The organism is Thermobifida halotolerans, assembly GCF_003574835.2.
GTDB lineage: Bacteria > Actinomycetota > Actinomycetes > Streptosporangiales > Streptosporangiaceae > Thermobifida > Thermobifida halotolerans.
Window position 1 is genome coordinate 572,635 of record NZ_CP063196.1, and the last position, 919,386, is coordinate 1,492,020.

811 protein-coding genes, 1 tRNA gene, 15 pseudogenes, 2 CRISPR repeat arrays and 4 riboswitches (1 of these 833 only partly in view) are annotated in these 919,386 nt (G+C 72.7%); of the genes and pseudogenes, 518 read left to right on the top strand and 309 right to left on the bottom strand.

Going from position 1 to position 919,386, the window contains the following annotated elements:
- Positions 1-32: 32 nt before the first annotated feature.
- Complete coding sequence (locus tag NI17_RS02550) at positions 33-782, bottom strand: hypothetical protein (RefSeq protein ID WP_068689744.1); 750 nt, start codon at positions 780-782, stop codon at positions 33-35.
- Positions 775-1,545: an alpha/beta hydrolase gene (locus tag NI17_RS02555; RefSeq protein ID WP_119267976.1), complete on the bottom strand. Its 771-nt coding sequence runs from the start codon at positions 1,543-1,545 to the stop codon at positions 775-777. Before NI17_RS02555 ends, NI17_RS02550 begins: the two co-directional genes overlap by 8 nt.
- Positions 1,546-1,765: 220 nt before the next feature.
- Here NI17_RS02555 and NI17_RS02560 point away from each other — a divergent pair, with 220 nt between their 5' ends.
- The 3 genes from NI17_RS02560 (at position 1,766) to thiI (ending at position 5,364) form a co-directional block, all read left to right on the top strand.
- Entirely contained in the window at positions 1,766-2,575 is an 810-nt protein-coding gene (locus NI17_RS02560) for a lysophospholipid acyltransferase family protein (protein ID WP_068689743.1), read from the top strand.
- Positions 2,576-2,861: 286 nt separating this feature from the next.
- The gene (locus tag NI17_RS02565; protein ID WP_068689741.1) at positions 2,862-3,887 is read left to right on the top strand and encodes a 6-phosphofructokinase; all 1,026 of its coding nucleotides are present in this window, start codon (positions 2,862-2,864) and stop codon (positions 3,885-3,887) included.
- Between the two features lie 211 nt (positions 3,888-4,098).
- The gene (thiI, locus tag NI17_RS02570; RefSeq protein WP_068689739.1) at positions 4,099-5,364 is read left to right on the top strand and encodes a tRNA uracil 4-sulfurtransferase ThiI; all 1,266 of its coding nucleotides are present in this window, start codon (positions 4,099-4,101) and stop codon (positions 5,362-5,364) included.
- Between the two features lie 53 nt (positions 5,365-5,417).
- On the opposite strand, the gene aroF is transcribed toward thiI, so the two are convergent.
- Positions 5,418-6,464, bottom strand: a complete 1,047-nt coding sequence (gene aroF / locus NI17_RS02575; RefSeq protein WP_068689737.1) for a 3-deoxy-7-phosphoheptulonate synthase — start codon at positions 6,462-6,464, stop codon at positions 5,418-5,420.
- Positions 6,465-6,752: 288 nt separating this feature from the next.
- Here aroF and NI17_RS02580 point away from each other — a divergent pair, with 288 nt between their 5' ends.
- Entirely contained in the window at positions 6,753-7,355 is a 603-nt protein-coding gene (locus NI17_RS02580) for a molybdopterin-dependent oxidoreductase (protein WP_068689735.1), read from the top strand.
- 23 nt (positions 7,356-7,378) lie between these two features.
- On the opposite strand, the gene pknB is transcribed toward NI17_RS02580, so the two are convergent.
- The 4 genes from pknB to thiO all read right to left on the bottom strand — a co-directional run bounded on the left by pknB (position 7,379) and on the right by thiO (position 11,600).
- Positions 7,379-9,295, bottom strand: coding sequence for a Stk1 family PASTA domain-containing Ser/Thr kinase (pknB, locus tag NI17_RS02585; protein WP_234401783.1), 1,917 nt, complete (start codon positions 9,293-9,295; stop codon positions 7,379-7,381).
- 130 nt (positions 9,296-9,425) lie between these two features.
- Positions 9,426-10,226: a thiazole synthase gene (locus NI17_RS02590; protein WP_068689730.1), complete on the bottom strand. Its 801-nt coding sequence runs from the start codon at positions 10,224-10,226 to the stop codon at positions 9,426-9,428.
- Position 10,227: 1 nt separating this feature from the next.
- Positions 10,228-10,428 carry a sulfur carrier protein ThiS gene (gene thiS, locus NI17_RS02595; RefSeq protein ID WP_068689728.1) on the bottom strand — a complete coding sequence of 67 codons (201 nt, stop codon included), beginning with the start codon at positions 10,426-10,428 and terminating at the stop codon, positions 10,228-10,230.
- A complete protein-coding gene (gene thiO, locus NI17_RS02600; RefSeq protein ID WP_068689726.1) occupies positions 10,425-11,600 on the bottom strand; it encodes a glycine oxidase ThiO in 1,176 nt (391 codons plus the stop codon). The genes thiS and thiO overlap by 4 nt, the downstream gene beginning before the upstream one ends.
- Positions 11,594-11,704, bottom strand: a riboswitch (TPP riboswitch). (Overlaps the previous gene by 7 nt.)
- A 120-nt stretch (positions 11,705-11,824) precedes the next feature.
- On the opposite strand from thiO, the gene NI17_RS02605 reads away from it, so the two are divergent.
- Positions 11,825-12,184: an Rv2175c family DNA-binding protein gene (locus NI17_RS02605; RefSeq protein WP_068689724.1), complete on the top strand. Its 360-nt coding sequence runs from the start codon at positions 11,825-11,827 to the stop codon at positions 12,182-12,184.
- A gap of 65 nt (positions 12,185-12,249) precedes the next feature.
- On the top strand, positions 12,250-12,906 hold the full coding sequence (thiE, locus tag NI17_RS02610; RefSeq protein ID WP_068689722.1) for a thiamine phosphate synthase: 657 nt from the start codon (positions 12,250-12,252) through the stop codon (positions 12,904-12,906).
- 692 nt (positions 12,907-13,598) lie between these two features.
- Here thiE and NI17_RS02615 read toward each other — a convergent pair.
- Positions 13,599-14,516 carry an SDR family oxidoreductase gene (locus NI17_RS02615; protein ID WP_119267664.1) on the bottom strand — a complete coding sequence of 306 codons (918 nt, stop codon included), beginning with the start codon at positions 14,514-14,516 and terminating at the stop codon, positions 13,599-13,601.
- A gap of 113 nt (positions 14,517-14,629) precedes the next feature.
- Between NI17_RS02615 and NI17_RS02620 the strand changes: the two genes are divergently transcribed.
- Positions 14,630-15,139, top strand: a complete 510-nt coding sequence (locus NI17_RS02620; RefSeq protein WP_119267665.1) for a YbaK/EbsC family protein — start codon at positions 14,630-14,632, stop codon at positions 15,137-15,139.
- Between the two features lie 27 nt (positions 15,140-15,166).
- On the top strand, positions 15,167-15,781 hold the full coding sequence (locus NI17_RS02625) for a GNAT family N-acetyltransferase (protein ID WP_119267666.1): 615 nt from the start codon (positions 15,167-15,169) through the stop codon (positions 15,779-15,781).
- Here NI17_RS02625 and metF read toward each other — a convergent pair.
- Positions 15,693-16,634: a methylenetetrahydrofolate reductase [NAD(P)H] gene (metF, locus tag NI17_RS02630; RefSeq protein WP_119267667.1), complete on the bottom strand. Its 942-nt coding sequence runs from the start codon at positions 16,632-16,634 to the stop codon at positions 15,693-15,695. The genes NI17_RS02625 and metF overlap by 89 nt on opposite strands.
- A gap of 86 nt (positions 16,635-16,720) precedes the next feature.
- Between metF and NI17_RS02635 the strand changes: the two genes are divergently transcribed.
- Positions 16,721-17,791 (top strand): polyprenyl synthetase family protein, encoded by a 1,071-nt coding sequence (locus NI17_RS02635; protein WP_068689720.1) that lies wholly within the window; start codon positions 16,721-16,723, stop codon positions 17,789-17,791.
- Between the two features lie 627 nt (positions 17,792-18,418).
- A complete protein-coding gene (locus tag NI17_RS02640; protein WP_068689717.1) occupies positions 18,419-18,871 on the top strand; it encodes an SAV_6107 family HEPN domain-containing protein in 453 nt (150 codons plus the stop codon).
- Positions 18,872-19,094: 223 nt separating this feature from the next.
- On the opposite strand, the gene bldD is transcribed toward NI17_RS02640, so the two are convergent.
- Positions 19,095-19,589, bottom strand: coding sequence for a transcriptional regulator BldD (gene bldD / locus NI17_RS02645; protein ID WP_068689715.1), 495 nt, complete (start codon positions 19,587-19,589; stop codon positions 19,095-19,097).
- A 520-nt stretch (positions 19,590-20,109) separates the two neighbouring features.
- Here bldD and pyrR point away from each other — a divergent pair.
- The 13 genes from pyrR to metK all read left to right on the top strand — a co-directional run bounded on the left by pyrR (position 20,110) and on the right by metK (position 35,384).
- The gene (gene pyrR, locus NI17_RS02650; RefSeq protein ID WP_068689713.1) at positions 20,110-20,739 is read left to right on the top strand and encodes a bifunctional pyr operon transcriptional regulator/uracil phosphoribosyltransferase PyrR; all 630 of its coding nucleotides are present in this window, start codon (positions 20,110-20,112) and stop codon (positions 20,737-20,739) included.
- Positions 20,739-21,680: an aspartate carbamoyltransferase catalytic subunit gene (locus tag NI17_RS02655; RefSeq protein WP_068689712.1), complete on the top strand. Its 942-nt coding sequence runs from the start codon at positions 20,739-20,741 to the stop codon at positions 21,678-21,680. Before pyrR ends, NI17_RS02655 begins: the two co-directional genes overlap by 1 nt.
- The gene (locus tag NI17_RS02660; protein WP_068689711.1) at positions 21,677-22,972 is read left to right on the top strand and encodes a dihydroorotase; all 1,296 of its coding nucleotides are present in this window, start codon (positions 21,677-21,679) and stop codon (positions 22,970-22,972) included. Before NI17_RS02655 ends, NI17_RS02660 begins: the two co-directional genes overlap by 4 nt.
- Positions 22,973-22,974: 2 nt before the next feature.
- Complete coding sequence (gene carA / locus NI17_RS02665) at positions 22,975-24,228, top strand: glutamine-hydrolyzing carbamoyl-phosphate synthase small subunit (protein WP_084012495.1); 1,254 nt, start codon at positions 22,975-22,977, stop codon at positions 24,226-24,228.
- Positions 24,229-24,339: 111 nt separating this feature from the next.
- Positions 24,340-27,657, top strand: a complete 3,318-nt coding sequence (carB, locus tag NI17_RS02670) for a carbamoyl-phosphate synthase large subunit (RefSeq protein WP_068689710.1) — start codon at positions 24,340-24,342, stop codon at positions 27,655-27,657.
- A gap of 179 nt (positions 27,658-27,836) precedes the next feature.
- Positions 27,837-28,730 carry a dihydroorotate dehydrogenase electron transfer subunit gene (locus NI17_RS02675; protein WP_068689708.1) on the top strand — a complete coding sequence of 298 codons (894 nt, stop codon included), beginning with the start codon at positions 27,837-27,839 and terminating at the stop codon, positions 28,728-28,730.
- A 31-nt stretch (positions 28,731-28,761) separates the two neighbouring features.
- Entirely contained in the window at positions 28,762-29,715 is a 954-nt protein-coding gene (locus tag NI17_RS02680; protein WP_068689706.1) for a dihydroorotate dehydrogenase, read from the top strand.
- Positions 29,716-30,079: 364 nt separating this feature from the next.
- The gene (gene pyrF / locus NI17_RS02685; RefSeq protein ID WP_068689704.1) at positions 30,080-30,781 is read left to right on the top strand and encodes an orotidine-5'-phosphate decarboxylase; all 702 of its coding nucleotides are present in this window, start codon (positions 30,080-30,082) and stop codon (positions 30,779-30,781) included.
- 306 nt (positions 30,782-31,087) lie between these two features.
- Entirely contained in the window at positions 31,088-31,405 is a 318-nt protein-coding gene (gene mihF / locus NI17_RS02690; protein WP_068689702.1) for an integration host factor, actinobacterial type, read from the top strand.
- 185 nt (positions 31,406-31,590) lie between these two features.
- The gene (gene gmk, locus NI17_RS02695; protein ID WP_068689699.1) at positions 31,591-32,172 is read left to right on the top strand and encodes a guanylate kinase; all 582 of its coding nucleotides are present in this window, start codon (positions 31,591-31,593) and stop codon (positions 32,170-32,172) included.
- Positions 32,173-32,310: 138 nt separating this feature from the next.
- On the top strand, positions 32,311-32,577 hold the full coding sequence (gene rpoZ, locus NI17_RS02700; protein ID WP_068689697.1) for a DNA-directed RNA polymerase subunit omega: 267 nt from the start codon (positions 32,311-32,313) through the stop codon (positions 32,575-32,577).
- Positions 32,578-32,711: 134 nt separating this feature from the next.
- A complete protein-coding gene (gene coaBC / locus NI17_RS02705) occupies positions 32,712-33,950 on the top strand; it encodes a bifunctional phosphopantothenoylcysteine decarboxylase/phosphopantothenate--cysteine ligase CoaBC (RefSeq protein WP_068689695.1) in 1,239 nt (412 codons plus the stop codon).
- A 240-nt stretch (positions 33,951-34,190) separates the two neighbouring features.
- Positions 34,191-35,384, top strand: a complete 1,194-nt coding sequence (gene metK / locus NI17_RS02710) for a methionine adenosyltransferase (protein ID WP_119267668.1) — start codon at positions 34,191-34,193, stop codon at positions 35,382-35,384.
- A gap of 66 nt (positions 35,385-35,450) precedes the next feature.
- On the opposite strand, the gene NI17_RS02715 is transcribed toward metK, so the two are convergent.
- The 7 genes from NI17_RS02715 to NI17_RS02745 form a co-directional block, all read right to left on the bottom strand.
- Complete coding sequence (locus NI17_RS02715) at positions 35,451-36,665, bottom strand: DUF418 domain-containing protein (RefSeq protein WP_068689693.1); 1,215 nt, start codon at positions 36,663-36,665, stop codon at positions 35,451-35,453.
- Between the two features lie 258 nt (positions 36,666-36,923).
- Positions 36,924-37,319 carry a type II toxin-antitoxin system VapC family toxin gene (locus NI17_RS02720; RefSeq protein WP_068689691.1) on the bottom strand — a complete coding sequence of 132 codons (396 nt, stop codon included), beginning with the start codon at positions 37,317-37,319 and terminating at the stop codon, positions 36,924-36,926.
- On the bottom strand, positions 37,316-37,612 hold the full coding sequence (locus NI17_RS02725; protein WP_068689690.1) for a hypothetical protein: 297 nt from the start codon (positions 37,610-37,612) through the stop codon (positions 37,316-37,318). Before NI17_RS02725 ends, NI17_RS02720 begins: the two co-directional genes overlap by 4 nt.
- A 131-nt stretch (positions 37,613-37,743) precedes the next feature.
- Entirely contained in the window at positions 37,744-38,208 is a 465-nt protein-coding gene (locus NI17_RS02730; RefSeq protein ID WP_068689688.1) for a nitroreductase/quinone reductase family protein, read from the bottom strand.
- Positions 38,209-38,285: 77 nt separating this feature from the next.
- Positions 38,286-39,479 (bottom strand): acyl-CoA dehydrogenase family protein, encoded by a 1,194-nt coding sequence (locus NI17_RS02735; protein ID WP_119267669.1) that lies wholly within the window; start codon positions 39,477-39,479, stop codon positions 38,286-38,288.
- 56 nt (positions 39,480-39,535) lie between these two features.
- Entirely contained in the window at positions 39,536-40,771 is a 1,236-nt protein-coding gene (locus NI17_RS02740; protein ID WP_068689686.1) for a CaiB/BaiF CoA transferase family protein, read from the bottom strand.
- Positions 40,768-41,139 (bottom strand): DUF3870 domain-containing protein, encoded by a 372-nt coding sequence (locus tag NI17_RS02745; RefSeq protein ID WP_119267670.1) that lies wholly within the window; start codon positions 41,137-41,139, stop codon positions 40,768-40,770. Before NI17_RS02745 ends, NI17_RS02740 begins: the two co-directional genes overlap by 4 nt.
- 360 nt (positions 41,140-41,499) lie before the next feature.
- On the opposite strand from NI17_RS02745, the gene NI17_RS02750 reads away from it, so the two are divergent.
- Positions 41,500-42,222: an SAM-dependent methyltransferase gene (locus NI17_RS02750; RefSeq protein ID WP_068689684.1), complete on the top strand. Its 723-nt coding sequence runs from the start codon at positions 41,500-41,502 to the stop codon at positions 42,220-42,222.
- Positions 42,223-42,241: 19 nt separating this feature from the next.
- Here NI17_RS02750 and NI17_RS02755 read toward each other — a convergent pair whose 3' ends face one another.
- Together NI17_RS02755 and NI17_RS02760 are read right to left on the bottom strand one after the other, a co-directional pair.
- Positions 42,242-43,033: a nucleotidyltransferase domain-containing protein gene (locus NI17_RS02755; RefSeq protein WP_119267671.1), complete on the bottom strand. Its 792-nt coding sequence runs from the start codon at positions 43,031-43,033 to the stop codon at positions 42,242-42,244.
- 85 nt (positions 43,034-43,118) lie between these two features.
- Positions 43,119-45,155 (bottom strand): primosomal protein N', encoded by a 2,037-nt coding sequence (locus NI17_RS02760; protein WP_068689682.1) that lies wholly within the window; start codon positions 45,153-45,155, stop codon positions 43,119-43,121.
- A gap of 152 nt (positions 45,156-45,307) precedes the next feature.
- On the opposite strand from NI17_RS02760, the gene NI17_RS02765 reads away from it, so the two are divergent.
- Entirely contained in the window at positions 45,308-45,484 is a 177-nt protein-coding gene (locus NI17_RS02765; protein WP_157129710.1) for a hypothetical protein, read from the top strand.
- 192 nt (positions 45,485-45,676) lie between these two features.
- On the opposite strand, the gene NI17_RS02770 is transcribed toward NI17_RS02765, so the two are convergent.
- Complete coding sequence (locus NI17_RS02770; protein WP_068689678.1) at positions 45,677-47,008, bottom strand: glycoside hydrolase family 6 protein; 1,332 nt, start codon at positions 47,006-47,008, stop codon at positions 45,677-45,679.
- A gap of 1,105 nt (positions 47,009-48,113) precedes the next feature.
- Between NI17_RS02770 and fmt the strand changes: the two genes are divergently transcribed.
- The 8 genes from fmt (at position 48,114) to NI17_RS02810 (ending at position 55,606) form a co-directional block, all read left to right on the top strand.
- The gene (fmt, locus tag NI17_RS02775; protein WP_068689675.1) at positions 48,114-49,046 is read left to right on the top strand and encodes a methionyl-tRNA formyltransferase; all 933 of its coding nucleotides are present in this window, start codon (positions 48,114-48,116) and stop codon (positions 49,044-49,046) included.
- 86 nt (positions 49,047-49,132) lie between these two features.
- Positions 49,133-50,563 (top strand): RsmB/NOP family class I SAM-dependent RNA methyltransferase, encoded by a 1,431-nt coding sequence (locus tag NI17_RS02780; protein WP_068689673.1) that lies wholly within the window; start codon positions 49,133-49,135, stop codon positions 50,561-50,563.
- 380 nt (positions 50,564-50,943) lie between these two features.
- Complete coding sequence (rpe, locus tag NI17_RS02785) at positions 50,944-51,609, top strand: ribulose-phosphate 3-epimerase (protein ID WP_068689671.1); 666 nt, start codon at positions 50,944-50,946, stop codon at positions 51,607-51,609.
- A 99-nt stretch (positions 51,610-51,708) separates the two neighbouring features.
- Positions 51,709-51,837: riboswitch (FMN riboswitch) on the top strand.
- Positions 51,838-51,942: 105 nt separating this feature from the next.
- The gene (locus NI17_RS02790) at positions 51,943-52,560 is read left to right on the top strand and encodes a riboflavin synthase (RefSeq protein WP_068689669.1); all 618 of its coding nucleotides are present in this window, start codon (positions 51,943-51,945) and stop codon (positions 52,558-52,560) included.
- Complete coding sequence (pnuC, locus tag NI17_RS02795) at positions 52,557-53,219, top strand: nicotinamide riboside transporter PnuC (RefSeq protein ID WP_068689667.1); 663 nt, start codon at positions 52,557-52,559, stop codon at positions 53,217-53,219. Before NI17_RS02790 ends, pnuC begins: the two co-directional genes overlap by 4 nt.
- Positions 53,220-53,265: 46 nt before the next feature.
- Complete coding sequence (locus tag NI17_RS02800; protein ID WP_119267626.1) at positions 53,266-54,507, top strand: bifunctional 3,4-dihydroxy-2-butanone-4-phosphate synthase/GTP cyclohydrolase II; 1,242 nt, start codon at positions 53,266-53,268, stop codon at positions 54,505-54,507.
- Positions 54,508-54,585: 78 nt separating this feature from the next.
- Positions 54,586-55,077 carry a 6,7-dimethyl-8-ribityllumazine synthase gene (ribH, locus tag NI17_RS02805; protein ID WP_068689664.1) on the top strand — a complete coding sequence of 164 codons (492 nt, stop codon included), beginning with the start codon at positions 54,586-54,588 and terminating at the stop codon, positions 55,075-55,077.
- A gap of 58 nt (positions 55,078-55,135) precedes the next feature.
- Positions 55,136-55,606: a PH domain-containing protein gene (locus tag NI17_RS02810; protein ID WP_068689662.1), complete on the top strand. Its 471-nt coding sequence runs from the start codon at positions 55,136-55,138 to the stop codon at positions 55,604-55,606.
- A 322-nt stretch (positions 55,607-55,928) separates the two neighbouring features.
- Here NI17_RS02810 and NI17_RS02815 read toward each other — a convergent pair whose 3' ends face one another.
- From NI17_RS02815 to NI17_RS02830, 4 genes are all read right to left on the bottom strand, one after another.
- Complete coding sequence (locus NI17_RS02815; RefSeq protein WP_068689660.1) at positions 55,929-56,837, bottom strand: aldose 1-epimerase family protein; 909 nt, start codon at positions 56,835-56,837, stop codon at positions 55,929-55,931.
- Between the two features lie 185 nt (positions 56,838-57,022).
- Positions 57,023-59,542, bottom strand: a complete 2,520-nt coding sequence (locus tag NI17_RS02820) for a protein kinase domain-containing protein (RefSeq protein ID WP_243597594.1) — start codon at positions 59,540-59,542, stop codon at positions 57,023-57,025.
- A 165-nt stretch (positions 59,543-59,707) separates the two neighbouring features.
- Positions 59,708-60,028, bottom strand: a complete 321-nt coding sequence (locus tag NI17_RS02825) for a DUF2470 domain-containing protein (protein ID WP_068689658.1) — start codon at positions 60,026-60,028, stop codon at positions 59,708-59,710.
- Between the two features lie 113 nt (positions 60,029-60,141).
- Positions 60,142-60,687, bottom strand: coding sequence for a YceI family protein (locus NI17_RS02830; protein ID WP_068689656.1), 546 nt, complete (start codon positions 60,685-60,687; stop codon positions 60,142-60,144).
- Positions 60,688-60,815: 128 nt separating this feature from the next.
- Here NI17_RS02830 and NI17_RS02835 point away from each other — a divergent pair, with 128 nt between their 5' ends.
- From NI17_RS02835 to NI17_RS02895, 13 genes are all read left to right on the top strand, one after another.
- Entirely contained in the window at positions 60,816-61,292 is a 477-nt protein-coding gene (locus NI17_RS02835; protein ID WP_068689654.1) for a MarR family winged helix-turn-helix transcriptional regulator, read from the top strand.
- Positions 61,293-61,363: 71 nt separating this feature from the next.
- Positions 61,364-62,068: an SseB family protein gene (locus tag NI17_RS02840; protein ID WP_068689652.1), complete on the top strand. Its 705-nt coding sequence runs from the start codon at positions 61,364-61,366 to the stop codon at positions 62,066-62,068.
- Between the two features lie 253 nt (positions 62,069-62,321).
- The gene (locus NI17_RS02845; protein ID WP_068689650.1) at positions 62,322-63,140 is read left to right on the top strand and encodes a prepilin peptidase; all 819 of its coding nucleotides are present in this window, start codon (positions 62,322-62,324) and stop codon (positions 63,138-63,140) included.
- Between the two features lie 44 nt (positions 63,141-63,184).
- On the top strand, positions 63,185-64,366 hold the full coding sequence (gene aroC, locus NI17_RS02850; RefSeq protein ID WP_068689648.1) for a chorismate synthase: 1,182 nt from the start codon (positions 63,185-63,187) through the stop codon (positions 64,364-64,366).
- A 38-nt stretch (positions 64,367-64,404) separates the two neighbouring features.
- Positions 64,405-64,923: a shikimate kinase gene (locus NI17_RS02855; RefSeq protein ID WP_084012494.1), complete on the top strand. Its 519-nt coding sequence runs from the start codon at positions 64,405-64,407 to the stop codon at positions 64,921-64,923.
- Positions 64,916-66,142: an AAA family ATPase gene (locus tag NI17_RS02860; RefSeq protein WP_068689646.1), complete on the top strand. Its 1,227-nt coding sequence runs from the start codon at positions 64,916-64,918 to the stop codon at positions 66,140-66,142. The genes NI17_RS02855 and NI17_RS02860 overlap by 8 nt, the downstream gene beginning before the upstream one ends.
- Positions 66,139-66,789, top strand: coding sequence for a DUF4276 family protein (locus NI17_RS02865; protein WP_068689645.1), 651 nt, complete (start codon positions 66,139-66,141; stop codon positions 66,787-66,789). Before NI17_RS02860 ends, NI17_RS02865 begins: the two co-directional genes overlap by 4 nt.
- On the top strand, positions 66,786-67,892 hold the full coding sequence (gene aroB, locus NI17_RS02870) for a 3-dehydroquinate synthase (protein WP_068689643.1): 1,107 nt from the start codon (positions 66,786-66,788) through the stop codon (positions 67,890-67,892). Before NI17_RS02865 ends, aroB begins: the two co-directional genes overlap by 4 nt.
- A 162-nt stretch (positions 67,893-68,054) precedes the next feature.
- On the top strand, positions 68,055-68,618 hold the full coding sequence (efp, locus tag NI17_RS02875; RefSeq protein ID WP_068689844.1) for an elongation factor P: 564 nt from the start codon (positions 68,055-68,057) through the stop codon (positions 68,616-68,618).
- Positions 68,618-69,031 (top strand): transcription antitermination factor NusB, encoded by a 414-nt coding sequence (gene nusB / locus NI17_RS02880; RefSeq protein ID WP_068689641.1) that lies wholly within the window; start codon positions 68,618-68,620, stop codon positions 69,029-69,031. Before efp ends, nusB begins: the two co-directional genes overlap by 1 nt.
- Positions 69,032-69,070: 39 nt before the next feature.
- Positions 69,071-69,829 carry a class I SAM-dependent methyltransferase gene (locus tag NI17_RS02885; protein WP_068689639.1) on the top strand — a complete coding sequence of 253 codons (759 nt, stop codon included), beginning with the start codon at positions 69,071-69,073 and terminating at the stop codon, positions 69,827-69,829.
- Between the two features lie 118 nt (positions 69,830-69,947).
- Positions 69,948-71,189, top strand: coding sequence for a DNA polymerase IV (locus NI17_RS02890; RefSeq protein WP_068689842.1), 1,242 nt, complete (start codon positions 69,948-69,950; stop codon positions 71,187-71,189).
- 272 nt (positions 71,190-71,461) lie between these two features.
- The gene (locus tag NI17_RS02895) at positions 71,462-71,842 is read left to right on the top strand and encodes a DUF3040 domain-containing protein (protein ID WP_068689637.1); all 381 of its coding nucleotides are present in this window, start codon (positions 71,462-71,464) and stop codon (positions 71,840-71,842) included.
- Between the two features lie 105 nt (positions 71,843-71,947).
- Here the strand turns inward: NI17_RS02895 and NI17_RS02900 are convergent, their stop codons facing one another.
- The 3 genes from NI17_RS02900 to NI17_RS02910 are packed head-to-tail and all read right to left on the bottom strand — an operon-like array spanning position 71,948 to position 76,494.
- Positions 71,948-74,269: a transglutaminase TgpA family protein gene (locus NI17_RS02900; protein WP_243597595.1), complete on the bottom strand. Its 2,322-nt coding sequence runs from the start codon at positions 74,267-74,269 to the stop codon at positions 71,948-71,950.
- Entirely contained in the window at positions 74,266-75,474 is a 1,209-nt protein-coding gene (locus NI17_RS02905) for a DUF58 domain-containing protein (RefSeq protein ID WP_068689635.1), read from the bottom strand. The genes NI17_RS02900 and NI17_RS02905 overlap by 4 nt, the downstream gene beginning before the upstream one ends.
- A 24-nt stretch (positions 75,475-75,498) precedes the next feature.
- Positions 75,499-76,494, bottom strand: coding sequence for an AAA family ATPase (locus NI17_RS02910; RefSeq protein ID WP_068689633.1), 996 nt, complete (start codon positions 76,492-76,494; stop codon positions 75,499-75,501).
- 441 nt (positions 76,495-76,935) lie between these two features.
- Between NI17_RS02910 and mraZ the strand changes: the two genes are divergently transcribed.
- The 19 genes from mraZ to NI17_RS24340 all read left to right on the top strand — a co-directional run bounded on the left by mraZ (position 76,936) and on the right by NI17_RS24340 (position 98,628).
- Positions 76,936-77,367 (top strand): division/cell wall cluster transcriptional repressor MraZ, encoded by a 432-nt coding sequence (gene mraZ / locus NI17_RS02915; RefSeq protein ID WP_068689631.1) that lies wholly within the window; start codon positions 76,936-76,938, stop codon positions 77,365-77,367.
- A gap of 260 nt (positions 77,368-77,627) precedes the next feature.
- Positions 77,628-78,611 (top strand): 16S rRNA (cytosine(1402)-N(4))-methyltransferase RsmH, encoded by a 984-nt coding sequence (rsmH, locus tag NI17_RS02920; RefSeq protein WP_279395511.1) that lies wholly within the window; start codon positions 77,628-77,630, stop codon positions 78,609-78,611.
- Positions 78,612-78,687: 76 nt separating this feature from the next.
- Positions 78,688-79,119: a cell division protein FtsL gene (gene ftsL, locus NI17_RS02925; RefSeq protein WP_199859986.1), complete on the top strand. Its 432-nt coding sequence runs from the start codon at positions 78,688-78,690 to the stop codon at positions 79,117-79,119.
- Positions 79,120-79,179: 60 nt separating this feature from the next.
- Positions 79,180-81,102: a peptidoglycan D,D-transpeptidase FtsI family protein gene (locus tag NI17_RS02930; protein WP_068689629.1), complete on the top strand. Its 1,923-nt coding sequence runs from the start codon at positions 79,180-79,182 to the stop codon at positions 81,100-81,102.
- A 238-nt stretch (positions 81,103-81,340) separates the two neighbouring features.
- Positions 81,341-82,948: a UDP-N-acetylmuramoyl-L-alanyl-D-glutamate--2,6-diaminopimelate ligase gene (locus NI17_RS02935; RefSeq protein WP_068689627.1), complete on the top strand. Its 1,608-nt coding sequence runs from the start codon at positions 81,341-81,343 to the stop codon at positions 82,946-82,948.
- A gap of 291 nt (positions 82,949-83,239) precedes the next feature.
- Positions 83,240-84,649 (top strand): UDP-N-acetylmuramoyl-tripeptide--D-alanyl-D-alanine ligase, encoded by a 1,410-nt coding sequence (locus NI17_RS02940; RefSeq protein WP_068689625.1) that lies wholly within the window; start codon positions 83,240-83,242, stop codon positions 84,647-84,649.
- Positions 84,646-85,701 carry a phospho-N-acetylmuramoyl-pentapeptide-transferase gene (gene mraY / locus NI17_RS02945; RefSeq protein WP_068689624.1) on the top strand — a complete coding sequence of 352 codons (1,056 nt, stop codon included), beginning with the start codon at positions 84,646-84,648 and terminating at the stop codon, positions 85,699-85,701. Before NI17_RS02940 ends, mraY begins: the two co-directional genes overlap by 4 nt.
- Positions 85,702-85,704: 3 nt before the next feature.
- Positions 85,705-87,114, top strand: a complete 1,410-nt coding sequence (gene murD / locus NI17_RS02950; protein ID WP_068689620.1) for a UDP-N-acetylmuramoyl-L-alanine--D-glutamate ligase — start codon at positions 85,705-85,707, stop codon at positions 87,112-87,114.
- 209 nt (positions 87,115-87,323) lie between these two features.
- Entirely contained in the window at positions 87,324-88,700 is a 1,377-nt protein-coding gene (ftsW, locus tag NI17_RS02955) for a putative lipid II flippase FtsW (RefSeq protein WP_119267744.1), read from the top strand.
- Positions 88,697-89,857: an undecaprenyldiphospho-muramoylpentapeptide beta-N-acetylglucosaminyltransferase gene (murG, locus tag NI17_RS02960; protein WP_068689616.1), complete on the top strand. Its 1,161-nt coding sequence runs from the start codon at positions 88,697-88,699 to the stop codon at positions 89,855-89,857. The genes ftsW and murG overlap by 4 nt, the downstream gene beginning before the upstream one ends.
- Positions 89,854-91,269: a UDP-N-acetylmuramate--L-alanine ligase gene (murC, locus tag NI17_RS02965; protein WP_068689614.1), complete on the top strand. Its 1,416-nt coding sequence runs from the start codon at positions 89,854-89,856 to the stop codon at positions 91,267-91,269. The genes murG and murC overlap by 4 nt, the downstream gene beginning before the upstream one ends.
- A 64-nt stretch (positions 91,270-91,333) precedes the next feature.
- Positions 91,334-92,062 carry a cell division protein FtsQ/DivIB gene (locus NI17_RS02970; RefSeq protein WP_068689612.1) on the top strand — a complete coding sequence of 243 codons (729 nt, stop codon included), beginning with the start codon at positions 91,334-91,336 and terminating at the stop codon, positions 92,060-92,062.
- Between the two features lie 380 nt (positions 92,063-92,442).
- Positions 92,443-93,849 (top strand): cell division protein FtsZ, encoded by a 1,407-nt coding sequence (gene ftsZ / locus NI17_RS02975; RefSeq protein WP_068689611.1) that lies wholly within the window; start codon positions 92,443-92,445, stop codon positions 93,847-93,849.
- Between the two features lie 82 nt (positions 93,850-93,931).
- The gene (gene pgeF, locus NI17_RS02980; RefSeq protein ID WP_068689609.1) at positions 93,932-94,651 is read left to right on the top strand and encodes a peptidoglycan editing factor PgeF; all 720 of its coding nucleotides are present in this window, start codon (positions 93,932-93,934) and stop codon (positions 94,649-94,651) included.
- A 1-nt stretch (position 94,652) separates the two neighbouring features.
- Positions 94,653-95,375, top strand: coding sequence for a YggS family pyridoxal phosphate-dependent enzyme (locus NI17_RS02985; protein ID WP_068689607.1), 723 nt, complete (start codon positions 94,653-94,655; stop codon positions 95,373-95,375).
- A 118-nt stretch (positions 95,376-95,493) separates the two neighbouring features.
- Positions 95,494-96,018 carry a cell division protein SepF gene (locus NI17_RS02990; protein ID WP_068689605.1) on the top strand — a complete coding sequence of 175 codons (525 nt, stop codon included), beginning with the start codon at positions 95,494-95,496 and terminating at the stop codon, positions 96,016-96,018.
- A 39-nt stretch (positions 96,019-96,057) separates the two neighbouring features.
- Complete coding sequence (locus tag NI17_RS02995; protein WP_068689603.1) at positions 96,058-96,363, top strand: YggT family protein; 306 nt, start codon at positions 96,058-96,060, stop codon at positions 96,361-96,363.
- A 131-nt stretch (positions 96,364-96,494) separates the two neighbouring features.
- Entirely contained in the window at positions 96,495-97,370 is an 876-nt protein-coding gene (locus NI17_RS03000; protein ID WP_119267723.1) for a DivIVA domain-containing protein, read from the top strand.
- Between the two features lie 61 nt (positions 97,371-97,431).
- Complete coding sequence (locus NI17_RS24340) at positions 97,432-98,628, top strand: hypothetical protein (protein WP_119267724.1); 1,197 nt, start codon at positions 97,432-97,434, stop codon at positions 98,626-98,628.
- A 92-nt stretch (positions 98,629-98,720) separates the two neighbouring features.
- Here NI17_RS24340 and ileS read toward each other — a convergent pair whose 3' ends face one another.
- Positions 98,721-101,903 (bottom strand): isoleucine--tRNA ligase, encoded by a 3,183-nt coding sequence (ileS, locus tag NI17_RS03010; RefSeq protein ID WP_119267725.1) that lies wholly within the window; start codon positions 101,901-101,903, stop codon positions 98,721-98,723.
- 378 nt (positions 101,904-102,281) lie between these two features.
- Here ileS and NI17_RS03015 point away from each other — a divergent pair, with 378 nt between their 5' ends.
- From NI17_RS03015 to NI17_RS03045, 6 genes are all read left to right on the top strand, one after another.
- Positions 102,282-102,548: a divalent-cation tolerance protein CutA gene (locus NI17_RS03015; RefSeq protein WP_068689599.1), complete on the top strand. Its 267-nt coding sequence runs from the start codon at positions 102,282-102,284 to the stop codon at positions 102,546-102,548.
- A gap of 227 nt (positions 102,549-102,775) precedes the next feature.
- Positions 102,776-103,342, top strand: coding sequence for a signal peptidase II (locus NI17_RS03020; protein WP_234401774.1), 567 nt, complete (start codon positions 102,776-102,778; stop codon positions 103,340-103,342).
- Positions 103,339-104,265 (top strand): RluA family pseudouridine synthase, encoded by a 927-nt coding sequence (locus tag NI17_RS03025; RefSeq protein ID WP_068689598.1) that lies wholly within the window; start codon positions 103,339-103,341, stop codon positions 104,263-104,265. The genes NI17_RS03020 and NI17_RS03025 overlap by 4 nt, the downstream gene beginning before the upstream one ends.
- Before the next feature lie 55 nt (positions 104,266-104,320).
- A complete protein-coding gene (locus NI17_RS03030; RefSeq protein ID WP_234401772.1) occupies positions 104,321-104,914 on the top strand; it encodes a TetR/AcrR family transcriptional regulator in 594 nt (197 codons plus the stop codon).
- An 86-nt stretch (positions 104,915-105,000) separates the two neighbouring features.
- Positions 105,001-106,803 (top strand): alpha/beta fold hydrolase, encoded by a 1,803-nt coding sequence (locus NI17_RS24345; RefSeq protein ID WP_279395512.1) that lies wholly within the window; start codon positions 105,001-105,003, stop codon positions 106,801-106,803.
- Positions 106,800-106,964 carry a hypothetical protein gene (locus NI17_RS03045; protein WP_157129708.1) on the top strand — a complete coding sequence of 55 codons (165 nt, stop codon included), beginning with the start codon at positions 106,800-106,802 and terminating at the stop codon, positions 106,962-106,964. Before NI17_RS24345 ends, NI17_RS03045 begins: the two co-directional genes overlap by 4 nt.
- 326 nt (positions 106,965-107,290) lie before the next feature.
- On the opposite strand, the gene NI17_RS03050 is transcribed toward NI17_RS03045, so the two are convergent.
- A complete protein-coding gene (locus NI17_RS03050) occupies positions 107,291-107,479 on the bottom strand; it encodes a tetratricopeptide repeat protein (protein ID WP_068689594.1) in 189 nt (62 codons plus the stop codon).
- The gene (locus tag NI17_RS03055; RefSeq protein ID WP_243597596.1) at positions 107,476-108,096 is read right to left on the bottom strand and encodes a hypothetical protein; all 621 of its coding nucleotides are present in this window, start codon (positions 108,094-108,096) and stop codon (positions 107,476-107,478) included. Before NI17_RS03055 ends, NI17_RS03050 begins: the two co-directional genes overlap by 4 nt.
- A gap of 1,450 nt (positions 108,097-109,546) precedes the next feature.
- Here NI17_RS03055 and NI17_RS03060 point away from each other — a divergent pair.
- On the top strand, positions 109,547-110,362 hold the full coding sequence (locus tag NI17_RS03060) for a hypothetical protein (protein WP_157129705.1): 816 nt from the start codon (positions 109,547-109,549) through the stop codon (positions 110,360-110,362).
- A 73-nt stretch (positions 110,363-110,435) separates the two neighbouring features.
- Here NI17_RS03060 and NI17_RS03065 read toward each other — a convergent pair whose 3' ends face one another.
- The 3 genes from NI17_RS03065 to NI17_RS03075 all read right to left on the bottom strand — a co-directional run bounded on the left by NI17_RS03065 (position 110,436) and on the right by NI17_RS03075 (position 119,479).
- Positions 110,436-115,115 carry a DEAD/DEAH box helicase gene (locus NI17_RS03065; RefSeq protein ID WP_068689590.1) on the bottom strand — a complete coding sequence of 1,560 codons (4,680 nt, stop codon included), beginning with the start codon at positions 115,113-115,115 and terminating at the stop codon, positions 110,436-110,438.
- Positions 115,112-118,510 (bottom strand): hypothetical protein, encoded by a 3,399-nt coding sequence (locus NI17_RS03070; protein WP_243597597.1) that lies wholly within the window; start codon positions 118,508-118,510, stop codon positions 115,112-115,114. Before NI17_RS03070 ends, NI17_RS03065 begins: the two co-directional genes overlap by 4 nt.
- Positions 118,511-119,284: 774 nt before the next feature.
- Positions 119,285-119,479, bottom strand: a complete 195-nt coding sequence (locus NI17_RS03075; protein WP_157129704.1) for a hypothetical protein — start codon at positions 119,477-119,479, stop codon at positions 119,285-119,287.
- Positions 119,480-119,972: 493 nt separating this feature from the next.
- Here NI17_RS03075 and NI17_RS24600 point away from each other — a divergent pair.
- A pseudogene (locus tag NI17_RS24600) lies at positions 119,973-120,226 on the top strand (3'-5' exonuclease); the annotation flags it as partial.
- 750 nt (positions 120,227-120,976) lie between these two features.
- Positions 120,977-121,750: an SAM-dependent methyltransferase gene (locus NI17_RS03080; protein ID WP_369974923.1), complete on the top strand. Its 774-nt coding sequence runs from the start codon at positions 120,977-120,979 to the stop codon at positions 121,748-121,750.
- Positions 121,751-121,807: 57 nt separating this feature from the next.
- On the opposite strand, the gene NI17_RS03085 is transcribed toward NI17_RS03080, so the two are convergent.
- Positions 121,808-122,527 (bottom strand): DUF5710 domain-containing protein, encoded by a 720-nt coding sequence (locus NI17_RS03085; protein WP_068689586.1) that lies wholly within the window; start codon positions 122,525-122,527, stop codon positions 121,808-121,810.
- A 92-nt stretch (positions 122,528-122,619) separates the two neighbouring features.
- The gene (locus tag NI17_RS03090) at positions 122,620-123,132 is read right to left on the bottom strand and encodes a DinB family protein (RefSeq protein ID WP_234401771.1); all 513 of its coding nucleotides are present in this window, start codon (positions 123,130-123,132) and stop codon (positions 122,620-122,622) included.
- 403 nt (positions 123,133-123,535) lie between these two features.
- Here NI17_RS03090 and NI17_RS03095 point away from each other — a divergent pair, with 403 nt between their 5' ends.
- The 4 genes from NI17_RS03095 (at position 123,536) to NI17_RS03110 (ending at position 126,021) form a co-directional block, all read left to right on the top strand.
- Positions 123,536-123,724 carry a hypothetical protein gene (locus NI17_RS03095; protein ID WP_068689582.1) on the top strand — a complete coding sequence of 63 codons (189 nt, stop codon included), beginning with the start codon at positions 123,536-123,538 and terminating at the stop codon, positions 123,722-123,724.
- A complete protein-coding gene (locus NI17_RS03100; RefSeq protein WP_199859975.1) occupies positions 123,700-124,041 on the top strand; it encodes a hypothetical protein in 342 nt (113 codons plus the stop codon). The genes NI17_RS03095 and NI17_RS03100 overlap by 25 nt, the downstream gene beginning before the upstream one ends.
- 179 nt (positions 124,042-124,220) lie before the next feature.
- Entirely contained in the window at positions 124,221-125,183 is a 963-nt protein-coding gene (locus tag NI17_RS03105) for a transporter permease (RefSeq protein ID WP_068689579.1), read from the top strand.
- A gap of 313 nt (positions 125,184-125,496) precedes the next feature.
- On the top strand, positions 125,497-126,021 hold the full coding sequence (locus tag NI17_RS03110; RefSeq protein ID WP_068689577.1) for a metallophosphoesterase family protein: 525 nt from the start codon (positions 125,497-125,499) through the stop codon (positions 126,019-126,021).
- Positions 126,022-126,048: 27 nt separating this feature from the next.
- Here the strand turns inward: NI17_RS03110 and NI17_RS03115 are convergent, their stop codons facing one another.
- Complete coding sequence (locus tag NI17_RS03115) at positions 126,049-126,696, bottom strand: HhH-GDP family DNA glycosylase (RefSeq protein ID WP_068689575.1); 648 nt, start codon at positions 126,694-126,696, stop codon at positions 126,049-126,051.
- A 1,448-nt stretch (positions 126,697-128,144) separates the two neighbouring features.
- Here NI17_RS03115 and NI17_RS03120 point away from each other — a divergent pair.
- Complete coding sequence (locus NI17_RS03120) at positions 128,145-128,354, top strand: hypothetical protein (protein ID WP_068689573.1); 210 nt, start codon at positions 128,145-128,147, stop codon at positions 128,352-128,354.
- Between the two features lie 153 nt (positions 128,355-128,507).
- Here NI17_RS03120 and NI17_RS03125 read toward each other — a convergent pair whose 3' ends face one another.
- Positions 128,508-128,822, bottom strand: coding sequence for an AzlD domain-containing protein (locus tag NI17_RS03125; protein ID WP_068689571.1), 315 nt, complete (start codon positions 128,820-128,822; stop codon positions 128,508-128,510).
- Complete coding sequence (locus tag NI17_RS03130) at positions 128,819-129,538, bottom strand: AzlC family ABC transporter permease (protein ID WP_068689569.1); 720 nt, start codon at positions 129,536-129,538, stop codon at positions 128,819-128,821. Before NI17_RS03130 ends, NI17_RS03125 begins: the two co-directional genes overlap by 4 nt.
- Positions 129,539-129,599: 61 nt before the next feature.
- On the opposite strand from NI17_RS03130, the gene NI17_RS03135 reads away from it, so the two are divergent.
- The 5 genes from NI17_RS03135 to NI17_RS03155 all read left to right on the top strand — a co-directional run bounded on the left by NI17_RS03135 (position 129,600) and on the right by NI17_RS03155 (position 134,312).
- A complete protein-coding gene (locus tag NI17_RS03135; RefSeq protein WP_068689567.1) occupies positions 129,600-130,040 on the top strand; it encodes a GNAT family N-acetyltransferase in 441 nt (146 codons plus the stop codon).
- A 164-nt stretch (positions 130,041-130,204) separates the two neighbouring features.
- The gene (locus NI17_RS03140) at positions 130,205-130,867 is read left to right on the top strand and encodes a PaaI family thioesterase (RefSeq protein WP_068689565.1); all 663 of its coding nucleotides are present in this window, start codon (positions 130,205-130,207) and stop codon (positions 130,865-130,867) included.
- Between the two features lie 222 nt (positions 130,868-131,089).
- Positions 131,090-132,457, top strand: coding sequence for an MFS transporter (locus NI17_RS03145; protein WP_243597598.1), 1,368 nt, complete (start codon positions 131,090-131,092; stop codon positions 132,455-132,457).
- Entirely contained in the window at positions 132,454-133,272 is an 819-nt protein-coding gene (locus NI17_RS03150; protein WP_068689561.1) for an NAD-dependent epimerase/dehydratase family protein, read from the top strand. The genes NI17_RS03145 and NI17_RS03150 overlap by 4 nt, the downstream gene beginning before the upstream one ends.
- Before the next feature lie 125 nt (positions 133,273-133,397).
- Positions 133,398-134,312 carry a serine/threonine-protein kinase gene (locus NI17_RS03155; protein WP_068689559.1) on the top strand — a complete coding sequence of 305 codons (915 nt, stop codon included), beginning with the start codon at positions 133,398-133,400 and terminating at the stop codon, positions 134,310-134,312.
- On the opposite strand, the gene NI17_RS03160 is transcribed toward NI17_RS03155, so the two are convergent.
- Genes NI17_RS03160 through NI17_RS03180 form a run of 5 tightly spaced genes read right to left on the bottom strand, consistent with a single transcriptional unit; the run spans position 134,273 to position 138,702 of the window.
- Complete coding sequence (locus NI17_RS03160; protein ID WP_068689557.1) at positions 134,273-136,009, bottom strand: ABC transporter ATP-binding protein; 1,737 nt, start codon at positions 136,007-136,009, stop codon at positions 134,273-134,275. The two genes, NI17_RS03155 and NI17_RS03160, sit on opposite strands and share 40 nt — an antisense overlap.
- Positions 136,010-136,016: 7 nt before the next feature.
- The gene (locus NI17_RS03165; RefSeq protein WP_068689555.1) at positions 136,017-136,433 is read right to left on the bottom strand and encodes a lasso peptide biosynthesis B2 protein; all 417 of its coding nucleotides are present in this window, start codon (positions 136,431-136,433) and stop codon (positions 136,017-136,019) included.
- Positions 136,430-136,702, bottom strand: coding sequence for a lasso peptide biosynthesis PqqD family chaperone (locus NI17_RS03170; protein WP_068689553.1), 273 nt, complete (start codon positions 136,700-136,702; stop codon positions 136,430-136,432). Before NI17_RS03170 ends, NI17_RS03165 begins: the two co-directional genes overlap by 4 nt.
- Positions 136,683-138,515 (bottom strand): asparagine synthase-related protein, encoded by a 1,833-nt coding sequence (locus tag NI17_RS03175; RefSeq protein WP_068689552.1) that lies wholly within the window; start codon positions 138,513-138,515, stop codon positions 136,683-136,685. The genes NI17_RS03170 and NI17_RS03175 overlap by 20 nt, the downstream gene beginning before the upstream one ends.
- A 49-nt stretch (positions 138,516-138,564) precedes the next feature.
- Positions 138,565-138,702, bottom strand: coding sequence for a keywimysin-related RiPP (locus NI17_RS03180; RefSeq protein WP_157129703.1), 138 nt, complete (start codon positions 138,700-138,702; stop codon positions 138,565-138,567).
- Between the two features lie 818 nt (positions 138,703-139,520).
- On the opposite strand from NI17_RS03180, the gene NI17_RS03185 reads away from it, so the two are divergent.
- Positions 139,521-140,105, top strand: coding sequence for a hypothetical protein (locus tag NI17_RS03185; protein ID WP_234401770.1), 585 nt, complete (start codon positions 139,521-139,523; stop codon positions 140,103-140,105).
- Positions 140,106-140,125: 20 nt separating this feature from the next.
- Here NI17_RS03185 and NI17_RS03190 read toward each other — a convergent pair whose 3' ends face one another.
- The 5 genes from NI17_RS03190 to NI17_RS03210 form a co-directional block, all read right to left on the bottom strand.
- The gene (locus NI17_RS03190; protein ID WP_068689832.1) at positions 140,126-140,920 is read right to left on the bottom strand and encodes a PadR family transcriptional regulator; all 795 of its coding nucleotides are present in this window, start codon (positions 140,918-140,920) and stop codon (positions 140,126-140,128) included.
- 167 nt (positions 140,921-141,087) lie between these two features.
- Positions 141,088-142,242, bottom strand: coding sequence for a TIGR04222 domain-containing membrane protein (locus NI17_RS03195; RefSeq protein ID WP_119267673.1), 1,155 nt, complete (start codon positions 142,240-142,242; stop codon positions 141,088-141,090).
- 169 nt (positions 142,243-142,411) lie between these two features.
- Positions 142,412-142,927 carry a Cys-tRNA(Pro) deacylase gene (gene ybaK, locus NI17_RS03200; protein ID WP_068689551.1) on the bottom strand — a complete coding sequence of 172 codons (516 nt, stop codon included), beginning with the start codon at positions 142,925-142,927 and terminating at the stop codon, positions 142,412-142,414.
- 29 nt (positions 142,928-142,956) lie between these two features.
- Positions 142,957-143,634 (bottom strand): LON peptidase substrate-binding domain-containing protein, encoded by a 678-nt coding sequence (locus NI17_RS03205; protein WP_068689550.1) that lies wholly within the window; start codon positions 143,632-143,634, stop codon positions 142,957-142,959.
- A gap of 52 nt (positions 143,635-143,686) precedes the next feature.
- Positions 143,687-144,250 (bottom strand): ferritin, encoded by a 564-nt coding sequence (locus NI17_RS03210; RefSeq protein WP_068689549.1) that lies wholly within the window; start codon positions 144,248-144,250, stop codon positions 143,687-143,689.
- A 140-nt stretch (positions 144,251-144,390) separates the two neighbouring features.
- Here NI17_RS03210 and hisD point away from each other — a divergent pair, with 140 nt between their 5' ends.
- The 9 genes from hisD (at position 144,391) to NI17_RS03255 (ending at position 153,881) form a co-directional block, all read left to right on the top strand.
- Positions 144,391-145,698, top strand: coding sequence for a histidinol dehydrogenase (gene hisD, locus NI17_RS03215; protein WP_068689548.1), 1,308 nt, complete (start codon positions 144,391-144,393; stop codon positions 145,696-145,698).
- Positions 145,695-146,798: a histidinol-phosphate transaminase gene (locus NI17_RS03220; RefSeq protein WP_068689547.1), complete on the top strand. Its 1,104-nt coding sequence runs from the start codon at positions 145,695-145,697 to the stop codon at positions 146,796-146,798. The genes hisD and NI17_RS03220 overlap by 4 nt, the downstream gene beginning before the upstream one ends.
- A gap of 78 nt (positions 146,799-146,876) precedes the next feature.
- A complete protein-coding gene (gene hisB / locus NI17_RS03225) occupies positions 146,877-147,470 on the top strand; it encodes an imidazoleglycerol-phosphate dehydratase HisB (RefSeq protein ID WP_068689546.1) in 594 nt (197 codons plus the stop codon).
- Positions 147,467-147,628: a hypothetical protein gene (locus NI17_RS03230; protein WP_170163015.1), complete on the top strand. Its 162-nt coding sequence runs from the start codon at positions 147,467-147,469 to the stop codon at positions 147,626-147,628. Before hisB ends, NI17_RS03230 begins: the two co-directional genes overlap by 4 nt.
- 28 nt (positions 147,629-147,656) lie before the next feature.
- Positions 147,657-148,292, top strand: a complete 636-nt coding sequence (gene hisH / locus NI17_RS03235) for an imidazole glycerol phosphate synthase subunit HisH (RefSeq protein ID WP_068689545.1) — start codon at positions 147,657-147,659, stop codon at positions 148,290-148,292.
- Between the two features lie 64 nt (positions 148,293-148,356).
- A complete protein-coding gene (priA, locus tag NI17_RS03240; protein ID WP_068689544.1) occupies positions 148,357-149,094 on the top strand; it encodes a bifunctional 1-(5-phosphoribosyl)-5-((5-phosphoribosylamino)methylideneamino)imidazole-4-carboxamide isomerase/phosphoribosylanthranilate isomerase PriA in 738 nt (245 codons plus the stop codon).
- Complete coding sequence (hisF, locus tag NI17_RS03245; protein WP_068689542.1) at positions 149,091-149,861, top strand: imidazole glycerol phosphate synthase subunit HisF; 771 nt, start codon at positions 149,091-149,093, stop codon at positions 149,859-149,861. Before priA ends, hisF begins: the two co-directional genes overlap by 4 nt.
- Before the next feature lie 274 nt (positions 149,862-150,135).
- Positions 150,136-152,040 carry an ABC transporter ATP-binding protein gene (locus tag NI17_RS03250; RefSeq protein WP_068689540.1) on the top strand — a complete coding sequence of 635 codons (1,905 nt, stop codon included), beginning with the start codon at positions 150,136-150,138 and terminating at the stop codon, positions 152,038-152,040.
- Positions 152,037-153,881, top strand: a complete 1,845-nt coding sequence (locus NI17_RS03255; protein WP_068689538.1) for an ABC transporter ATP-binding protein — start codon at positions 152,037-152,039, stop codon at positions 153,879-153,881. Before NI17_RS03250 ends, NI17_RS03255 begins: the two co-directional genes overlap by 4 nt.
- Before the next feature lie 276 nt (positions 153,882-154,157).
- Here NI17_RS03255 and NI17_RS03260 read toward each other — a convergent pair whose 3' ends face one another.
- Positions 154,158-155,141 (bottom strand): sugar isomerase, encoded by a 984-nt coding sequence (locus tag NI17_RS03260; protein ID WP_068689536.1) that lies wholly within the window; start codon positions 155,139-155,141, stop codon positions 154,158-154,160.
- A gap of 256 nt (positions 155,142-155,397) precedes the next feature.
- Here NI17_RS03260 and hisI point away from each other — a divergent pair, with 256 nt between their 5' ends.
- From hisI to pyk, 21 genes are all read left to right on the top strand, one after another.
- Positions 155,398-155,748, top strand: coding sequence for a phosphoribosyl-AMP cyclohydrolase (hisI, locus tag NI17_RS03265; RefSeq protein ID WP_068689534.1), 351 nt, complete (start codon positions 155,398-155,400; stop codon positions 155,746-155,748).
- Positions 155,745-156,368: a Trp biosynthesis-associated membrane protein gene (locus NI17_RS03270; RefSeq protein ID WP_068689532.1), complete on the top strand. Its 624-nt coding sequence runs from the start codon at positions 155,745-155,747 to the stop codon at positions 156,366-156,368. The genes hisI and NI17_RS03270 overlap by 4 nt, the downstream gene beginning before the upstream one ends.
- The gene (locus tag NI17_RS03275; protein ID WP_068689531.1) at positions 156,368-156,667 is read left to right on the top strand and encodes an HGxxPAAW family protein; all 300 of its coding nucleotides are present in this window, start codon (positions 156,368-156,370) and stop codon (positions 156,665-156,667) included. The genes NI17_RS03270 and NI17_RS03275 overlap by 1 nt, the downstream gene beginning before the upstream one ends.
- A 224-nt stretch (positions 156,668-156,891) precedes the next feature.
- Positions 156,892-157,245, top strand: a complete 354-nt coding sequence (locus NI17_RS03280; protein WP_068689528.1) for a CD225/dispanin family protein — start codon at positions 156,892-156,894, stop codon at positions 157,243-157,245.
- Positions 157,246-157,253: 8 nt separating this feature from the next.
- Positions 157,254-157,712, top strand: coding sequence for a DUF2752 domain-containing protein (locus tag NI17_RS03285; RefSeq protein WP_068689526.1), 459 nt, complete (start codon positions 157,254-157,256; stop codon positions 157,710-157,712).
- A gap of 157 nt (positions 157,713-157,869) precedes the next feature.
- Positions 157,870-158,676: an indole-3-glycerol phosphate synthase TrpC gene (gene trpC, locus NI17_RS03290; RefSeq protein WP_068689524.1), complete on the top strand. Its 807-nt coding sequence runs from the start codon at positions 157,870-157,872 to the stop codon at positions 158,674-158,676.
- Between the two features lie 355 nt (positions 158,677-159,031).
- Complete coding sequence (gene trpB / locus NI17_RS03295; protein ID WP_068689522.1) at positions 159,032-160,267, top strand: tryptophan synthase subunit beta; 1,236 nt, start codon at positions 159,032-159,034, stop codon at positions 160,265-160,267.
- Positions 160,267-161,079: a tryptophan synthase subunit alpha gene (gene trpA, locus NI17_RS03300; protein ID WP_068689520.1), complete on the top strand. Its 813-nt coding sequence runs from the start codon at positions 160,267-160,269 to the stop codon at positions 161,077-161,079. Before trpB ends, trpA begins: the two co-directional genes overlap by 1 nt.
- Positions 161,080-161,283: 204 nt before the next feature.
- Entirely contained in the window at positions 161,284-161,859 is a 576-nt protein-coding gene (locus NI17_RS03305; RefSeq protein ID WP_068689511.1) for a MauE/DoxX family redox-associated membrane protein, read from the top strand.
- A gap of 108 nt (positions 161,860-161,967) precedes the next feature.
- Positions 161,968-162,978 carry a DsbA family protein gene (locus NI17_RS03310; RefSeq protein ID WP_068689509.1) on the top strand — a complete coding sequence of 337 codons (1,011 nt, stop codon included), beginning with the start codon at positions 161,968-161,970 and terminating at the stop codon, positions 162,976-162,978.
- 15 nt (positions 162,979-162,993) lie between these two features.
- Positions 162,994-164,076, top strand: coding sequence for a prolipoprotein diacylglyceryl transferase (gene lgt / locus NI17_RS03315; protein ID WP_068689508.1), 1,083 nt, complete (start codon positions 162,994-162,996; stop codon positions 164,074-164,076).
- Positions 164,077-164,137: 61 nt separating this feature from the next.
- Complete coding sequence (locus NI17_RS03320; protein WP_234401768.1) at positions 164,138-165,289, top strand: hypothetical protein; 1,152 nt, start codon at positions 164,138-164,140, stop codon at positions 165,287-165,289.
- 241 nt (positions 165,290-165,530) lie between these two features.
- The gene (locus tag NI17_RS03325; protein WP_243597599.1) at positions 165,531-166,400 is read left to right on the top strand and encodes a hypothetical protein; all 870 of its coding nucleotides are present in this window, start codon (positions 165,531-165,533) and stop codon (positions 166,398-166,400) included.
- Between the two features lie 10 nt (positions 166,401-166,410).
- The gene (locus tag NI17_RS03330; protein WP_119267914.1) at positions 166,411-168,039 is read left to right on the top strand and encodes a bis-aminopropyl spermidine synthase family protein; all 1,629 of its coding nucleotides are present in this window, start codon (positions 166,411-166,413) and stop codon (positions 168,037-168,039) included.
- A gap of 465 nt (positions 168,040-168,504) precedes the next feature.
- Complete coding sequence (gene gltB / locus NI17_RS03335; RefSeq protein WP_068689502.1) at positions 168,505-173,067, top strand: glutamate synthase large subunit; 4,563 nt, start codon at positions 168,505-168,507, stop codon at positions 173,065-173,067.
- 31 nt (positions 173,068-173,098) lie between these two features.
- Positions 173,099-174,556, top strand: a complete 1,458-nt coding sequence (locus NI17_RS03340) for a glutamate synthase subunit beta (RefSeq protein ID WP_068689500.1) — start codon at positions 173,099-173,101, stop codon at positions 174,554-174,556.
- Positions 174,557-174,682: 126 nt separating this feature from the next.
- Positions 174,683-175,075 carry a DUF2784 domain-containing protein gene (locus NI17_RS03345; protein ID WP_068689498.1) on the top strand — a complete coding sequence of 131 codons (393 nt, stop codon included), beginning with the start codon at positions 174,683-174,685 and terminating at the stop codon, positions 175,073-175,075.
- A 103-nt stretch (positions 175,076-175,178) separates the two neighbouring features.
- On the top strand, positions 175,179-175,571 hold the full coding sequence (locus NI17_RS03350) for a DUF2784 domain-containing protein (RefSeq protein WP_068689496.1): 393 nt from the start codon (positions 175,179-175,181) through the stop codon (positions 175,569-175,571).
- A gap of 301 nt (positions 175,572-175,872) precedes the next feature.
- A complete protein-coding gene (locus NI17_RS03355; RefSeq protein ID WP_068689494.1) occupies positions 175,873-176,793 on the top strand; it encodes a prenyltransferase in 921 nt (306 codons plus the stop codon).
- 54 nt (positions 176,794-176,847) lie between these two features.
- Complete coding sequence (locus NI17_RS03360) at positions 176,848-177,414, top strand: type 1 glutamine amidotransferase domain-containing protein (RefSeq protein ID WP_068689492.1); 567 nt, start codon at positions 176,848-176,850, stop codon at positions 177,412-177,414.
- Positions 177,415-177,473: 59 nt separating this feature from the next.
- Positions 177,474-178,898: a pyruvate kinase gene (gene pyk, locus NI17_RS03365; protein WP_068689490.1), complete on the top strand. Its 1,425-nt coding sequence runs from the start codon at positions 177,474-177,476 to the stop codon at positions 178,896-178,898.
- A gap of 85 nt (positions 178,899-178,983) precedes the next feature.
- Here pyk and NI17_RS03370 read toward each other — a convergent pair whose 3' ends face one another.
- The 3 genes from NI17_RS03370 to NI17_RS03380 all read right to left on the bottom strand — a co-directional run bounded on the left by NI17_RS03370 (position 178,984) and on the right by NI17_RS03380 (position 181,092).
- The gene (locus NI17_RS03370; RefSeq protein WP_068689488.1) at positions 178,984-179,919 is read right to left on the bottom strand and encodes a DUF1266 domain-containing protein; all 936 of its coding nucleotides are present in this window, start codon (positions 179,917-179,919) and stop codon (positions 178,984-178,986) included.
- Positions 179,920-180,093: 174 nt separating this feature from the next.
- A complete protein-coding gene (locus tag NI17_RS03375; protein WP_084012491.1) occupies positions 180,094-180,621 on the bottom strand; it encodes a hypothetical protein in 528 nt (175 codons plus the stop codon).
- 397 nt (positions 180,622-181,018) lie between these two features.
- A tRNA-Leu gene (locus tag NI17_RS03380) sits at positions 181,019-181,092 on the bottom strand.
- Between the two features lie 161 nt (positions 181,093-181,253).
- Here NI17_RS03380 and NI17_RS03385 point away from each other — a divergent pair.
- The 5 genes from NI17_RS03385 (at position 181,254) to NI17_RS03405 (ending at position 186,239) form a co-directional block, all read left to right on the top strand.
- On the top strand, positions 181,254-181,817 hold the full coding sequence (locus NI17_RS03385) for an ANTAR domain-containing response regulator (protein WP_068689830.1): 564 nt from the start codon (positions 181,254-181,256) through the stop codon (positions 181,815-181,817).
- Between the two features lie 273 nt (positions 181,818-182,090).
- The gene (locus NI17_RS03390) at positions 182,091-183,539 is read left to right on the top strand and encodes a branched-chain amino acid ABC transporter permease (RefSeq protein ID WP_234401765.1); all 1,449 of its coding nucleotides are present in this window, start codon (positions 182,091-182,093) and stop codon (positions 183,537-183,539) included.
- 10 nt (positions 183,540-183,549) lie between these two features.
- Positions 183,550-184,536, top strand: a complete 987-nt coding sequence (locus tag NI17_RS03395; RefSeq protein ID WP_068689484.1) for a branched-chain amino acid ABC transporter permease — start codon at positions 183,550-183,552, stop codon at positions 184,534-184,536.
- Positions 184,526-185,413 (top strand): ABC transporter ATP-binding protein, encoded by an 888-nt coding sequence (locus NI17_RS03400; protein ID WP_234401764.1) that lies wholly within the window; start codon positions 184,526-184,528, stop codon positions 185,411-185,413. Before NI17_RS03395 ends, NI17_RS03400 begins: the two co-directional genes overlap by 11 nt.
- A complete protein-coding gene (locus tag NI17_RS03405) occupies positions 185,406-186,239 on the top strand; it encodes an ABC transporter ATP-binding protein (protein WP_068689481.1) in 834 nt (277 codons plus the stop codon). Before NI17_RS03400 ends, NI17_RS03405 begins: the two co-directional genes overlap by 8 nt.
- Positions 186,240-186,385: 146 nt before the next feature.
- Here NI17_RS03405 and NI17_RS03410 read toward each other — a convergent pair whose 3' ends face one another.
- From NI17_RS03410 to NI17_RS03420, 3 genes are all read right to left on the bottom strand, one after another.
- A complete protein-coding gene (locus tag NI17_RS03410) occupies positions 186,386-187,633 on the bottom strand; it encodes an ABC transporter substrate-binding protein (protein ID WP_068689479.1) in 1,248 nt (415 codons plus the stop codon).
- Between the two features lie 312 nt (positions 187,634-187,945).
- Positions 187,946-188,740 carry a DUF554 domain-containing protein gene (locus tag NI17_RS03415; RefSeq protein WP_068689477.1) on the bottom strand — a complete coding sequence of 265 codons (795 nt, stop codon included), beginning with the start codon at positions 188,738-188,740 and terminating at the stop codon, positions 187,946-187,948.
- 54 nt (positions 188,741-188,794) lie between these two features.
- Positions 188,795-189,220, bottom strand: coding sequence for a PaaI family thioesterase (locus NI17_RS03420; protein ID WP_068689475.1), 426 nt, complete (start codon positions 189,218-189,220; stop codon positions 188,795-188,797).
- 87 nt (positions 189,221-189,307) lie between these two features.
- Between NI17_RS03420 and polA the strand changes: the two genes are divergently transcribed.
- The 19 genes from polA (at position 189,308) to der (ending at position 211,454) form a co-directional block, all read left to right on the top strand.
- On the top strand, positions 189,308-192,064 hold the full coding sequence (polA, locus tag NI17_RS03425) for a DNA polymerase I (RefSeq protein WP_068689473.1): 2,757 nt from the start codon (positions 189,308-189,310) through the stop codon (positions 192,062-192,064).
- 94 nt (positions 192,065-192,158) lie between these two features.
- Positions 192,159-192,584 (top strand): alternative ribosome rescue aminoacyl-tRNA hydrolase ArfB, encoded by a 426-nt coding sequence (gene arfB, locus NI17_RS03430; protein ID WP_068689471.1) that lies wholly within the window; start codon positions 192,159-192,161, stop codon positions 192,582-192,584.
- Positions 192,585-192,991: 407 nt separating this feature from the next.
- A complete protein-coding gene (rpsA, locus tag NI17_RS03435; RefSeq protein WP_068689469.1) occupies positions 192,992-194,461 on the top strand; it encodes a 30S ribosomal protein S1 in 1,470 nt (489 codons plus the stop codon).
- A gap of 86 nt (positions 194,462-194,547) precedes the next feature.
- Entirely contained in the window at positions 194,548-195,147 is a 600-nt protein-coding gene (gene coaE, locus NI17_RS03440) for a dephospho-CoA kinase (RefSeq protein ID WP_199859973.1), read from the top strand.
- 482 nt (positions 195,148-195,629) lie between these two features.
- Positions 195,630-197,738, top strand: coding sequence for an excinuclease ABC subunit UvrB (gene uvrB, locus NI17_RS03445; protein WP_068689465.1), 2,109 nt, complete (start codon positions 195,630-195,632; stop codon positions 197,736-197,738).
- Between the two features lie 102 nt (positions 197,739-197,840).
- Positions 197,841-198,332, top strand: a complete 492-nt coding sequence (locus tag NI17_RS03450; protein ID WP_068689463.1) for a DUF3060 domain-containing protein — start codon at positions 197,841-197,843, stop codon at positions 198,330-198,332.
- Positions 198,333-198,625: 293 nt separating this feature from the next.
- Positions 198,626-199,621: a GNAT family N-acetyltransferase gene (locus NI17_RS03455; RefSeq protein ID WP_068689461.1), complete on the top strand. Its 996-nt coding sequence runs from the start codon at positions 198,626-198,628 to the stop codon at positions 199,619-199,621.
- Positions 199,622-199,829: 208 nt separating this feature from the next.
- Positions 199,830-201,485, top strand: coding sequence for a CTP synthase (locus NI17_RS03460; RefSeq protein ID WP_068689459.1), 1,656 nt, complete (start codon positions 199,830-199,832; stop codon positions 201,483-201,485).
- Complete coding sequence (locus NI17_RS03465) at positions 201,482-202,105, top strand: NUDIX domain-containing protein (RefSeq protein ID WP_068689457.1); 624 nt, start codon at positions 201,482-201,484, stop codon at positions 202,103-202,105. Before NI17_RS03460 ends, NI17_RS03465 begins: the two co-directional genes overlap by 4 nt.
- Before the next feature lie 79 nt (positions 202,106-202,184).
- Positions 202,185-203,150 (top strand): site-specific tyrosine recombinase XerD, encoded by a 966-nt coding sequence (locus tag NI17_RS03470; RefSeq protein ID WP_068689455.1) that lies wholly within the window; start codon positions 202,185-202,187, stop codon positions 203,148-203,150.
- 136 nt (positions 203,151-203,286) lie between these two features.
- A complete protein-coding gene (locus NI17_RS03475; protein ID WP_068689453.1) occupies positions 203,287-204,246 on the top strand; it encodes a ParA family protein in 960 nt (319 codons plus the stop codon).
- Positions 204,219-204,614: a hypothetical protein gene (locus NI17_RS03480; RefSeq protein WP_234401763.1), complete on the top strand. Its 396-nt coding sequence runs from the start codon at positions 204,219-204,221 to the stop codon at positions 204,612-204,614. Before NI17_RS03475 ends, NI17_RS03480 begins: the two co-directional genes overlap by 28 nt.
- A 52-nt stretch (positions 204,615-204,666) precedes the next feature.
- A complete protein-coding gene (locus NI17_RS03485; protein ID WP_068689449.1) occupies positions 204,667-205,491 on the top strand; it encodes a segregation and condensation protein A in 825 nt (274 codons plus the stop codon).
- Positions 205,488-206,069: an SMC-Scp complex subunit ScpB gene (scpB, locus tag NI17_RS03490; protein WP_068689447.1), complete on the top strand. Its 582-nt coding sequence runs from the start codon at positions 205,488-205,490 to the stop codon at positions 206,067-206,069. Before NI17_RS03485 ends, scpB begins: the two co-directional genes overlap by 4 nt.
- On the top strand, positions 206,050-207,576 hold the full coding sequence (locus NI17_RS03495; RefSeq protein ID WP_243597600.1) for a pseudouridine synthase: 1,527 nt from the start codon (positions 206,050-206,052) through the stop codon (positions 207,574-207,576). Before scpB ends, NI17_RS03495 begins: the two co-directional genes overlap by 20 nt.
- A 26-nt stretch (positions 207,577-207,602) precedes the next feature.
- Positions 207,603-207,965: a chorismate mutase gene (gene aroH / locus NI17_RS03500; RefSeq protein ID WP_068689445.1), complete on the top strand. Its 363-nt coding sequence runs from the start codon at positions 207,603-207,605 to the stop codon at positions 207,963-207,965.
- Positions 207,966-208,066: 101 nt separating this feature from the next.
- Positions 208,067-209,134: a prephenate dehydrogenase gene (locus tag NI17_RS03505; RefSeq protein WP_068689443.1), complete on the top strand. Its 1,068-nt coding sequence runs from the start codon at positions 208,067-208,069 to the stop codon at positions 209,132-209,134.
- A gap of 92 nt (positions 209,135-209,226) precedes the next feature.
- Positions 209,227-209,946, top strand: a complete 720-nt coding sequence (gene cmk / locus NI17_RS03510) for a (d)CMP kinase (protein WP_369974922.1) — start codon at positions 209,227-209,229, stop codon at positions 209,944-209,946.
- 113 nt (positions 209,947-210,059) lie between these two features.
- Positions 210,060-211,454 carry a ribosome biogenesis GTPase Der gene (gene der, locus NI17_RS03515; RefSeq protein WP_068689821.1) on the top strand — a complete coding sequence of 465 codons (1,395 nt, stop codon included), beginning with the start codon at positions 210,060-210,062 and terminating at the stop codon, positions 211,452-211,454.
- A 54-nt stretch (positions 211,455-211,508) separates the two neighbouring features.
- Here der and NI17_RS03520 read toward each other — a convergent pair whose 3' ends face one another.
- Positions 211,509-211,955, bottom strand: coding sequence for a DoxX family protein (locus tag NI17_RS03520; protein ID WP_068689439.1), 447 nt, complete (start codon positions 211,953-211,955; stop codon positions 211,509-211,511).
- A gap of 102 nt (positions 211,956-212,057) precedes the next feature.
- Here NI17_RS03520 and NI17_RS03525 point away from each other — a divergent pair, with 102 nt between their 5' ends.
- Positions 212,058-212,621, top strand: coding sequence for a TetR/AcrR family transcriptional regulator (locus NI17_RS03525; RefSeq protein WP_234401761.1), 564 nt, complete (start codon positions 212,058-212,060; stop codon positions 212,619-212,621).
- Between the two features lie 43 nt (positions 212,622-212,664).
- Here the strand turns inward: NI17_RS03525 and NI17_RS03530 are convergent, their stop codons facing one another.
- Positions 212,665-213,546: an NADP-dependent oxidoreductase gene (locus NI17_RS03530; RefSeq protein WP_243597601.1), complete on the bottom strand. Its 882-nt coding sequence runs from the start codon at positions 213,544-213,546 to the stop codon at positions 212,665-212,667.
- A gap of 127 nt (positions 213,547-213,673) precedes the next feature.
- Here NI17_RS03530 and NI17_RS03535 point away from each other — a divergent pair, with 127 nt between their 5' ends.
- Both NI17_RS03535 and NI17_RS03540 read left to right on the top strand, forming a co-directional pair.
- Positions 213,674-214,081, top strand: coding sequence for a winged helix-turn-helix transcriptional regulator (locus NI17_RS03535; RefSeq protein WP_068689437.1), 408 nt, complete (start codon positions 213,674-213,676; stop codon positions 214,079-214,081).
- Between the two features lie 36 nt (positions 214,082-214,117).
- On the top strand, positions 214,118-214,621 hold the full coding sequence (locus NI17_RS03540; RefSeq protein ID WP_068689815.1) for a 2-thiouracil desulfurase family protein: 504 nt from the start codon (positions 214,118-214,120) through the stop codon (positions 214,619-214,621).
- A 184-nt stretch (positions 214,622-214,805) separates the two neighbouring features.
- Here NI17_RS03540 and NI17_RS03545 read toward each other — a convergent pair whose 3' ends face one another.
- Positions 214,806-215,534, bottom strand: a complete 729-nt coding sequence (locus NI17_RS03545; RefSeq protein ID WP_119267737.1) for a MerR family transcriptional regulator — start codon at positions 215,532-215,534, stop codon at positions 214,806-214,808.
- A 63-nt stretch (positions 215,535-215,597) separates the two neighbouring features.
- On the opposite strand from NI17_RS03545, the gene NI17_RS03550 reads away from it, so the two are divergent.
- Positions 215,598-216,092 (top strand): DUF6194 family protein, encoded by a 495-nt coding sequence (locus NI17_RS03550; protein WP_068689433.1) that lies wholly within the window; start codon positions 215,598-215,600, stop codon positions 216,090-216,092.
- A gap of 97 nt (positions 216,093-216,189) precedes the next feature.
- Here NI17_RS03550 and NI17_RS03555 read toward each other — a convergent pair whose 3' ends face one another.
- The 5 genes from NI17_RS03555 to NI17_RS03575 form a co-directional block, all read right to left on the bottom strand.
- Positions 216,190-217,194, bottom strand: a complete 1,005-nt coding sequence (locus NI17_RS03555; protein ID WP_068689431.1) for a zinc-dependent alcohol dehydrogenase family protein — start codon at positions 217,192-217,194, stop codon at positions 216,190-216,192.
- On the bottom strand, positions 217,194-218,123 hold the full coding sequence (locus NI17_RS03560) for a carbohydrate ABC transporter permease (RefSeq protein WP_084012489.1): 930 nt from the start codon (positions 218,121-218,123) through the stop codon (positions 217,194-217,196). The genes NI17_RS03555 and NI17_RS03560 overlap by 1 nt, the downstream gene beginning before the upstream one ends.
- A 3-nt stretch (positions 218,124-218,126) precedes the next feature.
- Positions 218,127-219,068, bottom strand: coding sequence for a carbohydrate ABC transporter permease (locus NI17_RS03565; protein ID WP_068689429.1), 942 nt, complete (start codon positions 219,066-219,068; stop codon positions 218,127-218,129).
- 5 nt (positions 219,069-219,073) lie between these two features.
- Complete coding sequence (locus NI17_RS03570) at positions 219,074-220,456, bottom strand: ABC transporter substrate-binding protein (RefSeq protein WP_068689427.1); 1,383 nt, start codon at positions 220,454-220,456, stop codon at positions 219,074-219,076.
- Positions 220,457-221,039: 583 nt separating this feature from the next.
- On the bottom strand, positions 221,040-222,044 hold the full coding sequence (locus tag NI17_RS03575; RefSeq protein ID WP_234401758.1) for a LacI family DNA-binding transcriptional regulator: 1,005 nt from the start codon (positions 222,042-222,044) through the stop codon (positions 221,040-221,042).
- A gap of 949 nt (positions 222,045-222,993) precedes the next feature.
- Here NI17_RS03575 and NI17_RS03580 point away from each other — a divergent pair.
- Positions 222,994-224,409, top strand: coding sequence for a uracil-xanthine permease family protein (locus tag NI17_RS03580; protein ID WP_084012488.1), 1,416 nt, complete (start codon positions 222,994-222,996; stop codon positions 224,407-224,409).
- A gap of 414 nt (positions 224,410-224,823) precedes the next feature.
- A complete protein-coding gene (locus NI17_RS03585) occupies positions 224,824-225,672 on the top strand; it encodes an inositol monophosphatase family protein (protein WP_068689423.1) in 849 nt (282 codons plus the stop codon).
- A 161-nt stretch (positions 225,673-225,833) separates the two neighbouring features.
- Here NI17_RS03585 and NI17_RS03590 read toward each other — a convergent pair whose 3' ends face one another.
- On the bottom strand, positions 225,834-226,052 hold the full coding sequence (locus tag NI17_RS03590) for a hypothetical protein (RefSeq protein WP_068689421.1): 219 nt from the start codon (positions 226,050-226,052) through the stop codon (positions 225,834-225,836).
- Positions 226,049-226,408, bottom strand: a complete 360-nt coding sequence (locus tag NI17_RS03595) for a multidrug effflux MFS transporter (protein ID WP_147416881.1) — start codon at positions 226,406-226,408, stop codon at positions 226,049-226,051. The genes NI17_RS03590 and NI17_RS03595 overlap by 4 nt, the downstream gene beginning before the upstream one ends.
- Before the next feature lie 80 nt (positions 226,409-226,488).
- On the opposite strand from NI17_RS03595, the gene NI17_RS03600 reads away from it, so the two are divergent.
- The gene (locus tag NI17_RS03600; RefSeq protein WP_119267736.1) at positions 226,489-226,968 is read left to right on the top strand and encodes a MarR family winged helix-turn-helix transcriptional regulator; all 480 of its coding nucleotides are present in this window, start codon (positions 226,489-226,491) and stop codon (positions 226,966-226,968) included.
- A gap of 181 nt (positions 226,969-227,149) precedes the next feature.
- On the opposite strand, the gene NI17_RS03605 is transcribed toward NI17_RS03600, so the two are convergent.
- The 3 genes from NI17_RS03605 to NI17_RS03615 form a co-directional block, all read right to left on the bottom strand.
- Positions 227,150-227,722, bottom strand: coding sequence for a DUF1097 family protein (locus NI17_RS03605; protein ID WP_068689419.1), 573 nt, complete (start codon positions 227,720-227,722; stop codon positions 227,150-227,152).
- Positions 227,723-227,894: 172 nt separating this feature from the next.
- The gene (locus NI17_RS03610) at positions 227,895-229,037 is read right to left on the bottom strand and encodes an FAD-dependent monooxygenase (RefSeq protein WP_068689417.1); all 1,143 of its coding nucleotides are present in this window, start codon (positions 229,035-229,037) and stop codon (positions 227,895-227,897) included.
- A 987-nt stretch (positions 229,038-230,024) separates the two neighbouring features.
- Positions 230,025-231,032, bottom strand: coding sequence for a glycoside hydrolase family 11 protein (locus tag NI17_RS03615; RefSeq protein WP_068689416.1), 1,008 nt, complete (start codon positions 231,030-231,032; stop codon positions 230,025-230,027).
- Between the two features lie 1,081 nt (positions 231,033-232,113).
- Between NI17_RS03615 and NI17_RS03620 the strand changes: the two genes are divergently transcribed.
- From NI17_RS03620 to NI17_RS03645, 6 genes are all read left to right on the top strand, one after another.
- The gene (locus NI17_RS03620; protein ID WP_068689413.1) at positions 232,114-233,391 is read left to right on the top strand and encodes a multidrug effflux MFS transporter; all 1,278 of its coding nucleotides are present in this window, start codon (positions 232,114-232,116) and stop codon (positions 233,389-233,391) included.
- 73 nt (positions 233,392-233,464) lie between these two features.
- On the top strand, positions 233,465-234,247 hold the full coding sequence (locus NI17_RS03625) for a sporulation protein (RefSeq protein WP_068689411.1): 783 nt from the start codon (positions 233,465-233,467) through the stop codon (positions 234,245-234,247).
- 114 nt (positions 234,248-234,361) lie between these two features.
- Entirely contained in the window at positions 234,362-236,218 is a 1,857-nt protein-coding gene (locus NI17_RS03630) for an AMP-dependent synthetase/ligase (RefSeq protein ID WP_068689409.1), read from the top strand.
- Between the two features lie 110 nt (positions 236,219-236,328).
- Entirely contained in the window at positions 236,329-236,835 is a 507-nt protein-coding gene (locus NI17_RS03635; RefSeq protein ID WP_068689407.1) for an SRPBCC family protein, read from the top strand.
- 308 nt (positions 236,836-237,143) lie between these two features.
- Positions 237,144-238,109: a glucosyl-3-phosphoglycerate synthase gene (locus NI17_RS03640; RefSeq protein WP_068689405.1), complete on the top strand. Its 966-nt coding sequence runs from the start codon at positions 237,144-237,146 to the stop codon at positions 238,107-238,109.
- A gap of 178 nt (positions 238,110-238,287) precedes the next feature.
- On the top strand, positions 238,288-238,719 hold the full coding sequence (locus NI17_RS03645) for an SMI1/KNR4 family protein (protein ID WP_068689403.1): 432 nt from the start codon (positions 238,288-238,290) through the stop codon (positions 238,717-238,719).
- 18 nt (positions 238,720-238,737) lie between these two features.
- Here NI17_RS03645 and NI17_RS03650 read toward each other — a convergent pair whose 3' ends face one another.
- Complete coding sequence (locus NI17_RS03650) at positions 238,738-239,727, bottom strand: glucosyl-3-phosphoglycerate synthase (RefSeq protein WP_119267734.1); 990 nt, start codon at positions 239,725-239,727, stop codon at positions 238,738-238,740.
- 227 nt (positions 239,728-239,954) lie between these two features.
- A complete protein-coding gene (locus tag NI17_RS03655) occupies positions 239,955-241,265 on the bottom strand; it encodes a multidrug effflux MFS transporter (protein WP_068689399.1) in 1,311 nt (436 codons plus the stop codon).
- Positions 241,266-241,726: 461 nt separating this feature from the next.
- Here NI17_RS03655 and NI17_RS03660 point away from each other — a divergent pair, with 461 nt between their 5' ends.
- The 4 genes from NI17_RS03660 to NI17_RS03675 all read left to right on the top strand — a co-directional run bounded on the left by NI17_RS03660 (position 241,727) and on the right by NI17_RS03675 (position 245,283).
- On the top strand, positions 241,727-243,514 hold the full coding sequence (locus NI17_RS03660) for an HAD-IIB family hydrolase (RefSeq protein WP_119267732.1): 1,788 nt from the start codon (positions 241,727-241,729) through the stop codon (positions 243,512-243,514).
- 130 nt (positions 243,515-243,644) lie between these two features.
- Positions 243,645-244,310 (top strand): peptide deformylase, encoded by a 666-nt coding sequence (gene def, locus NI17_RS03665; RefSeq protein ID WP_068689395.1) that lies wholly within the window; start codon positions 243,645-243,647, stop codon positions 244,308-244,310.
- A gap of 33 nt (positions 244,311-244,343) precedes the next feature.
- Positions 244,344-244,733, top strand: a complete 390-nt coding sequence (locus tag NI17_RS03670; protein ID WP_068689393.1) for a VOC family protein — start codon at positions 244,344-244,346, stop codon at positions 244,731-244,733.
- Between the two features lie 28 nt (positions 244,734-244,761).
- Positions 244,762-245,283 (top strand): hypothetical protein, encoded by a 522-nt coding sequence (locus NI17_RS03675; protein WP_068689391.1) that lies wholly within the window; start codon positions 244,762-244,764, stop codon positions 245,281-245,283.
- Here NI17_RS03675 and NI17_RS03680 read toward each other — a convergent pair.
- Positions 245,240-245,719: a hypothetical protein gene (locus NI17_RS03680; protein WP_068689389.1), complete on the bottom strand. Its 480-nt coding sequence runs from the start codon at positions 245,717-245,719 to the stop codon at positions 245,240-245,242. The two genes, NI17_RS03675 and NI17_RS03680, sit on opposite strands and share 44 nt — an antisense overlap.
- A 29-nt stretch (positions 245,720-245,748) precedes the next feature.
- Complete coding sequence (locus NI17_RS03685) at positions 245,749-246,894, bottom strand: carboxylate-amine ligase (protein ID WP_068689387.1); 1,146 nt, start codon at positions 246,892-246,894, stop codon at positions 245,749-245,751.
- 234 nt (positions 246,895-247,128) lie between these two features.
- Between NI17_RS03685 and NI17_RS03690 the strand changes: the two genes are divergently transcribed.
- Positions 247,129-247,620 (top strand): nucleoside deaminase, encoded by a 492-nt coding sequence (locus tag NI17_RS03690; RefSeq protein WP_119267730.1) that lies wholly within the window; start codon positions 247,129-247,131, stop codon positions 247,618-247,620.
- Between the two features lie 76 nt (positions 247,621-247,696).
- The gene (locus NI17_RS03695) at positions 247,697-248,305 is read left to right on the top strand and encodes a cyclase family protein (protein WP_170163026.1); all 609 of its coding nucleotides are present in this window, start codon (positions 247,697-247,699) and stop codon (positions 248,303-248,305) included.
- 229 nt (positions 248,306-248,534) lie between these two features.
- Here NI17_RS03695 and NI17_RS03700 read toward each other — a convergent pair whose 3' ends face one another.
- The 4 genes from NI17_RS03700 to NI17_RS03715 all read right to left on the bottom strand — a co-directional run bounded on the left by NI17_RS03700 (position 248,535) and on the right by NI17_RS03715 (position 251,532).
- Entirely contained in the window at positions 248,535-249,029 is a 495-nt protein-coding gene (locus NI17_RS03700; RefSeq protein ID WP_068689385.1) for a hypothetical protein, read from the bottom strand.
- A 318-nt stretch (positions 249,030-249,347) separates the two neighbouring features.
- A complete protein-coding gene (locus NI17_RS03705) occupies positions 249,348-249,806 on the bottom strand; it encodes a hypothetical protein (protein ID WP_068689384.1) in 459 nt (152 codons plus the stop codon).
- A gap of 13 nt (positions 249,807-249,819) precedes the next feature.
- Complete coding sequence (locus tag NI17_RS03710; protein WP_157129700.1) at positions 249,820-250,368, bottom strand: hypothetical protein; 549 nt, start codon at positions 250,366-250,368, stop codon at positions 249,820-249,822.
- 714 nt (positions 250,369-251,082) lie between these two features.
- A complete protein-coding gene (locus NI17_RS03715) occupies positions 251,083-251,532 on the bottom strand; it encodes a hypothetical protein (protein ID WP_068689377.1) in 450 nt (149 codons plus the stop codon).
- 201 nt (positions 251,533-251,733) lie between these two features.
- Here NI17_RS03715 and NI17_RS03720 point away from each other — a divergent pair, with 201 nt between their 5' ends.
- From NI17_RS03720 to NI17_RS03740, 5 genes are read left to right on the top strand one after another with little or no spacing between them, the layout of a single operon-like run.
- A complete protein-coding gene (locus NI17_RS03720) occupies positions 251,734-252,888 on the top strand; it encodes a Gfo/Idh/MocA family protein (RefSeq protein WP_068689375.1) in 1,155 nt (384 codons plus the stop codon).
- The gene (locus tag NI17_RS03725) at positions 252,885-254,051 is read left to right on the top strand and encodes a dihydrodipicolinate synthase family protein (protein ID WP_084012486.1); all 1,167 of its coding nucleotides are present in this window, start codon (positions 252,885-252,887) and stop codon (positions 254,049-254,051) included. Before NI17_RS03720 ends, NI17_RS03725 begins: the two co-directional genes overlap by 4 nt.
- A complete protein-coding gene (locus NI17_RS03730) occupies positions 254,048-254,938 on the top strand; it encodes a sugar phosphate isomerase/epimerase family protein (protein ID WP_234401757.1) in 891 nt (296 codons plus the stop codon). Before NI17_RS03725 ends, NI17_RS03730 begins: the two co-directional genes overlap by 4 nt.
- 59 nt (positions 254,939-254,997) lie before the next feature.
- Positions 254,998-255,903 carry a 5-dehydro-4-deoxyglucarate dehydratase gene (locus NI17_RS03735; protein WP_068689373.1) on the top strand — a complete coding sequence of 302 codons (906 nt, stop codon included), beginning with the start codon at positions 254,998-255,000 and terminating at the stop codon, positions 255,901-255,903.
- A gap of 6 nt (positions 255,904-255,909) precedes the next feature.
- Positions 255,910-256,989, top strand: a complete 1,080-nt coding sequence (locus tag NI17_RS03740; RefSeq protein WP_068689372.1) for a mandelate racemase/muconate lactonizing enzyme family protein — start codon at positions 255,910-255,912, stop codon at positions 256,987-256,989.
- Between the two features lie 130 nt (positions 256,990-257,119).
- On the opposite strand, the gene NI17_RS03745 is transcribed toward NI17_RS03740, so the two are convergent.
- Both NI17_RS03745 and NI17_RS03750 read right to left on the bottom strand, forming a co-directional pair.
- Entirely contained in the window at positions 257,120-258,649 is a 1,530-nt protein-coding gene (locus NI17_RS03745) for an FAD-dependent oxidoreductase (RefSeq protein WP_119267527.1), read from the bottom strand.
- Positions 258,646-259,734, bottom strand: a complete 1,089-nt coding sequence (locus NI17_RS03750; RefSeq protein ID WP_068689368.1) for a LacI family DNA-binding transcriptional regulator — start codon at positions 259,732-259,734, stop codon at positions 258,646-258,648. The genes NI17_RS03745 and NI17_RS03750 overlap by 4 nt, the downstream gene beginning before the upstream one ends.
- A gap of 216 nt (positions 259,735-259,950) precedes the next feature.
- Here NI17_RS03750 and NI17_RS03755 point away from each other — a divergent pair, with 216 nt between their 5' ends.
- The 14 genes from NI17_RS03755 (at position 259,951) to hydA (ending at position 276,428) form a co-directional block, all read left to right on the top strand.
- Positions 259,951-260,901, top strand: coding sequence for a dihydrodipicolinate synthase family protein (locus NI17_RS03755; RefSeq protein ID WP_068689366.1), 951 nt, complete (start codon positions 259,951-259,953; stop codon positions 260,899-260,901).
- Positions 260,898-261,203, top strand: a complete 306-nt coding sequence (locus NI17_RS03760) for a (2Fe-2S)-binding protein (RefSeq protein ID WP_068689364.1) — start codon at positions 260,898-260,900, stop codon at positions 261,201-261,203. The genes NI17_RS03755 and NI17_RS03760 overlap by 4 nt, the downstream gene beginning before the upstream one ends.
- Positions 261,200-262,651, top strand: a complete 1,452-nt coding sequence (locus NI17_RS03765) for an NAD(P)/FAD-dependent oxidoreductase (protein ID WP_199859971.1) — start codon at positions 261,200-261,202, stop codon at positions 262,649-262,651. Before NI17_RS03760 ends, NI17_RS03765 begins: the two co-directional genes overlap by 4 nt.
- A complete protein-coding gene (locus NI17_RS03770) occupies positions 262,638-263,825 on the top strand; it encodes an NAD(P)/FAD-dependent oxidoreductase (RefSeq protein ID WP_119267604.1) in 1,188 nt (395 codons plus the stop codon). The genes NI17_RS03765 and NI17_RS03770 overlap by 14 nt, the downstream gene beginning before the upstream one ends.
- Complete coding sequence (locus NI17_RS03775) at positions 263,819-265,114, top strand: amidohydrolase family protein (protein WP_068689360.1); 1,296 nt, start codon at positions 263,819-263,821, stop codon at positions 265,112-265,114. The genes NI17_RS03770 and NI17_RS03775 overlap by 7 nt, the downstream gene beginning before the upstream one ends.
- Entirely contained in the window at positions 265,111-267,189 is a 2,079-nt protein-coding gene (locus tag NI17_RS03780; protein ID WP_068689358.1) for a hydantoinase/oxoprolinase family protein, read from the top strand. The genes NI17_RS03775 and NI17_RS03780 overlap by 4 nt, the downstream gene beginning before the upstream one ends.
- Complete coding sequence (locus NI17_RS03785; RefSeq protein ID WP_119267701.1) at positions 267,186-268,928, top strand: hydantoinase B/oxoprolinase family protein; 1,743 nt, start codon at positions 267,186-267,188, stop codon at positions 268,926-268,928. Before NI17_RS03780 ends, NI17_RS03785 begins: the two co-directional genes overlap by 4 nt.
- 233 nt (positions 268,929-269,161) lie before the next feature.
- The gene (locus NI17_RS03790; RefSeq protein WP_068689354.1) at positions 269,162-270,763 is read left to right on the top strand and encodes an ABC transporter substrate-binding protein; all 1,602 of its coding nucleotides are present in this window, start codon (positions 269,162-269,164) and stop codon (positions 270,761-270,763) included.
- 85 nt (positions 270,764-270,848) lie between these two features.
- On the top strand, positions 270,849-271,910 hold the full coding sequence (locus NI17_RS03795; RefSeq protein WP_068689352.1) for an ABC transporter permease: 1,062 nt from the start codon (positions 270,849-270,851) through the stop codon (positions 271,908-271,910).
- Between the two features lie 59 nt (positions 271,911-271,969).
- Complete coding sequence (locus NI17_RS03800) at positions 271,970-272,902, top strand: ABC transporter permease (protein WP_199859970.1); 933 nt, start codon at positions 271,970-271,972, stop codon at positions 272,900-272,902.
- Entirely contained in the window at positions 272,899-273,774 is an 876-nt protein-coding gene (locus NI17_RS03805) for an ABC transporter ATP-binding protein (RefSeq protein WP_068689350.1), read from the top strand. The genes NI17_RS03800 and NI17_RS03805 overlap by 4 nt, the downstream gene beginning before the upstream one ends.
- A complete protein-coding gene (locus NI17_RS03810; protein WP_068689348.1) occupies positions 273,771-274,598 on the top strand; it encodes an ABC transporter ATP-binding protein in 828 nt (275 codons plus the stop codon). Before NI17_RS03805 ends, NI17_RS03810 begins: the two co-directional genes overlap by 4 nt.
- Before the next feature lie 28 nt (positions 274,599-274,626).
- Positions 274,627-275,028, top strand: coding sequence for an allophanate hydrolase-related protein (locus tag NI17_RS03815; RefSeq protein WP_068689346.1), 402 nt, complete (start codon positions 274,627-274,629; stop codon positions 275,026-275,028).
- Positions 275,025-276,428, top strand: coding sequence for a dihydropyrimidinase (hydA, locus tag NI17_RS03820; protein WP_199859969.1), 1,404 nt, complete (start codon positions 275,025-275,027; stop codon positions 276,426-276,428). The genes NI17_RS03815 and hydA overlap by 4 nt, the downstream gene beginning before the upstream one ends.
- A gap of 150 nt (positions 276,429-276,578) precedes the next feature.
- Here the strand turns inward: hydA and NI17_RS03825 are convergent, their stop codons facing one another.
- The 5 genes from NI17_RS03825 to NI17_RS03845 form a co-directional block, all read right to left on the bottom strand.
- On the bottom strand, positions 276,579-278,741 hold the full coding sequence (locus NI17_RS03825) for a TerD family protein (RefSeq protein WP_068689344.1): 2,163 nt from the start codon (positions 278,739-278,741) through the stop codon (positions 276,579-276,581).
- 196 nt (positions 278,742-278,937) lie between these two features.
- On the bottom strand, positions 278,938-279,978 hold the full coding sequence (locus NI17_RS03830; RefSeq protein ID WP_068689343.1) for a LacI family DNA-binding transcriptional regulator: 1,041 nt from the start codon (positions 279,976-279,978) through the stop codon (positions 278,938-278,940).
- Between the two features lie 71 nt (positions 279,979-280,049).
- Positions 280,050-280,964, bottom strand: coding sequence for an NAD-dependent epimerase/dehydratase family protein (locus tag NI17_RS03835; RefSeq protein ID WP_068689341.1), 915 nt, complete (start codon positions 280,962-280,964; stop codon positions 280,050-280,052).
- Between the two features lie 25 nt (positions 280,965-280,989).
- On the bottom strand, positions 280,990-281,853 hold the full coding sequence (locus NI17_RS03840) for a DUF6807 domain-containing protein (protein WP_243597602.1): 864 nt from the start codon (positions 281,851-281,853) through the stop codon (positions 280,990-280,992).
- Entirely contained in the window at positions 281,850-283,007 is a 1,158-nt protein-coding gene (locus tag NI17_RS03845; RefSeq protein WP_068689337.1) for a Gfo/Idh/MocA family protein, read from the bottom strand. Before NI17_RS03845 ends, NI17_RS03840 begins: the two co-directional genes overlap by 4 nt.
- 161 nt (positions 283,008-283,168) lie before the next feature.
- Here NI17_RS03845 and NI17_RS03850 point away from each other — a divergent pair, with 161 nt between their 5' ends.
- Positions 283,169-284,683: an aldehyde dehydrogenase (NADP(+)) gene (locus NI17_RS03850; protein WP_068689335.1), complete on the top strand. Its 1,515-nt coding sequence runs from the start codon at positions 283,169-283,171 to the stop codon at positions 284,681-284,683.
- A 212-nt stretch (positions 284,684-284,895) separates the two neighbouring features.
- Here the strand turns inward: NI17_RS03850 and NI17_RS03855 are convergent, their stop codons facing one another.
- Entirely contained in the window at positions 284,896-286,236 is a 1,341-nt protein-coding gene (locus NI17_RS03855; RefSeq protein ID WP_119267708.1) for a Gfo/Idh/MocA family protein, read from the bottom strand.
- Positions 286,237-286,719: 483 nt separating this feature from the next.
- On the opposite strand from NI17_RS03855, the gene NI17_RS03860 reads away from it, so the two are divergent.
- The 3 genes from NI17_RS03860 to NI17_RS03870 are packed head-to-tail and all read left to right on the top strand — an operon-like array spanning position 286,720 to position 289,898.
- Positions 286,720-287,688: a carbohydrate ABC transporter permease gene (locus NI17_RS03860; protein ID WP_068689331.1), complete on the top strand. Its 969-nt coding sequence runs from the start codon at positions 286,720-286,722 to the stop codon at positions 287,686-287,688.
- Positions 287,678-288,556 (top strand): carbohydrate ABC transporter permease, encoded by an 879-nt coding sequence (locus tag NI17_RS03865; protein ID WP_068689329.1) that lies wholly within the window; start codon positions 287,678-287,680, stop codon positions 288,554-288,556. The genes NI17_RS03860 and NI17_RS03865 overlap by 11 nt, the downstream gene beginning before the upstream one ends.
- 16 nt (positions 288,557-288,572) lie before the next feature.
- A complete protein-coding gene (locus NI17_RS03870) occupies positions 288,573-289,898 on the top strand; it encodes an ABC transporter substrate-binding protein (RefSeq protein ID WP_068689327.1) in 1,326 nt (441 codons plus the stop codon).
- 124 nt (positions 289,899-290,022) lie between these two features.
- On the opposite strand, the gene NI17_RS03875 is transcribed toward NI17_RS03870, so the two are convergent.
- The 6 genes from NI17_RS03875 to NI17_RS03900 form a co-directional block, all read right to left on the bottom strand.
- Positions 290,023-292,107 carry an acyltransferase family protein gene (locus tag NI17_RS03875; RefSeq protein WP_234401756.1) on the bottom strand — a complete coding sequence of 695 codons (2,085 nt, stop codon included), beginning with the start codon at positions 292,105-292,107 and terminating at the stop codon, positions 290,023-290,025.
- A gap of 244 nt (positions 292,108-292,351) precedes the next feature.
- A complete protein-coding gene (locus NI17_RS03880; protein WP_068689325.1) occupies positions 292,352-293,260 on the bottom strand; it encodes an SDR family oxidoreductase in 909 nt (302 codons plus the stop codon).
- Entirely contained in the window at positions 293,257-294,204 is a 948-nt protein-coding gene (locus tag NI17_RS03885; protein WP_068689323.1) for an alpha/beta fold hydrolase, read from the bottom strand. The genes NI17_RS03880 and NI17_RS03885 overlap by 4 nt, the downstream gene beginning before the upstream one ends.
- Positions 294,201-295,730, bottom strand: coding sequence for a flavin-containing monooxygenase (locus tag NI17_RS03890; RefSeq protein ID WP_068689321.1), 1,530 nt, complete (start codon positions 295,728-295,730; stop codon positions 294,201-294,203). Before NI17_RS03890 ends, NI17_RS03885 begins: the two co-directional genes overlap by 4 nt.
- 111 nt (positions 295,731-295,841) lie before the next feature.
- Positions 295,842-296,720: a DUF4429 domain-containing protein gene (locus tag NI17_RS03895; RefSeq protein ID WP_068689319.1), complete on the bottom strand. Its 879-nt coding sequence runs from the start codon at positions 296,718-296,720 to the stop codon at positions 295,842-295,844.
- 90 nt (positions 296,721-296,810) lie between these two features.
- Positions 296,811-298,691, bottom strand: a complete 1,881-nt coding sequence (locus NI17_RS03900) for an ABC transporter ATP-binding protein (RefSeq protein WP_243597699.1) — start codon at positions 298,689-298,691, stop codon at positions 296,811-296,813.
- A gap of 385 nt (positions 298,692-299,076) precedes the next feature.
- Between NI17_RS03900 and NI17_RS03905 the strand changes: the two genes are divergently transcribed.
- A complete protein-coding gene (locus NI17_RS03905) occupies positions 299,077-300,057 on the top strand; it encodes an ATP-binding cassette domain-containing protein (RefSeq protein ID WP_068689317.1) in 981 nt (326 codons plus the stop codon).
- On the top strand, positions 300,054-300,893 hold the full coding sequence (locus NI17_RS03910; protein ID WP_068689313.1) for an ABC transporter permease: 840 nt from the start codon (positions 300,054-300,056) through the stop codon (positions 300,891-300,893). The genes NI17_RS03905 and NI17_RS03910 overlap by 4 nt, the downstream gene beginning before the upstream one ends.
- A gap of 210 nt (positions 300,894-301,103) precedes the next feature.
- Here the strand turns inward: NI17_RS03910 and NI17_RS03915 are convergent, their stop codons facing one another.
- Positions 301,104-301,706 carry a class I SAM-dependent methyltransferase gene (locus NI17_RS03915; protein WP_068689311.1) on the bottom strand — a complete coding sequence of 201 codons (603 nt, stop codon included), beginning with the start codon at positions 301,704-301,706 and terminating at the stop codon, positions 301,104-301,106.
- Positions 301,707-301,812: 106 nt separating this feature from the next.
- Here NI17_RS03915 and NI17_RS03920 point away from each other — a divergent pair, with 106 nt between their 5' ends.
- From NI17_RS03920 to NI17_RS03930, 3 genes are all read left to right on the top strand, one after another.
- Entirely contained in the window at positions 301,813-302,265 is a 453-nt protein-coding gene (locus tag NI17_RS03920) for a MarR family winged helix-turn-helix transcriptional regulator (protein WP_068689309.1), read from the top strand.
- 29 nt (positions 302,266-302,294) lie between these two features.
- The gene (locus NI17_RS03925; RefSeq protein ID WP_234401755.1) at positions 302,295-302,783 is read left to right on the top strand and encodes a nitroreductase family deazaflavin-dependent oxidoreductase; all 489 of its coding nucleotides are present in this window, start codon (positions 302,295-302,297) and stop codon (positions 302,781-302,783) included.
- A 100-nt stretch (positions 302,784-302,883) separates the two neighbouring features.
- Positions 302,884-303,483: a hypothetical protein gene (locus tag NI17_RS03930; protein WP_068689308.1), complete on the top strand. Its 600-nt coding sequence runs from the start codon at positions 302,884-302,886 to the stop codon at positions 303,481-303,483.
- A gap of 31 nt (positions 303,484-303,514) precedes the next feature.
- Here NI17_RS03930 and NI17_RS03935 read toward each other — a convergent pair whose 3' ends face one another.
- The gene (locus NI17_RS03935) at positions 303,515-304,027 is read right to left on the bottom strand and encodes a pyridoxamine 5'-phosphate oxidase family protein (protein WP_068689306.1); all 513 of its coding nucleotides are present in this window, start codon (positions 304,025-304,027) and stop codon (positions 303,515-303,517) included.
- 346 nt (positions 304,028-304,373) lie between these two features.
- Between NI17_RS03935 and NI17_RS03940 the strand changes: the two genes are divergently transcribed.
- The 17 genes from NI17_RS03940 to NI17_RS04020 all read left to right on the top strand — a co-directional run bounded on the left by NI17_RS03940 (position 304,374) and on the right by NI17_RS04020 (position 325,431).
- Positions 304,374-304,877 (top strand): HPP family protein, encoded by a 504-nt coding sequence (locus NI17_RS03940; RefSeq protein WP_068689304.1) that lies wholly within the window; start codon positions 304,374-304,376, stop codon positions 304,875-304,877.
- 21 nt (positions 304,878-304,898) lie between these two features.
- Positions 304,899-307,385, top strand: a complete 2,487-nt coding sequence (locus NI17_RS03945; RefSeq protein ID WP_068689302.1) for a molybdopterin oxidoreductase family protein — start codon at positions 304,899-304,901, stop codon at positions 307,383-307,385.
- Positions 307,382-307,849, top strand: a complete 468-nt coding sequence (locus tag NI17_RS03950) for a hypothetical protein (protein ID WP_068689300.1) — start codon at positions 307,382-307,384, stop codon at positions 307,847-307,849. Before NI17_RS03945 ends, NI17_RS03950 begins: the two co-directional genes overlap by 4 nt.
- A 7-nt stretch (positions 307,850-307,856) precedes the next feature.
- Positions 307,857-310,208 (top strand): hydrogen gas-evolving membrane-bound hydrogenase subunit E, encoded by a 2,352-nt coding sequence (gene mbhE, locus NI17_RS03955; RefSeq protein ID WP_119267570.1) that lies wholly within the window; start codon positions 307,857-307,859, stop codon positions 310,206-310,208.
- Entirely contained in the window at positions 310,205-310,747 is a 543-nt protein-coding gene (locus NI17_RS03960) for an MnhB domain-containing protein (protein WP_068689296.1), read from the top strand. The genes mbhE and NI17_RS03960 overlap by 4 nt, the downstream gene beginning before the upstream one ends.
- On the top strand, positions 310,744-311,121 hold the full coding sequence (locus NI17_RS03965) for a sodium:proton antiporter (protein WP_068689294.1): 378 nt from the start codon (positions 310,744-310,746) through the stop codon (positions 311,119-311,121). The genes NI17_RS03960 and NI17_RS03965 overlap by 4 nt, the downstream gene beginning before the upstream one ends.
- The gene (locus NI17_RS03970) at positions 311,118-312,662 is read left to right on the top strand and encodes a Na+/H+ antiporter subunit D (protein ID WP_068689293.1); all 1,545 of its coding nucleotides are present in this window, start codon (positions 311,118-311,120) and stop codon (positions 312,660-312,662) included. Before NI17_RS03965 ends, NI17_RS03970 begins: the two co-directional genes overlap by 4 nt.
- Positions 312,659-313,186, top strand: a complete 528-nt coding sequence (locus NI17_RS03975; protein ID WP_068689292.1) for a Na+/H+ antiporter subunit E — start codon at positions 312,659-312,661, stop codon at positions 313,184-313,186. Before NI17_RS03970 ends, NI17_RS03975 begins: the two co-directional genes overlap by 4 nt.
- A complete protein-coding gene (locus NI17_RS03980) occupies positions 313,183-313,440 on the top strand; it encodes an MrpF/PhaF family protein (RefSeq protein ID WP_068689291.1) in 258 nt (85 codons plus the stop codon). Before NI17_RS03975 ends, NI17_RS03980 begins: the two co-directional genes overlap by 4 nt.
- Positions 313,437-313,775, top strand: coding sequence for a monovalent cation/H(+) antiporter subunit G (gene mnhG / locus NI17_RS03985; RefSeq protein ID WP_234401754.1), 339 nt, complete (start codon positions 313,437-313,439; stop codon positions 313,773-313,775). The genes NI17_RS03980 and mnhG overlap by 4 nt, the downstream gene beginning before the upstream one ends.
- 135 nt (positions 313,776-313,910) lie before the next feature.
- The gene (locus NI17_RS03990; protein ID WP_068689290.1) at positions 313,911-315,677 is read left to right on the top strand and encodes a thiamine pyrophosphate-dependent enzyme; all 1,767 of its coding nucleotides are present in this window, start codon (positions 313,911-313,913) and stop codon (positions 315,675-315,677) included.
- 151 nt (positions 315,678-315,828) lie between these two features.
- Positions 315,829-318,903, top strand: a complete 3,075-nt coding sequence (locus NI17_RS03995) for an FAD-binding and (Fe-S)-binding domain-containing protein (protein WP_119267533.1) — start codon at positions 315,829-315,831, stop codon at positions 318,901-318,903.
- Positions 318,900-320,009, top strand: a complete 1,110-nt coding sequence (locus tag NI17_RS04000; RefSeq protein ID WP_068689287.1) for an enolase C-terminal domain-like protein — start codon at positions 318,900-318,902, stop codon at positions 320,007-320,009. Before NI17_RS03995 ends, NI17_RS04000 begins: the two co-directional genes overlap by 4 nt.
- Before the next feature lie 215 nt (positions 320,010-320,224).
- Positions 320,225-321,883: an aa3-type cytochrome oxidase subunit I gene (gene ctaD / locus NI17_RS04005; RefSeq protein WP_068689286.1), complete on the top strand. Its 1,659-nt coding sequence runs from the start codon at positions 320,225-320,227 to the stop codon at positions 321,881-321,883.
- A gap of 188 nt (positions 321,884-322,071) precedes the next feature.
- On the top strand, positions 322,072-323,172 hold the full coding sequence (locus NI17_RS04010; protein WP_068689285.1) for a VIT1/CCC1 transporter family protein: 1,101 nt from the start codon (positions 322,072-322,074) through the stop codon (positions 323,170-323,172).
- A gap of 93 nt (positions 323,173-323,265) precedes the next feature.
- Complete coding sequence (locus NI17_RS04015) at positions 323,266-324,789, top strand: aldehyde dehydrogenase family protein (RefSeq protein ID WP_068689284.1); 1,524 nt, start codon at positions 323,266-323,268, stop codon at positions 324,787-324,789.
- A 75-nt stretch (positions 324,790-324,864) separates the two neighbouring features.
- Positions 324,865-325,431, top strand: a complete 567-nt coding sequence (locus NI17_RS04020; RefSeq protein ID WP_119267495.1) for a GNAT family N-acetyltransferase — start codon at positions 324,865-324,867, stop codon at positions 325,429-325,431.
- An 18-nt stretch (positions 325,432-325,449) separates the two neighbouring features.
- Here NI17_RS04020 and NI17_RS04025 read toward each other — a convergent pair whose 3' ends face one another.
- The 3 genes from NI17_RS04025 to NI17_RS04035 form a co-directional block, all read right to left on the bottom strand.
- Entirely contained in the window at positions 325,450-326,118 is a 669-nt protein-coding gene (locus NI17_RS04025; protein WP_068689283.1) for a CatB-related O-acetyltransferase, read from the bottom strand.
- A gap of 181 nt (positions 326,119-326,299) precedes the next feature.
- Positions 326,300-327,613, bottom strand: a complete 1,314-nt coding sequence (locus NI17_RS04030) for a hypothetical protein (protein ID WP_068689282.1) — start codon at positions 327,611-327,613, stop codon at positions 326,300-326,302.
- A gap of 236 nt (positions 327,614-327,849) precedes the next feature.
- Positions 327,850-328,140: a hypothetical protein gene (locus tag NI17_RS04035; RefSeq protein ID WP_068689281.1), complete on the bottom strand. Its 291-nt coding sequence runs from the start codon at positions 328,138-328,140 to the stop codon at positions 327,850-327,852.
- A gap of 220 nt (positions 328,141-328,360) precedes the next feature.
- Between NI17_RS04035 and NI17_RS04040 the strand changes: the two genes are divergently transcribed.
- From NI17_RS04040 to NI17_RS04075, 8 genes are all read left to right on the top strand, one after another.
- Complete coding sequence (locus NI17_RS04040) at positions 328,361-329,209, top strand: CRISPR system precrRNA processing endoribonuclease RAMP protein Cas6 (RefSeq protein ID WP_119267493.1); 849 nt, start codon at positions 328,361-328,363, stop codon at positions 329,207-329,209.
- A gap of 116 nt (positions 329,210-329,325) precedes the next feature.
- Entirely contained in the window at positions 329,326-331,554 is a 2,229-nt protein-coding gene (locus NI17_RS04045) for a PDDEXK family nuclease (RefSeq protein ID WP_068689278.1), read from the top strand.
- A gap of 21 nt (positions 331,555-331,575) precedes the next feature.
- Complete coding sequence (locus NI17_RS04050; protein WP_068689277.1) at positions 331,576-333,339, top strand: thioesterase domain-containing protein; 1,764 nt, start codon at positions 331,576-331,578, stop codon at positions 333,337-333,339.
- Complete coding sequence (locus tag NI17_RS04055; RefSeq protein ID WP_068689276.1) at positions 333,326-333,994, top strand: hypothetical protein; 669 nt, start codon at positions 333,326-333,328, stop codon at positions 333,992-333,994. The genes NI17_RS04050 and NI17_RS04055 overlap by 14 nt, the downstream gene beginning before the upstream one ends.
- Entirely contained in the window at positions 333,991-335,799 is a 1,809-nt protein-coding gene (locus NI17_RS04060) for a hypothetical protein (RefSeq protein WP_243597603.1), read from the top strand. Before NI17_RS04055 ends, NI17_RS04060 begins: the two co-directional genes overlap by 4 nt.
- Positions 335,789-337,444, top strand: coding sequence for an RAMP superfamily CRISPR-associated protein (locus NI17_RS04065; protein ID WP_324609951.1), 1,656 nt, complete (start codon positions 335,789-335,791; stop codon positions 337,442-337,444). Before NI17_RS04060 ends, NI17_RS04065 begins: the two co-directional genes overlap by 11 nt.
- Positions 337,441-338,121: a type III-D CRISPR-associated protein Csx19 gene (gene csx19, locus NI17_RS04070; protein ID WP_068689275.1), complete on the top strand. Its 681-nt coding sequence runs from the start codon at positions 337,441-337,443 to the stop codon at positions 338,119-338,121. Before NI17_RS04065 ends, csx19 begins: the two co-directional genes overlap by 4 nt.
- Positions 338,111-340,294, top strand: coding sequence for a TIGR03986 family type III CRISPR-associated RAMP protein (locus NI17_RS04075; protein WP_279395513.1), 2,184 nt, complete (start codon positions 338,111-338,113; stop codon positions 340,292-340,294). The genes csx19 and NI17_RS04075 overlap by 11 nt, the downstream gene beginning before the upstream one ends.
- A 155-nt stretch (positions 340,295-340,449) precedes the next feature.
- Here the strand turns inward: NI17_RS04075 and NI17_RS04080 are convergent, their stop codons facing one another.
- The 5 genes from NI17_RS04080 to NI17_RS04100 form a co-directional block, all read right to left on the bottom strand.
- Entirely contained in the window at positions 340,450-341,223 is a 774-nt protein-coding gene (locus tag NI17_RS04080; protein ID WP_068689273.1) for an aldo/keto reductase, read from the bottom strand.
- Positions 341,224-341,352: 129 nt separating this feature from the next.
- The gene (locus NI17_RS04085; protein ID WP_119267501.1) at positions 341,353-342,372 is read right to left on the bottom strand and encodes a hemolysin family protein; all 1,020 of its coding nucleotides are present in this window, start codon (positions 342,370-342,372) and stop codon (positions 341,353-341,355) included.
- Positions 342,369-343,748, bottom strand: coding sequence for a hemolysin family protein (locus NI17_RS04090; protein ID WP_068689272.1), 1,380 nt, complete (start codon positions 343,746-343,748; stop codon positions 342,369-342,371). Before NI17_RS04090 ends, NI17_RS04085 begins: the two co-directional genes overlap by 4 nt.
- A 239-nt stretch (positions 343,749-343,987) precedes the next feature.
- Positions 343,988-344,539, bottom strand: a complete 552-nt coding sequence (locus tag NI17_RS04095; protein ID WP_068689271.1) for a TrmH family RNA methyltransferase — start codon at positions 344,537-344,539, stop codon at positions 343,988-343,990.
- 54 nt (positions 344,540-344,593) lie between these two features.
- Positions 344,594-345,208, bottom strand: coding sequence for a class I SAM-dependent methyltransferase (locus tag NI17_RS04100; protein ID WP_068689793.1), 615 nt, complete (start codon positions 345,206-345,208; stop codon positions 344,594-344,596).
- Between the two features lie 133 nt (positions 345,209-345,341).
- On the opposite strand from NI17_RS04100, the gene NI17_RS04105 reads away from it, so the two are divergent.
- Both NI17_RS04105 and NI17_RS04110 read left to right on the top strand, forming a co-directional pair.
- Complete coding sequence (locus NI17_RS04105; protein ID WP_199859965.1) at positions 345,342-346,103, top strand: SDR family oxidoreductase; 762 nt, start codon at positions 345,342-345,344, stop codon at positions 346,101-346,103.
- Between the two features lie 167 nt (positions 346,104-346,270).
- Positions 346,271-347,488, top strand: coding sequence for an amino acid permease (locus NI17_RS04110; protein ID WP_243597604.1), 1,218 nt, complete (start codon positions 346,271-346,273; stop codon positions 347,486-347,488).
- A 36-nt stretch (positions 347,489-347,524) separates the two neighbouring features.
- Here the strand turns inward: NI17_RS04110 and NI17_RS04115 are convergent, their stop codons facing one another.
- The 5 genes from NI17_RS04115 to NI17_RS04135 all read right to left on the bottom strand — a co-directional run bounded on the left by NI17_RS04115 (position 347,525) and on the right by NI17_RS04135 (position 352,088).
- A complete protein-coding gene (locus NI17_RS04115) occupies positions 347,525-348,331 on the bottom strand; it encodes an NUDIX hydrolase (RefSeq protein ID WP_068689268.1) in 807 nt (268 codons plus the stop codon).
- A complete protein-coding gene (locus tag NI17_RS04120) occupies positions 348,328-349,059 on the bottom strand; it encodes an HAD family hydrolase (RefSeq protein WP_068689267.1) in 732 nt (243 codons plus the stop codon). Before NI17_RS04120 ends, NI17_RS04115 begins: the two co-directional genes overlap by 4 nt.
- A 97-nt stretch (positions 349,060-349,156) precedes the next feature.
- Positions 349,157-350,104: a VWA domain-containing protein gene (locus NI17_RS04125; protein WP_068689266.1), complete on the bottom strand. Its 948-nt coding sequence runs from the start codon at positions 350,102-350,104 to the stop codon at positions 349,157-349,159.
- Positions 350,101-351,072 carry a DUF58 domain-containing protein gene (locus NI17_RS04130; protein WP_068689264.1) on the bottom strand — a complete coding sequence of 324 codons (972 nt, stop codon included), beginning with the start codon at positions 351,070-351,072 and terminating at the stop codon, positions 350,101-350,103. Before NI17_RS04130 ends, NI17_RS04125 begins: the two co-directional genes overlap by 4 nt.
- Positions 351,069-352,088, bottom strand: a complete 1,020-nt coding sequence (locus NI17_RS04135) for an AAA family ATPase (protein ID WP_068689263.1) — start codon at positions 352,086-352,088, stop codon at positions 351,069-351,071. Before NI17_RS04135 ends, NI17_RS04130 begins: the two co-directional genes overlap by 4 nt.
- A 125-nt stretch (positions 352,089-352,213) precedes the next feature.
- Here NI17_RS04135 and NI17_RS04140 point away from each other — a divergent pair, with 125 nt between their 5' ends.
- A complete protein-coding gene (locus NI17_RS04140; protein WP_243597605.1) occupies positions 352,214-353,005 on the top strand; it encodes a hypothetical protein in 792 nt (263 codons plus the stop codon).
- 106 nt (positions 353,006-353,111) lie between these two features.
- Here NI17_RS04140 and NI17_RS04145 read toward each other — a convergent pair whose 3' ends face one another.
- Positions 353,112-354,089 carry an aldo/keto reductase gene (locus NI17_RS04145; RefSeq protein WP_068689262.1) on the bottom strand — a complete coding sequence of 326 codons (978 nt, stop codon included), beginning with the start codon at positions 354,087-354,089 and terminating at the stop codon, positions 353,112-353,114.
- Between the two features lie 201 nt (positions 354,090-354,290).
- Between NI17_RS04145 and NI17_RS04150 the strand changes: the two genes are divergently transcribed.
- Positions 354,291-355,868, top strand: coding sequence for an alkaline phosphatase D family protein (locus tag NI17_RS04150; protein WP_068689260.1), 1,578 nt, complete (start codon positions 354,291-354,293; stop codon positions 355,866-355,868).
- Between the two features lie 375 nt (positions 355,869-356,243).
- Positions 356,244-357,248 carry a Gfo/Idh/MocA family protein gene (locus tag NI17_RS04155; protein ID WP_068689790.1) on the top strand — a complete coding sequence of 335 codons (1,005 nt, stop codon included), beginning with the start codon at positions 356,244-356,246 and terminating at the stop codon, positions 357,246-357,248.
- Positions 357,249-357,473: 225 nt separating this feature from the next.
- On the opposite strand, the gene NI17_RS04160 is transcribed toward NI17_RS04155, so the two are convergent.
- From NI17_RS04160 to NI17_RS04180, 5 genes are all read right to left on the bottom strand, one after another.
- Positions 357,474-359,213 carry an ABC transporter permease gene (locus NI17_RS04160; RefSeq protein ID WP_068689258.1) on the bottom strand — a complete coding sequence of 580 codons (1,740 nt, stop codon included), beginning with the start codon at positions 359,211-359,213 and terminating at the stop codon, positions 357,474-357,476.
- On the bottom strand, positions 359,206-360,360 hold the full coding sequence (locus NI17_RS04165) for an ABC transporter ATP-binding protein (RefSeq protein ID WP_068689256.1): 1,155 nt from the start codon (positions 360,358-360,360) through the stop codon (positions 359,206-359,208). Before NI17_RS04165 ends, NI17_RS04160 begins: the two co-directional genes overlap by 8 nt.
- A gap of 23 nt (positions 360,361-360,383) precedes the next feature.
- Positions 360,384-361,406: an ABC transporter substrate-binding protein gene (locus tag NI17_RS04170; RefSeq protein WP_068689254.1), complete on the bottom strand. Its 1,023-nt coding sequence runs from the start codon at positions 361,404-361,406 to the stop codon at positions 360,384-360,386.
- Positions 361,407-361,947: 541 nt separating this feature from the next.
- Positions 361,948-362,580, bottom strand: coding sequence for a CBS domain-containing protein (locus NI17_RS04175; protein WP_068689252.1), 633 nt, complete (start codon positions 362,578-362,580; stop codon positions 361,948-361,950).
- 183 nt (positions 362,581-362,763) lie between these two features.
- Positions 362,764-365,430, bottom strand: coding sequence for a bifunctional acetate--CoA ligase family protein/GNAT family N-acetyltransferase (locus tag NI17_RS04180; RefSeq protein ID WP_119267504.1), 2,667 nt, complete (start codon positions 365,428-365,430; stop codon positions 362,764-362,766).
- Between the two features lie 316 nt (positions 365,431-365,746).
- On the opposite strand from NI17_RS04180, the gene NI17_RS04185 reads away from it, so the two are divergent.
- The 9 genes from NI17_RS04185 (at position 365,747) to NI17_RS04225 (ending at position 373,822) form a co-directional block, all read left to right on the top strand.
- Positions 365,747-366,262, top strand: a complete 516-nt coding sequence (locus NI17_RS04185; protein ID WP_068689248.1) for a MaoC family dehydratase — start codon at positions 365,747-365,749, stop codon at positions 366,260-366,262.
- Positions 366,259-367,086, top strand: a complete 828-nt coding sequence (locus tag NI17_RS04190) for an HpcH/HpaI aldolase/citrate lyase family protein (protein ID WP_068689246.1) — start codon at positions 366,259-366,261, stop codon at positions 367,084-367,086. Before NI17_RS04185 ends, NI17_RS04190 begins: the two co-directional genes overlap by 4 nt.
- A 111-nt stretch (positions 367,087-367,197) precedes the next feature.
- Complete coding sequence (locus NI17_RS04195) at positions 367,198-368,031, top strand: SDR family oxidoreductase (RefSeq protein ID WP_084012475.1); 834 nt, start codon at positions 367,198-367,200, stop codon at positions 368,029-368,031.
- A 304-nt stretch (positions 368,032-368,335) separates the two neighbouring features.
- Positions 368,336-369,196 (top strand): dihydropteroate synthase, encoded by an 861-nt coding sequence (gene folP, locus NI17_RS04200; protein ID WP_068689243.1) that lies wholly within the window; start codon positions 368,336-368,338, stop codon positions 369,194-369,196.
- A 12-nt stretch (positions 369,197-369,208) separates the two neighbouring features.
- Positions 369,209-369,853, top strand: coding sequence for a class III extradiol ring-cleavage dioxygenase family protein (locus NI17_RS04205; RefSeq protein ID WP_068689242.1), 645 nt, complete (start codon positions 369,209-369,211; stop codon positions 369,851-369,853).
- A gap of 17 nt (positions 369,854-369,870) precedes the next feature.
- Entirely contained in the window at positions 369,871-370,650 is a 780-nt protein-coding gene (locus NI17_RS04210) for a pyrimidine reductase family protein (RefSeq protein ID WP_341721514.1), read from the top strand.
- 335 nt (positions 370,651-370,985) lie between these two features.
- Positions 370,986-372,029, top strand: a complete 1,044-nt coding sequence (locus NI17_RS04215) for a site-specific integrase (protein ID WP_119267513.1) — start codon at positions 370,986-370,988, stop codon at positions 372,027-372,029.
- A 141-nt stretch (positions 372,030-372,170) separates the two neighbouring features.
- Positions 372,171-372,659, top strand: a complete 489-nt coding sequence (locus tag NI17_RS04220; RefSeq protein WP_068689239.1) for a hypothetical protein — start codon at positions 372,171-372,173, stop codon at positions 372,657-372,659.
- Positions 372,656-373,822 (top strand): zinc-dependent alcohol dehydrogenase, encoded by a 1,167-nt coding sequence (locus tag NI17_RS04225; RefSeq protein ID WP_068689237.1) that lies wholly within the window; start codon positions 372,656-372,658, stop codon positions 373,820-373,822. The genes NI17_RS04220 and NI17_RS04225 overlap by 4 nt, the downstream gene beginning before the upstream one ends.
- Positions 373,823-373,908: 86 nt before the next feature.
- Here the strand turns inward: NI17_RS04225 and rsgA are convergent, their stop codons facing one another.
- The 3 genes from rsgA to NI17_RS04240 form a co-directional block, all read right to left on the bottom strand.
- Positions 373,909-375,003: a ribosome small subunit-dependent GTPase A gene (gene rsgA, locus NI17_RS04230; RefSeq protein ID WP_084012474.1), complete on the bottom strand. Its 1,095-nt coding sequence runs from the start codon at positions 375,001-375,003 to the stop codon at positions 373,909-373,911.
- Positions 375,004-375,190: 187 nt separating this feature from the next.
- Positions 375,191-375,568 carry a hypothetical protein gene (locus NI17_RS04235; protein ID WP_147416837.1) on the bottom strand — a complete coding sequence of 126 codons (378 nt, stop codon included), beginning with the start codon at positions 375,566-375,568 and terminating at the stop codon, positions 375,191-375,193.
- Between the two features lie 11 nt (positions 375,569-375,579).
- Positions 375,580-377,184, bottom strand: coding sequence for an OmpA family protein (locus tag NI17_RS04240; protein WP_068689231.1), 1,605 nt, complete (start codon positions 377,182-377,184; stop codon positions 375,580-375,582).
- Positions 377,185-377,411: 227 nt separating this feature from the next.
- On the opposite strand from NI17_RS04240, the gene NI17_RS04245 reads away from it, so the two are divergent.
- The 7 genes from NI17_RS04245 to NI17_RS04275 all read left to right on the top strand — a co-directional run bounded on the left by NI17_RS04245 (position 377,412) and on the right by NI17_RS04275 (position 384,305).
- The gene (locus NI17_RS04245) at positions 377,412-377,735 is read left to right on the top strand and encodes a hypothetical protein (protein ID WP_068689229.1); all 324 of its coding nucleotides are present in this window, start codon (positions 377,412-377,414) and stop codon (positions 377,733-377,735) included.
- Positions 377,701-379,194 carry a sensor histidine kinase gene (locus NI17_RS04250; protein ID WP_369974919.1) on the top strand — a complete coding sequence of 498 codons (1,494 nt, stop codon included), beginning with the start codon at positions 377,701-377,703 and terminating at the stop codon, positions 379,192-379,194. The genes NI17_RS04245 and NI17_RS04250 overlap by 35 nt, the downstream gene beginning before the upstream one ends.
- A gap of 2 nt (positions 379,195-379,196) precedes the next feature.
- Positions 379,197-379,853: a response regulator transcription factor gene (locus NI17_RS04255; protein ID WP_068689227.1), complete on the top strand. Its 657-nt coding sequence runs from the start codon at positions 379,197-379,199 to the stop codon at positions 379,851-379,853.
- Between the two features lie 57 nt (positions 379,854-379,910).
- Positions 379,911-380,507, top strand: coding sequence for a DUF4956 domain-containing protein (locus tag NI17_RS04260; RefSeq protein ID WP_068689225.1), 597 nt, complete (start codon positions 379,911-379,913; stop codon positions 380,505-380,507).
- Positions 380,504-381,259 carry a polyphosphate polymerase domain-containing protein gene (locus NI17_RS04265; protein ID WP_068689223.1) on the top strand — a complete coding sequence of 252 codons (756 nt, stop codon included), beginning with the start codon at positions 380,504-380,506 and terminating at the stop codon, positions 381,257-381,259. The genes NI17_RS04260 and NI17_RS04265 overlap by 4 nt, the downstream gene beginning before the upstream one ends.
- A 1,040-nt stretch (positions 381,260-382,299) precedes the next feature.
- Complete coding sequence (locus NI17_RS04270) at positions 382,300-383,133, top strand: RNA polymerase sigma factor SigF (protein WP_324609950.1); 834 nt, start codon at positions 382,300-382,302, stop codon at positions 383,131-383,133.
- 287 nt (positions 383,134-383,420) lie between these two features.
- On the top strand, positions 383,421-384,305 hold the full coding sequence (locus NI17_RS04275; protein WP_119267561.1) for an alpha/beta fold hydrolase: 885 nt from the start codon (positions 383,421-383,423) through the stop codon (positions 384,303-384,305).
- Positions 384,306-384,323: 18 nt separating this feature from the next.
- On the opposite strand, the gene NI17_RS04280 is transcribed toward NI17_RS04275, so the two are convergent.
- The 3 genes from NI17_RS04280 to NI17_RS04290 form a co-directional block, all read right to left on the bottom strand.
- A complete protein-coding gene (locus NI17_RS04280; RefSeq protein WP_170163001.1) occupies positions 384,324-384,482 on the bottom strand; it encodes a hypothetical protein in 159 nt (52 codons plus the stop codon).
- Positions 384,483-384,581: 99 nt separating this feature from the next.
- Entirely contained in the window at positions 384,582-385,460 is an 879-nt protein-coding gene (locus tag NI17_RS04285; RefSeq protein ID WP_068689221.1) for a sulfotransferase, read from the bottom strand.
- A 73-nt stretch (positions 385,461-385,533) separates the two neighbouring features.
- Positions 385,534-385,755 (bottom strand): hypothetical protein, encoded by a 222-nt coding sequence (locus NI17_RS04290; protein WP_211329425.1) that lies wholly within the window; start codon positions 385,753-385,755, stop codon positions 385,534-385,536.
- Positions 385,756-385,941: 186 nt separating this feature from the next.
- Here NI17_RS04290 and NI17_RS04295 point away from each other — a divergent pair, with 186 nt between their 5' ends.
- Positions 385,942-386,712 (top strand): SIR2 family NAD-dependent protein deacylase, encoded by a 771-nt coding sequence (locus NI17_RS04295; protein ID WP_068689783.1) that lies wholly within the window; start codon positions 385,942-385,944, stop codon positions 386,710-386,712.
- A gap of 298 nt (positions 386,713-387,010) precedes the next feature.
- Here the strand turns inward: NI17_RS04295 and NI17_RS04300 are convergent, their stop codons facing one another.
- Together NI17_RS04300 and NI17_RS04305 are read right to left on the bottom strand one after the other, a co-directional pair.
- Entirely contained in the window at positions 387,011-389,947 is a 2,937-nt protein-coding gene (locus NI17_RS04300; protein WP_234401745.1) for an ATP-binding protein, read from the bottom strand.
- A gap of 156 nt (positions 389,948-390,103) precedes the next feature.
- The gene (locus NI17_RS04305; RefSeq protein ID WP_068689217.1) at positions 390,104-393,400 is read right to left on the bottom strand and encodes an NACHT domain-containing protein; all 3,297 of its coding nucleotides are present in this window, start codon (positions 393,398-393,400) and stop codon (positions 390,104-390,106) included.
- A 129-nt stretch (positions 393,401-393,529) separates the two neighbouring features.
- Here NI17_RS04305 and NI17_RS04310 point away from each other — a divergent pair, with 129 nt between their 5' ends.
- A complete protein-coding gene (locus NI17_RS04310) occupies positions 393,530-393,892 on the top strand; it encodes a VOC family protein (RefSeq protein ID WP_068689215.1) in 363 nt (120 codons plus the stop codon).
- 51 nt (positions 393,893-393,943) lie between these two features.
- Here the strand turns inward: NI17_RS04310 and NI17_RS04315 are convergent, their stop codons facing one another.
- From NI17_RS04315 to NI17_RS04325, 3 genes are all read right to left on the bottom strand, one after another.
- Entirely contained in the window at positions 393,944-394,771 is an 828-nt protein-coding gene (locus tag NI17_RS04315) for a pentapeptide repeat-containing protein (RefSeq protein WP_068689213.1), read from the bottom strand.
- A 478-nt stretch (positions 394,772-395,249) separates the two neighbouring features.
- Positions 395,250-395,924: a uracil-DNA glycosylase gene (locus NI17_RS04320; protein ID WP_068689211.1), complete on the bottom strand. Its 675-nt coding sequence runs from the start codon at positions 395,922-395,924 to the stop codon at positions 395,250-395,252.
- 65 nt (positions 395,925-395,989) lie between these two features.
- Positions 395,990-397,621: a serine/threonine-protein kinase gene (locus tag NI17_RS04325; protein WP_119267563.1), complete on the bottom strand. Its 1,632-nt coding sequence runs from the start codon at positions 397,619-397,621 to the stop codon at positions 395,990-395,992.
- Positions 397,622-397,793: 172 nt separating this feature from the next.
- On the opposite strand from NI17_RS04325, the gene NI17_RS04330 reads away from it, so the two are divergent.
- Positions 397,794-399,758 carry a protein kinase domain-containing protein gene (locus NI17_RS04330; protein ID WP_068689210.1) on the top strand — a complete coding sequence of 655 codons (1,965 nt, stop codon included), beginning with the start codon at positions 397,794-397,796 and terminating at the stop codon, positions 399,756-399,758.
- 150 nt (positions 399,759-399,908) lie between these two features.
- Positions 399,909-400,988, top strand: coding sequence for an MFS transporter (locus NI17_RS04335; RefSeq protein WP_341721523.1), 1,080 nt, complete (start codon positions 399,909-399,911; stop codon positions 400,986-400,988).
- Between the two features lie 6 nt (positions 400,989-400,994).
- On the opposite strand, the gene NI17_RS04340 is transcribed toward NI17_RS04335, so the two are convergent.
- The 3 genes from NI17_RS04340 to yczE all read right to left on the bottom strand — a co-directional run bounded on the left by NI17_RS04340 (position 400,995) and on the right by yczE (position 404,559).
- The gene (locus NI17_RS04340; RefSeq protein ID WP_068689206.1) at positions 400,995-401,726 is read right to left on the bottom strand and encodes an MgtC/SapB family protein; all 732 of its coding nucleotides are present in this window, start codon (positions 401,724-401,726) and stop codon (positions 400,995-400,997) included.
- A gap of 30 nt (positions 401,727-401,756) precedes the next feature.
- Positions 401,757-403,574, bottom strand: coding sequence for a glycoside hydrolase family 15 protein (locus NI17_RS04345; RefSeq protein WP_234401743.1), 1,818 nt, complete (start codon positions 403,572-403,574; stop codon positions 401,757-401,759).
- A 310-nt stretch (positions 403,575-403,884) separates the two neighbouring features.
- A complete protein-coding gene (yczE, locus tag NI17_RS04350) occupies positions 403,885-404,559 on the bottom strand; it encodes a membrane protein YczE (protein ID WP_234401742.1) in 675 nt (224 codons plus the stop codon).
- 63 nt (positions 404,560-404,622) lie between these two features.
- Here yczE and yczR point away from each other — a divergent pair, with 63 nt between their 5' ends.
- Positions 404,623-406,044, top strand: a complete 1,422-nt coding sequence (gene yczR / locus NI17_RS04355; protein WP_068689205.1) for a MocR-like transcription factor YczR — start codon at positions 404,623-404,625, stop codon at positions 406,042-406,044.
- A gap of 4 nt (positions 406,045-406,048) precedes the next feature.
- Here the strand turns inward: yczR and NI17_RS04360 are convergent, their stop codons facing one another.
- Positions 406,049-406,879 carry an alpha/beta hydrolase gene (locus NI17_RS04360; protein ID WP_068689204.1) on the bottom strand — a complete coding sequence of 277 codons (831 nt, stop codon included), beginning with the start codon at positions 406,877-406,879 and terminating at the stop codon, positions 406,049-406,051.
- 163 nt (positions 406,880-407,042) lie between these two features.
- Here NI17_RS04360 and moaA point away from each other — a divergent pair, with 163 nt between their 5' ends.
- Positions 407,043-408,032, top strand: a complete 990-nt coding sequence (gene moaA / locus NI17_RS04365) for a GTP 3',8-cyclase MoaA (RefSeq protein WP_243597606.1) — start codon at positions 407,043-407,045, stop codon at positions 408,030-408,032.
- A gap of 550 nt (positions 408,033-408,582) precedes the next feature.
- On the opposite strand, the gene NI17_RS04370 is transcribed toward moaA, so the two are convergent.
- Positions 408,583-410,220 carry an N-6 DNA methylase gene (locus tag NI17_RS04370; RefSeq protein WP_068689203.1) on the bottom strand — a complete coding sequence of 546 codons (1,638 nt, stop codon included), beginning with the start codon at positions 410,218-410,220 and terminating at the stop codon, positions 408,583-408,585.
- 294 nt (positions 410,221-410,514) lie between these two features.
- Between NI17_RS04370 and NI17_RS04375 the strand changes: the two genes are divergently transcribed.
- The 3 genes from NI17_RS04375 (at position 410,515) to NI17_RS04385 (ending at position 424,009) form a co-directional block, all read left to right on the top strand.
- On the top strand, positions 410,515-416,736 hold the full coding sequence (locus tag NI17_RS04375; protein ID WP_243597607.1) for a protein kinase domain-containing protein: 6,222 nt from the start codon (positions 410,515-410,517) through the stop codon (positions 416,734-416,736).
- Between the two features lie 167 nt (positions 416,737-416,903).
- A complete protein-coding gene (locus NI17_RS04380; RefSeq protein WP_119267898.1) occupies positions 416,904-419,864 on the top strand; it encodes a DEAD/DEAH box helicase in 2,961 nt (986 codons plus the stop codon).
- Positions 419,864-424,009 carry an Eco57I restriction-modification methylase domain-containing protein gene (locus tag NI17_RS04385; RefSeq protein ID WP_068689202.1) on the top strand — a complete coding sequence of 1,382 codons (4,146 nt, stop codon included), beginning with the start codon at positions 419,864-419,866 and terminating at the stop codon, positions 424,007-424,009. The genes NI17_RS04380 and NI17_RS04385 overlap by 1 nt, the downstream gene beginning before the upstream one ends.
- Before the next feature lie 399 nt (positions 424,010-424,408).
- Here the strand turns inward: NI17_RS04385 and NI17_RS04390 are convergent, their stop codons facing one another.
- Entirely contained in the window at positions 424,409-424,648 is a 240-nt protein-coding gene (locus NI17_RS04390; protein WP_084012471.1) for a DUF397 domain-containing protein, read from the bottom strand.
- Between the two features lies 1 nt (position 424,649).
- The gene (locus NI17_RS04395) at positions 424,650-425,492 is read right to left on the bottom strand and encodes a DUF5753 domain-containing protein (RefSeq protein ID WP_068689776.1); all 843 of its coding nucleotides are present in this window, start codon (positions 425,490-425,492) and stop codon (positions 424,650-424,652) included.
- 121 nt (positions 425,493-425,613) lie between these two features.
- On the opposite strand from NI17_RS04395, the gene NI17_RS04400 reads away from it, so the two are divergent.
- The 3 genes from NI17_RS04400 (at position 425,614) to NI17_RS04410 (ending at position 427,513) form a co-directional block, all read left to right on the top strand.
- On the top strand, positions 425,614-426,525 hold the full coding sequence (locus NI17_RS04400) for a DUF5753 domain-containing protein (RefSeq protein WP_147416925.1): 912 nt from the start codon (positions 425,614-425,616) through the stop codon (positions 426,523-426,525).
- A 95-nt stretch (positions 426,526-426,620) separates the two neighbouring features.
- Positions 426,621-427,121, top strand: a complete 501-nt coding sequence (locus NI17_RS04405) for an ATP-binding protein (protein ID WP_068689199.1) — start codon at positions 426,621-426,623, stop codon at positions 427,119-427,121.
- A complete protein-coding gene (locus NI17_RS04410; protein WP_068689198.1) occupies positions 427,118-427,513 on the top strand; it encodes a hypothetical protein in 396 nt (131 codons plus the stop codon). Before NI17_RS04405 ends, NI17_RS04410 begins: the two co-directional genes overlap by 4 nt.
- A gap of 63 nt (positions 427,514-427,576) precedes the next feature.
- Here NI17_RS04410 and NI17_RS04415 read toward each other — a convergent pair whose 3' ends face one another.
- A complete protein-coding gene (locus NI17_RS04415; RefSeq protein ID WP_068689197.1) occupies positions 427,577-428,176 on the bottom strand; it encodes a hypothetical protein in 600 nt (199 codons plus the stop codon).
- A 6-nt stretch (positions 428,177-428,182) separates the two neighbouring features.
- The gene (locus NI17_RS04420; RefSeq protein WP_068689196.1) at positions 428,183-428,557 is read right to left on the bottom strand and encodes a GIY-YIG nuclease family protein; all 375 of its coding nucleotides are present in this window, start codon (positions 428,555-428,557) and stop codon (positions 428,183-428,185) included.
- Positions 428,558-428,826: 269 nt separating this feature from the next.
- On the opposite strand from NI17_RS04420, the gene NI17_RS04425 reads away from it, so the two are divergent.
- The 9 genes from NI17_RS04425 to NI17_RS04465 all read left to right on the top strand — a co-directional run bounded on the left by NI17_RS04425 (position 428,827) and on the right by NI17_RS04465 (position 440,234).
- The gene (locus NI17_RS04425) at positions 428,827-430,953 is read left to right on the top strand and encodes a tetratricopeptide repeat protein (protein WP_068689195.1); all 2,127 of its coding nucleotides are present in this window, start codon (positions 428,827-428,829) and stop codon (positions 430,951-430,953) included.
- Between the two features lie 283 nt (positions 430,954-431,236).
- Positions 431,237-431,419, top strand: coding sequence for a hypothetical protein (locus NI17_RS04430; protein WP_199859962.1), 183 nt, complete (start codon positions 431,237-431,239; stop codon positions 431,417-431,419).
- A 94-nt stretch (positions 431,420-431,513) separates the two neighbouring features.
- The gene (locus NI17_RS04435) at positions 431,514-432,113 is read left to right on the top strand and encodes a DUF6879 family protein (RefSeq protein ID WP_068689193.1); all 600 of its coding nucleotides are present in this window, start codon (positions 431,514-431,516) and stop codon (positions 432,111-432,113) included.
- 50 nt (positions 432,114-432,163) lie between these two features.
- Complete coding sequence (locus NI17_RS04440; protein WP_068689191.1) at positions 432,164-432,595, top strand: hypothetical protein; 432 nt, start codon at positions 432,164-432,166, stop codon at positions 432,593-432,595.
- A 19-nt stretch (positions 432,596-432,614) separates the two neighbouring features.
- Positions 432,615-434,852 (top strand): tetratricopeptide repeat protein, encoded by a 2,238-nt coding sequence (locus NI17_RS04445; protein WP_068689189.1) that lies wholly within the window; start codon positions 432,615-432,617, stop codon positions 434,850-434,852.
- 208 nt (positions 434,853-435,060) lie between these two features.
- Positions 435,061-435,510, top strand: coding sequence for an NUDIX hydrolase (locus NI17_RS04450; protein ID WP_068689187.1), 450 nt, complete (start codon positions 435,061-435,063; stop codon positions 435,508-435,510).
- A 50-nt stretch (positions 435,511-435,560) separates the two neighbouring features.
- Complete coding sequence (locus NI17_RS04455) at positions 435,561-436,061, top strand: DUF6875 domain-containing protein (protein ID WP_119267899.1); 501 nt, start codon at positions 435,561-435,563, stop codon at positions 436,059-436,061.
- 860 nt (positions 436,062-436,921) lie between these two features.
- Entirely contained in the window at positions 436,922-439,888 is a 2,967-nt protein-coding gene (locus NI17_RS04460; RefSeq protein WP_068689185.1) for a YwqJ-related putative deaminase, read from the top strand.
- The gene (locus NI17_RS04465) at positions 439,872-440,234 is read left to right on the top strand and encodes a toxin-antitoxin system YwqK family antitoxin (RefSeq protein WP_084012468.1); all 363 of its coding nucleotides are present in this window, start codon (positions 439,872-439,874) and stop codon (positions 440,232-440,234) included. Before NI17_RS04460 ends, NI17_RS04465 begins: the two co-directional genes overlap by 17 nt.
- On the opposite strand, the gene NI17_RS24605 is transcribed toward NI17_RS04465, so the two are convergent.
- Positions 440,231-440,635 (bottom strand): transposase family protein, encoded by a 405-nt coding sequence (locus NI17_RS24605; protein WP_369975096.1) that lies wholly within the window; start codon positions 440,633-440,635, stop codon positions 440,231-440,233. The genes NI17_RS04465 and NI17_RS24605 overlap by 4 nt on opposite strands.
- A 708-nt stretch (positions 440,636-441,343) precedes the next feature.
- Entirely contained in the window at positions 441,344-443,572 is a 2,229-nt protein-coding gene (locus NI17_RS04470; protein ID WP_369975095.1) for a catalase, read from the bottom strand.
- Between the two features lie 513 nt (positions 443,573-444,085).
- Between NI17_RS04470 and NI17_RS04475 the strand changes: the two genes are divergently transcribed.
- Positions 444,086-444,628: a hypothetical protein gene (locus NI17_RS04475; RefSeq protein ID WP_068689182.1), complete on the top strand. Its 543-nt coding sequence runs from the start codon at positions 444,086-444,088 to the stop codon at positions 444,626-444,628.
- Positions 444,629-444,653: 25 nt separating this feature from the next.
- Here the strand turns inward: NI17_RS04475 and NI17_RS04480 are convergent, their stop codons facing one another.
- Both NI17_RS04480 and NI17_RS24350 read right to left on the bottom strand, forming a co-directional pair.
- Positions 444,654-445,835, bottom strand: coding sequence for a methyltransferase domain-containing protein (locus NI17_RS04480; RefSeq protein ID WP_068689181.1), 1,182 nt, complete (start codon positions 445,833-445,835; stop codon positions 444,654-444,656).
- Positions 445,832-445,966, bottom strand: coding sequence for a hypothetical protein (locus NI17_RS24350; RefSeq protein ID WP_267887171.1), 135 nt, complete (start codon positions 445,964-445,966; stop codon positions 445,832-445,834). Before NI17_RS24350 ends, NI17_RS04480 begins: the two co-directional genes overlap by 4 nt.
- A gap of 1,338 nt (positions 445,967-447,304) precedes the next feature.
- On the opposite strand from NI17_RS24350, the gene NI17_RS04485 reads away from it, so the two are divergent.
- The 3 genes from NI17_RS04485 (at position 447,305) to NI17_RS04495 (ending at position 450,629) form a co-directional block, all read left to right on the top strand.
- Entirely contained in the window at positions 447,305-448,369 is a 1,065-nt protein-coding gene (locus NI17_RS04485; RefSeq protein ID WP_147416926.1) for a hypothetical protein, read from the top strand.
- 84 nt (positions 448,370-448,453) lie between these two features.
- Entirely contained in the window at positions 448,454-449,296 is an 843-nt protein-coding gene (locus NI17_RS04490) for a hypothetical protein (protein ID WP_119267902.1), read from the top strand.
- A gap of 145 nt (positions 449,297-449,441) precedes the next feature.
- Complete coding sequence (locus NI17_RS04495; RefSeq protein WP_068692939.1) at positions 449,442-450,629, top strand: RtcB family protein; 1,188 nt, start codon at positions 449,442-449,444, stop codon at positions 450,627-450,629.
- 42 nt (positions 450,630-450,671) lie between these two features.
- Here the strand turns inward: NI17_RS04495 and NI17_RS04500 are convergent, their stop codons facing one another.
- Positions 450,672-450,851: a hypothetical protein gene (locus NI17_RS04500; protein WP_068692940.1), complete on the bottom strand. Its 180-nt coding sequence runs from the start codon at positions 450,849-450,851 to the stop codon at positions 450,672-450,674.
- Between the two features lie 190 nt (positions 450,852-451,041).
- Here NI17_RS04500 and NI17_RS04505 point away from each other — a divergent pair, with 190 nt between their 5' ends.
- Both NI17_RS04505 and NI17_RS04510 read left to right on the top strand, forming a co-directional pair.
- Positions 451,042-451,692, top strand: a complete 651-nt coding sequence (locus NI17_RS04505) for a hypothetical protein (protein ID WP_068692941.1) — start codon at positions 451,042-451,044, stop codon at positions 451,690-451,692.
- A gap of 52 nt (positions 451,693-451,744) precedes the next feature.
- Positions 451,745-452,233, top strand: a complete 489-nt coding sequence (locus NI17_RS04510) for a hypothetical protein (RefSeq protein WP_234402057.1) — start codon at positions 451,745-451,747, stop codon at positions 452,231-452,233.
- 67 nt (positions 452,234-452,300) lie between these two features.
- On the opposite strand, the gene NI17_RS04515 is transcribed toward NI17_RS04510, so the two are convergent.
- Positions 452,301-452,798 carry a GNAT family N-acetyltransferase gene (locus NI17_RS04515; protein ID WP_068692942.1) on the bottom strand — a complete coding sequence of 166 codons (498 nt, stop codon included), beginning with the start codon at positions 452,796-452,798 and terminating at the stop codon, positions 452,301-452,303.
- Between the two features lie 43 nt (positions 452,799-452,841).
- Between NI17_RS04515 and mobA the strand changes: the two genes are divergently transcribed.
- The gene (mobA, locus tag NI17_RS04520; RefSeq protein WP_068692943.1) at positions 452,842-453,426 is read left to right on the top strand and encodes a molybdenum cofactor guanylyltransferase; all 585 of its coding nucleotides are present in this window, start codon (positions 452,842-452,844) and stop codon (positions 453,424-453,426) included.
- A gap of 519 nt (positions 453,427-453,945) precedes the next feature.
- Here mobA and NI17_RS04525 read toward each other — a convergent pair.
- The 6 genes from NI17_RS04525 to NI17_RS04550 all read right to left on the bottom strand — a co-directional run bounded on the left by NI17_RS04525 (position 453,946) and on the right by NI17_RS04550 (position 461,602).
- Positions 453,946-455,349 (bottom strand): metallopeptidase TldD-related protein, encoded by a 1,404-nt coding sequence (locus tag NI17_RS04525; RefSeq protein ID WP_243597608.1) that lies wholly within the window; start codon positions 455,347-455,349, stop codon positions 453,946-453,948.
- A 35-nt stretch (positions 455,350-455,384) separates the two neighbouring features.
- Positions 455,385-456,872, bottom strand: a complete 1,488-nt coding sequence (locus tag NI17_RS04530) for a TldD/PmbA family protein (protein WP_199860130.1) — start codon at positions 456,870-456,872, stop codon at positions 455,385-455,387.
- A 50-nt stretch (positions 456,873-456,922) separates the two neighbouring features.
- On the bottom strand, positions 456,923-457,660 hold the full coding sequence (locus tag NI17_RS04535; protein ID WP_068692945.1) for a VldE C-terminal domain-containing protein: 738 nt from the start codon (positions 457,658-457,660) through the stop codon (positions 456,923-456,925).
- Between the two features lie 30 nt (positions 457,661-457,690).
- Complete coding sequence (locus tag NI17_RS04540) at positions 457,691-458,422, bottom strand: cell wall anchor protein (RefSeq protein ID WP_068692946.1); 732 nt, start codon at positions 458,420-458,422, stop codon at positions 457,691-457,693.
- Between the two features lie 138 nt (positions 458,423-458,560).
- Complete coding sequence (gene gdhA / locus NI17_RS04545) at positions 458,561-459,919, bottom strand: NADP-specific glutamate dehydrogenase (protein ID WP_068692947.1); 1,359 nt, start codon at positions 459,917-459,919, stop codon at positions 458,561-458,563.
- 189 nt (positions 459,920-460,108) lie between these two features.
- On the bottom strand, positions 460,109-461,602 hold the full coding sequence (locus NI17_RS04550; RefSeq protein ID WP_068692948.1) for an LCP family protein: 1,494 nt from the start codon (positions 461,600-461,602) through the stop codon (positions 460,109-460,111).
- Positions 461,603-461,949: 347 nt separating this feature from the next.
- Here NI17_RS04550 and NI17_RS04555 point away from each other — a divergent pair, with 347 nt between their 5' ends.
- The gene (locus tag NI17_RS04555; RefSeq protein ID WP_068692949.1) at positions 461,950-462,873 is read left to right on the top strand and encodes an Lrp/AsnC family transcriptional regulator; all 924 of its coding nucleotides are present in this window, start codon (positions 461,950-461,952) and stop codon (positions 462,871-462,873) included.
- A 65-nt stretch (positions 462,874-462,938) separates the two neighbouring features.
- Here NI17_RS04555 and NI17_RS04560 read toward each other — a convergent pair whose 3' ends face one another.
- The 4 genes from NI17_RS04560 to NI17_RS04575 all read right to left on the bottom strand — a co-directional run bounded on the left by NI17_RS04560 (position 462,939) and on the right by NI17_RS04575 (position 466,412).
- Positions 462,939-463,931, bottom strand: coding sequence for an ABC transporter ATP-binding protein (locus tag NI17_RS04560; protein ID WP_234402059.1), 993 nt, complete (start codon positions 463,929-463,931; stop codon positions 462,939-462,941).
- 2 nt (positions 463,932-463,933) lie between these two features.
- On the bottom strand, positions 463,934-464,740 hold the full coding sequence (locus tag NI17_RS04565) for an ABC transporter permease (RefSeq protein ID WP_068692950.1): 807 nt from the start codon (positions 464,738-464,740) through the stop codon (positions 463,934-463,936).
- Positions 464,733-465,515 carry an ABC transporter permease gene (locus tag NI17_RS04570; protein WP_068692951.1) on the bottom strand — a complete coding sequence of 261 codons (783 nt, stop codon included), beginning with the start codon at positions 465,513-465,515 and terminating at the stop codon, positions 464,733-464,735. The genes NI17_RS04565 and NI17_RS04570 overlap by 8 nt, the downstream gene beginning before the upstream one ends.
- Positions 465,516-465,722: 207 nt before the next feature.
- Positions 465,723-466,412, bottom strand: a complete 690-nt coding sequence (locus NI17_RS04575) for a FadR/GntR family transcriptional regulator (protein WP_068692952.1) — start codon at positions 466,410-466,412, stop codon at positions 465,723-465,725.
- Between the two features lie 118 nt (positions 466,413-466,530).
- Here NI17_RS04575 and NI17_RS04580 point away from each other — a divergent pair, with 118 nt between their 5' ends.
- Positions 466,531-467,769: an MFS transporter gene (locus NI17_RS04580; RefSeq protein WP_199860131.1), complete on the top strand. Its 1,239-nt coding sequence runs from the start codon at positions 466,531-466,533 to the stop codon at positions 467,767-467,769.
- 10 nt (positions 467,770-467,779) lie between these two features.
- Here NI17_RS04580 and NI17_RS04585 read toward each other — a convergent pair whose 3' ends face one another.
- The gene (locus NI17_RS04585; protein WP_068692954.1) at positions 467,780-468,607 is read right to left on the bottom strand and encodes a CPBP family intramembrane glutamic endopeptidase; all 828 of its coding nucleotides are present in this window, start codon (positions 468,605-468,607) and stop codon (positions 467,780-467,782) included.
- 295 nt (positions 468,608-468,902) lie between these two features.
- Positions 468,903-470,192 carry an isocitrate lyase gene (gene aceA, locus NI17_RS04590; RefSeq protein ID WP_068693005.1) on the bottom strand — a complete coding sequence of 430 codons (1,290 nt, stop codon included), beginning with the start codon at positions 470,190-470,192 and terminating at the stop codon, positions 468,903-468,905.
- 211 nt (positions 470,193-470,403) lie between these two features.
- Here aceA and NI17_RS04595 point away from each other — a divergent pair, with 211 nt between their 5' ends.
- The 8 genes from NI17_RS04595 to NI17_RS04630 all read left to right on the top strand — a co-directional run bounded on the left by NI17_RS04595 (position 470,404) and on the right by NI17_RS04630 (position 478,751).
- On the top strand, positions 470,404-471,840 hold the full coding sequence (locus tag NI17_RS04595; protein WP_068692955.1) for a helix-turn-helix transcriptional regulator: 1,437 nt from the start codon (positions 470,404-470,406) through the stop codon (positions 471,838-471,840).
- 137 nt (positions 471,841-471,977) lie between these two features.
- Positions 471,978-473,210 (top strand): acyl-CoA dehydrogenase family protein, encoded by a 1,233-nt coding sequence (locus NI17_RS04600; RefSeq protein WP_243597609.1) that lies wholly within the window; start codon positions 471,978-471,980, stop codon positions 473,208-473,210.
- A gap of 314 nt (positions 473,211-473,524) precedes the next feature.
- Positions 473,525-474,370 carry an SAM-dependent methyltransferase gene (locus tag NI17_RS04605; RefSeq protein ID WP_234402060.1) on the top strand — a complete coding sequence of 282 codons (846 nt, stop codon included), beginning with the start codon at positions 473,525-473,527 and terminating at the stop codon, positions 474,368-474,370.
- 298 nt (positions 474,371-474,668) lie between these two features.
- Positions 474,669-475,388: a hypothetical protein gene (locus tag NI17_RS04610; protein ID WP_068692956.1), complete on the top strand. Its 720-nt coding sequence runs from the start codon at positions 474,669-474,671 to the stop codon at positions 475,386-475,388.
- A gap of 95 nt (positions 475,389-475,483) precedes the next feature.
- Positions 475,484-476,608 (top strand): acyltransferase, encoded by a 1,125-nt coding sequence (locus NI17_RS04615; RefSeq protein WP_068692957.1) that lies wholly within the window; start codon positions 475,484-475,486, stop codon positions 476,606-476,608.
- A 4-nt stretch (positions 476,609-476,612) separates the two neighbouring features.
- Entirely contained in the window at positions 476,613-477,254 is a 642-nt protein-coding gene (locus tag NI17_RS04620; protein WP_068692958.1) for a TetR/AcrR family transcriptional regulator, read from the top strand.
- Positions 477,255-477,366: 112 nt separating this feature from the next.
- The gene (locus tag NI17_RS04625) at positions 477,367-477,768 is read left to right on the top strand and encodes a MerR family transcriptional regulator (protein WP_068692959.1); all 402 of its coding nucleotides are present in this window, start codon (positions 477,367-477,369) and stop codon (positions 477,766-477,768) included.
- Complete coding sequence (locus NI17_RS04630; protein ID WP_068692960.1) at positions 477,768-478,751, top strand: aldo/keto reductase; 984 nt, start codon at positions 477,768-477,770, stop codon at positions 478,749-478,751. The genes NI17_RS04625 and NI17_RS04630 overlap by 1 nt, the downstream gene beginning before the upstream one ends.
- 62 nt (positions 478,752-478,813) lie before the next feature.
- On the opposite strand, the gene NI17_RS04635 is transcribed toward NI17_RS04630, so the two are convergent.
- On the bottom strand, positions 478,814-479,410 hold the full coding sequence (locus NI17_RS04635; protein WP_068693007.1) for a TetR/AcrR family transcriptional regulator: 597 nt from the start codon (positions 479,408-479,410) through the stop codon (positions 478,814-478,816).
- Positions 479,411-479,492: 82 nt separating this feature from the next.
- Here NI17_RS04635 and NI17_RS04640 point away from each other — a divergent pair, with 82 nt between their 5' ends.
- The 4 genes from NI17_RS04640 to thyX all read left to right on the top strand — a co-directional run bounded on the left by NI17_RS04640 (position 479,493) and on the right by thyX (position 483,972).
- Positions 479,493-479,828, top strand: coding sequence for a rhodanese-like domain-containing protein (locus NI17_RS04640; RefSeq protein ID WP_068692961.1), 336 nt, complete (start codon positions 479,493-479,495; stop codon positions 479,826-479,828).
- An 809-nt stretch (positions 479,829-480,637) separates the two neighbouring features.
- Positions 480,638-482,833, top strand: a complete 2,196-nt coding sequence (locus NI17_RS04645) for an anthranilate synthase component I (RefSeq protein ID WP_068692962.1) — start codon at positions 480,638-480,640, stop codon at positions 482,831-482,833.
- Between the two features lie 99 nt (positions 482,834-482,932).
- On the top strand, positions 482,933-483,073 hold the full coding sequence (locus NI17_RS04650) for a GPGG-motif small membrane protein (RefSeq protein ID WP_234402063.1): 141 nt from the start codon (positions 482,933-482,935) through the stop codon (positions 483,071-483,073).
- A 101-nt stretch (positions 483,074-483,174) separates the two neighbouring features.
- Positions 483,175-483,972 (top strand): FAD-dependent thymidylate synthase, encoded by a 798-nt coding sequence (gene thyX / locus NI17_RS04655; RefSeq protein ID WP_068692963.1) that lies wholly within the window; start codon positions 483,175-483,177, stop codon positions 483,970-483,972.
- A 21-nt stretch (positions 483,973-483,993) separates the two neighbouring features.
- On the opposite strand, the gene NI17_RS04660 is transcribed toward thyX, so the two are convergent.
- Positions 483,994-484,806: a hypothetical protein gene (locus NI17_RS04660; protein ID WP_243597610.1), complete on the bottom strand. Its 813-nt coding sequence runs from the start codon at positions 484,804-484,806 to the stop codon at positions 483,994-483,996.
- A 132-nt stretch (positions 484,807-484,938) separates the two neighbouring features.
- Between NI17_RS04660 and NI17_RS04665 the strand changes: the two genes are divergently transcribed.
- From NI17_RS04665 to NI17_RS04715, 11 genes are all read left to right on the top strand, one after another.
- Positions 484,939-486,699, top strand: a complete 1,761-nt coding sequence (locus NI17_RS04665) for a carbon starvation CstA family protein (protein ID WP_068692964.1) — start codon at positions 484,939-484,941, stop codon at positions 486,697-486,699.
- On the top strand, positions 486,696-486,980 hold the full coding sequence (locus tag NI17_RS04670) for a cory-CC-star protein (protein ID WP_068692965.1): 285 nt from the start codon (positions 486,696-486,698) through the stop codon (positions 486,978-486,980). The genes NI17_RS04665 and NI17_RS04670 overlap by 4 nt, the downstream gene beginning before the upstream one ends.
- Complete coding sequence (locus tag NI17_RS04675; protein WP_068692966.1) at positions 486,971-487,885, top strand: ArsA family ATPase; 915 nt, start codon at positions 486,971-486,973, stop codon at positions 487,883-487,885. The genes NI17_RS04670 and NI17_RS04675 overlap by 10 nt, the downstream gene beginning before the upstream one ends.
- A gap of 231 nt (positions 487,886-488,116) precedes the next feature.
- Entirely contained in the window at positions 488,117-488,761 is a 645-nt protein-coding gene (locus tag NI17_RS04680) for a gamma-glutamyl-gamma-aminobutyrate hydrolase family protein (protein WP_068692967.1), read from the top strand.
- 94 nt (positions 488,762-488,855) lie between these two features.
- Positions 488,856-489,551 carry a cardiolipin synthase ClsA gene (clsA, locus tag NI17_RS04685; RefSeq protein ID WP_199860132.1) on the top strand — a complete coding sequence of 232 codons (696 nt, stop codon included), beginning with the start codon at positions 488,856-488,858 and terminating at the stop codon, positions 489,549-489,551.
- A gap of 132 nt (positions 489,552-489,683) precedes the next feature.
- Positions 489,684-492,182 carry a mannose-1-phosphate guanyltransferase gene (locus NI17_RS04690; protein ID WP_068692968.1) on the top strand — a complete coding sequence of 833 codons (2,499 nt, stop codon included), beginning with the start codon at positions 489,684-489,686 and terminating at the stop codon, positions 492,180-492,182.
- A 306-nt stretch (positions 492,183-492,488) separates the two neighbouring features.
- The gene (locus NI17_RS04695; protein ID WP_068692969.1) at positions 492,489-493,025 is read left to right on the top strand and encodes an FHA domain-containing protein; all 537 of its coding nucleotides are present in this window, start codon (positions 492,489-492,491) and stop codon (positions 493,023-493,025) included.
- A 226-nt stretch (positions 493,026-493,251) separates the two neighbouring features.
- Positions 493,252-493,722: a bifunctional nuclease family protein gene (locus NI17_RS04700; RefSeq protein ID WP_068692970.1), complete on the top strand. Its 471-nt coding sequence runs from the start codon at positions 493,252-493,254 to the stop codon at positions 493,720-493,722.
- Positions 493,723-493,915: 193 nt separating this feature from the next.
- On the top strand, positions 493,916-494,506 hold the full coding sequence (locus tag NI17_RS04705; RefSeq protein WP_119267639.1) for a MerR family transcriptional regulator: 591 nt from the start codon (positions 493,916-493,918) through the stop codon (positions 494,504-494,506).
- Between the two features lie 140 nt (positions 494,507-494,646).
- Positions 494,647-494,738: riboswitch (glycine riboswitch) on the top strand.
- A 93-nt stretch (positions 494,739-494,831) separates the two neighbouring features.
- Positions 494,832-497,708 carry an aminomethyl-transferring glycine dehydrogenase gene (gcvP, locus tag NI17_RS04710; RefSeq protein ID WP_068692971.1) on the top strand — a complete coding sequence of 959 codons (2,877 nt, stop codon included), beginning with the start codon at positions 494,832-494,834 and terminating at the stop codon, positions 497,706-497,708.
- A 244-nt stretch (positions 497,709-497,952) separates the two neighbouring features.
- On the top strand, positions 497,953-498,549 hold the full coding sequence (locus tag NI17_RS04715) for a Uma2 family endonuclease (protein ID WP_068692972.1): 597 nt from the start codon (positions 497,953-497,955) through the stop codon (positions 498,547-498,549).
- A 39-nt stretch (positions 498,550-498,588) separates the two neighbouring features.
- On the opposite strand, the gene NI17_RS24610 is transcribed toward NI17_RS04715, so the two are convergent.
- Positions 498,589-498,759, bottom strand: coding sequence for a type II toxin-antitoxin system Phd/YefM family antitoxin (locus NI17_RS24610; protein WP_084012760.1), 171 nt, complete (start codon positions 498,757-498,759; stop codon positions 498,589-498,591).
- A 260-nt stretch (positions 498,760-499,019) separates the two neighbouring features.
- On the opposite strand from NI17_RS24610, the gene NI17_RS04720 reads away from it, so the two are divergent.
- Together NI17_RS04720 and NI17_RS04725 are read left to right on the top strand one after the other, a co-directional pair.
- Positions 499,020-499,352, top strand: coding sequence for a hypothetical protein (locus NI17_RS04720; protein ID WP_147416860.1), 333 nt, complete (start codon positions 499,020-499,022; stop codon positions 499,350-499,352).
- Entirely contained in the window at positions 499,349-500,518 is a 1,170-nt protein-coding gene (locus NI17_RS04725) for a tetratricopeptide repeat protein (RefSeq protein ID WP_211329434.1), read from the top strand. The genes NI17_RS04720 and NI17_RS04725 overlap by 4 nt, the downstream gene beginning before the upstream one ends.
- A 9-nt stretch (positions 500,519-500,527) precedes the next feature.
- Here the strand turns inward: NI17_RS04725 and NI17_RS04730 are convergent, their stop codons facing one another.
- From NI17_RS04730 to NI17_RS04745, 4 genes are read right to left on the bottom strand one after another with little or no spacing between them, the layout of a single operon-like run.
- A complete protein-coding gene (locus NI17_RS04730) occupies positions 500,528-500,950 on the bottom strand; it encodes a hypothetical protein (protein ID WP_147416861.1) in 423 nt (140 codons plus the stop codon).
- Complete coding sequence (locus NI17_RS04735) at positions 500,919-501,131, bottom strand: helix-turn-helix transcriptional regulator (RefSeq protein ID WP_068692975.1); 213 nt, start codon at positions 501,129-501,131, stop codon at positions 500,919-500,921. Before NI17_RS04735 ends, NI17_RS04730 begins: the two co-directional genes overlap by 32 nt.
- 57 nt (positions 501,132-501,188) lie before the next feature.
- A complete protein-coding gene (locus NI17_RS04740) occupies positions 501,189-501,893 on the bottom strand; it encodes an endonuclease V (protein ID WP_068692976.1) in 705 nt (234 codons plus the stop codon).
- A 37-nt stretch (positions 501,894-501,930) separates the two neighbouring features.
- Entirely contained in the window at positions 501,931-502,494 is a 564-nt protein-coding gene (locus NI17_RS04745) for a hypothetical protein (protein ID WP_068692977.1), read from the bottom strand.
- A 96-nt stretch (positions 502,495-502,590) separates the two neighbouring features.
- On the opposite strand from NI17_RS04745, the gene NI17_RS04750 reads away from it, so the two are divergent.
- Complete coding sequence (locus tag NI17_RS04750; RefSeq protein ID WP_234402061.1) at positions 502,591-503,829, top strand: sensor histidine kinase; 1,239 nt, start codon at positions 502,591-502,593, stop codon at positions 503,827-503,829.
- Between the two features lie 27 nt (positions 503,830-503,856).
- Positions 503,857-504,498, top strand: coding sequence for a response regulator (locus tag NI17_RS04755; RefSeq protein WP_068692979.1), 642 nt, complete (start codon positions 503,857-503,859; stop codon positions 504,496-504,498).
- A 40-nt stretch (positions 504,499-504,538) separates the two neighbouring features.
- On the opposite strand, the gene NI17_RS04760 is transcribed toward NI17_RS04755, so the two are convergent.
- Positions 504,539-505,201 (bottom strand): TetR/AcrR family transcriptional regulator, encoded by a 663-nt coding sequence (locus tag NI17_RS04760; protein WP_068692980.1) that lies wholly within the window; start codon positions 505,199-505,201, stop codon positions 504,539-504,541.
- 115 nt (positions 505,202-505,316) lie between these two features.
- On the opposite strand from NI17_RS04760, the gene NI17_RS04765 reads away from it, so the two are divergent.
- Both NI17_RS04765 and NI17_RS04770 read left to right on the top strand, forming a co-directional pair.
- Entirely contained in the window at positions 505,317-505,712 is a 396-nt protein-coding gene (locus NI17_RS04765; RefSeq protein WP_068692981.1) for a hypothetical protein, read from the top strand.
- A 13-nt stretch (positions 505,713-505,725) separates the two neighbouring features.
- On the top strand, positions 505,726-506,091 hold the full coding sequence (locus NI17_RS04770; RefSeq protein ID WP_243597611.1) for a GntR family transcriptional regulator: 366 nt from the start codon (positions 505,726-505,728) through the stop codon (positions 506,089-506,091).
- 5 nt (positions 506,092-506,096) lie between these two features.
- On the opposite strand, the gene NI17_RS04775 is transcribed toward NI17_RS04770, so the two are convergent.
- The 3 genes from NI17_RS04775 to NI17_RS04785 form a co-directional block, all read right to left on the bottom strand.
- The gene (locus tag NI17_RS04775; RefSeq protein WP_068692982.1) at positions 506,097-506,450 is read right to left on the bottom strand and encodes a hypothetical protein; all 354 of its coding nucleotides are present in this window, start codon (positions 506,448-506,450) and stop codon (positions 506,097-506,099) included.
- 173 nt (positions 506,451-506,623) lie between these two features.
- Positions 506,624-507,958, bottom strand: a complete 1,335-nt coding sequence (locus NI17_RS04780; protein ID WP_068692983.1) for an RNA polymerase sigma factor — start codon at positions 507,956-507,958, stop codon at positions 506,624-506,626.
- Between the two features lie 262 nt (positions 507,959-508,220).
- On the bottom strand, positions 508,221-509,399 hold the full coding sequence (locus NI17_RS04785; RefSeq protein WP_068692984.1) for an AMP-binding protein: 1,179 nt from the start codon (positions 509,397-509,399) through the stop codon (positions 508,221-508,223).
- A gap of 87 nt (positions 509,400-509,486) precedes the next feature.
- On the opposite strand from NI17_RS04785, the gene menB reads away from it, so the two are divergent.
- From menB to NI17_RS04805, 5 genes are all read left to right on the top strand, one after another.
- A complete protein-coding gene (gene menB, locus NI17_RS04790; protein WP_068692985.1) occupies positions 509,487-510,326 on the top strand; it encodes a 1,4-dihydroxy-2-naphthoyl-CoA synthase in 840 nt (279 codons plus the stop codon).
- The gene (locus NI17_RS04795; protein WP_243597612.1) at positions 510,323-511,276 is read left to right on the top strand and encodes an o-succinylbenzoate synthase; all 954 of its coding nucleotides are present in this window, start codon (positions 510,323-510,325) and stop codon (positions 511,274-511,276) included. Before menB ends, NI17_RS04795 begins: the two co-directional genes overlap by 4 nt.
- 249 nt (positions 511,277-511,525) lie before the next feature.
- The gene (gene menD / locus NI17_RS04800; RefSeq protein ID WP_068692986.1) at positions 511,526-513,187 is read left to right on the top strand and encodes a 2-succinyl-5-enolpyruvyl-6-hydroxy-3-cyclohexene-1-carboxylic-acid synthase; all 1,662 of its coding nucleotides are present in this window, start codon (positions 511,526-511,528) and stop codon (positions 513,185-513,187) included.
- Positions 513,188-513,405: 218 nt separating this feature from the next.
- A complete protein-coding gene (locus NI17_RS24355; protein WP_267887211.1) occupies positions 513,406-513,531 on the top strand; it encodes a hypothetical protein in 126 nt (41 codons plus the stop codon).
- Between the two features lie 91 nt (positions 513,532-513,622).
- Complete coding sequence (locus NI17_RS04805; protein ID WP_068692987.1) at positions 513,623-514,543, top strand: universal stress protein; 921 nt, start codon at positions 513,623-513,625, stop codon at positions 514,541-514,543.
- Between the two features lie 473 nt (positions 514,544-515,016).
- On the opposite strand, the gene NI17_RS04810 is transcribed toward NI17_RS04805, so the two are convergent.
- Positions 515,017-516,240 (bottom strand): isochorismate synthase, encoded by a 1,224-nt coding sequence (locus tag NI17_RS04810; RefSeq protein ID WP_068692988.1) that lies wholly within the window; start codon positions 516,238-516,240, stop codon positions 515,017-515,019.
- A gap of 170 nt (positions 516,241-516,410) precedes the next feature.
- Here NI17_RS04810 and NI17_RS04815 point away from each other — a divergent pair, with 170 nt between their 5' ends.
- Both NI17_RS04815 and NI17_RS04820 read left to right on the top strand, forming a co-directional pair.
- Positions 516,411-518,039: a glycoside hydrolase family 10-like protein gene (locus NI17_RS04815; protein WP_068692989.1), complete on the top strand. Its 1,629-nt coding sequence runs from the start codon at positions 516,411-516,413 to the stop codon at positions 518,037-518,039.
- A gap of 141 nt (positions 518,040-518,180) precedes the next feature.
- The gene (locus tag NI17_RS04820) at positions 518,181-518,468 is read left to right on the top strand and encodes a DUF3040 domain-containing protein (protein WP_068692990.1); all 288 of its coding nucleotides are present in this window, start codon (positions 518,181-518,183) and stop codon (positions 518,466-518,468) included.
- 55 nt (positions 518,469-518,523) lie between these two features.
- On the opposite strand, the gene NI17_RS04825 is transcribed toward NI17_RS04820, so the two are convergent.
- The 3 genes from NI17_RS04825 to NI17_RS04835 form a co-directional block, all read right to left on the bottom strand.
- Positions 518,524-520,251: a penicillin-binding transpeptidase domain-containing protein gene (locus NI17_RS04825; RefSeq protein ID WP_119267549.1), complete on the bottom strand. Its 1,728-nt coding sequence runs from the start codon at positions 520,249-520,251 to the stop codon at positions 518,524-518,526.
- A gap of 307 nt (positions 520,252-520,558) precedes the next feature.
- Positions 520,559-521,908, bottom strand: coding sequence for an FAD-dependent oxidoreductase (locus NI17_RS04830; protein ID WP_068693010.1), 1,350 nt, complete (start codon positions 521,906-521,908; stop codon positions 520,559-520,561).
- Positions 521,909-522,161: 253 nt separating this feature from the next.
- Positions 522,162-522,863 carry a lysophospholipid acyltransferase family protein gene (locus NI17_RS04835; protein ID WP_068693011.1) on the bottom strand — a complete coding sequence of 234 codons (702 nt, stop codon included), beginning with the start codon at positions 522,861-522,863 and terminating at the stop codon, positions 522,162-522,164.
- 178 nt (positions 522,864-523,041) lie between these two features.
- Between NI17_RS04835 and NI17_RS04840 the strand changes: the two genes are divergently transcribed.
- Positions 523,042-523,701, top strand: coding sequence for a cyclase family protein (locus NI17_RS04840; RefSeq protein ID WP_068692991.1), 660 nt, complete (start codon positions 523,042-523,044; stop codon positions 523,699-523,701).
- A gap of 183 nt (positions 523,702-523,884) precedes the next feature.
- On the opposite strand, the gene NI17_RS04845 is transcribed toward NI17_RS04840, so the two are convergent.
- The 4 genes from NI17_RS04845 to NI17_RS04860 all read right to left on the bottom strand — a co-directional run bounded on the left by NI17_RS04845 (position 523,885) and on the right by NI17_RS04860 (position 529,019).
- Complete coding sequence (locus tag NI17_RS04845) at positions 523,885-525,963, bottom strand: FUSC family protein (protein ID WP_394326773.1); 2,079 nt, start codon at positions 525,961-525,963, stop codon at positions 523,885-523,887.
- Between the two features lie 180 nt (positions 525,964-526,143).
- Positions 526,144-527,412, bottom strand: a complete 1,269-nt coding sequence (locus tag NI17_RS04850; RefSeq protein WP_243597613.1) for a hypothetical protein — start codon at positions 527,410-527,412, stop codon at positions 526,144-526,146.
- A 200-nt stretch (positions 527,413-527,612) separates the two neighbouring features.
- Positions 527,613-528,299, bottom strand: a complete 687-nt coding sequence (locus NI17_RS04855; RefSeq protein ID WP_068692993.1) for a pyridoxamine 5'-phosphate oxidase family protein — start codon at positions 528,297-528,299, stop codon at positions 527,613-527,615.
- Between the two features lie 165 nt (positions 528,300-528,464).
- Positions 528,465-529,019 (bottom strand): GNAT family N-acetyltransferase, encoded by a 555-nt coding sequence (locus NI17_RS04860; protein ID WP_068692994.1) that lies wholly within the window; start codon positions 529,017-529,019, stop codon positions 528,465-528,467.
- A 322-nt stretch (positions 529,020-529,341) separates the two neighbouring features.
- On the opposite strand from NI17_RS04860, the gene NI17_RS04865 reads away from it, so the two are divergent.
- The gene (locus NI17_RS04865) at positions 529,342-530,268 is read left to right on the top strand and encodes a LysR family transcriptional regulator (protein ID WP_068692995.1); all 927 of its coding nucleotides are present in this window, start codon (positions 529,342-529,344) and stop codon (positions 530,266-530,268) included.
- Here NI17_RS04865 and NI17_RS04870 read toward each other — a convergent pair whose 3' ends face one another.
- From NI17_RS04870 to NI17_RS04880, 3 genes are all read right to left on the bottom strand, one after another.
- Positions 530,269-531,222 (bottom strand): LysR family transcriptional regulator, encoded by a 954-nt coding sequence (locus tag NI17_RS04870; protein WP_119267620.1) that lies wholly within the window; start codon positions 531,220-531,222, stop codon positions 530,269-530,271.
- An 85-nt stretch (positions 531,223-531,307) separates the two neighbouring features.
- Positions 531,308-531,673, bottom strand: coding sequence for a hypothetical protein (locus NI17_RS04875; RefSeq protein WP_068692996.1), 366 nt, complete (start codon positions 531,671-531,673; stop codon positions 531,308-531,310).
- Positions 531,674-531,770: 97 nt separating this feature from the next.
- Positions 531,771-532,193 carry an Hsp20/alpha crystallin family protein gene (locus tag NI17_RS04880; protein ID WP_068692997.1) on the bottom strand — a complete coding sequence of 141 codons (423 nt, stop codon included), beginning with the start codon at positions 532,191-532,193 and terminating at the stop codon, positions 531,771-531,773.
- Between the two features lie 255 nt (positions 532,194-532,448).
- Here NI17_RS04880 and NI17_RS04885 point away from each other — a divergent pair, with 255 nt between their 5' ends.
- From NI17_RS04885 to NI17_RS04895, 3 genes are all read left to right on the top strand, one after another.
- Positions 532,449-532,748, top strand: a complete 300-nt coding sequence (locus tag NI17_RS04885; protein ID WP_068692998.1) for a MerR family transcriptional regulator — start codon at positions 532,449-532,451, stop codon at positions 532,746-532,748.
- A gap of 76 nt (positions 532,749-532,824) precedes the next feature.
- Positions 532,825-533,802, top strand: coding sequence for an EamA family transporter (locus NI17_RS04890; RefSeq protein WP_084012763.1), 978 nt, complete (start codon positions 532,825-532,827; stop codon positions 533,800-533,802).
- A 219-nt stretch (positions 533,803-534,021) separates the two neighbouring features.
- Positions 534,022-535,827 (top strand): hypothetical protein, encoded by a 1,806-nt coding sequence (locus tag NI17_RS04895; RefSeq protein WP_243597614.1) that lies wholly within the window; start codon positions 534,022-534,024, stop codon positions 535,825-535,827.
- 17 nt (positions 535,828-535,844) lie between these two features.
- Here NI17_RS04895 and NI17_RS04900 read toward each other — a convergent pair whose 3' ends face one another.
- Complete coding sequence (locus NI17_RS04900) at positions 535,845-536,501, bottom strand: alpha-ketoglutarate-dependent dioxygenase AlkB family protein (protein ID WP_068693000.1); 657 nt, start codon at positions 536,499-536,501, stop codon at positions 535,845-535,847.
- 141 nt (positions 536,502-536,642) lie between these two features.
- Positions 536,643-536,891, bottom strand: coding sequence for a DUF6458 family protein (locus NI17_RS04905; protein WP_068693001.1), 249 nt, complete (start codon positions 536,889-536,891; stop codon positions 536,643-536,645).
- Positions 536,892-537,204: 313 nt separating this feature from the next.
- Between NI17_RS04905 and NI17_RS04910 the strand changes: the two genes are divergently transcribed.
- The 6 genes from NI17_RS04910 to NI17_RS04935 all read left to right on the top strand — a co-directional run bounded on the left by NI17_RS04910 (position 537,205) and on the right by NI17_RS04935 (position 546,514).
- Entirely contained in the window at positions 537,205-538,356 is a 1,152-nt protein-coding gene (locus NI17_RS04910) for a magnesium and cobalt transport protein CorA (protein ID WP_068693002.1), read from the top strand.
- Between the two features lie 204 nt (positions 538,357-538,560).
- Complete coding sequence (locus NI17_RS04915; protein ID WP_068691872.1) at positions 538,561-539,598, top strand: 3-oxoacyl-ACP synthase III family protein; 1,038 nt, start codon at positions 538,561-538,563, stop codon at positions 539,596-539,598.
- A gap of 1 nt (position 539,599) precedes the next feature.
- The gene (locus tag NI17_RS04920; RefSeq protein ID WP_068691874.1) at positions 539,600-540,520 is read left to right on the top strand and encodes a hypothetical protein; all 921 of its coding nucleotides are present in this window, start codon (positions 539,600-539,602) and stop codon (positions 540,518-540,520) included.
- On the top strand, positions 540,517-542,469 hold the full coding sequence (locus NI17_RS04925; protein WP_243597615.1) for a fatty acid CoA ligase family protein: 1,953 nt from the start codon (positions 540,517-540,519) through the stop codon (positions 542,467-542,469). Before NI17_RS04920 ends, NI17_RS04925 begins: the two co-directional genes overlap by 4 nt.
- Complete coding sequence (locus NI17_RS04930) at positions 542,466-543,497, top strand: NAD-dependent epimerase/dehydratase family protein (RefSeq protein WP_068691876.1); 1,032 nt, start codon at positions 542,466-542,468, stop codon at positions 543,495-543,497. Before NI17_RS04925 ends, NI17_RS04930 begins: the two co-directional genes overlap by 4 nt.
- On the top strand, positions 543,494-546,514 hold the full coding sequence (locus NI17_RS04935) for a non-ribosomal peptide synthetase (RefSeq protein ID WP_243597616.1): 3,021 nt from the start codon (positions 543,494-543,496) through the stop codon (positions 546,512-546,514). The genes NI17_RS04930 and NI17_RS04935 overlap by 4 nt, the downstream gene beginning before the upstream one ends.
- Before the next feature lie 45 nt (positions 546,515-546,559).
- Here the strand turns inward: NI17_RS04935 and NI17_RS04940 are convergent, their stop codons facing one another.
- Positions 546,560-547,405, bottom strand: a complete 846-nt coding sequence (locus NI17_RS04940; protein ID WP_068691880.1) for a YwqG family protein — start codon at positions 547,403-547,405, stop codon at positions 546,560-546,562.
- A gap of 227 nt (positions 547,406-547,632) precedes the next feature.
- Between NI17_RS04940 and NI17_RS04945 the strand changes: the two genes are divergently transcribed.
- Positions 547,633-548,031 carry an STAS domain-containing protein gene (locus tag NI17_RS04945; protein WP_068691881.1) on the top strand — a complete coding sequence of 133 codons (399 nt, stop codon included), beginning with the start codon at positions 547,633-547,635 and terminating at the stop codon, positions 548,029-548,031.
- A 111-nt stretch (positions 548,032-548,142) separates the two neighbouring features.
- On the opposite strand, the gene NI17_RS04950 is transcribed toward NI17_RS04945, so the two are convergent.
- The 4 genes from NI17_RS04950 to NI17_RS04965 are packed head-to-tail and all read right to left on the bottom strand — an operon-like array spanning position 548,143 to position 551,865.
- Entirely contained in the window at positions 548,143-548,715 is a 573-nt protein-coding gene (locus NI17_RS04950) for a GTP-binding protein (protein WP_068691883.1), read from the bottom strand.
- A 14-nt stretch (positions 548,716-548,729) separates the two neighbouring features.
- Positions 548,730-549,101, bottom strand: a complete 372-nt coding sequence (locus NI17_RS04955) for a DUF742 domain-containing protein (protein WP_084012665.1) — start codon at positions 549,099-549,101, stop codon at positions 548,730-548,732.
- A complete protein-coding gene (locus NI17_RS04960; RefSeq protein ID WP_068691887.1) occupies positions 549,098-549,541 on the bottom strand; it encodes a roadblock/LC7 domain-containing protein in 444 nt (147 codons plus the stop codon). Before NI17_RS04960 ends, NI17_RS04955 begins: the two co-directional genes overlap by 4 nt.
- A complete protein-coding gene (locus tag NI17_RS04965; protein WP_068691897.1) occupies positions 549,538-551,865 on the bottom strand; it encodes a sensor histidine kinase in 2,328 nt (775 codons plus the stop codon). Before NI17_RS04965 ends, NI17_RS04960 begins: the two co-directional genes overlap by 4 nt.
- Positions 551,866-552,246: 381 nt before the next feature.
- On the opposite strand from NI17_RS04965, the gene NI17_RS04970 reads away from it, so the two are divergent.
- Positions 552,247-553,389 (top strand): ABC transporter substrate-binding protein, encoded by a 1,143-nt coding sequence (locus NI17_RS04970; RefSeq protein ID WP_243597617.1) that lies wholly within the window; start codon positions 552,247-552,249, stop codon positions 553,387-553,389.
- Positions 553,390-553,437: 48 nt separating this feature from the next.
- On the opposite strand, the gene NI17_RS04975 is transcribed toward NI17_RS04970, so the two are convergent.
- Positions 553,438-554,253 (bottom strand): ABC transporter permease subunit, encoded by an 816-nt coding sequence (locus tag NI17_RS04975; RefSeq protein ID WP_234401961.1) that lies wholly within the window; start codon positions 554,251-554,253, stop codon positions 553,438-553,440.
- Entirely contained in the window at positions 554,250-555,182 is a 933-nt protein-coding gene (locus NI17_RS04980) for an ABC transporter ATP-binding protein (RefSeq protein WP_068691901.1), read from the bottom strand. Before NI17_RS04980 ends, NI17_RS04975 begins: the two co-directional genes overlap by 4 nt.
- 88 nt (positions 555,183-555,270) lie before the next feature.
- On the opposite strand from NI17_RS04980, the gene NI17_RS04985 reads away from it, so the two are divergent.
- Both NI17_RS04985 and NI17_RS04990 read left to right on the top strand, forming a co-directional pair.
- On the top strand, positions 555,271-556,209 hold the full coding sequence (locus NI17_RS04985) for an SPFH domain-containing protein (RefSeq protein WP_068691903.1): 939 nt from the start codon (positions 555,271-555,273) through the stop codon (positions 556,207-556,209).
- A gap of 10 nt (positions 556,210-556,219) precedes the next feature.
- Complete coding sequence (locus NI17_RS04990; protein ID WP_068691905.1) at positions 556,220-556,459, top strand: type II toxin-antitoxin system antitoxin; 240 nt, start codon at positions 556,220-556,222, stop codon at positions 556,457-556,459.
- A gap of 63 nt (positions 556,460-556,522) precedes the next feature.
- Here the strand turns inward: NI17_RS04990 and NI17_RS04995 are convergent, their stop codons facing one another.
- A complete protein-coding gene (locus NI17_RS04995) occupies positions 556,523-558,280 on the bottom strand; it encodes a class I adenylate-forming enzyme family protein (RefSeq protein WP_068691907.1) in 1,758 nt (585 codons plus the stop codon).
- Positions 558,281-558,802: 522 nt separating this feature from the next.
- Here NI17_RS04995 and NI17_RS05000 point away from each other — a divergent pair.
- The 12 genes from NI17_RS05000 to NI17_RS05055 all read left to right on the top strand — a co-directional run bounded on the left by NI17_RS05000 (position 558,803) and on the right by NI17_RS05055 (position 574,591).
- Positions 558,803-559,354 carry a globin domain-containing protein gene (locus NI17_RS05000; protein ID WP_234401964.1) on the top strand — a complete coding sequence of 184 codons (552 nt, stop codon included), beginning with the start codon at positions 558,803-558,805 and terminating at the stop codon, positions 559,352-559,354.
- A 199-nt stretch (positions 559,355-559,553) separates the two neighbouring features.
- Positions 559,554-561,239 (top strand): DEAD/DEAH box helicase, encoded by a 1,686-nt coding sequence (locus tag NI17_RS05005; RefSeq protein WP_068691910.1) that lies wholly within the window; start codon positions 559,554-559,556, stop codon positions 561,237-561,239.
- 615 nt (positions 561,240-561,854) lie between these two features.
- Positions 561,855-563,417 (top strand): acetolactate synthase large subunit, encoded by a 1,563-nt coding sequence (locus NI17_RS05010; protein WP_068691912.1) that lies wholly within the window; start codon positions 561,855-561,857, stop codon positions 563,415-563,417.
- A 392-nt stretch (positions 563,418-563,809) separates the two neighbouring features.
- Complete coding sequence (locus NI17_RS05015) at positions 563,810-563,950, top strand: hypothetical protein (RefSeq protein WP_199860068.1); 141 nt, start codon at positions 563,810-563,812, stop codon at positions 563,948-563,950.
- 268 nt (positions 563,951-564,218) lie between these two features.
- Positions 564,219-564,797 (top strand): helix-turn-helix domain-containing protein, encoded by a 579-nt coding sequence (locus NI17_RS05020; protein WP_068691914.1) that lies wholly within the window; start codon positions 564,219-564,221, stop codon positions 564,795-564,797.
- 3 nt (positions 564,798-564,800) lie between these two features.
- Positions 564,801-565,889 (top strand): ABC transporter substrate-binding protein, encoded by a 1,089-nt coding sequence (locus tag NI17_RS05025; protein WP_068691916.1) that lies wholly within the window; start codon positions 564,801-564,803, stop codon positions 565,887-565,889.
- A 24-nt stretch (positions 565,890-565,913) separates the two neighbouring features.
- Positions 565,914-566,822 carry an ABC transporter permease gene (locus tag NI17_RS05030; protein ID WP_068691918.1) on the top strand — a complete coding sequence of 303 codons (909 nt, stop codon included), beginning with the start codon at positions 565,914-565,916 and terminating at the stop codon, positions 566,820-566,822.
- A complete protein-coding gene (locus NI17_RS05035) occupies positions 566,819-567,628 on the top strand; it encodes an ABC transporter permease (RefSeq protein ID WP_068691920.1) in 810 nt (269 codons plus the stop codon). The genes NI17_RS05030 and NI17_RS05035 overlap by 4 nt, the downstream gene beginning before the upstream one ends.
- Entirely contained in the window at positions 567,625-568,737 is a 1,113-nt protein-coding gene (locus NI17_RS05040) for an ABC transporter ATP-binding protein (RefSeq protein WP_084012648.1), read from the top strand. The genes NI17_RS05035 and NI17_RS05040 overlap by 4 nt, the downstream gene beginning before the upstream one ends.
- Positions 568,738-568,894: 157 nt before the next feature.
- On the top strand, positions 568,895-570,031 hold the full coding sequence (locus NI17_RS05045; RefSeq protein ID WP_068691922.1) for an FAD-dependent oxidoreductase: 1,137 nt from the start codon (positions 568,895-568,897) through the stop codon (positions 570,029-570,031).
- Positions 570,028-571,632, top strand: a complete 1,605-nt coding sequence (locus NI17_RS05050) for an amidohydrolase (RefSeq protein WP_068691924.1) — start codon at positions 570,028-570,030, stop codon at positions 571,630-571,632. The genes NI17_RS05045 and NI17_RS05050 overlap by 4 nt, the downstream gene beginning before the upstream one ends.
- Before the next feature lie 1,183 nt (positions 571,633-572,815).
- Positions 572,816-574,591, top strand: a complete 1,776-nt coding sequence (locus tag NI17_RS05055; protein ID WP_084012650.1) for an outer membrane protein assembly factor BamB family protein — start codon at positions 572,816-572,818, stop codon at positions 574,589-574,591.
- A 71-nt stretch (positions 574,592-574,662) separates the two neighbouring features.
- Here NI17_RS05055 and NI17_RS05060 read toward each other — a convergent pair whose 3' ends face one another.
- A complete protein-coding gene (locus tag NI17_RS05060) occupies positions 574,663-575,091 on the bottom strand; it encodes a hypothetical protein (protein WP_119267628.1) in 429 nt (142 codons plus the stop codon).
- 219 nt (positions 575,092-575,310) lie between these two features.
- On the opposite strand from NI17_RS05060, the gene NI17_RS05065 reads away from it, so the two are divergent.
- The 3 genes from NI17_RS05065 to NI17_RS05075 all read left to right on the top strand — a co-directional run bounded on the left by NI17_RS05065 (position 575,311) and on the right by NI17_RS05075 (position 578,402).
- A complete protein-coding gene (locus tag NI17_RS05065) occupies positions 575,311-576,126 on the top strand; it encodes a pentapeptide repeat-containing protein (protein ID WP_068692079.1) in 816 nt (271 codons plus the stop codon).
- A gap of 370 nt (positions 576,127-576,496) precedes the next feature.
- Positions 576,497-577,240: a maleylpyruvate isomerase family mycothiol-dependent enzyme gene (locus NI17_RS05070; RefSeq protein WP_068691927.1), complete on the top strand. Its 744-nt coding sequence runs from the start codon at positions 576,497-576,499 to the stop codon at positions 577,238-577,240.
- A 172-nt stretch (positions 577,241-577,412) separates the two neighbouring features.
- Positions 577,413-578,402, top strand: coding sequence for an LLM class flavin-dependent oxidoreductase (locus tag NI17_RS05075; RefSeq protein ID WP_068691930.1), 990 nt, complete (start codon positions 577,413-577,415; stop codon positions 578,400-578,402).
- Positions 578,403-579,076: 674 nt separating this feature from the next.
- Here NI17_RS05075 and NI17_RS05080 read toward each other — a convergent pair.
- Positions 579,077-581,500, bottom strand: a complete 2,424-nt coding sequence (locus NI17_RS05080) for a serine/threonine-protein kinase (protein ID WP_243597618.1) — start codon at positions 581,498-581,500, stop codon at positions 579,077-579,079.
- 296 nt (positions 581,501-581,796) lie between these two features.
- Here NI17_RS05080 and NI17_RS05085 point away from each other — a divergent pair, with 296 nt between their 5' ends.
- Complete coding sequence (locus NI17_RS05085) at positions 581,797-582,318, top strand: hypothetical protein (protein ID WP_243597619.1); 522 nt, start codon at positions 581,797-581,799, stop codon at positions 582,316-582,318.
- Between the two features lie 120 nt (positions 582,319-582,438).
- Positions 582,439-582,843, top strand: coding sequence for a four-helix bundle copper-binding protein (locus NI17_RS05090; RefSeq protein WP_068691933.1), 405 nt, complete (start codon positions 582,439-582,441; stop codon positions 582,841-582,843).
- Between the two features lie 91 nt (positions 582,844-582,934).
- Here the strand turns inward: NI17_RS05090 and NI17_RS05095 are convergent, their stop codons facing one another.
- Together NI17_RS05095 and NI17_RS24360 are read right to left on the bottom strand one after the other, a co-directional pair.
- Positions 582,935-583,195, bottom strand: a complete 261-nt coding sequence (locus NI17_RS05095) for a hypothetical protein (RefSeq protein ID WP_068691936.1) — start codon at positions 583,193-583,195, stop codon at positions 582,935-582,937.
- 406 nt (positions 583,196-583,601) lie between these two features.
- Positions 583,602-583,730 carry a hypothetical protein gene (locus NI17_RS24360; protein WP_267887203.1) on the bottom strand — a complete coding sequence of 43 codons (129 nt, stop codon included), beginning with the start codon at positions 583,728-583,730 and terminating at the stop codon, positions 583,602-583,604.
- Positions 583,731-584,146: 416 nt separating this feature from the next.
- Between NI17_RS24360 and NI17_RS05100 the strand changes: the two genes are divergently transcribed.
- Positions 584,147-585,601 (top strand): serine/threonine-protein kinase, encoded by a 1,455-nt coding sequence (locus tag NI17_RS05100; RefSeq protein WP_157129740.1) that lies wholly within the window; start codon positions 584,147-584,149, stop codon positions 585,599-585,601.
- An 83-nt stretch (positions 585,602-585,684) separates the two neighbouring features.
- On the opposite strand, the gene NI17_RS05105 is transcribed toward NI17_RS05100, so the two are convergent.
- A complete protein-coding gene (locus tag NI17_RS05105; protein WP_068691940.1) occupies positions 585,685-586,518 on the bottom strand; it encodes a UbiA family prenyltransferase in 834 nt (277 codons plus the stop codon).
- A 27-nt stretch (positions 586,519-586,545) separates the two neighbouring features.
- On the opposite strand from NI17_RS05105, the gene NI17_RS05110 reads away from it, so the two are divergent.
- The 3 genes from NI17_RS05110 to NI17_RS05120 are packed head-to-tail and all read left to right on the top strand — an operon-like array spanning position 586,546 to position 589,568.
- A complete protein-coding gene (locus tag NI17_RS05110) occupies positions 586,546-587,262 on the top strand; it encodes a methyltransferase domain-containing protein (protein ID WP_068691942.1) in 717 nt (238 codons plus the stop codon).
- 3 nt (positions 587,263-587,265) lie between these two features.
- Positions 587,266-588,474 (top strand): acyl-CoA dehydrogenase family protein, encoded by a 1,209-nt coding sequence (locus NI17_RS05115; RefSeq protein WP_243597620.1) that lies wholly within the window; start codon positions 587,266-587,268, stop codon positions 588,472-588,474.
- Positions 588,471-589,568, top strand: coding sequence for a type III polyketide synthase (locus NI17_RS05120; protein WP_234401965.1), 1,098 nt, complete (start codon positions 588,471-588,473; stop codon positions 589,566-589,568). The genes NI17_RS05115 and NI17_RS05120 overlap by 4 nt, the downstream gene beginning before the upstream one ends.
- Before the next feature lie 384 nt (positions 589,569-589,952).
- On the opposite strand, the gene NI17_RS05125 is transcribed toward NI17_RS05120, so the two are convergent.
- Positions 589,953-590,897: a CPBP family intramembrane glutamic endopeptidase gene (locus NI17_RS05125; protein ID WP_068691948.1), complete on the bottom strand. Its 945-nt coding sequence runs from the start codon at positions 590,895-590,897 to the stop codon at positions 589,953-589,955.
- Positions 590,898-591,514: 617 nt separating this feature from the next.
- Here NI17_RS05125 and NI17_RS05130 point away from each other — a divergent pair.
- A complete protein-coding gene (locus NI17_RS05130) occupies positions 591,515-591,940 on the top strand; it encodes a hypothetical protein (RefSeq protein ID WP_068691950.1) in 426 nt (141 codons plus the stop codon).
- A gap of 50 nt (positions 591,941-591,990) precedes the next feature.
- Here NI17_RS05130 and NI17_RS05135 read toward each other — a convergent pair whose 3' ends face one another.
- From NI17_RS05135 to NI17_RS05150, 4 genes are all read right to left on the bottom strand, one after another.
- Positions 591,991-592,980 (bottom strand): potassium channel family protein, encoded by a 990-nt coding sequence (locus NI17_RS05135; RefSeq protein WP_068691952.1) that lies wholly within the window; start codon positions 592,978-592,980, stop codon positions 591,991-591,993.
- A 261-nt stretch (positions 592,981-593,241) separates the two neighbouring features.
- Positions 593,242-594,225, bottom strand: a complete 984-nt coding sequence (locus NI17_RS05140) for a serine hydrolase domain-containing protein (protein ID WP_068691954.1) — start codon at positions 594,223-594,225, stop codon at positions 593,242-593,244.
- A complete protein-coding gene (locus NI17_RS05145; protein ID WP_068691956.1) occupies positions 594,222-594,458 on the bottom strand; it encodes a helix-turn-helix domain-containing protein in 237 nt (78 codons plus the stop codon). The genes NI17_RS05140 and NI17_RS05145 overlap by 4 nt, the downstream gene beginning before the upstream one ends.
- A 3-nt stretch (positions 594,459-594,461) precedes the next feature.
- On the bottom strand, positions 594,462-595,325 hold the full coding sequence (locus NI17_RS05150; protein ID WP_068691958.1) for an ATP-binding protein: 864 nt from the start codon (positions 595,323-595,325) through the stop codon (positions 594,462-594,464).
- Between the two features lie 610 nt (positions 595,326-595,935).
- Here NI17_RS05150 and NI17_RS05155 point away from each other — a divergent pair.
- The 4 genes from NI17_RS05155 to NI17_RS05170 all read left to right on the top strand — a co-directional run bounded on the left by NI17_RS05155 (position 595,936) and on the right by NI17_RS05170 (position 600,214).
- Complete coding sequence (locus NI17_RS05155) at positions 595,936-596,388, top strand: HNH endonuclease signature motif containing protein (protein ID WP_068691960.1); 453 nt, start codon at positions 595,936-595,938, stop codon at positions 596,386-596,388.
- Between the two features lie 41 nt (positions 596,389-596,429).
- Positions 596,430-597,041, top strand: a complete 612-nt coding sequence (locus tag NI17_RS05160; protein WP_068691962.1) for a hypothetical protein — start codon at positions 596,430-596,432, stop codon at positions 597,039-597,041.
- Between the two features lie 365 nt (positions 597,042-597,406).
- Complete coding sequence (locus NI17_RS05165; RefSeq protein WP_084012654.1) at positions 597,407-598,120, top strand: HNH endonuclease; 714 nt, start codon at positions 597,407-597,409, stop codon at positions 598,118-598,120.
- Between the two features lie 396 nt (positions 598,121-598,516).
- Complete coding sequence (locus NI17_RS05170) at positions 598,517-600,214, top strand: outer membrane protein assembly factor BamB family protein (protein WP_243597621.1); 1,698 nt, start codon at positions 598,517-598,519, stop codon at positions 600,212-600,214.
- 82 nt (positions 600,215-600,296) lie between these two features.
- On the opposite strand, the pseudogene NI17_RS05175 reads toward NI17_RS05170, so the two are convergent.
- A pseudogene (locus NI17_RS05175) lies at positions 600,297-602,249 on the bottom strand (UvrD-helicase domain-containing protein); the annotation flags it as partial.
- Positions 602,250-602,383: 134 nt separating this feature from the next.
- Here NI17_RS05175 and NI17_RS05180 point away from each other — a divergent pair.
- Positions 602,384-602,635 (top strand): hypothetical protein, encoded by a 252-nt coding sequence (locus NI17_RS05180; RefSeq protein WP_243597622.1) that lies wholly within the window; start codon positions 602,384-602,386, stop codon positions 602,633-602,635.
- Here NI17_RS05180 and NI17_RS05185 read toward each other — a convergent pair.
- Positions 602,560-603,318 (bottom strand): annotated as a pseudogene (locus NI17_RS05185) (DEAD/DEAH box helicase); the annotation flags it as partial. The gene NI17_RS05180 and the pseudogene NI17_RS05185 sit on opposite strands and share 76 nt — an antisense overlap.
- 336 nt (positions 603,319-603,654) lie before the next feature.
- Complete coding sequence (locus NI17_RS05190) at positions 603,655-604,644, bottom strand: helix-turn-helix transcriptional regulator (protein ID WP_199860070.1); 990 nt, start codon at positions 604,642-604,644, stop codon at positions 603,655-603,657.
- Between the two features lie 74 nt (positions 604,645-604,718).
- Here NI17_RS05190 and NI17_RS05195 point away from each other — a divergent pair, with 74 nt between their 5' ends.
- The 3 genes from NI17_RS05195 (at position 604,719) to NI17_RS05205 (ending at position 607,126) form a co-directional block, all read left to right on the top strand.
- Positions 604,719-605,705, top strand: a complete 987-nt coding sequence (locus NI17_RS05195; protein ID WP_068691970.1) for an ABC transporter ATP-binding protein — start codon at positions 604,719-604,721, stop codon at positions 605,703-605,705.
- Positions 605,702-606,454 carry an ABC transporter permease gene (locus NI17_RS05200; protein ID WP_119267550.1) on the top strand — a complete coding sequence of 251 codons (753 nt, stop codon included), beginning with the start codon at positions 605,702-605,704 and terminating at the stop codon, positions 606,452-606,454. The genes NI17_RS05195 and NI17_RS05200 overlap by 4 nt, the downstream gene beginning before the upstream one ends.
- 108 nt (positions 606,455-606,562) lie before the next feature.
- On the top strand, positions 606,563-607,126 hold the full coding sequence (locus NI17_RS05205; protein ID WP_068691971.1) for a DinB family protein: 564 nt from the start codon (positions 606,563-606,565) through the stop codon (positions 607,124-607,126).
- Between the two features lie 275 nt (positions 607,127-607,401).
- On the opposite strand, the gene NI17_RS05210 is transcribed toward NI17_RS05205, so the two are convergent.
- Complete coding sequence (locus tag NI17_RS05210; protein ID WP_068691972.1) at positions 607,402-607,824, bottom strand: tautomerase family protein; 423 nt, start codon at positions 607,822-607,824, stop codon at positions 607,402-607,404.
- 104 nt (positions 607,825-607,928) lie between these two features.
- Between NI17_RS05210 and NI17_RS05215 the strand changes: the two genes are divergently transcribed.
- Entirely contained in the window at positions 607,929-608,501 is a 573-nt protein-coding gene (locus NI17_RS05215; protein WP_068691973.1) for a TetR/AcrR family transcriptional regulator, read from the top strand.
- A 28-nt stretch (positions 608,502-608,529) separates the two neighbouring features.
- Here the strand turns inward: NI17_RS05215 and NI17_RS05220 are convergent, their stop codons facing one another.
- The 13 genes from NI17_RS05220 to NI17_RS05280 form a co-directional block, all read right to left on the bottom strand.
- The gene (locus NI17_RS05220; RefSeq protein ID WP_068691975.1) at positions 608,530-609,123 is read right to left on the bottom strand and encodes a hypothetical protein; all 594 of its coding nucleotides are present in this window, start codon (positions 609,121-609,123) and stop codon (positions 608,530-608,532) included.
- Between the two features lie 145 nt (positions 609,124-609,268).
- Positions 609,269-609,541: a hypothetical protein gene (locus tag NI17_RS05225; protein WP_068691977.1), complete on the bottom strand. Its 273-nt coding sequence runs from the start codon at positions 609,539-609,541 to the stop codon at positions 609,269-609,271.
- A gap of 7 nt (positions 609,542-609,548) precedes the next feature.
- Complete coding sequence (locus NI17_RS05230; protein ID WP_243597623.1) at positions 609,549-610,784, bottom strand: M50 family metallopeptidase; 1,236 nt, start codon at positions 610,782-610,784, stop codon at positions 609,549-609,551.
- On the bottom strand, positions 610,781-611,806 hold the full coding sequence (locus NI17_RS05235; protein WP_084012656.1) for a thiopeptide-type bacteriocin biosynthesis protein: 1,026 nt from the start codon (positions 611,804-611,806) through the stop codon (positions 610,781-610,783). Before NI17_RS05235 ends, NI17_RS05230 begins: the two co-directional genes overlap by 4 nt.
- Complete coding sequence (locus NI17_RS05240) at positions 611,796-614,570, bottom strand: lantibiotic dehydratase (protein ID WP_279395514.1); 2,775 nt, start codon at positions 614,568-614,570, stop codon at positions 611,796-611,798. Before NI17_RS05240 ends, NI17_RS05235 begins: the two co-directional genes overlap by 11 nt.
- Positions 614,567-616,237, bottom strand: coding sequence for a nitroreductase family protein (locus NI17_RS05245; protein ID WP_068691986.1), 1,671 nt, complete (start codon positions 616,235-616,237; stop codon positions 614,567-614,569). Before NI17_RS05245 ends, NI17_RS05240 begins: the two co-directional genes overlap by 4 nt.
- A gap of 49 nt (positions 616,238-616,286) precedes the next feature.
- On the bottom strand, positions 616,287-618,200 hold the full coding sequence (locus tag NI17_RS05250; protein WP_068691988.1) for a TOMM precursor leader peptide-binding protein: 1,914 nt from the start codon (positions 618,198-618,200) through the stop codon (positions 616,287-616,289).
- A gap of 78 nt (positions 618,201-618,278) precedes the next feature.
- A complete protein-coding gene (locus NI17_RS05255; RefSeq protein ID WP_068691990.1) occupies positions 618,279-618,464 on the bottom strand; it encodes a hypothetical protein in 186 nt (61 codons plus the stop codon).
- A 139-nt stretch (positions 618,465-618,603) separates the two neighbouring features.
- Positions 618,604-618,792 (bottom strand): thiazolylpeptide-type bacteriocin, encoded by a 189-nt coding sequence (locus NI17_RS05260; RefSeq protein ID WP_157129742.1) that lies wholly within the window; start codon positions 618,790-618,792, stop codon positions 618,604-618,606.
- 182 nt (positions 618,793-618,974) lie between these two features.
- Entirely contained in the window at positions 618,975-619,157 is a 183-nt protein-coding gene (locus tag NI17_RS05265) for a hypothetical protein (RefSeq protein WP_068691994.1), read from the bottom strand.
- 77 nt (positions 619,158-619,234) lie between these two features.
- The gene (locus NI17_RS05270) at positions 619,235-621,220 is read right to left on the bottom strand and encodes a hypothetical protein (protein WP_068691996.1); all 1,986 of its coding nucleotides are present in this window, start codon (positions 621,218-621,220) and stop codon (positions 619,235-619,237) included.
- A 41-nt stretch (positions 621,221-621,261) separates the two neighbouring features.
- Complete coding sequence (locus NI17_RS05275; protein WP_068691998.1) at positions 621,262-622,092, bottom strand: ABC transporter permease subunit; 831 nt, start codon at positions 622,090-622,092, stop codon at positions 621,262-621,264.
- Positions 622,089-623,045 carry an ABC transporter ATP-binding protein gene (locus NI17_RS05280; protein WP_084012658.1) on the bottom strand — a complete coding sequence of 319 codons (957 nt, stop codon included), beginning with the start codon at positions 623,043-623,045 and terminating at the stop codon, positions 622,089-622,091. Before NI17_RS05280 ends, NI17_RS05275 begins: the two co-directional genes overlap by 4 nt.
- Before the next feature lie 511 nt (positions 623,046-623,556).
- Here NI17_RS05280 and NI17_RS05285 point away from each other — a divergent pair.
- The 3 genes from NI17_RS05285 (at position 623,557) to NI17_RS05295 (ending at position 626,124) form a co-directional block, all read left to right on the top strand.
- Positions 623,557-624,102, top strand: coding sequence for an RDD family protein (locus NI17_RS05285; RefSeq protein ID WP_068692000.1), 546 nt, complete (start codon positions 623,557-623,559; stop codon positions 624,100-624,102).
- Between the two features lie 232 nt (positions 624,103-624,334).
- Positions 624,335-624,949, top strand: coding sequence for a TetR/AcrR family transcriptional regulator (locus NI17_RS05290; protein ID WP_068692002.1), 615 nt, complete (start codon positions 624,335-624,337; stop codon positions 624,947-624,949).
- A 5-nt stretch (positions 624,950-624,954) separates the two neighbouring features.
- Positions 624,955-626,124: an FAD-dependent oxidoreductase gene (locus NI17_RS05295; protein ID WP_068692004.1), complete on the top strand. Its 1,170-nt coding sequence runs from the start codon at positions 624,955-624,957 to the stop codon at positions 626,122-626,124.
- 16 nt (positions 626,125-626,140) lie between these two features.
- On the opposite strand, the gene NI17_RS05300 is transcribed toward NI17_RS05295, so the two are convergent.
- The 3 genes from NI17_RS05300 to NI17_RS05310 form a co-directional block, all read right to left on the bottom strand.
- The gene (locus tag NI17_RS05300) at positions 626,141-626,341 is read right to left on the bottom strand and encodes a hypothetical protein (protein WP_068692007.1); all 201 of its coding nucleotides are present in this window, start codon (positions 626,339-626,341) and stop codon (positions 626,141-626,143) included.
- Positions 626,342-626,373: 32 nt separating this feature from the next.
- Positions 626,374-627,192, bottom strand: a complete 819-nt coding sequence (locus NI17_RS05305) for a hypothetical protein (protein WP_068692009.1) — start codon at positions 627,190-627,192, stop codon at positions 626,374-626,376.
- Between the two features lie 135 nt (positions 627,193-627,327).
- Entirely contained in the window at positions 627,328-628,104 is a 777-nt protein-coding gene (locus NI17_RS05310; protein WP_068692011.1) for an alpha/beta fold hydrolase, read from the bottom strand.
- 361 nt (positions 628,105-628,465) lie between these two features.
- Between NI17_RS05310 and NI17_RS05315 the strand changes: the two genes are divergently transcribed.
- A complete protein-coding gene (locus NI17_RS05315) occupies positions 628,466-629,131 on the top strand; it encodes an esterase/lipase family protein (RefSeq protein WP_068692012.1) in 666 nt (221 codons plus the stop codon).
- A 105-nt stretch (positions 629,132-629,236) separates the two neighbouring features.
- Complete coding sequence (locus NI17_RS05320) at positions 629,237-630,010, top strand: tyrosine-protein phosphatase (protein WP_234401967.1); 774 nt, start codon at positions 629,237-629,239, stop codon at positions 630,008-630,010.
- On the opposite strand, the gene NI17_RS05325 is transcribed toward NI17_RS05320, so the two are convergent.
- Entirely contained in the window at positions 629,964-631,457 is a 1,494-nt protein-coding gene (locus tag NI17_RS05325) for an MFS transporter (RefSeq protein ID WP_068692015.1), read from the bottom strand. The genes NI17_RS05320 and NI17_RS05325 overlap by 47 nt on opposite strands.
- A 230-nt stretch (positions 631,458-631,687) precedes the next feature.
- On the opposite strand from NI17_RS05325, the gene NI17_RS05330 reads away from it, so the two are divergent.
- Positions 631,688-632,182: a YciE/YciF ferroxidase family protein gene (locus NI17_RS05330; RefSeq protein WP_068692017.1), complete on the top strand. Its 495-nt coding sequence runs from the start codon at positions 631,688-631,690 to the stop codon at positions 632,180-632,182.
- Between the two features lie 74 nt (positions 632,183-632,256).
- Here the strand turns inward: NI17_RS05330 and NI17_RS05335 are convergent, their stop codons facing one another.
- The 3 genes from NI17_RS05335 to NI17_RS05345 all read right to left on the bottom strand — a co-directional run bounded on the left by NI17_RS05335 (position 632,257) and on the right by NI17_RS05345 (position 633,878).
- On the bottom strand, positions 632,257-632,595 hold the full coding sequence (locus NI17_RS05335; RefSeq protein WP_068692019.1) for a DUF2795 domain-containing protein: 339 nt from the start codon (positions 632,593-632,595) through the stop codon (positions 632,257-632,259).
- Between the two features lie 40 nt (positions 632,596-632,635).
- Positions 632,636-633,346, bottom strand: coding sequence for a DUF2267 domain-containing protein (locus NI17_RS05340; RefSeq protein ID WP_068692021.1), 711 nt, complete (start codon positions 633,344-633,346; stop codon positions 632,636-632,638).
- 130 nt (positions 633,347-633,476) lie between these two features.
- A complete protein-coding gene (locus tag NI17_RS05345; RefSeq protein ID WP_068692023.1) occupies positions 633,477-633,878 on the bottom strand; it encodes a DUF2267 domain-containing protein in 402 nt (133 codons plus the stop codon).
- Between the two features lie 332 nt (positions 633,879-634,210).
- Between NI17_RS05345 and NI17_RS05350 the strand changes: the two genes are divergently transcribed.
- Together NI17_RS05350 and NI17_RS05355 are read left to right on the top strand one after the other, a co-directional pair.
- Complete coding sequence (locus tag NI17_RS05350) at positions 634,211-634,840, top strand: hypothetical protein (RefSeq protein ID WP_119267517.1); 630 nt, start codon at positions 634,211-634,213, stop codon at positions 634,838-634,840.
- A 144-nt stretch (positions 634,841-634,984) separates the two neighbouring features.
- Entirely contained in the window at positions 634,985-636,052 is a 1,068-nt protein-coding gene (locus tag NI17_RS05355) for an NADH:flavin oxidoreductase/NADH oxidase (protein WP_068692089.1), read from the top strand.
- Between the two features lie 67 nt (positions 636,053-636,119).
- Here the strand turns inward: NI17_RS05355 and NI17_RS05360 are convergent, their stop codons facing one another.
- The gene (locus NI17_RS05360; protein WP_068692025.1) at positions 636,120-637,346 is read right to left on the bottom strand and encodes a hypothetical protein; all 1,227 of its coding nucleotides are present in this window, start codon (positions 637,344-637,346) and stop codon (positions 636,120-636,122) included.
- Positions 637,347-637,525: 179 nt separating this feature from the next.
- On the opposite strand from NI17_RS05360, the gene NI17_RS05365 reads away from it, so the two are divergent.
- From NI17_RS05365 to NI17_RS05385, 5 genes are all read left to right on the top strand, one after another.
- Positions 637,526-638,860: an SWIM zinc finger family protein gene (locus NI17_RS05365; RefSeq protein ID WP_243597624.1), complete on the top strand. Its 1,335-nt coding sequence runs from the start codon at positions 637,526-637,528 to the stop codon at positions 638,858-638,860.
- A 138-nt stretch (positions 638,861-638,998) separates the two neighbouring features.
- The gene (locus tag NI17_RS05370; protein WP_084012661.1) at positions 638,999-640,483 is read left to right on the top strand and encodes a DUF5691 domain-containing protein; all 1,485 of its coding nucleotides are present in this window, start codon (positions 638,999-639,001) and stop codon (positions 640,481-640,483) included.
- A complete protein-coding gene (locus tag NI17_RS05375; RefSeq protein ID WP_068692032.1) occupies positions 640,480-641,574 on the top strand; it encodes an ATP-binding protein in 1,095 nt (364 codons plus the stop codon). Before NI17_RS05370 ends, NI17_RS05375 begins: the two co-directional genes overlap by 4 nt.
- Complete coding sequence (locus NI17_RS05380) at positions 641,574-643,814, top strand: DUF5682 family protein (protein ID WP_243597625.1); 2,241 nt, start codon at positions 641,574-641,576, stop codon at positions 643,812-643,814. Before NI17_RS05375 ends, NI17_RS05380 begins: the two co-directional genes overlap by 1 nt.
- The gene (locus NI17_RS05385; protein WP_068692034.1) at positions 643,811-644,992 is read left to right on the top strand and encodes a VWA domain-containing protein; all 1,182 of its coding nucleotides are present in this window, start codon (positions 643,811-643,813) and stop codon (positions 644,990-644,992) included. The genes NI17_RS05380 and NI17_RS05385 overlap by 4 nt, the downstream gene beginning before the upstream one ends.
- Before the next feature lie 231 nt (positions 644,993-645,223).
- On the opposite strand, the gene NI17_RS05390 is transcribed toward NI17_RS05385, so the two are convergent.
- The 3 genes from NI17_RS05390 to NI17_RS05400 form a co-directional block, all read right to left on the bottom strand.
- Complete coding sequence (locus tag NI17_RS05390; RefSeq protein ID WP_068692036.1) at positions 645,224-645,946, bottom strand: polyamine aminopropyltransferase; 723 nt, start codon at positions 645,944-645,946, stop codon at positions 645,224-645,226.
- A 130-nt stretch (positions 645,947-646,076) separates the two neighbouring features.
- Complete coding sequence (locus NI17_RS05395; protein ID WP_068692038.1) at positions 646,077-647,282, bottom strand: SpoIIE family protein phosphatase; 1,206 nt, start codon at positions 647,280-647,282, stop codon at positions 646,077-646,079.
- Positions 647,279-648,058, bottom strand: a complete 780-nt coding sequence (locus NI17_RS05400; protein ID WP_324609966.1) for an alpha/beta fold hydrolase — start codon at positions 648,056-648,058, stop codon at positions 647,279-647,281. Before NI17_RS05400 ends, NI17_RS05395 begins: the two co-directional genes overlap by 4 nt.
- A gap of 287 nt (positions 648,059-648,345) precedes the next feature.
- On the opposite strand from NI17_RS05400, the gene NI17_RS05405 reads away from it, so the two are divergent.
- Both NI17_RS05405 and NI17_RS05410 read left to right on the top strand, forming a co-directional pair.
- Entirely contained in the window at positions 648,346-650,133 is a 1,788-nt protein-coding gene (locus NI17_RS05405) for an RNA ligase family protein (RefSeq protein WP_068692042.1), read from the top strand.
- A gap of 3 nt (positions 650,134-650,136) precedes the next feature.
- Positions 650,137-652,992: a poly(A) polymerase gene (locus NI17_RS05410; protein ID WP_243597626.1), complete on the top strand. Its 2,856-nt coding sequence runs from the start codon at positions 650,137-650,139 to the stop codon at positions 652,990-652,992.
- A gap of 18 nt (positions 652,993-653,010) precedes the next feature.
- Here the strand turns inward: NI17_RS05410 and NI17_RS05415 are convergent.
- The 3 genes and pseudogenes from NI17_RS05415 to NI17_RS05425 form a co-directional block, all read right to left on the bottom strand.
- Positions 653,011-653,223: pseudogene (locus NI17_RS05415) on the bottom strand (response regulator transcription factor); the annotation flags it as partial.
- 112 nt (positions 653,224-653,335) lie between these two features.
- Positions 653,336-654,316, bottom strand: a complete 981-nt coding sequence (locus NI17_RS05420; protein ID WP_068692046.1) for a TIGR03557 family F420-dependent LLM class oxidoreductase — start codon at positions 654,314-654,316, stop codon at positions 653,336-653,338.
- A 75-nt stretch (positions 654,317-654,391) separates the two neighbouring features.
- Positions 654,392-655,303 (bottom strand): NAD(P)/FAD-dependent oxidoreductase, encoded by a 912-nt coding sequence (locus tag NI17_RS05425; protein WP_234401979.1) that lies wholly within the window; start codon positions 655,301-655,303, stop codon positions 654,392-654,394.
- Positions 655,304-655,671: 368 nt separating this feature from the next.
- On the opposite strand from NI17_RS05425, the gene NI17_RS05430 reads away from it, so the two are divergent.
- Together NI17_RS05430 and NI17_RS05435 are read left to right on the top strand one after the other, a co-directional pair.
- Positions 655,672-656,859, top strand: coding sequence for an isochorismate synthase (locus tag NI17_RS05430; RefSeq protein WP_157129745.1), 1,188 nt, complete (start codon positions 655,672-655,674; stop codon positions 656,857-656,859).
- Between the two features lie 7 nt (positions 656,860-656,866).
- Positions 656,867-657,544 (top strand): isochorismatase family protein, encoded by a 678-nt coding sequence (locus NI17_RS05435; RefSeq protein ID WP_068692050.1) that lies wholly within the window; start codon positions 656,867-656,869, stop codon positions 657,542-657,544.
- Between the two features lie 9 nt (positions 657,545-657,553).
- On the opposite strand, the pseudogene NI17_RS05440 reads toward NI17_RS05435, so the two are convergent.
- A pseudogene (locus NI17_RS05440) lies at positions 657,554-659,175 on the bottom strand ((2,3-dihydroxybenzoyl)adenylate synthase).
- Between the two features lie 157 nt (positions 659,176-659,332).
- Between NI17_RS05440 and NI17_RS05445 the strand changes: the two are divergent.
- The 16 genes from NI17_RS05445 (at position 659,333) to NI17_RS05520 (ending at position 688,222) form a co-directional block, all read left to right on the top strand.
- Positions 659,333-671,200, top strand: a complete 11,868-nt coding sequence (locus NI17_RS05445; RefSeq protein WP_243597627.1) for a non-ribosomal peptide synthetase — start codon at positions 659,333-659,335, stop codon at positions 671,198-671,200.
- Positions 671,197-672,345, top strand: a complete 1,149-nt coding sequence (locus NI17_RS05450; RefSeq protein WP_068692054.1) for a saccharopine dehydrogenase NADP-binding domain-containing protein — start codon at positions 671,197-671,199, stop codon at positions 672,343-672,345. Before NI17_RS05445 ends, NI17_RS05450 begins: the two co-directional genes overlap by 4 nt.
- Positions 672,342-673,487: a Gfo/Idh/MocA family oxidoreductase gene (locus NI17_RS05455; protein ID WP_243597628.1), complete on the top strand. Its 1,146-nt coding sequence runs from the start codon at positions 672,342-672,344 to the stop codon at positions 673,485-673,487. Before NI17_RS05450 ends, NI17_RS05455 begins: the two co-directional genes overlap by 4 nt.
- On the top strand, positions 673,484-674,272 hold the full coding sequence (locus tag NI17_RS05460; RefSeq protein ID WP_068692058.1) for a thioesterase II family protein: 789 nt from the start codon (positions 673,484-673,486) through the stop codon (positions 674,270-674,272). Before NI17_RS05455 ends, NI17_RS05460 begins: the two co-directional genes overlap by 4 nt.
- The gene (locus tag NI17_RS05465; RefSeq protein ID WP_234401972.1) at positions 674,254-675,036 is read left to right on the top strand and encodes a class I SAM-dependent methyltransferase; all 783 of its coding nucleotides are present in this window, start codon (positions 674,254-674,256) and stop codon (positions 675,034-675,036) included. The genes NI17_RS05460 and NI17_RS05465 overlap by 19 nt, the downstream gene beginning before the upstream one ends.
- Positions 675,033-676,844 (top strand): ABC transporter ATP-binding protein, encoded by a 1,812-nt coding sequence (locus NI17_RS05470; protein ID WP_068692061.1) that lies wholly within the window; start codon positions 675,033-675,035, stop codon positions 676,842-676,844. Before NI17_RS05465 ends, NI17_RS05470 begins: the two co-directional genes overlap by 4 nt.
- Positions 676,841-678,577: an ABC transporter ATP-binding protein gene (locus NI17_RS05475; protein WP_119267487.1), complete on the top strand. Its 1,737-nt coding sequence runs from the start codon at positions 676,841-676,843 to the stop codon at positions 678,575-678,577. The genes NI17_RS05470 and NI17_RS05475 overlap by 4 nt, the downstream gene beginning before the upstream one ends.
- Before the next feature lie 42 nt (positions 678,578-678,619).
- Positions 678,620-679,846 carry a cytochrome P450 gene (locus NI17_RS05480; protein WP_068692062.1) on the top strand — a complete coding sequence of 409 codons (1,227 nt, stop codon included), beginning with the start codon at positions 678,620-678,622 and terminating at the stop codon, positions 679,844-679,846.
- Complete coding sequence (locus tag NI17_RS05485; protein ID WP_234401974.1) at positions 679,843-680,070, top strand: ferredoxin; 228 nt, start codon at positions 679,843-679,845, stop codon at positions 680,068-680,070. Before NI17_RS05480 ends, NI17_RS05485 begins: the two co-directional genes overlap by 4 nt.
- Positions 680,071-680,118: 48 nt before the next feature.
- Positions 680,119-681,627: an ABC transporter substrate-binding protein gene (locus NI17_RS05490; protein ID WP_068692064.1), complete on the top strand. Its 1,509-nt coding sequence runs from the start codon at positions 680,119-680,121 to the stop codon at positions 681,625-681,627.
- Positions 681,627-682,631: an ABC transporter permease gene (locus tag NI17_RS05495; RefSeq protein WP_084012664.1), complete on the top strand. Its 1,005-nt coding sequence runs from the start codon at positions 681,627-681,629 to the stop codon at positions 682,629-682,631. Before NI17_RS05490 ends, NI17_RS05495 begins: the two co-directional genes overlap by 1 nt.
- Positions 682,628-683,413: an ABC transporter permease gene (locus NI17_RS05500; RefSeq protein WP_243597629.1), complete on the top strand. Its 786-nt coding sequence runs from the start codon at positions 682,628-682,630 to the stop codon at positions 683,411-683,413. Before NI17_RS05495 ends, NI17_RS05500 begins: the two co-directional genes overlap by 4 nt.
- Positions 683,410-684,864 carry an ABC transporter ATP-binding protein gene (locus NI17_RS05505; RefSeq protein WP_068692067.1) on the top strand — a complete coding sequence of 485 codons (1,455 nt, stop codon included), beginning with the start codon at positions 683,410-683,412 and terminating at the stop codon, positions 684,862-684,864. Before NI17_RS05500 ends, NI17_RS05505 begins: the two co-directional genes overlap by 4 nt.
- 80 nt (positions 684,865-684,944) lie before the next feature.
- Positions 684,945-685,280, top strand: a complete 336-nt coding sequence (locus NI17_RS05510; RefSeq protein WP_068692098.1) for a hypothetical protein — start codon at positions 684,945-684,947, stop codon at positions 685,278-685,280.
- Positions 685,281-685,460: 180 nt separating this feature from the next.
- Positions 685,461-686,483 carry an acetylxylan esterase gene (locus NI17_RS05515; RefSeq protein WP_068692069.1) on the top strand — a complete coding sequence of 341 codons (1,023 nt, stop codon included), beginning with the start codon at positions 685,461-685,463 and terminating at the stop codon, positions 686,481-686,483.
- A gap of 62 nt (positions 686,484-686,545) precedes the next feature.
- Complete coding sequence (locus NI17_RS05520; protein ID WP_068692071.1) at positions 686,546-688,222, top strand: RecQ family ATP-dependent DNA helicase; 1,677 nt, start codon at positions 686,546-686,548, stop codon at positions 688,220-688,222.
- Positions 688,223-688,704: 482 nt separating this feature from the next.
- Here the strand turns inward: NI17_RS05520 and NI17_RS05525 are convergent, their stop codons facing one another.
- Positions 688,705-688,944, bottom strand: a complete 240-nt coding sequence (locus NI17_RS05525) for a hypothetical protein (protein WP_211329467.1) — start codon at positions 688,942-688,944, stop codon at positions 688,705-688,707.
- A 69-nt stretch (positions 688,945-689,013) separates the two neighbouring features.
- On the opposite strand from NI17_RS05525, the gene NI17_RS05530 reads away from it, so the two are divergent.
- The 3 genes from NI17_RS05530 to NI17_RS05540 are packed head-to-tail and all read left to right on the top strand — an operon-like array spanning position 689,014 to position 691,641.
- The gene (locus NI17_RS05530) at positions 689,014-690,111 is read left to right on the top strand and encodes an RHS repeat-associated core domain-containing protein (protein WP_243597630.1); all 1,098 of its coding nucleotides are present in this window, start codon (positions 689,014-689,016) and stop codon (positions 690,109-690,111) included.
- Positions 690,057-691,178, top strand: a complete 1,122-nt coding sequence (locus NI17_RS05535) for a polymorphic toxin-type HINT domain-containing protein (RefSeq protein WP_243597631.1) — start codon at positions 690,057-690,059, stop codon at positions 691,176-691,178. Before NI17_RS05530 ends, NI17_RS05535 begins: the two co-directional genes overlap by 55 nt.
- A 16-nt stretch (positions 691,179-691,194) precedes the next feature.
- Complete coding sequence (locus NI17_RS05540; protein WP_084012914.1) at positions 691,195-691,641, top strand: hypothetical protein; 447 nt, start codon at positions 691,195-691,197, stop codon at positions 691,639-691,641.
- An 84-nt stretch (positions 691,642-691,725) separates the two neighbouring features.
- Here the strand turns inward: NI17_RS05540 and NI17_RS05545 are convergent, their stop codons facing one another.
- On the bottom strand, positions 691,726-692,505 hold the full coding sequence (locus tag NI17_RS05545) for a tyrosine-type recombinase/integrase (RefSeq protein WP_199860233.1): 780 nt from the start codon (positions 692,503-692,505) through the stop codon (positions 691,726-691,728).
- 85 nt (positions 692,506-692,590) lie between these two features.
- Between NI17_RS05545 and NI17_RS05550 the strand changes: the two genes are divergently transcribed.
- Together NI17_RS05550 and NI17_RS05555 are read left to right on the top strand one after the other, a co-directional pair.
- On the top strand, positions 692,591-693,403 hold the full coding sequence (locus NI17_RS05550) for a polymorphic toxin-type HINT domain-containing protein (RefSeq protein WP_147416888.1): 813 nt from the start codon (positions 692,591-692,593) through the stop codon (positions 693,401-693,403).
- Between the two features lie 56 nt (positions 693,404-693,459).
- Positions 693,460-693,786 carry a hypothetical protein gene (locus tag NI17_RS05555; RefSeq protein WP_147416889.1) on the top strand — a complete coding sequence of 109 codons (327 nt, stop codon included), beginning with the start codon at positions 693,460-693,462 and terminating at the stop codon, positions 693,784-693,786.
- A gap of 50 nt (positions 693,787-693,836) precedes the next feature.
- Here NI17_RS05555 and NI17_RS24520 read toward each other — a convergent pair.
- A pseudogene (locus tag NI17_RS24520) lies at positions 693,837-694,295 on the bottom strand (transposase); the annotation flags it as partial.
- Between the two features lie 262 nt (positions 694,296-694,557).
- Here NI17_RS24520 and NI17_RS05560 point away from each other — a divergent pair.
- The 3 genes from NI17_RS05560 (at position 694,558) to NI17_RS24615 (ending at position 696,835) form a co-directional block, all read left to right on the top strand.
- Positions 694,558-695,412 (top strand): RHS repeat domain-containing protein, encoded by an 855-nt coding sequence (locus NI17_RS05560; RefSeq protein WP_068692354.1) that lies wholly within the window; start codon positions 694,558-694,560, stop codon positions 695,410-695,412.
- A 233-nt stretch (positions 695,413-695,645) separates the two neighbouring features.
- Complete coding sequence (locus tag NI17_RS05565) at positions 695,646-696,410, top strand: polymorphic toxin-type HINT domain-containing protein (RefSeq protein ID WP_147416890.1); 765 nt, start codon at positions 695,646-695,648, stop codon at positions 696,408-696,410.
- A 38-nt stretch (positions 696,411-696,448) separates the two neighbouring features.
- On the top strand, positions 696,449-696,835 hold the full coding sequence (locus NI17_RS24615) for a DUF6896 domain-containing protein (RefSeq protein WP_157129756.1): 387 nt from the start codon (positions 696,449-696,451) through the stop codon (positions 696,833-696,835).
- 211 nt (positions 696,836-697,046) lie between these two features.
- On the opposite strand, the gene NI17_RS05570 is transcribed toward NI17_RS24615, so the two are convergent.
- On the bottom strand, positions 697,047-697,286 hold the full coding sequence (locus tag NI17_RS05570; RefSeq protein WP_243597723.1) for a hypothetical protein: 240 nt from the start codon (positions 697,284-697,286) through the stop codon (positions 697,047-697,049).
- Positions 697,171-697,524 (bottom strand): hypothetical protein, encoded by a 354-nt coding sequence (locus NI17_RS05575; RefSeq protein WP_234401990.1) that lies wholly within the window; start codon positions 697,522-697,524, stop codon positions 697,171-697,173. Before NI17_RS05575 ends, NI17_RS05570 begins: the two co-directional genes overlap by 116 nt.
- A gap of 44 nt (positions 697,525-697,568) precedes the next feature.
- Here NI17_RS05575 and NI17_RS05580 point away from each other — a divergent pair, with 44 nt between their 5' ends.
- From NI17_RS05580 to NI17_RS05605, 6 genes are all read left to right on the top strand, one after another.
- Complete coding sequence (locus NI17_RS05580) at positions 697,569-697,913, top strand: hypothetical protein (RefSeq protein ID WP_068692358.1); 345 nt, start codon at positions 697,569-697,571, stop codon at positions 697,911-697,913.
- On the top strand, positions 697,910-698,449 hold the full coding sequence (locus NI17_RS05585) for a polymorphic toxin-type HINT domain-containing protein (protein ID WP_068692360.1): 540 nt from the start codon (positions 697,910-697,912) through the stop codon (positions 698,447-698,449). Before NI17_RS05580 ends, NI17_RS05585 begins: the two co-directional genes overlap by 4 nt.
- A gap of 77 nt (positions 698,450-698,526) precedes the next feature.
- On the top strand, positions 698,527-698,952 hold the full coding sequence (locus NI17_RS05590) for a hypothetical protein (protein WP_147416892.1): 426 nt from the start codon (positions 698,527-698,529) through the stop codon (positions 698,950-698,952).
- A 135-nt stretch (positions 698,953-699,087) separates the two neighbouring features.
- Entirely contained in the window at positions 699,088-699,837 is a 750-nt protein-coding gene (locus NI17_RS05595; RefSeq protein ID WP_119267765.1) for a polymorphic toxin-type HINT domain-containing protein, read from the top strand.
- Positions 699,838-699,841: 4 nt separating this feature from the next.
- On the top strand, positions 699,842-700,303 hold the full coding sequence (locus tag NI17_RS05600; protein ID WP_147416893.1) for a hypothetical protein: 462 nt from the start codon (positions 699,842-699,844) through the stop codon (positions 700,301-700,303).
- Positions 700,304-700,418: 115 nt separating this feature from the next.
- A complete protein-coding gene (locus tag NI17_RS05605; protein WP_068692361.1) occupies positions 700,419-700,646 on the top strand; it encodes a hypothetical protein in 228 nt (75 codons plus the stop codon).
- Between the two features lie 203 nt (positions 700,647-700,849).
- Here the strand turns inward: NI17_RS05605 and NI17_RS05610 are convergent.
- A pseudogene (locus NI17_RS05610) lies at positions 700,850-701,240 on the bottom strand (IS982 family transposase); the annotation flags it as partial.
- 75 nt (positions 701,241-701,315) lie between these two features.
- A CRISPR array of direct repeats spans positions 701,316-703,114; the repeat unit is 29 nt; unit sequence CGGTCCATCCCCACGTGCGTGGGGCTCAC.
- A 217-nt stretch (positions 703,115-703,331) separates the two neighbouring features.
- On the bottom strand, positions 703,332-704,906 hold the full coding sequence (locus tag NI17_RS05615) for a GAF domain-containing protein (protein ID WP_243597632.1): 1,575 nt from the start codon (positions 704,904-704,906) through the stop codon (positions 703,332-703,334).
- 285 nt (positions 704,907-705,191) lie between these two features.
- On the opposite strand from NI17_RS05615, the gene exaC reads away from it, so the two are divergent.
- The 3 genes from exaC (at position 705,192) to NI17_RS05630 (ending at position 707,905) form a co-directional block, all read left to right on the top strand.
- Positions 705,192-706,715 (top strand): acetaldehyde dehydrogenase ExaC, encoded by a 1,524-nt coding sequence (gene exaC, locus NI17_RS05620; RefSeq protein ID WP_068692362.1) that lies wholly within the window; start codon positions 705,192-705,194, stop codon positions 706,713-706,715.
- Positions 706,716-706,741: 26 nt separating this feature from the next.
- Positions 706,742-707,116, top strand: a complete 375-nt coding sequence (locus NI17_RS05625; RefSeq protein WP_084012690.1) for a DUF779 domain-containing protein — start codon at positions 706,742-706,744, stop codon at positions 707,114-707,116.
- Positions 707,117-707,332: 216 nt separating this feature from the next.
- The gene (locus tag NI17_RS05630) at positions 707,333-707,905 is read left to right on the top strand and encodes a TetR/AcrR family transcriptional regulator (protein WP_068692366.1); all 573 of its coding nucleotides are present in this window, start codon (positions 707,333-707,335) and stop codon (positions 707,903-707,905) included.
- Between the two features lie 95 nt (positions 707,906-708,000).
- Here NI17_RS05630 and NI17_RS05635 read toward each other — a convergent pair whose 3' ends face one another.
- Both NI17_RS05635 and NI17_RS05640 read right to left on the bottom strand, forming a co-directional pair.
- Positions 708,001-708,801, bottom strand: coding sequence for an SDR family NAD(P)-dependent oxidoreductase (locus NI17_RS05635; RefSeq protein WP_068692368.1), 801 nt, complete (start codon positions 708,799-708,801; stop codon positions 708,001-708,003).
- Between the two features lie 56 nt (positions 708,802-708,857).
- Positions 708,858-709,520, bottom strand: coding sequence for a TetR/AcrR family transcriptional regulator (locus NI17_RS05640; RefSeq protein ID WP_068692370.1), 663 nt, complete (start codon positions 709,518-709,520; stop codon positions 708,858-708,860).
- A 101-nt stretch (positions 709,521-709,621) separates the two neighbouring features.
- On the opposite strand from NI17_RS05640, the gene NI17_RS05645 reads away from it, so the two are divergent.
- Both NI17_RS05645 and NI17_RS05650 read left to right on the top strand, forming a co-directional pair.
- Complete coding sequence (locus tag NI17_RS05645) at positions 709,622-711,787, top strand: acyl-CoA dehydrogenase family protein (protein ID WP_119267763.1); 2,166 nt, start codon at positions 709,622-709,624, stop codon at positions 711,785-711,787.
- Entirely contained in the window at positions 711,772-712,896 is a 1,125-nt protein-coding gene (locus NI17_RS05650; RefSeq protein WP_119267764.1) for a nitronate monooxygenase, read from the top strand. Before NI17_RS05645 ends, NI17_RS05650 begins: the two co-directional genes overlap by 16 nt.
- A 77-nt stretch (positions 712,897-712,973) precedes the next feature.
- On the opposite strand, the gene NI17_RS05655 is transcribed toward NI17_RS05650, so the two are convergent.
- Positions 712,974-713,438 (bottom strand): nuclear transport factor 2 family protein, encoded by a 465-nt coding sequence (locus NI17_RS05655; RefSeq protein ID WP_068692380.1) that lies wholly within the window; start codon positions 713,436-713,438, stop codon positions 712,974-712,976.
- A gap of 172 nt (positions 713,439-713,610) precedes the next feature.
- Here NI17_RS05655 and NI17_RS05660 point away from each other — a divergent pair, with 172 nt between their 5' ends.
- From NI17_RS05660 to dctP (NI17_RS05735), 16 genes are all read left to right on the top strand, one after another.
- On the top strand, positions 713,611-715,080 hold the full coding sequence (locus NI17_RS05660; protein ID WP_068692382.1) for an aldehyde dehydrogenase: 1,470 nt from the start codon (positions 713,611-713,613) through the stop codon (positions 715,078-715,080).
- Between the two features lie 27 nt (positions 715,081-715,107).
- Positions 715,108-715,959, top strand: coding sequence for a glucose 1-dehydrogenase (locus tag NI17_RS05665; protein ID WP_068692383.1), 852 nt, complete (start codon positions 715,108-715,110; stop codon positions 715,957-715,959).
- A complete protein-coding gene (locus tag NI17_RS05670; protein WP_068692385.1) occupies positions 715,956-718,106 on the top strand; it encodes an acetate--CoA ligase family protein in 2,151 nt (716 codons plus the stop codon). Before NI17_RS05665 ends, NI17_RS05670 begins: the two co-directional genes overlap by 4 nt.
- On the top strand, positions 718,100-718,888 hold the full coding sequence (locus NI17_RS05675; RefSeq protein ID WP_068692386.1) for an SDR family NAD(P)-dependent oxidoreductase: 789 nt from the start codon (positions 718,100-718,102) through the stop codon (positions 718,886-718,888). Before NI17_RS05670 ends, NI17_RS05675 begins: the two co-directional genes overlap by 7 nt.
- A 293-nt stretch (positions 718,889-719,181) precedes the next feature.
- Positions 719,182-720,477, top strand: a complete 1,296-nt coding sequence (dctP, locus tag NI17_RS05680; protein ID WP_068692387.1) for a TRAP transporter substrate-binding protein DctP — start codon at positions 719,182-719,184, stop codon at positions 720,475-720,477.
- 93 nt (positions 720,478-720,570) lie between these two features.
- On the top strand, positions 720,571-721,110 hold the full coding sequence (locus tag NI17_RS05685) for a TRAP transporter small permease (protein ID WP_068692388.1): 540 nt from the start codon (positions 720,571-720,573) through the stop codon (positions 721,108-721,110).
- 12 nt (positions 721,111-721,122) lie between these two features.
- The gene (locus NI17_RS05690; protein ID WP_068692389.1) at positions 721,123-722,634 is read left to right on the top strand and encodes a TRAP transporter large permease; all 1,512 of its coding nucleotides are present in this window, start codon (positions 721,123-721,125) and stop codon (positions 722,632-722,634) included.
- A 12-nt stretch (positions 722,635-722,646) separates the two neighbouring features.
- Positions 722,647-723,846, top strand: a complete 1,200-nt coding sequence (locus NI17_RS05695) for a cytochrome P450 (RefSeq protein WP_068692390.1) — start codon at positions 722,647-722,649, stop codon at positions 723,844-723,846.
- 5 nt (positions 723,847-723,851) lie between these two features.
- On the top strand, positions 723,852-724,067 hold the full coding sequence (locus tag NI17_RS05700) for a ferredoxin (protein ID WP_068692392.1): 216 nt from the start codon (positions 723,852-723,854) through the stop codon (positions 724,065-724,067).
- Positions 724,060-725,289: a CoA transferase gene (locus tag NI17_RS05705; RefSeq protein WP_068692394.1), complete on the top strand. Its 1,230-nt coding sequence runs from the start codon at positions 724,060-724,062 to the stop codon at positions 725,287-725,289. Before NI17_RS05700 ends, NI17_RS05705 begins: the two co-directional genes overlap by 8 nt.
- Positions 725,286-726,506: a CaiB/BaiF CoA transferase family protein gene (locus NI17_RS05710; RefSeq protein WP_068692396.1), complete on the top strand. Its 1,221-nt coding sequence runs from the start codon at positions 725,286-725,288 to the stop codon at positions 726,504-726,506. Before NI17_RS05705 ends, NI17_RS05710 begins: the two co-directional genes overlap by 4 nt.
- Positions 726,503-727,096 carry an FAS1-like dehydratase domain-containing protein gene (locus tag NI17_RS05715; protein ID WP_068692398.1) on the top strand — a complete coding sequence of 198 codons (594 nt, stop codon included), beginning with the start codon at positions 726,503-726,505 and terminating at the stop codon, positions 727,094-727,096. The genes NI17_RS05710 and NI17_RS05715 overlap by 4 nt, the downstream gene beginning before the upstream one ends.
- Positions 727,089-727,544: a hotdog family protein gene (locus NI17_RS05720; RefSeq protein WP_068692400.1), complete on the top strand. Its 456-nt coding sequence runs from the start codon at positions 727,089-727,091 to the stop codon at positions 727,542-727,544. The genes NI17_RS05715 and NI17_RS05720 overlap by 8 nt, the downstream gene beginning before the upstream one ends.
- Positions 727,541-728,710: a thiolase family protein gene (locus NI17_RS05725; RefSeq protein WP_068692402.1), complete on the top strand. Its 1,170-nt coding sequence runs from the start codon at positions 727,541-727,543 to the stop codon at positions 728,708-728,710. Before NI17_RS05720 ends, NI17_RS05725 begins: the two co-directional genes overlap by 4 nt.
- Entirely contained in the window at positions 728,707-729,129 is a 423-nt protein-coding gene (locus NI17_RS05730; RefSeq protein WP_234401996.1) for a Zn-ribbon domain-containing OB-fold protein, read from the top strand. Before NI17_RS05725 ends, NI17_RS05730 begins: the two co-directional genes overlap by 4 nt.
- Positions 729,130-729,189: 60 nt before the next feature.
- Positions 729,190-730,488 carry a TRAP transporter substrate-binding protein DctP gene (gene dctP / locus NI17_RS05735; protein WP_243597633.1) on the top strand — a complete coding sequence of 433 codons (1,299 nt, stop codon included), beginning with the start codon at positions 729,190-729,192 and terminating at the stop codon, positions 730,486-730,488.
- 64 nt (positions 730,489-730,552) lie between these two features.
- Here dctP (NI17_RS05735) and NI17_RS05740 read toward each other — a convergent pair whose 3' ends face one another.
- Positions 730,553-731,485: an alpha/beta hydrolase gene (locus tag NI17_RS05740; RefSeq protein ID WP_068692404.1), complete on the bottom strand. Its 933-nt coding sequence runs from the start codon at positions 731,483-731,485 to the stop codon at positions 730,553-730,555.
- Positions 731,486-731,678: 193 nt separating this feature from the next.
- Between NI17_RS05740 and NI17_RS05745 the strand changes: the two genes are divergently transcribed.
- Positions 731,679-733,649: an oxidoreductase gene (locus tag NI17_RS05745; RefSeq protein ID WP_068692406.1), complete on the top strand. Its 1,971-nt coding sequence runs from the start codon at positions 731,679-731,681 to the stop codon at positions 733,647-733,649.
- A 647-nt stretch (positions 733,650-734,296) separates the two neighbouring features.
- On the opposite strand, the gene NI17_RS05750 is transcribed toward NI17_RS05745, so the two are convergent.
- The 8 genes from NI17_RS05750 to NI17_RS05785 form a co-directional block, all read right to left on the bottom strand.
- On the bottom strand, positions 734,297-735,925 hold the full coding sequence (locus tag NI17_RS05750) for a flavin-containing monooxygenase (protein WP_068692408.1): 1,629 nt from the start codon (positions 735,923-735,925) through the stop codon (positions 734,297-734,299).
- Between the two features lie 201 nt (positions 735,926-736,126).
- Complete coding sequence (locus NI17_RS05755; protein WP_068692410.1) at positions 736,127-736,492, bottom strand: hypothetical protein; 366 nt, start codon at positions 736,490-736,492, stop codon at positions 736,127-736,129.
- Positions 736,489-737,472 carry an RNA polymerase sigma factor gene (locus tag NI17_RS05760; protein ID WP_243597634.1) on the bottom strand — a complete coding sequence of 328 codons (984 nt, stop codon included), beginning with the start codon at positions 737,470-737,472 and terminating at the stop codon, positions 736,489-736,491. The genes NI17_RS05755 and NI17_RS05760 overlap by 4 nt, the downstream gene beginning before the upstream one ends.
- 59 nt (positions 737,473-737,531) lie before the next feature.
- The gene (locus tag NI17_RS05765; protein ID WP_068692412.1) at positions 737,532-738,128 is read right to left on the bottom strand and encodes a hypothetical protein; all 597 of its coding nucleotides are present in this window, start codon (positions 738,126-738,128) and stop codon (positions 737,532-737,534) included.
- 35 nt (positions 738,129-738,163) lie between these two features.
- Positions 738,164-738,820, bottom strand: a complete 657-nt coding sequence (locus NI17_RS05770; RefSeq protein WP_068692414.1) for a DUF6286 domain-containing protein — start codon at positions 738,818-738,820, stop codon at positions 738,164-738,166.
- An 18-nt stretch (positions 738,821-738,838) separates the two neighbouring features.
- Positions 738,839-739,261 (bottom strand): Asp23/Gls24 family envelope stress response protein, encoded by a 423-nt coding sequence (locus NI17_RS05775; protein ID WP_084012692.1) that lies wholly within the window; start codon positions 739,259-739,261, stop codon positions 738,839-738,841.
- Positions 739,258-739,437 (bottom strand): hypothetical protein, encoded by a 180-nt coding sequence (locus tag NI17_RS05780; RefSeq protein ID WP_068692416.1) that lies wholly within the window; start codon positions 739,435-739,437, stop codon positions 739,258-739,260. Before NI17_RS05780 ends, NI17_RS05775 begins: the two co-directional genes overlap by 4 nt.
- A gap of 41 nt (positions 739,438-739,478) precedes the next feature.
- Positions 739,479-739,955, bottom strand: coding sequence for an Asp23/Gls24 family envelope stress response protein (locus tag NI17_RS05785; RefSeq protein ID WP_068692418.1), 477 nt, complete (start codon positions 739,953-739,955; stop codon positions 739,479-739,481).
- 491 nt (positions 739,956-740,446) lie between these two features.
- Here NI17_RS05785 and NI17_RS05790 point away from each other — a divergent pair, with 491 nt between their 5' ends.
- From NI17_RS05790 to NI17_RS05805, 4 genes are all read left to right on the top strand, one after another.
- A complete protein-coding gene (locus NI17_RS05790; protein ID WP_068692420.1) occupies positions 740,447-741,490 on the top strand; it encodes an iron-siderophore ABC transporter substrate-binding protein in 1,044 nt (347 codons plus the stop codon).
- Between the two features lie 74 nt (positions 741,491-741,564).
- A complete protein-coding gene (locus NI17_RS05795; RefSeq protein ID WP_068692422.1) occupies positions 741,565-742,581 on the top strand; it encodes a FecCD family ABC transporter permease in 1,017 nt (338 codons plus the stop codon).
- A complete protein-coding gene (locus tag NI17_RS05800; RefSeq protein WP_068692424.1) occupies positions 742,578-743,624 on the top strand; it encodes a FecCD family ABC transporter permease in 1,047 nt (348 codons plus the stop codon). Before NI17_RS05795 ends, NI17_RS05800 begins: the two co-directional genes overlap by 4 nt.
- A gap of 50 nt (positions 743,625-743,674) precedes the next feature.
- On the top strand, positions 743,675-744,475 hold the full coding sequence (locus tag NI17_RS05805) for an ABC transporter ATP-binding protein (protein ID WP_199860093.1): 801 nt from the start codon (positions 743,675-743,677) through the stop codon (positions 744,473-744,475).
- Positions 744,476-744,478: 3 nt separating this feature from the next.
- Here NI17_RS05805 and NI17_RS05810 read toward each other — a convergent pair whose 3' ends face one another.
- From NI17_RS05810 to NI17_RS05830, 5 genes are all read right to left on the bottom strand, one after another.
- Entirely contained in the window at positions 744,479-744,985 is a 507-nt protein-coding gene (locus tag NI17_RS05810) for a GbsR/MarR family transcriptional regulator (protein ID WP_068692428.1), read from the bottom strand.
- Between the two features lie 52 nt (positions 744,986-745,037).
- Positions 745,038-745,565 carry a flavin reductase family protein gene (locus NI17_RS05815; protein ID WP_068692430.1) on the bottom strand — a complete coding sequence of 176 codons (528 nt, stop codon included), beginning with the start codon at positions 745,563-745,565 and terminating at the stop codon, positions 745,038-745,040.
- A gap of 424 nt (positions 745,566-745,989) precedes the next feature.
- A complete protein-coding gene (locus NI17_RS05820; RefSeq protein WP_119267542.1) occupies positions 745,990-746,862 on the bottom strand; it encodes an LLM class F420-dependent oxidoreductase in 873 nt (290 codons plus the stop codon).
- 142 nt (positions 746,863-747,004) lie between these two features.
- Positions 747,005-748,222: a S8 family serine peptidase gene (locus tag NI17_RS05825; RefSeq protein ID WP_199860085.1), complete on the bottom strand. Its 1,218-nt coding sequence runs from the start codon at positions 748,220-748,222 to the stop codon at positions 747,005-747,007.
- A gap of 322 nt (positions 748,223-748,544) precedes the next feature.
- Positions 748,545-748,847 (bottom strand): hypothetical protein, encoded by a 303-nt coding sequence (locus tag NI17_RS05830; protein ID WP_068692432.1) that lies wholly within the window; start codon positions 748,845-748,847, stop codon positions 748,545-748,547.
- 212 nt (positions 748,848-749,059) lie between these two features.
- Between NI17_RS05830 and NI17_RS05835 the strand changes: the two genes are divergently transcribed.
- On the top strand, positions 749,060-749,542 hold the full coding sequence (locus tag NI17_RS05835) for a hypothetical protein (protein ID WP_147416831.1): 483 nt from the start codon (positions 749,060-749,062) through the stop codon (positions 749,540-749,542).
- A gap of 161 nt (positions 749,543-749,703) precedes the next feature.
- On the opposite strand, the gene NI17_RS05840 is transcribed toward NI17_RS05835, so the two are convergent.
- From NI17_RS05840 to NI17_RS05865, 6 genes are all read right to left on the bottom strand, one after another.
- Complete coding sequence (locus NI17_RS05840; protein WP_068692437.1) at positions 749,704-750,375, bottom strand: TetR/AcrR family transcriptional regulator; 672 nt, start codon at positions 750,373-750,375, stop codon at positions 749,704-749,706.
- A 515-nt stretch (positions 750,376-750,890) separates the two neighbouring features.
- A complete protein-coding gene (locus NI17_RS05845; protein WP_084012677.1) occupies positions 750,891-751,568 on the bottom strand; it encodes a class F sortase in 678 nt (225 codons plus the stop codon).
- A 35-nt stretch (positions 751,569-751,603) separates the two neighbouring features.
- Positions 751,604-752,365, bottom strand: a complete 762-nt coding sequence (locus tag NI17_RS05850; protein WP_068692439.1) for a CHRD domain-containing protein — start codon at positions 752,363-752,365, stop codon at positions 751,604-751,606.
- Between the two features lie 843 nt (positions 752,366-753,208).
- The gene (locus tag NI17_RS05855; RefSeq protein WP_119267544.1) at positions 753,209-754,024 is read right to left on the bottom strand and encodes a class I SAM-dependent methyltransferase; all 816 of its coding nucleotides are present in this window, start codon (positions 754,022-754,024) and stop codon (positions 753,209-753,211) included.
- 402 nt (positions 754,025-754,426) lie between these two features.
- Positions 754,427-755,002 carry a DUF3291 domain-containing protein gene (locus NI17_RS05860; protein ID WP_068692442.1) on the bottom strand — a complete coding sequence of 192 codons (576 nt, stop codon included), beginning with the start codon at positions 755,000-755,002 and terminating at the stop codon, positions 754,427-754,429.
- Between the two features lie 189 nt (positions 755,003-755,191).
- Complete coding sequence (locus NI17_RS05865; RefSeq protein WP_119267545.1) at positions 755,192-755,641, bottom strand: DUF6069 family protein; 450 nt, start codon at positions 755,639-755,641, stop codon at positions 755,192-755,194.
- 209 nt (positions 755,642-755,850) lie between these two features.
- Here NI17_RS05865 and NI17_RS05870 point away from each other — a divergent pair, with 209 nt between their 5' ends.
- The 6 genes from NI17_RS05870 (at position 755,851) to NI17_RS05895 (ending at position 761,176) form a co-directional block, all read left to right on the top strand.
- Positions 755,851-757,068, top strand: a complete 1,218-nt coding sequence (locus NI17_RS05870; protein ID WP_068692444.1) for a cation:proton antiporter domain-containing protein — start codon at positions 755,851-755,853, stop codon at positions 757,066-757,068.
- 103 nt (positions 757,069-757,171) lie between these two features.
- Positions 757,172-757,687, top strand: coding sequence for a hypothetical protein (locus NI17_RS05875; RefSeq protein WP_068692446.1), 516 nt, complete (start codon positions 757,172-757,174; stop codon positions 757,685-757,687).
- Positions 757,677-758,615, top strand: a complete 939-nt coding sequence (locus tag NI17_RS05880; RefSeq protein WP_068692447.1) for an alpha/beta fold hydrolase — start codon at positions 757,677-757,679, stop codon at positions 758,613-758,615. Before NI17_RS05875 ends, NI17_RS05880 begins: the two co-directional genes overlap by 11 nt.
- Positions 758,616-758,664: 49 nt before the next feature.
- Entirely contained in the window at positions 758,665-759,210 is a 546-nt protein-coding gene (locus NI17_RS05885; RefSeq protein WP_234401999.1) for an RNA polymerase sigma factor, read from the top strand.
- Complete coding sequence (locus NI17_RS05890) at positions 759,207-759,956, top strand: methylated-DNA--[protein]-cysteine S-methyltransferase (RefSeq protein WP_068692448.1); 750 nt, start codon at positions 759,207-759,209, stop codon at positions 759,954-759,956. Before NI17_RS05885 ends, NI17_RS05890 begins: the two co-directional genes overlap by 4 nt.
- Before the next feature lie 224 nt (positions 759,957-760,180).
- Complete coding sequence (locus tag NI17_RS05895; protein ID WP_119267706.1) at positions 760,181-761,176, top strand: phosphotransferase; 996 nt, start codon at positions 760,181-760,183, stop codon at positions 761,174-761,176.
- Between the two features lie 33 nt (positions 761,177-761,209).
- On the opposite strand, the gene NI17_RS05900 is transcribed toward NI17_RS05895, so the two are convergent.
- Complete coding sequence (locus tag NI17_RS05900) at positions 761,210-761,587, bottom strand: hypothetical protein (RefSeq protein WP_234402000.1); 378 nt, start codon at positions 761,585-761,587, stop codon at positions 761,210-761,212.
- A 528-nt stretch (positions 761,588-762,115) separates the two neighbouring features.
- Here NI17_RS05900 and NI17_RS05905 point away from each other — a divergent pair.
- The 16 genes and pseudogenes from NI17_RS05905 to NI17_RS24375 form a co-directional block, all read left to right on the top strand.
- Complete coding sequence (locus tag NI17_RS05905; RefSeq protein ID WP_068692449.1) at positions 762,116-763,003, top strand: NAD-dependent protein deacetylase; 888 nt, start codon at positions 762,116-762,118, stop codon at positions 763,001-763,003.
- Between the two features lie 627 nt (positions 763,004-763,630).
- Positions 763,631-764,233, top strand: a complete 603-nt coding sequence (locus NI17_RS05910; protein ID WP_243597635.1) for a phosphatase PAP2 family protein — start codon at positions 763,631-763,633, stop codon at positions 764,231-764,233.
- A 175-nt stretch (positions 764,234-764,408) separates the two neighbouring features.
- A complete protein-coding gene (locus NI17_RS05915) occupies positions 764,409-764,672 on the top strand; it encodes a hypothetical protein (RefSeq protein WP_068692450.1) in 264 nt (87 codons plus the stop codon).
- Between the two features lie 102 nt (positions 764,673-764,774).
- A complete protein-coding gene (locus NI17_RS05920; RefSeq protein ID WP_234402002.1) occupies positions 764,775-766,097 on the top strand; it encodes an erythromycin esterase family protein in 1,323 nt (440 codons plus the stop codon).
- A gap of 753 nt (positions 766,098-766,850) precedes the next feature.
- Positions 766,851-767,297, top strand: coding sequence for a flavin reductase family protein (locus NI17_RS05925; RefSeq protein WP_234402003.1), 447 nt, complete (start codon positions 766,851-766,853; stop codon positions 767,295-767,297).
- On the top strand, positions 767,294-767,647 hold the full coding sequence (locus NI17_RS05930; protein ID WP_068692453.1) for a chorismate mutase: 354 nt from the start codon (positions 767,294-767,296) through the stop codon (positions 767,645-767,647). The genes NI17_RS05925 and NI17_RS05930 overlap by 4 nt, the downstream gene beginning before the upstream one ends.
- A 66-nt stretch (positions 767,648-767,713) precedes the next feature.
- A complete protein-coding gene (locus NI17_RS05935; protein ID WP_068692454.1) occupies positions 767,714-769,162 on the top strand; it encodes an FAD-binding oxidoreductase in 1,449 nt (482 codons plus the stop codon).
- An 18-nt stretch (positions 769,163-769,180) separates the two neighbouring features.
- On the top strand, positions 769,181-770,398 hold the full coding sequence (locus NI17_RS05940; protein WP_068692455.1) for an acyl-CoA dehydrogenase family protein: 1,218 nt from the start codon (positions 769,181-769,183) through the stop codon (positions 770,396-770,398).
- A 57-nt stretch (positions 770,399-770,455) separates the two neighbouring features.
- On the top strand, positions 770,456-771,445 hold the full coding sequence (locus NI17_RS05945) for a methionyl-tRNA formyltransferase (RefSeq protein WP_068692456.1): 990 nt from the start codon (positions 770,456-770,458) through the stop codon (positions 771,443-771,445).
- Complete coding sequence (locus NI17_RS05950; RefSeq protein ID WP_243597636.1) at positions 771,442-772,011, top strand: quercetin 2,3-dioxygenase; 570 nt, start codon at positions 771,442-771,444, stop codon at positions 772,009-772,011. The genes NI17_RS05945 and NI17_RS05950 overlap by 4 nt, the downstream gene beginning before the upstream one ends.
- Entirely contained in the window at positions 772,008-772,760 is a 753-nt protein-coding gene (locus NI17_RS05955; protein WP_068692458.1) for an SDR family NAD(P)-dependent oxidoreductase, read from the top strand. The genes NI17_RS05950 and NI17_RS05955 overlap by 4 nt, the downstream gene beginning before the upstream one ends.
- 107 nt (positions 772,761-772,867) lie before the next feature.
- A complete protein-coding gene (locus tag NI17_RS05960) occupies positions 772,868-773,461 on the top strand; it encodes a TetR/AcrR family transcriptional regulator (protein WP_068692459.1) in 594 nt (197 codons plus the stop codon).
- Positions 773,462-773,596: 135 nt separating this feature from the next.
- Entirely contained in the window at positions 773,597-774,814 is a 1,218-nt protein-coding gene (locus tag NI17_RS05965; RefSeq protein WP_170162999.1) for an MFS transporter, read from the top strand.
- A 185-nt stretch (positions 774,815-774,999) separates the two neighbouring features.
- Positions 775,000-775,296 carry a 3-deoxy-7-phosphoheptulonate synthase gene (locus NI17_RS24365; protein ID WP_068692460.1) on the top strand — a complete coding sequence of 99 codons (297 nt, stop codon included), beginning with the start codon at positions 775,000-775,002 and terminating at the stop codon, positions 775,294-775,296.
- Positions 775,293-775,798 (top strand): annotated as a pseudogene (locus tag NI17_RS24370) (3-deoxy-7-phosphoheptulonate synthase); the annotation flags it as partial. The gene NI17_RS24365 and the pseudogene NI17_RS24370, both read left to right, overlap by 4 nt.
- Positions 775,799-775,958: 160 nt before the next feature.
- Positions 775,959-776,018, top strand: a pseudogene (locus tag NI17_RS24375) (hypothetical protein); the annotation flags it as partial.
- Between the two features lie 87 nt (positions 776,019-776,105).
- On the opposite strand, the gene NI17_RS05975 reads toward NI17_RS24375, so the two are convergent.
- The gene (locus NI17_RS05975; protein ID WP_068692462.1) at positions 776,106-776,831 is read right to left on the bottom strand and encodes an HAD family hydrolase; all 726 of its coding nucleotides are present in this window, start codon (positions 776,829-776,831) and stop codon (positions 776,106-776,108) included.
- A gap of 137 nt (positions 776,832-776,968) precedes the next feature.
- On the opposite strand from NI17_RS05975, the gene NI17_RS05980 reads away from it, so the two are divergent.
- Together NI17_RS05980 and NI17_RS24620 are read left to right on the top strand one after the other, a co-directional pair.
- Positions 776,969-777,706, top strand: coding sequence for a phosphodiesterase (locus NI17_RS05980; RefSeq protein WP_211329422.1), 738 nt, complete (start codon positions 776,969-776,971; stop codon positions 777,704-777,706).
- A 475-nt stretch (positions 777,707-778,181) separates the two neighbouring features.
- A complete protein-coding gene (locus NI17_RS24620) occupies positions 778,182-778,424 on the top strand; it encodes a hypothetical protein (protein ID WP_394326766.1) in 243 nt (80 codons plus the stop codon).
- On the opposite strand, the gene NI17_RS05985 is transcribed toward NI17_RS24620, so the two are convergent.
- The gene (locus tag NI17_RS05985) at positions 778,327-778,575 is read right to left on the bottom strand and encodes an acetyl-CoA carboxylase (protein WP_068692464.1); all 249 of its coding nucleotides are present in this window, start codon (positions 778,573-778,575) and stop codon (positions 778,327-778,329) included. The genes NI17_RS24620 and NI17_RS05985 overlap by 98 nt on opposite strands.
- 481 nt (positions 778,576-779,056) lie before the next feature.
- Here NI17_RS05985 and NI17_RS05990 point away from each other — a divergent pair, with 481 nt between their 5' ends.
- Complete coding sequence (locus NI17_RS05990) at positions 779,057-781,183, top strand: protein kinase domain-containing protein (RefSeq protein WP_243597637.1); 2,127 nt, start codon at positions 779,057-779,059, stop codon at positions 781,181-781,183.
- A 393-nt stretch (positions 781,184-781,576) separates the two neighbouring features.
- On the opposite strand, the gene NI17_RS05995 is transcribed toward NI17_RS05990, so the two are convergent.
- Both NI17_RS05995 and NI17_RS06000 read right to left on the bottom strand, forming a co-directional pair.
- A complete protein-coding gene (locus tag NI17_RS05995) occupies positions 781,577-781,882 on the bottom strand; it encodes a protease inhibitor I42 family protein (protein ID WP_084012680.1) in 306 nt (101 codons plus the stop codon).
- Between the two features lie 801 nt (positions 781,883-782,683).
- Positions 782,684-783,157: a hypothetical protein gene (locus NI17_RS06000; protein ID WP_199860089.1), complete on the bottom strand. Its 474-nt coding sequence runs from the start codon at positions 783,155-783,157 to the stop codon at positions 782,684-782,686.
- A gap of 325 nt (positions 783,158-783,482) precedes the next feature.
- On the opposite strand from NI17_RS06000, the gene NI17_RS06005 reads away from it, so the two are divergent.
- The 3 genes from NI17_RS06005 to NI17_RS06015 all read left to right on the top strand — a co-directional run bounded on the left by NI17_RS06005 (position 783,483) and on the right by NI17_RS06015 (position 786,667).
- Complete coding sequence (locus tag NI17_RS06005) at positions 783,483-784,361, top strand: metallophosphoesterase (RefSeq protein ID WP_068692467.1); 879 nt, start codon at positions 783,483-783,485, stop codon at positions 784,359-784,361.
- 114 nt (positions 784,362-784,475) lie between these two features.
- Positions 784,476-785,894 carry a phosphatase PAP2 family protein gene (locus tag NI17_RS06010; protein WP_084012682.1) on the top strand — a complete coding sequence of 473 codons (1,419 nt, stop codon included), beginning with the start codon at positions 784,476-784,478 and terminating at the stop codon, positions 785,892-785,894.
- Entirely contained in the window at positions 785,891-786,667 is a 777-nt protein-coding gene (locus NI17_RS06015; RefSeq protein ID WP_068692468.1) for an alpha/beta fold hydrolase, read from the top strand. Before NI17_RS06010 ends, NI17_RS06015 begins: the two co-directional genes overlap by 4 nt.
- A 192-nt stretch (positions 786,668-786,859) precedes the next feature.
- Here the strand turns inward: NI17_RS06015 and NI17_RS06020 are convergent, their stop codons facing one another.
- Positions 786,860-787,381 carry an MmyB family transcriptional regulator gene (locus NI17_RS06020; RefSeq protein ID WP_068692469.1) on the bottom strand — a complete coding sequence of 174 codons (522 nt, stop codon included), beginning with the start codon at positions 787,379-787,381 and terminating at the stop codon, positions 786,860-786,862.
- Between the two features lie 155 nt (positions 787,382-787,536).
- Here NI17_RS06020 and NI17_RS06025 point away from each other — a divergent pair, with 155 nt between their 5' ends.
- A complete protein-coding gene (locus tag NI17_RS06025; RefSeq protein WP_068692470.1) occupies positions 787,537-788,034 on the top strand; it encodes an SDR family oxidoreductase in 498 nt (165 codons plus the stop codon).
- On the opposite strand, the gene NI17_RS06030 is transcribed toward NI17_RS06025, so the two are convergent.
- The 5 genes from NI17_RS06030 to NI17_RS06050 all read right to left on the bottom strand — a co-directional run bounded on the left by NI17_RS06030 (position 788,001) and on the right by NI17_RS06050 (position 792,390).
- The gene (locus tag NI17_RS06030) at positions 788,001-788,831 is read right to left on the bottom strand and encodes a phage antirepressor KilAC domain-containing protein (protein ID WP_243597638.1); all 831 of its coding nucleotides are present in this window, start codon (positions 788,829-788,831) and stop codon (positions 788,001-788,003) included. The two genes, NI17_RS06025 and NI17_RS06030, sit on opposite strands and share 34 nt — an antisense overlap.
- Before the next feature lie 341 nt (positions 788,832-789,172).
- Positions 789,173-790,057, bottom strand: a complete 885-nt coding sequence (locus NI17_RS06035; protein WP_068692471.1) for an alpha/beta fold hydrolase — start codon at positions 790,055-790,057, stop codon at positions 789,173-789,175.
- Between the two features lie 206 nt (positions 790,058-790,263).
- Positions 790,264-791,190, bottom strand: a complete 927-nt coding sequence (locus NI17_RS06040) for a GlxA family transcriptional regulator (protein WP_119267581.1) — start codon at positions 791,188-791,190, stop codon at positions 790,264-790,266.
- A complete protein-coding gene (locus NI17_RS06045) occupies positions 791,187-791,786 on the bottom strand; it encodes a cysteine hydrolase family protein (protein WP_119267582.1) in 600 nt (199 codons plus the stop codon). The genes NI17_RS06040 and NI17_RS06045 overlap by 4 nt, the downstream gene beginning before the upstream one ends.
- A gap of 142 nt (positions 791,787-791,928) precedes the next feature.
- The gene (locus NI17_RS06050; protein WP_068692472.1) at positions 791,929-792,390 is read right to left on the bottom strand and encodes a hypothetical protein; all 462 of its coding nucleotides are present in this window, start codon (positions 792,388-792,390) and stop codon (positions 791,929-791,931) included.
- Between the two features lie 240 nt (positions 792,391-792,630).
- Here NI17_RS06050 and manD point away from each other — a divergent pair, with 240 nt between their 5' ends.
- Both manD and bla read left to right on the top strand, forming a co-directional pair.
- On the top strand, positions 792,631-793,869 hold the full coding sequence (gene manD, locus NI17_RS06055) for a D-mannonate dehydratase ManD (RefSeq protein WP_068692473.1): 1,239 nt from the start codon (positions 792,631-792,633) through the stop codon (positions 793,867-793,869).
- Between the two features lie 694 nt (positions 793,870-794,563).
- Entirely contained in the window at positions 794,564-795,475 is a 912-nt protein-coding gene (gene bla / locus NI17_RS06060; RefSeq protein WP_068692474.1) for a class A beta-lactamase, read from the top strand.
- Positions 795,476-795,538: 63 nt separating this feature from the next.
- Here bla and NI17_RS06065 read toward each other — a convergent pair whose 3' ends face one another.
- Entirely contained in the window at positions 795,539-795,922 is a 384-nt protein-coding gene (locus NI17_RS06065) for a DUF6968 family protein (RefSeq protein WP_068692475.1), read from the bottom strand.
- 581 nt (positions 795,923-796,503) lie between these two features.
- Between NI17_RS06065 and NI17_RS06070 the strand changes: the two genes are divergently transcribed.
- The 3 genes from NI17_RS06070 (at position 796,504) to NI17_RS06080 (ending at position 798,194) form a co-directional block, all read left to right on the top strand.
- Complete coding sequence (locus tag NI17_RS06070; protein ID WP_068692476.1) at positions 796,504-796,896, top strand: MerR family transcriptional regulator; 393 nt, start codon at positions 796,504-796,506, stop codon at positions 796,894-796,896.
- A 2-nt stretch (positions 796,897-796,898) separates the two neighbouring features.
- The gene (locus tag NI17_RS06075; RefSeq protein ID WP_084012684.1) at positions 796,899-797,282 is read left to right on the top strand and encodes a thioredoxin family protein; all 384 of its coding nucleotides are present in this window, start codon (positions 796,899-796,901) and stop codon (positions 797,280-797,282) included.
- A 351-nt stretch (positions 797,283-797,633) separates the two neighbouring features.
- Positions 797,634-798,194 (top strand): MerR family transcriptional regulator, encoded by a 561-nt coding sequence (locus NI17_RS06080; protein ID WP_068692478.1) that lies wholly within the window; start codon positions 797,634-797,636, stop codon positions 798,192-798,194.
- A gap of 30 nt (positions 798,195-798,224) precedes the next feature.
- Here NI17_RS06080 and NI17_RS06085 read toward each other — a convergent pair whose 3' ends face one another.
- The 9 genes from NI17_RS06085 to NI17_RS06125 all read right to left on the bottom strand — a co-directional run bounded on the left by NI17_RS06085 (position 798,225) and on the right by NI17_RS06125 (position 809,189).
- Positions 798,225-799,073, bottom strand: coding sequence for an SDR family oxidoreductase (locus NI17_RS06085; protein ID WP_234402004.1), 849 nt, complete (start codon positions 799,071-799,073; stop codon positions 798,225-798,227).
- Positions 799,074-799,340: 267 nt separating this feature from the next.
- Entirely contained in the window at positions 799,341-801,104 is a 1,764-nt protein-coding gene (locus NI17_RS06090; protein ID WP_243597639.1) for an ABC transporter ATP-binding protein, read from the bottom strand.
- Positions 801,101-802,984 carry an ABC transporter transmembrane domain-containing protein gene (locus NI17_RS06095; RefSeq protein WP_243597640.1) on the bottom strand — a complete coding sequence of 628 codons (1,884 nt, stop codon included), beginning with the start codon at positions 802,982-802,984 and terminating at the stop codon, positions 801,101-801,103. Before NI17_RS06095 ends, NI17_RS06090 begins: the two co-directional genes overlap by 4 nt.
- A gap of 27 nt (positions 802,985-803,011) precedes the next feature.
- A complete protein-coding gene (locus tag NI17_RS06100) occupies positions 803,012-804,040 on the bottom strand; it encodes an iron-siderophore ABC transporter substrate-binding protein (protein WP_068692482.1) in 1,029 nt (342 codons plus the stop codon).
- A gap of 48 nt (positions 804,041-804,088) precedes the next feature.
- Positions 804,089-804,937, bottom strand: a complete 849-nt coding sequence (locus tag NI17_RS06105; RefSeq protein ID WP_068692483.1) for an ABC transporter ATP-binding protein — start codon at positions 804,935-804,937, stop codon at positions 804,089-804,091.
- Positions 804,938-804,941: 4 nt separating this feature from the next.
- Positions 804,942-805,997 (bottom strand): FecCD family ABC transporter permease, encoded by a 1,056-nt coding sequence (locus NI17_RS06110; RefSeq protein ID WP_068692484.1) that lies wholly within the window; start codon positions 805,995-805,997, stop codon positions 804,942-804,944.
- The gene (locus NI17_RS06115; RefSeq protein ID WP_068692485.1) at positions 805,994-807,049 is read right to left on the bottom strand and encodes an iron chelate uptake ABC transporter family permease subunit; all 1,056 of its coding nucleotides are present in this window, start codon (positions 807,047-807,049) and stop codon (positions 805,994-805,996) included. Before NI17_RS06115 ends, NI17_RS06110 begins: the two co-directional genes overlap by 4 nt.
- A gap of 273 nt (positions 807,050-807,322) precedes the next feature.
- Positions 807,323-808,138: an AraC family transcriptional regulator gene (locus NI17_RS06120; RefSeq protein WP_068692486.1), complete on the bottom strand. Its 816-nt coding sequence runs from the start codon at positions 808,136-808,138 to the stop codon at positions 807,323-807,325.
- A 115-nt stretch (positions 808,139-808,253) separates the two neighbouring features.
- Positions 808,254-809,189, bottom strand: coding sequence for a class I SAM-dependent methyltransferase (locus NI17_RS06125; protein WP_068692487.1), 936 nt, complete (start codon positions 809,187-809,189; stop codon positions 808,254-808,256).
- A gap of 160 nt (positions 809,190-809,349) precedes the next feature.
- Between NI17_RS06125 and NI17_RS06130 the strand changes: the two genes are divergently transcribed.
- From NI17_RS06130 to NI17_RS06140, 3 genes are all read left to right on the top strand, one after another.
- Positions 809,350-809,583, top strand: a complete 234-nt coding sequence (locus NI17_RS06130; RefSeq protein WP_068692488.1) for a hypothetical protein — start codon at positions 809,350-809,352, stop codon at positions 809,581-809,583.
- Between the two features lie 98 nt (positions 809,584-809,681).
- Positions 809,682-810,005 carry a hypothetical protein gene (locus NI17_RS06135; protein ID WP_068692489.1) on the top strand — a complete coding sequence of 108 codons (324 nt, stop codon included), beginning with the start codon at positions 809,682-809,684 and terminating at the stop codon, positions 810,003-810,005.
- A complete protein-coding gene (locus NI17_RS06140; protein WP_119267716.1) occupies positions 809,978-810,244 on the top strand; it encodes a hypothetical protein in 267 nt (88 codons plus the stop codon). The genes NI17_RS06135 and NI17_RS06140 overlap by 28 nt, the downstream gene beginning before the upstream one ends.
- Positions 810,245-810,498: 254 nt before the next feature.
- Here the strand turns inward: NI17_RS06140 and NI17_RS06145 are convergent, their stop codons facing one another.
- Together NI17_RS06145 and tnpA are read right to left on the bottom strand one after the other, a co-directional pair.
- The gene (locus NI17_RS06145; protein WP_068692491.1) at positions 810,499-812,127 is read right to left on the bottom strand and encodes a cellulose-binding domain-containing protein; all 1,629 of its coding nucleotides are present in this window, start codon (positions 812,125-812,127) and stop codon (positions 810,499-810,501) included.
- Positions 812,128-813,173: 1,046 nt separating this feature from the next.
- Positions 813,174-813,600: pseudogene (tnpA, locus tag NI17_RS06150) on the bottom strand (IS200/IS605 family transposase).
- 24 nt (positions 813,601-813,624) lie between these two features.
- Here tnpA and NI17_RS24380 point away from each other — a divergent pair.
- From NI17_RS24380 to NI17_RS06165, 3 genes and pseudogenes are all read left to right on the top strand, one after another.
- A pseudogene (locus tag NI17_RS24380) lies at positions 813,625-813,741 on the top strand (helix-turn-helix domain-containing protein); the annotation flags it as partial.
- 103 nt (positions 813,742-813,844) lie between these two features.
- Positions 813,845-814,273 (top strand): RNA-guided endonuclease InsQ/TnpB family protein, encoded by a 429-nt coding sequence (locus tag NI17_RS06160; protein WP_243597724.1) that lies wholly within the window; start codon positions 813,845-813,847, stop codon positions 814,271-814,273.
- Between the two features lie 41 nt (positions 814,274-814,314).
- Positions 814,315-814,929 (top strand): annotated as a pseudogene (locus NI17_RS06165) (RNA-guided endonuclease InsQ/TnpB family protein); the annotation flags it as partial.
- Here the strand turns inward: NI17_RS06165 and NI17_RS06170 are convergent.
- Entirely contained in the window at positions 814,862-816,016 is a 1,155-nt protein-coding gene (locus NI17_RS06170; RefSeq protein WP_068692492.1) for an acyl-CoA dehydrogenase family protein, read from the bottom strand. The pseudogene NI17_RS06165 and the gene NI17_RS06170 overlap by 68 nt on opposite strands.
- A 140-nt stretch (positions 816,017-816,156) precedes the next feature.
- On the opposite strand from NI17_RS06170, the gene NI17_RS06175 reads away from it, so the two are divergent.
- Positions 816,157-816,858, top strand: coding sequence for a TetR/AcrR family transcriptional regulator (locus tag NI17_RS06175; RefSeq protein ID WP_068692493.1), 702 nt, complete (start codon positions 816,157-816,159; stop codon positions 816,856-816,858).
- A gap of 145 nt (positions 816,859-817,003) precedes the next feature.
- Here the strand turns inward: NI17_RS06175 and NI17_RS06180 are convergent, their stop codons facing one another.
- Positions 817,004-819,553, bottom strand: coding sequence for a penicillin acylase family protein (locus NI17_RS06180; RefSeq protein ID WP_068692494.1), 2,550 nt, complete (start codon positions 819,551-819,553; stop codon positions 817,004-817,006).
- 259 nt (positions 819,554-819,812) lie between these two features.
- On the opposite strand from NI17_RS06180, the gene NI17_RS06185 reads away from it, so the two are divergent.
- The 9 genes from NI17_RS06185 to NI17_RS06225 all read left to right on the top strand — a co-directional run bounded on the left by NI17_RS06185 (position 819,813) and on the right by NI17_RS06225 (position 829,778).
- Positions 819,813-821,450: an RICIN domain-containing protein gene (locus tag NI17_RS06185; RefSeq protein ID WP_243597641.1), complete on the top strand. Its 1,638-nt coding sequence runs from the start codon at positions 819,813-819,815 to the stop codon at positions 821,448-821,450.
- Positions 821,451-821,571: 121 nt separating this feature from the next.
- Complete coding sequence (locus tag NI17_RS06190) at positions 821,572-822,015, top strand: RNA-binding S4 domain-containing protein (RefSeq protein WP_068692495.1); 444 nt, start codon at positions 821,572-821,574, stop codon at positions 822,013-822,015.
- 424 nt (positions 822,016-822,439) lie between these two features.
- The gene (locus NI17_RS06195) at positions 822,440-823,762 is read left to right on the top strand and encodes an aminotransferase-like domain-containing protein (RefSeq protein WP_068692496.1); all 1,323 of its coding nucleotides are present in this window, start codon (positions 822,440-822,442) and stop codon (positions 823,760-823,762) included.
- A gap of 56 nt (positions 823,763-823,818) precedes the next feature.
- On the top strand, positions 823,819-824,769 hold the full coding sequence (locus NI17_RS06200) for a D-alanine--D-alanine ligase family protein (protein ID WP_068692497.1): 951 nt from the start codon (positions 823,819-823,821) through the stop codon (positions 824,767-824,769).
- A gap of 116 nt (positions 824,770-824,885) precedes the next feature.
- Positions 824,886-825,914 carry a DUF2330 domain-containing protein gene (locus NI17_RS06205; protein WP_068692498.1) on the top strand — a complete coding sequence of 343 codons (1,029 nt, stop codon included), beginning with the start codon at positions 824,886-824,888 and terminating at the stop codon, positions 825,912-825,914.
- Between the two features lie 197 nt (positions 825,915-826,111).
- On the top strand, positions 826,112-826,582 hold the full coding sequence (locus tag NI17_RS06210) for an NUDIX domain-containing protein (RefSeq protein WP_068692499.1): 471 nt from the start codon (positions 826,112-826,114) through the stop codon (positions 826,580-826,582).
- A gap of 532 nt (positions 826,583-827,114) precedes the next feature.
- Positions 827,115-828,593 (top strand): glycosyltransferase family 2 protein, encoded by a 1,479-nt coding sequence (locus NI17_RS06215; protein ID WP_234402006.1) that lies wholly within the window; start codon positions 827,115-827,117, stop codon positions 828,591-828,593.
- A gap of 124 nt (positions 828,594-828,717) precedes the next feature.
- Positions 828,718-828,897, top strand: coding sequence for a hypothetical protein (locus NI17_RS06220; protein ID WP_068692501.1), 180 nt, complete (start codon positions 828,718-828,720; stop codon positions 828,895-828,897).
- Positions 828,898-828,995: 98 nt separating this feature from the next.
- A complete protein-coding gene (locus NI17_RS06225; RefSeq protein WP_211329443.1) occupies positions 828,996-829,778 on the top strand; it encodes an alpha/beta fold hydrolase in 783 nt (260 codons plus the stop codon).
- A gap of 179 nt (positions 829,779-829,957) precedes the next feature.
- Here the strand turns inward: NI17_RS06225 and NI17_RS06230 are convergent, their stop codons facing one another.
- Entirely contained in the window at positions 829,958-830,302 is a 345-nt protein-coding gene (locus tag NI17_RS06230; protein WP_068692502.1) for a MerR family transcriptional regulator, read from the bottom strand.
- A gap of 63 nt (positions 830,303-830,365) precedes the next feature.
- Here NI17_RS06230 and NI17_RS06235 point away from each other — a divergent pair, with 63 nt between their 5' ends.
- Positions 830,366-831,136: an alpha/beta fold hydrolase gene (locus NI17_RS06235; RefSeq protein ID WP_068692503.1), complete on the top strand. Its 771-nt coding sequence runs from the start codon at positions 830,366-830,368 to the stop codon at positions 831,134-831,136.
- Positions 831,137-831,220: 84 nt separating this feature from the next.
- On the opposite strand, the gene NI17_RS06240 is transcribed toward NI17_RS06235, so the two are convergent.
- The 3 genes from NI17_RS06240 to aroQ all read right to left on the bottom strand — a co-directional run bounded on the left by NI17_RS06240 (position 831,221) and on the right by aroQ (position 833,830).
- The gene (locus NI17_RS06240; protein WP_068692504.1) at positions 831,221-832,072 is read right to left on the bottom strand and encodes an SDR family oxidoreductase; all 852 of its coding nucleotides are present in this window, start codon (positions 832,070-832,072) and stop codon (positions 831,221-831,223) included.
- An 83-nt stretch (positions 832,073-832,155) separates the two neighbouring features.
- Positions 832,156-833,265 (bottom strand): phosphate ABC transporter substrate-binding protein PstS, encoded by a 1,110-nt coding sequence (gene pstS, locus NI17_RS06245; protein ID WP_068692505.1) that lies wholly within the window; start codon positions 833,263-833,265, stop codon positions 832,156-832,158.
- Between the two features lie 115 nt (positions 833,266-833,380).
- Positions 833,381-833,830, bottom strand: a complete 450-nt coding sequence (aroQ, locus tag NI17_RS06250) for a type II 3-dehydroquinate dehydratase (protein ID WP_068692506.1) — start codon at positions 833,828-833,830, stop codon at positions 833,381-833,383.
- A gap of 445 nt (positions 833,831-834,275) precedes the next feature.
- On the opposite strand from aroQ, the gene glgX reads away from it, so the two are divergent.
- The 9 genes from glgX to treZ all read left to right on the top strand — a co-directional run bounded on the left by glgX (position 834,276) and on the right by treZ (position 848,731).
- A complete protein-coding gene (gene glgX, locus NI17_RS06255) occupies positions 834,276-836,432 on the top strand; it encodes a glycogen debranching protein GlgX (RefSeq protein ID WP_119267713.1) in 2,157 nt (718 codons plus the stop codon).
- A 40-nt stretch (positions 836,433-836,472) separates the two neighbouring features.
- Positions 836,473-838,806: a malto-oligosyltrehalose synthase gene (treY, locus tag NI17_RS06260; protein WP_068693305.1), complete on the top strand. Its 2,334-nt coding sequence runs from the start codon at positions 836,473-836,475 to the stop codon at positions 838,804-838,806.
- A gap of 124 nt (positions 838,807-838,930) precedes the next feature.
- A complete protein-coding gene (locus tag NI17_RS06265; protein WP_084012797.1) occupies positions 838,931-839,803 on the top strand; it encodes a putative RNA methyltransferase in 873 nt (290 codons plus the stop codon).
- Between the two features lie 346 nt (positions 839,804-840,149).
- Entirely contained in the window at positions 840,150-840,434 is a 285-nt protein-coding gene (locus NI17_RS06270; protein ID WP_199860152.1) for a hypothetical protein, read from the top strand.
- Positions 840,435-841,048: 614 nt separating this feature from the next.
- A complete protein-coding gene (locus tag NI17_RS06275) occupies positions 841,049-842,812 on the top strand; it encodes an ABC transporter family substrate-binding protein (protein WP_068693310.1) in 1,764 nt (587 codons plus the stop codon).
- A gap of 78 nt (positions 842,813-842,890) precedes the next feature.
- The gene (locus NI17_RS06280; RefSeq protein ID WP_068693311.1) at positions 842,891-843,901 is read left to right on the top strand and encodes an ABC transporter permease; all 1,011 of its coding nucleotides are present in this window, start codon (positions 842,891-842,893) and stop codon (positions 843,899-843,901) included.
- Positions 843,894-844,826: an ABC transporter permease gene (locus NI17_RS06285; RefSeq protein ID WP_068693312.1), complete on the top strand. Its 933-nt coding sequence runs from the start codon at positions 843,894-843,896 to the stop codon at positions 844,824-844,826. Before NI17_RS06280 ends, NI17_RS06285 begins: the two co-directional genes overlap by 8 nt.
- A complete protein-coding gene (locus NI17_RS06290; protein WP_119267712.1) occupies positions 844,823-846,928 on the top strand; it encodes an ABC transporter ATP-binding protein in 2,106 nt (701 codons plus the stop codon). The genes NI17_RS06285 and NI17_RS06290 overlap by 4 nt, the downstream gene beginning before the upstream one ends.
- A gap of 51 nt (positions 846,929-846,979) precedes the next feature.
- Entirely contained in the window at positions 846,980-848,731 is a 1,752-nt protein-coding gene (treZ, locus tag NI17_RS06295; protein WP_068693316.1) for a malto-oligosyltrehalose trehalohydrolase, read from the top strand.
- Positions 848,732-848,734: 3 nt separating this feature from the next.
- Here the strand turns inward: treZ and NI17_RS06300 are convergent, their stop codons facing one another.
- Complete coding sequence (locus NI17_RS06300; RefSeq protein ID WP_068693385.1) at positions 848,735-850,111, bottom strand: GH1 family beta-glucosidase; 1,377 nt, start codon at positions 850,109-850,111, stop codon at positions 848,735-848,737.
- Positions 850,112-850,384: 273 nt separating this feature from the next.
- Between NI17_RS06300 and NI17_RS06305 the strand changes: the two genes are divergently transcribed.
- The 5 genes from NI17_RS06305 (at position 850,385) to NI17_RS06325 (ending at position 856,959) form a co-directional block, all read left to right on the top strand.
- Positions 850,385-853,294: a glycoside hydrolase family 9 protein gene (locus NI17_RS06305; RefSeq protein WP_068693318.1), complete on the top strand. Its 2,910-nt coding sequence runs from the start codon at positions 850,385-850,387 to the stop codon at positions 853,292-853,294.
- Between the two features lie 133 nt (positions 853,295-853,427).
- Positions 853,428-854,147: a FadR/GntR family transcriptional regulator gene (locus tag NI17_RS06310; RefSeq protein ID WP_068693320.1), complete on the top strand. Its 720-nt coding sequence runs from the start codon at positions 853,428-853,430 to the stop codon at positions 854,145-854,147.
- 151 nt (positions 854,148-854,298) lie between these two features.
- Complete coding sequence (locus NI17_RS06315) at positions 854,299-855,270, top strand: EamA family transporter (protein WP_068693321.1); 972 nt, start codon at positions 854,299-854,301, stop codon at positions 855,268-855,270.
- 85 nt (positions 855,271-855,355) lie between these two features.
- A complete protein-coding gene (locus NI17_RS06320; RefSeq protein WP_234402100.1) occupies positions 855,356-856,393 on the top strand; it encodes a sigma-70 family RNA polymerase sigma factor in 1,038 nt (345 codons plus the stop codon).
- A gap of 65 nt (positions 856,394-856,458) precedes the next feature.
- On the top strand, positions 856,459-856,959 hold the full coding sequence (locus NI17_RS06325; RefSeq protein ID WP_068693322.1) for a GyrI-like domain-containing protein: 501 nt from the start codon (positions 856,459-856,461) through the stop codon (positions 856,957-856,959).
- Between the two features lie 49 nt (positions 856,960-857,008).
- Here the strand turns inward: NI17_RS06325 and pip are convergent.
- Together pip and NI17_RS06335 are read right to left on the bottom strand one after the other, a co-directional pair.
- Positions 857,009-857,974 (bottom strand): annotated as a pseudogene (pip, locus tag NI17_RS06330) (prolyl aminopeptidase).
- Positions 857,975-858,065: 91 nt separating this feature from the next.
- A complete protein-coding gene (locus NI17_RS06335; protein ID WP_068693323.1) occupies positions 858,066-858,515 on the bottom strand; it encodes a VOC family protein in 450 nt (149 codons plus the stop codon).
- Between the two features lie 66 nt (positions 858,516-858,581).
- Between NI17_RS06335 and NI17_RS06340 the strand changes: the two genes are divergently transcribed.
- Positions 858,582-859,187 carry a CGNR zinc finger domain-containing protein gene (locus NI17_RS06340; RefSeq protein ID WP_068693324.1) on the top strand — a complete coding sequence of 202 codons (606 nt, stop codon included), beginning with the start codon at positions 858,582-858,584 and terminating at the stop codon, positions 859,185-859,187.
- A gap of 4 nt (positions 859,188-859,191) precedes the next feature.
- On the opposite strand, the gene fdhD is transcribed toward NI17_RS06340, so the two are convergent.
- Positions 859,192-860,019 (bottom strand): formate dehydrogenase accessory sulfurtransferase FdhD, encoded by an 828-nt coding sequence (fdhD, locus tag NI17_RS06345; RefSeq protein WP_068693328.1) that lies wholly within the window; start codon positions 860,017-860,019, stop codon positions 859,192-859,194.
- 143 nt (positions 860,020-860,162) lie between these two features.
- On the opposite strand from fdhD, the gene NI17_RS06350 reads away from it, so the two are divergent.
- Positions 860,163-861,272 carry a dual specificity protein phosphatase family protein gene (locus tag NI17_RS06350; RefSeq protein WP_068693330.1) on the top strand — a complete coding sequence of 370 codons (1,110 nt, stop codon included), beginning with the start codon at positions 860,163-860,165 and terminating at the stop codon, positions 861,270-861,272.
- A 343-nt stretch (positions 861,273-861,615) separates the two neighbouring features.
- Here NI17_RS06350 and NI17_RS06355 read toward each other — a convergent pair whose 3' ends face one another.
- Positions 861,616-862,014, bottom strand: coding sequence for a hypothetical protein (locus NI17_RS06355; RefSeq protein ID WP_068693335.1), 399 nt, complete (start codon positions 862,012-862,014; stop codon positions 861,616-861,618).
- Between the two features lie 175 nt (positions 862,015-862,189).
- Entirely contained in the window at positions 862,190-863,191 is a 1,002-nt protein-coding gene (locus tag NI17_RS06360; protein ID WP_068693336.1) for an NAD-dependent epimerase/dehydratase family protein, read from the bottom strand.
- Between the two features lie 337 nt (positions 863,192-863,528).
- Here NI17_RS06360 and NI17_RS06365 point away from each other — a divergent pair, with 337 nt between their 5' ends.
- The gene (locus tag NI17_RS06365) at positions 863,529-865,001 is read left to right on the top strand and encodes a polysaccharide deacetylase family protein (protein WP_068693338.1); all 1,473 of its coding nucleotides are present in this window, start codon (positions 863,529-863,531) and stop codon (positions 864,999-865,001) included.
- A 161-nt stretch (positions 865,002-865,162) separates the two neighbouring features.
- Positions 865,163-865,828, top strand: a complete 666-nt coding sequence (locus NI17_RS06370; protein ID WP_068693341.1) for a ClpP family protease — start codon at positions 865,163-865,165, stop codon at positions 865,826-865,828.
- 216 nt (positions 865,829-866,044) lie between these two features.
- On the opposite strand, the gene NI17_RS06375 is transcribed toward NI17_RS06370, so the two are convergent.
- Positions 866,045-866,407: a helix-turn-helix domain-containing protein gene (locus NI17_RS06375; protein ID WP_068693343.1), complete on the bottom strand. Its 363-nt coding sequence runs from the start codon at positions 866,405-866,407 to the stop codon at positions 866,045-866,047.
- Positions 866,408-866,480: 73 nt separating this feature from the next.
- Positions 866,481-867,497, bottom strand: a complete 1,017-nt coding sequence (locus NI17_RS06380; protein ID WP_068693345.1) for a substrate-binding domain-containing protein — start codon at positions 867,495-867,497, stop codon at positions 866,481-866,483.
- A 296-nt stretch (positions 867,498-867,793) separates the two neighbouring features.
- Between NI17_RS06380 and NI17_RS06385 the strand changes: the two genes are divergently transcribed.
- From NI17_RS06385 to NI17_RS06400, 4 genes are read left to right on the top strand one after another with little or no spacing between them, the layout of a single operon-like run.
- Positions 867,794-869,083: an ABC transporter substrate-binding protein gene (locus NI17_RS06385; protein WP_068693349.1), complete on the top strand. Its 1,290-nt coding sequence runs from the start codon at positions 867,794-867,796 to the stop codon at positions 869,081-869,083.
- Positions 869,080-869,967, top strand: coding sequence for a carbohydrate ABC transporter permease (locus tag NI17_RS06390; protein WP_068693350.1), 888 nt, complete (start codon positions 869,080-869,082; stop codon positions 869,965-869,967). Before NI17_RS06385 ends, NI17_RS06390 begins: the two co-directional genes overlap by 4 nt.
- 2 nt (positions 869,968-869,969) lie before the next feature.
- Positions 869,970-870,869 (top strand): carbohydrate ABC transporter permease, encoded by a 900-nt coding sequence (locus NI17_RS06395; RefSeq protein WP_068693356.1) that lies wholly within the window; start codon positions 869,970-869,972, stop codon positions 870,867-870,869.
- Between the two features lie 56 nt (positions 870,870-870,925).
- Positions 870,926-872,578 (top strand): glycoside hydrolase family 43 protein, encoded by a 1,653-nt coding sequence (locus NI17_RS06400; protein ID WP_068693357.1) that lies wholly within the window; start codon positions 870,926-870,928, stop codon positions 872,576-872,578.
- A gap of 120 nt (positions 872,579-872,698) precedes the next feature.
- Here the strand turns inward: NI17_RS06400 and NI17_RS06405 are convergent, their stop codons facing one another.
- Positions 872,699-874,687 (bottom strand): beta-galactosidase, encoded by a 1,989-nt coding sequence (locus tag NI17_RS06405; protein WP_068693358.1) that lies wholly within the window; start codon positions 874,685-874,687, stop codon positions 872,699-872,701.
- A 79-nt stretch (positions 874,688-874,766) separates the two neighbouring features.
- Here NI17_RS06405 and NI17_RS06410 point away from each other — a divergent pair, with 79 nt between their 5' ends.
- The 9 genes and pseudogenes from NI17_RS06410 to NI17_RS06445 all read left to right on the top strand — a co-directional run bounded on the left by NI17_RS06410 (position 874,767) and on the right by NI17_RS06445 (position 887,495).
- Entirely contained in the window at positions 874,767-877,031 is a 2,265-nt protein-coding gene (locus tag NI17_RS06410) for a glycosyl hydrolase family 95 catalytic domain-containing protein (protein ID WP_068693359.1), read from the top strand.
- A 78-nt stretch (positions 877,032-877,109) separates the two neighbouring features.
- Complete coding sequence (locus NI17_RS06415) at positions 877,110-878,021, top strand: fructosamine kinase family protein (protein ID WP_119267711.1); 912 nt, start codon at positions 877,110-877,112, stop codon at positions 878,019-878,021.
- A 169-nt stretch (positions 878,022-878,190) separates the two neighbouring features.
- Positions 878,191-880,488 carry a TIM-barrel domain-containing protein gene (locus NI17_RS06420; protein ID WP_068693360.1) on the top strand — a complete coding sequence of 766 codons (2,298 nt, stop codon included), beginning with the start codon at positions 878,191-878,193 and terminating at the stop codon, positions 880,486-880,488.
- Positions 880,489-880,553: 65 nt separating this feature from the next.
- Positions 880,554-883,328: a cellulose binding domain-containing protein gene (locus NI17_RS06425; protein ID WP_068693362.1), complete on the top strand. Its 2,775-nt coding sequence runs from the start codon at positions 880,554-880,556 to the stop codon at positions 883,326-883,328.
- Positions 883,329-883,714: 386 nt separating this feature from the next.
- Positions 883,715-883,909, top strand: a pseudogene (locus NI17_RS24625) (alpha/beta hydrolase fold domain-containing protein); the annotation flags it as partial.
- 28 nt (positions 883,910-883,937) lie between these two features.
- Entirely contained in the window at positions 883,938-884,177 is a 240-nt protein-coding gene (locus NI17_RS06430; RefSeq protein ID WP_243597642.1) for a hypothetical protein, read from the top strand.
- A gap of 96 nt (positions 884,178-884,273) precedes the next feature.
- Positions 884,274-884,606, top strand: coding sequence for an ATP-binding cassette domain-containing protein (locus tag NI17_RS06435; protein WP_199860154.1), 333 nt, complete (start codon positions 884,274-884,276; stop codon positions 884,604-884,606).
- A 69-nt stretch (positions 884,607-884,675) separates the two neighbouring features.
- Positions 884,676-885,956 carry an ATP-binding cassette domain-containing protein gene (locus tag NI17_RS06440; protein WP_199860155.1) on the top strand — a complete coding sequence of 427 codons (1,281 nt, stop codon included), beginning with the start codon at positions 884,676-884,678 and terminating at the stop codon, positions 885,954-885,956.
- 231 nt (positions 885,957-886,187) lie between these two features.
- Positions 886,188-887,495, top strand: a complete 1,308-nt coding sequence (locus NI17_RS06445; protein ID WP_243597643.1) for a DUF2637 domain-containing protein — start codon at positions 886,188-886,190, stop codon at positions 887,493-887,495.
- Positions 887,496-887,506: 11 nt separating this feature from the next.
- Here NI17_RS06445 and NI17_RS06450 read toward each other — a convergent pair whose 3' ends face one another.
- From NI17_RS06450 to NI17_RS06460, 3 genes are read right to left on the bottom strand one after another with little or no spacing between them, the layout of a single operon-like run.
- Positions 887,507-888,418, bottom strand: coding sequence for a carbohydrate ABC transporter permease (locus NI17_RS06450; protein WP_068693366.1), 912 nt, complete (start codon positions 888,416-888,418; stop codon positions 887,507-887,509).
- Positions 888,415-889,452, bottom strand: a complete 1,038-nt coding sequence (locus NI17_RS06455) for an ABC transporter permease (RefSeq protein ID WP_369974902.1) — start codon at positions 889,450-889,452, stop codon at positions 888,415-888,417. Before NI17_RS06455 ends, NI17_RS06450 begins: the two co-directional genes overlap by 4 nt.
- Complete coding sequence (locus NI17_RS06460) at positions 889,445-891,118, bottom strand: extracellular solute-binding protein (protein WP_068693367.1); 1,674 nt, start codon at positions 891,116-891,118, stop codon at positions 889,445-889,447. Before NI17_RS06460 ends, NI17_RS06455 begins: the two co-directional genes overlap by 8 nt.
- Positions 891,119-891,327: 209 nt before the next feature.
- Between NI17_RS06460 and NI17_RS06465 the strand changes: the two genes are divergently transcribed.
- Positions 891,328-892,536 carry an ROK family protein gene (locus NI17_RS06465; protein WP_234402102.1) on the top strand — a complete coding sequence of 403 codons (1,209 nt, stop codon included), beginning with the start codon at positions 891,328-891,330 and terminating at the stop codon, positions 892,534-892,536.
- 35 nt (positions 892,537-892,571) lie between these two features.
- A complete protein-coding gene (locus tag NI17_RS06470) occupies positions 892,572-895,364 on the top strand; it encodes a glycoside hydrolase family 3 protein (RefSeq protein ID WP_068693373.1) in 2,793 nt (930 codons plus the stop codon).
- 61 nt (positions 895,365-895,425) lie between these two features.
- On the opposite strand, the gene NI17_RS06475 is transcribed toward NI17_RS06470, so the two are convergent.
- The 3 genes from NI17_RS06475 to NI17_RS06485 all read right to left on the bottom strand — a co-directional run bounded on the left by NI17_RS06475 (position 895,426) and on the right by NI17_RS06485 (position 897,167).
- Positions 895,426-896,028: a hypothetical protein gene (locus NI17_RS06475; protein WP_068693375.1), complete on the bottom strand. Its 603-nt coding sequence runs from the start codon at positions 896,026-896,028 to the stop codon at positions 895,426-895,428.
- A 120-nt stretch (positions 896,029-896,148) separates the two neighbouring features.
- Positions 896,149-896,655, bottom strand: coding sequence for a helix-turn-helix domain-containing protein (locus NI17_RS06480; protein WP_170163071.1), 507 nt, complete (start codon positions 896,653-896,655; stop codon positions 896,149-896,151).
- 101 nt (positions 896,656-896,756) lie between these two features.
- On the bottom strand, positions 896,757-897,167 hold the full coding sequence (locus tag NI17_RS06485) for an ATP-binding protein (RefSeq protein WP_068693376.1): 411 nt from the start codon (positions 897,165-897,167) through the stop codon (positions 896,757-896,759).
- Between the two features lie 321 nt (positions 897,168-897,488).
- On the opposite strand from NI17_RS06485, the gene NI17_RS06490 reads away from it, so the two are divergent.
- The 10 genes from NI17_RS06490 to cas2e all read left to right on the top strand — a co-directional run bounded on the left by NI17_RS06490 (position 897,489) and on the right by cas2e (position 907,114).
- Positions 897,489-898,304, top strand: coding sequence for a helix-turn-helix domain-containing protein (locus NI17_RS06490; protein WP_068693377.1), 816 nt, complete (start codon positions 897,489-897,491; stop codon positions 898,302-898,304).
- Positions 898,301-898,546, top strand: a complete 246-nt coding sequence (locus NI17_RS06495; protein ID WP_084012802.1) for a DUF397 domain-containing protein — start codon at positions 898,301-898,303, stop codon at positions 898,544-898,546. Before NI17_RS06490 ends, NI17_RS06495 begins: the two co-directional genes overlap by 4 nt.
- A 1,179-nt stretch (positions 898,547-899,725) precedes the next feature.
- On the top strand, positions 899,726-899,911 hold the full coding sequence (locus NI17_RS06500; RefSeq protein ID WP_243597644.1) for a DUF397 domain-containing protein: 186 nt from the start codon (positions 899,726-899,728) through the stop codon (positions 899,909-899,911).
- A gap of 952 nt (positions 899,912-900,863) precedes the next feature.
- The gene (gene casA / locus NI17_RS06505) at positions 900,864-902,510 is read left to right on the top strand and encodes a type I-E CRISPR-associated protein Cse1/CasA (RefSeq protein ID WP_119267791.1); all 1,647 of its coding nucleotides are present in this window, start codon (positions 900,864-900,866) and stop codon (positions 902,508-902,510) included.
- Positions 902,507-903,223, top strand: coding sequence for a type I-E CRISPR-associated protein Cse2/CasB (gene casB, locus NI17_RS06510; RefSeq protein ID WP_068692849.1), 717 nt, complete (start codon positions 902,507-902,509; stop codon positions 903,221-903,223). Before casA ends, casB begins: the two co-directional genes overlap by 4 nt.
- A complete protein-coding gene (gene cas7e, locus NI17_RS06515; RefSeq protein WP_068692850.1) occupies positions 903,220-904,335 on the top strand; it encodes a type I-E CRISPR-associated protein Cas7/Cse4/CasC in 1,116 nt (371 codons plus the stop codon). The genes casB and cas7e overlap by 4 nt, the downstream gene beginning before the upstream one ends.
- Entirely contained in the window at positions 904,332-905,096 is a 765-nt protein-coding gene (gene cas5e / locus NI17_RS06520) for a type I-E CRISPR-associated protein Cas5/CasD (protein ID WP_068692851.1), read from the top strand. The genes cas7e and cas5e overlap by 4 nt, the downstream gene beginning before the upstream one ends.
- Complete coding sequence (gene cas6e, locus NI17_RS06525) at positions 905,093-905,779, top strand: type I-E CRISPR-associated protein Cas6/Cse3/CasE (RefSeq protein WP_068692852.1); 687 nt, start codon at positions 905,093-905,095, stop codon at positions 905,777-905,779. Before cas5e ends, cas6e begins: the two co-directional genes overlap by 4 nt.
- 1 nt (position 905,780) lies before the next feature.
- A complete protein-coding gene (cas1e, locus tag NI17_RS06530; protein WP_068692853.1) occupies positions 905,781-906,785 on the top strand; it encodes a type I-E CRISPR-associated endonuclease Cas1e in 1,005 nt (334 codons plus the stop codon).
- On the top strand, positions 906,785-907,114 hold the full coding sequence (cas2e, locus tag NI17_RS06535; protein ID WP_068692854.1) for a type I-E CRISPR-associated endoribonuclease Cas2e: 330 nt from the start codon (positions 906,785-906,787) through the stop codon (positions 907,112-907,114). The genes cas1e and cas2e overlap by 1 nt, the downstream gene beginning before the upstream one ends.
- Positions 907,115-907,153: 39 nt before the next feature.
- Positions 907,154-907,792: direct repeats of the CRISPR family, unit length 29 nt; unit sequence GTGAGCCCCACGCACGTGGGGATGGACCG.
- A 127-nt stretch (positions 907,793-907,919) separates the two neighbouring features.
- On the opposite strand, the gene NI17_RS06540 is transcribed toward cas2e, so the two are convergent.
- Entirely contained in the window at positions 907,920-908,291 is a 372-nt protein-coding gene (locus tag NI17_RS06540; RefSeq protein WP_068692855.1) for a VOC family protein, read from the bottom strand.
- Between the two features lie 81 nt (positions 908,292-908,372).
- Here NI17_RS06540 and NI17_RS06545 point away from each other — a divergent pair, with 81 nt between their 5' ends.
- Positions 908,373-908,834 carry a MarR family winged helix-turn-helix transcriptional regulator gene (locus NI17_RS06545; protein ID WP_068692856.1) on the top strand — a complete coding sequence of 154 codons (462 nt, stop codon included), beginning with the start codon at positions 908,373-908,375 and terminating at the stop codon, positions 908,832-908,834.
- Between the two features lie 229 nt (positions 908,835-909,063).
- Here the strand turns inward: NI17_RS06545 and NI17_RS06550 are convergent, their stop codons facing one another.
- From NI17_RS06550 to NI17_RS06565, 5 genes are all read right to left on the bottom strand, one after another.
- Positions 909,064-909,957, bottom strand: coding sequence for a F510_1955 family glycosylhydrolase (locus NI17_RS06550; protein WP_119267792.1), 894 nt, complete (start codon positions 909,955-909,957; stop codon positions 909,064-909,066).
- 85 nt (positions 909,958-910,042) lie between these two features.
- Positions 910,043-910,687: a DUF305 domain-containing protein gene (locus NI17_RS06555; protein ID WP_394326769.1), complete on the bottom strand. Its 645-nt coding sequence runs from the start codon at positions 910,685-910,687 to the stop codon at positions 910,043-910,045.
- A gap of 122 nt (positions 910,688-910,809) precedes the next feature.
- The gene (locus NI17_RS06560; protein ID WP_068692857.1) at positions 910,810-911,205 is read right to left on the bottom strand and encodes a DUF6153 family protein; all 396 of its coding nucleotides are present in this window, start codon (positions 911,203-911,205) and stop codon (positions 910,810-910,812) included.
- Positions 911,206-911,331: 126 nt separating this feature from the next.
- A complete protein-coding gene (locus tag NI17_RS24385) occupies positions 911,332-911,457 on the bottom strand; it encodes a hypothetical protein (protein ID WP_279395515.1) in 126 nt (41 codons plus the stop codon).
- 52 nt (positions 911,458-911,509) lie between these two features.
- Positions 911,510-911,935, bottom strand: coding sequence for a hypothetical protein (locus NI17_RS06565; RefSeq protein ID WP_068692858.1), 426 nt, complete (start codon positions 911,933-911,935; stop codon positions 911,510-911,512).
- A 222-nt stretch (positions 911,936-912,157) separates the two neighbouring features.
- Between NI17_RS06565 and NI17_RS06570 the strand changes: the two genes are divergently transcribed.
- The gene (locus tag NI17_RS06570) at positions 912,158-912,808 is read left to right on the top strand and encodes a histidine phosphatase family protein (RefSeq protein WP_068692859.1); all 651 of its coding nucleotides are present in this window, start codon (positions 912,158-912,160) and stop codon (positions 912,806-912,808) included.
- 106 nt (positions 912,809-912,914) lie between these two features.
- Positions 912,915-913,448, top strand: a complete 534-nt coding sequence (locus NI17_RS06575; RefSeq protein WP_068692860.1) for a sugar O-acetyltransferase — start codon at positions 912,915-912,917, stop codon at positions 913,446-913,448.
- Between the two features lie 58 nt (positions 913,449-913,506).
- Here the strand turns inward: NI17_RS06575 and NI17_RS06580 are convergent, their stop codons facing one another.
- Complete coding sequence (locus NI17_RS06580; RefSeq protein ID WP_068692861.1) at positions 913,507-913,821, bottom strand: DMT family transporter; 315 nt, start codon at positions 913,819-913,821, stop codon at positions 913,507-913,509.
- A 24-nt stretch (positions 913,822-913,845) separates the two neighbouring features.
- Positions 913,846-913,910: riboswitch (guanidine-III (ykkC-III) riboswitch) on the bottom strand.
- Positions 913,911-914,013: 103 nt separating this feature from the next.
- Positions 914,014-915,291, bottom strand: a complete 1,278-nt coding sequence (locus tag NI17_RS06585; RefSeq protein ID WP_068692862.1) for an FAD-dependent monooxygenase — start codon at positions 915,289-915,291, stop codon at positions 914,014-914,016.
- A 187-nt stretch (positions 915,292-915,478) separates the two neighbouring features.
- On the opposite strand from NI17_RS06585, the gene NI17_RS06590 reads away from it, so the two are divergent.
- Positions 915,479-916,012 (top strand): TetR/AcrR family transcriptional regulator, encoded by a 534-nt coding sequence (locus NI17_RS06590; protein ID WP_234402046.1) that lies wholly within the window; start codon positions 915,479-915,481, stop codon positions 916,010-916,012.
- A 21-nt stretch (positions 916,013-916,033) separates the two neighbouring features.
- Here the strand turns inward: NI17_RS06590 and NI17_RS06595 are convergent, their stop codons facing one another.
- Positions 916,034-917,164 (bottom strand): FAD-dependent oxidoreductase, encoded by a 1,131-nt coding sequence (locus NI17_RS06595; protein ID WP_068692864.1) that lies wholly within the window; start codon positions 917,162-917,164, stop codon positions 916,034-916,036.
- 72 nt (positions 917,165-917,236) lie between these two features.
- Between NI17_RS06595 and NI17_RS06600 the strand changes: the two genes are divergently transcribed.
- On the top strand, positions 917,237-917,797 hold the full coding sequence (locus tag NI17_RS06600) for a TetR/AcrR family transcriptional regulator (RefSeq protein ID WP_068692865.1): 561 nt from the start codon (positions 917,237-917,239) through the stop codon (positions 917,795-917,797).
- Positions 917,798-918,205: 408 nt separating this feature from the next.
- A complete protein-coding gene (locus tag NI17_RS06605; protein WP_068692866.1) occupies positions 918,206-918,532 on the top strand; it encodes a histone-like nucleoid-structuring protein Lsr2 in 327 nt (108 codons plus the stop codon).
- Positions 918,533-918,582: 50 nt separating this feature from the next.
- Here the strand turns inward: NI17_RS06605 and NI17_RS24790 are convergent, their stop codons facing one another.
- The 3 genes and pseudogenes from NI17_RS24790 to NI17_RS06615 form a co-directional block, all read right to left on the bottom strand.
- Entirely contained in the window at positions 918,583-918,708 is a 126-nt protein-coding gene (locus tag NI17_RS24790; RefSeq protein WP_455569273.1) for a mycothiol transferase, read from the bottom strand.
- 34 nt (positions 918,709-918,742) lie between these two features.
- Positions 918,743-918,913 (bottom strand): annotated as a pseudogene (locus NI17_RS24630) (mycothiol transferase); the annotation flags it as partial.
- A gap of 151 nt (positions 918,914-919,064) precedes the next feature.
- On the bottom strand, positions 919,065-919,386 hold the 3' end of the coding sequence (locus NI17_RS06615) for a metallophosphoesterase family protein (protein ID WP_068692867.1). 521 nt of this gene lie beyond the right edge of the window; 322 of the gene's 843 nt are visible here — the last part of the coding sequence; the start codon falls outside the window, past its right edge; its stop codon occupies positions 919,065-919,067.

Consider the following 919,386-nt stretch of genomic DNA (forward strand, 5'->3'; position numbering starts at 1 on the left):
GGGGCCGGTCGCCGGGGTTCCCCGGGGACCGGCTAGATGACCGCGCCGTCGTCGGGGCCGGAGGGACGGTCGCCCATGCGGATCAGCAGGACCACGAAACCGGTGACGAAGGCGCACAGGGCCACCAGGACCAGCCACCCGGGCACGGTCAGGCCGACCAGGGTGACGATCAGCAGCAGGGCCGGACCGCCGAGCAGGCCGGTCCAGGCGAGCCTGCCGACCAGGTCGCCGCGCGGCAGTGGCGGGGGCGGGGGCGGAACGAAACGCTCCTCGTCGGATTCGTCGCCGGGACCGGAGAGGTCCTCGGCGGGAGGGCGGAGCATCCGGGACGACGGGACCGGGGGGTCGGGATCGTCCAGAAGGGACGGGGGGTCGTCCCGCTCGGAGACGTTCTCGGCGTCGGGCCAGTCCCGTTCGGCGGAGTCGGAGTCGTAGAACCGCGCCACCAGGTCGGCCCACACCTCGTCCGGGTTCTCGGCCTCCGACCGCTCCGGCTCGGACGTCTGCTCGGTGGGGGAGGAGTCCAGGATCCGCTCGGCCGTCCCCGGCAGTTCCGTCCGCAGGATCTCCTCGGCGGCCCTCCGCTCCTTGGCGTCGACGTACAGGTGGTCGGTGGAGGCGTCGTCCCCGGAGTCCCCGCTCTCCTCGGTCACCGTGACCGCGTAGGCGGCGATGCCCGCACGACCCAGCGCTTCGAGCATGCTGTCGGCGAGCACGGGGGTGAGAAGGATCAGTGGGACATAGGAGTCGGCGAGCAGACCATTGCCACGGCGATCAGTCATGTTCTGCCCCTTCCCCGCTCCTGCCGTGTTCGCGCACGAAGGCGAGACTGCCGGCGAAGATGGTCTCCGCGTCGTTGTCCAGGGTGGCGACGTGGTAGCTGTTGTCGAGTTCGTGGACGGTGACCGTGGAACGAACCGCCCTCTTTGTGAGGATACGCAGACTCGCCGGGCCGACGACGTGGTCCTCGCGGCTCCGGTAGGCCAGGATCGGGGCGGTGATCAGGGGCAGATCGCGCCGGGTGGTCCGCCACAGCCGGGGCAGCGTGGCCGCGGCGGAGACCGGGATCCGGTCGTAGCCCACCTCGTAGGCTCCGGGCTTCTTGATGTCACTGGTCACCCCCCTGACCGAGGGCAGCAGCAGTTTCACCACGTGGGCCACGTGCAGCAGTCGGTCCTCCACCGCGATGGACGGGTTCACCACCACGACCCCCGCAACCTCGTCCGCGTGCACCTCGGCCAGGCGCAGCGCCAGGCAACCGCCCATCGACAGCCCCATCACGAAGACCTCGTCGCAAGACGAGCGGACGCGGGAGAACGCCTCGTCCACGGCGCCGAACCAGTCGTCGCCGGTGGTGGCGTTCATGTCGCGCCACACCGTGCCGTGTCCCGGAAGCAGCGGCAGGTCCACGGTGAGCCCCGCGGCGGCGAGCCGCTCGGCCCACGGCCGCATCGACTGTGGACTTCCGGTGAACCCGTGGCACAGGACGACGCCGGTACGCCCACCGGCGTGCCGGAACGGTTCGGCCTCCGCAAGCAACGGCATCTCGGCCCTCTCCAGGCGGCGGTGTGACCAACGCGGAACGCTGGAACTACGAAACTAGCCGAGCGTCGCGACACCCGGTACCCCTCGGCCGCCGCGTGGCGCGGCGGCTGCTTTGGCGGTGCCCCACCGAGGATGGGAAGATGACCACGATTGTCGGTGGCAGTGGGAGAACGAACGTGGCCGCGCCGGGCGGACACTCCCGCACACGTAGAGGTGGACCGTGTTCTACTGGGTGCTCAAGGCGACTCTCGGACCGGTGCTCGCGGTGCTGTGGCAGCCGCGCGCCTACGGGGTGGAGAACGTTCCCCGCCACGGTCCCGCCATCATGGTGGGCAACCACCTGTCGTTCTCGGACCACTTCTTCGGTCCGCTGCCCCTGCCGCGCAAGATCACCTTCCTGGCGAAGGCCGAGTACTTCACCGGCAAGGGCGTCAAGGGCTTCCTCAGCCGCCTGTTCTTCACCGGGGCGGGGCAGATCCCCATCGACCGCTCCGGCGGCAAGGCCAGCGAGGCCGCGCTGCGCACCGGCCTGCGGGTGCTCGAGCAGGGCAAGCTGCTGGGCATCTACCCCGAGGGAACCCGCTCCCCCGACGGCAGGCTCTACCGGGGGCGCACGGGCGTGGCCCGTATGGCGCTGGAGGCCAGGGTCCCGGTGATCCCGATGGCGATGATCAACGCCGACAAGATCATGCCGCCCGGCAAGGCCGTCCCCAAGCTGGGCATCCGCCCCATCGTGAAGTTCGGCAAACCCATGGACTTCTCCCGCTACTACGGGCTGGAGAAGGATCCGCGGGTGCTGCGCGCCATCACCGACGAGATCATGTACGCGCTGATGGAGCTGTCCGGCCAGGAGTACGTGGACCGCTACGCCCAGTCGGTCAAGGCCGAACTCGAGGCCGCCGCCCGGAAGGAGAGGCAGGAGGGGCAGCGGTCCAGGAAGGAGCAGCGCCGCGCCGAACGCGAGACGAAGCGGCTCCAGCGGGCCCGGCGCAGGGCGGAGCGCAAACGGGAGAAGAAGTCGCGGTCGTGACCCGCCGCCCGCCGCGGCGTGCTCCTGACCCTGCCGACCTGCTCGTTTGTGAAACCGTTTCCGGGTAGAGCATCGCGGGAGAGCGAACACGGAAAGCGAAAAAGCGCACGAGTTGGTCTCAACCCTCACGGGCGCTATGGTCTAGACCATATGATGGTCGCGGCGTGAGAACGCGGTCCTGCTGTGTGCGTTCCGCACCGGTGGGGCGACGCCCCGGCCGGGAGCGGCCGTTTTCGTGACACCCGTGACCCACGGGGTCCCAGACGATTTCAAGGAGTACACGCAAATGCGAGTCGGGGTTCTGACCGGGGGCGGCGACTGCCCGGGCCTGAACGCGGTCATCCGTGCGGTGGTCCGCAAGGGCATCAAGGACTACGGATACGAGTTCGTCGGCTTCCGCGACGGCTGGCGCGGTCCCCTCGAGGGCGACACCATGCCGCTGGACATCGACGCGGTCCGCGGGATCCTGCCCCGAGGCGGCACCATCCTGGGCTCCTCGCGCACCAACCTGATGAAGATCGAGGGCGGTGTCGAGCGGGTCAAGGACAACCTCGCCGGACTCGGCGTCGACGCGCTCGTCGCGATCGGCGGCGAGGACACCCTCGGCGTGGCGCGGCAGCTCCACGAGCACGACGTCAAGGTCGTGGGTGTGCCCAAGACCATCGACAACGACCTGAACGCCACCGACTACACCTTCGGCTTCGACACCGCGGTCAACATCGCCACCGAGGCGATCGACCGGCTGCACACCACCGCCGAGTCGCACCACCGCGCCCTGATCGTCGAGGTCATGGGCCGCCACGCGGGCTGGATCGCCCTGCACTCGGGCATGGCCGCGGGCGCCAACGTCATCCTGATCCCCGAGCGCCCGTTCGACATCGACGAGGTCGTCGCCCACGTCGAGAGCCGCTTCAAGACCAACTACGCGCCGATCATCGTGGTCGCCGAGGGCGCCCACCCGAAGGAAGGCCAGATGGAGCTGGCCAGCGGCGAGCGCGACGCGTTCGGCCACGTGCGTCTGGGCGGCATCGGCCAGCGGCTGGCCGAGGAGATCGAGTCCCGCACTGGCAAGGAGGCCCGCTCGGTGGTCCTGGGCCACGTGCAGCGCGGCGGCACCCCGTCGGCCTTCGACCGCGTGCTGGCCACCCGCCTGGGCGTGCAGGCCATCACCGCGGTCAACGACAAGGACTTCGGCAAGATGGTCGCCCTGCAGGGCACCGACATCGTCCGCGTGGACCTGGCCGCGGCCACCGAGGTCCTCAAGACCGTCCCGGTGGAGCGCTACGAGGAGGCCGAGGTCTTCTTCGGCTAGCGGACCGTCCCGCTGAACCGTCCGGCTCCCGGCGCACGGCGCGCCGGGAGCCGTCGTCCGTCCGCGGGCCGGTGGCGCGTCCGCGGAGCCCGCGCCGTGGCCCGGCCGCCGACGCGCGGACAAACCGGTTGCGTCGGTGGCCGATACTGGTAAACGGCGGTTCTTCCCGCGGACCGCATTCCGTCAAGCTCACATCACCGGAGGTACCGTCATGTCCGCCTCGCTCGACTCCGCGACCGTCGAAGCGCGCGCGGACGGCGCGGTCGGGACATCCGCGCAGGAGCTGGGCGAGCTGTGCGTGCTCATGAAGCTCGGCGAGATCGTGCTCAAGGGCAGCAACCGGCACCTGTTCGAGCGCCGTCTGCAGAACAACATCCGCGCCGCCGCCAAGGGCCTGCCCGACTTCAGGATCTCCCAGCGCAAGGGCGTCATCATGCTGCGCATGCCCGACGCCTCCGACCTCGACGTGGCCCAGCTCGCCGAGCGCATGCGCAACGTGATGGGTGTCGTGTGGGTCCACCTGGTGCGCCGGGTCGCCAAGGACCTCGACACCGTCACCGACGTCGCGGTGCGCTCCATGGCCGACCGCTCCGGTTCCTTCGCGGTGCGGGCCCGCCGCCGCGACAAGCGCTTTCCGATGACCTCCTCCGAACTGGCCGCGCACGTGGGCGGCGCCGTCAAGCAGGCCCACCCGCACCTGACCGTCAACCTCAAGCGGCCCGACCACGCGGTGCAGATCGAGGTCGACAAGGACGAGGTGTTCGTCTTCACCGAGGGCATGCCCGGCCAGGGCGGCCTCCCCGTGGGGATGAGCGGACGCGCCCTCGTGCTGATGTCCGGCGGTATCGACTCCCCGGTCGCGGCCTACCGGATGATGCGCCGCGGTCTCAAGGTCGACTTCCTGCACTTCTCCGGTATGCCGTTCACCGGCCCGGAGTCCATCTACAAGGCCTACAGCCTGGTCCGCCAGCTCGACCGCTTCCAGGGCGGCTCCCGGCTGTACGTGGTGCCGTTCGGCAAGGCCCAGCAGCAGATCCGCAACTCCGGGGCGGAGCGGCTGCAGATCGTCGCCCAGCGCCGCCTCATGCTCAAGACCGCCGAGGCCCTCGCCGACCGGCTGCACGCCACGGCGCTGGTCACCGGCGACGCGCTCGGCCAGGTCTCCAGCCAGACCCTGACCAACATCACCGCCCTGGACGACGCCGTGGACCTGCCGATCCTGCGTCCGCTGATCGGCATGGACAAGAGCGAGATCATGGACCAGGCCCGCACGATCGGCACGCTCGCCATCTCCGAGCTGCCCGACGAGGACTGCTGCACCATGCTCACCCCCCGCCAGGTGGAGACCGCGGCCAAGATCGCCGATCTGCGCCAGATCGAGAAGCGGTTGGACGTCGAGGAGGTCGCCGAACACCTGGCGACCAACGTCCAGATGCACCGCCCCAGCTTCCTGGGGGAGGAGAGCGCCGCCGTCTGACCTCCCGCGCCCGTTCCCGGGGCCGTGGCTCCGGGAACGGGCGCGGCGGTCGCTCAGACGCCGAGTACGGCGGGCTGCGGGGCCGGGGTCAGGGTGCGGCCCACCAGCGTGGGCAGGGTCGCCGCCAGGTGCGCCAGTTCGTCCAGGTCGGAGCCGGTCAGCGCCTGCGGCCCGTCGCACAGCGCCGTCTCCGGACTCGGATGCACGTCCACGATGATGCCGTCGGCGCCCACCGCGACCGCCGCGCGCGACAGCGGCAGCACCAGGTCGCGCTTGCCGCCCGAGTGCGACGGGTCCACGACCACCGGCAGGTGCGACAGCGCCTGCGCCACCGGCACCGCGCTGATGTCCAGGGTGTTGCGCGTGGCCTTCTCGAAGGTGCGGATGCCGCGTTCGCACAGCACGATGTCCAGGTTGCCGCGCTGGGCGATGTACTCGGCGGCCATCAGCCACTCCTCGATGGTGGCGCTCATGCCGCGCTTGAGCAGGACGGGCCTGCCCGCCTCGCCCGCGGCCTGCAGCAGCGCGAAGTTCTGCATGTTGCGGGTGCCGATCTGCAGCATGTCCGCGTAGGAGGCGACCAGTTCCACGTCGCCCGCGTCCACCACCTCGGTCACGATCGGCAGGCCCGTCTCGTCGCGCACGTCCGCCAGGATCTTCAGGCCCGCCTCGCCCAGCCCCTGGAAGGCGTAGGGGGAGGTGCGCGGCTTGTAGGCGCCACCGCGCAGCAGGGAGGCGCCCGCGCGCCGGGCCATCAGCGCCGCCTCCAGGGTCTGCTCGGGGGTCTCCACCGCGCACGGTCCGGCGATCACCGTCATGTGGTCGCCGCCGATCGGCACGCCCGCCACGCGCACCACCGACCGCTTCGTGGTGTTCTCCCTGCTGACCAGCTTGTAGGGGGTGGAGATCCGCAGTACGTCGGCGACGCCCGGAAGGGCGCTCAGGTCGAGGCTCCCGAACCGCTGGACATCGCCGACAAGCCCGATGATGGTCCGGCTCACACCCCGGGTCACATAGGCCGCACCGCCCGCGGAGGCGACGAGGTCCACGATTGAGTCGATGTTGTCGGAAGTGGCGTCGGGTGCCATGACGATGACCATTGAACGCTGTCCTTACACGCGGTGTGGAAAGTGGGACGCAGCGGGAGGTCCGGGCAGACAAAAAAGCCCCGGGCCTGTCGGCCCGGGGCTTCGAAGTCGTCCGTGTCAGCGCAGCGCTTGTCGGGCGACCGATCCCGTGGGCCGGTAGCCATAAAAGCGCCAGAAGTTCCGCTGCATGGGAGCGACTATAGCGCACGGGGAGGACGATGGTGAAGCCGTGGGGGGCATGGGAGGGGGAACGAGAACCTGAAAGGATGACAATGCACCGATGAGCAGGAGAGAGAGCGATTGTCTGAGCGACGGCTGCCACCAGGGCAGTATGTGCCGAGCGGATGGCCCGCCGTGCACTATGGCCCGGTGCCGCGGTTCCGCCCGCAGCGCTGGGACCTGCGGGTCTACGGTGCCACGGCGGGGGCGGGGCAGTACCGGTGGGACTGGACCGAGTTCGAGGAGTTGCCGCGCGTCGACGTGGTCGCGGACTTTCACTGCGTGACCAGGTTCACGATCACGGACGTCCGGTGGCGGGGGGTGGCCGCCGCCACCCTGGTGGAGCTCGCCCCGCCGGCCGAGGACGCGACCCACGTCATGGTCTGGGCCGAGTACGGCTACAGCGCGAACCTGCGCATGGACGACTTCCTCCGCCCCGACGTGCTGCTGGCCACCCACCGCGACGGGGAGCGACTGTCCCCCAAGCACGGACACCCGGTGCGTCTGGTGGTTCCGCACCTGTACGGCTGGAAGAGCGTGAAGTGGGTGCGCGCCATCGAGTACCTGACCGTCGACCGGCGCGGGTTCTGGGAGGAGCGCGGCTACCACAACGTCGCCGACCCGTGGGCCGAGCAGCGCTACTCCTACCAGGAGGAGCCCGGGGAGGGACCGCCCCTGGACTGAGCGGGCGCCGCCCGGACGCCCGCTCAGCCGAACGGGAACCAGGCCCGGTCGTCGTCGTCACCCCGGCCGAACGGGGAGGTCCAGATCTCGATCTCGGCGCCCTCCCGCGCCTCCCCCTTGGGGTTGTAGTCGTCGACGCGGTCGCCGATCACCTGGTGCACCGTGACGGTGAACCCCAGTTCCTCGAGTTCCTTGCGCGCCTTGTCGACCTTCCAACCGCGGATGTCGGGGATCTCGACCATCTCGGGTCCGGAGGAGACGGTGAGGGTCACGGTCTGCCCCGCTCCCACCGTGGTCTCCGCCTCGGGGGACTGCGAGACGACCTGGCCCTCGGGGACCTCGTCGTTGTTCTCCTCGACGACCTCGACCTCCAGGTCGCTGGCCTCCAGCAGCCTCTTGGCGTCGTCCACGTTCTGGCCCACCACGTCGGGCACGGGGAAGCCCGCGCTGATGGTCAGCGTCACGCTCTCCTCGCGGTCGGCCTGCTCCCCCGGTGCGGGCCTGGAGGTGATCACCGTCCCCGGAGGGTTGTCGTAGGAGGTGATCTCGTCCTCCACGACGTCGGTCAGCCCCACGTCCTCCAGGGCGTCGCGGGCCTCGGCCACCGAGGAGCCCTCGACGTCGGGCATCTCCACGTGCTGCGGCCCGTCCGACAGGATGAGGGTGACGAGCGTGCCCGGCAGCAGTTTGTCCCCGGCCGCCGGATCGGTACCGGCCACGGTGCCCACGGGGGCGTCGTCGCTGTACGTCGGCTCCTCGGCGGTCTCGACCCGGAAACCCAGGGCGCGCAGGTCCCGGCGGGCCTCGTCGCTCTCCTGGCCGACCAGGTCGGGAACGGTCTCGTAGCGGCCGTCGACCATCCACCAGCCGAACCCGACGGCCAGCACCAGCAGCAGCGCTCCGACCACCATCAGCGGGGTGCGCAGACCGGGCCCGGGAGGACGGTCGTCGTCGTAGTCGTCGTAGTCCACGGGCGGGAGGTCGACGGCGTGCAGCGTCTGGGTGTCGCCGTCCGACGTCTCGACCGGGGCCGGATCGGCGGGCACCGCCTCCACCACGGAGGTGGCGGCCGTCTCCGGCGTGGACGGCCGCTGCTTCAGGGCCTTCTCCGCCGCGAACACCGCGGCGAGGAACTGGCCGGCGTCGGCCAGTCGGTAGGCGGGGTCGCGTTCGGTGGCGCGCATCACCAGCGAGTCGACCTCGGGAGGAACGCCCGGCACCACCCGGGACGGACGCGGCACGTCCTCGTTGACATGCTGGTAGGCCACCGAGATCGGGGAGTCGCCGGTGTGCGGCTGTTGGCCGGTGAGTAGTTCGTACAGCATGATCCCGCACGCGTAGACGTCACTGCGGGCGTCGGCGGTGCTGTGTGTGATCTGCTCGGGCGCCAGGTAGGCGGCGGTGCCCATGAGCGTGCCGGTCTTGGTCAGACCCTGCTGGCTGGCCTCCACGGCCCGGGCCAGGCCGAAGTCGGCCACCTTGATCCGGCCGTCCCGGGTGATCAGGACGTTCTCGGGCTTCATGTCGCGGTGCACCATGCCCGCCTGGTGGGCGGCGCCCAGCCCGGCCAGCACCGGGACCATGATCCGCAGCGCCTCGACGGGGGAGAACCGGGTGCGGGCCCTGAGCGACTCGCGCAGGGTCTGCCCCGGCACGTACTCCATCGCCAGGTACACGTGCCCCCGGTCGCTGCCCTGGTCGTAGACCTGCACCACGTTGGGGTGGGAGAGCTTGGCGACCGCCAGCGCCTCGTTGATGAACCGCTGGACGAACTGCGGGTCCCGCGCCAGGTTCGAATGCATCACCTTCAACGCCACGCGACGGTCCAGTCGCAGGTCGTGAGCGAGGAAAACGGTCGCCATGCCACCATTGGCGATCCTCGAATCGACCCGGTACCGACCGGCGAGGGTCGTTCCAACAAGCGCGTCCGCAGCCGTCATGTCCACGAGGGGCAGTTTACGGGGGATTACGGAATCCGACGGTGTCAAGACGGTTTCTTCGTCGCGGGGCGGTCCACGACGGCGAACACCGGGGAACGGGAGGGTGAACACCCGCTCCCCGGAGATCGGTTCAGTCCTCGCGCGCCGGCGAGGAGGCGTGCGCGTAGCGCCGGACCGGGATGCGTCCGGCCAGCCGCGCCCGCCGCCCGGCGGACACCGCCTCGCGCATGGCGTGCGCCATCAGCACCGGGTCGTGCGCCCGGGTGACCGCGGTGGCCAGCAGCACCGCGTCGCAGCCCAGTTCCATCGCCAGCGCCGCGTCACTGGCGGTGCCTATCCCCGCGTCCAGGATGACGGGCACTCCCGCCTCCTCCACGATCAGTTCGATGTTGTGCGGGTTGCGGATGCCCATCCCCGAACCGATCGGCGCGCCCAGCGGCATCACCGCGGCGCAGCCCGCCTGCTCCAGCCGGCGGGCCAGCACGGGATCGTCGTTGGTGTAGGCGAGCACGGTGAATCCGTCGTCCACCAGCCGCTCGGCGGCGTCCAGCAGCTCCACCGGGTCGGGTAGCAGGGTGCGCTCGTCGGCGACCACCTCCAGCTTGACCCAGTCGGTCCGCAGCGCCTCGCGGCCCAGCCGGGCGGTACGCAGGGCGTCGACCGCGGTGAAGCAGCCCGCCGTGTTGGGCAGCGGCCGGATGCCGTTCTCCCGCAGCACGTCCCAGACCGATCCCTGGGCGCTCGGGTCGACCCGGCGCATCGCCACGGTGGTCAGCTCGGTGCCGGAGGCGCGCAGCGCGTCGGCCAGCACCCGCAGCGACGGCGCGCCACCGGTGCCCATGATGAGCCGGGAACCGAACTTCTGCCCGGCGATCACCAGGGGATCCTCGGCGACGCCGGAGCGGGGTGTCTCGGCCACGGTGTCGGTCATGTCAGCCTCCCTGGACCGCGGTGAGCACGTCGACCCGGTCGCCGGGGGACACCACGGTCTGCGCCCAGGCGGTCCTGGGCACCACGTCGTCGTTGAGCGCGACCGCCACCCCGGACTCCGCGCTGGTCAGTGAGCGCACCACGTCGGCCACGGTGGTGTCCGGATCGAGTCGGCGCTCCTCGCCGTTGATGATCGCGTTCACGGTCGTTCGACCCCTTCCGATGGTGAGGTGGCGGACGGGATGCGATCCGCCGCGAGATGGTCGGCGTACCCGGGCAGCCGCCCCGTGGCCAGGGCCTCGGCCATGGCGTCCCCGGTGGCCGGGGTGAACAGCACCCCGTGCCGGAAGTGCCCGACGGCCAGGTGAAGTCCCCGCACCCGGGTGGGCCCCAGCAGCGGCTCGTTGTCGGGCGGGCCGGGGCGCAGCCCCACGCAGGTCTCGGCGATCTCCAGTTCGGTGACCCCGGGAACCAGTTCGCGGGCGTCGCGCAGGATCTCCCAGACCCCGCCGACGGTCAGCCGGGTGTCGAAGCCCATCTCCTCCTGGGTGGCGCCCAGGACGATCTCACCGTCGGCGCGCGGCACCAGGTAGACGGGAGAGCCCCTGACCAGGCCGCGCACCGTGCGGGCCACGACCGGCTCCGCCCCGGCCGGGGTGCGCAGCCGCAGCAGTTGCCCCTTGACCGGCCGTAGCGGGGGCACCACACCGGCGGGCAGTCCGGCGATCCGGGAGGTCCACACGCCCGCGGCGAGCACCACCTGGCCCGCGTCGACGGTGGCGCCGCCGCCCAGGGCCACGCCGCGCACGGTGCCGCCGTCGACCACCACCCGCGTGACCCGGTCGGTCACGAACACCGCGCCGCGCGCCGCGGCGGCCGAGCGCAGCGCCGCGGCCAGGCGGCGCGGGTCCACCGAGTGGTCGTCAGGCGCCAGGATGCCGCCGCGCACCGAGGGGGCCAGCATCGGTTCGAGACGGCGGCACTCACGCGAGGTGAGACGCTCGGTCCTGACGCCGAGCCGGTCGCGCACCTCGCCCAGTTCGGTGAGCGTGGCCAGGTCGTCGGGGTCGAAGGCCACCTGGAGGGTGCCTTCGGTGCGGTAGCCCGGGTCGACGTCGGTGTCCTCGGCGAGCTCGGCGACGAAGCCGGGGTAGCGGTCCCGGGAGCACAGCCCGAAGCGCATCAGCGACTCCTCGCCGAAGACCGCCTCGGTCGCGGGGGTCAGCATGCCCGCGGCCACCCCCGACGCGGCGCCCGGCTCCTCGGCGCAGACCACGGTCACCCGCATGCCCAGGCGGGACGCCCGCCAGGCGGTGACCAGACCGATCAGCCCGCCCCCGACGACCAGTACGTCCGGGGATGAGCGCGTGTCCACAACGCTCCACTCCCTTCGCCGGTATGACCCGGATCAGGTTCTGCGGTCGGAGGCTGGCAGCCTCCCTCTCAGCCGGGTTCCACCCGGCTCCCGCGGGGATTTCGCTTCCGTCCGCATTCTAGGTCGCCCACGCACAGGCGGGGAAAAGACCCGATGAGTACGCCCAAAGCGATCACGGGCGGTGAGGGGAGGCGTCCGGGCGCGGGGTGTGGGAGATTGGAGCCGTGACCCAGATCGATCGTGACACCGATGCTCTCGTGGGTGAGTGGCTCACGCTCAGGCAGGCGGCCGCGGCGCTCAACGTCAGCCCCAACCGCGTCAAGCAGATGATCCGCGAACACAAGCTGCTGGGCGCCACCCGGGCGGGGGAGGTCTCGGTGCCCGCCGCGTTCGTCGTCGACGGCACCACCCCCAAGGGCCTGCAGGGGACGCTCACCCTCCTGGCCGACAGCGGCCTCACCGAGGAGGAGGCGCTGCGCTGGATGTTCACCGCTGACGACAGCCTCCCGGGCACCCCCATCGAGGCCATCCGGTCCAACCGCGGCACCGAGGTGCGCCGCCGCGCCCAGGCGCTGCTGCTGTAGATGGTCGGCGCCGGGAACCCTCCGCGGCACGGTGGTCCCGGCGCCAGGAGCGACGGAGGGAAGACGTGGACCAGACCCTGCGGGAACGGCTCGCCGCAGCCCGGCTGTACCTGTGCACCGACGCCCGCACCGAGCGGGGCGACCTCGCCGAGTTCCTCGAGGAGGTGCTGGCCGGGGGCGTGGACATCGTGCAACTGCGCGACAGGAACCTGGACGTGCGCAAGGAGATCACCGCGTTGGAGACCGTGCGCGAGGCGTGCGAGCGCCACGGGGCGCTGGTGGCGGTCAACGACCGCGCCGACATCGCCCACGCGGTCCACGCCGACGTGCTGCACCTGGGCCAGCGCGACCTTCCGGTGCACCACGCCCGCGCGATCCTCGGCGACCGCCCGCTGATCGGCCGCTCCACCAACACCGCGGAACTGGCCGCGGCGGCCGACCGCGAGGAGGGCGTCGACTACTTCTGCGTCGGTCCGGCGTGGGCCACCCCCACCAAGCCGGGACGCCCCGCGGCCGGTCTCGGCGAGGTGGCGAAGGTCACCGCGTCCGGTCCGACCCGTCCCTGGTTCGCCATCGGCGGTATCGACCTGGACAACCTCGACCAGGTGCTGGCCACCGGAGCGCGCCGGGTCGTGGTGGTGCGCGCCATCACCGAGGCCGAGGACCCGCGCGCGGCGGCCGCCGAGTTCAAACGCCGCCTGACGCAGGCCGGGACGCGCTGAGGAGCCGAAACGCCCGCTGAGCGGTCCGACCGCTCAGCGGGCGGGCACGCCGTACTTGTGGATCGCCGGGGCCTGGGCGGCCAGGATCAGCCCCTCGTGCCGGGCCCGGGCGGCGAGCATCCGGTCGAAGGGATCGCTGTGGTGGCGGGGGAGCGCTCCGGCGCGCGGTCCGTGCCCGACGGTGACGGGGAGCTCTTTGAAGCGGTGGTGCCCGATCCGGTGGGCGAGACCGTCCGGTGCCTCGAGTGTGCCGACCGATCTTTTGACACCGGTCTCCCCGCGCTGACGGAGCCCACGAACACCTCCGGCGAGTTCTCGATCGCTCTACGAGACCGGGTGGCAGCGGTTCGCTGCGGGAGAGCCACCGGAGCAGAATGTGTGTCCAGCAGGAGCTTCACTACGGCAGCTCCCCGTTGAAGCCCGCCAGGGTCCTCGCATCGAGTTCGTCGAAGTCGCCATGAATGACGGCCCTACCCTCCCAACCCCCTGGAGTACGCGGCGGCTTTTCGCGGCGCAGAGGGATCACCCGGCCAGGAGGCCCCCCGTTGGGGGGCAGGGTGACCTCATGTCCGGATTCGAGGTCACGCTGCAGTTCCGTGATCTGACGGCCGATGCCGTCGGGAGCATACTCGTGTTCCGGCTCCGTGAGACCGTCCGCTCCGGTTCCTCCTGGCGCCAGGGGAGCCGTCCGGTCACGGAGCCGCCACCGCTTTGCCGGAGCCGCCGAACAGCGGCGCGTGCGACAGCGCGCTGGGATTCTTGCGCAGGTAGCCCTCGATGGAGCGGGCCGGGTGGCCGGTCAGTCGCGCGACGGTCGTACTGACCGCGTCCAGCTCCCCGGCGGCGATGGCCGCGCACGCGCCGACGCGCGTCTCGACCTCCTGCTCGGAGGCGCCCCGGGAGCGGAGGAAGCCGACCGCCTCCTCGGTGGTCTGCGGGACGTAGACGATGGTCCGGCCGGTCAGCGTCGACAGCCGGGTGGCGGTGCGCCCCAGCGACACGGCCTCCGGTCCGGTGACGTCGTAGACCCGGTTCACGTGCGCCCGCGGGGCGCGCAGCACGGCGGCGGCCACGTCGGCGACGTCGTCGCGCGACACCCAGGCCACCCGCCCCTCCCCGGCCGGGCCGCGGATCGTGCCGTCCTCACCGATCCAACCGGGCAGCAGGTCCAGGTACAGGCTGGGCCTCAGGAAGGTGTGCGCCACCCCGGTGGCGCGGATGAGCGCCTCGACGGCGTGGTGGTCGCGGCCGAGCGCGCACGCCGCGTCCGCGGCCGCGTTGAGGAACGACAGGTAGACGATGTGGCGTACGCCCTCCGAGACGGCCGTCTCCACCACGCGGCGGTGCAGTTCCCCCCGGTCGCGCGCGTCGGCGGCGGCGACCAGGAACAGCACGTCCGCGCCGCGGACGGCGCGCCCGAGGGCGGGAAGATCCTCGTAGGCGGCCATCACCGCGCTGGACTTCGGCAGTTCGGGCGCGCGGTTGAGGTCGCGGACGACCAGCCGCTGCGGCAGGCCCAACCGTGCCAGTCGGGCGGCCACTCTGCCGCCGAGCGCCCCGGTGGCTCCGGTCGTCGCGATGATGCGTTCCGCTGTCAGATCCTCACCCATGTCTCCTTATCTTCGGCAAACGGCCCGTCGTGCGCACCTACCGGCGCGCCGGTGTCCGTCGGGCGGTCACCACGGGGGCTGCCTCCGAGGGCGCGGAGGTCTAGGATCGCCGCATGCACCCCAACGCTCGCAGGGTCGCCGACCTGCTCGCCGCCCACGGAACCTCCGGAACGGTCCGGGAACTGCCCGACTCCGCCCGCACCGCCGCGGCCGCCGCGGCGCAACTGGGCTGCGAGGTCGGCGCGATCGCCAACAGCCTCGTCTTCGCCGTGCGCCACGACGGCCCGCCCGAGGCCCCGGACGCCGACCTCCGCCCGGTCCTCGTCCTCACCAGCGGTGCCCATCGGGTGGACACCAAGAAGGTCGCCGTCCTCCTCGGGGCGGTGGAGGTCGTCCGGGCCACCCCGGAGTTCGTGCGCGCCCACACCGGCCAACCCATCGGAGGAGTGGCCCCCCTGGGACATCCCGCGCCGATCCCCACACTCGTCGACGAGTGGCTGGACCGCCACGACGTGGTCTGGGCGGCCGCGGGCCATCCGCACACGGTGTTTCCCACCTCGTTCGCGGAGCTGTGCCGCCTGACCGGCGGCACAGCCGCCGATGTCGGACAGGACCGCCTCTGAGGCGGGCGGAGCGCCTAGGGTGGCCGTGTGGACACCGAAATCGAGCTGTGGGAACTCGCCGCACCGGCCTTCGTCAGCGCGCTTCCCGCACTGATCGAGATCTATGCGGCCGCCATGGCCCCGCCGGAGGAGCAGCTTCCGGGACGGCAGGCCATCATGCGCCAGCACGCCGAGTACCCGCTGTTCCGCTCGGTGGTCGCCGTGATCGGGGCGGGGGACGCGGTCGGGTTCGCCTACGGGTTCCCCGGCCGCCCCGGACAGTGGTGGCACGACGTGGTCACCGCGGGACTGGCCCGCACCGACCCCGCGGCGGTGCGCCGCTGGTTCGCCGACTCCTTCGAGGTCGCCGAACTCCACGTGCTGCCGCAGTGGCAGGGCCGTGGAATCGGCCGGGCCCTGCTGCACCGGCTCACCGCGTCGCGCCCGGAGCGGACGGCGGTGCTGTCGACCCACACCGGCCCCACCCCCGCCCACGGGCTCTACCTGTCGTCCGGCTTCGTGGACCTGATCACCGACTTCTACTTCCCGGGAACCCCCGACCGGGCGTTCACCATCATGGCCGCGCCGCTGCCGCTGCGACTCCCGGTCGGTGGGCGCCCACCAGCCGCTGGTAGACCTCGCGGGTGGCCGTCGACCGGTTGAACGTGATGAAGTGGATGCCGGGCGCCCCCTCGGCCAGCAGCCGCTCGCACAGCCGCGTGGCGTGCTCGACGCCGAGCGCGCGCACCGCCTCGGGGTCGTCGGCCACCCGCGCGAACTCCTCGGCCAGGCGGGCGGGGAAGGGAGCCCCCGACAGTTGCTCGGAGCGGGCGATGGTCGAGTACCTGGTGACCGGCATGATCTCGGGGATGATCGGCACGTCGCACCCCCTGGCCGCCACCCGGTCCCGCAGCCGCAGGTAGTCGTCGGGCTCGAAGAACATCTGGGTGATCGCGTAGTCGGCGCCGGCCCGGCACTTGCGGACGAAGAACTCCACGTCGGTGTCGACGTCGGGGGAGCGCGGGTGCTTGTAGGGGAAGGCGGCCACACCCACGCAGAAGTCGCCGCTCTCCCTGATCAGCCGCACCAGTTCCTCGGCGTAGGACAGCCCCTCGGGGTGTTTGACCCACTCTCCCAGCGGGTCGCCGGGCGGGTCGCCGCGCAGCGCGAGCATGTTGCACACCCCCGCGCCCGCGAAGCGGCCGATGAGGTGCCGGAGTTCGCGCACGGAGTGGTTGACGGCCGTCATGTGCGCCACCGGCAGCAGTGTGGTGTCGGTGGCGATGCGCTCGGTCACCTCGACCGTCCGGTCGCGGGTGCCGCCGCCCGCGCCGTAGGTCACCGACACGAAGGACGGACGCAGCGACTCCAGTTCACGGATCGCCCGCCAGAGCATGCGCTCCCCGTCGGGGGTCTTCGGGGGGAAGAACTCGAACGAGAACGTGGGTTCGCCGGTTGCGAGCAGGTCGCTGATGCGGCGCGGCCGGGACACGGGACGCGTGGGTGATCCGAGCATGGCTTCAACTGTAATCGACCATGTCGGTGGGGTTTGTGGCGTGTCGGAGCGGAGACGGGTGTCGGAACAGCCGATAACCTGCCCTCATGACCTCCTCGCACATGTCTCCGGTCGCTTTTGTGCGCCCCGTGATCGACGCGGAGCTCGCGGCGTTCGTCGCGGGTCGACGCTCCCTGCTGTTGGAGATCGGCGCGGAGCTGGAGCCGGTCCTCAACGCGCTGGACTCCATGATCGGCGGCGGCAAGCGGCTGCGTCCGACGTTCTGCTACTGGGGGTGGCGAGGCGCCGGAGGCGGCGAGGAGCCCGGCGTGTACACGGCCGCGGCGGCACTGGAACTGCTCCAGGCGTGCGCGCTGATCCACGACGACGTGATAGACAACAGCGACACCAGGCGCGGCCAGCCCGCCGCGCACCGGAGGCTGGCCGCCCTGCACGAGCAGTCGGGGTGGAGCGGCGACCCGGAGGTCTTCGGGCGGGGGGCGGCGATCCTGCTGGGCGACCTGTGCCTGGCCTGGTGCGAGGACATGTACCAGTCGAGCGCGCTGCCGCCCGAGTCGCTGGCCGCGGGGCGCGGCCCCTTCGACCTGATGCGCACCGAGGTCATGGCCGGTCAGTACCTGGACCTGGTGGAGCAGGCCCGCGGCGCGGACACCGTCGAGGCGGCGCTGCGGGTGATGCGGTTCAAGTCCGCCAAGTACACCGTCGAGCAGCCGCTGTGCCTGGGCGCGGCGCTGGCGGGGCGGCACGCCGACCTCGCCCCCGTCTACACCGCCTACGGCATTCCGCTCGGCGTCGCCTTCCAGATGCGCGACGACGTGCTCGGCGTCTTCGGGGACCCGGAGGAGACCGGCAAGCCCGCGGGCGACGACCTGCGCGAGGGCAAGCGCACCGTGCTCGTGGCCGAGACGCTGCGCCGCGCCGGCGCGGCCGACGCCGAACGCTTCCGGAGGCTGCTGGGCGACCCGGACCTGGGGGCCGAGGAGGTGGCGTGGATGCGTTCGGTGATCACCGACAGCGGCGCGCTGGAGGCGTGCGAGGCCCGCATCGCCGACTACGTGGCCGACGCGACCCGGGCACTGGAGGACGACGCGGTCGCCGACGACGCGCGTTCGGCCCTGTCGGACCTGATCGTCGCCGCCACCTCGCGCAAGCACTAGACCCGGCCGGGACCGGGGAGCCCCGCAAGGTTTCGGTGCCTCGACCCGAGGGGTTCTGCGGCCGGGGCCGGGGAGCCGGGAGGAGAGTCTCCGGGGAGCCTGACCTTCAGGAGAAGTACCAGGTGGCCTGGGCCTGAAGGGGCGTGAAACCCCGGTTCTCCGGGAGGGTTCGGGGTGCCCCTGGCTCCGGGGGGTCTTGTGGCCCCAGCCCGAGGGGAGACTTCCAGGCCGCCTTGACCCCACGGGGCCGGTGCCACAAGGCCCCCCGGGGCTGAGGCCATCTGAAAACCCCCTCGGGGGCCGAGGCTTCACCAACCTCTCGGGTCCAGGCCACCGGGAACTCTCCCTCCGGGGCTGAGGCCGCAGGACTCCCGCCGGGGTTCCCCTCACCCGTTCTTCTCGTGTTTCCCCAGGCCAAAGGGGTTGACGAACAACTGTTCGAGGATGTTCACTGGAATCAGCTCGAACTGCCTTTCGGCCTTGACGGCTGTGGAGTCCCCCGAGTCGGGCTCGTTCCGGGGCGGCCGCCCCCTTGGCGCTCCGGGACGTGAGCGGTCGGGCGGGGGGAGGGGAAGCCCCTCGCTCGACCGCGGCCACAACGGCGATCGGCCTGGAGGTGACGGCCCCATGTCCCAACCGGCGATCTTCTCCGTCTCCGAGGTCACGCGGCGTCCGCGCAGAACGCTGGCTCCGTCGGTGGCTCCCGCGCTGAGAGCGGCGCGGTCCCATCTGCGTGACGCGAAGGAGGCGCGCTCCGCGCCCGAACGCTACGTCAGCGCCCATCTGGCCGCCCTGCGCGCGGCGGCGGCGGTCCTGGCGCAGCGCTCGGACCCGGCGGCGCGGTCGGGTCGCGGCCGCCGACCGCGCAGCGCCTGGGAGCAGTTGCCCGCCGCCGCACCCGAACTCGCCGAGTGGGCGGCGTTCTTCGCGGCCGGGGCGGCGAAACGCGCCGCGGCCGAGGCGGGACTGACCAACGCCGTCACCGGGGACGAGGCCGACGCCCTGGTGCGTGAGGCCGGGGTGTTCCTGTCCGTGGTGGAGTCCCTGCTCGGCTGCCACCCGTCGCACCGCGCGGGGTGAGTCCGAAGTCCCGCGGACACACGACGGCGGCCGCTCCCGTCAGGGAGCGGCCGCCGTCGTCTGATCGCCTCCCGCCCCTCGCGGGGAGGGGCGCCCTCAGCGGCTCGGCGCCCCGGCGAGGAGTCGGTTGCTCCTCGGCGGTCCGGGACCGGACACCGTCCGGTCGGCACGCCCGGAGCGGTCCACCGGACAGGCTCCGGCGGACCCCGGAATCCGGCGGACCCTAGAAGGCGTCCACCGCGCGCCGGGCCTCGGGGTCGAGCACGCCCCAGTTGATGAGCTCCTCGGTCAGGTCGGCGGGCGAACGGTCGTAGATGACCGCCAGCGAGCGCAGGTCCTCCTGGCGGATGGACAGCACCCGGCCGTTGTAGTCGCCGCGCTGGCTCTGGATGGTGGCCACGTAGCGGGCGAGCGGTCCCGCCTTGTCCTGGGGCAGTTGCTGCATGCGCTCCAGGTCGATGACCAGCTTGGGCGTCGGGCCCAGCGGCGTGGGCGCGGCCCCGCCCGGCAGCAGCTCCGACATCGGCACGCCGTAGAAGTCGGCGAGTTCGGCCAGTTTCTGCACGGTCACGGCACGGTCGCCACGCTCGTAGGAGCCGACCACGACGGCCTTCCAGCGTCCGTGGGACTTCTCCTCCACGCCGTGTAGGGACAGACCCTGCTGAGTGCGGATGGCGCGCAGTCGGGCGCCCAGGGCTTTTGCGTATTCCGATGGCATTTTTCTCGTGCTCCCCGGCCGTGAAAGTGGCTGAGATGGGCGGCGGGACCCGCGGCGGGTTCGTTGCGCGAACCCCGTCGCGTCGAAAACGACCTGTGTGCGGCTCAGTCGGCGACTCGCGGAATCACACCCCCACAGTGGTTACGGACAGTGACGGTAGGGCGGTGCAACCTCTCAGGTCAAGCCGTTGGGTGAAAACGCGACGATTCAGTGGCCAAACTGTGTGTAAGTGAGGCGACTCTCATACGCTCCCCAAACGGGACACAACGGATCGGCCGTCCCCTTCCAAAGTCCTGTCTCGCAGCGTTTCTCCGCTGGTGGTGGCGCTGTTTTGCGCGGTGCGCGCACCTGCTGAGCCCGGATGTTCGCGGAGAGTCAAGGACTCTGAGCGTGATCACTCTCATACTTTTCGGTTGTTGCGTCCATGCTACGTCACCCGGGGAAACCGGCGCTGGTACCGTGAGAGCCGTCCGACGTCCTTTAACGACCTGTCCAGTGAGGCAGGGAAGGAGGTCAGCTCGTGCATGCCCGAAAACATGCCGACGGCGAGCGACCAGACCAGACAAGAGCGGTCCTCGAGGGTCCCGAGATCGGCCGGGCCCTGACCCGCATCGCCCACGAGATCCTGGAACGCACCAAGGGCGGAGACGATCTCACCCTGCTGGGCATCCGCACCGGGGGCGTCCCGCTCGCCCGGCGACTCGCCGAGCGCATCGAGCGGGTGGAAAACCGCAGTGTTCCCTGGGGCGCACTCGACATCACCATGTACCGCGACGACCTGCGGATGGCTCCCGCCCGCGCGCTGGGCCGCACCGAGATCCCCGCCGAGGGCGTCGACGGACGCGTCGTGGTCCTGGTCGACGACGTGCTCTTCTCCGGCCGCACCGTCCGCGCCGCCCTGGACGCGCTCAACGACCTGGGCCGCCCCCGCGCGGTGCAGCTCGCGGTCCTGGTCGACCGCGGCCACCGCGAACTTCCCATCCGAGCCGACTACGTCGGCAAGAACCTGCCCACCTCGCTGCGGGAGAGCGTCACCGTCCTCCAGGAGGAGCCGCACGGACGCGACGCCGTCCTCATCGGTCCGGCCAAACCGCGCCCCGGCGCCGAGCCCGCGGCGACCGGCCCGACCGCGTCGGAGGTCGACCGCTGATGCGACACCTGCTCTCCACCGGGGACCTGACCCGCGACGAGGCCGTCCTGATCCTCGACACCGCCAAGGAGCTCGCCCAGGTCGGCGAACGCTCCGTCAAGAAACTGCCGACCCTGCGCGGCCGCACCGTGGTCAACCTCTTCTACGAGGACTCCACGCGCACCCGGATCTCCTTCGAGGCCGCGGCCAAGCGCATGTCGGCCGACGTCATCAACTTCTCCGCCAGGGGTTCCAGCGTCGCCAAGGGCGAGAGCCTCAAGGACACCGCGCTGACCCTGCAGGCCATGGGCGCCGACGGCGTGGTCATCCGGCACAGCGCCTCGGGCGCCGCGCGCCGCCTCGCCGACTGGGTGGACGGCGCGGTCGTCAACGCGGGCGACGGCACCCACGAGCACCCCACGCAGGCCCTGCTGGACGCCTTCACCATGCGCGAGCGCATGGGACGGCTGGAGGACCTGCGCGTGGCCGTCGTCGGCGACATCCGGCACAGCCGCGTCGCCCGCTCCAACGTGCTGCTGCTCAACACCCTGGGCGCCGAGGTCACCCTCGTGGCCCCGCCCACCCTGCTGCCCGTCTCGGTGGGCACCTGGCCCTGCTCGGTCTCCTACGACCTGGACGAGGTGCTGCCCAAGAGCGACGTCGTGATGATGCTGCGGGTGCAGGCCGAGCGGATGAACGCGTCCTTCTTCCCGTCCGCGCGCGAGTACAGCCGACGCTACGGCCTGGACGCCGACCGCTTCGCGCGGATGGCCGAGCACGCCATCGTCATGCACCCGGGCCCCATGATCCGCGGCATGGAGATCTCCGCGGAGGTCGCCGACTCGCCCCGCTCCACCGTCGTGGAGCAGGTCACCAACGGGGTCAGCGTGCGCATGGCCGTGCTGTACCTGCTGCTGGGCGGAGCGATGCAGACAACGGGGAACCAGGGGGAGACCAGATGACCGACACCAAGCGCTACCTGATCCGCGACACCCGCGTCCTGGGCGGCGAGCGCACCGACATCCTGCTGGGCTCCGGCCGCATCGAGCAGATCGGCGCGGACCTGCCCGCAGACGGGGCCGAGGTCGTCGACGCGGCGGGGGCGATCGCCCTGCCCGGACTGGTCGACCTCCACACCCACCTGCGTGAACCCGGACGCGAGGACGCCGAGACCGTCGCCACCGGTTCGCGGTCGGCCGCGATGGGCGGCTACACCGCCGTCTTCGCCATGGCCAACACCGACCCCGTCGCCGACACCGCCGGAGTCGTCGAGCAGGTCTGGCGGCTGGGCCGCGACGCGGGCTACTGCGACGTGCACCCCGTGGGCGCGGTCACCGTCGGCCTGGGCGGCCGGCAGTTGGCCGAACTCGGCGCGATGGCGGACTCCCCGGCCCGGGTGCGCGTGTTCTCCGACGACGGCATGTGCGTCTCCGACGCGCTGCTCATGCGCCGCGCCCTGGAGTACGTCAAGGCCTTCGGCGGGGTCGTCGCCCAGCACGCCCAGGAGCCGCGGCTGACCGAGGGCGCCCAGATGAACGAGGGCGTCGTCTCCGACCGGCTGGGCCTGGCGGGCTGGCCCGCGGTCGCCGAGGAGGCGATCATCGCCCGCGACTGCCTGCTCGCCGAGCACGTCGGCTCGCGCCTGCACGTCTGCCACGTCTCCACCAGGGGGTCGGTGCAGATCATCCGCTGGGCCAAGAGCCGCGGCTGCGACGTCACCGCGGAGGTGACCCCGCACCACCTGCTGCTCACCGACGAACTCGCCGAGAGCTACGACCCGGTCTACAAGGTCAACCCGCCGCTGCGCACCGCCGAGGACGTCGAGGCGCTGCGCGAGGGACTGGCCGACGGCACGATCGACATCGTGGCCACCGACCACGCGCCGCACCCCAGCGAGGCCAAGGAGACCGAGTGGGGCCAGGCCGCGATGGGAATGCTCGGCCTGGAGACGGCGCTGTCGGTGGTGCAGCACACGATGGTCGACACCGGCCGCCTCGACTGGGCCGGGGTGGCGCGGCGCATGTCGGCCACTCCCGCCCGGATCGGCCGCGTCACCGACCAGGGCCGCCCGGTCGCCGTCGGGGAGCCCGCCAACATCACGCTCTACGACCCGACCGCCACGCGGGTGGTCGACCCCTCCGCGATGGCGTCCAAGAGCCGCAACTCGCCCTACGTCGGCATGACGCTGCCGGGCCGCGTGCTCGCCACCTTCCTGCGCGGGGTTCCGACCGTCCTCGACGGGAAGATCCAGTGACCATGAGCGACCACTTCCAGGCGCCCGCGACCCCGCCGCCCGCGAACGGCGCGGCGGGCGGGGAGCGCCGCAGCGACCAGACCACACCCATCCGTCCCGCAGAGGGGAAGAAGAACGTGCAGGTGCCCGCGATCCTGGTGCTGGAGGACGGCCGAGTCTTCCACGGGGCCTCCTTCGGAGCCGAGGGGGAGACCTTCGGCGAGATCGTGTTCAACACCGGCATGACCGGCTACCAGGAGACTCTCACCGATCCCTCCTACCACCGCCAGATCGTGGCGATGACCGCGCCGCACATCGGCAACACCGGGGTCAACGACGACGACCCCGAGTCGGGCCGCATCTGGGTGGCCGGGTACGTCGTCCGCGAGCCCGCCCGCATCCCGTCGAACTGGCGGGCCAAGCGCACCCTCGACGAGGAGCTGCGCCGCCAGGGGATCGTGGGCATCGCGATGCCCGGCACCCGGGCGCTCACCCGCCACCTGCGCGACAAGGGCGCGATGCGCGCCGCGATCAGCACCGTGGAGCTCGACCCGCAGCGGCTGCTGGAGCGGGTCCTGGCCAGCCCCCGGATGGCGGGCGCCGACCTGGCCGGCGAGGTCACCACCGCCGAGCCGTACACGGTCCGCCCGCCCGAGGGCGTGCCCACCCGGTTCACCGTCGCCGCGGTCGACCTCGGCATCAAGGCGATGACCCCGCAGCGGCTCGCCGAACGCGGCTGCGAGGTGCGGGTCCTGCCCGCCGACACCACCGCCGAGGAGATCCTCGCCCTCGACCCCGACGGCGTGTTCTTCAGCAACGGCCCCGGCGACCCCGCCACCGCCGACACCGCCGTGGCGGCGATGCGCGGCGTGCTGGACGCGGGCAGGCCGCTGTTCGGCATCTGCTTCGGCAACCAGATCCTGGGCCGGGCCCTGGGACTGGGCACCTACAAGCTGCCCTTCGGGCACCGGGGCATCAACCAGCCGGTCCGCGACACCCGGACCGGGCGCGTCTACATCACCAGCCAGAACCACGGCTTCGCGGTGCGCGCCGACGCCGACGGTGCGTTCGACACCCCGTACGGCCGCGCCGAGGTCAGCTACATCGGACTCAACGACAACGTGGTCGAGGGGCTGCGGCTGCTGGACCGTCCGGCGTTCAGCGCCCAGTTCCACCCCGAGGCCGCCGCCGGACCGCACGACGCCGCCGAGCTGTTCGACGCCTTCGTCGACCTCATGGCCGCCCACCGGGACGCGCGCGACGCCGCACGGGTCTGAACCGCCCGACCACGGCGACCGCCGCACCACACCCCGCGGAGACCGACACGCCCACCGGCGGCGGTCCGCGCCACCAACGCCTCGACCCGACACTGAGGAATACACAGAGCTATGCCACGCCGTACTGATCTTTCGTCTGTGCTCGTGATCGGCTCCGGTCCGATCGTCATCGGCCAGGCGTGCGAGTTCGACTACTCGGGCACCCAGGCCTGCCGGGTGCTCAAGGCCGAGGGCCTGCGGGTCATCCTGGTCAACTCCAACCCGGCCACGATCATGACCGACCCCGAGTTCGCCGACGCCACCTACGTCGAGCCGATCACCCCCGAGATGGTCGAGAAGATCATCGCCAAGGAGCGCCCCGACGCGCTGCTGCCCACCCTGGGCGGGCAGACCGCGCTGAACACCGCCGTCGCGCTGCACGAGTCCGGAGTGCTCGCCAAGTACGACGTCGAACTGATCGGCGCGAACATCGACGCCATCCAGTCCGGCGAGGACCGCGACGTCTTCAAGAGGATCGTGGAGCGCATCGGCGGGGAGTCCGCCCGCTCGGTGATCTGCCACACCCTCGAGGAGTGCCTGGCCGCCGCCGAGGAGCTGAGCTACCCGGTCGTGGTCCGCCCCTCCTTCACCATGGGCGGCGCGGGGTCCGGCTTCGCCCACGACGAGACCGAGCTGCGCCGCATCGCCGGGCAGGGGCTGGAGCTCTCGCCCACCACCGAGGTGCTGCTGGAGGAGTCCATCCTCGGCTGGAAGGAGTACGAGCTGGAGCTGATGCGCGACGCCAACGACAACGTGGTCGTCGTCTGCTCCATCGAGAACCTCGACCCGATGGGCGTGCACACCGGCGACTCCATCACGGTGGCGCCCGCCATGACCCTCACCGACCGCGAGTACCAGCGGCTGCGCGACCTCGGCATCGCCGTCATCCGCGAGGTCGGCGTGGACACCGGCGGCTGCAACATCCAGTTCGCGGTGCACCCCGAGACCGGCCGGGTCATCGTCATCGAGATGAACCCGCGCGTCTCGCGGTCCTCGGCGCTGGCCTCCAAGGCCACCGGCTTCCCCATCGCCAAGATCGCCGCCAAGCTCGCGATCGGCTACACCCTGGACGAGATCCCCAACGACATCACCGCCGAGACCCCGGCCAGCTTCGAGCCGACCCTGGACTACGTGGTCGTCAAGATGCCGCGGTTCGCGTTCGAGAAGTTCCCCGGCGCCGACCCCGGCCTGACCACCACCATGAAGTCCGTGGGCGAGGCCATGGCCATCGGCCGGTCCTTCCCCGAGGCGCTGCAGAAGGCCATGCGCTCGCTGGAGAAGAAGGGCGCCGCCTTCACCTGGGCGGGCGAGCCCGGCGACAAGGACGAGCTGCTGCGCGCGGTGCGCACGCCCAGCGAGAACCGGCTCCGCCAGGTCCAGCAGGCCCTGCGCGCGGGGGCCACCGTGGCCGAGTTGTACGAGGCCACCAGGATCGACCCGTGGTTCCTCGACCAGCTGCTGCGGCTGGAGGAGAAGGCCCGCGAGCTGGCCGCCGCCCCCCGGCTGGACGCCGAGCTGCTGCGCTCGGCCAAGCGGCTGGGCTTCTCCGACGTCCAGATCGGCGAGATCACCGGCCGCTCCGAGGAGGTCGTCCGGGAACTGCGCGACGCCCTGGACGTCCACCCCGTCTACCTGACCGTGGACACCTGCGCCGCGGAGTTCGCCGCGCGGACGCCGTACCTGTACTCCAGCTACGACGAGGAGACCGAGGTCCCCGAGAGCAGCCGACCCAAGGTCATCATCCTCGGCTCCGGCCCCAACCGGATCGGTCAGGGCGTGGAGTTCGACTACAGCTGCGTGCACGCCTCCTTCGCGCTGGCGGAGGCCGGATACGAGACCGTCATGGTCAACTGCAACCCCGAGACGGTCTCCACCGACTACGACACCAGCGACCGGCTGTACTTCGAGCCGCTGACGCTGGAGGACGTGCTGGAGGTCGTGCGCGCCGAGCAGCTGACCGGACAGGTCGCGGGCGTGATCGTGCAGCTGGGCGGCCAGACCCCGCTGGGCCTGGCCGGAAAGCTCAAGGACGCGGGGGTGCCGATCGTGGGCACCAGCCCCGAGGCCATCGACCTGGCCGAGGACCGCGGCGAGTTCGGCCGGGTGCTGGCCAGGGCCGGGCTGCCCGCCCCCAAGCACGGCACCGCCCAGTCCTTCGAGGAGGCCCGGGCCATCGCCGACGAGATCGGCTACCCGGTGCTGGTGCGCCCCTCCTACGTGCTGGGCGGCCGCGGCATGGAGATCGTCTACAACGAGTCCATGCTCGCCGACTACATCGAGCGCAACGCCGAGGTCAGCACCGAGCACCCGGTCCTGGTGGACCGCTTCCTCGACGACGCCATCGAGATCGACGTGGACGCCCTCTACGACGGGACCGACCTGTATCTCGGCGGCATCATGGAGCACATCGAGGAGGCGGGGATCCACTCCGGCGACTCCGCCTGCGCCCTGCCCTCCATCACGCTCGGCCAGGAGGACATCGAGCGCATCCGCTACTCCACCGAGGCCATCGCCGCGGGCGTCGGGGTGCGCGGCCTGCTCAACGTCCAGTACGCGCTCGCCTCCGGGGTGCTCTACGTCCTGGAGGCCAACCCGCGCGCCTCGCGCACCGTGCCGTTCGTGTCCAAGGCCACCGCGGTGCCGCTGGCCAAGGCCGCCGCGCGGGTGATGATGGGCGCCGCCGTCCGCGAGCTGCGCGCCGAGGGCGTCCTGCCGCCGCGCGGCGACGGCGGCACCCTGCCGCTGGACGCCCCGGTCGCGGTCAAGGAGGCGGTGCTGCCCTTCAACCGCTTCATCGACCGCCACGGCCACGGTGTCGACACCGTGCTGGGGCCGGAGATGCGCTCCACCGGCGAGGTCATGGGCCTGGACGCGGACTTCGGCACCGCCTACGCCAAGTCCCAACTGGCCACCTACGGGAAGCTGCCCACCTCCGGAGCGGTGTTCGTCTCCGTGGCCAACCGGGACAAGCGCACCATGATCTTCCCGGTCAAACGCCTGGCCGACCTGGGCTTCGAGATCCTGGCCACCGAGGGCACCGCCCTGGCGCTGCGCCGCCACGGCGTCCAGGCCCGCGTGGTGCGCAAGCACAGCGACGGTCCCGGCCCCGACGGCGAGCCGACGATCGTGCAGCGCATCCACAACGGCGAGGTGAGCCTCATCGTCAACACCCCGTTCGGTGGTCCCGGCCAGTCGGGGCCGCGCCTCGACGGCTACGAGATCCGCACCGCCGCGGTCGCGCGCGGGGTACCCAGCGTCACCACCGTCCAGGGCCTCTCCGCCGCGGTGCAGGGCATCGAGTCCCTGGTCAACGGCGACATCGGGGTGCGTTCCCTGCAGGAGCACGCTCGCGCGCTGCAGGCCGCGACCCGGGAGGCGCTGGCGCGCTGACGGATCCGCTCGGGGACGGTCCGTACGCGGACCGTCCCCGAGGCGCGCCCGGGTACGGAACAATGGGGCAGCGAGCGCCCGGACACGGGGTTCTTCTCCGCGAGGCCCCTTCACGGCCCGTCGCGCGACGGTCGGGAGGGCGCTCGAGGCGGCGGTGAGAATCGAGGGGACCCCCAGGAGTGAGTGACGTGCGGCCGGTGCAGATGAGCAGCCCGGTGCTGACGGTGCGGCAGGTGGACGCCTACCACGCCATCACGGTGGTCGCTCCGGGGATCGCGGAGCGGTTCCGGTCGGGACAGTTCGTCGCGGTGGCGGTGGGCGGCGAGCACTCCAGCATGCTCACCCGTCGGGTCTTCGCCATCCACGAGGTCAAGCCCGACTACGGCGGTACCGTGGAGTTTCTGTTCACGGTGCGCGGCAGGGGCACCGCCTGGCTGGCCGAGCGCCGCTCCCGGGACCTGCTGGACGTCATCGGCCCCCTGGGCAGGCCGTTCCCGCTGCCGCGCGATCCGGTCAACTGCGTCCTGGTCGGCGGAGGGGCGGGCAGCGCGCCGCTGTTTCCGCTGGCGCACGCGCTGCGGCGGCGCGGCTGCCGGGTGGACTTCGTGCTGGGGGCGGCCACGGCGTCGCGGGTGTTCAGCGCGATCACGGCGCGGCGGATCGCCGAGACCGCGACCTTCACCACCGACGACGGCTCCTTCGGGACGCGCGGCAGGGTCACCGACGTCCTCGACCAGGTGATCGACGACGCCTGTTCGGACGTGGTGTACGCGTGCGGGCCGATGCCGATGCTGCGCGAGGTCACCGCGGCCGCGGCGCGCCACGGGATTCCGATCCAGGTGTCGGTGGAGGAGACCATGGCGTGCGGCACCGGCGTCTGCATGTCGTGCGTGGTCCCGGTGGTGGGGGAGGACGGCATCACCCGCATGGCGCGCGCCTGCGTGGACGGCCCGGTGTTCCGGGGCGAGCGCGTGCGGTTCGACGACGTCGGGACGATTCCCTTCGACGCCCTGGGAGCCCCGGGGTGGAAGGCGCGCGCGAGCGGGGAGGACCGGGCACGCGAGGCCGGATGAGCACGCGGTGACGGCGACGGAGAGGACGGCGATGATCCCTGATCTGCGGATCGGGCTGGGCGAGTGGGAGCTGGCCAACCCCGTCATGACCGCGGCCGGATGCGCCGGGTCGGGACGTGAGCTGGCGAGGTTCTTCGACATCGCGCGGATCGGGGCGGTGGTCACCAAGTCCGTGACACTGGAGCCCCGGGCCGGGCGGCCCGCGCCGCGCATCGCGGAGACGCCCAGCGGGGTGCTCAGCGCGGTCGGCCTGCAGGGGCCGGGCATCGACGTGCTCCTGCAGCGGGACCTGCCGTGGCTGCTGTCGCGCGGTGCCCGTGTGGTGGTGTCGGTGGCCGGGGGGAGCGCGGACGAGTACGCCGAACTCGCGCGGCGGCTGTCGGAGGCACCCGGAGTGGCCATGATCGAGGTGAACCTCTCCAGTCCCGACCCGGCGCGCGGGGGGCGGCACTTCGTGCAGGACTCCGCGGCCGCGGCCCGGGTGGTGGGCGCGGTGCGGGAGAACGCCCGGGCCGACATCCCGGTGTTCGCCAAGCTCTCCCCCGACGTGTCGGACCTGGTGGGGCTGGCGGCGGACTGCGTCGAGGCGGGCGCGGACGGGCTGGCCATGATCAACACGGTCCGGGGGATGGCCATCGACGCCGACACGCTGCGTCCGGCGGTGGCGGGCGGCATGGGCGGGCTGTCGGGACCGGCGATCCGCCCGATCGCCGTGGCCTGCGTCTACCAGGTGCACGCGGCGCTGCCCGAGGTGCCCATCGTCGGGATGGGCGGGGTGCGCACCGGGGCCGACGCGATGGAGTTCCTGCTGGCCGGGGCCAGTGCCGTGGCCGTGGGCAGCGCGCTCTTCCACGATCCGTCGGCGTGCGTGCGGGTGGTGCGGGAGCTGGAGCGGGAGTTGGTCGACCGGGGGGTGGAGCGGGTCGGCTCCCTGGTCGGCGCGGCGCACCGCACCGCGGGGGCGGCGGGCGTGGCGGCGGAGTGAGCGGGCGGATCCGGCGTGGACCGCTCGACGGGGGCGCCTGCGGCCCCCGGGCGCGGGGACAACCGAAAACCGGCTGAGACGTCCTGTACCGGGTTGGAATCGACGAGTGACCCTTTCCTGGCGGAGAGGGAAGTTGGGGCGCTTGTGGCGCTTTGGGCGCGTTCTGTGCCTGTTTTCAGCTCGCTGGCGCGTTTGGGCGCCCAGGAAGAGCGGGGTTTCCCGGGAGGCGGGCATGATCGGTCCGCGGAGGGGAACCCACGGGGACGGCGGGTGCGCCGCGAACAGCGGCGGACTGTCCCCACGGCCCCGCCGTACCGGCGGGGCGTGATCCGACCAACCGTGACACGCATGAAGGAGAGCCATCGTGGCCGCACCCATCGCCGTCGCGATCGACGCACCGGAAATCGAGACCGCCGCCCGCTGGGCGTCCGCGGTCGCCCCCCACGTCAGCACGCTCAAGGTGGGGCTGGAACTGTACCTGCGCTACGGCCCCGAGATCGTCGCGACCATCCGGGGCGCCAACAAGGTGGAGCTCTTCCTCGACCTGAAACTGCACGACATCCCCGCGACGGTCGCGGGCGCCGCCCGTGCCGTGGCGCGTCTCAGGCCGCGCTTTCTGACCGTGCACGCCACGGGCGGGTCCGACATGATCCGCGCGGCGGTGGAGGCGGCGCCCGACACGCGGATCGCGGCCGTGACGGTTCTGACGTCGCTCGACGAGGCGGCTCTGGAGGCCGTGGGCGTGCGCGGTCCCGCCTCGGACGCCGTGCGCCGTCTCGCGGTGCTCGCCGTCGACGCGGGAGCGCGGGCGCTGGTGTGCTCCCCCCAGGAGGTGGCCTCGCTGCGGGCGGAGGTCGGGCCGGACATCACGTTGATCACACCGGGGGTGCGTCCGGCGGGCGCGGAGCGGGGCGACCAGGCTCGGGTGGCCACCCCGGAGGAGGCACTGGCCGCGGGGGCGGATCTGCTGGTGATCGGCCGTCCCATCACCCGTGCCCCCGACCCGGGGGCCGCTGCCGCGGCGATCGGGGCCGCGCTCCGGCGGGCCCGGGCCACGGCTTCCTGACCGGCGGAAGTCTGTTACGGTCATCAGTCAATTGCGGATTTCTTCGTCCGGAATCCGGAGATCCGGCGGGAATGTGGCCAAGCTCACGTCAGCGCCCTCGGTGGGAGTCGCTGTCCTGTCCGGATTGTCAAGCAGGGCGGAAATCCGAAAATCAGCAACTGTGAGTAGCTTCCCGTGCGCTGTGCGTAGTTCCTTGAAGGAAATAGCGCGTGAAAAGCGACTTTGCGTTGCCGAAGAGGGGCGGAACCTACTAACTTGCGCAGGCGTCCGCCCTCTGAAAACTAGAGAAAACCGAGGTGACCCGGCGTGGCCCTTCCTCCCCTCACTCCTGAACAGCGCGCCGCGGCTCTTGAGAAGGCCGCGAAGGCCAGAAAAGAGCGCGCGGAGGTCAAGCACCGCCTCAAGCACGGCGGCATCTCGCTGACCGAGGTCCTCAAGCTCGGCCAGACCGACGAGGTCATCGGCAAGATGAAGGTCTCCGCCCTGCTTGAGTCGCTTCCCGGCGTCGGCAAGGTCCGGGCCAAGCAGATCATGGAGCGGCTCAACATCGCCGAGTCGCGGCGTGTCCGCGGCTTGGGCGCCAACCAGCGCGCCGCGCTGGAGAGCGAGTTCGGCGGCCAGTAGTTCAGGTGAGTCGGGCGCGCCACAGAGCGCGCCTCAGCCTTTGGCGGACTGGCCCGTCGACGCCCCGGGCGTCGACGGGCCAGTCCCCGTTGAGCTGGTATAAAAAGATCCATCCGCGCCACCGGGTCGTGGTCGCGGACCACCGTCCAGCCCGCCCAGAGCGGGAGCCGGGAGTCTGAGAACCAGTGCCTGTTGAGTCCGGTATCGGCCAGCCGAAACGCCTCACGGTCCTGTCCGGACCCTCCGGGGTGGGCAAGAGCACCGTCGTCAAGGAGTTGCGCCGCCGCCATCCCGAGGTGTGGCTGTCGGTGTCGGTCACCACGCGATCCCCGCGCCCCGGAGAGACCGACGGAGTCGAGTACCACTTCGTCGACGACGCCGAGTTCGACCGCCTCATCGCGGAGAAGCAGCTGCTGGAGTGGGCCGAGTTCGCGGGGAACCGCTACGGCACCCCGCGCGAGCCGGTGGTCGAGCACCTGGCGGCCGGCCAGCCCGTGCTGCTGGAGATCGAACTGAACGGCGCCCGCCAGGTACGCGCCAACATGCCCGAGGCGTTCCTGGTCTTCCTCGCCCCGCCGTCCTGGGAGGAACTGGTCCGCCGACTCACCGGACGCGGAACCGAGTCCCCCGAGGTGGTCCAGCGCCGACTCGACACCGCCCGCGTCGAACTGGCCGCCGAGAAGGAGTTCGACGTCACGCTCGTCAACACGTCGGTGCACGACGTGTGCGATGAGCTGCTAGGTTTGATGGTTGCGCCGTCCACGTAGCGACCAGGCGCACTCGGGGGCGTCCCGTCCGGCGGAGCCGGACACCGGTCCGTGCCGACGGTCCCGCGCCCCGTGTCCATCCGCATTCCACGGCGCCGCGCACGGCGCGGAGCCCCGACCGTCTAGGGGTTAGGCACCTTGGCTGGTACACCGCCCGTCGCCGAAGGCATCACCAACCCGCCGATCGACGAACTCCTCGAGGTCGTCGACAGCAAGTACAGCCTCGTCACCATGGCCGCCAAGCGGGCCCGGCAGATCAACGCCTACTACGCCCAGCTGGGCGAGGGGCTGCTGGAGTACGTGGGCCCCCTCGTGGAGACCCAGGTCCAGGAGAAGTCCCTGTCCATCGCGCTGCGCGAGATCAGGGAGGGCCTCCTGAGCGCCGAGGCCCAAGAGAACGCATAAGAGCCGTCCCGACCTGCGGGCTTCCCGCGGACCGAGTGCACCCTACCCCGCCCGTCCCACGCGGGAGGGCGACGGATAGGGTCGCGGTCGGCGGGAAGCCGGAAGGTGAGCAGTGAGGAAGGGACGGTGCCGCGATGTCGGCTGAGCGCGCACCCGAGGTCGTTCTCGGCGTCGGCGGGGGAATCGCCGCCTACAAGATCTGCGAGCTGTTGCGCCGCCTCACCGAGTCCGGTCACCGGGTCCGGGTGGTCCCCACCCGCGACGCCCTGCGGTTCGTGGGCGAGCCCACCTGGGCCGCGCTGTCCGGCAGACCCGTCGCCACCGACGTGTGGCAGTCGGTGCACGAGGTCCCCCACGTACGCCTCGGTCAGCACGCCGACCTGGTGTTCGTCGCCCCGGCCACCGCCGACCTGCTGGCCCGGGCCGCCCACGGCATGGCCGACGACCTGCTCACCAACACGCTGCTCACCGCGCGCTGCCCGGTCGTGTTCGCGCCCGCCATGCACACCGAGATGTGGGAGCACCCGGCCACCCGGCACAACGTCGCCACGCTCCGCTCCCGCGGCGCGATCGTGCTGGAACCCGCCTCGGGGCGGCTCACCGGAGCCGACACCGGCAAGGGGCGCCTGCCCGAACCCGCCGAACTGTTCGACGCCGCCCGCCGTGTGCTAGCCCGCGGCTCACTCCCCACCGACCTGGCCGGGCGGCACGTGGTCGTCTCCGCGGGCGGCACCCGCGAGGCCCTCGACCCGGTCCGCTTCCTGGGCAACCGGTCGACGGGGATGCAGGGGTACGCGCTGGCCGCCACCGCCGTGGCCCGCGGCGCCCGGGTCACCCTCGTCTCCGCGAACGTGGCGCTGCCGCCCCCGGCGGGAGCCGACGTGCGCCCGGTCACCTCCGCGGTGGAGTTGCGCGACGCGGTCCGCGAGGCCGCGGCGCGGGCCGACGCGGTGGTCATGGCGGCGGCCGTCGCCGACTTCCGTCCCGACACGGTGGCCACCGGGAAGATCAAGAAGACCGGTGGGCGTCCCGCGCCGATCGCCCTCGTGGAGAACCCCGACATCCTCGCGGAGCTCAGCCGCGACCGGCTCCGGCCCGACCAGGTCGTCGTGGGCTTCGCCGCCGAGACCGACAACGTGCTGGAGCACGGCCGCGACAAGCTCCGCCGCAAGGGCTGCGACCTGCTCGTGGTCAACCAGGTCGGTGACGGCAGGGCGTTCGGCACCCCCGACAACCAGGCGGTGGTGCTCGGCCCCGACGGACTGGCCGTGGACATCCCGCGCGGTCCCAAGGAGGACCTCGCCGACCGGGTGTGGGATCTGGTGGCCGAACGTCTTGGCGGCACGGTGCGAACCGCTGATCCTGGGCGATAATGACCACGGCGTTGCGCCACTCCACCGGAGGAGGCCACCAGGGGCCGGTCCGGCGAGGCCGCCCGTCACCACATCCGAGGAGCTCGACACAGCAGCCGGTCCGGCATGTGTCGATCCCCACTACAGTGGACCAATAAAACCAACCCCGCCGGTCGGGAACGGCCGGGGAGCCCCGAGGCGCCCCGGGCCCGGACGGCACGACAACTGTCAGCCAGCAGCCGCTGCGAGGAGTCCCACACCGTGTCCCGTCGACTTTTCACTTCCGAGTCGGTCACCGAAGGCCACCCCGACAAGATCGCCGACCAGATCAGCGACGCGATCCTCGACTCGATGCTCAAGGAGGACCCCCGGAGCCGGGTCGCCGTGGAGACCCTCGTCACGACCGGTCAGGTGCATGTCGCAGGTGAGGTGACCACGTCCACCTACGTCGACATCCCCACCATCATCCGCGAGAAGATCCTGGAGATCGGCTACGACTCCTCGGCCAAGGGCTTCGACGGAGCCTCCTGCGGCGTCTCGGTCTCCATCGGCGCGCAGTCGCCCGACATCGCCCAGGGCGTCGACACCGCCTACGAGACGCGCGAGAACGAGGCCTCCGACGACCTCGACCGGCAGGGCGCGGGCGACCAGGGCCTGATGTTCGGCTACGCCAACAGCGAGACGCCCGAGCTGATGCCGCTGCCGATCAAGCTCGCGCACGCCCTGGCCCAGCGGCTGGCCCAGGTGCGCCGCGACGGCACCGTTCCCTACCTGAGGCCCGACGGCAAGACCCAGGTCACCGTCGAGTACGACGGCCAGACCCCGGTCCGGCTGGACACCGTCGTGGTCTCCAGCCAGCACGCCCCCGACATCGACCTGCGCGAGCTGCTGACGCCCGATGTCAAGGAGCACGTGATCGCCCCGGTCGTGGCCGAGTACGGCCTGGAGGCCGACAACTACCGGCTGCTGGTCAACCCGACCGGGCGGTTCGAGATCGGCGGTCCGATGGGCGACGCCGGACTGACCGGCCGCAAGGTCATCGTCGACACCTACGGCGGATACGCCCGCCACGGCGGCGGCGCGTTCTCCGGCAAGGACCCGTCCAAGGTCGACCGCTCCGCCGCCTACGCCACCCGCTGGGTCGCCAAGAACATCGTCGCCGCCGGGCTGGCCGAGCGCGTCGAGGTCCAGGTCGCCTACGCGATCGGCAAGGCCCAGCCGGTCGGCGTCTTCCTGGAGACCTTCGGCACCGAGCAGGTCGCCCCGGAGATGATCGAGAAGGCCGTGCTGGAGGTCTTCGACCTGCGGCCCGCCGCGATCATCCGCGACCTCGACCTGCTGCGCCCCATCTACTCCAAGACCGCCGCCTACGGCCACTTCGGCCGGGAGGTCCCCGAGTTCACCTGGGAGCGCACCGACCGCGTCGAGGCGCTGAAGTCCGCCGTGGGTGCCTGATCCGCACTTGAGGACAGCCGAGTGGCCCCGGTCCGCGCGGACCGGGGCCACCACCGTCGTGCGCGGTCAGCGCCGACCGGCGCCGCCGGTGAGCGACAGCACGGACTTCTGCAGCCACTCCAGCGGCCCGTACCGGAACCGGCGCAGCCACAGCGACGCGGAGACCAGCAGGAACAGGCTGACCCCGGCCCACAGGCCCAGCACCCACCACGGCCCCGAACCGCTCATGCGCGACGCCAGGCCCAACCCGAAGCCGTAGCACAGCAGCGAGCACAGCACGTTCTGCGCGACATAGCCGGTCATCGCGGTACGGCCCAGGGCGGACACGGCTTTGGTGACCACGCCGGACCCCGGCAGGCGGTCCACCAGCAGCCCGACCAGGCCGATGTAGCCCACCGCGACCACGGGAGCGGCGACATAGCGGTCGAGCAGGAACAGGTCCGCGCCGCCCAGGGAGGTGGCGAGGTTCAACGGAAGGCCCACCCCCAGCCCCCAGCGGGCCATGCGGACGCGCATCCGGCGCCCCGACGCGCCCGGGTCGAACGCTCCGGCGCGCATCAGCCTCACCCCGACGAGGAACAGCGCCACCAGCAGTGCGAAGGCGACGACCGGCTCGATCCGCAGGACCAACGCGTTGTCCATCCGGAACAGCACCTGCTCCGGGTAGCTTCCGTCGGCGTACAGCGCGGTGAGGTCGGCCACGTCGCGCGGGCCCGACTCCTCCTGCGGGGCTGTGGCCAGCGCCCAGGTGAGCAGCGACATCAGTAGCACGTGCAGCACGGCCGCCGACCACAGCACGGCCGAACGCACCCCGCGGGAGCGGGTGAGCAGCCAGGCCACCACCAGGCCGGTCACGGCGTAGCCCATGAGCACGTCCCAGGCGAACACCAGCGTGAAGTGGACGGCTCCCTCGACCAGGAGGAACAGCGCCCGCCCGGTGTAGGTCCCGGGCCAGCGCCGCCCCCGCCGCTCGGCGGAGCGGTACTGGAGGGCCAGTCCCGCGCCGAACAGGACGGACAGCAGGGCGAGGAACTTGCCGTTGGCCAGGAAGCGGAAGACGGCCTCCACCGCGCCGTCGACGGAGGAGACGGCGGAGACGTCGACCAGGGCCTCCGCGTCGACGAGCGGAGCGGTCTCTCCCAGGGGCGAGGCGAACAGCCACACGTTGGTGGCGAGCGTGCCCAGGATCGCCGTCCCGCGCAGCACGTCCAGCAGGGGGATGCGGGCGGCGGGCGGAACGTGGCGGGTCCCCGCCGCGGGGGCGGGTTCGGCGGTGTCCATGTCGTCTCCGGTCCTCCACTGATCGGTCGGCACCGCCGATGCTCTCCCGGACGCGGCCTCCCGCGCGTCGGGCGGACGGAGGACGAGGACGTACTGCTTTGGAAGGAGCGGACAACGGCGGCGGCCCCGGCCGTGCGGACCGGGGCCACCGCTTCCCCGAGGGGAGAAGCCCCGGAGAGTGTGTTGCCGGTGCCGATCAGCGGCGGGCGCCCTGTGCGGAGGCACCGCCGGTCAGGACCGGGACAGCAAGGCCGGACATCAGGTGACGAGATCGGCCTCGCAGCGCAGCCCCGGGGTCCGGGTGAACTTCGCGTCGCAGGTCGGCAGCGGGGCGTTCCACTGCTCCGCTGCCGCTACGTAAACGGCGTCGTGGGGAGAGCAGTTGTGCCGCAGTTCCCACACCCGGGGCGTCAACGGCTCCTGCATGATCCGCCCGATGGGGATGCCGCCCGTGCTCACCTTGCGGAGTGCGCCTTCTGCCTCGGCCGGCGAGAGCTTCGATGCCTTGGCCAGGCCGCGCGGCACACCGGCGAACTCCGGGTCGACGACCGAGGGAGCCAGCAGCCTCCTGCCCTTGACCCGTGCGGCCACGGCCGCGCTCGTGGCGCTCGGAAGGAGCCGACTGGCCAGGGCGGAGGTGTCGATGACGATCATTCGGGGCGTCCCTCGTGGAGGGCGGCCAGAATGTCCTCGGTGGTGACGTTCCCCTTGACGCTGTCACGGAACTCGGCGGTGTCGGTGACGAGTTCATCGGTGACGGGGGCGGGGAGTCCGCCCTCCGCCAGCAGGTCGCGGGGGGCGGACGGAACCGGGTGGACGATGTCGGCCTCAAGTAGGCCGACCAGGTAGTCCCGCAGGGACATGTGGGCGGCCCGCGCCTTGCGGAGCGCGGCTTCCGCCACGTCACCGGGGATCTCCAGTGCTTCGATCGTGATCGTGTCGTCCACGGTTCCACCGGCCCCACCCCGTGTGGGCTTCGAAGCGTTCGATTCCTTTGCGTACCCGTCCGAAAACGGCTGACAAAACGGACGCACGCTGGTCAAACGGTGTCCGTGACGGGGGAAGTTCCGCGGAAACGTCAGATCCGCACCACGGTGCTGCGCACGATCTCGAAGACCGGGTGGTGCGCCGCCTCGCGCTCGAACTCCTCCAGGGAGGCGTCGGGGCCGACCCGGAAATAGGGGCCGACCACGGCGGCCCGGGGGCCGTCGAGGTACTCGCGCAGCACCGGGGCGGCGCGCTCGGGGCTGACCTCGACCACGCTGACCAGTTCGATCCACCCGCCCCGGCGCAGCGTCGCGTAGCCGTCCTTGCGGATGTTGCGCACCCAGCCGACCTCGCCGTAGGGCGCCACCAGGAAGCGGCCGTCGGTGTTCTCGATCAGACTGACCGGGGTGGTGCGCAGAAAACCGGTCCTGGCCCCGCGGGTGGTCAGCAGGTGCAGTTCCCGCGGGCCGAGACCGTAGGCGACCGCCCCGCCGATGACGGCGTTGGCGACGCGCCGCGCCCGGGTCATCTCAAAACGCTTCGTTCCGTGCTCCATCGCACCTCTCCCTATCACACCCCCATTGTGGGGCGTGCGCGGAGTCCCTCGCGTCTGAGGCATACCCGGGCGGCCGCTCAACGGAACGCGGAGACGCCCGTCACCGCCTGCCCGAGGCTGAGCGCGTGGATCTCCTCGGTGCCCTCGTAGGTGGCGACCGTCTCCAGGTTCAGCATGTGCCGCAGCACCGGGTAGTCCAGGGTGATCCCGTTGGCGCCGTGCAGTGAGCGCGCCCTGGCGGCCACCCGCTGGGCGGCGGCCACGTTGGCGAGCTTGCCGAAGCTCACCTGGTGGTGGTGGCAGGCCCCCGCGTCCTTGAGCCGCCCCAGGTGCAGGGCGGTGAGGGCGGCCTGGTTGACGTCCACCACCATGTCGGCGAGTTTGCGCTGGGTGAGCTGGAAGGCGGCGATGGGGCTGCCGAACTGCTCGCGGGAGGCGGCGTAGTCCAGCGCCGCCTCATAGCAGGCCCGGGCCGCGCCCGCCGCGCCCCACAGGATGCCGAACCTGGCCTCGTTGAGGCAGGACAGCGGGGCGCCCAGCCCCTCGGCCAGCGGCAGCCGCGCCGATTCGGGCAGCCGCACCCCGTCGAAGGAGAGCGCGGAGGTGACCGACGCGCGCAGCGACAGCTTGCGGTGGATCACGGTCGCGGTGAACCCCGGGGTGTCGGTGGGGACCACGAAACCCCGGATGCCCTCGTCGGTCGCGGCCCACACCACGGCCACGTCGGCGATGGAGCCGTTGGTGATCCACATCTTCGCGCCGTCCAGCACCCAGTCGGAGCCGTCACGACGGGCCCGGGTGCGCATCGACCCCGGATCGCTTCCCGAGTCCGGTTCGGTCAGTCCGAAGCAGCCGATGGCCTCGCCCGCGGCCATCCGGGGCAGCCAGTGGCTCTTCTGCTCCTTTGAGCCGTACCGGTGGATCGCGGCCATGGCGAGCGAGCCCTGCACCGAGACGAAACTGCGCAGCCCGGAGTCGACCGCCTCCAGTTCCCGGCAGGCCAGCCCGTAGCAGACCGCGCTGGTCCCGGCGCACCCGTAGCCGTCGAGGTGCATGCCGAACAGGCCGAGCTGTCCGACCCGTCTGGCCAGGCCGCGCGGATCGGGGATGGTGCCGGCCTCGAACCACTCGGCGACGTGCGGCAGCAGTTCGCGTCGGCCGAACTCGCGCACGGTGTCGCGGACGGCGGTCTCCTCGGCGCTGAGCGAGGAGTCCACGGCCAGGAAGTCCAGGGGGTCGGGGGCGGCGGGTCTGCTGCGTGAGGTGCTCAACTGAAAACTCAACTCCTCGAGGTGATCGGGCGGGTTCTGCGGTGCGGGGGAGGGGATCAGCGGACCGGGTGCTGGACGACGGCGCCGCGCTCGACGAGGGCGGCGATCCGCTCCGGGGACAGGCCCAACTCCTCGAGCACCGCGGCGGAGTGCTGCCCCAGCAGCGGGGGAGGCAGCACGGCGCCACCGCCGGGGGTGGGCGCGTCGAAGCGGAACCCCGGCCGGACCAGCTCCAACTCGCCCAGGGTGGGGTGTGCCACGGTCATGGTCGCGTCGTCTCCGGAGGCGTCGGCGGTGCGGATCGCGTCCAGCACGCCCCGCACACTGCCCACCGGCACACCGGCGTCGGTGAGGATCGCGGTCCACTCCTCGGCGCTCCCGGCGGCCAGCGCGGCGGTGATCTCGGCGACCAGGGCCCCGCGGTGGGCGACCCGGTCGGTGTTGCTGCGAAACCGCGGGTCGTCGGCCAGTTCGGGGCGGCCCAGCGCCACGCACAGCTTCCGGTACAGCGCGTCGTTGCCGGCGGCGACGACGAGGTCTCCGTCACCGGTGGGAAAGGTCTGGTAGGGCACGATGGTGGCGTGCGCGTGCCCGACCCGCTCCGGTTCGACACCGGTGACCAGCGCTCCCTGGCCCACCTGCACCAGTCCCGACAGCGCCGAGTTGAGCAGCGACACCCGGATGTGGCCGCCCCGACCGGTGGCCGCGCGCCGCACCAGGGCGCCGCAGACCGCCGTGGCGACGTTGAGGCCGGTGAGCACGTCGGCGAGGGGGATGCCGATCTTGGTCGGCGGTCCGCCGGGCTCGCCCGTGGTGCTCATCAGCCCGCTCTCGCCCTGCACGACCACGTCGAAGCCGGGCCGGTCCGGTCGGACGTGTCCGGGGCCGAAGCCGCTGATGGAGCAGTAGACGACTCCCGGATTGTCCGAGGCGACGTCCGCGTGCCCCAGTCCGAGCCGTTCGGCCACGCCCGGCCGGAAGTTCTGCACCACCACGTCGGCCCGCGCGCACAGCGCGCGCACCGCGGCCAGCCCGTCGGGGTCCTTGACGTCGACGGCCAGGCTCCGCTTCCCCCGGTTCAGCGCCAGGTAGTAGGCGGCCTGGTCGCCGGCCCACGGCGGACCCCAGGCCCGGGTGTCGTCCCCCCGCTCCGGGTGCTCCACCTTGACCACGTCCGCGCCCATGTCCGCCAGCAGCATCGTGGCGTAGGGGCCGGCCAGCACCCGGGACAGGTCGGCGACGACGACGCCCGCCAGCGGTGCCGCGGGGCTGTCCGGAGACGCGGGCGTCACTGTCCGCCTCCCTCGGGTCGGTGGGGGTCGCGCAACTGCAACCCGGTCTCCAGGCAGCGGCGCAGCGCGGTGCTCAGGGCCGCGCCGGACTGGCCCGCGTAGCGGCTCTGCACGCGGCGCACCAGTTCGGCGATGTCGTCGTAGATCGACAGGCCCTCGGTCAGCACCCGGAAGAAGTCCCGGGCCAACTCGGTGATCAGGGTGGTGTCGGCGGCCACGATGCGGCCGGTGGACCGCTCCACGGCCAGGACCACTCCGAGCCGCTCGTACTGGTGGCGGCCCGCCACGGTGTCGGGCAGGCGGGCATACCCCGAGATGAGGACGACGTCGGGGTTGTCCAGCAGACGGCGGCGCGTTTCCTCGAGCACGAAACGAGCCCTCTCTTCATAGGCACACGAAACTCTCGCTCTGGAGTCTCGCGCCTGGACAGGACGTCGGCGAGAGGCGGTGCGGGGCTCCTCGTTGGCGTCCTCGGCGGGAGGGCAGACGCCTTCAGTATGCCAGCGGGGCTCCCGCCGGTGTCAAGGGTCCTTGATGTTCCGGGCCCTACGCCTCTGAACAGGGAGAACGAAACTCCGAGAAGCTTGGTGAAGCACTGGGAAACAAGGTGAGAATTATCCGATGTGTCAATTTCCGCGGAGGCGCTACCATCGAAGGCCAGTGACCGAGGTCACGGTGGACGAGTGTCGGCCGCGCCCTCGACGGCCGACGGTTGGGGGAACGCAATCGTGATCGAACAGCGGCAGGCACTGCCCGTCGACGCCGACCCCCGCTCCCCGGCGCTGCCCGGGCCCCGGGTCATCCGCATGGACGACTACCGTGCCGACACGCGCGCGGCCCCGTGCGAGCACGAGACCGCCCGAGCCGCCCGGATCGCCGAGGCCGAACACCGGTTCCTCCGCCGATGTGTCGGCTACCTCGCCGCCGACCTGCGGATACGACAGTACGTCGACTTCGGCTCCCGGGTGCCGCACTCCCGCGGAATCCACGACATCACCGACGAACACCTCTCCGACGCCCGCGTCGTGCGGATCGACACCGGAACAGCGGTGCCGCTGCACACGCGGGCGTCGTCGCACCGGTCGGCCGCCCTGTGGATCGAGCACCCCCGGGCCGAGGAGCTGGTGGCCCAACTCGGCCTGCGCGGCCTCGTCGACCCGGGCGAGCCCGCGGCGGTGCTGCTCGACACCGACCTGCTGCCCCGCGAACTCCCCGTCTCCGGCGTGGTCCACGCCCTGCACGACGCACTCGCCCCCGGCAGCCACCTCGTGCTCCGCCAGCGTCCCGGCAACCCGGCCGACCCCTACGCCCGCGGCATCGCCGCCGCGCTCTTCGAACCGTTCCTCCTGCTGGAGCCCGGAGTCGCCGACCTCGCCTGGTGGCCCTACCCCGACGAGGAGGTCGCGGCCGACGGAGTGGGCGTCCTGGCGGGACTGGCCCGGCGCCGCTGAGCGCGCCGGGCGGGGCGGGTCAGGACGCGGCGGGCAGCGACTCCCAGCGCCGCCACGTCCGCCGGTAGGCGTCGACCAGCCAGGCGTCGGCCCATGCCTGGTCGGCCGAGCGCGGCAGGTCCGCCTGTTCGACCAGCGCGGCCAGGCGCCGCTCCTGCTCGGCGGCCACCTCCAGTGCCTCCTGGCGGCTGTGGCGGCCCTGCCGCAGGTCGCGCAGCCACGTCCGCCACGGTTCGGGCATCGGCAGGGTGATGCGTCCGGTCTCCAGCAACTCCACCCCCTGCAGGCCCAGCCGGATCATGTGGGCGGCGAACTTGACGTCGAACCCGTACCGGTCGACGAGTTCGGGGCGGTTGGTGCGCCCGCCGCGCCGCCCCAGCATCCGGTCCCGCTGCGCGCGCAGGTAGCCCAGGAAACGGTGGCCGGCCGAGCGGGAGACGAACCGCTCCGCGTTGGCCCGCAGGTCGCGTCCCAGGTCGTCGACGTGGACGATCTCGGAGTCGGGCACGAACAGCGGGATCAGCACCGTGGGGTTGCCCGCCAGCGCCAGCCGGGTCCACTTGCGCAGCGAGTACACCGTCAGGTCCAGATCGCCAGGCCCCGAGCGCACCCCCTCGGGCTGGGTGCGGAAGACGTACTGCTCGAAGGCGCGCAGCCCGACGACGTACTCGGGAGGTTCGACGCAGATGCCCATCTCGTCCCGGTCGTCCTGACCGGACACGGCGATGCCGTGCACTCCGGAGCCGACCTGGCAGCGCAGCACGGTGCCGCGTTCGGCCAGCCGGGCGAACTCGGGATCGGAGTGCTTCACGACAACCTCCTGGGATCGGCGGAAACCGACCCTAACCGGGGAGTCCGGACGCGGCCACCGGTTTTCTCCGGAGTGCGCGGCGCGCTCAGACCACGTCCAGCGGGTCCATCCGCACCTGGACGGCCCTCTCCTCCCGGCGGGCGCTGCGGGCCGCGCCCGCGGCCTTGAGCGCGGCCGACAGTTCGCGGGAGGCGTCCCGGGAGACGCGCAGCAGGGCGCGTTCGACGCCGTCACCGCCGACGGGGACCGGTCCCAGCAGCTCGGCCGTCGGCGGCAGGGCGGCCTGGTCGAGGAACTCCCGCACCCGCGCGGCCTCCCCGGTGACCGAGGCCATCGTCACGGCGGGCGGGAAGCCCAGTTCCCGGCGTTCGGCCAGCTCCCGTTCCGCGAAGGCGGCCGGGTTCCACCGGATGAGCGCCTGCACCGCCGGGAGCGCCGCGTCGGCCAGCACCACCACCTGCCCGCCGTCCTCGGCGGGACGCACCAGGGCCGAGGCGTTGCACCAGCGGCGCAGCGCCTCCTCGGCGGCCCGCAGGTCGGCCCGGCCCAGCAGCGCCCAGCCGTCCAGGAGCACCGCCGCCGCATACCCCCCGGCCGCGGTCGGCTCGGCGCCGGGGGTCGCCACCACCAGCGCCGGGGTGTCGGGAACCTCCGCGAGGACCTCCTCGCGTCCCGAGGTGCGCACCGGTACCGACGGGAAGGCCCGGCCCAGTTCCTCGGCGGTGCGGCGGGCGCCGACCACGGTCGCGCGCATCCGGGGGAACTCGCAGGAGGGGCAGCGCCAGTCCCCGGCGATGTGGCCGCACCAGCGGCAGTACGGCATGGCGTGGGCGCTGCGCAGCGCCAGTGGCCCCCGGCAGGCCGGGCAGCGGGCGGGCGTGCGGCAGCGCGCGCAGGCCAGCGCGTCCAGGTAGCCGCGGCGGGGGACCTGGAACAGCACCGGTCCCCGGCGCGCGGCCTCCCGGGCCACCCGCAGCGCCATGCTGGGCAGCCGCGCCGAGCGTGCCGCCTCGTCGCGGGCGAGTTCGGCGTCGTCTCCTGCGGCGCGGACGAGGGGGGCGCGCCGCCGCACCAGGTCCCGGTCGGCGAGGATCGGGTGCGCCCACCCCGACTCGACCAGGAGAGCGGACTCGACGGTCCTGGTGAAGGAGCCGAACAGCGCCGCGGACCGGGTTCGGTGGGCGCGCAGCGACAGCACGGTGCGGGCGTGCGGGTAGGGCGCGTGGGGGTCGCAGTGCACGTCGTCGCCGTCGTCCCAGAGCACCACCAGGCCCAGGTCGGTCACCGGGGCGAACATCGCGGCGCGGGTGCCCACCACGATCCGGACGCGGCCGCGCAGCACCGTCAGCCAGCGCCGGTAGCGTTCGGCCGGGCCGAGTTCGGCCGTCAGCGCCACGTGGCGGTCCCGGCCGAGCCGTTCGGTCAGTGCGGCGTCCACCCGGGCGACGGCACGGCCGTCGGGCACCACGACGAGCGTGCCGCGGCCCGCGGCCAGGGCGGTGTGCGCGGCCACCGCGATCGCGTCGCACCACCGCGGCCCAGGCAGGGCGGTCCACACCGCGCGCGGCGCCCGGTCGGCGCGCAGCGCGCCCAGGAACGCCGGGCCGGTCGGGTAGTCGGTCCAGGGACCGGCGTCGAGCGGGGCGTCCCCGATCCCGGGCGGCGGTTCGGCCGCGGCGGGCTGCGGCTCCTTCTCGACCCGGGCGTGCCGCGGCGGCACGGCCAGCCGCAGCACGTCGCTGAGCGTGCCCGCGTAGTGGTCGGCGACGGCGCGGGCCAGCGCGGCGATCTCGGGGGTGAGTACCGGCTCGGGGGAGACCACCTGGTGCAGGTAGGCCAGGCGGCCCGGGAACGCCGACTCCGCGACCCGTTCCAGCAGGAAGCCGTCCAGGGTCTGGCCGTTGAACCGGACCCGGACCCGGCAGCCGGGCACGGCGGTCTCGTCCAGGGACTCGGGCACCCGGTAGTCGAAGGGGCGGTCCAGGTGCGGCAGCGGCGTGTCCACGACGACCCGCGCCACGGACAGCGTGGCGGCGGGCCTGCGGGGGCGGGGTCGCGGGGCCGTCGCGGCGCGGGGCGCCTCGAAGAGGGCTCCCTCGTCGGGGGCGGACTGGTCGGACATGACTGTCCCAGTCTTACCAGAGCCCTGCCGGGGCTCCGGGGCCACAGCGGGGGCGGGAAGTCAACGGTCGCTGACCGTGCGCTCCGTGTGACTGACCGGCAGCTTCTCGAAAGACCCCGTTTCTGGTTCATGCCCCCGAAACGAGGATCATTGTGAGTGATCTGCTGCTGCGTGGCGGCGCGATGGCAGCGGCCGTCCCGGCCTTCTCCGCCAGCGCCTGGTTCGGGTGGGCGCAGGAGCGCCCGCCCGCGGGCTGGAAGATCCCCCTGGCCGTGGGCTCGGTGGGCGGATGCTGCTCGCGGCCGCAGCGGGCACGGTCGCGGGGCTGAACCGGACCACCGGCCCGGCTCTCGACGACGCGGAGAACTTCCGGACCCATCTCGTCACCGTGGCGGTCGAGTCCGGGCTGGCGGCCTCCGCCGCCCGGCCCCCCGGGGGCCGCGGCGCGCCGAAACGGTCGGGGGGGGACAGGAAGCGGCCCGAGCCGAGGGCTCGGGCCGCCCCGTGCACTGCCGGGAGGGTCAGCCGGCGGTGCAGGTGAGGGTCGGGACGCTGTTGGCGCCGCTCTTGGAGGCGACGAAGCCGAACTCGGTGGACGCGCCGGAGCCGAGGGAGCCGTTGTAGCCGACGTCGCTGGCGGTCACGCTGGAGCCGCTGGAGGTGACCGTGGCGTTCCAGGCGTTGGAGACGCTCTGGCCGTCGGTGAAGGTCCACGTCACGGTCCAGCCGCTGATGGCCTGGTTCGCGGTGACCGTCACGGTTCCCTGGAAGCCGTTGTCCCACTCGTTGGCGATCGAGTACGTCGCCGTGCAGGCGCCGTCCGGGTCCGGGTTGGGGTCGGGCGTCGGCTCGGGGTCCGGCGTCGGCTCGGGGTCCGGCGTCGGGTCGGGCGTGTAGTCGCCCGCGGCCATGGCCATCTCGTAGGCGGCGTCGGGCACGAACTGACCGGCGCTCGCGATGCAGCCGTCGGCCTCACCCGGCAGCTTCACCCACAGGAAGGCGTCGATCATGGAGTCGCCGGTGTTGGTGGTGCTGGGCGTGCCGATCGCGCGCCCGCTCGGGTCGCACCACTCGCTGCCGTCGGGGCCGTTGCCGTTGCGGCTGGTGTCGATGACGGCGCGCAGCGAGGAGTCGCCGGTGGCCGCGATCACGGCCTTGGCGTAGGCGACCTCGTCGGCGGTCCACCGGTAGTTGGAGGTGTTGGTGGCGATGCCGTCCGCGCTGTTGGAGATGTCGGCCTGGTTGAGCCAACTGGCCATCTGCGAGGGCGAGTGCCAGGCGGAGTGCCCGGCGTCGAAGTAGACGCGCGCCTGGGAGGAGCCGGCCTTGAGCGCCTTGCCCGCGTACGACAGCGTCTGGAGGACCTCCTGCTGCGTGGACTGCATGCAGCTGGCCATCAGCGAGATCAGGTCGGGTTCCACGACGATGTAGGCGGGACGGTTCTTCAGACCGGCGGCGAAGTCGTCGACCCAGTCCCGGTAGGCGGCGTGGCTGGGCGCCCCGCCGCTGCTGTGGTTGCCGCAGTCACGGCCGGGGGCGTTGTAGACCACCAGGATCGGGGTCTTGCCCTCGGACGCGGCCGCGCTGACGAGCGAGTCCACCTGACCGGTGATCTCGCCGGGGTTGTGCTGGGTGAACCACGTGGCCTGCGGAACGCTGGCGACGCGGTCGCGGATCACGGGCGTACGCGGGTCGCTGGGGTTGTTGCGCACCCACTCGGCGGACGCCATGTCGGGGTTGACGTAGAAGGGGGAGTCGTTCGCCGCCGCCTGCGAGGGGAAGGCGAGCATGGCCGCGCCGAGCACGGCCGCCGCCGCGGTGCCGAGCAGCGCGCGGATGGGTTTGGGGGACATTACGGGACTCCTTACGGGCGCAGAGGCTCCGGAGAAGACACGAAGGGAACGCAGTGAATGGGAGCGCTCCCAATTCGCTTTCCGTTTCGGACCATAACCACTCAGCGGCGTCATGTAAAGACCGAGTGTCATCCTTGTTGCCGTCCCGTTCCCACAAGACCGCCACAGGTTTTCCAGAAAGGGTCATAGAAGTGACAGAGTGCCGTGTACGCGGCGTGGTCGGGGATTCCGCAGATGTCTGATGATGCGCGGAAATATTTCTGAATCCAGAAAACGCAGGCGGAAGCCGATGGAAACCACTTCGGGCGGAGAACTGACTGAGGTGTGGGTGTCGGGTTCTGCGGCGGGTGCGGGGGTCTTCGCGGAGAACCCGGGGGTGGGTGAGGTATTCCACCCCGGCGTCCGGGGCGGGCCACCACCGGCTGGCCGCGCCTGGTCGAGGCGCCCCCCGGGCGGACAAGCCGCAAGAACACCAGAAACCCCGGACCGGTCCTCCGGGGGAGCGGGACCGTCTCCGAAGGTGCGGGTGGGTGGGCCGTATCCGGGCTCGGCGCCCGGGGCGCCTCGACCGGCCACCGGCAGCCGGTGGTGGCCCGCTTCTGAGGAGTCCTGCGGAATGCCTCGGCCTCGCCGGGGCGCAGTGGAACCGCATCCGCCGCGAACCCGGCTGTCAGACCTCGGTGAGGGGGCGAGCCCACCTGTGATCCCCCTCCGGGGTCGAGGTTGCAGGGCCCCCTGGGGTGGAGGCCACCCGAAACCTCCTGCGGGGCCCGGGGAAGGCCGTGGTGCGCGATGCCTCCCCGCGCCCTGGAGGCAGCCCTGCGCCCTCAGCCCTGATGCCGCAGAACGCCCCACCAACCCGCCGGTGGAGGCGCGGGCGCCCCGAGCGCTTCGCCCACCTGTCCACCCCACCGTGCCCTTGCCCCACCCAGGCCCCCTCCTACGACCGGACCGCCTCCAGGGCAGGAAGACGCGGACCCCCGTCCACAGCGTGTCGGACGGCGGCCACGGATTCCGCGAATGGCAATACGCTGGACCCGGGCGGGCGTCGCAGGCACGCCGCGGCGGGGAAGGCCGCGGTCGACATCGCACATGGGGGTCGTACATGAGACTGGTCTTCGCGGGCACACCCGAGGTGGCGGTGCCGTCTCTGGAGGCGCTGCTCGCCTCCGAGCACGAGGTGGCCGCGGTGGTCACCCGCCCCGACGGCGCCGCGGGCCGGGGCCGCCGCGTCTCGGTCAGCCCGGTGGCGCGCCGGGCCGCCGAGGCCGGAATCGAGGTCCTCAAACCCGCCAGGGCCAGCGATCCCGAGTTCCTCGACCGGCTGCGCGCCATCGCCCCCGACTGCTGCCCCGTCGTGGCCTACGGCGCGCTGCTGCGTCAGGAAGCACTCGACATCCCCCGCCACGGCTGGATCAACCTGCACTTCTCCCTGCTGCCCGCATGGCGCGGCGCCGCCCCCGTGCAGCACGCCGTCCTGCACGGCGACGACATCACCGGAGCCACCACCTTCCGCATCGAGCAGGCCCTGGACTCCGGCCCGGTCTACGGCACGGTCACCGAACCCATCAACCCCCGCGACACCAGCGGAGACCTGCTGGAGCGCCTGTCGCGCTCGGGGGCCGAACTCCTCGTGCGCACCCTGGACGGCATCGCCGAGGGCGAGCTCGTGCCCCGGCCGCAGAGCACCGAGGGCGTCACCTACGCGTCCAAACTCACCTCCGACGACGCGCGGGTCGACTTCACCGCCCCCGCCATGCACGTCGACCGGCTCGTCCGCGCCTGCACCCCCGCCCCCGGCGCGTGGACCCTCTTCCGCGGCGCCCGCCTCAAGCTCGGCCCGGTCCAGCCCGTCGCCGACGCCCCCGCCCTGCCCCCCGGCCGCCTGGCGGTCGGCCGGAAGGAGGTCCTGGTCGGCACCGCCACCCACCCGGTGCGGCTCGGCGACGTCCAACCGCAGGGCAAGAAGGCCATGCCCGCCGCGGACTGGGCGCGCGGCGTGCGACCCGGCGACGACGAGAGCCTCGGAGACCGGTGATCACCGGCGCGGATCGATACCCTCGTTGACGAGGGCCGCACCACGGCGGCCGGCGCAGACACGACCAGGCATGAGGCGACTCCACCGTGACCGAGAGATCCCGCTCCCCGTACCGCCCGACACGCCGCGGACGCGGAGGACCCGCGCCGCAGGCCCGCCCGAAGGACCCGGCGCGCAGGGCCGCCTATGACGTGCTGCACGCGGTGCAGAGCCGCGACGCCTACGCCAACCTGCTGCTCCCGGTCACCCTCAGGGAACGCGACATCACCGGACGCGACGCCGGGCTGGCCACCGAGCTGACCTACGGGACCCTGCGCCGCCAGGGCTCCTACGACGCCGTCCTCGACGCCTGCGTGGACCGCTCCCTGCGGTCCGTGGACGCCGAGGTGCTGCCGCTGCTGCGCATGGGCGCCCACCAACTGCTGTCCATGGACGTTCCCCAGCACGCGGCGGTCAGCACCACCGTCGACCTGGCGCGCCGGGTCGTCGGCCACCACCGTTCCCGGTTCGTCAACGCCGTACTGCGCAGGGTCAGCGCCCGCGACCTGGACGAATGGCTGTCCGTTCTCGCACCCGAGCGCGACGCCGACCCCGTGGGGCGCCTCGCGGTCGTGCACAGCCACCCCCGCTGGATGGTCCAGGCGCTCGCCGACGCCCTGGGGGAGGATCCCGCGGGCGGACTGGCCGATACCGAACGGCTGCTCGCCGCGCACAACGAACGGCCCCGGGTGACCCTGCTCGCCAAGCCCGGACGCGCGACGGTCGAGGACCTGACCGCCGAGGGCGCGACCCCCGCGCGCTACTCGCCCCACGCGGCGACTCTGCCGGAGGGCGACCCCGGTGCGCTGCGGACGGTCCGCCAGGGGCGCGCGGCGGTGCAGGACGAGGCCAGCCAGCTCGTCGCCCTGGCGCTGACCCGCGTCCCGGTCGAGGGGGCCGACCGGCTGTGGCTGGACGCCTGCGCCGGGCCCGGAGGCAAAGCCGCCCTGCTGGCCGGACTCGTCGGACAGCGGGGCGGACGCCTGCTGGCCGGCGAGGTGCAGCCGGCGCGCGCCGGACTGGTCGCCCGGGCGGTGCACCGTTCGGTCGGCGACTCCGCGCGCGTGGTCGTGGCCGACTCCACCCGGCCGCCGTGGCGCGACAGAGGTTTCGACCGGGTCCTGGTGGACGCGCCGTGCACCGGACTGGGGGCGCTGCGCCGCCGCCCCGAGGCGCGGTGGCGGCGCACCCCCGACAGTCTCACCGACCTCGTCCCGCTGCAGCGCGCCCTGCTGGGACGGGCACTGGACGCGACGCGTCCGGGCGGGGTGGTCGGATATGTCACCTGCTCGCCGCACCTGGAGGAGACCCGGAGGGTCGTCACCTCGGTCCTGGCCGACCGCGGCGACGCAGAACTCCTCGACGCCGCACCCCACCTCCCCGAGGTTCCCGACGCCGCCGTCGACCGCTTCGCGCAGTTCTGGCCGCACCGGCACGGAACCGACGCGATGTTTCTGGCCCTGATCCGCAAACACTGACTGAGGTGTGAGTGTTCGGTTCTGCGGTGGGCGCGGGGGTCTTCGCGGAGAACCCGGGAAGGGGTGAGGTATTCCACCCCGGCCGTCTGGGGCGGGCCCCGCAGACGGACCAGCCGCAAGAACACCAGAAACCCCGGACCGGTCCTCCGGGGGAGCGGGACCGTCTCTGAGGGTGCGGGTGGGTGGGCCGTGTCCGGACTCGGCGCCAGGGGGCGCCTCGACCGGCCACCGGCAGCCGGTGGTGGCCCGTTTCTGGGGGGTTCTGTGGAATGCCTCGGCCTCGCCGGGGCGCGGCGGAATCGTATCCGCCGCGAACCCGACACTCAAACCCCGATGAGCCGGTCCGCCCCGCGGGTCCGGCCGCAATACACTCTCCTTCCGTGGCAATCCAGATCTCACCCAGCATCCTCTCCGCCGACTTCGCGCACCTGGCAGCCGAGGCCGAGGCGGTCGCAGACTCAGCCGACTGGCTGCACGTCGACGTCATGGACAACCACTTCGTGCCCAACCTGACCCTGGGCCTGCCGATCGTGGAGTCCCTGCTCAAGGCGGCGACGCTGCCGCTGGACTGCCACCTGATGATCGAGGACCCCGACCGGTGGGCGCCGGCGTACGCGGAAGCGGGAGCGGGCAGCGTCACCATCCACGCCGAGGCGGCCAAGGCCCCGGTGCGCACACTGCGGGCGATCCGCTCGGCCGGGGCGCGGGCGGGGCTGGCCCTCAACCCCGCGACACCGGTGGACCCGTACGCGGATCTGCTGGGCGAGGTCGACATGCTGCTGGTGATGTCGGTCGAGCCGGGATTCGGCGGCCAGAAGTTCCTCGACCTGGTGCTGCCCAAGATCCGCCGTGCCCGGGAGCTCATCCGCAACTCCGACGCGGCGGTGTGGCTCCAGGTGGACGGCGGGGTGAGTGCCGAGACGATCGAACGGTGCGCCGAGGCCGGAGCCGACGTCTTCGTGGCGGGCTCGGCCGTCTACGGCGAGAAGGACCCGGCGGCGGCGGTGGACGCGCTGCGGACGCTGGCGGAGCGGGCCTCCCGCTGACCCGGGACCGGGCCCCGCGGACCGGAGGTCCGATGACCGGCCCCGGGGGTGGGCAGGGAATACCCCTTCATGGCACACTTGTTGGCGCAAGAAGTACGAACGCGTGCTCCGGGGTCGGTGAAAGTCCGAACCGGCGGTGACAGTCCGCGACCCAGCCGAAGCCATCGGCTGGTTGAACCGGTGGAATTCCGGTACCGACGGTGAAAGTCCGGATGGGAGGCAGTGCGTGTCGGACCGGTGCGGTCGCTCTCGACGAGCGTGCCGTCGTGGTCCAACGGCGATCGAGGCCGTTTTCACCCCCGGAGCCTGACCAGGCAGGGGGAAGGCTCTCGCATGTTCACCGGAATCGTCGAGGAGCTCGGCACGGTCGTCGACATCGCTCCGGTGGGACCGGACGCGGCCGCCGCGGTCCGACTCACCGTCCACGGACCGAAGGTCACCTCCGACGCGTCCACCGGAGACTCCATCGCGGTCAACGGGGTGTGCCTGACCGTCACCGAACTGGGTGACGGGAGATTCGGCGCCGACGTCATGAAGGAGACCCTGGACCGGTCCGCTCTGGGCTCCCTCGTCTCCGGCTCCCGGGTCAACCTGGAACGCGCGGCCAGGGTCTCGTCCCGGTTGGGCGGCCACATCGTGCAGGGCCACGTGGACGGCACCGGGGTCGTCACCGAGCGCGTCCCCGGCGCCGACTGGGAGACCGTCACCTTCTCCATCCCGCCGCACCTGGGCCGCTACGTCGTGGAGAAGGGCTCCGTCACCGTCGACGGGGTCAGCCTCACCGTCGCGGGACGCGGCGACGCCTCCCTCACCGTCAGCCTGATTCCCACCACCCTGCGGGAGACCACCCTGGGCCTCGCTGAGGTGGGCACGCGGGTCAACCTCGAAGTCGACATCGTGGCCAAGTACGTCGAGAGCCTCCTGGGCGACCGCGTGGGCGGTGCCCGGTGAGCGGCTCGGGGGCGGCGTGGCTGGAGTGGGCCCACGCCGGATTCACCCTGTTCGGTGAGCACGTGCGCTGGGCCGACCTGCTGGGCAACGTCGCGGCGCTGGCCACCGTGGCCCTGGCGATCCGCCGCACCATCTGGACCTGGCCGGTGCAGCTCACCGGCACCGTCCTGCTGTTCGCGGTCTCGGTGGACGCCCAGATCGTCGGCAACGCGCTCAAGCAGGTGATCATCGCGGCGCTGGCCGGCTACGGCTGGTACCGCTGGGCGCGCGGCATGCGCGGGGACGCGGACCTGCCGGTGCGTCCCGCCACCGGGGCCGAACGGCTCCGGCTGGTCGGCGCGCTGGTCGCGGGAACCGCCGCGGTCGGGTGGTTCTTCGCCTTCACCGGATGGTCCTGGGCTCCGTGGCTGGACGCCTTCATCTTCGTCGGCAGCGCGGTGGCGATGTACGCCCAAAGCCGCGGTCTCGTCGACTTCTGGGTGGTGTGGATCGTCGTGGACATGGTGGGAATTCCCATCACCCTGATGTCCGGCCTGTGGGTCAGCGGCATCGTCTACGGGATCTTCTTCGCGCTCGCGGTCGTCGGTTTCCGTGACTGGATGCGCCACTACCGCAGCCGTCAGGAGCGTGGCGCGCACGCGGCGCCGGTCTCCGCGTGACCGGCCTTCCCACCGCACCGTTTCGACCCGCACAGAAGGAGCTCCCGTGAACCGCAGCCCCGCAGCCACCGACCCGATCCCGCTGGACGACGTCGACGAGGCACTCAAGGAGATCGCCGCCGGACGCCCGGTCGTCGTCGTGGACGACGCCGACCGCGAGAACGAGGGCGACCTCGTCCTCGCGGCCGACGCGGCCACCCCCGAACTGCTGGCCTTCATGATCCGCCACACCTCCGGCGTGATCTGCGTGCCGATGCTGGGCGAGGACCTGGACCGGCTCAACCTGCCGCTGATGACGCCGACCAACGAGGACAGTCTGCGCACCGCCTACACCGTGACCGTGGACGCCCGTACCGGCGTGCACACCGGCATCTCCGCGGCCGACCGCACCCGCACCATCAGGCTGCTCGCCGACGCCGCGAGCGCTCCCGGCGACTTCACCCGCCCCGGCCACGTCTTCCCGCTGCGCTACCGTCCCGGCGGGGTGCTGGCGCGGCGCGGCCACACCGAGGCCTCCGTGGATCTGGCCCGGCTGGCGGGGCGGCGTCCGGCCGGGGTGATCGCCGAGATCGTCAACGACGACGGCACCATGGCCCGCCTTCCCCGGCTGCGCGAGTTCGCCGACGAGCACGGGCTGCGTCTGGTCTCCGTCGAGCAGTTGGTGGAGTACCGCCGCCGCACCGAGACGCTCGTCGAGCGCGTCGTGGAGACCCGCATCCCCAACCGCCACGGTGAGTGGCGGGCGGTCGGCTACCGCTCCGGGGTGGACGGCACCGAGCACGTCGCCCTGGTGCACGGCGACATCGGCGACGGCCAGGAGGTGCTCGTCCGGCTGCACTCCGAGTGCCTCACCGGCGACGCCTTCGGGTCGCACCGCTGCGACTGCGGCGACCAGTTGGACGCGGCCATGGCGCGGATCGCCGAGGCGGGCACCGGTGTCGTCGTCTACCAGCGCGGTCACGAGGGACGCGGCATCGGTCTGCTGCACAAGCTGCGGGCCTACCAGCTCCAGGACGAGGGCGCGGACACCGTGGAGGCCAACCTCCGGCTCGGGCTGCCCGCCGACGCCCGCGAGTTCGGCACCGGCGCGCAGATCCTCGCCGACCTGGGCGTGCGGTCGGTGCGGCTGCTCAGCAACAACCCGAGCAAGATCGAGGGGCTGGGCAACCACGGGGTCGTGGTCGTCGAGCGCGTCCAGATGCCCACCCGCATCACCCCCGACAACCTGCGCTACCTGCGCACCAAGCGCGACCGCATGGGGCACGACCTGCCCGGACTGGCCTCCTGAAGGTCGACCCGCCGCCGGGGCCGTCAACCGCGACGGGCCCGGCCGGTGCCAGCAGCAACACCATGAGGAGAGTGGGTTATGAGTGGAGCCGGACGGCCCGAGTTCACGGTGGACGCCCGGGGACTGACCGTCGGGATCGTCGCCACCAGGTGGAACGCCGAGGTCGTCGAGCCGATGCTGGACCGGGCGCTGGCCGCGGTCGGGGAGTGCGGCGCGGCCGGGCCCACGGTCGTGCGTGTGGCCGGTGCCGTCGAGATTCCCGTGGTCGCCCAGGAGTTGGCGCGCACCCACGACGCCGTCGTGGCGCTGGGCGCGGTCATCCGCGGCGGTACCCCGCACTTCGACTACGTGTGCCAGTCCCTCACCCAGGGACTGACCGAGGTGGCGCTGCGCGAGGCGGTCCCCGTCGGCAACGGTGTACTGACCTGTGACACCCTGGAACAGGCGCTCGACCGCGCGGGGCTGCCCGACAGCCACGAGGACAAGGGGTGGGAGGCCGCCGTCGCGGCTCTGGACACCGCCCTGGTGCTGCGCGGACTGCGGTCGGGACGGCCGGCCCGGGCGGTCTGAGCACGGGCGGTGTGGGAAGAGGACGGGCGTGCCGACACGGGATGCTGGAGACGAGGACATGGTGGACGGTTCGCAGCGGCAGGCCCCGCGGGCGCTGCCGGTGACCCTCAGACCGCGCAACATCCGCGTGGTCGCCTACGGGCTTGCCGCTCTCATCATCGCCACCATGGTCGTGCTCGCGGTCATCATGCCCCCGGACTGGGGGGTGCAGGACCGCGTCTTCCTCGTGCTGCTGGGCGTGGCGATCGGCGGGGGACTGCACCTGCTGGCCCGCCCCCGCCTGGAGTTGACCCGGGACCGGGTCACGGTGGTCAACCCCGTCCGCACCCACGTGCTGGTCTGGCCCGAGATCATCGACGCGCGCATGCCCGCGGGAGAACCCTGGCCCAGTGTCGACCTGGCGAACGGCTCCACACTGGCGGTGATGGCCATCCAGAGCAACGATGGGGACCTGGCCCGGAACAACCTCGCGGAGTTCCGGCGCCACCTGCACGAACGCGGAGAGGCCGCCGAACCGGACCGGGACTGAGCCCGGAGAGACGACGCGCGCGGGGCGACTCGCCGAGCACCCTCCGGAGAGGTAAAAACTTTTCGTTCCCAGGGGTGAAACGGTCAAAACATAGTCAAACGGTAGAACCGCACCTTCAGTACGCACGTCTTACAGATATGGGCGTCAAGAACTGGGGAAGGAAGTACCGCCATCAGGGCCAGATCGACCGGCTGGTGATCGTGCTGCTCTGGCTCACGGTCATCGTCCTGGCGCTGGCCTCGCTGCTCACCTGACCGCGGTGCCGGTTCCGGCGATCACGTGCGTCCCCACGGGGGCCTCGGACGCGCGTGGTCGCACACGGTCACGCCGGGGTGGAGGTGATACCGAAGGACGACTCGGTGCGCTCCCCGGGAGCCAGCACGATCAGGTCGGTGCCGGTGGCGAAGGCGTTGGGGGGACAGGTCATCGGCTCCACCGCGAGGTGGCGGCGTCGCTCGGGGCCCGGGTAGTCGGCGGAGAAGACCTGCAGCCACCGGTAGCTTTCGTCGGCCCACAGCGCCACAGCGGCCTCCCCGGCGCGCAGCACCGTCCAGGAGCGGCCGTCGGCGTCGCCGCGCAGGCCGGTGAAGGCGGTGTCCAGGACGGTCGGTCCCACCCGGCGGGGCGAGCGGAAGTCGTACTCGGTGCCCTCCACGGAGCGGACCGGACCGGCGGGGAGCATCCGGTCGTCGGCGGGCAGCCACCCGGTGGCCGGAAGCAGCAGCGTGGTCTCGTCCAGGGGAAGCCCCAGGCTGAGGTAGTTGTGGCTGCCGTGGCCGTAGGGCGCGGGGCGGTCGCCCGCGTTGCGCGCCGCGATCCGGGTGATCAGGCCCAGTTCGGGGTCGAGCGTGTAGCGTACCGAGAACTCCAGGCGGAACGGGTATCCGGGGGCGCCCTCGAACAGGAGGGTGAACAGCACCGAGTCGGCCGCGGTCTGGCTCGGACGCCACGGCAGCGAGCTGGTCAGGCCGTGGATCGCGTTGTCCAGTTCGGGCTCGGTGATCTCCAGTCGGTACTCCGTCCCGGCGAAGGAGTACCGGCCGCGGTCGATCCGGTTCGGCCACGGGATGAGGACCTGCCCCTGCGCGAGCTGCGGAGGGCCCTCGGGGTAGCCCCAGACGAGGTCCCGTTCGCCCCAGCTCAGGGTGCGCAGCGCCGCACCCAGCGAGTCGACCGTGGCTCGGTACTTTCCGGCTTCCAGGGTGATGGTCGGATGCGAACCGCCGGTCATTTCTGCCACCGTTCTAGGTTTGAGGGGTTAACGGGCCGTTTGCGAATATAACCCTTTTCCGCTTCCCGGAAACCGGCACGACAGGGCTCCAATGGTGACTCTGTGCTTGTGGCCTGGTGCGTTGCGTTTCTAAGAGTTTGGTTAATTCTGTGTTGCCGCGCTTGGGCGGTGGTGCCCGGACCGGGTCATCCGGTCAGCGTCACGTAGGGCAGCACAATACCCATGACCAGGAAGAACAATCCGTTGGCGAGCACTCTCACCCCGACCAGCGCACTGCCCGCGACCGCCAGGCGGTAGGCGACCAGCCGGGTGCGGGCCCTGCGGCGCGAGTCGGCGGCCACCCGGACCGCGACGAGCAGGAGCAGGCCCAGCAGCACCGGGAACCACCACACCAGGCCGATTCCGGCCGGAAGCAGCTCCAGCAGTGCGGAGCACAGGTGCGCGACCAGGCCGACCAGGGCGTTGTCCCTGACCGCCTGGGCTCCGCCGAACAGGGCCGCCACCCATTCCTGTGAGGTGACGAACATTCCGTCCCGGAACTCCCACAGCCACAGTCCGACGCCGTCCAGGACGCCCGCGACAGCGGCGGGGCGGGCGAACCGGCGGCAGCGGCCCGCCGACATGGCGCGCTGCACCTGGTCCATGCCGCGCTGCACCCGACGCGCCTCCCTGCGCCGTCGGCGTTCGGCCCGCTCCGCGGCACGCGGGTCGGCGCCGTCCGGCGGGCTCCCCGGGAAACGGCGCCTCTCCCACTGCCTGGACGCCCGGGTCCGGGCGGCGGACCATCCCGCCTCGACCGAGGCGGTGAACCGCTCCCAGCGCCGTCGCCGCCGCGCGCGGGCCGCGGCCCGGTCGCGGGCGCGCTGGGCGGCCCCCGCCTGGACCGCCCCCGGCAGCAGCAGCACCGTCGCGACCAGGGCCGCCCGGGTGCCGCGCGCGTTGCGGTCACCGCGCAGCGCCGTGGCGCGCTGCTCGTTCCACCACCGGGCACGGGGGGCGTCGCTGCGCTGTCCGGGAAGCCACGACTGCGACCGCAGCAGCCACCGGTAGCGTCCCGTCGCCTCGGCGTCCAGGACGAGTTCGGCGGCGTGCGCCCAGGCCGAGTCCCAGTCGTGCTCGGCGGGCGGGGTGAAGCCCGGAGCGCCGGACAGCCGCTCCACGGTGGCACGGACCTGGCGCATGATGAGCGGCACCTCGTGCTGGACCAGTTCCAGCAGTTGGCAGCGCCGGGTCTCCTGACTGCGGCACTGGGGGTGGTCGCACCAGTGCCGGGCCGCCGACTCCAGGGCACCGAACTCGATCGCCTCGCGCAGCACGGCCTGCTGGGTGCTCTCGCCCCGGGCCAGTTCCAGCACACCCTCGGCGCCCACCGGGTGGCCGCGGTAGCGCGGGGGCAGGCCGGGCACGTACTGGGCGGCCAGCGCGCTGATCGCGGCGTGGGCCCGCTCGGGGCGGTCGCGCACCTGCTCCAGGGGGGCGCGGTCGAAGGTGAGGTCGTGGACCTCGCGGTCCAGCCAGGTGCGCAGCTCCTGGTGGCGGTTGTGGAGCCAGACCGCCCCCTTGTCGAAGCGGTCCATCAGGTCGAAGGCGAGACTGGGCGGGTCCTCGTGGGAGATCCCCTCGAAGGTGATCGGCCGGTGGTGGCGCGGCCTGGCCACGGTGGGCCGCTCGCCGCGCAGCCACCGGCGGACCTGGGCGCCGCCCCAGCGGGCCTTGGGATCGGGGGTGAGCAGGCCGCGGACCAGCAGCCGCCAGTGCTCGTCGGCGACGGCGGAGACGTCCACCTCGGTGTTGCGGGCGGTCAGCCAGTTGCCGCTGTGCGGGGGGCGCCTGCCGGTGACGAGTTCGTGCGCGATGACGCCCAGCGACCACCACGCGGCCGGGGCCTCGCGGCGGCCCTCGACGATCTCGGGCGCCGCGTAGGCCTCGGTGACGGCCTGCCCGCCGTAGACCTGGCTCATGGTCGCGCGCACCGCCCCGCCGAAGTCGGTCAGCGCGAACACCGGCGGGTCCGGTTCGCGGATCAGCAGGTTCTCGGGTTTGACGTCGGTGTGGTTGTAGTGCAGCGACTCCTGCCAGTGGCACAGGCAGTCGGTGACGGCCCCGACGATCGCGCGGGCGCGCTCGTCGGGAAGGGGGGCCTGGTCGATGAGGGTGCGCAGGGAGCCCAGCGCGAAGTACTCCTGGGCCTCCCAGGCGATCTCCTCGCCCCAGGGGGTCCGCGCGTGTCCGTAGCCGTGGATGGCGGGGACGTGCGGACTGGCCGAGCCGAGGGCGCGCAGCCGGTCCAGCAGGTCCCGGTTGAGGTCGTGGCCCGCCCGGTACAGCTTGAGCGCGATCCGGCGTCCGCCCTCGCCCTCGCCCGCGGGCACGGCCCGGTAGACCACGGCCTCGCCGCCCGCGCCGACGTAGTCCTGGACGGTGTAGCGCTCGCGCAGTTCGGCGGGGATCCGGTACTCGACCTCGCTGGCCGGGCCCTCCAGGATCCGCCAGGCCATCCGGCCCAGTACCCCCTGGCGGCGTGCACGCGCCGCCAGGACCGCGGTGCGCCCGGGGTCCGCGTCGAGCCGTCTGGTCGCGCCGGGACGCAGCAGCGCGGTGAGTCGGCGGGTCACCCCCGGTTCGGGGGAGAGCCGGGTGGTCGGCTCGACCGCGTCGATCCTGCGGGTGGGTGCGTCGGGGTCGGGGGGTTCGGAAACTGCCATCGGGAAAGCGACGCTCCAAAGCGGTTGGACCGGTGGGTTGTCGGCCCCTCTCAGGGTAGGCGACCCGGATCGCGGCACCGGTGTCCGCGGTTCCGGCTCACCCTGTTGGACGCGGCGGAGCGCGCCGCGGATGCGTTCGGGACGGGATTTGTCGGGGCGGCGCGGTCAGCGGTGCGCGCCGTCCTCCCCGCGCGGGGCCACGCCGAGGCGGGCGCAGGCCTCCCGGTACAGCCGCACGACCTCGGCGCGGATCTGCGCGCGCTCGGTGAGCGGCCGCGACCAGGGAATACGCACGTCGACCTCGCGGGCGTCGACGGTGGCGGAGTACTCGCCGGCCGTGCCGTCCAGTCCGGTCATCCGGGCGGCGGTCGCCTCCGGCAGGCCGCCGAAGGCCCGGACGATCAGCAGGGTGTCCTCGGGGTGGTCGTCGTTCATGTGCGCGGTGACCGCGGCGACGACCTCGGGAGGAAACGGGGTGGCGGACAAGCTCGGGTCCTTTCGGGCCGAAAAGCGGGCGGGGCCGCCGACGCGCTGGTCGGCGGCCCCATCACGATATCGGGAGCCCTCGGGGGCGTCCGCGCCGCGGAAGGCGGGGCGGCTCAGCTCTGCTGGAGGGTGAACTCGGCGTCGATCTCGATCCTGACCCTGTCGCCGACGACCACGCCGCCGCCCTCCATCGGCATGTGGATGTCCACGCCGAACTCCTTGCGGCTGATCTCGGTCTCGGCGTGGAAGCCCGCGCGGGTCAGGCCGTAGGGGTCGACCGTGGAGCCGTTGAACTCCAGGGCCAGTTCCACCGGCCGGGTGTTGCCCTTGATGGTCAGGTCGCCCACCAGGACGAAGTCCTCGTCCTTCTGGCGCAGCCCGGTGGAGACGAAGGTGAACTCCGGGTGGTTGGCGACGTCGAAGAAGTCCGCGGAGCGGATGTGCTCGTCGCGCTGGGCCTGGTTGGTGTTGATGGAGCCGGCGTCGATGGTGGCGGTCACCGAGGACTGGAACGGGTCCTCGGGGACGGTCAGCGTGGCGTCGAACTTCTCGAAGCGGCCCCGCACCTTGCTGACCATCATGTGGCGTACGGAGAAGCCGACCTCGGAGTGCGCGGCGTCGATGGACCAGGTGCCCGCGGGAAGCTGCTGCTGGGACATGGTTTTCCCCCTGGGAGTGCTCGGAGTGGGCGGACGGCGTCCGTTATTGTTGAAGCAACAACAACGTCGCCAAAACATTCTTCCCAGGAAGATAACTTAGCGTCCGGGAGGAAGGCGCCGCAAGTACGATGGCCGCCATGAACGCGGTCAACTGGCTGAGCGAGGAGGAGCAGCGCGTCTGGCGCCGCTTCCTCGCCGTCAACTCCCTGCTCCAGGAGCGCCTCGACCGGGACCTGCAGCGCAGGGACGGCCTCACGCTCGTGGAGTACGCGATCCTGGTCCACCTGTCGGAGGCGGAGGGGCAGCGGATGCGCATGCGCTCGCTCGCCGACACGGTGATCGTCTCCAAGAGCCGCCTGTCGCACCAGGTGGCCCGCCTGGAGCGGGACGGGTACGTGCGACGGGAGAGCTGCGTGGAGGACCGGCGCGGCTTCTGGGCGGTGCTCACCGAGGAGGGCGCCAAGGTGCTGCGCGCCGCGGCGCCCGGACACGTCGCCCAGGTGCGCGAGCATCTGTTCGACCGGCTCACCGAGGAACAGGTCGCCCGGTTCGGGGAGATCATGGCGGTCCTGGAGAGTGGACTGCGCGACACCCCCGCGGACTGAACGCGACGCTACGGGGCTTTCGCGGGGGACTACAGCAAGCGGACCCGCGCGGACGCAGTAGAGTCACGCATGTGGCTGGACCTACCATCATCGGCGCGCAGAACTTCCGGGACGACGACGGAAGCGTCGACCCCAGGGTGCGGGAGAAACTCGACGCCTACGCCCGGGGCAGAGTCGGCGACCGCCAGGTGCTGGAGGCGCTGCGCAGGGCGAGGCTCCTGGTCCCGGTGGTCGCCCGGCCGGTCAAGACCGCCCAGGACGCCGACGGGCGCACCTTCGATCAGCGCAGCGAGGTCGCGATGCCCGTGCTGATCGGCAAGGACGGTCGGCGCGGAGTCCTCGCCTTCACCTCGGTGGACACCGTCAAACGCTGGCGGGAGGACGCGCGGCCCATCCCGGTCAGCACCCAGGAGGCCTGTCGCGCCGCGTTCGAGGACAACGCCGACGCCGTCGTCGTGGACGTCGCCGGACCCGTCACCTACGCGATCCAGGGACGGTTCCTCACCGCCCTCGCCGAGTACGGCAGGGTGCCCGAACCCAAGGACGACCCGCAGGTCCTCGCGCTGATCTACCGCATCACCCACACCGAGTTCGGCATCGAACGCGTCCGCATCCACGACTCCGAACGCGCCGACATCGGCATCCGCCTGGAGTTGGAGCGGCGCGACGACGAGGCCATCCGCAACGTGGCCGACCGGTTGGCCAGCGAACTGGCCGTCATCCTGCCCGGCGGCGTCGAACTGAGCGCCGTGGTCCGCGCCCGCCGCGGCAGGTGAGGCGGGACCCGCCGTCCGGTCTCCCCCGCTCCCGCGGCCTGCCCGGAGCCCGCGGCGCGACCGCGTCCCGACACCGGGAGGCCGAGGAGCGGGCCGCACCCCCTCCGGGGCGGAGGCCACCCGGACACCTCCCCTCGGTACCGAGGCCGCAGGGCCCCTCGGTCCGGGACGGCCCGAGACCCCCTCCTCGACGCCCCGGCGCCGTCCACAGCCGACCGGGGCCGTCGCCGCGCCCTCCGGAGGAGACGGCAGAATGCCGGGCATGTCCTCCGCTCTGCTGCTCGGCCTGGCGCTGGCGCCCCTCGGCGGCCTCCTCGCCCACCACGCCGGACGCGTCGTCGTGCTGTTCACGGCCCACGACCCCGGCGACGGCGACGACACCGGTCCCGACGACGCCCCGGGCCCGCCCCCGCCGTCCCTGCCCGGCTCGGGGCGTGCGGTGCCGTGGGCGCGCTGGTCGCCGCTGCCGTGGCGGCTCGTGCTCACCGGACGCGGCCCCGGAGCGGAACGGGTGGCCGCCCCGTGGCCCGTCGTCGTCGGCGCGGCCGCGGCCTTCGCCGCGGTCGGGTTCTGCGGTGCGCAGCGCTCCGCCGCCGAGATCGCGGCCCTGGCCTTCCTCGCGCTGTGGGGAACCCTGCTGACCGCCGTCGACCTGCGTGTCCAGCGCCTGCCCGACGCGCTGGTCCGCCCCGCCTACCCGGTGGCGCTGGCCCTGCTGGCCGCCGCCGCCCTCACCACCCCCTCCGGCACGTCCTCGGCCGTCGGCGCGCTCGTCGGCATGGCCGGAATGTGGGCGGTCTACTGGCTGCTGTGGTTCGTCTACCCGCCGGGCATGGGCTGGGGCGACGTCAAGCTCTCCGGTCTGGTCGGCCTCCACCTGGGCTGGTTCGGGCTCGACACGGCGGTCGCCGGAGCAGCCGCCGCCTTCCTGCTCTTCACCTGCGTGGGACTGGTCCTCATCGCGCTGGGACGCGCCGGACGCAGAACCCAGATCCCCTTCGGACCGTTCATGATCGGCGGCGCGCTCCTGGTGATCCTCCTGGGCGATTCGCTCCCACTGCTCACGGAGTGAGACCGATGTCGCCCTCTGCGGCGGGGCATGAAAAGATCGGAGTCATGTTGCGCTGGCTGACCGCTGGGGAGTCCCACGGACCGGCACTCGTCGCGATCGTGGAGGGCCTACCGGCCGGCGTGTCCGTCACCTCGGACGACATCGCCGCCGCGCTGCTCCGCCGCCGCGCCGGGTACGGCCGGGGCGCCCGTATGAAATTCGAGAAGGACGAGGTCTCCCTCATCGGAGGCATCCGACACGGCCGAACCCTGGGCGGCCCCGTGGCCATCGAGGTGGGCAACACCGAGTGGCCCAAGTGGGAGAAGGTCATGTCTCCCGACCCGGTGCCCGCCGAGGAGTTGGAGGGGGTCGCGCGCAACGCGCCGCTGACCCGACCCCGCCCCGGACACGCCGACTTCGTCGGCATGCAGAAGTACGGCTACGACGAGGCCCGCCCGATCCTGGAGCGCGCCAGCGCCCGCGAGACCGCCGCCCGCGTCGCCGCCGGCGAGGTCGCCCGCCGCTTCCTCCGCCAGGCGCTCGGCGTCGAGATCCTCAGCCACGTGGTCGCGATGGGCAGCGTCAGCGTGCCCGACGACGCATCCGCCCCCGGCCCCGGCGACCTCGCCCGCGTGGACGCCGACCCGGTCCGCTGCTTCGACCCCGGGACCAGCGCCCGCATGGTCGCCGAGGTCGACGACACCCGCAAGACCGGCGACACCCTCGGTGGCGTCGTCGAGGTCCTCGCCTACGGGCTGCCGCCCGGCCTGGGCAGCCACGTCCACTGGGACCGCCGCCTCGACGCGCGCGTGGCCGGGGCGCTCATGGGCATCCAGGCCATCAAGGGCGTGGAGTTCGGTGACGGCTTCCGCACCGCGGCGCGCCGCGGTTCCGCCGCCCACGACGAGATCGAACCCGGCCCCGACGGCGTGCGCCGCCGCACCAACCGCGCGGGCGGCGTCGAGGGCGGCATGAGCACCGGCGACCCGCTGCGCGTGCGTGCCGCCATGAAGCCCATCGCCACCGTGCCCCGCGCCCTGGACACCGTCGACGTGGTCACCGGCGAGCCCGCGCAGGCCCACCACCAGCGCAGCGACGTCACCGCGGTCCCCGCCGCGGGCGTGGTCGCCGAGGCCATGGTCGCGCTGGTGCTGGCCGAGGCGGCGATCGAGAAGTTCGGCGGGGACTCGGTCGCCGAGACCGCCCGCAACCTGCGCGGCTACCTGGACTCGCTGACCGTCCGGTGACCGCGGCCGCATCCCGGGACGCAAGAAGGAGTTCTCCGATGAGCAGACCCGCCGCGGTGCTGATCGGCTCACCCGGTTCGGGCAAGTCGACCGTGGGGCGCGCGCTGGCCGACCGGCTCGGTGTCGACCTGCTCGACACCGACGCCGAGATCGAACGGCGCGCGGGCAAACCCATCGGCGACATCTTCGTCGAGGACGGCGAGGACGCGTTCCGGGCGATGGAACGCGAGGTCGTGGCCGAGGCGCTGGCCGGGGCGACCGGGGTGGTGGCGCTGGGCGGCGGCTCGGTGCTGGACGAGCGCACCCGCGCCGACCTGGCCGGGCACCACGTCGTCTACCTGGAGGTGGAGTTCGCCGACGCGGCCAGGCGGGTGGGCCTCGACACCGCGCGCCCGCTGCTGCTGGGCAACCCGCGTGCCCGCCTGAGGGCCCTGCTCCAGGAACGGCTGCCCATCTACCGGGAGCTGGCCACGACCACCGTGTCCACCAGCGAGTACTCGCCCGAGGAGGCCGCCGACCGGATCGTCGAGGCCCTGGAGGGCACCGCCGATGCCTGACCGCAAACCTCCGCAGATCACCCGGATCAGGGTGCGCAACTACCGGGCGCTGCGGGACGTCGACATCAAGGATCTGCGCCCCTTCACCGTGCTGGTCGGCCCCAACGGCAGCGGCAAGTCGACACTGTTCGACGTCTTCGCGTTCCTCAGCGAGTGCTTCACCGACGGGGTCCGTAGGGCCTGCGACCGGCGCGGCGGGCTACCCGAACTGTTCTCCCGGGGTTCTTCTGGTCCGTTGGAGATTGAGATCACCTACCAGAGCGACGTCCGTATCGGGGGAAGACCACGGCGGCGTACACTCTCCTACCTGTTGTCCCTGGACCAGAAGAGGGGAAGGGCCGTGGTCGACCGGGAGGTGCTCCGCTGGAGCATCTCGCCCGGCCCCGGACGCCCCAACCACATCATCGACTTCCGTCAAGGGCGGGGAAAGGTCGCCGACGAGGAATCGGGAGTCACAGCCGAACAGGAACTGGCCGCCTCCGACGTGCTTGCGGTGAGCGCTCTGGGACAGTTGCGCAACCATCCGAGGGTGGTCGCGCTAAAGGAGTTCGTCTCCGGCTGGTACCTGTCCTATCTGAGCGTCGACGACGAGCGCAAGCCCCCCCAGGCGGGGCCACAGGAGCATCTCAGCCGCTCCGGGGACAACCTCAGCAACGTCCTGCAGTATCTGAAGGAGGAGCACCCTGAGCGGCTGAACACGGTGATCGACCAACTGCGTCGGGCGATTCCCGCTCTAGGAGAGGTGACCTACCAGACGTCGCCGGATGGCCGACTCATTCTCATGATGCGGGATGAACCGTTCGACCAGCCGGTCCTGGCTCACTTCGTCTCGGACGGCACCCTCAAGATGCTCTCCTATCTAGTCATCTTCTCCGACCCGGACATCGCGCCGTTCATCGGGGTGGAGGAGCCCGAGAACTTCCTCTACCCGCACTTGCTGCCAGGGTTGGCGAGTCTGTGCCGGGAGGCCGCATCGAGGTCGCAGATTCTCGTGACTACCCATTCTCCGGAGTTCGTGGACGAGTGCCAGCCCACCGAGGTGCTGGCTCTCTACAGAGGGGAGGACGGCTACACCCGGGTGGTCCGCCCCCACCTCATCGAGGCGGTGAACGCGATGATGGACAGCGGAGCGAGGCTCGGGTGGCTATGGGAGGCCGGGTACTTCGAAGAGCTTCCCAAACCGAGAACCGTCGTGAGGGATTCCGGAGACGAGGAGTGACGGGGAAGAAAGCCGGTAGTGGAAAGCCGGGAAACCGTTCCCGTGTCCAGTTGGAGGTCCTCGTCGAGGAGCCGTCGGCACACTGCCTGCTGAACAAGGCCCTGGGAGGATGGATCGGAGCCGATCACGTGCAGGTCGGGATCCGCAAGTTCCGAGGCAAGCCCGACCTGCTGGATCGGCTTCCGGTGCTCATGGCCGGATATGCCCGGCAGCGTCGGGAGGGGAAGGACGTCCGAGTCGTCGTCCTGGTGGACAAAGACGAAGACGACTGCCGGAAACTGAAGACGGAAATGGATGCGATCGCCCGGAGGGCGGGCATGGTGCCCGACGGCGTTTCCCGCTGTGTCGTCAACCGGATCGCCGTGCGGGAACTGGAGAATTGGTACTTCGGCGACTGGGAGGCGGTGTGCGCGGCCTTCCCCAAGGTGCGGTCGAAGGTTCCGGCCCCGTACTCCTCCACGCCCGACGCCACGGCGAAGAAGACTTCGGAGGTCTTCGAACGCGTTCTCCGGCAGAACGGGATCAGGAACTCCAGCAAACCGGACTGGGCCGAACGGATGGCTCCGAAGATGGTCCCCTCGCGTAACCGTTCCGTCAGCTTCCGGGTGTTCATCGAAGGCGTACGTCGACTGGTGGAGCAATCATGACGGTCACCCGCATCGGAGTCGGAGGCACCTCCGCGCCCTACGACGTGGTCGTGGGCAACGGCATCCTGGCGGAACTGCCCGGACTGGTCGGGCAGAAGGCCCGGCGGGTCGCGGTCGTCCACCCCGAGCCGCTCGGTTCCATCGCCCATCCGGTGTGCGAGGCGCTGCGCTCGGCCGGGTACGAGGTCCACCCGCTGGCCGTCCCCGACGGCGAGGCGGCCAAGGACGTGTCGGTGGCCGCGCGGCTGTGGGCGGACCTCGGCGGGGCCGCCTTCACCCGCACCGACGTGGTCGTGGGCGTCGGCGGAGGCGCCACCACCGACCTGGCCGGGTTCGTCGCGGCGACCTGGCTGCGCGGGGTGCGTGTGGTCCTGGTGCCCACCACCCTGCTGGGCATGGTCGACGCCGCGGTCGGCGGCAAGACCGGCATCAACACCGCCGAGGGCAAGAACCTCGTCGGCGCGTTCCATCCGCCCGCCGGGGTGCTGTGCGACCTCGACACGCTGCCCTCCCTGCCGCGCGCGGACTACGTCGGCGGGCTCGCCGAGATCGTCAAGGCCGGGTTCATCGCCGACCCGGTCATCCTGGACCTGATCGAGGCCGACCCCGAGGCCGCCACCGGACCCGACGGCAAGCACACCCGCGAACTCGTGGAGCGCGCCATCGCGGTCAAGGCCGACGTGGTCTCCTCCGACCTGCGGGAGAGCGGCCGCCGCGAGATCCTCAACTACGGGCACACCCTCGGCCACGCCATCGAACGCGCCGAGAACTACACCTTCCGCCACGGCTACGCGGTCGCCGTCGGCATGGTCTTCGCCGCCGAACTGGCCCGCCTGGACGGCCGCATCGACGAGGCCGCCGTGCGGCGGCACCGCGACATCCTGACCTCGGTCGGGCTGCCGGTGCGCTACGACGCCGCGGCCTGGCCCGCCCTGCGCGACACGATGCGGGTGGACAAGAAGGCCCGCGGCGCGACCCTGCGTTTCGTCGTCCTCGACGACATCGCCGCACCCGCCATCCTGGCCGGTCCCTCCGACACGCTGCTGGCCGAGGCCTACCGGGCGGTGAGTGGCGCCGCGCCGGACGTGCCCGACACCCACTAGACTCACACACAGGAGCGGTTCCGGCCGCTCGTCACGATCGCCCGGTTTCGGCCGGCGGAGACGAGCCGGACCACCGAGCCCCTGTCACGCGCCGCACGCCCGCGGGGAGCGCGGCACACGAATCACCGGACTGTGCCCTACTGGCTGAGAGAGACGACCGAAGTGGCGACGACGAACGACCTCAAGAACGGCATGACCCTCAGGCTCGACGGTGGTGAGCTGTGGAACGTCGTTGAATTCCAGCACGTCAAGCCGGGCAAGGGCGGCGCTTTTGTGCGCACCAAGCTGAAGAACGTCACCTCCGGCAAGGTCGTGGACAAGACCTTCAACGCCGGCGTCAAGGTCGAGATCGCCAACGTCGACCGTCGCGAGATGCAGTACCTCTACAACGACGGCGACTCCTACATCTTCATGGACACCCAGACCTACGACCAGATCTACGTCCCCCGCGAGGTCGTCGGCGACAACGCCAACTACCTGCTGGAGAGCGCCATCGTGACCGTCGCGATCAACGAGGGCACCCCGCTCTACATCGACCTGCCCGCCGCGGTCGAGCTGACCGTCTCCCAGACCGACCCCGGCCTGCAGGGCGACCGCTCCACCGGCGGCACCAAGCCCGCCACGCTGGAGACCGGCGCCGTCATCCAGGTGCCGCTGTTCGTGGCCACCGGCGACAGGGTCAAGGTCGACACCCGTTCTGGCGAATACCTGGGCCGCGCCAACTGATGCGCGGGTCACGGCACAAGGCCCGGCTGCGCGCGGTCGAGGTCCTCTACGAGGCCGAGGTCCGCGGTGTCCCCGTCTCCGAGGTGGTCCGACGCCGTCGCGCGCAGAGCGAACCGCCGATCAACGAGTTCACCGAGCGGCTCGCCGGCGAGGTGGAGGAGCACCGCGGGCGGATCGACGAACTGCTGGGGGCCTACGCCATCGGCTGGACACTGGAGCGCATGCCGGTGGTCGACCGCAACATCCTGCGGGTCGGGGCCTACGAACTGCTGTGGGCCGAGGACATCCCCGACGGGGTGGCGATCGCGGAAGCGGTGGCGATGGCCAAGGAGCTGTCCACCGAAGAGTCGCCGGTCTTCGTCAACGGCCTGCTCTCCCGGCTGATGGAGAACAAGGCCTCGCTGTCGCTGTAGCGTCGCCCCGACGCGCGGGGCGGGGAAAGGACTCGAATCGTGGACTCCTCCACCGTCGGCTCCCGGCGTGCCGCCAGTGCCGCGCGCACCGCAGTGGTCTGGGAGGCACTGACCGCCGAACTGGCGCGTGCGGCCGAGGAGTTCGACGGCCCTCTGGAGATCGTCGACGCGGGCGGCGGCACCGGTGGCGCCGCTGTTCCTCTCGCCGGTCTCGGCCACCACGTGACGGTTGTCGACCCCAACCCCGACTCCCTGGCGGCGCTGGAGCGCCGCGCGGCCGAGGCCGGGGTGCGGGTGCGCGCGGTCCAGGGCGACACCCGGGACCTGCGCGACCTGCTGCCCGAGTCCCACGCCCACCTGGTTCTCGTCCACAACGTCCTGGAGTACGTGGACGACCCGCTGGTCGCGCTGCGTGACGTCGTCTCCGCCACCCGCCCCGGGGGAGTGGTCAGCGTCATGGCGGCCAACGCCGTGGCGGCGGTGCTGCACCGGTCACTGGCCGGGCACCTCGCCGACGCGTTGGCGCTGCTGGAGTCGCCCGAGGGCCGGTGGGGGCCGAACGATCCGATGCCGCGCCGCTTCACCGTCGCACGGCTCACCGCCCTGGCCCGGGAGGCGGGACTCGCCCGGACCGAGCTGCGCGGGGTGCGGGTGCTGGGCGACCTGCTGCCCGGCCGGGTGTTCGAGGACCCGCAGACCCCCGACGTCCTGGTGGCCCTGGAGAAGGCGGCGTCGGCGCACACGGAACTGTCGGGCGTCGCCACCCAACTGCACCTGCTGGCGCGGCGCCCCTCCTGACCCCGCCCCGCGCGGCGCTGTCGGCGGCTCCTGGTAGAACAGCACCCGGAGGGCGCGGTGCGCCAGGGGGATCGGGGGTGGACCGGTGAGTCGGCGGCAACTCGAACGCGGCGAGCCCATGCGCGGTGTGATGACCGAGCACGGCATCGCCCCCCTGACCGGGCAGCCCGTCGACGACGCCGACTGCACCGTGCTGCACATCGACATGGACGCCTTCTTCACCAGCGTCGAGGAGCTGCGCCGCCCCGAGGTGCGGGGGCGTCCGGTGATCGTGGGCGGCACCGGGGCGCGCGGTGTGGTCGCCGCGGCCAACTATCCGGCCCGGCGCCACGGCGTGCACTCGGCGATGCCCATGGCGCGGGCGTTGCGGCTGTGCCCCGGCGCGGTCGTCTTCCCGCCCGACGGCGAGACCTACCGGCGGGTCTCCGCCCGGGTCATGGACATCCTGCGGTCGATCACGCCCCAGGTGGAGCGGCTCTCGGTCGACGAGGCGTTCCTGGACGTGGCGGGGGCGCACCGTCGGCTGGGCGGCGGTCCGGAACACATCGCCCGGCTCGTCCGCGCGAGAGTCCGCGCCGAGGAGGGGCTCACCTGCTCGGTCGGGGTGGCGGCCACCAAGTTCGTCGCCAAACTCGCCTCCACCCGCTGCAAACCCGACGGCCTGCTGCTGGTCCCCACCGCGCACGTCACCGCGTTCCTGCACCCGCTGCCGGTCGGCGCGCTGTGGGGGGTGGGCGACCGCACCGAGCAGGCCCTCAGACGCATGGGACTGCGCACCGTCGGCGACGTCGCGCACACCCCGCCCGACACGCTCCGCCACGAACTGGGCCAGGCGCTGGGCGGCCAGCTCGCCGAACTGGCGTGGGGACGTGATCCGCGTCCCGTCACCGCCGAGACCACCGACAAGAGCGTCAGCACGGAGGAGACCTTCGACACCGACATCCGCGATCCCGAGGCGATCCGCCGGGAGCTGCTGCGGCTGGCCGAGAAGGTCGCGCGCCGGCTGCGCGCGGGCGGACACGCCGGACGTACGGTGGGGGTCAAGCTGCGCCGCTCCGACTTCGGCACCGTCACCCGGTCCCGCACCCTGTCCGAGCCCACCGACGTGGCCCGGGAGATCTTCGCGGTGGCCAGGGAGCTCTACGCGGCGTCCGGACTACCGGGAACCCCGCTGCGTCTGGTGGGTATCAGAATGGAGGGACTGGTCCCCGCGGACCAGGTCCACCACCAGTTGGCGCTGGACGAGCACGAACAGGAGTGGCGGACGGTCGAGAGACTCCAGGACGAGGTGGTCCGGCGCTTCGGCAGCGGAGCACTCGGACCGGCGTCGTTGGCCTTCCGTGACGAAGATGACGTATGATTCGGCATCTTTCCCGTTCCGTGTGCGTTGCACGGGATGAGGACGGCCGAGACAGACCGTGCCAGGGACACGATTCCCCGGAACGAGGGGAGAGAGGGGCGGGCCGGTGAGAGCCAGCCAGGTCGAGGGTAGTGTGGTCGACGGGAGGGACCCGTGCGCCCATCTTTTCTTTTCACAGGGCGCTAAGTCCCCGTATTCTGGGCATATCACTGGCCATCAGATTGTTGTTCAGCACCCGTTGCCCCACCCGGGGACTGCTTTTGGGAGGCGCCGTGCCGCTCTCTGAACACGAGCAGCGCATGCTCGAACAGATCGAGCGGGCGCTGTATGCGGAGGACCCGAAGTTCGCCAACACCGTCCGGCAGACGAACCCGCAGGTCCACTACAAGCGCCGGCTCGTCAAGGCGTCGATCGGTTTCGTGGTCGGCATCGGCCTTCTCCTGGGAGGCATGGTCTTCCAGACGGTGCTGGTCAGCGTCGTCGGTTTCATCATCATGCTGGTGTGTGCGCTGTGGGGGTTGTCCGGGTGGCGGCGCGCCGCCGGTGGCGGCTCCGTCAAGGCCGACAAGGGGTCGAAGCAGCGTAGGCAGCGCCCCGGAGTGATGGACCGGTTCGAGGAGCGCTGGCGTCGCCGTCAGGAAGGCGATCAGTAGCCGCGATTCGATCCGACGTCGGGTGGACTTGCTGATTCCCTCGTCACGCGTGCGGGCCACGGTAGCGACCGTGGCCCGCACGCGTTCTCGGGGTCCGCGCGGCTGTCAGGGCCGCCTGACGCGGCGCGGCTCCGCCGTCCGCGCGGCCCACCACAGTGACCGGGGCAGCAGCAGCGCCAGCACACGGGACAGCGGCGGGGACGCCGCGGTCAGGGCCCGCCGCACGGTGCGGCTGTCACCGGCCAGGTGGGGGACGGTGAACGGTCCGGGGGCGTAGTGGACGGCCTCCACGGCCGCCACGACGCGGTGCAGTGCCGCACGCGCGTCCGCGTCCAGTCGGCCGTCCTCGACCAGGGCGCGTTCCACGGCGCGCGGACTGTGCGCCGGGTTCCACGGCCGCCCCAGGTCCAGCAGGTCGTCACGGAGCTCCAGCCACGCGGAGCGGGCCAGGGAGGCCGCGTCGCGGGCCCGCCGCCACCGCAGTCCGCGCACCAGGTGCCGCAGCAGCGCGGGCACGGCCGACAGGACGGTGAGCGCCGAGACCGCCGCGACCGCTCCCGGGACGCCGTCCCCGGCGGGGCCGTCGGCAGTGGGGCGCTCCTCGGGAGCCGGGTTCTGCTCGGCGGCGGCCCCCTCGTCGGGAGGCGCCGACTCCGGAGCGGCGGACTCCACGGACTCCTCGGCGCCGTCCGCGTCCGCGGCGGTCGGCTCCGCGGGACCGGGCGTGGCGTAGTCGGGGACCGCGGCGGTCGGCTGCCCCTCCCCGGGGGTCGGCTCGAAACGCAGCCAGCCGTACCCCTCGAAGTACAGCTCCGGCCAGGCGTGGGCGTCGCTCTCCCGCACCACCCAGCGGTCGGAGCCGACGTGCTCGCCGGGGGTGTAGCCCACCGCGACCCGTGCGGGGATGCCGAGGTGCCGGGCCGTGGCCGCCATGGCCGAGGCGAAGTGCTGGCAGTAACCGGTCCGGCTCTGCAGCAGGAAGTGGGCGAGCGGGTCGGTGCCCCCGGGCACCCGCGGCGGGTTCAGGTCGTAGTCGAAGCCGCCGCCGGTGAACCAGTCCTGGAGGGCGACCGCCCGGTCGAAGGAGGTGTCGGCGTCGGCGACGACCTGCTCGACCAGCCGTGTCACCTCCTCGGAGAGGGAGGGCGGGGCCAGGTAGCGCCGGTCGATCCCGGGGGCCGAGGGGGCGGCCGCACGCAGGTCCTCCTCCCGGGGCTCGGGGAAGCCGCTGGTCACCCGGTAGGTGAGCCCGGCCGCCTCCCCGTGGGGGGAGAACACCATGAGCGTGTCGGGGTCCACGTACCACTCCCCGGCCACCCGCACCGTGCTGCTGGGATAGGGCAGCGGGAGGAAGTCCATCCCCCGCGCGTCGGCGGACACGGTGACGTCCGTGGTCACCGTGCCCGGGGCGGCCTCGCCGGCGAAGCCCGGCACCCGGGGGAGCGGGCCCTCGACCCGGTCGCCCGCGTCCGCCCGCACCGGCGACATCGTCCAGTTCTCGCCGTCGAAGGCGTCGAGCACGTGCGTCCGCAGGTACTCGGGGCTGCGGTCGGCGGTGCGGTACTCCAGAACCCGGCGGTCGCCCCCCGAGGTCAGAGTGCCGCGCAGACTGGTCAGCGGGTCCACCGTGGTCACGGTCTGCCCGTCCCCGCGCAACTGTCCGACCAGGGAGAACACCGAGTCGCTGGTCATCGTGGGGACGAGCGCGGGCACCAGCAGGGCCAGCACCACGGACGTTCCGGCGATCCCGACCGCGCCGAGTCCCCGCAGCGCCGACGCGGCGGCCGTCCACCGGCGCCCGCCGCGGCGGTCCCGCGGCGGGACCCGCACCCCCCAGGACGCCGTCCGGGCCGCGGAGTCCACGGCGAGCAGCAGCAGGAATCCCGCGGCGGCCACGGCGAATGCGCCCCCTCCCACCCCCCGGGGGTGCACCGTCAGCGGAACGGCGACCAGGGACAGCAGGGCGGCTCCGGCCAGCCCCGGCACGCGCAGCGTGACCGCCATCAGGTGCGCGGAGACCAGGAGCACACCCAGCAGCAGCGTCACCAGCAGGACGATTCCGTCGGTGGCGGGGACCGGTATGACGTTGGTCCGGATGTCGGACACGCCCGCGAAGAGCAGGTCGACCAGTCGCGCCACCGCCGCCGGAGTGGGAACGGTCCGCAGCAGCGCGGCGTCGGGTGCGTAGCGGCCGGTCACCGCCATCACCAGCGCGACCAGTTGCAGGACGGACGTCACCGTCGCGGGGACACGCGTCCACTGCGCCGCCGCGCCCACGGCGGCGATGGCGGCGACCGCCGTGACCGGTCCCGTCCACCATTCGGCGTCACCGAACACCGGGCCGAGCAGGGGCAGCGCGCACAGCGCGTGGACCGCGGTGGCCAGCGAGAGCAGGGTGCGGGCGAGCGCGTCCGTCGAGGATCTCACCGTGCCGCCCCCGATCCGCCCCACAGTTCGGGTAGCTGACCGGTGTGCTCGGGGCACAGCACCCGCCATCCGGCCTCGGTCAGCTCCCGCGCCGCCCGGACACGCGCCTCCTCCGGCCACGCGGCCCGCGGGACCAGGACCGCGACCCGCCCGTCCGACCGGCCGGGGCGGCACGCGGCCAGGGCGGCCACCTCGTCGGCGGCGAGCGCCCCCACCACCGCCACGGCCATCCCCCGGCCGCTCACCGAGGCCCCCGCCAGTCGGGTGATGCCCGCTCGGAGAGAGGGCGCCTCGGAGGAGGCGGCCAGGGCCAGCGCGTCCAGGACCGCGTCGCGGCGGCGGGTCCCGTCCAGTACGACGCCGTCCCCCAGCAGACGCAGCCGATGCCCCCGGTCGGCCAGGTGGACGGCGATCGACGCGGCCACCGTGACCGCGCCCTCCAGGGACGACGCTGTCCGAGCGCCGGTGTGCGCCGTCGAACGCAGGTCCACCAGGACGACGCTGGCGTCCAGCCGCCGCTGCTCCTCGCCGCGCACCATGAGGCGGCCGCGCCGAGCGGTGGAGCGCCAGTGCACCCGGCGCAGGTCGTCGCCGCTCCGGTAGGGGCGCGGTGTCGTGTCGTCGTCGGTTCCGGCCGGAGCGCGGACGGGACGCGGACCGCCCGTCGCCGCGCCGGTCCGCGCGGCGGCGGGCAGTTCCATGACCGGGGGGAGCACCAGCAGCGACGCCTCGGTTCCGATCGGGCGTTCCAGCCGCGCGCAGCCCAGCGGGTCGACGAAGCCCACCACGAGCGGGCCGATCGGGTAGCGGCCGCGCGCGTGCGAGCGCAGCCGGTAGGAGAACGTCCGCCGCTCACCGGGCCGCAGCACGCCGAGGTTGAACCGGGGCGGGACGCCGAGCGCGAACGGCAGCCGGTCCTCGGCCAGGAGCGGTCCGACCGGCAGCGACCACGACGGGTTGGTCAGGGTGAGCGCCACCCGGCAGTCGGTCCCCGCGGGGACGCGCCGCGCGGACAGTTCGCGCGTGTGGTCCACCTTCCGGGGCGTCAACAGCAGCAGCAGGACGCCGACCGGCGGGACCGCGGCCACGAGGACCGCGATCCGCAGCAGGTCGCGTTCCCCGAGCGCCAGCGCGCCGACGGTGATCACCGCTCCCACACCCAAAAAGATCCGTCCGCGCGGGGTGAGGGACCGCAGCACGTTCATCTTCGCGCCTTCTCGCTTCGGTCGCTAGCCGCGCGCGGGAATGGGGACCCGGGCCACCAGTTCGCCGACCACGTCCGCGGGGGACCGGTGGCGCTGCTGGGCTTCGACGCTGGGCAGCAGGCGGTGCGCCAGCACCGGGACGGCCAGCGCCTGGACGTCGTCGGGCAGGACGTGGTCGCGGCCGTCGAGGGCGGCGTAGGCGCGTGCCGCGCGCACCAGGTGCAGGGTGGCCCGCGGGGAGGCGCCCAGCGCCAGGGAGGGGGAGACCCGCGTGGCCGAGACCAGGTCCAGGGAGTAGCGCTTGACCACGGGGGAGACGTAGATCCCGCGGACCCGCTCGGTCATCGTGGCGACCTCGTGGACGGTGGTCACCGGGGTGAGCCGGTCCAGCGGGGAGTGCGCCGAGTGCGCGTCGATCATGCCGAGCTCGGTGCGGGGGTCGGGATAGCCCACGGAGACGCGCGCCATGAACCGGTCCCGTTGGGCCTCGGGTAGCGGATAGGTCCCCTCCGCCTCCATGTCGACGGGGTTCTGGGTGGCGATCACCATGAAGGGCCGGTTCAGGCGCCGGGTGACGCCGTCGACGCTGACCTGCCCCTCCTCCATGCACTCCAGCAGCGCGGACTGCGTCTTGGGGGAGGCCCGGTTGATCTCGTCGCCCAGCACGATGTTGGCGAACACCGGCCCGGGGCGGAACTCGAACTCGCGGCGCTGCTGGTGGTAGACGCTGACGCCGGTGATGTCGCTGGGGAGCAGGTCGGGGGTGAACTGGACTCGGCTCACCACGCAGTCGACGGCCCGCCCCAGAGCCTTGGCCAGCATGGTCTTGCCCACGCCGGGAACGTCCTCGATCAGCAGGTGCCCCTCGGCGAGCAGGACCGTCAGCGCGATTCGGACGACTTCGGGCTTGCCGGCGATCACGGTCTCGATCGCCGACCGTATCCGGTGGGCCGGGGCCAGTGGGCCGCCGACGCCCGAGGGTTGGTCGGCGGCGCCGTTCACCCGAGTGTCGAGCGACACGTGTCCCCCTCAACATGCCGTGGCTGGTTCATCACGAGGCTAGGCCCAAAGCGGGGCTTTGCAAACCGACGCCGAGCGGTCGCGGAGCGGAAGTTCCCAGGTCATCCCGGCCGAGCAGGGCGCCGAGGCGGTCTGGGTCACAGGGAAGCGGCGGTCGGTACCGGGGGGCCGGGGTCGCGGGAGGCGTTCCGGGGGGCTGCCACGGGGGCACCGGAGCGCCCCCGGCGGTTCCGGGCGCCAGGAGGGCGGACACGGAGCGTGATGCCGCGGCACCGCGCGCGGTGGCCCGCTCCACCCCCGCTGAACTGCGATTTCGCCGATGCGGCAGGGGCTGTGCGGCGGCTTTGTCTGTTGACGGTGGAGGAGAGTGGAGTACAGTGGAGCCGAGTGGAGGAGAGCGCCGCCTGTTTCGCGGGTGACCTGGGAGGTGGGAGTCGGACGATGTTCCTCGGCACCCACGCGCCACGTCTCGACGAGAAGGGGCGCATGTTCCTTCCGGCGAAATACCGCGACGAACTGGCGGGAGGACTGGTGATCACGAAAGGCCAGGAGCGCTGCCTCTACGTCTTTCCGCTGCGCGAGTTCGAGCGCATCACCCAGGTCCTCCGCTCGGCGCCGGTCACCGCCAAGGCGGTGCGCGACTACAGCCGCGTCTTCTTCGCCAGCGCCTCCGACGAGCTTCCCGACCGGCAGGGCCGGGTGACCATACCGGCGAGCCTGCGCGCCTACGCGGGGCTCGACCGGGACTGCGTGGTCATCGGGGCGAACACGCGCCTGGAGATCTGGGACGCCCAGACCTGGGCCGACTACGAGGCCGAGCAGGAGCAGGTATTCGCGGAACTGGCGGAGGAGGTGTTGCCGGGGGTGCTGTGATCCCGCGGAACCGCCGCGTCGCACCGGGAACCGGTGCTGCGAGCCGCATCGGGGTCACGACCGTCGATCCCTGTCGGATTCAGGCCTTCAGACGCGGCCGGTCAGGTCTCAGCTGGCGCATCTTCCCCGGTGCCAGATGATTCGAGCGGGCCGAACGGCGGCCGCGCCCGTCGGGCGCGTCTGGAGGCCCGGCCGTCCCCGGGCCGGGCGCGACGGCCACGGGGGAACGGGGACGCGACAACAGGGGGGCGGACGCGCCAGTGGGAAACGACGACGAGCAGAGACACCGGGACACTCCCGAACCGGCGCACGTGCCGGTCATGCTGGAGCGGGTCCTCGACCTGCTCGCACCGGCTCTGCGCGAACCCGGCTCGGTCGTCGTGGACGGCACACTCGGCCTCGGCGGCCACTCCGAGGCGCTGCTCGCCGCCCATCCCGGGACCCGCCTGGTGGGCGTGGACCGCGACACCACCGCGCTGGAACGCAGCCGCCACCGGCTGGCCCGCTTCGGCGACCGCGTCAGTCTGGCGCACGCCGTCTACTCCGACATTCCCCGCGTCCTGGACGACCTCGGCATCGACCGGGTCCACGGCATCCTCCTCGACCTGGGCGTGTCCTCCCCCCAACTGGACGAGGCCGACCGCGGCTTCGCCTACTCCTACGACGCGCCCCTGGACATGCGCATGGACCGCACCCAGGAACGCACCGCGGCCCACGTCGTCAACACCTACTCCGCCGGAGAGCTCACCCGCGTCCTCAGGGTCTACGGCGAGGAGCGCTTCGCCGCCCGGGTGGCCCAGGCCATCGTGCGGCGGCGCGCCAAGGAGCCCGTGCGGACCACCGGAGTCCTGGCCGACCTGGTGCGCGACGCCATCCCCGCGGCGGCCCGCCGCACCGGGGGCAACCCGGCCAAGCGGACCTTCCAGGCGCTGCGCATCGAGGTCAACTCCGAGCTCGCCATCCTGGAGCGCGCCCTGCCCGCGGCGATCTCCCGCCTCGCGGTGGGAGGGCGCATCGCGGTGCTGTCCTACCACTCCCTGGAGGACCGCATCACCAAACGCGTCCTGGCCGCGCTGAGCACCGACACCACCCCGCCCGGACTGCCGGTGCCCCTGCCGGACCGGCAGCCGGAACTGCGCCTGCTCACCCGAGGCGCCGAGGTCCCCCCGGAGCGGGAGACCGAACGCAACCCCCGCGCGGCGTCGGCCCGGCTGCGGGCCGCCGAAAGGACACGGGAGCCGTGACCGTCGGCCCCGAACGACAGCATCCACGCGCTCCCGGTCCGGACCGGGAGCCGTCGACCTCGTCCGGGAGAACACCGTGAAGACCCACACCGAAGAACACGCCCCGAGCACACGGAGCCGGTCCCGCACGACGCCGTCCCGACCGCGTGTCGGACGCGGCACGGCGGCGGCCGGCGGCACGCGCGGCGCACGGCCGCACAGCCCCGCCCCGCGCATGCCGTTCGTGCTGCTCGTCCTGGGACTGCTCGGCGGGGCGCTGGTCACCCTGCTGATGCTGCACGCCGTCCTCGCCGAGGACACCTTCGAGATCGCGACCCTGCAGCGGGAGAACCGCGAACTCGGCCAGCAGGAGCAGGCGCTGCGGGAGAAGGTCATGGAGGCCGAGTCGCCCGAGGCGATCGCCGAGGCCGCCGAGGAACTGGGTATGCGGCCGGGGGAGGAGCCCCGGTTCCTCGACCTGGAGACCGGGGAGGTCACCGGGGCGGAGCCGACCCGGAAGGGTGAATGACCGGCAGACACCGATCCGCGCCGCCGGTGGGAGGCGCCGAACAGGGGGGAACGTCCACCGTTGAGCACACCGCGTGACCGCAGTCCCAAGGACCCGCGTCGGCCGTCGTCATCGGCGCGCAGCCGACGCCGGCCCGGACCGCGCTCCGCGGAGGCCGCACGGCGGCGCACCGCCCCGAGACCCGCCGCCGGCGCGGCGCCCGCGCGGCGCCCGCGCGGCGGGGGCGCCGCGCCACTGCGCCGCCCGTTCCGCCGCAGGGCGCCCCAGCCGCGCATCAGGATCATGGGGGCCATCCTCGGGGTCGTCCTGCTCCTCTTCGCGGTGCGGCTGGTGCAGATCCAGGGCATCGACGCCGACGACTACGCCGAGGCCGCGGCGAACCTGCGGCTGGCCACCATCGAGATCCCCACCGTCCGCGGTGACATCACCGACGCGTCGGGGCGGCCCTTCGCCATGTCGGTGGAGGTCCGCACCGTCTTCGTCGACCCGGCGGAGGTGCGTGCCGACCAGAGGGACGAGGTCGTCAGGGAGCTGTCCCAGCGGTTCGACCTGAGCGCCGAGGAGGTCGCCGCCCGGCTCGACGCCCGGGTCGACGGCCAGCCGAGCCGCTACGAGGTCGTCCAGCGCGGCGTCTCCGTCGAGGAGTGGGAGGAGCTCGACGCCCTCGGTCTGCACGGCGTCTCCGCCGAACGCGCCTACAAGCGGGTCTACCCCGAGCAGACGGGCGCGGCCAACCTGGTCGGCTTCGTCGGGACCGAGGGGTACGGACTGGAGGGCCTGGAGGCCGTGCTGGACTCGACCCTCGCCGGAGAGGCCGGGCAGCAGCAGGTCGAGGTGGGCAGCGACGGCACCCAGATCCCGATGGCGGGCGGACTGGTCAAGGAACCGGTTCCCGGCCGGACGGTCCGGCTCACCCTGGACATGGACCTGCAGTGGTACGCCCAGCAGGCCCTCGCCGAACGCGCTGAGGAACTGGGCGCCGAGGCCGGGAACGTGGTCGTGATGACCCGCGACGGCCAGATCAAGGCGATGGCGAACTACCCCACCTACGATCCGAACGACTTCGCCTCCGCGACCGCCGAGCAGCGCCGCAACGGCGCGGTCGCCGACGCGTTCGAGCCGGGCAGCACCAACAAGGCCATCACCGTCGCCGCGGCCCTGGAGGAGGGGGTGACCACCCCCGACACCGTCTACACGGTCCCCGACTCCATCCGCCGCCACGACCTGGAGTTCCGCGACTCCCACCCGCACCCGACCCAGCGCCTCACCGTCAACGGGATCATGGCCACCTCCAGCAACGTCGGGGCCATCCAGATCGCCGAGGAGTTGGGCGCGGAGAAGATGTACGAGTACCTGCGCCGGTTCGGCTTCGGCCAGCCCACGGGCCTGGACCTGCCGGGCGAGAACGCGGGGATCCTCACCGATCCGCAGCACTGGTCGGGCACCGACCTTCCGTCCATCTCCTTCGGGCACAGCGTCTCGGTCAACGCCGTGCAACTGGCCGGCGTCTACGCCATCGTCGCCAACGACGGGATCAGGGTGGAGCCCACCCTCGTGGCCGGAACGGTGGACCCCGACGGCGAGTTCACCGCCGCGCCCGAGCCCGAGAGCGAACGGGTGATCAGCGCGGACACCGCCGCCGACCTCAGGCTGATGCTCGAGGGCACCACCGGGGAGATGGGCACCGCCCGGCAGGCCCGCATCGACGGCTACCGGATCGGCGGCAAGACCGGCACCGCCAACCGCATCAACCCGGAGACGGGCACCTACCAGGGCGGCGGCTACGTCAGCTCCTTCGTCGGCATCGCCCCGGTCGACGATCCCGAACTGGTCGTCCTCGTGGTGCTGCACAATCCGCAGGAAGAGTACTACGGCGGCGAGGCGGCCACCCCCGTCTTCACCGACGTGATGTCCTTCGCGCTCAAGACGATGCAGGTGCCGCCGACCGGCACCGAGGCGCCGAAACTGCGCATGGAGGAGTGAACCCCCGCGGCGGCGGAGCGAAACCGGACACACCGGTCGGATGCTCTTGCCACCCGGCGCCGCGGTGGCCGATGCTTTCGGACATCCGTCAGCGTCCAGAGCCACCGCCCGCCCGGAGCCGACCGCACCACCGCTCCGCAGCGGCCCGAGTGGACGGGCGCGAATCGGCTTGACCGTCTCCGCGTGGAATTGACCTCCACCGTCGGCGAACCGATAACCTCACGAGGTGTCACCCGTAATGCGACCCGAACACGTCCAGCCACGTCCGTTGTCCGAGCTCGTCCCGCTGTTGGGGCCGGACGCCTTCGTCACGTGCGTCGACCCCGCCGAACCTCCGCTGGGAACCGTGCCGGTCCCCGGGGGCCCCGATCCCGAACAGGCCCGCGACCTCGACGCCGTCGTCGTCACCGGCATCACGCACGACTCCCGCGCGGTGCGCCCCGGAGACCTGTACGCGGCGCTGCCGGGACGGCGCGTCCACGGCGCCAAGTTCGCCGAGCAGGCCGCCAAGGCGGGAGCCGCGGCCGTGCTCACCGACCCGGCCGGGTACGACCGCGCCGCGGCCACCCGACTGCCGGTCATCACCGTCCCCGACCCGCGCGCCGTGCTCGGCGACGCCGCCGCCTGGATCTACGGGAACCCCTCCGGCGAACTGCTGCTGGTCGGCACCACCGGGACCAGCGGCAAGACCACGGTCAGCTACCTGGTGGAGTCGGGACTGCGCGCGGCGGGAATGCGCACCGGACTGGTGGGCACCGTGGAGATGCGGGTGGACGACGAACGGGTCGACTCCTCCCTCACCACCCCCGAGGCCACCGACCTGCACGGGCTGTTCGCCCTCATGCGGGAGCGCGAGGTCGACGGCGTCGCCATGGAGGTCTCCAGCCACGCCCTGGCCCTGGGCCGGGTCGACGGCGTGCGCTACGACGTCGCGGTGTTCACCAACCTCTCCCAGGACCACCTGGACTTCCACGCGGACCTGCGCGACTACTTCGACACCAAGGCACGGCTGTTCACCCCCGAGTTCGCCAGGGTCGCCGTGGTCAACCGGGACGACAGGTTCGGGCGGGCGCTCGTCGAGACGGTCACCGAGCGGGGCGCGATCCCGGTCACCACGTTCTCCGCCGAGAGCGACACGGAGGCGGACTGGTACGCCTCCGACGTCGTGCTCGAACCGGAGGGCAGCCGGTTCCGGGTGGTCGGCCCCGGCGGGATGGAGATGGAGGCCTCGGTGCGGCTGCCCGGACCCTTCAACGTCTCCAACGCCATGGCCGCGATCGTCGCCCTCATCGAGGCGGGCGTCCCGATGCCCACCGCCCTGGACGGGGTGGCGGCGGCCCGGGGCGTGCCCGGCCGGATGGAGCGGATCGACGAGGGGCAGAACTTCACCGCCATCGTCGACTACTCGCACAAGCCCGGCGCGATCGAGGCGGTCCTCACCTCGCTGCGGTCGGTCACCGACGGCAGACTCACCATCGTCGTGGGCTGCGGCGGCGACCGCGACCGGGGAAAACGTCCCCTCATGGGCGAGGCCGCCGCCCGCCTCGCCGACGCGGTCATCCTCACCGACGACAACCCCCGCAGCGAGGACCCGGTCACGATCATCACCAGCATGCTCGAAGGCGTGGCCAAGGTCCCCGTCGAGCAGCGCGCCCGCATCACGGTCGAACCCGACCGGCACACCGCGATCGAGATGGCGGTGGAGCGCGCCAAACCCGGTGACGTCGTCGTCGTGGCCGGTAAAGGCCACGAGCGCGGCCAGTACGTGGGCGACCGGGTGCTGCCCTTCGACGACCGCGCGGTGCTGCGGGACGCGCTGCGCTGGCGGGTCGGCGGGGAGGGCTGACCCGCCGCGGTCCGCGCGGTCGGTCCGTGGCCGCGCGGAACACCGAGGTCACGCAAGGTCGCGGCGGGCGCGGAGGCGGCCGGGACGGGTCTCACTCGTGCCACATTCCAGTTCGGGCGCAACCCGGTCCGTCGATCTTGTTCTAAGGTTAGGTGCGGCAATCGCAGCCCGGCACCGTGGCGTCCGCACGCCGCTTCGCGGCTTTTGTACAGCATCCCCGTTCTCGCACGCTGTTCACTGTCATTACGGCGCTTCGAGCGTGGTGGACCGGGCCCGACATGAGGAGTGGATTTGATCGCGCTGACGCTCGATCGGATCGCCGAGATCACCCGATCCCGAATACGCGGATCGGCGCAGCCCACGGACATCGTCAACGGTCCGGTGGTCATCGACTCACGCCAGGCGGTCCCCGGTTCGCTGTTCGTCGCCCTCGGCGGCGAACGGGTCGACGGCCACGACTTCGCCGACGCCGCGGTCAGTGCCGGGGCGACGGCCGTGCTGGGCTCCCGGCCGGTGGACGCGCCCCAGCTGCTGGTCGACGGCGGCGACGACGAGGTCGTGGCGGCCCTGGCGCGGCTGGCCCGCGCGGTCGTGGACGAACTGCCCGACGCCGACGTCATCGGGGTCACCGGCTCGTCCGGGAAGACCACCACCAAGGACCTGCTGGCCCAGGTGCTGTCCCGGATCGGCCCCACGATCGCCCCGCCCGGATCGTTCAACAACGAACTCGGCCATCCGCTGACCGTCCTGCGCGCGGACGAGACCACCCGCTTCATCGCGCTGGAGGTCGCCGCCCGCGGTCTGGGACACATCGCGCACCTGTGCCGGGTGGCGCCGCCGCGCATCGGCGTCGTGCTCAACGTCGGCAGCGCCCACATGGGCGAGTTCGGCGACCGCGCGACCATCGCCCGGGCCAAGGGCGAACTCGTCGAGGCGCTGCCCGACGCCGACCGGGGCGGCGTGGCGGTCCTCAACGCCGACGACGACGCGGTGATCGGCATGGCCGCGCGCACCTCGGCCCGGGTGGTCAGCTACGGCCTGGCCGACACCGCCGACGTGCGGGCCGAGCAGGTCGACCTGGACGACACGGGACGTGCCCGCTTCACCCTCGCCATCGGCGGCGCCACGGCCCGGGTGCAACTGCGGCTGATCGGTATCCACCAGGTGCACAACGCCCTGGCCGTCGCCGCGGTGCTGCACGAACTGGGAACGGGCGTCGCCGACATCGCCACGGCCCTGGGCGAGGCGGGCTCCGTGAGCCGCTGGCGCATGGAGGTCACCGAACGGGCGGACGGGGTGACCGTCGTCAACGACGCCTACAACGCCAACCCCGAATCCATGGGCGCGGCACTGCGTACGCTGGCCACGCTGGCCTCCGAGCGCCGCGCCTTCGCGGTGCTGGGCCACATGGCCGAGCTCGGCCCGTCCCACCGGGCCGAGCACGAGCGCATCGGACGACTCGTGACCGAGAGCGGGGTGGACGTCCTCGTTGTCGTCGGCGAGCAGGCGGCGGGCATCGCGGACGGAGCCGCGGCCGTCGCCGACTGGCCGGGCGAGACCCTGAGGGTCGCCGATGTCGCGGAAGCGGTCGCGGTGCTCAGGGAGCGCCTGAGACCCAAGGACATCGTCATGTTGAAGGGATCACGAGTGGCCGGGCTGGAGAAGGTAGCCGAGCAGCTGACCGTGGAGGCCGCCGAATGACCGGCATCATCGCCGCCGCGGGGCTGTCCCTGCTGGTGTCCTTCATCCTCATGCCACCGCTGATCAAGATTCTGTACCGGTTCAAGTTCGGACAGGAGATCCGCGACGACGGCCCCCAGGGCCACAAGACCAAGCAGGGCACGCCCACCATGGGCGGTATCGTCATCATCCTGGGCGCGGTCATCGGCTACTTCGGCGCGCACGGGGTGACGATGACCCCCCCGACCGTCTCGGGCGTGCTGGTGCTCTTCCTGTTCGTCGGGCTGGGCTGCGTCGGCTTCCTCGACGACTTCATCAAGATCTACAAGCGCCGCAGCCTGGGCCTGCGCAGCGGAGCCAAGATGCTCGGCCAGGTCATCGTGGGTGTCGGGTTCGCCGTCGGCGTCACCATGTTCCCCAACTCCTACACCTACACGCCCGGCTCCACCCACCTGTCGCTGCTGCGCGACTTCGGCCCGCCCATGGCGGTGTGGCTGTTCGTGATCTGGGCGCTGCTGCTGATCGTGGCCACATCCAACGCGGTCAACCTCACCGACGGCCTCGACGGCCTGGCCACCGGGGCGACGATCCTCTCCCTGGTCGCCTACGTCATCATCGGCAACTGGCAGCTACGGCAGAGCTGCGTCAACGCCCTCGAACCCAACTGCTACACCGTGCGCGACCCCCTGGACCTGGCGGTCGTGGCCGCGGCGGCGCTGGGCGGCTGCATCGCCTTCCTCTGGTTCAACGCACCCCCCGCCAAGATCTTCATGGGCGACACCGGCTCCCTGGCGCTGGGCGGCCTGCTGGTCGGTCTGGCCATCACCACCCGCACCCAGTTGCTGCTGCTGGTCATCGGCGGACTGTTCGTCCTCATCACCGCGTCGGTGATCATCCAGGTCGGCTCGTTCCGACTCACCGGCAAGCGGGTGTTCCGCATGGCTCCGCTGCAGCACCACTTCGAACTCAAGGGGTGGGCCGAGACCACCATCGTGATCCGCTTCTGGATCATCCAGGGCCTGTTCGTGGCCGCCGCGATCGCCCTGTTCTACCTGGAATGGATGCCTCGATAAGCGATGAGCGACACCGCGATGGAGCTGGGGGGACGCCGGGTCTGCGTGACCGGACTGGGGGTCTCCGGACCCCCGGTCGCCCGGGCGCTGCTGGAGCGGGGCGCCCGCGTCACGGTCGTGGAGGGCCGCGACGACGAGGCGAACCGGCAGCGCGCCCGAAAGCTGCGGGAACTCGGCGCCGCCGTGGAACTCGGTGAGGTCGGCCTCCCCGAGGGCACCGAACTCGTGGTCACCTCTCCCGGCTGGCGGCCCGACGCGCCCGTGCTGGTCGCGGCGGCCGACGCCGGGATCGAGGTGATCGGCGACGTCGAACTCGCCTGGCGGCTGCGGCCCGCCGACCAGGTCTGGCTGGCCGTCACCGGCACCAACGGCAAGACCACCACGGTGCGCATGCTGGAGGCGATGCTGCGCGCGGACGGACGCCGCGCCCTGGCCGTGGGCAACGTGGGCACCCCCGTCATCGACGCGGCGCTCGCCGACGGCCCCGACCGCCACGACGTGCTCGCGGTGGAGTTGTCCAGCTTCCAACTGCACTGGTCGGCCACGCTGCGCCCGCACGCCGCCGCGATCGTCAACATCGCCCCCGACCACCTGGACTGGCACGGCGGAATGGAGCCCTACGCCGCGGCCAAGGCGAAGATCTACGGGGCGGGCACCGTCCGGGTGGTCAACACCGCCGACCCGCTCATCCGCGGACTCGCCGAGACCCACGGCGACCCCGCCGCCCCGCTGGTCGGCTTCGGACTGGGCGTGCCGCGCGCAGGCGAGCTCGGCGTGGTCGAGGACCTGCTGGTGGACCGGGCGTTCGTCCCCGACCCGCGCACCGGGGCCGTGGAACTGGCCTCGCTGGCCGACGTCACCCCCGCCGCGCCGCACAACGTCGCCAACGCCCTGGCCGCCGCGGCGCTGGCCCGCTCCGTCGGGGTGGCCCCCGACGCGGTGCGCACGGGACTGCGCGACTTCCGCCCCGAGCCGCACCGCATCGCCCACGTCGCCACCGTCGACGGCGTCGACTACGTCAACGACTCCAAGGCCACCAACGCGCACGCCGCCGCCGCGTCCCTGGCCGCCTACCCCTCGGTGGTGTGGGTGGCCGGGGGGCTGCTCAAGGGCGCGGACGTCTCCGACCTGGTGGCGGCCGCGTCCGACCGGCTGCGCGGGGCCGTGCTGCTGGGCGAGGACCGGCAGCGGCTGCGCGAGGCGCTGGAGAAGCACGCGCCGCACGTGCCGGTCGTCGACGTGGCGCGCACCGACGGCGGCGCGATGGCCGAGATCGTCGCCGCGGCGGCCCGGCTCGCCCGGAGGGGCGACACCGTGCTGCTGGCCCCCGCCGCGGCCTCCATGGACATGTTCACCAACTACGCCGAGCGCGGCGACGCGTTCGCCCGCGAGGTCCGCGCACTGCTCGACTGACCGGTCCGCGACCGAACCGCAACCGCATCGCCGCCGGGGACGTGTGAACCTTCCGCCGATCCACGCGTCCCCGGCGGTGCCGTGCCGGAAAAAAACCCTCCAACACGCCGGTTATGTGCGCGGCGGTGACGGTCCCAGCCGCCAGACTGGTGCAGCACCGGTGTGCCCGCACCGGAGGTGACCCAGGAGGCGTGGGCGGGAGGAAGTACATGGCGGCCACGACATCGGTTTCCCCGGCCGCCCGGGGCGGGGCCGTCCGCGCGCGGCGGCGCCCGAAGCGCCGGTCGTGGGGCGGTGCCGGGACCGGCCGCGTCCGCGAGTTCGCCAGACTGCTGGACCGCCCCCTCACCTCCTACTACCTGCTGTTCGGCAGCAGTGTCCTGCTCATCGTGCTCGGCCTGGTCATGGTGCTGTCGTCGTCGATGGTCGACTCCTACACCGAGACCGGGTCGGCGTTCTCCCTCTTCCTCAAGCAGGCGGTCGCCGCGCTCATCGGGATTCCGCTGATGCTGCTCGCCTCCCACCTGCCGGTGCGGACGCTGCGGCTGCTGGGCGGCCCCCTGCTGCTGGTCTCCGTCCTCCTGCTGGTCCTGACCGTCTTCCAGGGCGTCGAGTACTACGGCGCCACCCGGTGGCTGGAGATCGGAGGCGTCACCGTGCAGGCCTCCGAACCCGCCAAGCTCGCCTTCGCCCTGTGGGGGGCGAACGTGCTCGCCCGCAGGGAGGAGTTGCGGGAGCTCACCGAGTGGCGGCACCTGATGATGCCGCTGCTGCCGGGGTGCGGGATCCTCGTGCTGCTCGTGCTGATGGGCAGCGACCTGGGCACCTCGTTCGTCCTGATGGCGATCTTCGTGGCGCTGCTGTGGATCATCGGGGCGCCCGGCCGCCTGTTCCTCGGCGTGGTCGGACTGGTCGGGCTGCTCGTCGCCATCATGATCGCCGTGGAGCCCTACCGGCTGAAGCGCCTGACCGCCTTCCTCAACCCCGAGTCCGACCCGCTCAACAGCGGCTACCAGTTGCTGCACGGCCTCTACGCGCTGGGCACCGGCGGGCTGTTCGGGGTCGGCATCGGCGCCAGCCGGGAGAAGTGGGGACACCTGCCGCACCCGGAGAGCGACTTCATCTTCGCCATCATCGGCGAGGAGTTCGGACTGCTCGGCACGCTCCTGGTCGTCGGACTCTTCGGAGTCCTCGGCTACTCGGGGCTGCGCGTGGCGGCCCGGGCCGCCGACCCGTTCGTGCGCCTGGCGGCGGTGGCGGTCACCACGTGGATCTGCGTCCAGGCGATGGTCAACATCGGCACCGTCATCGGTGTGCTGCCCATTACGGGAATCCCGCTGCCCTTCGTCTCGGCGGGGGGTTCGGCGCTCATTCCCACGATGCTGGGCATGGGAATCCTGCTCGCGCTCGCCAGGAACGAGCCCGACGCGCGTGCGGCGCTGGCGGCTCGGGGTCCTACATATGCGCAAAGGGCTCTAAGCTGGCTTGGCCTGGGTAACGGCGCGGGCCTCGGGTCCGCAGGCGCCAACCGGGCTTCCAAGACACGCCCGACGCAGGTTCAAGCGAGGAGGAATCGGCGACGATGAGGGTAGTCCTCGCCGGCGGCGGCACGGCCGGACACGTAGAACCCGCACTGGCCCTGGCCGATGCGCTGCGGCGCATCAACCCCGACACCCAGGTGCTGTGCCTGGGAACCGAGCGGGGACTGGAGCAGCGGCTCGTCCCCATGCGGGGATACGAACTGGGAGTGATCCCCGCGGTGCCGCTGCCGCGCAAGCTCACCCCCCAACTGCTGTCGGTTCCCGGCAGACTGGCCAACGCCATCAGCACCACCACCAAGCACCTGGAGCGGATCCAGGCCGACGTCCTCGTCGGCTTCGGCGGTTACGTGGCCACCCCCGGATACCTGGCCGCGCGCAGCCGCCGCGTCCCGATCGTGGTGCACGAGGCCAATCCGCTCCCGGGGCTGGCCAACCGGCTCGGCGCACGGCTGACCCCGCACGTGTTCACCGGGCACCCGCACACCGAGCTCCGCAACGGCCGCTACATCGGCATCCCCCTGCGCACCCGGATCTCCACCCTGGACCGGCTGGCCGTGGGAGACAGGGCCCGCACCAGGTTCGGACTGCGCCCCGACCTGCCGACCCTGCTGATCTTCGGCGGCTCCCAGGGGGCGCAGGCCATCAACCAGACCGCCTTCGACTGCGCCGAGGACTTCCACCAGGCCGGCGTCCAGGTGCTGCACGTGGTCGGCCCCAAGAACGCCGACGGTCCCGAGGACCGCACCCGCGGCGGAGTGCCCTACGTGGTGGTGCCCTACGTGGACGAGATGGAGATGGCCTACGCCGCCGCGGACGTGGCCATGTGCCGCTCCGGTGCGCTGACCTGCGCGGAGCTGACCGCGGTCGGGCTGCCCGGCGCGTTCGTCCCGCTGGCCATCGGCAACGGGGAGCAGCGGCTCAACGCCGAGCCGATCGTGGAGGCCGGGGGCGGCCTCATGGTGGCCAACTCCGAACTGGGCCGGCAGTGGGTCCGCGAACAGCTCATCCCGCTGCTCACCGACACCGACCGGATCGTGGCGATGTCGGAGGCCGCGTCGCGGCTGGGGCGGCGGGACGCCGACATGGCGCTGGCCCGGGAGGTCATCGCCGTCGCCACCGGCGACCGGTCCGGAGTGGACATGCCCATCGACGACTCCGAGGACGAGGCCGACTACGGCGAGGTCGGGAAGGACGCCCGATGAGTCTGGTCGAACCGACCGAGCCGGTCGAGGTCGACAAGCTGGGACGGGTCCACCTCGTCGGGATCGGCGGAGCGGGCATGTCCGGGATCGCGCGGGTGCTGCTGCAGCGCGGGGTCGAGGTCTCCGGCAGCGACGCCCGCGACAGCGCCCTCCTGCGCGAACTGGCGGAGCTGGGGGCGACCGTGCGCGTCGGCCACGCGGCCGAGAACGTCGGCACCGCCGACACCCTCGTGGTCTCCTCCGCCATCCGCGACACCAACCCCGAACTGGTCGAGGCGCGGGCCCGGGGCCTGCGCGTGCTGCCGCGCGCCGCCGCACTCGGCGCGCTGCTGCTGGACCGGCGCGGTGTGGCGGTCGCGGGCACGCACGGCAAGACCACCACCACGTCGATGATCACCGTGGTGCTGCAGCACCTGGGCGCCGCGCCCGGCTACGTCATCGGCGGACAGTTGGTGACCACCGGCCTGGGCGCCGACGCGGGCGCGGACGACGTCATCGTGGTGGAGGCCGACGAGAGCGACGGCTCCTTCCTGATGCTGTCGCCCAGAATCGCCGTCGTCACCAACGTCGAGGCCGACCACCTGGACAACTACGGCGGGCTGGAGGAGATCCACGCCAACTTCGCCGCGTTCGTCGACCGGGTGGCCGAGACCCTGGTGGTCGGGGTGGACGACCCGGGGGCGCGCCGCGTCGCCGACGTCGCCCGCGAGCGCGGCCGCCGGGTCCTCACCTACGGTACGGCGGCGGGGGCCGACTACCGGGTCGAGGACATCGAGGCGTCCGGGTTCGCCACGGACTTCACGCTGCACCCGCCCTCGGGGGATCCGGTGCGCTGCACCGTCGCCGCGCCCGGCCGGCACAACGTGCTCAACGCCGCGGCGGCCGTCGCGGTGGCCGACGAACTCGGCCACGACCCCGAGGTCGCCGCCGAGGGGCTCGCCGAGTTCGCGGGAACCGCCCGCCGGTTCGAGCTCAAGGGCGAGGCGAACGGGGTGCGCGTCTACGACAGCTACGCGCACCACCCCACCGAGATCGCCGCGGACCTCGACGCCGCGCGCGCCGCGCTGGACTCGCGGGCCGAGGGCGGCGCGGCCGGGCGGATCGTGGTGGTGTTCCAACCCCACCTGTACAGCCGCACGCGCATCTTCGCCGCCGAGTTCGCCGAGGCGCTCACCAAGGCCGACGAGGTGGTCGTCCTGGACGTCTACGCCGCCCGCGAGGACCCCGAACCGGGGGTCACCTCCGCACTGATCACCGACCAGGTCGGCCACGACCGGGTCCGCCACCACCCCGACCGCGCCGCCGCCGTCGACCACGTGGTGTCCGTGGCGCGGCCGGGCGACATCGTGCTGACGATGGGCGCCGGGGACGTCACCGAACTCGGCCCGACGATCGTCGCCGCGCTGGGATGAGACCGCGGGCCGCGGGAGTTCCCGTGGCGCGCGGCCGCCGACCATCGAGATCCGGAGGAGGAGGGTGACGGCCGAGGAGCAGCGGGAGGCGGAGCCCTCCGCCGATCCCCGCCAGTCGGACCCGTGGAAGGTCGCCTTCGTCACCCTGCTCCTGGTGGCCCTGGTCACGGTCGTCGTCTGGGTGCTGCTGGAGTCGCGGCTGCTCGTCGTCCGCCAGGTCGAGGTCACCGGCCTGGACCGGCTCACCGAGGAGGAGGTGGTGGCCGCGGCGGACGTGGCCACCGGAACCCCGCTGGCCAGGGTGGACACCGGAGCCGTCGTGGAGCGCGTGGCGGAGCTGCGGCTGGTCGAGTCGGTCGCGGTCCGGCGCGGGTGGCCCGCCACACTGCGCGTCGAGGTGACCGAACGCACCCCGGTGCTGGCTCTCTCGGTCGAAGGCGGCTACCACCTGGTGGACCGCGAGGGGGTGCGGGTCGAGGAGGCCGACACCCGGCCCGAGGGCTATCCCCTGGTCCGGGTCACCGGCGAGGTGCGGGGAAACCCCGCGGTGGCCGAGAGCGCCCGGGTGGTCGGGGCGCTGCCCGAGTCCCTGGTCGACGCGGTCGACACCGTCGTGGCGACCGACCGGGCCCGGATCACGTTGGAACTCGTCGGCGGGGCCACCGTGATGTGGGGTGACAGCGAGCGGGGAGCCGACAAGGCCCGGGCGCTGGAGGTGCTCTTGGAGCAGCACCCGCCCGATCCGGGACGCCACTACGACGTGAGCGCCGCGGGGGTCGCGGTCGTCCGGTGAGACGACCGTCACGGTGCCGGAGGCGAAGCGCCGTACGGCGGCGCGCCCAGCACCTGCCCGCGCGACACGCCGATAGGCTGAAGCCGGTGGTTAGTTGCCCGTTACCAGGGTGGCGGCTTACTGTCAGGAAGCACAGTCTTTAGTTGACATAAGTACGAAGTACTTCCGCATCCTCCGTGATGCGGACGGGGCCGCGGACGTGCCCGCACGGTCCGTGACCCCATGTTCCGAGCGTTCCCCGAGGAAGTGCTCGGGACTGGCAAGCAGGCAGAACCGGACAGCTTTCGCGTCGATCCGGACCCGGGAGGGACGCCCCCCACGGTCGCTCTTCCCGGGGGATCGGCGGAGTTGGCAAGAAGCGAGCGGAAAGGCCCCTCGTCGTGGCAGCACCGCAGAACTACCTCGCGGTCATCAAAGTCGTCGGGATCGGCGGCGGCGGTGTCAACGCCGTCAATCGCATGATCGAAGAGGGTCTCAAGGGCGTCGAATTCATCGCCATCAACACCGACGCTCAGGCGCTGCTCATGAGCGACGCCGACGTCAAGCTCGACGTCGGCCGCGAACTCACCCGTGGTCTGGGCGCGGGCGCCAACCCCGATGTGGGACGCAAGGCGGCCGAGGACCACCGCGAGGAGATCGAAGAGGTCCTCAAGGGCGCCGACATGGTCTTCGTGACCGCGGGGGAGGGCGGTGGCACGGGAACCGGGGGAGCCCCGGTGGTCGCCAACATCGCCCGGTCCCTGGGGGCGCTCACCATCGGTGTGGTCACCCGCCCCTTCGGTTTCGAGGGCAAGCGGCGCGCCACCCAGGCCGAGTCGGGGATCGCGATGCTGCGTGAGGAGGTCGACACGCTCATCGTCATCCCCAACGACCGACTCCTGTCCATCTCCGACCGGCAGGTCAGCGTCCTGGACGCGTTCAAGGCCGCCGACCAGGTGCTGCTGTCGGGTGTGCAGGGCATCACCGACCTGATCACCACGCCGGGCCTGATCAACCTGGACTTCGCCGACGTCAAGTCGGTCATGTCGGGGGCGGGGTCGGCGCTCATGGGCATCGGTTCGGCGCGCGGCGACGACCGCGCCGTGGCGGCGGCCGAGATGGCGATCTCCTCGCCGCTGCTGGAGGCCAGTATCGACGGCGCCCACGGTGTGCTGCTGTCCATCCAGGGCGGTTCCGACCTGGGCCTGTTCGAGATCAACGAGGCCGCCCAACTCGTGGCGAACTCCGCGGCGCCCGAGGCCAACATCATCTTCGGCGCGGTCATCGACGACGCGCTCGGCGACGAGGTGCGGGTCACGGTCATCGCGGCCGGATTCGACGAACCCCAGGTGGAGGCGGCGCCCCCGTCCCGTGCGGCGAGTACGCCGCGGCCTCCGACGGAGCGGCGCCCCGAGCCGCCCGCCCCCTCCGCCCCGGCCGCGCCGCCCGCGGCGCCGTCGCGCCCGGCCGACCCTCCGCGCGCCTCCCGGCCGTCCCTGCCCGAGTCCGTCTCCCGCCCGGCGCCCGAGCCGGTCCGGGACCCCGGGCCCGCGCCCGAGCCGCCCAAGGCGGAGCCGCCGCGGGCGAGCGAGCCCGCAGCGGACGCCGCACCCGAGGAGCCCAAGGAGTCCCGCGACGACGACCGGCCGTACCGGCCGGGGGGCATCCACGCGGTGGGCGACAGCGGCTACGGCCGTCCGCGGACCTCCGACAGCCCCTTCTCCCGTACCAGCGAGATCCCGACGCCGCGGCGGCGCGTGGTCTTCGACGAGGGCGACGACCTCGACGTCCCGGACTTCCTCAAGTAGCGCACGCCGACCGGTCCGCGCGGCGGACCGGTTCCCACCGCCGTTCGCTCCCCCACGAATCGGATAGGAGGTGCTCGCCGGTATGAGCACCGTGATCGAGCTGGCCCCGGGTGTGCGAGCCGGATTCACCGGACGCGACGGCGGAGTCAGCCGGGAACCCTACGCCACCCTGAACCTGGGCGGTCACGTCGGGGACGACCCCGAGGCGGTCGCCGAGAACCGGAGGCGGGCCGCGCGGGGCTTCGGACTCGATCCGCGTGACGTGGTGTGGATGAACCAGGTGCACGGCGCCGACGCGGTGACCGTGACCGGTTCCGGTCCCGCCGGGGACGTCGACGCCGTCGTCACCACGGTGCCGGGGCTGGCGCTCGCGGTCCTGGTGGCCGACTGCCTGCCGGTGCTGGTCGCCGACGCCGAGGCGGGGGTCGTCGGCGCGGCGCACTCGGGGCGGCCGGGAATGGCCGCGGGTGTGGTCGCGTCGCTGGTGGCGGAGATGGAGCGGCACGGCGCGCGTCCCGAGCGGTGCGCCGCGCTGCTCGGGCCGGTGGTCTGCGGGCGGTGCTACGAGGTTCCCGAGGAGTTGCAGGAGGAGGTGGCCCGCAGTGTGCCCGAGGCCCGGTGCACCACTGACGCGGGCACTCCGGGAGTGGACATCCGGGCGGGGGTCACGGCACAGTTGAAGCGACTCGGAGTGACCAACGTCACCCATGATGCTCGGTGTACCCGAGAGAGCACCGACCTGTTCTCCTACCGCAGGGATGCGACCACGGGTCGGTTCGCCGGATACATCTGGAAGGCCTGACATGAGCGAGGACGCGCGCCGCGCGGAGATCGCCGCGAATCTGGACCGGGTGCGGGAGCGGGTGGCCGCCGCCTGCGCGGCGGCCGGGCGCGCGGCCGAGGAGGTCCGCGTCATCGCGGTCACGAAGCAGTACCCGGCCTCCGACGTGCGCGTCCTGGCCGGTCTGGGAGTGCGCGACGTGGGCGAGAACCGCGACCAGGAAGCCGCCCCGAAGGCCGCCGAATGCCGTGATCTCGATCTCACCTGGCACTTCGTCGGACAGTTGCAGACGAACAAGGTGCGCTCGGTGGTGCGCTACGCCCACGTGGTCCACTCGGTGGACCGGCCGCGGCTGGTCACGGAGCTGGGACGGCGGGTCCGCGCCGAGGGGCGCGCGCTGACCTGTCTGGTCCAGGTCAACCTGGACCCCGAGTCGGCGCGGGGGGTGATCGGCCCCCGCGGCGGCGCCGACTGCGCGGACGTGCCCGCGCTGGCCGAGGCGATCGAGGCCGAGGAGGGACTGTCCCTGGGCGGGGTGATGGCCGTCGCGCCGCGCGACGGCGATCCGCTGAAAGCGTTCGACCGTCTTAATGCGGTCGCCGACGACATCAGGGGTCGCTACCCTCATGCCACGGTGATTTCCGCGGGGATGAGCGGTGACCTGGAAGCCGCGGTCGAGCGGGGCGCGACACACCTGAGAATAGGTACGGCGTTGCTTGGCGATCGGGGGTTGATCGTGGGGTAATGTCCCCAGATGGACCCTGGGGCACACGTTGTTCCCTCCGCTCAGGGGGTGGACGGGGACCGAATCCATCGACAAGTCATCTGCGGTGAATCACCACAGGGACGACGGAGGACAAGAGATGGCCGGCGCGATGCGCAAGATGGCGGTCTACCTCGGCCTCGTGGAGGACGACCGTTACGATCACCGTTATGCGGACGAGTACGATGACTTCGAGGATTTCGACGAGGCCCTCGACGAGCGGCCCGTTCGAGACCGCGCTCCCCGTGACGACGCCCGAGGCGACTCCGTGACGGATTCGGTCGATCACCCCGCGTCGCGCAACGAACGGCGCCCCACCGTCCCCGCCGTGCCCGCCACCGCTGATCTCGCCCGGATCACGACACTCCATCCCCGGACCTACAACGAAGCGCGTACTATCGGAGAGCATTTCCGTGAAGGCATTCCGGTGATCATGAACCTCACCGAGATGGTCGACAGTGACGCCAAGCGTCTGGTCGACTTCGCGGCGGGGTTGATCTTCGGCCTGCACGGCAGCATCGAACGCGTGACCAACAAGGTGTTCCTGTTGTCTCCGGCTAATGTTGAGGTGACCGCTGAAGACAAAGCACGTATCGCTGAGCGAGGATTCTTCAATCAGAGTTAGAGCAGCACACGCATCCAGTAAGGCAGCCGGAGTACGGGAGTGAACATCGTCCAAGTCGTGCTCGGCAACGTTCTGATCTTCGTCCTATACCTCTTCCTGTTTCTGCTGATCGGGCGGCTGGTGTTCGACTTGGTTCAGATGTATGCCAGGTCATGGCGGCCTGCCGGATTGGTCCTGGTTCTGGCCGAGACGACGTATACGATCACGGACCCGCCGCTCAAGTTCCTGCGTCGCTTCATCAAACCCATCCGGTTGGGGAGTGTCGCGCTCGACTTGAGCTTCATGATCCTGTTCCTTGTGGTGACGATCCTCCTCCAGGTCGTGACGTCTGTCCTGACCGTGTAGCGAGACCCGAGACAGCAGAAAGGTAGGCTCCGGTTCCGATACATGAGTCTTGGTCATGATCTGGAGTGCCATAAGGTCACGATCAGGTAGCGTCCCTACGGACGGAGTCCAAGCGCGCCAAGGAGACGAACATGCCGCTGACACCTGCGGATGTACGCAATAAACAGTTCAGTACGACCCGGCTGCGGCCGGGATACGACGAAGAAGAGGTCGACGCCTTCCTCGACGAGGTCGAAGCCGAACTCGATCGTCTGATCCAGGAGAACGAGGAACTGCGCGGCAAGCTGGCGGAGTGCCTGCGCGGCAAGGTGCCCCCTGCGGGAATGAACGACTTCCAGCCCCAGGAACCCCCTGCCCCTCAGGAAGCCCCCAAGCCCGAGATGCCGATGCGGCAGCAGCCCGAACCGATGCGGCAGCAGCAGCCCGAGCCGGCCCAGGCCGCGGCCCCGCCCATGGGGCTGCCCGGCGGCGACGACAACATGGACACCGCCGCCCGCGTTCTCGCCCTCGCCCAGCAGACCGCCGACCAGGCGATCTCCGACGCCCGCCGTGAGGCCGACGAGACGCTGGGACGGGCCCGCCACGAGGCCGAGGACATTCTCGGCAAGGCCCGCCGCCAGGCCGAGCAGATCGTCAACGAGGCGCGCGCCCGGTCGGAGAACCTGGACCGCGACGCCCAGGAGCGCCACCGCCAGGTCATGGGGTCGCTCGTGCAGCAGCGCGACGAGCTGGAGCACAAGGTCGCGGCGCTCAAGGACTTCGAGCGCGAGTACCGCAGCCGCCTCAAGGACTACTTCGAGCGGCAGTTGAGGGAGCTCAACGAGGGAGCGCCCGACTACAGCAACAACCCGAACACCACGGGCGGTTTCCAGACCATGTCGCCTCCCACCGGCGGCAGTCCGTCGCTGCAGCACGCCGGACCCGGCTCGGGCTCCACGAACCCGTTCGCCTCACCCGAACCGGCGCCGCACGGCTACCACCCGGGTGACCCGCACGACCGCCACTGAACCGGCGGTCGGCGGTACCAAGTCCCACTCGATCCATGAACCCTGAGAAGGCATTCACCCGGTGATCATCGTCTGCCTGGTGCTGGTCGTGGCGGCGTTTGTCGTGATCGGCATGGCACTGGCGCTCGCAGAACTGACTCTGGTCAACGTCGCGCTCGGACTCGGCGGCCTGTCCGCCGTACTGCTCGCGGTGGAGTTCGTCCGCAACAGGAGGACCCTGTTCGGGAAGGGCCGCACGGAGTCGCTGCCCGGTCACCGGAGTGCCGACGTCCACGGGACCATGGCGGGACAGGCTCGGACGGACGGTTTGGGGAAGGCGTCCGTCCACCCTCCTGCCATGGCGGTGGCCACCGGTCCGGTGGCCCCGGCCGCCGGCGTCGGCGGCCCGTCCGCGGCTGTCCATGGCTTCGAGGACACGACCGCGGCAGCCGATGCCCACGCACCCGCGCCGGTTTCCGGACCGGTGCGGGCGGCTTTTTCCCCGCCTCCCGACGTCGCCCCCGCGCCGTCCGGTGCGGACGGTTCCGACACCGAACCGGCCGTGCCGGAGCCGAGCGGGGCGACCACGGTCGAGCGTCCCGAGGACACGACCACCCGGACGGAGTGGGACGACGAGGACGACGTCGGCCCCGGACCGGTGGCCGACGGGGAGGCGGCTGCCCGGACCGGAGGCGACGCCCGCGACGACGGGCCCGGGTCCTCTCCGGTCGGTGACGCCGACGAGGAGGACGCCGTCGACGCCGAAGCCGACGCCGAAGCCGAAGCCGACCGGGTGGCCGGCGACGAGGACGCCGGATTCGGACCGGTGACCGGCCGGGAGGCCGAGGAGCCGGAGCGGGCCGACGACGAGGCCCCCGTCCCGGCCGACGACGCGACGGCGACCGGCCCCGACACGGACTCCGACACCACCGGCTCCGACGACTCCGCCGCAGCGGACGCGGACGAGGACGGACCGGTCGGCACCGCCGACGCCGACGACACGGCCGAGGTCGCCTTCCGCGAGCCCGCCGAATGGGCCCCGCCCTTCTCACTGCCCTCCCGTGAGGAGAGCGAGAGCAGGAGCGTCTCCGCCGCGGCCATCGCCGCGCTCGCCGCCCGCTGGACCCCCACCGGCGACGAACTGGCCGCCGAATCCTCCGACACCTCCGACGACGACAGTCCCGCCGGAGTGGACAGCACCCCCTCCCCGGACACCGGGACCGGTTCCGCGGACGCGCCCCACGGCGGCACGGCCGCCTCCAAGGACCCCGAGGACTGACCTCCTCCCGCGCGCCGCCCCGCCGACCGGCCCGGCAGAACGGAAACGGGGCCGCGAACCGGTCGGTCCACGGCCCCGAAACCTCCGGCGGGTCAGGCCCTGCGCAGCCGCAGGGTGATGCCGAACTCCTCCGAGACCACCTCGTGAGCGTCCGGCTCACCGGGGCCCTCGGTGAAGGAGACCGCCAGCACCTCGCCGCTGATCGTCTCCGCGTGCTCGGTCATCGCCTGCGCGGTCGTCTCGTCGGTGGCCGACCACCACAGGTCGATGCGGTCGGAGATGTCCAGACCGCTGGACTTGCGGGCGTCCTGCACCAGACGGACCACCTCGCGGGCCAGCCCGGCGCGGCGCAGCTCCGGCGTCAACTCCAGGTCCAGCGCCACCGTCTCACCGGACTCCGAGGCCACCGCCCAGCCCTCGCGCGGCTGCTCGGTGACCAGCACCTCCTCGGCGGACAGCGCCACCGGCTCACCATCGACGTCCACGGTGGCCGACCCCTCGCCGCGCAGCCCCTCCACCAGCGCCTTGGCGTCGGCGGCCTGGATCGCCTTGGCGACCTGCGGGGTGCCCTTGCCGAACCGCCTGCCCAGCGCCCGGAAGTTCGGCTTGACCGAGTAGTCCACCAGGTCACCGCCGACCACCGACAGCGGGTCGAGCTGCACCACGTTCAGCTCCTCGGCGATCTGCGCCCGCAACTGCTCGGGCAGGGCCTCGAAGCCCCGGGCGCCCACGAGCGCCCGCGCCAGCGGCTGGCGGACCCGCCGACCGGAGTCCACCCGGGCGGCCCGTCCCAGCTCCACCAGGCGGCGCACCAGCGCCATCCGCGCCGACAGTTCGGGGTCGATCAGCGTTCCGTCGGCCACCGGCCAGGACGCCAGGTGCACCGACTCCGGCGCGTCCGGACGGCGCAGCGCCTGCCACACGTGGTCGGTCAGGAACGGGACGATCGGAGCCATCAGCAGGGTGACGGTCTCCAGGCACTCGAACAGCGTCGCGAACGCCGACGCGCCCTCGGGCGTGTTCGCGCCCGCCCAGAAGCGGCGGCGCGACCGGCGCACGTACCAGTTGGACAGGTCGTCGACGAACGTGGTCAGCGCGCGCCCCGCGGCCGCCGGGTCGAACCGCTCCAGCGCGTCGTCGACCGTCCTGATCAGCGAGTGCAGTTCCGACAGCAGCCAGCGGTCCAGCAGCGGCCGCTCCGCCGGGGCGGGCGCGTCGGCGAGCCGCTCGTGGCTCCACCCCTCGCCCGCGCCCGCGTACAGGGTGAAGAAGGACGCCGTGTTGTAGTAGGTCAGCAGGACCTTGCGGACGATCTCCTCCAGCACGGCATGCCCCACCCGGCGCGGCATCCACGGCGACCCGCTGGCCGCCATGAACCAGCGCAGCGCGTCGGCGCCGTGCCGGTCCATCACCGGCATCGGCTCCAGGATGTTGCCCAGGTGCTTGCTCATCTTGCGGCCGTCCTCGGCGAGGATGTGGCCCAGACAGACCACGTTCTCGTAGGAGGAGCGGCCGAACACCAGCGTGCTGACCGCCATCAGCGAGTAGAACCAGCCGCGGGTCTGGTCGATGGCCTCGCAGATGTACTGGGCGGGAAAGTTCGCCTCGAACTTCTCCAGGTTGCGGTGCGGGGCGCCCCACTGCGCGAACGGCATCGCTCCGGAGTCGAACCACACGTCGATGACCTCGGGCACACGGCGGGCCACCCGCTGCTCCAGCGGCAGCGACGGGTCGGCGTCGGGGTCGGGGATGACGATGTCGTCGACGTAGGGCCGGTGCGGGTCGAGGCCGGACAGGTCCTGCCCGCTCAGCTCGCCCAGTTCCTCCAGGGAGCCCACGCAGATCCGCCGGCCGTCGGGGAACTCCCAGATCGGCAGCGGCGTGCCCCAGTAGCGGCTGCGCGACAGCGCCCAGTCGACGTTGTTGCGCAGCCACTCGCCGTAGCGGCCGTCCCTGACGTTGGCCGGAACCCAGTTGGTGGCGGCGTTCTCCGCGAGCAGCCGGTCCTTGATCTCGGTGGTGCGGATGTACCAGGAGGGCACCGCGTAGTACAGCAGCGCGGTGTGGCAGCGCCAGCAGTGCGGGTAGCTGTGCTCGTACGACAGGTGCGCGAACAGCAGGCCGCGCTCCTTCAGGTCGGCGACCAGCGTCTTGTCGGCGGTCTTGAAGAACACTCCGCCCACCAGGTCGAGGTGCTCCTCGAAGGTCCCGTCGGGACGCACCGGGTTGATCACCGGCAGCCCGTAGGCGCGGCACACCTGCATGTCGTCGGCGCCGAAGGCGGGGGCCTGGTGGACCAGGCCGGTGCCGTCCTCGACCGTGACGTAGTCGGCGAGCACCACGAAGTGCGCGGCCGTGTCGAACTCCACCAGTTCGAAGGGGCGCCGGTAGGTCCAGCGCTCCATGTCGGCGCCCCTGAACCGCTGCCCGGTGAGCTCCCAGCCCTCCCCGAGCGCCGCGCCGACCAGCGGCTCGGCCACGACCAGCCGCTCGGAGCCGTCGGTGGCCACCACGTAGTCCACCTCCGGGTGCACCGCCACGGCGGTGTTGGACACCAGGGTCCAGGGGGTGGTGGTCCACACCAGCAGCGCCGCGTCACCGGCCAGCGGGCCGGAGGTCAGCGGGAAGCGCACGTACACCGACGGGTCGGTGACGGTCTCGTAGCCCTGCGCGAGTTCGTGGTCGGACAGCGTGGTGCCGCAGCGCGGGCAGTACGGGCTGATCCGGTAGTCCTGCACCAGCAGGCCCCTGTCCCAGATCTGCTTGAGCGCCCACCACACCGACTCCACGTACTCGCGGTCCATGGTGCGGTAGGCCTCGTCCATGTTGACCCAGTAGCCCATGCGGCGCGTCATCTCGGTGAACGCGTCCACGTTGCGCAGCACCGCCTCGCGGCAGCGGGCGTTGAACTCGGCGACGCCGAACGCCTCGATGTCCTTCTTGCCGGAGATCCCCAGTTCCTTCTCCACGGCGACCTCCACCGGCAGGCCGTGGCAGTCCCACCCGGCCTTGCGGTCGACGTGGAAGCCCTTCATCGTCTTGAAGCGCGGGAAGACGTCCTTGAACACGCGCGCCTCGACGTGGTGCACGCCGGGGGTGCCGTTCGCGGTGGGGGGACCCTCGAAGAACACCCAGTTCGGGCCGCCCTGTGTCTGCTCCAGTGACCGTTCGAAGACCTTCTGCTCCGTCCAGCGTCGCAGCACCTCGCGCTCCATCGAGGGCAGGTCGATCTGGGCGGGCAGCGCGGGGAACGGTCGGGTCGACTCCTTCGACACGTGGCGTACCTTTCCATCAGGGGTGTCGGTCACCTGACGGAGGGACGAGGCAGGAGGCCCCGCGGTACCACCCTCCTTGGCCGCGCCGCCGTTGTCGGCCGCGCGTCCCACTTCGTTCCTGACGCTGCCGGTTCTACTGGGCGTCCGCTGCGGGACGCCGTTCTTCCGGCGGCTCCGGGGTGATCTTCCCGCGCGGGCATACCCCCGGGCTCGCACCGTCCCCGGGTCGCTTCGGGCTGTGTCCGCCGGTACTCGTCCCCATCAACGCCTTGCTGGCTCGAGGATAGCCCACCGCGGAACACGGATCGCGGTGTTTTCCGGTCGTGACCTGACGGGGGCATACTCGCTCCGGAACCCGCGAGACCGAGGAGGGCTCAGGTGACGCGAGCGACCCCCGAGGGCGCCGTCCTGGTGACGCTGGCCGAACGCGAGGACGCCGAGGAGTTGGCCGGACAACTCCTGGAGGAGGGGTACGCGCCCTGCACGGTGCACCGCGACATGTTCGCGGGCGAGGACGACGCCGAGGACGTCGACTGGGTGATCGAGGTGCGCACCGGACCGGGCGGCGCCCCCGCCGCCATGGACGAGGACGGCCTGTCCGCGCTCGCCGAGGACTACGGCGGCTTCACACACGTCGAGCGGTAGCCGCGCTCGCCGACGCGGGAGGGCGGTGTGCGGGGGTGAATACAATGATTCTGGCCCGCACGCCGCGCGGACCGGGGAACGGACGGCCGCGAGATCCGGAGGCGTCGGCGGGCCGCGACCCACGTTGAGGAGTTCCGCTGAGTGACGTCGACCCCGACCGGGGCACCGAGAAGACCGATGACGTTTCCCCGCCGGTCCGGCCGCGCCGGATCGGTCTGCTGCTGGCCGTGGCCGCCGTCCCCCTGGTCGCCGACTTCGTCACCAAGGAGATCGCGCTGGCGCGCTTCTCGCCGTACGACCCGGTGGAGCTGCTGGGTGGACTGCTCAGGTTGACGCTGGTGTTCAACCCCGGAGCGGCGTTCTCCATCGGCACCGGCATGACGTGGGTGTTCAGCCTGATCGTGGTGGCCGTCATCGGCTACATCCTGTGGACGGCGCCCCGGCTGCGCAGCGCGGGGTGGGCGGTGGCGCTCGGCCTGATCCTCAGCGGCGCCACCGGCAACTTCATCGACCGCATCTGGCGTCCCAACACCAGGGAGCTGTCGTCGTCACTGGTGGGCCCGGAGGCGCCGGGGACCCTGCTCGACCGGCTGCTGAGCCCGCCGTCCCCGATGTACGGCCACGTCGTGGACTGGATCCAGATCCCCTACTGGCCGGTGTTCAACATCGCCGACTCCGCGATCGTGTGCGGCGGCGTGCTCGCCGTCCTCCTGGCCTTCCGCGGGATCAACATCGACGGCACCCGCGAGGCGGACAAGACCCCGAGCACCCCGACGCGAGGAGACGAAGCGTGAGTGACCACCGAAGCATGCCGGTGCCCGACGGGCTGGAGGGCGACCGGCTCGACGCGGCGATCGCCCGCATGTTCGGCCTGTCGCGCACCCGCGCCGCCGACCTGATCGCCGAGGGCAACGTCCTGGTCGACGGAGCCGAGGCGGCCAAGTCCGACCGGGTGAGCGCCGGGGCGTGGCTGGACGTCACGCTGCCTCCGCCGCCCAGCGCGCCCGCGCCGCGCCCCGAACCGGTGCCGGGCATGACCATCGTCTACGAGGACGCCGACATCGTCGTGGTGGACAAGCCGGTCGGCGTGGTCGCCCACCCCACGCAGGGTTGGACCGGGCCGACGGTGCTGGACGGGCTGCTGGCGGCGGGGGTGACGGTCGCCACGAGCGGCGCGGCCGAGCGGCAGGGCATCGTGCACCGCCTGGACGCCAACACCACCGGCCTGATGGTGGTGGCCAAGAGCGAGACCGCCTACAGCGTCCTCAAGCGCGCCTTCAAGGAGCGCACGGTCGACAAGACCTACCACGCGCTGGTGCAGGGACACCCCGATCCGCTGCGCGGCACGATCGACGCGCCCATCGACCGCCACCCCTCGGGTGACGGCCGGTTCGCGGTGGTCTCGGGCGGGCGGCCGTCGGTCACCCACTACGACACGGTGGAGGCGTTCCGCGCGGCCAGCCTGCTCCAGATCCGGTTGGAGACCGGCCGCACCCACCAGATCCGCGTGCACATGGCGGCCACCCGGCACCCGTGCGTGGGCGACCTGCTGTACGGGGCCGACCCCACCCTGGCCGAGCGGCTGGGGGTGCGCCGCCAGTGGCTGCACGCGGTCCGCCTGGGTTTCGAGCACCCCACCGAGCACCGCCCGGTGGAGTTCACCAGCCCGTACCCGGAGGACCTGGACAAGGCGCTGCACCTGCTGCGCGAGGAGTAGTCCCGTCGCGGCCCCACCCTCCGGGAGAGAGCGTGGCCGCGACAGAATATGTAGATTGGTCTACTATCTCGGTATGGGAACCAGGGGAGCGGCGACACGCGAGCGCCTCGTCGACGGCGCGCGGGAACTGATCGAGACACACGGCTACTCGGGTACGGGGCTCAACCAGATCCTCGCGGTCAGCGGGGCGCCCCGCGGGTCCCTGTACTTCCACTTCCCCGGCGGCAAGGACGAGCTCGTCGCCGCCGCCCTGGAGCGGGCGGGGGAGGAGGTGGCCGCGCTGCTGCGAACGCTCTCGGAGGAGAGCGCCGACCTGGCCGAGTACGTCCGGCGCCTGGTCGGTGTCTTCGCGGCCAGGACGGAGGAGTCGGGCTTCGCCAAGGGCTGCCCGCTGGCCACCACCGCCCTCGACGTCGCGGCCGTCAACGACCGCGTGCACGCCGTCTGCCGAAGGGTCTACGCGTCCTGGCAGGCGGTCCTCGCCGACCGCCTGGCGGCCGAGGGATGGAGCCCTCGTGAGGCCGAGGCCGACGCGTGGTCGGCGCTCTCCCTGATCGAGGGGGCGCTGCTGCTGGCGCGCGCGACCCGCAGTACCGAACCGCTCGACCGGGCGCGCGAGGCGGCCGTGCGGTTGCTGGTCAGGAACTGACCCGGGGCCGGGACGGCGTCGCCGCTCCCCGGTCCCGGGGTTTTTGCGACCCAAGAATATGTAGATCGGTCTACACAGGAGGAAGTATGTCCGCACGGCCTGACACTCTCGTGGTCGGCGCGACCGGGTTCATCGGCCGCTGGCTGCTCGCCGAACTGCTGCGTCGCGGCCGGACCGTCGCGGCCGGGATGCGCGGCGGTCCGGCCCGCGAGCGGGAACTGCGCGACTGGCTGCGCGCCCACGACGCCCCCGTGGACCGCCTCAGCGCCGTCCACGTCGACATCACCCGACCCGGCCTCGACCTCGACGACACCGCCGCACACCACCTGGAGTCGATCCGCGACGTCCACAACTGCGCGTCGCTGTTCCGCTTCGGCCTCACACGGCGGGAGGCGCGTGCCGCCAACGTCGACGGCGCCCGCCACACCGTCACCTGGGCGGCGGGGCTGGCCGGACTGCGTCGCGTGGTCCACCTCACCGGCTACCGGGCTGCCGCGCAGCCGACGGACCCGGCCGGGATCGCACAGCTCTACCGCGACCACGGCGCCTACGAGGCGTCCAAGACCGAGGCCGACGCGGCGGTCCGCGCCCTCGCCGAACGCGAGGGCCTGCCGTTGAGCGTCGTCAACCCCAGCACGGTCATCGGCGACTCCATCACCGGGGAGGCCGGGCAGTACATCGGTCTGGCCGAGACCGTCCGGAACCTGTGGGCGGGGCGGCTGCCGCTGCTGCCCGGCGACGCCGCGACCTTCGTGCCGGTGGTGACCGTCGACCACCTCGCCCGCTTCCTCACTGAGGTGCCCGAACGCGACACCGGGGGCGTGCGCGCCCACTGGGTGCTCGACGAGACCACCCCCAACCTGCCCGAACTCGTCGACCACCTCGCCACCCACCTGGGAGTGCGCGCGCCGCGCCGCTTCATGCCCGTCGGTGTGCTGCGCCGCCTGCCCCGCGCGGTGACCCGCGCCGAACCCGAGACGCTGCCCTTCCTCACCGCCGACCGCTACGACACCGCGTCGGCCCACGCCCTGGCCCGCGCGGCGGGCCTGACCCACCCGCCGGTGCGCGACGCCCTGGCGCGGTGGGCCGACCGGCTCGTCGCCGACGGCTTCGGCGCGCTGCCGCCGGGCCGTCCCGGCGGGCTGCACCCGGTCGCCGGAAGCCGCACCTACCTGGCGGGGGAGCGGAGTGCGCCCGACCACGTCCTGCTGCACGGCCTGCCGCTGGACGGGGAGTCCTGGCACGCGGTGGCCGACCGGCTCGACGGCTCCGCACTGGTCCCCGACCTTCCCGGGCTGGGCCGCTCGGCGCCCGCGCGTGTGCCCGTCGACGTGTGGCTGGCCGAACTGCTCGCCCCGGTGGTGGGCAGACCCGTCCTGGTGGGGCACTCAGCGGGATGCGCCCCGGCGCTGCGCCACGCCCACGCCCACCCCGACCGGGTCGGCGCGCTCGTGCTGGTGGCCCCGGCCTTCCTCCAACCGGACGCCTCCCCCGCCCTGCGGCTGAAGCCCCTGGTCCGCGCGGTGCTGTCGCGGATGACGGCCGAGCGGCTCGCCGCGTTCACGGGGCTGGGGGAGGACACCGCCGACGACCGGGCGGTGGTGAGCGCGGCGCTGAACCTGCGCCGCCCCGGCGCGGCGGCGCGCGCCGCCGAGTGGCTGGCCGCCGCCCGGCGTCCGGCCGAACGCGCCGCGCTGCGCGCCCTGCTGGCCACCTGCCCGGTCCCGGTGACCCTGGTGGTGGGGGAGCACGACCCGGTGGGCACCTCCGGTCTGGACGTCCGCGTGGTCACGGTCCCCGGAGCCGGGCACTACCCCCAACTCGTCGCCCCCGACATGGTCGCCGAGCGGATCGCGCGGGCCGCCGCGGCGGCGGGTGCGGCGGTGTGACCGGGTACGGACCCGGCGGCGGAGACGCCGGGCCGGTGCTTCCGGCCGGTGGTGGCCGCGACGCGGCGCGATCGCGGGCGGCGGTGCGCGCCGAACTCCTGGCAGAACGGCTGATCGACGGCCTGCGGACGGGGGCGCTGCGGCCGCCGGGCACGGAGTGAGCGGTGCGAGAGCGGGCCGCCGCCGTCCCGGGCCGCCCGCCGTGTGCGGAGGCGCGTCAGCGCGCGCCGCCAGCGGCTGCACGTGGTGCGACTGGGCTTCGAGCACCTCACCGAGCACCGCCCGGTGCGGAATGCTGATATCCGACCACGGAATCAGCAGCGGTTCGCAGGGACCGCTCTTGACGACGCTGGTTGTCAGCCCCCTCTTCACCGGCTGTACGGCGGGGACACAACAACCTCTTTCATCGAAAACCAGAAACCCAGCGAAACGGATGCTCAGGCGGGAGGGAAAACACACCCGTCGGAAAAGGCCGCTGGGCGGTGAGCTAGCTCTCCCCGGCGGCCTCGATCCGTTGTCGCCGCCGCACCGCCTCCGCCACCCGCCCCTGCTCCTCCAGCAGTTCGGCGAGGTTGTTCATGGCGTCGGTGTGGCCTGCGTTGGCGGCGCGGCGGTACCAGGATTCGGCCGCGTGGAATTTTTCGCGTTGTTCGAGTAGGAGACCGAAGCTGTTCATAGCGTCAATGTCGCCTGCTTCGGCCGCGCTCCGTTTGAGTAAGACGAGGTCGTACATGGCATAGGGATGGCCCGCGTCGATGGCGCGGCGCCACCAGGTCTCGGCTTCGTCGGTCTGTCCCGTTCGGCGAGCAGGATGCCGAGGATGACCATGGCGGTGGTGTTACCCGTGTCGGCTGCTTGTCGAAAGGTAGTTTCGGCGATGGCGGAACGGTTGTGGTCGTAGGCAGCCCAGCCGATGGCGAAGTGGGTGTCGGGGCTGGTGGTGTGGTTCAGGGCAAGATTCCACAGGCCGTCGGGCAGGGGGGTGGTGGTCTGGTCGACGAGGTAGTCGAACGGCCGCCACGCCTCTTGCCGGTCGTCGGTGGTGACGGGCAGCAGCAGGCCGCAGGTGTCCTCGTGCTCGCGGACAGCCCAGACCAGAGCCCGGTCGAAGGGTTCGGGACGCAGCACCGCGGGCAGCGCGTAGAGCCGGTGGGCGGCCTCCAGCAGGTTGCGGTCGGCGTGTTCGACGCCGATGCGGGCCAGGTCCACGGCCGCGGCCACCACCCGAAACGCCCGGGGATGTCCACCCTCGCCGGTGGGCAGGTCCTGTTGGGTCTGCCACAGGGCGTGCAACTGGGGGCCGAGGACAGGTACTCGCCCACTCCGTGTCCGTGGTCGGCGCGTTGGCGGCGCACCGCGTCCGCCACGGCGGCATCGCCGCTGTCGTGGGCGCGCTCCAGTTCCGCGTGGCTCCACTGCCGCACCACTTCCACCGCATCGGCCTCACGCAGCAGGCGCCGCTCCTCCTCACCCACACGCAACTCGTGCCCGTCTGCGGTTCGGGTCGCCGGGCCGGGCAAGGTGAGGCGGGTGTGGATGCCCTGGCGCATGGTGGCCACCCACTTCGTGGAACTGCTCCAGTAGGGCCGGGGTGAGGCGGGTGCCTTCGTTGAGGTGCTTGTCGAGGTCGTCCAGCCACACCACCGCCCGCTTTCCACTCTGGGTGTGGGCGCGCACCGCGTCCGCAAGACGAGTCAGGTCGGTGCCCAGGTCGGGCACGAAGACGTCCCGAATACGGCGGCAGGCCCTGCCTGGAACGATGCACGCCCACCCGCAGTGGATCCACCGTGGTGACCGGCGCCGACCACCAGGTCGGGCCGCGCTGCTGCTGGTTTGGGGGAGAGGAATGGAAGGTGACCGAGCCGATGGTGCAGGCCTGGACCGCCTGCCCCGAATTGTCACCCTGCAAGGTGTTGGCGGTCGACTCCCCAGCCGACGGCTCGGCGGCTCGCGCACCGGGGCGCAGTGCCCAGACCCATATGCCTCCTGCAGCGAGCAGGAACGCGCCCACACCTCCCACCCAGGAGGCCGCCTCCCAGCCCTCGCGGGACAACACGCCGCCGCCCCGCCACAACGCCACCCCCACCACCGCCCCGGCCAGCAGGGTGAGCGCGAGCGCGACAGGAATCTTCATCGACCGGCCCATAACAGCCCATCTTTTCACCAAATCCCCGCCCCCTACGAGGATTCAGCATTTCCACCCCGGCCTGTCAGCGGGCCTACGCGGTGCAGGTGCCCGCCCTGGGCCCCGGCTGGAACAGGCCGTGGGGCGGGACCAGCGGGCGGACGGAGCCGTGGCGGCGCTGCCTGCTCTCTCCGCCGCGGGTACCGCCGCATACCGGGACGCGTACGCCGACCGCGGCATGGGCCGTGGCGGTGCTTTGCCTGGTCGGGCAGCGGGTCCGGTCGGTGCGTGCCACGCCTTCGAGCGCGGTGTGGCCGCTCGCGCACAGTCCGAGGAGTTCCTCGGAGAACGGACCGTGCAGCCGGTGAGTAACCTCACTCGTAGTGACGCAGGGTCACCTTCGATGTGTTGGGTGTGCCCCTGCGCAATGTCGTCGATGTCGAGGAGTGTCATGAACTGTCCCCACACGGGGTGTCCACGCGAGGCGGGCCGCTCTGCGGTTGCGGGGTCCGGGTGAACCCTCTTTGGCGGCCCGGCGCTTCCCGCCGGCCGTCGTCTCAGGGAACGGCCAAAGCGGTGCCCCCGTCCGCCCCCGGGCCCCTCACCGGGTCGACGGCCGTGCCCGACACGTCCTCCCCGAAGGTCGGCTGGCTGGTGACAGGAGGAGTGGCCGGGCTGGTGCTGCTGCTCGTGGCGGTCTTCCTCGCGATCGGCTACGGTCCGCGCGAGACCCGCTACACCGACCTGCTCACCCTGGCGGAGGCGTTCGACCGGCAGGGCCAGAGATTCCAGGGAGCCTACGTCTACGACCACGAAGGCGACACCGTGGTTCTGATCGAACTGGAACCCGGTGATCCTTCCGACGCGCTGGAGGAGCGGTTCGGCGAGGCCCTGCGGCTCGTCTGGGAGCATATGCCCGGCCGTTTCGACCTCGCCGTGGCCACCACGCGCCCCGGCGACCCGGGCGAGCCCCGCAACCGGTACATGGACCGCGCGGCTCTGCGTGCGGAGTTCGGCCCCCGCCCCTCCGGACTCGACAGAGTGCCGGTGGCGCACGACAGGAGTTGGCCGACGCGGGAGCGGCCGGGGGAGTGCCTGCGCGTGCAGGACAGCCTCCACATCTGCAACCGTCCCTCCGTGGTCTTCGACTCGCCGCAGATCCTCACGCTGGTGCGGCGGAGCTGCCCGAGCATCCGGGACCTGGAGTCCCTGCCCGAGACGGCGGCGGTGGCGTGGGAGGAGGACTGGGCGGAGGAAGGGGTCATGAGGACCCAAGGCGCCTTCGTGCTCGGCGACCCGAGGGAGCCCGGGCCCGCGGTGGTGTGGGTCCACCACTCCCACGAGGACCCGGACGCCTACCTGGAAGTGGAGTGCCCCGGCGAGGGGAGAAGGGTCGTCCACAGCCGTGACGAGTACGAGCGGGCGGAGGGCTGAGCGTCACTCCGGGCCGCCGCGGACGGGCGGCGCTCCCTGTCCGCGGCGGCCCGGAACGGTTGTCGGGGCGGCCTCAGGTCAGCAGCCGCAGCGCCTCCAGGGCTCTGCCGCGCACCAGCACGTCGTGGAAGTTCTGGTTGCGGTAGGTGCGCAGGCAGCTGTAGCAGGAGGTCTCCTCGCCGCAGTCGCAGCTCTCCACCCGCTTGACGGCGGCCAGCAGCACGGCGTCGAACGCCTCGGCGATGCGGGTGGCGCCGCCCGCGCCGCCGGGCACCGTGTCGAACAGCACCAGGCTCGTGGTTCCTCCGGAGCGGTGGAACAGGGCGCCGTCGATGTCGTCGCGGCTGATCTCCAGCGCGGCTGATGCTCCTTCCAGCAGCGCGTACAGCAGTGAGTAGCGGGTCGCGGTCGAGGCGCTGTCGACGTGGAACCTGCCGCCGAAGGCGATGTCGACGATGTCGGTCTCGTACTTGTGGCCCAGCGCCAACCGGCTGAGCGGCCCGGTGCAGGAGCGGTCCCTGAGCGGGTGGGTGTGTTCGGCGGGTCTGCGCTGGGCCACGCTGCCGCCCCACCCGCACCATTCGCAGATCCAGAACCTGCGTCCCGACGGTCCGTCGGAGAGCGCGACCAGTTCGCCGCGGCTTCCGGCCAGGCAGGACACCTCGCCGCCGCCCGGCAGCGGCCACCGGTGTTCGGCGGGGTCGGCGGCCAGGCGCAGCACGTGGGTGGAGCCGTGCCAGGAGCGTTGCGGCGGGGTGGTTCCGGCCGGTTCCACCTTGGTCGCGGCCACGAACCCGAACTCCGGGACGCAGTACACGGCGGGGGAGCCGGAGTCGGCCGCGCCGCACGCCGCGCACGCGGGGGCCAGCCGCTCGGTGTCCTCCTCGTAGTAGCCGCAGGAGGAGCACACCCGGTAGTGGAAGCGCCGCAGTTCCCGGCCGGGCAGCCGGTACACCCCGGCCGAGGTCCACTTCCTGCCGCCCGCGATGATCGCGCTGCCGGGCGCGTACTCGTAGATGGCCGAGGCGAGGTCGCGGGCCAGTTCCAGGTGGCGGCCCACCTTCTCCCCGGAGTGGTGGGTGCGCAGTTCCACGGTGTCCACCGGGAAGCCGTACTTGGGCAGCACGTTGCGGGTGGCCAGGAAGCTGAGCAGCGGACGGCGGACGATGGTGTTGACGGTCTTGCCGAACCGTTCGGCCAGGCGGTCCTCGCGCTGGTCGAACGCCTCCCGGCGGCGGCGTTCGAAGTCGGCCACGTCCTCGGCGACCTCGGTGCGCAACTGCTCCAGGTGCTCGCACAGCACCGCGACCCACCGGCCGTCGTCCACCCCGATCCCGTCGGCCACCGAGTCGGGCAGGATGCGCCGCAGCGCCGCGCTGATCTCCTCGGGCACCGGGGAGAGGAAGGCGGCGACCCGGGTGACCGGCGCGGGCTCGCCGTCCTCGCCGGGCTGGAAGAACGCGCCCACGGTGTGCCAGGTCTCCCCGGTGGCGCGGTGCCAGTGCCGGAAGAACGCGGCCAGCGCCACCGAGTGGGCGTGGCGGCGGTCGATGCGCTCGTTGGCCAGCGGCACGTAGGGGGCGCGCACCTGCCCGGCGATCATCTGCTCGGGCTCCTGGTAGCGGAACATGTCGTGGGAGCGGCGCTGGGCGTGGGTGACCACCAGCGCGGCGGAGTCGGTGCGCCGTCCGGCGCGTCCGGCCCGCTGCACGTAGTTGGCGGTGGTGGGCGGCATGTTGCGCAGGAACACCGACTGCAGTTCGCCCACGTCCACGCCGAGTTCGAAGGTGGTGGAGCACGACAGGGCGTTGGTCCGGCCGTCGATGAAGTCCTGTTGGATGCGGGCGGCCTCGGTGCTCGACCACTGCGCGGTGTGCTCCTTGGCCTCCAGCGTCACCGGGGTGAGGGAGCGGTACAACTGCCGGTAGTGGTCGTCGTCGTGTTCGGGGGCGGGCGGCGTGAACGGGTGCAGGGTGCCGCGGCAGTTGATGGTGGGGCACACTCCGCGCACCGACACCGGGTGCAGGCGTCGGCAGCTGTCGCACTGGTAGGACGGGGTGTGCGCGCTGACCGGGGCCAGCAGCAGGGCGGTGTGGTCGACCTGCCAGACCGTGCCGAGGACGCGCTCGGTGCTCGAACACAGCCAGCCCTCGGCGTCGCGTCCGCTGCTCAGCTCGGTCAGCAGTTTCCACACGCCGCGCAGGGTCTTTTCGGGGGTGAGGGAGGGGTCGGCGGTGTCGAGTTTCTCCAGCAGTCGCTCCAGGTAGTCGGAGCGGCGGTTGCGGCCCTGGCCCGGAAGCCAGGAGATCACCTTGCGTTTGCGATCGGCGCCGCTTTCGCGCACGTAGATGGGGCCGAGCCGGGGCGCGAACGCCTCGTCGTCGGCGGCGACGTCCTCGGGCATGGTCAGCGCGCCCTGCTGGCGCAGGGTGCGCACCAGTTCGCCGAGCAGGTCCCACGCCTCGTCCTCGGTCAGGCCCAGCAGGCCGGTCAGCGCCGGGGGCAGCCGCACGCCTTCGGGGCGTTCCATGTGGACGCGGAGCAGTCCGCGCCCCTCCAGCGACTGCCGGTCGTCGGTGGCCACCAGTTCCCGCATCACCCACGGCTCCACGGTGCGGCGGCGCTCCTGTTTGGAGACGCGCCGCTCGAAGTATCCGGCGCGGGCGGCCTGTCGCGCGGTGTGTTCGACCAGGTCGTCGACCCGGAACTCGTCGTCCGGGTCGAAGCCGCGTTCCAGCCCGTCGAGGAGGAGCCGCCGCTGCTGCAGCAGCCCGTAGCTGCCCTCCAGGTAGGGGGCGAAGAACGCGGCGGCCTGGCGGCTGTCGCTGAACATGAGGAGTTTGCGGCCGCCGCCGGGCCGGTCGGCCACGGCGGGGTCGGGGTCTTCGGGCAGCGCCTGGTACAGGGCGGTGGCCACCACGGCGGCGGCGGCCTCGTTGCCGCTCTCCAGGCGGCGGACCATGTCGGCGCCGCGGGCGCCGCAGGACAGGCAGCCGCTGGGGCGGCCGTGGCGGGTGCTGAGGATGCGGACCGTGCGCAGTGACCGGCCGACACACGTGTCAGTGCAGGTGACCGTCTTTCCCGAGTTCAGTGCGCCGCAGCCCGCGCACAACCGGTGCTCCTCGAACGTGGTGGCGGCGCTTTCCTCTTCGAGGGTGTCGTCGTCATCGTCGACGACGACCGGGTCGCTGCCCAGGTGCACCCAGATGGCCTGTTCTCTCGGGGTGCGCTGGGGGCGCAGCCGCGTGGTGGTGCCCACCGGTTCGCGTCCGCCCACCAGGTAGGTGTCGCCGCAGCGTTTGCAGGCGGCGATTTCGAACGCGGGAGCCTGGCAGTCGGGGCAGTGCTCGTGTCGGGAGAGGAAGACGTGCGGCCCGGACAGGCAGGCGAACGCGCCGTCGGTGGCGCGGGTGAACAGGTGGTAGCGCGCCGACAGCAGGGGATCGCCGTCGTCGCGGACGCTGCTGCCCAGGGCGACCATGGCGGCCAGCGCGGTGACCCGGTCGCGGCCGGTGGCGTCGGGGTCGTCGGCGAAGAGCCTGGCGGCCAGCGACTCCAGCGGCTGCGGTCCGCCCTCGGCGAGCAGGGCGCGCAGCTTCCGCATGCGCTTCTCCGCGGCCAGGGCGTGGTAGGCGCTGTCATCGGAGGCCCCGTGGCGGCGGGCGGCGGCGGCCAGTGCGGCCTCGGGGTCGGCTGAGCGGCCGACCGCGGTGTATTCGGCAGCCGGCAGCGGCCCCCACGGCTCGCCCGGGGGGTCGGTGCGGCGGGTGGCGCTGACCAGGTCCTGGCGGTCGGGGTCGGTGGCGTCCCACTCGAACGGCGCGCCGAAGAACAGGCGGGAGGCGAACGTCATGACCGCTTCGGGGTTGTCGCCGACGGTGGCGCTGGTGGCGATGCACTGCAACGGCTGGCCGGGGGCGACCCGGTCGCGCAGGCGGCGCAGCAGCATCGCGAGTTCGGCGGCCTTGGCGCCGTCGTAGACGTGGGCTTCGTCGAGTGCGACGAAGCGCCAGTGTCCGGCGTGCTCGCCCTCGAACAGGTCGAGGTCGGCGGGGCGCAGCAGCAGGTACTCCAGCATCGCGTAGTTGGTGAGCAGCAGGTGCGGCGGCCTGCGCCGCATCTGCTCGCGGCTGATGAGTTCGTTGGGCGGCGGCTCCTGGCCGTGCAGGGCGCGGAACGCCTCCAGTGCCTGCTGCCGGGTCTCCTTGGTCTCGCCGGTGTAGCGGCCGAAGGTGATGTGCGGGCTGGCGCCGAGTAGTTCCCGCAGCCGTTTGAGCTGGTCGTTGGCGAGCGCGTTCATCGGGTAGAGCAGGATCGCGCGCACTCCCGGCCCCAGCTCGCCGCGCCGGTGCTGCTCTTCCAGCTCGTTGAGGATCGGCACCAGGAAGCTCTCGGTCTTGCCCGATCCGGTGCCGGTGGCCACCACGAGGTTGCGTCCGGCGCGGGCCTTGCGGATCGCCTGTTCCTGGTGCAGGTAGAGGGGGCGGTCCAGGTGGATGGCGGGGCCGTCGGGTGCGGTGAACCCGGCCGACAGCACCCCCTCGGCGACGAGTTGGCGCGGGGTGGCGCCGGTCCGGTAGGGCGGAGTGGCCTCCAGCAGCGGCCCCTTGGTCAGCAGCGGGCTGGCGCTGATCTGCGCGTTGAGGGCGCGGGCGAGGGCGGGATCGCGCAGCGGCAGCAGGGAGCGCAGGTAGCGGCGGTAGCTGTCGCTGATCAGGGTGCTGACGGCGATGGGGTCCAGGGTGGTGGTCACGGGGTCTGCTCCTCGAACAGCCGGGCGCGTTCGGTTCCGGCGAGAGTGAGTTCGGCCAGGACAAGGTCGATGGCGGTCAGGTCGGGGGCGGCCGCGGCCAGTTCCGTCCAGGTCTGGCGGCAGCGGTCTTCCAGGCGTTGGCAGGGCCGCACGTCCCGGGCGGCCAGGCGCGCGGTGACGGCGAGCGCGGCGGAGACGGCGGGCAGGTCGCGCCAGTCCCCGGGCCGGTCGGGGCGGCGGCTGTCGATCAGGGTGCGCGCCGCCGACCGGTAGCCGTCGGGGAGCCGGTCGCACACCGCCGAGGCCAGTTCCAGGATGGTGGCCGCCTGGGCGCGCACCCCGTGCAGTCGGGCACTGTCGCGCACCGCGAACAGGGCGAGGGCGGCCTGGCTGCGGCTGTCGGCGTCCAGCAGTGCCCGGGGCACCACCCCGGCGGCCCGCCACGCCGCCTTGACCTGCGCCTGGGGCATGCGGGCGAGGTGCTCGGCGGAGGCGTCGAAGCGTCCGACGCGGGCGTGGGGGTCGGCTTCGCCGTCCAGTAGGCGGATGGCGGTGTCTCCGCAGCTCTGTTCCAGTTCCTCCAGCAGTTCGGCGTGGTCGGGGCGCTGCCGTCCCGGGTCGCGGTGGATGCGGGGCAGAAGGTCGCTGGTGGCGAGTGCGGCGGCGGCGGGCAGGCGCTGCCACAGTTGGGCGGCCTCAACGGCGGTGACCCGGTCGTGCTGGGCGGCGGCGGCCAGGCCGCTGCTGATGAGGGTGCGGGTGCTGTCGGCGGGGGCCAGCTCGGCCGAACCGTGGGCGAGCAGCGCGGTGACGGGGAACGCGCCGAGCGCGCGGGCGCAGGCGTCGATGGTGGCTCTGTCCACTCCGGCGGCGACGAGGTGGTCGGCCAGGCCCACGACCCGCCACAGCCGTGCGGCGTTGTCGAGGGTGCCGCGCAGTCGGGAGGCGCTGGCGTCCCCGGCGAGGACGCGGGAGAGCAGCACCTCCTCGGGGTCGTCGGAGTGTGGGACGCCGGGGGCGGGGCAGGTGAGCCGGTTGGCGGTGCGCCGGTCGGGCCAGGTGGGCCATTCGGACACCGACCACGGGTCGTCCACGGCCAGCAGCACCTGCATCGGGCCGCCTTCGCGCAGGTCGCCGGGGAGTGGGATGCGTCCGGTGGTGGAGACCGACACGATCGCGGGGGGCCGCCACGGCGCGTGGTGGGGGTAGAGGGCCGCGTTGACTCCGCTCATGTCGGGGAAGCCGTCGAGGACGATCTCGCCGTTCTCCCAGTGCGCCCCGGTGGCCAGTCTGCGCGGGCTGACCACGGCGACGGGCAGGATCGTCTCCCGGTAGGGGGCGACGATCCGCAGGTGGCGGTGGGCGGCGGCGGTGTCGCCGATCTGGGCGAGGGGGTAGCGGATCGTGGCGCCGCCCCGGTGGGGTGCGGGCTCCACCCGCTGCACGATGTCCTCGCCGGAGATCACCGACAGGGGGCCGGGCAGTCCTTTTGTCTCCTCCCCCTCGGGGAGGCGGATGAGCAGGTCTCCGGCCTCGGTGACGGTTTCGGCGTCCAGGCGCAGCGGCTGGGGCCGCCACTGGGGGTGGGCGTCGCCGGTGCACAGCACGGCCAGGTGGGGCGGGCGGACGGTGACGGCCAGTTCGGCGGCCGCGGTGCGCAGCCGCGCCGACATCGCCGCCTCGGCGGAGCCGAGCCGCTGGGCCTCCGGTTCGACGGCCAGCCCGGCGGGTCCGGCCAGGGCGACGTCCGCGGGTTCCAGTCCGGCGGGGGTCAGCGACCGGAAGGCGGGGGTGGAGCGGGCGGTGAGCCCCTCGGTGACGGTGACGTGGCGGCGCAGACCGCGGCCGAGCGGGCCGCGCGCGACGAGCAGGAACGAGCCCAGCACCGGGCGGGGCAGGCGCTCCAGCGGGCTGACCCGCCCGCCGCTGCGGGCGGTCGCGGTGGCCAGCAGGCGTCCGGTGTCGGCGTCCAGCACGTCGACGTGCCACTCCACCGCCTCGCCCTCGGCCTCGGGCAGCACCACCACGGGCAACTCGGCGTGGACGGGAGAGCCGGACGCGGTGCTCACCCCGCGCACGGGCGCGGCCTGGTCGAGGTGGGGGCGGGCGCGGCCGTGCGCGGTGTGTCGGGGGCAGCCGTCCAGGCCGATCCACTCGGCGCGGCGCAGGGTGACTTGCCGCAGTGTCCAGCCCTCCCACCCGTAGGGGGCGTCGCCGAGCAGGTCGTCGGCGTCGTCGCCGGAGCGCAGGAGCGGGCGGTCGGCCGGGTGCAGCAGCCACAGGCGGCCGGGCGGCAGCGCGAGCCGGGGGTCGAGCGGGTCGCCGTCGTCGGTGAAGACCAGCAGCGGGTCCTCGGGGTCGACCAGGGGCAGGCGTTCGGTGAACCCGGTGTCGCCGAGTTCCACGCGGACGGTGCGGCTGGGCGCGGGCAGCGGGAACAGGGTGGGGGCGGCGGTGCCCGCGGCGGCGGCCCACCGGCCGTGGCCGCGCACCTGGTGGACGCCGCTGTCGGTGGTGATGCGCCAGCGCACGATGGAGTCGTCGCTGTCGCCGATGACGGGCAGCGCCACGTGCACGCCGTGCGCGTGGGGGTCCAGGCGCAGCCGGGGCCGGGCGGGGCGGTGGTGCCGGGCGGTGGTGGGCCGTGCGGTGGGGGCGCCCCTCTCGGCGGCTCGCTCCAGGGCCCGGTGGGCGGGGGTGAGGAACCGCGGCGGCAGGCCCACGGAGCGGCAGTCGGCGTCGGGGTCGTCGCGGAGCCGGTCGAGCAGGTCGAGGCAGCGGTCGACGACCTCCAGCGCGTAGTCGCCGCCCTCGGTGATGAATCGCCGCGCGGGCACGTCCAGGCTGTTGAGGCGGTGCCGTCCGGAGACGGCCCAGTGGTGGAAGGCGGGGGCGTCCAGGCCGGGGGTGCGAATGGTGCGTTCCAGTAGCAGGGCGAACACGTCGTCCAGGCAGTAGGTGGGGATGCCCGCGTGCATCAGGATCGGCGTGACGTAGGGGAAGTGTTCGTTGGGGAAGGTGTCCAGCCCCAGCAGTGCCAGGGAGCGGAGAAACGTCCCGCCCCACAGGTTGGCGTCCTGCCGGGAGTCGGGAACCTCGGCGATGCTCCACAGCGCGGGCCAGAACGCGCCGTGGGAGTAGTGCTCGACGGCGACGCCGGTGGTGACGGCGGCCACGCACGCGGGCCAGCGGGCCAGGTGGGGGTCGCGGCCCCGGTCGAGGGCTTGGGTGAGGACGCGGCCGAGCGCGACTGCGGCCTGCTCCAGGCGTTTCTGGGGCAGTGCGGCTTCGCAGACGAGGGAGTGCGACTCCAGGCGGGGCCGCCATTCGGCTTCGCGGATGTCGAGGAGTTGGGTGGGGGTGACCTTCCGGGGCTGCCGGTCGGGGGAGGGCATGGCGGTCTCCAACACGCGGGGGCGGACGCGAGCGGGATGCGGATCGTCGGGGGCGGGGAACGGGGAGTTCCGCCGTTCCCATGGTGTGAACATAGGCTGATGGTGAAAACATTGTCAACCCACTCCCTCTTTTTTGGTGAAGGGTGTCGCCCGGTGTGTACACAAAGCTGACGGGAAGCACCGCCGTGTCCGGTTCTTCGGGAGACAGGAGGCGGAGAAGCGGACGGGAGTGGGGAGAGTGCCGCCCGGACCGAGGCGGAACCCCGGTCCGGGCGGGCAATTGACCATCGGCTGTCTCCGTTCGTCTGTTCAGCGGTGATTGGCCACACCGATGCGGAGAGGTCACCGGCGGGGTGGTGGTCCGGGGGATTCCACGGCTCGTCCGTGTGGCCGGTGTGCTTCTGGCTTTTCCGTCGGTGGCGGCGCCCCACTCCTGCGCCTGCACAGGGGGATTCGTTGAAAGCGCACCGGCCACCACCGGGACTCCCGGGCTCCTGTTCAGCGGGGCGGGGGCCAGACGGGGTGGGCGGGCTGGGGTGGTGTCGGGTTGTTCGGTGAGGGCTTGTTCCACGGCTTGGGCGGGGGCGTGCAGGGCCACGGTGCGGCCGTCGGGATCGGTGGCGATGACGGCGCGCACGGTGGAGCCGTCCAGGGAGCTGGTGCCGCGCAGGGGCGGGGGTGCGGGTGCGCCGAGGCCGGTGAGGACGGCGCGCACGCAGGCCAGGTCGCGCGGTTGGGTGCGGCCGGACTCGATGCGCGAGATCGTGGACTGGGTCAGGCCGGCCAACCGGGCGATGTGCTCCTGGGGGATGGGGGTGAGAGCGCAGGCCAGGCGGATGAGGGCGGTGAAAGGCGGGCCACGGCGGGGTGGTTCCAGAACGCCTCGGGGAAGACGGGGTGGGTGGGGTCGAGTTCGCGGGCGGTGATGGCGGCCTCGATGGCGGCGCGGGTGGTCAGCGGTGCGGGCACGGGCGGTTTCCTGGGGTTGGTGCGGTCGGGTGGCGGGTGGTGTTTCGGCCGCGAGGCGCGGCAGCTTTCACCTCTCCAGGGGGTGGGGGAGGGATGGGGATGGTGCCCGCAGCCGAGGGGGCGGCAGAAGCCCGAGCGCACACGGGCCTTTCCATCCCTCCGGAACCCGGAGCCCAGGTGGGGGGTGCCGGGCCTCCCGGCCGAAACACATCCCGTCGGGTAGCCGCAGGCCCGAACCCCCGACCGGAAGCGCGGACTGCGGGCGTCGAGAACATCGAGGTCTGAGGGGGTCAGGCGGCCAGGTCGGGGGCTCCCCGACGGCACCGTGTGCGTGTGGCGGGCCGAGGGGGATCGGCGGGCAGGACCGCGCCCGGGTGTTCCGTGCGCTCACGACAGAAGAGCGGCGCGGACCTCTGCGACCTCGTCCCCGCCAAGGTTCAGTAGACCCGGGTGACGACGGTCTTCTCGGTGGAGACCAGGTAATCCTTCGGTGACGGGGGTGCGCGTGTGCACCATGCACTCCCTCAAGGGCCTGGAGTTCCGCTGCGCGCCGTGGCGGGGGTGAGCGGCGGGACGATCCCCCACCCCAGGGCGATCACCCCCGAAGACGTCGAGCCGATCCAGCACGCCACCGACCTGCCGGCCGAACGCTGCCTGCTCTTCGTCGCCTGCACCCGGGCCCGCGACCGGTTGTCCGTCTCCTGGCACGGTCGGCCCAGCGAGTTCCTCGTCGCGGCGGGGATCGCACGAGTCCAGGCCCCGCCTCCGCATCGCGGTGACGGCGTTCCGCGAGCACAAGAAGGAAATCCCCTGTCGGAAGGCGGACGCAGGGTACAGACGGCCGTTGCCGGCGGCACGAACCCCTGCGACCCGGTGATCACGCCGACGGACAGGACGGAGGCGCTGCGCCTACGGCGAGAGGTACACGTCCCGCGGTTTCCGGTGCGGCACCTGGTCGGGAGGCCGCGGAACAAATCCACGACCAGGAATCGGCACGGTCTGCGTCCCCACTTCACGCACTGTCCGGAAAACGACCGACCGTCCGCTCCTTTCGCCTCCGTCTCCCCGGACATCCGATAACACGGGGGTGCGCTGGCGGCGCTGGTTCTCCCCGCCGCCGCGGTGGTGACAGCATCGGCTGTTCGGCGGCGATGAGTTCAGGAGTTACCCCGACAACGGCACGCGCCGCGCCGCCTCCCGCCCGCTGTGCGGACAGCACGGCGTCACCGACCGGCGGGTCCGAGGCGAAAGCGGGAGAGCGTTTCGTACCCGCCGGGAGACGATTACGGTCATACCGTTTTGGCGAGGGGGATACCGGAGGCCGGGCCAATGCGACGGAAACGGCGGTACGACTTCCTCGGTGGGAATAGGATCGTCGTGAACACAGCACTTTCCGCCCATCCGAGGAGTGTGTGACAGGTGTCCGAATCGGTTCCCTCCCTCCCTGTCGAAATCCGCACAGACCAGCCCACAGTCGCACGTATCTACGACTACGGAATGGGCGGCAAGGACAACTTCGAGATCGACCGGCAGGCCGCGCTCTCCCTGGTCAAGGTCTCACCGGAGATGCTCGACGTCGCGAGGGAGAACCGCCTCTTCCTCTACCGCGCGGTGCGCTACCTCGCCCGCGAGGCGGGAATCCGCCAGTTCATCGACATGGGCAGCGGAATGCCGACCAAGGACAACGTGCACCAGGTCGCCCAGGCGTTCCAGCCCGACGCCAGGGTCGTCTACATCGACATCGACCCCATCGTGCTGGCGCACGGGCGCGCGATCCTCGCCGACAACCCCAACACCACGGTGATCACGGCCGACATGGCCAGATCCGACGAGATCCTCGCCAGCAAGGAGCTGCGCTCCCTCATCGACTTCGACGAACCGGTCGCCCTGCTGTACTTCTCCGTCCTGCACTGCCTGCCGGACGAGGCCGACCCCAGGGGCGCGCTGTGGACCCTGCTCGACGCGGTCCCCTCCGGCAGTCACCTCGCCGTCTCCCACCTGTGCAGCGACGACGTGGCGGCGGGCGACGCCTTCACCGAGGGGATGCTCGCCCTGGGACCCTGGGGACGGGTGCGCCGCCCGGCGGAACTGCGCGCGTTCGTCGAGGGCCTGGAGTCCGTCGAGCCGGGCATCGTCGACGTCTCCCAGTGGCGCCCCGACCCCGACCAGCCGCCCCTCAGCCCGGCGCCCGCGCCCCTGCGCCCCTACCTCGGACGCGCCACGGAGGGCAAGAAGATCTGGGAACTCGGCGGCGTCTTCCGCAAGCCCTGACCGCCGCCGCACACGGTCCGCCCGGGGCGCGCGGGAGCACACTCCCGCGCGCCCCGCTCACTGCCGCCGACGGGTCCCGTACTCCGCGCGAAGGCGCTCCTCGGCGATCGCGGCGCGGTCGGCGGCCTCCGGTGGCGGGGCCGGGCGGATGCCCGCGTCGGTGAGCATGCTCAGGTCCAGTGTCCACGTGACCCGCGACCGCTCCTCCCACACGTCGAAGGCGTCCTCGACGTGGCGGCGGGCCTGCGCCTCGGTCATGCCGGTGACCTCCCTCAGGTGCGCGAACGCCTGGGCGGCCAGGCCGCGCACCTGGGCGAGGCCGAAGTGGGTGACGGTGTGGCAGTCGGTGCACAGGCAGATCAGGCGGCGCAGGGTCTGCACGCGGGCGCGCTCGTCGTAGACCCAGCGTTCGTGCGCCTCCAGCCACCGCCGCACCGTGCGGTCCTCCCGCGCGCCGCAGATCTCGCAGCGGTGGTGGGCCCGGCGGGTGATCATCCGGCGCAGCCGCTCCCAGTCGCGGGGTTCCACGCAGGAGCGGACGTTGGTGAACCAGCAGGTGCTGGGCACCAGGTCGACGAAGAGCCCGGAGCCGAGCGAGCGGTCCTCTCCGGGCAGCAGGTCGGGAACCTCGGGTGCGGCGGCCCACCGCTCCAGTGCGGCCATGCCCGGCCGGGGCGCGTACCACCGCCTGGCCTTCGGGTCCCAGCGGGCGCCCGCCGCCTTGGCCTCGTCCTTCTCCGCGAACGGGACGTCCAGCCAGATCCGCCGGTCCGCCATGAGCATCCTCCTCCGGACGGTTGTCCTCCCTGTCGGAACGGCAGCCCCCGGCGACCCGGCGTGACCGGGAGGACGGGGCCGGCGGTGCCGGGTTATCGCCCCACCGCTCCGTCGGTCAGTTCCCGCAGGATGTCGGCGTGACCGGCGTGGCGGGCGGTCTCCTCGACCATGTGGACCAGTACCCAGCGCAGCGACGGCGGCCGCTCGTTCTCGCGCACCGAGCGCACGCCGGGGCGGTCCAGGTCGACGCAGGCGCGCACGATCTCGTTGGAGTGCCGGACCGCCTCCCGGTAGGCGGCCAGCACACTCTCGACCGTCTCCTCGGCGGTGGGCTGGAGCCGGTAGTTCCGGAACGGGGCGTCGACTCCGGCATAGGCCCAGGCGAACCAGTCGAACTCCACCGCGGTCAGGTGCTTGACCAGCCACAGCAGGCTGGTGCCGGACGGTACCCGGGGTTCGCGGGCCTGTTCCTCGGTCAGTCCCGCCAGCTTGGCGGCGACCGACTCGCGCAGGTAGTCGAGGAACGTCAACAGGGTGGTCTTCTCGTCGGTGCTGAAGCCCGGCGGACGCATGTCGCCGCGGGAGCCGACACTCGTCTCCGTCACGCCGCGACACTACCCGACTGGCGAGGTCTGCCCGGCTGGGTAGGCGGAACCGGCAGGGATCCCGTTTCGACGTCGGCGTCCCACGCCAACGAATCTACGCCGCAAAGGTGGCATTACGGACATTCGGTGTCAGGGTTGACGGGCGCGCCGTCCAACTCAGCAGGAGCCACCGCAGCACCCGGAAGACCCTCATCCGGTCGGGAGCCCGGTGGACGGCCGGTCCGTGGCGGGACCGGTCGAGACGCGGTGGCCGCAACCGGCCACCGGGAGGCGCCTCCGCGGGCGGGACGCCGTCGGGGCGGTTCCACGGCCGGGAGCGCGGGGCGGCCTCTCGCGGACACCGCGTTAGGGTCATCCGGAAGCGGCGGACACCGGTACCGGACACCTGGGCCGACTGGCCGCGTTGACGCGCCTGGCCGTGGCGACGTCGCTGGTCGGCTGCTGCGCGGTGGCGATGACGGTGGCGTTGGTGCTGGCCTGGGAGTCCCTGGGAGACCTGCTTCTCCTGGACGGCCGCGTCTATCTGTCCCGCGGGGTCCTGGTGGGCCTCGCCGTGGCGGGCCCCCGGTGCTGGTCGGAGCGTGGTTGCTGAGCTGCTGGCTGCTGCACCGTCTCGACGGAGGCGGTGGGTTCCGGCGGGCCCTGGTGCTCGCCACCTGCGCCCTGGTGCTCCCGGTGGGCTACATACCGGTCTCGGAGTGGCTGAGTCTGCCGTACGGCCCTCCAGGATGGGACCTGTGGACCGTCGCGTTCTCCGGGATGCTGGCCGGCGTGGCCGGCGTCGTGCTCCGGGGGCGCCGAGTGTCGCCGGAGGCGGCCGCGATGGCGGCGGCGCTCCTGGTGCTCGCGGCGGGTGCGGCGGCAGGACAGGAGATGGTATGGGTCGGAGTGGACCTCCAGTTCCTCTAGCACGCGTCCGGCCGGGACTCCCCCGGGGAGCAGTCCGGCGGCACCCCGCCAGGGGCGGTTGATCAGTCCGGGGAACTGATGGCTATGTCACACAGGGCGTGGACGGGGAGCGTCCGCCCGTTCCGCTAGCATCTCCACTCGGTGGGAGCGCTCCCAAGATCCGATTGGATGATGAGCCCATGACCCTCCCTGTGTCGTCCCCCTCCGACCCCGCGTCCCGCACCCCCGAGCGTCCGCCGCCGTGGTGGCGCCGCGTGCTGGGCGCGCTGCTGCTCGCCGCGGCCTCGGCGGTGATGGCGGTGGCGGCGCTGGCGGCCGTCGCCGCACCGGTCGACCTGCTGCGGGGAGACGGGTACGGCATGCTGTCCCCCGGCGCTCTCGCGGCGAGTGCCGTGGTCGCGATCCTGGTGCTGCTGGGACTGTGGGTGCTGTGCGGCTGGACGCTGCGCCGTTTCGGCGTCCGACGGGCGTCGGCGCTCGCCGGGTTCGTCCTGGTGGTCCCGGTGGGGTACGCGGTGGCGCGGGTGGCGCTGTTCGGCCCGGTCGACACCCTGTGGTGGGCGTCGGCGTTCGCCGCGGTCTCCGGCGCCCTCGTCTTCGCGACCGCGGTGGGCCTCCGCCGCTTCGAGGTGGCGGTGACGGCGGCGGTGTCCCTCGCGGTGCTGTTCGGGGGAGTGGCGGTCGAGACCAGGGTGACGCAGGAGGTGCTGCGCGCCGAGTTCGACCGCTACGGCGCGGTCCCGGTGCTGCGCCACCCCGACTGGGAACTGGCGGTCGTCGAGCCGTCCTCCGACACCGGGGAGATGAGGCTGGAGTACCACCGCTCCGGGAACGTTGAGGCGGCCCCGGTCGTCATCCAGGTCTACCGTCAGGGGGCCGACGCGCGGTGGCCGGAGGAGGAGCCCAAGGCGGAGGAGGGCTACCAGGTCACCGAGGGGGAGAAGTACACCCTGGTGGAGCACGAGCAGTACGGCACGAGCCTGCGCCTGACCCTGGACCTGGGCACCCAGGCGCAGGTCATCCAGCCCGGAGACGAGCCGGGGACGGAACTGATCACGCTGGCCGGGTACTTCGGGACGGCCACCGACGCCGAGCGGGCCGAGTTGCGCGGCACGGTCGGCCGGATCGGGTTCCCCGGATGAGCGGTGGAGTGCCCCGTCATCGAGGTACGGCTCCCAGCGGCGGCGGGCGGCGCGAGGGGGAGCACGGCGGCGTGGCAGGCGGACACGGCCAGCGGCACCGGCACTTCTGACCGCATCCGCACGATGGCGGGCGCTCCGGTGAAGACCAGCACACAGGCGGCGGCCGCGACCGCCGCTCCAGAACCTCGGGGACGCGAACGCGGACCCCGACGCGAACAGGCCGGGCGGTATCGCCGCGTGCTCTTGGGCGCCGGTCGCGGCAGGGCGGCACGGCCGCTTGACCGTCGGCGTGTCCTCCGGAGAGGCTCCCGGCATGCGACTGCTCATCATCTCCGACACCCACCTGCCGCGCAGAGCCCGGGACCTGCCCGAGCAGGTGTGGGCCGAGGTGGACCGCGCCGACGTCGTCGTGCACGCCGGAGACTGGTGCGACCTGGCCGCCCTGGAGCGGCTCGCGGGACGCGCCCGCCGCCTCGTCGGTGTGTACGGCAACAACGACGGTCCCGAACTGCGCGCCCGGCTGCCCGAGGTCGCTCGGGAGACCCTGGAGGGGGTGCGGTTGGCCGTGGTGCACGAGACCGGTCCGGCCAGGGGGCGGGAGCGGCGCTGCGCCGCGCGCTTCCCCGACGCCGACGTCCTGGTGTTCGGCCACTCCCACATCCCGTGGGACAGCACCGCCGACACCGGACTGCGGCTGCTCAACCCCGGGTCGCCCACCGACCGCCGTCGCCAGCCGTACCACACCTACCTGACGGCCCGCGTCCTCGACGGAACGCTGGGCGAGGTGCGGCTGCACCGGATCGGGGAGGCGGGCGGACCGGAGGCGGTCGGGGAGTGAACCGTGGCGGTCGCGGGACGTGGCCGGTCAGGACTCCTCGTCGGTGACACGTCGGGCGAGGTCGCGGTCGCGGCCCACCCGCACCAGTCCGGCGAGGAAGGGAGCCAGGTCGTCGCCGTCGACCAGCCGTGCCAGCGCGTCGGCGTCGCCCGGCAGGCCGACCCGCTCCGCGCCGTCGCGTGTCGCCGGGTCGACGTAGGGACGCAGCCACGCCCAGACGTGCTGGACCTCCCGGCAGAAGATGTTCGCCCCGGTGGGGCCGATGCCGGGAAAGCCGCGCAGGTCCTTTTCCAGGGCGTGCACGTCCCGTTGCTCCGTCCCGGGCAGTCTCCGCAGATCGCCCCCGTACTCGTCGACCGCCTTGCGGGCGCAGTCGCCGAGCCGGGTGGCGGTGCTCTCGTCGTAGCGGACGTAGTGGCCGCGCCCCAGGGCGTCCACGCGTTCCTGCCAGTCCAGGTCGAGCATGCCCTTGGCGGTGGTGCCGCCCGCCGCGTTCAGCTCCCGTGCGGCGGCCGTCGCGATGTCGGCGGAGATGCGCGCGCTCAGCAGGTTGGCGAGGACCAGCAGTTGCCACAGGGGCGCGGGGCGGTCCGCCAGTCGGATTCCAGCGTCCGAGCAGGACAGTCTCCCGGCCAGACGCAGCACCCGCCCGGCCCGTTCGGCATCCGTGCGCACCGTGTCACCTCCGCGGTGTGCGGTGGTCCGTGGTCACCCCCCGACTGCCCGCGGGAGCGCGTGTCATGCGGCGGGCCGGGGGAACGGGCCGCACCGCCGCGCCTTGTGCGGGTCCCACGGTTCCCGCCGGTCCCAGCCGCGGAAGAGGAAAAGGAAGGTGAATCCTTCTCGTTCCTCCGTCTGAGGTGTGACGGCCGTCTTCGCGGTGGGCACCGGCCTGGGGTGGCCGGTGTCCTTGCCCTCATCCGCTCGTGGAGGCGTGCCTGGACTCGGCGCCGGGGCGCCTCGACCAGTCACGGCCAGCCGGTGGTCGCCCGCTCCGGGGGGCCGGGGTGGAATACCCCGCCTTCCCCGGGACCTCCGAAAAGGACCCGCACCCACAACAGATCCCAACGCTCAAACCCCAATCAGTGTGCTGTATTGGATAAGGGCGAGTGTCAGGATCGGAGCGATTTCCCTTTCCAAGGTGAACGGAGACCGCAACGAGGGGCGACGGAACTCACGATGCTCGCCGAAGACGGCGGGTCGGGCGACAGGGGCTGCTGCTGACCGGCTCCGACATGGGAGAACTGGAGAACCTGCTGCCGGGCGGGACCCTGGTGCGCATCTCCGCCGAGGCGGTGCTTCGGGCGGTCGACCACCACCGGACGCCCCGGTCCCGGCCGGTGGGCGACGCGGAATTCGATCGGCTCTCCACCGATTTCCGCTACACCGCCTTCCGGCCGGAGATCCTCCAGCGCTACAAGGCGGACCACGAGAGGGAGCCTTTCCGCGGATTCCCCGCGGGCGGATCCTGGCTCCTCCCCGACGGCGGCGTGTGTGTCACCGGCACCGAGGCCGAATCCGTGCCACGCCACCGCCTGGCGGTGTACTGGGCGCATCAGGCGTCCCCATCGCGTCGACGGAGATCTCTGAGCCGACCTGTGCGGCCCCTGCTGCCAGCGTCCTCGGCCCGCCCGGTCCCTGGCGATCAGCCGAAGACCACTGCCCGGCCCCGCCGCAGGGGAAGGCGCGAAGCGGATGATCCTGGATGTGCTCTCCACGCAGGAGGCGGTCGACCCGCTCGGGAGGAGCGCCAGGGGAGGCCAGCGGGGCCCGCACCGCCTTCGCCGCGGCGGAGAACCTCCGCCTGGCGTGGGATCCGAGGGGGAGCGGTTGCGGGCACGCGCCGAACGCCTCGACGCGGGCGGCTGACCGTCAGCCGCCCCTGCCCCCGCGCCCGCCGCGGTCGACCGTGCCGTACGGAGCAGGCCCCGGGCGGCCCCGGGCGGGGCGGCGCCGCCCCGAGGAATTCTGCGTCTCTTGACGAACCGGTCGCACGGAAAAAGCGGAGAAAAGGAACAGTCCTCGTTTTTGGGTGTTGTCTGAATTGGTGGCCGCTGTTAGTCTCAAAAAAATTTTTGTCTTTAGCAGGAGAGTCGTTGAGACGGAAAGCGGTAGAGCTCACGATGTCTGACAGAGGCGAGAAAACGGACGGAACCGGCGGGCGGGCCGTCTACATCACCGAAGCCGACGAGACGGCGGAGCAGGGAGCCCTGCTGGCCGCTGTCGACGAGGGCGACCTGGACAACCTGCTGGCGGGCGAGACCGAGGAGCACATCGCGCCCGAGGCGGTGCTCCGGGCGTTCGAGCTCTACCAGGAGAACCTGCGGGCGTGAGCCCTCCCAACGCCGTGGCCGCCGAGGCGGCGGTGCGCAGACCGCGTGGTCTCCGCCGGTTCTCCGCAGACCGGTCCGGGAGGGACGCAGACCGTCTCCGGAAGGTGAGCCCCGAAACCGGGGGCGGGGAGCGCCGCGGCCGGGACGGTGTGCTCAACCGACCCCGAGCGCCCTCAGGCCCGCCGTGGTCGCCGCCGCGACCACGAGCACCACGAGGAAGGGCGCGCGCAGCAGCAGGGCCACGACGGCGGCGGCCATGCCGCCCAACCGGGACAGGTCGACCACCAGGCGGTCCGCGTCGGCCACGGTCTGCAGGGCGATGAGCGCGGCCAGCAGCGCGACCGGGACGGCCATGGCGAACCGGCGCACGGCGGGACGCTCCAGCACCGCGCGGGGAGCGGCCAGCCCCGCGTACTTGAGCAGGTAGCAGCCGACTCCGGTGACCACCACCGCGGCCCACAGCATCACTTCCCGCTCCTCTCCGTCGCGTCGTCCTTTCCGTCGCCCAGGGCGATCAGGGCCGCGATCGAGGCCAGCAGCACCGGCACGCCCGGCGGCAGCAGCGGGGTGGCGGCCAGCGCGATCGCCGCGCCCAGCAGTGCGACGACGAGGGTGCGCCCGCCCTCCCTCAGGCGCGGCCACAGCAGGGCCAGGAAGGTCGCCGGGCCGACCACGTCCAGACCGAAGGTGCTGGGGTCGCCGATGCTCTCGGTGGCGACCGCGCCGACGAGTGTGGTGGTGTTCCACAGCAGGAACAGGGTGGCGAAGGTGGTGGTGAAGCCCGCGCGGACGTCCGCTCGACCGTTCTGGGCCAGCGCCACGGCCGTGGTCTCGTCGATCACCCCGTGCGCGGCGAGCGCCCGCCCGGGGCCGCGCCAGTCGAGCAGTTCGCCCAGCCGCAGCCCGTACAGCGTGTTGCGGAAGCCCAGCAGCAGCGCGCCCACGGCTCCGGCGACGAGGTTGCCGCCCCCCGCGACCACCCCGACCAGTGCGAACTGGGACGCTCCGGTGAACGCCAGCAGGCTGAGCACGCACGCCTGCGCCACCGACAGGCCGGAGGTGACCGCGGTCGTGCCGAAGGCGAGCCCGGAGAAGCCGACGGCGACACCCACACCGAGACCGTCGCGGACGGGCGTTCTGCGGACCAGGGAGGACAGTTGGGGGAGCAGGGTGGGACGGTTCACGCCAGTGAACCTAACCGACCCGTCGACTTCACCGGGAACCAGGTCGGGCTATCGTCGTGGCGTGCTGGACATCGTCATCGCCCGCAGTGAGCGGGAGCGCGCGGCCGTCTTCGTCATCCGGGGTGCGGTCTTCGTCGCGGAGCAGGACGTGCCCATCGAGGAGGAGTGGGACGAACGCGACGCGGCGGCCGACCACTTCCTGGCACTGGTGGACGGCGTGCCGGTGGGGACGGGGCGCCTGCTCGTCCGCGGTGCGGAGGGGGTGCTGGGGCGGCTGGCGGTGCTGCGGCGGGCCAGGGGGTCGGGCGTGGGCGCGGCGCTGGTGGGCGCGGCCGAGGAACGGGCCGCGCGACGCGGTCTGGTCGCGGTCGAACTGCACGCCCAGACCCACGCGCTCGGCTTCTACGAACGGCTCGGCTACACCGCCTACGGACCGGAGTTCGAGGAGGCGGGCATCGCCCACCGCGGTATGCGCAAGGAGTTGCCGCGGCGCCGCGGGTGAGACCGCGGGCGGGCCGCCGAGGCCGAGGGGAGACGAATCCGACAGAACTCCGCTCGGGTTTTTCGGTCCCCCGAGTGGCCCCCGAAACTACCCACGAGTAACATTTCGTGTGGTCGCGGCGACCCGCGCCGAGTCGATCCTGACGAGAGGGCTGACGACATCCCATGACGGTCGATGCACATCCGATCGCGGACCTGCCGAACCCGGCCGACTACGGGTTCACCGTGATCGAACGCCAGGAGCTTCCCGCCGATCTGCTGACCCTGGTCGACCGGGTGCGCGAACTGGTCGACGCCGTCGCACACACCGAGGCCGATCCCGCCGAACTGGCCGCCGCGAGTCGGACGGTCAGCGAGCTCACCGAACGGCTCGGCGCCCGGCGCCGCCCCGTCGGCGCCATGACGCGCCAGGACTGGGAGGGTGGCCGCGTCGACTACAACACCCTCGCCAACGCGGTGAGCGGTGTGACCAACCCCGTGGCGCCGCTGCGCAACCTGCGCGTGGAGGACGGGGGCCTGCGCGCCGAGACCACCCTCAACGGTGCCTACGAGGGACCGCCCGGACTGGTGCACGGCGGATGGGTCGCCGCCCTGCTCGACCAGGTGCTCGGCGAGACCAGCGCGGTTTTCGGCCGTATGGGGCTCACCGCCAACCTCACCGTCGACTACCGCCGTCCCACCCCCCTCAACACCCCGCTGACCGTCGTCTCCCGCATCACCGGCGTCGAGCGCCGCAAGGTGTTCGTCTCCGGGGAGATCCGCTGCGCCGGCGAGATCACCGCCGAGGGCAGCGCGATCATGGTGCGGGTCGCCATCCCCGAGGTGTGAGGGACCCCACCGGCCCGCTCCCGCCCGCCCGCGTCCCCGCATCGGGCAGAGGGGGCGCCTGTCGACGCCGCGAGGGCGGACAGGGGCACGTGCGAAACCCGCTTCCGCCTCTTTCGGCCGCTCCGGCCGAAACCGACTCCTCCGGTGACGGACCCGGGTACTAGGCTCTGACCGCCAAAAGAGATGGGATGAATTCCCGCAGCAGCCATGGGCGGTGGGTCGATGACGCGGACCGGAGAACATGCCGACGAGTGGAGTCTCGACTCCCCGCGGATCCGGAGCATCCAACGGCGGGTCCTGACCGTGCTCGTGGCCGCCCAGGCCGTCGGCGGGATCGGGCTGAGCGCGTCACTGACGGTCGGCGGGCTCATCGCCCAGGACATCACCGGAACCGAGACGTGGGCCGGAATGGCCACCACCATGGCCACCCTGGGCGCGGCGGTGTGCGCGCTGCCGCTGGCCACCGCGGCGGCCCGCCGGGGGCGGCGCGGCCCGCTCAGCCTGGGCTGGTTCCTCGCGGCCGGGGGCGGAGCCGTCTCGGTCCTCGGCGCGCAGGCCGGGCTCTTCTCCGTCTTCCTGGTCGGCATGGTCCTGTTCGGCGCCGGGGGAGCCACGGGCCTGCAGTCCCGGCACGCCGCCGCCGACCTGGCCACCGACCGCAACCGGGGCCGCGACCTGTCGATCGTCGTGTGGGCCACGACGGTCGGCTCGGTGCTCGGTCCCAACCTCACCACGCCGGGAGCGGCCGTCGCCGGATGGCTGGGGCTGAGCCCGCTGCTGGGCGTCCTCGTCATCGCCTCCGCCGCGTTCGCGGCCGCGGGAGCGGTGACCGCCGCCCTGATGCGTCCCGACCCGCTGCTGACCGCCCGAGCCCTCACCGCCCGCACCGCCGCCCCCCGGTCCCGCGCAGCCGCCCCCGCCGGAGGGCGGCCGGGCGCCCTCACCGCCCGCACCGCCGCCCCCCGGTCCCGCGCAGCCGCCCCCGCCGGAGGGCGGCCGGGCGCCCTCGCCGCACTGGCCGCCGCCCCGCGCGCCGTGCTGGCGCTGGTGGCGATCACCGCGGGCCACGCCATCATGGTCATGGTGATGACCATGACCCCGGTGCACATGGAGCACGGCGGGGTCGACCTCACCGTCATCGGCGTCACCCTCAGCCTGCACATCGCGGGCATGTACGCGCTGTCGCCGCTCGTGGGCTGGCTCTCCGACCGCCTCGGCCGCATGGCCACGCTCCTGGTCGGCCAGGTCGTCCTGATCGCCGCCGTCACCGTGTCGGCCCTCGCCGGTCACGGACCCGTCATGGTCACCGTCGGTCTGGTCCTGCTGGGGGTGGGCTGGTCCTTCGGTCTGGTCTCCGGCTCCGCCCTGCTGGCCGAATCCCTGCGCCCCGACCAGCGCCCCGCCCTCCAGGGAGTGTCCGACCTGCTGATGAACGCGGGCGGCGCCGCCAGCGGAGCCCTGTCCGGGATCCTGCTGGCCCTCCTGGGGTACGGCGGCCTCAACGCCGTCGCAGCCGCGCTCACCGTCCCGGTGTTCGCCCTGGCGGCGTTCGTCCTGCTGTCCCGCACCTCCGGAGAAGGAGAGACATGACCGAACGCATCCTCGTCACCGGCGCGGGCGGGCGGATCGGCACCCTGCTGTGTCCCCGCATGGTCCGCCCCGGACGCCTCCTGCGGCTGTACGACCGGGCCCCGCTCGAAGCGGGGCCCGGCGTGGAGACCGTGACCGGCGACATCACCGACCTGGCGGCCATGGCCGAGGCGATGGAGGGGGTGGACGCCGTGGTCCACCTGGCCGCCCGCAGCACCGAGGCGGCCTGGGAGGAGATCCTGCACACCAACATCCACGGCGGCTACGTCGTGCTGGAGGCGGCCCGCCGCGCCGGCGTCTCCCGCATGGTGCTGGCCAGCTCCAACCACGCCGTGGGCTTCCACCCCCGCTCCGCCGGGACCGCACCCGACTACCTGTTCCCCCGCCCCGACACCTACTACGGGGTCAGCAAGGTCACCCTGGAGGCGTTGGGCAGCCTGTACGCCGACCGCTACGGCATGGACGTCGTCTGCCTGCGCATCGGCTACTGCGGACCCCACCCCCTCGGCCGGCACGGCCTGGCCACCTGGCTGTCCCCCGACGACTGCGCCGACCTGGTCGAGTCCTGCCTCAGCGCGCCCGCGCCGGGATTCCGCGTGGTGTGGGGCGTCTCCGACAACACCCGGCGCTGGTGGTCCCTGGAGGAGGCCCGCTCCCTGGGATACGAGCCGCGCGACGACGCCGAGGTGTTCGCCCCCCTGTGGGAGAAGGACGTCCCCGCGGAGGAACTCGACCCGGAGGGACCCACCGTGGGTGGCAACTTCTGCGGCCCCCACCTGGACGCCGACCATCTGGAGCAGCCGGACGGAACATGATCGCCTCCCCGCCCCGAAGAGTGGTTTTCCGGTTTCTCAGAGTGCCCGTGTGAGAAAAGCTGGCGGTTTGGGAAGTGGCGGCCGGTAGGTGAACACCTGACTGCTTTGTGTATGGGGGGACTCTCATGGTGATTTCCGGCGAGTTGGGCACGGTTCCCTACACCTTGGTGGGCGACGTGGACAGCAAGGAGGAGGCGGAGGACCCGGAACGGATCGGGGGGCACCGGATCGTCGAGCGGATCGGCATCGGCGGCGCCGCCGTGGTCTATGCGGCCCTCAGCCCCGAGGGGGAGCGGGTGGCGGTCAAGATCCTGCACCCCGCGGTCGCCGCGGACCCGGCCTGCCGGGAACGCTTCGCCCGGGAGGCCGCGCTGCTCGGCAGGGTCGCCGACGAGCACACCGCGCCGCTGGTCGACGCCGACGTCCACGCCGTACGCCCCTGGCTGGCCATGCGCTACGTCGAGGGGCCGACCGTGGGCGAGCACGTCGACACCGACGGGCCCCTGGCCGGGGTGGCGTTGCTGGAGTTCGCTGCGGGCCTGGCCGAGGCGGTCGCGGCCGTCCACCGCAGCGGGATCGTGCACCGCGACCTCAAACCCGGAAACATCATCCTGGCGGCCGACGGCCCCAAGATCATCGACTTCGGCATCGCCCGCGGAGTCGACGACCCGGCTCTCGCCGGTTCGGGGGAGATCCTGGGCTCCCCCGGATGGATCAGCCCCGAGCAGTTCCACGACCACGTGCCCGGCCCCGCCGCCGACGTCTTCGCCTGGGGAGGACTGACCGCCTACGCCGCGACCGGGCGGCGCCCCTTCGGCTCGGGCACGGTGCGGCAGACGGCGGTGCGGGTCCTCAACGGCCACGCCGACCTGTGCGGCACCCCGCGCATTCTGCTGCCCTGGGTGGAGGCGGCGCTGAGCACCGACCCCGACCGCAGACCCACGTCCGCGGAACTGGCCGCCGTGATCGGCGGACTCGTCGGGACACGACGCCGACAGGTTCACGCGTCCAGCAGTTGGGCCTCGATCAGTTCGCGGTAGAGACCGTCGGACACCATCAGGGCGGTGTGGGACCCCACCGCGCGGACACGGCCGCCGTCGACGACCACGATCTGGTCGGCGTCGGTCACCGTGGACAGTCGGTGCGCGATGACCATGACCGTGGTGGTCCGGGCGACGTCGGCGACCACGGCCCGCAGCGCCGTCTCGTTGGCCGCGTCCAACTGCGAGGTCGCCTCGTCCAGCAGCAGCAGTCGGGGACGGCGCAGCAGCGCCCGGGCGACCGCCACCCGCTGGCGCTCGCCTCCCGACAGCGCGGTCCCGCGGTGGCCGACCTCGGTGTCCAGCCCGTCAGGCAGTCGGTCCACCAGGTCGGTGAGCCGGGTCAGCGCCACGACGCGGCGCACCTCCTCCTCGTCGCTGTCCGGAGCGGCGTAGCAGAGGTTGTCCCGCAGGGTGCCCGCCATGATGGGGGCGTCCTGCTCCACGTACCCGATCATCGACCGCACCTGCGCCAGCGGCATCTCCCGCAGGTCGGTGCCGTCGAGCGCGACCGTGCCCGACGAGGGGTCGTAGAAGCGCTCGATCAGTGAGAACAGGGTGGTCTTCCCCGCGCCCGACGGGCCGACCAGAGCGGTCAGCCCACCGGCGGGCACGGTCAGCGTCACGTCCCGCAGCACCGGCGGCGCGTCGTCGTGGTAGCGGAACGACACGTCGGTGAAGGACACCGACGCCGCAGAGGTGCCGGTGCGCGCCTTCCGCGGCACCGGCCCGTCCCGCTCCACCGGCAGCCGCTCCACCTCGTCGATGCGGCGCATCGCGGCCAGTCCGCTCTGCAGGCCGCCGACCCCCTGGACCAGTTGCCCGATGGGGCCGGTCAGCCGCATCAGGTAGAGCAGGAACGCGATCAGTTCGGAGACGTCGAGCGCGCCCGTGGCCACGCGCGCGCCGCCCACGCCCAACACCACCAGGAACGCGCCCTGACCGGCCAGGACCGCGGTGACGTTGGTCACCGCCATCCACCCGGCACCGCGCACCCCGCTGCGCCAGGCGCGCCGCACCGCCGCCCGGGCCGAGGAGATCTCGCGGTGCTCGGTCCCGCTGGCCTTGACGGTGCGGAACGCCCCCAGGGAGCGCTCCATGAGGGCGCCGACCTCTCCGACCGCCCGCTGCGACCGCTCGCTGGCCCGCCTGATCGGCGGCAGCATCACGGCCGCGCCCACGCCGATCACCGCGATCACCGCCAGGCAGACGCCCAGGAGCAGCGGATCGAGCCAGGCCATCAGCACGATCGAGCCGACCACCGCCAGCACCGCGCTGCCCGAGTCGACCAGCGCCTGACCGGCGGCCGACTGGATGAGGGTGGTGTCGGAGGTGGTCCGCGACAGCAGGTCGCCGGGCCTGAGCCGGTCGACCTCGGGGACGCGCAGCATCAGGATGTGGGAGACCAGGCGCTCCCGGGCCGCCGCGACCATGCTCTCGGCGGTGCGCTGCAGCACGTAGGAGCCCAGCCCGGTGATCAGCGCCCCGCCGACGACCAGGACGGTGAGCAGCGCCAGCAGCCCGCCCAGCGGGGAGCCCTCGGCGAGCGCGTCGACCACGGCCATGGCCACCAGGGGCTCGGCCAGGGAGCCGACACTGCCGAGCAGCCCCAGCAGCGCGCCGCAGCCGATGGTCCACCGGTGCGGCCGCACGTGGCTCGCCAGCAGGCGCAGCGATCGGGGAGCGGAGTGGCGCACGGCTGGCTCAGCCCACGCTGAACAGGCGGCTGAAGTAGTCGTAGCCGACGCCTTCCTCGACCAGGCGGCCCTCGGCCTCGACCCAGGCGTGCCCGGCGAAGGGCGGCCGCTTGGGCACGCCCACGCACCAGGTGGCCCAGTGCCCGCGCAACCGGCACAGCAGCACGACCGCCAGGGAGCGCTGCAGGCACGCCTCGGGACCGGCGCAGCGCAGACTCACCGCCAACACCGCGTCGTAGGCGTCCTTGGCCTCCTCGTGGCCGGCGGGCCGCACCCCGCGGCGCAGCCGCTCCAGGACCGCGCGGATGCGTTCGGGAGGGCGGCGCGCCAGCAGCCGCGCCAGCCCCACCGCGCAGCGCGCGGCCAGGTTCGCGCGGAGGGAGAGTCTGACGTCGTTGCGCTGGAACGCCACGAACAGGCTCATCGGACGACCATCCCGGAGTCGAGCATGCTCGCGACGAGGGCGTCGACGTCGCGTGCGGCGTCGGCGGAGTCCACCTCGTACTCCTCCACCAGGAAACGGACGACGTCCTCGGTGGCGCGCCCGTCGAGCAGCAGGCGGACGATCTCCGCTCCCGTGTCGTTGAGCTGCCAGTACTCTCCGCTCCGGCTGTCCAGCAGCACCATGCCGTAGTCGGTCTCGGCCACCGAGACGTCCGAACGCAGCCGGAACTCAGCTCCTGTTGTCTCCACCGTTCACTCCCTGTAGAGCGCGTTCGCGGGAACGCAGCCACAACTCGACGGCGAGCGTCATCTCCAGACCCCAGTGCGGCCCGTGGGTCGAGTACGGCTGTCGCACCAGGTCCACCAGCGGCTCCGGATCGATGAGGCCCAGATCCGCCAGTCGGGACTCCCGCCATATCTGGACTATTCGGTCGTTGTGCGCGGCGAAGCCCTCCGCGGCGAGAGAGGTCCCGTCGGTCTTGGTCCGGCGGCGCAGGAACTCGTCGGGGAAGATTCCGGCCATGGCCGCCTTCATCAGGGGCTTGAACTCGAACGGTGTCATCCGCCCCTCGTGGCGCACCCGCAGGCAGGCCTCCAGGACGCGGTCGTCGAGGAAGGGGGATTCCGCGGCCGGCAGCCCGAGGCCGCCGATCTGGTGGAGCATCCGCAGCTCCCGGGACGCGGAGCGGATCGCGGCCAGGTCGGCGTGCCTGCCCCGGGTGGGGGCCAGGGGCTCCAGGGACTCCAGCGCCCGGTCGAAGCGGGCCAGGACGCGCTCCCTGGCCTCGGCGGTCAGCCACGGGCCGCACTTGGGCAGCGTGTCCCAGCCGAACAGCGCGTTGCGGGGCGGCTCTCCGGTGGCGACGAGGCGTCGGGTGGCGGCGAACCACGCGCGGTGGTCGCGGCGGTCGGCCAGGGAGGTGACGGTCCGGGCCAGGGGCAGCCGGTGCAGCAGGCGGTGTCCGCGGACCAGGGGAAGCGCGGTGAGCGGGCGCTGGCGCAGCAGGTCGTGGTAGAGGCCGGGCTCTCCGGTCAGCACCTGGTCGCCGCCCAGGCCGTCGATGTGCAGGCGCGCCCCGTAGCCGTGGGTCATCCGCAGGCGGCTCAGGATGCGCGGGGCGCTCATGACGGCCACCGACGGCTCGTCCAGGAGGGGGAGCGCCTCGTCGAGTCCCGCGTAGAAGCCCGGGAGGTCTTGGGCGGAGTACACGACGTGCTTGAGCGAGGGGAGGGCGCGCAGGGCGATCTGCGCCCAGTGCAGGTCGTCGTCGGTGTCGTCGCCGCTGGTCATGGTCAGGGCGACGACTTCGGCGGGGCCGGAGGAGGCCAGCGCGCACAGCGGGGTGGAGTCGAGGCCGCCGGACAGGTCGGCGCTGACCACCCGGCCGTCCCGGGTGCGGGCGGCCACCGCGTCGGTCAGGGTCTCACGCAGCAGTTCCGCCCCGGCGGCGACGTCCAGTTCCGGCTCCGGGGGCCGCCACCACCGCACCACCCGGTGGCCGCCGCCCCGCAGGTCGAGGTCGAGGCAGTGTCCCGGGGGAACCGGTTCGACGCCGGGCCACACGGAGTCCTCGCCGAGCGGGTAGGGCAGGGCGTTGAACATCCGCAACGCCAGGACGTCCGGATCGGGGGCGACTCCCAGCAGGTCGGCCAGGACGTCGGAGCGGTCGCAGACCACCCGGGCCGAACCGACCGGCGCGTGGAAGATCCGGCGCAGCCCGGAGGCGGTTCCCTGGACGCGCATCCGGTCGCCCACCACCGCGACGAGGTGGAAGCTGCCCGGCAGTGCGTGCGCGATCCGGTCGAGCCGTGCCACGTCGTCGAGCCGGTCGAGTTCGGCGCGCAGCAGGTCGGGACCTGCCGGGCAGCGTCCGATCACAGCGAGGCGGCGCTCTCCCGCCTCGACCAGTCGGAACTGGTCGTCGGGCAGCGAGCCCACGATCCAGGGCCGTCCCGAGCGGTGCCTCGCCAGGATGTGGTCCGGAGGAAGGCGGTCGGCCGCACGCCCGGAAGCACCCTCGTCGGGGAACACGGCGAAGTAGGGGCTGGTGCGGCCGACCACGGATCCTCCGGGGAACTCATTCTCGACGGGGAGAGTTGGCTATCTCACCTCAGACCATTCGGGGCAGGAAGAGCCAGAGTTCGAGGCCCCTGCCGGATTTGTAGCCGGTGGATTCCTTGAAGCCGCCCGCCTTGGCGATCTGCGGGGTCGTGTACTTCTTGCGCTGCGTCGGCTTCTTTTCCTGCATGGTCCGCCTCTTCTCTGATGTGAGGTATCCGGGTGAGCGCTCTGGGTAACTGCCGGCATGCGGCTCAAAGATTAGGGGACATCCGTGATGTATGGCAACAGACAAGGTCAGAAAGTGATTATGTGAGTCATTGATAACACAAAGGAAGGGTTGTTTTCTGTCCTGAAACCGTGCTCGAAAACATGTTCCGGCAGGTCACAGCTGTTGTTCGAGGGTTCTGCGGGACCGGGAGCACTCCTCTTCCGCGGCCTGGGAAGCGGCCGTCGCCTTCCCCCGGGGGGCGGGGTCCGCGCTGTCGGCGTCCGACGGCGGGCCGGGGCGCCCGTCCCGCCGCCGTGGCGGTTCTGTCGCTGGTCGCGGCAGGTGGAGGCGGTTGCGGGGGAGGGCGGAGGGCGGGAGTGGACGCTCGGGGCCGTCGGGAAGGTCGACGGGAGACAACACGTCCTCGGGCGCCGTCCGACCTGAGGAGAGTCCGACCGTGGGACCGGGAGCGCCCCGGGGCGGAGGCGGCGAAACGACGGACGCGGGAGGGATATTCGAATGGAGAATTCCCATTCGGTATTCGCATGACCGGCCGTACCGGGCCAGGTCCGGGCGAATCCTAGAGGGTTCGGGGGTGTGGGGCAAGGCGGCGGACCGGACGCGCTGGTTCGGAAGGGGGCGGCACGGGAAGCCGCAGCACTCTTTGTTCAGTATTGAATTTCTCTCGGGGGCCGGAGTCTGTCCGGACCGGGGCGGCGGCGCGGCGGCACCGCCCTCGGGAACAGGGGATAGCCTCTGGTGGGCGAAGCGACCGAGAACGAACGGGTGGGGGCCTGATGGCGCGGAATCTCGCCGTGGGGACGGTGGTCTTCGGCGGTGTCACGCTGCTCGGAGCGCCACTGGGACTGCTGTGGTGGCTGATCGCGCCGCGCCCCGAGGCGACCGTCACCTCCCAGGGACTCGCCCCCCACCCGGTCACGCAGACCTGGTTCGCGGTCGACGGCCGCTACTCGGTCATGATGCTGGCCGCGGGACTGGTCACCGGTTACCTCTGCTACCTCGCGCAGCAGTACGTGTCCCGGCGGCACTGGCTGGACCTGCGCCTGCCCACCCTGATCGGACTGGCCGCCGGAACGCTCGCGGGCTCCTTCGTCGCCTGGGGGGTGGGAGTCGGACTCGACGCCCGGGCCGCGGCCGAGGCGCTGCTGCTGGCCGGCCCCGGCGACGTCGTCCGCACCGGACTCACCCTGCGCTCCCACAGCGCGCCGCTGCTGTGGCCCTTCAGCGCGGTCCTGCAGTACGGACTGTTCGACGCGATCAACATGTGGCAGGAGGAGCGGTCCGGCGACCCCGGAGGTCAGGAGACGCCCCGGCCCGGAGCCGCCGCGGGCGGAACGGCGCGGCCGGGAGGCGGTGCCTGACCCGTCCGGCCGCCGCGCGTTCACTCCGCCCCGTGGTTGCCGGTCCCGTCGACGTCGTCCTCGGCGAGGATGCGGTACACGCCCCGACGCGCCTCGGCGAGCAGCCGCTTGGCCCGCTCCACCTGCTCGGCGGTGCCCACCTGGGACACCTGGGCCGCGGCGGCGGTCAACTGGGCGGCCAGTGAGGCGAGTTCGGCGTGTCCGGCGTGCGTCTCCTCGTAGTCCCGGGCGGCGCTCTCCCACGGCGGGGTCAACTCCGCGGCGTGCTCGGCGACGTGGGCGTGCCCCTCCTCGGTCAGCTCGTAGGGGCGCCTGCGCCCCTCCCCGCCGCGTGGCGCGGGAGCGACCAGCCCCTCGTCCTCCAGTTGCTGGAGCATCGGGTAGACGGAGCCGGGGCTGGGCCGCCACGCGCCGTCGCTGCGCTCCCGGCTCTCCTTGATGATCTCGTAGCCGCTCATCGGCTTCTCGGTCAGCAGCAGCAGAATCCCGGTGCGCACGTCTCCGCGCCGGGCGCGCGGCCTGCGACCGGGGCGTCGGCCTCCGCCGCCGAAGAAGAACCCGTACGGGCCTCCGGGGCCGCCGAAGGGCGGGCCGCCGGGGGAGGCCCCCCACGGACCGCGCGGCGGCTGGGGCGGGATCGGCGGCTCGAAACCGCCCCGGTGGTGCGGTCCGCCGACGTCCATCCGGTACGCGAGGTCGTGGGCGCGGCGGTGGCGGCGGCCACCGCGCGACCGTCTCCCGCGCCCCCCGAACAGGCGGGGCGGGACCGGTCCGTTGTCGTCCGCCCAGTTCCAGGGCATCGCCATGGCAACCATCATCGGTCTCCTTTCGAAACAGTAGCGACAGTGTTCTTACTATCGCCATGCATAACGATATATCGAATAACGGTCGCTGGCAGCGCCCAGGAAGGCGAACCCGGGCACCCGGCGTCCGGCCGCCCACGGCCGGGCGCCGTCGATGAGGGAGAAGACCGGGCGGCGCTTCAGGGACGTCCGGGCGACGGCCCCCTGCGGTCGCGCCCGTCGCGCGGAGGAAGCGGCGGCGCGGGCGGCAGTCCGTCGCCGTGCGTCACCCAGTCGCCGCGCGTGCCGTCCCAACCGAAGTCACCGCCCACACCCCGGTCGGGCGCGCCGAACGAACGCCCGCACGCCGCGCCGAAGGCGACCAGCCGGGACAGGCGGGGCGCGCCGGTCCGCGACGTGCCCCGCCACCCCTCGGGACACCCCCCGCGCAGGCCCTCGAACCCCAACAGCGCGACCGTCCGCAGCAGTGCGTCACCGTCGGGCGCCGACCGGGACGCCAGTTCCACACGGGCCTCGGACAACAGGACGTCCCCGGCGACCGTGCGCGGCCCCAGCCTGCCCCCGGTGCACCGGTAGACCGCGTAGGCGGCGCACCAGCCCGCGAACAGCGCCACGACGGCCAGCAGCTCCGCGACCAGTCCTCCGACGGCCGCGCTCACCCCCGACACCAGGGCCGCGGCGCCCACCGTCCCCGCCGCCCCGCCGAACACCCGACGCGCCACGTGCAGCAGGAAGGGATAGGCCAGGAGCAGTGCGAGGAGCAGCGGCACCAAGGAGCTGTCCGCCCGGACCGCCCACCCCACCGCGAACCCCGCCGCCAGCGCGCCCGCGGCGCCGAGGCCGACCTGGGAGAGCCATGCCGCCCGGCGCGCCCACGCGACCCGGCGCAGCCGCCCGGGCGCCAGGAACAACCCCAGCCGACGCAGCCGCCACAGCGCCGCGGTGACCGCGTCCCCGCACGCGACCGAGGACACCAACCGGTCCACCGGAAACGGTCGGCCGTCCCGGAGACGCGCGGCGGGAGCGCGCACGAACGGAACGGCCGACAGCGGTGGGAAGGACACCCGGAAGCGGTCGGGAACCCGGGCGACCATGCCCGGCCCCCACGCCACGATCCGCCCGGTGAGAAACAGTTCGGCCACCGCCACCTCGCCCACCCGGGGCCGACCGCCCGAGAGCAGGGCGAGTTCGTACGGGCCGAGTTCGTCCGGTCCCACCGCGGGCCGCACCGGACCGGTCGCGCGGACCCGCGAATAACAGATACGGGTCACCACATAGCAGACCGTGACGAGCAGGTAGTACGACACCGTGCCCAACACGATCGCGGCGACCATCGCGGACTCCTTGCTGCCCTGTGTCAACCGGATATTGATCACAGTAAGCCGGTTCTCCGCGTCTGGAAAGAGGAACAGCCCCTCCGCCTCGAACCCGCAGGAGGAAGCCAGGACCGCCTGACCCGAGAGGGCGGGTTTCGGATGGCCTCGGCCCCAGGGGCGTGTGGCCTCAGCCCCGGGCCGAGGGCTGCGGGAAATCCGGCCCCTGGTGTCCCGCGGTGATCGGAGCCGTCCCCGCCCGGGTGAGTCGCACCAGGTCGTCCGGGGCCAACTCCATCTGCAGCCCGCGCCGCCCCGCGGACACGTAGACGGTCTCGTGCTTCGACGCCGAGGAGTCGACCACGGTCCGCAGCCGCCTGCGCTGCCCCAGCGGACTGATGCCGCCGCGCACGTACCCGGTGGCGCGCTCGGCCGCGGCGGGATCGGCCATCCGTGCCCGCTTGCCGCCCACGGCCGCCGCCAACGCCTTGAGGTCGAGCCTGCCCGCCACCGGGACCACGCCCACCGTCAACGCGCCGTCGACCTCGGCGACCAGGGTCTTGAACATCCGCTCGGGCGCCACCCCCAGAGCCGCGGCGGCCTCCTCCCCGTAGGAACCCGACCCCTCGGCCTCGTAGGAGTGCAGGGTGAAGACAACCCCGCCGCGTTCGGCCGCCACCGTGGCCGGAGTGCCCCTACCGCTCAACGCTGCTCGCTTTCCGTGACAAGGACCGGTCAGTTGAGGTTGATCACCTGCTGCGGGAACCGCCCCGCGGGCAGCAGGCGAAGCGCCGACAGCACCCGGTTCTCCCGGCGCAGCAGGCCCGCGGCCAGCTCCAGGCGGGCGGCCGCGTCCTCGGCCTCCAGCAGCGCCTGCTTGTCGGACATGTCCAGCACCAGGGCGTCGGCCACCGAGTACGACAGCTCCAGCGGCTTGTCGGGAAGATCGACGGTCTCCCCGACGGACACGCCGATGCGGTCGAGGCGCTCGCGGTACACCGTGAACCGCCGCGCCACCCGCTCGTTCCACACCTCGGCGTCCGCACCGATCTCGTCGGGCAGCGAGGAGACCTCAGCGCGCAGGTAGGGCGTCTCCTCGTCGGGCTCGACCAGCTCCTCCACCCGGAACCGCGCCACTCCCGTGACCACCAGGTCCAGGCCGGAGTCGGAACGGTGCTGCACCGCGCTGATCTCGGCCACACAGCCGACGTCGGCCATCTGGTGGGCGGCGCGTTCGCCCACCTCGTGGCCCAGCCTGATCCCGACCACCCCGAAGGAGCGGGGCCGGTCGGCGGGCAGCGCCATCAGATCGTCGACCAGTCTCAGATAGCGGTCCTCGAACACGTGCAGGGCCAGGGTCAGCCCCGGGAAGAGAACCGAACCGAGCGGGAAGAGCGGCAGCCTGGTGGACACCGTACAAGTATGCCCGTCGACGTGGGCGCGGACTCACGCGCCCGCGGACCGGTCAGATCGTCGCAGGTCCCGCTGTCTCGGGGGCGCCGGCCTCCGCCTTCGGCGACGCCTGCATGTCCCGGGCCACGAAGGTCTCGACGTCGAACAGGTTGCCGTTGGCGCGGTCCATGACCGCCAGCAGCGTGGACATCGAGGCGACCTCCTCGACCTGCTCCCTGAGGAACCACTGGAGGAACTGCTCACCGGTGTAGTCGTTCTCCTCCCGCGCGGCCTTGACCAGCCGGTGGAACTGCTCGGTGACCGCGCGCTCCTGCCGCAGGGCGAGCGCCACCAGGTCACGCGGGGTGTCGAAGTCGTTCTGGATGGCGTCGGTCGACGGAACCGTGACGGGCACGTCGTTGTCGACCAGGTACCGCAGGATCATCATCGCGTGGTCGCGCTCCTCGAGCGCCTGGCGGTAGAAGAACCCCGCCAGTTGCGGCAGGTCCCGGCTGTCGAACCAGGCCGCCAGCGCCACGTACTGCTGCGAGGCGGTGAACTCGTGCCGCAGCTGGTCGAGGAGGAGCTGGTGGAACCTGGACAGACCGTGTTCGAGGCTGTGCACGTTGGCAGTCATATCGTGCAACTGACCCGGCCTCAGGGAATTATTCGGAGGATCACGGGACGACCGCGACATTCGGGAAAGCCCTGTCGGCCGCCGGACGGGCGCACCGGCCCCGAGGCCGCAGCCGCTGCGCCGCCCCTAGAATGAGGTCCGTGATCTCCCGAATCGATCTCCGAGGCAACCCCGCAGACCCGCGCGAGTCGCTGCCGCGCGCCGAGACCGACGTCGCGTCCGCGGTCGAGAAGATCCGTCCCATCTGCGAGGACGTCCGCCATCGCGGAGTCGAGGCGCTGGTCGAACTGGGAGAGCGTTTCGACGGGGTGCGTCCCGCCCACATCAGGGTCCCCAAGGAGGCCGTCGACGCCGCGCTCGCCGACCTCGACCCGGCGGTGCGCGCGGCCCTGGAGGAGTCGATCCGCCGCGCCCGCCTGGTCCACCGCGACCAGCGTCGCACCGACACCACCACCCGGGTCGTCCCCGGAGGCACGGTCACCGAACGCTGGGTGCCCGTCGACCGGGTCGGGCTGTACGTGCCCGGCGGACGCGCCGTCTACCCCTCCAGCGTCGTCATGAACGTCGTGCCCGCCCAGGAGGCGGGGGTGGCGTCCCTGGCCGTGGCCTCCCCGCCGCAGGCCGACTTCGGCGGCCTGCCGCACCCCACCATCCTGGCCGCCTGCGCCCTGCTCGGCGTCGAGGAGGTCTACGCCGTGGGCGGTGCCCAGGCCGTCGCCATGTTCGCCTACGGCGCGGGCGAGTGCGCCCGGGCCGACATGGTCACCGGCCCCGGCAACATCTGGGTCGCCGCCGCCAAGCGCCTGCTCAGGGGCGTCATCGGCATCGACTCCGAGGCCGGGCCCACCGAGATCGCCATTCTCGCCGACGACACCGCCGACCCCGGCTACGTCGCCGCCGACCTGATCAGCCAGGCCGAACACGACGTCGTCGCCGCCTCGGTGCTCGTCACCCCCTCCGAGGACCTCGCCGAGCGGGTCGAGGCCGAACTCGCCGCGCGGGTGCCCGCCACCAGGCACAGCGAACGCATCACCCGGGCCCTGGGCGGCCCCCAGTCCGGCATCGTCGTGGTCGACGACCTCGACCACGGACTGGCCGTCGTCAACGCCTACGCCCCCGAACACCTCGAGGTCATGACCGCCGACGCCCGGGCCGTCGCCGCCCGGGTGCGCAACGCCGGAGCGGTCTTCGTCGGCGACCACTCCCCGGTGTCCCTGGGCGACTACTGCGCGGGCTCCAACCACGTGCTGCCCACCGGCGGCTGCGCCTGCCACTCCTCCGGGCTGAGCGTGCAGAGCTTCCTGCGCGGCATCCACGTCGTCGAGTACGACCGCGCGGCACTGGCCGAGGTCGCCCACCACGTGGTGGCCCTCTCCCGGGCCGAGGACCTTCCCGCGCACGGCGAGGCCGTCACCGCGCGCATCCCGCTGGAGGAGCAGCAGGCGTGAGCGACCCCGGACCCACCGGCTTCGGCCTGGACGACCTGCCCCTCCGCGACGACCTGCGCGGACAGTCCCCCTACGGCGCCCCCCAGTTGACGGTCCGCGCCGTCCTCAACACCAACGAGAACCCGTACCCGCCGTCGGCCCGGCTGGCCGAGGCGATCGGCCGCGCCGCCGCCGAGGCCGCCACCGGCCTCAACCGCTACCCCGACCGCGACGCCGTCCAACTGCGTCAGGCGCTGGCCGACTACCTCGGCCACGGGGTCGACGCCGCCAACGTGTGGGCCGCCAACGGCTCCAACGAAGTCCTCCAGCAGATCCTGCAGGCCTTCGGCGGTCCCGGACGCAGGGCCGTGGGCTTCGAGCCGTCCTACTCCATGCACCCGATCATCGCGCGCGGCACCGCCACCGAGTGGGTGCCGGTGCCGCGGACCGCGGAGTTCGCCGTGGACGTCGACGACGCCGTGGCCGCGGTCAAGGAGCACCAGCCCGCGGTGGTGTTTTTGACCTCGCCCAACAACCCCACCGGGACCGCGCTGCCGCTGCGGACCGTCGAGGCGGTCGCGTCGGCCGCCCCCGGCGTCGTCGTGGTCGACGAGGCCTACGCCGAGTTCCGTCGCGAGGGCACCCCCAGCGCGCTGTCGCTGCTGCCGTCCCACCCCAACGTCATCGTCTCGCGCACCATGTCCAAGGCGTTCGCCCTGGCCGGAGCGCGCCTCGGCTACCTCGCCGCGCACCCGGCGGTCGTCGACGCCCTGCAACTGGTGCGGCTGCCCTACCACCTGTCGGCCGTCACCCAGGCGGTGGCGCTCACCGCCCTGGCCCACGCCGACGAACTGCTGGGCGCGGTCGACCAGTTGCGCGCCGAACGCGACGCGCTCGTCGACTGGCTGCGCGGCCACGGCTTCGCGGTCGCCGACTCCGACGCCAACTTCGTGCTGTTCGGCCGCTTCCCCGACCGCTCCGCGGTGTTCGAGGGCATGCTGGAGCGGGGGGTGCTCATCCGCGAGGTGGGACCGCCCGAGTGGCTGCGCGTCACCGTCGGCACCCCCGAGGAGATGGCCGTCTTCCGCGACGCGCTGCTCGCGGTGGTCGGCCGCGCCTGACCGCGCCCCGTCCGACAACAGCACACGACCCGACACCGGCGGCGCCGCCCGCGCCACCACGACGAGGAGAGCCAGCCCATGAGCCGCATCGGCCGCGTCGAACGCGCCACCAACGAGACCAAGGTCCTGGTCGAGATCGATCTCGACGGCACCGGTGCCGCCGACATCTCCACCGGTGTCGGCTTCTACGACCACATGCTCCACCAGCTCGCCAAGCACGGACTGTTCGACCTGACCGTGCGCACCGAGGGCGACCTGCACATCGACTCCCACCACACCATGGAGGACACCGCCCTCGCCCTCGGCGCGGCCTTCCGCGAGGCCCTGGGCGACAAGGCCGGGATCCGCCGCTTCGCCGACGCCAAGGTCCCCCTGGACGAGGCGCTCGCCGAGGTCACCGTCGACGTCTCGGGACGGCCCTACCTGGTGCACTCCGAACCCGAGGGCATGGCCCCGGTCATCGGCCGCGACTACGACACCACGATGACCCGGCACATCTTCGAGTCCTTCGTCGCCCAGGCCCGCGTCGCCCTGCACGTCCACGTACCCTATGGGCGCAACGCCCACCACATCGTGGAATGCCAGTTCAAGGCGCTGGCCCGCGCCCTGCGGTTCGCCTGCGAGAGCGACCCCCGCGTCACCGGGGTGCCCTCCACCAAGGGCGCGCTGTGAGCACCACGATCCTGGGGGTACTCCTGATCGGCCTCGCCGGGCTCCTGCTCGGCGGCACCCTGTCGATCTGGAAGACCAACAAGGCCATCGCCGTGGGCCTGGCCGCCTGCGCGGCCGTGGCCCTGGCGGCCGGGGCGCTGCGCCTCGGCTACTTCTGACCGTCCTCACAGGAAGGCACGTCCACCCGTGCAGCCACGCGTCGTCATCCTCGACTACGGATCGGGCAACCTGCGTTCGGCGCAGCGCGCAGTGGAGCGCGTCGGCGCCCACGTCACCGTCACCGGCGACCCGCACGCCGCACTGGAGGCCGACGGACTCGTCGTGCCCGGCGTGGGCGCGTTCGAGGCCTGCATGAAAGGGCTGCGCGCCGCCCGGGGCGACCGGGTCATCGGCAAGCGCCTGGCCGGCGGCCGTCCAGTACTGGGCATCTGCGTGGGCATGCAGGTCCTGTTCGAGCGGGGCGTCGAACACGGCGTCACCACCACCGGCTGCGGCGAGTGGCCCGGAACCGTGGACCGGCTCGACGCGCCCGTCGTCCCGCACATGGGCTGGAACACCGTGGCCGCGCCCGCCGACTCCGCGCTGTTCGCCGGGATCGACGAAGGCGAGCGCTTCTACTTCGTCCACTCCTACGGCGTGCGCACCTGGGAGATGGAGGCCACCAGCCCGCACCTGAAGCCGCCGCTGGTCACCTGGTCCACCCACGGCGCCCCCTTCGTGGCGGCCGTGGAGAACGGCCCGCTGTGGGCCACCCAGTTCCACCCGGAGAAGTCCGGCGACGCGGGGGCCCGGCTGCTCGCCAACTGGGTCGCGACACTGTGACCGCCCCCGCAGACGACCGGACGAGCCGCAACGCCGTCCCCCACCCGTGAAAGGTTCACCCACCATGGCGCCCACACTCGAACTCCTGCCCGCCGTCGACGTCGCGGGCGGCCAGGCCGTGCAGCTCGTCCAGGGCCGGGCGGGCTCCGGCGGTCAGTACGGCGACCCGAGGGCCGCGGCGCTGGCCTGGCAGAGCGCCGGAGCCGAGTGGATCCACCTGGTCGACCTGGACGCCGCCTTCGGCCGCGGCCACAACCGGGAGCTGCTGGCCTCCATCATCGGCACGCTCGACGTCCAGGTCGAACTGTCCGGCGGCATCCGCGACGACGAGTCGCTGACCGCGGCGCTGGCCACCGGATGCCGCCGCGTCAACATCGGCACCGCCGCACTGGAGAACCCCGACTGGTGCGCCAGGATCATCGCCGAACACGGCGACCGGATCGCGATCGGCCTGGACGTGCGCGGCACCACCCTGGCCGCGCGCGGTTGGACCCGCGACGGCGGCGACCTGTACGAGACGCTGGAGCGCCTGGAGGCCGCCGGCTGCGCCCGCTACGTCGTCACCGACGTCAACAAGGACGGCACCCTCAAGGGCCCCAACCTCGACCTGCTGCGTGACGTGTGCTCGCGCACCGGCAAGCCCGTCGTGGCCAGCGGAGGCGTGTCCAGCCTCGACGACCTGCGGGCCCTGGCGACCCTGGTCCCCGAGGGAGTCGAGGGCGCCATCATGGGCACCGCCCTGTACGAGGGCGCGTTCACCCTGGAAGAAGCGCTGGCGACGGTGCGCGAGGCCGCCCGATGAGCCTGGCCGTGCGCGTCATCCCGTGCCTGGACGTCGACGCGGGCCGGGTGGTCAAGGGCGTCAACTTCCAGAACCTGCGCGACGCGGGCGACCCCGTCGAACTGGCCCGGCGCTACGACACCGAAGGCGCCGACGAGCTGACCTTCCTCGACGTCACCGCCTCCAGCGGCAACCGTGAGACCACCTACGACGTGGTGCGCCGCACCGCCGAGCAGGTGTTCATCCCGCTCACCGTCGGCGGCGGCGTGCGCAGCACCGACGACGTCGACCGGCTGCTGCGCTCCGGGGCCGACAAGGTCGGCGTCAACACCGCCGCGATCAACCGCCCGGAACTGATCCGCGAGATCGCCGAACGGTTCGGCAACCAGGTGCTGGTCCTGTCGGCCGACGTGCGCCGCGCCGTCGACGGAACCACCACCCCCAGCGGCTTCGAGGTCACCACGCACGGCGGACGCAGGGGGACCGGCATCGACGCGGTCGAGTGGGTCCGGCAGGCCGCCGACCTCGGCGCGGGTGAGATCCTGCTCAACTCCATGGACGCCGACGGCACCAGGGCCGGATTCGACCTGGAGTTGATCCGCGCGGTGCGCGAGGCGGTGACCGTGCCGCTGATCGCCAGCGGGGGGGCGGGCGCCGTCGAGCACTTCGCTCCCGCCGTGGACGCGGGAGCCGACGCGGTCCTGGCCGCCAGCGTGTTCCACTTCGGCGAGTTCACCATCAACGACGTCAAGGCCGACCTGCGCGCCAAGGGCCACCCGGTGCGCTGAGACGCCCCCCTCCCCCGGAGCCCTTCGAGCCCTCCGGGGGAGGAACGCCTCCACCCCGAGGGCTGCGGCGCCGTTTCCGGGAAGAAGGGGCGCAGACGCCCCGGCCGCGGTGGCCGGAAGCGGACACCGCATGATCACGGGGAGCGGAATAGCGGCGTTGTCCACAGCGCTGAACCAGACCGGTGCGCCCGGACGGGTCGGTGGGTACGGTGTGACACTGTCGCGCCGATCAGGGGGCGGCGCCTCTCACCACGACAACGCAACGGGGGGACGAATGTCACAGGAGGCGGCTGCCGCGAGGCCCGGGGTCGACTCCCGGGTCTTCACCGAGGGGATGCGCGTCCTGTGGACCGCGATCCGCACCGAACCGTGGGTCTTCACCGCCGCACTGGTCGGCGCCGTGCTGTACGCGGCGGCCAGCGTCGCCTCGGCGTCGATCCTGGGTGGCATCTCCGAACAGGTCGTCCTGCCCGCCATCGAAGAGGGACGCACCACCGTCGCCGCGGTGGCCGCGGCGGCCGCCCTGGTGTTCGGCGTCGGCCTCCTCAGAGCCCTGGGACTGGGGGCGCGCCGCCTCTACGCCGGACTCATGCAGTTCCGCATGCAGGCCAGGTACCGGCGCGCGGTCGCCCGCAAGTACCTCCGGCTGCCGCTGTCCTGGCACCAGCGCCACCCCGCCGGGCAACTGCTGTCCAACGCCAACGCCGACGTCGAGGCCGCCTGGCAGCCGCTCGCACCCCTGCCCATGGCCGTGGGCAGCATCGCCATGCTCCTGATCGCCGCGGTCGCGATGCTCGTCACCGACCCGGTCCTCGCCCTGGTCGGCTTCGTGGTCTTCCCGACGCTGGCCGTGGCCAACATCGTCTTCCAACGCCGGGTCTCTCCCGTCGCCACCCGCGCCCAGGCACTGCGCTCCCAGGTCAGCGAGGTCGCCCACGAGTCCTTCGACGGCGCGCTCGTCGTCAAGGCCCTGGGCCGCGAGGACACCGAGACCGAGCGGTTCAGCCGCGCCGCCGACCGGTTGCGCGACGCCCAGATCAGGGTCGGCCGGATGCGCGCCGCGTTCGACCCGCTCCTCGAGGCACTGCCCAACTTCGGTGTGCTCGTGGTGCTGCTCGTCGGACTGCTCCGCCTCGACCGGGGCGCCGTCACCTCGGGCGACGTCGTGCAGATCGCCTACCTGTTCACCCTGCTGTCGCTGCCGGTGCGCTCCCTGGGCTGGCTGCTGGGCGACCTGCCGCGCAGCGTGGTGGGGTGGCGAAGGGTCAGCGCCGTGCTCGGCGCCGAAGGCGGCACCGAACACGGCGACACGGCGCTGTCCGGCGACAGCGGACTGGCGGTGAGTGTTCGCGGCCTCAGCTTCTCCTACGCCGACGGCCGCGATCGGGACACCTCCGGCGGGCGGGGCCTCGACAGCCACCACCACGGGGAGGAGGCGCGCACCACCGTCCTGCGCGACGTGAACCTGGAGTTGACCCCCGGCCGGGTCACCGCCCTGGTCGGCCCCACCGGATCGGGCAAGTCCACGCTCACCACGCTGCTGGCGCGCCTGGTCGACCCCGACCGGGGCACGGTGCTCATCAACGGAGTCGACGCCCGCGACTACGCCAGGGGGGAACTCTCCCGCGCCATCGCCCTCGTACCGCAGAGCACCTTCATCTTCGACGACAGCGTCCGCGACAACGTCACCCTGGGCGGCGACGCCGACGACGCCGAGGTGTGGCAGGCGCTGCGCCTGGCCCGCGCCGACTCCTTCGTCGCCGCGCTCCCGCAGGGCCTCGACACCCGGCTGGGGGAGCGCGGCACCAGTCTGTCCGGCGGGCAGCGCCAGCGTCTGGCCCTGGCCCGCGCCCTGGTCCGCCGTCCACGGCTGCTCATCCTGGACGACGCCACCTCCGCGGTCGACCCCCAGGTCGAGGCGCAGATCCTGGGCGGCCTGCGAGAAGCCGACCTCGCCGGAGCCACCGTCGTGGTCGTCGCCTCCCGCAGGGCCACCATCGAACTCGCCGACGAGGTCGTCTACCTCGAACAGGGCACGGTCCACGACCGGGGGACCCACGACGAACTCCTCGCGCGCTCCCCCGGATACCACCGCCTCGTCACCGCCTACGAACAGGCCGCCGAGCAGCGCAGAGCCGAAGCCGCCGCCCGCCCCACCGACCAGGAGGCCGTCCGATGAGCGCCCCGGCCCGCACCCGAAACAGCCGTGCCGACACCTCCCCCGGAGTCGACGCCGACACCGCCGCCTCCCCCGCGCTGCACCGCTCCACCGACTCCGCGTGGGACACCCTGCGCCGCGGTTTCGCGCTGTCGCCCGAGTTCACCCGAGGGCTGGCGCTGACCGCCGTCTTCGCGGTGGTCGCCACCGTCGGCAAGGTCGTGGTGCCGCTGGCGGTGCAGCAGATCATCGACAACGGTCTGCTCGCCGAAGGCGGCATCGACATCGGGTTCGTCACCGGAACGGTCGTGCTGTGCGCCACCCTGGTCGTCCTCACGGCCGTGTCCTCCTACGTGATGAACGCGCGGCTGTACCGGTCCACCGAGGGAGGCCTGGCCACCCTGCGCCGCAAGGCGTTCCGGCACGTGCACGACCTCTCGGTGCTCACCCAGAACAGCGAACGCAAGGGCGCCCTGGTGTCCCGGGTGACCAGCGACGTCGACCAGATCAGCACCTTCATGCAGTGGGGCGGCATCCTCCTGGTCGTCAGCACCGGGCAACTGGCGATCGCCACCGTGCTGATGGCCGTCTACTCCTGGCAGCTCACCCTGCTGGTGTGGGTGTGCTTCCTGCCGCTGCTGTTCGGGGTGCGTTGGCTGCAGAAACTGCTGTCCAGGGCCTACCTGCTGGTGCGGGAGCGCACCGGCGAGATGCTCGGAGTCGTCAGCGAGACCGTCGTGGGGGCCGCGGTCATCCGCGCCCACGGAACCGAGGAGCGCACCGCGGAGCGCGTCGACGAGAGCGTCCTGGCCACCCGCACCGCCCAGGTCAGAGCACAGCGCCTGTCCATGGCAGTCTCACCGTTCGCCGAGGTCGTCTCGGCGTTCACCTACGCGGTCGTCGTCGTGGTCGGGGTGTGGCTGGGCGTCACGGGCTCCCTCACCGCCGGACAGCTCGTGGCCTTCCTGTTCCTGATCAACCTGTTCATCGCGCCCATGACGATGGCCACGGAGATCTTCAACGAGGCCCAGAACGCGATCGCCGGGTGGCGGCGGGTGCTCGGGGTTCTCGACACCGTCCCCGACATCGCCGACCCCGGATCGTCCGGCAGGACACTGCCGCGCGGTCCCGTCTCGATCCGCTTCGACCACGTCAGTTACGCCTATCCCGGCGGCCCCCGCGTGCTCGACGACATCGACGTGGAGATCGCCCCGGGCCGCCGGGTCGCGGTCGTCGGCGAGACCGGCTCCGGCAAGACCACCTTCGTCAAGCTGCTCACCCGACTCATGGACCCGGCCGAGGGCAGAGTGCTGCTGGACGGCACCGACCTGCGCGAGGTGGCGTTCTCCTCGCTGCGGTCCCGCGTGGTCATGGTGCCCCAGGAGGGCTTCCTGTTCGACAGCACCCTGGGCGACAACATCCGCTTCGCCCGCCCGGAGGTCACCGACGAGCAGATCGGCGCGGCGATCGTCGACCTGGGGCTGGGGGACTGGCTGGCCGGGCTGCCCCACGGCCTGGACACCCCCGTCGGACAGCGCGGCGAGTCCCTGTCCGCCGGAGAACGCCAGCTCGTGGCACTGGTGCGGGCCGCCATCGCCGGTCCCGACCTGCTGGTCCTGGACGAGGCCACCTCGGCGGTCGACCCGGCCACCGAGGTGCGCATCCAACGCGCCCTGGACCGGCTCACCCGGGGGCGCACCTCCGTGGCGATCGCCCACCGGCTCTCCACCGCCGAGGCCGCCGACGAGGTGCTCGTCTTCGACGACGGCCGCATCGCGCAGCGCGGAACCCACGCGGAACTGGTCGGACAGCCGGGCGTCTACGCGGATCTGCACGCCTCCTGGGTGCGCAGCTCGGCCTGAGCCCGGGACGGAGGCGACCGTCCCGGGGAGTTCCGGGCGTTCTCGACCCGAGGAGGTCTTGTGGCCTCAGCCCGGGGGAAACTCCCAGGCCACCCCACCCCGGGGGTCTTGTGACCCCGGCCCCGAGGCCACCCGAAAACCACCCGCAGAGCTGAGGCCACAAGACTCCCTGGGGTGGAGTGCGGCTGAAGACTCCCTCGGAGCCGGGGTTTCACAATCCCCTGGGGCTGGGGCCGCCCGAAGCCCCCTCTGGGGCCGGGGTCCCGAATCCCCGGCTCACGTTTTGCGCCTGCGCCACCAGTGCAGTGCCAGCAGTTCGCTGACCAGCGGATCGACGAGCAGCCGCACGTCCGGGTCGCTCTCCCCCGGATAGCGCAGACTCACCGCCGCCCCCGAGACGTCACCGCCCACGGCGACAAAGGTCCCGCGCAGCGCCAGCAGGTGTTCGGCGAACCGCTCGTCGAACCGCGACCCCGTGAACAGCAGCGCACGGTAGTCCTGGATCGCCGCCAGATAGCGGTCGACGTGCGACCACTCCCCGGTCTCGCAGGCGTGCGCGGCCAGCACCGGGCCGCGCCGCAGCGTCAACGCGCCGAACCGGGCCGCCGAGACCAGTTCCGCCGGAGCCACCAGCGCCAGACCGTCGCGTCCCTCCAGCGCCCTGACCGCTTCGGGAACCCAGGACGGGGCGCGCTCCACCAGGTCGGTGACGGCGTTGGCCGCGCGGCGCAGCGTCGCCGACGGGTCGGCGACCCCCGGAGGAGTGGCGCCCAGCCGCGACGCCAGGACGAGTAGCAGCGCCACCGCCTGCTGGTGGGCCACCACCTCCAGACCGCCGCTCCTCCCTCCGGTCATGAGCGGCGCCACCACGTCGGCGTAACGCGCCTCGGGCGACTCGGGGGAGTCGGTCAGCACGACGATCACGGAGGAACGCGCGTAACGCTCCAGCGACTCGCACAGCTCGCGCCGTCCACTGCCCGGCGCGACCGCCACCACCAGCGTGTCCGGGCCGCCGGGCGGAAGATGCGCCGCGGCCGCGGACTCGGCGAAGGCCCCCAGTCCGGCACGGCGCATCCGCTCGGCCGCGGCCTGGCACGCGTAGTGGCCCGCCCCCACGCCCAGCAGCACCACCGCCGCGGGCTCGTCGTCCAGCAGGGAGGGCAGTGCCGCGTAGGGATCGTGGCGGGTCAGATGGTCGGCCAGTCCGGTCAGGGCGGCGGTCCTGGCCGACACCTCGTCCGCGAGCCGTTCGACGCTCACCCGGCCTCCCGGGGGATGCCCCGGTCTTCAGGCCGGGGAGGAATCCGGGCAGGCAACCTGCGCCTCTCGCGCTCTGCCTCACACATGCCTCTCCTTGGTGCCAAATCCCCCTCCCAGGAGGGGGAGGAAGCCAACGGTGCCCCATCCTCGGCGGTCCACACGGCGGCGGGGGAGCCGCCGGGCCTTGCGGACTCCCCGAACCAGGTAAGCACATCCTCGTCGGAGTCCCCGTCCGGGCGGCCGTAGGCTTGCTGACATGAGCAGCAGTCCTCCCCAACTGGACCCCGGTATCGCGGCACGACTCAAACGCACCCCCGACGGCCTGGTGCCCGCCGTCGTGCAGCAGTACGACACCGGGGAGGTTCTCATGCTCGCCTGGATGGACGACGAGGCGCTGCGGCGCACCCTCGCCACCCGGGCGGCCACCTACTGGTCCCGCAGCCGGGGCGAGTACTGGGTGAAGGGCGCGACGTCCGGAAACACCCAGCGGGTCGTCTCCGTCGCGCTCGACTGCGACGGCGACACCCTGCTGGTCAGGGTCGACCAGACCGGTGGGGCCTGCCACACCGGCGACCGGACCTGCTTCGACGCGGACCGGCTGCTGTGAGAACCGGACACGTCGCCGCGCCCGCCCGCCCCCGGCGCCGGGAGTACCTGCTGGCGCTCGCGCTCACCGCGTCCGGAGCCGTCGCACTGCTCGCCGTCTCCGCGCAGGTCTGGGCCAGCGCCCGGGTGGACCTGGCGGGCGACCTCGCTCCCGTCGCCGTGGAACTGTCCGCCTCCGAGGTGGTCCCGGCCGTCTCCGCGTTGGGCTGGGCCGCCCTGGCCGCCCTGGCCGCGCTGGTCGCGACCGGGGGAGCGGCCCGACGCCTCGTGGGGCTGCTGGTGGCGCTGCTGGGCGGCGGGGCCCTGCTCGCCGTCGCGCTCGGCGTCCGCTCCGCGGCGCTGGCGGACGCCGCCGCGCGGGCGGCCACCGCCGAGGGCGCGGTCGGCGGCGTCACCGTGGCGTGGGCCTGGCCGGTCCTGGCCGCCGCGGGCGCCGCACTGCTGCTCGCCGCGGGAGTGCTGACGCTGGTCAGGGGTACCGTATGGCCTGCCATGAGCAGCCGGTACGATCGCCACAGCGCCCCCCGCGCGACCCGCACCGACACTCCCGCGGAGCTGTGGAGGTCGCTCGACAGCGGCGCGGATCCCACCGATGAGAACGCTGAACCGAAGGAGCGTTGATGGCCGAAGAGCACCACGACGACCACGGCAACACCCTGGCCGGCTGGTTTCTGACCATCTCGTGGATCGTCGTCTGGACTGTGGCCGCGGTCGCGATCATCGCCGGGCTGGACCTTCTCACCTGGACGGTTGTCGGCCTGGGCGCCAGTGTCGCGTGCGCCGCCGTGGCCGGTGCGATGAAGAGGGCGGGGATGGGCCGCAAGGCGCCCCGCCCCCGCCCGATGACCCGCGAGGAGTACGAGGCGCGCCTCGCCGAGTCCGCGAAGACCGCCGAGAGCGGCGAGACCGCGGCGGTGTGACGGACCGGTCTCCGGGCGTGGCCTCCGGGGACCGGCCGAGTGCCACTCCGGTTCGATCGCCGATCGTTACCGGCCCCGTCCATACATTTGACAGAAAAATCTGGCATGATTCGGTCCGTCCGCGGCGCGTATGGAGCGGTATCTCCAACCGTGACACCCGTTGGTCCCTGTCTCCGGGTCGCGACGCGCTCTGACGATCCGCCGTAACGAAAGACAAACCAACCATGAGCTACGGTCCTCCCGGCCCGCCGCCCGGCGGCTACGGCCCACCCCCCGGTTCCTACCCCAGCGGTGGCCAGCCCGCCGCGCAGCCGCCCAAGAACTACCTGTGGATGAACATCCTGGGCATCTTCGGCTGCACGATCGTCGGCATCATCGGCCTGGTCTTCGCGCTCCAGGTCAACAGCAAGTGGAACATGGGCGACTACGCCGGTGCCGAGAGCGCGGCCAACACCGCCAAGATCCTGGGAATCATCGGCCTCATCAGCTTCATCCTGATGGTGATCTTCTGGGTCGTCTACATCATCTTCTTCGTCGTCCTCCTGGGCGCGTCGGCGACGACGACCTATCCCTACTAAAGAAGCCCATGGCCGACTCGTCGGATCTGGCGCGACCACGGCGCCGCCCGCATCCCGCGGCGGCGCCGTTGGCGTTGGGCGCCCTGGGACTGGTCGGCGCGGTCGTCGTGCACCTCGTCGACCCCAACGAACCGGGGCACTACCCGACCTGCCCGTGGCTGGCCGTCACCGGCACCTACTGCCCCGGGTGCGGCACGACCCGCGCCCTGCACGCGCTGACCCACCTCGACATCGTCGGCGCCGCGCAGATGAACATCCTGCTGCTGGCCGTGCTGCCCTTCCTCGCCCACGCCTACGTGCGCTGGCTCCACCGGGCCTTCCGGCCCTCCGACGAACCCCCCGGGCAGGTCAGCCAGTTCTGGGCGTGGCTGCTCCTGGGCGCCGTCCTCGTCTTCTGGGTGGTGCGCAACCTGCCCTTCGGAGTGCTGCTCGCCCCCGGCGGGATTCCCGCGCCGCTCCTGTCCTGACCCGACCGGGGCGGTGCGGGCCTCGCCCGGTCGGGGACGCAATGAGCGGTGCCGGTGTCCGGCGGCCCGCGGGGATGGATACGATCGGGGATACACGACAGGAGTGGGCGCTCTCACTCCCGGTCACCCAGTCGACAGCAAGAAGGGGCCCTCTCACGTGAGCGTGCTCGACGAGATAATCGACGGAGTGCGCGCGGATCTCGCGGAACGCCAGGCCGCCGCGCCCTTGGATCGACTCAAAGAGCAGGCCGCGACCCTACCGTGGCCCAAGGACGTGGTGGCGGCGCTGCGCGCCCCCGGAGTCCAGGTCATCGCCGAGGTGAAGCGCTCCAGCCCCTCCAAGGGCGCGCTCGCCGCGATCGCCGACCCCGCCGCACTGGCCCGCGACTACGCCGCGGGCGGCGCCTGCATGATCAGCGTCCTGACCGAACAGCGCCGCTTCGGCGGCAGCCTGGCCGACCTGGCCGCGGTGCGCGCCGCCGTGGAGACGCCGCTGCTGCGCAAGGACTTCGTGGTCAGCTCCTACCAGTTGTGGGAGGCGCGCGTGCACGGCGCGGACGCCGTCCTGCTGATCGTGGCAGCGCTGTCCCAGGCCGCACTGGTCTCCCTGGTGGAGCGGGCCGAGTCGCTCGGGCTGACCCCGCTCGTCGAGGTGCACACCGAGGAGGAGGTCGAGCGCGCTCTCGACGCCGGAGCCACGGTCATCGGAGTCAACGCCCGCGACCTCAAGACCCTGAAGGTCGACCGCGAGACCTTCACGCGGCTGTCCCCGCTGATCCCCGACGACAGGATCAGGATCGCCGAGTCCGGTGTGCGCGGCCCCCACGACCTGCTCGCCTACGCGAGCGCCGGGGCCGACGCGGTGCTGGTCGGTGAGAGCCTGGTGGTCGGGCGCAAGCCCCGTGAGGCCGTCGCCGACCTCGTCACGGCGGGCGCCCACCCCGCGCTGCGGGACCGGCACTGACCGTGGACAGGCTTCCTGCTCCCCGCGCCGCGACGCTGACCCGGCGATGGCGATGGAGGCCACGCGGATAGGTCGGCGGGCTGCGCGCCGACCCGCGACCGCGACGCGATCCGGGCGTCCTCGTGCATACTGCGGGTATGCGCGGCACAGCCCGTCGTGCCGGACAGCGGGTGTGCGGTGCTCGCAGGCGGGACCGCAGGACCACAGCCACCTGCCCCGACCGCCGTTCACCGGCGACCGCCAGACCGCCCGCGTGGCCTCCGTACGCAAACCCGCGCGGCTGTCGCACGCGGGTTTGCGCCACGACCGACCGTCCACCCCACGCCGTGCCCCGCGTGCGGCACCTGGAGACCCGATGAACACTGACAGCGCACATCCCGTGCCTCCCTACCTCGGCGAGGGCGGACACTACGGCCGGTTCGGCGGCCGGTTCAGTCCCGAAGCCCTCGTCGCGGCCCTCGACGAGGTCGCCGCGGCCTGGGACAAGGCCAAGACCGACCCGGAGTTCCAGGCCGAACTCCACCGGCTGCTGACCGAGTACACCGGTCGCCCCAGCCCGCTGACCGAGGCCCGCAACTTCGGCGAGTACTGCAACGGAGCGCGCGTCTTCCTCAAGCGCGAGGACCTCAACCACACCGGCTCCCACAAGATCAACAACGTGCTCGGCCAGGCGCTGCTCACCAAGCGCATGGGCAAGACCCGCGTCATCGCCGAGACCGGGGCGGGCCAGCACGGGGTGGCCACCGCCACCGCGTGCGCGCTGCTCGGCCTGGAGTGCGTGATCTACATGGGTGAGGAGGACACCCGGCGGCAGGCCCTCAACGTCGCCCGCATGAACATGCTCGGCGCCGAGGTCGTCCCCGTCACCGTGGGCAGCCGCACCCTCAAGGACGCCGTCAACGAGGCGTTCCGCGACTGGGTCGCCAACGTCGACACCACCCACTACCTGCTGGGCACCGTCGCCGGACCGCACCCGTTCCCGTCCATGGTCCGCGACCTGCACTACGTCATCGGCGCCGAGGCCCGCGCCCAGGTTCTGGAGCGCACCGGAAGACTGCCCGACGCCGTCGCGGCCTGCGTGGGCGGCGGGTCCAACGCCATCGGCATCTTCGCCGCCTTCGTCCCCGACGAGACGGTGCGGCTGTACGGGTTCGAGGCGGGCGGCGACGGGGTGGCCACCGACCGGCACGCCGCCTCCATCACCGGCGGCAGCGTCGGTGTCTTCCAGGGCGCCCGAACCTTCCTCCTCCAGGACGAGTACGGCCAGACCGTGCCCAGCCACTCCATCTCCGCCGGACTGGACTACCCGGCGGTGGGTCCCGAGCACGCCTGGCTGGCCGACTCCGGGCGCGCCACCTACGCCGCCGTCACCGACGCCGAGGCCATGGAGGCGTTCCGGCTGCTGTGCCGCACCGAGGGCATCATCCCGGCCATCGAGAGCGCGCACGCGCTCGCCGGAGCGCGCACCGTCGGAGCCGAACTCGGACCGGACGCCACCATCGTGGTGAACCTGTCGGGCCGCGGGGACAAGGACGTCAACACCGCCGCCGCCTACTTCGGACTCCTCGACGACGAAGGGAAGCAGAGCTGATGACCACGCTGCGACGCAGACTCGCCGAGGCCAGGACCGAGGGAAGGGCCGCGCTGATCGGCTACCTGCCCGCGGGCTTTCCCGACGTGGAGTCCTCCATCAGGGTCGTCCAGGCGATGGTCGAGGGCGGCTGCGACGTCATCGAGGTCGGGCTGCCCTACTCCGACCCCACCATGGACGGCCCCACCATCCAGAGGGCCGCCGACGCGGCGCTGGCCGCGGGCACCACCCCCAAGGACGTGCTGACCGTGGTCCGGGCCACCGCCGCGACCGGCGCGGCGGCCCTGGTCATGTCGTACTGGAACCCGATCGAGCGGTACGGCGTGGCGGCCTTCGCCGCCGACCTCGCCGAGGCCGGCGGGTCGGGCGTCATCACTCCCGACCTGATCCCCGAGGAGGCCGAGTCCTGGATCAGGGCCAGCGACGCCGCCGGGCTCGACCGGATCTTCCTGGTCGCCCCCTCCTCCACCGACGACCGCCTCAGGCTGACCTGTGAGGCCTCACGGGGGTTCGTGTACGCGGCGTCGCTGATGGGCGTCACCGGAACCCGGGCCAGGGTCGCCGGAACCGCCCGGCGGCTCGTGGAGCGCGCCCGCGAGGCCACCCGGGACAGCGGGCTGCCGGTCTGCGTCGGCCTGGGGATCTCCAACGGCGCCCAGGCCGCCGAGGTCGCCGCCTACGCCGACGGGGTCATCGTCGGAGCCGGTTTCTGCCAGCGGGTCCTGGACGCGCCCGACCTGGACACCGCGTGCGAGCGGGTCCGCTCCTTCGCCGCCGAACTCGCCGAGGGCGTGCGGTCGGCGGCTCGGTGAAAATCCGGTGAGAGTGCACCGCTGAACCCCACTCCCGGCCCCCCGGTTCGCAACCGGGGGGCTACGGTGCTGGTGGACGCCGCCCCGATCTCCGATCGAGACGTGACAAGTCGACTACCCACAGTAGTAGTCTTCTGTGTCGTTCCCGTGGCGTCCGTGCCCACACGCACAGCGCCGCACACCAAGACACGTTCGGGGAGAGGCATGTCGACCGGCACCGAAGAGAACGCTCGGAGCGGCAGCGGGGAGACCACCCACAGCGACGGGCCGCCGTCACGTCCGACCACCGCCTCCCGATGGGCGAAGGTCCAGCCGTGGGCGAGCCTGGCCGCGCGACTGGCACTGGCGGGAATCCTGGGATACGCCGGATACACCAAGGTGATCGTGCCCGCCCTCTCGGTGGAGTCGGTGGCGGCCTACCAGCTCTTCAGCGACGACGTCAACCAGTTCATCGGCTACACCCTGCCCCTGTTCGAACTCGCCCTGGCCCTGCTGCTGCTGGCCGGACTGGCGACCCGGCTCACCGGAATCGTCTCCGCCCTGCTCATGTTGGTCTTCATAGCGGGCATCGCCTCGGCGTGGGCGCGCGGGCTGGCCATCGACTGCGGCTGCTTCGGCACCGGCGGCCCCGTGGACGCCGACGAGACCGCCTACGGTCTGGACATCGCGCGCGACCTCGGCTTCATGGCACTGGGGCTGTTCCTCGCGGTCTGGCCGCGCTCACCGCTGTCACTCGACCGGGTCCTCGACCTCTACCCGGGCTCCGGCCGGGAGCGGTAGAACTCCACCGACCCCGCACGCGGGCACGAGCCCAGGCGGACACGGACGGCGGCCACACCCCGGTCCGGCAACCACACAGTGTTCCAACGAGAAGATGGTGATCGGCTGATGAGCAAGGAGTCGCGGCGAGCCAATCGCGAGCGTCTCAGGCAGGAGCGACTCAAGGAGCAGCAGCGCGCCAAACGCAACAGACTCCTGGCCGCCATCGGCGCGGCGGTCGCCGTGATCGCCTTCGTCGTGGGAGGCGGCTACCTGGTCATGCAGGCCTCCGGCGGGACGGCGGCGGAGGAGTACCGGGGCGCCCTCGCCCCCCAGACCCTCCAGGAGGACGGCAGCGTCGTCATGGCCGTCGACGGCGCCCAGGCCCCCGTCGTGGAGGTCTACGCCGACTACCAGTGCTCCCACTGCGCCCGGTTCGAGCAGATCAACGGCGACACCCTCAAGGAGTTGGCGGCCGAGGGCGAAGCCGTCGTCCACCTGCGCCCGGTGAGCATCTTCGCCGACGCCGGCGAACCGGCGGGCGGCAACTCGCTGCGCGCGGGCGCGGCGGCGCGGGCCGCCGCCGACCACGGCAGGTTCGTCGAGTACAACGACATCCTCTTCGACAACCAGCCCAGCACCTCCCAGGAGGGGTTCACCGTCGACGAACTCGTCGCCTGGGGGGAGGAGGTCGGCATCACCGACCCCGCCTTCGCCGAACGGGTGCGGGCCGAAAGCGAGGTCGTGGAGGAGTTCGTCACGAACTACTACCCTGAACTGTCGACCAAGGCACAGGCCGAGATCCCCGAAGACCGGTTGCAGACGATGCGGTTGAGCGACCTGGTCGAGTGGGGTGAGGACAACGGCGTGGACTCCTCCTTCATGGCGGGCAGCTACGTCGAGACCGTCCTCGACGCCACCGCCGCGGTCAACACCAAGTACTCCGAGGGCGACAACGCGTTCGGGGGTACCCCGTCCATCTACGTCAACGGTGAACTCCTGGGCAACGAGACCTACTCCGCGACCGACTTCCGCGAGGCGGTCGAGGCCGCGCCTCCCGGCGAGGTCGACACCCTTCCGGCGGTCCGGGACGACGCCACGGCGCCCTCGGCTTCGCCGTCCTCCTCCCCACCGGCCTAAGGAAAACCCGGAGCAATGACGATTCCGTTGAGCACCACCGCGGGCGCGGCCGACCTCGGCCGCGCCCTCGCGGCTATTCCCAGCCCCGGCACGAACGCCATCGAACTGGGTCCGCTGAAGATCCACTTCTACGCGCTGTGCATCCTGGCCGGGGTCATCGTCGCGGTCTACTGGAGCGAACGCCGTTGGGCGGCCATGGGCGGCCGACCCGGCACGATCATGGACCTCGCGGTGCCCGCGGTGCTCCTCGGTCTCGTCGGCGGACGCATCTACCACGTCATCACCGACTACCAGCTCTACTTCGGCCCCGACGACAACCCCGTCTCGGCCCTCTACATCTGGAACGGCGGCCTGGGCATCTGGGGGGCGATCCCGCTGGGCGCGCTGGGCGTGTGGTGGGTGGCGCACCGGCGCGGCCTGTCGCTGTCGCAGCTGTCGTTCGCGATCGCCCCGGCCATCCCGCTGGCGCAGGCCTTCGGACGCTGGGGCAACTACTTCAACCAGGAGCTGTTCGGCGCCCCCACCGACCTGCCGTGGGCCCTGGAGGTGGACCCCTACCTGGAGAACGGCCTCCCGCGCCCGGGGGTGATCCCCGGCGCCGAGACCTACCACCCGACGTTCCTGTACGAGTCCCTGTGGTGCCTGGCGCTGGCGGTCGTGCTCGCCTGGCTGGGACGGCGCTACGGAGACGCGCTGCGCGGCGGACGACTGTTCGCGCTCTACGTCATGGGCTACTGTGTGGGACGGTTCTGGATCGAGTACCTGCGGGTCGACCCCGCCCACGAGGTTCTCGGGCTGCGCCTCAACAACTGGACCTCCCTCCTGGTCCTCCTCGGCGCGCTCGCCTACTTCGTGTGGGCCGGAAGGCGACTCGACAAGTTCTCCTCCCGGGTGCTGCCCGAGGGCGAGGACGAGGGCACCCAGTTGATCGGAGCCGACCCCGACGAGGAGGACCAGGACACCGTCCCGGCCACCGGGGCGCTCTCCGACGAGGAGGCGGCCGTGCGGTCGGGATCCCGGTCGTCGTCGCCGGGCGGCGACGCCGCCGACAACGGTCCAACCGAGTCCACGACCCGAGAAGACGAGTCGCGGAACTGACGCACGACGTTCTCCCCCTCGCGGCACCGCCGCGAGGGGCCCGCACCCATTGGATGAGTACGTGAAGCTGCACAACGCCGACTCCGCAGGGAACCGGGCCCGCGGCGGCTCGGGGCGCCGGACCGTCACCGAACACCGTCCGGACGACCACGACGACCCTCCCGAGGCCGAACCCCGCTCCGCCAAGGCGCGCCGGAAGTCCCGCGGAGGCCGCCGCTCCACCGGACGGATCAAGCAGGCCGCGGCCAAACGGGGCGCCAGGAAGCACAGCGGCGCAAAAACCGCCGCCGCGGACGAACCCACGGCCGGGAGCAGGGGCGCCTCCGACGCCTCCCGGCGCTCCGCCCGCACCAGGAAGCCCAGGACCGTCGACCACGTCTCCCGGTTCTCCGCGTCGGCGCTGCGCAGGGTCACCGTGCTGGGCGACCGTCCCGAGCAGGTCGTCTACACCCTCGCCGAGCAGAGCCGCCAAAAACACGGCACCTACGTGCTGATCGCGCTGCTGGTCATGGCGGTCATCTCCCTGCTCGCCCTGTTGGCCGCGCTCGTCTTCCAGGTGCTCAACCCCCAGGCGGCCACCAACCAGGGGCCCGCGCCCATCGTCGAACCGCCCGCCGGACACAGCACCCTGCGCCCCGAACTGTTCCACGCCCAGGAGCAGCAGGACATCTTCGAGCCCATCGCCGAACGCGCCCCCGACGCCGAGCCCCTCACCGAGGAGCAGATCTTCGGGTCGGTCCAGGAACTGTCCCTGAGCGGCATGGAGCTGACCCTGCGCGACTCCGAGGTCACCGACACCTGCACCGCGCTGGTGTGGGGCGACCAGCTCGCCCAGACCCTGTCCACCGGCTCCTGCGTCTCCGCGGCCCGCGGTGTCTACCAGGACGAGAACGACGAGTACGTGGCACAGTTCACACTCTTCGACCTGGCGGACGCCGATGCCGCCAGCGCCACCCTGCAGAGCCTGGACTCCGACACCGAGCCGGGCTTCCTGCTGCCCATGGCGGACGGCATCGAAGGCCTGCACACCGGCTACAGCCAGGCCACCGCCCAGGCCATGGGACACTACGTCGCGGTCTTCTGGGTGGCCCGCGCCGACGGCGCGGAACCCTCCGGCGACGACTCCATGGCGACCCTCAACGTCGCCGCCATGGACGCCGCCCTCGTGGTCTACGAGCAGGTCCGCGACGCCAAGGAAGGAGAGGAGGACTGAGACCGGCGCGGCCCCGCCGATCCCGGGGCGGGCCGCCGACGAGTCCTCTATCCTTCCCTACAGCCCCTCCCCAACCATCCGCTCACCGAAGAGGTCACAGGTGTCACCTACCGAGTCGCCCGTGTCCGGCGCCCCCGGCCGACGCAGGAAGCCCCCCGCGAGCACCCCCCAGGAGCGTTCTGGGCGGAGCCGGGGGACCCGCCGCCGCAGAGGCGGTCGACGCGCGGGCAGACGCTTCCCCGTGGTGCCGGTCCTCATCGGTGTGCTGGTCGTCGCCGTGGCCGCGGTGGCCGTGGTCGCGGTCATGCGGTTCACCGGCCCGGGAGAACCGACGGCCGTCACGGCCATGCCCAACCGGTACCAGGTCTACGAGTCAGGGCAGGCCAACGAACTCCTGGCCAACCGCGACGACGACCCGCGTCCCTTCACCGAACGCGACTTCTTCGCGGAGGGCGACTCCGACATCGGCTCCGGAGACCTGGCCTTCACCCTCCAGGCCCAGTCCATCACCGAGGACTGCACCGAGGCGGTGTGGGGTTCCAGAGCCCTGGCCGCGGTGGAGAGCGCCGACTGCTCGCAGGTGGTGCGCGGCGGCTACGTCTCCGCCGACCACATCGGTGTCGCGGCGGTCTTCAAACTCCGCGACGTCGAGGCGTCCCGCACGCTCGCGAAGGGACTGGACCCCTCCGAGGACGAGGAGGCCGCCGAGGGGAGCGAGGGGGGCGGCTTCCTGCTCCCGCCCAGCTCCGAGGCGCCCTTCGACGCCCTCGGCACGGGCTACAGCTCGGCCGAGGCCACCGTCAACGGCCACTACCTGCTCGTGCTGTGGGTGCAGTCCAAGGACTCCGCCTCCGCCGAGGAGGTCGAGGTCCTCCAGGACCCCCTGGTCACGCTGAGCCGCTTCGACATGCCCATCTACCAGCGGATCAACGAGCGCAAGAACTTCCTGGAAAGCAACGGGCAGGACACCGGGACCGGGACGGGAGCCGAGGAGGACGCGACCGGGACCGACACCGGGGACACCGGCGCCGAGGGCACCGGAACCGGCACCGAGGGCACGGGCACCGAGGGCGCCGGAGAGGGCGCGGGTGCCCCCCAGGGCACCGGATGATTCCCGCCCCATGACCCGCGACACCGCACCGCACGCCCCGCTCGCCGAGCGGGGCGTGCACGCCGTGCGCGGCCACCTGGTCCTGGCCGCCCTCGCCGACGGACGCTGGTGGACCGCACGCGACCTCGTACGCGCCACCGCGGTGGCCCACCGGGTGGTCGTCGAGACCCTCGCCGCCGTCGACCCCGAACTCGACCGCGACGGCGACCGCGTCCGCCTGCGCGACCCCGCACGTTACGCCCCCCTCACCGACCTGCCCCGCCTCGCCGACCCCGTCGGCCACCTGCTCGCCGCACACGCCGACACCGAAACCGAACTGCGGCGGCTGGTCGCCGAGGCGCCCCCACCCCGCGCGGACCTGGACCACGTGTCCGCCACCGCCCGCACGGCGCTGCGCCGCGCCCTGTTCCTCACCACCCGCTTCACCATGGACGGCGCGCGCCTGCTGTGCGTGGGCGACCACGACCTCACCTCCCTGGCCCTGACCCTGCTGTGCCCCGACGCCGAGGCGATCGTGGTGGACATCGACGAGCGCATGCTCGGCTACATCGACGCCGCCGCGGCCCGACTCGGCCGGAAGGTCCGCTGCCACTTCGCCGACCTGCGCATCGGCCTGCCCCCGGCCGTACACGCCAGCGCGGACCTGGTCTTCACCGACCCGCCCTACACCCCCGAGGGCGTGGAACTGTTCGTCCGACGCGGCCTCGAGGGAGCGGCCGACCCCAGGAGCACGCGGGTGCTCCTCGCCTACGGCGCGAGCGAGACCACCCCGGCCCTGACCGCCCGCGTCCAGGAACGCCTGGTCCGACTCCACCTCGCCGTCGAGGCGATCTGGCCGGACTTCAACCGCTACCTGGGAGCCGAAGCCATCGGCGCGGCCAGCGACCTGTACGTCCTGCGCGCCACCACGCGCACACCCGTCGGCGGACGCAAGGCCCCCTCGACGGCGCGCATCTACAGCCAGGGAACCAACGCCAGGGAGTCGACCGAGTCGATCACCGCCCGGAGTGCGCCCTCCGTGTGGGCCGACGCCGACCCCGACGTCTTCGTCGGCGACTGGCCGCGGGAGGCGCTGCCCGAGGGCGCCCGCCGCGTCCCCCTGGCGACCTGGCTGTCCGCACCGGTGACCGCCCGGTGCGCGGCGGTGAACCTGACCGGCGGGGCCGAGGCCCTGACCGAACGGGTGATCCTGGCCGCGGCAGCCGGAAACCTGCGCGTCGTGGTGGGATCGCACGCCGCCCAGGTCCGCGACGAGGCGGGCCGGGACGCGCTGCGCCGCGTCGTCGGCCCGCACCGCCCCCTGGAGTTCCGGCACGCCGTCCCCGACCCGCGCCACACCGTCATCCGGGTGGGCGCCGCACCGGAGCCGCACGACACCGCCGACACCGCCGCCTGGCTCGCCCACCGCCTCCGCGAACGCGCCCACGGCTCGGTGGCCTCCGTCCTGCGCGAAGGACTCGTCCAGGCCGCGGCCCGCTCGGGGCGGCCCGTCAACAAGAAGTGGGCCCGCACCAACGTCGCCGCGGCACTGCCGTGGCTGTCCGGCCACACCCTGCTGGACCTGCCGCTGCACCGCTTCGGGGAACTCGACGCCGCGCTGCGCCGACTCGCCGAGGCCCTTCCGCGGTCCGGGGGGTGACAAAGTCCCGCCGGGGCACGGACCGCGACCGCCGGGGCGGGTGAGGAGGACATATTACGAGCATGTAAGCTTGCCAGCGGTCGTCACGCATGCCTTTTCACAAAAGAGGTTTCGCGGCGTCATCTGTGGGATACATAGTCGCAAGCCGCGGCAACCACGCGGCACCGCGGACACGTCCCCCACGAGGGGGAGTACCGCGCAGGTGGACAGCGTCGTACCGCGACGACCCATGGTCTAGACCTCAAGCTACAGTGGGAACTGGACCACCAAGAAGTGAGTCACCGGCGGGTGGCGCACTGCCCGAGCAGGCACCGACGGTCACGATGGAGTGTCCCGCGGACCGATCGACCCCGAATCCGCGCGAACAGGTGTCGGGCAGCACGACCACCGCGTCGACGCAGCAGGGCCAACGTCGTCCCGAACTGCGCTTTCTGTGAAGCTCAGAGAAAGACGACAGGAGGGTAGATGCCTGCTGGCCAGGTGCGGCGTTCGACGGTCCGACCGAACGCGAAGACCACTTCCGAGGGCCTGTACGACAGCTCCTACGAACACGACTCCTGCGGCGTCGGTTTTGTCGCCGACCTCTCCGGTCGTCGCAGCCACGACATCGTCGAGAAGGCGCTGACCGTCCTGCGCAACCTCGACCACCGCGGCGCGTCCGGAGCCGACCCCGAAGACGGCGACGGCGTGGGAATCCTCACCCAGATCCCCGACGAGCTCTACCGCGAGACCTGCGGGTTCGAACTTCCCGAGGCGGGCGCCTACGCCGTCGGCATCGCGTTCCTGCCCACCGAGGCCGCCGCGCGCTCCGAGGCCGTCGCCGCCATCGGCCGCATCGCCGACGAGGAGAACCTGACCGTCCTCGGTTGGCGCGACCTTCCCTTCGAACCCCAGTACTGCGGCCCCGTCGCCCGCGAGAACATGCCGTTCTTCGGCCAACTGTTCCTCGCCGGCCGCCCCGGCACCCCCACCGAGGGGCTCACCGGAATCGAACTGGAGCGCCACGCCTACTGCGTGCGCAAGCGCGCCGAGCACGAGGTCGGCGTCTACTTCGCGAGCCTGTCGCCGCGCACCATCACCTACAAGGGCATGCTGACCACGCCCCAGTTGGAGCCCTTCTTCCCGGACCTGTCCGACCGCCGCTACGCCTCGGGCCTGGCACTGGTGCACTCGCGCTTCTCCACCAACACCTTCCCGTCGTGGCCGCTGGCGCACCCGTTCCGCTACATCGCCCACAACGGCGAGATCAACACCGTCAAGGGCAACCGCAACTGGATGCGCGCCCGCGAGGCCACCCTCGCCAGCGACCTGCTGCCCGGCGACATCTCCCGGATCTTCCCCATCGTCGACACCGAGGACTCCGACACCGCGTCCTTCGACGCCGCCCTCGAACTGCTGCACCTGGGCGGCCGGTCGCTGCCGCACGCGGTGCTCATGATGATCCCCGAACCGTGGGAGAACCACACCGAGATGGACCCGGCGGTGCGGGCCTTCTACGAGTTCCACTCCATGCTCATGGAGCCCTGGGACGGCCCCGCCTCCGTCACCTTCACCGACGGCACCCTCATCGGCGCGGTCCTGGACCGCAACGGCCTGCGCCCCGGCCGCTACTGGGTCACCGACGACGGCCTCGTCGTCATGGCCAGCGAGGTCGGCGTCCTCGACATCGCCCCCGAGCGCGTCGTCCGCAAGGGCCGCCTCCAGCCCGGCCGCATCTTCGTGGTGGACACCGCCCAGGGCCGCATCATCGAGGACGAGGAGCTCAAGGCCGAACTCGCCGCCGAGCATCCCTACGCCGAGTGGCTCGCCGACAACGTCGTACGCCTGGAGGACCTGCCCGCCGCCACCCCCGCCCCCGTCGACGACATCGTCCACCACCAGCGGGTCTTCGGCTACACCGAGGAGGAACTGCGCCTCCTGCTCACCCCCATGGCGCGCACCGGCGCCGAGGCCATCGGCTCCATGGGCACCGACACGCCCGTCGCCGTGCTGTCCAGCCGCTCCCGCCAGCTCTTCGACTACTTCTCGCAGAACTTCGCGCAGGTCACCAACCCGCCGCTGGACGCCATCCGCGAGGAGCTCGTCACCAGCCTGAAGGCGGCGCTGGGCGCCGAGGAGAACGTGCTGTCCCCCGACCCGGAGGACTGCCGCCGCATCGCGCTGGAGACCCCGATCATCCAGGGCTCCCAGCTCGCCGCCATCATCGAGGCCGGCGGCCCCGACGGCGACCCCGCCTTCCGCGCCCACGTCGTCAGGGGCGTCTACCCCGTGGCGGGCGGCGGCAAGGCCCTCACCGCGCGCCTCGACGAGATCTGCGCCGAGGTGTCCCAGGCCATCGCCGACGGCGCGCACATCATCGTCCTCAGCGACCGCGGAGCCGACGCCGACCACGCGCCCATCCCGTCGCTGCTGCTCACCGGCGCGGTCCACCACCACCTGGTCCGCGAGAAGACCCGCACCGAGGTCGGCCTCGTCGTCGAGGCCGGCGACGTCCGCGAATGCCACCACGTCGCCCTGCTGCTGGGCTACGGCGCGTCCGCGGTCAACCCCTACCTGGCCCTGGCCACCGTCCGCGACCTCGCCGAGCGCGGCGTCATTTCGGGCCTCGACCCCGAGACCGCCTCCCGCAACACCGTCAAGGCGTTCGGCAAGGGCGTGCTGAAGATCATGTCCAAGATGGGCGTGTCCACCGTCAGCTCCTACACCGGCGCGCAGATCTTCGAGGCCCTCGGCCTCGGCGAGGAGGTCATCGAGCGCGCCTTCGCCGGCACCACCTCCCGCCTGGGCGGCGTCGGTTTCGACGTCCTCGCCGAGGAGACGCGCGTCCGCCACGCCGCCGCCTACGCGCCCAACCCCGCCGACCACCGCCGACTGGCCGTGGGCGGCGAGTACCAGTGGCGCCGCGAGGGCGAACCGCACCTGTTCAACCCCGAGACGGTCTTCAAGCTCCAGCACTCCACCCGGACCCGGCGCTACGAGATCTTCAAGGAGTACACCTCCAAGGTCGACGAGCAGGCCGAGACCCTCATGACCCTGCGCGGCCTGTTCCGGCTCAAGGAGGGCGTGCGCGAGCCCGTGCCGGTCGAGGAGGTCGAGCCGGTCTCCTCGATCGTCAGGCGCTTCTCCACCGGCGCCATGTCCTACGGCTCCATCTCCGCCGAGGCCCACGAGACGCTCGCCATCGCCATGAACCGGCTCGGCGGCAAGTCCAACACCGGCGAGGGCGGCGAGGACCCCCGCCGCTTCACCCCCGACCCCAACGGGGACCTGCGGCGCAGCGCCATCAAGCAGGTGGCCTCCGGCCGCTTCGGCGTCACCTCGCACTACCTGACCAACGCCGACGACATCCAGATCAAGATGGCCCAGGGCGCCAAGCCCGGCGAGGGCGGCCAGCTGCCCGGCCACAAGGTCTACCCGTGGGTCGCCGACACCCGGCACTCCACCCCCGGCGTCGGCCTCATCTCCCCGCCGCCGCACCACGACATCTACTCCATCGAGGACCTCGCCCAGCTCATCCACGACCTGAAGAACGCCAACCCGTCGGCGCGCGTCCACGTCAAGCTGGTCTCCGAGGCCGGAGTGGGCACCGTGGCCGCGGGCGTGTCCAAGGCCCACGCCGACGTGGTGCTGATCTCCGGGCACGACGGCGGAACCGGCGCCTCCCCGCTCACCTCGATCAAGCACGCCGGAACACCCTGGGAGCTCGGCCTGGCCGAGACCCAGCAGACCCTGCTGCGCAACGGCCTGCGCGACCGCATCGTGGTGCAGGTCGACGGCCAGCTCAAGACCGGCCGCGACGTCATCATCGCCGCCCTGCTGGGCGCCGAGGAGTTCGGTTTCGCGACCGCGCCGCTCGTGGTCTCCGGCTGCGTCATGATGCGCGTGTGCCACCTGGACACCTGCCCGGTGGGCGTGGCCACCCAGAACCCCGAGCTGCGCAAGCGCTTCAACGGCAAGCCCGAGTTCGTCGTCAACTTCTTCGAGTTCATCGCCGAGGAGGTCCGCGAGTACCTGGCCGCCCTCGGCTTCCGCAGCCTCGACGAGGCGATCGGCGCCGTCGAACTGCTCGACACCCGCGACGCCGTCGACCACTGGAAGGCCACCGGACTCGACCTGGCCCCGGTCCTGCACCAGGTGCAGCCCTGGGACAGCGACCACCGCCGCCAGATCCGCACCCAGGACCACGGCCTGGAGAAGGCCCTCGACAACACCCTCATCCAACTGTCCGAGGGCGCCCTCGACTTCGGCACCCCGCTCAAGCTGGACCTGCCGGTGCGCAACGTCAACCGCACCGTCGGCACCATGCTCGGACACGAGGTCACCAAGCGCTACGGCGCCGAGGGCCTGCCCGACGACACCATCGACATCACCTTCACCGGCTCGGCGGGACAGTCCTTCGGCGCGTTCGTGCCCAGGGGCGTCACGCTGCGCCTGGTCGGCGACGCCAACGACTACGTCGGCAAGGGACTGTCCGGCGGACGCGTCATCGTGCGCCCCGCCGACGACATCCAGTTCACCGCCGAGGACAACATCATCGCCGGCAACGTCATCGCCTACGGAGCCACCTCCGGTGAGCTGTTCCTCCGCGGCATCGTCGGCGAACGGTTCTGCGTCCGCAACTCCGGCGCGCTGGCCGTCGTCGAGGGCGTCGGCGACCACGGCTGCGAGTACATGACCGGTGGACGCGCCGTCATCCTGGGACGCACCGGACGCAACTTCGCGGCCGGCATGTCCGGCGGCATCGCCTACGTCCTCGACCTGGACGAAGGCCGCGTCAACACCGAGATGGTCGACATCGACCCGCTCGACGACACCGACCGCGCCTTCCTGGAGGACGTCCTGACCCGCCACCACGCCGAGACCGGCTCCACCGTGGCCCAGCGGCTCCTCGCCGACTTCGACATCGCCGTCGAACGCTTCGCCAAGATCATGCCGCGCGACTACAAGCGCGTCCTGAACGCCCGGGCCGAAGCCGAACGCGACGGACGCGACGTGGCCGAGGCCATCATGGCCGCCGCCCAGTCCTGACACACACCCCAGAAAGGAGGGACGAAGAGACATGGCCGACCCCAAGGGCTTCCTCAAGATCACCGACCGGGAGCTGCCCAGGCACCGCCCGGTGGACATCCGGATCCAGGACTGGCGCGAGGTCTACGAGGACTTCGACCGCGGCACCCTCATCAAGCAGGCGTCGCGCTGCATGGACTGCGGCATCCCGTTCTGCCACAACGGCTGCCCCCTGGGCAACCTCATCCCCGAGTGGAACGACCTGGTCTACCGGCACGACTGGCGTGAGGCGATCGAACGGCTGCACGCCACCAACAACTTCCCCGAGTTCACCGGCCGGCTGTGCCCGGCCCCGTGCGAGTCGGCGTGCGTCCTGGGCATCAACCAGCCCGCCGTCACCATCAAGAACGTCGAGGTCTCCATCATCGACCGCGCCTGGGAGGAAGGCTGGGTGCGCCCCGAGCCGCCCACCGTGCGCACCGGCAAGAGGGTCGCCGTCATCGGCTCCGGCCCCGCCGGACTCGCCGCCGCCCAGCAGCTCACCCGCGCCGGGCACACCGTGACCGTCTACGAGCGTGCCGACCGCGTCGGCGGACTGCTGCGCTACGGCATCCCCGAGTTCAAGATGGAGAAGCGGCACGTCGAACGGCGCCTCGCCCAGATGCGCGCCGAAGGCACCGAGTTCCGCACCGGCGTCAACGTCGGCGTGGACCTCAGCGCCGAGCAGTTGCGCGCCGACCACGACGCCGTCGTTCTCGCGGGCGGCGCCACCGCCTGGCGCGACCTGCCCGCCAAGGGCCGCGAACTCAACGGCGTCCACCAGGCCATGGAGTACCTGCCCCTGGCCAACCGGGTGCAGGAGGGTGACTTCGACACCCCGCCCATCACCGCCGAGGGCAAGCACGTCGTCGTCATCGGCGGCGGCGACACCGGTGCCGACTGCGTGGGCACCGCCCACCGCCAGGGCGCGGCCTCCGTCACCCAACTGGAGATCATGCCCAAGCCCCCGGCCGAACGGCCCGACAGCCAGCCGTGGCCGACCATGCCGATGGTCTACAAGGTCACCAGCGCCCACGAGGAGGGCGGCAAGCGCCTGTACTCGGTCAACACCCTGGAGTTCCTGGGTGACGACGAGGGCAACGTGCGCGCCCTCAAGCTGGTCGAGGTCAACCGCACCGACAGGGGCTTCGAACCGGTCCCCGGCACCGAACGCGAGATCCCCGCCCAGCTCGTCACCCTCGCCATGGGCTTCCTCGGCCCGCAGAAGGAGGGCCTGCTGGAGCAGCTCGGCGTGGAACTCGACGGACGCGGCAACGTCAAGCGCGGCACCGACTACGCCACCAGCGTCGAAGGCGTCTTCTGCGCCGGAGACATGGGCCGCGGCCAGTCCCTCATCGTGTGGGCCATCGCCGAGGGACGCAGCGCCGCCGCCGCGGTCGACGCCTACCTGTCCGGCAGCACCAGCCTGCCCACCGCGATCCCGCCGACCGCACGGCCGCTGACCGTCTGACCCGCCGCGGCACACAGCGACACCCAGCCGAGGGCCGCCCCGGGGCGGCCCTCGGCCCGTCGCCGACCACCATCCCGGGGGGGGCGGTCCCGGTATCGGACCGGTGTTCCCGGGTAGCGTCCAGGCATGGTGTACGCCCTGCTGGCCGACGCCGCCATGGTGGTCCACTTCGCCTTCCTCGCCTACCTCGTCTGCGGGGGCTTCCTGGTCTGGCGCTGGCCCAAGATGATCTGGCCGCACCTGGCGGCCGCCGCCTACGGTCTGGGCATCGCCGTCATCGGCTGGCCCTGCCCGCTCACCTGGCTGGAGGAGTGGGCCCGCGCCAGGGCCGGACAGGAGGGACTGGACCCGGGAGGCTTCATCTCCCACTACCTCACCGGCGTCGTCTACCCCGCCGAGCACCTGCCCCGGGTGCAACTGGCCGTGGCGGTCGTCGTCGTGCTGTCCTGGATCGGAGCCTGGTTCGCCCGCCGCCGCGCCCGCAGACGGCCCCGCTCACCCTCCTCAACGCCGCACTGACCGGCACACGGACCAGGAAAGCGGGCGCCGGAGCGGACCCGAGGCCGCCGACCGGTGAAGACCCCGATGCCCCGGACCCGCGACGGTAGGTAACTTCTCGGACATGGGATATCTCATCGTGGCCGAGGCCGCCATGGCCCTCCACTTCGCCTTCCTCGCCTACGTCGTCTGCGGCGGCTTCCTGGTCTGGCGCTGGCCCCAGGCGATCTGGCCGCACCTGGCGGCCGCCGCCTACGGTCTGGGAGTCACCGTCGTCGGCTGGCTCTGTCCGCTGACCTGGCTGGAACACTGGGGCCGCGTCAACGCCGGACAGGAGGGGCTGGGCACCGAAGGCTTCATCTCCCACTACCTCACCGGCGTCGTCTACCCCGCCGAGCACCTGCGCGAAACACAACTGGCCGCCGCGGCGGTCGTCGCCCTGTCCTGGATCGGAGCCGCCCTGCTCGCCCGCCGCCGCGCCCACCGCACCCGCGAATCATCCCCCGCCATGCGCTGAACCGCAAAAACAGCACGGAAAAGACCCCCGAGCAGGTGTGAACCCACGACCGGGAAGCTGGGCGGGCGAGGTGTTCCACCCCAGGCCCCGGGCGGCCCCACCACGGGGCGGCGCAGGAGTGGGGAGGCACCCCGGCGCCGACCCACCCGCACCCCACCGGCGAGCCCGCACCACAGCACCCCGGCCCCGGGACGACCCGCCCCACCGCAGCCGACCAGCACCACACCCCCGGAACACCCCGCCGCCTCTCCCAAACTCCCGGCACTGGGTTTGAACCGCCCCCCGGGGGCACGTGTCCACCATGGGCACCGCCACACGGGACATGCTGTACGCGGCCGAGCACTTCATCGCCCGCAACGCCCGACTCCTGGACCGCTACCGCTACGCCCACCACTTCCAGGGCGACCCGCCCCGCGCCGCCCTCGCCGTCCTCGACACCTACCGCAACATCGACGGAGGCTACGGCAACGCCCTCGAACCCGAACTGCGCGGCCACGGCAGCCAACCCCTCGCCACCGCACGGGCCCTGCGCCTCCTCGACGAACTCGGCGCCCTGCCCGCCGACACCGTCAGGGGGCTCTGCCGCTACCTCACCGGCGTCACCCGGCCCGACGGAGGAGTGCCTCCCGTCCTGCCCAACGTCCGCTACACCGAGGTCGCACCCTGGTGGCGCGACCGCCGCGACTTCACCGGATCCCTCAACCCCACCGCCGCCATCGCCGGACTGCTCCACAAGCACCACATCACCGGCCCCTGGCGGGACCGCGCCACCGCCTTCTGCTGGGGCCGGATCCGCACCCTCCGCTGGACCGACGCCGAGGAGGCCGACGCGGTGTGCGTCTTCCTGCACCACGCCCCCGACCGCGCCCGCGCCCGCGCCGAGACCACCCGCCTGGCCTCCGTGATCCGCGCCGTCGTCGACACCGACCCGGCCGCCCAGGGACGCGTCCACACCCCGCTGGACCTCGCCCGCCGCCCCGACGACCTCGCCTGCACCCTCTTCACCGACGCCGAGATCGACGCCCACCTCGACGCGCTGATCGCCACCCAGGACACCGACGGCGGCTGGCCGCTCACCCGCACCTGGGCCGCCGGACCCGACGCCGAACGGCGCGGCGACCTCACCGTGCGTCACCTGCTCACCCTGAGCGCCCACGGACGTGTCCCCCGCCCCACCCCGCCCACCGTGCCCCCGCCCCGGCGACGCATGAACGTCCGATGACCGGGCAGGGGACCCACGACCGCAGAAACCCACCCGACCGGGAGGAACAGCACCATGGCCAACGAACTCAACGGAGCCGTCGTCGCCGTGCTCGTCGCCCCCGAGGGAACCGAACAGGTCGAACTCACCGACCCCTGGAAGGCGGTCCAGCAGGCCGGCGGCCAGCCCCGCCTCATCTCCACCACGGGCGGACGCATCCAGGGCTTCAACCACCTCGACCGGGCCGACACCTTCGCCGTGGACTTCACCGTCGACGAGGTCAACGTCCGCGACTTCGACGCACTCCTGCTGCCCGGGGGCGTGGCCAACCCCGACTACCTGCGCACCCAACGGGGCGCCGTCGACCTCGTCCGCGGCTTCTTCGACGCCGGACTGCCCGTCGCCGCCATCTGCCACGCCCCGTGGACCCTCATCGAAGCCGACGTCGTCCGAGGCCGCACCCTCACCTCCTACCCGAGCCTGCGCACCGACCTGACCAACGCGGGAGCCACCTGGGTCGACGAACCGGTCGTCGTGTCCACCGACGGCCCCAACGAGCTCGTCACCAGCCGCGGCCCGAAGGACCTGCCCGTCTTCAACAAGGCTCTGGTCAGCACGTTCGCGGCGAAGTCGGCTGCGTGACGCCTACTCGCAACCTGGTTTAGACCAATCGGCATCCGAGAAGCTCTAAAGTGTTACACGTGACACGTCGAGCAAAAATCGTCGCGACCCTCGGCCCGGCCACGTCGAGCCCGGAGACCCTCCGCAAGCTCGTCGAGGCCGGGCTGGACGTAGCGCGACTCAACCTCAGCCACGGTACCCACGACGACCACCGCGCCAACTACGCCAACGTCCGCGCCGCCGCCGAGGCCAGCGGACGCAGCGTCGGCATCCTCGCCGACCTCCAGGGCCCCAAGATCCGCCTCGGCACCTTCGCCGACGGACCGGTCGACCTGAACCCCGGCGACGAGTTCACCATCACCGTCGACGACGTCCCCGGCGACCGCCACCGGGTCTCCACCACCTACAAGGGACTCCCCGGCGACGTCCGCCCCGGCGACCGCGTCCTCATCGACGACGGCCGCGTCGTCCTCGAATGCGTCAAGAGCTCCAGCACCGACGTCCACACCCGCGTCATCATCGGCGGACCGGTCTCCAACCACAAGGGCCTCAACCTCCCCGGCGTCTCCGTCGCCGTCCCCGCCCTGACCGAGAAGGACGAACGCGACCTGCGCTGGGCACTCGAGCAGGGCGTCGACCTGGTCGCGCTGTCCTTCGTCCGCAGCCCCGCCGACGCCGAAGACGTCCACCGGATCATGGACGAGGTGGGCGTGCGCGTGCCCCTCATCGCCAAGATCGAAAAACCCCAGGCCGTCGAGCGCCTCCAGGACATCATCGAGGCCTTCGACGGGGTCATGGTCGCCCGCGGCGACCTCGGCGTCGAACTGCCCCTGGAAAACGTCCCCATGGTGCAGAAGCGCGCCGTCGAACGCTGCCGTGACAAGGCCAAGCCGGTCATCGTCGCCACCCAGATGCTCGAGTCCATGATCGGCGCGCCCCGACCCACCCGCGCCGAGGCCTCCGACGTGGCCAACGCCGTCCTCGACGGCGCCGACGCCGTCATGCTCTCCGGTGAGACCAGCGTCGGGAAGTATCCCGTCGAGACCGTGCAGACCATGGCGCGCATCGTCGCCGCCGCCGAGCAGGAGTCCCTGCGCGCCTCGCACATCCTCAACCGCGTCCCCGAGACCGTCGGCGGCTCCATCGCCCGCGCCGCGGCCGAGGTCGGCGCCACCGTCGGCGCCAAGGCCCTGGTGGCCTTCACCAGCAGCGGCGAGACCGCGCGCCGACTGGCCCGCTACCGCTCGCCCATCCCGCTGCTGGCCTTCACCACCGAGTCCGCCACCCGCTTCCAGCTCTCCCTCACCTGGGGGGTGGAGACCCACCTCGTGCCGTGGGTGGACAACACCGACGACATGGTCCGCCAGGTCGAGACCGAACTGCTGGACATGGGCTACCAGAAGGGCGACAAGGTCGTCATCGTCGCCGGAAGCCCGCCCGGAACCCAGGGCTCCACCAACATGCTCCGAGTGCACCGCATGGGTGACGCCATCACCAACCGGTGAGCCACCGCCGGACATGTTCCCCGGCGGGGTGACCACGTCGCACCCCGACCGGGGAGCCCGGCCCCCACGGGGAAGCGGCGGCCCCTCAGCGGCGCGCCTCGCCCCGGTCGCCCGCGGGCACCCGCTCCAGCGGCATGTCCCACGGCAGCAGCCGCCACGGACTCGCCGGATCGGTGGTCAACAGCCCCAGCGCCGTCCACATCCGGTCCGCTCCCACCGTCGACGGGCCGCCACGCTCCAGCAGGAACCCGGCGTGGAAGGCCGCCGACAACTGACTCCACCCCCCGAAACGGCGCTGCAGGTCCGAGGCCACCCGGCGCAGCAGGCGCTGCGTCTCCACCGGACTCAGCCAGTCCAGCGTCGCGCCGCCGCAGATCAGCGGGACCAGATACACCGCCCGCCACCACTGGTAGGCGCCCACGACCACCGAGTCGGCGGACTCCTGCGCCCCCGCGACCTGCCGCAGCCGCGCCACCTGCTCGGGGGTGAGCACCAACGTCTGGTCGGGCCGCGAACCGTCGGAGCGGCGGCTGCGCGCCACACCCGAACGCAGGTCCACGAACAGGTCGGTGTCGGCGGCGGCGTGCAGCTCGTCCCAGAGCCGCTCGATCTCGGCCAGCAGCTCCGCGCGGTCGGTGATCCCCCGCTCCCTGGTGAACGTCCGGCGGTAGCGCCACCGCAGCTGGGGCCGCACCACCACGTCCCACGGCTCGGCCAGTGCCACCCGGAACGGCGCGGCCACCGCCGCCGCCCACCGTTCGGTGCTCAGCGCAGCGTCGGGATTCCCGGTGCGCAGCGCGGGAGCCTCGCGGGCGCCCACGACCAGTTCGGCGAACGTCCCCGCGACCAGGGCGGCCACGGGCAGCAGCGCCCATCCGGGCAGCCCGGAGACGACGAGCACCACGGCGAGCAGCGCCAGGGGAGCCATCAGCCACGGCAGGCGGCGCCTGGACGCCCACGACACCACGGCCCACGCGCCGATCGCCAACGCGCCCACGATCCCGGCCACCGCGGTGAACACCCGTCACTCCCTTCCCCGCCGTCCGCGGCAGGACACAGAGAAAACCCGACGCTTCCAGGATCGATGACCGTGACCAGCGACGGAAACCAAAGCGGCATGTTGTACTCAGGTTGTGGCCGTGATGTGACCCGCTATGCCCCGGAGCGTCCAGAAAAGCGCAGGTAACAGCACTGATCAGTGCTTGGGTCCGACGAAGGAGTCGAGGAGCGCCACGGATTTCCGCTCGGCCACGGAGAGGATTCCGGACCGCCTGTGCGGCCCGTTGTCACGGAACCGCAGGGACCACCGGACCCCGAGACGGTCCAGGGCCTCCCCGAGCAGACCGATGATCTCCTCGGAGGTGCTGGAGAAGAAGTACCGCGGATACTCGTGGTACTTCCACTCCGCGCCGACCGTGCGGCGGACCCGGTTGGTGGCGCGGCAGCCGTCGGAGCGGAGCAGGCCGCGGATCAACTCCTCGGGATGGCGGTCGGCGATGTCGCGTCGCCGGGAGGCCGGTTCGATCCTGCGGTCGTGTTTCCTCCCAGGACCGTGCTGCGGAAAGAGGCAGGGCCGGTGCCTCCACCGGGCGGCCACCTCGGTGCGCCCCGTCTTGGAAACGGTGCCGGTCCTGTGGTGGGGCAGGACCGCTTGGAGAGTGTCGACGCACTCGCGTATGAGACCGGGCCAGGAGGCGGCGCAGAAGATGCGAAGAGCCCACACCCCCTTCTCCCGGTCCCCGCGTAGCTGATGCGGCCGTCACCGGGGTAGAGGCCGAGCAGGTAACCAGAGGCAGGTTGGAGATCCGGCGGGCCTGGAACCGGAGCGCGGCGCACACAGGTCTCGGATTCCTGTCTCTCCGGTTTCTCGGGATCGACGGCCCGGTCGCGGATGGCCGCGCGGGAAGTTCCGGTCCGACGGCTGACCTCACTGACGGACAGGCCGGAGTGACACATGGAGACCGCCTGGCGGCGAATGCGGAGAGGGTGCGTGTCTCCGTGACCAACTGTTTCTCGTACCCGCGTTCGACGGTCGAGGGTGCTGTGGAGAACTTCCTGGAAGCGGAACCGGCCGAACAAGAAAAGCCACCTGTGGCAGGTGGCCTTCATTCGGGACAGAGTACCCCGGGTCGGATTCGAACCGACACTGTATGGATTTTGAATCCACCATCTCTGCCAATTGGATTACCGGGGCTCTATTGGTTTGTCAAGCGATTTGGTGAAAATATTTTGTTGTCCCCGCCTCAGGGGGATCGACAAGGGGGCCTCGTCCGACTGGATTGACCTCCCCGGTGGTGCAGACCATCTTAGCGGATCTCTGTACCCTCTATGTCTGTGACGCAGACGCAGAGCCGCGTGGTGATCGCGGAAGACGAGGCCCTGATCCGACTGGATCTGAAGGAGATGCTCGAGGAGGACGGCTACGAGGTCGTGGGGGAGGCCGGGGACGGGGAGACCGCCGTCCGCCTCGCCACCGAGTTGCGGCCCGACCTCGTCATCCTCGACATCAAGATGCCCGTCCTCGACGGACTGTCCGCCGCCGAGCGGATCGCCGCCGAGCGGATCGCGCCCGTGGTCATCCTGACCGCGTTCTCCCAGCGCGACCTGGTGGAGCGGGCACGCGACGCCGGGGCGATGGCCTACCTGGTCAAGCCCTTCACCAAGACCGACCTGGTGCCCGCCATCGAGATGGCGGTCAGTCGCTACGCGGAGATCGCCGCGCTGGAGGCCGAGGTCACCGGACTGAACGAGCGCCTGGAGACCCGCAAGATCGTCGAACGCGCCAAGGGGCTGCTGCAGAGCAGGCACGGTCTCAGCGAACCCGAGGCGTTCCGGTGGATCCAGAAGAACTCCATGGACCGCAGGCTCACGATGCGCAGGGTGGCCGAGACCGTGGTGGAGACGCTCGGTGACCAGTAGCCCCCCCGGGAGAAGCGTTCCCTCCCCGACAGGCCAGGGCCGTCCGCCGGAGTGCGGGCGGCCCTTTTTGCCACCTTTGTCGGGAAAGTAGGTCAAACGCAGAAGTGTTCCGATTGCGTCACGGTTGCGCACGAAGCAGTGACGTTTGGGTCACGTGGCTTTAGCGATCCTGAACGAACCGCCTAAACCGGGCTAAACTCGCGCCACCGAAACAACCAGCACGGCCCGTGGGTAAGCCCCAGGGGCCTCCTCGAGATGCGCAAGGGAGCGCACGTGCGCAGACGCCTCGTGACTGTCCTGCTCGCCGTGGTCGCCGCCATCCTGGCGGCCACGGCCGCGGCGGCGGCAGACACCCAGGGCGGTGAGACGCTGAACGGCCAGATCCGTCAACCCGAGACCGTCGAGGGCATCGACATCACGGTCTTCCAGGGAGACGAGGAGATCGGGACGGCGACCACCGACTCTGAGGGAAGATGGGAAGTGGAGCTGCCCGGACCGGGTGACTACCGCGTCGTACTGGACGAGGGGTCCGTCCCCGAGGAGTTCGTCGTCGCCGAGCAGCCGGGGGCCGAACACACCGACGTCAACGTCCGGCCGGGGCAGCAACGCACCGTGATCTTCGCCCTCGCCCACCCCGGAGAGGGGGAGGGCTCCGCACCGTCCCCCACACACAGCGACGCCGAGGACGGCGCTGCCGAGGAGACCGCGGGAGACGACGCCGAGGGCGTGGCGACCGCGCCGGGGGTCTCCGCGAACTCCTCCTTCGGCACCAAGGTCATCCAGCTCACCGTCGCCGGACTGCTCTACGGACTCATCATCGCCATCGCCGCGGTCGGTCTGTCCCTGATCTTCGGCACGACCGGTCTGACCAACTTCGCCCACGGCGACATGGTGACCTTCGGCGCCCTCATGGCTCTGCTGTTCAGCGGCATGGCGCTGTTCTCCGACCTCCACTCGGCGATCGCCGGCGCGCTCTCGGGCGTCTGGCTGGTGGGTCCGGCACTGGGCTTCGTGGCCCGTCCCATGGTGGTCGCCACGCTGCTGGCGGTCCTGCTCGGCGCGGCGCTGGGCGCGGTGCTGGAGCGGTTCGTCTGGCGTCCGCTGCGCAGGCGCAACGTGGCGCTGATCCAGATGTTCATCGTCTCGATCGGTCTGGCGATGGTGCTGCGGCACGTCCTGCTGGTGGCCTTCGGCGGCAGCCGGATGACCTACCCGGACTTCCAACTCCAGGAGATGCTGCGGCTGGGACCGGTCTCGATCACGCCCCGGGACCTGACGATCATGGTCCTGTCGGTGCTGGTCCTGGTGGGGGTGGCCTGCCTGCTGCAGTTCACCCGCGTCGGCAAGGCGATGCGGGCGGTCTCCGACAACCGCGACCTCGCCGAGTCCTCGGGCATCGACGTGGACCGGGTGACGCTGTACGTGTGGACGCTGGGCGGCGCCCTGTCCGCGCTGGGCGGCGTCTTCTACGGCCTCAACCAGGTCGTGTACTGGCAGATGGGCTTCCACCTGCTGCTGCTGATGTTCGCCGCGGTCATCCTGGGCGGTCTGGGCACCGCCTACGGCGCGATGGTCGGCGGCCTCGTCATCGGCCTGGTGGCGCAGCTGTCCACGCTGTGGTTCCCGTCGCAGCTCATGAACGCGTGGGCGCTCGGTCTCATGATCATCATGCTGTTGGTTCGGCCGCAGGGCATCCTGGGCCAGCGCGAGCGGGTCGGCTAGGAGAGGGACGATGGATATTCTGCAGGTCCTCGCCGAGGCCACGCGCTCGGCGGTCGGTCCGGTGGCCGCCGTCTACGCTCTTGCCGCCATCGGTCTGAACATGCACTTCGGCTACACCGGCCTGCTCAACTTCGGCCAGGTGGGCTTCATGCTCGTGGGCGGCTACGGGGTCGCGGTCAGCGTGACCACCTTCGGGCTGCCGCTGTGGCTGGGCTTGCTGGTCGGTATCGGCTGCGCGGTGGTGCTGGCACTGCTGCTGGGCGTTCCGACGCTGCGGCTGCGCGCCGACTACCTGGCGATCGCCACGATCGCGGTGGCGGAGGTGGCGCGGCTGGTCTACCGGGCGGAGTTCCTCCGCGACGTCACCGGCGGCGTCTACGGCCTCCAGCGCTTCGCGGGCGGCTTCTACGAGCTGAACCCGTTCCCGTCGGGGTCCTACGGTTTCGGGTGGCTGACCTTCAGCGCCCGCGACATGTGGATCCTGACGGCGGCGTGGGGACTGGTGCTGCTGAGCAGCGTGCTCATGTGGCTGCTGGTCCACAGTCCGTGGGGCAGGGTGATCAAGGGCATCCGCGAGGACGAGGACGCGGTGCGCAGCCTGGGCAAGAACGTCTTCGTCTACAAGATGCAGAGCCTCGTCCTGGGCGGGGTGTTCGGCGCGCTGGCCGGCGCGATGCTCGTGATCTACCAGCAGACGATCACCCCGGACCAGTTCATGCCGCAGGTGACGTTCTACCTGTGGGCGATCCTGCTGCTGGGCGGGGCCGGGCGCACCCTGGGACCGGTGCTGGGCTCGGTGGTGATGTGGTTCCTGCTGGCGGCCTCCGACAGTGTGCTGCGTCAACTCACCTCCTCGGGGACGATCACGTTCATCGCCAGCGCCGAGATCGGGGGCATCCGGCACGCGCTGGTGGGTGTGGCGCTGCTGCTGCTGATCGTCTTCCGACCGCAGGGGCTCATCGGCAACCGCAAGGAGATGCTGGTCAATGTCAAGTGACGTGAACGGGGCCGCGGTCGACCGGATGGCCGGGGTGGAGCCGGTCCCGGGGGTGGCCAAGCCCGATCCGATTCTCGTGGCCACCGGGGTGCGGCGTTCCTTCGGCGGACTGACCGCGGTCGACGTGGCGCACCTGGAGGTGCAGCGCGGCACGATCACGGCGCTGATCGGCCCCAACGGCGCGGGCAAGTCCACCCTGTTCAACCTGCTGACCGGGTTCGACCGGGTCGACGCGGGCCGGTGGACGTTCGAGGGCAGGAAACTGAACGGCCTGGGCGGGCACCGGGTGGCCCGGAACGGGATGGTCCGCACCTTCCAGTTGACCAAGGCGCTGACGCGGCTGACGGTCATGGAGAACATGCTGCTGGCGGCGCCGGGGCAGACCGGCGAGCGGATTCTCGGCGCGTTCCTGCGTCCGGTGTGGCGCGGGCAGGAGGAGGCCAACCGGGAGCGGGCCGAGCAGTTGCTGGAGCGCTTCAAGCTGCTGGCCAAGAAGGACGAGATGGCGGGCAGTCTCTCCGGTGGGCAGCGCAAGCTGCTGGAGATGGCCCGCGCGCTCATGGTGGACCCGTCGATGATCATGCTCGACGAGCCCATGGCGGGGGTGAACCCGGCGCTGGTGCAGTCGCTGCTGGGGCACATCACCGCGCTGCGCGACGAGGGCAAGACGGTGCTGTTCGTCGAGCACGACATGGACGTCATCATGGGCATCAGCGACTGGATCGTGGTGCTGGCGGAGGGGAAGGTGATCGCCGAGGGGCGTCCCTCGGACATCCGCGCCAACCAGCAGGTGATCGACGCCTATCTGGGGGCCGGTCACGACGAGTCCGACCAGGAGTCGCAGGCGGGGACCGACAGCGGGGAGAGCCATGAGTGAGCACGAGCACGGCGCGGCGTCGGACGAGGCGGCTGCCGAGGCCCACCAGCACGCGCGCGAGGAGGCCCTGGAGCACTCCGCGCGGGAGGCGGTCGGTGACGACGGCGGCCACCTCATGGTGGCGCGGGATCTCGTGGCCGGATACGTGCCGGGGGTGAACATCCTCAACGGGTGCACGCTGACGCTGTCGGAGGGCGAGATCGTGGCGATCATCGGCCCCAACGGCGCGGGCAAGTCCACGCTGATCAAGACGGTCTTCGGGCTGATCCCGGTGCGCGGCGGCTCGCTGTCGCTGCGCGGGGAGAGCATCGTGGGGCTGGCCGCGCACGAGTTGGTGCGGCAGGGCGTGGGTTATGTTCCGCAGACGCGCAACGTGTTCCCGTCGTTGACGATCGAGGAGAACCTGCAGATGGGGGCGTATCTGCGGCCCAAGCAGGTGCCCGAGCGGTTCGCGGCGGTGGCCGAGCTGTTCCCGCTGCTGGCCAGGCGGCGCAGGGCCAAGGCCGGGTCGTTGTCGGGCGGTGAGCGGCAGATGGTGGCGATGGGGCGGGCGTTGATGATGAACCCGTCGGTGCTGCTGCTGGACGAGCCCACGGCCGGTCTGTCGCCGATCTACCAGGAGGAGGTGTTCCAGCGCGTCAGGCAGATCAACTCCACCGGGGTCTCGGTGGTCATGGTGGAGCAGAACGCGCGGCGCTGCCTGCAGATCTGCGACCGCGGTTACGTGCTGGACCAGGGGCGCAACGCCTACACCGGTACGGGTCGGGAGCTGCTGAGCGACCCGAACGTGATCGAGCTGTACCTGGGGACGCTGGCCAGGTCCTGATCCCGGTTTCTGCGGGCGGGAAGAGGGGTTCCGGAGTGGTCCGGAACCCCTCTTCTCCTGTCTTGCGGGCGGGGCCGGGGGTGTCGGGGCAAGGGGAAGGGCCCGGAACCGGCGGGTTCCGGGCCCTCGGGGGGCGGGGGAGGGGCCTACTCCGCGGCGTTGCTCTCGACGTAGTCGACGACCTCGTACTCGCCGTCGTCGTTGAATCCGTAGATCATGAACGAGGCGGCGGTGACGTCGCCGTTGTCGTCGAAGTCCAGCGGGCCGCTGACGCCGTCGAAGTCGATGTCGGTGCCGTCGGCGAGCAGTTCACTGCACTCGGCGAAGGTGGTGCACTTCTCGCCGTCGCGGGTGACGTTGGCCATCTCCGAGACGAACGTGGACGGTTCGGTGCTGCCCGCGGCCTCGGCGGCCAGGGCCACGGTGATGGCGCAGTCGTAGACCTGCGCGGCGTACTGGTAGTCCTCCAGGTCCGGGTTGAACTCGGCGAGGGCCTGCTCGAACTCGGGGGCGTCCACGCCGGGGGCGGTGCCCTTGAAGCCGGCCATGACGGAGGGGTCGCCCTCGTTGACCGTCTCGCTCAGGCTGGTGGAGTTCATGCCGTCGGCGCTGTACATCTGGTCGGCGCCGATTCCGGCCTCCAGGAGGCCGGAGATGGCCTGCACGCCCTCCTCGAAGGAGACGAGGACGACCGCGTCGGGCTCGGAGTCGGCGAGCGCGCCGACCACGGCGTCGAAGTTGGTGGCGTTGGGGTCGTAGCTCTCCTTGGCGGTGACCTCGGCGCCGCTGGCCTCCAGGGCCTCGATGACGGAGTTGGCCAGGCCCTCGCCGTAGTCGTCGGCGCGGTAGCCCACGGCGACGCTCTGGTGGCCGTCGGCGAGGATGGTCTCGGCGAGCACCGGTCCCTGCATCAGGTCGCTGGGGGCGGTGCGGAAGTAGTAGCCGCCGTCGTCGTAGTCGGTGAAGTCGGGCGAGGTGTTGGAGCCGGAGCACTGCACGACCTCGTCTCCGGTGACGGAGTCGATGATCGCCATGCTCATGCCGGAGGCGGCGGCGCCCAGGACGGCGTCCACGCCGTCGTCGAGCAGTCGGTTGGCGGCCTCGTTGGCCTGGGCGGCGTCACCGGCCTCGTCGCCGCCGACGATGGCGGGCAGTTCGGTGCCGAGCACGCCGCCGGCGTCGTTGATCTCCTGGATGGCGTATTCGGCCGCGGTGATCTGGGGCGGGCCGAGGAAGGACAGGTCGCCGCTCTCGGGGAAGATGTAGCCGAACTGCAGGGTGTCGCCTTCGCCTTCCCCTCCTCCGCCGCCGTTGCCGCCGCCTCCGCAAGCGGTGAGTCCCAGAGCCAGCGCCGCGACTGCGGCGGTGAGGCCCAGCGCCTTCGTGTTAGGCATCCATCTCTCCATTCGACCCGCGTTGATCGCGTGTGAATCTCCACGTCTGCCCCGCCGTCATGTTCCGACGGGCTTAACCATGGGCGTTAGCGGAGCTTAACGCCGGAATCTGTGGTTCAGGAAGATGGTCAGGAGCGTCGCTGCTGAGTCGGGTTCATGCTGTTACTTACCCGTAGCCGAGTATTTGGCGGGTATTTGGGGTTTCTACCGAGCGTTATGCGGTGGGGGCTTCGCGTGGCGGCGGGCGGGACTCCGGTTAACAGAAATGCAAAAAAGGGAGGGGGTGAAAAGACGGCTCCGGGGCTTCGGAGGTCAGAAAGCGGCTGCGAGCGCGGTGAGGGCGGGGGCGACGAGCAGGGCGGGCAGCAGGTCGGCGACGGGGAGGTCGCGGATGCGCAGCAGCCGCAGGGCCACTCCGACGAGCAGGAGTCCTCCGGTGGCGGTGAGCGCGGCGATGTGGGCGTCGGGCAGGACGCTGCCCAGGAGCACGCCCAGCAGGGTGAAGGCGCCCTGGTAGAGGAGGACGGGCAGGGCCGAGGCGAGGACGCCCGCGCCCAGGGCGGCGGCGAAGGCGACCGCGGTGAAGCCGTCCAGGGCCGCCTTGAGGGCGAGTTGGTCGATGCCGTTGCCCAGGCCGTCGCTGAGGGCGCCGAGGATGGCCAGGGGACCGACGAGGAAGACCAGGGAGGAGCTGACGAAGCCCTCGACGAAGCGTTCCGCCGCGGGGGCGGCCGTGCCGCCCGCGGCGGAGGGCTGCCGCGCTCCGCCCTGGGCGCCGACCGCGGCGGTGCGGCGGGTCAGCGCGGCGCGCACCAGGCGGCCCAGTTGCTCCAGGCGTTCCTCGACGCGCAGCAGGGAGCCGGCGATCCCGCCGACGAGGAGTGATCCCAGCACGATGAGGGTGGGCGCGGCGGAACCGACCGCCGTGGTGAGGTCGGGGGAGAGGACCTCGGCGGCGTTCAGCGCGGCGATCAGGAGCACCACGAGTCCCAGGGCGTCGGTGACCACGGTCCGGGTGCGTTCGGGCAGGCGGCCGCCGAGGGCGAGGCCGAGACTCCCGCCCACGACGATCGCGGCGACGTTGACGAGGGTGCCCAGGCCAGGCATCCGATCCTCCGATGTTTTCCGGGATGGGGGGAGCGGTGGGACCGCGCCCGGGGGTCAGTGCGCGGGCGCGTCGCGCAGCATGCAGGTCAGCCGTGAGGTGCACAGGCGCCGACCGTCGTCGTCGGTGATCTCGATGTCCCAGGTGGCCAGGGTACGGCCGCTGTGGACGGGAACGGCCACGCCGGTGGCGTGGCCCCGGGTGGCGCTGCGGTGGTGGGTCGCGTTGATCTCGATGCCCACGGCGATGCGGCCCGGACCGGCGAGGACCGCCGAGCCGATCGAGCCGAGGGTCTCGGCGAGCACGCAGGACGCGCCGCCGTGCAGCAGTCCGTAGGGCTGGGTGTTGCCTTCGACGGGGATGCGGCCGACCACGCGTTCGGCGGAGACCTCCAGCAGTTCCAGGCCCATCCGCTCGCCCAGTGCTCCGAGGCGGGGCTCGTGGCCGAGGAGTTCGGCCAGCTTCTCGGTGTCCAGTGCCATGGGGGTGCTCCGTCGTCGCGAGGGAGGGGCCGGGCGGGAATCGCCGGGACCGCGAAAATGTCTCCTGCGCATCCTAGGATTCGTGGTGTGGTGAACACACAGGCGACCCCCGAGCAGACCCGTCCCTCCGAGACCGGCGAGGGGGGTGGGCGCCCCCGGCTGCTGTTGGTGGACGGCCACTCCATGGCCTTCCGCGCGTTCTTCGCGCTTCCGGCGGAGAAGTTCGTCAACAGCGCGGGCCAGGCCACCAACGCCGTCTACGGCTTCACCTCGATGCTGGTCAAACTGCTGCGCGACGAGCGGCCCACGCACATCGCGGTGGCCTGGGACCGTTCCGAGCCGACCTTCCGGCACGAGGAGTACGCCGAGTACAAGGCGGGCCGCTCGGAGACCCCGCCGGAGTTTCCGGGACAGGTGGGGCTGCTGCAGGAGCTGCTGGGGCTGCTGGGCGTCACCAGTCTCTCGGTCGCGGGCTACGAGGCCGACGACATCATCGCCACACTGGCCGCGCGGGGGCTCGCCGGAGGCATGGAGGTGCTCATCGCCTCGGGCGACCGCGACACCTTCCAGTTGGTCGGTGACTGCTGCACGGTGCTGTACCCGGGTAAGAGCCTGTCCGACCTGGTCCGCATGACGCCGGAGGCGGTGGAGGCCAAGTACGCGGTGCCGCCCGAGCGCTACCGCGACCTCGCCGCGCTGGTGGGTGAGAAGGCCGACAACCTGCCGGGCGTGCCGGGAGTGGGGCCCAAGACCGCCGCCAAGTGGCTGGCCAGGTACGGCTCCCTGGACGAACTGGTGGCCCGGGCCGACGAGGTCGGCGGCAAGGCCGGACAGAGCTTCCGCGACCACCTCGACGACGTGCTGCGCAACCAGCGGCTCAACCGGCTCGACACCGACGTCGAGGTCGGCGTCGCGGTGGCCGAGATGACGCTGGACGGCTGGAACCGCGACGGCATCAACCTGCTGTTCGACAACCTGGAGTTCGCCTCGACGCTGCGCGAACGGCTGTTCGCGGTGCTGGGCGAGAGCGAACCCGAGGCCGCGGCGACCGCGTCGGACGAGGGCTTCGCCGTCGAACTGGTCGAGGTGGCTCCGGGGGCGCTCGCCGACTGGCTGGCCGCCGAGATCGCCGCGGGGGCGCGTACCGGACTGGCCGTCGAGGGGACGTGGGGGCGCGGCGGCGGCGACGTCACCCGGCTGGCCCTCGCGCTGCCCGCGGGGCGGGCCGTCTGCCTGGATCCGGCGCGGCTGGACCCCGCCGACGAGGCCGCGCTCGCCGACTGGCTGGCCGACCCCGCCTACCCCAAGGCCCTGCACGACGCCAAGGGGCCGATCCTGGCGCTGCGGGCGCGCGGCTGGGAGCTGGCCGGACTCGACTCCGACACGGCCATCGCCGGATACCTGGCGATGCCCGGCCGCCGCAACTTCGACCTGGCCGACCTGTGCACCCGCTACCTCGGCCGCGAGCTGACCGAACGCGACACGGGCGGCGCCCAGCTCACCCTCGACCTCGGCGGTGGGGACGAGCAGGCGGCGGCCCGCCACGCGCTGGCCACGCGCGCCCTGGCCACGCTGGAGCTGGCGCTGGCCCTGGACGCCGACCTCGTCAAGCGCGGTGCCGCCGACCTGCTGCGTGATCTGGAGATCCCCCTGGTGGGGGTGTTGGCCCGGATGGAGGAGGCGGGGATCGCCGCCGACCTGGGCTACCTGCGGGGCCTGGAGGCGGAGTTCGCCGCCGCGGTGCGCCAGGCGGTGGAGGAGGCGCACCGGGTGGTGGGCCGAGAGTTCAACCTGGGCTCGCCCAAGCAGTTGCAGCAGATCCTCTTCGAGGAGCTGGGGCTGCCCAAGACGAAGCGGATCAAGACCGGCTACACCACCGACGCCGACGCGCTGGCCTGGCTGGCGGCGCAGGCCGACAACGAGCTGCCGGTCATCCTGCTGCGCCACCGCGACCAGACCAAGCTGCGCACCACCGTCGAGGGGCTGATCAAGACGGTCGCCGACGACGGGCGCATCCACACCACCTTCAACCAGACGGTGGCCGCCACCGGACGGCTCAGCTCGGCCGATCCCAACCTGCAGAACATTCCGGTGCGCACCGACGCCGGTCGGCGTATCCGCCGTGCCTTCGTGGTGGGAGAGGGCTACGAGCACCTGCTCACCGCCGACTACAGCCAGATCGAACTGCGGATCATGGCGCACCTGTCGGAGGACGAGGCGCTGATCGAGGCGTTCCAGACCGGCTACGACTTCCACGCCCAGATCGCCGCGCGGGTCTTCGGGGTCCCCGTGGACCGGGTCGACGGCGAGGCGCGGGCCCGGATCAAGGCCATGAACTACGGCCTGGCCTACGGACTGAGCGACTACGGACTGTCGCAGCAGCTGGGTATCACGCCCAAGGAGGCGCGGGTGCTCATGGAGGACTACTTCTCCCACTTCGGCAGGGTCCGCGACTACCTGGAGGCCGTGGTGGCCCGGGCGCGCCGCGACGGCTACACCGCCACCATGCTGGGACGCCGCCGTTACCTGCCCGACCTCAACAGCGACAACCGGCAGCGCCGTGAGATGGCCGAGCGCATGGCGCTCAACGCCCCGATCCAGGGGTCGGCCGCCGACATCATCAAACTCGCGATGCTGCGGGTGGCCCGGGCGCTGCGCGACGGCGGGTTCGCCTCGCGGATGCTGCTGCAGGTCCACGACGAACTGGTGCTGGAGGTCGCCCCCGGCGAGTTGGACGCGGCGCGCGCGCTGGTGGTCGAGCACATGTCCGGCGCCCAGGAGTTGCGGGTGCCGCTGGCCGTGTCGGTGGGGATCGGGTCCAACTGGCACGACGCCGCGCACTGAGCACTCCGCCGGGACGGTGCGGCCGTCCCTCCCGCCGGTGAGGGGCGGCCGGTAGAATTTCCACGGAGCAGGTGTGTCGGCGGAGGGGGCAGTGATGCGGCGTTCGCGTTCGGCTCCCGGCGTGGAGCTGCGCGAGGACGAACTCGTGTGGCGTTTCTCCCGTTCCTCGGGGCCGGGCGGACAGCACGGCAACACCTCCGACACCCGGGTCTCGCTGTCGCTGGACGTCACCACCACCGCGGTCCTCACCGAGGCCGAACGGGAGCGCGCCCTGCGGCGGCTGGGGGCGCGGCTGGTCGACGGCGTGGTGACGGTGACGGCACAGGACTTCCGCTCCCAGAGGCGCAACCGGGAGGTGGCCAGGCGGCGGCTGGCCGCGCTGCTGAGCGAGGCGGCGGCGCCTCCGGCGCGGGGACGTCGGCCCACCCGGCCGGGGCGGGCGGCCAAGGAGCGCCGGCTGCGGGAGAAACGGCATCGCTCCGCTCTCAAGCGGACGCGTTCGGGACGCGACGACCACTAGATTTCTTGACGGGAATTTTACCTTTCAGAAACCTTCAAAGACGAGGTCGCGCCTTGTAGCATCCGATGGGGACTCCGATCAAGATCATTGAGAGGCGAGTCCGCCTTCCCCTGCCCTCGAAACATGACGAAACAGGATTGATTCCGGCGCTCACCCCTGCTTCCGATTGACCAAGGGGCAGTCGTCTCATAGGCTGGTGTGAGCGTTGTGGATTCGCATGCACACACTCGATTCGGGGTTAGCCCGGGGTCGGGGACGACTCGACCGGTCAGCGCGCGGATCGTGAGGGCGGCCATGCAGTGGTGTGGTGGACCTCCCGTTCGGACGGTGTCGGTCGAATCCGAATCAATGTGTTCTCACAGCGTGTCCAAGCTTCTATCCATGTCCGTACCGGAGTCCACCCACACATGACGAGCAGCACCGAGGCCACCTCGACACCGCAGGTAGCGGTCAACGACATCGGTTCCGAGGAAGCCTTCCTCGCCGCGATCGACGAGACCATCAAGTACTTCAACGACGGTGACATCGTCGAAGGCACCATCGTGAAGGTCGATCGAGACGAGGTCTTGCTCGACATCGGCTACAAGACCGAGGGTGTGATCCCCTCACGCGAACTCTCGATCAAGCACGACGTCGACCCCAACGAGGTCGTCGCCGTCGGAGACCATGTCGAGGCCCTTGTCCTGCAGAAGGAGGACAAGGAAGGCCGCCTCATCCTGTCCAAGAAGCGCGCCCAGTACGAGCGCGCCTGGGGCACGATCGAAAAGATCAAGGAGGAGGACGGCGTCGTCACCGGCACCGTCATCGAGGTCGTCAAGGGCGGTCTCATCCTCGACATCGGCCTGCGCGGCTTCCTGCCCGCCTCCCTCGTCGAGATGCGTCGCGTGCGTGACCTGCAGCCCTACGTGGGGCGCGAGCTCGAGGCCAAGATCATCGAGCTTGACAAGAACCGCAACAACGTCGTCCTGTCGCGCCGCGCCTGGCTGGAGCAGACCCAGTCCGAGGTCCGCCAGACCTTCCTCAACACCCTGCAGAAGGGCCAGATCCGCAAGGGCGTCGTCTCCTCGATCGTCAACTTCGGAGCGTTCGTCGACCTCGGCGGCGTCGACGGTCTGGTGCACGTGTCCGAGCTGTCCTGGAAGCACATCGACCACCCGAGCGAGGTCGTCGAGGTCGGCCAGGAGGTCACGGTCGAGGTCCTCGACGTCGACATGGAGCGCGAGCGCGTCTCCCTGTCGCTGAAGGCCACCCAGGAAGACCCGTGGCAGCAGTTCGCCCGCACCCACCAGATCGGGCAGGTCGTCCCGGGCAAGGTCACCAAGCTGGTGCCGTTCGGCGCGTTCGTCCGCGTCGAGGAGGGCATCGAGGGTCTGGTGCACATCTCCGAGCTGGCCGAGCGCCACGTGGAGATCCCCGAGCAGGTCGTCCAGGTCGGCACCGAGATCTTCGTCAAGATCATCGACATCGACCTCGACCGGCGCCGCATCAGCCTGTCGCTGAAGCAGGCCAACGAGAGCGTCTCGCCGGACCAGACCGAGTTCGACCCGACTCTGTACGGCATGGCCGCCGAGTACGACGAGCAGGGCAACTACAAGTACCCCGAGGGCTTCGACCCCGAGACCGGCGAGTGGATGGAGGGCTACGAGGCCCAGCGCGACGAGTGGGAGCGCCAGTACGCCATGGCGCAGGCCCGCTTCGAGGCGCACCGCAAGCAGGTCCAGGAGGCCCAGGCCGCCGAGGCCGAGGCCGCGCAGGCCCCGTACCAGCCCGAGCCGGAGGAGACCGGCGCCGCACAGTCCAACAACAGCGGCGCCCTCGCCTCCGACGAGGCCCTGGCCGCGCTGCGTGAGAAGCTCGCGGGCGGCGGCGAAGGCTGATCCGCGTCCCGAGTACTCAGGGGGGCCGTCCCGGAAGGGGCGGCCCCTCCGCGTTGTCCGCATCCGCCTCTCGTAGGATCGGCGGCATGCTGAAAGTGGGACTGACCGGCGGAATCGGATCGGGCAAGAGTTCGGTGGCGCGCCGTCTGGCCGAGCGCGGTGCGCTGGTCATCGACGCCGACGCCATCGCACGCGAGGTCGTGGAGCCGGGAACCCCCGCACTCGCCGAGATCGTCGCCGAGTTCGGCGAACAGGTGCTCACCCCCGACGGCGCTCTGGACCGGCCTCGGCTCGGTGAGACCGTGTTCGCCGACGAGGCCAAACTGGCCAGGTTGAACGCGATCGTGCATCCCCGGGTGGGCGAGCGCACCCGGGAGCTGACGGAGCGGGCGGGCGAGGGCACGATCGTCGTCTACGACGTGCCGCTGCTGGTCGAGAACGGCCTCGCCGACCTCTACGACGTGGTGGTCGTGGTGGACACCCCGGTCGAGACCCAGGTGGAGCGGGTGGTGGCCAACCGGGGAATGCCCGAGGAACAGGTCCGCGCCCGTATCAGGGCCCAGGCCGACAGGGAGGAGCGCCGCTCGGTCGCCGACATCGTCGTCGACAACTCCGGCTCCGAGCAGGACCTGGACGCCCGCGTCGCCGAGGTGTGGGCGGAACTGCAGCGCCGCGCCGCGAAGTAGCCGCCCGAACGGCGGAGGGGGCGGTCGGCCGTTCCGCCGTGCGGCCCGTGGCGGACCGGCCGGGTGCGGGCCGGGACGTGGAGAGCCGCTGCGGGCGGCGGGCTGTCCGAAAGACCCGCGAGGTTTCTCCGGCGGCGACCGTACCGGATGTGGCCGCCCGGCACGGGGAGCCGCAGCGGGGGACCGGGACCCCGCGGCGGGACTCCGCCCCCCGGCTGTCCGGCTTCCCCCTGCCGGAGCGGCGCGAGCGCCGCGTGGTCGGGCCGGGCTCCCTGGGCGGGCAGCGCCTGGAGCAGGCGCCAGCGGAGGGTTTCCGGCGGCACCCGGGGAAGAGCGCCGACCTGGTCGGCACCTCGGGTGACGTTCGGGCCGGGCGGCCGGCTTCGGGCGAGGGAACCGGTGTTCGAGCGGCCCCGGTTGTCACCGGCGCCGCCTAGAGTGGGCAGGGTCGGGGGAAGGTTTTCGACACACCAGGGGGACACATGCGGCCGGTAACCGACATCCAGCGCACGGCCACGCCGTTCGAGGTGGTCTCGGACCTGGTTCCGGCGGGCGACCAGCCCGCGGCGATCGCCGAACTGGCCCGCCGGATCGAGGGCGGGGCCTCCGACACGGTACTGCTGGGCGCCACCGGTACGGGCAAGACCGCCACGGTGGCGTGGCTGGTGGAGAAGCTGCAACGCCCCACCCTGGTCATGCAGCCCAACAAGACACTGGCCGCGCAGTTCGCCAACGAGCTGCGCGAGATGCTGCCGAACAACGCCGTCGAGTACTTCGTCTCCTACTACGACTACTACCAGCCCGAGGCCTACGTTCCGCAGACCGACACCTACATCGAGAAGGACTCCTCCATCAACGACGAGGTCGAGCGGCTGCGCCACTCGGCGACCAACTCGCTGCTCACCCGCCGCGACACGGTGGTGGTGGCGTCGGTGTCGTGCATCTACGGTCTGGGCACGCCGCAGGAGTACGTCGACCGCATGGCCAGCATCGAGGTCGGCATGGAGATCGACCGCGACGAGCTGCTGCGCAGACTCGTGGAGATGCAGTACAGCCGCAACGACATCGCGTTCACCCGCGGCACCTTCCGGGTGCGCGGCGACACCGTCGAGATCATCCCGGTCTACGAGGAGTTGGCGATCCGGATCGAGATGTTCGGCGACGAGGTCGAGCGGTTGATGACCCTGCATCCGATCACCGGCGAGGTGCTGGGTGAGAGCGAGCAGGTCTACATCTTCCCCGCGTCGCACTACGTGGCCGGTCCCGAGCGCATGCGGCGCGCCATCGCCGACATCCAGGCCGAGCTGTCCGAGCGGCTGGCCGAACTGGAGGCGGCGGGCAGGCTGCTGGAGGCGCAGCGGCTGCGCATGCGCACCACCTACGACCTGGAGATGCTGGAGCAGATGGGCACGTGCGCGGGGGTCGAGAACTACTCGCGGCACTTCGACGGCCGCGCCCCCGGGACGCCGCCCAACACCCTGCTCGACTACTTCCCCGAGGACTTCCTGCTGGTCGTCGACGAGTCGCACGTCACCGTGCCGCAGATCGGCGGCATGTACGAGGGCGACGCCGCGCGCAAGCGCACCCTGGTCGAGCACGGGTTCCGGCTGCCGTCGGCGATGGACAACCGTCCGCTGAAGTGGGAGGAGTTCCGCGAACGCATCGGCCAGACCCTCTACCTGTCGGCCACGCCCGGTTCCTACGAGCTGGAACGGGTCGGCGGCGACGTGGTCGAACAGGTCATCCGCCCCACCGGGCTGGTCGACCCCGAGGTGGTGGTCAAGCCCACCGAGGGGCAGATCGACGACCTGGTGCACGAGATCCGGGTGCGCGCCGAACGCGACGAGCGGGTGCTGGTCACCACGCTCACCAAGAAGATGGCCGAGGACCTCACCGACTACCTCACCGATCTGGGCATCCGGGTGCGCTACCTGCACAGCGAGGTCGACACGCTGCGCCGGGTGGAACTGCTGCGCGAACTGCGGGTGGGCCTCTTCGACGTGCTGGTCGGCATCAACCTGCTGCGGGAGGGCCTCGACCTGCCGGAGGTGTCGCTGGTGGCGATCCTCGACGCCGACAAGGAGGGATTCCTGCGCTCGGAGACCTCGCTGATCCAGACCATCGGGCGCGCGGCGCGCAACGTGGCCGGGCAGGTGCACATGTACGCCGACCAGGTCACCGACTCCATGGCCGCGGCCATCGAGGAGACCAACCGGCGGCGCGCCAAGCAGATCGCCTACAACACCGAACACGGCATCGACCCCAAGCCGCTGCGCAAGAAGATCGCCGATATCCTCGACTCGCTGGCCCGTGAGGACGTCGACACCGACGAACTGCTCGCCGGTGGCCACCGCGGGGAGAGGGGCCCCGGGACGCCGGTCCCGGGTCTGGCCCGCGGCGGCGCGCAGGGTCGTGCCGAGGGCGTGGCGGGCCTGCCGCGCGAGGAGTTGGCCGACCTGGTCGAGCAGCTCACCCAGCAGATGCACCAGGCAGCGGCCGACCTGCGGTTCGAGCTCGCCGCCCGGCTGCGCGACGAGGTCAAGGAGCTCAAGCGGGAACTGCGGGGAATGGAGGAGGCGGGGATCGGCTGACCCGGACGTCCGCCGTTTCTCGAACTTTTCCGCCGTCGGCGCGGTCTCATCTGTGAGCAGCGGCAGGTATGCCGACGGAGCAGAAGACGAGAAGGAGGCGGGATGCGGAGCCGGATTCCGGTCACGGTCGGTGCGGTGGTGCTTGTCGCCGCCGTGGGAGCGGGCTGCGCGGGCGGTATCGACCTGCGCGACGAGAACGGTGCGGGGATCTCGATCGACGGCGACGGCGACATCTCGGTGGGTGACGGCGACACCGAGCTCGAGATCTCCGGTGACGGCACCCCCGGCTCGGCCGACGGCGGCGCCATCGTCACCGACGAGTTGATCAACGTCGCCACGGACGGGGGAACGGTCGTCCAGGACTGCGGTGACCGCAGCGTGAACGTGGTGGCCAACGGTGCCACGGTCACCCTCAACGGGTCCTGTGCCCTGGTCACCATCGCGGGGAGCGGCAACCAGGTGAGTCTGGGATCGGCCACCGAGGTGAGCGTGATGGGGTCCGACAACACCGTCCACTACGCCTCCGGCGACCCCGTCGTCACCGATCTGGGCAGCGGCAACACCGTCGAGGCGGGAGGCACCGCCACCCCGTGACCGAAACCCTCTCCTCCGGTTGCCGGGCGGCCGGTTTCTGGGGATTCTTTGGGTTTGGTTACGGTTGAGGGGGGTTTGCCGCAGAATAGGTGGACCTCGAGGGATTGCCTGACGACAATTTCAAAACAAAGGTGGAAACTTCTAGCGTTTTGCCTGCGTCCTGCGGCTTGAGGCGATACCGTACGCTTCGGTAGTCGATATGCGACTTTAGGTGATCGACAAGGGTTCTAGCGGCGGGGCGCTAGCGACCCCCGGTGCGTACGTGCGAGCGTGCCACCGCCAGGGAGGGATGAATGAGCGGTTATGTCGCGCGGGTGCGGCATGACAGTCCGCCGAACGGGACAGCCGAATTCGACAAGCTCGTGGAATCGGTGGCCAGGCGATGGGCGGCGGTCGACCCACTGCTGCCCGAACCGTCGCACCCACGGCTCAACACCAACCCGCTGTTGACCGTCAGCGACGAGATGGGCCGTCCGATGGCGATCGGCACCATGCGCTACTCCTGGTACCAGCCCGGAGAGGCGGGGCGGACCTGGGGTGTCCCCGACCAGCACTGGATCACTCCGCTCGTGGGCGGGTCGGACCCGGAGGGAGCGCTCGACTCGCTGCTGACCAGTTGGCGGGACCAGTTGGAGGAGTTGCCCAGCGGGACCGGCTCGGAGTCGGCGGCGCTGCTGACCTGGCCCTCCCGGGACGTGTGCGGAGTCCGGCCGCTGCAGCGCCACGGCATGCAGCCGGCCACCGTCATGGCGGTGCGGCGGCGCCGCCGCGGGGTGCCGCCCGCGCTGCCTCCGCGGGACGTCACGATCCGGCTCGCCGACATCCATGACCTGGCCGCCGTGGTGAGCCTGGTCATGGAGGAGCACCGCTACGAGGAGCACTTCGGCAGCGTGTTCATCCAGCCGGAGACGGCCGAGCAGACCCGGCGCGTGGCGGCCCGGGCGCTGAGTCGACAGCCGTCGTGGATCTGGATCGCCGAGCGGCGCGGCCGTCCGGTCGGGCTGGTGTGGGTGTCGCCGCCGCACCGGGCGCGCTGGGTGGCCCCCCTCGTCAACGCGGCTCCCGCCGCCTACATCGGCTACGGGGCGGTGGTCGAGGAGGAGCGGGGCCAGGGCATCGGAACGACCCTGATCAGCCACGCGCACCATGCCCTGGACACCCACGGCATCGGGGTCACCATGCTCAACTACGCGGTCATGAACCCGCTGTCGGGGCCGTTCTGGCACCGGATGGGCTACCGGCCGCTGTGGACCACCTGGGAGATCCGCCCGGCGTTGGCACTGCGCTGAGCGACGGTCCACGGGCGCGGACCGCTCTCGGTCCGCGCCCGTGGCGTCGGTGGCGCGACTCCTCGCCGTAACCCGTCCGTGTGGTCAGGGTGTTATCCTGGGGGCCCGTGGAGTCCGCAGAGTCTGTCGGCCGTACGCCGCGCGGACACCGCACGGTCGCCTGTCGGACTTGAAGGCGGTCCGTAGCCATACAACCACGGGAGCAACCTTGGCATCCGCCGCGAGCAGCAAACACCTTTTCGTCACCGGCGGCGTCGCCTCCAGCCTCGGCAAGGGCCTGACCGCTTCCAGTCTCGGACGACTGCTGAAGTCGCGAGGCCTGCGGGTCACGATGCAGAAGCTCGACCCCTACCTCAACGTCGACCCGGGCACGATGAACCCCTTCCAGCACGGAGAGGTGTTCGTCACCGACGACGGGGCCGAGACCGACCTGGACATCGGCCACTACGAGCGGTTCCTGGACACCGAGCTTTCGGCCTCGGCCAACGTCACCACCGGGCAGATCTACTCCAGCGTGATCGCCAAGGAGCGCCAGGGCGCCTACCTCGGCGACACCGTGCAGGTCATCCCGCACATCACCAACGAGATCAAGGCCCGCATCCTCGCGATGGACAGCGACGACGTGGATGTGGTCATCACCGAGATCGGCGGCACGGTCGGAGACATCGAATCGCAGCCGTTCCTCGAGGCGGCCCGGCAGATCCGGCACGAGATCGGCCGCGACAACTGCTTCTTCCTGCACATCTCCCTGCTGCCGTATCTGGGGCCGTCCGGTGAGCTCAAGACCAAGCCGACCCAGCACTCGGTGGCCGCGCTGCGCAGCATCGGCATCCAGCCCGACGCGATCGTCTGCCGCGCCGACCGGTCGATTCCCACCAGCCTGAAGAAGAAGATCAGCCTCATGTGCGACGTGGAGGAGCCCGGGGTCGTCTCCTGCCCCGACGCGCCCTCCATCTACGACATCCCCAAGGTGCTGCACCGTGAGGGCCTGGACGCCTACGTGGTGCGCCGGCTGGGGCTGGCCTTCCGTGACGTGGACTGGACCGAGTGGGACGACGTGCTCAGCCGCGTCCACCAGCCCGACCACGAGGTCACCATCGCCCTGGTCGGCAAGTACATCGACCTGCCCGACGCCTACCTGTCGGTCACCGAGGCGCTGCGCGCCGGAGGGTTCGCCAACCGCACGCGGGTGAACATCCGCTGGGTGGTCAGCGACAACTGCGCCAGCAACGAGGGCGCCGGACGCGAACTGGACGGCGTCGACGGCGTGCTCATCCCCGGGGGCTTCGGGGTGCGCGGCATCGAGGGCAAGGTGGGCGCGATCCGCTTCGCCCGCGAGCACGGCATCCCGCTGCTGGGCCTCTGCCTGGGCCTGCAGTGCATGGTCATCGAGTACGCGCGGGACGTGGCCGGGCTGGACGGCGCCAACAGCACCGAGTTCGAGGACAAGGCCAAGCACCCGGTCATCTCGACCATGGTCGACCAGGTCGACGTGGTCGCCGGGGAGCGCGACATGGGCGGCACGATGCGGCTGGGTCTGTACCCGGCCGTGCTCGCCGAGAACTCGGTGGTGCGGGAGCTCTACGGAGGTGTCGCGGAGGTCTCCGAACGGCACCGCCACCGCTTCGAGGTGGCCAACGCCTACCGGTCGGCGCTGCAGGAGGCCGGAATGGTGTTCTCCGGGCTCTCGCCCGACGGCTCGCTGGTCGAGTACGTGGAACTGCCCCGCGAGCAGCACCCGTTCTTCGTCGGCACCCAGGCCCACCCCGAGCTGCGTTCCCGACCCACCCGCCCGCACCCGCTGTTCGTGGGGTTGATCGACGCGGCGCTGAAGTCCTCCGCGCGGGTGGACGTGCGCCGATGAGTGACTTCGACCGGTTCACCGACGTGGCGGACTCCTGGCCGGTGGAGCGCACCGAGACGCGCTACCAGAGCGGCATCGTCGGCATGGTCACCGACTGGGTGCGCATGCCGGGGCTCGACGGCGAGGAGACCGTGGCCCGCGACCGCCTCACCCATCCGGGGGCGGTCGCGGCGCTGGCCCTGGACGGGGCCGGGCGGGTGCTGCTGCTGCGCCAGTACCGGCACGCCGTACGGCACCGGCTGTGGGAGCTGCCCGCGGGGGTCCGCGACGTCGACGGGGAGGCCCCGGTGCGCACCGCGCAGCGCGAACTGCTGGAGGAGGCCGGATACCGGGCCGCCACCTGGCACGAGCTCGTCGACTTCTTCCCGTCGGCGGGCTTCTCCACCGAGCGCATCCACGTCTTCCTCGCCCGCGGCCTCACCAGGGTGCCCGAGGAGGAGGTGGACTTCGTCCGTATCCACGAGGAGGCCGACATGCCGGTCGAGTGGGTTCCACTGGACGATGCGGTGGCCGCGGTGCTGGAGGGGCGGCTGCACAATGCCGCCACCGCCATCGGAGTCCTCGCCGCACACGCCGCGGCACGCGACGGTTTTGCCTCCCTGCGTCCCGCGCTTGGATGATCTTGACGACAGTGGGCATCCTCCTGCGGTTGTGACCCCGCTGTCGTCAAGACCAACGGTGTGGAGGGAGGCTCGGAGGATGCCGGAACGGGGGCCCCGACTGAGCTCGGCGGTGCGCGGATACCTCGACCACCTGACGGTGGAGCGCGGCCTGGCCGCCAACACCCTCCTGTCCTACCGGCGGGACCTGCACCGTTACCTGGAGTTCCTGGCCGCGCGCGGCATCGACGACCTCGGCGAGGTGCGTTCCGAGGACATCACCTCCTTCGTCCGCAACCTCCGCGAGGGCGACCCCGACCACCGGCCGTTGGGCGCCAACTCCGCGGGACGGGCCGTCGTCGCCGTGCGCGGCCTGCACCGGTTCGCGCTGCGCGAGGGGATGACCGCGCACGACCCCGCCCACCAGGTGCGGCCCCCCACCCCGCCCCGGCGGCTGCCCAAGGCCATCACCCTGGAGCAGGTCGAGGCGCTGCTCGCCGCCACCGGCGGCGAGGACGGCCCCCGGGCGCTGCGCGACCGGGCCCTGTTGGAACTGCTGTACGGGACGGGGGCGCGCATCTCCGAGGCGGTCGGCCTGGACGTGGACGACGTCACCCGGCTGCGTCCCGCCTCCCAGCCCGGCACCGAGATCGGTGTGGTGCGCTTCCGGGGCAAGGGCGGCAAGGAACGCGTGGTGCCCGTCGGACGGTACGCGCGCACCGCCCTGGACGCCTACCTGGTGCGCGCCCGCCCCGGACTCGCCGCCGCGGGAAGGGGCACGCCCGCGCTGTTCCTCAACGCGCGCGGCGGCAGGCTCACCCGCCAGGGCGCCTGGGCGGTGCTGCGCGCGGCGGCCGAACGGGCCGGACTCAGCGACGTGTCCCCCCACACCCTGCGGCACTCCTTCGCCACCCACCTGATCGACGGCGGCGCGGACGTGCGCGTCGTCCAGGAACTCCTGGGACACGCCTCCGTCACCACCACGCAGGTCTACACCCTGGTCACGGTGGACCGGCTACGGGAGGTGTACGCTGCGGCACACCCCCGGGCGCGAGTGTCGCGTTGATTCACCGCACCTGACGTTCTAGAGTCGCCGCACGACGGTGCACCACTGTCGACAAATTGAGTTTTTCCAACGGCCTGTCAACCGGTTCGGCAGAATCCGGTGTGATCAAGACCGGTCCGTAGGGAGGTCCTGGGTTGTGAGCTGGTCCGGAAACGACGACGTGGGCGCACAGGCGCCCACCGATGCTGCGGCGGCCGAGCCGGCGAACAGCCCCTGGGGGGAAACACACAGCACGGGGGCGGCGCTGAGCAGTATGAACAGACCGAAGCCGGAGTTTCCGGAACCGGTACCGATCGACCACCACGGACCCGCGCGGGTCGTGGCGCTGTGCAACCAGAAGGGCGGGGTCGGCAAGACGACCACCACCATCAACCTGGGCGCGGCGCTCGCCGAGTACGGGCGCCGGGTCCTGCTCGTGGACTTCGACCCCCAGGGCGCGCTCTCGGTGGGGCTGGGCCGACGCGACCCCCGCGAGCTGGACCTGACCGTCTACAACCTGCTCATGCAGCGCGACGTCACCATCGACAAGGTGCTGCTCAGAACCGAGGTCGACGGACTGGACCTGGTCCCCAGCAACATCGACCTGTCGGCCGCCGAGGTGCAGATGGTGGGCGAGGTCGCCCGGGAGCAGATGCTCGGCCGCGCGCTGGCCCCGGTCATGGACGACTACGACGTGGTGCTCATCGACTGCCAGCCGTCGCTGGGCCTGCTCACCGTCAACGCGCTGACCGCCGCGCACGGGGTCATCGTGCCCCTGGAGTGCGAGTTCTTCGCGCTGCGCGGTGTCGCCCTGCTCATGGACACCATCCAGAAGGTCCAGGAGCGCCTCAACGACCGCCTGGTCATCGACGGGTTCCTGGGCACCATGTACGACCCGCGGACCCTGCACGCGCGCGAGGTGCTGTCCACCATCATCGACGGCTTCGGCGACAAGGTGTTCCACACCGTCATCAACCGGACCGTCCGGTTCCCCGACGCCACCGTCGCCGGTGAGCCGATCACCCGGTTCGACTCCTCGTCGGCGGGCGCCCGCGCCTACCGGGAACTGGCCAAGGAGGTGCTCGCCCGGTGGCCTCTCGGCGTTCGCGACGCGTGACGCTGCCCGGCGCGGACGAACTGTTCTTCCGGCCCACCGCCGCGCCCCCCACAACCGGGCCGACACCGCCCCCGGCCGATTCCGGGACCGCGGGTCCGGAGCAGCCGAAACGGGGACGGGCCGCGGGCGCCCGGCGGCGCATCGCACCGCAGCCCAGCGGACGGCAACGCCACGACGAGAAGATCACCGTCTACGTCTCCGCGGCCGAACTGCTGGCCCTGGAGCAGACCCGGCTGGCCCTGCGCGCCGAGCACGGGCTCACCGCCGACCGCGGCCGGATCGTGCGCGAGGCCGTCGCGGTGCTGCTCGCCGACTTCGAGGAGCACGGCGAGAACAGCATGCTGGTGCAGCGGCTCAGCGAGAACTGACCCCGCCCGCCGTGCGAACGACCCACCGACCCACACCCGATCCGGCCCGCGCATGACGACCCCCGAGACCCCCGAAGGGGGGTTCCTGGTCCACCTCGACAACTTCGAGGGCCCCTTCGACCTGCTGCTCGCGCTGATCGCCAAGCACAGACTGGACATCACCGAAGTGGCGTTGTCGAGGGTCACCGACGAGTTCATCGCGCACATCAAGGCCTACGGGGACTCCTGGGACCTGGACCTGGCGAGCAACTTCCTGCTGGTGGCGGCCACGCTGCTGGACCTGAAGGCGGCGCGGCTGCTGCCGCGCGGAGAGGTGGAGGACGAGGCCGACCTCGCCCTGCTGGAGGCCCGCGACCTGCTGTTCGCCCGGCTGCTGCAGTACCGGGCCTACAAGGAGGTCGCCGCGTTGCTCTCCGCCGGGTTCGCCGCCCAGGGACGCTGCTTTGCGCGGGCGGTCCCGTTGGAGCCGCGCTTCGCCGCGCTACGCCCCGACGTGCTCCTCCGGCTCGGCCCGCGGGAGTTCGCCGCGCTGGCCGCCCGCACCCTCACCCCGCGTGAGCCGCCGAGCGTCCCGGTCGCCCACATCCACCAGCCCAAGACCTCCGTGGCCGAACAGGCGGTGCTGGTGGTGGCGGCGCTGCGCGAGCACGGCCGCCTCACCTTCGCCGAACTCACCCGCGAGTGCGCGGGTACCTTCGAGGTGGTGGCGCGGTTCCTGGCGCTGCTGGAGCTGTACCGCGCGGACACCGTCGGCTTCGACCAGCCCGAACCCCTGGGGGAGCTGCTGGTCACCTGGACCGGCAGCGGTGAGGGCGAGGTCACGGTGGTCGACGACTACGGCCGGACCGCAGACCGCGACGACGAGGAGACGCAGTGAGCGACACCGCCGCCGACACCGATCCCGCCCGGCTGCGCCGGAACCTGGAGGCGGTGCTGATGGTCGTCGACCAGCCGGTCGCCGCCTACGACCTGGCGCGCGCCTTCGGGGTCGACGTCGACACGGTCACGCACCTGCTGCGCGAGACGGCCCGCGAGTACACCGAGCAGGGACGCGGATTCGACCTGCGCGAGGTCGCCGAGGGGTGGCGCTTCTACACCCGTCCCGAGTGCGCCGAGGCCGTCGAGCACTTTCTGCGCGACGGGCACGAGGTCAGGCTCACCCAGGCGGCGCTGGAGACGCTGGCGGTGGTCGCCTACCGCCAGCCCGTCTCACGGGGCAGGGTCTCGGCGGTACGCGGTGTGAACTGTGACGGAGTTATGCGTACCCTCGTATTGCGGGGGCTGATCGAAGAGGCCGGACAGGATCCGGAGTCGGGGGCGCTGCTGTACCGCACCACCGGCTACTTCCTGGAGCGGCTGGGGCTGCGCAGCCTGGACGAGCTGCCCGACCTCGCCCCCTTCCTACCCGACGACATCGAAGGTCTCGACGACACCGGTGAACAAACCACACGATGATGACGGTCGCCGCCGCCGTGGCGGCGACAACGGACCGCGCGGTGAGCGCGGCCGGTCCACCCCGCGCGGTGCGCGCGGCGATTCCGACCACTCCGGCCGTCGCGGCGGCCGGGACCAGCGTGCCGAACGGTCCGACCGGGACTTCCGGGGTGGGCGGCGCGGTTCCCGTGACCGTGAGGAGTATGCCGACCGCGGTGAGCGGCGCGGCGGGCAGTACCGCCGGGAGGAGCGGGACGGGCGGTTCCGCGACCGTGACGAGCGGCCGCGTGCCGAACGGTCCGACCGGGACTTCCGGGGTGGGCGGCGCGGTTCCCGTGACCGTGAGGAGTATGCCGACCGCGGTGAGCGGCGCGGCGGGCAGTACCGCCGGGAGGAGCGGGACGGGCGGTTCCGCGACCGTGACGAGCGGCCGCGTGCCGAACGGTCCGACCGGGAGTCCCGGGGTGGGCGGCGCGGTTCCCGTGACCGTGAGGAGTATGCCGACCGCGGTGAGCGGCGCGGCGGGCAGTACCGCCGGGAGGAGCGGGACGGGCGGTTCCGCGACCGTGACGAGCGGCCGCGTGCCGAACGGTCCGACCGGGAGTCCCGGAGTGGGCGGCGCGACACCCCCGGCTCCCGCGACCGCCGCACCGAACACCCCCGGCCCGCCACCCGCACCGGACGCGACTCCGAACGCGAGCTGTCGGCCCGGGCCAGAGCCCGTCTGCGGACCCTGCGCGCCGAGTACGACCCCGGTGACGACGACCCAGCCGACGACGAACGCGACACCTACGCCGACGTTCCCGGCGGTATCCGGCTGCAGAAGGCCCTCGCCCAGGCGGGAGTGGCCAGCCGCCGCGCCAGCGAGGAGCTGATCGCCACCGGACGGGTCACCGTCGACGGCCAGGTGGTCCGGCGGTTCGGCGCCCGCGTCGACCCGGAGAAGTCCGAGATCCGCGTCGACGGCATGCGCGTGGTCACCTCGACCGACCTGCGCTACTACGCGCTGAACAAGCCGCGCGGCGTCGTCAGCACCATGGACGACCCGCAGGGGCGGCCCACCCTCGCCGACTACGCCGGGCAGAGCGACGAGCGACTGTTCCACGTCGGCCGCCTCGACACCGAGACCGAGGGCCTCATCCTGCTCACCAACGACGGCGAGCTGGCCAACCGGCTCACCCACCCCCGCTACAAGGTCGTCAAGACCTACATCGCGAAGGTGCCGGGGCCGGTGCCGCGCGAGGTCGTCAGGCGGGTCCGCGGGGGCGTGGAGCTCGACGACGGATTCGTCGAGGTCGACTCCTTCCGCGTGGTGGACAACGTCGAACCCAAGGCGCTGGTCGAGATCCGGCTGCACGAGGGACGCAAGCACATCGTGCGGCGTCTCATGGAGGCCGTCGGCCACCCCGTGTCGGACCTCGCGCGCACCCAGATCGGACCGGTCGGACTCAACAACCTCAAGGTCGGTACGGTGAGGGCGCTGACCTCGAAGGAGATCAGCGAGCTCTACACTGCCGCAGGGATGTAGCCCAAGGATTCGGGAGGACGAGAAAAGTGGCGGTACGAGCGATCCGCGGTGCGGTCCAGGTCGACGCGGACGAACGCGACCTCGTGTTGGAGGCCACCGCGGAGCTGGTCTCGGAGATCATGCGCCGGAACGAGCTGGGCACCGACGACTTCGTCAGCGTGCTGTTCACCGCCACCCCGGATCTGACCTCGGAGTTTCCGGCGCTGGCCGCGCGCAAGCTCGGGTTCACCGACGTCCCCCTGATGTGCGCGGCCGAGATCGCGGTACCGCATGCGCTGCCCCGCGTGGTCCGTCTCATGGCGCACGTCGAGACCGACCGTCCCCGCGCCGAGCTGCACCACGTCTACCTGCGCGGTGCCCAGGCCCTGCGGCTCGACATCGCGCAGTAGACGGCGGTGCGGGGCGCGCCCCGCACCGTCACGGGTCGCCGCCGGTTGCCCTAGCCTGGACGGCAACCGGATGCGGACAGCCGAAAGCGGGAGACGAGGACATGGTCGAAAGCGCGGTCGTGGTGGGGGCCGGGCTGATCGGAACGTCGATCGCGTTGGCGCTGGGGCGGCACGGCGTCGACGTGGCGTTGAGCGACCGCGACCCGGCGGCGCTGCGCCTGGCCTGCGACCTGGGAGCCGGGCGCGCCCTGCCGGAGGCCCCCGCCGCTCCCGCCGACGTCGCGGTGATCGCGGTGCCGCCGAGCGTGGTCCCCGCCGCGTTGTACGACGCCCAGGACCGCGGCCTCGCCCACGTCTACACCGACGTGGCCAGCGTCAAGACCTCCGTGATCACCTGGGCGGAGGCGCTCGGCTGCGACCTGGCCAGCTACGTTCCCGGCCACCCCATGGGCGGACGGGAGAAGCAGGGGCCGGGCGCGGCGCGCGCCGACCTGTTCCTGGGGCGCTCCTGGGCGCTGTGCCCCACTGCCAAGACCGATCCCACCGCGGTGGAGACCGTCACCCGCCTCGCCGAACTGTGCGGAGCCGACCCGCTCCTCGTCGACGAGGCCGCGCACGACCGGGCGGTGGCGCTGGTCTCGCACGCCCCCCACGCCGTCTCGGCGGCGGTGGCCGCGCGGCTGCTCGACGGCGACGCGACCGCGCTCGCCCTGGCCGGGCAGGGCGTGCGCGACATGACCCGCATCGCCGGGGGAGACCCCGACCTGTGGGTGGAGATCCTGGGCCACAACGCCGGTCCCGTGGCCGCCGTCCTGGAGCGGGTCGCCGCCGACCTGTCCGCCGCGGCCGCCGCGCTGCGCTCCGCGTCCCCCGGCGGGGTCGGCGACCTGCTGGAGCGCGGCAGGGCCGGGCACGCGCGCATCCCCGGAAAGCACGGCGCCCACCGCACCCCCGACTACGCGGTGCTGTCGGTGGTCATCCCCGACGAACCCGGCGCCCTGGGGCGGTTGTTCGCCGCCGCGGCGGAGGCGGGCGTCAATGTCGAGGACGTGCGCATCGACCACTCCCCGGGACTGCCGCTGGGCGTGGCGCAGTTGTCGGTGGTGCCCGCGGCGCAGGAGCGCCTGGCCCGCGCCCTGACCGAGAGCGGCTGGTCGGTGCACACCTGACCCGCCGAAGGGCCGGGGCCGTCGCGCGACGGTGGCGGAGACGGGCCCGGCGACCGGTAATCTGAACCGGAAAGACAACAAAGGCGGACGTTGTGCGAGAAGAGGTAGACGTGAACGGGCAGGGGCACGGCGGCGGACTCGTCATCGCCATCGACGGTCCTTCGGGGTCGGGCAAGTCCAGCACGGCCAAGGGCGTCGCCCGGGCACGTGACCTGAGGTACCTCGACACCGGCGCGATGTACCGCGCCATGACGTGGTGGATGCTGACCCACGGGATCGACGTCGCCGACGCCGGGGCGGTCGCCGAGGCCGCCGAGTGCCCGGTCATCACCATGGGAACCGACCCCGACGCGCCCGCCGTCCGCGTCGACGGGGTGGACGTGGCCGGGGCGATCCGCACCGACGAGGTCACCTCCAACGTCAGCGCGGTCAGCGCCGTGCCCAGGGTGCGGGAACTGCTCGTGGCCCGTCAGCGCGAGATCATCGCCGAGGCGCGCGTCGCCTCTTCCGGCATCGTCGTGGAGGGGCGCGACATCACCACCGTGGTGGCGCCCGACGCTCCGGTGAAGCTCTTCCTGACCGCCAGCGCCGAGGCCCGCGCGCAGCGGCGCAGCAGGGAGGTGCGGGCCGCCGACGTCGCGGCCACCCAGGCGGCCCTGGCCCGACGCGACCGGCTCGACTCCACCCGCTCGGTGTCCCCGCTGACGCAGACCGCAGACGCCACCGAGCTGGACACCACCGGCCTGTCCCTGGACGAGGTCGTCGCGCTCGTCGTCAAACTCGCCGACGAGGCGCGGGCGTCGGCCGCCTGACAACATCCGTGGTCCCGCCGGGGCCGCGGCACCCGCGCCGCAGCGGCGCGGGCAACACGGTCCTCACGGCACGCATCCTGGGCGCGTGGGGACACCGCTACCGGGAGTGTGTGATGAGTGACATCGTCAATACGGCCACCAGTGACGAGGAGACCCCCGTCAAGCCTGTGGTGGCCGTGGTGGGACGCCCCAACGTGGGCAAGTCGTCCCTGGTCAACAGGATCATCGGCCGTCGTGAGGCGGTCGTGGAGGACGTTCCCGGGGTCACCCGCGACCGGGTGGCCTACGACGCCACCTGGCAGGGACGCGAGTTCACCCTGGTCGACACCGGAGGGTGGGAGACCACCGCCAGCGGTCTGGCCGCGATGGTGGCCCGCCAGGCCGAGTACGCGGCCGAGACCGCCGACGTGATCCTGTTCGTGGTGGACGCCACCGTCGGCATCACCGACGCCGACGAGGCCGTCACCCGCGTGCTGCGCGGCACCAGGCGGCCCGTGGTGCTGGCCGCGAACAAGGTGGACGGGCCGATGAGCGAAGCCGACGCGCTGGAGCTGTGGAACCTGGGTGTGGGGGAGCCGTACCCGGTCAGCGCGCTGCACGGCCGCGGCACCGGGGACCTGCTGGACGCGGTGCTCGCGGCGATGCCCAAGGAGGCGCCCCGCGAGTCCGAACCCGTCGAGGGCGGGCCGCGCCGCGTGGCCTTGGTGGGGCGGCCCAACGTCGGCAAGTCCAGCCTGCTCAACCGGCTCGCCGGGGAGGAGCGGGTGGTGGTGGACGCGGTGGCGGGCACCACCCGCGACGCCGTCGACGAGCTCGTCGAGCTGGGCGGCAGGATCTGGAAGTTCATCGACACCGCCGGGATCCGGCGCAGGTTCCGCGCGCTGCAGGGCGCCGACTACTACGCCACGATGCGCACGAGCACCGCGCTGGAGCGCGCCGAGGTCGCCGTCGTGCTGCTGGACGTCAGCGAGCCGCTGGCCGACCAGGACATCCGGATCGTGGAGCAGGTCGTCGACGCCGGGCGGGCGCTGGTGCTGGCGTTCAACAAGTGGGACCTGCTGGAGGAGGAGCGCCGCTACTACCTGGAGAAGGAGATCGACCGCCAGTTGGCGCGGGTCAGTTGGGCGCCGCGCGTCAACATCTCCGCGAAGACCGGGCGGAACGTCGAGAAGCTGGTTCCCGCCATCGAGCAGGGGCTGGCCGGTTGGGACACCCGCATTCCCACGGGACGCCTCAACGCCTGGTTCAAGGAACTGGTCGCGGCCACCCCGCCGCCCTCACGCGGCGGCAGGCAGCCCAAGATCCTGTTCGCCACCCAGGCCGACACCCGGCCGCCGCACATCGTGATGTTCACGACCGGGTTCCTGGGGGACAACTACCGCCGGTTCGTGGAGCGGAGGCTGCGTGAGGACTTCGGGTTCGAGGGCACGCCCGTCAAGGTGAGCATGCGCATCCGCGAGAAGAAGGGCGGGAAGGCCGCCCAGGGGGCGCGGGGCAGGCGGCGCTGACGGCGCCGGTCGTGACGGTGGCGGGTCCCGTCCTCCGACGGGGCCCGCCACCGCTCAGACCGGGACCGCGGCGGCCACCGCCGCGGCGACGAACACCACCTGCAGGACCGTGCGCAGCGGCAGCGGGGTGACGGGGCGTCCGGCCAGGGTGAGGCCGCGGCGGGCGGCGGAGACGTTCGCGGGGAACATGGCGAGCATCAGCAGGGCCAGGCAGAGCGCGGCGTGGGGGGCGAGCGGGGGGAGGAGCAGGGCCGCGGCTCCGACGAGTTCCAGTACACCGGTGACGGTGACCAGCAGGGCGGGGCGGGGGAGGCGGGGCGGGACCATCGCGACGAGGTCGCCGCGCCGGGGTTGGACGAAGTGCGCGGTTGCGGTGACGACGAACATCAGTGCGAGGCCGCCGCGCAGCGCGGTCTGCCAGTGGTCGAGGGCGTCGACACCGGCGAGGCCGAGTAGGCGGAGCACGACGAATCCGCCGACCAGGGCGATGAGGGGCGCCATGAGAACTCCTTTGTCTTGACATTGACAAGATCGCATCCGGAGAGAAACTTGTCAATGGAAAGATGTGGTGCGGAGTCGTGACGCCCACCATGACGGAAGGACGTGAGGGACATCGGAGCCCGCAGCTACCACCACGGGGACCTGAGGCGGACCGTGCTGAACGAGGCGGTCGCGGCGATCGCCGAATCGGGGCCGTCCGGCTGGAGCCTGCGCGAACTGGCCCGCCGCGCCGGGGTCTCCCACGCCGCGCCCGCCCACCACTTCGGCGACAGGACCGGACTGCTCACCGCGGTCGCCGCCGAGGGGTTCGACCTGCTCGCCGAGGCGCTGAACGGCGCGGGCGACGACCTGCTCGACGTGGGCGTGGCCTACGTGCGCTTCGCCGCCACCCACCGGGCCCACTTCGAGGTGATGTTCCGCCCCGGTCTGTACCGGGCCGACGACCCCGCGGTGACCGCAGCCCGGGCGCGGTCCCGTGACGTCCTCCACGGCAGGCTCCGGGCCCTGCCGGATCGGCCCGCCGACGGGGACACCGCCGCCCTGGCCGCCTGGTCGATCGTGCACGGCTTCGCCGAGCTGTGGCTCAGCGGCGCCCTGCCCGACGACCTGGGAGCCGATCCCGCGGCGGCGGCCCGCCCCGTCATCTCGCTGCTGTTCGACCGGTGAGCCGCCCGGCCGTGGAACGGATCCGGCCGGGCGGCCCGCGCGGTCACACGGTCAGCACGATCTTTCCGGCCGTGCGGCCGTCCTGGCCGGTCCGGTGGGCCTCGGCGGCCCGGTCCAGCGGCAGCGTCTCCGCGACCACCGGCCGCAGCCTCCCCGACTCGACCAGGTCGGTGATCCGCTCCAGGGCCGCGTGGTCGGGCTCCACCATGAGAGCCGCGCCGCGCACGCCCACCGCCGCCGCCTTGGCCGCGACCTCCTCGGCCGAGAACGGCTCCGGCACGTTGACGTACCATCCGCCCCGGCGCAGCACCCGCAGGGAGCGGTCGACGTAGTCGCCGCCGACCAGGTCCACGACGACGTCCACGTCCGCGACGGCCTCGGTGAAGTCCCGTGCCGTGTAGTCGATCAGCTCGTCGGCGCCCAGCTCCCGCAGCAGCGCGTGCTTGCCCGCGCTGGCGGTGCCGATGACGTGGGCGCCCAGTGCCCCGGCGATCTGGACCGCCAGGTGGCCGACCCCGCCCGCCGCCGCGTGGACGAGCACCCGGTCCCCGGGGCGTACGTGGGCGATGTCGACCAGTGCCTGCCAGGCGGTCAGCCCGGCCAGCGGAACGGCGGCCGCGTGCACGTGGTCGAGACCGCGGGGCTTGCGGGCGAAGTGGCGCGCGGGCGCGCTGACGTACTCGGAGTAGCCGTGGGCGGGGGAGGGGAACCGCGGCATGCCGTACACCTCGTCGCCCACCGAGAACCGGGTCACGCCGGGGGCGATCTCGGCCACCACGCCGGAGACGTCCCAGCCGACGGTGAAGGGCGGGGTGAGCCAGTAGCCGTGCTCCCGGATCTTCCAGTCGATGGGGTTGACGCCCGCGGCGCGTACCTCGACCACCACCTCGGTCAGCCCCGGGGCGGGACGCTCGACTTCGGTCATCTGCAGAACTTCCGGTCCGCCCAGGACGTCCTGGCGGACCGTGCGCATGGTTGCTGTCACGCGTCCCAGCATCCCGAACACCGGTATCCGGTGTGAAGAAGGTACTTTGCTGATATATAGGTACCTCATGGATACCATTCCTGACCTGCGTAGCTGGGGAGGGGCCGACGCCTACCTGCGTACCTGCGCCTCCCGTGCCGTCCTGGACGTCATCGCGAACAAGTGGGTGTGCCTCGTCCTCGGCGCGCTGCGGGAGGAGACGATGCGCTTCGGGCAACTGCGCCGCCGACTGGACGGGATCACGCAGAAGATGCTCACCAAGACCCTGCGGGAACTGGAACGCGACGGCCTGGTGCACCGGGCCGTCTACCCCACGGTCCCGCCCCGGGTGGAGTACCGTCTCACCGAACTCGGTCAGAATCTGGGAAGACTCATGACCGAGATCCGAGTCTGGGCGGAGGAGCACATGCCCGAGATCCAGGAGGCCCGCGAACGCTACGACGAACGCGCGGCGCAGGATCCGATGCCGGTGTGAGCGCACGTCCGGAGAGACGCGGTGGAGGAGGAACCGATGGAGCGGATTCTGGTCAGTGCCTGCCTGATGGGCCGGGAGGTGCGTTTCGACGGACGGGCCAAACCCACCGACCACGAGATCTTCCTGCGCTGGCGGGACGAGGGGCGGCTCATCCCGTTCTGCCCCGAGGTCGTCGGCGGCCTGCCGGTCCCCAGGCCGCCCGCCGAGATCGAGGGCGCCCGGGGCGCCCGCGCCGTCCTGGAGGGACAGGCGCGCATCCGCACCCCCGAGGGCCGCGACGTCACGGCCTTCTTCCTCGCCGGAGCCCGGGCCGCCCTGAACGCCGCCCGGGAGCAGGGGGTGCGCATGGCCGTGCTGAAGGAGAACAGCCCGTCCTGCGGCGTCCACCGGGTCTTCGACGGCTCCTTCAGCGGAACCAGGACCCCCGGAGCAGGGCTGACCACCCTGCTGCTGCGCGACCACGGCATCGACGTCTTCACCGAGGACGAACTCCCCCAGGCCGAGGCCCGCCTGACCGAACTGGAGGCGGCCTCCCCCTGAGGGCCGCACGGACAGCCGGGGGCGTGGCTCCACAGAACCCGGCGCACACCACCACCTCCGATGAACCCGGTACGGAACAGCCCACGGTGTCCAAGCGGGGTGGAGGCTGCTGACGGGATTTCGGGGCAGGCCCTCCTCGTCCCCGGACGGGCGTGGACCTCACGTCCGGACCGCGGCGGTGCGGTCACGGGAGCGGGTCTGCGGCAAGCGAGACCACGGCACCGAGTGCGGCGGCGGCGTCGAGGAGGGCGCGGGAGCGGGCCGTGATGCTCGCGTCTCGGGTCGCCAGCGCGGCCCCGAGGTCTTCCGACCGGTGCCCGCGCCGCAGGTCCGGCATCAGGGTCCGGAGCGGGGCGATGCGGTAGCCGGCGCCGCGCAACTGGTGGACGATCCGGGCGTCCCGCACCTGGGCCGGTGAGTACCGTCGGGTTCCTCGGGCGGTGACGCGGTCGGGAACGACAAGGCCCTCGGCGTCCCAGTGCCGCAGCGTCGAAGGGTGTACTCCGAGCGCGGCGGCGAGTTCAAAGACGCCCATCGAGTCGGACGGGCGTACGTCCTCGATCGGCTCGACGCAGATCGCCGCGGCGGCCTCCCCGGCGAGTCTGAGGTCCCTGCGCTCCCGGTCGAGTCGGGCGTGTGCCGCGTCGAGGAGCGCGAGCACCTCCGGGAGCGGGCGCTCGTGTACGGCACGGACGATCCGCTTGGCCTCCACCGGACCCGTGCCGCGTGCGAGGGCCCGGTAGGCCAGCGCGGAGCGCAGGTGGACCTCCCCGTAGATCCGGTACCCCGCAGCCGTGCGCGCCGCCGGTGGCAGCACACCGTCGCGTTCGAGGTTGCGCACCTGCTGGACGGAGTATCCGGAGCGTCGCGCGACATCGATGGTGCGCATGGTCGACGACTTGAGGGTTGGCACCCTGTTGTTCCTCTGCTTCCGGCTCGAAGTCTCCACAGGCACTTCAGTGAAACGCTGGAGCACATGACCATGGACGAGATCCACGGTTTCGTGGACGGCCTCGGCGGAGTCCTGACCCTCAGGCCGGGGCCCGGCGACGGCTCACCGCAGATCAGTCGGGGCGACACGTTCTTCTACTACGCTCCCGACGGTGTCGTGCCGAAAGCGGCCCAGCCCTTCGCGACGATCGTGACGAAGGACTATCCGGACGACGAGGAGTCGCGTCTGGACCGCCCGGACGTGTTCCGTGTCAACATCGCCGCCGGGAAGGAGGCCTTCACCGACCGGACCGGCCACGCGCCGCGCGGACCGGCCGTCGACGTCGACCCCAGCGCCACCGACACCGTGATCGCCCACCCCGTCTACGGCTCCCTCGGCTGGCTCGCGGTGGTCAGTCCCGGCTCGCGGACCGGCGCGGCAGTCCGCGAGCTGCTGCGCGGGGCCCGTCACCTCGCACGCTCGCGCCACGAGCGACGCGCCGGAGCGACACCGCGCCGACGGGGTCGGGCCGCCGAGTGAGGTGGGCGGCCAGGTTCCGCAAGGGCGTACGCCGGTACCCGGCGGCGAGTCCCCGGCCGGGTACCGGCGTGGCCGACCACGCCTCCCACCGCGTGGGTCAGGCGGTTCCTCCGGGTTGGACCTGGAGCTTGCGCCCGCTGCCGCGGCGGAAGTGGTCGATCGCGGTCTCGTACGCGTCGAGGCCGAAGCGGTGGCTGATCATCACCGTGGGGTCGATCACCCCCTTGGCCAGCAGTTCGACCGCGCGCCCGAAGCTGTGCAGCACCGCCATGCTGCCGACGACCGTGATCTCGTTGTTGTAGACGTGGAACGGCGAGAAGGAGGCGACGGCGTCGGAGGCGGTGACGCCGAACACCTGGAAGGTGCCTCCGCGCCGCACCCGGGACAGCCCGTCCTCGATGGCCGGCACGGCGCCGGTGCAGTCGATCACCACCTCCCATCCCTCGGGCCGTTCGAGTTCACCGGCGTTGGTCGCGGTCGCGTCGGCCCCCAGGCCGGTCGCGACCGCGAGCCGGTCGGTGTTGAGATCGACGACCGACACGCTCGCCGCGCCCGCGAAGCGGGCCAACTGCGCCATCATCAGGCCCATCGTGCCGGCCCCGTAGATCAGGTAGTGTTCGCCGACTCTGCCGGGCAGCAGGTCGAAGCCGTGCACGGCACACGACAGCGGCTCGACGAGCGCGGCGTGCTCAAGGGAGACGGAGTCGGGCAGCCGGTAGCAGTTCGCCACCGGGGCGAGGCAGAACTCGGCGCTGGCACCGGGCTTGGTCACCCCGATGGCGTTCCACCGCTCGCAGAGGTTGCCCCGGCCGATGCCGCAGAAGTGGCACTCGCCGCAGTACAGTGACGGGTCGACCGCCACGCGGTCACCCACGGTGAGCTCGGTCACCGCGGAGCCGACCGCGGCGACCGTGCCGGCGAACTCGTGGCCGGGCACGATGGGGTAGGGCGTGGGCGCGAACTCGCCGTCGAGGATGTGCAGGTCGGTGCCGCAGATCCCGACACCGGACACCTCGACGACGACCTCACGCGGGCCCGGTGTCGGGTCGTCGACCGTGGTGGTCGTGATCTGTCCGGGTTTTTCGATGACAACAGCGCGCATTACTTCACAGCTCCCAGGGTCAGGCCGCGAACCAGCCACTTCTGCGCGATCCATCCCGCCAGGATCACGGGGAGGGCGGCCATGGTCGCGGCGGCCGACAGTCGGGCGAGGAACAGTCCCTCGCTGGTGACGAATCCGGTCAGGAACACCGGAACGGTGGCCGCACGGGTCGAGGTCAGGCTGACGGCGAAGAAGAACTCGTTCCACGCGAAGATGAAGCAGATCAGCGCGGTCGCGGCCAGACCGGGCGCGATCATGGGCAGGATGATGCGGCGGAGTTCGACGCCGAACGTCGCACCGTCGACCTTGGCCGCCTCGAGAACGCCCTTGGGCAGTTCGAGCAGGAAGGACCGGATCATCCAGACCGCGATCGGCAGATTCATCACCGTGTAGACCAGCGAGAGCATCGTGATGTTGTCGAGCACTCCGATGTCGTTGGCGATGACGTACAGCGGCAGGATGATGGCGACCATCGGCATCATCCGGGTGGAGATGAAGAAGAACAGCGAGTCCCGCCACTTCGGCACCGGCGCCAGCGAGAGCGCGTAGGCCGCCGGTGTGGCCAGGACGATCACCAGGAACGTCGACCCCACCGACGCCATCAGCGAGTTCAGCAGGTAGGGGGCGAAGTCGCGGTCGAAGATCGCCTCGAACTGGTCGAGCGTCGGCGTGAACAGGAACGTCGGCGGGTCGGTCGACGCCTGCGCCTCCTGTTTGAGCCCGGAGAGGAACATCCACAGCACCGGGAAGAAGAGGACGAAGGCGATGGTCCAGCCCAGCAGGCCGATGCCCGCCCTGCCGAGACGGGACCACAGCAGCGGCCACCGGCCGCGGTGCCGGGCGGCCGTGTCGGCGGTCGGCACCCTCGTGGCCTCGTCGCCCGACGTCGGTGCCTCGTGCGAGGAGCTCGCCGGAAGTAGCTTGGTCATGGCTCAGGCCCTCTCTTCCTCGCGGAACAGGCTGGAGACCACACGCAGGGCGAAGTTGGCGATGACGATGGTCGCGATGACCACGATGACGCCCGCCGCAGCGGCCTCACCGACCTCGAACGCACGGAAGGTCCGCTGGTAGATGAAGTAGGGCAGGTTGGTCGTCGCCTGGCCGGGCCCTCCCTGGGTGATCAGGAAGATCGGGTCGAACGTCTGCACGATGAAGATCGACCCCAGCAGGATGGCGAGTTCGATGAACTGACGTAGTTGCGGGAACGTGACGAACCAGAACGTCTTGAACGGACCCGCTCCGTCCATCTTGGCCGCCTCGAGGAGCTCGGGAGACTGGCTCTGCAGCCCGGCGAGCACGATCAGCATCATGAACGGGGTCCACTGCCACGTCAGCATCAGCACGATCGACGTCATCGGGTACTGGCTGGCCCAGTCGACCCGTTCCACGCCGAACGGTGACAGCGCCCAGTTCAGGATGCCGAACAGCGGGTTGAACATCGCGTGCTTCCACAGCAGCGCGGCCGCCGCGGGCATGACCAGGAACGGCGTGATCAGCAGCGTCCGGACGACGCTGCGGCCGAGGAACTTCTGGTCGAGCAGCACGGCGAGCGCGATGCCGAGCACGATGGACAGCAGCACCGTGCTCGCCGTCAGCACCACGGTGTTGAGCACCGCGCCCCGGAACTGCTCGTCGCCGAACACCCGGCCGTAGTTGGCGAAACCGGCGAATCCACTCTCCTCCGGCCGCAGCAGGTTGCGCGACTGGAAGCTGTAGTAGACGGTCACCAGCATCGGGATCTGGGTCAGCACCACGGTGAGCACCAGTGCCGGCAGCAGCGGGCCCCGGAGCTTCCACCGTTCGAGCTGAGTGAGTTTCTGGGGGGCCCGGCCGCCGCGCGGCTGCGCCGCGGCCGGAGAGGTTGATACGGTCATCGGTCTCACTGGTCCCGGTAGCCGCCGCTCTCGGCGATCTCTTCGGTGTACTGCTGCGCCTTCTCCATGGCCTCCTCGACCGACTGGTTGCCGGCGATCGCCGCGGAGACCTCCTGCGACACCCGCGTCCCGAGGTCCTGGAACTCGGGGATCGTGATGTACTGCACCCCGACCCAGGGCTGTTCGTGAAGTCCCGGCCGACGGACGTCGACGTTCTCGATCGCGTCGAGCGTGGGCCCGGCGAACGCGCTGGCGGCCTCCTGGTACTCGGCGATCTCGTAGGTCGACATGCGGCTGCCGGGCGGCACACGGGTCCAGCCGAGCTCCTCACCGACCAACCGGATGTACTCCTTGGACGTCGCCCACGACATGAACTCCCAGGCGGCGTCCTTGTTCTGCGAGGTCTCCGGGATGGCCAGGGACCAGGCCCACAGCCAGCCGGAGTGCTCGGTCTCGACCACGGGGGCGGGCACGTAGCCCATCAGGCCGGCGGCGTCGCTGGAGTCCGGGTCCTCCAGGATGCTGGCGGCGACGGTCGCGTCGTACCACATGGCGGCGTTGCCCTGGCTGGTCGCGGTGAGGCACTCGGAGAAGCCGGCGTTGGCGGCGCCCGTCTCGCCGTGGTCGCGGACCAGGTCGACGTAGAACTGGACGGCCTCCATCGTCTCGGGCGAGGTCATCTGGGCGTTCCAGTTCTCGTCGTACCAGCGCCCGCCGAAGGTGTTGACCACGGTGTTCAGCGGTGCGAGCACCTCGCCCCATCCGGCCAGCCCGCGCAGGCAGATGCCGGCGACGTCGTTGTCCGGGTCGTGCAGTTTCTCGGCGAGCTCGGCGACCTCCTGCCAGGTCGGCCGTTCCGGCATGGTGACCCCGGCCTCCTCGAACAGGTCCGTGCGGTACATCAGGAACGACGACTCGGCGTAGAACGGCACCGCGTACAGGTTGTCCTCGTAGGTCAGTGCCTCCCGCACCGGCGGCATCAGGTCGTCGACGTCGTAGTCGGGATCGCTCGCGTAGTCGTCGAGTGAGGTCAGCCAGCCGTTCTCGGCCCAGATGGGCGTCTCGTAGGTGCCGATGGTGACGATGTCGTACTGGCCCGAGCCGGTGGCGATGTCCTGGGTGACCCGGTCGCGCAGCTCGTTCTCCGGCAGGATCACGAACTCGACGTTGATGTCGGGGTGTTCCTCCTCGAACACCGACGTCAACTGTTCGATGTCCTCCATCTGCGGGTTGGCCACCGTGGCGATGGTGACCGTGTCACCGTCGGCTCCGCCGCCGCCGGCACCGGAACAGGCGCTGGCGAGCATCACCGTCACCACCGAGGCGGCGACCACGGCGCGTGTTCTGTGCGGGGTTCTCGTCAGGTGCGGTTTGTGCGGGATTCTCATCAAGACCTCCTGGTCTTCGGCACGCCCGTCAGGGACGCGCAGACTCTGGAAGGGCGGATATGCGGTTGCGGATGCGGGTACTCACCGACCGGGTGAGCGGTAGGACGTGAAGGGCGCTGTTTCGGCATCTGGGTGGGAGAATGGACGGGGAATGCCCCGGAATGTCACCTCACTTTCGGAGCGGGTATCGGCCTTGGCCGGCGAGCGGCCGTGCGGGCCGCTGGCCAAGGAGTTTCCGGCCCGGTCGGACGGGAATGGTCGGCGACAGGTCGGCCGGGGCCGGCCGGGCCGTCCGGGAGAGGGCGGCCACCGGGGACCGGGTATCGGCGCAGGGCGGGATTCCGGCCGTTTCGGGTTTCCGTTTCTGCGGCACCGAAAGCGGCAGCGGGATTCCGGCACCGCCCGCGGGGAGGGGCACGGCCCGCGGGCGCGGCGGTGCGGATCGCGGCGTCGCCGGAGCGGGGGACGTGGCGGCGGGTGGGGTTCGAGGCACCGGGTTCCGGCGGGACGCGCCGGCCGGTGACGTGCCGGTCAAGGCGGGCGGCACCGTGGGCTGCGTGCGGGGGACCGGGATGCTCATGTCTCACCGCCCCTCGCGACCGCTGGGGGCGGGGATCTCCCCCGATCCCCTGGCGATGAGGCGAACCGGCACCGTGACCCGCCGATACGGCGCCGTGGGGTGTTTCAGGCGTTCGAAGAGCAGGCGGGCTCCTTCGGTGCCGAGGGCCGCGACGTCCTGGGCCACCACGGTGAGCGCCGGCTGCAGCAGGTCGGCCAGCTCCAGGTCGTCGAAGCCGATGATGGCGACGTGTTCCCGGACCCCGCACTGCTGCATCGCGTGCAGGGCGCCCATGGTGATGATGTTGTTGCCGCAGACGAGGGCGGTGGGAGCGGGCCGCTGCCCAAGAAGGTCAAGCGTCGCCTGGTACGCCTTCGCGCCGTCGCGCAGGCCGGTGCGGATGTGGCGCTGGTCGGCGCCGCCCGCGCACTCCGCCATCGCGGAGCGGAAGCCGGAGAGCCGCTGCGCGGCGGTGTAGACCGACTGTCGGTCGCCGAGGTAGGCGATTCGGGAGTGGCCGTGCCTGACGAGGTGGCGTACCGCCTCGGCGACGCCGCTGGCGTTCTCCGACACCACCGTGTCCGCCTTGATCCGCCTGCCGGGTCGGTCGACGAAGACGACCGGCGCGCCGTGCGTGTGTTCGACCCTGAGGTAGCTCTGGTCGGTGCCGGACGGCACGATGATGAGACCGTCGACCCGTCGGGAGCAGAACTCGCCGACGATCTCGTGCTCCCGTTCGGCCACGCCCTCGCTGGAACCGACGAGCACCAGGTGCGACTGCTGGAAGGCGACGTCCTGGACGACGCGGGTGAGCCGCGCGGCGAACGGGTTGGCCAGATCCTCGACGACAAGCCCGATCGAGGCGGTGCGCTGGTCACGGCGCCGGATGCTGCTCGCGATCGTGTTGCGGCGGTAGTTGAGTTCTCCGACGGCGGCGAGTACCCGTTCCCGCGTCTGCGGGCGAACGTTCGGTTCGTCGTTGAGTACGCGGGAGACCGTTTTGATCCCGACGCCCGCGCGGACGGCCACGTCTTTGATTGTCGGTGCTCGCAGAAAGGTTTTGTCCGATTTGTTCTGCATGGCCGACATGTACCTCTCTGGGGGGTTGAGATGGGCCGCCGAAATGACTACGTTGTCGACAACGTTGTCGACAGCGAATGGAGTATGACATTCCGCACAGTCCGCGTCAATCCCCGATTCGGACCCGACGGAACGGCGGCGGCGACCATTGTTGACGCGCCTCTGTTGAGCCTGGTGAAAGAGCCGGACAATGGTCTCCGCCGTGCGACCGGGCGATATCCCGGCCGATGTCGCCGCCGACATGGCCGCATTCCGGTCGAAGCGCGGTGGAGATCACCCGGGCACGACACGGCGGCGGACCGGCGCTCGTGGTAGCGCTGGTCGCTCCGGTGGTGGCGGCGGGTGGGAAGCGGTCCGGTCATCCCCGGCCGCGCGGAACCCGCGGAACGGATCTGTGCGTATCCACGGCCCCGGGCACGCAGGAGGACGCCTCCATCGCCGATCCGGGGCACCTCTCGGTGGCCGGTCCCGCCGCTGCGGCGTCCCCGGACGGACACGGCCACGGGACTGCGTCGGCCGCCTCGCGGCCCTGCCGGCTCACCGGCGAGTCGCCCCCCGGGGCGGCGGCGGTCTCCGGTGCGACGCGGCCGGCGCCCCCGCACCGGAGAGGACGCGGCACACCGTCACTCGCCGAAACCGTCCGGTTGTCCAGGGTTCGGTGATGCTGTCGAAACCCGATCGCGATCCCGTCGACATGGTGCCGTGCCGAACTGTGGGAGGTGGGTTTTCCGGCGCGGGGCTCACCCGCGGCGCCGCAGGAGGGGCGTCGCGAACGGGACGCTCCCGCCAACCGGACACCGACCGCCGACGACCAACTCCCGGGATCGCCCCGAGAAGGAGCGGGCCGGATACGGCGGGGGATCCCGGCCGCGCCACGGACGTCCTGTATGGAGGCGGTATGAAGCTCGGCCTGGGATGGAAGCTCTACGGGGACGGCAGCGCCCCACCTCCGGGAGAGGTCGTCCGACCGGACGAGCGGCTCTCGTGGGGCCGGACCGCCGGACTCGGCGCCCAGCACGTCATCGCCATGTTCGGGGCCACCTTCGTCTTCCCCGTCGTCATGGGTCTGGACCCCAACCTGGCCATCATGATGTCGGGCGTCTGCACCATCCTGTTCCTGCTGATCGTCAACGGGAAGATCCCCAGCTACCTCGGCAGCAGCGCCTCCTTCGTGGGGGCGGCCGTCATCATCTCCCCCGGCGGCTCCGACCCGGCGGCCCTCACCGGGGCGATCCTGGTCGCCGGTGTGGTGCTCGCCCTGTCCGGCCTGGCCATCCACCTGCTCGGCCCGAACGTCATCGTCCGGGCCTTCCCACCGGCGGTGACCGGCGCGGTCGTCATGCTCATCGGGTTCAACCTGGCCCCCGTGGTCTCCGACGCCTACTGGCCCCACGACCAGTGGATCGCGGTGCTCACCATGGCCTTCGTGATCCTGGCGACGGTGCTGCTGCGCGGGTTCCTCGCCCGCATCACCATCCTGCTCGGCCTGGTGTTCGGCTTCGTCCTGTCGTGGGTCTTCGACCTGCTCTTCGGCACGACCCCCACCCCGCTGGGGGACGGCACGGTCGAGGACGCGTTCCGGGTCGACCTGTCCGCCGTGGCCGAGGCCCCCTGGATCGGCCTTCCCGACTTCCACGCCCCCGAGTTCCACCTCTCGGCCATCCTGGTGGCACTGCCCGCCGTCATCGCCCTCATCGCCGAGAACGCCGGCCACGTCAAGGCCGTGCAGGAGATGACCCGCGACGACCTCGACCCCTACATGGGGCGGGCGATCCTCGCCGACGGTGTGGCCACGGTGCTGGCCAGTTCGGTCGGCGGTGCGCCCACGACCACCTACGCCGAGAACATCGGCGTCATGGCCGTCACCCGCGTCTACTCCACCGCCGCCTACTACGTGGCCGCGGTCGTGGCCATCCTGTTCGGCCTGTGCCCCAAGTTCGGCGCGCTGGTCGCCGCCACCCCCGAGGGCGTGATCGGCGGCATCACCGTCATCCTGTACGGCATGATCGGCCTGCTGGGCGCGAAGATCTGGGTGGAGAACCGGGTCGACTTCGGCAACCCCCTGGTGCTGGTGCCGATCGCGGCCGGACTGATCGCCGGCATCGGCAACGTCTCGGTCGCCTTCACCGAGAGCTTCCAGATCAGCGGGATCGCCCTGGGCACCCTCATCATCCTGGTCGGCTTCCACGTACTCAACACGCTGGCCCCCGAGTCGATGAGACCGGTGCCGCCCACCCGGGACACCTCCGCCTCGGCCACCGGCGCCGCGGAGGAGGGCAGAGAGGAGGGAAGGGAGGGCGCCGCGCGGAGCTGACCGCCTCCGGTGCGGGCCGGGTGTCCCGGTCCGCACCGCGAAAGACCCTGCCCGCCGCCCCGGTGGCGCGTCGTTCACGGGGTGAGCGGGACCTCTCCGGAGAGCGGCGGGCCGAGCGGGTGCGCCAGATCACGCCGCCCGGACCGGAGCGGGCCGCAAGAGGGCGCGGAGCGCCCGGCTGTCCCGCCCCGCGGTTCCGCTCCGTCCGGCACCGTCCCCGACGTGCCGCTCCGCTCCGTTCGGCCGCCCGCTTCCGTGCGGCCCGGCGCGGTTGCGTAGAGTCCTGGGCGGACAACGGGAGCGGCGGCAGCGGACCGCGGCGGTGTCGAGGCGACCACCGGGTCCGTCGGTGCCGCCCGCCCTCTCCCGACTCCCCGACTCCGTGCTCCCCCACCACCGTGATCGGAGACCCCCATGCCCCTGCCCGACGCCAAGGCCCTGCTGCCGGTCGCCCAGGACGCCGTCGGCAAGGCCGTCGAGTACGTGCTGGCCCATCCCGTCACCGGAGTCCGCGACAAGGGCGACCGCGAGATCGTCACCGACACCGACGAGGCCGTCGAGCGCATCGTCCGCGACATCCTCGTCCGCGAGACCCCCGACCTCGGGTTCCTCGGTGAGGAGACCGGGGCCACCGGCGACCGGGAGACCTACTGGGTGCTCGACCCCGTCGACGGCACCACCAACTTCTCCCACGGCCTGCCCCTGAACGCGGTCTCGCTGGGGCTGGTCCACGGCGACCGCCCGGTCCTCGGGGTGATCGCGCTGCCCTTCCTGGGCACCCGCTACTGGGCCGCCCACGGCAACGGCGCCTTCCGCGACGACGTCCGGCTGCACGTGTCCGACACCACCGACCTGTCCCGGGCGCTGGTCGCGCTCAGCAACTACGGGGGCGGACCGGACGCTCCCGTCCGCGACCTGCTCTCCGCCGCCCTGGACCGCGAGCTGTCCCGCCGCACCCAGGGGCTGCGCCGCCTGGGCGCCACGGCCGTGGACCTGGTCTTCGTCGCCGAGGGCGCGCTTGATGCCAGCATCACCCTGGGCAACCGCGCCTGGGACACCGCCGCCGGAGCCGTCATCGCCCGTGAGGCCGGGGCCGCCGTCGTCGACAGCGACGGCAGCCCGCACACCACGGACTCCCGGTGCGCGATCGCCGTCACCCCCGGCCTGTGCGACGCCGTGCTGTCCCTGCTCGACATCACCCGGGAGACCCCGTACCGGCCCGGATGGGGGGCGATCCCCGCTGCTGAGCGCCGGTCGGTGTGAGGGTGGCCGTCCGCGGCCGGGCGGCCGGACCGCTGCCGGGGGGTGACCGCCGGTCTCAGGCCGCGGCGTCGGGACCCCGGTCGCGGACGGTCTCCCCCGCCGGACCGGCCTGTGGCGGATGAGGAGAGCGAAGGCGAGTACGGCGAGGACGACCGAGGCGGTCATGGCCAGACCCATCGGCACGGCGGTGTCCTCTCCCCGAGTCCGACCAGCGGCGAGACCGCGGCGGCGAGGGTGAACTGCGCAAAGCCGAGGAACGCCGAACCGGTGCCGGCGTGCCTGCCGGTCTCCTCCAGCGCGGTGGTGTTGGAGAAGACGAGACCCAGCGAGCCCTGGAAGAGCGTGAACAGGACGAGCGCGGGGAGGGTGGGGCCCGTCATGTTCCGCATGACGAAGGGGGATGCGGAGATGCGGGCGAACAGCGCGGCGAACGCGAAGCAGAAGGCGAGCAGGGAGCCGACGTAGCGCGGTTGGCCAGGGTCCCGGTGGCCCCGCCGAGGGCCGCCCCGGACGTGCGCGGATTCCGGAGGCGACTCTTGGCGCGGCCCACCACGCCGACGACCGTGAGCAGCGTCAGTGCCGCCTGGCCCCAGAACACCGCGCGCCGTCCGGCGCCCGCGATGCTCGCGCCGCCCGACAGGGGAGCGGCCACCGGGGCGGTGACGCTGGTGATCATCAGCACGCCCTGGAGTCTCGCGGCGGCGGGGCCGCCGGAGACGTCGGGGAAATCGGACATCGGGAGTTCTTCCTCGAGAGGCGAAGTCGAAATTTAGTTATGAATAGATATATATCCTTCCATAAGATATGATGCTTCGCATGGACGCGGATCGTGGTACGGCGCCGGGAGAGCGCGAGCTGGCGGGTGTGCTGCGTGCTCTGGCCTGGACCATCCACCGGCTGGTGCCCGAGAGGGCGGGTGTCGAGCCGATGCCCGTCTCCGAGCTCGCGGTGCTCAAGCAGATCCTGGAGTCGCCGGGCGTCACGGTCACCGAACTGGCCCGGCACCTGGGAATGCGGCAGAGCAACACCAGCGCGGCAGTGCGCGGCCTGGTCGAACGCGACCTCGTCAGGCGGGAGGGCACCCCGGTCGACCGGCGGGTGACCAGACTGGTCCCCACCGAGAAACTGCTCGCGGAGAGGGAGCGCATCGACACCGTGTGGTCCGGAACCATCCGGAGCGCGATGGCCCGGCTCGGTCCCGAACAGGCCGCGGCCCTGGAGGCCGCGTCCGACGCGCTCCAGGCCCTCGACCAGGCCCTGCGCGCCGAACGCCCCGAGCCGGGGGCGCACCGGTGACGGACCGGAGTCGTCCGCTCGCCCGTGCGGTCCCGATCCGGCGCGTGTCGGGGCCGCCCGCCGGACAACACAACGTGCGGGCCGCGGCGCTCCTGTGAGGGGAGCGCCGCGGCCCGCACGTTGTGTCGCATTCGGTCCGGGGCGACAGAGGGGTCTCGCGGAGCGTCGAGCGGACGCGGACTCACACCGCCGGGGCCTCCTCCGCAGAGCCTCCTTCCAGCTTCGTCCTCCAGTCCTCGCCGAGCACCCGCGAGCACAGGAAGCCGCCGACCATGGCGAGGGCCACGGCGATCACGGTCCCGTAGAGGAAGAACGCCGTGATGTGCAGCGGGGTGAGCGCGGGGGCCTCGGCGGGGGTGAGGTCGAGGACGAAGGACGTCAGCGCCATGCCCGTGAACATCGCGGGCACGTTGCCGAGGAAGGTGCTCTTCAGCAGGGTGTCGTGCACGGTCAGCATCGTGAAGATGACGAGGACCGCGGCCAGGGCGCCGCCCGCCGCCGGGCCGAGGAGTCCCGCCAGGGCGCCCGTCGCGACACCGAGGAGGACCGCCCACAACTGCCCCGCCGCGAAGGAGAGCAGCATGGACGGAAGCGCGCGGAGGTCCGCTCCGAGGAGGAAGAACAGCGGCAGCGCCATGAACAGCAGCCAGACGTAGCTGGTGTAGCCCAGGATGAAGGCGGGCTGTATGAGCAGCGGGATGATGACGGCGGCCACGGCGGCCTGGATCAGACCGGCCTTGACGCGTAGCTGCATGAATGACTCCTGGTCGAGAGTGGGGAGTGGGGACACGCGGGCCGCCGGTCGCCCAGACGCCGACCGGCGGCCCGAGGCGGGGAGAGCGTGAAGGAGAAAGAGAAGGACCGAAGGAGGAGCGGTCACGGCACGCGCAGGCCGCGCGGCCGGGACCGGTCGGCCCCGGCGGGGGCTAGAGCGGCTGGACCATCGTCTCCAGGACGTGCTGGGTCAAAGCCACGTGGTCCAGTTCGATGGAGGTGGGGTCCATCTCCCAGGTGCCGATCTTCACCGACGACTCCACGATGAGCTTGCAGCGGTCGTAGCGGCGGTCGGTGTAGCGCGCGAACGCCTCGTCGAGGTCGACGCCGGAGGCCAGGCAGTCCGCGAGCACGACGCCGTCCTCGATCGCCTGCGCGGCGCCCTGGCCGAGGTGCGGGGTCACGGCGTGGACGGCGTCTCCGACCAGCACGATCCGACCCTTGTGCCACGGCGCGGGCACGATCATCCAGTCCTCCGGACGCAGCACGATCTCGGAGGGGTCGTTGATGTACCTGTCGCGGACCCGTCCGGTCAGCCCGCCGAACGGGGCCAGGTGCTCACGCAGGATCCTGTCCAACTGGTCCGCGGGGTAGGTGTCGGGCTCGGGCCGGTCCATCGTGGTGTTGTAGAAGAGGTAGGCCAGGTCGGGGCCGATCGGCACGAAGCCGGCCATGCCCTCGGGGCCCTCCTGCAGGATGATCCGGTCGATCTCCGGCTCGCGCGGGATGTTGACCCGGAACGCGGACTGACCCATGTAGGTCGGCTGGACCTCCTCGCCCAGGACGTACGGGCGGACCTTGGAGTTGACGCCGTCGGCGCCGACGACGATGTCCACGGCGTTGCCGGTGCCGTCGCTGTAGGCCACCTCGACGCCGTCGGGCCCGTCGGTGAGCTCGGTGAAGGTCTTGCTGTACTCGATGGTGACCCCGACCTCACGGGCCCTGGTGGTCAGGATCTCGTGCAGTTTCGGCCGGGTGAGACCGTTCAGGGGCGGCAGGTGGGAGCCGGAGATCGTGGCGCCCGGTACGTCGCAGACGAAGTCGCCGTCCACGTCGTACTTCCTGCCCCAGGCGGTGGCCGGGTAGCCGGCGTCCATGCACGCCTGGGCGCAGCCGATCATCTCCAGCGCGCGCAGCGCGTTGATCGGCTGGATGATCCCCACACCGTAGACCGACGAGTGGAGGCTCTCCTGGAGCTCCACGACGTTGACGTCGTATCCGGCGTTGCGGAGCGCGATGGCGGTGGAGAGTCCACCGATCCCGCCACCGACGACGAGAACACTGCCTCGACTCAATTCGACCCCTCAGTTCGTCTGCTCGGCCCCGCTGCGGGAATGCACGAGGCCGGTGTGCCACACGAATGTAGGAGCCGACCCAGGCGGTGTGAAGTCAGTCACAGTGCAACGTTAACTTGCGTTCAATGCGCTTGCGTAAAACCGAAAAATGCTCTCTCGCGCCCCTCGGAGACGGCTTTGACCTGCGGTAATTCCGAGGCGAAGGGGCGAGAGCCAGCCGGATCGGGAAGGGCGCCGAGGCGGTTTCCGTGAATGGGGGGGAGAAAATGCTTCGGGTGGGACGGATGGAATGACTACCGGGAGATGTTCTCCGCTCACACGGAGGTGATCGCGTGGGCGTCCAACAGTTCGCGGTGTCCTCACCGCGTGGAGCGCTGTGTTTCCCGCGCGCCGGGAGGGTCTCCACCGTCTGTCACGGCCAGCCGACCGTGTGCTCCCACGGGGCTCCGCCGCCCAACCGCGAAGAGGCCCGGTGAGGCTGTCAGTTCCCGAGGACGCCCCTCAGGGGAGTCCGGCCCGCCCTGGGGTTCGTGTGCCGCCGGACGGGCACGCCGCCCGGACCCCCCGAAGGGGGCAGAACCCAGTACCGGGAAGTCGGGCGGGGCATTCCACCCCGGCGTCCGAGGCGGCCCGCCACGGGGCGGCGCTGGAGTGGGGAGGTGCCCCGGCGCCGACCCGCCCGCGCCGTCACAGAGGGATCAGGGAAGAGAGCACCGGCCACCGCACCCCGAGACACCCCCTGGTGCGGGCCTGCCCGAAAACGCGGGAGGGTGGTGGAGGGCGGAGTACGTGACCTGGTGGCCCGCGAGAGCGGCTGCTGCTCGTTCCTCACCGTCACCACAGCCGGTTCGGTTGGCGGGCCAGGCCGTCGACCTCCTGGCCGCGGCCTGGCCCGCTCGACCCGCGCGGTGGTCACCGGTCGGCAGCGGTGTGGCGCGGCGGTCATGGCCGCCGCGCCACAGGTGTGGTGTTTCGGGTGTCCGAGGGTCAGTTCGCGCTGCAGGAGACCGTCGGCCAGGTCCAGTTGCCGTTGTGCTGGATCGTCACACCCCAGTTGTTGCCGTTGCCGTTGGGCCTGGCGGTCAGCGTCTGGGCGTTGGGGTAGCTGGCGCTGATGTTCCACGTGGCGATGATCTTCGCCGGGGACGGCACGTTCATCGTCACGGTCCAGTTGCTGGAGCCGCTGACCGAGACGCCGAGGTTGTACCGGTCACTCCACTGCTGCCCCGCGGACAGGGTCGCGGTGCAGCCACCGCCACCGGGGTTGCCGCCGGGGTTTCCGCCAGGATTGCCGCCGCCGGAGCCGCCCACCGTTATGTTGGAGCTCCCGCTGCTCTGGTATCCCTCCGTCGCCATGATCATGTAGTCATGGCTGCCCAGGTTCATTCCGTGGCGGGCCCATGCGTCGAAGTGGTTTCCAGCGGTTATGGTTCCGCCCGTTCTCCTCGACTGCCGGACGCTCCAGTACTGCTTGAAGGTTGCGGTGCCCTCGATGGAGGGGGCGTTGGTGCGCGTCGTCTCGTAGATGTCGTACGTGCCGCCGTCGCTGGTGACCGTGCCCTTGTACGTTCCCGTGGGCCGGTAGGTGCCCCAGTTGTCGACGATGTAGTACTCCACGAGCGGGTTTCTCGTCCACCCGTAGAGAGTCAGGTACGCGTTACCGGACGGGTTGAAGCTACCGGAGTAGGTCACGGTCCTGCGTCCGCCGGTGCTCCAGCCCTTACCGACAACGAAGTTCCCGGTGTTGCTCCACGAGGTGCTGTAGTTGCCACCGGGGCCCAGCTCCATGGAGACCGTTCCGGGGCTGTCGGTCCAGAACGAGTAGAAATAGCCGTCATGGGTGCCCGTCTGGTTGGAGGTCACGGCCGCGTTGGCGACGCCGGGCAGCATCGTCGTGGCCGTGACCAGCGCCACCAGGGCGGTGCAGACACGGCCGACGAACAGTCTGATGCGGCCGTGTCTGCGGCTCTTTGGGTGGGCGGGGGCGTCGTTCATGTGTGTGCTTCCTCCTTTGAGGGGCTGTCGGGAGGGCCGGGCGGCGTGATGCGCCCGGGGGGCTGTCGTCGGCCGGGGTGACGGCCGCCGTGTGTCGGCGTCGCACAACGCGGCGGGGGTGGCCGGTTGTCGGGCGGTCGACAAGCGGAAGGCCAGGTCACGGTGGGTGACCTGTGTCGACGGTGGCTGGAACCCGTCGATACCGAAAGTATTTGCCCGACTCCATCGAGTGTCAATAGCTTCCGGAAGATTCCGGAAATCTTCTTGTTCAAGGGGTTCCTGCGGAGACATCGGGCCTGGTCGCTGGCCCTGCAGGGGGAATCGGAGCGGGGTGGCCAGTGTAAATTTCAGAAATCTTCCGGATCATGCTGCCGGGATGCGACGGGGGAGAGCGTGATCGCGACGGGCCCGCCGTGGCGGATCCGGCGAGCTGTTTCGCACCGGGTGTGGTGGACACTCCTGGTGTGGCTCCGGTTCCCGGGGGTCCTGGAACCAATGCCGGGAGGTTGGGAGAGGCGGCGGGGCACTTCCGGGGAGGTGTGGTGCTGGTCGGCTCTCAGGGGGCGGGGGGCTGTGGTGCGGGTCCGCCGGTGAGGTGCGGGGAGGTGGGGGCGCGGGCGGGCCGGCGCCGGGGAGCCTCCCCACTCCTGCGCCAACCCGTGGTCGCCCGCCCCGGGGCCCGGGGCGGAACACCTCGCCCGCCCAACCCCCGGTGATGGTCGTGTGGCCCCGGCCTGGTGGGTGGTTTTCGGGTGGCCTCCACCTCGGGAAGTCCTGGGATCCCAGCTCCGAGGGGAGCGTCCAGGCCACCTGGAAACCACCCCCTGGGTTGAGGGGGGCGGGAACCCTTGCTCCCGGGGCCGGGGCGCGTGGTGTTCCCGGAGGGTTGTGGGGCCCGCGCAGGGCGGGACCGTCGTGCCGTCCTCTTCCGGGCGTGGGCGCGGTGCCGTGGCAGGATGGCGGAGATCACGTCATCCGACAATATTTTGCGGATTTTTTACGGCGTGGAGCGTGTTGACATCGTCTGGTGTCATCGTCGGGCCTGTGACGGGGCCGTCCCATGTCTTGAGTGAGGAGCGCAGTGGCACGCAGCGAGGTCACCTCCCCCACGGCGGCCGGACCGGACGCGGCCGCCTCCGGTCCGGTTCCACCGGAGTCGCGGCGCTCCACCGCGCTGCTGGCGGTGGTGCTGGGTGTGCTGGCGGCCGCGGGACCGCTCTCCACCGACCTGTACCTCCCGGCGTTCCCGATGATCGCCGAGGACCTCGGCACCACCGAGGCCCGCGTCCAGTTGACGCTGACCGCGTCCATGGTGGGCCTGGCCCTGGGGCAGTTGGCCGCCGGGCCGATGAGTGACGCGTGGGGGCGACGCGGACCGCTGCTGGTGGGGACCGCGCTGTTCATGGTCACGTCACTGCTGTGCATGCTCGTGTCGTCGGTGGAGGTGTTCGTCGCGATCCGGTTCGTGCAGGGGGTCGCGGGAGCCGCGGGCGCGGTGATCTCGCACGCGGTGGTGCGCGACCTGTACGAGGGGGACGCGGCGGCGCGGTTCTTCTCCCGGCTGATGCTGGTGTCGGGGATGGCGCCGATCGTGGGGCCGGTCCTGGGCGGCCAGTTGCTGCTCGTGGGACCGTGGCCGCTGAGCTTCGCCGCGCTGGCCGCGGTCAACGGCCTGGGATTCCTGGCGGTGCTGTTCCTGCTGCCCGAGACCCTGCCCAGGAGCGAGCGCCGGTCGGCACGGCCCGGAGCGCTGCTGGCCACGGTGGGACACCTGCTGCGCGACCTGCGGTTCGTCGGTCCCGCGCTGGCGCTGGGCCTCAACTTCGGGATGATCTTCGTCTACATCTCCTCCTTCTCCTTCGTGTCGCAGAACGACCTGGGCGCCTCGCCGCAGACGTTCAGCCTGCTGTTCGCGGTCAACGCGGTGGCGATGCTGGCGGGTACACAACTGAACGGCCTGCTGATCGGACGGATCGACACGTCGCGGCGCCTGGTGGTCGGTCTCGCGCTGAGCCTGGGGAGCGTGGCGGCGCTGGCCGTCATGGAGTTGACCGGTACGGCCGTGCTGGTCACGACGGCGGTGGCGCTGGCGGTGATGATGTTCGGCACCGGCATGGTCTTTCCCAACGCGACGACGCTGGCGCTGTCGTCGCAGACCCCGTCCGTGGCGGGGACCGCGTCGGCCCTCATGGGGTCGTCGCGGTTCGCCTTCGGCGGGCTCCTGGCCGCGGTGGCCGGAATGGTCGCCGGAGGCGAGGCGACGCTGGCGAGCATGGTCGCGGTGATGGCGGCCACGGGCGCGACGGCGCTGGTGGCGTTCGCGGTGACCGGCTGGCTGGGGCGGCGCGCGGCCGTCTGAAACCGGACCGCCTCCGACCAGGGACACAGGGGATAGACTCTTCGCCCCTCTTGTCCTTTTTGTGGAGGTTGGTATGGCATTCAAGCGGCTGCTGGCCGGACTGGGCTTCGGCGGAGCCTCGGTGGAGACCGTCATGGAGGACGCCGTGGCCGTGCCCGGCGGAGTGCTGCGCGGCCAGGTGCACATCGAGGGCGGAACAGTCGACCAGCAGGTCGAGGAGCTCACCGTGGGCCTGCAGACCCGGGTGGAGGTGGAGTCGGGCGACAACGAGTACTCGCAGGACATGGAGTTCTGCCGCCAGCGGCTCGGCGGCGCGCTGCACCTGCACCCCGGAGCGCGCTACACCGTCCCCTTCGAACTGCGGGTCCCGTTCGAGACCCCGGTGAACTGGTACCGGGGAACCGTCCTGCACCCGATGCGGCTGGGCGTCAACACGCGGTTGAGCGTGGCCGGCGCGATCGACCCCGGAGACCTCGACCCGGTGCGGGTGGGGCCGCTGCCGTCCCAGCAGGCCGTGCTGGACGCGCTGGTCTCCCTGGGCTTCGTCGTCAAGCACACCGACATGGAGCGGGGACAGTTGCGCGGCACCCGGCAGCGGCTGCCGTTCTACCAGGAGATCGAGTTCCACGCGCCGAGCCGCTACCGCGGGCTCAACGACCTGGAACTGTCGTTCGCGACCGACGAGCGCGGCGCGGACGTGGTGGTGGAACTGGACCGCAGGCCGGGACTGCTGGGCGAGCGGTCCGACTCCTACTTCGCGTTCTCCTTCGACCACGCCACCGCGGCCCACCAGGACTGGGCCGGCTACCTGCACGCCCAGATCGACGCGATCGCGGGGCGGCGCGGCTGGCTGTGACGTACCGTGAGCTTGCCCGCAGGTAACGATCCGGTGCACAGTAGGGCTCGTTCGGATGACCGGGGAGGGCGGGGGGAGGCTCTCCGGCTTCTGTCGTGAGGAGTGGGAAGAGATATGCGCCAGTCACCGACCCCTGTTCCGCCGCCGCCGCGCCCCGAGGTGCTGGGCGAGTTGGCGTACCTGAGCGTCCAGCGCGACGGCGACGGCACGGTCCTCCACCGCCCCGCCGAGGGGGGCTGGCGCGACGTGGACGCGACCGAGTTCCTGACCTCGGTCACCAGGCTGGCCAGGGGGCTGATCGCCGCGGGCGTCGGCCTCGGGGACCGGGTGCTCGTGGCCGCGCCGGGCGGCTACGAACGGACCCTGGTGGTGTTCGCGGTGTGGGCCGCGGGCGGAGTGGTGGTGGAGGTGCCGCCGAACTGCTCCCCGGGACTGCTGCGGCGGGCGCTGCGGGACAGCCGTCCGGCCGTGGCGGTGCTGCGCGACCAGCGGCAGACGCGGGTCGCGGCGTCGCTCCAGCACGAACTGGTGGACCTGGGACGGGTCTGGACGGTGGACGACGCCGGACTGGAGGCGATCGCCAAGCCCGGGGCCTACATGGACGGCACGGCGGTGCGGTTCCGGGTGGAGGAGAGCACCGCCCAGGACACGGCGCTGATCCACTACACCGTCACGCCGCAGCGGCGGGTGCGGGGAGCGGTACTGACCCACCGCAACCTGCTGGCCGCGGCGGGAGCGGCGGTCGACCGGCTGGCCCCGGTGCTCGCGTCCATGCCGGCGGGGGCGGCCACCACGCTGCTGGGACCGCGGACGGGCGGGCTGGCGAGCTGCTCCGCGGTGGTGGCGGGCGTCCTGGCGGGCGTCCGGGTGGGGTTCGCCCACCCCGAGCAGGTCTTCGCCCACCAGGTCAGGGAGTTCGCGCCGACCCTGCTGGTGACCGACGCGGCTTTTCTGACCCGTGTCTACGAGGTGGAGCGGTCGCGGGCGCGGCAGGGCGGCTGGGACGGCGCCCAGGGGTTCGAGGCCGCCACCCGGCTGGCGGTGGACCTGGGACGGAAGAAGCGGCGGCCGTGGCAGCGGATGTCGCGCGCCATCTACGACTGGGCCTTCGCCCGGGTCAGGGATGCCCTGGGCGGCCAGGTGCGTGCGGCGGTGTGCGTTCCGGGCGGCCTGGAGCCGAGGCTGGCGTACTTCTACGAGGGGCTGGGCATCCCCGTGCTGGAGGGCTTCGGGCTGGCGCAGACCGGCGGGGTGGCGGCGCTGACCGTTCCGGGGCAGCCCCGGCCGGGCACCGTGGGGCCCGCGGTCGACGGTGTGGAGCTGAAGACCGCCGACGACGGCGAGGTGCTGGTGCGCGGTCCCGGGGTGTTCGCCGGATACCACAACGCCGTTCAGGAGGACACCCAGGTCCTGCCGGACGGGTGGCTGGCCACGGGGCGGCTGGGAGAACTGGACGAGCAGGGGTACCTGACCGTGCGGGAGGCCGTGCCGCAGGTGCGGTCCGGCCGGGAGGCGGAGGTTCCGGCGGTCGGGGTCGTCACGGACGGGACGGCGCGGAGCGCGACGGCCGACTACGTCGACCTGGAGACGCAGTTGCTGGCGCACCCGCTGATCAGCCAGGTGATCGTGCTGGGCGAGGGACGCCCGTACGCGACCGCGCTGATCACGTTGAAGCGGGACCAGTTGGAGTACTGGCGGCTGATCAACAACCTGCCGCTGTCGACACCGCTGGAGCAGATCGCGCTGGCGCCGGAGGTGGGGGCCGAGATCCGCCGCGTGGTGGAGGAGGTCAACAACGGGGTGCCGCCGGAGCTGATGATCCGTGCCTTCCACGTGCTGCCCGAGGAGTTCAGCCAGGCCAGCGGGCTGCTGCTGCCGTCGGGGCGGCTGCGCCGGGACGCGGTGCTGCGGGCGTTCGCCGACGAGATCGAGGCGCTGTACGCGCCCCCGTCGATCGAGGAGGGACGCTGACGGCGCGACGCCGTGTGTGGACGCGGACCGCTCGGGTAGCGGCGTGGTCGGACAGGACCGCCGTCCGGCGGATCCGCGTCAACGCAGTCGATCAGAGAGGACGTCGCAGGATGTCTCAGGTCATCGAAGCCGTCGAGGTCGACGTTCCGGTCCGGGCCGCCTACGACCAGTGGACCCGATTCGAGACGTTTCCGCGGTTCATGGAGGGTGTGGAACGGGTCGAGCAGCAGGACGACACGCGCACCCACTGGGAGATCTCCATCGGGGGGCAGCGCCGCGAGTTCGACGCGGTGATCACCGAGCAGGTCCCGGACGAGCGTGTGGCGTGGAAGAGCGTGGACGGCACCACCCACGCGGGCGTGGTGACCTTCCACCGCCTGGACCCGCAGCACACCCGGGTGACGCTGCAGATGGAGACCGCTCCCGAGGGGGTCGTGGAGCAGTTGGGCGACAAGCTCGGCGTGGTCAAGGCGCGGACCAAGGGCGACCTGAAGCGGTTCAAGCAGTTCATCGAGGACCGGGGCGCTCCCCCCGAGGGCGGCTGGCGCGGCGAGGTCCGTCCGGGGCAGGGCAAGGTCGCCGGGGACCGGCCCGAGTCTCCGGGGGAGACCAGGTAGCGGATCGCGCACCGATCGCGACGGGGCCGGAAGGCGGTCGAGGACCGTACCCGGCCCCGTGCCGTGCGTGCCGCGGGGCGTCGTTGCCGCCCCCCGGGCACGGGCGCGCCGGGCCCCCGTGGCACGGTGGCACCGGCGATAAGAACAGCGTGTTTTCGGAAAGACTGCAAAGAGTAGGAAAGTGTGTGCGCTGCGATGTCATCCGTTGGCCACACATCGGCGACGCGCCGGAAAAAATCGGACGCTATAACGAATCGCCGGGGCGCGGCACTCCTGCCGCGTCGCAGAGCTGATTCAGGGGAGGCACCGTGCTGCCAGAGGTAGAGGCATGGCTCGACCGGCGCACCAGCCGTGCGCAGGACTGGGACGCCGGCGTCCTTGCCGAGAACAAGCAGGGCCAGCGGATCACCGTGGTTCTTCCGGCCCGTAACGAGAGCGCGACCGTCGGGACGATCGTGACCCGCATTCGTACCGCCCTGTGCGAGCAGGTCCCCCTGGTGGACGAAATCGTGGTCATCGACTCGCGCAGTACCGACAACACCGCCGAAGTGGCAGCGCGGGCGGGCGCGACTGTGTACCACCAGGACGCGATCCGCCCCGATCTCCCGCCCGGAGAGGGCAAGGGCGAGGCCCTGTGGAAGTCGCTGTTCGTGGCGACCGGGGACATCCTCGTCTTCGTCGACGCCGACCTGCTGAGCTTCACCCCCGACTACGTGACGGGGCTGCTCGGCCCGCTGATCACCGACCCGGACGTGGCCTACGTCAAGGCCTGCTACGACCGCCCGCTCAAGGGCACCCCGGGACAGACGTACAACGGCGGACGGGTCACCGAACTGGTGGCGCGCCCGCTGCTCAACCAGTACTGGCCGCAGTTGGCGGGGTTCGTCCAACCCCTGTCGGGGGAGTACGCGGGCCGCGCCGACGTGCTGCGCCGCATGCCGTTCGTGTCCCACTACGGCGTGGAACTGGGGCTGCTCGTCGACCTGCTGGAGTCCGAGGGACTGGACGCGCTCGCCCAGGTGGACCTGGGGGTGCGCGAGCACACCAACCAGACCACCCCGGACCTGGGGGTGATGGCCGCGCAGATCCAGCACACCGCCCGCAGCCGCCTGCTGCGGTCGGGGCGCCTGGTGGAGACCGCTGGCGCCGCCACCACGCTCGTGCAGTACGTGCGCAGCGAGGCCGTCGACGGCGCGTACGTGCCGTACGCGCGGGAGACCGCCATCACCGAGCGGCCTCCGGCGGACAGCCTGGCCGAACCCGTGCTGATCTGAGAGGAGGCGCCCCGCGAGCCGGGGGCGCCGACCGCGTCGGGCCGTCTCCCCTTCCGGGAGGCGGCCCGACACGCCTGCGGGGCGCCCCGCGGTCACCGCGGGTGAGATCCGGCACGGATCCGCCCGCGGCGGGCCCGTCGATTTCCGGTGTCAGGGGCGTAGCTGTGATGATTCAACGGTGTGGCGTTTACTGATCGGTGAACTGTACCCGGACGCGGAGTTCTTCGAGCCGGCCAAGGAGGCGCTGTTCTGGCGGATCGAGGAGACCCTCGGCCTGCCCGTCCCTCTGGAGCTGGTGGAGCTGCTGCGTGAGACCAACGGGGTGTGGAACGAGTACGGCGACGCCGTGGTGTGGTCGGCCGAACGCATCGTCGAGGACAATCTCGCGATGCGTTCGGAGGCGGACTACCGGGAGCTGTACGCGCCCTTCGACGACCTGTTGTTCTTCGGGGACAGTGACATGGGGCCCCAGTTCGCCTACGTCCACACCGGATACGGCCCCGGCATCGTCGTGTGGGACCACGAGACCGACGAGCGCCGGCTCGCCGTGGTGTCCCTGCGCGACTACCTGGTGCGCTGCCTCACCCAGGGCAACGACTGGTTCCGCTGAGCCGGACGCGGCACCGCCTCAGCGCAGCGGCTGCCGGGGCCGGGGCGCGGCGCCGCGCCCGCCCAGCACCCGGGACATGGGCGGGCGCTCGCTGACCCGCACCTCCCAGTCCAGCGACTCATAGCCGTCGGCGGTCTGGACGAACTGGGTGATGCCGCTGGAGGGAGGGTGCTCGGAGGTGACGATGCCGTGCCGGTGCATGCGCGACCACGCGGTGTCGAGGATCTGCCCCGACATGCGGCCCAGCGCCGCGGTGGACTGGTGGGAGTGCTCGCGGCAGCCCAGGTCGGTCTGGGCCATGCGGTCCACGCCCACCAGGTCGGCCAGGTCCACCAGCAGGGCGAACTCCACGCCGTAGCCGCACACGAAGGGCACCTCCTCCAGGGCCGTGCGCCGCCCGGCGTACTCCCCGGCCAGCGGCTGCACGAACCCCGACAGGTCGGGCCAGCACATGTTGAGCAGGGGGCGGGCCAGCAGTTCGGTCACCCGGCCGCCGTCGAACGGGTTGAAGGAGTCCTCCTGGCGCAGCGGTCGGCTGTAGCAGCCCTTGACGTAGGCCAGGTCCGGGTCGGCCAGCAGCGGACCGACGAGGCCGGTGACGAAGTGCGGACCGAAGTTGCGTATGTCGGAGTCGACGAAGACGACCACGTCCCCGCTGGTGACGGCCAGCGACTTCCACAGCGCCTCGCCCTTGCCCCACAGCCCCGGCAGGTCGGGCAGGATGTCGTCCTGGGCGTGGACGGTGGCCCCCGCCCGCGCCGCCACCTTCGCGGTGTTGTCGGTGGAGCGCGAGTCGATCACGACGACCTCGTCGACGAGCGGCACGCGTTCGACGAGTGACTCCCGGATGGCGGTGACGATCGACCCCACCGTCTCCTGCTCGTCCTTGGCGGGCAGGACGACGCTGATCGTGGTGTCCCCCTTGAGCGCCAGTGCGCGGGAGGCCGGCCAGTCCAGATGCGAGTTCATCCGGTGCGACAGCCACTGGCGGGTGCGGGTTGGCATCATGGGCAACTCCTCACGGTTGCGGCAGGAGTCGGGCCGTCCGGCGGCTCCGGACGGGGGCACGAGAAGCCCCGGTGACATGCGCACTCTCCCTATCCAGGATTGCCCGGTATGAACATCGGAGTGCTGGTTTATCGTGGTCTGCTCCGCCGTTGCGCGGCGACACGCCCGCCCGGGACCGGATCCGGTCCCGGGCGGGCGTGGGTCGTCTCCGCTGCCGCGACGCGCGGTCAGGCGGTCCGCGGCGCCGCGGAGCGGTGGGCGTGTACCGCCCAGCCGACGAAGACCGCCGTGGCCGCGGCCGCGGTGGCCAGCATCACCGTAGACATGGACAGCAGGCTCGCCTCGCCGCCCTCGCCCATGCCGGTGGTCGCGGCCAGACCGCCGCCGATGGCGAACTGCAGCGCGCCCAGCAGAGCCGATCCGGTTCCGGCCACCGAGGCGGGCTGGCCCGCGATGGCCAGGGTCGTGGCGTTGGGGGAGATCAGGCCGGTGAAGAACATCATCGCGATCAGTGCGGCGGTGACCGAGACCAGGCCCGCCTGCCCGGAGACGGCCAGGCAGACCAGGGCCGCGACCGAGACCAGCGCGCCCAGCAGCCCCGCCAGCAGCCGCCGGGGGCCGTCCACCCGGCCGATCAGCATCGCGTTGACCTGGTTGCCCACCACCATGCTCAGGGAGTTGACCCCGAAGATGACGCCGAACTGCTGGGGGGTGGCGCCGAACTCGCTCTCGGAGACGAAGGAGAACGCGGAGATGTAGGTGAAGGTCATCGCGAAGCTCAACGCCATGACCAGGGTCGGCCCCATGAAACGCGGGTCGAGCTGCAGGCGCAGCAGGACGTTCGCCACCGAGCCGCGACGCCCCCCGGCGCGCTCGACGCGCCGCTCACGCGGCCGGGTCTCCGGCAGCGCGAAGTGGACGAGGGCCAGGTTCACCAGACCGATGAGCGCCAGCACGCCGAACAGCAGCCGCCACGAACCCAGCAGCAGCAACTGGCTGCCCAGCATCGGGGCGAGCATCGGGGCCAGCCCGGTCAGCATCGACAGGCGGGAGAAGAACCGGGCGCCGTCGTCGCCGTCGAAGACGTCGCGCACCACCGCGCGGGAGATCACCGCTCCCGCGGCACCGGACAGGCCCTGCAGCAGGCGCAGCACGCTCAGCGCCTCGACGCTGGGGGCCACGGCGCTCGCCAGCGAGGAGAGTGTGAACACGCCCACGCCGACCAGCAGCGGGACGCGCCGCCCCCAGCGGTCACTCAGGGGACCGATCACCAGTTGGCCCGCGGCCAGGCCGACCATGATCGCGGTCAGGGTCAGCTGCACCTGGGCCTCGGTGGCGCGCAGGTCGGCGGCGATGTCCGGGAACGCCGGCAGGTACAGGTCGGTGGCCAGCGAACTGGTGGCGGTCAGCAGGCCGAGTACGAAGACCAGCAGCGCCACGGACCGCCGGGGACGGCCTCCGGGCGCGCGATCCGTGGCGGGACGGCGCGCGGCGGCGGGAGCGGCGGACTGGCGGGGACGCAGAAGAGTCAGGGACAACTGCATACTCCGAGACGCGTCGAAGGCGGTCAGGGACGTGAGAGGGCGCGCCATAACACACGGGGAGGCGCGAGGAGGGGTCCGCTGGGGCTCGCTCGGGGACGCCTGCGGCTTCCCCGCCGCCGTGCCCACACGGAGGCGGTTCCGTTGCGGAACCGAGTCCCGAAAGATGCCGGAACACGACCTTCGGGATACGCGCCTGACAACAACCCGGATCGGCGGCAATAATCCGGCGGAGTCCGCCTGTGCGGGCGTGACCTGACACACGCCGTGCGACCTGCGACAAGGCAGGCGGATTGGCTCTGTGAGAGGCGCCACTTCCGGGACTGCGAGGATTGACCGCGCCCCGGAGGGGGAACCGGGGCGGCTCCGGACGCCCCACCCCGAACGGGACGGCGCAGGCATGGCGGGCACGAATCGGGTCAGTGTCCTGCACGAGGCCCGATCCGGAGGAGGTGGGAATGCGGTACCACGTGCTGGCCTGCGACTACGACGAGACGATCGCCCACGGGGGCAGGGTGGACGACGCGACCGTGACCGCCCTGGAGCACCTGTCCCGCTCGGGCCGTCGCCTGGTCATGGTGACCGGGCGTCGACTCGACGACCTGTTCGGCGTGTTCGACCACGTCGACCTGTTCGACATGGTCGTGGCCGAGAACGGCGGAGTGCTCTACGATCCCGGCCGACGCGACCGCCGGCCGCTCGCCGAGCGGCCCCCGGCCGAGTTCGTGGAGCGGCTCCGGCGGCACGGCGTCAGTCCGCTCGCGGTGGGGGAGGTGGTCGTCGCCACACGCGAACCGCACGACCGCACGGTCCTCGACGCCATCCGCGAACTGGGCCTGGAACTGCAGGTGATCTACAACAAGGGCGCGGTGATGGTACTGCCGCCCGGGGTGAACAAGGCGTCGGGGCTGGCCGCCGCGCTGCGCCGCCTGGAGTTCTCCCCGCACTCCACGGTCGCGGTCGGCGACGCCGAGAACGACCACGCGATGCTGCACATGTGCGAGTGCGCGGTCGCCGTCGCAGGAGCCCTGGAGGCGGTCAAGAGGACCAGCGACCTCGTCCTGGAGCGCCCCGACGGCGAGGGGGTGGCCGAACTGGTCGACCGGCTCCTGGCCACCGACCTGGCCGAGGTACCGGTCAGCCGCCACGACCTGCACTTCGGCACCGCCGGGGCGGCGCCCACGGCCATCGCCCCGCACGGCACGGCGGTGGCCGTGGCGGGCCCCTCGGGCAGCGGCAAGTCCACCGCCGCCACCGCGCTGCTGGAACGGCTCGGCGAGAGCGGCTACCAGTACTGCGTGATCGACCCCGAGGGCGACTACGCCGACTTCGAGGGGGTGACCGCGTTCGGCGACGCCACCCGCGCGCCGTCGATCGACGAGGTGCTGACCGCGCTGCGCGACCCCGACCACAACGTGGCCGTCAACATGCTCGCCGTCCCGCTGCGCGACCGGCCCGCCTTCTTCGCGGGACTGCTGCCCCGCCTGGTCGGCCTGCGTGCCGAACTGGGGCACCCCGCGTGGCTGGTGGTGGACGAGGCCCACCACCTGATGCCCGTGGAACTGGCACAACTGCCGCTGCGCGTGCCCGCCGACGTCGGCGGCCTGATGCTGGTCACCGTCCACCCCGAAACACTCAGCCCGCTGGTGCTGCGCCTGGTCGACACCGTCGTCGCGGTCGGCGACGACCCCGGACAGACCCTGGACGCGTTCGCCGCGGCCACGGGACACAGGCCGCCCGCCCTGGAACCGGCGCCCGCCGAACCCGACAGGCAGCAGGAGTCGGTCGTCTCCGACATCGCCGTGTGGCGGGTCGCGGAGACCGCGGCGCAGCGGGTCAAGCTCGCCCCCGGCGAGACGCACCGCACCCGGCACCGCCGCAAGTACGCCGCGGGCACCCTCGCCCCGGACAAGAGCTTCTACTTCACCGGACCGCAGGGGAGGCTACGGCTGCGCGCCCGCAACCTGCACTCGTTCGTGGAACTGGCCGAGGGGGTGGACGACGACACCTGGACCCACCACCTGCGCCGCCACGACTACTCGCGGTGGCTGCGCGGCTCGGTGCGCGACGGCGAGCTCGCCGACCTGGTGCGGCGGGTCGAACAGGACACCGGCCGCGCCCCCTCCGACAGCCGCCGCGAGGTCGCGCGCCTCATCGACGAGCGCTACACCCTGCCCGCCGAACCCACCAGCTACGACCCCGACCGGGGCCGGGAGACCGGCCCGTCGGGACGGCGGCGGCCGTGAACACCGCTCACGGACGTCCGTTATCGTCGGGGGCACCGGGGCGGGCGGCCCGCTGGTAGCGTGCAGGAGCCGCCCCAGCCACGGAGTCCCCGGTGCGGCCACCCGACCATCTGGAAAGACGAGTCAAGCGATGTCTGAGCAGCACGTGTCCGAAACCCCCGTCGACACTCGGGTGCGGGTCCAGGGACAGCCCGTGGACTCCTACCCCGAATGGGCGCCCGAGGCCGTCCGCGGAAGGGTGCTGCGGGTCACCGTCGTCGGCGAGGACGTCCTGCACCGGCGCAACGCCGAGGTCACCGAGTTCGGCACCCCCGAGCTGCACACGCTCGTCGACGACATGTTCCGCACCATGTACGTCGCCGAGGGCGTCGGCCTGGCCGCCAACCAGGTGGGCGTGGACCTGCGCCTGTTCGTCTACGACTGCCCCGACGACGACGGGGTGCGGCACGTGGGCCACGTCCTCAACCCGGTCCTGGAGACCGAGGGCGTGGAGGAGGAGGGGCTGGCCGTGGAGAACGAGGGCTGTCTGTCGGTACCCGGCCCCCACGCCGAGCTGCCGCGCGCCCCCCGCGCCCGGGTCACCGGCTTCGACCGGGACGGCAACCCGGTGACCGTGGAGGGCACCGGGTACTTCGCGCGCTGCCTGCAGCACGAGACCGACCACACCATGGGCCGCCTCTACATCGACCGGCTGCCCAAGCGGGAGCGCAAGAAGGTCCTCAAGACCATGAACGACATGAAGGACCAGGTCTTCGCCCGCCGCGCCGAGAACGCCGAGACGATGCGCTTCGAGTGACGCCCCGCCCCCGCGGCGGGTTAGGATCGCGCCATGGTCCACGTCCTCGGCAGCCGTGTCCTGCTGCGCCCCACCGACCTGGAACGCAGCCGCGCCTTCTACAGGGACGTGCTGGGGCTGGCGATCTACCGCGAGTTCGGTCCCCACGAGCAGCGGGGGACCGTGTTCTTCCTGGGCGGCGGCTTCCTGGAGCTGTCCGGGGGCTGCGAGCGCCCTCCGGACCCCGAGGCCGTCCGGTTGTGGTTGCAGGTGCCCGACGCGGCCGCCGCGCACGCCGAACTCGCCGAGCGCGGCGCCACCGTCCTGCGGGAACCCCGCCGCGAACCGTGGGGACTGGTCGAGATGTGGATCGCCGACCCCGACGGGCTGCGCATCTGCGTCGTCGAGGTCCCCGAGGACCACCCGCTGCGCTACCGCCCCTGAGGCGGCGGGACGGCACTAGGCTGCAGGGGTGAGTGGTGAACCCGTCGCCGCGGCCGCACTGGTCGCCGCCGTCCCCGTCCTCGCGCCGGTCGGCCGGGCCGAGCGCGGCCGCGTCAGCGCCGCCACGGTCCGCCCCGGACACGCGCTGCCCGACAAGGTGGTGGTCGACTTCGGGTGGCGCGCGGTCGACGCCCACCTCGACCTGGAGATCACCGTCCGCCGCCGGGAGTCCGGCACCCCGCCCGAGCAGCGGTGGCTGCGCGCCTTCTGCGCCGAACGCGATGTCATGCAGCGCTGCACCGCCGGCGCGGCCGACTGGGCCGCGCCCGCACCCGCCGCGGACGCCGCCTGGTCGGAGCGCTCCCTCACCGTCGACGGCACGGCACACCCGTTCACCGTGCTGCGCACCGCGCACTCCTGGGTCGCCGCGGCCGTCCTCGACGCCGACTGGCTCGTCCGCCTGTTCGCGCCCGCCGAACCCGCCGGACTCACCGCCCTGCGTCGCGTCACCGACCCCGCCGACCTGGAACCCCTGCGCGGCAGGGGCTGAGGGGTACATCCGGCAGGGCGCGGGCCGCAGAACGGATGTCCGCGAGGAGCCGGTCGCGGGTCGAGGGGGGACACTCCAGGGAGAAGCAGAAGTCAAGCCAGCGTTCGTGTCCCGTGCGCGCGTGGCACAGGTGGAGGTAGACGGTCTCGGCGAGTTCGCGGACGGTGTCGCCGTCCTCTTCGGCGAGGATCGCGGACGCCGCCTCACGCGCCAGGAGAAGATGGGCGGTCGGCTCGTCGGGCCAGTCGGCACCCAGTTCGCGCAACGCCTCGGCGAACACCTCCCGGGCGGGATCGGTGGGGCCCAGACCGGCGACCTCCCGCAGCGCCGGGGAGTCGAGCCCGCGCGCGAGGGCGTGGGCGGCGTGCGTCGGCAGGTCGGTGTGGCCACGGAACCCGATCACCGCCCGCGCGGCCACCAGAAGCAACCGTTCCATGTGTGGTGACCCTACGGGACCGCGCGGACTCACGTGACGAGTTCGCTGCCGTGCGCGGCGCGGAACGGGCCGCCCACCGTGGTCTCGGCGACGCGGTCGACGAACTCCGCCGTACCCGAGCAGCGGGCGCGCAGGTCGCGCTGGCGCTGGGCGCCGCAGCCCACCGCGCACAGCACCCGCGTCATCGTCCGCGCGAAACGCGCGTCACCGGAGCGCTCCAGCACCGGAGCGATCCGCTCCAGCAGCGCCTCCAGCACCTCGCGCACCGGACGCAGCCGCCCGGCGACCGGGTGCAGGCAGTGGCCGCCCACCCCGTCGCGGGCGGCACGCCACATGTGCGCGCGCAGCACCTCCGGCGGCAGGCGCGGCGCGGGGGAGTCCGCGTCCTCGGTGAGGAACACCGCGACGAGCCCGCGCACCAGCACGGCCAGCAGCACCGCCTCCTCCGCGGTGGCGGCCACGTCGCCGACCCGCACCTCCAGGGTCGGGTGCCGGGAGGAGGGGCGGGCGTCCCAGTAGAGCATCCCCGGATCCAGCGCCGCCTGCGAGTCGAGCAGCCCGTCGACGGTGTCGGTGTAGTCCTGCTCGCCGGAGAGGAACGGCGGTGGGCACGCCGAGGGAAGCTGCGACCAGCGGACGTAGCGCCAACTGGCGTATCCGGTGTCGACGCCGGAGAAGAACGGCGAGTTCGCGGTGAGCGCCAGCAGCGCGGGCAGCCACGGTCGCAGGTGGTTGAGGGCCCGCAGCGCCGAGGCCAGATCGGGGACGGCGACGTGCACGTGGCAGCCCGCGCTGCCTCCGGCGTCCAGCAGCGGACCCAACTCCTCGCGCATGCGCGCGTACCGCGGGTCCGGGCTCAGCGCGGGCGGTCTTTCCGTGGGCAGCGGCGGCGCGCCGACCGCCACCAGGCGCAGCCCCCGGTCGGCGGCGGCCCGCGACAGGTGCCTCCGGGCGTGGCGCAGCTCCTCCAGCAGCGACCAGGAGTCGCAGTGGACACCACTGGCCGCCTCCACCTGGGCGAGGGTCAACTCCGGATGCAGTTCCGCCGGGTCGGGGTCCGCGGCGGCGAGAATCTCGGAGGCCGCCTCGGCCAGTCGCCCCTCGGCGTCCACGAGCAGGAACTCCTCCTCCACTCCCATCGTGGGGAGGCCGGGCACCCCTCGCGGGTCCGCCATCCTCGTTCTTCCCTCACCTGTGTGTCGGCGCGCAGCCCTCGAACGCATCGACAACGCGGCTACCCGGCCCGAGTCCTCGGAAACAGTCCGTGTGATCTTGACGCCGGAAGCACCGCGAGCGCGGGACGGAATTCCCGGGATCAGGGACCTCCTCCTGGCTCCTGCCGCTAGGGTCACTCCTGACGGCACGGACGCGGGACCGCCGCCAGGAGCATCGCCTTTCGGGAGGACACCGTGGTCAGCGACACCGACCTGCGGCATCTGCGCCGCTGCGTGGAACTGGCGGCCCGCGCCCTGGAGGCGGGCGACGAGCCGTTCGGCTCCGTGCTCGTCGCCGGGGACGGCACCGTCCTCGGCGAGGACCACAACCGGGTGGCCTCCGGTGACCGCACCCGCCACCCCGAGTTCGCGTTGGCGCGCTGGGCGGCGGAGCACCTGAGCCCCGGGGAGCGGGCGGCGGCGACCGTCTACACCTCCGGCGAGCACTGCCCGATGTGCGCCGCCGCGCACGGCTGGGTCGGGTTGGGCCGCATCGTGTACGCGAGCTCGTCCGCGCAGTTGACCGAGTGGCTCACCGAGCTCGGGGTCCCCGCCCCTCCGGTGCGTCCCCTGCCCGTCCGCGAGGTCGTCCCCGGCGTCGCGGTGGAGGGCCCGGTGCCCGAACTCGCCGAACAGGTGCGCGACCTGCACCGCCGCTTCCACCGCGGAGCGGCGGGGCCGCGCTGACCTCCGCCGTCCGCGGTCGCACCGGCCCGCCCGCAACGACCGCGGCGGCAAGATCCCGGAAACGGAGGGCTGGACAGTGTTGGTGGACCTGTCGGTGCTCGTCACCGAACGGACACCGGTCTATCCGGGCGACCCGGAGGTCCGGATCGAACCCGCGGCCGACCTGGCCGACGACGGCTACCGCTGCCAGCGCGTCTCGCTGGGCACGCACGCGGGCACCCACGTGGACGCGCCCCGGCACATGCTGGCCGACGGGGCCCACCTGGACCACTACCCCGTCGACCGCTTCGTCGGCCGGGGACGCTACGTCGACGCGCGCGGCGGCTTCGACCTCGACGCGGTACGGCGTGCCGGGGTGGCCGAGGGCGACATCGTGCTGTTCCACACCGGGATGGGCGACGTCTACCACGAGCCGTCCTACTTCACCGACCACCCGGAGGTCCCGCTGGAGGTCGCCGAGTACCTGGTGGAGCGCCGGACGAGCATGGTGGGCGTCGACATGTGCAGCGTCGACCACGAGCCGTTCGAGGTGCACCACACGCTGCTGGCCGGCGACGTGCTCATCATCGAGAACCTGACCGGTCTGCGGCGGTTGCGTGACGCGGCGGAGTTCCGGGTCTACGCGCTGCCGCTGCGCCTGGAGTCGGACGGCGCGCCCGTGCGGGTGGTGGCCGAGGTGGCCTGAGGGGCGCTCACCGGACCTTCCGGCGTTCGACGAACCCCCCGGCGCAGTCGGGTACGCGCGCCGGACCGGACTCGAAGGCGTGGTCGGGGCCGTGGACGGCGTTGTGCGCCTGGCCTGCGGCAGTGCTCCCGAACTTTCCGGACAAGTCCCGCACCACGGACTCCAGCCCCGGAGGAGGGGCAGGTGGCCTTGGCCTGAGGCCGCCTGGAAACCACTCACCGGGTTGAGGTCACACGACCCCTTCGGGGCGAGGTTCCACGACCCCTGGGGGACTGGAAGCGCGGGGTGCGGCCCGCGCTTCTGACACGGTGGTTCGGTGGAACAGCTCCTCGGCGGTCCTCGCGGTGGCGGCGCGGCGGATCCGGACGGCGAACTGGTCGAGGTCGGTGCAGGAGGTGACCCGCTCGCGTACGGCGCCGGAAACCCCGATGCCCCGGGCGTCCGGGACCGTCAGCACGGCCTCGGCCTCTCCCCCGGCGAGTCCTTCCGCTCTGCCCTGACGGTGGGGACGGCCGACGAAGTCGCTCCTGAATCCGTGGATTCCGGCGTTCATGGCATCCTCCAGGTGTTTCCTGGCCGTGGCGGGCAGCGCCGCGAACACGTAGCCGGAGTACAAATCGCTCCTCGACCGGCCGAGCGCGTCGAACGCCGGGAGCAGCGCGTCGAGGACCGCCAGTTCCGGTTCGGCCCCGGCCTGCTCGGAGAGGGCGGGCAGATCGGCCACGTGGGCGGTCCAGGTGAGCGCGGTAGCGGTGCGTGGGACGCGCGCTCCGGCAGGCAGGCCGCCGGATCGGGGGAACGGCGGATGAAATCGGGGGAGTTCACGCTCAAAAGACGGCGTGGAGGTGACGTCAGGGGAGATCCGGAAACGGAAGGGACCGGATTCTCCTGCGTTCCCGCATGTTCTTCGGGCCTTCTCCGCATTTGCGGGGCCGACCGGACTCCCCTTTCGACGGGGCCTCTTTTCCGCACTCGCTTGAGCGGTTCTGCGCCCCGGTGCCCGCGTCGGCGGCCTCTCCGGCGCACCGGGGCGGGGCGGCGGTCAGGGCCGCTGGCCGACCTCCTCGACCCACGCGCTGGCGACCAGGACGGCGTAGTGGTTGACCTGCGGCAGCCGACCGGTCGGGACGGGGTCGTCGCTCTCCACCACCACGGTCTCGTGGTAGAGCGGCATCCCGGTGTCGGGGGCGAACATGATCCGCCGTTGCAGGATTTGCCCCTCGGCGCTCTCGGTGTCCTCGGTGAGGAAGAGCAGTCCCGAGCGGCCCTCCCGGTCGGTGGCGGTCCCGGCGGACCGCACGTCGCCGTGCTCGGCCAGGAGACGCAGGATCGCGCCCTGCTCGGCGGGGGCGACCGGCCGCTCCCCGTAGAGTTCCTGGAGCGAGACGAACAGGTCCGCGGTGCTGGTGCCGTCCCACAGCGTCAGCAGTTGGGCCTCCAACCGCTCGGGGTCGGTGGACAGCTCACCCGGTTCCCAGGTGAGCGCCATGCCCTCGTCCATGCCGTCGCTCTCCTCAGGGCCCTCCTCGAACAGGAACCGGAGGGGGGACTCGTCCCCCTCCAGGTGCTCGGGGGGGCAGGGGGTGCTCGATCCAGTAGCCCGCGTCCTCCTCGACCGAGCGCCAGACCTGGTGGTCGACCGGTGCGATGCCCCAGCCGGACTCGCCGGTGTCCGCGTCCTGCGCCAGGGTCAGCCTCCACTGCGAGGTGCGCACGTAGGCGACGTCCCCGGGCGCGGACGCGGACCGGACCTCGGCCGTCTCCGCCAGGGCCAGCAGTTCCTCCCGGGCGTCGCCCAGTTCGGAGGGGACCACCGCCAGGGGGCAGGAGGGGGACCCGCGTAGGCCGTCTCCGAGGAGTCGAGGGCGAACTCCCCGACCGTGGCGAGGGCGGCCACCGCGGCGGCGGCGCCGAGGGCGGCCAGGCGCCCCCGGGGCGCGGGAGGCGCCGCGGGCCACGGCGTCGACGCGGGCCCGGGCGAGCTGTTCGGCGTCGACCCGGACGGCCGAGGCGGGATCGTGTGGTGCGAGCAGGTCGCGCACGGCGCGTTCGTCGGTGTTCAACGCTTCTCCTTCGCGGTGTCGAGCGGGACGGTGGCGGGGTGGGCGGCGTCCGCCGCGGCGTCGGCCAGGAGCCGTTCGATGCGCCTGCGCGCCCGGTGCCACGGACGCGGGCGGTGGCGACCGTGCAGCCCAGCACCCGGGCGGCGGCGGGCACGTCCAGGCCCTCCCAGGCCAGGAGCATCACCAGTTCGCGGTCGTCGGGTCTGAGCCGGTGCAGCACCGAGAGCGCGGTGCGCCGCTCCGTGACCAGGTCGGCGTTGTCGGTCTCGGCGGCGGGGGAGGTCCACTGGTTCGCGAACCTGCTGAACACCTCCCCGCGCCTGCGCATCTGGCGGGACCTGGCCCGTACGACGTTGCGCGCCACGCCGTACAGCCACGGCAGGGGATCGGTTCCGGGAACCCTGTCGAAGTGCTCCCAGACCAGGCCGGAGGTCTCGGCCGCCACCGTCGTCGGCGTGGTCGGGCCCCAGCCGACGCCAGGCGTAGCGGTGGACGGCCTCGTAGTGCCGCTCGAACAGACGGGTGAACCCACCCCTGCCGGGTGCCCCGTCCTCGTCGTCTTTCCGTACGACTGCACACTCCTGTGTCGCGGGGAAGGGATCCGTTGCAGCGGTGCCGCGATATTTCTCCGAGGCCGGGAAACAACGCGGACGGGCGCTTTCCCGTGAAGGGGGAGAGCGCCCGTCCGCTCTCTCGCCGGGGCCGCGCGCCGCGTCAGGGGTGCGCGGGCGGATACGGTCCCCACTGCTGGGGCGGGTACGGCGGGGGGAGCTGCTGCCCCGGCATCGGAGGCGGCGGCCGGGGCGGCGGATACGGGGCCTTCGGGTGCGGGTACGGCGGGGCCTGGGGCGGCTGCGCGTAGGGCGAGGGGGGAGGAGCGCCGTACGGCTGCGGTCCCTGCGGGAGCGGGTGGGAAGCCTCCTTGGCGGAGCCTCCCCGAAACATCGCCACCACGTTGCCGACTGCCGGGGCTGCCGGCAGCACGACCACGTAGAAGCTGATCAGGTACCAGCCGCCGAAGAGGAAGACCCAGCCGCCCCACACGGGCAGGGCGAGACCGAGCAGGGCGGACAGCACCCGTCGTCCCGTGCCGAACCTGGGCAGCGGAGCGGTCAGCAGCAGGAGGCCGCCGAGCACGGAGAGGATGAGTACCAGGTCGTCCACGGTATCGACCTCGGGGTGGGAGGGAGGCGCGGGAGCGAGTGGGGGGGCGGCCGGGCCGGGACACTGTACCGCCGCCGCTCCACGGCATCTCCCGGTTGTGCCTCCGCCCCGGTGAGACGGGCTTCTCCCAGGTGCCACTGGCGTTCGGCGCGGGTTTGGCGTACTTTGGAAAGCGCTTTCACAAGAAAGGTGGGACGACACATGGGTGATCACGTGCTGGGTGTCGCCATGAACGGCGTCACCGGACGCATGGGATACCGCCAACACCTGACCAGATCGATCCTGGCCATCCGCCAGGACGGCGGGGTGGAGCTGCCCGACGGCTCCAGGGTCATCCCCGAACCCGTCCTCGTCGGGCGTTCGGCGGAGAAACTGCGCGCGATCGCCGAGCGGCACGGGATCGAGCGGTGGAGCACCGACCTCGACGCGGTGCTCTCCGACGACTCGGTCGAGGTGTACTTCGACGCCCAGATCACACACGCCCGCGAGGCCGCGGTGCGCGCCGCCATCGCCGCGGGAAAGCACGTCTACGTCGAAAAACCGACCGCCGACAGCCTGAGCGCGGCCCTGGAACTGGCCAAGCTGGCCCGCGACGCGGGAATCCGCAACGGCGTCGTGCAGGACAAGCTGTTCCTGCCCGGCCTGCTCAAACTGCGCCGCCTCGTCGACAGCGGGTTCTTCGGTCGCATCCTGTCGATCCGCGGCGAGTTCGGCTACTGGGTGTTCGAGGGCGACTGGCAGCCCGCGCAGCGCCCCAGCTGGAACTACCGCGCCGAGGACGGCGGCGGCATCGTGCTGGACATGTTCCCGCACTGGCACTACATCCTGGAGCAACTGTTCGCCCCGGTACGCGCCGTCACCGCGCGCGTCGCCACCCACATCCCCGAACGCTGGGACGAGGGCGGGCGGCGCTACACCGCCACCGCCGACGACGCCGCCTACGCCGTCTTCGAGCTGGAGGGCGGCACCGTCGCGCAGATCAACTCCTCCTGGTCGGTGCGGGTGGACCGCGACGAACTGGTGGAGTTCCAGGTGGACGGCACGCACGGCAGCGCGGTCGCGGGGCTGCGCAGCTGCCGCGTGCAGCACCGCTCGGTCACGCCGAAGGCCGTGTGGGACCCCGACGCCGTCGACCCGGGCCGCTACCGCGAGCAGTGGGACACCGTGCCCGACAACACCGAGTTCCCCAACGGCTTCCGCGCCCAGTGGGAGCTGTTCTTCAAGCACCTGCGCGCCGACGCGCCCTTCCCGCACGACCTGCTGTCGGGGGCGCGCGGACTGCAACTGGCCGAGGCGGGGCTGCGGTCGGCGCAGTCGGGCCGCACCGTGGAACTGGAGGAGGTCGCACTGCCGTGACGTCGCTGACCCTGCGGCTGCCCGACGCGACGGGAGCCCTGGAGACCTACACCGTGCTCGGCGCGCCCGTCACCCCCGGGAGCACCGCTCCCGCGCGTTCGCGCACCGCCTACGCCGCCGCCCACGTGGTGGCCGACCCGCTGGGCGGCAACGGACCCGGACGGCCCGCCCGGCTCGACTGGGACGCCACGATGGCCTTCCGCCACCACCTGTGGGACCTGGGACTGGGCGTGGCCGACGCGATGGACACCGCCCAGCGCGGAATGGGGCTGGACTGGGAGGCCACCGCCGAACTGATCCGACGCAGCGCAGCCGAGGCCGCCACGCGGGGCGCGGCCCTGGTCTGCGGGGTCGGAACCGACCAGCTGGAGCCCGGGCAGGCCAGTCTGGAAAGCGTTATCAGGGCCTACGGGGAGCAGTTGGCCGTCGTCCAGGAGGCGGGCGCCCAACCGGTCGTCATGGCCAGTCGCGCGCTCGCGGCCGTCGCCGAGGGCCCCGACGACTACACCAAGGTGTACGGGCGGCTGCTGGCCGAGGCCGACCGGCCCGTCGTCCTGCACTGGCTGGGCGAGGTCTTCGACCCCGCGCTCGCCGGGTACTGGGGTCACGCCGACCCCGCCGACGCGATCGAGGGCGTGGCCGCCCTCATCGCCGACCACGCCGACGCCGTGGACGGCATCAAGGTGTCGCTGCTGGACGCCTCCCTGGAGGTGCGGCTGCGCAACCTGCTGCCCGAGGGCGTGCGGCTGTACACCGGGGACGACTTCAACTACCCCGAACTGATCCTGGGCGACGCCGACGGCCACTCGCACGCGCTGCTGGGCGTGTTCGCGGCCATCGCCCCGGCCGCCGCCGAGGCCCTGCACGCCCTGGACTCCGGCGACGTCGACCGCTACCGCGCGCTGCTGGAGCCCACGGTTCCGCTGGCCCGGCACCTCTTCGCCGAGCCGACCTACTACTACAAGACCGGGATCACCTTCCTGGCCTGGCTCAACGGACACCAGAAAGGCTTTTCCATGGTGGGGGGACTGCACAGCGCCCGCGACCTGACACACCTGGCGACCGCGTTCCGGCTCGCCGACGCCGCCGGGGTGCTCACCGACCCGGAGACGGCCGTGGCCCGCATGCGCTCCCTGCTCGCCGTGGCCGGGGTGGACCAGTGACCGAGACCATCGAGACGACCGTCGACGTCCCCTCCGGCCTTCCCGCCGCGGTGCCCACCCCCCGGCCGGGCGACCCGCGGCTGGCACGGCTCTCCCTCAACCAGGCCACGGTCAAGCGGTGGAGCCTGGCCGAGGCCGTCGAGGGCTGCCTGCGCGCCGGAGTGCCCGCGATCGGCCCGTGGCGTGAACCGGTGGCCGAGATGGGACTGGCCGCCGCGGCCCGGCTGCTCCGCGACTCCGGACTGCGCGTCTCCTCCTACTGCCGGGCCGGGTTCCTCACCGGAACCGACCGGGCGGCCGCCCTGGACGACAACCGGCGCGCCATCGACGAGGCCGCCGAGCTGGGCGCCCCCTCCCTGGTGATGGTCGTCGGCGGACTCCAGGAGGGCGACCGCGACCTGGCGGGCGCCCGCGGGCGGGTGGTCGACGCCCTCGCCGAACTCGTCCCCTACGCCGCCGAGCGCGGCGTCCGCCTCGGCCTGGAACCGCTGCACCCCATGTTCTGCGCCGACCGCGCGGTGCTGTCCACCCTGGGGCAGGCCCTGGACATCGCCGAGCGCTTCGCCTCCGAGGCGGTGGGCGTGGTCGTGGACTCCTACCACGTGTGGTGGGACCCGCAGGTGCGGGCGCAGATCGCCCGCGCGGGCGAGCGCATCGTCATCTACCAGGCGTGCGACTGGGTGCTGCCGATCCCGGCCGACCCGCTGCTGGGGCGCGGGATGGTCGGCGACGGCTACGCCGACGTCGGCGGGCTGCGCCGCGCCGTCGACGCGGCCGGCTACACCGGGGACATCGAGGTCGAGATCTTCAACGCCGACGTCTGGGCCGCCGACGGCGACGCGGTGATCGCCACCGTGGCCCGCCGCCACGTGCAGTACGTCGTCTGACCACCGCCAACGCCCACGGTCCGGGCCAAGCGCTCCCGGACTTCGACCAAGGAGCCCTCATGGACTTCGACGGAATCCTGTTCTTCCCGCTCACCCCCTTCGACGAGCGGGGGGACCTCAACGAGGCCGCGTTCGAGCGGCACGTGGCGTCCGGCCTCGACCACGGGGCGGGCGGCGTGTTCGCGGCGTGCGGCACGGGCGAGATCCACGCCCTGTCCGCCGAGGAGCACGCCCGCGTGGTGGAGCGCGCGGTCGCCGTCACCGCGGGCCGGGTGCCGGTCGTCGCCGGTGCGGGCGGCAGCGTGCGCACCGCGGTGGAGCAGGCCGCAGCGGCCCGCGACCTCGGCGCCGACGGCGTCCTGCTGCTGCCGCCCTACCTGGTGGGCGCGCCCCAGCGCGGCCTGGTGGACTACGTCCGCACCGTCACCTCCGCCGTGGACATCCCGGTGGTGGTCTACCAGCGCGGCACCATGGTGTTCACCCCCGACAGCGCCGCCGAGATCGCCCGGATCCCCTCCGTGGTCGGCATCAAGGACGGCGTGGGCGACCTGGGGCGGATGCACCAGATCGTGCTGGCGGTGCGGGAGCGGCGCGGGGACGACTTCGTCTTCTTCAACGGCCTGCCCACCGCCGAACTGACCTTCCGGGCCTACCGGGGGGTGGGGGTGCCGCTGTACTCCTCGGCGGCGTTCGCGTTCGTGCCCGAGGTGGCCACCGCGTTCTACGAGGCGGCCCACGCGGGCGACCCGCTGGCCGACACCCTGGTCCGGGTGTTCTACGACCCGCTGGTCCGGCTGCGCGACCGGGTCCCCGGCTACGCGGTCTCCCTGGTCAAGGCCGGGGCGCGGCTGCGCGGCGCCGACGTGGGCGGGGTGCGGCCGCCGTTCGTCGACCCCACCGAGGACGAACTCGCCGAGCTGCGCGCGATCGTCGACGCCGGGCTGGCCGCGGTCGGAAAGAGCTGACCGGGCATGCGGATCAGCGAGATCACCGCCCAGGCCCACCGGCTGCCGCTGCACCGGGCCTGGGACGGCGGAGTGGACCGCAACGACGTCGTGGTGGTCCGGGTGGTCGCCGACACCGGACAGGTCGGCACCGGGTTCGCCTGGACGCCGCTCATCGGCGCGGGCGCGGTGCTGGCGCTGCTGCGCGACGACTGCCCGGCCGCGCTGCTGGGCCGCGAGGTGAACCCCGGGCCGCGCTGGGACGAGCTGCGCTGGCACCTGCGCGAGGCGGGCACCAGCGGACTGACCCTGATGGCCGCCGCGGCGGTGGACATCGCGCTGTGGGACCTCACCGCGCGCGCCGCCGGGGTGAGCCTGGTCGACCTCATCGGGCGGCGGCGCGCGCACGTGGCGGCCTACGGCAGCGGGGTGAACCTCGACCACACCCTGGAGGAGCTGCTGGAGCAGGTGCGCGGCTGGCTGGCGGCCGGACACCGGGCGGTCAAGATCAAGGTGGGCTCGCCGGAGCTGGACCGCGACGTGGAGCGGGTGGCGGCGGTGCGGGAGCTGATCGGAGACGACCGGCTGCTCATGCTCGACGCCAACCAGCGCTGGGACCTGCCCGCGGCGGTGCGGGCGCTGGCCGCCCTGGAACGGTTCGACCCCTACTTCGTCGAGGAGCCGCTGCCCGCCGACGACCTCGACGCGCACGCGCGGCTGCGCTCGCGCACCGCGGTCCCGTTCGCGATCGGGGAGAACCTGCGCACCGTCGCCGAGTTCGAGGCGGCCCTGGCCGCGGGGGTGTGCGACGTCGCCCAGCCCAACGCGGTGCGGGTGGGCGGCATCACCCCGTTCCTGCGCGTCGCGGAACTGGCCGCGCGCCACAGCGTGCCCGTCGCCCCGCACCTGCTGCCGGAGTTGTCGACGCAGTTGGCGCTGTGCGTGCCGCGGGCGGCGATGGTCGAGGACATCGACCGCGCCTCCTTCGCCGCCCTGGGTGCGCTCGCCCGCCCCAGCGGGGTGGAGATCACCGGCGGGCGGGCCACCGCGCAGACCGGCCCGGGCCACGGCCTGGAGTTCGCCCCCGACCTCGCCCCGATCGCCTGACCCCGCGGAGTCCGGGCCCCCTGGGCCGAGCCCTCTCGGCCCAGGGGAGTCCCAGGCGGCCTCGGGCCGAGGCTTCCGGAGTCCCGGCAGCGGGTCCGGGACCCGATCGGGGCCGGAGACGGCCCGGACCTCACTCCCGGGACACGTCGACGCGGTCCAGCGGGTGGGTGGCCGGGCCGTGCAGGACCTCGCCGTCGAGGCCGAAGCGCGAGCCGTGGCAGGGGCACTCCCACGCCTCCTCGGCGGCGTTGAAGGCGACGATGCAGCCCAGGTGGGTGCAGCGCGCCGACACCGCGTGCGCCGTGCCCGACCCGTCGCGGTAGACGGCGCAGCGCTGCCCGTTCACCCGCACCACGGCCCCCGACCCCGGCGGGATCTCCTCGACCGAGTCGACGTGCGTGGTGGTCAGCCGGTCCCCGATGAAGTGCCGGGCCACCGACGCCTGGAGCCTGAAGAACGCGGGGGCCTCGCGCAGTCCCCGCAGCCGCCGCGGATCGTACAGCTCGGCCCAGGGAGAGGCGCCGCCGGTGATGAGCGCGGCGAGCAGCCTGCCCGACATGACGCCGTTGCTCATGCCCCAGGCGCCGTAGCCGGTGGCGACCCAGACGTGCTCGGTGCCGGGGTGGAACAGGCCGACGTAGGGCACGCGGTCGGTGGTGTGGTTGTCCTGGGCGGCCCAGCGGTGGGTGATCTCGGTGACGTCGAACCGCTCCCGGGTCCACTCGGCCAGCCGCAGGTACATCTCCTCGGTGTCGCCGGTGCCGGGCTTGAACGTCTCCCCGGTGACGATGAGCAGCCGCCGCCCGTCGCCGTAGGGGGTGGTGCGCACCGAGCGGGTGTTCTGCTCGGTGGTGAGGTAGGCGCCGCCGGGGGCCCGGTCGGCGGGCAGCGGCGCGGCCACGACGAGTTCGCGGCGCGGTTCCAGCCGGGAGAACAGCAGCGCCCGGTCGAAGACGGGGTAGTGGGTGGCCACGACGACGTCGCGGGCGGTCACCGTCGCCCCGTTCTCGGTGGTCAGCCGGCACGGGTCGCCCTCGTCCAGGTCGAGCACGCGGGTGCGCTCGTAGACGCTGCCGCCGTGGTCCAGCAGGTCGGCGACCAGCGCCGTCAGGTACTTGCGGGGGTGGAACTGGGCCTGGCCGGTCACCCGGACCGCGCCCGCCACGTCGAACGGCAGGCCGGTGTCGGTGGTGAACGACGCGGGCAGCCCGGCCTCGCGCGCGGCGTCGGCCTCGGCGCGGATCTGGTCGACGCCGTCGGCGGACTCGACGTAGGAGTAGGCGGGCACGCGCTCCAGGTCGCAGTCGGCGCCGAGTTCGTCGGCGACCTCGGCGACGTGCTCGACCGCGTCCTGCTGGGAGCGCGCGTACAGGCGCGCGCCCTCCGCGCCGTGCGCCCTGGCCAGTTGGGAGTAGACCAGGCCGTGCAGTGCCGACAGCTTCGCCGTGGTGTAGCCGGTGGTGCCCGCGGCGACGCGGTCGGCCTCCAGGATCGCCACGGAACGCCCCGCGCGGGCCAGTTCCCAGGCGGTGCAGATCCCGGCGATGCCGCCGCCGACCACGGCGACGTCGACCTCGACGTCGCCGTCGAGCGCGGGGTGCGGAGTGGGCGGGACCGAGTCCATCCAGTAGGACTCGTGGGTTCCGGGCAGCGTCGTCATGGGGAGCCCACTTCCCCTGTTCCCGCCGTGTGACACATGGCGTGGGGCGGTTCCGTGCCGGGGGCCGGCCACGTGGGGGGAGCGCAGGAGGCGCGGGTGATCAGGCGTGCGCCGATCCGGTAGGTGAGGCCGGGGGAGTCGGCTGTGCTCAGGGTGCCGCGGATCTGCTGCATGAGCAGGTCGAAGGCGAGTCGGCCCAGTTCGGCGGCGCCGTTGTCGACGACCGTGATGGGTGGTTGCCAGTTCGCCAGCCAGTGGATGTCCTCGTGGCAGACGAGGGAGAGCCGGTCGGGAACACGGATTCCGGCGCTGGCCAGGGTGGGCAGGACCCCGAAGACCGCCTCGTGGTTGGCGCCGAACAGCGCCGTCATGTCGGGTGCCCGCTCCAGCAGGCGGCGGGTGGCCTCGGCGCCGAACGCGGGGGAGAAGGGGCCGCGCTCCAGCAGGACCGGGTCGGCTTCCAGGCCGTGTTCGCGCAGTGCCTCCTCGTAGCCCGCGTAGCGCTCCCGTCCCGAGTTGGCCGAGGGCAGACCGCCCAGGTAGCCGATCCGCCGGTGGCCCAGTTCCAGCAGGTGGCGGGTGGCGGCGTAGGCGCCCTCGCGGTCGGAGGCCAGCACAGAGGGCGCGCGGCCGTCGTCGGGGGCCCGGATCACGTTGACCACCGCGGTGCCCGCGTCCAGCATCTCGTCGCACGTCGCGGCGTTCTTTCCGGTGCCGATGACGAGCACGCCGTCCACGTTGTGCTCGGCGAGCATGCGCAGCACCGACTCCTCCCGGGCCTCCTCGGCGTCGGTGATGCACAGGATCACCTGGTAGCCCTCGTCGGCGGCGCAGCGCTGCACGACTCCGGCGATGGTGTGGAAGGAGGCGTTGATCAGGTTGTTCATGACCAGGCCGATGAGCTTCGAACGGCGGGAGCGCAGGGCGCTGGCCGCCCGGTTGGGCCGGTAGCCCAGGCGTCTGGCCGCGTTCTCCACCGCGGTGCGGGTCTCGGGCGCGATGAGCGGCGATCCGCTCAGCGCCCGCGACGCCGTGCTGCGCGACACTCCGGCCGCGGCAGCCACATCCTTGAGTGTGACCGCCATGCCCCTCCTCCGGGAGACTGGACCCTCTGCAAACGTTTGCACGATGAGGTCCCCATAATGCCACAGGGTTTGGCGGCTGGGCCGTGCTACCGGCAAGTTTCTCCAGGTTAACTCTGTATTACGCGCTTGACTTCTCGTATTTCCCCTGGTGAACATGATGCAACCGATCCCACAAACGTGGGTGGGCATCGGTTCGGACGAGTGGGAAGAAGAACCATGGACCGCGGTGACGTGACCTGGCGGGGCTACTGGCCCGCAGCGCCCACCCCCTTCGACACCGAAGGCCGCCTCGACGAGGACGCCTGGCGTGCGCTGCTCCGCCTCTACCTGGCGCAGGGCGTGCACGGAGTGCTGGTCAACGGCAGTACCGGCGAGTGGTTCAGCCAGACCCCCGACGAACGCCGCAGCGTGGCCCGGATCGCGGTCGAGGAGATCGGCGGCCGGATCCCGGTGGTCGTCGGCGTCACCGCCTACACCCCCGGCGAGGCGGCACGGCTGGCCCGCCACGCGGCCGACATCGGCGCCGACGGGGCGCTGGCCACCCCGCCGCCCTACGTCCACCCCTCCCCGGCGGAGACCCTCGCCTTCTACACCGAGGTCTGCGCCGCCACCGACCTGCCGTTCATGGTCTACAACTGGCCCCGGGGCGTGGCCGTGGACATGGCCGCCGACCAGGACCTGATCCGCCGTCTGTGCGACATCGACACCGTGGTCGCGGTCAAGGACAGCACCGGCGACTGGCTGCGCATGCTCACCACCGTCGAGTCCGTCGGCGACCGCGTCCGGGTCTTCGGCAGCTTCCTGCACCGCCGCGGACTGGCCGTCCTGCTCGGGATCGGCGGCGACGGCAACATCGACGGCGGGGCGCTGGGGGCGCCCTTCGCGGTCCCCTACTACGAGGCCGTCCGCGCCGGGGACCGCGAGACCGCCCGGCACTGGGCGGACCGCTACACCGCACTGTCGTCGGCGCTGGTCAACCCCGACTACAGCGGACGTTTCGCCTCCCCCGTCCCGCAGCTCAAGGCGGCCATGGCCCTGCTGGGCCAGCCGGGCGGCACGGTGCGGCCCCCGCTGCTGCCCGTCACCGACCCCGACGCGCTCGCCGCGATCGAACGCGCCGTCAAGGCGGCCGGACTGCCCGAGGCACCCACCGCGGAGGCCCGGTGAGCGCCCGCAGGCCGGCGTCCGCCGCCCCCGGTCCGTGGATCGTGCTCCACCTGGACGGGGAGGCGGTCCGCACACCGGCGGGAACCAGCGTCGCCGCCGCGCTCATCGCGCACGGCCGCTGGGACTTCCGACGCGACGCGGTCACCGGCCAACCGCGCGGACCCTTCTGCGGGATGGGGGTCTGCATGGAATGCGAGGTCACCGTGGACGGCACCCCCGGACGACGGGCCTGCCTGGAACGGGTGCGCCCCGGAATGCGGATCGACACCGGCCGCACCGCCCCCGACAGGGAGGACTCATGAGCACCCAGCCGACGGCCGCACCGGCCGGCGCGCGCGGCGGAGACCACCGCGCCGACGCGGCCGTGGTCGGTGCCGGACCCGCCGGACTGTCGGCCGCGCTCACCCTGGCCCGCGGCGGACTGTCGGTCGTCCTCCTCGACGAGCAACCCGAACCCGGCGGCCAGTACTACCGCCGCCCCGGACCGGAGGTGACCGAGCGCCTCGGCGACCACCGTCCCGAGGGCGCCCGCCTCGTCGCCGAGGTCCGCGCCGCCGGGGTGCGCGTGCTCACCGGGCACACCGTCTGGGGCGTCAGCGACGACCGCGCCGCGCTGCTGGCCGTCGCCCCCGACGGCACGACCACGCGCGTCCACGCCGCCCACACCGTCATCGCCACCGGGGCCTTCGAGCGCGCCATCCCGTTCGCCGGATGGCACCTGCCCGGCGTCGTCACCCCCGGACTGGCCCAGCACATGGCCGAGGAGGGGGTCGCCGTGGGCTCCCGGGTGCTGGTCGCCGGATCGGGGCCGTTCCTGCTGCCGGTCGCCCGCTCCCTGCTGGAGCGGGGCGCCCGCGTCCTCGCCGTGGTCGAGGCCGGAACCCCCTACCGGATGGGCGTACGCGCGCTCGGCGCCGCCCGCTTCCCCGGCCGCCTGGCGGAACTCTCCTCCCACCTGCTGGGCCTGGCCCGCCACCGTGTCCCCCTGCTGCAGGGAGCGGTCGTCACCGAGGCTCGCGGCCGGAGCCGGGTGGAGTCGGCGACCGTGGCCCCGCTGCGGGACCCGCACCGGGTCCTGCACCGCTACGACGTGGACGCGTTGTGCGTGGGATACGGCTTCCGCCCGCAGACCGACCTCGCCCAACTGCTGGGCTGCGCGATGCGCCGCGACCCCGCCACCGGCGACCAGACCCCCGTGGTGACCGGCCCCGGCCGCACCTCCCGCGCGGGCGTGTACGTCGTGGGGGAGGCCGCCGGGGTGGCCGGGGCCCCGAGCGCCCTCGCCCGGGGGGAGGCCGCCGCCCTGGACGTGCTGGCCCGCGCGGGGGGACCCGCGACCCGGGCCGCCCGGCGGAGCGTCGCCGTCCGCCTGGCCCGCGCACGCCGGTTCGCCGACCTCACCGCCGCGCTCTACCCCGCGCCGGGCGTCCTGGCCGACGCCCTCGTCTCCGCGCTTCCCGACCACGCCCTGGTCTGCCGGTGCGAGTCGGTCACCGCGGGAGCCGTGCGCGCGGCCGCCGCCGAACCCGGCGGCGCCGAGGTGCCCGGGATCAAAGGCGCCACCCGCGCCGGGATGGGCCCCTGCCAGGCACGGGAGTGCGGGCCGGCGCTGGCCGCGCTGCGCGACCGCACCGGGGCGCCCGGCCAGGCCGCCGTCCCCGCCCGGATGCCGGTGCGCCCCCTGCCGCTGACCGCCGTGCCCGCCCCCGAGCACACGACCGACCGGAGGAAGCCGCATGGGCACCGCTGACGCCGTCATCGTCGGAGCGGGCGTGCTCGGTTGCGCGACCGCCTTCGAACTCGCCCGGTCCGGCCTGCGCGTGGTCGTGCTGGAGCGCGGGGCGCCCAACCGGGAGGGCTCCGGAACCACCGCGGGCAACCTGCACATCCAGGCCATCCACACCCGCCGCCCCGGCCAGGAGGTCCCCGTCGACAGCGCCCGGCTGCTGCCCGTGCAGCACGCCGCCGGACTTCTGTGGGAGGACGTCGAGACCCGACTGGACGCAGACCTGGAGGTCCGGCGCAACGGCGGGTTCATGGTCGCCGAGACCCCCGAGCAGTACGCGGAGCTGCGGACCAAGCACCGCTGGGAGACCGGGATCGGTCTGCGCACCGAGGTACTGGATGGCGACACCGCCCGCCGGGAACTGCCGCTGCTGGGCCCCTCCGTGACCGCCGCCACCTGGTGCCCCCACGACGGCTACGCCAACCCGCTGAAGACCGGCCCCGCCTACCTGGCAGCGGCCCGCCGCCACGGCGCACGCGTTCACGCCTTCACCCCGGTGACCGGCCTGACCCGGCACACCGGCGCCTGGCGGGTCCACACCGCCCACGACCACTACGACACCCCCGTCGTCGTCAACGCCGCCGGACCGTGGATCGCCCAGGTCTGCGCCCTGGCCGGAGCGGACGTGCGCATGGCCCCGGTCGCCATCCAGATGCACGCCACCGTGCGTGTCCCACCGGTCCTGCGCCACCTGGTGCAGCACATCGGGGAAGGGCTGTCGGTCAAGCAGGTCGCCGCGGGCAACGTCCTCATCGGCGGCGGCTGGCCGGCCCGCCGCCTCGACCTGGCGGGGCGCAGTGAGGTCAGCGTGGAAAGCCTCGTCGGCAACGTCGACCAGGCCGGACGGGTCCTGCCGTTCCTCGCCGGGCTGCGGCTGCTGCGCACCTGGGCCGGGCCACTGGCCGCCACCCCCGACGAGATGCCCCTCATCGGGGAGGTCCCCGGCCACACCGGCCTCTACGTGGTCGGCGGCACCTACGCCTTCACCTTCGCCCCGCTGTGGGCGGAGACGCTCCGCCGACTCGTCACGGGCGGGCGCCCCCGCGTCGACGTCACCGACTTCTCCCCCCGACGACTGATGGGGACCGACCGGACCGCCCCCAAGTCCCGACTGCCGGAAGGAAAGACCCAGTGCTGAACCACAACCGCCCACGGCCCGAGCCCGGAGAGGCGTCCGCGCCCGGATCGCTGTGGTTGACCAACGCCCACGTGGTGGACGTGCGCACCGGCGATTTGCGCCGCGACCGCAACGTGGAGATCACCGGCGGACGCGTCGCGCGGATCACCGCCGAGGCGCCCGCCCCCGGCGAACGCACCGTCGACCTGGGCGGACGCTACCTGGTGCCGGGACTGATCTCGGTGCACACCCACCTGTCGGTCCTCTACCCCTTCAGCGACGCCGACGACGACGAGGACTCCGCGACCACGGTGCTGCGCGCCGCGGCACGCGCCCGCGACGCCCTGAACGCCGGAGTCACCACGGTGCGCACACTCGGCGAGCAGAACCGCGCCGACCTCATGCTGCGCGCGGCGGCCGCCGAGGGCTGGGCCCCGGCGCCCCGCATCGTGGGCGCCGGACTGGCGGTCTCCACCACCGGCGGACACGGCAAGGGCGGCCTCAGCGTCTTCGCCGACGGCCACGACGCCTTCCTGCGCGCCGCACGCGCCGAACTGGACGCCGGGGCCGACCACATCAAGATCTTCATCACCGGAGGCATCGCCCACCTGGGCGAGACCTTCAACAGCTCCCAGACCTCCCCCGAGGAGATGCGCGCCGCGGTACGCGCCGCCCGGGAGCACGGCACCTACGTCGTGGCGCACGCCGGGGGCTCCGGCGCGATCAGGGAGGCGCTGGCCTGCGGGGTGCGCGGCTTCGAGCACGGATACGACCTCGACGGGGAGACCATCGCGCAGATGGCGCGCCACCGGGCGTTCCTCACCCCCACCCTGACCGTGACCCGCTGCCCCGACTGGATGCGCGCCCACGACTTCACCGAATGGCAGATCGAACTGGCCATGGAGGTCGGTCCCAGGCACCTGGACAGCATCCGGCGCGCCGTCGCCCAGGGCCTCAACACCACGGGCGACCCCGAGGCACCGGGCATCACCATCGTCACCGGCACCGACTACCCGCCCGGTGAACCCATGGACGGCACCGTCACCCAGGTCCGCGAGATGCAGTTCCTCACCGACGCGGGACTCTCCCCGCTCCAGTCGCTGCAGGCCGCCACCGTCAACGCCGCGCGCCTGGTCATGCTCGACCACGAGATCGGGCTGGTGGAGGAGGGATACGTCGCCGACCTCATCGCGGTGGGCTCCGACCCCACCTCCGACATCGCCGCCCTCCACGACATCCCCCTGGTGGTCCAGGGAGGCCGCGTCGTGCGCGACGACCTGCCCGCAGCTCCCACCGGAGGACAGCAGTGACCCACTCCCACGACCGCCCCCTGCGCCTGGCCGTGGACATCGGCGGCACGTTCGTCGACGCCATCGCCTACGACGAACGCACCGGCCTGATGCGGCTCAACAAGGCGTCCACCACCCCGGACGACCCCGCGGCGGGCGTGCTCGACGCGGTCGGCGGCCTCATCGCCGACCTGGGCGACGTCGAGGCGTTCGTGCACGGCACCACCCTCGGGCTCAACGCGATCCTGCAACGCAGGGGAGCCGACGTCGGCATCCTCACCAACGAGGGATTCCGCGACATCTTCGAGATCGCGCGCGCGGCGATCCCCGCCGACCACATGTACGACTTCTCCTACAGCGGCCCGCCCCCGCTGGTGCCGCGCCGCCACCGCCTGGGCGTGCCCGGACGGATCGACGCACAGGGCGGGGTCGCCACCGAACTCGACGAGGACGCCGTCGTCGCCGCCGGACGCCTCCTCGTGGAGGAGGGAATCACCTCCGTCGCGGTGTGCTTCCTGCACTCCTACGCCAACCCCGAGCACGAGCGGCGCGCCGCCGCCCTGCTGCGCGAGGCGTTCCCCGGCCTGTCGGTGTCGGTTTCCACCGACACCACCCGCGAGTACCGCGAGTACGAACGCACCAGCACCGCCGTCATGGACGCCTACATCCGCCCCGTCCTCAACGACTACATCAGCGTCCTCGACCGGGGCCTGCGGGAGCGGGGGCTGGCCGACCCGATGCACATCATGCGCTCGGGAGGCGGCGCGATGACCGCCGACCTGGCCCGGCGCGCCCCCCTGGCCACCGTGCTGTCCGGACCGGCCGGAGGAGTGGTGGGCGCGTCCTACCTGGCACGCGAACTCGGCCACCCGCGCATCCTCTCCTTCGACGTGGGCGGCACCAGCATCGACTCGTGCGTGATCGTCGACGGCGAGCCCGGCGAGGTCCACGAGGCCGCCATCGACGGCTTCCCGCTGCTCATCCCCATCTTCGACCTGCGCACCATCGGGGCGGGCGGCGGTTCGATCGCCTGGATCGACGACGGCCTGCTCAAGGTCGGTCCGCGCAGCGCCGGAGCGGTCCCCGGCCCCGTCGCCTACGGCAACGGCGGCACCGAACCCACCGTCACCGACGCCGCCCTGGTCCTGGGCTACCTGGACGCCGCCGAATTCCTCGGCGGGCGGATGCGCGTCGACACCGCCGCGGCCGCCGAAGCCGTCGCCGACCGCCTCGCCCGCCCCCTGGGTGTCGGCGTCGACGAGGCCGCGGCCAGCGTGTTCCGCGTGATGCTGGCCCGGTCCGTGGGCGCGCTGCGGGAGATCACCGTGGAACGCGGTCTGGACCCGCGCGAGTTCGCGCTGCTGGCCTTCGGCGGCGCGGGCCCCCTCATCGGCCCGATGCTGGCCCGCGACATGGACATCGGCACCGTGGTCATCCCCCGGGTGCCCGCCGCGTTCTCCGCGTTCGGCATGCTCATGTCGGACCTGGAGTACGAGTTCTCCACCACCGTGCTGCGCCCCCTGGACGACACCGGGGTGGCGGCCCTGGAACCGCTGTTCGAGGAACTGGAGGCCCAGGCCCGCGACATGCTCGCCGCCCAGGGGGTGCGGGACGCGCAGAGCACGCTGACCCGGCGCCTCGACGTGCGCTACCGGGGCCAGGAGCACACCTTGGGCATCGACCTGGTCGAAGGCGACACCGCGGCGTCCGTCCTCGGCAGGTTCCACGAACTGCACCGCTCCCGTCACGGCCACGCCATGGACGAGCCGGGAGAGGTCATGACGCTGCGCGTGCGCGCCGTGGGCCACCTGCCCAAACCGGGACTGGTCGAGGCCCCCGCCGCCACCGGCGCCGCCGAGCCCGTCGCCAAACGCGACGCCTACGACCTGGCCACCGGCCGGACCACGCCCTTCGCCGTCTACCGGCGCGACCACCTGGCCCCGGGACAGCGCCTGGACGGTCCCGCCGTCGTCGAGGAGGGCACCTCCACCACGGTCATCTTCGGCGACCAGCGCCTGACCGTCGACCCCTACGGACACCTGTTGGTCACCGCGGCCGACCCCGCGGCCGACCCGGAACGGGAGGACCGCCCATGAGCACCCCGACCCCGCCCCTGGACGGCGCCACCGTCGAGGTCATCCGCAACTACGTGGTGTCGGTCGCCGAGCAGATGCGCCGCACCCTGGTCAGGTCGGCCTTCAACCCGGTCATCTACGACGTCCTGGACTTCGGGATCTCGCTGTACGACTCCAGACTCCAACTGATGGCGGAGGCCGCGGGCATCACGCACTTCCTCGGCGCCAACGACCACGCCGTGGTCAAACTGGTGGAGTACGTCGGCGTCGAGAACATGGGTCCCGGCGACGTGTTCATCATGAACTACCCGTACTGGAGCGGCGCCCACGCCTACGACGCGATGCTGTGCGCTCCCGTCCACCGCGACGACCACGACGGGCCCGCCGCGTTCCTCGCGGTGCGCGCGCACTGGATGGACCTGGGCGCCAAGGAGCCCGGCTACGTGCTGGACTCCACCGACATGCACCAGGAGGGGCTGATCTTCCCCGGCACCCGGATCGTGGCCGCAGGCGAGACAGTGCGCGACATCGTCGAACTGATCCGGTTCAACTCGCGGCTGCCCGAGGCGACCATCGGCGACTTCCACGCCCAACTGGCCGCCCTGCGCACCGGAGAGGCGCGGCTGCGCCAGGTGTGGGACAAGTTCGGCGGCGACCGGGTGGAACGCGCCATCGACCAGGTCATCGAGCACGGCGAACGGATGGCGCGGCGTGCCGTGGCCGCGCTGCCCGACGGCACCTGGACGGCCGTCGACTACGTCGACGACGACTACGTCACCGACGACCTCATCCGGATGGAGGTGAGGGTGACCATCGACGGCGAGGAGATGACCGTCGACTTCAACGGCTCCGACGGCGCCGTGGCCGGGCCCGTCAACCTGCCCATCGGCTCCACCCTGGGTCTGGCCAAGGCCGCGTTCAAGGGACTGACCACCTCCACCGAACCCACCAACGCGGGCCACTTCCGCCCGCTGAGGGTCGAGGCCGACCCCGGCAACTTCTTCCACGCCGTCTACCCGGCCGCGACGTTCACCCAGTGGAGCGCCATCGTCGCCTTCGAACTTATCTACAAGGCGCTGTCGCAGGTCCTGGACTCCCTGCCCGCCTCCAGCGGTGGCGACGAACCCGGCTTCATGGCCCTGGGCCGCGACCCGCGCACCGGACGGGACTACGTGGTCAGCAACAACGAGGGCATCGGCTGGGGCGCGGCCCGCGACCACGACGGCGGCACCGCCCAGCAGCACCCCTCCCAGACCACCGTGCGCAACACCCCCGTCGAGGTGCTGGAGCACAGGGCCGCGCTCTTCCACGAGCGGCTGGAGCTCATCCCGGACTCCGGCGGGGCCGGACGCCGCCGCGGCGGACTCGGCGTGGAACGGCAGGTGCGCTTCACCGCCGACGGCGAGGTGCTGTCCATGAAGAAGAAGAGCAAGACCCGCCCGTGGGCGCTGCACGGCGGGCACGAGCCCGAGCCCAGCGAGATGGTGCTGTGGCCGGACACCGACCGCGCCAAGCGCGTGGGCATGTACCGCACCGCGATGGCCGCGGGCGAACGCTTCGTCAACCGCACCGCGGGCGGGGGCGGATACGGCGACCCGCTGGACCGCGACCCGGCCGCCGTCGTCGCCGACGTCAGCGACGGCTACGTCAGCGTCGACGCGGCCCGGGAGCTCTACGGCGTCGTCGTCGCCGACGACGGGACCTGGCACCCCACCCCCGCGCGGTCGGCCCGCCAGGCCGCGCGGGACGCGGCCGGATAACCCCCGCCGGCCGCCCTCCCCGCACGCTCCGACCACCACCCGCCCCGAACCGGCCCGCGCCCCCGACACGTCGGGGGCCGGCCGCCGAGGGGAGCGGCCCACCGCACGCGCCGGGCCGTCCCCCGCGTCACCCACCCCACCGTCCGTCCCGGTGTCGGCCAACGGCGACCGATCCGGTCAGCAGTCCGGCGGCGTCCTCGCGGACGCCGCGGAACCGAAGGGCAGAAGAACCAGTGCGACCGAACAACACCCACAAGGCGTCCCCCCGATCCCACCGCCGTCCCCGGCTCGCCGCCGGCGCGCTCACCGCGGCAGCCGCGCTGGCCCTCACCGCCTGCGGCGGAGGCGGCGGCGCCGGAGCCGGCACGGCCCGCGCCGAAACGCTCATCATCGCCGAGAACGAGCCCCCGGCGACCTTCGACCCGGTACAGGCCAACAACTCCACCGTGGACGAGGTGGTCCGCCCCGCCTACGACACCCTCGTGCGGTTCGAGGACGGCGAGATCGTGGGATCGCTGGCCACCGAGTGGACGGTCTCCGACGACGGGACCGTCATCGAGATGACCCTGCGCGACGACGTCACCTTCCACGACGGCGCCGCGCTCACCGCACACGACGTCGTCTACACCCTGGACCGGGCCAAGCGGCTGCAACTCGGCGTGGCCTCCTTCATCGCCGCCTACGACTCCGCCGAGGCGGTCGACGACACGCACCTGACCATCCGGCTCAGCAGGTCCCACGCGCCCTTCCTCGCCGCGCTCAGCCGCGTCTACGTCCTCAACTCCGCACTGGTGGAGGAGAACGCCGGGTCCGACGACGGCCAGCAGTGGCTGGCCACCAACGACGCGGGGTCCGGCCCCTACCGGATCACCGGCTACACCCCCAACCAGGAGGCGGCCTTCGAACGCCACGACGAGTACTGGGGCGGCTTCGACGGCCAGCCGCAGAAGGTGGTCTTCCGCTACCTGTCCGAAGCGTCCACCCAGGCCACCGCCCTGCGTCAGGGCGACATCGACATCGCGATGGACATCGCCCCCAACGACTGGGCCTCCTTCGAGTCGACCGGGGGGTTCGTCGTGGACCGGGCCGACACCAACGTCGTGCTGTACGGGCTGTTCAAGATGAGCGGCGAGACCCCGATGGAGGACGCGGCCCTGCGGGAGGCCGTCTCCTACGCCTACGACTACGACCAGCACCTGGAGAACATCCTCCACGGGGCGGGCAACCGGGCCCGGGGGGTGCTGCCCGGCGGCATGCCCTGCCACGACGCCGAGGTGCTCCAGCCCGGGTACGACCCGGACAGGGCACGCGAGATCCTGGAGGAGGCCGGGATCGAGAACGTCTCCATCACCATGACCTACCTGGAGGCCACCGCGGAGATGGAGCAGGCCGCGACCCTGCTGCAGTCCAACCTCGCCGAGATCGGCGTCGACCTGAAGCTGCAGGCCGTCACCTACCCGCAGTACGTGGAGCTGACCGCCGCCGTCGACGACATCCCCGACCTGGGGATGATCTACACCTTCCCCGCCTTCCCCGACCCTGACGCCGTGCTCTACCAGAGCTTCCACTCCCAGTTCGTCGGGGCCGGGATGAACTACGGCGGCTACGCCAACCCCGAGGTGGACGAGCTGGTCGAGCGCGCCCAGAGCGCCACCGACGAGGAGCGGCGCTGCGCCGACTACACCGAGGCGCAGTCGATCATCGCCGAGGACCACGCGGCACTGGCCCTGTCCAACCCCCAGTACGTCACGGTCCTCTCCGACGGCGTCGAGGGCTACGCCTACGACGCCGCGCACCACCAGACCGTGGACGTCTACCGGATCAGCAAGGGCTGACCGCGTCCGCCGGTGCGGCGGTCCCGTCCGGACCGCCGCACCGGTCCCGGACCCCGAACACTCCGACACCACGAGGGGAGGCCCGGTGATCGCGTTCCTCGCCCGGCGACTGGGCATGATGGTCCTCGTCCTGACCGGTCTCGTCACGGTCACGTTCCTCATGACCCAGGTGCTGCCCGGAGACCCGGCCCGCGCGGCCGCCGGACGCAACGCCACCGCCGAACAGGTCGAGGCGGTACGGCGGCGCCTGGGCCTCGACGAGCCGGTACCCGCGCAGTTCGCCGACTACGTCGGCCGCGTCCTCCACGGCGACCTGGGCACCTCGGTGTTCACCCAGCGCCCCGTCGTCGACGACATCGCCCAGACCCTGCCGTCATCGATCGAACTCGTCCTGGCCGCCATGGCGGTCAACATCGTTGTCGCCGTCCCACTCGGCGTGCTCTCCGCCTACCGGCGCGGCAGGGCCGCCGACCTCGCCGCCCGACTCGTCGCGCTGCTGGGGGCCGCCGTCCCCGTGTTCTGGCTGGGGCTGATCCTGCAACTGCTGCTGTCCGCGCAGTGGAACCTGCTGCCGCTGACCGGCCACCTCGGCTTCGACTCGGAGGTCCTGCGAAGGACCGGGATGACCACGGTGGACGCCCTGCTCGCGGGAGACCTCGCGGCGTTCGGCGACGCGCTGCGCCACCTGGTGCTGCCCGCCGTGACACTGGCGGCCTCCTACATCGCGGTCGTGACCCGCACCCTGCGCTCCACCATGATCAGCGCGCTCGACGCCGACTACATCACGCTGGCCCGCGCCACCGGGGCCTCGGAGTGGCGGGTGGTGGTCTCGCACGGACTGCGTAACGCGCTCGTGCCCACCAGCACCATCCTCGGCATGCAACTGGGCTGGATGCTCGGCTCCACCGTCCTGGTGGAGTCCATCTTCGGACGCACCGGCATCGGCGCCTACTCGGTGACCGCGGTGCTGCAGAACGACCTCTACGCCGTCATCGGCGCGGTCCTGGTGATCGGGGTGGTCTTCGTGGCCGCCAACTTCGCCGTGGACCTGGTCCAACTGTGGCTCAACCCGCGATTGCGCGGTGAGGGCCGCCGCGCCCGCCGCGGCGGGGCGCCCGCCACCGCGGACGCGGGGGGACCGGCATGACCGCCCCCGCCGCACCGACCCGAAGACCCCGAAGACGAGGACAGAGGAAGGACCCGCCCATGCCCGACACCGGGGGACCACCCGCCGCACGTCCCGAGGCCGGCGCCGCGCCGCCGGCCCTCTCCGGTCCGCGCCGCCTGCTCGGACTCCCCGCCCGCCCGTCCGCGCGGCGGCGCGTCGGAGTCGTCGACCGGATCGCCGTGGCCGTGGCCGTCCTCATGGTCCTGGTCGCGGTGTTCGGCCCCCACCTGGCCCCCGCGGACCCCTACGCGGTGGACCTGACCAGGGCACTGCGACCGCCCGGCGGCGAGCACTGGCTGGGCACCGACGCCAACGGCCGCGACATCCTCAGCCGCATCCTCACCGGCGGCCGGATCACCCTGATCGCCACGATCGCGGTGATCGCCGCCGCGGCCGTCATCGGCACCGTCGTGGGCACCCTGGCCGCGCTCGGCGGACGGGTCGTCGACGAGATCCTCATGCGCCTGTGCGACATCGGGCTCTCCCTGCCCGCGATCGTCGTGGCACTGGGACTGGCCGCCGCGATGGGACCGAGCCTGAGCTCGGCGGTCGTCGCGCTGGCCGCCACCTGGTGGCCCGGTTACGCCCGCCTGGTGCGCACCCTGGTGCGGGAGGTCCGCGACGCCGAGTACGTGGAGGCCGCGCGGGTGCTCGGTGTCCCCCGACGCCGCCTGGTGTTCAGGCACATCCTGCCCAACGCCCTGGACACCCTCTACGTGCAGGTCACGTTGGACGTCTCCGCCGTGATGCTGGTCATCTCCGGACTGTCCTTCGTCGGGGTCGGCGCTCAGGTGCCCTCCGCCGAGTGGGGGGCGATGATCGCGGCCTCCCGCGACACCGCCGTCAGCGCCTGGTGGGCGGTGGTCTTCCCCGGCCTGGCCATCGCCGTCACCGCGATCAGCGCCAACCTGGTCGGCGACTGGCTGCGGGTCCGCAACGACCCCACCCTCAGGACGGGAGAGAACGCATGAGCGCGTCGCACGGCCCCGCCCCGCTGCTGGACGTGCGCTCCCTGCGGGTGGGCTTCCCCGCCCCCGGCGGGACGCGCGACGTCGTCCACGGTGTGGATCTCCGGGTGGCCGCCGGTGAGCGCGTCGCCCTGGTCGGGGAGTCGGGCTCCGGCAAGTCGGTGACCGCCCGCTCCGTCCTCGGCCTGGACCCCGACGCCCGCCTGTCCGGCCAGATCCGCGTCCGCGGCCGTGACGTGCTCACCCTGCCCTCCCGGGAGGTGCGCCGGATCCGGGGAGCCGAGGTCGGCCTGGTCTTCCAGGACCCGCTCGCCGCCCTCAACCCGGTCAGGACCGTCGGTTGGCAGATCACCCAGCCGCTGCGCATCCGCGGTGTCGGCCGCCGCGAGGCGCGGCGCCGCGCGGTCGAACTGCTCGCCCGACTCGGCGTCTCCGACCCCGACCGCCGGTTCGACGACTACCCCCACCAGTTCTCCGGCGGCATGCGCCAGCGCGTGGTCATCGCCATCGCCGTCATCGCCGAACCCGCGCTGCTCATCGCGGACGAACCCACGACCGCGCTGGACGTGCGCGTGCAGGACCAGGTTCTGCGGCTGCTGGACGAACTCGCCCGGGAACGCGGTATGGCCGTGCTCCTCATCACCCACGACCTGGGCATCGTCGCCGGGTTCGCCGACCGTGTGGTGGTGATGCGCACGGGACGCGTGGTGGAGGAGGGGGCGGTGGACGACGTCTACGCCGCCCCCTCCCACCCCTACACCCGCGGCCTGCTCAACGCGGTGCCGCGCATCGACCGCGGACCGGACCAGCGGCTCAGCACCGTCGCCGAGTACCTGGACGTCCACGACACGCCCGCCGAGAGGAGCCGAACGTGACCCCGGACGCCGCCGAACCGCTGCTCGCCGTGCGACACCTGGTCAAGACCTTCCCCGGCCGCCTCGGTGAACCGGGCAGGCGCGCCGTCGACGACGTGTCCTTCACCGTCGCGCCGGGCGAGGCGCTGGGCCTGGTGGGCGAGTCGGGATCGGGCAAGTCCACGACCGCGCGCTGCGTGGCCCGGCTGCTGCGCCCCGACTCCGGCCGGGTGGTCGTGGCCGGACGCGACATCACCCGCGCCGGGCACCGGGAGCTCACCCCGGTACGCCGCGACATGCAGATGATCTTCCAGGACCCCTACTCCTCGCTCAGTCCGCGCATGACCGCGGCCGAACTGGTGGGGGAGGGGCTGCTCGTCCACGGAATCGAACCCGATCCCGCCCGGCGCCGCGACCGCGTGGTGGAACTGCTGGAACTGGTGGGACTGGAGGCCGCCCACCTGGACCGGTACCCCAGGTCCTTCTCCGGCGGGCAGCGCCAGCGCATCGCCATCGCCCGGGCGCTGGCGGTCGGTCCCCGGCTGCTGATCTGTGACGAGCCGGTGTCGTCGCTGGACGTCTCGGTGCAGGCCCAGATCCTCAACCTGCTGCGGGACCTGCGCGCCCGCCTGGGACTGTCCCTGCTGTTCATCGCACACGACCTGGCCGTCGTGCACTACCTGTGCGACCGCGTCGCCGTGATGAGCGCCGGGACGGTCGTGGAGATCGGCGACCGGGAACACGTCTACCGCGACCCCCGGCACCCCTACACGCGTTCCCTGCTGGACGCGGTTCCCCTCCCCGACCCGGCCGCCGAGCGCGCCCGCGCCGCGGCCCGGTCCTGAGTCCCGAACCCCCGAAAGGAGACCCGTCGTGGCGACGGTCCGCATGTTCGTCAACGGCCAGGCCATGTCCGGAGGCGAGATCAACCACGCGCTGTCCGGCGCGGTGTTCCTCGGCCCCGCCGAGACCGCCCCGCTGTACCGCTTCTACTCGGTGCGTGACGAGTTCCCCGGGCTGCATCCCGTGGGGCCCGGGGGCTTCGGTGTGCCCGGGGAACTCTACGAGGTCGACTACGCCCGGCTCCGCGACCGGCTGCTGCCCGAGGAGCCCCCGGAACTGGAGCTGGGAGTGATCGAACTGTCCGACGGCACCGGCTCCCTGGCCATGCGCATGCGCGCCGAGGCCCTGGACGCGCCGGGCGTCACCGACATCAGCGGCGCGGGCGGCTGGCGCGCCTACCTCGCCGCCCCGGCCCGGAAGGAGCGGATGTGAGCGGTACGGAACCGGTGACCCTGGTCGTCCGGGGCGCAACGGTGGTCAACGCCGACTGGCAGGGCAGGGCCGACGTGTTCGTGTCCGGGGAAACGGTCGCCGCGCTCGCCGCCCCCGGAACCCCCGTGCCCGGCGGCGCGGGCGCGGCCGAGATCGACGCGTCCGGTCTGCTGGTGCTGCCGGGAGGCGTGGACCCGCACTGCCACGTCGGCTTCACCTCCGGTGACTACACCTCGCTGGACGACTACCGGCAGTGCACCACCGCCGCGGTGTTCGGCGGTACCACCACCATCGTGGACTTCGCCATTCCCCGCCCCGGGGAGCGCCCCGCCGATGCCGCCCGGAAGCAGCGGGACAAGGCGGCGCGGGGGGTGTGCGACAGCGCCCTGCACGGCTGCGTCGTCGAGTGGGACGACACGACCGCCGACCAGCTCGCGGAGATGAGCGCCGCGGGGGTGCGCACCGTCAAGATGTTCACCACCTACCGCGGCGAGAGCATGGCTGACGAGGACACCATCCTGCGCACCATGAAGACGCTGCGCGACCTGGGCGGCATGGTGGTCATCCACTGCGAGGCCGACCACATCGTCAGCGACACCCAGACCCGCTGCGCCGCCGAGGGCCGCATCGGCGCCGGACACATGGCCGCCACCCGCCCCGAGCTGGCCGAGACGGCCTCGGTGGCCGAGATCCTGGCCATCGCCGAGTCGGTGGGCGCGCCCGTGTACTTCGTGCACCAGTCCACCGCCGAGGCCGTGGAGCTGGTGGCCGCGGCCCGGCGGCGCGGTGTCCGCGCCTACACCGAGGCGGTGGCCCACCATCTGGTCCTCGACGACAGTGTCTACGCGGGCGAGCACCCCGAGCGGTTCGTGTGCTGCCCGCCGCTGCGGCCGCGCGCGGCGGTCGAGGCGCTGGGGCGGCACCTGTTCACCGGCGAGGTGTCCACCATCGGCAGCGACCACTGCTGCTACGACACCGCGCAGAAGGAGGAGCGCCACCACGACGTGCGGGTCATGCCCAACGGCCTGCCGGGGGTGGAGACGCGGCTTCCGGTGGTCTTCTCCGAGTACGTGGTGGGCCACGGGCTGGAGCCGACCCGGTTCGTGGAGCTGACCGCGGCCAACCCGGCGCGGGCCAACGGGATCTACCCCCGCAAGGGGGCGGTGCTGCCGGGTTCGGACGCCGACATCGCGCTGTGGGACCCGGGTGCGCGCTGGCGGGTGCGCGCGGAGGAGCTGCACATGGCCACCGACTACACGCCCTACGAGGGCAGGGAGCTGACCGGCCGCCCCGTGACCGTCCTGGTGCGGGGGCGGGTGGTGGTCCGCGACGGCGTCCTGGTCGACGGCACCCCGCGCGGTCGGCACGTCCCCTCCGGCCCCATCCCCGCCCGGCTGTAGCGCACGCGCCGCCCCGAAGGGACGGGAAAGGCCCCGACGCGCGTCGGGGCCTTCCGGAAAGAAGAGGAGAGCGGGAGGGCTGGACATCTTGGAAATGTGGTTGAGCAGGAAGCCCTCTCATGGCCTCGTCCGGGTGATTGTACCCCACGGTCACTCGGGGACGAGAGCACTCCACCGGTCGGGGGTGAAGACGTCCACCCCGTCGGGCAGGTCCTCGGGGCGCTCCAGGCCGACGTAGGCGGTCCGTCCCCGGGGCCCGCGCCCGGCGGGGGAGGCGACCTCCGCGCCGTTGCGGCGCATCAGGTCCGCGAGGTGGCCGACGGTCAGGTACTCGCGCTCCAGGATCGACCGGGCCAGCAGGGCGGTGCTGACGCGGTTGCCCTCCACCCGGTTGAAGCGGGGCTCTCCGCTCAGGACCAGGTGCGTCCACCGGGCCGTCCACACGCCGGAGGCGTCGCGGGCGAACACCAGCGGCAGGACCACCTGCCCGCTGCCGCGCAGGTCGGACCTGACCCGGACGGTGCGCGGTTCGAAGGGCAGGCCCTCCTGCTCCCCGTCGCGGGTCATGTACCCGAAGAAGGACTCGGCGACCTGGTCGAACCCCTCTCCGGAGTAGACGTTGACCTGCGGTACGACGTACCGGGCAGGCACCCTGGACAGGTCGAGGTCGATCATCTCCGTGGCGCCCTCGGGCGCGGGGGCCTCGACGATGTCGCCGGAGTGGACCGCGCCGTACCCGCTGAGGCTGGTCCAGGACACCTGCCCGCCGTACTGGAAGTCGTCGTTGAGCAGCAGCACCGACAGGTCGAAGTCGGTGTCGCTCCGCTGCTGCGTCCAGTGGACGAAGAACCGCAGGTGCCGACCGTCCACGGACGTCACCGACCCCCGGGGCAGGACGCCGAACCCGCCCGGGACGGCCTTGCCCGAGCGGGGCAGGGCCGCCGTGCGGACCGCCGGGTCGACCAGGACCAGGTCGTAGGCGGGCAGCCGGCGCGCGATCTCGTCGTCGAGCACGCGGTTGACCCGGTCGACGACCGCCCGGTCCAGCGGCGGCCTGCCGTCGGGGACCGTCCAGGCCCGGCCGGTCCGGTTGACGAAGAGGCGGGCCGTGCCGGGCAGGGCGCGGTTGGTCAGGTGCTCGCGCGCGGCCAGCAGCACCCGCCCCGACACCTGCCCGACGGTGTCGGCCAGGGCGGCCACGACGGCGTCGGCCCGCTCGGGGGCGGAGAGGCGCAGCAGCCGGTCGAGGGCGCGGACGAGCATGCCGGGAGCCTGGACGAGGAGGGGAAGCGCCCGGTCCGGGCCGCCGTCGGCCAGGGCGAGTTCGACGCGGGCGGCCAGGGAGCGGACCCGCCGGTCGCCGCGCGCCACGGCGAACACCTCCTGGGCGTGGGGCAGGCGGGGATGCTCGTGCGGATGCAGGCTCTCGCCCAGGCGCTTCCACCGGTCGGCGAACCGGTTGACGTCGGCGAGCTTGGCCGGGGCGGCGCCGACCACCCGGTCGAGCGCGGCCAGCAGCGCGCGCCGGTCGCGGCGGGCCAGGGACCGGAACCGGGTGGGCTCGGCCAGGGTGACGTCGCCGCCCGACAGCGCGCAGGCCAACCGCAGCACGTCGGTGACGGTGTCCACCAGCAGGGGCCTGTCGTGCGTCAGGCGGACGCGGTTGACCAGCGCCCGGTTCTCCCGCACCGGGACGGTCCGCGGCTGTTCGGCGTCGACGCAGTAGGCGGCCAGGGTCTCCAGCAGGCGCAGGTCCTCGTCGTTCAACGGAACCGGGCTGGCGGCCAGGGCGAGGTAGCGGGCGTGCGCCTCCTCCGGCAGCGGCCGTCCCAGGTGCAGGACGCTGACCCGGTCCTTCACCGAGGGGACGAGGTCGTCGTGGGCGGCCAGCAGGTCGGACCACGAGTGCTGGTAGCGGCCGTAGGAGGGCAGCGCGAGCAGGTCGATCCCCCCGGCGGTCAGCAGGCGCCGACCGTCGACGCCCTCGTCGGCGGGGTCGGTCAGCGCCCGGGACAGGCAGTCCAGCCAGAACTCCACGGTGTCGGGAACGTTGGCGGGAAAGTCCCTGAAGTAGACGTTGTGCGCGACGTGGTCGCCCACCGCCTCACGCACCGCGGCCAGGACCCGCACGGCGGTGTCGATCACGGTCTCGGGCCGCAGCCCCGACAGGTGCTCCAGCAGTTCCCGTGAGCACTTGAAACCGATCCGCAGGAGCGCGGCGTCCAGTTGCCGGGCCGCCGCCGCGCCGTCGCCCGGCTCCCCCTCGGGGGCGGGCACGCGCAGTGTCGTGCGGATGATCTGGGTCGTCAGCATGGGCACAGTCTTGCGGGCGGAGTCGGCGGGGGGAAGCGATTAACGGGAGCGGGCACGCCCGCCACGGTCGCCTCCGACGGCGCGGTTCTCCCGGATGCGGGTCCGGAGAGGAGCGGGAGACGCCGGGAGGTCGGAAGGACCCGTGACACCGCCGCGGCCGTCCCCCGCGCCCGCCGCGAACCGGCCGGGGCGGGGGTCAGCGCCGTGTGGGCGGGGCGGTGCTCTCGCGGGCGATGACCTCGCCGCTGACCGCGACCACGCGGGACTCCTGGGCGGACTCCCCGTTGTCGTCCAGGGCCAGGCGGGCCGCCTCCTCGCCCATCCGCTCCAGGGGCAGGCGCACCGTGGTCAGGGCCGGGGTGAGGTCGCGCAGCGTGGGAATGTCGTCGAACCCCGCCACCGACAGGTCCTCGGGCACCCGCAGCCCCAGGTCGCGCAGGGCGGCCATCGCCCCGGTGGCCATGACGTCGTTGACCGCGAACAGGCAGGTCGCGTCCGTTCCCGCGGCCATCAGGCGGCGGGTGGACTCGTAGCCGCCGTCGCGGGTGAACGCGCCGTGCACCACGTTGTGGTAGGCGAGGTCGATGCCCGCGCTCGACAGCGCGGAGTGGAACCCGTCCAACCGGTCGCGCGCGGCGCGCAGGTCGGTGGGACCGGCCAGGATCGCGAACCTGCGGTGGCCCTGATCGACGAGGTGCCGGGCCAGCGCGGCGGCGCCGTTGCGGTTGTCGGGGACCACCGTGTCGGCGGGCAGCCCCTCCTGCGACACGCAGGCGACCCGCCCGCCCTGCTTGGTGAAGGTCCTGATCTCACCGGCCAGTCTGCGGGTGCTCTCCTCGTCGATCGTGCGGCTGCCCACCAGGACCACGGCGCGGGCGCGGTGCGCGCGCAGGGTCGCCAGCAGTTGGGTCTCGCGCTGGGGAGCCCGACCGGTGGTGCCCAGCACCACCACCAGCCCCTCGTCCTCGGCGCGGCGGGTCACCCCCGCGGCGATGCTGGAGAAGTAGGGGTCGGCGATGTCGTGCACGATGAGCCCCACCAGGGAACTGGTGTTGCGGGCCAGTGTCTGCGCCGACGCGTTGGCGAGGTAGCCGAGTTCGCGGGCGCTGGCGGTGACCCGTTCGCGCAGCTTCTCACCGACCTGCCGGGTGCTGCCGTTGATCACGCGCGACGCGGTCGCCAGGGACACCCCGGCATGCTTGGCCACCTGCTCCAGTGTCACGTATCCGGACCCCACCCCGTCGCCCTTTCCGCTGCGTGCCACCAGGAAAACTCTTTCCCTTCCGATCGTAGAGCAGCGGCGACGTGTCAGGAATCCGCGCCGCTGATCCCGCCCTGTGCATTCTGTCGCAGTTCGGAGCGCCAGGTCCTCCTGGGACGCCATCCCAGGGCCCTGCGCGCCGCCTCTGAGCTGAAGGCGGCGCGGCCGTCGGCCAGGGCGCCGGCCGCCTCCGCGGTGGTGGGGTGGAACCGCGGCAGCAGTTCGTCGAGCGGGCGCGCGGCCAGCGGGTCCTCGGCGACCGCGTGGAGGACCTGGCCGTTGGCCACCCGCTCGGGGTGCTCGACGACCAGCGCGAACAGTTCGGCGGCGTCGCGGGCGTCGATGTAGTTGAACAGCGACCCGGCCGCCAGTTCCGGGTCGGCCAGGCGCTCGGCGACGGTGTGCCCCTGCTGGGTGGGAGCGCCCGCCCACTCCTCGGGGGCGATCACGTAGCCGGGGCGCACGACCGACAGCACGCAGTCGCCGCTGGTGCGGGCCACCGCGCGCACCGTCTCCTCGATGATGAGCTTGCTCAGCCCGTAGGCGTGCCACGGCGCGACCGGGTGCTCCTCGTCCAGCGGCAGGTAGCGGGGGCGCCAGGAGGGGGTGTTGTACCCGAAGACGGTCGGGCTGGAGGCGGCCACGGCCGCCCGCGCGCCGCAGGCGACCGCATCGGTGAGCACCGCCCAGGCCAGGCGGGTGTTGACGTCCAGGGTCTCCAGGTCGGGGCGGGCGAACGGAACCGCGATGCCCGCCAGGTGGACCACCCCCTCGGGGCGGGCGTCGGCGAAGACCCCGGCGCGGGCGCGCTCGTCGAGCAGGTCGGCGACCACGCCGCGCACACCGGGGATCTGCGGGCCGGGCGCGATGTCGACGGAGGTGACGTCGTGTCCGCGTTCGGCCAGGACGGCGACGACGCTGCGGCCGAGCCGCCCCGAGCCGCCGGTGACGAGGACGCGCATGGGTACCGCCTTTCTGATCGGGGGGTTACGGACGCCGACGGGCGGCGGCGGCCAGGGCGGCCGGGTCGGGGCGGCCGTCGGCGACGACGGTGACCACGCGGCGTTCCAGGCCGCCGCCCTCGGGCAGCGGCAGCCGCTCCGCCCAGGCCAGGGCCGCGCCGACACCGGGGTACTCCGCGGCGCGCAGGAACCACGGGTCGCGGTCGGGGCCGTCCTGGACGAACACCAGCGTCCACTCCCGGCCTTCGGGGGAGCGCCCGGCCAGCGCCAGCCAGTCGGCGCGCGAGCCGTGCAGCGCGTCCTCGCCCTCGACGCCGGGGCCGAGGCAGCGCGGCGGCTCGGCGGCGATGGGCGCCCGCCAGAAGAAGCCGCCGTAGCCCGCGCGGGGACGTCCGTTGGTGGCCGGGCTGCCGATGCTCAGGGGCCGTCCGCTGGTGTTGCGCAGCCGCACGGCGACCTCCAGCGCCCACGCGTCCGCGCCGACCCGCCGCGCGGCCCAGGTGCGCTCCTCGCGCACCAGTTCCGCGCCGTCCGGGTCGGTCCACGACAGGGCCTCCACGCGCCGCGAGTCCTCTTCGACCAGCCACTCCAGGTGCTCCTGGCGGCCGTGGTTGTCCAGCAGCACCGAGCCGCGGTCGCGGGTGAAGGTGCGCCCGCCCCAGAAGCTCACCCCCGAGACGTCGGGGACGGCGACGCTCACCCCCAGGTGGTGCCGGTGGTCGTCGGGGCAGACCTCGGTGACGACCGTCCCACCGAGGGTGCGCACCGGGTGCAGGTAGGGGCGGGGCGACAGCACCGGTTCGACGTCCGCGCCGTCGCGGTGACGGGCGACGGCCACGCCGTCCACCGACAGCGTCGCCGCGGAGGGGGAGGAGGGGAGCGAGGTCATGAGGCCGCCTTGGCTGCGGGCGTCCACGGGACGCCGATCTCGGAGAACAGGGCCACGCGCTCGGCGCTGCGGAGCACGAGTCCGTCGACGCCGGGCACCACGCGCCGGGTGCCCTCGGCCTCGACCGACACCTGCTGGGCCGACTCGGGGATGGGGGTGGGGTCGGGGGCGCGCCGCACCGCCTCCAGCACGGTCATGAAGCCGCGCGTGGCGGCGGGGGGCACGAGGAGCGGTTCGCCCCGTCCGATGTGCGCCACCAGGTTCTCCAGCAGGTCGGTGCGCGGGTGCTCGGTGGTGACGGGCTCCTCGCCGGGGCGGTGGAGGGTGACGCGGTCCAGGGTGTACTCGAAGACGATCCGTCCGGCGTCGCCGTGCACGACGAGGTGGGGCGGGCGGTGCTCGGCGGCGCACAGGGTGACGGCCACCGAGATCGGGGTGCCGTCGGGGGCGTGCAGGCGCACGCAGGAGGTGTCGTCGCTCTCGATGTCGTGGGCGTGGAACAGTTCCAGTTCGACGGGGCCGGACACCGCCTGGTCGGCGCCCGCGACGGCCAGGGCGGTGGCGATGGCGTGCGCGAAGGGGTTGGTCAGTGCTCCGTCGACCACGTCGCGGCCGTCCAGGCGGCGGCGTCCCGCCCACGCGGCGCGCTCGTAGTAGGCCGAGGTGCGGATCCAGGTGCCCGCGCCGCCGATGCCGCGCACCGCGCCGATCGCGCCGTCGGCGACGAGCGCGCGCACCGCCGCCACGGCGGAGGAGCCCAGGCTCTGGAAGCCCACCTGGCAGGCCAGACCGGAGGCGGCCACGGCCGTGCACAACTCGTCGAACTCGGCCAGCGTGGCGGTGGGGGGCTTTTCCAGCAGCAGGTGGGAGCCGTGGTCGAGCGCGATCCGGGCCAGCGGCAGGTGGGTGTGGATGGGGGTGACCAGGACGGTGATCGCCGCACCGGTGAGTTCCAGCAGTCCGGAAAGGTCGGAGGAGTGGTGCACCGGGCCCAGCCCCTCCAGGAGGGAGTCGGGGACGGGGCGCCGGTCGCACACCCCGACCAGCCGGACCAGCCCGGCGTCGCTGAGTCTGCGCAGGTTCCTCAGGTGGGAGCGGCCGTGGCCGTGCACGCCGACCAGCACCACCGGGACGGGGCCGCTGAGGGGGGTCATCGCGACATCCTCCGAGGCGGACGTCGGGTTGCTGAACTGCGGTGTCCTGCGGCGGCGGTGTTCACGACATCGACCCCTTCGGCTGCTATCGTCATGGAAAGCGCTTGCCCAATGTAGGCGGCGCCGGAACGCCATGTCAACGAGAGGACGTGCAACCGCTCATGGCAGACGTCGTCAGCATCGACCCGCGCACCGGCACGCCGGTGGAGACCGTCGCCCGGACCACCGGCGACGCCGAGGTGGACGCCCTGTGCCGGGCCGCGGCCCAGGCCGCCCCGGGCCTCGCCGCCGCCTCCCGCTTCGAACGGGCCGCGCTGCTGCGCGCCGCGGCCCGCGCCCTGGAGGCCGAGCGCGCCGCCGTCGTCGCGCTGGCCGACCGCGAGACCGCGCTGGGCGAGACCCGCCTCAACGGAGAACTCACCCGCACCTGCTTCCAGTTCGAGCAGTTCGCCCTGATGCTGGAGGAGGGCTCCTACCTGGAGGCCGTCATCGACCACGCGGGCGACACCCCCATGGGCCCCCGCCCCGACCTGCGGCGCATGCTCGTCCCGCTCGGCCCGGTCGCGGTCTTCGGCTCCAGCAACTTCCCGCTCGCCTTCTCCGTCCCCGGCGGCGACACCGCCTCGGCCCTGGCCGCCGGATGCCCGGTCGTGGTCAAGGCGCACTCCTCGCACCCGGCCACCTCGAAGCTGTGCCACGCCGTCATGGCCCGCGCCCTGGAGGAGGCCGGAGCGCCCGAGGGCGTGCTCGGCATCGTCTACGGCCAGCAGGCCGGGGCCGCGCTCGTGCGCCACCCCGCGATCCAGGCCGTCGGCTTCACCGGGTCGGTCGGCGGCGGGCGGACGCTGTTCGACATCGCCTCCTCGCGCCCCGACCCCATCCCCTTCTACGGAGAACTCGGCAGCGTCAACCCGCTCGTGGTGACCCCCGCCGCCGCGGCGGCCCGCGCCGAGGAGGTCGCCGAGGGAGTGGTGGGCTCCTTCACCCTGGGCGCGGGGCAGTTCTGCACCAAGCCGGGCCTGGTCTTCGTGCCCGACGACGAGGCCGGGAAGCGGCTGGGGGAGGACATCGCCGCGGCCGTGGCCGAACGCGGACCCGCCGTGCTGCTCAACGAGGGCATCCAGCGCAGCTACCTGGAACGCTGGGAGCAGGCCGCCGACGACCAGGCGGTGCGGCGCCGCGCCGAGGGCGCCCCGGCCGCCCCCGAGGGGTGGAGCGTTCCGGTGCGGCTGCTGGCCACCAGCGCGGACGCGTTCACCGCCGAGGCCGCCGAGGAGTGCTTCGGTCCGCTGGCGGTCCTGGTGACCTACCGCGACGCCGACGACCTCGCCCGCGCCCTGGCGAAGGTGCCCAACTCCCTGGCGGCCACCCTCATCGCCGAGGACGACGAGGAGTTCGCCGACGCGGTGGCGCCGCTGCTGCGCGCCAAGGCCGGACGCCTGGTCTACAACGGCTACCCCACGGGTGTGGCCGTGGCCTGGGGCATGACGCACGGCGGGGCGTGGCCCTCGACCACCAACGCGCTGCACACCTCGGTGGGCATGACCGCGGCACGCCGCTTCCTCAAGCCGGTGACCTGGCAGAACACCCCGCAGCGGCTGCTGCCCGACGAACTGCGCGACCACCCGGAGCACCCGCTGCCCCGCAGGGTGGACGGCCGCCCGGAGCTTCCGTAGCGACCGCCTCGGCCCGGGGCGTCGACCCCGCGGGGGTGGAGGCGGCCCCGCCCCCGCGGGCCGGGGCCGCCCGGAACCTCCTCCCGGGACCGGGCCGCCCCGGAGACGCTTCCTCCTCCGCGTCCCGGCACGGCCTCACCCCTGTACGGCCCGCGGTCCCCGCCGGTTCCCCAGGGGGAGGAACCGGCGGGGACCGCGGGCCGGCCGCGCTCTCAGCCGCGCAGCAGTCGGTCCACGACCACCGGCGCTCCCGACTCCATCGATGCGTTGGCGGCCAGGCCGGTCAGCAGCGCGTAGGCGCCGTCGTTGTGGTCGGGGCGGATACCGTCGTCGCCGCCGCCGAACAGCGAGTCGAGCATGCGGACGTCGCCGCCGCCGTGCGAACCCTCGCCCACCGCGACGGGGATGTCCTCGGGCGGCGCCCAGTGGCGGCGCAGCCGCAGTTCGGCGGTGGTGCTCTCCTTCGGGGCGGGCATGCCGCGCACCGGGGTCGTCTCGTCTTTGCCGGGGGAGGTGTAGGGGAACTCGGTGACGTCGAGTTCCAGGCGGCCCCGGCTGCCGGTGATCGCGATCCGGTAGCCCTCCCACGGCGCGTAGGCCACCAGGTGGTAGGTGAGCTTGGCGCCCGACGCGTAGCGCACCATCACCGACATGTCGTCCTCGATGGTGATGCCGGAACCGAAGACGTTCAGGTCGCGCCGGTAGCCGTCCTCGTGCTCGGCGTCCAGGTACAGCCGGGTCAGGTCCGGGCTGTCGCTCATGTGCAGCGCGAACGGGTCGTTCTCGGCCGCGGGGTTGCCGTGGCCGCGCTCGTAGTCGGCGGCCAGGCCGTGGCGGCGGCCGCCCTCGTCGCCGTAGAAGAACAGGTCGCCCCAGGCGAAGACCTCGGTGGGGCGCGAGCCGATCCACCAGTTGACCAGGTCGAAGTGGTGGCTGGCCTTGTGCACCAGCAGGCCGCCGGAGTTGCGCTTGTCGCGGTGCCAGCGGCGGAAGTAGTCCGCGCCGTGGCGCAGGTCGAGCAGCCACTCGAAGTGCACCGATCCGATCTCCCCGATGACGCCCGAGCGCAGCAGGTCGCGCAGCTGGCCGTGGACGGGGTTGTACCGGTAGTTGAAGCCGACGGTGACCCGGCCGCCGGTGCGCTCCTGGGCGGCGTGGATGCGGCGGCAGCCCTCCAGGTCGGCGGTCATCGGCTTCTCGGTGATGACGTCGCGGCCCGCCTCCAGGGCGGCCACGATGTAGTCGGCGTGCAGCCGGTCGACGGTGCACACGATGACCTCGTCGACCGCCTCGGCGTCGAGCATCCGGACGAAGTCGTCGGGGGAGTAGGTGGGCACGGGATCGTGCCCGGCGTCGGTGACGATCCCGTTGTGGACGGCCATGCGGGTGCGGTTGGTGTCGCACAGGGCGACCAGGCGGCCCCGGTCGGCGTGCGTGGTGACCAGGGCACGGGTGTACATCCGGGCACGCGATCCGGTGCCCACGATCGCGTAGCGGCGTGGAGTGGCGGGGTCCGGTGCTGGGTGTGGAGTACGCTCATTCACACTCAGCATGGTAAACGCTTTCCAAAGTTCTGTGCAGGGGTGGTCTCCGAGAACGCTCGGACACGGGCCCTCCGGACGGGGGTGCCGCTCGCGGTCGGGGGCCCGACCTTCCTGGTCAGGGATACCGCTTACCCCGCCTGTGGCCGCCCCTTCCCTCCGCGGCCCCGGGGTCTCCCGGCGGGGGCCGACGGTTCGGTCGGTTTCTCCTTTTAAGTCCTGATCAGGGCTTTTGCGGGGAAGGACGGGACTTGGAGGGGATTTTCTGCCCGTGAAGTCGTTGACACCCCTGGAACCCGGTGCTAGAAACTGAACACCATACCTTATGGATAGCGCTTACCAAGCTTTCTGTCGCACGTTCCCAGAGTGGTCTTCTGCACTTTTCCACCAGAGCCCTCCCAGCCAAGCAGATTGGCGGTCCCACGTCATGAACTCAGACCTGGTCACCGGACCCGTCGCCGTGCCGGGGGCGGGTCGGGAGGACGGTGAGGCGACATGAGCGCGCTCCTGCAGCGACGCCGAACCGCCCCTCCGCCCTCCGCTTCCACGCTCCCGGCCGCGACGCCGAAGCCGAAGCGTTCTCCCAACCGCAGACGCCGGGAGACGCTCGCCGCCTACGGCTTCCTGCTGCCCTGGTTCGTCGGTCTGGTCTGCATCACCATCGGTCCGATCCTGGCCTCGCTGTACTTCTCCTTCACCGACTACAGCCTCATCGGCGACCCGCACTGGGTTGGCCTGGAGAACTACCAGCGGATGCTCACCGACGACCGCCTGCACACCTCGCTGGGCGTCACCTTCGTCTACGTCTTCGTCTCGGTGCCGCTCCAGTTGGCCCTGGCGCTGGCCCTGGCGATGGTCCTGGACCGGGGAGTGCGCGGCCTGCCGATCTACCGCTCGGTGTACTACCTGCCCTCCCTGCTGGGCGGCAGCGTCGCCATCGCGATCCTGTGGCGGCAGATCTTCGGCGCCAACGGCCTGATCAACCAGGTGCTCGCCGTCTTCGGCATCCAGGGCGAGGGCTGGGTCTCCCACCCCGACTACGCGCTGGGCACCCTGATCGTGCTGAACGTGTGGACGTTCGGCGCCCCGATGGTGATCTTCCTGGCCGGACTGCGGCAGGTCCCCGCGATGTACTACGAGGCCGCGGCCGTGGACGGCGCCGGCCCGGTGCGCCGGTTCTTCACGATCACGGTCCCCCTGCTGACGCCGATCATCTTCTTCAACCTGGTGCTGCAGATGATCAACGCCTTCCAGACCTTCACCCAGGCGTTCATCGTCAGCGGCGGCACCGGAGGACCGAGCGACTCCACGCTCTTCTACACGCTCTACCTGTACCAGAAGGGCTTCGGCGCCTTCGACATGGGCTACGCCTCGGCGATGGCCTGGCTGCTGCTGATGATCATCGGTGGGTTCACCGCGGTGAACTTCCTCGCCTCCAAGTACTGGGTCTTCTATGGTGACTAAGACTTCCGCACCCGCCAGCGAGCGGAGGGGCACGCGCGCCGAGCACGTCCGCCGCCTGCTCATCCACACCGGGCTGATCGTCTTCGGGCTGATCATGCTCTACCCGCTGCTGTGGATGCTCTCCAGCTCCTTCAAACCGACCGAGGAGATCTTCCGAGACCCCAGCCTGCTGCCCGGAAGCAGCGTCATGCCGGGCAACTACACCGAGGGCTGGACCGCGCTCCAGCACCCCTTCCACCACTACCTGCTCAACTCCGCGGTCGTGGTCGCCGGGGCCATCGTCGGCAACCTCATCGGATGCTCGATGGCGGCCTACGCCTTCGCCCGGCTGGAGTTCTTCGGCAAGAAGCTGTTCTTCGCCGTCATGCTGATGACGATCATGCTCCCCATCCACGTCGTGATCGTCCCGCAGTACATCCTGTTCGCCAACCTGGGGTGGATCAACACCTTCTACCCGCTGATCGTCCCCAAGCTGCTGGCCACCGACGGCTTCTTCGTCTTCCTCATGGTGCAGTTCATCCGCGGACTGCCCAAGGACCTCGACGAGGCGGCGCGCATCGACGGCTGCGGACACGTGCGGATCTTCCTCCGGGTGATCCTGCCGCTGTCGATGCCGGCCCTGGCCACCACGGCGATCTTCACCTTCATCTGGACCTGGAACGACTTCTTCAGCCAGCTGATCTTCCTCACCGACCCGAACATGTACACCGTCCCCGTGGCGCTGCGCACGTTCGTGGACTCCACCAGCCAGACCTCCTGGGGCCCCCTGTTCGCGATGTCGATCGTCGCTCTCGGCCCGGTCTTCGGATTCTTCCTCGCCGGTCAGCGATACCTCGTCAAGGGCATCGCCACCACCGGAATCAAATAGTGAAGGGAACACAAAGATGAGAGCAGACTCCCGCAGCGGACGACCCCCGGTCCGCAGCCGATCCCGCGCACTCTCCCTGACCGCGGGACTGGCCGCGGTGGTCATGGCCGTGACCGCCTGCGGCGGCGGCGGTGACAACGCCGACGGGGTCGTGGAACTGCGGTTCTCCTGGTGGGGCTCTGACGAGCGCCACACGATGACCCAGGAGGTCATCGACCTCTTCGAGCAGCAGAACCCCGGTATCAGGATCGTCGGCGAGTACACCGACTGGGCCTCCTACTGGGACAAGCTGGCCACCACCACCGCTGCGGGGGACGCTCCCGACATCATCACCCAGGAGGAACGCTACCTGCGCGAGTACGGGGAGCGCGGCGCGCTCGCCGACCTCTCCGAGCTCGGCGGACTGGACCTCTCCCAGATCGACCCGCTGGTCGCCGACAGCGGTGACCTCGACGGCGCCACCTACGGCGTGGCCACCGGCGTCAACGCCTACGCCATCCTCGCCGACCCGCAGGCGTTCGCCGACGCGGGCGTGGAGATGCCCGACGACGACACCTGGACCTGGGACGACTACGTCGACATCGCCGCCGAGATCAGCGAGAAGAGCGACGGGGAGATCGTCGGCACCCAGTCCATGGGCTACAACGAGAGCGGCTTTGCGATCTTCGCCCGCCAGCGCGGCGAGTCCCTCTACAACGAGGACGGCAGCCTGGGCTTCTCCAAGGAGACCCTGGAGGCGTGGTTCCAGTACACGCTGGACCTCATGGAGAGCGGAGGCCAGCCGGGCGCCTCGGAGAGCGTGGAGATCGAGGCGGGCGGCCCCGACCAGTCGGTGCTGTCCACCAACACCGGCGCCATGGCGCACTTCTGGACCAACCAGCTCGGCGCGATCAGCTCCGCGTCGGGGCGGGACATCCAACTGCTGCGCTACCCCGGTGAGACCGAGCACGACCGCACCGGCATGTACTTCAAGCCGGCGATGTTCTACTCCGTCTCCGCCGACACCGAGCACCCGGAGGAGGCCGCCAAGTTCGTCGACTTCCTGCTCAACAGCGAGGAGGCCGCCGCGATCCTGCTGGCCGACCGCGGGCTGCCCGCCAACGTCAGCGTCCGGGAGTCCATCGTGGACTCCCTGCCCGAGGCCGACGCGCGCAGCGCGGAGTTCCTCTCCGAGATCGAGGACACCATCGTCGACGGCAACCCGCCGCCGCCCATCGGCGCGGGCCAGGTCGTCGACATCATCAAGCGCATCAACGACGACCTGATGTTCGGTGAGATCACCCCGTCGGAGGCCGCCGACCGCTTCATCGAGGAGGTCGAGGCCGCCACCGGATCCGCCTGATCCCCCTCTTCGTCCTTCCTCCCTCTCCCAGAACGGGCCCGCCGCGTCCTTCCCCTCCCACGCGGCGGGCCCGTTCCCTGTTCCCGCCGGTCGCGTCGCGTTCCTCGGCGCGACCGGCGCGGGATCACAGCGCGGCGTCGATCCGCTCGCCCAGGTCCTCGGAGAGCAGCCGCGAGTAGGTGGCCGTGATGTGGTGGCTGTCGCGGTAGACGATGACGTTGCCGATCACCGCCGGGCAGTTGTTGTCGAGGCAGAAGCGGTCGTTCATGTCGACGATGTGGACGTCGCCGACCCTGCCCTCCTCGGCCGCGATGACCTGGGGATCCTCCCCCCGCAACGCGGTGTCGCGCTCGCGGGTGCACGGGTCGACGTCCGGGGAGTGCAGGTCGACGCACTCCACGACGCGGCTGCGGGTGGTGGGGGTGTCGCGCAGCGCCACGACGGTGATCCCCGCCTCCTCCAGCCGGTTCCACAGCAGGGCCATGCCCTCGGCCAGCTCCTCGCGCGCCGAATCCTCGTCGACCCCGTAGGGCCTGGCCTGTGCCCGGGAGCTGGTGAACACGATCTGCGGGTCCAGCTTGTGCAGCTCGGCCACCACGTTGGTGTTCCACTCCTGGCACTGGGTGTAGGGCTCGTCCTCGCCGGGGCGGACGAGCAGTGTCGCGGTGAAGGCGCACGAGGACTTGGTGAACGTGTACAACCGCCACCCGCGTTCGTCGGCGACCTCCTGGAGCGCGGGGGACCAGTGCGCGGCGTGGGAGTCGCCCACGATCGCCACCGCGGTCTCGGCGTCGGCGGGGCCGTAGACGCACGGGGAGGGATAGGTGTCGGCCTCCGTGGACTGGCAGCCGTCGTCGTAGAGGTCGGGCAGGTCGTCCTCGGCGGTCAGGACCGACGGGTAGGGGGGAGCGGTGAGCTCGTCGGGTTCGGCCTCGAAGGCGTCCAGGGCCTGCGGTCCGACGTGCACCTCCGGGTCGAACTCGGTGGCGCGCACCTGCTGGACGTGGGCCTGGAGGCCCCAGCCCGCGCCCGCCACCACCAGCACGCCCGACAGCGCGAACGCCAGGGCCGAGCGTCCGGTGTTGAGCAGTCCGCGCTCCCGGACCGGGTCCTCCAGCACGATCTTGGTGGCCCAGGCCAGCAGCAGGGACAGCGCGGCCACCAGTGTGGCCGCCAGGGGGGACAGCTCGGTCGTGTTGGACATCCCGAGCGTGATGACGATGATCGGCCAGTGCCACAGGTACAGGGCGTAGGAGATGTCGCCGACGAACCGTGCGGGCCCGGTGCTCAGCAGGCGGCCCGCGCTGTAGCGGCCGGTTCCCTCGCCCGCGGCGATCACCGCGGCGGCACCCAGGACCGGCAGGGCGGCGGTGTGGCCGGGGAACGCGGTGTGCTCGCCGTAGCAGACCGCGGCCGTGACGACGGCCGTCAGACCGGCCCAGCCGAGTGCGCCGCGCAGCCGGTCGGGGACGCTCCAGCGGTTCAGCACGACTGCCAGCAGGCCGCCCACGGCCAGCTCCCACATCCGGGTGAAGGGCAGGTAGTAGGCGGCCGTGGGATCGGCCGCGGTCATCAGCACCGAGCAGGTGAACGAGGCGGCGATGACCGCGACCACGGCGCCCCCCAGCGCGGCGGCGGCCCGACCGGCGCCCAGCCGGGGGCGCAGCGCCGCCCAGCCCAGGAACAGCAGCGGCCACACCAGGTAGAACTGCTCCTCCACCGCCAGCGACCAGAAGTGCTGGACCGGGCTGGGCGCCTCCTCGGCGGCCAGGTAGTCCACGGTCTGTCCGGCCAGGACGAAGTTCTCGACGTAGGCGGCGCTGGCGACCAGCTCGACCGCGGTCTGCTCCAGGCGCGTCGAGGGCAGCAGGACCACGGCGGCCACGGCGGTCGCGGCCAGCACCAGGGTCGCGGCGGGCAGGATGCGGCGCACCCGCCGGACGTAGAACCGGCCGATCGAGATCCTGCCGTGGGAACGGGCCTCACGTAGCAGCAGCGACGTGATGAGGAAGCCGGAGATCACGAAGAAGACGTCGACTCCGACGTAGCCGCCGGGCAGGTAGGCGGCGTTGAGATGGTAGACGAGCACCAGAAGCACGGCCACGGCGCGCAGCCCCTGGACCTCGGGAAGGAAGCGCCGGGGTGCGGGACGGCGCGGGAGGGCGCGCGCGGTCGGGACAGGCGGTGATGCGGGGGCGTCCACTGACACGAGGTATCGCTCCAAGCGTCGGTCGCAGGCGGGGGCAGTACCCATCACGATGATCCCCCGACATCGTCACGGAGTGTGCAGGGGATGACAGATTCTCTCAGGGTCTGTTCAGAAAAATCTCATAACTCGCCCAGAAAAGCACACTCGGGGGTCGGTGTGCCCCGACGGTTGCGCGACACGCCACGCAGACGCGCCCCCGGACGGGCCGGGGACGCGTCTGCGTGACGGGGAGGGCCTGTGCCGGTCAGTCGGACGGCGGCGGCCCGGCCGTGCCGGTGCGCGCGGCGTCGGCCGCGCCGCCCCGACCCACCGGTCGGGTGCGCCGGTCGCGGCCCGCCTCCAGTCGCGGCTCCAGGCGGGCCACCTCCCGGGAGCCCATCCGCGCGACGATCCCGGGCAGCAGGCCCCGCACCAGTTGCATGACGGGCAGCCACCGCTGCCCGTACACGTGCGCCGAACGCCGGGCGATCCCCGCCACGATGTTGTCCACCGCGGGCGGCAGCGGGTGGGTGCGGTTGGCGGGCCAGGGCAGCCGGGAGCGCAGTTCCCGCAGCACCTCGTCGTGGTCGGCGCCGCGCACCATGTCGGTGTCGGTCCAACTGAGGTAGGCCACGCCGACGTCGACGCCCCTGTGGGCGACCTCGGCCCGCAGGGCGTGCGCGAACGCCTCCACCCCGGACTTGCTGGCGCAGTAGGCGGCCATCATCGGGGCGGGGGTCAGCGCCGCCAGCGAGGCGATCTGCAGCAGGTAGCCCCGGCTGCGCAGCAGCGCGGGCAGGAACGCGCGGGCGGTGGCCACGCTGCCCAGCAGGTTCACCTCGATGACGCGGTCGAAGAAGACCGGGTCGGAGTCGACGAACGGGCCGCCCACGGCGATTCCGGCGTTGGCGACCACGATGTCGACGCGCCCGTACCGGTCCTCGACGCCGCGCGCCGCGTCGCCGATCGCGGTGCGGTCGGTGACGTCGGCGCGCCAGGCGCTGGCGTGGGGGCCGCACGCGGCGGCGGTGGCGGTCAGCTCCTCGGGCTCCAGCCCGACCAGTGCGACCTTCGCCCCGCGTGCGGCGAGCCGCCTCGCCAGCAGGGCGCCCACGCCGCGCGCGGCGCCGGTGACCACCGCGACCTTTCCGTCCAGGAGGCGCCGCCCGCTCAACTCGCCTCCTCCAGGGCCGTGGCGGCGTCGGCCCCGGCCGGCGCGCCCAGGTGGTCGCGGACGAGTTCCCGCAGGACCTCGCAGACGCGGTCGGGGGCCTCCAGCGGGGTCATGTGTCCCGTGCCGGGCAGCAGGACCAGGTCCTCGCAGGCGGGCAGCGCCTCGGCGAGCCGCTGGGCGTGCACCGGAGGGGTGAGCCGGTCGGCGGTTCCGGCCAGGACCCGGCTGGGCATGTCGAGGTGGCGCAGCGACTCCCGCAGATCGAGGTTGAGCAGCACCGACCCCCATCGGGCGCGCGGAACCGACCCGCAGGCGTGCACGACGCGCACGCACAGGTCCACCATGTCGGCCGGGGAGTTCGCGGCCATGGTCATGTACCGCAGGCCCGCGCGGGTGAGCGGGGTGACCGGCCCCAGCGGCAGCGGCACGGTGAGCAGGAGCCGGTGGAACACCGAGCGCAGCCGGACGAGGCGGCCGGGGGAGCCGCCGAAGACGCGGGCGGAGGGCACCAGCCGGTCGCTGCCGGTGCTGGCCAGCAGCACCGCGGCGGCCCGTTCCCGGAACTCGGGACGGTCGGCGGCGGCCATGATCGTCATGCCGCCCATGCTGTGGCCCGCGACGACGGCTCCGGTGCCGCGGCGCACCGTCGCCTGGAGCACCGCGCACAGGTCGTCGGCCAGGGCGGTGGCGCTGTAGCCGCCGCGGCGGGGGGTCTCGCTGCGGCCGTGTCCGCGCTGGTCGTACAGCACGACCCGGAAGCGCGGTCCCAGGGCGCGCAGGACGGGCGCCCAGAACAGGGTGGAGCAGGTCCAGCCGTGGCTGAGCACCACGGTCGGGGCGTCGTCGGGGCCGTGGACCTCGGCGTGCAGCATGGTTCCGTCGGCGGAGCGCACGCGCAGCACACCGGCGGGTTCGGGGGGCCTCAGCGCTTCGGGGAGTCTCAACGCACTGCCTCCGGTGCGGTCGTGGCGGACTGGGGAGCGGCCTCCCGGGCGGGGAGCACCGTGTACTCGGCCGGGTCGATCCTGCGGGTGGCGGAGCGGAAGCTGAGGGTGGAGCCGGGCCACAGCGTGGTGTTGCGGCCCCGGGAGTCCAGGTACCAGCTGGCGCAGCCGCCCTGGGCCCACACGGTGCGGCGCATGCGCCGCTGGAGCCGGTCGTTCCAGGCGTCCTGGGCCTCGCGGCGGGGCTCGATCGCGGCGATGCGCCGGGAGTCCATGTGGCGCAGCGCGTCCATGATGTAGTTCACCTGGGACTCGATCATGTAGATCATCGAGGTGTGGCCCAGTCCGGTGTTGGGGCCGACGATGAGGAAGAGATTGGGGAAGCCGGCGACCGTGGTGCCGCGCAGGGCCCGCATGCCGTCCTTCCAGTGCTCGGAGAGGGACACGCCCGCGGCGTCGCGGATGCGTGCGCCGACCGGCATGTCGGTGACGTGGAACCCGGTGGCGAAGACCACCGCGTCGGCCTCGTGCTCGGTGCCGTCGGAGGCGACGAGCGTGCTGCCGCGCACCTCGGCCAGGCCGGAGGCGACCACGTCGACGTTGGGGCGGGTCAGCGCCGGATAGTAGTCGTTGGACAGCAGGATGCGCTTGCAGCCCATGACGTAGTCGGGGGTGAGCTTGGCGCGCAGTTCGGGGTCCCTGACGGCGCGGCGCAGGTGCCTGCGGGCGACGGCGGTGGCCGCCTTCAGCAGGGCGGGGTGGCGCACGAACGCGCCGACGCTGGATTCGCGGGTGAGGTAGACGCCCGCGCGGGCGAGTTTCTGGGCGGCCGGGACCGTGCGGAACAGCCACCGCTCCAGTCCGGTGATGGCGCGGTCGGCGCGGGGAACGACCCAGGCGGGGGTGCGCTGGAACAGCACGAGCCGGTCCACCCGGGGCTGGACGGCCGGGACGATCTGGACGGCCGAGGCGCCGGTGCCGACGACCGCCACGCGCCTGCCGGTGAGGTCGTAGTCGTGGTTCCAGCGTCCGGAGTGGAACACCGTGCCGGGGAAGTCGGCCAGTCCGGGGATGTCGGGGATCGCGGGGTCGGCGAGCGCCCCGGCGGCGCTGACCAGGACGTCGCAGGTGAGGGTGGCGCCGGTGGTGCGCACCGTCCAGCGCAGGCGTTCGGCGTCCCAGCGGGCCTCCAGCACCTCGCTGCGGGTGCGGACGTGGGGGCGCAGACCGAAGCGGTCGGTCACGTCCTCCAGGTAGGCGCGGATGTGCGGCTGCCCGGAGAAGCTGCGCGGCCAGTGCGGGTTGGGGGCGAAGGAGAAGGAGTACAGGTGGGAGGGGACGTCGCAGGCGCACCCGGGGTAGGTGTTGTCGCGCCAGGTTCCACCGACGTCGTCGGCGCGTTCGAGGATGACGAAGTCGTTCTCGCCCGCCTGGCGCAGTCGGACGCCCAGCCCGATCCCACCGAACCCCGATCCGATGATCGCGATCCGCACGTGGGGCGCTGCGGGCGTTGCTGTGGAGCCCATAGCACCACCTCTCGTCGTTGGTTATTGAACCAATGAGTGTTGGCAATGTTTGAGCGTAAACCATGACAATGGACATTGGAAGATTTGGGTCACTCTTCCCGGAGGCACGGGTCACAGCCGGTCGAGGAGTTCGGTCTTCTTCGCCCGGAACTCCTCCTCGGTGAGCAGCCCCTCGTCGCGCAACCGCCCCAGTTCGCGGATGCGGTCGTAGACGGTCCGCTCGTCGGCGGTGTACGCGTCGGTCGGCCGCGCCGGACCGGAGGTGTCCCGCGCCCACAGGTGCGCCGTCACGGTCGCCGCCAGCAGCAGCGTACGGGCCTCCTCCCTGCGAGAGGAGTTGGTCAGCAGGCACGACAGGTCCTTGCCGGGCTTGGCGGCGGCGGGGGAGGTCCCGGCCTCGTGCGTGACGATCCGCAGGTAGCCCTCGTTCCACCCGTCGGTGGGCACCCACTCGGCCCGGCGGATCTCGGAGAGCGGGAACTCCCGGCGCTGCTCCCTCCGCTTGCGGGAGCCCGCCTCGCCCGACCACACCAGGCGCACCGCCTCACCGTCGAAGAAGGCCGTGCCCTCGGAGGTCTGGACGTGCAGCGGAAGCGGCGGGACCAGACCGGTGGCGAGCTGCTCGGGGGGTGCGGGGTCGCCGTCGTCCCGTGCGGCCTCGGCGGCCGCGGCGAACTGGTCGGCGTAGTACTCGGCGAGCAGTTCGGTGGCGGGCCTCCCGGTCAGCAGGAACGGCTGGCTCTTCTCCGCCAGGCCCGCCCCGACCGCGGTGAAGGGGTCGGCGCGCTCGTGCAGCCGCAGCCGCAGCCGCCAGTCCTTGCCCCGCACCCCGCGGGGCGTGAACTCCACCAGGGAGACGGCCGCCACGGGCAGCCGGCACCGGCCGAGAGCCACCAGCAGCGGGTCGGCGCGCCAGCCCGTGCGGTAGTGGATGGAGACCGTCTCCCCGTCGAACCGCCAGATCCCCTGCTTTCCCCGCAATTCGTCCACCCGGCAATTCTAGGGAGACCGGCCGCCGCGCACACCGCGCCGAGAGCGCCCCGACCCGTCACGCGGGGCTCCCGCGCTGCGCGGGCCGGGTCAGGCCCCGGCCACGAGGTCGCCCGGAGCCTGCTCGAACTGGGTCCGGTACAGCCGCGCGTACCGGCCGTCCCGGGCCAGCAGTTCGGTGTGCGTGCCGCGCTCCACGATCCGCCCCGCCTCGACCACCAGGATGAGGTCGGCGGCCTGGACCGTGGACAGCCGGTGCGCGATCACCAGGGCGGTGCGCCCCTCCAGCGCCTCGGTGAGCGCCTCCTGCACCTGCACCTCCGACGTGGAGTCCAGGTGCGCGGTGGCCTCGTCCAGGATCACCACCCGGGGCTGCGCCAGCAGCAGTCGCGCGATGGTCAGCCGCTGGCGCTCGCCGCCGGAGAAGCGGTAGCCGCGCTCGCCCACGACCGTGTCCAGCCCGTCGGGCAGCCCCTCGATCAGGTCGGCGATCCTGGCCCGGCGCAGCGCCTCCCACATCTCCTCCTCGGTCGCCTCGGGCCGCGCCAGCAGCAGGTTGCCCCGGACCGTGTCGTGGAACAGGTGCCCGTCCTGCGTCACCATGCCCAGCGTGGTGCGCAGCGAGGCGAACGACAGGTCCCGCACGTCCACCCCGGACAGCCGGACCGCGCCCTCGTCGACGTCGTAGAGCCGCGGCAGCAGTTGCGCGATCGTCGACTTGCCCGCGCCCGAGGAGCCCACCAGCGCCACCAACTGCCCCGGCTCGGCGCGGAACGACACCCCGTGCAGCACCTCCTCGCCGCCGCGCGCGTCCAGCCGCGCCACCTCCTCCAGCGAGGCCAGCGACACCTTCTCGGCCGCCGGGTAGGCGAAGCGCACCCCGTCGAACTCCACCGACACCGGGCCGTCGGGCACCTCGCGGGCGTCCGTCCGCTCCCGGATCAGCGGCCGCAGGTCCAGCACCTCGAAGACCCGCTCGAAGCTCACCAGCGCGCTCATGACCTCCACGCGCGCGTTGGCCAGGGCCGTCAGCGGAGCGTACAGACGGGTCAGCAGCAGCGCCAGCGCCACGACCGCGCCCGCGTCCAGTTGGCCGCGCAGCGCGTAGAAGCCGCCCAGCCCGTAGACCAGCGCCAGCGCCAGCGCCGAGACCAGCGTCAGCGCGGTGAAGAACACGTGCTGCAGCATGGCCCGGCGCACCCCGATGTCGTGCACCCGCCCGGCGCGCTCGGCGAACTCGGCGGACTCGCGGTCGGGCCGCCCGAACAGCTTGACCAGGGTCGCCCCCGGGGCGGAGAAGCGCTCCGACATCTGGGTGCTCATCGCGGCGTTGTGGTCGGCGGCCTCGCGCTCCAGCCGCGCCAGCCGGGTGCCCATGCGCCGCGCGGGCAGCACGAACACCGGGAGCAGCAGCAGCGCCAGCAGGGTGACCTGCCACGACAACCCGACCATCACCACCAGCGTCAGCGTGAGCGTGACCAGGTTGCCGACCACGCCGGACAGCGTGTCGCTGAAGGCCCGCTGCGCGCCGATGACGTCGTTGTTCAACCGGCTGACCAGCGCACCGGTGCGGGTGCGGGTGAAGAACGCGACCGGCATGCGCTGCACGTGGTCGAACACGGCGGTGCGCAACTGCAGGATGAGTCCCTCGCCGATGCGCGCCGACAGCCACCGCGTCGCCAGCCCGACCCCGGCCTCGGCCACGGCGATGGCGGCGATGAGCACCGCGAGTCCGACGACGAGGCCGGTCCCGGCGTCGCCGACGATGCCGTCGACCACCCGGCCCGCCAGGACCGGCGTGGCGACCGCCAGCACCGCGCCGAGCACGCTGCACACCAGGAACCAGATCAGCGTGGACAGGTGGGGGCGGGCGAAGCCGCCGATGCGCCGCAGCGTGGCCGCGGAGAACGGGCGCTGCTCCTCGGGCGCGTTCGCTGTGCGGTACAGCGTGTGCCAGGCGGTCATTTCCATGCTCACGGGTGGTCACCGGCCCTTCGGGGTGGTCGGGATCGGAAGCGGGGAACGCGGCCGTGCGCCGCGTCCGACGCGACGGAGCCTAAAAGCTCGACTTTGGTTGAGGTCAAGCCGTCGCCCGGATCCGGTGCGGACGCGGAATTTGCCGCTTCTTGAAATCGAACAAGTGTACGATAACAGTGACGGCCCGCGGTCGTGCGCCCTCGCGGCGATCCTGTGGAAAAGACGCGGATCCCCGCCGGAGAAGTCCGCGCGACGCGGGGCGGACCACCGGAGAACAACCACCCCCGGCAGTGACGACGGAGAGGAAGACCGACATGGCACGGCCAGCGCACGCCCCGCCGCGCGGGACGATCCGGGACCACCACGGGGAGGACCGATCATGAGCCGCCCGACGACGGAACCGGCCATCGAGACCTCCGGCCTGGTCAAGACCTTCGGCGCCACCCGGGCCGTCGACGGGGTCGATCTGCGCGTCGCGGCCGGGGGAGTGTACGGCGTCCTGGGCCCCAACGGCGCGGGCAAGACCACCGTCATCCGCGTGCTGGCCACCCTGCTGCGCCCCGACCGCGGCCGGGCGCGCGTGTTCGGCCACGACGTGGTGCGCGAGGCCGACGCCGTCCGCGCCAAGGTGAGCCTGACCGGGCAGTTCGCCTCGGTCGACGAGGACCTCACCGGCACCGAGAACCTCGTCATGCTGGCCCGGCTCCTCGGCCACAGCCGCGCCGGGGCCAGGGCGCGGGCGCGCGAACTGCTGGAGGCGTTCGGTCTGGCGGAGGCGGCCGGAAAACAGGTCAGGACCTACTCCGGCGGCATGCGGCGGCGCATCGACATCGCCGCGAGCATCGTGGCCACACCGGAGCTGCTCTTCCTCGACGAGCCCACCACCGGACTCGACCCGCGCAGCCGCAGCCAGGTCTGGGACATCGTGCGTGCCCTGGTCGACCAGGGCACGTCGGTGCTGCTCACCACCCAGTACCTCGACGAGGCCGACCAGCTCGCCGACCGGATCGCGGTGATCGACCGCGGCAGGGTCATCGCCGAGGGCAGCCCCGGCGAGCTCAAGGCGTCGGTCGGCACGGGCACGCTGCACGTCCGCCTGCGCGACCCCGAGCGCCGCCCCGACGCCCGACGGCTGCTCGGCGACGCGCTCGACGTCCCGGTCCACGAGGAGTCCGACCCCGCGGCCCTGTCCGCCCGGGTCTTCGACCCCGGCCGGGTGGCCCGCGCCCTGGCGGAGCTGTCCGCCGCCGGGGTCGCCGTCACCCACTTCTCCCTGGGGCAGCCCAGTCTCGACGAGGTGTTCCTCGCCCTCACCGGCCGCCCCGCAGCTACCGACGACACCCGCGAGGAGGCGGCATGACCGCCACGACCGCCCGGCCCCGGGCAGACATCGACGAGCGGCTGAGCAGCGCCCTGGCGCCCCGCGCCCGGCCGCCGCGGCCCGGTCCGCTGACCGCCTCGCTCGTCTTCGGCTGGCGGGCGCTGCTGAAGATCAAGCACGTGCCCGAGCAGTTGTTCGACGTCACCGTCTTCCCGGTGCTGTTCCTGCTGATGTTCACCTACCTGTTCGGCGGCGCGCTGGCGGGGTCCCCGCGCGAGTACCTCCAGACCCTGCTGCCGGGCATCCTGGTCATGAACGTCGTCATGATCACCATGTACACCGCCGTCACCCTCAACACCGACATCACCAGGGGGATCTTCGACCGGTTCCGGTCGCTGCCGGTGTGGCGACCCGCCGCCCTGGCGGGCGCGCTGCTGGGCGACGCGGTCCGCTACACCGCCGCCTCGTCGGTCGTCGTGGCGCTCGGCCTGGTGCTGGGGTTCCGTCCGCAGGGCGGCGTGGTCGGTGTACTGCTGGGCGTGGCGCTGCTGGTGGTGTTCTGCTACGGCTTCTCCTGGGTGTGGACCGTGCTGGGGCTGGTGCTGCGCACCCCCAACTCGGTCATGGGCGTGAGCATGATGGTGCTGTTCCCGGGGACCTTCCTGACCAACGTCTTCGTCGACCCCGCGACCATGCCGGGCTGGCTGCGCGCGTTCGTCGAGGCCAACCCGGTCACCCATCTGGTCACGGCGGTGCGCGGGCTGATGCACGGCTCGGCCGCCACCGGCCAGGTCGCCCTGGTGCTCGCCGAGGCCGCCGCCCTGGTGGCGGTGTTCGCGCCGCTCACGCTGTACCTGTACAACCGGAGGAGCTGACCTCGGTCCCGGAGGGGGTCGGGTGGCCTCGGCCCCGGGGGCCTTGCGGCCTCAGCCCCGTGGGGGGGTCGAGAAGCGTTGCAGGAGAGGCCCGCCCCCTCGGGCGGGTGTGTCCTTGCAACGCATCTCGCCCACCCCCTCCGGGCCGAGGTCTCCCCCGGGGCTCGGGCCACCCGAAGTCCTCCTCGGCCTCCCGGTGTCGGGGAGGGGTCACGACGCCGCCGTCATCACCTGGCGGACGCACCGGGGCAGCACCGGCACGCCGGTGCCGACCACGGTGCGCAGCGGCGGGGCGCCGGTGAACAGGCCGTGCTCGCGGGCGGTGTCGGCCAGCACGTCGAAGGGCGCGAAGGAGAAGTCGTAGACGGCCAGACGGCCTGCGGGGCGCAGCACCCGCGCCAGTCCGGGGACGGCCCCGGCGGGGTCGTCCCAGTGGTGGGAGCTGAACGAGGTGACAACCAGGTCGAAGGAGCCGTCGGGAAACGGCGGCGCGGTGACGTCACCGACCCGCGCGGCCACCCGGTCGCCGAAGTCCGCGGCGTTGCGCTCGGCGGCGGCGACCATGTCCGCCGACAGGTCGAGCCCGGTGACGCGGAGGTCCCGGCGGCGGCGGGCGATCTCGACCAGCAGGACGCCGGGACCGGTCCCCGCGTCGAGCACCGCGCCGCCGTGGGGGGCGAGGGCGGCGACGTCCTCGGCGATCCGCCGGTAGAGGCCGCGCAGTGCCCACCGGGCCACCCGGTCGTAGATCCGGCTGCCCCGTCCCTGGAAGAGCGTCGGAGCGTTCTTCTGCGTGTGGAGTCGGGTGTGCATGGGCGTGTCCCCTCAAAAGAGTTGTATTCTGCAACTGTTTTGACGATAGAACGGACAGTTGCACAATGCAACTGTTTTGGGTGACGGAACTCCGGAAGGACGGTGCATGGACCCCACACCGGCGCACCAGTTGCACCGGTCGCTGATGGACCTGGTCCGCGTGGCCGGTCTGCTCCAGGGCGACCAACAGGTCCTCAGCCACCCCGTGTCGCTGTCCCAGGCGTTCGCCCTGGACGAGTTGGGCACCGCCGGGGGGCCGCTGTCCCAGCGCGAGCTGGCAGAACGGCTGGGCCTGGAGAAGAGCACCGTCAGCCGCATGGTCGCCGACCTGGAACGCAAGGGACTGCTGCACCGCGAACGCGACCCCGCCAACCGGCGGGTCCACCGCCTGCGGATCACCGAGCGGGGCCGGCAGCTACGCGCCCACCTCGCCGAACTGTTCCAGCAGCGCTACGACCGGTGGAGCGCGGCCATGGCCCCCGACGAGCGCGAGGCCCTGCTGTACGGCCTGTCCGGTCTGGTCCGCGCGATCCGCCGGAACCCCCCGCCCCCCGGCTGAACACCGACTCCGAGAAGGAAGGTCCTCTCATGGCAGACATGGCGGACTCCGCATTCCGCAGGACACCGACCGGAGCGAGCCGCCTGCTGTTCCGGCTGCCCGTCCACCTGTACCGGATCGGCCTGGGCTGGCTGTTCGGTCGCCGACTGCTGCTGCTGAACCACATCGGCCGTGTCTCGGGAAAGAAGCGCCGGGTGGTCGTCGAGGTCGTCGAGCGCGACCCCGACGCCGGGACCTACACCGTCTGCTCCGGGTTCGGCCCCAAGGCCGCCTGGTACCGCAACCTCATGGCCACTCCCGACGTCACCATCCAGGTCGGCGTCCGCACGGCAGAGGTCACGGCCGTGCCGCTGCCCCCGGAGGAGGCCGGGGAGGTCCTGGTGCGCTACGCGCGCCGCCGCCCCCGGACCGCGCGCGGACTCACCCGCTTCATGGGCTTCGAGACCGACGGTTCCGAGGCCGCCTACCGCCGCGCGGGCACAGCCCTGCCCTTCGTCCGCTTCGTCCCCCGGACCTGACCGCGGCGGTCCGGGCACGTCAGGGCGGTTCCTCCCGGATTCTCCGGTTTCGTTCTCTGTAGAGTGGGGACGCGCTTGCGTCGACAGGGCGGGGGAGAACGTGCGTACCGGAAAGTCGCTGCTGGCCGGGACGGTCGTGCTGGGAGCGCTCACGGCCTGCGGTCCCCTCCTCGGAGTCGAGTGGCCACAGCCGCGGACGGCTCCCGCCGTGAGTGAGACCGCGCACGTCAGCCTGGTCTGGACGACGGACGGCTCCGTCGACCCCCGGGACTCCTACGTCGAGTACGAGGCGACGGTCACCCTCCACGAACCCGTTCCCGGCCGGGGAGTGTGCGGAACCCGGGGTGCCGACGGGACCGGCACGGCCCGGGTGGTCGTCGCCCTGACCAACCGCACCGACCTGAGCAGGGACGACGTGGCCGCCCAGAGGCGCCCCCAGCACCTGCGGGCCGATCCGCTGAACGCGGGCGGCTCGCTGCGGTGGGCGGGCGAGCGGTGGGGCAGGGACGCCTGCGTGGACGTCCCCGACCTCGCCCGGGTCTTCGAGGACTGGGACGAGGGGGAGACCCGCGAACTGCACGGCGAGCTGGCCGGGGTTCCGCTCGACGACCCCTCCGGTCACGGCGTCGAGCTGGAGTTCGTCGCACCGGACTGGCAGCTCGTCGAAGGCGAGGTCGCAACACTGCCGGTGCGGTTCTGACCGTCCGCCCGCTCCGCCGCGCGGGCGCGCCTCAGCGGAACCGCCAGCGGGTCTGCCCGTACTCGGAGCCCCTGGCGAACCCGAAGACGGTCGAGGGGGCGACCCGGTAGACCACGGCCGCGCCGCCCCCGCTGCGGAAGCAGCCGTCGCGCACGTCGAAGTGCCAGTCCGGACCGTACTTCGTCTCGAAGGACGCGGCCACGAACCGCAGCGCCGCGTCGTCGGTGAGACGCGCGGCCTCGCCCTCGACCACCAGGTCGAGGCCCTCGCCGAGCAGGTTGCGTCCGGTGGTGAGCACGCAGTGCGGACTGTCCGCCAGGTTGGCGGCCTTGCGCTCGGTCGGGCCGGTGCAGAAGTACAGGGCCTCGTCCAGCCACACCGCCAGCAGCGGAGCGACGTGCGGGCGGCCGTCGGGACGCACCGTCGACAGCCAGAACACCTCGGCCGCCACCAGCAGGCGGCGCGCCCGCTCCCAGCCGAGCGGGGCCGCGCCCCCGCTGCTGTACCTGGGGTCCAGTTCGCCCACCGGTTGTCTGTGCGCCATCGTCGGCCTCCCTCGCGAGCGGTCGGGGCGGCGGGCCGGGCACGCGGCGGCGCGCCGACCGCCGAAGCCCCCGGTGGGCGGCCACTTCCCCGCACCGTCCCGCCGAAAACGGGGCCTCCGGCACATGCGCGGCTCCAGGCCCGTCGGTCCGGGACCGGGGCGAGCGCCGCGGCGGGCCGCAGCCCCCGGAACCCCGGGGTTCCACGGTGCGGCCCCGACCCCCGGCGCGCACCACCGGCGGGCCGAGTCCGCCCAGCGCCCCGGCCCACCGGGCGGCGGCCGCGCGCCGTTTGCCCCCCGTGCGCTCCGGGTAGCGGGCCGCGCGCACCACGAGAGGAGACGATCCGTGCCTGATGCTTCCCGATCGACCTTCGCCGCCTTCGACCTGGTCGTCGGCGCGGTCGGGCTGGCCGTCATCGGGCTGCTGGCGTTCGCCTTCGACCAGCCGCTGCTCTTCCCCAGCCTGGGCCCCACCCTCATGCTGACCCTCGACTCCCCGAACCTGCCGAGCGCCCGGCCCGTCGACGCGCTCGTCGGCCACTACGTCGGCATCGTCGCCGGAGCGGCGTCCCTCGCGGTGACCGGCCTGCCGGACGCCCCGTCGGTGCTGCGGGAGGGGGTCACCGCGCCGCGGATCGCCGCCGCGGCGCTGTCCCTGGGACTGACCGCCGCCCTGCTGCGACTGCTGCGGCGCCGCCACCCCCCGGCGGGCGCCACGACGCTCATCATCAGCCTCGGACTGATGACCACCCTGGCAGACCTGGCCGCCATCGCCGTGTCCGTGGCGATCCTGGTCGCGATCTGCGTGGTCATCGACCGCCTCCGCCCCGAACGCCTCATGCCGCAGTGACTGTGAAGAAGGAGCCGAGCCATGACCGACCGAATCGCCGACATCTGGGGTGCCAGGACCCCGTACGCGCGGGGGACCCGCTGGCCGGTGCGCGTCGACACCAAACTGGAGGAGGGGCTCACCCCCGACGACGTGGATCACTGGGTGCAGTCGGCGTGCGTGCTGTGCAGCAACGGCTGCGCCTGTGACATCGCCGTCAAGGACGGGCGCATGGTGGGCGTGCGGGGCCGCGCCGTCGACACCGTCAACCATGGACGACTCGGCCCCAAGGGACTCTACGGCAGTTGGCAGGGGATGAACGGCCGCCGCAACGGACAGGCGCGCGACCGGCTGACCCGGCCCCTGGTCCGCGAGGGCGGACGTCTCGTCGAGACCGACTGGGACACCGCGATGGACCGGGTCGTCGAGCGCAGCAGGGCCCTGCTCGCCGACCGCGGCCCGCTCTCCCACGGTTTCTACACCAGCGGACAACTGTTCCTGGAGGAGTACTACACGCTCGCCGTCATCGGCAAGGCCGGTCTGGGCACCCCGCACATGGACGGCAACACCCGGCTGTGCACCGCGACCGCCGCCGCGGCGATGAAGGAGACCTTCGGCTCCGACGGGCAGCCCGGCAGCTACGAGGACATCGACGAGTGCGACGCGATCTTCCTGTGGGGCCACAACATGGCTGAGACCCAGACCGTGTTGTGGATGCGCGTGCTGGACCGCCTCGCCGGACCCGACCGCCCCGCGGTCGTGTGCGTGGACCCGCGCCGCACCCCCGTGGCCCGCGAGGCCGACGTGCACCTGGCCCCGTACAACGGCACCAACCAGGCGCTGATGAACGGCATCATCCGCGAGGTGATCCACCGCGGCTGGGTGGACCACGACTACGTGGCCGCGCACACCCTCGGCTACGACGACCTGGCGGCGACCGTGGAGCCGTGGACCCCGGAGCGCACCGCCGAGACCTGCGGGGTGGCGGTCGACGACCTGCGCCGTGCCGTCGAGATCTTCGGGACCCGCCAGCGCGTCCTGTCCACCGTGCTGCAGGGCTTCTACCAGTCCCAGCAGGCCACCGCCGCCGGCTGCCAGGTCAACAACCTGCACCTGCTGTGCGGCAAGATCGGCCGTCCCGGCTCGGGAATCCTGCAGATGAACGGCCAGCCCACCGCGCAGAACACCCGCGAGTGCGGCGCCGACGGCGACCTCCCGGCCTTCCGCAACTGGAGCAATCCCGACCACGTCGCCGAACTGGCCCGGCTGTGGAACGTCGACCCGCTCGCCATTCCCGCGTGGGCGCCGCCCACCCACGCCATGCAGATCTTCCGCTACGCCGAGCAGGGGTCGATCGGCCTGCTGTGGATCAGCGCCACCAACCCGGTGGTGTCCCTGCCGGACCTGCCGCGCGTCCGCGACATCCTCTCCGGCGACCGGTGCTTCGTCGTGGTGCAGGACCTCTACCTGACCGAGACCGCGCAACTGGCCGATGTCGTGCTGCCCGCCGCCGGATGGGGGGAGAAGACGGGGACGTTCACCAACGTCAACCGGACCGTGCACCTGAGCGACAAGGCCGTCGACCCGCCCGGGGAGGCCCGCAGCGACCTGGACATCTTCCTCGACTACGCGCGGCGGATGGACTTCCGCGACCGCGACGGCAACCCGCTGCCGCCGTGGAACGACCCCGAGGGCGCCTTCGACGCCTGGCGGGAGTGCACGCGCGGTCGGCTGTGCGACTACACCGGCATCACCTACGACCGGCTACGCGGCGGCAGCGGCATCCCGTGGCCGTGCAACGACGACGCGCCCAACGGCACCGTGCGCCTCTACGGTGACGGGGTGTTCCCCACCGACCTGCAGCAGGCCGAGACCTACGGCCACGACCTGCTCACCGGAGCCGTGGTCGCTCCCGACGCCTACCGGGCCCGCGACCCCCGCGGCCGGGCACTGCTGAAGGCCGCCGCGTACCTGCCGCCCTTCGAACAGCCGGACGAGGAGTTCCCGCTGCGCTACACCACGGGGCGCACCGTCTACCACTTCCACACCCGCACCAAGACCGCCCGGGCCCCGCAGCTGGACCGGGCCGCGCCCGACATGTGGGTGGAACTGGCCCCGAGCGACGCGGAGGAACTGGGCATCGCCGAGGGCGACCGGGTGCGGGTGGTCTCGCGCCGCGGCCACATCGAGACCACCGCCCGCATCGGCGAGGGGCGCCCCGGGGTGGTGTTCGCGCCCTTCCACTACGGCTACTGGGACACCAAGCCCGGCGACCCGCCGCGCGCCGCCAACGAACTGACGATGACCGAGTGGGACCCGGTGTCCAAGCAGCCGTCGTTCAAGGTGGCCGCGGTGCGGGTGGAACGTGTCGGGCCGGGTGGCAGGCCGTCGCCCGCGCCCACCACGGCCGCCTCCGCGCCCGCGCGCCCCGACACCGTGCCCGCCACCGTGGGAGGGGCCGACGCCGAGGTCCACGAGGACATCGCGCCGGTCGAGCCGCCGTCCGCCGCCACCGAGGAGCTGTCGTGAACATCAGAACCTACCTGCGGATGATGGACGACGCCGAGCACAGCCTGGCCGAGGGGTTCCACACGGTCGCCGACGGCCACAGCGCCGAACCGGACGTCTACTGGCTGTGCCGCACGCTGGCCGACCAGTGTGAACGCCACCGCCGGGAGCTGGAGCCGATCCGGGAACGCTACCGGGAGGAGGGCGGGCCGGAGGCCGAGGAGCCGGAGCACCTGGAGACCCAGCTGCTGTCGCGGACCCGGTCGGGACCGGTGGGCCTGCTGCGCGACCTGCAGGACCTGTACACGCTGGCCTGCTTCGTCGACGTCACCTGGACGCTGCTGCTGCAGGCCGCCTACGGGCTGCGCGACCGGGAGCTCATCGACGTCGTCGAACGCTGCGACGGCGAGACGAAGGTCCAGGTCGACTGGCTGCGCACCCGCATGAAGAACGCCGCCCCGCAGGCGCTGATCGCGGCTCGGTGAGGCGGAGGTGACCGTCCTCCTCGCACTCCACGTCCTGGCCGCCGCGGCCTGCGCCGCACTGGCCCGGCGGTGGGGGCCGAAGACGCTGGCGCTGGGGGCACTGGCCCCCGCGTCGGCCTTCGTGTGGCTGCTGGCCGCGGCCCCCGGGGTGCTCGACGGAGCCGAACGGCACGAGTCGTGGACGTGGGCGCCCGCCCTGGGCCTGGAGGTCCCGCTGCGGCTGGACGGGCTGGCACTGCTGCTGGGCCTCATCGTCACCGGTGTCGGCGCGGTCGTCCTCGGCTACGCGGTCTACTACTTCGCCCACCGCGAGCACGGACTCGGACGGGTCTCCTCGGTGCTGGTGCTGTTCGCCGGGGCGATGCTGGCGCTGGTGCTGGCCGACCACCTGCTGGCGCTGTACGTCGCCTGGGAGCTGACCACCGTCTGCTCCTTCCTGCTGATCGGCGACGCCGGACGGTCCCGTCCGGAGCGCACCGCGGCCCTGCGCGCGCTGCTGGTGACCACCGGGGCGGGATTCGCGCTGCTGCTGGGCCTGCTGCTGCTCGGCGACGCGGCGGGCACCTACCGGATCTCCGAACTCCTCGCGCGGCCGCCGCACGGCGCGCAGGCCACGGCCGCCGCCGTCCTCGTCCTGGTCGGGGCCTTCGCCAAGTCCGCGCAGATCCCCTTCCACCCGTGGCTGCCCGACGCCATGGTGGCGCCCACCCCGATCAGCGCCTACCTGCACGCCGCCGCAATGGTCAAGGCCGGTGTCTACCTGGTGGCCCGCCTGTCCCCGGCCCTCGCCGAGATCCCGCCGTGGCAGCCGCTGGTCTGGGCGGTGGGCGTGGCCACGATGCTGCTGGGCGGGTGGCGGGCGCTGGCCCAGACCGACCTCAAGCGCCTGCTCGCCTTCGGCACGATCGCCCAACTCGGATTCCTGGTCGTGCTGCTGGGAGCCGGAACCCGCACCGCCGCGCTGGCGGGCGCCACCATGCTGTGCGCGCACGCGCTGTTCAAGTCCACCCTGTTCCTCGTCGTGGGGATCATCGACCACGAGGCGGGCAGCCGGGACCTGCGCGAACTGGGCGGGGTGGGCCGCGACTCCCCGGCGCTGGCGGCGGTGGCCGCGCTGGCGTGCCTGTCGATGGCGGGACTGCCGCCCACCGTGGGATACCTGGGCAAGGAGGCGGCGTTCGAGGCGTTCGTCGAACCCGGCCCCGGACACGGATGGGTGCTGGCCGGGCTGGTTACGGGCTCCGCGCTCACCGTCGCCTACACGCTGCGCTTCTTGTGGGGCGCGTTCGCCGACCGGGCGGACGCCCCGCACCGGATGCGGCACGCGCCCGTCTCCTCGCTCGCGCCGACGGCGCTGCTCGCCGTGTCGGGGCTGGCGCTGGGGGTCGTGCCCGCCGCCACCGAGGCGCTCGCGCTCGGCCACGCCGCGTCCCACCCCGCCGGGGGCGAGCCCTACCACCTCGCGCTGTGGCACGGTGTGGGGCCGCCCCTGCTGCTGTCGCTGCTGACCCTGGTCGCCGGGACCGTGCTGCACCTGGCCCGCGGGCCGCTCGCCGCCGCGCACGGCCGCACCCCGCGCCTGCTGGACGCGCAGGAGACGCAGAACCGCCTGGCCGTCGCCACGGCGGCGACGGCCCGCGCCCTCACCACGCACACCCAGGTGGGGTCGCTGCCGACGTATCTGCTGGTGATCCTCGCGGTGGTGACCCTGGGCCCCGGTCTCCTCCTGGCCGCCGAGGTGGGGGTGCCCGTCGACGTCCGCCCGTGGGACACCCCCGTCCAGGCGGTGGTCGGCGCGGGTGTCCTGGCCGGAACGGCCGGGGTGGTCGCCCTCGGCGACCGGCTGGTCGGGGTGGTGGTGCTGTCGGCCGTCGGCTACCTCGTGGCCGGGCTGTTCGCCGTCCACGGCGCCGTGGACCTCGCGATGGCGCAGGTCCTCGTGGAGACGCTGACCCTGCTCGTCTTCGTGTTCGTGCTGCGCCGCATGCCCCGGGGCACGCGGCCGTCACCGACGCTCCTCCGGGCGGTGCGCGCCGTCGCCGCCGCCCTGGTGGGGGTGTTCGCCGCCGCCGTCACCCTCGCCGTCAGCGCCCGGCACGTCCCCTCCCGGTCGGCGGAGGGCTACTTCCGGGAGGCGCCGCACGCCGGCGGCCCCAACATCATCAACGTCATCCTGACCGAGTTCCGGGCGCTGGACACGCTCGGCGAGATCACCGTCCTCGCGGTCGCGTCGACCGGCGTCGCCAGCCTGGTCCTGGCCAGCAGCCGAATGGGGAGCGCCCCCCGCTTCGGACGCGGCCGGGACGGGCCGCGCCGGAACGGCGGTCACCGACCGGGAACCGCCAAGGAGGTGCGATGAACGACGAACGACGGACCGGAGCGGTTCCGCGCTCCCGCCTGCTGGCCGCCGCGGACCGGCAGGAGCCCCGCCAGAGGGCGCTGCTGCTGGAGGTCATCACGCGGATCATCCATCCCAGCGTGCTCCTCGTCGCCGTCTACCTGCTCCTCGTCGGGCTGCACCACCCCGGCGGGGGGTTCGCGGCCGGACTGGTCGCCGGTACCGGCCTGGTCCTGCGCCGCCTCGCGGGCGGTCCCTGGGAGCTGGGCGAGGCCGCGCCCGTGCCGCCCGGGGTCCTGCTCGGGGCGGGGCTGAGCCTCGCCGCCGGGTACGGCCTCGCCGGCGTCGTGGTGGCCGACGAGTTCCTCGCCGGAACCGTCTGGCGCTTCCCGGAGGGCCCGTTCGGCCACATCGAGGTGCCCACCTCGCTCATCCTGGAGGTCGGCATCGCCCTCATCGTGATCGGCCTGGTGCTGGACGTCCTGCGCACCCTCGGCGCCGAGCAGCGGCCCGCGCCCCCCGCCCCCGCGTCCGGGACGGACCGGGAGGACGCGCGGTGAACGCCACCAACCTCACCCTCTCGCTCGTGGTCGGCGGCCTGTTCGCCGGCGGGGTCCACCTGCTGCTGCAACGCGGCCTGTTCCGGATCGTCCTCGGCTTCGTGCTGCTGGGGCACGGCGCCAACCTCGTGCTGCTGATCGCGGGCGGCCCGGCCGGAGCGGTCCCCGAAGTGGGCGAGGCGGACCCGGCCGCCGCCTCCGACCCGCTGCCGCAGGCGATGGCGCTGACCGCCGTGGTCATCACCTTCGCGGTCACCGCGCTGCTGCTGGCGCTGTGCGACCGCAGCGTGATGCTGTACGGCGACGACGAGGTCCGCGACGACGTCGAGGACCGACTGCTGGCCCGCCAGGAGCGTCAGGGGGAGGAGACGTGACGGCGAGCACCCTGCTGATCGCGGTTCCCGTGGCGGTCCCCCTGCTGGCCGCGGGCCTGTCGCTGCTGCTGAGCCCGTTCCCGGTGGTCCAGCGCGTGCTCGGCGTCACCGTCCTGGCCGCGGTGCTGCTGGACGCCGCCGTGCTGCTGGTCCACGTCGACCGGTCCGGTACGCAGCCGCTGCACGTCGGCGGCTGGGAGCCGCCGCTGGGCATCACGCTGGTCGCCGACCGCTTCTCCGCCCTGGTCCTGCTCGTCAGCGCCCTGGTCTGCCTCGTGGTCATGCTCTACGCGGTCGGGCAGGGCACCGCCGAACAGCGCGTCGAGAACGTGCCGTCGGTGTTCCACCCGACCTACCTGGTGCTGCTGGCGGGCATCGCGCTGGTGTTCCTCACCGGCGACCTGTTCACGCTCTTCGTGGGCCTGGAGGTGATGCTCATGGCGAGCTACGTGCTCATCACGCTCGGGGCCACGGCCGAGCGGGTGCGCGCGGGCATGACGTACATCATCTCCAGCCTGACGGCGTCCATCCTGCTGGTCACGACCATCGGCCTGGTGTACTCCACCACCGGGACGGTCAACCTGGCCCAGCTCAGCGAGGCGACGGCCGACCTCTCCGCCGGGACGCGCGGCCTGCTCGGGCTGCTGCTGCTCGTCGTGCTGGGCATCAAGGCCGCGATGGTGCCCCTGCACTGGTGGCTGCCCGACAGCTACCCCACGGCCCCGGTCCCCGTGACGGCGGTCTTCGCGGCCCTGCTCACCAAGGTGGCCGTCTACGCCATCGTCCGCACCCAGACCCTGATGTTCCCCCAACCCGAGCCCTGGACGCTGCTTCTGGTGCTCTCGGCGGCGACGATGCTCGTCGGTGTGCTGGGCGCCCTGGTGCAGGACGACGTCAACCGGCTGCTGTCCTTCACCCTCGTCTCGCACATCGGCTTCATGCTGTTCGGCCTGGCCCTCTCCTCGGTGGCGGGGCTGACCGGGGTGGTGCTGTACCTGGTGCACCACATCACCGTGCAGACCGCGCTGTTCCTGGTGAGCGGACTGGTGGAGCGGGAGCGCGGGACGGTCTCGCTGCGGCGCCTGGGCGGTCTGGCCTCCACGGCGCCGCTCGTGGCGGCGCTGTTCCTCCTGCCCGCGTTCAGCCTGGGCGGCGTCCCGCCCCTGGCCGGGTTCATCGGAAAGCTGGCCCTGCTGCAGGCGGCCGTCGCGCGGGCCACGCCGCTGGTGCTGGCCGTCGCCGCCGTCGTCCTGCTGGCGAGCCTGCTCACACTGGCGGCGATGACGCGGCTGTGGCTGCTGGCGTTCTGGCGACACCCCGCCGAGCCCGTCGCCGAGAGCCCCGCGCAGCGGGCCGGCGAGGGCGAGATCCCCCTCGCCTCGGCGCGGCTCATGCGCGCCTCGGCCGCGGCCGCCGTCCTGGTCGGCCTGCTCCTGGTGGCGGCGGCCGGACCGCTGGCGGCGTTCAGCCAGCGGGCCGCGGCCGACCTGGCCGACCGGGCCTCCTACCGGGGCGCGGTGCTGTCCGGGGAGGCCGGATGAGACGGCTGCTGTCCGACCAGGTCTTCCTGCTCGCGTGGCTCGCCCTCGTCTGGGTGCTGCTGTGGGGGACGTTCTCGCCCGCGGTGCTCCTCTCGGCGGTCGTGGTGGCGCCGCTGTGCCTGGCCGCCTGCCGCCTGCCCGTCCTGCCCAGGGCGCGCCCCCGCCTGTGGCGCTTTCCGGGGGTCCTCGGGCGGTTCGCGGTGGACGTGGTGGTCTCCTCCCTCCAGGTGGCCTGGGCGACGGTGCGCAGGGGGCCGCACACACGCTCCGCCGTGGTGGCCGTCCCGCTCCGGTGCGCCTCCGACGTGGCCCTCACGGTGGCCGCCAACCGGATCTCCCTGGTGCCGGGAACCCTGGTGCTGGACATCGACCGGGATGTGGAGGAGATGTACGTGTACGTGTTCGACGTGCGGCGCACCGAGGACCTCGACCGGGCGCGCGACGACGCGGCGCGCAGCGCCGCCGACGTGCTGCGCGCGCTGGGCGAGGACACGGCCGCCGAGAAGGGGGGAGGACAGTCGTGACCACGGTGCTGGCCGTCACCGCGGGCATGCTGGCGATCGCTGGACTGCTCACGGTCGTGCGGCTGCTGCGCGGCCCCACCGTCGACGACCGGCTCGTCGCCCTCGACACCCTGGTGGTCGTCGCGGTCAGCGGGATCGCGGTGGTCGCGGCGCTGCGCCAGGAGGGCGCCAGCGTCTTCCTGCTCGTGGTGGTGGCGCTGGTGGGCTTCCTCAGCACGGTCGCGGTCGTGCGGCTGGTGGAGGACCGGTCGTGAACGCGCTGGGAGCAGTGGTGGACGTCCTGGCCGCGGTGGCCCTGCTGGCGGGCGGGGCGCTGGCGTTGCTGGCCGGACTCGGACTGGTCCGCCTCCCCGACGTCGCCTCCCGCCTGCAGGCGGCCACCAAGCCGCAGGTGCTGGGGCTCGCGCTGATCTGCCTGGGCGTCGCCCCGCTCATCGACAGAAACGACGTGCTCGCCCTGGCCCTCGTCGTGCTGTTCCAGTTCTCCACCGCGCCGATCGTGGCCCAACTGGTGGGGCGCTCCGCCTACCGCTCCGGGACGGTCCGCGACTCCCTGGTCGCCGACGAGTTGCGGGACCGGGAGCGCTGACGCGGGGCCGCCCCGCACGCGACGCGCACGAACGGCGGGTGGTCCGCGCTGGTCGCGGCGGCCCCGGGCGCCGACGGCGCACGGAGAAGCCCGCGACCGCGTTTGCCCGGGCCCTGTCGGGGTTAGGCGGACGCCATGACTCGCATCGCATCGGAAGCACTGATAGAGCGGCTGATCGACTGGGGGGTCGACACGATCTTCGGCCTCCCCGGCGACGGCATCAACGGCATCATGGAAGGGCTGCGGCGGCACAGGGACCGCATCCGCTTCGTCCTGGTCCGCCACGAGGAGGCCGCCGCCTTCATGGCCACCGGGTACGCCAAGGCCACCGGCCGCCTCGGGGTGTGCCTCGCCACGTCCGGTCCGGGCGGCATCCACCTGCTCAACGGGCTCTACGACGCCAAGCTCGACCACGTTCCCGTGCTGGCCATCACCGGCATGCAGGAGACCTCGGTGCTGGGCACCGACTACCAGCAGGAGGTGCGGCTGGAGCACCTCTACGCCGACCTCGCCGACTACAACCAGATGATCAGCAACCCGGCGCAGCTTCCCGGGCTGGTGGACATCGCCGTGCGCACCGCGATGGCGCGGCGCGGCGTGGCGCACCTGACCTTCCCCAACGACCTGCAGATCGCCGACGCCGACGCCGACCCGTGGGCGCACGTGGCCCCGGCCCGGCCGCCCGAGACCACGCCCCACTACCTCTCCGCTCCGGGCACTCCCCGGACCGAGGACCTCCAGCGGGCCGCCGACGTTCTCAACGCCGCCCGCCGCCCCGCGCTCCTCGTCGGCGCCGGCGCGCTGCACGCCCGGGCCGAGGTCACCGAGGTCGCCGACGTGCTGGGCGCGCCGGTCATCAAGACCCTGCCCGGCAAGGCCGTCATCGAGGACGACTCGCCGCTGACCACCGGCGGTCTGGGGCTGCTGGGCACCAAGCCCAGCGAGGAGCTCATCGACGACATCGACACGCTGTTCATGGTGGGCACCAACTTCCCCTACACGGCGCACATGCCCAAGGCGGGAACGGTGCGCGTGGTGCAACTGGAGGCCGACCCCATCCGGGCCGGCCGACGCATCCCCACCGAGGTGCCGATGGTCGGCGACGCCAAGGAGGGGCTGCGTGCCCTGCTTCCGCTGCTGCGCCGCAACGACAACCGCGCCCACCTCGGCAAGTACCGCAAGGCGATGGACCAGTGGCGCGAGAACATGAAGGCGCTGCAGTCGCCCGACCGGGACCCGATCGCCCCGCAGTACCTCATGGGGGTGATCGACGACCTCGCCGACGACGACGCCATCCTGACCTGCGACAGCGGCACGGTCGCCACCTGGGCGGCCCGGCACTGGACCATCCGCGGCGACCGCCAGTTCTACCTGTCGGGCAACCTCGCCACCATGGCCCCCGGCCTGCCCTACGCCGTCGCCATGCAGCACGCCTTCCCGGGACGCCAGGTCATCGCCTACATCGGCGACGGCGGATTCGCGATGCTGATGGCGGAGTTCCTGACCGCCGTCCAGCACGACCTGCCGATCAAGGTCGTGGTCAACAACAACAACTCCCTCGGGCAGATCCTGTGGGAGCAGATGGTGCTCGGCTACCCGGAGCACGGGGTGCGCTACCCGGAGCCGTTCACCGACTTCTCCGCCTGGGCCCGGGCCTGCCGCGCCCACGGGGCCAAGGTCACCAAGGCCGTCGACGTGGAGAGCGCGGTGCGCACCGCCCTGTCCCACAACGGCCCGGCCCTGGTCGACGTGGACGTCAACCCCGACGAGCCGCCCATGCCCGGCAAGGTCTCCTACGAGCAGGCGACCAAGTTCGCCCAGGCGTTCCTCAAGGGGCAGCCGCGCCGCGTCTCCATCGCCTCCACCCTGTTCAAGGACCGCATCCAGCAGTTGGGGGAGTGAGGGGCACCCTGCCGCGGGGCGGTCGGGGGACGGCCGCCCCGCAGGCGGGGGGCGGGACCCGGCCGTGTTTGTCCGCCCGGTCGCCGGATAGCGGCCGGGCACGGTCGCCAGCATCTGACAGTCGAAGAACCCACCGCCGCAAGGAGGTCGTATGGCCGTCGACGTGCACTCCCCCCAAGCGCCTCCCCGGACCCCGCCGTCCGTGGACGTCGACGCGCTCCACCGCGACCTGCTGGAGCAGGTGGACGGCGAGATCCGCTTCGACGACGGCAGCAGGGCCACCTACACCACCGCCGCCTCCAACTACCGGCAGACGCCGATCGGCGTGGTCGTCCCCCGCAGCGTCGAGGCCGGTGCCGACGCCGTGGCGGTGTGCCGCGCCCACGGGGCGCCCGTCCTGTCCCGCGGCGGCGGAACCAGCCTGGCCGGGCAGACCAGCAACACCGCCGTCGTCATCGACTGGTCCAAGTACTGCGACCGCGTGCTCGACATCGACGTGCGGCGGCGCACGGCCGTCGTGGAACCGGGCATCGTGCTCGACGCGCTCAGCACCCGCACCCGCGAGGCGGGCGGCCTCGTCTTCGGACCGCGGCCCTCCACCCACGGCCAGTGCACCATCGGCGGCATGATCGGCAACAACTCCTGCGGCTCCACCGCCCAGCGCTACGGCAAGACCGCCGACCACGTGGCGCGGCTGGAGGTGCTCACCTACGACGGGTGCCGCATGTGGGTCGGCCCCACCTCCGATGAGGAGTACGAGCGCATCGTCGCGGCCGGGGGGCGGCGCGCCGAGATCTACCGGCGGTTGCGCGAACTGCGCGACCGCCACGCCCTGGCGATCCGGCGCCGCTTCCCCGACATCCCGCGCCGGGTGTCGGGCTACAACCTCGACGCGCTGCTGCCGGAGAACGGCTTCGACGTGGCCCGCGCCCTGGTCGGCTCGGAGGGCACCCTGGCCACGATCCTGCGCGCGGAACTGCGGCTGGCACCCGAACCGTCCGTGCAGACCCTGGTGATGTGCGGCTACCCCGACATCTTCGCCGCCGCCGACGCCGTCCCCCGGATCGCCGAGTTCGACCCGCTGGCCCTGGAGGGCCTCGACGACAAGCTGGTCGACTACCAGCGGCGCAAGCACCTCAACCCCGAGGCGCTGCGCGAACTGCCCGAGGGCGGGGCGTGGCTGATGGTCCAGTTCGCCGCCGACAGCCGTGAGGAGGCCCGGCAGCGGGCCCGCGAGTTCTGCGACGCGGTCGGGGGCACCGAGACCGCCCCCGTCGTGAGCCACATCGACGATGTCGACCGCATCGAGCAGATGTGGCAGGTCCGGGAGGCGGGCCTGGGCGCCACCGCCCGCGTCCCCGCCGAACCCGACACCTGGGAGGGGTGGGAGGACTCCGCCGTCCCACCGGAGCGGTTCGGCGACTACCTGCGCGACCTGCACGGTCTGATGGAGGAGTTCGGCTACGCCGACCGCTCCTCGCTGTACGGGCACTTCGGACACGGCTGCCTGCACACCCGCATCCCCTTCGACCTGCGCAGCGCCGCCGGGATCGCGGAATTCCGGCGCTTCATGGAACGCGCGGCCGACCTGGTGGTGAGCTACGGCGGCTCGCTGTCCGGCGAGCACGGCGACGGCCAGTCCCGCGCCGAGCTGTGGCCCAGGATGTTCGGTGCCGAACTGATGCCCGCCTTCGCCGAGTTCAAGCGGATCTTCGACCCCGACGACCGGATGAACCCCGGCAAACTCGTCCACCCCGACGGGAGCGAGCCCCAGCGCCTGGACGAGCACCTGCGGCTGGGCGCCGACTACGCCCCCGCCGAACCCGACACCCGCTTCGGCTACCCGCACGACGACGCCAGTTTCGCCCACGCCGCGCTGCGCTGCGTCGGCGTGGGCAAGTGCCGCACCCACAGCGGTGGGGTGATGTGCCCCAGCTACCGGGTCACCCGCGAGGAGGAGCACTCGACCCGCGGCCGGGCGCGTCTGCTGTTCGAGATGCTGCGGGGCGACGTGATCGACGACGGCTGGCGCTCCCGCGAGGTCCACGAGGCCCTGGACCTGTGCCTGGCCTGCAAGGGATGCAAGACCGACTGTCCGGTCAACGTCGACATGGCCACCTACAAGGCCGAGTTCCTCTCCCACCACTACGAGGGGCGGCCGCGCCCGCTCGCCCACTACTCGATGGGGTGGCTGCCGGTGTGGGCGCGCGCGGCCTCGGTCGCGCCCGGCCTGGTCAACGCGCTGACCGCCCGACCGCTCGTCGCGCGGGCCGTCAAGCGGCTCGGCGGGGTGGCCCGGGAGCGTCCCGTGCCCGCCTTCGCGCCGGTGCGCTTCAGCGACGCCTACCGGCGCCGCGGCAGGCGCGGCTCGGGCCACCGCGGCGAGGTCGTGCTGTGGCCGGACACCTTCACCGACAACTTCCACCCCGCCGTCGGCGCCGCGGCGGTGCGCGTCCTGGAGGCGGCGGGGTTTGCCGTGCGGATTCCGCGCCGCACCCTGTGCTGCGGACTGACCTGGATCTCCACCGGGCAGCTCGGCGTCGCCCGCCGCGTCCTGGAGCGCACGGTCGCCACCCTGCGCTCCGACATCCGCGCGGGCACCCCCGTCGTCGGCCTGGAACCCTCCTGCACGGCGGTCCTGCGCTCCGACGCGCCCGAGCTGTTCCCCCATGACCAGGACGTCGAGCGGCTGAGGAACCAGACGTTCACCCTGGCCGAGCTCCTCAACCGCCACGCCCCCGACTGGGAGCCGCCGAGGCTCGGCCGAGCCGCCATGGCCCAGCCGCACTGCCACCAGCACGCGGTCATGGGGTTCGACGACGACCGGGAACTGCTGGAGCGGGCCGGCGCCGAGGCGCGGGTGCTCGACGTGGGCTGCTGCGGACTGGCCGGGAACTTCGGTTTCGAGGACGGCCACTACGCCGTGTCCATGGCGTGCGCCGAGGACGGCGGTCTGCTGCCGGCCGTGCGCGACTCCGATCCCGGCGCGTTCGTCCTGGCCGACGGGTTCAGCTGCCGCACCCAGATCGAGCACGCCGACGTCGGACGCCAGGCGGTGCACCTGGCCGAGGCCCTCGACCTGGCGCTGCGCGGCCGGATACCGCGCGACCACCCCGAGAACGCCGCCACCCGGTTCGCGGCGCCGCGCCACGTGCCGCGCTACGACCCGGCCGACATCCGCCGGTCGGCCGTGGAGGCGGGCAGCCGGGGAGGGAACCGGCCATGAGCCCCGCATCCGACCCCACGGTGGAGCGGGTGGAGACGGCCGTCTACACGGTGCCCACCGACCGGCCCGCCGGTGACGGCACCCTCGCCTGGGACTCCACCACGATGGTCCTGGTCCGTGTCGACGGCGGCGGGCAGCGCGGACTGGGCTGGACCTACGGGCCCGCCGCGTGCGCCCGCGCGGTGGGCGACCTGCTCGCCCCCCAGGTGGTGGGCCGCGCGGTGATGGACGTCCCGGCGGCACTGGAGGCCATGGTGCGCGCCGTGCGCAACGCGAGCCGCCCCGGCGCGGTCGGGTACGCGGTCTCCGCGGTGGAGACGGCGCTGTGGGACCTCAAGGCCCGCCTGCTCGGACTGCCGCTGAACCGGCTGCTCGGCCGCGCCCGCGACACCGTCGCACTGTACGGCAGCGGCGGGCTGACCACCTACGACGACACGGTGCTGCGCGAGCAACTGACGGACTGGGTGAAGCAGGGGTTCGCCCGCGTCAAGATCAAGATCGGGGAGTCGTGGGGCAGCCGGGTCGACCGCGACCTGGAGCGCGTGCGCCTGGCCCGGGAGGCCGTCGGCCCCGACGCCGAACTCTACGTCGACGCCAACGGCGGCTACACCGCCAAGCAGGCGATCCGGGTCGCCGAACGAATGGCCGCGGCCGGCGTGCGCTGGTTCGAGGAACCCGTCTCCTCCGACGACCTCGCCGGACTCCGGCAGGTCCGCGACGCGCTGTCCCTCGACGTCGCCGCGGGCGAGTACGGCTTCGACCTGCCCTACTTCCAGCGCATGTGCGCGGCCGGAGCGGTGGACTGCCTGCAGATCGACGTCACCCGGTGCGGCGGGATCCTGGAGTTCGGCCGCGCCGCCGCCGTGGCCGCCGCACACGGCCTGCAGGTGTCCGGACACTGTGCCCCCTACCTGCACCGGCATCTGGCCCTGAGCCAGCCCGGGATGCGGCACCTGGAGTGGTTCCACGACCACGCGCGCATCGAGACCCGCTTCTTCGACGGCGCAGACCCGCCGGTCGGAGGCCGTCTGGCCGCCGATCCCGACCGGCCCGGCCACGGACTCGACCTGCGCGAGGCCGACGCCGAGAGGTACCGCGTCCACTGACGGCGCCGCACCGGACCGTCTTCGACCGTGAACCAGGAAAGGAAGCCCGCGATGGCCGAACATCTCGCTCCGGTTCCCACCGCACCGCACGAACCGGGCAGGGCCGCCCGCGCACCGGCGCCCGGGCGCCCCGCAGCGGCCGACCCGGACCGGACGCGGCCCTCCCGGCTCCGGCCGGGGACCGCGTCCAGCGGAAGGAAGGGTGGGTAACCGCCATGACCGCCTCGAACGTGGTCCAGCCGACCTCCGCGGCGCCCCGGAAACGGTCCACGGGGTCGGTCATCGCCTCGTGGCTGTCCTCCACCGACCACAAGGTGGTCGGCTACTTCTACATCGCCACCGCGTTCTTCTTCTTCCTGGTGGCCGGGATCATGGCGATGCTGATCCGCGCCGAGCTGATGTTCCCCGGCCTGCAACTGGTGAACAACGAGGTCTACAACCAGTTGTTCACCATCCACGGCACGGCCATGATGCTGCTGTTCGCCACCCCGCTGTTCGCCGGGTTCGCCAACGTCGTCGTGCCACTGCAGATCGGCGCGCCCGACGTCGCCTTCCCCCGGCTCAACATGTTCAGCTACTGGATGTTCCTCTTCGGCGGGCTCATGGTCCTCGGCGGGTTCTTCACCTGGGGCGGCGCGGCGAGCTTCGGCTGGTTCGCCTACACGCCGCTGTCGACCGCGGTGCGCTCGCCCGGCGCGGGCGGCGACCTGTGGGCGATCGGGCTGCTCGTCGGCGGTCTGGGCACCATCCTGGGCGCGGTCAACTTCATCACCACCATCGCCACCATGCGCGCACCCGGCATGACCATGTTCCGCATGCCGATCTTCACCTGGAACGTGCTGCTGACCAGCGTCCTGGTGCTGCTGGCGTTTCCGGTGCTGAGCGGCGCGCTGGTCGGGCTGATCGCCGACCGCGTCCTCGGAACCCAGGTGTACAACCCGGCCCACGGCGGCCCGATCCTGTGGCAGCACCTGTTCTGGTTCTTCGGCCACCCGGAGGTCTACATCATCGCGCTGCCGTTCTTCGGCATCATCACCGAGGTCATCCCGGTGTTCAGCCGCAAGCCGCTGTTCGGCTACAAGGGCATGGTCGGCGCGACCATCGCGATCACCGGGCTGTCGATGACGGTGTGGGCGCACCACATGTTCCCCACCGGCGCGGTCCTGCTGCCGTTCTTCGCCTTCATGTCGTTCCTGATCGCGGTGCCCACCGGCGTGAAGTTCTTCAACTGGATCGGCACCATGTGGCGCGGCCAGCTCACCTTCGAGTCGCCGATGCTGTTCGCCATCGGCTTCCTGGTCACCTTCCTGTTCGGCGGGTTGACCGGGGTGATCCTGGCCTCCCCGCCGCTGGACTTCCAGGCACACGACTCCTACTTCGTGGTCGGCCACTTCCACTACGTGGTGTTCGGCACCGTGGTGTTCGCGATGTTCGCGGGCTTCCACTTCTGGTGGCCCAAGTTCACCGGGAAGAGGCTCAACGAGACGCTGGCCAAGTGGCACTTCTGGACGCTGTTCGTCGGCTTCCACGGCACCTTCCTGATCCAGCACTGGCTGGGGATCGCCGGAATGCCGCGCCGCTACGCCGACTACCTGCCCGGCGACGGCTTCACCCTGCTCCACCAGGTCTCGTCGGTCTTCTCGTTCCTCCTGGGCGCGTCCACCCTGTTCTTCCTCTACAACGTCTGGTGGACGGTCCGGCACGGCAGGAGGGTCGAGGGCGACGACCCGTGGGGCCACGGCAGTTCCCTGGAGTGGGCGACCTCGTGCCCGCCGCCGCGGCACAACTTCACCTCGCTGCCGCGCATCCGCTCCGAACGCCCCGCGTTCGACCTGCACCACGGCCACCGGGTCAGCGCGCCGAAGGAGGAGTGACCCGCGCGGGCCGACCGCCCGCCGCGTCCGGCACCCGGTGCCGGACGCGGCGGGCGGTCGCCCCGGACAACGGCGGTCCCGCCCGGGGGAGCTGCCGCCCGTCTCTGCCCCGCTGCCGTCGACAGGCGCGGTCGCGGCGGCGGGGCGCGGCCGTGTAACGAGCGGGGAGCCGCGGAAGGAATCCCCTCATGGCAGACCACAACCCCGAGTCCTCCGACGATCCGATCCCCGCCGCTCCCACCCCCGCGACGCTGCGCCGGTGGCGGCGCATGCTCGCCGACGAGCGGGAGGAGTCCCGGGCCTACCGGGAACTGGCCGCCCGCCGCCACGGAGAGGAACGGGAGATCCTGCTCAGGCTGGCCGAGGCGGAGGAACGCCACGCCGCCCACTGGGAGCGCCTGCTGGGCGACCGGATCGGCCGACCGCGGCGCGGCTCGCCGCGCATGCGGACACTGGTCTTCCTGGCCCGGCACTTCGGCTGGGTGTTCGTGCTGGCGCTGATGCAGCAGGCCGAGAGCCGCACCCCCTACGGCGACCCCGACGTCCCGCCGTCGATCGCGGCCGACGAGCGCATCCACGCCGAGGTGGTGCGCGGCCTGGCCGTGCGGGGACGCTCCCGGCTGTCGGGGACGCTGCGCGCCGCGGTGTTCGGCGTCAACGACGGCCTGGTGAGCAACATCGCGCTGGTCCTCGGCGTGGTCGGCGGCGGCGCAGCCACCGGCACCGTCCTGCTCACCGGCCTGTCCGGACTGCTGGCCGGGGCGCTGTCGATGGCCGCGGGCGAGTACGTCTCGGTCAGTTCCCAACGGGAGTTGCTGGCCGCCTCCACCCCCGACGAGACGGCCCGGGAGTCCATCCCCAGCCTCGACGTCGACGCCAACGAACTCGCCCTGGTCTACCGGGCGCGCGGCATGTCCGAGGAGGAGGCGCAGCACCGCGCCGACACCGTGCTGCGCCGCAGCGTGGCCGCTCCGCTGCCGGAACTGCCCGGAGTCGGCGACCCCGAGGTCGTGGGCACCGGGCTCGGCGCGGCCGCCTCCAGTTTCGTGTTCTTCGCGGTCGGCGCGGCACTGCCGGTGCTGCCGTTCCTGGCCGGGATGGAGGGCGGTGCCGCGGTCGCGGTGGCCGGGACGGCCACCGGACTCGCCCTGATGCTGGTCGGCGCGGTCGTGGGCGTGCTGTCGGGGGCGTCGCCGCTGCGGCGCGCACTGCGCCAACTCGCCATCGGCGCGGGCGCCGCGGTCACCACCTACCTGCTGGGGCTGCTCTTCGGCGCGACGGTCACCTGAGGCCGCCCCGACCGGCCGCGGCGGTGTTTGTGCAGGCCGGGTCCGGGTAGCCGCGCGAAACGACGAGACGACCGCGGACACGGGGGCGGGAGCATGGCTCAGACGGCGGGAAGCAGGCAGGAGGTCCGCACCGGGCTGCTGATCGGCGGGGAGATCGAGGGGGCCGAGAACTGGTTCCCGGTCTTCGACCCGGCGGCGCCCCAGGAGACCGTCGGCTACGCCGCGGCGGCCACCCGGGAGCAGGCCCGCCACGCGGTGGACGCCGCCGACGCGGCCTGGGGGGACTGGAGCGCGCTGGAACCGGAGCGGCGCGCCGAGATCCTGCGCGACGCGCTGGGGGCGCTGCGGGACGACAACGACGAACGGGTGGAGCTGCTCGTCCGGGAGAACGGCAAGATCCGCGCCGAGGCGGAGGTCGAACTGGCGGTGTTCTCCCAGCGCTGTGAACTGGCGGCCGGAATGGCGGGGGAGCTGGACCGGACGCGCCGTCTGCTGCCGCGGCCCAGACAGGGGGAGACCGCGGCGACGGGCGAGGCGCTGACGGACGTCCCGGCCGCGCCCCGGTTCCGCTCCGAGGTGTCGGCGCTGCCGCTGGGCGTGGTGACGATCATCGTCCCCTACAACTGGCCGCTGGCGATCCTCGCCGCCAGCCTCCCGTACGCGCTCGTGGCGGGAAACACCGTGGTCGTCAAACCGCCGCCGACCACCCCGCTGGCGGTGGTGAGCACGCTGCGGCTGCTCGCCGAACGGCTGCCCGCCGGAGTGCTCAACGTCGTCACCGGAAGCAACGAGGCCGTCGAGCCGGTCATCCGCGACCCGCGGGTCCGGCGGATCGTCTTCACCGGCAGCACGAACGCGGGCAAGAACATCATGCGGATGGCGGCCGACAACGTGACCCGGGTGACGCTGGAACTCGGCGGCAACGACCCGGCGATCGTCCTCGACGACGTCGAGTTGGACGCGGCCGCGATCGAACGCCTGACCGTCGGCTCCTTCCTGACCACGGGCCAGGTGTGCATGGGCATCAAGCGGGTCTACGTACACCGCTCCCGCTTCGACGAACTGGTGGAGGGCATGTCGGCGCAGCTGTCGCACCACCATCTGGGGCACGGGCTGCGCCCGGAGACGACCATGGGTCCGCTCAACAGCGCCCGGCAGCGCGACTTCGTGCGCGACCTGCTCGACCGGGCCCGGGCCGCGGGCGGCGAGGTGCGCGAGTTCGGCACGGCCGACGACGAGACGCAGCGGAGCGGCGGGTACTTCCTGCGTCCCGCCCTGGTTCTCGACCCGCCCGCCGACGAGAGCATCGTGACCGAGGAGCAGTTCGGCCCGGCCCTGCCGATCCTGCCCTACGACGACCTCGACCAGGTGGTCGACACGGTCAACCGGGGCTGGTCGGGACTGTGCTCGTCGGTGTGGACCTCCGACCTGGACCGCGCGGCACAGGTGGCCGCCCGGCTGCGCACCGGGACCACCTGGATCAACGACGCCAACGCGGTGGCCCAGGACGACCGCGCGCCCTTCGGGGGGTTCCGGCAGAGCGGCATGGGCCGCGAGCTGGGCGTCGAGGGCCTGCTGGAGATGACCGAGGCGCACACGGTCACCTATCCCCGCTGACCCGGCCCCGCCGGCCGTGCCCGTGCCGCCGAAAACCGGAGGACGCGCGGGGCACGGTCGGGCGATGATGGGCGGATGCGAGTCCTTTTGGAGACCGAACGGCTGGTGCTGCGCGAGTTCGCCGAGACCGACGCCGACCACCTGTACGCGTTGAACAGCGACCCCGCCGTCATGCGCTTCATCAACGGCGGCCGACCGGTGGCCTTCGAGGCGGTGCGGACGGAGGAGCTGCCGCACCGGATGCGCCGCCACCCGCGCACCGGAGAGTGCGGCTACTGGGCGGCCGAGGACCGCGACGGGCGGTTCCTGGGCTGGTTCGAGTTCCGCCCGCTCGACGCGGAGGACGTCGGGACGGTGGAACTCGGCTACCGGCTGCGCGCGGCCGCCTGGGGGCGGGGCTACGCCACCGAGGGGGCGCGGGCCCTGGTCCGCAGGGGGTTCACCGGGACGGGGGCGGCGCGGGTCGTCGCCTTCACGATGGCGGTCAACGCCCGCTCCCGGCGGGTGATGGAAAAGACCGGGCTGCGGTACGTCCGCACCTTCCACCGCGACTGGCCCGAGCCGATCGACGGCGCGGAGCACGGCGAGGTCGAGTACGCCCTGACCCGGCAGGAGTGGCTGGACCGCGAGGCGGCCCGGTGAGGCGGTGCCGCGCGCCGGTCAGTCGCCGTCGGCGAGCAGTCCGTGCTCGGCGGCGACCGCCTCGACCTGGGCGGGGGTGCCCGCCATGATGGTGCGGGCGTGCTCGGTGACCAGTCCGACCGGCCAGTCCCACCAGGCGGCCCGCAGCAGGCGGGCGACGTCGGCGTCGTCGTAGCGGCGCTTGACCGGCCGGGCGGGGTTGCCGCCGACGACGGTGTAGGGCGGCACGTCGGAGGTGACCACGGCGCCGGCCGCGACGATCGCGCCGTCGCCGACGCGCACCCCGGGCATGACCGTCGAGTCGAGGCCGAACCACACGTCGTTGCCGACGACCGTGTCGCCGCGGCTGGGTATGTCCGCCAGCAGGTCCAGGGTGCGCTCGGCCCACTCGCCGCCGAAGATCGCGAACGGGAAGGTCGACACCCCGCCGGTGCGGTGGTTGGCTCCGGCCATCACGAAGCGGGTGCCGCTGGCCAGGGCGCAGTACCTGCCGATGACGAGCCGTTCGGGGCCGTAGGCGTAGAGGACGTTGCGCTCCTGGAAGCGGGTCGCCTCGCCGGGGTCGTCGTAGTAGGTGTAGTCGCCGACCTCGATGCGGGGGTCGGTGACCAGGGGCTTGAGGAACACCACCCGGGGGTGCTCGGGAATCGGGTGCGGCGTGGCCGGATCGGGGATCGCAGCGGGCATACCAGGTCCTCCTGGGGAGGGACCGGCCGCGCTGTCCGCGAAGGGGCGGCGAGCCGGGAGAACGTCCGGTCCCGGTGGTGTGGACGGCACCACCCTAGGCCGCTGCCCCCGTGGCCGCCAGCGGGTTTCCGGCCACCGCGGCCCCGAGGACGCCGGGGCCGCGGGTCGGCGCGGCGGCTGCTCACCGGCCCCCGGTGAGCAGCCCGAGCAGCAGCAGTACCAGTTCCCTGCGGACCTCGGGGTCGGCGACGGCCGAGCGCCAGCGGACGGGGACCCGGTCCCCGAGGCGGACCAGGGCCGCGCGCAGGGCGTGGTCGAGGACGCGGTCGCCGCCGCGCCGGGCGAGCAGGTCGGTCCCCCGGAGCACGGAGCGCAACTCCTCCAGCAGAAGCGGCAGAGACTCCAGGTCCTGCTCGGGGACGTCCTCCTCGACAGCGGGGGTCTCGGCTTCGGGGGTGAAGGAGACGGCCTCCTCGACGGTGAGGTAGCCGCGGCTGGTGACCATGCCGCGGGCGTCCTGGAGGACCTCGAACTCCCTGGGCGCGTACTCCCGCAGCCGCCGCAGCACCCCGGTGAGCTTGGCCCGCAGTCCGGGCACGGTGAGGCCGGCCAGACCGGCACGCACCTCGCGGCGGAACTCCAGGTCGGGGGAGTCGAAGTCGGCGTAGTCACCGACGGCGCCCCGCCTGGCCCGCGCGTTGTAGAGCCTGCGTTTCTCCGCGGCCTCGGCGTCGGGGGAGGACCACCGCTCCAGCCGCTCGTGCAGGGCCTCGGCGGTGTACTCCGACACCGGGTCGGCGTCGAACAGCGGAGCCGCGCCCCGCCGCCGGTACCGCGCCGACGCCGTGGACCCGCCGTGGCGCAGCGAACCGCGCAGCGGTCCCTCGGCGACCAGGGCGGTCACCGGCGAGCGGCCGGAGTCCTCGCTTTCGGCGCCGAGAAGGAGCGGCGGGGCGGCGAGCGCGGTCCACGGCTCGCCCTTGCCCGCCCGCTCGATGAGCAGTCCCAGTGCCTTCTGCTCCACGGCGTCGTGGACGACCGTCCGCCACTTCCCGGCGTTGCGCATGGCGCGGACCGGTTTGACGCTGAAGGCGGCACGCCACCTGTTGTTGTGCCACATGCCGAGCCGGACGTTCTGCGCGTTTTGCACGGAGTCCAGACGGGCCCGCTCCAGGCGTTCGCACAACCGGTCCAGCGCCCTGCGGTCGGCCGGGGCGGTGAAGTCGGAGCCCGCGTCGACGAGGGCCACCACGTGGGCGAGCGCCGCGGCCAGCCCTCTGCCCGCGGCCCCGGGCAGGTGGTCGCCGCGACTGACGAGGAAGATCACCTCGTCGCTCTGCGCGACGTGGTGGTCGCAGCCGAAGACCCCCGTGCGGTGGCTGGAGCGCCCCGGACAGGAGGGAGGACAGCCCAGCCTGCGCGAGATGGCGTCGACGCATGCGGGGGAGTCGATGATCGTTGTGATGTTGTTTCGTGGCGAACCATGAATGACCATGGAGGGCCTCGCCGGACCCCGTACGGGGCGGGCGGCGCCTGCGGCGCCGTCCGTGGCGAGACCGGGGGTGACCCAGGGCTCGTGGTGGAAGCCGTCCGCGCGGCACGGGTGACCGTGCTGGTATGAGGGGCGCGGTGGGCCTCCGCGGGTAATTGTGACGGTTGCCCGATACGGCGTCAAGGTTCCGTCGCCGCGGCCGTCCCGCGGAGGCCGCGGCGACGGAACCCTGACGCCGCTCAGAGCGGTCCGGGGCGGCCCTCCTCGACGGCCCGCTGCAGGGCGCGCGCCAGGGAGCGCAGCCGCGACGCCAGGTCGGCGGAGGTGGGGGGCGGAGGCGGCGCCGGACGGGGGCGCACGGTCCGGCGGGGTGGCCACGGCGCGTCCCCGGAGCAGGCGAACCCGAGCCAGATGTCGAGGAAGGCGTCGTGGAAGCGGGCCTCCAGTCGGGGGTCGGCCAGCGGGGCGGAGTGGTCCGGGACCCCCGGGGGGCGCGACTCCGGCTGTCCCGGCTCCCGCGGGGCGCTCACCGGGTCCCGCCTCGGTGGCCGGGCCCCGGCGCGCCGGGGCGGGAAGGGGGGACCGGTCTCGGAGGCGGGCCGTGCGGTGCGCGGCGGAGGGAAGCCATGCGATGCTCCTTCGTGGTGGTGTCCGGCGCGGCGGGTGACCGCGTCCGCACGGGACACTCTCGGACGCCGCGGACGTCCGAGAGCGCGAGGTGTCCGGAACCGTCGTCGAGAGGGGGCGGCCATGCCGCGGCGGTGGACTCTCGTCCTGCACGGCGGGGCGCGTCCGGCGCGTCGGATGCGCGCCCACGACTGCCACGGGCTGCTCAACGCCTGGTGGCCGCAGGAGGACGGAGAACACGCCGAGGCCAAGCGGTGGGCGGCGCACGGACTGCCGCGGCCGGTCGCCGACGGGCTGTGGTCGTGGACGGTGAACTGGCTCGACGACGATCGGGACCCGCCTTTGGACCCGGCCGACCTGCGGGGCCGGGAGTGCCGTATCGGGGACCACCGGCTGGCGGTGCACGCGGTGGTGGAGCTGCCGCACCGCGACTACGCGCGGATCCTGGACGTGTGGCGCCAGGACGCGCCCACGGTGCGCGACGCGTGGGTGCACACCCGCAGCCCGGTGCTGTTCGCCGCCAGGGACGACCGGGGCAGGCGGGTGTGGCTGCCCCGCCCCGACACGCGGCGGCTGTTCGGGTTCGTGCGCGAGCACCCCGTCCACGGCCTCGGAGGCAGCGGGGCGCTGGGGGGCGCGGTGCGGTTCGCGCCGCGTCCGCTGGTCGTCGACTGGCTGGCGGAGGTCGAGGGGGTGCCCGCCCGGCTGGAGCCGGGGCGCGTGGAGCACGATCCGGTGCGGGTGGTCGGCGTCGAGGCGGCGGGCGGCCACCCGGTCCGGGGCTGGGAGGGCGGAGTGCGCCTGGAGGCCGCGGACGGCGACGCGGCGGCGCTGGCCTCGCTGCTGGCGCTGGTGGAGTACACGGGCGCGGGCAAGTACACCGCCTACGGATTCGGCGCCCTGCGGGTCGACTCGGCGACGGCTCCGGGTGGCGGCCGCGGGACCGACACGTCCGGGGAGCTGTTCGAGTGAGGGGAGACCGGACCGGTCCTCCTCCGAATTGGGGATTTTGTCCGAGAAGGCTACGGACAAAAAGCGGTGTCCGATAGGAAGAGGTGAACGTCACCCCCTCTCCTGGACGGACCGGTATGCCGCAGACCCTCGTCGCCCTGGTCGGGACGAATCCGACGCCGATCCTGCTGTCCGCACTGACCTACCGGCCCCGGCGGCTGGTCCTGGTGCACAGCGCGGGGACCGCCGCGCAGGCGCGCCGGATCGCCGAACGGTTCACCGACGTCGAGCGGTCCGCGGCGGCCGACCTGTTCTGCCTGGGACAGGACGTCGGCGACTTCTCGGCGGTACAGGAGGGGTACGCGCGGCTGCTGGAGGAGTACGGGACCGCCCTCGCCGACACGCCGTGGCGGCTGTGCTTCACCGGCGGGACCAAGCCCATGAGCGTGGTGTTCGCGCTGGAGCACGCCGAACTGTTCCCCGAGCGCCACGACTGGCGCGGCTACGTGGACGCCACGGGCGGCGACATCCGGTTCACCGACGGCTCCGGCCGGCCGGTCGACCACCGCGGGCTGAGCGTCGCCGCGCTGGCCGCGCTGCACGGGGTGGAACTGGCCCGCACCCCCGACCACGAGCTGGTCGAACTGGTGGCACGGCAACCGCGGCGGGGCGAGCAGGAGGTGCGCCGCCGCCTGCCCGACGCCCGCCACCTGGCGGGCGTCCTCGCGGAGGGGCGGGTGCTGCGCTGCTTCCGGGAGTTGGCCGCCCACGCCGCGGCCGGGGAGGTGGAGGTCGCCCACTCCCTGTTCGTGCCCGACCCGCGCCCGGGACGCGGCGGCGGGCAGCACGCGATCGGCGACTTCGACCTGGTGGTGCGCCACCGTCACCGGGTGCTGTGCGTGGAGTGCAAGACCGCGCCGCAGGACGTTCCGCGCAGCGCCGGGTGGACGGTGACCAAGGCGCGACGGGTCTTCGGGGACGCCGCGCTCGTGCTGTTCGTCTACCGGGGCGGCAGCAGCGGGGAACTGGCCGCCAACCCGCGTCTGGACCGGGTCACCGACGACGACGTGTGGGCGTTCAACCGGCACCTGCGGGGACAGGCGGGACGGCGCCCCCAGGTGCGGGTGCTCACCGACCGGCAGGTGCGGGAGCTCGGCCCCGGATGGGCGGAGGAGCTGTTCGGCCCCGAGCCGCGGAAGTGGGAGAGGCGCGGGGTGTTGCCGCCGATCGCCCCGGGCGAGGCCACCGGGCGGGACCCGCTGCTGATCAGCGCGGTGGGCGGCAGCCGACTGGGAGTGCTCGGCGCGGTGTACGCGCACCGGCCGGCGCGGACCGTGCTGGTGCGCACCCCTGAGATCGACGTCACGACCCTGAGGCCGCCGGTGGAGGCGGCCATGGCCCACGCGCGCGGCGAGCCGGTCCCCCCGCCGCGCCGGGGGCGCCGGAGTCGGCGCGGCGGCGGGAGCGGCGCGGTGTCCTGCCTGGACCGGGCGGTGGCCGCCGCCGACATCCCCGCCGCGGTCGAGGCGGTGCGGGCCGAGATCCACCGCGCCCGCCGCGAGGGGCGGCCGGTGGTGCTGGACGTGACCGCCGGGTCCAAGGCGGCCAGCGTGGCGCTGGCGCTGGCCGCCCACGCGGTCGACACCATCGCCTACACCGATCCGCTGACCCGGCGGGTCTCGGTCTTCACCCCCGCCGACCCCGAACCGGCGCGGCCGTTCGACGCACCCGAGGTCGCCTGGAGTTCGGTGCTCGGCGGATACGAGCCGCTCGACCGGCCGCTGCCCGCGGTGGTCGGCCGGTTCGCGGCCCAGCAGGTCGACGCGGAACTGCTGGAGGAGGCGGCCCGCGTCGTGGCCGACCGCGCCGAGGCCCGGGGGCGCCGGGCGCGGCGGTGGGTGGACGGCGAGGCCCGCGCCCTGCCGGGCCAGCCCACCGGATACCGGTGGACGGACGGGGAGCTGGGGCAGTTCGCCGCGCAGGAGCGGCCGACGCTGGTGGTCACCGTCGCCGACCGCGCCGTGGGACTGACCGCGCCCCGCGAGCGCCACCACCGCTACCGGCGCGGCGTCGACGTCTACCCGCCCGAGCCGGACCGGATGCGGCGGCTCACGGCCGGGGAGTGGGCGCACAGCGTCTACGCCGCCGCCAGCCGACTGTCCGCGCTGTGCGGCGTGGCGGGGCGCACCCTCGCCCTGGCGCACGGGGTCGGCCTCGACCCGAACCGCACGGCCGACCTGGTCGACTGGCACTCCTACGCCACGGCCTACCAGGACGCGCACCGTCCGAGAGTGCTCGGTGCGCGTCCCGGCGAGACGGCGTTCGCCGAGGACGTCGACGAGGTGCTGGACGAACTGGGGCTGTGAGCCGCCGAGAGGGAGGGACGGGTGAGGTCAGCGACCGGTGGACCGGCGGGCGACGCGGGAGTCGTGGTCGGGGTCGACCTGCGCGGGATCCAGGCGTACGTGTACAGCGGGCAGCGGGTGCTGGACGCGGTGGGCCGCGCCGCCCAGGTGGAGTCGTTCACCAGGACCGACGGCCCCGACGGGGTGGGCGACCTGCTGGGAGAGGAGGTGCGCGCGGTGCTGCGGGACGCGGGCGGCGCCCTGTCGGTGGACTTCGCCGAGCAGGCGGCGGCGCGGGAGTTCGTGGCCCGCTACACCCGCCGTCTGCGGGACCGGGCCGACGACCTGGTGCCGGTGGTCGCGTTCGTCCCCTACGGCCCGGGCGAGGAGGCGCCCGACTTCGTGAGCGCCTACCGCAGCCTGCCGGACCGGTTGCGGCGGGCCCGCGCCCGGCACTCGGCGGCGCACGCGCCCGCGCGTGGGTACGGGATCACCGCCGTGTGCTCGGTCAGCGGACGGCCCGCCGAGGTCGTGGACCGCAGCCGGGACGTCGGGACGGGCGGGGAGCGGGTCAGCGCGGACGTGGCGCGGGCCCGCCGGGTGGGCCGGGAGTGGCACCGCAGGCTGAACCGGCGGCTGCTGGCGGGACTGCGCGCCCCCGACGGCAGCGCCCTGGAGCTGCCGACCGAGATCGACCAGTTGGGTCGCGACCTGGGAGAGCGCAGCCGGGTCGCGGTCGTCCACCTCGACTTCAACGGCATGGGGGAGCGGCTGGGCGGCTACGACCGGCGACTCGCGGGAGTGCCGGGATCACGCGAGTCGGTGCGGGCGCAGCGGAAGCTGTCGCGGACCATCGCGGCGCTCACCGACGGCCTGGCGCGGGATCTGGTCCGCGGCGTGGCCGAGGCGGTCACCGTGGACGGGCTGGGACGCCCCGGGGTGCGGGGAAGCGGCGCGGGAGGCACGGTGTCCCTGCCGAAGGAGGACGGGCGGATCCGGGTGCCGGTGCGCCCCATCGTGGTCGCCGGGGACGACCTGACGCTGGTGTGCGACGCGCGGTTGGCGTTCAGCCTGGTGCGGCGCGCCTTCGAGTGGTTGGACGCCGATCCGCGGCGCCTGGACCCCCGGGACGTGCGGGCGAGAACGCACCGGGCGTGGCTGGCGCTCGTCGACGGCGACGAGGAGACGGCACTCGCCCTCGCCGGCGAGAAGGAGCTGGGCTGGGCGCGGTCGGCGGGCTTTGAGGAGGACGGCCACACCACCCTGGTGCCCACGGTCGGGGCGGGGGTGGCGGTGCAGCCGGTGGGGGCGCCGCTGGTGCTGGGCTACCGCGTCAGCGAGGCGCTGTGCGCCGAGGCCAAGAGGGCGCGCAGGCGCTGGCTGGCCGAGGAGGGCGGCGACGACCACGCGGTGGCGTGGACGCTGCGGCTGGACGGCGCCGACCGGGCGGTGCGCAGGCTGCGGGAGGCGGAGGGGACGGGCGGGCGCAGCGAGCAGCCGTGGGACGGCTGGGGGTTCGTCGACTTCCTCGACCGCTACCTGTCGGCGGAACGCGAGGGCAGCCTGCGGTGGGGTGACAACGCCGCCCAGCGGTCCTGGTTCCGGTCCGCGCTGGTGCCGCTGCTGCAGCGCGGTGGGGACCTGGAGGCCGAACTGCAGCGCCGGGCACGCGGCCGCGGCGCGCGGATCCGGTTGCCCGAGGACCGCACCCCCGGCGGGCTGCTGGACGCGGTGGAGCTGCTGGACCTGCACCTGGACGTGCCGCTGGGACGCACCGGGGAGGGGGCCCCGGATGGCCGAGCCTGACCGGATCGTGGTCGACGTGGTCAGCCCGGCGCTGTTCGTGGGGGCCGGCGCCGGCGGCAGCGGCGTGGACACCGACGTCGTCACCGACGCCCACGGGATTCCGTTCCTGCCGCGCCACCGACTGGCGGCGCGGTTGCGCGCGGGAGCGGTGAGCGCGGTGCGGGCCGCACCCGAGTTGGCGGAGGCGGCGCGCGCGGTGTTCGGGACGGCCGGCTCCCACGGCCCCGACCGGGCGCTGCGGTTGGGCGACGCGGCACCGTCGGAGCCGGTGCGCGCGGCGGTGGCGTGGGCGCTGGCCCGGCGGCCGGAGGCGGAGCGCGCCGCGCTGCGGCGCGCGGTCACCGAGGCCTACACCGCGATGGAGTCGGGGATCGAGGTCGACGAGTACGGCGTCGCGGTACCGGGGCGGCTGCGCACCCACCGGGTGCTGCTGCCGGGTCCGCGGTTGGGCGCGCGGCTGCGGTGGGCGCGCGCACCCGACGAGGAGCAGTGGCGGTGCCTGGCGCGGGCGTGCCTGGCGGTCACGCAGAGCGGATTGAAGGCCAGCCGGGGCCGGGGACGGGTGGACGTGCGCCTGGCGGGCCCCGGGGAGGAGGACCCGCACGCGACCACGCTGCGGCTGGCGGGACTCGGTGTCCGAGAGGGGCGGGCATGACCGCGGAACGTGGAGTGACCGGATACCTGCCGCTGCGGCTGCTGCTGACCGCGGGGGTGGCGACCCGCACCCGGCTCGATCCGCTGCGGGTGGAGGCCGAGCGGGTCATCAACGGGCGCGCGCAGCGCGGCATGCTCGCCGCGGCGCTGCGTGACGCGGGACGTGACCGGGAGTTGGACGAGTGGGTGGCGCGGGGCGGCGTGTGGTTCGCGCCCGCCTTCCCCCGACTGGAGGCGGGAGTGGCGGCGGGCGGAGCGGGGGGCGTGGTGGAGCGCACCACGGTCGCCGTTCCCGCGCCCGCGACGCTGTTCAGGTCGGGCGCGGACGACACGGGAGACGCTGTCGACCTGGAGCGGGTGCAGCCGAGTCCGGGGGTCGCCTACCGCGCCCTGGGCGGGTTGCTGGCGCCGGAGGCGGGGTACCGGGCGGCGGTGGCCGCCACCGCCGAGCAGTACCTGGGCCGGGGGCGCGGTGACGGGACCGGTCGGGGGGCGCCGTTCTTCACCACCACCCTGGACGCCGGCCAGGTGTTCGAGACCCGCTGGCAGATGTGGGCCGCCGACGGGGCGCGACTGGACGCGCTGGCGTGGCGGGTCGTGGACTTCCTGACCGAGGCGCGGGGGAGGCTGGTGCTGGGCGCGGCGGGCGCGCGGGCGCACGGCGGCGAGGTGCGGGTGGACCTGGCCGAGGACGCGGTGCGGCCGGGACGGCCGGTGGCCGCCGACCGGATCGGCCTGACCGCGGACCGCGACTGGCCCGCGGGCGAGGAACGCGACCTGGTGCTGCTGTCCCCGGCCCTGGTGTGCGGGGCGGGAGGCGGCTTCCACCCGCGGGCGCTGGTCGCGGCGGTGGCGCGCCGGTTTCCGGGCACGGCGGTGGAGGTGGTCACCGCGCACGTGGAGGCGCAGGCGGTGGGCGGCTACCACCGCGGCTACCGGGGGCCGGTGGCGGAGCGGTGGGCGGCGCGACCGGGAAGCGTGGTGCGGCTGCGGCCGAACCGGCCGCTGACGACGGAGCAGGTCCGCGCACTGGAGGCGCACCCGCTGGGCGAGCGCGCCGCCGACGGCTACGGCCAGTTCGCGGTGCTGGCCGTGCGGGAGCGGGTGGTCGCGCCCGTGGAGGTGGCGCCGGTCCCCGGCGGGGGCGGCATTCGGCTGGCCGACGGCACCGAGGCGCGGATCGGCGCCGCTTCACCGGCCGGATGGCTGCAGAGCGACCGCGACCTGGGGCGCCTGTACGACACGCTGCTGGCCAACGCGGCCGCGGAGCCGGTGCGCGCCTTCGCCCGCCGCCTGGCCGCCGTCGACGACGACCTGCGCGGCCTGACGCCCAGCCTGCTGGGGCGGCTGCGCGAGGTGGCCGCCGCCCCGCACCCCACGGCCGAGCGGGCGCTGCGGGCGCTGGCCGACGCGGTCGGGGAACGGGACGCCCCCGGAGGGCCGGGGCCGCGGCTGCGGGGAAAGGCGCTGGAGAAGGTGGCCGACGCCCGGGTGCGCGTCGCCGGGCACCGCGTGCCGGTGCGGGACTGGTTCGCGGAGCTGGCGCGCGACCCGCGGCGGTGGTGGGACCGCCACGCCGGCGCCGACGCCCGGCTGGCGTCCGCGCTCGCCGAGGCGCTGGTCGCCGTGGACCTGACCCACCCCACCGGGGTGGGCGCCGATCTGACGGACGCGGCGCGCGACTGGCGGCGCCGCCACGCCGCGCGGCTGGCACTGCTGCTGGTGGCCACCTGGCTGGCCGAACTGGCCCGCAACCTGCGTGAGGCGGCCGGGAGGGACGGGGAGGGCCGCCGCGGTGAGTCCTGAGCGGATGGGACGCGGAAGCGCGGCGCGCGCCCTGGCGGAGCTCGCGGGCGGGGCGGCCACCGGACCCGTCCGGCTGTGGGAGTTCGCGGTGCGGCTGCGGCTGCTGGGCGACACCCATGTCGGCGCGGCCCACGACACGCCCCGCCACGCCGCCCAAAGCGACGTCGACCTGCTGGTGGACCGCGACCCCGGCACCGGCGTGCCCCGGCTGCGGGCCACCACGCTGGCCGGGCTGCTGCGGCACGAACTCGCCCGGCGGGCCGGGACGGCGGCCGCCGGGCGGCTGTTCGGCGGCGCGGCGGGCGCAGGCGGGGAGGACGGGGCGCAGCGGCCCAGCCCGCTGCACCTGGACGACGCGACCGCCGAACTCCCCGAGGGGACGGGCGTGTCGGTGCGGGTGGGCACCCGCGTGGACCCCGACACCGGCGTGGTGGCCCGCGGTGCGCTGTGGCAGACGGAGGTGCTGCCCGCGGGCACCGTGTTCACCGCGCACCTGCGGCTGCACGTGGTCGAGGAGGCCGAGGAGGCGCAACTGCTGGCACTGCTGGCCGCGGCGGCCGACGGCCTCACCGGAGAGGGCCCCGGCGTCCGCCTGGGCGGCCGCGGTGGCCGCGGCTACGGGGCGGTGCGTGCCGTGGCGTGGCGCGCCCGCCGCCACGACCTGACCGGTGCGGCCGGATGGTTCGGCTACTACGGGCGGACCTGGGAGAGCCGCCACGCCGAGATGGCACGCGACCTGGCGCGGGAACCGGACGGCGTGCGCACGGCGGTGGCCGCGGCCCTCGGCGGGCAGGCGGCGGAGGAGGTCGCGGCGGCGTTCGCCGCGGCCACGGTCCCCGATGGTCGGCGCTGGGCCGAGCTGCGGATGCGCGTGGCGGTCGGGGAGCGCCCCACGGAGGCGTTCGTCGGCGGATGGCGGGGGGACGCGCCGCGGCCGGGCCTGCTCATGGTGGGAGAAGCCCCCGGACTGGACCGGTTGGACGCGGTGGACCGCGCCCACCGCCGCCGCCCCGCCGTCGGTGCGCGGGGGCGGGTCGACGAACAGCCGGTACTGGGCGACACCGCGCTGTTCGCCCTGCTCAAGCGGATCGGGCGAAGGCTGGCCGGTGATCTGGCCGAGACGGGGGACGCGCACTGGCGGGCCTGGCACGACCGGTGGTGGGGAGCCGACACCGCGGCGGACACCGGGCGACGCGGGAGCGCGTCGCCCTCGCGGATCAGGCTGCGCCGGATTCCGGTGCTCGCCGGGGGAACCGAGTGGCGGGCGACCCGGCTCACCGTGGACGCGCTGTTCGCGGACGCGGTCGAGGGGCGGCTGTCCGCCGACGCGCTGCACTGCGGTGGGCAGGCCGAGGTCGTGCTGGACGTGTGGGAGCCCGACGAGGCGGTGCTGGGCATGCTGACGCTGGTGGTGCGGGAGTTGGCCACCGTGCCCTTCGACGCCCTGGGCGCGGGGGCGGGGGTGGGGCACGGGCGGCTGGCCGTCGTCTCCGCCGCGCTCCTCGCCGCGCCCGGCGAGGAGGCCGTGGACGTGCTGGCCGCGCTGACCGACCCCGGCAGCGCGCACCGGACGCGGGTGCGGCGGTGGGTGGACGCGTGGGTGGCGGCCGTCACCGGAGGAACCGACGACGCGGAGGGATCGTGACCGGAACGGAGTGGTGGCAACCGCCGCGGCCCGCGGGCGTGCGTCTGCGGGAGTTGACCGCGGAGCAGGTCGACGGGGTGCTGGCCGACGTGTTCGGCGACGGGCGGCGGTGCCGGCTGCTGGAGGAGGCGGCACCGGGCGAACGCCAGTGGCTGCTCGCGGAACTGGGCGACGGACGCGTCACCGGGACCTGCCCCGCGCACCGGTGGCGGCGTTCGGACCACAGCGCCTTCGCCGCGCTGTCGGCGGCCCCGCCGCAGGTGCCGCAGGAGCGGTGGCGGGTGCTGGAGGTGCTGGTGTTCTGCGCCTCCGCGCAGGTCCGCGTCGGCGAGGCCGCGGCGGCGGGCTGGCTGGCGGTCGACGAGGACCACGCCGGGCTGCCGGAGTACCTGCGGCCCCGGGACCGGCGGCTGCTGCTGGCGGGCCGCACGGCACGGGTGGACCCCGGGGAGGCGCCGTTCACCCGTACCCGGGAACCGTCGGGCACCACGGCGGTGCTCCCGCTGGACTGGGGTGGGGCCGCGACCCGCCGGGAGGCGTGGCTGTCGGTGCGGGAGTACTGGGCGCGCGACGCGCACACCGGCGCGGTGGGGGTGGCCTTCCACCGCCTGACCGGCATGGCGACCGGCGAACGGCCGACACGAGCGGACGGGTGGGGAGACGACCGTGGAACCTGAGCCCGCCTGGGGCCGCAACCGGGCGCGCGCCCCCTACGGCCTGGTGCGGCTGCCCGCCACCCCGATGCGGGCGCGGATGCTGCACGCCTCGGCCCTGGCGGAGGGGGTGGACACCGACACCCTGCTGCGCGGCCACGGCCGCGCGCTGCCGGGCACCCGCACCGGATGGATCGACGTGTCGATCCGCACCCTGAGCCCGCTGTTCGTCGGACAGGCCCCGGTGGACGGGGCGGTGAACAGGTCGCTGCGCGTCGACGGGCGCCCCGCCGTCCCCGGATCGACGCTGCGCGGCCTGCTGCGCCACACGCTGCGGATGCTCACCGGCGGGGAGACCGGCCCGGTCAACACCCCCCGGTTGTTCTTCCGCGCGCCCGTCCGGCTGGACCCCGACAGTCGGCGCGGCGCGGTCCCGGTGCGCACCCGGGCCGTGGTCGGCGCCCAGCACGAGCGGTACCGGCGACTGCGGGGCGGCCGGACCCGTCAGGGGTTCCTGCTGCACCGCGACGGCGAGTGGTTCGTCAAGGAGGTCCCCAGGGGCAGGAGGGTGCCCCGGAACTCCGGGACCGCGCTGCGGATCTCCTTCGGGGATCTGCGCGCCAGCCTGGAGCGGTGGCCGTTCGGCGCCGAGTTCCCGGACCCGCCCACCGCCACCGCCTACGGCCCCCACACGTTCGAGCCCCACCGGCCCTGGCAGTACCGCGAGGTGTTCGCGGTGGTGCTGTCCGATCCGGACCGCAGGCGGTGGCGTCCTCCCGCCGCCGCGCGGATCGCGCCCACCCGCGAGGAGGCCCGGGAGTACCTGCGCGAGTGCGGCACGCCGGGCGAGGTGGTGCGCTGCGTGGTCGTGCTCACCGGGGTGGCCGGGGCGCGGCGCGCCAACGCCCACCTGTTCCCCGTTCCGGAGGAACTGGCCCGCGGCGCCGCGCGGGGACCGGGAGGGGACTTTCCCGTCCGGGACTGCCATCCGGTGCCGAGGGAGCTGGTGCGCCTGGTGGACTCGGCCGACCAGGTCACCCGCTACCAGGTGGAGAACTTCCCCGACGAGGTGAGCATGGTCGAGGGCGGGGCGGGACGCCCCGGGCCCGGCAGGCTGCCGCTGCACAGCCCCGAACCCGTGTGGTTCACCGTGGCCGCCGAGGCGGACGGCGACGGACGGAGGTGGGTGACGTCGTTCGGGCGCGCGGGCGGCTACCGGGTCGCCGTCGGCGGGGCCGACCCGGTCCGCCGTGCCGTGCCGGAGGAGCTGTGGAGTCCGCAGCACGGCGACGCCGACCGGGGGAGGCGCGGGAACCGGCCCGTGGACGTGCCGCGCGCCCTCTTCGGCGACCTCGACGTCCTGCGCGGCGAGGTGTCGGCCTCCCGGGGGCGCGTGCGGGTGGGCTACGCCCTGGGCGACGGCGCCGGAGCCGACCACCCGGGCGGCCCGCGTCGGGTGCGGCTGCTGTCGCCGCAGCGCGGCTGCTTCGCCAACTACCTGCTGCAACCCGATCCCGGACGGTACGGAGAGCGCCCCGACCTGGTGAGCTGGGCGCACGAGGGCGACGTGGGCCTGGGCGGCTACAAGGTCTTCCTGCACCGCTACCGCGACGGCGCGGGCGTGGAACTGGACGAGGCCGCCGGGGCGGCCGACGACACCTGCCGCGACATCGTGCCGCTGCGGGAGGGCCTGGTCCTCACCGGCCGCATCACCTTCACCAACCTCACCGACGGCGAGGTGGGGGCGCTGCTGCGCGCGCTGCTGCTGGGCAACCCGGCCGACGGCGGCGACGCCCGCGACCCCGAGCACGCGCACAAGATCGGCTTGGGAAAGAGTCTGGGCCTGGGCAGCGTGCACCTCACACCGCGGCTGTACCTGGTGGACCGGCGGGCCCGGGCGACCTCCCCGGACGTCGACGCCGGTGTGGTGCGCGCCGACGCGGAGCGGGTGGCGGCCTTCCTGGAGGCGTTCGACGCGGCGCTGGCCCGGGCACGGCTGGGCCGGGCCGATCCGGCCCGGTGGACCGAGGTGGAGCAGGCCCGCGACGTGCTGCTGGCGAGCCGGTGGCGCCGCCGCCTGCCCTGGGAGTGGACCCGGCCGATGACGCTGGAGGAGTTCGCCACCTACCCGGTGCTGCCCGGTCTGGTGGAGCGGTTCGAACGGTTCGACGCCCGGGCCGCGGCGGCCGGTGGATGATCCGGCCGCCGCGGCCCGGGACCGCACTCGATGCCCTGTGCGGGCTCTGAGCTGAGGAGAGGACCGCATCAACACGTCCGGTTGCTATGCCCTGCGGGCGGCGCGGTCTCCGCCCGCCAGGATAGCGGATGCGCTCCCGCGGCGGCGGGACGGGGTCATTCGCCCAGCGCGTCCAGTGCGGCCATGTCGTCGGGGGTGAGGGTGAAGTCGGTGACGGCGAGGTTGCTGCGGATGCGCTCGGGGGTGGCGGAGCGGGGGATGGCGCTGACACCGTGCTGCAGGTGCCAGCGCAGCACCACCTGGGCGGGGGTCCGGGAGTGGGCGTCGGCGACGGCGGTGACCGCGGGGTGGGTGAGCAGACCTCCTCTGGCGATGGGCGCCCACGCCTGGGTGGCGATGCCGTGCCGGGCGTGGTGGGCGCGCTCCCGCAGGCGGGGCCGGGCGGGGTTGAGTTCGATCTGGTTGACGGCCGGGACGACGTCGCAGGCGTCGAGTAGGACGTCGATCTGGGCGGGGGAGAAGTTCGACACCCCGATGGCGCGCACGGCGCCTTCGGCGTACAGCGTCTCCAGGGCGCGCCAGGTCTCGATGTTGCCGGAGTCGGAGGGGCCGGGCCAGTGGATGAGGTACAGGTCGACGACGTCGAGGCCGAGCCTGCGGCGGCTGGCGTGGAACGCGTCGAGGGTCGCCCGGTAGCCGTGGTGGTCGTTCCAGACCTTGGTGGTGACGAACAGTTCGGCGCGGTCGATTCCGGAGGCGGCGACAGCCTCGGCGACGGCGCTCTCGTTACCGTACATCTCGGCGGTGTCCAGGCAGCGGTATCCGGCGGCCAGCGCGGTGGCGACGGCGTCGCGTCCCACCTGCCAGGTTCCGAAACCCAGCTGGGGCATGGCGACGCCGTTGTTGAGGGTGATCGTGGGCATGGTCATGGGCTGCTCCCGCGGTGGTGGCTGCGACAGGGGTCGGGTACCCGTGGCGGTACGCGTCAATCGGCGGACGGCACGACGGAGCGGGGCCGACACCCGCCGGGTGTCGGCCCCGCCGGTGGTCGGGACGGGTCAGCGGGCCGCGGCCTCGGCGGTTCCGGACAGCAGCCGGTCGAGCATGTCCTGCATGGTGACCAGGCCGACCAGTTCCTCGTTCTCCTCCACCAGCGCCAGGTGGGTGCGGCTCTCCCGCATGATGCTCAGCGCCGCGTAGATGGGGGTGGTGGCGTCCAGGGTCAGTACCGGACGCATCAGGTCGGCGGCGGTGGTGTCCGGAGGGCTGGTGAAGGTGTCGCGGACGTGCAGGACCCCGAAGGGGTCGTCGTCGCCCACCACCAGGCGCAGGTGCCCGCTGTCCCGGGCGGCCCGACGGATGGCCGCCAGGTCGGCGTCCGCGGTGACCTGCGCGAACTCCTCCCTGGGAGTGACGATCTCGCGCAGCGGCCGGGAGTTGACCTCCAGGGCGGTGGCGAGCTGGGCGCGGCGCTCGGGGTCCAGCGCCCCGGCCCTGGCGGAGTGCTCGACGAGTTCCCACAGGTCCTCGGGGCCGTGGCCGGAGGCGACCTCGTCGACGGCCTCCACCCCCACGCGGTGCAGGCACCAGTTGGCCAGGCCGTTGAGCGCGACCAGCGCGGGCCGGGTCAGCCACATGAACGCGCGCATCGGCAGGGCCAGCAGGGTCGCCGACCGCTCGGGGTGGGAGATGGCCCAGGACTTGGGGGCCATCTCCCCGACGACCAGGTGCACGAAGGTGACGATCACCAGGGCCACCACGAAGGAGGCGGCGTAGGAGGCGGCGTCCGGCAGCCAGCCGTGGAACAGCGGTTCGACGAGGTGGTGCACGGCCGGTTCGGCGAGGGCGCCCAGGGCGAGAGTGCACAGGGTGATGCCGAGCTGGGAACCGGCGAGCAGCAGCGACAGGTCACGCGCGCTCCTCAGCGCGGCCCGCGCCGAGACGCTGGTCTCCGCGGCCTCCTCCAGCCGGTAGCGGCGGGCGGAGACGAGCGCGAACTCGATGGCGACGAAGAACGCCGACAGGCCGACGACGAACACGGACAGGACCAGGGCGAGCCACGGGTTCAGGTCGCTCACGCGTTCACCTCCGTCCGGGCGGTGTGCGGCGTCTCGCGGAGTTCGAGCCGCACGGTCTCGGGAACGTGGCGGTCCACGTTCTCCACGGTGAGGACCACCGTCCAGTCGGGGTCGGCCTCGTCGGCCCCGGGGTGGCGGGGCAGGGCGATGGTGACCCGGTCGGCGGGGTGGGGCAGGCGGCGCAGATGGGCGATGACGAGGCCGCCGATGGTCTCGTAGTCGCCCTCGGGCAGGTCGTGCCCGAGGAGGCGTTCGACCTCGTCGACGTGGAGGGCGCCGGGCAGCAGCCAGTCGCCGTTGTCGCTGACGCGGGGGCGGGACTCGTCCTGCGGATCGTGCTCGTCGGCGATCTCGCCGACGAGCTCCTCGGCGATGTCCTCGGTGGTGACGACCCCGGCGAGGCCGCCGTACTCGTCGACGACGCAGGCGAACTGGTCGTCGGCCGCACGCAGTTGCGCCAGCAGCGCGGGCAGCGGCAGCGAGGTGGGGACCAGGACGGCGCGGCGGGCGACGTCGGCGACGCGGGTGGCCGTCAGGTCCCGGTCGCCCAGGGCGAGGATGTCGCGCAGGCAGACGACTCCGGAGACGGTCTCGATGTCGGCGAGGACCGGGAACCGGGAGTGGCCGGTGGCGGTCATGAGTTCCACGACGTGGCTGACCGGGGCGCCGGCGTCGACGGAGGTCACCTGGGGGCGCGGGATCATCGCGTGCTCGGCGGTGCGCTCGTGGAAGTCCAGGGTGCGGTCCAGCAGGGTGGACAGCTCCGCGGGCAGGTCGCCGCTGTCGCGGGACTCCTCGACGATGCGTTCGAGGTCGCGCGGGGTCGCGGCGTGCTGGACGTCCTCGACCGGGGTGATGCGCACCGCCCTGAGCAGCAGGATGGAGGCCCGGTCGAACAGCCAGATGACCCAGCCGAAGACACGCAGGTAGACGCCGGTGGACAGGGCCAGCCAGCGGGACACGGGCTCGGGGCGGGCGATGGCGAGGTTCTTGGGGAACAGTTCACCGAAGACCATCTGGACGACGGTGGAGAACAGCAGGGCCGCGACGGTGCCGACGGCCACCCCGGTGCCCGTGGGCACGCCGACGCCGCCGAGGAGTTCGCCGATGCCCGAACCGATCAGGGGTTCGGCGATGTAGCCGACGAGCAGACCGGTGACGGTGATGCCGAGCTGGGCGCCCGACAGCATGAAGGAGGTGCGGGCGGTGATGTCGAGAACGCGTCGGGCGGTGGTGTCACCGGCCGCGGCGCGGGCCTTGAGACGGGACCGGTCGACGGCGACGAAGCCGAACTCCTGGGCGACGAAGTATCCGGTCACCGCGGTGATCAGGAAGACCACCAGGACTCCGAGGAGGATGCTGAGGATGACGCTCATCGCGCACACACCGCCTCGGAGTCGCGGGGTCCGGTGGGCACGCGGCCGGGTGAGTGGGGGTCGTCGGTTTCGGAAGCGCAGCGTCCGGGGACGCTGCTGCTACTTCGGGACGGGTCCATTGCCTCTCTCTTCGATGGTGAACCAGTTATGGGTGAATACGCCGGTTAGGGCTGAGAAGTTCCCGTCTTCGGTGTGGTTGAACCCTGTCGACGGGGGGGAATGGTCCGCGGGCCGCCCGCTCAGTCGGCGGTGTTGTCGCCGGGCAGGTCCTGCCACTCGCGGCGCCGGGTCTCGGCGATGGCGACGGCGGTGGCGACGGCGACGTTGAGGGAGCCGACACGGCCGGTCTGGGGGATGTAGGCGGTGGCGTCGGCGGCGGCCAGCAGGGCGGGGGAGCAGCCGTGGTCCTCGGCGCCGACGGCCAGGCAGACGTCGCCGGTGAGGGGGGCGCGGTGCAGGGGGAGGGCGTCGCGGGCCAGTTCGACGGCGACGACGCGGTAGCCGTCGGCGCGGGCGGCGGCGACGGCGTCGACCGTGGCGGCGACCTTCTCCCAGCGGACCTTGGTGTGGGTGCCCAGTGCGGTCTTGTTGACCTGGGGGTGGTCGGGGGTGACGGCGTTCCCGGTGAGCCAGACGGTGTCGACGCCGAAGGTCGCGGCGGTGCGCAGGATGGAGCCGAGGTTGAACGGCTGGGTGACCGATTCGACGATGAGGCTGATGCGGTTGTGGGTGTGCCTGCGCCAGTGGCGGTTGAGTCGTTTGACGTCGGTGGGGCGCAGTTGCGTGCTCACCTGGGGTGTGTCCTCGCGTGGGTGTCGGGTCCGAAGACCGAGTCTAGCGGCAGGTCATGGGTGGCGCGTGGTGCGCAGGATTCTATAACCGGCGCGGGAGGCGACGCGTTCGGCGGGGTGGCCGACGGTGTCGAGCCAGCGCTGCAGGGAGTCGGCGCCCAGGTTCCTGTGGACGACGAGGTGGGCGTGGGCCCCCTCCTCCAGGCGGGCCAGCCAGGTGGTCAGCAGGGCGTGCAGGGCGTTCTTGCCGATGCGGATGGGCGGGTTGGACCACAGGGCGGCGAACGGCCCGGCCAGGGGCGCGCCGGGGTCGGGGACCTCGGGCGCGGGGTGGAAGTGGGCGTTGGGCACGTTGTTGGCCTCGGCGTTGCGGCGCGCGAGGTCGAGGGCGCGCCGGTTGGTGTCGACGCCGACGACGGTGGCGTGGGGGGCGCGTCGGGCCATGGTCAGCGCGATGGGGCCGTAGCCGCAGCCGAGGTCGAGGAGGGTGCCGTGGTCGGGGGGCGCGGGGACGGTCTCCAACAGGATGCGGGTGCCCAGGTCGACACGGTCGGGGGAGAAGACGCCGCGGTCGGTGGTCAGGCGCAGGTGCAGGTCGGGCAGGAGCAGGGTGACGGTGGCGGTGCGGCTGGGCGTGTCGGGGTCGGGATTGAAGTAGTGCGAGGTCACGCTGGGGGAGGGTAGCAGCACGGCCCGGTGCGGCGGACCGGGCGGGCGCCGGGTGCCCCGACATCGCAACAGACCTACCGGTCGGTATTGTTGGTGTCGTCTTTCTGTCCCCCTCGCTGTGGCAAGGAGTTGTGTGGTGGATCGTTTCGCGGGCAAGGTCGCGGTGGTGACGGGCGCCAGCCGGGGCATCGGGTTCGCCGCGGCGCGCCGGATCGTCGACGAGGGCGGCCGGGTGGTGGTGACCGCGCGGGGAGCCGAGACCCTGGCCGAGGCGGTCGAACAGCTCGGCGGCCCCGACCGGGCGCTGGGGGTGGCGGGCCGCGCCCACGACCCCGAGCACCGGGCCGAGGTCGTCCGGCGGGCGCTGGAGACCTTCGGCAGCCTCGACGTCCTGGTCAACAACACCGGCATCAACCCGGTCTTCGACGCCGTCGTCAACGTCGACGAGGCCGCGATGGCCAAGATCTTCCAGGTCAACGTGATTGCCGCGGCGGCGTGGGTGCGCGAGGCCCACCACGCGTGGATGGCCGAGCACGGCGGCGCGGTGGTCAACGTGGCCTCCCTGGCCGGACAGCACCCCTCTCCGGGCATCGGCGTCTACGGGGCCAGCAAGGCGGCGCTGATCAACCTCACCGAGCAGTTGGCCTACGAGCTCGCGCCCCGCGGAATCCGGGTCAACGCGGTCGCGCCCGCGGTGGTCAAGACGCGCTTCGCCGAGGCGCTGTACGCCGAGGACGAGGAGAAGACCGCCGCCGGGTACCCGCTGGGCCGCCTGGGCGAACCCGAGGACGTGGCCGCGGCGGTCGCCTACCTGGCCTCCTCGGACGCCTCCTGGGTGACCGGCCAGGTCATCACCCTGGACGGGGGCAAGACGCTGCGCGCCGGAGTGGAGTAGCCCTCCGCCCCGGGCGCCCGGCCGGGCGCCCGGGGCGGAGGAGGGAGGCCGTGTTCAGGGGCGGGTGGCGGAGTCTTCACGCGAGCGTGACGTGGATGCGGCACACTCACGCCGTGGGTACCTCACTGTTTTCTGGATCTGCCGTCGCCCCGCGGATGCCGGGCGGCGTGGCCGCGGTCGTGGCCGGACTCGGCGCGATGGTGGGCGCGGGCGTGTTCGCGGTCCTGGCCCCGGCCGCGCGGGCGGCGGGGGTGTGGCTGCCGTTGGCGCTGGCGATCGCCGCGACGGTGGCCTACTGCAGTGCGATCTCGGAGACCCGGCTGGCGCTGCACCACCGCGGGCGGGGCGGCGCCTACGTGTACGGGCGCCGCCGACTGGGCGAGGGGTGGGGGCTGGCCGCCGGATGGGCGTTCGCGGTGGGCGCGGTGGCCGCGTGCGCCGCGGTGGCGCTGACGTTCGGAGCCTACGTGTGGCCGAGCCAGCCCCGGGCGGGCGCGCTGGTGATCCTGGCCGTGGTGGTGGTGCTCAGATGGAGCGGCACCCGGGCGCCGGTGCGGGCGGCGGCGCTGGCCTGCGCGGCGGTCCTGGCGGTGCTGGCCGCGGTGGTGGTGCTCAGTTGGAGCGGGGACGCCGCCGAGTGGGCGCGCGTGGCGGAGGCGGCGCGCTGGCACGGACTGTCGGCGGTGCTGTCGGCGGCGGGCCTGCTGTTCTTCGCGTTCGCCGGATGGACGCGGATCAGCGGCTCCCGGGTGGGCGCCGGCGAGCGGGAGATCGGCTGGGCGCTGGGCACGGCGCTGGGCGGCTACGTCGCGGTGGCGGTGACGGCCGTGGCGGTGCTGGGTCCCCGGGCGCTGGCGCGTTCGGCGACCCCCGTGCTCGACGTGGCCGCCGCGGGCGGCGCCTCGGCGACGGTCGAGTCGGCGGTGGCGGCGGGCGCGGCGCTGGCGTGCGTGGGCGTGCTGGGGCCGGTGGTGGCCGCGGCGGCGCACATGGTGGCGGTGCTGGCGGCCGACGGACACGTGCCCCGATGGCTGGGCGGCGGGGCACGGCCCCTGGGCGTTCCCGAACGCGCGCTGGTCGCGGTGGGCGCGGCGGCGGCCGCGGCGGTGGCGGTGGTCGACCTCGACCTGCGCACCGCCGCGGGCATGTCGGCGTTCGGCATCCTGGTGTACTACGCGGTGGCCAACGCGTCGGCGCTGCGGCTGGGCCCCACGGAGAACCGGCCCTGGCTGGCGATGCCGGTGGTGGGGCTGGTGGGCTGCACCGTGCTGGCGCTGTGCCTGCCGTCGAAGGCGGTGGTGTGCGGGATGGCCGCGGTGGGTGCGGGCGTGGCGGTGTTCGTGGTGCGGCGGTGGCGCAGGCGGCGCGCGTCCGCGCGGGCGTGACGGCCCCGCGCGGGCGCTCCCGGCCCCACGCCGCGCTCAGCCGGGAGCGGAGGCCAACAGGCTGGTCAGTCCGCGCCGGGCGGTGGTCGACAGGCGCAGGTGCGGCAGGTCCTCGGGGGTGAACCAGGCCGCGTCGGCGGTGGAGCCGTCGGTCTCGGCCACCCGGGCGGGGGTGGGGTGGGGCACGTGGGCGTGCAGGAACACCCACAGGGCGTAGATGTCGGTGTAGGGCCCCTCGGAGTGGAGGCGGTGGTGGTGGGCGACGGCGATGAGCCGCCCCGGACGGGCGGTCTGGCTGCTCTCCTCGGCGATCTCGCGGGCGAGCGCGGCCCGGACGGTCTCGCCGTGGTCGACGCCTCCGCCGGGCAGGTGCCAGGTGCCCTCCCCCGGGTAGCCGGGGGCGATCCGTGACAGCAGCAGCCGCCCGACGGGGTCGGTGACCAGGCCGTAGACGGCGAAGCGGCGCAGCGCGGTCGCGGGCAGGACCTCGTCGGGGGCGAGTTCGGCGGGACCGGGGCGGCGGGGCAGCGCCAACGCCCGGTCGAGGGTGTGGGTGGCGGGCAGGGGAGTGGGGGCGGCGTAGTAGAGCCGGTCTATGTGCATGTCCAGCACGTCGCCGCGGTGGCGCACGGCGGCCGTCTCGGTGCGGACGTCGACGGCGGCCAGGGGCGTGGCGGGAGGAAGCTGGGCGGCCGCGCGCAGGAGGGCGGCCGGATCGTCGCCGAAGGCGATCCGCACCGAGACCAGACCGTCCCCGGGAACGTGGACCTTCCCGTCGGGCGTGGTCGGCAGCAGGTGCGCGGTGGCCCGGCGCGTGGGCTGGGCGCCGGTCGGGGCACTCACAACAGGCCCGCTCCGGTGGGGTGGGCTCCCGACATCATGGGGGCGAGCTCGGTGAGGCTCTGGACGGTGACGACGTCGGTGGCGGGCAGGGTGCGGTGGCGGTCGCACAGGACCGGGTACAGGCCCGCGCTGCGGGCGCCCAGGGCGTCGGCGTGCACCTGGCCGCCCACGTGCCAGGCCTGGTGCGGGGCGACCCCGAGCTGCTGGCAGGCCAGGTGGAAGATCCGGGGGTCGGGCTTGCCCGCACCGGCGGTCTCGGCGCAGACGACGGCGCCGAAGTGGTGGGCGAGGTTGAGGGAGGCGAGCTTGTCGTGCTGCCGGTTCTGGGAGCCGTTGGTGATGACGCCGAGACGGACGTTGCGCTGGGCGAGTTGGGCGAGCGTGGGGGCCACGTCGTCGAAGGTGCGCCAGGCCGAGCGGTGGACGTCGAGGTAGCGCTGGTAGAGCTCGTCGCAGTGCTGGTCGGAGACGTGGGAGTGACCGGCCTGGGTGGCCAGGGCGCGGACGCGCTGGCGGCGCGCCTCGACCAGGGGGAGCCGCCCGGTGAGGTGGGCCGTGGCCGACAGGGTGCCCTGGACGTCCCACAGGGCCCGAGCTGCCGGGAAGCTGGGGTGGCCGAGACGTTCCATGAGGGCTCGCAGCCCCTGGGAGGAGGCGCTCTGGTCGTCGACGAGGGTGTCGTCCAGGCTGAAGAAGACGGCTGTGGGGGGTGTGGGGTGCTGAGACATCGGTCCTTGGCTGTTTCCGTTGCATGTTGGCAAGCAAACGAAAGTCACGGTAGCGGGTCGCGTGGGCAGACGGAGAATCGACTCGGAGAATGCGCAGTCAGGGCAGGCGCTGCGACCACACCAGCGAGACCACCGCGGTGGCCGCGGCGAGCACCAGGGCGGCGCCGACGAAGGCGGTGACCACCTCCTCGTGGACGGTCTCCGAGCCCAGGGAGGAGCCGATGTCGGAGTAGACGTCCCTGAGCTCGCCGGTGGACTCGGCCTCGTAGAAGTGCCCTCCGGTGGTGGCGGCGAGCTCCTCCAGGGTGGCCTTGTCGATGTTGGCGGGCACGTAGTGGCCCTCGATCTCGATGATGGAGACACCGGTGCCGAACGCGATGGTGGACACGGGCACGCCCGCGGCGGCGGCCTCGGCGGCGGCGGCCGGGACGGGACGTCCGCTGGTGTTCTCCCCGTCGGAGAGCAGGACGATGGCGGAGGGCGGCGGATCGGAGGGGGCGTCCTCGTCGAAGGAGTGGATGGCCTGCAGGGAGGCGAAGACCCCCTCGCCGATGGCGGTGCCCGAGGAGATCGTCAGGTTCGCGATGGAGTCGGAGACGGCCTGGTGGTCCTGGGTGGGGGAGGCCACGACGGTGGCCACGGAGGAGAACGTCACCAGACCGACGTTGAACCGGGGAGGCAGGGTCCCGATGAAACCCTGGGCGGACTCCTTGGCGGAGGTGAGCCGGTCGGGAGCGACGTCGGTGGCGGCCATGGACGGGGAGACGTCGATGGCGACGATGATGGTGGCGCGTTCGCGGGGCACCTGGACGCTCATGGCGGGACGGGCCAGCGCCCCGACGAGGGCGGCCACGGTGAGCAGGAACAGCACGGCCGGGACGTGGCGGCGCCACGCGGGCACCCGGGGAGCCACGCGCTCCAGCAGGGACAGGTTGGAGAAGCGCAGCGCGTAGGTGGTGCGTCTGCGCTGCACGAGAACGTAGGCGGCGGCTACGACGGCCACGGCCAGCAGCCACCACAACTGGGCAGGCGCCAGGAAGGTCACGGTGCGGTCCTTGTCCGGGTGGTGGACCCGGCCACGGTGTGGCGGGCCAGGCGGTGGGCGGTGCGCCGCTGGGTGATGACGAAGTGGGCGATGTCGCGCACCCAGTCGCGGTCGGTGCGCAGCCTCAGGTGGGCCACGCCCGCGGCACGCAGCGCCGAGGCGATGGCGGCGCGCTGGTCGGCGGCGGCGCGGGCGTAGCGCTGGCGCACCTTCTCGGTCAGGTGGACCTGGCGGGTGCGGCCGGTCTCGGGATCGGTCATCGTGACCAATCCTATGGCGGGAAGGTCCAGTTCCCTGGGATCGACGACCTCGATGGCCACGGTCTGGCAGGTGGCGCTCATGCGGCGCAGCGGGGTCTGCCAGGCGGGCACGGCTCCGGGGACGGTGTCGAGGAAGTCGGAGACGACCACGCGCAGGCCGCGGCGGCGCCGGGTGCGCGACAGGTCGGTGATCGCGTCGGCCAGCCGCATCGGGGGCAGGTCGGGGCGGGGCTCGGGGGCGCGGCCCAGGCGGCCCAGGGCGGAGGAGACGGCCTGGCGGGCGGGTATGCCCGGGCGGGCGTTCCAGCGCAGGACACCGCCCCGGTGGAGGAGGTGGACGCCGCCGTGGTCGCCGACGCGCCGGGTGAGCAGGAGGACGGCGGTCAGGGCGCCGACGGCGACGTCGCGCTTCTCGCTGTCGGCGGTGCCGAAGTCCATGCTGGCCGACAGGTCCAGCAGGGTCCAGGTCTCCAGCTCGCGGTCGGCGACGAGGTCGCGGACGTGGGGATGGGTGGTGCGCGCGGTGACGGCCCAGTCCATGCGGCGGACGTCGTCCTGGCCGGGCTGGTAGAGGCGGGCGTCGCCGGGTTCGCTGCCGGGACCCGCGTGCAGGCCGAGGTGCTCGCCGTGCAGCAGGCCGTGCAGGCGCCGGGTCACGGTGAGGGTGAGGCGGCGCAGGGTCTCCTGCTGGCGTTCGTCGAGCGTCACGGGCGCGCCGGAGCGGACTCGGGGGCCTCGTCCCAGATGACGCGGGGCGGTGGGACGGCGGCCAGGACCTGGTCGACCACGGACGCGGCCGTGACGCCGTCGGCGAGGGCGTCGAAGGTGAGGACCAGACGGTGGGTGACGATGTCGTGGGCCAGCGCCTGGACATCCTCGGGCAGGACGTAGTCGCGCCCGCGCAGCAGGGCCAGGACGCGGGAGGCCGACACCAGGCCCAGGGTGGCGCGGGGGCTGGCGCCGACCTCCACGACGTGCTGGAGCGGGGCCAGACCGTAGGAGGCGGGGTCGCGGGTGGCCATGACCAGGCGCACGACGTAGTCGGCGACGAGCTGGTCGACGCGCACCCGGCGGGCGTGCTCCTGGATCCGCTCCAGATCGGCCAGGTCCAGGACCTGCTCGGGGGTCGGCGGGGTGACGCTCATACGGCGCAGGATCTCGAACTCCTCGTGCGCGCGCGGATGGGTGATCTGGACCCGCATGAGGAAGCGGTCGCGCTGGGCCTCGGGCAGCGGGTAGACGCCCTCGGACTCGATGGGGTTCTGGGTGGCGATGACGATGAACGGGCTGGGCAGGGTGTGGGTCGTACCGCCCAGGGACACCTGTTGTTCGGACATCACCTCCAGCAGCGCCGACTGGACCTTGGCGGGCGCGCGGTTGATCTCGTCGGCCAGGACGAAGTTGGCGAAGACGGGACCCAGTTCGGTGTCGAACGTCTCGGTGGAGGGCCGGTAGATGCGGGTGCCGATGATGTCGGACGGCACCAGGTCGGGGGTGAACTGGATGCGGTTGAAGGTGCCGCCGACCACGGAGGCCAGGGTGGACACGGCCAGGGTCTTGGCGACCCCGGGAACGCCCTCGAGCAGGCAGTGTCCTCCGGCGACGAGGGAGATGAGGGTGCGCTCCACCATGGCCTGCTGCCCCACGATGACGGTGGACACCTCGTGCAGGGCCCGACGCAGCAGAGCGGTGGCCTCGGTGGGCTCCTCGGCGTTCGACGACATCGGCGGTGGCCTCCTGGACGTGGGCTGGGCTCCGCGGGGAGCACGGGTACGTTGGTGGCTGAAGGTGTGCAACGGCGAGACTACCCGCTGCACCAGCGGTGGATCGGGGAGAGGACGGCGCGGCGGTGGCGCGAGAGTCTTTGCGGGACGCTGATCCGCGTCAGGTGGGGGAGTTCCGGCTGCGGGCCCGGCTGGCTCGCCGTCCCGAAGGCGTGGTCTACGCCGCGCGCGACCGCTCGGGGGAGCCGGTCAGCGTTGCGGTGCTGAGCGCGGGGGCGGCCACCGACCCGGCGACGGTCGACCGGTTCCGGGCCGCGGTGATCGACGGCGTGGGTGTCCCGGACCGGCCCCGGGTGCTGGGCTCGGCGCTGTCGGGCGCGGTGGTGTGGGTGGCGGTGGCCTCGGAGCGGGCCGACGCCGCCGAGGCGTTCCTGGCCGCCGCGGCGCTGCCCGCCGCGGCGGACGGCGGCGGGCCGAGGTACGCCCCCCACTGGGCGGCGGCCGCCGCCCCGTCAACGGCGCGGTGGGCCTGGCCCGCCCGCGCCGCGCTGCGCGGCGCGGGCACGGCGGGGGGTTCCAACCGGGGGCTGGCGGCCGGGGTGGTGGCGCTGGCGGCACTGGTCGTGGCGCTGCTGCTGGTGCTCTACTTCTTCCTGGCGGACATGAGCCGACAGGCCTATCCCGCACCCGACGCCCGCCCGTCGCCGACGGACTCGCCCTCGCCCACGCCGCAGGGCTCGCCGACGCCGATGCCGAGCCCCTCCCCGGTCGAGCCGACGCCGCGCGACGGCGCGCCCTCGCCGTCGCCGTCGTCCTCGCCGTCGGAGCAGCCCTCGCCGGTGCCGTCGGTGTCGGTCGACCCCGACGACTACGAGAACTTCCCGGAGGGCCGCCCCGACCCGGAGGACCTGCTGTGAGACCGGCGCCGGGAAGCCGGGGCAGAGGAGTCTCCGGGAGGTCCCGGCCCGGGGGCGCCCGGCCCCCCGGCTCCCCGGTTTCGGAGGTGCGTCCCTCCGTGGGGGTTCACCAGCGGTGGTGCACCAGGGGGCGGATCATCTCGTCGTAGACCGCGCGCACCTCGGCGTGCGTCCGGTCGGACAGGGCGGGCAGGTCCGCGGCGGCGGCGTTGCCCCTGGCCTGGGCGGCGTTGCGGGCCCCGGGGATGACCACGCTCACCCCCGGCTGGTCGATGACCCACCGCAGCGCGAACTGCGCCATGGTCGCGCCCTCGGGGACCAGGGGGCGCAGCCGCTCCACCGCGGCCAGGCCGGTGGCGTAGTCGACGCCGGAGAAGGTCTCGCCCACGTCGAAGGCCTCGCCGTTGCGGTTGAAGGCGCGGTGGTCGTCGGCGGCGAACTCGGTGTCGGCCGAGAACCTGCCGGACAGCAGCCCGCTGGCCAGCGGGACGCGCGCGATGATGCCGACCCCCGCGTCGCGGGCCGCGGGCAGCACCTCGTCCAGCGGCTTGAGGCGGAAGGCGTTGAGGATGATCTGCACGCTGGCCACGTTGGGGCGTTTGATCGCGGCGAGCGCCTGCTCGCAGGTCTCCACGCTCACCCCGTAGGCGGCGATCCGCTGCTGCTCGACCATGGCGTCCAGGGCGTCGAAGACGGCGTCGTCGGAGTAGACGGCCGACGGCGGGCAGTGCAACTGGACCAGGTCGATGGTGTCCACCCCGAGGTTGGCCCGGGAGCGGTCGTTCCAGGCGCGGAAGTTGTCGGGGTTGTAGGCCTCGGGGGTCTGCTCCACCCGGCGGCCCATCTTCGTGGCCACGGTCAGGCCGTCGTACTCCTTGAGGAGTCGGCCCACCAGGCGTTCGCTGCGGCCGTCGCCGTAGACGTCGGCGGTGTCGAAGAAGGTGACGCCCGCCTCCACCGCGGCGTGCAGTGCCGCCACGGCGTCCGTCTCGCTGACCTCCCCCCAGGAGGCGCCGATCTGCCAGGTGCCGAGTCCCACCACGCCGACGCTTCTGCCGGTTCTGCCGAGCACGCGAGTATCCATGGCCAGTGATCCTAGACGGGGCTTAACCGGTTCGACAAAGCCGTCCGGAGAAGCCCCGGGGCGCGGGGACGGGGGCGCCAATAAGCAACCAAAGGTCACCAAATTTTCCCCGTGCGGTTGACTGTCCTGCGCGTTCTCGACCATCGCCACACAGAACATACACAGAGAGTCGATATCGCTACTTTCTGTGATGGGGTCTCGATGGTGTACCGCACGTCCCCTGTAGCCCCGCCGTCCCGCCGCCGCTTCCTGGGAATCGGCGCCGCCTCCGCCGCGGCCGTCGCCCTGGGCACCGGCCTGCTCCCCGTCCCGTCGACCCGTCCCGTCGCCGCCCGGTCCTACCCGTTCACTCTCGGCGTGGCCTCCGGCGACCCGCACCCCGACGGCGTGGTCCTGTGGACCCGCCTGGCCCCCGATCCCCTCGCCCCCGACGGCAGGGGAGGCATGGACGACCGCGACGTCACCGTCTCCTACCAGGTCGCCGCGGACGAGCGCTTCACCACCGTGGTCCGCCGGGGCCAGGCCGTGGCCTCGGCCGAACTCGGGCACTCGGTGCACCCGGAGGTCACCGGCCTGGAACCGGGCCGCGAGTACTTCTACCGGTTCAAGGCCATGGGCGAGATCAGCCCGGTGGGACGCACGCGCACCGCGCCGGACCCGCGCGCACAGCCCGCCGCCCTGCGGTTCGCCTTCGCCTCCTGCCAGAGATGGGACGACGGCCACTACACCGCCTACCGCCACCTGGCCGCAGAGGATCTGGACCTCGTGCTGCACCTGGGCGACTACCTGTACGAGTACCCCGTCAGCGGAGCCGTCCGCCAGGTCGAGGTCCCCGACCACCTGGCCGCCGAGACCGTCACGCTGGAGCAGTACCGCGCCCGCTACGGGCTCTACAAGAGCGACCCCGACCTGCGCGCGGCGCACGCGCGCTTCCCCTGGGTCGCCGTCCTCGACGACCACGAGGTCGACAACAACTGGGCGGGGGCCGCCCCCGCCGCCGACGCGGAACTGGCCCGCCGCTCCGCCGCCTTCCAGGCCTACTACGAGAACCTTCCGCTGCGCCGCGCCGCCCTGCCGGAGGGCCCGACCATGGGGCTGCACCGCAGGATCTCCTGGGGGCGGCTGGCCGACCTCACCGTGCTCGACACCCGCCAGTACCGCGACGACCAGCCGTGCGGCGACGGCTTCTCCTCCGACTGCCCCGACCGGTTCGCCCCCGACCGCACCCTGCTCGGCGCCGAGCAGCGCGACTGGCTGCTGGAGGGGTTCGCCTCCTCGCCCGCCCGCTGGCACGTCCTGGGCAACCAGGTGCCGATGGCCCAGACCGACGTGGACCCCGGAGCGGACACCCGCGTGTGGCTGGACCCCTGGGACGGCTACGTCGCCGAACGCGACCGGGTGCTGGCCGAGGCCACGGCGCTGGGCGTGCGCAACCTGGTGGTGGTCACCGGGGACCGGCACCAGAACTACGCGGCCGAACTCAAGGCCGACCACACCGACCCCGACTCCGCGACCGTGGGAACCGAGTTCGTGGGCACCTCGATCAGCAGCAGCCGCGACGGCGAGGACCTGGGCGAGCAGGGCAGGGCGATCCTCGCGGCCAACCCGCACCTGCGGTTCGTCAACGAGCAGCGGGGCTACGTGCGCTGCCTGGTCACCCCCGAGCGCTGGCAGACCGACTTCCGGGTGGTGCCGTACGTGACCAGGCCCGACGCCCCCGTCTCCACCCGGGCCGGATTCGTCGTCGAGGACGGCCACCCCGGACTGCTGGAGGGGTGAGAGCGGTTCGGGGGAGCGCCTCCGGAAGCGCTCCCCCGAACCGGCCGAGGCCGGGATGCTGAGGGTGTGGCGAGGCGCTCCGTGTGCTCCGGGGCGGGGACGGGCACCGCGCGTGAGTTCCTGGAGCGCCCGCGCCCGCGCCCCCGCCTCCCCGCACCTCACCGGCGAGCCCGCACCACAGCACCCCGGCCCGGGGCGGCCCGCCCCGCCGGAACCGACCAGCACCCCACGCCCCCGCGACCCCGTGGCCGCTCACCCCGGACCACACCCCGGAACACCCCGCCGCCTCTCCCGACCTCCCGGCATCACCGAACAGACCTCCGGTCGTTCCGCTGCGGTCGCCCGTGCCTTAACCGATTCAGTACAGTGGGCGCCATGACGACGGACAGTGGTGTGCTGCGGTGGGGTGTGCTCGGAACCGGTGGGATCGCCACCGCCTTCCTGGAGGGGCTGCGCGTGGTCGAGGGCGCCCGCGTCACCGCGGTCGGCTCGCGCAGCGAGGCGTCGGCCGCGCGCTTCGCCGACGCCTGGGACATCCCCAACCGGCATGTCGGCCCGGAGGCGCTGGCCGCCGACCCCGAGGTGGACGTCGTCTACGTCGCCACCCCCCACCCGGCCCACCACGCGGGCACCCTGGCCTGCCTGGAGGCGGGCAAGCACGTGCTGTGCGAGAAGCCGCTGGCCATGAACGTCCGCGAGGTCACCGAGATGATCGGGGCGGCCCGCCGCAACGGGCGCTTCCTCATGGAGGCCATGTGGACCCGGTTCGCCCCCGCCAGCCGCGAGATCGGCCGCCTGCTGGCCGACGGCGCGATCGGGGAGTTGCGGCTGCTCACCGCCAACTTCGGCAACGCCGTCCCCTACGACCCGGCCAGCCGGATGTGGGCGCCGGAACTGGGCGGCGGCGCCCTGCTGGACCTGGGCGTCTACCCGGTGGCGCTGGCCTCGCACTTCCTGGGCGAACTGACCGTCGTGGGCGCGACCGGCCGCCTGGCCCCCAACGGGGTGGTCGACGCGCAGGCCACCGTGCTGGTCGAGAACCGCGACGGCGTGACCGGAATGCTGGCCTGCTCGCTGGACGCGCCGCTGCCCAACCGGGTGGCCCTGGTCGGCACCCGCGGCCGGATCGAACTGGAGCGCTGGTGGTGCCCCACCGACTTCGTGCTGCACCGCGACGGGCAGGAACCGGAGGCGTTCGCCTTCCCGCACCGCGCCAACGGCTACGAGCACGAGGCCGAGGAGGTGGCCCGCCGCATCGCCGCCGGAGAGCTGGAGAGCCCGCTCATGCCGTGGGAGGAGAGCCTGCGCGTGGTGCGGGTCATGGACGAGGTGCGCGAGCGTCTGGGCGTGGTCTACCCGGCCGACGCCGTGGCCGCCTGACCCACTCCCGCCGGGAACACGGCGGAACCCGGGCGCGGAGGATCGGAACGGAGCCGAACGGGCTCGGAGCCGCCCGGGTCCGCGGTCGCGGACCGCTGGCAACCGGGAGGTTTCCTGATCCCTCCGCGTGCGCGCGGTCGCTCCCGGCGCCGTCCGCGACCGGGGAAACGACGACGGCCCTCCCGCGACCCGGTCGCGGGAGGGCCGTCGCCCGTCCGTGGCCTCCTACGGGGTGCCGCCGCTGTTGGGGCGGCCGCCCAGGGCCAGGACCGTCAGCACGACCGTCGTGGAGACAGCGGTGATGATCACCGACAGCGCGGCCAGCAACGGGAACGTGCCCGCGGTCCACAGGTCCAGGATGGCCTGGCCCACCACGGGAGCCCCCGGTCCGGCGAGCATCGCCGAGGCGTTGATCTCGCCCGCCGACAGGATGAACAGCAGCGACCAGCCCGCCACCAGGCTCGGGGCCATCAACGGCAGGATCACCCGCAGAAAGATCCGCCAGTCGCGGGCCCCGGAGACCTCCGCGGCCTCCCGCATCTCCGGGCCGATCTGCTGGATCGCGGAGTTGGCGTAGAACGACGCCTGCGGCAAGAAGATCACCACGTAGGCGGTGACGAGCAGCAGCAGGGTCCCGTTCCACCCGAAGGGCGGACCGGCGAACGCCACCAGGAAGGCGATGCCCACCACGATGTGCGAGATCGCCGCCGGGATCTTGATGACGCCGTCGACGAACCGGCCCAGCAGCGAGCGGCGCCGGTAGGACAGGTAGGCCAGCAGCGCCGCCAGCAGGGTGGTGACGGTCGCGCACATCAGCGCCAGCAGCAGGCTGTTGGTGATGCCCCGGCGCACCGCCAGGCGCTCCCACAGGTTGACGTAGTTGTCACCGGTCAGGGTGCCGAGGTCGATCTGCGGCGTCCAGAAGCCCTGGAAGGACACCAGCAGCAGGGCGAGGAACGGCAGGACCGAGGTGGCCCCCAGGTAGCCGAGGACCAGCAGCCGGGCCGGGACGCGCCAGCGGCCCAGCGAGACCAGCGCTGCGCGCGCCCCGCGGCCGCCGATGCGGGCGAACCGGCCCCTGGCCATGACGCGGCGCTCCACCGACCAGGCGAGGACCACGATGGCGATCAGCACCAGGCTCATGCTCAGCGCCGTGATCAGGTCCGGTGGATAGTACCGGGTCACCGAGTGGACGATGGACACCGGCAGCACCTCGATCTCCGCCGAGGTGCCGATCACCACCGGAACGGAGAACAGCGCGAAACCGATGGTGATGAGCTGCAGCACCGCCGCGCCCATGGCCGGTTTGAGGTTGGGCAGGGTCACCCGGAACAGCGTCCTGACCGGTCCGCACCCGGAGACCCGGGCCGCCTCCTCCAGCGCCGGGTCCAGCGACTGCAACCCGCTGGAGATCGCCAGGTAGGCGTAGGGGGTCAGGTAGAGGGCGTAGACGAAGACCAGGCCGGGCCAGGTGAAGATGTTGAGCGGACCGGTCTCCACCCCGATGCCGACCAGAGCCAGCAGCTCCCGCAGCCAGTAGTTGAGGTAGCCCGCCTCGGGGCTGGTCAGGAACACCCAGCCGATCGAGCCCGCGATGGCGGGCACGAACAGCGGCATCAGCGGCAGCGCCTCGGCGGCCCACCCCATCCGGGCGTCGGTGCGCACGTTGATCCACGCCAGCACGGCACCGATGAGGAACGCCAGCGCGCCGCCCGTGGCCACGGCCACGACCGCGTTGCGGATCACCTGCAGGGTGTCGGAGTCGGTGAGCACGTCGAGTACGGCGGGCAGTTCCGTGCCCAGTTCGCCGAGGAAGGCGCGGCCCACCGGGTAGACGACGAAGAAGACGACGACCGCCGCCGCCACCCAGCTCACCACCTGGAAGGTGGAGAACCTGCGGCGGGGCCGGGGCGGTGCCGTAGGACCGGTGGGGGCGGACGCGGGCCGCTGCAGCGTGCTAGTCATGGTCGAGCACCACGACGCACGCGGCGGGGTCCACGCCGACCCACACCTGCCGACCGGGCGCCAGGTCCGGGTCGTCGTCCGCCCACACCCGGACGCTGGTCTCCCCGACCCGGACCACGTACTCGGTGTGGGAACCGGCGAACACGGCGTTGGTGACCTCGCCGGTCCAGACGTTGTCGCCGGAGCGTTCGGCGGAGTCGATCCACCAGCGGTGGGAGCGGCTGGCCACGACCCGCGGCGCGTCCGCGGGTCCCTCAGGACCCGGTTCGGCGATCCGCACCGGCCCCAGGGCGGTCGTCACCCGGTGGGGGTCGTCGCCGGTGGAGGTCACCGGGACCAGGTTGGCGGTACCGATGAACTCGGCCACGTAGCGGTTGCGGGGCCGCTCGTAGATGTCGCGGGCCGCCCCGTTCTGCATGACCCTGCCGGACCGCATCACGGTGATCCGGTCGGCCAGCTCCATCGCCTCGGCCTGGTCGTGGGTGACGTAGACGGCGGTGAAGCCGAGGTCCTGCTGCATGGCGCGCAGCTCCCGGCGCAGCGTCTCGCGGACCTTGGCGTCGATGTTGGACAGCGGCTCGTCGAAGAGCACCACGTCGGTGCCCGCCACGATGGCGCGGGCCAGCGCCACGCGCTGCTGCTGGCCGCCGCTGAGCTGCCCGATCGCGCGGCTGCCGTGCGACTCCAGGCCCATGATCGCCAGCACCTCGGCGACCCGCCTGCGGATCTGCTCCCTGGACATCCGGTTCCTGCGGGGGCCGGTGGTGAGCGGGAAGGCCACGTTGTCGGCCACGGTCATGTTGGGCCACAGCGCGTAGCTCTGGAACACCATGCCCACCGGCCGGTCCTGGGGTTCGACGGTGCGCAGACCGGGGCCGAAGACCGGTTGGCCGTCGATGGTGATGTGTCCCTCGTCGGGGTGCTCCAGACCGGCCAGGCAGCGCAGCAGCGTGGTCTTGCCGCAGCCGCTGGGGCCGAGCAGGACGCAGAAGTCGCCCCTGGGCAGGTGCAGGGTGACGTCGTCGACGGCCGCCACGACCGTTCCGTCGGGTGCGCGGAAGCGCTTGCGCAGGCCGACGATGTCCACCCCGGTGCGCGGCTCCTCCGTGGCGGCGTTCGCCGAGGCGTCGTGCGTGGTCATGGTCATCGGGGGTTCTCCTTGACGGGGGATCAGAAGCCGATCAGCTCGTTGAGGTGCTGCTGCTCCTCCAGGGCGGAGCCCAGGTCCGGGGCGACGTACCCCTCGGGTTCGGGAAGGGTGCCGTCGAGTTCGCCGAGCGGGGAGATGCCGAATCCCTCGTTGAGCGCGGTCTGTCCCTCCTCCGACATCAGGAAGTCGGTGAACAGCAGCGCGGCGTTGGGGTGCGGGGACCCCTCGGCCACGGCCGTGTACTGCTCGACGCCGGTGGTGGGGGAGAGGTAGGCCAGTTCCACGGGGGCGCCGGACTCCTTCAGCGGGTTGACCACCGAGGGCAGGCTGGGGAAGGCGACCAGGGACTCGCCGGCGGCCACCTGCTGGGTGCCGGGGATGGCGCTGTCGACCTTCTGCAGGTCCTGGCCGGCCAGGTCCCGCAGGTACTCCTCGCCGTACTCCTCCTTGAGGGTGCGCAGCAGTTCGGCCCAGGACAGCACCGAGACGGGGTCGGCCATGACGATCTCGCTCTCCAGTTCGGGCGCGAGCAGGTCCTCCCAGTCCTGCAGGTCGGAGGCCGCGAGTTCGTCGGTGTTGTAGGCGAGGCCGATGGGCTGGGAGTTGACCAGGAAGTAGGTGTCCTCGTACAGGGCCTCCTGCGGCCAGGAGGCCAGGTTGTCCACCCGGTCGGCGGGGAGTTCGCGCAGCCAGCCGTTGCCGGTGTACTCCTCGAGGATGTGGTTCTCGGGGATGGTGATCAGGTCGCCGAGAGACTGGCCGGAGTCGCGCTCGGTGGAGTAGCGCTGCGCGAGGACCGACGAGCCCATCCGGACCACCTCGACGGGGACGCCGTACTCCTCCTCGAAGGCGGAGGCGACCGCCTGCACCGGTTCCTCGGGGATGGAGACGTACCAGGTGACGGTCCCCTCGCTGCGGGCCGCCTCGACCAGGTCGCCGTCCTCGCCGCCGCCCGCGGCGTCCCCTCCGCCGCCGCAGGCGGTCGCGAACAGTGTGAGGGCCAGCGCGGCCGAGCCGATCGCCGGCCACCGGGCTGTACTCATTGGTCCTCCAGCAAGGTGAACAAGCTCATAGTTAGGTTTATTATCTTTATCATGATTAAAGCGGGTCGGAGCGGGGTGGGGTCGGGTGCTGGCCGAAAGGGCGGCCCCCTCGGGGCACGGCGCAACCGTGCGGCCGTCCAGAGCTTCCGCTGTGAATGCTACGTTGTGTCCGATGTGTCGTAATCGCAGGTGGGAGGTGCCGTTCCAGCCGCTTTTGCCCAGCGGTGCCGAGTGACCGCCGCGCCGGACACACCGCCGCCCTCGCCGTCCACCGGACCACCGGCGAGGCCGAGCCGCTGCTCGCCGCGTGCCGCCCCCGCCCGGAACGAGAAGGCGCGGGGCCGTGTCGGCGCCGAAGCCCTCGGCGCCGACACGGCCCCGCTGCCGCTGCGGAAAACCCACTGACCGCGGCGCCGCGCCGCCCCGCCGGGGCCTGGGGCGGACAGGTCCGCGACGACGAGACGCGGCGCGCTCTCCCCGCCGAGCACGCCGCGTCCGGTACACGCCCCGCCGGCGGGCGGACCGCCTCCGCCCGCCGCGGTCAGCGCACCCTGCTCAGCGGCACCAGGTCGTCCTCGTCGTAGGAGAGGCGGCTGTGCACCCGCACCACGCCCTCCACCCGGCGGACCGCGTGGACCAGCCGCGGGATGACCGAGCGCACCGGGACCTCGCCGTCCAGGGTGACGACGCCGTTGTCCACCGACACGGTCACACCGGTGAGGTCGAACTCGCGGCGCAGGACGTCCCGCTCCACCGTCTCCCGCAGTTCGCCGTCCCCGACGAAGTAGACGCGCAGCAGGTCGGAGCGGCTGACGATACCGAGCAGCCGCCCGTCCTCGGTGACCACCGGCAGCCGCTTGATCCGGTGGCGGCGCATCCGCTCGGCCGCCTCACGCGGTGTCGCGTCGGCGGTGATGGTGACCGCGGGCGCGCTCATCAGGTTCCGCGCCACCGGTGCGCGCTGCGCGCCCGGCTCCTCCTCCAGGTCGGGATCGGCGAGCCGGAGCAGCAGGTCGCTTTCGGAGACGACCCCGACCACGCGGTGGTCGGCGTCCATGATGGGGACCGCGCTGACCCCGTTCATCCGCAGCGACATCGCGAGCTTCTTGAATCCCGCCTCCTCGAACGCGGCCACGACGTGGGTGGTCATGAGGTCGCCGACGGTGCTGGCCATGGGTTGCTCCTTAGGGTCCGCCTGTCTTCGAGCCTGCCCCCACCGCGCGTGCGGTGCGGGCCACGGAGGTCCCGGCCGCCCCGGCCGTTCGTCCCGGAGGCACGGGCCGGCCGTCGCGGGGCCGCTCCCGGGGTCGACCGCCTCCCCCGGTCGGCCCCGGGGCGCCGCCCGTCCTCTCCGGGGTCACAGCGGCCGCAGCGCCCGCAGGTAGGGATCGCCCGACGGAGGCACCGCCAACCGGATGCGCGCGTCCACGCACATCGCCCCCGACGGGGCGGCCATGACCGGGTTCATGTCGAGCTCCGACACCTGCGGCAGGTCCACGGCCAGTTGCGACAGCCGCAGCGCCGTGTCGCGCAGCGCGTCCAGGTCCACGGCGTTGTCGCCGTCCTGCTCGCCGAGCGTGCGCAGCGCGGGAACCGAGCGGACCAGCTCGTCGGCGTCGAAGTCGGTGAGCGGGGCCAGCCGCGCCGCCCTGGTGCGCAGCGCCTCGGTGTAGGTGCCGCCCAGCCCGCACACCACCAGCGGCCCGAACACCGGCTGCTGCACCAGCCCGAGCAGCACCTCGAACCCGCGCGGGGCCATCTCCTGCACCAGGACTCCGCGCAGGTCCTCTCCGAACCGGTCGGCCAGGTCCGCGTGCGCCTCACGCACCTGCTCGGCGTCGGTGAGGTCCAGGCGCAGCGCGCCCGCCTGCTTCTTGTGCACCACCCCGGCGACGTCCGCCTTCAACGCCACCGGTCCGCCCAGCTCCCGCCAGGCCCGCGCCGACTCCTCGGGCTCGTGGGTCCACCGCCACGGCGCCATCGCGATCCCGTAGCAGCCCAGCAGCTCCATCGTCTGGTCCAGCGGCAGCCAGCCGCCCTCCGGCCGCTGCTTCAGGAAGCCGCGCGCGATCCGCTGGGCGCGGTCGGTGGAGACGGCGGTGAGGACCGGCGCCTCCCCGGCCGGCCGGGCCAGCCACCTGGCGCGCTCCCACGCGTGCCCCAGCGCCGCGGCGGCCGCCTCGGGACCGCTGTAGGAGGGCACCACGCCGTGCTCGCCCGAGGGCAGGTTGGTCACCGTCTCCGCCTGGTCCGGGGCGACGGCGACCACCGGCTTGCCCCAGTTCGCGGTCGCCACCACCGGCAGCGGGTCGGCGAGCGCGGTGCGCACCATGATCGCGACGATCGCGTCCACCTCCGGGGCCTCGGCCAGTCGCCCCAGGCAGGCGCGCAACTGGTCGCTGCGTGCCGCGGGCGTGGTGTCGATGGGGTTGGCGCTGGCCGCCTCGGCGGGCAGCAGCGCCTCGATGTCCCGGCGGGTCTGCTCGCCGAGTTCGCGGACCTCCAGACCGGCGTCGGCGCACGCGTCGGCGGCCAGCACCCCGGTGCCTCCGGCGTTGGTGACGATGGCGACGCGCGGTCCCGACGGAAGCGGCTGGTGGGCGAGGAACGCGGCGGTGCCGATCAGTTCGCCGATGCCGCGCGCGGCCAGCACGCCCGCCTGCCGGAACAGCGTCTCCGTGGTCAGCGCGGGCGTCAGCGACGCCCCGGTGTGGGAGGCCGCCGCCCGCTGCCCGGCGGCCGAGCGTCCGGCGAGCACCGTGAGGACCGGCATCTTCCGCCCCAGGCGGCGGGCCACCCGGGAGAACTTGCGCGGGTTGCCGAAGGACTCCACGTGCATGATCGCCATCGTGGTGTTCGGGTCGGCCTCCCACCACCGCAGCAGGTCGTTGCTGCTGACGTCGAGCTTGTTGCCCGTGGACACGAACGAGGAGACGCCGATGCCCAGTCGTGAGAGGTGCTCCAGCAGCGTGATGCCGATGCCGCCGGACTGCACGACCATGCCCGCGTGGCCGGGCAGCGGCGGATGCGCGGAGAAGGTGGCCTGCAGGCGGACGTCGTCGTCCAGGGAGGCCACCCCGAAGCAGTTCGGACCGACCAGCCGCATCCCGTGGCGGCGGCACACCTCGAACAGTTCCCGGTCGGCGTCCGCCTCCAGGTCGGCGGTGATGACGACGACCGCCCCCACGCCCCGCTGCCCGCACTCCCGGGCCACGTCGACCACCGCGCCCGGGGGCACCGAGATCACCGCCAGGTCCGGGGCCTCCGGCAGGTCGGCCATCGAGGGAACGGCGGCCACGTCGGCCACGGTCGCGGCCTGCGGGTGCACCGCGTACAGGCGTCCGGTGAACCCGCTGGTGCGGATGTTGCGCAGGATCGCGTTGCCGACGGACACCGGCCGCCGGGTGCCGCCGACGACCACCACCGACCGCGGGCGCAGCAGCGGGTGCAGGCTCTCCCGGCCGGCGCGGCTCTCCCGTTCGCCGATGGCGTCGAGATAGCGGTCGTCGGGGTCGAGCGGAATGGTCAGCTCCACCACGTCGCGGTCGAAGCGCTGATGCGGACGCAGCCCGATGTCGGAGAAGACCCGCAGCATCTCGCGGTTGGCGGGCAGCACGTCGGCCCGGAACGCGGTGACGCCGCTGTGGCGGGCCCGCGACGCCAGGTGCTCCAGCAGCAGGGTACCCACGCCCCTGCCGTGGAAGCGGTCGGCGACGGCCAGCGCCACCTCGGCGACGTCCGGCCGGTCGGTGACGTCGTAGGCGGCGGCGCCGATGAGTTCGTCGTCGACGATCGCGAGCAGGGCCTGGTGGCCGCGGTCCGGTCGCGCGCAGATCCGACGTGCGAGCTGGCCGGCGTCCGGGGTACCGGAGACGAAGAAGCGCATCCGCCGGTTCTCCGGGGACATCGCCTCGTGCATCTCCCGCACCCGCGACTCGTCCTCGGGGCGGGCCGGGCGGACCAGCGCGATCGTGCCGTCGGTCAGCAGCGCGTGGGCGGTGTCGGCGCCGACGTCGATGGTCATGCGGGTCACCTTCTTCTCGACGAGGTGGCGGCGGTGCGCGGGGACACTCCCCGCTCCGGTGCGCCGCGGCGCACCACTCCGCTTCCTGCCCCGCGCACTACCCCCGATCCTCCGTCCGAAGCCCTCCGCGGCGGGGTCCTTGGTCCCGGACCGCGCCCGGCCGCGCGGCGACCGCACACGCCGCGGCGGCCTTCCTCCGGGGCGGAGGCGCCAGTAGGGTGGAGCCGTTTCGCGCGCGGGCACCGCACCGCCCGCCGACGCGGTAGGCCGGGCCCCGGCATCGGGACACCGGGGGAGTGAGAGGGAGGGAGCCGAGGTGGCGACGGAGCGGGCGGACGGCGGCGGCGCGGAGGAGGCGGTCCGCGTCGAGCAGCGGGGGCTGTACTACGAGGAGCTGCGGACCGGCGTGGTCTACGCCCACCGCCCCGGACGCACCGTCACCGACGCCGACAACGTCCTGTTCAGCACGCTCACCATGAACCCGCAGAGCCTGCACCTGGACGCCCACTTCAGCGCGCGCACCGAGTTCGGCCGCCCGCTGGTCAACAGCCTGTTCACGCTGTCGACCCTGGTGGGCCTGAGCGTCAACCAGCTCACCCAGGCCACCACGGTCGCCAACCTCGGTTTCGGGGAGGTCGCCTTCCCCCACCCGGTGTTCAGCGGCGACACCCTCTACGCCGAGACCCGCGTGCTGGACAAGCGGCTGTCGACGTCGCGCCCGGACAACGGGGTCGTCCGCTTCGAGCACCGCGCCCTCAACCAGGACGGGGTGCTGGTGGCCCGGGTGGAGCGCTCGGCGCTGATGCTGCGCCTGCCAGAGGAGCGGCGGTGAACCGGACCGACGTCGACCTGCCGGGTCCGGCGCTGCTGTTCTGCCCCGGAGACCGGCCCGACCGCTACGCCAAGGCCGCCGAACGCGCCGACGCGGTCATCCTGGATCTGGAGGACAGCGTCGCCGCCGAGCACAAGGACCGGGCCCGTGCCCTCGTCGTCGCCGGACTCGCCGACCTCGACCCCGCGCGCGTGATCGTGCGCGTCAACGCGCCGGACAGCCCGTGGTGGGCCGACGACGTGGCGGCGGTGACCGGGGCGGGCGTGCGGCTGGTGATGCTGCCGAAGGCGCAGCGGCCCGAGGACGTCGAGGCGCTGGCGCCCGCCCGCGTGATCGCGCTGTGCGAGACGGCCGCCGGGGTGCTGGCCGCCGAGCGCGTCGCGGCCGCGCCCTCGTGCGCGGCGCTGAGCTGGGGCGGCGAGGACCTGATGGCGGACCTGGGCGGCGCCTCCAGCCGCCGCGCCGACGGCGCCTACCACGACGTGGCGCGGTACGCCCGCTCCCGGGTGCTGCTGGCCGCCGCGGCCCACGGACGGCCCGCCGTCGAGACCGTCCACGTCGACATCGACGACCTCGCCGGACTCGCCGCCTCCTCCGCGGAGGCCGCCGCGGTGGGGTTCGTCGCGCGCATGTGCGTCCACCCCTCCCACGTGGCCCCCATCCGCGAGGCGTTCGCCCCCGATCCCTCCGACGTGGAGTGGGCGCGCGGCGTGCTGGAGGCGGCCGAGAGGGCTCCCTCGGGGGTGTTCCGCTACCGGGGGCGGATGATCGACGCGCCGCTGCTGCGCCAGGCCCGCGGTATCGTGCGCCGCGCCCGGAACTGACCCACCCGCCCGACCGGTCCCCACCACCCGGCGCCTATATTCATGGGGTCATAGGACCGCGACGGGGCTTCGGGGGCCCGCCGCGGTCATCCGTCGAGGGGAGCCCGAACCGTGCCGAACCGCCGAGTGCTGATCACCGGATGCTCCAGCGGAGTGGGCCGCGCACTCGCCGTCCGGCTGGCGCGGCGCGGCCACGAGGTGATCGCCTCCGCCCGCTCGGCGGCCGCCGTCGCCGACCTGGACGTGGCCGACCGGATCGGACTCGACGTCACCGACCCCGAGTCGGTGCGGCGGGCGGCGCGCCGACTCGGGGCGGTGGACGTGCTGGTCAACAACGCGGGCCGGGGCATGCGCGCACCGGTCGAGCTGGCCGGGGACGACGACCTGCGCGCGTTGTGGGAGACCAACGTCCTCGGTCCGGTCCGCCTGATCCGCGCGTTCCTGCCCGCGATGCGCGAGCGCGGCAGCGGCCGGATCGTCAACGTCTCCTCCGTCGCCGGACGCCGCGTGATGCCCCTGACCGGCCATTACGCCGCGAGCAAGCACGCCCTGGAGGCGATCGGCGAGGCCCTGCGCCACGAGGTGCGACCCTTCGGGGTGGAGGTGGTCACGGTGGAGCCCGGCCCGGTGCGCACCGAGTTCGCCCGCAACCTGCTGGCCGCCGACACCACCGACCCCGGCCCCTACCGGGAGGTGGCGGAGTGGGCCGCCGAACTGGGCCGCGCCGTCAACGCCCCCGCCCAGACGGCCGAGGAGGTCGCCGACGTCGTCGTCGCGGCGGTGGAGGCCGAACGGGTCCCGCTGCGGATCCCGACCTCCCCGGAGGCGGCCCGCGCCATCGCCGACCGCACCGGCCGCGGCGACACCGAGTACGAGGAGTGGCTGTACGGCGTCGTGCCGCCGCCGGAGCGGCCCACCGGGGGAGGAGACGCCGGTACCCGGTGACACCGCGGGCCGACGCGACCGCCGCACGTCCCGACGTCCGTGTTCCGAAGGTGGGTAGCATGACAGGCCGACCCCGTGCCGGACCCGCCGGAGCGGGGGACGCGAGGAGAACAGGGGGCGTGGTGACGCTCACGGGCCTGCGCGGTCGGCGCCGCGGCACGCCGGGCCGGGGGTCCCGGCCCCCGGCCGCGAGCCGTCTCCCGCCGGGCGCGGCGCCCGCGGGCGACAGCTCCTGACCACGGGCATGTCTTCCGGACCGAGCGACCACCGGCGACCGGGCCGGATGCGACGAGAGAGGCACCCGATGCTGAGACTGGGCGGTCGAGCGTTCACCGACGACCGGATGCTCGTCATGGCGATCGTCAACCGCACCCCCGACTCCTTCTACGACAGGGGAGCGACCTGGCAGGAGGAACGCGCCCTGGACCGGGTGCACCAGGTTGTCGCGGAGGGAGCCGACATCGTCGACATCGGCGGGATCAAGGCCGCGCCCGGCGAGGAGATCGACGCCGCCGAGGAGATCCGCCGCGTCGCCGGCTTCGTCGCCCGGGTCCGCGACGCCTACCCCGATCTGGTGATCAGCGTCGACACCTGGCGCGCCGAGGTCGGCCGCGAGGTGTGCCGGGCCGGGGCCGACCTCCTCAACGACGCGTGGGGCGGCCACGACCCGCGTCTCGCCGAGGTGGCCGCCGAGTTCGACGCCGGAATCGTGTGCACCCACACCGGCGGGGTGCGCCCGCGCACCCGGCCGCACCGCGTCGAGTACGACGACGTGGTGCGCTCCGCGATCGACGACACCGTCGCCCTCGCCGAACGCGCCGTGTCGCTGGGGGTGGACCGCTCCCGCGTCCTCATCGACCCCGCCCACGACTTCGGCAAGACCACCCGGCACTCCCTGGAACTCACCCGGCGGCTCGACGAGATGACCGCGACCGGCTGGCCGGTGCTGGTCTCCCTGTCCAACAAGGACTTCGTCGGCGAGACCCTGGACCTGCCGGTCGACCGGCGGCTGGTGGGCACCCTGGCCGCCACCGCGGTGTGCGCCTGGCACGGCGCCCGCGTCTACCGGGTCCACGAGGTGGTCGAGACCCGCCAGGTGCTCGACATGGTCGGCAGCATCAAGGGACTCCGCGCCCCCGCCCGGGCCGTGCGCGGACTGGCCTAGGAAGACGATCAGGTGATCACAACCGCAGCGGTCTGCCCGCACCCTCCGTTGCTCCTGCGCGAACTCACCGGGCAGCAGGACGCCGCGGCCGGGCTGCGCGACGCGTGCCGCACGGTGCTGGGCCGCGTCCTGCGGCCCCCCGTCGAACACGTCGCCGTCGTGGGAGGCGCCCCCGCCGCCCTCGGAACGCGCCGCCCCGACCTGGCGCGCGGGCTCCCGCTGAGCCTGCGCGTGGCGGTGCGCCTGCTGGAGGAGGCCGACTGGACCGGGTCGGTGGAACTGCACCCGGTGGCCGAGGACGCACCGGTCGAGGAGTGCCTGCGGCGAGGACGCGAGTTGGCGGCGGCGCGGCGGCCCACGGCCCTGCTGGTGGCGGGCGACGGCAGCGCGTGCCGCGGCCCCAGGGCGCCCGGCCACCTCGACGCGCGCGCCCACGGCTTCGACGGCGACCTGGTGGACGCCCTGCGCGAGGGCGACCCGGCGCGGCTGGCCGCGCTCGACCCGGAGACGGCCCGCGAACTCATGGTCCAGGGGCGGGCCGCCCTGCAGGTCCTCGCGGGAGCGGCCGCCGAACGGGCCGCCCCGCCCCGCCCCGACGTGGTCTACGCCGACGACCCCTACGGGGTGATGTACGTCGTCGCCGAATGGCGCTGGTGAACCGCGACCGGAAAGGCATGCTGGTGCGAGTCCTGCTCAACGAGACGGCCCCCGACGCGGCGCGGCCCGGCCAACAGGTCGACGACGCGGCGCTGGCGGCGCTGTACGGCTATCCGTCCGACGCCGCGGAGCGGCCGTGGGTGCGCGCGAACTTCGTGGCGACCCTCGACGGCGCGGTCACCGGGGACGACGGCCGCTCCGGATCGATCAACACCGGAGCCGACCGCGCGATCTTCTCCCTGCTGCGCTCCCTGTCCGACGTCGTCCTGGTCGGCGCGGCGACCGTGCGCGCCGAGGAGTACCGGCGGGCCAGGACCGCGCCGCGGTGGAGCGGACTCCGCCGCGCCGACCAGCCGCCGCACCCCGTGGTCGCGGTGGTCAGCCGCTCGGCGAACCTGCCGTCCTCGATCCTGGAGTCCCGCGCCGACGCGGGCGACGCGCTGCTGCTCACCTGCCGCGCCGCCGGGAGCGCAGCGCTCGACCGCGCCCGGCGCGCACTCGGCGACGAACGGGTCGTCGTGCTCGGCGAGGACGGCGTGGCCCCCGACGCCGCGCTGAAGGCGCTCACCGGACGGGGCCTGTGCCGCGTCCTGTGCGAGGGCGGCCCGCACCTGCTGCACGACCTGGTCGCCGCCGACCTGCTGGACGAGCTGTGCCTGACCCTGGCCCCGCGTCTCGTCGCAGGCGACCACCTGCGCATGCTCGCCGGAACCCCCCTGGACCGGCCCTTCCTGCCCCGCCTGCTCGTGGAGTCGGAGGGCACCCTGGCGGGCCGCTGGCAACGCCGACGGTCCTGACCTTGAAACCTGCGTCCACGCGGGTGGGGTCCGTGGTGCCGGACTGCCTCCCCAGTGCGGGGAGGTGGGGCGCGGGCGGGCGTGTCCTGCAACGCTTCTCGCCCACCCCGCGGGGTTGAGGTCGCAAGACCCCCTGGGGTGGAGGCCACCTGGAACTTTCTCCGTGGCCCCGGGGTTTCACGACCCCCGGGGCCACGGAGGTGACCGCGGACCTTTCCGGGGCAGGAGGGCTCGGGTGCCGGACGGCACGCCGTGCTCACCTGACGGGTGTGTCCGTTCACTTTGGGTGAGAATCGGAGGCGGGGACGTTTCCGCAGATTCGGGAGGGGAGGACCGTGGCCACACCGGCCCGCAGCCACGACGACCGGGTCCGGGAGGCGCTGCCGCCCGCGCTCCGGCCGCGGCTGACCCGGGCCACACCGCTGCCCAGCGGGTTCTCCCTCGCCAACCGGCCCGTCTCACCCGAGGAGCGGGCCACCCTGGACGTGCTGCACGCCCGGCTGCGCGACCGGCCCGAGAGCACCCGCCGCGCCTACGTCTCCGACTGGCGGCGCTGGTGGGCCTGGTGCGTCCGCAACGACCGCCCACCGCTGCCCGCCAGCCCCGCCGACCTCGCCGTCTACCTGGCCACCGCCCACCTGACCGATCCCGCCACCGGCCGTCCGGCGGTGTCGGCCGCCACCATCGACCGGTGGAGCGCGGTCATCGCCGTCGTGCACACCGCCCACGGACTGCCCAACCCCACCACCCACCCCGCGCTCACCGAACTGCTGCGGCTGGTCCGCAGCGCCCGCCCCGGCCGCAAGCTCATCTCCCGCCCCCTCACCCAGGACGAGTACCGCCGTCTGCTGGAGGCCCTGCCCGCCGACTCCTGGCCCGAGGCCGTCACCCGCCGCCGCGACCGCCTCGTGCTCACCCTCGCCCGGGGCACCGGACTGGGCCCCGACCCGCTGCTGAACCTGCCCTTGGCCGCCGTCCGCCAGGAGTCCGCGCCCGCGCTGCGCGTCGACACCGGACGCGACGCGCTGCTCCTCGCCCCCGCCGACACGCCCCTGGAGTGCGCGGTGTGCGCGTTCGTCCAGTGGCGCGAGATCCTCGACATCGCCGACAGGGGCGGCTTCACGGCGCTGGAGAAGGAGTTCGCCGCGCTGCCCTCCCACAGCCTCGGCGACACGGAGCACACCTGCGCGGTGCTGACCGCCCCCGACCGCGGCTCCGCCGCGCCGCTGGTGCGCCGCCTGCGCCGCGGTGGAGCCATCGGCCCCACCCGGCCCCGGGCGCGCGCCGTCAACAACCTGGTGCACGCCTACGCCGAACGCGTCGGGCTGCCCACCCGGGGCCTGTCGGCGTTCTCCCTGCGCACCGACACCCCGCACTGACCCCGCGCCGACGTCCGGCCCCCGTTTCCCCGGGACACCACGGGGTAGCCGCCGGTGCACTCCGCTGCACACCACCCGACGCGACCTCGGCCCGCCGTCGCCCGGGGGGCGGAAGCGGCCGAGAGAGGGGAAGGACGACGTATGAACAGGATGACCGTCGCCGTGGCCACAGCGGCCGCGGCGGCCGGCGGTGCCGCGGTGTGGTATCGGCTGCGTACCCGCGCCGAACACGGCGTCGCGCACCACTCCGCCACGGTCCTGACGGACCTGGACGAGACCCTGGCCGCGTGGCGCGAACCCGGCCGGGTACCCGGACTGCTCGCCGAGGCCACACCCACCACCGACGAGACCGAACCGGCCGCTCCCGTTCCCGGTGACGGCCAGCTCGCGCTGCGCGTGCTGCTCACTCCCGCTCCGGCGCAGCGGGGCACCGAGATCCGGGTGCGCGCCGAGGGGCCCACGGCCCGCGCCCACTCGGGACGGCTGCGCGAGGACCTGCGGCGCCTCAAGGCGATCCTGGAGTGCGGGGAGGCGCTCACCGTCGAGGGCCAGCCGTCCGCGCGCGGACCGGCGGCCGAACAACTGCAGGAGAGGGTCTACGTGGCGCTGCGCAGAGGAGGGATGGGATGAAGGCGCTGTGCTGGATGGGGGTCAACGACCTGTCCGTCGAGGACGTCCCCGAACCCACGATCCTCAACGACCAGGACGTCATCGTCAAGGTGCGGGCGAGCGCGGTCTGCGGTTCCGACCTGCACCTGATCGACGGCTACATTCCCGCGATGCGGCGCGGCGACATCCTCGGCCACGAGTTCCTCGGAGAGGTGGTCGAGGTCGGCCCAGGGGTGCGGGACCGCAGGGTGGGCGAACGCGTGGTGGTGTGCTCGATCATCTCCTGCGGCCGGTGCCGCTACTGCCGCAGGGGGCTCTTCTCCGCCTGCGACAACGGCAACGCCGAACCCGCCGCCTTCGAGTCGCTCTACGGCTACGCGGGCGCGGGCATCTTCGCCTACTCCCACCTGGTCGGCGGGTACGCGGGCAGCCACGCCGAGTACGTGCGGGTGCCCTTCGCCGACGTCGGCGCGTTCCCGGTACCGGAGGACCTGTCCGACGACGAGGCGGTGTTCGCCTCCGACGGGGTGCCCACCGGGTGGATGGCCGCCGACTTCTGCGACATCGAACCCGGCCACGTCGTGGCGGTGTGGGGCGCCGGGGGAGTGGGGCAGATGGCCGCGGCCGCCGCGAAGCTGCTGGGCGCGGCACGGGTCATCGTCATCGACCGGTTCCCCGACCGCCTGCGGATGGTGGAGCGGGAACTCGGCCTGGAGACGCTCGACTACACCCGGGTCGACGTGCGCGAGGCGCTGCGGGACCTGACGGCCGGGCGGGGCCCGGACGCCTGCATCGAGGCGGTCGGCATGGAGGCGCACGGCAACGGCCCGCAGTACGCCTACGACCGCGTCAAGCAGGCGGCGCGGCTGGAGGACCGGGCCGTGGCGCTGCGCGAGGCGATCCTGTCGTGCGCCAAGGGCGGCGTGGTGTCCGTGGTCGGCGTGTTCGGCAGCTTCGTCGACAAGTTCCCGATGGGCGCGGTGGTCAACAAGGGGCTGACGATCCGCAGCGCCCAGCAGCACGGCCACCGCTACATCCCGATGCTGCTGGAGCGCATGGCGGCGGGCGAGATCCCCACCGCCCACCTGGCCACCCACCCGCTGCCGCTGAGCGACGGCGTGCGCGCCTACGACATGTTCAAACACAAGAAGGACGGCTGCGTGCGCGCCATCCTGCACCCGTGACCGGGCCCGGACGCGGCCGCCGCACGGATGCGGCGGCCGCACCGGGACCCCAAGGGCAAGGGGCACGGCCCGCACCGGGCCGTGCCCTACTCCTTCCTGCCGCGCAGCCGGTAGGACTGGCGCAGCGACCGGGAGATCTCCCTGTGGCCGCGCCGGATCTCGGCGCGCAGCCGCGCGTCGCTGCGCGCGGCGATCCACTCGTTCTCCCGCACCAGCTTGTGGTAGCTGTCCAGGCGGCGTTGCGGCAGGGTGCCGTCGGCGACGGCGGCGAGCACCGCGCAGCCCGGTTCACTCGTGTGGGAGCAGTCGTGGAAGCGGCACTCCTCGGCGAGTTCCCCGATCTCGGGGAAGGCGCGCTGGAGTCCCTCGGCGGCGTCCCACAGCCCCACCCCGCGCAGGCCGGGGGTGTCGATGAGCACGCGGCCGCCGCCCAGCGGCAACAGTTGGCGGCGGACCGTGGTGTGGCGGCCCCTGCCGTCGCGGGCGCGCACCTCACCGGTGGCCATCACGTCGGCGCCCAGCAGGGCGTTGCCGAGGGTGGACTTGCCCGCGCCGGACGGCCCCAGCAGCGCGACCGTCCCGGTGAGCAGCGCGGTGAGCGCGTCGAGACCGTCGCCGGTGACGGCGCTGACCGCGACCACGCCCGCGCCGGGCGCGACGGCGGCCACCTCGGCGACCGCGCTGTCGGGGGCGGGGTGCCGGTCGGCCTTGGTGAGCACGACGACGGGTACGGCGCCGCTCTCCCAGGCCAGCGCGAGCAGCCGCTCGACGCGGGCGAGGTCCACCGGCCCGGTCAGCGGCTCCACCACGGCGACGGTGTCGACGTTGGCGGCCAGCACCTGCCCCTCGGAGCGGGCCGACGCGGTGGAGCGCACGATCGCGCTGCGCCGCGGCAGCAGCGCCTCCAGCACCGGGAGCTCCCCGCTCCTGGGGCGCAGCACACCCCAGTCCCCGGCGCAGACGGTCCGCGCCGGGTCGGGCGAGGTGACGGGGGTGCTGACGGCCCGCGCGGGGCCGTGCTCGGTGACGATGTCGCAGCGGCCGCGGTCCACCCCGGTGACCCGGCAGGGCAGCAGTCCGGCGGCGCGGTGGTCGGCGAAGGCGGCGTCCAGGGAGGCGTCCCAGCCGTAGGCGGCGAGCGGGCCGGAGGCGGACGGCGAAGAGGTGAGTTCGGAAGACAACGGTGTGCACAACCCTTCGTGTGAAGGGACCCCGGCGCACCCGAGGCACCACGGGAGAACCCGTGCGAGGACGGGCGGGTGCTCAGGCGGGAGAGAAGAAGGAGAGAGGAGTCAGCCGAGGTCCCGGGAGATGAGGACGGACCGAACGCTGCGCACGGCAGCGGCGACTACCGCGACGGCCATCGACTCACCTCCTCTTCGGGTTCCGCGCCCACTCTACAGCGGTATCCCTGGTCCCGGCAGCCTCTTTTTCCGGGGCTGCCGGGCGGCGACGCGCCCGCAGGCGGGTCTGGAGCAGGAGGCCGACCAGGACCGGCACTGCGGCCACGAGGACCTGCGCCAGGACGACGGCGGGACCGGTCGGCAGCGCGAGTCCCACCAGGGCGGGAGGCAGGGCGCCTCCCGCGGTCCCGAAGACCCGGTCGGACTCCCGCACCGGCCGCGCCGCCAACTCCCGGTCGGCCAGGCGGCGGGCGGTCTCGTTGACCTCGGGGCGGGGCCGGGCATGGGGCCAACCCCCTCCGCACGCCTGCGGTACCGGGCTTTTCGGACCGCGTGCGGCCACGGCCCACGGGGTCAGGAGCGGATCGCGACGTCCTCCAGCAGCGGCAGCCGCCCGACCTGCACGTCGGTGACCGTGCTGCCCGGCGTGACCGGCAGGATCGCGTAGTACTCGCGGGTCTGCCCCGCGCCCAGACGCAGCGCCGACAGGTTGGTGCCGGAGGCGGAACTGCACAGGCACCACGGTTTGGTTCCGCTGTCCAGCGGCGCCACCCGCAGCGGCAGCGACATCTCCCGGGTGTCGGGGTGCAGCAGCGCCACCGCGTACGCGGCGCGGTAGCGGAACTCCATCCAGCCGTCGAAGGCGTAGGCCAGGTCCACCGAGAGCTCCTGCGGCCCGGGGTTGGTGACGGTGTAGCTGAGCAGCGCGGTCTCCGGGGTGAGGGCGCGCAGGTCGGTGAGCGCGACCTCGACCTCGGCGTCGCCGAGGTCGTTGGGACGGCCGCTCACCGCGACCCCGGCGGGGCCGCGGCCGTCCCCGGTGGCCGGGGCCCCGCCGGGGTCGCCGGAGTCCCGGAGGTCCGCCTCCCCGGCGGAACCGGTGCGGTCGACGGTGACGGTGACCCGCCGGTTGCGCTGCCGTCCCTCCTCGGTGCCGTTGTCGGCGATGGGCTGACCGGAGCCGTGCCCGACCGTGGTGAACTCGACGTCGGAGGCGACCGTGTCGGCCAGCGCGTCGCGGACCGCCTCGGCCCGCTCCACCGACAGCGGATTGTTGATCGCGTCGTCGCCGGTGCTGTCGGTGTGCCCCTCGACCAGCACCTCACGCGCCCCCGAGGCGTCGATGCGGGCCGCCGCGTCCTGGAGGGCCTGCGTCGCCTCGTCGGTGAGCGTCGACTCGTTGACCTCGAACAGCACGTCGGTGGACAGGTGGATCTCGGTGGCCTCCGTGCCCTCGACCACGGTCTGCTCCGGGGAGTCGACCACCGACACCAGTTCGGTGGACTCCGGGGCCGCGTCGGGATGGTCGTCCGGGGTCCGGTAGTCCAGCCCTTCGGGCGCGCCGTCGCCGATCGGAACGTCGACGAACGGAAGGGTGAGGCCGGTGACGACGGTCACCGAGGAGACGTCGGCGGGCGGCGCGGCCAGCACCGAGTAGGCCTCCTGGGTCCCGCCGGGGTCCAGGAACGGTCCCGTGTCGTCCTTGGCGCTGCACAGGCAGCTGCGGTCGGGGAGGTGGTAGGGCTTGTGCAGGGCGCGCCCCGACGGGTCGAGCCACGCGATCCCGCTGAAGTGGTTCCACGGGTAGTCGTGGTCGCTGTTGCCGGACTCGCCGAAGGGGTCGGCCAGGTGCGACCACAGCTGCTCGCGCTCCGATCCGTTGTTGGTGAGGGACAGCACGGCAACCATGTGCGCGTCGTCGACCCGGTGCAGCGCCACCGATGCCTCCACATCCGGGGCGACCCAGGCGTTGAGCGGGCGGGAGACCACCGGGGCGCCCGCTTCGTCCGAGGCCGCACCCGGCGCTTCGGAGGCGCCGCCTCCGGACCGGTCGGTGCCTGGGGCGGACACCGGACCGCAGCCGGTGGCCAGCAGCAGGGTCGCCAGCGCGAGACACGCGCCGCCGCGGACGAGACGCTCCTCCTTCCGCGCGCCGGGCGGCGCGGAGAGAACAGGCATGCCTACTCCCTGGAATCGGCTGTTCGCTTTCCGGGTCTTCGATCCGGGAGATGGCCGACCGGTTCGCGCGGGGCCGGGAATCGCCGTGGCCGTGTCCGGCCACATCGCCGCGACAGGGGAGAAATGAGGACACCACCTCTCAAACAGCTCTCGTCACCTGCGAAGATGAAAAAAGCCTCATCTCCGTTTCATGGTGGTCTGAGATGCGCGCAGCAGGGTGGGGAGGCATGAGAGCGATGCGCCGGGGAGCCCTGCTCGCCTGTCTCGCCTTCGCCGCGGTGCTGGCCGCGGCGGCGGCCCTGCTGTGGCTGACGCGGGACGCCGAGCCGCGGACGGAGCCGCCGCGGGAGGTCGTCGTGGGCGAGTCCTCCGCGCCCCGCGTCCCCTCCCCCTCGCCCGAGCCGTCGGTCTCGTCGCCGTCGTCCACGCCCGATCCGACCGCCGACGACGTGGTGAGTCCACCGCCCGCCGTCACCGACGACGATGACGACGACCGGGATGACGACGATGACGACGATGACGACGACCGGGACGGCGACGATGACGACTGACCGTCCCGGGGGCGGACGCCGCTACCGGATGCCCGCCCGGGTGCGGATCATGACGTGGGTCGTCCTGCTCATGGCCGCCGTGCTGGCTCTGGTGAACATCGTCGTGTGGCAGACGCTGGAGACCGAGGTCAGTGAACGGGTCGACCGGGCGCTCGACCAGGAGATGGCGGAGTTCGAGGAGTTCGCCGCCGCCGGGGTCGACCCCCGCACCGGCGAGAGCTTCACCGACCTGGACAGCCTGTTCCGGGTCCACCTGAGCCGCCAGCACCCCGACCGGCACGAGATCATCTTCGGCCACGTCGACCGGGCTCCCGGCGCCACCGTGCCCACCGGCCGCGTCCGCCAGGGGCAGGAGCCGCTGTTCGACGCCTCCGCCGACGCCGACACCCTCGAAGCGGTCCTCACCTCGCCCCACGGCAGGGGATCGGTCCAGACCCCCGAGGGCGGACTGCGGTGGGCCAAACTCCGCGTCGCGCCACCGGACGGCGCGGACGTGCCGGGCGGCTGGTTCGTCGTCGGCTACTTCGTCGACGCCGACCGAGCCGACATACACCGGTTCCTGCGCGTCCTGCTGCTGGTCAGCGCGGTCGGTCTGGTACTGGCCGGAAGCGCCGCCTGGTGGGTGTCCGGACGCATCCTGGCCCCCGTCCGCCTGGTGCGCCAGGCCGCCGCGCAGATCACCGAGGAGGACCTGACCCGCCGCATCGACGTCACCGGCAACGACGACGTCGCCGCGCTCGCCGAGCAGTTCAACGCCATGCTCGACCGGCTGGAGGAGGCGTTCTCCACGCAGCGCCGCTTCGTCGACGACGCCAGCCACGAACTGCGCACCCCCATCACCATCGTGCGCGGCCACCTGGAGCTGATGGGCGACGACCCGGAGGAGCGCCGCGAGGTGGTGCGGCTGGTCACCGACGAACTGGACCGCATGGCGCGCATCGTCGAGGACCTGCTGCTGCTCGCCAAGGCGCAGCGCCCCGACTTCCTGCACTGCGCGAAGGTGTCACTGGCCGAGCTGACCAGCGACATCGACGCCAAGGTGCGGGCGCTGGGCCACCGGGACTGGCGCCTCGACGAGGTCGGTGAGGGCGTCGTGCACCTGGACCCGCAGCGCGTCACGCAGGCCGCGGTGCAGTTGGCCAGCAACGCCGTGCGGCACACCGGTCCCGGCGACACCGTCGTCCTCGGCTCGGCGCTGACCGAGCGGGACGGGGTCCGGACGGCCGAGCTGTGGGTGCGCGACTCCGGCCCCGGAGTCGCTCCCGGCGACCGGGAGCGGATCTTCGAGCGGTTCGCGCGGGGGGAGACGGCGCGCGGCGACCGCCCCGGCGCCGGACTGGGCCTGGCCATCGTGCGGGCCATCGCCGAGGCCCACAACGGCGAGGTGCGGCTGCGCTCCGCCCCGGGCGCCGGGGCGGAGTTCACCCTCATCCTGCCCGCGGACGAAGGGAGCACGTGAGCATGGGACGCATCCTGATCGCCGAGGACGAGGAGCGCATCGCGTCGTTCGTCCGCAAGGGGCTGGGCGCCAACGGGTTCACCAGCACCGTGGTGGACAGCGCGGGCGCGGCCGTCGACTACGCCCTCACCGGCGACTTCGACCTCATGGTCCTCGACCTGGGGTTGCCCGACGCCGACGGCTTCACGGTGCTGCGGCGGCTGCGGGAGGAGGGCTCCACCCTGCCGATCCTCATCCTCACCGCCCGCGACGGGGTGCGCGACACCGTCAACGGGCTGGAGATGGGCGCCGCCGACTACATGACCAAGCCGTTCCGTTTCGAGGAGCTGCTGGCGCGGATCCGGCTGCGGATGCGCGCCGAGCGCAGCGTGGAGTCGACCGTGCTGCGCGTCGGGGACCTCGCCCTGGACCTGCGCACCCGCCGCGCCTCCACCGACAGCGCCACCGTGGACCTGACTGCCCGCGAGTTCGCCCTGCTGGAGCTGTTCCTGCGGCACCACGACCAGGTGCTGTCGCGCCAGCAGATCCTCTCCCACGTGTGGGGCTACGACTACGACCCCGGGTCCAACGTGGTCGACGTCTTCGTCCGGGCGCTGCGCAGGAAGATCGGCGCCCACCGCATCGAGACCGTCCGGGGGATGGGTTACCGGCTCGGATGAGGAATTCCTCATCCGGCGCTCACGGCGGGCTCACCGTCGCCCACCACCATCGGTGGCATGAACATCTGGTGTGCTCTCGCTGTCGACCTGGTGGCCGTCGCCGTTCTCGGACACCTCCTGTACTTCCGTCGGCACGGCCGCCGCGACCTGCTGTTCGCCTACACCGCGCTGAACGTCGGGGTCTTCGCGGCCGTGGCGGTGCTGCTGGCGGCCGGTGTCGGGCTCGCGGTGGGCTTCGGGCTCTTCGGGGTGCTGTCGATCATCCGGCTGCGGTCGGACTCCGTCACCCAGACCGAGGTCGCCTACTACTTCACCGCGATCGCGCTGGGCCTGGTGAACTCGACGGCCAAGGACGCGCCCCTGCTGCTGCTCGGACTCGACGCGGTGCTGCTCGTCGTGGTGTTCGCCGCCGACCATCCCCGGCTGCTGCCGCGGACGTGCAGGCGGACGGTCACCCTGGACGTGGTGCACCGCAGTCCGGACATGCTCCGCGCCGACCTGGAGACGCGGCTGGGCGGCACGGTCTGCGCGCTCACCGTCGTCGAGGTGGACTACGTCCGCGACCTCATGGTCGTCGACGTGCGGTTCCGCGCCTCGGAGCGGTCCGGGGCCGAGGCCGTGCGCGGGGGCTCGGCCGGGGCGGGGCGGCGGTGACCGCGCCCGCGGTCGCGGCGGCGCTGCGCCCGGTGTCGCTGGAGGAGGTCAACGCCCTGGCGCCGCTGACGCTGCGCTCCTGTCGCAAGTACGTCGTCCCCGCCTCGCTCGTCCCCGTTCTCGTCGACCACCTGGCGCCCGGCTTCGGGGTGCTCGGCGACGGCGGTCGCACGGTGTTCCGCTACTCCTCCACCTACCTGGACACCCCCGACCTGCTGACCTTCCGCCAGCACCGGCAGGGGCGGCGGCGCAGGTTCAAGATCCGCACGCGCAGTTACCTGGACTCGGGGCTGACCATGCTGGAGGTCAAGCTGAAGGGGGCGCGGGGGGTCACGGACAAGCGCCGCACCGTCCACGACGGACGCCCCGGTGAACTGACCCCCGCGGCGGCGCGGTTCCTGCGGGACGTCATGGACGGCTACGGCGCCGAACTGCCCCGGCCGCTGCGGGTGTCGGCGGTGACGGACTACCGGCGTACCACGCTGGTGGCGTTCTCCGGTGCCGAACGCGTCACCTGCGACACCGGCCTGGTGTGCGCGCACGCCGGGCAGACGGCCGCGATGCGTGAGGACCTGGCGCTGCTGGAGGTCAAGACCCGGGGCGGGGTGACCGGCGTCGAGCGCCTGCTGCACCGCCACGGACTGCGCCCGGTGGGGTTCAGCAAGTACGCGGCGGCGGTGGCCGTCGTCAACCCCGGGCTGGGCGGCAACCGGTGGAGCCGTGTGCTGCGCCGCTGCTTCGACCGGCTCTGACTGACTGAGGTTTGACAGCCGGGTTCGCGGCGGATGCGATTCCGCCGCACCCCTGGCGAGGCCGAGGTATTCCACAGAACCCTCCAGAAGCGGGACACCACCGGTTGCCGGTGGCCGGTCGAGGCGCCCTGGGCGCCGAGTCCGGACACGGCCCCGCCTTCCTGTGCCTTCGGAGGCGGTTCCGCTGCCTTCGGAGGCGGTTCCGCGCCACGGCAAACCCGCCTGGGGTGGCCGGTGTCCTTTCGGCTGATCCGCCCGTGGGGGCGTGCCTGGACTCGGCGCCCAGGGCGCCGAGTCCAGGCACGGCCAACCCGTGGGAGCCCGCTCCGGGTGCCGGGGTGGAATGCCCTGCCTTCCCCGGGTTCTTCCGAGAGGAGCCCGCGTCCGCCGCAGAACCCGACACCCACACCTCAGTGAGGCGGTGGTGGTGGTCGACCGTTCGCGGGACGGTTGTCCCGTTTTCGGCTTGGATTAAGGACAGTGTTTCCCAGACTTCTCAGAATTGTTGCGGGAAGGTTGCCGGAGTGGGGTGGTCGGGGTCGCGTGCACGACCCGTGAACCGGGGGACGCCACCCCTCCCGGTGGCTCCGGGGGCGCGGAGGGCGGGGAATCCAGCCCCTCGGAGCTTCTCCGATAGCTGAACGTTAAGTGTTGATTACCCAATTTTGTGGTGATGATTCGGATGTGTGGGGTTTTCCGGTCATCATGGCGCCGGTGGCGCCCGGAGCGGGAAACCGGAAAGAAAACGTGACGGGTTTCACGTTAGTCGGATCCGTTGGCGGCGACCCGAACTTCTGCGCAGGTAGAACCCCTGGTTTCGGTCACTTTCGCAGGTTCTGCTCCCAGGGTTCCCAGACTTCTTCGCGTGACGTGTTTGTGACCTAACAGAGGGGGCATGGCGAGTGACAGGTCCGAATAAGGCGGCCTTGTCCGCTCCGTCGAGTGCGTCCCCCTGTGGGGCCGAAGTGACACGGGTCAACCCACGTGGAGCGCCTTCGGGGACGGTCCTGCCGACACAAGCCTGCGAACAGGAGGTCGATATGACCACCAACAGCACGACGGCACGCCGCCGTAGCCCCGCCCAGCGCCGCGGCGGGTCGGTTCGCCCCCCCGCGCACCAGTCCCGCAACACCGGACAGGCGGAACGGCTGCTGGCCGCGCTGGCGGCCCACCACGGAGACGAGGAGGCCTGCGCGAGGATCCGGGACGAACTGGTACGGCTGTACACGCCCCTGGTACGCCGTGAGGCACGCCGCTACCGCAACCGGGGCGAGCCGATGGACGACCTCTACCAGGTCGGCATGCTCGGCCTGATGAAGGCCATCAAGGGATTCGACCCCTCGTTCGGCAAGCCGTTCGTCGCCTACCTGCTGCCGATGGTGACCGGAGAGCTCAAACGGCACTTCCGCGACACCACCTGGGCGGTCCGGGTGCCACGCGTCCACCAGGAGCGGCGCAGCGAACTCAACCGGGTGATCGCCGAGTTCACCCAGAAGCACGGACGCACCCCGACCACCAGGGAGATCGCCGAGGCGCTGGAACTCGACATGGAGGCCGCCATCGAACTGATCGACGCCTCCTCCGCCTACAGCGCCCTCTCCCTCGACATGCCCTTCGGCGAGGCCGACGACGAGTCCGCCCTCGGCGACACCCTGGGATCGGCCGACGGCGACCTGGAGAACGTGGTCGACCGCACCTCGCTCAAGGACGCCCTCGACCACCTGCCCGAACGCGAACGCCGCGTCATCCTGCTGCGGTTCTTCGGCAACAAGACCCAGAGCGAGATCGCGGCCGACGTGGGCCTGTCCCAGATGCACGTCTCCCGCCTGCTGTCGCAGACCCTTCGGCAGTTGCGCCGTGAACTCCTCTCCTGAACCACCGCCCGGTTCCGGCGCCGTCGGCGTCCGGCCGCCGCGACACCGACGGAGGAACCACCGCGGCAGAGACTGTCCACCGTGAGGGGCGCCCGGAACCCGGGCGCCCCTCACACGCTCCCGACCCGCCTCGGACGGTCGGGATCCGCCTTCCCCGCGCTCCGGCCACCCGCCGAAGCCGCGGGCCCGCTCCGAGCGCCGTTCGGCCGGTGGATATCGTGACGTCCGACCGGACGGTCCAGGAGGGCCGGACACGGCGATTCGGACGGACTGTCGAGGGGGCGAGCATGCCGGACCTTCCCCGGCCGGTGGCCGAGGCGCTCACGCGGGAACCGGTCAGGGGGCGCACAGAGGTCGCGGGCCGCGGCATCTCCTGGCTCTCCTGGGGCCGACCGGGGAGGCGGCCGCTGGTCTTCGTCCACGGCGGCGCCGCCCACGCGTGGTGGTGGAGCTTCACCGCCCCGCTGTTCGCCGACACCCACCACGTGGTCGCCCTCGACCTGTCCGGCCACGGCGACAGCGACCGGCGCGACGCGTACCTCTTCACCACCTGGGCCACCGAGGTGCTGTCCGTGGCGCGGGCCCAGCCCTCCGACGCCAGGCCGATCCTCGTCGGCCACTCGATGGGCGGCATGGTGGCGATGTTCGCCGCCCAGCGCTCCAGTGCCGACCTCGCCGCGGTGGTCGCGGTCGACGCGCCGCTGCGCAGACCGGTCAACGGTGTCAACGCCGCCTACGCCCGGCACAGGTCGTATCCCAGCCGGGAGGAGGCGACCGCGCGCTTCCGGCCGCTGCCGAAGCAGCCGACGGCGCAGCCGCGGCTGGTGCGGCACGTCGCCGAGCACAGCGTCACCGACACCGGGTCGGGCTGGACCTTCAAGTTCGACCTGCGGATGTTCGCCCGGGGGCAGGCGGACCGCCCCGACGACCTCGGCGCGGGAATGCCGCTGGTGCGCTGCCCGTTCGGGGTGGTCGTCGGTGAGCTGGGGGTTGTCCCCCCGGAGGAACGGGAGCGCCTGGCGGCGTTCACGAGGGGCGACGCGACCCGACCGCCCTCCTCCTACGTCGAGATCACCGGCGGCCACCATCACCTGATGTTCGACCGCCCACTCGAACTGGTCGGCGCCCTCAGGCGGCTGGTCGCGGCCGTCGACCCCGAGGCGGGGGAGTAGGCGCCGCCGGGACGCGCGTCAGGGGATCTCGCGACGGCGGCGGGCACGGGCGAACGTCGCCGGGGCGCCGTGCCGGGCGATGCGGACGGTGAAGGCGACCCCCGCGACGGCGATGGCGACCGGCACCGCCAGGATCACGACGAGCGCCACGAGTTCCGGAATTCCGAGTGCTCCCATGCCCCCATCCTAGAAGCGTCCCCCGAACGCCGTCACCGTCCCCGGGGCCGGTGTTCCACATCTCCTGGGAACCTCTTCCCCCAGCCTCCCGGCACCGGCTCACAGATACCCGAGCCTGCTCAGCTCCGGCCGCGCCGTGCTCAGCACGTCGGCGCGCTGCTGGGAGTCCAGCCTGCTCCGCCACGACCCGGTCCCGTCGTCACCCGTACTCACCAGCTCCACCGACGACACGCGCGCGCCCACGAACTCCGACAGCCGCTTCGCGGTCTCGATCTCCGTGCCGGGAATCTCCTCGTAGCGCAGCGTCATCAGTTGCTCCCCCGACAGCTCGGCGCGCAGCCGCGCCGACAGCCGCACCGCGCTGCGCCACCGCAGCGCGCACTTGCCCGCCAGCGACAGGTTCGGATAGTTCTCCCGCTCCTCCTCCGTCTCCACCCCGAAGAACGGGTGGGGGAACTCCTCGTCCAGGTTGGCCATCCCCGGCTTGAACCAGGCGAGCTGGTCCTCGTCGTCGAGCATGTCCGCCACCACGTCCCGACCGTCCCTGATGACCTGGACGAACGCGGCGTCACCAAAGGCCCGCGCCAGCGCGGTGGCGCTGTAGAGCAGGTCCGGTCCGGCGTCGCCGTAGCGGACGGCCTCGGCCGCGTGCCGACACGGCTCCACCGCCTCGCGGATCGGCACCGACACCCCGCGGCAGCGCGGACAGGTGGCCGGGGTGAGCACCCAGGACTCGGCGAGGGCGTCGCGCAGCAGCACCGCCGTGCCCGACTCCTTGGTGTGCACCATCGACGGCTGCCGGGCCACGGCGTGCACTGCGTCGAGCACGCTCGGGTGGCCGCCGCCGATGTGGAAGCCGGGGACGCGGCGCAGCGCGCGGGCGACGAGACCGACTCCCGAGTGCGGTGCGCCCAGCACGAAGACGGGACGGCGGATCTTCGTCCCGTTGACCACGAGGATGTGCGGCGGCTGTTTCATGTGTGGTCTGATTTTGTCATGTTTGTGGGACTTGCTGCGGAAGCGGGCGGCGTCCGGAGAGTCACCGTGCCTCTCACGGGATGCCCCGGTCCCCAGACCGGGGAGGAAGCCGGTCTTCCGCGTGGCGCGGCAGGCGAGCCGATTCGCCCGGCGGCGAACCGGAGTCGTCCGGTGCGGTCTCCAGCAGGTGGACGGTCTCGGAGTTGAGTGACCTGCGGTCGCGCCCGGCCTGGTCGGACAGGCGTGCGTACAGGTCGGCGAGCAGGCGGAGCGCGATGCGCTTGTTGTCGTCCATGACTCCATCAACCCCGGGGGTAAGGCCACCTGAAACGGAAGCAGCCGGGGAACAGGGACGGAGACGTCACCGCGCCGTTTAGGGTGGGGGGCAACCGTGCCGGACGACCGTCGAATCCGGTTCTTCCCGCGTTCGGCGGCCGAGGTCCCTGGACCGTGCGGTCCACTCGACGAGGAGGGGGAGGCCGTGGCCGCCACCGCGAACATCACCGACGTCGGAGCCTGGCTCGCCGAATGCGAGAGTGCGACGGTGCTGACCGGAGCGGGCGTCTCCACCGCGTCGGGCATCCCCGACTTCCGGGGGCCGCAGGGCGTGTGGACGAAGAATCCGGCGGCCGCCGCGATGTTCGACATCGACATCTACCGTTCCGACGTCAACGTGCGGCGCGAGGTGTGGCGGATGCGCCGCGACAGCCCCGCGCTCACCGCCGAACCCAACGACGCCCACCGGGCGCTGGTCGACCTGGACCGCGCGGGACGGCTGCGCGCCGTCATCACCCAGAACATCGACGGCCTGCACCAGAAGGCCGGAATGGACCCCGACCACGTCATCGAGGTGCACGGCACCATCCACCAGGTGGAGTGCCTGGCCTGCGGGCGGCGCACCCCCACCCCCGAGGTGCTGGCCCGCCTGGAGGAGGAGTCCGACCCGCACTGCCGGATCTGCGGCGGCATCCAGAAGACCGCCACCATCTCCTTCGGGCAGCGCCTCGACCCCGACGTCCTGGACGCCGCCGTCGCCGCCGCCGAGGACTGCGACCTGTTCGTGGCGGTCGGCACCTCGCTGTCGGTGCACCCGGTGGCGGGCCTCGTCGACGTGGCCGGATCGCACGGCGCGCGACTGGTGATCATCAACGCCGAACCCACCCCCTACGACGACGTCGCCGACGCGCTCATCCGCGACTCCGTCGACACCGTCCTGCCGGAACTGGCGAAGCTCGCGCTCCAGCCGCGCTGAGAGCGGCGCGGGACACGTCGGCGGCCCCGGCGGGAAACCACCGCCGGGGCCGCCGACCCACGATCAGAGGTCGATGTCGAAGATGACCTCCAGGGCCTCCTCGGCGATCTCCTCGCCGTCGCCCTCGACGATGGCCTCACCCAGTTCGAACAGGTCCTCGGGGTCCATGGCGCCCTCATTCTCTGAGAAGTCTGAGAAGTGTCGCCTCAAGGGATAGCAGTGCGAACCGGGCCGCCGCCATCCCCAGGAATGACTATTCTTCCCGGCACGCAGCAGACCGGCACTCCCCGGTCCCGCCTCACCAGCGTCCGGCCAGCACGTCGCGGACCGCCGCCACGTGCTCGTTGTGCTCCTCGGCCAGGCGGCGCACCGCGGCCCGCGCGCTCCTGGCCACGCCGATGGGCCGCACGTGCCGGGCGGCCAGCGGTGCCAGCCGCGCGCCGAGCCGGTGCGCGTGCCCGCGCAGTTGCCGCAGCAGGAACACGATGAACCGCAGCCGCTCCTCGGACCCCAGTGCGTCGGCCATGGCGAAGGCCCGCTCGTAGCAGGCCACCAGTTCCGCGTCGTCGGTCTCGGAGGAGCCGAACGCCAGCGCCAGCACCGCGTGGGCGTCGGAGACGTCGCCGCCGTCCCGCGCCGTCACGTCGCCGCCGAACAGCCGGACCAGCGGGGACAGCGCGTGCAGCAGTCGCTGCGTGCCGCCGTCGGCCAGCAGCGCCGCGTCCCGCGCCACCTCGCCCAGGTCGGTCTGCGCCCCAGGGTCGTCGGTGGGCGGGGCGCCGTCGCACGGGTGCACCACGAGGTCTCCGCTGCCGTCGTCGTCGACCCGCAGCGTGTCGGTGAGACTCGTCCACTGCTCCGGCGAGAGCTGCGACCGCCACAGGTGCGCCAGCGACCGCCACCGCGCCGCCGCGTCCGCGCCGAACAGCTCCCGCAGCGGCACCGCGCCGCCGTGCACCGCCACCAGCACCAGCATCAGGTTCGCGGTGTAGGCGGCGTCGCGCGCCGCCGCCCCCAGGTCCACCGGACGGTAGCCGCCGTAGTGCGCCTCCCGCCGGTGCCGCCCCGCCTCCCGCAGCAGGTCGGCCAGCGCCAGCCGCAGTTCGTCGCGCACGTGGGCCGACAGCAGCCGCAGCCGCTCGGTGAGGAACCTCGGCACCTCGCCCGAGACCGACAGCGGGGTGAACGACAGCAGCGCGTACAGAAACGAGTCGTCCAGCGGCGCCGGGCGGATCGACCGCAGTTCCCGGATGCGCGCCTCGGCGAGTTCCGCGAGCTCCTCGGCGATCAGCCGCGCCACCAGGTAGTCGCCGAGCACCGGGTCGGTGAACGCCAGGCTGGGCGGCGCGCCCTCCAGCGCGTCGGTGCTGCGCACGCACGCCAGCCGCAGCGGATCCAGCGGCCGGGCGTAGTTCGGCGGCCAGCGCACCAGCTCGTCGCGGTCGGCCGCCACCGTCGCGCCGTCCACCACCTGGCCGCCGCGGTGGAACAGCGACAGCGCCAGCAGGGACGCGGTCAGCAGCGCCTGCTCGATCCGCCCCGAACGGACCGCGGGGTCGCTCTCGGCCTCGGCGGGCCGACCGGTGCCCGCCGGGTCGGCCCGGTCGGCGGCGTCGGTGAGCATGCGCAGCCACCGCTCATAGAGCGCGGTCTCGCGCAGCGGGGCGCTCAGGCGGCGCAGCGCGTTGCCCACGCCGTCGTAGACCGCCATCATCAGCAGCGGCAGCGGGCGCCGCGCCAGCGGCAGGTGCGCCTCCAGCGACTCCCAGTCCAGTGACGCCACCCCGTGGTGGTGGAAGTATCCGGCGTTGACCCGGTTCCAGATGGACAGCCACGTCGCGATCTGGGTGTTGGTGAACTCCTCCAGGCGCACCGCCACACTGCCGACGGGAAAACGCAGCCGGGCCGCGGTGGAGTCGCGGCAGGTCAGCACGATCGCGACCGGGTCGGGGCCGTCGGCGCGCTCACGCTGGAAGCGTTCCAACCCGGCCAGCAGCGCGCTGCGCGACGCCCGCGAACGGGTGTCCAGGTCCTCGATCCCGTCCAGGACCAGCACCGGCAGCGCGTCGCAGTTGCCGCCGCCGGAGGCCGCCAGCGCGTGGTCGAACCGGTCGGCCAGCGCCTGGGCGTCGGCGTCGGCGGGCAGGTTGCGGCCGCTGACCCGCACCGCCGTGAAGTCGCTCTCCGGCAGCCGGGCGGCCAGCACCGACGCCAGCGCCGACTTGCCCGATCCGGCGGCTCCCAGCACCACCAGGGGGTGGGTGAGGGCGCGCGGCGAGGTGAGGTGGCCGAGCAGGAACTCGGCGAGGTCGTCGCGGACGCCGGTGTGCTCGTGCCACCAGTCCGGATCGTGCGGCCGGGTCTGCGCGGTGATCTCGGCGACCCGGAAGTCCGGGTTGACGTAGGAGATGGACAGCGGCGGAACGTGGGTGCCGCCGGTCTGCGTGCCCGAGGGCAGGGCCAGCCGCTCCTGGTGGGAGCGGGCCAGCGCGCCCCGCACCGCGCTGGGCACCCGCCCGGTGCTGATCGACTGCAGGCGGTGCTGGAGGCGGGACAGCCCCATCGGGGTCTCCGGCGCCGACGCGTAGCGGGGCCGCATCACCGACAGCGCCGCCCACGCCCCGAACTCCGGGAAGCTCGCGGCGAGCTTGTCGCGCAGTTCCTCGTAGCGGCGCACGCAGCGGTCGGCCAGCGCCGAGCCGAGCCGGTCGATGACCGCGTCGCGCTGGGACTGGTCCAGGTCCTCCCACAACGGCATGCCGCGCAGCACCGACGGCAACTGCTTGCAGCGGCGCAGGTAGAAGCGGCGCACGCGGGTGCGCCCGTCGGAGGCGGAGCGCTGCGGGCGGGGCAGCGGCGGCGCGGAGGCCACCAGCAGCGCCACGAACTCGCCGAGCCGTTTGCGGTCGGCCACCCCGGCGGCGGCGTCGTCGAGGCCGTTGTCGAGGCGGAACGGCAGTTCGGTGTCGTCCAGGGACTCGAAGAACGCGGTGACCACGACAACGCTGTGCGCGGCGGCGATGTGCCGGGTGCGCTCCACCCGGCTGAGCAGGTGGGCCTCGCGGTCCAGCCGGTTGAGGGCCTGGTGCGCGAACCCCACCAGGTCGGTGCGGGCGGCGAGCAGGTCGGTGGCCTCGTCCGCGACCAGACGGTCGATCAGGTCGACCACGTCCGCGTCGTCGGCACCCAGGAGTCGGATCGCGTCGCAGTACCGGACGGGTTCGCGCAATGCCACCACCGAAGTTCGCCAGAGTCGTGGAGCCGTCGGGGAACGGCGTCCAGAGGCAGGCTATCGAGTCTCAGAGAACCATCATGACGTCGGTAGACGGCGACCAGTGGTTTTTTGGGATTTTTCGTGATAACGGAACGGGTACGAGACGGTGAAGAGCGGTCACAGGCTGTTGCCCGTGAACCCTCCCGGGGTGTCCTGGGGCAGGTGGGGAAGGTGTTCGGGGAGGTGGTCGGAATCGCTGGGGCCGTCGTTGGCGGCGGCGAGACCCAGGATCCGGTCGTAGTTCTGGTCGTACTCTTCGGCTTCCTCCAAATACGGGCGCAGGGCGTCCAATACGAGCCGAAGCGACGCGGTGACGCGGGGGCTGCCGGCCACGGAGTGGACCCGTTGCAGGTACAGGGCGAGCACGGAACGCAGTTCGTTGTAGGGGGAGGGGCGGTCCGGGGGGCTCGGGCGCAGCCGCAGCAGGTGGAGGTCCTCGACCGCTTCACGGAGCGCGACCACTTGGGGGACGTCCAGCCGGGGATGGGAGGTCCGGGCCAGATCGAGCAGCCTCAGGTAGCTGAGGAGCCGGTTGTCCCAGTCCTCGTCGGTGCCGGGCCAGCCCAGACGCAGGTCCAGCAGGTGGCTGATGGTCGTCCACGACGAGGGGAAGTCCCAGTGGTCCACCGTCACGTGCTCCGGGGTGCGTCCGGCTATTCGGACGGCTCTGTCCGCCGTCACCCAGGTTCCCAGGTCCGAGTCCACGTGCTTCAGGTACGGCCCCAGCATGAGCACCAGCCGCGCCGACCATCCCTGCATCCGCAGCCCCAGTGAGCGCAGCAGGCGCGAGGTGGTCCCCTCGTAGTCCACGGTGAGCGTGTACGGGTCGGTGATGTCGAGCCGTCCGGTGGCGTTGACGCGCAGTTCGAAGCCCGTGCACTCGCCGACGTTGACCGGTTCGCGCCGCTCCCGGCGCAGCAGCGCGCGCGGCGTGCCGTCCTCCTCCCAGTGCCCCAGGTGGCGCAGTCGCACCGTGTCCATGAAGCCGAACCACTCGTCGCCGGGCAGCGCCCGCCACGTCCCCGCCGTCTCGCGCCAGGGCAGCCACGGCTGCCCGGAGTCGGGGAACAGTTCGGCCAGGTCGACCTCGTCGGCGACCAGCACCAGCAGGGTGACCAGGTTGGCGGTGTGGGCGGCCAGGCGGCGCGCGATGGTCGCCTCGTAGGGCCGGTAGTCCACGGCCGACCCGGTGCGCGGGTACGGCGCGGCACGGAACATCTCGACCAGCAGCGACCGGTACTCCGCGCGTTCGCGCGCCTCCCGGGTCCGCGCGGCGAGCAGGTCGGCGGCGAACTCCACGACCGCCGCGCGTCCGGCGAGCGCGGCGAAGGAGGTCAGCGCGTGGAACCGGCCGGTGTCCGGCGGGACGGGCACGCGCCTGCGCGCGGCGTGGGCGCGGTCGGCGACCAGGTCGGACAGTTCGTTGACGACCGCGCGCGCCACCAGGTACTCCCCGAAGGTGGCGTGCAGGAACTCGTAGACGCTGCGGTGCTCCTCCCGGCGCACCGCCCGCGCCTCGTGCACGAAGAAGAACCGGCCCAGCACCTGGTGGGCGGGGCCGGTCCGGCCGCCCAGCCCGGCCTGCTCGGGGCGTACCGCCGCGTCGGGGAACAGCGCAGCCAGGTCGGCGTCGAGTTCGTCGGCGCTCACCCACTGCCGGTGGCGGACGAACATCGCCGTGGCCACCACCTCCAGGCGGCGCAGTTCGTCCTCCACGGCCCGCGCCAGCTCCGCGCCGCCCAGGTGGGAGTGGTGCTTGCGCACCTCGCGTTCGGCGAAGGAGGTCAGCAGCCGCTCGTACAGTTCGGCGCGGCCCAGCGCGGCGGCGTCGCGTTGCAGCGCGTTGCCGTCGGCGTCGAACACCAGCAGCATGAACAGCAGCAGCGGCTGCTCGGCCAGTTCCCGGTAGTCCAGCAGCGTCTCCGGTTCCAGGGGGCGCAGTCCGCGCGCGGCCAGCGCGGCGGCGTTGGCCCGGTTCCAGATCCGGAGCATGCACGTGATCTGGGCGTCGGTGAACGGCTCCAGCCGGATCACCGGCGTGCCCAGCGGGAAGCGGGTGCGTTCGGCGACCACGGTGCGGCTGGTGACGATCACCGCCACGGGGCGGCCCAGGTCGGCCTGGTGCTCCTGGAAGCGCTGCACCTGCTCCAGGTAGTCGGAGCGGTCCGCGCCGGTGGCCTGGAGCAGTTCGTCGAGGCCGTCGAGGATCACCACGGGCAGCGCGCCCTCCGCCTGGTCGGCCAGGTCCCGCCAGGACACGCGGGTGTGCAGGGTCGCGGAGAGTCCCTCGTCGATCTGGGTGTGGATCGGCGCGTCGGCCTGCACCGAGCGCAGTTCCACGCGCAGCGGCAGGAAGTCGCCGGAGGGCAGGCGCGCGGCGAGCATCCGGGTCAGTTGCGACTTGCCCGCGCCGGGGTGGCCGAGCAGCACGACCGGCCGGAAGTGGCATTCGCGCCGGGTCAGCAGCGACACCAGCAGCGGCTGCAGGTTGTCGTGGCGGGCCGCGCCCTCCCACCAGGTGTCGGCGGAGGGGCGGGCGTCGGCGTCGGCGACGCGCAGGAGACCGCCCAGGTCCAGGTAGGCCTCCCGCACCGGCGGCAGCACCACGCCGTCGGGGGTCTCGTCGGTGTCGAGCACCGGTTTGTCCAGCACCGCCCGGTAGAGCCGCTCCAGTTCGGTGAGTCTGCGCGCCGTGCCCGGGGCGGTCATCCGCTCCAGCAGGTCGGCCATCCCGGCCAGGCCCACCCGCACCTCCTCGACACGTCCGCGGGTGTCCTCGTGCGCGGCCAGGTTCGCCCACACGCCGAATTCCGGAACGTCGGCGGCGAGTTTTCGGTACGACTCGACGTGGCGGCGACGGGCCAGGTCGGGCAGCTCCTCCAAGGTCTCGTCCAGCCGGGCGCGGCCGGTCTCGTCGAGCCGGTCCCACGCCTCCAGGCCGCGCAGGAAGCGCCGCAGCACCTGGGCCGACCGCCGGTAGGGCGGAGCGTGCTCGACACCGTCGGAGGACGGCGGCAGGGCCGGGGCGGCCCGCTCGGCGTCGCGCAGCACGTCGGTGAGGAGCGCGTACTGCTCGTCGCCCGTGATGCGCAGATCCTTCAGGGCCAACGGGCATTCCGGCCGGTCCAGCAGTTCGTCCAGGGCCTCGAAGAGCGCGGTGATCCGCAGGATCAGGTCGGCGGCGGCGACCCGTTCGGTGCGGTCCCAGCGGCTCACCCCGGTGATCTTCTCCCGGATCCCGGTGACCGCGGCGTGTCCGCACCGCACGAGCAGGGACTGCAGCCCCAACACGTCTGGAACGCCCAGTGCGCCGAGCGTCCCGCCGCCCACGGCCTCGCCGAACCCGAGTAGGGTCGGGTCGTCCCCGCCGAGGATCCGCAGGGCGTCAGCGTAGGAGAGGGTCTTCTTCGCCACGGGGGTGTCGCCTTCCGACTACGGCGTGGGAGGGACTTCACATTGTGTCGGGAACGTGACGGTTGCCCAAATTCGGCGACGGGCAATAGCCATGCGGTTGCGTCACCCCCCGGGAGGAGAACAACGGGAATGCGATCGATCATTCGGGCGGTCACCTTCGACTGTGCCGACCCCTACGCGCTGGCCGAGTTCTGGGCGAGGGCTGTCGGGGCCGTCATCGCCCCGGGCAGCAGCCCGGGTGACCCCGAGGTCTACGTCGACACCCCCGACGGGCAGCCGAGGATGCTGTTCCAGCGGGTGCCCGAGAGCAAGCTGGCCAAGAACCGGGTCCACCTGGACCTGGGGCCGGTGGAGGCCGGACGCGACGAGGAGGTGGACCGGCTGGTCGGGTTGGGTGCGACGTTCGTGGCCGACTTCCGCGAATCCGACGGCACGGGCTTCGTGGTGCTCGCCGACCCCGAGGGCAACGAGTTCTGCGTGGAGTCGCCGTGACCCCGGCACCGGGGGCCGTGGACCGCACCGCGACGGCCCCCGGTGCCGGAATCAACGGCGCGGCGGCCAGTGCGCGGGCCGCTCCAGGTGCGCGGGCAGCCGCGTCGCGGTGTCGCCGTCGGCCGCGTCGAGCTGCGCCCGGGTGCAGAACAGCGCGTCGGAGAGGTCGGCCCCGCGCAGGTCGGCACCCCGCAGGTCCGCGCCGGTGAGGTCGGCCGTCCGCAGGTCCGCGCCCGCCAGGTCGGCACCGATGAGCAGCGCTCCGCGCAGGCTGGCGCCCCGCAGGTCGGCCCCCCGCAGATCGGCGCCCGCCAGGTCGGCGCCCCGCAGGTTCCGCCTGCGGCCGGGGACGGCGGCCCGCGCCAGTTCACTGGCCCGCAGCAGCAGCGCGTTGACGTCGCCGCGCAGCGCCGCCGCGTCCAGCCCCGCCAGCGTCGCGGCGTCGCCGAGGGCGAGGCGCTCGATCGCGTCCCTGCTGCGCCGCAGGTCGCCGCGGACCGGTCCGACCCGCGGCAGGGAGGCCGCCTCGGTCAGGTACCACAGCAGTTCGTGCAGTTGCCGCATGACCGGGAAGACGTCGAACATGGGCCGCGCGACGTCGGGGAAGCGCCGCCAGTCCCGCCCGCCGAACGTGGTCTGCGAGACCCGCTGCCCCGCACCGAAGCAGTCGAAGACCGCGCAGCCGGAGAAGCCCTCCTCCCGCAGTCGCGCGTGGACGCCGCAGGCGAAGTCGGCGCGGAGGTTGCCGCACGGCTTCCCAGCGGGCTTGTCCACCGCGAAGTCCGCGGAGGCGGCGAAGGGCAGCGCGACACAGCACAGCCCGAAGCAGCGGGAGCAGTCGGCGCGCAGGTCTGCGGAGGAGGAACGCTTCTGGGACAAGGCGCGTGGGTCTTCCGGAACGAGGACGAGGGCACGGCGTGCCCGGGACGTCTCCCATTCTCCTCCAGACGGCACAGCGCCCCGGCCCGCGGTGCCCGAGGCGTCCGCGTTCCCGTCTTCCCGGGCTCGGGCGGCGATCCCGCACCACGGGCTCGTGCGCTGCGGTGCGGGATGTCCTTTCCTCCGGTCCGCCCGCGCCCCCGCCTTCCCGCGCCTCACCGGCGAGCCCGCACCACAGCACCCCGGCCCCGGGGCACCCCGCCCCACGCGAACCGACCAGCACCCCACGCCCCCGCAACCCCGTGGCCGCTCACCCCGGACCACACCCCCGGAGCACCCCGCCGCCTCTCCCGACCTTCCGGCATCGGTTCCACGGCTCCCCGGGGGAGAGACCACCGAACCCTCCCGGGCCGGGTGTTTCACCGTTTCCCCGGGGTGGGGTCGCCTGGGAGCCCGCCCCTCGGAGCGGGACCGGGGTCTAGGGCAGTCGCCAGTCCATCGGCTCGGCGCCCTGCTTCTCCAGCAGGGCGTTGGCCCGGCTGAACGGGCGGGAGCCGAAGAAGCCGTTGTGCGCCGACATCGGGCTGGGGTGGGTGGACTCCACGCACGGCACGTTCGGCATGAGCGGGCGCAGGCTGCGGGCGTCGCGGCCCCACAGGATGGCGACCAGGGGCTTGTCACGGGCGGCCAGTGCGCGGATCGCCTGGTCGGTGACCTCCTCCCAGCCCTTGCCGCGGTGCGACCCGGCCTTGCGCGGCGCGACGGTCAGCACCCTGTTGAGCAGCAGCACCCCGCGCTCGGCCCACGGGGTGAGGTCCCCGCTGGACGGCATCGGGAGACCGAGGTCCTCGGTGTACTCGGTGAAGATGTTGCGCAGGCTGCCGGGCAGGCGGCGGGTCTCGGCGGACACCGAGAAGCTCAGCCCCACGGCGTGCCCCGGGGTGGGGTAGGGGTCCTGGCCCACCAGCAGCACCCGCACGTCGTCGAAGGGCTGCTGGAAGGCGCGCAGCACGTTCTCCCCGGCGGGCAGGTAGGTGCGGCCCGCGGCCACCTCCTCCCGCAGGAACTCGCCCATCCGCGCGATGCGGTCGGCCACCGGCGCCAGGGCCTCGGCCCAGCCGCTCTCCATGATCTCGTGCAACGGTCGTGACATGGTTCAGAACCATAGCGGCGGCCGGGGACAGCGACGGCGGATTCGCCCCACCGGCCCGCCGCGGGTCAGCGGACCCGGCGCTGCCAGCGGGCCAGCCGCTCCCGGGTGCGGGCCGTCTCCGGGTGGCTGGGACCGTACCGGCTCACGTGGTCGTCCAGCAGCGCCCGGTACAGACGCGCCGCCTCGGTCGGATCGCCCGCCAGCCCGGTGTAGGCGGCCAGGTAGTGGCGGGCGCTGAGGGTGTCGGAAGCGTCGGGACCGAGGACGCGGACCAGGTCGGGAAGCAGGGCGCGCAGCAGCGCCGCCGCGCGCCCGTACTCGCCCGACTCGCCGATGTCGCAGGCCAGGAACAGCCGGTTGCTGAGCACCCGCGAGGAGTCCGGCCCGTGGGCGGCCACCAGGTCGTCCAGCAGCTCCCGGCGGATGGCGGCGGCCTCGGCGCGCCGACCGGCGCGCCCGGTGTTGACGGCCAGGTAGTGGCGGGCGGTCTGCGTCTCGGGGTGGCCGCGTCCGTAGACCCGGTCCAGTTCGGCCACCAGGGACCGCAGCAGCGCCGCGGCCCGGCCGGGGTCGCCGGCCCTGCCGGTGAGGTAGGCGTGGCGGCGGCGCGCCCTGAGGGTCTCGGGGTGGTCGGCGCCGCGGACCTCCGCCAGTTCGCCCAGCAGGTCGCCGAGCCGCCGTACCGCCTCGGCGGCCCCGCCGCCGTCGGCGACGCGCTCGGCCTCCTCCAGTGCCCGCTCCAGGCGCCGCCGCCGTTCCGGGCTCACCGTCGGCGGCGCGGGGGAGGGGGGAGCGGACACGGCGGGAGCGGACACGGCCGTCTCCGTCTCCCCCGAGCCGGGACCGGCGGCCGGAGCGGCCAGGGCCAGCAGCCGGTCACGTACCCGCAGGGCGTTCTCCGGGCGGTGGGCGGGGTCCTTGGCCAGCAGCGCCACCACCAGTTCGGCGAGTTCCGCGGGCACCTCCGGGCGCAGTCCGGCGGGGTCGGGCGGCTGCTCGGTCAGGTGCATCCGCAGCACCGGCATCGGGTCGGGCGCCTGGAAGGGCGGCCGACCCGTCAGCATCTGGAACAGCACCGCGCCGAAGGAGTACAGGTCGCCGGACGCCCCCACGGGCAGCATCTGGATCTGCTCGGGGGACATGTACAGCGGGGTGCCGAACAGTTCGCCGGTGCGGGTCAGCCGACGGCTCTGCATCGCGGCCTCGTGGAATCCCGCGATGCCGAAGTCGAGCACCTTGACCGTCCCGCCCTCGGCCGTGTCGGCGTCCACGACCATGAGGTTTCCGGGTTTGATGTCGCGGTGCACCACTCCCGCCGCGTGCGCGGCCGCCAGCCCCGCGCACACCTGGGCGCCCCAGCGCGCGGCCAGCCGGATCGGCAGCGGCCCCCGCTCCCGCAGCAGCACGTTGAGGGGGCAGCCCGTGACCAGTTCCATGACCGCGTAGACGGTCTCCCCGTCGGCGCCGTAGTCGTAGAGGATGACGATGTTGGGGTGTCCGGCCAACCGCGCGGTCACCCGGGCCTCCCTGCGGAACCGCGCCACGGTCCCCTCGTCCGAGATCGCCTCGGGATGGATCAGCTTCACCGCCACCGGACGGTCCAACCGCTCGTCGTGACCGCGCCAGACCTCGCCCATACCTCCGGCCCCCAACCGCTCGACCAACCGGTAGCGGCCGTCCAGTACATGTTCTGCCACGTCGTCCTCCAGCGGAACTTCCGGAGTGCCGACATGTCCGGCCGGAACCGGCCACGTGGCACAGGTCACAAGCGAGCAAAACGCCCTTAGTTGTTATACGCGGGGTTTATCGTTTTGCCCCGCGCTTTCCACCGTCCTACCGACCCCCCGAAGCGGAAAGTGGATCAGACCAGTGAGCTCTACGTTGTATGTCGGCCCGGACTCCCAACCGGACAAGTACCGTCTGGTGCGATCGGTGGGGCGGGGCGGTGAAGCGACCCTCTACCTCGCCGAGGTGACCCTGGCCGGGCAGACCGAGCCGGTCGTCGTGAAGGTCCTCAACGCGGACGTGGCCGCCACCCCCGAGCAGTTCGCCGAACTCAGCAGGCGCTGGAGCGAGCAGGCCGAACTGCTGCGGTTCATCACCCGCCTGGGCGTGGTGGGCGTGCGCGAGCACTTCGAGGGAGCCCCCGAGCACCGCGGGGGCACGGCCTCCGAGACCACCGAACGGGCCCTCTACCTGGTCATGAACCACGTCGACGGCGTGGACCTGCGCGACTGGCGCGCCGAGCACGCCGTGGAGGGGCCCCGGGCCCAGCGGGTGGCGCTGGGCTACCTGGAGCAGATCGCCGAGGTCCTCGACGTGCTGCACTCCGGAAGGGCCACCCCCTCCAGGCGCCCGGTGGTGCACGGCGACCTCTCGCCCGGCAACATCATGATCAACGAGGACGGGCAGGCCGTCCTGGTGGACTTCGGACTGAGCCGGATCGCCGCCCGGCACCTGACCACGCGGCCGTGGTTCACCCCCGGCTACGCCGCCCCGGAGATCTTCAACGGCGAATACTCCCCGGCCAGCGACCGCTACGCCTTCGGCGCCATCACCTACTTCGTGCTGTCGGGGAACGAGCCGCCGCCGTCGCCCGAGCAGTTGCGCGACGCGTTCGTGAACCTGCCGGTCATGAGCGTGGCAGGTCCCGAGCAGCGCGAGCGGATCGTGATGATGTTCGCCGCCGACCCCGCCGCGCGCCCGCCGGCGCTCGACTGGATCAAGACGGTCCGCTCGGTCAGCACCTCGGCGCCGTGGAGCGCCCCGGTCACCGAGCCGGGACTTCCGCGGTCCGGACCGGCCGCACCGGTCCCCGCGCCGCCCGCCGGAGCCGCCTCCGCACCGCCCCCGGAGGGGCCCCGGGTGAGCGGTCCGCCGCCGCGGAGCGGACCGGTCCACCCCGCCGCGGACGGTGCCGGGGTCCCCCGGGAGGGCGCCGCCCCGCAGCAGGACGTCCGCTTCGGCGGCCCCGGGCCGCAGCGCCCGGTCGGCGGGCTGCGCGGCATGCCCCCCGCCCCGGCGGAGTCGGCTCCCGCCCCGCCCCCGCAGACCCCCGCGCTCGCGTCCCGGCCGGACACCACCGCGCCGATGCCGGCCGTGTCGGGACCGCCCAGCGGGCCGCAGCGGCCGTGGACGTCCCCCCACGAGTCGGGCGACTCCGGCGGACCCGCCCGGCGCAGGTCCCGCAGGCCGCTGCTGATCGGTGTGGCCGTCCTGGTCGTGCTGGCGATGGTCGGCGCGTCGGCGGCCACCGTCTACGCCATGAACTGGTGGCAGCGGGTCAACGCGGCGGCGGGCACGCCGACCCCCGGCCCCCAGGCGGCCGGGCAGGAGAGCGCCGACCCCGGCCAGGGGCAGGAGACGGACGAGTCCGAGGCGTCGCCCCCCTCCACCGCGGACGGGGAGGCCGACTCCGAGCGGCCGGACCGGCCCAGCAGTGGCGAGCAGTACCTGGCCACCATGGACCACATCGACGAGTACGGCGTGCAGGCGGCCAACGTGAAGGTCAACACCGTCACCTACCCGCGGGCGCTGGTCAGCTCCCTGTACTGCTACGACGACGCGGAGTGGATCGAGTACGACCTGAACCGGTCCTGGACGACCTTCGAGGCCGTCGTCGGCCTGGAGGACACCTCCCAGTCGGACGCCACGGTCACCTTCATCGTGATCGTGGACGGCGACGAGGTCGCCAACGAGACCGTCGGCCTCGGCGCCGAGCGGGAGGTCAGCGTCGACATCACCGGGGGACTGCGGCTGCGCCTGCAGGTCGAGCCGGGACCCGAGTGCGGTGACGCCAACGCGGTGTGGGGCGACCCCAGGGTTCTCGGCTAGCGTCCGCGCGCCGGGTCCCGTCCCCACAGCGGGCTGACGGGGCGGGACCCGGCGCGCTAGGGTGGGACCATGACGTGGCGACATTGATCCTCACCCGTATCCCGCCTGACGCGCGGCCTCCACGCCTACGCGTTCTTCCAGGACTTCGTCCTGCTCTACCCGGTCTACGCGCTGCTGTTCGCCGACTCCGGTCTGTCCGAGGCGCAGATCTCGTCGCTGTTCGCGCTGTGGTCGGTCACCTCCTTCACCCTCGAGGTCCCCTCGGGCGTGCTCGCCGACCGCGTCTCCCGTCGTCTGCTGCTGGCGGCCGCGCCCCTGCTGGCCGGTGCAGGCTTCGCGCTGTGGGTCCTGCTGCCCTCCTATCCGGCCTTCGCCGTCGGCTTCGTGCTGTGGGGCGCGGGCGGGGCGCTGGGGTCCGGCGCGCTGGAGGCGCTCGTCTACGAGGGGCTGGCCGCGGCCGGTGCGGCACACCGCTATCCGCGGCTCATCGGCCGGTCCCGGGCGGTCGCCACCGCGGCGGTCGTGGTCGCGACCCCGCTGGCCTCCCCGGTGCTGGCCGCGGGCGGCTACGCCGCGCTGGGCGCGGCCAGCGTCGCGGCGTGCGTGTGCGCCGCGGCCGCGGGGTGGGCGCTGCCCGAGGCCCCGCGCGACCGGGCCGCCTCCGACGACGGCGACGGGGAGGCGGGGGTGCTGCGCGACGCGCTCGCCGAGGTGCGGCGCGCTCCCGCGCTGCTGGGTGTGCTGGCGCTGCTCTCGGTGCTCAGCGGGGCCGAGGCGCTGGAGGAGTACCTTCCGCTGCTCGCCCGCTCCACGGGAGTCTCCGACACGGCCGTTCCCCCGCTGGTGCTGCTGGTCACGGCGGGCACCGCGGTGGGCCAGTGGTGCGCCGGGCACGCCACCCGGTGGGCGGGCCCGGCGCTGTGCGCGGCCGCGCTGCTGCTGGCCGTCGGCGCGTTCAGCGGACATCCGGCGGGCATGCTGGGCGTGGCCGCCGCGTTCGGGGTGCTGGCGTGGGCGGGCGTGGCGGTGGAGACGCGGCTGCAGGAGCGCATCAGCGACCGGTCGCGGGCCACGGTCACGTCACTGGCCGGAATCGGCACCGAGACGGTGGGGCTGCTGTTCTTCGCGGTCTACGGGCTCGGGTCGGTCTGGGCGGGACCGGGTGCGCTGTTCGCGGTGCTGGCCGTGCCCTTCCTGGTGGTGGGGCTGCTGCTGTGGCGGCCCCGGTGAGGCCGCTCACTCGCTCCCGTCGGGGCGCAGCACCCGCACCCGCAGCACCCCGTCGGTCTCCGACAGCTCCGCGGCGAGGTGGCCGGTGTCGGCCCGGCCCTCCAGGCGCAGGTCCAGGTCGACGGTTGCCGCGCCGTCCCGTTCCGTGCGCCGCTGGGCGCGCACGTCGTGGACCGAGAAGCCCGCGGCGGTGGCCAGGGCCAGGACCGACCGCAGCACCCCGCGCCCGTCCTCGTAGTTGACCCGCAGCAGCGCGTCCGCGGGCCGGGAGCGGGTGACCAGGCGCAGCAGCGGCAGGAACCCCAGCACCACGAGGAAGTACGCGGCGGTCCCCCAGGCGCCCAGCAGCCACAGGCCGGCCCCGCACGCCATGCCGACCGCGCACGACACCCACACGGCGGCGGCGGTGGTCAGCCCGCGCACCACGTCGCGGCGGACGAAGATCAGGCCCGCGCCGATGAAGCCGATGCCCGACACGATCTGCCCGGCGACACGGGAGGGGTCCAGCATCACCAGGCCCTCGTCGAGCACGTCCCCGAAGCCGTACTTGCCGACCAGCATGAACAGCGCCGACCCCACTCCGACCAGGGTGTGGGTGCGCAGCCCGGCGTTCTTGTTGTGGTACTCCCGCTCCAACCCGATCAGCGAGCACAGCACGAGCGCGCTGAACAGCGCCAGCGCCTGCGGCCAACTCTGCGCGGCGAAGTCGGTGAGGTTGGTGGCCATGGTCACGCCCATGGCCGTGTTTACTATCCCGTGGCCGGGATCTTAATCGGAGTCGGGCTCGCTGCGGCGGTGCCCGTCGTGGTGGGACAGGTTCAGCGCCGTGGTCACCAGCGGGAAGTGGCTGAACGCCTGCGGGAAGTTGCCGACCTGGCGGCCGATGCGCGGGTCGTACTCCTCGGCGAGCAGCCCGACGTCGTTGCGCAGCGCCAGCAGCCGCTCGAACAGCTCCCGGGCCTCCTTCTCCCGCCCGATCGACAGCAGCGCGTTGGCCAGCCAGAAGCTGCACGCGAGGAACGCGCCCTCGTCGCCCGGCAGCTTGTCGGCCGCGTCCGCGCGGTCGGTGCGGTAGCGCAGCACGAAGCCGTCCACCATCAGGTCCTCGCGGATCGCCTCGATGGTGCCGACCACGCGCGGGTCGTCGTAGGGCAGGAATCCCACCTCGGGGATGAGCAGCAGGGACGCGTCCAGTTCGTGGCTGCCGTAGTACTGGGTGAAGGTGTTGCGCTCGGCGTCGTAGCCGTACTCGCACACCTCGGCGTGGATGGTGTCGCGCAGCGCCTTCCAGCGCTCCAGCGGCCCCTCCTTGCCGTACTCCTCGATCATCCGCACCGCGCGGTCGGCAGCCACCCAGGCCATGACCTTGGAGTGCACGAAGTGCTGGCGCGGGCCGCGCACCTCCCACAGGCCCTCGTCGGGTTCCGACCAGCACCACTCCAGGTAGTTGACGAGGGAGCGCTGCAGACCCCACACGTGCTCGCCCGCGCTCATCCCCGACTTCTGCGCCAGGTACAGCACCTCCATGACCTCGCCGTAGACGTCGAGCTGGTACTGGCCGACGGCGGCGTTGCCGATGCGCACCGGCCGGGACTCGGCGTAGCCGGGCAGCCAGTCGGCCTCCCACTCGGCGAGCCGCCGCTCGCCGCGCACCCCGTACATGATCTGGATGTGCTGGGGCTCCCCGGCGACCGCCCGCACCAGCCACTCCCGCCAGGAGTGCGCCTCGTCGGTGTAGCCGCTGCGGATCAGCGCCTCCAGGGTGATGGTGGCGTCGCGCAGCCAGCAGTAGCGGTAGTCCCAGTTGCGCACGCCGCCGATGTCCTCGGGCAGCGAGGTGGTGGGTGCGGCCACGATGCCGCCGGTGGGCCGGTAGGTGAGCGCCTTGAGGGTGATCAGCGAGCGCACCACGGCGTCGCGGTAGCGGCCCTGGTAGGTGCAGCGGGACACCCAGTCGCGCCAGAACCGCTCGGTCTGGGCGAGGGCCTTCTCCGCGTCGAGGTGGTCGGACTCCTCGGCGTGGGAGGGGTGCCAGGACAGCACGAAGGGGACGCGCTGGCCCGCGGTGACGGTGAAGTCCGCGTCGTGCATGAAGTTGTGGCCCTCGAGGGGGACCGGCCCGCTCAGCCACACCGAGTCGGGTCCGGCGACGGCCACCACCTCGCTGTCGACGCGGTGGATCCACGGCACGACGTTGCCGTAGTCGAACCGCAGGCGGATGGCGGTGCTCATCCGCACGGTCCCGGTCACGCCCTCGACGATGCGCACCAGGTGGGGGTGGCCGCCGCGCGGGGGCATGAAGTCGATGAGCCGGACGGTCCCGTCGGGGGTGTCCCACTCGCTCTCCAGGATCAGCGTGTCGTGGCGGTAGCGGCGACGGGTGGCCGTGCGCTCGCCTCCGGTGGGACGGATCCACCAGTTGCCGTTCTGCTCGTCGCCCAGCAGGGCGGCGAAGCAGGCGGGGGAGTCGAAGTGCGGAAGGCACATCCAGTCGACCGACCCGTCCCGCCCGACCAGGGCAGCGGTCTGCATGTCGCCGATCATCGCGTAGTCCTCGATCAGTGCGGACACGCCGATCACCCCCATCAAGGTTGCCGGAAGTCTTCCGTGTGTGGACGGGTCGCCAAATGCAGGGGCGCGGTGGTGGGAATCCACACCCGCGCCCCTGGGGCCTGCTGGAGGCAACGTTAGTCATGCCGGAGCGTGTCCGCTGCCACCTAGACCGATGTATAGATCACGTTCCCGACACAACGTTCATGAAGTGAAGATTTCGGTGGAAAGAAGGGCAGGAAAAAATATTGTTGCGCCGTTCGGGCGCATTGTCGCTTTTCGGGTCCGTCGACCGTTCCCCGGGGCGGGAGGGGCGGAGGGGAGACGGAGCCGCTTCCCCTCCACGCTATCCGGCCGCGGCCCGGTCGACGTGCAGCGGGGGGAGGAAGAGCTGCGTCAGCGGCCCGATCGACACCGCGAACAGCAGGGTACCCACCCCCACGGTTCCGCCCAGCGCGAAACCCGCGGCGACCACGGACACCTCGATGAGCGTGCGGGCCGCCACGATCGACAGGCCGCGCTCGGCCAGCCCTGTCATCAGACCGTCGCGGGGGCCGGGACCCAGGCCCGCGCCGATGTACAGACCACTGCCCAGAGCCACGGTCACGATGCCCGCCGCCAGCATCAGCCACTGCCCCACCGGGGTGCCAGGTTCGGGCAGCCACAGCAGTGAGACGTCCAGCGCCACGCCGATGCCCACCACGTTGAGCAGCGTGCCCACCCCGGCCCGCTGCCGCAGCGGAATCCACAGGAGGATCACCGCGGCCCCGGTGACGATCACCCACGTGCCGATCGACCAGCCCGTGCGCAGGTGCAGGCCCTGGTGCAGCACGTCCCAGGGGGCGGCGCCCAGTCCGGCGGCCACCTGCGCGGCCAGTCCGAGGCCGAACAGGTACAGGCCGACACACAACTGCGCCAGGCGGCGCGGGCGGGGCCGGGGCAGCGGCGGTGTGACAAACGCCCGCCGGGCCAGGGAGTGCCAGGAGAGGGGGAAAGCATCCGAGGAAGTCGATCGTGCCATGAGAGGGATAGTGGCGTGATAGAACAGTGAACAGTAGAGCCAATCGGAGAAAGTGGCACCGTGATGGCCCAAGGACGCCGGATCAGCGGGCACCTGCTGGCCCGAATGGTCGGAACCGCGGCCCGGCAGCGCCCCTACTACCTGGCGCTGGGCCGGGCCCTCAGCGGACTCGTGCTGGACGGCCGCGTGCCCACCCACACCCGCCTGCCCGCCGAACGCGAACTGGCCGAGGCCCTCGGTGTCAGCCGCAACACCGTCACCGCCGCCTACACCTGGCTGCGCGAGCACGGCTACCTGGACAGCCGCCGGGGGGCGGGAAGCTGGACGGTGCTGCCCGACAACGGCGGCGGTCCGACGCTGGCCCCCGACCCCGAACGCGTCGACCTGGGAGTGGCGGCCCCACCGGCGGTCGAGGGCCTCACCGAGGCGGCGCGCCTGGCCGCCGGACAGCTCGCCGCGCACGTGGGCGGCCGGGGCTACGCCGTGCTGGGGCTGCCCGAACTGCGCCACGCGGTGGCCCGCCGCTACACCGAACGCGGCCTGCCCACCACCCCCGACCAGATCTTCGTCACCAACGGAGCCCAGCAGGGCGTGGCGCTGCTCATGGCGCTGCTGGCCGACCCCGGCGACACCCTCCTCGCGGAGTCGCCCACCTACCCGCACTCCCTGGCCGCGGCACGCCACCTGGGCCTGCGACTGCGCACCGTCGGCGTCACCTCCGCGGGCTGGGACACCGAACTGCTGCTCGACGCCTTCCGCCACTGGCGGCCCCGGATCGCCTACCTGATCCCCGACTTCCACAACCCCACCGGGGCGCTCATGGACGACCGGACCCGCGCCGAGGTCGTGGCCGAGGCGCGCCGCACCCGCACCGCGATCGTCGTGGACGAGAGCGCCGCCGAACTCGCCCTCGACCCGGACGGCCGGCCCGCGCCCACCGCCGTCCACGACACCGACGGCCGGGTCTTCAGCGTGGGCAGCGCCTCCAAGCTGCTGTGGGGCGGACTGCGCGTCGGCTGGATCCGCACCAGCCCGGCGACGGCGGCCCGCCTGAGCTCCCTGCGCCAGCGCGTCGACCTGGCCACCCCGGTCATGGAGCAGTTGCTCGCCACCCACCTGCTCGCCGACCTTCCCCGGGTCCGCGCCGAACGGGACGGCCAACTGCGGCGCAACAGGGACGCCCTGGCCGCGGCGCTGCGCGAGCACCTGCCCGACTGGCGCTTCACCGCCCCCGCGGGCGGCTGGGTGCTGTGGGCCAGGATGCCGAGCCCGACCGCCACCGCCCTGCACGGGGCGGCCGAGCGGCGCGGCGTGCACCTGGCTCCGGGCCCGGCCTTCGGCGTCGAGGGCTCCCTGGAGTACCACGTGCGGCTGTCCTACACCCAGCCGCCCGAGGTCCTGCGCGACGCGGTGCGCCGCGTCGCCGACGCCTACGCCGACACCTCCGCCCGCCCCGGCGCGGCGCCGGGCGGCTTCTACGTCTGAGCCCTCAGCCGCGGCGGGAGGCGGCGACCCGCGCGGCGAACCGGGACACCTCCTCCAGTACCTCCTCGCGGTTGGTCTCGTTGAACACCTCGTGCCGCGCCCCGGGGAAGATCCGCGCGGCGGTGTCGGGGCCCGCCAGCGCCAGGACGCCGCGCAGCGTGCCCTCCAGGGGCACCAGGCGGTCCTCGGAGCCGTGCAGCCACAGCAGCGGGACGCCGATGCGGCCCGCCGCTGTGGCGCGGTCCAGCTCCACGCGCAGCGCCCGCAGGGTGGGCCGCTTGAACGGACCGTGCCAGACCAGCGGGTCGGCGGCGTAGGCCGCGCCCACCTCGGGGTCGCGCGACAGGGTCGCGGTGTCGACGGGCTCGTCGGGGATCTCGGGTTCGGCGAGCATGCGGTCGACGACCGCCCACTCGCCCAGCACCGGGCCGCTCAGCACCAGCCCCGCCGCCTCGCCGGGGTGGGTCTGGACGTAGCGGGCGGCGACCAGCCCGCCCATCGAGTGCCCGACCACCACCAGCGGCAGCGACCGGTAGGCGGTGCGCGCCTGGGTGACGACGCGGTGCACGTCCTCGACCACCCCGGCGAAGTCGTCGACGAGCACCCGCTCGCCCGACGACTCCCCGTGCCCCCGGTGGTCGACGCCGTAGCAGACCGCGCCGCGCTCGCACAACCGGCGCGCCACGTGCTCGTAGCGTCCGATGTGCTCGCCGTAGCCGTGCACCAGCACCACCAGGCACCCGGGGTCGGCTCCGGCCCGCGCCCACGCCCTGACGTGCAGCTTCCCCGCCCCCTGCGGTCCGCCGGGCAGGTTCCAGTCGCGCACGCCGATCACGGCGGCCCCCAATCTCCGAGCTGTCCTCCGTCGCCTGAGACGATAACGCGGACCGCGCCGGACGCGCCGTCCCCGTGTCGTTGCCGCGCCCGGTGTCACCGGCGGAGACTAGGGTAGGGAGGCCACGGTTCCGCGCCCCCAACCGTCACGGGAGGTGACGCCGGTGCTGTCCGACTCCTACGGGAGGGTCGCCACCGATCTGAGGGTCTCCCTCACCGACCGCTGCAACCTGCGCTGCACCTACTGCATGCCCCCCGAGGGGCTGGAGTGGCTGCCCAAGCCGGAACTGCTCACCGACGACGAGGTCGTCCGGCTCGTCCGCATCGGCGTCACCCTGCTCGGCATCCGCGAGGTGCGCTTCACCGGCGGCGAGCCGCTGCTGCGCCGCGGCCTGCCCGGCATCGTCGCGGCCACCACCGCGCTCGCCCCCCGACCGAAGACCGCGCTCACCACCAACGGCATCGGTCTGGCGCGCGTCGCTCCGGCGCTGGCCGAGGCGGGCCTGGACCGCGTCAACGTCTCCCTGGACACCCTCGACCCCGAGGTCTTCGAGAAGCTGGCCCGCAGGCGGCGGCTGGACGACGTCCTGGAGGGGCTGGCGGGCGCGGCCCGAGCCGGACTGACCCCGGTGAAGGTCAACGCGGTCCTCATGCGCGGCGTCAACGACCACGAGGCCGTCGACCTGCTCGGCTACTGCCTGGAGCACGGCTACCGGCTGCGGTTCATCGAGCAGATGCCGCTGGACGCCCAGCACGGCTGGCGGCGCGAGGACATGGTCACCGCCGACGAGATCCTGGAGCGCCTTTCTGACGCCTACGACCTCACCCCCGTCGACGCCGCCGAGCGCGGCAGCGCCCCGGCCGAGGAGTTCTCCGTCGACGGCGGCCCCGCCACGGTCGGCGTCATCGGCTCGGTCACCCGCCCGTTCTGCGGGGCCTGCGACCGGGTGCGGCTGACCGCCGACGGCCAGGTCCGCAACTGCCTGTTCGCCCGCGAGGAGTCCGACCTGCGCGGCCCGATGCGCGCGGGCGCCGACGACGCCGAGATCGCCGAGCGCTGGCGCGCCGCGGTGGCCGCGAAGCTGCCCGGCCACGGCATCGACAACCCCGAGTTCCTGCAACCGACCCGCCCGATGTCGGCGATCGGCGGCTGACCGCGCCGAAGCCCGCGTCCTCCGGTCACCCCTCTCCTCCGGGACTCACCGAGGTGTGGGTGTCGGGTTCTGCGGTGGACGCGGGTTCTTCTCGGAAGAGCCCGGGGAAGGCGGGGCATTCCGCCCCGGCGCCCGGGGCGGGCTCCCACGGGTTGGTCGTGACTGGTCGAGGCGTCCTGGGCGCCGAGTCCGGGCGCGTCTCCACGGGCGGATGAGGGGGCGAGGACACCGGTCGCCCCGCGCCGGTCTGCCCGTGGCGCGGGATTGTCTTCGCGGGCGCGGGAGGGCGGGGCCGTGGCCGGACTCGGCGCCGGGGCGCCTCGACCGGCCACCGGCAGCCGGTGGTGTCCCATCGCGGGGGCTGGGCTGGAACACCCCCGGACCGATCGGCCGGTCCGTCTTCCCCGCACGGCCGGTGCCCGCCGCGAAGGCGGCCGTCACACCTCAGTCAGGTGGTCTTCACCCAGGGGGCCGTGCGGCCCCAGCCCCGTGAGGTGAAGACCACCTGGAAACCACCCACGGGACCGAGGTTCCAAAGCCCCCGGGCCCGTCACCGTTCCGGGTCCTCCGGGGTCAGCGCGCCGCTGGTCAGCCCGTCGCGGGCCAGTTCCGCCGCCCGTGACGCCAGCTCCGCCAGCCGCCTGGCCTGCCGCTCGAACTCCTCCAGGGAGCGGAACGCCGCCCCGTAGCGGTGCTGCTCGGCCACGTCCATCTGCGGCACCCGCGCCGATCGGGCGTCGGTGCGGAACACGCCGCTGGCGCTGGTGGAGCGGCGCGTGTTGGCCGCGCTGCGCAGGAAGCCGTTGAGGAAGTCGGTGTCCAGGCGGTCGCTGGTGGAGCGCAGGGCGTCGCCGTCGATCTCGGCCAGCCCGTTGTCGACCAGGTCGGCCACGCGCACCTGGGCCGCGCCCAGCTCGCGGGACCCCTCGGCCAGCTCGGGCAGGGTGCGCGCCACTTCCGCCAGGACCTCGCGCAGTTCGGCGCGCACGGCCGCGTACTCGGCCGGATGGTCGGGCACCACCTGCGGCGTGTGGCGGCCCGGGGTGAGGTCGACCCGGTCGTCGAGGAGGTCGATCAGGGGCACCTCGACCCGCTGGTGCTCGGCCGGGTCGAGGGGGCCGTCGGGGTCGGCCGACGACAGGTCGGTCATGCGCACCGAGGCGACCGCGTCGGACGGCGTCTCGGGGCGGCGCAGCAGCCACAGGTGCACCGGCTGGGCGTGCGCGGCGGCCATTCCGGCGGGCAGCGCGACGACCTCGGTGAGCAGGCCGCGCCGCACCAGGTCGGCGCGGATGCGGCGGCCGGTGCGGCGGTAGGCGGCCGACGTCGACATGACGACGACTGCGCGGCCCCCGGGCGCGGTGTGCGCGTAGGCGTGCTGCAGCCAGGCCAGTTCCGCCTCGGCGCGGGGCGGCAGCCCCAGCTCCCAGCGCGGGTCCAGCAGCAGTTCCTCGCGGCCCCAGTCGGCGGTGGCCGTCGGCGGGTCGCAGACCACCAGTTCGGCCTGGTGGCCCGTCCACCGGTCGGCGCGCAGCGAGTCGCCGACGCGCACCTCGGCGTCGGTGGACAGCTCCACCTCGGCGCGCAGCCGGGCCAGCCGGGCGGCGTCGGGGTCGACCTCCTGCCCGGCGCGCCGCGCGTCGGGTCCGCCCACGGCCAGCAGCAGCGAGCCGATGCCGCAGGCCGGGTCGAACACGCTGGCCGCGTCGTCCCCGGCGAAACGGGCGACGGCGCGCACCAGGCGCGCGGTGGAGGAGGTCTCGGTGTCGCCGCGCTGCGGGGAGTTGCGCAGCCGGGCGACGAGGGCGGCCAGGACCTGCGCGGGGGAGGTCTCCTCGGAGAGCTTGCGGGCGACGCGGACGGCCTGGGAGTCGGTCTCCGCGCCGTCGCGCAGCGCCTCGGCGACCTCGCAGACGCCCCGCACCATGCTCTCGGGGTGCTCGCCGCGCAGCGCGTGCCAGAGTCGGACCTCGTCGGACTCCTCGTAGCCCTTGTCCTGCCGCTCCAGCCAGGCCCGCACCTGCGACAGCGCGAACAGCGGGCTGGACTTGGTGCCCCCGACCGGGTCGGGGAAGTCGTCGTGGCGTCGGCGCCAGTTGGACACCGCGGCCCGGGTCACCCCGGCGAGCCGGGCGATGTCGGCCGCGGTGACGTGCTGCTCGTCGGTAATCCGAGCGGTGCTCTGCATAAGTTCACAGTACACGGGTGTGCGCGACGCTAACACGGGGAGTGGCGGTGGTGTCGGTCGCACGGGTGCTCCGCCTGGTCGGTTCCGCGCCGCCGGGGCGGCCGGTCGGGACGGCAGCCCGGTTGTCCACTTCGAAAAACCATTGTACGTTTGCGAAGTAAACAATAAATTGTGGTGGCGGGCGGTGAAAGTTCCGTGTACGCCTGACAGTGCGCCGACGCCTCTGGGAACATGGGCTCACCGCCGGTCAGGTGCGCCGACGGCACGGCAGAGCGCAGAACATGGGGAAGGGCGATGGAGCGGCAGTTCGTGGCGGACCGGTTCCGACTGCGGGAACTCCTCGGTCGGGGCAACATGGGCGAGGTCTACCGCGCCGAGAACGTCTGGGCCGAACTCGGCGACCCCGACCGGCAGGTCGCCCTCAAACTGATCCTCCAGCGCCGCTCCGGCGCGCCGGTCGACCCCGACGACGCCCAGGCGCAGCGGTTCGCCCGCGAGGTCGAGATCATGCGCCGCCTCGACCACCCCGGCATCCCCCGCCTGTACGAGGGCGGAGTCGACACCTCCGACGGCGCGCTGCCCTACCTCGCCATGGAGCTGCTCGACGGCCACCCGTTGTGCGACCTCTGCGACGAGGAGCCGCAACTGCCGGTCTCCTGGGTCGCGGCGTTCGGCGCGCAGATCGCCGACGCCCTGGACGCCGCGCACACCGCCGGAATCGTCCACCGCGACCTCAAGCCCGCCAACGTGATGCTGGTGCGCGGCGGCCGGGTCAAGGTCCTCGACTTCGGCATGGGCCGCATCGTCGACGACCCCAACATCGCCCGGCTCACCAGCACCGCCGCGACCGTGGGCACCGCCCGCTACATGGCCCCCGAGCAGTTCGACAACAGCCGGGTCACCGCCGCCGCCGACCTGTACGCCCTGGGTTGCGTCCTCTACGAACTGCTCACCGGAGGCCCGCCGTTCACCGGCAACACCCTCCTGGAACTGGGCCAGGCACACCAGAAGCAGCCCCCGCCGCCCCTGGGCGTGGTTCGCAAGGGCGTACCCAGCTCCCTGGTCAGCCTCGTCGACCGGCTGCTGCGCAAGGACCCCGCCGCCCGCCCGGCCAGCGCCGCCGAGGTCCGCGACGCCCTGCTGCCCCTCGCCGTCGGCGACTCCGCGGTGGTCGGCTGGGACGACTACAACCCGCTACGCTGCCTGCCCCGGACCGTCCCCGCCGCGACAGAGGCGGACACCCCCGGGACGCCGGAATCCCGAGGCGGCGCGCCCACCGGCGTCATGGACGTCTTCGGCCTGCACGACCGGCTCATCCGCGACTACCGCGCCTTCACCGAGGGCGGCACCGTCATCCGCGACGGGCGCATCGCCGACTTCCTCGCCAGGGACCTGGACGCCAGGTCCCAGTGGCCCGACCCGTGGCTGTCGCTCAACCCGTTCTTCGCCTCCGGCGGCACCGTGCCGAACCTGGTCGCCGAGGGCCTGCTGCACGAGGAGTGCGCCCGCGTCTTCCGTACCGGCAAGTCCCCCGACGACACCACCGGAAAGAGCGGACGCCCCCTCACCCTGCACCGCCACCAGCGCGAGGCCGTCCACGCGGCCAGAAGTGGACACTCCTACGTGCTGACCACCGGCACCGGTTCCGGCAAGTCGCTGTCCTACCTCATCCCGATCGTCGACCGGGTGCTGCGCGAACGCGAAGCCCAGGGCCCCAGGGCGGCCAACCGGGTGCGCGCCATCATCGTCTACCCGATGAACGCCCTGGCCAACAGCCAACTCAACGAACTGGAGAAGTTCCTGGTCCACGGCTACGGCAAAGGCCGCGAACCGGTCACCTTCGCCCGCTACACCGGCCAGGAGGACGAGCGCCGCCGCAAAGAACTGCGCGACAACCCGCCCGACATCCTGCTCACCAACTACGTGATGCTGGAGCTGATGCTCACCCGCCCCGGTGACCGCAACTCCCTCATCACCATGGCGCGCGGCCTGGACTTCCTCGTCTTCGACGAACTGCACACCTACCGGGGCCGCCAGGGCGCCGACGTCGCCCTGCTCGTCCGCCGTGTCCGCCAGGCATGTGAGGCCCCGAACGTGCAGTGCGTCGGCACGTCGGCCACCATGTCCTCCGAGGGCGGTGCCGAGGAGCAGAAACGGGTCGTCGCCGACGTCGCCACCGGAATCTTCGGCACCCCCGTCCACCCCGACCACGTCATCACCGAGACCCTGGTCCGCGCCACCGACGACGCCCCCGACAGCGTCCCCGCCGAGCGGCTGGAACGCCCCGACGCGCCGCGCGCCTACGCCGAACTGGTGCGTGACCCGCTGGCCCGCTGGATCGAGAGCCGCTTCGGCCTGGCCGCCGACGTCTCCGGCCGCCTGGTGCGCCAGCGCCCCGGCCGCATCGAGGACGCCGCCGCCGAACTCTCCGCCGACACCGGCGTGTCCCGCGAGCAGTGCGTGCGGGCGATCCGACGCACCCTGGAGGCCGGAGCCGAGGCCCGCCACCCGCTCAACAACCGCCCCCTGTTCGCGTTCCGCCTGCACCAGTTCCTGTCCAAGGGCGACACCGTCTACGTCACCCTGGACCACCCCGAACGCCGCTACCTCACCCGCGACTACCAGATGGAGCAGCCCGGCTCCGACGGCAGGGTGCTGCTGCCGCTGGCGTTCTGCCGCGAGTGCGGCCAGGAGTACCTGACCGTGTGGCGCACCGAGACCGCCGACGGCGCCGTCTACAAGCCCCGCCGCGACACCGCCGCCACCGCCGACGGCGGCGTCGAGGGCTACCTGCACGTCGACCCCGACAACCCCTGGCCGCGCACCATCGAGGACGCCATCGAACAGCGCCGACTCCCCGAGTCCTGGCTGGAGGACGACGAGCACGGCCAAGAGCGCGTCCGCAACGCCTACCGGGACCGCGCGCCCCGCCGCGTCACCGTCGACGTGCGCGGCGTCGAGGGCGGCGACGGAGTCGACGCCGCGTTCATCCCCGCGCCGTTCCTGTTCTGCCTGCACTGCGGGGTCAGCTACGAGCAGGTGCGCGGCAGGGACTTCGCGAAACTCGCCTCCCTCGACCAGGAGGGCCGCTCCTCGGCGACCTCCCTGGTCTCGGCGTCCATCGTCCGCTCCCTCAACGCCGTGCCGCGTGAGGCGCTGCCCGCCGAGGCCCGCAAACTCCTCACCTTCGTCGACAACCGCCAGGACGCCTCCCTGCAGGCCGGGCACTTCAACGACTTCGTGCAGGTCACCCAGTTGCGCGGGGCGCTGTACCGGGCGCTGGCCGACGCCGGGGAAGACGGCCTCACCCACGACGACCTGGCCAACCGGGTCGCCGACGCCCTCGCTCTGGACCCGGCCGACTACACCGGGAAGGCGGACCTGGCGCCCCGACTGCTCGCCAACGCCGCCTCCACGCTGCGCGACGTCATCGCGTTCCGCCTCTACCTGGACCTGGAACGCGGCTGGCGGGTCACCATGCCCAACCTGGAGCAGACCGGCCTGCTGCGCGTCGACTACGCCGACCTGGACTGGCTGGCCGCCAGGGAGGAGGCCTGGGACGACGCCCCCCGCTGGCTGCGCGCCGCCGACTCCCACACCCGCGGGGAGATCCTGCGCGCGCTGATGGACGAGATGCGCCGCGCCCTGGCCATCGACGTGCAGTGCTTCCGCGACGACTTCGACTCGCTGCGCCGCGCCAGCGAGGAGCGCCTCACCGACCCGTGGGTGCTCACCGAATCCGACCGGCCCCGCGTCGGCACCGCCTACCCGCAGCCGTCCCGGCCCGGCATGGACCGCAGCGGACTGTTCCTGTCGGGGCGCGGCAAGTTCGGCAAGTACCTGCGCCGCGTCCACTTCGACGACATGGGCGTCGACGACGCCCAGGACGCCATCGCCTTCCTGCTCAAGGTCCTGACCGGGGCGGGCCTGGTCACCGAGGTCGCGGCCGCGCCGCGGCGCGCCGGACGCCGCCGCTCCACCGCCCCGGCCGCCACCGGCTACCGGGTCGACTCCGCCTGCCTGATCTGGCGGGCCGGGGACGGCCGGGCCGGCGTGCACGACCCGCTCACCCGCACCTACGCCGCCGGGCAGGGGCCGCGCGTCAACCCGTTCTTCCGCGACCTGTACCGCGACGCCGCCGCGTCCCTGGCCGGGCTCACCGCGCGCGAGCACACCGCCCAGGTGCCGCCCGAGGTCCGCGAGCGGCGCGAGGAGGAGTTCGGCAGGGCCGAGCTGAAACTGCTGTACTGCTCGCCCACGATGGAGTTGGGCGTGGACATCGCCCAGCTCAACGCGGTGATGATGCGCAACGTGCCGCCCACTCCCGCCAACTACGCCCAGCGCAGCGGCCGGGCCGGGCGCAGCGGCCAGCCCGCGCTGGTCACCACCTACTGCTCCACCGGCAACAGCCACGACCAGTACTACTTCCGCCGCTCCGACCGCATGGTCTCCGGTGTGGTCATGCCGCCCCGCCTGGACCTGACCAACGAGGACCTGATCGTCGCGCACCTGCAGGCGATCTGGCTGGCCGAGACCGGTCTGAAACTGGGGCGCGCCGTCCCCGAGGTCATCGACGTCAGCATTGACGAGACCCAACGCCGCCCCGATCCCACGCTGCGGTTGCACGACACGGTCACCGCCGCGATCGCCGACGAGGCAGCCCAGCGCCGCGCCGTCGCCGCCGCCCGCGAGGTGTTCGCCGACATCGCCGACCAGTTGGAGCAGACGGTGTGGTGGGACGACGACTGGCTGGAACGCAAGGTCAAGGCCGCCCCCGCCGAGTTCGACCGCGCCTTCGACCGCTGGCGCGACCTGTACCGGGCCGCGCTGGTGGACCGCGCCGAGCAGCACCGCCGCATCGTCGACCACAGCCTGTCCGAACGCGACCGCAACCAGGCGGCGCGCCGCCGCCGCGAGGCCGAGACCCAACTGGCCCTGCTCAAGAACGAAAGTGTCGACAGCAAGTCGCTGCTCAGCGACTTCAACCCCTACCGCTACCTGGCCAGTGAGGGCTTCCTGCCCGGATACTCGTTCCCGCGCCTGCCGCTGGCCGCCTACATCCCCGCCTCCGGTCGCCGCGCCGAGGAGGGCGACTTCCTGCAACGCCCCCGCTTCGTGGCGATCCGCGAGTTCGGCCCCGGCGCGCTCATCTACCACGAGGGCGCCCGCTACCAGGTCACCCGCATCCAACTGCCGCCGGAGACCACCGGAGAACTGGCGACGTCGGAGGCCCGGCGCTGCGAGCACTGCGGTTACCACCACGACCCGCGCGAGCGCGCCGACCGCTGCCAGTTGTGCGACCACCCGCTGGGCGCGGCCACCCACGGTCTGCTGCACCTGCACACCGTCTACACCCGGCGCCGCGAGAAGATCTCCTCCGACGAGGAGGAGCGCCGCCGCGCGGGTTTCCGCCTGGTCACCTCCTACCGGTTCCAGGACCACGGCGACCGCCTGGGCCGCCAGGACGCCCACGTCGCCGACGACGCGGGGAAGATCGCGACCCTGCACTACGGCGATTCGGCGACCGTGCGCATCACCAACCTGGGCCGCCTGCGCGCCAAGAAGGACGAACCCGACGGCTTCTGGTTGGACCCGGCCACCGGCCGCTGGCTCAACGAGCAGGACGCCAAGAAGGCCGTCGGTGACGCCGACGAACTGCCGCTGATCGAGGACGGCGGCCGGGAGCGGGGCCGCAAGAAGCGCGTCATCCCCTACGTGGAGGACCGCCGCAACATCCTGGTGCTGCACCTGGACGAGGCGCTGCCGCAGGCCACGGCGGTGTCGCTGATGTATGCCCTGGAACGCGGCGTCGAGGCGGCCTTCGAACTGGAGGACGCCGAACTCACCAGCGAACTGCTGCCGCCGGAGGGCGACTCCCGCGACCGGATGCTGTTCACCGAGGCCGCCGAGGGCGGCGCCGGAGTGCTGCGCCGGTTGCAGTCCCAGCCCGGCCACCTCGCGAAGGCCGCGAGGGTCGCACTGGCCATCTGCCACTTCGCCGAGGACGGCACCGACCTGGGCGGGGCGCACTGCTCGCGCGGTTGCTACACCTGCCTGCTCACCTACGGCAACCAGCGCCACCACGACCTGATCGACCGGCACGCCGTGCGCGACCTGCTGCTGCGCCTGGCCTCGGCCGAGACCCTGCCCACCGGCGCGGGCGTGACCCGCACCGACCAGATGCGCGTCCTGGCCCAGCGCTCCGACACGGGCCTGGAACGGGACTTCGTGTCCTGGTTGAAGGAGCGCGGTCACCGCCTACCCGACGACGCCCAGGTGTACGTGCCGGAGGCAGGCGCCCGCCCCGACTTCGTGTACCGGCTGCCGGGCGCGCCGGTCGCGGTGTTCGTCGACGGTCCCGTGCACGCCGACGCCCGCGTCGCCGAACGCGACGCGCAGGCCGAGCAGCGCCTGATCGACGCCGGATGGGATGTGGTGCGCTTCCCGCACGACGCCGACTGGGCCGCCATCGTCGCCGGTATGCCGTCCTACTTCGGCCCGGGAAGCGACCGGTGACCCCGGACCGTCCGACCGGCCCCCGCTGAGGACGGCGGCGGTGGGGCGGCGCCGTGACCGGCGTGCGCCCCACCGCCCCGGTTGCGCCCGCCCCACCCGACCGGTTGACTTCCCGCACACCCTGACCTTCCGACCCGCCGACCACCGACCCCGTCACGAGGACACCGATGACCACCACATACGCCCCCGGCACCCTGGTCGCCGCCCGCGGCCGGGAATGGGTGGTGCTCCCCGAGAGCGACCCCGACATGCTGGTGCTGCGCCCCCTCGGCGGCGGTGACGACGACGTCGCCGCGCTGTTTCCCGCCTTCGAGAAGGTGGAGCCCGCCAGCTTCGCCCCGCCCACCCCCGCCGACCTGGGCGACGCCCGCGCCGCCGGACTGCTGCGTTCGGCGCTGCGCATCGGCTTCCGCTCCGGCGCAGGCCCGTTCCGCTCCCTGGCCGGGATCGCCGTGCAGCCCCGCGCCTACCAGCTCGTCCCGCTGCTCATGGCGTTGCGCCAACCGACCGTGCGCCTGCTCATCAGCGACGACGTCGGCATCGGCAAGACCGTCGAGGCCGCCCTGATCGTCGCCGAACTCCTGGAGCAGGGCGACGCGAGCGGCCTGGCCGTCCTGTGCTCCCCGGCGCTGGCCGAGCAGTGGCAGGACGAGCTGCGCACCAAGTTCGGCATCGACGCCGAACTGGTGCTCGCCTCCACCGTCTCCCGCCTGGAACGCGACCTCGACCTCGGCCAGTCCCTGTTCGACAAGCACCGGCACGTCATCGTCTCCACCGACTTCATCAAGTCCACCCGGCACCGCGACGACTTCGTCCGCCACTGCCCCGACCTGGTCATCGTGGACGAGGCGCACACCTGCGTGGCCGCCGACGACACCGGTTCCCGGCAGAACCAGTTGCGCTACGAACTCCTCCAACGCGTCGCCGCCGACGCCGAGCGCCACCTGATCCTGGTGACCGCCACCCCGCACAGCGGCAAGGAGTCGGCGTTCCGCAACCTGCTCGGCCTGCTCAACCCCGCACTCGCCAAGGCCGACCTGGACACCGACGCGGGCCGCAAGCTGCTGGCCCGCCACTTCGTGCAGCGCAAACGCGCCGACGTGCGCACCTACCTGGGCACGGAGGACGGCCTGGCCGACGACGCCCTCGCCGAACGCACCGCCTTCCCCGCCGACCGCCTGTTCAAGGACGAGACCTACAAACTGTCCCCGCAGTACCGGGCACTGTTGGAGGATGCCATCGCCTACGCCAGTGAGCGCGTGGAGCGGGCGGGCGAGCAGGGCCGCCGCGAGGCCCGTATCGCCTGGTGGTCGGCGATCGCGCTGCTGCGCTCCCTGGTGTCCTCGCCGCGCGCCGCCGCCAAGACACTCACCACCCGCTCGGCCGCCGCGGCCGCCAAGACGGACCGGGAGGCCGACGAACTGGGCGCCCCCGTCATCCGGGACTCCGCCGACGCCGACGCCCTGGAGGGCCTGGACGCCGCGCCCGGCGCCGACACCGAAGGCGACGCCGAGCAGACCGCCGCCAAGGGCGACCCGCGCCTGCTCGAACTCGCCGAACGCGCCGCCGCCCTGGAGGGACCGGAGCGGGACACCAAGCTCAAGGCCCTCGTCAAACAGCTCAAGGACCTGCTCGCCGAGGGCTACAACCCCATCGTCTTCTGCCGCTACATCGACACCGCCGAGTACGTCGCCGAACACCTCGACGGCAAGCTCAACGGCCGCGCCAAGGGCGACCGCCCCGGCTGGAAGACCGTGGTCCGCTCCGTCACCGGCACCCTGTCCCCGCAGCAGCGCGTGCAGCGCATCGAGGAACTCGCCGAGGAGGCCGCCAGGGAAGCCGAGACCGGCACGGGTGCGCGCCGCGTCCTCGTGGCCACCGACTGCCTGTCGGAGGGCGTCAACCTCCAGCACTACTTCGACGCCGTCGTCCACTACGACCTGGCGTGGAACCCCACCCGCCACGACCAGCGCGAGGGCCGCGTGGACCGCTACGGCCAGAAACGCGACCAGGTGAAGGTCGTCACCCTGTACGGCAGCGACAACGGCATCGACGGCAAGGTGCTGGACGTCCTCATCACCAAGCACCGCCAGATCCGCAAGGACCTCGGCATCAGCGTGTCCGTGCCCGACGAGACCTCTGCCGGGGTCACCGACGCCATCGTGGAGTGGCTGCTGCTGCGGTCCCGCCGCGGCGAACAGGACGCCCTGTTCGGCGCCGAGGAGCTGGACGCGAAGGCCGCCGAGGTGGAGGCCGAGTGGCAGTCCGCGGCCGAACGCGAGAAGACCTCCCGCTCCCGGTTCGCGCAGCGCGCCATCCACCCCGAGGAGGTGGCCCGCGAGGTCGCCGCGGTCCGCGACGCCCTCGGCGGCGCGGGCGAGGTCCGCGCCTTCGTGGAGGAGTCGCTGCGCGCCCTCGGCGGACTGCTGCGCTCCGCCGACGACGGGTTCACCGCCGACGTGTCGGCCACCCCGGCGGGGCTGCGCGATGCCCTCGCCCAGCCGATCGGCGCCGAAGCGGTCGAGTCGGGCCGCCCGGTGCCGTTCCGCGACACCGCCGCCGTGGCCCGGGGCGAGGCCGCCCTGGTGCGCACCGACCCGGCGGTGAGCGCGCTCGCCTCCTACGTCCTCGACACCGCCCTGGACGCCGCCGCCACCGGCCCCCGCCCGGCCCGCCGCTGCGGGGTGGTGCGCACCGACGCGGTCACCCGCGTCACCACGCTGCTGCTGGTCCGCTACCGCTTCCACCTGACCCTGCCCTCGCGCGGCGGCACCCGGCAGCTCGTCGCCGAGGACGCCCGCCTGCTCGCGTTCACCGGAACCCCCGCCGACCCCGAGTGGCTCGGCCACGAGGAGGCCACGGCCCTGCTGGACGCCCAGGCCACCGAGAACACCGACCCGCTCTTCGCCGAACGCACCATGACCCGCACCCTGACCGGACTGGCCGCCACCACCGGCCACCTCGACGCCCACGGCGAGCGGCTGGCCGCCGAACTCGCCGAGTCGCACCGCCGCGTGCGCAGCGCCGCCGGTGAGATCATCCGCGGCCTCAAGGTCACCGTGCAGCAGCCCGCCGACGTGCTCGGCGTCTACGTCTACCTCCCCGCCGTCTCCGCCGGAGTCGCCTGATGTCCGCGATCGCCCGAAACCAGGTCTTTTCCGCCGTGCACACCGTCGGCGGCCTGCTGCCCGCCGACATGCTGGTCCGCATCAGCGAAGGCAGGGACGTGCCCGGGTGTGCGCCCGCCGACTACGGCGTGGTCGGCTCCCGCTCGGTGCGCGACGAGGCCGAACGCCACTGGGACTACCTCAAGAGCCTCTGGAAGGACCTGCGCGCCCACCTGCCGGTCGCCCCGCCCACCGATCCGCCGTCCGACCCCACGGGGCGGGCGGTGAAGGAGTGGGTGGAACCGCTGTTCGCCGAACTCGGCTTCGGCCGTCTCGCCGCGGTCGCCGCGCCCGGCATCACCGCCGACGACGGCACGAAGACCTTCCCGGTCAGCCACCACTGGCGGCACGTGCCCGTCCACGTCACCGCGTGGAACGCCGACCTCGACCGGCGTCCCGCCGGTGCGGGCACCGTGCCCCCGCAGTCGCTGGTGCAGGAATGCCTCAACCGCACCTCCGCGCACCTGTGGGCGGTGGTCACCAACGGACGGCAGTTGCGGCTGCTGCGCGACTCCAGCGCCCTGGCCACCGCCGCCTACGTCGAGTTCGACCTGGAAGCGATCTTCGACGGCGAACTGTTCAGCGAGTTCGTGCTGCTGTACCGGCTGCTGCACGCCACCCGCTTCGAGACCGCCGACGGCGAGGCCCCGTCTGCGTGCTGGCTGGAGAAGTGGCGCACCCACGCCATCGACTCCGGCACCCGCGCCCTGGAGCAGTTGCGCAGGGGCGTGCAGGAGGCCATCACCGTGCTCGGCACCGGTTTCCTGCGCCACCCCGCCAACACGGCCCTGCGCGAGAACCTGGACTCCCGCGAGTTCCACACCGCGCTGCTGCGCCTGGTGTACCGGATGCTGTTCCTGTTCGTCGCCGAGGACCGCGACGCCCTGCACCCGCCGGTACCCGACGACGCCCCCGACGAGGTGAAGCAGGCGCACGAGAAGGCCCGGAAGCGGTACGAGAAGTACTTCTCCTCCGCCCGGCTGCGCAGGCACGCCCGCAGGCGCAGGGGCACTGCCCACGGCGACCAGTACCGGGCGCTGCGCCTCGTCCTGGACGCCCTCGGCGACGAGAACGGCCGCCCCGAACTGGCGCTGCCCGCCCTCGGCGGCCTGTTCGACCACACCGACGCCGACACGGTGCTCGACGGCCTGGAACTGGCCAACGAGTCCCTGCTCGGCGCGGTCCGCCACCTCGCCCAGGTCCGCGACCCCAAGTCGCGCCGCTGGCGCGCGGTGGACTACCGCAACCTCGACGCCGAAGAACTGGGGTCGGTCTACGAGTCCTTGCTGGAACTGGTGCCCAAGTACAGCGCCTCGGAGCGCGTGTTCGAACTGGTGGAACTGGCGGGCAACACCCGCAAGACCACCGGGTCGTACTACACGCCGTCCTCGCTGATCGAATGCCTGCTCGACTCCGCCCTTGACCCGGTCATCGACGACGCGGTCAAACGCGGCGAGGTCAAGGCCACGGCCGCGGGAGAACCCGACCCGGCCGAGCACATCGTCGCCGAACTGCTGGAGTTGAAGGTCTGCGACCCGGCCTGCGGCTCCGGGCACTTCCTCGTCGCGGCGGCCCGGCGCATCGCCAAACGGGTCGCGGCCGTCCGGGAACGCAACCCGGAGCCGACCCTCCCGGCGGTCCGCCACGCCCTGCATGAAGTGGTGGCCCGGTGCGTCTACGGGGTGGACCTCAACCCGATGGCGGTGGAACTGGCGAAGGTGTCGCTGTGGCTGGAGGCGCTGAAGCCGGGCAGGCCGCTGGGGTTCCTGGACGCGCACGTCAAGCACGGCAACGCGCTGATCGGGGCGACACCGGCGCTGCTGCGCAAGGGGATTCCGGACAAGGCGTTCAAGCCGATCGAGGGGGACGACCCGAAACACGCGAACGCGTTGGAGAAGGTCAACGCCAACGAGCGGGGCGACCAGTTGAGCTTCTTCGACATCGACGAGGACGCGGTCAAGGTCGCCAACACGGTTTTCGCGAGCCGTCTGCGCCGGATCACGGCCGCTCCGGCCGACTCCCTGGCTGACGTCCGCCGCCAGGAGGAGGAGTACCGCGACTGGCAGAAGGACGCCGAGTACGTCCAGGCCAAGCACATCGCGGACGCCTGGTGCGCGGCGTTCATGTGGAAGAAGACACCGGACGCGCCGCGTCCGGTCACCTACAGCGTCTTCCAGGCCCTTCAGGACCCGGGGGGCGCCGGGGCGTCGGAGGCCACCAACGCCGAGATCGTCCGCCTGCGCGAGCAGTACCGGTTCTTCCACTGGCACCTGGAGTTCCCGGACGTGTTTCCGGTCCCCGACGACCGTCGGGGAGTGGACGAGAGAACCGGATGGTCCGGCGGCTTCGACTGCGTGATGGGCAACCCCCCGTGGGACAAGGTCGACTTCGAGGACAAGAAGTACTTCGCGACCGTCGAACCGTCCATCGCGGCGATCGCCGGAACAGCACGCCGCACCCGCATCGCCGAGTGGATCGAGGAGAACCCGGAAGCGGGGGAGCGGTACCGGGAGGCGAGACGGACGCAGAAGGCCACCTTCCACTTCGCGGCACAGTCGGGGAGTTTCGAGCGCTGCGCGGACGGGCTGAAGGTCAAGGGGGTCAACTCCCTACAGACGGACCACCTGTTCACCGAGCGGTTCGCGGCCATCGCCGCTCCGGAAGGGCGGTATGCCGCCATCATCCCCACGACGATCGCCACGGGGGCGGGTGCACAGCATCTCTTCAAGGAGTTCACTGGGCGCGGTGCGATTCGGGTGCTGTACGGGTTCGAGAACGCTAAACCACTGTTCCCGAGCGTTCACTCCAGCTACCCGTTCTGCATGATTTCCCTGGTCGGGCCGGGACTGCGCGAACCGGTGACCAAGCTCGCGTTCTTCCTGCACGACGTCGATGACCTGAGTAAAGCTGACCGGGTGTTCGAGTTGAGCCCCGAAGAGATCAAGCTCATCAACCCCAACACGGGGACGCTTCCCATCTTCCGCAAGCGCCGCGACGCGGAGCTCACGGCGTCTGTCTACAAGCGGATTCCCGTGCTGTGGAACGAGAAGAAGCGGGACGGGAACCACTGGGGGGTCAAGTTCAAGAACCTGTTCAACATGACCGATGACTGGGCGCTCTTCCGGTCCCGCGAGTCCTTGGAGAACGAAGGGTGGACCCTGGAGGGGAACGTCTTCGTGCGTGACGGAAGCCGGATGCTTCCGCTGTACGAAGGCAAGATGGTCCACCACTTCGACCACCGGTGGAACCACTTCACCGGCATGGAGACGGACGATGTTCGAGGGCTTGAACTCTCAGAGAAGCAGTCACCGGATACGGCGGCCATGCCCCGCTACTGGGTCCCTGAAGCGGATACACCGACGGGGAAGACAGACCGGAAAGGCCTGCCGGTCATGGCGGCGGGAGTCTCAACGGCCCTGGACTCATTGGGGTGGCACAGGGGGTGGCTCTACGGGTGGCGCGATGTGTCCCGGGCAACGGACGAGCGGACGGCCATTCCCGCCTTCATTCCTCGTGTTGGGGTCGGCCACACGTACCCACTCATGCTCCCGATGCAGCAACCGACTCTTGTCGCGGTTCTGGGGGCCGTGCAGAGTTCCTTCGTGTACGACTACATCAGTCGCCAGAAGATCAGCGGGGCGCACATGGCGCTCATGACGTGGAAGCAGCTTCCGGTCCCGCCTCCAGAGGACTTGAAGCCTCACACCACCTTCGTCGTCCCGCGTGTCCTGGAGTTGGTCTACACCGCCTATGACATGGCTCCGCTCGCCCGCGACCTAGAAGACGAGGGAGAACCATTCCGCTGGGATGAGGAACGCCGCGCGATCATCCGCGCCGAGTTGGACGCCTACTTCTTCTACCTCTACGGAATCGACCGTGGGGACGTTGACTACATCATGGAGACCTTTCAGACCGAGAACGGCGGCCTCAGGAACAACGAGATCAGGAAGTACGGCACCTACCGCACCAAGGACCTGATCCTGGAGGTCTACGACCGGATGGCCAACGCCGGGGTCTCCCTCGACACTCCGCTGATCGATGGCGAGAACTTCACGTCCACCCTCACCCCGCAGCCCGGTCACGGCCCGCGCCACGACCCAGCCTGAAAACCACGGTGATCTTGCCCCTGGGGTCGTCCTCGGCGCACGAGCCTGACCCCAGGGACACGACCGCTCCCCATAGCGGTGGGGAGGACGAGGTATTCCACCCGGACGTCCGGGGCGGGCCACCCCGGGTTGGCAGCGGGTGGTCGAGGCGCCTTGGCGCCGAGCCCACCCGCGCCTCCACAGGCGGATGAGTTGAAAGGACACCGGTCATCCCGGGGCGGTCTCCTGTGGTGGGGGAGTGCCTTTCGGGTGCCGGAAGGTGGGGCCGCGGCCGGACTCGGCACCAGGGCGCCTCGACCGGCCACTGGCAACCGGTGGCGGGCCGCTGCGGGGGCTGGTCTGGAATGCCTCGCGCCAGCTCATTCGGTACTTCGCGAGAAACCCGACGACAGAGCCCGATCAGAGACCACGTCTCTTCACCGCACCGAGGAACGCCTGCCACTCGTCAGCGGGAAACACCAGCGCGCCGAGGTCCCGATGCTTGGTGTCGCGGATCGCCGCACCAGCGGCCCAGTCGGCGACCTCGACACAGTCCCCATGAGCCGCGCTGTGTGAGGACTTACGGAACGGGGCAGGGAGGTGGGCAACCTCAACGCAGTGACTCTCTGTCGCACTGTAGGAAGATTTACGGAACTCCACGTCAGACCTCTCTCAGTAGCTTCTTGAGCGCCTTGAGTGTCTCAGTCTCACTAAGGGCTGAACGCATGAGGGAGGCGAAGACCCTTCGGTAGTCATCAAGCTCCTCCGGTTTCTCCAGGAAGGTTCCTCCGGTGCGTCCTTCCAGGTAGACAAGCGAAGGGTCGAGTTCATCCGCGTAGTCCAGGATGACAAACCCTGATCCCATAGAGGCGTGGAGACCGGCACTGAACGGGAGTAATTGGATGTTGACTCGGTTGAGTCCTTCTCCTAGCTCGATAAGCCGGGTGAACTGGGGTTTTGCTATCTCAGGGGTGTGTGCTAAGCGGATTAGCGCGCTTTCGTCCACAACTGCCAGAACTTCAAGATCGCTCTGGAGAAGTTTCTGCCGCTCCATGCGTGCTGTGACGACACGTTCGATAGCGGCTTCGGTGACGGCTCCGCTGGCTCGCGCTGATGCGGCAGCGTAGTCGGCGGTCTGGAGCAGACCGGGGATGACTGCGGGTTGATAGACGCTGACGGTCGAGGCCTCAGCTTCGAAACCGAGGTAGTCGCCATCAAGAACGTCGTTGTAGCTGTGCCACCATCCCCGCTGGCGAGCCTGCCGTCCGAGGGCAAGGATGGCTTCAACGCGCTCTGGATCTTCAACGTTGTAGAGGCGCATGAGGTCTCGGAGCGCACTGGGGTCTGTTCCGTGCCTTCCACTTTCGAGATGGTTGATCCTCCCCGCAGCCCACCCGAGTTCCTTCGTGACCTGCCCGGTCGACTTACCGGCTGCTTCTCGTAGGCGGCGCAGTTCCCGCGCCAGTCGCCGTCGTCGCACGGTAGGTGACTGCCTCTTGCTCATGGGCGAGATGCTATCGGTCGCCAAACCAGACATAGCTATCAATTTAGGATTCCCTCTTGATGTCATCAATTGATGGATGCAGTATGAGGGCTACACGACTTTGATCTGTGGGAAGGACCTCATGGCTGGACAACGGCAACCACACCCGGGGGAAGAGGACACCTGGCCTCGGTTCGGCTCCCGCCTCCACGCCGCCCGGGAGAGGACCGGACGGCTGTTGGACGACCTCGCCGAAACAACCGTCAGCAGTGTCTACGTGCTCGACGAGGTCGAGGCCGGGCGCATGGACCCCGGGCGGCGGATCGCGGCGATCCTGGACCGGGAGTTCGACGCCGAGGGGGTGCTGCTGGACGCCTGGGCGCACGCGCACATCAGTGACCGGCTGCGCGTCGGGTCGGACATCGACGGGCTGTGGTCTGAGGCGTTCCAGATCCGCGCCTACGCACCCCTCGTCGTTCCCGAGCACTTCCAGACCGCCGACTACACCCGTGCGCTGGACGCCGCCGAACGGCCGCTGGAACCGCACTACGTGGTCACCGACCGGCCGCACTCGCGGCGGTTGATGGCGACCTCGTCGGGGCCGCCGTATCACTGCCTGGTGGTGGACGAGACCGCACTGCACCGCGTGGTCGGCACCCCGGAAGTGCTGCGCGCGCAACTGGCCCACCTGCACGACCTGGCCCAGGCCCGCTACGTCACCGTGCACGTCATCCCCACCGGCACCCGCCAGCATCCGGGGCTGCGCGGCGCGTTCTGGACGCTGTCGTACTCGCCCCGCCACAGCCTGGCCTACCTGCCGCATCCGCGCGGCCGTGGGCATCTGGTCACCGACGCCACCCACGTCAAGGGCTACGCCGACCTGTTCGCCACCCTGCAAGGCGCGGCCCTGTCCGCCGACGCCTCCCTCGCGCTGCTCGCCGACGCCGCCGCCAGCGTGGGGGAGGACCGGCCGCGTCGCGCCCTCACCGCCGGGACCGCCCCCGCACCGGCACCCGTCCCGGCCGCCGACCGCGACCGCGAACCCGCACGCTGAGTCCCGCACCCGAACACGTCAAAGCTCCGGCGGGTGGGCCAACACCCCCGGAGCACGGCCAGCAACCAACCACTCTCAAGCAAGGAGCCGCTGACATGTCCATCATGCCGCACACCCCGCTCCCCGCAACCCGCACGGCGGGCGCGTGGCCGTGCCGGATCTATCCCGGCGACCTCGCCCACGCTTCCCGCGTGCGCGCCGAGGTTCACGCCGACCTCGCGTGCCTGCCGCACCTGTCCGCCGACCTGGTCGACGCCGTGGAGCTGTGCGCCAGTGAGGCGTTCGCCAACGCCGTGGCCCACACCCGCTCCGGGCAGGCAGGCGGTCGGGTGGTGCGCGCCCTCACCCGGCCCACGCCCGACCGGCTGCGCCTGGCCGTCGTCGACGACGGCACCCCCGACACCGCGCCCCGCATTCCCCGCGACCGCACCGCCGCCGAGTGGGCCGAGGCCGAGACCGGGCGCGGCCTGCTGCTCATCGCCGCCCTGGCCGCCGCGTGGGGCACCCGGCCCGTGGTGGCCTTCCCGGGCTGCGCCCACCTCGGCACCGTCGTGTGGGCCGAGTTCGCCCTCACCCCCGAGGAGACGGCCCGATGACCCCCGCGATCGCGCCCCGGGTGCGCACCGTCCTGGACGCCCCGCACGGCCGCCGCTTCTCCAGCCCCCCGGCCCCGCCGTCCGCACGGCGGCCCACCCGGGACGTCCGCGCCGCCCGCGAACAGGCCCTGCTGGACCAGATGCGCGACAACCCGTGGGTGGCCCACCGCCTCGAACACGGCGAACTGCCTGCCTGGATGCGCGCCACCCCCGTCCGCCCGGAGTCCCCCAAGCCGGTCCCCGAACCTCGGCAACGACGGAAACACCCCGCCCACCGCCGACACCGCCGCCGCGTCCCCGCCCTCGTCCTGGACGCGATCGGCTACCCCCTGGCCGTCACCGCCGGAGCCCTCGCCCACCACCTCGGCACCCTCCTCGGCCAACTCACCTGACCCGCACCGACAACCGTGTCCCCAGCGCCACGAGAAGCACCGAAAACGGCACTGGGGACACGGTCACGCGGTGGGAGAAGGGGGTCCGGACTTCCGTCGCGACTTGCTCCTGCGGTCACCCAACTGGGGGAGCCAGCGGGCCGGTGGCTGCGGTTGAGTGCCGAACCGCTGCGACAGGGAGCTGTCAAAAGGCTCCACGGACCAGCTCCGGGGCGGTCCGGAGTCCAGGATTTCCTGAAGACGTTCCTGAGCCGGGGGAGAGGGAAGTGAGACCGTGAAGCCGGGGAAGAGCGGAAAACCTTCCGGCAGGAACCGGGGGTTCCACGTCCGGTAGACGGTCTGGCAGTAGTCGGCCACTTCGAACACGACGGACGTGCACTCCTCCGTCTGCTCGTCGACGGAGAGCCAAACCAGTCGGTCTCCGGCGAGCAGACGCTCCCGGCTCATGAGGTGACCGTTGGGGGCGGTGCTCGCACGGTTGAGATAGGGCACCGGGTCCTCGTAGGAATCCGGATCGCCGTCGCTGAACCCTGCCACGTGCTCCGCTGAGGCGGAGCCGTGGAGTTCGAGGACGTCACCCTCGGAATGGACCTCCCAGATGTCGACGATGGACGGCTTGCCGGACGCGAGCAGGGTGAGCTGATCGGTGTAGCGTAACCACACGAAGTGCTAACCCGCTCGGAGCGGCAGGAAAACCCGGTGCTCGGCCCGCAGCCGATACGGTCCACCCGGCGTCCAGGCACGAATTCCGTTGACGGCCTCGGCCGCCGCTTGCACCGCGGCACATGCCTGTTCCTCGGTGACTTCGAAGAACTCCTTGTCCTTCCGCAACCGGTGCTCGCCGAGCAGTTCATGTGTGTGCCGCTCCACCGCGCGCGCGTTGAGGGTTGTGAGACGAAAAGCGATGGTGAAGTCCTCGGGAACGGCTGTGCTCAGATCAGCGACCCGTTCCTCGACAAGACGCGAGGTGAAGCCGACCTTGACCAGTTCGGGAAAACGGGGATGGGTCAGGACGTAGACGAAGCCAGATTCTGAATCGAGCATGGAAAAACCCTATTGGCGGCAGGTGACATCCGCAGACACACAAAGCCGCCCCGCGCCGTACCGGAGAGGCGTTCCACCCCATTTCCATCGACCAGTGCGCCGCTACCGTCCTTCTCTCGGGACGTCAGTTCCTCAAAAGGTGAGATTTTTGAGAGCGGATTCGCGTCCCGGTGATGTCAGACTGGTTGCCGTACCAGACGCATTTCCCTCAGTCCGTTCTTTGGTTCGCAGTGCCACAGGAACAAGGGAAGAGCACAGGTGAGAAGAACATGACGGGTACCTTCCAGTACAGGGACCACATCGACTTTCGCGACGCCACGATCCACGGTGACGCGATCGGGGTCAAGAACGAGTACCTGCCCCGACCCGCCACTACCGTCTGGAACGCGCTGCCCGCACCTCCACCGGTCTTCACCGGCCGAGAGGACGAACTGGCCGCGTTGCTCCAGGCACTGGAGTCCTCGGCCGAGGAGAGCGGCGGCGTGGTGGTCTCCTCCGCCGCGGCGTCGGTCGCGGGGATGGGCGGGGTGGGCAAAAGCGCGCTCACCGCGATGGCCGCCCACCGGGCCTGTCAGGAAGGCTGGTTCACCAGAGTGCTGTGGGTGGACCTGTATGGTTACAGCCCTGGTATCCAGGCTCTCACCGCTGACCGGGCATTGGACGTGCTGCTGCGTGCACTGGGCGTGGACCACAAGGAGTTGCCCGCCACCGTGCAGGAGAAATCGGCCCTGTACCGCTCCCAACTCGCCCAGGTCGCGGCCGCGCAAGGCGGCCCGGTGCTGGTCGTGGCTGACAACGCTGCCGGGGCCGCCCAGGTGCGCCCCCTGCTTCCGGGACCGGGCGGCAACCGGTTGATCGTCACATCACGTCGCCTGCTGTCCACCCTGACCGGGGTCCGCCACCTGCGCCTGGACGCCCTCACCCCCGAAGCGTCACTGGACCTGCTCACGTCTCTGCTGGCCGCCGCCGACCCCGACCACCCGCATCTCAGCGACCCGCAAGGGTTGAAGCGTGTCGCCCGACTGTGCGCCGGCCTACCTCTGGCCTTGCAGATCGCGGCGGGACTGATGGTGCGTTCAACGCGCGGCACACCCACACGTCTGGCCGACCAACTCCGGGGGACTTCACCGGTCGAGCGTCTCAAGGACGAGGAGAACACGCTGCACACCGTGTTCGACCTGTCCTACGAGGAACTCACCCCCGACCATGCGCGGGTGTTCGTCCTGCTGGGCCGGGCTCCTGGCGCCACCATCTCCACCGCCGCCGCCACTGTCCTGACCGGCCTAGACGAGGACACCCTGATCGAGATGCTCGACGACCTGGCCGCCGCCCACCTGATCACCGACCATCCCGCCACCGACCGGTGGGGTATGCACGACCTTCTCGCCGACTACACGCGCACTCGGGAAGTCTCCGGAGAGCGTGACGCCTTGGTGCGACTGCTGGACCACTACACCGCCATGACCGAGGCGGCCAACGCTCACCTGCGTGCCCTGCCCGGTGAGGAGACGCCCGGAACATTCGCCGATCGGAGTGGGGCGACGGCGTGGCTGGACGCCGAACACACCACCCTCATCGACGCCGTGCGCGTCGCCGACCGGATCGGCCACACCTCGGCAGCCGTCAACCTGCCCCTGAACCTGGCCGAGTACCTGAAACAACGGCGTTTCTTCGCAGACAAGGTCACCGTCAACACCGTCGCCCGCGACACCGCCCGCCGTATGGGCGACCGACACAACGAGGCGAAGGCATGGAACAACCTGGGGATAGCCCTGCAGGAGATGGGCGAAACCGACGAAGCCATCGATGCTCTCGACCGCGCTCTGGCCTGCTGCGAGGAAACCGGTGACCGCCACCGCGAAGCCTCAACACTGAACAGTCTCGGTCTCGCCTTGCACCGAGTACCTCGGTTCGAGGAGGCTATCACCGCTCTGGAACGTGCTCGCGCTCTGCACATCGAGAACGGAAACCGTCGTGGCGAAGCCATAGCGAGACACAGCCTCGGCGAGGTTCTGCGGAAGATGGGCAGATTCGAGGACGCGCTCGACTCCTTCAGATGTGCCCTGGCCCTGCATCAGGAGTTGGGTAACCGTCCCAGCGAAGCCAGAGCGGTGCACGGCATCGGCAACGTGCTACGCGATACGCACCGGTTCGAGGAGGCCATCACCGCTCTCAGGCACGCGTTGGCGCTGCATCGGGATGCGGGGGAGCATCACAGTGAAGCGACGGCATGGCACAACCTCAGCTACGCGCTGCGTGAGAATGGACAGTTCGGCGAATCGGTGTCCGCCCTGGAACGAGCAGTGGAACTGTACGCCGGAACCGGCGACGACTACTGGCGCGCCACCGCTCAAGACCAGTTGGACGAGTTACGACGTGAAGGAATGTCGGGTTGAGTACGGGATCGGCCTCAGGTCGTGACCATGCCTTCAGCGTCATGAGGAGCACCGAGAATGGCTCTGGAGGCACGATAGCGTGAGCCGCCGGTCGGATTCACACGTGGATGTGCCGGTATTCAGAAGAGTGACTCGTGTTTCCTCTGAGGTCCGCAACGGACTTCACAGGCATGTCCCGCTCTGGGAGACTGTCAATCGTTGCCCGTCCGCGAGCCCGCCGGGAGAAGCGATGTTCAAACGCCGTATCGGTCCTCCCCCTCACGAAGGTGGCGAGAGTGCCGCGGTGAACAGTTGTCCTGACATATGGGAACTCGACTCCGGCGACTTCGCGGTGATCGGCTTCGAACGCACCGCACAACTCCTGCCCCACCTTCCCGCCGACGCTTTCGTCGACCCGGGAGAGGCGATTGTTGTCCTGCCTCGCAGTGTCCTCGTGAAAGCGCGTGAGAACATTCCCCCCGAATAAACCCGGTGCCCCGCCCCCGCGCGGTTCCCCGAAGAGACGACTCCACCGGACCGTGACCGAACGGGCCACCGGAGAAACCAGCGGAAGGCAGGACATGAGCATCTACCCGCCCGCCGAGTACTCCCGCCTGACCGTCACCGACGGCCGCGTCGAGGAGTTCGGCGCGCTCTTCAACGAACTGCGCACCCGGTGGGTGAAGGTGGAACGCCTCCAGGAGTACGACGAGTCGCCCTTCGAGGGCTACCTGGCCTTCCGGCGCGGCGACTACGCCGAAGCCCAGCGGCTCGTCCGGGAGATGGTCAAAAGCCAGACCGAGTTCTACTCGCTGGTGCGGGAACGGGGCGTCTCGATGGTCCGGGTCCGGATCTGCGACCTTCCGCTCAGCCCCTACCTGGTCCACTACGAGATGGCCGCCTACCTGGCCGACGTGGAGTGCGGCGAGGACATCCGCCTGGTCGACTCCGCCGACGTCGCCGACCTGCTCGCGCGGACGGGAGTCTCCGACTACGTCCTGTTCGACGACCGGCGGGTCGTCGCGCTCCTCTACGACGAGGACACGGCGAGGCTGCGCGAGGCGCGCCTGGTGGACAAACCCGAACTCGTCGCCCGGTACGTCGCGCTCTCCGACGCACTGATCAACCGGTCGACCCCGCTGCTGGACAGCCCGATCCACGCCTCCTGGCGGAAGCGGTGAAACCCACCCCGCCCCGAACCAACAGGCCCCCGTCATCCCTGGAAGAGTGCATGTCCGTCGAACTCGTGGAAGTGATCGGTTCAGTATCCACAGCCGGAGCCACCACCCTGGTCACGGCGATGGTCGGTGACACCTGGAGCGCCGTGCGGGACAGGGTGTCGCGCATCCTCAGCCGCAGCACCCCGGAGAAGGAGACAGAACGCACCACCGTGATCGACGAGGTACACGAAGAGGTCGTCCGCAACCCGGAAGGGGACCTCTCGGCGCAGCGGGAACGTCTCCGGGAACTGCTCAAGGAGGCGATGGTCGAGGACTTCCGGGTCGCCGAGGAACTCCTGGGACTGATCAGGGAACTCACCCCGAACATCGGAACGCAGTTCGCCACTGGAAACCAGCACGCCCAAGCTGAGGGCCAGGCCCAGCAGGCCGTGCAGTACAGCGGCACCCAGACCAACACCTTCAACCGCGACCCGCGACGGTGACCCACCGCTGGGCGCAACCATGGACGGACAGCAGTTCGCGCAGGCGCTGAACTCCGCCCAACAGGCGGCCCAGCACTCAGGGGTGCAGGTCAACACGTTCATCGGCGCGCTTCAGGCCAAATCCGTGGCATCGGCGGCTCCACCGATCGCACTGCCGCAGCGCCGCATACCGCCAGCCCTCCTCCGAGGCCGCACCGAAACACTCCGCCTGGCGGAGAAACAGCTCGTCCGCACCCGCGAGGCGGAGGCACAGGCAGCGTCCACCGTGGTGCTGCACGGAATCGGCGGCGTCGGCAAGACCACCCTCGCTCTGGAACTCGCCCACCGGGCAGCGGCGCGGGGAACGCGGGTCTGGTGGCTCAACGGAAGCAGCACAACGCTCCTGACCGCCGCACTGCACGCCTTGGCCTTTGCCGCCGGAGCGGCCGACACCGAGTTCGACCACGCCCATCCCGCCGACGTCCTCTGGAACAATCTGAACTCGTACGGCGGTCCCTGGCTGGTGGTGCTCGACAACGTCGACGACCCGGACGTCCTGTCCGTGGACGGTGGAACCCTCACAGAAGGAACGGGATGGCTGCGCCCCACCGGGCAGCAGCAGGGCTCAGTCCTGGTCACCAGCCGCGACGGCCGAAGAAACCGATGGCCTTCCTGGACGACGATGCTGCCCGTGGAATCACTCACCCCCGACGACGGGGCGCAGGTGCTTCTCGACCTGGCGCCCGAAGGCGGGACACACGGGGACGCGCGGGCACTGGCCGCCGCCCTGGGAGGAGTCCCGCTCGCTCTGGAACTGGCGGGAAGATACCTGGCCTCGGCCGCCACCGACCCGTTCCCGCCACCGGACGCGATCACCTCCTTCCCGGACTACCAGGCGTTCTTCGAACAGAGAGTGACCGCGCTGCCCCTGGACGAAGCCCCGCCCCCCGGTGACCGTGACCGGCGCGTGCTGTCGACAACCTGGGAGATCTCCCTCGACCTCCTCACCGACCAGGGGCATGAGTTCGCGCGTCCGCTGCTTCGACTGCTGGCGTGCTCGGCCGCGACTCCCCTTCCGTACCGACCGTTCCTCGACCTCAGGATTCTCGGACGGCACGAACTCTTCGCGGGCGTCTCCCACGGTCGGCTCGGCGGTTCACTGCGGGCGCTGGCGGGACTCGGTCTGATCTCCTTCGAGGCCGTTGACGGTGTCGAAGGCGAATGGGGCCGCGCAATCACCCTGCATCCCCTGGTCCGCGCCGTGACCCGAGGAAACCTGAAGCGTTCGGGAATGTTCGAGAACTGCCGGGATCTGTTCCTCGACCTCCTCGAAGCCGTGAGTACCGACCTCGACCCGGAGGACACACGCGACTGGCCCCGGTGGGAACTTCTCGCCGAACACGCGCTGGCAGCGCTGTCCTCGGCGGCTGAGGCGCCGACGCCGGACCGCGGCCGAGTGGCCCGGGCGCTGCGTCCAGCGCTGGGAGCCGCCTGGTATCAGTACATGGCCGGACGCTACGAGCGCTCCACCGGCGACCTGTCGACCATCTACGCCGCGGTCAGCTCCGTCTTCGGACCCGAAGACCTCGCGACACTCCGGGTACGCAACAGGCTGGCCCGCTCCATGCGGGAGAGAGGGCACAGCGCGGCGGCCGAGAAGGAGCTCCGGGCAGCACTGGAGACCGCACGACGGGTACTCGGCGACGAGCACCCGGAAACCCTGAACATCCGCGTCAACCTGGCCCGCACGATCCGTGAACGGGGTGACTCCGCGACCGCCCAAACCGAGTTCGCGGACATCAGCCGAGTGGCGCGCAGAGTCCTGGGCGACAACCACCCCGACACCCTGGCAGCCACGTACAACCTGGCCCGCACCCTGCGAGACCAGCAAAGGTACGCCGAGGCAGAGCCCCTCTACCGGGAAGCCCTCACCGCACGACTCCCCGCCTTTCCGGCAACCGACCTCACCACCTTGGACCTTCGCTACGAACTCGCGGAGACCCTACGGGAACGGGGCGCCTTCCAGGTCGCACTGAAGGAATATCGAGAAGTGTTGGCCGTCGCGAACCAGGTTTACAGCGCACACCATCCGAACACGCTGATTATTCGACACGGACTGGCGCTAGCGCTGCTTGGCGCGGGACAGGTCGCAGAAGCGGAAAACGAACTGGCCGCGATCCTCGACATCCGGCGGTCGGTCCTCGGAGAGGACCATCCGGCAACCAGACAGACAGAAAGAGAACTCCGGAAGACGACGCGGCCGGACACCCAGCGGTGACACTCACCGGGTCAAGGCACCGGCCGAGGACCGCCGCGGAGGAACCGGTCAGGGGCGACGTGTCCGCTGAACCCACTTTCGCTGTTTCACCGGCCCGAGCCGTCGCCTTCCGGATACGGTGACGGGCCGGAGCACTCGCCCGAAGGCTTCCGAAAGCCGAGAACTGAGTGACTGAGAACCACCGCGACCTGCTGGAACGAGGAAAAGCATGGACCTGTCTTCCCTGCTCGCCGACCTCACCACCGAGGCCGAGTGGGACGGCGTGCAGCAGTTCGTCATCGGCGCTGTGGTGCAGCGCGACGGGAGGGTGCTGCTGCTCCGGCGTCGCGAGGACGACTTCATGGGCGGGATCTTCGAGTTGCCGAGCGGCAAGGCCGAAGCGGGGGAGACGTTGGACGCCGCACTGGTTCGGGAGGTCGCCGAGGAGACCGGCCTGGAGGTGACCGCTATCGGCGACTACCTCGGCAGCTTCGACTACGTCTCCGGCAGCGGGAAGAGGAGCCGCCAGTTCACCTTCGCGGTGGACGTGGCCGCGGCCGAACCCGTGAGGCTCCAGGAGCACGACGCCCACACCTGGACGCCCCTCACCGACGACCCGCCCGTGACCGACGCGGTGAAAGCCGTGCTGAGCACCTACCGACAGACACAGAACGGGTGAGCCCGTACCGACACGCCCCCGTCCGAACCGGCCACTTCCCGAGGACACCGATGCGCTGCGTCGTCTCCGCCACCACCGACCCGACCGACATCCACCCCGGGATGGCCGCGCACCAGCAGGACATGATCGCCAGATGCCCGTATCTGGGACCGTCGGTGCGGCGCGGGCTGACCCTGTGGTCCGCCTACCAGGCCGCACCCGGGAAGCAGGCCGACCTGTTCGCCGCGCTGCTCGGACACGCCGAGGAACTGCGGGCCGCCCGCCGCTCCACCGGGATGCTGGCCTGCCGCAACATCGCCGTACTGGGCCCGAAGGACCAGGAGGAGGCACGGCGGCTGCTGCAGTGGCCCGCCTGGCTGGCCCGCAACCTCTACGCCCCGGTCCGGTTGATGATGGGCCGGTTCTGGACCGGTGTGGAACGCACCGACAGCCGAGGCGAAGCCATGCTGCCCCCACCGGTGGCGTTCTTCTCCCTGCGCATGGCTGTACCCGGCCGGGACGGGCTGTTCCTCGCCGAGAAGGCTCCCCACCTCATGGAGGTGCTGGCCTAGGCCCCACCCGATGACGGCCGCGACGTCCTCCACGCCGCCCTCGGACACGAGGTCGCCGATCCGGCGGCGGTCTACCGCCGCCTCAAGGCGCGCTTCCCCGTTCCTGAGGCACCCGGCGCGCGGTGAGACGCGGTGAAGACCGTCCTGGACACCTGCCCGAGCCGTGAGGCGGGTGGTCCTCCCCTCCCGGGGACGCTCCACGGGACCGCCCTGCCGTGCGGCGTTCCCCTGCTTCAGGGGGCAGCGTCCATACCGGAACCGGCCGCGCCGGAGCATCGCCGTCCCAGTCGACCGGGAACCACCGAGCCTCCTGGGTCAGGGGCCCGCACGGGGTTGTTGCTGCGGTTAATCAGGGAGTTTCACACGGGGTTTCCCAAGAGGCTTCACCTCGGATTTCAGACGGACACGGAGAAATACCTCCGTCTGTGCACGTCATAACGGTAGGCGACCTTGTGCCGGAACAGCGACACCTTACCCGCCGCGTATACCTGGCTGAGGTTCTCTCGGCGGAGCGAGCCTCGCGGAGCAGGGAGACCGGTGCGGAAAGCGGTGGCACCGATGGCGGGGCCCATGCGCGATGCTGCTGCTTGGACGCCCCGAATCATGGGCGGAGCCCTCGAAGAACCGCCGAGTGACAGGGGGCGGACCTGGAGAGGCACAGGACAGAAGAGAGAAAAGGCAGAGTGTCTCCGCCGTGTTCGGGTGGCCGGTTCCGGCCATTCTTCTGGAGGGTTTCTGCTTCTCCTGGTGTGACCTGCCCGGACCCGTCTCTGTGGTTCTTTGGGTGATCTCTGCCGTTCTCCGGATTTCTCTACAGTAGTGCCGCTCGGTTGACGGACTAAAGGCGCGGAGGCTGTCGGGTGAGCGGCGAGAACAGCGACGAGGACGTGGTGCTGGATCCCAGCAAGATCGTGATTCCGGCCGCGGACCCTGACGCGATCGAGGCCGCGGGCAAGGCCCTCAAGGGCGACGGCGGCGACATCGCCCAGGCCGGCCACGACATCAAAGCCTCCTGGTCCGGCCTGGAGGGCCACTACGTAGCCCCCGAGTCCGAGGAACTGCTGGCCGCGGTCGATCCGGTCGCCGACGACGGCGATGACATGGACGACAGGATCACCACGATCGGTCAGGCCCTCATCGACTTCGCCGAGGAGATCCGCCCCCTGCTCGCCAAGTGGAAGAGCCTGAAATCCGACGCCGAGGCCATGGCCGCCGAGATCGACGAGTTGGGCGAGGAGTGGAACGACGACGAGGACCGGGTCGAGGCCCACAACCAGCTCAACGACGACCTGGCTGCGGTGCAGACCGACTACATGGCGGCCGAGCGCGAGTGCGCCAACGCCATCACCGCCCTGGTCGAGGGCGGCACCCGCTTCGTCGCCGCCGAACTGGACGGCTCCACCGTGCCCGACGACGGCGAGGAGGTCTACGGTCTGGCCGAGGCCCCCCAGGGCATGGAAACCGCGTGGGCCACCCCCCAGGAGCACGACGCGCCCTGGTGGGCCGACGTCGGCGCGGCCGTCTGGGACTTCGGTGTGGGCGAGGCCCAGGGCCTCGCGGCCCAGTTCGGCCTCTACCACGACCAACGCGGCTGGGGTGCCAACTCCTGGGGCGAGTGGGGTACCAACCTCAAGGACCACTGGGGTGAGACCCTGGCCACCCCGGCCTATCTGGCGGGCCTGTACAACGGCGAGAACCTGGCGGGCTCCTGGGGCGAGTGGGGCACCAACCTGGCCACCACCTGGGGCGAGGTCGCCCACTCCATGGTGCCCTGGCGCGAATGGGACACCCGCCCCGGCTACGTGATCACCACCGCCGCCATCAACCTGGGCGGCATCGCGCTGGACGTCGCCGCGGTCGCCGGCGGCACCGCACTGACCGCCACCGGTGCGGGCGCGGTGCTGGGCGTGCCCCTGGCCGCCTGGCGCGGCGCCGGCCTGCTGAGCAGACTCGGCAAGTTCACCGACGCCGTGCCCGACCTGCCCTCCACCTCCACCCCGGACGTGGACGTGTCGATCACCGACCGCCTCAACCTGCCCGACGGCCTCAACCTGCCCGACGGCCGCACCCCCGGCGAGGTCACCACCGACCTGGGCGACGCCGCCGACGCCCTGAACACTCCCTCCTCACACATCGACACCCTCAACGACGCCCTGGCCAACGCCGATGCCTTCGGCCACCAGTCCGGTGGAGGCGGCGGCACCTGGCCCGATAGCACTCCCGCCCCACCCCCCGACACCGGTGATGCCCCACCCACACGCCCCGGCGGCGGCGAACCGGCCGTCAGCGCCTATGCCGAGGACCATCGACCGCCACAGTCCAGCGACAGCGGACAGCCCTCCCACCCCGCCCAAGACACCCCCGCCCCCGGCGGCAACGGCAGCGACAGGGACGGTGACACCGAAGCAGACGCCTCTGCCTCCACCGCCTCGGACACGGACCGCTCCGGCGCAGACGAGGAGACTTCCGCGTCCGGTGGTTCCGCCGAGCGCACCGCCGACAGCGACGCGCACACCCACGTCTCCGAGTCCTCGGAGCGTCTGGCCACCACCGGTGAGATCGAGTGGGCACTGAATATGTTCGACTCCTACGTCGACACTCCCGAGGACCTCTTCAGGCTCGTCGACACCGACCACGACACCCGGGTCGACGCCGATGTCTCCGAACACGACCTGGTCACCGCCAACGCCCAGAACAACAGCCCCACCCCCGGCAGCGCCTCCCCCGACCCGTCCTTCAACGCCCACCACGACACACCCAACACCCGTCCCAACGGAGGCGACAGACCAAGCAGTCCCGCCGACCTGCCCGGTACGGAAGGTGGTGGCAGTGGTTCAGGCTTTGGGGCGCGCAGCGGGGGGAGCACACTGGACCTCGGCGGTGGAGACTCCAGCAATAGCGGTGGAGAGGGCAGCGGACGCGGTAATTTCGGAGGCGACGGAAACAAGGAGAACGGCCAAGAATTTCAGGCCCAAGATGATGAACCGAAGAGCGACGGAACTCCTGACGACCTTGGTGAGAGCCCGCACCATGACGTCTATGAACAGCAGGAAATTTCGTCCAAGGACGGACCATATGAAGACCGTCAAGAAACCGACTTGGGGCCCGAGGGTGATACTTCGCCGGCGCCAGTGAATTCCCTTCGGGGGCAGATTCTGGAGCAGATCGGTGAGGCCCGGATAATTCGCGGAAACGATGGACTTATCAGTGAGATCGACGGGAAACCTGTCAGGTCCTACCTGAACGAGAAGGTGTACGGGCGTGCTGGCGAAATTCGCAAAATGGTAAATGAAGGTCTGTACTCTCTTAAGTCACTTGGCGGTAGGAGTGGAGCAGTAAACTCTATAGCGATTGATCTGCGCACGGGGTGTGTTGCAGAGGGAGTCAATGGAAGGCCGGATGACGTACTTGCCCCCGAAGAACTTCATCCTGTTCTTCGCGACCGGATGGATTCAATGATCGGTAGTGGTCCCGCAGGTGGACTTTATGAGCAATATAATCGCTTTACTGGTGAAGTTATCAATTATACCGATTTTCCGCAGAATGACGAACCTTTGCGGCATGCGGAAGTCAAAGCAGTAAATGAACTTCTGAGCACAAGAGAGGCTGAAGGTCTTGAAGTGGGGTCGGAAGTATTTAATGAATTTCATCTGGATAATACTTTCACCTTGTACAAGGAGGGCCCCAAGGCATCCCCCTGTTGTGCCAACTGTACCAGGATGATTGATGGAGCGATAACAAATCCGGATAGGTTGGTATACTCTGTTGGTCACCCTGAAAGCGAGAAGACAAGGATAAGGGGAGAGCTCGGTGAAGAGAGTTCGTGAGGATGAACTGGAGTTCGATGACGACGGCGTCGCATTTTACCAGAGAGAATTGTTTACCGGCGAGGCGATTGAATTCGACAATCTGGGGAACAGGGTAGGGCTGACGACATACAAGGACGGTTATGAGGAAGGAATTTCCCGTGAATGGGCGCCAGGCGGAAATCTGATCTCCGAGGGGGTTGTCGCCAGAGGCGGAAGGGCTGTGGGCCTGTGGCGAAGATGGCATTCGAACGGTCGACTCGCACACGAGCGGCGCTTCGGTGACCTGGGAGGTCTGCGTTCCGATCGCCAGTGGGATGAGGAGGGAAACCTCATCAAGGACAGAACATACGATGTCCCCCACTAAGAGCGTGTTTGAGAAGGGTCAGTTCGTGAGATCCTCGCTCGTCTGTGCCAGTTCTTGAGTTGGGCGATGGCCCGCTCGCCGTGGCCGCGGAGCGTGGCGTGGGCGAAGCCGACGTTCTTCTGCCAGGTCGGCTTGCCCGGCCCCTTGAATGGACAGAACACCACCCCCGGCCCTGGCCGACACAAGCCCTTGTCGGCCAGACCGAGCAGCCCTGCGGTCTCGATCCGCTCGGCGGGCCTTGCAGACCGGACGGTCCGAGTGTCGTGCACCGGTCCCGGCAGTGCCCCCGACGCCCACAACAGCTCCCCGTCCGGGGTAGCCACCACCTGCACGTCCATTCCATGTCGGCGGTGTTTGCCCGAGGAGAACGGGCGGCCGACCGCCAGGCGATTGCAGGCGATGGAGGTGCCGTCTCAGGTGTCCATGTCCGCGTCTTCAGGAGCGGTGTAGCCCCGCTCCAGGGTGGGCGCCTGGGCAGCTAACAGGCGCCCACGTACCGCCACACGGTGGAGACGCCCACTCCGAACCCCGCTGCGAGGTGGGCGAAGGGGCCCTTTGCGTAGACGGATCAAGAGGAGCAGTGCCTGATGAGCAGGCTCCAGGCGTCGCCACCGCGACCCGGTGGCCGTGTGGTGGGCGCGGATGACACAGATGACCAGGCTCAGGGAGCAGCGTGGCGACGGCAGACCGGCACGCTCTAACAGCACCGGAAGTCCTTGAAGGGAATGGGTTGATCTTGGTCGACAACTCCTCCAGGGGATTCCTGCTATTCGGCAGAGGGCTAAGGCAACCGGTACAGGGCTGCGACCAGCACCATCAGGATGAAAAGCCCAGTACGTGATCACCCGTCCCGGGAACTACAACGTCCACTTCGACTACGATCAGGACCCGAAGATCACTTTCCCCACGCCTCAGGGGTTCACCCAGGATCTGAAGTACTTCCCCGCGACGAGGCTGAGGGACGGGTGGGAATGCCGCTCTCGGATGACGACGGCTGCCCCGCCCTCCGAGGCATCCGGTTGTTCTACCCGCAGTCCATCGGGAGCCAGCCGTCGGCAGCGACACCGGGGGCCGAGAACCGCGCGGAACCGGCCCCGGTGTCGATCCGGTCAGGCGTGGGCGGGGAAGCGGTCCCAGACCCGGTGGTGGCCGAGCAGGTCCACGACCTCCCGCAGCACGGCCGCGCCGTCGTCGCCGACGACGATGCCGGGCGTGTCGGCGGGAATGTCGGCGAGGTCGAACGCCTGCTGTGCGGCGCTCAGCGCGCCCAGCGGTTTGGCGTGACGGTAGGCCTCGGTGAGCAGTTGCAGCACGCGCGGGTCGACGGACACGTCGGTGGTTCCGCTCCACGCCTTGGCGTCGCGGGTGGCGAAGGCGTCCTCGCCCCGGGCGGGGATCCCCGCCACGATCAGCGCGTCGAACTCGACGGAGCGCGCGGTGGCGAAGCTGCGCTGCGCGACGATCGGGTCGCCGCTGTCCGCGCCCAGCCTGCCCCCGGTGGGGGCCACGACGAGCGGAACCATCCCGCCGTCGAAGATCTGCCCGCGCAGCGCGCGGACCGCGTCGAGGTCGGCGTGCTCGTCGGCGACGACGCCGATCACCCGGCCCTTGGTGGGCCACGTGCGGCCGACCTGCGAGAGCGCCGGGCTGGGCTGGACGTCCGGCAGTTCGCGGGTGGCCTCGGGCGCGGGCAGACCGAGACCGGCCGCCACCTTCTCGCACAGGTAGGGGTCGATCTCGGCGAGCGCCCGCAGGGTGCGTTCCTTGATCGCGTTCTCGTAGCACTTGCCGAGTTCGAAGGTGAAGGCGGCGATGGTGTGCTCGCGTTCGACCGGCGACAGGCTGAGCCAGAACAGCCGGGGCTGGGTGAAGTGGTCGGCGAACGACTCGGGCGCCTTCCGGACCTTGTGCGCGGCCTCGACCCGTGTGGGTACCTCGACGTAGCCGCCCTCGTCGCCGCCGGCGAAGAAGGGGCAGCCCCCGTCCAGGCTGTTGGGCTTGTAGGGGGCGACGCCCTTGTGCACGGCCGTCTGGTGCATGCCGTCGCGCAGCATGTCGTTGACCGGCGCGTGCGGGCGGTTGATCGGGATCTGCGCGAAGTTGGGCCCCCCGAGCCGCAGGAGCTGGGTGTCGAGGTAGGAGAACAGCCGCCCGGCCAGCAGCGCGTCGTCGGTGACGTCGATGCCGGGCACCAGGTGGCCGGGGTGGAAGGCGACCTGCTCGGTCTCGGCGAAGTAGTTGGACGGGTTGGCGTTGAGCGTGAGCAGGCCGATCGGCTGGACCGGCGCCAGCTCCTCGGGGACGATCTTGGTCGGGTCCAGCAGGTCGATGCCCTGGAAGGTCTGCTCGGGCGTGTCGGGGAAGGTCTGGATGCCCAGCTCCCACTCCGGATAGGCGCCCGCCTCGATCGCGTCGGCCAGGTCGCGGCGGTGGAAGTCGGGGTCCACGCCGTTGACGATCTGCGCCTCCTCCCACACCAGGGAGTGCACGCCCGCCTTGGGCTTCCAGTGGAACTTCGCCAGCGTGGTCTCGCCGTGGTCGTTGACCAGCCGCCACGTGTGGACGGCGAAGCCCTCCATCATCCGGTAGGAACGCGGGATGCCGCGGCCGGACATGAACCAGATCGTGTGGTGGATCGCCTCGGTGTGCAGGGACACGAAGTCCCAGAAGGTGTCGTGCGCGCTCTGCGCCTGCGGGATCTCCCGGTCCGGGTGCGGCTTGACCGCGTGGACGACGTCGGGGAACTTGATGGCGTCCTGGATGAAGAACACCGGGATGTTGTTGCCGACCAGGTCGTAGACGCCCTCGGAGGTGTAGAACTTGGTGGCGAAGCCGCGGGTGTCGCGCACGGTGTCGGCCGAGCCCCGCGAGCCGACCACCGTGGAAAAGCGCGTGAACACCGGGGTCTCCACGTCTTTGCGCAGGAACGCCGCCCTGGTGACGTTCTCGGCCGTCCCGTAGCTTCTGAAGACGCCGTGGGCCGCGGCGCCGCGCGCGTGCACCACGCGTTCGGGGATCCGCTCGTGGTCGAAGTGCATGACCTTCTCCCGCAGGTGGTGGTCCTGAAGGAGCACCGGCCCGCGCGGGCCCGCCTTGAGCGAGTGGTCGGAGTCAGGAAGCCGTGTTCCCTGGGCGCTGGTCAGGTAGGAGCCGCTCTGGGCGCGCGCTTCCGCAGGCCCGCCCGTCGGCCGCCCCGTGGCCGTGTACGGCTCCGGTGGGCTCTGGTCGGGCTTGGGCGGAAGCGGCTCACGGGGTTCGGTGGGCTCCTCCAGCGGCGGCGGCTGGCTTCCCGGCCTGCCGGGGACGGCCGCGGCGGGGTCGCCGTCCCCCTCCACCATGTCGGTGATCTTCTCGGCCGCCGCCTTGATCAGGTCGGACTCTTCCACGATGGCTCCTCTCAACGACGCTCCGGGCGCGGGTCCACGGGACACGCCACCGCGACCTGCCCCGCACGGCGGGCCGCGGTCGGCGCGGCTACCCGCCGAGCGGTGGCCGAAGTCGGAATTCTCCGGGAGTTGAAGCCCGTGGTCGTTCTTTTGCCGAGGGTGGAATGGCGAGCGATCATGTGCTGCCCGCGGACGGTCCGTCGACCGCGCCGGCTCCGCCCGCAGAGATTCCGGATCGACGAGGGCGGGTACCAGGCCCGAGTCGCTTCACGGAGAGAAAGGATCCGCGATGCCCTCCCCCCAACGGGCCCGCTTTCGGTGTGCCCCTCGCCCGAGACCGACCGTCCTGGTCGCAACACTGCTCGCCGCGGTCGCCGCCGGCGGCTGCTCCGCCGGTGACGAGACCGGTGAGGCCTCGGCGGTCGCCCCCGCCTCCTCGCCGTCGCGTCCGCCTCGCCTTCACCGGTGTTCGACACCGTCGAGGATCTGGAGACGTACTGCCGGTCCCGCTCCGACGAGGAGATCAGCGACGGCTATCCCGCCGCAGCCGAGTACACGGGCCCCGGCCCCCATCCCACGGTGGTGTTCCGCCGTCTTCCCACCACCGACGCCCACGTCACCGGGTACCGCATGGCGGACCACTCGCCCTACGAGGAGTGGCTGCCCGAGTCACCCGAACAGGCGGTGCTGCTCGTGTGCGTCAACGGAACCTCACCGAGCCCGGAAAACGTCGACACGTGCGAGTACGAACCCAGCTCGGTCACCGGAGTCACGGTCGGGGAGGCCTTCGAACTGCCGTTGCGCGAGCGAACCTACAAGTTCACCGTGTACGCGCTGCGCACCGGTGAGGAGGTCGCCGCGGGCGAGATCCCCTCGGCGGACCTGTCCTGTCCCGCGTCGGTCTTCAGCGACTCCATGGTGCGTGAGGCCGGCGAGGTGTACACGACCATCGACTACGGCGCGATGTTGCGGGAAGTGGAAGAGGCCGTGACGGCTGACGCTCCCTGAGGGGGCCGTGGCCCCGGGGACGCGCTCACCCGCCGAGAGGCGCCGGAATCGGGTGGTCCGGTTCGTCGAGCCACACCGTCTGGCTCTCCGGGGTCACCGTGACGCCGAAACGCTCCCGGTCGGGGCGGCCGCTGCGCCGCCACCATCGGTGCGCGCGCTCCACCTCGTCCCACAGCCGCCGCCGACCGTGCTGTTCCACCGTGAAGATGTCGGCGCCGGGCACGTGGTCCACCGACGCCCACGCGCCGCTGCCGTCGTACAGCCACAGCGTGGACTCCCCGGAGCCGTCGGCGGCGGGGAGGACGACCTGGCACAGCCCCGGCACCAGCGCGCCGACCGCGAACCGGGCGGGGGAGGCCAGATGCAGGAGGTCGCCGGGGTCCACGGCGGTGGCGGAGACGTCCGCCGCCGCCCCGGTGTCGACGTAGCGCCGCCACCCGCCCGTCGGGGCGCGCTGCTGGCGCAGCCACATGAACCCCGCCCGGGTGAGCACCCGGCCCGACGCGGTGCCGTCGGCGGCCACCCGCAGCCGCAGCAGGCCGGTGCTGGAGTAGGGGTTGCCCCACGGCAGCAGCACCAGGCCGCCGGGGCGGGTCTGCGCCACCCACGCGTACGGAATGTCCCCGGCCGCGGCGGTGGCCAGCACCCGGTCGTAGGGGGCGTGCTCGGGCGCCCCTTCCGCGCCGTCGCCGACCACCACCGTGGGCGCGAACCCGGCGGAGGCCAGACGGCGGCGGGCGTGCTCGGCCAGCGCCGCGTCGATCTCCACCGACACCACCCGGGCCGAGCCCAGCCGCGCCGCCAGCAGTGCCGCGTTGTAGCCGGTGCCCGTGCCGATCTCCAGCACCCGCATCCCCTCGGTCGCGTCGAGGGAGTCGAGCATGGCCAGCATCAGCGAGGGCTGCGACGCCGAACTCGTGACGTAGCGGCCCCGGCCTCCGTGCCCGGCCGGGGAACCGTCGTCGACCTGCGTGGCGATCGCGACGTCCTGGTGGACCGTCTGCCACCAGTACGGGTCGTCGCGCCCCACCGCGAGGAGCTGCCCGTCGGAGCGGTCGGCGTCCACCGCCCAGATCACGTCGGGCACGAACCGGTGCCGCTCCACCCGCAAAAACGCCCGCTCCCACGCGGGGTCGCCGAGCAGGCCCCGCTCACGCAGCAGTCCGACCAACGCGGCCGGGCCGCCGCTGTCGCGCGGTGCGGTCATTTCTTCTCGCCGTTGTCCCTGCCGACCTTCTCACCGCCGCCGCCGTGCTTCGGCCCCGACTGGCCGTCCCACTCCGCGGGCGTGCCCGGTCCCTGGTCCTCACCCTTGTCCTGGCTGCTGTGCGAACCCATGGCGACCTCCGAGGAAAGAGTTGCTCTGCCGAAACGGTAGCCGGGAGGGCGCGCGCTGTCAGGGAAGTGAGACGTAAGGGTCACCGGGGAGCCCCGAGGAGACGACCAGGAGTCGCAGGAACGACGATCTCGACAGATCCGGGCCTCTTCCTGCGATTATCGCCCACTCCAGTCAAGATCATCGTCCGGGTCAGCGCGGACCGCGGCAGTGCGGCGGGGGCGCAGTCGGGCCACCGCTTCGCCAGCGTCCTGCCCAGTCCGGGACGCGGCGCCACGCGGTCGTCGAGGATCTTCCGCGTGGTCCGTGCGGCGCAGCAGCAACTGCCGCGCAAGCGTCGCCCGGTTCAGGGTGCGGTGGTCGAGGGCGGTCATGGAGCCACCAGTCTCCCGTGGTATGCGTCCGTCGTCTTCACGGTCCAGAAGTGAAACTACAGGACATTGCGGTCGATTTCTGTCCGCAGTAGTTACCGTGTGGTGGCGGCGCATGGAGATCCCATAGAACGGACCACCCCGGGGTTGGCGGTACGCCTCAGCCGGTTGGCGCGCCCCGGTGGGGCGGAGAGCGGGGAGAAAAACACTCGCAACGAGAAAAGCTCTGGCGGGTGCGGTCACACCCCCAGAGCCGGGTCAGCGGCGCATCCGCCCTCGGATGACATTGCAAGGGCCGCTGACCTCCCCATTGTGCCGCACCTTCAGCCCGGCTGGGACTCATTTGTCCTGCCGATATCGGCCATGTCCGTTCGGTGTTGTTCCATTCCGTTCGGCAGGACGCGGCCGTCGGCCCGGTGGGCGACACTCGGGCCGCAGGAGCGCTCCTCTGCGGGGGGTGGGAGCGGCGTCGCTGACTGAGGTTTGATGGCCGGGTCCGCGGTGGGTGCGAATCCGCTGCGCCCCGGCGGGGTCGAGGCATTCCACAGAACTCCTCAGAAGCGGGACGCCACCGGTCGCCCGCCCCGGAGGCTCGGGCGGAACGCCTCGCCCTTCCCCGGCTCCCCGGAAGGAACCCGCTCCCACCGCAGAACCCAACGCTCAAACCTCAGTGAGAGCGGCGCGGGGAACATGATCACGCACCGTCAAAGGCTCCGGGAGTGCGCGCCTTCGGAACCGGGTCAGCGGCGCTCCGCCCCCGGATGCCGAATGAGGCCGCTGACGTGCCTGTTGTGCTGTATTCGCCGCCTGCTCCCTGCCTGCTCCGCCGCCGAATTTCCGGATTCTCCCGATGCGGGGGAACTGTCGCTGCCGCAGAGACGACATAATCGAAAAAGGCGAACTCCAGACGGAAAGGGAACCGTGCGGCTCACGCTCTCCGACGGAAGCACCGTTCGGATCACTCCCGTGATGGCGGAGACCCTCCGCGACGCCGAGACCGTCCTCGCAGAACCGGTGATGCTGCGGCTGCGCGGGGGAGGCGCCCCCGCCGTGGCGGCCGCGCTGAAACGGCTCGGTCTGGTGGTCTACGATCCCGGTTCGGGACGCTGGACGCTCACCCGGCGCGGCCGTGAAGTCCGTGAGCGGCTGGCGGCGTCGGCGGACGCGCACCAGAAGAGGCCCCACCACCGGAGCGGTTCCGGGCGCGTCACCGTCCACCCCGAACTCGTTCCCGAACAGGTTGAGCGCCTGGAAAACGCGCTGACGGGCAAGGAACCCCGCGACGTCCGCGAAGACGCGAAACCGGGCCCCGGACCCGTGGTGAAGGGATGCGGAATCGGTCTCCTGGCGGCCGTGGGCGTTGTGCTAGCCGTGCTGGTCCTCTCCTCGGAGGCGTCCGGAGCCGTGCTCCTCGGCGCACTGGCTGTCTGGGGCGCGGTCATCGGCCTCACCGGCTACCCCCAGTACCGCAGGTGGCGCATCCAACGGCAGGACGCCCAGGAGGAGACCGCCGACTCCCTGGAGGACAGGTTCGTCACCGCCGCCATGCTCGACGAGTCCGGGCGGGAACTGCTCGCCCGTGCCCAGCAGGCGGTCGACACGGTGCTGGACTCGTCGCCGCACCGGCAGGGGCTGCTGCTGGACGAGGCTCGCAACCGGGTGGTGCTCAAAGACGTCGAGTGGTCGCTGGCGCAGAGCCTGCTGCACCAGTCCGAAGCCAGACGGCGGATCGACGCCACCCCCACCCCGGGCGAGCGCAGCCGCGCCGCCGCCGAGCGCGCCCGCGCCGCGTTGGAGCGGGACACAGCCCAGGTGGAGGAGCGTGTCCGGCTGCTGGAGTCCTATGCCGCGAAGGTCCGTGCCGCCGAGGCCGAGGAGCAGGACCGCCGCGCCGCCGCGGCCCTGGAGGCGATCGCCGTGGACGTCGCCCAGGCGGGCGCCGCCCACCCTCACCACGCCGAGACGCTGGCCTCTCTGGTGGAAGCCCAGGAAGCCGCCCTGCGAGTCGCCGCCCTCACCGACCCGGAACTCTGACCGGAATCCTGGCCGAAGGACACGTGGGCTGTGCGATGCCGGCGGCCACCACGAAGCGAGACGAACGGAAGGGAAGACGCCGAAGTGACAGAGCCCCGGCGTGTCACCGTCCATCCCGACCTCACCCCCGACCAGGTGAAGCGTCTGGAACGCGCGCTGGACCTGCTGCGGTCCCCGCGGACCCGGAGAAAGGAGACGGGGTGCGGCACGGAGATCGCCTCCTTCGTGACCTACTGGACGGGGCTGCTGGGGATGGTGGTCCTCCTGGTGCTCACGTTGGCCCTCGTCCCGGTCGGGTTCGCGCTCCCGCTTTTCGTCGTCGTCCTCGTGGGCGGGGTCGCGGCCACCATCCTCGTCACCAGCCGGGTCCAGTCACGTCCCGGTAGAGCCGCCAGGCGGACCGTCGATTCTCTCCGCGGCAGGTTCGTCACCGCCGCCATGCTCGACGAGTCCGGGCGGGAACTGCTCGCCCGTGCCCAGCAGGCGGTCGACACGGTGCTGGACTCGTCGCCGCACCGCCGGGGGCTGCTGCTGGACGGGGTACGCAACCGGGTGGTGCTCACTGACGTGGAGTGGGCCGTGGCCGAGAGCCTGCTGCGCCAGTCCGGGGCCAGGCAGCGCATCGACGCCACCCCCACGCCCGGCAGCAGCAGCCGCCGGGCCGCCCGGGAGGCCCGCGCCGCACTGGAGCGGGACACAGCCGAGGTGGAGGCGCGTGTCCGGCTGCTGGAGTCCTATGCCGCGAAGGTCCGTGCCGCCGAGGCCGAGGAGCAGGACCGCCGCTCCACCGAGGCACTGCGGGAGATCACCGCGGACCTCGCCCAGGCGGGCGCCGCCCACCCCCACCACACCGAGGCGCTGGCCTCCCTGGTCGAGGCTCAGGAAGCCGCCCTGCGCGTCGCCGCCCTCACCGACCCGGAACCCTGACCGCTCCCCGGTGATCCCCGCCCCGGCGGGTAGTGGCCCGGACGAAAACCGGTTGCCCCGCGGGCGCGGATCTGGCGTCATGGTGGGGCGCCGCCGCCCCGTGGGAGGCGGCGTGTTCCCCGTGTCGCCGTGGAGGAGGTGGCCCATGCCCTACACCGAGGTTCCGGGAGCGCGCGTCCCGATCCGGATGTGGACCGACCCGAGCACGGTGGAGCAGCCAGCCATGGACCAGCTCCGCAACGTCACCACGCTGCCGTGGGTGCACGGCCTGGCCGTCATGCCCGACGTGCACTACGGCAAGGGAGCGACCGTGGGCTCGGTCATCGCGATGCGCGACGCCGTCTCCCCGGCCGCCGTCGGCGTCGACATCGGCTGCGGCATGACCGCCGTCAAAACGTCGCTGCGCGCCGAGGACCTGCCCGACGACCTGCGCGGGCTGCGCTCCGGACTGGAGCGGGCCGTGCCCGTCGGCCACCAGGCGCACAGGGAGCCCGTCGACCCGCGCCGCGTCCCCGAGGTGAGAAGCCGCGACTGGGACCGCTTCTGGAAGCGCTTCGACGACCTGACCGAGGCCGTCCACTCCCGCCGCGAGCGCGCCGCCTGCCAGATCGGCACCCTCGGCGGCGGCAACCACTTCCTCGAGGTGTGTCTGGACGACGACGGCGCGGTGTGGGTCGTGCTGCACTCCGGGTCCCGCAACATCGGCAACGAACTGGCCGGACACCACATCGACCGGGCCCGCGGCCTGCCGCACAACCGGGACCTGCCCGACCGCGACCTCGCGGTGTTCGTCGCGGGCACGCCCGAGATGGACGCCTACCGCCACGACCTGTTCTGGGCGCAGGACTACGCGCGCCGCAACCGCGAGGTGATGATGGGCCTGGCCTGCGGCGTGCTGCGCGAGCGGTTCCCCGGCGTGGCCTTTCCCGAGTGGATCTCCTGCCACCACAACTACGTGGCCGAGGAGACCTACGACGGCGTCGACGTGCTCGTCACCCGCAAGGGCGCGATCCGCGCCGGACGCGGCGACCTCGGCATCATCCCGGGCTCGATGGCGACCGGCACCTACATCGTGCGCGGGCTCGGCAATCCGGCGTCGTTCAACTCCGCCTCGCACGGCGCGGGCCGCCGCATGAGCCGCACCAGGGCCCGCAAGACCTTCACGCGGGCCGACCTGGTCGAGCAGACCAGGGGAGTGGAGTGCCGAAAAGACATCGGCGTCGTCGACGAGATCCCCGCCGCCTACAAGGACCTCGACGAGGTCATCGCCGCCCAGACCGACCTGGTGGAGGTCGTGGCGCGCCTGCGGCAGGTGGTGTGCGTCAAGGGGTGAGCGCCGACTCCGTGACCTGACACGCGGACCGCCTCCCGCGTGTCAGGTCCGCCGGCGCAGGAGGAGCGCGACCAGCGCGACCGACTCGCCCAGCAGCGACGCCGTGCGGGAGCAGAGCAGCACCCGGAACGGGACGTCGGCGCGCAGCAGGCCCCACCCCCGACCGCCGCCCCGTCCCCGTCCACCGCGTCCCCGCTCATCGCGCTCCCGTGTGTGCCGCACCCGGAATGCTGCCAGTCGCCGCGAGCGCGGACGACTCATTTTCCGTGGCGGGGATTCCCTCTTTGTGACCAGCGGTGATCCCCAACGCCGAAGGCGTCGGGGTTTTCGCGCGTCCGGCGGGGGCAGGCGTGAGGACGTACCGCCGGGCGACCCCCGCCCGGTCCCCCGAAACCGATCGAGAGGCGACGAGATGGATACCGGCCTGATCATCGGTCTCGCGGTGTTTCTCGGCCTGGTGGTGATCGCGGTCGCCGCGGTCTTCGCCTTTCGGGAACCCCGCCGAGGCAGCCACCTGAAGCAGCGGTTCGGTCCCGAGTACGACCGCGAGGTGCAGCGGCACGGCAGCCGCAGACGGGCAGAACACGAACTCCGCGAGCGCGAGAGGCGACACTCCGCGCTCGACCTGCGCGACCTCACCCCCGAGGAGCGCGCCCGCTACGAGGAGGAGTGGACACGTACCCAGGAGCGCTTCGTCGACGACCCGGTGACCGCCGTGGCCGACGCCGACCGGCTCATGAGCCGGGTGATGGCCGACCGCGGATACCCCGTCGACGACTCCCGACAGCAGGCCGCCGACCTGTCGGTGGAGCACGCCGACGTCATCGACGACTACCGGCGCGCCCACGCCAGCGCCGAGCGCGGCCGCTCCGGGGAGGCGACCACCGAGGAGCTGCGCGACGCGATGGTCCGCTACCGCGCGCTCTTCGCCGAGCTGCTGGGCCACACCGCCCACGACGAGCACTCCTTCGGGCGGCACGCCGTTCCCCAGCCCCGTGACACCGCCGAGCACGGCGCCGCCGAACGCGACACGGCCGTCGACACCGGCCGCCGCCGCTGGTAGCCCCGGGGCACGACCACAACCGCGACACCACCTCACAGAGGAGGCGACGACCGTGGAACACCACACCCGCGAGCCCCACGACGTCCGTACCGACACCCACGCCCCCGAGACGGCGCCCGGCGCGCACGGCCACCACAGCAGCCCCCGGGCGGGCGAGCACCCCCGGGCGGGCGAGTGGGCCGAGGAGCGCGCCGCGCGGTCCGGCACCGAGACCGGCCGGCTCTCCGCGCCGCGGCCCCGCACCGAGGCGGGAGCCGAGGAGGAGGCGGAACGGGAGTTCGACAGCGGTGAGCGGTTCCAGGCGCGGTGGCGCAGGATCCAGAGCGACTTCGTCGACGATCCGCACGCCAGCGTCGCCGCCGCCGACAGCCTCGTGGGCGAGGTCATCGAACAGCTCACCGCCCGCCTCAACGAGCGCAAGCGCCGCATCGAGTCGGGTTGGCAGCGGCGTAGCGAGGGCGGCAGCGACACCGAGCGGCTGCGCGTGGCCCTGCGCGAGTACCGTTCCCTGCTCGACCAGCTCACCGCGGTGTCCCGGTGAGGCGCGCCGGGAACGGACACCGGCCCCGCCGCCCCGAGGGGTGACGGGGCCGCTGCCGTGACGGGGCTCAGTCCCGCGACGCGCGGTCCAGGCGCAGCCCGTAGGTCAGCAGCGGCATCCCCGGCTGCGGAGACCAGTCGCGTTCGGGCAGTCGGACGAACCCCTCCGAGACGTACAGCCGCCGCGCGGCGACCATGATCGGCTGGGTGGACAGCACCAGGTGCGCCACGTGCGCGCACACCGCCCGTTCGATGGCGGCGCGCAGCAGCAGCCCGCCCACGCCGCGCCGCTGCGCGTACGGGGCCACGGCCAGGGCGCGGATCTCGGCCTCGTCGGCGGAGACGGTGATCTCGCTGTCCCGCTGGAAGGGACGCAGGGTGACGGTGCCGAGGATGTCGTCGCCGTCCACGGCGACCAGCACCTCGCCGACTCCGCTGGTGCCCAGGGCGCGCAGCACGGGAACGTAGGGAGAGTCGGGGGTGAGCAGCCCCTGGCCGACGTAGGTGGCCACCCTCAGGTCGCCGATACGGGGCATCTCGTCATGGCGGGCTTCACGGACCAGCATGAATTCATGAAACAGTATGGGCGCACACCACGGGAGGAGGGGCGTGGACGGCTACGACGCGGTGGTGCTGGCGGGCGGGGCGGCGCGGCGCCTGGGCGGCGTCGACAAGCCCGGACTGGACGTGGGCGGACGCACCATGCTGGAGCGCGTGGCCGAGGCCGTGCGTGACGCGGCCCTGCTCGTCGTGGTGGGGCCGCCGCGTCCCCGTCCGGCGGCCCGCTACGTCCGGGAGGACCCGCCGGGCGCGGGACCGCTGCCCGCGCTGCGCACCGGCCTGGCCGAGGTCGGCTCCCCCTGGTTCGCGCTGCTGGCCGCCGACATGCCGTTCCTGGACGGCGAGGCGGTGGCGGCGCTGCGGCGGGCCGCGGCGGTCGGCGACGGGGCCGTCCTGGTCGACGCGGAGGGGCGGCCGCAGTGGCTGGCGGGCCTGTGGCGCACCGCGGCGGTGCGCGCGGCCCTGGCCGACTACTCCGGGCGTTCGCTGCGCGGCCTGCTCGCCCCCCTGGACCCGGCCGAGGTGCTGCGGCCCGAAGCCGCCCGGGACTGCGACACCCCCGAGGAGCTGGCCCGCGCCCGGGAGGCCGGGGACTCGGAGCCCCGAGGCCGCCTCGGCCCGGGCGGGTCCTGAAACCAGCGCGGGGAAGCTCGGGAGGACGGCGGAGCGTTTCCGGGGACGGGGCCCGAGCGAACCGGTTCGGGGGCCGCCCCGTCGCGACTCGATCCCGATTTCCGGTACGGCTGTGCACCGTTATGGCTTTCTGTGTCGCACAGCGGTTCGGAAAGCTAGAGAAGACGCGGCCAAAAGAAAAGGCGACGCCGGGTGGCTACGGGGGCAAACCACCCGACGTCGCGATCGGTGTTTCGACGGGGGCTCGAAACACCGCCTCCGCGCTTCAGCGGGGGACTGAAGCGCTGGTGCCCAATCTACAACCGCCGACCCCCGATCTACATCAAGAGTCTATTACGACGTGATCTCGGGAGAGTTCCGCGGTTTCCTGGGGCTTTGCCCCCCCGAACCCGGTTTTGGGCAGCGCCGGGACGCCGCGGGGCGCAAATTGTTCAGAGAATGGACCAAACCCCGGGCAATGCCGCGAGAACACCGGGAAGCGGAAATCGGACACCCCGGCCGCTTCGCGAACAGACGCGGTCAGGACGCCTGACTCACCGACGACATGTTGAAATCCGGGATGCGCATGGGCGGCATCGCGGTGCGCGGGAAGTACTCGCCGAACTCGCGGGAGAACGTCGGAACGGTCCGGCCGACCTCGCTGACCCGTTCCAGCAGTCCCACCGGCGACTCGTTGAACCGGAAGTTGTTCACCGCCCCCCGGACCTCGCCGTCCTCGACCAGGTACACACCGTCGCGGGTGAGACCCGTGACGAGCATGGTACGCGGATCCACCATGCGGATGTACCACAGGCAGGTCAGCAGCAGGCCCCGCTCGGTGGCGGCCACCATGTCGTCCAGGGACGCCGTCGCGCCGGGCAGCTCCAGGACCAGGTTGTCGGTCTCGGGCGTCAACGGCAGCGCGGTCAGCAGCGCCGAGTCGTAGGTCTGCACCAGGCGCGCCAGTTCGCCGTCGCTGATCCACTCGGTCTCGCCGATCGGCCGCCCGTTGTCGAAGGCGCTGATCCGCCGCCCCGGCGCGTCGGCCAGCACGAACGGCGCGCACTCCAGGCCCGGTTCGGCCGGGTTGGAGCGCAGCCGCAGCGGCAGCGGCGACAGCCGCTCGCCCACCCGGGTGCCGCCCCTCGGTGAGGAGAAGGCGGTGCGGCCCTCGAAGGTGTCGCGCGCGCCCAGCCCCCAGTACAGGTCGGTCATCAGATCGGCGACCGCGGCGGGCGGCAGCAGCGTCTCGTAGCGTCCCGCGGGCAGTTCCACGGTGGTGCGCGCCCAGGCGATCCGCCGGTGCAGTTCCGCCTCCAGCGCGGCGACGTCGACGTCGGTGAAGTCGCGGGTGGCCTGCCCCGCCCAGGTGGAGTGGTGCGGGTCGTCGGCCTTGGCGTTGAGGTCGAGGCTGCCGGACGGCTGGTCGTGGCGGAGCCGCACCCCCGTCGAGGAGCCCAGGAAGGTGGAGGTCACCGAGTGCTGGGCGTAGCCGTACAGCCGCACCCCCGCCTGCGCGGACTGCTGGAACGCCTTGCCCAGCTCCGGGGCGAAGCCGGAGAACACCCCGATGTCGGTGGCGGCGACGGGGGCGTCCCAGGCGGTGGAGGAGCGGCCCGCGGCGGCGGGCTCCAGCAGCGGGTGCGCCTCCTCGGCGGGCGGCGCCTCGCGTGCGGCGTCCTCGGAGGCGCGCACCAGCTCCTCCAGTTGGTCGTCGCGCAGTCCGCTGCGCGACACCGATCCCGCGCGGACCCCCTTGGCATCCTCGACCAGGGAGATCACCGTGACCGAACGGCCCCGGGCCACCCCGTTGGTGGTCAACGAGTTCCCGGCCCAGCGCAGGTTGGCCGTACTGGTCTCGGCCACCAGCACCATGCAGTCGTCGGCGCGCGACAGTTCCAGCGCGCGCTCGGTCACGGCCTGCGCGGACAGCGACTGGCTCACGGTTGTTCCCTTCGGTTGCGAGGAGTGCGCGCCGGTCACGCTCTGGCCTCCCGTGCGGTGTTGAGCACCCGCACCCCCTCGAACAGGGCGCTGGGGCATCCGTGGCTGACCGGGGCGACCTGGCCGGGCTGGCCCTTGCCGCAGTTGAACGCCCCGCCCAGCACGTAGGTGTCGGGACCGCCCAGGGCGCGCAGCGAGTTCCAGAACTCGGTGGTGGTGGCCTGGTAGGCCACGTCCCGCAGCTGCCCGGTGATGCGGCCGTCGCGGATCCGGTAGAAGCGCTGCCCGGTGAACTGGAAGTTGTACCGCTGCATGTCGATCGACCAGCTTCGGTCACCGACGATGTAGATGCCGTCGTCGACCTGGCGGATCAGGTCCCGGGTGGAGGGGCCGCGCGGGTCGGGCCGCAGCGACACGTTGGCCATGCGCTGGATCGGCATGGTCGCGGGCGAGTCGGCGAACGCGCAGCCGTTGGAGCGTTCGTAGCCCATCAGGTGCGAGATGCGCCGGTCGCGCTGGAACCCGGTGAGCACCCCCTCGGTGATCAGCGGGAACGACGAGGCGGCCACGCCCTCGTCGTCGTAGCCGATGGTGGCCAGGCCGTGTTCGACGGTGCGGTCGCCGGTGACGTTCATGATCTGCGACCCGTAGCGCAGCTCGCCGAGCTGGTCGTGGGTGGCGAACGAGGTGCCCGCGTAGGCGGCCTCATAGCCCAGGGCGCGGTCCAGTTCGGTGGCGTGCCCGATGGACTCGTGGATGGTCAGCCACAGGTTGGACGGGTCGATGACCAGGTCGTAGACGCCCGGCTCCACGCCGGGCGCGGCGACCTTGTCGGCCAGCAGCTCGGGCAGTTCGGCGAGTTCGGCCTCGACCGTCGGCAGGTACTCCTGTCCCCGCCCCACCGGCGGGGAGATCGTCCGCATGCTCTCCAGCCGCCCCTGGGCGGTGGACATCACCTCGACCGAGGGGTGCAGGCGCACCCGCTGCTGGGTGGTGGCGGTTCCGGCCGTGTCCGCGTAGAACTTCTGCTCCTTGGCCACGAGCAGGCTCGCGTCGACGTGGTCGACCCGGTGGTCGGCCAGCAGGCGGCGGCTCCACCCGGCGAGCAGGTCGACGGTGTCGCTGAGGGGGACCGTGAACGGGTCGATCTCGTAGGAGGAGACCCACACCGCGTCGGGGTGGGCGGGCTCGGGCGCCAGCTCGACGCGGTCGCTGCTGAGCACCGACGTGAGTTTGGCGACGTCGACGGCCTGGGCGGCGACCGCCGCGGCGGCGTCGACGGTCAGTTCCGTCCCCGCGGCGAACCCCCACGCGCCGTTGTGGACCACGCGCACCGCGAAACCGAGCGTGTCGGTCTCCTGGGCGGTCTCGACGGAGCCGTCGGCCAGCACGAGGTGGCGGCCGCGGATGCGTTCCAGCCGGAAGTCGGCGTGGTCCGCCCCGAGGTCGCGGGCGCGCTGCAGTGCCGCGTCGGCGAGGGGGCGCAGCGGAAGGGAGAGGAATTCGGAATCGATTTCGCGCACGGTGGAAACGTAACGCTTTCTGCCGCCCGTGTCAGGTGAAGAGGGCGGATTCATGTGCCGCGCCGCACGTCGACGTGGACGTGGTCGCGGTGCTGCAGGATGTCGTTGGAGGGGTCGGCCGAGGTGTAGGGCCGCCATCCGGCCGCGGCGAACCGCGTGCTCCAGATCCGGTCGTCGAAGATCACCACCGACACCTCCAGCCGTTCGGCGTGCGCCACCAGCCACTGCGCCAGCAGCCATCCGGCGCGCCGGTTCTCCTCGTCGACCGGCCGGAAGAACACGTCGACGGCCAGGCCGCGGTAGTGCGTGGAGTCCTCGCCGTGGCCCTCGCTGATCCCGCCGGGCGCGTATCCGCCGAGGCTCAGCTCGCCGTGCACCTCGGTCATCTCCTCGACCAGGGTCTCGGCGCGCGGGGTCAGCCCCGACTCGCCCATCTCCTCCTCGTCGAGTTCGTCCTCGGAGCCCGACCCGCAGGTGAGCACCGGTCCCGGCTCATCGGCGGGGCCGTCGACCAGCGCGGTGACGGCCCCGGGCGGCACGCCGTCGGGCACGGCCGCCTCCCCGCCGTCGGCGCGGCGCGTGGCCGCGGTGGTGGAGGCCATCGCCTCCTCGCGGTCCAGACCCACCCGCTCCCCGTCGACCAGGACCGTGCAGTCGGGGCCCCACGGCAGCGCGGTCTCGTCGACTCCGGCCTGCCGCAGCAGCCACGGTCCGCCCACGAGCACGCCCGCGACGAGCAACGCCACGACCACGAGCGTCACCGCCGCGCCCCGCCACCGTTTCGCCATGCCTTCGACGATATCCGCATCCGGCCGCTCTCACAGGACCGTCCACAGCACGAAACCGCCGCCCGCGAGGAGTGTGCAGGCCCAGATCCGGTCCATGGTGGCCCACCGCAGCCGCAGCGCGTGCACGGCGAAGAAGTCGTGCACGACCAGCGCGGTGATTCCGGCCGCGGCCAGCATCGCCAGCGTGTGCACGCCCGCGGCGGCCAGGCCCAGCAGGGTCGCGTCGAACAGGTCGACGTGGCCGGAACCGGCCGTGTCCGCCCCGGCGGTGCCGGTCCCGCCGGTCGTCCCCGTCGCGGGGGCCGCCGCGCCGCCGTGGGGGTGCGCGTGGCCGCCGCCGACGTGGGCGCCGTGGTCGAGTCGGCCCGCCAGGACCGGCAGCAGCATCAGCCCCGACCCGTGCGCGCAGGCCATCAGGAAGGAGGCGGCGGCCAGCTGCCACGGCGACAGGCGCGCGTCGTGGCCGTGGCCCCGGTGGGACAGGGGGCGCAGCAGGAACCACACGCCCGCCGCGACCAGCACGGCGGCGCCGCCCACCGCGAACCAGTCCGACGCCAGCGCCGTGCCCGCCACGGTCACCGCGACCGCCACCAGGGCGACGGAGGCCGCGTGCCCCAGCGCCAGGGCGGGCAGGGCGCCCACCACGGCGGCGCGGCTGCGCTCCTGCAGTCCCCGCGAGACCGCGAGCAGCCACCCCATCCCGGGGTGCAACCCGTGGAAGACTCCCAGACCGATCAGGACCCACATCTGGTTGGCGGCCATTCGGGGCTCCGTCCCACGTGTCGCGGACCCCCGCATCATCACACGGGGCCGCGGCGCGGGCAACGGTCTGGCAGGAGTCGGCCACGGACGGCGGCGCGGGCGCGCCGGAGGCGGTCCGGCGCGCCCGCGGACGACCGGCTAGATCAGGCCCTGCGCGATCATCGCCTCGGCGACCATCTCGAACCCGGCGATGTTGGCGCCCGCGACGTAGTCACCGGGACGGCCGTAGCGCTCGGCCGTCCCGTGGCAGGTGTCGTGGATGTGCCGCATGATCTCCGCGAGCCGCGTCTCGGTGTACTCGAAGGTCCAGGAGTCGCGGGAGGCGTTCTGCTGCATCTCCAGCGCGCTGGTGGCCACCCCGCCCGCGTTGGCGGCCTTGCCGGGCGCGAAGGCCACCCCCGCCTCGGAGAACACCCGGATCCCCTCGGGGGTGGTGGGCATGTTCGCGCCCTCGGCCACGGCGATGACGCCGTTGCGCACCAGAGCGGCGGCGTCGCGTCCGGTCAGCTCGTTCTGCGTGGCCGACGGCAGCGCCACGTCGCAGGGCACCTCCCAGACGCTGGAGCGGGAGGTGTCGATGTAGCGGACGTGGGAGCCGCGCCGCTCGGCGTAGTCGGACATCCGGCCGCGCTCGACCTCCTTGACCTGCTTGAGCAGTTCCAGGTCGACGCCCTTCTCGTCGACCACGTAGCCGTTGGAGTCGGAGCAGGTCACCACGTTCGCGCCGAGCTGCTGGGCCTTCTCGATCGCGTAGATCGCCACGTTGCCCGAGCCGGACACCGCCACGCGCTTGCCCTCCAGGGAGTCGCCGCGCGCCCGCAGCATCTCGGCGGTGAACATCACGCAGCCGTAGCCGGTGGCCTCCTTGCGGACCTGGGAGCCGCCCCAGCTGAGGCCCTTGCCGGTCAGCACGCCCGACTCGTAGCGGTTGGTGATCCGCTTGTACTGGCCGAACAGGTAGCCGAGTTCGCGGCCGCCCACGCCGATGTCTCCGGCGGGGACGTCGGTGTACTCGCCCAGGTGCCGGTACAGCTCGGTCATGAAGGACTGGCAGAACCGCATGATCTCGGCGTCGGAGCGGCCCTTGGGGTCGAAGTCGCTGCCGCCCTTGCCGCCACCGATGGGCAGGCCGGTGAGCGCGTTCTTGAAGATCTGCTCAAAACCCAGGAACTTGACGATGCCCAGGTTCACCGAGGGGTGGAAGCGCAGGCCGCCCTTGTAGGGGCCGAGCGTGCTGCTGAACTCCACCCGGAAGCCCCGGTTGACGTGGATCTCGCCGGAGTCGTCGGTCCAGGGGACGCGGAAGATCAACTGCCGTTCCGGCTCGCACAGCCGCTCGATGATCTTGGCGCGGCTGATCTCCGGATGCTTGGCCACCACGGGGCCGAGGCTCTCCAGGACCTCGCGTACCGCCTGGTGGAACTCGATCTCGCCCGGGTTGCGCCGAAGGATCTCCTCGTAGATCGGGCTGAGCTTCTCGTCGAGGTTTGCCGACATGGTCGCCTCCGTGTCGGGGCGCCCCCGCGGGCCCGCCCCGGCGGGGCGAGCCGGGAGGAAGCGCCGGTGTGGCCGTAACGGGGGTGTGGATCACGGGCGCGCCGTTGAGCCCGTCCCCCGCCGCCGATCATAGGTCGCCGGTGGCGCCCCGTCGCATGGGGACGCGTTTCGGCGGCGGGACCCGCCGGGTCACGGGCACAGTTCGTCGAGCGCGGTGGCCTCCTCCCCGACCTGGCGGCCCGGCGAGGTGGGGGAGGGCTCGGGCAGCCCGGTGTACTCCTGCCACTCGGTCAGGTCGTCGGGTGAGGACTCGGGGGCGGTTCCGGTGCCGGGGGAGGTGGAGGGGGCGGGGGTCTGCTGGATGTCGGAGGCGGGCTCCTGCGCGCCGTGCACCGCCTCGCGCACCAGTTCGCGGATGTGCTCCCAGTCGGGGTAGGCGGTGTTGACCTGGGGCGGGGAGAGCTGGAGGGTCTCCATGTCGGCGTTGGCGACCCGTTCGGCCAACTCCACGAAGTGCGGGAGTTTGGGCTGGGGGACGTCGGTGCGCAGGGTGCTCTTGGCGGCCGCGGCCAGCGACCGGAAGCTGGTGAGGATGGTGGCGGGGTCGGCCTGCTCGGCCACGTACTTGATCAGGCAGCCCTGGCGGCCCATCCGGGAGTAGTCGTCGCTGTTGACCCGGGTCCGCCCGTACCACAGCGCCTCCCTGCCGTCGAGGACCTGCCATCCGGCGTCGAGGTACTCGCCGCGCTGCCCGTAGGGGAGGGGCTCCTCCAGGTAGACCCGGATGCCGCCGATGGCGTCGATGATGTCCTCGAAGCCCTGCATGTCGACCAGGCCGTAGTAGTCGATGCCGAGGCCGATCGCCTCGCCGATCACCCGTTTGAGGGTGTCGGCGGCCGGGTCGGCGGCGGCCGGGTTGACCGCCAGCGTGGGGTCGTCGGCGATCGTCTGGTAGACCTCGTTGAGCAGGTCGGTGAAGCCGTGGGGGGCGGGGTAGCGCTCGGCCAGCGCGGTCCCCTCGGGGAAGGGCACGTTCTCCAGGTTGCGCGGCAGTCCGATGAGCACCACGTCGCCGCTGTCGACGTCGATGCTGGCCACGATCATGGTGTCGGTGCGCATGCCGTAGCGGTTCTTGCCCGCGTCGCCGCCCAGCAGCAGCACGTTCACCCGTTCCCGGCCGTTCCAGGGGTCGGCGTCGTCGTGCGGCTCCTCGGGGTCCGCGCTGAACAGCGAGTTGGACACGTCGTAGGCGGTGTAGGAGACGTAGCCGACCGCGCCCGCGGGCGCCGCGACGGCCAGGCACAGCGCCGCCACGACGACGCCCGCGACGACGCGGCGGCCCAGGGGGGAGGACTCGGGCCGGGTGATCACGTAGGAGTGGACCACCACGGTCATCCACAGCACCGCCACGGCGAAGGCGCCGATCCCGGCGGCCAGCAGCCAGCGGTCCTGTGTCGCCAGGGTCGTGCTGAGGACGAGGTTGTCGCGCAGCGCCAGTCCGCCGAGGACCAGAGCGGTGACCAGCAGCAGGTGGCAGGCCAGGATGGCGGCCCCGGCCCAGCGCCGTCCGGTGCGCAGGTGCGCGGCCCCGGGGAGCGCGGCGGACGCGGCGGTCCACAGCAGCGCGCGCGTCATGCTCCTCGGGCGGCTGGGTGTCTTGGTCAGCCGCCGTCTCTTGCCCATCGGGTCCGTCCCTTCCTCTGCCGTCCCACCGGGCGCCCGGGCGGTACGGACCGGGGACGCGAGGCCCTGCCGCCCCACCGCGTGAGCGCGCTGTCATGCGCATCCAGTGTCGCGCTTTGCCGGAGTTGTTGGCACACCGCTCCCACAGCAGGGCACGCCCACCGGCGGGGTGATTTGTCGGATATGTGGATGTTACGCCTGGTTCTTTGGTGTTGGCTGGTCGAAGTCGACCCTGTTTCTTCCGCGATCGGTAGTTAACCGCCGCGGTAGCTGCCATGATCTGGCCGCAGGAGGGGGCGACGTCCGGGGGGACGAGGACGTCGTCACAGCAACGAAAGGCACACATCGTGCTCGATGCGGTCGACGCGGCGCTCGTGCGAGCGCTGCAGGGGGACGGAAGAGCGACCTATCAGGCTCTGGCCGACCGGGTGGGACTGTCGCGTACCGCGGTCCGGGCCCGGGTCAAGCACCTCATCGCCACCGGGGCGATCCGGATCGTCGGGGTGCTGCACGCCGGAGTCATGGGAATGGAGGTGTTCGGACACATTTCACTTCGTGTTTGCGGACCGGTGCGGCCGGTCGTGGAAGAGCTGACCCGGCGGGAGTCGGTGGTCTTCACCGCGCAGACCGCGGGGCGCTTCCCCGTGGTGGCGCACGTGCGGGTCCGCGACGACAACGCGCTGGCGACCGAGCTCACCCAGGTGCGCAAGATCCCCGGGGTCGTCGAGGCGGAGGTCTTCCGAGGCGACGAGATCGCCAAGGACGAGTACTCCAGCGTGCGGCCGCTGCGGGAGATCCCCATCGACCCGCTGGACTGGCGCCTGGTGCGCTGCCTGCAGGTCGACGGGCGGGCCTCCTACGCCGACCTCGCCCGGACCGTCGGGCTGTCCCAGGCCGCGGCGCGCTCCCGGGTGGTGCGGCTGATCGACGCCGGAGTCATCCACGTGACGGCGCTGATCGAGGCGTCGGCGGTCGGGGTGACCGAGCGCCTGGGGTTCGGACTGCGCTGCCGCGGCGACGCCTCGGCGCTGGCGTCCAGCCTCGCCACCCTCACCGGGGTGTCGTTCGCGGCCACGGGCTTCGGCAGCTACGACGTCGTCGGCGGCGTCACCGCGGCCGACCGGCGCACCATCGTGGAGACGCTGGAGACGATCCGCGGCTGCCCCGAGGTCAGCTACACCGAGACCTGGGACTACCTGTCGGTGGCCAAGGAGCGGCAGCGGATCGACGGACAGCCGCGCACCGCGGTCCCGCAGCCCCGGGGAGGGTGAGGCGCGGGGCGGCGCGCCGCCCCGCCGGGGCCGTCGATCCGCCCCGCCGGTCGCGCGCCGCCCGCTCACCCCGCGCCGGGGGCGGGCTCCCGGGGGACGTCGCGGCCGCGCGCGTACAGGCGGGCCACCACGTCCTCGATGTCGGGCTCGCGCAGTGTCAGGTCCACGACGGCGTGCCGCCGGGCGACCGCCGAGACCACCTCCGAGACCACCTCCGCGGGATTGCCCGACAGCTCCAACCACTGGCGCGGCCCCTCGACCCGCACCGTGCGCGCCCCCGCCACCTCGATCGGTCCGGCGGGCGCGGCCAGGTCCACCACCAGGGTGCGCGGCGTGGGCGCACCCGCCCGCAGCGCGTCGAGGCCGCCGTCGAAGGCCAGCCGGCCGTGGTCGATGACCACCACCCGGCGGCACAGCCGCTCCACGTCGCCCAGGTCGTGCGTGGTCAGCAGGATCGTGGTGCCGCGCTCGGCGTTGCGGCGCAGCAGGAACTCCCGGATCGCGGACTTGCTGACCACGTCCAGTCCGATCGTCGGCTCGTCCAGCACCAGCAGTTCGGGGTCGTGCAGCAGCGCCGCCGCGAGGTCGCCGCGCATGCGCTGGCCCAGGCTGAGCTGGCGCACCGGGGTGGCCAGGAACGGCCCCAGCTCCAGCAGTTCGGTCAACTCGGCCGACCGGGCGGCGTGCGCGGCGGCGTCCACCCGGTACAGGTGGCGGACCAGGGTGAGGCTGTCGCGCAGCGGCAGGTCCCACCACAGGGTGGTCCGCTGGCCGAACACCACGCCGATGCGCGCGGCCAGCCGGGTCCGCTGCCGGGACGGCTCCAGGCCGCACACCCGCAGTCGGCCGCGGGTGGGCGCGAGGATGCCGGTGAGCATCTTCATCGTGGTGGACTTGCCCGCGCCGTTGGGGCCCAGGTACCCGACGATCTCGCCGGGTGCCACCGAGAACGTCACGTCGCGCACCGCGCTCACCCGCTCGCGTCTGCGGCGCAGCAGCGGACCGGTGGAGCGGACGAAGCCGCGGCCCAGGCCGTGGGCGTCGATGACGAAGGTCACGGTCAACTCCCCGTGGATCGGTAGCGGCGCAGCCCCGCGCGCCAGGCCAGGGCGGCCAGGACGCATGCGAGCACGGCCACGGCGGGACAGAGGTGGCGCAGCCCCGGCCACAGGCCCAGCGGGTCGGGGCGGTCGAGCAGGTACAGGGCGGGCTGGTAGCTGACGAAGGCCAGCGGGACCACGAAGGTCACCGCGCGCACCACGTCGCGGGCGTAGACCGCCAGCGGGTACTCGGTCAGCGCCTGCCCGCCGTAGGTGACGGAGTTGGCGAGTTCCCGCGCCTCGGCGACGAAGAACTGCACGCACGCCCCCGCCACCCACACCGCGCAGCACAGGGCGGTGCCCGAGACGAGCAGCACGGCCAGCATGGCGGCGCGCCCCGCCGTCCAGTCGATCTCCACCGCGGCCAGGGCCACGGCCAGCGCGGTCGCGCCGGGCACCAGCTTGCCCAGGCGGCGCGGGGAGAAGCCGTCGGTGGCCAGCTGCACCAGCGGCGGGACCGGGCGCACCAGCATGGTGTCGAAGGCGCCGCTGCGGATGTGCTCCCCGAGCCGCTCGGTGTTGCCCATGAGCAGGTCGGCCGTGCAGAAGGCGGTCCCCGCCAGCCCGTAGACCAGCAGCGTCTCGTGCAGGGCGAAACCGGCCAGCGCGTCGACGTGTCCGAACACGAAGAGCACGGCGACCAGCTCCGAGCCGGTCGCGCCCAGTTGGGCGAGGGTCAGCAGCGCCAGCGACGCCGGATACTGCGCGAAGGCCCGGCACCAGATCCACGCCAGCCGCACGTAGGGGACCAGCGCGCGCTCAACCACCCTGGCCCACCAGGCGGCGGGCCGCCCGGGCGCTCAGCAGCGCGCCCAGCGCCAGCAGCGCGGCGGCCCACACCGCCTGGTGGGCCAGGCCGCCCGGCGCGCCGTGGCCCAGGAGCATCTCCGCGGGGACCTGCACCAGCGCCGCCCACGGCAGCAGCCGCAGCACCGCGGCCACGGAGTCGGGAAACAGCGTCAGCGGCAGCAGCATGCCGGAGCAGAACGGCCCCAGCAGCCACCCGACGGCCTCCACCCCCCGGCTGTCGGCGAGCCAGAACGCGCTGAGCGCGTACAGGTGGCGCAGCCCGAACCCGACCAGCGCGGCCAGCACGGCGGAGACCAGAAGGGCGGCCCAGCGCAGTGGGTCGGCGGGCAGGACCAGGTCGAACAGCGCCGCGCCCACGGCGAGGGTGGGAACGCTGCGGACCAGCAGAGCGAAGGCGGCCCGTCCCAGGTCCTGGGCCAGCCACCACAGTGTGGGAGGGACGGGGCGCAGCAGGTCGGAGGCGACCGTCCCGTCGCGGACGCGCGCTCCCAGCTCCAGTGGCGGGCCGAAGACCGCGGTGACGCCGATCAGCGCCTGGCCGACGAACACCTGGGTGACGGCGTCGGCGGCGGTGTAGCCGTTGATGTGGGGGCGCGCGTCGAACACCGCGAGCAGGACCATGGCGTTGATCGCGCCGAAGACGCCGTTGACGACGATGCCGGAGAGCGTCGCCGCCCGGTAGGTGGAGTGGCGGCGCAGCCCGCGGGCGAACACCGCGCAGAAGACCCGCACGTGCCGAACTCCTCGGAAAAGACCTCTCGACAAGGAAGGCACGTCCCTGCGGGAACAGCAGGTCCGGAGCGCCGCGGTTGAAGACCCTAGCACGCGCCGCGGGGTGGGAGGGGGCACGGCCGGAAGCGGCCGTGGTCGCCGACGACGTCCGCGGGGCGCGGCGGCGCCGGAAGCGAGGAGGGGGAGAGAAAGGGGAATCCGTTCCGGTCAGTCCTCGGCCAGGGTGACCAGTTCGTCCAGGTAGCAGGCGGCCTCGCGGAGCGCGCGGTCGGCGTCGCCCGCGTGGATGGCGTCGGCCAGCCTCTGGTGGTCCAGGGTGGGGTCGTCCTCGACGGCGTCGGGCCCCTCCTCGTACACCGTGTGCGCGATGCTCTCGTAGACCACCTGGGCGATGTCGTCGTACAGCTCGACGAGCAGCGAGTTGTGGGTGGCGGCCACCACCGCCTTGTGGAAGGCGAAGTCGGCCTCGATGAACGCCTGCATGTCGCGGGTGCGCCAGGCGGCCAGCCGTTCGCCCATCGCGGTGTCGATGGCGGCGAGGTCGTCGTCGGTGTGCCGCAGCGCGGCCAGGCGGGCGGCCTCCAGTTCCAGGGCGCGGCGCACCTCGAAGTTCTCGCGCAGTTGCGAGCGCTTCAGGCGGCGACGCAGCGCTCCGCCGAGCTCGCTGGAGGCGCGCACGAAGGTGCCCGCTCCCTGGCGGATCTCCAGCAGGCCGGTGTGGGCGAGTGCCCGCACGGCCTCGCGTACGGTGTTGCGGCCGACTTCGAGCTGGTCGGACAGTTCGGACTCGGTCGGGATCCGGTCGCCGACCGACCACTCGCCCGAGTCGATCTGCGCTTTCAACTGGGTGATGACCTGGTCGACAAGTCCGGTGCGACGCGTCGAGGCGAGGGGCACGCGCTACCTCCTAGGGGATATCCGTTAACGCGGGAGCTTAGACCAAGTCTCTCGCGAGAGGATGCCTCTTGGCGACTATGCGTTACCCTCGTAATCCGATATCGGATCATCCTATGAAATGGGGCCGGCTGTGTCGCCGAACTCGGGGCCGTCACGCGGGGTGTGGTGGCTGCTGGCCGCGGGGGTGGCCCTGGCCGCGCTCAACCTGCGCACGGCGATCACCAGCGTCGGGCCGCTCCTGGAGGAGATCAGCGCCGACCTGCGGATGTCGGCGGCCACCGCCGGACTGCTCACCACGCTGCCGGTCCTGTGCTTCGCGGCCTTCGGGGCCCTCACCCCCGCGCTGCTGCGCCGCTGGGGCGAGCACCGCGTGCTGCTCGCCTCCCTGGGCGCGCTCACCGCGGGCATGGCCGCGCGGGTCCTGGTCGACGACCAGTGGCTGTTCCTGGCGCTCAGCGCCCTGGCGCTGTCCGGCGGCGCGGTCGGCAACGTGCTGCTGCCCACCCTGGTCAAACGGCACTTCCCCGACCGCGTGGGAGCGCTGACCGCCACCTACACCACCGCGATGGCGCTGGGCACCACCGCCGCGGCCGCCGCCACCGTCCCCGTCGCCCGGGCGTTCGGCGGCGACTGGCGTCCCGCGCTGGGCGGCTACGCGCTGTTCGGCCTGGTCGCGATCGTCCCCTGGGCGGCGGCACTGCGCCACGAGCCGCCGCGCGCGTCCGGGGAGCGGACGACGAGCGTGCGCGCGGTCCTGGGCACCGCCCTGGGCTGGCAGAGCGTCCTGTTCTTCGCCACCCAGTCGGCCATCGCCTACATCATGTTCGGCTGGTTCGCCCAACTGCTGCGCGACCACGGGATGGCCGCCGCCGAGGCGGGCCTGGTGCTGTCGTACCTGACGGCGCTGGCCGTGCCCGCCTCGCTGCTGCTGCCCGCGCTGGCGGCTCGGCTGCGCGACCAGTGGCCCCTCGTCGTCTTCTTCATCGTCTGCTACCTGGTCGGCTTCGCCGGGCTGCTGGCGGCCCCGGTCGGCGGCGCGTGGGTGTGGGCCACCCTCATCGGAGTGGGCATGGCCTCCTTCCCCCTGGCGCTGACCTTCTTCGGCCTGCGCGCCCGCACCCCGCAGGGCACCGCGGCGCTGTCGGCGGCCACCCAGGGCCCCGGCTACCTGCTGGCGGGGGTCGGGCCGTTCCTGTTCGGACTGCTGCGCGAGGTCAGCGGCGACTGGCGGCTGTCGATCGCCCTGCTGGTGGCGCTCGCGCTCGTCCACGGCGGATGCGGCGTGTTCCTGAGCCGCCCCCGCCACGTGGAGGACGTCCTGGCGGGCGCCGCGCCGGTCTCCGCGTCCGGAAGGTGAGGCGGCCGGCTCACGCGCCCGGCAGCCAGTCCAGCCGCCCGATGAGGTGGACCGAGCCCACGAACGCCACGATGTCGATCAGCGAGTGCGCCACCACCAGCGGCATCACCCGGCCGCAGCGGCGGTACAACCAGCAGAACACCAGCCCCATCACCAGGTTGCCGAAGAACATGCCCACCCCCTGGTAGAGGTGGTAGAAGGCGCGCAGCACCGCCGAGGCCGCCACCGCGCGCACCGGCGACCAGCCCAGCCGCTCCAGCCGCAGCATCAGGTAGCCGACCACGACGACCTCTTCGAGCACGCCGTTCTTGACCGCCTGCAGCACGAGCACGGCGTGCTGCCACCAGTGCCCGTTCAGCGTGCTCGGCGCGATGGGGCGGTTGAGGCCCAACTGCACCGACACCAGGTAGACGACCAGACCGCCCAGGCCGACGCCCGCGGCCACAAGCGCGCCCCAGCCCAGGTCGAAGCCGGGACGGCGCAGGTCGAAGCCGATTGCGCGGGCCGAGTCGCCGGACCGGTGCAGCAGGTGCAGCACCAGCGCCACCGGGGCGAGCGCGAACACCAGCCGGTACAACTGCCAGGACAGGTCCAGCCAGGGGCGTTCGGCGTCGGCGGCCGAGGTCACCAGGCTCGCGGTCTGCTCCGAGAGGGCCTCGGGAGCGGTCAGCGCGCCGACGAAGGAGATCGTCGCGGCCACGGCCGAGGCGCCCAGGGACAGCGCCAGGACGCACCAGATCTCGACGTGGGCCGCCCGGCGCGACAGCGGCGGGGGCGACGGGGGGCGGCGCGGGACCGGGGGGGTCTGCCCCGCGGAGTCCAGAATCGGTTCGGCCATGCCCGGAATTCTGCCAGCGGGTCGGACGGGGGCCGGAACCGGACCACGGCGGTGCGGACCGCGGACACGGAGCGGGCCGCCGGTCCCGAGGGTGACACGGGAACCGCGGGACCGGCGGCGGGGACGTCCGCCCCGCCCGCGCCCCAGCCACGAAAGCGGGGGCGGGGCGGACGTCGTGTCGAAGACCGCGACGTCAGTGAGCCGCTGAACGCCGGTCTTCTTCCGGGAGGGTCTGGGAGGGGCGGGACGCGCCGGGAGGGGGAGGGGCCGCCCGGCGCGCCCCGCGCCGGGGGATCTAGTGGAACTGGGCCTCTTCGGTGGACCCGGTCAGCGCCGTGGTGGAGGCGTCCGGCGAGATCGCGGTGCTGATCATGTCGAAGTAGCCGGTGCCGACCTCGCGCTGGTGGCGGGTGGCGGTGTAGCCGTCGGACTCGGCGGCGAACTCGGCCTCCTGCAGCTCCACGTAGGCGCTCATGCCGCTGGCCGCGTACCCCTTGGCCAGGTGGAACATCGAGTAGTTGAGCGAGTGGAAGCCCGCCAGGGTGATGAACTGGAACTTGTAGCCCATGTGGCCCAGTTCGCGCTGGAACTTGGCGATGGTGGCGTCGTCCAGGTGGCGCTTCCAGTTGAACGACGGCGAGCAGTTGTAGGCCAGCATCTGGTCCGGGTACTCGGCCTTGATCGCCTCGGCGAACTGGCGGGCCACCTCCAGGTCCGGCGTGGAGGTCTCCATCCACAGCAGGTCGGAGTGGGGGGCGTAGGCCAGACCGCGGGCGATGCAGGACTCGACGCCGTTGCGGACGCGGTAGAAGCCCTCGGCGGTGCGCTCACCGGTGATGAACGGCCGGTCGCGCTCGTCGACGTCGCTGGTGATCAGGGTGGCGGCCTGGGCGTCGGTGCGGGCGACGATCAGGCTCGGGACCCCGGCCACGTCGGCGGCCAGCCGGGCGGAGTTGAGCGTCTTGATGTGCTGGCCGGTCGGGATGAGGACCTTGCCGCCCAGGTGGCCGCACTTCTTCTCGGAGGCCAGCTGGTCCTCCCAGTGCACGCCCGCCGCGCCCGCGGCGATCATGCCCTTCATCAGCTCGTAGGCGTTGAGGACGCCGCCGAAGCCGGCCTCGGCGTCGGCGACGATCGGTGCCAGCCAGTGCGGCGCGTTCTCGTCACCCTCCGACCAGGAGATCTGGTCGGCGCGCAGCAGCGCGTTGTTGATCCGGCGCACGACCTGCGGAACCGAGTTGGCCGGGTAGAGGCTCTGGTCGGGGTAGGTCTGACCGGCCAGGTTGGCGTCGGCCGCGACCTGCCAGCCCGACAGGTAGATGGCCTTCAGGCCGGCGCGGACCTGCTGGACGGCCTGGTTGCCGGTCAGCGCGCCGAGGGCGTTGATGTAGTCCTCGGTGTGCAGCAGCTTCCACAGGCGCTCGGCGCCCAGACGGGCCAGCGTGTGCTCCTCGGTGACCGAGCCGCGCAGCCGGATCACGTCCTCGGCGGAGTAGGTGCGCTCGATGCCCTTCCAGCGCGGGTCGGTCTCCCACTGCCGTTGGAGCTCGGCGCTGGCTTCCTGCTGACGACCGGTGATGCTCATGGTCTTCCCGCCTTCGGTTCTGATCCCCTGGTAAGTCGACCGGCTGGAGACCCCCCGCAGGTGTGTGGTGCGGTTCGCGGTTCGTTCCCCGCCGGTGGACACCATTCTTCGCAAACTTCCACGGTTTTTCGAGCCGGATTCGGGTGAAGATCTTCAGTTTTTTCTCTATCATGAACGCATGCCGTACTTTGGGACTGAAGAAATACCGACTTTGCCGGGTGACCTAGATCTCGTCACCTTCGGCCAACGGCTCCGGCATCTTCGCCGATCCCGCAACATGACACTGTCCGAGCTGGGAGAACGCGTGGGGCGCGCGCCGTCGCAGTTGTCACTGCTGGAGAACGGCAAGCGCGAGCCCAAGCTCTCCCTGCTCACCTCGCTGGCCAAGGTGCTCGACGTCTCGGTCGAGGAGCTGCTGTCCCGCCAGCCGCCCAGTCGCCGCGCGCAACTGGAGATCGCGCTGGAGGAGGCGCAGCGCGACCCGGTCTACCGGTCCCTGAACCTGCCCCACCTCAAGGTCGGCAAGCGGGTGCCCAACGACGTGCTGGAGCACATCGTCGGCCTGTACGAGGAGCTGAGGCGGCGCACCGTCAAGCCGACGACCACCCCCGAGGAGGCGCGGCGCGCCAACGCCGACCTGCGCCGCCTGATGAGCGAGCGCGACAACTACTTCCCCGAGATCGAACAGGCCGCGCAGCAGACCCTGGACGCGGTGGGCTACCGGGGCGGCGCGCTGTCGCAGGGGATGATCCTGTCGATGGTCGCCCACCACGGGTTCACCCTGCGCTACGTCCCCGACCTGCCGCGCTCGGTCCGCTCGGTCACCGACACCCGCAACCGGCGCATCTACCTCAAGCGCGAGTCGCTGGGGATGCACACCCCCCGCACCATCCTGCTGCAGACGCTGGGGCACTTCGTTCTCGGCCACACCCCGCCCCGCGACTTCGCCGACTTCCTGCGCCAGCGGGTGGAGGCCAACTACTTCGCCGCCGCCGTGCTGATCCCCGAGTCCACCGCGGTGCCGTTCCTGGCCGACGCCAAGCGGGTGCGCGACCTGTCGGTGGAGGACCTGCGCGACGTCTACGCCGTCTCCTACGAGATGGCCGCGCACCGGTTCACCAACCTGGCCACCCGCCACCTCGACCTCGTCTGCCACTTCATCCGCAACGACGAGACCGGCATCATCTACAAGGCGTACCAGAACGACGGGCTGATCTTCCCCACCGACGACACCGGGGCCGTGGAGGGGCAGCGGCTGTGCCGCTACTGGTCGGGGCGGCAGGTGTTCGCCTCGCCCGACCGCTACTCGATCTACTACCAGTACACCGACAAGCCCAACGGCACCCACTGGTGCGTGGCGCACGTCGACCCCAGCCGGGAGCGCAACTTCGCGATCACCCTGGGCGTGCCCTACAAGGAGTCGCGCTGGTTCCGCGGCCGGGAGACCACCAACCGCACCAAGTCGGAGTGCCCGGTCGGCGAGTGCTGCGTACGGCCGCCCTCCGAGCTGGCGTCGCGCTGGGAGGGCAACGTCTGGCCGTCGGCGCGCGCCCACTCCCACGTCCTGGCCGCCCTGCCGACCGGCCAGTTCCCGGGCGTGGACGAGACCGACGTCTACACCTTCCTGGAGAAGTACGAGATCGCCTAGCGCTGCCGCGGCTCGGCCCGGGCGGTGCCACGGGGGTGGCCCCGGCGGGGAGCGGGGCCACCCCCGTGGCACGACCCCGGCCAGATGTTACCGTTGGTAACACTTATGTGTCCACGCCCCTCGGAGGACGAGCCGCCATGACCGACCAGACGCCCGCACCGGCGTTCAGCCTCGAACTGAGCGAGGACCTGCGCGAGATCCGCGACTGGGTGCACGAGTTCGCCCGCGACGTCATCCGCCCCGCCGCCGCGGAGTGGGACGAACGGGAGGAGACCCCCTGGCCGATCCTCCAGCAGGCCGCCAGGATCGGCCTGTACTCCCTCGACTTCTTCGCCAACCAGATGTTCGAGCCCAGCGGGGTGGGCATCCCCGTCGTCTACGAGGAGCTGTACTGGGGCGATCCCGGCATCGCGCTGTCGCTGACCGGCACCACGCTGGCCGCGGTGGCCGTCACCGCCAACGGCACCCAGGAGCAGGTCCTGGAGTGGACCCCGCAGATGTTCGGCACCGCCGACGACGTGCGCCTGGGCGCGTTCTGCTCCTCCGAGCCCGACGCGGGCAGCGACGTGGGCGCGATCCGCACCCGCGCCGTCTACGACGAGGCCGCCGACGAGTGGGTGCTCAACGGCACCAAGACCTGGATCACCAACGGCGGCATCGCCGACGTCCACGTGGTCGTGGCCTCCGTCGACCCCGAACTGGGCTCGCGCGGCCAGGCCAGCTTCGTCGTCCCGCCCGGCACCAGGGGGCTGTCCCAGGGGCAGAAGTTCCGCAAGCACGGCATCCGCGCCTCGCACACCGCCGAGGTGGTCCTCGACGACGTGCGCGTCCCCGGACGCTGCCTGCTCGGCGGCAGGGAGCGGCTGGAGGAGCGCCTGGCCCGCGCCCGCGAGGGCCGCCGCTCGGGCGGGCAGGCCGCGATGCGGACCTTCGAGGCCTCCCGCCCCGCCGTCGGCGCGATGGCGGTGGGCTGCGCCCGCGCCGCCTACGAGTACACCCGCGACTACGTCCGCCGACGCGAGCAGTTCGGCAGACCGCTCGGCGACCACCAGGCGGTCGCCTTCACCCTCGCCGACATGGCCACCCGCATCGACGCCGCCCGCCTGCTGGTGTGGCGGGCCTCCTGGATGGCCCACCAGGGCAGGGACTTCACCCAGGCCGAGGGCTCCATGAGCAAACTGTTCGCCAGCGAGACCGCCACCTGGGTCACCCAGAACGCCATCCGCCTGCTCGGCGGAAACGGCTACACCCGCGAGTACCCGGTGGAGCGCTGGCACCGCGACGCCACCGTCTTCACCATCTTCGAGGGGGCCTCGGAGATCCAGCGCCTCATCATCGGCCGCAGCGTCACCGGCCTGCCGCTGCGCTGAGTGGAGGGCCGAGCTCCCCCGGTCCGGAGGCCGCAACCGGGTCCGGGCCGCCGGGGAGCGGCGGGGCGTTCCGGGGAGTGGTCCGGGAGCGGCCCACCCCTGGGAGGGGGTCCTCGGAACTTCCCCCGGGCTGAGACGACCTGGAACTTCTCCCCGAGGAGCGGAGCACGGGACTCCCTCCGGTCCCAAGAGCCCCGGTGCTTCCTCCGCGGGACCGCGCCGCCGCCCGGAAGCGGCCGTCCGAAAAGCGCGGATCCCCTGTCCCCTCGGGGATTCCGGCCCCGCCGAGCGTGACCGCTGGCTAGCATTGCGTCATGCCGAACGCGTCCCGCAACCCCTGGATGAACGCCGCTCCCCCGGAGCCGCAGCAGATACCCGTGGGCATCGACCCGAACGTCCCCAGCATCGCCCGCGCCTACGACTACTCGCTCGGGGGCAAGGACAACTTCCCCATCGACCGCGCCCTGGTCGACCAGATGGAACAGCAGTACCCGGGCGTCAAAGAGGTCTCGGTCCACAACCGCAGGACCCTGGTCCGCCTGGTGCGCCACATGGCCGGGGCGGGCATCGCGCAGTTCATCGACCTCGGCTCGGGACTGCCCACCGCGCAGAACACCCACCAGGTCGCCCAGGAGGTCAACCCCGACGCCCGCGTCGTCTACATCGACAACGATCCCGTGGTGCTGGCCCACGGCCGGGCGCTGCTGGCCGAGAACGGCAACACCGCCGTGGCCACCGCCGACTTCCTCAGCCCCGACGAGGTGCTCAGCACCCCCGAGGTGAAGAAGCTCATCGACTTCGACCGGCCCGTGGGGTTGATGCTGATCGCGGTCCTGCACCACATCCCCGACGCGGCCGACCCCGCCGGAATGGTGCGCCGCTACGTCGACGCCCTGCCCGCGGGCAGCATGGTGGCCATCACCTCCTGGACCTACACCGGCCTGCAGGTGCAGAAGGACATCACCGACATGGCGCGCGAGGCCCTGGGCGTGGGCTACGCCCGCACCCCCCAGGAGATCCGGACGTTCTTCGGTGACCTCGAACTGGTCGAACCGGGCCTGGTGTTCCACGCGCTGTGGCGGCCCGACACCCCGGTCGACCCCGGCAACCTGAACCCCTACGAGCAGTTCATGATGGCGGGCCTGGGCGTCAAGAACTGACGGACGCCGCACGCCGTCGACCGCGCTGGCAACGGCGGGGCCGCACGTACCACCTCGGCCGCCGGGACCGCCCGTCTCGGCGGCCCGGAGCGGGGCGCCGTGGGAAAGCACCCCGAGCCGCGCGCGGACGCGGCACGGGTATGAGAGCGTTCCAGTGGTCGCGGCCCGGCGGCGGCGCGGTGCCGAAGGCGCCGAACGCCGTCGGCGCCGCCTGCTTGACCCGTGACCGCCCGCCACCGAGGGGAGGAAGCGGCGTCCGCGCCCGGCACGCGTACGGGAGCCGCGCGCCGCGCGCCCGATGACCGACACGTCCCACGACACCCCCGACCCGATCACCGTCGCCGCCCGGTTCAACGGTCCGCCCGGCTCCGCCAACGGCGGATACGTCTCGGGCCGCGTCGCCCGGTTCGTCGACGCCCCCGCGGTCCGCGTCCGGCTCCGCACGCCCCCGCCGCTGGAGACCCCCATGGAGGTGCGCCGCACCCCCGGCGGCGGCGTCCACCTGCTGTCCGGAGAGGAGCTGGTCGCCGAGGGCGCCCCCGCGCCGGTGCCGCAACGGCACACCGCGCCGGTGCCGCCCGCCGAGGCCGAACGCGCCCAGGAGGGCTACCGGGGCCTGCGCGACCACCCGTTCCCGACCTGCTTCGTGTGCGGAACCGCGCGTGAGGCAGGCGACGGGCTGCGGCTCTTCGCCGGACCGGTGGGCGGCGACCCCGCAGCGACCACGGTGGCCTGCGTGTGGCGTCCGGGACCGGACACCACCGACACCCCGATGGAGTGGGCGGCCCTCGACTGCCCCGGCGGCTGGTCGGTCGACATCACCGGGCGCCCCATGCTGCTGGGGCAGCTGACCGCGGCGGTGTTCGCGCCGGTCCGGGCGGGACGGGCCCACGTGGTGGTGGGGCGGCTGCTCGACGTCCAGGGACGCAAGGTCCGCACCGCGAGCGCCCTGTACGACGGGGACGGGGCCGAACTGGCCCGCGCCGAGGCCGTGTGGATCCGGCTCAGGGAGGGGTGAGCGTCCGACTTTGCGTTTCCCTGGGAAAGCGATGGGAATCCGGTAACGGTACGATATCGGAAATCAGTCGCCGCCGACCGCAATCGGGTTCTGCTATGACCGTACACGCCCCCCACCGCACCAGACCGACCGAGCCGCCGCGGTCCGCCACCGGCGCCGCCACCCCGGTGGAGACGGTCTGGCTCGACCTGGCGCGGATCGCGGCCATCACGGCCGTGGTCCTGCTGCACGCCGTGGCCACGGTGGTCACCCGCGACCACACCGACCTGGGCTCGGCGACCTGGTGGACCGCCAACGTCGTGGACTCGCTGGTGCGCTGGTGCGTACCGGTCTTCATCATGATCAGCGGGGCGCTGCTGCTCGCGCCCCGCCGCGAGGGCCTGCGCTCCTTCTACCGGCGGCGGTTCAGCCGCATCGGGATCCCGCTGGTCGTCTGGAGTGCCTTCTACCTGTCCGTCGACCTGTTCGTCAAGCAGGAGACCGACTGGATCGGGGCGCTCCACCGGATCCTGGCGGGCCAACCCGTGCTGCACCTGTACTTCCTGTTCGTCCTCGCCGGGTTGTACGTGCTCACCCCCTTCCTCAGGGTCTTCGTCGCCCACGCGCCCACCCGCATGCTGTGGTGGGCGGCCGCCACGGCGATCGGCCTGGGCGTGGCCGACCAGGCGATCTCCGCCTTCGCCGGGATCGGCGAACCCAACGCCGTCACCCGCTTCCTGCCCTATGTCGGCTACTACCTCCTCGGCTACCTGCTGCGCGACACCACCCTGGGCAGGCGCGGCGTGTGGACCGCGACCGCCGTGCTCGCCGCGAGCGTCGCCGCCACCACCGGCGTGGTGGGCGCCACCGCACTCGCCCACGGCGAGTGGAACGCCCAGGCCGCCTACACCTACGACTACCTCTCACCGACCGTCCTGGCCATGTCCGTGGCGCTGTTCCTGCTGTTCAAGCCGCTGGCCGCCCGGTGGCCGCGGCTCACCTCGGCCGACCGCGACACCACCGCCCCCCGCAGGCGGCTGCGCACCCTGGCCGACCTCAGCTTCGGCGTCTTCCTGGTGCACCTGGTCATGCTGCGGGAACTGCGCGCGTTCACCGGCATACCCGACCACCCGGTCGCCATGGTCGCCACCGTGCTCGCCCACACCGCCGTCGTCCTGGCGGCCAGTCTCGCCGTCACCGCCGTGCTCCGCCGGGTCCCGGGACTGCGCGCTACGGTTTAGAGCCGTGAGCCCCGATCCCGCACCGTCACCGCCGAGTGCGTCGGGCGGGCGTGCCGTCCGAGGCCGCGACCCCCGGCGCCGTCGTGCCATCCTGGACGCCGCCGACACCGTCATCCAGCGCGACGGCCCCGACACGCCCATGGCCGTGATCGCGGCCGAGGCGGGGATCAGCAAACCCATCCTGTACCGCCACTTCGGCGACAAGAGCGGCCTGTACCGCGCGCTGGCCGAACGGCACGTCGACCCGCTCATGGAGCGGGTCCGCGAGGAGTTGCGCGAGCACACCGGCCTGCGACCGCGGGTGCGCGCCACCGTCGGCACGTACCTGCGGATGATCAGCGACAACCTCAACCTCTACCGCTTCCTGATGCACCGCGCCACCGCAGAGGACCCGCGCACCCGGGGCGACGTCGGCATGATGGTGCGCCGCTTCGGCGACGAACTCGCCGAGACGCTGACCGCCGAGCGCCACGTCGCCGACCCGGTGCGCGCCCAGATCGTGGCGCACGCCGTCGTCGGCATGGTCCGGGCCGTGGGGGAGTGGTGGCTGGACCATCCCGAGATCGCCTACGAGGACGTCATCGCCGACCTGACCGAGGCGGTCGTGGGCGCCGTCACCGGCGACGAGCCGAGTCACCCGTCCTGAGACCGGCACCGGGGGACCGGAGGGCCTCCAGGCGGTCCCGACCCCGCAGACCCCGCCCCGGAAAGGTCAGGACTTGACCTGGAGTGCACTCCAGCATCCAGGCTTGTGACCCATGGCCGACTACTACACCCCCGGCGAGGTGGCCCGAAGGTTCGGACTGAGCCTGGACACCCTGCGCTACTACGAGAAGGAGGGGCTGCTCACCGAGGTGGAGCGCGCTCCCTCCGGACACCGCCGCTACCGGGCCGACGATGTCGAACTCCTCGACCTGGTGCGCTGCCTGCGCGACACCGACATGCCCATCGCCCGGCTGCGCGCGTTCGCCGAACTCGTCCGCGACGGCGACCACACGGTCCCGCAGCGCGTCGAGGCGCTGGAGACGCACGACGCGCAGCTGACCGAGCGCATCGCCGAACTGCGCCGCCGCCAGCAGACCATCCGCGACAAGATCGACTACTACAGGGGCGTTCTCGCCGAACGCCGGACCGAGAAGCAGAAGGAGGAGGTCAGCTGATGCGCTACACGACCATCGGCAGCGGGGACCGGGCGCGGCGGGTCAGCGCGGTCTGCCTGGGCGCGATGAAGCTCGGCAGCCAGGTCGGCGAGGAGGAGTCCTTCGCCATCCTCGACCGCTTCGTCGAGCGGGGCGGCACGTTCGTCGACACCGCCAACAACTACCAGTTCTGGGTGGAGGGGTTCGTCGGAGACGAGAGCGAGACCCTGCTGGGACGGTGGCGGGCCGCGCGCGGCGTCACCGACGAGATCCTCGTCGCCACCAAGTTCGGCGCCCGACCCCGCACCCCCGGACGGGGGTTGGAGGACGCCGAGGGGCTGTCCGCGGCCGCGGTGCGCGCCGCCGTCGAGGGCAGCCGCAAACGGCTCGGCATGGACCGCCTCGACCTGGTCTACCCGCACATCGAGGACCGCTCGGTGCCGCTGGAGGAGACCCTGGGGGTGCTGGCCGAACTCGCCGAGGAGGGCCAGGTGGGCCTGCTCGGCGCGAGCAACCACCGGGCCTGGCGGCTGGAGCGGGCGCGCGCCCTCAGCGACGCCCGGGGATGGCCCCGCTACGAGGTCGCCCAACTGCGCTACAGCTACCTGCAGCCCCGGTTCGACATCCCGCTCCCCGAGGCCGGGCACGTGCACGCCACCGCCGACCACCTGGACCACATCGCCCAGGAGAACCGGGACGGCCGGCCGCTGGCCCTGGTCGCCTACACCTCCCTGCTCCACGGCGCCTACGTGCGCGCCGACCGGGAGCTGTCGCGCCCCTACGGCCACCCGGGCACCGAGGCGCGGATGGCGGCCGTGCGCGAGGTCGCCGCGGACAGCGGTGCCACCGCCAACCAGGTGGTGCTGTCCTGGCTGATGGGCGGCGACCCGGCGGTCATCCCGCTGGTGGGGGTCAGCACCGTCGCCCAACTCGACGAGGCGCTGGACGCGGTCGACGTGGAACTGACCGCCGACCAGCGGGCCCTGCTCGACGCGGCGGGCTGAGCACGCGCCCGCCGCCCCCGGCGACCCGCGGCCCCGGACCGGTGTGTCCGGGGCCGCGGGCGTCAGGGGCCTCCTCCCAGGATCCGGGCGGCGAGGTCGCCCACCCCCGCCCGGATGCGGGGCCAGTCGTATCCCCGGTCGAGCAGGGCGCGGTTGAGGTCGGCGTCGAGCGCGCCCAGGAGCACGTGCGCGAGATGGTCGGGATCGGGGACGTGGGCGCAGAGGAGGGCCAGATGGCGGTGCCAGAAGTGGTAGGCACCGATGCGGTACCGGGCGCCCGGCGCGGCGGTCTCGGAGAGTCTGACCAGTTCCAGGTGGTCGGCGAGATAGGAGACGTAGGCGTCGAGGAACGCGGCCACACGCTGCTCGGGGGGCGCCCCCGGTCCCAGCGGGGGATCGCCGGACAGCACCGCGGCCTGGAGTTGGCGCTCCCGTTCGTCCAGCAGCGCGGCGACCAGTCCGGACTTGTCGCCGAAGCGGCGGAACACCGTCCCCTTGCCCACGGCGGCGGCCTGCGCGACGGCGTCCATGGTCACGCCGTCCACGCCGTGCTCGGCGAAGAGGCGGGCGGCGGCCTCCAGGATGCGTCGCCGGTTGCGGGCGGCGTCGGCCCGTTCCCTGGGCGGGCGGCGGGCCGTCTGGTTCGGGTCGTCGGTCACCCGCACAGCGTACTAGACAAGCGGACTGGGGTCCGTTACATTGTGGAATGTAAGTGGACCGTAGTCCGGATAGGGGTTCTCCATGACCAGACTCATCAGCAGGGAAGAGCTCGAGGAGCGGATCGCCGCCTCAACGGTGGTCGTCGTCGACGCGCTCGGCGGTGCCTACTACGAGCAGCAGCACCTGCCCGGCGCCGTCGCCCTCACCGAGGACCAGGTGGCGGCCCGGGCCGGGGAGCTGCTCCCCGACAGAGACGCCACGATCGCCGTCTACTGCTCCAACCCCGCCTGCGGCAACAGCCAGGCCGTCGCCACGAGGCTGGAGAAGCTCGGCTACACCGACGTCCGCAAGTACCGCGAGGGCATCCAGGACTGGGTGGAGGCAGGGCTGCCCGTGGAGAGCTGCGCCCTGGCCTGAGCCCGGGCCCGACGCGGTCGCGCTGCCGGCAGGCCCGGGGACGGGCGTCGGCGCGGGGCCGCAGGCAGCCAGGGGCCTCCCGCATGCCCCGGCCGGGGAGGCGTCACCAGCCTCCCCGGCCGGGGCGTCTGGTGCGCGGACCACGGCGGTGATCACGGCTCGGGAGCCCGCCGCCGGGACACCGGGGGGAGTGCCCGGGCGCCCGCGCGGGCTCCGGGGACCGGTGCGGGAAGGCCGAGGGGTTCGTGCGACCCGGGGCTGAGGGGCGTGGAACCCCCACCCCTGGGGGCGGTTGGGAAGCGGCACAGGACACCTCCTCCGAAGGGGGCTGTGCGACCTCAGCCTGGAGGGGGTTCCAGGTGGCCTCGGCCCCGTGGGGGTGAGAAGTGCGGTGGGTGGGGCCCGCCCCCTCCGGCGCGCACCTCGTCCAGTCGCGCGTACAGCGGGCAGATCCGCTCCTGTTCGGCGGCGCCGGCAGAGCGGGGGCGGTCGCCGGTGCGGACGAGTCCGGGGCATCAGCTGGTGAGGCCCCATATCCATGATAAACTTGTTCAGAAATACTCTCTTTTCCGGGTCGGAGAGAGCCTTCGCCGCTCCGTAGGCTCCCCGAAACCATGCGTCACGCGCTACACTGTTGCGCATGCGACCGACACTGATGACTCAGCACCAGTGGTGGCGCCGCTGCTAGGCGGCGTTTGTGGCTCGCATTTCCGACGACCAGCGACCGCCCGGACCGGCGGTCGTTTCTGCTGTCCGCGGGGCCGGGTGTCTACTGATACCGAACGACCAGATCAGCGAAGGACCGGCCCGTGGACGACACCTCCTACTCCTATTCGACCGGCGGGGGCATCACCGTGCACCGCACGGCCCTCCCCTGCGACCCCGGCGTGCTCACCGAGCTGACCGCCAACGTGGAACAGCGCCGGGGCGGCGTCCTGTCCTCCGGTATGGAGTACCCCGGACGCTACAGCCGTTGGCACCTGGGATACGTCGACCCGTGTCTGGAGATCGCCGCGCGGGGCCGACGGATCGGCGCCGCAGCCCTCAACGACCGCGGCCGGGTGCTGCTGCCCGCCGTCGTGCGGGCCCTGACCGCCCACGGCGACATGGTGGCCCGCACCGGCGACTCGGTCGAGGTCGCCGTCCCCGAACCGGAGCCCGACGAGTTCTTCACCGAGGAGCAGCGCAGCCGCCGCCCCAGCGTCTTCTCCGCGCTGCGCTCCCTGGTGGGGCTCTTCTCCCACGACGGCGACCCCCACCTGGGGCTGTACGGCGCGTTCGGCTACGACCTCGCCTTCCAGTTCGAGCCGATCGAGCAGGTCCTCGACCGCGACCCCGCCGACCGCGACCTGGTGCTGCACCTGCCCGACGAGATCGTCGTGCACGACCGCAAGCGCGAGACCTGCCTGCGCCACTCCTACGACTTCACCGTCCCCGCCGCCCTCAGCGGCCCCGCGGGCGGCACCACCCGCGGGCTGCCCCGACTCACCGAGCCCACCCCGCCCGTGGTGGCCGCCGAGGTGCCCCCGCCGCCCGAACCCGGCTCCTACGCCAGGGTGGTGACCGAGGCCAGGGAGCGGTTCCGGCGCGGCGACCTGTTCGAGGTGGTGCCCAGCCACCGCCTCTACGCCCCCTGCTCCTCCCCGGCGCGCTTCTACGAGCGGCTGCGCGACCGCAACCCCGCCCCCTACGAGTTCTTCTTCAACCTCGGCGAGGGCGAGTACCTGGTCGGCGCCTCCCCGGAGATGTTCGTGCGGGTCACCGGCCGCCCCGGCGAGGGGCAGCGCGTCGAGACCTGCCCCATCTCCGGGACCATCGGGCGCGGCGCGGACGCCGTCGGCGACGCCGAGAACATCAAGGAGCTGCTGTCCTCCCCCAAGGAGGAGTCGGAGCTGACCATGTGCACCGACGTGGACCGCAACGACAAGTCACGGGTGTGCGAGCCCGGCAGCGTGCGGGTGATCGGCCGCCGCCAGATCGAGATGTACAGCCGCCTCATCCACACGGTCGACCACATCGAGGGCACCCTGCGCGCCGGGTTCGACGCCTTCGACGCCTTCCTCACCCACATGTGGGCCGTCACCGTCACCGGAGCCCCCAAAACCTGGGCGATGCGCTTCATCGAGCAGCACGAGAGCGCCCCCCGCCGCTGGTACGGCGGCGCGGTCGGCGTCGTCAACTTCGACGGCTCGATGAACACCGGCCTGACCCTGCGCACCGCGCACATCAGGGACGGCGTGGCCACGGTGCGGGCGGGCGCGACCCTGCTCTACGACTCCGACCCCGACGCCGAGGAACGCGAGACCTTCCTCAAGGCCCGCGCGCTGCTGGAGACCCTCACCGACGGCGCCGACGCCGCCCCCGAGCCCGAGGTGCGGGCCCGTCCCGTCGAGCGGGCGGGAGCGGGCATGCGGGTGCTGCTCGTCGACCACGAGGACTCCTTCGTCAACACCCTGGCCGACTACGTGCGCCGCCACGGCGCCGAGGTCACCACGGTGCGCTACGGCTTCGACCCGGCCCTGCTCGACCGGATGCGCCCGGACCTGGTGGTGCTGTCCCCCGGGCCGGGGCTGCCCTCCGACTTCGCGATGGGCGCGCTGCTGGACGAGCTGGACGCCCGCGCCCTGCCCGCCTTCGGGGTGTGCCTGGGCCTGCAGGGAATGGTGGAGCACGCCGGAGGCGAACTGCTCACCCTGGACGAGCCGATGCACGGCAAACCCAGCCTGGTCCGCGTCACCGGCGGCGACCTGCTGGCGGACCTGGGTGAGGACGGCCACTTCACCGCGGCCCGCTACCACTCCACCTACACCACCCCCGACCGGGTGAAGGGCTTCGGGGTCACCGCCGTCGTGGAGGACGGGGGAGACCCGGTGGTGATGGCCGTCGAGAACGCCGAGAGCAGGCGGTGGGCGGTGCAGTTCCATCCCGAGTCGATCCTCACCGCCCGGGTGGGCGAGCGGATCGTGGCCAACGTACTGCGGTTGGCGCGCGGCCGAACGATCTGATACCAAAACTTTGTCCGGCTTGACCTGCGGTTTCGGTGGAACCTGGTAGGCGGCCGTTTTTTCGGGGAGGGCCGGGGCAGCGACCGGGACATGAGCGTACTGAGCATTCTTCTGCTGATTCTCGGAATCGTGCTGATCGTGGCCGGTGTCATGGCTCTCCTGCGCAGCCAGATGCTGTGGGGCATCGTCCTGATCGTCGTCGGCGTCATCCTGGCCCCCAGCAGCTTCCTGGGGTTGTGACGCCCACCCTCCGCCTGCTGCTAGGTTCGACTGCGGTCCCGGGCCGCGCTCGGCGCGGCCCGGGACCGAGGACACGGACCTGAGCAGGGGGAACAGAACCGGTGAAAAGCGTCGAGCCCGAAGTCCACCTGGTCGCGCGACCGCAACTGGACTATGACGAGATCGCTCGCTACCTCGCCGACGTGGGCGGCAGCGGCTGGCTGGAGCGGCTGGACCGGGGAGAGCTCGACGGCCCCCTCAACGATCCCCAGAACCTCGCGGAGTTCGCCGGACGGCTGTGCTACCGCTCCTGGGAGCCGGGACTCAACCCCAACGTCACCCGGGTGCGCACCGACCAGGACGCCTACCTGTCCAACATCCTGGCCAGCATGCACGGATCGGTGCTGGAGCACGTCAGCTTCAGCTTCGTGCTGCACAACGTCTCGCGGGTGGCCACCCACGAACTCGTCCGGCACCGCCCCGGCGTGGCGGTCTCCCAGGAGTCGCTGCGCTTCGTGCGCCTGACCGACCTGCCGTTCTGGTTCCCCGACTGGGCCAGGGACGACCCCGAGCTGATGGCGCGCGCCACCGAGCTGCTGGGGCGGATGGAGGAGTTCCAGCGCTGGATGGCCGACCACTTCGGCCTGGACGAGGAGGGCGTACCCTTCGCGGTCAAGAAGCACCGCACCTCCTTCATGCGCCGCTTCGCCCCCGAGGGGGTGGCCACCGGGTTGGTGTGGACCGCCAACGTGCGCACCCTGCGCCACACCCTGGAGGTGCGCACCGCCCCCGGCGCGGAGGAGGAGATCCGCCTGGTGTTCCACAGGATCGGCGAGGTGCTGGTCAAGGAGGCCCCCGCGCTGTTCGGCGACTACACGGTCACCGACGGCGCCTGGGTGCCCGAGTGGCGCAAGGTCTGAGCCGCCGGACCCCGAGGCGTCTCACCGCCGGAGTCCGGCGGCCCGCGCCTCGGCCGCGGCGATGCCCCGGCGGCAGGCCCCGGCCACGTCGCGGTGGGCGCGCAGCCGCGCCCACAGCCCGGGCGGGCGCACCGGCTCCGCCGGACCGCCGGCCGCGTCGGCGACGGTCAGCGTCGCGCCCTCCAGGCGTCCGCGCCGGTGCCAGCGCTCCCAGACTCCGAAGTCGGGGCTGTGGTGGTGGGAGAAGACGTAGCCGTCCCCGCCCGGGGCCTCCAGCGGCTCGCCGTCGAGCCGCCGCAGCCCGATCCGTGCCCCCCGCCGGTCCGGCCACTCGGAGGCGCTCACCACGTCGACAGCCGGTCCCCGCGCGCCCGCGCGGACCAGCAGGGCGTCGGCCGCCCCGGTGCGCGTCGGCAGCGGGCGCTCCTCGGCGGCGTCGAGGAGGGTGACGAGCACGCGCGGCACCCACCACCAGTTCTCCCGGCGGGCCAGCAGTCCGCCCGCGCGCTGCCGCGTCGGCGGGTGCTTGCGGGCCTCCTGCTCCAGCAGCGCCTCGACGAAGACCTCGCCGTCCAGGTCGTGGGTGACGCGCACCGGTCCGGTGGCGGTGGCCGCGGCGGACCCGGTCGGCAGGGCGCGGGCGTCGGTGACGCTGAGCGCGGCCCGGCCGTCGGTGAGCGTGTCGGCGAGCGCGAGGTGGGCGAAGGGCAGCGCGACGCACGGATGCCCGTCCAGGACGAGCGGGACCACGGGAACGCCGACCGGACCCGCGGGGGAGAGCCAGGACAGTTCCGCGGTAACCGACCGATCCCAGATTGTGATGATGGATGTCACTAAGCTCCCTTTGTTGTGACTTGGGCCTCATGCTACCTTCGGGGGGATCTTGACTCAGTCGACCGGCGGTGTCACGGACCGTGCGCGGCGACCCCGCGCCCCGAGGCCACCGCCGCGACCGAAGGAGCGGACATGCCTGCCGTCGTCGTGCTGGTCGCCGTCTTGGCGCTCTTCGCCCTGGGATATCGGTACTACTCCACCTACCTCACCCGGCGCGTCTACGCGCTGGACCCGAACTACGTGACCCCGGCCCACCGCTACTCCGACGGGGTCGACTTCGTCCCCACCAACAAGCACGTCCTCTTCAGCCACCACTTCATCTCGGTCGCCGGGGCCGCCCCGATCGTCGGTCCGGCGGTCGCGGTGTTCTGGGGCTGGGGGCCCGCACTGCTGTGGGTGCTGCTGGGCACGATCTTCGCCGCGGGTGCGCACGACCTCGGCGCGCTGGCGGTCTCGGTCCGCCACAGGGCCAAGAGCATCGGCACCCTCGCGGGCGAGGTGGTCGGCAGGCGGGCCAGCGTCCTGTTCCTGCTGATCATCTTCTTCCTGCTGACCCTGATCAACGCGGTCTTCTCCGTGGTCATCGCCAACCTGTTCGTCGCCAACCCCAGCGCGGTGCTGCCCGTGCTGGTCACCATCCCGTTGGCCATCGGCGTGGGCCAGTACGTCTACCGCACCCGCACCGCCGCGCTGCTGCCCTCGCTGGTCGTGCTGCTGCTGATCTACGCCTCCATCCCGCTGGGCCTGCTCCTCCCGATCACGCTGGACCCGCTGGCCGCGGCGGTCGGCCTGACCCCCAAGACGCTGTGGATCGTCCTGATCTTCGGCTACGCCTTCGTCGCCTCCCGGCTGCCGGTGTGGCTGCTGCTGCAGCCGCGCGACTACGTCAACCAGCAGCAGATGCTGGTGGCGCTGGCGGTGATCCTCCTCGGCGTCGCCGTCGGCCTCAACACCATCGCGGCCCCGGTGGTCAACGACGTCCCCGAGGGCTCCCCGCCGTGGTTCCCCCTGCTGTTCATCACCGTCGCCTGCGGCGCGATCTCCGGCTTCCACAGCCTGGTGGCCTCGGGAACCACCGCCAAGCAGCTCGACAAGGAGACCGACGCCCGCTACGTCGGCTACATGGGGGCGCTCGGCGAGGGCACCCTCGCGCTGTGCGCGATCCTGGCCTGCACCGCGGGGGTCGCGGCGACCCGGGCCGACTGGAACGCGCTGTACCCCGACTACGCCACCGCGTCGGGCGGCGCCACCGGCAACTTCGTCAACGGTGTGGCGGCGTTCGCCGGCAACATCGGCATCCCCGAGACCGTCGGCGTCATCTTCGCCGCCGTGGTGGTCATCAGCTTCGCCTCCACCACCATGGACACCGGCGTGCGCCTGCAGCGCTACATCATCCAGGAGATCGCCGAGATCGCCCGGATCAGGCCGCTGGCCCGCAACCTCACGCTGGCGACCTCGGTCGCGGTGGTCGTGCCGCTGGCCCTGGCGCTGATTCCCGGAGACTTCGCGTTCGGCACCCTGTGGCAGCTGTTCGGCACCACCAACCAGCTCACCGCCGGACTGGCGCTGGCCGTCATCGCCGTGTGGGTCACCAAGAACAGCCGCAACCCGCTCGCGGTACTCGTTCCGCTGGTGTTCCTGCTGGTGATGACCTCCTGGGCGCTGGTGGTCAACCTGGTCCGCTTCGCCACCGCCGCCGACCCGGTGCAGGCGTTCCTGCTGGCCCCGCTCGACGCGGTCATCTTCGTGCTCGCCCTGTGGCTGATCGTCGAGGCGGCGCTGGCGCTGCGCCGGGCCTGGGCGGCGCGCGCGGAACGGCCCGCGGCGGAGGGCGCCGAAGCGGGTGCGGCCGAGGAGAAGAGCACCGACACCGCGGAGGCGGGCGACCGGTGAACGGAGGCGGTCCGCTCACGGCCCGCCTCGCGCACGCCTGGCGGCGCGCCGAGGCCCTCCACGAGGAGTGGTTCGCGGCGCGCTGGCGGCACGCGCTGCGCCGCGACGACCGGAGGCAGGCCGACACCTTCCGCGCGCTGCTGCTCCTGCAGACCCTGGGAGTGGACGACCCGGTGGCCTACGAGACGCTCGACCTCGTCCCGTACCTGGTCGCCGACCTGCACGAGTGGCACCGGCGTATGGGACGCGAGGAGTTCGGCGACCCGGGGGTGTGCTGTTGAGCGGGGCCGCCGTCACCTTCGTCGGCGGCAAGGGCGGCGTCGGCAAGACCACGCTGGCCGCCGCCCACGCGCTGGCCCTGGCCGACGCGGGACTGCGCACCCTGGTCGTCTCCGCCGACCCCGCGCACTCGCTCGGCGACGCCCTGGGGGCGCGGCTGGGGGACCGCCCCCGGAAGGCGGCCGAGAACCTGTGGGCGGTCGAACCCGACGCCGAGCAGACCGTGCGCCGCCGGATCGCCGAGGTCGCCGACGACGCCCGTGCCGCGGTGCCCCGGGAGGTCATGCCCGCGGTGCACCGCCACCTGGAGCACGCCGCGGCCTCCCCGGGGATGGTCGAGTCGGCGCTCAACGACCGGCTCGTCGACTACCTGGAGCAGGTGCCCGGCCGCTGGGACCGGCTGGTCGTGGACAGCGCCCCCACCGGCCACCTGCTGCGGATGCTCGCGCTGCCGACCCTGCTCACCCCGTGGATCCGCGGGTTGGCCCGGCAGCGCGAGCGCGCGGTCGCCGCGGACCGCTTCGCCGAGGGAGTCCTCGGTCCGGTCGGCGGTGCCGAGGACGACCCCCTGCTGGAGCGGCTGCACGCGCGGCGGCTCCGCCTGGAGACCGCGGCCGCGCGGCTGCGCTCCGACGCGGTGGTGTGCCTGGTGACCCTGCCCCGCCGGATGGTGCTGGCCGAGACGCGGCGTGCGGCCGAGGCGCTGACCGCGCAGGGGTTCACGCTGGGGGTCGGAGTCGTCAACCAGGTCCCGCCCCGCCCCGACGCGCAGGTGATGGAGCAGGTCCGGGCGGTGTTCGCCGCCTCCGGCGTCGTCGAGGTGCCGCTGCTGGACCGGGAGCCCATCGGTGTTGCGTCGCTGCGCGCCCTGCCGCCCCTGCACCCACCGCGGAAGGCTCCGCACTGACCCGCGGGCGGCCGGGCCGCGGCCGACATGCCACGGACTTTCCCGCAAAAGACGCACACGGGCGTGTGGTGCCCGAGAGGTACATTCCATCCCAAGCCGTTCGCCGCCCCTGCGTGCGGAGAAGCGACACGGCGGTGAAATGTTGTTAACGTCGGCAGGGATGCACCCGGGAGCCGCACCCAATAGGATTTCTGCCTCACCGCCCCTCGCCCCAGCCGTCCAGGAGAACGCATGCCCCGTCCGCTCATCGGGATCACGAGCCACCTCGAACCGGCGCGCTGGGGAAGCTGGGTGCGCGAGGCCGCGCTCGTGGCCACACCGTTCCTGCGCGAGGTCGACCGCGCGGGAGGCCTGCCCGTCGTCCTGGCCCCGGTCCACCCCCGGCGCGTCGACGACCTCGTCGCCCGCTTCGACGGCTTCGTCTTCACCACCGGCGCGCCCGTGGGCGCCTCCGAGGAGGACGAGGCCGACCCGCGACGCGACCGCTTCGAGACCGAACTCGTCCGCGCCGCAGTCGAGGCCCGCCGTCCCTTCCTGGCCGTCGAGCGCGGCCTGCAGGTCCTCAACGTCGCGGCGGGAGGCAGCCTGCTGCCCGCCCGCGGTCCCGCGCTCCGCCTGGTCGACACGGACGTGACGGTCAACGTCAGCAGCGGACTGGGCAAGGTTCTGGGCGACCACGCCCGCGTGCGCCGCGCCGACAGCCCCGGCGTCAACCGGATCGGCGCGGGTCTGGTCCCGGTGGCCTGGGACGGCGCCCAGGCGGTCGAGGCGCTGGAGGTGGCCGACCACCCCTTCGGTATCGGGGTGCGCTGGCGTCCCGAGGAGGCCGACGACCGCCGACTCTTCCGGGCGCTGGTCGAACAGGCCGGAGCCTGACCGCCGCCCGGCGCGGCCGGACGGATTCCGTCGGCTGAGGCAGGAGGACAACCGCCGGACGGCGGGTAGGCTCACCCTCGAACGGGGAGGTGAGATGGCGACCGCGACGAATCCGGGGGACCAACGCGGCGCGGCGGACCGGATCTGGACGATCCCGAACATGATCAGCGTCCTGCGGCTGCTCGGTGTCCCGCTGTTCCTCTGGCTGGTCCTCGGCCCGCGGGCCGACGTGTGGGCGCTGGGCGTGCTCGCGGCGGCCGGGCTCTCGGACTGGCTCGACGGCAAGATCGCGCGGGCCTGGAACCAGACCAGCAGGCTCGGCACGCTCCTGGACCCCATGGCCGACCGGCTCTACATCTTCGCCGCGCTGCTGGGCCTGGTCGTCCGGGACATCATCCCCTGGTGGCTGATGGCGATCCTGGTCCTGCGCGACGTGCTCATCCTCGGCTCGCTGCCGATCCTGAGATACCACGGATACGGGCCGCTTCCGGTCAACTTCGCGGGCAAGGCGGCCACGCTGTGCCTTCTCTACGCCTTTCCGCTGCTGTTTCTGGCCGGGTACTCGGGAGCCGTCGGATATGTGGCGCAAATCGTTGGTTGGGCCTTCGCGATATGGGGAACAGCCCTCTACTGGTGGGCCGGACTGCTGTACTCGGTCCAGGGTGCCCGGCTGATCGGACGAAGCCGCGCCCTGGAACGCGCCCCGGGAGGTGACACGAGCACCGAGGCGCGGACGGCGGACACGCCGGCCGACACCGCACGGGCGGTGAAGCGCGGTACCCAGGCTTGAGGGCCTGAACCGTCCCGTGGCCGGTGACTCCGGGCCACCGCGTCGTGACAACGAAGGGAGCAACATCCCCACCATGAGACCCCGTGCCATGGCGGTTCGCCGAACGATCCCCGGGGCTTGGAGGTGGCCGCGATGAAGGCCGTCGTGATGGCCGGTGGTGAAGGCACCCGTCTTCGCCCGATGACCGCCAACCAGCCCAAACCACTGCTACCCGTCGTCAACCGGCCGATCATGGAGCACGTGCTCCGGCTGCTGAAGCGACACGGATTCGACGACACGGTCGTGACCGTGCAGTTCCTCGCCACCCTGATTCGCAACTACTTCGGGGACGGCGAGGAACTCGGAATGACCCTGCGCTATGTCGCGGAGGAGGTGCCGCTCGGCACGGCGGGCAGCGTCAAGAACGCCGAGGAGCACCTCCGGGGAGAGCCGTTCATCGTCATCTCCGGTGACGCGCTCACCGACATCGACCTCACCGACATGGTGCGGTTCCACCGCGAGAACGGCGCGATGGTCACCATCGGACTCAAGCGGGTCGCCAACCCGCTGGAGTTCGGCATCATCATCGTCGACGACGACGGCCGCATCCAGCGGTTCCTGGAGAAGCCCACCTGGGGGCAGGTCTTCTCCGACACCGTCAACACCGGTATCTACATCATGGAGCCCGAGGTCCTGGAGCACGTCGCCGCGGGTGAGAGCGTCGACTGGTCCAGCGACGTCTTCCCCAAGCTGCTCAAGGACGGCGCCCCCCTGTACGGCTACATCGCCGACGGCTACTGGGAGGACGTCGGCACCCACGAGAGCTACCTGCGCGCCCAGGCCGACGTGCTCTCCGGCAGGGTCGACGTCGAGATCGACGGCTTCGAGGTCTCCCCGGGCATCTGGGTGGCCGAGGGAGCCGAGGTCGACCCCGACGTGGTCCTCAAGGGACCGCTCTACGTCGGCGACTACGCCAAGGTCGAGGCCGGTGCGGAACTGCGCGAGTTCACCGTGCTCGGCAGCAACGTGGTGGTGCGTTCCGACGCGTTCCTGCACCGGGCGGTGATCCACGACAACGTGTACGTGGGCACCCGCGCCAACCTGCGCGGCTGCGTCGTCGGCAAGAACACCGACATCATGGCCGGCACCCGGGTCGAGGAGGGCACGGTCGTCGGCGAGGAGTGCGTCATCGAGTCCGAGGCCTACCTCGCCAACGACATCAAGGTCTATCCGTTCAAGACGATCGAGGCCGGCGCGGTCGTCAACGCCAACGTCATCTGGGAGTCCAAGGGCCAGCGCTCGCTGTTCGGTCCCCGCGGCGTGTCCGGGCTGATCAACGTCGAGATCACCCCGGAACTCGCGGTACGGCTGGCCAGCGCCTACGCCACCACCCTGAAGAAGGGCGCGGTGGTCACCGCATCCAGGGACGTCTCCCGGGCGGCGCGGACCCTCAAACGCGCGGTCGTCAGCGCCCTGACCGCGGCGGCCATCAACGTCCAGGACCTGGAGGCCGCCCCGCTGCCGCTGGCGCGCTTCCACACCTCCCAGTCGGGGCTCAGCGGCGGCATCGCGCTGCGCACCACACCGGGGGACCCGCAGTCGGTCGACATCGTCTTCCTCGACCCCAGCGGGGCCGACCTGTCCCCGGCCGCCCAGCGCAAGCTGGAGCGGGTCTTCTCCCGCCAGGAGTACCGCAGGGCCTTTCCCGGTGAGATCGCCGAACTGTCCTTCCCCTCCCGCAGCGTCGAGGCCTACACGCAGGAGATCCTGCGCAGCATCGACCTGTCCGGGGTGGACGAGGCGAACCTGAAGGTCGTGGTGGACTGCGCGGGCGGTACCGGATCGCTGATCCTGCCCGCCCTGCTCAGCCGGATCGGCGCCGACGTGCTCACCGTCAACAACCGCCTCGACGAGGCGTCGCCCACCGACACCCTGGCCAAGCAGATGCGCGACCTGCAGCGGCTGGGCGAACTGGTGGCGTCGGCGCGGGCCGACTTCGGCGTCAGGTTCGACCCGGTGGCCGAGCGGCTGCAACTGGTCGACGGCAGCGGCCAGCTGGTCGACAGCGAGCGCGCGCTGCTGGTGGTGCTCGACCTGGTGGCGGCCGAGCGCGGGGGCGGCCGGGTGGCGCTGCCGGTCACCACGACCCGGGTGGCCGAGCAGGTCGCCCGCTTCCACGGCGTCCAGGTGCAGTGGACCCCCACGGCCATCGACGAGTTGACCAAGGCCGCACTGGCCGAGGACATCATCTTCGCCGCCGACGGCCGGGGCGGGTTCGTCATACCGGAGTTCTCCCGCACCAGCGACGGAATCGCCGCGTTCGTGCGACTGGTCGGACTGGTGGCGCGCACTAAGATGTCGCTCAACCAGATCGACCAGAGGATTCCGCAGGCACACCTGCTGCGCCGTTCCGTGCCCACCCCGTGGGCGGTCAAGGGCAGCGTCATGCGCGAGGTGGTCGAGGCCGCGCAGGGCCGCGAGATCGACACCACAGACGGGGTCCGGGTCATCGAACCCGACGGTTCCTGGGCGCTGGTGCTCCCCGACACCGCCGAGGCGGTCACCCATCTGTGGGCCGAGGGGCCCGACGATGACACCGCCCAGCGGCTGCTGGAGGAGTGGGCGGCCGTGGTCGAACGGGCCGAGGGCTGACCTTGGACCGGGCGCGCGGCCCCGGGGGGCTTCCCGGGGCCGCGCGCCCGCCGTGTGCGGAGTTTGAAATCAGCCTGGAATCAGGGAAGACTCCGAGCACGGCACGGCCTCCGGCGCCGTGCGGATATGGTTTAGAGCCGAGTGCTCTTGGTGTAAGAGATGGTGAAAAAAGAGGTGATTATGGGGAAGGGATATGGAAAGGACCTGACCTGAGGCGCGGAGGTCCTCGGACCGCCATCTCCGTAACCTGTATGTCACCCAGTCGATTCAAGGACCGCCCCGTGCGGTAGGAGGCCGAGCCGACCTATGTCGAACTGCACGCAGTGCGGTCACGCCGTTGCGGATGATGCCCGTTTCTGCTCCAACTGCGGTTCCCCCGTCAACCGGTCACGAGGGGATCTGTCGCAGCCGCGTGAGCGCCGCGACCGCGTCGGCGAGACGACGTCCACGATCTCCATCAGCGGCATCCAGGCGCTGGAGGCCGAAGCTGACGGCGTCGAGGACGTGGCTCCCGACACGGCCGCCGTGGAAGCCCTGCCCCCCGGGACCGCCCTGCTGGTCGTCAAGCGCGGACCCAACGCGGGCAGCCGTTTCCTGTTGGACAAGGACGTCACCACCGCGGGACGCCACCCCAACAGCGACATCTTCTTAGACGACGTGACGGTTTCCCGACGGCACGTGGAGTTCTACCGACGCGGTGGCTCCTTCGGAGTTCGCGACGTGGGCAGCCTGAACGGCACCTATGTCAACCGCGAACGCATCGACGAGGCCGAACTCGGCGGCGGCGACGAGATCCAGATCGGCAAGTTCCGCCTGGTTCTCCTCACCAACCCGCGTCGCTGACCGGCGACCGACGCGACTGTCGCGGAGCGGGCGGGTCCGACCCCCGGCCCCGCCCCCCGAGCAGGTTTGCCGCGCCCAGGACCGGAGAGCCTTAGGAGAGGACCGCCGGGGGTCCGGTGTCCGCGACTGACACGGGCGGGCCCCGGCGGTGTACCGTGGGGAATGGAGCAGAGCGCACTTCGGCGTGTGCCCCTCCGAACGCGACAAGTCGTGGGACGGAGCCGCAGTGAAGCATATGGAGGTCGTCGGCGTCCGGGTGGAGATGCCGGCCAACCAACCGATTGTCCTGCTCAAGGAGACCGACGGGGAGCGCTACCTCCCCATCTGGATCGGCGCGGTCGAGGCCACCGCCATCGCGCTGGCACAGCAGGGCGTCAAACCCGCGCGCCCGCTCACCCATGACCTCCTCCGTGACGTCCTGGAGGCGCTGGACACCACTTTGACCACGGTGAACATCACCGCGTTGGAGAACGGCGTCTTCTACGCGGAGTTGGTGTTCTCCAACGGCGCCGAGGTCAGCGCGCGCCCCTCGGACTCGATCGCGCTGGCGCTGCGCACGGGGGCTCCCATCTACGTGCGCGACGACGTCCTCGACGAGGCCGGAGTGGCGATCCCCGACGAGCAGGAGGACGAGGTGGAGCGCTTCCGGGCGTTCCTGGACAACATCACACCCGAGGACTTCGGCAGGATGACCTGAGGCGACGGCCGGGAGCGGACGGGCACGCGCCGCGGCCGTGCCGACGAATCGATGTCGTCCGCGACGCGCCGAGGACTGTCGTTGACGCTGTCCATGCCCCCGGCTTACCGTCGGGGGGTGAAGCAGCCTGCGACGCCAAACCTGGTATCTCCCCTAGTCAAACCGTCGCAGGCCGGGAAGCCGGAGGTTCGGCGTGGCGGTTATCAGCGACAAGCAGAAAGCCTCCGAGCATCGGCGGGCAGCCGTGCGGTGGGCGGGTGAGCAGGGCCTGCTGTGTGAAGAGGACGTGGTGGGGCTGCCGATGGACGTCGGATACCGTGGCCCCGCCGCCTGCGCGGCAGCGGGGATCACGTATCGCCAGCTCGACTACTGGGCGCGCACCCACCTGGTCGAGCCGAGCGTCAGCGTGCCCGGCGGGGAGCAGCGTCTGTACAGCTTCCGCGACATCCTCGTCCTCAAGGTCGTCAAGCGGCTGCTCGACACGGGCATCTCCCTGCAGCAGATCCGCACCGCGGTGGAGCACCTGAGACAGCGGGGCACCGCCGACCTGGCCCAGATCACCCTGATGAGCGACGGCGTGAGCGTCTACGAGTGCACCTCGCCCGACGAGGTCGTGGACCTGCTCCAGGGCGGCCAGGGAGTGTTCGGGATCGCTCTGGGACGGGTGTGGCGGGAACTGGAGGCAAGCCTCGGCGAACTGCACGGCGAGCCGCTGGGCGCCGACGAGGACCCGCACCCCGGGGACGAACTGGCCCGGCGCCGCCGCCAGCGTCGCACCGGCTGACCGCCGGCGCCTCCGGGCCCGCGCCCACCGGCGGCGGGTGTGACCGGCATCTCGGAGCCGCGGGGAGCGCCCGGGGTGCGGATCGGTACCATGAGGAACGTGGCGGACCGGTACGGCACCGGCCGTCAACGACCGGCCGTTGACACCACACGGGAGAGACTCCGCGCCGCGGAGCGCCGACGGGGCAAACCTCCCCAGCAACCTCTCAGGCACCAGGGACCGTGTGGGACAGGCACTCTGGAGCACGGCGGCGCGTCGGCCGCAGGTGACAGAGGGGGAGACCAAGGAGCAAGCCGCCCGGCGGCCCAGCGACCAGGAGGTCTCCATGTCGGATCGCCCCACACCCGCCCCCCGGCCCGCGACGGAGTTCGCCGACCGGCACATCGGCCCGGACGCCGACGAGCGCGCCGCGATGCTCGAGGCGGTGGGCTACGCCTCCACCGCCGACCTGATGGCCGCGGCGCTGCCCGACAGCATCCTGAGCGCCCCCGGCGCCCCCGCGCCGCTGGACCTGCCCGAACCGGTCGGTGAGGCCGCGGCGCTGGCCGAACTGCGCGCACTGGCCGACCGCAACCGGGTGCTGGTCTCCATGATCGGGCAGGGCTACTACGACACCGTCACCCCGCCGGTGATCCGCCGCAACGTGCTGGAGAACCCCGCCTGGTACACCGCCTACACCCCCTACCAGCCGGAGATCTCCCAGGGGCGCCTGGAGGCGCTGCTGAACTTCCAGACGATGGTCGCCGACCTCACCGGCCTCCCGGTGGCCGGGGCCTCCCTGCTGGACGAGGCCACCGCCGCGGCCGAGGCGATGACCCTGGCCCGCCGGGTCGACAGGAAGAAGCGGTCGGTGTTCGTGGTGGACGCCGACGTGTTCGAGCAGACCCTGGCGGTGCTGCGCACCCGAGCCGAACCCCTGGGCATCGACCTGGTCGTCGCCGACCTGTCCGAGGGGCTGCCCGACGTCGACGCCTTCGGGGTGCTCGTGCAGTACCCGGCGGCGAGCGGGCAGGTGCGCGACGTGCGCCCGGTGGTCGAGGCCGCCCACGAGCGGGACGCGCTCGCCGTGGTCGCCGCCGACATCCTCGCGCTGACCCTGCTGCGCAGCCCCGGCGAGTTGGGCGCGGACGTCGCGGTGGGCTCCACCCAGCGCTTCGGGGTGCCCATGGGCTTCGGCGGCCCGCACGCCGCCTACATGGCGGTGCGCCAGGGGCTGCAGCGGCAGCTTCCGGGGCGGCTGGTCGGCGTGTCGGTGGACGCCGCCGGAAGGCCCGCCTACCGCCTGGCCCTGCAGACCCGCGAGCAGCACATCCGCCGCGAGAAGGCCACCAGCAACATCTGCACCGCCCAGGTGCTGCTCGCCGTCATGGCCGGGATGTACGCCGTCCACCACGGTCCCGACGGCCTGCGCGCCATCGCCGAGCGGGTGCACCGCCGCACCGCCGAACTCGCCGCCGGACTGCGCGGGGCGGGCGTGGAGGTGCTGACCGACTCCTTCTTCGACACGCTGCGGGTGCGGGTGCCCGCGCGCGCCGCCGACGTGGTCCGCGCCGCCCGCGACCTCGGCGTCAACCTGTTCCTCGCCGACGCCGACACCGTCGGCCTCTCCTGCGACGAGACCACCACGCCCGAGCACGTCCAGACGGTGCTGCGCGCCTTCGGTGCCCAGACCCCGCCCGACGGCGCCGACGTTTCCTCGGCGCTGCCCGCCGACCTGGTCCGCGACGTCGACTACCTGGACCACCCGGTGTTCCACACCCACCGCAGCGAGACCTCCCTGCTGCGCTACCTGCGGCGGCTGGCCGACCGGGACCTGGCGCTGGACCGCACCATGATTCCGCTGGGCTCGTGCACGATGAAGCTCAACGCCACCGCCGAGATGGAGGCGGTCAGCTGGCCCGCCTTCGCCGGACTGCACCCGTTCGCGCCGCTGGACCAGGCCGAGGGGCTGGTGCGGATCGTGCGCGACCTGGAGACGTGGTTGGCCGAGATCACCGGCTACGACGCGGTGTCTCTGCAGCCCAACGCGGGCTCCCAGGGCGAGTTCGCCGGGCTGCTGGCGATCCGCGGCTACCACCGCAGCCGGGGCGAGCAGCGGCGCGACGTGTGCCTGATCCCCGGTTCCGCGCACGGCACCAACGCCGCCAGCGCCGTCATGGCGGGCATGCGGGTCACCGTCGTGGCCTGCGACGACGGCGGCAACATCGACCTGGACGACCTGCGCGCCAAGATCGCCGACACCGGGGACGAGCTGGCGGCGCTCATGGTCACCTACCCCTCCACGCACGGGGTGTACGAGGAGACCATCACCGAGGTGTGCCGCCTGGTCCACGAGGCGGGCGGCCAGGTCTACGTGGACGGCGCCAACCTCAACGCGCTGGTGGGCTGGGCCAGGCCGGGTGAGTTCGGCGCGGACGTCAGCCACCTGAACCTGCACAAGACCTTCTGCATCCCGCACGGCGGCGGAGGCCCCGGGGTGGGGCCGGTGGCGGTGCGCGCGCACCTGGCCGACTTCCTGCCCAACCACCCGGCCCGCACCGAGGCGGGACCGCACACGGGCGCGGGCCCGGTGGCGGCGGCGCCGTTCGGCTCGGCGGGCATCCTGCCGATCTCGTGGGCCTACATCCGCATGATGGGGGAGCGGGGCCTGCGCGCGGCCACCGAGAACGCCGTGCTGGCCGCCAACTACGTGGCCCGGCGGCTGGCCCCGTACTACCCGGTGCTCTACACCGGTCCGAACGGTCTGGTGGCGCACGAGTGCGTCATCGACATCCGGGGCCTGCACAAGCGCACCGGGATCTCCAACGACGACATCACCAAGCGGCTCGTCGACTACGGCTTCCACGCGCCGACCATGTCCTTCCCGGTGCCGGGGACCCTGATGGTCGAGCCGACCGAGAGCGAGGACCTCGCCGAGCTGGACCGGTTCGTCGACGCGATGATCGCCATCCGCGCCGAGATCGACCGGGTGGCCGACGGCGGCTACGACCGCGAGGACAACCCGCTGAAGAACGCCCCGCACACCGCCGAGGCGCTCACCGCCGACGACTGGAAGCACGCCTACTCGCGCGAGGAGGCCGCCTACCCGCTGCCGGGCCTGCGGCAGAACAAGTACTGGGCGCCGGTGGGCCGCATCGACCAGGCCTACGGCGACCGCAACCTGGTGTGCGCCTGCCCGCCGCCGGAGGCGTTCGGCGACTGAGCCGCCCGCCGGTCGGCGCGGTCGTCCGCGCCGACCGGCGGAGGGACGCTCCCCCGCAACCAGCGAATCTACGCTGTAAAATCCCCGGTCCGGTTGCCGCCCGGGCGCCGGAACCGAGGGCGCGACCGCCGACCTCCTGAAGGGAAGACCACCCAGGAACGGGGGAGGAGAAGCGGACAGGCGGAAAACGCCTCCGCGATATGGCAGGGTGGGATGGTCGATGTCCAGTCAGGAGGAGTCGCGAATGACAACGCTCGCGACCGAGGCCGCCCAGGCAGCGGATAGAGCGGAACCGGGTTCGACCGACCTCTTCACGAGGCTCGACAGCCTGCCGGAGACCAGGCTGTGGCGGGCCGAGAGCTTGGACGGGGAAACGGTCACCTTGTCGCCCACGCCTGTTGGGCGCCACGGCCGAAACCTGCGAGAACTGGAACGCCAGTTGGCACCCCACCTCCCGCAGGGCACTGATGACGAGACCCGTCTTGAGATCCGGATGCACCACCTGCAGCGCAGCGTGACCCCGGATCTCTTCGTGGCTCCCGAGGAAGTGCTGGACACCTCCTCGCAGCACTGGATCGGCCCTGACGACGTGCTGCTCGTGGCCGAGGTGACTTCCAGAAGCAACGCCGGTGCCGACCGCGAGGCCAAACGCGGCATCTACGCACGGGCGGGCATCGAGTTCTACCTCCTCATCGATCCGCTGCTCGGCAAGGCCACGTTGTACGCCGGTCCCGAGGGTGACGACTACCGGGACCGGGCGGTACGCAACTTCGGTGAGAAGTTGGCCGTTCCCGAGCCGTTCGACTTCGTCCTGGACACCTCGCGGCTGCGCGCGTACTGACCGGTTCTTCGGGCGCAGGCCCCGTCCCTCAGGGCGGGGTCAGCCCGTTGCTTCCTCGCTGTGCTGGTGCTTTTGCCACCACTGGTAAGGCACCAGCACAGCTCGGGGTTCGCCGTTCTTCTTCACGATGGTGTGCTCTCCCCTGTAGTGAGCCTGGTCGATGCGTCGGCCGAGTTGGTCGCGGAGTTCGTTTGTTGCGAGTTCATCCATACCCCAACGGTACTAGAAGAACGAACATGACGTTTAGCACTAGTGGTACCGTAAGTACTGTGCAGCTTCGCTGCAGGTACCGCATCCACCCAAGCCCCGGCCAACAGCAGGCCCTTGCTCGGGCTTTCGGGGGCGCCCGCATGGGCGCTCCCCGGTTCCGGTCACGCAAGGACGACCGGCAGGCGATTCGCCTGCACTCCGGGGGTTTCCGTATCCGTGCCGACGGTCGCCCGAACCCGGCGAAGATCGGGGATGTGCGGGTGGCGTGGCCACGCGACCTGCCGTCCGCGCCCACCTCGGTCGCCGTCATCAAGACCGCCGACGGCCGGTACTACGCCTCATCCGTCGTGGAAACCGACCCGGGCGGGAAAGGCGGACACTCGGCCCCGGTGGTGGATGAGCACGGCCAGGACGTCGAACTCGCTCCGGACCTGGGGTTGAACACGTTCGCCACCGACCAGCACGGGCGCACGATCACCAACCCGCGTGCACTCCGCCGGGCCGAGAGGCTGGACGCCTGTGGAGACCGGGTAAGACCAGCCCCCGGGGTGGCTCAGGTCGGTGGAGCAGGAACCCACCGGAGCCTGGCATGAGCCGGGCAGAAGAAGTCCCCGCCTTTCAGGGCGGGGAGGACGTCAAGTCCGAAACCCCCGCGTCCCCCGCCGCACTCGGCGACACCGAGGCCGCCCTCCTGTGCGACCAGGCCCGGGACCTGGCCGAGGCGGGGCACCTGGAACGCGCGGCCGCGCGGTACGAGCGCGTGGTGGCCCAGGCCGGACCCCGACACCGGGCGCGGGCCGCGCTGGGGCTGGCCGTGGTGCGCGAGCGGAGCGGCGACACCGCCGCCGCGCGGCGCGCCGACGAGACCGCGATCGCCACCGAAGACACGGAGTTCGCGCCGCGCGCCGCCTACCACCTGGCGCTGCTGTGCGAGGGCGAGGGAGACGCCGAGGCGGCGGCCGACGCCTGGCGCACCGTGCTGGCCCTCGGCAACGAGCGCTACCTGGCGGTGGCCCACCACGGGCTGGCGCGGCTGGCCGAGTCGCGCGGTGACCGCGACGCCGCGCGCGGCCACTGGCAGCGGGCGCTGGACGCGCCCGCAGACCCCGAGACGGTGGCCGAGGCGGCCCGCGACCACGCCGAGCGGCTGCTGGAGCGCGGCGCGGTCGCCGAGGCCGCCGAAGCCGTCTCTCGGGGGCTGGCGGCTCGGGAGACGCCCGCGCTGCGGGTGCTGCTGGGCGCGCTGCACGTGGAGCGGGCCATCGCCGAGTTCGACGCGGCCCTGTCGGACGGTTCCGGAGCGCTCGACCCGGACAGCGCGGCGGTCGCCCACGAGCTGCTGGCGCGGCTGCTCGCCGTGCGCGGCGACGCGGAGACGGCCGAGCGCGTGTGGCACGGCGGCCTGACGCACCGCGACGGCGAGGTCGCCGCGCTGGTCCGCGCGCGGCTGCGGCGCGGCTTCCTGGAGCCCGACCCCGAGACCGCCGAGCGGACCGGCGAGGCCGAGTCCTGGTGGGACCCCTACCTGGAGGCGGCGGTGGCCTCCGACAGCGCGCCGCTGCTCGCCGGGGAGTTGTTCGTGGCCCTCAGCCGGATGCACGCCCTGCTGGCGGTGCGGCAGGCGGACGGGGCCGCCTCCGCGACGGAACTGCGCGCCGCGCTCGCCGGGGCGCTGCGGGTGGGAGACGACTACGTGTGGGGCCGCGCGCTCCACGACGACCTCCGCGGGCGGCTGCGCCGCGCCGACGGCTCCGCCTGATCCGGCGGCTCAGCCGCGCACCGCGTGGTAGATCATCGCCGCGACGTAGGAGACGCCGCCGACGAAGCCCAGGAAGGCGAAGGTCATCGTGGCGGCATGGTCGGTGATCAGGCCGTAGCAGAAGCCGCCCACGACCGTGAGGGCCATCACGTGGCCGACGAAGGCCGCGGCCCTGGAGTGGACCGAGCGCTGGCGCTCGTCGATCGCCGAGCCGCGCAGCAGGTCGGCGGCCTCGAACCGGCGGGACAGCACCACCAGGGCGACCGCGTAGCCGACCATGACGGCCAGCACCGCCGCGGCCAGGCCGGGCTCGCCGCGCAGCGCCACCGGGACGGCCAGCAGCAGTCCCAGAGCCACGGAGGTCCCGGGGACGAGCCAGCCGCCCGCGGGCGGGGACGTGTCAGGCCGACGTCGCCTGTTCTTCGTCTGCATGGAAGATCTCCTCCACGGGTCGTCGGAAGAGGCGCGCGATGCGGATCGCCAGCGGCAGCGAGGGGTCGTAGCGGCCCTTCTCGATGGCGTTGACCGTCTGCCGTGAGACCCCGAGCCGTTCGCCGAGGGCCTGCTGGGACCAGCCCCGCGCGGTGCGCAACGCGCGAACGTCGTTGTCCATTCCTCTCCCTGTGTCAAGCTTCCTTAACATGGAAAGTAGGCTTGACATCCCGTGGTGTCAAGGGTGTTTTCCATCGGGGGTGGCCGCCAGCTCCCTCCGGGACAACCGGTCGGCGCGGCGGATCGGCTCGCAGATCCGGTACCTCGGGGACAGGCGCAGCACCAGCGCGCAGGCGGAGTCCAGGTCCACGCGGTGCCCGACGGAGACGTACACCGGTTTGACGCCGTCCTGGACCCGCAGGCAGCGCCCCACCACCTCGCCGCCGTCGACCAGGTCGGCAGCCGACCCGCGGGCGGGACCGGGCTCGGCACAGCGGCCCACGAACGCGGTCTTGGCCACGCCGAGCACCGGCCGGTCCAGCAGCACGCCCAGGTGGCAGGCGAGCCCGAACCGGCGCGGATGCGCCAGCCCGTAGCCGTCGCAGACGTAGACGTCGGGCTCGACGTCCAGCCGCTCCAGCACGGTCAGCAGCGGCGGCAGCTCCCGGAACGCGAGCAGTCCGGGAACGTAGGGGAAGGACGGCGCGGCCCGCACGGTGGCCTGTGCCACGACCTCCAGCGTCGCGGCGTCCAGCACGGCCGCGGCCGCCACCAGTTCGGTCGCGCCGTAGCTGACGTCCAGTCCCGCCACCAGCCGCACCCCGCCGGGGTCGAGCGGTTCGGTCCGCACCCGGGGGGCCAGCCGGTCCTGCACAGCGCGCGCCTCGGACGGGTCGGAGGGCCGGAGTTCCTCCCGGGCCGGTTCCGGAAACACATGCGGCATGGACGCATCCCCTCGGATCGCTGGGCGGACGACCTGTTCAGCCTGCCACGCCCTCGCGGTCCGCCGCGCGCCGGGAGGGCGGCAGCGCCGCCACGCAGTCCCAGCCGAAGACCACGGTGTTGATGACCGTGAACACCGCGAGCGGGGGAAGAACCCCGACAGCGCCGCGGTGCGCTCGGGGTCGCCGACGAACCGGACCGGGCCGCCGAGCACGGCCGCGCCCACCCCGGCGGCGACCGGTCCGCGCAGCCACGCCACCGTCCCGCGGCGGAGGGCGGGCAGCCCCGACCGGGGGGCTTTCGGCGGCGGGGGACCGCCCGCGAGGCGGTGCGCGAACCGCGTCGGCCCACGCGACCACGCTGTGCCCGTAGGCCGCGGTGAAGCCCGGGTCCAACGCGCCGAGCCCGTGGCCGGCGTCGGCGTGGCCGCCCGCCTTCAGGTGCCCGGCGATGATCAGCAGCAGTATCACGTCCAGCACCGGGACCAGTAGGAGCAGCACGGTGCTCGACCGGCGCATGCGCAGCAGGCGGCGTGCGCCCGGTCCGCCCAGCAGCAGGACCCAGAACAGCACTTCGCAGGCCAGGATCGCGGTGACGATCATGGGCTCCCTCGCGGGTCCGTTGTCCGCGCGAGGAAGGAGCGGGCGTACTGCTTTCGGATGACGCGGCCGTGGACGGGGCCGTGCTGAGATGGGAGCGTGCGACAGGCCCGGGTGGAGTTACTGGACCGCGAGGCGCTGGGCGGTCTCTCGCGGCTGGGCAGCCTGCTGTGGGCGGCGGCCAACCTGGCGGTGGGACTGCTGCTGTGGGTCCTGGGGGTGTTCGTGCACCGGGACGGGGTCGATCCGCGCTGGCTGCTGGTCCCCCTGACGGTGGTGTGCGCGGCTCTGCCGCTGCGGCGCACCCGCCCCGGGACCGGGCTGGCGGTGGCCACGGCGGGGCTGGCCGTGGACGCGGCGGTGCTGGGACCGTCGGTGTGGCCGGTGGTCGTCTACGGCGACCTGCTGTACGCGGCGGCGGTGTGGGGCGGCTCCCGACTCGTCCACGGGGTGGTCGCCGCGGTCACCGCGGGCGGCGTGGCGACGCTGGGCCTCGGCGGTTTCCTGGTCCGCTCCATGCTGGTCGCCGACGGCCTGCTCGGGCTGCTGCAACTGATCGGCCTCTACACCCTGGTGTTCGTCACACCGCTGACGGGCGGGCTGAGCGTGCGCGCCCACCGGGCACGGGCCGAGCTGGAACGCCAGCGGGCCGCCCAGATCGCGCGGCTGGCCGAACTGGACCGGGCCAACGCGGTCGCGGCGGAGCGTGCGCGGATGGCTCGCGAACTGCACGACGTCGTCGCCAACCACCTCAGCGCGGTGGCCGTGCAGTCCACCGCGGCGCTGGCGCTGCGCGACTTCGACCCCGAGCGGGTGCGCGGCGTGCTGCGGGTGGTACGGGACAACAGCGTGCGGGGGCTGGCGGAGATGCGCCGGATGATCGAGGTGCTGCGCGCGGGGGACCGCCCGGATCCGGAACCGGTCGCCCCCCGACTGGGCGAGGCCGGTCGGCTGGTCGCCGTCGCGCGGGACGCGGGTCTCGACGTGGTGCTCGACGGTGTGGAGGACGTCGGTGAGCTGCCCGCGCGGGTGGACGCGGCGGCCTACCGGATCGTGCAGGAGTGCCTGACCAACGCGCTGCGCTACGCCGCGCCCCAACGGGTCCGGATCGTGGTGGGCCGCGCGGGCGCGTCCGATGGTGCGGTCGGGCTTCTGGTGGTGGAGGCGGTCAATCCGGTCGCGGAGTCGGCGCAGCACGCCGTGCCCGAGGGGCTGGGCGCGGGCGCGGGACTGGCCGGGATGCGGGAGCGGGCCGCGCTGCTGGGCGGCCGTCTCCGCGCGGGGCCCGACGGCGACGGGAGTTGGCGGGTGCGCGCCGAGTTGCCGGTCGAGCCGTGACGCGGTGCAGAGGACAGGGGAGGACACGTGGTCAGGGTCGTGGTGGCCGAGGACCAGGCGGCGGTGCGCGCGGGGCTGGTGATGATCCTGGGGACCGATCCCGACATCACCGTGGTGGCCGAGGCCGCCGACGGGCAGCGGGCCGTGGAGGCGGCCCTGCGCCTGCGGCCCGACGTGGTGCTCATGGACGTGCGCATGCCCCGCAGGGACGGCATCTCCGCCACCCGGGAGCTCGCCGCGGCGGGGGTGGACGTGCTCGTGCTGACCACGTTCGACCTGGACGAGTACGTGTTCGGGGCGCTGCGCGCGGGCGCGGCGGGGTTCTTGCTCAAGGACGTGGAGGCCGCCGACCTGGTCGAGGCGGTGCGCACGGTCGCGCGCGGCGAGGGGATGATCGCGCCGTCGGTGACCCGCAGGCTCATCCGCGAGTTCGCCGGGACCCGGCCGCGGCGGGAGGAGGTGGACCCGGCACTGCTGGACCGGCTCACCGGTCGCGAGCGCGAGGTGCTGGCCCGTGTCGGCGAGGGGCTGTCCAACCAGCAGATCGCGCGCCGCCTGCACATCACCGAGACCACCGTCAAGACCCACGTCAGCCGTATCCTGACCAAACTCGGCCTGCGCAGCCGGGTGCAGGCGGCCATCCTCGCCCGGGAGGCCGGGCTGCGCTGAGCCGCGCGGCCCGCTCCCCGGGGCGGTCCGCGCGGGCGGGTCAGCGGCGGGCGGTCAGACCGGTCAGGAGCGCGTCGAGGCCCTCGGCGAAGACGCGGTCGTGGTCGGTCTCGACGTCGCGCAGGGACGCGACGGTGGGGAAGCGCCCGTCGATCACCGCGGGTTCGCGGCTGGGCAGCCCCTCGTCGCGGACCTGGTGCACCACCGCGCCGATCACGTAGGAGTCGAGGGCCGCCGCCGCGCCGGGAACCGCCTGCGGGGGCAGACCCGCCTCGGTGAACGCCGCGTAGTGCAGTTCGGTGGCGCGCAGGGCCGCGACGGTGTCGGGACGGCGGTGGATCATCAGCGGCAGGGCGCCCGAGTGGCGCAGCAGCGCGGCGCGGTAGTCGTGCGCCCAGTCACGCAGCCGCTGGTCCCAGGGGCGCTCGTCGGGTCCGGGGTCCTGCGCCTCCTCTTCGGTCTCCTCCGCGGACTCCGCGCCGTCGGGCGAGGCGGCGCGGGTGGGATCGCTGATGTACTCCACGATCGCGCCGAACAGCTGCTCCTTGCCCAGCGGGAAGTGGTGGTAGATCGCCATCGCCTCGACCTTGAGGGCGTCGCCCAGGCGGCGCATGGTGAGGTTGCGCAGCCCCAGGCCGTCGATGATGCGCAGGGCCTCGGTGACGATGAGTTCGGCGCTGAGGCCGGCGTTGTTTCGGCTCACACCGCCATCTTAGACTTACCGCGTAAAGTCGGATGCGGATTGGTGCGAGGGTGTCGGAGAACGATCACCGGACCCCTCTAGAGTTGTCCCTAGCCATCCGAGACAAGGAGCGAGCATGGTGCTGGGAGCCCGCAGGGTCAAAGCAGAGGCGCGTGCGCGGTACGCCGAGGACGTCGAGCAGGCGGAGCGGCTGCCGGAGTTGCTCGAGGCGGCGCGCGGGGCCGAGGAGGAACTGGCGCGGGCCCGCGGGGCCGGTGCCGACGTGGCACAACTGCACCGGCTGGGAGTCGCCTACGACGCCGCGCTCACCGACGCGATGCGCGCCGCCTACGCGCGTCAGCGCGTGCTGGTCGGCGTGCGCGGCTACGAGGACCGCATCTACCGGCGGCGCAGGCTGGCCCGGCCCGAGGTCAGGGAGGCCACCGAACTCGCCGAGCGCCTGCTGACCCTGCGGGAGCGGCACCGGCTGCACGGCATCGAGCGGGTTCCGCGCAGCCCCGTGGCAGCCTGAGGGAAGGGATGCCATGGCGACGGACTTCGTACGCATCGATCCGTCCTCGAAGGTCCCGCCGTACGAGCAGATCCGCGCGGCGGTCGCCAACGCCGCCGCCACCGGTCGGCTGCCCGTCGGCTACAAACTGCCCACGGTGCGCGCCCTGGCCGGTGAACTGTCGGTGGCGGTCAACACCGCGGCACGCGCCTACCGGGAACTGGAGCAGGCGGGGGTGGTCGAGACCCGGGGCCGTTCGGGCACCTTCATCGCGGCGGGCGGCGACCGGCAGCGCGCCGAGGCGCTGGCCGCCGCGCGCCGCTACGCCGAGACCGTCTCCCGGCTGGGTATTGCCCGTGAGGAGGCCGTCGCCATCGTCCGCGCCGTGTTGCACGGCTGAGCTGGTCAGTCGCTGACGCTGCGCGCCACGACGAAGTAGAGCATGAGAACACCGACCCAGGCGACCAGCATTCCGGCGGAGCCCGCTATACCCGCGCCGATCGCGGTGAGCGGGACGGCCACGCCCAGCGAGACGATCGCCATGACCATGCGCACGGTGTTGCCCCGCACCCCCCTGCCGTTGGGCAGGGCCCCGGCCTGGATCCGCGCGTCGATCTGGGCGCTGACCTGCTGGGCGATGGTCTGGTCGAGGCGCTCGGCGAGCGCGGAGGCCACGGCGTCGTCGTAGTCGGGGCCGAGTTCGCGGCTGGTCTTCAACGAGGCGGCGATCTCGTCGCGGGGGACAGGCTCGGTGCTCATGCGTCCAGTATCGGCCACCGCGGCACGGGGTGCCCAGGGCGGGCGGGGAATTCGGGGACGATTCAGGGAGATCCCTGATCAGCGCGTCCCGGGCGGTACGGCCCGAAACCGCGTCGCGGCTCCGACACACCGTCCCCGAGGTGTGGGAGCCGCGACGTGCGGGGCGGGCCGGGTCAGCTCGCGAAGTCCAGCAGCTGCTGGGCGCGGCTGGGGTGCCGCAGTTTGGACAGGGACTGCTTCTCCAGTTGGCGGATGCGTTCGCGGGTCAGCCCCAGGTGCTTGCCGATCTCGTCCAGGGTGCGCGGACGTCCGTCGAGCAGGCCGAAGCGCAGCGACATGATGGTGGCCTCACGGGGCTCCAGGTCGTCGAGCGCGCGGCGCAGCTGGTCGGCCATGAGCTGGCGGTCCACCACATCGGAGGCCTCGGAGGCGTCGACGTCCTCGATGAGGTCGCCGATCCGGGTCTCGCCGTCCTCGCCGATCGTGGAGTCGAGGCTGATCGGCTGGCGGGTGACCCGCAGCAGCTCCTCGATCTGGGCCGGGGTCTTGTCGAGTTCGCGGGCCAGCTCCTCGGGAGTGGGCTCGCGTCCCATCGTCTGGTGCATGTCCCGCTCCAGACGGCTGACCTTGCTCAGCAGCTCCAGGACGTGCACGGGCAGCCGGATGGTGCGCGCCGAGTCGGCGAAGCCGCGCTGTATGGCCTGGCGGATCCACCACATGGCGTAGGTGGAGAACTTGTAGCCCTTGGCGTAGTCGAACTTCTCCACCGCGCGGATCAGGCCGAGGTTGCCCTCCTGCACGACGTCGAGCAGGGACATGCCGCGGTCGCTGTACTTCTTGGCCACCGACACCACCAGCCGCAGGTTGGCCTCCAGCATGTGGGCCTTGGCGCGGCGGCCGTCCTCGGCGATCCACTCCAGCTCCTCGCGCTCGGTGTCGCCCATCTCCCGGGGTTCGGGAGCGCCGTCGAGGAGTCCCAGCTTGTACTCGGCGAGCAGGCCCGCCTCGATCCGCTTGGCGAGGTCGACCTCCTGCTCGGCGGTGAGCAGTTGACGACGTCCGATAGCTTTGAGGTAGGTGTGGACCGAGTCGCCCAGGGCCGGCGAGTGGTCGTCCAGGTCGGCCTCGTGGCTGTCGTGGACCTCGGTCTCGGTCCGAGCCGCCTTCTTCCTCCGGTTCTTGCCCCTGCGGGGGCGGCTGTCGGCGGTCTCGGCGGTCTCGGCGGGCGTGGCCTCCAGGGCCGCTTCGAGGGCTTCGTCGTCGCCGGGATCGACCGATTCCAGTGTGGTGTCCTCGCCGTTGGCGAGCCGGACTCCGGCCTCGGACAGCTCCCGCAGGATGGAGCGGCCTTCGGCGGGGCTGATCCCGGCCTCGGAGAACGCGGTGCGCAGCTCGGAGAGAGACACGTGTCCCTGGGAACGTCCCCGGGTGATCAGCTCGTCGAGCGTCGCCGAGGCGGCCTCAACCTCCGCCGTCATGGGAGAGGCGGCTAGGGCAGTGCGCGACATGAGGGCACCTCCCTCCCTTCAAGACAGTCAGGCGCGTGGCGGAAGAGGAGAACCGCCGTCTTGGGCACGCCACTATGTCCAACGTGTGGAAGAGTCAAATGTTCCCGAATCTCGATTGGATATCGGCAGAAGTGATGGCGATCACCGGCTTCCCCGGCACTGAACACGCTGCGGATGAGGTAAAGGGGGACGGGCTGGTCGCGGGTGGAAGACAGCGGTGTTCACCCCGGTATGACGACGCGTGCGGCCGTGAAGTTCCCGATCAGGCCTGACCCAGGCGGCGCAGGTCCGGTTTGCCCGAGGCCAGGAGCGGCAGTTCGGCGCGGAGGTCGAGTTCCCGGGGGGCGGCGTAGCGCGGCAGGTGCGCGCCCACCCAGTCGCGGACCTGCTCCAGGGTCGGGGGCGCGGCCGGGTCGGCGGGGACGACCACGGCGCTGACCCGCTGCCCCCACTCGGGGTCGGGACGGCCCACCACCACGGCCTCGGCGACCGCGTCCATCCGGTTCAGCAGGGCCGCCACCTCGGCGGCCACCACCTTGTGCCCGCCGGTGTTGATGACGTCGTCCATCCGGCCCCGCACCCGCAGCCGCCCCTCCTCCAGCACGCCCAGGTCGCCGGTGCGCAGCCAGCGGCGGCCGTCCCGCTCCACCAGGTGGTGGGCGGTCAGGTCGGGACGCAGCCGGTAGCCGTCGCACAGCATCGGCCCCGACAGCCAGATCCGCCCTTCCGAGTCCACCTCGACCGCGGCCCCGTCCAGGGGCAGGCCGTCGTAGACGCAGCCGCCGCAGGTCTCACTCATGCCGTAGGTGGTGACCACGCGCGCCCCCGCCTGCCGGGCGGCGCGCAGCAGGTCCTCTCCCGCCGCGGCGCCGCCCAGCAGCACGGTGCGAAACAGCGACAGGTCCGCGCCCGCGGCCAGCAGGCGGCGCAGCTGGGTGGGCACCAGCGACACGTGCGGGCGGTGTTCGGCGGCCTCGGCCATGACCGCCGCCGGATCGAAGGGGCGGTGCAGCACCGGCGCGCCCAGGACCCGGGCACGCAGCAGCACCTGCAGGCCGGAGACGTGCGCGGTGGGCAGAACGCACAGCCACGGCTGGTCGGGCAGCGCGCCGATCCGCGCCACGGACGCGCGGGCCGCGGCCAGCAGCGCGGCGGTGCCCAGCTCCACGCCCTTGGGGCGGCCGGTGGACCCGGAGGTCGCGATGACCAGCGCGGTGTCGTCGGCCACGGCGAGGCCGTCGGACAGGGGGGTCACGCCGTCGGGGGTGCGCACGCTCGCCGGGCGCATCGTCTCCAGCAGGACGCGCAGGTGCGGTCGGGGAACCTCCGACGCGACCGGCAGCAGGGCGGGTCCGCGTCCGTCGAGAGCGGCGTCCACGAGGTCGGTCAGACGCTCGGGGGAGAGGCCCACCGCCGCCTGCAGGGGGCGTCGATTCGGCATGGACGTCAAGGGTAGTGCGTGAGTGGCCTGCGGAGGCGGCTAGGGTGGACCCCCGAAAGCGCAAGGTCGACCAGGAGAGGCGAGAACGTGGGCAGCGTGGTGGACTGGAAGCGGTCCGGGGACTACACCGACATCATCTACGAGACCGCCGAGGGTATCGCCAAGATCACCATCAACCGCCCGGAGGTGCACAACGCCTTCCGTCCGCAGACCCTGTTCGAGTTGCAGCAGGCCTTCAACGTGGCCCGTGACGACTCCTCGGTCGGCGTGATCATCTTCACCGGCGCCGGTGACAGGGCGTTCTGCTCCGGAGGCGACCAGAAGATCCGCGGCGACGACGGCTACCTGGGTGACGACGAGGTGGCCCGGCAGGGCATCGGCCGACTCAACGTGCTCGACCTGCAGGTGCAGATCCGGCGCCTGCCCAAGCCGGTCATCTGCATGGTCGCGGGGTACTCGATCGGCGGCGGCAACGTCCTGCAGGTCTGCTGCGACCTGACCATCGCCGCCGACAACGCCCGGTTCGGCCAGACCGGTCCCAAGGTCGGCTCCTTCGATGGCGGCTACGGCTCCTGGCTGCTGGCCGAGACCGTGGGCCTGAAGAAGGCGCGCGAGATCTGGTACCTGTGCCGCCAGTACAGCGCCGAGGAGGCGCTGCAGATGGGCATGGTCAACGCGGTGGTGCCGCTGGAGCGGCTCGAGGAGGAGACCGTCGCCTGGGCGCGGGAGCTGCTGGAGAAGTCGCCGCTGGCGCTGCGCATGCTCAAGGGGGCGCTGAACGCGGTCAGCGACGGCGCGGCGGGGATGCAGCAGTTCGCCGGGGACGCCACCATGCTCTACTACATGAGCGAGGAGGCGCAGGAGGGCCGCGACGCCTTCAAGGAGAAGCGCCGTCCCGAGTTCGACAAGTTCCCGCGCCGTCCGTGAGGGGGCGGGCGTTCGCCATCCCGCTGCGGACCCGCTTTCGCGGCGTCACCGTGCGCGAGGGGATGCTGGTGCGCGGCGCGGCGGGGTGGGGGGAGTTCTCCCCGTTCGCCGAGTACCCGCCCGCCGAGTGCGCCCGCTGGTGGGCGGCCTGCCACGAGGCCGCCGAGGTCGGCTGGCCCGAGCCGGTGCGCGACCGCGTCCCGGTCAACGCCACGGTCCCGGCCGTGGGCCCGGAGGAGGCGGCGCGCCTCGTCGCCGCCTCCGGCTGTGCCACGGCCAAGGTCAAGGTCGCCGAGCGCGGCCAGACCGAGGCCGACGACCTGGCCCGGGTGGAGGCGGTGCGTGACGCGATCGGCCCCTCGGGGAAGGTGCGGATCGACGTCAACGGCGCGTGGGACGTCGACACCGCGGTGCGCATGATCCGGGCGCTGGACCGCTTCGGGCTGGAGTATGTCGAGCAGCCGTGCGCCACGGTCGAGGAGTTGGCGCTGGTGCGGCGGCGGGTGGCGGTGCCGGTCGCGGCGGACGAGTCGATCCGCCGCGCCGAGGATCCGCTGCGGGTCCGCGACGCCGAGGCCGCCGACGTCGTGGTGCTCAAGGTGCAGCCGCTGGGCGGGGTGCGCGCCGCGCTGCGGCTGGCCGAGGCGTGCGGACTGCCCGTGGTGGTCTCCAGCGCGGTCGAGACCTCGGTGGGGCTGGCCGCCGGCGTGGCGCTGGCCGCGGCCCTGCCCGAACTGCCCTACGCCTGCGGACTGGCCACGATGCGGCTGCTGGAGGCCGACGTGTCCGCCGATCCGCTGCTGCCGCTGGACGGGGCGCTGCCGGTGCGCCGGGTCGAGGTCGACGAGGAGCGGCTGTCCGCCGTGGAGGTCGACGCCGCGGCGTGGCGGGACCGCATGGCCGCGGCGCGCGCCGAGTGGGAGCGCCCCGACCGGCCGCCGTGGCCGTGACGCGTCTTCTCGGGGCCTTCCGGACGGGGACGCGGGGCGTGCCGCAGACCACTGGTGTAGACCACGGGGCGGCGTAGCGGATCTCATCGGGCGGTGGTGGCGATCCCTCCGCGAAGGGGGCATATTCTCAGGTCCTATATGGTCGGCTCGCGGGTTCCCCACGGGGAGTCGGCGCGGGTGTCTCCTGGACGGACCGTCCGGGTTTCGCGGATACGACTGACAAGTAGGTCCTGTGGCAAGAGAGTGTGCATGAATCCGTCTACCGCCCTGGCGCGTGTCCTGGTCGACGAGCTGGCCCGGTTGGGACTCGCCGAGGCCGTCGTCGCACCGGGGTCCCGTTCGACTCCGCTGGCACTCGCCCTGGTGGCCGATCCCCGGATCCGCACCCATGTCCGCATCGACGAGCGTTCGGCGTCCTTCCTCGCCGTGGGGCTGGCCCGGGTCTCGCGCCGCCCCGTCGCCCTGGTGTGCACGTCGGGCACTGCCGCGGCCAACTTCCATCCCGCCGTCCTGGAGGCCGACCAGAGCGGGGTGGGGCTGCTGGTGCTCACCGCCGACCGGCCGCCGGAGCTGCGGGGAACCGGCGCCAACCAGACGGTGAACCAGATCGGCCTGTTCGGGTCGGCGGTGCGGTTCTTCACCGAGGTGGGGGTGCCCGAACCGGTGCCGGGCATGGTCGCCTACTGGCGGTCGCTGGCCTGCCGCGCCTGGGCGGCGGCCCGGGGCTCCCGCCCCGGTCCGGTCCATCTCAACCTGGCCTTCCGCGACCCGCTGGTGCCCGAACCGGGCGGCACGCCGTGGCCGGAGCCCCTGGACGGGCGGTGCGGCGAGCAGCCGTGGATCGACGTCGCCCCGCTGCCGAGCGAGCCCGAACCGGTGGAGCTGCCCCCGGTGGAGCGCGGCGTGATCGTGTGCGGCGACGGCGACTACGACCCGGTGCCGTTCCTGGCGTTGGCCGCCGAGACCGGCTGGCCGCTGCTGGCCGAGCCCACCTCCAACGCCCGCCGCGCCGAGGCGGTCTCCGGCTACCGGCAGCTGCTGGCGCTTCCCGAGTTCGTCGCCGCGCACGAGCCCGAACTGGTGGTGAGCGTCGGCCGTCCGGGACTGTCCCGCCAACTGCTGGCCTACCTGCGCCGCGCGGGGCGGCACGTGGTGGTGGGCGAGCCCGCGGCGTTCGCCGACCCGGTGCGCACCGCCACCGACGTGGTCGGCGCGGTGCGCGCGCCGCGCTCGGCCGTCCCCGACACCGCGTGGGCCGCCTCCTGGGCCGCGGCGGAGGCGGCCGCCCGTGTGGCGGCCGACCGGCTGCTGGACGCCGACGAGGCGCTGTCGGAGCTGCGGCTGGCCCGCGACCTGGCCACGCACCTGGCGCCGGGGTCACTGCTGTTCGCCGGGTCCAGCATGCCCATCCGCGACCTGGACGCGGTGATGCGGCCGCGCTGCGGGCTGCGCGTCGTCGGCAACCGGGGGGTCAGCGGCATCGACGGCACGGTCTCCAGCGCCGTGGGCGCGGCCCTGGCCCACCAGGCCGACGGCGGGGGAGGGGCGTTCGCGCTGCTGGGCGACCTGGCGCTGCTGCACGACCAGAACGGTCTGCTGCTCGGCGCGCAGGAGCCCCGCCCGGACCTGGCGGTCGTGGTGGTCAACAACGACGGCGGCGGGATCTTCTCCGGACTGGAGCAGGCCGGACATCCCCACTTCGAGCGGGTGTTCGGCACCCCGCACGGCGTGTCCGTGGAGCAGGTCGCGGCCACCGCGGACCTGCCCTACACGCGTCTGGAGTGGGCCACCGACCTGCCCAAGGCCCTGCTGGGGGAGGGGCTGCGGCTGGTGGAGGTGCGCACCGACCGCGCCGCCTCGGCCCGCCTGCGCCGCGCCCTGCAGGACGCGGTGGCCGACGCGGTGCGGTGAGGGGTTCCGGGGGCGGGAGGTGTCTCGCCCCCGGGGGAGTCGGGCGCGGTGGAATCCGGTGCTCCTGTCGGGGAACTGCGCCGGTGTTTGGTCCATCAAATGGATTCGATGTCTTTTTCCGGGTGATCTGTCGTGTTTTTCCACGGCGAATTCGATGCTAGATTCACGGTCATATGCACGTGCATACGGCCGTGCATTAGCGAATGCAAGGAGAGAACATGGCCGACGCCCCGAAGCCCCGACCGCTTCCCGAACCCGGGCGCGACCCGGTCCGCGGGTTCCTCGCCGTACTCCGCTTCCTGCTGTGGCTGATCGCGCAGGAGGCAGAGCCCGGATGGGCGTGATGCCCTCCGACATACGCTCCTGTCCGGCCGGGACGGAGCAGCCGACAGGGTAGAAAAGGCACGGAGACCCCGAACGGAGAATGGAGAACGCATGCCGGACCGAGAAGCCGCAGCAGGCACGGTCGTGGTCGGAGTGGACGGCTCCGAGGGCAGCATGAACGCCCTGGACTGGGCCGCCGACGCGGCCGCGGGACGCGGTGCGACACTGCGCCTGGTCTACGCCATGAGCCTGCCGCTGGTGACCACCCCGCTCGGCGGCCCGATCCGGACCGCGCCCTCCCAGGAGGTCTCCGACTCCGCCGCCGCGCTGCTGGACGAGGCGCTGCACCGCGCCCGCGCCCGCGTGCCCAACCTGAAGGCCGTCACCGAGAGTTCCCGGGTCGAACCGCACCACGCGCTGCTGAAGGCGGCCGAGGAGGCCGACCTGGTCGTGGTGGGTTCGCGCGGCCTCAGCGGCGCCAAATCGCTCTTCCTCGGCTCGGTCGCCCAGCGCGTCGCCTCCCACGCGCCCTGCCCGGTCGTGGTGGTCCCGCCCACCAGCCAGGAGCCCACGGCACGCAGGGGCCGCGTCGTGGTGGGCGTGGACGGCTCCGCGCACGCCGCCGCCGCACTGCGGTTCGCGCTGGTCGAGGCCGAACGTATGCGCGCCGAACTGGTCGCGGTCTACGCCTGGCAGGTGCCCGACACCCCCGTCGACCCGTTCACGGTGCTCGACACCGACGTCGAGGTCGACCGCCAACGCCAGGTCGAACGGGCCCGCGACTGGCTGCTGGAGGTGGTCGACGCCGCCCGCACCCCGCTGACCCGCGGCGTCCCGGTGCGTGCGGCGGCCCCCGAGGAGCACCCGGCGGCGGCGCTGCTCGCCGAGGGGGCCGACGCCGACCTGGTCGTGGTGGGCTCGCGTGGCCGCGGCGGGTTCACCGGGATGCTGCTGGGATCGGTCAGCCGGTCGGTCCTGCACCACGCCGTCGTCCCCGTCGCCGTCGTGCACGTCGCCGAGAAGTCCGACTGAGCGGGCGCGGCACGGACGGGGAGCGGTGGGTCACCGCGGGGTGGTGGGCGGTCGAGGCGTCCCCGGCGCCGCGTCCGCCCGCGCCTCCGTCTTCTCGCGCTTTCCGGACCGGTCCGTACCGGGGGTGTCGGGGCGGGTGCCCGGTGTTCTCCCCGGTGACCTGTCGGTGGAGGCGCGGGTGGCTCGGCGCCCGGGGGCGCCTCCCCACTCCCGCACCGACCCACCCCCTCCGGCGGACGTGTCCTTACAACGCGTCTCGCCCACCCCCACGGGGCTGAGGCCACAGGACCCCCTGAGGCCAAGGCCACCCGAGCCCCCTCCGGAGTTGAGGCCGCACGACCCTCTGGGGTGGAGGTCACCTGGAAACCGCCCACGGGGCTGAGGCCGCCTGGAGGTGGCACTCCTGGCCCGCCTGACCTCCCGGCACCGGTCCGGAACCACACTCCGGTCGGGAAGCGTCTCCCACCGACGCCCTATCCGTCGGTCAGGGCCGCGCGCATCGCGTGGAACTTCGCGGTGGTCTCCGCCAGTTCCGCCGCCGGGTCGGAGTCGGCGACGATCCCGCTCCCGGCGAACAGGCGGGCCCGCCTGCCGTCGACGTGGGCGCAGCGCAGCGCGATCCCCCACTCGCCGTTGCCGTGCGCGTCCAGCCACCCCACCGGCCCGGCGTAGCGGTCCCGGCGCATCCCCTCCAACTCGGCGATGACCTCCATCGCCAGCGGGGTGGGGGTGCCGCCCACCGCCGCCGTGGGGTGCAGCGCCGCCAGCGCACGCAGGGTCGCCACCCCCGGGCGCAGGGTCGCGCGCACCGGTGTGGCCAGGTGCTGCACGTTGGCCAGGCGCAGCAGTTCGGGGCGGGCGGGGACACGCAACGCGGCGCAGAACGGCTCCAGTGCCCGGCGCAGCGACTGGACCGCGTAGACGTGCTCCTCGATGTTCTTGGCCGAGTCGAGCAGGGCCGCGGCCAGGGCCGTGTCCTCGTCCTCGGTGGCCCCCCGCCGGGCGGTTCCGGCCAGCACCAGCGACTCCAGGCGGTCCCCGGTGCGCCGCAGCAGCAGTTCGGGGGTGGCGCCGGTGAGCCCGGCCACCGAGTAGGCGTAGCAGTCCGGGTAGCCGCGGGCGAGCCGCCGCAGCAGGGTGCGCACGTCGACGGGGCGGGTGGCCTCGGCCACCACGTCGCGGGCCAGCACCACCTTCGCCAGTTCCGTGCCGCGGATGCGCTCCACCGCCCGGGCCACGGAGGAGGCCCAGGCGTCCTCGCGCACCGTGCCCGGCGACCAGCGCAGCCCGCCCACCGGCCGGGGCGGCGGAGCGGGGACGAGCGGATCGGACTCCTCACCCACGACCGTCAGCCACGTGCGTCCGCCGCGCCGCCCCACGAGCACGCGCGGCAGCACCAGCGTCGACCCGGCGTCGCGGCCGTCGAAGGTGAAGGAGCCGAACACCACGGGGCCGCTGCCCGCCCGGCGGACCTCGTCGTGGACGGTGATCCCCGCGAGCAGCGACTCCAGCCACTCGGCGGCCGCCGCGAACCGCCCGCCGCCGCAGCGCTCGCTCTGGGCGGGCAGTTCCAGCCGCGCGGCCGTCCCCCACGCCACCAGTCCCTCGCCCCGCCGAACCCAGGCCAGTGGAGCGGTGGGGGGAAGCAGATCGAGCAGGGCGCGCTCCTCGGACAGCGCCACGGTGCGCACGGTCATGCGCTCACAGGAGGTCGGAGAGATCACGAGGAAGGAGTCTATGCGGCTGCCCCGTCGGGCATGACGCCGCCACCAGCGACAAGCCGCCGAAGTGGCGGCGGAGGTGGTCCGGGACGTCTAGGCTGGCGAGCGTTCGCCCCGTTTCCGAGGTGTGCTGTGGGGAGTGCCCGATGGGATGGTTGGCCCGTTCCGCCGCCGTGGCGGTGCTGCTGTCGGTGACGGCCGCGTGCGCGTCGGTTCCCGAGGGCGCCGCGCCCAACGTGCCCGCGCCCGCCGCCGACACGGGCGGCGCCGGACCGGGACCGTCCCCGTCGCACAGCGCCGCGGTCCAGGCCACGCCGGTCCCCGAGGACTGCGAGGTGGCCGCCGACCACCCCAAGCGGCAGTTGCGCGGGGTGTGGATCACCACCGTGCGCAACATCGACTGGCCCTCCGAGGCCGGGCTGAGCGCGCGGGAGCAGCAGGACGAACTCGTCGCGCAGTTGGACCGCGCCGCCGAACTGGGGCTGAACGCGGTGTTCTTCCACGTGCGGCCCACCGCCGACGCCGTGTACGCCTCCGAGCTGGAGCCGTGGGCCCGCTACCTGACCGGTGAGCAGGGCGGCGACCCCGGCTACGACCCGTTGGAGTTCGCCGTCGAGCAGGCGCACGAACGCGGCCTGGAGTTGCACGCCTGGTTCAACCCCTACCGGGTGGGCTGGCAGGAGGCCGACATCGACCACCTGGTCGACGACCATCCGGTCCGGCGGCACCCCGAGTGGCTGGTCACCTACGGCGACCAGGGCTACTTCGACCCCGGCAACCCCGAGGCCCGCGAATGGGTCGTCGACGTGGTCGCCGACGTCGTGGAGCGCTACGACATCGACGGCGTGCACTTCGACGACTACTTCTACCCGTACCCGGCGGAGGGGGAGACCTTCGACGACGACGCCAGTTGGCGGGCCCACGGGGACGGCTTCGCCGACCGGGCCGCGTGGCGGCGCGACAACGTCAACCAGTTGATCAGCGGGGTGCACGAGCGGATCGAGGAGACCAAGCCGTGGGTGCGGTTCGGGGTGAGTCCGTTCGGCATCTGGCGCAACCGCAGCAGCGACCCCACGGGGTCGGACACCAGCGGACTGCAGTCCTACGACGCCCTCAACGCCGACACCCGCACCTGGATCCGGGAGGGCTGGATCGACTACGTCGTCCCGCAGCTGTACTGGCCGCAGGGCTTCGCCACCGCCGACTACGCCGAACTCGCGCCGTGGTGGGCGAGCGAGGTGGCGGGCACCGGCGTCGACCTCTACATCGGGCAGGCCGCCTACCGGGTGGGCGAGGACGGCTGGGAGGGCGAGGACGCGCTGTCGGTCCAACTCGACCTCAACACCGCCCACCCCGAGATCACCGGCGACGTCTACTTCTCGATGAAGGACCTCGACGGCAGGGCGCGCGGCGCCGTCGAACGGGTGGCCGCCGACCACTACGCGCGTCCCGCGCTGCCGCCCGTGGCCGACGACGCGCGGGGGGCGCCCGCGCCGGTGGGCGGACTGACCGCCGAGGCCGACGCCGACGGGGTGACGCTGAGCTGGCAGGGGGCGGAGACCGACCGGATGTACGCGGTCTACCGGGTGCCCGCCGACGCCGACCTGTGCGTGCTGGCCGACGCCGACCACCTGGTGGCCGTGCTCGGCGGCGGTCGGCGGACCTACCGCGACGGGTACGCGGCCTCCGAGGCGGTGCGCTACCACGTGACCGCGCTGGACTCCTTCCGGGTCGAAAGCGCCCCCGGAGCGGGCGCCGTGGTGAATCCGGGGTGAGCCAACACCAACCTTCTGGTTAGATCCGTGCGCACGGAGCCGGGTATCGCCCGCCGCCGGACGGATAGAAACTGAGTAGCGGGGCAGAGTCGAAGAAACGCGCACCAGTGCTGGAATCCCCGGTCGGTGAAGGAGGGCGCCATGTCTCTGCGAGAGAACGAAAGACGAATTCTGGCCGAGATCGAGGACCAGCTCAGCACGGACGATCCCGACCTCGCCGAGGTCCTGGCCTCCTTCGACGTGGACGACTACATCGCTCCCGAGGACGCGGGCGGGGAGTGGAAGCCCTGGGCGGTGTGCGGTGCGATCGCGGCCGTGGTGGTCGGCCTGCTGGTCGCGCTGTTCCTGGCGGTTCCCGGCCCCACTCCCCAGGAGGAGGTGCCCGCTCCCGCCGGATCGGGCGCGGTGACGCAGACGCTCACGCCCTGAGGAGGCCGACGGGCTTTCCGGCCGAAACGCCGAAAAGCCCGTGGCGGGTCGGGGGTCAGAGCCCGTCGAGGAAGCGCTTGGCCAGCGGTGCGGCGGCTCCCGCTCCGCTCTCGCCGTCCTCGACGACCACCGCGAAGGCCACGTCGCCCTCGTAGCCCACGAACCAGCCGTGCGCGGACATCTCCTCACCCTCGACGTAGGCGCCGTACTCGGCGGTGCCGGTCTTGCCGTGCACCTCGCCGGTGAAACCGACGTCCTTGGCGGTGCCCTCGGTGACGACCGCCCGCATCATGGTGCGCAGTTGCTCGGCGTTGCCGATCGGGGAGGGGGCGGGCCGCTCGGGCAGTTCGGGGTCGGTGACCAGCACCGGTGACCGCCAGGAGCCGTCGGCGACGGCGGCCGGGACGGTGGCCATGTGCAGGGGCGAGGTCAGCATCTGCCCCTGGCCGATGCTCATGGCGGCCAGCAGGGTGTCGTTCTCGGGGGTGGGGAAGGACGGGGAGAAGGTGGGGACGCCGATGTCGAGGTCGCGGTTGAACCCGTAGTTCTCTGCGGCGGCGACGAGGGAGTCGGGGGCCAGTCGTTCGGCGACCTCGGTGACCAGGGCGGTGTTGCAGGAGGTGGCGAACGCCTCGGTCACGCTCTGGGTGCCGTACTCGGCGTCTCCGGCGTTCTTGAACGGCCAGCCGCCGATGTCGGCGGTCTTGGGGCACTCCACGGTGTCGCCGGCGCCCAGTCCGGCGCTGAGCAGCGCGTCGTAGGAGACGATCTTGAAGGTGGAGCCGGCGGGGTACTGGCCTTCCAGGGCGCGGTTGAAGCCGCCGGGAACGTTGGCGACGGCCAGGACCTCACCGGTGGAGGGGCGGATCGCCACCAGGGCGGTGGGCTTGCTCTGGCCGGTGATCGCGTTGGCGGCGGCCTGCTGGACCTCCAGGTCGATGGAGAGGGTGACGTCCTGTCCGGGGGAGCCCTCGATGGTGCCGACGACCGCGTCTTCGTCCGGCTCCCCGGAGGGCTCCGCGCCCTCGTCGACCACCTGGATCACGGTGGTGGGGGTTCCGGCCAGGTGCGCCTCCTGGGAGCGCTGGACGCCGCTCTTGCCGACGGTGTCGCCCTCGCTGTAGGCGGGGCCGAGCTCCGCGACGTCCTCGGAGGTGGCGGCGCCGACCTCGCCGACGATCATCTGGATCGATCCGGAGACGTCCCCGGTGTCCAGTGGGGTGCCGTCGGCGGCCAGGACGCGGCCGCGCTCCCCCCAGGTGTCGGCGCGCGCCAGCGTCTGACCGGTGGTGAGCCCGGGGTGCAGCGCGGAGGGGGTGAAGGCGACCTTCCACTGGCCGTCGACGAGTTCCAGCGGCAGTTCGCCCTCGTAGCTCCACTCCCCGGCGTCGCCGAGGGTCATGACGGCGGTGAACGGGGCGGTGGCGGTGCCGCCGTCCCGGACGACGCCGCCCGCGGTCACCTCGACGGACTCGACCCCCAGGTTCTCGGCCACGTCGGAGTGGAGGCGGGTGGCCTCGAGGCCGGTGGTCAACTGGTTCAGGTCCTGGTAGTCGCCGGAGTTCCAGGCGGCCACGTAGGCGGCCACGGTGTCCTCCGGGACGGGACGGGTGGTCAGGTACCAGTAGACGCCGCCGCCGGCCAGGCCCACGGCCAGGAGCCCGGCCAGGAGGCCGAGGAGGGGACCCCGCCGGGAGCGCCGTCGCGGTTCGTGGTAGGGGGGACGGGGAGCGCCGGGAGGCTGGGAGAGGGGACGTCCCGGGGACGTCCGTTCGTCGTCCACGCTCAAGAGCGTCGTCCTTAGCGAGTCGGCCTGGTTGTGACAAGCCCCACGGCGCGGAAGCGGACACGTGGGGCGGGAGGGCAAAGACTATACGGCTGGTGCGGCGGTCGCCTCTCGGCACAGGGCACAACGCGGCTCCATACGACCGTGCGAACGTTCCGCGTTGTGCGGGCCGCACGCGGTATTCCGCGAAGGCGTGGGTTAGAGCCCGGGGGACACTTGCTACCACACCAGCCAAGCAGAGACTCTAGCCCATGACGGCGACCACGGGGAGCGGAGCGGGCGCGTCGGCGGGGCGCGGCGCCGGTCAGTCCTGCCCGCGGCAGACGCGGACCATCTCCTCACGGGAGCGGACCTTGATCCGCTGGCGCCCCCGGGCGCGGCCGAGGGACTCCTCGTGCCGTTCCAGGCGCTGCCAGCCCTTCCAGGTGGTGAAGGGGACGCCGCGCGCGTGCAGCAGGCGGACGAAGGACTCGGGGTCGGGGTCGGCGGCGCGGGGCAGCGCGGCGAGGTCGGATGCGAGATTGGCCACGGTTTCCAGCGCGTCGCCCTTGGTGTGGCCGATGAGACCGACGGGGCCGCGTTTGATCCATCCGGTGGCGTAGACCCCGGGGACGGGCCGGTCGTCGAGGCCGAGGACCCGGCCGCCCGCGTTGGGCACGACGCCGCGCTCCTCGTCGAAGGGCAGGTCGGCCAGTGGTGAGCCGAGGTAGCCGATGGCTCGGTAGACGGCCTGCACGTCGTGGTCGAGGAACTCGCCGGTGCCGCGGACACCGCCCGAGCCGTCCAGTTCCATGCGCTCGGTGCGCAGTCCGGTGACGCGGTCGCCGCCCAGGAGGGCCACGGGGCGCTGCAGGAAGTGCAGGTGCAGGCGGCGGGGTTCGCCCCTGGGGTCGCGGATCGCCCAGTTCTGCAGGATCTTGACGTTGGTCCTGGTCTGGTTGGAGTTCTCCACGGCGGTGACGCCCGCCGCGTCGAGGTCGCAGTCCTCGGGGGACACGATCACCTCGACGCCGGGCTGCCTGTCGAGTTCGCGCAGTTCCATCGGGGTGAACTTGGCCTGGGCGATGCCCCGGCGGGCGAAGACGTGCACGTCGGTGATCCGCTTGGCGGCCAGGTCGCGGTGCACGTTGTCGGTGACGTCGGTGGTGAGCAGGTCGTCGGCGTCCTTGGCGAGGATGCGCGCGACGTCCACCGCGACGTTGCCCGCGCCCAGCACGGCGACGCTGGTGCCGTCGATCCGCCAGGACTCGGGGAGGTCGGGGTGGCTGTCGTACCAGGACACGAAGTCCGCGGCGCCGTGGCTGCCGGGCAGGTCGATTCCGGGGATGTCCAGCGGCCGGTCCCGGTCGGAGCCGGTGGCGAAGACGACGGCGTCGTAGTGGCGGCGCAGGTCCTCCAGTTTCAGGTCGACGCCGTAGTCGACGTTGCCGAGGAAGCGGATCTGCGGTCTGTCGAGGATCTTGTGGAGCGCGCCCTGGATCTGTCTGATCCGGGGGTGGTCGGGGGCGACGCCGTAGCGGACCAGGCCGTAGGGCGAGGGCAGCCTGTCGAGGACGTCGATGCTGAGTCGCACGTCGGCGGCTGCGAGGGTCTCGTCCTTGGTCAGCAGGTCGGCGGCGTAGATTCCCGCGGGCCCCGCGCCCACGATTCCCACGCGCAGCGGACGCGTCATCGTTTCTCCCCTCTCGCCGGGCCTGCGGGCGGCGCGGCCGGTGCGGACGTGGCGCGCGACACCCACAACCCGTGATCATTAAGGTTAGGCTAATCTAAATTAACAGAGAGTGCGCTTTCTCTACTAAACCGACCATTAAGATAGGCAATAATCCGCGAGAGAGTCATCGGCTCAGAGTGTAACGATGGTCACACCGGGTGGTGTGGTGGGCGCCGCGTTCGGCCGTGCCCCGTCCTCACGCGGCGGGGAGCCGCGGCCCCCCGTTCGGGGCGGCCTTCACCGAGGAGGCGAAGCGCGCCACCCGTTCCTGGCCCGAGAGCTTCTGGATGGCGGCCATCACCGCCTCGGTGGCCTCCCGCCGGGCGCGCGCCCGGTCCGCCTGGCCCTCCCACGGCGACAGGTCCACCGGCTCGCCGAAGCGGACCCCGATCCGGCGCAGCGCGGGAACCCGGCGCCCCGCGGGCATGATGCGGTCGGTGCCCGCCAGCGCGGCCGGGACGACCGGCGCGCCCGAGGTGAGCGCCAGCCAGGCCAACCCCGTCTGCCCCTTGTACAGGCGGCCGTCGGGCGAGCGGGTGCCCTCGGGGAAGATGCCGAAGACCCTGCCACCGGCCAGCACGGCGAGACTGTGGTCCATCGCCTCCCTGGCGCTCTGCCCCGGGCGGCGGTCCACCGAGACCTGGCCGATGGCGCGCAGCGCCCGGGTGAAGGTCCGCTGCGCCGGGTTGCCCTCGGCGAACAGCTCCTTCTTGGCGATGAAGACGATGGGCCGGGGCACGACCACGCCCAGGAACAGCGGGTCGAGGTTGGACAGGTGGTTGCAGGCGAGAATCACCGGACCGCGCTCGGGAACGTGGTGCAGGCCCTCCACGCGCGGCGGCCACAGCGCCCGGGTGGTCGGGGCCACGATCACCTTGGCGGCCTCGTACAGCGACAGCGGCACGGCCTGTTCCCCCTCGCTTCGCCTTCTCGCCACCCGCGCGCAACGGCGCGGCGGCCACAGTGGACGCTGCGGAACTCTAGCGGGCGCAGACAACGGCGCGGTCACGGAGCTTCGGGCTTCTCGCGCTACAGTGTGGTCTAGACCTATCAGGGAAGAGACGAGGATCCATACCATGGCGCGTCTGATCGATGTCAGCCACCAGATCGTGGCTGGTATGACCACCTACCCGGGACTTCCCGCCCCGGTCGTCGAGGACCACATGTCGTTCGACGATTCGCAGGACAGCTACGCCTCCGGCACGGAGTTCCAGATCCGCCGCATCTCGATGGTCGGCAACACCGGTACCTACCTGGACACCCCCGCCCACCGCTACCGCGACGGCTCCGACCTCGCCGATCTTCCGCTGGAGAAGGTCGCCGCCCTGCCCGGCCGGGTCGTCGACGCCGTCGGCCGGGAGATCGGCCCCGACGCCTTCCGCGGCCTCGACCTGGCGGGCCGGGCCGTGCTGATCCGCACCGGCTGGGACCGGCACTGGCGCACCGAGGCCTACGGCGGCCCCGACCATCCCTTCCTCACCGAGGACGGCGCCAAGGCACTGGTCGACGCGGGAGCTGCGCTGGTCGGCATCGACTCGGTCAACATCGACGACACCTCCGTCAGCAGCGCGGGCGCACGTCCGTCGCACTCGGTCCTGCTGGCCGCGGGCATCCCCGTGGTGGAGCACCTGTGCCTGCTCCAGCAACTGCCGGAGGAGGGCTTCCAGTTCTTCGCGGTCCCGGTGAAGGTCCGCGGCATGGGCACGATGCCGGTCCGCGCCTTCGCCGTCGCGTGAGGGCGCGGACCTGAGGGAAGGCCCCGGGAAGCGGGCAGACCCCGACCGTGCGGCCTCGGCTCCCGGGGGCGGGACCGCCGCCCGGGAGACCTCCCCGAAGGGGACGGCGGCGGGGTGGGGAGGCGCCCCGGCGCCCGTCCGTGCCCGGTCACCCCGCCGCGGGCCCGCGGCGCGGCCGCGCCGTCAGGAAGCGGGTGGGCGGGCGCGGCGCCAGGGCGCGCCGACCGCCCCGTCGCCGGTTTCCCGGGTGGTCCGTGTCCCGGCCGCCGCGGTGCGCAGGGCCGCCGCCAGCGCGCGCAGTTCCATGGCCAGCCTCGGATGGTCGGCCATGCTGGGCAACGCCCCCAGCCGCGGGGCGCGGCGCTCCCGCAGCGCCTCCGCCAACTCGTCGAAGGCCAACCCCAGCCGCTGCAGGGTGATGTGCGTGGCGGGCGGGACGTCCTCCGCCGTCAGTGTGGCCAGCGCCAGGTAGCCGGTGCGCTGGACGGCGACGACCACCGGCCACAGCGGAGCGGTGTGCTCGGCGCGCGGCACGTCCCCCACGGCGCTGTCGTAGACGCCGCGCAGCCGCAGCAGGTCCGCGCGCAGGTCCCGGCGCAGCCGGTAGCGCTGCTCCGGGGTGACGCGCACGTCGGGGTCCAGCGCCTCCGACAGCACCCTGCGGGAGGTCCGCAGCGCCGTGGCGATGGCCTGCGGAAGTCGGCTCGCCGAGGCGCGGCGCCACAGCAGCAGCGCCCCCGCGATCCCCACCAGCGAGCCGACGACGGTGTCCACGACACGCTCCTGGACCAGCCGGTCCACCGGGTAGGGCGCGGCGGTGTGCGCCAGCAGCAGCGCCATCGGCGTCAGCGCGATGCTGGCGTAGAAGAAACTGCGCGAGATCACGGTCTGGGCGAGTGCCTGGAGCAGTGCCGCCGCGGCGATCACCACGGGCAGCGGGGGAGACAGCGCCAGGATGCCGCCACCGGCCACCACACCGATCACGGTGCCGGTGGCGCGCTGGGCCGACCGGTTGGCGGTGAGCACCACGTTGCCGCCCTGCAGGACGGAGGCCGCGGTGACCGACACCCAGTAGAACCGGTCGAAGCCCAGCAGGATCGCCAGCGCTCCGGCGGCGGTCACGGTGATGCCCATGCGCAGCGCGGTGGGGCGGACCAGCGAGTCGCGGCTCCACCCCGAACGCAGCGCGTCGCGCAGCGGCGGGGTGCGGCGGTCGTACAACTCCTCCCCGAACCCCTCCCCCCCGTGGTCGGTGCGGCGGGCGCCGCGCGCCGTGCGCGCCAGCAGCCGGTACAGCCGCGCCTCCAGGGAGCGCGGGCGCAGCCCCCTGCGCGCCTCGTCGAGCGCCTCCGGGTCGGGCGCCAGGTCCGGGCGGGCCACCGCGCGGGCCAGGGCGTCGGCGAAGTCGGCGGCGGCGGGCAGGGGCGCGGTGCGGGCCAACGCCACCTCGGTGGCGGTCAGGTGGATGTCGGAGACCCAGCGCAGCAGCGCGCGCAGCCGGGCCGCACGGGCGGTGTCCCGGTACCCGCGGGTCTGGGCCTGCAGGGCGACGCGCCACGCGGTCGCGACCGCGAGCGACGCCTCGTGCTGCACGTGGTCCAACCGGGGGGTGCCCACGGCCCGCAGCAGCGCGCCCAGTTGCCGGAACGCGGCGGCGACCGCCTGGTCCTGGGGGCGGCGGGACGGAAACAGCGCGCCCGACATGGACACCAGCCAGCCGATGCCCGCGCCGACCGCGGCGACCCCGGCGTGCCGGGGCGTCTCGGCGATCCCGCCGGGCACGATGGTGGCGATCGCGCAGACCAGCACGAAGTAGAACGGGCCGGGCGGTTCGACGCGCAGCGACTGGCACAGCCAGGTGGCCGCGCCCGCGACCGCTCCGATGGCGACCGCGGCCGACCACGGCGTGACCGAACTGAGTGAGCCGACCGCCACACTGGCGACGAAGCCCGCCGCGATCAGCGCGAGCGAACCGGCCCGGTGGGGATAGGGCGTGTTCCGTTCGTACAGCGCCGTCATCGACCCCAGGGCGGCCAGCGCCCCCACGGACGCGTCGAACAGGACGGAGACCAGGCTGAAGGAGACGCTCATCGCGATCCCGGCCTTCACCCCCTGGGTCCACGCCCACCGCCCGGAGGCCAGCCCGAAGACCGCCCGCGGGTTGACGCGCGGCCGGGGCCGCTCCGCGACCCTGGCGCGGATCCGCGCGGGAGGTCGCCATCGGGGCGGGGCCCCGCTGCCGTCGTCTGTCCCACCGTTCACGGGCCCATGCTAGAGCCTGCCGTTCTGGGGCTTTTCGGGCCCGCCGTCCCATCCGGCGCGGCCGCCGCGCCGGATGGGACCCGCGCGGACGGGAGGTGATGGCGGGTGGGGGCGACGAAGCCCGCCGTGATCAGCGCGAGAGAGCCGGACCGGTCGCCCGGGACGGCTCCCGCCGCGGTCTCAGCCGGAGGGCCGGGCGTCCTCGTCGCCGTCGGGTCGGTGGTGGGCGCCGGTGGGCCGCTCCGCCGTCGGGTCGGTGGCCGCGCGCAGCCGTTTGAGTTCGGCCAGGGCGTCGTCGAGCTGCGCCTCGGCGCGTTCGGCGCGGCGCAGGGTCTGGGCCCGGGCCTCCTCCAGCGCGGCCAGGCGTTCCGCGGCGGCCTGCCTGGCCTCGGTCAGGGAGGCGGTGAAGGCGTCGCGTTGGGCCTGCAGGTCGGCGCGGGCGGTCTCGCGGACGCGGTCCAGTTCCGCGCCGAGGCGGTCGCGGTCGGCGGTGAGGCGGTCGCGGTCGGTACGCGCCTCCTCCGCGTGCGCCTCGGCGCGGGCGGCGGCCGCCTCGGCGTGCTCGGCGCGCTCCTCGGCGGCGGTACGGGCCTCGACCGCCTCGGCCAGGCGTTCTCGGAGCCGGTCCAGTCGCCCGGTGAGTTCGGCCCGTTCGGCCGCGGCCCGTTCCTCGGCCTCGGCGACGCGTCGGCGGGCCTCGTCGCGTTCTCGCTCGACCAGCGCCTCGGCCTCGGCCCGGACCCGCTCCACCCGCTGCGCGGCCTCGGCCACGGCGGCGTCGCGTTCGGCCCGGGCGGCGTCGCGCTCCTCGGCGCGGTCCCGGGCCTCGGCGGCCGCCGCGTCGCGTTCGGCCAGCGCCTCCTGGCGCGCGGTGATCGCCTCGTCGGCCATCCGCTCGGCCGCTCCCGCCGCGGCGATCGCCGACGCGGCGGCCTCCCGGGCCTGTTCCGCCTCGGTCTCGGCCGCCCGGCGCGCCCGCTCGGCGGCCCGCCGGTCCTCCTCGGCGGTCAGGCGCGCCGCCTCGGCGTCGGCGATCTGGCGGGCCGCGGCCACCCGGGCCGCCTCCACCTGCGCCTCGGCGGCGGCCGGATCGGTCATGGTGGTGAAGGCGGCGGTGGCGTCCCGCAGAGTCGAGGTGAGCTGCTCGGCCTGCACCGCGAAGCGGGTCAGCAGGTCCTCGGCGCGCAGCCGCGCGGTGGTGACGGGGGTGGCTTCGGGGAGGGGGACGGCGGGCGTGGCCGGGTCGGTCTCGTCGGCCGGTTGCCGCGCTGCGGCCTGCTCCTGTGCGGCCTGCGCCTCCTGCTGCAGGCGCTGCCGCTCCCGCCAGGCGCGCCACCGGGTGTGCTCGGGGAGGTCGCAGTACTGCGGGGGACGTCCCGGGGAGGAGTGCCGGACGACGGGACGGGTGCACCCGGGGAAGTTGCAGATGTTGGAGTCGGTTTCGGCCACGCCGACGAGCCTAACGGCTCGGTCCGGTCGGGGCGCGGCGGCGGGCACGCACCCGGCCCGCTCCCACCACCGCCCGGCAGGCGGCGCCGACGGGACCTGCGCCCCGGACCCCCGCGCCTCCGCGGCGCGGGGGTCCGGGCAGGGAGGACAGGGCACATGGTGTGCCCCGCCGTCGCGGGACGGTGGCTGGCGTCGGCGCCCTACCGCCGGTCGCTGTCGGGCACGGCGCGGTCGCGCAGGTAACCGGGCAGGTCGACGTCGTCGGAGAGGGCCGGGTCGGGGCGGGGAGGGCCGAGCCGCCGGGTGAGCGGGACCAGGCCCGCCCAGTGCGGCAGCGCCATGTCCTCCGCCGCGTCGACGACCCCGTGCGAGCGGACCTTCGCCGACACCTCGCGCAGGTCCACGCGGAGCACGGTGGTCATGGCCAGCTCCCTGGCGGTGGGGGGACGGGAGTCGGCCGCGCGGCCCGGCAGCATGTGGTCGAGGAGCGCGGCGAGCGCCGCGGTGGCCTCGTCGGGGTCGGCGACCGCCTCGGCGACGCCGTGGACGACGACGGAGCGGTAGTTCAGCGAGTGGTTGACCCATGAGCGGGCCAGCACGAGGGCGTCGGTTCGGGAGACGGTCACGCACACCGGGAGACCTCCGTCGGCCGCGGCCAGAACCGGTCGGCTTCCGGTGGAGCCGTGCAGGTAGAGGCGGTCGTCGACGCGCGCGTAGACGGTCGGCAGCACCACGGGGGCGCCGTCGCGCACGAAACCGAGGTGGCAGACGAAGTCGGAGTCCAGGATCGCGTGCACGGTGGCGGCGTCGTAGCGGGCGCGGTCCCGCTTGCGGGAGGGGACGGTGCGCGGGGTGGGGGCGTAGTCGGGTTCTGCGGGGCTGTCCATGGCGCTCCTCGGGCCGGGAGGGTCGACGGATCGGGGTGTCAGACGCCGCGGCTCCGGAGGGAGAAGCGGTTTTCCCCGGCTGGTACGCGTGTCGGCGGCCGGGGAGGCGCCTCCCCGGCCGCCGACACGTCCCCCGAAGGGCGGTCTGCGCGCCGTCCGCGCGGATCAGTCGTGCGGGCCCGCGCCGATGCGCGAGACCATGGTGGTCACGAACGGGCGGAAGCCCTGGCTCTCGTAGAACCGGATGGCCTCGGAGTTGCCGGACACCGCGGGAAGCTCCAGGTCGCGCACGCCGATCTCGGCCAGTTGGCGGCGGACCTCCTCGAGCAGGCCGCCGCCCACCCGGTCGAGCGGGTGGTCCGGGTGCACCGACAGAGTCTGGACGACCGCGACCCGCTCTCCTCTGTCCCAGGAGCCGTGGTGCTCGTCGCGGATGGTCACCACCGCGTAGCCGACGTCGACGCCGTCGCTCTCGGCGATGAGGGCGACCGTGTCGGGCTCGGACAGCCACTCCGCGTAGCGCTGCCGACGGCGGCGCCACGACTCCTCCACGCTCACCGAGCCGATGAGGTCTTCCAGGTGAGAGGCGATCGCCGTGTGCTGCCGGTGCAGGGCGCCCCAGAGCTCTGCCAGCTCCGCTACCTCGAAGGGACCGATGTAGCGGAAGCGCAGCACATCTGAAACCCCGACGCGAGGTTTGGTCTCCAACGAAGTTTGCATCTTTTTCTCACCTGTCCCCGATGTGGTGATGCGTCCCGCGCAGCGGTGGTCGGTGTGGACCCTCGTCTGAGCTGAGCGGTGTTTATGAGCCTACTTTCCGGTGCTGGATCCGCTGTGGGAGGGGTGGTGGAAAAGGAGGCCTCCCATGACGTTTGAGGAAAATCTGAATAACTTAACAGAAATTCGGTTCCGGTGGACTGGTCTCCGGCTTCCCGAGGTCACCGGGATGACACGGAAAGTCATGGCAAAGTGCGGTGGATCACGCCGCCGGCGGTCCCGGTGGCGTCCTTCGCGGCCGTACGGCCTTCCGTAGGATGAGCCCATGATTGATGTGCGGCGGTTGCAGTTGCTGCGGGCGCTCGACGAACACCGCACCGTGGCGGCGGCGGCAGAAGCGCTGGGGGTGACCCCGTCGGCGGTTTCCCAGCAGCTCACAGCCCTGGCCAAGGAGTCCGAGGTCCCCCTGGTCGAGCGGAACGGCCGCCGGTTCGTCCTCACCGGCGCGGGCCGGGTGCTGGTGGAGCACGCCCGGGTGATCTTCGCCGAACTGGAGCGTGCCCGGGCGGACCTGGCCAGGTGCGCGGAGGGAACGATCGGAACCGCCCGGGTCGGCTCCTTCGCCACCGGCATCTCCAACCTGGTCGCCCCGGCCGTGGCCGGACTGCGCCGCACCCGTCCGGGCTGGCGCTTCTCGGTGGTGCAGGCCGAACCCGAGCACAGCACCGAACTGCTGCGCACCGGGGCGATCGACATCGCCGTGACCATGTCCTCGGCGCACCTGCCCGCCACGGGAACCCCCGACCTCCAGATCCACCCCGTCATGGTCGAACCGCTGGACGCCGTCCTGCCCTACGAGCACCCACTGGCGGCCAAACCGGAACTGGAGTTGGCCGAGGACCTCGGCGACGCCGACTGGATCATGTCGGCCCCCGGCACCGCCTGGTTCGACTCGGTGTCCGCCGCCTGCCACCAGGCCGGTTTCCAGCCGCGGGTCGCGCACACCGTGGACGACTTCGGCGCGGCGTTCTCCCTGGTCGCAGCCGGTCTGGGAATCGCGGTGGTGCCCCGCCTGGCCTGGAACGGACTGACCGTGCCGCTGATGGTGGTGCGCTCGATCCGCCGCGGCCCCCAGCGTCACATCCTGGCCGCCACCCGGACCGGAGCCGACCCCGAGCCGCTGCTCACCGCGATGCGCCAGGCTGCCGACAGGGTCACCGTCCCCTCCGGCCAGCTCATCCTCGGCGCCTGATCACAGCGCCTCGCCGTCCTCGGTCGGCGGGGCGGCGACGTCGACGTCGTCGAGGACCTCGCAGGCCGCGCGGCGGATCTGGCGGGCGACGGCGCGCAGCGGCAGCCACGCCCACGCGCCGCTCCGTCCCGCCAGGTAGATCCGGCGCACCCCGGCCAGTCCACCCAGCGGGGTGTGCACCACCCCGCGGCGGCGCGGGGCGGCCGCCAGCTTGGGCAGCAGACCCACCCCCCACCCGGCGGCCACGATGGCGCTGACCGCCTCCAGGGTGTCGATGCGGTGCCGGATGTCCGGCCGGAACCCGGCGGCGGCGCACATGCGGCGCACCAGCTCGTCCTCGTCGCTGTCGCGCGAGTTGGCGATCCAGGGGGCGTCCGCCAGCGCGCGCAGCCGCTCCCGGGTCATGGTCCGGCGGCCGGCCCCCGTCGCCGCGGACTGCGCCAGGAACAGCGGCTCGGTGCCCACGGGGCGCAGCGTGATCCCCTCGGGGACCCGGCGGGGCACCAGGCTGTACTCGTAGATCAGTCCCAGGTCGGCCTCACCGCCGAGCAGCAGGTCCAGAGCCTGGTCGGGCTCGTGCTCGATCAGGCGCACCTCGACGCCCGGATGCTCCCGGCGCAGCCGCTCCAGCGCGGGCAGCACGACGGGGACCGTCATGCTGACAAACGTCACCAGGTCGATCCGGCCCACCGGCGCGCCCTCGCCCGCCATCTCGGCCCGGGCCGCCTCCACCCGGCCCAGGATGTCCACCGCGTGCTCGGCCAGGCGGCGCCCGGCGGGGGTCAGCCGGACCCGGCGCCCGTCCGGGGCGAGCAGCCGCACCCCCGCCTCCCGCTCCAGCACGGCCAGGTGTTTGGAGATCGCCGAGGTCCCCATCCCGGTGACCTCGGAGACCGCCGTCATCGTGCCCAGCCGCCGCAGTTCCACCAGCAGTCTCAGCCGTGTCAGGTCCACCCCTCAACGCTAGAAGACGCAGACGCCGGTCGGGGCGCGGGCGGCCGCCCGCGCCCCGACCGGCGGGAGCGATCCGGTGGTCCGGTCAGGCGGCGAGCCGGACGAAGCGCGCCCACAGCAGATTGGCCAGGGTCTCGTCCAGCCGCCTCGGCAGAGCCGTGCCGTCGAACCGGTCGAACGCCCTGACGCCGGGGTGGTCGGCGTTGGCGGCCAGCCAGGTCCGCCCCACCAGGTCGACCGCTGCCGCGCGCAGTTCGCCCAGCCGCCGCCGCAGGTTCTCCGGCTCGTGGGCGAGCGCGGTCTCGCACGCGGCGAGGGCGTGGAGCAGGGAGAGCAGGCGCAGGTGAGTGGTGTCGTCCTTGGCCTCGCACAGGGTGTGCTCGACGATCGCGCGCGTCTTGCGGAAGGGGTGCGTCGTCCGCGTCGCCGACGCCTCCACCTGGGTCAGCACGGTTCTCCTCTCGTCGTTGGTGGCGTGTGGCGGGGGTGCCACAGTCGTGGGCGCGCAGCCCGTGCGGGCTGCGCGCCCACGGTGGTGGTCCGGTGTCTCAGGCGCTGATCGCCTGTGCCTGGGCGGGCGCCTCGGTCACGCTGATCTTGCGCGGCTTGGCGTGCTCGGCCACGGGCACCCGGAGCGTCAGGACGCCGTTGACGTAGTCGGCGGAGATGTGGTCGGTGTCGAGCGCCTCGCCGAGGAAGAGCCGGCGGGAGAAGGCGCCGACCGGCCGCTCCGCCACGACCGTCTCGCGTCCTTCGGTGATGCTCTCGCGCTCGGCCCGGACGGTCAGGACGTCGCGCTCGACCTCCAGGTCGATCGAGTCGGCTCGCACTCCGGGAAGGTCGAAGCAGATGACGAAGGTGTCGCCGTCCCGGTAGGCGTCCATCGGCATCACCGAGGGTCGGACCGGGTCGTTCAGCAGGCGCCGGGTGATCCGGTCGAACTCCTGGAAGGGGTCGGTCCGCATCAGCATGTGAAGTCACCTCCCGGTAGCTGCTCACTAAACTTGATGCCTACCGACGCAGGTTTTATACCGCACTCACGAGAGGATAAACATCGCGATTCCGGGGAATTCCTCTCCGGGAATGAGGAGATACTGTTCGGACCAGTCGACCGGCTCACGGGCGTCCCACCGCCCACCGGTCCGCGCGGCCCGGCGGCGGGCGGCGTCCGGCGGTTCCGGTCCGGTCGGCGGTGCACCACCACGGAAGGAAGTGCGCCGTTGAGCATGTCCCACCCCGAACCCGACCGCGCGCTCTACACCATCTCCGTGGCCGCGCAGTTGGCCGGAGTCTCCCCCCGGACCCTCCGGCACTACGAGAGCCACGGCCTGCTCGCGCCCGCCCGCACCCGGGGCGGGACCCGTCTCTACAGCGACAACGACATCGCCCGGCTGCGCCGCGTCACCGAACTCGCCGAGCAGGGCGTCAACCTCGTCGGCATCCGGCGCATCCTCGACCTCCAGGACGAGAACACCCGGCTGCGCGAGGACGGGCGGGGCGATCGGCCGGACGGCGCGGTCCGTTGATCTTCCACCAGAAGTCAACGGTTCGTTCGCTACTGGTGCCTGGACAGCAACAGACGCGGTGGCCCACATTGATGGGGTGATCCTCTCTTTCCGTCTGTCGCTTCGGCGTGCCCGCGACCGGGTGCCCGCCCCGCTGCTCCTGGTGGCCAGCATGCTCCTGCTGCACACGGGCAGCGCGGTCGCGGTCCACCTGTTCGACACCGCGGGCCCCGCGGGCGTCACCTGGCTGCGTCTGAGCTGGGCCGCGCTGCTCCTCCTCGCCGTGGGCGGACGCTCGCTGGGCCGTGCCGTGCGCACCGCGGCCTGGCGCGACATCGCCGCCACGGCCGTCCTGGGCACGGTCAGCGCCGGAATGATGGTCCTGTTCGCGCTGGCCACCGACCGCGTTCCGCTGGGGACGGCCGCCGCGGTGGAGTTCCTCGGCCCCCTCACCGTGGCCGTGCTGGCCCTGCGCCGCCGCCGGGAGGCGCTCTGGATCCTCCTCGCCGCCGGCGGGGTGCTGCTGCTGACCCGGCCCTGGAGAGGTGACGCCGACCTGACCGGCGTGGCCTTCGGCCTGGCCGGGGCAGCGTGCGTGGCGCTGTACATCGTCCTGTCCCAAAGGGTCGGCTCCCGCCTGGGCGTGCTCCCCGGACTGACCCTCGCCATGACCGTGTCCGCCCTGGTCACCGCACCCCTGGGGCTTCCGGACGTCATCGCCGCCGCCGACCCGCGGGTCGTGGCGGTCACCCTCGGAACCGCGCTGATCCACCCGCTGCTGCCGCTGCTGCTGGAGATGGCGGCCCTGCAGCGGATGAGCCGCGGCGCCTTCAGCGTCCTCGGCTCCGTCGATCCGGCGATCGGCCTGCTCGTGGGGGTGCTCCTCATCGGTCAGGTCCCCGTGCCGGTGCAGGTGGCGGGCATGGCGCTGGTGGTGGTCGCGGGCCTGGGCGCGACCCGTGCGGACACCGCGCCGCGGCGGAGCGGTCCGGGCGCCGCCGAGTCGGGCGCCGCCGGGTCGCGCGGCGGCGAACCGGGAGGCGCCGCGCGGCGGCGCACGCCCACCCCGGTGTGATCATCGTTACAGAAGCGGGGTCGCAGGTTTGGGCGCGCCGCCTCCGTGCCCGGGGCCCCCTCCCGTGCGGCGCCGCGGTCCGCGCAGGTGCGGGCGGCGGCGCGGCGGGAGGAGAGGCGGTCAGGAGGCGAACCGGCGGTGAACCGGCGCCACCGGATCGGGGAAGACAGCCGATCAGGTGCGAAACCGTCCGGTGCATCCGTTAATGTCGGCCCAGTCATGAGCGCTAAAACTGATCTGGAACTCCTGCGCGCTTTTGAGCCGGTGCTGATGTTCACCAGGGGTGAGCTGTTCTTCCCCACCGACGTCGAGGCGTACCTGCGCTGCTGCAGCCTGTGGCTGGACCTGCCCGGGGGCGGGGAGAAGGAGGTCGTCCCCGCGGGCGAGCTCACCGCCGACCGGCTCGCCCGGGCCGACACCGAGTGGCCGGGCTACCGCCAGCACCTGCGGTTCGTACAGGAATCCTCGCTGCGGGCCGAGGCGCGCCGCCACCGCCGCCAGGCACGCCCGGTCATCCCCAAGAGCGGACGCCTGGCCGCGGTCGGCGTGCTGGGCCGGATCGTGGACGTGCTGATGAAGCTGTCCCTGTTGATCCGCGGCGCGGTCCCCGGCGGGGTGGCCGCGGCCGCCGCCACCCGCTACCGCGACCGCATCGACACCGGCGACACCGCCACCTACTACGGGCGCGTCGTCCGCGAGGGCGGCTACGTCGCCCTGCAGTACTGGTTCTTCTACGCCATGAACGACTGGCGGTCGGTCTACGGCGGCGTCAACGACCACGAGGCCGACTGGGAGAAGGTCACCGTCTACCTGGTCCAGGACCCCGACGGCGGACACCGGCCGGTGTGGGTGGGCGCGTCCTCGCACGAGTACCTCGGCGACGACCTGCGCCGCCGCTGGGACGACCCGGAGCTGCACCGCGACGGCGACCACCCGATCGTCTACGTGGGCGCCGGATCGCACTCCCACCAGATGCTGCCCGGCGACTACCTCATCCAGGTCGACCCCGCCTTCCTGCGCGGGGCGCTGCACGCCTGGCGGCGCTTCACCGCCCGGTTCCTCCCCGCCTCCGGCAAGCGGGTCCGGCGCGGCATCGGAGTGCCCTTCGTCGACTACGCGCGCGGCGACGGAGTGCGGGTGGGCCCCGGCGGGGAGCGCTCCTGGACCGCGTCCGTCATCGACGACGACACGCCCTGGGTGCGGGGATACCGCGGACTGTGGGGCCGCAACACCCGCGACTGGTTCGACGGCGAGCGCGCCCCCAGCGGACCCCGCTACGAGCGCGACGGCACCGTCCGCCGCTCCTGGGCCGACCCCCTGTGGTGGGTGGGGTTGCACAAGGTCCCCCCGACCCCCGAGGCCGCCCGCGAGGAACTGCTGGCGCATCTGGAGGAGCTGGACGCCCGGATCGCCGAGGCCGACGCCGCGATCGAGGAGGACCGCAGGGCACTGCGCCGCCTGGCCGCGGCCGAGATCGTGCTGAGCCGCCACGCCAACGCCGAGGCGCGCGCCAGGGAGTACCGGGCCCGGATCGCCGAGGCCGAACGCGCCCTGGCCGCCCGCTACCGCGAGCGCACGCACCTGGCGGACGAACGCGACATGCACCACGCCGCCCTGGACGGCGACGAGGTGCTGGAGCTGCCACCGCAGGCGCACCTGCGCTCCCCGCACCTGCCCTACGCCTCCGGCAAGCAGCGCACCACCCGCTTCCTGCACGTGTGGGCGACGATGAGCACGCCGCTGCTGCTCATCGCCCTGGGCGCGGTCATGGTGACCCTGCGCGGCGGCCTGGCGCTGTCGGCGGCGGTGGGGATGGTGGTGCTGTTCGCGGCCTTCGACGCGCTGGCCCGCCGCCGGTTCCTGTCCTTCCTCGTGGGGCTGGCGGTCATCGTGGTCGTGGTGGGCGCGGTGGGCGCGGTCATCGCGGCGTTTTTGACCAACTGGCGGATCACCGTCCTGGTGCCGCTGGCGCTGATCGTGGTCAGCCTGCTGTTCATCAACGTCCGCGACCTGCTGCGCCGCTGAACGGGGCCGGTTCGTCCTCAGCCCCGCCGCAGGCCCGAGGCGCGGATGGTGATGTTGAGCCGTCCCGACCGCAGCCCCGCGGCCGGGTCGGCCGTGCCCCGCAGGGTACGCGGCACGCCGTGGTAGGCCAGCCGGGACGGGCCGCCGAACACGAACAGGTCGCCGCCGCGCAGCTCCACGTCGGTGCGGGGCCCGGAGCGCGTGGCGGTGCCGCCGAACCGGAACACGCAGGCGTCGCCCAGACTCAGCGACACCACCGGCGCGTCGTCGCGTTCGTCGCGGTCCTGGTGCATGCCCATGGTCGCGTCGGTGTCGTAGAAGTTGACCAGCGCCACGTCGTAGTCGGGGGCGGGATCGGGGACCTCGCCGTAGGCGGCGGCCAGGGCCCGCAGGGCCAGGCGTTTCAGCAGCGGCGGGAAGGGGGCGGCGGGCCGCCCGTCGGGCAGCGTCGCGGAGTAGGAGTACGGACGCCAGTACCAGCCCAGGGAGAGCATGGCCACGCTCATCGTCCCGCCGCGCGGCATCCGGTGCCGCCGCATCCCCCCGGAGCGGCGCGCCCACTCCCGGCACCGCGACACCAGGGCGCGTTGGGCCCGCGGCCCCAACCAGCCGGGCACGTGCACCGCGCCGGGAGCGACCTCGACGGGGGAGAGGGGAAAGAGCGCGTCGTCCATGGCGGAACCGATTCTTCCCCACGGGCGGGGCGACACGCCCGAGTGTGTCGGGCGCGTCGGTGTGGTGAGCGGATGCCGTCGGTGTGGTGTGTCTCACGTCCCGCTCGGTTCCGCGGCACACCCCTGGTCAGGCGCTCGGCGTCACGGCGGGGGACCGGCGTCGCGGAAGCGCGGACCGCGTTCCTCCTCCTCTTCCGGCGGCACCCGCGGGGAGAGGGTGGGGCGGCGCGGGCGCCAGGAGACGAACTGCAGTCCCAACGCGACCAGTCCGATGACCAGCAGGATCCAACCGATCATGTTGATGTTGAGCACCCCGACGCTGTCGATCTGGACTGCGAACGCCAACACCGCTCCCACGGCGATGAACAGCAGACTTCCGGCTATGCCCATAGCGGGGGTCCTTTCACGTCTCGGGCGTGCCGCCCCTCTACCGAAAACGCGCGTGCCCAAACAACGCCCCGTTCGTACTAAGGTGGGCGCGTAGCGAGATCGAGGCCGTCGAGCCGTGGACCCGGGGAGGTGAGGCCAGTCATGAGCCAACCTCCTAGTACCAGCTGGTGCGGTGCCCGTTCAGCGCCTCGCGCTGTCGATCTTGACATTCGAGGGGCATTTCCTGGGTTTTGACCCCGGCGTCGAGATCGTCCCGGTGGCACGGCACACAACCGGTTGTCAGCGAACCACCGAACTCGCTCCGGGAGCTCCCATGTCGCAACGTCGCATGCGTTCGTGGCTGCCCAGCCTGCGTCCCGTCGTCCCGGTCGGCAGGAGACACACCGACGCGCCCGAGTATTCCATGGACCCCCGCGCGGAGGAGGAGAACGCGCAGTCCGTGGAGGAGAGTGTCATCGACGCCGCCGTCTACGTCGACGGCCGCCGCCAGTCCGGTCCCGTCGACCTGTCCCGGCTGCGCGACATGGTCCCCGAGCGGCCCGGGGCGATGGCCTGGATCGGGCTGCACCAGCCCTCCGACGCCCAGCTACTGGCCGCCGCCGACCAGTTCGGCCTGCACGAGCTGGCCGTGGAGGACGCCATCGTCGCCCACCAGCGACCCAAGCTGGAACGCTACGGCGACACCCTGTTCGTGGTGCTGCGCGCCGCCCGCTACCTCGACGACGTCGAGGAGGTGCGCTTCGGCGAGATCCACCTGTTCGCCGGCACCGACTTCGTGCTGACCGTGCGGCACGGCCAGGCCCCGGACCTGTCGGCGGCGCGCCGCCGCCTGGAGGGCGACCCCGACCTGCTGCGGCTGGGCCCCGAGGCGGTGCTGTACGCGGTGATGGACGCGGTGGTGGACGGCTACGCCCCGGTCGTCGCGGGCCTGCAGAACGACATCGACGAGATCGAGACGCAGGTGTTCAACCGCGACCCGCGGGTGTCGCGGCGCATCTACGAGCTGTCCCGGGAGGTCATCGAGTTCCAGCGGGCGGCCAGCCCGCTGCTGGGCATCCTCGGCGACCTGGAGGCCGGGTACGGCAAGTACGGCACCAGCGAGGAGGTGCAGCGCCACCTGCGCGACGTCGCCGACCACGCCACCACCGTCGCCGAACGGGTCGACGGCTTCCGCCAGTTGCTCAACTCCATCCTCGCGGTCAACGCCACCCTGGTCAGCCAGGCGCAGAACGAGGAGATGAAGCACCTCACCGAGGCCAGCTACGCCCAGAGCGAGGAGGTCAAGAAGATCTCCTCGTGGGCGGCGATCCTGTTCGCCCCCACCGTGGTCGGCGGCATCTACGGGATGAACTTCGACTTCATGCCGGAGCTGCACTGGAGGTACGGCTACCCGATGGCGGTCGGCCTGATGATCGGGGTGAGCGTGGTGCTGTACACCCTCTTCAAACGCCGCGGCTGGCTGTGACCGCGTCCGGGGCGGGGCGGCCGGGGAGCGGCGGGCCGCCGACGGCGGCCCGCCGCTCCCCGGCCGCCCCGCAAAAAATGTGAATGTTTATGGTGGTTTTTTAGTCTATGTGGTTTTTGGGCAATCTGTCTGCAATGCTGAGTATGTAACGTTTTCATCTGCTGACGGCACTCCGCCTCGGCATGGGAAGGCGGACGACCGCACATGCCCATCCCACGTTTCGAGTCCCTCGGCGCCTACCTGCCCGAGAACGAGGTCTCCACCCGGGACCTGGTGTCCCGCATGGACCACCAGCCGGTGTTCGACCTCGGCGCGATCACCGGGATCCACCACCGGCGCTTCGCCGGAGCCGACGAGGACTCCTTCACCATGGCGCTGCGGGCGGCGCGCGACTGCCTGTCCCGGTCGAGTCACCCGGCCGGGGAACTGGACGTGGTCATCTCCACGTCCATCACCCGGTTCAAGGACCGCGACCGGTTCTACTTCGAGCCCTCGTTCGCGCACATGGTGGCGCGGGAGATCGGTGCGACGTCGGCCGTCTGCTTCGACGTGTCCAACGCCTGCGCGGGGATGATCACCGGGGTCGCCGTCCTGGAGCGCATGGTCCGGGCCGGGACGGCGCGCAGCGGAATGGTGGTCAGCGGAGAGCGGATCTCGGTGATCGCCGAGACCGCCGTCCGGGAGATCGACCACCCCCACGATCCGCAGTTCGCTTCCCTGACCGTCGGCGACTCGGCCGCCGCCGTCGTCGTGGACGGGAGGGGAACGGCCGAGGAGCGCATCGACTACGTCGAGCTGACGACCAGCGCGGCCCACGCCGACCTGTGCATCGGCATGCCCAGCGACCGCAGCCAGGGAGTCGCGCTCTACACCGACAACCAGAGCATGCACGCCACGGAACGGGTGGCCCTGTGGCCCACGTTCCAGCGCGACTTCCTGGCCAAACGCGGCACCTCCTTCGCCGAGGAGGGCTACGACTTCGTCATCCACCACCAGATCGGCACCCGCCTCACCGACAAGGCGCAGCGGATGGCCGCACGCCTCTTCAACACCCCCATGCCGCCCTCGCCCATGGTCGTCGACCGCTACGGCAACACCTCCTCCACCTCGCACTTCGTGGTGCTCTACGAGCACCTGCGCGACGGGAGCATCCCGCCCGGCTCCAAACTCCTCCTCGTCCCCGCGGCGTCCGGAATCGTCACCGGCTGCCTGGCCGCCACCGTCTCCTCGATCGGGATCTGACATGGGCACCGTCATCCGGGCGACCGCGGTGAGTACCGACCCCGCGGTCCACAGCTCCGTCGACCACTCCGCCCTGGCCGCCGAGGCGTGCATCGAACGGGCCGGGATCACCCCCGACCAGGTGGACCTGCTCATCAACACCGGCGTGTACCGGGACCGCAACATGTCGGAGCCCGCCATGGCCGCGCTCGTCCAGCAGCGGCTGGGCATCAACCCCGACCACGTCCGCTTCCCCACGGCCAGGCCCGCGCTCTCCTTCGACCTGATGAACGGCGCGTGCGGGGTGCTCGACGCGGTACGGGTCGGCGCGGACTTCATCACCACGGGCAGCGCCGAGTACGTGCTCGTCGTGTCGGGCGACGCCCACCCCTCCAACGACCCCGAGCGGGCGCGCGCCACCGGCTTCCCCTACGCGACCATGGGCGCCGCGATGCTGCTGGAGCGCAGCCCCCGCGAGGACGCCGGGTTCGGCCGCGTGCACTCCTCCCCGGTGTCCGCCGACGCCGCGCCGCTGGTGGAGGGCTACACCGACAGCAGCCGGATGGGCGCCGACGGACGCGGTACGGTCACGGTGCGGCGCGCCCCGGAAACCGCCGACGTCCTCGCCGACCTGGCCGCCGCCACCGTCCGCGCGTGCGCCGAGGCCCAGCGGGTCGACCTGCGCGCGGCACTGCTGGTCGCCTCCCAGCCCCACCCCGGCTTCCCCGCCGAGGTCGCCGCCCGGCTCGGGCTGCCCGCCGACGCGGCGGCGACGGCGACCGGGGTGGACGGCGACCCGCACACCTCGGCGCTGACACTGGCCTACCACCAGGCCGCGGCCGCCGGACGGGTCGGGGACCGGCCCGTGGTGTTCGTCGCGGTCGGCGCCGGACCCGCCTGCTCCTGCGCGGTGTACCGGCCCGCCGATCCGGCGCCGCGGTGAGCGGGCGGACGGCCGAGGGGGTCTCCGACCGGCTGCGCGCGGGCGCGCACGCCTTCCCCGACCGGAAGGCGGTCGTCTACCCGGTGGGCCGGGACTCCTCGGGACGGGCGGTGTACCGGCACGTGACCTACCGGGAGATGGACGAGGCCGCCGACATCCGCGCAGGGGAACTGCGGGCGGCCGGAATCGGCGCGGGAACCACGACCGCGCTGATGGTGCGGCCGGGACCGGAACTGTTCGCGGTGGCGTTCGGACTGATCCGGATCGGCGCGGTCCCGGTCATCGCCGACCCCGGACTGGGCCTGCGGCGGATGCTGCGCTGCCACCGCGACGCGGGCGCCGAGGCGTTCGTCGGAGTCCCCGCCGCCCACCTGGTGCGGCTGCTGCTGGGACGGCGGGCCTTCGCCGCCCTGCGCACCCGGGTGACGGTGGGCAGGCGCTGGCTGTGGGGCGGTCCGCGGCTGCGCGACCTCGCCTGGGGGACGGGAGCGGCGACGGCGGGCATCCCCGCCGAACCGGTGCGGGAACCGCCCCTGGCCGACGGGGACCTGCTGGCGATCAGCTTCACCACCGGCAGCACCGGACCCGCCAAGGGCGTGCGGCACCCGCGCGGCATGGTCGAGGGCGTCACGCGGCAACTGGAGCACGTGCTGGGACAGCGCGCCGACGACACCTCCCTGGTCACCGTGCCGCTGTGGGGAGTGCTCGGCCTGCTCGTCGGATCGACGTGTGTGCTGCCGCCCGGCGACCCGTCGCGGGTCGCCGCGATCCGCCCCGAGGACGTGGTCGACGCGATCGACCGGTTCGGGGTGACCACGATGTTCGCCTCCCCCGCCCTGCTCGACCGGTTGGGCGCCCACGCCGCGCGCACGGGCCGGACCCTGGAGGGGCTGCGCCGGGTGAACGTCGGCGGGGCGCCGGTGCGCGAGGACATCGCCGCGTCGATGTGCGCGGCGCTCGGCCCGGAGGGGGAGCGGCGGCTCACGGTCGTCTACGGGGCGACGGAGGCACTGCCGATCTCGGCGGTCGACGCGGCCGAGGCCCGCGCGGGAGCCGCCGCCACCCGCACCGGCGGCGGCACCTGCGTGGGCCGCCCGGTGCCGGGCGTTCGGGTGCGCGTCGTCAGGATCACCGACGAGCCGATGCCGCGGTGGTCCGCCGACCTGGCCGCCCCGCCGCACGAGGTCGGCGAGATCGTGGTGGGCGGACCGACCGTCAGCGACCGCTACCACGCCGCCCCCGAGGCGGACCGCGCCGCCAAGATCGCCGACGGCCCGCACGTGTGGCACCGCACCGGGGACCTGGGGCGCCTCGACTCCCGGGGCCGGATCTGGTTCTACGGGCGCAAGAGCCAGCGGGTGCGCACCGCCGACGGCACGCTCTACACCGTCCAGTGCGAGGGCGTCCTCAACGCCCACCCCGACGTGCGCCGCACCGCGCTGGTCGGGGTGGGCCCGCCGGGGACGGCGCGGCCCGTGGTCTGCGTCGAACCGCGCCGGGGGCTGCCCGTCCGCGAACACGCCCGCCTGGAACGGGAGCTGCGGGAGCTGGCCGCGCGGCACGCACCGACCCGGACGGTGCGGGACTTCCTCTGCCACCGCGGCTTCCCCGTGGACGTCCGGCACAACGCCAAGATCGACCGCGAGGCGCTGGCAGGGTGGGCCGCCGTCCGGCTCGCCGAGGCCGAACGGCCGCTGCGGCGCGCGGCCGCGCGGGCGGCGCGGGCGGTCCCGCTCGCCGGATGGGCGTTCCTGCTCCACGGAACCGTCTGGCCCCCGACCCACCCGGTGGTGCAGGCTCTGTTCTGGACCGTCGCGGTCCTCAACGTGGGCGTGCACGCCCTGCAACTGCCCGCGGCCCTGCCCCGCGCCCGCCGCGCCGGGTACGGCCGCGCGGCGGCGCTCGTCCGCACCCTCCTGTTCGGCGCGACCTGGTGGAGGCGGCTGTGAGAGTGCTCGTCACCGGGGCGTCCGGCTTCCTCGGCAGCCACGTCGCGGAGGCGTGCCTGCGCGCGGGCGACGAGGTGCGCGCGCTGGTCCGCCCCACCAGCGACCCGGGTCATCTGCGCACCCTGCCGGGCGTGGAGATCGTCCACGGCGACCTGGGCGACACCGCGTCGCTGCGCGCGGCGGCCGAGGGGGTGGACGTGGTCCACCACAGCGCGGCCCGGGTGCTCGACCACGGCAGCCGCGCCCAGTTCTGGGACACCAACGTCGAAGGCACCCGGCGCCTGCTGGAGGCGGCCCGGGACGGCGGGGCGCGCCGGTTCGTGTTCGTCAGCAGCCCGAGCGCGGTGATGGACGGCCGCGACCAGGTCGACGTCGACGAGAGCATCCCCTACCCGCGCCGGTACCTGAACCTGTACTCGCAGACGAAGGCCGCCGCCGAACGCCTCGTCCTGGCGGCCGACGCCCCCGGCTTCACCACCTGCGCCCTCCGGCCGCGGGCGGTGTGGGGACCGCGCGACCGGCACGGCTTCATGCCGAAGCTGCTGGGCCGACTGCTGGCCGGGCGCCTGCCCGACCTGTCCGGAGGCCGACGGGTCACGGCCGCGCTGTGCCACTGCGCGAACGCGGCGCACGCCTGCGTGCTGGCCGCGCGCGCCGACGGGGTGGGCGGGCGCGCCTACTTCGTCACCGACGCCGAGCCGGTCGACGTGTGGGCGTTCATGGCGGAGGTGGCCGAGATGTTCGGCGCGCCGCCGCCGAGGCGGCGGGTGCCGCCGGTGCTGCGCGACGCGCTGGTGGAGGCGGTGGAGCTGGCCTGGCGCATGCCCTTCCTGGCACACCACCACGATCCGCCGCTGTCGCGCTACTCGGTGGCGCTGCTGACGCGGTCGAGCACCTACGACACCGCCGCCGCCCGGCGGGACCTCGGCTACCGGCCCCTGGTCGACCGGAGCACCGGCCTGGAGGGGCTGCGCTCCTGGGTCGAGGAGATCGGCGGTCCCGGGGTCTGGACGGAGGGCGCACGGTGAGCACGGCGGACCCGCGCGAGCCCCGGTACCGGCGGCGGGTCTCGCCCGCCGAACGGCTCTACCTGGCCGGTGCGCGACCGGACCGGCCCCTGGTGATCCAGCTCGTGGTCGAGGGCCGCGGCGGACTCGACCCGCGGACACTGGAGCGGGCGGTGGCCCGGGCCTGCGCGGCCCTCCCCGGGACGCGGCTGGTCCGCCGCGGGCAGTGGGTGGACTCGGGACGGACCCCGCCGGTGCGCCGGGTGGCCGCGTCCGCGACCGGGGCGGTCGACCCGAACGGTCCCGACCTGCGCCGGGAGCTGCCCCCCGACACCGGTCCGACCTGCGAGGTGCTGCTGGCGACCGACGGCGCCGGGACCGCGCGGGCGGTGGTGTTCCGCGCCTTCCACGGAGTCATGGACGGCAGGGGAGTGCTGCTGTGGGCCGCGGGCGTCTTCCGCGCGCTGCGCGGCGAGCCGGTCCCACCGGCGAAGGACACGCTGACCGACGACGCCCTCGCCGCGCGGTTGGGCGCGGTGGGCAGGCGCCCCCTCCTGGGACCGCGCTGGCGCTCGCCCCTGGGCGGCGGCCCCCGAGCGGCCGGACCGGGAGTGGTGCTGCGCCGCCCGGTCGACGGCCGCCATCCGGGACTGGTGGCCCGCGTCGCCGCGGCGGTCGCCGCCGGACACGGTCCGTCGCGCTTCATGGTCCCCGTCGACCTGCGCAGGCACGCCCCCGAGGCCGCCTCCACCGGCAACCTGGCCCTGCCGGTGTTCCTGGACGGTCGCGACGGCGAACCCTGGCAGGCCTGGCACGGACGGCTGCTGCGGGCCCTCGCCGAACGGCGCGAGGCCGTGGTGGGGCGGGCCGAGCGGGCGCTGGCGGCCCTGCCCGTGGTGGGGGCCGCCGCGCTGCTGGGACTGGCCGACTCCGCCATGACCCGGACCGGCCGCTACCTGAGCACGGCCATCATCTCCCACCTGGGCGCGGTCGACCCGGCCGACTACTCCGGTGGCGGTTTCACCGCCTCCGCGGTGTTCTCCCTGCCGGTGCACTCGCCCCTGGTGCCGTTCTCGGTCGTGGCGGTGGAGTCGCCGGGCCGCACCGAACTCACCCTCGCGTGCGCCGCGACCGCGGCCGGGCCCGCGCAGGCCCTGCTGGAGCGCATCGCGGACACGCTGGCCCCCGACCCGCTGCGCGCCTGGGCGGGCAACCGCACCGACCGTCCGCGCCGCGGCGACGCCACCCTGGTCGGCCTGTTCGCCGAGCAGGTCGCGGCCGCGCCCGACGCGGTCGCGCTCACCGGACCCGACGGACCGACCGGCTACGCCGAGTTGGACTCCCGCGCCGACGCGGTCGCCGCGGAACTGGCCGCGCGCGGTGTGGGGCGGGGTGACGTGGTGGGACTGCTCGCCGACCGGTCGGTGGAGGCGGTGGCCGGACTGTGGGGAATCCTCAAGGCGGGAGCCGCCTACCTGCCGCTCGACCCGCGGCATCCCGACGCCCGGATCGGCTGGTCGCTGGCCGACGCGCGTGCCGCGCTGTGCCTGGTGCGGCGCGGCCACGCCGCCCGAGTCCCCGCGCACACCGCGCTCGTCCTGGACGACCTGCCCCGCGCGGGCGCCCGCCCCGCCCCGGCGGACGCGGCGGGACCGGACGACCTGGCCTACGTCATCTACACCTCGGGCTCCACCGGCCGCCCCAAGGGGGTGCAGGTGGAGCACCGCAGTGTGGTCAGCTACGTGACGTGGGCCCGGGACCGCTACCGGGTCGACGCGGACACCCGCTTCGCGCTGTTCACCTCGCTGGCCTTCGACCTGACCGGCACGGCCCTGCTGCTGCCGCTGGTGTGCGGCGGCAGTGTGGCGCTGGTCCCCGGGGAGGTCGGTCCCGCGACACTGCGCGCCACGGTCGAGGAGGCGGGCGTCAACGCGCTCAAGCTCACCCCGGCCCACCTGGACCTGATCTGCCGCCTGGGGGTGCGCCCCGCGGGCTTCCGGGTGCTGGTGGTGGGCGGCGAGCAACTGCGGGGCCCGGTGGCGGCCGGGGCGGCCGAGGTGTTCGGCCCCGACTGCCGCATCGTCAACGAGTACGGTCCGACGGAGGCCACGATCGGCTGTGTGGCGCACGACTTCGACCCCGCGCGGGAGGGCGACGCCCCGGCGGTGCCGATCGGCGCGCCGGTCGGCACCACCCGGGTGTTCCTCCTCGACGCCGAACGGCGGCCGGTGCCCGCCGGGGCCGAGGGCGAGCTGTACCTGTCGGGCGCCCAGTTGGCCCGCGGTTACCTGCGGCGGCCCGAGGAGGACCGGGAACGGTTCGTCCGCCTGGCCGACGGGACGCGCGCCTACCGCACGGGGGACCTCGCCCGCCTGCGCCCCGAGGGCGTGCTGGAGTTCCTCGGGCGCGCCGACGAGCAGGTGAAGATCCGCGGCCACCGGGTGGAGCCGGGCGAGGTCGCCGCGGTGCTGGAGGAGCATCCGGGCATCGCCCGCGCCCACGTCGCGGCGCGTGGGGGGCCGGGCGGCCGCCGGGTGCTGTGCGCCTACGCCGTGCCCCGCCCGGGCGGGGCGGCCCCGCGCGAGGAGGAGCTGCGCGCCCATCTGGCCGCGCGCCTGCCCGCGGCCATGGTGCCCGCGGCGCTGGTGTGCGTCCCCGACCTTCCGCGTACCGGCAACGGCAAGATCGACACGGCCGCGCTGCCCGACCCGTTCACCGGAGGCCGTGCCGAAACCGCCGCGCCGTCGGCGCCTCCGGTCGACGGCCTGGAGGCCGAGGTGGCGGCGGTGTGGGCGCGGGTGCTGGGAACCGGGGCGCACGGGATCGCCTCCGAGGACGACTTCCACCGGCTGGGCGGCGACTCGCTGAGTCTGCTGGAGATGGTCGCCGCGGTCGCCGCCGAGGTGCCGGGAGCGGGCCGGGCCGAGGACGTCCTGTCCGGACTGGGGGAGACCGCCGCCAACCCCACCCTCGCCGACGTGTGCCGGGCGGTGCGGCGGCTGGGAGGCGGGAGCGGATCCGGGGGCCGTGAATCCTGAGGGCGGTTGTCGAGTTCGGTCGCGGTCTGCGCCGGGACGCGGACGTCACTGGATGTTGACGCGGTGCGGGTGGGCCAGGGAGGTCGGGCAGCGGTAGACGCTCAGCGAGTAGCCCCGGCCCAGGAAGATAAGTGTCTCACCGAGACTGATGGTGTCGATCTGCAGCAGGTGTTCCAGGTCGGTCCCGCACTCGGCGCAGTGCATGGGGAAGGGGTCGGTCACTCCCCAGCTCGGGTGTCCACCGAGTTTCAGCCCCGAAAGCGACGCCGTGTCGTCGATGTAGCGGCCCACCGCGCCGGTCTCCTCCTCCCAGGCGCGGATCCGGTCGGCGAGGGAGTCCGGCAGGGCGAAGACCGAGGGGTGGTCGACGGTGCTTTCGGGGGTCAGTGTGCCGCCGGGACAGCCGGAGAGGTCGTAGCTGGGATCTCTCGTGTGCGGGACGGGGGGGTCCTCCAGGGGATCGGCGAGGCCGGTGCCGTGCCACCAGCGGATGGCGATCGAGGGGGCGAAGAGGTTCCCGAACGACTCGGGTGTCTCGGCGTGCTCGTTGGGGCACCACAGCACCTGCAGCACTGCGGCCCCCTCGGGCAGGCTCCAGCCCTCGGGCAGGTCGCGGGCGAACAGTTGCAGCACCGGCTGCAGGGCGACCGGTTCGTCGAAGACCACCTCCTCGGTGCCCGGGGGTTCGGGCAGTTTCACGAGGTGTGCCAGCGAGCAGGTCGGCCAGGGCGCGTCGGCGGGCCACAGCAGCGGGCCGCCCACCGAACTGTCGCGCGGGGTGAGCGCGCGGCCGCTCAGCCGCGGATTCAGCAGCAGCGCGGGGCGGCCGAATTCCCGCAGTTCCGGAAAGACCTCCAGGGGGTCCGGCACGGAGTCGGCGGAGGGGGACACGGCACTCCTCGGGGGTCGTCGCCCCGGCACGGCAACCGGAGCGGAAGGAAACGGTCGGTTCAGACAATCACGTCGACCACGGGGAACGCCAGAATGCACCAATCAGTGAAGAACGGCCGCAAATCCCTTCGGTTTTGTGCTTCTCGCGGTGCGGCGGCCCCCGGACGGATACGATCGTGGGTTACGGGGGGAACGGCGAGCGTTGTCGAGAGGGAGGGCGTGGCGGCGTGTCCGGACAGAGTCAGGAGTCTTTTCCGTGTGGTGAGGCGGTCGTTTTCGCCGTGCGCGGCGAGATCGACATCGCCAACGCCACCCAGTTGTGCGCTGCGCTGCTGCACGCCACCGACCGCCCCGAATGCCACTGTCTGGTCGTCGACCTGTCCAGGGTGGAGTTCATGGACGTCAGCGGCGTGCGCGCGCTGATCGAGTGCTGCCGCGTCATGACCTGGGAGGGGCGGCACATGGTGCTGGCCGAGCCGTCGGCCGCGGTCGAGCGCATCCTGAGCGCGCCGCTGGGCCTGGACCGCGTCTTCGAGGTCTACCCGATCGTCGAGGCGGCCCTGGTCCACACCGCCCACCAGCGCTACGAGGAGGGGCCCTTCACGGGCGTCCGCGGCTACGAGTGACCGGTGCGCCTGCCGGGCCGCGCCGTGCGGCGGGCGGTCCAGCCTCCCTCTCCGCGGCGCGGCATCCGAGACGGCAGCGGCCCGGCACGGCGGGCCGCCCTCTCCGGGTCCTCAGGCCCCCGACAACTCCAGTTCGAGGATGTGGGAGACCAGTTCGATCATCACCCGCTTGACCGACTCGCGCTCCCTCGCGTCGCACAGCATCACGGGGACGTTGGGGTCCACGTCCAGCGCGACCCGCACATCCGCGGGCATGTGGGTGCGCACGCCGTCGAAGCAGTTCACCGCGACGATGAACGGCACGTCGCGCTGCTCGAAGAAGTCGATCGTCTCGAAGCAGTCCTCCAGACGGCGGGTGTCGGCGAGGACGATCGCCCCCAGCGCGCCCTCGGCCAACTCCTCCCACATGAAGGCGAAGCGGCGCTGCCCCGGGGTGCCGAACATGTAGATGACGGTGTGCTCGTCCAGGGTGATGCGGCCGAAGTCCAACGCGACGGTGGTGGTGGTCTTGGCCTCCACCCCGTGGAGGTCGTCCACACCGATGCTCTCGGCGGTGACCAGTTCCTCGGTGTGCAGCGACTCCACCTCGCTGAGAGCGGACACCAGCGTGGTCTTCCCGGCGCCGAACCCGCCGGCCACCAGGATCTTCAACGCGTCGGGAACGGCCCCGACCCTATCGGACATGAAGGGGTCTCCTTTCACAGCGCACGGATGCGGTCGAGGACCGTTCTCAGGGTGTGCACATCCGGTCGCCTCCGCTGCCACTGCGACTCGTGCACCATGACGTGTCCGCCGTCGAGGAGGTCGGACAGCAGGATGCGCAGGACTCCCAGCGGCAGGCCGGTGCGCGAGGCCAGTTCGGCCACCGAGGCGGGAGCGGCGCACGAGCGCAGGATCAGGTGGTGCTCGGGTTCCAGGTCGGTGGGCGGCGTCACGGTCGGCACCGCCACGACCTGGGAGGTCATCGCGAAATCGGAACGCGAGGGACGGGTGCGTCCCCGCGTCAGCGAATATGGTCGGATCAGCCGACCAGCGTCGTCGGGGGAGCCGGGAGCGGACACGGCGCTCAGAGCCCCTCGGCCGGGCGGCCGTGCGCCGGACGCCGGTGCCGGGGCAGCGTGGACAGGTGCGGCCCCACCTGGCGCACCAGCCGGTTGATCTCGTAGGCGACCAGCCCCACGTCGCAGGTGGAGTCGGCCACCAGGGCCAGGCACGCGCCGTGGCCCGCGGAGAGCACGAACAGGAAGACGTTGTCCATCTCCACCACGGTCTGGCGGACCTCGGTCGCGCCCAGCTGCTTGCTCGCTCCCCGGGCCAGGCTGGAAAAGCCCGAGGCGATGGCGCTGATCCGCTCGGCGCGCTCCCGGTCCATGCCGTTGGAGGCCGACAGCAGCAGCCCGTCGGCGGACAGCAGCACGGCCTCGCGTGCCCCGGCGACCCGGGACACCAGATCGGTCAGCAGCCAGTCCAGCTCGGAGGAGGTGGAACGGGTGGTCGTCTGCTCGGTCATCGCGTCTCCCTGTTGGGCTGATCGGTGTTGCCTTCGGCGCGTCCGGTCCGGGTGCCTCGCTGGAAGGCGTTCATCATCTGCCGGATCTCCTCCAGCGACCGGTCGGTGCTGACCGGTCGGGAGATGGACGGTGCGGGTGCCGGTGGAGTCGGTTGGGAACGTCGGTGGGAGCGCCTGCGACGCGGCAGGCCCTTGTAGGTGTCGGGGTCGGCGGAGGCCCCGGGGGAGGGCGGCGCGGTGGACTCGGCCGGGGCCGTGGGCACCGGGGCGGTGGGAGCGGGTTCGGTGGCCGCCGCGGCGGGCGCCTCCAGTTCGGCGGGGGCGCTGCGCGCGGGCTCGACCGCGGGCGGGGACGCGGCCTCGGTGTCGACCGCCTCGGGCGGGAACACGATGATCGCCTGGGTCCCGTTGTAGGGGGAGGGGCGCAGGGTGACCTTCAGGCCGTGCCGCTGGGCGATGGTGGCGACCACGATCAGGCCCAGTTGGGAGTCCTCGCGCATGTCGGCGAGGTTGAACCGCTGGACGGAGCCGCTGAGCAGTTCGTTGGCGTCGGCGTAGCCCTGGGGGAGCATGCCCAGGCCGCGGTCCTCGACCTCCAGGGCGTAGCTGCCGTGGGGCAGCGCCTCGCCGCGCACCGTGACCGTGGTGTTGGGCGGGGAGAAGGAGGTGGCGTTCTCCAGCAGCTCGGCCAGCAGCCGCACGGTGTCCCCGGCGACCTGTCCCCTGATCCGCACGTTGGGCATCGGCAGCAGCTTGACCCGGGAGTAGTCCTCGATCTCGCTGGAGGCCGCGCGCGCCGCCTGGGCCAGGCTCAGCGGTTCACCGGCCTTGCGGGACGGCCGGTCGTCGGTCAGCAGCATCAGGTTCTCGGCGTTGCGCCGCATCTGGGTGCTCAGGTGGTCGATGCGAAACAGCGACTCCAGCACCTTCGGGTCGGTCTCGGACTGCTCCAGGGAGTCCAGCAGGCTGAGCTGGCGGTGCACCAGGGTCTGGGCGCGGCGCGCGATGTTGCGGAAGACGTTGCGCACGCCCTCGCGCAGTTTCGCCTCCTGGGTCGCCGAGTCCACGGCGGCGCGCTGTGCGGTGTTGAAGGCCTCGGTGACCTGGCCGATCTCGTCGTTGATCTCGACGGGGATCGGCGGGGCGTCGGTGGCGACGTCCACCTCCTCCCCGGAGCGCAGCCGCGAGGTGATCGACGGCAGGCGGGAGTGCGCGTAGTCCAGGGTGGCCTCGCGCAGTGCTCCGAGACGCCGGTTGAGCCAGGTGACGGTCCGCGAGCTGAAGACCACGGAGGCCACGGTCACGGCCAGGGTCACGAGGCTGAGCAGTGCGAGGAGGAGGGTGAGTCGCAGGGCGGAGGCCTGGCTCTGCTCCACGAGGGCGGCGGCGCGGTCCTCCTCCAGCTTCTGGAAGGACTGGTCCAGTGTCTCCCGGGCGGACTCCCAGGACTGGATGTCGATGGGGATGCCCTCGGCGGTGGCGCCGATCCGGACCGTCTCGTTCTCCAGCGTCTGCACGGTGCGGAAGTGGGAACTTCCCATGACGGCGTCGTAGGCCGACCGGTCCGTCCCGCTGAGTTCGGGGGCGATCTGGGTGTACAGGTAGCGCTGGGCGCCGACCGCGGCCGCGAAGTCGATGTGGTCGGCGGCGGTGAACGTGCCGGAGGCGCTGGCGTAGGTCAGCAGGCCGTCCTCCTGGGAGAGCAGTTCGCGCGCCCGGACCAGGGAGGTGAGGTTGCGCACCTCGTGGGTCAGCCCGCCGTCGACCAGTTTCTCCTGGATGTCCCACAGTTGCAGACCGGCCTCGATCGCCTCGTCGTAGGTGGAGGCGGCGCCCGACCGGACGGGGGTGGACGAGTCGAGGACGTCGCGGTGCGGGGAGAGGACCTCCAGGGTGGTGAGGAACCGGTCGATGCGGTCGCGGGTCTCCCCTGGGAATCCGGACAGGCCGGCCTCCTCGATCCCGGCGCGGAAGTCGGCGACGGCCGTGTCGGTGGCCAGACGGTCCTGCCGCAGCTCGGGAGTGAGGATGTTCTCGCCGCTCTCGGCCTCGGAGAGGGCGAGGTACTCCATCGTGGAGTGGCGCTCCGCCTGGAGCGCGGAGATGACCTCCAGAGCGGGCACCCCCGCCTCCTCCACGAACGTGGTGCTCTGGTGGAGGGAGAAGAGGGTGCTCACCGGTGTGACGATGGTGCCGACCCAGAAGATCAGCAGGGCACTGCTCGGGATGAGCGCCAGCGCGAGGAGGCGGGCGCGGATGGTACCGCGCTGTTCTTTGCTCAGGAGACGCACGCGGTGGAGGGGACGGCGCTGCTCTTTCGTCATGGACTCGCTCTGAGTACGGGTGGGGGATAGCTGTGCGGAGGACATACGGAAGGTGCGGTCCGGATGTCCTTTCGGGAAACGGAAAACTCCGTCTGAGCTTCCTGAGCTAACCGTTGTTGGCGGAATATGGCAAGCCCAGTTTAGGAGGTAAGTCACTACCGTCGGTGACTCAGACCACCGGAAATCTCTGACAGTTGGTGTATTTGGTGCAAACTACCAGGTGGTTGTTGCAATAGTGCTCTGGTTGCCGTCAAGTTGTCGTCAAGGAGGGCTCGTCGCCGCGGGTTCGGGGAAGCGGTGGCGGGACGGTCCCCTCTGTCGGGGACCGGGAAGTGGCGGCGTGGCGTCGGAGGGTAGCGCTCGGTGACGTGGTGTGCGCGCATGCGAAACCGACCGGAGGGCTCGGTCCGGGCGCGGACGGTTCCCGTCGTGTTGGGCGTTCTCCTGCTCACGGCGTGCGCGTCTCCCCCGCCGCGGACCGACGGCTCCGGACGCGACGCGGTGGCGACCGCGGCGTCGGCCGCGGAGCTCGGCGGGATGGACGAACTCATCCGGGCCGCGCAGGCCGAGGGAGAACTCAACGTCGTCGCCCTGCCGCCGGAGCGGACCGACCACGGGGAGATGGTCGCCGCCTTCGAGCGGAAGTACGGCATCAAGGTCAACCCGGCCGCCCCGGACGCCTCCGACGAGGAGCAACTCGACGTCGCGGCGCGCCGGGCGGGAACCGACCGCGCCCCCGACGTGTTCGACCTCCGCCTGGCGTCCGCCGCCGACGCCGCCGCGCGCCTCGCCGAGTACCGGGTCGAGACCTGGGACGACGTTCCCGAGGACAGCAGGCACCCCGGCGGCAGGTACGTCGGGGACCACACCGTCCGCATGTCGGTCGGTTTCGACGCCGACGAGGTCCCCGCCCCCGAGGGGGTGGAGGACCTGCTGGCGACGGCCCGCCGGGGCGCGGTGGCCCTCGACGGCGACCCCAGGCGGGACGAGTCCGCGTTCTTCGGCGTGGTGATGGCCGCCCTGGGCAGCGGTGGCGACGCCGACGACGTCGCTCCGGGCGTGCGCCTCCTCGCCGGACCAGCCCGGACGGGCCGCCTCCGCACGGCCGCCCCGTCCCCGGACGCCATCGCCTCGGGCGAGGTCCCCGTCGTCGTCGACTGGGAGCACGCCAACCTGCGGCGGGCGGCCGAGCTGGCCGGCCGGGCCGACTGGCGGGTGGTGGTCCCCGAGGGTGCGGCCGTCGGCTTCACCTCCTGCCAGGCGATCAACCGGGACGCCCCGCACCCGGCGGCGGCCCGCCTGTGGCAGGAGTTCGTCCTCTCCGACGAGGGGCAGAACATCCGCCTCGGCGGACTCGTCCGCCCGGTGCGTCTCGAGGCGATGGCGGCGCAGGGCAGCGTCGACACCCGGGCGCTGGCCGCGCTGCCCGCCGCCGAGGAGCCGCTGGTGACGCTGACGGCCGAGCAGACCGGGCGCGCCGAACGCCACCTGGCCGAGCACTGGATCGACCCGCCGGCACGCTGACGCCGACACCGGAGCGGGACCGCACCGGCGTCGGCGCCGAGGGAGGAGTCAGACGTCCCTGCGGTGCAGCGCCCACAGGGCCGCGCCCAGGCAGAGCGCGATCCAGGCGGCGACCACTCCCAGCGCGGGCCAGAAGTCCATGTGCCCCGGCAGGTCGGGGGAGGTGATGCCCGTGACGTTGTCCCAGGCGCTGGCCGGGAGGTAGCGCAGGACGTGCCGCTGCACGTCGGCGGGCAGCAGGCCGCCGAACATCGGGGGAAGCAGCATCACCGCGAGGGAGGCGGTGATCGCGCCGGCCGAGCCGCGCAGCAGGACGCCCAGGCCCAGGGTCAGCAGCGGGAAGAGCGGGAACGTCGCGCCCAGCAGCAGGGTCGTGCGCAGCCGTTCGGCGTCGGTCAGGCCCGCCGTGGGCATGTCGAAGGCGTCCAGGACGGCCTGGGAGGCCAGGAAGGCGGAGAAGGCGGTCACGAATCCGGCGGCCAGGGTGACGGCGAGCAGGACCGCGGTCTTGGCGGCCAGCACCCGCCAGCGGCGCGGGTGCGCCGCGAGGGTGAGCCTGATCTGGCTCGGGTACTCCCCGGCCGAGAGGTGGGCGGCGAGCACGACGAGCGCGATCACCCCGAAGACCGGACCGACGTAGGCCAGTGCCGCGGCCTGCCCGGTCAGGTCGGTTCCCTCCGGGAAGGCCTCGGGGCCGGTCGCGCCGACGCCCAGGGCGACCAGCGAGCTCAGCCCGACGCCGATCACCGGGGTCAGGACGAGGCAGACGTAGGTGGAGCGCAGCGACCAGAGCTTGGTCCACTCCGCGAGGATCGCCGCTCCCAGGCCGGAGGCGGGGGCGTGCGCGGCGGTGGTCGTGGTCAAGACGGTCTCCCTTCGGGGGTCGGGGCGGAACCGGAGCGGTGTTCGACGCTTCCGGCGGTCAGTTCCATGAAGGCGGCCTCCAGGCTGGTGCGCTGGGGGGTGAGCTCGCGCAGCGCGATGCGGCGGTGCAGGGCGATCTCGCCGACGCGCGCGGCGTCCAGGCCGCCCACCAGCAGTGCGTCGCCGTCGCCGGAGCGGACCGAGGCGCCCTCCTCGGCGAGCGCCGCGGTCAGGGCGGCGGGGTCGGCGCTGGCCACCCGCACGCCGCCGGAACCGCCGCGCGCGGTGAGTTCGGCCACGCCCATGTCGGCGATCAGCCGTCCGCGTCCGATGACGAGCACGTGGTCGGCGGTGGCCTGCATCTCGTTCATCAGGTGGCTGGAGACGAGGACGGTGCGCCCCTCGGCGGCCAGGTCCCCGAGCAGCCCGCGGACCCACAGGATGCCCTCGGGGTCCAGGCCGTTGACGGGTTCGTCGAACAGCAGCACCCCGGGGTCGCCCAGGAGCGCGGCGGCGATGCCCAGACGCTGGCGCATGCCCAGCGAGAAGCCGCCCACGCGCCGTCCCGCGACCGAGGAGAGGCCGACCAGGTCGAGCACCTCCTCCACGCGGCGGCGGGGCAGGCCCGCGCCGCGCGCCAGCCACAGCAGGTGGGCGTGGGCGGTGCGTCCCGGATGGGCCGCGCCGGGGTCCAGCAGCGCGCCGACCTCGTGCAGCGGCGCGGACAGGTCGCGGTAGCGGCGGCCGTTGACCGTGGCCGTGCCGGAGGTGGGGGTGTCCAGGCCGAGGATCATCCGCATGGTCGTGCTCTTGCCCGCGCCGTTGGGGCCGAGGAAGCCGGTGACCACACCGGGGTTGACGTCGAAGGTGAGGTGGTCGACGGCGAGGGTGTCGCCGTAGCGCTTGGTGAGTCCGCGTACTCGGATCATCGCGGTCCGTTCCTTCCTGACTGGGCTAGAAAAAGTGATATCACAATGCTAGCTTTGAGTCATCACACGGCAGAGAAGGGAAGACACGATGAACCTGGAAGCCACTCCGGGGGTGGAGATGCCCGAGCCCCAGGTGCGGGAGCGGACCGCCGACGGACTGCCGGGACTGGCGATGTTCGCGCTGGCGCTGGCGCTGGTGCTGGCCGGGGGCGCCGCGGCCGCCGGGGGCCTGTACACGGCCGCCGTCGACGCCATGGGCGCGGGCGCCGTGGTGCTCCTCGTCGCGGGCGTGCTGCTGCTCCTCGTCGGCGTCCTTCTCAGCTTCGGGCTGACGGTCGTCGCCCCCAACGAGGCACGGGTCGTCCAGTTCCTGGGCCGCTACACCGGCACCGTCCGCACCGCCGGACTGCGCTGGGTCAACCCCATCAGCACCCGCAAACCCGTCTCCACCCGCATCCGCAACCACGAGACCGCCGTCATGAAGGTCAACGACGCCGGCGGCAGCCCCATCGAGATCGCCGCCGTCGTGGTCTGGCAGGTCCGGGACACCGCCCGCGCCGTGTTCGAGGTGGACGACTTCGTCCAGTTCGTCAGCACCCAGACCGAGGCGGCCGTCCGCCACATCGCCAACAACTACCCCTACGACAACCACGACGACACCGACCGGCTGTCCCTGCGCGACAACGCCGACGAGATCACCGAGAAGCTGTCCACCGAGATCGCCGAGCGGGTGGAGTCCGCGGGCGTGCGCATCATCGAGTCGCGGCTGACCCACCTGGCCTACGCCCCGGAGATCGCCCAGGCGATGCTGCAGCGCCAGCAGGCGGGCGCGATCATCGCCGCGCGCCAGCGCATCGTCGAGGGCGCCGTGGGCATGGTGGACTCGGCGCTCAGCCACCTGGCCGAGCAGGACGTGGTGGAACTGGACGAGGAGCGGAAGGCCGCGATGGTGAGCAACCTGCTGGTGGTGCTGTGCGCCGACCGGGCCACCCAGCCCGTCGTCAACACGGGAACGCTCTACTCGTAAGGTCGGACCGGTGGCAAGTGAGCGCAAGAAGATCCTGCTCCGGCTCGACCCGGCGGTGTACGACGCGCTCGCCCGATGGGCCGGTGACGAACTGCGCAGCACCAACGCGCAGATCGAGTTCCTGCTGCGTCGTGCGCTGACCGACGCGGGCCGGATGCCCAGACAGGCCGGGGCCATCCCCCGACGGGGCCGCCCCCCCAAACAGGCCGACCCCGAGGCCCATCCCCCCGACGACGACCGCCGCCCCTGACCCCGGCGACCGCGAACGGCCCCGCCGGCACCCGCCCGGCGGGGCCGTTCGGCCCCGGTGCGGTCAGTCGGCCAGCGTCCAGGCCACCTCGTCGCGCATCCGCCGCTTCAGCAGCTTCCCGGCGGCGTTGCGGGGCAGTTCGTCGGCGGTGGTGATGATCCGCGAGGGGATCTTGAAGGCGGCCAGCCGCCCGGACAGGAACGCGCGCAGTTCCTCGGCGTCCGGCGGCGTCCCGGCGACCACCCGCACCACCGCGCCGACCTCCTCGCCCAACTCCTCGTGCGGTACGCCCACCACGGCCGCGTCCAGCACCGCGGGGTGCTCCTGGAGTGCGGCCTCCACCTCGGCGCAGTACACGTTCTCGCCGCCCCGCAGGATCATGTCCTTGGCGCGGTCCACGACGTAGAGGAACCCCGCGTCGTCGAGCCGCCCCAGGTCGCCGGTGCGCAGCCAGCCGTCGACGAAGGTCGCGGCGGTCTCCTCGGGACGGTTCCAGTACCCGTGCACCACCCCCGGACCGCTGATCCAGATCTCCCCGACCCGGCCGGGCGGCAGGTCCGCGCCGTCGGGGCCGACGATGCGGACGTCCACCACCGGGACGGGCATGCCGACGCTGTCGGGACGGGCCAGGTAGTCGGGGCCGTAGCTGACTGCGGCCGTCGCCGAGCACTCGGTCAGCCCGTACCCGGCACCCAGCAGCGTCGCGTCCGGCCGCAGACCGCCGCGCAGGGCCCGCTCCACCAGCGCGGGCGCGGCTGGCGCGCCCCCGCTGCCCAGCGACACCAGGCTGGAAAGGTCGCGTCTGGCGAAACTCGGCGCGGCGAACAGCTGCGTCAGCATCGTGGGCACCCCGGTCATGCCGCTGACGCGCTCCCGCTCGATCACCTCCAGCGCAGTCTCGGCGTCCCACCTGCGCATCAGCACCAGGGCACCCCCCGCGGACAGGGTGGGCAGCATGACCGCCTGCGCGCCGGTGACGTGGAACAGCGGCAGCGCGCACAGCACCTTCGAGGGGGCCGCGTCGAAGGTCAGTGCGAGCGCGTCGTCGAGGTCGGCGCCCAGCCGCAGCAGGGTGCGGGCCTTCATGAACGCCATGGACAGCACGTTGCTCACCATGTTGCGGTGCGAACCCAGCGCGCCCTTGGGGTTGCCGGTGGTGCCCGAGGTGTAGAAGAGCGTGGCGGGGTCGTCGGGGGCCAGGTCCGTCTCCGGCAGGGCGGCGTCGTCGGCGACCTCACCGAGTATCTCCTCCCAAGCGCGCACGCCCTCGGGCAGCGGGCGCGCGCAGCGCACCGCGATCACCGGGAGCGGCAGCCTCCCCAGCACATCGCCGAGCCGGTCCAGGCGTTCGGCGTCGGCGACGAGCACGCTCGCCCCGCTGTCGCGGAGGACGAACTCCATTTCGGGGGCGCTCAGCCAGGCGTTGACGGGCACCGCGATCGCGCCGACGCTCGTGGCCGCGAAGAACGCGGTGACCCACTCGGGGTAGTTGCGCATCGCCAGGGCGACCCGGTCGCCCCTGGCCACGCCGTAGTCCTCGACGAGTCTGCGGGCCAGGGCCGCGGCGCGGCGGAAGTGCTCGGCGTGGGAGATCCGCTCTTCCCCGAAGACGAGCGCGGGACGGTCGCCGTGCTCCAGGCTGCTCTCCAGCACGGCGCGCAGGTGGGGTCTGGCGTCGGCCCAGACCCGGGTGGGCACCCCGGCCACGTCGACCCGGGCCATCTCGAACCGGGACCCCGAGTACAGCAGTTGGACGGTGGCCGAGTTCATCGATCGGAGTGCGGACGGAGAGGCGGGAGACGGGGACTCGGTGGCGCTCATGGCTGCTCCGGAATCTCTCGCAACGGTGGGGCCCGGAGGCGTCCGGTGGTCGTCGACACGCGGAACCGACTGGTCGGTCGCCCTGGTTCTCCGTGATGTCTATCACAGGGGGGTGGCGGTCGCAGTCGGTGAAACCACCCGTCCTCCGGCGGGTGCGCGGCCCCGTTCCGCGGTCGCCCCGCGCCGCAGCGTGTCGAGAACGCCGGGAGGAACGCGCGCGGGCCGGCGGTGCCAGGGGCGAAAGTCCCGAAGGCCGAGGCGGCGCGCCCGCCCGGAAAAGGCCTTATGTCCCGGAGGTTGCACTCGGGTGAACCCGGTGTGAAGCAACGGTTTAGGGTCTTTTCCGGAACGGCGTCACGCCAGGTGGAGAAGGTTCTTTGGGGTCATTGGACATTCTCCGGAAAAGGGAGCGGGCGGTTTCTCCGGTGGGATTTCCCGAAATCGGGCCGATCCCGCGGGAAACACCGGCCGGATGGCGCCGGAAAAGTTCCGGCAGAACTGGAAGAAGGAGAAGAAAGCGCTATGTCTGTCGCGGTGCCCCGTGGACTGCCTCCCCTCGGACCCAGGACCCTCGAGGCGGTCCAGGCCGTCTGCGCGAACCTGCTGGAGGAGCCGGAACCGCTGGCCGAACGCTTCTACCACCACCTGTTCCGGCTGCTGCCGAGTTGTGAGAGGCTGTTTCCCCCGGACATGGAGACGCAGCACGTCCGCATGGCCAGGGTCCTCGTCGAGGCGGTCCGCCACCTCGACGAGCCCGGTGACACCTGGGACCGCCTGCGTGAACTGGGCGGTCACCACTACATGAGGTGGGGCCTGGGCCCGGAGGAGTACCGCTGCGTGGGCCACGCCCTCGTCGAGGCGGCCCGGGACGTCTCCCCGGAGTGGACGCCCTCGGTGGGCTCGGCGTGGGTCACCGTCTACGAGTGGATCTCCGCGGCCATGCTCACCGGCGCGGCGGAGGCCGCCGCCCGCTCCTCCGGGCGGATGCGTCCGGAACACGAACTTCGACGGTTCGGCGGGCATGCCGGTCCGCGTTCGGGTGAGGGGAATGGTAAACCTACAGTGGCTTCTTGAGCGGTCTTCTCCGTGCCCCACCGCGGGCGGGCGCGGATGTCCCTTATCCCCGGTTCTTCCGCACCCGTCCGGGTTCGCGGCGGCTGACCGTGCTGAGCGAGGGTGGATCGCACGGTAAGGGGCCGTTGTGAGCGCGGGGTGAGGCGCCGATGCCTTCGGCCGGTCCCGTGCGTCCGTGTCAGAGACGAGGAGCCGGAACATGACCGAGAACACCGTTGACGAACAGTTCGGCTTCGCCGACCTGGGACTCCGACCAGAACTGCTGGGAGCGCTGTCCGACCTCGGTTACGAGGAGCCCACGGCGATCCAGCGCGAGGCGATCCCACCCCTGATGGAGGGCCACGACCTGCTCGGCCAGGCCGCGACGGGAACCGGCAAGACCGCCGCGTTCGCCCTGCCCATCCTGCAGCGGCTGCCCGACGGCGCCCGGGGCGACGCCCCCTCGGCGCTGGTGCTGGTCCCCACCCGCGAACTGGCGCTGCAGGTGTCGGAGGCACTGCACCGCTACGGCCGCAACATCGGCGCACGGGTGCTGCCCATCTACGGCGGCCAGCCCATCGGACGGCAGCTTCGGGCGCTGGAGCGCGGCGTCGACGTCGTCGTCGCCACCCCCGGACGCGCGCTCGACCACATCGGCCGGGGCACGCTCGTCCTGGACGACGTGCGGATGGTCGTCCTGGACGAGGCCGACGAGATGCTCGACATGGGCTTCGCCGAGGACATCGAGGCGATCGTCGAGGAGGTCCCCGCCGAACGGCAGATGGTGCTGTTCTCGGCGACCATGCCCGAACGCATCGACGGCATCGCCCGCCGCCACCTCCACGACCCGGTCCGGGTGCGCATCGCCCGCGAGGCCCCCGCCCCCGGCGAGGAGCCGAAGGTCCGCCAGAACGCCTACGTCGTGGCGCGCCCGTACAAGCCCGCCGCGCTGGGACGGGTACTGGACGTGGAGTCGCCCACCGCCGCGCTGGTGTTCTGCCGCACCCGCGAGGAGGTCGACCAGCTCACCGAGACCCTCAACGCCCGCGGCTACCGCGCCGAGGCGCTGCACGGCGGCATGAGCCAGGAGCAGCGCGACCGCGTCATGGGCCGGCTGCGCAGCGGCACCGCCGACCTGCTCGTGGCCACCGACGTGGCCGCCCGCGGTCTCGACGTCGAGCACCTCACCCACGTGGTCAACTACAACGTGCCCTCGGCGACCGAGACCTACGTGCACCGCATCGGCCGGGTGGGCCGGGCCGGGCGCGAGGGCGTGGCGATCACCCTGGTGGAGCCGCGCGAGCACCGGATGCTCAAGACCATCCGGCGCGAGACCAACGGCCAGATCACCGTCGAGAAGCTGCCGACCGTCGCCGACCTGCACGCCCGGCGCATGGAGCTGACCCGCGCCGCGCTGTACGAGAGCCTCGTGGAGGAGGACCTCGACCTCGAGCGCTTCCGCGTCGTGGTGGAGCCGCTGGCCGAGGAGTTCGACATCATGGAGATCGCGCTGGCCGCGGTGAAGCTGGCGCACGAGGCCGGCGGTGCCGTCACCGAGGACGAGGAGATCCCCGAGCCCACCCTCCGTCCCGAACGCGACCGTCCGGGACGGGGAGGACGGCGCAGCGGACCGGGCCGCGGGGACCGGCGCGGTCGGGGACCGTCGGACGGCATGACCCGCCTGTTCGTCGGTATCGGCCGCAACGCCCGGGTGCGCCCCCAGGACCTGGTCGGCGCGATCGCGGGGGAGACCCAACTGAGCGGGCGCGACATCGGCGCCATCGAGATCGCCGACCGCTTCTCCCTGGTCGAGGTACCCGAGAACACCGCCGACGGGGTGATCGCCGCGCTGAAGAACAGCACCATCAAGGGCCGCCGCACCGTGGTGCGCCGCGAGCGCTTCTGAGCCGCGGCCCGCGCCCCGCCGGGGCGCGGGCCGGCGCGCCGCCTCGGGCGGAGCGCCTCCGGGAGCCGATCGGTGCTGCCGGACTCCGGGTGGGGAGCGACTCCCGGAGGCCGGTCGGGATGCGCGCCGCCGTCCCGTGCTCGCGGCCGAGCCGGTCCAGTGCCGGACCGGGGGTGGGAAAGCGGTCGCGCGGCCGGGGAGAAGAGCCGGGTGTCCTCACCCGCTCGCGGAGACCGGACCGCCCCCGTCCGGCGGATGGAGAGGCCTTCGGCGCGATCGGCCGGTCCGCCACTGAGCCTTCCGTGGCCCCGCCGTGCGGTGGGCACCGGAGGATCCCGCCCCGGGCGCGACGGAGTAGCATGCGGGAAACGCCAGGTGAGACGCTGCTGCCAGGCTCAGCGACGCCGTCGTCCCCCGCCCCGCCCGTGGCCGGGGCGGACGGGAGGTCGGCGATCCCGCCAGCCGCCCCACCCGGCTCCTGCCCACACCCCGCCCGACCGGGACGGCCCTGTGGACGGTTCACGATCTCGGCGGCAGGCTCCTCCCCTCCCGGTGACCGCGTGGCGGCGGGAGCGGAAGAAGGGGAGCGCCCGTCCCCAAGCGGTAGGGAGCGACATGAACGGTGCACAGGCGCTGATCCAGACCCTCGTCGACAGCGGGGTGGAGGTGTGTTTCGCCAACCCCGGAACCTCGGAGATGCACTTCGTGGCCGCCCTGGACCACGTCCCGCGGATGCGCGGCACGCTGTGCCTGTTCGAGGGGGTCGCCACCGGGGCGGCCGACGGCTACGCGCGGATGACGGACCGGCCCGCGGCGGTGCTGCTGCACATGGGCCCCGGCCTGGGCAACGGGCTGGCGAACCTGCACAACGCCAGACGCGCCGACTCCCCCGTCGTCGCCGTCGTCGGCGACCACGCCACCCACCACAAGCGCCTGGACGCCCCCCTGGAGTCCGACATCGACGCGATGGCGGGGGCGGTGTCGGGCTGGGTACGCCGCTCGCTGCGCAGCGCGGACGTCGCGGCGGACGCCGCCGAGGCGGTCGCCGCGGCGGCGGCCCCTCCCGGAAGGGTGGCCACGCTCATCCTCCCGGCCGACGTGTCCTGGAGCGAGGGCGGACGGCCCGCCCCACCGGTCGGCGTCCGCCGGCCCTCGCCGGCCCCCGCCGAGACGGTCGAGTCGGTCGCGAAGGCGCTGCGTTCGGGGGACCGGTGCGTCCTGTTGCTGGGCGGACGGGCCCTGCGCCGGCCGGCTCTCGACGCGGCCGACCGTATCGCGCGCGCAACCGGGGCGCGGCTGTACGCCGAGACGTTCCCCGCCCGCCAGGAGCGCGGGGCGGGGGTCGCGGCGGTGCCGCGCCTGGCCTACCGGGGGGAGCAGGCCCGTGCCCAGTTGGCCGGGGCCGAGCACCTGGTCCTGGTGGGCGCGCGCTCCCCGGTGGCGTTCTTCGCCTACCCCGGCGAATCCGGCGACCTGCGGCCCGAGGGCTGCACGGTGCACGTCCTGGCCGCGGACGGCGACGACGCCGACGGCGCGCTCGCGGACCTGGCCGACCTCGTCGGCGCGCGCACCGGTTCCGCCGCGCGGCCCGTACGGCGGCCCGACAGGCCCGGCGGCGCGCTCACGGTCGCCTCGCTCGCGGCCGCGGTGGGCGCGCTGCTGCCCGAGGACGCGGTCGTCGTGGACGAGTCGGTCACCGCGAGCGCCGCGATGCTCGCGGCGACCGGGGGCGCCCCGCCGCACGACTGGCTCGCCCTGACCGGCGGAGCGATCGGCCAGGGGATGCCGCTGGCCGTCGGCGCGGCGGTCGCCGCGCCGGGGCGCAGGGTGGTCAACCTGGAGGCCGACGGCAGCGCCATGTACACCCTCTCGGCGCTGTGGACCCAGGCCAGGGAGGGCCTGGACGTGACCACCGTGGTGGTCAACAACGGCTCCTACGGCATCCTCACCGAGGAGTTGCGGAAGGTGGGGGCGGCCGCCTCCGGCACGGCGGCGCGGAGCCTGCTCGACCTGGGCGACCCGGCGCTCGACTTCGTCGCGTTGGCGAGGGGCATGGGAGTCCCCGCCGTACGGGCGCGCACCGCGGAGGAGTTCGCCGCCCACTTCGCGGCGGCCGTCGCGGAGCCGGGCCCCCGGCTGGTCGAGGCCGTCGTGGCGCCGACCCCCCAGGTGTTCTGATCATGGAGGCTGGTGACACCCGCCCCGGCTGACACACGCAGAGGGGGCCTTCGGGATCGGTGTGGATTGCGGCGTCCACCCGAACCGGAAGGCCCCCTCTGCCCCACACCGCCCACGCCAACGCCCGCCTGACCCCCGCCGGACGCCTCGCGCTGGCCCGCTGCATCGTCGGGGACGGCCCCGTCCGCTCACCGACGCCGGACCGGTGGGGCAGTGGTCCAGGTACCGCCGCGCTGCGATGACGGGCGCCGGTGGCCGCGTCCGGCCCCGCACCGGAGGGGTCACCCCTTCCCACGCCTGCCCTGCCGCTCCGGGGCTACCGGCAACCGCGTGCCCCGGCGCCCGTGACGCTGCGGCCGACCGCGCGGTCGGGGCCTGCGCTGGTCCGCCCCGTGCGCAAGGACGGGCCCGCCCCGGCGGCGGAGGTCTCCTCCTGGCTACGCCGGCGCAGCCGCGCGCCCGACGCCACGATCCGGCGCGACTGGCTGATCGACGCGCCCGTCGAACGCTCACTCACCGCCTGCGGCCACTGACCGGCACACACCCCGTTCTCGCCAACGGTCGAGAGCCGGTACGGACGGGGAGAGGCGGCGGGGCCGAGTCCGCCGCCTCTCTGTCTTCCCCCGTGGAGCGCCTGTTCAGGGCCACTGTGCCCGAATTCGTGACTGAGGGGTGTCCGAAACGAGATGCTCCCGAAACATGAATCTAACAGCAAAAAGTTCTTATTGACTGAAGAGATGTTCAGTGTTAGTTTACCCGTTCAGTAAAGACAATACTGGATACAGTAAGGATGAAGCCGAGGTGTCGAATGATGGCCTGGAATCCCTGGGGCCGCGGATCCGTACTCTGCGGCAGCAGCGTCGACTGACCCTCAGGGAGATGTCGCGGCAGACCGGGCTTTCGCAGAGCTTCCTCAGTCAGTTCGAGCGCGGCGCCACACAGGCGAGCATCTCCTCGCTGCGGCGCATCAGTTCCGCGCTGGGCATCCCACTGGGGGACCTCTTCGACACCGGGAAGGGCAGCGGGAACGGCGTGCTGCGCGCCGAGGACCGCCCGCGCATCCCCTTCGGTGAGAACGCGGTCAAACTGCTGCTCACCCCGAGGCCGCTGGAGCACATCGAGGTCTTCCACGTGGTGATGGACGTCGACGGATCCACGGGAAGCCAGCAGTACACGCACGGCGACTCCGACGAGATCATCGTTGTCCTCACCGGAAGGCTTCGCGTGGAACTCGCCTCAGAGGTTTTTGTCCTGGGCAAGGACGACTCGATCAGTTTCCGAAGCGGCATCCCGCACAAGGTCGTCAACGTGGGCTCCGAATCAGCCGAAGCCCTGTGGATCATCGGGCCGCCAGGACACAAGAAGGAAGAAGAGGAATAGTTCATGGACTTCCGAAAGAAGAGAGGGGCCGCGGCCAAGAGCGCGGCGGTCACCCTGTCGGTGGTCGTGCTGGCCACGGCCTGCGGCGGCTCCGACTCCGCCTCCGGTGAGCAGGAGACCCTCGTCGTGGCCAGCTGGGGAGCCTACTTCACCGAGGCCACCCGCACCCACCTCGCCGACCCGTTCACCGAGGAGACCGGGATCGAGGTGGAGATCGTCGACGCTCCCGGCAAGTACGCGGCCAACCTGGAGGCCCAGCAGCAGGCGGACAACGTCCAGTGGGACCTGCTGGACTCCACCTCGGCTCCCGACGCCTACCAGATGGCGCACGACGGGCTCATCCAGCCGCTGCCCGAGGACCTGCGGACCGAACTGGAGGGCGTCCTCGGCGAGGAGGCGGTCGAGGAGTTCGGGTTCACCTTCTCCAACCTCGGCTACGTCATCGCGTGCAACACCGAGGAGGTCGCCGACTGCCCCGACAGCCAGGAGGCGTTCTTCGACACCGACGCCCACCCGCAGCGGCGGCAGATGATCTCCACGCTCCCGCTGCTCAACCTCAGCCTCGCGGAGATGGCCGCCGGAGTCCCGGCCGAGGACATCCCCACCCACGAGATCGACATGGACCGGGCCTTCGCCACGCTGGAGGAGATCAAGCCCGAGGTCAAGGTCTGGTGGGAGTCGGGCGACCAGATGGAGCAGGCGTTCCGCAACGGCGAGGTGGACATGGGCATCGCCTACAGCGGACGCGCCTTCGGGCTCGCCGAGAACGGGCAGCCCATCGAGGTGCAGTGGAGCGGCGGCGTCTACAACCCCGGCTTCTGGAACGTCGCGACCGACGCCCCCCACAGCGAGGCGGCCTTCCAGTTCCTGGAGTGGGTCGCCAAGAACCCCGAGGCGCAGGCCAAGTGGGCCGAGCACACCAAGTACTCGGTGCCCCACCCCGAGGCCTTCGACTACATGGACGACGAGTTCAAGACCCAGCTCGCCGACTGGCCGGACAACCGCGCGCAGCTCACCACGCTGAACTACCAGTGGTACGCCGAGAACTCCGAAGAGGTCAACCGCCGCTGGCAGGAATTCCTCCGCGGTTAGCGGTGACCTGACGGAAGGGCCACGATGATGAGTCTCACAACCGAGCGCCCGGTCCCCACCGGGCGTGGCACGACCGAAAAGACGAAGCCCTGGAGCAGCACGCTTCCCCTGCGTACGGCCCTCTTCATGGTGGCTCCCCTGGGCGTCGCGATCGCGCTCTTCGTCATCTACCCCCTGATCACGCTGGTCTGGGACTCGGTGACGATGGGGGACGGACCGGGCAACTACGGCGCCGCGCTCTCCTCGGGAGCCGTCCGCCGCGCGATCGGGGTCACCCTGCTGGACTCCGCGGTCGTCATGGTCCTCGCGGTGGTCGGCGGCACGGCCATGGCCTGGACGCTGCGCACCACGCGACGGGGATGGGTCAAGGCACTGGTCTGGGCGGCGGTGCTGCTGCCGTTCTGGATGGGCGTGGTGGTCAAGAACTACGCCTTCGCCCTCCTGCTGGCGCGCGAGGGACCGATCAACTCCCTCCTGCTGCGGGTCGGCGCGGTCCAGGAGCCGCTGGAACTGATGTACACACCCACCGCCGTCGTGCTCGGCATGACCTACACGATGCTCCCCTACGCCTTCCTGGCGGTGTATCCGAGCGTGTCCATGGTGAACCTGGACCTGCTCAACGCGGCCAGGGGCATGGGGGCCTCGGAGCGGCGCGCCTTCGGCGGGATCGTGCTCCCGCTGATCCGGCCCGGTCTCATCGCCGGCTGCGCCATCGTCTTCGCGATGTCCATCGGGTTCTACGTGACCCCGGTGCTGCTGGGCGGTGCGCAGACGCCGTTCATCGCCACGGTGATCAGCGACGACATCTTCCGCTTCTTCGACTATCCCCGAGCCGCCGCCACCTCGGTGATCCTGCTCGTCATCGCGTTGACGACGCTGGCGGTCACCATCAGGGCGGTGGGTCTGAAAGCGATCCGGGGAGGACTGGGATGACGACGACCACGAGCGTCGACAGGCTGCTCGACGGGCTGGCCAGGTTCGCCGGTCGGGCGGTGGTGGCGGTCTTCCTGGGATTCATGGTCCTGCCGGCGGCCTTCATCGGAGTGCTCTCCTTCTCCGAGGATCCCTACATCATGTTCCCGCCGCAGAGCTGGGGGACCGACCGCTACGTCGAGGTGATGACTTCGGACACCTGGATTCGTCCGATCACCCTGTCGTTGGAGATCGCGGCGGCGACGGCGGTGGTGGCCCTCGCCGTCGTGGTCCCGGCGATGTTCGCCCTGAAACGGGGCAGGGTTCCGGGCACCATGGCGGTGGAGTCGGCGGGGGTCGCCCCCATGCTGTTCCCCATCGCCGCCTACGCGGTCGGCATGTACGCGGTGTTCGCCGAGTTCGGCCTCCTGGGCACCTTCTGGGGCATCGTCGTGGCCCACGCCGTCCACGCGATCCCGCTGGTGATCATCCTGCTGAGCACCGCCATGGACCAGATCCGCCCCGAACTGGAGCTCGCCGCGATGACGATGGGCGCCAGCCGGGTCCGCGCCTGGACCGGGATCACCGCCCGGCTGCTGCTCCCCGCGATCCTGGCCGCCGCCATCTTCGCCTTCATCCTCAGCTTCGACGAGGCGGTGTTCATCACCTTCCTCGGAGGTCCCGGGCTGGTCACCCTGCCGAAGTACATCTTCGACTCGGTCCAGTTCGGTGTGGACCCCGCCATCACCGCGGTGGCCACCCTGCTGATGGTGGTGACCGCAGGACTCATGCTCGGCGCGACTGTTCTCCGAGGGAGATCACGATGACCTACACGCTCAACGCCCCGCAGAGGACAGAGATGGACCACACCACCGCGGATCCCGACATCGCGCTGCGTATCCGCTCCCTGTGCAAGTCGTTCGGCGACCACGAGGTGCTGCGCAGCGTGGACCTGGACCTCGGCGCCGGAGAGTTCCTCACCCTGCTGGGGCCCAGCGGCTCCGGCAAGACCACCCTCCTGCGCATCCTCGCCGGCTTCGACACTCCCGACAGCGGGCGGATCCTGCTGCGCGGTCGGGACATCTCCCACCTCAGCCCCGCCGAGCGCGACCTGGGCATGGTGTTCCAGCAGTACGCCCTCTTCCCGCACCTGACCGTCGCCGACAACGTCGCCTACGGTCTGAGGATGCGCGGCTGGAAACCGGCCCGCCGCACCCGGCGGGTCGCCGAGATGCTGGAGCTGGTGGGGCTGCCGGACAAGGCCAGGAGCAAGCCCCAGCAGCTCTCCGGCGGCCAGCAGCAGCGTGTCGCGCTCGCCCGGGCCCTGGCCTACGAGCCGCAACTGCTGCTGATGGACGAGCCGCTCGGCGCCCTCGACCGCAGCCTGCGCCTGCAGATGCAGGAGGAGATCCGGCGGGTCCACCGCGAGGTGGGAACCACGATCATCTTCGTCACCCACGACCAGGAGGAGGCGCTCGCGCTGTCGGACCGGGTCGCGATCATGCACGAGGGCGGACTGGCGGGCCTGGCGCCGCCCAGCCAGCTCTACCAGAACCCTCCCTCGACATTTGTCGCCCGCTTCTTCTCCAACGCCAACCTCGTCCCCGCGACCGCGGCCGACGGCGGGCAGTCGGACACGGCCGAGATCACCGCGGCCGGGACCTCCTTCACACTGCCCACCGCGCGACGGGGAGAGGTCACCCTCGCGGTGCGCCCGCGCAGCCTGCGGCTCAGCGTCGACGACGACGCCCTGCACCTGACCGGTGAGGTCATCGAGTCGCTGCTGCTGGGTGAGGAGCGCCAGGTCCGCGTGCAGGTCGACGGGGTCGGTCCCGTCACCGCGTTCGTGGACTGGCGCGGCACCGACGACCTGGTCGCCGGGCGGACCTGTCGACTGTCGGCCCCCGCGTCCGAGATCACCGTGCTCACCGAGTAGGAGGCGCGCGAACCGGTGGACCGCCGGCCATATGACCACTCCCTCCGCGCGACCACCGTCCGGACGGCGGAAACCGCCGGTCACGCGAGGAGCGGCCACCGGATCGCCGCACCGAGCACCTTCCAACCCGTCTTTCCTGATTGGAGACCTGATCATCATGCCTACCGTCGCTGTCGCCGGTGCTGGCATCGCGGGCTTCGCGGCTGCTGCGGCGCTCGCCCGCAGGGGATTCGACGTCCGCATCTACGAACGCTCCCAGGAGCCGCGCGAGTTCGGCGCGGGCATCTACCTCAAGGAGAACAGCCTTCCCGTCTTCGACGCCCTCGGTGTCGGCGAGCGCATCGCCGAGCGGGGGGTGCGCATCCGAGCCGCGCGCATCGTCGACGAGACCGAGACGATCATCGTCAACCGCGACCTCGGCCAGGAGCGGCTCCTCGTCGCCCTGCGCGCCGACGTGCACAACCTGCTGCGCGAGGCCGCGGTCGAGGCGGGCGCCGAACTCGTCACCGGTCGCACCGTGACCGGCGCCGACCCCGAGGGCGTGCTCCGCCTCGCCGACGGTGAGGAGGTCCGGGCCGACCTGGTCATCGGCGCCGACGGCGTGCACTCACCGGTGCGCGACTCCCTGGGACTGCTCAGGGTCCGCGGCATGTTCGGGGACGGTGCGACCCGTGTCGTCATTCCCCGCACCGAGGCGGACGGGCCCTACAGCACCGAGTACTGGTCGGGGCAGCACCGGGTGGGCGTCGCCCCGTGTGCCGAGGACCAGACCTACGTCTTCATCATCGGCCCCGAGAGCGAGGAGCGCGTCGGTCGGCTGCCGCTGGACCGGGAGTACTGGACCGAACAGTTCCCCCACCTCAAGCACGTCTTCGACCGGGTCGGCGACGACGTGGGTGTGCACCACACCCACCCCTACGTCGAGTGCACCTCGTGGACGGCCGGACGCGTGGCCGTCATCGGCGACGCCGCGCACGCCCAGCCGCCGAACTTCGGCCAGGGCGCCGGGGTGGCCATCGCCGCGGCGTGGCGGATGGCCGACATCCTGGCGGACGCCTCCGACATCACCGAGGGCCTCACCGAGTGGGAGCGCCAGGTGCGTCCGGGCATCGACATGGTGCAGCGGCTCACCAGCATCTACGACGTCGCCGGGTACGCCTGGCCCGCCGAGCTGGCCCCGGTCCGCGCCTCGATCTTCCACGACATGTCACTGCACCCCGCGATCTCCCCGCACTGGGAGTACTGGTGGCGCGGCGGCGTCGAGGTGCCGCAGCAGGAGGAGTCGGCCCGGTGACGGCCCAGGTCACGGAGCGGGGCGCGGAGCTGCAGTTCGTCAACGGCACCGTCCTCACCATGGACGCGGACCGGCGCGTCGCCTCGGCCCTGGCCGTGGACGGCGGCCGGATCGTGCTGGTCGGCTCCGACGAGGAGGTGCTGGCGACCCGCCGCCCGGCCTCGCGCGTGGTCGACCTGGGCGGCCGGACCGTCGTCCCGGGGCTGATCGACGCCCACACCCACGTCGAGCTGACCACCTACTCGCGGCATTTCTGGACCGACGTGCGCGGCCGGTCCCGGGCCGAGGTCCTGCGCACCGTCACGGACCTGGCCGCGGGACGGCCCGCCGGCGAGTGGGTGGTGCTGCAGGGCACGTTCGGCCAGGACCTGCCCGACCGCGCGGAACTGGACCGGGCCGCCCCCGACCACCCGGTGGCGGTGCGCTGGTCCATGCACAAGTTCCAGTTGAACTCGGCGGCGCTGGCGGTCAGCGGCATCGACCGGCGCACCGTCGCCGAGCCGGGCATGCGGCTGAACCGGGACTCCGGCGGGGAGCTGACCGGCCTGGTGGAGGAGGGATGGGACCTGCTGGCCTGGGAGCCGCCGCTGCGCGACGCCCTGCGTCCGGCGATCGCCGAGACCCTCACCGAACTGTTCCTGCGCAACGGGGTGACCAGCATCAACGAGGTCGCCGCCAGCGCGGCGGGGGTGCGGGTCTACCAGGAGCTGGGGCGGACCGGGAACTACCCGCGCATGGGGCTGGCACTCACCGCGGCCCCCGGCCACCAGGCGCTGGTCGACACCCGGAACTTCTCCGGACTGGGGTTCGCCACCGGGTTCGGCGACTCCCGCTGCCACCTCCAGGCGGTCAAGATCTTCCTGGACGGAGGCAGGGACGGCGCCTTCCGGTCCAACGGCATCGGCGGCCCCGCCGACTCGTGGGGCCTGCTCAGCCGGACCCTGCCCGGTCTGACCGCGGAGCTCGCCGCGGCGATGGACGCCGGACTCCAGGTGTGGGTGCACGCGATCGGCGACCTCGCCCAGGAGTGCGCGGTCAGCGCGATCGAGCAGGCCGCGCGCAGCCGTTCGACCACGGGCCACCGCTTCCGCGTCGAGCACTTCGGCAACGAGATGTACGAGGCCGACCGGCTGCGCCGACTGGTGGACGCCGGGGGCATCCCGGTGCCCAACCCCAGTTTCGTGTTCGCCGAACCCGACGATCCGGGCAGGCGGCTGCCCCCGCACACCGTCAAGTACGGGCTGCGGACGCTGCGTTCGCTCACCGGCGTCGTCGTGGGCAACTCCGACACCGCCGGGGCGCAGCCGTTCGCCTGCAACCCGTGGTTCGTGATGCAGTGCATGATCCTGCGGCGCAACCGCAACGGCGTGGTCGTCGACCCCGAGGAGGCGGTCGGCATCGACGAGGCGCTCGCCGCGTTCACCCGTGACGCCGCCTACGCGACGTTCCAGGAGGAGCAGAAGGGCACACTGGAGGCGGGCAAGCTCGCCGACTTCGCGGTGCTGGAGACCGATCCCCGGTCGATGCCCGCGCAGGAGCTGGACTCGATGGTCACCGCGGCCACCGTCATCGGAGGCCGCGTCGTCCACGGCGGGCTCTGAACCACCGGACCGGGACGGCCGTCGGCGGGGCAGCGGAGCCCGCCGACGGCCGTTCCCGTGTCCACGTGGTCCCCGGTGGCCGCGGCCCCGCCGGGCGCCCATGTCCTCCGGCGGGAACGGCCGCACCTCCTGCCTGCTCGGCAAGGCCGCCGCCTCCACCGCCGGCGGAGGCGGCGGACGGAGCGGAGGACCGACGGCGGGACCCGTTCCCACGTGCCTTCCGCGGCCCCGCGAACACCTCCGGTGTCGACGGCCGCACAAGAAGGACAGGTAGGCGCCCGGAAGCCCCCCGGGTACGGGCCGCCCGGCGACGCTCCCGGAAAAAGGGGCGGGGAACCGGGACGAGTCGGCCGACCGGAACTGCGGGGACGCCCGCGAGACGGGCGGCGAAAAAGCGTTCGCACGTCGGAGAGGCTGCGGCGGCTCCGGCCGACCGCGCCGCAGAGGACGGCGTATTCCGGACGCGGGCCGGCACCGGAGCCACCATTCGGAATACTCACCGAACCGGTCGAAACGCGTCCGTCGGCGGCGTGGGCCCGGTGGAGTCAACAGCACTTTCCGGGGCCTTCGCGGCCAGCGGCCCGGCGAGCGGCGGGAGGGGCCACCCAAGCGGGGCGGATGTCGCGCCCACCGTCCCGCTCCCCGGGAAAGGGCGGCGGAGGGGCCGCGTCCAGCCGCGGACACGGGCTGCCGCCGGGATGTCCCCCCGGCGGCAGCCCTCGCCGTTTGGGCACCTGAGGGCAGGTCAGCGGCATGGCGGCACCGGATGGCGGGGGACCGGTCCCCGGCCGGGCGCGGTGCGGCGCCCACGCGGCCGCGCCGGAATCCCCGAGGACCCCGCGGCGCGATGCCGGGACCGGTGAGGCGGGGAAGTGGACTGCGGCACCGCCGGGCGACAGCGGTGCCCTCCGTGTTTCCCGACGGCCGGACCGCGGAAAACCCCGTCCGAAAGCCCAGGTGATCGCCGCCGTGATTTCCCATACGATGATCCTGTCGGAAACGGCGCGAATTATCGTCCATCCTGGTGATCCTGACGGTACGGGCGTTGAAAATGTGGGGGAACGCCCAATAACGTCAATGTTGACAGAATTCTGCAGAGGAGCAGAGCACAGCGATGTCTCCCCCTCCCTCGACCCCCTCCCGTCCGCGGAAATCCGCGCGGCGTTTTCTCACCTGGTTCGGGGTGGGGATACTGGCGACGGGACTGCTGGCCACCCTGGTCGCGCCGCTGTTCGGGCACGACGGCAGCGGCCACGATCCGCGCCCGGTCATCCGCGTCTTCTTCTGGGCGCTGGCCGGTCTGTGCGGCTGGCTGATGCTGCTGCAACTCCTGGAACGGGTCCCGGAGGAGGAACAGCAGCAGGCGGCACGGCCGCCGGTGGCCCTGGGCGCGGTGCTCGCGGTGGCCGCCGCGGGGATGGCCTGGCTGGAGACACCGGTCTGGCTGCTCGGGCTCGCGGAACCGGAGCGCGGAAGCACACCCTGGCCGGTGCTGGGCTGGGTCGGGCAGGTGGCCGTGGCCGTCGGCGCGACCGTCGTGGCGGCGGTCGGACACAGCCACCGGCCCCGGTGGACCGGGCCGCTTCCGGGACTGGCGAGCGGGGCGGCGGTGACGCTGCTGCTCGCCGCCGCGGGATGGATGGGCGCCACCGAGGTCCTGGTGCGGCACACCACCGTCGACGCCGCCGCGGCCGAACCGGTGCCGTCCGTGGTGCGTGAGGTGGCCTGGACGTGGCATCCCCCGGAGGGAAGGGAGGCCCGCCGGGTACTGGCCACGAGCGCGGGCGCGGTCGTCGACGTCGGCGACGGGGTCGTCGCGCTGGACACCGCGACCGGCGAGGAGACCTGGTACTACCGCAGGCCCGGCAGGAGGGTGGAGGTCAACGTCACCCCCGACGGGCGGACCGTCGTCCTCGCCTTCACGGTGCACCACCGGGACGTCCGGGGCGGACTGCTCACGCTCGACGCCGCCACCGGACAGGTGCGCGGCGACGCCCTGGCCCCCTCGGACCTGCCCTTCCGGAGGTCGGGAATCCCCTCGGAGAAGGGACTCCCGGACATCGACCTGCTCACCTCCGACGCGCGGATCCTGCTGGAGGAGGGCCGCGGACAGCTCGTGGCGCGGAGTCTGGAGACCGACGAGGTTCTCTGGACGGCCGCGCTGGACCCCGGCTGCCTGGTCGACATCCAGCCCCACGGCTGGATCCGGACCTTCTCCGACATGGTCGTCGTCTCCCAGAACTGCCACGAGGACCTGGCGGAGTTCGGCGCCGGTGCCCGGTGGAAGCAGGCGGCCCTCGACCTCAGAGGAGGAACGAACCGCCTGACGGCGTTCGACGCGGCCACCGGCGCACCGGAGTGGCTCGTGGAGCGCCCCAAGCAGGGACCGCTCGGAGCCAACCCCGAGATCACGTACCACCGGGACGGCAGTCGCTCCTACCTCCACCCGGTCACGTCGGACGGTTCGGTGGTCGCCGTGGAGAAGTGGGGGTCCGGCAGCCGGTACCTGGTGGTGGACCGGATGACCGGCGAGGTGCTGGCCGACGACCTCGACCTCACCGAGAACGGCAAGAGCATCCATTTCACGGCGGACTCGGTCTCGGTCGTGCGCATCGACGAGGAACTCGGAGGGACCCTGGTCCACGAACGGCGCACGCTGGACGGGGAGCTTGCGGCGAGCGCCGCGAGCAACGCGCTGTTCCCGCACGTCTTCGCCGGAATCGAATGGGTGGACCTGGCCGATGCCGCCGTCGTGGTCCACCTGGGCGAGGACACGGGCACCACAGACGCCTACGACATCGGTGTGGCGCCGTGGGACGGCAGCGCCGAGCCCTTCAGCGTTCCGTTCGACGCCGGGAGGCCGGACGCCGAGATCTCCCGGGTGCGCCTGGTGCCCGCCCCCGGTGCGCTCGTCGTCTTCCTCGACGATCCCGACCGGCCGATCTCCGGCCTGCGGTGAGTCCCGAGCCTCCGTGTGCGAAAGGACCGGCGCTGCCGCGGCTGCGCGGCCCGCACGGCCAACCGTGCGGCTCACGGCCGCCGGTCGGGCGTCTCCCCGTCGTCGGAAGGGGCGGGGGGCGTGCTCCTGCCGGTGACCGGGCCGTGGAAGGTGCCGCCGCGGAAGTCGACGTGGTCGCCGCCGTAGGAGCCCGCGGTGATGTCGCCGTGGAAGTCGCGGCCCTGGATGAGGGTGCCGGAGACGTGGCCGGTCACGGTGTTGGTGACCGCGCCTGCGCCGGAGTCCCGCCGCTCGGGTGTCTCGGGGTTCCTGCCGTCCGCGAGCGCCCACCGCACCACCAGGACGAGGGGCACGAGGGCGGCGAGGACTCCCGCGACCCAGCCCGCGGCCTCCCACCCGGCGCGGCTGGCGGGGCCGCCGCCCAGCAACAGCGCCGCCGCGAGCGCACCGGCCACGGCGACAACGGAGATCCCCACCCACACCCACCGTGAAGCGCTCATACCGCGATTCTGCCCCGGCAGGGCCCGAAACGACAGGGGAATCGGCGACACCGCCGCACCACGCGCCCGCATACCCCGACACAGAACCCGTATCCGGGAGGAACCACACCGCTTTGCGGCGCATCGAAGCGGCGTGGGGGACGCGACCGCGACCCTCCCGTGCCCGCGGACCGGGCCCCGGCCGACCGGCCGCCGGACGCTGACGAACGGGGTGTGCCGATGCGCGCCGACTCCTTCTTCGGGAAACTGACCCGGACCCTGACCGGTGACCCCGGTCCCACCGCTCCGCAGTCCGGCGGGACCCGCCCCAAAGACCTGCGCCGCGCCAGGCTGAACGACGCGGTCCTGGCCGGTGAGAGCCTGGTCGGCGCGCTGCTGACGGACGCGGGCATGGCACGGGCGAACCTGAGCGGAGCCGACCTGACCGGGGCGGACCTCAGCCGGGCGCGACTGCCCGGAGCGAACCTGGCGCGGACGACCCTTGTCGGGGCCAGACTGGTCGGCGCGGACCTGAAGGGCGCGGTGCTGGCCGACGCCGAACTGACCGGCGCGAAACTGACCGGCGCGCTCCTGACCAACGCGAACCTGTCGGACGCGGAGTTGACCGACGCCGACCTGACCGAGGCCAACCTGGCGGGCGCCAACCTGACCAGCGCGCTCCTCGGCAGGGCCGACCTGTCCGGCGCGGACCTGTCGGACGCCTACCTGACCGACGGACACCTGCCCAACGCGAAGCTGCGCGGCGTGGACCTGGCCGGGGTGAACCTGACGGAGGCGGCGCTGGTGGACGCGGACCTGACCGGCGCGAGCCTGACCGAGGCCAACCTGGGCGGCGCGGACCTCACCAGGGCCGACCTGTCCGGCGCGGACCTGACCGGGGCGGCCGTGTTCGAGGTGCGGTGGACGGCCGGGACCCGCTGGCCCGACCGCGAGGTCGAGGAGCGTCTGCGTGCCCTGTCCCAGGAGGTGGAACCGGGCGTCTGGACGGTGGTCGGCGACACGGGCCGCTCCCGGGGCCTCCGCCTGGGGGACTGAGGGTCCCGGCCCGGAAGAGTCCCGCATGCCCCGCATGCCCCGGGGCATGCGGCCTCGACTCCGGGGGAGGGCGGGACAGTGTCGAGGAGACCTCCGCCCAAGGGGTGGGCTGGTGGCGGAGCGGGGAGGCCGACCCGCCCGCGCCCCGGAGGCGGTCGCGCACCACGGGGGGCGGGAGGGACTCACGCGGCGTCTCGCCCCGGGGCGCCGTGTGCAGGCGTCCCGGCCGTCCGCCTCCACCGGCAGATCAGGTGAGAGGGCATCCCGGCCCCGGGGCCCCGCGCCGCCACCCCTCCACCGCGGAGGGACGGAGGGGGCGGGGTCCCGCCGGTGCACGGCCGCTGTCACCGCCGTCGCCTAGCCTGCCCCCATGGCTCCTCTCAGCTACGACCGCTACCGCGTCGAAGTCGTCCACCAGACCGGCCTGCTCCGGGACGTGCTGCAGGGCGTCGACCCCGCCACCGAGGTGCCCACCTGCCCGGGGTGGACGCTCGCCGACCTCGTCGGGCACATCGGCGGCAACCTGCGTGCCGTGGGGGCGGCCGTCCGGGACGCGACCGGGCAGGCCGACGACGCCACAGCCCTCGACGACGATCCGACCGCGTCGGTCGACCGGATCAGCGAGGAGGCCGACAGGTTCGCCGCCGCGCTGCGGGCCGCCGAACCGGGGACGGCCGTGGCGGTCTGGTCGGTTCCCGGAACCGCGCTGTCCTGGGCCCGCCGCGCAACCCACGACCTGGTGGTCCACCGGGCGGACGCGGCCGGTGCGGTGGGCGCCGACTACACCGTCGCCCCGGAGGTCGCCGTGGACGCCCTCGACGAATTCCTGGAACTCCTCCAGGAGGTCGGTGCCGTCGCGCTGCCCGGGCACCGGGGCGGTGGCATCCGCCTGCACGCCACCGACACCGAGGGCGCCGAGTGGCTGGTCGAACCCGCGGAGAAGGGCTTCACCTGGCGCCGCGGCCCCGGGGAGGCCGCCGTCACCCTGCGCGGCCCGCTCACCGACGTGCTGCGGGTCTTCTACCGTCGACTGCCCGCGACCGACACACGGGTCGAGGTGTCCGGTGACGCCGCGCTGCTGGACCGCTGGCTGGAGCAGGCGTCCCTGGGATGACCGCTCGACGCTGACCCCCGCGGCCACGGTCGGCCGCCGGAGGCGGCCGCAGCGGCAGGGCGGGGAAGGCGCGGGGAAATAACCGCTTCGCCGCCGCTGTTGTAGACCGAACGTCCCGGGGCGCCCGCCCCGGGACCCGCCCTGTCCGCCGCGACGAAAGGCCCGCACCGCAATGGCCGTCCCACTCTCCATCCTCGACCTGGCGCACATCGGCCCCGGAGAAACGGCGGGGGACAGCCTCCGCGCCAGCGTCACCCTGGCCCAGCACGCCGAGGAGTGGGGCTACCGGCGGATCTGGTACGCCGAGCACCACAACATGCCCACCATCGCCTCGTCGGCGACCGGCGTGCTCATCGCCCACATCGCCGCGCACACCAGCCGCATCCGCCTGGGAGCGGGCGGCGTCATGCTGCCCAACCACGCGCCGCTGACCATCGCCGAACAGTACGGCACCCTGGAGACCCTGCACCCCGGCCGCATCGACCTCGGCCTGGGCCGGGCGCCCGGCAGCGACCAGAAGACCATGTGGGCGCTGCGCCGCGACGCCGCCTCCGCCGACCGGTTCCCGCAGGACGTGCTGGAACTCCAGGGCTACCTCACCGGAGAGTCCCGCGTGCCGGGCGTGGACGCCACCCCCGGCAGGGGCACGGGCGTGCCGCTGTACATCCTCGGCTCGTCGCTGTTCGGCGCCCGCCTCGCCGCCGCTCTCGGCCTGCCCTACTCCTTCGCCTCCCACTTCGCGCCCGGCGCGCTGACCGAGGCCGTCGCCCTGTACCGGCGCGAGTTCCAGCCGTCGCAGCAGTTGGCCGAGCCCTACGTCATCGCCGGGGTCAACGTCATCGCGGCCGATGCCACCGAGGCGGCGCAGCGGCTGTTCACGGAGGTCAAGCGGGCTCGGGTGGGACTGCTGCTGGGGAGGGGACGCACCTTCACCCCCGAGGAGGCCGACGCGGTCCTGGCCGCCCCGGCCGGACGGCAGATCCTCGACATGGTCCGGTACACCGCCGTGGGCGACCCGACGGAGGTGCGGGACTACCTCACCTGGTTCACCGGGCACGCCGGGGCCGACGAGCTGATCGTCGCCTCGTCGGTGACCGACCGCGAGGCGTGGCTGCGCTCCTTCGAACTGCTGGCCGACACCTGGGAGCCGGCCTCGGCCTGAGGTCGCACACCCCGGTGGCCGCCCGTCCCGCGCCGGCAGGTGAGGAGCCCGGCGGGGCATTCCGGGGCGGGGTGCCAGGGGCGGCGGCGCGTCCGTCCGCGCCTCCGCCTCCCCGCGCCGTGAGGACGATCCCGCCCCACGGGCGCGGGTGCCGCGGTGCCCCGTGTCCGCCAACCGGTCCGTCCGTGGAGGCACGGGTGGGCGGAGGTCTCCTGGACCATGTCCCGTCCTCCTCCCGGGGCTGGGGCCACCGGACCCCCCGGGACGGGGACATCTGAGACCTCCTTCCCCGACCGCCCGGCATCGGTCCCCGCCCGGAGCCTCACCGTGGGCGCGGGCGGCGTGGTCACCACGGCCGGGGACGTGGCCCGGTGGCTGGTCGCCCAGAACAGCGGCGGGGTGGGCGCGGGCGGCGTCCGCGTACCCTCCCGGAGGGTGCCGCGCTGACGCGTCGGCCGCAGGCGCCCGGCGACAGCCCCGACAACGGCCACGGCCTCGGCGGGCACGGCACCACGCGCCGCCCGCCGACGCGGTGCTCACCCCCGACGCTGGCCACCGTCGCGCCGGTCGTCGCGGCGTGGCTGGCCTCGGTCGCGCTGTCCCGCCTCCCGGTGACGGTCGCCAGGCTGGTCCGGCTGGGACGGGCGCGCCGACCCGGGCCGCCGCGGCGGAGGTCAGCCGCGGACCCGGTGGAAGCGGACGACCTCGAGTCCCGGACCCTCACAGCTTCCGATGTCCGTCCGGGAGTCGGGCACGTGGTAGAGGCTGCAACTCCAGCCGCCGGAGTCGACCAGGAAGACGCCGCCGTCGTGGGGGCCGCGGCCGGACAGGAAGTCCTCGACGGCCGCGGCGGCTGCCGAGCAGGTGGTGCGTTCCAGGCCGCTCAGGTGCCACGTGCCGTCGTGGGAGAGTGTGCAGCCGCTCTCCGCCACCCACCCCGGAACCCAGGGGATGTAGTAGGAGAAGGCGGGGCCGCCGCGGCCGCACCCGCCGTAGGTGGCATCGACGACGGGTTCCAGGTCGACGAAGCAGGTCCAGCCGTCGAACTCGGCGAACGCGCCGCTGCCCTGCGGTTGGGTGTCCGGTTCGGTCAGGTACCCGTCGAGCACGCGCAGCGCCTCCTGGCAGGAGACTCCCGGCGAGGAGGCGTCGACGAGCCACTCGCCGTCCAGGGACGGTCCGCACGCGCCCGCCACGGTCGCGTCGGGCGAGGGGGCCGCGACCGTCACCGGCTCGTCGAAGGACTCGAACACCACCTCGTACTCGACCAGGTCGGTGGTGTAGGCCAACCGCAGCGGATGCCCGTCGGCGGCGACCACGAACTCGAACGGGGTGCTGGGCAGGGTCTGCTCCAGCGGGGTGCCCGCGTGGGACACCGCGTCGAAGAGCCCCGAATAGCGGGTGCCGGGACGTCCCGACACCTCCGCCCTCCCCTCGTCGGTGAGAGAGGCCGCCTCGGGGAGGGCGCGCAGCGGCGCGGTGAACGCCTCCACGGCCAGGGCGCCCGGTGCGACGGGGTCGCTCCCGTGCCAGTTGAGCAGCCAGACGTCGGTGAGGCCGCGGTACCGCGCGGTGTGCAGGTAGGACTCGCCGTCCACCTGCCGGTAGGTGGCCGTCTCGCCCGCGCCGTCGGTGACCGCCGCCTCGACCGCCGCCCCGGGAGAGGACGCGTAGGTGTAGGAGACGCTGCGCTCCCCGGCGGCGACGAGGTCCGCCACCTCCGCGCCGGAGGCGCCGGGATGCTCCCGGCGCACCGCCTCCTCGGTCGGGCGCTGCCACTGGGTGGCGCGGAACGAGGACGCGTTCTCCACCAGCGCCACCGAGTCCGCGACGATCTCCGCGGGCTGTGACTCGGCGGCGAGGTAGCCGCCACCGCCGATCGCCGCGGCGCCGACGACCGCGGCGGTCACCGCCGCCGCGACCTTGCCTCCGGTGACACCCGCGCCCACGGCGACCGCGCCGCCCGTGGCCGCGCCGCCCGTGGCCGCGCCGCCCGTGGCCGCGCCGCCCGTGGCCGCGCCGCCCGTGGCCGCGCCGACGGAGCCCGTCCCGGTCCCTCCCGTCGCCACGCCGACGGCCCCCGGACCGGTGGCGGTGCTGGCCGTGGCCGCCGCCGAGACGGCCGACGCCGCGGCGACCCACAGCGCGGGGCGGTGCCAGGACGCGTCGATGCCGCGCCAGTGCCGGGCCAGGCGGAGGCGGAGCCGTTCGGTCAGCGCGTCCGGTCCTTCGCCGCGGGTCTCCTCGCCCTCGCCCATGAGCGCCAGGACCACGCGCAGCGCGTCCCCGGCGGTGGGCCGCACCGCCGGGTCCTTGGCGAGCGCGCGCTCCACCAGGGGCAGCAGTTCCTCGGGCACGCCCGCGGTGTCGGGAGGGTCGTGCAGGGTGCGCCGGGCCAGTTCGGCGGTGCTCCCCGAACCGAAGGGGCTGCGTCCGGTGGCGGCGAACGCGACCATCCCGCCCCAGGCGAACATGTCCGCGGCCGGGGTGGGGGCGTGCCGGGCGTAGCGTTCCGGGCTCATCCACCCGGGGGAGCCGAACAGCGCCCCCTGGGCGCGCACCCCCTCGTCGGCGAGTCGGGCGATCCCGAAGTCCAGGACCTTCGGGCCGTCGGGCGCGAGGATGACGTTGCCGGGTTTGAGGTCGCAGTGCACCACTCCGGTCGAGTGGATCGCCGCGAGCGACTCGGCGACGCCCGCCGCGAACCCCAGCAGCAGGTCTCCCTCCAGAGGGCCGTGTTCGCGCACGTGGGCGCGGAGCGTCCGCCCCGGCACGAAGTCGGTGGCCACCCACGGCCGTTCGGCGTCGGGGTCGGCCGCGTGCACGGCGGCAGTGCACAGCCCGCCCACCCGGCGCATCAGCGCGACCTCCCGGGCGAAGCCCGCCCGAAACTCCGCCTCGGCGGCGAACTCGGCGTGCACGACCTTGACCGCGACGCACGTGTTCCGCCCGTCCAGCGCGCCGAACACCGTACCCATGCCGCCCTGCCCGAGCCGCCCCACCACCCGGTAGGGGCCGATCCGGGCAGGATCGCCCGGCCGCAGCGGACGCAGCTCGGGGGGCAGGCCGGACAGGCCGTGAGGGGCGGGGGAAGTCATCGACGCAACCTCGAAGATTCCGGTCATCGAATGGTGTTCGGCCGAACACCATTCTTCTGCCCTCCTCGCGGCAGGGGACCGCGAGGTGACCGAAGGTGGCCGGAAACGGCCATGCCGTTACCGGGAGAAAGGGAGGACCTGCGCGTCTGCGGTGAGCCCTCCTCCGTTCGGATCCGTTCGGTAACCGGTCGGCGGTTTTCCGTGAACGAGGCTGGGGAAGAAGGGCCGGTATGAATTCATCCCCCATTCCCCAGGAGAACACAGAGAATTCCACGAGACCGCGGGGCGTGATCCTCATGACGGTCCTCGCGTTCCTGTGGGCGCTGGGCGCCAGCGCCGGGCTCGTCGACACCATGTCAATGCTGCTCGGTATCGGCGCGTCGATGCTGGTCACCGTCGTCGTCCTGATGATCGCGACGAGGATGGGGTTCTCGGAGACGCCGGAGACGCCGGTGTCGGCCCGCCAGGGGCGCCGGTTCACCCTCGTCGGCGTCCTCCAGGTGGTGGTGATCGCCGCGGTCGTGGTGGTCCTTGTCCTCCTCGGCCTCCCGGAGTTCGTCCCCGCGGGTGTCTGCCTGGTCGTCGGCGCGCACTTCTTCCCGCTCGCCGCGGTCTTCGGACGGTCGCTGTACGTGTGGACCGGCGTGCTGCTGTGCGGGATCGCCGGGGCGGGAGCGGCGTTGGCGCTGAGCGGGGACGCGGAGCTCTCGCGGACCGCGGTCGGCTTCGCCGCCGCCGGCGTGCTGTGGGTCTCGGCCCTGTTCGTCTCGCGTCCCCACAGGGACCGCAGCGGCAGCGGTGTCCGCGAGACCGTGTGACCGCGAAGATCATCGGGTTAGGTCCCCCCTCCACGGGATAGCGGGCGCACCGAGTCCGGCGTTCGGTACAGCCCGGATCAGGGTTCGGGGCTGGCGCCGGTTCTGAGAGGAGGGACCGCCATGAGCGTTGCGGGACAGATGCTGGAGACCTATCCCGAGAGCCTGGGCGGAGTCGACCGGGAGAAGCTGCGGGCCTGTATCGAGGCGTGCTTCGAGTGCGCCCAGGCGTGCACCGCGTGCGCCGACGCCTGTCTCAGCGAGGACACGGTCGCCGAGCTCACCAAGTGCATCCGCACCAACCTCGACTGCGCCGACATCTGCGACACCACGGGACGGGTGCTGTCGCGGCACACCGGCTACGACGCCAACCTGACCCGCGCGGTCCTGGAGGCGTGCGCCCAGTCCTGCAAGACCTGCGGTGACGAGTGCGCCCGCCACGCCGAGCACCACGAGCACTGCCGCGTGTGCGCCGAGACGTGCCGCCGCTGCGAGATGGTCTGCCGGGAGCTCATCGCCTCCCTGTGACCGCGACATCCTGACGGCGCGGCCCCGCCCCGGGAGCACACCGGGAGCGCGGGGCCGCGCCCCGGTTCCCGTGCGTGGGGGAGGGGCCCGGTCAGGATGGGCGCACGTCCTCCCCGCTCCATCCCCGGTGGCGGACCAGCGCGGCGAGGGCAGAACGCCGCCGGGCGGGGTCGCCGAAGACTCGCTCGAACTCGGCGCGGTCGACGGTGGGGATGCCGTGGTCGCCCAGGACATGCGGCGGGGGCGCGGGAGGCGGCGGCCCGTGTCCGCTCCCGTCGCCTCCCGTGGCGGCGAGTTCGGCGATGACCGCCCTGGTCCGCGCGACCGCGAACCCGTCCAGCCGGTGCTCCACACCCGCGGACAGGCCTCCTCCGGCGTCCCACCCGGCGCGTTGACGAGCACGGCCGGGGAGCGCTCCTCGACGACCGCGCTGACCAGCGAGCTGACGTGGGTGGGGATCAGCGTCACCAGGGTCAGGCCGGTCGCGCTGGTCAGGACCGTCGCCACCTGCCAGGCGGGGCCGGTGGGCCGGACCCCGCCGTTGCCCGGGGCGGTCAGGCTGTATCCCACGGAGCAGAGACGCTCGCGTCCGCCGGATGGCCGGTCGTCGAGGTCTCCACCGACGTGCCGGACAGGAACACCAGCCCCCGGCCCGGCGACGCCCCGCCGGTCCACAGGAACAGCCCGCTGAAGGCCACGACCGGTCCCAGCGCGGAGAGGACGCGGTGCGAACCGCCCGCCCGGCGGCGCGGCAGCCGTCACGCCTGCGACGTCACCGCGCTGGTGACCGGACCGCCCCTGCTGGTGGTGATGAGCGCGGTCGTGAGCACCTCCCACGCGACGAGGAGGAGGATCGCGACCCCTGCCGCGAGCACCACGACGGCCATCAGCTCCCACCTTCCGGCACACGTGCTCGGACACCGCGGCCCCGCGGCGTTCGGCCCGCGCCCTCGGGGACTCCCGCCGCGCCCCGCTACCCCTGGAGCGCCGCCCAATCGCGGGAGCCGTCCGGGGACCGCCGGGATTCTGCGGGCGGCCCGAGGGAGACGACGGCGGTGGCGGTGGTGGCCGGGAACGGAACGTCCCGGCGGGTGCGGTGCGGCCGGGGATCGCGTCCCGTCCTTCCGCCCCCGTGACCGGGGCTGTTTCGTGCGCGGGGCCATCCGTGCCCGGTGCCGGCGGAATCCGGCCCGGGAGCGGGGTGTGCACGGTGCGCCGTACTGCGGTTTGCTGTGTTCTGTGCGGTCGGGTGCGGTGTACCCGCGGCACGGGCGGGACAGCCGTGGGAAAGGAGCGTGGACCGGTGTGGTCGGGAAGAGTGCTGGGCGGTCGCTACCGGTTGGGCCACCTGCTGGGCCGGGGTGGAACGGGCGAGGTCTGGCAGGGCTTCGACCCGAAGTTGCACCGGCCGGTGGCCGTCAAACTCCTCCCCGCCGGTACGGTCGCGGACGACGCCCGGGCGCGGCGGTTCGAACGGGAGGCGCGCGTCGCCGCCGACCTGCACCACCCCGGCATCACCGCCGTCCACGACTTCGGCCGCGACGACACCCACCTGTTCGTGGTCATGGAACTGCTGCGCGGCCGTGACCTGGCCGCGGTACTGGCCGACCACCCCGGCGGACTGCCGGTGACGCAGGTGGCCACGGTCGGAGCGCAGGCGGCCGAGGCGCTGCGGGCCGCGCACGCCCAGCGGGTGGTGCACCGCGCCCTCAAACCCGCCAACCTGTTCCTGTGCGACGGCGGCCACGTCAAGATCTGCGACTTCGGCATCGCCCGCATCGCCGACGCGCTCACCCAGCCCACCGCGGCCGACACCGTGTCGGGCACCCCGGCGTTCACGCCGCCCGAGCAGTGGGACGGCGCCGAGGCCGACGCGCCCGGCGACGTCTACGCCTTCGGCTGCCTGCTGTACACCCTGCTGGCCGGACAGCCGCCCTTCACCGGCGGCCGCACCGCGCTGCCGCGCCAGCACCTCACCCAGCCCCCGCCTCCGCTGCGCGCCGTGCGCGCCGACATCCCCGACGCCCTGGCCGACCTCGTCACGCGGATGATGGCCGAGAACCCGGCCGACCGGCCCGCCAGCACCGACCTGCCCGCCCTCCTGCACCAGGCCGCGCCCCAGCCCCCGCCCGCACAGCAGGAGAGCCCCCACACCGAGCAGCGGCACGCCGACGCCATGTTCGACACCGGTTTCCTGCTCTATGAGCGGGGTGAGACCGCCGAGGCCGAGACCTGGTACCGCCGCGCCGCGGAGAGCGGCCACGCCAGGGCCATGAACAGCCTCGGCGCCCTGCTCTACGAGCGAGACGAGGTCGCCGAGGCCGAGGTGTGGTACCGCCGCGCCATGGCCAACGGCGACACCGACGCCGTGCACAACCTCGGCCTCCTGCTCTGCGAGCGAGACGAGGTCGCCGAGGCCGAAGCCCTGTGGCGGCGCGCCGCGGAGGACGGCGACATCGAGGCCATGCACAACCTCGGCCTCCTGTTCGAGGACGAGGGCGAGACCGCGGAGGCCGAGGTCTGGTACTGGCGTGCCGCGGCCCAGGACCACGTCGACGCCATGGTCGACCTCGGCCTCCTGCTCCACGGGCGGGGCGAGGCCGCGGGGGCCGAGATCTGGTACCGGCGCGCCGCGGGGAACGGCGCCGCCGACGCCATGGAGCGCCTCGCCGCGCTCTGCGCGGAGCAGGGACGGAACGCGGAGGCCGCGCAGTGGCGGCGGCGGGCCGAGGGGGCCGGCGGCTCGGGGACCGGTTGAGTCCGCGTCCGCGCCGCCCGGTGCTCTCCGGTCGCTGACGGCCGCACGGTTGTGCCCGACCGCCGGGCGGGGCCGTCGCCGCCTCAGCGCAGCGGCACGCCCGAGGCCAGCAGCGCCACGTCGATCAGGGCGACCAGCAGCACCGAGGAGAACGCGGTCCGGGACCCCGGGCGGCGACCCGCGACCATTCCGGCGGCCACGATCAGCACGGCGGTCGGCAGCGCCACCAGGCCCACCCCCGACGCCCCGCCCGGGGGGCCGAGGACCAGCAGCGCCGAGGCGGCCAGGACCAGCAGCGCGGCCGCCGCGTGGCTTCCGGTGCCGCCCAGCCGGTGCGGCAGTCCGCGCACACCGGTGGCCAGGTCGTCGTCGAGGTCGGGCAGCACGTTGACGAAGTGCGCCGCGCAGCCCAGCGCCGCCGCGGCGAGCACCAGCCACACCGGCGGCAGCGGCGAGCCGGGAAGGCCCAACGTCACGAACACCGGCAGCAGTCCGAAGAACACCGCGTAGGGCACCACCGACCACGCCGTGGCCTTGACCCCGAGATCGTAGGCCCACGCAGCCGCCAGGGCGACCAGGTGCACCACCGTCGCGGGCACGCCGGACGGCAGTGACAGAGCCACCGCGGCCAAAGCCGCGACCAGCACGCCGACGAGCACCGTCCGCCGGGAGAGCTCACCGGTGGCCACCGGCTTGCCGGAACGCCCCGTCCGGGCGTCGCGCGAGGCGTCCACCAGGTCGTTGAGCCACCCCACGGACAGTTGACCGGCCAGCACCGCGGCGGTCACGGTCACCAGACCACCGGCGGAGCGGCCGGAGGCCGCCGCCAGCCCGGTGGCGACCGCGGTGACCGTCAGCGCGGGCCACGGGTGCGAGGCTCTGATCAGCGCCGACACTACCGCGACAAGGTTTCGCATGGCAGGCCATTGTGCCAGCCTGAGCCCATGGCACCCACCGACCCGCCCGGACGACACGGCGACCCCGACCTCTACGAGCGGCTCGCCGACCAGTGGTGGCAGCCGCGGGGGGTCTTCGCGATGCTGCACTGGCTGGCCGCCTCCCGCGCCGCGCTGGTACCCCCCGCGCCGCGTCCCGGCGCGGTGCTGGTGGACCTCGGCTGCGGCGCCGGCCTGCTCGCCCCCCACCTGGCCGACAGGGGATACCGGCACGTCGGGGTGGACCTCTCGCCGAGTGCGCTGCGCCAGGCCGACGAGCACGGCGTGCGGGGGGTGCTGGGCGACGTACTCGCCGTTCCCCTGGCCGACGGCTGCGCGGACGTCGTCGCCGCCGGGGAGATCCTGGAGCACGTCACCGACCTGCCGCGGGCGGTCGCGGAGGCGTGCCGACTGCTGCGCCCCGGCGGTCTGCTCGTGCTGGACACCCTGGCGGCCACCGCGCTGTGCCGGTGGGTGGCGATCGAGGCCGCCGAGCGCCTGCCGGGGCTCGCCCCCAGGGGCGTGCACGACCCCGCGCTGCTGGTCGACCGGACACTGCTGGTCAACGAATGCGCACGCTTCGGTGTGCGGATGGCGTTGCGGGGTATCCGTCCCTCGGTGATCGACCTGCTGGCCTGGGCCTTCAGACGCAGGGACACGGTACGGATGGTCCCGGTGGCCACCACCGCGGTGCTGTTCCAGGGCCTGGGCCGCAAGGAGGGGTGAACGATGGTGCTTCCCGTCTCCACCGGAGCCGGACCGGCCTCCGACCCGGAGGCCGCACGTGCCCTGGCCGCCGAACTGGCGCCCCGACTGGCCGCGCGGGCCGCGGCCCACGACGCGGCGGGGACGTTTCCCGAAGCGGACTTCGCGGACCTGCGCGCCTGCGGACTGCTCGGCCTGATGACGCCCGCGCGACTCGGCGGGTGCGGGGCCTCCTTCGCCGACTACACCGCTGTGGCGGTCGAACTCGCCCGCGGGGCGGGTGCCACCGCCCTGATCTTCAACATGCACTCCTCGGTGACCGGCGCCCTGGCGCACACCCCCGACGACCTGGTCCGGCAGATGGGTGCACCCGACAGCTTCCTCGCCGCACGCGACCGGCTGCTCGCCGACGCCGCCGCGGGCGCCCTGTACGCCGTCGCCATGAGCGAGCGCGGCACCGGGTCGCGCCTGTCGCGGACCTCCACCGTCTACCACGCCACCGGCAGCGGCTTCCGCATCACCGGAAGCAAGACCTTCGTCTCCGGAGCCGGCCACGCCGACGCCTACCTGGTGACCGCCAAGGACGCCGGAGCCTTCGACCCCCGGGTGTCCTACTTCCTGGTGCCGGCGGGCGAGGGCACACGGGTGGAACCCACGTGGGACTCCATGGGCATGCGGGCCACCGGAAGCCACGACGTCCACCTCGACGTGGAGGTCGGCCCCGACGCGCTGCTGGGCGGCGTCGAAGGGGTGACGCTGCTGCTGGCCGAAGCCATGCCGCAGTGGCTGGTGGCCTCCTACGCCGCGGTCTACGTCGGCGTGGCGCGTGCGGCCCTCGACGCGGGCGGCGCCCACCTCCGGGAGCGGGGACTCCACACGCTGCCGACCGTCCGCTCGCGCATGGGCCGGGCCGACGCCGCCGTCTCCGCCGCGGAGCTGGTCGTCACCGAGGCCGCGCGCCGGGTGACCGAGCAGCCGGGAACGCCGGAGACCAACCGCTGGGTGTGGCGGGCCAAGTTGACCGCCGGAGACACCGCGGCCGCGGTGGCCTCCTCGGTGCTGGAGGCCGCCGGCGCCTCGGCGACCCGGCGCGGCCACCCGCTGGAGCGCATCTACCGGGACGCCCGCTGCGGCGCGCTGCAGCCCGCCACCTCCGATGTCTGCGCCGACTGGCTGGGGGTCGCGGCCCTGGACGGCGACCCCCACCGCGACGCCGAGGTGCCGCGGTGGTGACCGCCGCGATCACCGGGCTGGGTTCGGCGCTGCCCTCCGCCGTCGACCAGCAGGCGCTGTGGGACGCGTTCTTCTGTCGGCACTTCGCCGCGAGCCGAGCCGCCCGACGGATCTTCACCGGGTCGGGGGTGCGCCGTCGGCACACCGTCGTCAACCCCCTCAGCGAGGACCTGACGGGCTGGTCGACCGCCGCCCGGATGCGGCGCTACGCACAGGAGGCCCACCCCCTGGGACACCGGGCCGCGGCGGCCGCCCTGGCCGCCGCGGACGTCGCCGCCGACGAGGTCGGACTGCTCACGGTCGCCTCCTGCACCGGTTACGGCACCCCCGGGCTCGACATCGGGCTGGCCGCGTCGCTGGGACTGCGCCCCGACGTGCAGCGGCTGCTCGTCGGGCACATGGGGTGTTACGCGGCACTGCCCGCCCTGGGCAGCGCCGCGGACTTCGTGGTGGCCCGTCGGCGGACCGCCGTGCTGGTCTGCCTCGAACTCACCTCGCTACACCTGCAGCCGCCGACGGCCGACCCGCAGCAGGTGGTCGCGCACGCCCTGTTCGGCGACGCCGCCGCGGCCCTCGTACTGCGGCCGCGATCCGGGAACACCCCGTTCACCGGCCCGCCCCGGCTCGAACTGGTGGACGTCGCGGCGTTCACCGACTTCGGCTCGGGCGACCACATGACGTGGACCATCACCGACCTGGGCTTCCGCATGGAACTGTCCCCGCAGGTGCCCGACGTGCTGGCCGAGCACGTGCGGCCGGGCGTCAAGAGTCTGCTGGCCCGCAACGGACTCGACCTGCCCGACGTGCGGGCATGGGCGGTGCACCCCGGCGGTCCGCGCATCCTGGACGTCGTCCAGGACCGACTGGACCTGCCCGAAAGCGCGCTGGCGGCGTCCCGGACCGTGCTCGCCGACCACGGCAACTGCTCGTCGGCGACCCTGCTGCTGGTTCTGCAGGAGCTCACCGGCGGCGGCGCGCTGCGCGAGGGCGGCCCGGTGGTCGCGATGGCCTTCGGACCGGGACTGACGCTCTACACGGCACTGCTCCACGCCATTCCGGAGCCTCGGGCGGGCGGCGCTCCGCCCGCCCGGTGACCGCGGAGAGGGCGGTGGTTGCGCCGGGATCCGGTACGGCAGCGGATCGGCACGGCTTCCGTCGGCTGTCAGGACCCCCTCACCGGTTACCGCTCCAACCTCTCCCGCGACCTGCGCGGTGCCGCACTGCTCGGCGTCGCTCTGCTGCTGGCGTCCCCCGGCGGAGGGGCGTGCCGCCGGGGGCCGCTGCGGACCCGGGGCGCACTGGCCCTCGCCGTCCCCGGCTCCGTCGCCTTCACCCCCTGGGAGCGCGGCCCGGCCGCGACCGGCGGTGATCCCCCGGCGCCGCAGGTCGCCGACTTCGGCGAGGGACCGGGGGTGGGTCCGCTGTTCGGTGCGGTCCTGCCGGGCGCCGGTGCGGGGAGCGCTCCGGATCCCCCCGTCCTACGAGGCGGGCCGTCCGGAGACCCCCGTCGGCTCCGCCGGCGCGGGCCGGAACTGGCCGGTCGCGAACAGCACGGCGACCAGCAGGAGCGGGACGATCCAGCCGCTCCAGCCGAGGATCGTGGCCCGGGTCGTGTCGATGGTCTCCCCGGCCTGCGCGAACACGAGGGAGAACCCGGCCGCGGCGTTGAGCGAGCCGTGCGCGAGCGCGGCCGGCCAGACCGAGCCGGAGCGCAGCCGCAGCCAGCCGAACACGGCGCCGAGGACAACGCAGAAGCCCGTCATCATGAGCAGGCCGAGCCAGGGCGGAGCGGTGGGGTAGTTGTAGCCGAGCAGGATCAGCGGCGCGTGCCACAGCCCCCAGATGACGCCGGAGACCAGCAGCGCGGCAGCGGTCCCGAACCGCTGCAGGCGCGGCAGCAGCCAGCCGCGCCAGCCCAGCTCCTCGCCGAGCGCGGGAACGAGGTTGACGAACGCGCCGATGACCACGTTCACGAACTGCACGGCGACGAGCACGCCGATCGGGATCTGCGGCCCTGTGGCCCCCGCCGCCTCCAACTGGGCCTCGACCTGCTCCCGGAACGCGGAGAAGTGGGTGAAATCCGCCGGATACACCCCGATCGCGGCGCCGACGGGCAGGGCCGCGAGGACCAGGACGACGGGGACGACCAGGCCGAGTGCGAGGTAGCCGACCAGGCGCCCGGCCGGGCGCAGCGGCCACAGGCCCAGCGCCCGCGCCCGGTGCTCGGGGCGCTCCACGAAGAACACGACCACCAGTGCCGCGATCGCGGGTGTGGCCATCATGGCGAGGGTGATGGGCATGAAGAGCGGGTGGTCCAGCCCGTCACCGAGCCAGAGGGGCGTCGCGAGCAGCCACGACAGTCCGAAGGCGATCAGCAGGAACACGGTCAGGGGCAGGGCGAGAGGTCTGCGGTCGGTGGTCATCCTTGCTCTTTCGTGGTTCTTCCGGGGGATGGGGGTGCTGCCCCCGCCGCGGAGGGGAGTGCGAGCGCGGCCGGGCTGCTCGATCGCGACGGCCGACTCCGGTCGGCCGGGTCCGTGCGGCACGTCGAGCGGGGCGGGGTCACGCGCGGTTCCGTGGACGGCGTGGTGACGCGGGTGCGCGCGGACAAGGAGACGGTGCGGTCGGACTGCGTCGCCGGCCGTCCGTCGGCACGGCCCGCGCCACCGTGGACGTGCGGTTTTCCCCAAACAGCATGCCTCGATCGTAGAAGGTCCTCTTTGTGGTGGGATGTCCGAGGCTGGGGTGGCCTTGACCCCGGGGGGCGTGTGGCCTTCATCCCCCCGGGGGCTAGGCCGCCTGGGATCTTCCTCCGGGGGTGAGGTTCCATGACCGGTGCCGGGAAGTCGGGCGGGCGGGGCATTCCACCCCGGCATCCGAGGTGGCCCGCCACGGGTCGGCGCTGGGGCGGCGACCGACTGACACGCCCGGCGCGCGACCACGGGAGCAGTCCGGGAGCCGCGGCTGCGCCCCGCGGAGTACGCCGGATGCCGCCTCGGGGCCGATGCGGTGAGGCGGGTTCCTCCCCGATGCTGGGACCATGGCCTCTGATGAGAACCGATCGACCGCTCCGCTGTGGCGGCGGCTCAACTGGCCGCTCGTGGCCGCCCTGGTCGCCGTCGCGCTCGTCCGCCCCCTGTCCTCCATCACCGGTCTGAGTGACGCGCTCGGCAGACCGGCGACCCCCGTTGTCCTCACCGTGGCCGTCTCGCTGGTGTGGATTCTCGCCGTCGGTCTCAGCCGGGTGCGCCACCCCCTGGCGACGCTCGTCGTCACCGGTCTCGGATACGCGCTGGCCTCCCTCGTGCTGAGCGCCGTCCTCTCACCCCTGCTGACCGGGCAGTTGCGGGGACCCCTGGTGACGCCGCTCGCGGTGCTGCCGCTCTTCGCCGTCAACGCCGCGTGGGGCGCGCTGTGCGGACTCTGCGCGCTGGGACTGCGCCGCCTGCGCGGAGTCCGCCCGTGAACGCGCGCCCGGTTCCGCGGCCGCCGGATGGGACAAGCCCCGGCCGGCGGTCAGGCGGGGTGCACGTTCTTCCAGTCCCACCCCTGGTGGCGGAGGAGCGCCGCCAGGGCCGAACGCCGCTGGTCGTGATCGCGGAAGACCCTCTCGAACTCGGCGGGGTCGACGGTGGGGATGCCCTGGGAGTCCAGGACGCGCGGCGACGGGACGGGAGGCGGCCCGTCGCCGTCTCCGCGGACCCCCGTGGCGACGAGTTCGGCGATGGCCGCCCTGGTCTGCGTGACCGTGAATCCCCGCAGTTGGTTGTCGGGGGGAACCGCGTGGCACATGAGGGTCAGGGCCTCGTCGAGGACCGCGAGGTTGGGCGCCGACGCTTCTGCCCGGTGCCGGCTGTGGAAGTAGCTGAGGACCGGGTAGGCCGTGTGGCGCCGGGCGAGCGCGGCGATGGCGGAGTTCAGCGAGTTGAGTTGCGGCACGATCGCCGTGAAGTCGTCGCCGTTCCACGCGCGGGCGCAGATCCGCTCCGGCCTCTCACCCAGTGCGTGGACGAGCACGGCCAGAGAGCGTTCCTGGACGACCGCGCTGACCAGCGAGACGAGGTAGCTGAGGATCAGCGTCGCCAGGGTCAGTCCGGTCGCGCTGGTCAGAACGGTCGCCAACTGCCAGCCGGGGCCGGTGGGGCGGAACTCGCCGTTGCCCAGGGTGGTCAGGGTGTAACCCACGAAGTAGCAGCGCTCCCACGCGTCGGCGGGATGCCCGGTCGTGGAGGCCTCCACCGACGCGCCGGAAAGGAACACCAGCCACCAGCCCAGCCACGCCGCGCCGACCCACAGCAGCAGTCCGCTGAAGGCCACGGCCGGCCCCAGTAGGGAGAGGAGGCGGTGCGAGCCGCCCGCCGCGCGGCGCAGCAGCCGCCACAGCCATGACGTCACCGCGCCGGTGACCGGACCGCCGCCGCCGGCGGTGACGAGCGCGGTCTGGAACACCTCCCAGGTGAGGACAAGAAGGATCACAACTCCCGCCGCGAACGCCACGGCCGCCATCCACTCCCGCCTTTCGCCACGCGTGTCCGGACACCGGGGCCCGGTGGCGTCCGCCTCGGTTCCGTGCGGCGTTCCCGCCGTCGCGCTCCGCACCGGCTTCCGGAACCCTCCGGACCACTCCCGTTCCGGTTCGGGAGAAGACCTCCGTTCCCCGTCGCGGGCCCACTACCCGCGAAGCGCGGTCCAACCGCCCCGAGTCCCCGCCCGTGCCCCGCACCCGCCGCGTCTGGTCCGCCCTCTGGCCAACAGGGGCGTGAGGGGTTACCGGCCGGTGGCGCCGTACTCGGTCAGGAGCGCGAATCCGTGGCGGTCGACCGATCGGGCGGTGGCCGAGAGGACGACGACGCCGGTGGAGGCGGCGCGGTCGATGCCGAGCCAGGACCGGAAGCCGCCGGTGCCGCCGTTGTGCCAGGTGACCGGTCGGCCCCGCACGGGAGTCGTGATCCACGCGGCGCCGATGCGCGCGCCCGCGCCGAAGGAGGTGACCGGGTCCAGTGCGGCGATGCCCGGGGCGGTGCCCTCCAGCAGCGCCGCGGTGAGGCGGGCCATGCCGGTGATGGAGGCCCGGATGCCGCCCGCCGGTCCGAGCGCCTCGCCGGTCCAGGGCTCCTTCGGCCGTCCGCGCCTGCCGGTGCCGGTGAGCGCGCCGGGCCGCAGTTGGTCGGCCGTCGCCGGGACGTAGCAGCGGTCCAGCTCCAGTGGGGCGGCGATGCGCCGGTGGAGGAGTTCGGCGTAGGTGGTGGCGGCGGCGCGGGCGAGGGCGTGGCCGAGCAGTTCGAACCCGAAGTTGGAGTAGCGGGGCCGAGGTTTGCCCAACCGGACCTTTCGGGCCTGGTCGAGAAGCTGGGCGAGGTTCTCGCCGTAGGGGTTCGTTCCGTGCCGCCACAGGGCGAGGGTGCGCCGCCACGGGTGGGCGGACGCCGGCAGGGAGGGCAGGCCGGAGCGGTGCGTGCTCAGCGAGGCCAGCGTGACCTCTGCAGCGGGGGTCCCGTCCAGCGGCAGCAGGTCCCCCAGGGTGGTGTCGGGGCCGATCTCGCCTCGTGCGAGCGCGTCGGCGTACAGCAGTCCGGTGACGCCCTTGGAGATCGAGCCGATCTCGAAGTCGGAGTCGGGGCCGGTGCCGCGACCGGCCACCGCCGTGCCCCGCGGGGAGACCACGGCCGCCGCGACGACCGGATGGCGGGGACCCAGCAGTTCCTCCAGCCGGGCGGCGAGTCGGTCGTCGCCGTGGGTCTCGACGGTCATGAGCGGCCTCCGAGCAGCCCCCGACCGGCGTGTTTCTTGTGGACGGCCTGCTTGGAGACACCCAGGGCGGCGGCTATCTGCGGCCATGTGGCGCCGCCTGCCCGGGCGCGGCGCACCAGCACCGCCTCGACGCGCTCGGTCTCGGCGCGCAGCCGCGCCACGGCCTCCAGGCCCGTCAGCGGGTCGCGGTCGGCTGTCGATGCCGCGAGTTCGGTCAACAGTGCAGCGTTCATGCGTCAACCGTAGTTGACCACCGACCGGCGGTCAACGAGGGTTGACGACTTCCGCCCGGGGTCGCCCGGACGCTTCCGGCGCGCGGAACCGCGACCGCGGGCGGACGCGGCACCCCTCACCGCCAGCGGCAGCCCCGCGCACAGCTCGGCCACCCGGGTGAGCGCCGCCGGATCGGCTCCGGTACGCGGATCGGCGGGGTCGTTGACGCGCAGTTGCGCCACCAGCAACGCCACCGACGAGGCGGGGGAGAGGACGAACAGTTCCAGGCGGCGCGCGGGCAGCGGATGCAGCACGTCGCGGGAGGTGATCAGCAGCCGGCCCCGGTCGTCGCCCGGCAGCAGCGGTTCGACCTGGTCGACGGAGGACGCGTTGTCGGCGACCACCAGGATCGGCCCGCCGTGCTCCGCGGCGCGCCGGTGCAGCATCGACCGGTACAGCACCGCCAGGTCGCGCGTCTCGGCGGGCAGTCGCTCCGCGGGGACACCGAGTGCGCGCAGCATCGAGCCGAGCGCGGTCTCCGGTGGGACGGGCGTGCTGTAGCCGAGCAGGTCCACGAAGAGCGCCCCGGCGAACCGGCCGCGCGCCAGTGCCGCGTGCCCGGCCGCCACCGCCAGTGCGGTCTTGCCGACCCCGCCCATCCCGGCCGAGAGCACCACCCCGGCCCCGGAACCGCCGCCGGGGTCGAGCGCCGCCAGCACCGCGTCCACCTCAGCGTCGCGGCCGGTGAACCCGGGAGGCCGCGGCGGCAGCCCGAACAGCGCGGTCGGCACCGCCGGAGAGTGGTGGTGCTCCTCGTGCTTTCCGACGACCGGACCGTGGAAAACCCCGTTCTGGAAGTCCAGGTGGTCGCCGCCGTACTGTTCCACGCGGCCATCCTGCCGCCCAACGCCGCGGCCACGCGACCCCGCCCCCGCGGGCCGCATGGCAGCACCGACCGGAGTGTGCGGGGCGGGGCCGCCTCCGAAGAGCCAGGGGAGGGGTGTTTCCGCCGGGCGCCCGGTGCCCACCCCCCGGGGGGCGGGCCGGAACACTCCCGGGCCGGGGTGCGGCGGCTCAGCGGTTTGGACCCGGACGTGGCCCGGGGAACCTCCCGCGCGGCGCCCGGTGCCGCCCGCTCGCGGCGACCGCCCGACAGGGTTCGCGACCGTGCCGCCGGGGGCACACCTCCGAAAGCAGCGGTCCGTGAGTCCGCCACAGACACCGACTGCTTTTCCCGTGCTGGAGGTGAACTGCCTGCCAGCCCCACCGGGCACCCACGCTCTGTTCACTCATTCCAATTCTTTCCTCCTGAGGTTGGAGTGTCCGCTTCTGAGACGAGTGAGGAAAGGTGGGACCGCTGTTCTCGACCGGATACATCGAGTGCCCCTGAGAGCAGCCAATACTGCCTGGTCATTCTGGTTGAGCGCGCTGATTGTCACCCCCTTCGTCTAGGGTGCCCTCCCGGAACCCGGTGGATGGGCGAAATCTGGGGGAGAAGTGGCCAAGCAGAGCAGGTACTACGGGTCGGGTACCGAGAGGGCGCTCTTCATGCTGAGCCGTGGGACGTGCTACGCGCCGCCCTGCAAGGAGCCGGTGTTGAAGATGGCCGAGAGCGGAACCCCTCGCGTCAATGTCCAGATCGCGCACATCCGGGCCCTCGTGGAAGGGGAGGCGCGGTACGACAAGAACTATCCTGAGAAGTTGCGCAACAGGTTCGAGAATCTGATCCTGCTCTGCAAGCCACACCACACCGAAGTCGACTCGGACCTTTGGGTTGAACAGTATCCGGCGGAGGTACTTCTCCGGTGGAAGGCCGAGGTCGAAGGTGGCGGGCTCGGGGATGCACTGAAAAACGTCCCACCCCTCAACGGAGACAAAGAGTTCGAGGGCATAATCGTCAAATCGGTTGAGACTGCGCGGCTGGAGATCCTGGGGCGATCGACGAACTGAAGGGCATCAGTGAGGAAACAGCAGAGACTGTCAAATCGCTCTTGACTGAATCCTTCAACCGCCCTTATCTGAACCAGGACCAGATCGATTCGCTTGAGTACTCGGCCCGCGTCCTCTCCAGAATGGAGGACCAGACGATGCTGCTCCATGATTCTGCGGTGAGGATCCAGAGCATTCAGGACTACGAACACCTGCTGGTCAGGTCGGCTGATGTCTTTCGAGAGTTTCCCCACTACATTCCACAACTCGTGTCCGTGGCAGAGGCCATCCAGAGCATGCTGGACAACGTTAAGGCCATTGACAGTTCCACCGAGAGACTGGAAATTGCGAGGGCGGATATGAACAACCTGCACGATGCGGTCACCTCGATGATCAATGCGGGTTTCCGTGGACTCCCCTCGCAGGTTCAACAGGTCGAGTGGGCTGTGGATCGTTTCACCAGCGCTGCTGGAAGCATCGACCAGCTCCGCGAAGCAGCAGGTGCGCTAGAGGCCGCCTCGCAGGCATTGAATGTTGCGGAGACTGTGAAGGGGCGCGCAGGGATGGACAAGGAACTCTCGCGGAAGATCTTCTGGAACGGATTCGCTTCCGGAATCGGCGCGGTTATCGTGATCCTGTCGCTGTGGACCTTCCTGATTAAGCAGGGGATGTGACTCCTTGGTTGTCGCTCGGAGGCCGTTGGGCGCGGTGGTCAGGAATCTTCCATGATTTTCGGAGTCGAGCTGTGCTTCGTGGGCGTGGTCCTGGGGGAGGAATGATTTTCTTTTGTCCGGAATCTCGGGATTTACGATGCTCGCCGTTTTTTGGTTCGCGGGCTTGTGTTGGATTGTCATGAGCGACACTGGTCCTCGGTGGTTGTGTAAACCCTTGAAGGATTGGAGTGGATAGGATTTTCGTTTTCCTCGTGCGATCCAGGTTGCAGTTGAGGACTTGGGCCTTAGTTCTGTTGAGTTTCTGTCATCCTCTCGGGAGGGCGAACGAGGAGTGCCTGGGCTCAGGACTCGGGTAGTATACGGCCGTGCCAGAGAACCGTCCTGCAGTACCCCGTGGACTAAGAAGAGCGCTCTTTGTTGAAGCGGGTCACCGCTGTGCCATTCCCACTTGCCGTGCGACTCCCGTTGAGTTGGCGCATATCGTTCCCTGGGCGAAGGTGCGCGAGCACACCTTCGAGAACATGATCGTCCTGTGCCCGAACTGCCATACGCGTTTCGACCGAGGAGAGATAGACCGGCTTTCGATGCTGGAGTACAAGGCCCAACTCAAACGGATCTCCCGGACGGGTGCGGACGAGAAAACACGATCGGAGCGCGTACGGATCCTCGAAACCCACGGGGCGTTCCAGACGGTGATCGAAATCTGGTGGAGGGAAATCTACTCGGTTTCGCTCGCCTATCTCGACCTAGAAGAGACGCAGTCCACGATCGAAGAGACACGATCCACATACGTGGAGGAATTCCGTCACAGGGCTGAGGAAGCGCGCGCCCTCCTGGAGGATTTTACCCGTAGCGGGAGTACAGATATGGCTCGTGCGGCGGAGGAAGTCATTGATGCGATGCAGCAGTGGGCGGATGCAGCGATCGAAGGAATCTGGCCGAGCAGCCATATCGATGCTTACACCTACTACGAGGACGACGTCGATCGTCCCCTGTCATCCCTGCAGTCTTGTGTCTACGAATACCTGGGAATTGGTAGAGAAGACTTTTCACCGTCCATACAGCAGGGAAGAGATTGACCCCCGCAACTGATCTGGTGCGCCCCCGGGACCGCGGCCCTGGACCTTTTCTTCCACAGGTTATGGAGGCGTGGGTCCTGGCATCGCGGCCGTGAGGTGCTGTTGCCATATGTGGCCAGTCGTTTGACGGTCGGTATCCGGTTTCGCTAGCGTTCGCGCGGAACGCGGCGGCAACCGCCTGTTCTGCCTGCACTTCTTGTTTCTCACCAGTCCAAACAAGCAGCACAGAGTTTCCGTGAACCCGTCGGGTCTTTCTGGCTGGAAAGGTCCCGCCCCGTCACACCACACGTTGGGAGAACCGTGATGCCCGCCGATTCCTCCGGGGCTGTGTCCCGTGGACGGTCTTTCCTGATCTGGTCCGGTGTGGGACTGGTGGCGGTCGGACTGGTGGCCACCGTGACCACTGCTCTGGCAGGGGAAGGGTTGGTCGACCACCCGTTCCGGATCGTCCTCTGGGTGCTGGCCGGGCTGGGTTGTGGGGCGCTGCTGCTGCAACTGCTGGAACGGGTCCCGCCCGAACAGCGCCACACCGTGCGGCGGCCGGTGGCCGCGAGCACGGTGGTGGCGGTCTCGGCCACACTCCTGGCGTGGCTGGAGCGGCCCGCCTGGCTGCTCGGCGGCCCCGCAGACAACACACTGCCCCACCTCGTGGGCTGGGCCGGATCGGTCGCGGTGGTGCTCGGCGCGGTGGTGGTGGCCGCGACCGGACACAACCACCGGCCCACGGTCCCGGTCCTGTCCGGCGGGCTGGTATCCGGAGTACTGGTCACGGTGCTGCTGGCGGCTGTCGCGTGGACAGGCGGGCAGGCCCTGTCCCGGCCGTTGGCGCCGTTGTCGCCGCTGTTCGACGGAGTCGACCACACCACCGCCGACGCCGACAGCCCCGGATCGGCACCGTTCACGCTCGGGGAGGTGGCCTGGACCTGGCAGCCGCCCGAGGAGGCCCGTCCGGTGCGCCTGCTGCCCACGGCCGGGGGCGCGGTGGTCGACCTTGGCCACGGCGTGATCGCGCTCGACACCGCCGCCGGCGAGCAGACCTGGCACTACCTGCTGCCGGGCACCGAGATGACGGTCAACGTCACCCCCGACTGGGAGACCACCGTCCTTTCCCATGAGACCGAGGAGGGCAGTGTGGTGGTGGCGTTGAACTCGATCACCGGAAAGCCACGCGGCCACGCAGTGCTCCCCACACCCCAGGAAGCCGACATCGGGCTGCTCACCGCCGAGGCCCGCATCCTGCTGGAGCAGACCGACGAGGGCTGGCAGCTCACCGCGCGGTCACTGGCTGACGACGCCCATCTGTGGAGCAGGCCCCTGTCATCGCACTGCCTGGTGCAGCAGCAAACCCGTTCCTGGATCCGCACCTACGATGACAGGATTGTCGTCGCCCAGCCCTGCCACCCCGAACTGCCCCGCACCCCTCCGGAGGAGCTCGCCGAGCTGTCGGGGGGCACGAACCGCCTGACCTCCTACGACGCGGACACCGGAGAAGAGGAGTGGACCCACGAGTGGGAGGCCGAAGAGCCCTTCGGTACCTTCCCCGAACTCGCCCACCACCACGACGACACCCGTCTGGAAGCCCCGCCCTTCACCGCGTCCGGCCCGGTGGTCGCGGTCAAGCACCACACGGACGGCCACGAGTACCTGGTGCTGGACCTGGTGAGCGGCACGCGCCACATGGAGCATTTCGACCTCGCCGGATACGACGACCGCCTCCACTTCACCCCCGAGGGGGTCACGGCCCTGCGCCACGACCCGGAGACGGACACGCTCGTCTACGAGTTCCTCCTGTACTTCCCCGGCAAAGAACCCGAGATGGTCGCCCGGATGCCCGCCCCCGACGGACCGGACGACCCCGACAACCATGAATGGGTGACACTGATGAATGCGGTCGTGGCGGTCCGGCCCGCAGCGGACTCCCCCGGGCGCTACCTGGTCGACGTGGCGCCGTGGAACTCCGCCGCCGAGCCCTCCCAGATCCCGCTCGACGGGGTGCGACTGTCCGAGGACAGCGAAGCCATCCGCCTCGTCCCCGTCCGAGGAGTGGTCCTCGTCACCGACACCGCGATGACGAACGTCGTCGCCCTGCGCTGAACACGACGGCGACGCCGGTGGGCCGTCTCCCGCGGGAGACGGCCCACCGGCGTCACGAACGACAGGACCGGGGCTAGGCGCGCGGCAGGAACGGGCTGGGGTCCCCGTGCCAGGAGAACACCAGGTGGTCGCGGGCCCGGGTGGCCGCCACGAACAGCAGGGAACGGGACCGCTGCACCTCGCGCCGGTGGCGCAGTGGATCGCCGTCGCGGAGCCGTTCCACGTGCGGCGGCGGCACCAGGCCGGCGGCGACGCCCACCACGGCCACGCTCCGGTACTCCAGGCCCTTGAACCGGTGCAGGGTGCCCACGTGCACCGCGTCGTCCGCCTTCGGCCCGTCCGGGCCGATGGCTGCGGCGCGGATCCCCTCCTCGTCCAGCCGCTGCTCCACCCGGGAGACCAGGTCGCGGGTGGGCGCGGCCACCGCGACCGCCGCGTCCCGGCTGTCCTGCCCGGCCTCCTCCAGCCAGGCCCGCACCTGGGCGACCAGGGCGTCCAGCTCCTCCTCCCAGGTCGGGGCGGGACGGAACTCGGGGACCGGGCCGCTCAGCAGCGACCGGTACCCGGCCAGGGTGTCGGTGGCGTCGTCCAGGTCGTCCCAGGACTCCTCGCCCAGCAGGCCCAGCGCCGACCGCAGGATCTGCCGGGTGGTGCGGTAGCTGAGCGTCAACCGCGCGGAGCGGCCCCGGATGTTGATGCCCAGCGCGCCCAGCGACACGTAGTTGTCGTAGATGCGCTGGTGGGTGTCGCCGACGAGGAACATGTCGTCGGTGCCCTCGGGCACCAGGGCGCGCAGCAGCCGCCAGTGCGCCGGGGCGAGGTCCTGGGCCTCGTCGACGACGACGTGCCGGTAGCGGAACTCGCCGTGCTCGGCCCGCTCCGCCTGGAGGCGCGCGGCGGTCTCGGCGACCTGCCGGTGCGTCCACAGGCCCTTCTCGTCCAGCCGCATCGCGAAGCGCTCCGCCAACTGCCAGATCTGCGCGCGCTGGGCGCGGCTGATGCGCCGGCCCCGGCCCGCGCGGCGGGCACGGAAGTAATCGGCGCGGGTGGTGACGGCCTGCCCCAGGATGACCTGGCTCCACTCGGCGTGCAGGAACTCGGCGTCCCAGGCGGTCTCGCCCAGTTCGTCGAGCATGTCCCGCCACTCGCGCACCGCCCGGTCGTCGCCGATGCGTCGGCGTTGGCCGTCGGGTGTCGCCTCGGCGACGATCTGGGAGGCGAGCTGGTCGACGTTGGTGACGTCCACCCGGTCCACCACCTGTCGGCCGCCCAGCTCCAGCAAGCGTTCGCGCAGGTCGGCGGCGAGGTTGCGGTTGAAGGTGGTCAGCAGCACGGGCCGGTCGTCGCCGGGCGGCAGCCGGTCCACCAGGTGGGCGACCCGGTGCAGGGCCACGATGGTCTTGCCGGTTCCGGGGCCGCCGCTGACACGCGCCGGACCCCGGTGGCGGCGCCGCACGAGGGCGCGCTGCGAGGGGTGCAGGAACACCCGCCACCGGCTGAAGGTGTCCTCGACGGCTTCCTGCAGATCGACGTCCTCGGTGGTGACGCGTGTGGCGGGACGGGTCAGCGCGGTCGCGTAGTCGGCGGTGTCCACCGGTTCGGGGGCGGCGACCGGGCGGGTGACCTGCTCCAGGACCTCCTCGTGGGTGCGGCCGTCGGCGAGGGCGAGCAGCACCTCCTCGGTGAGCGCGGGCGCGTACTCCACCAGGCCGTACAGCTCCTCCTCGGTGCTGACGTGCAGCGCCAACGGGATGAGCGGTTCGGCCACGCCCAACTCCCGCAGCTGCTCGGCGGTGCAGGCGGCCAGCAGGGGGGCGGGAGAAGGCGGCGGCGCGGGGGAGGCGGGGGCGTCCTCGGCGGTGACGGAGTCGATGACCTCCACGAACTCGATGGCGCCGGTGACCTGGTTGATCCGGGGGCAAAACCGGTCGAGGCGGTCGTAGACGTCCTGGCGGGGCCGTACCGCCACGAGGATGTAGTCGTGGTTTCCGGCGTGCACCAGCAGCGCCCGGTAGTCGTCGGTGACCCGCGCCGAGTTCCGCGGGCGACAGGCCGCGGCGGTCGGTGAACAGTGCGGTGATCTCGTCCATGGCGGCGTCGCGGTCGCCGTGCGGGTCGGCGACGGCGGCCACCCGGAGCGGGTCGGGCAGGGGCAGCGAGTAGTCGAGGGTGTCCATGAACTCGGCCGGGTCCAACCGGTCCTCGCCGACGACCGCGTCGGCGTCGAACTCCACGCCGAACACCGTGGCGGCCACCTCGCGGATCGCCTCGCCCGCGGTGTTGGAGGCGTCCTCGCCCAGGGTGGCGCTGGTGGCCACCGGACAGATGCCGCCCAGGGGGCGTCCCGGTTCGCTGTGGCCGGTGACCGAGGCCAGGCGGCGCAGCAGCATCGCCACGTCGGTGCCCTGCGCGCCGCCGTAGGTGTGGAACTCGTCGACCACCACGTAGGCCAGGCGGCTGCCCTCCCACAGCGCCGTGTCGTGCTCGCGCTGCAGCAGCAGGTCGAGCATCTTGTAGTTGGTGATGAGGATGTCGGGGCGGGTCCGGCGGATCTCGCCGCGCCGGGTGGCCACCCGGGCGTATCCCGTCTCCGGGGTGTCGCCGATGTAGAGGCCCGCGCTCACCTGCGACAGGGCGGAATGCCTCAGGTAGGAGTTGATCCGCTGCGCCTGGTCGGTGGCCAGGGCGTTCATCGGGTACAGCAGGACCGCCTTGACGCCGTCGTGGCCGAGGGCGCGTTCGCGGCGGCAGTGGTCGAGCACCGGCAGGAGGAACGACTCGGTCTTGCCGGAACCGGTTCCGGTGGTGATCAGCGTGGGCTCGGCCGTGCCGCGCAGCGTCGACAGGCGCCGGAACGCCGCGGCCTGGTGCCGGTAGGGGCGGAACCCCTCCGGCGCCCACTCCAGGTGGTCGCGCCAGGAGTCCTCGGCGCGCCGGAACGGGGTGCGCACCCGCAGGTAGAGGCCGCGGAAGATGCCGTGGTCGGGGTCGTTGAGGAAGGCGGTCAGCGCGTCGCGTACCGGTTTGTCGGCCAGCGCAAACGTGGTGGACAGGTACTGGGTGAGGTTGCGCCGTACCTCGGCGGCGGCCAACGTCGGCTGCATGGGGTGGTGTCGCTCCGGATTCCTGCTCGCTGCGTCCTCGCGGTCCAACCCTACGGCGTTGCACACGGGAAGGAGTTGACAAAGTTAACGAAATTTCCACACAAAGGGGAAATGGGGGTCCCGGCGGGGCTGTCATTGCGCGCGGAAGCGTTCGAGAGCACTCCGTGGTCCGGCCGGACGGCCAGGTGGTGCGGTGGGGGACAGGTGTCCCCGCCTTCCTGTGCCCTCGAGGTGGTTGCGCGCCTCCGTACCCCTGCGCCACCGGAGCGGGAGAGCGGCACGGGCGATGCCCGTCCGCCACCGGGAGCCTCTCCGCCTCTGGCCCTGCGGCACCGGTCAGGAACCGTCCTCCGCGCTCCCGTCGGGGCCGTCCGCTGCGGTGGCACGCAGGAACAGCCCCGCGCGCTCGCGCAGGTAGTCGCGGAACTCGGGCGGGCCGACCACGGTGAACTCCGCGCCCAGCGACACCAGCACCAGTGTCGGCCAGTCGAAGGTGTCGACGTGCATCGTCAGGCGGCACACCCCGTCGCCGAGATCCTCGACCTGTCCCCACGACGCCACGGTCTGTCGCACCTCGGCCGCGTCCGCGTGGACGTCCACCACCATCCGGTGGCGCCTGGGCACGCTGCGGTGGCGGCTGCGCACGAACTCCGCCGCGTCGCCGCCGGGAATCTCCCTGGGGGTGAAGCGCGCACCCGTGGCCTTCGGCTCACTGATCCGGTCCACCCGGAAGGTGCGCCAGTCGCCGCGGCCCACGTCCCAGGCCACCAGGTACCAGCGGCGCCCCAGCGGTACCAGGCGGTGCGGTTCCACCAGCCGCCGCGTCCACTCCCCGTCGCGGGCGGTGTAGGCGAACCGCAGCAGCTCGGTGTCCCGGCAGGTCTGCGCGATCGCCGTCAACGTGACCGCGTTGACCGTCGGGCCGGCGCCCAGCGCGGCGGGCGCGGTGGACTGCCGCAGCGCCTCCACCCGGTTGCGCAGCCGGGGCGGCATCACCTGCACGACCTTCGCCAGCGCGCGCACCGACGTCTCCTCGATGCCCTCCACCGCGCCCCCGGCGGCCGTGCGCAGCCCCACCGCGATGGCCACCGCCTCCTCGTCGTCGAGCAGCAGCGGCGGCATGGCCGTGCCCGACCGCAGCTGGTAGCCGCCCGCCACCCCCCGGTTGGCGTCGACCGGATAGCCCAGCTCCCGCAGCCGGTCCACGTCGCGGCGCAGGGTCCGCTCACTCACCTCCAACCGCTCGGCCAGCTCCCGACCCGGCCAGTACCGGTGGGTCTGCAGCAGGGACAGCAGCCGCAGCATCCGCGTGCTCGTGTTCGCCATGACTCCAGAATGCCGCACATTGCGGTCAGAAAATGACCTGAGTGCTTTCTAACGTGGACCCCGTGAACGCGACAATGATCCACACCAGCGCGCTGACCAAGCACTTCGTCACCCGCAGACGCGCGGTCGAGGCCGTCCGCGGCGTCGACCTGCACGTCGAGGCGGGCGAGATGGTGGCCCTGCTGGGCCCCAACGGGGCGGGCAAGTCCACCACGCTGCGCATGCTCACCACGCTGCTGGCCCCCACCTCCGGCAGCGCGGTCGTCGCCGGGTTCGACGTGCGCACCCGGCCGCGCGAGGTGCGCGCCCGCATCGGCTACGTCGGGCAGGGCAACGGGGCCGGGCGCACCCAGCGGGGCCGCGACGAACTCCTCAGCCAGGGCCGCGCCTACGGGATGAGTGGGGCCGCCGCGCGCGCCCGCGCCGACGAACTGGTCTCCTCCCTCGACTTGGAGGGCGTGGCCGACCAGGTCACCTCCTCCCTGTCGGGCGGCCAGCGGCGGCGGCTCGACATCGCGATGGGCCTGATGCACGCCCCCGAACTGCTGTTCCTCGACGAGCCGTCCACCGGACTGGACCCGCAGAACCGCGCCAACCTGCAGGAGCACATCCGCAGGCTGCGCGAGGAGCACGGCACCACGGTCGTCATGACCACCCACTACCTGGACGAGGCCGACCAGATGGCCGAACGGGTCGTGGTGATCGACCACGGCAGCGTCATCGCCGACGCCTCCCCCGAGCAACTCAAGGCCGAGCACGCGGGCGACCGCATCACCCTGTCCTTCGACCGCGCCGAGGAAGCGGCGGCGGCCCTGCCCCGCCTGCTGGGACTCGCGGCAGGAGCGCGCGGCGAACGCATTGGCGAGTGCGTCGTCCTGGAAGCCGACGGCGGCTCCCGGAGCGCCGCGAAACTGCTGCGCGTCCTCGACGAGGAGGGGGTCCAGCCCGTCGGCGTCGAGATCGCCCGCCCCACCCTCGACGACGTCTTCCTCAACCTGACCGGCCGCAGCCTCCGCGACGCCGCGGCCGCCCCGACCGCAGAACAGGAGACCGTGGCATGACCACCACGTTCCTCACCGACACCACCACCGTCTTCGTCCGGGAACTGCGGCCGGTGCTGCGCGACCCGTTCTCGGTGATCTTCACGATGGTGCAGCCGCTGTTCTTCCTGGCGCTGTTCGCGCCGCTGCTGCCCCAGACCACGGGCGGGCAGTCGGCGCTGCAGTGGTTCGTCCCCGGCATCGTCGTCATGTCGTGCCTGTTCGCCACGTCCACCACCGGATCGAACCTGCTGTTCGAGATGCAGACCGGGGCGCACGAGCGCATGCTGGTCTCGCCGCTGCGCCGCTCCGCGCTGATCGTGGGCCGGGCGCTGAAGGAGATCGTGCCGGTGCTCGCGCAGACCGCGCTCATCGTCGCCGCGACCGTGCCGTTCGGTTTCCGCCCGCATCCGCTGGGGACGGTCGGCGGGCTGCTGATCCTCGGCGTGTTCAGCATCGGGTTGGGCGCGCTGTCCTACACGCTGGCGCTGGCCGCGAAGAACACGGAGTGGCTGTTCTGGGCGGTCCAGCAGACCCTGCTGTTCCCGCTGATGCTGCTCGCCGGGATGCTGCTGCCGGTGGAGAACGGTCCCGGCTGGCTGCGGGCGCTGTCCCGGCTCAACCCGCTGACCTACGTCGTCGACGCGCAGCGCGCCCTGTTCAACGGCGACCTCATCACCCCGGCCGTCGCCTGGGGCGCGCTGGCGGCCGCGGCGACGGCCGCGGTGGGCCTGTGGGTGGGCATCACCGCGATGCGCCGCGCGAACTGACTCACCCGGAACGGTGCCGCCGCGCTGGAGGGGCGGCCCCGCCTTCGTTTCAGACCAGAGAGCGACCGTCGGGACCTCGACCAGCCAGAGCAGTGAAAGGTGACAATGATGAGCGAGAAGAACGGGAACGCGGCCGCCAGCGAACCGGCCGACGCGCTGACCGCCGCGGACGAGCGCGCCGACCTGCTGGAGGCACTGGCCACGCAGCGGCACTTCCTTCGGTTCACCACCCGGGGGCTCACCGACGAGCAGGCCGGGCTGCGGACCACCACCAGCGAACTGTGCCTGGGCGGGCTGGTCAAGCACGTCACCGCGATTGAGCGGACCTGGGTGGACTTCATCCTGGACGGTCCGTCGGCGATGGGCGACTTCACCGCCATGACCGAGGCCGACCGGGCCCGGAGGGCCGACGAGTTCCGGTTGCTGCCCGGCGAGACACTGGCCGGTGTGCTGGCCGACTACGCCGAGACGGCCCGCCGCACCGACGAGACGGTCGCCGCCCTGCCCGACCTGGACGCGGCCCGCCCGCTGCCGAGGGCCCCGTGGTTCGAGCCCGGCGCGCGGTGGTCCGCCCGCCGGGTGCTGGTGCACATCATCGCCGAGACCGCCCAGCACGCCGGCCACGCCGACATCATCCGCGAGTCCCTGGACGGCGCCAAGAGCATGGGGTGACCTGCCGCTGCCGACGCAGGGCGCCGCGGCCCCGCCGCGAAGCGGGGCCGCGGCGCCCGCGCGGGCCGCGGGGTTTTGCGCTCGTCGAAGGCGACGTCGCGGGCATCGCCGTGGTGCCGGGCGGGGCTGGGCGGAGTCTGCGAGGGGTTCTCCGCGGGCCGGGGTCCGTAGGCGTGGAAGGCCCGGCGCCGCTCGGGGACGGTCGCGGGCGGGTCAGCGGCGGGACCACCGCGTTCGGGGCGCCGGTGCCGGGCACGCGACGGCCTGTGCTCCGGTCACCGCTGGGACCGCGCCAGTTCGGCCAGGTCCGCGTAGCGGACGACCGATCCGCCCGCGCCCCAGGTGCCGTCGGGCTGCTCGTGGACCAGCACCCACACCCGAAGCGCCTCGGATGCCTCCAGTCCGGCGGCCTTGAGCACGACCGAGGCCACGTCGGCGACCAGGCCCTCCCGGCGGCGCTGCGACAGCGCCCCCTCCGGCACGGTGACGTCGACCCGGAAGCGCGGCTCGCCGTCCTCGGCGGTGGTCTGGGCGCCCTCGGGGAGTTCGTGCAGGTAGCTCCACGACTGCGCGCGGAAGAAGGGCGTGTCGGGGGCGCCCTCCCAGCGCAGCAGGGTCCGGGCGAGTTCCTGCTGCACGTCCGCGCGGCCCTGCGGGGTGAGGCTTCCGGCGGGGGCGGTGAGCTGGATGATCGGCATGGGCGTGCTCCTCACGGGCGGGACCGTCACCAGATTATGACAGTCGTTATACCGTGGGACCACGGTAGCCTATGACAGTCGTTATAGTCAGAGGGAGTGGACAGATGGCCGAGGAGAGCCAGGGGTCCCGCCAGCGCATCGTCGCGGGCGCGGCCGACATGATCCGCCGCCGCGGCCTGGCCGCCACCTCGGTGCGGGAACTCGCCGCGCACGCCGGGACGCCGCTCGGCTCCACCTACCACTACTTCCCCGGCGGCAAGCAGCAGTTGGCCGCCGAGGCGGTGCGGTTCGCGGCCGACGCGGTGACCGCGGTACTGGAGAAGGAGTTGCGGGCCGGACCGGTCGCCGGACTGCGCGCGTTCCTGGCCTGGTGGCGGCGGACCCTGGTCGACAGCGACTACCGCGCGGGCTGCCCGGTCCTCGCCGTGGCCGTCGAGGAGCCCCCCGCCGACGGGACCCCGCAGGCGCTCGCCGCGGCCGCGGAGGCGTTCGCCGTCTGGGAGGACGTGCTCGCCCGAGCCCTGCGCGCGCACGGAACCGACGCCGCCGAGGCCGCGCAGTCGGCGACCCTGGTCGTCGCCGCGGTCGAGGGCGCCGTCGCCCTGTGCCGGGCCCGACGCGACACCGCCCCCCTCGACGCGGTGGCCGCGCGCCTGGAGGCGCTGCTCGCCCGCTGACCGCCGCGACGCGCGGCCGCGGGAGGCGTCAGGTGCGGACGCGGCGCGCCAGGTACAGGACCAGCGCGTAGGCGGCGGTGGCCGTCAGGGCGAAGACCAGGCCGGGCAGCAGTCCCGGCATGAGGAGGGCCTGTCCGGGCTGGGAGGGAGCCGGGAGGTCATCGACGGAGACCCACGCCAATTCCCTCCGGTGGGAGGAGCCGAGTCCCCACTCCCACCGGAGGGCCAGTTCACTGCCCAGGAAGGTGGCGGAGGCGAACAGCACCAGCCCCACGGCCAGGGCGAGCAGGCCGGACGCCGTGCGCGCCGCCGCCGTCGCCTGGGGCTCGCCGCGTGCGCGCCACAGCAGGACGGCGTAGCAGCCGCCGACGGCCAGGGCGGGCACGGAACCGCTGGACAGGACGGTGCCGACAAACGTCGTGCCTCTGCACAGGTCCTCGTACCAGGGGGTGAGGTCCCCGTAGGGACCGGCGCAGACGGGGAACCGGGCGGTGAAGAAGACGTAGCCCGTCAGGCCGCCCAGGAGGAAGGCGCCGCAGCACAGGACCAGGCCGACGAGTCCGGCGATCACGACGTCGCCCGGACGCGAGGCGAATCCGGTGGCGGGAGGGTCGGTGCTCACACGTGCTCCAGGAGGCTGCCGAGGTGCTCTGGGGGGCGGGTCCCGAAGCTATCGGAGCGGCCCCGGCCGTTTCCAGGGGATGGCCGGTGTGGGCCACCGGGGCGGGGCGTCCGGCCCCGGTGGCCCGCGGCCCCGCGCTCCCGAGTCACTCCTCGCGGCGTTCCGGCGCCGCCTGCGGGGCCTCGTCCGGGTCCGGCAGCGGGCCGGTGTGGCGCTCCACCGCGTCCAGGTAGATGCGGTCGGCGCGCTCCTGGGCGCGCTCCTGCGCCTCCAGTCGCAGGCGCAGCCGTTCGGTCTTCTCCCGTTCGCGCAGCAGGGCGCGCTGGTGGGACCGGTGGATCGCCTGACCGACGGCGGTGACGATCCACACGCCGAACATCATCAGGAACACGGAGAGCACGGTGAGGAGCGTCTCCACGTCTTTCTCACGACTCCTTTCCGCGGCCGCGCCGCAGGAACCAGCGGATGAGGAGAGCCAGCAGCACGCCCTCGGCGGTCAGTGCCAGCACGGCCCACAGCGGCCCCCACAGTTCGGCGAGGGTCAGGTACCAGACGGCGATGACGCCCACGGCCGCCGGGCCCAGGACCGCCGTGGCCAGCAGGGCGTAGCCGGAGTGGACGATCCGGGCCCGCACCGGGTAGTCGCCCGCGCGGCCCCGCAGCAGGTGCCCGACGAACCGCAGCGTGTGCCGCTGCAGGTGCAGCGTGGACAGTGCGTGGGCCAGCATGTGGTAGCCGTCCAGCCCCAGCACGGGCACCAGGTTGACCAGCGTGGCGACCGTGCCGAAGAACAGCACCGCCCCGGCCAGCCCGTGCCACCAGCCCGACTGCGGCCCCCACAGCCACAGCGCCGCCACGGGCAGCAGCGCCACGAGGTTGACGTAGACCCCCGCGAAGGAGGTCGCCACCCGCTGCCACGTCTTCGGAAACAGCACCTGGTCGTCGGTCTTGCAGTACAGCGCCACCAGGGGCAGCCGCCACATCAGCCCGATCTCGCCGGGCCGCCCCCCGTAGCGGTGGCAGGCCACCCCGTGCCCGTACTCGTGCGCGCCCATCATCGCCCACACGACCAGCAGCGACACCACGGCGACACTCCACGGGGCGGGCGCGCCCGTGAACGCCGCGTACAGCTCCCGCCACGACAGCAGCGCGTAGCCGCAGGCCAGCGTCCCGAGCAGGGTGAGCGGGGCCGCCACGGGAAGCGCGAACAGCCAGCCGACCGCCCGCGCCACGGCGGGCACCGCCTCGGCCGCGCCGCGCAGCGGCAGCCGCCACCGCAGCGGCGACCTGCCCTCCGCGCGGCGGGCCGCCTCGGCCGAGGCCCGCACCCGGTCCAGCAGTTCGGGCGCGGCCCCCTCCAGCAGGCCGCGCGCCTCCAGCATCCCCAGCAGGGAGCGCCAGTGCTCGGCGGCCAGGCGGCGGCCGAAGCGGGCCGCGTACTCGGCGCCGATCGCGGACAGCGGCGCGCTTCCGTCCAGCCGCGCGACCAGGAACGCCTCGCGTTCGCCCACCCGCAGGAACGCCCCGGTGTCGCGGTCGCCGACGACGTGGATCCGCCGCGGCCCCTCCCACAGGGGCGGGCCCACCCGCACGCTCGGACGCAGCCGGGGACGGGTCCGGTCGAGCCACCCGTCCTCGACCGCGGCCTCGGCGGCGGTCACGCCGCCTCCGCCGGGACGCGTTCGGCGAGCGCCCGCTCGACCAGGTAGGACAGGTACACCTCGTCCAGGATGGCCGCGCCCAGCCGGTTGTTGGTCATGTGGATGTAGGAGCTGAGCAGCACGGCGGCCAGGTCCTCGGGCGCGTCGACGGGCGCGGCGGCCGAGCCGCGCCGGCTGAACTCCAGCTCCCCGCGGGCCGCGGCCCCGGTCACCTTCTGGTGCAGCTCGGCGCAGTGGTCCAGCCACCGCCGCTCGATCCGGGAGCGCGTCGCCTCACCGCCCGGCGCGGTGACGGCGCGGATGCGGTCGACGCGGGCCAGCAGCGAGTCGCGGGTGCGCGCGAAGCTCTTGTCGAAGGACGCCAGGTGCTCGTCGGAGGGCCGCTCGTAGGAGGACTCCCAGAAGGCGCGGTAGCGCCGGAAGAACCGCAGCACCGCCGCGTCGTCGCGCAGGAAGGAGTAGGCGCTCATCAGCGACAACTGGGTCGCCAGGCCCAGCAGCACCGGCCGCACGTGGGTGTTGGAGAACGCCAGCAGCTCGGCCACCACGTCGCTGGAGTGCTCGAAGTGCCACTCGGCGATGTCCATGCCCACCGGACCGCCGTAACGCCCCAGCTCCTGCTCGTAGGGCCGCTGCTCGACGGTGTTGTTGGGACGAAGCGGGATGGCCCCGGCCGCCCCGTACTCGGCCTGCCACCGCTCCTCGCCGTACTCGGCGACGAACATCTGCCGGTACAGCTCGTCCAGGCCCTCGGAGTCGGTGTCGTACAGGGCGGGGCGCCTGCGCAGGAAGTCCTCCAGGGCGCGCCGGGCGCGCTCGGCGACCTCCTCGCGCAGCGACGCCTCGCGCGGCTTGAACCGGACCCGCAGGTGCGGTCCCTCCAGCCAGTACTTGATGAAGAACCAGCCGCTGATCCTGCCCTCGGCGCGCAGTTCGGCGACCAGGGGGCGGACGGCCTCGACCACGATCGGGTTGGCGTCGCTGGCGTAGAAGACGTGGAATGCCACCCACTCATCGGACATGGCGGTCCCTTCCGGTGTCATAGAGCTCGATCAGCAGTTCGCTGACGTGGGGACGGTCGTGCTCGTCGCGCAGCCACAGCCCGTCGGTGTCGGGGAACGCCTCGGTGAGCACGATCCGGGAGGAGGCGGCCAGCACCATCTGCTCCAGCAGTTGGATCGAGTGCCAGCTGGCGAAGTCCACCGGCAGCGGCTTGCGGCCCGCCGAACGCCGGGTGCCGCCCTCCTCCTGGACCGGCTCCTCCGACTCGGCGGCGCCCCCGCCCGCCGCGGCGTTGTCGATCTGGGCGAAGACCCGCTCGGGCAGGCCCAGGTCGCGCCGCCAGCGGCGCACCCGCAGGAAGAAGTCGGCGTCGCCGCGTCCGGGATCGCGCCGGGGGAAGTCCGCGGCGTGCATCTTCCACATCCGGCGCTGCAGCACCAGGTCGCCCAGGACCAGGCGCGGGTAGGCGGTCACCCCGCGTTCGGGCACGGGGATCCCGGTCCCGGCCCACAGGTCCGGCCGCGCCATGCCGCTGGGGGAGAAGCACAGCAGCGCCTGCTGGACCTCCGGCAGCGCCATCGGCATGAGATAGCCCAGGTAGACGGGGACGACCTCGCGGCCCAGCCGACGCGAGACGAGCCGCACCCGGTCGGCGTCGGCATCGTGGACCAGGAAGAGGTCGCTGAGCGGGATCTGCTCGTCGGCGGGGCGGTCGCTGTGGTCGCCGGGGCAGACGATCTCGTAGTCGGTGACCGCAGGGTGGATGTTCAGGTTGGTCGTCTCGTAGCCGCCGTGCAGCTCGGCCAGCACCGCCCCGTCGGGGGCGTAGCCGCGCAGGACGCGCCGCACCAGGTCGGGCGCGCCCTGGTCGGCGAGGCTGTGGGCGAACCGGGAGAACATCAGCGTCAGCCCGGCGTAGGCCTGGTTGACCACGGCCCGCCCGGGCTCCCCGTCGGCCCCGGCGCTCACCTGCACCAGGAACGACCAGGGCTGCGCGGTGCTCGTCGACGGCGGCAGCAGGGCACGCACCAGGTCGGTGAAGTCGTCGCCCAGCCGGATCTCCTCGGTGCCGGGCCGCGCCCTGGCCAGCAGTTCGCCCACGTGGGTGCCGATGGCCTGGCGGGCCCGGTCCAGCGCCGCGATCTCCGCCGACCTGAACCAGTTCTCCTGGGGCACGTGGTTGTTGCCCTCGTCGAAGGCGCGGCGGCGCATCGACCGCTGCAGGTAGGGGTCGAAGAAGTCGCGCTGGAACTCGTGGCAGAACCGGGTCACGTCGTCGCAGCGGCCGCCCCGGCCGTAGCGGGCGACGAAGAACCCCTTGGCGGTCAGCCGCCGCGGCAGGTTCAGGTCGAACGCCGCGAGCAGGTCGGCCAGGGAGGCCAGGTCGCCCAGCAGGGCGCGTTCGAAGGCGGCGCGGTCGGCGTCGGCTCCCCGGAAGACGGTGTCCTCGTAGAGGAGGGTGCGCGGCGTCAGCGCCGGGTCGGCGTCCACCGCCGCGAAGCACTCCGCCACGTGTGCGCGGACGCGCGCCAGCACCCGCGCGCGCTCGCGGGCGGGGGTGCGGGAGTAGGCCGCCACCTGCTCGCGCGCCCGCTCCAGGGCCCGGGCGGCCTCGCGCAGCGGCTCCGGTTCCTGGGCGGCCAGCGCGGCGGCGAAGGACGCGGCGGGATCGTCGGAGCGCAGGTCCACCTGCAGGTCGGGCACGATCAGAAAACCCAGCCGCAGCAGGTGGCCCAGCAGCCGGTCGGTTCCGGCCGTGTCGGGCTCGCCGTGGGCGGCGGCCAGAGCGGTGCTGAGTTCGCGCAGCGTGGGGGAGACGTCGCGCGTCAGCCCGGCCACGTCGCGCAGCACCGGACCGCCGGGCAGGAAGAACAGGTCCTCGTGGACGGTGTCGAGCGCCACGACCGCGTCGGGGTCGGCGCCGGCCGTGGTGCGGCGGCGCACGTAGCGCATCCGCTCCCCGTCGGTGTCGGCGCCCGGGGCCAGGGTCACGCGGAAGTCCGACCGCAGCCGCGGGTCGGCCTGGACGACCGCGGCCAGACGGGCGAGGACGGCGACGTTGAGCCGGACGGTGGCGCGCTTGCGCAGGTCCGCCGGGCGCGGCAGCGCGCCGGGGGCGCCGTCGCGGAAGCGGCCCAGGCCCACGGAGGTCAGGGTGCTGAACGGGCTGGTCTTCAGCGACGCCCGGTACAGCAGCTCCAGCAGTGTGCGCTCCAGGTGGCGCGCGGACTTGTCGAACCTGCGGTCGGGGTCCAGGTAGCGGTCCATGGTGCGCTCCAGGACCTGCGACTGCAGCAGGACGGCGCTGCGCAGCTCGTCGTCGGCCAGCTCCGCGCGGGCGTGCTCGCGGGCCCGGGCGGTGTCCTCGGCCAGCGCCCGGGGGCCGCGGTCGAGGGCCGACTCCAGCGTGTCGAGGGCCGCCAGCCAGGCGTCCAGCAGCTCACGGACCGCGGCGTCCAGGCCCGGTTCGGCGCGGCCCAGCGTCGCCGGGCGGGGCCGCCGCGCGTTGAACACGTCCCGGCGCAGGTTGATCAGCGCGACCCGGTGGTCGCCGGGGGCCCGGGCGATCGCCTCCTCCAGCGCCCCGCGCAGCCGCTCGCCCTGTCGGTCGCGGTGCTCCTCCGCCGCCATGACCTCCGCCGCCCACGCGCAGGCCAGGGGGGAGCGCAGCGCCGCCACCGTGTCGGCGGGCCGTCCCGCCGCACGGATCAGGAAGCCCTCGCCCAGCCGCCAGCGGGCGAGCGCGCCGGGAGGCGTCTCGGGCGGGTGGAGCAGGTCGGTCATCGCTGTGCCCCTTCCGAGGTCGGGCGCGGACGGTACAGGTCGTGGTCGTAGCCGGTGCGGGGGGCGCGCCTGCGGCCCAGCAGCAGAAAGAGCATGCTGCGCTCGTCGGTTCCGGAGATCCCCAGCATCGCGTCGAGGGCGGGGTTGTCGAGGCCGAGGACCGCGCCGATGCCCAGGTCGGCTTCTGCGGCGGCGAGGTAGGCGCTCTGGGCGGCCTGGCCCACCTCGATGCCCAGCATCCGGTAGCCGCGCGCGCCGTAGGCGCCCACCAGGGGCTCCAGGCGGCCGCACACGGCGACCACGGCGGCGCACTGGCGCAGGTCGTAGTTGGTGAGCGCGTAGTGGCGCTGCAGGTCGGAGAAGTCCACGGCGGGGCCGGGCAGCAGCCGGTGGGAGTCGCCGTCGTAGCAGTAGGCGCGCCGTTCCAGCCCGTCCACGGCGTTGGCGAGCAGCCGCAGCCGCACCCACGGCCGCCGGTCCGGCCCGGGGGCCACGTCGGTGGGGCAGCGGCCGATCCGCTCGGCGGCCCGCAGGATCCGGCCCAGCTCGGCCGGGTGCAGCGCGGGGCGCGCCGACAGCACGCCGAAACCCGAGCGGCGGGTCCGCAGCGCCCGCTCCAGGCCGCCGCCGTCCGCGGCGTCCTCGGCCGGGGGCAGCGGCACGGAGGGGCCGTCGCCGGTCGGCGGCCCGGCGACGCAGTCGGCCCCCGCCTCCGGAGCGGGCCGGGGCGCGTCGCCGACCAGGGCGGCCAGGTGCACCTGCTCGACCAGTTCGAAGGAGCGCACCCGTCTGGACCGCTCCCACACCCGCGGCAGCGGGGCGGCGGGTCCGGGCAGCAGGCGGGGGGAGGGGCCGCCGGTCCGCTCTCCGAGGGGAAGCACCAGGAACGGGGCCTCGGTGCGGCCGTCAACGCCCACCGCGGCGCTCACCGGGGCCTCGTCGAACCACAGGACGGGCCGCGGCGTGTGCCCGAAGGCGGCGAGCACCGTCCGCCACGACCCCAGCAGGGCGCCGGTGTCCTGGGTGACCACGTGGTAGGCGAACGAGTGGTACTTGAAGGAGTTCTTCCAGAAGCGCAGTGTCGCCACCAGGTACAGGGGCGCGCGCACGCCGCTGGCCTCCTCCAGCGCCGCCGTCCGGTCCTGGACCGACAGCCGGTCGAGCGCGTGGTGGGCGGTGTCGTGGTGGTAGACGCCGCACGGCAGCACCGTGTCGGGACCGGCGACCAGGTAGCTCTCCACCGGGTACATGCCGCCGCCCGACGCGGTGGGCCGCGACCACACGGCCTGGCCGACGTGCAGCCGCCGCGTGCTGTCGTCGTTCCAGTCCGGGGAGGCGCGGCGACCGGTGACCGCGTAGCAGGCCAGGGCGGCGGCCAGCTCCTCCGGCGTCGGCGTCGCGGCGGGGTTCCGCGCGGCGCGCGCCCGTTCCACGGAGGCGAGCACGCCGCCGGGGACGGGGGCGGAGAAGGGGGCGGGCAACGGCAGCTTGGGGGCGTCCCGGTAGAAGGTGTGGCGGAAGGGCTGGTCGTCCCAGTCGACCCGGAAACCCGGGGGAGGCAGGGGGACGCGCTGGCGTTCGAACGCCCGGCGGGCGTAGTCGAGCGCCACGGCCCCGTCGTCCGGGATCCGGCCGGGACCGTCGTGGGTGCTGGCGGGTGTGCTCAAACTCAACTCCTCGGTGAGGGACGTCTGCCGGGGCCGCGGCCTGGACCGGTCACGGGAAGGGGTGGGGGACGCGGTGCAGTTCGTCGGCGCGCAGCGGTCGGGGCATCAGCCCGGCGCGGTGGGGGGCCCAGCGGGTGCGGGGCAGGTGCAGCGCGCGCTGCCGCTCCCAGCCGAAGTCGATGGGGACCAGGCCGGGCACGATCACCGCGACCGTGTGCAGACCGAGAAGGCGCTGCTCGGGGGTGGTCTGGTCGACGACGACGGTGTCCATGCCCCGGTCGGCGAGCATGGCGACGATCTCCCGCACGGGCTCGCGCAGGTCGCGGTGGGCCCCGCGGCCCGCCGTCCAGTCGGCGAACACCTCGTCCAGGGGGCGCCGCTCGTCCTGGCGCAGCCAGTGGTCGGCCAGCGGAGCCATCCGGGGCAGGCCGAACAGCAGCGCGTGGTGGGACAGCTCGGTCACCAGCCGGTAGTCGTCGGCCATGCGCTCGACGCGCTCCAGGGCGGCCTCCACCCGCTCGGGGAAGCCGGAGATGTAGGACGCGGTCTCGCACACGGCCGCGCGTACCGCGTCGGCCGGGTCCAGCGACGCGCCGCCCGCGAAGCACAGCGTGCCCAGCCCGTCGTCGCGGCGCACCGCCACCGCCGCGACCGCCGGGACCGGAAGGTCGGTGCGGATGTCGAAGCAGCGCAGGTCGTAGCCGAAGAGGTCCACGTGCGCGCGCATCTGCCGCACCAGGGCGGAGTCGACGGTGTCCAGGTCGATCTCGGTGGGGGTCAGGCCGCCGTACCAGCTGACGAGGAAGGCGTCGCGCTCCAGCAGTTCGAGCAGGCCGTGCAGAACCGCCTCGGTCACCGAGCCGCCGGAGGCGCACCCGTTGGAGCACTCCTGGACGGTGTTGCGGTGGTCGGTACGGTGGTCCAGGTAGTAGGCGATCTGCTCGGGCACGAGCAGCGGGCGCTCGTCCCGCAGCGAGTAGCCCCACACCCACGGCACCTCGGGCTGCTCCGACCAGGGCACGTAGTGCCCGGTGTGGCCCCGGTAGAACTCCTCGGAGTACAGGCCGCACTCGGTCAGGTCCAGGTGGGGCGCGTCCAGGTCGGCGGCCCGGGCGCGCCGGGCCACGCGGACGCGCCGCGGCCGTTGCCCGGCGTCGCGCTCCAGCCCCTCCAGGGCGGCCAGCAGTTCGCTGCGGGCGTAGCTCTCGGCGTGCCCGCTCCACCACATCTCGTGCAGCGCGTACTTGCTGCGGACGTGCAGCCGTCCGCTGACCGGCGCGGTCGCCGTCGCCTGGTAGGCGCGCACCGCCGGGCCGCCGAGCATGCCGCAGACCGGGTTGGCCAGCGCCTCCACCGGCAGGTCCAGGTCCTCGGGGCGGCGCGTGCGGGTGGCGCCGGGCGCCACGGGGGCCGGGGCCAGGGTGATGCGCGCGCCCTCGGCGGTGTCGTCGACCGGCCGGGCGCACCGCTCGCAGGCCGAGTCGCGGATCAGGCCGAAGCGGTTGACGGCCGAGGTGAGCGTGTCGATCTCCCACACCGGCGCGGTGCGCGGGTCGCCGCCGCGCAGCGCCGTCTCGACCAGGGACGCGGCGATCGCCGCCGCGTGGCTGCCCGGAACGGCCTGGACGGGGGCCAGGACGCCGCGCGGCTCCTCCAGCGCGGCGCGCTCCGCGGTGGGACGGCACACGGTCCACCTGCGGTCCAGGCAGCGGGGGCAGGGCCCCGGAGCGCCGGGGGTGGCGGCGACGATGACGCTCGACCCGTACAGGCGGACGCTCACCCCGACCCGCTCGTCCCCGCCGCCCAGAGGGACCACCTCGCCGCCGTCCGCGCCGGGGACTCCCAGAACTGCCACGTCGATCGCCCCGGGGACGCCGCGCAGGCGGTCGGCGATCATCCGGCCGAACCGCGCCGCGGGACTCGTCGGCCCGGCTCCGGAGGCCGGGGCCACCATCGTCGTCATCTGACACCTCTCGTCTCGTCGTGCGGGGGAGGGGCGGCGCCGCGGACCGCGGCCCGCGGCGCCGCCTTGCTGCGGGGGTCAGCCGCAGCTGGAGGTGCTGGTGCTGGTGGAGCAGCAGCTGGAGGTGCTGCAGGAGCAGCAGCTGGAGCAGGAGCAGCTGGAGCTGCAGGCGGCCAACTGGTCGGACAGGTCGGCGATCTCGTCGACCTCGAAGGTGACGGCCTCGAGCTCCATGAGCTCCATGCCGAGGGACTGGGTGGACATGGGTCCTCCTTGTTCGGTTCGGAAAACGGGTGGGATCGGGACGCGGCCGCCGGGTGCGGACGCGCCCCCACGGGTGCGCGGGCCGCCGCCCCGAAGGACCGGAGCGGCGCCGCCCGGCGTCCCGTGGTCATGGGGCCGTTCAGCCGCAGCTGGAGGTGCTGGTGCTGGTGGAGCAGCAGCTGGAGGTGCTGCAGGAGCAGCAGCTGGAGCAGGAGCAGCTGGAGCTGCACCAGGCGGCCGCCTCCTGGCCGAGGTCGGCGATGTCCTCGACCTCGAAGGTGACGGCCTCCAGCTCCATGAGCTCCAGTCCCAGAGACGGGCTGGACATGCGGCTCTTCCTTTCGTGACGATGGAGCGGACCGGCTCCGTGACGCGACCGCGCCACGGAGCCGGAAACCCCGGCCGGGAGCGTCAGGGACCTCGGCGCCAGGGACCGCCCTGACGTCCGAAGACTCCCGGCCGGGCCTCCGCCGCGGGGGTCACTCCCCGCGGCGGAGGGCGTTCGGCGGGTCAGCCGCCGCCGCAGCCGGTGCTGGTGCTGGTGGAGCAGCAGCTGGAGGTGCTGCAGGAGCAGCAGCTGGAGCAGGAGCAGCTGGAGCTGCACCAGCCGGCCAGGTCACCGCCGAGGTCGGAGATGTCCTCGATCTCGAAGGTGGTCGTCTCCAGGGCCAGGAGTTCCTCTTGGAGGTTCACGGGATTTCACCTCCTCTCATGGGGGGATGCGTCGCCGCGGCGCGGACCGCGACGCGAGCAGGTGACCCGCCCTCGGCTCAGGAGCCGGCGGTCCGGTAGAGCAGGACGCGGGCCACATGCGTCACCCCGGCCAGGTCGGGCGGGGTGAGATCGAGGAGCGCGGCGCGGCGGCCGTCCGCGGCCAGGCGGGCCAGCACCTGCTCGGTGCCGCCCGCGGTCCGCAGTGGGGACGGGTCGTCCAGCGTCGCGGCGGGAACGCCGGTGAGGTCGGAGGCGCCGCCTGGGGCCTCGCCGGGCTCGGCCGCCACCTGGCGGTGGCCCGCCAGTTCCCGCAGCGCGGTCTCGGCGGCCTCGGCCCAGGTCGCGCCGTGCCGGGCCAGAGTCCGGCGCGCGGTGCGCACCACGGCGACCGGGACCGCTCCGGGGACCGCCAGCAGTTCGGGGGCGCCGCCGGGGCCGTCCAGTTCCGCGGCGAACATGGCCAGGCGGGCGCGTTCGGCGCCGTCGAGGACCTTGTCGAGCAGGTCGGGCCCGACGGCCAGCAGCGGGGCCCGCCCGCGCGCCGCCAGGGCCAGCACCCGGGCCGCGGCGGCGTCGCGCAGCGCCCGCTCCGCCGCCTCGCGGGCCGTCGGCGCGGCGGCGAGCCCGGTCAGCGCGGGCTCGAAGCAGGCGGCGTCGCGGTCCCAGGGACCGGCGAGCACGGCGGCACCCTCCACGGCCAGCGCCGTCCCGTCGGCCATGTCGCGCGCCGCGACCGGTCGGCTCTCGGGGAGCGCCGTCCCCAGCCAGGTCTCCAGCAGGCGCGCCTCGACGGACCGCGCGTCCCCGGCGGCCCCCGGCAGCAGGGCGCAGCGTCGATGTACGCCCAGCGCGTACTCGGCGGACGCCGCCTCCAGCGCCGTCAGACGCGCCCGCATCACCGTGTCGGAGGCGAAGGCCGCGATCGGCTCCGGTCGCACGGCCGGGGCGTGCAGCACCGACACCTTCACCGGGATCTGCGGCAGGGCGTCGTCGTCGAAGCGGCCCATGATGCCGGTGGTCTCGGCGACCACGCCCTCGAAGCGGGTGTAGGCGTCCTCCACGTCGGTCGGGTCCTCCACCGCCGTGGCGTCGCGCGGCGTCGGCGCAGCGTCTCCCGCGGGGTGGGCCACCACCGGTTCGCCGCGCGCGGTCAGGAACCGGGAGTCGACGACGACCGCGCGATCGGCGACGTCGGAGGCGAGCACGCCGCTCAGGGACTTGAAGACCTCGAAGCCCATGATCGCCACGGCCATCGACGCCGCGGCCCCGGGCAGCGGGGGCAGGGCGGGGGCGGCGACGCCCGCGCCGACGGCCTGCCACATCCCCAGGACCTCGGGGACCGCGTTGTCGCTCAGGCGCAGCAGCAGCGAGCACACGTCCACGCCCCCGTCGGGCCCCTGCCACGGCCCGACGACCAGTCGGTGGCCCACGCGCAGCAGCGGCAGGACCGCCGCCCCCGCGGTCCGGGCCGCCCGGGCGTGTTCGAGCAGGCGGGGCTGCGGCCCGTCGACGGCCAGCAGGCACACCAGGTCCGCTCCGGACGCGTCGACGCCGTCGGCGAAGGAGCGCACCGCGACCTCGCCCGCCGCGCCCACGCCGTTGGCCGCCAGGGCGTCGGCGAGTTCGGAGCCGCCCCGCGCGGTGTCGGAGACGACGACCACACGCGCCTCGGCCAGCCGCAGGAAGCCGCGCCCGTCGTCGCCGTGGTGCTCCAGCAGTGAGACCTGGGCCTCGAAGCGTTCCCGCAGCTCCTCGCCGACCACGCCCCCCGGCTCGGGCGCGTCGAAGACCACGCCGCGCGCGGCGAGCCGCGACAGCAGGGAGCGGACCGCGTCGACGTGCGCCTCGGGCAGACCGGCGGTGATCTCCTCGAGCGTCGTCGATCCGTTCAGGTGGGGGGACAGGGCCGACAGGTAGCGGTAGGCGCCCGCGCCGCGGACGAGGAAACTGTCTCCGGCGCCGCGCACGAAGACCCCTTCGGGGGTCTCCAGGACCACGGTGTCCTGGCGGAGGCGGGGACGGTGGGGCAGCGGTGTGGACAACGGTCCTCCAGACATGACGACGGGGTGCGGGACGGGAGGGCTCAGGAGATGTCCCTGCGGCGGATCAGCCAGGCGGCCACGGCGACCGAGAGCGCGGTATAGGCGAGCAGCACGGCGACCGCGGCGGGCGCGTCCAGGTGGTCCACCACACCGGGGGTGCCGCCCTCCTCCAGGGTGGGCGCGCCCAGGGCCGCCACCAGCGAGCCGCTGGCCGTGCCCAGCAGCACCGAGCGCACCGGCTCCAGCGGGCCGAACATCGACGCCAGGCCGGAGACGGCGCTCTCCAGACCGAGGGTCCACAGCAGGCCGACCGCCAGGGCGACGCTGGTGCCGCGGAAGGCCACCGCCAGGGCGGCTCCCACGCTCATCCACGCCACCGAGATCAGGGCCGCGCCGCCCAGGGACGCCAGCAGGTCGACCGCGCCCGGCCACCGCACGGGCCGGTCGGTGACGAGGGCGACGGCGACCGAGGCCGCGACCGCGGCGAGCAGCGCGGCCGCGGCGACGAGGGCGGCGGCGATCACGCCCGCGGTGAACTTGGCCGCCACCACCTGTATGCGGTCGGGCCCCTGGGACAGGCGCGCGGTCCAGGTGTTCCAGCGGTACTCCGACCCGGTCAGCAGCACGCCGAGGATGAGCATCATCGCGCCGCCGAAGAGCGGGTAGCTGCTCACCGACGTGCTCGCCACCGCCTCGGGCAGCAGCGCCAGGAGGATCTGGTCGCGGTCCTGCCCGGCGTCCAGGTTGGCGTAGACGATGTAGGGGACGAGGAAGGCGAAGGACACGACCATCGCGACCCAGGCCGCGCCCACCGCGTAGGGGGCTCCGCGGTGGCGGAGCAGCAGCAGTTCGGAGTTGAGCGCGGGGATCACGAACGTTCCTCCTGGGTTTCGGTCAGTCTGAAGAAGGCGTCCTCCAGCGACTGGCGCTCCGCGCGGACCTCGTGGACGTCGGCTCCGGCCTCGACGAGGGCGCGGACGATGCCGGGGACCTCGTCGGGGTCGGCGCGCGTGAGCCAGCGGCCCGGCTCCTCGTGGACCGGTTCGCCCGTTCCCGCCGCCGCGGCGAGCACCCGGCCCACCGTCTCGTCCGGGGTGGCGTGCAGGTGGAGGGAGACGTCGGGGGTGCGGATGCGGTCCATGGAGTCCTCGGCGACGACCGTGCCGCGGTTGAGGACGACGACGCGGTCGCACACCTGCTCGACCTCGCCGAGCATGTGGGAGGAGAACAGCACGGTGCGCCCCGAGGAGCCCAGGTCGCGCACCAGTTGGCGCATCCACACCACGCCCTCCGGGTCGAGTCCGTTGGTGGGCTCGTCCAGGATGAGCAGGCGGGGGTCGCCCAGCATCGCGGCGGCCACCCCCAGCCGCTGGCGCATGCCCAGTGAGTAGCCGCCGAAGCGGTCGCCCGCCCGGTCGGCCAGGTCCACCAGTCCCAGGACGCGGTCGACCTCGCTGTCGGGAAGGCCGCGGGCGCGGGCCAGCACGCGCAGGTTGACGCGGCCGCTCAGGCCGGGGACGAAGGCGGGGGCCTCGATGAGCGCGCCGATGTCGCGCAGGGCGCGCCGGTCCCCGGGGGCGTGCCCGAGGACGCGAACCGTTCCGCTGTCGGGGCGGACCAGGCCCAGCAGGATGCGCAGGAGCGTGGTCTTTCCGGCGCCGTTGGGGCCGAGCACCCCGTAGACCTGTCCGGGGGAGACGCTCAGGGCGACGCCGTCGAGCGCGCGCAGTCCGCCGAAGGACTTGCCGAGGCCGCTGATGTGCGCGGCGAGGGCGTCCGGCTGGGTGCCCGGCGGGGGCGGCGCCGTCTCGGTTTCGATGGTCACACGCTCACCATTTCCTCTTGTTCTCGGACCGGTTCCTCGTGAATGGAGGATGAGCCGCGCGTGTCAGCCGCTTCCTCTCTCGGTTTCCGGGGTGGTGGCCTTTCTGTTGGCCGCGGAGTTGCGGGGGACGTGTCCGCGCGAGGGTGAAAACATGTCTAGGGAGCATTCATTAATCGCGTGTGAGTGCATCAGTAAATCGCGGTGTCCCGGAGGGATACCTTTGGGAAAATGGCAGGCGGGATGGGGGGGTGTGCTTGTGGAAGACGTGTCCGATACCACTCGGCGTGGTACTTCTGGTGTTGTGTGTGCAATCTGTGGCGGGAGAAGATTTCCCAGTGTTTTGATGGGAAATGTTCGGATGGGGACGTGGTGGCCTGTGGTGACGCTTTTCCGGAATTCTGCGCTCCGTCCCGCGTTCCGCCGCGGGCGCGGTACGCGACGATGGGGAGGTGAGAAGGGGGCGTCGGCGGACGGACTCCCCGACGTTCCGGAGGAGAGGGGGCGGACGCCGGTGGGAACCACCCCCGATGTCGACCTGCCGGTCCGTCGCGCCCTGGCCACGGGGGTCGACTACGCCCTGCTGGCGTCCGCACCGGCCCTGGCGTGGCTGCTCGTCGGTCGCAGGCGCGCCGCCTCTGCCGCAGTCGCCGCCCCCGCCGCCGGGGCCCGGCTGGGCGTCGGGCTCGGACTGACCCTCCCCGCGGTCGCCGCCCTGGCCTGGGCCGAGGCGCGCGGTGCGACCCCGGGCAAACGGCTGCTGCGGCTGCGGGTCAGCGACCTTTCGGGCCGCCCGCCGGGATACCGCCGCGCCCTCACGCGGCTGCTCGCCAAGACCGCGCTGCCCTGGGAGTTGGGCCACCAGGCGGTGTGGGACTTCTTCGGTGGGGCCCAGGCCCGGGGAACGGCGCTGGCGGCTGCCGCCTACGCCGCGGTGGGGGCGCAGGCGGTCGCGGCGGTCCGCGGCTCCGGCCGCACCTACGCCGACCTGCTGGCCGGAACGCGGGTCGACAGGGCGGAGCGGCCGGAGCGGGAGGCGGGGGAGCACACCAGCCGCTGACCCGCTGTGCCGCGCTTTCCCGCAGGAGAGTCGGCGCTGCTGCGCGGGCGGCCCCGCCGCACACCGCCCTGAACCCCGCGACGGTCGCCCCGGCCAGGCGCTCCCTCCCGCTCACCGAGGCCGCCGCGGTCGGGAGAGGACCCCTTTCTCTTGCGAACAAAAAACTGATTTGTTTTTATGGACTCAGGAGTCCGGTGCGACACCGGACCGCCGTCCACGAGAGGAGCCCGCCGTGCCACCCGCGTTCTCGGCCGAGGAGAGGGCCCGCATCACCGAACTGCTCCTGGACAACGGCCGCGCCCTGTTCACCACCCGCGGCCTGCGCAAGACCTCCCTGGAGGAGCTGGTCGCCCCCGCCCGGATCGCCAAGAGCAGCTTCTACCAGTTCTTCGACTCCAAGGAGGCGCTCTACCTGGAGCTGATGATCCGCCAGACGGCCGAGGTCAAGCGCCGCGTCATCGACGAGGCGCTGTACGCCGAGGACGACACCCGGCAGGCGCTGCGCCGCTTCCTGCACGCCACCGTCACCGAGATCACCACCGATCCCCTCTACCGGCGGCTCATGACCCACCCCGAGGAGATGCGGGCGGTCGCCCGCAGGATCGACCCCTCCCGTATGGCCGCCCTCGCCGACAACCCGGTCACCGCGCTGGACGACTACATCGCCCGCGAGCAGCGCGGGGGCCGCCTCGTCGACGCCGACCCCGCGGTGGTCGTCGGACTCCTGCAGATCGTGCTGCTCACCCCGGTCCACGCCGAGCACCTGCGCGACCCCGACCGCTACCCCGAGATCCTCGACCTGCTCATCGACATCGTCGCCACCGCCCTGACCACCCCCGAGGAGTGAGGACCGTGTCCCCACAGCGGAAGAAGGCCGTCATCGTCGGCGCGGGCATCGCGGGACTGGCCACCGCCCTGCGCCTGCACCGGGCGGGCTGGCGCACCGTGGTCGTGGAACGCGCCCCGGAGCGCAGGACCGGCGGATACGGGGTGACCTTCGCCGGACTCGGCTACGACGCCGCCGAGCGCATGGGCGTCCTCCCCGCGCTCACCGAGCGCCGCATCATCCCCGACGCGCTGGTCTACGTCAAGCCCACCGGCGAGACCGCGTTCACGGTCCCGGGGCCGACCGTGCGGGCGATGACGGCAGAGCGCTCCCTCACCCTGCTGCGCGGCGACATCGAGGACGTCCTCCACGCGGCGGTCCGCGAGCACGCCGACATCCGCTTCGGCACCGTCGTCGAGGACATCGCCGCCAACGCCCTCCAGGTCCGCGCCACCCTCAGCGACGGCAGCACCGAGACCGCGGACCTGCTCGTGGGAGCCGACGGCCTGCACTCGGCGACCCGGGCCCGGGTCTTCGGCCCCGAGTCGGACTTCCGCCGCGACCTGGGCCACGTGGTCGGCGTCCTCATGCTGGACCGGCGACCCGACGCCGCGCCCGCGGGCGCGACCGCCTCGATGACCGACCGCGGGCGCACCCTCGCCGTCATCGACCTGGGACACGGCCGCAGCGCCGCCTTCTTCGGCTACCGCGCCGCCGACCCGGCCGCCGACCTGGCCGAGGGGCCGCACCGGGCGCTCCGCCGCGTCTACGGCGACGCGGGCTGGGTCGCCCCCGAGATCCTCGCCCGCCTGGACGAGACCGACGCGGTCTACTTCGACACCGTCAGCCAGATGGTCGTCGACCGCTGGAGCAGCGGCCGGGTGGTGCTGCTCGGCGACGCCGCCTGGTGCGTCACCCTGTTCGCCGGATACGGCTCCGCGCTCGCCGTCGGCGGCGCCGACCTGCTCGGGGCCGCCCTGGAACGGCACGGCGACGACATCGGCGCCGCGCTCGCCGAGTGGGAGGCCGGACTGCGTCCGGAGGTCGAGCGCAAACAGCGGCTCGGCCGTCGGGTCAAGGGCCTCTACGCGCCGCCCGACCGCTTCCGGCTGTGGCTGCGCGACCTGCCGCTGCGCACGGCGTCGTGGCCGCCCGTCGGCCGAATGCTGCGACGGCGGCTGCAGATCCGGGGGTGATCCGCGCCGCCGCGGATCACCGGTGGCGGCGGGAGAACAGACGGCGCAGGGCGGAGGCGTCCCGCACGGCGCGGCGGGCGTCGAAGCACCGGACGGCGGCCCGCGCCGACGGGGCGCCGAGCCGTTCCATCTCCGCGACGAGGAGTTTGCGCGACTCCTCGGTCTGCCTCGGTTCGGCGACCAGGCGGCGGATCGCCAACCGTCTGCTGTCGTTCAAGGTCCCTCGTCTCTGCGGCGGTGGGCGCGGAATCAGGAGGAGGCCACCAGGACGTTGCTGATCTCGTTCGCCGCGGCGCCGGCGGCGAACCGTACGGCCTCGCCGGACAGCAGCGAGTAGCTGTCGGGGTTGGGGTCGGGCGTCATGATGTCGACCGACACGCACCCCAGGACCTTCGATCCGGTCGAGGACCGCCCGAGCAGCGGGGTGGCCAGGACGACGCTGAACTTGCCCTTGGCCCGTTGCCACTCACGGTAGCTCATGCCCAGGGTGAGCGCCTGTCCTCCGGGGTCCGGCCGCTCCTTGGACCTCAGTTCCTCCCATTCGGCGGCGCTCGTCCCCTCCAGGCGCCGGTCCAGCGCGGCGACATCCATGACCAGAAGTTTGCCCAGTTCCACACAGCAGCCGATGACCCCCACCCCCGGCCGCCAGACGATGCCGGAGGCGCTGGTGGCCCGGAAGCGCACGCGCGCCACGGGCACCAGTCGCTCACGGCGGCGCGGCCACAGGCCGGTGCGGGTGCGCAGGTGGACGGTGGCTCCCAGGTCGCGCATGTCGATTCCGGTCTCGTCCTGGATCCGGAACAGCAGGGCGTTGAGGGCGTGGGTGGCGCCCTGCTGGACGTTTCTCAGGGTGACCTCCGCGTTGGCCGACCGCCACTGCTGGACCGCCGAGGCCACCGAGGCGAGAAAGACCAGTGTGATGCCGACCGCGGCGAGGTAGAACTCCCCTCGGGGGGAGAACCTCCACAGTCCGGCCTCGTGCCCGGCGAGGGCGACGCCCGCGGTGAACGCCAGTACGGCGCTGACGAGCTTGGTGAATAACCTGACCTGACTCCACTGAGAACCCACAGTTACATAGCTACCACGCGGGGTAAAGATTTTTTGCCTGTTCGCAGACAGTGTTTGTGCAGGTCCGCTTCAGGGGCAGGGGGTGGCCGCCCCGGGTGTTCCGGACGGCCCCGGTCGCCCGGAACACCCGGGAGGTCAGTCCGCCGCGGCGAGGAAGTCGACGACCGCCGGGGTGAACTCCGGGGCGCGCAGGGCCCCGAGATGGTCCCCCGCCACGACACGCAGGCGTGCGCCGGGGAGGGCCGCGCCGAGCACCTCGGGACGGGCCGCGAGCGGGTCGTCGGCCCCGACCAGCAGCAGGGTGGGCGCGGTGATCGCGTCCAGGGGGATGGGGGAGGAGTGCATCGAGCGGGTCTGGGCCAGCAGTGCCGTGCGGTCGGCGCCCACCATGTCGGCGAAGGCGCGGAAGGCCGCCGCCTGCTCGTCGGCGACCGACGCGGGGTCCTCCGCGGTGAACGCCTCCGTGAGTGCACCGCTGTCGAGGACGCGGGTGTCGACCCCGCCGAGTTCCACCACGGCCGCGCCCACACCCCCGATGACCATGCGCCGCACCCGTGAGTCCGCCACCGCGAGCAGCAGGCACACGACCGCGCCCATCGAGTACCCGACGACGTCCGCGCGGGCGACGCCGAGGAGGTCGAGCAGTCGGGAGGCGTCCTCGGCCATGCGGGCCTCGCCGTAGTAGGACGGGTCGTGCGGCTTGCTCGAGGCGCCGTGGCCGCGGGCGTCGATGGCGACGACACGGCGCCCGGCCGCGCGCAGCGCGTCCACCACACCCGGCCCCACCCAGTTCAGCTCCCCGTCGGCGATGAACCCGTGGTACAGCAGGACCGGGGGGAGCGCGGACTCCCGCTCCCAGTCCCACAGGCGGTAGGCGATCTCCACGCCGTCGGAGGAGGTGAAGGTGTGCATGCCGGGTTCTCCGATTCTGGTCGGGGCGGCGGCGCGGACGCGTCCCGCGCGCGGAGTGCGCCCGGCCCGCCGTTCTCGCGGTTCGCCGCAGGCGGTTCCAGAGTCGCACCGGAGCCGGCGGCAGGTCATCGGTGAAACCACCAGACCTGCACGCCCGGCATTGACGCGATCCGTCACCGGATGTGAGCTTTCTGTCACCGGAGGGTCTGTTGGCCGCCCGTACGGTCCGCACCCCGGCGGGCGGAGCGGTTTTTCCGTTCCCGAGAGGCCGGGCGGAGGTCGCCCGCGCACCCGGCGGGACTCTCCGGTGAACGGTCGACGCAACCACGGCACGCGCCGTGCTCCGGAAAAGAGGAAGCGAATGCGCAGGACAACGGCAGCGGTCCTGGGGCTGGCAGCCGCGCTCGCCGTCGCGGTGCCCGCCACCGCCCACGCCGACGGACGCGACCCGGTCGTCTTCGTCCACGGCTACGGCGGCAGCGGCTCCAACTGGGACTCGATGATCGAGGACTTCGTCGACGACGGGTGGGACCGCGACGAGCTGTACACCGTCACCTACGACGCCTCGGTCTCCAACACGGTGATCGCCGAACAGGTCGCCGACAAGGTCGACCAGGCGCTCGCCGAGACCGGCGCGGACAGGGCGGACATCGTCGCCCACTCCATGGGCAGCCTCTCCTCCCGCTGGTACGTCAGGTTCCTCGGCGGCCAGGACCGCGTCGACAACTGGATCTCCCTCGGTGGCCCCAACCGGGGATCGGTCGTGGAGCTGCCGTGCGTGCGGACCAGCCCCGCCTGCGCGGAGGTCGTCGTCGGCTCGCGGTTCCTGCAGATCCTCAACGGCGGGGACCCCACCCCCGGGAACGTGACCTACACGACCCTCCGCTCCCCGTGCGACCTCGTCGTCCTGCCCCACAGCAGCGTGACGCTGGAGGGCGCGGACAACCGGCTGACCCTGTGCGTCAGCCACACCTCGATGGTGACGAGCCCGACCGTCTCGGCGAGTGTGCGCAACGTGCTGTCGTGACGCGCGCGGCGCGGCCGTGCGGTCTTCGACCGGACCGAAGACCGCACGGCCGCAACGGCGAAAGCCCGGATTGTCCGGCCGCTGGGCATGGGCGAAGATGGCCGGGTGACCCAGACGAGCGAGACCCCCCAGCCCCGGTCCCCCGAATCCGCCCATCTCCCCTTCACCACCCTGATGAACTTCCGCGACGTGGGCGGAGCGCGCACCGCCGACGGCGGCAGAATCCGCACCGGGCGGCTCTACCGCAGCGCCACCCCCCAGTTCCTCGACGCGGCCGAGGCGCGCAGGCTCGTCCACGACATCGGCGTGCGCACCCGCATCGACCTGCGCGGCCGGACCGAGGCGAGCGAGGCGGACAGCCCCGCGCTCGCCGAGGCCGGAGTCGGGGTCGCCCACCTGCCGCTGTACGCGGGCGGACGCCGGATGGCCGACAGCCCGCCCAGGAGCAGCACCGCGATCGCCGCCCACTACCTGCGCTACCTGGAGCACGCCGCCGACTCGCTCACCCGGATGGTGCGCACCCTGGGCGAGCGTCCCCGCCTGCCCGCCCTGGTCCACTGCGCGGCCGGCAAGGACCGCACCGGAGCCGCGGTCGCGCTCGTGCTCGCGGCGGTCGGCGCCGACCGGGACGACATCGTGGCCGACTACGCGCGCACCGGCGCCCACCTCGACGCCATCCACGCCCAGCTGAGCGGGGTCCCCGCCTACCAGCAGCGGCTCGCGGCCATGCCGGAGGAGACCTTCAGCGCCTTCCCCGACACCATGGAGGTCTTCCTCGACCGGCTCGACGCCGACCACGGGGGTGCCCGCGGCTACCTGGTGGACCGCGGCGTCACGACGGAGGAGTTGCGGAGGCTGACGGACGCCCTGGTGGAGTAGCCGACCGCCGTGTCCGCTCGGCGCTCAGCGGGGCGGCGATGTCCTCCAGGGAACGGCGGGCCGCCTCGACACCGATGAGGATCTCCACGATCCCCGCGGCGATCATCAGTCCCGCGCCCAGGTAGTAGCCGAACGCCACCCGGCCCGCCTCGCCGCTGCCCACCAGGATCCCGAACAGGCCGGGGCCGAGGATGCCGCCCAGGGCGGTGCCCGTCGCGTAGAACAGGGCGATGGCCTGGGGGCGGGTCTCCATGGGGAAGATCTCGCTGACGGTCAGGTAGGCGGAGCTGGCGCCCGCGGAGGCGACGAAGAAGACCACGCACCAGCACACGGTCAGCGTGACGGCGGTCAGCAGCCCGTTCTGGAACAGAACTCCGGTGCCGACCAGCAGCAGTCCGGAGCCGATGTAGGTGCCCGCGATCATGGGTTTGCGGCCCACGGTGTCGAAGAGGGGCCCCAGCAGCACCGGACCGAGGAAGTTGCCCAGCGCCAGCGGAATGATGAACAGCGGCGCGAGTCCCGAGGGGACGCCGAAGAACACGGTCAGCACCAGCGCCTGGGTGAAGAACACCGCGTTGTACAGGAACGCCTGCCCCATGAACAGCGACAGGCCCAAAACGGTGCGCCGCGGGTAGGTGCGCACCATGGTGGCGGCGAGCTCCCGGAACGTGGTGGTGTCGCGCTGCCGCAGGGTCAGCACGCGGTTGGGGTCGATCGGGGGCAGCCGGTCGCGGTGGGTCTCGGCGGCGACCTCCTGCTCGATGCCGCGCACCACCTGTTCGGCCTCCTCCTCGCGGCCGTGGATGACCAGCCAGCGCGGGCTCTCCGGCACGACGCGCCGCACCACCAGGATGATCAGGCCCAGCGCGCCGCCGATCGCGAACGTCGCCCGCCAGCCGATGTCCTCGGGCAGGATCTCGGGATTGAGGAGCGGGTAGGCCATCGCCGCCCCGGCCGCGGCCCCCAGCCAGTACGACCCGTTGATGATGAGCGCGATCCGGCCGCGCAGCCGCGCCGGAACCATCTCGTCGATCGCCGAGTTGATCGCCGCGTACTCCCCGCCGACACCGAAGCCGGTGAAGAACCGGCACGCGTAGAACCACCACACGTTGGGCGAGAACGCGGTCAGCGCCGTGGCCGCCAGGTAGACGCCCAGGGTGACCAGGAAGATCCTGCGGCGGCCGTACCTCTCGGTCAGGTGGCCGAAGAACAGCGCCCCGGAGCAGGCGCCGATGATGTAGACCGACGCGGCGAAACCGACCTGCGCCTCGCTGATCTCCAGGCCGCTGCCCGGTTCGGTGATGCGCGAACCGATCGCGCCCACGATCGTGACCTCTAGACCGTCCAGAATCCACACGCTGCCCAGCCCGACCAGGACCAGCCAGTGCCAACGGGCCCAGGGCAGGCGGTCGAGCCGGGCGGGGATGTCGGTTGTGACGCTGCTCATGGCGCATCCCCCTGACCGGAACGCGCGAGGAGCAATCCCGGATTGACCGAGGAATTGTCCGACAGGGGGCTCCTCTTGGAGCGGTGCTCCGACCGCGGACGCGCCGGTGTGAGACGGTCCCGAAGAAACCGTAAAACTCAGGGCAAACGGGGTGGGTCCCACGGGGTGGGGGTAGTCGGCGACCCGTGCGAGTCCGTCCGACTCGTCCGACCACGCGACAAGGAGAGACAATGAGGCTGGAGAACCCGAGGGACCTGTTCGTCTACAACCTTTCGTCGATCTACACCGGCGAGAAGAAGATCGTCGAGATGCTGGACGAGGTGTCCGGCAAGGTCAACGACTCGACCCTGTCGCAGATGCTGCGCCACCACAGGGAGGAGACGCAGCAGCAGATCCAGAACCTGGACCAGTGCTTCCAGGCGATCGGTGAGTCGCCGCAGCAGGTCCCCTGCCCCGTGGTCGACGCGATCCACCAGGAGTTCCGCCAGTTCGCCGACATGAACCCGTCTCCCCAGGTGCTGACGATGTTCGCGCTGGCCGGGGCGGACAAGACCGAGCACTTCGAGATCGCCGCCTACCGGGGCCTGGTCAACAAGGCGATGCTCATGGGTGAGACCACGTGCATCCAGTTGCTGGAGACCAACCTCCTGCAGGAGGAGGAGACGGCGGGCAAGCTGGAGCGGTTCGCCAACGAACTGGGCCGCAAGGCGCTCGCGGCGACCTGACCCGGACGACCGCGGGGGCGGCGACCGCTCGGCGGTCACCGCCCCCGTGCTGTGCTGCCGTGCTCCGCGACCGGTCAGCTTCCCCGGTTCTCCCCGAGCTCCTCCTCGATGGGGGTGGGCGACGCCTCTCGCATGTGCTCGGCCAGTCCCGGCTTGCTCTGCCGGGCCTGCCTGCTCTGCTGGTCCTGCTCGGCCGGGGTCCGCTGCCGCGGCGCGGCGGGGTCGACGGGAATCGACCGCAGGATCTCGTCCTCGTTGGCGTAGTCGCCCAGCGGCAGCGCCCGCACCGCCTTCAGCGCCTCGGTCGAGGCAGCGTTGCGTTCGGCGCACGCCACGACCGCCTCCTTGCCGGCCGGGTAGTCGAGATCCGACAGGGCCCTGCGGACCTCGTCGGTGTCGTGCAGCAGCGCCATGGTGCCTCCTCGAATCTGTTCTCGCCGGTCGCGGTCTGGCTCAGCCGCCCGACCCCACCTCCGCGACCGCCCGGTCCACCCGTTCGGCCAGTTCGATGTCCTGGGTGGTCACCGCGCCCACCGACGCGGTCTGCACCGTGAACACGATGCCGTCGTCGGTGGTCTCGTGGTGGGGCGAGCTGTTCAGGTCCCGGCAGAGCCGGTCGACGCGGGCCAGCAGCGGCGGGATCCGGTCCTTGGGCAGCCGCACCGACCGGGTGAGGCGACGGGTGTCGCCCTCCCAGTCGGGTAGCCGCTCCCGGGCGGCGCTCAGGGTGGCCTCGTCGAGACGGGACGGTGCCCCGGTCGCTCCCGTGTCGGAGCGCCCCTGGGCCCCGACCGGGTCGCGGACCCACTCCGCGAGGTCCTCCGGCAGCGAGACGGCCAGGTCCTCGCCCAGGCCGGGCGAGGCCAGGGCGATCTCGGACAGCACCGTCCGGGTCAGCTGCAGTCCGTGTTCGGGCGGGCAGTGCAGGTCCTCTCCCACCCGTCGGGCCAGCGCACCGGAGTCGGTCGCAAAGGCGGCGCCGGTACCGCCGACGTTGTTCCGTAGCGATCTCGGCAGTTCCTGGCGCAGCTCCTCCCTGGCGCGCGGGACGAGGTGCGGGGACAGGGCGGCCACCACGGCGTGGACCGCGCGGCGCGCCTCCTCGGAGTCGGCGACCTCGTCGTGTGCGGCGACACGGTCGATGAGTTCCTGGTGTGCGATCAACGGTCGTCTCCTCTCCACGGCGGGTGGCGGACGTGTCCGGCCGAGCGTGTCCGGACCGGGACGACCGCGACGCCGGACGGACGGCTCCGCGGTCGTCGGCCGGTCCCGCCGCCGTCCGTCGGAGCGGTGCTCAGCCCGTGCTGCCGGCCAGGGTGAGCTGGCGCAGGTCGTCCGGCAGGCTGTGGCGGACCTTGTCCATGGTGCTGCCGGTGGTCGCCTCGTCGAGGATCTCGAAGACCACCCGCGCCATGTGCGCGGCCTTCGGGTCGTCGGTGTGCGCCCGGTCCCTGACGCGGGAGATGAACTCGTCCTGGCCGAACCGGCTCCCGTGTTCGGCCCCGGCCTGGGTGGTGATGCGTCGTACGTGCTCGCTGATCTCCCTGGGGAGCTGTGCGGCGAGGTCGTTGGCGAGGTCGGCGGGAATCCGCTCGGCGAGGGTCTCCAGTGTCGCCCTGGTCGCCGCCTCGGCCGCCCCCCTGCTGTCCAGCCGGGCCCGTGCCTGCACCTGTCCGATGAACGTGTCGTGCTGCATTGCTCTTCCTCCGTGTGCGCGTCGGAAGCGATGAGCCGTCCGCGCCGCGAACCCCCGTCCCACGGCGCGGACCGCCTGCCCTCCTTGGAGGCCCCTACCAAAAGCGCAGGTGAGTATGCGGCTCCGTGCGGCTTTTGGGGCGGGGCGGGCGGTGTGGTGGGGAGTGGGGCGATCGGCCGGTTCCGGTCGCGCGGGGCCGGAGTTGCCGTGCGGGCGCCGGAAGACGGAAGAATGGCCCGAATGCGGGGCGTTACGCGGCGGAGCCGCTGAGTGGCCCTTCCCGTCGCTCCCGTCCCGCGGTACCGACGTCGAGAACAAGAGAAGAAGCAGCGATGACGATTCCCCCCACCAGGAAGCGGCTGCGGCGGGCGGTCGCCGCGGCCGCCGCCGCGGCGACCGCGACCGCGCTGGGCGCGTGCGGCGGTCCCGACCTCAGCCAGTACCGGGCCGCAGCCGTGCCGGAGGAGGCCCCGGCGCTCGACGAGGGCATGCTGCCTCCGGAGCCCGCGGAGGGGGCACCGGTCGTCGAGCGGCTGGAGTGGAAGATCCTCCGGGCGACCGCCGAGTACGCCAGGGAGTTGCCCCTCGGCACCACCGCCGAGTGTCCCGAGATCGGCGACTCCCAGGACAGGGTGGAGGTCACCTGCACCGTCACCTACCGGGGCCTGGAGGTGCCGTGGAACGCGGAGGTCTCCAACGGCGGCTCCGTCACCACCTACAGCGCCGAGGCCGCGGAGGGGCGCGCGGTCGCCCGCGACGTCGTCGAGGACTGCGCCCGCCACAGGTCCGGTGCCGAGCACGTCCGTTGCGACATGGACGAGGTGGAGCTGATCGGCCCCGACTACGAGGACGGGGACATCCTCTGCGGCTGGGCCTCCGAGGACGGCCAGGGCAGCCTGAAGTTCGTGCCCTCCTCCGCTCCCGGCATGCGGGACGACTTCTGGCTGGCTCCGGTCGACTGACGGCGGGCGGGCGCGGCCCCGGTCCCCCGGAGCGGCACGGGTCGGCGGGCGTCCGGATGGGAGCGCTCCCACATTCGGCTGTTGTGGCGCATCTCACAGCGAGGAGGGGAATGCGGGAGCGCACCGCGTCGATTCGTGCTCTGTGTGAGCTTCCTCTTCGAACCGATCAAACTGCGCGACACCGTCATCCGCAACCGGGTGTGGGTCTCCCCGATGTGTCAGTACTCGGCCGTGGACGGAGTGCCCGACGACTGGCACCTGGTCCACCTCGGACAGTTCGCCACCGGCGGGGCCGGACTGGTGATGGCCGAGGCCACCGCCGTGGTCCCCGAGGGCCGGATCAGCCCCGCCGACACCGGGCTGTGGAACGACGAGCAGGTCGCCGCCTGGCGGCGGATCACCGACTTCCTGCGCGGCCACGGCGCGGTGCCCGCGATCCAGTTGGCGCACGCGGGCCGCAAGGCGTCCACGGCTCCCCCCTGGGAGGAGGAGCGCACGGTCCCCGAGTCGGAGGGCGGCTGGACCACGGTCAGTGCCACCGGCAGGCCGTTCGGTGGCCTCGCCGCACCGCGCGCGCTGACCACCGCGGAGATCGCCGAACTGCCCGGGCGCTTCGCCGCGGCCGCCCGCCGCGCCGAGGCCGCCGGATTCGACGTGGTGGAACTGCACTTCGCGCACGGCTACCTGGCCCACCAGTTCTACTCCCCCCTCGTCAACGACCGCACCGACGCCTACGGCGGCGGCTTCGACAACCGGGTGCGACTGCTGCTGGAGATCACCGAGGCGGTACGGGAGGTCTGGCCGCGGCAGCGCCCCCTGTTCGTGCGGCTCTCCGCCACCGACTGGGTCGACGGCGGCTGGACCTGCGACGACTCGGTGCGCCTGGCCCGACTGCTCGCCGAACGCGGCGTCGACCTCGTCGACACCTCCAGCGGCGGCGCGGTGCCGCGCGCCCCCATCCGGATCCGCCCCGGATACCAGGTGCCCTTCGCCCGGCGGATCAGAACCGAGGCCGACGTGCCGACCGGCGCGGTCGGCCTGATCACCGCGCCCGAGCAGGCCGAGGAGATCGTCGCCTCCGGCTCCGCCGACGCGGTGCTGCTGGGCCGCGCGCTGCTGCGCGACCCGCACTGGCCGCTGCGCGCCGCCGAGGCGCTGCGCGCGGGCGACGGCCTGTGGCCCCGACCGTACGAACGCGCCCGCCTCACCTAGAACGGGCGGTCCCGACGCGAGGGGCCCGAGTCCGCCCCGAGCGGACGGCCCTTTCGCGTCGGGACCCTCAAGGGGAGGCGAGTCTGCGGCAGGCGTCGCGGTCCTCGGGCAGCCCCACCCGGCGCAGCGCCAGGGCCGTGTTGCCGATCCGGCCGTCCCACAGCCGCTCGTTGGCGACGAGCGCGCGCAGGTAGGTCCGCTGCGCCTCGGTGAGGTCGTCCGGCGCCGCCGGAGCGGGCGGCGCAGCGGGGAAGGCGGCGCGCAGCAGCGGCCCCCAGTCGAAGGCGACGGTGAAGGGGTGGGCCACGGCGGCGACCGCGCACGCGGCGGGCAGCAGCCGGTCGAAGTCCGCGACCCGCGCCAGTGCCGCCTCGACCAGCACGAAACGGGGACCGTACCGCAGTCGCGGCGGCCGGTGGGTGAACCACGCGTCGGCGGCGGTCGGGTCGGTCAGCGCTGTCAGGATCTCCTCGGTGGCGTCGCAATCCCCGGCCAACGCCGGGGCGAGCGCGGCGCAGGCGCGCACCGCCGGGTCGGGATCGGACAGGAACTCCCCGGGAGCCTGACCCAGGTCGCCCAGCGCCAGCACGAGACAGGCCCGCTCGTCGCGGTCCCGGGCACGCCGCGCCGCGTCGGCGATCCGGGAGGCGAGGCGCTCGTCCGTGCTCCCGTCCCCGAGGAGCGCGGCCGTCGCGACCGCCGCGTGCGCGGCACTGGTACGCACCCGAGGGGCCGCGTCGTCCAGACACGCGAGGGCCGGTTCCAGGAGCGCTGGCGCGGCGGAGCGGATGTCGACGAGGGCACGGCTCATCAGCGCGCCGACGCACTCCGCCTCCTCCCTCCACACGCCCGCGTCCCGGGTGAGGACCGCCTCCAGCGCCGCGTCGAGCCGCGCCTGCTCCAGGCCGGGCGGGAAGGCCGCCGCCGCCAGTTCGTCGTCGGGGATGTCGGGCCGCCCGGCCTCGGCGACGGCGGCGAGGAAGTCCAGCAGCGCCGCCCGCAGCGGCCTGCGCGTCCCCGGAGCGACGGTGGCCGGGCCGCCCGCGAGGCGGGACAGGGACTCCTCGGCGAGCACACCGGCGACGACCCGGGCCGCCGGAGCCGTCGCCGGCCAGGGGGCGCCCTGGTGGATCACCGCGCTCCACAGGTGGTCCAGGGCCTGTCCGGTGGCGCCACCGTCGCCGTGGACCAGCGCGCGCAGGTGTGCGGGGGTGTCGTGGGCCGCGCCGTGGGCGTGGAAGAGCCGTGGCCAGTCGGCGTCGGCGACCGCGTCCCACCCGATCTCGTGGTTCATGGCCGCATTGTCCACGGCGCCACCGACAGACTCCGCACCGCCGCGGAAGCGGCCCCGCCGTTGCCCCGCCGCCTCCGCGGAGCCGGGAGACGGACGCCCGGCAGGGCGCTTCCGGAGGTTCCTCCCAGGTCGCCGCGGTGATCGCTGTTTTGTCACACCCCGCCCCTACTGTCCTTTCCGTGAGCGAACGATGGAGCACCAACGACGTCTGGGCCCTCGCCCCCGACGCCTCCTCCCGCAAGGCCGCGCAGAAGGTCGCCAAACCCGCCTCGTGGCCGAACCGGGGCTGGCGGGCGGCCGACCCGGGAACCGACGCTCCCGGAGGAGCCGAGGTGGTGTGGGGCGAGTGCAGGGGCAGCGGGTCCAAGCCCTACCAGGCCGCCGCGCACCTGACCGGTTCCGGTGCGCCCGCCTACCGGTGCAGCTGCCCCAGCCGCAAGACCCCCTGCAAGCACGTGCTCGCCCTGCTGTACCTGTGGGCCGAGGGCGAGGTCGCCGAGGACACGGGCCCCGCCTGGGTGGGGGAGTGGCTGACCAGGCGCGCCAGCGCGGCCGGACCCAGGACCGCCGGGGCCGCCAGGAAGACCCCGGCCGACCCCGAGGCCGCGGCCCGCCGCGCCCGCCTCCGCGAGGAGCGGGTGGCCGACGGCCTCGCCGAGCTGGAGACGTGGCTGCGCGACCAGGTCGGCGCCGGACTGGTCGACAGCCGCCAGAAGGGCTACGGGCAGTGGGACGCCGTGGCGGCGCGGCTCGTCGACGCCCAGGCCGGTCGGCTCGCCGAACAGGTGCGCGCCCTGGCCGGGGCCGCGGCCGGACCGGACTGGACCGACCGCCTCCTCACCGAGTACGCGCTGCTGCACCTGCTGTGCACCGGCTACCGCCGCCGTGACGAACTGCCCGAACCCGTGCGCGCCACGGTCCGCGCCCGGATCGGCTTCCCGCCGCCCGAGCCCGACCCCGCCGCGGCGGTCCGCGACCACTGGCACGTCCTGTGCCGCCACGACTTCGACGCCGACCGGGTGAGCGGCCGCCGGATCTGGCTGCGCGGCCGCGACTCCGGACGCACCGCCATGCTGCTGTCCTTCGCCGGGCCGGGACGCGGCCACGACGCCTCGATCCGGGTCGGCACCGTCCTCGACGCCGAGCTGGCCTTCCACACCGCCGAGAACCGCGCCGTGGTCACCGCCCGCCACGCCGAACACCGCGCGGCCCCTCCGCCCGGCGGCTCCGTCGCCGACGCCCTCGCCGACCACGCCCGCGCCCTGGCCGCCGACCCGTGGCTGGAGGCGTGGCCGGTGGTCCTCGCCGACGTCGTCTGCGCCCGCGACGGCGGCTGGTGGCTCACCGATCCGGCGGGTGAGTCCCTGCCGCTGCGGTCCACCACCGAGTCCGGCTGGCGGCTGTTCGGCGTCAGCGCGGGCCGCCCCGTCACCGTGGCGGGCGAGTGGACCCCCGACGGCCTGCGCCCGCTCACCGCGTGGGACGGACAGGGACGGATGGTCCCGGTGTCCTGACCGCCCCGCGCGGACGGCAACCACCGGCCCGCCGGTCCCGCCCGACACGTCCACGACGACGGTCCCGTGACGACCGACGGGACACCCGACACACGTGCGGTCACTCTGTGTGACTGTATGGATACGAAAGGAAAGCGCGTGACAGACACCGGTCCCTGGCACGACCTCGTGTCGACGGCGCTGGTGGGTACCGCCCGGCGCGCCGTGCCGCACACGCCCGGACTGCCCGAGGCGGCCGGCGACGACCCCGCGGCGGTCCTGCTCGACCGCGCGGCCCTGGCCGCCGTGCAGCGCCGCGCGGGCCACGTCCCCCGCCGGGTCGCCCCGCCGCCCGCGGCCCCGGCCGAGACCGCGCCCCACCTCCGCGCCGCGGCCGTCACCCGACTGAACTCCATCCTCACCGGCCCCCACCGCGACCTGCTCGCCGAATGGCTGGACCTCGCCGTCGCCACCGGCCGCCGCCTGCCGCCGGAACTGCTGCCCGCCCTGCTCGACCGCGGCCGCCACGAGACCGCGCTGCGCCCGGCCCTCGCCCGCCTCGGCGGCGAACGGGCCCGGTGGCTGGCCCGCCACAACCCCGCCTGGGCCTACCTCGACGACGCCGTCGAGACCGCCTTCGACCCCGAGGAGTGGAAGACCGGCACGGCCGGGCAGCGCCGCGCCCAACTGGCCGCGCTGCGCCGCACCGACCCCGCCGCGGCCCGCGACCTGCTCGCCGAGACGTGGCCGAACGAGCGGGCCGAGCAGCGGCTGCGACTCCTGGAGACCTTCCGGACCGGTCTGTCGCGCGAGGACGAGCCGTTCCTCGACACGGCGCTGGACGACCGCGCCTCCAGGGTGCGCGCCCTGGCCGCGACCCTGCTGGCGCAACTGCCCGACAGCGCCCACAGCCGCCGCCTCGCCGCGCACGCCGTCCGCCTGCTCCGCCGTCCCCGCCCCCGCCGGCCGGTCGAGATCACCCTGCCCGACCTCGCCGACACCGACCTCGCCGCGGCGCTCGGCGTCAGCCCCACCGACACCGCCGACCCCAAGGGTGACAAGCGCCGCGAACGCCTGTGGGCCCTGGTCTCCCACACGCCCCTGGAGACCTGGATCGGCCACCTCGGCGACACCCCGGTCGACGTCGTGGCCGCGACCGGGGACTGGGACCTGTGCTGCGCCCTGGCCAACGCCGCCGTGCTGCAACGCGACCGCGCATGGGCCCGGGCGCTCCTCACCCCCATGATGACCCGGCTCGTCAACCACCAGAACCCGCGGGCCAGCCGGGCGTCCGCGCTGCTGGCCCTGCTGGACGCCGAGGAGCAGTGCGCCTGGGTGCTGCGCTGGAGCGGCTCCCGGCCGACCGCGCAGCGGCTCCTCCCGCTCCTCGAACAGCTCGACTGCCGGTGGAGCGCGGATCTCGCCGCGACGGTGACCGAGGTGATCCTCGACCCGGAACGGACCACCATGTCGCTGCTGACGCGACTGTGCCACCACGCCGCCACCAGACTCGACCCCGCCCTGCACCGGCGCTTCGCCGAAGCCGCCGACCACCACCGCGACGACGACAACAACCAGGCCACCGTGGCCGACCTCGCGGGAACCCTGAAATTCCGCGACGACATGCGCAAGGAGCTGATGTGAGCACCCAGACCCCCGCCGTGCTGCGCCCGCACGCCGAGCAGGCCTACGCCGACGAACTCGCCGCCCTCGCCAAGGCCGACGACCGCCCCCGCCCGCCCGGCTGGAAACTGTCGCCCTGGGCCGTCACCCAGTACGTCCTCGGCACCACCCTCGACGACGGCACCGAGATCACCCCCAAGTACGTCGGCGCGCGCCGCGTGGTCGAGGTCGCCGTCGCCACCCTGGCCACCGACCGCGCCCTGCTGCTGCTCGGCGTGCCCGGCACCGCCAAGACCTGGCTGTCCGAACACCTCGCCGCCGCCGTCGCCGGAGACTCCACACTGCTGGTCCAGGGCACGGCGGGCACCGCCGAGGAGGCCGTGCGCTACGGCTGGAACTACGCCCGGCTGCTCGCCGAGGGCCCCTCGGAGCAGGCGCTGGTGCCCAGCCCGGTCATGACCGCCATGTCCGAGGGGCGCCTGGCCCGCGTCGAGGAGCTCACCCGCATCCCCTCCGACGTGCAGGACGCGCTGATCACCATCCTGTCGGAGAAGACCCTGCCGGTGCCCGAGCTCGGCATCGAGGTGCAGGCCCGGCGCGGCTTCAACATCATCGCCACCGCCAACGACCGCGACCGCGGCGTCAACGACCTGTCCAGCGCGCTGCGCCGCCGCTTCAACACCGTCGTGCTGCCGGTCCCGCAGACCGCCGACGACGAGGTCGAGATCGTCACCCGCCGCGTCGCCCAACTGGGCCGCAACCTCGACCTGCCCGAGGTGCCCGCCGGACTCACCGAGATCCGCCGGGTCGTCACCGTCTTCCGGGAACTGCGCAACGGCGTCACCGAGGACGGCCGCACCAAGGTCAAGTCCCCCAGCGGCACCCTCAGCACCGCCGAGGCGATCTCCGTCATCACCAACGGCATCGCCCTGGCCGCGCACTTCGGCGACGGCGTGCTGCGCCCCGGCGACGTCGCCGCCGGGATCAGCGGCGCGGTCGTGCAGGACCCGGTCTCCGACGGCGTGGTGTGGCGCGAGTACCTGGAGACCGTGGTGCGCGAACGCGACGACTGGGACGACTTCTACCGCGCCTGCCGGGAGGCGAGCCGCTGATGCCCAAGGTCGACACCGAACGCGTCCACGTCCTGGGCGTCCGCCACCACGGCCCCGGGTCGGCGCGCGCGGTCCGCGCGGAACTGGAGCGGCTGCGCCCCGACGCCGTGCTGATCGAGGGTCCCCCCGAGGCCGACGCGCTCACCGGGCTCGTCAACGGCCTGGAACCGCCGGTCGCGCTGCTCGCCTACGACCAGTCCGACCCGGCCCGCGCCGCGTTCTGGCCGTTCGCCGCCTTCTCCCCGGAGTGGCAGGCGCTGCGCCACGCCGCCGACCACGGCGCCGAGGTGCGTTTCTGCGACCTTCCGGCCGCCCACACCCTGGCCGGGGAGCAGGAGGCCCCCGAAGGGGAGCAGACGCGCGCCCGCGTCGACCCGCTCGGCGTGCTCGCCGAGGCCGCGGGCTACGACGACCCCGAACGCTGGTGGGACGACGTCGTGGAGCAGCGCGACGCCGACGGCCCGTCCCCGTTCCCCGCCATCGCCGAGGCGATGGCGGCGGTGCGCGCCGAACTCGCCCCCGAACCCGAGACCGAGCGCGAGGCCCGCCGCGAGGCGCACATGCGCCAGGTGCTGCGCGCCACCCTGCGCGCCGGACACCGGAAGGTGGCCGTGGTGTGCGGCGCCTGGCACGTGCCCGCCCTGCTGGACCTGCCCAGCGCCGCCTCCGACTCCCGCCTGCTGCGCGGCCTGCCCAAGACGAAGGTCGCCGCCACCTGGATTCCGTGGACGCACGGACGGCTCGCGGCCTCGGGCGGCTACCGCGCCGGGGTGCGCTCACCCGGCTGGTACCACCACCTGTTCACCGTGCCCGACCGGCCCGTGGAGCGGTGGCTGACCGAGGCGGCGCGGCGGCTGCGGGACAAGGACCAGCCGGTGTCGTCCTCCCACGTCATCGAGGCGGTGCGGCTGTGCGGGGGACTGGCCGCCCTGCGCGGCCGCCCCCTGGCGGGACTGGAGGAGATCGCCGAGGCCACCTCGGCGGTGCTGTGCGAGGGGTCGCAGGCGCGCGCCCGGCTCGTGCACGACGCCATGGCCCTGGGCGAGCGGCTCGGCGCGGTCCCGCCCACCACGCCCACGGTCCCGCTGCAACGCGACCTCGCCGCCCGGCAGAAGCGACTGCGCCTCAAACCCGAGGCGCTCGACCGGGACCTCACCCTCGACCTGCGCAGGGAACTCGACCGGGAACGCAGCGCCCTGCTGCACCGGCTGCGGCTGCTCGGCGTGCAATGGGGGCGGCCCCGCCACGACACCGTCCGCTCGCGCGGCACGTTCCGCGAGACCTGGACCCTGCGCTGGGAGCCCGAGGCCGACCTCGCGGTCATCGAGGCCAGCCGGTGGGGCACCACCGTCGCCGCGGCGACCGCGGCGCGCGTGCACGCCGACGCCGCCGACGCCGACCTGCCCACACTGACCCGGCTCATCGAGGACTGCCTGCTCGCCGACCTGCCCGACGCCGTCTCCGCCGTGGTGGCGCGGGTGTCGGAGCGGGCCGCCGAGGACGCCGACATCCAGCACCTGATGAAGGCGCTGCCCCCGCTGGCGCGCTCCTCCCGCTACGGCAGCGTCCGCCGCTTCGACGCCGACGCGCTGCGCGGCATCGCCGTGGAACTGCTGCGCCGCGTCTGCGTGGGGCTGGCCGCGGCGCTGGGCGGACTGGGCGAGGACGCCGCCGCCCCGATGGCCGCCGCCGTCGACGCCACCCACGGAGCGGCCGTCCTGCTCGGCGGCGACGCCGAGGACGAGTGGCTCGACGCCCTGGTCTCCCTGGCGCCCCGCGGCGCCGTCCCCGGCCGCGTCGCCGGACGGGTGCACCGCATCCTCCGCGACAGCGACCGCCTGGACGCCGACACCCTGCACATCCGGCTGAGCCAGATCGCCTCACCCGGCACCGCGCCCGAGCGCACCGCCGCCTGGATCGAGGGGTTTCTGTCGGGGAGCGGACTGCTGCTGGTGCACGACCCCGCGCTGCTCGATCTCGTCGACCGGTGGCTCACCGGCCTCGGCGAGCGCGCGTTCGTCGACGTGCTGCCGCTGCTGCGCCGCACCTTCGGCGGCTTCGCCGCACCCGAGCGCCGCGCCGTAGCCGACCGGGTGGCCCGGGCCGACGACGCCCCCGGCCGGTACGGCGACGGCGAGCAGCCGACCGACGCCGAACGGGCCGCTCCCGCCGTGGCCGCGGTCGCTGTGATCCTCGGCCTGCCCGCCCCGACCCCACCGCACGAAAGGCAACCGGTATGAACAACGACCTCGACGCGGCCGCGGCGAGCACGTCGGAGCGGACGCGGCGCTGGCGGCTGGTGCTCGGCGCCGAGGCCGACGCGGCCTGCGGCGGGCCGGGCGGCGACGACGCCCGCATGGACGCCGCACTGGCCGCCCTCTACGACAGCGGCGGGGAGGAGGGCGCACAGCGGTCGGCCGGACTCGGCTCCTCCGCGCCGAAGGTGGCGCGCTGGCTCGGCGACATCCGCCGCTACTTCCCGTCCACCGTCGTGCGGGTGATGCAGCACGACGCCATGCGGCGGCTGGGGCTGCGGCAGTTGCTGCTGGAACCGGAGATGATGGAGGCGGTCGAGCCCGACGTCCACCTCGTGGGCACTCTGCTGTCCCTGAAGGACGTCATGCCGCAGACCGCCCGCGAGTCGGCGCGCGTGGTGGTCCGCTCCGTGGTCGGGGAACTGGAGCGCAAGCTGGCCCAGCACACCCGCTCGGTGGTCCAGGGCGCGCTCGACCGCTCGGCGCGCACCACCCGTCCCCGGCGGGTCGCCGACATCGACTGGGACCGCACCATCCGCCGCAACCTCCAGCACTACCTGCCCGAACAGCGCACCGTCGTGCCGCAGACCCTGATCGGCTACGGGCGGCGCAGCCGGGGAGTGCAGCGCGACGTCGTCCTCGCCATCGACCAGAGCGGATCGATGGCCTCGTCGGTGGTGTACGCCAGCGTGTTCGGCGCGGTGCTGGGGTCGATGCGGACCCTGCGCACCTCCCTGGTGGTGTTCGACACCTCCGTCGTCGACCTCACCGAGCGGTTGAGCGACCCGGTCGAGGTGCTGTTCGGCACGCAACTCGGCGGCGGCACCGACATCAACCGGGCCGTCGCCTACTGCCAGGGGCTCCTCACCCGCCCCGCCGACTCGGTCTTCGTGCTGATCAGCGACCTGTACGAGGGCGGCATCCGCGAGGAGATGGTGCGCCGCGTGGCCGAGATGACCGCGGCCGGGGTGCAGGTGGTGGTGCTGCTCGCGCTCTCCGACGAGGGCGCGCCCGCCTACGACCGCGGCAACGCCGCGGCCCTGGCCGCGCTGGGGGTGCCCGCGTTCGCCTGCACGCCCGACATGTTCCCGGACCTGATGGCCGCGGCCATCCAGGGGCGGCCGCTCACCGCCTGGGCGGAGCGGTACGGGGACCTCTCGTAGGAGGCTTCCGGCGGGTCGTCTCCGGGGACGGGGGTCCGTGGTGCGGGACACCTCCCCAGCGCGGGGAGGCGCGGGCGGACGTGGCACCGGGAGCGCCGTGACCGCCCACCGCCCCACCCGTGCTCACCCGCCCCGGGCGCCCGCCTGGAACGCCGCGCCCCCTCCCCGACTCTCCGGCACCGGTTGCGAGGCCCCGGGGCCGGGCGGTTCGCGGCGCGGACCGCCGGCGCCTCAGGCGGCCGTGTTCCGCGCGAGGTAGACCGTGTTGGCGGACTCGCGGTCCTGGAGGGGGTTGGGGAAGACGACGGTGTGCGCCCGCACGTCGGTGAAGACCTCCTCCAGCACCGCGGTGAAGTCCGCGTCGGGCGGGTCGTTGGACCACAGGGCGAAGACTCCGCCCGGGTGGAGGTGGTCGGCGAGCCGCCGCAACCCGGCGGCCTCGTAGAAGGCCGCGTGGCCGGGGGAGAGCAGGTGCCGCGGCGAGTGGTCGATGTCGACGACGGCGGCGTGGAAGCGCCGGTGCGGGACGTCGGGGTCGAAGCCCTCGGGAGAGGCGGCCAGCGCGAAGAAGTCACCGCGGACCAGGCGGCAGCGGGGATCGGCCGCCAGCGCGGCGCCCTCCGGCACCAGGCCGCGTTCGGTCCACTCGATCACCTCGCCGAGCGCCTCCACCACGACCAGCGACTCCACCCTCGACTCCGTCAACACCGTGCGCGCGGTGTAGCCGAGCCCGAGCCCGCCCACGACCACGTCGAGGCGCGGCTGTGGCAGCTCGGCCAAGGCCAGCCGCGCGACCTCCACCTCCGCCTTCGTGAACAGGCTGGACATCAGGAACTCGTCGTCGAGTTTGACCTCGTAGGCGTACTCGCCGAAGACCGGGTCCCAGCGGCGGCGCAGACTGATCTCCCCCATCGGGGTCGGCCGCCAGTCGAGTTCCTGGAAACGAGCACTCATGTGCGATCCTCCGTTGCGTGGGCGACGCAGTCGAGCATTCCACGTTCCGGGCGGCAGACACCCGGAACCGGGACACGGCCCGCCGGGAGCGCGCCGGGGACCTCGCCCGGACGCCGGTCGGGACGGGTCCTCAGCGCGCGGGGACGCCGAGCGCCAGCACCGCGGTGTCGTCGTCCAGGCCGTCGCCGAAGTCCGCCAGCAGGTCCCGCACCGCGGCGACGGTCGAGGACGCGGTGGCGGGGGCCGTCGCGGCGGCGAAGTCGCGCAGGGCCTCCTCGCCGTAGCGGTTCCGGTCGGAGTCCACGCGTGCCTCGGTGAGCCCGTCGGTGTAGAGCAGCAGGGTGTCCCCCGGAGCCAGGTGCGCGGTGGCGGTGCCGAAGTGGGCGTCGGGCAGGATGCCGACGACCAGTCCGCCGGGGGTGTGCCGGTACTCGGCGGTCCCGTCGGCGCGCAGCAGCAGGGCGGGCGGGTGGCCGCCGCTGGCGAGGACGAGGTCCCAGCCGTCGCCGGTGAGGGTGAGCAGACCGAACACGACGGTGCAGTAGCGCGGGTCGCCGTCGCGGTACTGCTGTTCGAGGACGGTGTTGAGGTTGCCCAGCACGGCGGTGGGCGTCGGGTCGGAGACGGTCGCGGAGCGCAGGGCGTAGCGGGCCAGGGAGGTCACGGCCGCGGCCTCGACGCCCTTGCCGACCACGTCGCCGAGGAAGAAGCCCCACCGGCCGTCGGAGACGGGGAACAGGTCGTAGAAGTCGCCGCCCACCTGGTCGGGGGAGGCGATGTGGTAGTGCGCGGCGGTCTGCAGGCCCGGCACCGTCGGCAGCGCCGGGGGGAGCAGGGTCTGCTGCAGGGTGGCGGCCAGGCGCTGCAGGCGTTCGCGTTCCCGCTCGGCCTCCCTGCGGGCGCGCAGCAGTTCCCTTTCGTAGGCGCGGCGGTCGCGGGCGTCGAAGACGGTGGTGCGGACCAGCAGGGGACTGCCGTCGGCGTCGGCGCGGACCGTGGAGGTGACCAGTACCGGCAGTCGGTCCCCGGCCGCGGTCCGCAGGTCGAGGGCGATGCCGCCCACCTCGCCCTGCATGCGCAGCAGCGGGGCGAAATGGGTCTCGTGGTAGATCCTGCCGCCGACGGTGAGCAGGTCGGTGAAGGAGTGGCGGCCGACCAGTTCCTCCCGGGTACGGCCGAGCCAGGTCAGCAGGGTCGTGTTGATCTTGACGATCGTGCCGTCCGGGGTCGTGGACAGGTAGCCGCACGGGGCGTTCTCGTACAGGTCCTCGGCACTGTCCTCCAGCAGCGCGGACAGGTCCAGCCGTCCCGTGCCGTGCGTGACGTGCGCCGTCACAGGACTTCGGCCACGAAGGAGGCGATCGCCCGGGCGGTGGGCTCCGGGGCGCTCAACTGCGGGCAGTGCCCGGTGGCGTCCAGGGTCACCAGTCGGCTGCCGGGGATGCTGGCGTGGACGAACGCGCCCACCTCCGGCGGGGCGAGCACGTCCTGGGCGCACTCGACCACCAGGGTCGGCGCGGTGACCCCCGGCAGGTCCTCCCGGTTGTCGGAGCGGAAGGTGGCGTGCGCGAAGACCCGCGCGATCTCCGGGTCGGTGCGGCAGAAGCTGCTGGTCAGCTCCTCCTCCAGTTCGGGGCGGTCCGGAGTGCCCATGATCATCGGAGCCGTGGCCGCCGACCAGCCGAGGTAGTTGCTGTCCAGCGACTCCAGCAGTTCGTCGATGTCGGCCTCGCTGAACCCGCCCCGGTAGCCGTCGTCGTCGGTGTAGCGCGGCGACGGGGTGAGCAGGACCAGTCCGGCGAAGCGCTCCGGTTCCCGCAGCGCCGCCAGGACCCCGACCATGGCGCTCACCGAGTGGCCCACGAGGACCACCCGGCGCAGGTCGAGCTCCCGGCAGATCTCCAGGACGTCGTCGGCGTAGCCGTCCAGCGACGAGTACCGCTGCCTGCTCCACGCCGACAGGTCGGAGTCGCCCGCGCCCACGTAGTCGAACAGCACCACGCGGGCGTTCTCGGCGAGCGCCGGCGCCACCAGGCGCCACATGTTCTGGTCGCAGCCGAACCCGTGCGCGAGCATCACCACCGGCCCGTCCTCGCGTCCGGTGATCGTCACGTTGTTTCTTGTGCGTACGTCCAAGTCGCGCAGCCCTCCGCGCATCGGGGCCGCGCCGCGCCCGTGGGCCCGGCGCGGTGCAAAACGATGTGGTGGGGCGCTCTTCCCCACGGGGCGGGGCCATGCCGTGCGGTGCGTGCGTCCCCACCCGCTCGCCGTGAACGGCGGCTCTGCTTCGCCCAACACCCGGACCGGTCCGCGTGTTCCCGTGGGACGATATTCGATGGCTCCCCGCGGAGCGCCTCCCGTACAGTGCTGGGCCGTGCCGTCATCGGGAGCGTTCGACCATGCGCCTGTCCTATCCACGTACCCCGCACCTGCCCTGGTCGCCGGGGGCCACACCGGACGACGCGCGGGCCGCCGGGGTGTCGGGGCTGGTGGGCCGGGAGGTCGTGGTCACCGAGAAGCTCGACGGGGAGAACACCACCCTGTACCGTGACGGGCTGCACGCCCGCTCCGTGGACTCGGCGCACCATCCGTCCCGCGCGTGGACCAGGGCCCTGCACGGCAGGATCGCCCACGCCCTCCCGCCCGGCCGGCGGGTCTGCGGCGAGAACCTGTACGCGCGCCACTCGATCGCCTACACCGACCTGGACAGCTGGTTCTACGCCTTCTCCGTGTGGGACGGCGAGCACTGCCTGGACTGGGACGCCACCGTGCGTTTCGCGCGGCGGCTGGGCGTGCCGGTCCCGCCGGTGCTGTGGCGCGGCGTCTTCGACGAGCGGGCGCTGCGCGCGCTGCGCCTGGACACCGCCCGCCAGGAGGGGTACGTGGTGCGGACCGTCGAGGGCTTCCGCCGCGACGAGTTCGCCCACCGCGTCGCCAAGTGGGTGCGGCCCGGACACGTCCGGACCGGCGAGCACTGGATGTCCGCGCCCGTCGTCGCCAACGGGCTCGGGCGTGGCGCCGCGCTGTGGGAGGTGCGCTCCGGAGCCGAACCGGACGCCGCGGCGCTGCTCGCCGCACTGGACCTCGCGGCGGCGGACCTGTGCGGACCCGCCACGGCGACGCCCGGGGACGTCGCGCGCGCCGAGGCCGCGGCGGCCGACGCCGCCGCCCGCCTCGACCTGCTGGGCCGCACCGGCGACGCCCGGCTCGCCGGGGTGCTGGCCGCCCTGTTCCACCGCGCCCGCCGCGCCTGGCTGGCGCCCCGCCTGGCGGACCGGCTCGGCCCGCGCCTGGCCCGCCGGACCGCCGACCTGGTCGGACTGCACGGCCTGCTGCACCGCGACCTCCCCGACGAGAAACGCCGCACCGGGTTGGCGCGCATGAGCGAGGCCGCCGACCTCGGTGTGCTGCACGCGCTCGCCGCCGCGGCCCTGACCGGACGCGACGACGCGGAGGCGCGGGAGGCACGTGACCGGGTCGCCTGGTCCGAACTGCACGCCGAGGACGCCGGACTGCTCGGCGAGACGCCGCTGGAGGGGGTGCGCGCGCGGCTGCGCGAGGAGTTCGTCCACGGCGACCCCGACGTGGCGGACCGGTGCTGGGCCGAGGCGCGGCGGGCCCTCGCCGAGGGGCGGATCACCACCGCCGAGGAGGCGGTCGCGCTGACCTGGCGGTGGCGTGGCGCCGCCTTCTGCCACCTCGTCGTCACGGTCGGCCCGTCCGGCAGCGGCAAGAGCACCTTCGCCCGCTCCCTTCCCGGCGTCTGCGTCACCGTGTCGCTCGACGAGTTGCGCCGGGGCCGGGGCTCCCGCGCCGACCAGAGCGCCAACCGCACGGTCCTCGGCGAGGGGCTGCGCCGCCTCGACACCGCCCTGAGCGACACGTCACACGACGGCTGCACCGTCGTGTGGGACGCCACCGCCCTCAACCGGCACCAGCGCTTTCTGGTGCACGCCGTGGCACGCCGCCGCGACGCGCTGGTCACGCACGCGGTGTGGCTGCTCGACGAGGACACGCTGGCGCGGCGCAACGTGGAACGCCGGCACCCGGTTCCCCCGGAGGTGCTGGCCGACCAGGTGCGCCGCTACGAGCCGCCCTACCCGGGGGAGGCGCACCGCACCTGGTATGTCGGAGCCGACGGCGGCGTCCGCGACACCGCCGGTGTCCTGGACGGCGAGGAGGACTGAGCCATGCGCACCAGCGAGGAGATCTACCACCGGGTCCGCTGGGATCCGCGGTTCGACCCGGCACGGTTCGTCCTGGGGGTCAACGACCGCGGCCGCCCACCCAAGCGCCTGCCGCTGCCCGACTTCGTCCCCGGAGGCGACATCCCCTGGCACCGGATCGTGTTCATCGAGGCCGACGGCGAGGTGGTCTGGGACCGCGTCCGCGGCGTGGACCGGATCGGCTCCTCCCAGGCGGGGCGGGTGCGGCGTCCGCGCCGGCTCGGCGCGCCGTTCTTCACCGCCCGCACCCCGCACGCGTGGCTGCCGGGCGCCGGGTGGCGGCCCGCCCCGGCCGCCGGGGGAACGCCGCCGTCCGTGGCGCGCCTGCGCGTGCTGACCTGGAACACGCTGTGGGACCGCCACGAACGTGACCGGATCGACACCGCGCGGCGCAGACCGCTGCTGCTGGAGGCGTTGCGGCGGGCCGACGCCGACGTCGTCGCGCTGCAGGAGGTCGAACCCGACCTCCTCGACCTGCTGTGCCGTGAACCGTGGGTACGTGACGGCTACACCCTGGCCCTCGACCCCGCGGGCGGCGGCGTCGCCGAGCACGGACTGCTGCTGCTCAGCCGCCTGCCCGTGGCCGAGGCGGGCCACTGCGCGCTGGGACCGCACAAGGCCGTCTCCGCGCTGGTCGTGGAGACCGCCACCCGGCCGGTCGTGGTGGCCGTCACCCACCTGACCAGCGACCACACCGAGAACGCGGCGGAGCGCCGCCGGGCCGAACTCGCGCGCGTCAGTGAGGCGCTGGCCGCCGTGGACGGGGACGCGGTCCTCGTGGGCGACTTCAACGACGGCGGCGACACGCCCGTCCGGCGGCTGGGACTGCGCGACGCCTGGACGGAGGCGCGCGGGGCCGACGACGACACCCCCACCTTCGACCCGCGGGCCAACCCGCTGGCGGCGGTCTCCTCGCGGTCCGGCCGCGCCGCCCGCCTCGACCGCGTGCTGCTGCGCGGCCCCGGCCTGCGCGCCGTTGCCGCGCGCCTGCTGGGCGACGCCCCGGCCGCCCCGGACGGCCTGTTCGTCTCCGACCACTACGGCGTCGTCGCCGACGTCACGGTCGGCGGCAGCGGCGACGTGCCCTCCGACGTCTGCGACGCGCCGCCGAACACACGGACGGCACTGGTGTGGCTGCCGCCCGAGGAGCTGCGGCCGCCGATCCAGCGGATCCGGGAGCGCTGCGACCCCGGGGCCCACCGGTGGCCGCCGCACGTCACGGTGCTGTTCGGCTTCGTTTCGGAAGCCTCCTTCGAGGACGCCGCGCCGCTGCTGGCCGAGGCCGCCGCCGCGCGGGACCCGTTCGACACCCGCCTGCGCGGCGTGGGCGTCTTCGCCCACCGCGGCCGCTCCACGGTCTGGCTCGACCCGGCCGCCTCCGGGGACGGGCCGTGGCAGGAGCTGCGCGCGGCCCTGGAGCGCCGCTTCCCCCGCTGCGGGGGAAGCGGCGGGGGATACGTTCCGCACCTCACCCTGGGCCGGGTCGCCGACCCCGAGCGGTTCGCCACCGAACACGCCGAGCTCCTGCCCGACGCGGTCGCGCGGGTGGCGGAACTCGTCCTGCTGTCCCGCCGGGGGGACGAGCCCATGCGGCCCCGGGCGGTCGTGGAGCTGGGGACGGGACGGGTGCGCCGGCTCGACGGCGCCCGCGGGGCCGACGCCGCCCCCGTTGCGGAGCGGGATGACGGGGAGTGGAACGCGCGGGTCACGGCGCGGCTGGCGCGGGCGCTGCCCGGGGGAGTGGTGCACGTCGTCGGGTCGCGGAGCATGGGCTGCGCCCTGGCGGGAGCCGACCTGGACCTGGTGGCGGCGCTGCCCGGCGAGGTCGACCTCGACAACGTCGCGGCGCGGGTCGCGGCGGCGCTGCCGGAGGCGGAGGGGCTGCGGCGGGTCGCCGGCGCGCGGACACCGGGGCTGCGGCTGCGCGTCGGCGGCACGGCCGTGGACCTGGTGGCCGTCGCCACCGGGGACGTCCCGCCCGCCGAGGCGGTGGCCCGCCGCACCGAGCTGGGCGCGGACGCCGCGGTGGCGCTGAGCGCGGTCGGCGACGCCGCGGCGGTGCGCACCGCGGTCGGCGACCGGCAGGCCGCCTTCGCCGCCCTGGTCCGCGACGTCAGGACGTGGGCGCGGGCGCGCGGACTGGACCGCGCCCCGTTCGGCGGACTGCCCGGCCTGGCCTGGACCGTCATGGCGGCGCGCACCGTCCTCGAACACGGCGCGGACGGCGGTCCCGACGCGCTGCTCGGTCGCTTCTTCGCGGAGTGGGCCGCCTGGGACTGGCGGCATCCGGTCGCCCTGCGTCCGGATGCCGCCGCACCGGGCGCCCCGGCCGCGCCCGTGCGGATCCTCACCCCCTCCGCGCCGGTCCGCTCCTGCGCCGACCAGGTGAGCGCGGGCGGGCGGGACCTGCTGGAGCAGGAGCTGTACCGGGCCTGGGAGATCGCGGAGGAGGCGGCGCGCACCGGCGCCGACCCCCGGCCCGCGCTGGGGGCGCCGCCGCCGATGCACCGCAGGCACGCCGCGTGGGCGGTGGTGGCCGTGCGCGCGGTGCCCGGCGAGCGCTTCGACACCACGCTGGGCCGGGTGTGGGGCCGTATGCGCGCCCTGCTCACCGCCCTGGAGCGGGCGGGCGTGTCGGACGCGCACGCCTGGCCCCGTCCGTTCGCGACCGCCCCGGACGAGGTCCGCTTCGCCGTGGGCCTGGGCCGCACTCCACCGGGCGCCGCCGCCCTCGCCGAGACCACCGGCCCGTGGCGGGCGCGGCTGCGCGGCGCCGACGTCAGGTGGGCCGACGGCGGCGAGGTGCCGACGCTGCGCTGAGGCGCGCCTCCGCGCTCCTCAGCGGGCGCCGCCCCGCAGGTAGGCCAGGACCGCGAGCACACGGCGGTTGACCTCCTGCGACGGGGGCAGGTCGAGCTTGGCGAGGATGTTGCCGACGTGCTTGCCGACCGCCGCCTCGGTGACGACGAGCCCGCGGGCGATGGCGGCGTTGGAGTGTCCCTCGGCGATGAGCGCCAGGACGTCGAGTTCCCGCGGGGTGAGGCTGACCAGCCGCTGCCGGGGCCCCTCGTCCTGGTCGCGGCGGTCCTGCTCGGCGCCGCCTTCACGGTGGCGGAGGTCCGGCACGTCCGGCGCTGGGGCGGGCCTCCGCCCGTGGCGCGGCTCAGACCGCCGCCTCCATCGGAGTCAGTGCGCGCAGCCGGTCGGCCAGTTCGCTGCGGTAGAAGTCGAGGAACCCGTCGGGGTCGGGGCCGGCGTTCTGCATCACCAGGTGGTCGAACCCGACGTCGGCGTAGCGCTGGGCGGCGGCGACGTAGCGGTCCGGGTCGGGGCCGCAGGCGAAGGCGTCGAGCACGTCCTCGGCGCGGACGGTGGCGCTGGCCGCGTCGAAGTTGACCGGGTTGGGCAGCTCGCTCATGACCTTCCACCCGGTCAGCGCCCACCGGGCGGTCGCCAGGACCGCCTGCACCGCGGCCTCCTCATCGGGCGCCCAGGCCACGGGCACCTCGGCGTAGCGGGGCCCGGAGCCGCCCGCGGCCTGGTAGTACCGGACGATCTCCGGTTTCGCCTCGGTGGCGAACAGCCCGTCACCGGCCTCGGCGGCCAGCTCCGCCGACGGCTGGCCGCTGGCGGCCACCGCGATCAGCGGGGGCTCGGCGGGCAGGTCGAAGATCCGCGCGTCCTCGAGGCGCAGGTGCCTGCCCTCGTAGCTGCGGTAGCCGCCGCGCCACAGCAGGTGGATGATCTCCACCGCCTCGCGGAGCATCTCGTGGCGCACCCGGACGGTGTCGGGGAAGCCGCGGCCCACGACGTGCTCGTTGAGGCGCTCCCCCGAGCCGACCCCCAGGGTGAAGCGGCCGCCGGAGAGCAGGGCCGTCGTCGCCGCGGCCTGCGCGATGATCGCCGGATGGTAGCGGACGGTCGGGCAGGTCACTCCGGTCACCAGGCCCACGCGGTCGGTGCGGACCGCGATCGCGCCGAGGAGCGTCCAGGTGAACGGCGAGTGCCCCTGGTCGTCCAGCCACGGGTGGAAGTGGTCGCTGATCTCCACGAAGTCGAACCCCGCCGCCTCGGCCAGGATCGCCTGGCGGACGATCTCCTCGGGACCGAACGCCTCGGTCGCCAGTTTGTACCCGATCTTCATGTCGCCTGCCCTCCGGAGGTCGCTCACCCGACGGGGCCGCCCACTATCCCTCCGGGAATCGGCTAAACGCGGTGGTCACCGGTTCTCCAGGTCGGCCCGGAAGAGGTCGCCGTCCATCCACAGCGCGGCGCGCACGCCGTCCGCGGCGCCGAGGACCACCAGGGTGGTGGCCTCGGGGACGGCGGGCAGTTTGGCGGTGTCCCCGGCCGCGGCCACCCCCGGCACGGTGGTCCGCTGCCGCTCGTCCACCCGGACCGTCCCGTCCGGCAGGATCTCGCATCCCAGTTCCTCGGCGAGCCGGGAGTGCTGGCGGGTCGGCGCCCGGTGGAAGACGGCCTGCCGGGACAGGACGCGGCCGTCGGCGAGGTGGAGGGCCACGTCGTCGGGGCCGCCGCCGACCCCGACCACGGGGGAGTCCTCGACGCGCACGTTCCCCGCGGCGAGCGCGGCGGCGGCCTCCCGGGGCGGCTTCGCGGCGCCGTGGGCGCACAGCACCACGTCCGAGCTGAAGCGGTCGGCCAGGTAGAGCGCCATCATCGCGTCCTCGGGGCGGGACGCGAGGACCGCCAGGGTCTTGTCGGCGGCCTCCCAGCCGTGGCAGTAGGGGCAGTGGAACACGCTCCTGCCGAACCGCTCGGCCAGGCCGGGGATGTCGGAGGGCATGTCGACCTGGCCGGTCGCCAGTACCAGGCGGCGTGCCCGTTCCCGGGTGCCGTCGGACAGGGCGACCGTGAAGTCGTCGATCGTCCCGGTGGCCGAGACGACCGTTCCCGACCGCAGTTGGACCGACGGATAGGCGGCCAGTTCGCCGCGTCCGGCCGCCAGGAACTCGGCCGGGGCGGTTCCGTCCCGGCTCAGCAGCATGTGCATCCGCGAGGCGGGGGCGTTGCGGGGGCGGCCGCCGTCGACCACCAGGACGCTGCGGCGCTGCCGGCCGAAGACGAGGGCCGCGCTCAGACCGGCCGGGCCGCCGCCGACCACGATCACGTCGAACAAGGGGGAACACCTCAATCCTCATGAAAAAGATAATCACTTCCATACTGGCACACGAGGTGTCCGCGGCGCTCCGTCCGGTGGCCTCCGCTCCGGGGTGGGGTGGACAGACAGGATTGAGAGTGATAATCATTTTCACACCGGGTGGGGGTGTCCCCCGCCCGGACCGGTGCGACAGGACGAAGGGACGGCGACGCCGTGGCGGACCACCGCAGTGTCTGGGCCGAGTACGTCGGCATGGTGATCCGCCCCCGGCGGGGGGAGGCGGAGCCGCCGACCGTCGCCCCCGCCGGGGGCGCGGGAACCGGGAGGGGACGGGGCCCACGGGCCCTTCCCGCCGCAACGGGATCGGCGGGCGCCCCGTGACCTCCGTCCCCGCGCGCGGTCCCGCTCCCGCGCCGCTGCGCGGCCACCGCCCGGGGGACTTCGTCCTCGCCGCGCCCGGCCGCACGCTGCTGGCCCGCGACCCGGTCGGCGAGGTGGTCCTGCGGCCGGGGGAGCCGGAGGGCGACCTGCGCGAGCGGCTGGCGGAGGGGACCGCGGCCGGGGCGCCGCGCCCTGCGGTCGCGGTCGGGGCGCTGCCCTTCGACCCCGGCGCCCCGGCGCGCCTGGTGGTGCCGCGCACCGTGGTGTCGATGCCGCGCTCCGCGGACCCTCCTCCGCCGCCCGGTCCACCGTTCGAGGTCCGGTGCCGACACGAGGAGCCCTCCGCGCGGGAGTACGCGCGCGGCGTCGCACGCGCCGTCGACCGGATCTCCCGGACCGGGCTGCGCAAGGTCGTCCTGGCCCGGGCCCTGGACCTGTCGCTCGACCGCCCCGTCGATCCGGGATGGCTGCTGCGGCGGCTCGCCGGGCAGAACCCGCGCGGCTACGCCTTCGCCGTCGAGGTGCCGGGGGCGGACCGGCGCACCACCCTGGTCGGCGCCAGCCCCGAACTGCTCGTCGCCCGGCGGGGGCGCGCCGTGCGCTGCCACCCGCTCGCCGGGTCGGCCGCCCGCGACGCCGACCCCGACGTCGACCGGAGGCGGGCCCGCTCCCTGGCGGGCTCAGAGAAGGACCGGCGGGAGCACGCGTTCGTCGTGGCCGCCATCGCCGACGCGCTGCGCCCGCTGTGCACGGCGCTCGACGTACCCGCGCGGCCCTCCCTCACCGCCACCGCGACCATGTGGCACCTGGGCACCCGCATCACCGGGGAACTGGCGGACCCGGAGGTGTCCTCGCTGGCGCTCGCCCGCGCCGTCCACCCGACGCCGGCGGTGTGCGGGACGCCGACGGAAGCGGCGCGGCAGGCCGTCGCCGAACTCGAACCGTTCGACCGCGGTCACTACGCGGGAGCGGTCGGCTGGTGCGACGCCGAAGGCGACGGGGAGTGGGCGGTCGCCCTGCGCTGCGCCGAGGTGTCGGACCGCGAGGTGCGGCTGTTCGCGGGCGCGGGGATCGTCGCCGACTCCGACCCGCGGGCCGAACTCGCCGAGACCGCGGCCAAGTTCCGCACCGTGCTCGCCGCGCTGGGCGTCGAGCCCCACCCGACCGAGCCCCCGACGGAATGAGGACACCGTGGCCCTGCCCCGCGTCGACGCCTACCCGATGCCCCGGAAGACGCCGCCGAACCGGGTGGACTGGCGCCCGGAGCGCCACCGCTGCGCGCTGCTGGTCCACGACATGCAGCGGTACTTCCTCGCCGCCTTCCGGCGGGACGCCGAGCCGGTGCCCGCACTGCTGCGCAACGTCCGCGCGCTCCGCGACCGGTGCGCGGCCCTGGACATCCCTCGAATCTACACTGTACAGCCGGGGGATCAGAAACCCCGGCAGCGCGGACTGCTGCGGGAGTTCTGGGGAGAGGGCCTCCGCGACGACGAGGCCCACACCGTGGTCGTTCCCGAGGTCGCCCCCCACGCCGGGGACGGGGACATCACGGTGACCAAGTGGCGCTACAGCGCGTTCGCGCGCACCGGCCTGGAGGAACTCCTGCGCGGACTCGGGCGCGACCAACTGGTCGTCTGCGGGGTCTACGCGCACATCGGCGTCCTCATGACCGCCTGCGACGCGTTCATGCGCGACGTCGAGCCGTTCGTCGTGGCCGACGCGGTCGCCGACTTCTCGGCCGAGGAGCACGCCATGGCACTGGACTACGCGGCGCGCCGCTGCGCCGCGGTCACGACCACGCGGACCGTCCTCGGTGCCCTGGACGGCGTGGCCGCCGAGGACGGTCCCGCCCCGGCGGGTGGCCGCTGAGCGGTCCGGTCAGGAGTCCGCGAGGTCGGCCAGGCGGGCGCGCAGCCGCTCCCTGTCCACCTTGCCGATCCCGGTGAGCGGGAGCGCGGCGACCCCGCGCAGTTCGTCGGGGACCTTGAAGGCCGCCAGGCCGCGCTCCAGCAGGGTTCGCCGCACCCGTGCGAGCGGCGGGCAGGGGCCGTCGGTCACGACGAACGCCACCGTGCGCTCGCCCAGGTGCGGGTCGGGCGCTCCCACGACCGCGGCGGCGCGCACCTCGGGCAGCGCCAGCAGGTGCTCCTCGACCTCCACGGCGGCGATCTTCTCCCCGGCCCGGTTGACCTGCTCCTTGACCCGGCCGACGACGACCAGGTCGCCGTCGGCGGTGCGGCGCACCAGGTCGCCGGTGCGGTAGAAGCCGTCGGGGGTGAACCGCGCCGCGTCCCACTCCCGGGCCCGGTAGTAGCCGCGCAGCGTGTACGGCCCCCGGACCAGCAGTTCCCCGGGAGTCCCCGGCGGCACGGGGCGGTCGTCCCCGTCGACGATCCGGATCTCGTCGGCGGGGGAGAGGGGACGGCCCTGGGTGGTGCACACGACGTCCTCGGGGGCGTCCAGGCGGGTGTAGTTGTTGAGCCCCTCGGCCATGCCGAACACCTGCTGGAGGCGGCAGCCCAGTTCCGGGCGGACGCGGCGCGCGGTCGCCTCGTCCAGGCGGGCGCCGCCCACCTGGAGGACCTCCAGGCTGGAGAGGTCCCGAAAGGTGCGCGCGGCCTCGTCGAGCCAGTGGGGGACCAGCGCGGGCACCAGGGCGGTGATCGTCACCCGCTCGGCCTCGACGAGGGCGAACGCGGTCGTGGGACTGGGGTCGGGGCACAGCACGACCGTGCCGCCCGCGGCGAGGGTGCCGACGATCCCCGGCGAGACCATGGTGAAGTTGTGCGCGGCCGGGAGGACCGCGAGGTAGACCGAACCGCCGTGCAGTCCGCACACCTCGGCCGAGGCCCGCGCGTTGTAGCCGTAGTCGGCGTGGGTGCGGGGGATGAGCTTGGGGTTCCGGTGGTCCCGCCCGAGAGGAGCAGCAGCGCGGGGTCCTCGGCCCGCCCCCTCCGCGCGTCTGCCGGGGGCGCCCCGGAGGCCTCCAGGTCGGCGAGGCCGCGGCGGTGGTCCGCCCCCGGCTCCCCGGCCACGAGGACGTGGCGCAGTGTCGGGCAGGCGCGCGCCACCTCGTCGGCCAGCGGCCTGGGGTCCCTGCGTCCGCGTCCGGCGGCGACGACGTGGGCGGCGGCGCCGGACAGCCGGGCCAGGGCGACCAGTTCGGAGCGGCCCAGGGACGGCAGGGCGAGGATCGGGACCGCGCCCAGGCACAGCAGGGCGAAGCACACGGTCACGTACTCCTCGCGGTTGGGCAGTTGGACCAGGACGCGCTCGCCCGGGTGCAGCGGGAGGGCGGCCAGGCCCGCGGCCAGCCGGTCCACGCGCCCGTCCAGTCCGGCGTAGTCGAGCCTGCCGGCGGGTGACACCAGCGCGGTGCGCGTGCCGTGCCGCCGCGCGCCCTCGCGCAGCAGTTCGTCGAGGGCCTGGTCGCGCCAGTACCCGGCTCGGCGGTACTCGGCCGCGGTCTCCTCCGGCCAGGCAACCCAGTCCTGCTCCACGTGATCCTCCGAACAATCCGGGTTTCTGCTCGTGATTGCCGCATCACGGTCTCGACGGGACCAATGCGGCGATGCTATACATAGTGCCGCAAATGAAAACTATTTTCATTTTCGATCGCTGTGGGCGATCCCATCCCTGACAGAAGGGCGGTAGGACGTGCGGACACCGGTCGAGACGGTCCGGCGGCGGGTCGCGGAGATCCTCGGAACCACCGACTTCACCGACAGCGACGACCTCTTCGACCACGGCCTGGACTCCCTGGGACTGATCCGCCTGGTGGGCACCTGGCGGGAGCGGGGAGCCGAGGTGACCTTCGAGGAACTGGCCGCCGAGCCCACCGTCGCGCACTGGGCGCGACTGCTGGAACACGCCGCCCCGGCCCCGCCCCGGACCGCGGAGACGGTCGTGCCGGACGCCGACGCGCCGTTCCCGCTCGCCACGATGCAGCACGCCTACTGGATCGGCCGCCAGGACGGACAGCCGCTCGGCGGGGTCGCCGCGCACTTCTACACCGAGTTCGACGGCCGGGAAACGGACCCCGAACGGCTCGACGCGGCCGTCGCGGCCGTCACCGAACGCCACCCCATGCTGCGCGCCCGCTTCCTCGACGACGGCCGCCAACGCGTCGAACCGCCCGGCCGCCACCGCCCGGTCACCGTGCACGACCTGCGCGGCCTGCCCCCCGCCGACGTCGAACGCCGCCTGGCCGAACTGCGCGACCAGGCCACCCACCGGCGCATGGACGTCGCCTCCGGCCACGTTCTGGACGTGGCGCTGTCCCTGCTGCCCGGCGGGGCCACCCGGCTGCACGTCGACCTGGACATGATCGTCGCCGACGCGCTCAGCCTGCGGGTGCTGTTGGAGGACCTGACCGCCGCCTACGACGGCCGCGCCCTGCCCCCGCTGGAGTACGGCTTCGCCCGCTACCTCGCCGAGCGGGCCCGGCGCGACACCCCGGCCCGGGACCGCGCGCGCAGGTGGTGGCGCCGACGGCTCGCCGACCTGCCCCCGCCGCCGGAGCTGCCCACCGTCATCGACGCGACCCGCCCCACCCCGGCCGGATCCCCCCACGCGCGCTCCACGCGGCTGCACCACTGGATCGACCCCGAGCGCTCCCGGAGGCTCGCGGAACGGGCCCGCGCCCACGGCCTGACCCCCGCGGCCGCGCTGGCGACCGCGTTCGCCGAGGTCCTGGGCGCGTGGAGCGCCTCTCCCCGGTTCCTGCTCAACCTCCCCCTGTTCGACCGCGCCCCGCTGCATCCCGATGTCGACCGGGTCCTCGGCGACTTCAGCGGCTCCGTCCTGGTCGCCGCCGACGTCACCGAGCGCCTGCCCTTCGCGCAGCGGGCCCGCCGCACCCAGGACGAGCTGCGCCGGGCCATCGACCACGGGGCCTACAGCGGCGTCGAGGTACTGCGCGACCTCGCCCGCGCGGCGGGCGGCGCCGTGCTCGCCCCGGTCGTCTACACCAGCGCGATCGGACTGGGCCCCCTGTTCACCGACACCGTCCAGCGGCGCTTCGGCCGCCCGTCGTGGATCATCTCCCAGGGGCCGCAGGTGTGGCTGGACGCGCAGGTGACCGAGCTCGACGGTGGACTGCTGCTCAACTGGGACGCGCGCGAGCGGGTGTTCGCCCCCGGCTTCCTCGGCGCCGCATTCGCCGCCTACCGAGACCTGGTCGACGCGCTGGTCGACGACCCCGACGCCTGGCAGACCCCCTACCGTCCCGACCTGCCCGAGGTGCGGCGGCGCGCGGCGGCCCCGGACGCCGACCTCCCCGAGGCGCGCACCCTGCACCGCGCGTTCTTCGAGCGGGCGGGCAGCGCTCCCGGGCGCACCGCCCTGGTCGCCCCCGACGGGACCGGGACCGGCTACGGCGAGCTGGCCGAGCGCGCGCTGCGCGTCGCCGGAGCGCTCGCTCCGCTCACCACCCCCGGCGACACCGTCGCGGTGACGCTGCCGCGAGGCCCCGAGCAGGTCGCGGCGGTGCTCGGCGTGCTCGCCGCGGGCTGCGCCTACCTGCCGGTGGGCGCCGACCAGCCGCCCGCCCGGCGCGCCCGCGTCCTCTCCCGGGGCTCGGCCGCGCTCGTGGTGACCGACGCCGCGGGCGCGGCCGCGGCCGACCCGGACGTCCCCGTCCTCGACCTGGCCGAGGCGCTGGCCGCCGACCCCCTGCCGCGCCCGCGCGACGTCCCCCCGGACGCGCCCGCCTACCTGCTGTTCACCTCCGGCTCCACCGGCGAGCCCAAGGGGGTGCAGGTGCCGCACCGGGCGGCCGCCCACACCGTCGACGTCCTCAACGCCCGGCTGGGCATGACCGACGCCGACCGCACGCTCGCCCTCGCCGAGGCCGACTTCGACATGTCGGTCTACGACCTGTTCGCGCCGCTGTCGGCGGGCGGCGCCGCGGTCCTCGTCGCCGACGACGCGCGCCGCGACGCCCCGCGCTGGGCGCGCGGCGCGGTCCGCGGCGGTGTGACCGTCCTCAACTGCGTGCCCACCTTCCTCGACATGCTGCTCACCGCGGCGGAGTCGGGGACGGCGGAGCTGCCGCCGCTGCGGGCGGTCCTGCTCGGCGGCGAACGGATCGGCGCGGACCTGCCCGCCCGGCTGCGCGCGTTCGCCCCCGGCTGCCGGTTCCTCGCGCTGGGCGGCATGACCGAGGCCGCGATCCACTCCACGGTCCAGGAGGTCGACCGGGCCGACCCCGCCTGGCACTCGGTGCCGTGGGGCCGGCCCCTGCCCGGTGTGCGCTGCCGGGTCGTCGACTCCCAGGAACGCGACCGCCCCGACTGGGTGCCCGGCGAGCTGTGGGTGGGCGGCGCGGGACTGGCCGACGGCTACCGGGGGGACCCCGCCGCGACCGCCGACCGGTTCGTCGAGCGGGACGGTCAGCGCTGGTACCGCACCGGCGACCTGCTGCGCTATCTGCCCGACGGCACCCTGGACTTCCTGGGCCGCGTCGACCGCCAGGTGAAGGTGCGCGGCGTGCGCGTCGAACTCGGCGAGATCGAGGCCGCCCTGCGCGCCCACCCCGAGGTCGCGGCCGCGGTGGCCCTGGTCGAGGACACGCCCGCCCCCCGCCTGGCCGCGGCCGTGGTCGCCGACGACGACGGCACGCTGCCCGGGCGCCTGGCCGCCCACGCGGCGTCGCTGCTGCCCGCGGCCATGCTGCCCGAGCGGATCGCGGTGGTGGAGAGCCTGCCGCTGACCGCCAACGGCAAACCCGACCGGGCCGCCGTGGCCCGGCTGGTGCGGGAGCGCTCCCGCACCGGGGAGGGGACGGGCGACGCCCCGCGCGGACCGGTCGAACACGAGGTCGCCCGCGTCTGGGCCGACCTGCTCGACCGCGACCGGGTCAGCCGCGACGACGACTTCTTCGCGCTGGGCGGCGACTCCCTGCTGGCCACCCGCGTGGTCGCGGCGCTGCGCGCGGCCGGACACGCCGACGCCGGGGTCGCCCGGCTGTTTTCCGCCCCCGTGCTGCGGGACTTCGCCGCGTCCCTGACCGGGCGGGGGGAGGCCCGGCACGAGCCGGTCGTCCGCCCCGACCCCGAGCACCGGCACGACCCCTTCCCGCCCACCGAGGTGCAGCGCGCCTACCTGCTCGGCCGGTCCCCGGAGTTCACCCTCGGCGGCGTCGGCACCTACCACTACAGCGAGTTCGACGGGGCCGAGGTGGACCTCGACCGGCTGGAGAAGGCGTGGAACCGGCTCGTGCGGCGCCACGAGATGCTGCGGGCGGTCTTCGACGACCACGGCGACCAGCGCGTCCTGCCCCGGGTGCCCGCCTACCGCATCGCGGTGACCGACGCCTGCGACGCCGACCCCGAGCCCGCCCTGGCCGAACTGCGCGAGCGGATGTCGCACCGCCTGTTCGACCCGACCCGGTGGCCGCTGTTCGAGGTGCGCGCCGTGCGGTACGTGCGCGACGGCGCGCGGCGCACCCGCGTCGGGATCGGACTGGACTACATCGTCCTGGACGCGCTCAGCATCATGACGCTCTACACCGAGCTGGACCGGCTCCACACCGACCCCGACGCCCCCCTGCCGCCGGTCGACGTGTCCTTCCGCGACTACGTCACCCAGGTCGAGGGGGAGCCCGAGCGGGTGGAGGCGGCGCGCGCCTACTGGCGCGAACGCGTCGCCGCCCTGCCGCCCGCCCCCGACCTCCCCCTGGCCGTCGACCCCGCCGACGTCAGGGAGCCCCGCTTCACCCGCCGCGCCGACCGGCTGGCCCCCGAGCAGTGGCGGGCGCTGACCGGACTGGCCCGCTCCGCCGGGATCACCCCCTCCACCCTGCTGCTGGCCTGCTACGCCGACGTGCTCGCCGCGTGGAGCGGGCAGACCGAGCTGAGCCTGACACTCACCCTGTTCAACCGCTCCGAGGTCCACCCGCACATCTCCCGGGTCCTGGGCGACTTCACGTCGCTGTCGCTGACCTCCTACCGGCGCGACCCCGGACAGGGACTGCTGGAGGCGGCCCGCGCGCTGCAGCGGCGGCTGGGCGCCGACCTGGACCACCGCGACGTCTCGGCCAGTTGGGTGCTGCGTGAGCTGGCGCGGCGCACCGGAACCGCCCAGCCGGGCGTGCCGGTCGTGTTCACCAGCTCCCTGGGCGTGGGCGGGGAGGTGTCCATGGACACCTCCCCGGACTTCCCCGAACGGATCTGGGGGCTGTCGCAGTCGCCCCAGGTCCACCTGGACAACCAGGTGCTGCAGGTGCGCGGCGGTCTCGACGTGTACTGGGACGCCGTCGAGGAGCTGTTCCGCCCCGGCGTGCTCGACGCCATGTTCGCCGCCTACCTGCGCCTGCTGCGCGACCTCGCCGCCACCGGACGGATCGCCTCGCCCGCCGACGTGCTGCCGCGCGAGCAGCGTGCCGAACGCGACCGGGTCAACGCCCCCGCCGCCCCGGTGACCCGCGCCACCCTGCACGGGGCCGTGTTCGCCGCGGCCGACCGCGCCCCCGAACGGCCCGCGGTCGTCACCGACGGCGGCGTGCTCAGCCACGGCGCACTGGCCGAGCGCGCGCTGCGGATCGCGGCGGGCCTGCGGCGGCGCGGCGTCGCGCCCGACGACGCGGTCGCGGTGTGCCTGCCCAAGGGCCCCGACCAGGTCGCCGCCGTTCTGGGCGTGCTGGCCGCCGGAGCGGTCTACGTGCCGGTCGGCCCCGACCAGCCGCCGCGGCGCCGCGACCGCATCCACCGGGCGGCCCGGACCGTGTTCACGGTCGGGGAAGGGGGCGACCCCGGCCGCAGTGCCGCGCCGGAGGAGCTGTACGCCGAGCCGCCGCTGGCCGCGCCCGTGCCCCGAAGCCCCGACGACCTCGCCTACGTCATCTTCACCTCCGGCTCCACCGGCGAGCCCAAGGGCGTCGAGGTCACCCACGCCGCCGCGGCCGCCACCGTCGCCGACGTCAACGAACGCCACGGAACCGGCCCCGACGACCGGGTCCTCGGCCTGTCCGCCCTCGACTTCGACCTGTCGGTCTACGACGTCTTCGGCCTGCTCGGCGCGGGCGGCGCGGTCGTCCTGCCCGCCGAGGAGGAGCGGCGCGACGCCGCGCGCTGGCGCGACCTCGCGGTCCGGCACCGGGTGACGGTGTGGAACACCGTGCCCGCGCTGCTGGACATGCTGCTGCTCGCCGCGGAGGGCGCCGCGTTCCCCCCGCACCTGCGCCTGGCCCTGGTCTCCGGCGACTGGGTGGGCACCGACCTGGCCGCCCGACTGCGCGACGCCACCGCGGGCCGCGCCCGCCTCGTCGCGCTCGGCGGCGCCACCGAGGCCGCGATCTGGTCGAACGCCTTCGACGGCGGACACGCCCCGCCCGGATGGCCCTCGGTGCCCTACGGGTATCCGCTGCGCAACCAGCGCTACCGGGTCGTCGACGCCCACGGCCGCGACTGCCCCGACTGGGTGCCCGGAGAGCTGTGGATCGGCGGGGGCGGGGTGGCCCGCGGCTACCGGGGCGACCCCGAGCGGACCCGCGCGAAGTTCGTCACCGTCGGCGGGCAGCGCTGGTACCGCACCGGCGACCTGGGACGCTACCGGCCCGGCGGGGTGCTGGAGTTCCTCGGCCGCATGGACCGGCAGGTCAAGGTCGCCGGACACCGCCTGGAGCCCGGCGAGGTCGAGGCGGCGCTGGAGGAGCACCCGGCCGTGCGCCGCGCGGCCGTGGTCGCGGTCGGGCCGCGCGAGAGGCGGCGGCTGTGCGCGTTCGTCCTCGCCCAGGATCCCGCCCCCGACCCCGGCGACCTCGCCGCGCACCTGGCCGAGCGGCTTCCCCGCCACGCCGTCCCCGCGGTGGTCGAGACGGTGGCGGAGTTCCCGCTCACCCCCAACGGCAAGGTGGACGCCGCCGCGCTCGCCGAACGCGCCGCGCCCGCCGCCCGGGAGGGATGCGCCGCCCCGGCCGACGACGTCGAACGTGGGATCGCCGAGGTCTGGAGCGGACTCCTCGACGCCCCCGTCACCGACCGCGAGGCCAACTTCTTCGCGCTGGGCGGCACCAGCCTGCTGGCCATCCGCATGGTCGGCGAACTGCGCCGGGTCTTCGGAGTGGAGGTGTCCACCCGCGCCTTCCTGGCCGAACCGACCCTCGCCGCACTGGCCGGCCAGCTCCGTTACCGCGCCCCCGCCGGAACGCTCACCGAACAGCGCCGCGCGCTGCTGCGCGCCCACCGCGACGAGGTCGTCGCCCTCCTGCGGGCCGAGGAGGCCCCGTCCCTGACCCCCGACCCCGCCCGGCGGCACGACGCCTTCCCCCTCACCGACGTCCAGGGCGCCTACCTCGTCGGCCGGGGAAGCGCCTACGACTACGGCGGGGTGGCCTGCCACGCCTACGCCGAACTGGACCTGCCGCCCCTCGACCCCGACCGGCTGCGCGGCGCCTGGGACGCCCTGGTGCGGCGGCACGACATGCTGCGCGCGGTCGTGTCGGCGGAAGGCCACCAGCGGGTCCTGGCCGAGGCCCCCGGTTCCTCGCTGACCGTCACCGACGCGCGCGGCGGCGACGTCGAGGCGCGCGTCCGCCACACCCGGGAGCGGCTGCGCGACCTGGTCCCCGCCCCCGGGACCTGGCCGCTGGTGCGCCTCCACCTCACCCGGGGCGCCGACCGCTCGGTCCTGCACCTGTCGGCGGACCTGCTCGTCGCCGACTACGCGAGCGTGCGACTGCTGCTGGACGAGCTCGCCGCGCTCTACGCCGACCCCGACCACGAACTCCCCGAGGTCAGGGCGACCTTCCGCGACTACGTGCTGGCCCAGCGCGCCCTCAGGGAGGGTGCGCGCCACCACCGCGACCGCGCCTACTGGATGGAGCGGATCGACGACCTGCCCCCCGCCCCGGAGCTTCCGCTGCTGGACCGCGCCGCCGACGCCCCGGCCCGCTTCACCCGGCGCTCGGCCGCCCTGTCCCCGGCCGAGTGGGAGGCGCTGCGCACCCGGACCGCGGCCCGGGGCGTCACCCCCTCCTCCGTCGCGCTGGTCGCCTACGCCGAGACGGTCGCCCGGTGGAGCCGCCGCCCCGACCTCACCCTCAACCTCCCCGCGGCGCGCAGGCTGCCCCTGCACCCCGACGTCGACCGCATCGTCGGCGACTTCACCACCGTCACCCTGCTCGCCGTGCGCGCCGACGACGGCGCGACCTTCGCCGAGCGCGCCCGCACCCGGCAGGCGCGGCTGATCGAGGACCTGGACCACTCCCTGTACTCCGGCGTGGAACTGCTGGCCGAGCTGTCGCGCCGCCGCGACGAGGCGGCCGTGCTCATGCCGGTCGTCTTCACCGGCGCCCTCGGCGCGGACGCGGGCGCCACCGCGGGCGGCTCGTGGGCCGACCGCGAGGTCCACGGCGTCAGCCAGACCCCCCAGGTGTGGCTGGACTGCCAGGTCACCGAGACCGGAGGCGGACTCTCCGTCCGCTGGGACGTGCGCGACGGCGTCCTGTGCGACGGGGTGGCCGACGACGCCTTCGCCGCCTACGTCGCGCTCCTGCGCGACCTGGCCGCCTCCGACGAACCGTGGGACGCCGCCTCCCCCGTCCGCCTCCCCGAACACCAGCGGCGGCGGCGCGAGCAGGTCAACGCCACTGCGGGCCCGCTGCCCGACGGGCTGCTGCACGAGGAGGCGCTGGCCGCCGCGCTGCGCACCCCCGACGCCCCCGCCGTCGTCACCTCCGAGGGCACGCTCGGCCACGCACAGCTGTGGGGCCGGGCCGCGGCGGTCGCCGCGGTGCTCGCCGAACGCGGCTGCCGTCCCGGCGACCGGATCGCCGTCGTCATGGACAAGGGCGTCGAGCAGATCGTCGCCGTCTGCGCGGTACTGCTGGCCGGGGCCGCCTACGTGCCCGTCGACGTCGCCCAGCCCGCGGCCCGCCGCACCGCCATCCTCGACGACGCCGGGGTGCGCTGCGTCCTCACCCAGTCGTGGCTGGCCGCCGCCGACTGGGGCGCGCACGCCGACCCCGTCGCCGTCGACCTCGTCCCCGCCGCCGAGCCGCCCGCCCAGCTCCCGCCGCGCACGGTCGGCCCCGACGACCTCGCCTACGTGATCTACACCTCCGGGTCGACCGGCACCCCCAAGGGGGTGATGATCTCCCACCGCGCCGCCCGCAACACCGTCGACGACGTCAACCGGCGCTTCGCGGTCACGGCGGAGGACCGCGTCCTGGGCCTGGCTTCCCTCGGCTTCGACCTGTCGGTCTACGACGTCTTCGGCCCGCTCGCCGCGGGCGGCGCGATCGTGCTGCCCGACGCCGAGCGCAGGGGCGACCCCTCGCACTGGGCCGAGTCGATCGCCGAGCACGGGGTGACGCTGTGGAACTCCGTGCCCGCGCAGATGCAGATGCTGTGCGACTACCTGGACGCCGACCGCGCGGCCGAGCTGCCCGCGCTGCGCCTGGCCCTGCTGTCGGGGGACTGGATCCCGGTCGCCCTGCCCGACCGCGTCCGCGCCCGCGTGCCCGGCCTGTCCGTGGTCAGCCTCGGCGGCGCGACCGAGGCGGCCATCTGGTCCATTCATCACCCGGTCGAGCGGGTCGACCCCGAGTGGCCGAGCATCCCCTACGGCCGTCCGCTCACCAACCAGACCTTCCACGTCCTCGACGAGGCGATGCGCGACCGCCCCGACTGGGTGCCCGGCGAGCTGTACATCGGCGGCGCGGGGGTGGCGCTGGGCTACCTGGGCGACGAGGCCAGGACCGCCGAGCGGTTCGTGACGCATCCGACGACCGGGGAGCGCCTCTACCGCACCGGCGATGTGGGCCGCTACCGGCCGGGCGGTGACATCGAGTTCCTCGGCCGCGAGGACTCCCAGGTCAAGATCCGCGGCCACCGGGTCGAGCTGGCCGAGATCGAAACCGCGCTGCAGGCGCACCCGGCCGTCGCCGCCGCCGCGGTCGTCGCCGTGGGGGAGCGCGACTCCCGGCGGCTCGCGGCGTTCGTCGAGACCGCGCGCCGCGCCGGCGCCGGACCCGACGACCGCGCCACCGCGGAGGCGGCCGAGGCCGCCCGCGACACCGCGCGGCGCGCCACGGCCGGCCTGGACCGCGACGACCTGACCGCGCTGCTGGACGCCATGGACGAGGTGGCGCTGTCCGCCATCACCCGCGTCCTCACCGGCGCGGGACTGTTCCCCTCCCCCGAAGCCGCCTGCGACCGCGCCGCCGTCCTCGCCGCGCTGCGCGCCGACCGGCGCCACCACCGCCTGGTCGGCCGCTGGCTGGACGCGCTCGTGCGCGCCGGACGGCTGCGCGAGGAGGCGGGCGCGCTGTCCGGGCTGCGCGCCGTCTCCGACGAGGAGTACCGGCGCGCCTGGGAGCGGGTGGCGGACCTGGAGCGCGGCGTCGACTACGGCACCGAGGTGCTGGAGTACATGCGCACCTGCGCCGACCGGCTGTCCGAACTGGTCGCGGGGGACCTCGACGTGCGCACCCTGCTCTTCCCGGGAGCGGAGCTGGACACCGCGGGCGCCGCCTACCGCGACAACCTCGCCATCCGCCACCTCAACGCGGCGGCCGCGGCGGCGCTGCGCCGGATCGCCGAGGCCCACCGGGCGGAGGAGCCGCTGCGGGTCCTGGAGGTCGGCGCGGGCGTCGGCGGCACCACCGCCGCGGCGGTCCCGGCCCTGGCCGGACACCACGTCGACTACCGGTTCACCGACGTCTCCCCGTTCTTCCTCACCGAGGCGCGCGAGCAGTTCGTGGACTTCCCCTGGGTGTCCTACGGCCTGTTCGACATCAATCGCGACATCGCGGAGCAGGGCTACGCGGCCAACTCCTTCGACGTCGTCGTCGCCGCCAACGTCCTGCACAACGCGATCGACGCCGCGGCGGCGCTGCGGCGGATCGGGGAGCTGCTCGCCCCCGGCGGGCACCTGGTGTGCGTCGAGACCACGCGCGAGCACAACCCGCCGCTGCTGGTGTCCATGGAGTTCCTCGACGGGCTGGACGGCGGCCACCGGGACGTGCGGGCCGAGGCCGACCAGACGTTCCTCACCCGCGAGCAGTGGGAGGGCGTCTACGCCGAGGCGGGAGCGCGGCTCGCGCTGACGCTGCCCGACGCCGACGACCGCCTCGCCCGCACCGGGCAGACCCTCCACCTGGTCCGCCTCAAGGACGACCGCGTGCCGGTGACGGCCGGCGAACTGGCCCGCCACACCGCCGAGCGGCTGCCCGACCACATGGTGCCCGCCCAGTGGCGGATCCTCGACGCGCTGCCGCTGACCGCCAACGGCAAGGTGGACCGCTCCGCGCTGGCGGCGCGCCTGCCGCGCGAGGACACCGCCGCCGTGGCCACCGTCTCCGCCGAGCCCGCCGACGACCTGGAACGCTCCCTGGCCGCGCTGTGGGCCGAACTCCTGGAGCGCGAGCACGTCGGACGCGACGACGACTTCTTCGCGCTCGGCGGCGACTCGCTGCTGGTGGCCCGCATGGTCGGCCGCCTGGGAGAGGCGGTGCCCGACGCCGACGGCGTCGAGTGGGAGGTCGTGCTGCGGCACATGCTGCGCCGCCCCACCGTGTCCGGTCTCGCCTCCTACCTGCGCGACCGCTCCGGCGCGCAGGAGTCGCGAACCTCCGCGGCGGCGGCCACCCCGTACGTGGCGCTCAACGGCTCCGGCGGCGACCCGGTCACCGCGCTGGTCCACGCGGGCACCGGCACGCTCGTCCCCTACCGCGCGCTGATCACCGAGATCCGCCGCCGTTCGGGCGGCGCGGCCACCCTGGCCGGACTGGAACTGCCCGACGTGGCCGCGTTCCTGGGCGCCGACCCGCGCACCGTCATCACCCGCTGGGCCGCCGACTACGCGCACGCCCTGCTGGAGGGGGGCGGGCGCCGGTTCCACGTCGTCGGCTACTGCCTGGGCGGACTGATCGCCACGGAGGTGGCGCGCACGCTCACCGAGGCCGGGGCCGAGGTCGCCTCCCTCACCGCGATCAGCACCCACCGGCCCCCGTTCCGCCTCGACGACGAGCTGATCTCGGAGTACGCGTTCGCGGTCATGATGGGCATCGACCCGGCCGCGGTCGGCTTCCCCGCCGACGAGAACCGCGTCTCGGCGGCCTCCGACGCGCTGCTGGAGCAGACCCCCGGCCTGCTGCCCGACGGCGCGATCGGACGGCTGGAGGGGGAGTACGCCGACGTCGCCGCGTGCTTCCGCGAACTCGCGGCCGTGCCGCGCGAGGTCCGCGTCGAGCGGATGTGCGCGGCGGTCCCGCCGTCGGCGGGCAGCTACGGGCCCGAGGCGCTGCACGACCTGTTCCGCATCTTCCGCCAGAGCGTCTTCGCGATCTCCCGCTACGATCCGGAGCCCTACGCGGGCGACGTCACCTTCCTGCGGCACAGCGGCTCCTATCCCTTCCCCGGCAACAAGGAGAGCGTCACCGACTACTGGGAGCGGCTGGTCCTGGGCGACCTGCGGATCGTCGACGTGCCCGGGGACCACTTCAGCTGCCTGTCGGTGCCCTACGCCCCGGGTGTGGTGAAGCTGCTCGGCGAGATCACCGGAGGGGACGTCATCCGATGACCGCCGCGGACCAGCCGCTGGTCGGCCTCGTCGGCGCCTCCGGAGCCGTCGGTGCCCAGGCCGCGCGCGCCCTGTACGGCCTGGGCCGCACCCGGCTCAGACTGGGCGGGCGCCGCGCGGCCCCGCTGCGCGCCCTGGCCGCCGAACTCGGCGCGCAGGTCGAGGCGCGCCCCGTCGACGTCGACGACGCCGCGGCGCTGGCGGACTTCTGCTCCGGCTGCGCCGTCGTGGTCAACTGCGCCGGCCCCTCCTACCGGATCGTGGACCGGGTGGCCCGGGCCGCGCTGGCGGCCGGCGCCGACTACGTCGACGTCACCGGGGACGCCCCGGTGCACGACCGGCTCTGCCGGGACGGCCTCGCGCAGCGGCGCACCGCCGTGCTGTCGGCGGGACTGCTGCCGGGCCTGTCGGCGCTGCTGCCCCGCTGGGCGGCGCGGGGCCGCCTGGAGCGGATCACCGCCTACAGCGGCGGACTGGAGCGCTGCACCGAGGCCGCGGCGGCCGACCTGCTGCTGTCGCTGCCCGGAAGCGCCCAGGAGGCGGCCGTCTTCGGCGAGCCCCTGGCCGTCTGGCGCGCGGGGCGGCGCGTGCCCCGCGCGCTGCGAGCGCGCGACGGCGTCCGCGCCCCCTTCTTCCCCGAGGAGGCGTTCGTCCAGCCGTTCCTGACCGGGGAGGCGCAGCGGCTCGCCGCGACGCTCGGCCTGCGCGAACTGCGGTGGCACACCGTCCACCCGGGGCCGCGCACGCGCGCGGTGCTGACCGGGGCGGCCGGGCGCGCCGACGGCGCCGCCCCCGAGACCGCCGCCCGGCTGCGCGCCGCCGCAGACCTCGACCTGGCCGGACGCACCCCCTACTACCTGCTGGTCTACCTCCTGACCGAGCGGGTGGAGGGGACGCCGCGCGAACGCGTGCTCGTCGTCCGCACCGCCGACAGCTACCGGCTGAGCGGCCACGTCGCCGCGGCGGCGGCGCACGAGGTGCTGCGCGGCGCGGTCGCCCCGGGCCCGCACTACGCCTGCGACGTCCTGGACCCCGACACCACGGTGCGCCTGCTGTTCGACGACGCGCGGGCGGGCACGCTGCACCTGCTCGACGGCGCCGCCGCGGCCGACCCCGCGGCCGAGGTCGAGGAGGGGGCGCTGTGACGGCCGCCGCCCGCCGCCCGCTGCGCACCGTCGTCTGCGGCACCGGCTTCGGCCGCCACTACGTCGAAGCCGTGCGCGCCCTGGACGGGGAGTTCGAACTGGTCGGCATCCTGGCCAGGGGCGGCGACTACTCCCGCGGCTACGCGCGCGCCCAGGGCGTGCCGCTGTACACCTCGGTCGCCGACCTGCCCGACGGCGTCGACGTCGCCTGCGTCGTCGTCGGCGCGGCCGTCTCCGGCGGCCCGGGCAGCGAGCTGGCCCGCGCGCTGCTGGAACGCGGCGTCCACGTCATCCAGGAGCACCCCGTCCACCACGACGAACTGGCCCGCACCCTGCGCGCGGCCCGCGCCGCGGGCCGGGTCTACCACCTCAACCCCTTCTACCGGAACGTCGGCCCGGTCACCCGGTTCCTTCAGGCCGCCGAGGCGCTGCGCGGACACGGACGTGCGCTGTTCGTCGACGCCGCCTCCGCGATCCAGGTGCTCTACCCCCTGCTCGACGTGCTCGGCCGCGCACTCGGCGGCCTCCGGCCGTGGGCGTTCGCCGACCCCCACCCCCAGGAGGAGGCCGTGGCCGCGCTCGCGCACCTGCCGCAGCCCTACCGGGTGCTGCAGGGGGTGGTCGGCGGCGTTCCACTGGTCCTGCGGGTGCAGAACCAGCTCGATCCGGCCGACGGCGACAACCACGCCCTGCTGTGGCACCGCCTGGCCATCGGCGCGGAGGGCGGGGTCCTCACCCTCGCCGACACCCACGGCCCCGTGCTGTGGAGCCCCCGGCTGCACGTGCCGCGCGACGCCCACCGGCGGCTGACCGCCACCGGCCCGGGCACCGGCCACCTGGACGAACCCAGCACCACGGTGCTCGACGGCACCGCGCCGCGCCCCTTCCGCGACGTGTTCGGCCGCACCTGGCCGGAGGCGGTCGCCCGGGCGCTGCGCGAACTGGCCGCCGACATCGCCGCCCACGCCGACCCGCTCGCCCGCGGCCAGTACGACCTGGCGGTGTGCCGCGTGTGGCACGACGTCACCGCCCGGCTCGGCCGCCCGGAGATCATCCGCCCCGCGCCCCCGCGTCCGCTGCGCGCCGCCGACGTCTGCGCCCCCAGCCCGACCGCCCCCTCCGCCCAGACGGGACCACGATGACCGCCGCGACCTCGCCCCACCCCTGGCTGCGCCGCTTCCGACCCGCCCCGCACGCCCGCCTGCGCCTGGTCTGCCTGCCCCACGCGGGCGGAGGAGCGGGCGCCTACCGCTCCTGGGCCGCGCTGCTGCCCTCCGGCGTGGACCTGCTGTGCGCGCAGTACCCCGGCCGTGAGGACCGGTTCACCGACCCGCCCGTCGACGACATGTCCGCCCTCGTGGGCGCGGTCGCCGACGGGCTGGAACCGCTGCTGGACCGGCCCTACGCCGTCTTCGGCCACAGCATGGGGTCGGCCGTCGGCTACGAGCTCGCCCGCGAGCTGCGCGGCCGCGGGCACGCCGAGCCGGTGCGGCTGTTCGCCTCGGGCCGCCGCGCCCCCGCCGACGCGCCCGGCGGGCGGGTCCACCAGGCCGACGACGACGCCCTGGTCGCCGAACTCGTCCGCCTCGGCGGCACCGAACGCGAGGTCCTCGACGACCCGGGGCTGCGCGCGGCCGTCCTCGGCTACGTCCGCAACGACTACCGGCTGATCGAACGCTACCGACCGCTGTCCGGGCCGCCGCTGGACTGCCCGGTCAGCGTGTTCGTCGGCGACCGCGACCCCGAGGTCGACGCCGTCTCGGCCCGCCGCTGGGACACCGCCACCACCGGGCGCGTCGACGTCCAGGAGTTCCCCGGAGACCACTTCTACCTGACCGCCCGCAGACGCGAGGTGGTCCGCGCCCTGCTGCGCCGCCTCGACCCGGCGCTGGCCGCCGCCCAGGGGCCGTGGCCGAGCACGCCCTGACCCCGACCGACCAGCGGAAGGAAGACAACACCGCCGTGATCGACTACTACTCCCCGGCCGCCGAGTTCTTCGACCTCGTCGGCCACCGCCACCTGGCCTCCAGCGGCCCCGCGCTGCGGGCCGCCCTGGCCGGGCTCGACACCGGCCACGGCCCCGTCGTCGACATCGGGGCGGGCACCGGGCTCGTCACCGCGGCCATCGCCCGGGCCCTGCCGTCGGCGCGCGTCGTCTCCGCCGAGCCGTCCCCCACCATGCGGGCGATCCTCACCAGCCGCGTCTTCGGCGACCCCGACCTGCGCCGACGGGTCACCGTGCTGCCCGAACCGGCGCAGACCATGCCGCTGCCCGACTCGATCTCCGCGGCGGTCATCTTCGGGGTCGCCGGGCACCTCACCCGCGCCGAACGCACCGACCTGTGGCGCCGCCTGGCCGACCGGCTGCCTCCGGGCGGCCCGATCGTCGTCGAGCTCATGGGCGTGGAGACCCCCCGCGCCATTCCCCCCACCCGGATGGTCCGCGAGACCGTGGGCGAGCAGGTCTACGAGTGGTGGATCGCGGGCGAGCCCGCGGGCGCCGACGTCATGCGCTGGCGCACCGAGTGGCGGGTCCACCGCGACGGCGAGCTCGTGCGCACCGTCACCGACGAGTACGACTGGGAGACCTTCGGCATCCCGCAGCTGGCCGAGGAGGCCGGCATGACCGCCAAACGCCTCGTGCAGGCCGGACGCGAGGCCACACCGGAGATCGGGGTGCTGGTCAAATGACACGGAGCGACCGGACGGCGCGTCCCGCCCGGGCGCGGGACGCGCGGCGGGGGCGCGAACCGGGGCCGCCGGCCGTGCTGCTCGCCGACATCAGGGGCCGCGTCCGGGCGGCGGTGGCCCTCCAGGCCCTCGCCAGCGCGCTGGGCCTGCTGCCCCTCGTCGTCGTGGTCGAACTCGGCCGCGTCCTCCTGGCCGACGGCCCCGTCGACGCGGGCCGCGCCTGGACGCTGGTCGCGTGCGCGTTCGCCGCGGCGGTCGCCGCGCTGGCCGCCGGGTACGCCTCCACCCTGGTCGGCCACCTCGCCGACAACGACATGCAGCTGGGCGTCCGGCTCGCCCTGGCCGCCCGCCTGGCCCGGGTCCCGCTCGGCTGGTTCGCCGCGCGCGGGTCGGGCCGGGTGAAGAAGGCCCTGCACGACGACATCGGCGAGGTGCACTCCCTGGTGGCGCACACGCTGCCCGACCTGGCCGCCGTGCTCACCGCGCCGGCCGTGGCCCTGGCCTACCTGCTCGCCGTGGACTGGCGGCTCGCCCTGGCCGCGCTCGCCCCGGTCGCGGTCGGGGTGGCGCTGTTCGCCCGCGCGATGTCGGGGGCGATGCGCAGGATGGCCGAGTACGCGGCGGCCATGAACGACGTCAACGCCGCGACGGTGGAGTTCGTCGACGGCATCGCCGTGGTCAAGCACTTCGGCGGCCACCGCCGCGCCCACGAGCGCTACGTCCGCGCCGCCGACCGCTTCGCCGAGTTCTTCACCGACTGGTCCCGCTCCACGATGGCGCCGTCGGTCGGCTCCTTCCTGGTGCTGTCCCCGGTGGTGGTGACCGTCGCGGTCACCGCCGCGGGGACCGCGAGCGCCGCGCTGGGCTGGAGCGAGCCGCTGGACGTCGTGGCCTGCGCGCTCCTCGCTCCGGCGCTGTGCGCGCCGATGAACGTCATCGGCTCGCGGATGCAGCAGGTCCAGGCGGCGACCGCGGCGGCCCGCCGCGTCCACGGCCTCCTCCACGAGCCCGTGCTCGCCGAGGGCGGCACGGCCCGGCCCGACGGGGCGCGCGTGGTCTTCGACGGCGTGCGCTTCGCCTACCCCGCCGCCGACGGCGGAGCGGCCGCCGAGGTCCTCCACGGCGTCGACCTGGTGCTGGAGCCGGGAACGGTCACCGCCCTGGTCGGCCCCTCCGGGGCGGGCAAGACCACCCTGGCCACCCTCCCGGCGCGCTTCCACGACGTCACCGGCGGCGCGGTCCGCGTCGGCGGCGTCGACGTCCGCGACATGCCCGCCGAGACGCTCTACCGCACCGTGGGGTTCGTCTTCCAGGACACCCTGCTGCTGCGCGAGTCGATCGCCGCCAACATCGCCCTGGGCCGCCCCGGCGCCTCGCGCGCCGAGATCGAGGCGGCGGGGCGCGCGGCCCGCGTCGCCGAACGCGTCGAGAGCCTCCCCCGGGGCTACGACTCGGTCGTCGGAGACGACGCCCACCTGTCGGGAGGGGAGGCCCGGCGCGTGTGCATCGCCCGGGCGCTGCTCGCCGACACCCCCGTGCTGGTGCTGGACGAGGCCACCGCGGCCAGCGACCCGGTGTCGGAGGCCGCCGTCCAGGACGCGCTCGGCGAACTCGCCCGGGGCCGCACCGTCCTGGTGGTCGCCCACCGCCTGACCACCGTCACCGGCGCGGACCTGATCGCCGTCATGGACCGCGGCCGGATCGTGGAGACCGGCACCCACGCCGAACTGCTGGAGCGGAACGGGCGCTACGCCGCCCTGTGGCGCGCCCAGCAGATCCCCGTCCCCAGGGAAGGAGCCCCCCGGTGATCCGCGCGTTCCTCGACGCCCTCGGACCGGAGCACGCCCGCCCGGTGCGCGACCGCCTGCTGCTCACCGCGGCCGTCTCCGCGCTCCAGGGGGTGCTGCTGGTCCTGCTGGTGCCGGTGTTCGCGGCCCTGCTGGGGCCCGGGCCCCGGGCCGCGCTGCCGTGGCTGGCGGTCCTGCTGGCCGCCACCGCGCTCTACGCGGTCCTGCGGTCGGTCAGCCTCTACCTGAACTTCACCCTCGGCGGCAGCATCTCCCGGGGACTGCACCGCCGCATCGGCGACCACGTGGCGGGCCTGCCGCTGGGCTGGTTCACCGGGGCCCGCCTCGGCGAGCTGGACCGGATCGCCACCGACGGGGTCTCACGCGCCATGCAGGTGCCGGTGCACCTGCTGCCGCCGCTGTCGGACGCGGTCATCACCCCCGCGGTGGCACTGCTCGGCCTGGCCGTGTTCGACTGGCGGCTCGCGGTGGCCGCCGCCGTCGCCGCCCCGCCGCTGTGGGCGGCGTTCCGTCGCAGCAACGCGGCCGTGGCGCGGGGCGACGCGGCCCGGGACGCAGTCGCCGACGAGGCCGCCGGACGGGTGTTGGAGTACGCCCGCGCCCAGCCGGTGCTGCGCGCCTTCGGACGGCTGGACCGGGGGCACGCGCGCCTGGAGGAGGCCCTGCGCGGCGAGCACGCCGCAGTGCGCCGCCTGCTCGTCCGCGCCGTCCCCGCCATGTTCGTGTTCGGCTTCCTGGTCCGCCTGGCTTTCGGCGCGCTGCTGGCCGTATCCGTCCTGCTCGCCCTGGGCGCCCAGGTCTCCGCCCCGCTGCTGGTGGCGCTGCTCGTGCCGGTCGCCCGCTGCGCCCACGCGGTGGCGGGCGCGGCCGAACTCGGCGGGGCGCTGCGCATGGCGGAGACCGGACTGCGCCGCGTCAACGAGGTGCTGGCCGCCGAGCCGCTTTCCGAACCGGCCGCTCCGCGCCGCCCCGACCGCGCCGACGTGGAGTTCGACTCCGTCGGCTTCCGCTACGCCGACGGCGCCGACGTCCTGACCGACGTGTCGTTCCACGTCCCCCAGGGGTCGGTGACCGCGCTGGTGGGACCGTCGGGGGCGGGCAAGACCACCGCGGCCCGGCTCCTGGCGCGCTTCCACGACGTCACCGGCGGCGCGGTCCGCGTCGGCGGCGTCGACGTCCGCGACATCGGCAGCGAGGAGCTGGCGTGCCACGTCGCCATGGTGTTCCAGGACGTCTACCTGTTCGACGCCACCATCGCCGACAACGTCCGCCTGGCCCGCCCCGACGCCGACGACGCCGAACTGGAGCGCGTCGCCCGCCTGACCGGGCTGGACCGCGTCGTCGCCGAACTGCCCGACGGCTGGGACACCCGCGTCGGCGAGGGCGGCGCCGCGCTGTCGGGCGGGCAGAAGCAGCGCGTCGCACTCGCCCGCGCACTGCTCAAGGACGCCCCCGTCGTCGTCCTGGACGAGGCCACCGCCGCCCTGGACGCGGAGAACGAGGCACTCGTCTGCGCCGCGGTGGCCGAACTGGCCCGCGAACGCACCCTCATCGTCATCGCGCACCGGCTGGCCACCGTCCGCGCCGCCGACCAGATCGTGTTCCTCGACCACGGCCGTGTCGTCGAGAGGGGAACGCACGACGAGCTCGCCGCCGCCGGCGGCCGCTACGCCGAGTTCCTGCACGCCAGACAGAGGGCCCGCGGCTGGCGGCTGACCGCCGCCGACGCCTGACCCGCAGCCCCGCCCTCCCAGAGAAGGAAGAGACACCCGACGATGACCCCACCCCCGGGAGCCGCCGCGCCGGAGAACCGCTCCGACGCCGCCTTCCCCGTCGCCCGCTCCTGCCCCTTCGCCCCACCGGACGACTACGCCGACATGCGCGAACAGCAGCCGCTGACCAGGGCGGACATCCCCGGAGCGAAGAAGGCGTGGCTGGTGACCAGGCACGCCGACGTCCGCGCCGCGCTGGCGCACCCGGCCGCCAGCTCCGACGCCCGCCACCCGGCGTTCCCCGCGCTCGGCGACGGCGAGCAGGCGGTGGCCGCCGAGCTGCGGCCGTTCATCCGCATGGACCCGCCCGAGCACACCCGCATCCGCCGCATGCTCGTCGGCGAGTTCACCGTCAGACGCGTCCGCGAGCTGCGCCCCGTCATCGAGGAGATCTGCGAGGAGCAGGTGCGCCACCTGCTCTCCCGGCAGCGTCCCGCCGACCTCGTCGGCGACTACGCCAACCGGGTCTCCACCACGGTGATCTGCCGGCTGCTCGGCATCCCGACGGAGGACCTGGAGTTCTTCCGGCGCGTCACCGCGGTCTCCGGCAGCCGCTCCAGCACCGCCGAAGAGGTCAGCGCCGCGCTCGCCGGACTGTTCGGCCTGCTCGACAAGCTGATCGACGCCAAGGCGGCCGACCCGCGCGACGACCTCATCAGCCGCCTGGTCACCGGTCCGCTGGCCCGGGGGGAGATCTCCCGGCGGTCGCTGCTGTCGCAGATCGGGATCACCCTCAACGCCGGGCACGAGACCACCCGCAACATGATCCCGCTGGCCGCGCTCGACCTGCTGCGCCACCCCGACCAGGTGGCGCTGCTGCGCTCCGAGCCCCACAGGTGGCCCGACGCCGTGGAGGAGCTGCTGCGCCACCTGTCGGTCGCCGACGTCATCCCGCTGCGCGTGGCCACCGACGACATCGAACTGGACGGCGCGACGATCCCCGCGGGGGACGGCTTCATCGCGCTGCTCGCCGCCGCCAACCACGACCCGCGGGCCTTCGACCGTCCCGACGTCCTCGACATCACCCGCCCCGAACGCCACCACGTGGCGTTCGGCTACGGCCCCCACCAGTGCGTCGGCCAGAACCTGGGACGCCTGGAGCTGGAGGTCGCGCTGCGCGTCCTGTTCGACCGGGTGCCGTCGCTGCGCCCGGCCGTGCCGCTGGAGGAGCTCGCGGCCCGGTCCGCCTCCGCCGTCTTCGGTCTGGAGGAGGTGCCGGTCGAGTGGTGACCCCTGCGCCGGACGGCGAGCGTCCGCTGCGGCTGCGTGCCGACGCCGGGACGTGCGCGGGAGCGGGCCAGTGCGCCCGTGTGGCCCCCGACCTGTTCGACCAGGACGGCGACGGGCTGGTCGTCCTGCTGCGCGCCGAGGCCCGCGGGCCCGCCCGCGAGCGCGCGCTGCTGACCGCCGACCTGTGCCCCTCCGGCGCGCTGCGCGTGCACGGCTCCGCCTGACCCCGCGGCTCACGGGCCGCTTCCACCCCCGAAAGGACACCCAACCAGATGAGACTGCGATCCGTTCTCGCCGCGGCGTGCGCGACCGTCCTGGTCGCGGCCGGATGCGCGAACGAGTCCGCCCCCGCGGAGGAGACCGCGTCGGTCCTGCGCTACGCGGCGGTCGGCTCCCCCGCGGCCACGACCGACGACCCGCACGGCAGGGTCGCCAACGAGGCCGACTACCTGCGCTTCGCCATGCTCTACGACGTGCTGACCGTCCCCGACGAACACGGGGAGATCCAGCCCCGGCTCGCCGAGTCCTGGGAGCCGGTCGACGGCGACCTCACCCGCTGGCGGATCGACCTGCGCGACGACGCGGTCTTCTCCGACGGCAGCCCCGTCACCGCCGACGACGTGCTGTTCTCCCTGCGCCGCATCCAGAACAAGGGGGCGGAGAACAACGGGCGGCTGTCGATGTTCGACCTGGACTCCTCGCAGGCCACCGGCGAGCACGAACTGGAGTTGGTCACCGCCCGCCCCTACGCCGAGGTCGGCGCCGCGCTGGCGGCGCTGACGTTCGTCGTCCCCGAAGGCAGCGACGACCTCACCGAACCCGCCGTCGGCTCCGGGCCGTTCGTGCTCGGCGACGGCGACGACACCACCGCCGTCCTGGAACGCAACGACGACTGGTGGGGCCCCGCGCCCGGCGTCGAGCGCCTGGAGATCATCGCCATGGCCGACCCGGCCGCCCGCGCCGCGGCCGTGACCTCCGGGCAGGCCGACGTCGCGGGCAGCGTCAGCCCCACCGTCGCCGACGAGCACGCCGACGCCGACGGCCTCCAGGTGGTGCACCGGGCCGCGGCGGTGAACTACCCGCTCGTCATGGACCTCGACAGCGAGCCCTTCGACGACCCCGACGTCCGCGAGGCCGTCAAGCTCGCCCTGGACCGCGAGCAGCTCGTGGAGACGGTCTTCCTCGGCCACGGACAGGTCGGAGCCGACATCGTCAGCCCCGCCGACCCCTCCGCCCCCGACACCGCCCCGGTCGACCGCGACGTGGAGCGGGCGCGCGCACTGCTCGCCGACGCCGGACACGGCGACGGGCTCTCCCTCACCCTGCACACCACGAACTCCTACCCCGGCATGGAGGAGACCGCGGTCCTGGCCGCCGGGCAGCTGGCCGAGGCCGGTATCGACGTCCAGGTCGAGGTGGGACCGCCCGACACCTACTGGGCCGAGGTGTGGAACGTCGAGTCGTTCTACCTCAACAGCCTGGGCGGCAGCGCCTTCGTCGACTTCGCCCGGATGGCCCTGGTCTCCGACGGCCCCGTCAACGAGACCGGGTGGAACAACGAGGAGTGGGACGCCGACTTCACCGCGGCGCTGGCCACCGCCGACGCCGCCGAGCGCCACGACCGCCTCGCCGACCTGCAGCGGCGCGTCGCCGACGAGGGCGGCTACGTCGTGTGGGGCACCGGCGACGGGCTCGACCTCGCCGCCGACACGGTGACCGGCCTGCCCACCGGCCCCGGCTTCCACCGGCTGTTCATCGACCAGGTCGGCGTGGACGGCTGATGCCGACCACCGCGAAAGCCGCCGCCCCCTTCCCCTCCTCGGGGGGCGGCGGCCCCGTCCGCGCCGCGGTGCCCGTCGCGCGCACGGGCCTGCTGCTCGTCGCGGTCTCCATCGCGGTCTTCACGGCCACCGACGTGCTGCCGGGGGACGCCGCAAGCGTGCGCGCCACCCCCGGAGCCACCCAGGAGCAGGTCGCCGAGCTGCGCGCGCAACTCGGACTGGACCGCCCGGCCTGGCGGCGCTACGCCGACTGGGCGGGCGGCCTGCTCACCGGCGACGCGGGCACGTCGCTGGTCAACGGCCGCCCCGTCGCCGACGCCGTCGCCCAGCGAGGAGCGGCGACCACCGCCCTCGTCGGCGGCGCGCTGCTGGTGGCGGCCCCGCTCATGCTGCTCCTGGGCTGGTGGGCCGGGGCGGCACGGCGTACCCGGGGAGTGGTCACCGCCGTCCTCACCGGGGCCGCGGCGATCCCGACGGCCGTGGTCGCCAGCGGCCTGGCCGCCCTGCTGTCGGGGGCGCTGGGGCTGCTGCCCGCGGTCTCGCTGCTGGCTCCGGGGGTCTCCCCGCTGCGCAGTCCCGAACTGCTGGTGCTGCCGGTGCTGTCGGCGGCGCTGCCCACGGCGCTGTTCGGCGCGGGCCTGCTGTCGGGGGCGGTGGCCGACACCCTGCGCAGGCCGCACGTCGCCGACGCGCGCCGCCGGGGCCGCCCCGCCTGGGCCGTGGCCTGCGTCGACGTGCTGCCCTTCCTGCTGGCCCCGTTCGCGCGCGTGGTGGCGATCAGCGCCGGGGGGCTGATCGCCGCCACCACGGTCGTGGAGACGCTGTTCGGCTACCCCGGCCTCGGTTCGCTGCTGGTCTCCGCGGTCGCCGCCCGCGACGTCCCCGTCGTCCAGGCCATCGCGATGCTGGCCGCGCTGGTCGTCCTCGCCGGACTGCTCGCCGCCGACCTCGTCGCCGCGGCGGTGAGCCCCCGCCGCACCGGACCGCTCGGGGAGGCGCGGTGAGGAGCGTGCCGGTCGCCGCGGTGGTGCTGGCGCTGCTGGCCGCGGCAGTCGGCGGCCCGCTGCTGGCCCCCCACGACCCCACCGGCGTGGTGGCCGCGGCCTGGCAGGCCCCCGGCCCCGGCCACCCGCTCGGCACCGACGGTCTGGGCCGCGACGTGTGGTCGCGGGTGCTCGCGGGCGGACGCGACCTCGTCGCCACGGCGGCCGTGGCCGCCGTGGCCGCGTCGGCGGTGGGGGTCGCCGGGGGACTGGTCGCGGGCTGGGCCGGGCGGATCGCGGACCAGGCGCTGACCGGCGCGGCCGACCTGCTCCTGGCGGTCCCCTCCCTGCTGCTGGCGCTGGTCGTCGCCGTCGCCGTCCCGGGGCGGGCCGCCGTCGTGGTGGCGACCGTCTGCGGCGGCGCCCCCCTGACGCTGCGCGTCGTCCGCGACGCCGTCCACGACGTCCGCCACGCGGGCTACGTCGAGGCGGCGCGGGCGCGGGGGGAGCGCCCCGCCTCCGTGCTCGTGCGCGAGGTGCTGCCCGCCATGCGCGGACTGGTCGCCGCCGACCTGGGACTGCGCCTGGTCATCGCGGTGCAGATCGCCTCGGCGCTGGGCCTGCTGGGCTTCGGGGCCGCCCCTCCCGCCCCGGACTGGGCGCTGATGCTGCGGGAGAACATGCCCGGCGTCGCGGCCAATCCGGCCGCGGTGGCCGCCCCCGCGGCGGCGCTGGGGCTGGTGACCGTGACGCTGGCCCTGGCCGTCCAGACGGCCGCGCGGCACGACGGGGGACCGCGGTGACCGCCCGGTCCGCGGTCACCGCGGTCCCGGGACTGCGGGTCCGCGGCGTCGAGGTGGCCGACGCGCGCGGCCGACGGATCGTGGGACCGCTGGACGTGGACGTCCCCGCAGGACGGGTCGTCGCGGTGGTGGGGGAGTCGGGAAGCGGAAAGACCAGCGCGGTGCTGGCCGCGCTGGACGCCCTGCCCCCGGGACTGCGCCGGACCGGCGGCACGACGCTGTGGAACGGGAACCCGGTGGTCCCGGGGCGGGCCGCACGCCGCTGGCGCAGCACCTCCGTGGGACTGCTCGGCCAGGACCCGGCCGCCGACCTGCACCCCCTGCGCACGGTCGCGGGCCTGGTCGCCGAGGGCTGCCCCGCGCTGCGGGGCCCCGCGCGCGACCGGGCCGTCGCCCGCGCGCTGGACGACCTCGGCCTGGACCCCGGCCTGCTGCGGCGCCGCCCCCACGAACTCTCCGGCGGCCAGGCCCAGCGGGTCGCGCTGGCCCGCGCGGTCGTGGGCGCGCCTCCGCTGCTCGTCCTGGACGAACCGACCAGCGGCCTGGACACGGCGACGGTGGCACTGGTGGCCGCCCTGCTGGAGCGGCGGCGCGCGGACCCCGGCGCGGCCGCTCTCGTCGTCTCCCACGACCGCTCCTTCGTCGAGCGGATCGCCGACGACGTGGTCGTGGTGGGCGGGCGCCCCGCCCGCCGTCCCGCCCCCCTCCCCGCGGGGCGGCGGACGGGCTCCGGACGGCGGGTGGTCCTCGCGGCGCGCGACCTGGCACTGTCCGTGCCGGGCGGCGGGCGGGTCCTGCTGGACGGGGTGGAACTGGAGGTGGGCAGGGGCGAGTTCGTGGCCGTCCTGGGACCGTCCGGGTGCGGCAAGTCCACCCTGCTGCGCGCCCTGGCCGGACTCCACCGGCCGCGGAGGGGCACGGTCGAGGTGGACGGCCGTCCGGTGCCGCCCACCGTGGAGGGGCGCGGCCGCGCGCTGCTGCGGGCGGTCCAGTTCGTCGGACAGGACCCGGTGAGCGCGCTGAACCCCGCGCACCGGGTGGGCGCCGCCCTGGCCCGGCCCGCGCGCCTGCTGCGCGGGATGTCGGCCGCCGAGGCCGCCGCGACGGCCGCCGACCTGCTGGACGCGGTCGGCCTGGCCCCGGAGCTGGCGCACCGCCGACCCGACCGGCTCTCCGGAGGGCAGCGCCAGCGCGTCGCGGTCGCGCGGGCGCTCGCCGCGGACCCCGACGTGCTCCTGGCCGACGAGGTGACCTCGGCCCTGGACGCGGAGACGGCCCAGGGCCTCCTCGACCTGCTGGACCGGCTGCGCGCGGCCCGGGGGACGGCTCTTGTCGTGGCCACCCACGACCGCGCGGTGGCGGCCCGGGCCGACCGGGTGCTCGTCGTCGACCCCGAGGGGCGCGGACTCGTCCCCGAAGGGCGGCCCCGACCGCTCCGGGAGCCCGGGTGAGCGGCGGGCGGGGCGTCGGCGCGGAAGCGGCGCCCCGCCCGAGAATGTCACCGCCCCGCCGCACAATGCGGGGTATGGAGATGCGACGCTGCCAGCGATGCGACCTGATCGTCGACCAGGGGTGCGCCTGCCCGGAGAACTCGGCGGAGCGGGCACCGGCGGGGCCGGGCCGCCCGACGCCGGTGCCGGGAACCGGCTTCCTGTCCACCTCGATCCTGATCTCCCCGAGGCGCTACGCGCACCGACCGCACTGCGGTCACCTGTCGGTCCCCGACATCGCGCCGCCCGTGTGGGGCTGGATCACCGATCCCGACCCGCACCTGTGGCGGCGCATCAGCGAAGAACATCCCGTCCGGGCCACGGAGGGCAACACCGAGCGCCTCGCCACCCGGCGCTGCCAGGACTGCGACGCCTGACCCGGGAGGGGGAGCGGCCGCGGGAGGTCCGGGGGCGGCGCGGGCCGGGCGTCCGCGATCGGATACCTTTCCCCGCGTGAGCCGCCGGTGCGCCGACCGCCCCCCGGCCGCTTGGACGCACCCGGCCGTGCCGGACCGGCCCGGCACGGCCGCCGGACGACCGAAAGGACAACGGCGACCATGCACGTCGACCTCCCCCTCGACCGCCTTCTGGAGTACCGGGCGACAGGCGACGCCCCGGCGGACTTCGACGACTTCTGGCGGTCGTCGCTGGACGAGGCGCGCGGACACGCGCTCGACCCGCGCGCCGTCCCGGTGCGCACCGCGCTGCGCACCCTCGACGTCTGCGACGTCACCTTCAACGGCTACGGCGGCCACCCGGTCCGGGCGTGGCTGAGGACACCGAGAGGGGCCGACGGTCCGCTGCCCGCGGTCGTGGAGTTTCCCGGATACGGCAACGGCCGCGGCGACGTACTGGAGGCCCTGGAGTGGGCGAGCGCCGGGTTCGCGCACCTGACCGTGGACGCCCGCGGCCAGGGCGCGGCCGGCAGCCGTGCCGGGGCCACCCCCGACCCGGTGGGCAGCGCCCCGGCGTTCCCCGGCTTCATGACCCGCGGCATCGAGGACCCCGCCACCTACTACTACCGGCGCGCCATCGTCGACGCGGTCCGGGCGGTGGAGGCCGTGCGGGCGCTCGACGCCGTCGACCCGGCGCGCGTGGCGGTCGTCGGCGGCTCCCAGGGCGGCGGCCTGGCGCTCGCCGCCGCCGGACTCGCCGACGGCCTGGCGGGGGTCGTCGCCCGAGTTCCGTTCCTCTGCCACATCGACCGCGCCATCACCGTCACCGACGCCCACCCCTACGCGGAGATCCCCCGATACCTGTCGGTGCACCGCACCAGGGCGGGCGCCGTGCTGCGGACCCTGTCCTACGTCGACGGCGTCCACTTCGCGGCCCGCGCCGCCGCTCCCGCGCTGTTCACCGTCGGACTCATGGACCCCGTCTGCCCCCCGTCCACGGTGTTCGCCGCCCACAACAACTACGCGGGAGCCAGGGACCTGCTGGTGTGGCCCTACAACGCCCACGAGGGCGGCGGTGTGGCGGACCTGCGCGCCTCCCTGGACTTCCTCGCGCCGCTGCTCGACGGGAGACCCGTCACGGCACGCGGCACGGTCACCGTCCACGGCGAGTCGTCCGGCGGGTGAGCGCGGCGCGCCGCGTCCCGCGTCCCGCGTTTCCCCCGCACCCCTCGGGGCAGCGTGGGGACATGTCCGACTTCTCCGCAGGTCAGACCGGTGGTCCCGCGCGTTCAGGGGGTGGTGCGCGCGACCGGCTGCGGCGACGCGCCGAGGAGGTGTTCGACTGGCCGAGTCTGCGCCCCGAGCAGCTGCGGGCGATGGAGACGCTGCTGGAGGGCCGGGACGTGCTGGTCGTCATGCCCACCGGCGCGGGCAAGTCGGCGATCTACCAGGTTCCGGCGCTGGAGCTGGACGGTCCCACGGTCGTGGTGTCGCCGCTGATCGCCCTGCAACGGGACCAGGCCAGACAACTCGACGCCAGCGACGCGCCCGACGCCGTCGCGGTGAACTCCGCGCAGCGCGGCGGCGACAGCGAACGGGCGTGGGACGCGGTGGACTCCGGTGCGGCCGAGTACCTGTTCCTGGCGCCGGAGCAGTTGGCCAGACCGGAGGTGGTGGACCGGCTGCGGGAGGCGCGGCCCAGCCTGTTCGTGGTCGACGAGGCCCACTGCGTGTCCGAGTGGGGCCACGACTTCCGCCCCGACTACCGGCAACTGGAACCGGTGATCGACCGGTTGGGGCATCCCCCGGTGCTCGCGCTGACGGCCACCGCGGGCGGACCGGTTCGCGACGACATCGTGGCCGGTCTCGGGCTGCGCGATCCGGTGCGGATCGTCACCGGGTTCGACCGTCCCAACCTCCACCTTCAGGTACGCGCTTTCGCCAGCGACGACGGCAAGCGCGCGGCGGTGCTCGACTGGGCCGCGTCCGCGCCGACCCCGGGACTGGTCTACGCCGCCACCCGCGCGGACACCGAACGCTACGCCGCCGACCTCGCCGGGCGCGGCGTACGCGCGGCGGCCTACCACGCCGGACTGCCCGCGGCGGAGCGCAGGCGGGCGCACGGGGAGTTCCTGGCCGACCGGATCGACGTGGTGGTCGCGACCTCGGCGTTCGGCATGGGCATCGACAAGCCGAACGTCCGGTTCGTGGCCCACGCGTCCATCCCGGAGTCCCTGGACGCCTACTACCAGCAGATCGGACGCGCCGGACGCGACGGCGAGCGCGCCGAGGCGGTGCTGTTCCACCGGACGGAGGACGTCGGGCGGCAGCGGTTCCGCACCGCCCGCAGCGTGGGCGCCGCCGACCTCCGCGCGACCGCCGAGACGGTGCGCGACCAGGAGGGGCCCGTCAGTGCCGAGGACGTCGGAGAGGAGACCGACCGGTCCCGCCGCGCGGCGCTGAACGCGCTCAACCTGCTGGAGGAGGTCGACGCGGTCCACGCGACCGGCCGGGGAGGCTTCGCCTACGGCGAGGAGGTCTCTCCCCGGGAGGCGGAGAGACGCGCGTCGGAACTGGCCGACCGGCGGCACCGGTTCGAGCGCACCCGGCTGGAGGTCATGCGCAACTACGCGGAGACCCGGTCGTGCCGCCGCCAGTTCCTGCTCGGCTACCTCGGTGAGGTGCTGGAGTGGCCGTGCGGCTTCTGCGACACCTGCGAGGCGGGCACGGCGTTCGAACAGGCGGAACCGGGCGGAGCCGGCGAGGAGTTCGCGGTGCGCTCCCACGTGCGGCACGCCGAGTGGGGGCCGGGAACGGTGGTGCACCGGGAGGCCGACCGGCTCACCGTCCTGTTCGACGAGGTCGGCTACCGCACCCTGTCGCTGCCCGCGGTCCGCGACAACGACCTGCTCACCGAGGAGTGACCGCCTGACGCCTCGTGACGGCCCGCCCCCCGCCCCGACGGCTCGCCGACCGGCGGAGCCGACGCATCGGAGCGGGAGGCGCGCCCCTCCGGAGGAGGTCTCCCCGGCGCGGTTCCCCCGGGGGAGGCGGAAATCCCGGTGGAGTGGGGAATGCCGATCGTGTGGTGTGGTGGGTGTTCCGGGTATCGCGGTACCGAGGTGGCGGTTCGGGGTGCCGTCGTGTGTCGGAGGGTGCCGTGTGGTGCCGGGGGAGTGCGGAACTTGAGAGCCGACACGGAGCGGACACGGCCGTGTGCGGGAGCGTGTGGCCGGATCCGGCCATTTGTCGAGGTTTGCGGCTGAGGCGAGGGGAACCTTCGCAGGTTGGCGAACCCTCTGTTGGTTCTGTCACACTCTCCGTGGTTCTAGGTGTGGTTTACACGTGATCTTGGTCTGGCTAGTTTGATCCCGGCCTAACGGAATATCGGCCGGGTCGCCCCGATTCAGCGGATGTGTCGCGTGCTGGATCGGGTGGGTTTCGTGCTGCGCAGGACGGGTGCGGGTGTGCTGGCCGGTGTGGTGGCGGCGGGGCTGCTGTGGGCGGCTCCGGCCTCGGCCGACGACGAGGAGTCGGCGGAACCGGATCTGACGGCCGGGGAGGAACAGGCCCTGGCCGAGGCCGCGGAGACGGGGGAGCCGGTGGAGGTGGCCTCGGCCACACCCAGTGCTTCGCCTATGACCACCTGCGCCGCCTCACCGAGGTGTGGACTCCCGACGTCCACGGCACGACCGCGTGCGAGGCGGCCCCGGACGTGGACGAGTTGGGCGGCGCCTCCCCGTACTGGCACTCCTACACCTACGACGCGGTGGGCAACCGCGAGACCGAGGTACGCCACGCAGCCAGCGGAGACACGGTCCGCACCTACACCACCCCCACCGTCGGCCAGTCCCAACCGCACACCCTCACCCAGGTCGAGCAGACCGGCCCCACCGGCACCCGGTTGGAGCAGTACACCTACGACGCCTCCGGCAACATGACCGGCCGCACCACTGCGTCCCGCGACCAGGACCTGGAGTGGGACGCCGAGGGCAGACTGGTCGAGGTCACCGAGGAGGACGGCTCCACCACGTCGTTCCGCTACGACGCCGACGGCCAGCGGCTGGTCCGCGAGACTTCCACCGAGGCGGTGCTGTACCTGGCGGGCATGGAGGTCCGGCTGGACAAGACCGTGCCTTCGGTGGAAGCCACCCGCTTCTATGAGCACGTGGGCGAGACCGTGGCGGTGCGCACCGGTGACGGCTCGGTGAACTGGATGTTCTCCGACCACCAGGCCACCGGACAGTTGGCGGTGGAGGCCCTCACCGGCCAGACCGTGCGCCGCCGCACCACCGCGTTCGGCGCCGACCGGGGCAGCACCGGCACCTGGCCCACCGACAAGGGCTTCGTCAGCGGCACCGTCGACGAGTCAACCGGCCTGGTCCAGTTGGGGGCGCGCGCCTACGACGCCAACATTGGCCGGTTCATCTCGGCGGACCCGGTCATCGACTTCGCCGACTCCCAGCAGATGCACGGCTACGCCTACGCCAACAACAGCCCCATCACCTTCTCCGACTCCGACGGGCTGATGGTCAAGGGGCCAGGAAAGAAACAGGTCAGCGCGAGCACAGGTGGAAGGCGAATCAGGCACAACCTGAGAGGTGCTGCCCGAAAAGCCGCTCACCAGGCGTACAACCGCTACCACGGAATCAGTACGGGAACGCCTCGGGGGGGGGGGGTGGTTCCTCTGCGGTTCCCTCGTCTTCGTCGAGTAGTCATGACGAGGCCCGGGAGGAGTTGGCGGAGGCCGCGACAGGGTTGGCCAAGATCGTCGCGGACGAGTTGGGCATCAGTGCGGGCATCGAGTGTCTGACCACGGGCGATATCGGGGCGTGTGGTGAGACGGCGCTGAACGTGGCGATGGCGTTGTTCGCGCCGGGCGGGGTGCTGGCCAAGCTGGCGGTCAAGTACGCGTTGCGGTGGGGCAAGTTCGCCAGCCTGGTCTCCAAGGTCAAGAAGCTGGGTGGCGAGATCATCTCGGCGGTCAACACGCTGATGAAGAAGGACCCGGGCAACGCGGTGTCGGCTGCGGCGTGTCCGGTGAGAGGGCCCAACAGTTTTGTTTCCGGTACTCGGGTGTTGATGGCTGACGGCACGTCCAAGCCGATCGAGAAGGTCAAGACCGGCGACCAGGTACTGGCCACCGATCCCGAAATCGGCGAGCAGGGTCCCAGGACGGTGCTGGCCACCATCGTCGGCACGGGAGCCAAGACCCTGGTCGAGATCACCGTGGACGCCACCACCGAAAAACCCGCGGACGACGACAGCGACCGGGAAGGAACTCCCGGGCCGACCGCGGTCGGCGACGTCATTCTCGCAACCGACGGCCATCCCTTCTGGGTTCCCGAACTCGGCCAGTGGGTTGCTGCCATTGACCTGACCCCGGGGATGTGGCTGCAGACCTCGGCCGGCACCTGGGTCCAAATCACCGCCATCCAGACGTGGACCCAGGCCGCCACCGTCCACAACCTCACCATCCAGGACCAGCACACGTACTATGCGCTGGCAGGGGCCACACCGGTCCTGGTTCACAACAGCGGAGGGTGCATTCCGGCCCTCCGGAATTGGAGCAGTCAGCGCTTCCAGTTCGGAAACCAGACCTTCCTTCTGGACAAGAAGGGAATGGAGCACATCCTCACTCGTCATCATCCGAAGATGTGGGATGGCTCAGTAAGGGCTCAGCAGTCGTTCTTCGACCCCAAGATGAGCGTTGCTGATGTTCAAGATGCAATCGGGCAGGTCATGCGCCAGAACAGGGATACGCTCGTTCAGCGAGGAAGTAGGGGCATGTATCAGATTCAGGGAAACGTCAACGGAGTAGACTACGTTCTCGGCATGAATCGGGGCCGAGTCGGCCAGTTCTACCCTGTTACTCCCTGACATGAGGAATCGCAGCGTGATCGAGATCGAGACGTACCTGAGGGCTTCGGACGGCAAGTTCGTGCAGGTTGATGCCTGTGCCGCCCGTCCAGCTGATGCCGACTACGTCGAAGGTGCGGTGCGAATCGCCATCCACGGAGTCGAGATCATTGGGGTCAGCGAATGGGACTACGTTGACCAGTTGTGGGCATACGTGGCCAGCATGATTCCCCAACTCTCGACTGCGGGGTACGCGTCGACCTATTTCCCGGATCAGCCGATTGAACTCTCTTTTCGGCGGCAAGGATCTCAGGTTCTTGTTTCGGCGAAATCGAGCAATGGCGTGAAGAGGGCGAGCGTTTCAATGTCTGAGTTCGTGGCGTCGCTGAGGGATGCGGGAGCGGCGTTCTTCGGTAAGATGTCGGAGCTTCTCCCGGAGAACGAGGACTCCTATTCCGAGTCTCGTCGCGAATTGTTGTCGTGAATTGACTCGATACCGAGAGGCCCCGCCAGAGTCGACCTCTGGCGGGGCCTCTCGCCGTCTTGACGGCAGTAGTTGACGGCAACGTCAGCGGACGAGCGCGTTGCAGGGTGGCGGTTCGTCGCCGTCGGAGCGTCCCGTCTTGGTGGGCTCCGGGCTACCGAGCGCGGTGCCAAGGGTGTCGATGGCATCGCGCTGGAGGCGGAGCCGGACGTGGGCGTAGACGGTGGCTGTGACGCCGATGTGGGAGTGGCCGAGGAGTTCCTTGATCACGACGAGTTCGACGCCCTGTTCCAGCAGCAGGGTGGCGGTGGAGTGGCGGAGGTCGTGGAAGCGGATGCGGCGGAGGCCGGCCTTGCGGAGGAGCGTGTTGAAGGCGCGGGTGAGGTTGGTCGGGTCGATCGGCCCGCCCTGTGCAGTGGTGAACACGTGTCCGCTGTGCTGCCACGCCGCGCCCGCGGTCTCGCATTCGCGCTGCTGCAACTCGTGGTGGTACTTCAGTGAGTGGACGCAGCGGGCGGGGAGGGCGATGCGGCGCTCGGAAGCCCGCGTCTTGGTCGGCAGCGCGGTGAGCCCGCCCGTGGTGGTGCGCTGCAAGGTGCGGCGGATGGCGGCGGTACCTGCGTCGAGGTCGAGGTCTTCCCAGCGCAGGCCGAGGAGTTCGCCCTTGCGGAGTCCGGTGTGAAGAGCGAGTTCGAACAGGGCGTGCAGCCGATGACCTTGCGCGGCGGTAAGGAGCTGGCGGGCTTCGTCGGCGGTGAGGGGTTCGAAGCGTCGAGGTCGCGGAGTGCCGGTGCGGACATTGCGGGCGACGTTGCGCGGGATCTCTTCCTCGCGGACGGCGTGCTCCAGGGCGGACTTGAGCACGGAATGGATGTAGGTCAGCGTCAGCGGGGAGAGCAGCTTGCGGCGGCGCAGCAGCGGGGTTGGTCACGCCGGGTGTTGATGGCTGATGGCTGATGGCACGTCCAAACCGATCGAGAAGGTCAAGACCGGCGACCAGGTACTGGCCACCGATCCCGAAATCGGCGAGCAGGGTCCCAGGACGGTGCTGGCCACCATCGTCGGCACGGGAGCCAAGACCCTGGTCGAGATCACCGTGGACGCCACCACCGAGAAACCCGCCGCCGGCGACAGTGACCGGGAAGGAACTCCCGGGCCGACCGCGGTCGGCGACACCGTCATCGCCACCGACGGCCATCCCTTCTGGGTTCCCGAACTCGGCCAGTGGGTTGCTGCCATCGACCTGACCCCGGGGATGTGGCTGCAGACCTCGGCCGGCACCTGGGTCCAGATCACCGCCATCCAGACGTGGACCCAGGCCGCCACCGTCCACAACCTCACCGTCCAAGGCACCCACACCTACCATGTACTGGCAGGAACTGCGCCGCTTCTGTCGCATAACTGTGGAGGAATTGGCGACGAAATTTATGAAGAGATTGATTATTTTTATGGCTCCAAGGTTGCTTCCGGGGTCGACTATAACCATCAGAGAATGTGTCCAGTTTGCAACCCGCCAAATGAGGCTGCTGATCATAGTATTGCTGGCATAGGGGATGATCCCCGGGTGTTGGCTGAGTATCTTTCTGGGCGACAGGGAAATGCTACACATTTCGATCCTCGAACTAATGCTCAAGTCTCTTATGATGCGGGCAGGTTGGATGGAAATGGTAGGGGTGTGGTGATTATTGAAAATTCTCACTTCATTCACGCCTACCATCTAGATCCTGCGGATTTCAATAGGCTCTATAGTCCACTTGGGTAGGGATGATGAGGCGGAAGGTTCGGATCAGGCGTCAGGGCGATGCCTACGTTCTTGGTTTGACAGTTTCGCAGTTTGATTTGGTGAGGAGGGTTGTAATTACCTCTTTTTCGGGTATTCGGAAAAATCCCGAACTGGTTCAGATTTTGGCTGGTCCGGCAGCTGGTGATGTGTTTGAAGCTGTAGTTCAAAAGGATCATTCTGGTCAAATAGGTCTCGTTGAGATCGAGCTCACCTTACTTGAATTGCATGCAATCTATAGCATCTTGTCGAGTGCTTATGTAAAAGTAGGATCCGAAGAGGCCTTCTATATGAGGAACGGATTTTTTTCCGAACATGTCCAAGGAGTGGTTTGGGCAATTGATTCTGCAATGAGAGAACTGTAGCCTCTCGTATGAGGAAAAAGGGGATGCTGGCAGAATTTTATCAACCCGCACTAAGCGCCTTTTCTGAAGTTCTGCGCGTAACCAGCGAGGAACCACGGACTGGTCCATGGCGCGACGGTGACCAGTAGTTGGTCGGGTAAACGAGCGCGGAAGAAGGCATGCGCCTGCCGTTGGTGACCCGGCCAGTTCACTGCGGTGTTGGTCACAGAAGTCTTCACCGTGGCCCAGACCCGTTCGGTCGGGTTGTCGTGCGGACTGTGGCGCACCCCGGAACCACAGGTGCAGACCGGGATGAGCAGCCACGAACTCCCGCACCGCGCGGGCGTGGTGGATGCTGTCGTGGTCGCAGACCACCATGATGCCGGAGTGGTCAAAAAGTCGCTACCACCTGCTCCAGCAAAGCCATGACGTCGACCGCGCGGTGCCGCCCCAACCGGTAAGCCCGCTGCCCTGTGGCCACCTTCCAACGCTCCCGGCACCGTGATCTGCCGATTTCGGCCCGGGGGAGGCGGCGCGGACAGGGACACTTCCCGCATTCGGAGGCAGGTACTCGGCGCACCGGCGTCACCGCAGTGCAGACGTGCAGTTCCTCGCCGACGTCGCAGTTGGGCAGTCCCAGCCGCACACCCTCACCCAGGTCGAGCAGACTGGCCCCACTGGCACCCAGTTGGAGCAGTACGGCTATGACGAGGCGGGCAACATGACCAGCCGTCTCACCCCAGTTGCGACCAGGAACTGGAGTGGAACGCCGAAGGCCACCTGGTCCGGGGCGTGGAGAACGGTGCCGAGACGGAGTTCCGCTGCAACGCCGACGGCCAGCGCCTGATCCGCGGAACGCCCCAAGACGCGACCCTGTACCTGCCCGGCATGGAAGTGCACCTGGACAAGATCGCGCTGCTGCGTGAGGCCGTCCGCTACTACGACCATGCCGGTGAGACAGTCGCGCTCCGCCAGGACGACAAAACCCTTCACTGGCTGTTCTCCGACCACCACGGCACCGGCGGACTCACCATCGACGCGCAGAGTGGGCAGACCGTGCAGCGCCGGTTCACCGCGTTCGGCTCGATCTGCGGCTCCACCGGACAGTGGTTGGACGAGAAGGGCTTCGTGGGCGACACCATCGATGAGACCACCGGACTGGTCCAGTTGGGGACACGCGCCTACGACTCGGCGATCGGCCGGTTCGTCTCCAACGACCCGGTCATCGACTTCACCGATCCCCAGCAGGTCCACGGCTACGTCTACGCCAACAACAACCCCGTCAGCTTCAGCGACCCCGACGGGCTGAAGCTGATGAAGAGGTACAAGAGACCGCGCCTGTCCAAGGCCAGAGCGGCCAGCAGGCCACCCTCTCGGGGCTTTGCGGGCTCGTCGGTCGGCCGGCGGCTTCCGCCCCGTCCGACCTTCCAGCAGACGGTCCTCTACAGCATTCGCAAAACGAACGCGATGGTGAACCGGATCCCGTTCGCTCCGCAGTTCAGGGACGCCAGCGTCGGCTCCATGATAGCCCTGTACGAGTCGTCGCCCATGGTCTGGATCACCGAGCCGGTGATGGAGCACTCCACCGGAATGTCCATGTCCGAGAGCATGCGGATCGTCGGGGTGAACAAGAACTCCGGCTGGTAAAAGGCAGGCTACCTGCCTACCTTCATCGGCACGCTGATCTCCCCGGGAGGATGGGTCGGCGCCGGAGTCAAGGCGGCCTCTCTGGGGGCAGGGCGGCGAGCGGGCTGAGGGGGCTGGGGGCGGCTGCGGCGAACGGCGCCAGGAGTGCGGGCAGTGCTGTGAGGAGCGGCTGGCAGAAGGTCCGGAACGCCGTTCAATGATGTAACAGTTTTGCCCCGGGCACCCGGGTGCTGATGGCCGATGGCATGTCCACGCCGATCGAGGACGTCAAGGTCGGCGGCCAGGTGTTGGCCACCGATCCGGAGACCGGCGAGCAGACTGCCAGGACGGTGCTGGCCACCATTGTCGGCACGGGGGCCAAGACCCTGGTCGAGATCACCATTGATGCCACCACCGAGAAACCCGCGGGCGATGAGGGGGACGGCAGCGGTGCCCCTGGGCCGACCGCGGTCGGCGACGTCATTCTCGCCACCGACGGCTACCCCTTCTGGGTTCCTGAACCCGGCCAGTGGGTTGATGCCATCGACCTGACCCCCGGGATGTGGCTGCAGACCTCAGCAGGAACCTGGGTCCAGATCACCGCCATCCAGGCGTGGACCCAGGCCGCCACCGTCCACAACCTCACCATCCAAAGTGACCACACCTACCAAGTGGTAGCAGGCAATCAGGCGATACTCGTTCACAACGACGATCCTGATGGCTGGTCATCTCCGTTCGACCTTGAGCGCACGCACCCGATCGGAGGTAACGCCTCCTCTAAGCTGGTAAGGAAAATTACGGAAAGTATGCGTAATGGCAGATGGCAAGGTGGTCCGATTTCCGTGGTAGAGAACGATGGAAGACGGTTCATTGTGGACGGACATCACCGCACCGCTGCGGCCAAACGTGCCGGAATCGACGTTCCCTATAAAATTGTGGATCTGCCCCACAAGGGATACAGTGGCATGGACGACGTTATGGAATCATGGTCCGTATGTGGTAACGATAGGCTCCGCTAGTGTCTGATGAGTCTTCCATAAGCGCAGTGCGATCATTCGTGAGCTCACTGCAAGCGACGCGATCCCGAGTGCTTGCCCAGGTCGAACGGGCTGAGAGTGTGCAAGACATCGTCTATATGGCACAGAAGCGGATTATTCCGCGCGATGAAATCCTTCCTGATGGCACTCAATATTCAGTTCACGGGATCGGTTGCCGCATGACGGATCCCGAAGGTGCTGAGGTTGACGTCGACATCGACGATGAGGGGCTCGAAGTGTTCGATGCATGGCGTGTATACATGCATCTAGAGAGTGTGTCGCCAAGCAATCCAGTGTCTCGGGAGGAAATTTCAATGGCTTGCCAGAGGCTTGTGGAGTTGGGTGAACTGCGAGAGGTGAGAGCGAATTGGTTTCAAGTCGCAGTCCGCAGTTATAATCCTCGCTAAATTTCCCGGTCGTCTTATTTTAAAAAGGTTGGAAAAAAGAAAAACTGAGGCCTGCCGAAAGGTGTTCGGCGGGTCCCAGTTGCGGTTTGACGGCTAAGTGACTGAACCTTTTTCATCCTGCTTCGCGGAGTTGAAGGACCAGCACCCCTTGGACGAGTTCGTCGGATGCGGTGGGGGCAGCACCGTAGTCGGCGGAGGACGTGCCAGTTCTTCAGTTGGGCGATGGCCCGCTCGCCAGGAGCGCGGAGTGTGGCGTGGGCGGAGCTGGCGTCCTTCTTCTCCCGTGGCTTGTCCGGCCCTTGGACGGGCACAACACCACCCCCGGGGCCAGACCGTCATAGCCCTTGTCTGCCAGGCCGAGCAGTCCCGCGGTCTGGATCCGCTCGGCGAGCCGCCGGATGCGGGCGGCCCGGGTGTCGTGCACCGCCAGCAGTGCGTGCGAGGCCCACATCAGCTCCCCCATCCGGACAGGCGGCCACCTGCACGTTCATCCCACGCCAGTGGTGCTTGCTCGAGGAGAACGGGTGCTCGGTTGCCAGGTGGTCACCGGGGATGAGAGTGCCGTCCACCACCACATAGGCGTGTCCTCGTCGTCTGGCCTGGCCCGTCCCCTGCTCCACAGTGGGAGCCAGCTGGGCCAGCAGGCGGGTGGTTGCGCGTACGTACCGCCATGCGGTGGAGACGCTCACTCCGAAACCGGCGGCCAACTGGGTGAGGGGCTCGCCTTTGCGAGGTGAACCAGGACGAGCAGAGCCTGGGCGGCGAGATCATCTCGGCGGTCAACACGCTGATGAAGAAAGATCCCGGCAACGCGGTGTGTCCGATCGGCAACAGCTTCGTGCCCGGCACCCGGGTATTGATGGCTGATGGCATGTCCAAACAGGTCGAGAAGGTTAAGACCGGCGACAAGGTGCTGGCCACCGACCCCGAAACCGGCGAACAGGGTGCCAGGACGGTGCTGGCCACCATCATCGGCACGGGAGCCAAGACCCTGGTCGAGATCACCGTGGATGCCACCACCGAGAAACCCGCCGACGACGACAGAGCAACGGGGAAGGAACACCAGGGCCGACGGTGACCGGCGACACCGTCATCGCCACCGACAAACACCCCTTCTGGGTTCCCGAACTCGGCCAGTGGGTTGATGCCATCGACCTGGCCCCCGGGATGTGGCTGCAGACCTCGGCCGGCACCTGGGTCCAGATCACCGCCATCCAGGCGTGGACCCAGGCCGCCACCGTCCACAACCTCACCGTCCAAGACCAGCACACTTACTATGCCTTGGCGGGCGAGACGACGGTTCTTGTTCACAACAAAAACTGCCCTATAGACTCGGTGATAGGGCCTGCTGGAGAGACATTGCCGCTGCCTAAGGGGGCTGTTGGCACACCGTCCGCCACGGGTAAGGGTTGGGTCTATGATATTCCGACCGGAACCGAAGGCCTTGATCCTCGGGTGGTGCAAGTTCGGGTGATGGATCCTGTCACCACTGGCAAATATCAATACCCGAACGGTTATGTTGTGTATATGAATAGAGGGGGGCAGTCAGTTAACCCCCTAAATGGGCAGACGGTCGGCAAGGCCGACCCATACAATCACATCCCGATCCCATGACTTCAATAAGTGATTTCGTTCAGAATATGCTATATTCGGCAGTTCTCGACTCGACCGAAGTAGACCCTTTGAGGGAAGTGGACGCACTGCAAGAGGCGCAGTTGCTCGATTCCCAGGTGTGCCACTTGACTTCCACTGCAGCTCTTCTCTTTGAGCTACGCACTTCCCTGCAGATTGATTTGGGAAATTCTGCACTTCTTGTGGTTCGAGGGTTGGCCTCATTTAACTGGAATTCACCAACAAATCGGCTTCCTCTCGCGGCTTTGACAGTCGTTTCCAGTGTTCCTGGCAGGTTAGATGGGTTCTTTCATGGGAAGTTTGGATTCTTTCCGGAAGGGGAGCTTGTGGTGGTAGGTGATTTAGCGGAGTTCTATGTGCTCGAAGTGGAAGGAATCGGAGACGTTCCGCCTGACTATTCGAGTATGGATCTGAAGCGGATTCAAGGCTCCTTGCCTTCTTGGTCTTCTGCGTGCGCCCTGCTTCAGGCATCGATTTCGCGCTGAAGTAACAAGCTTCAGAGATGGAGGGAGTAAATTTGGTCCCAGATACCACACTGAGATGATCTCAGTGGCTTTCAGGTGAGTCTTTCGTGTCCGGTGAGAGGGCCCAACAGCTTCGTGCCCGGTACTCGGGTGTTGATGGCTGATGGCACGTCCAAGCCGATCGAGAAGGTCAAGACCGGCGACCAGGTACTGGCCACCGATCCCGAGACCGGTGAACAGGGTCCCAGGACGGTGCTGGCCACCATCGTCGGCACGGGAGCCAAGACCCTGGTCGAGATCACCGTGGACGCCACCACCGAAAAACCCGCGGACGACGACAGCGACCGGGAAGGAACTCCCGGGCCGACCGCGGTCGGCGACGTCATTCTCGCAACCGACGGCCATCCCTTCTGGGTTCCCGAACTCGGCCAGTGGGTTGCTGCCATTGACCTGACCCCGGGGATGTGGCTGCAGACCTCGGCCGGCACCTGGGTCCAAATCACCGCCATCCAGACGTGGACCCAGGCCGCCACCGTCCACAACCTCACCATCCAAGACCTGCACACGTATGTACTGGCCGGGGCCACGCCGGTATTGACCCACAATTCCGGTCCGGATTGTGGAGTTCCAGTTGGTGGCAGGAATGGAGACCGTCTCGGCGGCGAGGACTTCCATGGGAGTGACTACAGCCTCGACGAGATGGTTGAGTTCGTGAACGGACATACGGGTGACGGGAACCCGGCGATGGGACGTCCGTCCGCTGCTGAAATTGAGACGACACTTCGGCAGGCCGGGCCGCGCCAACTCGACGGGCAGAACTCGTCGAGGTTTGACCACAATGGCGTCCGCGTAATTATCAACTGGGATATGCCGTGGAAGTCCACGTCGTATTACCCTGGCAGGTGAATGGATGAATGTAAGTGAACGCGGCGAATGGCTCGGATGCTTCCTGACGGATGTAGATATCCGTCGACTGGAGAGCGTCTCCGTTCCAGTTACCCCGGAGCGGGCCTTGGGGCTGGTTGAACTGCTGGAGAGTTGGCGCAATCACGTTCTCAGGATTGAGGCGGAGGTGGGGCTTCCCGATTCCGACAGAACGGTGTGGGGCGTCTATGACTTGATTGCCGCCCTCACGCTCAGGAGTTTCATCTCTCGTGGCATGAAAAACGCCGACTCGGGTTTCCTTGGGGGGTTCAGGCGGGCGCTCGATGATGTTGACTCCAGATTTATGAAGTTCACTGAAATTGATGAATCTGGAATCGTTCGTCGTATCGATGGGGGTGGGCGATCGAATGGCGAATGGTGGTGGGATCGAGTTCCACGGATTGGCCCGATCCGTCGAGAGGTCGAGCGAATCAAATCGTCATCGTGACCTGGTTGCAGCTGTCGAAATGAAGAGAATTCGATGGTAGTCCTAGAGTTTCACCAGTAAGCCTGAAGCCCCGCCGGATTACCTTCCGGCGGGGCTTCAGGGGTGCTTGACAGCAATGTTGACGGCAACGTCAGCGGACGACTGCTGCGGCGGGCGGGTCGTCAGGGTCGTCGTCCTGGCCGAGGGCATCGTCAAGGCTGTCGATGACTTGGCGCTGAAGGCGGAGTCGGACGTGGGCGTAGACGCCGGCGGTGACGCCGATGTGGGCGTGGCCCAACAACTCTTTGATGACGACGAGGGCGACAACTGGAAGCGCCCGCGTGTCACTGGTGGTGGATGTTAATGAAGTACGTGCATGTGGAGTCGCTGCAGGATCAGTACGGGTATCATCTGGACCCGCAAAATTACTTGCAGGTTCTCCCGTAACTTTCCGGAGATCTTCCCCCTGGTGCGGCGGCGTTTGCCACGGATCCCGATCACTACAACTTCCGAGGTTATCGGTGCGTTAAGGATCTAGATCGTTGATGGGGGTTGTGGGTGTGTTGGTCAGTGGTCGTAGGCGGTCAGGGAGCGTTTGACGGGGGGCACCGATCAGCCAGTTGTGCCAGGTGACGGCGCTGAGCGCGCAGATCCTCTGACACACCCTGGCCCACAGTCCCTCGGTGGTGCGCGCGTTGTGGCGTTCCAACCTGAGCTGGTTCTTCAGCGTCCAGATGATCGCCTCGATCCGCTGGCGCAGCCAGGACGGAAACACCTTCACTTCGGGTTCGGGCTCGTCTGCGCGCACCGGGCGGATGAGCGGATGGCCCAGGCCAGCGGCCGCGTTCTCGATCTTGGCTCCGGCGAAGCCCTTGTCGCACACGATCGGGGCCGGACCGGGGGCGCACCGTTGGACGTGCAGCAGGTGCCGGGCCTGGGCGCGTTCGTCCAGCTCCTTGATAGGGGGAAATCGGACGACACCGCCCACTCCTCGACCCGGCTCGTCCGGGTCAGCACACCGGGATCCAGTTGGGAGTCCATCCCCACGTGCGTGGGGCTTACGCGGGAAAGAGAGGGGCGGCCAAGGCTGTGGTCGGTCCATCCCCACGTGCGTGGGGCTCACAAGTAGTGGCCGGAGGGCAGCGGGAACGGGTGCAGTCCATCCCCACGTGCGTGGGGCTCACTTGACCACGTCCAGGACCTCGGCGTCGGGTCGCGGTCCATCCCCACGTGCGTGGGGCTCACGCTACCGGTCACCGCGAGAAGTTTCTCAGCGACGGTCCATCCCCACGTGCGTGGGGCTCACCCGCAGGACCCGCTGGGGGTCGCGGCGATCCGCGGTCCATCCCCACGTGCGTGGGGCTCACCCGCAGGACCCGCTGGGGGTCGCGGCGATCCGCGGTCCATCCCCACGTGCGTGGGGCTCACCCGCAGGACCCGCTGGGGGTCGCGGCGATCCGCGGTCCATCCCCACGTGCGTGGGGCTCACGTACCCGTACCGCCCCGCCTCACCGGGATGGGCGGTCCATCCCCACGTGCGTGGGGCTCACTCGTCGATCGGGTGGGTGCGCAGCGGCCCGTGCGGTCCATCCCCACGTGCGTGGGGCTCACCCAACCTCCGGGGTGTCCGCAGCAGCCTCAACAGGTCCATCCCCACGTGCGTGGGGCTCACACGGTGGCTGAGCTGAGTGGCGTGGGCGAGGACGGTCCATCCCCACGTGCGTGGGGCTCACCTGAACGGCACGTCGACATGGTCAGGTGTCAGCGGTCCATCCCCACGTGCGTGGGGCTCACACGGTGGCTGAGCTGAGTGGCGTGGGCGAGGACGGTCCATCCCCACGTGCGTGGGGCTCACCTGAACGGCACGTCGACATGGTCAGGTGTCAGCGGTCCATCCCCACGTGCGTGGGGCTCACACGGTGGCTGAGCTGAGTGGCGTGGGCGAGGACGGTCCATCCCCACGTGCGTGGGGCTCACCTGAACGGCACGTCGACATGGTCAGGTGTCAGCGGTCCATCCCCACGTGCGTGGGGCTCACACGGTGGCTGAGCTGAGTGGCGTGGGCGAGGACGGTCCATCCCCACGTGCGTGGGGCTCACACAATCCCGTTGACGATGCCCATCACCGCCGACGGTCCATCCCCACGTGCGTGGGGCTCACGCTGCCCAGGTGGCGGCTATTTCTAGTGGCGACGGTCCATCCCCACGTGCGTGGGGCTCACGCGGTGGCTGGCGCCCCAGGCCACCTTCGCCAGCGGTCCATCCCCACGTGCGTGGGGCTCACCCAGTTGGTCTTCGGACGTGGCATGGCGGTGCCGGTCCATCCCCACGTGCGTGGGGCTCACCGATGATGCGCCACTCCATCATGTCCATTTCGCGGTCCATCCCCACGTGCGTGGGGCTCACCCGCGCCACCCCCTACGCGGCCGGACTGAGTCCGGTCCATCCCCACGTGCGTGGGGCTCACCCAGCGATCTGGGCGGCGTAGTCGTCATCAGCCGGTCCATCCCCACGTGCGTGGGGCTCACTGCAACGCGATGTGCGCGGCCACCACCGAGTCCGGTCCATCCCCACGTGCGTGGGGCTCACGACCGCAAAGGCCGGCCCCTCTACCGGGGACGCGGTCCATCCCCACGTGCGTGGGGCTCACCCGTCCACGGTGTGCTTACGCAACGCACCGTCCGGTCCATCCCCACGTGCGTGGGGCTCACTCACTGTTGACATTGATCCGGAACGGCCGATCCGGTCCATCCCCACGTGCGTGGGGCTCACCGAGCCCGCCGACTACACGTGGACGTGGGACGCGGTCCATCCCCACGTGCGTGGGGCTCACAGAAGTTGACCTGCGGTTTTGTGGAGCGTTATCTCCGCGTTATCCACCCCGCGAGTGGCCTCCACCCACAGGACCACTCTAGACCAGCTTTGCGGAAACGTCCCGCTCACGGCGGGCTCGCCCGCTACGTTCCGCGCGTACCGGGACGACGCCGTGACCAGTGGGGGAGTGGGGGCGGACGTCCGGACCGCTCTCTGTTTCCCGGAGTGGCCTCGTCCTAACCGTCGGACGCCAGCAGGGCGCGGAGCCGTTCGAGCGCGCTGGCCCGGCGCGGGGAGGTGCGGGGCAGGGACGCGACCAGGGCCTCCAGCACCTGTGCGTCCTCCCGGCCCAGGTCGCGGCAGGCGAGCTGCCACAGCAGCTCGCTGTCGCCGAGTTCCAGGACACTGGTGCGCAGGGTGGCCGCGACCTCGTCGCGCACCGTGCGGACGCCGGGCGCCTCCGAGCGGCCCAGCAGCTCGCCCCGGTAGGCGGCCAGGGCCGCGCGCACGTCGCCCGCGGCGAGCCGGTCGCGCACCCATAGCAGGTCGCAGTCGGGGACGGCGGCGAGCCGGTAGGGGCGGGGCAGCAGGACGCGCTGGCCGAGCTGGGCGCGTAGCCGGTGCACCTCGACGCGGACGGTGGTGGGGTTGCCGTCCTCGCCGTAGAGCCCCAGGGCGAGCTGCTCGGCGGTGCGTCCCTCCGGGTGCAGCGCCAGCAGGGCCAGGATCTCGGCGTGCCGCAGCGACACCGGGACGCACCGGCCGCCCAGCCGGACCGCGGGAGCGTTCGGACCCAGCAGGCGCAGGGCCAGCGTCCGGGGGGAGGGCGGCGCGGCCGCTGCCTGGGACACCGGCCGCCGACCGGACTTCGAGGGATTGGACGAGGAGCGCGCCCGTGGCCGGGGCAGCCGCAGCAGCCACCCCTCGGTCAGCGGCTCCAGCGTGCCGTGCACGCCGCCGCCCAGGTCGACGCGGCCGTCGCCGGTGGTGTCCACCCGGTCGGGCAGTGCGACGGGGCAGTCATCGCGCCGGTGCGTGGCGACGACGCGGCCGCTCCCGCTGAGCAGCGCCCCCGGCTGTCCGCCGAGGCGGCGCAGCTCGGGCAGGCGGCGTTCCCGCAGCCGCTGGTCCGCGGCCATCATCCGCAGCCGCAGTTCCTTCTCGGCGAGCTCGGACGCGGCCGACACCAGTTGCACCATCGCCGGGTGCACGCTGTCCTGCTGGCCGCTGACGTCGACGGTGCCCAGCAGGCGGCCGGTGTCGGGGTCGGTGATCGGGCAGGCCGCGCAGGTCCAGGTGTGGTAGGCGCGCACCAGGTGTTCGGCCGCGTAGATCTGCACGGGCCGGCCGGTGGCCAGCGCGGTGCCCATGGCGTTGGTGCCGATGGTGTCCTCGCGCCACTGGGTGCCCTCGGTGAGCAGCACCCGGTCGGCCGCGCCGCGCACCGGTGCGGCGCCCTCGCGCCACAGGATGCGGCCGTCGGCGTCGGTGACGATGAGCAGTTGGGCGGAGGCGTCCACCGCGGCGTCCAAGACGCGGCGCAGGGTCGGCACCACGGCGGCCAGCGGATGGCCGGAGCGTACCTCGCGCAGTTCGTCGGGGTCGTAGACCAGGGGCGGGGCGCTGCCCTCGGGATCGACCCTGGCCCGCAGGGAGCGGCCCCAGGACGCGGAGACCACGGAACGCAGGTCGCGGCTGCTTCGTGTGCCGCCGAGCACGTCGTCGTAGGCGCGGTGCAGCGCGCGGAGGGAGGGCCGCTGCGGTGCCCGTGCGCGGCCCTGCCGAGAGTGGGACCCGGAAGAAACGGACACGTTGTCACCGTCCGGTGGGCAGAGCGGTCGTGGCGTGCGGGTGCCAGACGCGTCCGGCGTCTGGCGGCCATGCTGCGGATCATGACCGCAAAACGCCTGGAAGGCAAGCCCCCTTTGGGCCCTGCTCGCGCGGTTCGCGGCGGCGCGCCGCCGGTCCTTCCGCGGTGATCTGGGTCACGTCGGTCCGTCCGGTGGGACGGGGCCGGATGCAACGAGACTGCAACGCTCCCGCTCCTAGTGTGGCGCAGCACACACCCCAACCGTGTCTGCAGGAGGGAAACGGCAGTGACCGTCTACGCGGCGCCGGGCACGACCGGCAGCATCGTCGAGTACCGGTCCCGGTACGACAACTTCATCGGCGGCGAGTACGTGCCCCCGGTCAAGGGAGACTACTTCGCCAACGTCACCCCCGTCACCGGGCGCCCCTTCACCGAGGTCGCCCGCAGCACCGCCGAGGACGTGGACCGGGCGGTGGACGCCGCCGAGAAGGCCGCGCCCGCGTGGGGGCGCACCTCCCCGGCGGAGCGCGCGCTCGTCCTCAACCGCATCGCCGACCGGGTCGAGGCCAGCCTGGAGAAGCTGGCGGTCGCCGAGACCTGGGAGAACGGCAAGCCGGTGCGCGAGACCCTCGCCGCTGACCTGCCGCTGGTCGTGGACCACTTCCGCTACTTCGCGGGGGCGATCCGCGCCCAGGAGGGCCGCACCTCCCAGATCGACGACACCACCGTGGCCTACCACTTCAACGAACCGCTGGGCGTGGTCGGGCAGATCATCCCGTGGAACTTCCCGCTGCTCATGGCGGCGTGGAAGCTCGCCCCGGCGCTGGCGGCGGGCAACGCCGTGGTGCTCAAGCCGGCCGAGCAGACCCCCGCCTCCATCCACCTGCTGGTGGAGCTGGTCGCCGACCTGCTCCCGGCGGGCGTGCTCAACGTGGTCAACGGCTTCGGCGCGGAGGCGGGCAGGCCGTTGGCGCAGCACAGCCGGGTCCGCAAGGTCGCCTTCACCGGCGAGACCACCACGGGACGGCTGATCATGCAGTACGCCAGCGAGAACCTGATCCCGGTGACGCTGGAGCTGGGCGGCAAGAGCCCCAACATCTTCTTCTCCGACGTGGCCGCCGAGCGGGACGCGTTCTACGACAAGGCGCTGGAGGGCTTCGCGCTGTTCGCGCTGAACTCCGGCGAGGTGTGCACCTGCCCGTCGCGGGCGCTGGTCCAGGCCGACATCTACGACGCCTTCCTCGCCGACGCCGTGGAGCGGACCCGCGCGATCAGGACGGGCAACCCGCTGGACACCGAGACGATGATCGGCGCGCAGGCCAGCAACGACCAGTTGGAGAAGATCCTGTCCTACATCGACATCGGCAGGCAGGAGGGCGCGAAGGTCCTGCTGGGCGGGGAGCGCCTGGAGCACGAGGGCGACCTGGCGGGCGGCTACTACGTGGCGCCGACGGTCTTCGAGGGCCACAACGGGATGCGGATCTTCCAGGAGGAGATCTTCGGCCCGGTGGTCTCGGTGACCCGGTTCGACGACTACGCCGACGCCGTCGCGATCGCCAACGACACCCTGTACGGACTGGGCGCGGGCGTGTGGTCGCGCAGCGGCACCACCGCCTACCGGGCGGGCCGCGACATCCAGGCGGGCCGGGTGTGGGTGAACAACTACCACGCCTACCCGGCGCACGCCGCCTTCGGGGGCTACAAGCAGTCGGGCATCGGCCGGGAGAACCACCACATGATGCTGCAGCACTACCAGCAGACCAAGAACCTGCTGGTCAGCTACTCGGATAACGCGCTGGGGCTGTTCTAGCCGTGGACGCGGGCCGAGTCGGGCGCGTGTCGCTGACCGGTGCGGCGGCCGAGTTGCTGGTCCGCCTCACCGAGCGGCACGGCCCGCTGATGTTCCACCAGTCGGGCGGCTGCTGCGACGGCAGTTCGCCGATGTGCTACCCGGAGGGCGAGTTCCGGATCGGCGCGTCCGACGTGCACCTGGGCGACCTGCGGGTCGGAGGACTGGAGCGGCCGGTCCCGGTGTGGATGTCGAAGGCGCAGTTCGCCTACTGGCGGCACACCCACCTGACCATCGACGTGGTTCCGGGGCGGGGCGGCGGCTTCTCGGTGGAGGCGCCCGAGGGGGTGCGGTTCCTGATCCGCTCCCGGCTGCTGACCGAGGAGGAGCTGTCCGCGCTGGAGCGGTGCGAGGAGGGCTGATCCGCGGCGGGCGGGGCGTCGGCGCGGGCCCCGCCCGCCGCTCTTCCCGGCCGGTCGTCTTGTGGCGGGACCGGTTTGCTCCCCTACCTACCGATAGGTAGGGTGAGGGTGTTCCCGGGTTCGGTCCACGCCCGCGGTCCAACGGGATCCGTGGCGGAGGGGCCGGACCCGACCGCCCCGGGGCGCTGTCCGCCGCGCCCCACCACCTCGGGAGGCATGGTGACCACCACCGGCACCAGGAATCGGATCATGGAGGCGTTCCGGAAGCAGTTGGCCGCCAACGGCTACCCCGGCATCTCCCTCACGGCCGTCGCCGAGGAGGCCGGGATCCGGAAGGCGTCCCTCTACCACCACTTCCCCAGGGGCAAGGACGAACTGTACGCGGCGGTCACGCGCGGCTTCGTCCAGGCCCAGCGCGCCCGCCTCACCGCCGCGCTCGCGGCGGGAGGGGACCTGCGCGCCCGGCTCGTCAGGCTCGCCGACGCCGCGGCCGACCCCTCGGGGGAGGTGGTCTCCTTCGAGCAGCGACTGTTCGACGCGCTGCCGTTCGTCGACGAGGAGACCAGGGACGCGGTCTCCGAGGAGTACGTCGAGGGGGTGCTGCGACCGGTGGTGCCGCTGTTCAGGGAGGCGGTGGAGTCGGGGGAGCTGACCGGGGCCGACCCCGAGTTCCTGATGAACGCCTTCTTCCACCTGGCCCGCGTCTCCGACATGCGGCCGGCGGGCGAGCCGACCGCCGAACTGGTCGCCGACCTGTTCCTCGACGGGGCCCGCGCGAGGAACGACTGAGAGGCTGCCGGGCCCGCGTGCGGCGGGAGGGCGCCGGGACCGCCTGTGGCGCCTCCGCCCCCGCGGTCGCCGCGGTGGCGGGCGCCGCAGCGCCGTCAGGCGGGCAGTGTGCCGACCGCGCTGCGGCCGCCGTCGACGGTGTAGACGCCGCCGGTGATCCAGTCGGCCTCGTCACTGGCGAGGAAGAGGGCCAGGGAGGCGATGTCGTCGACCGTGCCGAGGCGGCCCAGGGGGTAGTTGCGTGCGGCGGCGGCGTTGGCCTCCTCGACGGTGGCCGCGGTGAGACCGCGTTTCCGGCGGGACCGCTCCACCAGCGGGGTGTAGACGCCTCCCGGGCAGATCGCGTTGACGCGGATGTTGTCGGGGGCGTAGGCGGCGGCCATCTGCCGGGTGATGGAGACGACGCCGCCCTTGGCCGCGGCGTAGGGGAAGATGCCGGGGATGCCGATGAGGCCGCCGACGCTGGCCTGGTTGATGACGGCGCCCCGTCCGCGCTCGACCATGTGCGGCAGCGCGTACCTGGAGGTCAGCCACACGCCCTTGAGATTGACGGCGATGACCCGGTCCCACTCCTCCTCGGTGGTGTCGGCGGCGTCACCGGAGCCGGAGACGCCCGCGTTGGCGAAGACGACGTCGATGCGGCCGAAGCGGGCGAGGGTGTCGGCGGTCATCCGCTCGGCGTCGGCCGCGGAGGAGACGTCGGCGGCCAGGGCGATCGCGGCGCCGCCCGCCTCGGTGATCTGCGCGGCGACCCGTCCGGCCGCGTCGGCGTCGAGGTCGACGCAGGCGAGTGAGGCGCCCTCGGCGGCGAAGCGCAGCGCGCTGGCGCGGCCGAAGCCCGACCCGGCGCCGGTGATCAGCGCGACCCTGTCCGCCAACCGTCCTGGTGTCGTCATGGGGGGAGTGCCTCCTGGAAACGCCGACAATACGATGAGTTCAAATATTTTGATTATCATCGAATTGTGACGCTGTCCACATCCGCCTCCAAGGCACGGCCGGGCCGCTCGGCGGTGTGCGCGCGCAGTGAGGCGAGCAGGAAGTCGACCAGCCTCCGGGCGTAGCGGCGGCGGGCCGCGGCCTGCTGCCGGATGTGCTCGGGGGCGGCGAGCGAGTGGTTGACCACCGCGCCGTGGAGGGCGTCGAGCAGCAGGGACACCGGCGTGTGCGGGCTCAGTTCGCCCCGGGCGACGGCGCGCTTGACGATCGCCCGCGACGCCCGGATCTGCGACTCGCGCACCCGCTGCCAGCGTTCGGCGATGCCCGGGGTGAGGCGCGACTCCACCGCCATGCGCCGCGCCGCCAGTCCGTCGGGGCCGTGGAACAGTTCCATCAGCAGGTCGGCGAACTCCAGCAGGTCGGTGTGGACGTCGCCGTTGTCGATCTCGGCGATCGGCGCGAAACGGCTGGCCACCGCCTCGGTCAGCAGTTCCTCCTTGCTGCTCCAGCGCAGGTAGAGCGAGGCCTTGCCGACCCCGGCCGCGCGTGCCACGGCCTCCATGCTGAAGCCCGACCAGCCGAGCCGGCCGAACACCTGGAGGGCGGCCGCGGTGATCCGCCGGTCCACGTCCGGGTCGCGGGGGCGTCCGCTGCGGTCCTTGCGAGGGGGCGTGTCCATGCGCTCCAGGGTCGCACACCGGGGGACGCGGGTTGACTTACTGAACGACTACTGTTCATTATCAGTTTTTGTGTACGTCAACCGTTCAGTAAAGAGGGCACGTGTCTACCGGATTCAGCGCTGAGGCGGAGGACTTCGGCCGCACCGTCGCCGACGTCCTCGCCGACCTGTGGGGGGACGCCACCGCGGCGCCCGACGGCGACCTCGCCCGGCTGTGGAAGACCGCCGCCGCGCAGGGATGGTTCGAGCTCGCCTCCGAGCGGGCCCTGGACTTCCTGGTCGCCGCGGTCCGCGAACTCGGCAGGCGGGCCTGCCCGCTGCCGGTCGTCGACGCCTACGTCGCCGGGCTGCTGCTCGGCGCCGACCACGCCGAGCGGGTCGCCTCCGGGCGGCTGCGCCCCGTCGTCGCGGTCGTCGACGACCCCGGCACGGACACGGCCGACCACTGCGAGGCCGCCCCGCACGCCACCCACGTCCTGCTGGTGCACCCCGGCAGCGGGCGGGTGCGGCTGGCACCGATCAGCCGGGTCGAGCCGACCCCCGGACTGGCGGTGCCCGCCTGGTCGCGGGTGGGCGTCGCCGAACCGGAGACCGAACTGCGGGCCGAGGCCGCGCTGATCGACGACGCCCTGGCGGTGTGGACCCTGGGACTGGCGGTGCGGGCGCTGGGCGCGGCCGGGCGCGGCCACGAACTGGCCGTCGCCCACGCCGCCACGCGGGAGCAGTTCGGCCGCGTCATCGGCGGCTTCGGCGCGGTGCAGCAGCGGGTCGCCGCCTGCCACATCGAGGTCGGCGCGGCCGAGGCGCTCGTCAAGGACGCGGTCGGCCACGGCCTGGCGGAGAGCGGCGAGTGGACGCTGGCCGCGGCGCTGGCCGTGCGCTACGTCGGCGACACGGCCACGTCGGTCATGTTCGGCGCGCAGCACACCCTGGGCGCGATCGGGTTCTTCGAGGAGCACGAGGCCGCCTGGCTGTTCCGCCGGGTGCACGCCGACGTGGCGCGGCTGCGCGCGGCGGCCCGCCACGCCACCGGGGTCAGCCGCGCACTGGTGGAGCAGGGCCGCTCGCTGCCGTCCTTCCACCTCGGCGAGGCCGCCGAGGAGTTTCGCTCCCGCATCCGCGCGCTGCTCGCCGAGCACCGCGTCGTCGACGGACACGGCCGTCAGGACCACGACCGGGAGCGGCTGCGCGCGGCGATGGCCGAGCGCGGACTGTTCAGCCTCGGCTGGCCCGTCGAGGAGGGCGGCCGGGAGGCCGGGGTCGCCGAGCAGGCCGTCCTCAACGAGGAGATGAAGTACGCGCGCGGCCCGGTCGACCGCGCGATGAGCGCCGCGATGCTGCTGGGCCACTCGATCCTGAAGCACGGCACCCCGGAGCAGAAGGCGGAGTTCCTGCCGCTGATCCGACGCGGCGAGATGCGCTTCTGCCTGGGCTACAGCGAACCGGAGGCGGGGTCGGACCTGGCGTCCCTGCGCACCGGGGCGGTCCGCGACGGCGACCACTGGGTCGTCAACGGCCAGAAGTCGTGGACCACCAGGGCGCACACCGCCAGCCACGTGTGGCTGGCGGTGCGCACCGATCCCGACGCGGTGCCCCGCCACGCGGGCATCACGATCTTCCTGGTGCCGATGGACACCCCCGGCATCACGGTCCAGCGGCACACCGCGCTGTCCGGTGAGGTCTCCTGCACCGTGTTCTACGACGACGTGCGGGTGCCCGACAGCGCGCGCGTGGGCGAGGTCAACGGCGGCTGGCGGGTCATCACCGACGCCCTGGCGGCCGAGCGCGTCGTCATGGGCGGGGTCGCCGCCACACTGCTGCGCCAGCTCGACGACCTGCTGGAGCACCTGCGCACCGACCCCGAGCGGATGCTGGGGGCGGACGGCTCGGGCAAGCGGGAGCGGCTGGAGTCCCTGGCGGCCCGGCTCCAGGCCGCCCGCGCCCTCGTGCTGGAGGCGACGCGGGCCATGGCCGGGGGCGGGGGCTCGGACCTGGCCGCCCCGATGGCCGGGGTCCTCGGCGGCGAACTCGCCGAGGACTTCGGCCAGGGCGTGCTGGAACTGCTGGGCCCGGACGCGGCGCTGGGCGCGGACGTGCCCCGCGCCCCCGGCGGCGGCGTGTTCGAGCGGGCGCTGCGCACCTCGCCGATGTTCGTCATCGGAGGGGGCACCAACGACATCCAGCGCGCGATCGTCGCGCGCGGCCTGGGCCTGCCGCGCGAGGAGCGCGCGGCGCGCGGAAGGGGCGCCGGATGCGGACCGCGCTGACCGACATGCTCGGCGTCGACGTCCCCCTGGTCGGGTTCAACCGCTCCCCGGGAGTGGTCGCCGAGGTCACCAGGGCGGGCGGCTTCGGGGTGCTGGCCGCCACCTCCTACAGCCCCGAGGAGTTGGACGTCCAGCTCACCTGGATCGAGGAGCGGGTGCAGGGGCGGCCCTACGGCGTGGACCTGCTGGTGCCCGCCACGACGACGGTCGGCGACCCGGCCGACCTCGTGGCGAGCCTGCGCGCGCAGATCCCCGCCGAGCACATCGAGTTCGTCCGGGGCCTGCTGGAGCGCTACGGCGTGGACCCCGGCGACCTGTCCCGGGGGTTCGGCGCGGCCGACGACCAGGTCGAGGGCATCGCCCCGACGGGGGTGGAGGCGCTGCTGGACGTCGCGTTCTCCCACGACATCTCCCTGGTCGCCAACGCGCTCGGACCGCCGCCGCCGTCACTGGTGGAGCGCGGCAGGAAGGCGGGAGTCGCGGTGGCCGCGCTGGTCGGCAGGGCCGAACACGCGCTCAGGCAGCTCGACGCCGGGGTGGACCTGCTGGTCGCGCAGGGCACGGAGGCGGGCGGGCACACCGGCACCGTCGCCACCATGGTGCTCACCCCCGAGATCGTCCACATCGCCGGGGACACGCCGGTGCTGGCGGCGGGCGGGATCGCCTCGGGCGCTCAGATGGCCGCGGCGCTGGCGCTGGGCGCGGCGGGCGTGTGGTGCGGGTCGGTGTGGCTGAACAGCGTCGAGGACATCACGCCGGTGCACGTCAAGCGGAAGTTCCAGACCGCGGCCAGCACCGACACGGTGCGTTCGCGCACCCGCACCGGCAAGCCCGCCCGTCAACTGCGCAGCGCCTGGCACGACGAGTGGGAGCGTCCCGGCAGCCCCGAGCCGCTGGGCATGCCGCTGCAGATGATGCTGGCCAAGGACGCCTGGCAGCGCATCGACGCGGCGGCCGAGGCGGGGGCGGAGGGCGCCCGGGAGCTGGAGTCGTTCTTCGTCGGGCAGGTCGTGGGCTCCTTCGAGGAGCCGCGGCCCACCGCCCGGATCGTCGCGGAGATCGCCGCCGAGTGCGAGGAGCGCATCGCCGGCCTCTGGCGGATGCTGTGACCGGCCGGGAGCGACGGGCCTTCGGGAGGGCGGGTCCGGGGCGGCGCCGCACCGCCGCCCCGGACCCCGGGGCGCGCTCAGGCGGCCCAGCCGGTGCCCAGGTCGGTGCCGACGTGCATGGTGATGGTCTTCTCCGCGATCAGCGCCTCGTCACCCGTGACGCGGATGCGGTCGACGTAGGTGCCCCAGCCGATGGCCGAGCGGTCGGCGCCGCGGCCGGTGAAGAGGAAGTAGGAGGCGATCTCCACCAGGCCCGGCTCCAGCCAGGTGGTTTCGGGGGCGACGATGAAGTGGCGCTTCTCCGCGGGGTCGATCTCCAGCAGCCTGCGGTAGAACTCCGCGATCCCCTGCCGCCCGGCGGCGTCGCCCCGCCGCGTGCGCAGCACGCCGTCCTCGGTGAACAGGGCCGCGACCTCCTCGGGGACGGGGTCGTCCAGGGCCGCGGCGTAGCGGTGCAGGTGGTTGCGCGCGGTCTCCATCTCCTCCAGCCGTTGGACGCGGCGCAGCAGGGCCGCCACGGCTTCCGGGTTCGTCGCGGTCATGGGTCGGTCTCCTCGTCTCGGTGAGCGCGGCGGGGCCGGGTGCGCCCGATCGCCGCAACAGCGCCCGGTGCGGGGTCGAACGGCCCCGCAAGGGGTTTGACCTCACACAACTATATGATTAACATCATCTTCATTATCATGAAATAGGCGTTTGTGGGAGAAACCGCAGGCGATGGAGGGTGAGAGCATCGTGTCTTTGACGGAGCGTCCGGAACTGTTCATCGGGGGACGCTGGGTCAGGAGCAGGGAAACCCGGCGGGTCGAGGTGCGCAACCCGGCCACCGGCGCCTACGTCGGAAGCGCCGCCCTGGCCTCGACCGCGGACATCGACGACGCCGTCGCCGCCGCCCGCGCCAGCTTCGACTCCGGCGTGTGGGCCGACACCCCGCCCGAGCGGCGTGCCGCGGTCCTGCACCGGGCCGCCGACCTGCTGGAGGCGCGCGCCCCCGAACTCGCCGGGCTCATCACCTCCGAGCTCGGCTGCCCGATCTGGTTCAGCGAGCGCGCCCACGTCCCCAACCCCATCCGCCACCTGCGCTACTACGCCGATCTGGCCAAGGACTTCAGCTACGACGAGCACCGCAGCGACGGCGCCAACACCAGCATCGTCACCCAGGTCCCCGTCGGTGTCGTCGCCGCCATCACCCCCTGGAACGGGCCGCTGAGCACCCCCGCGCTGAAGGTCGCCCCCGCCCTGGCCGCGGGCTGCTCGGTCGTCCTCAAGCAGCCGCCGGAGACCCCGCTGTCGGCCTACAACCTCGCCGACGCCCTCACCGAGGCGGGCCTGCCCGACGGCGTGCTCAACATCGTCCCCGCCGACCGCGCCGAAGGCGCCTACCTCGTCAACCACCCCCAGGTCGACAAGGTCGCCTTCACCGGAAGCTCGGCCGCGGGCAGGAAGATCATGGCCGACTGCGCCGAGCGGATCGCCCGGGTCACACTGGAACTCGGCGGCAAGTCCGCCGCGATCATTCTCGACGACGCCGACGTCGACAAGGTCGTTCCCGCCCTGCTGCCGATGGCGTTCATGGTCAACGGCCAGGCCTGCATCGCCCAGACCCGGCTGCTGGTGCCCCGCTCCCGCAAGGACGAGATCGTCGACGCGTTCGCCCGCGCGATCAGCGACCAGCGGGTCGGCGACCCCGCCGACCCCGCCACGATGATCGGCCCCATGGTCAGCCGGCGCCAGCAGGAACGCGTCGAGGGCTACATCGCCACCGGACGCTCCGAGGGCGCCCGCGTCGTCGTCGGCGGAGAGCGCCCCCGCCTGCCGTCGGAGCTGGCGGGCGGCTGGTTCGTCGCGCCCACCCTGCTCTCCGACGTCCACAACTCGATGCGCGTGGCCCAGGAGGAGATCTTCGGCCCCGTGCTCGCCGTCATCGACTACGGCAGCGACGAGGAGGCCGTCGCCATCGCCAACGACTCCGTCTACGGCCTGTCCGGCTCGGTGTGGAGCGGCGACGACGGACGCGCCCTGGCCGTCGCCCGCCGTATGCGCACCGGAATGGTCAGCCTCAACGGCCGGCCCCAGGCCTTCGGCACTCCCTTCGGCGGCTTCAAGCAGTCCGGCGTCGGCCGGGAGATGGGCCCCGAGGGATTCCGGGCCTACCTGGAGACCATGTCCATCGCCGTCGGCTCCTGACGCGCACCGACCAGGAAGGAGAGGACGATGACCGAACGCCTGAGAGGACGCGTCGCGGCGATCACCGGCGGAGCCAGCGGCATCGGCGAGGCCACCGCGCGACGCTTCCACGCCGAGGGCGCCAGCGTCGTGATCGCCGACGTCCAGGACGAGGCCGGGCAGGCCCTGGCCGGGGAGCTGGGCGAGCGCGCGCTGTTCGTGCGCACCGACGTCAGCCGCGAGGAGGACGTCGCCGCGCTCGTCGACACCGCGGTCGACCGCTTCGGCCGACTCGACGTGATGTTCAACAACGCCGGGATCATGGGCGCGCTCGGCCCCATCGACGCCACCCGGCTGTCCGACGCCGACCTCACCATCGCGGTGAACCTGCGCGGCGTCATCTGCGGGATGAAGCACGCGGCCCGGGTCATGAAACCCCGGCGCAGCGGCGCCATCATCTCCACCTCCAGCCCCGCCGGGGTGCTGGGCGGGATCGGACCGCACATCTACAGCGCGGTCAAGGCCGGCGTCATCGGCCTGTCCAACTCGGTCGCGGCCGAGCTGCGCCAGCACGGCATCCGGGTCAACACGATCATCCCCGGGGCCGTGGTCTCGCCCATGACCGCCGGGATCGTCGTCGACGACGCGGGCGACATCGCCGGAACCCAGGAGGCGCTGAGCCGCACCGCCCTCATGGGGCGTCCCATCCAGCCCGCCGACGTCGCCGCGGGCGCTCTCTACCTGGCCAGCGACGACGCCGCGTTCGTCACCGGCGTCGTGCTGCCGGTGGACGCCGGACTGACCGGGGCGAGTCGGCCCTCCCCCTACACCTCGGGACGCTACGCACAACCCGTCGCCCTGCTGGAAGCCGGTCGACGCATCGGAACGGACAACCGATGAGAACCACGGTGACCCCCCAGCGGCTGCGGGAGTTCTTCCAGCCGCGCTCCTTCGCGCTCGTCGGCGCCAGCGACAAGTCGACCTTCTCGGCGCTGCTGCACCGCAACCTGGTGGCGGCCGGCCACGAGTCGGTGACCTACCTGGTCAACCGCAGAGCCGAGCGGGTCCACGGCCGCCGCGCCCATCCAAGCTGCCGCGCCATCGGCCGCCCCGTCGACCTGGCCTTCGTCATGGTGCCCGCGGCCGCGGTGGGCGACGCCCTGCGCGACGCCGCCGCGGCCGGGGTGCGCGGCGTGCTCGTGCTCAGCTCCGGCTTCGCCGAGGCGGGCGAGGAGGGGCGGCGCCGCCAGGAGGAACTGGTCGACCTCGCCGCCGAACTCGACCTGCTCCTGCTGGGACCCAACGTCCTCGGGTTCACCAACGTCGCGGCCGGGGTGCCCGCGATGGTGCTCGCCGACCAGCCGCAGGTGCCCGGCAACGTCGCCCTCATCTCGCAGAGCGGCGCCAGTTGCGGCGCGATGAAGGACTTCGCGGCACTGGCCGGGGTGGGCCTGTCCCACGTGATCACCGTCGGCAACGAGGCGATGGTCACCGTCGGGCACCTGATCGACTACCTCGTCGACGACGAGCAGACCCGCGCCATCGCGGTGTTCATGGAGGGCATCCGCCAGCCGGAGGTGTTCGCCGCCGCGACCCGCCGGGCGGCCGAGGCGGGCAAGGCCGTCGTCGTGCTCAAGGCGGGCCGCAGCGAACTGGCCGCCCGCGCCGCCGCCTCGCACACCGGAGCCCTGGTCGGCGATGACCGCGTCATCGACGCGGTCTTTGCCCGCCACGGCGTCATCCGGGTCGACACCATCGAGTCGATGCTGGTCACCGCCGGGGTCGCGGCCCACACCGGTCCGCTCGTCCGGCCCGGCGTGGGCGTGGTCTCCATCTCCGGCGGGGCCTGCGACATCCTCGCCGACCTCGCCCAGGACACCGGGACCGCGCTGCCGGAGCTGTCGGCGGCCACCGCCGAGCACATCAGGGCGGTCATGCCCTCCTACGGGCACGTGCAGAACCCGCTCGACATCACCGGGGCGGCCATCCTCGACCCCTCCCTCTGGGAGGAGGCGGTCGCCGCGGTGGGACAGGACCCCGGAATCGGGGCGGTGCTCGCCGTCAACAGCCTGCCGTGGCGCGAGGACGGCGCACCCTTCTACGGGCAGAAGTACGTCGACGCCATCGGCGCGGGCGCGGCCCGCTCCGCCGCGCCCGTCATCTACCTCACCCAGGTGACCCAGCCGATCGGCGCGCGGGCCCGCGACGTCCTCGACCGGGGCGGCCTGACCCACGTCGTGCCCGGCCTGCAGTTGGGCATCGACGCCCTGGCGCGGGTGGCGCGCTGGTCGGGCGACCGGCAGCGGCTCGCCGAGGAGGGCGGGGCGGGCCGGGTGCGCCCGCGCGACGTCGACCCCGTCCCCCTGTCCGAGGCCGACGCGCGCGCCCTGCTGGAGGACGCGCGCATCCCCGTGGTGCCCGCACGGCACGTGCGCTCCGCCGAGGAGGCCGAACGCGCGGCACGGGAGTTCGGCGTCCCGGTGGCCATGAAGATCGTCTCCGCCGACATCGCGCACAAGAGCGACGTGGGCGGCGTCCGCCTGGGCGTGGACGCGCGGGCGGCGGCCGAGGCGTATGCGCAGATCGTCGAGGCGTGCGGGGCGAACGCCGCCGACGCCCGGCTCGACGGCGTCCTGGTCTCCCCGATGCGCGCACACGGCCTGGAACTGCTCGTCGGGGTGACCCGCGACCCCGACTGGGGCCTGATGCTCGCCGTCGGCCTGGGCGGCGTCCTCGTGGAGGTCCTCGACGACGTCGCGCTCACCCCGCTGCCGGTCTCGCCCGAGCGCGCCCGGTCGATGCTGGAGGGCCTGCGCGGCGCGGCGCTGCTGCGCGGCGTCCGCGGCCGGCCCGGAGCCGACGTCGCCGCGCTGGCCGAGGTGGTCGCCGCCGTGGGACGGCTCGCCGAGGAGCTCGGTCCCCACCTGGAGTCCCTGGAGATCAACCCGCTGCGGGCCGCCGGATCATGCGTCGAGGCGCTCGACGTGCTCGTCACCTGGCGGGACTCCACCCCACACACGTCTGGAGAGGAAGCAACCGGATGCTGACCGACAAACGGGTCCTGGTCACCGGCGCGGGCAACGGCATGGGGCGGGAGATCGCCCTGGAGGCGGCCCGGCGGGGCGCCGCCCACGTCAGCGTCGCCGACATCGACGAGGCCGCGGCCGCCGGGACCGCGGCGGCCGTCGCCGAGGCCGGTGCGGAGGCCCGGGCGATCCGCGTCGACCTGGCCGACCCCGACCAGGTGCGCGCGATGGTGGAGCAGGCCGCGGCGGCCGGAGGGGGACTGGACACCCTGGTCAACAACGCCGGCGTGCTGGACTCCACGTTCACCGACACGCCGACGCTGGAGGAGTTGCCGGAGGACGCCTGGGACCGGGTCTATGCCATCAACGTCAAGGCGGTCTGGCTGGCCACGAAGTTCGCCGCGCCCCACCTGCGGGCCTCGCGGCGCGGCCCCTCGGTGGTGAACGCGGCGTCGGTCGCGGGCATGACGGGCTACGGCTCCCCGGCCTACTCGTCGAGCAAGGGCGCGGTCATCCAGCTCACCCGGTCCACCGCCATCGCCCTGTCTCCTCAGGTGCGCTGCAACGCCTACTGTCCCGGGTCGATCGAGACGCCGATGAGTCAGGCGCACCTGGCCGCGGCACAGGATCCCGAGGCGCAGTTGCGTTCGATGACCGGTGCGCATCTGATCCCCCGGTTCGGGCGGGTCGACGAGGTCGCCAAGGTGGTGTGCTTCCTGGCCTCCGACGATGCCTCGTTCGTCACCGGCGGGATCTTCCCCGTCGACGGCGGCACGACCGCCTGGCGCGGCCTCCGGAGCTGACCGGGAAGGAGGCGCTCGGCGTGTGCCCCCGCGCCGCCGCACCCCGGTGGAGCGGGGGCTCCTCGGCATGCTCTCGTCTCGGTCGAACTGGGGAAACCACGCACGGTGACCACGGTGCTCCGCACGGGGCAAGAGCACGAAATTCCTGCTCATGAACTCTTGACCGGTGGCTAAATCAGACTAATGATGATCAGGAGCAAGTGGCGCAGATCACCTGTCCGCCGACCCATCTGAGCGGCCGGCGCTGTGGAGCCGTTGCCCTATCTCCCCTGACCAAACAATGGAGTTCATTCATGGTCACACGACGTGAAAACAAGGATGCCGTCCTCAAGGCATCCTGCCTCGCTCTCGGGGTGGTGAGCGCACTGGCCCTCACCGGTTGCGCCGAGTCCGGGACCGGTGCCGGCGGCGGTTCCGGCCAGGGTGTCGAGTACGGGGCCAGCATGGAGGAGTACCAGGCGGCGTTCGCCGACGTGGACACCATCACGCTGACCACGCAGAGCCCCGCCCCCAAGGGGTCGATCACCGGCGCCAACGTCGAGGCCTACTTCGCGGCCCTCACCGAGTGGTCCGACGGCAAGCTGCAGTTCGACATCGCCTACTCCAACGCCATCGTGGAACCGGCCGAGACCGACGACGCCCTCATCGACGGACGCCTCGACATCGCCCAGGTCCTCCCGATCTACGAGCCGGCGGAGTACCCGGCCAACGCCGCCCTCATCGAGGCCAGCTTCCTCTCCGACCACAGCGTCGTCGTCGGCGCGCTGCAGTCCAACGCCTGGCCGCTGGAGGTCGCCTTCGACACCCCCGAGGTCATGCAGGAGTACGACGACAAGGGCATCAAGCTGATGGTGCCCTCCTACAACTCCGGGTCCAACGCGCTGTTCTGCAGTGAGGAGCGCCGCAGCCTCGACGACCTCAAGGGCATGCAGGCCGCGGCCGGCGGCCAGGCCCAGAGCAAGGAGGTCGAGGCGCTGGGCGGCTCCGCGGCGTCCGTCGCCTACCCCGAGCTGTACGAGAGCCTGCAGCGCGGCGTCGTCGACTGCAGCGTCTCCAGCCTCACCGTGGGCGTCCTCGGCGGGTTCATCGACGCCGCCCCGCACGTCGTCGTCGACCCCGACGCGGGCTTCGCGCTGGCCCCCGGCGGCATGGCGATCAGCCAGTCGACCTGGGACTCGCTGCCCCTGGTGGCCCAGCAGCTGATGTGGGACCGCCTGGACGTCTTCCTGTCCAGCAACATCGCCGACAAGATCTGGCCGAACATCGTCGAGGCGTCCAAGCAGGTCGCCGAGGCCGGCGGATCCATCGAGGTCTTCGAGGAGGACGCCCGCACCGCCCTCAACGAGGCCAACGCCGAACTGCTGGAGGGCCTGCGCTCCACCCCGGCCGTCGAGGACGGGGACGCGTTCGTCGACCGCATCGAGGAGTCGGCCGCCAAGTGGCTGGAGACCGTCGAGGGCGACCTCGGCTACACCAACGAGACCGACTACAACGGCTTCGCCGACTGGTACAGCGACGACGCGGTCGACATGGACCCCTACGTCGCGAAGGTGTACGAGGAGATCCTCCTGGAGCACCGCCCCTCCTGACCCCCGCACCCCGCAGCGACCCCCCGCGTCCGGGGCGGGCGGCCCCCGCCCCGGACGCCCCCTCCCACCGTTTCCCAGTCCCGCGGAGATGACATGACCGCACCACCGGCCTCGAAGGGCCGCCGCGCGATCGAGTTGCTCATCGAGGTGCCAGCCGTCGTCGTGGCGTTCGTGATGATGCTGCACGTCACGGCCAACGCCCTGCTGCGTTACTTCGTCAACAGCCCGATCCCCAACACGTTGGAGGTCGTGCAGTACTGGTACATGCCGATCGTCGCCTTCCTCGGCTTCGTCGCCGCGCAACTGCGGGGCCAGCACATCGCCGCGGACCTGGTCTTCCGGATGCTGCCCCGGGCGACCAAGCCCTACGTCACGGCGGTGGGCTGCGCGGCGAGCGCGCTGATGGCAGCGGGCTTCGCCTGGTACGGCTGGGGCGAGGCCGTGCACGCCTGGGAGATCACGATGACCGCGGGCGTGAGTTCCCTCATCTCCTGGCCCACCTACTTCCTGGTCCCCCTCGCCTTCGCAAGCCTGACCGTGCAGTTCGCGTGGGCCACGGTCCAGGCCGTCCGCAGTCCCGACGCCGACGACGCCGACGAGCTGTCGAGCGCCAAACAGCCGGCCTCCGTGTAGTTGGAGAAGACCATGACGAGCGCAACCGAGACCAGCCCGGCGCTGGACGACAACGGCAGGTCCGCCGGGACCGGAGCCGCGCGGGAGGGCCGCGGGCCGTGGATCGTGGCCGCGGTCACGCTGATCGTCCTCGGCGGCTCCGCGGTCTGCGTGATGCTCCCCCTGGTCCCCGAGGCGATCGGGATCATGGCCTGCGTCATGATGCTGTCCCTGCTCTTCCTGCGGGTCCCCGTCGCCGTGGCGATGATCATTCCGTCCCTGCTCGGCCTGTACGCCCTGCGGGGAATGCCGCTCATCGAGAGCACCCTGAGCACGCTGGCCTACAACAGCGTCTCCGACTGGACCCTCAGCGTGGTCCCGATGTTCATCCTCATGGGCCTGCTGCTGTGGCGGTCCGGCCTGACCGACGGCATCTACCTGGCGGGCCGCAAGTGGCTCAACTGGCTCCCCGGCGGCCTGGCCGTGGGGACCAACGTCGCCGGAGCGGGACTGGCCGCGGTCAGCGGCTCCTCCACCGGCACCGCCTACGCCCTGGCCCGCATGGGCATCCCCGAGATGCTCAAGGCCGGATACGACCGCCGCCTGGCCATCGGCTCGGTGATCGTCGCCGGCCTGCCCGGACAGCTCATCCCGCCCAGCATCATGCTGGTCATCTACGCCGGCATCGCCGAGGTCCCCATCGGCCCCCAACTGCTCGCGGGCGTCGGCCCCGGCCTGCTCGTGGCCGTCATGTTCACGCTGATGATCGTGGGCTTCGCCGTCGCCCGGCCGGCACTGGTGGGCAAGACCGGGGGCTCCGCCGTCGAACGGGAGAGGATCACCTGGGGCGAGCGCATGGCCAGCCTGGTCAGGATCTGGCCGGTGCCGCTGCTGATCGTCCTCATCGTCGTCGGCATGTTCTCCGGTGTCTTCACCGCCACCGAGGTGGGTGCCGCCGCCGCCCTGTTCACGGTCGTCGTCGCCCTCGTCCGCAAACGCGGGGACCGGCCGTTCGCCGCCATCACCGAATCCGCGGTCGCCACCATCAGCAGCGTCGGCGCGATCTTCTTCATCCTGGTCGCCGCCGGAGCCCTGACCAGCCTGCTCACCCTCACCGGCATCAGCACCGGCATCGCCGACCTGATCGAGGGCCTGGGTCTGGGCCGCATCGAGTTCCTGCTCGTGATGGTGGTGGTCTACCTCCTCCTCGGGATGTTCATGGAACCCATGGCCATCATGGTCCTGACCATCCCGATCCTGATCCCCACCCTGAACTCGCTGGAGATCTCCCTGATGTGGTTCGGCGTGTTCACCGTCTTCATGGGGGAGCTGGCGGTGGTCACCCCGCCGGTCGGCATCCTCGCCTTCATCATCCACGGGATGGTCAGGGACCCCGAGGTCAACATGGGCCACAAGATCAGCCTCAAGGACGTCTTCGTCTCCGTCGGCTGGTTCCTGCCCATGGCGATCGCCGTCGTCGTGATCCTCATCCTCTTCCCCGACATCGCCACCTTCATCCCCGACATCGCAGCCGTACAGAAGTAGGAGGTAGCAGCGATGACCACCCCGATCCGGCAGTGCCCGGTCAGCCACGCGGACTTCGGCACCAACACCGAGATCTACGGCCACTACGCCATGCTCGACGCCGAGCGCGAGGCCGACCGCTTCCGGTTCAACGACACCACCGACCGCGGCTTCCTCATGCTGCAGCGCTACGACGACGTGGTCGAGGGCTTCCAACACCACGACGTGTGGACCACCGAGGTCCGCAGCGCCATCAACCCCGAACCCGGGGTGCCGCTGCTGCCGCAGGACCTCAACGGCGAGGCCCACGCCAAGCTGCGCCGGGTGCTCAACCCGTTCTTCTCCCCGGCCGCCGTCAGGCGCATGGAGCCCATGGCGCACCAGCGCTGCGTCGAACTGATCGAGGAACTCCGTCCCAAGGGATCGTGCGACTTCGTCGCCGAGTTCGCGATCCGCTACCCCACCGACCTGTTCCTCGCGCTGCTGGGCCTGCCGGTCAGCGACGGCGAGTTCTTCCTGCCGTGGTCGGAGACGGTCTTCGCCGGTTTCTTCGGTGAGGACCCGGCCAAGGTCGCCGCGGCCAAGAACAACATCATGGAGTACTTCGACAAGGCCGTCCGGGAGCGCCGCGCCAACCCGCGCGACCCCAAGGAGGACATGGTCTCCCGCCTGATCGAGGCACGCATCGACGGCGAGCCGATCTCGCACGAGGACATCCTCACCATCTGCCTGACCCTGATGCTCGCCGGACTGGACACCACCCGCAGCGCGCTGGGCTACATCTACGCCCACCTGGCCCACAACGACGCCGACCGCCAGGCCATCATCGACCACCCCGACCTCGCCCCCAAGGCCGTCGAGGAGTTCCTGCGGATGTACCCGCTGGTCTTCCAGGCCGGACGCGAGGTCCAGGAGGCCACCGAGTTCCACGGCGTCGACCTGCGGCCCGGCGACGTGGTGTGGCTGGGCATCGCCCAGGCCAACCGCGACCCCCGCAAGTTCCCCGAGCCGGACCGGTTCGTCCTCGACCGCAGGGGCGCCAACCAGCACATCGCCTTCGGCGCCGGACCGCACCGCTGCCTGGGCATGCACCTGGCCCGGCTGGAACTGGCGATCGTGCTGCGCGAGTGGCACAAGCGCATCCCGCACTACCGCATCAAGGAGGGGACGGAGCTCGTCGAGCGCGGCGGACAGCTGACCCTGACGACACTGCCCCTCGAATGGGAGGTCTGAGACACGTGCGTATCTCCATCGAACCGAACAGGTGCATGGGGCACGGCCGCTGCTACGCGGTCGCCGCCGACCTGCTCTCCGACGACGAGCAGGGCTTCGTGGCCGAGTGCGGCCAGACCCTGGACGTCCCCGAGCACCTGCGCGACCAGGCCCGCGAGGCCGCCGACGCCTGCCCCGAGTCGGCGATCTCGCTGCTGGAGGCAACGGCGGCCGATGCTTGAGCACATCCGGGTTCTGGACCTGACCGACGAGCGCGGGCTGCTGTGCGGCCGACTGCTCGCCGACGTGGGAGCGGATGTGGTCCAGGTGGAGCCCCTCGACGGCTCCACCGCGCGGTCGGCCCCGCCGACCGCGCGCGGCGGGGCCGGACCGTCGATGTTCTGGGAGACGTTCGCGGCCAACAAACGCGGCGTCGCCCTCGACCTCGACAGCGAGGAGGGCCTCGCGACCGTCCGTGAGCTGGCCCGCCGCGCCGACATCGTCGTGACCTCGCTGCCCGCGTCCTGGCTGCGGCGGCGGGGCCTGGACCCCGACACGCTGCGCGCGGCCCACCCGCACCTGGTCTACGCGGTGATCAGCGCGTTCGGCTGGTCCGGGCCCAAAGCCGACTACGCCGACTGCGACCTCGTCGTCTGGGCGGCGGGCGGCCCGCTGGACCCGCACCGCGACGAGGAGCGCCCGCCGCTGCGCATCAGCGTCCCGCAGGCGTTCCTGCACGCCTCGGCCGACGCCGCCGCGGGAGCCCTGATCGCGGTGCTGGCCCGGGCGACGACCGCGCGGGGGCAGGTCGTCGACGTCTCCGCGCAGGCGAGCCTGGGCACCGCCACCCTCGCGCGGGTGCTCGCGCACGCGGTGGGCGACGCCCGACCGGAGTGGCACCGCCAGCCCGCGGCGGGCGGGGACCAGAGCGGCAGCGGCGCGGCCACCCCCAACCGCCTCAAGAAGTGGCGGTGCCGAGACGGCATGGTGGAACTCCACCTGTCCATGGGACCGGCCTCGGGGGAGTTCACCAACCGGCTCTTCGCCTGGCTACGCGCCGAGGGCGCGGTCGGCGAACGCGTCGCCGCCTGGGACTGGAAGACGCTGCCCCAGCGCATCACCGACGGCGAGATCACCGACGCCGACCTGGACGAGGCGCGCGCCGCGGTCCGGGCACACCTGGCCACGCTCACCAAGAGCCAGGTGCTGGAGGCCGCCATGAAGCACCGCCTGCTGTGCATGGCGATCTTCGACATGGGCGACATCGCCGACAGCCCGCACCTGGACGAGCGCGGCTACTGGGCGCGGGTGGACATCGACGGCGCCGAGGTCCGCATCCCCGGCGCGATCGCCCGTGTCAGCGGGGACGGGCAGCCGGGCGTGCGCCGCCGCGCCCCGCGCCTCGGCGAGCACACCGCCGAGGTCCTCACCGACTGGCTGGCCGCGACGGAGGTGGAAACGTGACCGGGCCGCTCGCCGACCTGAAGGTCCTGGACCTGTCCTGGGTCGTGGCCGGACCGCTGATCGGCCGCGCCCTCGCCGACTTCGGGGCGCGGGTGGTGCGCGTGGAGTCCAGCCGCCGCATCGAGACCGCGCGTCTCATGCAGCCCTTCCACGCGGGACGGGCGGGGCCGGAGAACTCCGCGCTGTACGGCAACTGCAACGCCGGCAAGCTGGGCATGACGGTCGACCTGAAGACCGAGGAGGGCCGCGGCGTCGTCCGCGACCTCGCGCGCTGGGCCGACGTGGTCGTCGAGTCGTTCTCGCCCGGGCAGATGGCCAGGTGGGGACTGGACTACGCCGAACTGTCGCGCGACAACCCCTCCCTCGTCATGCTCAGCACGTCGATCGCGGGCCAGTCCGGACCGTGGTCGGCGCTCGCCGGATACGGCAACGTCGGCGCGTCGCTGAGCGGGTTCCAGAACCTCGTCGGCTGGGAGGACCGGCCGCCGACGGGCCCGTTCGGCCCCTACACCGACTACGTCGGACCGAGGCTGGCCCTGGTGGCGCTGCTCGCCGCGATCGAGAACCGCCGCCACACCGGGAAGGGCCGCCACATCGACGTCGCGCAGGTGGAGGCCGGGATCTTCTTCCTGTCCCCGCAGGTCGCCCACTACGGCGTCGACGGCACCATCGCCCGGCGCCGCGGCAACCGCGACGAGCTGTACGCCCCGCACGGCGTCTACCCGTGCCTGCCCGACGGCGGCGCGGAACGCTTCGTCGCCGTCGCGGCGCGCGACGACGCGGAGTGGACGCGGCTGGCCGAGGCCATGGACCGCACCGACCTGGCCGAGCGCGCCGACCTGCGCACCGCCGACCGGCGGCGCGCCCACGCCGACTTCCTCGACGAGCAGATCGCGCGCTGGACCTCCGGGCTGCGCGCCGAGGACGTCGAGAAACGCCTGCAGGCGGTCGGCGTCCCCGCGCACCGGTCCGCCTCCAGCGCGGACTTCGCCGCCGACGAGCAGCTGGCGCACCGCGGCCACCTCGTGCGGCTGCCGCACCCGCTGCACGGCGGGACGACGGTGGAGGGACCGCGCTACCTGCTTTCGGACACGCCCGGCCAGGTCGCCCGACCGGCGCCGACGCTGGGCCAGGACAACGAGTTCGTGCTGCGCGAGATCCTGGGCTACCCCGCCGAGCGGATCGCGCGGCTCGTGGAGGACGGAGTGCTGGTATGACCACGACACGGACCGAGGACTGGAAGGCCGAGTGGCAGCCCGTCATCGACGCGGTGGGCCAGGACTTCTCCTCGGGGGAGACCGTCTTCGGGGCAGACCCGGTCGAGCGCGGAGCGATCCGCCGCTACCTGGAGCCGCTGGAGTTCGACTGCGCGCTGCACACCGACCCGGAGGCGGCCCGGGCCGCGGGGTTCGACGACGTGACGATGCCCTACACCGGGGTCGTCGCCTGGACGATCCCGCCGCTGTGGCGGCCCGGCGAGGTGCTGTTCGACAGCGACGACCGCGACGCCCAACCGGTGCAGACCCCCATCAACAACCAGGACATGCCCCTGGGCCCGAGGACCACCGGTTTCTTCGGCACCGACATCGACATCGACTTCCTGCGCCCGGTGGTGGCGGGGGAGCGGATCGGACGCCGCGGCAACCGCCTGCTGTCGTGCGCGCCCAAGGAGACCTCGGTCGGCCGCGGCGCCTTCCTGAAGTGGGAGAGCGACGTGGTGACCGAGAGCGGCGAGGTCGTCGCGCGCATCCGCATCGGCACCTACGCCTACGTGCCCAAGAACGAGACTGAGGCGAGCGATGACTGACACCAGGACGCAGCGGTACTTCGAGGACGTGGAGGCCGGCGAGGAACTGCCGGGCGTCGCCTACCCGCTGACCGTCTACCGGCTGGTGATGGCCGCGGGAGCCAACCGCGACTTCAACTCCATCCACCACAACACCGAGTACGCGCGCGGCACCGGCGCCAAGGAGATGTACGCCAACACCTCCTTCCTGCTGGGGGTGTGGGAGCGGTGCGTCCGCGACTGGATCGGCCCGGCCGGAACGATCCGCGGCATCCACGGCTTCCGGATGCGGTCGTTCAACTATGTCGGCGACACCGTGCGGGTCCGCGCCAGCGTCGAGGACACCAGGGTCGAGGACGGCGCGGGCGTGGTCGAGATCGCGATCAGGTGCGAGAACTCGTCCGGAGTCAGCGTCGGACCGGGAACCGTGGAGGTCACGCTTCCGCGGCGTGGAGAGGAGCAGGCGTGAGCAGCACACCGACCGCCATCGCCGGGCTCGGCATGACCGAGCTGGGCAGGGTCTACGGCCGCACCCCGGCCCAGTTCGCGCTGGAGGCGGTCACCGGCGCCGCCGCCGACGCGGGCCTGAGCCTGGACGACATCGACGGCCTGCTGGTCAACCCCGGCGTCGGCAACGACACCGACCTGCGGCTGCAGTCCACCCTGCAACTGCGCGGCCTGCGGCTGCTGTCGACCGTCCAGGGCTTCGGGTCCTCGGCGATCCAGATGGTGCAGTACGCCTCGATGGCGATCTCCGCCGGAATGGCGGAGGTGGTCGCGTGCGTGTACGCCGACGCGCCCCTGAAGGAGGGCAAGGGCAGCGGCGCCGCCTACGCGGGCGGCGACCGGGCGCTCAAGGGGGTGGAGTCCCTGCCCGCGGCGGCGGGCCTGAAGTCCGCCCCGGCGCGCTACGCCATCGCGGCCCGGCGGCACATGGAGGCCTACGGCACCACCAGCGAGCAGTTGGGCGCCGTCGCGGTCGCCGCGCGCCAGTGGGCGACGATGAACCCGCTGGCCCAGATGCGCGAACCGATCACCCTGGCCGACCACCAGAACTCGCGGCTGATCGCCGACCCGCTGCGGCTGCTCGACTGCTGCCTGGTCAGCAACGGCGCCATCGCCGTCATCGTCACCAGCGCCGACCGGGCCGCCGACCTGGCCCAGCCGCCGGTGCACGTGTGGGGCTGGGGACAGTCGCACCCCGGCTACCCCAACCACCGCGACAGCGACTTCGGCCTGGTCAGCGGGGCCGCCCAGTCGGGTCCGGCGGCGCTGAGGATGGCCGGGGTCACCGTCGACGACATCGACATCCGCGAGATCTACGACTGCTTCACCTACACCACCCTGATCACCCTGGAGGACTACGGGTTCTGCGCCAAGGGCGAGGGCGGCGAGTTCGTGGCCAGCGGCGCGCTGGCCCCCGGTGGCAGCCACCCGACCAACACCGGCGGCGGTGAGCTGTCGTCGTACTACATGTGGGGCATGACCCCGCTGTCGGAGGCGGTGATCCAGGCCCGCGGCCAGGCAGGTCAGCGCCAGGTCGCCAAGAACGACCTCGTCATGGTGAGCGGCAACGGCGGGGTCCTGGACTTCCACGCCACGCTCGTCGTCAGTCCGCACGCCAGGAACGCATGACCATGGGAGCCGAGATGTCCATGACCCCCGTCGTCCGCGACGAGTACTCCGCCCCGTTCTTCGACGGCGCCGAGCGGGGCGAGCTGATGCTGCGCTACTCGCCGAGCAGCGGCTGCTGGTCGGCTCCCGAGGCACGGGTGTGCGCGACCAGCCGCGCCGCCGACCTGGAGTGGCGCGTCGCCTCCGGCGAGGGCGAACTGGTCAGTTGGACCGTCATCCCCGGCCGCCCCAGGGACGGCCGCCCCACGACCGACACGGTCGTCGGGATCGTGGAGACGGCGGAGGGGCCGTGGCTGACGCTGCGGATCGTCAACGCCGACGAGGCGGCCCCGGCGGTGGGCGCGCCGGTGCGGGTGGAGTTCGTCCGCCCCGAGGGCGGGGAGTCCGTCCCGGTGGCCCGACTCGCCGCGCGGTCCTGAGCCGCCCGCGGCCATCGGGTTTCTTTGTTTCTCTGTTCTTTCCGTGGGAGGGGAGTCGTGGTGCCGACAACGAGGAGGAGCGGCGGGAGAGCACTGCGGGCGGCGGCGCTGCTGTCGGCCATGGCGCTCGTGGCCACCGGGTGCGCCGAGAGCGGCGGCTCCGGCGGCGGCGGTGGCGGCGGGCGGTCCGTCGACTACGGGGCGACCAAGGAGGAGTACGCCGCGGCGCTGGCGGACATGGAACCGGTGACGCTGACGATGCAGAGCACCGCGCCGAAGGGCGCCGCCACGGGGCGGCGCTTCGAGGAGTACGCCGCGGCGGTGGAGGAGTGGTCCGGAGGAAAGATCACCTTCGAGATCGCCTTCTCCAACGCCGTCGCCCCGCCGCAGGAGGTCGACGACGCGCTCGCCGACGGCCGCCTCGACGTCGGTTCGGTCCTGCCCTCCCTGGAACCGGCGGAGTTTCCCGCCAACAACGTCCTGTGGGACGTCAGCTTCGTCGGCCGCCAGACCCCGGTCGACGGGCTGCTGCAGTGGCACGGCGCGGTGCTGGAGACGGCCGCGCAACAGGAGGAGATCTACCGGGAGTTCGAGGACGCCGGGATGCACCTGCTGCTGCCCGCGTTCCAGTCGGGCGCGATCGCCTACTCCTGCTCCGAGCCGCGCGCCGACCTGGACTCCCTGGACGGCGTCACGGTCGCCTCGCAGAGCCGGGTGCAGAACGGCCAGGTGGAGGCGCTGGGCATGCAGCCGTCCACCGTCACCTACGCGGAGATGTTCGAGAGCCTGGAACGGGGCGTGGTCGACTGCACCCTCGGCACGTTCACCGTCGCCGCCCTGGGCGGATTCATCCCCTCCGCGCCCTACTTCGTCGTCGATCCGGAGGTCGGCTTCGCCAACGCGGGCGGGGCGATCGCCGTCAGCCAGAGCCGCTGGGAGTCCCTGCCGCTGGCCGCGCGGCAGCTGCTCTACGACCGCCTCGACGTGCTGCTGACCGCAAACTACGAGGCGACCTGGGACAACATCGCCGACGGGCTCACCCAGGTCGAGGAGAACGGCGGCGAGGTCCTGCCGCTGGCCGCGGACGCGCGGGAGAGGCTCGCCGAGCACAACGAGCAGGTCCTGGCCGAGGCGGCCGGAAACGACGCCGTCGGCGACGGCGGGGCGTTCGTCTCCGGACTGGAGGAGGCCCTGGAGTCCTGGGAGCAGAAGGTCCAGGAGTCGGGCGTTCCGAACGTGGACGTCGGCTACGACGCCTTCCTGGACTGGCACGCCCGGACCGACCCCGACCTGCAGCCCTACTTCGACCAACTGTGGAACGACGCGATGCGGCAGCGCCGCCCCGCCGGCGACGCCTGACGCGGCGCCGGCCCCGCGGCCGTCCGTGGTCCTCCCCCGCACGGGGAGGACCACGGAGCGCCCGCTAGGAGGAGCGGGCGAGCAGGTCCCGCAGCGCGGCGACGAGGTCGTCGACGGCCGCGCGCGCGGCGGGCACGGCCCCGGTGAGGCGGAAGAAGCCGTGGGTGAGGGACGGGTACTCGGCGAGGCTGACCCGCACCCCGGCCTCGCGCAGCCGCTCGGCGTAGGCGACCCCCTCGTCGTGCAGCGGGTCGTGTCCGGCGACGACGACGTGGGCGGGCGGCAGACCGCCCACGTCGACGGCGCGCAGCGGGGACGCGGCCGGCAGGTCGCGCCGCGCCGCGTCGGGCAGGTAGTGGTCCCAGAACCAGCGCATGGACTCCGCGCCGATGGGGAAGGCGTCGGCGTGGGTCCGGTAGGAGTCGCGGGTGAGGTCGTGGTCGGTCACCGGGTAGACGAGGACCTGGAAGTCCAGCGCGGGCCCGTGCTCGTCGCGGGCGCGCAGGGCGCAGGCCGCGGCGAGGTTGCCGCCCGCGCTGTCCCCGCCCACCCCGAGCGGACCGTCGCCGGCGATCGTGTCCGCCACGTGCCCCAGTACGGCGTAGGCGTCGTCGAGGGGGGTGGGGAAGGGGTGCTCGGGGGCGAGCCGGTAGTCGACGCTCACCACGGTCCAGTCCAGCCGGTCGGCGACGAACCGGCACAGTTCGTCGCAGTAGTCGAGGTCTCCGGTGACCCAACCGCCGCCGTGCAGGTAGACGAGCGTGGCGCGGGTCGGCCCGGCGGCGGGGGAGTAGACGCGTGCGCCGATCTCGGCGTCGGCCACGGGGACGCGGATGTCGGTGACCGAGTGCAGGGCGGGACCGCCGGAGCAGGCGCCGTGGCCCGCGACCACGCGGGCGCGCGCCTCCGCGGGGCTGATGGTGTGCAGGGGAGGGGCCGCCGCCGCGGCGGCGGTGGCCGCCAGGGCGGCGATCGCCGGATCCATGGGCGTGGTCATCGAGCCTCCAGAGGTCGCGGGCGGAACGGGGAGCGCCGGGGGACACCCGTCCCCGACGCGGAGACACCGGTTGTCCCGGCAGCAACAGAACAGTCTTTTGACCAATTTAATCCTAATGATAATAATAAATAACTGTCGGTGGGCACCCGTCCTGACGGAACCGGCCGACCGCACCCCCCGAAAGGTGCCTGTCATGGAAAAGTCGGACACGACGCAGTTCCCCCACCTGTTCACCCCGGTCCGCGTGGGCCGGATGGACCTGCCCAACCGGATCATGGCCACGCCGCACGCCACCCCGATCGGCAACCTGTGGAGCGCCGACGAGGCGGAGGCCGACCGCAACATCGCCTACTGGGCGGCGCGGGCCCGCGCCGGACTGGGCTGGGTGGGCGGAATCAGCGCCGCGCTGGAGAACCACCTGGTCCCCGGCTTCGAACCCACCGGCGTGGGCGCGACCGTCCACGGGGTGTTCCGCCTGCCCCACTTCCACGACCGCGTCCGCAAGCTCTCCGACACCCTGCACGAGGCCGGGGCCCGCGTCACCGCGCAGATCATCATGCAGGGCGGCATGCCGCACGGCCCCTCACCCGCCGTCACCGCCTACGTCGCCAACCAGGTGTCGCACGGACTCGACCGCGGCGAGATCGCCTGGTTCGTCGACGAGTACGCCGAGTCGGCCAGGCGCGGCCAGCAGGCCGGACTGGACGGCGTCGAACTGCACGCCAACCACGACGACCTGCTGGAGTGGTTCCTCTCCCCGGCCTCCAACCACCGTGACGACGCCTACGGCGGCGACCTCGCGGGCCGGATGCGCTTCATCACCGAGATCATCGACGCCGTCCGCGCCGAGGTCGGCCCCGACTTCACCCTGGGCGTGCGGATGAACCTCTACCAGACGCTCGACGGCGGCTACGACGCGGCCGGAGGCGTGGAGATCGCCAGGGCGCTGGAGGCCACCGGAAAGGTCGACTACCTGTCGCTGGCCGTGGGCGACAACTGGGGAGCGCCCAGCTACATCCAGCCCCACCACTACCCGCAGGCCCACTGGGCGGAGTTGGCCGCGCAGGTCAGGCGGGCCGTCTCCCTGCCCGTCGTCTACACCGGCCGGGTCACCGGCCCGCGGGCCGCCGAGGAGGTCGTCGCCAGGGGCCACGCCGACCTGGTCGGCATGGCCCGCGCGATCATCACCGACCCCGAGATCGTCGCCAAGGCGAAGGAGGGCCGCGTCCACGAGATCCGCCCGTGCATCGGCTGCAACGAGTGCATCCACCGCCGCCTCGTCGACAAGCTCCCCTTCGCCTGCGCGGTCAACCCGCACGCCTCCCGCGAGGTCGACGGCCCGCCGCCCCCGGCCCGGACCCCCAGGCGCGTGCTGGTGGTCGGCGGCGGCCCGGCGGGCATGGAACTGGCCGGACTGCTCGCCGAACGCGGACACCCGGTCACCCTGTGGGAGCGCGAGGCGGAACTGGGCGGCCAGATGCGCGTCGCGGCCCGCGCCACCGAGAACGCCGCCTACCGCGACTTCGTCATCTGGCAGGAGGACCGGCTGCGGCGAGCGGGTGTCAGGGTCGAGTTCGGCAGGAACGCCACCGCCCGCGACGTGATGGAGTTCGGCGCGGACGTGGTCGCCGTGGCCACCGGCGCCCAACCCCGGACGCTGCCGATCCCGGGCGCGGACGCGCCGTTCGTCGTCGACGGCCGCGACGTGATGACCGGAACGGCGCGGGTGGGCGGGCGCGTCGCGGTCATCGCCGCCGAGGACCACATGCAGCCGCTGACCATTGCCGGGTTCCTCGCCGACCGAGGCCACCGGGTCCACCTCGTCTACCAGACCCCCGGCCCGGCCCCGCTCGTCGGCAAGTACACCATCGGCGCCCCCCTGGCCAGGCTCACCGCGGCGGGCGCGGAGTTCACGTTCATGAGCCGGGTGGTGCGGATCGAGCGGGGACGGCTGGAGACCCGCAACGTCTACTCCGACGTCCCCGGCGAGGTCACCGGCGTCGACAGCGTGGTCATGGCCGCGGGAGGCCTCCCCGACGACGGCCTCTACCACGAGCTGAAGCGGGCGGGCCACCCCGACGTGCACCTGCTCGGCGACGCCTACGCGCCCCGGCGGATCACCTTCGCCACCCAGCAGGCCCACGCGCTGGCGGCGCTGGTCTAGGTTGGCGGGACCCGGGGAAGCCGCCGCTTCCCGGCGACCGCCCTCCACGCCGGGAGCACCGGGCACCCGGCAGGGAGCGGGGAGTCCCCTGCCGCCGTCTCCTCTCCCACGAGGAGACGGCGGCACGGGACCGGCTCTCCCGTTCCGGTCCCGGCCGTCCCGCGCCCGCCCGGTGAGAAGAGCGGAGCCTCCGGCTCCTCGGCAGGGCCGCGTGGACCACGCGGGCCCGGGCTTCCCAGGGCCCGAGAAGATCTCTTCGCGCGGCAGGTGAGTCCGGATGACCAGGTAGAACGGTCCGTCGGGAACCGGGAGCCGGTTCGCGGCGTTCTCCTGCGGCTTCCCCGGGCCGACCCCACCGCCACGTCTCGGACCTGGTCGGTCGGGCCCTTCTCCGACGACGCCCGGGGCGTCCTCCGGGAGACCGACGACACGCTGCGGGGCAGGTGCGCGCCGACCCGACGCCGGAGGAGGGCGACGCGTTCGGCCACGCCGGGTCCGGCGATCGGTACAGCGCGGACAGACCGGACATCTCCGACTGTACGCGGCGGATCTTCGAGGAGGTCTTCCCCGAATCCCGGCGCCGGTTCTGACGGTGGGGGCGTCCGACCCGGTTGCGCCCCGCCGTCGTCAGAACCACCGCGGTGGTGTCAGGAGAGCGCGAAGCCCTCGTAGCCGTCGGCGGCCACCTCGTCGCAGATCTTCCGGTAGCGGTGGAAACCGCCGACGTAGAGCATGAAGACGCGGGGCTTGCCGGGGACGTTGGCGCCCAGGTACCAGGAGTTGGCCACGGGGTAGAGGGTCTCGTCGGCGACCTCGTTGACGTGCTCCACCCAGGCGTCCTCCTTCTCCGGGACCGCCTCGGAGCGCACCAGGCCGTTCTTGAACAGGTACGCGATGTGGTCGGTCACCCATTCGACGTGCTGCTCGATGGAGACCAGCATGTTGCTGAGCGCCGAGGGGCTGCCCGGTCCCGCGATGAAGAACAGGTTGGGGAACCCGGCGGTGGACAGGCCCAGGTAGGTGCGCGGCCCCGCGGCCCACTTCTCCCTCAGGGACACGCCGCCGACCCCGCGGATGTCGATCTTGAACAGCGCGCCGGTGAGCGCGTCGAATCCGGTCGCCAGCACCAGGGCGTCGAGTTCGTACTCCCGCTCGCGGGTCCGCACCCCCGTGCGGGTGATCCTGTCGATCGGTGCGGACAGCGTGTCGACCAGGTGCACGTTGTCCCGGTTGAACATGTCGTAGTAGCCGATCTCCAGGATGAGGCGCTTGGTCCCGAACGGGTAGCCCTGGGGGACGAGCCGCTCCGCCACCTCGGGGTCGCGCACCAGGCCGCGGATCTTGTCGCGCACGAAGTCGGCGACCCGCTCGTTGGCGTCCCGGTCGCGCAGGACGTCGCGGTAGGCGGCCAGGATGTCGGGACCGCCCTTCTCCCAGTACCTCTCCAGGGTCTCCACCAGCTCGTCCTCGCTGACCTCCAGCGCGGACTTCGGCCCCTGGTAACGGTGGGTGCCGCCGGAGCTGTTGCGGGCCTCCTCGCGGTACTCGGCGTAGCGCGACTTCAGGTCGGCGAGGAACTCCGGGTCCAGCGGCGCGTTGCGGGCGGGCATGGCGAAGTGCGGGGTGCGCTGGAAGACGAACAACTCCGCGGCCTGCTTGGCGATCTGCGGGCTCACCTGGATGCCGGAGGAGCCGGTCCCGATGACGCCGACGCGCCTGCCGGAGAAGTCCACCTCCTCGTGCGGCCAGTTCCCGGTGTGGTAGAACTCCCCGGCGAAGTCGTGCAGGCCGGGGATGTTTGGAAGCTGGGCGACCGACAGTTGGCCGCTGGCCATGACGAGATGGCGGGCGGTGACCCGGTCGCCCCGGTCGGTCTCGACCGTCCAGGTGTCGGAGTCCTCGTCGAAGGCCGCCGCGGTCACCCGGGTGTTGAAGGTGATTCCGCTGCGCAGGTCGAACTTGTCGGCGACGAAGTTGATGTAGCGGAGGATCTCCGGCTGCGCCGCGTAGCGCTCGCTCCAGTTCCACTCCTGGACGACTTCCTCGGAGAACGAGTAGCAGTACTCGATGCTCTCGATGTCGCACCGCGCGCCGGGGTAGCGGTTCCAGTACCACACGCCGCCCACGTCGTCGGCGGCTTCGACGACGTGGGCCGTGCGGCCCAGTTCCCGGAGGCGGTACAGGGCGTACAGGCCGGAGAAGCCGGCTCCCACGACCAGAACGTCCACTTCTTCGGGTGGTTGTCGACGAGAGGCGACAGACTGCTGTCCGGCCATGGTTCTCCTTTGGTGCGGACCGTCAAACAATGCGCATGAATGCTAACAATATTACTGTTGGTGGTGAAGGGTCCTTGGACCCTGACTTCGGCCCCTCCGGACCAGCGCCGCAGGTGCCGGGGACCGCTCCGGCAACCGGGGGGCGGTTGCGCCGCGGTCGCGGCCCGGAACGCGACCGCGCCGGGGTGCACACGCCGCCGGTCAGTCGGCGGCGGTGGCGGCCGGGGCGGGGAGCGCGATCCGGGTGACGACGACGGACACCGAGACGGGCGCGAGATAGGCGGGACCGGTGAGGAGCCGGGTGGTCACCGAGGCGCGCACCGCGCGGGCGACGTCCAGGGCGCGGAGGCGTCCGTCCAGGACGCACCGCACCTCCACGTGCCAGCCGTCGGGCCGGTCGACGCGGACGTCCGCCTCCTCCGCGTCGACCGTGTGGTCGCAGCGCCGTCGGGCGCCGTCCCCGTCGGGCGGTTCCCCGGGCCGGGGCTGCAGACCGACGACACCGGGAACGGCGAGCGCCACCCGCGCCGCGGTCTCGGCGATCTGCTGTGCCGTGGTTGTGCTCACCGCTCCTCTCCGGGAACTCCGGGCGGCGGTTCCAACAGGTCGACGATCTCCAGGTCCACGCCGTCCAGGTCCAGGCCGAGGATACGCTCGGCGGAGCCGAGGACGCTGAGGCGGGTCCGCCGGGCCGGTCCGGCCAGGGGAGCGTGCGGCGCGACGGCCAGGGTCATGGCCGCGCGGACCCGCCCGTCCCGCAGGGTGAGGCGGCAGCCGGCGGCGCGCACGCCGGCGACCGAGTCGGCCGCCGCGCGCAGCACCCTGGCCGCGGCCGTGTCGAGGAGCCACAGCTCCTCCCCGGGGTCCCCCAGCGGCAGCGGTCGGCCGGGAGCGGCGACGGCGCGGACGGCGGCCACCACCCGGTCGGCGAGCGCGTCCCGGTCGACCGCCGTCGGCCGTTCGCGCAGGCGGCGGGCGGCCTCCGCCAGCCGGTCCGGTGCGGCGGCGGGGCCCGCCCCGGCCAGGAGGCGGTGTGCCCGCAGCAGCCGGGCGCGCACGGTCCGCTCGCCGCTGCGCGTGGCGTAGGCGACCTCGTCGAGGGAGAGTTCCTGCAGTTCGTGCAGTACCCAGCAGGCGCGCTGCCCGGGCGGGAGCAGGGTGAGGGCGCGGGCGAGGGCGTCCTCGGCGGGAAGTGGGCGCTCGGGGACGCCGCCGGGCTCGGGGGAGGAACGGCCGCGCGTGGCGTTGCGGAACCGGTCGGTGACGGCTCGGTGCATCCAGACGCCGAACGCGCGGTCGCGGAGCAGCTCCGGCAGGCGCTGCCAGGCGCCGACGAACGCCTCCTCGACGGTGTCCTCGGCGGCCGCCCGGTCGCCGAGCAGCCGGTGGGCCAGCGCGACCACGGCCGCGCCGTGGCGGCGCACCAGCTCGGCGAAGGCGTCGTCGTCTCCCTCGGCGGCCCGGACGGTGAGCAGCCGGTCGTCCGGGCGGGCGGTCTCGGCCGCGGCGGCCGTCTCCCCACCGCGAATCAGGGGCCTGTCGCCCATTCTCACTCCTTTGCGTCCTCGGCCGGTTCGGTGCGGGGCGTCGCCGCGCGGCGGCGGGGCTACTCGGCGCGCCGGGTGCGGTGCCGTGCGACCCGGAACCGCGCCTCGGCGGGCAGGGCGTCCCAGCCGGTGGAGTGGACGGCGCGCCGTAGCGGCCCCGACCACAGGCGGCGCAGTACCGCCATCGGCGCTCCGCGCGGGGTGAGCGTGACGGCGACCAGTGCTCGGGGGCGCCGGGCTCCGCCGGTGATCCGGGCGCGGGCACGGTCGACATCCGGCAGTCGGGCGGTGTCGTCGGCGATGGCGTCGGCCAGCGCGCCGCCGTCCAGGGTGGTGCCGCCGTCCGGGGTGGTGCCGCCGGGCGGCGGTATCTCCAGGTCGGGCTGCCCGCGGCGGCCCAGGAGCCACCACAGCGCCAGTAGTGCCAGGAGCACGGTCGGGACCAGCCACCACCAGAACTGGTCGGTGAGGCCGGTCAGGGCGGCGCGGTCGAGCAGCGTCCCGCGCGGGTTCGACCAGGGCCACCCGCCGGGGAGCGCGAGGCCCCAGCGCCGGTAGAGGTCCAGGCCGCCGGCGAGCGCGAGAAGGCCGCCGACCAGCAGGACGAGGCCGATCAGGGCCAGCAGGATCCGGTTGGTCGCGGTGCGTGTGTTCATCGGCCTCCTCCGATCCGTGTGTCCTGCCGCGCCGGTCAGCGCAGCCGCCGCGTGCGCACGGCGATCCGCGGGGTACGCGCCGGTCCGAGGGCGTCGACCTGTTCGCGCAGCACGTCCGTCACCTCGCCGCGGACCTCGCGCGGGTCGCGGAAGCGCACGTCCACCCGGGCGCGGACGCGGCGTCGGCCCACGCGCACCCGGACCCGGCCCACACCGGGAACGCGCATGAGCGCGTCGCGGAGCAGCAGGGCCGCGCCCGCGCGGTCCAGATAGGCGTCCGTCGGGTTGGGAGCGTCCCCGGGCGCCGCCAGGGGCAGCCAGTTGCGCAGGCCCGGGGTGAGGGCGATCACCAGCAGCCACACCCCCACAGCCGCGGCGACGGCGGCACCCGCGAGCACCCAGGGGTCGCCCAGGGGGCGGGTGGTCAGTTCCTCGGTCAGGCCGAGGAGCCAGTTGCCCGTCGCGGCTCCGGCCCACACGGCGGCGGCGCCGTAGAGCAGGGCCGTGCAGGCGGCCAGCACCGCCAGCGCCACCAGCGCCGCCGGGATGTCCCGCCGCGACCACAGCCTCCGCGACCGGTGCGGTCGGAGGTCCGGCACGGCGGAGGCGCCCGCGTCGGTGGGGCCCGGTGCGGGCTCCCGTACCGAAGCGGCGGGAGAGGCGTTCGGGGACGGCGGGCGGTCCAGGGTCATGGCGTGCTCCTGACCGGGTCAGCGGACGCGTCCGCGGCCGGGGCCGCCGGTGAGGACGAGACGCCGGACGGTGAGGGCGGTCTCGTCCACGGCCAGGCCGGTCAGCGCGGTGACCCGTCGGTTGATCCGATCCTGCAGGTCGCCTGCGGCACGGGCGATGTCGACGGGGTAGGGCAGGTCGAGGGCGAGCGTGACCTGGGCCGAGTCGCCGATCACGGTCGCCGACGCCTCGGGCTCGCCGAGTCCGAGGCGGTCCGGTGGCGCGTCGAACCGCTCCTCCAGCGCCTCCCGGGCGGCGCTGGCCGCGATCTTGGCCACCACCCGGTCGGAGACCGTGGTCGCGCCCCGCTCGGCGGGCGGCGGAAGACTTCCGGCGGGTTCCTGTCCACCTGGAGGGGCCGGTGCCGGGACGACCGGTCCGGTGGAAGGCGCCGCCGTCACCGCCGCCCCCACTGCCGGGTGAACTCGCCCACGTCGATGGTGCCGCTCAGGGCGAGGCCGGCCACCAGACCGACCGCTCCGAGTACGGCCACCAGCAGGAACGCCCAGAACCCGCCGAACGCGCCGGCGAAACCCAACGCCATGCCGGCGGCCAGGCCCACGGTCGCTCGGTTCATCACTCACTTCTTCCTGTCTCGCTGCGGGTGTGCGTCGCGGCCTACTCCACGCGGCCCTCGGACTCCTCTTCCTCCTCGTCGGGCAGGTGGACGTCGTCCACGGCGATGTTGACCTCGACGACGTCCAGACCGGCCATGCGCTCCACGGCCGAGATCACGCTGCTGCGCACGTCCCGGGCGACGTCCATGATGGGGACGCCGTACTCGACGACGACGTTCAGGTCCACGGCCGTCTGCCGCTCCCCGACCTCGACCTTCACCCCGCTCGAGACGCTGCGCTGGCCGCCGCCGGGAACACGCTCGCGCATGGCTCCCAGGGCGCGGCTCGTGCCGCCGCCGAGGGTGTAGATGCCGGGCACCTCGCGGGCGGACATGCCCACGATCTTCTCGACCACGCCGTCGGCGACGGAGGTCCTGCCGCGCTCGGCGGCCGGGACCTCGGTTCCCGTACGCTGCTGCGGCGCGCGCTCCTTGCGGCTCTCGCCCTGCTCGCTGCGGGTGGCGGTGGGGTTTGCCATGTCCTCTCCTCGGTCGTTCCGGTCGCCTCCACAGGGACTGCTGACCCGGTCGCACCGGGACTCTCACAACCGGGCGTACGTTTTGGGTAATGCTTCGACGATGGCGGCGGTCGCAGGGGCGCGGACACCCGGGGGACCACCGTGGGGACGGGGTCCGGCCACCGCACGCGGGCCGCCGCCCCGGCGGTGTGCGCGGGGGCTCGACGGGCACGGAGCGGGTCGGCGGGTGCCGGGCGCGGTGGGAACTCCGACTCCGGTCCGGTCTGCTCCTCGGGTCGGCGGGCCGCACCACCGCTACGGCTTCAAAATTTTTGAAATCCAAACCAGCTAAGGTTAGACTTACCTTTGTTTGCGGCGTATTGTTCGCTTTTGTCTGGATTTTGGTGGTTGCTTCCTCAACTTCCCCGGTGGAAGCGGCCGCCCCCGTGACGGGTCCGCCCCCGTCCCCGGCGAAGGCGCAGCCTCCCATCGCAGCGAAGAAAGAAGCGAGCATGCACTCGAAGCTCCGTACCCTGACCCGCCGCGTCGGCGGCGCGGGCACCGCCACCGTCCTGGCCCTCGGGCTGGCCGCCTGCGGCGGATCCGACACGGGCGGCGGCGGGGAGTCCGCCGCCTCCGCCGACGGCGCGTTCCCGGTCAGCATCGACAGCGCCCTGGGCACCGCGGAGATCACCGAGGCCCCCGAACGCGTCGTCACCCTGGGGCAGGGATCCGCCGAGACCGCCATCGCGCTCGGCACCGTCCCCGTCGGCATCGAAAGCTACGAGTGGGGCAGCGACGACACCGGCTACCTACCGTGGATCCACGAGGCCGTCACCGAGGCGGGAGAGGAACTGCCCGTCCAGTTCACCGGCGGCCAGGACATCGACTTCGAGACGATCATCGAACTGCAACCCGACGTCATCCTCGCCCCCTGGTCGGGCATCACCCAGGAGCAGTACGACGTCCTCAGCGACATCGCCCCCACCGTCGCCTACCCCGACCTGCCGTGGAGCACCGACTGGGACCAGCAGATCGAGATCGTCGGCGAGGCGCTGGGCCAGAGCGAGGAGGCCCAGGGGCTGATCGACGACATCGAGCGGCAGTTCGAGGAGGCCGCCGCCACCCGCCCCGAGTACGCCGGCCTCACCTTCTCCTACATCTACACCGACGGCCCCGGCACCCTCGGCGTCTTCATGCCCGACGAGCAGCGCGTGGCCATGGTGCGCGGCCTCGGACTCCAGGTCGACCCGGTCGTGGAGACCCTGCCCGAGACCGAGGGCACCGACTCGGCGGTCATCGGCCTGGAGAACGCCGACAAACTCGCCGACAGCGACCTCGTCTTCACCTTCTACTCCGACCCCCAGACCCGCGAGGAGATCGAGGCGCAGGAACTGTACGCGGCGATCCCGGCGATCGAACGCGGATCGGTGGTGGCCAGCGACGACCCCTCTTTCGTCACCGCCTCCTCCATCATCAACCCGCTCACCGTGCCGTGGGTGCTGGACCGCTACATCCCCCTCATCGACGAGGCGGTCGCCAACCTCGACCGCTGACCGGACCAGGCGCGCGGCCCGACGCGGACCGGGCCGCGCGCGACCGACACACCCCCGAGACCCCGAAGGCGATCGTGACCACGACAACGGCGCCACCCCAGACCGGAACCGCCCGCACCACCCTGCTGCTCGGCGGCGCGGCCGCCGCCCTCGCCGGGGCGCTCCTGCTCAGCCTCGCCGTGGGCAGCAAACCCACGGCCCCCGACCAGGTGTGGGCGGCGCTCACCGGCACGGCCGACCCCCACACCACCGCCGTGGTGGAAAGCCGTCACCCCCGCACCGCGCTGGGCGTCCTCGCCGGAGCGGCCCTGGCGCTGGCCGGACTCCTCATGCAGGGCATCACCCGCAACCCGCTCGCCGACCCCGGCCTGCTCGGCGTCAACGCGGGCGCGGCGGCGGCCGTGGTCACCGCCACCGCGATCCTCGGACCGGCCTCCACCGCGGCGACGGTCTGGTGGGCACTGCCCGGCGCGCTGGCGGCCGGGCTGGTCGCCTACTCCGTGGGCGGCCGGGAGAGCGGCGGCGGAACGGTCCGCCTGGTCCTCGCCGGAGCGGTGGTCTCGGCCGTGCTCACCGCCTACGTCCAGGCGGTCTCCCTGAACATGCCCGAGGTCTTCGACAGCTACCGCTACTGGGTGGTGGGTTCCCTGGCGGGCCGCGGCTTCGACGCGGCCGTCGCGGTGCTGCCCTTCGTCGCCGTCGGCGCACTGCTGGCCCTGCTGCTCGCGGGCGGACTGAACGCGCTGGCGCTCGGCGAGGAGACCGCCACCTCCCTCGGCGCCAACCCCGTGCTCGTGCGGTCGGGCGGACTGGTCGCCGCCACCCTGCTGGCCGCGGGCGCCACCGCCGCGGCCGGACCGATCGCGTTCGTCGGCCTGGCCGTCCCGCACGTGGTGCGCGCCCTGGTCGGCGGCGACTTCCGCCACCAGGTGCCCCTCGCGCTGCTCGCGGGACCCGCCCTGCTGCTGCTCGCCGACGTCGTGGGCCGCTTCGTGCTGCGCCCCACCGAGCTGATGGTCGGCGTGGTCACCGCGTTCGTCGGCGCCCCCTTCCTGTTCTACGCGGTACGCCGGATGCGGGAGACGCCATGAGCACGGTCCGTGGGGCGCCGCCGCTGCTGCGCGTGGGAAACGCCGTGGCGCTGCCGCTGCACCCGCGCTCCCTGCTGTGGACGCTCGTCCTGCTGGCCGCCCTCCTGGCCGCCGCCGCGGCCACCCTCTCCCTGGGCCGCCTGGGTATCCCCGCCACCGAACTGGTGGACGCGCTCACCGGCGACACCACCCCCGCCCAGGAGTTCGTGCTGCGCCGACTGCGCGGCCCGCGCCTGGTCGTGGCGCTGGGCACCGGCGCCGCCCTGGGGCTGGCCGGGGCGCTGTTCCAGTCCGTCACCCGCAACCCGCTGGGCAGCCCCGACGTCATCGGCCTGAACGCGGGCGCCGGGGCCGGAGCCGCGCTGGTCGCCCTGGCCCTCCCCGGAGTCGTCCCGGTGCCGCTGGGCGCGCTGCTGGGCGCGGTGCTCGCCGTGGTCGTCGTGGCGACGGTGACCGGGACCGGGCTGCGCCACCCCGGACGGCTCATCGTCGCGGGCATCGGCGTGGCCGCGATGGCCTCCGCCCTCACCCACTTCGTGGTCGCGGCGCTGGCCCGCGACCAGGCGAGCGTCCTGTACGCCTACGTCAACGGCAGCCTCTCGGCCCGCTCCTGGGAGCACGCCCTGACGATCTGGCTGACGCTGGCCCTGGCCGCGCCGCCGCTCGCCGCCCTGGCCCGACCGGTCGCGCTCAACGAGATGGGCGACGAGCTCGCCGACAGCCTCGGCGCCCGCGCCGCCGCCACCCGCGCCGCCGCGATCACGCTGTCGGTGGTGCTGTCGGCCGCGGCGGTCGGCGTCGCCGGACCGATCGCGTTCGTGTCGCTGACCGCACCGCAGATCGCGCGGCGCCTCACCCGGGCCGCCGGTCCCAACCTGGTGGTGTCGGCACTGGTCGGCGCGCTGATCCTGGCCCTGGCCGACCTCGCCGTGCAGCAGGTCCCCCTCGGGGAGGGACTGCCGGTCGGTATCGTGACCCTGGCCGTGGGCGGCGTCTACCTGGGTTTCCTGCTGGTACGTGAGTGGCGTAGGGGAGTGCTTTGAACGAGACCGCGATCAACGGGGAGCCGTCCGCCGCGACGACCGCCACGCCGGTGCGGACCGCGCCGTCCGGGCGGGGACTGCGCGCCGAGCGGCTCACCCTCGGTTACGGCGGCGACCCGGTGGTGCGCGACCTCGACCTGGAGATCGCCGAGGGTGAGTTCGCGGCGATCGTCGGCCCCAACGGCTGCGGCAAGTCCACCCTGCTCAAGGCGCTGGGCCGGGTGCTGCGCCCGGCCTCCGGACGGGTACTGCTGCACGGCCGCGACATCCGTGCCCAACGCGCCAAGGCGGTGGCGCGGCAACTGGCGCTGCTGCCGCAGAACCCGGCCGTCCCCGAGGGCATCACGGTGCGCGCCCTCGCCGCGCGCGGCCGCTATCCGCACCACACCCTGCTGAGGCAGTGGAGCCCCGACGACGAGGCGGCGATCGGCGAGGCACTGGAGCTGACCGGGTTGACCGACCGCGCCGACGTCTCCGTCGACGCCCTGTCCGGCGGCCAGCGGCAGCGGGCGTGGGCCGCCATGGTGCTCGCCCAGCGCACCGGGACCGTGCTGCTGGACGAGCCCACCACCTTCCTCGACATCGCCCACCAGTACGACCTGCTGGAGCTCTTCGCCGACCTGCACAGGAGGGGACGCACGGTCGTCGCGGTGCTGCACGACCTCGCCCAGGCGGCCCGCTTCGCGGGTCGGCTGATCGTCATGGACTCCGGGCGCGTGGTCGCCGACGGCGCCCCCGGCGAGGTGCTCACCGCCGAGCTGGTGCGCCGGGTGTTCGGCCTGGCCTGCGACGTGATCCCCGACCCGCGCACCGGGACCCCGCTGGTGATCCCGCACGAGCGGCGGCGCTGAGCGTCACCGCCGCGGAGCCGCGGCGTCGCGCCGCTCCTTGTACTCCTCCCAGTGGGCCAGCAGCGTGTCGTGGTACCCGTCGAGCCAGACCATGTAGTCGCGCATGTTCACCAGTCGGGCGCGGCCGGCCGGACCGAGGCCGTCACCCAGCCGGTCGAGCGCGGCCTGCGCGAGGTCGCGCTGTCGGCGCAGGTAGCCGCGTTCGTTGCGGAGGAAGTTGCCCCACACGTCGTCGCCCATCGCGACCAGGCGGTGGCGCTGCCCGGGGGCCTGGACCTGCCGGACGAACCCGAGTTCCTCCAGACGCCGCACCGCGGTCGACACCGACCCCCGGCTGACCTGGGCGCCGTCGGCGATCTCCGCGGCGCTCACCCCCTCGCGGTCGGACAGCAGCAGGTAGCCGACGATGCGCCCCTCGGCCTTGGACCGCCCCTGGGACTGCCAGTACTCGGCGAACCGCCGAACGAAGTCGGACCGGAACACGTCCTCGTTTCCCGCGGTGTCCGACATGCCGCCCAGGATAGACCACCGCCGGGCGGAGCACCGGAGGGCGGAACGCCCCTCACAGCGCGGTGAACCCGCCGAAGGAGCCCCGGTGGTACAGCAGCGGCGGCCGGGAGGAGTCGTGCACGGAGCTGTGCACCACCCGGCCCACCACCAGCCAGTGGTCGCCGATGAGGTGGGTCTCGTGGCGGTGGCACACCAGCCGCGCGGTGCCCCCCTCCAGCGCGGGCACCCCCTCCACGTCGTAGGACCAGCGGGTCGGCGGGGCGAAGCGCTCCGCGCCCCGGGCCGCGAAGCGCGAGGCCAGGTCGGCCTGGTCCTCGCCCAGCAGATGCACCCCGAACACCCGCGCCCGGCTCAGCCGTGCCCAGGTGGCGGAGTCGGCGGCGGCGTAGAAGGAGACCAACGGCGGGTTGAGGCTCACGCTGGTGAAGGACGTGGCGGTCAGGCCGACCGGTTCGCCCGCGACGTCGGCGGTGACGATGACGACGCCCGCGGGGTGGTGTCGCAGGAGTTGCCGGAACCGGTCGGCGCGGACCGGGGGACGCGGAGTCGCCGGGCGCGCGGCGGTGTCGGGATTGCCCACAGCGGACCTCCTCGAAGTGCGGTCTGGCGACGGCCAGGGCGGTTTTCACCAACCGCGAGTCTAAGAGCCGGTGATCCCACGACCGGCGGCCGGTGGGGCTGTTGGCACTCGCGTCGGGGCCCGGGCGGGGCACCGCGGGGGACGCGGCGCTGGCACGCCCCGACCGACCGCACCTCCACCCGGCCCGTGGTTCGAGATGTCCTTCTGGCTGGTCCGCCGGTGGAGGCGCGGGTGGGTCGGCGCCGGGGCACTTCCCCACTCCGTCGCCAGCCCACCCCCTCCGGCGGAGCCCTCCCGCACCGCTTCCCACCCATCCCCCGGGGGTGGCGGGGACTCCTGGAACTCTCCCCTCGGGCCGAGGCCACCTGGAGACTCCTCTCCCCTCGACCTCCCGGTACCGGCCCCAGGCCCCCTGGGGCCGGGGTCAGAGCTCCCGCAGCCCCGGAACGATCCGCTCGCCGAGCCGCGACACCCAGGAGGCCGGATCGGGGCCCGCCGAGGAGACCCACACCTGCTCCACGCCGAGCGCGGCGTAGGACTCCATCTTCCTCAGGAAGGCGTCCGGCGCGTCGAGCGGGTCGGCGGGGACGAGGACGGTCCGGGTGATGTCGGCGGGATCGCGGCCCTCGGCCGCGCAGTGGCGGGCGAGCACGTCGAACTTGTGCGTCAGCCCCTCCACACCCAGGTCGAAGAGATTGCACGCGTCGGCGTGGCGGGCGACGAGCCGCAGGGTCTTCCTCTCCCCGCCGCCGCCGACGAGGATCGGCGGGCGGGGCCGCCGCAGCGGGCGGGGCGAGCAGAGGGTCTCGGCGAGCCGGTAGTGGCGCCCGGTGAACGGGCCGTTGTCGCCGCTCCACATCTGCCGACAGATCAGCAGCGTCTCCTCCAACCGCTCGAACCGCTCCGCGACCGGCGGGAACGGCACGCCCAGGCCGAGGTGCTCACGCTCGTACCAGGCCGCCCCGACACCGAGGAACGCCCGCCCGCCGGAGAGGACGTCGAGGGTGGCGACGGTCTTGGCGAGCAGACCGGGATGCCGGTAGGTCACCCCGGTCACCAGCAGCCCCAGTTCCAGACTCCGGGTGTGCGCGGCGAGGAACCCGAGCGAGGTGTAGCCCTCCGGCATCGGATCGTCCGCGGACAGACCGGGGATCTCCATCTGGAACCAGTGGTCCATCAGAGTGAGGGCCGAGCAGCCGCCGTCCTCCGCGGCCCGGGCGGTGGCGGCCAGGACCGGAGCCAGCGCCTCCGCCCCACCGGTCACGGCCAGGTTGACAAGGTGGACTCCGAGCCTCACAAGAACGCCTTCCGGTCGGCGGCCTCCGGGAGGACTTTCATGCTATGCCGACCTCCTCGCCGATCCGGCGCCCCGTCCTCCCGAGGAACAGAGCCGCTGTCCGCACCATCCGCTCCGGTGCCGTCTTCGGCCGGTGTACGGGTCAGCGCGGCGCGGGCACGGTGTCCAGGGCGCGCGGGGTGACGGAGCGGGCCAACCGGGAGGCGGACTCCGCGTCGACCAGTCCCGCGCCGGCCGCTCCGTCGTGCCCCGGTCCCGCGTGCTGACCGGTGTGGCTGACCCCCTTCCGCACGTCACGGGTCGAGGACTTCAGGATCTCCTTGACCAGTTCCGGGGACAGGCCGGGCCGGATCTGCTTGAGGAGCGCGCACACGCCCGCGACCTGCGGTGATGTCGCGCTGGTGCCGCTGATCACAGCCCAGTCGTCGCTGGGGGCGGTCTGGTCGCCCACCGGGAAGGCGCTGCCGGACAGGGTGGTGTCGGTCTCGCAGCCCGGCTGCACCGGCAGCATGATGTAGATGCCTCTGGGCTGCTGTCCGACCAGGCCGCACACGTCGGGCACGTGCCGCCCCGGGTAGATGAGGCTGTCGAAGCTGCTGGCGTAGTCGGAGGCCATCAGGTCGAAGTCCGAATCCACCACCGCCGCCTGCGCGTAGACGCCGCCGACCGCGATCACCTCCGGCATCATCGCGGGGAAGGCGACGTGTCCGTTGCCCGCGGAGAAGCACACCGTGATTCCGCGGTTGCGCACCGCGTCGCGCACGGCGAGTTCCAGCGGTTTGAGGTGGTTGGGCAGCGCCCCCAGCCCGGGCAGGTGGTAGCCCCAACTGTTGGTGATCACCGCCGAATGCAGGTCGGCGGCGGCCTCGAAGGCCGGGGTGGGGTTGCCGCCCATCTTCACGCCGACGAAGTCGACGTCGCGCGCGGTGGCGAAGACGTTGGCCGCCTCGGCGGTGCCGTGGCCGTTCTCGTCGTCCTCGATGTGCACGGCGTCGGGCGCCAGGGTCGCGGTGTAGTTGTAACCGTGCCACGCGTAGAACGGGTGCCGGTAGAAGCCGGTGTCGGTCACGGCCACGAGCACGCCGCGCCCGGTGGCGCCGCGTTCGTGCACCCCCGAGGAGCGCAGCATGACCGACACGTCGTCGGGTACCCGCAGGTGGAAGTAGGAGGGCTGCGGGGGCAGCGGCGTGTCGAAGAACAGCGGCGGCGCCTGGGGGTAGGCCCGCTCGACCAGCGGGGCCAGTGAGTCGGGCAGGGTGAACGGCGCGTCCGGGGAGTGGAAGAGGTAGTTGACGGACTCCCCGGCGCGGGGGATGTCCTCGACCGCTCCCCGGTACACGGGTTGGGTGCGCTGCTCCACCCGGGTGCTGAACGTCTCCTGCCACAGCGACCGCGACCCCTCCCCGCTGACGGAGTACCTGCCGACGTGGCGGATGGTGAAGCCGAGCCGCTGGAGTTCGAGCGCGGCCTCGGTGGCGCGCCCGGGCGGGGCTCCAGTTCTTCGAGGGAGGCCGTCCGGGTGGTGGACTCGTCGAACACCGAGACGTCACCCCGGGGGCGTACGGCGGCCTCGAAGTAGACGGTTTCGGTACCGCGTTCCATGGGGCTGGTCGGCATGGTCGTCTCCCCTGGTGCGTGCGTCGGGTGCGGAGCGGGGCCGCCTCCACGCGTGGACGGTGGTGCTAGAAGAACTCCGGGGGCTGGACGAAGTACACGCCGCTGACGAGGTTCCGCAACTCGTCGGGGATGGCCGGTTCCTCGGAGCGGGGCCGCAGGAACCGGGTGCTCCGTCCCGGGGCCACCGGCTGCTCCGTGATGTCGAAGGAGACACCGAACACGCGGCTCCACAGCTCCCGGGGCCCGCTGACGCTGATCGTGGCCCCGATGTGCAGGACGCGGAAACCCAGTCGCTGCAGCGCGGCCGCGGCGGCCCGGTCCTGACCGGACCTGGTGAGAATCTCGGCGGAGATCGTCTCTTCGTCCATCCCGGTTCCCGTTCTCGGATGTGCGGCGTCACACGGGAGGACGCGTCCCGCGGGGAAACCGGCGCCAAAGACGGAGGAACGATGGGGCAACCGTTGTCGGTGGAGACCCGGGTTCTTGGGGGCCGCCGCGGGATTCTGTCCGTTGGGCGGACAGGGGGAAGCATGGGAATCCGGCGGACACCGAGGTGCGCCGCCGTGCGGGGGACGGCGCCATGACGGCGCGGTCGGGTTCTCCGGAACCGGCGCGCCGCGTCCCGTCTTCGGCGCGGACGGTGCGGACCGCCGCCGCTGCGGCCGGGTGGACGCTGCTCTACGTGGCCTCCAAGGTCTGCTACGCCGTGGAGGGGCGGCTCGGTGTGACCGGCGGGCCGGCCGTGCCGCGGTCCCGGTACCAGGAGTACGGTCCGGGCGAGGTGAGTCCGGCCCAGTGGGCGAACGCCGGGCTGGGAATGGCGGTCGCGGCGCTGCTGCTCGCCGCCGCGCTGCCGGCCGCGGCGCGGGCCAACCGCTGGCTGCTGCTGGTCCCGCTGGGGGCGGTGGTCCTGACCACGGCGGTCGGCGCGGTGGTCATGCTGGGCAGGGCGCTGGTCACCGACTCCGGCGGTGCGGTGTTCGGCGGCTACTGCGCGGTGTGGGCGGGCCTGGTGGGCGCGGTGCTCCTCGACTACCGGCGTCGCACGGCGCCGCCGGGCTGAGCTGAGCCGCCACCGCGTACCGCGTCGGCCTGCCCGGAGCAGGAGGTCAGGGGCGCGGTTTTAGGTCGTCGACCCAGCCGGACCCGAGGCGGCGGATGTGGCGGAGGGGCGGCGGGGGCTCCGGGCCGCGGTCGGGGCCGCCCTCCGGGCGGCGGACGCCGCTACGCCTGGGCCTGGGCCAGGGCCTCGGCGACCTCGTCGCGGTCCACCACGGGCTCCCCCGGCAGGCCCAGGAGCCGCCATATGACGGTGGCGCACAGCTCCAGCTCCCGGCAGGACTCCTCGACCGTGGGGACTCCGTTCCTCCAGAGCCGGTGGAGCTGGTGCTGGACGCTGAAGTTGATGTACTCCAGAATCCCTCTCGGGTCGGGGAGCGGGGACAGCCGTCCGGCGTCGACGTCGGCCTGGTAGACGAGCAGGGCCCGGTCGGTCCCGTCCCGGGCGATCCGGTCGTCCCAGGCCCGCGCGAAGGCGCGGTCACGCGCGTACACCTCCAGCGCCATGACGAACACGACGTGGTGGAGGGTCCACATCCGGAACGTGTTCAGCAGCACCGACCTGATGTAGCTTCCCAGGTCGGAGGCGCCCTCGGTGCGGAAGCCGTCGAACACCGTGGAGATGGAGCGGTCGATCAGCGCCAGGCACATGTCGTCCACGGTCCTGAAGTGGTTGTAGACGCTGGGCCGCTTCATGCCCGCCCGTTCGGCGACGTCGGCCATGCTCACCTGTGCCGCGGGGGAGGTGCGCAGCAGGTCGTGCAGCGCGTCCAGGATCCTGCGGCGGGTCACCTGCCCCTTGTAGAAGGGCTCGGAGGGACCGAACTGAAGTGGCATGGCGGCAGGATAGCGAGGTCAGCGGGGTGTGTGTCTTTTTACTAGACATATGTCTAATTTTTCAGACAACAGTTGATCCGGATGGGGCCGATGGTCCACACTGGTCGGGACGCAACGCCAGAGGATGGAGTGGCGGTTGGCTTCCATTTCTCACTGCGTCGTGCCTGGTGGCGGCATGAGTGGCACCGAGGCCGACACCAGGGCGCTGGTCACCCTGCCCCCGTGGTCAGAGCCGACGCGACAGCCCGCCCCCGTGGGCTGCGGCGATGCTCCAGAGCCCGCCGAAGGCGTGCTCACGAACCGATCCTGTTCCGATCGGTGACTTCCTGGGGCGTGTCAGTCCTTCCTGTCACCCTCGCGGCGGAAGCGGTGCCGAATCGTAGTCAGCGGCATTCGGCGCCGGGACGGCTTGCGCCGCGACGGCCGAGGAAGACGATCGACTGACCCGCCCCAGGAACCCCCGCCACGGGCATGCCGGGCATCCACCGGTGTTCGGCAGGCGGCCTCCCGCGCGGTCACGGCGGACGGTGGCCCGCGGCGGTGCGGGCGCCGGACAGCCGCGCGTAGACGACGGTGTTGTCGCGGTAGCTCTGCACGGCGTGGTCGAACTCGCCGCCGCAGGTGATGAGTCGGAGTTCGGCGTGGCCTCCGGTCGGACCGTAGACGCGGTCCGTGGGGAAGCGTTCCTTGGCGTACTGGTGGACCGCGTAGACGGTGAACAGCGCGGTGCCGCCGTCGGCGCGTCCGACCGTGACCGCGTCACCGGGGCGCAGGTCCGCCAGGCGGTGGAAGACGGCGGGAGCGGTGTCGGAGTCGACGTGGCCGCCGATCACCGCGGCTCCGACCTGTCCCGGAGTGGGGCCGTAGGCGTACCAGCCGACCTGCCCGTAGTCCCGGGGCACCTCGATCTCCCCGTCGGGGCGCAGACCGAGTGGGACGAGGCCGTCCGCGCGCAGTCCGATCGCGGGGATTCCCAGAGTCACCGGTTCTGACCGGGGCAGCGGTACCGGCGGGGCGGTCGCGGCCACGGGTGACGGGGACGGGGCCGGTGCGGTCGGGGCGGCGACAGGGCCTGCGGAGTCGCCGCACAGGATGAGGGCCAGCAGCATCAGTCCCGCCGCGCCGAGCGGGAAGGTGGCCGCCGAAGGATCGGTACGGCGGCCACCGCGCGGCCGTGGACGGTCAACGTCCATCGGTCGCTCCCCGCACGGCGCGGACGCGTTCCACGCTAGGCACTCTCGCCGAACCGGCGTCGGGCGGCGAGTCCCCCGCCCACCGCGGCGGCGAGGACCATGCCTGTGGCCAGCATTCCGGCGTTGGGACCGGTCGCGGCCGCGCCTCCCGCGCCCGCGGCCATGCCGCCCTTGGGAACCGGAGTCAGTTCCCCGCAGGCCGCCGGGTTGGTGGCCTCGGCCGGAAGCGACGGGTCCAGGTCGCTCTTGCCCGCGGCCTCGAAGTCGTAGAGGCCGTTGCCGTTGTAGTCGACGCCGTGCTGCTCAATGACGGCCTTCCCGGCCCTGATGGCCGCCGCGACGTCCTCGGAGACCGTGAACGTCCGGTGGTAGCTGACGGTGCCGTGGGCGTCGGCGACGGGCATCCGGTCCACCGCCAGGCTGCTGGCGGGGCTGGTGTCGCCCTCGGTGGTCAGCGAGACCTTGACGGGACCGTAGTAGGGAGCACCCTCGGTGGTGCTGAGCCGTCCGTCGTCGGTGATGTCGTCGGCGGCCTCGGGAGGCGCGCACATGTACTTTCCGCCGATGTGGAAGTGCTGGGCGTGCGGCGCGTCCGCGAGCAGTCCGCTGGTCTCGATGCGGACGGTGACGCGTGTGCCCTCGACCGTCACCTTCGCGGTGCCGGCGGCGCCCGAGTCGTTGACCTCGGCGAGGTCCGCGTGCAGGACCGCCGCGTCGCCCGCGTGGGCGGGCGCGGCGGCCGTGAGAGCACACGCCGGAACCGCGAACGCGAGCAGGGCTAGTTTCTTTCTGTCCATGACCATCTCCCAAAGACGTCCCCGGAGCCCTCGCGGCACCGGGGTGGGACAACAGGCGATGCGGCATGTACCCCCCGCAGTTGGTGCGTCACTCATGGTGTTCACAGTTGTTGGGGACGATTTGGATCGACTGGTTGCGAAACAGAAAAATCGGACATGTTGTCATGTTTGGATTTGTGTGCTTTTTGTGGCGGGCCAAGTGGTGTCTGGCGGGCTCTTGGAACCCGTCCCGAAACGCCGGGGGAGAGAGGTTTTCGGGTGGCCTTGGCTCCAGGGGTGGAACCTCGCTGAGGTGTGACGGTCGTCTTCGCGGCGGGTGCCGGTCGTGCGGGGAAGGCGGGTCGGCCGATCGGTCCGGGGGTGTTCCAGTCCAGCCCCCGGGGTGGGTCCCCAGGGGTTGGCGGCGACTGGTCGAGGCGCCCCGGGCGCCTCGACCGGCCATCGGCAGTCGGTGGTGGCCCGCTTCTGGGGGGTTCGGTGGAATGCCTCGGCCTTGCCGGGAGTGCGGCGGGACCGTGTCCGCCGCGGAATCCGGCCATCAAACCTCGATGAGGTGTGAGTGTTCGGTTCTGCGGCGGGCGCGGGTTCTTTCCGGAGAAACCGGAGAAAGACGAGGCATTCCACCCCCGCGTTCGGGGCGGGCGACCACGGGTTGGCCTCGACCGGCCACCGGTGGTATCCCACCGCGGGGGTTGGTGTGGAATGCCCTGGGCCGATCGGCCGCCCCCTCTTCTCCACACGGCCGGTGTCCGTCGCGGAGGCGACCGTCAAACCTCAGTCAGTCAGGCCCCCTGGGGCCAGGCCACCCAACCCCCGGAGCTGAGGCGGCCTCGGAACTTCCCCTCAGTTCTCCGGTGCTGCCTCTGCCCGGAGGGGTTCCGGGTTCGCGCGGTGGGTGACCCTGATCTTGGACTGGCCATGCGGCAGCCGCTCCCAGTCGTCCATGAAGCGGGCCGCCAGGCCGTGCTTCTCGGCGAGGCCCAGCAGCGTCTCGGTCCGGTAGTAGAAGTCCTCGCGCAGGACGTGGTGCTCCTCGCCCTCGGTGCGGTCGAAGGTGAAGTCGAACCAACCGCCGGGAGCCAGCACCCGGCCGACGTGCGCCAGGCACTCGTCGATCACCGGAAGCGGCGAGTGCGAGAAGACACTGTGCGCGTGCACCACCGTGAAGTGCGCGTCCGGCAGGAAGGCGAACCTCAGGTCGCGTACCAGGGTCAGCACCGGAAGCTTGGCGCGCAGTCCGTGGCGCACGACGGTCTCCTGGGCGGCCAGCAGGATGTCCGGTGAGATGTCGATGCCGTAGTAGTTGCCGGGGTCCAGGTAGTCGATGAACCGCCATCCGGCGCGCAGGTCGCCGCAGCCGATCTCCAGCATCCGGTCGCCGGGCGACAGACCGTGCGCCCTGAGGTAGTCGAACTGCATCGCGCCGATCGCGAGCCAGCGTTCGTGACTGCGGCTGCCGACCGCCGCCTTCGGGTTGGCGGTCGCGGTCGCCCGCATCACCGCCCGGTAGTAGGCGACGTGGTCGGGGTGGCGCAGTCGCAGCCACGCGTCCCGACCGGCCCGGGCCAGGTACTTCGGCACCCGGTCGGGGTGGCGCAGGGCGTAGCCCACCCGGTGGGAGAGACTGGCCCGGTTGGCGGTGAGGTTCTTTGTCGGCATGGGTCGGCTCCTCACGTGAGCGCCCGGCGCGGGGCCGCCCGGGCTCGCCGGGCAATCCCGCGCCCGTCGGGCGCGGTCCTTTCTGACCGTGCGCTTCACCGCTCGCCACCGGTCCGCGGGGACCGCCCGCAAGGGGGAGGAGACCCCGCGGAGCGCCGCGGCGGCGCGCTCCCCGCTACCCCTCCGCCCCTTCACAGACACCTGCGACCAGGGGTTTCCTCGGAAGGAGTCGGGCCGCAGGACCGCCCACTCCGGGAAGGGGCCGAACGTCCGCAGGCTGCCCTCGGGAGGGGAGCCCGAGGAGGCCGAAGTCGGCAGGGACGTCGGCTCCGGTGGTGCCGATCGGGGCCGTGGGAGTCGGCCGGTGCGTGGGCGGTCGTCTCGGGACAGGCCCGGAGCAGGTCAGTGCGGTGGCGGTAGCGGGCTGCGCAGGGTGAAGGCGTGGACCTGCGGCCCCCGGGTGCGCAACCGGGCCAACCGGGCGCGGGCATGCTCCGGCTCGGGGAGGGCGGACCCGCGGGTCCACCACAGCGCGCGCTCACAGACCGGGGTCAGCCCGGTGCGCGCCCGCCAGGCGCGCACGTCGGTACCGCTGTCCAGCACGAACGCGCGCAGGTCGGCGAGAGAGGTCCACAGACCGACCAGCAGCGCCGCGCACTCGGCTGTCGTGGTCGCCTGCGCCGCGCGCACCAGTCCCGCGCTCCGGAGGGCTCGCCGCTCCAGTGCCTCGACCAGCTCCCCCAGCGCGGGGAGAGGCCCTTGCGGCAGCGCGATCGACTGGGCGGAAACGAGTAGCGGGGACGGGGCGGCGGCCGCGCGCAGCGGCTCCGCCCCGACAGGAGGGCGAGACTCCGGTGTGTGACCACGCGAGACCGCCACCGCCCGGGCCTCCTCGGCAGGCGGGGAGCGGGTGACAGCCGGGCCGCCGTCTCCGGGCGTCCCGGTGGCGGCGGCAACGCGCGGCAGCGGCAGGTCCATGAGTTCTCCTTCGGTCGGGGAGATCCGTCATGGAGGTAAACCCCGCGGACGCCGATCCGGTTGCACCGCCACGTTCCGCCGGTCCGGCACCGACGCGACCGCGGGGGATACGGCGGGGGCGGGCGCGCAGCGGTTCCCGGACCCGCTGGAGGCCGCCGCCGGAGGCGGACCGGCGGGCGGGAGGGAACGTCAGGACAGCGTGCGTCGGCGCACCGCCTCCAGGCTCAGCCACACGGCCGGGACCAGGGCCAGGTGCATCAGCGCGAGTACGGCGCGGGTCGCGGTGTCGGTGTCGAGGGAGAGGGAGCCCGCGATCGTGGCCAGGGCCAGCGCGGAGCCGGTGATCTGCGCGGTACGCAGGAAGCCCCGCCACAGCAGGGACAGGGCCACCGCGGCGCAGAATCCCGCGGTAAAGGGGACCGCGGTGGCGAGGACGACGTCCCCGACAGCGACGTCGACGATGCTTCCCGTCCGGTCGGGATGGGCCATGGAGGCACCCACGAGGTGGCCGGCGCCCCACAGCAGCAGGTTGGCGGCGACGGCGGCGACGACACCCGTCGACCCGGCCTGCCACCAGGACGCTCCTGGACGGCGGTGCGGCGATTCGGGGGCCTTCTCGGTCGGCTGGGGAGTGGTCACGGGGCTCTCCGGTCTACGTGGTTCGGTGTGCCACGCACGAGCCAACAACCTCAACCAAACTCGATGTCAAGCGCGCGGAGTCCGAACCGCCGCGGAACGTGAGCGGAGGCGGCACGCTTGCCCCGCCCGCCCCGGGGTAGCGGACGGGCCGCGAAGAACCACCGGGGCCTCAGAGACAGCTCCCGTGCCAAGAAGGAGATCTCACCGCCGTGGACCCTCTCCACCTCGCCTACGCGGCCATCGGCGCGCTCAGTGTCGTCCTCGCGCTCTTCAGCAGCCGTCTGCGGGAGCTGCCGGTCAGCGAGCCGCTGATGGCCCTGCTGCTCGGCGTGCTCCTGGGGCCCCACCTGCTCGGCCTGCTGGAGTTCTCCACCACCGAGCGCGACTCCCTGCTGCTCGAGGGGGCCCGGGTCCTGCTGGCGGCCTCGGTCATGGCGGCGGCGCTGCGGTTTCCCGCGACCTCGCTACGCGGCCTGATCGCCCCGGCGGCCCTCCTCCTCGGCGTCGTCATGCCGCTGGCCGCGGTCCTGTCCGGAGCCGCCGCCCTGCTGCTGGGACTGCCGGTCGCGCTGGCCGCGCTGGTGGGCGCCTGCCTGTGCCCCACGGACCCGGTGCTGGCCGCCTCCGTCGTCACCGGAAAGCCCGCCGAGGAACACCTGCCGGGGCGGTTGCGCCGGATGCTGACGGTCGAGAGCGGCGCCAACGACGGACTGGCCCTGCCGCTCGTCGGTCTCGCGCTGGCCGTCGTGCTTCCGGCGACCGCTCCCGGCGCCGAGGTGGGGCGGCTGGCCTGGGAGGTGGCGGCGGGCGCGGTCATCGGCGTGGTCGCGGGCGCCGCGGCGGGAAGGGCGATGGAGGCGGCCACCGACCGGCGCAAACTGGGCAAGGGGGCCTCCCTGGTCTTCACCCTGCTGCTCGCCGTCGCCGTGCTGGGCCTGGCCCGGATCGCCGGAGCGAGTGGGGTGCTGGCCGTCTTCGCCTCCGGGCTCGCCTACAACCGGGTGGTGCGCACCGGGGAGCGCGGCCCGCAGGACAACATCGACGAGGCGATCAACCGCTACCTGTCCCTTCCCCTGTTCGTCCTCCTCGGCGCGGTCCTGCCGTGGCGGGAGTGGATCGGCTTCGGACCGGTGGCGCTGCTCTTCGTCGTCGCCGTCCTGCTGCTGCGCCGCCCGCCGCTGATCCTGGCGCTGTTCCGGCCGCTGGGGCTGCGCCCGCGCGACGCCGCCTTCCTCGGCTGGTTCGGTCCGATGGGCATCAGCGCCCTGTTCTACCTGGCGCACAGCATCGACAAGGGCGTGCACGATCCGCGCCTGTTCGCCGCCGTCAGTCTCGCCGTCACCGCCAGCGTGCTCGTCCACGGCATCACCTCCTCCCCGGCCGTGCGGGTCTACGCCCGCTCCTCCGAGGCTTCCGAACGCGGGTGAGGCCCCGGCGGCACGGCGTCGGTGATCCACACCCATTTCCTTGACACTTTCTGTCAAGTACTTGCTGTTCTCTGTCAGGCAAATGGTGGGAGAGGAGGCCCCGATGACCGGCGTTTCGACCTCCGAACACGTCGAACTCGTCGCCGACCTGCGAAGACTGGTGCGGAGCCGACTGGTCGACCCGTTGGTCCTGCTGCTGGGGGACAAGGAGCGGATCGAGCCCCTGCGCCGCCAGGTCCACGTCGACGTCGAGATGTGGGCGGCACAGCTGCTCGGCCCCGACGACGCGCTCGCCACCCGGGTCGCCGTCCGACTGCTGGCCGCGCTCCACCCCGGCGACGCGCCGTTCGATCCGCCCGACGACTGGTGGCGGACCCCGCTGGGCAGGGTGGTCGCCCGCCGCGTCGGACACACCAGAGAGCGCGTGTCCTACTCGGTGGCCGGGGCGATGCTCGGTATCACCCGTCAGGGAGTCCACGACCTGGTCCGCCGCGGCAGGCTGGCGCGGCACCCCGAGGGCGGCGTCACCTCGGAGTCGGTGCGCGACCGGCTGCGCGGGATCGCCTCCCCCGCCGACAGCCGAGGACACGAGGGGACACCGGTGCGCGATGGACGTTGACCAGCGGGAGTTCAGGGTCGGCACGGGAAGCGGTCCGCGCGTCGCGGTACGCGATTACGGAGGGAAGGGGCCGCCCGTGCTCCTGCTGCACGGCGCGGGCGGCAACCTCCTGCACTGGGCGGCGGTCGTTCCCCGACTCGCCGCCGCCCACCGGGTCGTGGCCATGGACCTGCGCGGACACGGCCGCTCCGACGACGCCCCCTGGGAGTGGGAGCGGGTCCTCGACGACATCGAGGCCGTCATCGACCACTGCGGGCTGGGCTCCCCCGCGGTCGTCGGGCACTCCCTGGGCGGAATGCTCGCCGGGGCCTGGGCGCGCCGCCACCCCGACTGCCCGGCCGCGGTGAGCCTCGACGGCCACCGCGCGGCCGAGACCGACCCGGACCACTACGCCGGACTGCCCGCCGAGCGGGTGCGCCACGACCTGGAGCGGCTGCGGTCCCTGTTCACCGCGCAGACCGCGACGGCGGCCCAACCGATGACGGCCGACCAGGTCGCCGCACTGCTCGACCAGCAGCGCGCCTTCGCCGCCGCCACGGGGATCGACGAGGAGGAGTGGGAAGCGACCGTGCGACGGGGGATCGCCGAACGCGACGGACGGTACTTCCTGCGGCCCGGCCCGGGGACCACCTCCGCCCTGCGGGCCAGCGCCGGGTTCCGCGACTGCCTGCCGGTCTTCGCCGAGGTGGAGGCACCGCTCCTCGTCGTCCTGGCCACCAGGGAACTGCCCCAGGTCCCCGAGGACCTGCGCGACCTCGTGCGGGCCCACCGGACCGCCGTGCGCCGCGACCTCGCCGCGCTCGCCGCCGCGCGGCCCAACGTCTGCGTCCGCGAGATCGACGCTGACCACGGCATGACCGTCATGGACTCCGGCGAGGTCGCCGGTCCGGTGCTCGCGTTCCTGCGGGAGCACGCCGCGGGGAACTGACCGGCCCCTCGGGGTGCAACCGATCGGGGCCGGTCGGGGTTACAAGGACGTGGAAGCTATCGCTGAGACAACCGACGACGTCGACTGCTGGTTCGTCGAACTGTACGACCAGCATCGCGGACCGGTGTTCTCGGCCGCGCTGCGGCTGTGCGGACGCTGGGCCGACGCCGAGGACCTGACGGCCGAGACGTTCGTGAAGGCGTACCGGGCCGCCGGCGACTATCCCCCCGAACGCCGTGCCCGGCTGCGTCCCAGGGCCTGGCTGATGACGATCCTGTGGAACCTGTGGCGCAACCGGGCGCGTACGGCGGCGCGCAAGCCGCCACCCGAGCCCCTGACCGACGGGGTCGACGTCGCCGACCCCCGCCAGGACGTGGCCGGTGCGGCGGAACGGAACGAGACCAGCGGACAGCTGGCCGAACTGCTGGGGCGGCTGACCGACATCCAACGGGAGGCGGTCGTCCTGCGGCACGTGGCCGACCTGTCCATCAGCGAGGTCGCCGCGATCCTCGGCGTCCCCGAGGGGACCGCCAAATCCCACGTCTCACGCGGCCTCAGGAGGCTTCGTGAACTCACCCAGGGAGGTGTCCGATGAGTGACGACCCGCTGCTGGAACGGCTCGCGGAACTGGTCACCGACGCCCCGCCCGAACTGATCGACCGGATCGCCGCCCGCTGGGTCACCGTCGAGGGCCCCGTCGGCGAGATGTTCGTCGCCTACACCGACCAGGGCATCGCCTACGTCCGCCCCGCCGGAGCCGACGCGCCCCGGGAGTTTCGCAGGCGGTTCGGACGGCCGCTGCTGCGCGCCGCGCGCCCGCCCGCCGGGCTGGTCCCGGCGCTGCGCACCGGCCGGGCCACCGGTCTACGGTTCGACCTGCGCGAACTGAGCGGGTTCCAGGCCGAGGTGCTGCGAGCGGCCCAGACCATCCCGCGCGGCGAGGTGCGGCCCTACGCCTGGATCGCCAGGAGGATCAACCGGCCCCGGGCCGTGCGGGCGGTCGGTACCGCGCTGGCCACCAACCCCGTGCCGCTGCTGATCCCCTGCCACCGGGTGACCCGCTCCGACGGATCCCTTGGCGAGTACATCTTCGGAACCGAGACCAAACGGCGGCTGCTCCGTGCCGAGAACGCCAACCTCGACGAGGCGCACGACCTCGCCAGAAAGGGGGTCTTCTACGTGGGCAGCGACACCACCGGCGTCGTGTGCTACCCGACCTGCCACCACGCCCGGCACATCACCCCGCCCCACCGGAAGGGCTTCCGCACCATCGCGCAGGCCGAGACCGCGGGCTACCGCCCCTGTCGGCACTGCCAGCCCGCGGCCGTGGAGCCCGCCTGACGGAGGGCCGTCCGGGACCGGCGGGGGCCTCGTCGGCCGCACCGCCGCCACCGAGCCCCGGCCCCGAAACGCCCTGTCCTCCCCCGATTCCGGATTCCGGTCCCAGCGGGCGCGGCGACCGGAATCCGGAATCGGGGGAGCGCGGACGGGAAGCGTCTCCCCACGTTCCCCGGCATCCCGGAAACCGGTGTCCGACGGTTCCCCGGGTTGTTACCGTCTTGCGCGTGAAGGACCTTCCGGAGAACTTCGACGAACGGCGCCTGGTGCACGCGCTGCCCCGCTTCGGCATCGATCCCGTGGCGGTGGAGCACGCCCCGGTCGGCTTCGGGGACCATCACTGGACCGTCACCGGAGCCGACGGCCGACGGTGGTTCGCCACCGTCTCCGACCTGGAGCACAAGGAGCACTGCGGGAAGGGGGCCCAGGCCGCGCTGGCCGGTCTGCGCCGGGCCATGGACACCGCGGCGGCCCTGCGCGAGGACGAGGCCCTGGACTTCGTGGTGGCGCCGGTGCGCGCCACGGACGGCGCGACGGTCCTGCCGCTCGACGGCCGGTATGCGCTCAGCGTCTTTCCCCTCGTGGCCGGGCGATCCGGCGAGTTCGGCCAGGAGTTGCCGGCCGAACAGCGCGAACAGGTCCTCGACCTGCTCGCCGAACTGCACGGCAGCGCCCCTCCGAGCACGGTGCCGGCCATCGCGCCCGCCCCTCCCGGCCACGGCCGGTTGGCGGCGGTCCTGTCCGAACCGCCCGCCGGGTGGCGGGGCGGACCGTTCGCCGACCCCGCCCGCCGACTGCTCACCGGCAACGCCGCCGCGCTGCGCGCCAGGATCGCGGAGTTCGACCGACTGGCCGAGGAGGTGGGCGGACGCGGAACGGAACCGGTCGTGACGCACGGCGAACCGCACCCCGGAAACCTCCTGTTCGGAGCGGAGGGTTGTCTCCTGGTCGACTGGGACACCGTCGGCCTGGCCCCGCCCGAGCGCGACCTGTCCGTGCTGTCCACGGATCCCGCCGCTCTCACCCGCTACACGGAGCGGACCGGGCACGTTCCGGACCCGGCGGCTCTCGCGCTCTACACCCTGCGCTGGGAGCTGGCCGACGCGGCCGAACTCCTCGGCCGACTCTCCGCCCCGCACGCGCGCACCCCCGGCATCGAGACCGTGTGGCGGGAGTTCGTCGGTGTCATCGGCCGTCTGGCCAACCCGGAGCTTCGACCCTGACCCGTGGCGTGCCCGACCGGGCACCGCCACGGGTCAGGACGGCACGTTGTTCCTGGGGTTCGTGCGGATGCGACGCCAGGCGGCGGCCCAGCGCTGGTACTCGGCCTCATCGCCGCCGCAGGCGACAACAAACGCGCTCAGCACGGTCAGGCGGGGCAGGCGGTCACTGCTGAGCGCGGCGTGGAACCTGGAGGCCGAGCACACACCGCCGCAGTTGTACTCCATCCGGCGGTAGGAGGGCTCTCCCGCCCAGACGCGGTAGTGCCGCATGGCCGCCACGAAGGCGGCCGGGGTGGTGGCCCGTGCCGGGTCGGGCCTGTGACCGGGGTCGAACAGGTCGGCCCCGGCGGGGAGTCGCTTTCCCAGGGGAGAGGGGCCCGCGGGGGAGCGACCGAAGAGAACGATCCTCATCGCACCTCCCGGTGGACGGTGACCGGGCCGCAGACCGGTGCGGCGGTCGGCGGGAGCGCACGGAGGGCTGCGACGCGGATCGCGGAGGGAGGGGTCGTGACGGGACCCGGAACAGAAAACGCCATTGTTCCCTTTGGATGGTCTTCGGGCGCCGGCGGGACTCCGGTGCCCGGTCTGTGGCCGGTCACGGGGAATGTCCGGAGGCTTGCCGCGCCGGTCAGGAGAAGAACGTACCGCACAAAAGCGGCAGGCTCGTGAACCTTCCCCATCCTATGTCGCCAATGTCGGGTCTGGGAATTCACCAAGAAGTCGCAGGGTGGAGAGGTCCGTCACAGTCTGTAGTCCTGTGCGGGGCCGGGCGGACAGGAATCCGGCCGCGGCCGGAGAGGCGGAGAATCCCCGGGGGCTCGGTTCCACGGAGGCGGGGCGGACCAGGGGCGCGGCCAGGCGCACGCGGCGCGGCGCACGAGCGTGAGCCGGTGCCATACCCTGGGCGGACGTGGACGTCAGGCGGCGCGGGCGGGTGACATGGACACAGGGTTCGACGCGGGGTCCGACGTGCTTTCCCGCTCCGGTGACCCGCTCGCCGGCACCGGGTTTCGCATGCTGGCCGACCTGGTCGCCGACGGCGACGTGGTGGTGCTGAGCGGGGCGGGGCTGTCCACCGAGTCCGGCATCCCGGACTACCGGGGGAAGACCGGGCGCAGGCGGCGGGCCGAGCCGATGACCTACCAGACGTTCGTCGGCAGCGCCGAGGCCCGTCGCCGCTACTGGGCGCGCAGCCACCTGGGCTGGCGGCACATCGACCGCACCCTGCCCAACGCCGGGCACCGCGCCGTCGCCGCGCTCCAGGCCCGCGGCCTGGTCTCCGGGATCATCACCCAGAACGTCGACGGACTACACCAGGCCGCCGGTGCGAGGCAGGTCGTCGAACTGCACGGCAGTCTGCACCGGGTGCGCTGCCTGGCGTGCGGGCGGCGCACCCCGCGCCACGAACTCGACCGGCGGCTGCGTGCGGCCAACCCCGACTGGCGCGCCCCCACCGACGAGGTCAACCCCGACGGCGACGCGGCTCTCACCGACGAGTGGATCGACTCCTTCCGCGTCGTGGACTGCCGGTCCTGCGGTGGCGTGCTCAAACCCGACGTGGTCTTCTTCGGCGAGAACGTGCCGCGCCCCCGCGTGCAGCGGTGCTACGAGCTGACCGAGAACGCCGGAACGCTGCTGGTGCTGGGCTCCTCGCTGACGGTGGCGTCCGGCTACCGGTTCGTCCGCCGCGCCGCCGAGCACGCCATCCCGGTCGCGATCGTCAACCAGGGCCCCACCCGGGGCGACGCCCACGCCCTGCTGACCCTCGACGCGCCCCTCGGTCCGGCCCTGACCGCGCTGCTCGCCGCACTCGACCGGAGCCGGTGAACCCACCGCGGGGGCGGCCGTGCGCGGCGGCGCTGCCGGGAACAGATCAACGGTCCTGTCTGAGGACGTGTGGTAGCGCTGGTCCCCGTGGCCGGGAGGGGGACCGTCATGGGCGCGTGCCGTCACCGGTGTGAACCTGTTCGGGAACGCTCCCGAGCGGGGTGCTTCCCGGAAGGCCGCACGCCCCGGCCGGGTGGAGTCCGCTCCAGCCCCGGCCACCGCGCGGCCGGAGTCCCCGCCGCGCGGAGTCGGTCCGCTCGGCGGAGGAACTCATGTGATCATCTTGGGAAGAGTGTCCGGAACCGGACGTCCCGTCCTCGGCGTCTTCGCCGCCGCGGCCTCGCCGGTCTCCACACCGTGGTCCTGCCGCTGCCGCTGCCGCTCAACGGGCGCGGGGCGGACCGGCGATCGCCGCCTTCTCCGTGTTGTTCGGAGCCGTCTCGACGGCCGCGAACCCGGCGGTGGGCCGGCGGACGGGACGGCGCCGGGGCCTCCCCGTCCGCCACCCTGCGGAGTGTTCGGGACCCGGTGGGGAAAGACACAGCCGGCGGTGCGGCGACCGGCCCGCTCCTCGGCTGTATGGTGCGCAGTACTCTCCGTGGCTTCCGTAGCAGAACAGGATCGACCGTGACCGACACCGCTCCGTCCCGCGTGCTGCTGCGTCGTACGGCGACAGTCGTCAGCGAGGTCTTCGCACCCGTGGTGCTCGTCGTGACGGTCCTGCCCGTGGTGGGCTGGAGCAGCACGCACAGCCTCGCCGGGGTGGGGTGGGGACTGTTCGCCGTCCTGTTCTGCGCCGTCGTGCCGTACGCGGTCGTCCTGGTCGGGGTGCGGCGGGGCCACTGGAGCGACCACCACATCCGGGACCGCAGCCAGCGGACCGTCCCCTTCCTCATCGCCATCGGCTGCGTGGCGGCGGGAACCGCCGCCCTCGCCGTCCTCGACGCCCCGCGCGCCGTGCTCGCGCTGGTCGTCGCCATGCTGGCGGGTCTGGTCAGCACCACCGTGGTGACCAGGTGGTGGAAGATCTCGGTGCACACCGCCGTCGCCGCCGGGGTGGCCTCCGTCCTCACCCTCGTCTACGGCCCGATGCTGGCCGTGACCTTCCCCCTGGTCGCGTGCGTCGGCTGGTCGCGCGTGGAACTGGACTGCCACACCACCGCCCAGACCGTCGCGGGCGCCCTGCTGGGCACGGTCGTCTGCGTGCTCTTCTTCACGCTGCTGCGCTGAGTCCGGGAGGAGGCCGGTGCGGAGGCGAAGTGCCGGGAACGCCGGTGACGGCACGGACACGCGGACCGGGTCCGCCGCGTAAAGAGCGCGTGCCCCGAAACCTCCCACGAGTCCGGCGTGCCCCCGGCCCCTCCTCTACGGAACCGCCGTCGCGCCTCCCTTCCTCGGCGCGGCCGTGAGCCTGCGCAACGGCGCCCGCTGCGGGCGAGCCACGTTCCGGGACTGTTCGGAGCGTTCACCGCCCTCTCCGCGACTCGACGCGGTCAGGGTGCTGGTGGCGACGGCCGTGCCCGCCCTGGCGGAGGAGCACTCCTCCCGGGACCGGTTCGACGCCACCGCCGAAGCGGGAGACCCGGGAGACGCGGCGGGAGGCGACGGCGGCGCGTCAGTTCGCGCTCCCGGGTTTTGCCATCCCGCCGACGAGGAAGTGCGCTGGTGAGCGGCGGATTCCGCCGACCGGTCCGCCTCGCGCCCGCGCGGAGCGAACCGTCCGGCGTCAGGGTGTTCGCGGCAGAACAGGGAGACAGTGATGGACAACACCGTGACACGCACACGCCTCGGTTCCGTGGTTCCCGATCTCCGCCCCCTGAGCGGACCCGAGTCGCTGGACCCGCTCCTGGAGCGGATCGGCGGGGCCCGCTATGTGCTGGTGGGCGAGGCGTCGCACGGCACCGCCGAGTTCTACCGGTGGCGCGCGGAACTGACCCGGCGCCTGATCGAGGAGAAGGACTTCACGTTCGTCGCGGTGGAGGGGGACTGGCCGGACTGCCAGGCGCTGCACCGCAGCGTCACGGACGAGCCCGGCACTCCCGACGATCCGCGGGAGGTGCTGGAGGGCTTCCGGCGGTGGCCGCGGTGGATGTGGGCCAACACCGAGGTGTTGGAGTTCGCGCGGTGGCTGCGCGCCCACAACCTCCAACGGCCGCCGCAGCGGCGGGTCGGGTTCTTCGGACTGGACGTCTACAGTCTCTGGGAGTCACTGCACGCGGTTGTGGGGTGGCTGCGCGAGAACGCCCCAGGGCAGGTGGAGCCCGCGCTGCGCGCCTACCGCTGCTTCGAGCCCTACGCCGAGGACCCCCAGTCCTACGCGTACGCCACCAGGCTGGTCCCCGAGGACTGCGAGACGCCGGTGGTGGACCTGCTCACGAAGATGCGTCGCCGCGCGGACGAGGCAGTCCCTCCCCGAGGGGACCTCTCCGAGTTCGCCGCGCGGCAGAACGCCGAGGTCCTCGCCGGAGCCGAACGGTACTACCGCACGATGGCGCGGGGCGGCCCGCAGTCGTGGAACGTCCGGGACCACCACATGGCCGACACCCTGGACCGGCTGATGCGGTACCACGGACCGCACGCCAAGGCGGTGGTGTGGGAGCACAACACCCACATCGGCGATGCCCGCGCCACCGACATGGCCTACGCGGGCATGGTCAACGTCGGCCAACTGGTCCGCGAGCGCCACGCGGACCAGGGGGTGGTGCTCGTCGGTTTCGGCACCTACGAGGGAGAGGTGACCGCGGCCGACACCTGGGGCGCGCCTCCCGAGCGCATGCCGGTGCCGCCCGCGCGGGAGGGCAGTGTGGAGTACCTGCTGCACCACGCCACCGGAGGCCGTACGGCGCTGCTGCTCCTCGACTCCGCCGGACCGGACGGCAGAAGTGCGGCGGAGTGGGGGCGGGAGAGCCTCCCGCACCGGGCGATCGGGGTGGTCTACCATCCTGGCAGCGAACGGCGCGGCAACTACGTGCCCACCGTGCTGGCCCGGCGCTACGACGCCTTCCTCCACGTCGACCGCACCGGGGCACTCACTCCGCTGCGCCCGGCCGAACCGGAGACCGGGGAGGAGGAGACCTGGCCCACCGGCCAGTGAACCGCCATCCCGATCCCCGGCCTTCCCGGGGTCCGGAACCGCTCGCGCCGTCGCCCGGACCGTCCCGGCCGCCGCCGACGGACGGGCATTCCTTGAAATTTCAATCTCCTGTGCGGCGGAGTTCCGGGACCCGTCGAAAGCCCCCGCACCGCTCCCGTCGACGTGCCGCGAATTCCGTGTCCCATTCCGTTCCGACTGCCTCCCAGTCGTTCTGTTCCGTTCCGACTATTCGCTGAGCCGGGGGCCGTCCCGTGGTGGGCGGGCGGAAGTCCCTGGTGGAGGGCGGATCCGGGACCGGTTGGACGGAGAAGGTTTCGAGCCGGTCGGCCGGTGGCGCCACGGATGTCCGCAGTTTGTCTCCGGTTTTCCTGTTTCTCCGGAAGAAATTCCTGGTCAGGGGTGAATCGGCTGGTCGGGAGGAATCTGTTCCTGCTTCCCGTGGCCCCCTTCCAGCAGGGAAGACAATTCTGAGCTGTGGGTTCTCCCGTTGTCCATCCTTGTGTCGTTCGTGCTGGGAATTCATTCGGGCTTCTGTCGCGTGATCCGTATCACATAACAGTTCGGGGTGGCGCGTGCTAGTTTGACCTTATTGGAATGAAGTGTCTAAAACTGCTTTTATTTCCTCTTGTGATTCCCGCCGCTGTCTCCGGAGCTGTCCACCGTCCGGCAGGGCCGGTTGAAACCAGGAAGGGAACAACGATGAACCGGAAGATTTCCGACGCTCCGGCGCGGAGACCCGATCTCAGGTCGGTCATGAGGCTCTTTCCCACCGGTGTCGCCGTCCTTCTGGCGGGGCACGAAAGCACGGCGATCGCGACGACCGTGAACTCGCTGACGTCGATATCCCTGGACCCGCCGACGATCCTGGTGTCCCTCCACGAGACGTCGCGCGCCGTCCGGATCATCGACGCCACAGGAGAGTTCCGCCTGAGCTTCCTCTCCGGGGACCAGGAGGACCAGGCCAGGCTGTTCGCCTCGTCCGACAAGCCGACGGGCGAGCGACTGGCCCCCTACCTCACCGCCACCCCGGTCGGCTTCCGGATCCTCGACGGAGCGATCGCCGGAGTCGCCTGCGAGGTGGTCTCCGTCAGGCAGGAAAGCGACCACCACGTGTACCTGGGACGGGTCACGGCCACCCACCTGGGCGACACGGCCCACAGCGCGCTGCTGTTCCACCACGGACGGATGACGCCGGCATGAGCGGGACGCTGCGCGCCGTCCGCGGCGGCACCGGGGTCGGCGGCGACACCCGCGAGGCCGTCGCGGAGGCCACCGTCCGCCTCGTGCGGGAACTCGTGGACGCCAACCGGCTCGCCCCCGCCGACGTGGAGTGCCTGTGGTTCACCGTGACCCCCGACCTGACCGCCGAGATCCCGCCCCTGGCCCTCCGGGAGAGCCGCCTCCTCGACGTGCCGATGCTGTGCGCCGCCGAACCCGACTGGGACGGCCAGGCCCCGCACACCATACGGGTGATGGCGCTGGCCCGCCTCGACGGACGCCGCGAGCCGCGCCACGTCTACCTGGAGGGCGCCGGTCCACAGCGCCCCTGACCCCGCAACCGCCACCGCTCGACCACCGCCGACACACACGCCACAACCCGCAGCGGGAGACCTCCCATGCCCGAGAACGTCCCGAGCCCCCTGCTCACCCGTGCCCGCCAGATCGTGGGGGACGACAGCCGACTCCTCCTGCCCCCGCCACCCGGCGCGAACGTGTCCGGATTCGCCGTCCGCCCCACCCCCGCCGTGCTCCGCCCCTCCTCCGTCGAGCAGGTGCTCGAACTGGTCCGGGCCTTCAACACCCCGGGCAGCCCACCCCTGTACGCGGTCTCCACCGGCCACAACTGGGGACTGGGGTCCCGCGAACCGGTGCACGGCGGCGCGGTGCGCGTGGAACTCCACGGCCTCGACCGGATCCGGCGGATCGACACCGACCGGGGATGGGCGGTCGTCGAAGCGGGCGTGACCCAGCGCCAACTGGCCGCGCGCCTGGCCGACACCGGCCGCATGCTCAACGTCACCGCGTCGTCGGGGCACACCAGCGTCCTCGGCAACGCCCTCGACCGCGGCGTCGGACTGCGCCGGCAGCGCGTCCACGACCTCGTGGGTCTGGAGGTGGTGACCCCCGAGGCAACCCTGGCGCGCGTCGGATGGTGGCCCGGGGACGAGGCCGCGGGCGCCCCCAACCCCCACGGTCTCGGCCCCTCCCTGCTGCACCTGTACACCCAGTCCGACCTGGGAATCGCCGTGGCGGGCGTGATCCGGCTGCCGCACCGTCCGGAGGCGCAGCGGGTCCTCCGCCTGACGTTTCCGGCCGAGAACCTGCGGCGGGCCGTCGACACGTTCCGCCGCTGGCAGGCGCAGGGCCTCTTCCAGGGCGTCCTGAAGATCTACGACACCACCTCCGCCTCCTCCTACGGGACCCGGGACACGGCCGGGCACCTGGCGCACCTCAGCGTCGGCGGCACGCCCGCGGTCGCCGACGCGCTGACCCGGATCGTGACCGACGAGGCCGAGGCGTCCGGGCTGTTCACCGCCGTCCACCGCTCCGACCGCACCCCGCCCGCGGACGACGACGTGGTCTCCCGGGTGATCGAGGCCGGGCACTCCGGCAACACCGACCACCACGAGGACATGCTGCGCTCCGCCGTCGGCCGGGACGCCCCCGACGTCGACTCCGCGGGCGGGGGTTGGATCTTCTTCCTCCCGCTCGTCCCCTACACCGGCGCCGACGTGGCCGCCGCGCTCCGCCTCCTCGACGACGTCCACGCGCGCACCGGCATCCGCCCGGGAGCCACCGTCAACGCCCTCGATCCCGACGTGGTGGACCTGGTGGTCTCCCTCCGGTTCGACCGGTCCAGCGCGGAGCGGACCGCCGGGGCGCACCGCGCCCTCGACCTCCTCTACGAGATGTTCACGGCGGCCGGATACCTGCCCTACCGGCTCGACATCGAGCACGCCTCCTGGATGGACCGCCTCAGCGACCCCGTCTCCCTGGACCTGGTCCGCAGGATCAGGACCGCCCTGGACCCCAACCGCGTGATAGCGCCCGGCCGCTACTCCTGACCACCGGAAGGAAACACCATGAACGCTCCTGCCTCCCCGAGCACCGGTCCGGCCACTCCCCACGGCGGTGCCGACATCCCCAACTCCTTCGACGAGATCCTCGACGCCGTCCGGCGCCTGCAACCGGTGCTGCGGGAGCAGTCCGCGCGCATCGAGCGGCACCGGTCACTGCCCGAGGACGTGGTCCACCTGCTGCGCGGCGCGGGCGTCTTCCGCGCCGCCATGCCCGAGGAGTGGGGCGGCCCCGGCCTGACCTCGATCGAGCAGGCCCGGATCGTGGAGGCCGTCGCCTACGGCGACACCTCCGCGGGCTGGTGCGTCATGATCGGCATGGACTCCGGCATCTACTCCGGGTTCCTCGCCGAGGAGGCGGCCCGCAAGCTCTACCCCTCGTTGGACCTCGCCCAGTCCGGCTGGATCTACCCCCACGGTCGCGCCGAGCGGACCGCCGGAGGGTACCTGGTGTCGGGCCGGTGGCGCTTCGGGTCCGGCATCACGCACTGCGACGTGCTCGCCGCCGGATGCACCGTCCACGGCCCCGACGGGCAGCCGGTCATCGACGAGGAGACCGGCGAGCCGGAGTGGCGGATCGCGCTGGCCTCCCCCGACGCCTACGAACTCGTCGACACCTGGCACACCACCGGCCTCGCCGGATCGGGCTCCTTCGACTACCGGGTCGACGGGCTGTTCGTGCCCGAGGAGCACACCTTCTCCTTCCACCGGCCCGTGCGCACCGGCCCCCTGCACGACGCCCCCGACGCGATCCTGCGCAAGATGTCCGGCGTCCCCCTGGGGATGGCCCGGGCCGCCCTGGACCACGTGCGCGGCATGGCGCCCGGACGCAGCGACCGCGAGACCAAGACCCCCTGGACCGCCGACTACCGGGTGCAGCAGACCGTCGCCGAGTTGGAGATGGAACTGCTGGCCGCCCGGGAGGCGGTCTACGCGACCCTGGAACGCCAGTGGGAGGCGCTGGAACGCGGAGCGGACCGCGACGCGGACTCCAGGGTGGAGACCGTGCTCGCCCGCTACAACGCCTTCCGGACCGCCCGCCGGATCGTGCACCGGCTCTACGACCTCGTCGGAGGTGCCGCGGTCTACCGCGACACCTCCCCCCTGGACCGGTGGCTGCGCGACGCCACCACCATGTGCCAGCACGCGGTGGCCCAGGAGTCGATCCTCCAGTTGACCGGGAACGTCCTGCTCGGCGGCAGGTCCTCCTCGCCCTTCTTCTGATCGCCGCCGCGCGGCGATGCCGAACACCGTCCTCCCCACAGCAGAAAGAGTCACGTGATGCCCGAAACCGCGCGCGTCATCCTGCTCTCCGAGGTGAACTCCAAGCTCGGCGAGCCCTTCCTCGACATGCTCCACCACCACCCGCTGACCGACCTCGCGGCGGTCGTGACGAGCCCGCCGGGCAAACTGTGCGACTACTTCGTCGCCGACGAGCGGCAGGTGGACCTGGAGGCGCAGGCCAAGACCCTGGGGGTACCCGTGCTGCGTCCGAAGAGCGTCAACGCCCCCGAGGTCGTCGCCCGCCTGCGCGCCCTGGAGCCCGACTACCTGATCGTGGGCAACTTCCAGCAGATCCTCAAGGCCGACCTCCTCGCGGTGCCCAAGGTGACCTCGGTCAACTTCCACCCCAGCCCGCTGCCGCGCTACGCCGGACTCGCCCCCTTCTACTGGATGGTGCGCAACGGCGAGACCGACGGCGCGGTCACCGCGATCGAGATGGCCGCCGGGGTCGACACCGGGGCGGTCCTCGCCCAGCACGCCACGCCGCTGACCGGCCGGGAGACCGCGCTGGAGCTGCGCACCGTCCAGGAGCGGGCCAACGTGCTGATGCTGCTCGACCTCATCCCGCAACTGGCGGCGCGCACCTTCACCCGCACCCCCCAGGACCCCTCGGAGCGGACCTACTTCACCCGGCCCGGACCGGACGACTACCGCCTGGACTTCGCCTATCCGGCGCACAAGGTCGCCTGCCACGTCCGCGCGGGCTACCGGCATCCGGGAGCGTTCGCGCGGACCCGGGACGGGCGGACGGTCACGATCCTGTCCGTGGGGGAGCCCGTGGTCGGCCCGGGGGAGCCGCCCGCGCCCGGTCTGGTGCGCACCACCTCCGAGGGGGTGTTCGTCGGCTGCTGCGACGCCTGGCTGCGCGTCCTCACCGTCGACCGCGACGGACGGGAGACGCCCGCCCAGACCAGCGACGTCCTCGTCGACGGGCGGATGCTGGAGTCCAGTGGCACGGCCGAGGTGGCGGAGGAGGTCCTCGCGTGAGCGTCCCGGAGGGAGCGGGCGACCCGATCACCGAACCCGAGGTCCTGTACCGGCCCCGCGGCCGGGGGCGCATGGTGTGGCTCAACGGTGACGTCTACACGGTGAAGATCGGCGGCGGCGAGTCGCGCGGGGCGATGGCGCTGGTCGAGGCGTCGGTGCCGCCCGGCGGGGGGCCGCCGCTGCACACCCACGACGTGGAGGACGAGGCGTTCTACGTCGTCGACGGCGAACTGGAGATCTACGCCGGGGAGCGCACCTTCCACGCCCGCGCCGGGGACTTCGTGTTCATCCCGCGCGGGACCGTCCACGGGTTCCGCAACACCGGGACCCATCCGGCCCGGCAGTTGCTGATCTTCACCCCCGGCGGTTACGAGCACTTCTTCTCAGAGGCGGGCCGTCCGGTCGTGGCCGGACAGCCCGCGCCGCCGCGGGACCCGGCCGACGACGCCCGGGTCAACGCGGTCGGTGAGAAGTACGGGTCGGTCCAGTTGCAGTTCGCGGACGGAACCGCGTTCGACGAGGGAGCCCGGGAGCGTTCCGGGACCGGACAGGGAGGAAGGACATGAGTGGTTTTCTCGACGGGAAGGCGGCACTGGTGACCGGCGGCAGCCGGGGCATCGGTGCGGCGATCGCCCTCCGGCTGGCGGAAGAGGGCGCCTCGGTGGCGATCAGCTACCACTCCGACAGCGGCACCGCCGAGGCGGTCGCCCGTTCCATCACCGACAAGACCGGGCGCCTGACCGTCGCCGTCCAGGGGGACGCGGGCGACGCCGTGGCCGCCGTGGCGGTGGTGGACCGCGTCGCGGAACTGCTGGGCGGACTGGACGTCCTGGTCAACAACGCCGGTGTCCTCGATCCCTCGTTCGCGTCGATCGACGAGATGGACCCCGCGGTGGCGTCCCGGGTGATCGACGTGAACGTGCGGGGCCCCCTGCTCACCTCCTGGGCCGCCAGCAGGCACCTGGGGGAGGGAGGGCGCATCGTCAACATCGGCTCCTGCCTGGGGGAGCGGGTGCCCGGTCCCGGCTACGTCGCCTACGCGGCCTCCAAGGCGGCGATCACCGGTCTGACCAGGGCGCTCGCCCGCGACCTGGGGCCGCGCGGCATCACGGTCAACGAGGTCGCCCCCGGCGCCACCGACACGGACATGAACCCGCAGGACGGACCCAACGCGGCGGCGCAGAAGGAGTTGTCGCCCCTGGGACGGTTCGCCACCCCGGAGGAGGTCGCGGAGGCCGTGGCCTACTTCGCGTCGCCGCACGCCGGGTTCACGACCGGGGCCAGACTGGGCGTCGACGGCGGGCGCAACGCCTAGCCGGCGGACGGGCCGCCGGTTCGGGCACCGGGTCCTATTCGGCTCCGGGCAGCGGTGCCCGAACCGGTTTTGGTCTATTCCATCCAGAAGCTGGTACGCTTCCCATTATGGGGAGACCACGCCAGTTCGACGAAGACCGTGTGGTCAGGGCGGCCTGCGACGAGTTCTGGGCCAAGGGGTTCGACGGGACGTCGACAGAGGACCTCTGTCGGGCGACCGGGCTGACCCGAAGCAGTCTCTACAACACGTTCCACTCCAAGGAGTACCTGTTCCGGCGGGCGCTCTCGTACTACGTCAACACCATGACCGCCAGACAAGTGGCCGTCCTCGACACGCGGGGCAGCGGACTGGAGCGCATCCGGTCGCTGCTCGCCGTGATCGTGGACGACGAGATGGCCAACCGCGACAACGGCGGCCAGTCGGGCTGCTTCACCGTCAACACCATCACGACGCTCGCCTCGCGCAATCCCAACGTCGCCCGGATCATCGAAGCCGACCTGCAAAGACGGCTGTCGTCGCTGCGGCTGGCCGTCATGGACGGCCAGCTCGACGGCTCCGTCGTCGACGACCGCGATCCGGGGGACCTGGCCTGGTACGTCACCTCGCTGATCTCCGGTATGCGGATCGCCGCCCAGTCGGGAGCGGACCGCGAGACCCTCGAGGGCATCGCGGCGGTCGGTGTGCGCGCACTGACCCCGTGACGTCCTGACGGCCGCGGGCCGAGGCGCCGATCCACGGCGTCCCGGTCCTCCGGCCCGCCCACCCTGTCATCTTCTGCCGCCGCGTGTGCCCCAGTTTTGGTCTGTTCTGTTCAAAACCCCGGGAGGAAGGATCCCATGCCCAAGTCCGTCTACCTCATGGCGCTCGGCATCTTCGCCATGGTCACCAGCGAACTCCTCGTCAGCGGCCTCATGCCGCAGATGTCGGAGGACCTGGGAGCCACCATCCCGCAGATCGGCTACCTCGTCACCGCGTTCGCCCTGGCCATGGCGCTGGGCGGCCCGATCGCCACGGTCGCCGTCCTCAGACTCCGCACCAACCACGCACTCCTCGTCCTGTTCGTCCTCTTCTTCGCGGGCAACGCCCTCGCCGCGGCCGCCACCTCCTACTGGCCCATGGTCGTCGCCCGGATCGTCACGGGCGCCGCCTCCGGAGCGTTCTTCGGCGTGGCGCTGTCGGCGGTCGCCCAGGTCACCCAGCCGCACCTGCGGGGCCGCGCGACCGGAGTGGCCCTCCAGGGCCTCATGGTGGGCACCCTGCTCGGCCTGCCGCTGTCCACCCTCATCGGGGAGCAGTTCGGCTGGCGGGCCGCCTTCGTCGCGGTCGGCGCGCTCACCGTCGTCGTCGCGGTGGCCACCATGATCGCCCTGCCCCGCCTGGACCGGCCCGAGGACGCCGGTCAGCTCCGCTCCGAACTCACCGTGTTCCGCAGGCCCCGCCTGTGGTTCATCATGGCCACCTCCACGCTCATCATCGGGGCCACCTTCGCGGCCTTCTCCTACTTCGCCCCGATCCTCACCGAGGTCACCGGCTTCTCCCGGGACATCGTGCCGCTGCTGCTGCTCGGCTACGGCGCGGCGACCGTCGTGGGCAACATCGTCGTCGGCCGCCTGGCCCTGTCCCACACCATCACCGTCATCGTCACCGGACTGGTCCTCAACACGCTCTTCCTGGTCACCTTCGCCCTGTTCGCCGACATCCCGGCGCTCGCGCTGCTCGCGATGGTCGGCATCGGACTCGTCGGCATCACCCTGAACCCGGCGATGATCACCCGCGTCCAGCGCGCCGGAAACGCCCGCGCCCTGGTCAACACACTGCACTCCTCGTTCATCACCATGGGCGTCGTGGTCGGCTCCGCCATCGGCGGACTCGGCATCGACACCTTCGGCCTGCGCGCCCCGCTGTGGGTCGGCGCCACCCTGGCCGTGCTCGCCCTGGCCGCGATGGTTCCCGCCGTCATCGGCGCCTCCACGGCCCGACGCCAGGACATCGACGTCTTCACCGAGACACCCGCCGACACCAGGGTCGAGGCCGCCCACGCCGCGGGCGCCTGACCCCCGAGACGGGCGCCGCCCCCTGCCCCCGGGCGGCGCCCCCACCCGACAGGTGCGCGGCCTCCCCTCCTCACCACGAGGCATGGTCACCATGGACCCCGAACAGCGTTCGAACCCCGTGGACCACTGGAGCTCCCTCCCGCCGAACAGCAGTCCGCCTGGCCCGCCCCCCAGCCCCGCACGACGTGGCCGCCGAACCGCGGACCTGTCCTCCGCTCGTCTTCGCCGGTGAGTGCGGCCAGCTCAAGGAGCGCCTGGCCGCGGTGGCGCGGGGCGAGGCGTTCCTCCTCCAGGGCGGAGACTGCGCAGAGACCTTCGGCGCCGTCTCCGCCGACCAGATCCGCAACAAGCTCAAGACGCTGCTCCAGATGGGCGCCATCCTCACCCACGCGGCCTCCGCACCCGTGGTCAGGGTGGGGGACGGATCGCCGGGCAGTACGGCGAACCGCGCTCCAGCCCCACCGAGGCCCGCGACGGCCTGACCCTGCCCGCCTACCGGGGGACGCCGTCAACGGCCCGGAGTTCACCCCCGGGACCCGCCGCCCCGACCCCCGGCGGCTCAGACGCGTCTCCCACGCCTCGGCCGCCACCCTGAACCCGGTGCGCGCCCTCACCAGCGGAGGCTACGCCGACCTCGACCAGGTGCACACCGGGAACCGGGACTTCGTGCGCAACTCCCCGTCCGGACAGCGCCACGAGGCGCTCGCCCGCGGGATCGACAACGCGCCGCGGTTCATGCGGGCCCGCGGCGTGGACCCGGCAGAACTCAGGACCGCCGAGTTCTGCTCCTCGCACGAGGCGCTGCTGCTCGACTACGAGGCGGCGCTGACCCGAACCGGTTCCAGAAGCGGCGACCCCTACGACGTGTCCGCGCACAAGCTCTGGACCGGGGAGCGCACCCGGCGGCTGGACGGCGCGCACGTCGGACTCGCCTCGCGCATCCGCGACCCGATCGGGGGGAAACCCGGACCGGCCGCCGCATCCGACGACGCGCTGGCGCTGACCGACCGCCTGGGCCCGTACCGCGAACCCGGACGGCTCACCCCATCACCCGCATGGGAGCCGACCGCATCCGCGACCGCCCGCCCACACCGCGGAGAAGGCCAGCGCCGCCGGGGCGCGGGGCGTCTGGGTCTGCGACCCCATGCACGGCAGCACCTCCAAGGCGGCCAGCGGGCACAAGCCCCGGCGCTTCGGCGACGTCCTCGCCGAGGTCCGGGGCTTCTTCGAGGTCCACCGGGCCCCGGGCACCCACCCCGACGCCGCCGCGTTCCACCGCCCGGCGCGGATCTCAGCCGTGGCTCGGGGCCGCCGCCACCGCGGAGAGCAGCGCGGTGAACGCGGCGGTGTCGCCGAGGTCGTCGAGGACGCCGTCGGCGCCCGCCGCGAGCAGGGCGGCGCGGTCGCTGCGGCCGGTGGCCACCCCGACGGCCCGCGCGCCCGCGTCGTGCGCGCCCCTCACGTCGTGCGGGGTGTCGCCGACGACCACCACGGTCGACGGCGCGACAACGGTGCCGTGCCTGTCTCCGGTGCGGGCGACGGCCCAGCGCACCAGTTCCGCCCGGTCGCCGCTGTGGTCGCCGTAGCCGCCGGTGTCCAGGTCGAGGCGGGCGTCCAGGTCGAACGCGGCGAGTTTGGCGACGGCCAGTTCCCGGATGTTGCCGGTCACCACGGTCTGCGCCACGCCCAGTCGGTCCAGGGCGTCGACCGCCGCACGGGCGCCGGGCAGCGCGCGGCCCACCTCGGCCATGCGGGGCCGCAGCTCCTCAGCGGCCCGGCCCAGCGCCGCGTAGAACCGGGTGAGCAGGTGCGGGGTCACCGCCACCCCGTTCAGGCGCAGGGTCTCGGTGGTGATGGCGAGTTCGGTGCGCCCGGCCATGTCCGCCACCGCGGTCAGGCGCCGCCCGGTGACGGCCGCGAACGCCCGCTCGTAGAGTTCGCGGCTGACCGGGCCGACGCTGAGCAGGGTGCGGTCGATGTCCCACAGGACCAGGCGCGGGGTGGGGGAGTCGGTCACGGTGCGATGGTCTCACGCCGGCCGCGCGGCGGTCGCGGGCGGTCGCGGTTACGGCGCGGCGTGCGGGGCAGTCGGCCGGTGTGACGCGACACCCGACCGCCTCGGCTCCGCCCCACGAGACGGGCGGAGCCGAGAATGTGCCCGAACAACTGCTGGACGCGGGCTTCCACGGGCTGGCGCGGGCGCGCCGGGCCCGCGCGTTCCACCCGCACGGCCTGTGGCTCGCCGGTGAGCTGACCACCGTGGCCGACGGACCGCTGCCGCTGGAGGAGGGGAGCAGCAGACCGGTGGCCGCCCGCCTGTCCAAGGGGGCGGGCGTCCCCGGCGGCGGCCCCGACGTCCTGGGCCTCGGGGTGCGCATCCCGCCCCGGGACGACCTCGAAAGACCGTGGGACCTGGCGCTGTCCTCCTCCGGGATCGGAGTGGTGACCCGCTGCCTTCCGCTGCCCGCGCGCGGCTGGGGCCGGGCCCGCTACAGCAGCCTGCTGCCCTACCGCGTCGCGGGTCGGACGGTGTGGCTGCTGGCCGTGCCGCACGGAGACCCGGTCAGCCCCGCCTCCCTGGCCCGCCTGGAGAGGTGGACACGCGAGCGGCCGCTGCGCTTCGCGTTGATGGCCGGTCCGGCGCGCGGCGGCTGGCGTCCGGCCGCGCGGCTGGTCCTGCACACCGTGCTGCCGGTGCCCGAGGCCGGACGGCTCTCCTTCGACCCGGTGCTCAACCGCCCCTCGGGGTGGACGCTGGCTCCCGACTGGCTCACCGAGATCCGCGAGAGCGCCTACCGGGGCAGCCGGGAGGGCCGTCGTGCCCCGGAGAAGCCGGAACGCGGCCGACAAGCCGGTCCGGTCGACTCGCCTGGCTGGTGGGCGGGACGGTGACCCGCTGGAGGCCGGCCCGCTGAGTCCCGGGGCGCCGGCCGCTCCGCCGTGTCCTGGTCCTCAGGGAGCCGCCGCGGGTCCTGGCGGCGGAACGGGCTTGCCCGCGCGTGTCCGGCAACGTCCGTGCACGACACGGGAGGGCGCGGTGCGCCATGCCGGGGCACGGGGGCCGTCCGACACGGGCGGTCCTCCACCGCGTCGACCGGTACACCCCCGGACCCGCTCGGTCTGCGGCGTCGGGGACGGCCCCCAACCCCTGCCCGTGCGGCGGGGACGGACTCGGCCCGGCGCGGGTCGGTGACGTCGGCTTCGAGGAGGTGGGCACGTCCCCGGTCCTCGCCGGGCGGCAGGCGGCGGCGCACTTCCACGGCGCCGGGCAGGTCCACGTCGTAGCAGTCGACCCCGGGACCGGTGGCGCCGCGTCTCCAGACCGCTGCCCGCCTCGACGACGGCGGCGTTCGGGTGCGCCCGCGTGGTGTACAACGATGCCCTGCGTCCGCGCGAGACCGCTCACGCGCGGGGGAACCGTTTCCGACGTTGCGCTGCCCAGGCGGGTGATCACCGCGGCGGTCACCAGACCGTGGTAGGAATCCCCTCCCTTCGAGGGAGGGGAGCGGAAGTCAATCCTCCACGATGCGGGCGATGGTGTCGCCCTCGGAGAGCATGCGCTCCTCCGGCACCGCGATCTCGGCGACCGTGCCGGACGACACCGACTTGACCTCGGTGAGCTGCTTGGCGACCTCGATGACCCCGATGGTCTGCCCCGCGTCGACGTGCTGGCCCTCCTCGACGTAGGGCGGCTCGTCGGGCCCGGGACGCCGGTAGAAGTGCCCGGAGAGCGGCGACGCGATCACCTGTGTGGCTGCCATGACTGCTCCTCTGCTGTCGAACGATCGGACCGCAGACCGCTACCCGCAACGGCCGCGACCTCGACACCGGGGCTCGAAACCAGTGCCGGGAAGCCAGGGGGAAGCCTCAGAGAACCCCGCCTCCGGGGGCTGGCGACCTCGGTTCCCGGGCGTGGGCGGGACGGCGCCCAGGAAACCTCCGCCTTGGGGGCGCCTGTCCGCTCCGCCACCGACCCGTGGCGGCCCACCTCGACGCCGCCGCCCGCATCCGCCACCCGCGCCCCTCTCACCCCGATAACGGTGGCCTTGGCGACCAGGGTCCGCTTCCTCCGGTGGCACGGCCGTTCCCGCCGAGATCACCACCGGCGAACTCGACACCGACACGGGCCGGTTGAGAAGCCGTATCAAAACACCATTCCCACCTGCCACGGGATTGCCTGCGCGCCGGCCCGGCCACTTGGATGGCCGGACCGGTTGCGGAGACGCTGGCAGGGAGGACCCGGTGGGCGAGTGGCGGGTCGGCGCGCGGGTCGACGGAAGGTACGAGGTCCGGCAGGTCCTCGGGCGCGGCGACCGCAGTGTGCTCTACCGGGTCCGCCACCTCGGCTGGGACACCGACCTCGCGGTGCGGCGGTTGCGCCCCGGAGCGTTTCGCGCGAAGAAGGCCCGGCGGCGGTTCGTCGCCGAGGCGCGGGCCTGGATGGCGCTGGGGGCGCATCCGCACGTGGTCCGCTGCCACTACGCGCGCTCCCTCGACGGAGTCCCCGCGCTGTTCGCCGAGTACCTGGACGGCGGCACCCTCCGTGAGCGGATCGCCGACGGCCGCCTGTACGCGGGCGCTCCCGCCGAGGTGTGGGCCCGCGTGCTCGACGTCGCGATCCAGGCCGCCCGGGGCCTGGCGCACGCCCACGCGGCCGACGCGGTCCACCAGGCCGTCCGACCGGGCAACCTCCTGTTCGACGCGGCGGGCACCGCGAAACTCACCGACCTCGGCGTCACCGCGGCCATGGCGGCGGACCTGCCGGAAACCGTCGACCGGCGGGGAGGCGCCGACTTCTGCGCCGCACCGGAACAGCGCCGGGGAGAGCGCGCCGACCCGCGCGGCGACCTGTGGGGCCTCGCGGCGAGCGTGCTGCTGATGCTCCTCGGCCCCCGCCCGCCCGGGCCCGGCGCGCAACAGGCGCTCACCGCCTACCGCGGGGGCGCCCGCCAGGACGCGCGGGTGCGCGCGGCCCCCGACGGACTGCTCGACCTGCTGCACCGCTGCCTGCGCGAGGAGCCGGACCGGCGGCCCGACAGCGCGGCGGAGGTCGCCGACCGGCTCGCCGAGGTGTACGCCGACACGGTCGGCCGCCCGTATCCGCGCCGCGCGCCCGAACCGGTGGCGCGCGCCGACGAACTCACCAACCGGGCGCTGGCGCTGCTGGACCTGGGCCGCACCCGGAACGCCGAGCAGGCCCTCGAACAGGCCCGGGAAAGCGATCCCCACCACCCGGAGGCCGCCTACAACCTCGGGCTGCTGCGCTGGCGCAACGGGCAGACCACCGACGACGCGCTGGTCGCCGACCTGGCGGCGGTCGACTCCCCGAGGGCGCGGACCCTGCTCGCCCGCGTCCACCGGGAGCGCGGCGACCACGCGGCCGCCCGCGCCCTCGACGGCACCGCGCCCCCCGACGGGGAGGAGACCGACCGCACGGTCACCCTCGAAGGCCGGTGGGGACCGGCGTCGTCGGTGGGTGTGACCCCCGACGGCCGCCTCGCGCTGGCCGTGAACCGCGACGGCCTGGCACGGGCCTGGGAACTGCGTACCGGGCGGCGCGTCCTGTCCGTCGGCCACCGCCGCCACCCCGTGCTGGCGGTGTGCCCCACCACCGACCACCGCACCGCGCTGATCGCGGCCGGAAAGACCGTGCGGACCTGGGACCTGGACACCGGACGGACCAGGCGGGCCTTCAGGGACCCCGGCGGCCCGGTGACCCTGGTGCAGGTGACCGCGGACGGGCACCACGCGCTGACCAGCGGGGTCGCGGAGCAGGCGGTGCGGATCTGGGAGTTGGACACCGGGCGCTGCGTGCACGCCTTCGAGGCCCACGACGGGCAGGTGGCGTCGGTGTGCGCGGTCCCCGGCACGGACCTGGTGCTGGTCGCGGGCCTGACCGGGGAGGACGCGACGGTGCGGGTGTGGGACCTGGTCGCCGACCGCCGCGTCGGCGAACTGCCCGGCGAGGTCGGCCCGGTCACCGCGGTCTGCGCCGCCCCCGACGGCCGCCACGCGGCGGTCGCCAGCGGCGAACCGGCCGTGCGGATGTGGGACCTGGACCGCGGCGAGCACGTCGGGGAGCTGCGCGGCCACACGGCCCCCGTGGTCTCCATGAGCGTCACCGACGACGGGCGCCACCTGCTCACCGCGTCCCTCGACGGCCGGGTGCGCGTGTGGGACCCGGCCGACGGCCGCTGCCTGCGTACGGTCGAAAGCGACCGGCCCATGGGCATGTTCGTGTGCGCCGTCCCCGGCGGCCGCCAGGCGCTGCTTCCGGGAGAGAACGGCACCCCCCGGTTGTGGCGGTGGGGGACCGGAGCAGCGGGACCGTTCCAACCGTGCCCGCCGCCCCCGGCGGCGGACCGGTAGCGCCGCCCGGTGTTCCTCTCCGATGTGCGCCTGGTGAGGAGAGCGTCATGGCCGGAACCGACCACCGCGCCGTTCCGGAGCAGACCCCGCCCGCCGAGAGCCCCGCCGCCCGCGCGGAGGGCCGGGCATGACCGCCCCGACGCTCGCGTCGGCGCGCTGCGGCTGGGCCAGGAGCCCCGCAACGGCTGGGCGCACGTCGTCGGACCGGGCCGGCCCAGGATCTACGACGGGCGCGACGGCGCCTCCCAGGCGCTGATGACCCGGGCCGGACGGGCCCGCCGGGCCAACCGCACCGTCAACCTGCGCGAGGAGTCCGACGGCGTGGTCTACGAGATCCGCCTCTGGCAGGAGCCGACCGGGTCCGGTCCGCGCGCCATGGGCCGGACCCGGTGGTCAGGTGACGTCGACGGTGATGCGCCGCTCCTCGGCGGGCGCGGCCTCCCAGCCGCGCGCCAACTGCAGGTCGATGTGCCACGTCCCCGGCCGGTCGGCGTGCAACCGGACCACGTGTTCCCCTGCGGCGCCGGGGGTGAGGCTCCCGGCGGGCGAACCGCGGTCCTCCTCCAGCAGCAGTCCGCTGCCCAGGCTCGCCACCGACCACACGTACCCGGTGGTGGCGTTCTCCGGCAACCGGACCACCACGGTGTCGCCCACGTGGGAGGCCACCCGCCCGCCGTCTGTCACATGAACCTCGCCCATGACAGCACCCTACGGACCCTTCCCCAAGGGACCGTCGGCGTCGCCTCCCCGGTCGGTCCGGTTTCGGCAAGGAATCCACTACCGGGAAGTCGGGCGGGCAAGGGCATTCCACCCCAGCGTCCGAGGCGGTCCACCACGGGCTGACGCAGGAGTGGGAGGCGCCCCCGGGCGCCGACCCACCCGCGCCCCCGCGGAAGGGAGACGGAGGAAAGGACATCCGCACCACGGGGCCGGGGAAGTCCGTGGCGCACGACACCTCCACAGTGCGGGAGGGTGGACGCGGCGCCGGGGCACCCCGACCGCCCGCTGCCAACCCGTGTTGACCGCTCCGGACGTTCACCGGGAATACCGCGCCCTCTCCCCGGCTTCCCGGCATTGGTCCTGGGGCCGGTGCCCCGGGGGCCGTCGCGGTCGTGGCGGCCGGGGCCGAAGCTCCCGTAGCCCCGGGAGCCGGTCAGGAGCTCGGCCGGTCCGGCGGTGGTCCTCCAGCCCCTCGGCTGCGGCCCGGTCGAGGCGGCGATCCCGCCGGTGACCAGGTCCAGGGAGGAGGTGATGCCGATTCCGCTGTGCGGCGCCCGAGAGGTCTGCCGCCGTCAGGACCGTGTCGAGGATGCCGTTCCCGCGGCTCGTCACATACGGGGGACCGGACGGGGCATGGGAGGCCGGGGGCCCCGTCTGCCCCGGAAGGACGGGGCGGGAAGTGGCGGCCACGCACCCGATCCTGCCGTACGGGTGTGATCGGGACACCGCGGTGGCCGGGAAGCGGCCGGGCGGAGAGGCCACCGGTACGGGGCCGCGGGCTCAGGAGGCGGGCGGCGGGACGGTCCTGCCGATGACCGGTCGGTGGAAGACGCCGCCGAAGTCGATGTGGTCGCCGCCGTGGGAGGTGGCGGTCACACCGCCGTGGACGGTGTGGGCCTGGACCACGGTGCCGGTGACGCCGCCGTGGATGGTGCCGGACACCCCACCCAGCGGGTTCTCGGATGCCAGCTCGTCCAGGATCGCCCGAAGTCCGGTGGCCGCGTCCGGGCTGTTCTTGAGCAGGCGGCGCAGCCGGGAGCGCCACTCGGTCCTGACCTCGTCGGCCAGTTCCGCGTCCTCGGTGACCTCGTCGCGGGCCTGCTCCAGCTCGGCGACGGCGGCGTCGCGGCCCCGGCCGAACAGGGCCGCGAACCGGTCGCGCACCGCCGCCCAGACGTCGGCGGCCATGGCCTGCACCAGCCCGGCGGCCCCGTCGGCGGCCAGGGCCGCCAGGTCCGTTCCGGGATCGGTCATGGAAACCTCCTCGTCCGTGGTCCGGCCGCAGCCGAAAGCGCCGGACATCTCCGCGGATATGACACGGTGACGGTCTCGTGCGGTTCCCGTCCGGAGAGTCCTCCGCGCGGCGACAGCACCCGGAATCTCGGACAGGACACCGGACCAGCCGCCCCGCGCGGTTTCCACCACCTCGACCACGAGCCGGCCACCGCTTTCTCCGCCGAGGGACCGGAGCCGGGCAGAACCATCCGGAGGAACAGGGACGCGCCGATATACCTCCTGCTCAGGGTGGGTAGCGCCGCTCGGAACCGGGAAAGCCCGGACGACCGGAAGGGGAGCACGGATGAAACGTCTGGCTCTATGGGTGGGAAGCGCGCTGCTCGCCGCGCTCGGACTGCTGGTCGGATACGGAGTGCTGGTGGAGCCGCGGCTCCTGCTCGACAAGGACCGGTTCACCATGGCGCTGCCGCAGTTCCCCGCCGACGCGCCGGGCAGGACCGTCGCGGTCTTCTCCGACCTGCAGACCGGCATGTGGTTCTCCAACACCGGGATGGTGGAGAAGGCCGTGGAGGAGGTGGTCATGGAGCGTCCGGCCGCCGCACTCATCGGAGGCGACTTCGTCTACAGCCGTGATCCCGCCCCAGCGGAGCAGATGGACCTGGTCGTCGAACTGCTCGCCCCGCTCACCACGGCTGGGATCCCGACCTTCGCCGTCCTCGGGAACCACGACTACGCCGTTGACGCGGCCGACGAGGTGATCGCGGGCCTCGAGAGCATCGGGATACGCGTCCTGCGCAACGAGGCGGTTCCGATCCCCGGCACCGAATCGGGCGGTACGGAGCTGTACGTCGTCGGACTGGGTCCCGCCCGGCTCGACCGCACCGACGTCGAAGCGGCCCTCGCCGCGGTGCCGGATGATGCGCCGCGAGTGGTGCTCATGCACAATCCGACGTCGTTTCCGAGACTCCCCGCGGACAGTGCGCCGCTGGCCGTGGCCGGGCACACGCACTGCGGCCAGGTCGCCATCCCGTTCACCCCGGTGTGGTCCTATCTCGAACTCACCAGCGAGGAGCGCGTCGTCACCGACGGATGGGCCCCGTCCGGCTACGGTGCCTCCGGAAACCGGCTCTACGTCAACTGCGGGATCGGGTTCAGCCTCGTCCCGATGCGGATAGCGGCGCCACCTCAGGTGGTGTTCTTCGACTTGCGTGGAGCGGCGTGATGATCCGTCCCGTGTCCGGAACTCAGGGAGGGGACCGAGCATGACGGCGCCGTGCGCGACAGAGGCGGGAGTGACGGCCCATCAGCGTCCGAACGTCCCATCGGTGGCAGCGTGATGGCCGAACCAGGCAACCCGCACGAGGGCACGCGCACGGGACGGCGCCGCACCGGGGAGTTCGTCGGCCGTAGCGCCGCCGGCCTGATCGCGCTCGCACTGGGCGCGGCGGCATTCGGACTGCTGGTGGTGCTGGTGCAGACCGATTCGGCACTGGTGGATCTCGACAGGCGCCTCGCCGCGGAACTCAACGACCTGGTGGCCGGGCGTCCGCTCGTTCTCACGGTGCTCGGCGTCATCACCGACCTCGGCGGGGTGTGGACCAGTTCGGTGGTGCTGTCGGTGCTCACGGTGGCCCTGCTGGTGCGCCGTCAGTACCGACTCGCCCTGTACGTCGCCGTGACCGGGCTCGGAGCTCTGGTGCTCAGTCCCGCGGTCAAGGAGATCGTGGGACGCCTGCGCCCCATGGTGGAGGTGCCCGTCGGCGCGGCGCCTGGGCCGAGCTTCCCCAGCGGCCACGCCCTCGGATCACTCGTGACTTACGGTGTGGTGCTCCTCGTCCTGCTGCCCGCGGTACCGGCACGGTGGCGCCGCACCGCGGTGGTCGCGGTCGCCGTGCTCGTCGCACTGATCGGGTTCACCCGCATCGCGCTCGGCGTGCACTTCCTGTCCGACGTCATCGGAGGATGGCTGCTCGGGCTGGGCTGGGTCGCGATCACCACGACCGCGTTCCGGGTCTGGCGCCGGGAGGAGCGGCGACCCGTCCCTCCCGTGAGAGACGGACTGGCCCCGGAGGTGGCGCCCGCCGTCTCGCCCGCCCCGCGCAGCACCGGCATGGACCTGTCGCACCCGGTGCGGCGCGGCGCCGTGCTGGCCGTCACCTGGGTGCTGCTCTTCGGGCTGCTGCTGGCCGTGGGCTGGACCGTCACGCAGCCGTTGGCCCGCGGTGTGGTCGGCCGGTTCGACACCGCCGTACTGGACGTGGTCGGCGCGCTCGGCGGCACGGCGGCGGTCCTCACCGTGGCTGTGGTCGTCGCCGTTCTCGCCCTCGCCGTGACCCGACAGTGGCGACCCGTGCTGTTCCTGGCCGCGGTGCTCGTCGGAGAGATCACCCTGTTTCTGGCCGCGGCGTCGGTCATCGACCGTCCCCGGCCGCCGGTGCCCCACATCGGTCCGGACCTGCCGCCGACCGCGAGCTTCCCGTCCGGCCACGTCTCCGCGGCGATCAGCCTCTACGGCGCCGCCGCGGTGCTCGTCGTAACGCGGACGCGGACGTGGTGGCGTTGGACAGTCGTGGCCGCGGCCGTACTCGCGGTGGTGCTGGTCGCGCTGGCCCGCCTCTACTACGGAGCGCATTACCCGACCGACGTGCTGGGCAGCGTGCTGTTCGCGGTGCCTTGGCTGCTGGCCTGCCGGTACGTGCTGCGCCCCGAAGGCGGGGACGGATACGACCGCGCCAGCACGGACGGGCCGCGATGAGGGCGGCGACGGCGGGCGGTCGGAGGCTGGAGGGCCATCGGCTGGATCTGGGGGCGCAGTGGCTCCACGTGCGTACCGGACGCCCGATCCGCCGCACCGGGACACCGGTCCTACTGGTGCCCGGGCTGGTCTCGTCATCCCGGTACCTCGAACCCGTCGGCGCCGAGCTGGCCCGCGACCGCCTCGTCGTCGCGCCGGACCTGCCGGGCACCGGGCGCAGTCCCCGGGCCGACACCCCCCTGTCGCTGACCGATCTGGCCGGCGTCCTGCACCGCGTCATGCTGCGCACCACCGGCCCGGCGATCGTCGTGGGCAACTCCTTCGGCTGCCAGACCGCGGTCGAACTCGCCGTACGCCACCCCGAGGCCGTCACCCGACTCGTACTCACCAGTCCCGTCCTCGCACCCCGGAACCGCGGCCTGCTGCCCCTCACCGCGCGGTTCGTGGCCGCCATGCGCCGCGAATCCCCGCGCTACCTCGCCATCATGCTGGTGGACGTGCTCCGGGCATCCTTCCGCAAGGAACGTGCTGACCTGCGCGCTCTGCGGACCGACCGGATCCTCCGACGTGCTGGGGACCTCACGGTGCCCACCCTCGTCGTGTGCGGCACCCGCGACCCGATCGTGCCACCGGCCTTCGCCCGGCGCCTGGCCGCACGGATCCCCGTCGGCCGCTACCGCGAGATCGACGCGACCCACGCCCTTCCCTACGCCGCGCCGCGGGTACTGGCGGACCTCGTGCGTGATGCGGACGGAGAATCCTCTGGAGGATGAACCCCCATCAGCCGGAGAGAAGCACACGCCGGCTGCCGGGAAGCGAAGGACCGAGTGCCGACGACTACGGCCGGAGACTGACCGGAAACCACAGAAGTCCGTCCTGCGGAGGTGGCGCTCCTCGGATCGAACCCGATCGGAAGGAAGTGCCGACGCCAGACCATTCCAGCAGGCCACTCGTGGTGATTCCACTCAGGACCGGATGTGCTGGCCCGCTCGCGGGTCCCGGACCCCGATGACCGACAACAGTTCCAACTGCCTGGCGGCGGGACCACCGGCCGGTTCGGTGAAGAACAGCAGACGCTGGCGGCCGTCCTCGCTGAACAGGTTGTGGCAGTCCAGTTCGGCGATCCCGAGCTCGGGGTGGCACAGCCGCTTGCGTCTGCGACGGCGCAGGGCGACGGCGCGGGTGTCCCACAGGTCGGCGGACTCCGCGCTGCGCCGTCTCAGCTCGGCGACCATCCGGTGCACGTCGGCGCCACCGCGGCGGGCGGCGACGGCGTGCAGGTCGGCGAGCATCTGCGGAGACGGCTGGGCGCCGCGGCCCCGCTCCAGTTCGGTGCAGTAGTCCACCGAGGCCCCGGCCAGCAGTGCGACCTCCTCCCGGCGCAGTCCGGGCACCCTGCGCCGGGGCCCGGCGGTCAGGCCGACGTCGGCGGGCCGGACCCGGTCGCGTCGGGACTTCAGGAACGCGGCGAGCTCTGCGAGATTCACCCCCCATGATCGCCTCCGGCGCGGTGCCGAGCCAGGGGATGCCGACCTCAGGGTGAGGAGGACCGTGGCGGCGGGCCGCTCCGTGGCAAAACGTGGAGGGCGGTAAGGGGGCGGCTTCCCGCCGTCCGGCCCGATCCTCGTCGGAAGGAATCCTGATGACCACCGAATCCCGCGTGTTCCCCGCAGTCGGCGGGCGGCCCGCCGGAACGTCCCGGGTCGCGGTCGTCACCGGAGGTTCCCGGGGCATCGGCCGTGAGACCGTGCGCCGCCTGGCCGCCGACGGCTACGCGGTCGTGGTGAATTACGGCGGCGGCGCGGTCCTGCTCTTCTCCACCTCCGCGATCGGTCTGGCCTTCCCCGGCTACGCGCCCTACGCGGCCAGCAAGGGCGCGGTGGAGGCGGTCACCCTGGTCCTGGCGCGTGAGCTGCGCGGCCGGGACGTCACCGTCAACACCGTCGCTCCCGGTCCCACCGCCACCGCACTGTTCCTCGACGGCAAGGACGAGGAGACCGTCGCCCGCCTGGCTGCGCAGCCTCCGCTGGAGAGGTTGGGCACTCCCGGCGACGTCGCCGAGGTCGTCGCCTTCCTCGTCTCGGAGCGGGGCCACTGGGTCAACGGTCAGGTGGTTCGCGCCAACGGCGGCATCGTCTGAGCGGTGCGGATGTCCTCGGCTTCGGGCAGGTCGAGTCGGGCGGTGCCGCCCAGTCGCCGGTGCAGGTAGCGCAGCCCCTCGACGGTCACGCGCAGTTGCGGTTTGCCGGGGACGCGCCTGCCGGTGTGGGGATGGGCGTAGGAGGTCGGCCGCAGGCGGAGGTGGCGTTCGTGCCGGGTCCTGGGGATGTCGGTGTCGGCGGACACCATTCCGCTGGCCCGGACGAAGGCGAACAGGCGGCGCTGTCCCGTGGAGATGGCGGGGTCGCGGTTGAGGATGTAGGCCGCCTCGCGCACCGAGTAGTCCCCGTCGGTGGAGGCCAGGACACGCCACGCGTGGGCGGCGGGCCGCTGCTCCTCGGCTTCGGAGCGGGTGGCCAGGGCCTGCTGTGCCGCCTCGTGGACGGCTTTGCCGAGCCCGCTGACGAGTTCGAGGATCTCGGTGGGCGTCGTGCTGAGGTCGAGCGGGGTGGTGGGGCCGGACCGGCTGACGGATCCGGCGATCGCGGCCAGCCACTCCTGGAAGTCCTCGGCTTCCGGGGTGTCGGCGAGCATGGCCAGGCGGTTCACGCCGCGCCCGGTCACGAACACGCGGTCGGCGGGGGACGTGCCGCCGTCGACCGCGACCCGGTGGCGGTCGGGAAGGTCGTGGGCGGCGCTGTCGGGGAGACCGAGAATCCGCGTGACGTCCGCCGCGTTGACGACCAGGTCGCCGTCGTGGATGCGTGCCCGGAGCCGGGTGTCCTGGAAGGTGACGGCGAAGGCGTCGCCGTTCGGGGTGGGGTCGATGGTGGGCAACTGGGTTCCTTCCGGGAGGGTGTCTCCCTTCGCGTGCGTGGTCGGGGCGGTGTGCGGCGCTGCTCCGCGCGGTGGGGTGGTCGGTCGCCGGGGACGTGTCCGGGGCGTGGGCGCTGCCGGAACGCGGCGGGGCTGTTCCGGACGCGGATCTCCTGCCCGAAGGCGCCGCTCGCCGCAGCGGTGCGCCTATGGGTAAGAACACGCCGGCGGCGCTGTTGATTCCGGTCGAAAGGGGCTCTGAGCAGCCGGAATCGGCGGTGGGACAGGTGGTTGGCGCACCGGCGGTCCTGGTGCGGGGCGGCCGGTTGCCGGGAGACGGGAAGTGGCGGAGGGGGCCGTCCTCACCCCGGGCGGTGGTCCCGTGCGCGGGTCAGGGAGTCCAGGACCCGGTCGCCGTGGGTCCACAGCAGTGATCCGCCCGCGTCGTCGAGGAGGTGGCGGCGGGCGGTGGGGATGCGGGCGGCCAGGGTGGCTCCGTGGTCGGGGGAGTGGACGGCGCCCGTGTCGTGGGCGCCGTACCACAGTTCGACCGGGACGGTGATGCGGGCGAGGTCGAACGGCCACGGGGTGAAGGCCAGCACGAGGTCGCGGGCGTATCCCGCCGCGCCTTGGGCGAATCCCTCGGCCAGGCAGGCGCGGTAGGCGGCGGCGAAGTCCGGGGCGGTGTAGACGGCCCGGTCGGCGGTGGAGCTCGTCCGGATCACCAGGTCCCACATCGCGTCGGCGTCGAATCCGGTGGCCGCGGCCTCGAAGGCCGCCGGGTCGGCCGCGACCGACCGCAGTGTTCTGGCGAGGTCGGGGGCCAGGAGCGGGGCCAGCGCGGGGTGGGCGAGGTCGTCGGCACCGGAGACCACCGCCACCGCGTCCCCGACTCCGGCCGCCGCGCATGCCAGGGCGAAGGGGGCTCCGTGGGAGAAGCCCACGATCGTGCAGCCGGGCAGTTCCAGGGCGGCGGTCAGGTCGCGGACGTCGCGCGTCCAGTCGGTGAAGGTCCGCCCGGGCAGGGGGTCGGACACTCCCAGGCCGGGCCGTTCCACGCAGATCAGGCGCAGGCCGCGTGCGGCGAGGAGAGGGGAGCCGAATCCCAGGCCGCGTCCCATCGCCGCTCCGGAGAAGAACAGCACCGGTTCGGCGTCGTCGGGTCCCCACTGCGCCCAGCCCAGCCGTCTGCCGTCGGGCAGCGGGGTCGCGCCGAGCCGGTCGGGGGGCCTGATGCCGAAGTCCACGCCCGGAAGCGTAGAGGAACCGGCGGGCGGGGGCCAAGCGGTTTTCCGGTGGTGGGTGCTCTTTTCCGCGGTCCGTCCGTGCAGGCGCGGGCGCTCAGGGCGCTTCGCGCGTCTGTCCACTCCGCCGCCCCCGGGCGTCCCCCTCGAAACACCTCCGGAACGCCTCGCCGTCCTCTCGGCCTCCCGGCATCAAAAGGCGCGGGGGATCACCCCTGTTTCCCGGTGTCTGCGCCGCGGGAGCGCAGGCGGCGCAGCATCCGGGCGTCCTGGAACCCGACCGCGTGGGCGGCCGCCTCCACCGTCGTCCCCTGGCCGATGAGGTGCTCGGCGCGTTCCAGGCGCAGGGCCTGCTGGTAGCGCAGCGGTGTCAGACCGGTCGCGGCGACGAAGCGGCGGGTCAGGGTGCGTTCGCCCAGTCCCGCGGCGGCGGCCAGCGCGCTCAGCGGCAGCCGTTCGGTGAAGCGCGCGTCGATCAGGTCCTGGGCGCGGTGCACCGCGTCGCTGAGGTGGCCGCGGTGCCGCAGCATGACGCTGGCCTGCTGCTCGTCGCCGTTGCGGCGGGCGTAGACGACCATGGAGCGGGCCACCCGGGCGGCCGTGCCGGGGCCGTGCGCGGTGGCGACCAGGAACAGCGCCAGGTCGATGCCGCTGGCGATACCCGCCGACGTCACCACCCGGTCGTCCACGGTGTACAGCACGTCGCGGACCACGTGGGCCCTGGGGTGGCGGGTGGCGAGTTCGTCCTGGAGTTGGTGGTGGGTGGTGCAGCGCCGTCCGTCCAGCAGTCCGGCGCGGCCCAGGGCGTCGGCGCCCGCGCACACGCTGGCGACCGTGCCGCCCGCCGCGTGGTGTGCGGCGACGCGGCGCAGGACCGCGTCGCCGAGCACCGTGGTGCCTTCCAGGGTGGGCGCCCGCCAGCCGGGGACGACGACCAGGTCGTGTGCGGTGAGGGCGGGCCAGTCCGTGCGGGCCTCGACGGGCAGGCCCTGGGCGGTGCGGACCCGGGGGTGTTCGGCGACGTAGTGGAGTCGGTAGCCGCAGCCGAGGTCGTCGGCGGCGGAGAACACCTGGGCGGGACCCGCGAGATCCAGCAGGTGCAGTCCGGGCGCCAGCAGGAAGACGACGTCGGTCACGATCTGGTCGGCTCCGGGGTGGTGAGGTCGGCGACGGTGCGGATGGTGGCGAACCGTCCGGCCAGAGCGTACTCGGTGCGCTCGATGATCGCGTCGGTGGGCAGGGTGCGCGGGTCGGCGAGGATCTCGGCCACCGAGCGGCCGGGGGGTGCGTCGCGGTGCTCGCGGGGGGTGGTGGCGGTCGCGTCGATGACGAAGGTGACGTCGAACCCGAGGTCGCAGGCGAGGCGGGCGGTGGTCTCGCAGCACTGTTCGGTGCGGATGCCGCAGACGGCCAGGTCGCGGATGCCGTGTGCGGTGAGCAGTTGCTGCAGGTTGGTGGTGGTGAAGGCGTTGTGGGAGGTCTTGGTGATGACGGGTTCGGCTTCGGCGGGGGACAGGCCGTCGATGAGGCGGACGTGTCCGAGGGCGGGGTCGAAGACGTCTCCGGTGCCGGGTTCGGCGTGCAGGACCCATGCGACGAGGTCGCCGCGCTCGCGGGAGGCGGCGACCAGGCGGGCGACGCGGTCGGCGATGTCGGGGGCGGAGACGGCCTGCCACAGCGGCTGCCGGCGGAAGGACTCCTGGACGTCGATGACGACGAGTGCTGTGCTCATGGGTTGATCATGGGGGGCGGGCGGGGGCGCGGGTAAGGCACCATCGCGCCGCGGTGCGGACCGATCCGGTCACGCGGTGCCGCAGGAGCGCGGCCGGGCCGCGGTCGGAGAGGGCGTGCCCGGCTGCCGCCCGCGGAGAGGACTACGGTCTGTCCAGCCGTGAGAGAGCGAACCGCCTGGCGTCAAAGGCCGCGAGTTCGCGAGCGGGATCCTGGGAGACCTTCCAGATCCTGTTCGGTTCCAGTCGCCCCTGGGCCTGCAGGGCGAGTTCCAGCAGATAGTAGTTGGTCTGGTCCTCTCCGAAGTCGCGCAGCGCCTCGCGTGCGCTGTCCTCTGCGGCGGCCCACCGCCCGGCGGCCAGATGCGCGACCGCCCCGGCCGCGCAGGCGCTCCACAGAACGGCAGTGGTCCGTCCGGGAAGGTGCGCACGCTGATACGCCGACTGCGCCTGTTCGGCCTCGGTGACCGCATCGTCGTACCGGCGCAGCGCTATCAGCAGCCAGGCCGCTTTCAGGTGCTTCTCCCACGTTCTGCGGGGATCACTTGCCGGGACGTCGGTGGCGCGGACGGCTTCCAGCGCGTCCCGCAGTTCTGTCTCGTCCACGGGCCCCTTCTCGTGTCAGACATCTGCGGCGATGTGTATCGCCCCGGATGTTTTCTGCGGTCATACCCGGCCCTTCTGTCATGTACACGGGCACCGCCGGTTCGTCTCCGCCGGCGCGCGGAGGAGTGGTGTCTCTTCCGGCGCGCGGCTCGCCGTCGGCGGGCGCGGGGGCACCGCGGCCAATCCGCCGAACACGTCTAGGCTGGGCATGCCGTGACCGTCGCCCCCCGAGGAGAACGCGTGCGTATCGACCGTGCCGACGTCATCGTGACCAGTCCGGGACGCAACTTCGTGACCCTGCGGATCACGACCGCAGACGGTGTGGTCGGCTACGGCGACGGCACCCTCAACGGCAGGGAGCTCGCGGTCGCCGCCTACCTGCGCGACCACGTCGCTCCACTGCTGGTCGGGCGGGACGCCCACCGCATCGAGGACACCTGGCAGTACCTGTACCGGGGCGCCTACTGGCGGCGCGGACCGGTCACCATGACCGCGATCGCCGCGGTGGACACGGCGCTGTGGGACATCAAGGCCAAGGTCGCGGGGCTGCCGCTGTACCAGTTGCTGGGTGGGGCGAGTCGGGAGAACTGCCTGGTGTACGGGCACGCCAGCGGCCGGGACCTGCCCGAGTTGTACGACTCCATCCGGCAGCATCTGGAGTCGGGGTTCCGGGCGGTGCGGGTGCAGACGGCGGTTCCGGGGTTGGAGTCGGTGTACGGGGTGGCCTCCAGCGCGGCCGCCTCGGTGGGCGGAGACGCGCGCTACGACTACGAACCGGCGCGCCGGTCCGCGCGGCCCGCGGAGGAGAGCTGGGACACCCGCGCCTACCTGCGGCACGTGCCGGGGGTGTTCGAGGCGGTGCGTCACGAGTTCGGCCCCGAACTGGTGCTGCTGCACGACGCGCACCACCGGCTCACCCCCGTGCAGGCCGCGCGGTTGGGGAAGGCGCTGGAGCCCTACGACCTGTTCTGGTTGGAGGACGTGACCCCGGCGGAGAACCAGGAGGCGCTACGGCTGGTCCGGCAGCACACCACGACCCCCCTGGCCATCGGCGAGGTGTTCAACACCGTCTGGGACTACCAGGCCCTCATCCGCGAGCAGCTGATCGACTACGTGCGCTCCCCTGTCACACACGCGGGCGGCGTCACCGCGCTGCGCAAGATCCTCGACTACGCCGCGATGTACCAGGTGAAGTCGGGCATGCACGGTCCCACCGACGTCTCCCCGGTGGGGATCGCCGCGTCGGTGCACCTGGGGTTGGCGGTGCACAACTTCGGTATCCAGGAGTACATGCTGCCCGCCCCGCAGACCCTGGAGGTCTTCAACCCGACGTTCGAGTTCGCCGACGGGGGCCTGCGGCCGGGGGAGGAACCGGGCCTGGGCGTCCACCTCGACGAGGCGCTCGCCGCGGAGTTCCCCTACGAGCGGGCCTACCTTCCGACCAACCGCCTGGTGGACGGGACGGTGCACGACTGGTGAGACGCGCCGCGGCGCCGGGCCCGTCCGGTCGTCGGGGTCGGGCGGGGCGCGGATCTCCTCGGCGGTGGTCTCGTGGAGTCCGTCGTCGGGGTACGGCCAGCGGGTGATGCCCACCGACGCGAGGAACGGCAGGTCGCGACTGGCGGCGGGGAGCGCGTCCCGGTGGGAGGCGAGGGCGCTGCTCGGCAGCCGCTCGTCGGGGGGTCTGGACAGCGGCGCGGCCAGACGCGGCAGGGTGGACCTGCCCGTGCCGTCGGCGCCGACGAGGCCGGGAGCGGTGAGGGACGGGTGGTGCGGACGGCGGTGCCGCCGGGGCACCGGAGAGGCAGGTCGGGGCAGGCCACGGAGGCTTCGGGTGCGGGCACCGGGCGGATGGCCGAAGTAAGGAAGGGGTGGGGCCCACACTCCGAGGCCGCGTTCACGCGGGGCCACGGGCGGTTGCGGAGTCGGCCGATGGCTGGTGGCCGTATCACGCGGTGGCGAGTGCGGTGTGCGGGGCGTGCTCCGGGAGGGCTATGCCGTTTCCGCATAGGACCGGTCATCTTCGGTCGCGGTGGTGTCGGATCAGGCTGTGGGGCCGCCGCGTGGGATCATCCCGCCGGTGGTGTCCACGGTCAGCCCGGCGGGCGGAGGAGGCTCCTCGCGGGGTCGGGACCGCCTGCGCACAGCAGTCCACCGGACAGGAAGAGTGACCATGTTCCTGCGTCCCACCCGGCGCGCCGGGGTCGCGGCCGTGCTCGTCCTCGCGTTCGTGCCGCTTCTCGGCTGCGCGGCGGCCGAGGAGTCGGCCGCTTCCGCACCCGAGGACGCCGCACCGTCGACAGCGGCGGTCGACGCGGAGTTCGCGCGACTGGAGGAGGAGTTCGGCGCCCGGCTCGGTGTCTACGCGGTGGACACCGGCACCGACGAGGTGGTCGCCTACAACGCCGACGAGCGGTTCGCCTACGCCTCCACCTTCAAGGCCCTGGCCGTCGGGGCGGTGCTGCGGCGAAACCCGGTCGAGGAACTGCAGGAGGTCGTCACCTACACCGCCGAGGACCTGGTGGCCCACTCCCCGATCACCGAGCAGCACGTCGACACCGGGATGACGTTGCGCGAGGTGTGCGACGCCGCGCTGCGCTACAGCGACAACACGGCGGCCAACCTGCTCTTCGACGAGCTCGGCGGCCCCGAGGGGTTGGAGGCCGTGCTGCGCGAGATCGGTGACGACGTCACGAACGTGGACCGGATCGAGACCGAGCTGAACGAGGCGGTGCCCGGCGACGCCCGCGACACGAGCACGCCGCGGGCGATGGCCACCAGCCTCGGGGAGTTCGCGCTCGGTGGGGCCCTGCCCGGAGACAGGCAGGAGATCCTGATCGACATGATGCGGCGCAACACCACCGGTGGCACCCTGATCCGCGCGGGGGTCCCCCAGGACTGGGAGGTCGGCGACAGGACCGGAGCGGGCGGCTACGGCACGCGCAACGCCATCGCCGTGCTGTGGCCCCCGAACGGCGGCCCCGTCCTGCTGGCGGTGATGTCCAGCCGGGACACCGAGGACGCCGAGTACGACGACGCGCTTGTCGCGGAGACCGCCTCGGTGGTGGTCGAGGCGCTGGCCTGAGCGAGGAGGCCGTGTGGTGCCGCCCACCCGGTTCTCCCGGGTGGGCGGCACCACACCGGACGGTCAGGCGTCGGGTCCGCTCCCGCCGGTCGGCATGAGCCTGTGCACCTGCGGGTCGACCTTCAGACCCAGGTCGGGCAGGCCCAGCCAGTCCAGGCGCACGGATGCCGCGTTCGCGCGCTCGGTCAGTTTCAACTGCAGGGCGTACACGCTCAGCAGGAGAGCCTGCAGGGAGTCGACGCCGAAGGACGCCTGCACGGTGTCGTCGCCCAGGCCCAGGATCTGGTGGGGGCAGCACCAGTCGCCGCCGTTCCCCTCGGGCAGGGAGTGGGGATCGGGCAGCGGTCGGCCGATCCGCACCACCACCGGTGTGCGCTCCCCGCGATCGGAGACGGCGTCCAGTCGCCGCTCCGCCACGATCTCGCCGAGTTCGTAGGTCGTCGCCATGGTTCTCCAACGTGTCGGCGCTTCGGTGCACGGTCACGGTAGTGGAAGCCGGTGACATTCTTCGGGTGCTTCACCGGAGATGCGTCCGCGCTCTCGGGCCGCGAGGAACTTTCTGCGGCGGGATCGGTGCCGTGGTGTCGATACGGGCCGGGGACGCTCGTGCAGGGGGTGGGAGGTCGGCACGGCGCCGACCGGTGGACGTCGAGGAGGAACCGTCGTGAAGCACTACCTGCTCAGCATCTACCAGCCCGACGGGGGAGGCTCCGCCTCCGGAGGTGCTGGAGGCCGTCAACGCCGAGACGAGGGCGGGGGGCTCCGGTGGGCTGCACGCGCCGGACATGGCCGCCGTGGGGCGTGGCAGGGAAAGGAGGCGCTCGTGACCGACGGCCCCACGCCGAGGGCGGGGAGCACGTCGGCGGGCCCGGGGTCGTCCGGGCGCACGACCTCGACGCGCCCCGAACGGGGACGCAGGATCGCCCGGGCGACCACCCTTCCCATCGAGGTCCGGCCGGCGCGGGAGCCGGTTTGCGGCGGTGCCCGACCGTTGCCCTGACGCCGACGTCAAGGTCTGGTGTCGCCCCATGCGCATCGGTGAACTCGCGGAACGGGCGGGGGTCAGCACCCGGACCCTGCGTTACTACGAGTCGCGCGGACTTCTGCCCGGCCGTCGCACGGCCAACGGATACCGCGTGTACGGCGGCGACGACCTGCGGCTGGTGGAACAGATCCGCACGCTCCAGGACTTCGGTTTCGACCTGGAGGAGCCCCGGCCCTTCGTGGAGTGCCTACGGGCGGGGCATCCGTCCGGGGACAGCTGCCCCGACTCGCTCGAGGTCTACCGGGGCAAGCTCGCCGAACTCGATGCGCTGGTCAACCGGCTGCAGGCGGTGCGCGCCCAGGTGCGGGAGCAACTGGCGCGGGCCGAGGCGCACCTGTCGGGCGGGCCGGAGCCGCGATGCGATCCGAGAGGATGACAATGACCAGGACAGTGGACGTGGCAGAGGTCACGGACGCCACCTTCGCCGAGCAGGTGCTGGCAGCGGACCTTCCGGTGCTGCTGGAATTCACCGCCGGGTGGTGCCCCCCGTGCCGACTGATGGCCCCGGTGCTGGGCGCGGTCGCCGCGCAGGAGAGGGACCGGATCAAGGTGGTGCAGCTCGACGTGGACGCCACCCCCGAGACCGCGGCCGCCTACGGCGTGCTGTCACTGCCCACGCTGATGGTCTTCCACGGCGGCGAACCGGTGCGCTCGATGGTGGGCGCCCGGTCCCGGCGTTCGACGGTCGGGCCGTGCGCGAACCGGGGGGAGCCGCCGGGCGGAGTCCACGGCCGCCGACCGCTTGACCTCAACCGCGGTTGAGGTCGCAGAGTGGTCGGTGACCCCTTTCGCGGAAGATCCGCGCCTGCGGTCCGGCCCGCTCCCGGGCGGGTCGGACCGGGTGGCGGACGTCGAGGCTCGGACGGCCTCGCACCGTTGCGCGGGGCGTGGACGGCGGCACTCGGACGCGCTCCGGTCCGTGCGGGGGCAGGGGACGCGCCTCTGCCGGCGTGTTGGCGTCTGGTACGAGGACGCCGGTCCACTACCGGGACGGCCTTCCCGGACGCGCTGGGCGGCACGGCTTTTCCGGTGGCAGGCCGCGTGGCACGGTGCCGGCGGACGCGGCGGCCGCGCGGTTGACCCTCCGGTTACCGGAGGCCGGATGCTGGGGGCATGCTGGGCATAGGAGAGTTCGCGAACCTGACCGGGCTGACGGTCAAGGCGCTGCACCACCACGACGAGACCGGACTGCTCGAACCGGCCCTGACCGGCGCGGTGCCCCGGTACCGGTTCCACGCGCCCGGGCGGGTCCGCACCGGGACCGTGGTGCGGGTGCTGCGCGACGCGGGGCTTCCGCTGCGGCAGGTCGCCGAGGCACTGGAGGGGGACCCGGTCGAGGTTCTCCGCGAGCGCCGGGAAGCGGTACTGGCACAGCGCGAGCGCGAGGACCAACTCCACGCCGCCGCGGTGGAGTCGCTGGTGAATCCGGGCAGCCCGGTCGAGGTGGTCCAGCGCGACGCTCCGCCGCAGCCCTACGTCGGGCGGGTGCTGGCCGTCCACGGGGGCGACGACACCGGCGTCGAGGAGACCGACACCGGCGTCAACAGCGCGTTCACCGAACTCCACCGCGCGCTTGTCGCCGAGGGCGCGGGCCCGTCGGGGCCGTTCTGGACGGCGCTGCGCGCGGGGAGTGCCGCGGACACCGTCGAGGCCGTGGTCACGGTCACGCCGTGACCCCCCGGGGCGCGCCCGCTGTCGGAGGGCTCATCCGGCGCGCCAGCCGTCCGACTCCAGGGCGCCCGCGGCCTGCGGTCCCATCATGCTCAGTCCGCCGTCCACGAGCAGCGTGGCGCCGGTGACGTAGGAGGAGGCGGGGCCGGCCAGGAACGCGATCGCCTCGGCGACCTCGTGGGCGTCACCGGGGCGCGCCAGCGGGTAGCCCCCGCGGGAGGCGGGCCGCGGCGGCTCGTCGTGCTGGCCGGTCATCGGGGTGGCGATCTCGCCGGGGGCCACCGTGTTGGCGGTGATGCCGTGCGCGCTCAGTTCCAGGGCCAGCACCCGGGTGAGCATCTTCAGGCCGCCCTTGGCCGCGCAGTAGGGGCCCGCGCCCACACGCGGCAGGTCCTCATGGACGCTGGTGACGTTGATGATCCGGCCGCCCCGGCCGCGTTCGGCCATGCGCAGCGCGGCCGCGCGCGAGCACGTGAAGGGACCGTCCAGGTCGGTGGCCAGCACCTCGCGCCACTGCTGGTGGTCGGTCTTCAGCAGCGGTGCCCCCGACCCGGTCCCCGCGTTGTTGACCAGGACGCCGATGCCGCCGAGTTCGTCGGCCAGCTCCTCGATCGCCGCGGCGGCGCGGACCGGGTCGCGCAGGTCGTGGCGGCGCACAGCGGCGGTGCGCCCGGTCTGGCGCACCTCCTCGGCGGTGCCCCGGGCCCCCTCCTCGTCCGAGTGGTAGGTCAGCCCGACGTCGAAGCCCTGCCGGGCCAGGAGGACCGCGGTGGCCTTGCCGATCCCGCTGTCGGCGCCGGTGATGACGGCGACCCGGTCGTAGGCGGAGTAGGTGCCGCGGTCGGAGTCCGGTGTCTGGGTGGGGTCGATGTCCGGTGCCACGTCGGTCTCCTCTCGACTGTCCTGCGGGGGACGGCTGCCCCGACCGGGACGGACTACACGCCGGGCGGGGCAGCCGTCCCCCCGTGGGGGTGACCGAGACACCGTCGCCGCCCTGCTCATCGGCGCCCTCACCGGCGCCGTGCCCTCCCGCCTCCCGGCCGTACCGGTCGGAGGGACCGTCCACCTCCCGCTGACCAGGAGACGGACCCGCGTCTGTCCGGGGCCCGAACAGACGCTTCCGGTCCGGCGGGTCTTCGCCGGGCAGGTCTAGTGCCGCCACGCCTTCCACATCCGGGCGAAGCGTCCGCCGAGCGCGACGAGCTCCTCGAAGGAGCCCTGTTCGACGATCTCGCCCCGGTCGAGCACCAGGATGTGGTCGGCGGACTCCGCCTGGGAGAGCCGGTGCGCCACCAGGATGCCCGTGCGCGACCCGAGGGCGGCCGCCGCGGCCGCCTCCAGACGCGCGGCGTCCCGGCTTCCCGCCTCGGCGGTGGCCTCGTCGAGGATCAGGACGAGCGGGTCGGCGAGGACCGCGCGGGCGAGTGCGAGCTGGGCCGTCTGCGCGCGGGTGAGGGGATGCGCCGACTCGCCGACACGGGTGTCGAGACCGTCGGGGAGGCCGTCGACCCACCCCATGGCCCCCACCCGGGTGAGCGCCTCCACGAGTTCGCGGCGGGTCGCGTCCGGTTTGGCCAGGCGCAGGTCGGCGTGGAGGGGGCCGGTGAACACGTGGGCCTCCTGCGGGACGAGGGCGACGACGTGCGGACCGGCCGCCCGCGCCGCCGCCGCGTCGACCCCGTCGATGGTGGCACTGCCCGAGGTGGGGCGGAGCAGGCCGCCGAGGAGGGCCGCCAGGGTCGACTTGCCGGCCCCGCTCGCGCCGACGAGGGCGACCTTCCGGCCGCTGTCGACACGCAACGACAGGTCGCGTACGGCGACGGTCTCCCCGTAGCGGCGGGTGAGCCCGCGGGCCTCCACCACCGCGCCGCGCCGGTCGCCGCGCGCGGCTCCCGCCCCGTGCGGCGCCTCCTCCCCGACGGGGACCGGCGGCCCCGCGGGGGAGCGCGCGACGCCGACGATGCGGGCCAGGCTGGCCGCGGCCGACTGGATGTCGTTGAAACTCGACACGATCAGGCCGAGGGGGTTGAACAGCCGGTGGAAGTACAGCGCCGCGGCCGTGACCGTCCCCGCGGTGCCCGAGCCGGAGGCCACGAGGACGAACCCCGTCGCGATGATGCAGCCGAGCCCCGTGAGTTCGGCGGTGTTCATCCACCTGCTCCACCCGGTGAAGAACCACAGCACGTCCCGGGAGACCGCCCGGGCGCGCGCCGACGCCTCCGTGATCCGCTGCGCCTGCCGCCTCTCGACACGGTAGGCGTGCACGGTCGCGATCCCGGTGAGCGAGGACACGAGGGTCTCGGCCCGTTCGGCGAACGCCGCCCGCTCCGCCCTGTGGCGCGGCGCGGACCGGGGCAGGTACCAGCGCAGCGAGAACACGTAGACCGGTACGGCGGTCAGACCGGCCAACGCGAGCCACGGGTCGAGGGAGGCCAGACCCGCCACCGTGAGCGCGATGGTCAGGGCGGCGCTCAGCCACGGGGCCAGCAGCGACACCACGACCTGGTTGACCACGGCGACGTCGTCGCCGATACGGGTGAGCAGGTCGCCGTGTCCGCTCTCCTCGAGGACCTCGGAGGGCAGGTCGAGGGCGTCCGCGACCGCGTCCTCCCGCATCCGCGCGAGGACCCGCTGGCCCAGGCGGGTGACGAGCGCGTTGCCCACGGCGGTCAGCGCGGCGCCCAGGACGGTCGCCGCCGTCAGGACCGCTCCCAGGAGCACGACCCGGTCGGCCGTGCCGCCCGCGACGACGCTGTCGACGAGGACGCCGACGATCCACGGCCCGACGAGACCGGCCACGGCGGCGAGCAGGGAGGACGCCAGCGCCGCGGCGGTCAGGAGGGGGAGCGCCGCGACATGGCGGCGCAGGGCCGCCCGGATCTCGGCGGGACCGGCGAGGGGGAGCGGGGTCACCGCAGCACCCGCTCGCGGTAGGGCCCGCTGGTGCGCAGCAGGTCGTGGTGGGTGCCGCTGGCGGTCACGCGGTCGCCGTCGACCAGCACGACCCGGTGGGTGCGTGCCAGGAGGGTGGGGCTGGTCGTGAACAGGATCGAGGTCCGCGTGCGGCCACGGTGCCGCAGGGCGGCGAACCCGTCCGCGATGGTCTCCTCCGTGACCGAGTCGACGGCTGTTGTCGGTTCGTGCAGGACGAGTACGGGCGGATCGGCGTGCAGTGCCCGCGCGAGGGCGAGCCGCTGGCGCTGTCCGCCGGAGAGGCTGAGCCCCCGGTCCCGCAGGGGGGTGTCGAGTCCGAGGGGCTGCGCCGCGACGAACTCGGCCGCGCCCGCGGCGGCCAGCGCGTCGCCCGGGGCGCGGTCCCCGGGCGCGCCGAGGGTGAGGTTGTCCCGGATCGTTCCGGGGAAGAGGTCGGGCCGGTGCGGTTCCAGGTGGATGAGCGAACGTCGCAGGGCGTGGTCCAGTTCGGCGACGGGGGTGGAGCCGAGGAGGACCGTGCCGAGGGAGCCGGGGGGCGGGTCGCCGCCGAGGAAGCGGCGGAGCAGGTCGACGGTGGGGTCGTCGGCGACGACGCCCACGAACTCCCCGGGGGCCACGGTGAGGGTGATGCCGCGGTCCGTGCCGTCGCCGGTGGGGTCCCGGTCGGGACGCCGGGGCGCGATTCCCCGGAAGGCCAGCGCGGCGGGGGCCGCGCTGGCCGCCGCCGCGGAGCGGGGCGGGGTGTCGGTGCGCCCGCCGGGGGACGGCGCCGCCAGCACGCCGGCGACCCGGGCCGCGCCGGCCCGGGCCGCGGCACGGAGTTGCAGGTAGGCCCCCACGTTGGTCAGGGGTTCGGCGATGAACTGCGCGGCTCCCACGGCCGCGATCATTCCTCCCACGGAGACCGCGCCGTCGGCTGCCAGGACGCCGGCGCCCACCACGGAGACGACGAGCACCAGTCCGCTGGCCAGGACCGTGGCGCCGACCTGGAGCGACCTGGCGTCGCCCGCGCGGATGCCGACGTCGGCGGCACGCCCGCTGACCTCCCGGTAGCGGTCGGCGGCGCGGTGCTGCGCGCCGATGCCCTGGAGGGTGCGCAGCCCGGAGACGAGGTCGGTGGCGAGCGCGGACGCGTCGGCGAGCGCCTCCTGCTGGGCGGTGCTGCGGCGCGACAGCAGGGGGGAGAGGGCGTTCAGCGACAGGGTGGCGGCGATCGACGTCGCGATGAGCACCAGTCCCAGCCTCAGGTCGACGGACAGGAGCACGGCGCAGCTGACCGCGAGGGCGGCGGCCGCGCCCCACAGTCCGGAGACGTAGTTCACCGACTTGGCCGCCAGGTCGGCGTCGGACGAGGCGATGGAGAGCAGTTCCCCCCGTGGGCGTCCCGGACGCGTCCGGGGGTCCATGAGCCGGTGGGCGAGTTCGGCGCGCAGCAGGTGGGCCTCGTCGATCGCGGCGCCGTAGCCGTAGCGCGCCGCCCAGCGCCAGCACAGGTTCAGCACGCCGAAGAGGGCGACCAGACCGAGCAGGCAGAGCAGGAGCAGGCCGGGACTCCCGTGGACGATCGCGGTGTCGACCGACACCCCGATCGCCACGGGGACGAGGGCCTCGCACGCCTGGTGGCCCATGATCAGGAGTGAGGAGCGGACGACGCTCGACCGTTGGCGGGCGAGGGTGCGCCGTGTGACGCTGCGGGCCGACGCCGTGGCTGCGGTGGCCGCCGCGTCGGGCCGGGCTGGGCGGGGGAGGGGGCGGGCGGATGCGGTGTCGCGGGTGATGGCGGGGCTCCTCTGCGGTGGTCGCGGGACGGTGGGGACCCGCGCGCCCGGCTGCCGGGCGCGCGGGCGTGGTGGGGACACGGGCGCGGTGCGCGTCCCCACCGGGGGTCACCGGTCGAGCTTGTCGACCGCCGCCGCGAGGTCGGGGACCACGGCGTCCAGCGCGATGCCGATACTCTGCACGGTTCCGGCGGTGGCGCCGCGCATGACGTCGCCCTCGGGGTCGACGAGCAGGGCGCGGCCGTCCCGCACGACCGGCAGCGACTGAATGAGGGGGTCCTCGGTGAGCGCCGACAGCGGGTAGCCGATGGTGGTGAGTACCGCGACGTCGGCGTCGAAGGCGGAGACCTGCTCGACGGAGATGTTCGCGTAGAAGCCGTTCGGACTCGGCAGCTCCTCGATGGCGGGGTTGAGGACGAACCCGAGTTCGCCGTAGATGTCGAACCGGCTGTCCCCCGGCAGGCTGGCGCCGTAGGCGTCACCGAACTTGGAGCCGGAGGCCATCGTGACGCCGTCGAACTCGGGGTGCTGCTCCCGCAGCTCCCCGAACCGGCTGTCGAGTCCGGCGATCAGTTCCTCGCCCTCGGCGGTCCTGCCCAGCGCCTCGGCGACGACCCTGGTGTGGGTGCGCCAGTCGACGGCGAAGTCGGGGGTGTCCTTCGGCGGGGCGACCGTGGGCGCGATCTCGCTCAGCCGCTCGTGTGTCTTCTCGTCGAGGGCGGCGCGCACGTTGAGGATGACGTCGGGGTCCAGCGCCTGGATCTGCTCGTAGTTGACCGAACCGTCCACGTTCTCCAGGAGTTCGGGTTCGACGTCGCCGAACCGCTCGGTCGCCCAGGGGCCGACGCCCTTGTTCTCCTCGCCGAAGTTCTGCCAGTCGAAGATGGCGACCGGTGCGACCCCCAGGGAGAGGGCGACCTCGCCGTCCGACCAGCCCAGCGCGACGACCCGCAGTTCGCCGTCATCGGGTTCGGGGATGTCGACGGTGCCGAAATGGGTGTCGACGGAGGCGAGCAGCGGCGTGCCGCCGCCACCGCCCTCCTGTTGGGGAGCGGCGCAGCCGGCCGAGGCGAGGGCGAGGGCGGCGAGGCCGACGGCGAGCGTGCGGGTTCTCCGCGCCGGGTGTGGTGTGCTCATGGTCCACTTTCTGTGCTGGGAGGGGTTGTCCACGATGGGAGGAGGGGGTCAGGGGCTGGCGGTGCCGGTCGCGACGGCGCCGCGGGCCAGGGGTACGACGAGCGGTGTCCCGGTCTCCGGGTCCGGGATGATCCGCACCCCGACGCCGAAGACCCGCGAGACGAGTTCCTCCGTGACCACCGAGCGCGGCGGCCCCTCGGCCACGATCTTCCCGTCCTTCATGGCGATGAGGTGCGTTGCGTAGCGGGCCGCCTGGTTGAGGTCGTGGAGTACGGCGACGAGGGTGCGCCCGTCGGCGTTGAGTGCCGCGCACAGTTCGAGGACGTCGATCTGGTGGGCGATGTCGAGGAAGGTCGTGGGCTCGTCGAGGAGGACGACCGGGGTCTGCTGCGCCAGCACCATCGCGATCCAGACGCGCTGGCGCTGCCCTCCGGAGAGCTGGTCCACCGGGGTCTGCGAGAGCGCGGTGAGGCGTGTGGTGGACAGGGCGTCGCGGACGGCGCGCTCGTCGTCGTCCGACCACTGGCGGAACACGCCCTGGTGGGGGTGGCGGCCCCGCGACACCAGGTCGACGACCGTGATCGCCTCGGGGGCCGTCGAGCTCTGCGGCAGCAGCCCGACCCTGCGGGCCAGCTCCTTGGTGCGCAGGGCGCGGATGTCCGCCCCGTCGAGGAGGACTCCGCCGGAGCGGGCGGGCAGCAGGCGGGCGAGGCTGCGCAGCAGCGTCGACTTGCCGCAGGCGTTGGGGCCGACGATGACAGTGAAGGAGCCGGCGGGAACGGTGACGGAGAGGTCGTGCAGGATCGCGTCGCCGCCGTAGGAGACGGTGAGGTCACGCGCGTCGAGACGCCCGTCGGGCGGGGGCGGGACGCTGTCCGCCGGGACGGTTTCGGACATTCGTTCAGGACTTTCTCGCTTGTGAGATGAGCAGCCAGGCCAGGTAGCCGCCGCCGACGGTGACCGTGACGACGCCCACCGGAAGCTGGGCGGGGGCGATGACGGTGCGCGCCACGAGGTCGCTGAGGACGAGCAGGGACGCTCCGAGGAACGCCGTGGGCAGCAGGGGGAGGGCCGGTGTCCGGGTGAGGCGCACCGCGAGCTGCGGCGCGACCAGCGCGACGAAGGCGATGGGTCCGGCGACGGCGGTCACTGCGGCGGTGAGGGCGACACCGGTGGCGAGCAGCACCGGACGCAGCCGGTCGGTGTCGACGCCCCTGCTCCGGGCGGCGTCGTCGCCGAGCGCCGTGAGCTGCGTGTCGCGGTTCACGAGCATCAGCACGGGGGTGAGCACGGCTACGGCGACGAGCACCGGGACGACGTCGGCCCAGGTCGCGGTGGCCAGCGAACCGGCGCCCCACACGGCGGCCGGGAGCGCCTCCTCCACGCGCACGGTGATCATGAGGTAGCCGTTGACCGAGGCCAGCAGGGAGCTGATCCCGATGCCGACGACGACGAGGCGGTAGCCGTTGAGGCCGCGGCGCAGGGCCAGCACGTAGACGGCGAGCCCGGTGAGTGTTCCGCCGAGGAGGGCGCCCGCCACGGTCGTGAGGTGGCCGCCTCCGACGAGGAGCATGCCGAGCAGGGCGCCGGTGTAGGCCCCGGTGTTGAATCCGATGACGTCGGGGCTGCCGAGCGGGTTGCGTGTGACGGTCTGGAACACCGCGCCGCTCAGCGCGAGCGCCCAGCCGCCGAGCGCGGCCAGGAGAACGCGGGGCATCCGCCACTCCATGACGATGCGTGCCACGCCGTCGTCGGAGCGGCCGACGAGGGCGGCCGCGACGTCGCGGAGGGGCAGCGCCATCTCCCCCACGGTGAGGGACCAGGCTCCCACGGCGACCGCGGTGGCCAGGCAGGCCAGGCCGACGGTGAAGGAGCGGAGGTCGAACCGGAGGCTGAGCGGAGCCCGGGGGGCGCGGAGCAGGACGACGCGCCGGGACCACAGACGGGGGGAGGTCACGGTGCCTTGACCTCCGTGCGCCGGACGAGCCAGACGAGGACGGGGGAGCCGACGAAGGCGGTCACGATTCCCACGGGGAGTTCGCCGGCGATGACGACCCGGCCGAGGATGTCGGCGCCCAGGAAGACGACCGGGGCCGCCACGAGGCTGAGCGGGACGATCCACCGCTGGTCCGGTCCCACGACCGCGCGCACGGCGTGCGGCACCATGAGTCCCAGGAACGACACGGGGCCGACCGCGGCCGTCGCCGCTCCGCACAGCAGGGTGATCGCCGTGAATCCGAGGCCCCGCACGAGGAGGACCCTGCTGCCGAGGGAGCGGGCGAGGTCGTCGCCCAGGGCGAGGGTGTTGAGCGACCTGGTGAGCGCGACGGTGATGACCAGGCCCGCCGCGACGAAGGGCAGCACGCCCCACAGGACGTCGATCTGCCGTCCCTGCAGGGAGCCGACCTGCCAGAAGCGGATCCTGTCGAAGACCTCGGGAGCGAGCAGGGTGACGCCGTGGCCGACGCCGTTGAGGACGGCGCCGATGGCGATCCCGGCGAGGACCAGGTGGACCGGGTTCCTACCCTGGCGTCCGGACGTTCCGACGAGGTGGACCACCACGGCCGTGGCCAGCGCGCCGGCGAGGCCCAGCCAGACCTGACCGGCGACACCGCTGACCCCCAGGAACGCCGCGCCGACGGCGACGGCGAGGAACGCGCCGGAGTTGACGCCGAGCAGGCCGGGATCGGCGAGGGGGTTGCGGGTGACCGCCTGGATGACGGCTCCGGCGGCTCCGAGGGCGGCTCCGACGACGATCGCCAGGAGGGTGCGGGGGACCCGGTACTCGCGGACGATGATGCCGTCGGGGGAGGCGCTGTGCCCGGTGAGGGCGTCCCACGACTGACTCCACGTCAGGTCTCCCGATCCCACGAACAGGCTGAGGGCGGTGAGGGACGCGCAGAGGGCGATGCCGACCGCGACGGCGAGGGACTTCCGTGCGACGCGGAGCGGGTCCTCCGGTGCCGGAAGGCTCTCGACGGTCGGCGCGGTGCCGTGTGCGGTCAGCATGGCACGGCTCGGTTCATGGGCATACGTGTCCGCTCCTCGGCGGTCGTTGCGGGGGGAGTGGAGGCACACCAAGGGCCAACAGAAGTTAGCCCAGGCTTACCTAACCTTCATGCTAGGAAGGTTGGGTCGGTGGCGCAATCCGCGAAACGGGACACCGAATACGGCATAACGGACACCGTGGGGCGCTGGCCCCGCTGACCAGCGACGACGCCGGGGCTCGGCGGCCCGGCGGGCGGTGCGCCCCGGAAGAGCCGACCGGTCGGGCGCCGCCGGTCAGGCGGTGTGGTACTGCCCGGGGGTCACGCCGGTGACCCGGCGGAACACCTCGATGAACGAACTGGGCCGGTCGTAGCCGACGGCCTCGGCGGTCTCGGCGACCGACAGCCCCGACGACAGCAGGGCCAGCGACACGTGGACGCGCAGCGCCTGCCTCCACTGGCCGAAGCTGTGGCCCGTCGACGCGAGGAAGGCGCGGGCGAGCGTCCGGGAGCTCACCCCGGTGAGGGCGGCCCACTCGCCCAGGGACCGCCGGTCGTCGGGGTGGTCCACGAGGTGCGAGACGATCGGCTCGATGCGCGGATCCAGCGGCAGCGGCAGGTCGAAACCGTGGGGGGAGGGTTCGAGCAGTTCGAACACGAGCCCTTCGGCGTGGCGTCGTGCGGCGTCGGAGATCCGCGTCCCCTCCAGGAACACGAGGAGTTCGTGCAGCAGCGGCACGATCCGGACGCTCACCGGGCCCTCGGGAAGGAACGTGCAGGTCGACGGCGAGAAATAGCTCGCGTGGAACTCCGCGCCGGCGGACAGGCGGCCGCTGTGCACGGTGCCCGCGGGAATCCACAGTCCCACGAGGTTCGGCAGCGCCCACAGACGCCGACCGATACGGACCCGCATGACACCGCGCCGCACCCACACCAGTTCGTGCACGGGGTGCGTGTGCGGCTCCCACTCCACCTGGCAGTCGGGGACGTCGGTCTCCGTCGCGATGACGAAGGGAATCTCGACGTCCGGGGCGAAGGGAACGGCGGGCCGCACGACCACGGGAGGGCGCCGTTCCCGCGCCGCGGAGTCCGCCCGTCTCCTCGTGCCCATGACCGCCCATTCTAGGGACGCACGAGGAGGAGGACCGATCGCTCCGGTGGTGAGCAGGACCACGGGGAGGAGCGTGCCGCGCGGGTGGCGGGGAGGGGAGCCGGACCGCGGCCCGTCATCGGGTGGCGATACCCCACACGGCCGTGTTGACGGGCCAGAAGGGCGATCGTCGGAACTTCCGCTCGCGGACGCGCAGGGTCGCGAATCCGGCCTCCCGCACGATGTCGACGGTGTGGCGGTGCGGATCGCAGCCTTCGAACAGCCACCCCCAGGGCCGCCGGATCGCCTGCTGCACCCGGGACCTGAAGCTCCCCGGCGGCGCCGCCACGTGCTCGACGAAACGGAACCGTCCTCCGGGGCGCAGGACGCGCCTGACCTCTTCCAGAACCTGCCGCGGGTCGGTGACCGTGCACAGCACCAGCGAGCAGATCACCTCGTCCACCGACGCGTCGGGCAGGGCGGCCGGGTCCAGGCGCGGGCCGGTCACCACGACGGTGCGCGGGTCCGGCACGTTCTCGGCGATGAGCGGCTGGGCTCGGATGACGCGGCGCAGCAGGGACGCGCCGACGCCGGAACCGCCGACCGCCGCGATGATGACGGTTTCGTCGGGGGCGTAGCCGAACTCCGCCCGCAGGGCCTCCCGGTCGCCGACCTCGGACGGGTCGAAGCCGGTGATGTGGCCCGCGAACCGGTAGTGGGCCTCGGTCCACTCGCGGATTCCCGGCAGTCCCGGACCGAAGGGGAGGTCCACGACGTCGTCGGGGTCTCCGACGAAGACGGAGAGGTCCCGGACGCCGGGATGGCGCTCGACGTGCTCCAGCATCTCGGCGTTGTGGTCGGCGGTCAGCAGCCGCTCCCGCTCCCCGCCCTCCGGCATGGGCACGTAGCCGACGAAGTCGGTGAGCCGGGCGAAACGCGCGTGCTTGGCCGAGGGGTCCTCGTGCAGGAAGTGGTCCACGTCCCAGGACTCGTCACCGACGACCAGGTCGTAGCGTTCGGTCTCCACGACGTCGAGGAACGTCATGGAGTTGGCGACGAGGATCTCGTCCATGCGGCGCACGGCCTCGAAGACGTTCAGGTCGTGCTCGCACGACTCGCTGACCAGGCGGCGGCCAGGACGCGGGTGACCGGGTCCTGGGCCAGCCAGTCGATCCGCGCCTCGGGCACGAGCGCGCGCAGCTCCCCTGGTCCGCTGCCTCACGGCGGCGGCGATGGGCGTGGGAGTGCTGGTCGGGGTCTCCGGTCCGGCCCGGGCCCAGTCGGAGTCGACCGCCGCGGCCCCGGTGGTGACCGGGTGGGAGCAGGTGCAGTCCCCGTCGGAGACCGACTCGAGGTTCTACAAGACCGCCGAGGCGAAGTGCCCCTCCGGTAAGAAGGTCGTCGGTGGCGGCGGCTGGGTGGTGGAGGACGGTCCGGACGAGACCGCCCCGAGCGGCTGGCGCTGACCCAGCTGGAGCCGAGGGACGACATCGACGGGAGCGGAAGGGACGGCTACATCGCGGCCGCGGCGGAGACCTCGCCCGGGGTTTCCGGTGACTGGTCGGTGACGGCGTACGCGATCTGCGTCGACGCCGACTCCGTGCCCGGCTGGCACATCAACCCCGAGTACACCGGGAGCACGAGCGACGCGGTGCAGCGCGAGACGGTCGGCTGCGGCGACCCGAACCGGCAACGGGTGGTCGGGACCGGCGCCCGGATCGACATCAGCCCCAGCTACCAGGGGGAGGTCGTGCTGCAGATGGCGCGGGCCTCGGGAACGGGCGACATCGCCAGGGCACAGTCGCACGAGGACGCCGACGGCTTCCCGGGCCCCACAGGCTGGCCGTCTACGCGATCTGCATGGACACCCCCCAGGGCTACGAGGTGAAGGGCACGGCGTCGCCCGAGCAGCACTCGGAGAGCCGGAAGATCGCCGTGGTGTCCTGCCCCTACCAGCAGGTGCTGGGCGCCGGCGGGGCGATCTCCATGAACGCGCCGGGCAACGTCTCGCTCCAGGCGATCATCCCCATCAGGGACCGTGCGTACGTCTCGGCGGCCGAGAACACGCCCACCAGGCAGAACTGGGACTACATCCTCGCCCGGACCATCTGCGTCGACCTGCCCTGAGTCCGACAGCCCCGGCACACCCCGCCGCTGCGTCGGATCGGGTGTGCCCCGGGACGGAAAAAGAGCCGCGGGCCACGGCGTCTGTCCCTTCCCCGACGCCGTGGCCCGCGGTTCCGCTGCGCCCACCCCCTCCACAGCCGCGCGGCTTCCCCGAGGCGGAGGCCCTGCCGTGGCGTTCGGGCTCACCGAGCGGGGGAGGTCCCGCCCCGGCGGGGACGCGGTGCCGGGGCGGGACCGTCGGGGTGTGGGAGGGATCAGGGACTGGTGCAGGTGATGTTGCCGGGCTCGGTGGAGGAGTTGCCGCTGGCGACGAAACCGAAGGTGACGGTGCCGTTGGCCGCGACGGTTCCGTTCCAGGGGGTGTTGCGCACCGTGACGGATCCGCTGGTCCCGGTGTTCTCGCCGTTCCAGAGGTTGCTGATGGACTGACCGGAGGCCAGGGTCATGCTGACGGTCCAGCCGTTGAGCGCGCTGGTGCTGTTGTTGCGGACCGACACCTCGCCCTGGAAGCCGCCGGACCAACTGTTGACCGTCCGGTAGCTGGCGGTGCAGGTGTCACCCGGGTCCCCCGGATCCCCCGGATCCCCCGGATCCCCCGGGTCGCCCGGATCCCCTGGGTCGCCCGGGTCACCGCCGTCGTCGGTCAGGACCGGAGTCTGCCAGTTCTTCCATTCGGACAGGTTGCCGGACTTGCTGGGCGAGATCCTGATCTGGCCGGGAGCGCTGCCCGTCCCCAGCAGGAACGCCTGGATGCTCTGCTGCAGGGGGGTCCTCCACTCGGACCTGGCAGCGCAGTGGGTGCCGTCCTGGACGTCGGACCAGTAGGTGATGTTGTCCTCCGCGCCGAGCGCCTTGTAGACCTCCGCTCCGGCCAGGGCCGCCACGCTTCCGGACCGGGCGCCCAGCCAGTCGACGTGGGGGTTCTCCATGATGAGCAGCCCCCGAGGCGCGATCATGGCCACGACCTCGTGCGTGTCCACCGGCAGCATGCTCGGGTTGCCCGTGTAGGAGCCGAACGCGTCGCCCAGCCACGGTTGCTCCGTGTAGGCGCTGTCCAGAGGCTGGGCGCCTGATTCCCGAGAGACCCCGCGGAAGATGGGGGCACCGCCGGTGCCCGACTCGATCGGCATGGTCAACGCGATGCGCTCGTCGAACGCACCGGTCACGAAGGCGCCCTTTCCGAACCGCGAGCATCCCGTGACGCCGGTCGCGTCCGCCCGGAGGATGTTGCCGCCCGACTGCTCGATGACGTCGATGATCCGGCTCACCCCCCAGGCCCAGGCGACCAGCAGCCCCGTGCTGCTCGAGGAGCCGTAGATGTCGTAGAACGCGCCCTGCTTGTTGCTTCGTGACGTGCCCTCGTTGCCGACCGTGTAGGGGTCGTAGTTGATGACGGCGGCACCGGCGGCCTTGATGGTGTCCGTGTCGGCTCCGAGCCCTCCCAGGACCACGACGGCCGGGAAGGGGCCGGAACCGCTCGGCAGGTCGACCGTCGCCGAGAAGCTGGAGCTTCTGCCCTGGTCGCTCACCTGCACGGTGATACGGTCCGTCGAGACCGTCCCCGTGACACTGTCGGGCTTGTCGGGCTTTTGGCCGTAGACGTACGTCTCCGCCAGCTCCATGATCTCCGCCCGTCGGCACCGCCAGTCGTCCTTGGTGGAGACCCGTGTGCCGTCCAGCTTCGTGAAGGGGTCGGGGAGCATGGAGTCGGCGGTCGACTGGCCCGGGCTGGGCACCACGCAGTCGGCGCCGCTGTTCTCAACGGCGGCCGCGACCTGCGTGACGGCGCTCGCCTGCGGGGCGAGGGTGGTGGTGACCAGGCTCGCGACGGCCACGAAGGCCGCGGCCGCCCACACCCGGGGCCGATATCGGTAGAAGCGCATTGAGATCTCCAGAGGAAAGCTCGCAGTCGAGGGGAACGGCCCCCTGCCGGACGGCACCGGGGCATGTGCCTGCCGGTGCGCGCCGGATGGGGGGAGAGTGTGCCGGTCCGGCCTGGCGGAGACGCCACCGCGGGCACGGTGACTGGGAAGGGGCATGTGGCCTCCCGCTGAGGGGGTGTCACGGTCGCAGGCCGGAACCAGGACTGGGGGAGCCCCCACGCTAATGGAGACTCTGAGTAGTTTCCCAGTATCAGAACGGAGTTTTTTTCGGATTCTTCCGGAAATTTTCGGACCAGACTCGCCGGGCGATCGGCAAGAGCGCAGCGACGGGGAACGTGACTGAGGCCGGTGCGCCCCCGAAGCTGCTGCATGTGCGCGGAAGTGATGGAGGGCGGGCCGGCGCGGCGGCCGGTGCGGGCATCCCACGGGGCGCCGATCTCACCGCTGCTGTGCGATGGGCCTCCTCCACCCTCGGTCTGAGATGTCGGGGTGGCGAATGGGGGCGGCTCTGACCGGGACGGTGATGCGGGTGATGCCGCACCGGGTTTCCGCAGCAGCCCCAGGCATCCGGGGAGGCCACGGCCTGTTCTGCACCGGATCTGTCGGAAGCTCGGAACTGACGCACCGACGGTGGTCGGTGCGGCGTCCTCCGATGGCGTGCCGGCAGGGTGTCCGGAAGGCTTTTTCGGACAGGGGCGCTCGCGGCGAAGCAGCGTCCCGGCCCGGCCGGGGTTGCTTTCCGGAGACCGGGACCAGCCGTCTTCGCGGCACAGGGCGAGACCGGGCATCATGCGCTGACGGACTACCACTGGGCGGACCAGGCGCCACCACGGAAGGAGACAGAGGCAGAGGCGCAGGCCACGGTGCTGGTGAACGGATGACTGGACAGCCGCGTAACAGCGCCCCGCCATCCCGGACTCTCGCCCCCAACGGGAAGCAGGCCACGGCGCCCCCGAAGACGCAGCGGCCTACCTTTGGTCCTGCGAGAGTGCCTTGACCGTGGGCACGGGTCCGCACGGTCCACCCGCGCTCACGGCCGGCCGTAGTCAGTCCGGCCGCTTCTGCTGCGCGATGTAGTCCTTGACACCTGCAGCGGCGCACCGCCGCACGAGCCCGCGAAGTGGGAGGGCGCCAGGACCGGCCGTGCATGATCGCCCGGTTGATCCGGCCGGTGGACTCCGCGCGCAGACGGCGGGACGAGACGCCCTTGAGGCTGCTGACCAGGCTGGCGAGCGCGACCTTCGGCGGGTGGTGCACGAGCAGGTGAACGTGGTCGGCCTCCCCGTCGAACTCCTTCGACTCCGCCCCGAAGTCCTCGCAGACCTTGCCCATGACCTCTTCGCAGCGCCTCAGCATCCCGCCGTCCAGGACTCCGCGCCGGTACTCCGCGACAAGGACCAAGTAGGCATGAAGGGGGTGGACAACCGTCCGTCCCCTGCGGATACCAGGGCCTGGTTCCCACCGTGGTGACATGGGCCAATGGCAGAATGAATCGCCGTGCGGCTTCGGTACAGCTTCCGCCTGTACCCGAGTGCCGGTCAGCGCGCGGCGTTGGCCAGAGCGTCCGGGTGCGCGCGGGTCGTCTTCAGCGACGCGCTCCGCGTCCGCGAGGAGGCCCGCGCGACCGGGGCTGCCGTTCCTCGTCTCGGCGGAACTGTCCCAACGTCGCACAGCCGCGAAGAAGACCCCGCAACGGGTCTGGCTCGGCGAGGTCCTGGTGCTCCGGCAGTCCCTGCGGGACCTGGACACGGCGTACCGGAACTTCTTCGACGGCCTCAAAGGCAAACGCCCCAGGATGGGGCCTCCCCGGTACAAGTCCCGCAAGGACGACCGGCAGTCGATCCGTTTCACCGCGAACGCCTCGTGGCGGATCACGACCGGCGGGAAGCCGCGCCTGCCGAAGGTCGGTGACGTGCGGGTGAAGTGGTCCCGGACACTGCCGTCCACCCCGTCCACCGTGACGGTCATCAAGGACGCCGCGGGCCGGTACTTCGCCAGCTTCGCCGTCTCAACCGGCCCCGAGGAAGTCCTCCCCGCCACCACGCCCGAGATCGGCATCGATCTCGGCTTGGGGCACTTCGCCGTCCTCTCCGACGGCACCGGGATCGACTCCCCGCGCTTGCTGCGTCGGGCCGAAAACGCCTGAAGAAGGCACAACGGGCGCTGTCGCGCAAGCAGAAGGGCTCGGCCAACCGGGACAAGGCCAGAGCCAGGGTTGCCCGTGCTCACGTGCGGGTGGCTGATGCGCGCCGCGAGTTCCACCACCAGCTCTCCACTCGGCTGGTCCGCGACAACCAAGCGATCGCCGTGGAAGACCTGTGCGTGAAGGGACTCGCCCGCACGCGCCTGGCCAAATCCGTGCACGACGCCGGATGGGCGCAGTTCGTGGCCATGCTGGCCTACAAGGCCGCCCGGTACGGGCGCACCCTGGTGAAGACCAACCGTTTCGAGCCGACCTCGCAGGTCTGCTCGGCATGCGGCGCCAAGGACGGTCCCAAGCCCCTGCACGTCCGCGAGTGGACGTGCCAGGCGTGCGGGACCGTCCTCGACCGGGACGTCAACGCGGCCGTGAACATCGGCCGGGCCGCCGGACTGGCGGTGTCAGCCTGTGGAGCGCAGGTAAGACGGGCACCCGTGCCCGCGCGGCGCGGTGAAGCAGGAACCCACCCGAAGCGGCCCACACAGCCCGTGGGGAAGCAGGCGGGAATCCCGGGCCCTCAAGCCCGGGAGGATGTCAATTCAGCAACTGCCGCGCCATCACCAGGCGCTGGATCTGGTTGGTGCCCTCGTAGATCTGGGTGATCTTGGCGTCGCGCATCATGCGTTCCACCGGGTAGTCGCGGGTGTAGCCGTAGCCGCCGAGAAGTTGCACGGCCTCGGTGGTGATCTCCATCGCCACGTCGGAGGCCAGGCACTTGGCGGCGGCGCCGAAGAAGGACAGGTCGGCGTCGCCGCGTTCGGACTTGGCGGCGGCGACGTAGACCATCTGGCGGGCCGACTCCAACTTCATGGCCATGTCGGCGAGCATGAACTGGATGCCCTGGAAGTCGGCGACGGCCCTGCCGAACTGCTTGCGTTCCTTGACGTAGCCGAGCGCGTAGTCGAGCGCGCCCTGGGCGATGCCCACGGCCTGGGCGCCGATGGTGACGCGGGTGTGGTCGAGGGTGCGCAGCGCGGTGCGCAGGCCGTCGCCCACCTCGCCGACCAGGCGGTCGCCGGGAAGGCGGACGTTGTCGAAGACCAGTTCGCGGGTGGGGGAGCCCTTGATGCCCATCTTCTTCTCCGGTTCGCCGAAGGAGAAGCCGGGGTCGTCGATGTGGACGACGAAGGCGCTGACGTTGCGGCCGCGGGGGCCGTCGGGGTCGGTGACGGCCATGACCGTGTAGTACCTGGACACCCCCGCGTTGGTGATCCAGGACTTCTGGCCGTTCAGGATCCAGTCGTCGCCGTCGCGGACCGCGCGGGTGCGCATGCTGGCGGTGTCGGAGCCGGCCTCGCGTTCGGACAGGCCGTAGGAGAACATCGCCTCACCCGAGGCCAGCGGAGTGAGGTAGCGCCGCTTGAGGTCCTCGGAGCCGGCGAGGATCAGCGGCATCGAGCCGAGCTTGTTCACCGCCGGGATCAGGGAGGAGGAGGCGCACGCCCGGGCGACCTCCTCGATGACGATGCAGGTGGCGAGTGCGTCGGCGCCCGCACCGCCGTACTCCTCGGCGACGTGGGGGGCGTGGAAGTCGCTGGCCCGCAGCGCGTCGTAGGCCTCCTGGGGGAAGCGGCCGGTCTCGTCGACGTCGGCGGCGTGCGGGGCGATCTTGTCCTCGGCGACGGCACGGATGGCTTCGCGGAGCGCCTCGTGCTCCTCGGACATGCGGTAGAGGTCGAAGTCACTCATGGGGGTCTCCTTGCCTGGCATTCATCCCAAGTATGACACTACGTCTCAGTAAAGGGAACTGAGTCTCATTCGTGGAGGGAGGACCCGATGTGCGGGACAATGAGCCGTCATCGTGGGACGGACGGGGACGAGGAGAGCTGATGACCGAGCGCGCGGGTGGTCGCGGAGTCGTGGCCGCGGCGCTGCGGCTGTTCGACGAGCGGGGCTTCGAGGCGACCACCATGGACGACATCGCGGTGGCCGCCGGGGTGAGCCGCAGCACCCTGTTCCGGCGGTTCGGTTCCAAGGACGACCTGCTCTTCGCCGACCACGAGGAACTCGTGGAGTCGGTGCGCACCCTGCTGGCGGCCTCGCACGAGGACCCGGTCGCCGCGGTGTGCACCGCGGCGCGCATGGTGCTGCGCTCCTACACCGGTCAGCCCGACCTGGCGGTGCGCCGGTACCGGCTGGTCCGGGCGCGTCCGGCGCTGCGCGACCGCGAGCTCGCGATGACGGCGCGCTACCAGTCGCTGTTCACCCAGCACCTGGCGGGCGGGCACGGTGACGAGTCGCGGATGCTGGCCGCCGAGGTGCTGGCCGCCGCGGTCATCGCCGCGCACAACCACGTGCTGCGGGTGTGGCTGCGTGACCCGGGGGCGCGCAGTCCCTCGCCGATGGAGCGGTTGGACGAGGCGCTGGCGTTCGTGGTGGCCACCGTCGCTCCTCCGCTGCGCGGGGCCGACCCCCGGCCGTCGCCCGCTCGGGGGGACGACGCGGTCCTGGTGGCGGTCTATCCCGAGGGCGCCTCGCACGAGGAGGTCATCGCCCGGGTCCGGACCGCCCTGGAGTCGGCGCGGACGTGAGCGTGGACACCGCGGCGGACACGCTGCTCCGCGGCTCCGTGCGGCGGGCGGTGCCGCCGTGGACGACGCGCCCGCGAGTCGGTGGCACGCGCGCCGGAGCGGCCCCGTCCCCCGGGCGGGAGGCGGGGCCGCGGTGCCGTGCGGCTCAGGGGCGCAGGACCAGGGTGTGTTCGGCGGCCTCCTCCACCGCGGCGCGACTCATCCGCATCGGGGTGGTCGCGCCCTCGGCCCACAGCTCCATCTGGTCGTCGTAGTGGGGGTGGAAGGCGTGGCCGGAGTTCCCGGTCAGGTTGACCCACCGGGAGCCGTCCGGCTCGGCCAGGTCCACCACCATGCGCATCGACGGGACCGTGGTGATCTCATACCCCCGTGCCGGGTTCCAGCCGGTGGCGTTGACGATGCTGGATCCGCCGCCCGCCGCCACGGGGCCGCGGTTGAACAGCCACTCCACGGCGGCGATCCCGGACTCGCCGAAGGAGGCGTTGCGCGCGGTCAGGGTGTGCAGGTCGCCCCACCGCCACTCGGCCGGGTCGTCGCCGAGCAGCCCGGTCAACTCCTCGGAGGCCCGCTCCATGGCCAGTGCCAGGGCCTCCTCCCGGCTGTCGGCCTCCGCGCCGTGCCACCAGGCGGATTCGGGGTCTGCCACCAGGTCGGCCAGCAGCAGCCAGGCGCGCGAGGCGCCGATTCCGGGGTTGGCGCCGAGTTCGTCGAAGACCAGCGGCACCAGGTGGCGGTAGGTGGCGTTGTAGAAGGCCGCGGCGGCGGAGTCGACGTCCTGTTGGAAGTCCCAGTCGGCGAGCAGCCGCCGGGCGCGCTCGGCCGTGCCGTCGAGTTCGACCTCCAGCAGGTGCGGCACGAGGGCGCGCGCCCCGGTGTTCTCGTTGTCCATCTGGAGGGCGAGCATGTCGTCGACGGTCAGGTCGCCCTCGGCGACCGCCTCGTCGAGCAGGGTGTTGATGCGCTGGGAGCGGTAGCCGTAGTCCCAGTCGGCGGTGAGCAGGTGCGGGTAGCCGGAGTCGACGACCGCCTGGTTGGCGGTGACGATGACGCCGGAGTCGGGGTTGAGGACGGTGGGCAGTTCCTCGAAGGGGATGTAGTCCTTCCAGTCGTGGGCGGAGTCCCAGCCGGGGGCGGGCCAGCGGCCGTCGCCCCTGCCGCGCACGGGGATCCTGCCGGGGGCCTGGTAGCCGATGTTTCCGGCGGTGTCGGCGTAGACGAGGTTCTGGGCGGGGACCTCGAAGGAGCGCGCCGCCTCGCGGAACTCCTCGAAGCTGCGGGCCCGGTTCAGCCGGAAGACCGCCTCGGCGGTGCGTCCGGGGCTCAGGGCGGTCCAGCTGATGGCGACCGCGTAGTCGCCGTCCTGACGGGTCTCGGCGGGTGCGCCGTCGGCGGTGACGGGAGCGTGCTCGGCGAAGTCGCGCAGTTGCGCGCCCAGTTCGGGGTCCGACAGCAGTGGGCCGTGGCGGGAGGAGCGCACGGTGATCTCCACGTCCTCTCCTCCGGCGACCTCGATGGTCTCGGTGCGGGTCTCCAGCGGTTCGGGTTCGCCGTCCACGATCGCGGCGTCGCCCTCGATCTTCTCCAGGTACAGGTCGACGACGTCGGGGCCGAGGTTGGTGAATCCCCAGGCGATGGTGTCGTTGGCGCCGATGACCACGCCGGGCAGGCCGGGGAAGGTGAATCCGGTGACGTCGAAGGGGCAGGAGGAGTCGACGGACGAGCAGTGCAGGCCCATCTGGTACCAGATGGACGGCATGACCGCGCCCAGGTGGGGGTCGTTGGCCAGCAGCGGCAGTCCGGAGGCGGTGTGCTCGCCCGAGAGCACCCAGGAGTTGGAGCCCAGTTCGGAGGAGGCGGGGCCGAGGGTGCGGGGGATCGCGTCGAGCGGGGCGTGCAGGTCGGCGAGGGCCCGTACGGCGGCGGTGTCGGGAACCTCCGCGGGGGCGCCCTCGGTGGAGGCGAGGGTGAACTCGCCGTCGCTGACGCTGCCCCCGGCGACGATCGGCTCGTGGGTGTCCTCGGGGTAGGCGGGGTAGAGTTCCTCGACCTGCTGGCGGGTCAGCCCGGCGGCGAGCAGGGAGGCGCGGGCGATCTCGTCGTCCATGTTGCCGACCAGGTCCCAGGCCATCGCCTTGAGCCAGGCCAGGCTGTCGACGGGCGTCCACGGTTCGATTCTGTAGTCGCCGTTGGTGGCCGCCAGCACCGCGTACTCCAGGCTGACCTCGGTGTTCGACCTGCCGTCGAGGTAGGCGTTGACGCCGTCGGCGTAGGCGGTCAGGTAGGCGCGGGTGTCGTCGTCGAGCAGGTCGTACTCGGCCTCGGCGACGCGGCGCCAGCCCATGGTGCGCAGGTAGGCGTCGGTGGGGACCTGGTCGGCGCCGAACAGTTCGGCGAGCCGCCCGGCGGTGACGTGGCGGTTGAAGTCCATCGCCCAGAAGCGGTCCTGGGCGTGCACGTAGCCCTGGGCGGCGAACAGGTCCTCGGGGGTGTCGGCGTAGAGGTGGGTGATGCCGTACTCGTCGCGGTGGACGGTGACGGGGGCGCTCAGGCCCGGCAGCGCCACCTCACCGGAGACGTCGGGGAAGGAGCGCCGGACGGTCCAGACGCCGAGTGCTGCGGCGATGACGAGGAGCGCCACGACGGCGGCGAGAACGCCGAGCAGCCAGCGTCGTAGGCGGGGCAGGGCAACAGACATGGGATGACTCTAGGAGCGGCGGTGTGCGGTGGAGCACATTCTCGGTATCGCTTCCGCAACGCCGGGACGCTGGTGGGGCGGGTGGAACGGGAACGCGAGAGATTGATGCGCACCGTGGATGCGTTGACACACTCCGTGACTTTTCCTAGTTTTTCGGAAAGCGCTTTCGCGTCGGTTCGCGGCCCCCTCGGAAACGGTGGCCGCGGACCTCCCTCCCCGTCCGGCGCACCGCCGGACGCGATCCCCACGGAGGTACCACGTGTCCCTGACCATGACCGCCCGGCGGCGACGGCCGTCGCCGGGGCGGCTGCTTCTCGCGTTCGGCGGTGTCGTCGCGCTCGCGGCGGCGCTTCTTGTCGTCGTCGCGCGCCCCGCCGCCGCGGCGGCGATCGACACAGACGCCTACTACGTGCTGGTCAACCGGCACAGCGGCAAGGCGATGGACGTCTGGGAGTGGTCGACCGACAACGGCGGTGAGATCCGCCAGTACGACAACCTCGGCGGCCACAACCAGCAGTTCCGGTTCGTCTCCGCCGGGGACGGCTACTACGTGCTGGTCAACCGGCACAGCGGCAAGGCCGTCGACGTGTGGGAGCACTCCACCGCCGACGGCGCCGAGATCCGCCAGTACGACGTCACCCACGGCCACAACCAGCAGTTCCGCGTCGTGGACTCCGCCGGCGGCGACGTGCGGCTGGTCAACCGCAACAGCGGCAAGGCCCTGGAGGTGTGGGAGTGGTCCACCGACAACGGCGCCCGCCTGTCGCAGTACACCGACCACGACGGCGCCAACCAGCGCTGGCAACTGGTCAGGGTCGACGGCAACGGCGGAGGAGGCGGCACGGGTGAGTGCGGCAGCGGCTCCTACCACGCCGAGGTGACCAGGAACGGCGGCACCTGGACCGCGCGCAACGGCGGCTCCACCCGCTACACCGGCTCCGACATGCTGCAGGCGATGCGCGCGGCCGTCGACAGCCTCACCCCCGGACGCACGTCCAAGGAGCGGGTGGTGGTGCGCGGCTCCGGCACGGTGAGCGCCGCGAGTTCGCTGGACCTGCCCAGCCACACCGTGCTGGAGGTGTGCGGAACCATCGACGTGACCGGCAGCCCTTCGGCCAACAACGCGGTGGTGCGCATCCGCAACGCCCACAACGTCGAGGTGCCCCACATCACCGTCACCGGCTCGCCCTACTTCGGGATCTTCGTGCGCAACGCCTCCGACGTCCACTTCGGCCAGCTCGACCTGCGGCTGTCCGGAGGACTGGGCGTGCGCGTGGACAACCACGACAACCGCGGCGTGCGCACCCGCAACGTCAGCATCGACCACGTCTACGTGTCCGGTACCGGCAACCACGGCGTGGAGACCTACGGTGTCGACGGCCTGGACATCGGCACGGTCGTGGCGCGCGACACCGCCTACTCGGGGCTGCTGCTCAACGACACGATCAACGCGACCGTCGACCTGGTCGACGCGGAGAACGCCGGAACCGGCACCGGCTACGCGGCCTTTCGCATGGCCAACCGCAACGGACGCGTCGGCGACGGTTACCCGGTCAACATCCGGGTGGGCGAGGTGCGGGCGCGCGGCGGCGGCCGGGGCGTCTTCTGCGTCTCCGAGAGCGGCGGCGCGGTGATCGACCGGATCGACCTGGCGGGCACCGGCAACAACGCCATCCTCATCGAGAACTGCTACAACGTGACGCTGGCCAACCAGTCGGGCACGGTGCGCGACTCCGGGGAGATCCGCATCGCCGCGCGGTCGGAGTTCCCCAACACCGCCGACGTCACCATCCAGAACCTGACGGTGACCAACACCGCCATCAGGGAGAGCCCGTGCGGTGACAACGTCACCTTCCGCAACATCACCCGGAACAACAGCAGCTACAACGTCTGCTGACCGGGGACGGTCCGCGACGGAGGCGGGCCCGTTGACCCGCGGGTCCGGGCCCGCCTCCGCGGGAACCGGCAGGTGGGGGCGTCCGCCGACCGCGCCGGACGCCGGACGCTAGGCTGGGACCGTGCACGACCACGACGTAGGACAGGACCAGGCCCGCGCCGAGCAGCCGAAGACGTCGGCGCCCCCGCTGCCGCCCGGACCGCCCGCCACGCGCGTGGACCGCTGGCTGTGGGCGGTGCGCATCACCAAGACCCGCTCCGACGCCGCCCAGGCGTGCCGGGCCGGGCACGTCCGGATCAACGACAAACCCGCCAAACCCGCCACTCCGGTGAAGGCGGGTGACCGGGTGCGGGCGCGCGTCAACGGCGTCAACCGGATCGTCGAGGTCTCCCACGTGATCGAGAAACGGGTGGGCGCGCCGATCGCGACGCGCTGCTACGTCGACCACACCCCGGCGGTGCCGCCGGAGTTCGCCGTGCCGGTGGCCCGGCGCAGCCGCGGCGCGGGACGCCCCACCAAGCGTGAGCGCCGCCAGATCGACCGGCTGCGCGGTTTCGGCCTCTGACCTCCGTTCCCCGCCCCAAGGCGGGGGTTCCCGCCACGGTCGCGTGACCGTGGTCCTCCTTGCCGGGCCGGTCGACGAGGGGCCGCCGGGGGGTGCCGCGCCGCTCCGCCGAGCGGTGACGGCGTCCGGCCGGACGCCGAGGCGGATCCGCCTCGGCCCTGAGGGGCGGGGCGGTCCCGGACGGAACCGGTGGCATCCGGTACGCGGCCTCCGTGAGGAGGTTTGCACGGGGCCGCATGTGGCCACTGGGAGTGCGGGGGCGGGCGAGTGCGTACACTTGCCGGTAATCAACCGGGGCGTCGACGGCGGGGAGGGGTGCGCCAGCGCATCCGTTGGTGTCCGTCTCCGGATCTCGGACCGCGGCACGCGGCCCCGTCCGTCGGCCTTCCGGTTCGTACGGGTCCTTCACAAGCGGAGGTGGATCGTGTCCGTTGATCCCCGAGAGTCCCAGCCCAACCCGCAGGGTTCGCGCATCGACCCCTACGTCGGCTCCTACGCAGCACGAGCCGCGGGGATGGTGGCCTCGGAGGTCCGCGCACTGTTCGCCGTCGCCTCCCGACCCGAGGTGGTCTCCCTCGCCGGAGGCATGCCCAACATCAGCGCGCTGCCGCTGGACACTCTCGGGGAACTCGCCCAGCAGGTCGTCGTCGAACAGGGCCGTACCGCGCTGCAGTACGGCTCCGCCCAGGGCGATCCGGTACTGCGCCAGCAGATCTGCGAGGTCATGGCCCTGGAGGAGATCGACGCCAGCCCCGACGACGTCATCGTCACCGTCGGCTCCCAGCAGGCGCTGGACCTGATCACCAAGGTCTTCGTCGACCCCGGCGACGTGGTGCTGACCGAGGGCCCCACCTACGTCACCGCCATCAACACCTTCGCCGCCTACCAGGCCCGTATCGAGCACGTCGTGATGGACGACGACGGTGTGGTGCCCGAGGCGCTGGAGGAGCGGCTGGCCGACCTCGCCCGCGACGGGGTGCGTGTCAAGTTCTTCTACACCGTGCCGACCTTCAACAACCCCGCCGGGGTGACGCTCTCGGCGGAGCGCCGCAGGCGGGTCATGGAGATCTGCGAGCGGTTCAACCTGCTGGTCGTGGAGGACAACCCCTACGGCCTGCTGCGGTATGAGGGCGACCCGGTGCGCCCGCTGCGCGCCGACTCCGAACGCAACGTCATCTACCTGGGCTCCTTCTCCAAGACCCTGTCCCCCGGTTTCCGGATCGGGTGGGCGCTGGCGCCGTCGGCGGTGCGCGACAAGCTCGTGCTGGCCGCCGAGTCGGCGATGCTCAGCCACTCCAACTTCAACCAGGCGGTGGTGGGGCGCTACCTGGCCACCCAGCCGTGGGCGGAGCAGATCAAGGAGTTCAACGAGATGTACCGGGCCCGCCGCGACGCCATGCTGGCCGGCCTGGAGGCGCTCATGCCGTCGGGGTGCTCCTGGACCAGGCCCGAGGGCGGCTTCTTCGTGTGGGCGACGGTCCCCGAGGGGATCAACGTCAAGTCCATGCTGCCCAGGGCCGTCAACGAGCGGGTCGCCTACGTTCCGGGCACCGGCTTCTACTACGGGGGCGGCGGGCAGCGCAACATGCGGTTGTCGTTCTGCTATCCCACCCCCGAGCAGATCCGTGAGGGGGTGCGCCGCCTGGTGGGAGTGCTGGAGGGCGAGATCGAGCTGCGCGACACCTTCGGCGGCGTGTCGGCGTCGGGTGGCCGGGGCGGCGAGGCGCCGGCACCCGACCTGCCGTAGGAGACCAGCAAGCCGTGACCACAGCAGCAGGACAGGGACAGAAAGAGGGCAGGACCGTGGCCGACCTGAACCGGGTGCTCGTGCTCGCCGGAGGGCTGTCGCCCGAACACGAGGTGTCGGTGCGATCGGGACGCCGGGTCGCCGAGGCGCTGCGCCGTCTCGGTGTGGAGGTGCAGACCTGCGATGTCGGTCCGGGACTGCTCGGCACCATGTCCGCCGACCCGCCGCAGGTGGTGTTTCCGGTGCTGCACGGAACCTCCGGTGAGGACGGCGCGATCCGCGAGGTCCTGGAACTGTCCGGTGTCCCCTACGTGGGCGCGCGGCCCGACGCCTGCCGTGTCGCCTACGCCAAGCCCATCGCCAAGACCCTGGTCGCCGAACGGGGGGTCGCCGTGCCGCGCGGCCTGGCCCTGCCCAAGTCGCTCTTCCACGACCTGGGGGCGCCCGCGGTGCTGGAGCGGATCGTGGCGATGCTGGGCCTGCCGCTGTTCGTCAAACCCGACCAGGGCGGTTCGGCGTTCGGGGCGGCGGCCGTCAACGACGCCTCCGAACTGCCCTCGGCCCTGGTCGGCTGCTTCGCCTACAGCGACACCGCGCTGATCGAGCAGCAGGTGAAGGGCACCGAGATCGCGGTGGGCGTGCTGGACCTGGGGGATGGTCCGGTGGCGCTGCCCGCGGTGGAGATCGTGCCCGACGGCGGGGTCTACGACTACGCCGCCCGCTACACCGCCGGGCGCACCGAGTTCTTCAGTCCGGCGCGACTGTCGGAGGAGGTGGCCCGCGCCGCGGCGGATGCGGCCGTCACCGTCCACCGCACCCTGGGCCTGCGGGACGTCTCGCGCACCGACCTCATCGTGGACGGGTCCGGACGCGTGTACTTCCTGGAGGTCAACGTCTCCCCGGGGATGACCGGCACCTCCACCCTGCCGCTGGCCGTGGAGTCGGCGGGGATGGACTTCGCGGTGGTCTGCCGCGAACTGGCGCACCGCGCCCTGCTGCGGGGCTGAGAGACCCGGGAGGGCCCGCCGGATCACCGTATGGTCACGATCGGCGGGCCCCTCGTCTTCTTCGCGCTGTGCGGCGTCGGATCATCCGAACTGTCAGACGGGCGCGGGGAGGGTGCATGCGTGCGGCGGTCCGGCGGGGCTCGGCGGTGGTGGCGGTGACGGTGCTCGCGGTCGCGGCGGGGTGGGCCGCCCCGTCGTGGGCGTGCGGGTGCGGGGCGATGGTCGGTGACGTCGACGTGTACGGGGAGAGCACCGTCGTGCACTTCGCCGACGGAGTGCAGACCGTGGTGCTGCAACTGGAGGCGCGGTCGCAGGACAGTGCGGCGGCCCTGCTGCTGCCCACGCCGGCCCCGGCCGAGGTGGCGCTGGGCGACGCCGCGGTGTTCGAGGAACTCGGGGAGGTCTCCGCACCCCGCACCGAGTACGTCGACCGGTGGTGGCCCTCGGGGGAGGGGGCGGTGGCGGGCGCGCCCGCGGGCGGGGTGGCGGTCCTCGACCGCGTCGGGTTGGGGCCGTTCGACGCGGCCACGCTCGCCGCCGACGACGCCGCCGCGCTGCACGACTGGCTCGACGACAACGGTTTTGCGCTGGAGGACGACCTGGCCGAGGCGCTGGAGCCGTACGTCGCCGAGGGCTGGTACTACGTCGCGGTGCGCCTGGACGCCGAGAAGGCCGCCCTGTCGGGTGCGCTGGAGCCGGTGGAGGTGACCTTCCCCGCGACCGAACTGGTCTATCCGATGCGGTTGACCGCGCTGTCGGATCGCGGCCAGTACGCGCGCCTGTACCTGTTGGCCGACCACCGCATGGACCGCGTCGACGACGTGCCGGTGGACTCCCGACTGCGCTTCGCGGGACGGCTGACGGCCGCCGACGTGGAGTCGGAGCGGCTGCGCGACCTCGTCGGCTCCGACGGCGTGTTCCTGACCACCCTGGACCACGACATCTGGGACCCCTCGGAGTTGACCGGGGACTTCGTGTTCGCGCCCGCCGCGGACGACACCCCCTACCAGGAGGTGGTGCGGATGGAGCGGACCGTGCGGATCCTGGGCTTTCCCGCCGGGCCGTTCTCCGTGGTGCTCGGCGCGTTGACGCTGCTGGTGGCGGGCGTGCTCGTCGCGCGGCTCGTGGCGGGCGCGCGCCGCTGAGGCCTGCGTTGTCCGGCCGGGAGCGCCGGTGTGGCAGGATTCTCGGGGGAGGGCCGGACAGCCGGGTAAGGACATGCGCGACCTCGTCGGGCTGGTCGGGCGGGTGTCATACCAGTCGCGCGTGTCGCCCTCCCCCCGCCCGCGGGTTGGGCCGGGGACGGCGGTTCGCCTGTGCGGCGGGGCGCTAGCCTGCCACCATGACCGGTCTTCTGCCCCCCGCCCAGTGGTTCGCGAGCCTGCCGACGTCCTACCTCGCCGCGTCCGGACTGATCACCGACACCGGTGGCCGGGTGCTGCTGGTGGATCCCAACTACCGCGAGGACTGGACGATGCCGGGCGGGGTGGTGGAGGACGGGGAGGCCCCGCACCTGGCGTGTGAGCGGGAGGTCGCCGAGGAGGTGGGGCTGTCGGTGCGCGCCGGACGGCTGCTGGCGGTGCACTGGAGCGCGCCCCGCGGGCAGCGGCCCAGGGCGTTCACCTCTTTTGTCTTCGACTGCGGTACCGTCGCGCCCGGCACGCCGATCCGGTTGCAGGAGGAGGAGCTGGACGGGTACGTCTTCGCCGAACCCGACGAGGCCGTCCGCCTCATGCATCCGCTGCTGGCTCCCCGCCTGGAGGCGGCGCTGCGCGCCCGCGAGCGCGGCGAGACCGGCTACGTCACCTCCTGAGACTGGTCCCGGGAGGTCAGGAGAGGGCGAGGCGTTCCGGGGCGGGATGCCGCGGTTGCGTCTGCACCGACGGGTGGTCGGGAGAACATCCGGTGCCACGGGGCCGGGAAGCCCGTGGTGTACGACATCTCCCCGGCGCGGGTGGGCCGGGAGAACACCGGACACCGCAGGCGGGTGCCCTGGTACGGGGCCGCCCGGAAGCGCGGGGAGGTGGAGCAACCGGACCGGATGGTGACCTTCGTCACGTTGGGTTGGTGCTGGTGGGCGAATAAGGCCGCGGCCAGCGGGGGAGACTGAGAATGTCGCTGGCCCAGGGTAGCGTCGAAGCGCCGTAACGGTGACCGTACGGTCGCGGGCGCGTCGCCGAGGAGGACGGACTCGGCGACGCGCCCCGTCATGTTCGGGCAGGGCCCCTGAACGGAGGGGTGCTTGCGCCACCCTCTATAGTTACCCTGTGCATCTATTCGAGTACGCACCGTCATGTATGGTCGGTGCCTCTCCCCACGGACCCGCCGAGCACCTCGGTCCACGCGTGTTCCGCAACGACTGGAGCGTGCTGGACCCGCCCGAGGTGGGGGCCTGGGCACCCGGTCCGACCGTCAGCATCGTCATTCCCGTCCGCGACGACCAGACCCGCCTCGACCTGGTCCTGGCCTGCCTGGCCCGCCAGACCTATCCCGAGCACCTGATGGAGGTGGTCGTCGTCGACGACCACTCCGCGACACCGCCGCGCCTGCCCGGCCTGCGCCCTGACCGCTGCCGGATCGAGGCCGCCCCGCCCCACGGATGGGGGCCCGGACACGCCCGCGCCCACGGCGCCCGCGTCACCACGGGGGAGGTGCTGTGCTGGCTCGACGCCGACCTGCTGGTCGAGGCCACCCTCGTGGAGGCCCTGGTCCGCTGGCAGCACGCCCACCCCCGCGCGGTGGCCCTGGGAGACGTCCGCTACGCGACGGTCAGCGCGCTCGACCCCGCCGAGGCCGCCGGACTCGCCGCGGGCCGCGCCCTGCGCCACCGCCTCACCGACGCCCCGCCCCATCCCCGCGTCGAACGGCTCCTGGCGCGCAGCGACAACTTACGCGACGCCGACAGCCAGGGCTTCCGGGCCTTCGTCGGCTCGTGCGTGACGATGAGCCGCACGCTGTACGAGGCCGCGGGCGGCGTCGACCCCGCCCTCGCCCTGGGCCACGACACCGAACTCGGCTACCGGCTGTGGCAGGCGGGCGGGGTGTTCGTGCCCGACCGCTCCGCCCGCGCCTGGCACCTGGGCAGCGCGACGGTCAACCGCACCCGCGTGCCGGGCACGCGCAGCGACGCGCTGTCCGACCTCGTCCCCTACGCGCGCTCCCCGCACCGACCGCGGCGGCGCGCGCAGTGCCGCGTGCCGCTGGTGCGTGTCGTCGTCGACGTGGACCAGCACCCCTACGAACTGGTGCGTGCCTGCGTGGACCGGCTGCTGGCCTGCGACGGGCCCGACCTGGAGGTCGTCCTGGCGGCCGACTGGGACACCGCGGGGGAGACCTGGCTGGAGGCGCGCCTGATCCAGGCCCACTACCTCGCCGACCCCGGGGTCCGGTTCGTCCCCGCCGCGCCCCGCACCGGATTTCCCGCCCCCTACCTGCTCCGGGTGCCCGTGACCTGCGGGGTGGGACCGCAGACCGTGGCGCGGATGGTGGAGCGCGCCGAGTGGGCGGGCGCCGGGGTCGTCGAACTCGTCCACGGCCACGACGCACGCCTGACGCTGTGGCGCACCCGCGCGCTGTCCCGGGCGCTGGGCGCGCACGACGCGGGGGAGGAGTTGGTCGAGGCGGTGGCCGCGGTGCACGGCCGCTACCGGATGCACGGGGGTGCCGAGGTCGTCGATCTGTCCTCGCGGGTCGGCTTCCCGGAGGGAGCGGGTGACTGCCCGCGCCGCCGGATTCCGTCCGCCCTCGTCCGTCCGTGGCGCCGCCTCACCGCGGCGGCCCTGCGCGGCCTCGACGTCGTGCGGCGCCGCCTGCGGGTGCGCTGAACCCGGTCCCGGGCGGGCGGTCCGTGCCCGGGGCAGGCAGGGGGGACGCGGCGGGGAGCCGAGGCGCGGTGGCACCCGTCGTACTGTCCGGCGTCGGACACGTACCGCGGCGGGAGGCCCGGCCGTGTACGGCACGTCGGCGCCGGGAGGACCACTCCGTTTCTTCCTGCTGACCTTCGCGTTCTCCGTCCCCTTCCGGACTCTCGGCCTCCTCGTCGAGACCCCCGACGGGGTTCCCACGGGTGTGCCCGTCAGCGCGCTCATGCTCGTCTGCCCGATCACCGCGGCGGTCCTCCTCACCTGACGTGAGGGGGGAGCGGCGGCGCGTCCCCGCCGGGCCGGCTCCACGGCCTCGACGGACGGCGACTGCTGCCGCACCGCTCGGGCAGCGGTCCGGCCGCGGTGTTCCTGCCCGGCGCGGACCTGGTCGGCCTGGACTACCTCACCGTCCACGACCGGATCCGCGGGTTCACCACGAGCGTGGTCTACGACCGCGCCGGGACCGGCTGGAGCGACCCGGTCGACCTGCCCCGCACCGGCGCGGAGGTCGTCGACGAACTCCACGGACTCCTGCACGCCTGCGGTGTGGCCGCGCCCTGCGTGTTCGTCGCGCACTCCCAGGGTGGCGCCTACGCGCGCCGCTTCGCCCAGCGCTTCCCCGACGAGGTGGCGGGCCTGGTGTCGCTCGAGGGCTTCCACGGGGACTGGGACACCCACATGCCGCCCGGGGCGCGGCAGCGCGAGGCGGAGCGGACACCCGAACCGGAGCTGACCGAGGAGGTCCTCGAGCAGTTCCGCGGCCTGCTCACCCGGACGTACGCGGACTTTCCCGCCGGTGTCGGCGAGATCCTCGTCGAGTGCCACCTCAGCCCCGAGTGGCTGGCCGCCGGTGCGCGGGAGAGGAACGTCGCCGACCTCGCCGACGAACTCCGAAACGCCGGAGACGTGCCCGACACGCCGCTGATCGTACTGGTCGGCCTCGGGTTCGGCTCCGGCCAGGAGCTGCTGCTGCCACCCGAGGCCCCCAAGCGGCTCAACGGCGGCAGACGCGCCCTGTTCACCGCCGTGACCGAGGCGGCCGACCACGGTGAGCTGCGCCTCCTCGGCGACGCCGCGCACAGCACGATCCACGTCGACCGCCCGGACGCCGTGGTCCGGGACCTGCTCGACCGGCTGCGCCGCTGAGAGGCGGCTCGGCCCGCCCGGATCTCCCCGCCCACGGGGGCCGGTGCCCGCCCCGACCGGCGGTCGGACCGCCAGGAGTGTCCACACGGGAGAGCGGCCCCGCCCCGTCGGGGCCCACCCGCGTGAGCCGACCGGAACGGTCCTGGCCGGGGAGGCTCCCGCCCTCTGCGGGGCGCCGCTCAGGCGTCCGCGAGGTAGCCCGCCAGCATGTCGCGGCTCCGACGCAGATCCTCGATCCGGGCGTCCACCTCGGCCAGCCGCCGCCGCAGGGCGCGTGTCACGCTGGGGCACAGATCCAACCGGGTCGGCTCCCCGTCGGCGCACGGCAGCACGGTGGCGATCACCTCGGTGGACATCCCCGCGGCCAGCAGCGCCCGAACGTGCCCGACGACCCGCACCGCGTCGTCGTCATAGACCCGGTAGCCGTTGGCGCCGCGCCGACTGCGCAGCAGTCCCTGCTCCTCGTAGTAGCGCAGCATCCGGCGGCTCACTCCGGTCCGCGCGGAAAGCTCCCCGATCAGCATGCGATCTTCCTCACCCGGCACGCGTTTGACCCTCACACCGATGTGAATCCCTAACGTTGCCGCATGACTGAATATTTCGCACATATCACCAAGGGGAACGGGCCCGGGCTGCTGCTCGCGCACGGCGCGGGCGGCGGTGTCGAGGCCAACTTCGGTCCGGTTCTCGACGACCTCGCCGCGACGCACACCGTGGTCGGAGCGGACTATCCGGGATCAGGCCGCACCCCGCGCGCAGAGGGGCCGCTCGACCTGGACGAGCTGGCCGACACGCTCGTGGACACCGCGGTGGCGGCCGGGGTCGAACGCTTCACGGTCCTGGGATACTCGCTGGGAACCGCGGTCGCCGTCCGCGCGGCGGCCCGCCACCCCGAGCGGGTCACCGCGCTCGTGCTCACCGCCGGGTTCGCCCGACTCGACAACCGGTCCCGACTGGCCGTGGACGTCTGGCGTGCCCTGCTGGACGGCGACCCGCGGCTGACCGCCCGCTACCTGACCCTGGCCGCCGCCGGGGACGCCTTCCTCAACGCGCTCGACCCCGCCGTGCTGGAGGGCGCCGTCGAGGCGCTGGCCGCCTCGCTGCCCGAGGGAAGCCGGGAGCAGGCCGACCTGGCGGCGGCGGTGGACACGCGGGCGGACCTGCCCGGCATCCGCGTTCCCACACTGGTGGTCGCGGCCACCCGGGACGCCCTCGTCTCCCCGGACCTCTCCCGCGAACTGGCCGAGCACATCCCCGGCGCGCGGCTGGTCGAGATCGCGGCCGGGCACTCCGTCGCCACGGAGGCACGCGACGAGTGGCTCGCCGCGGTGCGGGACTTCCTCGCGGACGTCGGCTGACCGGCCCCCGGTGCGGCGCGACCCGGTGCTCGACGACGGCTGAACCCCGGCCGCTGTCGGCGCGGTGGGCGGGTCCCCGACGGCTCAGCCCACCTGGATCTCCCCGCCCACGGGGGTCAGCACCTGACCCGAGTAGTAGGACGACAACTGTCCGCTGGCGAAGAACACGTAGGACGGGGCGATCTCGTCGGGGTCGGCGGCGCGCTCCATCGGGGCCTGCTGGCCGAAACCCTCCACCTTCTCCTCCGGCAGGGTCGCGGGGATCAGCGGCGTCCACACCGGTCCCGGTGCCACGCAGTTGACGCGGATGCCCCGCTTCATGTAGTGCTGGGCCAGGCTGTGCGTCAGGTTCATCACCGCGGCCTTGCTGGCGGCGTAGTCGATGAGCGAGGAGTTGCCGCGCAGTCCGTTGATGGAGCCGGTGACGATCACCGATCCGCCGTCGGGCATCTTCGGGATGGCCGCGCGCAGCAGCCAGAACACGCTGAGCACGTTCACGTCGAAGGTGCGGCGCAGTTGCTCGGTGGACAGTTCGGCGAAGTCCTGAACCGGCGTCTGCACGGCGTGGTGGGCCACCAGCACGTCCAGGCCCCCGAACTCGGCGGCGGTGCGCTCCACCGCCTCGGTGCACTGCGCCTCGTCGGCGAGGTCGCCGGGCAGCAGCAGGCTGCGCCGCCCCTCGCCCTCGACCAGACCGGCGGTGTGGCGGGCGTCCTCGTGCTCCGACAGGTAGGCGATCGCCACGTCCGCGCCCTCCTTGGCGAAGGCCGCCGCCACCGCCCGGCCGATCCCGGAGTCGCCGCCCGCGATCAGGGTCCGCTTGTCACGCAGCAGACCGCTTCCGGTGTACTCGCGCATCTCGTCGCGGGGACGCGGCACCATGCCTTTGGTCTGTCCCGGATAGGGCTGCTTCTGCGCCGGAGGATGCTGCGCCATGGCCGTCACGCTCCCGGTGTCGAAGGGTTGGTGTCACCGGAAGTGGCTAACCGGCCCGGAAGTGTGCAAACACGCGACCGGGATCAGTGCGTGCCGATGGCGTCGACCGACTCCAGCAGCCGGGCGCGCATCTCCGGTGCCAGCGGGGCCGAACCGGACTCGGCGGAGGCGGCCTGCTGGCCCTCGTCGCTGAGCAGGTAGCCCAGGAACGCCTTGACGCCCGCGGCGGCGGTCTCGTCGTCGTAGGACAGGCAGGCGATCTCGTAGCTGACCAGCACGATGGGGTAGGCGTCGGTGCCGGTGGCGGTGTAGTCCAAATCCAGGGCGTGGTCGTGCGGGCCGCCGCCCTCGCGGTGCGGGGAGACCGCCACGATCCGCGCCGCCGACTCCGGGGACAGTTCGACGAAGTCGCCCTCCTCGCCGATGCGGACGGTGGCCATGTCCTCGGCGTGGGAGGCCTCCATGTAGCCGATGGTGCCCTGGCCGCTCCTGACCGCCTGGGCCACACCGCTGTTGCCCTGCCCGGCCTCGACCGGGGGGACGGGCCACTGGCCGTCGGGCTCGTACGGCCAGTCCTCTCCCGCGGCGGCGGCCAGGTAGGAGGTGAAGTTCTCGGTGGTGCCGGACTCGTCGGAGCGGCTGACCGGGATGACGGGCTGGTCGGGCAGGTCGACGCCGGGGTTGGTCTCGGCGATCGCGGGATCGTTCCACCGGGTGATGTCGCCGGTGAACAGGCGGGCGAGGGTGGAGGGGGTCAGGTTGAGCGAGTCGACGCCCTCCAGGTTGAACGCCACCGCGATCGGCACCACGTAGGCGGGGATGTGGATCACGTCGAAGCCGTCGCAGCGCTGCCGGGCCTCCTCCATCTCCTCGGCGTCCATGGCGGCGTCGGAGCCCGCGAAGTCGACCGCGCCGTCGATGAACTGGCTGCGGCCGCCGCCCGACCCGATCGCGTCGTAGTAGACGCGGGAGTCGACGCAGGCGGTCTGGTATCCGGCGATCCACACCTGCATCGCCAACTCCTGGGCGCTGGAACCGGCCCCGGAGATGGTGCCGCCGAAGCACTCCAGGTCGTCGGGCACCGGGATCTGCTCGCCGCCGCGCACGGCGGTGTCGCTCCCGCATCCGGCCGCCAACACCAACGCGCCCAGCAGCGCGATCACGGACCCGGTGCGGTGGTTCGCCAGTGACACGGTTGTCTCATCCCCCGAATGAACCCACGGTGGTCGTATGCCGTCGAAAGATTTAACCAGAGGTGAACTCTGGTTTGGTCGGGGGAGTGCCGTGGGGCGGCGGTGGTCCGGCCTCTCAGCCGTTCTGCCCGATCAGCCAGACGACGTGGCGCAGCGCCAGTTCGTAGCCGTGCACCCCGCAGCCGCTGACGCAGCCGCTCATCACCGGCGCGGTCATCGAGACGTGCCGGAACGGTTCGCGGGCGTGGACGTTGGAGATGTGGACCTCCACGCACGGGGTGGGCACCGCGTCGATCGCGTCGCGCAGCGCGATGCTGGTGTGGGCGTAGGCGCCCGGGTTGAACACGACACCGTCGAGGTCGCGTGCGGCGTGGATGCGGTCGACCAGTTCGCCCTCGTGGTTGCTCTGGGCGCACACCACCTCCACGCCCAGCTCCCCGCCCAGTTCCACCAGCCGCTTCTCGATGTCGGCCAGCGTGGTGGTGCCGTACTGGGCCGGGTCGCGCCGACCCAGCAGGTTGAGGTTGGGTCCGTTGAGCAGCAGCACGGTGGGGCGGGCGTCCATCGGGGTCGAAGCCTTTCACGGGGTCGGATCGCAGGTGCGGGCCCAGCCTATTGACCGATGCGGGGAAGTCGAGGCAGGAGGAGCCCCCAGGACACCTCGCCTGGCTCCGGGACGCCCCGGCCCCGGCGAGGTTTTCGGGTCCCTCGGCCTCAGGGGTGGTTTCCAGGTGACCTCGACCCCACGGGGCTGAGGTTCCACGACCCCCTGAAGCCCAGGCCACCTGGAACCCCGGGCACGAGGGGTCCGAAAGGTCTTCTCCCCTCGGCTTCCCGGCACTGGTCTGTCGGCCCGGTGGGCGCACAACACGCCGGTGGTGCGGTAGCCGCCCGCGGCGCGGCGGCGCGGTCTAGAGTCGTCACGCGCGGCCCGCCGCAACCGGTCGGGTCCTCCCCTGTGAGCCGACCCTGGTCCGTTGTGTCGGCGGAACCGGACAAGGAGCCCCACGTTGCGACCCTGGCTGGGCACTCCCTACCCGCTGGGCGCCACCTTCGACGGCGCCGGAACCAACTTCGCCCTCTACTCCCAGGTGGCCGAGTACGTCGAGCTGTGCCTGTTCGACGACGATGACGGCGCCCAGACGCGGGTGCGGCTGCCCGAGGTGCGGGGATTCGTCCACCACGGCTACCTGCCGGGCGTCGGCCCCGGGCAGCGCTACGGCTACCGGGTGCACGGCCCCCACGACCCGGCGCGCGGCCTGCGCTGCAACCCCAACAAGCTGCTGGTCGACCCCTACGCCAAGGCCGTCGACGGTCCCGTGGAGTGGAACGAGGCGCTGTTCGGCTACACCTTCGGCACCCCCGAACGGCGCAACGACGCCGACTCGGCGGCCTACGCGCCCAAGTGCGTGGTGGTCAGCCCCTACTTCGACTGGGGCAACGAGAAGCGGCCCGCCATCCCCTACCACGAGACGGTCATCTACGAGACGCACGTGCGCGGGCTGACCGTGCGCCACCCCGAGGTGCCCGAGCGGCTGCGCGGCACCTACGCGGGCATGGCCCACCCCGCGGTCGTCGAACACCTGCTGAGACTGGGCGTCACCGCCGTCGAGCTGATGCCGGTGCACGAGTTCCTGCACGACCACGTGCTGCAGGCCCGGGGGCTGCGCAACTACTGGGGGTACAACACCATCGGCTTCTTCGCCCCGCACAGCGGTTACGCGGCCTTCGGTACGCGCGGCGAGCAGGTGCAGGAGTTCAAGGCGATGGTCAAGGCCCTGCACGAGGCGGGCATCGAGGTCATCCTGGACGTGGTCTACAACCACACCGCCGAGGGCAACCACCTGGGGCCGACGCTGTCCATGCGCGGCATCGACAACCTCGCCTACTACCGGCTGGTCGACGAGGAGCCCGCCTACTACATGGACTACACCGGCTGCGGCAACTCGCTGAACGCCCGGGACCCGCACTCGCTGCAGCTCATCATGGACTCGCTGCGGTACTGGGTGCTGGACATGCACGTCGACGGGTTCCGCTTCGACCTGGCCTCGGCGCTGGCCCGGGAGTTCTACGACGTGGACCGGCTCAGCGCGTTCTTCGACATCGTGCAGCAGGACCCGGTGATCTCGCAGGTCAAGCTGATCGCCGAGCCGTGGGACGTGGGTCCGGGCGGCTACCAGGTGGGCAACTTCCCGCCGCTGTGGACCGAGTGGAACGGCAAGTACCGCGACACCGTCCGCGACTTCTGGCGCGGCCAGCCCGCCACCCTGGGAGAGTTCGCCTCACGCATCACCGGCTCCTCCGACCTGTACCAGGCCGACGGGCGCCGCCCGGTGGCCTCCATCAACTTCGTCACCTGCCACGACGGCTTCACCCTCGCCGACCTGGTCTCCTACGACGCAAAGCACAACGAGGCCAACGGCGAGCACAACCGCGACGGCACCGACGACAACCGGTCGTGGAACCACGGCGTGGAGGGCCCCACCGACGACCCGGCGGTCAACGGACTGCGCCGCCGCCAGATGCGCAACATGATCACCACGCTGATGCTCAGCCAGGGCGTGCCGATGCTGTCGCACGGCGACGAGGTGGGCCGCACCCAGGGCGGCAACAACAACGCCTACTGCCAGGACAACGAGATCGCCTGGATGGACTGGACACTGGCCGAGACCAACGCCGACCTGGTCGAGTTCACCGCCGCCGTCACCGCGCTGCGCCGCGAGCACCCCATCTTCCGCCGCACCCGGTTCTTCGCCGGAAGCCCCATCCGCTCCGGCGACGAACTGCGTGACATCGCCTGGTTCACCGCCGAGGGGCGGGAGATGACCCAGGCCGACTGGGGAGCGCGGTTCGGGCGCTGCGTGGTGGTGTTCCTCAACGGCGACGGCATCACCGACCTGGACGCCCGCGGGCAGCGCATCACCGACGACTCGTTCCTGGTGTGCTTCAACGCCCACGGCCGCGCCGTGGAGGTGACCGTTCCGGGCCGGGCCTACGGCGCGGAGTGGACGGTGGTGGTCGACACCGCCACCGGGGAGGTCCTCCCGGAGCCGGAGCCGCCGACCACCGGAACCGCCGACGGCGCACGGACGCGCGTCGTCAAGGCCGACGACCACGTCGTGCTGCCCGCGCGGTCGCTGCTGCTGTTGCGGCGCACCCGCGGCTGAACGCGATTGACCGGGGGAGCGGATGGGCACAAGGAGCGCGATGAGCGCACACATCCGCCCCGCGGCCACCTACCGGCTGCAACTGCGACCCGGTTTCACCTTCGACGACGCCGCCGACGTGACCGACTACCTGGCCCGGCTCGGCGTGGACGCGGTCTACGCCTCCCCGATGCTGGCCGCCGCACCGGGCTCCACCCACGGCTACGACGTGGTGGACCCCACGCGCGCCTCCCCCGCCCTGGGCGGGGAGCGGGGACGCACCGCGCTGGCGGAGCGGCTGCGGGAGCAGCACCTGCGGCTGGTCCTCGACATCGTGCCCAACCACATGTCCGTCGCCGATCCGGCCGCCAACCCGTGGTGGTGGGACGTGCTGCGCCACGGCCGCGACTCCCGCTACGCCCGCTGCTTCGACATCGACTGGTCGTCGGGGCCGATCCTGGTGCCGGTGCTGGCCGACGACGGCGACGACGGCGCGGCGGCGCTCGGCGAACTCACCGTCGCCGACGGCTGCCTCACCTACTACGAGCACCGCTTCCCGCTGGCCGAGGGCACCTACGGGGCGGGCGACAACCCGCTGGAGGTGATGGAGCGCCAGCACTACCGGCTGGTGGCCTGGCGCAGGCAGGACGCCGAACTCAACTACCGCCGGTTCTTCGACGTGGCGACGCTGGCCGCGGTACGCGTGGAGGACCCCGCGGTGCTGGAGGCCACCCACGGCGAGGTGCTGCGCTGGGTCGCCAACGGCGACGTGCACGGCCTGCGGGTGGACCACCCCGACGGGCTCAGCGACCCGGGTGGGTACCTGCGTCGGCTGCGCGACCGCTGCGACGGCTGGATCGTGGTGGAGAAGATCCTCGCGCCAGGCGAGGACCTGCCCGCCTCCTGGCCGGTGGACGGCACCACCGGCTACGACGCGCTGCGGGAGGTCTGCGGGGTGTTCGTCGACCCAGCGGGGGAGGAACCCCTCACCGCGTTCGCCGCCGCGGCGGGCGTGCCCACCGACTTCGAACGGGTGGAGACCGAGTGCCGCCGATCGGTGGCCACGACCACGCTGGCCGCGGAGGTGCGGCGCATCACCGCCCTGCTGCGCGGGGTCGACGTGGGGCGGGCGCGCGAGGCCGTGGCCGAGCTGCTGACGGCCTTCGACGTCTACCGCAGCTACCTGCCCGAGGGCGAGGACGTCTGGGTGCGCGCGGTCGACCGCGCCGCGCAGCGCCGCCCCGACCTGGCCGAGGTGTTGGAGCACATCGACGCCGAGGCGCGCGCCGACGTGCGGGGCGAACTCGCCCGACGCATCCAGCAGACCAGCGGCATGGTGGTGGCCAAGGGCACCGAGGACACCGCCCTGTACCGCTTCACCCGGTTCGTCGCGCTCAACGAGGTGGGGGGCGCACCCGAGCGCTTCGGGGTGCCGGTCGCCGACTTCCACGCCGCCGCGGAGCACCGCGAGGCCGTCTGGCCGCACACCATGACCGCCCTGTCCACCCACGACACCAAGCGCTCCGAGGACGTGCGGGCCCGCCTGGCGGTGCTGTCGGAGATCCCCGACGAGTTCACCGCGGCCGTGCGCGACTGGACGGCGCGCGCCGGGCTGGGCGAGCCGACACTGAACCTGCTGGCCTGGCAGACCCTCGTGGGCGCGTGGCCCATCGGTGCCGACCGGCTGCGCGGCTACCTGCTGAAGGCGGCCCGGGAGGCGAAGCTGCGCACCTCCTGGGTGGCTCCCGACGCCGGCTTCGAGCGGGAGATCGACGACTGGGCCGAACGGGTGCTCACCGAGCCCGACCTGGCGGGCGGGATCGCCGCGTTCGTCGACCGCGTCCGAGGTCCCGGCTGGTCCAACGCGCTGGGGCAGAAGCTGGTGCACCTGCTGTCGCCGGGGGTGCCCGACGTCTACCAGGGCACGGAGTTGTGGGACCGGTCGCTGGTCGACCCCGACAACCGCCGCCCCGTCGACTACGGTGAGCGCCGTCGTCTGCTGGAGCGGCTGGAGAGCGGGTGGCACCCGCCCGTGGACGACACCGGCGCGGTCAAGCTGCATGTGGTGCGCCAGGCGCTGTTGGCGCGCCGACGGCGTGACCTGGCGGGCTACCGGCCGCTGCGGGCGGTCGGTCCGGCCGCCGACCACTGCCTGGCGTTCGCCCGGGGGAGCGCCCGCGACGTGGTGGCCGTGGCGACCCGGCTGCCGGTGGGGCTGCGGCGCGCCGGGGGGTGGCGGGAGACGGCGCTGCCCCTGCCGTGGGGGCGCGGCGACTGGGTGGACGTGCTCACCGACCGTCCCGTGCCGCCCAGCGGCGGCGGGGGCCTCACCGTCGCCGGACTCGCCTCGCTGCTCGACCGCTATCCGGTGGCGCTGCTGGTGCGCCGGGACTGAGTCCCGCCCCGCTGATCCTGCTCCCAGGGACACACCGAGTCGCCCCGCGGGACTCCGGGAACCGGACCAGCGCCCGTTTCCCCACGTACCGGCGGGGCCCGCGGCGCGAGTAGCCTGGGCGGTCATGAGCGACAGGGAGCGGCTGCGCATGCCCGGGGCCGTGGTGGAGGCACTGGTCTGCCCGCACTGCGGTGGCGGGCTGCGTCCGGTGGGCGGTGCGTTGGGGTGCGCGCTCGGGCACTCCTTCGACGCGGCCCGGCAGGGGTACGTCAACCTGACCGTCGGGCGTCCGCCGACCGCCGGGGACGACCGGGAGATGGTGCGCGCCCGCGGCGAGTTCTTCGGGGCCGGGCACTACGCCCCGCTGACCGCGCGGCTGGTCGAGACCGCTCGGGCGTCGTGGACCGGCGGACTGGTGGTCGACGCCGGTGCGGGCACCGGCCACCACCTGGCCGCGGTGCTGGACGCGCTGCCCGGGGCGTACGGCCTGGCCGTGGACGTGTCCCGGTACGCGCTGCGGCGCGCCGCCCGCGCCCATCCGCGCGCGGGCGCGGTGGGGTGCGACGTCTGGCGTGGCCTGCCCCTGGGCACGGGCACGGTCGGGCTGCTGCTGAACGTGTTCGCGCCCCGCAACGGCCCGGAGTTCGCCCGGGTGCTGCGCCCCGGCGGCGCACTGCTCGTGGTGACCCCGGCGCCGAGCCACCTGGCGGAACTGCGCCGGGACCTGGGGCTGATCGCGGTGGACCCCCGTAAGGAGGAGCGGCTGGCCGCGAAACTGCAGACCCGCTTCACGCTGGAGCGGAGCGAGGAGGTCGCGGTTGCGCTGCGGTTGACCCGCGCCGAGGCGGCCGTCCTGGTGGAGATGACCCCCAGTGCCCGCCACGTCGCCCCCGACCTGCTGCGCGCCCGCCTCGGCGCGCGGCCCGAACCGGTGGAGACGACCGCGGCCTTCCGGCTGTCGGTGTACCGGCCGGGGGAGTCGGCCCCCCGGCCCTGAGCCGACAGGGCCGAGGCGGATTCCGTTCCTTTCCGGCAGGTGCCGTCCGGCGGAAATTGGGAGAATCCCCCGGTAGTGCCGCAGGGGCGCCTGCTGTCCGCCGCGGCGTTTCCGCGGACATTCGCCGCCTCCCCGTGTCCGGCGACTCGCTCACCGGGGGCGGGACCGGCCCCGAGATGTCCGGAAGGTCGCGTAATCCGACCTTCGACGCTGTTTGGGGCTGGTGTCGGGAGCTGTTGCGCCTGCTGGCTGACTCGTCCGTTGGCTACCGGTGGGTGGCCGCCGTGGTGACGACGGTGGTGTTCTGGGCGACGACGGTGCCCGGGCTGCCGACGAGAAGGTTGCGGTGGCCGATGGCCCTCAGCCCGCCCTCTGGACGCCGCTGGTGTTCGTCCATCTCGCGGTGGCGGAGGGTGTCTCGCTGGTGGTCATGCTGCTGGCGTACGTGACGGTCCTCGCGGCGCTGGCCGTCACGGTGCTGCCGTTTCGCGGGGCGGTTGCGCGGGTGATGGAGGAGGACGCCGGAACCGGCCGTGATCCTGACCTCGCCCTGGCGTCGGGAGCCGGTCATCCGGCGGTGGGCGGGCCCCGCGCGGGACGGTCGGCGGCTCGCCCGCGAAGGCGTGTGTGAGCCGACCGGGGCGGGCCGCCCAGCGCTCACCCCCTGGATCGGTCCCACCGGACAGTGCAGCCCCGGAGCGCCGCTTTCCGAGACCGGGGTCTCGCCACACTGGGGTGTGAGTGTTCGCTTCTGCGGTAGGCACGGGGGTCTTTACGGAGAACCCGGGGAGGGGTGGGGCATTCCACCCCGGCCGTCTGGAGAGCTCTGGGGAATACCTCGGCCCTGCCGGGAGTGGCGGCGGAACCGTATCCGCCGCGGAATCCGACCGTCAAACCTCGAACAGAACATGATCTCGGAGATTTCTGGCATTCTGCACAAAAGCCTTTTTTGATCAGGTGGGGTTCGTCGTGGTGGGGTGCGGCTTTCCGAGGGCTCTCCTTCTCCTCCGCCGGGGGAAACGGTGGGAAGAAAAGTTCGCATATCGCCGTTGTGTCTCCGGGGTCACGGTTTCCCCGCCACAATGGCGGGGTGATGGCGGAAGGGCTGCGCGAGGGTTGCGACTGGATCACAAAACGCGGCGGAATCTGTACTGTCATTTAGGGTAATGGTCTCATTACTCCCAGCTTGTTCGGTTGTGCGGTAATCCGTGTCCACATGCGCGAACAGTCAAGGGGTAGGTGACCATGCGTGACCAAGGCGGGTTGACCACTCTCGCCGCGTCGATCACGGCGGCGACACTCGTTCTCACGGCCTGCGCGCCACAGCAGACAGGTGGCTCCGGTGGGGCGGGCGGCCTCGGCGACTGCGCGGAGAACCCCAACACCTGCAACAGCGGGGAACGCGCCGACGGCGGAAGCATCACCTGGATCGTCGACTCCCTGCCCGGGGCGTGGTCGACGCTGTCACCGGAGGGCGGCAGCGTCTACACCATCCAGACCCTCCACGGCATCCTGCCGCACACCGGAGTCTGGGAGCCCGACGGCGCCACGTTCACCCACAACACGGACCTGCTCGCCGAGGAGCCCCGGGTCATCAGCGAGGACCCGTTCACCTACCGGTTCACGATCCGCCCCGAGGCGGTCTGGGACGACGGCACCCCCATCAGCGCCGCCGACTTCGAGATCACCTGGAAACTGGGCACCACCAAGGCCGCCGGAGTCTGCGAGGGCTGCCAACCGCGCTCCGACGACTACGACCGGATCGCCGACGTCGAGGGCGGCGACGGCGGCTCCACCGTCACCGTCACCCTCAGGGACGGCGAGGCCGACCCCGAGTGGATGGGCAAGTTCGGCGCCGACGACATCGCCGGAGGCATCTACCCCGCCCACGTCGCCGAGGAGCAGGGCTTCGACACCAGCACCCCCGAAGGCGTGGGCGAGTACTTCCGGTGGCTCAACACCACCATGCCCACCTTCTCCGGCGGCCCCTACCGTCTCGTCGAGGGCGACCTGGAGAACCAGGTCATCAAGGAACCCAACCCCGCCTGGTACGGCGGGACCGCCCCCACCCTGGACACGGTGGTCATCCGCTTCCTCACCGACGAGAGCACCTGGATCAGCGCCCTGGACAACGGAGAGGCGCACGGCACCTCCCCCGTGGCCTTCGGGCAGGACACCGTCGAACAGGCGCGGCAGCGCCCCGGCCTCGACGTGAGCATCACCGACGGGCCCAGCTGGGAGCACGTCGACCTCAACCTGGACAACGAGTGGCTCAAGGACGTGGAACTGCGCCGGGCGATCTTCACCGCCATCGACGTCGCCGACATCGCGCAGCGCACCGTCGCCCAGCTCCACCCCGAGGTCGAACCCCGCACCAACCACGTCTTCTCCAACGGCAGCCCCTACCACACCGACGTCATCACCGCCACCGGCCAGGGCAGCGGTGACACCGAGGCCGCCCGCCGGATCCTCCTCGACGCCGGATACGCCTACGAGGGCGAGACGCTGACACTGGACGGCGAGGAGGTCGGCCCGTTCCGGCTGCGCTCCACCAGCAACACCGTGCGCGACACCTCGCTGGAGCTGATCCAGTCCTACCTGGCCGAGATCGGCATCACCGCCACCATCGAGCCCACCGACGACCTGGGCGCCACCCTGGCCGGGCAGGACTACGACATCATGCAGTACGGCTGGAGCAGCACCCCGTTCTTCGTCACCGCGCCCAGCCAGTACTGGAGCAGCACCAGCGACAGCAACTTCGGCCGCTACGCCGACGAGGAGGTCGACGAACTCGCCGACCTCACCCAGAACGCGGTCTCACTGGACGAGGCGGCCGAGTACGCCAACCGGGCGGCGCAGCTCGTCGCGGAGGACGCCTACGTCCTGCCGCTGTTCGACATGCCGGTCTACATCCTGGTGAGCGACGACTACGTCAACGTCCGCGACAACCCCTCCTCCAGCCTGCGCGGCCTCTACCAGCACCACGAGTGGGGCCTGGCGGCCCGGTGAGACCGCCCGTCCCCCGGGACGGGAGCGGGCCCGTCCACCGCCCGCGCCCCGGGGCCACGCGCCCGTAAGGACCACCCCATGCTCGTCTACACCGTCCGCCGCCTGCTGGGGACGATCCCCCTGCTGCTCGCGGCCTCGGTCCTCACCTTCCTCCTCATCGACCTGTCCGGGGACCCGCTCGCCGACCTGAGGGTGCAGCAGCCGCCCGTGCCGGCCGAGGTGATCGAAGCCGAGGAGGAGCGGCTCTACCTGGACCGCTCGCTGCCCGAACGGTACGTGCTGTGGCTGACCGGCATCGGCGGCAACGGCGACATCGGCCTGCTGCGCGGCGAGTTCGGTCCGTCGGTGCAGGGGCCCGACCACGACATCGGGCGGCTCCTCGCCGAACGGCTGGGCACCACGCTGCGCCTGGTCACCGCCGCCCTGCTGCTGGCGCTGGGCCTGGCGGTCCTCACCGGCGTCGTCAGCGCCGTACGCCAGTACTCCACCATCGACTACACCCTGACCTTCGTCGGCTTCCTCGCGCTGGCCATGCCCACCTTCTGGCTGGGCGCGCTCGTCAAGGAGGCCGGGGTGTGGGCCAACCGGCAGACCGGCTACACGCTCTTCTACACGGTCGGCGCGGCCTCCGCCGACACCCGCGGCTTCACCCCGTGGCAGACCTTCACCGACCACCTCGGCCACCTCGTCCTGCCCACCCTGACCCTGATGCTGACCGGATACGCGGCCTGGAGCCGCTACCAGCGCACCTCGATGCTGGAGGTGCTCAACAGCGACTACGTCCGCCTGGCCCGCGCCAAGGGCCTGCCCAACCGGGTGGTGCTGCGCAGGCACGCCCTGCGCACCGCCCTGATCCCGCTGACCACCGTGGCCGCGGTGGCGGTCGCCGGAACCATCGACGGCGTCATCCTCATCGAGACCGTCTTCCAGTGGCGCGGACTGGGCGACTTCTTCGTCGAGGCGATCAAACGCAACGACGCCTACGCCCTGATGGGCTGGCTGATGCTGAGCGGGACCGTCGTCATCGTCGCCAACCTCATCGCCGACCTGCTCTACGGCGTGCTCGACCCGAGGATCCGCCATGAGTGACATCCAGGCGCGCACCGGCGCCCCGACACCGCGGACCGGCCCGAAGACCGACACCTCCGGCACGGTCGAACGCGGACAACTCCACCTGGTGCTGTCACGGTTCGTGCGGCACCGCATGGCCATGACCAGTCTCGTCGTGTTCGCCCTGACCGTGCTGTTCGCGTTCGCGGGCCCCCTGCTGTGGCCCTGGGACCACACCGTGCACCGGGAGATCATGCCCAACCAGCCGCCCAGTTGGGCCCACCCCTTCGGCACCACCAACGCCGGACACGACGTGTTCGGCCAGGTGATGCGCGGCACCCAGCAGACCATCAGGGTCGCGCTCACCGTGTCGGTGCTCGCCACCGCCCTCGGCGCGGTCTGGGGCGCGGTCGCCGGCTACTACCGGGGCTGGGTCGACTCGGTGATGATGCGGACCGTCGACGTGCTCATGGTGGTCCCGCTGCTCGTCGCGGTGGCCGCGATCGGCGGCAACGTGCGCGGCGGCACCACCTGGTGGGCGGTCGCCCTGATCATCGCCCTGTTCTCCTGGACCACGATCGCGCGGGTGGTACGGGGCGTGGTGCTGTCGCTGCGGGAGCAGGAGTTCGTGGAGGCGGCGCGGGCCGCGGGCGCCTCCGACGCCCGCATCGTCCTCCGGCACCTGCTGCCCAACGCCGCGGGCCCCGTCATCGTGGCCGCGACCCTGCTCGTCGCCACCGCGATCCTGCTGGAGGCGAGCATGTCGTTCCTCGGTTTCGGCATCCAGGCGCCCGACATCTCGCTCGGGCTGATGATCAACAACGCGCGCACGGCCGCCTTCACCCGGCCGTGGCTGTTCTACCCGCCGGGACTGTTCATCGTGCTGATCTGCCTGACGATCAACTTCATCGGCGACGGCCTGCGCGACGCCCTCGACCCCCGACAGACGATGGTGCGGAGATGACCTCGACCGACCACGCCGACAACACCGCCCCCGCGGCGCGGGCCGACGTCGTCCTCGACGTCGCCGACCTGAACGTCCGCCTCCCCACCGACGACGGCGAGGTCCACGCGGTGCGCGGCGTCTCCTACCGGCTACGCCGGGGCGAGGCGCTGGGCATCGTGGGCGAGTCCGGCTCCGGCAAGTCGGTGGCCGCGCTGGCGGTCATGGGGCTGCTGCCCCGCACCGCGCGGGTGTCCGGTTCGGTCCGGGTGCTGGGCCAGCAGGTGATCGGCCTGCCCGACGCCGCGATCAGCAGGGTGCGCGGCGCGCGGATCGCGATGGTCTTCCAGGACCCGCTGACCTCGCTCAACCCGGTCTACACGATCGGCAGGCAGATCGCCGAGGCCGTCCAAGCCCACCGCGACGTGTCCAACCGCGCGGCGCGGGAGCGCGCGGTCGAACTGCTGCGGACCGTCGGCGTCCCCCTGCCGGAACAGCGGGTGGACTCCTACCCGCACGAGATCTCCGGCGGCATGCGCCAGCGCGTGGTGATCGCCATCGCCATGGCGGGCGACCCCGACGTGATCATCGCCGACGAACCCACCACGGCCCTGGACGTGACGGTCCAGGCGCAGGTGCTGGAGGCGCTGGAGGCCGCGCGCCGCGCCACCGGCGCCGCACTGGTGCTCATCACCCACGACCTGGGCGTCGTGGCGGGCCACGTCGACCGGGTCGCGGTCATGTACGCCGGGCGGATCGTGGAGACCGGCCCCGTGGACGATGTCTTCTACGGACCGCGCATGCCCTACACGCTCGGCCTGCTGGGCAGCCAACCCCGCATGGACGCCGGGCGGCGCGCCCGGCTCACCCCGGTCCCGGGCTCCCCGCCGTCCCCGGCGGCCCTGCCGCCGGGGTGCGTGTTCGCGCCCCGCTGCCCGATGGCCGAGGAGACGTGCCGCAGTGTCGATCCGCCGCTGGCCGAGGTCGGCGGAGCCCACGCCGCGGCCTGCCACCTCAGCGACCGGCTGGCCGACACGCGCCCCGAGGAGCTGTTCGCGCCCGCGCCGCAGAGCGGAGCCGGGACCGGGCGGGCGGCTGCTGCCGCCACCGGGGGAGACGATGTCGTCCTCGTGGCGGACGGACTGGTCAAGCACTATCCGGTGCGTTCCGGGGGGCTGGTCCGCCGCCGTGTGGGAAGCGTGCACGCCGTCTGCGGCGTCTCGCTGGAGTTGCGCGCCCGCCAGACGTTGGCCCTGGTGGGGGAGTCCGGGTGCGGCAAGTCCACCGTCGCCCGCCTGCTGCTCAACCTGGTGCCCGCGACACGGGGCGAGGTCCGCTACCGGGGACGGGAGCTGACCGGGCTGTCGCGCGCGCGGATGCGGCCGCTGCGGCAACGGGTGCAGATCCTGTTCCAGGACCCCCTCGCCTCCCTGGACCCGCGGATGACGGTGTTCGAGACCGTCGCCGAACCGCTGCGCGTCCACGGCCGCTTCGCCGACGGGGGGCGGCGGCGGGTGCGTGAGCTGCTGCGCCTGGTGGGACTGGACCCCGAACACGGCAACCGGTACCCGCATGAATTCTCCGGCGGCCAGCGCCAGCGCGTCGGCATCGCCCGCGCCCTGGCGCTGGAGCCGGAGGTGCTGGTGCTGGACGAACCGGTCTCGGCGCTGGACGTGTCCATCCGGGCGGGGGTGGTCAACCTGCTGGAGGAGCTGCGGGACCGGCTGGGACTGTCCTACCTGTTCGTCTCGCACGACCTGTCGGTGGTGCGGCACGTCGCCGACCGGGTCGCGGTGATGTACCTGGGGCGGATCGTGGAGACGGCCCCCGTGGAGCGGCTGTTCTCCGCGGCGGCCCACCCCTACACCCAGGCGCTCGTCTCGGCGGTCCCGCTGCCCGACCCCCGCAGGGAGCGGGCCCGGGAGCGGATCGTCCTCGGCGGCGACGTGCCCAGCCCGCTCAACCCGCCGTCGGGCTGCCGCTTCCGCACCCGCTGCCCCGTGTTCGCCCGCCTGTCCGAGGGGGAGCGGGCCCGCTGCGTCGAGGAGGTCCCGCCGCTGGCCGAGCAGGGCGACGGCCACGCCGCGGCCTGCCACTACGCCCGGACCCGCGGGATGGTCTGACGGGGGCGGGCGCGCCCACATGACGGGGGCCGCGCGGGGTAGGAACGCCCCGTGAACACGACCGGTGTGTGGAACTTCTCGGTGTGGGCGCCCACCGTCGGACGGGTCGGGGTGCGGGTGGACGGGGTGGACCACCCCATGGCCGCCGATGAGGGCGGGTGGCACCGCGCGCGGGTGGCGGGGGCGGGTCCGGGCAGCGACTACGCCTTCCTGCTCGGCGGCGACGACACCCCGCTGCCCGACCCGAAGGCGGTGTGGCAGCCCCACGGGGTGCACGGCCCCACCCGCGTCTACGACCACTCGGCCTTCGCCTGGACCGACACCGCCTGGACCGGGCGGGCGCTGGCCGGATCGGTGGTCTACGAACTGCACGTGGGCACCTTCACCGCCGAGGGCACCTTCGACGCCGCGATCCGCCGCCTGGACCACCTCGTCGACCTCGGCGTGGACTTCGTGGAGCTCATGCCGGTCAACGCCTTCGACGGCCACCACGGCTGGGGCTACGACGGCGTGCTGTGGAGCGCGGTGCACGAACCCTACGGCGGCCCCGACGGGCTCAAACGGTTCGTCGACGCCTGCCACGCCCGAGGTGTCGCCGTACTGCTCGACGTCGTCTACAACCACCTCGGCCCCTCGGGTGCCTACCTGCCCCGGTTCGGGCCCTACTTCAGCGGCGAGAACGCGTGGGGCCCCTCCCTCAACCTGGACGGTCCCGGCTCCGACGAGGTGCGCGCCCACGTCGTCACCGGTGCGCTGTCGTGGCTGCGCGACTTCCACCTGGACGGGCTGCGCCTGGACGCGGTGCACGCGCTGCGCGACTCCCGCGCCGAACCGGTCCTGGCCGAACTGTCGGCGGAGGTGGACGCGCTCGCCGCCGGTCTGCGCCGTCCGCTGACCCTGGTCGCCGAGTCCGACCGCAACGACCCGGCCACGGTCACCGCGCGCGAGGCGGGCGGGCTCGGGATGACCGCGCAGTGGTGCGACGACGTGCACCACGCGCTGCATGCCGCGCTCACCGGCGAGGACCACGGCTACTACCGGGACTTCGCCCGACCGCAGGTGCTGGCCCACACCCTGCGGCACGTGTTCTGGCACGCCGGAACCTACTCGTCGTTTCGCGGGCGCACCCACGGACGCCCCGTGGACACCGCGCGCCTGCCCGGCCACCGGTTCGTGGCGTTCCTGCAGAACCACGACCAGGTCGGCAACCGCGCCGTCGGCGACCGGCTGTCGGCCACGGTGTCGACCGGGCTGCTGGGCTGCGGCGCGGCGCTGCTGCTGTGCTCGCCCTACACCCCGATGCTGTTCATGGGGGAGGAGTGGGCGGCCAGCACGCCGTGGCGGTTCTTCGCGTCCTTCCCCGACCCGGAGCTGGCCGCCTCGGTGCGGCGGGGGCGGCGGCGCGAGTTCGCCGCGCACGGCTGGGGCGAGGCCGAGGTGCCCGACCCGGTCGACCCGGACACCCGCGACGTCTCGGTGCTGCGCTGGGAGGAGCGCGACCGCGGCGACCACGCCCGGATCCTCCGGCTGTACCGGGACCTGATCGCGCTGCGCCGCGCCCACCCGGAACTGGCCGACCCCCGCCTGGACCGCCTCACCGTCGAGGCGGGAGCGGACGGTCGGCTGCTGGTGCTGCACCGGGGACCGCTGCGGCTGGTGTGCAACCTCGGCGACGTCCCGGCCGCCGCCCCGCTGGACCGCCCCGCGACGGCGACACTGCTGACGTGGGGCGGGGCCGAGGTGGACGGGGCGGCGGTGGAGTTGCGGGCGGCCTCCTTCGCGCTGGTGCGCGTGGCCGGGTAGAGGTCAGCCGCCGTGACGGGCGCGGTGGTGTTCGATGAGCCTCTGGTACCAGAAGTAGCTGTCCTTGGGCAGCCGCTCCAGGGTGTCGTAGTCGACCCGGACGATGCCGAACCGCCGCTCGTAGCCGAACGCCCACTCGAAGTTGTCCAGCAGCGACCAGACGAAGTAGCCGCGCACGTCCACCCCGGCCTTGACCGCCGCGGCCAGGGCGTGCAGGTGGTCGTTGAGGTAGGCGACGCGGTCGGTGTCGTGGACGCGGCCGTCGGGGGAGACGACGTCGTGCTCGGCCGATCCGTTCTCGGTGATGTGGACGGGCGGCAGGTCGGGGTAGCGCTCCTTGAGGTCCAGGAGCAGGTCGGTGAAGGATTCGGGGACCACCGGCCAGTTCATCGCGGTGTGCCGCACGCCCTCGAAGCGCTGCTCGGGGGCGCGGATGTCCACGGCGGTGCGCCGCGCCGGGTCGGCCTCCTCGAAGGGACCGTCGGCCACCTTGAGGGGCCGGTAGTAGTTGATGCCGAGGAAGTCCAGCGGGGCGCCGATGATCTCCAGGTCGCCGTCGCGCCGGTAGGAGCCGTCGGCGAGTTCGCCCCACGTCTCGGCCTCGTTGGCGGGGTAGGCGCCGGTGAACAGCGGGTCGAGCCAGACCCGGTTGTGCAGCGTCTCGGCGCGGTCGGCGGCGGCGAGGTCGGCCTCCTCCCGGGAGGCGGGCAGCACCCGGTCGAGGTTGAGGGTGATGCCGACCTCGCCCGCGTTCGCGGCGCGCAGCTCCCGTACCGCCAGGCCGTGGGCCACCAGCAGGTGGTGGGCGGCGGCCAGGGCGGGGGTGCCCTCGCGGGCGCCGGGGGCGTGGCGGCCGACGGCGTAGCCGACGAAGGCGGTGCAGAACGGCTCGTTGAGGGTGATCCAGTGGCGGACGCGGTCGCCGAGGCGTTCGGCGACGACGCGGGTGTAGGCGGCGAAGTGCTCGGCGGTGGCGCGGACCCGCCAGCCGCCCCTGTCCTCCAGGGCCTGGGGCAGGTCCCAGTGGTAGAGGGTGGCCATCGGGGTGATGCCCGCCTCCAGCAGGGCGTCGACCAGTCGGTCGTAGAAGTCCAGACCCCTGGGGTTGACCTCGCCCGCGCCGGTGGGCAGCACGCGCGGCCAGGCGACGGAGAAGCGGTAGGAGTCCACGCCCAGGCGGCTCAGCAGCGCCACGTCCTCGGGGTAGCGGTGGTAGTGGTCGCAGGCGACGTCGCCGGTGTCGCCGTTGAGTACCAGGCCGGGGGTGTGGCTGTAGGTGTCCCAGATGGAGGGGCCCCTGCCGTCGGCGTGGACCGCCCCCTCGATCTGGTAGCTGGCGGTCGCGGCGCCGAAGCGGAATCCGGCGGGAAATTCGGGCATCTGGTCGTTGCTCACAGAAGCTCCTGGGTGGCTGTCCACGGTTGGTTAACCGGTTCAGCGTCCGACGTGGGGCGCTGCCGGGTGCGGGTTGACGGTGCGGCGGGTGTCGGGGCTGCGCGCAGAGAGATCTGACCTCAGCGTAACCCATTGACACCGTTGAGTGATCCTGTTTCTATGTCATAGGTCACATGATATGGGAGCGCTCCCAAACATGTGGCCTCCGCATGCGGTCATCCTCCCAGATCGACGATCCCCCTCCATGGAAGGACTCCCGTGTCCAGGAGACCCAGACCCAGATCCCCCCTCGTCGCGGTGACGGCCGCCTCCTGCGCCGCCGTGCTCGGATTCACCGCGGCACCCGCCCAGGCGGACGAGGTCAACCAGATCCGCAACGGCGACTTCGCCTCCGGAACCGCCCCCTGGTGGGGCACCGAGAACATCACGCTCGACGTCACGGACGGCGTGCTGTGCGTGGACGTCCCCGGCGACACCACCAACGCCTGGGACGTGATCATCGGACAGGACGACGTCCCCCTGATCGCGGGAGAGTCCTACACGTTCTCCTTCACCGCCTCGGGGACCGCGGAGGTCCCGATCCGCACCCTGGTGCAGGAGCCGGTGGAGCCGTGGACGACCCAGATGGACGAGCGCGCCATCCTGGGCCCGCAGACGCAGACCTACGAGTACGTGTTCACCTCCAACGCCGACTGGGACGACGCCCAGGTCGCCTTCCAGATCGGCGGCTCCGACGAGCCGTGGACGTTCTGCGTGGACGACGTGTCCATGCTGGGCGGCGCCGAACCCCCCGTCTACGAGCCCGACACCGGGCCGCGGGTCCGCGTCAACCAGGTCGGCTACCTGCCGCACGGCCCCAAGAACGCGACCGTGGTCACCGACGAGACCGGCGCGCTCGACTGGGAGCTGGCCGACGCCGACGGCACGGTCGTCGCCACCGGGCAGACCGAGCCCCACGGCTCGGACGCCTCCTCGGGGCTGAACGTCCACACCGTCGACTTCAGCTCCTACACCACCGAAGGCACCGGCTACACGCTGACCGCCGACGGCGAGACCAGCCACCCCTTCGACATCGACGAGAGCGCCTACGAGGACCTGCGCGTCGACGCGCTGTCGTTCTACTACCCGCAGCGCAGCGGCATCGAGATCCTCGACTCCATCGCCCCCGGCTACGGACGTGAGGCCGGACACGTGGGCGTGCCCCCCAACCAGGGCGACACCGACGTGCCGTGCGCCCCCGGCACCTGCGACTACTCCCTGGACGTGTCGGGCGGCTGGTACGACGCGGGCGACCACGGCAAGTACGTGGTCAACGGCGGCATCTCGGTGCACCAGCTGATGAACATCCACGAGCGCTCCCAGAGCGCCGAGAGCGCCCAGCCCGACCGGCTGGCCGACTCCACGCTGCGCCTGCCCGAGACCGGCAACGACGTGCCCGACGTGCTGGACGAGGCGCGCTGGGAGATGGAGTTCCTGCTCAGCATGCAGGTCCCCGAGGGCGAGGAGCTCGCCGGGATGGCGCACCACAAGATCCACGACGAGCAGTGGACCGGTCTGCCGCTGATGCCCGCCGACGACCCGCAGCCGCGCTACCTGCAGCCGCCGTCCACCGCGGCGACGCTGAACCTGGCGGCCACCGCCGCCCAGTGCGCCCGGGTCTTCGAGCCCTACGACGCGGCCTTCGCCGACGAGTGCCTGGAGGCCGCCGAGACCGCGTGGGACGCCGCGCAGGCCAACCCCGAGATCTACGCCCCCGCCACCGGTGAGGGCGGCGGCCCCTACAACGACAACAACGTCACCGACGAGTTCTACTGGGCCGCGGCCGAGCTGTTCCTCACCACCGGCGCCGACGAGTACCGCACCGCGGTGACCTCGTCGCCGCTGCACACCGACGACGAGGAGGTGTTCCGCGCCTCCGGCTTCGACTGGGGCTGGACCGCTCCGCTGGCCCGCATCCAACTGGCCACGGTCCCCAACGACCTGGCCGACCGCGACCGGGTGCGCGACTCCATCGCCACGGGAGCCGACCAGTACCTGGCCAACGTCGAGTCCAGCCCGTGGGGCCTGGCCTACGACCCCGACGGCGGCGTGTTCGCGTGGGGCTCCAACAACCTGGTCCTCAACAACATGGTGGTCATGGCCGTCGCCTACGACCTCACCGGCGACACCAAGTACCGCGACGGCGTGCTGGAGGGCATGGACTACATCCTCGGCCGCAACGCGCTGAACCAGTCCTACGTCACCGGCTACGGCGAGAACGACTCCCGTAACCAGCACAGCCGCTGGTACGCCAACCAGCTCGACCCGAGCCTGCCCAACCCGCCCAAGGGCACCCTGTCGGGCGGCCCGAACTCCAACACCGCCACCTGGGACCCGATCGCCCAGGCCAGGCTGACCGGGTGCGCCCCCCAGATGTGCTACATCGACCACATCGAGTCCTGGGCCACCAACGAGCTGACCATCAACTGGAACGCTCCGCTGTCGTGGATCGCCTCCTTCGTCGCCGACCAGGACGACGCGGGCGACGAACCGGACGTCCCGGTGGAGGACGAGACCCCGCCGAGCGCCCCGGAGAACCTGGAGGTCACCGACGTCACCTCCGACAGTGCCACGGTGACCTGGGACGCCTCCACCGACGACACCGGGGTGGCGGGCTACGAGGTGGCCCTGCAGCACCTCGACGCGGTCACGCCGCTGGGCACCACCACCGAGACCGGCTACGAGCTGACCGACCTGCGGCCGGGCCAGGAGTACACCTTCTGGGTGAACGCCTACGACGCCGCGGGCAACCTCTCCGAGCTGGCCACCGTCACCTTCACCACCGAGGAGGGGGACGAGCCGCCCGTCTCCGGCGCCTGCGAGGTGAGCTACAGCACCACCGACTGGCCGGGAGGCTTCACCGGCTCGATCACGGTGACCAACACCGGCGACACCGCGTGGAACGGCTGGGAGCTGAGCTTCACCTTCCCGTCCGGGCAGCGCGTCAGCCACGGCTGGAGCGCCACCTGGGAGCAGGACGGTGACGAGGTGACCGTCACCGCGATGCCGTGGAACGCCTCGGTCGCCCCGGGAGGGTCGGTCACCGTCGGCTTCAACGGGACCTGGAACGGGTCCAACGACAAGCCGGAGGACTTCACCGTCAACGGTGAGCCCTGCTCGGTGGCCTAACCCCTGAAACGGGCCGGTCCGGTCCCCGTCGATGCTCGGTCGGCGGGGACCGGACCGTCAGCGCCGCCCCCGCCCGGCCCGGCGGGCGGACGACGATCCCCCACCACGCCCCTCCAGGACAGGGAGGCCCGAATTGCCCTCCGAGAGTCTCGCGCGCGCGGACACCGCCGTCGGACGGATGACGGTGACCCGGCGAGCGGTCGAACGGATCAAGGCGATGATCGCCGACGGCACGCTCCACCCCGGTCAGCGGCTGCCCACCGAACGGGAGCTCGCGGCGGGCATGGGGCTGTCCCGCAGTTCGATGCGGGAGGCGATCCGGGTGCTGACCACGCTGGGGGTGCTGGAGGCGCGGCACGGCGCGGGTGTCTACGTCACCGAGCTGCGCCCCCGCGACCTGCTGGAGCCCTTCTCGGTGCTGGCCGAGATCTCCCGGGGGCGCACCCTGCTGGAGGTGGTGCAGGTGCGCCGGATCGTCGAGCCGGCCGCCACCGCGCTGGCCGCGGTCCACGCCACCGACCGGCAACTGGGCGAGCTGGCGGCGCTGCTGGAGCGCGCCGACGGCGAGGGGGAGGCGGCCGCGGCGGACGCGGCCTTCCACCGGGCGGTCGCCGCGATGAGCGGGAACGCGACCCTGGCCGCCGTCGTCGACGGGCTGTCCTCGCCCGCCTTCGGGGCACGGGTGTGGCCCGGGAGGCAGGAGGAGGGGATGGTCGAGCGGCTGCGCGCGGACCACCGGCGCATCCACCGCGCCCTGCTGTCCCGCGACCCCGACGCGGCGAGAGCCGCCGCGACCCTGCACGTCCTGGAACTGGAGGACTGGCTCCGCGCACGCCTGTCCGACTTTTCGTGAGAGGAGATCCACGCCACCTCGGTGACCGCCCGAGAAGGTGTGCGGACGTTCACCTCTGTGGCGGGCGACCGCGCTCTCGGTCAGGCACGATGATCTAGGATCAGCGGGACCTCAAAGGTCCCATCACTGGATATTCACCGTTGGGGGAGCCGTGGCCGAAAGCAGCAGAAACCGGTCGTCGGGGTTGGCGTTCGCGGTCGCCTCCGCGCTCGCCTTCGGCGGATCCGGCCCCGCCGCGCGCCCGCTGCTCGACGCCGGACTCGACCCGCTGCACGTGACCTGGCTGCGGGTGGCCGGGGCCGCACTGCTCCTGCTGCCCGTGGCGGTCCGCCACCACCGGACGCTGCGCGCCCGTCCCGTGCTGCTGCTGGCCTACGGGATGTTTCCGATGGCGGGCGTGCAGGCGTGCTACTTCGCCGCGATCGCCCGCATCCCCGTGGGGGTGGCACTGCTCATCGAGTTCCTCGGCCCGGTGCTGGTACTGCTGTGGACGCGCGTGGTGCGACACGTCCCGGTGTCACGCAGAGCGGCGCTCGGCGTGGTGGTGGCGGTCGCGGGACTGGGCTGCCTGGTCGAGGTGTGGGCGGGCATCCGCCTGGACGCGGTCGGTCTGCTGCTGGCCCTGGGAGCCGCGGTGGGGCAGGCCGCCTACTTCCTGCTGTCCGACACCGCGCGTGACGACGTCGACCCGCTCGCGGTCATCTCCTACGGCGCGCTCGTCGCCGCCGCCCTGATGAGCCTCTTCGCACGCCCGTGGACCCTGCCGTGGCGGACACTGGCCGACACCCTGCCGGTCACCGGGGTGGATGTTCCGGCACTGGCCCTGGTGGTGTGGCTGGCGCTGGTGTCCACCGCCGTCGCCTACGCCACCGGGGTGGCGGCGGTGCGGCGGCTGTCCCCGGTGGTCGCCGGGGCGGTGGCCTACCTGGAGGTGGTGACGTCGATCCTGCTGGCCTGGCTGCTGCTGGGCGAGGCGCTCAGTCCGGCGCAGATCACGGGCGCGGTCGCCGTGGTGGTCGGCGCGTTCCTGGCGCAGACGTCGGTGCCCTCCGCCCCCGAACCCGCGCCGGTCCCGCCGGTCCCGCCGTCCCCGCCGCGCCCGGTCGAGGACACGGCGGTGTGAGCCGTGCCCGCGGCGGCCCGGTTCGCTGTCACCGGTGTGCGCGAGGATGCCCAGCGGTGCCGGAGTCGACGAGGAGGCGAGTGCCGTGCGCGGGAAGTCCACATCCGAGACCGTATCCGCCGCGCTGGAGGACTGGGCGGCGCGGTACCGCGGCGAACTGACCGGGTACTGCTACCGGATGCTGGGGTCGGCCTTCGAGGCCGAGGACGCGGTGCAGGAGACGCTGCTGCGCGCCTGGCGCGCCCTCGACCGGTTCGACGGGCAGCGGGCGGCGCCACGGTCGTGGCTGTACACGATCGCCACCAACGTCTGCCTCGACCTGCTGCGCGGACGGCGCAGGCGCGCCCTGGCCGTGGACCTGGGACCCGCCGCGTCGGCCGGTACGCCGCTGGGCGCGCCGCTGCCCGAGGACCGGTGGGTGCTTCCGGTCCCCGACGCCTCCGTGCTGCCGGTGGGAGGGGACCCCGCCGAGGCGGCCGCCGCGCGCGAGACGGTCCGGTTGGCGTTCGTGGCCGCGCTGCAGCACCTGCCGCCCCGGCAGCGCGCGGTACTGCTGCTGCGCGAGGTGCTGTGCTGGAACGCGGCCGAGACCGCCGAACTGCTGGAGACGAGTGCGGCGTCGGTCAACAGCGCGCTGCAGCGGGCCCGGGCGACCCTCCGGGCCCGCGGCGTGGACGCCGGTACCGCGCCCGAACCGGTGGACCAGGCGCGACGGGAGCTGCTGGCCCGCTACTGCGCGGCGTTCGAGCGGCACGACGTCGCGGCGCTGGTCGCGCTGCTGCACGAGGACGCCACGATGGCGATGCCGCCGTTCGCGTGGTGGCTGCGGGGAAGCGCCGAGATCGGGCGGGCGCTCGCGGGCGCCGACGCCTGCCGGGAGTCGCGGCTGGTGCCGGTGGCGGCCAACGGTTCGGCGGCGTTCGCGCAGTACGTTCCCGACGGTCCGGGCGGGCGGCTGCGGGCGTGGGCGGTGCAGGTCGTGGAGGTCCGCGCCGACCGGATCGCCGCCACGACCTCGTTTCTGACCGCCAACCGGCTGTTCGCGCTGTTCGGGCTGCCGTTGGAGGCGTCGGCGGCCGAGTTGGGGGCGCTGGGCGGGAATCCGGTCGCGAAAGACCGATGAGTTTCGGTGCGGCGGGTCGTATCCCGTGGTGGAAGTGACCGTACCGACATGAGGGAGCGTCATCGATGTCCACCGAACCGCGTATCGAGGTCCGCGCCGAGCAGCCCTGCGTGTCCGTCCCGATCCGGGTGCCGCTGCGGGAGTGGGGGCGGGCCAACGCGCTGGTGCCCGAGGTGTTCGGCTGGCTGGAAGGCCGCGGGATCGCGCCCGGCGGGCCGCTGTTCTACCGCTACCGGGTGGTCGGGGGGATGGACGAGGAGTTCCACCTGGAGGTGGGGGTTCCGGTCGGCGAGGCCGTGGCCGGGGACGGCCGGGTCGTCGCGGGCCACGTCCCGGGCGGCTCCTACGCGGTGCTGACGCACCACGGGCACCCCGACCGGATCGGGGAGTCGTTCGCGGCGCTGGAGGAGTGGGCGCGGCGGCGGGGTGTGGCGTGGGCCACCCGGCAGGTGGACGGTAGGCGGGTGTGGGACGGCCGGTTCGAGTTCTACCTGACCGATCCGGCCGTGCAGCCCGATCCGGAGAAGTGGTCGGTGGAGATCGCCTACCTGCTCGCCGACGGCTGAGCCGGATGACGGCGGGCGCCACCGGCGACCGGGGACGCCCGCCGGTCGGTCACCGGACGTCGCCACCGAACCGCACGATCGCCTCCAGCACCGCGTCGCGCATGGCGGGGCTGCCGGTGTGTCCGGAGTCGTCGATCACCCTCAGCTCCGCGTCCGGCCACGCCCTGGCCAGTTCCCAGGCGGTCCGCAGCGGACTGCCCAGGTCGAGGCGGCCGTGGACGAGCACTCCGGGGATTCCGGTCAGCCGGTGGGCGTCGCGCAGCAGTTACCCGTCGGCGAGCCAGGCCCGGTGGGTGAAGTAGTGGGCGCAGATCCGGGCGAAGGCCAGGAGGGCGTCGTCGGTCCGGTCGCCGTAGTAGCCGGGGCGGCCGAGCGCCTCGTGGGCGATGACGGCGTCCTCCCAGGCACACCAGGCGCGCGCCGCCGCGAGCCGGACGGCCTCCTCGGGGCTGTTGAGCAGCCGGTGGTAGGCGGCCACGAGGTCGCCGTCGCGTTCGCCCTCCGGGAGCGCGTCGCGGAATGCCTCCCAGGGGCCGGGCAGCAGGCGCCGCAGACCGTGGTAGAGCCAGTCGATCTCCTCGGGGGTGGTCGTGGTGACGCCCGCGAGGACGATCTCGCTGACCCGTTCGGGGTGGCGTTCGGCGTAGGCGAGGATCAGCGTGGAGCCCCACGACCCGCCGTAGAGCAGCCAGCGCCGCACGCCCAGGTGCTCGCGCAGCCGTTCCATGTCGGCGACGAGGTGGTGGGTGGTGTTGTGCTCCAGTCCGGTCGCGGGGTCGGCGGCTCGGGGAAGGCTCCGGCCGCAGCCGCGCTGGTCGAACAGGACGATCCGGTAGACCTCGGGGTCGAACAGGGTGCGGCTGGCGCGGCGTCCCCCGCCGCCGGGGCCGCCGTGCACGCACAGGGCGGGCCTGCCGTCGGGGTTGCCGCTGGTCTCCCAGTAGATCCGCTGGCCGTCGCCGACGGCGAGCAGACCGCTCGCGTACGGTTCGACCGGCGGGAACGGCCGCGGCACGGTGTCTCCTCCCGGCGGGGGCGGGTCTCCGGTTCCGGATGGTCGAGTCCACAGGCCTCCTCGCCGCGGGGGCCGCGGCGGCCTCCGGCCCCTACTGGACGTCGAACTCGTTGCCTTCGGGGTCGGCCATGGTGACGTGGTGGCTGCCGCGGTCCTGCACCACGCGCAGCACGGTGGCGCCCAGGCCCCTGAGGCGCTCGACCTCGGCGTCGCGGCGCTCGGGACCGACTCTGAGGTCGATGTGCAGGCGGTTCTTGACCTGCTTGCCCTCGGGGACGGCCTGGAAGAGGACGCGCTGCCCCAGACCGATGCCGGTGGCGGGGTCGACCGGGGCGTCGGGGTGGCGGATCGCGGCCAGGACCTTCCAGGCGGGGCGTCCGCCGACCTCGGTGACGTCGTCGGGGCCGACCATTCCGGCGTCGAGGAGTCGGTTGATGAGCGCGCTGTTGTCCTCGACCGCGTAGTCCAGGGCCTGGGCCCAGAACGCGGCCTGGCGGTTGGGGTCGGCGCAGTCGACGACGAGTTGCCAGTCCACGGCCATGGTGGTGCCTCCCTGACTCGGTGGGGGCGGCGCACCCCCTCTGATGCAACCGTTTATAGTGGTTACATGTCGCGGAGTGCAACCGGTCTGGTACTGCGTTCTCCGGAGGGGACCGAGTACGTCTTCGACCCGGGGGCGCTGTGCCTGGAACTTCTCACCACGGGCGGTCCCGGCGTGTTCACGCGCTACGAGGTGCTGCACGAACCCGCCGACCTGGCCCGATGGGTGGCGCTGTCCCGGCTCGGCCTGACCGCCGCCGACGTCGGGGTCGACGAGGCGGAACTGGTGCGGGCGCGCAAGTTGCGGGACGCGCTGTGGAGGCTGGTCCGCGCCCGCACCCACGGCCGCCCCCTGGCAGACGGGGAGGTGGCGGTGCTCAACCGGGCCGCGGCGGGGGTCCCCCTGGTTCCCCGGGTCACGCCCACCGGGGAGCGCGGCTGGCGCACCCCGGCCAGCGGTACCCAGGTGGTCGCGACCGTCGCCCGCGACGCGGTGGAGCTGCTCACCGGCCCGTTCGCCGACCGGGTGCGCGAGTGCGCGGCCCACGACTGCCACCTGGTGTTCGTCGACACCTCACGGCCGGGCCGCAGGCGGTGGTGCTCCATGGAGCGGTGCGGCAACCGCAACAAGGTGCGCGCGCTGCGCGCCCGGCGGCAGGCCGATTCCGCGTGACCGGTCAGTCCGCGACGACGCGGTGGGCTCCGGTGTAGACGTTCATCGAGTCGCCGCGAAGGAAGCCGACCAGGCTCATTCCGGTCTCGGCGGCCAGCTCCACGGCCAGGGACGACGGCGCGGAGACGGCGGCGAGCAGGGGGATGCCCGCCATGACGGCCTTCTGGGTCAGCTCGAAGGAGGCGCGGCCCGACACCAGCAGGCCCGTGCCGCCCAGCGGCAGACCACGCTGGGTGGCGGCGTGTCCGACGACCTTGTCCACGGCGTTGTGGCGGCCGACGTCCTCGCGGACGGCGAGCAGGTCGCCGTCGGGGGTGACGAGCGCGGCGGCGTGCAGTCCGCCGGTGCGCTCGAACAGCTTCTGGGCCCCGCGCAGCCGGTCGGGCAGGGCGGCCAGCACCTCGGCGGAGAAGCGCACGTCGTCGTCGGCGACGGTGAAGCGGCTGCGGGTGCGCACCGCGTCCAGGCTGGCCTTGCCGCACACCCCGCACGAGGAGGTGGTGTAGAAGTTGCGTTCCACGGAGACGTCGGGCTGCGGCACGCCGGGAGCAAGGACCACGTCGAGGACGTTGTAGGTGTTGACGCCGTCCTCGGTGGAGCCCGCGCAGTAGCGCAGGGTGCGGACGTCGTCGGCGGCGGCGATGACGCCCTCGCCGATGAGGAATCCGGTGACCAGCTCGAAGTCGTGGCCGGGAGTGCGCATGGTGACGGTCAGCGCGCGTCCGCCCAGACGGATCTCCAGGGGTTCCTCCACGATGAGGGTGTCCACGCGGTCGCGCACCGTGGAGCCGCTGATCCGCCGCACCCTCTCCCGGACGGTGACGCGTCCCATGGCTGGTCCTCCCCCGCTCGGCGGCCGTGGGCCTCCCCAATCTATCCGTCCGGGTGGCCACAAGAGGCCAGCGGAGGGGAGGAACGGGCGGAGGGGGAAGGACCGCTGCGGGCGGTCGAGCACGCGGAGTGAAGGAGGCGGCGATGGCGTGGGCCTGGAACGACTGGGACGTGGTCTGGGACCGGGTGGCCGGGGCGATGGTGGGGGGCGCGGTGGCGCCGCTGCTGGCGGGGGAGAGCGCCCGGACGGAGGCGGAGTACCTGGACGGCGTGGGCGGACGGGTCGCCGAGGCGGTACGGGACCTCGCCGACGACGCGGTCCTTCTCGGAGGGGGCGGCGCGGGGGAGCGGTGGATGCGGGCGGTGCGCTCCACCGTGGTGGGCGGCACCGTCCCCGAGGCTCCCGAGGACCTCGGAGAGGGGCCGGAGGCTGTGGGGTGGCGCGCGGTCGCGCGGACCCCGGCGCCGCCGCTGGACCCGGCGCGTGGCGTCTTCCCGTGCTCCCAACTGGTCGGGGCGGTGCGTCTGGCCCACGAGCGGGGCGGGGCGGAGGCGGCCCGGTACGCGGGGGCGCTGGCCGGTGCGGGCTGGGGGGTCTCGGGAATTCCGCTGGCCGCGCAGCGGGAGCTGGCCGCGGTGGTGCCGCCGCGCGAGCTGGTCACGGCGGCGCTGGTCGCCGCGCGCGGGGAGGCGCTGGACTGCTGGCCGCAGCGGCGGAGCGAGACCGTGCCCGGCCTGGACCGGCAGAACCGCCGGCCGTTCGCGGTGGCCCACCCCCACGATCCGGGGGTGGTGCTGTGCACCATGGAATACGTGCGCGACAGCGCCGAGGCCGAGGCGGTGGTGTCGCTGTGCCGGATGGGCACCTGCGACCAGCCCGCCCACCTGGCTGCGAAGGACACCGTCGAGGTGTGGCTGCACGACCGGCCGGGAGCCAACCGCAACCTGCACTTCGTGCTGGACGAGGCGGCGCGCGCGGTCGCGCGGCTGCGCGCGGAGGGCAGGCGGGTGCTGCTGCACTGCGCGGCCTGCCAGTCGCGCACCCCGGCGGTGGCCGCCCGGTACGCGTCGCTGGCCTGCGGCGTGGACGTGGTGGAGGCGCTGCGCACCATCATCTCCACGGTGGTGGGCCACCTCAACAACCCGGAGCTGAGCCGGGCGGTGGCCGCCCTGGACGGTGTGGAGTTGGCCGACCCGCAGGCGGTGCTGTTCCCGGAGGGCATGCCGGAGCTGACCCGGACGCCGCGGATCTGAGACTCCGCTTCCGCGGTCCCGCCCCGCGGTCGCGTCCGGCCGCCCGGGGTGACCACGGGGGCGGGACCGCGCCTGAATCGGTCCAGGGCCGCGGCCTCCTCCGGTTCCGCCTTCCGGTCGCGTCCGGCCTTGGCCGCGCGCCGCGCCTCGTCGACACGGCCCGCCACCGGTGACGGCAGGTGTGCGGTGTGGCGGAGGCGCCGGGGAAGACGGTCCTGACCGTGTGCGGGGCAGGCGGTGGACCTCGGGCACGGACCGCCCCTCTCCTGCTCCGGAGATCTGAAGGCTGACCTCAGTGGTCGAGGTCAGCCTGGTGGTTCGGACGAGGGGTGCCTCGGGGCGGTCAGTAGGGCGTGGAGCTGAGTACAGCGATGAACCACGCCCCGTAGACCAGGACCAGGAAGAGGAAGAACGCGGCGGCCACCCCGAAGCAGATCCAGGCGCCGATGGTGAGCTTGCGCGCTCCGACGGGATCGGTCTGGGCCTGGCTCAGCGCGATGATGGAGAGCACCAGGCCCACGATGGCGGGGATGACCCCGTAGCAGGTGGTGATCGCCAGGATGTTGCAGACCAGGGCGAGGATCATGCTGGTCTGACTGGGGGGCTGCTGCGGCTGCCGGCCGAATCCCGCGGGGTAGGGCGGCGGAGGAGGCGGTGAGGAGGGCGGTGGGGGGAACGCGCCCCAGCCGCCGGTACCGCTGTGCGGCGGTCCGCTGTACCCTCCCTGACCCCCGTACGTCATGTCCGTTCCGTTCTGTTGTTCTGTGCCGGTGTTGTCCGATCATGCTCCCAGACCGGCGGGCGGGGTCTGCCGGTCTCAACGGATTTGTTACGGGAGAGGCCGGTTGTGGCCATCGGTGGGCGGTTCCGCGTCCGCGGTGGACTTCTCGGGGCCGTCCAGGGAAGGCCGCGTGCGCTCAGACGGTCAGGTCGCCGCCGAACAGGGGGAGCGGGGGAGCAGGGGCGGAGTGGTGGGCGATGGTCTCGTCGATGATCGTGTCCAGGTCGGTGGTGGCCTGCCAGCCGATCAGCGACGCGGCCAGGGCGGTGTCGGGGACGCGGTGGCCGGTGGGGGCGTAGTGGGGGCCGCGGGCCACCCGGTGCTCGACGGTCACGATGCCGCTGGCCGAACCGGTGCGGAAACTCACACGTCGGGCCAGTTCCAGAACGGTGGTGGGGCGGGTGGCGCCGATGTTGACGGCGCGGCCGTGGGCGAGTGGCTGGTCGACGAGGGCGAGCAGTGCGGCCACGGCGTCGTGCACCGAGCAGAAGCAGCGGCTCTGCGAGCCGTCCCCGTGCACGGTGATGGGGCGTCCGTGCAGGGCCTGTTCGACGAACGCGGGAAGCACGTGTCCGTGGTCGGCGCTCTGGCGCGGTCCGGTCACGTCGAACAGGCGGGCGATCACCGCGGGCATGCCGTACTCGTGGGCGTAGCGGGTGACCAGGTACTCGGCCAGTCCCTTGGTGACGGCGGTGCACCAGCGGCCCTCCTGCGCCGATCCCAGGATGCGGTCGTCGTCCTCACGAAGGGCCTCGCCGTCGCTGCGTCCGTAGACCTCGCCGCCCGAGGCGAACAGCAGTCGGCAGCCCCGTTCCAGGGCGGCGGCCAGCACCCGTTCGGTACCCGTGACGTTGACGTGCACGGTCCGCACGGGGTCGATGCCCACGATGCGGGCGCCCACCGGGGCGGCCAGGTGGAAGACCGTGTCGCGGTCGGCCATGGCGGCGCGCAGCACGCGGTCGTCCAGCACCGATCCGTGGACGAAGCGGGCCCGGGGGTCGCGTAGGACGTGGACCAGGTTGGTGCGTGAGCCGGTGGACAGGTCGTCGAGGACCACCACGTCGTGGCCGTGGGCGAGCAGGGAGTCGGCCAGGTGGGAACCGATGAATCCGGCTCCTCCCGTCACCAGTGCCCTCATACCGTTCCCCCACGACGCACACCCACCGACGCCACTGCCAATGCTCATACAACTACACAGAGCGACGATCGGGGGGAGGGGGACGGGTGTGTCCCGTTCACCTGCGCGCCGATCCCGGTCCCGTTTGGTGAGGGGCCGCCGTGAACTGTTACCTTCGGAAAGGTTGTGTCCCTCCATCAAAAACCCCAAGTCTGTCACCACGAGGCGCGTCGCCCGGTCGCGCTCTGAGCGTGCAGAGTAACTTTCAGTCAACGGCGTCGACGGCGCCGAACCGATCCCCGGTCCCGGATCGACTCACCTCCCACACGCCTTTTTTCACTCGTTAGGTCGGTTCGCAGTGTTGTGGAAAACATGGAAGAGGCAGCTGTTCGGCATGTGCGCGGTCGTGGTGGTCACGGTCCCGCTTGGCGCCTGCACGACGCTGGGGGAGCTCAGCGGCGGCCTGGTGGGAGACGAGAAGGCGCTTCCCGAGGGGCTGCGCACGATCGACGCCGCGTGGATCGAGGGGTTGAGCACCGCCGAGCACACCGTGTCCGCCGGAGGCACGACGATCACCAGCACCTATCCGGTGGTCCCGGGGGCCACCGACTTCACCGTCGAGGTCCGCACCACCATGGCCGAGCGCGAGACCGAGTTCGTCACCGAGGGTCAGGGCGGGGAGTTGGAGCAGCACGCCGAGTTCCTCGTGGCCTCGGGCGGAGTGCTGGGCGCGCGGGTCGTCTCCCGAGTCGGTGAGCAGGTCCGGGCCAGCAGCCACTGGTACGACGCGGCCTCCGGTGAGGCGCTGCCGTGGACCGCCCTGCTCAACGGGGAGGACGCCATCGGACACCTGGGTGCGCGGGTGGCGTTGGCGCTGAGCGAGGAGCACGGCGTGGCCGCCGACGCGATGCCCGAGGGGCTGCCCGCCCCCGGGGACGAACTGGCCCCCTCCCCGGACGAGGAGGAGCCGGGACTGGTCGACCCCGACGCGGCGTGGCAGAGCGCCGCCGACCACGAGGGGTCGGCGCTGGCCGACATCGGCTTCGACGCCGCGGGCGATCTGGTGGTCAGCTTCAGCCCCGGCGAGGTCGCCGACGATGAGGTGCAGGTGAGGGTGGCCGACAGCGAGCCGCTGCTGTCGCGGTTCGGACGCACCGCGCGGCAGGCGGTGGTGGACGACGAGCAGAGCCTGCAGTTGGCCTCCGACCAGCCGCCCAGCCACACCCTCGACTGCGACCGGGTCCCGTGCGTGGCGCTGACCTTCGACGACGGTCCCGGCGCGGACACCGCTCTGCTGCTGGACCACCTCGACGCCTACTCGGCCAAGGCCACCTTCTACGTGCTGGGTCAGCTCACCGCGAGCGACCCCGACACGGTACGGCGTGCCGCCGAGGCCGGGCACGAGGTCGCCAACCACTCCTGGAAGCACGACAACCTCGCCACCAAGAGCGGCGGGGCGGTGCGTGAGGACATCGAGAGCACCTGGGCGGCCATCGAGGATGCCGCCGGAGCGGAGCGGACCACGGTCCGTCCGCCCTACGGGTCGTTCAACGAGACCACCCAGGCCAACGTCGACTACCCGCTGATCCTGTGGGACGTCGACACCCTGGACTGGGAGCACCGCGACACCGACAGGACCGTCGAGGCGGCCGTGTCGGGCACCCAGCCCGGCAGCATCGTGCTCTTCCACGACATCCACCGGCCCACCGTGGACGCCATCCCCGAGGTGCTCAGCCGACTGCACGCCAGGGGCTACCACTTCGTGACGGTCACCGAACTGTTCGCCGACCGCACCCTGGAGCCGGGGGTGGCCTACACGCGACGCGACTGAGTTCCGCGTCGACGATCCACACCGAGGGGGCGGCCGCGCGGCCGCCCCCTCTGCCGTGAGCAGATCTCCGCACGGCAGAAACCCCTGCCCGCGCCCCCCGACGCGGGGGAGGCTGGACGCGGCGGCACACCCCCGCCAACCAGCCCCAGCGAGGAGGAAGCATGCACCCGACCCTGTCGAGACCGGCCGCCGCGTCCCCGGCGGGCACGGCCTTCGACGACCAACTGGCCGCCCGGCTGCTGCACGAGCGCATCGTGGTGCTCGGCCAGGAGGTCGACGACGCCGTCGCCAACCGCGTCTGCGCGCAACTGCTGCTGCTGGCCGCCGAGGACGACCGGCGCGACATCAGCCTCTACGTCAACTCGCCCGGCGGTTCGGTGTACGCGGGCATGGCCATCTACGACACGATGCGGTTCGTTCCCAACGACGTGGCCACCCTGGGTCTGGGCTTCGCCGCGAGCATGGGGCAGTTCCTGCTGTGCGCGGGCGCCCCCGGCAAGCGTTACAGCTTGCCCCACACGCGCATCATGATGCACCAGCCCTCCGGAGGGATGGGCGGGACCGCCGCCGACATCGCGATCCAGGCCCAGAACCTGGCGCACACCAAGCGGCTCATGCTGGAGCTGACCGCCCGCCACACCGGGCAGAGCGTGGAGACGGTGGAGCGCGACAGCCGCCGGGACCGCTGGTTCACCGCCGAGCAGGCCCGCGACTACGGGATGGTCGACCACGTCGTGGAGCACGCGTCGGCGCTGCGCACCCCGAGCACGCGCGGCTACGGATTCCTGGACGGGCGCGGCGCGACGGGAGAGGGGAGGCGGACGTGAGCCGCTCCCCGGTGGCGGCGGGAGGTCCCCGGAGGGCTTCGGAGGACTCCGGGGGGCCGTGACACCGGTACCGGGAAGCCGGGGGCGGGAAAGACCCGGAACCCGACCCGGGGGACTCGTGTGGCCTCGATCCCCGGGGAGGTTCCGGACAGACCTCGCCCCCGGGGCCTGCGGCCTCACCCCGAAGCGGGAGGCCGCCCGGAGTCCTTTGCCGGGTCAGGCCGCCAGCACCAGCGCCCGCGGGGCGGCGGACGACGGGACGCGGCGCGCGGCGGGCGCGTCCACCGGGGCGGAGATCAGCGAGAGCCGGTCGGTGACGTCGCCGAGCAGGTCGGCCAGGCGCAGGTCCAGGGCGCGGTAGACGGCGGCCAGCACCTCGGAGGAGGGTTCCTTGCGGCCGCGTTCGATCTCCGACAGGTACGGCAGGGAGACCTGGGAGGCCTCGGCGACCTCGCGCAGGGTCAGGCCCCGTTCCCGCCGGGCCCGGCGCAGCGCGTCGCCGATGAGGTGGCGCAGCAGCGGTTCGTCGGGGTGGTCGGCGGGCGGCTCGGGCGTGGCGTGCCGGACGCGGTCGCTCAAGGCTGCCTCCGTCGCTGGCCGGGGACACGGACGCGTCCGAGTGTAGTCGGGGCCCCGCCCCGCGGGGAGGAGTTCAGCGGGGCGGGGGAGCGGTGCTGGCGCGTTCGACGAGTTCGGTGGCCAGCTCCACCCGGCGTGAGCCCGGGTCGCCTCCGGCGACCATGTTCAGCAGGGTGCGGGTGGCCATCTGCCCCATCTCGCTGAGCGGCTGGCGCACCGTGGTCAGCGGCGGCGCGGCCCAGGCGGCCTCGGGCAGGTCGTCGAAGCCGACCACGCTGACGTCGTGGGGGACGCGCAGGCCGCGCTCGAACAGGGCCTCGTAGGCGCCGCGGGCCATCATGTCGGATCCGGCGAAGATCGCGGTGGGCGGCTCGGGCAGGTCGAGCAGCCGGTGGGTTTCGGCGTGCCCGCCGGGGATGGTGAAGTCGCCGTGGCCGACGTAGTCCTCGGGCACGGTCAGGCCCGCGGCGTCGAGCGCGCTGCGGTAGCCGTCCACGCGGGCGCGGCTGCACAGCACGCGGGTGGGGCCGCTGATCGTGGCGATGCGGGTGTGGCCCAGGGCGACGAGGTGCTGGGTGGCGGCCAGGCCGCCCGCCCAGTTGGTGGTACCCACCGCGGGGACGTCGTGGGCGAGGTCGCCGACCGGGTCGACCACCACCACGGGGACGCCGAGCGCGTCGAGTTGGGAGCGCACCTCCGGCGACAGCTCCGACAGCACCAGCACCACGCCGTCGGAGCTGCGGGCGCGCAGGTTGTCCAGCCAGCGGCGGCCGGGGCGGCTGCGGTCGCGGTCGTGGACGGCGGAGACGACCACACCGACGCCCTGCTCGTGGGCGGCCTGTTCCACCCCGCCCAGGATCTGCATCGCCCATGAGTTGTCCAGGTCCTGAAAGACCAGGTCGATGAGGCCGACGGGCTGCCGACCGGGGGAGCGGCGCGGTCGGTACCGGTGCTGCTGGAGGAGCTGCTCGACCTGCTGTCGGGTCTCGGCCGCGACGTCGAGGTGGCCGTTGACCACCTTGGACACGGTCGAGACCGAGACGCCGGCCTGGCGGGCGACCTCGGCCAGGGTGGGTCGTCGTCTGGACACGGGCCTCCTCGGAACCTCGGACACGCTTGCCGGGACATCGTATCCCGAAAGGTTTCGGAGTTGGACGACGGGGTTTCGATAACTTTCGGGAGGCTGTTCTGTATCGGTCGAGGGCTTGTAGAACTGCGGATTCCGCAAGTAGTGTGACCTCCGTTACCCGACTGAGACACCAAGGGGGTTGACGGAGATTTTCGACACACTTAGCGTCTCTATCCCGAAAACTTCCGAAAAATTTCGGAGTTCGGTCGCTGTCGTTACTGACCCCACCTGATATCCCCGAGGACGGTGTCCCGCTCATGAGACGCATATCCCGGCCCCACGCGATCGGCAGCGCCTTCGTGGCGCTCGCGCTCGGCCTCACCACCGCCTGCGGAACCTCCGGCCCCGGAGCGTCCGACGACGGCGGCATCGAGGTCTGGATGGTCGAGGACGCCACGGTCAACCCGGTCGTGGAGTCGGCGCTTGACGCCCACGAGACCTCCGGTGAGCTCGTCACCTACGTCAACGACTCCTACAAGCAGCGCATCCAGGTCGCCCTCGGCTCGCCCAACGCCCCCGACATCTTCTTCAACTGGGGCGGCGGCAACCTCGCCCAGTACGTCGACGAGGGCCAGGTGGTCGACCTGACCGACACCCTGGAGGCCAACCCCGAGGTCCGCGACGCCTTCCTGCCCAGCGTCCTGGACGTGGCCCAGATCGACGGACGCTACTACGGCCTGCCGATGCAGGGCGTGCTCCCGGTCGTGCTCTTCTACAACAAGCAGGTCTTCGAGGACGCCGGTGTGGAGCCCCCCGCCACCTACGAGGACCTCCTCGACCTCGTCGACACCTTCAAGGAGGAGGGCGTCACCCCCGTCGTCCTGCCCGGCTCGCAGGCCTGGACCGAGCTGATGTGGCTGGAGTACCTGGTGGACCGCGTCGGCGGCGCCGACGTGTTCCAGGCCATCGTCGACGGCGAGGAGGGCGCCTGGAGCGACCCGGCCATGATCGAGGCCCTGGAGATGTGCCAGGAGCTGGTGGAGCGCGGCGCCTTCGGCGACAACTACTCCTCCCTCACCTACGACAACGCCAGCGCCTCCACCGTGCTGGCCAGCGGCAAGGGCGCCATGTTCCTCATGGGCACCTGGGAGCTGTCGAACCAGATCGAGAACAACCCCGAGTTCGTGGAGAACGGCGACCTCGGCTTCACCGCCTTCCCCGCGCTGGAGGGCGGCGAGGGTGACCCCGCCGCGATCGTGGGCAACCCCAGCAACTACTTCTCCGTCAACTCCGACAGCGCCAACACCGAGGAGGCGATCGACTTCCTCGTCGACACCCTCGCCTCCGACTCCTACGTCGAGGACCTCGTCGACATCGGTCACGTCCCCGCGGTCGCCGGGATCGAGGACCAGCTCGCCGAGACCGACCACGCCGAGTTCACCACCTTCACCTACGAACTGGTCTCGGAGGCTCCCAGCTTCACCCAGTCCTGGGACCAGGCGATCGACCCGGCCGCGGCCGAGACGATGCTGACCAACCTGCAGCTGGTGTTCCTGGGCGACATGACTCCCGAGGAGTTCGCCGAGGCCATGGAGGCCACCCAGTGACCTCGGCCACCCGAGCGCAGCGGCCCGGAGTCTTCTGGGCCGCTCCCGCTCTCCTCTTCTTCGGCCTGTTCGGGCTCGCCCCGATCGTCATCGTGGCGGGACTCAGCTTCACCAGCTGGAACGGTCTGGGGTCGCCGGAGTGGACGGGCCTGACCAACTGGCGGACGCTGCCCTCCGACACCCACGTCGGATCGGGGCTGCTGATCACGCTGGCGCTGACCGTGCTGACCTGGGCCACCCAGACCCCGCTGGCCCTGGCCTTCGGGGCGTGGGCGGCCGGTCCCCAGCGTGTGCGCGCCGTGGTCAGCACGGTGTTCTTCCTGCCGCTGCTGCTGTCCACCGCCGCGATCGCCCTGATCTGGCAGGCGCTGCTGGACCCCACCTTCGGGGTCCCCGCCCAGTGGGCCGAGCTCACCGGCACCAGCGCCAACGTGCTGGGCCACCCGAGGCTGGCGCTGTACGCGATCGTGTTCGTGCTGCTGTGGCAGTTCCTGCCGTTCCACATGCTGCTCTACCAGGCCGCCGCCAAGCAGATCCCCGCGTCGCTGTACGAGGCGGCCGAGATCGACGGCGCCGGTCCCCTGCAGCGCTTCTGGCGCATCACCGTCCCGCAGCTGCGCCACACCATCATCGCCTCCTCCGTACTCATCCTCGTCGGCTCGATGACCTACTTCGAGACCGTCCTGCTGCTGACCGGAGGCGGTCCCGGAACCGCGACCCGCATCCTGCCGCTGCACATGTACCTGCAGGGCTTCTCCGCGTTCGAGATGGGATACGCCAGTGCCATCGCGGTCCTGCTGGTGGCCATCGGCACCGGCCTGTCGCTGCTGGTGGTGCGGGTCAGCGGATACGCGCAGATGACCAGTCAGCGGGAAGGAGCCTGACGATGTCGACCATCACCGCCCGGCCGGTGCGTGAGCAGGTCACCCGCACCGCACCGCAACCCCCGCGACGCCGCCGCCGCGGACGCGCCTCCCGGCCCGCCTACGGGGCGGGCGTCGGCGCGGCCGTGTGGCTGGTCCTCGTGCTCGTGCCCCTGTACTTCCTGGTCGCCACCAGCCTGCGCGGGTCGGGCGACTACCTCACCGACGGGCCGCTGTCGATCCCCGACGAGATCACCCTCGACAACTACCTGCGCGCCTTCGAGGTCGGCTTCCTGCGGTTCCTGACCAACAGCCTCATCGTGGCGATCGGCGCGATCGCGCTCGTGCTCGCGGTGGCCCTGCCCGCGGCGTTCGCCATCGTGCGCAGCAGGAGCCGCGTGGTGCGCGTCGGGTTCCTGCTGTTCCTGCTGGGCCTGGCGGTGCCCGCCCAGGCGGTGATCATCCCGATCTACCTGCTCATCACGCGACTGAACCTGTACGACTCGCTCACCGCCATCATCCTGCCCACGGCGGCGTTCACCCTGCCGGTGTCCATCGTCGTGCTCACCAGTTCGCTGCGCGACGTGCCCTCCTCCCTGTACGAGGCGATGGCCCTGGACGGCGCGAGCAACTTCCAGACGTTCTGGCGTCTGGTGCTTCCCCTGTCCCGGTCCGGTGTGGTCACCGTGGCGATCTTCGTGGGGCTCAACGCCTGGAACAACTTCCTGTTCCCCCTGGTGCTGACGCAGAGCGAGGCGACCCGGGTGCTGCCGCTGGGGCTGTGGGAGTTCCAGACCCAGTACGGCACCGACGTTCCCGGCCTGATGGCGGCCGTGGTGCTGTCGGCGCTCCCGGTGCTGGCCCTGTACCTGTTCGGTCGAAGACAGCTGCTCGGCGGTCTGGCCGCCGGAGCCGGCAAGTAAGCCGCCACCGACCTTCGCGCCCGCCGGAGACCCCGGCCCAAGCCAGAAAGGCAGTCATGACGTCTCCCCGAGTCACGTCCTCCCCGGTCCGCGAGGAACCGCGGTCGGGCACCATCCGCAACCCGGTGCTGACCGGCTTCTATCCCGACCCCTCGATTCTGCGCGTGGACGACGACTACTACATGGCGACCTCCACGTTCGAGTGGTATCCCGGGGTCACCCTGCACCACTCCCGTGACCTGGTGCACTGGCGCTCCCTGGGCGGGGCGCTGACCGAGACCCGGCTGCTGGACCTGACCGGACGGCGCGACTCCGCCGGGGTGTGGGCGCCGGCCCTGTCCCACCGCGACGGCCTGTTCTTCCTCATCTACACCAACGTCGAGAGCTACAGCGGCAACTTCTGGGACAGCCCCAACTACGTCACCACCGCCCCCGACATCACCGGCCCCTGGTCGGACCCGGTTCCGCTGCACGCGCGCGGCTTCGACCCGTCGCTGTTCCATGACGACGACGGGCGCACCTGGATGCTCAGCACCGCCATGGACTGGCGTCCCGGGCACGACGCGTTCGGCGGCATCGTCGCCCAGGAGTTCTCGGTGCGCGACATGAAACTGGTCGGCGAGCCGCGGATCATCTTCACCGGCACCGAGGTCGGGGTGACCGAGGCGCCCCACATCTACAAGCGCGGCGACTGGTACTACCTGATGACCGCCGAGGGCGGCACCAAGTGGGAGCACCAGGTCACGGTGGCGCGCTCCCGTTCGGTCACCGGCCCCTACGAGGTGGATCCGGCCGGGCCGACGCTGACCTCGCGGCACGTGCCCGAGGCGGTGCTGCAGAAGGCCGGGCACGCCAGCATGGTGGAGACCCAGCACGGCGAGTGGTACCTGGCGCACCTGACCGGCCGTCCGCTGCCGCCCGTCGGCCGGTGCGTGCTGGGCCGGGAGACCGCGCTGCAGAAGGTGGAGTGGACGCGGGACGGGTGGCCTCGGGTCCACAACGCCGAGCCGCTGCCGGAGGTGCCGGGGCCGCGCGGCCTGGCCGCGCACCCGTGGCCGCAGGCTCCCGAGACCGACGACTTCGACGACGCCGAACTGCGTCCCGAGTGGAGCACGCTGCGCCGCCCCGTCGACCCCTCCTGGGTGTCGCTGACGGAGCGGCCCGGCTTCCTGCGCGTCCGCGGCGGCCAGTCGCCCTCGGGGCTGCACAAGCCCAGCCTGGTGGCCCGTCGGCTGCAGCACCGCGCGTGCGTGTTCGAGGCCGCCATGGAGTTCGCCCCCGAGGACTTCCGGCAGATGGCCGGGATCACCGCCTACTACAACACCCGCCAGTGGCACTACCTGTACGTCAACCGCGACGACCGCGGCGGTGTGTTCGCGGGTGTGCTCACCAGCGACCGGGGCTGCATCAGCGAGGTGGGACGGCGCATCAGCGTCGAGGGCTGGCCGCGGGTGTTCCTGCGCGCCGCCGTCGACGGGGTCGACCTGAGCTTCGCGGTCTCCTCCGACGGCAGCACCTGGGCCGACATGGGGGTGCGGCTGGACATGAGCCTCCTGTCCGACGAGTACGCCGAGGAGCGCTTCGGCAACACGCCCACCATGTGGGGCTTCACCGGGGCGTTCCTGGGACTGTGGGCGCACGACATGACCGGCGCGGGACTGCCCGCCGACTTCGACTCCTGTTCCTACCGGCCTCAGTCCCCCTCCTGAGGTCGGGGGCCGGCACACCCTGCTCCTCCCGGGTGTGCCGGGCCGGACCGTCCGCGGTCCCTCCCGATGCCCCGGTCCCCCTCCCGGGCTCGGGAGAGCGTCGGCCGTGATCCCGCCGGATCACGGCCGACGCGGCACGCGGACGGCCGCGCACCCTCCGGCCGCCACCCTCCTCCCAGCGGCCGGGGTGCCCCGGAGCGCGTCGTGTCCGTCCTCCGCGAGACCCAACTCGGAGGCCGACACGGCGCGCTCCGCGTGGTTGAGGACGAAGACCCACGACTCGTCACCGGCGGTGCGGCGCACCACCTCGACGCCGGGAGGCGGGGCGGGGCGCCGGGGGGCGCACGCCCGGGCGAGAACCGCGCCCAGGGCCGCGTCGTCCAGGTCGCAGGAGACGTACCAGGCCTGTCCGGCTCCCCGGTCGGCGCGGGTGATCGCGGGCAGGCCGTCGAGCGGGCCGCCGACGTAGGAGGCCTCGACGCGGGCGTCGTCGACGCGCAGGTGTTCGCTCCAGGCGCGGGCCCGCCCGTAGTCGGTGCCGTCGGCCGCGCGTACGGCCACCTGCTCCGCCGCGTCCAGCGGGTGGTACTGCAGGGCGCGCACGCCCAGCAGGTCGCGCAGCGCGCCCGGGTAGCCGCCGGTGCGCACCCGCGCGTGCTCGTCGGCGGTGCCGCTGAGGTAGGTGGCCACCAGGACGCCACCGCGTTCGACGTGGGCGGCCAGGGCCCGCGCCGTGGCGTCGGAGGTCACGTACAGCATGGGCACGACCAGCAGCGGAAGGTCGGGCAGGGGCGCGTGGGGGGAGGCGAAGGCGACGGTGCGGCCCTGGCGCCACAGCGCCCGGTGGACCTGGCGGACCGCGGCGGGGTAGTCGAGGTCGGGGGCGGGCAGGGCGGGGGCCTGCAGCGCCCACCAGCACTCGGGGTCCCACACCACGGCCGCGTCCTCGACCACCTCGGCGTCGCGGACGTCGGCCAGGCGGCCCAGCAGCGCGCCCAGTTCGCGCACCTCGGAGAAGACCGGGCTGTCGGCGCCGGCGTGCGGCAGCATCGCCGGGTGCCACTGCTCGGCGCCGCCGCGCGAGGCCCGCCACTGGAAGAACATCGCGCCGCGTGAGCCGCGGGCCACGTGGGTGAGGCTGTGCCGGATGATCTCGCCGGGGGCCTTGGGGCGCACGCGGTTCCCGAGGTGCCCGGTGGCCTGCTCCATCAGCAGCCAGGGCCGCCGCCCGCCCCAGGAGCGGGCCAGGTCGGCGGCGAAGGCGTGCTGGTGGGCGGCGCCCGCGCCGGTGGAGTCGGGGTAGACGTCCACGGCCACCAGGTCGAGGTCGCCGTCCCACGTCCACGGGTTGACCGGCACCCAGGAGCCGAACGCGAGGTTGGTGGTGACCGGGACGGCCGGGTTGGCGGCGCGCAGCACGTCGCGCTGGGCCCGGTAGTGGGCGCGCATCGCGTCGGCCAGGAAGCGGCGGAAGTCCAGGAGGTGGGCGGGGTTGGGCAGGTACTGGGTGGCGCGGGGCGGCTGGACCTGCTCCCAGGCCGAGTAGCGCTGGCTCCAGAAGGCGGTGGTCCAGGCGTCGTTGAGCGCCTCCAGGGTGCCGTGGCGGTCGCGCAGCCAGTCGCGGAAGGCGCGGGCGGCGTGGGCGCTGTGGGTGTGGGTGCCGTACTCGTTGTGGACGTGCCACATCACCAGGGCGGGGTGGTGGGCGTAGCGCCGCGCGAGTTCCCGTGTGATCCGCAGGCAGGCCTCCCGGTAGGCGGGGGCGCACACGTCGTAGGTGTCGCGGCTGCCGTGGGTCAGCCGCACGCCGTCGGCGGTCACCGGCATGGCGTCGGGGTGGGCCAGGGTGAACCAGGGCGGGGGAGAGGCGGTGGGGGTGGCCAGGGCCGCGCCGATCCCGTTGCGGTGCAGCAGGTCCAGGACGCGGTCCAGCCACGCGAAGTCGTAGGTCCCCTCCTCGGGTTCCAGCAGGCTCCAGGAGAACACGCCGACGGTGACCAGGGTGACCCCGGCCTCGCGCATGAGCCGCATGTCCTCGGCCCACACCGTCTCGGGCCACTGCTCGGGGTTGTAGTCGCCGCCGAACCACAGGGACGTCGGAGCGGGCACGTCCGCCCTCCTTGCTTTTATTTTGGCTACCAAACAAACTAATTATTCCGTTTCGGACGCCCGGCACAAGGGAGCAGCCATGGCCCGACCCGCACCGCCCGACGGGATCTCCACCCGCCTGCCCGCCGCCTCCTGGGAGGAGGCCCTGGTCACCGGCAACGGCCGCCAGGGCGCACTGGTGCACGCCGTGCAGACCCAGGTGCGCCTCACCCTCGGCCACGAACGGCTGTTCTGGCCGCTGGAGGAGCCGCTGCCCGCCCCGCACACCGCGCCCGCCCTGGCCGAACTGCGCGCCCTGCTGCGCTCGGGGCGGCCCCGCGCCGCCGCCGAACGCGTCGTCGAACTCGCGCGCGCCGAACACCCCGGCTACGCCCGCACCCGCTGGATCGACCCGCTCACCGGCGCGGGCACCCTGACCTTCACCCCCGCCCGACCCGGGTGGGGGAGCCTGGCGCGCCACTGCGAGTACGCCACCGCCGTGGTGCGCGAGGAACTGCCCGGAGGCCTCGTCCACGAGGTCTTCGCCTCCCGCGCCGACGACGTCGTGGCGCTGCGCCTGCGCGCTCCGGGCGGCGTCGACGGCGTCCTCGCGCTGGGGCCGCTTCCCGGCGAGCCGCCCACCCCGGCCGACACGGTCCTCACCAGCGGCCCCCACACGCTGGCGCTGCGCGTCGCCTTCACCCGCCCCCGGCCGAACACACCCACCGGATATGTGCTGACCTGCCGCGTCTGCGCCCCCGGCGGGCGGGTCAGCGTGGACGGACCGGGGCGGCTGCGCGTGCGGGGCGCGCCCGAGGTGGTGGTGCTGGCCCGCACCACGCTCTCCCGTACCGGAGGCGCCCCCGAGGCCGACGCCGCCCTGGAGGAGCTGGAACCCGACTTCACCGCACTGCTGGAGCGGCACGTGCCCCGCCACGCCGACCTGGTGAGCCGCGCCCGCGTCCGGCTGACCCCGCGCGGGCGCGCCGACAGCGCCCCCGTGTGGGGGGAGGAGCTGCTGGCCGCCGGACCCCGCCCCGAACTCGTCGAACGCCTCGTCGACGCGGGCCACTACGCGATCGTGTGCGCCACCGGTGAACTGCCCCCCACCCTGCAGGGGGTGTGGAGCGGCGCCCACTCGCCGCCGTGGAGCTCCGGCTACACCCTCGACGGCAACCTCGCCTCCGCGGTGGCCGCCCTGTACCCCCTGGGCGCCGCCGAACTGATGCTGCCGGTGTTCGACCTGCTCGACTCGCTGCGCGGCGACTTCGCCGACAACGCCCGGCGCCTCTACGGCTGCCGCGGCCTGCTGGTGCCCGCGCACGTGTCCACCCACGGCCGCCACAACCACTTCGGCCCCGAGTGGTGTCTGACCCTGTGGACCGCCGGCGCGGCCTGGCTGGCCCGGCTGTACTGGGACCACTACAGCCACACCCGGGATGTCGCCTTCCTGCGCGAGCGGGCGCTGCCGTTCCTGCGCGCCGCCGCCGAGTTCCACGAGGACTTCGTCTCCGACGACGGGTTCGTGCCGTCCTACTCGCCGGAGAACACCCCCGCCGACTCCGACTCCCAGGCCTGCGTCAACGCCACCATGGACGTCGCCGCGGTGCGCGACCTGCTCCGCAACCTGCTGCGCGCCCACCGCGTACTCGGGCTTCCCGGGGCGCGGCGCTGGGCGGCGCTGGCCGCGCGGCTGCCCGGCTACCGGGTCTCGCCCGCCGGGGAGCTGGCCGAGTGGGCGAGCGCGGCCGGGCCGCTGGAGCAGGCCGACCACCACGCCCACCGGCACGCCTCCCACCTGTTTCCGTTCTGGTACGAGGGCGACCCGGCGTTCGCCGATCCCGCCCTGCGCGCGTCGGCGGTGCGCGCCGTGCGCGCGCGGCTGGCCTGGTGGCGCTCCTCGGACGCGGACGAGATGGCGTTCGGCCTGGTCCAGCTCGGACTGGCGGCGGCCCACCTGGGGTTGGCCGACGAGGCCCACCAGGCGCTGCGGCTCATGGCCACCCGCTACTGGCGGCCCACCCTGGTGTCCACCCACAACCGGGGCGCGCTGTTCAACACCGACATCTGCGGCGGGTTCGCGGCGGTGGTGGCGGCCATGCTGCTGCGCTCCCGCGAGGGGCGAGTGGACCTGCTGCCCGCCCTGCCCGCCCCGTGGACCGAGGGGGAGGCGCACGGATTGTGCGCGCGCGGCGGCGTCGTCGTGGACCGCCTGGAGTGGGAGGGCGGTCGGATGCGCGCCGAGGTGGGCGCGCGTGCGTCCGTCCGGGTACGCGTGGGCCTGCCCGACGGCACGGTGCGGCGTCTGGACCTGGTGCCGGGGCGCACGGAGACGGTGGAGGCCGCGCTGGCGCCGCGGCGGTGAGCGGGGCGGCAGCCCTCTTGCCTGGAGCACGCTCCAGGTCGGTAGTCTCTCCGCTCCCCGAGGAACGGAGAGAGCACCATGACCGACCAGTCCTCCCCCCGCCCCGCCGCTCCCGACACCGACGCGCTGCTGGCCCGCCGCCTGGCTGCGGCGGGCCTGGAGGTGCGCTCGCTGCGGCCCGTCACGGGCGGCATGGCGGCCGTCGCGCGGATCGCCACCCTCAGCGACGGCTCCGAGGTGTTCGCCAAGACGCTGACCCCGGTGCCGGGGCCCGACCTGTTCGAGGTCGAGGCCGAGGGCCTGGCGGCGCTGCGCGACCTCGGCGGCGTCGCCACCCCCGAGGCGGTGCGGGTCGCACCGGACGTGCTCGTGCTGCGGGCGCTGCGCCCCCGCCCCGACACCCCGCGGTTCTGGGAGCGGCTCGGTCGCGCGGTGGCCGCCCTGCACACCACCACCGTCACCGACCGCTTCGGCTGGCACCGCGACGGCTGGCTGGGGCGGATGCGCCAGGACAACACCTGGCACGACAGCGGTCACGAGTTCTACGCCCGGCGCCGCATCCTGCGCTGGCTGCCCGAGCCGCACGTACGGGCCGCGTTCGACCGCGAGGACCGCCGCGCGCTGGAGCGACTGTGCGAGCGCCTGCCCGAGATCGTCCCCGACATCCCCGCGTCGCTGACCCACGGCGACCTGTGGACCACCAACATCATCGCCGACGAGCGCGGGGAGCCGGTGCTCGTCGACCCGGCGGTCTCCTACAACTGGCCCGAGACCGACATCAGCATGCTGTGGTGCACGCCTCGCCCGCCCGAGTCCGACCACTTCTTCGCCGCCTATGAGGAGGCGGCCCGGCCCGAGCCGGGGTGGCGGGAGCGGCTGCCAGTGCTGTACCTGCGGGAACTGCTGTGCGTCATCGCCCACGGGGACGACCACTGGGGCGCGGCCGACCGGGTCCGCGAGGTGATCGCGCCGTTCCGACGCCGCGGCTGAGGTCGGACGCCGTGCCGGGGCCGCACCCCCGGCCGCACCGCTGCGGGAACGCCGGTCCACCGCCCCTCCGATCCCGATGCGTGGTCTTCTTCACACGGAACGTTGATTTTTGTTCGTTTGGAAGCCAAACTAATCGGGAGTGTCGTCCGCGCCCCCGCAAGGAGCCGTCATGCTCTACCGGCCGCCCATGGTCCCCCACGAGCGCTTCGTCGCCGACCCCCCGGCGCTGCCCGTCCCCCACCCCGACGCCCCCGGCCCCTCGACGGTCACCCGGGCCGACGTCGTCGGGACCACCGGTCAGGGGATCGAACTCAAGGCCGCCACCGCGGCGGGCGAGTCCCTCTCCGTCAGCGTCACCGCGTCGGCCCCCGGCGTCGTCCGCGTCCGCCTCAGCGCCCGCCCCGACGCCGTCAACCGGGCCGCGCGCGCCACCACCATGGTCCACCCCGACCCCGACGCCACCGCCGACGTCACCGTCGACGGCGACCACGTCGTCGTGGCCAGCGGCCCGCTGCGCGCCCACATCAGCCTCGACCCCTGGCACCTGCGGTTCACCGACGACTCCGGGCGGCTGCTCACCGAACAGGACCGCGGCCACGTCGACATCAGCGGACGCTGCCGCACCCTGCCGTTCGGCCGCAGCACCGTCGACGGCACCACCGCCTACCACGACTCCCTCGCACTCGCCGCCGACGAGCGCCTCGGCGGGCTCGGAGAACGCTTCACCCCGTTCGACCTGCGCGGCCGCCGCGTACGCATGTGGAACTTCGACGCCTTCGGCGCCGAGTCCGACCGCGCCTACAAGAACGTGCCGCTGTACGTGTCCAGCCGCGGCTACGGCCTGCTCGTCGACACCGGCAGCCCCGCCGAGTTCGACATGGGACAGTCCACGCACAGCTGCGTGCAACTGCTCGTCCCCGACGACGTGCTCGACTACCACGTCATCGCCGGACCCGGCCCCCGCGAGATCCTCGACCGCCTCAACACCCTCACCTGCCGCCCCGCCCTGCCGCCCAAGTGGGCGCTGGGCGCGTGGATCTCCTCCGGGTTCATCCACGACACCCAGCAGCGCGTCATGGAACGCGCCCGCACCATCCGCGCCCGCGGCATCCCCTGCGACGTCCTGCACCTGGACTGCTACTGGCAGGCCGAGGGGCACTGGTCCGACCTCGACTGGGACCGCGACGCCTTCCCCGACCCCGAGCGGATGCTGGCCGACCTCGCCGAGATGGGCTTCCGCGTCTGCCTGTGGATCAACCCCTACATCTCCCACCGCAGCCCGCACTTCGCCCGCGCCGCCGAACGCGGCTACTTCCTGCGCCGCGCCTCCGGCGACGTCTACGTCGCCGACGCCTGGCACGGCTCCCACCCGCCCGTGGGCATCGTCGACTTCACCAACCCCGAGGCCGCCGACTGGTACGCCTCCCGGCTGCGCCCGCTGCTCCAGCAGGGCGTGGCGGTGTTCAAGACCGACTTCGGCGAGGGCGTGCCCGCCGACGCGGTGGCCGCCAACGGCATGAGCGGCACCGACCTGCACAACGTCTACACGCTGCTGTTCAACGACGTCGTCGCCGAGACCACCCGCCGGGTGAGGGGATACGACCTGGTGTGGGCGCGCTCCTCCTACCTGGGCGGACAGCGCCACTCCGCCCAGTGGAGCGGCGACAGCCAGTGCACCTTCCCCGCCATGGCCGCCACCCTGCGCGCCGGACTCAGCCACGGCCTCAGCGGCGTGCCGTTCTGGAGCCACGACGCCGGAGGGTTCAACGGCACCCCCGACACCGCCCTGTACGCGCGCTGGTCCCAGTTCGGCGCGTTCTCCCCGCTGGTGCGCTTCCACGGCACCACCACCCGCGAACCCTGGCGCTTCGCCCCCGAGGCCGAGGCCGCGGCCGCCGACGCGCTGCGACTGCGCTACCGGCTCATGCCCTACCTGTACTCGGCGGCGGCGCTCTCCGCGCGCACCGGCATCCCGATGATGCGCGCCCTGTGCGTCGACTACCCCGACGACCCGCTGTCCTGGCAGGCCGAACTGGAGTACCTGCTCGGCCCCGACCTGTTGGTGGCCCCCGTCTGCGGCCCCGAGGGGGTGCGCGACGTCTACCTGCCGCCCGGCCGGTGGGTGGACCACTGGACCGGGCGCCTCCACGAGGGCGGCCGGTCGGTGCGGCTGCACAGCCCACTGGACCGGTTCCCGCTGTTCGTGCGGCTGGGCGCGCTCATCCCCGTGGCCGAGCCCGCCACCACCATCCCCGACGGCCCGTTCTCCCCGGTCACCCTCGTCAGTTGGGGCGGCCTGGGACGGCGCACCGTCCTCACCGACGTCGACGGCGACACCGTCGTCACCGCCGTGCGCGAAGGCGACACCCTGCGCGTCACCGCGGACGGCCCGGCCCCGATCACCGGTGTCAACATCGTTCCCGTTCACGGGCTCACCCCGCCCGACCAGGTGGAACTGCACCGCTGAGGGGCCGTTCGCACACCGCCCGGGAAGGTCCCGGGCAGGCTCCACCCCCACATCAGGAGCATGAAGTGACAACGACAGACCACACCTCACCATCCCCACCCGCCCCCGGGGTCAGACGCGGCGTCCTCGCCCGCGCCCTGGCCTGCGTCGCGGCGGCGGCCACCGTGACCGCGCTCGGCGCGGTCAACGCCTCCTCCACCCCGGCCGCGGCCGACACCGGCTACACCTGGGGCAACGTCGAGATCGTCGGTGGCGGTTTCGTGCCCGGCCTCGTGTTCAACCAGAGCGAGCCGGACCTGATCTACGCGCGCACCGACATCGGCGGCGCCTACCGCTGGAACCCCGACACCGAACGGTGGATCCCGCTGCTGGACCACGTCGGCTGGGACGACTGGGGCCACAGCGGCGTCATCAGCATCGCCACCGACCCGGTCGACACCGACCGGGTGTACGCGGCCGTGGGCACCTACACCAACGACTGGGACCCGGGCAACGGCGCGATCAAGCGCTCCGACGACCGCGGCGAGACCTGGCAGACCACCGAACTGCCGTTCAAGCTGGGCGGCAACATGCCCGGCCGCGGCATGGGGGAGCGGCTGGCCGTCGACCCCAACGACAACAGCGTGCTGTACTTCGGCGCGCCCAGCGGCCACGGCCTGTGGAGGAGCACCGACCACGGCGCGACCTGGAGCGAGGTCACCGACTTCCCCAACCCGGGCAACTACGTCGCCGACCCCTCCGACGTCGGCGGCTACTCCGGCGACAACCAGGGCGTGGTGTGGGTGACCTTCGACCCCACCAGCGCCTCCCCCGGCCAGGTCACCCAGGACATCTACGTCGGTGTGGCCGACAAGGACAACACCGTCTACCGCTCCACCGACGGCGGTCAGAGCTGGGAGCGCGTCCCCGGCCAGCCCACCGGCTTCCTGGCGCAGAAGGGCGTGCTCGACCACGACAACGGGCTGCTCTACATCGCCACCAGCGACACCGGCGGCCCCTACGACGGCTCCGACGGTGAGGTGTGGCGCTACGACATCGCCGCCGACACCTGGACCGACATCACGCCCGTCGACCCCGACGGCTTCGAGTACGGCTTCAGCGGCCTGACCATCGACCGGCAGAACCCCGACACGATCATGGTGGTCAGCCAGATGCTGTGGTGGCCCGACATCCAGATGTGGCGCTCCACCGACCGCGGCGAGACCTGGAGCCGCATCTGGGAGTTCGGCAGCTACCCCGAACGCGTCCTGCGCTACGACCACGACATCTCCGGGGCGCCGTGGCTGGACTTCAACAACGAGGACAACCCTCCCGAGGTCAGCCCCAAGCTCGGCTGGATGACGCAGGCGATGGAGATCGACCCGTTCGACTCCGACCGCATGATGTACGGCACCGGCGCCACCGTCTACGGCACCGACAACCTCACCGCGTGGGACTCCGGCGGCACCGTCGACATCGAGGTCCGCGCCCAGGGCATCGAGGAGACCGCCGTGCAGGACATGATCGCCCCGCCCGGCGACACCGAACTGGTCTCCGCGCTCGGTGACATCGGCGGTTTCGTGCACGAGGACATCGACGTCGTCCCCGACGCGATGTTCGACGCGCCCTTCCACGGCAACACCCGCAGCGTCGACTACGCCGAACTGGCCCCCGACACCATGGTCCGGGTCGGTGAGGCCGTCGACGGCGAGGTGGAGTCCCACATCGGCATCTCCACCAGCGGAGGGGCCAGTTGGTGGGCGGGCCAGGAGCCCGAGGGCGTCACCGGGGCGGGCACCGTGGCGGTCAACGCCGACGGCTCGCGCATCCTGTGGAGCCCCGACGGCACGGGCGTGCACTACTCCACCACGCTGGGCTCGTCGTGGACCGCGTCGACGGGCGTTCCCGCCGGGGCGCGCGTGGAGGCCGACCGGGTCGACCCCGACAGGTTCTACGCCTTCGCCGACGGCACGTTCTACACCAGCACCGACGGCGGTGCGACGTTCACCGAGTCCGCGGCCACGGGGCTGCCCACGCAGGGCAACGTCCGCTTCGCGGCGGTGCCCGGCCACGAGGGCGACGTCTGGCTGGCGGGCGGCGACACCGGCAGCACCTACGGCATGTGGCGCTCCACCGACTCCGGCGCCACGTTCACCCGCCTCAGCGACGTGGACGAGGGCGACGTGGTCGGCTTCGGCAAGGCGGCCCCGGGCGAGGACTACCCGGCGGTCTACACCTCGTCCAAGATCAACGGGGTGCGGGGCATCTTCCGCTCCGACGACGCCGGGCAGACCTGGACGCGCATCAACGACGACCAGCACCAGTGGGCGTGGACGGGCGCGGCCATCACCGGCGACCCCGACGTCTACGGACGCGTCTACGTCGGCACCAATGGCCGCGGCGTCGTCGTCGGCGACCTGACCGAGCAGCCCACCGAGGAGCCGACCGAGGAGCCCACGGAGGAGCCGACGGAGGAGCCCACGGAGGAGCCGACCGAGGAGCCGACCGAGGAGCCCACGGAAGAGCCCACCGAGGGACCGGGCGACGCCTCCTGCGCGGTGTCCTACCAGGTGGTCGGCCAGTGGGGCAGCGGCTTCCAGGGCGAGGTCCGGATCACCAACACCGGCGACAGCGCGATCAGCGGCTGGGAGCTGAAGTGGACCTTCCCCGGCAACCAGCAGATCGCGCAGTCGTGGAACGCCCAGATCACCCAGAGCGGCCCCGACATCGCCGCCCGCGACGCCGGATGGAACGGCACCATCGCCCCCGGGGAGACCGCGAGCTTCGGCTTCATCGGCTCCACCGCCCCGGGCACCGATCCGACCGAGTTCACCCTCAACGGCCAGGAGTGCTCCTCCTGACCTGAACCCCCGGTCCGCCCCTCCACCCCGCCCCGGGGCGGGCCGGGACCCCGTCGACTACCGAACCCCGGACGGCCCGCACCCCCAAGACCGGTGCGGGCCGCCCGCACGTCCGGGAAGGACAGGGGCGAGGAGCACTCCCGAGGAGCCCCGCGGCCTCGGGGAGAGGGGACCGTGCGGCCCCAGCCCGAGAGGGTCGTGCAAGCCCAGCCCGTGGGGCCGGGAAGCGTTGCGGGACACGCCCGGACGAGGGGCCGGGCCCTCTCCCTGCCGGTGCGCCCCCGCGACGTCGCACGCGTGGTCGGCATCCCCTACGGCGACGCCGGGAGGCGCCACCTGCTCGGCGTCTACCGGCACCGCCGCCGTCCCCCGGCCGCCCCACGCTGGTGTACCTGCATGGCGGCGGATACGTCGGCGGACGCAGGGACCGAGAGGCGCTTGCCGCACCGGCTCGCCGCGCGGGGCGGGCGTGCGTCAGCGCCGACTACCGGCTGCGTCCCGAGGCCGGTTTCGCCGAGCACCTGGCCGACGCCAAGAAGGGAGTGGCCTGGAAGCGCGAGCACGGCGCCGCCCACGGCGCGGATCCGCGCCGACGCGCCGCCGCTCCTCGTGGTCCACGGCGACCACGGCACGGTGGTGCCGGCGGCGGGCGCCCGCCGCTTCGCCGCGGCGCTGCGGAAGGTCTCGGCCGACCCGGTGGTCTACGCGGAGCTGCCCGGTGCGCAGCGCTCCTTCGGCGCCATGCGCTCGCTCCGCTTCGACGCGGCCGTGGACGCCGCCGAGATGCTCGCCGCCCGGGTGGTCCGGTCGCGCGGTAAATGCTTTGCCGGTCCTCCGCCGCCCTGCTAGCTTCAGGGTGCGATGAAGAACTGAGACCCGTTGTGACCCCGTGGCGCCGCGAGCGTGGCCCGGCGCCCGACCCGTGTGCGAGGGTTCTCAGCTTCCATGACTTCTTCCTCTTCTTCCTCGCGTCGTCCCGCGCTTGTCGCCGACTCCGTCACCAGGTCCCACGGCGCCCTGACCGTTCTGGACGGCGTGTCGTTCACCGTGTCGGCGGGGCAGCGGACGGGTGTCGTCGGCCGCAACGGCGCCGGAAAGACCACTCTGCTGCGCGTCCTCGCCGGACTGGAGCGGCCCGACAGCGGCGCGGTACGTCTCAGTCCGGCCGAGGCGACCGTGGCCTACCTGCCGCAGGAGCCCGACAACCGGCCGGGTGAGACGCTGGAGCGCTACCTGGCCCGGCGCAGCGGCATCACCGAGGCGGAGGCGCAGTTGTAGCGCGCCGCCGAGGAGCTCACCCGCGACGCGCGGGCCGAGGCCGCCTACCAGCGGGCACTGGACCGGCTGGTGGCGTTGGGCGCGGGCGACTTCGAGGCGCGCCTCGCCCGCGCGGTCGAGGAGGTCGGCCTGGGACTGGGCGCGCTGGGCGTCCCCATGGAGGTGATGAGCGGCGGCGAGCTGGCGCGGGCGCGCCTGGCCGCCGTGACGCTGTCGCGCCACGACTTCCTGCTGCTCGACGAGCCCACCAACGACCTGGACTTCGCCGCCCAGGACCGGCTGGACGAGTTCGTCGCCGAGACCCCGGCCGGCCTGGTGGTGGTCTCCCACGACCGCGCCTTCCTGGAGCGCACGGTCACCGACGTGGTGGAGGTGGACCACCTCAGCCACCGCGCCGCGGTCTACCCGGGAAGCTGGGACGACTACCTGGAGGCGCGGCGGCGCGCACGGGAGCGCCAGTACGAGCGGCACGAGCGCTACGTCGCCGAACGCGACCGCCTCACCCGGATGGTGCGCCGCAGCCAGGAGTGGGCGCGCAAGGGCGCGGCACGGGCCAAGACCCGGGCCAGTGACGGCGACAAGTTCATCCGCGCCGCCAACCGCGAGAGCGCCCAGAACCTGGCGCACGGCGTAAAAGCCCTGGAGAAGCGCCTGAACCGGCTGGAACGGGTCGACCAGCCCGCCGAGGGGTGGCAGTTGCGCTACGCCATCGCCGCCGCGCCGCGCGGCGGCGACCTCGTCGCCCGGATGCGCGGGGTGCGCGTTCGCCGCGGCGACCTGCGTCTGGGACCGGTGGACGCGGACATCGTCTGGGGAGACCGGGTCGCGCTGCTGGGCCCCAACGGCAGCGGCAAGACCACGCTGCTGTCGCTGCTGCTGGGCGCCGCCGACCCCGAGGAGGGCGAGGTCATCCTCGGCGCGGGCACGGTGCTCGGCACCCTCGACCAGGCGCGGGCGCTGTTCCGGGACGCGCCCACCCTGCTGGAGGGGTTCGAGAGGGCCGCCGGGATGGCCCCGCAGGAGGCGCGCACCCTGCTCGCCAAGTTCGATCTGACCGCCCACGACCTGGACCGGCCCGCCCGCAGCCTCTCCCCGGGCGAGCACACCCGCGCCGGACTCGCGCTGCTCATGGCCCGCGGCGTCAACACCCTGGTGCTGGACGAGCCCACCAACCACCTCGACCTCGCCGCCATCGAGCAGTTGCACCAGGCGCTGGACGCCTTCGGCGGCACCCTGGTCGTGGTCACCCACGACCGCGCCCTGCTGGAGGGCATCCGCCTCACCCGCCGTCTGCGGCTGGAGACCGAACACCGCGCCGACCACCGGGTGTCGCGGCTGGTCGATGGGTGAGGGGCGGCCCCGGGACGCACCGCCGCTGCGGTGGCCGCTCCGCGCACCGTGGACGGGGGCCACGGCGCCGCGCTCCCGCTCGCTCGTCCAGCCGCCCGGTTCCGCCGGTGTCCACCGGTCGGCCGCTGTCCGCAGGACAGGTCACATCCGAATCGGGCCGGTTCGTGGCGGGGCCGTGACCGGATTCTGCCAGACTCGGGCACCGACCCCCTGATCTGGAGTTGGTGCGCGATGCCCGAGGAGTTGACCGGTGTGCCGTGGTGGGTGATCGCCGCGGCCGCGCTGGTGGTGGTGGCGCTGGCGGTGTGGAGTCTGCGGACCCTGTTGCGGCGTCGCCCGGTGCGGGAAGGGAGACTGCACGGCGGCTACCTGGTGGCCACCGCCGCCATCGCCGCGTGCGCGCTGGCGCTGATCACCGTGGCGTTCACCATGAGTTATGCCGCGCTGTACGAGGCCGCGAGCTGGCTGGAGCACACCCAGTTGACCGCCATCAACGGCGGCGACCTGCGCTTCCTGTTCCCCGTCGGCATCGACGCGGTCATCGTCTACTTCCTGGCCATGGACCTGCTCATGGAGTGGCAGGGACGGCGCCATCCGCTCAACCGGTGGTCGGCCTACGGCTTGTCCGCCATCACCGTGATCCTCAACGTCGCCCAGACCGACGGCAGCCTCGCCTCCTCGCTCGGGCACGCCGGACCACCGGTGGTGATCATCCTCATCGCCGAGGGCGTGGCCGCCTGGGTGCGCCACCTCGCCGGCCTGGCCCACGGCCACGCTCCTGACCGCATCCCGGTGGGCCGGTGGATCGCCCACCCGGTCTCCACGCTGAAGGTGGCCCGCCTCATGCTCGGCTGGGGCATCACCTCCTATCCCGACGCGCTGGAGCGCGAGCAGCAGCGCCAGCTCGCCTACGCCATGCTGCGCCACCACTACGGGCGCGCCTGGCGGCGGGCCACCCCCCGCCACCTCAAGTGGATGCTCGACAACGGCCACCAGCTCGACACCGCCTTCGCGCTCACCCGCGCCCTCACCGGTGCCAGCGTGGCCATGACCGCCGACGAGGTCCACCGCATCGGCGGCCACCCGGCCGCCGATGCGGTGACCGAGGTCCGGGCCGCCCCCACCGGCCGCCCCGCGCTGGCCGACGGAGGCGACACCGGCCCGGCGACGGCAGAGGCGGAGGTGGCAGCGGCGGTCGCGGTGGCCGAGAAGAACGACGCGGCCGGACCGCCCGGCCCGGACGCGACCGCCCCCGCGGTGGCCGCGCCCGAGACCGACCCCGTACCGGAGGCCACCGGCCGCCCCCTCCCGGAGGAGCGTCCCGCCGCGGCCGCGGAGTCGGAGCCGCCGCCGCGCCGCGGCCCCAGCCGCAGCCGCCAGTTGAGCGTGGCCGAGAAGCGCCAGCGGGTGCGGCACCTGCTGGCCACCGTCCCCGACATCACCGACGAGGAGATCGCCGGTGCGATCGGGGTGGCGCCCAGCACCGCCCGCCGCTACCGCAACGACCTCAGCCCCGTCCGCGGCCGCGGACGCCGCTGAGCCCCCGGCCCTCAGCCCTTCACCGCACCGATGATCACTCCCTTGGTGAAGTGGCGCTGCACGAACGGGTACAGGGCCAGCACCGGCACCAGCGCGATCACCACGATCGCCATCTGCAGGGCCAGACTCGGCGGCAGGGTGCTGGCCGACTGGGAGGCGTCGGCCAGCGCGCCGACGCTGATGTTCTGCCCCTGCTGCACGTACTGGCGCAGCACCAGTTGCAGCGGCCACTTGGCGTTGTCGTTGATGTAGAGGATCGCGTTGAAGAAGGCGTTCCAGTAGCCGACCGCGTAGAACAGCCCCACCACCGCGACCACGCCCCGGGACATGGGCAGCACCAGCCGGGTGAGGATCACCCAGTCGCTGGCGCCGTCCACCCGGGCGCTGTCGGAGATCTCGCCGGGGATGTTCATGAAGAACGCGCGCATCACCACCAGGTTGAACGCGTTGATCGCGGTGGGCAGGACCAGCGCCCAGTAGCTGTCGATCAGCCCCAGCGAGCTGACCATCAGGTAGCTGGGGATCATGCCGGGACCGAACAGGAAGGTCATCAGCACCAGGAACAGCAGGGGCCGGTGCAGCAGCGATCCCGGCCGCGACAGCCCGTAGGCGGCCAGGGTGGTGGCGGTCAGGCTGATCGCGGTGCCCGTCGCGGTGACGCCCACGCTCACCGCGACGGCGCGGGTGACCACGCCGCCCGCGAACAGTTCGGAGTAGGCGGCCAGGGAGAACCCTCGGGGGACCACCACCAGGCCGCCCGCGTCGTTGATCGCCGAGGCGGGGGAGACGCTGGTCAGCACCACCACGTAGATCGGGAACAGCACCGCCAGCGCGATCGCGGCCAGCACCGCCGCCTTGGCGGCGCGCTCGGGCGGGGAGGGGGTCTCGGCCCAGACCGGGCGCTGCCGTGTCAGTGTCGTCATGATGTCCGCCGGTAGATTCCGTTCTCGCCCATCAGGTGGGCGACCTTGTTGGCCACCAGGATCAGCACCAGGCCGACCACGCCCTTGACCAGGCCCGCCGCCGCGCCGTAGCTCCACTCGCCCACCGCGAGGGTCTGCCAGTAGATGAAGGTGTCCAGCACCTCGGCGGCCTCCTGGCCCACGGCGTCGCGCTGCAGGAAGAACTGCTCGAAGCCCACGTTGAGGGCGTCGCCCAGGCGCAGGATCAGCAGCAGGACGATGACCGGGCGCAGTCCCGGCAGGGTGATGTGCCACATCCGGCGCCACCGGCTCGCCCCGTCCACGGCCGCGGCCTCGTACAGGTTCTGGTTGACCGCGGCCAGCGCGGCGAGGAAGACGATCATCCCCCAGCCCGCGTCCTTCCACACCACCTCGGCGGTGACCAGCAGCAGGAAGGTGTCGGGGTTGGTCATGATGTCCAACCCGTCGTAGCCGTGCTGGCGCAACATCTGCGAGATGAGTCCCGCGCCGCCGATGATCTGCTGGAACAGGGTGATGACCAGCACCCAGGAGAAGAAGTGCGGCATGTAGACCACGGTCTGCAGGAACATGCGGATCCGCGGGGAGAGCACGCTGTCCAGCAGGATCGCCAGCGCGATGGGGACGGGGAAGTAGAACACCAGCTGGAACGCGGTGATGGTGAGCGTGTTGAGGGTGGCGTCCCAGAAGGCGGGGTCGGTCAGCAGCCAGTAGAAGTTGTCGAAGCCGACGAACGGGCTCTCCCAGATCCCCCGGTAGGGGGAGTAGTCCTGGAAGGCGATGACGTTGCCCAGGGTCGGGATGTAGTGGAAGACCGTGAGCAGGCCCAGCGCGGGCACGGTCATCAGCAGCAGTTGCCAGTCCTGGCGCAGGCGGGCGCGCAGCGGCTTCTTCCGCGGTCCGGTCTCCCGGCCGTCCCGGCGGGTGCGCGCGGGGGAGCGGGGTCCCGCCTCCCCGGGGGAGGGGGTCTCCAGCGCGCGGCCGTCGGGACGGGGCCGGGACCTGCGGTCAAGCACGGCCGTACTCGGCGAGCACCTCGCCGTAGAAGTCGCGTGCCGCGTCGCCGCCGTCGCGGCGCCACTGGTCGATGACGTCGCCCAGCTCGCTCACCTCGCGGCGGCCGCGCAGGATGTCGAGGATGCGGTCCTCGGTGGGCTGCTCGGCGCTGGCGTAGGAGGAGGGCCGCTGGATGCGGATGCCCTCGAAGGGGTTGTCCTCGGTGTACTGCGCGGCGTCGTTGAACCAGGTGGTGAAGGACTCCACGTAGTCGGGGTACTCGCTCTCGGCGACGGCGTTGTTGCGGCCGCTGATGAACAGGTAGCCGTTGGAGACCTCCTTCTGGCCGAGTTCGGTCAGCTCGGGGGCGCCGTTGTCGTTGGGTTCGTAGTGCGTGCCCTCCTCGCCGTAGCGGTAGGTCATGTACTCGACGGTGCCGAAGGGGGCGGCGCAGTAGTTGAGGACCGCCAGGATCTCGGTGACCTTCTCCTCGCCCAGGCCCTTCTTGATGAACACGCTCTGGTTGGAGGGGTCGTTGCCGTGCAGGGACGGGGTGCCGCCGTCGTGGGCGAAGGCGGGGACCAGGTCCATGCGGAAGTCGGGGTTCTGCGGCAGGATCGCCTGGTAGGCCTCGGTCCAGGCGCCGAAGCCGTCCTGGTTGACGACGATCCTGCCGCTGTTGAACAGCTCCTTGGAGTTGGCGCCCGACCCCGCGGCGATGTCGGGGTGGACGAGTTCGGCGTCGTAGACGCGGCGCATGAACGCCACGGCCTCCTCGAACTCGGGGGTCTCGTAGCGGTGGACGAGTTCGCCGTTTTCGTGGCGCCACTCGCGGGGGACGCGGAAGATCTGGCGGGCCACCCGGTAGAAGTCGCCGAACGCCCAGCGGTTGTTGCGGGGGTCGTTGATCTCCTCGCCGAGGGCGAACAGTTCGTCGGCGGTGGTGGGAAGCTGCCAGCCGTGCTCGTCGAACAGGTCCCTGCGGTAGAAGATCCACTCCGACAGCGGGTCGGTGGGCCAGGGCACGCCGTGCAGCCGGTCGCCGAACACGCTCCACTTCCAGGCGTTGGTGGGCAGACTGGCCAGCATCGGGTAGGGCTGCACGGCCGATCCGGCCAGGTAGGGGGTGAGGTCCTCGAAAAGCTGCGGGGCGGCCTCGGCGAAGTCGGGGATGAGGCCGATGGCCCAGTCGGGGATCATCGTGATGTCGACGACGTCGCCGGCGGCGATCACCGCGTTCATCTTGTCGATGATGGTGTTGCCGTCCTGGAACTGGAAGTCGATCGTGGCGCCCAGCGCGCTGTTGACGAAGTCGTAGAAGGAGTTCTCGCCCAGGCCCGGGGGGATCGGCCCCCACAGCGGGGCCATCGCCTTGTAGCTGCCGCCGCTGCCGGGGGTGCCCTCCACCGCCCGCACCAGCCGCTCGGGGTAGGAGGTGAACCCGGGCGGAGCGCCGTGCTGGCCGGGGATGTCGGGTTCGACCGCCTGGAACGGGATGTAGTCGGGGACGAGCGCGTCCAGTTTGTCGAGGTTGGCCGCTGATCCGTCGCTTCCGGGACGGGGGCCGTCGGGGGCGCAGGCGGACAGCAGTCCGCCGCCGGCCAGGGCCGCGGCGGTGGCGCCGGTGAGGCCGAGGAAGCGGCGGCGGCTCGCCGTCCGGGCGTGGGAGAGGTGGGGGTGTCTCATGGTGGTCCTTCGCGAGAGGGAGACCCTTGCGATGCGGTCACTCTCTGGAGTCTGGAGGGCGACCGCGATAGAATTAGTTCGGGTTGTAGACAAACAAATTACTCGCGAGTGATGCGGACCACAAGACTCAACCGCAGCACTCCGAAACGGGGACGGGACACGCGGTGATCGGCAGGACAAGAGACCCCAACAAGGCGGAGGTGGCCGATGTGCGCGCCACCAACCTGGCTTTGGTGCTGCGCTGCGTCCGCGAACAGGGCCCCTGTTCGCGGGCCGACATCGCCGCGGCCACCGGACTGAACAAGACCACCGTCTCCAGCCTCGTCTCCGAGCTGCTGAGACGCCGACTACTGCGCGAGACCGGCACCACCGGCAACCGCGTGGGCCGCCCCGCCATCATGCTCACCCTCGACGGCGCCTCGTGCGCCGCCATCGGCATCGAGGTCAACGCCGACTACCTCACCGCCGTGGTCGTCGACCTGGCGGGCCGCCCGGTGCTGTCGTGGCGGCGCGCCTTCCCCGGCGGCACCGTCTCACCCGCGCGCGCCGTCACCGCGGTCACCGCACTCATCCGCCGGGTCGTCACCCGCATCGAACACGACGGACGCCAGGTCCTCGGCCTGGGGGTGGCCCTGCCCGGCCTGGTCGACCCCGACGGCCGGGCCCGCCTCGTCCCCGCCCTGAACTGGCGCGACGTCGACTTCGCCGCCGAACTGGTGGACGCGCTGCGCGGCCCCGGCTTCCCCGTGGAGATCGGCAACGACGCCAACTACGCGGTCCTGGCCGAACACCGCTTCGGCGAACACGCGGGCACCCGCGACCTCGTCTACCTCACCGGCGGCACCAGCCTGGGCGCGGGCCTGTTCGTCGACGGGGCGCTGCGCCGCGGCCACTCCGGCTACAGCGGCGAGGCCGGGCACATCCCGGTCCCCGCGCCCGGCGGATCGGCGCACCTGGCGTCGGTGGCGTCGGTGCCCGCGATCGTCCGCCGCGTCCTGCCCTCCCAGACCCGCGACGACGAGCACCTGTCACTGGCCGAGGTGGAACTGCGCATCGACGAGGTCGTCTCCCGCGCCCGCGCGGGCGACACCGCCACCCTCGCCCGCCTGGACGAGGCCGCCCACGACCTGGCCGCGGGCGTGCTCACCCTGGTCAGCCTGCTCGACCCCACCCGGGTCGTCCTCGGCGGCTACTACGCCGAACTCGCCCCCTGGCTGCTCCCGGTGGTCAACGGCGTCCTCGACACGCGCGCCGTGCCGGTCGAGGAGCCCATCGCCGTGGCCTCCTCCCTCGGTCTGGACGCCCCCGCGCTGGGCGCCGCCGCGCGCGTCCTGGACGCCGTCGAGGAGGGCCGCTTCCCCGACGGCACCCCGTCCGCCACCCGCGACCTCGCCGTGGCCGCACGCGCCCCCCGCTGACCTGTCCCCTCCCCACGAACAGATTGGGACACACCGTGACCGAACCCTTCCGCGACCCCTCCCTGAGCCCCCGCGAGCGGGTCCGCGACCTTGTGGCCAGACTCACCACCGAGGAGAAGATCGGGCTGCTGCACCAGTACCAGCGCCCCGTGCCCCGCCTGGGCGTCGGCCCGTTCCGCACCGGCACCGAGGCGCTGCACGGACTGGCCTGGCAGGGCCCGGCCACCGTGTTCCCGCAGGCGATCGGACTGGCCAGCACCTGGGACCCCGAACTGGTGCGGCGGGTGGGCGCGGCCACCGCCGCCGAGGTGCTGGCCTTCCACGCCAAGGACCCCGCGGCGGTGGGCCGCAACGTCTGGGCGCCGGTCGCCAACCCGCTGCGCGACCCCCGCTGGGGCCGCAACGAGGAGGGCTACTCCGAGGACCCCTGGCTCACCGGTCTCATGGCCACCGCGTACGCGCGAGGCCTGGCAGGGGACCGCCCGGGCCGGCTCGACACCGCCCCCACCCTCAAGCACTTCCTGGCCTACAACAACGAGACCGACCGCTGCACCAGCTCCAGCCACCTGCCGCCGCGCGTGCTGCACGAGTACGAACTGCCCGCGTTCCTGCCCGCGCTGCGCGACGGCTCCGCGGTCGCCGTCATGCCGTCCTACAACCTGGTCAACGGCCGCCCCGCCCACCTCAGCCCGCTCATCGACCGCGCGCTGCGCCCCGCCGCCCCCGACGCGCTGATGGTGGTCAGCGACGCCATGGCCCCCGGCAACCTCGTCGACCCGCAGCACTACCACGACGACCACGCCGCCGCCTACGCCCACGCCATCCGCGCCGGAGTGGACAGCTTCACCCAGGACGACGACCGCGCCGAGGCCACCCTCGGCCACGTCCGCGACGCGCTGGCGCGCGGCCTGCTCGACGAGGCCGACCTGGACGCGGCCGTCTCCCACATCCTGTCGGTGCGCGTCCGCCTCGGCGAGTTCGACCCCGAACCGTCCCGCAGGGCCGACCCCGCGGTCGTCAACTGCCCCGCCCACCAGGCGCTGGCGCGCACCGCCGCCCGCCGCTCCCTGGTGCTGCTCAAGAACGACGGCATCCTGCCGCTGCGCGACCCGCGCCGCGTCGCCGTCATCGGCCAGCTCGCCGACACCCTCATGGAGGACTGGTACAGCGGCACCCTGCCGTACGCGGTCACCGCCCGCGCCGGGCTGGCCGAACGCACTGAGACGGTGTTCTGCGAGGGCGTGGACCGCATCGCGCTGCGCACCACCGAGGGGTACCTGACCGCGGGCGCCGACGGCGCGCCGCTGACGCTGACCCCCGCCCCCGGGTTCGGACCGGTCGCCGAGTCCGCGGCCTTCGACCTGTTCGACTGGGGCGGGGCGTGGGCGCTGCGCTCGGTCGTCAACGGCCGCTACGTCTCCGAGACCGAGGACGGCCACCTCACCAACGACCAGCCCGGCCCCAACGGCTGGGAGGTGCGCCAGACCTTCCGCTGGCAGCCCGACCCCGGCGGCACCGGCGTGCTCCAGCACATCGCCACCGGCCGCTACGTCGCCGTCGGCGGGGGCGGCACGGTGGCGCTGACCCCCGACGCCGACGGCGCGGCCGTCTTCACCGTGGACGTGCTGCGCTCGGGAGCCGCCGAGGCCGCCGCGGCCGCCGCCACCGCCGAGGTCGCGGTCGTGGTCGCCGGGGACCACCCCCTGGTCAACGGCCGCGAGACCGAGGACCGCACCGACCTGGACCTGCCCGCCGCCCAGGAGGAGGTGCTGCGCGCGGTGCGCGCCGCCAACCCCGCCACCGTCCTGGTGCTCAGCAGCGGCTACCCGTTCGGGACGGTCTGGGCCGACGAGCACGTCCCCGCGGTCCTGTGGTCGGCGCACGGCGGCCAGGAGTACGGGCGGGCGCTGGCCGAGGTGCTCTTCGGCGACGCCGACCCCGCCGGACGCCTCACCCAGACCTGGTACCGCTCCGCCGCCGAACTGCCCGACCTGTTCGACTACGACATCGTCGCCAACGACGCCACCTACCTGTACTACCTGGGCTCCCCGCTGTACCCCTTCGGGCACGGGCTCAGCTACACCACCTTCGACTACGCCGACCCCGAGGTGCGCGTGGCGGGCGACCGGGTCGTGGTGGAGGTGACCGTCACCAACACCGGGAACCGCCTCGGTGAGGAGGTCGTGCAGTGCTACACCCACCAGCGCGCCTCCCGCGTCAAGCAGCCGCTGCGCAGACTCCAGGGGTTCGCGCGGGTGGCGCTGGAGCCGGGCGCGGCCGAGCGGGTCCGCGTGGAGTTCCCCGTCGCCGCGCTGGCGGTCTGGGACGTCACCCGCTCGCGGTTCGTCGTGGAGGACGCGCCCCGCACCGTGCACCTGGGCCGCTCCGCCAAGGACCTGCGGGTGGCCGCGCCGCTGGAGGTTCCGGGCGAGACCATCGGGCCGCGTGCGATGGCGCGCACCCGGGCCGCCGACAACGACGAGTACCACGGGGTGGTGCTGTGCGCCGAGACGAGGGAGGACGGTGACGCGGTGCGCTCCACCGAGCCCGCGGCGTGGGTGGCGCTGTGGGACGTGGACTTCTCCGCCGCCCCGGAGGCCGCCCGGGTGGTGCTGTCGGTCAACGCCGAGCGCCCCGCGACGCTGACCCTGCGGCTGGACGACCCGCTCAGCGGTCCGGTGGCCGCCACCGCCGCGGTCGGCGCGGCCGCCGACCCCTTCGACTTCGCCGAGGTCCGCGTCCCCGTGACCGGGCTGTCGGGACGGCGCGACCTCTACGTGGTGTTCGAGGAGGCCGGTACGGCCCTGGCCTGGATCGACTTCGTCTGAGTGGCGGCGGGTGGCGGCCCGGTCCCGCGCCGCCACCCGCCGAAGAGCCGCGACCGAGAGACTACGACGCGGTCCCCATGTTCATGCCGAGGCGGGAGCTCATCGCCCGCATGAAGCCCATCTTCTCCTGGGTGGCCTTCTGCTGCTCGCCGTGCAGGGCGTTGAGCACCAGCACGGCGCCGGTCAGGGCGGGCACCGCCCACTGCACCATCCGCAGTTTGCGCGAGGTGTCCTCCAGCGTCTCGGGGGCGTGCGAGGAGGAGCTCTCGATCGGCTCGGGAGCGGTGGCGGCCTGCTCGGCGCGCCGTCCCAGGACACGGGAGTAGGCGGTGACCCCCAGCGCCGCGGCGGTCACCGCGGTCTTGGCGATGGTCGAGGCGCCCACGCCCTTCTGGTGCATGACCCGCTCCCGGTTGGCTCCCAGCAGTCCGGCGCCGCCGACCAGGTGCGCGCCGATCGCGACGAGGTTGAGCGGCGCCCACTTGTCCCATCCCGCGCCCGAGAGGCGGATGGACTCGTTGAGTCCCTTGGACTCCTGGTCGGCGGCCTTGTTCAGGCCGACCGCCCCCATCAGGGACCCGCCGAACCACGCGGCCAGGCCCAGGTCGTGCAGCGAACGCACCACGGTGTTGCGCTGGGCCATCTGCATCATCTGCATCTGCATCACGAGCGCCTCCAAAGGCGAGAAGCAGGGTGTCGACTTCGAGCGGCCCCCTAGCCGAGGAGAACCAAGGCAATCACCGGTTTGTGTATGGATTTCCCAGGGCGTCCCGCCCCGGTGACATCACCGGGGTGGGGGCCATTCGGGGTGGGTGGGGGGTGGGGGCAGTGGTGTGGCTACGGGTTGTTCGGCGGGGGCCAGGGCGTCGGCGACGGTCTGGGTGGGGGCGTGCAGGACGACGGTGCGGCCGTCGGGGTCGGTGGCGATGACGGCGCGCACGGTGTAGCCGGACAGCGGATGGGGCCCGCTGTGTTGGGCGGGCTCGGGGGCGCCCAGGGAAGCGAGGAGGGCGCGTACCCGCGCCAGGTCGCGCGGTTGGGTGCGGCCGGACTCGATGCGCGAGATCGTGGGCTGGGTGAGTCCGGTGAGGCGGGCGAGTTGTTCCTGGGTGATGGGGGTGAGGGTGCGGGCCTGGCGGATGAGGGCGGTGACGTCGAGGCGGGCCACCGCCTGGGCGACGGCGGGGTGGGTCCAGAACTCCTTCGGCAGGACGGAGTGGTCGGGGTCGAGTTCGCGGGCGGTGATGGCGGCCTCGATCGCGGCGCGCGTGGTCAGGGGTGGCTGGGACATGGTCCTGGGTTTCCGGGGTCGGATGCGGGCAAGGTCGCCGAGACCGACACCAGGGGCCGATTCCGTGCGGTTTTCGGCCCCTGGTGCCAGGATCATCGGTGTCAGGGCCAGGTGAGGTGGAAGTAGACGCCCTCCTCCCACGGCGAGAGCGTGCCCCACTCGGTGGCGAGCTGGTCGACGAGGAGCAGGCCGCGCCCGTGCTCGCGGAACGGGTCTTCGGGTTTGAGCACCCGGGGCGCGGACTGCCACAGGCGCGGGTGCAGGGTGCGCACCTCGGTCCGCACACCGCGCGTGTCCACGTGTACCCGCACCTTGAAGAACCCGCCGGGGTCCCCGGAGCGGGTGTGCCGGATCGCGTTGGTGGCCAGTTCCGAGGTGATCAGCTCGGCCCGCTCCACCACCTCGTCCGGAGCGGTGGAACGCGGGCACAACCGGACCGCGCCGACCACGAACCGGCGCGCGGCGGCCACACTGTCGGGAGTGCCGGGAAAGGACGTGAACGCGACGGTCACCGGAACACCCCCCGCACGGAGCACAGCACGTAGGGGCGCACCCGGGAAGCGCGCCGGGGCGGGGGAGTGGGGCGGGCAGTAGCCTGGGGCATGAGTCCTCGACCTGCTTTCTCCAGGTTGGGGGCTAAGGCCTCAACCCAGTGCGCTACCACCGGGTTGGGGCCGATTGTGTTGTGGCTTCAGGGGCCGCGCGCACTATGGAATCGCGGACCCGTAATTACGGTCCCACCACACAGAAGGCCCTGCTAGAGGTTCCACGTGTCTGAACTTTTTGGTCGGAACTGGTGGCCAACCCGGTTGGCTTGTGTTGAACTGTAGAACATGGTGGAGAAACCGCACCCGGTATGGATCAGGTTCGGCTCCGAGGTTCGACGCTTCCGGCAGCTAGCTGGGCTGTCGCAGGCTCAGCTGGCCAAGAGCGCCAACATTTCCCCCTCCATGTTCAGTGCTATTGAGCGCGGAACACGCATCCCCAAAAAGGACTTCGCGGAAGCGCTGGACGCCCTCCACGACACAGGGGGCTCGTTCACGCGGCTATGGATCAACCTCACCAACAAAGAAGAGATCCCTGACTGGTTCGCCAACATCCTCGTCCTCGAACAGTCGGCGACAGAGATCCGGGAGTACCAGACGGTCCTCATTCCTGGGCTGCTTCAGGTGGAGGGCTATGCGAGGTCAGTCATTCGTGAAGGCCTGCCTTGGGCCAGTAGAGACGAAGTGGACCGACTCGTAGAAACCCGGATAAAGCGTCACGAAGTGGTCACAAAGCCCGATGGGCCACTGATGTGGTTTGTCGTGGACGAGAACGCCCTTCGCCGTCGGATCGGGACACCTGAGATTATGCGGGAACAGTTGCGTCGTGTAGCGAGCGCAGTCGAGGACGAGCTCATCAGGTTCCAGGTGATCCCACAGGATGCCTGGATACCTCACCCTGGACTCTCAGGACCATTCCGCATCATGGCCTTCCCTGACCGTCCTTCGATGGCCTACGCGGAGCACATGCTGGGGGAAGCCATCATCGATACTCCTGAAGATGTCCAACGGTGCAACCTTGTCTTCGGCGCGCTACAGGCAGAGGCTCTGTCCCGGCGCGAGTCCCTCAAGACCCTTCATGAAGTGATAGGAGAACTCTCATGACTGAGAGGCTTGACTGGCACAAGTCCAGCTACAGCGGTAACGCGGGGGCCTGCGTCGAGGTGGCTGTCTCCTGGCGCAAGTCCAGTTACAGCAGTGACACGGGAGGCAACTGCGTCGAGGTCGCCGAGACCCCCAGTGCGGTCTTGGTCCGCGACACCCAGCACCGCGACCTGGGCCACCTGGGTTTCGCTCCGGCCGAGTGGGTCGCGTTCCTCGCTGACCTCAAGGACAACCGGCTCTAGCAGGACAGCAGAGCGTCCGCCGAGCCGCGGCCAGGCGCTCTTGTCTGTCCGCAAGCACGGATTGGTCGGCGCTGACCGGGGGCGTGAGGTATTCCGCCTGGGCGTCCGGGGCGGGCCGCCCCGGGTTGGCAGCGGATAGGGACCGTCGCGGGCCGGACCGGAATACCTCGACCCGGGATCGGCGCGCGGCCTCCATGAACCCAACGTCTCATGAAAATCTCCGCTGCCAAAGCTCAGCAGTGGGCCATCCGCCTCGCGGGTCCCGAACAGGGAAGCCCTCAGGGGACCTGTACAGACAGGGTCCAGCTACCCACAGACGGAGAAACATGAACAAGAAGGATGATTCCTCGCCTAAATAGAGCATCCCCAAAAACGGACGGTCTCGACCCTCTGGTCGAGACCGTCCGTTTTTCCTGTTACGCGAAGGGTTAAGAGGTCTGTGATACTGTGAGCCCCGCGAAACTGGCTAATCTCGCATAACTTTTCCTATCTACCTTTGGAGGTGCTCGCTATGCTGCGGGTCTCGCTCACTCTCGAAGCAGTACTGACCTGTGGCTTCCTGCTCTTGGGGGGCATGTTCCTGGTTGTGGCGACCAATCTCATCTCCCTCATCCTCAGATGAGGTGCCCTGGGCACAGCCAGCTTCGCCTGGCTGTGCCCATCCCCACGTGCGTGGGGCTCACGACACAGGCTCGCCTACCTGTTCCTGTCTACCGGTACATCCCCACGTGCGTGGGGCTCTCTGGCTGACCAGGCAGCACCTGCTTGGGAGCAGACTACCGGATGGATCATCCGGCACTCCACGCACGGTCCTGCCTTGGGGAAGAGCTTCGCGGGAAGTCCGGCGCGTACCCAATTGATGGGATTTTCTCGCTCTCCCGCACCATTCGCCGCCTGCGGTGCCATTCTTGTCACCGCAGGCGGCTACCGTACCGCTCATCTTATCCGACTCAGCCGACCGTGCCTGTCGGCTTCCTTGTTTTTCCTGCTGGAGGAGCCATTCCTTCACCACCGTCATTCGAGCTGACCACCGAGCCCTGGCTCGTCGCGCGCGGCCGCGGTGCCCGGGCCGCTCCCGAGATGCTGGGGCTGCGCGACGTCCTCGTCCGCTCTCACGAACTCGCCGATGTGGAGGTTCCGCTGCCTCCCGCCTCGGCAGAAGCTCAAAGGAGAACTGAAGTGATCAAAACCAAGGGATGGCGCAAGTCGTCCTACTCGGTTGGGGAGTCCAACTGTGTCGAGGTCGCCGAGACCCCCAGTGCGGTCTTGGTCCGCGACACCCAACACCGCGACCTGGGCCACCTGGGTTTCGCTCCGGCCGAGTGGGTCGTGTTCCTCGCTGACCTCAAGGACAACCGGCTCTAGCAGGACAGCAGAGAGCCCGCCGAGCCGCGGCTCGGCGGGCTCTCTGCTGTCCGCGAGCGCGGGGCAGTCGGCGCTGACCGGGGGTGGGTGCGAGGTAGTCCGCCTGGGCGTCCGGGGCGGGCTCCCTCGGGTTGGCAGCGGGCGGACCCGGCGCCGGGGCGCCTCGACCGGTCACCGGCAGCCGGTGGTGCCCCACTGTGGGGGCCGGACCGGAATGCCTCGACCCGGGATCGGCGCGCGGCCTCCATGAACCCAACGTCTCATGAAAATCTCCGCTGCCAAAGCTCAGCAGTGGGCCATCCGCCTCGCGGGTCCCGAACAATGAAGCCCTCAGGGGACCTGTACAGACACGGTTCAGCTGTCCACGGACAGAGAAACATGAACAAGAAGGATGATTCCTCGCCTAAATAGAGCATCCCCAAAAACGGACGGTCTCGACCCTCTGGTCGAGACCGTCCGTTTTTCCTGTTACGCGAAGGGTTAAGAGGTCTGTGATACTGTGAGCCCCGCGAAACTGGCTAATCTCGCATAACTTTTCCTATCTACCTTTGGAGGTGCTCGCTATGCTGCGGGTCTCGCTCACTCTCGAAGCAGTACTGACCTGTGGCTTCCTGCTCTTGGGGGGCATGTTCCTGGTTGTGGCGACCAATCTCATCTCCCTCATCCTCAGATGAGGTGCCCTGGGCACAGCCAGCTTCGCCTGGCTGTGCCCATCCCCACGTGTGTGGGGCTCTCTGGCTGACCAGGCAGCACCTGCTTGGGAGCAGACTACCGGATGGATCATCCGGCACTTGACGCACGGTCCTGTCTTGGAGAAGGGCTGCGTGGAAAGTCCGGCGCGTACCCAATTGATGGGACTTTCTCGCTTTCCCGCACCATCCGCCGCCTGCGGTGCCATTCTTGTCACCGCGGGCGGCTGACGTGCCGCCCATCTGATCGCCTCCGGTCGGCCATGCCCGCCGACCGGTCCGTTTTCCCCGCTGGAGGAGCCATTCCTTCACCACCGTCATTCGAACTGACCACCGAGCCCTGGCTCGTCGCGCGCGGCCGCGGTGCCCGGGCCGCTCCCGAGATGCTGGGGCTGCGCGACGTCCTCGTCCGCTCTCACGAACTCGCCGATGTGGAGGTTCCGCTGCCTCCCGCCTCGGCGGTGCTGTGGCGGGTGCTCGCGCTGGTCACCGCCCGGATCACCGGGCTCGACCAGACCTCCGGCAAGCAGCCGCGGCTGCGGTGGGAGGCCCGCCGCGGCCGGCTCCTCGGCGAGGGCCGACTCGACGCCGAAGCGGTCGACGCGTACTTCGCCGAGCACTCCGGCCGGTTCGACCTGTTCCACCCGGAGCGTCCCTGGTCGCAGGACCCGCGCCTGCGCGAGGAGTGCCCGAAGAGTTCGGGCGTCAACAAGTTGGCGTGGGGGCGCACCGCCGGACAGAACCAGGTGTGGCTCGGCGGCCACCACCACGACCTCGACCCGAGGCCGCTCGACCCGGCCGAGGCCGCCTGGCACCTGCTGGCCACCCTCGGTTACGGGCCGTCGGGCCGCTGCACCGCCCGCAAGGTGTGCGGACGCAGCGAGGCGAACGTCACCTCCGGTCCGCTGCGCGGCACCGTCTCCTACCACCCGCTGGGCCGCACCCTGTTCGAGAGCCTGGTCCTCAACATCCCCTACCCCGGCACCGGTGAGGTCGACCCGGCCCCGTGGGAGCGGCCCGACCTCAACGATCCGCTCGGCATCCCCGAGGAGCCCACCGGACTGGCCGGAACCCTGGTCAACCAGTCCCGGCACGCCGTCCTGCTCCAGCCCTCACCCGACGGTTCCCAGGTGGTGGACGCCTGGGTGACCTGGGCGTGGCGGGAACGCGGCGCCAACCCGCCGCTGGACCCCTACTGCATCCACCAGACCAGCAAGGAGGGGCGGGTCTACCCGCGTCCCACCCAGGCCGAGCGCGCGGTGTGGCGCGACCTCGACTCCCTGCTGCGCCACGGCGAGGACGGCAACCACCGGCCCCGCATCCTGGACGACTGCACGCCCACGTCGCAGGTCCCCCAGGAGACGCGGGACGCGCTGCGGCTGCGCGCCTTCGGTTTCGACCAGGACGGCCAGACCCGCGACAGGCAGTGGTTCACCGCCACCACCCCCGCCGTGCTGCGCTGGCTGGCGGACAGCGAGACCGACGACGTCGAGAACGCCCGCGCCGTGCGCCGCATCGGGCTGGCCCGCAAGGCCGCCGAAGCGCTCGGTTACCGCTTGGAGAAGGCGTTCAAGGAGGCGTGGAAGGAAAGCAACAGTCCCGGTTCTGGTGGTCCCGGCGGTAGCGCCAAGACCGAGACCGGTGTCGGACCGTGGGTCCGGCACGGCATGAGCCGCTACTGGTCGGCGGCCGAACCAGTCTTCTGGGACATCGCCCACGACCGGCCCGCCCGCGGCTACTCACCCGGCGCCGCCGGGCCGGGCAACGCCTTCAACCTGGTGGCGCTGGCCGCCTACGACGAGGTGACCGGGCCCTACTGCGAACGCCCGCGCGTGGCCGAGGTCGTGGAGCGGCACCGCAGCGCCCTGTTCGACCACTGGATCCCGAGACAGGAGAAGGGAGCCGCGTGAACAGCAAGTACGTACTCCACCAGGCTGACGCTCTGGTGCAACGGGTGAGCAAGCTCGTCGTCGAGGACCCGGCGGCACGGGCCGCGCTGCGGCGCGGCGTGGGGCTGGCGCCGGATGATCCGCGCATGCTGGCCGCGCACCGCATCGTCGCGCCCTACGTCCCCGAGGGCAGTGAGGAGGGCCGCCGCGGCCCCGTGGCCGAGTGGGAGGCTCCGGCCGTGGAGCGCGCCTTCTACGCGGTGGCCGCGATCATGGCCGCACAGCCCAGAAGCGCCCGGGACCAGGGAGCACAAGCGCAGGAGGAACGGCGGGACGGAGAAGTCTCCGCCGAGACGCCCTCCGCTGAGGAGGGCAGCGGCGACAGCGCGGCCGAGAAACCGCAGAGGCGCCCCAACCTGGGGGTCTCCCTCGCCGAGGCCGCCTTCGCCAAGGGACTCAACGCCGACACCACCGAGCAGCGCCTGCACCTGCTGGCCCGCCAGAACCTCGACGGGGTCCACCGCCACCTGCCCCGCCTGGTGCTGCACCTGCGCGGCGACGCCGTCGATATCGACTGGGGCGTCCTCACCCGCGACCTGGCCCGCTGGGGCCACAGCCCCCGTCGGGTCGCCAAGGAGTGGGTGCAGAGCTACCACCGCACCCTGGAGACCCTGCGCCGCGAAGCGGCCCGGGCCAAGAACGACACCGCCACCGAGGAGACCGAAGCCGCATGAGCTACCTGGACGTCCACGCCATCCAGACCCTGCCCTACTCCAACGTCAACCGCGACGACCTGGGCTCCCCCAAAACGGTCGTCTACGGCGGCAGGGAGCGCACCCGCGTGTCCAGCCAGAGCTGGAAGCGCGCGGTCCGCCACGAGGTGGAGGCCCGCCTCGGCGACCGGGCGGTCCGCACCCGCCGCATCATCAGCGAGATCGCCGAACGGCTCCGGGAGCGCGGCTGGGAGGCCGACCTCGCCGAGGCCGGAGCCCGCCAGGTCGTGCTGTCGGTCGGCAAGAGCGGCATCAAACTGGAGAAGGAGAAGGAGGGCGAGCCGCCCGCCACCTCCGTCCTGTTCTACCTGCCGGTGCCCGCGATCGACGCACTGGCCGCCATCGCCGAGGAGCACCGCGACGCCGTCGCCAAGGAGGCGGCCAAGAAGACCCCCAAGGGCGTACTGCCCGCCGACCGCATCGCCGAGGTGCTCAGGAGCCGCAACGTCTCGGTCAACCTGTTCGGCCGCATGCTCGCCGAACTGCCCTCCACCGAGGTGGACGGCGCGGTGCAGTTCGCGCACGCGTTCACCGTGCACGGCACCGCCGTGGAGGTCGACTTCTTCACCGCCGTGGACGACGTGCCCAAGGACAACGACCGCGGCAGCGGCCACATGAACGCCGGACAGTTCAGCGCCGGAACGTTCTACCGCTACGCCAACGTCAACCTCGCCCGGCTTCTGGAGAACACCGGCGACGCCGAGGCGGCCCGCACCGCCGTCTCCGAGTTCCTGCGCGCCTTCCTGGCCACCGTGCCGTCGGGCAAGCAGAACGCGACCGCCGCCATGACCCTGCCCGACCTCGTGCACGTCGCCGTGCGCTCCGACCGGCCCGTCTCGTTCGCGCCCGCGTTCGAGACCGCGCTGTACGGCGCCGACGGCTACACCGCCCGCGCCTGCCGGGAGCTGGACGACTACGCCGGTCGGCTCCGCGGGCTGTGGCCCGACGACGCGGTGCGCGGCTACGCGGCGGTGGAGGAGAAGGACTTCGCCGCGCTGGGCGGGCGGCACGACTCCTACCCGGCGCTCATCGAGGCGATGGCCGCGGCGGCCTTCGACGGGGGGCGGGCGTGAGCGGTTTCCTGATGCGGCTGGCCGGGCCCATGCAGAGCTGGGGCGAGCACAGCGCCTTCGGGGAACGCGACACCCTGCCCTACCCGAGCCGGTCCGGCCTGGTCGGCATGTTCGCCGCCGCCCAGGGCGTGCGCCGGGGCGAGTCCCTGGACCGCTACGCGGAGTTGGAGCTCACCGTCCGCGTCGACCGGGCCGGGGTGCGGCTCAGCGACTTCCACACGGTCGGCGGCGGCCTGCCCCGGGAGCGCACCGTGCCCACCGCCGAGGGCAAGCGGCGCCCCGCAGGGCAGACGACCATCGTCACCCGCCGCTCCTACCTGGCCGACGCCGTGTTCACCGTCGCCGTCGCCGGTCCCGGCGCGGGCGAGGTCGCCGACGCGCTGGCCGCGCCGCACTGGCAGCCCTACCTGGGGCGGCGCGCGTTCGTGCCCGATCCGCTGCTGGTGCTGCGCCGCCGCGCCGCCGACCCGGTGCGGGAACTGGTGCAAACGGTGCCGCTGCCCCACCGGAGGTTGGAGGAGGACGCGCAGACCGTGGTCGTGGATCTGGTCCGCGAGCGCGGCGAGTACACCGCCGCGCACGGTACAGCCGTGCTCAGCGACGTTCCCCTGTCCTTCGACAGCCACGGCCGCCGCTACGCCCTGCGGCAGATCGGCGTGGTGCCCACCGAGGTCCCCGCGGCCCTGGTGGCCGAGTCCGAGAGGGACTACCGGAAGAGACTTTTCGAGTACGTCGAACAGCACGCCGGGGAGGCGGCATGACGTGGCTGACCAAGATCGTTCCCGACCTGCGCCACAGCCAGGCGCGGACCGACCTCCGCACGGCCGGGAACCTGCACCGCAAACTGATCCGGCTCTCCGCCGACCTCGGCGAGGAGCGGGTCGCCAACCCCAGCCAGCGGTCGGGCCTGCTGTTCCGGGTCGAGGAGACCCGGGCGGGACTGCACCTGCTGGTACAGAGCCGCTCCCCGCTGCGGCTCGACCGGCTCGGCCCCGGATACCACGACGTCCAGGCGCGTGACCTCGACCCGTTCCTGGCCCGGCTGGAGAAGGGCGGCCACGTCCGCTACCGGATCGTGGCCAGTCCCACCAAACGGCTCGGCAGGTCCGAGCAGAACACGCGGCGGCTCGGCCTGAAGGAGGCGCCCCCGAAGCCGAAGGAGTACACCCGGCCGCTGCGCGGTGCGGAGGCCGACGAGTGGTGGCACATCCGCGCCGCCGCCAACGGACTGGAGTTGCGCAGCGCCTACGCGCACGCGCTCGACGACGCCCGCGACCCCGGCACCGCCCACCGCAGCCGCAGGATCCGGCACCCGGCCGTCCGGTTCGAGGGCAGTGCGGTCGTCACCGACGTCGACGCGGTGCGCGCGGCCGTGCTCAACGGCATCGGACGCGGCAAGTCGTACGGCTGCGGACTGCTCAGCCTCGCCCTGGTCGAGGAGTGAGATGGGCGCCGACAACGCCCGCAAGGCACTGGCCCGTCCCACCCTGGCGATGCTGCCGCGCGTGTCGGACGGGCTGTCCTTCCTGTCCGTCGACATCTGCCGGGTGGTGCAGACCGACACCGGCGTGTGCGCGGAGATCGAGACCGACGCCGGGGGCGTGCACCGCGTCCCCATCCCCACGGCGTCGCTGGCGTGCGTCCTGCTGGGGCCGGGCACCTCGATCACCAGTCCGGCCTCGGCCACCTTCATGCGGCACAACACCACGGTCGTGAACTGCGGCGCGGGAGGCATCCTCAACTACGGGAGCTTTCCCGCGCCCAACCGGACCACGAAGTGGATCGACCGGCAGGCCCGCGCCTACTCCGACGACGAGCGGCGCCTGGAGATCGCCACCCGGATGTACGAGATGCGGTTCGGAGAGGAGCCGCCTCCGGGGACGCCGGTCGAAAGGCTGCGGCAGTTCGAGGGGGCCCGCATGAAGGCCCTCTACCGGAGCCTGGCGGCCAAGAACCGGGTGAAGCCGTTCAAACGCAACTACGACCCGCACGACTGGGACGGCCAGGACCCCGTCAACAAGGCGCTGTCGGCGGGCAACGCGGCCCTGTACGGGGTGGTGCACTCGGTGCTCGCCCACCTGGGCTGCCATCCCGCACTCGGGTTCGTCCACTCCGGCAAGCAGGATTCCTTCGTCTACGACGTCGCCGACCTCTACAAGGCGAAGACCACCATTCCGCTCGCCTTCTCCCTGAGCAGGGCGCGGAACCCGGAAGGTGAGGCACGCTCCCGGCTCCGCCGGGACCTGAGGCTCTACCGCCTGATCCCGCAGATCGTCCGGGACGTGCAGAGCCTGCTCGCGCCGGACTCCCCGGAGGAGGCCGGCGCCGAGGAGGAGCCGACGGGGTCGGGGGGTCCGTGGCGGGTCGTCGACCTGTGGGATCCGGTGGCCGGAGCCGTCGCCGGGGGCGTGAACTACGCGGACCGCGCCGCGGACGGCGAGGAGTCCTGATGGCCAGGCTCGTGGTGATCGCGACGACAGCCGTTCCCGACCACGTGCGGGGCGCGCTGTCCCGGTGGATGCTCGAACCGGTCGCGGGCGTGTACGTGGGCACGATGAGCGCCCGTGTCCGGGACGAGCTGTGGTCGGCGGTGAGCGCGTCGGTCGGCGACGGAGCCGCCGTGTGCGTCCATCCTGACGACAACGAGCAGGGCTTCAGCATGCGCACGGCGGGGGAACGCCGCCGGACAACCATCGATTTCGACGGACTCCAACTGGTCCGACTGTCAGCTCTGGAGGAGCCGGAACAGCAGATGCCACTGATCCCGGAGGGGTGGTAACGCGGAGATAACGTCCCACAAAAACGCAGGTCATCAACTGTGAGCCCCACGCACGTGGGGATGGACCGACCGCCCGCACCGGCCCCGGGGTCGGCGCCTAGTGAGCCCCACGCACGTGGGGATGGACCGTCCGTGCTGGTGCTGACGTTGACGGTGACGAAGTGAGCCCCACGCACGTGGGGATGGACCGATGTAGGTGGCGCCCTTACCGCTGGCGACCAGGTGAGCCCCACGCACGTGGGGATGGACCGGTGCGCGGCAAGATGAGCGACATCGCCGGAACGTGAGCCCCACGCACGTGGGGATGGACCGCCCACCACCGACACCCCCGACCGCGACACCGCGTGAGCCCCACGCACGTGGGGATGGACCGCTTTGGCGAGCTTGAGGCGCTTGAACCGCTTGGTGAGCCCCACGTGCGTGGGGATGGACCAGGATGGAACGCCACCATACGGGTCGCGGTCACGTGAGCCCCACGCACGTGGGGATGGACCGATGTCCTTCGCCGCAGCCTCAGCAGTGCGCCGGTGAGCCCCACGCACGTGGGGATGGACCGCGGACGGCTGGACGTGGGGACCCCGCAAGGACGTGAGCCCCACGCACGTGGGGATGGACCGCGCCACACGCCCGCCCGTATGAGGACATCACCGTGAGCCCCACGCACGTGGGGATGGACCGGACTACAGGAATGCGGGGCGACCCGGAGCCGGGTACGAGTCGGCGGGTCTGTTGGGCCGTTGAAGACGGTCAGGGCTGGCGGGACGGTGAATGCGGCCGGGGTCGTCAACGTTGGTGGGGGTCGCGGTCAGCCTCCGTGTGCCGTGATGGCGTAGCCCTCGGGGCCGGTGAAGGTGAACGTGCGACCGAAGGGACTGTCCCGCGGCGGGCTGATGATGGGCACCCCGGCGGTGGCGAGTCGGTCGTGCAGTTCCTGGGCGTCCGTGGTGCGGAACCACAGGGCCACCCCGAGGCCGGGCCGCGCGGCGCCGTCGAGGTCCACTCCGGGCAGCGGTTCGCGGACGGCGAACGGGATCGGCTCGGTGGCGAACACCACCGCGTCGGGAGGCGAGGCGGGCGCCCTCCGCAGTCCGAGGTGCTGTTCGCAGAAGGCGGCCGCTGCTTCGACATCGCGCACCTGGAGCGCGACGAAGTCAGGGCCGTCGACGGTGGCCGTCATGGTTCTCTCCTTGACCTGTTGATGTCAGGACTTTGACATGTGGACTGTACTCGCGGCGACTTCCTATGTCAAAATCCTGACATGGAAGACCGGAAGCCCGTGGACCCGCCCCACCCCGCTCAGGACATCACCGAGCACGTGGGGTACCGACTCAAGCGCTCCGCCGCGGCGCTGCGCGGCGCCATGGACAGGGCACTGCGCGAGCACGGCCTGACGGTGCCGCAGTACGCGTGCCTCGAACTCCTCGACCAGCACCCCGGACTGTCCAACGCCGAACTCGCCCGCGGCGCGTTCGTCACACGGCAGTCCATGAACGTCGTCCTCCGCGGCCTCCAGGACGCGGGCCTGATCTCCCGGCCCGCCACCACCGACCACGGCCGCGCCCTTCCCGCGCACCTCACCGCAGAGGGCCGCAGCCGTCTCGACGCAGCCCGGTCCGCCGTCTACGCCATCGAACGGCACATGGTCGACGCGATCCCGCGGCGGCGTCTGGCCGCACTCCTCGCCGACCTCGACCGCATGGCCGAAGCCCTCGGCGGCTGACCCGCTGGCCCACCGCGGTCGACCGCGTTTCGGGGTGGGGCCCGCGGCCCCTGCGGACCTGCGAGTCGGTCCGTCGTGGTCCCGGGCACCGGGTGCCCGGGACCACGAGAACCCGGGGGCGGCTCAGGGGCCCCACCCTCCGGGGACCCGGTCGCCCGGTTTCCCACGCACATGGGGACCGGGACCGGTGGGACGTCAGCCGCTCCTGCTTCCGGGCGGCGGGCACGGGTCACCAGGCTCCGAAGGTGGCTCCTCCGTCGGTGGAGCGGGTCACGTGGTGGTCGGCGGCGACGACGAGCTGGTCGGCGTCGGCGTGCAGCGCCTGCGGTTCCCCGCCGACCTCCCCGGTCGCGGTCCAGGTGGTTCCGCCGTCGTCGCTGCGGTGGATCCGCCCGTCGGCGCTCACCCCGTAGACGGAGTCCGTGCCCGGCGCCCAGTCGACGAGGAGCAGCGGCGGGGAGTCCGCCACGGGAGCGAAGCTCTCCCCGCCGTCGTCCGAGCGCATCGGTCCCCGGGGGGTCGTGGCCACGACGGTGGCGCCGTCGTCGGATACGGCCAGGGAGAACGGTTCGACCGCGCTGTCGAGTTCCGTCCACGTGACGCCGTCCTCGGTGGCGCGCAGCCGACCGTCGAAACCGATCACGCGGTCCGGGGTGGCGGCCAGGGCGTGGAAGTCCGACTCGCCCGCGCGGGACAGCGGTTCCCAGCTCTGGCCGCCGTCACGGGACTCGACCAGGCCGACCGGGTCGGGCAGGTCCACGCCGGGGCCGGGGTGTCCGCTGGCCACGAGCCGTCCGGGCTCGGCGACGGCGAAGCCCATCAGGTCGATCGCGGGACCGACCCGCTCCACCGACGCCCCGCCGTCCGCCGTGCTGTCCGGAGCCGAGACGCGCACCAGGCCGGAATGGGTGGCCACCAGGACGTCGCCGGTGGCGGGGTCGACGTCCACGCCGTGGACGTGGGCGGCCTCCGCGGGCAGCGGGACTCCCGCCGCCGGGGAGCCGGGGGTCTGGGAGGGGGCGGCGCCGGAGTCCGCGGTGGTGCAGCCGCTCGACAGGGCGACGGCCGCGGCCAGCCCCGCGAGTCCCACCGGTGTCCGGAGTTTCTGTGCCGTGTACTTCATGTCTTCTCGCAGCTCTCGCCGTTGGGTGGGATCTGTGCCGGGAGGGGCCGCGGGCGCCGGAGCATCCGGCGCCCGCGGCCGACGGTCAGTGACCGCCGTGGCCCGTGCCGCTCCTGGCGGAGCCGTCGCCGAGCAGGGCGTTCATCTGCTCGATCTCGGCCTCCTGGGCGTCGGTGATCGCCTGGGCGAGTTGTCGGGCCTCGGGGTTGACACCGTCGGCGAGTTCCTGTTCGGCCATCTCGACCGCGCCCTCGTGGTGGGCGACCATCATCTCCAGGAACATCGTGTCGAAGGCGTCGCCCTCCAGGTTCTCCAACTCGGCCATCTGCTCGTCGGTCATCATGCCGGGCATGCCGTGGTCCATGTGCGGCATGTCGTCCATGCCGTTCACGCTCTGCTGGCCCCAGGACTCCAGCAGGGCGTTCATCTGCTCGATCTCGGGGTCCTGGGCGGCCTCGATCCGCGCGGCCAGCTCTTTGACGTCCGCACCGGCGCGGTCCTCGGCCAGCCGCGCCATCTCCACGGCCTGCCGGTGGTGCGGGATCATCATCTGCGCGAACATCACGTCGGCGCTGTTGAACTCGGCTTCGGTGGCCTGTTCGGAGGTCTGCGGGACCGCAGCGGCGTCCGTCTCCTGGCCGGTGGTGCAGGCGGACAGCAGCAGGGCCGCGGCGACGGCGGCCGGGGCCAACAGGGACGCGCGGACACGGGTGGTCATGGTCATGGTCATGGGTGATCTGTCCTTCTCAGGCGGGCGTCCGCCACGGCGACGGGACGCCGGGGCGGCGAAAGGTGAACGGGTCGGTACCGGGCGTGGCGGCGTGCGGACGCCGTGCCGCCCGGGAGGGGCCTCTAGACCCGTAACACCTGAAGACGCGCCAGAGAGGGAGGTTGCGGCGGCGGGGCGAAGCGCAGCGCCAGCCGGTGCAGCCAGGACGGGGGCGGCGCGAGAACGCCGGGCCAGGCCAGGAACGCCACCGAGGCCAGGGACAGCAGCGCCACCACGGCCCCGTTGACGGCCAGGCACATCGACGTCGGATCGGTGCCGGGCAGGTCGGGGGCCTGGTGCGCGGACGGCGCGGAGTGCGCGACCGCCGCCACGGCCGGGGAAGCGGCCCCGTGGTCGGAGCCGTCGTGGTGTCCGAGGGTGTGCATGGCGCCGACCCCGAACAGCAGGGCGACCAACAGCAGCAGGCGCGCCCAGGTCAGTCCCGGGTGGGAGACGCGCTCGCGTGCCGTGGTGCTCACGGGAACAGGATACGGGCGGTCCCGGGTGGGACGCCTCCCGGTCGGGGAGGATGTCGCGTACGTCTCGGTCGAGGGCGGGCGCGGCGCCGTACCGGCGGGGCAGGCGGCCGCCGGTACGGCGCGGGGTCACCCGGCGCGGCCCGCGTCCGCGGGGCCGCGCTCCCCGACCTCCGGGGCCAGGGCCTGCCCGAGCCAGTCGCCGAACAGGGCGATGTCGACGCCGTCGAGGCGGCGGAGTCTGACACCGGCCATCCGCCGGGAGTGAGCCGTCCCGAGGGATCCCACCTCCCGGTGCCCGCCGCAGTCAGTCCCCGCCGGAGGCCCTCCGCCCGTGCGGGCGGAGCGGCAGGAGGATGACGAGCAGGAGCACCCCCATGGCCAGGGGGCGCGCGGATTCGGCGAGGACCTTCATCAGGACGGGGAGCACGGCCGCCCCCAGGCCCGTCCGGACACCGGAGCAGGAGTCCAGTGCCCGGCCGACCGCGCCCCGCACGCCCCCGGTGCCCGGCTCGGAGGAGCGCCCGCCGAGTCGGGGGAGCTTCCCGCGTTCGTCCAGGGCGAGGAACAGCAGGACGCCCATGAGCGCCCAGACGCAGTACCAGAGGGGAGCCGACCGCAGGAGGAGGACCCCGGGAAGGGCGACGAGCAGCGCGAGCGGAAGCAGCACGAGAAGACCGGGAAGCTTCTCCGAGAAGGTGTCGGACCGCTCGGGGCGGTGGGGCTCGGTCATGCCGTCGTTGTCTCCTCGCCGTGTCCGCGGTGCACACTACCGCGCGGCGCGGTCCGCCCGCTCACCGTTCTCCCGACCGCGAAGCCCCGGGCGTCGGGGCGCGTGCGGTGCGGTCGGTGGACCGCCGCGACCGGCGCCGGAGTAGGGTCGGCAACCGGGCCGGCCGGTGGCCGCACCCTCCGGGGCCCGCCACCGGGACTCCCCAACCCCGAGGAGACGGCGATGCCGGTCATCTATCTCGTCCGCCACGGCCAGGCCTCCTACGGCACCAGCCACTACGACGTGCTGTCCGACCTGGGCCGCCGCCAGGCGGAGGTCGTCGGCGCGGAACTGGCCCGGCGCGGACTCCGCTCCCCGCTCGTGGTCTGCGGCACCCTGCGACGGCAGCGCGACACCGCCGAGACCCTGATGGGGGCCGCCGGGCTGCCCGGGCGGCCGCGGACCGATCCCCGGTGGAACGAGTACGACCACGTCGACATCGTCGCCCGCCACGGTCCCGCGCCGGACCGGGAGCCGGTGGACTCCCGCGGTTGGCAACCGCTGCTCGACCACGCGCTGCGGGCGTGGATCGAGGACGGCGACGAGGACGGTTGGCACCGGTTCTCCACGGGCGCCGCCGCCGCGCTCGACGAACTGGTGACTGGTCTCGGCCCGGGACGCGACGCGGTCGTGGTGACCTCGGGCGGGGTGCTGGCGGCGCTGTGCGCGGGGCTGCTGTCGATGCCCGCGGAGGGGGTCGTGGCGCTCAACCGGGTCGCCGTCAACGCGGCGATCACCACCGTCACCGCGGGCGGCTCCGGAGCGCACCTGCTGTCCTTCAACGACCACGCGCACTTCACCGGGGAGCGGCGGGCACTCCTCACCTACCGGTGACACCGGCGTGCGGCCGCCGCCAGGCCGCGCGCCGGTAGGCTGAGACGCCGGTGGACCACCAGAACGGACAAACAGGGGGCAGGCCGTGGCCACTCAGAAGGAGCGCATGCTCGCCGGTGAGCTGTACCTCGCCGACGACCCGGAGTTGGCCGCCGACGCCCTGCGCGCGGCCAAGCTGATGGAGAAGTTCAACGCCTCCCCGGCCGAGGATCCGGAGGGGCGGCGCGCGGTCCTCGCCGAACTGCTGGGCGAACTCGGTGAGGGCGTGGAGATCCGGCCTCCGCTGTACGTGGACTACGGCTACAACATCAGCATCGGGCCGCGCACGTTTGTCAACTTCGGCGCGGTCCTGCTCGACGTGGGCGGGATCCGCGTCGGCGCTGATGTCCAGATCGGCCCCAACGTGCAACTGCTCACCCCCACCCATCCGGTCGACCCCGAGCCGCGGCGGGCCAAGTGGGAGGCGGCCGAGCCGATCACCGTCGGCGACAACGTCTGGCTCGGCGGCGGCGTCATCGTCTGCCCGGGTGTGACCATCGGCGACAACACCGTGGTGGGCGCGGGGGCGGTCGTCACCCGCGACCTCCCGGCCAACGTGGTGGCGGTCGGCAACCCGGCCCGCGTCGTCCGGGAGATCTGAGCGTGCTCCACGGGGCCTGCGGCCGGGCGGGGCGCCGCTGCGGTCGCAGGCCCCGCGGTCAGTGCAGCAGTTTGAGGCCGACGATGCCGCTGACGATGAGCAGCAGGCAGCAGATCCGCGCCACGCTCACCGCCTCGCCGAGCCACACCATGCCGACGACGGCGGTGCCCACCGCGCCGACGCCCACCCACACCGCGTAGCCGGTGCCCACAGGGATGGAGCGCAGCGCCAACGCCAGGCCGCCCATGCTCAGCACCATGCCGACGAGGAAGACCACCGTGGGCCACAGCCGGGTGAACCCGCGCGACGCGTCCAGCGCCACCGCCCACACGGTTTCCAGCAGTCCCGACAGGACAAGAAGAAGCCAGGCCATCTCCGCCTCCGAATCGCAGGAAGTGCCGCGCCGTCTTGTCCTGACCGGGTACGGCGCACCTCGTCCGGGGCCGAGGCCCACGACCTCGCCGCCATAGAGACTAACGGGGCCGCGCGGGCCGTGGTTTCCGCTCCGGCTGCCGGCTGCCCGGTGGGGAACGAGTCGGGCGGCCGGTGGCGGGCGCCGCCGGTGTCAGGAGGCGTGGCCCTCCAGGACGCGGTGGTCGGGCAGTTCGACGGCGTTGGCGGCGCGCTGGATGCCGCCGCCGAGTCGGGCGACGACCGGAAGCAGTGCGGCCAGGCGCATCATCTGGTCGCGCAGCCAGATGCGGGCGCGGGTGGCGGGGACGAGGATGCCTCCCCCGGAGGAGACCAGCGCCTGGTTCTGCGCCACGTAGCCGCGCATCCGCTGCTCGTAGCGGGTGAACGCGGCGCGGTGGTCGCCGTCGGCCGCGGCGAGTTCGCACGCGAGCACGTAGGCGCCCACCAGCGCCAGACTGGTGCCCTGTCCCGACAGCGGTGAGGGGCAGTGCGCGGCGTCGCCGACGAGTACCGTGCGCCCCCGCGACCAGTGGTCCATGCGGATCTGGCTGATGGAGTCGAAGTAGAAGTCCGTGGTGTCCGCCAGGTGCCGCAGCAGCCGCGGCGCCTCCCAGCCCACGTCGGCGAAGACGGTGCGCAGGATCTGCTTGTGGGCGGCGGTGTCGCGGTGGTCGAAGGGGATCTCCCGGCGGGAGGAGAACGCGAGGATCGCCTGGGCCCTCGGGTTCGGTCCCGCGGCGGTCTCCTCGCCGGGGCCCGGTGGTTCGACGCGGCCGGTGTGGGGTGCGGCGCTGTAGAGGCCGGCGAGCCGCCCCGGGGTGTTGTGCAGCATCGCCTCGCGGTCCAGGCCCAGGTGGTTGGGCACGCCGAAGATGGAGATGTAGTTTCCCAGGTCGCGGCGGAAGCGCTCCTCGGGGCCGAAGGCGATCCGGCGGACGGTGGAGTGCAGGCCGTCCGCGCCGACCACGAGGCCGAAGGTGCGCGGTGCGGCGTTCTCGAAGGTGACGTGCACGCCGTCGGGGGTCTCCTCCAGTGCGGTGACCGAGTCGTCGAAGACGTACTCGACGTCGTGCTCGGTCGCGGCGTACAGGATGCGGCTGAGGTGGCCGCGCATCAGTTCGGCGTCCCTGGCGGCGGTGTCGTCGCCCAGTCGGGCGACGTCGAGGGTGGCGCGGCGGTGTCCGTCGGCGCCCACCACGGATAGGGCGCGCATGCCGGTGCGGGCGCGGCGGATCTGCGGCAGCAGGCCCATCCGGTCGGCGACCTCGACGGCGGCGCCGCGGACGTCGATGGCGTAGCCGCCGTCGCGCAGCCGTGGGGCGCGCTCGACGACGGTGGGGGTGAAGCCGAGTCGGCGCAGCCAGTAGGCCAGGGCGGGACCGGCGATGCTCGCGCCGGAGACGAGGATGGTGCGGTCGGTGGAGGTCAAGGGTCCGCCTTCTTCTCGGGCGTGGTGTCCACGGCGGGCGCGGCCGGGTGGTCGCGCGGCCCGCGCCGTGGACCGCTCCCCATCCAGCGTAGGAGATCTCCTTGCCGGGCGGCAAGTAAATTACCGGCCGGCCGGTCTGCGATAGGGTTGGTCCCGGCCGGACCGCAGACGAGGAGGAACGGGCGTGGTGAGGCAGCAGACCGACACCCGGGCGCAGATCCGCGCGGTCGCCCTGGAGCTCTTCTCCGAGAAGGGGTACGAGAAGACCAGCCTGCGCGAGATCGCCGAGCGCCTCGGTATCACCAAGGCCGCGCTGTACTACCACTTCCCGTCCAAGGTGGACCTGCTGCGCGAACTGGTGCAGCCGATGGTCGACGACGTCGCCGCGCTGCTCGACGCGGTGGAGCGGGCGGGCGGGACCGACCCGCGCCGGTTCCTGGCCGACTACTTCGACGTCATCGCCCGCAACCGCACGGTGTTCATGGTGCTGATCAACGACATCGGCGCGCTGGGCCAACTCGACCTGGTACCCGAGATCTTCCGCTGGCGCGGCCGGGTCCAGTCCGTTCTGGTCGGCCCCGACGCCGCCCCGGGGGACGCCGCCCGCGTCACGGTCGCCCTGGGCGGCCTGCAGGACGCCGCGCTCCTCCTCGCCGCAGACCACGTCGCCGAGGTCCGCGCCGCCGCCGTCGACGCCGCCCACCGCGCGCTGACGCCCTGACCCTCCGGCCCGGGGCCGCCGTCAGGTCGGGGGCCGCCAGCCCAGTATCCCGTCCGTGGCGGTGAGCAGCAGGTCCGGATCGAGCCGCCCGCCCAGCGCCATCGCCGTGTCGCGCAGCCGGACCGCCAGCGGGTGGCGCGCCTTCGTGGCCCGGCACACCGAGGCGGAGCGGCGCACGATCCGCGTGGTCCGGGGCAGCCGGGCGGCGGTGTAGGCGGCCGGGCCGTCCGGCCGGTCGGCCAGGTGGGCGAGGACGACCGCGTCCTCGACCGCCTGGCACGCCCCCTGTCCGAGGTAGGGGGTCATGGCGTGCGCGGCGTCGCCGAGCAGCGCGATCCTGCCCCGGTGGAAGGCGGGCAGCGGCCGGGACAGCGAGTACACGTCGGTGCGCAGGATGCGCGCCGGGTCGGCGGCCTCCAGCAGCCGGGGGATCGGGTCGTGCCAGTCCCCGAACAGCCGGAGCAGTTCGGCCCGCTCGTCCGCGCTGCGGCCGCCCGCGGGCACGGTGTCGGTGCCGTAGCAGTACACCAGGTCCCCCGCGAGTGGCAGCACGCCGAAGACCCGGCCCGCGCCCCAGCTCTCGGCCGCCGGGCACGGCAGGCCGTCGCGCGGAACCAGCATGCGCCAGCTCGTCACGCCCGCGTAGGCGGGACCGGGGTGGTCGGGGAACAGGGCCCGGCGGATCGCGGAGTGGATGCCGTCGGCCGCCACCACCAGGTCGGCGTCGAGGTCGCCCGCGCTGGTGGTCACCCGCCCGCTGTCCGGATCGGCGGAGTGCACCGTGGTGCCCGGCCGCAGCGTGCCGGGGGTGAGGCGTTCGGCGAGCAGGCCGACGAGGGCGGCGCGGGTCAGCGGCACGGGCGGGTCGCCGTGGCGCGCGGCGGCACGCTCCGCGCAGACGCGGACCAGCCAGCGTCCGTCCCGCCTCCTGATCCCCGCCTGCCCCCTGACCGCGGACAGTTCGCGCACCGCGTCACCGACGCCGAGAACGTCCAGGGCCTTCAGCGCGTTGGCCGCCACGGCCAGCCCCGCGCCGACGGGGTCCAGTGAGGGAGCCCGTTCGCAGACGGTCACCGTCCAGCCTCTCCGCTGCAGCGCCAGCGCCGCCGCCAGTCCGCCGACTCCGCCGCCGATCACCACCGCGTGGGACATGCCCCCTCCTTCACTACGAACGTAGTGAAAACTACTACAGAAGTAGTGACACTGCAACTGTAGTATTCGACCGTGAGACGAGCCGAGGTCATCGCGGAGGCGGCCATCGCCCTGCTGGTCGAACGGGGGATGCGCGGACTCACGCACCGCGCGGTGGACGAGGCGGCGGGCCTGCCGCCCGGATCCACCTCCAACCTGGCCCGCACCCGGGCCGCCCTGCTGGAGCTGACCCTGGCCCACCTCACCGAGCGGGAGGCGGCCCTGCTCACCCCGCTGCTGGCCGACGGCCCGCCCGTCGACGCCGACACGCTCGCCGAACTGCTGGCGCGTCTGGCACACCTGCAGCTCACCGCCGGACACGACCGCACCGTCGCCCGCTACGAACTGGCGCTGGAGGCCACCCGCCGCCCCGAACTGCGGGAGATCTACGACCGCGCCGGGCGGCGCTTCCGGGAGGCCGCCGCCGCCGTGCTCGCCGCCGCGGGCTCCTCCGACCCCGTGCGGCACGGCCACCGGCTCGTGGCCTTCGTGGAGGGACTGCTGTTCGACGCGGTCGCCGGAGCGGGAGCCGAGCCGACTCCGGAGGACCTGCGGACCGGTCTGCGCGAACTGCTGAGAGGAATGCTCGGCTGACCGAAACGCTTTGTGGAAAGCGTCGACCGGCCCCGGTCCGAAGCGGTCGGCTTTTGCGGCCGCGTGTCTTCTGCTCGAATCCCCGGAAGTGCGCGGGACCGGCTTTCGGCACCGGTTCGGCCGGGAGGCCGGGTGTTTCCCGTACCCGGGGGAGGCGGCCCCGTGGGCGCCGGGCCGCGAGAGAAGGCGCGCGCTCCTGCCGGGTGCGGAGGGGGAGGGGCCGGGAAAAGCGGGGATCTGTATTTTCCTGCGGGGATCGTCTGCTGTTTTGTGCACTCCTTAACGCGAGGACAGGCAAAGTGACGCAGAACACGGTGGACTCCCGGAAATGGCGCCTCGGGAGAAGAAGGGTTCGGATAGATTGGCCGCAATTGCAACGTCACTCCTCCAGATGAACGGAGAACCGCCATGGCGCGAAAGGCCCGGGTGCTTCTCGTTGACGACATTGACGGAGGTGAGGCCGGACAGACCGTCTCGTTCGGTCTCGACGGTTTCGCCTACGAGATCGACCTCAGCGACGCCAACGCCGCCCGGCTCCGCGAGGCGCTCGCCCCCTTCGTCACCGTCGCCCGCAAGGCTGCAACCCGGCGCGGCCCGACCGCCGGACGCACCGGGTCCGCGCGGGACCGGAGCGCCGACATCCGGGCCTGGGCCAGGGCCCAGGGCAGGCCGGTCAGCGACCGGGGACGCATCTCCCAGGCGATCATCGACGAGTACCACGCCGCCCAGCGCTGACCGCCGGGACCGGGACGCGCCCGATCCCGACGGTCAGGCCACCGGGCCGCTCACCGTCCGCTCCCGCCCCGTTCGGCGGTGACCAGCGCGTAGGAGGTGGCCCCGTCCAGGGACTCGCCGACGATGTCGGCGTGTCCGGCGTGGCGGGCGGCCTCCCCGACCAGGTGCAGCAGGATCCGGCACGGACTCCCCGGCGACCAGTTCGGCGACCCGGTGGTGCTCGACCAGCCGGGCCGGGGTGAGTTCGCTGGCGTTGGGGTGCGACCGGGCCCGCGCGTCGGTGAGTCCGCGCACCGCCCGCCGCACCGCCGCCCGATGCTCGTCGAGGAAGGAGAGCAGCGCGCCGCGTTCGTCGGTGACCTCACGTACCAGGGGCGGCATGTCGGTTCCTCTCGTCGTGGCGCCGCCGGTCCCGTCCGGACCGGGGAACACCACCGAACCCGGACACTGGTGCGGTCGCTTTCTGTCCGCGACAGCGGGCGTATCCGGCCGGTTCCCCCGTGCCACACAGGACCGGGGCGGCCGCCGGACCTCACGCGTCAGGCGCGGGCAGCACCGTGCTCAACCAGTCGGCGGGGCGGGGACGCCGCCGCCACTCCCGCGGGTAGCCGACCGAGACCTCCTGGAAACGGACCCCGTCGTGGCGGGTGATGCGGGGGATGTGCAGGTGGCCGTAGACCACGGCGACGGCGTTGAACCTGAGGTGCCAGTCGGCGGTGCGCTCGGTTCCGCACCACTGCGCGAACTCGGGATGGCGCAGGATCCGCGTGGGATCGCGCACCAGCGGATAGTGGTCGACCAGCACCGTCGGCCGCTCGTGCGCGACCTCGGCCAGGCGCCGCTCGGTGTAGGCC

What these genes read in the sequence shown, in the direction of transcription:
- NI17_RS05930 (WP_068692453.1), top strand. Translation starts at nt 767,294, where the DNA reads ATGAGCGGGACGCTGCGCGCCGTCCGCGGCGGCACCGGGGTCGGCGGC.
- NI17_RS04495 (WP_068692939.1), top strand. Translation starts at nt 449,442, where the DNA reads ATGCCCTACACCGAGGTTCCGGGAGCGCGCGTCCCGATCCGGATGTGG.
- NI17_RS06175 (WP_068692493.1), top strand. Translation starts at nt 816,157, where the DNA reads ATGACCGAGCGCGCGGGTGGTCGCGGAGTCGTGGCCGCGGCGCTGCGG.
- NI17_RS04765 (WP_068692981.1), top strand. Translation starts at nt 505,317, where the DNA reads ATGGTGCTGGGAGCCCGCAGGGTCAAAGCAGAGGCGCGTGCGCGGTAC.
- NI17_RS05695 (WP_068692390.1), top strand. Translation starts at nt 722,647, where the DNA reads ATGACCACCCCGATCCGGCAGTGCCCGGTCAGCCACGCGGACTTCGGC.
- NI17_RS05390 (WP_068692036.1), bottom strand. Translation starts at nt 645,946, where the DNA reads ATGAGTGCTCGTTTCCAGGAACTCGACTGGCGGCCGACCCCGATGGGG.
- NI17_RS06125 (WP_068692487.1), bottom strand. Translation starts at nt 809,189, where the DNA reads ATGGACGAGATCCTCGTCGCCAACTCCATGACGTTCCTCGACGTCGTG.
- NI17_RS05235 (WP_084012656.1), bottom strand. Translation starts at nt 611,806, where the DNA reads ATGTCCGATGAGTGGGTGGCATTCCACGTCTTCTACGCCAGCGACGCC.
- NI17_RS05875 (WP_068692446.1), top strand. Translation starts at nt 757,172, where the DNA reads ATGACCGGCGTTTCGACCTCCGAACACGTCGAACTCGTCGCCGACCTG.
- NI17_RS04515 (WP_068692942.1), bottom strand. Translation starts at nt 452,798, where the DNA reads ATGCTGGTCCGTGAAGCCCGCCATGACGAGATGCCCCGTATCGGCGAC.
- NI17_RS03960 (WP_068689296.1), top strand. Translation starts at nt 310,205, where the DNA reads ATGAACGACGAACGACGGACCGGAGCGGTTCCGCGCTCCCGCCTGCTG.
- NI17_RS06170 (WP_068692492.1), bottom strand. Translation starts at nt 816,016, where the DNA reads ATGAGTGACTTCGACCTCTACCGCATGTCCGAGGAGCACGAGGCGCTC.
- NI17_RS03905 (WP_068689317.1), top strand. Translation starts at nt 299,077, where the DNA reads ATGAGCCGCCCGACGACGGAACCGGCCATCGAGACCTCCGGCCTGGTC.
- NI17_RS05255 (WP_068691990.1), bottom strand. Translation starts at nt 618,464, where the DNA reads ATGTCCACCCAGTCCCTCGGCATGGAGCTCATGGAGCTCGAGGCCGTC.
- NI17_RS04290 (WP_211329425.1), bottom strand. Translation starts at nt 385,755, where the DNA reads ATGGACGACAACAAGCGCATCGCGCTCCGCCTGCTCGCCGACCTGTAC.
- fdhD (WP_068693328.1), bottom strand. Translation starts at nt 860,019, where the DNA reads ATGGGACGCGTCACCGTCCGGGAGAGGGTGCGGCGGATCAGCGGCTCC.
- clsA (WP_199860132.1), top strand. Translation starts at nt 488,856, where the DNA reads ATGGCGACCGCGACGAATCCGGGGGACCAACGCGGCGCGGCGGACCGG.
- mraY (WP_068689624.1), top strand. Translation starts at nt 84,646, where the DNA reads ATGACCGGCATCATCGCCGCCGCGGGGCTGTCCCTGCTGGTGTCCTTC.
- priA (WP_068689544.1), top strand. Translation starts at nt 148,357, where the DNA reads ATGGCGCCCACACTCGAACTCCTGCCCGCCGTCGACGTCGCGGGCGGC.
- NI17_RS05410 (WP_243597626.1), top strand. Translation starts at nt 650,137, where the DNA reads ATGCGCACCAGCGAGGAGATCTACCACCGGGTCCGCTGGGATCCGCGG.
- NI17_RS05570 (WP_243597723.1), bottom strand. Translation starts at nt 697,286, where the DNA reads ATGTGGGCCTCGCACGCACTGCTGGCGGTGCACGACACCCGGGCCGCC.
- NI17_RS04010 (WP_068689285.1), top strand. Translation starts at nt 322,072, where the DNA reads ATGGCAGACCACAACCCCGAGTCCTCCGACGATCCGATCCCCGCCGCT.
- NI17_RS06335 (WP_068693323.1), bottom strand. Translation starts at nt 858,515, where the DNA reads ATGGCCGTGGACTGGCAACTCGTCGTCGACTGCGCCGACCCCAACCGC.
- NI17_RS06100 (WP_068692482.1), bottom strand. Translation starts at nt 804,040, where the DNA reads ATGAGCACACCACACCCGGCGCGGAGAACCCGCACGCTCGCCGTCGGC.
- NI17_RS05200 (WP_119267550.1), top strand. Translation starts at nt 605,702, where the DNA reads ATGACCACCACGTTCCTCACCGACACCACCACCGTCTTCGTCCGGGAA.
- NI17_RS06415 (WP_119267711.1), top strand. Translation starts at nt 877,110, where the DNA reads ATGACCGACCAGTCCTCCCCCCGCCCCGCCGCTCCCGACACCGACGCG.
- NI17_RS05405 (WP_068692042.1), top strand. Translation starts at nt 648,346, where the DNA reads ATGCGCCTGTCCTATCCACGTACCCCGCACCTGCCCTGGTCGCCGGGG.
- NI17_RS04395 (WP_068689776.1), bottom strand. Translation starts at nt 425,492, where the DNA reads ATGAGCAAGAGGCAGTCACCTACCGTGCGACGACGGCGACTGGCGCGG.
- NI17_RS04030 (WP_068689282.1), bottom strand. Translation starts at nt 327,613, where the DNA reads ATGGTCATTCATGGTTCGCCACGAAACAACATCACAACGATCATCGAC.
- NI17_RS04270 (WP_324609950.1), top strand. Translation starts at nt 382,300, where the DNA reads ATGACCACCAACAGCACGACGGCACGCCGCCGTAGCCCCGCCCAGCGC.
- NI17_RS02555 (WP_119267976.1), bottom strand. Translation starts at nt 1,545, where the DNA reads ATGCCGTTGCTTGCGGAGGCCGAACCGTTCCGGCACGCCGGTGGGCGT.
- NI17_RS06575 (WP_068692860.1), top strand. Translation starts at nt 912,915, where the DNA reads ATGCTCGCCGGTGAGCTGTACCTCGCCGACGACCCGGAGTTGGCCGCC.
- NI17_RS05780 (WP_068692416.1), bottom strand. Translation starts at nt 739,437, where the DNA reads ATGAACCGAGCGACCGTGGGCCTGGCCGCCGGCATGGCGTTGGGTTTC.
- NI17_RS03630 (WP_068689409.1), top strand. Translation starts at nt 234,362, where the DNA reads ATGCGCCAGTCACCGACCCCTGTTCCGCCGCCGCCGCGCCCCGAGGTG.
- coaBC (WP_068689695.1), top strand. Translation starts at nt 32,712, where the DNA reads ATGTCGGCTGAGCGCGCACCCGAGGTCGTTCTCGGCGTCGGCGGGGGA.
- NI17_RS02835 (WP_068689654.1), top strand. Translation starts at nt 60,816, where the DNA reads ATGGCCGCCATGAACGCGGTCAACTGGCTGAGCGAGGAGGAGCAGCGC.
- NI17_RS05030 (WP_068691918.1), top strand. Translation starts at nt 565,914, where the DNA reads ATGATGAGTCTCACAACCGAGCGCCCGGTCCCCACCGGGCGTGGCACG.
- NI17_RS06300 (WP_068693385.1), bottom strand. Translation starts at nt 850,111, where the DNA reads ATGCCCGAATTTCCCGCCGGATTCCGCTTCGGCGCCGCGACCGCCAGC.
- NI17_RS03735 (WP_068689373.1), top strand. Translation starts at nt 254,998, where the DNA reads ATGGACTTCGACGGAATCCTGTTCTTCCCGCTCACCCCCTTCGACGAG.
- NI17_RS06045 (WP_119267582.1), bottom strand. Translation starts at nt 791,786, where the DNA reads ATGAGCACAGCACTCGTCGTCATCGACGTCCAGGAGTCCTTCCGCCGG.
- NI17_RS05745 (WP_068692406.1), top strand. Translation starts at nt 731,679, where the DNA reads ATGGAAAAGTCGGACACGACGCAGTTCCCCCACCTGTTCACCCCGGTC.
- NI17_RS03250 (WP_068689540.1), top strand. Translation starts at nt 150,136, where the DNA reads ATGTCACAGGAGGCGGCTGCCGCGAGGCCCGGGGTCGACTCCCGGGTC.
- NI17_RS03800 (WP_199859970.1), top strand. Translation starts at nt 271,970, where the DNA reads ATGCCCGACACCGGGGGACCACCCGCCGCACGTCCCGAGGCCGGCGCC.
- NI17_RS05335 (WP_068692019.1), bottom strand. Translation starts at nt 632,595, where the DNA reads ATGGCGCTGCTGCACGACACCGACGAGGTCCGCAGGGCCCTGTCGGAT.
- NI17_RS04995 (WP_068691907.1), bottom strand. Translation starts at nt 558,280, where the DNA reads ATGAGCGCCACCGAGTCCCCGTCTCCCGCCTCTCCGTCCGCACTCCGA.
- NI17_RS02905 (WP_068689635.1), bottom strand. Translation starts at nt 75,474, where the DNA reads ATGAACGTGCTGCGGTCCCTCACCCCGCGCGGACGGATCTTTTTGGGT.
- NI17_RS03935 (WP_068689306.1), bottom strand. Translation starts at nt 304,027, where the DNA reads ATGGCGCACAGACAACCGGTGGGCGAACTGGACCCCAGGTACAGCAGC.
- gltB (WP_068689502.1), top strand. Translation starts at nt 168,505, where the DNA reads ATGCCTGCTGGCCAGGTGCGGCGTTCGACGGTCCGACCGAACGCGAAG.
- NI17_RS03900 (WP_243597699.1), bottom strand. Translation starts at nt 298,691, where the DNA reads ATGGAAATGACCGCCTGGCACACGCTGTACCGCACAGCGAACGCGCCC.
- NI17_RS05075 (WP_068691930.1), top strand. Translation starts at nt 577,413, where the DNA reads ATGGCCGTCCCACTCTCCATCCTCGACCTGGCGCACATCGGCCCCGGA.
- murC (WP_068689614.1), top strand. Translation starts at nt 89,854, where the DNA reads ATGAGTCTGGTCGAACCGACCGAGCCGGTCGAGGTCGACAAGCTGGGA.
- NI17_RS04730 (WP_147416861.1), bottom strand. Translation starts at nt 500,950, where the DNA reads ATGCAGACGAAGAACAGGCGACGTCGGCCTGACACGTCCCCGCCCGCG.
- NI17_RS05670 (WP_068692385.1), top strand. Translation starts at nt 715,956, where the DNA reads ATGAGAACCACGGTGACCCCCCAGCGGCTGCGGGAGTTCTTCCAGCCG.
- NI17_RS06360 (WP_068693336.1), bottom strand. Translation starts at nt 863,191, where the DNA reads ATGAGGGCACTGGTGACGGGAGGAGCCGGATTCATCGGTTCCCACCTG.
- NI17_RS05660 (WP_068692382.1), top strand. Translation starts at nt 713,611, where the DNA reads ATGGAGGGTGAGAGCATCGTGTCTTTGACGGAGCGTCCGGAACTGTTC.
- NI17_RS06205 (WP_068692498.1), top strand. Translation starts at nt 824,886, where the DNA reads ATGCGTGCGGCGGTCCGGCGGGGCTCGGCGGTGGTGGCGGTGACGGTG.
- metF (WP_119267667.1), bottom strand. Translation starts at nt 16,634, where the DNA reads ATGCTCGGATCACCCACGCGTCCCGTGTCCCGGCCGCGCCGCATCAGC.
- NI17_RS04440 (WP_068689191.1), top strand. Translation starts at nt 432,164, where the DNA reads ATGTCCGTCGAACTCGTGGAAGTGATCGGTTCAGTATCCACAGCCGGA.
- NI17_RS03680 (WP_068689389.1), bottom strand. Translation starts at nt 245,719, where the DNA reads ATGGAACGGTTGCTTCTGGTGGCCGCGCGGGCGGTGATCGGGTTCCGT.
- NI17_RS05090 (WP_068691933.1), top strand. Translation starts at nt 582,439, where the DNA reads ATGAGCGTTGCGGGACAGATGCTGGAGACCTATCCCGAGAGCCTGGGC.
- NI17_RS04840 (WP_068692991.1), top strand. Translation starts at nt 523,042, where the DNA reads ATGGCGCGTCTGATCGATGTCAGCCACCAGATCGTGGCTGGTATGACC.
- NI17_RS02985 (WP_068689607.1), top strand. Translation starts at nt 94,653, where the DNA reads ATGAGCGAGGACGCGCGCCGCGCGGAGATCGCCGCGAATCTGGACCGG.
- NI17_RS02720 (WP_068689691.1), bottom strand. Translation starts at nt 37,319, where the DNA reads ATGATCGTCATCGACACCTCCGCCCTGGCCAGTCGGCTCCTTCCGAGC.
- NI17_RS05420 (WP_068692046.1), bottom strand. Translation starts at nt 654,316, where the DNA reads ATGAAGATCGGGTACAAACTGGCGACCGAGGCGTTCGGTCCCGAGGAG.
- NI17_RS03285 (WP_068689526.1), top strand. Translation starts at nt 157,254, where the DNA reads ATGGCCGACTCGTCGGATCTGGCGCGACCACGGCGCCGCCCGCATCCC.
- NI17_RS04680 (WP_068692967.1), top strand. Translation starts at nt 488,117, where the DNA reads ATGCCCCGTCCGCTCATCGGGATCACGAGCCACCTCGAACCGGCGCGC.
- NI17_RS04865 (WP_068692995.1), top strand. Translation starts at nt 529,342, where the DNA reads ATGATTGATGTGCGGCGGTTGCAGTTGCTGCGGGCGCTCGACGAACAC.
- NI17_RS03945 (WP_068689302.1), top strand. Translation starts at nt 304,899, where the DNA reads ATGACCGACCGAATCGCCGACATCTGGGGTGCCAGGACCCCGTACGCG.
- NI17_RS05900 (WP_234402000.1), bottom strand. Translation starts at nt 761,587, where the DNA reads ATGAGGATCGTTCTCTTCGGTCGCTCCCCCGCGGGCCCCTCTCCCCTG.
- ribH (WP_068689664.1), top strand. Translation starts at nt 54,586, where the DNA reads ATGAGTGGAGCCGGACGGCCCGAGTTCACGGTGGACGCCCGGGGACTG.
- NI17_RS04695 (WP_068692969.1), top strand. Translation starts at nt 492,489, where the DNA reads ATGTCGAACTGCACGCAGTGCGGTCACGCCGTTGCGGATGATGCCCGT.
- NI17_RS05750 (WP_068692408.1), bottom strand. Translation starts at nt 735,925, where the DNA reads ATGGCCGGACAGCAGTCTGTCGCCTCTCGTCGACAACCACCCGAAGAA.
- NI17_RS05000 (WP_234401964.1), top strand. Translation starts at nt 558,803, where the DNA reads ATGTCTGTCGCGGTGCCCCGTGGACTGCCTCCCCTCGGACCCAGGACC.
- NI17_RS04400 (WP_147416925.1), top strand. Translation starts at nt 425,614, where the DNA reads ATGGCTGGACAACGGCAACCACACCCGGGGGAAGAGGACACCTGGCCT.
- NI17_RS05770 (WP_068692414.1), bottom strand. Translation starts at nt 738,820, where the DNA reads ATGACCCTGGACCGCCCGCCGTCCCCGAACGCCTCTCCCGCCGCTTCG.
- NI17_RS03600 (WP_119267736.1), top strand. Translation starts at nt 226,489, where the DNA reads ATGGACGCGGATCGTGGTACGGCGCCGGGAGAGCGCGAGCTGGCGGGT.
- NI17_RS06580 (WP_068692861.1), bottom strand. Translation starts at nt 913,821, where the DNA reads ATGGCCTGGCTTCTTCTTGTCCTGTCGGGACTGCTGGAAACCGTGTGG.
- NI17_RS04665 (WP_068692964.1), top strand. Translation starts at nt 484,939, where the DNA reads ATGCCTGCCGTCGTCGTGCTGGTCGCCGTCTTGGCGCTCTTCGCCCTG.
- NI17_RS05130 (WP_068691950.1), top strand. Translation starts at nt 591,515, where the DNA reads ATGGCCTCTGATGAGAACCGATCGACCGCTCCGCTGTGGCGGCGGCTC.
- nusB (WP_068689641.1), top strand. Translation starts at nt 68,618, where the DNA reads ATGCGCGGGTCACGGCACAAGGCCCGGCTGCGCGCGGTCGAGGTCCTC.
- NI17_RS04960 (WP_068691887.1), bottom strand. Translation starts at nt 549,541, where the DNA reads ATGACCGAGCAGACGACCACCCGTTCCACCTCCTCCGAGCTGGACTGG.
- NI17_RS03180 (WP_157129703.1), bottom strand. Translation starts at nt 138,702, where the DNA reads ATGCAGGAAAAGAAGCCGACGCAGCGCAAGAAGTACACGACCCCGCAG.
- NI17_RS05145 (WP_068691956.1), bottom strand. Translation starts at nt 594,458, where the DNA reads ATGAACGCTGCACTGTTGACCGAACTCGCGGCATCGACAGCCGACCGC.
- NI17_RS04420 (WP_068689196.1), bottom strand. Translation starts at nt 428,557, where the DNA reads ATGCTCGATTCAGAATCTGGCTTCGTCTACGTCCTGACCCATCCCCGT.
- NI17_RS03750 (WP_068689368.1), bottom strand. Translation starts at nt 259,734, where the DNA reads ATGGCGGTCACACTCAAGGATGTGGCTGCCGCGGCCGGAGTGTCGCGC.
- NI17_RS06080 (WP_068692478.1), top strand. Translation starts at nt 797,634, where the DNA reads ATGCTGGGCATAGGAGAGTTCGCGAACCTGACCGGGCTGACGGTCAAG.
- uvrB (WP_068689465.1), top strand. Translation starts at nt 195,630, where the DNA reads ATGCGGCCGGTAACCGACATCCAGCGCACGGCCACGCCGTTCGAGGTG.
- NI17_RS06595 (WP_068692864.1), bottom strand. Translation starts at nt 917,164, where the DNA reads ATGTCCCACGCGGTGGTGATCGGCGGCGGAGTCGGCGGACTGGCGGCG.
- NI17_RS04240 (WP_068689231.1), bottom strand. Translation starts at nt 377,184, where the DNA reads ATGCCTGTTCTCTCCGCGCCGCCCGGCGCGCGGAAGGAGGAGCGTCTC.
- NI17_RS05480 (WP_068692062.1), top strand. Translation starts at nt 678,620, where the DNA reads ATGACCCCACCCCCGGGAGCCGCCGCGCCGGAGAACCGCTCCGACGCC.
- NI17_RS06410 (WP_068693359.1), top strand. Translation starts at nt 874,767, where the DNA reads ATGGCCCGACCCGCACCGCCCGACGGGATCTCCACCCGCCTGCCCGCC.
- NI17_RS04950 (WP_068691883.1), bottom strand. Translation starts at nt 548,715, where the DNA reads ATGTCCGATAGGGTCGGGGCCGTTCCCGACGCGTTGAAGATCCTGGTG.
- NI17_RS06490 (WP_068693377.1), top strand. Translation starts at nt 897,489, where the DNA reads ATGGTGGAGAAACCGCACCCGGTATGGATCAGGTTCGGCTCCGAGGTT.
- NI17_RS04605 (WP_234402060.1), top strand. Translation starts at nt 473,525, where the DNA reads ATGCCGAACGCGTCCCGCAACCCCTGGATGAACGCCGCTCCCCCGGAG.
- NI17_RS04145 (WP_068689262.1), bottom strand. Translation starts at nt 354,089, where the DNA reads ATGGATACTCGCGTGCTCGGCAGAACCGGCAGAAGCGTCGGCGTGGTG.
- NI17_RS06480 (WP_170163071.1), bottom strand. Translation starts at nt 896,655, where the DNA reads ATGTCCCAGCCACCCCTGACCACGCGCGCCGCGATCGAGGCCGCCATC.
- coaE (WP_199859973.1), top strand. Translation starts at nt 194,548, where the DNA reads ATGCTGAAAGTGGGACTGACCGGCGGAATCGGATCGGGCAAGAGTTCG.
- gcvP (WP_068692971.1), top strand. Translation starts at nt 494,832, where the DNA reads ATGTCGGATCGCCCCACACCCGCCCCCCGGCCCGCGACGGAGTTCGCC.
- NI17_RS03360 (WP_068689492.1), top strand. Translation starts at nt 176,848, where the DNA reads ATGGCCAACGAACTCAACGGAGCCGTCGTCGCCGTGCTCGTCGCCCCC.
- gdhA (WP_068692947.1), bottom strand. Translation starts at nt 459,919, where the DNA reads ATGTCGGCAAACCTCGACGAGAAGCTCAGCCCGATCTACGAGGAGATC.
- fmt (WP_068689675.1), top strand. Translation starts at nt 48,114, where the DNA reads ATGAGACTGGTCTTCGCGGGCACACCCGAGGTGGCGGTGCCGTCTCTG.
- NI17_RS06000 (WP_199860089.1), bottom strand. Translation starts at nt 783,157, where the DNA reads ATGACCGATCCCGGAACGGACCTGGCGGCCCTGGCCGCCGACGGGGCC.
- NI17_RS06495 (WP_084012802.1), top strand. Translation starts at nt 898,301, where the DNA reads ATGACTGAGAGGCTTGACTGGCACAAGTCCAGCTACAGCGGTAACGCG.
- NI17_RS04735 (WP_068692975.1), bottom strand. Translation starts at nt 501,131, where the DNA reads ATGGACAACGACGTTCGCGCGTTGCGCACCGCGCGGGGCTGGTCCCAG.
- NI17_RS04180 (WP_119267504.1), bottom strand. Translation starts at nt 365,430, where the DNA reads ATGACCATCGACGTCGGCGCCGACACCGCCCACGCGCTGCTGACCGAC.
- def (WP_068689395.1), top strand. Translation starts at nt 243,645, where the DNA reads ATGTCTGAGCAGCACGTGTCCGAAACCCCCGTCGACACTCGGGTGCGG.
- NI17_RS04225 (WP_068689237.1), top strand. Translation starts at nt 372,656, where the DNA reads ATGAAGGCGCTGTGCTGGATGGGGGTCAACGACCTGTCCGTCGAGGAC.
- NI17_RS04770 (WP_243597611.1), top strand. Translation starts at nt 505,726, where the DNA reads ATGGCGACGGACTTCGTACGCATCGATCCGTCCTCGAAGGTCCCGCCG.
- NI17_RS05790 (WP_068692420.1), top strand. Translation starts at nt 740,447, where the DNA reads ATGCACTCGAAGCTCCGTACCCTGACCCGCCGCGTCGGCGGCGCGGGC.
- NI17_RS04920 (WP_068691874.1), top strand. Translation starts at nt 539,600, where the DNA reads ATGGGCACCGTCATCCGGGCGACCGCGGTGAGTACCGACCCCGCGGTC.
- NI17_RS04985 (WP_068691903.1), top strand. Translation starts at nt 555,271, where the DNA reads ATGAACCTGGAAGCCACTCCGGGGGTGGAGATGCCCGAGCCCCAGGTG.
- NI17_RS04980 (WP_068691901.1), bottom strand. Translation starts at nt 555,182, where the DNA reads ATGATCCGAGTACGCGGACTCACCAAGCGCTACGGCGACACCCTCGCC.
- NI17_RS03865 (WP_068689329.1), top strand. Translation starts at nt 287,678, where the DNA reads ATGGTGACTAAGACTTCCGCACCCGCCAGCGAGCGGAGGGGCACGCGC.
- NI17_RS04550 (WP_068692948.1), bottom strand. Translation starts at nt 461,602, where the DNA reads ATGGGCAAGAGACGGCGGCTGACCAAGACACCCAGCCGCCCGAGGAGC.
- NI17_RS05085 (WP_243597619.1), top strand. Translation starts at nt 581,797, where the DNA reads ATGACGGTCCTCGCGTTCCTGTGGGCGCTGGGCGCCAGCGCCGGGCTC.
- NI17_RS05190 (WP_199860070.1), bottom strand. Translation starts at nt 604,644, where the DNA reads ATGGCGAACACGAGCACGCGGATGCTGCGGCTGCTGTCCCTGCTGCAG.
- NI17_RS05760 (WP_243597634.1), bottom strand. Translation starts at nt 737,472, where the DNA reads ATGGGCGACAGGCCCCTGATTCGCGGTGGGGAGACGGCCGCCGCGGCC.
- hisB (WP_068689546.1), top strand. Translation starts at nt 146,877, where the DNA reads ATGAGCCGCATCGGCCGCGTCGAACGCGCCACCAACGAGACCAAGGTC.
- NI17_RS03745 (WP_119267527.1), bottom strand. Translation starts at nt 258,649, where the DNA reads ATGACGACGCTGCCCGGAACCCACGAGTCCTACTGGATGGACTCGGTC.
- NI17_RS05935 (WP_068692454.1), top strand. Translation starts at nt 767,714, where the DNA reads ATGCCCGAGAACGTCCCGAGCCCCCTGCTCACCCGTGCCCGCCAGATC.
- NI17_RS03530 (WP_243597601.1), bottom strand. Translation starts at nt 213,546, where the DNA reads ATGACCGAAGTCGAGCGTCCCGCCCCGGGGCTGACCGAGGTGGTGGTC.
- NI17_RS05470 (WP_068692061.1), top strand. Translation starts at nt 675,033, where the DNA reads ATGACACGGAGCGACCGGACGGCGCGTCCCGCCCGGGCGCGGGACGCG.
- NI17_RS06420 (WP_068693360.1), top strand. Translation starts at nt 878,191, where the DNA reads ATGCTCTACCGGCCGCCCATGGTCCCCCACGAGCGCTTCGTCGCCGAC.
- NI17_RS04435 (WP_068689193.1), top strand. Translation starts at nt 431,514, where the DNA reads ATGAGCATCTACCCGCCCGCCGAGTACTCCCGCCTGACCGTCACCGAC.
- NI17_RS03485 (WP_068689449.1), top strand. Translation starts at nt 204,667, where the DNA reads ATGACGACCCCCGAGACCCCCGAAGGGGGGTTCCTGGTCCACCTCGAC.
- NI17_RS03185 (WP_234401770.1), top strand. Translation starts at nt 139,521, where the DNA reads ATGGCGCGGAATCTCGCCGTGGGGACGGTGGTCTTCGGCGGTGTCACG.
- NI17_RS06010 (WP_084012682.1), top strand. Translation starts at nt 784,476, where the DNA reads ATGGCCGAACCAGGCAACCCGCACGAGGGCACGCGCACGGGACGGCGC.
- NI17_RS05640 (WP_068692370.1), bottom strand. Translation starts at nt 709,520, where the DNA reads ATGGACACGCCCCCTCGCAAGGACCGCAGCGGACGCCCCCGCGACCCG.
- NI17_RS05080 (WP_243597618.1), bottom strand. Translation starts at nt 581,500, where the DNA reads ATGACTTCCCCCGCCCCTCACGGCCTGTCCGGCCTGCCCCCCGAGCTG.
- NI17_RS05810 (WP_068692428.1), bottom strand. Translation starts at nt 744,985, where the DNA reads ATGTCGGACACCGCGGGAAACGAGGACGTGTTCCGGTCCGACTTCGTT.
- NI17_RS04150 (WP_068689260.1), top strand. Translation starts at nt 354,291, where the DNA reads ATGGTGTACCGCACGTCCCCTGTAGCCCCGCCGTCCCGCCGCCGCTTC.
- NI17_RS05195 (WP_068691970.1), top strand. Translation starts at nt 604,719, where the DNA reads ATGATCCACACCAGCGCGCTGACCAAGCACTTCGTCACCCGCAGACGC.
- NI17_RS04615 (WP_068692957.1), top strand. Translation starts at nt 475,484, where the DNA reads ATGACCGTACACGCCCCCCACCGCACCAGACCGACCGAGCCGCCGCGG.
- NI17_RS03565 (WP_068689429.1), bottom strand. Translation starts at nt 219,068, where the DNA reads ATGACCGTATCAACCTCTCCGGCCGCGGCGCAGCCGCGCGGCGGCCGG.
- NI17_RS06545 (WP_068692856.1), top strand. Translation starts at nt 908,373, where the DNA reads ATGGAAGACCGGAAGCCCGTGGACCCGCCCCACCCCGCTCAGGACATC.
- NI17_RS03595 (WP_147416881.1), bottom strand. Translation starts at nt 226,408, where the DNA reads ATGTCCGATTTCCCCGACGTCTCCGGCGGCCCCGCCGCCGCGAGACTC.
- NI17_RS03105 (WP_068689579.1), top strand. Translation starts at nt 124,221, where the DNA reads ATGACCCTCCCTGTGTCGTCCCCCTCCGACCCCGCGTCCCGCACCCCC.
- arfB (WP_068689471.1), top strand. Translation starts at nt 192,159, where the DNA reads ATGCGGCGTTCGCGTTCGGCTCCCGGCGTGGAGCTGCGCGAGGACGAA.
- NI17_RS06570 (WP_068692859.1), top strand. Translation starts at nt 912,158, where the DNA reads ATGCCGGTCATCTATCTCGTCCGCCACGGCCAGGCCTCCTACGGCACC.
- NI17_RS03605 (WP_068689419.1), bottom strand. Translation starts at nt 227,722, where the DNA reads ATGCAGCTACGCGTCAAGGCCGGTCTGATCCAGGCCGCCGTGGCCGCC.
- NI17_RS02565 (WP_068689741.1), top strand. Translation starts at nt 2,862, where the DNA reads ATGCGAGTCGGGGTTCTGACCGGGGGCGGCGACTGCCCGGGCCTGAAC.
- NI17_RS05880 (WP_068692447.1), top strand. Translation starts at nt 757,677, where the DNA reads ATGGACGTTGACCAGCGGGAGTTCAGGGTCGGCACGGGAAGCGGTCCG.
- NI17_RS04090 (WP_068689272.1), bottom strand. Translation starts at nt 343,748, where the DNA reads ATGAGCGTCATCCTCAGCATCCTCCTCGGAGTCCTGGTGGTCTTCCTG.
- NI17_RS06370 (WP_068693341.1), top strand. Translation starts at nt 865,163, where the DNA reads ATGCACCCGACCCTGTCGAGACCGGCCGCCGCGTCCCCGGCGGGCACG.
- NI17_RS05010 (WP_068691912.1), top strand. Translation starts at nt 561,855, where the DNA reads ATGAACGGTGCACAGGCGCTGATCCAGACCCTCGTCGACAGCGGGGTG.
- NI17_RS03415 (WP_068689477.1), bottom strand. Translation starts at nt 188,740, where the DNA reads ATGCCTGGCCTGGGCACCCTCGTCAACGTCGCCGCGATCGTCGTGGGC.
- NI17_RS03845 (WP_068689337.1), bottom strand. Translation starts at nt 283,007, where the DNA reads ATGACCCCCCTCAGCGGCCCCGTCCCGGTGGTGCTGGTCGGCGTGCAC.
- NI17_RS06565 (WP_068692858.1), bottom strand. Translation starts at nt 911,935, where the DNA reads ATGACCGAGCCCCACCGCCCCGAGCGGTCCGACACCTTCTCGGAGAAG.
- NI17_RS05675 (WP_068692386.1), top strand. Translation starts at nt 718,100, where the DNA reads ATGCTGACCGACAAACGGGTCCTGGTCACCGGCGCGGGCAACGGCATG.
- NI17_RS05060 (WP_119267628.1), bottom strand. Translation starts at nt 575,091, where the DNA reads ATGAGCGCTTCACGGTGGGTGTGGGTGGGGATCTCCGTTGTCGCCGTG.
- NI17_RS06230 (WP_068692502.1), bottom strand. Translation starts at nt 830,302, where the DNA reads ATGCTGATCGGGGAGCTTTCCGCGCGGACCGGAGTGAGCCGCCGGATG.
- NI17_RS04690 (WP_068692968.1), top strand. Translation starts at nt 489,684, where the DNA reads ATGAAGGCCGTCGTGATGGCCGGTGGTGAAGGCACCCGTCTTCGCCCG.
- NI17_RS04715 (WP_068692972.1), top strand. Translation starts at nt 497,953, where the DNA reads ATGACAACGCTCGCGACCGAGGCCGCCCAGGCAGCGGATAGAGCGGAA.
- NI17_RS03305 (WP_068689511.1), top strand. Translation starts at nt 161,284, where the DNA reads ATGTCGACCGGCACCGAAGAGAACGCTCGGAGCGGCAGCGGGGAGACC.
- NI17_RS05605 (WP_068692361.1), top strand. Translation starts at nt 700,419, where the DNA reads ATGTTGACGGCAACGTCAGCGGACGACTGCTGCGGCGGGCGGGTCGTC.
- der (WP_068689821.1), top strand. Translation starts at nt 210,060, where the DNA reads ATGAGTGACATCGTCAATACGGCCACCAGTGACGAGGAGACCCCCGTC.
- NI17_RS04220 (WP_068689239.1), top strand. Translation starts at nt 372,171, where the DNA reads ATGAACAGGATGACCGTCGCCGTGGCCACAGCGGCCGCGGCGGCCGGC.
- NI17_RS05565 (WP_147416890.1), top strand. Translation starts at nt 695,646, where the DNA reads ATGGCCGATGGCATGTCCACGCCGATCGAGGACGTCAAGGTCGGCGGC.
- NI17_RS05040 (WP_084012648.1), top strand. Translation starts at nt 567,625, where the DNA reads ATGACCTACACGCTCAACGCCCCGCAGAGGACAGAGATGGACCACACC.
- aroC (WP_068689648.1), top strand. Translation starts at nt 63,185, where the DNA reads ATGTTGCGCTGGCTGACCGCTGGGGAGTCCCACGGACCGGCACTCGTC.
- NI17_RS05855 (WP_119267544.1), bottom strand. Translation starts at nt 754,024, where the DNA reads ATGCCGACAAAGAACCTCACCGCCAACCGGGCCAGTCTCTCCCACCGG.
- aceA (WP_068693005.1), bottom strand. Translation starts at nt 470,192, where the DNA reads ATGAGCATCACCGGTCGTCAGCAGGAAGCCAGCGCCGAGCTCCAACGG.
- NI17_RS02820 (WP_243597594.1), bottom strand. Translation starts at nt 59,542, where the DNA reads ATGGCAGTTTCCGAACCCCCCGACCCCGACGCACCCACCCGCAGGATC.
- NI17_RS03995 (WP_119267533.1), top strand. Translation starts at nt 315,829, where the DNA reads ATGGCCGTCGACGTGCACTCCCCCCAAGCGCCTCCCCGGACCCCGCCG.
- NI17_RS06005 (WP_068692467.1), top strand. Translation starts at nt 783,483, where the DNA reads ATGAAACGTCTGGCTCTATGGGTGGGAAGCGCGCTGCTCGCCGCGCTC.
- ftsW (WP_119267744.1), top strand. Translation starts at nt 87,324, where the DNA reads ATGGCGGCCACGACATCGGTTTCCCCGGCCGCCCGGGGCGGGGCCGTC.
- NI17_RS04175 (WP_068689252.1), bottom strand. Translation starts at nt 362,580, where the DNA reads ATGGCCAGCACCGTCGGCGACCTCATGACCACCCACGTCGTGGCCGCG.
- folP (WP_068689243.1), top strand. Translation starts at nt 368,336, where the DNA reads ATGCTGAGACTGGGCGGTCGAGCGTTCACCGACGACCGGATGCTCGTC.
- NI17_RS05490 (WP_068692064.1), top strand. Translation starts at nt 680,119, where the DNA reads ATGAGACTGCGATCCGTTCTCGCCGCGGCGTGCGCGACCGTCCTGGTC.
- NI17_RS04385 (WP_068689202.1), top strand. Translation starts at nt 419,864, where the DNA reads ATGTCCGCGATCGCCCGAAACCAGGTCTTTTCCGCCGTGCACACCGTC.
- NI17_RS04625 (WP_068692959.1), top strand. Translation starts at nt 477,367, where the DNA reads ATGGCCGACTACTACACCCCCGGCGAGGTGGCCCGAAGGTTCGGACTG.
- thiI (WP_068689739.1), top strand. Translation starts at nt 4,099, where the DNA reads ATGTCCGCCTCGCTCGACTCCGCGACCGTCGAAGCGCGCGCGGACGGC.
- NI17_RS03915 (WP_068689311.1), bottom strand. Translation starts at nt 301,706, where the DNA reads ATGCACACCCGACTCCACACGCAGAAGAACGCTCCGACGCTCTTCCAG.
- NI17_RS06385 (WP_068693349.1), top strand. Translation starts at nt 867,794, where the DNA reads ATGAGACGCATATCCCGGCCCCACGCGATCGGCAGCGCCTTCGTGGCG.
- NI17_RS04810 (WP_068692988.1), bottom strand. Translation starts at nt 516,240, where the DNA reads ATGACCGTGCGCACCGTGGCGCTGTCCGAGGAGCGCGCCCTGCTCGAT.
- NI17_RS05860 (WP_068692442.1), bottom strand. Translation starts at nt 755,002, where the DNA reads ATGGACCTGCCGCTGCCGCGCGTTGCCGCCGCCACCGGGACGCCCGGA.
- NI17_RS03975 (WP_068689292.1), top strand. Translation starts at nt 312,659, where the DNA reads ATGAGACGGCTGCTGTCCGACCAGGTCTTCCTGCTCGCGTGGCTCGCC.
- NI17_RS03280 (WP_068689528.1), top strand. Translation starts at nt 156,892, where the DNA reads ATGAGCTACGGTCCTCCCGGCCCGCCGCCCGGCGGCTACGGCCCACCC.
- NI17_RS05715 (WP_068692398.1), top strand. Translation starts at nt 726,503, where the DNA reads ATGACCACGACACGGACCGAGGACTGGAAGGCCGAGTGGCAGCCCGTC.
- NI17_RS04135 (WP_068689263.1), bottom strand. Translation starts at nt 352,088, where the DNA reads ATGTCGTCGAACGCCGAGGAGCCCACCGAGGCCACCGCTCTGCTGCGT.
- NI17_RS03870 (WP_068689327.1), top strand. Translation starts at nt 288,573, where the DNA reads ATGAGAGCAGACTCCCGCAGCGGACGACCCCCGGTCCGCAGCCGATCC.
- NI17_RS06235 (WP_068692503.1), top strand. Translation starts at nt 830,366, where the DNA reads ATGACTGAATATTTCGCACATATCACCAAGGGGAACGGGCCCGGGCTG.
- NI17_RS05960 (WP_068692459.1), top strand. Translation starts at nt 772,868, where the DNA reads ATGGGGAGACCACGCCAGTTCGACGAAGACCGTGTGGTCAGGGCGGCC.
- NI17_RS06605 (WP_068692866.1), top strand. Translation starts at nt 918,206, where the DNA reads ATGGCGCGAAAGGCCCGGGTGCTTCTCGTTGACGACATTGACGGAGGT.
- NI17_RS05330 (WP_068692017.1), top strand. Translation starts at nt 631,688, where the DNA reads ATGAGGCTGGAGAACCCGAGGGACCTGTTCGTCTACAACCTTTCGTCG.
- NI17_RS04445 (WP_068689189.1), top strand. Translation starts at nt 432,615, where the DNA reads ATGGACGGACAGCAGTTCGCGCAGGCGCTGAACTCCGCCCAACAGGCG.
- NI17_RS06145 (WP_068692491.1), bottom strand. Translation starts at nt 812,127, where the DNA reads ATGCGCTTCTACCGATATCGGCCCCGGGTGTGGGCGGCCGCGGCCTTC.
- hisI (WP_068689534.1), top strand. Translation starts at nt 155,398, where the DNA reads ATGAGCAGCAGTCCTCCCCAACTGGACCCCGGTATCGCGGCACGACTC.
- NI17_RS05665 (WP_068692383.1), top strand. Translation starts at nt 715,108, where the DNA reads ATGACCGAACGCCTGAGAGGACGCGTCGCGGCGATCACCGGCGGAGCC.
- NI17_RS24385 (WP_279395515.1), bottom strand. Translation starts at nt 911,457, where the DNA reads ATGGCCGGTGTCAGACTCCGCCGCCTCGACGGCGTCGACATCGCCCTG.
- bla (WP_068692474.1), top strand. Translation starts at nt 794,564, where the DNA reads ATGTTCCTGCGTCCCACCCGGCGCGCCGGGGTCGCGGCCGTGCTCGTC.
- NI17_RS03990 (WP_068689290.1), top strand. Translation starts at nt 313,911, where the DNA reads ATGACTCGCATCGCATCGGAAGCACTGATAGAGCGGCTGATCGACTGG.
- NI17_RS04455 (WP_119267899.1), top strand. Translation starts at nt 435,561, where the DNA reads ATGCGCTGCGTCGTCTCCGCCACCACCGACCCGACCGACATCCACCCC.
- NI17_RS04160 (WP_068689258.1), bottom strand. Translation starts at nt 359,213, where the DNA reads ATGACTAGCACGCTGCAGCGGCCCGCGTCCGCCCCCACCGGTCCTACG.
- NI17_RS03670 (WP_068689393.1), top strand. Translation starts at nt 244,344, where the DNA reads ATGGTCCACGTCCTCGGCAGCCGTGTCCTGCTGCGCCCCACCGACCTG.
- NI17_RS05025 (WP_068691916.1), top strand. Translation starts at nt 564,801, where the DNA reads ATGGACTTCCGAAAGAAGAGAGGGGCCGCGGCCAAGAGCGCGGCGGTC.
- NI17_RS04410 (WP_068689198.1), top strand. Translation starts at nt 427,118, where the DNA reads ATGACCCCCGCGATCGCGCCCCGGGTGCGCACCGTCCTGGACGCCCCG.
- NI17_RS03720 (WP_068689375.1), top strand. Translation starts at nt 251,734, where the DNA reads ATGGGTGATCACGTGCTGGGTGTCGCCATGAACGGCGTCACCGGACGC.
- NI17_RS03765 (WP_199859971.1), top strand. Translation starts at nt 261,200, where the DNA reads ATGAGCACCCAGCCGACGGCCGCACCGGCCGGCGCGCGCGGCGGAGAC.
- NI17_RS02855 (WP_084012494.1), top strand. Translation starts at nt 64,405, where the DNA reads ATGAGCAGACCCGCCGCGGTGCTGATCGGCTCACCCGGTTCGGGCAAG.
- NI17_RS02990 (WP_068689605.1), top strand. Translation starts at nt 95,494, where the DNA reads ATGGCCGGCGCGATGCGCAAGATGGCGGTCTACCTCGGCCTCGTGGAG.
- NI17_RS04020 (WP_119267495.1), top strand. Translation starts at nt 324,865, where the DNA reads ATGCGAGTCCTTTTGGAGACCGAACGGCTGGTGCTGCGCGAGTTCGCC.
- NI17_RS04805 (WP_068692987.1), top strand. Translation starts at nt 513,623, where the DNA reads ATGCCGGACCGAGAAGCCGCAGCAGGCACGGTCGTGGTCGGAGTGGAC.
- NI17_RS05005 (WP_068691910.1), top strand. Translation starts at nt 559,554, where the DNA reads ATGACCGAGAACACCGTTGACGAACAGTTCGGCTTCGCCGACCTGGGA.
- NI17_RS06140 (WP_119267716.1), top strand. Translation starts at nt 809,978, where the DNA reads ATGGACACCCCCCAGGGCTACGAGGTGAAGGGCACGGCGTCGCCCGAG.
- treY (WP_068693305.1), top strand. Translation starts at nt 836,473, where the DNA reads ATGAGCGCACACATCCGCCCCGCGGCCACCTACCGGCTGCAACTGCGA.
- NI17_RS04245 (WP_068689229.1), top strand. Translation starts at nt 377,412, where the DNA reads ATGAGAGCGATGCGCCGGGGAGCCCTGCTCGCCTGTCTCGCCTTCGCC.
- NI17_RS03345 (WP_068689498.1), top strand. Translation starts at nt 174,683, where the DNA reads ATGGTGTACGCCCTGCTGGCCGACGCCGCCATGGTGGTCCACTTCGCC.
- NI17_RS03195 (WP_119267673.1), bottom strand. Translation starts at nt 142,242, where the DNA reads ATGGTCGCCGCGATCGTGTTGGGCACGGTGTCGTACTACCTGCTCGTC.
- NI17_RS05210 (WP_068691972.1), bottom strand. Translation starts at nt 607,824, where the DNA reads ATGCCGATCATCCAGCTCACCGCCCCCGCCGGAAGCCTCACCCCGCAG.
- NI17_RS03770 (WP_119267604.1), top strand. Translation starts at nt 262,638, where the DNA reads ATGGGCACCGCTGACGCCGTCATCGTCGGAGCGGGCGTGCTCGGTTGC.
- NI17_RS05835 (WP_147416831.1), top strand. Translation starts at nt 749,060, where the DNA reads ATGACGGCGCGGTCGGGTTCTCCGGAACCGGCGCGCCGCGTCCCGTCT.
- NI17_RS03555 (WP_068689431.1), bottom strand. Translation starts at nt 217,194, where the DNA reads ATGCGCGCTGTTGTCATCGAAAAACCCGGACAGATCACGACCACCACG.
- NI17_RS03755 (WP_068689366.1), top strand. Translation starts at nt 259,951, where the DNA reads ATGGACCGCGGTGACGTGACCTGGCGGGGCTACTGGCCCGCAGCGCCC.
- pknB (WP_234401783.1), bottom strand. Translation starts at nt 9,295, where the DNA reads ATGACGGCTGCGGACGCGCTTGTTGGAACGACCCTCGCCGGTCGGTAC.
- NI17_RS05840 (WP_068692437.1), bottom strand. Translation starts at nt 750,375, where the DNA reads ATGCCACTTCAGTTCGGTCCCTCCGAGCCCTTCTACAAGGGGCAGGTG.
- NI17_RS04080 (WP_068689273.1), bottom strand. Translation starts at nt 341,223, where the DNA reads ATGACCATGCCCACGATCACCCTCAACAACGGCGTCGCCATGCCCCAG.
- NI17_RS04540 (WP_068692946.1), bottom strand. Translation starts at nt 458,422, where the DNA reads ATGGCCGCCAACCAGATGTGGGTCCTGATCGGTCTGGGAGTCTTCCAC.
- NI17_RS05595 (WP_119267765.1), top strand. Translation starts at nt 699,088, where the DNA reads ATGGCTGATGGCACGTCCAAGCCGATCGAGAAGGTCAAGACCGGCGAC.
- NI17_RS05135 (WP_068691952.1), bottom strand. Translation starts at nt 592,980, where the DNA reads ATGGCGGCCGTGGCGTTCGCGGCGGGAGTTGTGATCCTTCTTGTCCTC.
- NI17_RS04580 (WP_199860131.1), top strand. Translation starts at nt 466,531, where the DNA reads ATGGGGCCGGCTGTGTCGCCGAACTCGGGGCCGTCACGCGGGGTGTGG.
- NI17_RS03920 (WP_068689309.1), top strand. Translation starts at nt 301,813, where the DNA reads ATGGACCCCACACCGGCGCACCAGTTGCACCGGTCGCTGATGGACCTG.
- NI17_RS03405 (WP_068689481.1), top strand. Translation starts at nt 185,406, where the DNA reads ATGAGTGAGCACGAGCACGGCGCGGCGTCGGACGAGGCGGCTGCCGAG.
- NI17_RS05995 (WP_084012680.1), bottom strand. Translation starts at nt 781,882, where the DNA reads ATGGGCGAGGTTCATGTGACAGACGGCGGGCGGGTGGCCTCCCACGTG.
- NI17_RS05460 (WP_068692058.1), top strand. Translation starts at nt 673,484, where the DNA reads ATGACCGCCGCGACCTCGCCCCACCCCTGGCTGCGCCGCTTCCGACCC.
- NI17_RS05955 (WP_068692458.1), top strand. Translation starts at nt 772,008, where the DNA reads ATGAGTGGTTTTCTCGACGGGAAGGCGGCACTGGTGACCGGCGGCAGC.
- NI17_RS05550 (WP_147416888.1), top strand. Translation starts at nt 692,591, where the DNA reads ATGGCTGATGGCACGTCCAAACCGATCGAGAAGGTCAAGACCGGCGAC.
- NI17_RS03155 (WP_068689559.1), top strand. Translation starts at nt 133,398, where the DNA reads ATGGTGATTTCCGGCGAGTTGGGCACGGTTCCCTACACCTTGGTGGGC.
- NI17_RS04025 (WP_068689283.1), bottom strand. Translation starts at nt 326,118, where the DNA reads ATGCCCGCTGCGATCCCCGATCCGGCCACGCCGCACCCGATTCCCGAG.
- NI17_RS03660 (WP_119267732.1), top strand. Translation starts at nt 241,727, where the DNA reads ATGCGGTACCACGTGCTGGCCTGCGACTACGACGAGACGATCGCCCAC.
- NI17_RS05925 (WP_234402003.1), top strand. Translation starts at nt 766,851, where the DNA reads ATGAGGCTCTTTCCCACCGGTGTCGCCGTCCTTCTGGCGGGGCACGAA.
- NI17_RS04815 (WP_068692989.1), top strand. Translation starts at nt 516,411, where the DNA reads ATGGGATGGTTGGCCCGTTCCGCCGCCGTGGCGGTGCTGCTGTCGGTG.
- NI17_RS04965 (WP_068691897.1), bottom strand. Translation starts at nt 551,865, where the DNA reads ATGACGAAAGAGCAGCGCCGTCCCCTCCACCGCGTGCGTCTCCTGAGC.
- NI17_RS05515 (WP_068692069.1), top strand. Translation starts at nt 685,461, where the DNA reads ATGCACGTCGACCTCCCCCTCGACCGCCTTCTGGAGTACCGGGCGACA.
- NI17_RS04480 (WP_068689181.1), bottom strand. Translation starts at nt 445,835, where the DNA reads ATGACCGCACCGCGCGACAGCGGCGGCCCGGCCGCGTTGGTCGGACTG.
- NI17_RS05380 (WP_243597625.1), top strand. Translation starts at nt 641,574, where the DNA reads ATGCCCAAGGTCGACACCGAACGCGTCCACGTCCTGGGCGTCCGCCAC.
- lgt (WP_068689508.1), top strand. Translation starts at nt 162,994, where the DNA reads ATGACGATTCCGTTGAGCACCACCGCGGGCGCGGCCGACCTCGGCCGC.
- NI17_RS05890 (WP_068692448.1), top strand. Translation starts at nt 759,207, where the DNA reads ATGAGTGACGACCCGCTGCTGGAACGGCTCGCGGAACTGGTCACCGAC.
- NI17_RS06445 (WP_243597643.1), top strand. Translation starts at nt 886,188, where the DNA reads ATGCCCGAGGAGTTGACCGGTGTGCCGTGGTGGGTGATCGCCGCGGCC.
- NI17_RS02890 (WP_068689842.1), top strand. Translation starts at nt 69,948, where the DNA reads ATGCGCGGTGTGATGACCGAGCACGGCATCGCCCCCCTGACCGGGCAG.
- NI17_RS06120 (WP_068692486.1), bottom strand. Translation starts at nt 808,138, where the DNA reads ATGGGCACGAGGAGACGGGCGGACTCCGCGGCGCGGGAACGGCGCCCT.
- NI17_RS03465 (WP_068689457.1), top strand. Translation starts at nt 201,482, where the DNA reads ATGAGTGACTTCGACCGGTTCACCGACGTGGCGGACTCCTGGCCGGTG.
- NI17_RS05110 (WP_068691942.1), top strand. Translation starts at nt 586,546, where the DNA reads ATGGCACCCACCGACCCGCCCGGACGACACGGCGACCCCGACCTCTAC.
- NI17_RS05115 (WP_243597620.1), top strand. Translation starts at nt 587,266, where the DNA reads ATGGTGCTTCCCGTCTCCACCGGAGCCGGACCGGCCTCCGACCCGGAG.
- NI17_RS05905 (WP_068692449.1), top strand. Translation starts at nt 762,116, where the DNA reads ATGGACACAGGGTTCGACGCGGGGTCCGACGTGCTTTCCCGCTCCGGT.
- carA (WP_084012495.1), top strand. Translation starts at nt 22,975, where the DNA reads ATGAGCGACCACTTCCAGGCGCCCGCGACCCCGCCGCCCGCGAACGGC.
- NI17_RS02550 (WP_068689744.1), bottom strand. Translation starts at nt 782, where the DNA reads ATGACTGATCGCCGTGGCAATGGTCTGCTCGCCGACTCCTATGTCCCA.
- NI17_RS03635 (WP_068689407.1), top strand. Translation starts at nt 236,329, where the DNA reads ATGTCTCAGGTCATCGAAGCCGTCGAGGTCGACGTTCCGGTCCGGGCC.
- NI17_RS04015 (WP_068689284.1), top strand. Translation starts at nt 323,266, where the DNA reads ATGGCTCAGACGGCGGGAAGCAGGCAGGAGGTCCGCACCGGGCTGCTG.
- NI17_RS04280 (WP_170163001.1), bottom strand. Translation starts at nt 384,482, where the DNA reads ATGGGAGCACTCGGAATTCCGGAACTCGTGGCGCTCGTCGTGATCCTG.
- NI17_RS06460 (WP_068693367.1), bottom strand. Translation starts at nt 891,118, where the DNA reads ATGAGACACCCCCACCTCTCCCACGCCCGGACGGCGAGCCGCCGCCGC.
- NI17_RS02640 (WP_068689717.1), top strand. Translation starts at nt 18,419, where the DNA reads ATGTCCCAACCGGCGATCTTCTCCGTCTCCGAGGTCACGCGGCGTCCG.
- yczE (WP_234401742.1), bottom strand. Translation starts at nt 404,559, where the DNA reads ATGGCACGATCGACTTCCTCGGATGCTTTCCCCCTCTCCTGGCACTCC.
- NI17_RS03890 (WP_068689321.1), bottom strand. Translation starts at nt 295,730, where the DNA reads ATGGGCTCCACAGCAACGCCCGCAGCGCCCCACGTGCGGATCGCGATC.
- NI17_RS04425 (WP_068689195.1), top strand. Translation starts at nt 428,827, where the DNA reads ATGACGGGTACCTTCCAGTACAGGGACCACATCGACTTTCGCGACGCC.
- NI17_RS02655 (WP_068689712.1), top strand. Translation starts at nt 20,739, where the DNA reads ATGCGACACCTGCTCTCCACCGGGGACCTGACCCGCGACGAGGCCGTC.
- NI17_RS06180 (WP_068692494.1), bottom strand. Translation starts at nt 819,553, where the DNA reads ATGTCTGTTGCCCTGCCCCGCCTACGACGCTGGCTGCTCGGCGTTCTC.
- aroQ (WP_068692506.1), bottom strand. Translation starts at nt 833,830, where the DNA reads ATGGACGCCCGCCCCACCGTGCTGCTGCTCAACGGACCCAACCTCAAC.
- NI17_RS03330 (WP_119267914.1), top strand. Translation starts at nt 166,411, where the DNA reads ATGACCCGCGACACCGCACCGCACGCCCCGCTCGCCGAGCGGGGCGTG.
- NI17_RS05985 (WP_068692464.1), bottom strand. Translation starts at nt 778,575, where the DNA reads ATGGCAGCCACACAGGTGATCGCGTCGCCGCTCTCCGGGCACTTCTAC.
- NI17_RS06435 (WP_199860154.1), top strand. Translation starts at nt 884,274, where the DNA reads ATGACTTCTTCCTCTTCTTCCTCGCGTCGTCCCGCGCTTGTCGCCGAC.
- NI17_RS05205 (WP_068691971.1), top strand. Translation starts at nt 606,563, where the DNA reads ATGAGCGAGAAGAACGGGAACGCGGCCGCCAGCGAACCGGCCGACGCG.
- NI17_RS04120 (WP_068689267.1), bottom strand. Translation starts at nt 349,059, where the DNA reads ATGTCTCAGCACCCCACACCCCCCACAGCCGTCTTCTTCAGCCTGGAC.
- NI17_RS04155 (WP_068689790.1), top strand. Translation starts at nt 356,244, where the DNA reads ATGACGACGGACAGTGGTGTGCTGCGGTGGGGTGTGCTCGGAACCGGT.
- NI17_RS04860 (WP_068692994.1), bottom strand. Translation starts at nt 529,019, where the DNA reads ATGCAAACTTCGTTGGAGACCAAACCTCGCGTCGGGGTTTCAGATGTG.
- NI17_RS06265 (WP_084012797.1), top strand. Translation starts at nt 838,931, where the DNA reads ATGAGCGACAGGGAGCGGCTGCGCATGCCCGGGGCCGTGGTGGAGGCA.
- NI17_RS03310 (WP_068689509.1), top strand. Translation starts at nt 161,968, where the DNA reads ATGAGCAAGGAGTCGCGGCGAGCCAATCGCGAGCGTCTCAGGCAGGAG.
- NI17_RS02635 (WP_068689720.1), top strand. Translation starts at nt 16,721, where the DNA reads ATGACCTCCTCGCACATGTCTCCGGTCGCTTTTGTGCGCCCCGTGATC.
- NI17_RS02810 (WP_068689662.1), top strand. Translation starts at nt 55,136, where the DNA reads ATGGTGGACGGTTCGCAGCGGCAGGCCCCGCGGGCGCTGCCGGTGACC.
- NI17_RS06015 (WP_068692468.1), top strand. Translation starts at nt 785,891, where the DNA reads ATGAGGGCGGCGACGGCGGGCGGTCGGAGGCTGGAGGGCCATCGGCTG.
- NI17_RS03145 (WP_243597598.1), top strand. Translation starts at nt 131,090, where the DNA reads ATGACGCGGACCGGAGAACATGCCGACGAGTGGAGTCTCGACTCCCCG.
- NI17_RS04345 (WP_234401743.1), bottom strand. Translation starts at nt 403,574, where the DNA reads ATGGGGGTGATCGGCGTGTCCGCACTGATCGAGGACTACGCGATGATC.
- NI17_RS06325 (WP_068693322.1), top strand. Translation starts at nt 856,459, where the DNA reads ATGTCCACCGAACCGCGTATCGAGGTCCGCGCCGAGCAGCCCTGCGTG.
- NI17_RS03455 (WP_068689461.1), top strand. Translation starts at nt 198,626, where the DNA reads ATGAGCGGTTATGTCGCGCGGGTGCGGCATGACAGTCCGCCGAACGGG.
- NI17_RS06275 (WP_068693310.1), top strand. Translation starts at nt 841,049, where the DNA reads ATGCGTGACCAAGGCGGGTTGACCACTCTCGCCGCGTCGATCACGGCG.
- dctP (WP_068692387.1), top strand. Translation starts at nt 719,182, where the DNA reads ATGGTCACACGACGTGAAAACAAGGATGCCGTCCTCAAGGCATCCTGC.
- NI17_RS06070 (WP_068692476.1), top strand. Translation starts at nt 796,504, where the DNA reads ATGCGCATCGGTGAACTCGCGGAACGGGCGGGGGTCAGCACCCGGACC.
- cas7e (WP_068692850.1), top strand. Translation starts at nt 903,220, where the DNA reads ATGAGCTACCTGGACGTCCACGCCATCCAGACCCTGCCCTACTCCAAC.
- NI17_RS02715 (WP_068689693.1), bottom strand. Translation starts at nt 36,665, where the DNA reads ATGGACACCGCCGAACCCGCCCCCGCGGCGGGGACCCGCCACGTTCCG.
- NI17_RS04745 (WP_068692977.1), bottom strand. Translation starts at nt 502,494, where the DNA reads ATGATCGTCACCGCGATCCTGGCCTGCGAAGTGCTGTTCTGGGTCCTG.
- NI17_RS03590 (WP_068689421.1), bottom strand. Translation starts at nt 226,052, where the DNA reads ATGACGGGCCCCACCCTCCCCGCGCTCGTCCTGTTCACGCTCTTCCAG.
- NI17_RS04820 (WP_068692990.1), top strand. Translation starts at nt 518,181, where the DNA reads ATGTCTCTGCGAGAGAACGAAAGACGAATTCTGGCCGAGATCGAGGAC.
- NI17_RS04785 (WP_068692984.1), bottom strand. Translation starts at nt 509,399, where the DNA reads ATGCCGAATCGACGCCCCCTGCAGGCGGCGGTGGGCCTCTCCCCCGAG.
- NI17_RS05655 (WP_068692380.1), bottom strand. Translation starts at nt 713,438, where the DNA reads ATGACCGCGACGAACCCGGAAGCCGTGGCGGCCCTGCTGCGCCGCGTC.
- NI17_RS03000 (WP_119267723.1), top strand. Translation starts at nt 96,495, where the DNA reads ATGCCGCTGACACCTGCGGATGTACGCAATAAACAGTTCAGTACGACC.
- NI17_RS03825 (WP_068689344.1), bottom strand. Translation starts at nt 278,741, where the DNA reads ATGCTGACGACCCAGATCATCCGCACGACACTGCGCGTGCCCGCCCCC.
- NI17_RS05520 (WP_068692071.1), top strand. Translation starts at nt 686,546, where the DNA reads ATGTCCGACTTCTCCGCAGGTCAGACCGGTGGTCCCGCGCGTTCAGGG.
- NI17_RS03805 (WP_068689350.1), top strand. Translation starts at nt 272,899, where the DNA reads ATGAGCGCGTCGCACGGCCCCGCCCCGCTGCTGGACGTGCGCTCCCTG.
- NI17_RS02680 (WP_068689706.1), top strand. Translation starts at nt 28,762, where the DNA reads ATGATCCCTGATCTGCGGATCGGGCTGGGCGAGTGGGAGCTGGCCAAC.
- NI17_RS06075 (WP_084012684.1), top strand. Translation starts at nt 796,899, where the DNA reads ATGACCAGGACAGTGGACGTGGCAGAGGTCACGGACGCCACCTTCGCC.
- NI17_RS02830 (WP_068689656.1), bottom strand. Translation starts at nt 60,687, where the DNA reads ATGTCCCAGCAGCAGCTTCCCGCGGGCACCTGGTCCATCGACGCCGCG.
- NI17_RS05740 (WP_068692404.1), bottom strand. Translation starts at nt 731,485, where the DNA reads ATGACCACGCCCATGGATCCGGCGATCGCCGCCCTGGCGGCCACCGCC.
- NI17_RS03535 (WP_068689437.1), top strand. Translation starts at nt 213,674, where the DNA reads ATGGATACCATTCCTGACCTGCGTAGCTGGGGAGGGGCCGACGCCTAC.
- trpB (WP_068689522.1), top strand. Translation starts at nt 159,032, where the DNA reads ATGAACACTGACAGCGCACATCCCGTGCCTCCCTACCTCGGCGAGGGC.
- NI17_RS03080 (WP_369974923.1), top strand. Translation starts at nt 120,977, where the DNA reads ATGGGCGGCAAGGACAACTTCGAGATCGACCGGCAGGCCGCGCTCTCC.
- NI17_RS05385 (WP_068692034.1), top strand. Translation starts at nt 643,811, where the DNA reads ATGAACAACGACCTCGACGCGGCCGCGGCGAGCACGTCGGAGCGGACG.
- NI17_RS02760 (WP_068689682.1), bottom strand. Translation starts at nt 45,155, where the DNA reads ATGTCCGACCAGTCCGCCCCCGACGAGGGAGCCCTCTTCGAGGCGCCC.
- NI17_RS03850 (WP_068689335.1), top strand. Translation starts at nt 283,169, where the DNA reads ATGGCAGACGTCGTCAGCATCGACCCGCGCACCGGCACGCCGGTGGAG.
- NI17_RS05685 (WP_068692388.1), top strand. Translation starts at nt 720,571, where the DNA reads ATGACCGCACCACCGGCCTCGAAGGGCCGCCGCGCGATCGAGTTGCTC.
- NI17_RS04895 (WP_243597614.1), top strand. Translation starts at nt 534,022, where the DNA reads ATGAGCGCTAAAACTGATCTGGAACTCCTGCGCGCTTTTGAGCCGGTG.
- NI17_RS04260 (WP_068689225.1), top strand. Translation starts at nt 379,911, where the DNA reads ATGAACATCTGGTGTGCTCTCGCTGTCGACCTGGTGGCCGTCGCCGTT.
- NI17_RS04380 (WP_119267898.1), top strand. Translation starts at nt 416,904, where the DNA reads ATGACCACCACATACGCCCCCGGCACCCTGGTCGCCGCCCGCGGCCGG.
- NI17_RS03855 (WP_119267708.1), bottom strand. Translation starts at nt 286,236, where the DNA reads ATGCTGAGTGTGAATGAGCGTACTCCACACCCAGCACCGGACCCCGCC.
- NI17_RS04600 (WP_243597609.1), top strand. Translation starts at nt 471,978, where the DNA reads ATGACCGACCAGACGCCCGCACCGGCGTTCAGCCTCGAACTGAGCGAG.
- NI17_RS05650 (WP_119267764.1), top strand. Translation starts at nt 711,772, where the DNA reads ATGCGGACCGCGCTGACCGACATGCTCGGCGTCGACGTCCCCCTGGTC.
- NI17_RS06130 (WP_068692488.1), top strand. Translation starts at nt 809,350, where the DNA reads ATGGGCGTGGGAGTGCTGGTCGGGGTCTCCGGTCCGGCCCGGGCCCAG.
- NI17_RS04535 (WP_068692945.1), bottom strand. Translation starts at nt 457,660, where the DNA reads ATGGCGAAACGGTGGCGGGGCGCGGCGGTGACGCTCGTGGTCGTGGCG.
- NI17_RS02615 (WP_119267664.1), bottom strand. Translation starts at nt 14,516, where the DNA reads ATGGGTGAGGATCTGACAGCGGAACGCATCATCGCGACGACCGGAGCC.
- NI17_RS03685 (WP_068689387.1), bottom strand. Translation starts at nt 246,894, where the DNA reads ATGGCGGACCCGCGAGGGGTGCCCGGCCTCCCCACGATGGGAGTGGAG.
- cas1e (WP_068692853.1), top strand. Translation starts at nt 905,781, where the DNA reads ATGGGCGCCGACAACGCCCGCAAGGCACTGGCCCGTCCCACCCTGGCG.
- NI17_RS05345 (WP_068692023.1), bottom strand. Translation starts at nt 633,878, where the DNA reads ATGCAGCACGACACGTTCATCGGACAGGTGCAGGCACGGGCCCGGCTG.
- aroB (WP_068689643.1), top strand. Translation starts at nt 66,786, where the DNA reads ATGACGGTCACCCGCATCGGAGTCGGAGGCACCTCCGCGCCCTACGAC.
- NI17_RS06340 (WP_068693324.1), top strand. Translation starts at nt 858,582, where the DNA reads ATGTCGCGGAGTGCAACCGGTCTGGTACTGCGTTCTCCGGAGGGGACC.
- NI17_RS06400 (WP_068693357.1), top strand. Translation starts at nt 870,926, where the DNA reads ATGACGTCTCCCCGAGTCACGTCCTCCCCGGTCCGCGAGGAACCGCGG.
- hisF (WP_068689542.1), top strand. Translation starts at nt 149,091, where the DNA reads ATGAGCCTGGCCGTGCGCGTCATCCCGTGCCTGGACGTCGACGCGGGC.
- NI17_RS05070 (WP_068691927.1), top strand. Translation starts at nt 576,497, where the DNA reads ATGGCTCCTCTCAGCTACGACCGCTACCGCGTCGAAGTCGTCCACCAG.
- NI17_RS02845 (WP_068689650.1), top strand. Translation starts at nt 62,322, where the DNA reads ATGCCGGGCATGTCCTCCGCTCTGCTGCTCGGCCTGGCGCTGGCGCCC.
- NI17_RS03085 (WP_068689586.1), bottom strand. Translation starts at nt 122,527, where the DNA reads ATGGCGGACCGGCGGATCTGGCTGGACGTCCCGTTCGCGGAGAAGGAC.
- NI17_RS04000 (WP_068689287.1), top strand. Translation starts at nt 318,900, where the DNA reads ATGAGCCCCGCATCCGACCCCACGGTGGAGCGGGTGGAGACGGCCGTC.
- NI17_RS03705 (WP_068689384.1), bottom strand. Translation starts at nt 249,806, where the DNA reads ATGGACGAGGGCATGGCGCTCACCTGGGAACCGGGTGAGCTGTCCACC.
- NI17_RS24350 (WP_267887171.1), bottom strand. Translation starts at nt 445,966, where the DNA reads ATGGGTTCGCACAGCAGCCAGGACAAGGGTGAGGACCAGGGACCGGGC.
- NI17_RS04775 (WP_068692982.1), bottom strand. Translation starts at nt 506,450, where the DNA reads ATGAGCACCGAGCCTGTCCCCCGCGACGAGATCGCCGCCTCGTTGAAG.
- NI17_RS03650 (WP_119267734.1), bottom strand. Translation starts at nt 239,727, where the DNA reads ATGATGCCAACCCGCACCCGCCAGTGGCTGTCGCACCGGATGAACTCG.
- NI17_RS05785 (WP_068692418.1), bottom strand. Translation starts at nt 739,955, where the DNA reads ATGGCAAACCCCACCGCCACCCGCAGCGAGCAGGGCGAGAGCCGCAAG.
- menD (WP_068692986.1), top strand. Translation starts at nt 511,526, where the DNA reads ATGAATCCGTCTACCGCCCTGGCGCGTGTCCTGGTCGACGAGCTGGCC.
- NI17_RS06280 (WP_068693311.1), top strand. Translation starts at nt 842,891, where the DNA reads ATGCTCGTCTACACCGTCCGCCGCCTGCTGGGGACGATCCCCCTGCTG.
- murG (WP_068689616.1), top strand. Translation starts at nt 88,697, where the DNA reads ATGAGGGTAGTCCTCGCCGGCGGCGGCACGGCCGGACACGTAGAACCC.
- NI17_RS05215 (WP_068691973.1), top strand. Translation starts at nt 607,929, where the DNA reads ATGGCCGAGGAGAGCCAGGGGTCCCGCCAGCGCATCGTCGCGGGCGCG.
- NI17_RS03275 (WP_068689531.1), top strand. Translation starts at nt 156,368, where the DNA reads ATGGCCGAAGAGCACCACGACGACCACGGCAACACCCTGGCCGGCTGG.
- NI17_RS04725 (WP_211329434.1), top strand. Translation starts at nt 499,349, where the DNA reads ATGAGCCGGGCAGAAGAAGTCCCCGCCTTTCAGGGCGGGGAGGACGTC.
- NI17_RS24355 (WP_267887211.1), top strand. Translation starts at nt 513,406, where the DNA reads ATGGCCGACGCCCCGAAGCCCCGACCGCTTCCCGAACCCGGGCGCGAC.
- NI17_RS03165 (WP_068689555.1), bottom strand. Translation starts at nt 136,433, where the DNA reads ATGAGCCTGTTCGTGGCGTTCCAGCGCAACGACGTCAGACTCTCCCTC.
- NI17_RS04505 (WP_068692941.1), top strand. Translation starts at nt 451,042, where the DNA reads ATGGATACCGGCCTGATCATCGGTCTCGCGGTGTTTCTCGGCCTGGTG.
- NI17_RS24610 (WP_084012760.1), bottom strand. Translation starts at nt 498,759, where the DNA reads ATGGATGAACTCGCAACAAACGAACTCCGCGACCAACTCGGCCGACGC.
- carB (WP_068689710.1), top strand. Translation starts at nt 24,340, where the DNA reads ATGCCACGCCGTACTGATCTTTCGTCTGTGCTCGTGATCGGCTCCGGT.
- NI17_RS06105 (WP_068692483.1), bottom strand. Translation starts at nt 804,937, where the DNA reads ATGTCCGAAACCGTCCCGGCGGACAGCGTCCCGCCCCCGCCCGACGGG.
- NI17_RS02620 (WP_119267665.1), top strand. Translation starts at nt 14,630, where the DNA reads ATGCACCCCAACGCTCGCAGGGTCGCCGACCTGCTCGCCGCCCACGGA.
- NI17_RS06210 (WP_068692499.1), top strand. Translation starts at nt 826,112, where the DNA reads ATGACCGGTCTTCTGCCCCCCGCCCAGTGGTTCGCGAGCCTGCCGACG.
- NI17_RS04630 (WP_068692960.1), top strand. Translation starts at nt 477,768, where the DNA reads ATGCGCTACACGACCATCGGCAGCGGGGACCGGGCGCGGCGGGTCAGC.
- NI17_RS03400 (WP_234401764.1), top strand. Translation starts at nt 184,526, where the DNA reads ATGTCAAGTGACGTGAACGGGGCCGCGGTCGACCGGATGGCCGGGGTG.
- NI17_RS04450 (WP_068689187.1), top strand. Translation starts at nt 435,061, where the DNA reads ATGGACCTGTCTTCCCTGCTCGCCGACCTCACCACCGAGGCCGAGTGG.
- NI17_RS04485 (WP_147416926.1), top strand. Translation starts at nt 447,305, where the DNA reads ATGGCGGAGACCCTCCGCGACGCCGAGACCGTCCTCGCAGAACCGGTG.
- NI17_RS04585 (WP_068692954.1), bottom strand. Translation starts at nt 468,607, where the DNA reads ATGGCCGAACCGATTCTGGACTCCGCGGGGCAGACCCCCCCGGTCCCG.
- NI17_RS05830 (WP_068692432.1), bottom strand. Translation starts at nt 748,847, where the DNA reads ATGGACGAAGAGACGATCTCCGCCGAGATTCTCACCAGGTCCGGTCAG.
- NI17_RS02730 (WP_068689688.1), bottom strand. Translation starts at nt 38,208, where the DNA reads ATGGAGCACGGAACGAAGCGTTTTGAGATGACCCGGGCGCGGCGCGTC.
- NI17_RS05045 (WP_068691922.1), top strand. Translation starts at nt 568,895, where the DNA reads ATGCCTACCGTCGCTGTCGCCGGTGCTGGCATCGCGGGCTTCGCGGCT.
- ctaD (WP_068689286.1), top strand. Translation starts at nt 320,225, where the DNA reads ATGACCGCCTCGAACGTGGTCCAGCCGACCTCCGCGGCGCCCCGGAAA.
- NI17_RS04915 (WP_068691872.1), top strand. Translation starts at nt 538,561, where the DNA reads ATGCCCATCCCACGTTTCGAGTCCCTCGGCGCCTACCTGCCCGAGAAC.
- bldD (WP_068689715.1), bottom strand. Translation starts at nt 19,589, where the DNA reads ATGCCATCGGAATACGCAAAAGCCCTGGGCGCCCGACTGCGCGCCATC.
- NI17_RS06350 (WP_068693330.1), top strand. Translation starts at nt 860,163, where the DNA reads ATGGCGTGGGCCTGGAACGACTGGGACGTGGTCTGGGACCGGGTGGCC.
- NI17_RS02935 (WP_068689627.1), top strand. Translation starts at nt 81,341, where the DNA reads ATGCGACCCGAACACGTCCAGCCACGTCCGTTGTCCGAGCTCGTCCCG.
- NI17_RS04640 (WP_068692961.1), top strand. Translation starts at nt 479,493, where the DNA reads ATGACCAGACTCATCAGCAGGGAAGAGCTCGAGGAGCGGATCGCCGCC.
- NI17_RS05635 (WP_068692368.1), bottom strand. Translation starts at nt 708,801, where the DNA reads ATGACGACACCAGGACGGTTGGCGGACAGGGTCGCGCTGATCACCGGC.
- NI17_RS04910 (WP_068693002.1), top strand. Translation starts at nt 537,205, where the DNA reads ATGTCGCAACGTCGCATGCGTTCGTGGCTGCCCAGCCTGCGTCCCGTC.
- NI17_RS05705 (WP_068692394.1), top strand. Translation starts at nt 724,060, where the DNA reads ATGCTTGAGCACATCCGGGTTCTGGACCTGACCGACGAGCGCGGGCTG.
- NI17_RS04210 (WP_341721514.1), top strand. Translation starts at nt 369,871, where the DNA reads ATGCTGGTGCGAGTCCTGCTCAACGAGACGGCCCCCGACGCGGCGCGG.
- NI17_RS05850 (WP_068692439.1), bottom strand. Translation starts at nt 752,365, where the DNA reads ATGGACAGAAAGAAACTAGCCCTGCTCGCGTTCGCGGTTCCGGCGTGT.
- NI17_RS03785 (WP_119267701.1), top strand. Translation starts at nt 267,186, where the DNA reads ATGAGCACCCCGACCCCGCCCCTGGACGGCGCCACCGTCGAGGTCATC.
- NI17_RS05105 (WP_068691940.1), bottom strand. Translation starts at nt 586,518, where the DNA reads ATGCGAAACCTTGTCGCGGTAGTGTCGGCGCTGATCAGAGCCTCGCAC.
- NI17_RS03150 (WP_068689561.1), top strand. Translation starts at nt 132,454, where the DNA reads ATGACCGAACGCATCCTCGTCACCGGCGCGGGCGGGCGGATCGGCACC.
- NI17_RS04610 (WP_068692956.1), top strand. Translation starts at nt 474,669, where the DNA reads ATGACCGACACGTCCCACGACACCCCCGACCCGATCACCGTCGCCGCC.
- murD (WP_068689620.1), top strand. Translation starts at nt 85,705, where the DNA reads ATGAGCGACACCGCGATGGAGCTGGGGGGACGCCGGGTCTGCGTGACC.
- NI17_RS04970 (WP_243597617.1), top strand. Translation starts at nt 552,247, where the DNA reads ATGCGAAACCGACCGGAGGGCTCGGTCCGGGCGCGGACGGTTCCCGTC.
- NI17_RS04780 (WP_068692983.1), bottom strand. Translation starts at nt 507,958, where the DNA reads ATGTCGCGCACTGCCCTAGCCGCCTCTCCCATGACGGCGGAGGTTGAG.
- NI17_RS05310 (WP_068692011.1), bottom strand. Translation starts at nt 628,104, where the DNA reads ATGCACACCTTCACCTCCTCCGACGGCGTGGAGATCGCCTACCGCCTG.
- rpsA (WP_068689469.1), top strand. Translation starts at nt 192,992, where the DNA reads ATGACGAGCAGCACCGAGGCCACCTCGACACCGCAGGTAGCGGTCAAC.
- NI17_RS04255 (WP_068689227.1), top strand. Translation starts at nt 379,197, where the DNA reads ATGGGACGCATCCTGATCGCCGAGGACGAGGAGCGCATCGCGTCGTTC.
- NI17_RS02790 (WP_068689669.1), top strand. Translation starts at nt 51,943, where the DNA reads ATGTTCACCGGAATCGTCGAGGAGCTCGGCACGGTCGTCGACATCGCT.
- NI17_RS06555 (WP_394326769.1), bottom strand. Translation starts at nt 910,687, where the DNA reads ATGACCATGACCATGACCACCCGTGTCCGCGCGTCCCTGTTGGCCCCG.
- NI17_RS05845 (WP_084012677.1), bottom strand. Translation starts at nt 751,568, where the DNA reads ATGGACGTTGACCGTCCACGGCCGCGCGGTGGCCGCCGTACCGATCCT.
- NI17_RS06025 (WP_068692470.1), top strand. Translation starts at nt 787,537, where the DNA reads ATGACCACCGAATCCCGCGTGTTCCCCGCAGTCGGCGGGCGGCCCGCC.
- NI17_RS05315 (WP_068692012.1), top strand. Translation starts at nt 628,466, where the DNA reads ATGCGCAGGACAACGGCAGCGGTCCTGGGGCTGGCAGCCGCGCTCGCC.
- NI17_RS03355 (WP_068689494.1), top strand. Translation starts at nt 175,873, where the DNA reads ATGGGCACCGCCACACGGGACATGCTGTACGCGGCCGAGCACTTCATC.
- NI17_RS02770 (WP_068689678.1), bottom strand. Translation starts at nt 47,008, where the DNA reads ATGTCCCCCAAACCCATCCGCGCGCTGCTCGGCACCGCGGCGGCGGCC.
- NI17_RS06540 (WP_068692855.1), bottom strand. Translation starts at nt 908,291, where the DNA reads ATGACGGCCACCGTCGACGGCCCTGACTTCGTCGCGCTCCAGGTGCGC.
- NI17_RS04055 (WP_068689276.1), top strand. Translation starts at nt 333,326, where the DNA reads ATGGCCGAGCCTGACCGGATCGTGGTCGACGTGGTCAGCCCGGCGCTG.
- NI17_RS05325 (WP_068692015.1), bottom strand. Translation starts at nt 631,457, where the DNA reads ATGAGCAGCGTCACAACCGACATCCCCGCCCGGCTCGACCGCCTGCCC.
- NI17_RS02660 (WP_068689711.1), top strand. Translation starts at nt 21,677, where the DNA reads ATGACCGACACCAAGCGCTACCTGATCCGCGACACCCGCGTCCTGGGC.
- NI17_RS05450 (WP_068692054.1), top strand. Translation starts at nt 671,197, where the DNA reads ATGACCGCCGCGGACCAGCCGCTGGTCGGCCTCGTCGGCGCCTCCGGA.
- NI17_RS03110 (WP_068689577.1), top strand. Translation starts at nt 125,497, where the DNA reads ATGCGACTGCTCATCATCTCCGACACCCACCTGCCGCGCAGAGCCCGG.
- NI17_RS05360 (WP_068692025.1), bottom strand. Translation starts at nt 637,346, where the DNA reads ATGAACCACGAGATCGGGTGGGACGCGGTCGCCGACGCCGACTGGCCA.
- NI17_RS04375 (WP_243597607.1), top strand. Translation starts at nt 410,515, where the DNA reads ATGGAGCGGCAGTTCGTGGCGGACCGGTTCCGACTGCGGGAACTCCTC.
- NI17_RS04900 (WP_068693000.1), bottom strand. Translation starts at nt 536,501, where the DNA reads ATGGACGACGCGCTCTTTCCCCTCTCCCCCGTCGAGGTCGCTCCCGGC.
- NI17_RS06240 (WP_068692504.1), bottom strand. Translation starts at nt 832,072, where the DNA reads ATGGCGCAGCATCCTCCGGCGCAGAAGCAGCCCTATCCGGGACAGACC.
- NI17_RS04060 (WP_243597603.1), top strand. Translation starts at nt 333,991, where the DNA reads ATGACCGCGGAACGTGGAGTGACCGGATACCTGCCGCTGCGGCTGCTG.
- NI17_RS04905 (WP_068693001.1), bottom strand. Translation starts at nt 536,891, where the DNA reads ATGGGCATAGCCGGAAGTCTGCTGTTCATCGCCGTGGGAGCGGTGTTG.
- NI17_RS03550 (WP_068689433.1), top strand. Translation starts at nt 215,598, where the DNA reads ATGACCATGGACGAGATCCACGGTTTCGTGGACGGCCTCGGCGGAGTC.
- NI17_RS06115 (WP_068692485.1), bottom strand. Translation starts at nt 807,049, where the DNA reads ATGCTGACCGCACACGGCACCGCGCCGACCGTCGAGAGCCTTCCGGCA.
- NI17_RS03210 (WP_068689549.1), bottom strand. Translation starts at nt 144,250, where the DNA reads ATGACTGCCAACGTGCACAGCCTCGAACACGGTCTGTCCAGGTTCCAC.
- NI17_RS05035 (WP_068691920.1), top strand. Translation starts at nt 566,819, where the DNA reads ATGACGACGACCACGAGCGTCGACAGGCTGCTCGACGGGCTGGCCAGG.
- NI17_RS03050 (WP_068689594.1), bottom strand. Translation starts at nt 107,479, where the DNA reads ATGAACAGCTTCGGTCTCCTACTCGAACAACGCGAAAAATTCCACGCG.
- NI17_RS02815 (WP_068689660.1), bottom strand. Translation starts at nt 56,837, where the DNA reads ATGACCGGCGGTTCGCATCCGACCATCACCCTGGAAGCCGGAAAGTAC.
- NI17_RS04470 (WP_369975095.1), bottom strand. Translation starts at nt 443,572, where the DNA reads ATGGTGGAGGGGGACGGCGACCCCGCCGCGGCCGTCCCCGGCAGGCCG.
- NI17_RS04740 (WP_068692976.1), bottom strand. Translation starts at nt 501,893, where the DNA reads ATGCCGCATGTGTTTCCGGAACCGGCCCGGGAGGAACTCCGGCCCTCC.
- NI17_RS03420 (WP_068689475.1), bottom strand. Translation starts at nt 189,220, where the DNA reads ATGGCACTGGACACCGAGAAGCTGGCCGAACTCCTCGGCCACGAGCCC.
- NI17_RS02860 (WP_068689646.1), top strand. Translation starts at nt 64,916, where the DNA reads ATGCCTGACCGCAAACCTCCGCAGATCACCCGGATCAGGGTGCGCAAC.
- NI17_RS02590 (WP_068689730.1), bottom strand. Translation starts at nt 10,226, where the DNA reads ATGACCGACACCGTGGCCGAGACACCCCGCTCCGGCGTCGCCGAGGAT.
- NI17_RS03560 (WP_084012489.1), bottom strand. Translation starts at nt 218,123, where the DNA reads ATGACCAAGCTACTTCCGGCGAGCTCCTCGCACGAGGCACCGACGTCG.
- NI17_RS03860 (WP_068689331.1), top strand. Translation starts at nt 286,720, where the DNA reads ATGAGCGCGCTCCTGCAGCGACGCCGAACCGCCCCTCCGCCCTCCGCT.
- NI17_RS03140 (WP_068689565.1), top strand. Translation starts at nt 130,205, where the DNA reads ATGACGGTCGATGCACATCCGATCGCGGACCTGCCGAACCCGGCCGAC.
- NI17_RS05720 (WP_068692400.1), top strand. Translation starts at nt 727,089, where the DNA reads ATGACTGACACCAGGACGCAGCGGTACTTCGAGGACGTGGAGGCCGGC.
- NI17_RS04045 (WP_068689278.1), top strand. Translation starts at nt 329,326, where the DNA reads ATGCCGCAGACCCTCGTCGCCCTGGTCGGGACGAATCCGACGCCGATC.
- cas6e (WP_068692852.1), top strand. Translation starts at nt 905,093, where the DNA reads ATGACGTGGCTGACCAAGATCGTTCCCGACCTGCGCCACAGCCAGGCG.
- NI17_RS03350 (WP_068689496.1), top strand. Translation starts at nt 175,179, where the DNA reads ATGGGATATCTCATCGTGGCCGAGGCCGCCATGGCCCTCCACTTCGCC.
- NI17_RS04320 (WP_068689211.1), bottom strand. Translation starts at nt 395,924, where the DNA reads ATGTCACGACCGTTGCACGAGATCATGGAGAGCGGCTGGGCCGAGGCC.
- NI17_RS04880 (WP_068692997.1), bottom strand. Translation starts at nt 532,193, where the DNA reads ATGCTGATGCGGACCGACCCCTTCCAGGAGTTCGACCGGATCACCCGG.
- cas2e (WP_068692854.1), top strand. Translation starts at nt 906,785, where the DNA reads ATGGCCAGGCTCGTGGTGATCGCGACGACAGCCGTTCCCGACCACGTG.
- NI17_RS03625 (WP_068689411.1), top strand. Translation starts at nt 233,465, where the DNA reads ATGGCATTCAAGCGGCTGCTGGCCGGACTGGGCTTCGGCGGAGCCTCG.
- NI17_RS03255 (WP_068689538.1), top strand. Translation starts at nt 152,037, where the DNA reads ATGAGCGCCCCGGCCCGCACCCGAAACAGCCGTGCCGACACCTCCCCC.
- NI17_RS05940 (WP_068692455.1), top strand. Translation starts at nt 769,181, where the DNA reads ATGAACGCTCCTGCCTCCCCGAGCACCGGTCCGGCCACTCCCCACGGC.
- NI17_RS05630 (WP_068692366.1), top strand. Translation starts at nt 707,333, where the DNA reads ATGGTGACCACCACCGGCACCAGGAATCGGATCATGGAGGCGTTCCGG.
- NI17_RS03410 (WP_068689479.1), bottom strand. Translation starts at nt 187,633, where the DNA reads ATGCCTAACACGAAGGCGCTGGGCCTCACCGCCGCAGTCGCGGCGCTG.
- NI17_RS05495 (WP_084012664.1), top strand. Translation starts at nt 681,627, where the DNA reads ATGCCGACCACCGCGAAAGCCGCCGCCCCCTTCCCCTCCTCGGGGGGC.
- pgeF (WP_068689609.1), top strand. Translation starts at nt 93,932, where the DNA reads ATGAGCACCGTGATCGAGCTGGCCCCGGGTGTGCGAGCCGGATTCACC.
- NI17_RS05765 (WP_068692412.1), bottom strand. Translation starts at nt 738,128, where the DNA reads ATGAACACACGCACCGCGACCAACCGGATCCTGCTGGCCCTGATCGGC.
- NI17_RS03835 (WP_068689341.1), bottom strand. Translation starts at nt 280,964, where the DNA reads ATGCGCGTCCTCGTCACCGGCGGCTCGGGGCGGCTCGGCCGCAGCGTC.
- NI17_RS05125 (WP_068691948.1), bottom strand. Translation starts at nt 590,897, where the DNA reads ATGACCACCGACCGCAGACCTCTCGCCCTGCCCCTGACCGTGTTCCTG.
- trpA (WP_068689520.1), top strand. Translation starts at nt 160,267, where the DNA reads ATGACCACGCTGCGACGCAGACTCGCCGAGGCCAGGACCGAGGGAAGG.
- NI17_RS06450 (WP_068693366.1), bottom strand. Translation starts at nt 888,418, where the DNA reads ATGACGACACTGACACGGCAGCGCCCGGTCTGGGCCGAGACCCCCTCC.
- NI17_RS05250 (WP_068691988.1), bottom strand. Translation starts at nt 618,200, where the DNA reads ATGACGACGATGGTGGCCCCGGCCTCCGGAGCCGGGCCGACGAGTCCC.
- NI17_RS05065 (WP_068692079.1), top strand. Translation starts at nt 575,311, where the DNA reads ATGCGCGCCGACTCCTTCTTCGGGAAACTGACCCGGACCCTGACCGGT.
- NI17_RS24345 (WP_279395512.1), top strand. Translation starts at nt 105,001, where the DNA reads ATGTCCGCACGGCCTGACACTCTCGTGGTCGGCGCGACCGGGTTCATC.
- NI17_RS05350 (WP_119267517.1), top strand. Translation starts at nt 634,211, where the DNA reads ATGACGATTCCCCCCACCAGGAAGCGGCTGCGGCGGGCGGTCGCCGCG.
- NI17_RS05690 (WP_068692389.1), top strand. Translation starts at nt 721,123, where the DNA reads ATGACGAGCGCAACCGAGACCAGCCCGGCGCTGGACGACAACGGCAGG.
- yczR (WP_068689205.1), top strand. Translation starts at nt 404,623, where the DNA reads ATGGCCCAAGGACGCCGGATCAGCGGGCACCTGCTGGCCCGAATGGTC.
- NI17_RS03070 (WP_243597597.1), bottom strand. Translation starts at nt 118,510, where the DNA reads ATGCCCTCCCCCGACCGGCAGCCCCGGAAGGTCACCCCCACCCAACTC.
- NI17_RS05965 (WP_170162999.1), top strand. Translation starts at nt 773,597, where the DNA reads ATGCCCAAGTCCGTCTACCTCATGGCGCTCGGCATCTTCGCCATGGTC.
- NI17_RS06475 (WP_068693375.1), bottom strand. Translation starts at nt 896,028, where the DNA reads ATGCAGATGCAGATGATGCAGATGGCCCAGCGCAACACCGTGGTGCGT.
- NI17_RS03580 (WP_084012488.1), top strand. Translation starts at nt 222,994, where the DNA reads ATGAAGCTCGGCCTGGGATGGAAGCTCTACGGGGACGGCAGCGCCCCA.
- NI17_RS06065 (WP_068692475.1), bottom strand. Translation starts at nt 795,922, where the DNA reads ATGGCGACGACCTACGAACTCGGCGAGATCGTGGCGGAGCGGCGACTG.
- NI17_RS06395 (WP_068693356.1), top strand. Translation starts at nt 869,970, where the DNA reads ATGTCGACCATCACCGCCCGGCCGGTGCGTGAGCAGGTCACCCGCACC.
- NI17_RS04855 (WP_068692993.1), bottom strand. Translation starts at nt 528,299, where the DNA reads ATGGACAGCCCCGCAGAACCCGACTACGCCCCCACCCCGCGCACCGTC.
- NI17_RS03190 (WP_068689832.1), bottom strand. Translation starts at nt 140,920, where the DNA reads ATGGTTGCCATGGCGATGCCCTGGAACTGGGCGGACGACAACGGACCG.
- NI17_RS03740 (WP_068689372.1), top strand. Translation starts at nt 255,910, where the DNA reads ATGCGGATCAGCGAGATCACCGCCCAGGCCCACCGGCTGCCGCTGCAC.
- NI17_RS04170 (WP_068689254.1), bottom strand. Translation starts at nt 361,406, where the DNA reads ATGAGTACAGCCCGGTGGCCGGCGATCGGCTCGGCCGCGCTGGCCCTC.
- NI17_RS04285 (WP_068689221.1), bottom strand. Translation starts at nt 385,460, where the DNA reads ATGAAACAGCCGCCGCACATCCTCGTGGTCAACGGGACGAAGATCCGC.
- NI17_RS05510 (WP_068692098.1), top strand. Translation starts at nt 684,945, where the DNA reads ATGCGACGCTGCCAGCGATGCGACCTGATCGTCGACCAGGGGTGCGCC.
- NI17_RS03340 (WP_068689500.1), top strand. Translation starts at nt 173,099, where the DNA reads ATGGCCGACCCCAAGGGCTTCCTCAAGATCACCGACCGGGAGCTGCCC.
- NI17_RS03615 (WP_068689416.1), bottom strand. Translation starts at nt 231,032, where the DNA reads ATGAACGACGCCCCCGCCCACCCAAAGAGCCGCAGACACGGCCGCATC.
- NI17_RS04040 (WP_119267493.1), top strand. Translation starts at nt 328,361, where the DNA reads ATGCCGCGGCGGTGGACTCTCGTCCTGCACGGCGGGGCGCGTCCGGCG.
- NI17_RS03570 (WP_068689427.1), bottom strand. Translation starts at nt 220,456, where the DNA reads ATGAGAATCCCGCACAAACCGCACCTGACGAGAACCCCGCACAGAACA.
- NI17_RS05945 (WP_068692456.1), top strand. Translation starts at nt 770,456, where the DNA reads ATGCCCGAAACCGCGCGCGTCATCCTGCTCTCCGAGGTGAACTCCAAG.
- NI17_RS24360 (WP_267887203.1), bottom strand. Translation starts at nt 583,730, where the DNA reads ATGGCCGTCGTGGTGCTCGCGGCAGGGGTCGCGATCCTCCTCCTCGTC.
- NI17_RS04340 (WP_068689206.1), bottom strand. Translation starts at nt 401,726, where the DNA reads ATGGGCGTGACCATGGCCACCAACCTCACCGACTTCGCCGCGCAGAGT.
- NI17_RS03120 (WP_068689573.1), top strand. Translation starts at nt 128,145, where the DNA reads ATGTCTGACAGAGGCGAGAAAACGGACGGAACCGGCGGGCGGGCCGTC.
- NI17_RS06355 (WP_068693335.1), bottom strand. Translation starts at nt 862,014, where the DNA reads ATGACGTACGGGGGTCAGGGAGGGTACAGCGGACCGCCGCACAGCGGT.
- NI17_RS03910 (WP_068689313.1), top strand. Translation starts at nt 300,054, where the DNA reads ATGACCGCCACGACCGCCCGGCCCCGGGCAGACATCGACGAGCGGCTG.
- NI17_RS04250 (WP_369974919.1), top strand. Translation starts at nt 377,701, where the DNA reads ATGACGACGACCGGGACGGCGACGATGACGACTGACCGTCCCGGGGGC.
- NI17_RS04370 (WP_068689203.1), bottom strand. Translation starts at nt 410,220, where the DNA reads ATGCAGAGCACCGCTCGGATTACCGACGAGCAGCACGTCACCGCGGCC.
- NI17_RS04405 (WP_068689199.1), top strand. Translation starts at nt 426,621, where the DNA reads ATGTCCATCATGCCGCACACCCCGCTCCCCGCAACCCGCACGGCGGGC.
- NI17_RS03840 (WP_243597602.1), bottom strand. Translation starts at nt 281,853, where the DNA reads ATGACCTCGCTCCCCTCCTCCCCCTCCGCGGCGACGCTGTCGGTGGAC.
- NI17_RS06285 (WP_068693312.1), top strand. Translation starts at nt 843,894, where the DNA reads ATGAGTGACATCCAGGCGCGCACCGGCGCCCCGACACCGCGGACCGGC.
- NI17_RS03585 (WP_068689423.1), top strand. Translation starts at nt 224,824, where the DNA reads ATGCCCCTGCCCGACGCCAAGGCCCTGCTGCCGGTCGCCCAGGACGCC.
- NI17_RS03505 (WP_068689443.1), top strand. Translation starts at nt 208,067, where the DNA reads ATGGTCGAAAGCGCGGTCGTGGTGGGGGCCGGGCTGATCGGAACGTCG.
- aroF (WP_068689737.1), bottom strand. Translation starts at nt 6,464, where the DNA reads ATGGTCATCGTCATGGCACCCGACGCCACTTCCGACAACATCGACTCA.
- NI17_RS05260 (WP_157129742.1), bottom strand. Translation starts at nt 618,792, where the DNA reads ATGTCCAGCCCGTCTCTGGGACTGGAGCTCATGGAGCTGGAGGCCGTC.
- NI17_RS05730 (WP_234401996.1), top strand. Translation starts at nt 728,707, where the DNA reads ATGACCATGGGAGCCGAGATGTCCATGACCCCCGTCGTCCGCGACGAG.
- NI17_RS04885 (WP_068692998.1), top strand. Translation starts at nt 532,449, where the DNA reads ATGTCCCACCCCGAACCCGACCGCGCGCTCTACACCATCTCCGTGGCC.
- NI17_RS05240 (WP_279395514.1), bottom strand. Translation starts at nt 614,570, where the DNA reads ATGACCGACCTGCTCCACCCGCCCGAGACGCCTCCCGGCGCGCTCGCC.
- casA (WP_119267791.1), top strand. Translation starts at nt 900,864, where the DNA reads ATGCCCGCCGACCGGTCCGTTTTCCCCGCTGGAGGAGCCATTCCTTCA.
- NI17_RS05800 (WP_068692424.1), top strand. Translation starts at nt 742,578, where the DNA reads ATGAGCACGGTCCGTGGGGCGCCGCCGCTGCTGCGCGTGGGAAACGCC.
- NI17_RS03540 (WP_068689815.1), top strand. Translation starts at nt 214,118, where the DNA reads ATGGAGCGGATTCTGGTCAGTGCCTGCCTGATGGGCCGGGAGGTGCGT.
- NI17_RS04165 (WP_068689256.1), bottom strand. Translation starts at nt 360,360, where the DNA reads ATGACCATGACCACGCACGACGCCTCGGCGAACGCCGCCACGGAGGAG.
- NI17_RS04275 (WP_119267561.1), top strand. Translation starts at nt 383,421, where the DNA reads ATGCCGGACCTTCCCCGGCCGGTGGCCGAGGCGCTCACGCGGGAACCG.
- NI17_RS03470 (WP_068689455.1), top strand. Translation starts at nt 202,185, where the DNA reads ATGCCGGAACGGGGGCCCCGACTGAGCTCGGCGGTGCGCGGATACCTC.
- NI17_RS04310 (WP_068689215.1), top strand. Translation starts at nt 393,530, where the DNA reads ATGCGATCGATCATTCGGGCGGTCACCTTCGACTGTGCCGACCCCTAC.
- NI17_RS03395 (WP_068689484.1), top strand. Translation starts at nt 183,550, where the DNA reads ATGGATATTCTGCAGGTCCTCGCCGAGGCCACGCGCTCGGCGGTCGGT.
- NI17_RS03520 (WP_068689439.1), bottom strand. Translation starts at nt 211,955, where the DNA reads ATGGCGCCCCTCATCGCCCTGGTCGGCGGATTCGTCGTGCTCCGCCTA.
- NI17_RS06290 (WP_119267712.1), top strand. Translation starts at nt 844,823, where the DNA reads ATGACCTCGACCGACCACGCCGACAACACCGCCCCCGCGGCGCGGGCC.
- mraZ (WP_068689631.1), top strand. Translation starts at nt 76,936, where the DNA reads ATGTTCCTCGGCACCCACGCGCCACGTCTCGACGAGAAGGGGCGCATG.
- NI17_RS06550 (WP_119267792.1), bottom strand. Translation starts at nt 909,957, where the DNA reads ATGAAGTACACGGCACAGAAACTCCGGACACCGGTGGGACTCGCGGGG.
- NI17_RS05140 (WP_068691954.1), bottom strand. Translation starts at nt 594,225, where the DNA reads ATGACCGTCGAGACCCACGGCGACGACCGACTCGCCGCCCGGCTGGAG.
- NI17_RS03450 (WP_068689463.1), top strand. Translation starts at nt 197,841, where the DNA reads ATGCGGAGCCGGATTCCGGTCACGGTCGGTGCGGTGGTGCTTGTCGCC.
- NI17_RS03925 (WP_234401755.1), top strand. Translation starts at nt 302,295, where the DNA reads ATGGCAGACATGGCGGACTCCGCATTCCGCAGGACACCGACCGGAGCG.
- NI17_RS05600 (WP_147416893.1), top strand. Translation starts at nt 699,842, where the DNA reads ATGAATGTAAGTGAACGCGGCGAATGGCTCGGATGCTTCCTGACGGAT.